This window comes from Streptomyces sp. NBC_01275, assembly GCF_026340655.1.
In the GTDB taxonomy this organism is placed as follows: domain Bacteria; phylum Actinomycetota; class Actinomycetes; order Streptomycetales; family Streptomycetaceae; genus Streptomyces.
The window spans coordinates 4,469,500-5,384,866 of record NZ_JAPEOZ010000001.1 but is presented as its reverse complement, the minus strand read 5'-3'; the positions used below and the strand labels follow the sequence as shown (position 1 = coordinate 5,384,866).

Sequence of the window (915,367 nt, the reverse complement as noted above, 5' to 3'; positions counted from 1 at the left end):
ATCAGCAGTTCGCACCGCAGCTGACGTGGAACGTCCGGGCGGTGGGACAGGGAGTGCCAGAAGTCTGGCCACAGGTAGTGGGTTCCGTCGGGCACCACATTGGCTTGCACCCACGCTGGCTCAAACCGAGGTCATATGCCCGCTTCTCCAACCTGAACAGCGAGGAGGAATCGACGACCTTCAGCTCGCGAGGCAAGGGCTGATCGAAGTGCATCGTCCCATGCAGCAATAATTCAGGGCTCACCTGCTACGGGTGCCACCTTCTTTGGCAATCGCTTCCAGTTTGCCCCGATTGGTGAGGGTGTCGTGGTGTTGGGGACCCAGCAGTCGCTCGCTGTCGGCCACCACCTGCTCCAACAGGGCAACGGCCTCAGCCGTACGCCCCGCCCGCGAGTAAGAGCTGGCCAAGTTGCTCCGGACAGCGAGGGTGTCGTGGTGTTCGGCACCCCACAGCCGCAGGGCGTCGTCCAGCACCTGCTCCAGCAGGACGATGGCCTCAGCCGTACGCCCCGCCTGCCGATAGGAGCTGGCCAGGTTGGCCCGGACGGTGAGGGTGTCGTGGTGTTGGGGACCCAGCAGCCGCTCGCTGTCGGCCACCACCTGCTCCAACAGGGCAACGGCCTCAGCCGTACGCCCTACCTGCCGGTAAGAACTGGCCAGGCTGCTCCGGACAGCGAGGGTGTCGTGGTGTTCGGCACCCCACAGCCGCAGGGCGTCGTCCAGCACCCGTTTCAGCAGGACAATGGCCTCAGCCGTACGCCCCGCCTGCCGATACGAGGTGGCCAGGTTGTTCCGGACAGTGAGGGTGTCGGAGTGCTCAGGACCCAACAGCCGCTGAGCGTCGGTCAGCACCTGCTCCAGCAGGACGATGGCCTCAGCCGTACGCCCCGCCTGCCGATACGAGGTGGCCAGGTTGGCCCGGGCGGTGAGGGTGTCGGAGTGCTCAGGACCCAACAGCCGCTCGCTGTCGGCCACCACCTGCTCCAACAGGGCAACGGCCTCAGCCGTACGCCCGGCCCGGCGGTAAGAGCTGGCCAGGTTGGCCCGGGCGGTCAGGGTGTCGTGGTGTTCAGAACCCAACAGCCGCAGGGCATCCGTCACCAGGCGGTCCCAGTGGACAATCGCAGCGGTGTAGAGGCCCGCGTCGGAAAGGCTGTGGCCGGCCCGGTACAGGACCGGGTGGCTGTCAGGGCCCCACAGGAGGTCTGCGGCGTGCGTGTGCAGGATGTCGGTGTTGGCCCGCAGGACGGCGCACAGCTCGGGGTCCGTGTGATCAGCTTCTGGCCAGAGCTCCAGGAGAGCGTCGGCGGCAGCTCTGACGGTCGCGGGGAGTTCGGCGGCCGGGGTTATCTCCAAGGCGGCTCGGGCGGTGAGGGCGTGCACCTGGACGGCGCGCGGGCCGTTGCGGAAGTTGTCGGTGATCAGGCCGTAGCGGTGCAGCAGCCGAAGCGCGGCCCGGGCCGAGCCCGAACCGGGGCGCGCGGCGTGGTGGGCTTCCAGGTGATGGTCGAAGAATTCGCCGGTCCATAAGGTCTGGGGGTGGCCAGCGGGGTCCAGGACAGCGGCAAGGCGTAGTGCAGGGACAGCTAGCCCGATGGGGTCGCATTTCTGGGCGGCGTCGAGGGAGAGGAGTAGCGCGGCGGCGACCTGGCGGCCGTATCCCTCGGTGTCGGCGTGGCGGGGTAGGAGGTCGTCCAGTTGTGCGGTGCTGTCGTTGAAGAGGTGAAGGTACTGGGAGCAGTTCACGTCTTCGTTGATCATGTAGGCGGCGGCGTGGGCGAGCGCCAGCGGCAGAAGCCCCAGCGTGGTGGCGAGTGCGACAGCACGGTCGTCCAGCAGGTGGGTGGTTTCTTCGGTGGTGAGACGATCGCGCAGGTAGGCGGCTGCTTCACTGGGAGTGTAGGTGTCAATGGGGATCACGGTCCGGCCACCCCCGGAGAGTTGGGCCTCACGGCGGCGGGTGGTGGCCAGTACCCAGCCTCTGCTGGAGAGGGAGGGGGGTGGCCACCACGGTTCGGCGGCGTTGGGGTCAGTGATGTCATCGAGGACCACCAGCCAGGAGCGGGACGTCGTGGCGAGCCAGGTCATGAATGCCTGCGCGTCGCTCTCGGCGTCTACGCCCTGAGCCCCGGGGGCTTGGACGCGGTGGGCGGCTTGCGCGTACAGGGCGGTGATCTGGTCGATCTCGGTGGCGTTGGCCCACACCACCAGTTCGGTCCCGGCGGCCAGCGCTTGGTGGGCGTAGGCGGCTGCCATCTGGGACTTGCCCACTCCGCCGCCGCCCGAGAGCACCTGCGTCAGGACCGTCGTGGCATGACTGTCACGGGCCCGATCGATCCTGTGACGCACGCTGGTGCGGTCCTGGAAGGCCGAGGCCAGCCGCGGCACGGACCCGACCAGAATGGGGGCGGCCACCGCCGGTGAGGGCGGCGAGACGAGTAGACCGGGCATGGTGACCGGCACGCCGGAGGGCTCGGCGGGCGGCGTCCAAGGCGGTGTTGCCGTAGCCGCCGGCGCGGCCAAAGATCCGGCGAGGGCCTCGATCAGGTTCTGTGGCACGTTCTTGACGGTGGAGATCTGGATGTTGCCGGTTGACCCGCCGAGCCGCTGATGCTCGCACGCCCACAGCGCGACCAGGTCATTCCCCTGATCCTGGGCGCGCATCCTCAGGGCTGCCTTACGGGTGGCGATCCGCAGGAGAAGCTCCACATAGCGCCAGTCCGGCTCGTTGCCCCGGTTGGGGGTGGAGTGGTTGCAGAACGTCGTCCCGGACGGCGCCTTGTCGAGGACAAGCTTCAGCTCAGGCGTGAGGGCGAGGACCTCATCGCCGTGGTCCTGGAGCTGGGTCGTCGGGTGCGTGTACTTCACCCGGAAGTCACCCAGAACCTTCCCGTACTGCGACCAGTTGCTCGTGTTCCGCAGGTCCATAAACCACTCGCTGGCCATACCGCTGTGATCCTCCACGCCGAGAGATCCGGGGGATCAGCATGACCCATCGCCCCGAGCAGCGTCCGTCGAACTGCGAACAGATCCGGCACGGCCCGAACGGTCTCAACAGATCATGCCTCTACCTGCACAAACAGGCTGACCTCGCGGCTCGATGGCCTCGGATTGATTCCACGGTCATTCCGATGTCGATCAACGATGCCCCTTGTGCGCAGAACCTGTTGCATCAGTCCTGGCTGCACGGCGCAGCCAGGGTCGGCCAAGACCGGGCGGCTCCAGAAACCACGTAGGAGGCCTCCGACATGGCCACTTCCCTCGCGCATCTGCAGACGGACAACCGCTCCCTCACCGAGAAGCTCGACCGGGCGAACGCGAAGATCACGTATCTGAAGGTCGCGGTGTCCCTCATGACGGGCGTCATCGCGTTCTTCGTCGGCTACCTCGTGGTCCGGCACCTGGCCGCCGAAGCACTCGCCGCGCTCGGTGCCGGCGGCGTCTGCTTCGCGACGTTTACCGGTCTGAGCTTCACCGTCCAAGCTCACCTCAAGCGGCCGTGACCCACTTGGCTACGTGACCTCCGCCGGACGAGACGGACCCGGTTGCATCTGATGGGTGTGGCCGGACGATCGGGCCAGGCCGGGTCCTTCCTCTCCCTCCACACCACCGTCGTCCTGCTGACCGGACTCGTCATCGGCGGCCTCACCGCCCTCACCGGCGTCCACCCCGCCACCGCCGTTATCGGGGGCCTCACCACCACGGAGCCAGCAGCGACGTCCTGCGCACCCTCATCCGGTGACCTTCAGAACCGGGTCGGGCCACAAGCCGCGTGGCCCGACCCGGCCGCACGTCAGCGGGAAGACGGCCGGTGGTCCATGCGGGTCCGCGACGCGAGCGGCGACAAGGCGCGTGTGCCACACGTGACATGGCAGTGACGGCGGTCCAGCCGAGCGTCCTGGAGTTCGTCCGGCTCCACGCAGGCATGCTCAGCGCCAACCGCTGTACCGCAGTTGCTACTACTGACCTTTTCGGATTGGCTTCGAGGGGTCTGAAGCGAGGGTCAGTCCGGTTTCGGTGAGGCAGCCGTCGATGAGCTCGGGGTGGCGCTGGATGCGGGCGAGTCCTCGGCGGAGGGTTCGGGTGAGGTGGTCGGGGTCAGTGAATGCGGTGTTGGCCATCGGGCCGCGCCGCAGCAGAGACCAGATGCCCTCCACGGGATTCAAGTCCGGGCTGTAGGAGGGAAGTTGGATGATGGTGAGCCATTCGTGGTCGCCCGCGTACTTCCTCATCCCGGCGGCACGATGAGTGTTCAAATTGTCCCAGACGACAACGATCGGGGCGCCGAGTTGCAGGTGCGCGCGGACCAGGAGGTCGCGGTAGTCCTGCCAGGCGAAACTCTTACGTGCTCCTTTGAGTAGCAAGTGGAAGCGGGGCCGGTAGATCATCCGGGACCTTTCCCCGGGCCGGTAGCAGCACATCGCGGCGATCGAGATCCGTCGCCGGGACCGTCCCCGCACTCTCACTACGGGAGTCTGCCCGCGTCGCCCCCACGTGCGGGCTCGTGGCGGCGTCATCGCGAACCCGGCCTCGTCCTCGAAGACGATCCAGGCATCGAGCGCCGCCGCGGCGCTTCCACCTGCGGCCACACATCCTTCTTCCAGAGCTCGACCGCGTGCTCGTCACGTTCCAGCGCGCGACGGGCCGGGCTCTGCCAGGACCAGCCGTGGCGGTGCAGGAGCCGCCACACTCCCGCGATCGAGCAACTGACCTTGAACCGGCGGCCGATCAGCGTTCTGACACGTTCCAGCGTCCACCGCTGATCTTCCCAGCCATGCGCGGCCGGCCCTTTCGCCAGCTCCTTTTCCAGCAGGGCGAACCGTTCATCCGACAGCTTCGGCAGTTTCGCCGGTCCCTTCGACTTCAGACCCTCCATACCGCCTTCACGCCAGGCCCGGCGCCACTGCTCCACCGAACGCTCGCTCACCCGCAGGTCCCTGGCGATGTCCGAAGTCCTGTCACCTCGTGCGAACCTCTGCCCGGCTTCCAGCCGGATCCCTTCACGCACGGCCCGCCGCTCAGCAGTCAGGCCCCCACCATCCGCGTACCGCATAACACCGGCATACCGCAGGGATCACCCAACGTCACCACCCGAAGGCAACCCGAAAAGGTCAGTAACCGCCGGATCGGTCCAGTTCTCGTATTGCTACGGCAGAGGGACATGTAGCGGAGAGTGACATGCCGTCAAGGTATGTCGCGGTAATGCATACACCTCACCCGCGGAAACGGGTCCGTTGTCGCACGCCGGCCCTACGTCGGCAACCCGCTGCTGGTGCCGAAGAGGCTCCCGGGCTGCGAGAACCCAGATCCGGGTCCGATGGGGTAGCCCACGTTGTTTCGCACGTAGTGCGTCTCGCCGAGGACCCAGTAGAAGAGGTCGGTCAAGCTCCGCGGCCACAGCACCAGGCCAGCGCCACCGATGTAGCCGTGAGCGTTGCGCCTCGCCAGAGGCTTGAGCAGCTCGACGAGTTCCACACCGGCTTCCCGACCAGCGACGGCCGCGGTCGTCGCAGCAGTTACCAGATCTGCGAGCTGGAGGTGGGGAAGGTGGTCGGAGGGAGCCGTCACGATCGGCATGACCACGCGGTTCGGCTTCACGTACGTGGTGCCGACCATCGTGAGGTCCAGAGCCTCGGCCAGCCACTTGGTGTGATCCCGATTGCCGCCGCCGGGGATGTCGGCGATGACGACCCCGCGCTCCTCCCTCGACTCCAGGTGCATCTCGATGCGCTCGTAGAGGTAGCCCAGGATCTCTCGCGCGACCCTCTCCTTCGGCCAACCGATCTGGCCTCGGTCCCAGATCACCACGGCCGTGCTGACACCGCAGCTGGCGGCAATCTCCAGCATGCGACGGCGCGTGCGCTTCACCACCTCGCCACCGGCTCCCGCCATGAAGCTGCCCTTCGAGGAGTTCCACTTGAATTCCTCGCCGGCAGGCATGCCGAGCTCAGTCCGGAGCTCGTCGATCTGGAGGCTGTACGCCGCCACCTGGTCCTCCGGGAACATGACGGCGCCTACCGAGACGAGTTCACCGAGGTGCTCCCGGGGCGGGCTCTGCTGCCCGCTGTCGTCGATGAAGATCAGCTGCATGTGCTCTCTCCCGTCCCCAGCCCAGCCACATCAGCCTGCGTCGCCTTCGCGGCGCGCGCAGCCGCGGATCAGAGCGTACGACGGGCCCGCTGAAGGACCTGTTGGGCAGGTGAGGGGCGGCGCAGTCCAGCGCAACGCGCCTGGCTGGCACCCGGCGTAGGCCCGGCCGGTGTCCCGCTCTACCCTGCCGGATCATCACGAACGACGCAGAGCAGCGGCAGGCACGGATCTGAGCAGGGCTGGAGGACGGCGTGTCACTCTCCGCTACATGTCCCTCTGCCGTAGCAATACGAGAACTGGGCCGGATCAGGAGAAACACCCATGGTGCTCGCGTTGGCCGGACATCATGACGGGCTATGGAGATCGAAGCCGTGGCAGCGCTCGTCGCCTCGGGCGCCGCAGTCCTTGGCGTGCCCGCCGCTCTTGTTGTGGGTATGCGGCAGGCGCGCGCCGCCCGCCAGGCTGCGGAGCTGGCCGCCGGTTCGGCCCGTGAGCAGTGGCGTAGCAGTACACGCCGCGAGGCCGCCGTCACCTTCGTTTTGGAGATCGACCGCGCTCTTGAAGAGGCCCGAAAGCTCTCGGTCTCTTACGACGTGCTCGACCTTGACGAGTCCAAGCAGGTCCAGCGCGCGCTGTGGCGCGCCATGGCCGTGGTGCGGATCGAGGGCCCGAAGTCCCTGTCGGATGTTGCGGCCGACGGGTACAAGGTGGTGAACGGAGCTCTCGGCCGTCATCTGGTGCATCACGTCCAGGCGCGACCCCAGTTCCTCATCCGAGCCGCAGCCAACGAGGGGAGCGAGGTTGCGGACAAGGTCCGCAAGCGGCTGGCTCTGCCGACGGGCCGTGACAGCCTCTTGCAACATCCGATGTGGGCGGAACTGGCGGCGAGCGGCATCCTTCCCACCAGGGAACTGCGTCGTCTGGAGGGCCACCTTAGGCACTCGGGGACGTGGCCGGACCGAGAAGACCACAGCACTTTCCTCAAGACGTACGAGCGGGCGCGCGGCGAGATCGACGCGTTCATTGACGCCGTGTACGCCCACTTCGACCAAGAATCCGCGCATTGACCAGCAGGGTGGCAGCGAGGCCGACGCGGCCCTTCACGTAGCAGCGCTGCCGGCTGTCGTACTCCCGAAGCGCTTCGATCGGGCCACCGGACGAAAATGCCCACTCCAGGCCAGACCTTGGACACTGCCCTCATCACTCAGGGTGACCAATTGCGGCACTCCGAGCTGGAATACGCGACACCTCAACATGCGAGCCCACCAGTCTCGACCCCGGTGAGCCAGCCAGGTCCAGGGGCGGGCGAGTTGTCCAGGATGGACGAAGCCCAGCGCAACGCGCCGCCGAAGGCGTCCTTGACCGCTCGGCACGGCCCGCACACTCCACAAGCGGGCGGCCCCGGCCGACAGCGCACGCAACACCCGTTGAAACTCCCCACTCCGTTGAACGACGGAGCGAATGAGGCGACGAGCGGCACTGGCCGATTCCAGAGATCCCCATCAACGCGGCTGCACCCGGGACGCTCGGCGACGACAGCGCGGAGTTCGTCCATGACGCGGGCGCCGAAGCCTTGTCGGCGGAGGGTGTCGCGGACGCAGAGCTCCTTGAGAAAGACGCGTAGGCGGCGAGACCGACGATGTCACCGGCTTCGTCCTCGACCAAGAGCGCGGACGCCAGGGGTGGGGAGCCCGAAGAGGGCCTCCTCCACCTGAGCCCGGCGTTCCTCGAACGGCTGGATCTCCGTCGAGCTTGGTGGCGTCGTTGGCCACATCAGCGACGGCGTCAACCGGCAGCTCGGGTCAGCAACGCTTCTATGCGGGAGCGGATGGACGTGGCCCGGGGGTCGGCATAGGGGGTCAGGTGGGTCAGGGCCTCGATCCAGTGACCACGGGCAGTCTCGGGGTCCTCCGGGTGAACGGCTGCGGCCAGGTGGTCGAGTTCCAGGGCGAGCTGCCAGGTGTCCCCCAGGTCGCGGTGAACGGCCGCGGCCTGGCGGTGGAAGGTGGTGGCCTCGTCGTGCCGATCCATCGCGGCATACGTCTGGCCCGTGCCGCGCCAGGCCAGGGCTTCGCGGCTGCGGTCGCCGAGGCGGCGGTGGAGCATGGCGGAGCGCTGGTAGGAGGTCAGGGCGTCGCCGTGCTGGGTGGCGGTGCGCTGGATGTCGCCGAGGGTGAGGAGCCAGAAGCCTTCCCGGGTGTGGTCGCGGAGGGCGAGCGCGATGTCGAGCGCCTCGTCGATGGATCGCCGGGCGGCATCCGTGTCGCCCTCTTCGAGTCGCAGGGCGGCTGCGATCCGAAGGAGGTTGCCTTCACCACCACGATTGGCCAGGGCCCGGTGCGCGGCAAGCGCCTCGTCGATGACCGAGGCGGCCTCGGGCAGGCGGCCGGCGCTGAGGCGAGCGCTGGCGATGTTGGACAGTGCGGTGGCGGTTCGTTGACCATTTCCCAGGTCTCGGAAGACGGACATGGCCTGCCCGAAATGCGTGTCCGCCAAGTCGAGTTCGCGTTGTCGTAGATGGATCAGGCCCATGAGGTTGAGGGCTTGGGCCTCGTCGAACCGGCTCTGCGAGCTGCGAGCCAACGTGACGGCTCGCTCCAGTGCGTCCAGGCCCTCGGAGAAATTGTTCAGAGCCCTGTGCGCGATGCCCGTGTTGATGAGCAGCCGTGTCTGCGCTCTCTGGTCCTCTCGTCTGGTCGCTGCCTCCAATCCGATTCGGCCCAGTTCCAGCCAGTCCCGCTCCGATGAGGAGGCGGGTCGTGCGAACCACAGGATGGTGGCCAACTGCCAAGCCGTCTCGTCCATTCCGTTTCGGGCGGCGTCGCGCACGACGGGGAGGAAGTTGCCCTGTTCCCGTTCGGACCAGTCGACGGCGGCGTTGTAGTCGGTGAAGACGAGGGGCGTGACTTCCGGCAAGGGGCCAGGCAGTGGCAGGTGGTCCTCTGACGGATAGAGCCACGTCTGGGCGGCGTCGGCGGTGTGGAGGTACCAGCTCAGGACGCGTCGTCGCGCAGCTTGCCTCTGGACGGACGGCTCCTCTGCCTGCGCAAGGTCGGTGGCGTACGCGCGTAGGAGGTCGTGGAACTGGAACCGGTCCGGGGCGGTCTGCTCCAGCAGGTGGGCCCCGACCAGATCGTCGAGCAGCTGGCGTGTTCGGTTGGGTGTGGCTTCGCCGAGGGCGGCGGCAGCAGGGAGACTGAACGCCGCTCCAGGGTGCAGTCCAAGGAGGCGGAAGAGGCGGGCCGAGTGCGTGGGCAGAGCGCGGTAGGACCAGGTGAAGACCGAACGGATGGCTTCGGCCTCGTCATCGATGCCGGTGCTGAGGGCGTCCCAGAGGGCGGACTCGTCACGCAGATCGCTGATGAGATCGTCGAGTCGCATGTGCGGGTGGCTGGCGGCCCGTTCGGCGGCGATCCGCAGGGCAAGCGGCAGACGGGCGCACAGGCGCGCCAGTTCTGCGAGTTTGTCGCCGTCGTCCTCGGGTCGATAGCCCCTCGTGACCGCGCGCAGCAGAGCGACTGCCTCTGGCTCCGGAAGCGTGCCAAGGGTGATCCTTTGGGCGCCGTTCCGCACTGAGAGACCCGCCAGGCGGCTGCGGCTGGTGACCACAACGAGGCTGTCTCCTCCGCCGGGGAGCAGCGGCCGGACTTGGCTGACCGTGGCCGCATTGTCCAGGAGGATCAGGACCCGGCGGTCGGCGATCAGTGAGCGGTACATCGCTGCTGCGTCGTCGACGTCCTGGGGAACCTCGGCCGGGGCCACGCCCAGGGCCCGCAGGAATCGCTGAAGTGCCTGCGCGGCTGTGACTGGTTCTCCGGGATCGTACCCGCGGAGGTTGACGAAGAGCTGGCCGTCGGGGAACTGGTCCTTGACCTGGTGCGCCCAGTGCAGGACCAGCGAGGTTTTGCCCGCGCCCGCCGTGCCGGCCACCACGTGAACGGAGACGACGACGCGCCCGCCGTTTCGGTCGGCAAGCACCGCGTTCAGCTGTCCCAGTTCGTTGAAGCGGTTGACGAAGCTGTTCACGTCCGCTGGGAGCTGGCGTGGGACGGGCCCCGATGGCCCCGAAGCGGCGGCGTGGTGGAAGTGGATGTCACCAGTGACGCTCCCGGCCTGTACGACATCGCGAGACGACCCGGAGAGGTCGTTCTGCGAGTCTCCGGGTCGCCTGTTGCCCTCTGTAGGCATGTCGATCGATGTGCCCTGGTCAGGCCGCGGGCGGCGGAGGCAGGTCGGCCACGGCACGGTCGAAGTACGCCTGGACGTCCTCCGCAGCCGCGTACAGTTCCCGCAGATGCTCCGCCCAGTTCCTCACGGTGCTGGGATCGGTGAAGCGAATCGCCCCGTCCGGTTGGCCGGCAGCGGTGTACAGCACACGGTAGAGAACCCGACTGTCCAGAAGGTTCAACTCGGGCAGCAGCGCATCGCCCTCCGCGGCGGCGACCGCGGAAGCAGGCAGGACGCGAACGGAATGCCCGCATTCCGCGCTCAGTCGTAGCCAGTTCAGCTCCCACTGCACATATGGCGTCAGCGGCTCCTCAACCACACGAATACGATGAAAGACCGCCCCGCGCGACGCTTCATCCCTGGCCCTTCGAACCAAGGCGTCACGGTCGGCCTCGAACAGCCGCAACACTGCTGGCCAGTCCCCCTGACGCAGCGCCTCCCGGCTGTCGTCGTTCGCCTCCTCGAAGTGCTGCAACCGCTCCAGTTTCCAGGACTCCCCGTCGCGGATCGCGGCGCGCCGCTCCCGGAAGTCCCGCTTGTAGTCCTGGCGTGTGAGCCGCTCACCCAGCTCGTCCGGGAGCCCAGGAGCGAGGAGATCAAGCATCGGGAATGTCCACCTTCGCCGCACTCAGCATGTTGCCCGGGATGACGACCAACCGCTCGTCCGGCCCCAGGTTCACCTCGCTCGGCAGGCGCGACCGGTAGTGCGCGGTGAGATCGCGGCCGATCACGGCAACGTCACCGTTGCTCAGCTGCCAGATGTCCGGGCACTCGTCGTCGTCCTTGGAGTTGCCCAGCTCCGCCGCCGACTTACCGAGGCGCTTGACGAATAACGCAGACGGATCGGCTTCCCATGCGCGGGCCACGACTGCCTCCAGTATCCACAACATCACTGACAGTGGCCTCAACGATACCGGGCACACCTGGATGCGTACATCAGGAAAACCGCCAGTTCACGCAGCACTCCCCCAGCGCACGCACGGACGTCCTGAGCTACCGCGCAATACCGCACGGGTGATCCGAGTCATACAGATGACGGGACGCAACCCCCTGCGTCGACGGCATCCGAACCGGGGCTGCCCGGACGCCGCAAGGGTCGACCGAAGCCTTCAACTCTCCCGCGCGGGGGGAACTGCAGCACTGTTGAAGGTGATGCCGGAGAAGTCCCGACCCTGGATCACCGGACCATACTGGGCACCGCCACTGACTGTGTTGGTCACCGAGCCCTCAGTCAACGCTGGAATCCGGCCACGCCACGAGTCCAGCGCGGCAGCGAACTCCGGGTCAACGGCCGCCCGCGCGGCGAGGGCACCACTCAACGCTTCTGCCCGTGCCGGTTCGCCTGGCGCCTCGCCCAGCGCCACCAACTCGGCCTCCCCAGGTGCCGGGGCTCCCGCCTGCCTGCCGAACGGTCTCCGCAGCAGCTCACTCAGCGCCGCCCATGCCTGCCGCCCCATCTCGCCCCCGGCCCCGCCTGCCAGCGCCGCCAACACTCCCACCGATACCGGATCCAAGGCGTCTCCTCGACTACACGTTCCCGGTCTCATTTCGACTGACCCACGGTAGAGGCGCAACCATCCTCACCGCAGCCCGAATCTCTGAACCTTTCCAGACGCCGCTCAAATGAGCCGAGTCAGACCACCCGCCACTCTCGGGGCGGCAGACTGCACCGAGCCCGAGACGATGCCGCGCAGGCCCTGCGCGCGGCCGGCAGTCCAGCCGGTGGCATAGACGAGCAAACCGCTAGCAGGCGGCAAGGCCGTGACGCTCGCTTCGGGCATCGTCCTGGCCCCCATCCCCTTGCTGGCGCCCCAGCCCCAGCAGCTTCAGCAGGTCGGCCGTCACCACTCGGTAGGCGTTCCCGAGCCGCAGAACCTTGACCGGGTACTCCCCTTGCTTGGCGAGTCCGTAACCGGTGGATCGGCCGATCATCAACGCCCGGTTCGAGGTGTCGAGGTCGATCACGGCAGGAAGGGCAAGCAGTTCGTCGCCCGTCAGCCCTCGCGCCTCACGGACCAAGTTAGATGCCGCCATGATGCCATCCTCGTAATTTCTAGGTGCCGTAGTGACGCCGAAGATGTATCACGTAGTTGCGGCGGCACTTTATCGCCGCATACAGTGTTGCCATGACACCTGATCAATGGCCGACAGCGTTCACCGGTCGGATCGCCCAGCGCTTGCGGGACGCGCGCAAGGCTGCCAGCCTCACCATGGCCGAAGTCGCCCAGGGCTGCGCCGACCGCGGCTTGCCAGAGTTCACCGAGCACTCCATGAAGAACCTGGAGTCCGGGCGCAAGACGAGCATCACCGTCGCGGACCTCGTCGTCCTGGCTGACGTCCTGGGCGTCCCGCCAGTGACTCTCCTCTTCCCACTCGGTTCCTCGGCCACGGTCGAGGTCCTCCCGGGCCGGGAAGTGTCCACCTGGGACGCGGTCGCGTGGTTCACCGGCGAGTCGCCCCTGGAGGGCCCCGCCCCCGAAGGCACCGCCCGGGACGTCCTCGACGTCTTCCGCCAGCACGGTGACCTGGTGGCTGCCGCGATGTCCTCCCACGCCCTGGCCAGGGAGCGGCGACGCACGGCGAGCACCACCCTGGACCGGGCCCGCAGAGCCACCCTCCTGCAGCGTGCCGAGGGCTACGAGGAGCACGCGTTCGAGGACTGCCAGGAACTGCGCGCGTTCCGTGGCCGGATGCGTGACCGCGACCTCGCACCTCCGGTTCTGCCCGACGAGCTGGCCTTCGTCGACCAGCCCGAAACACCAACCCACCCAGAGGACAACGAGTGAAGAACGGCAACCTCATACGGCGGTGCCGCTGCACCGACCCGAGGACCAAGAAGGAGTACGGCACTTCCTGCCCCAAGCTCAAGTCCTCCCGACGACACGGCACCTGGACCGCCGCCCAGGAACTCGACCCCGCACAGGACGGCCGCCGAAGGCGGTTCCGTCGCGGCGGCTTCGAGACCTCCGCCAAGGCCCAGGAGGAGCTGGACAAGGTTCGCGCCCTCATGGCCATTCCCGAGGAGGACGACGCCTGGGGCAAGACCCAGATCAGCGACCTCCTGGAGAACTGCGTCAAGGACAAGGACCCCGTCCCGGACTACGACGAGACCCGCCGCCGGTTCAAGACCGGTCAGACCCTCAACTCGAAGACCACCGTGGCGGAATGGCTCGACACCTGGCTCACTGGCCGCAAACGCCTGCGACGCGGCGGGGCCACCCGCTACGAGCTGGATATCCGGGTCCATCTCAAGCCGCACCTGGGCCACCTTCGGCTCGACAAGCTGCGCGTCCACCACGTCGACTCGATGTTCAACGCGATCAACGAGCGCAACATCGAGATCCAGGAGCAGAACACCCAGCGCCGCTCTGTTCGCGACGAACTCAACGCGACCCCATGGAAGGGCGCGGAGAACCGGGCGCGACGCAAGTGGCTGCAGGAACAGCTCGACGCCATGCCGCCCTTCCGCCGGATCACCGGCCTCAATACCCAGCCGCATATCCGCGACACCCTGCGCGCCGCGCTGAACGTCGCCATCGCCCAGCAGGTCATGCCCGCTTTCAATCCCGCCGCCCACGTCGAGCTGCTGCCCGGCGCCAAACCGAAGGCCACCATCTGGAGCGACGAGCGCATCGCCCGCTGGCAGGAGACCGGTGAGAAGCCCTCACCGGTCATGGTCTGGACCCCCGAACAGACCGCCAGGTTCCTCGACTCGGTCGCCGACGACCGCCTGTACCTGTTCTGGCGGCTCATCGCCTTCCGGGGTACCCGGCGCGGCGAGGCATGCGGCGTCCGCTGGCAGGACCACTCGGCGAAAGCCCGCTCCCTGGCCATCGCCACCCAGCTCGTCCAGGACAACTGGGAGGTCCACGAAGGCGCACCCAAGACCGACAGCGGCGTCCGCCTCATCGCCCTCGACGACGAGACGCACCAGTTCCTGCTCGCCCACAAAGCCCGTCAGGAGCAGGAACGGGAAGTCTGGGGCGAGGGCTGGCAGGAGTCCGGCCGGATCTTCACCCAGGAGGACGGCTCCCTGCTCCACCCCGGCAAGGTCAGCGACCTCTTCGAGCGCCTCGTGGACGCCGCCGGCCTGCCGCCGATCCGCCTTCACGATCTTCGTCACGTCGCCGCAACGCTCATGCTCGCGGCCGGGGTCGACGTCAAGGTCGTCTCCGAGACCCTCGGCCACTCCGACACCCGCATCACCCGCGACACATACCAGTCCGTCCTGGACGACCTCGCCCGCGACGCCGCCGAGAAGGTCACCCAACTCGTCCCGCACACCCGCAAGACTCTCTCCGTCGTCATGGACCAAGAACCGGTTACCGGCACCCGCAGGCCCCGGATGATCCCGCCCCGCAAGGGCAGCCCAGCAGAAGACGAACGCACCGCCTGACCACCACCAGGCAGCAAGGAGCCCGGCCAGGGGTGGACGAGGTCGGATACCTCCCGCTGGAACGTGACGAGGCGAACCTCGTCTTCCAGATGCTCTCCAAGCGCTACGAAAAGGGCTCCACCTTGCTGACCTCGAACAAAAGTTTCAGCGAGTGGGGCCAGGTCTTCGGCGACGACGTCCTGGCCACAGCCATCATCGACCGCCTCCTCCACCACTGCGAGATCCTCGCCATCAACGGCGCCAGCTACCGGCTGAAGAACCGACTCGCCGCCATCGAAGGCGGCATCACCGCTGTCAGCTGACGCAGTCTCAAGCTCCGTACGTCAGCCCGTACATACCTCTGCACTACAGCCCGTACGCCGACAGTTCGTGGAGGGACTGACCAGGGCGGCTTCAATTCCCGGTAGGAGTGGGCTGTCGGTGATGCCCCAGATCCAGACGGCGTGTTCGGGTGCGTCCCGGATCGCCCGGGTGGTCTTGGCGATGTTGTCCGCTCCCAGCAGCCGCAGTCGGCCGATGGCCAGGTTCCGCAAGGCGGCCATCGCCCGCGGCGCGCTGCCGGTGTGGACGGTGGAGGCATCCTCGGCGAACACCACATCTCTGACATGGTGGCTGGAATTTTCGATTCCCCAGTGCCCGCGCACGTATCCGCCCAGGTCAGCGGGGCTGGCTTGGTGGGTATCGAGGCTGGTGACGGCGTAGACCGTCTCCCGGGTCTGCCGCTTGCCGCTCTCCTGGCGGCGCCGGTGGATGCGCAGGGCCAGCCGCGCTTTGGGGAAGGCGATCCCGCCCAGGTTCGCCGCGATGGCCATGGTCTTGACCGAGCGGGACTCCCGCCGGCCGTGCCCGGTGCCGGAGACGGTTGCGCCACGGGCACCTGTTCCCACGGCAGGGCCTTGAGCTGGGCCGACGCAGTCGGCTGATTTCCCTTGATCACCGCGATGTAGTGGGCCTTCTTCTTCTGCACCAGCCAGCGCACCTGGTCCTTGACGCTGTGCAGGGCGTCGAAGGTGACCACGGTGCCGGTCAGATCGAGTGGTTCCAGCAGCGGGCGGAAGGCGGCTGTCTCGTTGGTCTTGGCCCCCACCTCCCGCTGGGCCAGGGTCACGGCGGGGGCGTGGGTGACGGCGGACAGCAGGTGCCGGTGGCGCTGCTGGCGGTGCGCGGAGCCGGACAGCGCCTTGCCGTCCACCGCGATCGCCGGCCGCGGCGCGAAGCCGGTGGCGCCGACGGCGGTGTGGTCGCGTTCGGCCAGGTAGGCGCCGATCGCGGCGTCCAGGGCATCGCCGTCGAGGGCGGCCAGGAGCCGGGTGAAGGTGGCGTGGGACGGGGCGCGTCGGCGTCCGGGCAGGTGGCGGCGGATGCCGAGGTGTTCCAGCACCGTGGTGGTGGCGCGCTGTCCCCACTCGGTGATCTCGGTGATGGTCCGGGCGCCGGAGACGACTGCGCAGGCGCAGATCAGCAGCAGGCCGACCAGGGGATACCACCGCCCGCGACGCGAACGCGGGTCGGGCACGCACTGGAGGTGGGCGCGCAGGCGGCCGGTGTCGTGCTGGTGCAGGGGGCCCAGTTTCGCCAGGGCGGCAGGGGCCGGGGAGGATGGAGCGGCAGGCACGGGACCTCGATGTGATCAGCTGGCATAGACACCCTGATGATCATCGGTCTCGTGCCTTTGCTGTTACTGCGTCAACTCCCGCTGGACGCGGACGATCTACGCGATCCCGGAACTTGCAACCGCCCTGGTCCTATCGTTTCAGCTCAGAGGCAATTTCTACTTTCTCATTCCTTTCCCGGTCTGCCTTGCTCCTGCCAGATCTCGTCTGCGACTTTGAGTGCCATTTGATGAATGCCGGGGGTGCCAGGAGTTTCGGCAGGACGCTCATGGAATGTCATTTCCCGGCCTGGCGCCATCCTAATAGAAACACATTGTTCAAGCGGTGACGATTTAGATTGGATTCGGTCGTACAGTCGCAACAAATAGCTGTAAAAATCCCGCAACTGGTATGCGGCATGATGCTCATTGACATGAAGGTTCCATGCATCGACGGCCTGCGCGTACACGCCGAATTGGTTCTCACGAAACTGCACTGCGTCAGACCACGAGGGCCTTTCGACCTCACTTTTAGGCCATGATCCATCCGGACATAGGGACTCAGGATGCTGGGCGATGCGTCCGTTTCGTGCCGCCATTGGGTACACCTGGCACACCACCGGTCGGTTAGCGTAAATGCGGCAGCGCGAGCGCTGCTCGGTGACTTCTTCCAAGAAGATGCATGGCACGCCTGGATGCATTTCGCCGCGTTTATCGAGGGTAAGAATAAACTCCTTTCCCCCTTCCGTAAGGAGGAACCCATGCGGGGTGGCTTGCCTTTGCCGTAGCGCACGAACATATTCTATCGGATTAATCTTAAGGTGGTGATTGATGCGCCAAATATCGTAACCGCAAACCGGGACTACATAAGCGCGGCAGCACGTGCCGCAAGGGCCGCAAGGATCACGAGGCGCGGAGGATTGTTGTGGAGACATGGAGGGCCAATCATCGTCGTTCGTCAGGAACGGTGCACCGCGCACAACAGGGCTACGGGGGTTGAAGATCTGTTTCCTCCACCTTTTTTGGTCGGCATCCAATTGTTCCAGTCGCATACTGTGTTGGATCGCTCATGTCGGCCGCCTTAAATGCTGCCTGCCTGTCGAGGCATGAGGCACAGGTTCCGTCATGCAAGTCGTGAGTTGGGGTCATGCAACTGAAGGTGAAACCGAGATCGATCCCAAGCTCGGCCCCTCGGCGTAGGACCTTCGCCTTTGGCCAGCTGTGGTAGGGCACAAGCAGCCTACAGTTAACCCTTGATAGCTCCAGGCCATCACGGAATTGTCTGATGAATTCGGGGCGATTTTCGATGAATGCTAGTGCGTCGTCGGCGTTTAGTCCCACGGCGACGTGTGGGATGTCTCTTGCCACGGCGAATGCAATTGACATCGACAGCACAACGGAATTTCCGTACACCAGCCGACCGTCTGAGTCCCGAGGCCGGGCACCTTCGGGGATGCACGCTTGCACGAAAGATTTCACGTCCACAGGTACGAATTCAGCTCCGATTCGTTCAGCTATTGCTCTCGCGGCGCTGGTCTCGCGAGTCGCAGCGAATCCGGAGAAATGCAGCGCGATGGGCGGAACTGAGGATTGTCGAGCAACGTCACAGAGCAGGACAGTGGAATCGATACCGCCGGAGAACATGATGACCGTCCTCTGGTTCGATCGACTGATCGGCTGATACTCGACCATTATCCTGTATCCTATCGCTTCAGCGAGTTACTGCCCTACCCGAATCAAAGCGCTCCTCAAGATGCTCAAGGATAGCGTCGACTCCCGATTTAATGCGTAGCCGACATGAAGACGTTTCGGTCGATTTAAAAGTGTCGGTCTCCGCCAACTTATTCGCAGGCCAACCACCCCCACAGAAAGAATAGTAATCACACGTCGCGCGACAGCGGCTGACTCCCTCCTCGATTTCTGCGTTCAACAACCGAAACCGATCAGTATGAATTAGATCCTCAAGTGACTGTTCGAAGACATTTCCCAAGATGAACTGACCATACCGATGATGGCGTGCAGTAAGCAGCTCTGGGGAGAACGTCGAGACATTACCCTCGCAATCAAAGTTGAGAATAGCCATTGGCACATTATCCTGCGGGCGGGTATTTGAACTCTGTGACATGATGTGACGCATGGCGTTTTCATACTCGCGAAGCAGAGGTGAGGAGGGCTCCTTTTCCATACTTGACAGAATCCGCTTCAGGAAATCCTTATAAGCATTCTCAGCGCCGTCGTGCTGCATGCTGGAGGTAACATTGACGCCCTCCACCGACTCGACGTTCAAGCCAACATAAGCGGCACCGATTTCAGTGAAGAAACGCCAGATATCTTCGGGATACGCCAGTGAAGCATCCGTTACGACGGCGATGATCGCGGGTCGAAGACCCGCTTCCCTCATCAGTCGCAGGCCGCGCATGGTCCGATCAAATGTGCCTCTCCCTGCACGGTCCACTCGATATGCGTCGTGGACCTTCCTCGGTCCATCCAGACTAATACCAACTCTGACCTGGTGCCGCTTGAAGAATTCGCACCAATCGCCCGTAATCAGTGTTGCATTGGTCTGGATCGACCATGTAATTTTTACTCCGCGCGTGTTCCGCTGCTCAATCTGCTTGTGCGCTTCCTCATAGAAACTGATTGGCAGCGAAAGTGGCTCTCCAGCATGCCAGACAATCGTTACCGCGTCGGCAATGAAAGAGGATTCAAATAGCCGATCCGCAATTTTGGCGACCGTCTCCAATGAGATGCGCTTGTTCAGCTTCCGGTCTGGTAGATAGCAGTACTTGCAGTCCACATTGCAGAAGCTTGTGGCCTGGATCACTACGATCTCTGTTCGGCCTTTCGCCATGGAGTTCCAACCTTCAGCTGGCGTCCGCCAGGTGCCGATGGCGAATCTACCTGGCTTCGCGTCATGACCTACGTGCGCTCGCCGGCTCGCCTAATGTCAGCCCGCCGTTCCGCAGGGCCGCGACCAGGATTAATTACTGACTCTAGTTGAGGATCTTTGTCCAATCCTGCCACTTGTCCCACGGCGTCTCCTCCGGGTCCGGTTCATGTTCCTCATCAGAGTGAACGTTATCGCCATGGAGAGTGGAATTATTGTGCGCCACCTCCTCCGCCTCCTCCTGAAAACCGGGTGTTTCGCGGAGCCGGGACGCGCGTTCGGAAATCGACTCAGTGCTTTTCGGGTATGAGTTCTCTGGCATTCGCCACACCTTCCTAGTTGAGGACCTCGTCAGCTTGATTCCCCACTCTGCGATGAGGTATATGTGCGATGGCGTTTTTCCCTCGATTGGAGGTCACAACGAGCCCAGTCTGGCACTCAGGGTGGTTGCGAGTCTGGAGTACGCGTCGGGCTCTCACGGGACGTGGCGAACCTGGTCTCGTACGCGTGGACGGCACCCTCGTGAGGTGCACGGCCGGTAGGCACTTGGCTCTCTCTTCCCATCTCGACCGCCCTGCCGCCGGCCATAGCGGTTGGCGGCAGGGCCGGAGCGTCCCGAAATGGTGGCCTCGATGGCGGCGTCGCAGCCCGACGGGCGGCGAGAGAGTGCTAATGGGGCTGTAAACGCTAGGTTCACGCCGTGACGTCGGTATTGGGTAGCGGGTCAGTCGCTCACCTCGAGATGACGTAACGGCATCCGTTAGGTACATATGGGTGTATGACACGACTGCGGAGGAGGCGGGCCTGGGGCGGGGCGGTTGTCGGCGCGTTGCTGGCCGCAGGGTTCATTGCGCTCGTGGTGGTGGGGGACTTGGACACCGCAGGCAAGGTGGCGGGCATCGTGGGGACGATCGGCGGCGTGGCCGTGTCGGCGTATGCGCTGAAGCAGCCGGAGGGCGATCGCTGGCCGGATGTGCCAGCTCCTCCGGGATTGATCAACCTCCCCCCACACCCGGACCCGAACCAATTCGTCGGCCGCGAACAGGTCCTGACCCGCCTCAACGAGACCCCAGAGGACCCCGGCGCCATGGTGGTGCAGGTGGTCCACGGCCTCGGTGGGATCGGCAAGAGCACCGTCGCCGCGCACTGGGCCACCAAGCGCGCCGCCGACTATTACCCGATCTGGTGGATCAGCGCTGACAGCCCGGCCGCCCTAGAGACGGGCCTGGCGGCTCTGGCAACCGCATTGCAACCCGCGCTGTCCGACGAAATGTCCCTCGATCTCGAGTCCCTGCAGGAGCGGGCGGTGCAGTGGCTCGCCGCCCACGACTGGTTGGCTGGTCATCCTGGATGACGTCAACGACCCAGCCGACATCCACCGGCTGCTGGCCAGAATGCGCGGTCGGCCGGGTAGCGTCCGGCGCCACAGACGACTACATGGCCGATCACGCTACCGCCGCCGGTCAAGCGGGCGCTTCCTGATCACCAGCCGCCGCACCAGTGGCTGGCGCGGCCTGGCGACCCCCGTCCCCGTGGGCGTCCTGGACCAATCGGAAGCCGTGGAACTGTTCACCCGCATAGTCAGCCCCAACCCCCCTGGGGAACTGGACGGGGCGGACGAACTGTGCGAGAAACTGGGCGGCCTCCCGCTAGCCGTCGAACAGGCGGCTGCCTACATCGCCGAGGCCGACATCACTCCACGCATTTACCTGGACATGCTCGCCATGTATACGGTCGAGATGTTGGAGCAGGGCACTATCGCCGGCACCTGGCGCGTCACCCAAAATCGGATGACCGACGAACCCCTCACCGCTACCATCTTGCAGGTCCTGGCCTGGTACGCCCCCGATGCTATTCCCCGTACCCTTCTGGACGGCATCGCGGACCCGCCCGCACTTACCCATGCTGTCGGCCGTCTGGCCGCCTACAGCATGCTCGCTACGGGGTACAACAACACCCTGAACGTGCACCCCTTGGTCCAAACCGTCGCCCGTACCCCCAACGACGAGGACCCTTACCGGCAGCCACAGGACATCGACGAGGCCCGCATTCTGGCCACCACCCAACTGATCAATGCTCTGCCCGCTCATTGGAACACCGCCACTGACTGGCCGACCTGGCGTGCTCTGCTCCCGCACGTCGAAGCTCTCGCCGACCACGCACCACCGGACGCCGGTGCCGCCGCCACCGCCCGCCTCCTCGCGCGGACGGCATCGTTCCTCCAAGACCAGAGCGCCGTCGTCCTCGCCACCGTGTATCTCGAGCGCACCCTCACCGGGGGGCAGCGGCTGGGCGAAGACCGCCCCGTCACCCTGACCTCCCGCAACAACCTCGCCAGCGACTACTGGGAGGCGGTTGATCTGGGGCTGGCCGTACCCGTGTTCGAGCGCACCCTCGCCGACAGTCGGCGAGTGTTCGGCGAAGACGACCCCGTCACCCTGACCTCCCGCAACAACCTTGCCGGCGCCTACCAAGCGGCGGGGGATCTGGGGCGGGCCGTCCCGCTGTATCAGCAAACCCTCGCCGACCGGAAACGGTTGCTGGGGGAAGACCACCCCGCCACCGTGACCTCCCGCAGCAACCTCGCCGGCGCCTACCTAGCGACAGGGGATCTGGGGCTGGCCGTACCACTGTTCGAGCGCACCCTCACCGACAGTCGGCGGGTGCTCGGCGACCACCACCCTTTGACCAAAATGGTGCGGGACACCCTAGCTGCAATACCCGGCACCTGATCCGTGGGCCCCGTCGCCAAAGACTTTGAAAGTCTCCGGTCCGCGCTTGGGCGTCTCCCTTGATCGTGAGCAGCTGATCATTGGGGCATGGAGATCCCTAGGATTAGGAGTTCCTGTTGGGTGGTCGAAGCACTCGCCTGAGTTCCGGGCCGATGTCGTTGCGCTGTGCCGATCCAGCCTCGGGGCGCACGTATGCGCCGGTGGCCGAGACTCGCTGCGCGGCGGCCCCATCGCGGCCCGGGACGACGCACGTTGCGCCCCCGACGGATGGCCACACCCGGTCTTCCCACAAGCACCACGGCCACCAGCCACTCGGTCAGTCCAGCCCGCTTTCCAGGAACGACCGGCTCACCGATCACCTCCTGCTCGTTCCAGCCACGGCGGAGGCGGGCCGCTTCTAGGCCGCAGCAGCCAGGCCGCTCGGGCTGCTGCGGACCGGCACCGAAAAACTCTCATCCAGGCGCTTTGTAGGAACCTGACAACATCTCAGCGTGCTCCACACGCACCCCGGCCACCGCCGCTGCACGCCCGCTGCACAAATGGCCACCGCTCGGCCACCGGAGGCCCTTGAATGCTGCCCCGCGAGGGGGCCAGGGACAGTACAGAGGCCGCAGAAAAGGAAAAACCCCAGGTCACGGCGAGTGAGTCCCGGGGTTTTCCAGAGCCGCCTTCGGGATTCGAACCCGAGACCTACGCATTACGAGTGCGTTGCTCTGGCCATCTGAGCTAAGGCGGCGCGCTGTCCGCACTATGGTGCGGTCAGCAACGTCGGTAAGTCTACACAGTTTCCGGGGGTGCTCAGACCGCGCCCCGGAGGGGTCCCGTCAGGGGTGGTCACCTGCAGCGCTTGCCCTTCGCCGGAGGCGTCCCGTGGAGCAGGTAGGCGTCGATCGCGGAGTCGATGCAGGCGCTGCCGCGGCCGTAGGCGGTGTGGCCGTCGCCCTCGTAGGTGAGGAGGCGGGCGGAGGTGAGCTGGCGGGAGAGGGACTGTGCCCAGCGGTACGGGGTCGCCGGGTCGCGGGTGGTGCCGACGACGACGATCGGGGCGGCGCCCTTCGCCTCGATGCGGTGCGGTTCGCCCGTGGGCTTCACCGGCCAGTACGCGCAGTTCAGGGAGGCCCAGGCGAGGCCCTCGCCGAAGACCGGGGACGCCTTCTCGAAGGCGGGGACGGCGGCGCTCACCTGGTCGGGGGTGGAGAAGGCGGCGGGCAGGTCGAGGCAGTTCACGGCGGCGTTGGCCGACATCAGGTTCGCGTAGCGGCCGTCGGCCTCACGTTCGTAGTAGCTGTCGGAGAGGACGAGCAGGCCTGCGCCGTCGTTGTCCTTGATCGCCGAGGTCAGCGCCTCGCGCAGCTGTTCCCACGAGCTCTCGTCGTACATCGCCGCGATCACGCCGGTGGTGGCGAGGGCCTCGCCGAGCTTGCGGCCGTCGGGGTCGCCGGTGGGGATCGGGTGGGCGTCGAGCTTCCGGAAGAAGGCCTTGAGGTGCTCGCCGACCTGGGCAGGCGTCGTGCCCTTCGCTCCGAGCGGGCAGTCCGCCTGCCGCACGCAGTCCTTCGCGAACGACTGGAACGCCGTCTCGAAGCCGGCCGTCTGGTCCAGGTTCAGCCGACGGGCGGGCAGCGACGGGTCCATCGCGCCGTCCAGGACGAGCCGTCCCACCCGCTCCGGGAACAGCCCCGCGTACGTCGCCCCGAGGAACGTCCCGTACGACGCCCCCACGTACGTCAGCTTCGCGTCCCCCAGAACCGCCCGCAGGACGTCCATGTCGCGGGCCGCCTCCACGGTGGAGACGTGCCGCAGCAGCTTGGGTGCCTGGGCGCCGCAGCTCTCCGCGAACCCTTTGTACGCGTCGACGAGTTCGCCGGTCTCCCGCCGGTCGTCGGGCGTGACGTCCGTCTGCGTGTACGCGTCCATCTTCCGCCCGTCGAGGCACTCCACGGGCTCGCTGCGGGCCACGCCCCGCGGGTCCACGGCGACCATGTCGTAGCGTGCGCGGACCGCCGCGGGGTAGCCGATGCCCGCGTACTGCTGGAGGTAGCCGACCGCCGAGCCGCCCGGCCCGCCCGGGTTCACCAGCAGCGAGCCGAGTCGCTTGCCCGGGCCCGTCGCCTTCTTGCGGGAGACGGCGAGCCGGATGTCGCCCGCCTCCGGGTGCGCGTAGTCGAGCGGCGCTTTCATCGTGGCGCACTGGAATCCGGGCACCCCGCAGGAGTGCCAGTTGAGCTTCTGTCCGTAGTACGACGACAGCGCCGACGGGGTCGCCTTCGGCAGCGCGGCGAGCGCCACCGACGCCGCCCCCTCCGACCCCGTCGAACACCCGGCGGAGCAGGCGGAGACGAGCAGCGCGGCGAGCGAGAGCAGGGTGACGCCGGTACGGGACCTGCGGGGGGAGCGCCTGATGTGCATCAAGCGAGCGTAACTCTGCGCAATGGCCCGCACGCCGTACGTGCACGAAGTGCCACGGACGAGTTACGCAGTCAACGCACGGACGACTCGATCCCGACCTGATCACGACCCGGTCCCCGGCCCTTCAGCCCGATCCCGCCTCCCTCAGTCCGCTCCAGCCCGTTCTAGCCCGCTCTCAGCGCCATCGTCATCGCCTCCACCGCCAGCAGCGGGGCCACATTGCGGTCGAGGGCCTGTCTGCACGCGGAGATCGCCTCGATGCGGCGGAGGGTGGACTCCGGACTGCTGCCGCGGGCCAGCCGCTCCAGGGCGTCCTCGGCGTCCGCGTTGGCGATCGCGACGCGGGAGCCGAGCTGGAGGGCGAGGACGTCGCGGTAGAAGGCGGTGAGGTCGGTGAGCGCGACGTCGAGGCTGTCGCGCTGGGTACGCGTCCTGCGGCGCTTCTGCTTGTCCTCCAGGTCCTTCATCACGCCCGCCGTGCCACGCGGCATCCGGCCGCCCTGGGCCGCGCCCATCGCCGCCTTCAGCTCTTCGGTCTCCTTGCCGTCCCGCTCCTCCGCGAGCACCTTGGCGTCCTCCGCCGCCGCGTCGACCAGCTCCTGGGCGGCCCTGAGGCAGCCGCCCACGTCGTCGACCCGCAGCGGGAGCTTGAGGACGGCGGCGCGGCGCTCGCGCGCGGCGGGGTCGGTGGCCAGGCGGCGGGCCCGGTCGACGTGCCCCTGTGTGGCCCGGGCGGCGGCCGCGGCCACGGCGGGCTCGATGCCCTCACGCCGTACGAGCATGTCGGCGATGGCGTCGACGGAGGGCGTGCCCAGGTTCAGGTGCCGGCAGCGGGAGCGGATCGTCGGCAGCACGTCCTCCAGAGAGGGCGCGCAGAGCAGCCAGACCGTACGCGGGGCAGGCTCCTCGACCGCCTTCAGGACCGCGTTGGCGGACTTCTCGTTCAGCCGCTCGGCGTCCTCGACGAGGATGACCTGCCAGCGTCCCGTGGCGGGCGAGGTGTACGACTTGCGCACCGTGTCCCGCATGTCCTCGGCGAGGATCTGCGAGCCCACGGCGGCCACCGTGGACACGTCGGCGTGGGTGCCGATGAGCGCCGTATGACAGCCGTCGCAGAACCCGCAGCCCGGGGCTCCGCCGAGCGCCCGGTCCGGGCTCACGCACTGCAGCGCGGCGGCGAACGCCCGTGCCACCCGCGCCCGGCCCGCGCCGGGCGGGCCGGTGAACAGCCAGGCGTGCGTCATCTTCGAGGCCTCGGGCGGCGGTGTGCCGGAGACGGCCGCGGTGACGAGCGCGTCGGCGTCCCGAGCGGCGGCCGCCAGCTGCTCGCTCACCTTCTCCTGCCCGACGAGGTCGTCCCACACGGTCATGGCTCACGCCGCCCTTTCGTCACGTTTCGCGGTGCCGGTTCCATTGTGCGGGGGACCACTGACAACGGGGGTCGGGCGACCGGATCGGGCCACCGGATCGGGCCACCAGGTCCGGCTACTCCGCCGACGGACCGCTCATGGCCCCGGCCCCCGGCGACCTCGGCGCGCCTGCGCCTCGGCAGCCCCGGCCGCCCCCGCTGCCTCAGCGCCGCCGACCGCGCCCGCGACCGTCGCCCCTGCCGTCACCCCGACCGTCGTCGTAGCCGTCCTCGTCCCGGTGCGGTCCCAGCAGCTCGTCCGCCAGCGACGGCAGATCGTCCAGGGGCGTCTCCTCGGCCCAGTCGGGCCGTGGCCGCTGCCGAGGCGCGCCCGCCTCGTCGACCTGCGGGAGCTCGCGCGTACGGTCGTTGGTCTCGTCGCGGAAGTACCCCGGAGGCACCCGGTCCGTGGGCGCGTCCCCGCGCACGGGAGGCAGCACGGCCGTCTCCTCGGCGGGGTCCTCGTCCCGCACCGGAGGCAGTACCGCCGTCTCGTCCGTGGCCCCGGGCGGAGCCACGGACGGCAGGACGGCCGTCTCGTCGACCGCGCCGGCGGGCGCGGGCGGCGCCGGCGGCTGCGGCAGCTCCGCCGTCACCTCGGACTCCTCGGCCCTCGCAGCCTCCTCGGCGTCCTTGTCCATCCGTACAGGCCGCAGCACCGCCGTCTGCTCCACCGGCTTCGCCGGCCCACCCCGCGCGTCCGCCGGCGACACCACCGGCGTCGGCACGGTCACCGCCTCCGGCGCGGCGGCCGAAGTCACCGGAGCTGTCGGAGCCGACGAGGCCGCCGGAGCCGAAGGGGTCACCGGCGCCGACGCGAACCCCGCCCCCGCAGACCTCGTCGCCGTCGACGGCGACGGCTTCAGGCCGACCTCCGCCGCCGCGGCGGCGGCCTGCTCAGCCGCACGCCGTGCCTGCTCGGCCCGCAACAGCGCCTCTTCAGCCTTGCGCTGCTTCTCCAGGCGTCGTGCCTCGGCCTCGGCGCGCAGCCGGGCCTCCTGCTCGGCCTGCTGGCGGCGGCGCTCCTCCTCCGCCTTGCGGCGGACCTCCTCCTCGGCGCGGGCCTTCTCCTCCGCGAGGAGACGGACCCGCTCCTCCTCGGCACGCCTGCGTGCCTCCTCGGCGCGCAGCCGGGCCTCCTCGGCCTGCCGTTCGGCCTCGCGGCGCTGCGCCTCCTCCAGCTCGCGCTGCTTGCGCTCCTCCTCCTCGGCGCGCAGCTTGGCGAGCTGTTCCTGGCGCTCGCGTTCCAGGCGCTCCTCCTCGGCCTTGCGGGCGGCCTCTTCCTCGGCCTTGCGGCGGGCGTCCTCCTCGGCCTTCCTGCGCGCCTCCTCCTGGGCCCGCACCTCGGCCTCGGACAGCGGCAGCAGCAGGTCCAGCCGGTGCCGTACGACGGCCGTGACGGCCTCGGGCTCCTGGCCCGCGTCGACGACCAGATAGCGGCCGGGGTCGGCGGCGGCCAGCGTGAGGAAACCGGACCGCACGCGCGCGTGGAACTCCGCCGGCTCCGACTCCAGCCGGTCGGGTGCCTCCGTGAACCGCTCGCGGGCGGTCTCCGGGGGAACGTCGAGCAGCACCGTCAGATGCGGCACCAGGCCGTCCGTCGCCCAGCGCGAGATCCGCGCGATCTCGGTCGGGGACAGGTCGCGGCCGGCGCCCTGGTAGGCCACGGACGAATCGATGTACCGGTCGGTGATCACCACCGCACCGCGCTCCAGGGCGGGCCGTACGACCGTGTCGACGTGCTCCGCGCGGTCCGCCGCGTACAGCAGCGCCTCCGCGCGGTGCGAGAGTCCGGCACTGGACACGTCCAGCAGGATCGAGCGCAGCCGCTTGCCCACGGGCGTGGCCCCCGGCTCGCGCGTGAGGACGACCTCGTGGCCCTTGGACCTGATCCACTCGGCGAGCGCCTCGGCCTGCGTGGACTTGCCGGCGCCGTCGCCGCCCTCCAGGGCGATGAAGAAACCGTTCGCCGCCTGGGCCTGCACCGGGTCGTCGCCGCCGAGGAGCGCGTCCCGCAGGTCGTGCCGCAGGGGCACGCCGGAGCGGTCGTCGACCTTGGCCAGCACGAGCGCGGCCACCGGCAGCAGCAGCGCGCCGACCAGCATCAGCGTGAACGCGGCGCCGCCGTGCGCGAAGACGAACTTGCCGTTCTCCAGCCGGTGCGGCCCGATCAGCGCCGCCACCAGCGGGGCGATCAGCGCACCAAGGGCCACGAAGACCCGTACGACCGCGTGCAGGTGCTCGGTCGTGCGCGTCCTGCGGTGGTCCTCGGTCTCCTGGTCGAGCAGCGCGTGCCCGGTGTTGGCGGCGACGCCCGCGCCGACGCCGGCCAGGGCGACGAGCAGCAGCACGCTGGTGACGTCCGGGACGAGTCCGGCGGCCAGCAGGGCCACGCCGGTGAAGGCGATCGCCAGCGCGAGGAGCCGCCGACGCGACAGCGCCACCAGCACCTTCGGCGCCGTACGGACGCCGACGACGACCCCGCCGGTCAGCCCGAGCACCAGCAGCCCGTACATCACCGGGCCGCCGCCCAGGTCCTTGGCGTGCAGCGCGGCCACCGCGACGGCGGCCGCGACCGCTCCGGCGACGGCCGCGCAGGCGAGGACCAGCAGCGGGATCGCGCCCGTGCGGCCCGCGTCGACGGCGGTGGCCGTCCTGGGCCGGCGCAGCCCCTCGAGCGGAGACCGCGTGCGCGGGGTGCGTACGGCAGGCAGTTCCAGGAAGACCACGACGGACAGCGAGCCGGCGAACAGCCCTGCCGCGACGTACGAGGCGAGGGCCGCCTGGTGCTGGGCGAACCATTCGATCCCGGTGCCCAGCAGATTGTTGACCAATGCGGCCACGACCAGGGTGGCCGCGCCCAGCGGGATCGCGGCGAAGCCCGTACGCAGCGACAGGCGGCGCAGGGCGTCCATGTGGTCCGGCAGCGGCCGGACCGTCGCGCCCTCCAGGGGCGGCGCCGGCAGCAGTGCGGGGGCGGCGCTCTCGCGCGCGACCGTCCAGAAGCGCTCGGCGACACCGGTCACGAAGACGGTGACCAGCAGCAGGGCCAGCGCGTCGTCCGGCGTCCAGTCGATCCACAGCGGCGCGATGATCAGCAGCACGGCGCGCACGCCGTCCGCGCCGACCATGGTCCAGCGGCGGTCGAGCGGACCGTCCGGGGAGGTGAGCGAGGTCAGCGGTCCGAGGAGGACGGCGCCGAAGAGCAGGGTGGCCAGAATGCGCACCCCGAAGACGATCGCCACCGCGAACGCCACGCCCCGGTAACCGCCCCCGAAGGAACCCTCGGAGATGGCTGCCTGAAGCGCCAGGAGGACGAACACCAGGAGCGCCAGGGCGTCTCCCACACCGCTCACCAACTGTGCGCTCCACAACCGCTTGAGCTGCGGCTCGCGCAACAGGGCGCGGACGGCGCGCTCGCGGGAGTCCGCCACCAGGGCGTCGTCCGGGGCCGGGTGGTGGGCCGTTGGCTGCTCGGCTCGCGTCATGCTTTCAGCCTATCGGCAGCCACCGACAGCCCGGGCCGCCCGTCCACGCGTACGACCGCCCCGACACCAAAGTGATGCCGGGGCGGTCGTTTCACGAACTCGCGGTGGAGAAGCAGTGGAGGACCTGGCTCCGTTCAGCGTCCGAGCCGTCGTCCGCCCAGTCGTCCGCTCAGTCGTCCGCTCAGTCGTCCGACGACGCTGCCGAGGAGGACGCGGACTTCGCAGCCGTCGCCTTCTTCGTGGCCGTCTTCTTCGCCGTGGTCGTCTTGGCGGCGGTCTTCTTGGCCGCCGTCTTCTTCGCCGGGGCGGCCGTCTTCTTCGCCGTCGCCTTCTTCGCGGGCGCCTTCTTCGCGGGCGCCTTCTTCGCCGTCTTCTTGGCGGGCGTCTTGGCGCGCTTCTCGGCGAGCAGCTCGTAGCCTCGCTCCGGGGTGATCTCCTCGACGCTGTCGCCGGAGCGCAGGGTCGCGTTGGTCTCCCCGTCGGTGACGTACGGCCCGAAGCGGCCGTCCTTGACGACGACCGGCTTCCCGCTGACCGGGTCCTCGCCCAGTTCCTTCAGCGGCGGCTTGGCGGCCGCGCGGCCGCGCTGCTTGGGCTGGGCGTAGATGGCCAGCGCCTCTTCGAGGGTGATCGTGAAGAGCTGGTCCTCGGCCTGCAGCGAACGCGAGTCCGTGCCCTTCTTCAGGTACGGCCCGTAGCGCCCGTTCTGCGCGGTGATCTCCTGGCCCTCGGCGTCGGCGCCGACCACGCGCGGCAGCGACATCAGCTTGAGGGCGTCCTCCAGCGTGACCGTGTCCAGGGACATCGCCTTGAACAGCGAGGCCGTACGCGGCTTGACGGCGTTCTTGCCGGTCTTCGGGGTGCCCTCGGGGAGCACCTCGGTGACGTACGGGCCGTAGCGGCCGTCCCTGGCGATGATCTGGTGGCCGCTCACCGGGTCGGCGCCCAGCTCGAAGTCGCCGCTCGGCTTGGCGAGCAGTTCCTCCGCGTACTCGACGGACAGCTCGTCCGGGGCCAGGTCCTCGGGCACGTCCGCGCGCTGGTGGCCCTCGGAGTCCTTCTCGCCGCGCTCGATGTAGGGGCCGTAGCGGCCGACCCGCAGCACGATGTCGTTGCCCACGGGGAACGACGACACCTCGCGCGCGTCGATCGCACCCAGGTCGGTCACCAGCTCCTTGAGACCGCCGAGGTGGTCCCCGTCGCCGTTGCCCGCCTCGGCGGCGCCCGTCGCCTCGCCCTCGCCGAAGTAGAAGCGCCTCAGCCACGGCACGGCCTGCGCCTCACCGCTGGCGATGCGGTCGAGGTCGTCCTCCATCTTGGCGGTGAAGTCGTAGTCGACGAGCCGCCCGAAGTGCTTCTCCAGGAGGTTGACCACGGCGAAGGACAGGAAGGACGGCACCAGGGCCGTGCCCTTCTTGAAGACATAGCCGCGGTCGAGGATCGTGCCGATGATCGACGCGTACGTCGACGGGCGGCCGATCTCGCGCTCTTCGAGCTCCTTGACCAGGCTGGCCTCGGTGTAGCGGGCCGGGGGCTTGGTGGCGTGCCCGTCGACCGTGATCTCCTGGGCGCCGAGGGCGTCGCCCTCGCTCACCTGGGGCAGCCGGCGCTCGCGGTCGTCCAGCTCCGCGTTCGGGTCGTCCGCGCCTTCGACGTACGCCTTCAGGAAGCCGTGGAAGGTGATCGTCTTGCCGGAGGCGCTGAACTCGACGTCCCGGCCGTCGGCGGCGGCGCCGCCGATCTTCACCGTGACCGAGTTTCCGACCGCGTCCTTCATCTGGGAGGCGACCGTCCGCTTCCAGATCAGCTCGTAGAGCCGGAACTGGTCGCCGGTCAGACCCGTCTCGGCGGGCGTGCGGAAACGATCACCCGAAGGACGGATCGCCTCGTGCGCCTCCTGCGCGTTCTTGACCTTCCCGGCGTACGTGCGCGGCTGGGCCGGCAGGTAGTCGGCGCCGTACAGCTGCGTGACCTGGGCGCGGGCGGCCGTGATGGCGGTGTCGCTCAGCGTCGTGGAGTCCGTACGCATATAGGTGATGAAGCCGTTCTCGTACAGCTTCTGGGCCACCTGCATGGTCGCCTTCGCGCCGAAGCCCAGCTTGCGGCTGGCCTCCTGCTGCAGCGTCGTCGTACGGAACGGGGCGTACGGCGAGCGGCGGTACGGCTTGGACTCGACGGAGCGGACGGCGAACCGCGTGCTCTCCAGGGCGGCGGCGAGGGCTCGGGCGTTCGCCTCGTCGAGGTGGAGGATGTTCGCGCTCTTGAGTTGTCCCAGGGAGTCGAAGTCGCGGCCCTGCGCGACCCGCCTGCCGTCGACGGTCTGCAGGCGGGCGACCAGCGACGACGGGTCCGACGCATCCCCCGCGCGGCCCGTCGCGAAGGTGCCCGTCAGGTCCCAGTACTCAGCAGAACGAAACGCGATGCGCTCGCGTTCCCGCTCCACCACGAGTCGGGTGGCGACGGACTGGACACGGCCGGCCGACAGACGCGGCATGACCTTCTTCCACAGGACCGGCGAGACCTCGTAGCCGTAGAGGCGGTCGAGGATGCGGCGGGTCTCCTGCGCGTCGACGAGCTTCTGGTTGAGCTGGCGCGGGTTGGCGACGGCGGCCTGGATCGCGGCCTTGGTGATCTCGTGGAAGACCATCCGCTTGACCGGGACCGTGGGCTTCAGCACCTCCTGGAGGTGCCATGCGATGGCCTCGCCCTCGCGGTCCTCATCGGTGGCGAGGAAGAGTTCGTCGGACTCCCGCAGCAGGTCCTTGAGCTTCTTGACCTGGGCCCTCTTGTCGGCGTTGACGACATAGATGGGCTGGAAGTCGTGTTCGACGTCCACGCCGAGGCGGCGGACCTCGCCGGTGTACTTCTCCGGCACCTCCGCGGCGCCGTTGGGAAGGTCACGGATGTGCCCGACGCTGGCCTCGACGATGTAGCCGGGGCCGAGGTAACCCTTGATCGTCTTCGCCTTGGCAGGCGACTCGACGATCACGAGTCGGCGGCCGCCCTTCGCGGTCTCGCTGGTCGGGGACAACTTCGCTCTTCTCTCCGGTCGACGCTGGGGCCTCCCCAGGCCTTGCTCCCGGGGTCGGGTCATGGTGACGCTGCGGAGTGTGACGGTACATCCCGCCCCCGTGTCAAACGGGAAAAGCCCGCAACGGCCACTCGAACGGTAACCCGACTACCGCCATTCCTGCCGCCCGGAGTGTCGACCAGCCCTTTTCTGCCAGAGCGGAACGCATCCTCCCCTTTACCGGTGTGACCGCGCCGACCCGGTTCAAACAGGGACCCCGGCTCGATCCTCGGAGGCGGGCTCAGAAGCGGTTTCAGCGGCGATTTCAGAGGCGGGTGAAGCACCACGCCGCGACGGCCAGCGCGACGGCCGCGGCCAGGGTCGCCAGGGTCGCCGATGCGACGGGACTCACACCCTCGGCGACCGGCTCACGGTGCCGCACCCGGGCCGCGGTCCACACCAGCAGCCCGCCTCCGAACAGGGCGAACACCGCTCCTGCGAAGATCGCCGGTCCAGTCTCCATGATCGTCCGCGCCCCTCTTCCGCCCGCCCGCACACGCCCCGGTCCCCGCAGACTGGCACGCGCGGACGGCACCTGGGCGAACCCGAGGTGAACGCCCGGTCTTCGGGCGGGGTCGACGGCCCGCGCGCGGGTGCGGGCCGCCCGCGCAGGGACGCGCGCGGCCGCCGCCGGCCCCGACGGGCGCGCGCGGAACCTTCGCGAAACCTTCAGACCGAACCGGGCGCGGGTATCTTTCCGGTCGTCTTCCCGTTGTCGGCCCGGCTCACCGTGCACACGATCGTGGTGAATCCGGCGTTCCAGTCGTCCTCGTCGGTCATCCAGCCCACCACGAGGCGCTCCGAACCAGGCGCCCAGACGGACTCGAATTTGTTGCCACAGAGCTTCGTCGCGTTGTCGCGGCCCTTCTTGTAGCTCATTTCATCCGGAGCCTGAACGGTCCCGATCACTTGGTCCGTGTGCGGTTTCGCGCAGTCCGTGAGGGGCGACTCGTAGCCGTTGTCCAGCTCCTTGTAGATCCAGCAGTCGCCCACGCTCATCTGTCCGACCCACAGGTCTGTGCCCGCGTCCCTGAAACGGCCCACCTCGCCGCCTATCGCCGCATGGCGGCCCAGTACGAGACATGCCGTACCGCTGTCGGCCGCATCGAAGCCGTCCCGCGTCGGTACGACGGCGTAGCCCCCGGCGTCCGGCAGCGCGTCGACGACCGCCTTGCTCTGCGCCGCGCACCGCGTGGCCCCCTGGGCCCTGGCGTCGGCGAAGTCGGTCGCCGTGTCGACCGCCACGACCTGACCGTCCGGCCAGTCGTCGACGCAGTCCACCACGCCCAGGTTCGGCGCCGAACCGAACGGCGTCCCCGACCAGACCGCCTTCACGCAGTCCCCCGTCTCCAGCGGCTCGGTGAGTCCGACGACACTGCCGTACGGGTAGACGGGCCCCGTCGGCGAGGGCGACTGCGGCCCGCTCGACGCGGACGACCGCCTCGCCGCCGTGGTGTCGCCCCCGTCCCCCTTGTCCCCGGCCAGCAGCACGACTGCCCACGTCCCACCGGCGACGACCAGCACGGCGGCCACGACGAGAGCGACGACGGCGAGCCGCCTCCGCCCGCCGGACGGCGGACGCGAGCCACCGCTCCCGTAGGCCGTCGGCTCACCCCCGTAGGGCGTCGAGCCGCCGCCATAGCCCCCGGAGCCGCCGCCGTACGGCGGCGAACTCCCTCCAAAGCCACCCGCGTTCCCCCCGTACGGCGTCGGGTCGCCGGAGCGCGGCACCGGGTTTCCCCCGTACGGCGTCGCAGCGCCCCCGTACGGCGACGGGTTCCCGCCGCTCGCCGCGAAGGGGTTGCCGGACGCCTGGGCGTGGGGGTCTGCGGGGGCGGCTCGCGCGTGGGAGCCCTCGGAGGTCTGGGCGTAGGGGTCGACCGCGTCGACCACGTCGAAGGACTGCTGCGGGACGGGCGGCGGCCAGGAGCCGTACGGCGCGAAGCCGGGGCCGGGGCCGGGCGGAGTGCCCGGCCCCTCGGGACGGGGCGGGTGGCCAGGCGTGTCGGGGGCCGAAGGCGGCGCGAACCCTCCCGCGGGCACCACCCCTCCCGGTCCCCCCGCCCCTCCCGGTCCGGCCGGGCCGCCGGGCGGCGCGGAGCCGGCCTCTGATCCCGCCCGCCCGGCCGCCGCTCCCGGCCCGAGGCCGCCGACCACCGGAAAGTCGTGCGGGCCTGCCGGTGTGTGCGGAGTCCGGGGCGTCTGCGGGGTGTGCGGGGCGCCTGGGGTGTACGACGCCTGGGGTGTGCCCGGTGTGTACTGCGCTGGAGGCGTGCCCGGTGGCTGCGCGGCGCCCGGTGCTCCCGCGCCGGACGGGGTGCGGGCGCCGTAAGCCGCCGCGCCCTGCCCGGGAGCCGCCGCGCCCGGTCCAGGAGGAAGCCCCGCCCCGGGCGACACGCCGTCCCCACCGGGCCGGGCTTCCGCGCCCGCGCCCGCCGTGCCGTACCCCGCGGGCGGCGGCCCGAAGCCGACCGGAGGTGTGTCGGGGCCGCCCCGCGGCACGCCCGAGCCGTCGGCCGCCGCCCGCGCTGCCCATCCCGCCGCCGCGCCCTCCGTGCCCTCCGCCGACCGCAGCACCCGCTCCAGGCCGCGTGCCACCGCCTCCGGGGACGACCGGCGCATGGGGTCCTTGACCAGCAGTCCCCGGATCACCGGAGCCAGCTCGCCGGCCCGGGCCGGTGGGGTCGGCTCCTCGCCGAGGAGGGCGGTGAGGGTGGCGTAGTCGCCGTGGCGGTCGAAGGGACCGCGACCCTCGACGGCGGCGTACAGCGTGGCGCCGAGGGAGAACAGGTCGGCGGCCGGGGTGGGCGGCTCGCCGCGCGCGCGTTCCGGGGCGAGGTAGCCGGGGGTGCCGAGGATGCCGGCGGTCGCGGTGAGCCGGGGCTCGAGGGACTCGGGCTGGAGCGCGATGCCGTAGTCGGTGAGCAGCACGCGCGCGTAGGTGTCGCCCGAGGCGTCCGGCGAGAGGAGGATGTTGGCCGGTTTCACATCCCGGTGGAGGATGCCGATGCGGTGCCCCGCGGTGAGCGCGTCGAGGACTGCGAGACCGATGCGGGCCGCCTGCGCGGGCGGCACCGGGCCGGACCGCCGGACGACCGCCTGAAGGTCGACGGCGTCCGGGACGTGCTCCATGACGATCCACGGCAGGCCCTCGTGCACCACCACGTCGTGCACCGTCGCCACATGCGGATGGCCACGCAGACGGGCCGCGTGCCGGGCCTCGCTGCGGGCGCGCGCAATGCGCCCCGTCACAGGCTCGGCCCGGTCCATGGCAAGGTCGGGCAGCGCGATCTCCTTCATCGCGACCTCGCAGGCCAACTCCTCGTCGTACGCCAGCCAGACACGGCCCATGCCGCCCGCGCCGAGCGTCCGCAGCAGCCGGTACCGGCCGGCCACGACCCGGACCGCGCCCCGATCCGGTGTCTCCCCCGCCATCGCGCCTCCCCCGAGACAGCGCGCGCCTCCCCCGAGAACGCGCGGAGTTCGTCCCTAGAAGGTAGCTTCGCACGCACCACTGACAGGAGACCTTTTCCGCAGCAATCCTGCCAATCGCTCCAGATCGGGGCACATGGGTATCAGAGGTGTGGGTCCGCCTCAGTCGTGGCCCGTCCCGGAGGGATTCACTCCGCCGGTTCCAGGAAGCCCTGCTCCACCAGGAGTCGGATCTGCGCCGGCGTGCGGTCGCGCAGCGACACCGGGTCCTCGCCGACCAGTTGCGCGATGGCGTCCAGGATGCGCCCCGCGCTCAGCGAGCCGTCGCAGACGCCCGCGAATCCCGCGCCGACCGTGTCCACCTTGGTGGCGCGGCGCATGCCGCGGTGCTGGCGCAGCACGACGTGCTCCGGGTCCTCGGCGCCGGGCAGCCCGACCTGCTCCTGGACGACCTCGCCGGCCAGTGTGAAGTGCCCCGCGAGCAGGGCCGCGTCGTCGCGTCCGCGCAGGTAGTCGAGCCGCTCGAAGTGCGCCCTGATCGTGTCGCCGAGCGGCTGCTCGACCGAGTGCGGCCACTCCTCCACGGTGACGGCGGGCTCGGCGGCAGCCGTCCTGCGCAGGGTGATCCAGCCGAAGCCGACGGCCTTCACCTTGCGCGCCTCGAACTCGTCCAGCCACGCGTCGTACCGCGCCTGGTACTCGGCCGGGTCACCGCGGTGGTCGCCGGCGTCCCTGAGCCACAGCTCGGCGTACTGCGTGACGTCCTGCACCTCGCGCTGCACGATCCAGGCGTCGCACCCGCGCGGCACCCATGCCCTGAGCCTGTCCTGCCAGTCCTCCCCCTCCACGTGCTGCCAGTTGGCGAGGAACTGCGCGAACCCGCCCTCGTTCAGCCGTTCCCCCGCTCCCTGAACGATCGACCGGCACAGATCGTCCCCGCCCATCCCGCCGTCCCGGTACGTCAGCCGGGCGCCCGGCGAGATCACGAAGGGCGGGTTGGACACGATCAGGTCGTACGTCTCGTCGTCCCGGATCGGCTCGAACAGCGAGCCCTCCCGCAGATCGGCGGCGGGAGCGCCGGACAGCGCGAGGGTGAGGGCGGTGACGTGCAGCGCGCGCGGGTTGAGGTCGGTCGCCGTCACGCGCGTGGCGTGCCGGGCGGCGTGCAGCGCCTGGATCCCGGAACCGGTGCCGAGGTCGAGGGCCGAGGAGACGGGCGTACGGACGGTGATCCCGGCCAGGGTCGTCGACGCGCCGCCGACGCCGAGGACGACGCCCTCGTGGTGGCTGCCGATGCCGCCGGCCCCGCCGACCGCGCACCCCAGGTCGGACACGATGAACCAGTCCTCGCCGTCGGGCCCGCCGAACGGCCGTACGTCCACGGCCGCGGCCACCTCGTCGCCGACGCGCACCAGCCAACCGCTCTCCACGCACGCGTGGAGGGGCAGGAACTCCTCCACGCGCGCGTGCGGCACGGGCTGCTGGAGGAGAAAGAGACGGACGAGCGTCTCCAGCGGCGTGTCCCCACGGGTCGCCCGCAGTGCGGGGACGGTCTCGCTGCGGGCCAGGGCCGCGTAGGCGGGGGCGCCGAGGAGGTCGAGCAGGCCGTCGGCGGTGAAGGAGGCTGCCAGCAGGGCCTCGCGCAGCCGGGCGGCCACGTCGGGGCGGTCGGCGGAGGGCAGGGGGGACAGGGTGGCGTTACTCACGCCCCCCATTGTGTCCCGTGGCCGCCGCTTGTCTCCCCGTCACGGCTCATAACCGCCTGCCCCGTCGCGCCGTACCGTGCGGCCCGGGACCTCAGCCGGTCGTCGCGCGAGCCGAGGCGGAGGCGGCCACCTTCTTGCAGCTCGCCTGCTTGGCCATGGCGTTCTTGACGTCGCCCTGTTCCAGGTTCTTCAGCGCGGTGTTGCCGCTCTGGCTGAGCTTGCCGAGGTCGGTGGCGATGCCCTGCAGGCCGTCGGCGAACTTCGCCTGGTCCTTGGTGTCCAGCGTGTCGACCTGCTTCTTCAGGTCGGCGTAGGAGGTGGAGAGCGTGTTGAGCGCCGTGACGGCGTCCTTCTGCTTCTTCGCGGCGTCGTCGACGCCGGGCGGCGCTCCGGCGGTCTGGACGGCCTGGGCGAGCGCCTTGTAGGCGTCGGACATGTCCTGGAAGGCCTGTGAGTCGGTTTTCTGAACGTTCGCCGGAGCGTTGTCGTCCGTGGCGGCCTGCTTGATCGCCTCGTTGGCCGCGTCGACCTTCGCGTCCTGCGCGGGCAGCGCGTCGCAGACCTTTTTGGCCCAGGCGTCGAGCTCCTTGTTGCCGTCGTCCCCACTGCATCCGGACAGCGCCAGTACCAGTACCGCACCGCCGGACAGTGCAACCGCGAGCTTCTTGTTCACCGGATCGGTCCCTTCCATGGCTCTCGGCCCCGGAACATACACGCCAACCGGGCGACAACCCCAGAATGAATGTCCGCAATATGTGCTATTGACGCCTTTTAAACCAAGAGAGAGAAGGCTCACGGGTAGGGCATGGTCACGACACAGCGGGCGGGCGACGCGTCAACGCGCGCCACCCGCCCGCCCTTTGAGCCGGGCGACCGTGGACCGCCCTACGAAACCACCGCCGGATCCACCGACTTGGACGAAGTGTCGGCGTTGTCTTCGTCACCCACGGCGATGCCTCGCCGCTTGGAGACGTACACCGCGCCGACGATCACGGCGAGCGCGAGCACCGCGATCACGATCCGTACGCCGACGCTCTTGTCGTCGCCGTAGCTGAACTTGATCACGGCGGGCGCGATGAGCAGCGCGACCAGGTTCATGACCTTCAGCAGCGGGTTGATCGCCGGGCCGGCCGTGTCCTTGAAGGGGTCGCCGACCGTGTCGCCGATGACCGTCGCAGCGTGGGCCTCGCTGCCCTTGCCGCCGTGGTGGCCGTCCTCGACGAGCTTCTTGGCGTTGTCCCACGCGCCGCCGGAGTTGGCGAGGAAGACGGCCATCAACGTGCCGGAGCCGATCGCGCCCGCCAGGAACGAGCCCAGGGCGCCGACCCCGAGCGTGAACCCGATGAAGATGGGTGCCAGCACGGCGAGCAGCCCTGGTGTGGCCAGCTCCCGCAGGGCGTCCCGGGTGCAGATGTCGACGACCTTGCCGTACTCCGGCGTCTCGCTGTAGTCCATGATCCCCGGGTGCTCGCGGAACTGCCGCCGCACCTCGTAGACCACGGCGCCGGCCGACCGGGAGACCGCGTTGATCGCCAGTCCCGAGAAGAGGAAGACGACCGCCGCGCCCGCGATGAGGCCCACGAGGTTGTTGGGCTGCGAGATGTCCATCATCAGGGTCATCGGCGCGCCCGGCCCCGACAGCTTCTCGCCGACGTCCTGCGCGCCGGTGGTGATCGCGTCCCGGTACGACCCGAAGAGCGCCGACGCCGCCAGGACGGCGGTGGCGATGGCGATGCCCTTGGTGATCGCCTTGGTGGTGTTGCCGACCGCGTCGAGATTGGTGAGCACCTGCGCGCCCGCGCCCTCGACGTCGCCGGACATCTCGGCGATGCCCTGCGCGTTGTCGGAGACCGGCCCGAAGGTGTCCATCGCGACGATCACCCCGACCGTGGTGAGCAGGCCGGTGCCGGCCAGGGCCACCGCGAACAGCGCCAGCATGATCGACGTACCGCCGAGCAGGAACGCCCCGTACACGCCGAGGCCGATCAGCAGGGCGGTGTAGACGGCCGACTCCAGGCCGACGGAGATGCCGGCCAGGACGACGGTGGCGGGGCCGGTCAGCGACGACTTGCCGATGTCGCGCACCGGGCGGCGGGTGGTCTCGGTGAAATAGCCGGTCAGCTGCTGGATGACGGCGGCCAGGAGGATGCCGATCGCCACCGCGACGAGGGCGAGGACGCGCGGGTCGCCGTTCTTGCCCTGGATCGCCGCGTCGGTGACGCCGTCGAGGTCCGCGTACTTCCCGGGGAGGTAGACGAAGACGGCCACGGCCACCAGCACCAGCGAGATCACCGCGGAGATGAAGAAGCCCCGGTTGATCGCGGACATGCCGCTGCGGTCGGTGCGGCGCGGGGCGACCGCGAAGATGCCGACCATGGCCGTGAGCACGCCGATCGCGGGCACGAGCAGCGGGAAGGCGAGCCCGGCGTCGCCGAAGGCCGCCTTGCCGAGGATCAGCGCGGCGACCAGCGTCACGGCGTACGACTCGAAGAGGTCGGCCGCCATGCCCGCGCAGTCGCCGACGTTGTCGCCCACGTTGTCCGCGATGGTCGCGGCATTGCGCGGATCGTCCTCCGGAATGCCCTGCTCGACCTTGCCGACCAGGTCGGCGCCGACGTCGGCGGCCTTGGTGAAGATGCCGCCGCCGACCCTCATGAACATGGCGATCAGGGCGGCGCCGAGACCGAATCCCTCGAGCACCTTCGGCGCGTCGGCCGCGTACACCAGCACCACGCAGGAGGCGCCCAGCAGACCGAGCCCCACCGTGAACATGCCGACGACGCCGCCCGTACGGAATGCGATCTTCATTGCCTTGTGCGATACAGCGGTGAGATCTTTTTCCGGTTCGCCTTCCGCCGGAGTCGCTTCCCGGGCCGCCGCGGCGACACGCACATTGCTGCGCACGGCGAGCCACATGCCGATATAGCCGGTGGCCGCCGAGAACCCGGCGCCGATCAAGAAGAACAGCGATCTTCCGGCGCGCTGACTCCAGTCGTCCGCGGGCAGCAGCAGGAGCAGGAAGAACACGGCGACGGCGAATACGCCGAGCGTGCGCAGCTGGCGGGCCAGATAGGCGTTGGCGCCTTCCTGGACCGCCGCCGCGATCTTCTTCATGCTGTCGGTGCCCTCGCCGGCCGCGAGCACCTGGCGCACCAGTACGCCCGCGACCACGAGCGCGGCCAGTGCCACGAGCCCGATGACCACCACGAGGAGTCGGTTGCCGTCGGTCAGCACTGCGGCTGCGAAGGTTGTGGGCTGGTCAAACCGATGAGGGGAAGAAAGCCCCGCCATTCGTCCTCCTTGACGCTTGGGCTGAGCTCAAGATGGTGGACGGATTGTAGGTACCGGAACCTGATCAAAACAGTGCGCGGTAAACGGTATTCGCCTTCACATGCGAAACCGTCACGGTAATGCCTTCAAGGCATTGGCATTCGTGAATTGATTCACGATATTCGCCGCAAGATTCACTTCACCGGAGATTCCAAGATTCACTTCACGGAACCACTGTAAGCGCGGTCACCGAGGTCCGCACATGCCGAAGGGCCCTACCAGGTAGGGCCCTTCGGATACCTCTGATGAATCTGATACGCCTGGTGCGTCCGATACGCCAGTGACGGCAGTCGCCGAGTGCGGCTCAGGACAGCGGAGTCGTCACCGGCGTGGTCGGCCAGGTCATGCGGATCAGCCCACCGTGCTCGCCGGCGGTGACCTCGACGTCGTCGACGAGGCCGCTGATGACCGCGAGGCCCATCTCGTCCTCCTCGGCCTCCACGTCGGCCTCCGTGCCGGAGCCGGGCACCCGGTCTCCGGGGGCGGAGCGCGGCGCCTCGTCGCCCACCTCGATGGAGAACTGCTTCTCATCCTCGATGAGCAGCACCTTCACCGGGGCGGTGATGCCACCGCTCTGGTGCAGTCCGACGGCGCGGGTGCAGGCCTCGCCGACGGCGAGCCTGACCTCGTCGAGAACGGCCTCGTCCACTCCGGACCTGCGCGCCACCGCTGCCGCCACCAGTCGGGCGGTCCTGACATGCTCGGGCAGCGCGCTGAAGCGGAGCTCAACGGTGGCCATGCGTCCCCCTCGGAACTACGGGCGTGCTGTCGAGGGGCCGGGCCACCGAAAGCCCGGTCCCCCGGTGTTCAACTGTGCCGTCCCGGGCCGCACGGACCCGGGACGGGTGGTCAGTCGGTGGCCGCAACCGCTTCGTCGACCGAGGTGTGGATCGGGAACACCTTGGTCAGACCGGTGATGCGGAAGATCTTCAGAATGCGCTCCTGGTTGCAGACCAGACGGAGCGAGCCCTCATGGGCACGCACCCGCTTCAGTCCGCCGACCAGCACGCCGAGCCCGGTGGAGTCGAGGAAGTCCACGCCCTCCATGTCGACGACGAGGTGGAAATTCCCGTCGTTCACCAGCTCGACCAGCTGCTCGCGCAGCTTGGGCGCGGTATATACGTCGATTTCGCCACCGACCTCGACGACCGTACGATCGCCGACGGTACGGGTCGACAGAGACAGGTCCACGGATCCTCCAGCACCTTGCTATCGAGCGGTCGCCCCTCGGAACACCTGGGCAGGAGCCCCCGGGACGGTTCGCCAGCCGCGATGGCATTCAATCACTTACCGGCAGGCGTGCACGACGCCTTGGCCCCATTGTCCGTCACGCCAGTGACACACTCGGTGCCGATGGCCAAGAATCACCGATCCGATCGACCCTCGTCTGAGGCCGCTCCCCGCCTGTCGCCGGGTGCGGTCCTGGACCGGCTCGCCCCGGGCCCGAGCCGGGCGTCGCGCATCACTCATACGGAGCACTTGCCCCCGCGCGAGGGTCGCCATGCCGTCTGGCCCGACCGGATTCGCCCGGAGGTCGTCGCGGCCGTGCAGGCCTACGGCATCGAGCACCCGTGGGCCCACCAGGCACTCGCCGCCGAACACGCCCTGGACGGCCATTCCGTGGTCGTCGCCACCGGCACGGCGTCCGGCAAGTCCCTGGCCTACCTCGTGCCGGTCCTCTCCGCCCTCCTGGACGGCTCCGAGGCCCCGAACGGACGCGGCGCCACCACCCTCTACCTGGCCCCCACCAAGGCCCTGGCGGCGGACCAGCGCCGCTCAGTGAAGGAACTTTCACAACCCCTGGGAAACGCCGTACGCCCAGCCGTGTACGACGGCGACACTCCGTTCGAAGAACGGGAGTGGGTCCGCCAGTACGCCAACTATGTGCTCACCAACCCGGACATGCTGCACCGCGGGATCCTCCCGTCCCACCCCCGCTGGTCCTCCTTCCTGAAGTCCCTGAAGTACGTCGTCATCGACGAATGCCACACCTACCGCGGCGTGTTCGGCTCCCACGTCGCCCAGGTGCTGCGCCGACTGCGCCGCCTGTGCGCCCGCTACGGCTCCTCCCCCGTCTTCCTGCTGGCCTCGGCGACGGCCGCCGAGCCCGCGGTGGCCGCCGGCCGCCTCACCGGCCTCCCCGTGGTCGAAGTCGCCGACGACGCCTCGCCCCGGGGTGAACTGGTGTTCGCCCTCTGGGAGCCCCCGCTCACCGAGATACAGGGCGAGAAGGGCGCCCCCGTCCGGCGTACCGCCATCGCCGAGACCGCCGACCTGCTGACCGACCTCGCCGTCCAGGGCGTGCGCACGGTCGCCTTCGTACGCTCCCGGCGCGGCGCCGAGCTGATCGCGGTGATCGCCCAGGAACGCCTCGCCGAGGTCGACCGCTCACTGGCCCGGCGTGTCGCGGCCTATCGCGGCGGCTACCTCCCCGAGGAGCGCCGCGCCTTGGAGCAGGCCCTGCACTCCGGCGAACTCCTCGGCCTCGCCGCGACCACCGCCCTGGAGCTCGGCATCGACGTCTCCGGCCTGGACGCCGTGCTGATCGCCGGCTACCCGGGCACCCGCGCCTCCCTGTGGCAGCAGGCCGGGCGCGCGGGCCGCTCCGGGCAGGGGGCGCTGGCGGTGCTGGTCGCCCGGGACGATCCGCTGGACACGTTCCTCGTCCACCACCCGGAGGCGCTGTTCGACCGGCCGGTGGAGTCGACCGTCCTCGACCCCGACAACCCCTACGTCCTCGCCCCGCACCTGTGCGCGGCGGCCGCCGAGCTCCCGCTGACCGAGGAGGACCTGGCGCTGTTCGGCCCCGAGACCGAGGGCCTGCTGCCGCAACTGGAGGCCGCGAAGCTGCTGCGCCGCCGGACGAAGGCCTGGCACTGGACGCGCCGGGAACGGGCCGCCGACCTCACCGACATCCGCGGCGAGGGCGGCCGGCCGGTGCAGATCGTCGAGAACGGCACGGGCCGGCTGCTCGGCACGGTCGACGAGAGCGCCGCCCACGCGAGCGTCCACGAGGGCGCGGTCCACCTCCACCAGGGCCGCACCTATCTCGTGCGCTCCCTGGACCTGGAGGACTCGGTCGCCCTGGTCGAGGAGGCCAGCCCGCCGTACTCGACGGTCGCCCGCGACACGACAGCCATCTCCGTCCTGGAGACGGACGTCGAAATCCCCTGGGGCGAGGGCCGGTTGTGCTACGGCTCGGTCGAAGTCACCAACCAGGTCGTCTCCTTCCTGCGTCGACGTGTCATCACCGGTGAAGTACTGGGCGAGTCGAAGCTCGACCTCCCTCCTCGTACGCTGCGCACGCGTGCCGTGTGGTGGACGGTCACCGAGGACCAGCTGGACGCCGCCCGGATCAACCCCGAGATCCTCGGCGGCGCCCTGCACGCCGCCGAGCACGCGTCGATCGGCATGCTGCCCCTCTTCGCGACCTGCGACCGCTGGGACATCGGCGGGGTCTCGATCCCCCTCCACCCCGACACGTTGCTCCCGACGGTCTTCGTGTACGACGGCCATCCCGGCGGCGCGGGATTCGCGGAGCGCGCCTTCCACACGGCCCACGCCTGGCTGACCGCCACCCTCCAGGCCATCGCCTCCTGCGAGTGCGACGCCGGCTGCCCGTCCTGCATCCAGTCCCCCAAGTGCGGCAACGGCAACGAACCGCTGCACAAGAGAGGCGCGGTACGGCTCCTCACGGAACTGCTGCGCGGGGCTCCCCAGGAGAAGGCGGAGGAGCCTCCGACGCGGGAGCAGGCGGGGACGGTGCAGGAGGAGCCGACCGAGGAGCAGGCGAACGGACAGGGGATGCGACGGGCGGTGGGACGGACGAAGGGACGGGCGGAGGCCCGGCCGGAGCGTCCGTCGGCTGATCGGCCGGAGGAGCGGGCGGCGCCTCAACCGGCGGATCGGCAGGAGGCGGCGGCACCGGCCACCCAGGACCCGCCCGCGCCCTGACCTCGGCGGCGAACGGCCCGCTTCCAGACGCCGCCGTCAGGTCCGAGACCTCCCCGACGACCGTGCACCGCACCACCCGCGCGCTCTGCGCCCGGGCCACCCGCTCCGCCCGGACACAGGCCTCCGCCTCGCCGTCCGCCCAGTGGTCCGCCGCAGCGAGCGCCGCCAGATCGGCACCCCCGGCGGCACGGTGCCGGGCCACCACGGCCTGCCCGAGCAGGAGCACGACGCCGAACACCACGCACAGCACACCGATCACCCCGAGACTCCAGACGGTGGCGGAGCCGCGATCCCCGCGCACTCCGGCGGAGAAGCGCCCCTCGTCACCGACGGCCGCGGAACGGCGATCGCCGCAGACGGCCGAGGGAAGGCGATCGCTGCGAACGGTCGAGGGAAAGTGACCGCTGCGAACGGTCGAGGAAAGGTGACCGCTGCGAACAGTCCAGGAGCGGCGATCCCGGCCGACGGTCGCGGGACCGGTACCGCTCCGGGTGACCGCGGAGCCGCGAGGGGAAGGGCGACCGCGGCCTCCGCCGAGACGACTCTTCATGACCCCGCTCCCACGTCCCGGGCAGCTCCCGCGCCCTCGACGGCCCTCTCAGCCCCCTCGGCCTCCTCAGCCCCCTCGGCCTCCTCGGGCTCCTCGGGCTCCTCGGGCTCCTGTGCCGTTCTCGCGGCTCCCGTGGCTCCCCCGCTCCCCACCGCTCCCGCAAGCTCCTCAGTCGCCGCCACGGCCTCCTCACGCACCTCGAACGGCAGCCCTCGCAGCACGGGTGGCTTCGCCACGACCACCACCCGGACCTGGTCGCCCTCCCGGCTGACCGTCACCTCCGCGTCGCTCGGCGCCGCCGCGCGGGCCACCTGGAGGACCGTGTCGGCCGGATCCTGGCGAGCCGCCGCGCGGGCGCCGCTCCTTGCCGCGTCCACGCACTGGATCTGGGCCGCCATGACGAGCAGCCACCACACCAGCGCCAACGCGAACCCGGCCAACACCGGCAACGTCATGGCCGCCTCCGCCGTCACGAACCCCCGGTCGCCTCGCCACCGGCCACGCACGCGCCCCCACTCACATGCGCGCACTGAGCGCCCGCTTCACGATGTCCTGCAACTCCGCGCTCACGGTCTCGCTCGTCACCACCTGGTAGAGGATCACCGCGAACGCCACCGCCGCCACGATCCCCATCGCGTACTCCGAGGTCACCATCCCCGCGTCCCTGCGCGCCGCACGCACCTTGCACACGTGGGCACGCAACCGCGCCCGTACCGCCTTGCCCATCTCAACCCCCGTGAGGTTCGTTCCTGTTGGTGTGTTGTCTTGATCTCTCGGCCCGGCCGGTCTCTCGGCCCGGCCGGTCTCTCGGTCAGCCTCATCGCACGCTCACGGCACACCCCCTCCCAGCGCCCCGCCCGCGAGCCCGATCACGAGGGGCACCACCCCGACCGTGATGAAGGCGGGCAGGAAGCACAGCCCCACCGGCGCGGTGACCAGCACGGCCGCCCGGCGGGCCCGAGCCGTCGCGGCGCGCGTCCAGTCGGCGCGGGCGTCCGCGGCGAGCCGGGCGACCGGCACCGCCGTCGGCAGCCCGGAGACGCCGGCCCGCTCCAGCAGCCGGGCCAGGGCGGCCGCACCGGGCGCCGAGGCCAACCCACGCCAGGCGGTGGCCGGTTCGCCGCCCAGCCGCACCTCGGCGGCACCCCGTGCGAGACCTTCCCCGACCGGGCCGCCCAGGGCTTCGCCCACGGCCTGCGCGGCGATCACCGGACCGGCGCCCGCCGCGATGCACGCGGCCAGCAGGTCGGCGGCGAGCGGGAGTTGCCGGGCGGCGAGCCGGGCATCGGCCTCGCTCACGGAGCCCGCCTCCGGTCGCCGACGACGCCACCGCCACAGCCCCACCGCGCCGATCAGCCCCAGAACGAGACCGGCGACGCCACCGACCACCGCCCACCCGGCACCGGCCACCGCCGCCTCGGGCAGCCACAGCCGAACGACCTCCCGCACCCCCTCGCGCGAAACGTCCGGAGCCGTCTCCAGGGGCGCCGGAGCCGTCTCCTGGGGCAGCACCTCGCCCAGGCGCTGCCGGGTCCGGCGTTCGCACCGCACGCTCTCCAGCCACCGCGCCAGCCATCCGAGAGCCAGCGCGATCCCCACGGCCACCCCCAGCCTGTGGACAACTTCCGCGCTCATGTCGCCTCCGCGTTCCGTACGATCCGCAGCGCCCACCACATCCCCACGGCCTCCAGGGCGCCGCCGACGAGGAGACAGCCCAGCCCGGGTCCGGTGTGCAGCAGGACGTGCAGGGGGTCGGCGCCGAGCGCCGCGCCCAGGAGGAGGCCCAGGATCGGCAGGCCGGCGAGCATGACGGCCGTGGAACGAGGTCCGGCCAACTGGGCGCGCAGGTCGGCACGTTGGTCGCGCTCCGCACGCAGCGCCCCTTCGAGGCGGTCGAGTCCGGACGCGAGGCCCGCGCCCTGGTCCACGGCCACCCGCCAGCACGCCGCGAGTCCCAGCAGTCCGTCGGCTCCCGGTTGCCGTGCCGCGGCCGCGAGCGCCCTGGGCACGTCCCCGCCGAACCGGGCCGCCGCCAGCACCGTCGCCTGTGCCGGGCCCAGCCCGCCGGAGTCCTGCGCGGCCCGCTGCAACGCCTCGCCGGGCTGCCGTCCCGCACGCACCTCCCCGGCGAGCGCCCCGCACAGTGCGATCACCGCGTCCGCTCGCCCCTCCCGCGCCCGCCGTGCCCGACCGGCCCGCCGCACCCGGCGCAGCAGAGGTACGACGGCCGCCCCCGCGACGACCGGGAGCACCGAGGCGCCCAGCACCGCCAGGGCCAGTCCGACGACCGGCGCCCACCACTCGGGCCGCCAGCGTCCCCGGAGCCGCCGCAGCTCACCGGCCAGCTCGGGCCACGACGGAGGCCCGCTGCCGACCGCCCCGCCTCCGGCGAGCAGCAACTGCGCCCGCCGGGCGCCGGAGTACGGCCCACCCATCAGGCCGACAGCCACCCCGAGGCACGCCACAGCCGCTCCCGCCGTCACCTCACCCATCATGTTCATCGCTCCCCTGCGCCCTCTCGAATCGGCTCTCCTGGCCTGCTTGGCGTGCTTGACGTGCTCGGCTTTCTTCTCGACCTCCGTCTTCGCTTTCTTCTCGGCCTCCTTGGCTCCGCAGCAGCTCCCGCAGCCGCTCCCAGCCCCGCTCGTGGGCGAACGCGTCCGCCTGCCACCGCAGCGCCGGCACGGTTCGCACCAGCCCGGACGGGTCCCGCTCCAGCACGTGCACCTCGGCGATCCGCCGCCGCCCGGCCGGGTCGCGGACCAGGTGCAGAACCACCGACAGCGCGGCCGCCAACTGGCTGTGCAGCGCGGCCCGGTCGAGCCCGGCGGCCGTGCCGAGGGCCTCCAGCCGGGCGGGGACGTCCGCGGCCGCGTTGGCGTGGACCGTCCCGCAGCCGCCCTCGTGACCTGTGTTGAGGGCTGCCAGCAGGTGGACGACCTCCGGGCCGCGGACCTCACCCACGACGAGCCGGTCCGGCCGCATCCGCAGGGCCTGCCGCACCAGGTCCTCGAGGGTGACGAGCCCGGCCCCCTCCTGGTTGGCGGGCCTGGACTCCAGACGGACGACGTGCGGGTGATCCGGCCTCAGCTCCGCCGAGTCCTCCGCGAGCACGATCCGCTCCCCCGGCCCGACCAGCCCCAGCAGCGCACTCAGCAGCGTCGTCTTGCCGCTGCCGGTGCCGCCGCTGACCAGGAAGGACAGCCGCGCCCTCAGCAGAGCCCGCAGCACCCGGTCCCCGCCCGGCGGCACCGTGCCCGCGGCCACCAGTTCGTCGAGCGTGAAAGCCCGCGGCCGTACGACACGCAGGGACAGGCAGGTGCAGCCGACGGCGACCGGGGGCAGCACCGCGTGCAGCCGTGTCCCGTCGGGCAGCCGGGCGTCCGCCCAGGGTCGGGCGTCGTCCAGCCGACGTCCGGCCACCGCGGCCAGGCGCTGCGCGAGGCGTCGTACGGCTGCCGCGTCCGGGAAGGAGACGGCGGTCAGCTCCAGGCCGCCGCCCCGGTCGACCCAGACCCGGTCGGGGGCCGACACCAGCACGTCGGTCACCGACGGGTCGGCCAGCAGTGGCTCCAGGGGCCCGCTGCCGACCAGTTCGGACCGCAGGTGCTCCGCCGCGCCGAGGACCTCCGCGTCTCCGAGGACGCGTCCTTGCTCCCGCAGTGCCTGCGCCACGCGCGCGGGCGTCGGTTCGGCCCCGCTCTCGGCCAGCCACTGGCGTACGCCGTCGAGCAGCGTCCCGGTGCCTCGCGACCGGGCCGGCCCGGTCGGCGTGCTCATGAGCCGCCCGCCTCGGTCAGGGCCCGCTCCCAGAACTCCTTGCAGAAGCGGGCGAGAGGCCCGCGCGCCGCCGCACCCGGCGGCGCCTTGCCGCCGTCCGGTCGCAGCAGCCCGGATTCCACGGGCACCTCACCGGCCAGGGGAAGGCTGAGCAGCCGGGCCACCCCGCGGTCGTCGAGGCCGGGCGCGTACGGGCCGCGCACCGCCACCCGCAGATCGCGCAGCATCATGCCGACCGAGGAGGCCACCCGTGCGGCCGCCGCGACGCCCCGCAGCTCGGCGGGGACCACAAGGAGCCCGACGTCGAGCTGGGCGAGGACCTCGGCGACCCCGTCGTCGATCCGGCGGGGCAGGTCGACGACGACCGTGCCGCCCCGGCGCCGGGCCGCCGCGAGCACCGCGCGGACGGCCTGTGGCGGGATCGCGACGCAGTCGCCGCGGTCCCAGCTGAGCACCCGCAGCGAGTGCAGGCTGGGCAGCGACTCCTCCAGGGCTCCGCCGCCGACCCGTCCGCGCGAGGCGGCGAACGCGGGCCAGCGCAGGCCCTCGGCGGTCTCTCCGCCGAGGAGGACGTCGAGTCCGCCGCCCAGCGGATCGGCGTCCACCAGAAGGGTCCGCAGCCCTTCCCGCGCGGAGGTGACGGCGAGGGCGCACGCGAGCGTGGACGCTCCGGCGCCGCCGCGTCCGCCGATGACGCCGACGGTGAGCGCGGGTCGGCCGATGCCTTCGGCGACGTCGGCGATGCGGTCGACCAGCCACTGCTCGCCGTCGGGCAGCATCAGGACGTGGTCGGCGCCGATCTCCACAGCGCGCCGCCATACCCCGGAGTCATCCTGGTCGCGGCCGACGAGGACCACTCCGCGTCGGCGGGCGGCCCCGCGCACCCGGCGGGCGGCGTCGTCGCCGACCAGGACGAGCGGCGCGGACTCCCAGCCCCGGCGCTCCGGCGCCGAGTGGTGTACCTCGGGTGTCGCGCCCGCCGCGGCGCACAGGCGCAGCAGGTCGTCGAGGAGCTCCGCGTCCTCCGTGACGATCAACGGCTTGCCCTGTCGCCCTCCGGCGGTGGGCGGCGGGTCGTGTGTGACGGCTCCGGCCATGATTTCCATCCCCCTTTGCTGCGGGGCAGGCAATCCCTGCGGCCCCGCGATTCCCGGACATGCGGAGAACCGGCGTCCGGTCTCCTTGAAACGGCCGACAGAAACCGGCCGTACGCGCACCGCAGAACGGAACCGGGCGTGAAGTCGGCCCGAGCGGACGCGTTGGAATCACGGTGCAACGAACCCGGAAATCGTGTGGATCTTGGTGGAAAACTGTGGACGAGTGGACGAATGTGAATATCGCCGTCACCCAAACCGGTGACGGCTGCACTGCCCCCTGACCGTCCCCCGACTTCCCCTGACTTCCCCTGACTGTCCCCTGACTTCCCCCTGGTCGTCCCGTGTCGCGACTTCCACAGAGCCGTGCGATGACTACCCACAGTGACGGGCGGTGGGCATGCAAAAGAGGCGGCCGCAGCCGCCTCGATGCGGCACCACGGCCGCGCACAGAAGGGGAAAAACACACCCGGACATGCGACGACCCCCGCCGGGGGGGAGAGCGGGGGTCGTCTCCACGGCCGACTCGGGGGGGGAGGAGCCGGACCGGGTTAGCACGGTCGCGAACGATCCGTGACTTCCATGGTGTACCCGAGAGGCCTCTCAGGCAAACCCACGCGCCCACCTTACGCCGAATGGGCTGCCCCTATGCTCAGGGTTGTGGAAAACCACTCCTTGCCCCGCACAGCGGCCTTCTTTGACCTGGACAAGACGGTCATTGCGAAGTCGAGCACGCTCACCTTCAGCAAGTCCTTCTACCAAGGCGGGCTGATCAACCGCAGGGCGGCCTTGCGTACCGCATATGCCCAGTTCGTCTTCCTCGTGGGCGGTATGGACCACGACCAGATGGAACGGACCCGCGAGTACCTGTCCGGGCTCGTGCGCGGCTGGAACGTCCAGCAGGTGAAGGAGATCGTTGCCGAGACCCTGCACGACCTGATCGACCCGCTCATCTACGACGAGGCGGCCTCCCTCATCGAGGAGCACCACGCCGCCGGCCGCGACGTCGTCATCGTGTCCACGTCGGGCGCCGAGGTGGTCGAGCCGATCGGCGAGCTGCTGGGCGCGGACCGCGTGGTCGCGACGCGCATGGTCGTGGGCGAGGACGGCTGTTTCACCGGCGAGGTGGAGTACTACGCGTACGGCCCGACGAAGGCGGAGGCGGTCAAGGAGCTGGCCGAGTCCGAGGGGTACGACCTCTCGCGCTGCTACGCCTACAGCGACTCGGCGACGGATCTGCCGATGCTGCGGGCGGTGGGCCATCCGCACGCCGTGAACCCGGACCGGGCCCTGCGGCGCGAGGCCGTCGCGCGCGGGTGGCCGATTCTCGACTTCCATCGGCCGGTGCGCCTCAAGCAGCGGATCCCCAGATTCTCCGTACCGCCCCGCCCGGCGCTCGTCGCGGCCGCGGCCATAGGAGCCGCGGCGGCCACCGCGGGCCTCGTCTGGTACGCCAGTCGTCGCCGGTCGGCGACCGTTTAGCTCCTGTTTGAGAGTAAAAGTAAAGAAGTGCAGCCTGGACTTCCGCTTACCCAGGTCCTGGAGTACAAAGGACTCATCGGCCCGCGAGACCAAGGACATCCGAGAGGATCACCTTAATAACGCATTTGGCCCCACGGACCGCGCATGAACATCGAGCACCCACGCGACGTCGACCCGTCGATTACGGGCCAGCCGCACCAGGTGACGGGCGAAGTTCCCGACCTGATGGGCAATATTTCGAGGACGCTTGGTAACCCGGTGAACATGCCAGCGGCGGTACGAGGACTCGTACCGCCGCAACCCTTTGTCCGGCCCCCGCGCGGGGGCCTTTTTTCGTACCCCGAACCCCTGTATCCCGTACGCCGCACCCCACAACCCGCACCCCACAACCCGCTCCACGCGCGCGTGGACCGTTACGCCGCCCCGCGCTGCAGCGCCTCGCACACCGCCGTCGACTCGCGGGCGCCCAACTCGACCGCCCTGCCGCAGTGGGCGATCCAGGCCGCCATGCCCTCCGGAGTGCCGGAGACATAGCCGTCCAGGGCCGCCAGGTAGGCCGCCCGGCCCAGCTCGGCGTGACCCACCTCGGCGGGGCAGACCGACTTGGGGTCGAGACCGCTGCCGATCAGGACGATGCGCTCGGCGGCGCGGGCGACCAGACCGTTGCGGGAGGTGAAGGGACGCAGGGCGAGGAGTTCGCCGTGCACGACGGCGGCCGTCACCAGGGCGGGCGCGGAGCCGCCCGCGATGATCAGCTCGGACAGCCCCTCCAGCCGGCCGGCCACCTCGGCGGCGCCGGGCAGCGGAAGCTCGATCAGCGGCTCGTCGACCGCCTCACCGGCCTGCCGTGGCCGCCCGACCTCGTCGCCGTTGCTCGCCCCGGCCACCAGGTGCAGTCGCGCCAGCACCCGCAGCGGCGACTGCCGCCAGATCGACAGCAACTGGCCCGCCTCGGCGGTCAGCCGCAGGGCGGCCCCCATGACGCGCGCCTCGTCGTCGACGCTGAAGTCGCTGCGGCGACGCACCTCCTCCAGGGCCCAGTCCGCGCCGGACAGCGCCGCCGAGCCACGCGCGCCACGCAGGGCGGCCTCGGAGGTGAGCTCGGTGCTGCGGCGCCGCATGACCCGGTGTCCGTAGACCCGGTCCACGGCCTTGCGCATGGACTCCACGGATTCGGCCACGCCGGGCAGCGAGCCCAGGGCCGCGAGCGGATCGGCGGACGCGCCTGTCGTACTCATGAGTACGACCCTACGCAACAGGCGACCGCACCCCACGAAGGAGTGGTCTTCTTCACGCCCACCTGCCACATACAGTTATTACACGACTACCCTTGGTGAACATGAAAATTGCTTTCGTCGGGAAGGGCGGCAGCGGCAAGACCACCCTGTCCTCCCTGTTCATCCGCCACCTCGCCGCCGTCGGCGCACCCGTGATCGCGGTCGACGCGGACATCAACCAGCATCTGGGGCCCGCCCTCGGCCTGGACGAGAACGAGGCCGCCGAACTCCCCGCGATGGGCGAGCGGCTGCCGTTGATCAAGGACTACCTGCGCGGCTCCAACCCCCGCATCGCCTCCGCCGCCACGATGATCAAGACGACCCCGCCCGGCGAGGGCTCCCGGCTGCTGCGCGTGCGCGAGAACAACCCGGTGTACGACGCCTGCGCCCGGCCGGTGGAACTCGACGGCGACGCCGTCCGTTTGATGGTCACGGGCTCCTTCACGGACGCCGACCTGGGGGTCGCCTGCTACCACTCCAAGACGGGAGCGGTGGAGCTGTGTCTCAATCACCTGGTGGACGGCTGTGACGAGTACGTCGTGGTCGACATGACGGCGGGCTCGGACTCCTTCGCCTCCGGCATGTTCACCCGCTTCGACATGACGTTCCTCGTCGCCGAGCCGACCCGGAAGGGGGTCTCCGTCCATCGCCAGTACAAGGAGTACGCCCGCGACTTCGGCGTCGAGCTGAGGGTCGTCGGCAACAAGGTGCAGAGCCAGGACGACGTCGACTTCCTCCGCGCCGAAGTCGGCGACGACCTGCTCGTGACGGTCGGGCACTCCGACTGGGTACGCGCCATGGAGAAGGGCCGGCCGCCCCGGTTCGATCTCCTGGAGGACGCCAACCGCCACGCCCTGCGCCTGCTGCAGACGACCGTCGACACGGCGTACGAGCGGCGCGACTGGGAGCGTTACACCCGCCAGATGGTGCACTTCCACCTGAAGAACGCCCAGTCCTGGGGCGACGAGCGCACCGGGGTCGACCTGGCGGCGCAGGTCGACCCCGGATTCGTGCTCGGCGAGAGCGAAAGCGCCGCAGCCGCCGTTTGACGGCTGTGCGGCTGTGCGGCTGTGCGGCTGTGCGGCTGTGCGGCTGTGCGGCTGTGTGACGTCTACCGCCGAGCCGCCGGCGCCCCGGGCACGCCCTTCGGGGCCGGGGCCGGGCGGCCCGACAGGAAGGACGCCCAGCCGCGCTCGGGTGTCTCGCCGACCCCCAGCGTGCGCAGCTTGGCCAGCGTCTTCGGGTCCTGGGCGTCCAGCCAGTCGGCCAGCTGCCGGAAGGACACGCAGCGCACGTCGGACTTGTTGCAGACGTTCTCGACGACCTCGTCGACGGCGTGCATGTACGTGCCGCCGTTCCAGGACTCGAAGTGGTTGCCGATGATCAGCGGCGCGCGGTTGCCGTCGTAGGCGCGGTCGAAGCCCTTGAGCAGGCCGTCCCGCATCTGGTCACCCCAGTACGCGTACTTGTCGGGGTCGCCCTGGGTGGCGGTGCCGGACTGGTTGACCATGAAGTTGTAGTCCATGGTCAACTGCTCGTAGGTGTGGCCGGGGAAGGGCACGAGCTGCATCGACAGGTCCCACAGGCCGCGCTTCTTGTCGGGCCAGAGCTGGTCGTTGACGCCGCTGGTGTCGTAGCGGAAGCCCAGCTCCCGGGCGGCCTTCATGAAGTTCTTCTGGCCCTCCAGGCAGGGCGTGCGAGCGCCGATGAGCTCCTTGTCGTAGTCGAAGGGCAGCGGGGCCGCGTTCTTCCTGCCCGTGTTGGTCTTCCAGGTCTTCACGAACTGCTTGGCCTGGTCGATCTCGTCCTTCCACTCCTCGACCGACCACTCGCCGACGCCGCCGTTCTTCCCGCAGAAGTGGCCGTTGAAGTGGGTGCCGATCTCGTTGCCCTCCAGCCACGCCAGGCGCAGCTGCTTCACGGTGTCGGCGATGCCCTGCTCGTCGTTGAAGCCGATGTCGGAGCGGCCCGGCGAGTGCTGCGGCGGCTTGTACAGGTCGGCCTTCTCCTCGGGCAGCATGTACACGCCGCTGAGGAAGTACGTCATCGTCGCGTGGTTGGCCTTGGAGACCTTGCGGAAGTGGGAGAACAGCCGCTGGCTGTCCTCGCCGGCGCCGTCCCAGGAGAAGACCACGAACTGCGGGGGCTTCTGGCCCGGCTTGAGCCGCTCGGGTCTGGGCAGGTGCGGCTGTGCTCCGGTGTACGCGGTGGAGCCGTCGCCGATCAGACGGACCACGTTCTTGGGCGCCGGGGCCGGCTTCACCTTCTGCGGACCCGACGCCCCCTCCGAACCATGGGAACCATCGGTTCCCGTCGCGCAGCCGGCGAGCGATGCGGCGACTGCCGCGGCGATCACTGCACCGGCGGCGATCCTCTGGGTGGCGGCCATCTTCCGCCCACCTTCTTCCTTCTCTCAGGCCAACGCCGACGACGGCGCTCTCTGGTGGTGTGCCGGGACGAGCCGACAGCGCCGTCAAGGTCGCATGGGGGCCGGGAAGGAATTAATACGACAAGCCGACAAAAAGACCGCTTCACACTTGAGGGCGACCTGCTACCCCATTTGCCACAAAAGTCTATGCTTGACCTTTACTCTGCATTACGATCCGTTTACCGAGCGTTGATTTCATCCCGCCGCTGCACGCCGTGACCCACGGCCGCGACCGCCCCCGCCATCGACGGGGACCACCTGTTCCGCGACCGCGCTGCCCCGGAGGAGACGGGAACCATGTCAGCCTGCCTACCCCCTCGTGCTTCCACCTCGACGCGCACCCAGCGCATCCACCGACCCCACTGCCCCCCACCGGCCCCGCACCGCCGTTTCCGGCTCGCGGGCGCCGACGTGTCCGCCTCGATCGCGGTCTTCCTGATCGCCCTCCCCCTGTCCCTCGGCATCGCCCTGGCCACCGGCGCCCCCCTCCAGGCCGGGCTCGTCGCCGCCGCCGTGGGCGGGCTCGTCACCGGCTGGATCAGCGGATCGCCGCTCCAGGTCAGCGGCCCCGCCGCCGGCCTGACGGTCGTCACCGCCGACCTCATCCACCGCTACGGCTGGCGGACGACGTGCGCCATCACGGTCCTCGCCGGCCTCGCCCAACTCGGCCTCGGCTGCCTGCGCGTGGCGCGCACCGCGCTCGCCGTCAGCCCCGCCATCGTGCACGGCATGCTTGCCGGCATCGGCGTCACCATCGCCGTCGCCCAACTGCACATCGTCCTCGGCGGCAACCCGCAGAGCTCTGTCCTGGACAACCTCTGTGCCCTTCCCGCCCAGTTGGCCGGGCTGCAGCCCGCCGCCGTGGCCGTGAGCGCGCTGACGCTGACCCTGCTGCTGCTCTGGCCCCGCATCCCCGGCCGGGTCGGCCGCCTGCTGGCCAGAATGCCCGCCGCGCTCGTCGCCGTCGCCGGAGCCACGACCGCCGCCGCGCTCGCCGGACTCACCGTCCCCAAGGTCGACCTGCCGTCCTGGAGCAGCCACGCCCTGGCCGGGCTGCCCGAGGGTCCGGTGTCCGGCCTCGCCGCCGCCGTCCTCACCGTCACGCTGGTGTGCAGCGTGCAGTCGCTGCTCGGCGCGGTCGCCGTGGACAAGCTGATCGCCTCCCGGCCCGACCTGATCGCCTCCCGCTCCGGCCGCTCCTCGCGCGTCGGCCGCTCCGACCTGGACCGCGAGCTGCTCGGACAGGGTGCCGCCAACGTCGTCTCCGGCGCGCTCGGCGGGCTGCCCGTGGCGGGCGTGGCCGTACGCAGTTCGGCGAATGTCCGAGCCGGCGCCGTGAGCCGGAACTCCACGATGCTGCACGGCGTTCTCGTAGTAGTCGCCGCACTGCTGATGGTCCCGATCCTGGAGCTCATCCCGCTCGCCTCGCTCGCCGCCCTGGTGATGGCCGTCGGCATCCAGATGGTGTCCCTGCACCACATTCGTACGGTGACCCGCCACCGAGAGGTGCTGGTGTACGCCGTCACCACCCTCGGCGTGGTGTTCCTCGGCGTCCTGGAGGGCGTGACGCTGGGAATCGCCATGGCCGTCGCCGTCGCCCTGCACCGCCTCACCCGCACCCGTATCACCCACGACGAACAGGAAGGAGTCCATCACGTACACGTACGAGGCCAGTTGACGTTCCTCGCGGTGCCGCGGCTCAGCCGCGCCCTGCATCTCGTGCCCCAAGGCACCCATGTAGTGGTCGAGTTGGACGGCTCCTTCATGGACCACGCGGCGTACGAGTCCCTGCAGGACTGGCAGAAGACGCACACCGCGCAAGGCGGCTCCGCCGAGCTGACCGGCCGCCGCTCCGCCGCCGGGGCGGGATCCGGGACTGAGGCTGGATCCGAGGCTGGAGCTGAGGCCGAGACCCGGGCCGGCGAGCCAACCGCCGCCCAGGCTCCCGACTCCGCTCCCATGACGGGGACACCCGTCGCCGACTGCCGCTGCCGCCCCTGGACACCGTGGCGCAACCACCAGTGCGAAGGTCCACGATCCACACCACCGCCGCCGGGCGGCCTCTCCGACGATCACTTGAGCGGACGATCGTCCGGGGAAGCCTTCGGGGGGATCGGTGGGGAAGGCCGCAGGGAAGCCGGTGGACCTTCCGGCGAACTCCCGGCCGGACTCGCTGGGTTCACCGGGGGTGACCGGTCTGCGGGGGCCACCGGGTCCATGGGGGCTGCGAGGTCTGCGGAGGCTGCGGGGTCCGTGAGGATCGCAGGGTCTGCAGGGGCCGCGGAGGCCGCCGGAGCCACGGAGGCTGCGCGGTCCGCCGGAGCCACGGAGGTCGCGGGGTCCGCGGGGTCCGCCGGACCCACGGAGGCCGGCCGGTTCGCAGAAGCCAGCGGTCATACGGGGGCCACGCGGTCCGGGGTCGCCGGAACTACGGAGTCTGCGGGGCTCACCGGATCCGCCGGGTCCGCCGGATCCGAGTCCCTGGGCACCTCGCCCCCCTCCGGTTCCTCAGTCTCCGCCGATTCCTGCAGCCGCTCTGGCCCTTCCCCCTCCCCCAGCCGCTCTGGTCCCTCCGCCTCCTCTGGTCCCTCCGCCTCCTCTGACCCCTCTAATCCATCCGTCCGTTCCGATCCATCCAGCCCTTCTCTCTCCGGCTCCTCCGGCCAATCCATCCCAGTCGACTCCCCCGCCCTGTCCAACTCTCTTGCCCTGTCCGACTCCCCCGTCCCGTCCACGCCCTGTGAGTCCGCCAAGCCCACCGGACCCCACGGCTCCACCGGACCCCACGCCCCTTCCGGACCCCACGGACCTTCCGAGCCCACCGAACCCCACGGCCCCTCAGCACCCACCAAGCCCACCAAGCCCACCGAACCGACCGAGCCCTCCCGCTCCCCATACGCCTCCGAGACCAGCGGTCGCCAACTGGTGCGTGGGATCAGTGCGTTCCAGCGGAACACCGCGCCGCTGGTCAGGGGTGAGTTGGCGCGGCTGGCGCGGGAGGGACAGCGGCCGACGCAGCTCTTTCTCACCTGCGCCGACTCACGGCTGGTCACCTCGATGATCACCTCCAGTGGTCCCGGCGACCTGTTCGTGGTGCGCAACGTGGGGAACCTGGTGCCGCCGCCCGGCGAGGAGAGCGGCGACGACTCGGTGGCGGCGGCGATCGAGTACGCGGTGGACGTGCTGAACGTACGGTCCATCACGGTGTGCGGGCACTCCGGGTGCGGGGCCATGCAGGCGCTGCTCAAGTCCGAACCGGGGGATGCCCGGACACCGTTGAAGCGGTGGCTGCGCCACGGGCTGCCGAGCCTGGAGCGGATGGGCGACGCCGGCCGCCCCTGGGCCCGGCTGGCCGGGCGGGCGGCCGCGGACGCGGCCGAGCAGCTCTGTCTGACCAATGTGGTCCAGCAGTTGGACCATCTACGCGCTCACGAGCCGGTGGCCCGAGCCCTGAAGGCCGGAGTGCTGGAGCTGCACGGGCTGTACTTCCACGTGGGAGAGGCGCAGACGTACCTGCTCACCGAGGAGAGCGGGGACGACCTGTTCGACCACGTAGGACTGGCGGACCTGACGGCGTGACGTGCCACTCACCCCACCTCACCCCGCCTCCCACCTCCCACCTCCCACCTCCCACCTCCCACCTCCCACCTCCCACCTCCCACCTCCCACCTCCCACCAGCAAAGGAGTGTGAAAGGCGTTACACCGGCTGAACTCCGTTCGGCCCGTGTCCGTGTCCGTGGGTACGGATGACTTCGATCACCGAACCCGAGAGGTCTAAACCAATATCAGGTCGGCTCTTGTCATCGGCCCCCTGGGTCTGATGAGCTGTGGCCTGGGACACAACGGACACGGACACCCTTCGAGAGGGAGATGTCGTGAGCAACGAAAGCCTGGCCAACCTGCTCAAAGAAGAGCGCAGGTTCGCGCCGCCCGTCGACCTGGCTGCCAACGCCAACGTCACGGCGGAGGCGTACGAACAGGCCAAGGCTGACAGGCTCGGCTTCTGGGCGGAGCAGGCCCGTCGGCTGGCCTGGGCCAAGGAGCCGACGGAGACGCTGGACTGGTCGAACCCGCCGTTCGCCAAGTGGTTCAAGGACGGCGAGCTCAACGTCGCGTACAACTGCGTCGACCGCCATGTGGAGGCCGGACACGGCGACCGGGTCGCCATCCACTTCGAGGGCGAGCCCGGCGACAGCCGTGCGATCACCTACGCCGAGCTCAAGGACGAGGTGTCGAAGGCGGCCAACGCCCTGCTGGAGCTGGGGGTTCAGAAGGGCGACCGGGTCGCCGTCTACATGCCGATGATCCCGGAGACGGCGGTCGCGATGCTGGCCTGCGCCCGGATCGGCGCGGCGCACTCCGTCGTCTTCGGCGGCTTCTCCGCGGACGCGCTGGCGACCCGCATCCAGGACGCCGACGCGCGGGTCGTCATCACCTCCGACGGCGGCTACCGGCGCGGCAAGCCGTCCGCGCTGAAGCCGGCCGTCGACGACGCGGTCGACCGCGTGGACAACGTCGAGCACGTCCTCGTCGTCCGCCGCACCGGCCAGGACGTCGCATGGAAGGACGGCCGGGACGTGTGGTGGCACGAGATCGTCGAGCGGCAGTCGGCGGAGCACACCCCGGAGGCGTTCGAGGCCGAGCACCCGCTGTTCATCCTCTACACGTCCGGCACGACGGGGAAGCCGAAGGGCATCCTGCACACCTCCGGCGGCTACCTCACCCAGGCCGCGTACACCCACCACGCGGTCTTCGACCTCAAGCCGGAGTCGGACGTGTACTGGTGCACCGCCGACGTCGGCTGGGTCACCGGGCACTCCTACATCGTCTACGGCCCGCTGGCCAACGGCGCGACCCAGGTCATGTACGAGGGCACCCCGGACACCCCGCACCAGGGCCGCTTCTGGGAGATCGTGCAGAAGTACGGGGTGACGATCCTGTACACGGCGCCGACCGCCATCCGTACGTTCATGAAGTGGGGCGACGACATCCCCGCGAAGTTCGACCTCTCCTCCCTGCGCGTCCTCGGCTCGGTCGGCGAGCCCATCAACCCCGAGGCGTGGATCTGGTACCGCAAGCACATCGGCGCCGACCGGACCCCCATCGTCGACACCTGGTGGCAGACCGAGACCGGCGCGATGATGATCTCCCCGCTGCCCGGCGTCACCCACACCAAGCCCGGCTCCGCCCAGACGCCGCTGCCCGGCATCTCCGCGACCGTCGTCGACGACGAGGCCAACGAGGTGCCCAACGGAGGCGGCGGGTACCTGGTGCTCACCGAGCCGTGGCCGTCCATGCTGCGCACCATCTGGGGCGACGACCAGCGCTTCCTCGACACCTACTGGTCCCGCTTCGAGGGCAAGTACTTCGCCGGCGACGGCGCGAAGAAGGACGACGACGGCGACATCTGGCTGCTGGGCCGCGTCGACGACGTCATGCTCGTCTCCGGCCACAACATCTCCACCACCGAGGTCGAGTCGGCGCTCGTCTCCCACCCCTCGGTGGCCGAGGCGGCCGTGGTCGGCGCGGCGGACGAGACGACCGGACAGGCCATCGTCGCCTTCGTCATCCTGCGCGGCACGGCGAACGCCGAGGACGAGGGCCTCGTCGCCGAACTGCGCAACCACGTCGGCACCACCCTCGGCCCGATCGCCAAGCCCAAGCGCGTCCTGCCGGTCGCCGAACTGCCGAAGACCCGCTCCGGCAAGATCATGCGCAGGCTGCTGCGTGACGTGGCGGAGAACCGCCAGCTCGGCGACGTCACGACCCTGACCGACTCCACTGTCATGGACCTCATCCAGGCGAAGCTCCCGGCGGCGCCGAGCGAGGACTGAGCAGCGCATACGTCCCCGAGGGGCGCCCGGCGGGACGCGCCGGACGCCCCTTTTGCGCATAACGTGAGACCCGCCGGATCCGTCCCGCCGCATCTTAGGTAAACTAAGCAAAGCGTCAAGGACGCGCCAGGATCGAGAAGGTGTGCCGGGAAGTCTGGTCGGCAAGTGCTCTGTGCTGCCCACCGACCGGAGGTCTCCCCCGTGACCGCGCCCCGCACCCCCGCGCCCACCCCCACCCCTCGCAGGGTCCTCGGACGTCTGTCCCTGCCCGAGCGGACCTTCGTCGCGGACGCGCTGCGCACCGAGACCGTCGGCGGTGTACTGCTCCTGGCGGCTGCGGTCACGGCGCTGATCTGGGCGAACGTACCCGCACTGCACGACAGCTACGAGAGCGTCAGCCACTACCACCTGGGCCCCGAGGCCCTCGGCCTGGACCTGTCCGTCGCGCACTGGGCGGCCGACGGCCTCCTCGCGGTCTTCTTCTTCGTCGCCGGCATCGAGCTCAAGCGCGAACTGGTCGCCGGCGACCTCAAGGACCCCAGGGCCGCCGCGCTCCCCGTGGTGGCCGCGCTGTGCGGGATGGCCGTACCGGCGCTCGTGTACACGCTCACGAGCCTCGGCGGCGGGGGTTCCCTGGGCGGCTGGGCGGTGCCCACCGCGACCGACATCGCGTTCGCGCTCGCCGTGCTCGCCGTCATCGGCACGTCCCTGCCGAGCGCCCTGCGCGCCTTCCTGCTCACCCTCGCCGTCGTCGACGACCTGTTCGCGATCCTGATCATCGCGGTCTTCTTCACCGCGGACATCGACTTCGCCGCGCTCGGCGGCGCGATCGCCGGCCTCGTCGTCTTCTGGCTGCTGCTGCGCAAGGGCGTACGCGGCTGGTACGTGTACGTCCCGCTCGCGCTCGTCGTCTGGGCGCTGATGTACAACAGCGGCGTCCACGCGACCATCGCCGGCGTCGCCATGGGCCTGATGCTGCGCTGCACGACCCGCGAAGGCGAGGAGCACTCCCCCGGCGAACGCGTCGAACACCTCGTACGCCCCCTGTCCGCGGGTCTCGCGGTCCCGCTGTTCGCTCTGTTCAGCGCCGGGGTCACGCTCTCGGGCGGGGCGCTCGGGGACGTGTTCGCGAGGCCGGAGACCCTGGGCGTCGTCCTCGGTCTCGTCGTCGGCAAGACGATCGGCATCTTCGGCGGGACCTGGCTGACCGTCCGGTTCACCCGGGCCTCCCTCAGCGAGGACCTCGCCTGGGCGGACGTCTTCGCCGTCGCGTCCCTCGCCGGCATCGGCTTCACCGTGTCGCTGCTGATCGGGGAGCTGGCCTTCGAGGGCGACGCGGTCCTGACCGACGAGGTGAAGGCCGCCGTCCTGCTGGGCTCGCTGATCGCGGCGACCCTGGCGACGGTCCTGTTGAAGCTGCGCAACGCCAAGTACCGGCGGATGTGGGAGGCCGAGGAGCGCGACGACGACCTCGACGGCATCCCGGACGTCTACGAGCAGGACGACCCCGCGTACCACCTGCGCATGGCGGAGATCCACGACCGTAAGGCCGCCGAGCACCGCAGGACCGCCGCGGAGATCGCCCGGCGGATCGCCGGGGAACAGGCCGCCGCGCGCCACGGGCTGGCCGAAGTGCCGGGCGGGGCGGGCGAGGACGGCGACCGTCCGGCATGATCTGACGGGACGGTACAAAAGAAGACGGTACAAAGAAGTCAGAAGCAGCAGGCAGCACAGAAGCAGCAGGCAGCACAGAAGCCAGAAGCACCCGCAGCAGAAAAGGGAGACCCCGATGAGCGCACCCGACGGCAGCCCGGTCGGCGCCGAACGCAGCATCGGCCAGCTGTTCGCCTCGGCGACGACCGAATTGTCCGCGCTGGTGCACGACGAGATCGCGCTGGCGAAGGCTCAGCTGAAGCAGGACGTCAAGCGCGGGGCGGTGAGCGGCGGCGCGTTCACGGTGGCCGGCGCGGTCCTGGTGTTCTCCCTGCCGATGCTGAACTTCGCGCTGGCGTACGGCATCCGGACCTGGAGCGACTGGAATCTCGCGGTCTGCTTCCTGCTCTCCTTCGCGGCGAACGTCCTGATCGCCGGCGGCCTCGCGCTGATCGGCGTGGTCTTCGCGAAGAAGGCGCAGAAGAGCAAGGGTCCGCAGAAGGTGGCCGCCTCGATGAAGGAGTCGGCGGGCGTCCTGCAGAACGCGAAGCCGCACCCGCGGCCCGAGCTGCCGCAGGACCGTGTCCCGGAGGCCATCGAGGCTGTGGCACGCTCGTCGTCATGACGGACCCCGGCACTCCTTCGGCGCAACCCGCTTCGGTCGTCCGGCCGGAAGGCCCCTGGACCCATCGCGAAGTCGCGGCGAACGGCGCACGCTTCCACATCGCGGAGGTCGGCGACGGTCCGCTGGTCATGCTGGTCCACGGCTTCCCGCAGTTCTGGTGGACCTGGCGGCACCAGCTGACCGCACTGGCCGACGCGGGCTTCCGGGCCGTCGCGATGGACCTGCGGGGCGTGGGCGGCAGCGACCGCACACCCCGCGGCTACGACCCGGCCAACCTCGCCCTCGACATCACCGGCGTGATCCGCTCGCTCGGCGAGCCGGACGCCGCCCTGGTCGGCCACGACCTGGGCGGCTATCTGGCGTGGACGGCGGCCGTGATGCGCCCCAAGCTCGTACGGCGGCTCGCCGTCGCCTCGATGCCGCACCCGCGGCGGTGGCGCTCGGCGATGCTCGCCGACGTCCGGCAGACGTCCGCGAGCTCCCACATCTGGGGGTTCCAGCGGCCCTGGGTCCCCGAGCGGCAACTGACCGCCGACGACGGGGCGCTGGTGGGCCGGCTCATCCGGGACTGGTCCGGGCCGCTGCTGCCGGACGACGAGGCCGTCGAGACGTACCAGCGCGCGATGTGCATCCCCTCCACGGCCCACTGCTCCCTGGAGCCGTACCGGTGGCTGGTGCGGTCCCTGGCGCGGCCGGACGGCGTCCAGTTCTACCGGCGCATGAAGCGGCCCGTGCGGGTGCCGACGCTCCATCTGCACGGTTCCCTCGATCCGGTGATGCGCACCCGCAGCGCGGCCGGCTCCGGCGAGTACGTCGAAGCGCCGTACCGCTGGCGGCTGTTCGACGGGCTCGGGCACTTCCCGCACGAGGAGGATCCGGTCGCCTTCTCCACCGAACTGGTCAACTGGCTGAAAGACCCCGAACCCGACCGGTGAGCGGCGGCGAGCGCCCGGTATCCGGACCAGAACAGCTGTACTACGAACAGCCAATTGCCTGGCGCATAGGCCGATTGGCGGGTCCGAGGGCGGTTATCGACCTTGGGGCAGGGGCAGACGTCGGGGTATGGGCTGGACGCACGACTACAGTGACGCCGCACGCAACCGCCGCTCGGCCAATGGCCTGAGCTCCCACCGCCGAGGCGCCGACCCGCAGTTGCCGGGCACCGACCTCCGGGTGGGCATTCCGCGCATTCTGCGCCGCCGGGCCCGTTGGGTCTCGGTGCGCCTGCGTCACCCTCGAGGCTGACGACACCCGCCCTCTGGGACGTCCCCTTCCGGGGAACTCAGAGGGCGCAACTGTCGCTGTCCACCTGTTGGCCCGCGGTACGCCCCTGGGCGATGTCCTGCTGGATCTCGTCCGCGGTGAGCGCGTAGCCGGTGTCGGCGTCGTCGAGGGACTTCGCGAAGACCACGCCGTACACCTGGCCGTCGGTGGTGAGCAGCGGGCCGCCGGAGTTCCCCTGACGGACCGTGGCGTACAGCGAGTACACATCGCGGCGGACGGTGCCACGGTGGTAGATGTCCGGGCCGTTGGCCGTGATGCGCCCACGCACGCGCGCGGGACGGACGTCGTACGACCCGTTCTCCGGGAACCCGGCGACGATCGCGCTGTCGTCGCTCTCCGCGTCGTCGGTGGTGAACCGCAGCGCGGGCGCGTCGAGATCCGGTACGTCGAGGACGGCGATGTCGCGCTTCCAGTCGTACAGCACGACCGTGGCGTCGTACTTGCGGCCCTCGCCGCCTATCTGGACGGTCGGCTCGTCGACGCCGCCCACGACATGCGCGTTGGTCATGACGCGGCGCTCGCCGAAGACGAAGCCGGTGCCCTCCAGGACCTTGCCGCAGCTCTCGGCGGTGCCCATGACCTTCACGATGGAATGCTGCGCGCTGGCGGCCACCGGGCTGTCGGCCAGGGCCGGATCGGGCGGCTGTACGTCGGTGATCGGCTCGTTGGAGAACGGGCTGAAGACCTGCGGGAAGCCGTTCTGCGCGAGGACGGTGGAGAAGTCGGCGAACCAGGTGTCGGCCTGGTCGGGCAGCGCCTGGGACACCCCGAGCAGCACCTTGGAGCTACGGACCTCCTTGCCCAGCGTGGGCAGGGTGGTGCCGGCGAGCGCGGACCCGATCAGCCAGGCCACCAGAAGCATGGCCACCACGTTGACCAGCGCGCCGCCGGTCGCGTCGAGCGCGCGGGCCGGGGACCAGGTGATGTACCGGCGCAGCTTGTTGCCGAGGTGGGTGGTCAGGGCCTGCCCGATCGAGGCGCAGACGATCACGACGACGACCGCGACGACGGCGGCCGTGGTGCTCACCTCGGAGTTGTCGGTCAGCCAGTCCCAGACCACGGGCAGCAGGTAGACGGCGACGAGGCCGCCGCCCAGGAATCCGATCACCGACAGGATGCCGACGACGAAGCCCTGGCGGTAGCCGACGACCGCGAACCATACGGCCGCGAGCAGCAACAGGATGTCCAGCACATTCACGAACGACACCCTGTCATGACCGCCAGTCGAGCGGGACCTGCTTCTCGCGGTCCCAGGGCCGCTCCCAGCCCGCGTAGTGCAGCAGGCGGTCGATCACGCCGGCCGTGAAGCCCCAGACGAGGGCGGATTCGACCAGGAATGCCGGGCCGCGGTGGCCGGCGGGGTGGACGGTGGTGGCGCGGTGGGCGGGGTCCGTGAGATCCGCCACGGGGACCGTGAAGACCCGGGCCGTCTCGCCCGGGTCGACGACGCCGACCGGGCTCGGCTCGCGCCACCAGCCCACGACCGGTGTGACGACGAAGCCGCTGACCGGGATGTACAGCTTGGGCAGCACGCCGAAGAGCTGGACGCCGGCAGGATCGAGGCCGGTCTCCTCCTCGGCCTCGCGCAGGGCGGCCCGCAGGGGGCCGTCACCGTGCGGATCGCCGTCCTCCGGGTCGAGGGCGCCGCCGGGGAAGGAGGGCTGTCCGGCGTGCGAGCGCAGCGAGGTCGCACGCTCCATGAGCAGCAGCTCGGGGCCGCGCTCGCCCTCGCCGAACAGGATCAGGACTGCGGACTGTCGGCCTCCACCGTCCTGGGGCGGCAGGAAACGGCTGAGCTGGACCGGCTGGACCGTCTCCACGGCCCGCACCACCGGGTCCAGCCAGTCGGGCAGACCCTTCTTGCTGAGCGTCACCGGATCGCCCTGATCACTGCCCTGCGTCCTGCCCTGGGCATTGTTCTGCGTATTGCTCGCCCTCGTCATCGCCACACCACCCCCCGTTCTGCCGAGTCCAACGCCCGACGGCCCACAGATCGTTCCGCGGCCTGTCGCCGCCCCGCGGCTGATCGCCCCGTGGCCTGGCCCGCTGCCGGTCGTCGTCCCGTCATCCGGCCCCCAGCGGCGGGGCCGGCCTGCCGCCCGCGTCGAGGTAGGCCTGGGGCGGCTTCAGCCGTTGGCCGGGGAAGCCGCCCTTCTCGTACTTCAGGAGCTTCGTCGCCTTCTCGGGGTCCGTCTCGCCCTCGCCGTACGCCGGGCAGAGCGGGGCGATGGGGCAGGCGCCGCAGGCGGGCTTGCGGGCGTGGCAGATACGGCGGCCGTGGAAGATCACGTGGTGCGAGAGCATCGTCCACTCGCTCTTGGGGAAGAGCGCGCCGATCGCGGCCTCGATCTTGTCCGGCTCGGTCTCCTCGGTCCACCGCCAGCGTCGCACGAGCCGCTGGAAGTGCGTGTCCACGGTGATCCCGGGGCGGCCGAACGCGTTGCCCAGCACCACGAAGGCGGTCTTGCGACCCACGCCGGGCAGCTTCACCAGGTCCTCGAGCCGACCGGGGACCTCGCCGCCGAACTCCTCGGTCAGGCCCTTGGAGAGCCCTATGACCGACTTGGTCTTGGCACGGAAGAAGCCGGTCGGGCGGAGGATCTCCTCGACCTCCTCCGGATCGGCGGCGGCCAGGTCCTCCGGCGTGGGGTACTTCGCGAAGAGCGCGGGGGTCGTCTGGTTCACCCGGAGGTCGGTGGTCTGGGCGGACAGGACCGTGGCGACCAGGAGCTGGAAGGGGTTCTCGAAGTCCAGCTCGGGGTGGGCGTAGGGGTAGACCTCGGCGAGCTCGCGGTTGATGCGGCGGGCACGACGGACGACAGCGGTGCGGGACTCGGGCTTTCCGGCCGGGGCCACGGCGGCGACAGCAGGCGTCTTCGCCACAGCGGGCGCTTTCGCCGCCGCGGTCGCCTTCTTCGCCGCAGGTGTCTCCTGCGTCCCGGCCGCCTTCTTCGCCTTCACCGGAGGCGCCTTCTTCGTCGCAGCCGTTTTCCCCGCCTCGACCGATTTTCCGGCAGCCGTCTTCTTTGTCACTTTTGCCGTTTCCTTACCGCCGCCGGAGGCCCGTTCGCCCACAGCGGAATCGCGACGTACAACCACCCGCCCAGCCCCCTCGGCCTGTGCTCTCACCGGCGATTTGGACACCCGGCCAGCCTAGAGCCCGGCACTGACATCCGCCCCGGACCCTGAAGATCAGCCCCCAATTGGACCCCTGCCGCTTACCTCGGGACACGTGTGCGGCATCCTTGTGACAGATCACACTGTTTGGACCGTCCGGCAAAATGGGGAGCACGGTCCCCTGGTAAGCGGGGGAGCAAGATCCCCTGAGCAGGTCGACAAGGAGAGAACTCGTGGACGACGTCCTGCGGCGCAACCCGCTCTTCGCGGCTCTCGACGACGAGCAGGCCGCAGAGCTGCGCGCCTCCATGAGCGAGGTGACCCTCGCCCGTGGAGACTCGCTGTTCCACGAAGGCGACCCGGGCGACCGGCTCTATGTCGTCACCGAGGGCAAGGTGAAGCTTCACCGCACGTCCCCGGACGGCCGGGAGAACATGCTGGCGGTGGTGGGGCCCAGCGAGCTGATCGGCGAGCTGTCGCTCTTCGACCCGGGCCCGCGCACGGCGACCGCCACCGCGCTGACCGAGGTCAAGCTGCTCGGCCTCGGCCACGGCGACCTCCAGCCCTGGCTGAACGCGCGCCCCGAGGTGGCCTCCGCGCTGCTGCGCGCCGTCGCCCGGCGTCTGCGCAAGACCAACGACGCCATGTCCGACCTGGTCTTCTCGGACGTCCCCGGCCGCGTGGCCCGGGCCCTGCTGGACCTCTCCCGGCGCTTCGGCGTGCAGTCCGAGGAGGGCATCCACGTCGTGCACGACCTGACGCAGGAGGAGCTGGCCCAGCTCGTCGGCGCGTCGCGCGAGACCGTGAACAAGGCGCTGGCGGACTTCGCCCAGCGCGGGTGGCTCCGCCTGGAGGCGCGGGCGGTCATCCTGCTGGACGTGGAGCGGCTGGCGAAGCGGTCGCGCTAGCCGCCGCCCGAGGGGTGAGGTCGGTCGGTGCGACCGTCACTGGGGGCTGCCGCCCCCAGCCCCCTCGACAGCCCCCTCGATCTGAACGCCTTCGTCCTCAGACGCCGAACACCGGACGCCGAACACCAAACGTCGGACGTCACGTCGGACGTCGGACGGGCTGTGGTTGGCACAGTTGTCCCATGGCTGAAACGGTTCTCTCCAGAGGTCTCGACCCTCAGGGCTACATCGCCCGCGAAGGCTCTCTCGCGCGCGTGCCACACGACTTCCGTCCCGTCGCCGCAGCCGCCCGGGACCGGATCCTGGAGCTCTTCGGGGCGCGGCTGCACAGCGCGTACCTCTACGGCTCGATTCCGCGCGGCACCGCACGCGTGGGCCGCAGCGATCTCGACCTCCTAGTGGCCCTGTACGAGGAGCCCACGGAGACGGACCGGGCCGACGGCCGTGTCCTCGACGAGGCCCTCGACAGAGAGTTCCCCCAGATCGACGGCGGTGGGACGCTCATGGTCAGCCGCGCGCGCGTGCTGAGCGACCTGGAGACGTACGACCTGGGGTGGTTCGTCGCGTGCCTGTGCACGCCGCTGCTGGGCGAGGACCTCGCCGAACACCTTCCCCGCTACCGTCCCGACTCGCTGCTCGCGCGCGAGACCAACGGAGACCTCGCCCTGGCGCTCCCCCGCTGGCGCGAGCGCATCGTCTCGGCGGACGACTCCGACGAGGCCCGCCGACCCCTCGTACGGTTCATGTCCCGCCGCCTCGTGCGCACCGCGTTCACGCTCGTCATGCCCCGCTGGAACGGCTGGACGAGCGACCTGCACGAGATGGCGGAGGCGTTCGGCGGGTACTACCCGCAGCGGGCGCAGCAGCTACGGACAGCGGCCGTACTCGGCTACGAGCCGACGGGGGACGCAGACGTGCTCAGGACGTACGTCGACGATCTCGGGCCGTGGCTCGCGGACGAGTACGCGCGCGTGCACGGCATCAAGGCCCCCAGACCCGACTAGGCGGCGATTCGGCGGCGATCAAGCGGCGACAGATCGCGACCGGGCCTGACCGGACCCGCCTGGGCTCGGGCCAGTGCCTGTCCGGCCGACCAAGTCGCAGGAAACGGGCGGGCGGGGCCTTGGAGCGGGGGTGAGCGGGGTCTGGGGCGTGCAGGGGCAATCCGGAGGAGGGAGTCGACGCGATGGGGGCCCCTGAGGGAGTGCGTGTCAGACCGACCCCGCGTCTGCGGCATGAGCGGCCGGACCGGTCCTAGATGAGCCCGTGCTCCTCCAGGTACTCCAGCTGCGCCCGTACCGACAGCTCCGCCGCGGGCCACAGGGAGCGGTCCACGTCGGCGTACACGTGTGCGACGACCTCGGCGGGGGCGCGGTGGCCGTTCTCGACGGACGTCTCGACCTGGGCGAGGCGGTGGGCGCGGTGGGCGAGGTAGAACTCGACGGCGCCCTGGGCGTCCTCCAGGACGGGTCCGTGGCCGGGCAGGACGGTGTGGACGCCGTCGTCGACCGTGAGGGACCTCAGCCGCCGCAGGGAGTCCAGATAGTCGCCGAGACGGCCGTCGGGGTGCGCCACGACCGTCGTACCGCGCCCCAGGATCGTGTCGCCGGTCAGGACCGCCCGGTCGGCCGGGAGGTGGAAGCACAGGGAGTCGGCGGTGTGGCCCGGGGTCGGGACGACCCGCAGCTCCAGGCCGCCGACCGTGATCACGTCCCCGGCGCCCAGGCCCTCGTCGCCGAGCCGCAGCGCGGGGTCCAGGGCCCGCACCTTGGCGCCGGTCAGCTCGGCGAAGCGGACGGCGCCCTCGGCGTGGTCGGGGTGGCCGTGCGTGAGCAGGGTGAGGGCGACGCGCTTGCCGGCCTGCTCGGCGGTGTCGACGACCGCGCGCAGGTGTGCGTCGTCCAGCGGGCCCGGGTCGATCACGACCGCCAGCTCGGAGCCGGGCTCGGAGACGATCCAGGTGTTCGTGCCGTCCAGGGTCATCGCGGAGGCGTTGGGCGCGAGGACGTTGACCGCGCGGGAGGTGGCGGGGCCCGAGAGGACTCCGCCGCGAGGCTGCCCGGGGAGGGCCGCTGCGTCGGTCATGCGGGGCCTCCACCGGTCCGGGCGAGCGGGATGTGCTGGGTGAACTCGTCGTGGCCCGGCCAGGACAGCACGACCTCGCCGTCCGCGAGGCGGGCCTGCGCCAGGACGGGGGTCAGATCGCGCTCGGGGGCCGCGGCGAGCGCCTCGGCGGCGCCGGCGTGCGGAGCGAGCTGACGCAGGGTCGCGATGGTGGGCGGCATCATCAGCAGCTCGCCCTTGTCGTACGAGGCCGCCGCGTCCGCCGGGCGGATCCACACCGTGCGGTCGGCCTCCGTGGAGACGTTGCGGGTGCGCTGGCCCTCGGGGAGGGCGGCCACGAAGAACCAGGTGTCGTAGCGGCGGGGCTCGAACTCCGGGGTGATCCAGCGCGTCCAGGCGCCGAGGAGGTCAGAGCGCAGGACCAGTCCGCGGCGGTCGAGGAACTCCGCGAACGACAGGTCACGGGCGACCAGGGCCGCACGGTCGGTCTCCCAGTCGGCGCCGGTCGTGTCGCCGACCACCGAGTCGGGGGTCGGCCCCGCGAGCAGGACGCCGGCCTCCTCGTACGTCTCCCGGACGGCCGCGCAGACGATCGCCTGGGCCGCCGTCTCGTCGACGCCGAGGCGCTCGGCCCACCACGCGCGCGTGGGGCCCGCCCAGCGCACCTGACGGTCGTCGTCGCGCGGGTCGACGCCGCCGCCGGGGTAGGCGTACGCGCCTCCGGCGAAGGCCATGGAGGCGCGTCTGCGCAGCATGTGGACGACCGTCGAGCCGTCGCCGGCGTCTTTCAGGAGCATGACGGTGGCCGCGCGCTTGGGCGTGACGGGTGTCAGCGTGCCGTCCGCCAGCGCGCGGATGCGTTCCGGCCAGTCCGGGGGGAACCACTGCCCATTCGCCATGGGCGCGAGGCTATCCCCTGGGGAGCGAATGTTCGAGAGGTACCCGAGGTCAGAGCATGCCTGGCGTGCCTGGCTGGCCTGGCTCGCCTGGCGTGCCTACGGGACGAGCTCGACCTGGATCTCGACCTCCACGGGCGCGTCCAGCGGCAGCACCGCGACGCCCACCGCACTGCGCGCGTGCACGCCCTTGTCGCCCAGGACCTCGCCCAGCAGTTCGCTCGCGCCGTTGACGACGGCGGGCTGGCCGGTGAAGTCCGAGGCCGACGCCACGAAGCCGACGACCTTCACCACGCGCGCGATGCGGTCCAGGTCGCCCGCGACCGACTTGACGGCGGCCAGGGCGTTCAGCGCGCAGGTGCGGGCCAGCTGCTTGGCCTCCTCGGGGGTGACTTCCGCGCCGACCTTGCCGGTGACCGGCAGCTTGCCGTCCACCATGGGCAGCTGGCCGGACGTGAACACGTACGGGCCGGACAGCACGGCCGGCTGGTAGGCCGCGAGGGGCGGCACTACCGCCGGCAGGGTCAGGCCCAGCTCGGCGAGCTTCGCCTCGACCGCGCTCACGCCTTCGCCCGCTTCAGGTAGGCCACGAGCTGCTCGGGGTTGTTCGGCCCGGGCACGACCTGGACGAGCTCCCAGCCGTCCTCGCCCCAGGTGTCCAGAATCTGCTTCGTGGCGTGGACGAGCAGCGGCACGGTTGCGTATTCCCACTTGGTCATGCGCCGACTGTATCCGCTGCACGGGACGGCACCTGCCCCAGGCCAGACGGCCGATCGCGGCACGGGCGGGGCCGGCGTCCACAGGCTGTGCGTCGGCACCCGCAGGCAGCCGTCGGCAGCCGCCGCCGGGCACCCGTATCCCCAGTGGCCCCAGGCCATGTGGCCGATAATCACTCCCGTTGTCCACAGCCTCCCGGTTGCCTCGGGCGCGGACTGGTTACGCTCGATGATGTGAGCAGGCTCCAGGTCGTCAGCGGCAAGGGCGGGACCGGAAAGACGACGGTCGCCGCGGCCCTCGCGCTGGCCCTCGCCACGGCAGGGAAGCGGACGCTTCTCGTCGAGGTGGAGGGCCGGCAAGGCATCGCGCAGCTCTTCGAGACGGAGACGTTGCCCTATGAAGAACGGAAGATCGCGGTCGCTCCGGGGGGCGGTGAGGTGTACGCCCTCGCCATCGACCCCGAGCTGGCCCTTCTGGACTACCTCCAGATGTTCTACAAACTGGGGAGCGCCGGGCGAGCCCTGAAGAAGCTCGGCGCCATCGACTTCGCCACCACCGTCGCGCCCGGCCTGAGGGACGTACTCCTCACCGGCAAGGCGTGCGAGTCGGTGCGCAGGAAGGACAAGCAGGGGCGGTTCGTGTACGACTACGTCGTCATGGACGCCCCGCCCACGGGCCGCGTCACCCGCTTTCTGAACGTGAACGACGAGGTCGCCGGCCTGGCCAAGATCGGCCCGATACACAATCAGGCGCAGGCCGTGATGCGGGTGCTGAAGTCGCCGGAGACGGCCGTGCACATGGTGACGCTGCTGGAGGAGATGCCCGTCCAGGAGACCGCGGACGGCATCGCCGAGCTCCGGGCGGCCAGACTCCCGGTCGGGCGGGTCATCGTGAACATGGTGCGGCCCGAGGTGTTGGACGAGAACGAGCTGGAACTCGTACGGGGCCTGACGCGTTCTTCTGTCGCCCGGTCGTTGTCCGCCGCCGGGCTCGGCGGGGCGCGGCGCGGCGGGCATGCCGAGCGGCTGGTGGACCCGCTCCTGAAGCAGGCCGAGGAGTACGCCGAGCGGTATGCGCTGGAGCACGAGCAGCGCGCGGTCCTGAGCGACCTGGACCTGCCGCTGCACGAACTGCCGCTGCTCGCCGAGGGCATGGACCTCGCGGGCCTGTACGAACTCGCCGCCGAGCTGCGGAAGCAGGGGGTCGCATGAGTGGGGATCGCAGGAGTGGGGATCGCGTGAGCGGGGATCGCGTGAGTCCGGATCCGGCCCGAGCCGCCGCCAAGGCCGCGTCCTCGTCCCAGCACGCACAGGACGGCGGCGCCCGTCGGCTCTCCCCCGCGCCCGTGCTGGACGTCGATCCGCTGATCGACGATCCGGCGACCCGCATCGTGGTGTGCTGCGGCTCGGGCGGGGTCGGCAAGACGACGACCGCGGCGGCGCTGGGGCTCAGGGCCGCCGAGCGCGGCCGCAAGGTGGTGGTCCTCACCATCGACCCCGCGCGCCGGCTCGCCCAGTCCATGGGCATCGACTCGCTCGACAACACCCCGCGCCGGGTGAAGGGCGTGGACGACTCCGCGACCGGCGACCTGCACGCCATGATGCTCGACATGAAGCGCACCTTCGACGAGATCGTCGAGGCGCACGCGGACCCCGAGCGGGCCGCCGCGATCCTGGGCAACCCCTTCTACCAGTCGCTCTCGGCGGGCTTCGCGGGCACGCAGGAGTACATGGCGATGGAGAAGCTGGGGCAGCTGCGCGCCAGGGACGAGTGGGACCTGATCATCGTGGACACGCCACCGTCGCGTTCGGCTCTGGACTTCCTCGACGCGCCGAAGCGGCTCGGGTCGTTCCTGGACGGCAAGCTGATCCGGCTGCTGACGGCCCCGGCGAAGCTGGGCGGACGCGCGGGGATGAAGTTCCTGAACGTCGGGATGTCGATGATGACCGGCACCCTCGGCAAGCTGCTCGGCGGCCAGCTGCTCAAGGACGTCCAGACGTTCGTGGCCGCGATGGACACGACCTTCGGCGGCTTCCGCACGCGCGCGGACGCGACGTACAAGCTGCTCCAGGCGCCCGGGACGGCGTTCCTGGTGGTGGCGGCTCCCGAGCGGGACGCGCTGCGGGAGGCCGCCTACTTCGTGCAGCGGCTGGCCGCCGAGGACATGCCGCTGGCCGGTCTGGTGCTCAACCGGGTCCATGGCAGCGGCGCCGCCCAGCTGTCCGCCGAGCGGGCGCTCGCAGCCGCGGAAAATCTTGACGAGTCCCGCATTGTCGATCAGGAGGGCGGGAAAGCTGGACTTCGTAACTCTCCCGACACGTACGACAGTTCAGAACCTCCCGCATCCGAGTCAGCAGCATCTGAGCCCGCAGCATCCGAGCCAGCCGGACCCGAGTCAGCCGCATCTGGGCCGACCGGACCCGAATCGCCCCCAGTCGGCTCCGTCGGCTCCGAGCCCGGCTCCCCCGCCGGTGCGGACCGGACGGTCGACGATCTCACCGCAGGTCTGTTGAGACTGCATGCCGAGCGGATGCACCTGCTCTCCCGCGAGCAGCGCACACGGGACCGCTTCACCGCCCTCCACCCCGAGGTGGCGGTGGCCGAAGTGGCCGCACTGCCCGGCGACGTGCACGACCTCGCGGGGTTGCGGGACATCGGGAACCGGCTCGCGGCCAACCGGCCGGAGCTGCCCGAGGCTGTCGACAGCTGAGCCGAGGGGTCCCCTCAGCTCACCGCCGCGTAGTTCTCGTAGATCTGGTCGTCGTCGAGCGGCACGATGACCGCTCCTCGCTCGTACCCACGCTCGTACTCCGAGCGCGCCGTCTCCAGGAGTCGGCGCCACGAGGTCACGGTGGGCCGCCGGCGCAGCAGTGCGCGGCGCTCGCGCTCCGTCATGCCTCCCCACACGCCGAACTCGACGCGGTTGTCGAGCGCGTCCGCCAGGCATTCGGTGCGTACCGGGCATCCGGTGCACACCGCCTTGGCCCTGTTCTGCGCTGCTCCCTGAACGAACAGTTCATCCGGATCGGTAGTGCGGCAGGCAGCCTGCGCACTCCAGTCGGTTACCCAGCCCATACCGGCGCCGTCCTCTCCCGAATCGAGGCTCCCCCACGGCGGCAGCGGCATATTCACCGCCGCCAGTTGAGGACGTTACGGAAGGTGGGCACAGCGCAACACCCCCTTCGGGCCCAATCTTGAATGGCCCGAACGGACTATGCGTAAGCGGCAGATCACCCGGGGGAGTGAGCCCGCGACATACATGACTATCCCGACAAACGGGACAGTTCCACTGAGTCACAACGGACGCCAGGTGACACACAAGGCGGATTCGGGCACGTCCCCAACAAAAAAGTTGGGAACCTCCGGAACGATTCGGGGTCGCCGGACGTATTGATACGTAGCCCTGCTGCTGTGACAGTTGAGAGCAGCTTAGGCCAAGGCATTGACGCGTGTCCGGCGAATGAGAACGTAGGCTGCCCCCATGCCAAAAAAGCGCTCGGGCGGTGGTCTGTCCCCAACGCAGCAGGCCGCCAAGTTCCTCGGTGTCAGTGTGCTCGCGGGAGCCGTCATGGCGGGCATCGCGCTGCCCGCGTTCGGCGCGCTGGGTCTGGCCGCCAAGGGGTCGGTGGAGTCGTTCGACGAACTCCCGGCCAACCTCAAGACGCCCCCGCTGAGCCAGCGCACCACGATCCTCGACGCCGACGGCGACCAGATCGCTTCGGTCTACTCCCGTGACCGCACGGTGGTCGACCTCAAGAACATCTCGCCGTACATGCAGAAGGCGATCGTCGCGATCGAGGACTCGCGCTTCTACCAGCACGGCGCGATCGACCTCAAGGGCGTCCTGCGCGCGCTCAACAAGAACGTGCAGAGCAGCGGGGTCTCCCAGGGCGCCTCGACGCTCACCCAGCAGTATGTGAAGAACGTCTTCGTGGAGGAGGCCGGCGACGACCCGACGAAGGTCGCGCAGGCCACCCAGCAGACCCTCGGCCGCAAGATCAAGGAGCTGAAGTACGCGATCCAGGTGGAGGAGGAGCTCGGCAAGAAGAAGATCCTCGAGAACTACCTGAACATCACGTTCTTCGGCGAGCAGGCCTACGGCGTCGAGGCGGCCGCCCAGCGCTACTTCTCCACGCACGCCAAGGACCTCACCCTGCCGCAGGCGGCCATGCTGGCCGGCATCGTCCAGTCGCCCAGCCGCTACGACCCGGTCAACGACGAGGCCGAGGCCACCAAGCGCCGTAACACCGTGCTGCAGCGGATGGCCGAGGTCGGCGACATCTCCGAGGCCGAGGCCGCCAAGGCGCAGAACACCCCGCTGAAGCTGAAGGTCACCCAGCCGAAGAACGGCTGCATCACCGCCGTGCAGGGCGCCAGCTTCTTCTGCAAGTACGTCGAGCGGGTCTTCCTCAGCGACCCGGTCTTCGGCAAGACGAAGGAACAGCGCGCGAAGGTCTGGAACCAGGGCGGCCTCACGATCCGTACGACGCTCGAGCCGCAGGCCCAGGAGTCCGTCCAGGACTCGCTGAAGGACCACGTCTACAAGTCGGACAAGGTCGCCGCGGCCGCCACGCTCGTCGAGCCCGGCACCGGCAAGATCCTCGCGATGGGCCAGTCCAAGCCGTACGGCTACGGCAAGAACGAGACCGAGTACAACTACTCGGTCAACGCGTCGATGGGCGGCTCGAACTACGGCTTCCCGACCGGTTCGACGTTCAAGCCGTTCGTGGCCGCGGCCGCGCTGGAGGAGGGCCGTCCGGCCAACCAGACCTACTCCGCGCCGTACGAGATGTCGTATCCGGCCACGGTCCAGACGTGCAGCGGCAGTCCGTGGGTCAACGACGGCGACTACAAGCTGGAGAACGAGAGCGAGTCCGAGAAGGGGCCGTACGCCCTGAAGGACGCGATGGCCAAGTCGGTCAACACCTACTTCGTGCAGATGCTCGCGGACATCGGCATGTGCCCCGTGGTGAAGATGACCAACGCGCTGGGCGTGGTCCAGGGCAACGGCGACAAGGTCCCCGAGGTCCCGTCCTCCATGACCCTCGGCTCCACCGGCCTCTCCCCCCTGACGATGGCGACCGCGTACGCCGCCTTCGCCAGCCGGGGCATGTACTGCACCCCGGTCGCCATCGAGTCGATCACCCAGACCGTGGGCGGCACGAAGAAGTCGCTGGAGGTCCCGAAGTCGACCTGCTCGCGCGCGATGAGCGAGAAGACCGCGGACACCGTCAACACCCTCCTGAACGGCGTGATCGACTCCGGCACCGGCCAGCAGGCCGGTCTGTCGGGCCGCGAGAGCGCCGGCAAGACGGGTACGACCGACTCGCGCAAGAACGCCTGGTTCGTCGGCTACACCCCGAACCTCGCGGGCGCCGTCTGGGTCGGCAGCGCCACCCAGAAGGTCCAGATGACCCAGATCACCATCGGCGGCGTCTACCACGATCAGGTCTACGGCGGCGACACCCCCGGCCCGATCTGGCGGGACGCCATGAACGGCGCCCTGTCCGGCAAGGAATCCCCGAGCTTCAACCTCGTCAACATCCCGAGCGCCGAGAAGGACCGCGACAAGGGAGACGGCAACAACGACGGCGGCAACGGGGACAACGGCGGCGACACCGGCAACGACGACGGCTTCATCGGCGGCCTGCTCACCAACGGCACGACGAACGGCGGCACCACCGGCGACACGACCGGCACCACCACCGGCGACACGTCGACGGGCGGCTTCTTCCAGGGCCAGACCAACTCCGGCAACGGCAACGGGGGCAACCGCGGATAGCCCCGGCTAGCCGGGGCTTCGGCGGCGAACGGCCCCTACTTCTCCGTACACGTACTTCAGATCAGATACGTACGGAGAAGTAGGGGCCGTTCGTCGTACGGGGGCCGTCGGTCGGCATGCCGGGGTCAGCCGCCGACATGTCGGGACGGTCGGCCGGCATGGGGGGTCAGCCCGTCGGCATGCCGGGGTCAGCCCGCGAGGAGCTTCTTGACGACCGCGGCGACGCGGCCGCCCTCGGCCAGGCCGGCCACCTTCGGGTTCACGATCTTCATGACGGCGCCCATGGCCCTCGGCCCCTCGGCGCCTGCGGCCTTGGCCTCCGCGACGGCCTGGGCGACGATGTCGTTCAGCTCGTCGTCGCCGAGCTGCTTGGGCAGATACGTGGCGAGGATCTCGCCCTCCGCCTTCTCCCGCGCGGCGGACTCGGGACGACCGCCCTGCGCGAAGGCGTCCGCGGCCTCGCGCCGCTTCTTCGCCTCGCGGGTGATCACCTTCTGCACCTCGTCGTCGGAGAGCTCGCGCTTCTCCTTGCCCGCGACCTCCTCCTTGGTGATCGCGGTGAGCGTCAGCCGGAGCGTCGAGGAGCGGAGCTCGTCGCGCCCCTTGATCGCGGCGTTGAGGTCTTCCTGCAGCTTCGACTTGAGCGTGGTCATGGGTTTGATTGTCGCAGGTGTCGGCGGCAGGACGCCCGCTGATTTAAAGGGCTTCGGGGCAGAGGTAGTTGGGGATGGCGGCAGGGGTGACCGTGACTGTGCCGGGTGGGGCCCGATCGGAGGGGCCGCGGGGCACGGGGCGTCCGCGGGGTCTGACACGATGGACGTATGCGCGCGCGATACGGAGTACCTCTGTCCATCGCGGCGGCTGGCGCCGCCGGTCTGGTGTACGCGGCGGGTTTCGAGGCCCGCTCCTTCCGCCTGCGGCGAGTGACGGTCCCCGTCCTCCCCGCCGGCATGCGCCCCCTGCGGGTGCTCCAGGTCTCCGACATCCACATGGTCGGCGGCCAGCGCAAGAAGCAGCGCTGGCTGCGCTCGCTGGCCGGCCTGCGCCCCGACTTCGTGATCAACACCGGCGACAACCTGTCCGACACGGAGGGCGTCCCGGAGGTCCTGGACGCCCTAGGCCCGCTGATGGACTTCCCGGGCGCGTACGTCTTCGGCTCCAACGACTACTACGGCCCGAAGCCGCGCAACCCCGCCCGCTACCTGCTGGAGAAGAGCGCGGGCCGCCACGGCCTCAACGGCAACCCGCCCGTGGTCGGCGTGGTCCACAACCCGTGGGAGGACCTGCGCGACGGTTTCGACGCGGCAGGCTGGCTGAACCTCACCAACACCCGGGGCGTGCTCAAGGTCGAGGGCGTGTCGATCGAGCTGACCGGCCTGGACGATCCGCACATCAAGCGGGACCGCTACGCCCAGGTGGCCGGCGGCCCCTCCGACTCCGCGGACTTCTCGATGGGCGTGGTGCACGCCCCGTACCTGCGCGTCCTGGACTCCTACACCGCGGACGCCTACCCCCTGATCCTGGCCGGCCACACCCACGGCGGCCAGCTCTGCATCCCCTTCTACGGCGCCCTGATCACCAACTGCGACCTGGACACCGACCGTGTGAAGGGCCTCTCCACCCACACGGCAGAGGGCCGTACGGCCTACCTCCACGTCTCAGCAGGCTGCGGCACGAACCGCTACACACCGGTGAGGTTCGCTTGCCCGCCGGAGGTGACGTTGTTGACGTTGGTGGGGCGGGAGTAACGGGAGTGGACGTTGGTGGGACGGGAGTAAAGGGGAGGGGGAGGGAGCGGAGGGACGGGAGGTAGGGGCGGGAGGCCAGGGGCGGGGGCGGGCGACTTCCCCCGTACGGCCCTGGCCATACAGCCATACGGCCCACCCGAATCGCCCCATATACCCCTCTTGCCTAGCGTGAGGGCATGACCGCGCCGATACCCGGGGACATCCCGGACCTGCCCGCGATTCCGCGGACCCACGCGCTCCTTCCCTCCTTCGTCCCCGCCTCGGCGGTGGTGCCTCCGGTACGCCGTCCCCTCGCCGCCTGTCTGCGCCTGCTCCTCGCCGGCGCGGCGGCCGCGGGCGTGGCGCTCGCGCTCCTGCTCGGCAGCCCGCTGCGGGTCCTGAGCAACTTCTCGGTCCAGAGCAACATCCTGCTCGCACTGGTCACGCTGCTCTCGGCCCGCCGCGCCTGGACGGCCCGCCGCCCGCTTCCCTCCGCCCTGACCGGCGCCGCCCTGCTCTACGCGATGATCACCGGGCTGGTGTACCACCTGCTCCTGGCGGACACGGCGACCCCGTTCTCCGTGACCCACACGGGGACCGCCCCCTCGGGCTGGCACGCCGTCGCCAACCACCTCCTCCACACCGTGACCCCTGCGGCCGCCGTGCTGGACTGGCTGCTGCTGACCTCCCCCGACCGGCTACGCCTGCGCCAGGCCGCGACGTGGATGGTCTACCCCTTGGCCTACCTGCTGTTCTCCCTCGCCCGGGCCCAGTTGATCCTCCCGGGCACACCGGGCCGCTATCTCTACCCCTTCCTCGACGTCGAAGCCCACGGCTACAAGGACGCCCTCGCCAACTGCCTCCTCCTGGGCCTCTCCTTCTACGCCCTGGCCGTCCTCCTCGTAGCCCTCGACCACACCCGCCCGAACCCCACCCGCCACCGCACCAAAACCGGATTTCGTCTCCAGCCACCGGTGGGCTAAAGTAAACGACGTCGCCGCGAGAAGCAGGACCAGCAGCGACATCGGGGTGTAGCGCAGCTTGGCAGCGCGCTTCGTTCGGGACGAAGAGGTCGTGGGTTCAAATCCCGCCACCCCGACAGCTGGATAGCAGTTCAGAGGGCCCTTACCGGGTAGGTAAGGGCCCTCTGGCGTTGCGAGGGCATCGTGAGGTGCTGGCCGCGATCATCTTCGTGGCCACCTCGGGCTGCACCTGGAACCAGTTGCCACCGGGTTTCGGACTGTCGGGGGTGACCGCCTTCCGCCGGTTCACCGAGTGGACCGAGGCCCGGGTGCGGGCCAAGCTTCACCGCCTGGTCCTTGGGCGAACTCGGTTCCCGGGGCGGTCTGGACTGGTCGCGCTGCGCAATCGACTCCGTCAGCGTCCAGGCCTCCAAAAGGGGGCAGCTGACGGGACCGAATCCGACCGGCCGCGGCAAGACCGGATCGAAAATCCACCTCACCGTCGACCGCAGCGGCCTGCCCCTGTCGATCGGTGTCTCCGCTGCGAACCTCCACGACAGCCAGGCCCTGATCGCGCTGGTCCGTGGCATCCCGCCCATCCGCTCACGTCGCGACCCCCGGACGAACAGCGTCCCGGATGTCCGGCTGCCGACGCCCCCACCGTCGCTACGCGCGCAAGCCGGAACACTTCACCGCCTTCCTCGCCTTCACCGCCATCGCCGCAACCCTCATATGCCACCGTCGACTCACCGATCGAAATGACCTCTAAGTCCGGCGTTGACGACCAGCCAACTCCAGAGCCCCGCCCGGCACTGCCGGGCGGGGCCGCTTCTGTCTATGTGCCCGCCGAATCCGATGTCCGCCAGACTCCAACGGATCAAGGATTGGTGCGATATGCCTGGAGCGAGGCCCAGCTGACGGCCGGAATACGGCCTTTCCGGGTGCAGGACTGTGCACACTGCGCGGACCTCGACCACGGGACCGCGACGCCTGCGGACGCGTGCCCCGTCGGCCTGATCGTCACGGGCCCGTCTGGCCACCTTTCGCGACGAGCCGCGCCGGGGGCGCCGCACTGAACTGCTCCGCCACGTCGACCCGATAGGTCCTGGCCACCTCGTCCAGTCGCTGGAAAATTTCAGGTTCCGGCATGTCAAGGGAGAGCTCTGAAATCTCCACCGTGTGCACGTATTGCCCGACGCGAGGTTCCACGCCGAAGGTCGGCCCCTCTTCCGGTGACACCACGAGCGACAAAATAGTGCCGGCTGGGTCATGGACGGCGATTACCTTCATCCGTCTTCACTCCTTAGCTGAAACAGCTTACGGGTTTACCGTACTGACCATCAAGCGAACATAGGGGCAATAATTGTCGCCGTGGTTTCGCACCGTGATGTCGAGGTATGGGTCCCAACCGCCCCCAGCCCCCGGGTTGCGTGTCTTGAGCAGCTCTACCCCCAGGACCATGGACCCCGAGACGAACCCAGACAGTCCGTGCGCAGTGACCGTGACGGTTCCGGAGTCAAATAGCGGGTGCGGCCCCACCCAGTAGCCCGCGGCCCCGCCGGGAGGGATCTGATCCGTATTGAAAATGAGTGCATTGAAGAGCGTTACCGACGCCATTGACTCTCCTTCGACTTTCGGTCGTATGCCTGCGATGATCTGAGCGCCAACCTATGTAATCGGGTCGGTCTTTCGTTTACAGAACTGACCGAAACCGTTACAGAACGCACTCCAGGTTTCCTCGCCGAAAGTAGCAGAGCATTTCACCTGCCTCACTCCGACTCACGGAGAGTTCTGATCTATTTCCCCGAAATAGACGGTCACCTCTTCGGGTGTCGGCCATGCCGGGCAGCCACGGACAACCCGGAAGGGAGAGGTTCTTGACCACGCCCTTCGTTCTAGCCATCGCGAGCTGCGGGCGAATGGAGAACCAGGCCGCCGTTCACCCAGGCGGCGGACCGGGTTCACCGCAAAAACGATTACCCAGGACGCCCATCGCGAGATGGACCAAGAGCCGACGTCACGACCCATCCGCCCACGACCTCACCAAGGATCTCCGCGCCGCGACCGCCGGACTTAAAGCGGGGGTTGTCGTCCCGGACAGCTCCGTTCAGCGGGCTGAGCCCTCGCGCCGCTGTTCGGCATTTCGAAGTCGGCGGCCGACCGGATCGTCGACCATCAGGTCGTCATAGACGCCGACACCCGCCTGGTCGTCGTGGTCGGCGAACCCCTGCCCGGTCACCGCAATGACTGCAGGGCGTGGGAGGAATCCGGCGCGAATGCCGCCGTGGGCAAGACCTTGACGATGGCCGACGGCGGCTGTCCGGGCACCGGGGTCCTTCGCCCATGAGCCCGTATAGCAATGACGGCGAGCCCTGGCCGGGGGTGATCGACGAGGTCCCTGAGCTGTACAAGCCCTTTGTCGAGGAGCCGGCGCTCACTGACGAGGACGGCGTGCCCGTCACGACGGCCTGCTTGTGGCGGGAAGCGACGGATGATCGGTGGCACTACGGGACGATCGGCTTCCCTGGGGGCGCTGTCGATCGCGCCGCAGATTCCGACGCCCGGGCTCGCGGTGACAAACGGCCATGACGGCCATATCGACGTATTGGGCAAAATCCGCTTCTTCCGTCAGGTCGTCATTACCGTCCAGGCGGGCGTGGGCAAAACCCGGGCACAGAACGAGGCGATATCGAAGCAACCGTTCTGCGATGGCCGCCGTCTCCACAGCACGACAGTGGTGTCGTGATCATCACGGCTTTGCGGTGGCGTCAAACCGCCCGCTGTCCTACCCGATGGGGAGAAAAATTGAAGAACATACGTCGCGTTCTGATTGTTTCCGCTGCAGGCGCCATCGCCGCTTCGTCTCTGGCACTGGGAGCCGGTTCGGCCTCCGCCGCCACCGCCAGCCCTCGCCTCTTCAGCAGCGCCGTCGCCTGTCAGACCGCGGGCAACACCTGGGCTCAGCAGGGGAAGATCACGGGCTTCCGATGTGCCCAGACCAAGGACAACGCATGGGCCCTCTACACCTGGTAGACCCTGCTCGGTAAGGGGAGGGAGTGCGGACGCACCCCCTCCCCTTCATCAGGAAAGCGGCACCGGACCGCTCGCCGCATTCGTGAGACATCTGGATGCATCAGGATGCATCCGGCTACATCCGCTATGCGAATATCTCGGCGCCTCGCAAATGACGGCAGGTGACCCCGCTCGCCCATCCGCCGGGGATTACGGGACAGCCCTTAGGGTGTCGCCATGTTGCAGCTACCGCCTGGCCCAGAGGACGCAGTCACGACCAGGGAAGATCTGGTGGCCTTCATCGCCCACCTCCGCAACGACTTCGCAGAACGAGGCGAGCAGTGGGAGAACCCCACTCTGGACCGTTTCCTGGATGCACTGGCCAGCTGGATCGATGCCTCGCCCGGCTGGTACAAGAACGTCCAGCAGGAAATGCCCCCACATGGGGACTGGACGTTTTTCGCTCGCGCGCTGGGCGCCGCGGTCGTCTACGAGTGACCAGGCACCGCAGCCAGCCGCCAACGGCCCTCTGTGACCGACTGACCAGCTCACCAGATCCTCAATGCCCCCTCAGCCGAGAGTTCGGGCCGAAGAGGTCGTGCCAGATCCGTGCCAGGTCGTGTGGGGAACCGCAGGTCAGCCCATCAACTGCCTTTAAAAGAACCGAGCTTCCCAAGCTGAGGGCTCAGTGCTGACGCTCTGCTGCGCAGCGGTGAGGACGGACGGCCTGTCCCGGAGCCCCGTGCCCGGGCGGCCGCGAGTCCCGGCTACCGGTGATCAGGTGTGGCTGATCAGACGGGGATCCATTCAGGCCACGATGGCGGAACGTTGCTCGCGGGGCAGAGGCCGGAGTCGCCGGGATAGCCGTCCAGCGTTCCTCGGGTCGCGAAGAACCACCATGCCAACCCCACCGTCGCAACAACCGCCAGCAGCGTCGGCAGTGAGGCGCGGACCGCCGTTGGCGCGCGAAGCACCAGGCGTCGGCCGATGGCCCGAGCCACGAGCCCGACGAGTGCTTCGGCTCCCACGACAAGAGGGAGCAGGAAGTTGAGTTCGAAGCGTCCGCCGGCGTCGTAGCCCGCGTCGCAGTATGCGCGCGCCCAGACGGTCAGGGACCAGGCGACGCAGCCCATGGCGGCTCCGAACAATGCGGAGCCCGCCCAGGGGAGACAGGATGTGGATCTCGGCTTGGCTGTGTGCACGACATGACACGACATCGAACGCACCGTTCACGGTTCCGAGATGCGCGGGGGTAAGCGTCTGACTGCGTGACGACGCTGATCGAAGGACGGAACCGACCCCGCATCACCCGGACCGGCCGGAACCTGCTCCGCGCAGGTCGCGTTCGAGGGTTTCCGAGCCAAAGGCATGAACCAGTCTCTCCACCGCATGAGCAAGCCACAGCCTCGCCCTAGAGGGAGCCGGCGCCGCAGCGCACAGCGAAGTCCCGACGACCGTCGGCAGCGGAAGTCAGCTCCCGAGAGCCCCTCACGCATGGTCACAGCAGAAATGCGGGCATGGATCGCAAGGACACAGGGACTGGGTGCCGCGCGCGTCGCAGGTCTCGTACGGCAGGTCGAGGCGGAGGCCGCCGCGCTGCGTGAGAAGGCGTCCGCCGAAGCAGCCGAAGAGGCCGCGGGGATCCTCAAGGACTGGCCGGCACAAGGCGAGCGGCTCCACCCGGACCGCCGGAACTCAAGACAGCCTCCGGCGGGGGATCGGCCGGCACCGGGATGGAGGGGGTGCCGTTCGCGACCGCGGGTCCGTAGTGGTGCGCGCGAGGAGCTCCCGTCCGGGGTGAGCGGTGGGAAGAGTGGGCCAGTGGCAGGCCCAGAACCGCGACGGGAGATGATCCGCTCATGCGCATACGACGAGAGGCCCGCTGGGTCTTGTGGGGGCTGTGGCTTGCGTGTCTGGTGTTCACCATCTGGTTCTTCGCGGAGGTGATCACGCTGTTCCTGCAGGCCGAGTCCTGGTGACGCGGCGAGGTGCCGTGTCGCTCCCGTGCCGCTCCCGTACCTGAACGGACGGGGACTCACGGGGACTCGGGGTTCGCCAGGGTGTGTACCGCCCCACGCCACCCAAGGCAGGGAATCCCCAGGTCACCCTGTGATCGCCCGACCTCGCTCCTGAAGCGGTGGTACGCGACGCGTGCGAGACGTGCCGGCGTGGGGAGGCGCCGACTACGACGCGAGGCTCAGGCCCGGAACGACCGGAATGACCGTCGCTGACCGAACAGCCACGGACGTCGCCGGCCGAGGCTCTCCCTTCGCTTCATCCTGCGCGAGGCGCGCCGGCGCAGTGGGCGGCTCGGAGAGGGGTGACGTGCCGTCTTCGATCGCCTCCGCGGGCGCCCCGCCGACAACTCCGGAGGGGCGCCCGCCCTTTCGTGCTACTCGGTGCGCAGGGCGGCGGCAGTACGGGTCCGGGCGGCCCAGCCGGCCGGCAGCAGCGCGCCCAGGACCGCGATGGCCAGGCCGCCGAGCGCGAGCAGGGTCAGTTCGGGCGTGTGGTAGACGGCGATGACTGAGTCCGGGAGGTTCAGCCCGGCGCTGTGACCCATGGCAGGCACGATCCAGCCGTGGAGGACGACGCCGAGCGGCACGCCGAGGGCGCCGCCGGCCAGTCCGGTCACGAGGATCGAGGCGATGACCATCGTGATGGTCTGCCGGGGTGTCATGCCGAGAGCTTTGTGGATGCCGAGGTCGCGGACGCGTTCGCGGGTGTCGAGGACGACACCGTTGAGGACGCCGAGGGCGGCGACGGCGACGAGCATGAGGGTGAGGATCGCGGACAGTGCGTTGAGGGTGAGGGCCACGGAGCTGCTGCGGTCTGGGCCGCCCACCTGGGCGGTGACCCCCAGTGGTGTGAGGTCCTTGTTCAGCGCGGCGGCGTAGGCGGTCGTGTCGGTGCCGGACTTCACCGCGATGTGGTGGGTGGTGTCCGTCAGATCGGGGTGCGCGGCCGTGAGGGTCTCGGCGTCGGTGAAGGCTTCCATGCCGTCGTTGCGGGTGTCGAGGACCTCGCCGACGATCCGGACCGTGACGGCCTCACCGAGACCGTCCAGCCTGACGGTGTCCCCGATCCGGGTCCCGGTGGTGCGCAGGAAGGGGGTGGGCACCACGGCCTCGCCGGGCCTCGCGAACCAGCGACCCGAGATCATCGTGTAGCCGCCCCAGGAGGCGTCGCCGGTGAAGGCGATGACGGCGGTGGTGCCGGCCGTCCCGGAGACGGTCGCCCGTGCCGTCGCGCTGGAGTAGTACTTCGCGGTCCCGGGCTGGGCGTCGATCGCCGCGGCGACCGCGGCGGGGTCCGCCGGGGGCTCCGTCCGGGGCATCGGGCCGTCGGGGCCCGGCTCGGCCAAGGGCGCGGCCACGGTCACATCGGCGACGTCGTGCGCCCTGGCCTTCGTCACCTCGCCCAGTGACGCGCCCAGACCGACGGTGAAGGTGACGGCGGTGGCGCCGAACACGATCGCCGTGCCCATGGCCAGGGCGCGGGCGGGCCGGACGAAGGGCCGGGCCAGACCCAGGCTGATCGGCCGCGGCAGCGGGAGCCGTCCGGCCAGGCGAGCCGCCCGCCGGCCGCGGCCCGGCCGCGCGGCTCGTCCCACGGCGATCGCGTCGACCGTGCGCAGCCGCCCGGCCCGCCACGCGCTCGCCCACGCCGTCACCGCCACCAGGCCCAGCACCCCGGCGATCACCGCCGCGTCGACCCAGGGGGCGACGGCCAGGGACGTCGAGCCGTAGACCTCCTCGGTCTCGGCCAGTACCGGGACGGCGAGCAGATGACCCGTGACGACGCCGAGCGCGGCGCCGACCGCGGCGGGGACCAAAGCCTGTCCCACATAGGCCCGCACCACCTGGGCCGGCGTGAAACCGACGGCCTTGAGGATGCCGATCCGCCGCGTCGCGGCGCCGACGGCGGCCACGACCACGTTGCCGACGACGAGTACCGACATGACCAGGCCCAGTGCGCCGAACGCGAGGAGGAACGGGACGAAGAGCGCCGTGTCGCGCTCGACGGTCTTCTTGACGGTCAGCCAGGACTGCTCCCCCGCCACCGCTCCCCGGGGCACGGCTGCCGTCACGGACTCCCGGCCGTGGGCGATCTGTGCGGCGGTGTCGGCTGCGGTGAACCGGTAGAGCATCTGGTAGCCGCCGGCACCGCCGGACGCGGTGAGCGCGTCCATCTGGGAAGGGACCACCCAGAGGTCGGCGGTCCGGGTGACCGAGCGGGCCACGCCGACCACCTTCAGCGTCGGGTCGCCTGGCAGCGCGGGGAAGGTGAGCCGCAGGCCGATGGTCGGGATGAGCGAGGCGTCGGCGGACAGCACGACTTCGCCGGGGCGGGTGGCCCATCGCCCGTCCATCAGCGTGATGTCGTCGACCTTTCCACCGGGCTCGGCACGGCCCACCACGGTCATCGGCCACCCGGGAGGGCCGTCGTCCGTGTGCGGGGTGACCGTCGCCGTACGGAACGGGCCGGACGCGGCGGCCACCCCCTGGGCCTCCACGGAGGCCGACACCTGTTCCGCGCCGGTCCGGCCGGCGTCGAACTGCACGGACAGGTGCGCGCCGTGCCGACGGGCGAAGGCGTCGTCGAACGGCGCGCTGGAGACCACCAGCAGGGTGCTGCCGAGGACGGACGCGGCCACCGCCATCATCGTGGCCAGAGCGATCACGGCGGTCGGAACCCGGCGGCGTCCCACACCCGAGCGCACCACCCTGCTCAGTGCGCTCATCGGGCGGACTCCGCGGCGACGGCGCCCGCGGTGGAGTCGGTGGGGCCGGTGGGGCCGGTGGGGTCGGCGGCACGGTCGGCGGTGATCCGGCCGTCGACGAGCTGGATCGTGCGCGTGGTGCAGGACCGGGCCAGGGCGAGGTCATGAGTGACCACGACGATGGTCTGACCGTCGGCGTTGAGCTCGGTGAGCAGTTGACTGACGTCCTCGCCGGAGGCCGTGTCCAGCGCGCCGGTCGGCTCGTCGGCCAACAGCAGCGGTGGCCGGTTCATCAACGCCCGGGCGACCGCGACGCGCTGCCGCTCGCCGCCGGACAGCCTGCCCGGGTAGGCGCCGGCGTGTCGGTCGACGCCGAGCACCTCGAGGAGTTCCGCCGCACGCCGGGATGCCTCGCCGCGTGCCATCCCCGCCAGTTGGGCGGGCAGGACGACGTTGTCGGCGACGGTCAGATCGTCGAGCAGGTTGAAGAACTGGAAGACCATGCCGATCTTGGCCCGCCGGTAGCGCGCCGAGGCCGCCTCGCCCAGGCCGTCCACCCGTACGCCGTCCACCGTGACCGTCCCCGTGTCCGGCCGGTCCAGCCCCGCGACCAGGTTGAGCAGCGTGGACTTGCCGCTCCCGGACGGACCGAGGACCGCGACCGCCTCTCCGGGCCGCACGGTCAGCGACACGTCGTGCAGGGCCGGCGGCCCGTCGTCGTATCTGCGGCTCACGTCGCACAGCTCGATCACCGGCGCGGTCATGGCAACTCCCTCGGTCCGTCCGTCTGGCCCGTCGGACGCTAGGTGCGCTCCGGGTGCGGGCGCGTCGGTCGGCCGAGGCATTTCCGTGGCGCGAAGGGATGAGGCGGTCCCGTGTCATCCCTGAGAAGTAGACGAGGGAAGGACGCGGGCGGCGCGCGGGTGGTCAGCGGGGAGGATTCCCCGGCGCCCGCGCGTCCGTGAGAATGCCCCAGTGATGAGCGCGTCAGTGGCACACCGGCTGGACGACGGGGTTGGGCGGCTGAAGCGCCTACTGCGAGGGGGAACGGGGGTGTCGAAGCACCCGCTGCGCGACGGGATCGGGCTGCTGCGGCACCCGACCGGCCCGCTGCCGCGCCCCACCCGGCGCAGTCTCGCCTTCGACGCGGTCCTGGTACTGGCCTTCGGCGTGGTCATTCTCAACTGGGCCGTGAACCAAGGGGCCGACCTGGTGCGCGGCTCCAACGACGGCATCGCGCCCCTGGTCCGCGCGACGGAAACGGGCAGCGTGATCGCCGCGGCGGCCCTGGCCGTCCTCGCCTGGGCCCCTCTGGCGCTGCGCCGCAGATACCCGCTGACCACGCTGTGGATCGTGACGAGCGCGGCCGTCCTGACACCGCACGACGCGCGGCGGCTCGTCTTCTACGCGTGCGTCGTCGCCGCCTACAGCGCCGCGGCCTACAGCCCCTACCGCGTGGCCACCCTGGCCAGCCTGCCGGTGCTGGTGCTCACGGTCGCCGGCGACACCGACGGGGTGATGGTCTCGCCGTCCACTCCCGTCCCCAACCAGTACGTCCCGCTGCTGATCCTCGTCCCCCTGCTCATGGCGACCGTCGGGCTGCGCACCTGGCGGCTCCGGGCCGACGAGAGCCGGGCGAAGATGTCCGTACTGGAACGCGAGCAGGCCGAGGAACTGCGCCGGGCGGCCGGGCGGGAGCGCGCCCGCATCGCCCGCGAGCTGCACGACGTCATCACCCACAACGTCAGCATGATGGTCATCCAGACCGGGGCGGCCCGCAAAGTCATGGACACGGCCCCCGACCAGGCCCGCGACGCCCTGCTGGCAGCCGAGGCCGGCGGCCGGGCGGCCCTGGCCGAACTGCGGCACGCCATCGGCCTGCTCACCATGGACGCGGACGACGGCGCCGATGCGGCCGCCACCGCGGACCTCGCCCCCCAGCCGGGTCTCGACCAGCTGGAATCCCTGATCGCCCGCGTGCGGCACACCGGCGTCCCGGTCACGCTCTCCGTCACCGACGTGCCGCACGACGTGCCCGCCGGAATCGGGCTGGCCGCCTACCGCGTCGTCCAGGAGGCGCTGACGAACACGGTCAAGCACGCCACCGGCGCCAGCGCGACGGTGACCGTCACACACGAGGCCGACCACCTCCGCGTGGAGGTCGCCGACACCGGAGGCAGCCCGTCCGCATCCGCGGCCACCGGCAACGGCCGCGGGCTGATCGGCCTGCGCGAGCGCCTGGCCGTCTACGACGGCACCCTGCACACCGGCCGGCGTCTCACCGGCGGCTACCGCGTCACCGCACTCATCCCCCTGGAGACACCGTGACCGCCCCTCTGCGCGTGGTCGTCGCCGATGACCAGGCGCTGGTCCGCACCGGCTTCCGGATGATCCTCACAGCCGACGGCATCGACGTGGTCGCCGAGGCGGCAGACGGAGTCGAGGCCATCGGCGCGGTCCGGCGCACCCGGCCCGACGTCGTCCTGATGGACATCCGGATGCCCGAGCTGGACGGTCTGGAGGCCACCCGCCGCATCCTGACCGACGCTGGATCCGACGCTCCTCGTGTGATCATCCTGACCACGTTCGACCTCGACGACCTCGTCTACGCCGCCCTCTCCGCCGGGGCCAGCGGCTTCCTCCTCAAGGACGTCACCCCCGAACACCTGGTCTCCGCGGTCCGCATGGTCCGCTCCGGCGACGCACTGCTCGCACCCGCCATCACCCGCCGCCTCGTGGAGCGGTACGCGCGCCGGGCCGCGGGCGCCGGGGCGGCCGTCCGGCAGGACCCGGGCTTCGAAGCCGCCGCGCTCCACCGCGGTCTGGCCACCCTGACCCGACGTGAACTCGAGGTCCTGCGTCTGCTCGCCCAGGGTCTGAGCAACGCCGAACTCGCCCGCCGGCTCCACCTGGCCGAGACCACCGTCAAGACCCACGTCGGCCGCGTCCTCGCCAAACTCCGGCTCCGCGACCGGGTCCAGGCCGTCGTCCTCGCCTACGAGACCGGACTGGTGAGCCCCACAGCGCGCCGGGGCACGCCCCTCGGCGCCGACGACTGGACCGCCAGGGACGACGAAGACTGACGACGGAGACTGACGACGAAGACTCATGACGCGACGCCCTTGACCGTGCCGCGCGCAAGGGATTCGTCGGCTGGGGCCCATCAGTCAGTCAGCTGCAGGGCCGCTCGCTTGTCCGAGCCGTCCCACCCGCCCGTGGTCCTCCATACGACGTGCACTCCGAAGACGTCCCGTACCGCGGCGGGCGCCCAGTCCTCCGTGGGCGGCTCGGACAGGACCAGGTACCGGCGGTCAGCGGGGCGGGGTTCGATGTGGTCGAGTTCCAGGAGGCGCATCGCTCCCGCGCGCAGGTCCGTGTAGCCGGACCGGCCGGCGCCGAGCACTTCATAGTGGACGAGACCGCTCCGGCCGTCCAGGATCACATCGGCCACGGGGGAATCCGAGGGGCGAAGTCCTGCTCGCAGCAGTGCGGCCTTCAACTCGAAGCGCACGGCCTCATGGGTGTTGCAGTCCCTGTCGGCCTGCGCCGCGATGGCCGTTTCCCGCGCGAGTGCCTCGCTCCACGCTGCACGTCCGTCGGACGGGGCGGTGCTGATGTCCAAGGGAGCGGCTGTGTCCATCGGGTCGGTGTCCTTCTTCTCGTGTGTCTTCCCAGGCTCCGCCGGTGAAGCCGTGATCGCCTCGAGTACCGCGATCGCCCCAGGTGCCGTGACCGATTCAGGTGCCGTGATCGATTCAGATGCTGTGCCGGGCTCGGGTTCCCGTTCGGTGTCGACTCGACGGTGCATCTCGTACCGGGCCTGGGTGAGAGCGTCGGCCCAGTGACTGAACGCCGGGTCGTCCGCCAGAGCGGCTCGCAGGCTGGGAACGTCCGACGTGACCGCTTGACGCGTGCGCTGGGCGAGATCCGCCAGATCGCTCAGGCGGTCCCGGTCCGCAGAGCCCAGCAGGCGCCAGACGTTCAGCCAGTCGACCCGGTCACGGCGCAGGCAACGGTTCGCCATGCCTTTCAGCTCGGAGAGGTGGGACGCGGCCTCGGGCGGAGGCGTGCCGTCACCCCGGGCGAGGTCGTGCAGGACGCCGAGTGCGGCCTCGTAGCGGGGCGCCATCCGGGCGGTGATGGGTCGGCGGCCGAAGTCGCCGGCCGAGATCAGGCTCACCTGTCCCTCGTTCCTCGTCACCCAGCCGTCCAGTCGGGAGCCTGCGGTCGGGGCGGGCTCGCCGTGCCGGGGGACGAGGAGAAGGGTGCGCTCCGTTGTCGGTGCGAGGGCTTTGACCTTCCAGTGAGGTCCGGGGCCGGGGCCGAGCACACGCACCTCGACGGAGGTTCCGACCGGAAGCTCCTCGGCGGCGGAGGCATCGGTGCTCGACCGTGCCCCCGCAGGTGATGCGGCGGGCGCCGGCTGCGGGGAGGTCGCGGAGACTCCGGACTCCACGCCGTCGTCGGCCGCACCGAGTTCGTTCGGCAGCGGAGTCGTGTGCAGGACGGTCAGGGTCTGGGTGCTCCGGGTCAGAGCGACGTACAGCTGGCGCAGTCCCGCGGGACCGCGGTCGGCGATGGTCGTCGGCTCCAGGACCACCACATGGTCGAACTCCATGCCCTTGGCCTGAGCGGCGGGGAGCACGGACACCGTCCGGACCTTCTCCTCGGTCATGCCGTCCACGCTGTCGACGCGGCGGCGAACCTCCTCCAGCCAGTCCGAGTCGTCGGGCACGATGACGGCGATCGACCTCGGGGACCGCCCGTCATCGGTGCCGACGAGGCGGGCCGTGCAGGTCGCCGCCTCGTCCAGCAGTCCCCAGGGGGTCGTCGGGACGAGCCGTACCGCGTCACCGCCGGCCCGTCGCACAGCCGTCGGGTAGGGCAGGGAGGGCGCGACGGCTCGGGCCAGAGGCGCCACGAACTCCATGATCTCCGCCGGCACCCGGTAGCTGGTGTTCAGCTCCGTCACGCGCCAGTTTCCCTGGTCGGACAGGAGTCCGCCCAACTGGTCCCAGGCGGTGTAGGAGTGTGGCCCGGTGGCCTGGGCCAGGTCGCCGAGTACGGTCATCGAGCCGGTCGGGCAGCGCCTGTGAAGGGACCTCGCCTGCATCGGAGTCAGGTCCTGGGCCTCGTCGACCACGATGTGCCGGTACCTCCGCGGGGTCTCGCCCGCGATGAGGAAGCGCAACTCCTCCAGACACACCAGGTCGTCGACGGTCCAGGGCTCTTCGGCGGCGCTCTCGGCCTTCGGCCGCTGAAGGGCCGCCTGCTCACCGCCTTCGAGGAGCTGCGCGGCGCACTCGCTCAGTCTGGTGGGTGAGTTGAGCAGGCTGCGCAGCGCTTCCTCGGGGCTCAGCGAAGGCCATGTCCTGTCGACGAGGGCTGTGACCTGCCGATTGCGCTCCAGGTCGCGGCGCACGGTCGTGTCCCTGCTGCGGCGCGGGGCGATCCGGACGAGTTCGCTCAGGAGCCGGTCGACCAGCAGAGTACGGAACCGGTCCCTGCGCGCCCGATAGGCTCCGGCGCCCTCGTGGGCGTCCTGGAGGAGGCCGAGCACCTCCGAGCGCGGCAGACGCAAGGACGCGCTCCCCACGGCGACGACGAAGGCCGGCTCGTCCTGAGCGTGGGAGGGCGGGGAAACAAGGGAATCGAGGGCTTCGGGCCGGCACTCGCTCTCCACTCGCTCTCGCAGCACGGCCGCCATCCGTTCGTCGGACTTCACCAGCCGGGCGGCGACGGAGTCCGTGCCCCGGACCTCCCCTTCCCAGAGGAAGGCCAGTTGTACGGCGGTGACGTTGCGGGTGCCGAGGGTGGGCAGGACGCGCCCCACGTACTCCAGGAAGTTCTGGTGCGGTCCCACGACGAGGATGTCCTGTGCGCGGAAGTGGTCGTTGTTGACGAGCCAGGTCACGCGGTGCAGACCGACCGCCGACTTCCCCGTGCCGGGTCCGCCCTGGATGACGAGGATGTCCGCGGGTGAACCGGTGACCAGTGCCATCTGGTCACGTCTGATCGTCTCGACGATGTCACGCATCCGGCCGCTGCGGGAGCGGCGCAGTTCGCGCAGGAGGAACTCGTCGACCGGTTGCGGCTTCTTCCGCTGTCTGCGGACGACATCCCGAGGCGACAGGACACGACGCGGCTGTCCGTCGTCGCCTCCGGCGGGCTGGTCGGCGGTCTCGTCCCGCGTCTCCGGGGGTTCTGCCGTTCCAGGGGCCTCGAACGGAGCGACGTCCTCCTCGAAGGCCGGCGGTACGGCGGCATCCCGCCGGGGCGCCCGCGAGCCGGTGCGCGATTCCGCCGCCGGGACGATCTCGTCCAGGAAGTCCTCGACCGTACGCTCGGCGCAGCGAAGCCGGCGCCGCAGGAGCACCTCACCGGGCTTCTCCGGCTGGGCGTTGTGCCAGCGCACGGCGATCGGGTTGGTCCAGGAGACCACCACCTGATCGCGGGTCTCGGTGTCGAAGACATGACGTCGCCCGATGTAGAACGTCTCCGGCTCGGTGTCGCCGTTCTCCTGGACATCGACCCGGCTGACGACCAGAGCCTCTCCCCCGAGACCGCCGTACTCCTCCGCCGTGGTCTCCGCTCCCTTGCGGACGGCGATGCTGTCCTTGCCGCTCGCGGACGCCGTCGCAGCCGACTGGGAGGTCATCTCCGCGAGCCGCGCCTCGTAGCAGTCGTATGCGCGGTCGACGGCCTTCTGCTCCGTGGCGATGACCGTGTCTCGTGATGTCGTGCTCACGTGTGCCCCCTCCTGACAACGCTCCTCGCGCTGCCGCGGGCCAGTGCCCGCCTCCCCTGTCACAGAACTAGCAGAAACCGCCGGTCGAGCCGCGATCATTCGGACAACAACCCCACGGTCGGGCTGACTTCGGTACTCCACGCCCGCACCTGCTCCTCCGTGAGCCCGAGTCCGTACCCCGGGGGCGGCGAGCGGCGGTCAGCTCTGTGTGCCGGTCAGGATGCCCAGCAGGGTGAGGGTGACGAAGGCCGCGCTCCAGGCCATCGCGTGGCGGATGCAGCGGTACTTGATCCAGACCGTGTGGGACAGGATCGTCAACTGGCTGAGGTCGCGGTCCAGGGGGTCGGTGTGGCGTACGGCCTCTTCGAGGAGGAGGCCGGAAGCCGCCGCGCTCACGTCGCCGAAGTAGTGCGCGCGGGAGCCTTGCGGGCGGCCGACGCGGGGGGTCATGGCCAGGCCGAGCAGGACGAGGGACATCAGGCAGGTGATGCAGCCGGCCCAGAGCAGGACCTGTGCGATCACGGCGTAGTGACGGGGTTCGATGATGCCGCTGCAGATCGCGCCGAGCAGGGCGGTGAGCGCTGCGCCCAGGGACGCCAGGAGGAAGCCGGCCTTGTTGTCGGCCTTCATCAGCTCCTCGCGTACCTCGGTCAGCAGGGTCCGTGCGAGTCGGGCGTCACGAACGGGTTCCGTCGCGCCCTCGCCTGTGGCCATGTTTCCCCTCTCTTCGGGCAGGGGCCGCCCCGGTGTGGGACCGGGGCGGCCGGGTCGCCGGGTCTCGTCAGACGCTGGAGCTGCGGCGGAGTTCCTCCTCCAGCGCGTTCACCGCCTGTCGGACGCGGATGTTCATCGCGGCCGTGTGCTCGCGCAGGGCGGCCTCCGACTCCGCCCGGTTACGCCGGATCTCCTGCTCGATGGCGTCCTGGGCGATCTCGAAGTCGGCCAGGGCCCGGCGTTCGTCGAGCCTGACCTGCTCGCCGTAGATCCGGACCGCGCTGTTGCTGTGGATGGTCAGCATCTGGTCGTAGGAGTTCTCGCGGCTGAAGAACTTCACCAGCACGGGGAGCATGTCGAGCAGGACGAAGAACAGCCGGATCATCCAGATGCCCACGAGGACCACCGTGTTGCCGCCGGCGAGTTCGTCCAGGGCCTGGATGCGCTCCAGGGCCCCGATCTCCTTCTGCTTGGCGCGTTCCTCGGCGATCCGCTGCTCGATGCCGGTGGAGCGGGCCTCGAGGAAGTCGCCGCGCGCGGAGGTCAACCGGCCCTCGATGCTCGTGATGCGGCTGTTCAGGCCGGCCAGCCGGGTCTCGTCCTGTTCGGTGTGGTGGGTGGTCCGGTAGTCGCGGGCCTTCTCCCGCAGCCGGACGCATTCCGACGACCGCTGGTACAGGCCGGTGGCGGCGATGCGGATCAGCTGACGGCACTCGTCGCGCACCTCGCTGTCGATCGCCTCCAGCCGGGTGGCGTCCCGGTCCACCCGCTTCTGGAGTTCGGTCGCGTCCGCGCGCAACACGGCCAGCTCGTCGGCCTGTTGGCCCGGGGTCAGGGCGAAGGACAGCACGTACTCGGTGGCGCAGTCCTTCGGCGCGGTGACCGTGGTGGTGCTCGGCACGGGGTTGCAGCGGACCAGGTTCGACCTCAACCTGTCGATGTCGCCCATGCGTTGCTCGGCGACATGCTCCTCCACGGCCGTCGCGAAGATCCTCAGCACCAGAGGTTCGGCGATCACGACGCCGAGCATCACCGCGATCAGCAGACGCAGCGCGAACGGCCCGACCTGGCGTCGTGCGTTGGGCTGCGGGGTGACCAGCAGACGGTCGAGGTTGAGTACGAACAGCATCCAGATCACGGTCGGGATCACCGCCAGGAAGGACACCCTGCCGAGCGCCTCCGTCGCGAAGTTCCACATGGAGAACGCCGCGATGACGGAGGTGCCGAGCACCACTCCGCCGAGTGCCGTGTACTTGGCGCGTTCGTGCCGTGTCCGGTCGAGGAGTTCCTCGCTGACGCCGCTCAGGGCGCGCAGTCGTGCGGAGAGGTCGACGGACCTGCGGGGCCGTGGGTCAGTCGACAAGATCTTCCTCGTTCTGGACGAAGCCCTCGCGCCGGTCCTTCAGCGGCCCCGCCTGCTCCCGCCGCGCCGACGCGGCACGGCCGGCCGGTCCCGGCTCCACCATGGGGGCCTCGGTCGCGCCGGAGCCGATGCCGGGGCGGCCGCCCGTCTCCCGCAGGACCTGCTCGAGGACCTGGTGGTAGTCGACGTAGTCGCCGCTGCCGCCCATCTGCCGCAGCAGGGTCAGCACCATGTCGCGCCGCATCTGCCCCTCGGCCGTCTCCCGCGCCCGCGCGTGGGCCCGGTCGGCGGCGTCCTCCTCGCGCCTGCGGGTCGCCTCCTCGTCGGCGGCCCGGTGGATGCGGGCCGCGGCCTCGGTGACCTCGATCTCCTGCCGCGCTATCCCGAAGGCGTCCACGTGGTCGGAGCCCTGAGCCAGCACATCGGCGATCCGTGAGGCGGTCTGGGTGTCCAGGTCCAGCTTGAACTGGCTGAGTTGGCCGGTACGACGCTCGTTGCGCAGGGTCTCCTCCCAGGCGCGCAGACTCTCCGACGTACGCACCTCGGCGCTGACGAACTCCACGGTCATGCCCGCCACCCGCGGGGGCACCACCGCGCTGTAGGCGGTCATCCGGCGGGCGACCTCGGCCCGGACGGCGTTGATCTCCTCCACCCGGTGTCCCGCGCTCACCTTCGGAAGGTCGCCGTCGCCGAGCAGATAGGCGCGCAGGGGTACGGCGACGTCGATGACCCCCTGCCGGGCGATGACCGTCGGGTCGGTCACCTGGCAGGTGAAGGTGGCGCTGATCGTGAAGTTGTCCGCCTCGCTCACCGAGGGGAGTTGCCGCTCGACCTCCACCAGCCGGGCCCGGGTGTCCACCAGGCTGACCGAGGAGGCGTCGAGCACGTCCGGATGGGACGGGTCGAAGACCATGCCCTCGGGGAAGGAGCGGTAGTTGCCGCCGACCCTGAAGACGTAGACCGCGCCGGGCGGCAGCGACGGCACGTCGTCACGGCGTCTGCGCCGTGACCACCAGCCGCCCTGGATCGTGTCCAGGACGTGCTCGGCGATGACCGGGTAGTTCACTTGCTTCGGCCTCCTTGGGCAGAGGAAGAGAGGGCTGGGGAAGAGGCGGCGGGGGTGCGCCCGCGCAGTGATTCGACGAGCACGCGGGCCAGTTCGCGGGTGCCGGGGATCGAGAAGTCGGGATCCCGCAGGGCGTTGGAGAGGGCATGGGCGAGCGCGTTCCACTGCCGGGCGCTCGTCTCGGCCTGCATCGCCTCGCCGAGCCGGCGCACGGCGTCGGTCGCGGCGGGGTCGTCGCGCAGATGGACCAGGGTGCGGCACAGGGCGCGCACCGCGCGGCGGCGGAAGTTGCTGAGGAGGACGACCGCCCACAGGGGTCCCAGGTGGCGGGCGCTGTCCGGAGTGTGGCGCAGCAGCGCCGCGGGGACCGGTCCGGGCCCCTCCAGCCGTTCGGCTTCGAGGAGTTGCATGATGGTCCGCAGCGCGTCGAAGCGGTCCTTGGACCGTGGTGCGGTCGACGCCACGCAGGTGCGCGCGTACCGCAGCGTGAGCAGGGCGCGTTCCGGCTCCTGTTCGGCGGTCTGCAGCAGCAGCACCAGGGAGCGACGCGCGGCGAACGCGATGCGCTCTCCGCGCCCGGTCAGGAACCAGAGCCAGTTGAGCGCCTCCAGCCGGTAGAGCGAGCCGAGCCGTCCGGTGAGCGCCATGGCCGCGGTGACGGCCCGGCCCGGCCCGTTGTCGTCCGCCCAGCGCAGGACGATGTTCAGCGCCTGCGGTGCGAGCTGGTCGACGTCGCACATGAACTGCAGGGTCAGCGCGGCCGTGACCCGCTGGCTGGTGATCCCCTCGGCCCAGTTCCGCAGCAGGTACTCCTCGACCTCGGGCAGTGCGTACCGGGCGAGCACGGCCGTGCCGCGGGCGACCTCCGTGCGGGCGTCCAGGTCGCCTTGCCGGGAGAGGTCGCCGAGCCACTGCCGCAGCGGGTACCACAGCTCGTACCCGTACAGACCGTGCAGTTCGCCGATGACGAGGTCGCGGATGCGGGGCGAGGCGAAGACGAGACGTCGTTCGCCGTGGGAGGCGTCCTGGCCGGGGCCGGGACGTCGTTCCACGTGGACGAGCCCGACGGCTCGCTCCTTCCAGCGGGCGCGGGACTGTTCGAAGCCGGCGCCGCGCGGCGCGAGCGCGGCGACGGCCTCCGGCTCGGCGACCGGTGTCTCGCCGCTCAGCTCCCAGTTGCGGACGTACGCGAAGAGCAGGGCGCACGCCTTCTCGAACGTTCGCTCGGGGACTCCCTCCACGAAGGCGAGGGCGGCCAACGGCAGCAGGTCGTCCGCGCCCGGCTGGGTCCGGAACCATTCCTGGACGCTTTTGCTGTCGCCGTCGCGGAGCGTCTCCAGGGCCGTCCGGGGGCTCTGGTCGAGGGCGACCGCCGCCGCCACGACGTCCGCCGGGCGCCGCTGTTCGGCGACGCTCTCCAGCAGCTCCTTCTCCGTGTCCGGGGCGATCTCGACGTACGGCAGTCGCTCCCGGCAGTGGCGGAAGAGTTCCACGGGGTCCGGGGTGCGCCACTGCACGCAGTGGTCCTTGAGCGCGAGTCGCCGCAGGCTCGTGCGGTCCGCGGTGATCACCAGGAAGGCGCCCTTGCGGCGCAGTTCCTCGCTCAGCCGCCCGATCTCGTACGCCTGCACCGCCTCGACGTTCGCCTCGCCGACGTAGTCGCGGATGACGTACGCCTGGCCCGCCTTGATGGACGTGGTGGTGGCCAGGTCGGCCAGCGCGTTCGCGGGGGACAGGCTGCGCAGCCTCGCGCCCTCGCCGGCGATCTCCCTGAGCAGCGCGAGGGCGCCCGCGCCGCGGCCGCAGTCGTCCTGCCCGGTCAGGACGACGAGGGAGTCGCTGCGGAGCCGGCCGAGCGCCTCGTCGAAGCAGGGCTGGGGGCGGACGTAGAAGCGCAGGGCCGCGTCCACCGTCTCGGGCTCGACGATGCCCGGCGCCAGGCCGGGCCTCGAGCCCGTGGCGAACCCGAAAGCCGCCCCGGAGGCGTCCACGGAGGCGTAGAAGTTGTTGTAGACGCGCTGCTGGACCCGCCGCAGGTCGTCATATCCCTTGCCGTCCTCGTCTCGGGCCTGGGCGTGCGCGTCCTGGCCGTCGGCCTCGGCGTGCTCCGCGGGATCCGGCGGCTCGCCGTCCTCGGCCTCGGCGTCCTCCGGAACCGAGGTGACCGGAGTGACCGGAGTAACCGGTGTGACCGGTGTGACTGGGGGTCCGTCGAGGCCGTCGTCCGGGTTCGGCCGGTCCGGGTCGTCGGCGGGGTCAGGCATCGGTGTTCCCGAAGCCGAACACGGCGTGGTGCGCGTCCACCGGGCCGGACATGTTGGTGACGCTGATCTGGTGCGCGTGGTAGCCGCCTCGCGGGCCCGCGTCGCCGTCGGGATGCGCCTTCGCGTCGGCGCGAGCCGGGGGCGCGTCGGCGGGAGTCGGGGGTGCGTCGGCGAAGGGTGGCAGGGAGGAGGAGGCGGGCACCGTGAGCCAGGCGGCGGACTCGTACTCCTTCTCCTTGACGGTGACGCGGCTGAAGTCCGAGGTCCGCAGGGTGGTGTGGCCGCCGGCCACGGTGGAGCGGAAGACGTCGTCGGACAGCATCAGGGCCAGGTCGGCGGTGCCGTGCGCGTCCAACGCGTCGTACAGCAGGCGGGAGTTGAGCAGTCGCGCGGTGACCACCACCGCGGTTCCGGCGAACCCGTTGTCGGCGAGTTCCACGGGGCCGTGGTGCACGGCGGCGCGCAGCCGCAGGCGGGCGGCCGCGGTCCGCTGCCCGTTGTAGTGGGACAGCTCGGACACCAGGTGCCGAAAGTAGTCGTCGACCAGGCGCGGCTCGTCACCGTTCATCGGCAGGACGGCGAGCTGTTCGTCGCCCTTGCGCTGGATCTGCCATTCCGAACGGTCGAGGCCGGCCCTCCTGGCCGCTCCGTCGAGAAGCCTGGGCAGATCGTGTTGCGTTTCGGACTGGGCCCGATCGTTCTTGCTTCCGTAGGACTGTGCGTCCACGGCTATACAGGTACAGGGGTAGTACCCGGACCACTCAACCACTCGATCATTCCTCTCTGGGCAGGCACTGCCTGCAATGCACTGCCCAGAGGCTAGGAGAGTTGGCTCGATCCGACTCCGTATCAGTACGGGATCTCACCGTCGAGTTTGGCGAATTCGCGCAACTTCGGAACGTCACAGATGGTGATGTTTCTGTAGCTGCGTTGCACCAGTCCCTGTGCTGTCAGGACGGCCAGGCTCTTTTCGGCCGTGGGCAGGGCGAGGCCGGCCAGTGACGCCAGTTCCTTCTGGGTCAGCGTGACGCCGAGGACGCACCGCTTGCCGTCACCGTCCGACGCGGGCCGCGCGTACGCCTGGCCCAACTCGGCCAGTACGCGGGCGAATCGGGTGGGCGCGTCGTACGCCCTGTAGTCGATCCGCCGGCGGTTGGCCCAGCGCAGCCGGGCGCACAGCATCCGCAGGATGGCCCTCATCGCCTCCGGATGTCGGGTCAGAAAGCTTTCGAGCGCCTGCAACTGAATGATCCGCGCGGTCACTTCGCCGCACGCCACCACCGTGCCGGACCGCGGCAGCTCCTCGAAGGCCGCCATCTCGCCCACGAGATCACCCGCTATACGGACGGCGAGAAGGACGTCGTCCCCGCTCTCGGAGCTGGCGGTCACCTTGACCACACCACTGGTGATCAGCAATACGTGACGGCTCGAGTCGCCTTGTTGCAGAAGTGACTGATGAGGCGAGTAATTCTTCTCGATTCCCTGCTGGAGAAACTCGTCCCGAGTCTCCCACCGCAGCCTGCTGAGAAAAGTGGACGGCGGCCACTCGTAGTTCACCCCGCACCCCCGAAGGTCACACTCCGCGGCGAAACACGCCCTCAAGTGACCCCGACCATGCTGCCGTCGCGCACCTCGCAGGCAAGGCGTCCGACGACAACATGGCCTGTTGTCGCGCACAACAGCTCAAATTGATCGAACACGCGGCAGGCGAGGGCGTCTCAGGGGGCCGCGGCCTCCGGTTCGTCAGCGGCCGACGGGTGAACGTATCTGCTCTCGTTGAACGGCGTGAACCAGGAGCCGAAGGTCATCGGCGCGACGCCCAGAACCGCGCCCGCCGCATCCGTCACGCCCACCGCGGCCTCGTCGGCCGTTTCGGCTCCGTGCATCGAGCCGTCGTAGAGCCATTCGTGGTCCCGGTCGTCGTAGACGTGGTCGGCGAAGGCGTCGAGGGCGGCCGACACGTCGTCGTCGAGGAGTTCGTACAGCTCCAGGGTCGTGGTGGTCTGGCTCAGGAGGAATCTCAGGGCGAGTTCCTCGGCCACGCAGCTGAGGCGCTGGAAGCTTCCGTCGGTGAAGCGGGTGGTCAGGGCGATCGTGGTCACCAGGAAGCGGCGGGCGAAGCGGGCGTCGTAGCGCAGGGCGTAGCGGTCGGGGAGGCGCTCCAGATGCCAGAGGGGGCCGTCGCACTCCGCGACGGTGGAGTCCTCCTGGGTCAGAACCTGCATGTCCTCGAAGAGTTCGTCCACCAGGATGTCGGTCGCGTAGACGAGGGCGCCTGCGGCGAGTCTGGCGCTCTCCAACGGGACGGCGTTTCCCGTGACTTCGGCGTCATCGGCGTCATCGGCGGATTCGGTGGTTCCGGTGATGCCGGTAACACCGGCGGAGTCGGCGGCTCCGGCGGCTCCGGCGTCGGACGCGCCGAACGTCGTCGGCGGGAAGGAGCGGAGTTCGTTCGCCAACTCCAGCAGCCGGTTTCGTACGGCCGTGGTCTTCGCCTCGGCGTCGCCGTGTTCTTCGGCGCCCTGCGTCGTCCGGCTCTCGGTGTGCCGGGCCTTGCGGGCGGCCGGGTCGTCGGGCGGGGCGCCGGGGCCTTCGGCCGCGTCGAGGCTCTTCCTGGCCAGGTCCTGGTGCAGCTCAACCTCGCACCGCTCGATCGTCCAGTCGGCCAGCAGCTCGGAGCGCTCCAGCAGTTCGTCCACGAGCACCTGGACCGAGTCCTCGGCGAACTCCAGCGTCGGGGCGTCCACGATGACCTTCAGATGGGCGCCGCCGGGGTGGACGGCCACGATGGCGTCGAGGAGATCGACCTCCACGCCGTCGGGTCCTTCGACGGCCCTGACGGAGTCGAATCCGTCCTCGATGAGCGCCAGGGCGCCGGCGCGCTGCAGCGGGTCCATCTCCGGAGTGCCCTCCGGGATGCAGCTGTCCACGGTCACTACGTACGTCACGGGTCCGAGCCTGACAGGAAACACCCGGTCAGCGCGAGGGAATGCGCCGGGGGATGTACGTGGGGATCGGCATTCCGCGGAAGTCTGCGGGCGCGGAGACAGCCCGCCGCCGTCCTCTTTCCCCCGGGCCCCCGTCTCCGCCCCCGCCCCCGCCCCGCCCCCGCGGTCAGCGGGAGAAGCGGCTCATCGCGCGGCGTTGGGTGCTCATGCCGCGCAGCAGCGGCTTGTCCGGGCGGTGGGACGTTTCGGCGCGGGGGGCGCCCTCGTCCTTCGCCGCACTCTTCCGCCGGGTCGAGGGCTCCGCAGTCGGCGTGCCCGAGCTGCTGCCCACGAAGACCGTGGCCGGGTGGCCGTTCACGAGGATGTCGTGGGTCGTGTCGATGGTGAAACCCGCACCCTCCAGGCTCTGCCGGAAGTCGGCGGCGCCCCGGCGGGCGCACATCAGCACGAAGCGGCCGGTCGTCGGGCGGAGGACGCGCGCAAAGGATTCCGAAACGGATTGCGTGAATTCCGGATAAGGCATGGGGAGTTCCTCATACTCTCCCCAGGGCGGGTCGGTGACGATGACGTCCACCGATCCGTCCGGAATGGAGGTCAGCGTCAGAGCATCCTCAGAAAGGAGACGAACTCGCTTGTCCCTGATCAGCTCGTCGGGGAATTCCCTACGATGGGAGGCGAGGTCGAGGTCGGAGTAGACGATGTCCCGCGCCGGCATCTCCGCTCGGGAGAGGGCGAATGATCCGCTCCCGCCGAAGGGGTCGAGGAAAACGTCTTGGTCGCCTGGCCGCGAGGCCAGCACCAGCATCGACGACAATTCGTGAGAGACCGCGCCCCGCGCCTTCTTCGGGCGCTTCCGCTTGGGCAGCCGCGCGCAGAACATCAGGTCGCGCAGGTCCAGGCGCCCGATGAGCCAGAACTCCTGACACGAACCGCGGGGCTCCACCCGACCGCCGGTGTTCGCCGACACCGCCCGCTCGAACCCGGTCTTCACGCCCGGCGCGAGGGAGGCGAGCTCACCGTCGACATGAGCCATGATGCGGAATCCGGAGACACGGCCCCGCAGCGCGGAGAAGTCCCCTTTGTCCAACCTCTGGGCCAGCTGCAGTGCGCTCTGGTTGACATCCTTCCTCGGGATGTCCGCGAGGACCACGAAAGCGTTCTTCGCGAAGGGGAGGAGGGAGACCCGTTCGGCGCTCGACGTCGAGTCGAACAGCATGGCGCTGTCGTCCTGATAGCGCACGCTGAAATTCTCGACAAAATTCGAGACGGCATCGACGACAAGTTTGCCGGTGCCGGCGGGGTACTGAATGAAATAGCGCACTCCCCGAGGGTACCCCGACCGGGACCGGCCCTGAGGAACACCCGGGTCTCCCTCTCCGCCCCCGCTTCCCTCGCCCCTTCGCCTCCCCCTCAGCGGCGCACGACGTACGGAGCCGCCACCAAGAGGTCCACCTCCTCGCACTCCTGCATGAGGGCGAGGGCCTGCTCGGCGTGCAGCACCATCGGTTCGCCCCGGGTGTTCAGCGAGGTGTTGATCAGGGCGGGAGGCGCCTCGGCCCGCTCCGCGTAGTCGGTCAGCAACTGGCCGAAGGCGGTTTCCTCCGGTACGAGCTGCGCCCGCGTCGTCCCGTCTACGTGCACACCAGCCGGAGCCAGCCGCTGTCCCTCCTCGCTCACCGGGTGGGCGCACAGCATGTACTCGCTCAGCCCGTCGAGCGGCGGGGTGAGGCCGAGCGCGGTGAAGCCGTCGGCGGTCAGGGAGAGCGCCGCAGGCCGCCAGGGGGCGCGGCCCTTGATCCGGTTGATCCGGTCGACGGCCTCGCGCCGGCGCGGGTCCGCCAGCAGGCTGCGGGCTCCGAGCGCCCGCGGCCCGAACTCGGCCGGCCCGTCGAACCAGGCGACCACGCCACCGCCGGCCAGCACCTCCGCGGCCTCGGCGCGGGCCTTCTCCGGCTCCACCTGTTCCGCCGCGCCGCCCACCGACGCGAACGCCTCGGCCGAGGCCTGGCCGGGGGCCGGTCCCAGCATGATGGGCAGGGCTGCCCCGGACCACGGCGCGACCGGCTCGCCGAGCGTCGCCGCGGCCAGCATCGCCGCGCCCACCGCGGTACCCCCGTCGTGCGGGGCGACGGTCGCGGACACCCCCCGGTACCAGCCGCTCTCGGCGATACGGCGGTTCATGTGGGCGTTCAGCGTCACCCCGCCCGACAGCAGCAGCTGGTCGGAGCCCGAGAGCCGGTGCAGCCGGTCGGCCAGGGCCAGCCCGAGCTCCTCCAGCGTCAGCTGAACGTCGGCGGCGAAGGCCGCGTAGTCGAAGACGTTGCCGGAGCGCCCGGAGTACGGGAAGACCCGCTCCTCGAACATGCGCAGCCAGACGGCCGCGATCTCGTCGCCGTCCTCGGAGCGCAACCGGTCGGCCATGCCGGTGCCGGGCTCGAACCCGAACGCTCCGTCGGCCGGGTCGAACGTCATCAGCCGGCGCCCGCTGGGCCTGGCGTAGGAGGCCAGTCCCATGAGCTTGCCGGCGGCGTTCCAGCCCATGGCCGAGTAGTAGGCCGCGGCCTCGTAGAGGATGCCGAGCGAGTGCTTCGCGGGATGCCGCTCCAGCAGGCGGAATTCGCCGTCGCGGACGTGGTACATGGACGTCGAGCAATTGCCTCCGGACCCGTCCAGGACCAGCACGTCGGCCTCGTGGTGCGGATTCATCCAGTACGTCTGCGCGGCATGGCAGAGATGGTGGTCGAAATACATCACCTCCCGGCTGCGCAGCTGACCGGCGAGGCGCGGAAGCAACGCCTCGGTGTGGTCCGCGGTGACGGCCACGTCGCCGGGAAGCGGCGACCCGAGGCGTCGTACGTCCTCCTCCGGCGGTGCGCCCCAGGCGTAGCCGACGGCGTCCACGTCCGCCGCGCTCAGTCCGTGCGCGGTCAGCAGGGCGAGCGCCGCATCCTCGGCGGCCTCGGCCGTGGAATACCGGCGGCGACTGATGCGCTCCTGTTCCAGCGCCCCCACCACCACGCCGTCCACGACCAGACAGGCGGTGGCGTCGTGCGCCCAGCCCCGGCCCGCCCAGCCGATGAGTCCCAGCACGATCACAGGTGTTCCTCCTTCTTGCCGACGCCCACGCCGACGCCGTCGCTGTCGGTGTCGGTGTCGGTGTCGCTGTCGGCGTCGGTGGAGAGCGCGCCGCGAACCGCCGAGGCCGCGACCGCGCAGAGGATCTCGCGGGTCCGCTCCGGGCTGAGCGTGTCGTCCGTGGCGACGAACAGTGCGGCCGCCCGTACGTCCCGGGCCGTGGCCACCGCGAACAGGGTGGCGGCCTCCATCTCCGTGGCCAGGACGCGGGACGCGCGCAGTCCGGCCCAGCGCTCGCGCCACTGTCCGGCGAGCGGGAAGCCGTCCGGCTTCTCCGCGTAGTAGGCGTCCTTGCAGTGCGTGGGACCCACGAAGGGAGCGTGTCCGTCCTCGACCGCCGCGTCCACGATCGCCCGGAGCAGGAAGAAGTCCGGAACGGCGGGATACTCCGGCGGCAGATACTGGTGGCTGGTCCCTTCGTCGCGGACGCAGCCGGTGGAGATCACGACGTGCCCCGCGTTGATGTGCCGCTGGATGGAGCCGCAGGTACCCACCCGCACGAACCGTGTGACGCCGAGCTGAGCCAGCTCCTCGACGGCGATGGCGGTGCTCGGTCCGCCGATGCCGGTGGAGCAGACGAGCAGCGGCTGTCCCTCGACCTCGGTCTCGGCGAGGACGTAGCCGCGCTGCGACCACTGCCGTACGACCTTGCCCAGGTGGTCGGCGAGCAGCGGGACCCGGTCGGGGTCGCCGGTGAGGATCGCCGTGGTGGCGGTGGAGTCGATGTCTCCAAGATGGTGCAGTCTCATCGGGTGCTCCGTAAGTTGTCAGGCGGCCCGGGGAGAGGCGTAGGGCGCGACCATCGCGACGGCGGCGTCCTCCAGGGCGCTCCAGGGATAGGCGGCCGCGTTCGCCAGTCCCGCGGCCCGTACCTCGGCCTGCGCCGCCGGGTCGCCGAGCAACGCCGCCAGCGACTCGCCGATCGTCCGGGGGGACACGTAGTGCAGGCGCTGACCGATCCGGCCGATGCCCACGTCGGACGCCGGCAGCAGCACTCCGCCCCGGCCGACCGCGTCGCTCATCACGGCCTCGTCGTCGGTGTGCAGCAGCGGCACTCCGCACGCCTGGCCCTCGATGATCACCTGCTCCACGTCACCGCTGTGCGCGACGTTCATCAGCACGTCGCAGACGTTGATGCGGTCGACGTACGAGAAGTCCTCCGGCAGGTGCGCGAGGCCCGTGACAGGGCCGGGCCCGATGCGGGGGACGCTGTGCGCCGTCGGCACGCCGCGGTGCTCCTCGAACTCCTCTGCCGCGGGGAACAGCACCCGGTCGGCCAGCCCGTAGCGGGCGGCCAGGTCCCGTAGGTCCCAGTAGCCGCGTGACCTGCAGTGCAGGTACAGCCGCAGGTCGAGGTCTGGGCGCAGTTCGGCGGCCACGGCGAAGCCGGCCACCGCGCGGGCGACCTGCTTGCGTTCGGTGTTGGTGGCGAAGACGCCCACCACCAGGGAGTCGCCGAGTCCCGCGCGGGCGCGCAGCGCCGGGCGGTCGGCGGCCGGCCGGAACTCCTCGGGGGCCACGCCGGGGGGCGCGTACCCGGCGACCTTGACGCCTTCGCTCTCCAGATAGGCCGCGCCCGTGCGCGAGGTGGCCCACACCGCGCTGCAGGAGCGCTGCGCGTCCAGGTGAGCACGGCTCACCGGCAGGCCGTCGAAGCACACGTAACTGACCGTCGGGCCGCGCCAGCCGGCCCGCTCACACACCTCGACGCACTCCAGCGCGTTGTAGGCGTCCATGTTGAGCAGCAGGACTTCGGGACGGGTCGAGGCGAAGAACTCGGCGAGGGTGTCGGTCCAGTGCCCGCCCTGTTCGGCGGGCCAGACCGTGTAGGGCAGGCCGGTTCCGATGTCGGCGCGGCGCGCCTTGACGCCGTAGCAGGCCACGTCGTGGCCGGCCCGGACCAGCGCGTCCGCCATGCGCCTGGTGGTGCGGGCGAAGCCGCTGGTGAGGGTCGGAGAGTCGGCGAATATCGCTACGGTCACGCGGTCACCACCGGGGCAGGGCGTCGAGCCCGTGCTTGGTCAGTAGGTACTGTTCGTTCTTCGCGGCTCCGGCGTCCTTCTGCCGGGCGTGGTCGATGCCTCGGCCGCGGTCGTTGACCGGTGTGTGGTTCTGGTGGAAGACGCCGACTGCGGGGTCGTAGACCAGGCGGGCGCCGGCCTGCGCGGCCCGGCAGGCGAACTCGACCTCGTGAAAGCCCCAGCCCGTCATCCGGGAGTCGAAGGGCCGGTCGTGCTCGTCCGTGCTGAGCAGGGACACGAGTTCCCGGGAGTAGCTGAGGCTGGCGCCCCAGAACGCCGTCCACAGGTCGGTCTCCCGGGCCTGCCCGTCCGCCGCGGCCAGGTGGGCGCGGCGGCACGTCTCCAGGTCCCAGGTGGGTTCGTCGCCCTCGAACTTCGACCCGGTCACCAGGGCGAGGCCGGCCTCGCCGTGCCAGGCCGCGTGCCGTTGCAGGAAGTCCGGGCGCAGCCGTACGTCGTCCACCTGGACGAAGACGTCGGTCTCCGGGTGGGAGGCTGCGATGCACTCGTTCCACCGCTGGGCACTGAGGTAGTCGGCCTCATGGACCCGGCGCAGCACGTCGATCCGGTACGGCAGTTTCCGCGCGGCCTCCTCGAGGGCGTCGGCGGTCCCGTCGGAGCCCCCGTCGTCGAGGACGGTGAAGTGCAGCCGGGCGGCAGGCCAGTCCTGGGCGGCGAGGTCGTCGGCCAGGGCGAGGATCTTGTCGCGCTGGTTGTAGGTCATCGTGAAGACGGTGACGAGGGGGTGGTCGGTCATGGGCGCGGTTCACTTCCTTGAAGTACCGGGTCGTACAGGGCGCGGACGAAGCGACGGGCCTCGTGCTCGCCGTCCCGCCGCACCGGGTGGACGAAGGGCACGTCGCCGCGTCGGCGAGCCCGGGCCACGGAGGAGGCGGCGTGATAGGGGCGGTAGCGGTTGCACGCGGTCATGTGGGCCGGATAGTCGGCGGCGCGCAGGTCCAGCACGTCGGCCAGGGTGGGCAGCAGCACTTCCTGGAGGGTGAAGGACCTGCCAGGTTCCTGGTTGCGTTCGACGAAGGCGCGCAGCCGGGGGTACCAGGGAGCGGCGAGCAGCGTCTGGACGTAGCGGCGGCTGAAGACCTGCCCGGGGCTGAAGGCCTCGTTGGTGTGGTCGATGCCGAGGATGTCGAACAGTTCCGGCAGTTCCGGGCGCAGGCTGCGGTAGGGCCGCCAACGGGAGGTCTTCGGGGTCTTGCGGGCGAACCGCGGTGCCATGTAGTCGAGTTCGGCCATGGCGGTGGCGAGGAATTCCTCGAAGCCCGCGTTGACGAAGGCCATGTCGGACTCGACGTTGACCACGTGGTCGTAGTCGCGGTCGGCGGCCCACTCCAACATGTCGAAGAAGTACGGGGTGACCTTCGCATACGTCAGGGGGCGACTGCACTCCAGGCGGGGCACCCCGGTCGTCGGGGGCGCGGCGGGCCGGTCCGCCGGGGAGGAGTCGTACCAGTGCAGGTCCGCGCCCGGGCAGAAGCGTCGGATGCCGCGTACCAGGTCGTCGAAGTAGTCGTCCGGAGCGTGGTCGAGGACCACGAAGCACAGTCGGGCGGCCATGTCAGTTCGCCCTCTCGGCCACGAGCCGGGCGGCCGTCACCAGTTCGGCGAGCCCGCTGTCCAGCGTGTGCACCGTGGTGAAGCCCCGGCTGCGGATCTTCTCGTAGGACACCTCGTAGTCGCGCTGGTCGGCGTCGGTGGCGAACTCCTCGAACCGCAGGTCGAAGGGGACCATCGACCGTATGCGCTGGGCGAGTTCGGCCTTGGTGCAGTTCATGCTCTCGTTGCCGACGTTGTACACGTCGTCCGCGAGCGTGTCCCACGACTGCAGGGCGAACAGCACCGAGCGCGCCATGTCCTGGACATGGACGAAGGTGCGGCTGAAGCCGCCTTCGTAGACCGTGATGGCCCCGTCGTGGACGGCCTGGCGCACGAAGTCGTTGGGCAGGAGGTCGAAGCGCATCCGCGGGCTCGGCCCGAACGCCGTCGCGTAGCGGTAGACGACGCAGTTCCCCGCCTCCAGCACCAGCTGCTCGGCCTCCAGTTTGGTGGTCCCGTACAGCGTCAACGGCTCGCTGGGCGTCGACTCCGTGCAGATTCCGGTGGGGACGGCGCCGTAGACGCTGCCGGTCGAGGCGAACACCAGGCGCTGGTCCGGGCGGCGCAGGCCGAGCAGCAGCTTCGTGCCGTTGACGTTGGTGTTCAGCGCCCGCTCCGGCTCGTTCCGGCAGGCCGGATAACCGACGACGGCGGCCAGGTGCACGATGGCGTCGACGCCCCTGAGCGCGGCCGAGAGGGTCTCCGCGTCGCACACGTCCCCACGGACGAACTCGAAGTTGCGTCGGGACGCGCAGGGCAGCAGCCCTTGGCCGCCGGCGTACAGCTGGTCCAGTACCCGGACCTGGTGTCCGGCGTCCAACAGGACCGGCACCAGCGCCGACCCGACATAGCCGGCGCCCCCCGTGACAAGTATGTGCATGGATCCTTCTTCGTCCGGCTGTCAGTCTCTGGTGACCGGGGGGCGTTCCTGGGAACGCCCCCCGGGGCGGGCTTCGGGGTGCTCCAGCAGCACGGTCCGCATCAACTCGCCGTTCTGCAGCGGGTATTCGAGAACCACGTCGAGGTGAAGACCGAACGGCTCGAGCTCCAGGTAGAAGCCGTTTCCGAAAAGGTCGCGCGGCGTGTACTTGCCGGTGGGCTTGTCGAGGTTGCGGCGCTCCTGCGCGGGGAGGTCGGGCTGCCCGTCGGTGATCAGGACGTAGCGGTACCGGCGGAGCTTGGGCAGTACGGCCTGGACGTGCTCGAACGACATCAGGTAGAGGGCCATGGAGATCAGACACAGGTCGCCGGGCGGCAGTTCGTCCTCGACCATGTCCCGCACCAGGAACTCACGGCGTTCGCCGCCGTAATGGCGCCGGTTGTGCTCGATGAGCCGGTCGTAGATGTCCACGCCGACGTAGTGCGTGTCCCCGAGGTCCGTCTCCGCGGCCACCTTGTGGTCCCCACAGGCCAGGTCGACCACCCGGCGGATCTCCGGCCTCTCGCGGATGAAGGAGGCGACGTACTGCCGGTAGGGGTATGTCGACGCGGTCGGGGAGTCCGAGTAGTACTTCTCGCCTTCCGGGGAGCGCCCCCACTGGTTGTTCTCGTAGACCCAGCCGTACAGCTGTTCCCTGGACGCCCGATCCTGGCCGGGCGGGGGCGGAAGGGGTGTGACGCCGTCAACCACGGAGCACCTCGCTCAGGGCGTCGGCCACGTGCGCGGCGTCGCTCAGCGGCATGTCGGGATAGACGGGAGGACAGATGTGGGCCGGGCACATACGGTCGGCTCCGGGGAACGGGCCGGTCGCGTAGGACCGGAACGCCTCCTGGAGGTGGCAGGGGACGTCGTAGACGTAGCCGCCCAGGGCGATGCCGTAGCGGTCGCGCAGTATCTTCTGCACGTCCCTCGGGCGGTGGCGCTCCAACTCGACGATGTACTTGTACCGGTTGTGCACGGCCTCGGTCGGCGGGGTGAGCAGGCGGATGCCCTCCACCTCGGCCAGTCGCTCGTCGTAGAGCGCGGCGACCGCGTTGCGGCCCCTGACCATCTCGTCCAGGCGACGCAGCTGGGTACGGCTGACGATGGCCTGCATCTCGGTGAGGCGCCAGTTGTAGCCCGTCGTGGACATGGTCCCGTCCGGATTCTTGGCGTGGTCGCGCAGCAGCCGCGCACGGTCACGGATCCGCTCGTCGTCGGTGACGAGCAGTCCGCCCTCACCGCTGGTCATCACCTTGGTACTGAACAGGGAGAAGGCCGCCGCCACGCCGAACGACCCGGCGTGCCGTCCCTGGAGCGAGGCGCCGGCAGCGTGTGCCGCGTCCTCGACCAGGGGGATGCCGCGCTCCTCGCAGAGCCGGGCCAGCTCGAGGGTGTGCGGTGAGATCAGGCCGCCGATGTGCACGGTGACGACCGCGCGGACGCGTGGTCCGAGCTTGGCTGCCACGTCCGCCACGCTCACCGACATGTCGTCGCCCGTGTCGGCGAACACCGGGACGGCACCGGCCCGCAGCACCGACACCACGGTGGCGCCGAAGGTGTTGGTGGGTACGACGACCTCGCCGCCGGCCACGTCGAGCGAACGGAGCGCGATCTCCAGGGCTGCGGTGCCGCTGGCGACGGAGACCGCGTGGCGGACGCCGGTGTAGCGGACGAACTCCTCCTCCAGGGCCTCTCCGTGGGCGCCCATGGTCAGGTGCCGACCCTCGCGGAAGAGCCGACCGACCTCGTCCGTGATGAAGGCGACGTCGGACTCGGTGAAGCTGTAGCTGAAGGATGGGATGCGGATGTCTGGCACAGCGAGCAGGTCCTCCGAAAGCCTTGTGGAACGGGAAGCCGACGACGGGGCGAGGGGGTGGATCACCGGATGTCGATCACTGGATGTCGAGCATCGCCCCGACGGTGGGGTTGACCTGCTCCTGGAGTGAGAGGTAGCGGTAGAACACGTCCTCCTCGATGCCCCACTCCTTCAGACGCAGGGGCGAGAACTGGGTGTCGTACCGGTAGTCCCCGGACAGGTCGTACGCCCAGATGGCGACGGGCACGAACTCCGGTTGAAGCTTGGCGATGTACTCGCGCGTCGCCTCGTAGTCGGCGAGTTCGGTGACGCCTCCGATGAGGAGGTAGGTGACGACCTTGATCCCGCGGTCCTTCAGGAGAGCGACCGCGCGCTCGATCTTCTCCAGGTCGGTGCGCTTGTTGAAGGACTTCAGCAGGTCCCGGGTGATGCCCTCCACGCCGATCTTCACGCGCTCCACGCCGAGTTCGGCGAGCAGGTCGACGATCTCCGGAGTGATCAGGTCGACCCGGGTGTCGATCGTGAACGACTTGCGCACCCCCGCCTCACGCAGCTTCTGCGCGAGCGCGGTCAGCCGTTTACGCGGGGCGTAGGTGAACGTCAGGTCGGTGAGATAGACGTTCTCCTCGGGCCGCTGCGCGATGTCGGCGACGGCGACGTCCAGATCCACGAAGCGGACCCGTTCGTCGAGTTCGCTGTAGAGCTGCTGGACCAGGCAGAAGGAGCAGGGGAACCGGCAGCCGAACGAGGTCATCACGAAATCGGTCTGCTGGTCGGCCGGGTAGAGCCGGCTGAGGTTCGGCAAGGTGTCCAGCGGGACGGGCCTGGGGGCCACATAGCCCCGGCGCCGCTCCCGCAGGATGTCGACGATCTGCTCGGAGGGTTCACCGCCGAGCACGCAGTCGAAGTCGTTCTCGAAGCGTGCCCGGTCGAGGGTGAAGAAGTGTCCGACACCGACGGTGTACACGCCCAGCTGACGGAACAGCTCGGCGTAGTGCGCCGCGATGAAGGGGTTGCCCCAGTCCTTGGTCGCGATCAGCGGCTCGCCGCCCAGGATGACCACGGCCTTGGGCGAGAACGACATGACGATCTCGGCGACCTCGCCGTACAGACTGCCCTTGCCGTCCACCGCGTCCACGAACGGCTGGTAGTTCTGGAACATCCACTTCATGCTCCAAAAACGCCTGCCCGGCGTGTGGTCGGCGTTGTAGACGACGTGCGAGATCCCGGCCTTCTCCAGATACGCCGAGAGGTACGTCAGCGACGGGGCCGCCCTGTTGTTGTGGCTTCCGCAGAACCGGTAGTAAGGGGGTGCGAGGAGGACGACGTCGACCTCGTTCATGGCAGTCTCCCTTCGCCCTTTGGGTCCATGCACTACCGGCTGCGCTTCTGCTCGATCCGCAGCCACTCCGTCATCTCGGCGATGCCGTCGCGCGGCGCCCGGCGGGGCCGCCACCCGAGCTGCTCACGAGCCTTGGCGATGTCGCTGATGTAGACGTGCTGGTCGCCGGTGCGCCACGGCTCGTACGTCACCGGCGGCTCGCCCGCGGCGAGTTCGGCCAGGAGGGCGCCGAACTCGGCCCAGATGGACAGCGAGTAGTCGACTCCGCCGCCGATGTTGAACACCTCGCCCGCGCCGCGCCCGTCCTCCAGCACGCTGAGCACCGCGGCGATCAGGTCGTCCACGTGGAGCAGATCGCGGACCTGGAGCCCGTCGCCGTAGATCGTGATCGGGTTGCCCAGCAAGGCCGACTTCACCAGCCAGCTGACCCAGCCCTGGTCCACGGTGCCGTTCTGCCACTTGCCGTAGATGCAGGACATGCGGAAGACGGTGGTGGCCATCGAGTAGGTGGCCGCGTAGTCCTGCACATACAGGTCGGCGGTGAGCTTGGAGCAGCCGTAGGGCGTCGCGGCGAGGGTCGGGAAGCTCTCGGAGACGCCGTCGGGGTGATCGGGCAGGACGTAGCGGGTCGGGGTGCGCTCCGTGCGGTGCTGCTTCAGGCCGCCGTACACCTTGTTGGTGGAGGTGAACAGGACGCGGGCCTCGGGCGCGTGCCGGCGCACCGCCTCCAGGACGTGGAGGGTGCCGCGGGCGTTGATGTCGAAGTCGACCAGCGGGTGCGTGACCGAGTCGGTGACCGCCACCTGGCCGGCCAGATGGGCGACCGCGTCGGGGCGGTGATCGGCCACCACCGCCGCCAGCCCGTCCGCGTCCCGTACGTCCACGGGATGGAAGCTGACCTTCTGCGCCGCGACCGGATCCTCCAGCAGCACCTGGAGGTTGCGCAGACTCCCAGGCCGGGAGAGGTTGTCGACCACGGTCACCTCGTGGCCGCCGCGCACCAGCGCAGCCGTGAGGTTGCAGCCGATGAAACCGGCCCCGCCGGTCACCAGTGCTCGCATGAGCGCTACTCCTTCGTTGGGAGGTCTCGTCAGTTCTGGGCGGTCGCGAGGATCAACTCGCGTTCGAAGAGCACACCGAAGTCGTCGACGTCCGTGCTGTGGGCGACCGCTTCCATGGCCGCTGAGGGATTTCCGGACTCCGCGATCAGCCGCAGGCTCTGAATGGCCGCGTAACGCACCCGCCCGCAACCGTCGTTGCGCAGGGAGCGCGCCACCTCGGCAAGCGTCGGGCCGCCGTGTGCCGCCCGGGCGAGCCTGCCCAGCGCGGCGACCGCCTCGGCCCTGACCACGTCCTGTGGGTGCTGACGGGCCGCCAGAACGACTGCGTCGGCGGAGGCGACGAGGTCGTCGCGGTCGGCGCTGTCCCCCTCGTTCTCCGCGCGTTCCGCGAGCATGCCCCAGCACCACAGCGCGGCGCGCGCCGTCTCGTAGTCCTCGTGCCCCAGCCGCCCGACGACGGCCTTCAGCAGGGCGGTGCGGCCCTGCGCGCTGCCCAGCTCGCCGAGGAAGTAGACGGCGTCGCGCTCCACCTGCGGGTCGCCGTCGGACAGACAGCGCTCCAACAGGTCGAGCCCTGCCGTCCGCCCCTCCTGCGTGCCGGACATACCGAGGGCCAGGGACGCGAACGGCAGCGACCCGTGGGCCATCCGGCCCGGCTGCTGCACGGCCTTGAGGACTTCGGGCACGGCCGTCGCGCCGAGCCGGGCCAGCGACCAGGCGCACTCGTCGCGGGCGTAGAAGGACGGGTCGGCGAGTCCGCGCACCAGGTAGGGGACCGATTCCGGGTAGTCGAGTCGCCCGAGGGCGCCGGCCATGCGCCAGCGCACGTCGAAGTCCCAGTACTCGAGCAGGTAGCGGCCCAGCAGCGGCACCGCGGCCCGCGTCGCCGGTTCACGCCACAGGCTGCCCAGGGTCATGCCCGCGGACATGGCGGCGGGCCAGGACACGGAGTCGCCTTCCAGGACGCGGACCGCCTCGCGGATGCGGGTCTGCGCGGGCGGGCCGTCGGGCGTCAGGAACTGGCGGTCGTTGCGGGTCTCGTGGCCGTAGTGGTAGACGCGCGCCTCCGGCTCGAAGCGGATCCAGCGGTTTCCCTCCGGCAGGATCTGCTTGGTCCAGTGGTGGTCCTCCAGCTCGATCACCGTCTCGTCGAACGGCTGCTTCTCCCAGGAGCTCACGCCGAACGCGGAGTTGGCGTTCCAGAAGTCGGAGTCCCGCGTCTCGCTGCGCGGCCGGATGTCGGAGAAGATGTCCAGGTCGCGCTTGTCCAGGAACTTCGCGCTGATCGGATAGATCTGCCCGCCGTACACACCGAGCACGTCCGGGTTGCGCAGCGGACGGATCAGGTTCTCGAGCCAGCGCTCGTCGGACGGAATGGCGTGGGCGCTCACCACGACCACGTGGTCGCCGGAGCAGCGCTCGATGGAGCGGTTGAGGGCGGCGCCCGGCCGGTAGTCGGTGATCTGTACGAGCTTGTCGGCGAACTGCGCTGCGATGTCACGCGATCCGTCGGTCGAGGCGTTGTCGACCGCGACGATCTCCACCGGCACGGAACAGCGCTGTGCACGGATCGCCCGCAGCACGGCGCCCAGGTGCACTGCCTCGTTACGGAATCGGACGATGACACTCAGCTTCCGCATGGTCGTGCTCACTTCCTGACCGGCGCTTCAGCGAGAGCGGCAGCCACAAGATCGATGTCGGTGTCGGACATTCCGGCGTAGCTCGGCAGCCAGAAGGCGCGGCGAGCGACGTCCTCCGCGACCGGGCAGTCCACGCCGGGACGGGCGAGCACCGGCTGCTCGTGCAACGGCGGCCACACCGCGCGGGCGTCGATGCCCCGCGAGCGCAGATGCGCCAGGACTGCGCCACGGCGGTCCGCGGGCACGGTGACGGTGTGCAGCCAGCAGGAGTACCCGGCCCACGGGGCGACGGGACGAGGCACGTACGCCTCGGGGTCCAGCCGCTCGGTGTACCGGTGCGCCACACTGTTGCGCGCTCCGGTCAGCTCGTCCCAGCGGTCGAGCTGTCCCAGGCCCAGTGCGGCCGTGAGGTTGGTCATCCGAAAGTTGCGGCCCACCACTTCGTGGACGTACGGGCGTTGCGGTGTCATGCCGTGGTTGGTGAGCAGCGTCATGCGTGCGGCCAGCTCCGCGGAGTCGGTGCTGACGCTTCCGCCCTCCCCCGTGGTGATCGCCTTGTTGGCGTGGAAGCTGAACACCGACAGATCGCCCTGCCCGCCGACGGGCCGACCGCGGTACGCGGCGCCGTGCGCCTCGGCGGCGTCCTGGATGACCGGCGCCCCCAGGTCGCGCAGGGCGTCGTAGTCCGCCGGGTGGCCGAGCACGTCCACGGCGATGACCGCCCTGGTCCGCGCGGTGCGCGCGGCCCGGGCGGCGTGGGCGTCGATGGTCCAGGTCTCGGGGTCGACGTCCACCAGCACGGGGACGGCTCCCACGGCCAGGACGGTGGTGGCGGGAGCCGCGAAGGTGAACGCGGGCACGATCACCTCGTCGCCCGGTCCGATGCCCAGAGCGCGCAGGGCCAGCTCCAGGGCGAGGGTTCCGTTGGCGACGGCGGTCGTGTACGTCCGTCCCACCCGCTTCGATATGCCTTCCTCGAAACGGGTCACGAACCGGCCCGTGCCGGAGATCCAGCCGTCGTCCAGCGCGCTGTCCACATAGGAGCGCTCCAGAGCCGTCAGGTTCGGCCGGGAGAGCGGGATGCGGATCACGGTGTCGGTCGGGGTGTCGGACACGGGCAGCGCGGAAGAGGGGTCTTCAACACCATTCGCCATGGTCACGACGTCTTCGCACCGCCGTCGGTCTGCCGTTGCTCACCGAACCAGGAGAGGGTCTGCTTCAGGCCGTCGGCCACGGACACCTCGGGCGACCAGTCCAACAGGCGGGCGGCCAGGGAGATGTCGGGTCTGCGTCGCTCGGGGTCGTCCTCGGGACGCGAGACGAAGGTGATCGGCGTCTGCGATCCGGCGATCTGGCGTACCAGTTCCGCTATTTCCAGGACCGTCATCTCCCCTGGATTCCCGATGTTGACCGGGCCGGCGACGTCCGAGGCGAGCAGTCGGCTGATGCCTTCCACCAAGTCGGACACATAGCAGAGAGAACGGGTCTGCGTTCCGGTGCCGGACACCGTGATGGGCTCGCCGTCCAGCGTCTGGCGAATGAACGTCGGTATGGCGCGTCCGTCATGGGTGCGCATCCGCGGGCCATAGGTGTTGAAGATCCGCACAATGGCGGTGGAAAGCCCGAAGCTACGGCGATATGCCATGACGGCCGCTTCAGAGAATCGTTTTGCCTCGTCATAAACCGAGCGCGGTCCGACGGGATTGACGTTTCCCCAGTAGCCCTCGTGCTGTGGATGAACCGCGGGATCGCCGTACACCTCGCTCGTGGAGGCGAGGAGGTAGCGGGCGCCCTTCTCCCGCGCCAGGTCCAGCGTGTTGAAGGTCCCGAGCGAGCCGGAGCGGAGGGTGTTCAGCGGGAGCCTCAGGTAGTCCACCGGGCTGGCCGGGGACGCGAAGTGCAGGACCGCGTCGACCGCGCCGGGGATCTCGAACGGCTCACTGACGTCGGCCTCCAGCAGCGTGAAGCGGCTGCCCCCGAGGAGGTGACCGATGTTCTGCGGCCTCCCCGTGGAGAAGTCGTCGAGACACAGAACCTCGTATCCGTCCGCCAACAGCCGCTCACAGATGTGAGAGCCGAGAAAGCCTGCGCCTCCGGCGACCACTGCCCGCCGCCCCATGCAACCCCCTAGTTCGCCCCGCCCGAGACCGTCGATCACCTTGGATGACTGTGTCTATACACAGGACTCTGGCATCCCAGAGGAAGGCTGTCAACGGGGTTTACTCAAGAGGCCGATGGGGAAGCGTCGCTTTGACCTGCGAAAACAAGGGACACGGCGGACGCCGCTTTCATCGCGCGACCGTCAGCGCCGCCCGTCCTTCGCCTTCCGCTCGCTGGGCAGGAAGGCGTCCGGGTTGACGTAGCGGACGCGGCGCAGCCACAGGGCACCGCCGCCGATGCTGGCCATGACGAAGCCGGCGAGGGTCAGCAGGAGCATGAGGCTGCGCAGGAAGGCGGCGTCGATGCGCTCGTACACGGCCCAGCTCACGGTGCAGAGGACCACGCCGACCAGGAACAGGGCGAGCGAGCGCCAGGACATCCAGGTCTTGAGGGCGTGCAGCGGGTCGCCGTCCACCCACAGCAGCTGTGAACGACCGCTGCGCACCGCCGACTTGACAGCGGTCGCCGCGCCTTCGGGCTCGCCCTCCGGGGTCAGGTCGAGGTACTCCCAGAGGTCGGCGAGGGCCTCGTAGGCCTGCTGATCGTCGTAGTGCACGGGCTCGGCCGGGGTGCCGTCCTCGAGCGGTCCGTCCTCCTTGGCGCGGCGCTCGAACTCCTTGTTGATGACCTCGGTCGGCACCGGGACCTCGCCCTCGAGGATCCGCCGCAGATGCTGGCAGAACGCGTTGATGACGGGCTTGCGCCGGACCGAGTGCACCGCCTCCTTGAGGTCGGCCATGCCGCTCTCGCCGTAGGAGAGGTAGTCCCGCATGACGACGGCGAGGGCGTGTGTGGAGGGAGCGGCGGGGGCGGCGGGAACGGAGGGAGTGGGGGAAGTGGGAGGCGGCTGTTCGGTCATGGGGGTGTCCCTTCCCACTCAATACCGGCGGTACCCAAGGCGATTGGCAGTATAGACACTTACTCGTAAGGTATAGACACACACGCATCCTGAGAGGTGCAGCCAACGGGGGGCACACCGAGCAGTGGACAAGAAGACGCTCATAGCCATTCTCGCCGTCTGTGCATTCCTCTTCAGCGGCTGCGGGTTGGTCGCCGTCGTCGGCGGCGGAGCCGTCGCGGGCGTGGGCAGCATTCTGTCCGGCGTGGTCGGCGGCGACGACGGAGGCGACGGCAGCGGCGCCCCCTCGGGCACCGTCTGCGACCCGGGCGGGGAGGAGCTCCAGACCAACGTCCCCGGGGTCGGCTCCTACCGCGTGACCGAGGAGCAGATGGGCAACGCGGCCATCATCGTGCACGTCGGCGAGGCGACGAAGGTTCCCGACGACGGTCTGGTCATCGCCATCATGACGGCGCTCCAGGAGAGCCAGCTGCGCAACATCGACTACGGCGACCGCGACAGCATCGGCCTCTTCCAGCAGCGCCCGGCGGCCGGTTGGGGCTCGCACGACGAGATCATGGACCCCAACTACTCGGCCAAGGCGTTCTTCGGCGGTCCCAACCACCCGAGCCCGCCCAACCCCCGCGGTCTGCTGGGCGTGCCCAACTGGCAGCAGATGGACAAGGGCGCGGCCGCGCAGGCCGTCCAGGTCTCGGCCTTCCCCGACGCCTACTCCAAGTGGGAGGGCGTCGCGGGCCAGATCGTCGGCCGGGCCAAGAACATCGAGTGCTCGGACGTCGGTCTCAGCGGTGACGTCGGCAAGGTCATCCAGGCCGCGAAGAACCAGCTCGGGATCGACTACTGCTGGGCCGGCGGCGACGCCAAGGGCCCGACGTACACCAGTTACTGCCCGCAGGGCGTCTCCACGGGCTTCGACTGCTCCGGGCTCACCCTCTACGCGTACGCCCAGGTCGGCATCACCCTGGGCCACTACACGGGTGACCAGTGGAACGTGGGAAGCCGGGTGGAGTCGTACAGCGCTCTCCAGCCGGGGGACCTGATGTTCTGGTCGTCCGACGGATCGGTGGGCGGCATCCACCATGTGAGCATGTATCTCGGCAACGACGAGATGATCCATGCGCCGCGCACCGGGAAGACCGTCGAGATCGTCAAGCACGTCAGCGCGAACACCTACTGGATGAACCAGTGGATCGGCGGCTCACGGATCCTGAAGAGCTCGGGCGACAGCGGCTCCGCCGACACCGGCTCCACCGGCGCCACCGGCAACGACGGAACCGACTAGCCCGCACCAGCTCGAACCCCAAACCCCCGTCCCCCGTCCCAGGAGGCCCCTGTGATCGCAATGCCCCGCCGTGCGGCGGTCCTGTGCCTGGCGGCGGCGCTGGCCGGCCTCGCCGTCGCCGGCTGCACGAAGGACGACAAGGAGCCCGCCCCCGCGTCCTCCTCCCCCACGCCCTCGGTGAGCGCCGCGCCGGGCACCGGGCAGCAGACCTCCGAGCCGACCCCCTCGACCTCGGCCTCGGCGAGCCCGAGCGCCTCCGCCACGGGCGTCGACTTCGGCGATCCCGAGGCGGTGGCGTCGGCCTTCGTCTACTCCTACGTCCTGCAGGACTGGGCGGTCGACGGCCCGCGCGGCTATCTGGACCGCATCAGGCCGTACAGCACCGCCGCCTATGTGAAGAAGCTCCGGGACACCAGCAGCGACCGGTGCGACCTCATCTGCCAGGGCGACAAGAAGAGCGGGGTCAAGGTCACCGCGGACGACATCGGCACCGTGATCCCCGACGAGGCGCCGCGCTCCGCGAACTCGGCGTGGGTGCAGGTCTCCTACACCGAGCGGACCAGTTGGGAGGGCGGGGGCGACGGGTCGGACACCGGCATGGTCCTGGTCCTGACCAAGTCCGGCGGCAAGTGGCTGGTGAACGGTCGGATGGGCAGCGAGTGAGGCGAACGGGCCTCGCGTGAGGGCGTGTCAGACGTGCTGTTCGCTCAACGCAGCTGTGCCGGACCCATGTTGCCGAAGCCGTCGGCGAGAAGGGCGGCGAGGTCCATGTACGCGCCGCGGGTGGCGGACGTCACCTGGTCGTAGCGGATCGTGCCGCCCGCGTACAGCTGTGGGTCGTAGGGGATCCGCACCACATGGGTGCAGAGCTGCTGGAAGTAGTCCACCAGCGTGTTCATGTTGATCCCGACGGCCTTCGGGGCGTCCATGGTGATCACCACCACGGCGTCCCGCACGAGGTGCGGATAGCCCTGCGCGTACACCTCGTCCAGGGTCTTCGCGGCGCGGCGCGCGGCGTCGTAGCGCGGCGCGGCGACCACGACCAGCCGGTCGGTGGTGGCCAGCGTGCCCTTCATCGCCGAGTGCTTCATGCCGGTGCCGCTGTCGGTGATGACGATGTCGAAGGCCCGGGTGAGGATGTCCTGCGCGGTGCGGTACTGGTCCTCGTCGAACAACTCGCTGATGTCCGGGTTCTGTTCGCTCGCCGCGACCATCAACCGGTCGGCCTGGCCGAGGTACTGGTGGATCTGCACCGGCTCGACCAGCCCCTGGCCGACGCCTTCGCGCCGTCGGCGGTCCGCGATGACCAGGTCCCGTACGGTCGGCATGATCCGCTCGCCGAGCAGCCGGTCCGCGAGCGTGCCCGCGTGCGGGTTGGCGTCGATCACCACCGTGCGGTCGGCGCGGTAGCGGGCGAAGGTCAGCCCGAGCATGGCCGAGGTCGTCGTCTTGCCGACCCCGCCCTTGATACTGGTGACGCTGACCCGGTACGGCCGGGCCACCGGCGTCTGCAACCGGGCGAGCCGCTGCTGCTCGGGCCCGGAGGGCCGCCCGCCCCGGCCGGGCCAGCGCAGGAAGCCGCCCCGGGGGTCGGCGTCGCCGACGGCGGCCGGGGGCCGCTGGCCGCTGTACGGCTGCCCCGGATACGGCTGGGCGGCGACGTAGGGGTTGGCGGACGCGGCCTGCTGCGCCGGGTCCTGGCCGACCACGCCGTCCGGCAGGGGCGCGGGAGCGGGAGCCGGTCCGGGCGCGACCCCGTTCGGCAACGGCGCGGGGCTGGGACCGGGGCCGGGTCCGGGAGTCGGACCGGGTCCGGGCAGTGCGCCGTACGGCAGCGGCGCGGGAAGCGGTTGCGGGGCGGAGCCGCCGTTGTACTGCTGTGGCCCGCCGGACGCGCCGTTCGGTAGCGGCGTCGACTCCGGGGCCGGACCGGGGGCGGGGTTCGGTCCGGGGGCGGGGTTCGGTCCGGGGATCGGGCTCGGCGGCGCCGACGGCGTCGGAAGCACTCGGGCGTGGCTCGGGGGCAGTTCGTCTTCGTCCTGGTCGGCGGCCGACGACGCGCCGAAGGCGCTGTTCTCGGTCACGCTGTTCTCCCCCACCGTTCAGTGCCCGGCCGGGCCCCAAACCGTCAACCGAATCGCGGTCCTAGTCCTCCTTGCGAGTGTACAAGGACAGCAGTCGGCGGCTGACGGTCTGCGGCCGGGTGGGCTTGCCTGTTGCGTACTTGACCAGCATCTCTTCGAGGATGGCGGTCAGGTTCGTCCCCTCGACCTCGGCGCGGGCATGAGCCATGGCCAGGTAGCGCGCCGGGAAGCGGTTGACGACCGGCACCTTGCGGGCGTCCTCCGGCGGCAGCTCCGAGGGGACCTCGGGGCGCTTGGCGCCCTGCCGTTTGGGCGCCTGGCTCAGTTCGTTGCGCCGGCGTCGGCGCAGTACGCCGAGCGCCTCGGCCTCGGTGATGGGGCCGCGGTTGGATGTCCACTCGAGGGGTTCGAGCTCACCGGGCAGCGCCTGTCCCTCGTCCACCCCGTCGGGGCGTCGGGTGAGCGCCGCTTTGGACGTCACCATCCGTCGGCGATGCGACCGTCGAGGAATCTCCGAAGTGCTCATCGCCTCTCCAGTAAATCGACCGACGACTTGAGATGGGACATGCTCCACACCTGCGTAATTGCAAGTATGTACAGACACTACCTCATGGCATTCGGCACAACCATGTCATGGCTTCCTCACATCCTCTTCACGACATTCACCTGTCCCAAAGCAGCGTTTCCACTGCCCAGTTCCGACAGAAACAGCATGTCCGCGTCGGGCGCCCGCAGGTCCACCCCGAAGCAGATCCCGAGCAGGCAGGAGGATTCCGCCTCCGATCCCGCCGCCGGCCGCGTCCATTCCTCCGGGACCGTGGGCAGTCCGTCGACGAACAGCCACGGATAGCCGGCGAGATCCACGGCGAGCCCTTCCTCGGCCGGCCGGACGCCGATCAGCGGGGTGTCCGCTATCTCGGTCGTCTGGTCTCCGTCGAGCCGGGTGAAGCCCCACACGGCCGACAGGTACTCGACGTCGTCCTCCAGCTGCGGGCCCGTCCCGGCGCCGGCCTGGCTCATCTCCTGATCGTGCGCCAGAAACAGGCCGCGAGGCAGCGACAGCAGCAGCGCGGGACCGGCCTGATCGAGTATGTACGTCATGCGCGCGGACCATTCCCGGTCCCGTACGTCGAGCACGAGTGAACCGTGCGTGTTTCCGCGCACGGCATTCTTTCGCTTCATGACTGGCTCCCCCGACAACAGGCAATGAAGGCGTGGAAGTTACTGCTGCAACTTCCGTTCCGGAGAACATCATGGCAGCAAATCGGTCTCACGAAGTAACCGTTGTGACACAGCACGACTCTGAGTGCGCATCAATGATCAGTCTTGTCGTCGCCGGTATCCACCCCTGCGTAAAAAAGCAGGTGAGAGCCGTGCGGCCGGTGTCAGCGCCCCAGCGAGTCCCGGCTTCTGAGCTGGTCACGATGGCGTCGCGCGGCGCGCAACTGAGGTTCGGTGCCGGGCACTTTCAGCCAGATCCGGACAACAGCCTCGCCGATACGCTCGTACTCCTCGGGGTCGGTGACACGCAACCAGCAGTAGTGAGCGTTTGCTGCGCACTGCCGAACCTGGGCGCTGCGGTCGCCCGACAGCTCCAACCAGTCGGCGGTGAGGGCGAGATAGAGGTCGGCGGCCCGGGTCCAGTCGTTCGCGAGGGTGATGATGTGGGCGCGCACCGCCCGTGCCTGCAGGACGTGCGGATGCGAGCTGCCGAAGAGCAGGGCCACCTCGCGCTCCAGGTCCGCGGCGAGGGTGAGCGCGGCTTCGATGCGGCCGCTCCCGCCCGCCTCGGATATCCGGGCCAGCCGGTCCCGGAAGCGCTCGGGCGCCTCGGGCGTCTCCACGGCGTCCGACCACTGCGCGTTGAGCACGATGGTCTGGGTGCGCGGGCCGCGCGGTGAGGCGGGGGACGCGGGCAGCGCCGTAGGAACGCCTGCGGGCGGGGTCCGTCCGCCGGTGCGGCCGGACGGATCGTGCTCGGCGGCCTCGGCGTCCTCCTCCACCCGTCCGTCCGGATGGAGCAGCAACGGCCAGGTGGAGCCGTCCGGTTCGAACGCCAGGGCCCGCAGGGGCCGCCCCTGTCGCACGGCCATCCCGAGGGCGGTGCTCAGCGCCGCACCGCGCACGGCGGCCAGGTCGCCGCCGTCCGGAACGACAACGGGGACTCCGCCGACGCTGGCCCGTCCGTCCGCGTACACCACGATGGTGAGCTGCGGGGTCTCGCGCCCTGTCTCCCGCTGTGCGGCCGGGTCGGTCATCGTGAGCCCCCCTTCGTGGTTCCCCTTTCGTGGTTCCCGACCATGATAGGGCGGGCCCCGCGAACAGTAGACTGTGTATTGACACTAGCGAGGGGGATCAGAGGGGGATCTGATGAGCAACGCAAACGGGGTGGGCATGACCGCCTGGGTCAGCCTGGCCGTCTCGGCGGTCGGCCCTGCGGGCGACCGCCCCTACGACGTCTGGCTCGCCGAGGTCGAGCGGATCGCCGTGGACCTCTGGCTGATGTCCGCACCGGGCGGTTCGACCGCGCGGCTGGCCGAGGCCCTCTCGACCTGCACGCCGGTCACCGGAGTGCTGGCCCAGGCGCATGTCGACGGCGGGCGGGCCGGAGCCCGGCTCGTGGTGCGGGTGCCGGGCGCGGACGGCGGACCCGGGCAGGAGTACACCTTCCACACCGAGGAGTTGACCGGCCGCAGGGCGCGGGACGTGCTGGAGCGGGCGCAGTCCCTCATCGGCGCCGGCGTCCGGCTGCTGCTGAGCCCGGGCGAGGCAGGCGCGCAGCGCGTCCTGCACATCAGCGACTCGGGCGAGCGCGAGCCGGGAGCGGTCCTGGCCCCCGCGACGCACAGCAGCGCCCGCGCGCCGCAGCAGCCCGTAGCCGCCCCGGTGCACGAGCACCAGCCCGCCCCCGCGCCGGTACACGAGCACCGGCCGGCGGAGTCGGCTTCCGCGCCGACGCCGATCCCGGCCCAGGCCCCGGCCCAGGCGCCAGCCCAGGTCCAGGCCCCGGCTCCCGCGCCCGTCCCGGTCCCGGAGGCCGCCCCGGCGCCCTCCGCCGAGCCCCCGGCGCCCCGGGCGACGGTCGGGGTCGCCTGGGAGGAGGGTTCGGTGTCGGTGTGGCGGAACATCAACCGGAACTGGCCCAAGGCGTACCGCACTTCGTGCCTGCTCGCGGTGCGCGAGCGCGTGGCGGTGGACGACGAGGGCCTGGTGCTCAACCTCGACGAGCTGATCGAGCTGGCTCAGCAGTCCCCCGACCCGGACACTCCCCGGGGCAAGGACATCGCCGCCCGCTTCCCGGCCTGACGGCCAGGCAGATCTACGGCCCGACGGAGATTCAGCTCCGGCGCGCCCGTCGCTCGCGCAGGCGGCGTACGGCGCGCCGGGCGTTCTCCTCGGCCCGGGCCCACAGCACCAGCGCCCCGCAGATCAGCGCGCCGAGCAGGCCGGCGCGGCCGCCGAGGACGGCGTAGGTCAGGGTGCCGCCGACGGTGGAGGCCAGGAAGGTCCAGGCCAGGGTGCGCCAGCGGGCGGTGCGGGGCGGGAACGCGTAGACCACCACGACGCTGCCGAAGGCGAGCGCCCCGACGGCCACGATCGCCTGCGCGTAGTACAGCCACCAGTCCGCGATCACCTCGGCCTGCTGGCGGACGAGAGTCATCCAGATCAGGAACGCGAAGAGGACCTTCAGGTGCTCGAACAGCGGGGAGGTCAGCCCGGACCTGGCCCGCCACCGGCCGAGGAGGCCGCCACGGGCCGACGGGGCGTCCTTGCCCGACGCGCCCTTCACCGCCGCACGACCGGGCTTGCCCGCCGCACGACCGGGCTTGCCCGCCGAACCCGTACCCGTGCCCGCGCCCTTCCGCGACTTCCCCTTCTGCCGGGCTTTCGCCGACGCCGTCCTGCTCATCCCGCTCCCCCGCTCACTCCCCGGCTCATTCCCTCGCTCACTCCCCCGCCAGGGTCACCGTCGTGACCTCCCAGCCGATGTCGCCCTTCGTCATGACCAGGCTCATCTTCAGGGTCCCCTGGTCCGCGTTCTGCGTGTCCATGATGACCGTCAGCTCCGCCTCGCCGTTCTGCTGGGCGGTCGGGTCGGGGTCGCTGACGGACGCCACGGTGGCGCCGCCGCCGATCTGGGACAGATAGCGGTCCCAGTCCTCGGCCAGCTGCGGGCGCACCTTGTCCCGGGCGTCCGGGGCGAGGCGCGGCAGCCCGGCGAGGAAGTCCTCCGCCGTACCGCTGTCGGGGTCGTACTTGACGTACGCCCCGGCGAACGCCTTCGCCACCTCCTGCGGGGACGACTCGCTGCTCAGCGAGCCGCCGTACCCGCCGGAGATCAGCGACGCCGGGCGGGGCACGTAGAGCGGGGACAGCGGGCGGGCCGCCGGGGTGGCCGGCTTGGCCTCCTCGGCGGCCGCCTGCTGGGTGGCGCGGGTGCGGGCGTTGATGTTGTTCAGCACCAGACCCAGCACGACCAGCAGGATGGCGAGGGCCGCGAGCCTGCGGCCGCGGTGCGTCACGGCGTACCGCCCGAGCTCGTGTTCGGCTGGCTCGGCACGGGGGCCCCGGCGGCCTGCTGCACGTTCGTGAGCGCGTACTGCACCTGCTGGGTGGTCGCCTCCGCGTTGCCCAGCACGCCCCGCAGGTCGTTGAGCGCCGAGGACAGGGCGGTGGCCACCGGTATCTCCGCGGCGATCGCGTCGACGCGCTGGAGCAGTTGCAGCCGTCCGTCGGCCGTGGCCGTCTGGCTGGTGGGCTGCGGCGGCAGCTCGTGCGCCACGCGCTGGAACACGTCCACGCTGACCTGCACGTTGGCGGCCCGGCCGACCGCGTCGATGCGGTCCGGCACCCCGTGCGAGGCGACGGCCTCCGAGGCGGCCCGGCGCTCCACGTCGGTGTACAGGCTGCCCGAGTTGACCTGACCGGAGAGCCGCCACAGGGCCTCGCCCGCCGCATGGCTGCGGTCGATGTTGGCCGGGTTGTTGTCGTACATCGCCAGCACCCGGTCGAGGTTGCCCGAGGCCTGCTGCGGGGTGAGCTGGTTGCGGGACAGCAGGTCCTCGCCGCGCTCGGCCGGCCGGACGCGACGCGCCTCGTCGATGCCGCCGGTCGCGCTGCGCCGCAGGTTGTTGGGGTGCTGCGGGTCGTCCTGGTGACGGATGCCGGTGCGCGGGTCGCGCAACGCGTCGAAGTGCTCGCGCTCCATGGCGTCCGCGCCGGCCGTGTCGCCCATGCTGCGCCGGTGCGCGATCGCCGACACCGCGGCCTCGTGCCCCGGCTGCTGCGCCCGCTGCTGACGCCTGCGCTGCAGTCCCTCGCGCGCCGCGGTGCTCCTGCTGAGCAGATCGGTCGAAGCCCGCCTCTCCTCGCGCTCCTGGCCCTCCTCGTAGCCGGACTTGCCGGCGTCCTTGGCGTCGCTGAGCTTGCCGAGGCCGGCTCGGGTGCGCTTGCCGAGGTTGGGCGCGTTCTTCAGCAGGCCCTGGCCGGCCGCCTTCATACGGGCGCCGGCCGACAGCGTCTGCCCCGACGCGGAGGCCGCCGCGGCCGCCCCGCTGGCGCCCGCGACCGCGCTGGCGCCGCCGGTGGCGATGGCGAGGCCGGCCTGGCCGGCGAGCTGCGCGGTCTGCTTGGCGAGGTTGGCCCCGACGCCGACGATCTGGTGGCCGGCCTGCTTGTCGCCCATCGCCATGCCGGAGAGCGCGCGCATGGCGGGTTTGGCGTACACGCCCAGCAGTACGGTCATCAGGGCGCAGGTGAGGATCTTCAGCAGCCAGCCGTGGTCACCGCCGGGCGCGAGGATCATGGTGTCCATATAGGTGACGATCACCAGGCCCAGGCCCCAGCCGCACTGGCGGAAGACGTTGATGAGGAACAGCTCGCCCAGGGCGATCGCCGCGACCCGGGAGGGGCCGGGGAAGATGCCCAGCAGCAGATAGAACGGCGCGAAGATCATCAGCGTGAAGACGCCCAGCTTGGCGGCGAGCAGCATCGCGCAGATGAAGTACACGCTGGAGTTGATGATGATGCCGCCGAGGACGCTCATCGCGGAGGCGGACAGCCGGGCGGTGAAGTCGTTGCCGCTGGCCATCCGCAGGACGGCCTCGTCGGCGGGCTTGACGTGCCGTTCGTCCGAACCCCTGAGCCACTGGAGGTTCTTGCTGTCCTTGCCTCCGAAGCACATGCGGAAGTTGTGCTGGTCGTTCTCGTGACAGAGGTCGTTGCCCCAGAGTTTGAGGAAGGGCACCTTGTCGACGTACTTCTTGTCCCAGGCCATGTTGCCGGACTTGCTGTCGCTGCCGACCTCGTTGCTGGTGCCGTTCCAGTTGGCGATCTGGCTGATGACCTCGACGCCCTTCGCGTCGAGCTTGCCGTCCGCGGTCACGCCCACGAACTGGGCGTTGAGCATCGCGGGACCCCACTTGTCGGTGTCCGCCTGACTGTTGCCCACCTGCCCGTAAAGCCAGGGCGTGTACACGAGGGGTGTCCACAGGGCGTCCTGGACGCAGGAGGCGGCTTCGGCCTGGGAGTCCTCGTTGCACAGGGAGGTGTCGGCGCGGCCGGTGGACGGCAGTTTCGCCAGGGACTGGTAGCCCGTCGCGGTCACCGAGCCGACCAGCGAGTTGATCTTCGAGCCGGCGGCGACCGGATTCGCCTGGAACCAGAAGAACAGGCCCGCTATCAGCAGCATCCAGCCGAAGCCCTTGAGGACGGCCGTCACTCTGCCGTTCGGCCCCAGGTTCTTCATGCCCAGATAGATGCCGCCGAGCGCGCCGACCAGCCCCAGGAACGGGGCCGCGATGTTCGACATGGCCTCGGCGACGTTGGCGATGGGTTCCTGGAGGAAGCTGAACGGGTCCTTGCCGAAGGACCAGCCGACCAGCGCCATGGTGAACAGGGCGAAGATCTTGGAGAGGTTGAAGATGCCGTTCGGCAGGAAGAGGGCCCAGCGGTTCATGGAGAAGCAGCCGGGCGTCCAGCCGAACGCGTTCCACTCCAGGCCAGCCATGCCGTAGCGGTGGTAGGAGGGCTTGGGACCCTTGTACGGCCACTCGTCGGCCTTGGGGACGTACGTCTCCAGCTCCGACGCCTTGACGCTGCGGTCGACCTGGTCGGTGCCGAGGAAGGACTCCAGGCCGCTGCCGCGGGCCTGCGGCGAGGGGACGTCGAAGGGGCCGCAGATGGCCTTGATGTCGTCCTCGAGGGCGAACGACGGTGTGGCCATGCTGAACCACAGGGTGACCGTCGACATCAGGGCGAGCAGCACGATGACCGCCCGCCGCCGCATCTTCCGCAGCCGGACGCGCCGTTCGCGCGTGCTCGGCCGGGGTCGCTTCGAGGCCGGTACGTCCCGGAAGGACGTCAGCCGGGTACGTGCCTCAGCAGTCGAGGCGATGGCCATGCGGATCCCCCGTGGCTCCTAGGACTTTCACCCGATGTGTATATACGCTAGAGACGTTAGCACGCGGGTCTGACACAACTGGTTTGGTTTCAGGGCCGCATGAAGGCGGCGTACGAAGGCGACGCGCGGACGGGGCACCGGGGGGCGGGCGATGGGGCAGAGGACCCCGAGGCGGGACGGTGAACCCTCGATCCACGAGGCCGCCCTGGACAATCTGCGCCGCGGCGCGAAGCCCGTACTCATCTTCCTGAGCGGCCTGTTCGGCCTGATGGCGCTCTACGTCGTCGGGGGCCTTGTCATCGCCCAGAACTCCATGCCCACGGTCCCCGACACGATCGGGACCGGGACCTCCGGGACCTCCGGGACCGGCACGCAGACCTCGGCCACGCCCGCCTCCTCGGCCTCCGCCACCGGCGGCGACACGACCGGCAGCGCGGCAGCCGACGCCTGGCGGAGCGGTCTGGTCGCCTTCCTGAGCGACGCCGTGAAGAAGGACTCCGCGCGCTGGTTCCCCGGGGCCACCGCCGAGACGGACGGCCTCACCTACACCCCGCTCTCCCCCGACGACCCCGGCACGGCGGACCGGCACGACGGCCTGGCCCGCGTGTTCTACCACGACCTGCCCGACGCCGAAGCCGAAGCCGCCCTCGGCGCGGTCTCCCGCGACGGGAAGGTCGACCCGGCGGACCTCGACGTCACCGGCTACCGCGGCACGGACGACAGTTGGACGCTCACCTTCACGGTCGGGGTGCGCGGGACGGACGCCCCGCTCGGGGGCGAGGCCGAGGGGTACACCACACCCTCCGGGGCCACGGTGATCCTGCGCCTCGTCTATCCCAAGGGCGCCGCCGGGTCCGGGGGCTGACGTCATGACCGTACGAACATGTCCTGAGCGCGGAACGGAGAAGGTGTGCTGAAGACGCCGAAAACGGTGAAGACACAGCGAACCAGGGCGGTGGCGGTGATCGCCGTCGCGGCGGGGCTGGTCCTGTCGGGCTGCGGCGGCGGAGGAGACGACGGAGGGAAGGGCGACGGCAGGAGCAGCGCGTCCGCCTCGCCGACCCCGACCGTGCAGGCGGACCCGTATCTCAAAGCGCCCTGGCGGCTGCAAGTGGTCAACCTCCTCACCGCGCTGCGGACTCCGGAGACCGGCAAGTACCGCAACTGGATGTCGGACGACCCGGAGTACTGGACCACCGACTTCATCTACACGCCCCGCGACTCGGGCGACCCGGGCTGGAGCAACCGCGGCTCCGACGGGACCTCCGTCGTCTACCCGGGGAAGATGGACCCCACGGAGAAGAAGACGTTCTTCAAGGCGCTCACCCACGACGGCACGGTCCTCGCCGACACCCTCACCGTCGTCGACGCGTACGGCGAGCCCGTCACGGGCGACGGGCCCTACAAGTTCACCTTCACCGTGAAGACCAGCGACGGGAAGCAGCTCAGCGGCATGGCGCTCGGCAGCCCGGCCACCGACGCCGATCACAGCACCATCGGCCGCATCACCTACGACTCCACCTCCGCCACCGAAGCCGCCTCCGCTTCCTGAGGGCTCTGCTCACACGCCGAGATAGGCCGCCGGCGGCACCGGATCGTCGTCCTCTCCCCGCGCGGGAAGGTCGCCCCCGGCGGGTTCCTCGCCCTCCGCCGTGCCGCCGCCCTTCTTCGCCTCGATCTCCCGGCGCGCGCCGGCCGCCTCCTCGCCGAAGATCTCGGCGATGATGCGGGTCATCTTCTCCGGGTCCTTCTCCGGGTTGGTGTCGAAGATGTCGAGGACGAAGTCGTGGATGAACTCCACCTTCATCCGGGCGAGTTTGCCGGTGCGGTCCTTGAACACGCAGACGCCCTTGCCGACGCCGCTCAGCGACAGCACCGCGCCCACGTTCGCGTCGTTGGGCTCGACGCCGAGGAACTCGCAGGTCCTGAACGCCTCGTCCTTGGACGTCGTGCCGAAGGCCCACACACCGGTGACGAAGCTGGAGTCGAAGTCCCCGGCGGACTGCGAGATCAGCCGCAGAAACGTGTTGCGGGAACGGCCCAGGCGCTTGATCCGGTCCACCAGGGTGCGGGCGCGCGGGTTGTCCTTGCTGGTGTGCCACTCGTCCCAGGTGATCGCCTTGGGGATCGCCGGGTCGAGGGTGGCCATGATGTTCCAGGTGTTGTCCGCCATCAGACCCGAGATCACGTCCGACAGCAGCTCGCGCTCGGACATCATCTCCGGCGGCTTGCCCGGGTCCGGCATCTGCAGACCGAGCGTGCAGAAGATCACCGTGTAGCCGACGGGGATGCGGAACGGCTGCGGGGCCCGGCCGAAGACCAGCTGGCCGAGCCGGGTGCGGGACACCTCGCGGTAGCGGCGGGCGGGCGGGCCGGAGAACTGGCGGCAGCGCTCCTGGTTGATGTTGCCGGGCGACGGCGGCAGCTTCTCCCAGGCCTCCAGGATCTCCACGACCCGCATGAGGTACGTCGATCCGCTGCCCTCGTTGATGGCCGCGCCGACCGCCTGCCGGATCACGTCGCCGAAGTCGCTGCCGCTCTGGCCCGCCAGCAGGTCGGGGACCAGCCGCAGCAGCGTCTCGCGCATCAGCTGCGCCGCGTCCTCCGGGGTCTCCGCCTGGGCGGCCGGGTCGAGCATGCCGGCCTCGGCGTCGTAGACGTTGACACAGATGATCTTGTCGGGGTTGAGGCCCAGTTCCGTCGCGTACTTCTTCAGGACCAGGTAGTCGCCCTTGGGGTCCCAGATCACCTGGGTGATGCCGCGCAGCGCGTCCTCCCAGACCGGCTTGAGGCCGCGGCTGACGGTCTTGCCGCCGCCCGGGTCGCCGGGGACGCCCTCGGTCGGGGCGAGCTGGGACTGGGTCGCGTACAGCATGTGGTCGACGAAGACCGGCTCGGCGGGCTGGCCGCCGGCGCCGATGGTGTAGCCCTGGTAGAGGCCCTCGCCGTCGCCGACCGCCGGGGAGATGTGCGGCATGCCCGCGGCGAGGTAGTCCAGCGGGACGCGCCGGATGTAGTCGCTGTCGAGGGGGCGGCCGCCGGGCAGCGACTCGTAGAAGAAGAACTTCTGGTGGGTGGGCGGCCCGTCCACCGTGTACCCGGCCTCGCGCATGGACCGTACGAAATCCCGCGCGTTCTCGCGGAGTTGGTCCTTGTCCGTGTCGGCGACGCCGAACAGGGCGCGCATCCGAACGAACGGGGTGCGGTGGTGGTCCACGAGATACTTCATCTGTGTGGCCAGTTCCCGCTTCTGATGGTAAGTCAGGTCGGTCGAGACGCCGGCTTCCTTGTCGTTGAAGAACTGCTCCTCGACGTTGCGCAGCGCCTTGTCCGCGTCCTTGCGGGTGTCGTTCAGCTCCTGGATCTCGAAGCCGATCGACTGCACGACCGGGAACGGCAGCGCGTCCTTGTGGTGCAGCCACAGCGTCCCGGGGAAGTTGATCTCCTCCGGCCCGAGCGAGAGCGCGAACCAGATCTGGTACGACGTGCCGGTGACCGTCTCGTGGCGCAGGCACTTGTAGTCGTACTTGCCGATCCGGCCGAGCGGCTCGCGGGTCACCTCGCCGCCGCACAGCGCCTGCAGCTCGCCGGGGCCGTAGCGCTGCGGGGCGACGGCGGACGGGTCGGGGGCGTGCAGTCCCGGATGCGTGAGATGCAGCAGCAGCATCTCCGCCTCCTGCCGGCCCACCGGCTGGCCGCGCAGCGGGGACCCGGCCAGGGTGTTGCGGATGTCCCGGGCCGTGTCGTGCCACACCTCGATCTCGTCCAGGGGCGGCATCTCGTCCTCGAGGTCCAGCGGCCGGCGCATCCGCTCCCAGGCCCGCTGGGCGCGGCCCCAGGCGCCGTTGTACGAGGCGCGGTCGCCGAGCCGGACGACGAGGTAGACCCGCTTGACGGGCCAGACGGCGTCGTTGATGCGGTCGCGGGTGTCGGAGAGCAGCCCGGGCCAGCCGGGCGCCGGGATGCCCTGGCGCTTGGTGCGCTCGTCCAGCCGCTCGGCCCAGGCGTCCGCGTTGAACGGGAACTCCGTGGTGATCAGCCGGGTCTCGTGGCCCAGCCCGCGGGGCAGTCCGGACAGCCCGGCGTACACCTGGGCGAGGCCGGCCCGCTTGTCGAGCGGGCTCATCAGCTCCCAGCTGCGGGTCGGCACCCGCACCAGCGTGTACGCCCCGAAGGCGTCCAGCATGATCACGTCGTCCAGGTAGCGGTAGCCGATGCGGGACGGCGCCTGGTAGCCGTCCGGCAGGAGGCGGGAGACGACGTTCTTCACCTGTCAGCCCTTCCGGGGTCTGGTCGACTGCCGTTCTTGCACGGCCTGTTCGTGCTCTTCGGCGTGTTCGCGCTCTTCGGCCGATTCGTGCTCGTCGGGCTCTTCGTGCGCGTCACGCTGTTCGGGCGGGGGTACCGCCGACGGGGGCACGGCCTTCCACCCGTTGGGCAGGGGCGTCCTGGGCGCGAGCCCCGGCAACAGGTCGGGCCGGGCCCGCCACAGCACGACGCGGTACGACCGCGGGCCGTGGCCCTTGCGCACGGGCACGCCCTTGCGGTGCACGGGATCGTCCATCCAGTCCCGTACCGCCGCCCGCACCAGGCCGAAGATGCCGAGGTTGTGGCGGACCGGACGCCGGGAGGCGGCCACCGCGAAGACCGGCGGCACGAAGAGGACGAAGAGATAGGGGACGCCCCGGGGCGAGGTCGTGCCGAACAGATGCGCCAGCACCTTGATCGGCGGGGCGAAGACCATGTTGTAGGCCATCACCCAGACGAAGAGGGTGACGGCGAAGATCTTGATGTCGTCGACGAACAGCCCTTCCTTCAAAGGGATGTTCGCCTTGCCGACCTTGCGCAGGGCCTTCTTGACCTTGAACGCCTCGGTGTAGTCCCGCAAGGTCACGGTCTCGTCGCTCATCGCACCTCACCCCCTGGTGATCTCTGCGTGCACGACCGGCGCCGGGCGGCCCCGAGGGCCGCCCGGCAGGCCGGGTCACGGGTTCAGGATCGGGTCCCAGATGTTGGTCTTGATGAAGTCGCCGCCCTCGCTCAGCAGCGTCTTCGGGTCATCGACGATCATGAAGGTGAAGCTGCCGATCAGCAGGATGGTGACGACCACCATCCACTTGCGCTGCGCCTGCGTGAAGAAGGCGGCGACGACGGCGAACACCACGGTCGCGGCAAGGACGGCCTTGCCTATGGAGCTGGTCTTCTTGGTGATGTCGTCGGCGGCCGCGAGCTGGACGTGCATGTCGGCGGCGGTGGCCAGGAGCTGCTGGCTCAGCATATGGGTGTCCTGTTCCTCTTCTGCGTGGCGCGCATGGAGCTACGTACTCGCGCGAGCTGATCGTATATACACAACATGGATGCGGCACGCGGATTCCCCCCGTTGGGGCCACTCGTCCCCGCAGTCACTCTCTATGTATAGACGGTGCTCACGGGGTGCTGGATGCACTGGGGGTGGGCTGTTGCACGTCTGTAGATGTTGTTGCACTGGGGTAAGGAGCGGGACTCTGTGAGTACATGTCACCGGTCCCCTCGGAGGGCTGCACGTTCGGCACCTGGTCGCCGCCGTTCGCGCCCACCGCGGGAGTCGGGTCCGACGCGAAGTACCACTGGCCGTTCTTCTTGACGATGACGACCCGGTACATGGAGGTCTGCTCGGCCTTGCCGTCGGTGCTCAGCAGGGTCGTGGTGAAGGTGACCGTGCGACGGCCCGCGCTCACGCCCGAACCCGCGTTCGCCGAGGGGACGTAGACGCTGTCGACCGTCGGCCGGCCGCCCTCGCCGGAGCCCATGTAGGCGCCGCCGAGGCCGAAGGAGACCGTGCCCGGCAGCAGATAGCGGTCGAGGTTGACGGTGTCGCTCTGCGCCCACGCGGCCAGGAACGGCGGCAGCAGGTCGGTCTTCAACGTCTCCGACAGCGCCGAGTCGTTGGAGACCTGATTGGAGGCGGTGTCCTGGGGCGGCGAGGTGAGACCGGCGCACGGCACGTAGACCGGCGCGGCGGTCAGCCCGAAGGCCGTCGACCCGCCCCGGACCACCGTGTACACCGGCACCGCCACACACCGCCAGGAACCGTCCTGGACCTGCACGGTGGCCCGCACGACCGCGTTGTTCTTGCCGCTCACCTGGACGTCGTCGCTCATCACCAGGTCGATGACGGTCTGCTTGCCCTGACCGTTCCAACCCAGCTGCTGGTCGATGCCGTTGATGGCGTACGGCTGGAGGGCCCGGGAGCGCTCGTCGGTGTGCTGCACGTCGTAGGTGGCGAAGATCTTCACCAGCGGCGCGGACCACAGCACGGCGGAGCCGCGGGGGAAGTCCTCGGCGGAGGACTTCAGCCGGGCGTCCACCTCGGCCTGCACCTCGGCCTTGCTCGCCTTCCCGTTCACCTTGGAGAACAGGAACAGCAGGAGCAGGACGGCGAAGAGCCCCAGCATGCGGCGCAGCAGGATGCCCCGGCGCGGTCCGGCCCACATCTGGGCGGAGGAGACGTTCGAGCGGTCGGCCGCCGACGAGGCCGTCTTGGGCTTGGCGAAGGGGTTGTGGAACCACCCGTTGCCGGTGGGCGCCTCGGCCTGTCCGGACCGCTTGCCCTTCTTCCCCTTGCCGCCGTCACCGGAAGCGGACCCAGGCCCGGACCCGGACTCGGGTGCGGGAGCGGCCCGTTGGGCGTTCGAGGCGGAGCCAGGGGCCGAACCCGCCGCGTCCAGCCACGGGTTGGGCGGCGCCGGCGGATCGGCGGGCTTCTTGCGGCGCAGCGAGCCCCGCGAACGCCCCTTGCCGCCACCGCTGTTGCGGATCAGCATCTCCTCGGTCAGGGCGGGCACCTGCTGCCGCCCTGACCCCTGCCCGAGTCCCTGGCCCTGCCCCTGACCGCCGGGCTGCTGCCCGGCGGCCCCGCCGTATTGCGGAGCGTCACCCTGAGGCGGCACTGCCACGGCTCCCCCTTCCGCTGCCACCAGCCACACGTATAGACACAGCACTATACTCCGACAGTCACTTTACGATGTGTATATACACAAGTGATTGTGTCCGAGACATCGCGGAGGCCGGTGGCCCACAGCACATCGGCGCACGCCGCCGACTACATGCTGCGGCTGATCCAGATGGCGGGTTTTCCAGCTGCCTTCCGGACCGCTGTGCCGCCGTCGGTACGGCGGCACAGCGGATATCAGCGCCGTCTCGCGGGTGGCGCTGCCGGCGGGTGTCCGTTCCTTGACCGCCATGATGGCCATCCACAGCGCAGACCGGCTGACCGCTGGACCGCCGCGGCCCGCACGGACGAGAGCCACGGTTTGCGGGCCTTCTCCCATGGACGTGGAGCCCGAGCGATGCGCGGTGATCGAGGACAGCGCATACGGAGTTCGAGCGGCGCGTGCCGCCGGCATGCGGAGCTTCGGCTATTGCGACGGTGTCACGCCGGCTTCTCGACTGGAAGGACCAGGCGCCATCCTGTTCGATGATATGCGTGACCTGCCCAAGCTGCCGGTCACCGCTACCCACTGAACTCTCGCGACACCTCGCCCGCTACGGCCAGGAGAACATGTCCACCATGCAAATGGCAGGCCCCAGCCGACGGCCTTTCCAGAGGTCGGCCTGACTCGCTGTCAATGGCACGGCACCTGACCGGCCGTCGCCCCACTCACGACCGGTCCGATGGCTCATGCCGACGATCTTGCTTTGCTTTGCGGTTGGTGCAGCCCGGCTCAGTGAGCCGGAAGTGGTCCTCCCGCTCACGGCCGAGTCTCCCCCGGCCCGCTTCAGGTTCCGGTGACCTCGATCGCCGCCAGATTCTTCTTGCCCCGGCGCAGTACCAGCCAGCGCCCGTGCAGCAGTTCGTCGGCCGTGACCACCGCATCCTCGGCGGTCACCTTCACGTTGTTCACGTAGGCGCCGCCCTCCTTCACGGTGCGACGGGCGGCCGACTTGCTCGCCACCAGGCCGACCTCCGCGAACAGATCGGTGACCAGGCCGAACTCGCCCACCTTGACGTTCGGCAGCTCGGAGACCGCGGCGGCCAGCGTCGCCTCGTCGAGCTCGCCGAGCTCACCCTGCCCGAACAGAGCCTTCGACGCGGCGATCACGGCGGCGCACTGGTCGGCGCCGTGCACCAGCGTGGTCAGCTCCTCGGCGAGCACGCGCTGCGCGGTACGTGCCTGCGGCCTCTCCTCGGTCACCTTCTCCAACTCCTCCAGCTCCGCGCGGGACTTGAAGGAGAGGATGCGCAGGTAGCGCGAGATGTCCTGGTCGTCGGTGTTCAGCCAGAACTGGTAGAAGGCGTACGGCGTGGTCATCTCCGGGTCGAGCCAGAGCGTGCCCGTCTCCGTCTTGCCGAACTTGGTGCCGTCCGCCTTCGTCATCAGCGGCGTGGCGAGCGCGTGCACCTCGGCGTGCGGCTCCCGACGATGGATCAGATCCAGACCGGCCGTGAGGTTGCCCCACTGGTCGCTGCCGCCCGTCTGGAGGGTGCAGCCGTACCGCCGGTAGAGCTCCAGGAAGTCCGTGGCCTGAAGCAGCTGGTAGCTGAACTCCGTGAAGCTGATGCCCTGATCGGACGCCAGGCGCTGGGCGACTGACTCCTTGGTGAGCATCTTGTTCACCCGGAAGTGCTTGCCGATGTCCCGCAGGAACTCGATCACGGTCAGGTCCCCGGTCCAGTCCAGGTTGTTGACCATGATCGCCGCGTTGTCGCCCTCGAAGGAGAGGTACGGCTCGATCTGTGCCCGCAGCCGGGTCACCCACTCGGCGATCGTCGCCGGGGCGTTCAGGGTGCGCTCGGCGGTCGGCCGAGGGTCGCCGATGTGGCCGGTCGCGCCGCCCACGAGCGCCAGCGGCCGGTGCCCGGCCTGCTGGAGCCGACGAAGGGTGAGCACCTGCACCAGGTGACCGACGTGGAGGCTGGCCGCGGTGGGGTCGAAGCCGCAATAGAACGTGAGAGGGCCGTCCGCAAGAGCCTTGCGCAATGCGTCCTCGTCAGTGACGTGGGCGATCAGCCCGCGCCACTGAAGCTCGTCGACGATGGCCGTCACGGTCCCGTGTCTCCTTGAGTCGCGCGTGTCAGTATGGCCGCTATTGTAGTCCTCCGGTCGGGCCGCTCTGTTTTTTATGGTCAGCGGCCGAACACAGGGTTTCAGCCGGGCCACCCCCACATGAGGAGTGTCCTGGATCACACAGCCCCAAGCCATGCGTCGAGCAGTCGGCCGATGACCGCTTCGCTGTGATTACGGTAGTCACGTACGAGTTCTTTGCCGTCGGCTACGAATCGGGTCCTGAGCGTGGCATCGTGATCGATCGCGTCGACGGCCTGGCCGAAGGCCTGCACGGCCCGCTTGATGTCATTCGGGGAGATCACCGGATACAGCACATTACCCTCGAGCACATAGCCCGTGATCGGTGGCGGGGCGACGAACATCGCGGCGTTTCCGAGTTCGGGCAGGCTGCCTATCCGGTGAGCTACGACGGGCACTCCCGACTCCATTGCTTCAAGCGTGACTCGCGCGAGACCTTCCGGACCCAGGGACGGCACCAGCAGAATCCTGGTGCGGTTATAAATCGTGGTGGGATCCGGGGCGAATGGTGCCACTTGGACGTTCGGCAAGGGCGGCGTGTACGCCGGGGCATCGGGCCAGGTTTCCACGACTAGGTAGGCATCGCTGCGGCGTTGACGAATGAGCGCGTCCCAGACACGCCGGCCCTTGATGGGGTGGTGATTGACCAATGTCAGGAACCGACCCTCCGTGCCCAGAGGCACCCGACCGATTCGTCGCTCGGGGAGGAGGTTGGGGAGCACCTGCGCCGGCACGCCGGTCTGGCTGTGGAAGGCGTCGGCGACGGTCTGACTGACCGCGTGCGCGCTGGCCTGCCGCATCAGGTCGTAGTAGCTCCGGACAGCGCAGCCCCGGACCGTTCTGGTTCTGCGTTCGATTCCGGGATTCTTACGTTGGGCGATACAGACGAGGCCAGCCGGGTGTCCTCGGGTCATGGCGCGTTGCAGTAGTTCGCGGACTTGCAGGAAAAGGCCATGGGTGAAGCCCTCGCGGGTGAATTCGTCGATACTCGCAAAAAGGATCCCGGACATGGCGTTACTCCTTGTGGGCCGTGGCGGCGAAGGCATCGAGCAAGGTCCGGAGCCGGGCAGCGATCTGGTTGTCGGCGGAGGGAGGGCCAGCGACGCTGAGGGGACTGGGAGCGAGCATTTTGAGGCATGCGATCGCCGAGTACAGGTCGAACACGCGCTGCCGTTTTGGACCGACGCACAGCGGCGCTGCAACCTGCTCGATGCAGTCAGCGAAGTCTGGGCGTGGCTCGTGAATAGTTCTGCGGATTTTTCCTATGGCCGGGGTCTGTCTTTGCAGGGGTGTGAGTTGATCGATCGCACCGGTGAAGTACTCCCACTGCACGTCCGACCAGCGTGAGTGGCAACGAAGGTCGCCGTGGCTGGCGATACCGCCGTACCCGGGACCGGGCGGAAGGCTGCGCGTGCGGTGCTGGATATCGAGCAGGTCGTCGGCGACGCTGAAATCAATTGTCGTCGCGGATCACAGCGCCTCGGAGGATCAGCACGACCGTGCTCATCGCCCGGGCTTTCCGTAAGGCTTCATGCGCTCAGGCCGGGGAGTGCGCCGCCGAGCGGACACGAGATCCTCGCAAGCGACCGCGATGGACCACACCAGATCGTCGCGCTGACGACGCAGAATCGCGACGCGCTCCATCACGCCAGCGCCACCCCCGACCAGTCGCTCGGTATGCACGATCCGAAGCGTCTGCACCGAGAGTCGGTCAAGCGCCGAGCCGATCGACTCCGTGCGTGGAGGCACATCCTCGTTCGCACCCCACGCAGGATCCAGGATTCGATCGACTTGCTCGATGAGCACATGGCGAAGGCTGTTGAGTCGGTCGATCTCCCGTTTGATGGCAGGAATCTCCGTGTCCCCAGCTTGCCGCACTCGATCCTCGGCGTCCCACTGCCGGTGTTGACCGCATGCAGCCGGTCCAAAGGCTGCAACAACTCCGGCGAGCAAGGAAACGGCACCCGGCGAGAGCGTCCTCGCACCATCCACGTCGCCCGTCTGGACTGTCGAGCCAGGATGCGCCCGCCGTCATCACAGCGCGCGAGTCTTCCTCGAACTCCACCCCTCGCCCGGCGGCCGTTCCGGAGTGCCGCCGGGGCCGGGGCGCCGCGTCAGTTGTTCCACGTCTCGTCGTAGGGGTCCCGGGGTGTCGGCACCGGCTTGGCGCTCGTCACGTCGAGGAAGGGGATCGGCCCGTCGTTGACCGGGTCGTGCAGGCTGCGGGGGGTGTAGGCGCCGGTGACGGTCAGCCAGGTGTCGGGCTGGAGGACCGGGGGGATGTGGCCGCTCAGGGCGACCTTGACCGGCTGGGCGTCGGCGGCGCAGCAGTTGAGGGCCATGCGGACGAGGTAGGGCGTGCCGGCGTGGTCCAGGGCGACGAAGCCGGTGAGCTGGACCTGACGGCCGGCGAGGGTGCGGCCGTGGTCGTAGATCGCACGGCCCGCGTAGTCGACGACGCTGAGCCGGAGGGTGCCCTGGGCGGGGAGCGCCGCGTAGGCGAGGGGCTTCTGCAGGGCCGTACCGGTGCGGGTGGCGCTGTAGGAGCCCAGGGCGGGCGGGGCGACCAGGATCAGGGCGAGGAGGGGGAGGATCAGGAGCCAGGAGACGCGGGGTTCGGGGTGGACGTGGACGTGGCCGTCTGCGTCTGCGCCGGTGTGCGTCGTCTGCTTCGTCTGCTTCGTCTTCCGGCGCTCGTACCAGGCCGTGGCCAGGGCCGTCAGGATCAGGACCGCGCCGGCGGCCAGCAGCAGCGGGCGCAGGCCGGCCTTGACGTAGCGGAGGTAGAGGTCGGTGGTGCCGGCGTGCAGGAGGGCCGCGCCGAGCAGGAACAGGACGGCCGCCTGGGACTGTCGGTTCACAGCAGCACCGCCCCCGTCAGCACCGCCGAGGCGATGGCCAGGACGAACGTCGCCGGGGCGAAGCGCAGCGCGAAGCCGCGGCCGAAGGTGCCCGCCTGCATCGCGAACAGCTTCAGGTCGATCATCGGGCCCACCACCAGAAACGCGAGCTTGGCCGTGAGCGAGAACTGGGTCAGGGACGCGGCGACGAACGCGTCCGCCTCCGAGCAGATCGACAGGATCACGGCGAGGACAGCCAGCGCCAGCACCGCCAGCACCGGGTTGTCGGCGGCCGTGCGCAGCCAGCTCTGCGGGGCGACCGCCTTCAGGGTCGCCGCCGCCATCGCGCCCACGACCAGGAAGCCGCCCGCGTGCATCACGTCGTGGCGCACCGAGTCCCAGAACGCCGCGCCCTTGGTCTCGCCCTCGTGCGGCGCGTGGGTCGGCGGGCGCAGCCAGTCCGTGCGGCCGACGCGCTGCCAGAGCCAGCCCATCACACAGGCCACGAGGAGGCTGGCCACGAACCGGGCCAGCACCATCTCCGGGTTGCGCGGGAAGGCGACGGCGGTCGCGGTCAGCACGATCGGGTTGATCGCGGGGGCGGAGAGCAGGAAGGCGAGGGCCGCGGCGGGGGTGACGCCCCGGCGCACCAGAGCGCCCGCCACCGGGACCGACGCGCACTCGCAGCCCGGCAGCACCGCCCCCGCGAGCCCGGCGACCGGGACGGCGAGCGCGGGGCGGGAGGGCAGGGCGCGGGCGAAGAAGGAGGGGGGCACATAGACCGCGATCGCCGCCGACAGCAGCACCCCGAGGACCAGGAACGGCAGGGCCTGGACCACCACGGCCACGAAGACCGTCGTCCAGCTCTGCATCACCGGGGCGGACAGGGCACGGCGGATGGGGCTCTGCAGCAGCACCATCAGCAGCAGGAGCGTGGTCAGCACGAGCGGCGAGGTGAGACGCCGAGCCTCGGAGGACTCCTGGGACGACTCCGCAGAGGACTTCTCGGGAGACCTCTCGGGAGACCTCTCGGAGGACTTCTCGGGAGACTCCTCGGGACGCCCCTGTGGACTCTCCTTCGGACGTTTCCCGGAAGGTGCGGTGCGCTCGCCCGTCGGCGGGGCCGCTTTGGTGATGGCCACGGGTCGGGCACCTCCGGGTTCCGTGTGCTCCTTGTTGCCTGTTTCTTGCATTCCCTCCCCTTTCATACGGGACTTCCGCCCGTCGTGTTCACTCCGTTTGTGGAACCGTCCCTCCCGGTGAGGCAGTCTTCTCCCTCGTGGGGAGCGTTCCGAATCAGGGTCAGCCGCGGCAGGGTCAGCCGCCGCGCGCCGCCGGCGCGCACATGGTGGTGTGCGGCGACGACGGTCTGGCGCACCGCCTCGCCGCCGAGCTGCGCGGGGTGTACGAGGAGCAGGTCACCCTCGTCGTACCGCCGGCCGAGCGCTCGGTGCGGCCGCCGGTCGTCGGGCGGGCCCGTGCGGTGTCGGCGGCGCTGCTCGACCGGGTGGTGAGCGCGGCGGTCAACCGGGCCGCGGGCAACGGCACACCGCTCGCGACGACTGAACCCACCACCGGCCAGCGGACGTTGGAGGCGGTCGAGGCCACCGAGGCCGTGCTCGCCGAGGCGGGAGTGGAACGGGCCGCCGCCCTCGCGCTCGTGTACGACGACGACGAGACCAACATCCGCGCCGCCCTCACCGCCCGTCGGCTCAACCCCCGACTGCGACTCGTCCTGCGGCTCTACAACCGGCGGTTGGGGCAGCACATCGAGGAACTCCTGGACCAGGCGGCCGCGTTGGCCACCGGAGACGCCTCGGGGGACGGCGTGGCGGCGGGCGACGCCTCGACCACCGTACTGTCCGACGCCGACACCGCCGCGCCCGCGCTGGCCGCGACCGCCGTCGTCGGCACCAGCAAGGTCGTCCAGACGGACGGCCTGCTGCTGCGGGCCGTGGAACGGTTGCCGGCCGCGCCCGGGGACCCCGCCGAGCCGGGCCGCGCCACACTCGCGCTGCTCTCCGCGAACGCCAACGACCCGGCGTTCGCGGACGGTTCCGAGGCCAGCGGCGAGCAGGGCCCGCTGCTGCTGCCGGACGCAGCGGCGGTACGGGACGCGGCCGGCCGGCGCGGATCCGTCGTCCTGGAGCAGGTGTCGTACTCCGCGGGCCCGGCGCTGCCATCCGGCCGAGGGGTCGGCATGGTCCCCTCCTTCGCCTCCCTCTTCTCGCGACGGCTGCGGCTCTCGCTGGCCGGACTGGTGGCGTGCGTGTTCGCGCTGGCGGTGGCGTTGTGGCTGGCGACCGGCATCCACCCCCTCGGGGCCCTGTACCTGACCCTCCTGGACCTGTTCTCCATCAACGACCCGGCCATCGGCTCGACCACCGACCGCCAGATCCTCCAACTCCTGTCCGGCCTGGTGGGTCTGCTGCTGCTCCCGGTGCTGCTGGCGGCGGTGCTGGAAGCGATGGGCACCTTCCGCGGAGCGGGCTCCCTACGGCGGCCTCCCCGCGGCCTGGGCGGCCACGTCGTACTCCTCGGCCTGGGCAAGATCGGCACCCGGGTCCTGATCCGCCTGCGCGAACTGAACATCCCCGTGGTCTGCGTCGAGGCGGGCCCCGAGGCACGCGGCCTCGCGGTCGCACGCCGGTTACGCGTCCCGGTCGTCCTGGGCGACGTCACCCAGGAGGGCGTCCTGGAATCCGCGAAGATCCACCGGGCCCACGCCCTCCTGGCGGTGACCAGCTCCGACACCACCAACCTCGAAGCGGCTCTGTACGCCCGCTCCCTGCGCCCCGACCTGCGCGTGGTCCTCCGCCTCTACGACGACGACTTCGCCACCGCCGTCTACCGCACCCTGCGCGCCGCCCACCCCCAGGCCCTGACCCGAAGCCGAAGCGTCTCCCATCTCTCGGCCCCGTCCTTCGCCGGCGCGATGATGGGCCGCCAGATCCTGGGCGCGATCCCGGTCGAACGCCGGGTACTGATGTTCGCCGCGCTACGAGTGGGCGAGCACCCACAACTGACGGGAAAGACCGTCGCCGAGGCCTTCCGCCCGGGCTACTGGCGCATCCTGGCCCTGGACACCGGCCGAGAGGGCCAGGGCGGCTCCGGCCTCCTCTGGGACCTGCCGGACACCTACGTCCTGCGCAACTCGGACCGGGTGATCCTCGCGGCGACCAGACGGGGGTTGGCGGAGCTGCTGGGGCGGCGGCGGGGGCGGGGGGTCGCGGGGGTGTAGGGGTGGATGTCCTGCTACTCCTCCGTGAGGCTTCGGGCTCGCCGCGCGGCCCCGGCGGGCCAGACCACGTCGACGGGGAGCCCCGCGTCACGCGCCTCCAGGACGGCGTCCGCCGTGCCGCCGCCCTTGCCGCTCGGGGGTTCGCCGTCCCATACGGCGACGAGCCGCTGGGCGCGGCGCAGCAGCACGCGGTTGGCGTCCTCGTACGCCGAACGGTCCGCGATCCCGTGCTCCAGGACAAGCACCTCGTCGGCGACCCCGACGAGCCGGTCGAACGTGGCGGCGTGCTCCGTCCCGACCTCGTTGCGCCGATAGTCGCGCGACGGGATCACCGCCACCAGCCGTCCGCCGAGCTCCAGAACGACGTCGGCGAACAGACAGTCCGCCCCCCGGGCCAGACACGAGACGCCCGTCAGACCGTCCCCCGCGTACGGCTGGAGCGCCGCCCGCAAGGCGTCGCGCACCAGGGGCACGCCCGCCTCGGCCAGATCCATGTGCCCGGTCACGGCGATGGTGGTCATGACACTCCTTCAGCCAGGACCGATCCGGCCGGCTCCTGGGCTGTCCGAGATGCTGAGCCCTACGGCCCAGCACCGGCCCCGGTCGTCGTCCTTCTCTCCCGAAACGGTTCCCCCGCCTATCCCAGATACCGCTCCGCGAACTCCAGCTCCAACCGCACCTGCTTGATCCGCTCGTCCACCACGAGCGACCCGTGCCCCGCGTCGTAGCGGTACACCTCGTGGGCCGCCTCCCTCGCCTCCAGGCGTCGTACGTAGTTGTCGATCTGGCGGATGGGGCAGCGGGGGTCGTTCACGCCGGCCGAGATGTAGACGGGGACCTTGACCTGGTCGACGTAGGTCAAGGGGGACGAGGCCTCGAAGCGGTCGGGGACCTCCTCCGGGGTGCCGCCGAGGAGGGTGCGGTCCATCGCCTTCAGGGCCTCCATCTCGTCGTGGTAGGCCGTGACGTAGTCGGCGACGGGGACCGCCGCGATGCCCAGGGCCCAGGCGTCGGGCTGGACGCCGAGGCCGAGAAGGGTGAGGTAGCCGCCCCAGGAGCCGCCGGTGAGGATCAGGCGGGCGGGGTCCGACAGGCCCGACGAGACGGCCCATTCCCGTACCGCCTCGATGTCCTCCAGTTCGATCAGGCCGACGCGGTGCTTCAGCGCGTCCGTCCAGGCGCGGCCGTAGCCCGTAGAGCCCCGGTAGTTGACGCGGACGACCGCGTAGCCGTGGTCCACCCAGGCCGCCGGGGCCGCCGCGAAGGCGTCGCTGTCGTGCCAGGTCGGGCCGCCGTGGATGTCGAAGACCGTGGGGAGGGGGCCGGTCGCGCCCGCGGGCTTCTGGACGAGCGCGTGGATGCGGCCGCCCGGGCCCTCCACCCACACGTCCTCCACCGGCACCGAGCCCGGGGACTTCATGCCGGGCGGGTCCAGGACCACCGCGCCCGTCGTCGCACGGACCACGGGCGGCTCGGCGGCGGACGACCACAGGTACTCGACGGTGCCGTCCGGGCGGGCCGTCGCCCCGGACACGGTGCCCGGCGGGGTCGGCACCCTGACGAGTCCGCCGCCCGCCAGGTCGTAGCGGAACAGTTCGCTGCGGGCCTCGAAGCCGTGGACGACGAGGAGGCCCGAGCCGTCCGGGTACCACTCCGCGCCGACGTCGCCCGGCAGGTCCAGCGCCAGGTCGGTCTGCTCGCCGGTCGCCACGTCCCAGACCAGGGGCTCCCAGCGGCCCCGGCGCTGATGCCCGATGAGGAGCCGGGTGTCGCCGTCCACCGGGGCGAAGCCCAGGACCTCCAGGCCCAGTTCCCGCGTGCCGCCCTCGGTGTCGTCCAGCTCGGCGACCGTCGTGCCGTCCGGGCGCAGGACGCGCAGCGCGGAGTGCATCGCGTCGCCGTGCTCGGTGTGCTCGACGGCGATGAGCGAGCCGTCGTGGGAGAGGTCGCCCACGCCCGCCGACTCCCGGTGGCGGTACAGCTCGAAGGGGGCCTCGCCGGTCCGGGACACATGGATCGTCGTGCCCTCCTCGTCCGTCGAACGGCCCACCACCGCCGTACGGCCGTCGTGGCCGAGGGCGAGGCCCGCGGGGTAGGAGGGGTCGAGGCCGGGGGTCGCCAGTTCGTCCTCGCCGCCCGCGAAGGGCTGGCGACGCCAGACGCCGAACTCGTCGCCGTCCTTGTCGTCGAACCACCAGATCCAGTCGCCGTCCGGGGAGAGCACGCCGTCCGTCGTGCCGTTCGCCCGGTTCGTCACCTGGCGCTGCTCGCCGGTGGACCGGTCCCAGGCGTACAGCTCGTACGTCCCCGTCGCGTTGGACACGAACAGGGAGCGGTCCGGTGCGTCCTCCGCCCAGTCGGGCAGCGACACCCGGGGCGCCCTGAAGCGCCTCTCCCAGTCCGGCATCTCCTCGTCCCGCTGCGATGCGGCGGACCCGTTGCTCTCAGTCATGGCCCCATACTGCCCGCCTGCGACGACAAACGAGCGCCAAGCTTTCCAGCTGGTGGATGACTTCCCACCCTCTTCCCACCCTTCCCACTCCCTTCCCACTCCCTTCCTGCCCTCTTCGCACCCCGAAGGCCGCTCCCGTACCCCCGCCCCGTACCGTGGAGGGCGTGTACCGGTTCCTGCTGACGCCCCGCTGGTGGGGGATCAACGTCTTCGTGCTGCTGGCCATCCCCTTCTGCGTCTTCATGGGGTCCTGGCAGCTGAGCCGGTTCGAGGCGCGGGTGGACGACAGCCGCGACGCCAAGGCGCAGGCCGCCTCCGCCCGTACGGAGGCCGCGCGCCCGCTGGCCGAGCTGCTCCCCGTGGACAAGGCGACCTCCGGCAAGCAGGCCACCGTGACCGGGCGGTACGCCACCCAGCTGCTGGTGCCCGACCGGGACCTGGACGACAGGAACGGCTACTACGTGCTGACCCTGCTGCGCACCGACGGCGGCAAGGCGCTGCCCGTCGTACGCGGCTGGCTGCCCGGCAGCCCGGACGCGGCGAAGGCCCCGGCGCCGCCGGCCGGCGAGGTCACCGTGACCGGCGCGCTCCAGGCGTCCGAGACGCCCGGCGACAACGGCGTGAGCGCCCGCGGCGGCCTGCCGGCCGGGCAGACCGCCGCGATCAGCGCCGCGTCCCTGGTCAATCTGGTGCCGTACGACCTCTACGACGCCTGGATCACGCTCGCCAAGGCCGACCCGGGGATGACGGCGGTGCCGGCGACCGCGGCGGCCGACACGGGGCTGGACCTGAAGGCGTTCCAGAACCTGGGGTACACCGGCGAGTGGTTCGTCTTCGCGGGGTTCGTGGTGTTCATGTGGTTCCGGCTGCTGCGGCGCGAGGTGGAGTTCGTCCGGGACGCGGCCCTCGGGATCGTTCCCGAGGAGCCGGTGCTGTCAACGGTTCACGACGAGGCCAGCACGCCCGTCCGGTAGACGACTCCCGCGCACGCGTTCGACACCGTCGCCGAGACCGTCGTACCGCCGTCCTCCGTCGTGTAACTCACCAGGACGCTGCCGTCGGCCGTGCCGTCCTCGGGGAGCAGCTGGGAGCTGACGCCGGACGTGGTGTCGCCGGTGGTGGCGGCCGCGTCGGTCGGGGTGGGGTCCGGGGAGGACGTGCCGCCGGTGTCGCCGCCGCTACTGCCGCCGCCCGTGGTGGGGCAGGTCTCGGAGGGCGCCCAGGCGAACTTCACGTCGTACGCGGAGCCCGGGGCGAGGGCCAGCTGGGAGACGTACAGGGAGGGGTCGGGCAGGGCTGCCGCCGCGTCCCCCGAGGCGTGCTGCACCACGGTGATCTTCGTGGCGTCGGCCGCGCCCTGCGCGGTCGTCGTCATGGTGACGGCGCCGCCGACGGTACAGGCGGTGCTGGAGACGTTGACGACGCGGAAGGTGCCGTAGACGATGCCCGCCGAGTCGGCGACGGCGACGTCGGCGCTGGTGGAGCCGAGCTGGGACGCCGTGCAGGCGGGGGCGCTCACCGAGGCCGTGGCGGCGGGGTCCGCACCGCTGGAGGTGCCGGCCGCGCTGGACGCGCCCTTGGTCTGGCCGGAGTCGGAGGCGCCGTCCGCGGCCTGTTCACCGGTCTTGCCCGAAGAGTCGCCGACCTTGCCCGAGGAACCGCCGTCGGGGCCCTTGCCCTGACTCGTGCCCCCCTGCGCCTGTGAGGCCTGACCGGCGATGGAAGGGTTCGCGTCGGAGCCGCCCGCGCGCGAGACGTGCAGTACGGCGGGGACGGCGGTGCCGATGAAGAGGGCCGCGGCCGCCATGCCCACGGCGGCCTGCCGCTTGCGGGCCCGGCGCACGGGGACGGCTCGCCGGAGGTGGTCCAGCGTCCCGTCGCTCGGCTCCATCTCCTGGACCGCCTGGTGGAGCATCCGGCGCAGTGCCAGCTCGTCCGAGTCGAGCCCCTCGGGGCCCTGGTCGTCGAGGCGGTGGTTCACGGTTGAGTTCCCAGCGTGCGAGTGCTTCGACTCTTGCGAGTGCTTCGGCTCTTGTGTGCGCGACGTCGTCGGCTCGGGCGCGTGCGGCGCCGTCGGCTCGGATGCGGGCGGCTCCGTCGGCTCGGCCGCGTCCGGCGTCATCGGCTCGTGCCAGGCGAACGGCTCGTGCCGCTCGTGGGAGCCCCTCCCCTCGACTTCCTCGCTCACGCCGGCGCCTCCATCGCTATGCGCAGGGCGGCGATGCCGCGCGAGCCGTACGCCTTGACCGAGCCGAGGGAGATGCCGAGGGTCTCGGCGACCTGGGCCTCGGTCATGTCCGCGAAGTAGCGCAGCACGAGGACCTCGCGCTGGCGGCGCTGCAGGCCCTTCATCGCCTTGATGAGCGAGTCGCGCTCCAGCTGGTCGTAGGCGCCCTCCTCCGCGCTGGCCATGTCCGGCATCGGCTTGGACAGCAGCTTCAGTCCGAGGATGCGGCGGCGCAGGGCGGAGCGGGAGAGGTTGACGACCGTCTGGCGCAGATACGCGAGGGTCTTCTCGGGGTCGCGGACGCGTCGGCGCGCGGAGTGGACGCGGATGAAAGCTTCCTGCACGACGTCCTCGCAGGAGGCGGTGTCGTCCAGGAGGAGGGCGGCGAGGCCGAGCAGCGAGCGGTAGTGCGCCCGGTAGGTCTCGGTGAGGTGGTCGACGGTGGTGCCGGCCGCCGCGGTGTCCTCCGCGGACTCGACGCCGTCACGCTGGCTGGGTATGCGGGCGGGCCGCGCTGCGGGCATGGGCGCGATCACCGGCATGCCGCCGGGCGCGCCGGGCATGCGGGGTCGTAGGGCGGCGCGGGGCGGCCGGAGGGCCGTACCGGCGGTCGCCGCGCTGAAGTCGAGTACCTGTGCCACGTCTGTTGGACACGCATCCCCCCGTGGGGGTTGTACGCGCCGGGCGTCACTTTCGTCTCGGCCGGCATCACTCGCGCCCGGCCCAGGCCGACCGGTACCGCACGCGCCCGTCTCGCGTCGGCCGGCAGCAGCACAGACGGCGTCTCACATGCCCTCACGTGTCCCGCTCTTCCCTTATATCCCATATGAACGGGCGTCCCCACGCCCGGATCCCGGCCGTCCCCATGCGACGGGATCACCACACGCCTGCGCACCCCGGAGGGTGACCGCCACCCGGAAGGGTGACCGCAAAGACGCTCCCCGCACTCCGCACGGTTGCGGAGAGCGGGGAGGAAAATCTTCGGATGCCGAAGGTGTCCGATACAAGTGGTTCGGACCATCGACCGGCTCACATCGACCGGCACCCGTCTGTTCCGTAGATCCTACAAACGTCGGCGGCCCTGGCCAGCATCTTTTCCGGGATCTCGGTCGTCGTCACGACAACTCGGCCGCCACCAGCTCCGCGATCTGCGCGGTGTTGAGGGCGGCGCCCTTGCGCAGGTTGTCGCCGCAGACGAAGAGTTCCAGGGCGGTGGGGTCGTCCAGGGCGCGGCGCACGCGGCCGACCCAGGTGGGGTCGGTGCCGACGACGTCGGCGGGGGTGGGGAACTCCCCCGCGGCCGGGTTGTCGAAGAGGACGACGCCGGGCGCGGTGGCGATGATCTCGCGGGCCCCCTCGACGCTGACCTCGTCCTGGAAGCGGGCGTGGACGGTGAGGGAGTGCGTGGTGACGACCGGGACCCGCACACAGGTCACGGCCACCGGCAGCTTCGGCAGCCCGAGGATCTTGCGGGACTCGTCCCGCACCTTCATCTCCTCCGACGACCAGCCGTCCTCCCGCAGCGATCCGGCCCACGGTACGACGTTCAGCGCGACCGGCTCCGGGAACGGCCCGGTGTCGTCGCCGACGGCCCGTCGCACGTCCCCGGGGGTGGTCCCCAGCTCGGTGCCGGCGACCAGTGCGATCTGCCGGCGCAGCGTCTCCACGCCGTCCCGCCCGGCCCCGCTGACCGCCTGGTACGACGACACCACCAGCTCGCGCAGCCCGTACTCGGCGTGCAGCGCGCCCAGGGCGACGATCATCGACAGGGTCGTGCAGTTGGGGTTGGCGACGATCCCGCGGGGCCGGACCCGGGCCGCGTGCGGATTGACCTCGGGCACCACCAGGGGCACGTCCGGGTCCATCCGGAAGGCGCCGGAGTTGTCGACCACCACCACGCCCTTGGCCGCGGCGATCGGCGCCCAGTGCGCGGAGACCTCGTCCGGCACGTCGAACATCGCGACGTCGACCCCGTCGAAGACGTCCTCCGACAGGGCCGCCACCTCGACCTCCTCGCCGCGCACGGACAGCTTGCGGCCGGCCGAGCGCGGGGAGGCGACGAGACGGATCTCGCCCCAGACGTCCGCCCGCTGGGACAGGATCTGGAGCATCACCGTGCCGACCGCCCCGGTCGCCCCCACGACCGCGAGCGTCGGACGGCGTGTCTCCGAGATCAACGCCCGGTGCCTCCGTAGACGACGGCCTCGTCGCTGTCGGAGTCCAGTCCGAACGCGCTGTGCACGGCGCGCACGGCCTCGTTGACGTCGTCGGCGCGCGTCACGACCGAGATGCGGATCTCGGAGGTCGAGATGAGCTCGATGTTGACGCCCGCGTCGGACAGGGCCTGGAAGAAGTCGGCCGTGACGCCCGGGTTGGTCTTCATTCCCGCGCCGACCAGGGAGATCTTGCCGATCTGGTCGTCGTAGCGCAGCGAGTCGAAGCCGATGCCGGCCTTGTTCTTCTCCAGGGCGTCGATGGCCTTGCGGCCCTCGGCCTTGGGGAGGGTGAAGGAGATGTCCGTCAGCCCGGTGGACGCGGCGGACACGTTCTGCACGATCATGTCGATGTTGATCTCGGCGTCGGAGATCGTCCGGAAGATCGCGGCCGCCTCGCCCGGCTTGTCCGGCACGCCCACGACCGTGACCTTGGCCTCGGAGGTGTCGTGCGCGACACCGGAGATGATGGCCTGCTCCACCTTCTGGTCCCCTTGCTGCTGTGTCTTCTGAACGAGTGGCTCGCTGCTGACCCAGGTGCCCTGAAGTCCGCTGAAGCTGGACCGGACGTGGATCGGGATGTTGTAGCGGCGGGCGTACTCCACACAGCGGTGGAGCAGCACCTTGGAGCCGGAGGCCGCGAGCTCCAGCATGTCCTCGAAGGCGATCCAGTCGATCTTCTGCGCCTTCTTCACCACGCGCGGGTCGGCGGTGAACACGCCGTCGACGTCGGTGTAGATCTCGCAGACCTCGGCGTCGAGCGCGGCGGCGAGGGCGACGGCGGTGGTGTCGGACCCGCCGCGGCCGAGCGTGGTGATGTCCTTCTTGTCCTGGCTGACACCCTGGAAACCGGCGACGATGGCGATGTTGCCCTCGTCCAGCGCGGTGCGGATGCGCCCCGGCGTGACATCGATGATCCGGGCTTTGTTGTGGACCGAGTCGGTGATGACGCCTGCCTGGCTGCCGGTGAACGACTGGGCCTCGTGGCCCAGGTTTTTGATCGCCATGGCCAGCAGCGCCATGGAGATCCGCTCTCCCGCGGTCAGCAGCATGTCGAACTCACGTCCGGCAGGCATCGGTGACACCTGCTCGGCGAGATCGATCAGCTCGTCCGTCGTGTCGCCCATCGCGGAAACGACGACGACCACCTGGTGGCCGTTCTTCTTCGCTTCCACGATTCGCTTGGCGACGCGCTTGATGCCCTCGGCATCGGCTACGGAGGAGCCTCCGTACTTCTGCACGACAAGGCCCACGTGCGCTCCTCGCTCAGTTTGTCTCTTTCCGCACATACGCCCTTGTACTGCGGTCGGCTCAGTCTAACGAGCGCCCGAAAACCGCCTCCCGAGTACCGCATCGTGAGATGTCCGCGCGCCCGCTCCGGGACTTCCCTTCCCCCTGCGGCCGAAGTGATAGCTGTGAATTAAGTTTCAAGCACTATCGTGCGCGTGTGCACGTACTCCTGGTGGAAGACGACGAACCGGTCGCCGAGTCGCTCCGACGCGGACTGAAGCGCTACGGCTTCGAGGTCGACTGGGTCACCACGGGCGCCGCCGCCCTCGCCCACTCCGACCCCTACGACGTCGTACTCCTGGACCTGGGCCTGCCCGACACCGACGGCCTCGACGTCTGCAAGGCCCTGCGCGAGCGCGGCGACGTGCCGATCATCGTCATCAGCGCGCGCAGCGACGAGACGGACCGGGTGGTCGGCCTGGAGCTGGGAGCCGACGACTACGTCTCCAAGCCGTTCGGGGTGCGGGAGGTCATCGCACGCATACGAGCGGTGATGCGACGCGTGCAGCCGCGCACGGCCGCCGCCGAGAGCGGCGCCGACCAGTACGGCGCCCGCCTCGCCATCGACCGCAAGGCGGCCCGCGTCCACGTCGACGGCGCGGAGGTCTCCCTCGCGCCGAAGGAGTACGACCTGCTGTCCTTCCTCACCGAGGAGCCGGGCGCGCTGATGTCCCGGGAACAGATCATGGAAGCGGTCTGGGACGCGAACTGGTTCGGCCCGACGAAGACGCTGGACGTGCACGTGGCGGCGCTGCGCCGGAAGTTCGCGGGCGTCATCGCCATCGAGGCGGTGCGAGGCGTCGGCTTCCGCCTGGAGATCGTCAAGAACGCCGAGGACGCGAAACCCTCATGAACCGGCAGCTCATCCGCAGCTACATCCTGCTCGTCGCGGTCGCCATCCTGCTCTTCACGGTGCCGGTGGCCTTCACGCTCACCAAGCAGCTGCGGGACGACACCGAGCTGTCCGTCCTGCGCGAGGCCGACACCATGGCGCTGCTCCTCGGCAACGGCGATCGCATCTCGTGCGAGGCCCTGAGCGAGGTGGCCAAGGCCTACCGCGACAAGACCCCCGGCGCCGTCCAGGTGACGCCCACCAGCAGCTGCGCCCCGGACCTGCCCAAGCCCGCCGCGGGCCCGGCGCTGACCCGGGCCGTGGAGGGGAACCAGCCGACGACCGACTGGGGCTCGGACTTCATCTGGGGCAAGCAGCTGACGGTCACCGTGCCCGCACAGGGGGACACGGCCGTACGGATCGTCTACTCGACCTCGGACATGACCAGGCGGCTGTGGCAGATCTGGGGCTTCCGGGCCGGGCTCGCCGTACTCGTCCTGGCGGCGGCGGCCGCGATCGGCGCAATCGCCGCCCGCCGGATCACCGCGCCGCTGCGCGCGCTCAACTCCATGGCGAGCAAGTTCAGCGACGGCGACCTCACGGCCCGCTCCCCCGTGACGGGCCCCCAGGAGACGCAGACCCTGGCGCGCACCCTCAACCAGGCCGGCGAACGCCTCGACACGCTGATCGCCTCGCAGCGCATCTTCGTCGCGGACGCCTCGCACCAGCTCAGGACGCCTCTCACGGCCCTGCGCCTGTCCCTGGACAACATCGCGGACGGCGTCGACGACGAGTTCGTACGGGAGGACGTGGAGCAGGCGACCGCCGAGGTGGTGCGGATGAGCCGCCTGGTCAACGGGCTGCTGGTGCTGGCGCGGGCGGAGGCCAAGGTGACGGCGGCGGAGCCGCTGCCCCTGACCGACATCGTGGCCGAACGCCTGTCGGTGTGGAGACCGGCCGCCGACGAGCGTGGAGTCACCATCACGCTCAGGGGGAGTGGTGTCGACGACCGGCCGTCTGTGCTGGCCAGCCCCGGTCATCTGGACCAGGTGCTGGACAACGTGCTCTCCAACGCCCTGGAGGTCTCACCGGACGGCGGCACGATCACCGTCCGGATCGACCGGGTCGAGTCGAGCTCCGACACCGTGGTGCTGTCGGTCCTCGACGGGGGTCCGGGCATGTCGGACGCGGAGAAGTCCCGCGCCTTCGACCGCTTCTGGCGCGGTCAGGGCCTGACCGGGCGCTCCGGTTCCGGGCTCGGCCTCGCCGTCGTCAAACAACTGGTGACGGACGACGGCGGGACGGTGACCCTGACGGACGCGCCCGGCGGCGGGCTGTGCGTACGCATCACCCTGCGGGCGGCACAGCGCACCGGGTGATCCGAGGCTCGACGCCCGCGGGGCTCAGCCCTCGGGCATCGCGGACGAGTGGTGGTTGACGATCTTCCACGTGCCGCCGCGCTTCTCGTACTCGTAGGTGTAACGGGCCTCGACGACGCGCTTCTTGCCGGTGTCCGGGTCGGTGAGGGTGAACTCGTAGACACCGGTGTCGATGGCCGAGTCGCTGTCGAGGACGTTGACGATCGTCTGGACCTTCTTGCCGACCGGCTTGTTCACCAGGAAGTGGTCGAAGTAGTCGACGATGCCGGCGCGGTCGGTACGGACCTTGTTGGACACGGTGGGCAGCAGGACCGCGTCCTTGGCGTAACGGTCGGCGACCTTGTCCGGGTCACCGGTCTGCAGCGCGGCGTTCCAGCCGTCGAAGAGGGCGGCGATCTGCTTCTTGGACGGCTTCGCGGACTTCTCGGAGCCGGCCGCACTGACCCCGACCGTCACCGTGGCGGCGGTGACGAGGGCGGTGGCGGTGACGAGGGCGGCGCGTATGCGGGTCTTGCGGGTCATCGCAACTCCTGTGCGGCTGGTTCCTGTTGGGATGACTCAAGATTCGCGTTCGGCCGGTTAGCGCCCGTGCAGCCGTCGTACAGCGGACGTCCAAGACCCCGCCAATTCTCCGGAGGCGGCCTTTCCCAGAAGGCCACCGCAGGCCACCGGAGTCCTCAGGAGGCGGCCTTCTTCCCCCGGTCGCGGACCAGGCTGACGCCGGCCCCGAGTGACACGACGCCCATGCCGACGGCCGTCATCACGCCCTGCGATCCGTCGACCACGAAGGGTGCGACCGCGGCGACGGCCAGGTTGAAGAGGAAGAGGAACCACAGGACGGGGCGGGAGGAGAGCAGGGCCTTCATGACAGGGCTTCCTTCGGAGGAGGGGATCCGGGGAGATCCGGGCTCGTTCGCTTACGAGATCAACGATCCCGTCTCCGACCTGCACGAACGAGGGAGCGCACTCCCGAACCGAGGGTGTAGACAGTTACACCATGACGAGTGGAGCGGGCACGGCCGACGCGGCCCTGGCGGGGATCGTGCTCCTGGGATCGTGCGTGCAGTGGCTCACCGGGATGGGCTTCGCCCTCGTCGCCGTCCCCGCGCTGGTGCTGCTGCTCGGCCCGGCCGAGGGGGTCGTCCTGGCGAACTGCGCCGCGGGCGCGATCAGCGTCGTGGGCCTGGCGAGCGGCTGGCGCCGGGTACGCCTGTCCACGATGGTCCCCCTCTGCGCGGCCGCGGCCTGCACGGTCCCGGCGGGAGCCTGGCTGACCCGCCGACTCCCCGAACCAGCCCTTCTGTTGACGATGGGCGCCCTGGTGACAGCAGCCGTCCTCCTGGTCCTGCGCGGCGTCCGCGTCCCCGCCCTGCACGGCACCCGAGGCGCACTGGCGGCCGGCGCGACGGGCGGCTTCATGAACGCGGCGGCGGGCGTCGGCGGCCCACCCATATCCCTCTACGCCGTCAACGCGGGCTGGACGGTACGGGAGTTCGTCCCCAACGCACAGTTCTACGGCGTGCTGGTGAACGCGTTCTCGGTGGCGGCGAACGGGGTCCCGAAGCTGGCCGCTCCGCAGTGGACGTCGGTGGCCGTCGCCATGACCGTGGGTGCGTTGGTCGGGAGGGGACTCGCGGGACGATTGCCGGAACCGCGTGCCCGACTGCTGGTGCTGGGGCTGGCGTTGGCGGGCGGGGTGGTGACGGTGGGAAAAGGGATCTGGGGGTTGTGATCGGCGCCGGTGGCAGTGGGGCCGTGCGTCACCGCGGCCGCTGCCCCCGGCGGGGCAGCGGCCGCTCGACCATGGCTCACGCGTTCCAGCGCCTCGGCAGGAGGCCGTTGGCGATGCGGTCGCGGTTGTCGCGGTCACGGGGGAGCAGATGTGCGAAGTCCGCATCGGCGCGCGGGTCTTCGTCAGCCGCGACACGTTTCCCGTAACCCGTATGGGCCATCGGGTGCGACGGCGACGGCAGCGCAGGATCAGGCTGGGCGTAGGCCACGATCGAACTGCGCCGCTTCAACTCAGCTTCAGACTTGCCCGGGGCTCGAGCCCCGGGCCGACCTGCGCGTATTTCCATACGCGCAGGTCGGCGCTCACCGCTTTCCCCGCACTGCCCGAACCACCTCGGCGACGGCCGCCAGGATGCGGGCCCGGTCCTTCGACTCCGTTCCGTCTAGGGCGGACCGGACGACCAGGACGGCCGCGGCGGCCACGATCAGCAGGGTGAGGGCCGTGCACAGGGCGGCGGATACAACCGGGTCCATGGCGACTCCTTCGAGGTGTCGTACGACGTGGACGATGACGTGATCGACGGTGCCAGGACGAGGAGGGCCACAGCGTCGGGCAATCTGTCCGATCGGGGGTTGGCTCGCAGGTCAGAGCGGTAACTTGAGACTTCGCGAGTCGGCCGAGTCGCCCGACTCGGGGGCACGGACGGGGGCGGGGGCCATGGCCGAACCGTTGGACTACTGGAAGGCGCTGAGCCGGCTCGTGGAGTCGGCGGGCAGACCCAAAGGTGCTGCCGTGCGCGCGGCGATGGCGCGGGGACTGCCCCGCCAGGCGCCCGTCCCGGCGGAGAGCACCGTCGCCGACTGGACCGCGTTGCGCAGGGTCCCCCGCGACGACGCCGAGCTGAAGCTCTTCCTGACCGCGCTGCAGCACCTCGCGCTGACACGGGACACGCGTCCCGCACCTCGCTTCCGCACCGAGGGCGAGTGGCGGGACATGGCAGAGGCAGCCCGGTCCGAACAGCGGGGAAAGACCAGGGGCAACGCTTCATCGAGCCCTCCGCAGGCCTCCCGCCCCAGCCTCGGCTGGGGAGCGGACGTCGCCGAGTCCCCCGTATGGCAGTTGCTGACGCCCGGCGACCCGGCGCGGTCCGGTGAACTGCGGGAGCAGGCCCGCCGACTCGCCGACCACCTGGCCGAGTCGTACGAGGCCATCCGCCCCGCACTGCTCGGCGACCCCTGGCACGACGAGAAGCTGGCGCGGCGGACCCTCCGATGGACCAGCCGGATCGTCCAGTCGCTCTGGCGCGACAAGGACGGCTTCCGGGAGGGTTTCCTCTCCCCCGCCGAGGGCGCGCTGATCGCGCTGCTCCCCTTCCTGTACCAGGTGCACCGCTCGCGCACGGCGGCCGAGCTGTCCCCCGTCGACCCCACGGATCTGGGCCAGCGGACCGCGCCGGACAGGGATCGGCGGGCGTACGAGGTCGTGCTCCGTGCGCATGAACGTCTCGTGCGCCGGGCCGAGTTGGGGGACCTGAAGGACCGCCCGGACGGGCGGCCCGAGATCGGTTGGTGGCTGTTCCACCAGTGGGCGAAACGGCAGCCGGGACGGCTCGCGGAGCTGCTCGCGGACCTCGTCGACCCGGGATCCGGCCTCGACATGGTGGCCGCTCTCCTCGAACCCGAGCTCATGTCCAGGCTGTTGTTCTGCGCGTCTGCCGGCCCTTCGGAGTTCTTCGACCCCGCCCGTGCCGAGCACCTGCGCGAGGACCCCTTCGAACTCGACTTCCACGGTCGTGACTTCCAAGGCGTGCGGGAACGTCTGGTCGGCCCCCTGTTCGCCGTCGCCCACTCCATGGCGATCGAGGTCACGGACCTGTCCTCGGTGGTCGTCCGGCATGTGGGCATCCCGGAAGCGCTGGATCCCGGTCGGCTCCTGACCACCCTGGAGAAGGCGACCTGGCAGTCGCGGCGGGACGGCACCGGGCTCAAGGCCGGCTGCGACCATCCCGCCGTCGTGGCCGCCCTCACCGAACACACCAAGCAGTTGGAGTCGCTGCTGCGCGTGGTACGGCACACGGGCGCGCCCGAACTCGGCGCGCTGCCCCTGTACACCCGGGCCGACGAGGTCCGCGAAGTCGACGACAAGGGCGTGCCCGTGCCGGTCGACGGACTCATCCGCTTCCGGCTCGACGAGGAACGCGTCCAGGAGCTCCTCATGGGCGAGAACCTCTACCGCGACCGTTCCCTGGCGATCCGCGAGCTCTACCAGAACGCCCTGGACGCCTGCCGCTACCGCCGCGCCCGGTCACGGGCCTCGGATCCCCACAGCACCCCCGAAGGGGTCATCCAGTTCACACAGGGGTTCGACGCGGCCGAGAACCGCCACTATCTGCAGTGCCGGGACAACGGCATCGGCATGGACGAACTCACGCTGTCGGAGGTGTTCTCCCAGGCCGGCGTGCGTTTCACGGACCTTCCCCGCTACCAGGAGGAGTCGCACGACTGGCAGAAGCGCGGGGTCACCATGCACCCCAACAGCCGGTTCGGCATCGGCGTGCTCAGCTACTTCATGCTCGCCGACGAGGTGCGGGTGACGACCTGCCATATGGACCGGGTGGACGGCAGACTGCGGGAGATCACCGTCCTCATCACGGGACCCGGCCACTACTTCCGGGTACGGCCCACCGGAGAGCCCGGGCCGATCGGGACGACTGTCCGGCTGTATCTGCGGGAAGGAGACAAGGCGCCCTCCTGCGTCCGCGAGCTGCGCCGGTTCCTGGGCATCGCGGAGTTCACCACCACTGCCCAGCACGAGGGACCGGCGCTGACCTGGGACCCCGGGATCCTGCGCCCGCGGGAGCCGTTGGGAGTCCGGTCCAAGGGCTTCGAGGCCCACGGCCGCAACGTCTCCTGGTCCGCCGGCCCGAGCGGCGAGGACGGCCAGGTGGTGTGGTGCGAGCACGGCGGCGGCCTTCTGGTCGACGGCATCCACGCCGAGCCCAGGGTGAACAGGGGCATCCTGAGCAGGCTCGAGGACAGCGCCCGGCTGCGGGGCGTGGTCGTCAACCTCACCGGCTCGACCCGACCGCGCCGACTCTCCGTGGACCGTACGGAGATCCTCGACGACGACGTCTGCGTGGACGTGGAACGGCTCGTCAGGAACGCGCTCCCGACACTCCTCGCCGCCGAACCCGCGCTCCTGACCGACGCCTGGCTCAACCAGGTCGCGAGCCGCAGCATCCGGCTGGCGGACATCGTGACGGAGGCGGCCGGCGCGGCGGGCTACGAGCTGGAGACGCAGGGCGTCCTGTCGGCGGTCGCCGTCACCGGGTTCTTTCCGTCCGACATCGAGATGGTCCATGACGACGCGTTCGGAGAACTGGGCATCGCCGTGTACGGCCCTGCGGACAGTGTCACTCAGCTCTGGCGGATTCTGGCTCACCGGCCCAACGGCATGCTGACCGCGTTGACCGAGCTGGTGCCGGAACTGGATCGGGTCGAAGGCGTGCTCCCCGCTCTCCCGTCGGACAACCTCGTGCGAACCATCGGCGACATCGATGGGACGAACCGCACCTGGCCGTCACCGGAGCGACTGCACAAGCTGACCGCACCAGGTCACTCGCTTTCTCTGGCCAGTGCCTGCGGCCTGTCGTACGGAGAGATCGTGGCCCGTATGACGGAACTGCGGCTGCCGACTGCGGCGCCACCCGACGGGGATCCGGTCGTCGACGACGTCAATCTCGCCCTTCTCAGCGACCGTCTGAACGGATCGGACCCGCTTGGGACGGACGGAATCGTGCCGCCCGGGCATCTGCTCAAGGCGCATTTCGAGTTCGGTATCAGCATCCAGGAAGCCGCGCTGAGGATGCGGACGTTCGGCTTCCACGTCTCGGAACCGGACTGGGCGGCAGGCGACGACGACGAGCTGACACTCCGGCTGGTCAGCGAATTCCTGAACGGCCAATGCCCCTGGCTCGACGTGGAAGAGCCCGTGTCTCCCGTCCATCTCTACAAGGCCTACTCCCGACTGGATATCGGCATCGGCGATGCCATCGGGCGACTGACCGCGTTGGGCTTCAGCATCCACGGAAGAGACGCGCTGAAGGACGACCCGAACGACAGCACCGTCCGCCTCTTCACCGACGGCCTGGAAACCATGTGGTTGCCCAGCCTCACCACGCCCGTCTCAGCCGCCAACGTGTTCAGGGCCGCTGTGGAGTTGGACCGCCCCGTAACAGAGGTGGTGCAGGAAATACGCGCCCATGACCTTCTCGTGGACATCGATCCCGTTCACGAACGGCTTCCGCTCGACGTCCTCAGGGATTCTGAGGCATGGGGCTTGAGCATCGAGGAGTGGGGAGATCTCTGCGAGAGCCGGAAGATCCCGCCAGGGCTCCTTGCCCATACGGCGTTGCTCCAAGGCGTCTCACTCGAAGAGGCAGCCCGGCGTTTCAGAGCGTTGGGGTTCGAGACTCCCTCGGCTCTGCCCGTGGACACGGACCCCACGGACCTGGCGATTCTCAGCATCGCCCTCAGGGGAAACGCTCCTTGGTGCGAGACGGATCGTCCCGTATCCATTCTTCACGTGGCACGGGCGTCCCTTCGTACCGGCATTCCGCCCGCGGCGGTGACGTCCCGGCTCCGCGCCTACGGTCTGGAACCGCCTGACACTCCGTTCGAGCCCCACCACGAAGTGGACGGCGAATTCAGAATCGACGCCTACTTCCGTGACCCCGAGAACAACAGCAGCTCCTTCAGGGAACCCAGCGAAGACAGACCGGTGCCCCTGCACTATCTGGTGTCCGTCGCACTCCAGCTGTCCACGGAACCACGCAGAATCGCGAAATGGCTGTCCTCGTACGGTTTTCCGATCCACCACGCCGGGCTGCACCGGCTCGACTTGCTGGACGAGGCCGACCATCGGCTCTGTCGACCGTGGCGCTGGGGCACGCATCTCAGACTGCACCTGGACACACCGCTCACCGACTTCTGTGCGATCGCGCGAGCGTCCGACCTGCCCGCCCCCGACCTCATCGCTCGGCTCGATCGCCTGGACGTCGACCTCGACCGCGTCCGCGAAGCGGTCCGAGCCGCTCTCCCCGAGGTCCCCGGCCTGGTCATGCGCCCCGCCCCCGAAGGGGAGCCGGGGCCGCTGGCGGAGGCTACTTGAGCGTCCCCAGGCCCAGCTGACCGCCGATCTCCTCCGCCATGACCTGTCCCGCCTCGAACTCCAGCGTCTCGTCGCCGATGGCCGCCTGGTCGGTGTCCAGGCCGTCGAGTTCTTGGAGGGGCTGGTTCAGGCGGACATGGGCCAGGACCGAGTGCAGGGCACGCAGGGTCGCCGACGCCGTCGAACCCCAGTTGGAGAAGTAGGAGAACTGCCACCACCACAGGGCCTCGGTGGTGCGGCCCGCGCGGTAGTGGGCCATGCCGTGGCGCAGGTCGGCCATGACGTCGGCGAGGTCGTCGGAGATCCGGGCCGGGACGGGCGCCTTGCGGGGCTCGTAGGGGTCGAAGACCTCGGAGTAGACGTCCACCGGCTCCAGCAGGCGGGCGAGGTTCTCGCGGAGGTCGTCCACGTCCGGCTCCGGGCCCGGGTCGGGCTCGTAGCGCTCGTCCGGGAGGATGTCCTCGTGGGCGCCGAGACGGCCGCCGGCCAGCAGCAGCTGGGAGACCTCCAGGAGGAGGAAGGGGACCGCCGAGCCCGGCTCGTCGCCCTTGGCCACCTCCGTGACGGCTACCAGGAAGCTCTCGACCTGGTCCGCGATCTGGACCGCGAAGTCGTCCGGGCTCCGGCCGGTCGCGTGCAGCGTGGCGTCAGACATCTAGGAGTCGTCTCCCCTCGAAGGCGCGGCCGAGGGTGACCTCGTCCGCGTATTCCAGGTCGCCACCCACCGGGAGGCCGCTGGCCAGGCGGGTGACCTTCAGGCCCATGGGCTTGATCATGCGGGCGAGGTACGTGGCCGTGGCCTCGCCTTCGAGATTCGGATCCGTGGCCAGGATCAGCTCCGTGACCGTGCCGTCGGCCAACCGCGCGAGAAGTTCTCGTATCCGCAGGTCGTCCGGGCCGACGCCCTCGATCGGGCTGATCGCTCCGCCCAGGACGTGGTACTTGCCGCGGAACTCGCGGGTGCGCTCCACCGCGACGACGTCCTTCGGCTCCTCCACCACGCAGATGACGGTCAGGTCGCGGCGCGGGTCGCGGCAGATGTTGCACAGCTCCTCCTGTGCCACGTTGCCGCAGGTCGCGCAGAAGCGGACCTTCGCCTTGACCTCCATCAGGCACTGCGCGAGCCGCCGTACGTCCGTCGGCTCCGCCTGCAGGATGTGGAAGGCGATCCGCTGCGCGCTCTTGGGACCGACGCCGGGCAGCCGCCCCAGTTCGTCGATGAGGTCCTGGACCACGCCTTCGTACAACGGACTGCCGTCCCTTCCTGGGTTCCTTGCGGTACGTACGCTAGTTGGCCGCGGCCGTCTTAGAAAGGCAGGCCCGGGATGCCGCCGCCGAGACCCTGGGCCAGCGGGCCGAGCTTCTGCTGCTGGAGAGCCTGCGCGTTCTCGTTGGCCGCCTGGACGGCCGCGACGATCAGGTCGGCGAGGGTCTCGACCGTCTCCTCGATGGATGCGGGGTCCGGGTCCACCGCCTTGGGGTCGATCTTCAGGGCGCGCAGTTCGCCGGAGCCGGTGACCGTGGCCTTCACCAGGCCGCCGCCCGCCTGCCCGTCGACCTCGGTCTGCGCCAGCTCCTCCTGCGCCCTCGCCAGGTCCTGCTGCATCTTCTGGGCCTGCTGGAGCAGCTGCTGCATGTTGGGCTGGCCACCACCGGGAATCACGATCAGCTCCTCTTCATCGGTCGCTTGAGACGAGCCTACGTGGTCCGCGCGGGCGTCGCTCCAGCACTCTTTCGAGTGAGTCTCGTCTGTGGCCTATACCTGATCAAGGCCCTCTTCCAGGCGGAAAAGAGACGAAACCTTCTTCTTCGCCACCCATTGGGCGGTAGGAAGGATCCGGCGCATCAGGAGCATCGGTGACACCAGGTGACATCAGGTGACATCAGGAGCACGCAGGAGGGAGTGCCGGGTGGGTCAGCAGCCGGAGATGCAGCCCGAGGGTCCGCCTCAGGACGGGCGGGGCGAGGGTGCGGCCGGGCTGCGGCCGGGCGATCTGACCGGGCGGGCGTTTCCGCTCGGGGACTGGGGCGAGCCCGCCGAGCGGCTGGACGAGCTGTACCGGTGGGTGGAGCGCGGGGCGCTGGAGACGGCGGCCTGGTATCTCGCCGACCGGGTGTGGAAGCGGCGGGGCGCCCGGGCGCTGCGGGCCGGGGCGGCGGCGGGGGCGGTGTGCGGGGCCTCGCTGCCGTTGCTGGATCTCACCGGGGTGCTGGGCGAGGTGGCGCCCTGGGGGTATCTGGCGCTGATGCTGGCGGTGGCGTGTGTGGCGGTGGACCGGTTCTTCGGGGTGACGTCCGGCTGGATAAGGGACGTGGCCACGGCTCAGGCGGTGCAGCGCAGGCTCCAGGTGCTCCAGTTCGACTGGGCCGCGGAGAGCGTGCGGGAGGTGCTGGGTCCGGCCGAGGGGACGGCGAGCGAGGCCGCCGAGCGGTGTCTGGGGGTGCTGCGGCGGTTCTCGGAGGATGTGACGGAGCTGGTGCGGGTCGAGACGACGGACTGGATGGTGGAGTTCCGGACCGGTTCGGCGCCGTTGGGGATCCAGACCGCGGTCGCCTCCGGCGGGCGGTCGGACGCGGGGGGCGGGCACGGGCGGTTCCCGCTGCCGCCGGGCGCGAACGCACGGCCCAACATGCCGAGGCAGCGGCCCCCCGAGCCCCGGTGAGCTCCGCGCCGTAGCGGAAGGCGCTCAGGGCGAGAACGACGCTCAGGGCGAGAACGACTCGTCCGCGCAGAGCCGCAGCCCCTCCGGCGTCCAGCAGGGCAGGTGCCCGTGGGTGCGGATCACGTCCTGGCCGTTGCCGCGGGTGAGATAGGTCAGGAAGCTCGACGCCAGGGAGTCGGCCGGGGGACGGCCGTAGGTGTAGGCGTACTCGATCTCACGGTACGGGTAGTCGCTGGTCCCGTGCTCGATGGCGTCCACGGACGGCGGGTCGCCGTCGAGGTCGAGCGGGTGCAGGCCCTTCGCACGGTCGGCCAGGTTGAGCTCGCTGTAGCCGATCGCGCCCGGGGTGGCGGCGACCGTGGCCAGCACCTGGTCGGTGGAGTCCAGCTCGCAGCGCAGGACGGGGGCCGTCGGATCGTCCTGGTGGACGCAGTCGACGGAGGAGTTCGCGATCTCACCCCGCCCCAGCACCCGCCGTTGGAACACCTGCCGGGTCCCGGAGTTGGCGTCCCGGCTGACCAGCACCACCGGCAGGTCCGGCCCGCCGAGCTGCCGCCAGTTGGCGATCCGCCCGCGGTACAGCCGTCGTACGTCCGCCGTGGAGAGGTTTCTCAGGGGGACGTCGTCGTGGACGACCAGCGCGAACACGGACACGGCGACGCGGTTCTCGCGCAGGTCGTCGAGGCCGGCCGGTTTGGGGCCGTCGGAGAGCGCGACGACCGGCGGGGAGCCCTTCTTCCGCGCCGCTCCGGCGGCGGCGAGCTCGCGGATGCCGGACGTCGAGCCGTGCGGGTCGACGGTGATGTGCGCGCCCTCGCAGTCGTGGGCGTAGGCGCGGGCCACCTCGCGCACGACCGGGGCGAACGCCGTCGAGCCGGTGACGGTGAGCGTGCCGCGCGCGCAGCCGATCGGGGGCGGGGAGTCGTCGCGGACGACGACGATCGTCGCGAGGGCGACCACGCAGAGGGTGAGCAGGATCGAGATGAGCCGTGCGGCCCGGCTGAACAGCGGCGGGGTGTCGTCGGGGGTCGCGCTGCGGTTGGGGTGCACCTCGCCGTCGCGCAGCCCGCCGTACAGCCGTATGCCGCGGCCGACGTCGCCGCCGGACAGGAGCACGAGGAGTTTGAAGTGGTCGCCGCGGTTGAGGGGGACGCGGGGGATGCGCAGGGTGTTGTCGGCGTAGCCGAAGCCGCGGTCGGCGGTGAAGTGGTCCATGAGGTGGTCGGTGTCGGTCGGCTGGGTGACCGACACCCCGCGGATGGTGCGGTCGGTGAAGACGGCGGTCAGGCCGTGGCGCTCGGGGCCGGTGTAGTCGTCGCGGTCGATGCCCTGGGAGCCGTCGTTCTCGACGCGGAGCAGGACGAGCGTGGCGTCCGACATGCCCGGGGTCTCCTCGAAGAGACCGAGCCGGCGGTTGGGGCGGCCGGAGCGGACGTCGTCGCCGACCGGGTTGTCCATCTGCACGCGATACCCGATGCGCTTACGTCGCGGCACCCGGCGCTCGTACCAGACCATGACGCCGGACGCGACGATGCCGACCACGGCCGTCCCCACGGCCACCACGTTCTCAGCGCTCAGCCACTCCACTGTGGGTGCCCCCGCAACTCCCGCCAGTCGGATCGTGGGGTCACCGTACGGCTGTGCGAGGGGACATTCCGGACTGGTCGGGGGACGTTCGCCGGACGTTCACCCTCGGCGGTAGGTCAGCTTCTCCCCGGTGCCGGAGTTGATCCGCTGGAGCCTGCCGTCGGACAGCAGCGTGACCTCGGAGGCGGTGCCCGGGGTGCACGAGGAGAGCGGTTTCCCGGTGGTGACGGTGGACGGCCCGATCTTCAACGGGCCGTCGCCGCCCGGCTTCTGGGAGAGCTCGGCGGCGAACTCGCAGTGGTACGCGGCCCCGTCGGCGACCAGCGTGAGGACGGGGTCGCCCACCTTCCCCTGGGTGATGGTCAGTTCGCGGGTGTCGGTGCCACCGCTGCTCGCGTTGTCGATCGTGGCCTTCCACGCGCCGAGGTAGGCGGCCGGGACCGCGCCGTCCGAGGGGGACGGGGAGGGCGAACCGGAGGCGGACGGCGAGGTCTTCGAGGAGGGGTCGGACCCGTCGGCGGTCGAGCCGGGCGTGGCGGAGGCGGCGGCCGTGGTCGGCGCGGAGTGCGCGCTCGCGTCCTCGCCGCCGTTCATCAACGCGTACAACGAGCCCCCGGCGGCCACCGCCACCACCAGCGCGACCGCGACGAGCAGCGCGGTGGTACGACGGCTGCGGCGCGGGGGCTCCTCGGGGGCGTCGGGGCCGTAGGACGGGCCGCCGCCCGGGGCTCCCGGGGCTCCCGGGGCGTGGGTCGGGCCGCCGAGGCCGTAGGCCGCCGGGTCGTGGGCGTGCGGATCCTGGGCGTACGGATCCTGGGCGTACGGGTTGTCCGGGACCGGCTGCGGGTACGGCGCCTGCTGGTGCTGGTGTGGATAGCCGTACGCCTGAGGCGCGGCGCCGGTCGACTGCGGGTGCTGCTGGGCGTGACCGTAGCCCTGGCTCTGACCCTGGCCGTAGCCCTGGCCTTGGGCCGGCTGCTGCTGCTGCGGGATGCCCTCGTGGCCCGCGACGAGCGTGGGGTACGAGTCCGGGGAGGGGCTGTGTCCGCGTGGGCCGGAGTGCTGCGGGGCGGCCTCGGGGGTGTGCGCGGGGCGCTCGGGTCGCTCGGGGCGCTCGAAGAAGCCGCCGCCGCCCGTCGCCGTGTCGGCGCCCTCCGGGTCCTCCACCTCCAGCAGCCGCACGGCGTGCTGGCCGAGTTGGGCGACCAGAGCGCTCGGCAGCCAGGGGTCGCGGGAGCGGCCGTCGAGGAGGGTGTCGCTCGCGCCGGTGCGCCGGAGTATCTCGTCGAGGGACGGGCGGGCCGCCGGTTCCTTGCGCAGGCAGGCGCGGACCAGGTCGGCGACGCCCTCGGGGACGCCCGACAGCTCGGGCTCCTCCTCGACGATGCGGAACATCAGGGCGTGCACCCCGCTGGACTCCGCGCCGAAGGGAAGGGCGCCGGTGGCCGCGTAGGCGAGGACGGAGCCGAGGCAGAAGACGTCGCAGGCGGGGGTGATGCGGTCGCCGCGCACCTGCTCGGGGGCCATGAAGCCGGGCGAGCCGACCACCGACCCGGTCTGCGTCAGCCCGCCGTCACCCGCACCGCCTGCCCCGTCCGTACCGCTCGCACCACCCGTTCCGCCGGTCACGGACTCCAGTGCCCGCGCGACGCCGAAGTCGATGACCCGGGGGCCTTCGATGGTGACCATCACATTGGACGGCTTGAGGTCGCGGTGGACGATGCCGGCCGCGTGGATGTTGGTGAGCGCGTGGGCGAGCCCGGCGGCGAGGATGCGCACCGACCGCTCGGGCAGCGGCCCGTGGTCGTGGCCGACGACCTGCTGGAGGCTCGGCCCGGCGACATAGCCGGTGGCGACCCAGGGCACGGCGGCCTCGGTGTCGGCGTCGAGGACGGGCGCGGTCCAGAATCCGCCGACCCGCTGGGCGCTGCGCACCTCCTGCCGGAACCGGGCCCGGAACTCCTCGCGCGCCGCCAGCTCGGGGCGGACCAGCTTGACGGCGACGGTCCGCCCCCGGTCGGAGCGGGCGAGGTAGACCTGCCCCATACCGCCCGAGCCCAGCCGCGCGAGCAGCCGGTAGCCGCCGATGCGCTGCGGATCCCCCGGTCCCAGCTTCTCCATGGCAGCGCCGCCTTTCCCCCACATCCCCCACAGGTGTGAACGAGCCGAGGATAATCCGGCCATTCGGGGAGTCGCGCGGCACGGTGTCTACGGTTCGGTAACGGGCTCCTCCGAAGGTCCGGCGGCGGGTCCTTCCGAAGGCCCGGTGACGGGCTCATCCGCAACAGGCTCTGCCAGCGCGTCCAGCACCTGGGACAACCGCTCCAGCGTGCGGACGGCCTCGGCCCACTCCGTCTCGCCGTACGCCCGGGCCAGCCGGTCGGCGAAGGCCGCGTGTCCGGGGTCGATGCGGGCGATCGCGGCCCGCCCCTCCCCCGTGGGCGCGAGGAGCTTGGCGCGCCGGTGGGCGGGGTTGGGCCGATACTCGGCCAACCCCTTCTCCACCAGCAGATCGGCGATGCGCTGCACGCTCTGCCGCGTGATGCCCATGGCGCGGGCGACGCCGGACACCGGCAGGGGCTCGCCCAGCACCGCGCCGAGCACCTGCCACCAGGCGGCGGTGAGCCCGGCGGGCCCGGCCAGTTCCTCCGCGACGGCGAGGAACTGCCCGTTCAGCCGGAAGACCCCGAGGGCGCCACGGCTGAGCAGGTCCTGGCGCTCCCGGCTCACCGCGCGGCCGCCGCCTTCTCCAGCACGGCGTACGCCTCCGGGTCGGAGTCGTGGAACAGCCGGTACCAGGCGTCCAGCACCTCGCCCTCGTACACCCCGAGGAGCCGGAGGATCTCGCGGGCGAAGGCGACGGGCTCGGTCGGGCCCGCGGTGATCAGCCCCCGGTCGGTGACGGCGTCCGCGTCGACGTACCGCCTGCCGCCCGCGTAGCCGGTCGCGGCCAGGTAGAAGGAGACGGCACCGGTGTGGTCGCGGTCGTCGAGCAGCCCTTCGCGGGCGAGCCCTGCGGCGGCCCCGCAGATCGCGGCGACGGGGGCGCCGGCGGCCAGGAACTCCCGCGCGGCGCGGGCGAAGGGGGCCAGGTCGTCGCCCGTGTCCCAGAGATCCGCGCCCGGCAGGATCAGCAGGCCGCTGTCTTCGGGGCGTACGTCGGCCAGGGCCAGGTCGGGCGTGACGCGCAGCCCGCCGATGCTGACGACGGGCTCCCGGGTCGGGCCCACGGTCCGGATCTCGTACCCGGCGCGGGCCAGATACGCCGTCGCGTGCCCCGTCTCCCAGTCGGCGAAGGTGTCGTAGACGGCGAGATGCACGGGCTTGCGGCTGCTCATGGCTCCTCCTCGGTCTGCTTCTCGATTCGCTCTCTATGACAGCATACTGCCTTTTAGACAGCATGCTGTCAATCTGCCGGCCCTCGGCCCCGCCCGCCCCGCGACAATCGCCCCGCATACGCGACAACCTGTCGCGGAATCGCCCCGTCCAGGGAACAGGACGCCGATACCGCTTCCGCATCGCGGACATTTACGCTCACTCACATGACCCCTCAGCCCAACCCCCAGGCCGGCGCCGCCGTGAAGGCCGCGGACCGCGCGCATGTCTTCCACTCCTGGTCCGCGCAGGAGCTCATCGACCCGCTCGCCGTGGCCGGCGCGGAGGGGTCGTACTTCTGGGACTACGACGGCAAGCGGTATCTCGACCTCACCAGCGGACTCGTCTACACGAACATCGGCTACCAGCACCCGAAGGTCGTCGCCGCGATCCAGGAGCAGGCCGCGAAGCTGACGACCTTCGCGCCCGCCTTCGCCGTCGAGGCCCGTTCGGAGGCGGCCCGGCTGATCGCCGAGCGCACCCCCGGCGACCTCGACAAGATCTTCTTCACCAACGCGGGCGCGGACGCCGTCGAGCACGCGGTGCGCATGGCCCGGCTGCACACCGGGCGTACGAAGGTGCTGTCGGCGTACCGCTCGTACCACGGCGGCACCCAGCAGGCCGTCAACCTCACCGGCGACCCGCGCCGCTGGGCCTCCGACAGCGGCACGGCCGGGGTCGTGCGCTTCTGGGCCCCGTTCCTGTACCGCTCCCGCTTCTACGCCGAGACCGAGGCGCAGGAGTGCGCGCGGGCGCTGGAGCACCTGGAGACGACGATCGCCTTCGAGGGTCCGGCCACGATCGCCGCGATCATCCTGGAGACCGTCCCGGGCACCGCGGGCATCATGGTGCCGCCGCCCGGCTATCTCGCCGGTGTGCGCGAGATCTGCGACCGGCACGGGATCGTGTTCATCCTGGACGAGGTCATGGCCGGTTTCGGACGGACCGGCGAGTGGTTCGCGGCCGACCTGTTCGACGTGACGCCCGACCTGATGACCTTCGCCAAGGGCGTGAACTCCGGATACGTGCCGCTCGGCGGGGTCGCCATCTCCGGCGCGATCGCGGAGACCTTCGGCAAGCGGCCCTACCCGGGCGGTCTGACGTACTCCGGGCACCCGCTGGCCTGTGCCGCCGCCGTCGCGACGATCGAGGTCATGGCGGAGGAGGGCGTCGTCGAGAACGCGAAGAACCTGGGCGCGTCCGTCGTCGAGCCCGGCCTGCGGGCGCTGGCCGAGCGGCACCCGAGCGTCGGCGAGGTGCGCGGCGTCGGCATGTTCTGGGCGCTGGAGCTGGTGAAGGACCGCGAGACGCGCGAGCCGCTGGTGCCGTACAACGCGGCCGGCGAGGCCAACGCGGCGATGGCCGCCTTCGCGGCCGCGGCCAAGAAGGCCGGTGTGTGGCCGTTCGTGAACATGAACCGCACCCACTTCGTGCCGCCGCTCAACGTCTCGGAGTCCGAGGTCAAGGAGGGTCTCGCGGCCCTCGACACGGCACTGTCGGCGGCCGACGAGTTCACCGTGTGAGGACCGCCGAGTTCACGGTGCGAGGGCCGATGAGATCACGGTGCGAGGGCCGATGAGATCACGGCGTGAAGGCCGATGAGATCACCGTGCGAGGGCCGACGAGATCACCCCGCAGCAGCAGGGGCTTGAAATCCTCGAACGCGTAAGGTGGCGTGCTCGTACATAACGACGAGCACGCCATTTTTTCGCACACCCGAGGGAGACGCCCCGACCATGCCCGGCAGCACCGGCAACGCCGCCGTGACGCGCAACACCCTGCGGCAGCAGATCGCCGACGCGCTGCGCGACGAGGTGCTGGCGGGGCGGCTGCAGCCCGGGCAGGAGTTCACGGTGAAGGAGATCGCCGAGCAGTACGGCGTCTCCGCGACCCCCGTCCGCGAGGCCCTGGTCGACCTGTCGGCGCAGGGGCTGCTGGAGGCGGACCAGCACCGGGGCTTCCGGGTCCACGAGTACTCCGCCGAGGACTTCCGGGGCATGATCGAGGCGCGCAGCCTGATCATCGAGGGCATGTTCCTCCTCCTGGACGAGGGCCGCCAGCGGCGGCAGGACTTCGAGGAACCGCGGATAGCCGCCGCCATCGCGGGCGTACGCCGGCGCGGCGAGGAGGCCCAGCGGGCCGCGTCGGCCGGCGACCTCACCGTCCTCATCGGCTACGACCTGCGGTTCTGGCGCGAACTGAGCGCTATGTTCGGCAACGCCTATCTCTCCGACTTCCTGCACCGGCTGCGCGTGCAGTCCTGGGTGTGCACGGTGCAGCATCTGCGCCGGCTGACGGAGCTGCGCGGCCAGCTGTGGGCCGGGCACACCGAGCTCGTCGACGCCCTGTACCGCCGTGACACCTTCGCCGCCCGCGCGATACTCGCCGCGTACAACGCCCACTCCGTCGCCCTGATCGAGCGACTGGCGGCACGGTGACGTCCAAGTCCAACGGCACGGTCTCCAACAGCGCACTCGAGAACACCGGCGCACTCGAGAAGACGGCGACCAGGACGGCCGAGGCGGACGTCCTCGACCTCTCCGTCGTCGTCCCCGCCTACAACGAGGAACGACGGCTCGGCCCCACCCTCGACGCGCTCACCCGCTATCTGGAGCGTGCCGAGCGGGCCGGGGACCGCTGGGGGACCTGGGAGATCCTGGTCGCCGACGACGGCTCCACCGACGCCACCCGCGAGATCGTCGCCCTGCGCCGGGACCCGCGGCTGCGGCTCGTCTCCGCGCCCGCCCGCCGGGGCAAGGGCCACGCCCTGCGCCTCGGGGTCGCCGCCAGCCGGGGCCGCCGCGTCCTGGTCACGGACGCCGATCTCGCCGCCCCGGCAGAGGAGTTGGAACGGCTGGAGGCGGCGCTCGCCGACGGACGCGCGGCGGCGGCGATCGGTTCGCGTGCCGTGCCCGGGGCGACCCTGGGCGAGCGGCAGCACCGGGTCCGCGAGCTGGTCGGCACGGCGGGCAACGCGCTGATCCGCGCCACCTCGGTCCGCGGGATCCGGGACACCCAGTGCGGCTTCAAGCTGTTCGACGGCGACCGGGCCCGCGCCGCGTTCGCCGCCTCCCGGGTCAACGGCTGGGCGATCGACGTGGAGGTGCTGCGCCACTTCCAGCGGTCCGGCTGGCCGGTCGCCGAGGTGCCGGTGCACTGGTCGCACCGCCCCGGCTCGAAGATCCGCCCGCCGGACTACCTGCGGTTCCTCGTCGACCTGGCCCGCATACGCCTCCCCCGCCCCCGCCCGGCCGACATGCTCGCCGCCTTCCTCTTCCTGGCGATGGCCGTGGCGCTCTGCTCCGGCCGCTTCTTCGACCCGGCGCACCGCTACCTCACCGACTCCCTCCAGGACCAGAACCAGTGGGAGTGGTTCTTCGCGGTGACCGCCGACAACGTCTCCCATCTGCGCAACCCCTTCTTCACCGACCTCCAGGGCTTCCCCGACGGCGTCAACCTGATGGCCAACACGGCCATGCTGGGCCTGTCGGTCCCCCTGACCCCCGTCACCCTGCTCCTCGGCCCGGCCCTCGCTCTCAGCCTCGTGATGACCCTGGGCCTGGCCGCGACCGCCGCAGCCTGGTACCGGCTGATCGTGAAGCGGCTGGTGCGCCAGCGCGGGGCGGCCTTCGCGGGAGCCGCCCTCGCCGCGTTCGCGCCGCCGATGGTCAGCCACGCCAACGCCCACCCCAACTTCGTCGTCCTGTTCATGATCCCGCCGATCATCGACCGCGCCCTGCGTCTGACGACCGGCGCGCGGGTCACCCGGGACGCGATCGCCCTCGGCCTGCTGGCGGCCTACCAGTTCTTCCTCGGCGAGGAGCCGCTCCTCCTCGCCGCCCTCGGCATGCTCCTGTTCGCCGCCGCCTACGCCGCCGTACGCCCGCAGGTGGCGCGGAGAGCCGTAGGCCCTGTGCTGCGCGGCCTCGCGATCGCCGCCGCGGTCTGTCTGCCGCTCGTCGTCTACCCGCTGGCCTGGCAGTTCTCCGGCCCGCAGAGCTACACCGGGATCGACCACGGCGACGCCGTCGGCACCGCGAACTCCGTGCGCGCGCTGCTCTCCTTCGCCGAGCGCTCCCTGATCGCGGGCGACGCCGCCCGCGCCGACGCCCTCTCCCTCAACCCGACCGAGCAGAACGCCTTCTACGGCTGGCCCCTGGCCCTGCTCGCCCTCGCGATCACCGTACGGCTGTGGCGGCGGCCCGCCGTCAAGGCGCTGGCCTGCACCGCGGCGGGCGCGGCCGTGCTCTCGCTCGGCCCCCGTGTCCCGCTCCCCCTCACCGACACCACGGTCCCCGGCCCCTGGGCCCTGCTGGACGGCCTCCCGCTCTTCGAGTCGGTCATCGAGAGCCGGGTGGCGCTGGTCTGCGCCCCCGCGCTGGGCATGCTGCTCGCCCTGGCGATCGGCGACCTGGCCCGCGCCCGCCGCCTCGGCACGCAGTACGCCGGACTCCTCGCCGTCTGCCTCGCCCTGCTCCCCCTCGTCCCGGCCCCCCTGAAGTCCGAGCCGCGCACCGAGGCGCCCGCCTTCTTCACCGACGGCACCTGGAAGTCGTACGTCCGCGCCGGCGAGACCCTGGTCCCGGTGCCGCTCGCCGAACCCGAGGACGCCGAGGCGCTGCACTGGCAGACCGCGGCCGGCCTCGGCTTCCGGATGCCCGGCGGCTACTTCAACGGACCGTACGGCGACGGCGACCGCACCGGCGTCTACGGCGTCCCGCTGCGCTGGACGGCGAGCCTGCTGCGGGACGTGCGGTACACGGGCGTGGTCCCGGTGATCGACGCCCGTGCGCGGGCCGAGGCCCGCCAGGACCTCGCGTACTGGCGGGCGGGCGCGCTGGTGCTGGCCCCGCAGAAGAACGACGACCGGCTGCGGGAGACCGTACGGAAACTGGTGGGCCGCCCGGGTAGGCAGGTGGGCGGTGTGTGGGTATGGGACCTGCACGCGACGGCGCACGAGGGGCGCTGACGTGCGCCGTACCGACTACCCTTCCTGACCGGGAACGCCGACCGGGAACACCGGCCGGGAACGCGACGCGCTGAGTGAGGAGCTTTCTTTGGCCTGTGACCTGTGGCTGGTGCCGCTCGTCGACGTGTTGTGCCACACCCCCGACAATCCGTTCGCCGAGGAACTCGCGCAGTACAACAAGGTGCTCGCGGAGGCGGGACTCCCGCCGGTGCCCGTGTACCAGTACATGCCCGGCCTCTCCGGAGACGTCGCCCCGGTGGCCGGCTTCGACTACGACGCCCTGCACTTCCTGCGCCGCGCCTATCTGCTCCAGGTGTGCGGACTGCCGGTGACGCCCGTCGACGAACTCGGCGGCGACTACGAGCAGCTGCTGGAGATGTTCGAGGGCACGGCCCAGCAGTCCCACCTGGTCTGGCACTACGACCACGCGGGCGCGTACGTCCCCGTCGACTTCCCCGCCCCGCTGTCCAACGACGAACTCCTCGCCGGGGGCGGCCCGCTGGGCTCCGCCCAGTGCCTGCTGCGGGAACTGGAGTTCGTCGCCCCGTCGATCGGCATCGACCCGACGAACCCGCCCGCACCGCCCCAACCGCCCGCCGCGCCCACGGAGTTGGAGGAGCCCGCCGTACCGGCGCCGTACGACCCGAGCCCCTTCGCCCGCGAGCGGCACGTCTGGCTGGGACTGCACGCGGCGGCCACCCGGAGCCTCGCGCAGGGGTCGATGATCGTCTTCAGCTAGCGGATCTTGGCGAGACCCTTCGCGACGTCCTCCGCGTTCATCACCGGGGTGTAGGTGAGGTCGGCGCCCAGGTTGAGGAAGAACGGCTCGCTGATCGACGGGAGGTCGGAGGGATCCTGGAGATCGAAGACGAGAAAGGCGGTGCGCCGGCCACCCTCGGCGGTGAAGTACGCCGCCTCGGGCTTGATCTGTTCCATGGACTCCTCGAGCAGCTTTCCGAGAGTCCCGTTCCGGATGGCCTCGTTGGCCTTCTCGGTGTCCATGGACGCCTTCAGCATCATGCGCATCGCACTCACCTTCTTCTCGTCGACTTCTTCCGGGCGGCGCGCGCGGTCACACAGCTTCACGATATGCCTGTTTGGGCCGTTATGCTGGATATGTACGCATATGCGGGCGGCGCGGAACGGTGCCGACGACTCGGAACGCAAGACGATCAACGGGGTCGCAACTGTTCGATCATGAGCTTCCGTTCGGCCGACCCGTCACGGCCGACCCGTCACGGCCGACCCGTCACGACCGGCCCCCGAAGTGCACGGACCCGTTGATGTCCCGGGCCTGGACGACCGTGCCGTGGAAGACGCCGCCGGAGATCTCGCTGCGCACATCGCCCGAGCCGGTCGGGGTGGCGTCCACCGCCTCGGCCTCGCGCCGCCAGGCGTCCAACGCCCTGGCGAACGCCGGGTCCTGACGGGCCCGCAGGGCCAGCGCCTCGGCCAGCTCCCGGGCCCGTGCCTCGTCGTCGCGCGCCGCGTCCAGCGCCGTCAACTCGTCCTCGCCGCGCGACTCCCCGTCCGGCAGCCCCTCCGTCGACCGGCGCCTGACCAGGCTCCACAGGGACGCCCAGACCTGCTGTCCGGCCGCGCCCAACGTTCCTCCGGCCAGGGCCATCAGCAGCGCAGGTGCGATCGGTTCCACGGACACCCTCTTCCCTGAGGCCGGCCGGGCCGACCAGGCCGACGGTATGCGTCGTAAGTCGAGAATAGGGCAGGAACGAGCGCTGTATGCGGCGCATGTCGCCCTCGTTCCGATGCCCACCGCCACGCGACCACGGCGCCCGGGAGGCCGCCCCCGGCCCCTCAGAACACCGGCGTCCCCGCCTGGGTCAGCTTCCAGTTGGCGACCGCGAAGTCGGCCGGGTCCAGGGCGCCCTTGGCCACCACGTAGTCGATCATCAGCTGGCGGATCTCGTTGGTGGAGCTGTACGCGATGTCGGCGGCGGCGATGTGCGGGTAGCCGGAGCCGCCGTTGGCGCGGTAGTTGTTGACGGCGACGACGAAGACCTGGTCGTCGGCGACCGCGGTCCCGTTGTAGGCGAGGTTCTTGATCCTCGACCCCTCCGCCTGCGCGATGTCGATCTCGTAGGAGACGCCCGCGGCGGTGTCGTACATGTAGTCCCAGAAGTTGTTGGCGTTGGTGAGGGTCGCCGTGTCGACGGCGGTGCCCGCCGGGACCTGGTGGTAGTACTTCGCCGCGTACTCCAGGTAGTCCTTGAGCTGGGCGCCCGTCAGCTTCTTTCCGTACAGGGTGTTGTCGTAGATGTAGAGGCCCGCGATGTCCTTGATGGTGACGGAGCCCTGCGGGATGTCGGCGGTGCGGCTGAAGGGGGCGGCGACCGAGATCAGCGGGAGGGCCGCGTCGGCGGTCGACAGGCCCGCCTTGACGGTCTGCGTCTGGACCTCGTGGATGAAGTCCATGATGGGCACGTCCTTCCAGCAGGACTCCGCCGCCGAGAGGTCGGACGTACAGGTGCCGACGGCCGTGTTGACGTACTTCACCACCAACTCGTGGTCGGCCTCCAGGAGTTTCCTGATCTCCGGGTCCTCGTCCACGGTGTTCGGGTTGAGCGTCTGGGCCGTCTTGCTCGTCACCTTCCAGCAGCCGTGCTCCAGCTCGACCTCGAAGTCGAAGACGCTGAGCCGGTAGCCCCAGCAGTACGGCTCGGAGAGCAGGACGTCCTCGCCGGTCTCCTCGTTCTTGACGGTGTACGACGGCACCTCGACGTGGGTGTGGCCGACCAGGATCGCGTCGATGCCCGGGACCTGCTGGGCGACGAGGTTGGACGCGTTCTCGACGTAGGGCAGCTCGTCGCCGTACGACGAACTCCCGTCCAGACCCGAGTGGTCGGTCAGGAAGACCACGTCACAGCCGAGCGCGCGCAGCCGGGGCACGTACTTCTTCGCCTGCTCGACGAGGCCCGGGAAGACCATCTTCCCGCTGACGTTGTCCTTGTCCCACAGGGCGATGCCGGGGTTGGTGAGGCCGAGGATGCCGACCTTGATGTCCGGGGCGCCGGGGACGCGGATCCGCTTCACGGTGTACGGCGCGAAGGCGGGGCGCAGGGTCTTCGCGTCCAGGGCGTTGGCGCCGAGGAGCGGGAAGCGGCACTGCTGCTCGAACTTCCTGAGCACCTCGATGCCGTAGTTGAACTCGTGGTTGCCGAGGGCGGCGGCGTCGTAGCGCATGTGGTTCATGGCGACGGCCATCGGGTGCCGGGGGCCCTTCTTGCCGTCCGTCCCGGTGATCGGGGCGACGCGGGCGAAGTAGTAGGCCAGCGAGGTGCCCTGGATGATGTCGCCGGCGTCGACGAGCAGGACGTGGTCCTCGCCCTTCGCCGCGCGCTGCTGCTTGACGAGGGTCGCGACCCGGGCGACGCCGACGGAGTTGCCCTTGGCGTCCGTGTAGGCGGCGTCCTTGTAGTAGTCCCAGTCGAAGACGTGGCTGTGCAGGTCGGTGGTGCCCAGGATGGAGAAGGACCAGGTGCGGGGGGACTTCGGCGGTCTGGGGCGCTTGCTCTCGGCGGCCTCGGCGGTGCCGGCGCCGACCGTTCCCGCGATGGCCACCGCCGCTCCGGTCACGGCCGACTTCTGCACGAACTCACGGCGGTTCATGGGGTTGTCGACGGGGTCGACGGGGCTGACGTGCATTCGGGGCTCCTGAAACGGGGGGAGGTTGGAGGAACGGCACTACCCGCGTAGATGGTTGCGTTCCGCCAGTTCCGGGCGGAACCAGGAGCAGGCCATGGGCCGGTCAAGGAAGGGCATGGGGGGCAGCAGGGGCGTGGGGCGAGGAAGCGGCGCGGGGCGGGAGGGCCTGGGCACGGTGGCCTGACGCCCCGTTGTCCTCCGTATCGAATTGGCTACAATCCGTAGTGGGTGGTTGTGCCATTTAAGCGAAGACATCGACTGGAGGCGGTACATGACCCGCGCCCGCGCCTGGGAGGCCGACCCGTCAGCGTTATTCGAACGAAGGCTGGGGAAGTCGGCCGAGGAGTTAGGCAACTCGGACGGCCGTGACGAGTGCCCGGACATCTGGCAGCTGGACAACGGCGACATCGCTGTCATCGGCCGGGACCTCACCGGCGCCTACCGCTCCCGCCTCCCGGACGGCGTACGCCTCGCCCCGGACGAGCGGTTGGTCGTCATCCCGGGGAACATGCTCAGGGCGGCCGGGGAGGACATCGCCGATGCTTGACCTCCTTCCCCCGATCCTCGCGCCCGAGCAGGGGCACAGCCTCACCCTGGCCGCCTACAAACGCGACTTCCGGACCCGCGAGGCGGCGATCCGCGACACGGACTCCTGGAAGCTGGAGCGACGGCAGCACTTCGAGGAGGAGGGCAGCCCCAGCCGGGACGCGCTGCGGCGGGGCGAGTGGGAGCTGGCGCTGCGGCTGCTCGACGACCGGCGCGAAGCCCTGCACGCCACCGCCCGCGAAGACCGGCGCAAGGGCCATCTCTTCCACCGCGTGCGGGTGGTGGAGCAGCCGCTGTCGCCGTATGCGCAGTGGGAGCTCCACTCCCATCGCCAGCGCGCGGAGTACGGCGAGCGGATCCACGTCGTCAGCGCCGAGCAGGTGGCCTCGGCCGAGCGCGAAGGGCGGCTGCCGGAGATCGTCGTCCTCGGCCGCAGCACCCTCTTCCAGGTCCTCTACACCGAGACCGGCGCCACGGTCGGCGCGGTCCGCTACACCGACCAGGAGCTGGTCAGAGGCTGGGAGAACTACATCAGGAAGCTCTACGAGACGGGGGAAGACGTGCGGACCTACTTCGAGCGCGAGGTGGCGCACCTGCCCCCGCCCGTAGCACTGTGACCGGCGCCGACGACGAGCGGCCCGGCAGCACGCACTCCGAACTGTCGGAGACGTCGTCCCGCGACGTCGTGCAGGCCAGGGACATCACCGGGGGAATCCACTTCCACGAACAGGCGACCGCGCCGGACCGCGACGGCTCCACGACGCCCACGCCACGGCAACTGCCCGCCGACGTACGCGGCTTCGTCAACCGAACCGACGAACTCGACGAGCTCAACGCGGTGCTGACGGACGACAGCGGCGGTCCGCTCGTCGTCTCGGTGTACGTGATCGCCGGGACCGCGGGCGCCGGCAAGACCTCACTCGCGCTGCGCTGGGCCCACCAGGTCCGCGACCGCTTTCCCGACGGTCAGCTCTACGTCAATCTCCGCGGGTACGACCCGGGGCAGCCGGTCACCGCCCAGGAGGCTCTGCACCGTCTGCTGACCTCGCTGGGAGTCCGTGCGCCGTCCGTGCCGCAGGACCTCGACGCGGCGGCGGCGCTCTACCGCTCGCTCCTCGCCGACCGCCGGACCCTGGTGGTGCTCGACAACGCGGCCACGGTGGCCCAGGTCCGCCCGCTGCTGCCCGGCGGCGCCAGCTCACTCGTCGTCGTCACCAGCCGCAGCCGGTTGTCCGGCCTCGCCGTCCGGGACGGAGCGCGCCGACTCACCCTGGGCACGCTGCCCGAGCGCGAGGCCATCGCCCTGTTGCGGGCCGTGACCGCCGGCTACCGGCCGCAGGACGACGAACAGCAACTCGCCGAACTGGCCCGGCTCTGCGCGCGGCTGCCCCTGGCCCTGCGCATCGCCGCCGAACGGGCCGCCAGCCATCCCCACATGCGACTGCACGATCTGACGGCCGACCTCCGGGACGAGTCCGCCCTGTGGGACGCCTTGAGCACCGGCGACGACGACGAATCCGAAGCGGTCCGCACCGTCTTCGCCTGGTCCTATCGCGCACTTCCCGACCAGGCCGCCCGGCTCTTCCGTCTGCTGGGCCTGCATCCCGGCCCCGAGTTCAGCCTGGCCGCCGCCGCGGCCCTCACCGGGGTGACCACGATCCGGGCCCGCCAGCTGCTGGACTCCCTGGTCGGGGCTCACCTGTTGGAACAGACCGCCCCGGACCGCTACCAGTTCCACGACCTGCTGCGCGCCTACTCCCTCGACCAGGCACAGCACGAGGAGCCCCCACAGGAGCGGAGAAGCGCGCTGCGCCGCGTTCTGGAGTGGTATCTCCACACCACCGACGCGGCACAGAGCTGGATCAGCCCCGACGAGGACCGCCTGGCTCTCCCGGCGCCCCCGGACGGGGTACGCCCGCTGACCTTCGCCGACTACGACGCGGCAGTGGACTGGGCCGAGCGGGAGCACCCCAACATCCTTCAGGCGGTCCGCGCCGCGGCCGCCGTCGAGGACGACCGGCTCGCCTGGCAGCTGTGCGCGGTGCTGTGGCACGCGCAGTTCCCGTCGGCCGCGGGCGCCGACTGGCTGGGCGTGGGCCGTATCGGGCTGGAGGCGGCGGGCCGGGCCGGCGACCGGGCCGCGGAGGGCCTGCTGCTCACGGACCTCGGCATGGCCTACGCACGGGTCAACGATCTGGCCGCGAGCCTCGCATGCCATCGACGCGCGCTGGAGATCTGGGAGGAACTGGGCGACCGGCTCAACACCGCCCACTCACGCAACCTGATCGGGCTGAACCACCTCCACCGCAGGCAGCTGGACGCCGCCGCCCGCCACTTCGAGCAGGCCATCGCCGACTTCCAGGAACAGGGCTCGGCCCACTGGACCGCCACCGCGCTGTCCAACCTCGCCACCACCCACTACCGGGCCGGACGCCTTCCGCAGGCCGCGACGGCCGTCGAGCAGGCGCTGACGGCACACCGCGCCCTGCGCAACCGGCGAGGCGAGGGCAACGTCCTGCGCCTGCTGAGCGGGCTCCAGCGGGAACAGGGCGACGTCGAGGAGTCCTTGTCCTCGGCTCAGGCGGCGGTCGACATCGCCCTCGGTCTGCGCAACCTCCGTCTGGAGGCCTACTGGCTGCTCGCTCTCGGGGAGGCCCAGCAGGCGGCCGGCAAGTTCGCCGACGCCCTGACCACCTACCAGCGGTCCGCCGCGTTGCAGCTCCAGCTCGGAGACCGCAGCAAACAGGCGTTCGCGTGGCACCACACGGGCGAGGTCTACCGTCGCCTCGACCGTCCCGCAGAGGCGGCCGACTTCCACCGACAGGCCGCCGCCGCCCACCACGGCCTGCACGACGCCTGGCACGAGGCCCTGGCCCTGGACGGCCTGGGCTCGGCCCTGCTCGACGAGTCCCCCGAGGCCTGGCGGACAGCACGTCGGCACTGGGCGGAGGCGCTACGCCTCCTGTCCGACTTCGACGACCCACGAGCGACGACGATGCGCGACGGGCTCGAACACCGGCTGGCGGAAACCGCTTGAGACGGGTGCGCGACGGCGACCGGCGGGGTCTCCGCCGAGGTCGCCGTCGCGCTGGGGTCGGCTACAGGAACGAGTTGATCTCGATCGTCTCGGTGCGGCCCGGGCCCACGCCGATCGCGGAGATCGGGGCGCCGGACATCTCCTCCAGCGCCTTGACGTAGGCCTGGGCGTTCTTCGGGAGGTCGGAGAACGTCTTCGCCTTGGTGATGTCCTCGGACCAGCCGGGGAGGGTCTCGTAGATCGGCTTCGCGTGGTGGAAGTCGGACTGCGAGTACGGGAGTTCCTCGACGCGCTTGCCGTCGATCTCGTAGGCGACGCAGACGGGGATCTGCTCCCAGCCGGTCAGGACGTCGAGCTTGGTGAGGAAGAAGTCCGTCAGGCCGTTGACGCGGGTCGCGTACCGGGCGATGACCGCGTCGAACCAGCCGCAGCGGCGGTCCCGGCCGGTCGTCACGCCCCGCTCGCCGCCGATGCGGCGCAGGGCCGCGCCGTCCTCGTCGAAGAGCTCGGTCGGGAACGGGCCCGAGCCGACGCGGGTCGTGTAGGCCTTCAGGATGCCGATGACCCGGCTGATCTTCGTCGGGCCGACGCCGGCGCCGGTGCAGGCGCCGCCCGCGGTCGGGTTCGACGAGGTGACGAAGGGGTACGTGCCGTGGTCGATGTCCAGGAGCGTGCCCTGACCGCCCTCGAAGAGGACGACCTTGTTCTGCTCCAGGGCCTGGTTGAGGACCAGGACCGTGTCGGTGACGTAGGGGGCCAGCTTCTCGGCGTAGCCGAGCAGCTCCTCCACCACCTGGTCGACGGCGATCGCGCGGCGGTTGTACAGCTTGGTCAGCAGCTGGTTCTTGCCGTCGAGGGCCGCCTCGACCTTCTGCGTGAGGATCGACTCGTCGTAGAGGTCCTGGACGCGGATGCCGACCCGGTTGATCTTGTCCGCGTAGGTCGGTCCGATGCCCCGGCCGGTGGTGCCGATCTTGCGCTTTCCGAGGAAGCGTTCCGTCACCTTGTCGACAGTGACGTTGTACGGCGTGATGATGTGCGCGTTGCCGCTGATGAGCAGCTTCGACGTGTCGACTCCGCGCTCGTTCAGACCGCTCAGCTCGGAGAGCAGGACCGACGGGTCGACGACGACGCCGTTACCGATGACCGGCGTACAGCCGGGAGACAGGATTCCGGAAGGGAGGAGGTGGAGTGCGTACTTCTGGTCGCCCACGACGACCGTGTGGCCGGCGTTGTTGCCGCCCTGATAGCGCACTACATAGTCCACCGAGCCACCGAGCAGGTCGGTGGCCTTTCCCTTGCCTTCGTCACCCCACTGAGCACCGAGCAGCACAAGTGCGGGCACGCGCGTACACCCCTTCCGGGTGGGGCATGTCCAAGGTCAGGGGCGTACGCGGCAGATCGTTCCACCACGTGCACCGCGGCCGTCGTTGGCCGCACCGTGACCGTCGCCGGCCACACTCCGTCGGACCCGGATGCCCCGGAATAGACGAAGCCCCTGGCGCAATAGCGCAAGGGGCTCTTGCACAAAGATGCTACCCGAGGAAGCGAGGCAGGACCGAGGTGGCGACTTTCGCGACGCCGGATCAGCTGCTGGTGATCATCGATCCGGTCGCCCGGAGGGCGGACGGGGAGTCCGTCAGGATCGCGAAAGACGTGCTCAGCGCGGGTGCGGCCAGCACCAAGGTGTGTCTGCCGGACGGCCCGGAGGAATTCGCCCGGGTTCTCGCGCGGCGCGGTTCGCGACGGCCCGTGGTGGTCGGCGACGACCGTGCGCTGCTGCGGACGGTGGGCCTGCTGCACCGGCAGCGGGAGCTGGCGGGGTGCTTGTTGTCGGTGGTGCCGGTGGGCGGCACGCTCGGCGTCGCGCACGCCCTGGGGGTGCCCACGGGCGCGGTGGCGGCGGCCCGCGCCGCGCTGGACGGGTCGGAGCGGCGGCTGGACCTGCTGGTCGACGACAGCGACGGGGTGGTGCTGGGCGCGCTGCGGATCCCGCCGGCCACGCCGGCTCCGCAGGAGGAGCGGGCGGAGGAGGCGACCGGGGGCGGGCCGCTGGCGGAGGCCGCCGCCGCCCGGCCGTGGCTGCGGACGTACCAGTCCCTCGTACGGACCCTGGCGCCGTCCCGGCCCTCCCGTGGCCTCGCCTCCGCCCTCTCCCCGCCCGGACCGGCCCGGCTGCGGATCGAGGTCGACGGGGTGACGCTGATCGACCTCGACCAGCCGGTGGAGGCGGTGTCGGTGACCCCGGGCCCGGCCGGCACGGCGCTCGTGGAGGTGCGCCCGCTGTCGATGGGCGCGGAGGCGCCCCCGCTGACGGCTCTGGGGCGGACGGTGACCGTCTCGGGCGCGGACTTCCGCTACCGGGCGGACGCGCAGGTCGCGGGGCCGGTACGGAGGCGGACGTGGACGGTGCGGGAGGGGGCGCTGGGGTTGATGCTGCCGGGGCGGTGACTCAGGGCTGGGTGGTCTGCCCAGGCGGGTGGAACCCGGTCGTGTCGAGGGTGCAGTCGAAGGGAGCGGGGATCGGGAGCTTCTCGCCGAAGGGCTTGCTGAAGCGGACCTCGTAGCCCGTCGCGGAGGGGGACCCGTAGACGATGGCCTGCTCCTTCTTCATGTCGAGTACGAGGTAGACGGGGACGCCCGCCTTGGCGTAGACCTCGACCTTGTCGGTCAGGTCGTCGTCCCGGGTGGAGGGGGAGGTGAGTTCCGCGACGAAGGAAAGCGCTTCGCCGTCCAAATGGTTGCTCGTGTGCCGACTGACGCTCCGATGCGCGGCGTGGATGTCGGGGCCGTAGGCGCGCTCGGAGTTCGGGAACACGAACAGGAACGGGCCGTAGCTGATCCGATGTCCTTCAGGAAGGTGCGGCCGCAGTTGGTCGCACACCGACTCCAGGACGTCGTAGTAATAGGCCTTCGACCACGGCGAGACGACGACGCTCCCCCTGATGATCTCTGCCTTGAAGCCGTCTCGCAGGTTCAGCTCGTCGAGGATGTCCAGAAGTTCCTCGAAGCTGTCGGGCTCGGTGTCGCTTATCGTCGGTCCCTCTGCCATGAGTGTCATGATGCGCCCTCCCCTTGTTGCGGACCAGCCACAACTCAGAGTAGCGGCTCGACTACGCCATCAGGGTCGGTCTCGTCCTTCAGCCGCACCCCCGTGCCCCCCAGCTCCCGCGCCCGCTCCATGAGCCCCGCCAGCTTCGCCGCCGCCGTCTCGTAGTCCAGGCCCAGGGGCGGCCGGATGTTGGACAGGCAGTTGCGGTCGGCGTCGGTGGTGACGCCGGGGTTCGGGGCGTAGGTCAGGTACGCGCCGAGGGAGTCCGCGGCCGACATTCCGGGGCGTTCGCCGACCAGGACCACGACCGCTTTCGCTCCCATCGCCGCCGCCACGTCGTCGCCGAGGGCCACCCGGGCCTGTTCGGCGAGGACGACGGGGGCCACGCGCCAGGTCTCCCCCAGCCGGTCCGCCGTGGAGCGCACCATCCGTGCCGCGTGCTCGTGCACCGCCCGGCTGGAGAGCCCGTCGGCGACGACGAAGACCACGTCCCAGTCCCCCACGGGCAGATGGGCCCGGTCTGTGGGGTGCAGGCGGCGGCCCAGGTCGGGGCGCTGGAGGTAGGTGAGGCGGTCGGGGGCAGCGCTGCGGACGCGGACCGTCGGCATGCCGGGCAGCCGGCCCGCGACCGCGTCCGGGTCGAACGGCGAGTGCACCGCGTCCCGGGCGGCGGCGTGCGCGGCCTGGAGTTCGAGGCGGTGGCGGGTGGGCAGCGCGGAACCGGCCCGGCCGAGGCCGATGCGGGCCTGGGTGCGGCGGCGCAACGCGGTCCACAACTCGCCGTTCGCCATGGGTATGTGAGGTATCGGGGACACCTGGGACACCTCGGAGATTTGCGATACCGCGGACACGTGGGACATCTCGGAGACTCGAGATGCCTCGGGGACTTGAGACACCTCGGGGACTTGAGACACCTGGTCGTTCGTCATGCCGCCAACTCCCGTCCGATCGCCGTCAGTGGATGGGTGGTTCCGGACACCTCGCGGATCCCGCCCCGTTCGTCCAGCAGCCCGATCGACCCCAGCCACGCCTCGAACTCCGGCGCCGGTCGCAGCCCCAGCACCTCCCGCAGATAGAGCGCGTCGTGGTACGAGGCCGACTGGTAGTTGAGCATGATGTCGTCGCCGCCCGGGGTGCAGATGACGAAGGACGCCCCGGCCACACCGAGCATCGTGAGCATGGTGGCGATGTCGTCGTCATCGGCGTCGGCGTGGTTGGTGTAGCAGATGTCCAGGCCCATGGGCAGGCCGAGCAGCTTGCCGCAGAAGTGGTCCTCGAGGGCGGCGCGCAGGATCTGCCGGCCGTCGTAGAGGTACTCCGGGCCGATGAAGCCGACGACCGTGTTGACCAGCAGGGGGTCGTAGCGGCGTGCCACCGCGTACGCCCGTGCCTCGACCGTCTGCTGGTCGACGCCGTGGTGCGCGTCGGCGGAGAGGGCGCTGCCCTGCCCGGTCTCGAAGTACATGACGTCGTTCCCGACCGTGCCGCGCCCCAGCCCCCGCGCCGCCTCGTGCGCCTCGTCGAGCAGGCCGAGCGTCACGCCGAAGGAGGCGTTCGCGGCCTGGGTGCCCGCGATGGACTGGAAGACGAGGTCGACGGGCGCGCCGCGCTCCATGAGGTCGACGCTCGTCGTGACATGGCACAGCACGCAGGACTGGGTGGGGATGGCATACCGCTCGATCACCCCGTCGAGCAGTTCCAGCAGGTCCCGTACGGCCTTGGGGCTGTCGGTGGCCGGGTTGATGCCGATCACGGCGTCGCCGGAGCCCAGCAGCAGGCCGTCCAGCAGTGCGGCCGCCACGCCCGCCGGGTCGTCGGTGGGGTGGTTGGGCTGGAGGCGGGTGGCGAGCCGGCCGGGCAGGCCGATCGTGGACCGGAAGGCGGTCACGACCCGTACCTTGCGCGCCACGGCGACCAGGTCGGCGTTGCCCATGAGCTTGGAGACGGCCGCGACCATCTCCGGGGTCAGCCCGGGGGCGAGAGCGGCCAGGGTCACCGCGTCCGCCGCCTCCGACAGCAGCCACTCCCGCAGTTCCCCGACGGTCAGGGCGGCGACCGGTGCGAAGGCGGCCGCGTCGTGGGTGTCGAGGATGAGCCGGGTGACGTCGTCGTCCTCGTAGGGGATCAGGGGCTGGGTGAGGAAGTCGGTGAGGGGCACCTCCGCCAGCGCCCAGCGCGCCGCGACCCGCTCCTGTGCCGAACGGGCGGCGAGGCCGGCCAGCCGGTCGCCGGAGCGTTCGGGGCTCGCGGCGGCGAGCAGGCGGGCGAGGGAGTCGAAGCGGTGCCGCTCGCCACCGAGGGTGGAGGTGTAGGGGCTCATGTCCGCGACCGTACGAGGCACGTGTTGCCGCCAGATTTCGCCAGGGCCAAGGGAGATTTCTAAAGGTCTGGTTGACAAACATTTAACGCCCCGACACCCTTGGCCGACTCATTCGGGCTACAGAGTTCCGGTCCAGTGCACGAGCGAGTGCACCAGCGGACGACCAGGAGAGGGGCCACCCCGATGGCAGTGGACGAGTCAGTCGCCCCGGCGGCGAAGACGGACGAGGAAGGCGTCGTTCACCGGCTGAAGCCCAACGCCGTGGGCCTGCTCGGGGTGGTCTTCATGGCCATCGCGACGGCCGCGCCGATCACCGCGATGACGGGCAACGTGCCCTTCATGGTGTCGTCGGGCAATGGCATCGGCGCCCCCGCGAGCTACCTCGTCGCAATGGTCGTCCTGGCAATCTTTTCCGTCGGCTTCACCTCGATGGCCAAGCACATCACCTCGACGGGCGCCTTCTACGGCTTCATCTCCTACGGCCTCGGCCGCACCGTCGGCCTCGCGTCGGGCCTCCTGGCGACCTTCGCCTACGTCGTGTTCGAGCCGGCGCTGATCGGCATCTTCTCGACCTTCGCGACGACGACTCTCAACGACCAGACGGGACTTGACGTCCCGTGGTGGGCGTTCGCGATCCTGATGCTCGCCGTCAACGCGACGGGCACCTGGTTCGGCATCTCCGTCGCCGAGAAGCTGCTGGTCGTCCTGTTGGCGACCGAGGTGACGATCCTGGCGGCGATGGCGATCTCGGTCGCCTTCCACGGGGGCGGCCCGGACGGCTTCAGCATCGACCCGGTCAACCCGGTCAACGCCTTCAAGGGCACCAGCGCCGGCCTCGGCCTCTTCTTCGCCTTCTGGTCGTGGGTCGGCTTCGAGTCGACGGCGATGTACGGCGAGGAGTCCCGCAACCCCAAGAAGATCATCCCCAAGGCGACGATGATCTCCGTCCTGGGCGTCGGCGTCTTCTACGTCTTCGTCTCCTGGATGGCCATCACGGGCACCGGCGAGTCCTCGGCCGTGAAGGTCGCCACCGACAACCCGCTCGGCCTCTTCTTCGGCCCCACCGAGCAGTACGTCGGCCACTGGGCGGTCGACGTCATGCAGTGGCTGATGATCACCGGCTCGCTGGCCTGCGGCATGGCCTTCCACAACTGCGCCGCCCGCTACATGTACGCACTGGGCCGCGAGGGCGCCCTGCCGTCCCTGAAGAACACCGTCGGCCGCACCCACGCCCGGCACGGCTCCCCGCACATCGCGGGTCTCGTCCAGACGGTCGTGTCCGCCGTCCTGATCGGCGCGTTCTGGGCCGCGGGCAAGGACCCCTACACCGGTACGTACGTCCTGCTCGCGATCCTCGGCACCATGGCGATCCTCGTGGTGCAGGCGGTGTGCTCGTTCGCGGTGCTGGTGTACTTCCGCTCGCACCACCCCGAGAGCCGGCACTGGTTCCGCACCTTCGCCGCCCCGCTGCTCGGCGGCGTCGCGATGCTCGCGGTGGTGGCGCTGCTGGTGTCCAACATGGGCGCGGCGGCGGGACCGGAGTCGGGGTCGCTGGTGCTGAAGGCGACGCCGTGGATCGTCGTACTGATCGCGGCCGGCGGCATCGGCTACGCCCAGTACCTCAAGCGACGCGACCCGTCCCGCTATCTGCTGCTGGGGCGGACGGTGCTGGAGGAGACGAAGGAGCGGTAACGGCCGCCGGCTGTACGGGGGCAGGGGGTCTCAGTCCCCGAAGGTCTTCTCCCGGTGCGCCCGCCACCGCTCCATCATGGCCGAGACCTCGCCTTCGACGAACTCGAAGAAGGCGAGCGTCTCGGCCATCCGGCGTCCTGCCGGGGTGTCCGCTCCGAGGCTGGCGACGCCCTCGCGCAGGGCGCCCTCCCACCGCTTGAGGACGGCCTCGCGGTTGGTCAGGGCCTCGTACCACTGGTCGCCGTGCACCCGGTAGCGCTCCCGGCGCGAGCCGGGCTCCCGCTCGCGCGCGACCATGTGCGTCTGGGCCAGGTAGCGCACCGCGCCGGAGACGCCGGCGGGACTGATCCGCAGCTGCTCGCCCAGCTCGGCGGAGGTCATCGAGCCCTCGTCGGAGGAGAGGAGCGCGGCGAAGACCCGGGCGGGCATGCGCTGCATCCCGGCCTCGACGAGCTGCGCGGCGAAGGCCTCGACGAACCGGGACACGGCCTCGGCGTCCCGCCCCGCCTCCGTTGATTCGGTCATCCCTCACTTTAACCCGGGCTTCATACTCTTCCTTAACTTCACAAACTTCTGAAAGAAGCGTACGTTCGGAAGCATGACGAAGGCCATCACGGTGTCCGGACTCCACAAGTCCTTCGGCCGCACGCACGCGCTCGACGGCCTCGACCTGGAGGTCGCCTCCGGCGAGGTGCACGGCTTCCTCGGCCCCAACGGCGCCGGCAAGTCCACCGCCGTACGCGTCCTGCTCGGCCTGCTGCGCGCCGACGCGGGTGCCGCCCGGATCCTGGGCCGCGACCCCTGGACGGACGCGGTCGAGACACACCGCCGCATCGCGTACGTCCCCGGCGACGTGACCCTGTGGCGCAACCTCTCCGGCGGCGAGGTCATCGACCTCTACGGCCGGCTGCGCGGCGGACTGGACCCGGCCCGCCGCGCCGAGCTGATCGACCGCTTCGAACTGGACCCCGCCAAGAAGGGCCGGACGTACTCCAAGGGCAACCGGCAGAAGGTCGCCCTGGTCGCCGCGTTCGCCTCGGACGTCGACCTGCTGATCCTGGACGAGCCGACCTCGGGCCTGGACCCGCTGATGGAGGAGGTCTTCCAGCGCTGCGTGCAGGAGGCGCGGGAGCGGGGCCGGACGATCCTCCTCTCCTCCCACATCCTCAGCGAGGTCGAGGAGTTGTGCGACCGGGTCAGCATCATCCGCAGGGGCCGCACGGTGGAGACGGGCTCGCTGGCCGACCTGCGCCATCTGACCCGGACCAGCGTGACGGCCGAACTCGCCGCTCCTCCCGACGGGTTGGCGCACCTCCCCGGCGTCCACGATCTCGACGTACAGGGCCGGCGCGTCCGGCTCCAGGTCGACACGGACAAACTCGACGCCGTACTGCGGTCGTTGACGGACTCGGGCGTACGGTCGCTGACGTCGACGCCGCCGACGCTGGAAGAGCTGTTCCTTCGGCACTACCAGGAAGACCTCGGCGAGGAAGTCCTCGGCAGGGAAGCCCTTGGCGAGGTGGCGAAGTGAGCACCCTCGCGCAGCGCCAACTGACCGGCACCGGCGTCCTGTTGCGCTTCGCGCTCCGCCGCGACCGGGTGCAGATCCCCGTCTGGGTGGCCGTGAACACCCTGATGGTCCTCTCCATGCCGAACACCCTCGAGGGCCTGTACGACACCCCCGCCGACCGCGCCCACCTGCTCGACCAGATGAACGCCAACGCCTCCTTCCGCGCGCTGATCGGCCCCGTCTTCGACGACTCCCTCGGCGCGCTCACCGCCTGGCGGGTCGGCGTGTACGCCGGTGCGCTCGCGGCGGTGACCAGCCTGCTGATCGTCGTACGGCACACCCGGGACGAGGAGGAGAGCGGGCGTCAGGAGTTGATCGCGTCCGGTGCGGTGGGCCGGCGGGCCTCGCTGACGGCGGCGCTGCTGGCGGCGGGGGTCGCGAACGCCGTGCTGGCGCTGCTGGTGACGGCGGGCCTGGCCGGCCAGGGAGCGGCGGGCGCGCTGGCCCTCGGTCTGGGGCTGGCCGGGGTGGGCATGCTGTTCGCCACCATGGCGGCGATCGTCGCTCAGCTCACGGAGAGCGCGCGGCTGGCCCGGGGGCTGACGGCGGCGGTGCTGGGCGCGGCGTTCGTACTGCGCGCGGCGGGCGACTCGGCGAGAGCCGGGGAGTCGTCGCCGCTGACCTGGCTGTCTCCGCTGGGCTGGCTGGAGAACCTGCGGGCGTTCGCGGGCGAACGGTGGTGGGTGCTCGGGCTGTTCACCGGGGCGGTCGGGGTGCAGGCGGCGGTGGCGTACGGGCTGGCCGGCCGCCGGGACCTGGGCATGAGCTTCCTGCCGACCCGGCCGGGCCCGGCGGCGGGGCGGCTGGGGTCGGCGGCCGCACTGGCCTGGCGGCTGCAACGCGGCGGCCTGCTCGGCTGGAGCGTCGGCTTCCTCCTCGCCGGAGTCGTCTACGGCGGGCTGACGGACGGCGCGGCCGACCTCGTCGCCGACAACGACAAGGCCCGCGAGATCTTCGAGCGGATGGGCGGACACACGGGCCTGACGGACGCGTTCCTGGCCGCCATGGTCGGCATGCTGGGCCTGATCGCGACGCTGTACGCGGTCGGATCGGTGCTGCGGCTGCACGGCGAGGAGACCTCGGGCCGGGCGGAACCGATCCTGGCGAACGCGGTGGGCCGACTGCGCTGGGCCACGGGCCACCTGCTCGTCGCCTTCGGCGGCGCGGCCCTGATCATGCTGCTGGCGGGCCTGGGCTTCGCGGTGGGCTACGGCAAGGAGACCGGCTCGATCCTCGCCGCGTGCCTGGTGCAGCTTCCGGCGGTGTGGGCCGTGGGCGGGCTGGCGGTCCTGCTGTACGGGGTCGCTCCGCGAGTGGCGCCGACTGCGTGGGGCGCGGCGGGCGCGATCCTGCTGCTGGGCTGGATCGGCCCGGCGCTGGACGCCCCACAGGCGGTGCTGGACCTCTCCCCCTTCGCCCACCTGCCGAAGCTGCCGGGCGGGGAGATGGACTGGCCGCCGGTGCTGGTACTGGTGGGGGTGGCGGGGGTGCTGGTGGGAGTGGGTCTGGCAGGGCTGCGCCGACGCGATGTGACGTGATGCGACGTGACGCGACGTCGTAACCCACATGGATGTACAGGGATGTAACCCACATGGGGGAACCCGGCGGCGGTCGGCGCACGTCCGTCCCGGGCATGGGACAACGTACGCAGGCCGCCGCAGGATGTCTGACCATGGCCCTCGGCGCGGGCGCGGGACTCGCGCTCTGGGCCGTCGACGTCCGCGCCCGCCTCTGGCGCTTCGAGGCGGCCCCCGACTGGAAGGTCCTCTACGCGGAACTGCCGCTGGCGCTGCTGGGCGGGATGGCGTTGGGCGCCGCGCTGTGGGCCCTGGTCAGCCGGATCAGAGCACGACGCTGACGTCAGAGCACGACGCTGAGCCCCTCCAGCCCCCGGATCACGAAGTTCGGCTTGCGCCGGGGCTCGGCGGCGAGGGCGAGGGTCGGGGCCTTCTCCAGCAGTGCGGCCATGGAGGCGGCCAGCTCGATCCGCGCCAAGGGCGCGCCGATGCAGTAGTGGATGCCCGCGCTGAAGGAGATGTGCGGATTGTCGGCGCGGCCGAGGTCGAGTCGGTCGGGGTCGGCGAAGACGGCGGGGTCGTGGTTCGCCGACCCGAAGAGCATGGCGATCTCGGCCCCGCGGGGCACGACGGTCCCGTCGATCTCGATGTCGTCGAGCACCCACCGTTCGAAGAGCTGGAGCGGAGTGTCGTAGCGCATCAACTCCTCGACGGCGGAGGGGACGAGCGAGTGGTCGGCGCGGAGCGCGGCCAGCTGGTCGGGGTTGCGGAACAGCGCCCACCACCCGTTGACGGTGGCGTTCACGGTGGCTTCGTGCCCCGCGTTGAGCAGCAGCACGGCGGTGGAGATCATCTCCTGCTCGGTGAGCCGGTCGCCTTCGTCGTGCGCGGCGATGAGCCCGGAGATGAGATCCTCGCCCGGCTCCTTGCGCCGCTCGGCGATCAACTCCAGCAGATACTCGGAGAACTCGACGGAGGCCCGCACCGCCTTCGCCGCCGTCTCCTGCGACGGGCTCAGCTCGTACATCCCGCAGATGTCCGCCGACCAGGGCCGCAGCGGGGCCCGATCCGACTCCGGAATGCCGAGCATCTCGGCGATCACGGCGACGGGCAGCGGCTCGGCGACATCGGTCAGCAGATCGCCCCCGCCCTCCTGCGCCAACCGGTCCACCAACTCCCCGGCGAGCTTGCGCACGTACGGCTTCAGCTGCTCGACCGTGCGCGGGGTGAACGCCTTCGACACAAGCCGTCTGATCCGGGTGTGGTCCGGCGGCTCGAGGTCGAGCATCCCGTGATCGTTGAGCGTGTGAAACGGCTCGTGCTCGGCCGGGGGCGCCGTCCGCCCGAACTCCTCATGCGTGAACCGATGCTGATACGTCCGCCCCAGCCGCCGCTCCCGCAACAACGCCGACACGTCCGCGTGCCGCGACACCAGCCACTGATCGGTCGGCTCGTAGTACGTGACCCGCCCCCGCTCCCGCAGCTCGGCGTAGGCGGGGTAGGGGTCGGCCAGGAAGGCGGGGTCCCAGGGGTCGAAGCGGAGGTCGAGGCCGTGGGCGCGGTCGTGATCTCGGTCGCGGTCGTCAGGAGCTGCCATGGACGGACGCTAACCGGTGGGGCGGGGTGCTGACCAGGGGGGTCTCGGGGAATGGCGATCAGTTCCGCGCGCCCGCCGCCACAGCAAGCACAGCGGGGACCGTCGGCCGCCGCCCTAGTGGTTTGTGTCACGTACTATCCGCGTGCTGCGGAACCTCGTGCTGCGGAACCTGAGGGGTACCTCGATCCTGGAGGCCCGAGGATCTAACCGCTTACGCCACTGCGTTCGACCTACTACGATCGGCGGTCGTCCTATCCCGGGACGCAGAGCAACTGCGTAGAGGTCGCCGACACGGCACCCCACGGCCGAGCCGTCCGCGACAGCAAACAACCGCTCGGCTCCCCTCTACTCACCGTCTCCCGCGAGAGCTGGACCTCGTTCCTCAGGCAGTTCGGGCACTCCCCGCAGGGATAGTCCCCTCAGAGCGTCGGGAACACCACCGCGAAGAACAGCCACAGCAGAACCGCCCAGAAGAGTGCCGCCGCCAGCGACACCAGCAGCGAGCTGCGCCACTTCAGGACCAGGAACGGGAAGAGGGTCAGGGCGGCCCAGCGACCGCCGAGGTCGATCGACAGGCGGGCGGCCTCGGCGAGGGTGCCCCCGCGGCCCGCGGCGATACCTCGGAGCAGTCGCTGCGAGCTGAAGCCATACAGGCCGAAGACGATCGGGAAGAACCACAGCGGCGTGATCGTGACCAGCTCGGTTTCCGAGAAGTCGTCGAACATGACGAAGTAGATGAGCACGGCCCCCATGAGGCCGCCGATCAGCGCGATCACGTAGAGAGCGGTCAGGAGAACCGGCTCCACCGCACCGGCCGGTACCGGGACGGGCGTGGCGTACGGGACGTCCGGCGACGGGACCCGGACCACCTGGTGGCAGTGGGGACATCGAACCTCCTGTCCGGCGCGGTCGGCCGGAGCCGCGATCAAATGCCCGCACGAGGCGTGGAACTCCGTCTGCTGACCTGGGTTCATACCCTGCCCCTCCCTGTCCCGGCCCGGCGCGAACCGGATCCGATCAGAGACAGGGACGTTGCGGGAAAGCCTCCGGTTTCCGCCGGGCGGCCAGCACCGCGCCCCCGTGGCTAGGGTCGGCATATGGCGGGGAGTGAGTGGACCGAGTGGAGCGAGGCCGAGTACTGCTCGTATCTGCAGAACGAGCGGCGCTGCTACGCGTGGGTCATGCGGCGGTACGGGCGGATGCCCCTCGCGGAGTCCTGGGCGGCGGCCCTGGCGTGGTACCCGTACGAGCCGAGCGAGGCACCGTACCGCGGGCTCGTCTTCCACGACGAGGCGTGGCACTGGGCGATGTGCGCGCTGCACGGGGAGCGGTACCCGGTGGAGCGTCCGGAGCTGGTGGAGCCTTCGGACGAGTACCGGGCTCTCTGCTGACAGGCCGCCCTACCCCGGCGTCACCAACCGCGCCTCATACGCGAACACCGCCGCCTGCGTGCGGTCCCGCAGGCCCAGTTTCACCAGGATGCGGCTTACGTGGGTCTTGATCGTGGACTCCGCCACCACCAGCCGGCCGGCTATCTCCAGGTTGGACAGGCCCTGGGCAATGAGGATCAGTACCTCCGTCTCGCGTTCGGTCAGGTCGCCGTAGGACGACTGGGCGGTGTAGGCGAGGCGGGGGGTGTCGGTGAGTTTGGAGAACTCGGTGATCAGGCGTCTGGTGACGGAGGGGGCCAGGAGGGCCTCGCCGGCTGCCACGATGCGGACGCCGTCGGCCAGTTGGCGGGCCGACGCGTCCTTCAGGAGGAAGCCGGAGGCTCCCGCGCGCAGGGCCTGGTACACGTACTCGTCGAGGTCGAAGGTGGTCAGGACCAGGACCTTCGCCGTGCCGTCCGCCGCCACGATCTCCCGGGTCGCCTCGATGCCGTTCAGCTCCGGCATGCGGATGTCCATCAGGACCACGTCGGGGGTCAGCTCGCGGACGCGGTCGATCGCCTCACGGCCGTTGACCGCCTCGCCCACGACCTCGATGTCCGGCATCGCATTCAGCAGGACCGAGAAGCCCTCGCGCACCATCATCTGATCGTCGGCGATCAGTACTCGGATCGTCATGACCTGTCCTCGGGCGAGGAGGGGCCGGAGGGATCGGAGGGCGCGGAGGGCGCGGAGGGCGCGGACTGCTCCTTGGCCATCGGGACCGGTAGGAACACCGTCACCTCATAGCCTCCGTCCTGGGTCCGTTCGGCCGTCATCTCGCCGTTCAGCATGCTCACCCGCTCCCGCATGCCCGTGATGCCGTGGCCGGCGCCGGGGGACGGTTTGATCAGGGCGGGGTTCGGGGGTGCTCCGTTGACCATGCGCAGGCCCAGGCCGCCCAGGACATAGCCGATCTCCACGCGGGCGCTCGCTCCGGGCGCGTGCCGGAGCGTGTTGCTCAGCGCCTCCTGGACTATCCGGTACGCCGACAGCTCGACGCCCTGCGGGAGCTCGCGGACCGCACCGGTGATCGTCTTCTGCACGTCCAGGCCCGTCTCCCGGACGTTGGCGAGCAGCGCGTCCAGCTCGGCGAGCGTGGGCTGCGGGGCGTCCGGCACCTCGTAGTCCTCGGCGCGGACCACGCCCAGCACCCGGCGCAGCTCGGTGAGGGCCGCCACCGCGTTCTCCCGGATGGTGGCGAAGGCCTTCTCCAGCTCCGGCGGCGGGTTCTCCACCCGGTAGGGGGCGGCCTCCGCCTGGATGGCGACCACCGACATGTGGTGGGCGACCACGTCGTGCAGCTCGCGGGCGATCGTGGTGCGCTCCTCCAGCAGGGTGCGGCGGGAGCGCTCGTGCGCGGTCACCGTCTGCTGCGCGGTGACCTCCTCCTCGGCCTGCCGACGGATGTGCCAGACGGTGATCGCGAGCAGGATGATCGCGGAGGTCACCAGCATGGGCGCGGAGTTCGTCGCGTAGTGGCCGCTCCCGAAGACGGTCTCCGCGACGAAGGCGTAGAGCGCCGTCATCAGCCACATCCAGGCCGCCGTGCGCGGGCGGGTGCGTATCGCCACGACCGTCAGCACCAGCAGGTGAGAGATGAAAGTGCCGGGCAGCCACGGCCAGTTGTCGTACGCCGAGCCGAGCAGGGCCACCACCGAGGTCGACGCGAGGGACAGCCAGAACGCCCCCACCGGCCTGATCAGCGTCATCAGCACGGGCGCCAGGACGAGCAGGCCGAGCAGAAGGGACAGCAGGCCGCCTTCGTCATCCCCGGCGACCAGCATCGCCACTACGCCGCCGGCCACGACCAGCGCGTGCCGGGACCAGGACGCGTACTCCCGTTTGCGGCCCTTCAGGCGGCGCAGCAGGCGGCCGGTGGGCTCCCTGCGGGGCAGCGGGCGGTAGGCGAAGGCGTCGTGGATCAGGTCCTGGCGCAGCCCGCGCAGGGCGTCCATCGCCGCCCGGAACTCCGGGCTTCGCGGCTGGTAGGCCTCGAACGATTCGTCCGGGGGCGGCGTGAGGTGCGTCTGCGTCGTGTCGGTCACATACAAGACGGTAGGGGGAGGAAGGGGTCGCGGTCGTCACCAGTGAGAGGGGTTCCGGCGGATCCGCCTCAAGTACTACGGGGACTGCCGGGGGTCCCGGGCCGGGACCCCCGGCAGTCCCCGGTCAGGACTCCGCCGCTCAGTACCCCGACGGCCGCACCAGCCCCGACTCGTACGCGAACACCGCCGCCTGCGTACGGTCCCGCAGGCCCAGCTTCACCAGGATGCGGCCCACGTGCGTCTTCACGGTCTGCTCGGCGACGACGAGCTGCCGGGCGATCTCCGCGTTGGACAGGCCCTGCGCGATCAGGGTGAGGACCTCCGTCTCGCGTTCGGTGAGATCGCCGACGCGCTCCTTCACCGGGGCTCTGGGCTTGCCGTTCAGCCGGGAGAACTCGGCGATCAGCTTGCGGGTGATGCCGGGCGCGAGCAGGGCGTCGCCGGCCGCCACCACCCGGACCGCCTCCGCGAGCTGGTCCGCGGAGGCGTCCTTGAGCAGGAAGCCGGACGCCCCGGCGCGCAGCGCCTCGTACACGTACTCGTCGAGGTCGAAGGTGGTGAGGACCAGCACCTTGATGTGGGGGTGGGCGAGGGTGATGCGGTTAGTGGCCTCGATGCCGCCGAGCTCGGGCATGCGGATGTCCATCAGGACGACGTCCGGGGCGAGTTCGGCGACCTTGGCGATGGCGTCCAGGCCGTCCACCGCCTGTCCGATCACCTCGATGCCCGGGTGGGCGTTGAGCAGCACGGTGAAGCCCTGCCGGACCATCTGCTGGTCGTCGGCGATCAGTACGCGGATGGCGCCGCTCGTCATGGTCTTCCTTCTCCTGTCGGGGGCGAGGGCGGGTCGTCCGGGAAGTCGTCCGGGAAGACGAGTTCGAGGCCCTCGGGGACGGCGGGGTCGTCGGAGTCGTGAGCATCGGGGCGGTCGAGGGCCGCGTCGAGAGGTGTCGCTGCGCCGTCCCTCGGGAGGAACGCCGTCACCGTGAAACCGCCGTGCAGCGTGGGGTGGGCGCTGACGTGGCCGCCCAGCATCACCGCCCGTTCCCGCATGCCGAGCAGGCCGTGCCCCGCGCCCGGGGAGGGCCGTACGGGCCGGCTCGGGCGGGAGTTGGCGACCTCCAGGTGCAGGCCCTGGGGACGGTGGACGACCTCCACGCGCACCCGGGAGCCCGGCGCGTGCCGCAACGCGTTGCTCAGCGCCTCCTGGACTATCCGGTACGCCGACAGCTGCACGCCCGGCGGATACCCGGGGGCGTCGCCCTCGACGACGGCCAGCACGTCCAGTCCGGTGGCGCGGGTGTTCTCGATGAGGGCGTCGAGACGGTCGAGCGTGGGCTGCGGGGTGTCCGGCGCGGCGCCGGTGCCGGCCGCGCCGAGCCCGTAGGGGTCCTCGGGGTTCTCCGAGCGCAGCACGCCCAGCACCCGGCGCAGTTCGGCGAGCGCCTCCAGGGCGTTCTGCCGGATGCCGGCGAGGTTCTCCTTCAGCGCCTCGGACGGGTTCTCCACCAGGTGCGGGGCGACCTGGGCCTGGATGGAGATCACCGACATATGGTGGGCGACCACGTCGTGCAGCTCGCGCGCGATGCGGTTGCGCTCCTCCAGCACGGTGCGCCGGGCGCGCTCCTCTGCGGTGATGCCGGCCTGCTCGACGAGCTGGCTGCGGGCCTCGCGGCGGCCGCGCAGGGCGGTGCCGAGCAGGACGACGACGGCGAAGAGGGCCACCGCCAGCACACCGGTCGACTCGTAGTTCGCGCCGCCGATTCCCCCCTGCACGAGATAGGTGACCAGCGCGGTCAGCACCAGCGCCTCGACTGACACCCTGGTGCGCACCCGCAGAGCGAGCAGCAGCAGCACCATGCAGTGCGCGATCAGACCGGGCGGGCCCCACGGCCAACCGGGAAGGTCCGTGGTCGTGCCCGGACTGGGCGGGCCCCACAGACGGCCGCCCACGTTGAGGTCGGCGAGCATCTCCGCCCGGGCGCCCAGGGCGGCCAGCACCGTGACCACCAGGGACAGCCACCAGGCCGGCACCGGCCGCCACAGAGCGAGCACCACCGCTGCGCCCTGCACCAGCGCGGCCGGCACTCCGTACGTCATGCCGAGCTGGTAGCGGTCGGTCATCTGGTCGAGGTTGGCGACCGTCGTGCCGAACGCGACCAGCCAGACCAGGCCGTGCGGCAGCCAGCGCAGCCAGACGGAGGGCGGAAGGGGCTCAGCCCGGGCCGTCCACAGGTCGTCGCGCAGCACCCGCAGGCCGCGGATCACCCACCCCTGCACCCTGGTCAGCAACCTCTCCACCCCGTTCGTCCGCACCACCCTAGACACGGCGGGCCGTCGACAGCCCCGCCGGTTCGGGTCGCCGCCCGACCCGCACGACCCGTGACCCGCCCGGCCCCGGGCCCCGGCTCCCGCGCGCCCGTCGTCCGCCGCCGTGCTCGAAGCCGTGGAACGCCGCCCAGCACACCCCCAGGACCAGGGCGAACACCGGCAGCCACAGCAGCCTGTCCGCGACCCAGGTCAGGCCGTCGGGGGCCGTGTGCAGGCCGGGCAGACGGCCCGCGAGGAGGCCGGTCGCGGTGGTCGCCATCATCGCCGTCTGGTGCCAGAGGAACACCGTCATCGCGGAGAGGTTGACCAGGGCCACGGCCGCCCAGGCCACCGGGCGGCGCAGCGCGCGGCGCAGCCGGTCGCGCAGCAGCAGGGCCAGTCCGCACTGGGCGAGGCCGAAGGTGACGGCGGCCAGGGTGGGCGGGTCGAGGTTGGAGACCGCCGCGCCGGGCACGCCCACCATCGACGCCGGGTAACCCGCCACCGCGACGAGCAGCGCCGTCGCCGCCGCGCCGCCCAGCAGCAGGGTCCAGCCCGCTCGGGGGCGCTCCAGCTCGCCGCGGGTCCAGGCCGCGCCCAGGGTGTACGGCACCAGCCAGCCCGCCGCCACGTTCACCCAGCCCAGCCAGGCCGGTCCGCCGAGGCCGAAGCGCACCACGTCCACGTGCAGGACGACGGCCAGCGGCCACAGCGGGTTGAGCCGGGCCAGCAGCGGGGTGGCCGCCGTCAGCGCGGCGAAGACCAGCAGGAACCACAGGGGGGACAACGCCAGCTTGACCACGGTGTGCACGGTGACGAAGGGCGCGCCGCCGAGCAGCAGGGCGAGCGCGGCCGCCGTCCACACCGCCAGCACGGCGGCCACCGGCAGGAACAGCCGGGCCAGCCGGGCCCGCAGCCAGCCGCCGTAGGTCCCGCGGGTCCCGCCGTGGGCGCGGGCCGAGGCGAGGCTTCGGGTCGCCACATGGCCGCCCACCATGAAGAACACGGCGAGGGTCTGGAACACCCAGGAGACGGGAGCCAGCCAGGGCATGGGGCCGAGGGGGCTCGCGGCACGCAGGGTGTCGCCGTCCGCGACCAGGGCGGTCACCAGCCAGTGGCCGAGGACCACGCCGAGGATGGCCAGGGCCCGCAGGGCGTCCACCGCCCGGTCCCGCTCGGGCGGAGTGGCCGCGTCGACCCGGGCGGCGGCCCGCCGTACGCGCTCCTTCGCCCGGCCGGTTCGCCGTACGCGCGAAGTCTCAAGGGGCGTCTCGAACGAGGTCTCGAACGAGGTCTCAAGCGGGGTCTCATGCACGGGACACCTCCGTGGTCCGGCCGAGCACGATCCGGGCGAGGTTGGTCAGGGAGACCGAGCCCGGGCTGAAGTAGTCGCTGTGGCCGCCGTCGCCGGCGGCGAAGACACGGGCGCCGAAGGACGGGGAGACCGGGTCGACGCCGAAGCCGACCGTCGTGAAGAGCAGGTCGACGCTGGCGTGCGGGACGTCCGCCACCCAGTCGTCGGCGCCCCGGGCCGCCCAGACCCGCGCGCGGGTGCGCAGGCCGGCCGCGGAGTCCGCGCCGGTGCCGGGGCTGCCGAGCAGGACGAGGTCGTCCACGTCCAGGCCGGGGGCGGCGCGGCCGCACACGACCGAGCCGTAGGAGTGGCACAGGAGGGAGATGCGGACGTCCGGGGCGGTGACCGCGCGCAGCTCGCTCACGAACTCCCGCAGGCCCGGGGCGGCTTCGTCGGCGCGGGCCGGGGTGATGACGGTGGTGCTCACCGTGCCGGGTGTGGTGTAGCCGAGCCAGGCGATGACGGCGGTGCGGGCGCCGGTCTGCCGGGTGAGCCGCTTGTACAGCGCCTGCGCTCCGGCGTCGAAACGGCCGTAGGTGTCCAGTGAGGTGTCGGAGCCGGGCACGAGGACGGCGACGCGGTCGGCGTGCGCGAGGTCTCCGAACACCTCCGTCGCCCGGCCGGCGCCGCGGCCGTCGAAGGCGAGGAGTCTGCGGGACGGGGCGGCGAGCGTCCGGTCCGCGGCCGCGCGATGGCGGTCCCCGTGGGCGGCGGCCATCCGGGACGCCAGGGCGGCGTTGGCCCGGTTCGCCGCGTACGTCTCGTCCAGGGTCGCCGCCGTCGCCGGCGCGAGGGCGGCGGGGGCCGGGGCGGGGATCCGCGGTCGGATCGCCGCCGTGAGGGGGACGACGACCGCGGCGGTGACGAGGACGGCCAGCAGGGCGCGGAACCAACGCCGGCCCCGGGCCGTTCCCTCCTCGCGCTGCCGTCGGCCACGCGAACGAACCCCGTCGAGCCGCGTCATCCCGCCCCTCCCCCGCCAGTCCCGCCCGTCATCGGGCCTTACTGGCTTGGAAGTTACGGATCGGCTCGCGTAGCTCGCGTCCCGCTGAGGAGCTGTCCTGGGAAGTAGCTCTCAGGTACTACGGGTACGACACCCAGGGGTCGAAAGAAACAGCTGTCACCACGCCAGCTGGGCGATCTCCTCCGCCACCACGGCACAGGCGTCCGCCACCGGATCGATCAGCGGGAAGTGGCCGACGTCCTCCAGCAGGGTCAGGCCGACCACCTCGCCCGCCTTCGCCGCCTCGTCCGCGTACGCCTCGGCGACCGCCTGCGGGACGATCAGGTCCGTACGCCCCTGGACCAGGGTCGTCGCGATGCCCGTCGGGAGGAGGAGCGCGGGGTCGGCGTACGGCCGCCGCAGCGCGAACTCCTCGTCACCGCCGAGGAGTTGACGGACCGCCCCGTCGCACACGTCCAGCTTCCCGGCGACCTCGAAGTCCGCGATCGGGGCCAGCGCGACCACGCCCCGCAGCGGGGCCGGGCCGCCGGTGCGCCAGGGCGCGTCGGCGGGCAGCACATGCCGGGACGCCGCCCACAGCGCGAGATGGCCGCCCGCCGAGTGGCCGGTGAGCACCGTGCGGCGCGCGTCGGCCTGGGGCAGGGCCTGCCGGACGAGCGAGGGCAGCGCGTCGAGGGCCGCGGCGACGTCGTCGAAGGTGTCGGGCCAGCGACCCGCGACCGGAGGCCCGCCCGGCGTCGCGGCCCCCCGCCGGTACTCCACGTTGGCCACCGCGAACCCGCGCCGAGCCAGGAAGTCCGCGAACGGCGTGGTGTGCCGCCGGTCGTACGCCGCCCGCCAGGCCCCGCCGTGCAGAACGACGATGAGCGGAACGGAAGCGTCCGGAGCAGGGCCCTCCAGGCCGGCCGCCGCCCGCGGGGCGTAGAAGTCGATCACCTGATCGGGGTGGTCGCCGTACGCGGCGGTGGCGTCGGGGTCGACGGGCGGATGCGAGAAGGCCGACTCCTCCTCGTCAGCGGCCCGGGCTGCGACGACGTCGTCCGGCATTACTCCAACCTCTCAGCGGTGAAACGGATTTGGGCGGAACAGATGTGGCGGACCCGAGGAGAGTTCGACCGTTGGCCGGGACGGTATCAGGCCGGTGACGTGCGCGGACACGCGGATGTCACGCTCGGTGAGGGTTAAACGGTTCTGCTGTTTCGTTACGCTGACGACGTGCGCGTTCTGATCCCAGGAAGGGCCGTTATGTCTGCCGAGCCCGGCACCGTCCGCCCCGGAGGACGCACCGCCCGCGTCCGCGCCGCCGTGTTGCGGGCGGCCGGGGACGTCCTCGCCGAGGAGGGCTTCGACCGCCTCGATCTGACGGACGTCGCCCGGCGGGCCGAGGTCGGCAAGACGACCGTATACCGGCGCTGGGGGTCCGTGCCGGGACTGGTCGCCGATCTGCTCTCCGACCTGTCCGCCCAGTCCGACCTGTCCAACCCGTCCGGCCTTTCTGCCCAGTCCGACCCGTCGGCCGAGGCCTCGCTCCCTAGGACCCAGTCCGACCCGTCGGCCGAGGCCTCGCTCCCGAGGACCGAGACCTCGCCTCCGGAAACCGGGGCCACGCTCCCGATGGCCGAGACCTCGCTCCCGCGCGCGGGGACCGGGTCCGTCCTCGGCGATCTGCTCGCCAACGGCCGTGTGGTGCAACGGACGTTGGCCGACGCCCGCCAAGGGCCTCTGCTCCGGGCGGTGATCGCCGCGGCGGCCTGTGACGCACGGACCGCCGAGGCGCTGCGCCGCTTCCACGAGGTGCGCGTCGCGGAATGGGCGCCGCGCGTCCAACAGGGTGTGACACGCGGTGAGTTGCCCGCAGGGACGGACGCGAAGGCGGTCGTACGGGCCGTGTCCGCGCCCCTCTACTACGCGTTGCTGACCACCGGCACGCCCCCGGACGCCCCCGCCGCCGACCGCGCGGCACGAGCCGCGCACGCCGCCGCGACGGCGGGGGTGTACGTCGTCCAGGACGCGCCCCGGAACCAGGGCCCTAGCGGGACGCCAACACGTCCCCCAGTACCCGCGCCGCCCGCTCCACGTCCGCGAACCCGACGTACAGCGGGGTGAAGCCGAAGCGGAGGACGTCCGGGCGGCGGAAGTCGCCGACGACCCCGCGCTCGATGAGCAGGCGCATGACGTCGCCGGCGTCGGAGCAGCGCAGAGCGATCTGGCTGCCGCGCTCCTCGTGCCGCACCGGCGTCAGGGACTCGACGCGGCCCTCGGGGACGTACGCCTCGACGCACTCGAGGAAGAAGTCCGTCAGGGCGAGGGACTTGGCGCGGACGGCCGCCACCGAGACCCCGTCCCAGACGTCGAGTGCCGCTTCCAGCGCGAGCATCGAGAGGATGTCCGGGGTGCCGACGCGCCCGCGCCGCACACCCTCGGCCGGCGTGTAGGCGGGCCGCATGCCGAAGGGCTCGGCGTGCGAGTTCCAGCCGGGCAGCGGCGAGTCGAAACGGTCCTGGAGGTCGCCGCGCACATACAGGTACGCGGGTGAACCCGGACCGCCGTTCAGGTACTTGTAGGTGCAGCCGACCGCGAGGTCCACGCCGTGCTCGTCGAGGCCGACCGGCAGCGCGCCCGCGCTGTGGCACAGGTCCCAGACGGCGACCGCGCCCGCCGCGTGCACGGCGGAGGTCAGTCCCGGCAGGTCGTGGAGGCGTCCCGTGCGGTAGTCGACGTGGTTGAGCAGCACCGCGGCGGTACGGTCCGACAGGGCCGCCGGGACCTCGCCCGGCGTCACCGCACGCAGGGTGTGGCCGGTCAGCCGGGCCGCGGACTCGGCGATGTAGCCGTCCGTGGGGAAGGTCGTGGCGTCGACGAGGATCTCGTCCCGGCCGTCGCCCCCACGCTCCTCCACGAGTCGCACCGCGCCCACAAGCGCCTTGAAGACGTTGACACTTGTGGAGTCGCCCACGACGATCTGGCCGGCCGCCGCGCCCACCAGCGGGGCGATCCGGTCGCCGATCCGCTCGGGCGCGGTCCACCAGCCGCTCTCGTCCCAGGACCGGATGCGCAGTTCACCCCACTGTCGGCGTACGACGTCCTCGACGCGGCCGGGGACGGCGGCCGGCAGTGCGCCTAGCGAGTTGCCGTCGAGGTAGACGCCCGCGGCGTCAGCCGCATGATCGGACACCGTGTCGAGGACGAACCGCGAGCGCACCTCCGCCAGCTGGTCACCGGCGTCCAACTCCGCTGCCTTGAAGGAGAGTTCAGACATGGGACCGCGCCGTCCACAGCTCGGGGAACACGTTCTTCTGCGCGCGCTTCTCCAGCCAGGCCACGCCGGCCGAGCCGCCGGTGCCCGCCTTCGCGCCCATCGCACGGCGGGTGGCGACGAGGTGGTCGTTGCGCCAGCGCCACACCAGCTCGGCCACATCGGTCAACGCCTCGCCGAGACGGGCGAGTTCGTCGTTCTCGTCGCCCGAGTAGAGCGCGGTCCACACCGCCTCCACCTCGGCCGACGGCTCATAGCGCCGGGACACGTCGCGCTGCACCACTGACGCGGGGATCGCGTGCCCGCGCCGCGCCAGCAGCCGCAGCACCTCGTCGTAGAGACCCGGCTCGTGCAGGGCCTTCTCCAGCTCCGCGTGGACGCGGGGCGCGCCGCGGTGCGGGACCAGCATGGACGCGGACTTCTCGCCGAGCAGGAACTCCATCCGGCGGTACATCGCCGACTGGAAGCCGGAGCCCTCGCCGAGGGCGGAGCGGTAGGAGTTGAACTGCGCCGGGGTGAGCTGGCCGAGCGGCCGCCAGGAGGCGTTCAGCGCGTCCAGCTCCCGTACGGAACGCTTCAGCGCGGCGACGGCCGTCGGCACGTCGTCGGAGCGCAGGGCGCGCGCCGCGGTCTCCCACTCATGGACGATGACCGTGAACCACAGCTCCATCACCTGGGTCGTGACCAGGAAGACCATCTCTCCGGGATCGTCGGAGAGGGTGTGCTGGAGGTGGGTGAGGACGTCGGCCTTGACGTAGTCCTCGTAGGGGGTGGTTCCTGCGAAGTCGAGATGCGGGGTCTCGGGCTCCGAAGCCTCTGCGGTTTCCTGAGAAGGCTGAGCCTGGTGGGACATCGCTGTCTCCTGATACGTGCTCCGGGTAGCGGTCCGCCCCTGCCGTTCTCGACACGGTGGCCCCGGTCCCCGCCGGGCATCCTCTTCGATGGTCCACCGAAATGGCAAGGTCCGCCTGGTCACACCAGGCGGACCTGCGCAAACGCGCCGCGTATCAGTCCGCGTACCGGGACGGGACCTAGCCCAGCGTCTGGGCCGCCGTCGGCGAGGAGTCCTTCAGGAACTGCGAGCAGCGCTCGTACTCGTCCTGCTCGCCGATGGACTGCGCGGCGCGGGCGAGGGCGTGCAGGGCGCGCAGGAAGCCGCGGTTCGGCTCGTGCTCCCAGGGCACCGGGCCGTGGCCCTTCCAGCCGCCCCGACGCAGACTGTCCAGGCCGCGGTGGTACCCCGTACGGGCGTAGGCGTACGACTCCACGACGCTGCCCCGCTCGAACGCGTCGTCGGCGAGCTGGGCCCAGGCCAGCGAGGACGTCGGGTACTTGGCGGCGACGTCGGCGGGGGCCGTGCCGTTCGCGAGGAGCGTGCGCGGCTCCGGGTCGTCGGGGAGGTGGGTCGGGGGCGGACCCCCGAGGAGGTTTTCGTGAAGGGACATGGGTCAAGTCTCCTCCACCCGTTCCCCTGCGCGCACGACGACGCCCCACCGAGCCCGGCACACCCGTCAGGGTCGGCGAAATCCACCGCCGTCCACCGCCGTCCACCACCCCTGGGTTCCCTGGGTTCCCTGGGTTCCCTGGGTTCCCTAGGTCCCCTAGGTGAGACGCTTCCGCGTCCGCTCCCCCTCCAGCGGCGGCGCCAGCACGCTCCCGTGGGTCCGGCACTCCGGCCGACGGCAGCCCGGGGCCGGACGTCGTACCGTCGTGAAGGCGATCGCCGCGCCCACCGCCAGGACTCCCGCGCACAGCGGCATCGCCCGTCGGAAGGCGTCGTCGAAGGCGTCCGCCGAGCGGTAGGACTCCGGGCCCATCCCGGTCAGCAGCGGCAGCGCGGCCACCGCGACCAGCCCCGCCGCCCGCGCCGCCGCGTTGTTGACGCCGCTGGCCAGACCGGCCCGGGAGACGTCCACGGAGGCCAGGACGGTCGCGGTCAGCGGGGCGACCAGCGCGACCATCCCGACGCCGAGGACCAGGACGGCGGGCAGCACGTCGGCGACGTAGGACGCGTCCGGCCCCACCCGCAGCATCAGCAGCATCCCGGCGGCGCACAGCAGCGGTCCGACGGTGAGCGGGATGCGCGGCCCGATGCGGTCCGCCAACCCCCCGGAGCGGGCGGAGAACAGCAGCATCAGCACGGTCGTCGGCAGCAGCGCCGTGCCCGCGCCGAGGGCGGACCAACCGGCCACCACCTGGAGCTGGAGCGCGCAGAGGAAGAAGAAGCCGCCGAAGGCCGCGTACACGCACAGCGTGACCAGGTTGACGGCCGTGAACTGGCGGGAGGCGAAGATGTCGAGCGGCAGCATCGGATCCGGCCGCCGCCGCTCCACGGCCACGAAGGCGATCCCGGTCACCACGCCCGCGACCGCCGTCACGGCGACGAGGAGGGAACCGCTGCGGGCCTCGATCAGGGCGTACGTCACCAGGGCGAGCGCCAGCGCCCCCAGCGCGGCTCCCAGGACGTCGAACCGGCCGTGCGCCCGCCCTCCCCCACTCTCGGCTTCGCTCGAGCGGGAGGTGCCCGCATCCGACTCCGGGACATGCCGTAGGGCCACCGGCACGCACAGCACCGCCAACGGCACGTTCAGCAGGAACACCCAGCGCCAGCCGGGGCCGTCCACCAGCCAGCCGCCCAGGAACGGCCCCACGGCCGCCCCGATGCCCCCGAAGCCGGACCACAGGCCCACGGCCCGCCCCCGGTCGTCGGGGTGGAAGGACGCCTGGATGAGGGCGAGGGAGCCGGGCGTCAGCAGCGCGCCGCCCACCCCTTGCAGGGCACGGGCGGCGACCAGCACGCCCACGTTCGGGGAGAGCCCGCACAGCAGCGAGGCGGCGGCGAACCACACCACGCCCACCACGAACACCTTGCGCCGCCCGTACCGGTCGCCGAGGGAGCCGCCCAGCAGGATCAGCCCGGCCAGCGTGACCATGTACGCGTTGGCCGTCCACTGGAGGGCGGCGAGATCGGCGTCGAGGTCACGGCCGATGCGGGGCAGGGCGACGTTGACGACGGTCGAGTCCAGCAGGGCCATGCTGGAGCCGAGCACGGTGGTGAGCAGGATCCACTTGCCCTGCGGCGAGGCCATCCGGACGTCGGGCATGTTCCAGGTATACAGCGAGCCCGGTGCCGTAGCACCGGGCTCGCCAGGATCAGCTGCGATCAGCCGATTACTTGATCTTCGTACCCGCCGAGCGCAGGTGCTGCGTGGCCTCGGTGACGCGCGCGGCCATGCTCGCCTCGGCCAGCTTGCCCCAGGTGCGCGGGTCGTAGGTCGACTTGGAGCCGACCTCGCCGTCGACCTTCAGGACGCCGTCGTAGTTCTTGAACATGTGGTCGGCGACGGGACGCGTGAAGGCGTACTGCGTGTCCGTGTCGATGTTCATCTTGACGACGCCGTTCTCCAGCGCCGTCGCGATCTCCTCCGGGGAGGAGCCGGAGCCGCCGTGGAAGACGAAGTCGAACGGCTGCGAGCCGGCCGGCTTGCCGTACTTCGCGGCGACGCCCTCGTTGAGCTCCTTGAGCAGCTCGGGGCGGAGCACGACGTTGCCCGGCTTGTACACGCCGTGGACGTTGCCGAAGGACGCGGCCAGCAGGTAGCGGCCCTTCTCGCCCAGGCCGAGCGCCTCGACCGTACGGAAGGCGTCGTCGACGGTCGTGTACAGGGAGTCGTTGATCTCGTGCGAGACGCCGTCCTCCTCGCCGCCGGTCGGGGTGATCTCGACCTCGAGGATGATCTTGGCGGCGCGGGCGCGCTCCAGGAGCTCCTGCGCGATGGCGAGGTTGTCGGCGAGGGTCTCGGCGGAGCCGTCCCACATGTGCGACTGGAACAGCGGGTTCTCGCCGCGCGCCACGCGCTCCTCGGAGACCGCGAGCAGCGGACGGACGTACCCGTCGAGCTTGTCCTTGGGGCAGTGGTCCGTGTGCAGGGCGACGGTGACCGGGTACTTCTCGGCGACGATGTGCGCGAACTCGGCCAGGGCGACGGAGCCCGTCACCATGTCCTTGCTGTACTGGCCGCCCAGGAACTCGGCGCCGCCGGTCGAGATCTGGATGATGCCGTCGCTCTCCGCCTCCGCGAAGCCGCGCAGAGCCGCGTGCAGGGTCTGGGTCGAGGTGACGTTGATGGCCGGGTAGGCGAACTTGCCTGCCTTCGCCCGGTCGAGCATCTCGTTGTAGACCTCGGGGGTTGCGATGGGCATCTGTCCGCTCCTTGGTATGTGCGGGTTGGCGTGCTACGTGCTTACGGCCCTGACCTAGACCTTGGGTGCGACGTCATCGTCGTCCCCATCTTTCCAGACATGCGCGGATGGTCCAGGCTCGGTCCGCACGCCGGTCACATCAAGTTAAAGCCGACGTCAAAAATGCTGGTCAGTCGAGGCCCAGCTCGTCCTTCGAGAACGCGAAGAGGTACGGCACCCCGGCGCCCTCGCGGATCTTCTGGTCGGCGCCGGTGGCCCGGTCCACGATGGTCGCCACGGCCACCACCTCGGCGCCCGCCTCCCGCACGGCCTCCACGGCGGCGAGCGGGGAGCCGCCGGTGGTGGAGGTGTCCTCGACGACCAGGACCCGGCGGCCCGCGATGTCCGGCCCCTCGACCCGCCGCTGCAGCCCGTGCGCCTTGGCCGCCTTGCGGACGACGAAGGCGTCCAGCTTCCTGCCGCGCGCGGCGGCCGCGTGCAGCATGGCGCCGGCGACGGGGTCGGCGCCCATGGTCAGGCCGCCCACCGCGTCGAACTCCAGTCCCTCGGTCAGGTCCAGCAGCACCTGCCCGACCAGGGGGGCGGCCGTCCCGTCGAGGGTGACGCGGCGGAGGTCGACGTAGTAGTCCGCCTCCAGCCCCGACGACAGGGTCACCTTGCCGTGCACCACGGCCTTGTCCTTGATCTGCTGCAACAGCGCGCCGCGTACGTCCACTGCATCCACATCCACGTCCGTCATGCCCTCAGCTTAGAGGCGCGTCCAGGACCAGGTGGTCGTGGCCTCGAGCGGCTCCAGGGGCGTGACCAGGCGCGGGAGGGTGTTGAGGCCGTTGGGCGGACCGGTCTGCGGTTCCACGCACACGGCCGCCTCCTGCTCGTCGTAGACCACGACCCACCGCTCGGGGCTGGTCACGTCGAGCCGGAGCTGCCCCGGCCAGGTGAGGCCTACGGCGACGCCGTCGGGCATGCCGAAGCAGTCGTCCCAGGGGCCCGGCTTCGGCTCGACGCGCTCACCGGTGGGCAGATGGTCCTCCCCGCGCTCCTCCTGCCAGGCCGGGGCGAAGGACACCTGCACGTCCTGGTCGCCCAGGTTCCGGTTGAACCAGGGGTGCCAGCCGATCTGCGCCGGGAAGGACGAGTCGTGCGTCTCCACGCCCATGGTGAGCGTGAGGGCGTCCTCGGTCAGGGTCACCACCTGCGTGACCCGCCCGGGGTGGGGCCACGGCTCCACCAGGTCGTACGTCAGAACCGCCTCGGCCGCCGTGCGGCGCGCGACCTTCCAGCCGCCGTCGCGGACGGTGCCGTGAATGGCGTGCGGGGCGGCGTTGAGCGGCATCTGACGGAGGGTCCCGCCGTCCAGGAAGCGGCCCTCGCGGATCCGGCCGCACCAGGGGACCATCGGGAAGCAGCCGAACCGCTCGCCTTGGCGCAGCAGTTCGAGGCCGCCGACGCGCAGTCCTCCGACCCGGCCGCCGTTGCCCGGCCGTACGGTCGCCTCCGCGTCGCCCGCGGTCAGCGTGAAGTCTTCGTCACTCACAGGTCGACCCTATCCACTCCTTGATCCGCTGCTATCCGCGGCGGCGCAACGCCCGGCCCACCACGATCGCCGAGGCCACGACCAGCGCGGCGGCGGGCGCCGCCCAGCGCAGGGTGTTGCCGGGGACGACGGTCTGCGGGGCGGGCACCGGCGCGTAGCGGCCGCGCGGCGGAGCGTGGTCCACCTCCTCCGCACTGCGCCCGATCATCGTCCGACGGGCGTGCGCGGCCTCGGCGGGCGGCTCCACGGGCACGGTGAAGTCCTCCAGGGCCTCGGGGGACACCTCCGCCACATCGGCGTCGAACCCTGGCTCGGGATCGGGCTCAGCCCCGGAAACAGGCTCGGGGTCGGGCTCAGCCCCTGAAACGGGCTCGGGCTCGGGCTCAGCCCCGGAAACAGGCTCGGATTCGGGCTCGGCCCCGGAAACAGGCTCGGATTCGGGCTCAGCCCCGGAAACAGGCTCGGATTCGGGCTCGGCCCCGGAAGCGGGCTCGGGGTCGGACGCCTCCGCCCCCAGCTCCTCCGCGAAGCGACTCAGCAGCCGTACGACCGCCGCGCCCACCGCGTCCGAGGGCAGTTCGGCGATCCGGCCGTCCGCCGAGGCCGTTCCCTCGAAGCGGAGGGTCGTGCCGCCGTCGGTCTCGGTGGGCCGCAGGGTGAGGGCCAGCTTGACCGAGCCGGCGCCGCGCGCCTCGGTCGCGTCGCCCTCCACGACGTACGCCCCGTCCGCGCGCGCAGTGATACGCGCCGTGCCCCGATAGGTGATGGTGTGGCCGGCCACCCGCAGTTTCAGTCGCCCTGTGACGGGCTGCGCGCCCGCGTCCTGCTGGAGCCCGGGAACCGCACGGGCCACCTGCGCGGGGTCGGCGAGGGCCGCCCTCAGCCGCTCGGCCGGAACCGGAACGAACACCTCATGCTCCATGGTTGCGGAGCCTACCCAGAGGGGGCGGCAACGCACCCGCCGAAACGGGTATTCGCCCCGCCCCGAGCCCGCCGGGCGTACCCTCCCCCGACCCTCCCCCGATCCCCTCTCCGCGCTCAGTACCGCGGATGCACCAGCGTGGAGGCCCGTACCCCCGCCACCCGCGTCCCCTCCGCCGCCCGCGCGTCCGCCGTCAGCGCGGCCTGGGTCAGGGTCCGCGGCGGGGGCTCACGGAGGTCGAGGCGCAAGGGCGGGCGGGGGCCGGCGCCGGCCAGGACGAAGCCCCAGTCGTGGGGGGCGCGGGAGGTGTCGGCGGTGCGGTCGGGGCCGCCGGTGAAGCCGGCGTCGCGGCCGGTCACGCGGTAGGGGACGGTGTGCAGGCCGGCCGCCCGCATCGTCGCCTCGACCGTCCAGAACGCGCGCGCCCGGGCGGCGACCGGCCCCGCGTGCACGACGAGCCGCCCGCCGGGGGCCAGGGCGCGCCGGGCGAGGCCGTAGAACTCCTCGGAGTAGAGCTTCGTGCTCCGCGTGATCCCGGGGTCGGGCAGATCCGCGATCACCACGTCGTACGTCGCCGGAGGCGCTCCGCGCAGCCAGTGGAAGGCGTCCGCCGTGCTGACGTGGACGCGCGGGTCGCCGTAGACGTGGTCGTTGAGGCGGGACAGGGCGGGGTCGGTGCGGGCGAGCCGGACCAGACCGGGGTCGAGTTCGACGACGTCGACGCGGCGGACGCCGGGGTGGGCGAGGGCCTCGCGGGCGGCCAGGCCGTCGCCGCCGCCGAGGATCAGCACGCGCGCGTGGGGGCCGTTCAGCGCGGGGTGGACCAGCGCCTCGTGGTACCGGCGCTCGTCGCGGCCGCCGGCCCGGAGGCGGCCGTCGAGGTAGAGGTCGAGGGGGCGGCCGTCGACGCCGCCGGTGAGGACGATCTCCTGGACGCCGGTCTGCAGCGCCACCCGCACGTCGTCGCCGTAGACCGCCTGCCGGGCGGCCCGCTCGAAGTCGTCGACCAGGACGGCGGCGGAGGCGAGGACGCCGAGGGCGGTGACGTTGGCGACCAGCAGGAGCCAGCGGGCCCGGCGGGTGAGGTCGCGGCGGAACAGGCCGAGGACCAGGGCGGCCCCGGCGACGACGTTGACCGCGCCGGTCAGCAGGGAGCTGGTGAGCTGCCCCAGGAAGGGCAGCAGCAGGAACGGGAAGGCGAGGCCGCCGACGAGGGCGCCGACGTAGTCCGCGGCGAACAGGTCGGCGACCGCGCCGCCCGCGTCCTGGCGGCGGATGCGCTGGATGAGCTCCATGAGGAGGGGGACCTCGGCGCCGATGAGCAGGCCGATGGCGAGGGAGAAGGCGACCAGCAGGATCCTGGGCCCGTTCGCCCACAGGCCGCCCCAGTCGCCCGTCCAGGCGAACACCGCGTACAGCGCCATGGCGCTGCAGCCGCCGACCAGGGCGAGCGTCGCCTCCAGCGCGCCGAAGCCGGCCGCGGCGAACCGGCGCAGCCGTTTGGCGGCGAGGGAGCCGATGCCCATCGCGAAGACCATGACGGACAGCACGACGGAGGCCTGGGTGACGGAGTCCCCCATCAAGTAGGAGGCGAGGGCGACCAGTTCGAGTTCGTAGACGAGACCGCAGGCCGCGCAGACGAAGACGCACGCGAGGACCAGCAGCCGTCCGGTGTCCGGCCGGACGGGGAGCCGCGCGGGGCCGCGCCAGGACGGCGGGGCGCCGGGCGGTGCCGGGGCGTGCGGTTCGATCACGACTGCGACGTTACGTCACGGGTCCGGAACGCTTCGTCACCCACACGTGTGGAAACCGCTCCTCAAACCCGTACGGGATTCACACGTCCGGGGGTCTCAGGGACCCGATGAGCCCCCCGGTGATCCCTGCGACGATCCCTGCGGTGATCCCTGCGGCCCGACCGGCACCCGGACGCCGACCCTCGTCCTGGTCGCCACCAGCTGCCCGTCCTGCGGGTAGGCGTGCCAGGTGCGCCAGTGGACATGGCCCTCGTGGCGCTGCGCGAGCAGGGCCGTGAAGGCGTGCGGGCTGCCGGGGAAGACGCCGGCCAGGCCGTGCGGGTGGTCGGCGACGAGGGCCAGCAGCTCCTGGGCCCGGCCCGCGAACTGGCCCGGCGTGAGGACCTCGACGCGCGCCGCGAACTCGTACTCCCAGTCGCCCACCCGCTTGGCGACGCCCAGGGGGAGCGGGGTGCTGCTGCCCGGGATGCACGCCACCGTCTCCGAACAGCGGCCCTGCTCCTCTTCCAGCAGCACCTGGTGCGAGGCGCCGAGCAGTCTCAACTGGAGCTTGGCCCCCGCGAGTTCGAGGTCGAGCGTGGCGAGGGCGGGCAGCGGCTCGCGCCCCAGGGCCCAGGCGAGGTCGGCCGCGCGCGTGTCGGTGTAGGAGGTGTTCAGGGTCGTGAGCATGGATCGGCTCCGCGGAGACGCAAAGAAAAGAAGGGAAGGTCCGGCGCACCCCGGTACACCCGGTAGACACCGGGAGATCGGCCCCGGCCGGCCCGGTCCGGGAAGAACGTCCGCGCGGGACGTCCGTAGGGGTCCGAGGGGCTGCGTTGGTGGTTTAGAGGGAATCATGAACGGTGGCGCCGCCACAGCGTTTTTACCCAAGTTCGTGGGGTTTCCATCCCTCGGGGGGCTCCACAGCTCAACTGTTCAACTACGGCGTACGCCGGGCGGCCCATGCACACGCCCTTCACGCCCGCTCCATGCACATGGTGTGACCGCGGGGCCCGTGGTCGGCTGCGGGCCCCGCGGTCCGGATGCGGCTCCCCCGCGGGGAGCTCAGCTGCCCCGTGTCAGCTGCCTCCGCCGCCGCATCCGCCGCCTCCTCCGCAGCCGCTGCCCCCTCCGCAGGACGAGCCGCCGCCGCAGGACGACCCGCCGCAGGAGGAGTGGCCGCCCGAGTGGCCTCCTGAATGGCCGCCGGACGAACCGCCGTCTCCCCCGCCGGCCCACCAGCTGCCGCCGCCGGCCGTGCCGGCGCTGCCGCCGTGCGACCGCAGCCCGCTCTTCCGTCCGGCCCTGCGTCCGCTCCTGCGTCCGGCGTTGACGACCGCCGAGACGAAGAGAACCGCGATCACCGCCAGGATGATGCCGAAGACCATGGCGTCACCCTCCTTCCGTATCCCCCGAAGCGACCCCCCGTGGGCGCCTCGCGCAATGCGTGGGCGTTGCGTGAACGGGGGATGCCCGTCCGTCTCACCTGCCAAAGCAGAGTTGAGGAAGTCCAGAGCTTCGGCGCAGGATGACGGGCATGACCTCCACCGCACGCCCCTTCCTCAACCGCCGCCTCGCCGAGTTCGGGACGACGATCTTCGCCGAGATGTCCGCCCTCGCCGTGCGGACCGGGTCGATCAACCTGGGGCAGGGCTTCCCCGACACGGACGGCCCCGAGGAGGTCCGGGAGGCGGCCGTGCGGGCGCTGCGCGACGGGCGCGGCAACCAGTACCCGCCGGGCCCGGGCGTCCCCGAGCTGCGCACCGCGATCGCCGACCACCAGAGCCGCCGCTACGGCCTGTCCTACGACCCCGACACCGAGGTCCTGGTCACGGCGGGCGCGACCGAGGCGATCGCCGCGACGCTGCTCGCGCTGCTGGAGCCGGGGGACGAGGTCGTCGCCCTGGAGCCGTACTACGACTCCTACGCGGCCTGCATCGCGATGTCCGGCGCCGCGCGGGTGCCGGTCACCCTGCGCCCGGACCCCGAGCACGCCCGCTTCCGCCTCGACCTGGACGAGCTGCGCGACGCGGTCACCGACCGCACCCGACTGCTCCTGGTCAACACCCCGCACAACCCGACCGGCACGGTCCTCACCCGCGAGGAGCTGACCGCGATCGCCGAGCTGGCGGTGGAGCGGGACCTGCTGGTCGTCACGGACGAGGTGTACGAGCACCTGGTGTTCGACGACGCCGAGCACGTGCCGCTGGCGACCCTTCCGGGGATGCGGGAGCGCACGGTCACCATCGGCTCGGCCGGCAAGACGTTCTCGTTCACGGGCTGGAAGGTCGGCTGGGTCACGGCGGTCCCCGGCCTGGTCACGGCGGTGCGCTCGGCGAAGCAGTTCCTGACGTACGTGGCGTCGGGGCCCTTCCAGTACGCGGTCGCCGAGGCCCTCGCCCTGCCCGACGGCTACTTCGACGCCTTCCGCGCGGACATGCAGCGCAAGCGCGACCTGCTCGGCGACGGCCTGCGCGGGGCCGGGTTCGAGGTCTACCAGCCGCAGGGCACGTACTTCATCACCACCGACATCGCCCCCCTCGGCGAGAAGGACGCCCACGCCTTCTGCCGCGCCCTCCCCGAACGCTGCGGCGTCGTCGCCATCCCCAACTCCGTCTTCTACGACGACCCGGACGCCGGCCGCAGCCAGGTCCGCTTCGCCTTCTGCAAGAAGGACGACGTCCTCGAGGAGGCCGCCGTCCGTCTGCAAAGCCTCATGCCCTGAGCCCACGACCCCTTGGTACGCAGGTCACTCGGGACTCCGGCCGTGGGCGGGCTGCCCTTTACGGCTCTTCGGTGATGCTGGTGGCGATACCGTCGGTGACCTTCACCGTGGCGGACAGGGTGCCCGCCTTCGCGGCCTTCTCCAGCTGCGCCTCGGTGCACTCCTCGGCGGCCTGCCCGTCGGCGTCACCGCACATCCCGCCCACACCCCAGATCTTGGTGTCCTCGGCCAGCCAGAACTGCTGCTGGGTGTCCTTGGTGTCCGACACCGTGTACTTGCCCGGCGCCAGGTACGACACCGTTCCCAGCCAGGTCCCGTTCACGCCGCTGGACGAACCGCTCCCACCGCTGCTCGAACCACCGTTCGTGGACGGCGTCGAATCGCCCGAAGAGGAGGACGAGCCGCCGGTGGACGAGGACCCCGTGGACGAGCCGCCGGTGGTGGAGGAGGAGCCCGTGCCGGAAGCGTCGGCGGGCCGTTCGGTGACGGTCACGGCTATGCCGTCCTTCAGCACCACGTCCGCCGGCACCGCACCGCTCTTCGTGGCCTTCTCCAGCTGCGCCTCGGTGCACTCCTCTGCGGCCTGCCCGTCGGCATCGCCGCAGATCCCGCCGGCGCCCGAGATCTTGGTGTCCTCCGCCACCCAGAACTGCTGTGCCTTGCCGCCGGTGGTGACCGTGTACTTGCCCGGCGCCAGGAAGGCGACCGTGCCGTCCGTGAACGTGCCGCTCACCCCGCTCTTGCCCGCAGCGGCCTGCGCCGTCGCCGCGCTGTCCGTGGCGGTGCCCTGGGCGGTGTCGTCGTTCTGGCAGGCCGTCATCAGCAGCGTCCCCGCCACAGCGGCAGCAGCGATCAGGACGGAACGGGCACGCAGTGAGGTCATGACGAAGTAGCCCCTTTGGGAGCAGTGGAGTGGGAAGTGGTCAGCAGCCCGTGAGCCGCTGTGGATCAACTATGCCCCACCTCGAAACCGCCTCGGCAGCAATGTCCATGACCCTCCACGCTGCCGTGACAGAACGCGGACACATCAACGTCGTTGAATCACAAGTCGGTTGTCACCGGCGCATCGCGAGGGCCTGGCCTGGGCACGCTGCGCTCGCGGCACAGGGCGCAGTGGCTGAAAGCACCTGGGCGCCGCCGCACCTACCGCAACGGCACGACCGGCATCAGCACCCGGTTGAGCTGCCGACTTTGCCCTCCGGCCCAGGCAAAGGTGCCCTTCGGTACAGGAACAGGCCAAGACTCACTCGCCAGCTAAGGGCTTCCACCTGTAGGTGGACCACAGGCCCGGCCACCGGCTCAGCCCGCCGCGCGGAGACGGTTCCCGGATCGGCAGTCCCGGCAACGGCCGGGTTCCGTCGCGCGGAACCCCCGATCGCAGCCGTCGCAGTTCCGCATGGGTACGACCGCCGGTCGTACGGGGGGTTCCGCGCTTCCGGCCGGTGCGGGCAGGGAAAAAGGTGTCTCCTTGAGCCGGTAGGCGAGGATGCCGACCGGGCGGGTCAGGAAGCGGTCCGGGAGCCGTGCGGTGAGGTGGTCGGTGATCTGTGTGGGCAGGAGGCCTGCCGTGAGCCACCGGGTGACGGCCGGGGCGAGGCGGGCGGCTTCCTGCACCGACAGGACGAGGCGGGGGTCGACCCGGCGCAGGGCGGCGAGTACGGCGACGGCCCGCGGGTCTGCGTCGACGAGCGAGATCTGCGTCTCGGCCTCGGCCTGCACGGGCGCGGCCGCCGTCTCCTCCACGGGCGCGGACGCGGGTGTGACCGCAGCGGCGGCGGGCTGCATGCGGGGCCGACGCGGCTTCGGCGGCTCGGGGGGCCCGTCCGGATCCGGATCCAGGTCCGGTTCGCCGCCGGGTACGTCGTAGAAGTACGTCCGGGTACGGACCTGCCCGGTGGACGTTCGCTCTCGGCGGCGCTCCAGGTAACCAGCCGCTTCAAGTTCCCTGAGTGCCCGCGAGATCAGGATCTCGCCCTCGCTGAAGTGCTCGCACAGGGCTGAGATGGTCACGGGGGTGCCGGTGGGCAGGGAGGAGATGTACGCCGCGACGCCCACCGTGACCGCGCTGCCGCGTCGCTGGGCGAGGGCGTTGGAGATCACGGTGAAGTCGGCCGTGAGGCGGGTGCGGACATGGATCACGCCGGAGGTCGGAGCTCCGGCATCGGCGCGCAAAGGCACGTTAGACTGCGAGTCAGCCATCGGGAAGGGCTTGCTTCCTGGTTGGTCAGGCCCTCGATCGGGACGCCAATCCCGGCCGGGGGCCGAATTTGTCTGTGGTTGTCGCGGCGAACGTAACCGTCCGTGTCCCAAACCCGCAAGCTGGTCACTCGGACGGGTGACGTGGGCTTCGCGGCCGGGGAGGGTGGGCGGGCGGGCAGTTCTTTCCCCCGGTTCTTTCAGGAGGTCAGTGGCCCGCCGGACCCTCGCGGACAAGGGTCCGGTGAGCCCGGAAGGCGGACGGCGGCCGGGGCCCGGCCGCCTCAGGGACGGTGACGCCCGGCCTTCAACTCCTGTGAAGGCAGAGCAGGAGTCGGCTTCGAACCCGACGTACCGTCGCCCCCTCTCCGGACATACCGTCGCCTCCGCCTCCCGACGCGCCGTCGCCTCCGCCTCCCGACGCGCCGTCGGCGTCCGACGCCCCGTCAAGTCCCCTCACCCGCCCGGCCGCTCCCTGCTCGCGTCGTCCCGTGTCGCCCTGCACAGTGCGGTTGTGACCCACGTCAGCACGCTCGGCCCGCACGCCGTCACGCAGTCCGACCCCGAGGCCGGTCCCGGTGCCGGTCCAGGTGCCGGTCCAGGCACCGGTTCCGGCGCCGACGTCCGGGCCCGGCTGCGGCCGCTGCGCGCCACGGCCGTCGCGCTCGGGCTGTTCGCCGCCGCCCGGCTCGCCGGAGCCGTCGTGCTCGCCCTGGCGGCCCTGGCCACGGGAAAGCAGCCGTTGGCGCTGCTCGGCACGTCCTGGGACTCCATGTGGTACCTGCGGATCGCCGCCCACGGTTACGGGCGGACCCAGGAGTTCCGGCCCGGCGTCGTCCACAGCGACCTGGCGTTCTTCCCGCTCTACCCGGCGCTGGTGCGCGCGGCGAGCGAGCTGAGCCCGCTCAGCGGGGGCGCGGCGGGCCTGCTGGTGTCCTGGACGGCGGCCGCGGTGGCCGCCTGCGGCATCTACCGGCTGGGCGCGCTGCTGCGCGGCCGGACCGTCGCGACGGCGCTGGTGCTGCTGTGGGGCCTGCTGCCGCACTCGGTCGTGCTGACGATGGCGTACACGGAACCGCTGCTCACCGCCCTCGCCGCGTGGTCGCTGTACGCGGTGCTGCGCGGGCACTGGCTGTGGGCGGGCACGCTGGCCGCGCTCGCGGGGCTGGCCCGGCCCAACGGGGTCGCGGTGGCGGCGGCGGTGATCGCCGGGGCGGGGTGCGTGGTGTGGCGGGAGCGTCGGCGGCTGCGAAAAGTTACCCACAGGCTGTGGACGGGCGCGGCGCTCGCCCCGCTCGGCTGGGCCGGATACGTGCTGTGGGTGGGCGTGCGCGAGGGCGATCCGCTGCACGGGTACTTCGCGGTGCAGCGGCTGTGGGGCTCGCGTTTCGACTTCGGCCGCGGCGCGCTCGGCTTCGTCCGTCACGTGCTGCTGGACGGGGAGCGCTTCGTCTTCCCCATGACGATGGTGATCGTCGCGGCGGCGCTGCTGCTGTTCGCGCTGCTGGCGGCCGACCGCACCCCGCTGCCGCTGCTGGTCTACAGCGGCGTACTGCTGCTGGTGGCGCTCGGCGGGTCGGGGTTCTTCGAGTCCAAGCCGCGCTTTCTGCTGCCGGCCTTCCCGCTGCTGCTGCCGCTGGCGGCGGCGCTGGCCCGGACGGCCAGAGCCCGGCCCTGGCACGCGACCGCGGTGGTCGCGTCCCTGGCCGGGCTCTCGTTCGCGTACGGCGCGTACCTGCTGGTTCTCGCGCGCACACCGCTGTAGGCGTCAGCCCTGCGCGTCGCCCTCGTCGCCGGTGGCGCCGTCCTCGGGCTTGTCCTCCGCGTCGTCGGCGCCCTCGGCGTCCTTCTCCAGGCCGAGCTGCTCCACGAGCCACTTGTCGAACTCGATGGCCGCCCGCACCCAGCTGACCGTCGAGGAGACGAACAGCTCGATGTTCACCCCGGCGCCGATCAGCAGCTGCGCCTCGCCGATGAGGCGGACGGTGCCGTCGTCGTGGGTGTGGGTGTAGACCTTGGGCCACAGGGTGCGCCGGTTCCAGTCGTCGATCGACTCCAGCAGCTGTGCCTTGTCGTCGATCCCGTGGGGCCGGTCGTAGAACGTCCGCACCGAGTAGACCGCCTGGTCCCCCTCGCCGCGGAACATGAAGTACGTACGGAACTCCTCCCACGGCGCCGCGAGGTCACCCTCGTCGTCGACGACGTACTTCAGCTCCATCTGGTCGAGGAGCTGCTTCACGAGGTCCTGATCCGGGACGACGGGGCCCGCCGGTCCACCCTGGGGCTGCGGCTCGGGCTGGCCCCCGAAGTTCGGAATCGAGGACGGGTCGATGCTCACCGTGATTTTCCCTTCGTACGGATCCCGCCATCCTCCCCCATCCGGGGAGGGGGGTGGCAAGCCCCGCCCCCCAGGGTTCACCTCCGGTTGGCGGAATTCCGCTCAGGGCGTGCTCAGGGCGTGCTCAGAGGGTTTTTTCAGGGGTCCCCCCGAGAGGCTCCGCCATGGCCGGGCCGACGATCAGACCCTCGCCGAAGGCGTCCACCCGGACCGTGTCCCCGTCCTTGACCTCGCCGGCCAGGATCTCCTTGGCGAGCCGGTCGCCGATGGCCGTCTGGACCAGCCGGCGCAGCGGCCGGGCGCCGTACGCCGGGTCGTTGCCCTCGGCGGCGAGCCAGGCCAGGGCCGCCTCGCTGACCTCCAGGGTGAGCCGGCGTTCGGCCAGCCGCTTGGCCAGGCGGTCGACCTGGAGCCGGGCGATCCGGCTCAGCTCCTGCGTGTTCAGGGCCGAGAAGACGACCAGGTCGTCCAGCCGGTTGAGGAACTCGGGCTTGAAGGACGACCGGACCACCTCCAGGACCCTCGCCTTCTTCTCCGCCTCCGTCGGGACCGGGTCGACCAGGTACTGGCTGCCCAGGTTGGAGGTCAGCACCAGGATCGTGTTGCGGAAGTCGACCGTGCGGCCCTGTCCGTCGGTCAGCCGTCCGTCGTCGAGCACCTGGAGCAGGACGTCGAAGACCTCCGGATGCGCCTTCTCCACCTCGTCCAGCAGCACCACGCTGTACGGCCGCCTGCGCACCGCCTCGGTGAGCTGGCCGCCCTCCTCGTAGCCGACGTAGCCGGGGGGCGCGCCGACGAGGCGGGCGACGCTGTGCTTCTCGCCGTACTCCGACATGTCGATGCGGATCATGGCGCGCTCGTCGTCGAAGAGGAAGTCGGCGAGCGCCTTGGCCAGCTCGGTCTTGCCGACGCCGGTCGGGCCGAGGAAGAGGAAGGAGCCGGTGGGGCGGTCGGGGTCGGAGATGCCGGCGCGGGAGCGGCGTACGGCGTCGGAGACGGCCTGGACCGCCTCGCGCTGGCCGATGAGCCGGCGGCCCAGCTCGTCCTCCATGCGCAGCAGCTTCTGCGTCTCGCCCTCGAGGAGGCGGCCGGCCGGGATGCCGGTCCAGGAGGCGACGACGTCGGCGATGTCGTCCGAGCCGACCTCGTCCTTGACCATGGTGTCCTTCGCGGCCTCCTCCTCGGCCTGCGAGGCGACCTCCAGATCGCGTTCCAGGGTCGGGATCTCGCCGTACAGCAGCTTGCTGGCGGTGTCGAAGTCGCCGTCGCGCTGGGCGCGTTCGGCCTGGCCGCGCAGTTCGTCGAGCTTCTCCTTCAGCTCGCCGACCCGGTTGAGGGACTGCTTCTCCTTCTCCCAGCGGGCGTTGAGGCCGCGCAGTTCCTCCTCCTTGTCGGCGAGGTCGCGGCGCAGCTTCTCCAGCCGCTCGCGGGAGGCGGCGTCGGTCTCCTTGTCGAGGGCGAGCTCCTCCATCTTCAACCGGTCGACGACGCGCTGGAGTTCGTCGATCTCGACGGGCGAGGAGTCGATCTCCATGCGCAGCCGGGAGGCGGCCTCGTCGACGAGGTCGATGGCCTTGTCGGGGAGGAAGCGGGAGGTGATGTAGCGGTCGGAGAGGGTGGCGGCGGCGACCAGGGCGGCGTCCGCGATCTGCACCTTGTGGTGGGCCTCGTAGCGGCCCTTGAGTCCGCGCAGGATGGCGATGGTGTCCTCGACGCTGGGCTCGGCCACCAGCACCTGCTGGAAGCGGCGCTCCAGGGCGGGGTCCTTCTCGATCCGCTCCCGGTACTCGTCGAGGGTGGTCGCGCCGACCATGCGCAGCTCGCCGCGGGCCAGCATGGGCTTGAGCATGTTGCCGGCGTCCATGGCGGAGTCGCCGCCCGCGCCGGCCCCGACGACGGTGTGCAGCTCGTCGATGAAGGTGATGATCTGCCCGTCGGAGCCCTTGATCTCGGCCAGGACGGTCTTCAGGCGCTCTTCGAACTCGCCCCGGTACTTGGCGCCCGCGACCATCGCGCCCAGGTCGAGCGCGACCAGCCGCTTGTCCTTGAGGGACTCGGGCACGTCTCCCTTGACGATCCGCTGGGCCAGCCCCTCGACGACGGCGGTCTTGCCGACGCCGGGCTCGCCGATGAGGACGGGGTTGTTCTTCGTGCGGCGGGAGAGGACCTGGACGACCCGGCGGATCTCCTGGTCGCGCCCGATGACCGGGTCGAGCTTGCCCTCGCGGGCGGCTGCGGTGAAGTCGGTGCCGAACTTCTCCAGGGCCTTGTACTGCCCCTCGGGGTCGGCGCTGGTCACCCGGCGTCCGCCGCGGGCCTTGCGGAAGGCCTCCAGCAGCAGCTTCGGGGTCGCCCCCTGCCGGGTGAGCACGTCGCCGGCCTGCCCGCCCTTGGCGGCGACGCCGATCAGCAGGTGCTCGGTGGACAGATACTCGTCGCCGAGGTCGCTCGCCCGGTTCTGCGCGTCGGCGAGCACGGCGAGCAGCTCGCGGTTGGGCTGCGGGGGCGCGACCGTGGACCCGGCCACGCTGGGCAGCGAGCCGAGCACCTGCTCCGCGCCGGCCCGGACGGCGGCCTGGTCGGCGTCCACGGCGACGAGCAGGTCGGTGATGTTCTCGTTGTCCTTGCCCTGGAGCAGCGCGAGCAGCAGGTGCACGGGGGTGAGGTCGGGGTTGCCCTCGGACAGGGCACGGTTGCCGGCCGCCTGGATCGCTTCCCGGCTCCGGTTGGTCAGCTCTGCGTCCACGTTCGCTGTCTCCTCCTGGCGTCAGCCGTCCATCAACAGTCCATGAGCACTGACTCAATCAGCGTACACAAAGTTGAGTCTATTCCACTCAAGGTTCAGAGAGGTTCCGCAGAGGCGCCGGAGCGGGCCGGCGTGCCGCTAGATTCCGGATGCATGGCCACCTCTCAGCAGGACCCCGGCGCTCCCGACGCTTCGTACCTCGCCTTCTGGCGCGAATGGCATCTGTGCACTCTGACGACACCACGCCCGGACGGCAGCCCGCACGTCGTTCCGGTAGGAGTGACCTACGACCCCGAGGAGCGACTGGCCCGGGTCATCGCCGACAAGGCGAGCACGAAGGTGGGCAACATCCTGGCGGCGGGCCCGGACGGGGCCCGGGTGGCGGTCTGCCAGGTGGACCGGGGGCGCTGGGCCACCCTGGAGGGTCGCGCCTTCGTCCGCACGGACCCGGAGCGGGTCGCGGACGCGGTGCGCCGGTACGCCGAGCGTTACGGGCGCACTCCGGGCCCGAATCCGACGCGCGTGGCGATCGAGATCGAACTGACGCGGGCGATGGGGCGGGGCTGACCGGATTCCGCCCCTGGCGGCTCTCCGACGCTCCATCGATTTTCAGCCACCGCTCGGCAGGTCGATAGCCGGAAATGTCGCCACAAACTGCAGCGGCGTCACCGTGTTCAGGTCACGGTGACGCCGCTGCGGGGGGAAGCGCCTGAGGCGATCTGTTACGACGGGGGAATCGCGTCAGGCACTGCGGGGGGTGGCTGAGATGGTTCGTGGGGCGTCCGAGGCGGTCGGCTCCGCCAGTCGGTGGTCGCGCTGGTCGAGGTTGACGAAGATCATTCCGTACCGGATGGCGCACCTCACGGGCTGCGGCGCCCCCCGAGGCCGTCGCAGACACCGATACGCCCGTACGTCGTCCTCCTCGTCCCGCGTCACGACGACCGGCTCGCCGAACACGGTCACCATCAACGAGTCGCCGCTGTGGGGGATGGCGGTGACCAGGTCGATGAAGTGCCAGCCGGAGCGGTAGGCGGTGGCCATCTCGCGGCGGAAGGAGCGGTCGTCCGGAGGAGTCGTCATCTCAGGACCAGATGCTGTCGTCTGTGTGAACCGACGTGTCCTCACCGCCAGGAGCGGCGGCCACCACCACCGTGGCCGGACTCGCACCGTCCGCCCGTGCGTCACCCTTCGCCACGGCGAGGCCACCCAGAGTTCCGATGGCCACGACGGTGGAGAAGGCGGCGACAAGCACCGAGCGAAGCATTCTCTTTGGCATAGTCGGCTTCGTCCTCACTTGATGGTCCCCTCATTCCCCCGTCGGATAAGACGATGGCTCATTCAGGCACGTCATGGCCACACAATCAGTGCATCATGTTCCTGCATGTTCAGGACCCTGGGGGGTGGAGATTTGACAACAAATCGGGCTAAGGAGACACATCCCCACGCCATCACTGAACTGTGCGCCGAAGGAGAGCGCCTCTACGCGAACGCCCTGAGCACCGGACGTATCGCCCGCGCCGAGGTGGACGCCGTCCCCTGCCTGATGGAGTTCGCCTTGCTGCACCCCGACCCTGATGACGCGAACTGGCTGCGTCCCGTTCCCGCGTCGGTCGCCCTGGCACAGCGGCTCAATACGATCGAACGCGAGATCTCCGAGCGCAGACGGACCTCGGTCGAACTCGCCGAGGTCTTCGAACCGTTCATGGACCTCAGCGCCCAGCCCGCCGCCCCCACCCACTCGATCACCGTGCTGGAGGGCCTCGACCGCATCAACGCGGCCCTCGACCTGGCCACGGACCAGTGCCAGAACGAGATGCTCACGGTCCAGCCCAGCGCCCGCCACCCCGAGCACCGGGTCATCGAGGGCCTGGAGCGCGACCGGACCCTGGTGGACCGGGGCGTGCGCATCCGCACCCTCTACCAGCACACCGCCCGCTACAGCCCCGCGCGCCTGGCCTACGTGGACCGGTTCGCCGACGGCAAGGCGGAGTACCGCACCATCGACGAACTCGTCGAGCGCCTCATCATCTGCGACGAGGCGGTGGCCTTCATCCCCATCCGGGACGACCGCCAGGTCGCCCTCGAACTGCGCCACCCCGGTCTCGTCGGCTACCTGATCAAGGTCTTCGAGTTCATGTGGGGCCGCGCCGTCCCGCTGACCGCCGGCACGCCCTACGAGACCGCCGCCGACGGCATCACCGACATCCAGCACTCCATCGCCAAGCTGCTCATCGAGGGCCACGTCGACGAGGCCATCGCCCGCCGCCTGGGCATGAACGTGCGCACCTGCCGCGCCCACATCGCCAAGCTGGCCACCTCCCTGGGCAGCGGCAGCCGAGCCCAACTCGGCTACCTCATCGCCCAGTCCGGGATCCTGGACCGCGAGCACTGACCGGCCCCCGACACAGGAGAGAAGCTCCGAGTGACCCCGGCCCCGCACACGGATCACGGCGTGGAGGAACTGTGCGCCGAGGGCAGACGGACGTACGAACGGGCACTGAGCGAGGGCCGGCTGGCCCTGGCGGACGCCGACGCCGTCCCCTGTCTGCTCGAGTTCGGCCTGCTGCACCCCTCCGTCGACGACCCCGACCTGCTCGAGCCCGTCGCGCCCACCGTCGCCCTGCACCGCCATCTGGTGACGGCGGAGAACCGCATCGCGGGGGAACGCCGCCGCGAAGCCCGGCTGGTCGACGTCTTCGACCCGTTCATCCGGCTGCGCGAGCGCGGCACGCAGGTCGCGGACACCCCCGCCATCAGCCTGCTCAGCGGCTACGCCCCGATCAACCTGGCCCTCACCGAGGCCATCGCGGACGCCGCCGAGGAGATCCTCGCCATCCAGCCCCGCGGCGAACACCCCGGCGCACTGCCCCGCTCCCACGACCAGGCCATGGTCCGCGACCAGGCCTTCCTGGACCGCGGCGGCCGCATCCGCACCCTCTACCAGCACACCACCCGGCACGCGCCCACCGTCCTGGCCCGCTACGAGCAGCTGAGGGGCGACGCGGAGGCCCGCAGCCTGGACGAGGTCACCGAGCGCCTGATCGTCATCGACCGGACGGTCGCCTTCATCCCCGCGAACGCCGACCGCACCATGGCCCTCGAAGTGCGCCACCCCGCGCTGATCGACTACTTCGCCACCACCTTCGACCGCCTCTGGCGCCTCGCCACCCCCATGTACCCCCAGGCCGTCCAGCACCCCTCACTCAACGGCGTCACCCGGCGGCAGCACGCCATCGCCGCGCTCCTGGTCGAGGGCCACACCGACGCCGTCATCGCCGCCCGCCTCGGCATGAACGTCCGCACCGCCCGCGTCCACATCGCCAAGCTCGCCGCCACCCTCGGCAGCGACAGCCGCGCCCAACTCGGCTACCTCATCGGGCAGTCGGGGATCCTTGACCAGGAACACCAGGACCTCCGGGAACACCGGGACGACCAGGCCCGCCGGGAACCTCACGACCGCCTGGAACCGGAAGGCTGACCTCAGCCGCGTCCCGGTCCTCGCCCCGGGGCGGCCGGTCCAGGCCCACCTGGGCGATGCGCACCCCGAGCTGGGCACGGCTCGCCGCGCCCAGGGTCTCCGAGAGCCGGGCGATGTGCGCCCGGCAGGTGCGCACGCTGATGCCGAGCCGCTCCGCGATCACCGCGTCCTGGTGCCCCTCCGCGAGCAGCGCGGCGATGGACTGCTCCCGGTGCGAGATGCCCTCGATACGGGTGTCGGGCAGGGCCGCGGTCAGCGGGACCGCCAGCCGCCACAGCCGCTCGAAGACCGTGACCAGGTAGGAGATCAGCGCCGGGTGGCGCAGTTCGAGGGCCATCGTGCGGTCGGCGTTCGCGGGGATGAAGGCGACCTTGCGGTCGAAGAGGATCAGCCGGTCGATGACCTCGTCCAGGGTGCGGGCCTCCACCGCCTCGCCCATCAGCTCCAGGTAGTTCAGCAGGCCCTGGCCGTGCCGGGCCACATGGTTGTAGAGGTCGCGCATGCGCACGCCCCGCCCGCGCAGCTCCAGCGCCCGGTGCAGCCCCTCGGAGAGCTCGTGCTCACGCCGGATGCCGCCGGGCTGCACGGTCAGCACCTCCGTCGTGCACGCCTGGGTCGCCGCGTCCAGGGCGGCCTGGATGCGGGAGGCGCCGTCCAGCACCCGGATCGCCGCGCCCTCCCCGGCGCCGGCGCCCTGCGCCGGACCGCCCAGACCCGCGTACCACTCGAAGGCCGCGACCGCCGAGCCCATCCTGCGCCGGCTCGCGCTGACCTCGTCGTACAGCCCGTGCAGCAGCCGGGTCATGACCTCCTGCGGGGAGGTCGGCACCAGCCATTCCATGTCGTCGGGGTCCGGATGCAGGAGGGCCAGGTCCAGGAGGCACGGCACCGGTTCGGCGTCGGGACGCGGCACCCTGCCCCGCCGTACGGCCCGGGAATACACGCGATCCCCGGCCTCGCACAGTCGGTCAGCACCGTGCGGGTGCTCCTCCCCGTGCCCGGCCATCGCCCATCCCACTCCCGCCGTACGCCTCTTCCGGACCGCAACTATGCGCGGAGCGGACCGGCTCCGCAACACGGCGCCCCCCGCCAACGCGGCGGAAAACAACCCGTATACAGGGGTTTCTCCCGGCCTCCGCCCCTCGCACTGCAACAAGCTGACGGTGGTGCGCGGGCGCACGCCGGGTGCATCGTTGGTTCCGCTTCCCCGGGTGTGCGCCACCCGAAGGAGGCCCGGCCGGGCAACGGGGGAGCCCGGCCGGTCAGAGCCCTTCCTCCGCACACGCGTGCGCTGGCGGAAATGTTCGAGTGATCGTGGCGTTACGTCCCGCCTCTAACGTCCTTTCATGGCGGACATATTTGACGCATACGCGTTGGCCGACGCGTGGGACGAGATGTTCGAACGGCCGGGTGAGGTCAGGACCGCCTATGAGCCGGTGCTGGCGGCGCTGCAACCGATCGAACCAGGTGAACTGCGCTTCAGGGCGGACCAGATGGCCCGTGCGTTCACCGACCGGGGCGTGACCTACGCCTTCGCGGGCGAGGAACGTCCCTGGCCACTGGATCTCGTGCCCAGGATCCTCGACGCCCTCGAATGGGATTTCATACAACGGGGCGTGAGCCAGCGGGTCAGAGCCCTGGAGGCCTACCTCGCCGACGCCTACGGACCCTGCCGCGCCTTCGAGGACGGGGTCGTGCCCTGGCGGCTGCTGCTCGGCTCCGCGCACTTCCACCGGGCCGCGCACGGCGTGGAGCCGCCCGGCGGGGTGCGCATCCACGTCGCCGGCATCGACCTCGTCCGCGACGAGGCCGGGGACTTCCGGGTCCTGGAGGACAACGTGCGGGTGCCCAGCGGGGTGTCGTACGTCATCGAGAACCGGCGGGCCATGACCCGGGTCTTCCCGTCCCTGTTCGACGGGCAGCACGTCGTGCCCGTCGACGGGTATCCGGCGCGGCTGCTGGCCGCCCTGCGCGCCGCCGCGCCCGAGCGGACCGCGGACCCCCGGGTCGTCGTCCTGACCCCCGGGCCCAGCAACGCGGCCTACTTCGAGCACGCGCTGCTGGCCCGGCTGATGGGCGTGCAGCTGGTCGAGGGGCACGACCTGGTCTGCCGCGGGAACCGGGTGTGGATGCGCACCACCCGGGGGGAGGTGCCGGTGCACGTGGTCTACCGGCGGCTCGACGACGACTTCCTGGATCCGCTGCACTTCCGGCCCGACTCGGTGATCGGCTGCCCCGGCATCATGAGCGCCGCCGTGGCCGGAAACGTCACCCTCGCCAACGCCGTCGGCAACGGCGTCGCCGACGACAAACTCCTCTACACCTACGTCCCGGACCTCATCCGCTACTACCTCTCCGAGGAACCGATTCTCCCCAACGTCGAGTCGTTCCGGCCGGACGAGCCGGGCCAGTTGGAGGCCGTCCTCGACCAGATCGACCGGCTGGTCGTCAAGCCGGTCGACGGCGCCGGCGGGCAGGGCATCGTCATCGGGCCGAAAGCCGACGCCAAGACCCTGGAGAGAACGCGCAGGGCGGTCGCCGCCGATCCGCGCGGCTTCATCGCCCAACGGCCCGTCGCCCTGTCCACCTCCCCCACCCTGGCGGGCGAGCGCATGGCGCCCCGCCACATCGACCTGCGGCCGTTCGCCGTCAACGACGGCAACGACGTCTGGGTGCTGCCCGGCGGCCTCACCCGGGTCGCCCTCCAGGAGGGCAACCTGATCGTCAACTCCAGCCAGGGCGGCGGCTCCAAGGACACCTGGGTGCTCGCCGAGGGACCCGCGGAGGGACCCGCCCGATCCGCCGACGAGGGCGCCCCGCCCGCCGTCGCCCCCCGTCAGCTCGGCCCCGACGGCACCCCCGCCGGCGTACAGGAAGGGGCGCAGCAGCAGTGAACGACGTGATCCTCTCCCGCATAGCGGAGGCGTTGACCTGGACCGGCCGCTATGTCGAACGGGCCGACGCCACCGCGCGCATCCTCGACGCCTACCTCCACCGCATGCTGGAGGACCCTTGGCGCGACGAGGACCTGGCCTGCCGGTCGCTGTACGCGATCCTCGGGGTCGACGCGGGCCCCGACCCCGTCGACATGCAGCAGGTCCTGGACCAGCTGGCCTTCGACGCCCGCTCCACCTGCTCCATCGAGGGCGCCCTGGGCGCCGCCCGGCTCAACGCCCGCAGCGCCCGCGAGGCCGTCTCCTCGGCGATGTGGGAGTGCCTCAACGCCACCTGGCACGCCCTCGCCGACCAGCGCCGCGCGGCCCGCCGTACCGGCCCCTACGGCTATCTGGAGCTGGTGCGCAGCCGGGCCGCCCTGTTCTTCGGGCTCGCCGACTCCACGATGAGCCGCGACGACAGCTGGCGGTTCGTGGTGCTGGGCCGCAGCCTGGAGCGGGTCGACATGACCGTACGGCTGCTGTCGGTACGGGTGCTGGACGCCGCCCACGCACCCGACTGGCCCACGTTGTTGAGCGCGTCGGGTGCCGACGAGGCGTACGCGCGGGTGTACGGCGGCTTCGGGGACACCCCCCGGGTGGCCGAATTCCTTCTCCTGGACCGGGACTTCCCGCGCTCGGCGCTGCACGCGCTGACCACCGCGGAGGAGTGCCTCAGTGCACTCGGCCGGCCCCGGCAGGACCCCGCCCGGCGCCCCATCGGTCGGCTGCGCACCCGCCTCGAGTACCTCGACTCGCCCGCTCTGGAAGAACAGCTGCCCATCCTCCTGAGGGACCTGCAGACCGCCTGCATGGCCTCGGCGGAGGCCGTGACCGAGCGGTTCTTCCCGCACCAGGGGCCCGTCGTGTGGGCCCAGGAAGGAGCGTGAGCAGCATGAACGCCAGCAGCATGAGCACGCCCACGACGCGCCGGCTCCGCATCCGGCACACCACCCGTGTCTCGTACGCGCAGGCCGCGGTCTCCTCGCACAACGAGGTCCGCATGACCCCCCTGACGCTGCCCGGACAGACCACGCTGGACGCCCGGGTGACCATCCGCCCGGCGGCCACCACCTGGTCGTACTGGGACTACTGGGGCACCCAGGTCACCGCGTTCGAGCTGATGGACCCGCACGCGGACCTCACCATCACGGCGTCCAGCCTGGTGGAGACCGCCCCGCCGGGCGAGCTGCCGCCGGCCCCCGGCTGGCCGGACATCGCCGAGCGCACCGCGCACTCCCGGCTGCTGGAGTTCGCGAACCCCACCGCGCGCACCTCGGTCTCGCCGAAGGTGCTGAAGAAGGCGCGCAAGGCGGCCGCGGGCCTGGACCCGCACGAGACGGCGGTGGCCGTGTCCTCGCTGGTCGCCGACCGGGTGGCGTACCTCCCGGGCGCCACCGGCGTGACCACCTCGGCCGCCGAGGCCTGGGAGCAGGGTGCGGGCGTCTGCCAGGACATCGCGCACCTGACGATCGCCCTGCTGCGCGGCCTGGGGCTGCCGACCCGCTATGTCTCGGGCTATCTGCACCCCGAGCGGGAGGCGGAGCTGCACCGGCCCGTCGCCGGGCAGAGCCATGCCTGGGTCGAGTACTGGGCGGGCGACTGGCACGGCTACGACCCCACGAACCGGACCCGGGCCGACGAGTCCCATGTGGTGGTCGGCCGCGGCCGCGACTACGACGACGTCACCCCGCACAAGGGCGTCTACCGGGGCGTCGCGGGCGGCCCGCCGGAGGTTACGGTGGAGTTCACCCGGGTGGCGTGAGCGGCCCGTACGGGAGCTCCTGCAGGGGAGTTCCCGTACGGAGGTTCCCGTACGGGAGCGGCCCCTACGGGGACTACTTCAGGCCGATGGCGTCGCAGGCCGCCTTGTACGCGGCGGTGCAGATCTCGGAGACCTTGTAGATGCCGTCCGCGACGACGGTCTCCTTGATGTTGCTCTTGGTCAGGGCGACCACGGTCACCAGCTTGGCCGGGATGTCCTTGTCGGTCGGGCTGTCGACCTTGTCGCGGGTGAGGGCGTCGAACTGGATGTCGCGGCCCTGGACCTTGGCGACGGCGGCCTCGGCGGCGGCCTCGGCCTCGCCGGGGTACGGCTTGTAGACGCTCATGTACTGCTCGCCGGCGACGATCCGCTGCACGGCCGCCAGTTCGGCGTCCTGGCCGGTGATCGGGGGCAGGTCGCCGTCGCTGACGCCCGCGGCCTCCAGCGCCTTGATGATGCCGCCGGCCATGGCGTCGTTGGCGGAGTAGACGCCGGCGATGTTGTCCTTGCCGATCGCGTTGATCGCCTTCGTCATGCTGGCCTGGGCGATCTCCGGGCTCCACTTGTCGGTGTCGTACGTCTTCGCGATCGTCACCCGGCCGTTGAGCTCGTTGAGCGCGCCCTGCTTGAACTGACCGGCGTTGGGGTCGGTGGGCGAGCCGTTCACCATGACGATCTTGTCGCTGAGGTCGGCGTTGCCGATGGCCTCCACCAGGGTGCGGCCCTGCACCTCGCCGACCAGCTCGTTGTCGAAGGAGACGTACGCGTCGATCGGGCCCTCGGCGAGACGGTCGTAGGCGATGACCGGGATGTTCGCTTCCTTGGCCTTCTTCACCATGGCGGCGATCTTGTGCGAGTCGACCGCGTCGAGCAGGATGACGTCGACCTTGTCGTCGATCATCTTCTGCATCTGGCTGTCCTGCGTGGGCGCGTCGCCGTCGGCGTTGACGTACTCGGTCTTGCCCTTGTTCTGCGTCAGGGCGGCGACCTTCGCCTTGATGATCGGGTAGTCGAACTCCGCGTACCGGGTGTTCGTCTTCTCCGGCATCAGCACGCCGACGGTGATGTCGTTGCTCTTCGTCGGCGTCGCGGTGGTGCTGTCCCCCGACGCGCCGAGCATGCCGCACCCGGCGAGCGAGAGGGACATCGTGGAGGCGGCCACGGCTATGGCGATACGACGCATTCAGGTGCTCACTTCAGGTGCGTTGCGGACATGGGTCCGGCATGGTGACCCAGGTGTCCCAAAAGACAACGCGGCGGCACGCATCGGAGTCAAGCGGAACTACTTAACGAAGTAGCAACATCACACTCCGCTTGATGAGGAAGACGCATGGAGACGACGCGAAGAGGGAAGCTGATTCTCTTTACGGACTCTCCATCGGAAGAGGGCCGGAGCGAGGCCGACGCGGGTTCACGACGCGGCAAAGTCCCGTACAACCAACCCAGTTCCTCGCGAGTCGTGATCACGACGGGCCTTCCGCCCGCGATCCCGACCAGAGGACCGTATGAACCCAGCAAGACGCGCGACGGCCGCGGCGGCGACCGCCGTCGCGATCGCCACGACGAGCGGCCTTCTGACGGCCGCCGCCGCGCCCGCCTCGGCCGCGACGAGCTGCACCTCACCGGTGTACAAGCGGCAATTCTTCGCGAACACTACTTTTTCCGGCACCCCGAAGAAGACCGACTGCGACGCCACGGTCAACGAGAACTGGGGCGCCGGGGCCCCGGCCCGCGGCCTGCCGAAGGACGGCTTCGGCGTCCGCTGGACCATGACCCGGGACTTCGGCTCCGGCGGCCCCTTCGCGCTGTCGCTGTCGGTGCAGGACTACGTACAGGTGTACGTCGACGGCGACCGCAAGGCCTTCCTGTGGTCGGACACGGGCAGGACGGCGTCCAAGACCGTCAACCTCACCCTGTCCAAGGGCAAGCACACCCTGCGCGTCGACTACCGCAACTGGGACAACGGCAACGCGAGGGTCAAGTTCGGCTACGCGCCCCGGACGTCGGCGAGCGTCGACAAGGTCAGGCCGCTCGCGCCGACGACGCCCTCCGCGACGTACACCCAGGCGACCGGCAGGACCAAGCTCACCTGGGCGAAGAACAAGGAGATGGACCTCGCGGGGTACCGCGTCTACCGGAAGGCGCAGGGCGCCGGCGCGTGGCAGCGGCTGGCCTCCACCACCGCCACCACGTACACCGACGCCACCCTGCCGGTGACCGGCGAGACGTACGTCTACGAGGTGCGGGCCCACGACAAGGCGGGCAACGAGTCGGCGGGCTCGGCGGACCGGTCCGTCGTCACGGTGGACCGGACCGCACCGGCCCAGGTCACCGGCCTGACGGCGACGGGCGCCACGGCGGGCAACTCACTGGTGTGGCAGGCCTCTTCGTCGAAGGACGTCGACCACTACGAGCTGTGGGGCGCGCCGGAGGGCGGGCAGGACCCGGACGGGCCCGAGCTCGTGTTCGGTACGTCGTTCACGGACGTGCGGGCGGAGGCGGGGACGGCGTACGGCTACACCGTCCGGGCCGTCGACGCCGTCGGGAACGTCGCACCGGCCTCCGCCCCGGCGACGGTCACCCGTCCCGTCGCCTCGGCCGCCCCCGCGCCGACGGACGTCCAGGGCACACCGTCCGACACCTCCACGACCGTCACCTGGACCTCGGGCGCTGCCTCCGACTCGGCCTCCGACTCGGCGGACGTCACCGGATTCCACGTCTACCGGCGCGCGTCGGCCACCGCCGCCTGGTCCCTGATCGGCAGCACCGCCACGGGGTCGTCCCCCTACTCCTACGACGACACGACCGCGCCGAAGGGCAAGGCGTACTACTACGTCGCCGCCGTCGACGGCACGGGCGTCTCCGAGTCGGCTCCCTCGACCGAGGCCGTCGTCGACCGCCTCTCCACGGCCTCCGCGACCGGCCCCGCCGCGCCCCGGCTGACCCTGGTCTCGACGGGGATCCCGGCGCGCTCCGCCATCCAGGTCACCGCCGCGCCCGCCGCGGGCGAGGAGGAGCGGGGCCTGAAGGGGTACTCCTGGGAGATCGAGGGCGCCTGCGGCTCCAGCGGCGTCCGACTGTCCACCACGGGGGCCCTCACCTGGACCCCGCCCTACAACGGCCCCTGCACGGTCACCGCGTACGCGGTGGACGCCTACGGGCGTCAGGGCGAGCAGAGTTCGTCGCTGGAGTTCTTCGTCGGCCGCTGACACGAACCTGCTGACGCGAACCTGCTGACGTGAAAGGGGCCCGGAGGTCTTCCTCCGGGCCCCTTTCGCGTTTCACGCCTCACGGTCTCCGCGTAGGCGCTCGCGTCAGTCGGACTGCTGCCGCTTGGGCCGCCACACCACCAGCGCGCTGGTCTGCTGGACCTCCTGGTACGGGACCAGGTCCCGTCGGTAGGAGGCGTGCACGGCGGCCTCGCGCTGCTGCATCGCCGCCGCCGCGCCGTCCAGCGCCGCCTGCAGCTCCGCGGCCCGGGCCTGGAGCGCCGCGACCTGGTTCTCCAGCTCGATGATGCGCTTGATGCCGGCCAGGTTGATGCCCTCGTCCTGGGACAGCGCCTGCACCGCGCGGAGCAGTTCGATGTCACGGGCCGAGTAGCGGCGGCCCCGGCCGGCGGTGCGGTCCGGGGAGACCAGGCCCAGCCGGTCGTACTGGCGCAGCGTCTGCGGGTGCAGGCCGGAGAGCTGGGCCGCCACCGAGATGACGTAGACCGGGGTCTCCTCGGTCAGTTCATACGGGTTACGTCGACGGCCGTCCATCACTCTCAGGCTCCCTTCGCGGCCTCGAACAGCTCCGCCCGCGGATCCTCCTCCGCGGTCGCCTCGCGATACGCCTCCAGCGCGTCACGAGCCTTCCCCGACAGGTCCTTCGGAACACTCACCTCCACGGTGACCAACAGGTCGCCGCGGGTGCCGTCCTTACGGACCGCGCCCTTGCCCCGCGCCCGCATGGTGCGGCCGTTGGGGGTGCCGGGCGGCAGCTTCAGGGTCAGGGAGGGGCCCCCGAGCGTGGGGACCTTGATCTCACCGCCGAGGGCCGCCTCCGTGAACGTCACCGGAACCGTCACCGTCAGGTTGTCTTCCCTGCGGCCGAAGACCGGGTGCGCGCCGACGTGGACCACGACGTACAGGTCGCCGGACGGGCCGCCGCGCTCGCCCGGTGCGCCCTTGCCGCGCAGCCGGATCCGCTGACCGTCCGTCACCCCCGCGGGGATGCGGACCTGCATGGTCCGCGACGACTTGGCGCGGCCGCTGCCCTTGCAGTCCAGACAGGGGTGCTCGGCGATCAGACCCCGGCCCTTGCAGTCCGGGCAGGGGTCCGTCAGCGAGAAGCCGCCGCCGGAGCCGCGCGCGACCTGGCCCGTGCCGACGCAGGTCGGGCACACCCTCGGCGTGCCGTTCTTGTCGCCGGTGCCCGAGCAGGCCTTGCAGGGGGCCTGCGAGGACATCCGCAGCGGGACCGTGGCGCCTTCGATGGCCTCCGTGAAGGTCAGGGTGACCTCGGTGTCGATGTCCTGGCCGCGCCGGGGCTGCGTACGGGTCGTGCCCGCACCGCCCCGGTTGAACAGGCCGCCGAACACGTCGCCGATGCCGCCGCCGAAGCCGCCGGAACCCCCGCCGCCCTGGGGGGCGCCCCCGAAGAGGTCCCCCAGGTCGAAGTTGAAGTTGCCGCCGCCCGCGCCCGGCCCCGGACGGAAGCCTCCGTTGCCGAAGAGGGCGCGCGCCTCGTCGTACTCCTTGCGCTTCTTGGGGTCACCGAGGACGTCGTTCGCCTCGGAGATCTCCTTGAAGCGCTCCTCCGCCTTGGCGTTGCCCTTGTTGGCGTCCGGGTGGAACTCGCGGGCGAGCTTGCGGTACGCCTTCTTGATCTCGGCCTCGGTGGCGTCCTTGGGGACGCCGAGAACCTTGTAAAAGTCCTTCTCGATGAAGTCCTTGGTGCTCATCCTCGACGTCCCTCCTTCCGCTGCGGACCCCTCGTCGGTTCAGACTCAGCCCTCGTCCGGGCCACCGCTGTCCTTGTCGTCGGCCGCCTCGGCCTCGTCGGAGGACTTGGCGGCCGTCGCTCCGGGCTGCGGTTCGGCCACGGCCACCCGCGCGGGGCGGATGGTGCGCTCGCCGAAGCGATACCCGGGCTGGAGAATCGCCACGCACGTCGTCTCGGTGACGTCGGGCGCGTACGAGTGCATCAGGGCCTCGTGGATCGTCGGGTCGAAGGGCTCGCCCTCCTTGCCGAACTGCTGCAGGCCCATCTTCGCCGCGACGACCTCCAGCGACTCGGCCACCGACTTGAAGCCGCCGAGCAGTTCGCCGTGGTCCCGTGCGCGGCCGATGTCGTCGAGGACGGGCAGGAGCTCGGTCAGGAGGTTCGCGATGGCGATCTCCTTGACCGCGATCCGGTCGCGCTCGACCCGGCGGCGGTAATTCTGGTACTCGGCCTGGAGGCGCTGGAGGTCCGCCGTGCGCTCGTTGAGCGCGGTGCGCACCTGGTCCAGCTGGGCCACCAGACCCGCTGTCTGGTTCGTGTCCCCGGCCGGGGCCGCCCCCTCCGCCGAAGCGGAGCTGGGGGCGGCCTTCGGCTCGGCGTCTTCAGGGGTGGCGCCGGAGGGGACGTCGGGCTTCTCCTCGAAGCCCGGGGTCTCCTCCGTCACGCGGCACCGTCCTTGCGCTCGTCGTCCACGATCTCGGCGTCCACGACGTCGTCGTCGGCCTTCGGGGCCTCGGCGCCGGGAGCGTCGCCCGCCCCCTGCGCGGCCTGGGCGTCGGCGTACATGGCCTGGCCGAGCTTCTGCGAGACGGCCGCGACCTTCTCGGTGGCGGTGCGGATCTCGGCGGTGTCCTCGCCCTTGAGCTTCTCCTTGAGCTCGGCGAGGGACTCCTCGACCTCGGTCTTGATCTCGCCCGGGACCTTGTCCTCGTTGTCCTTGAGGAACTTCTCCGTCTGGTAGACGAGCTGCTCGCCCTGGTTGCGGGCCTCGGCGGCCTCGCGGCGACGGTGGTCCTCGTCCGCGTACTGCTCCGCCTCCTGGCGCATGCGGTCGACCTCGTCCTTCGGCAGCGAGGAGCCGCCGGTGACGGTCATCTTCTGCTCCTTGCCCGTGCCCAGGTCCTTCGCGGTCACGTGCATGATGCCGTTGGCGTCGATGTCGAAGGCGACCTCGATCTGCGGGACGCCACGCGGGGCCGGCGGCAGACCGGTCAGCTCGAACATCCCGAGCTTCTTGTTGTACGCCGCGATCTCGCGCTCGCCCTGGTAGACCTGGATCTGCACGGACGGCTGGTTGTCCTCGGCGGTGGTGAAGATCTCGGACCGCTTGGTCGGGATCGTCGTGTTCCGCTCGATGAGCTTCGTCATGATCCCTCCCTTGGTCTCGATGCCGAGGGAAAGCGGGGTCACGTCGAGGAGCAGGACGTCCTTGACCTCGCCCTTGAGGACACCGGCCTGGAGCGCGGCGCCGATGGCGACGACCTCGTCCGGGTTCACGCCCTTGTTGGCGTCCTGGCCGCCGGTCAGCTCCTTGACGAGCTCGGCGACGGCGGGCATACGGGTGGAACCGCCGACGAGAACGACGTGGTCGATCTCGCTCAGCGCGATGCCGGCGTCCTTGATGACGTTGTGGAACGGCGTCTTGCAGCGCTCCAGCAGGTCGGCCGTCAGCTGCTGGAACTGGGCGCGGGTGAGCTTCTCGTCCAGGTGCAGCGGGCCCTCGGCGGAGGCCGTGATGTAGGGCAGGTTGATCGAGGTCTCGGTGGAGCTCGACAGCTCGATCTTCGCCTTCTCAGCGGCCTCGCGGAGGCGCTGGAGGGCCATCTTGTCCTTGGCGAGGTCCACGCCGTGGCCGGCCTTGAACTGCTGCACCAGGTAGTCGACGACACGCTGGTCCCAGTCGTCGCCGCCGAGGTGGTTGTCGCCGTTGGTGGCCTTCACCTCGACGACGCCGTCGCCGATCTCCAGCAGGGACACGTCGAAGGTGCCGCCGCCGAGGTCGAAGACGAGGATCGTCTGGTCGTCCTTGTCGAGGCCGTACGCGAGCGCGGCCGCGGTGGGCTCGTTGACGATGCGAAGGACGTTCAGACCGGCGATCTCGCCGGCTTCCTTCGTCGCCTGACGCTCGGAGTCGTTGAAGTACGCCGGGACGGTGATGACCGCGTCGGCCACCTTCTCGCCCAGGTACGCTTCCGCGTCGCGCTTCAGCTTCTGCAGGATGAACGCGCTCATCTGCTGCGGGTTGAAGTTCTTCCCGTCGAGCTCGATCGTCCAGTCCGTGCCCATGTGGCGCTTCACGGAACGGATGGTCCGGTCCACGTTCGTGACCGCCTGGCGCTTGGCGACCTCGCCGACGAGCACCTCACCGTTCTTCGCGAAGGCGACGACGGACGGCGTGGTCCTGGCACCCTCGGCGTTGGTGATGACGGTGGGCTCGCCGCCCTCCAGAACGCTGACGACGGAGTTAGTCGTGCCCAGGTCGATGCCGACCGCACGTGCCATGGTGATCTTCCTCCAGCTGACTTGAGTGGAACAGGCTCAAGTGTGCACGACGCCCACCGCTCGGTCAACAGACCTGAGTCGCACGGACTCAACTCTTATCCGTTCCTTACACGCAATCCGGCACTGACCTGCGCAGACACAAACCGCCCCACCCTGCGAACCCCGGATTCAGGGGGACGAACATCGACCTCGGGTTGACGCCTGGGGGCGTAGACGGGGGGTCTGGGGGTGGCCTCCGTCGCCGTACGACGAAGACCGCCGGCCGGCGCGCGAAGGGGACCGCCCTCCGCCGCGCGACGAAGGCCGCCCTCCGCCGTACGACGGAGGTCGCCGACCGGCGCGCGACGAGGGCCTTCGGCCGCCGCACGAGGGAAGTCGCCGGCCGGTGCGCGGCCAGGAGCCTCGGCCTCCGGGCCGCGCGGGCCGGTCGCCGGCGGCTGGGGGGAGACCCGCGCCCTCAGGCCGCCGCCCCCGCCGGTGCCCCCGCCGGTGCCGCCGCCGCGGCGGCCACGCGCGCGTGGCGGCTTCGGTCCGTACACCGCCACCCGTAGCAGTCCGAGTACGACGACGAGGGCCCCGCCCGCCACCCACAGCAGCGCCTGCGCTCCCGCCCAGCCGGTGTGCACGAGAACCCCGACGAGCACCCCGGCGAAGGCGGCGACGCCGATCAGGACCGTCGCCCCTTGAGGGGTGAGCCCGAGTCTGCGCAGGCGGTGGGCGAGATGGTCGGGGCCGCCGCGCAGCTGGGGCCGTCCGGCCAGTCGGCGCGACGCGGCGACGAGGACGGCGTCGGCGACCGCGACCGCGGTGAGCGCGAACAGCACCCCCGCCCCGGCGACCGCGTCGTGCCCCGCGCGGGCGAGCAGTGAGGCCGCGGCGAGCAGGAACCCGGCGAACAGCGAACCGCACGCGCCGAGCGCCACGCGCGCGGGAGGCCAGTTGTGCATCAGGAACCCGGTCAGCGCGGCGGCGAGCACGCTCAGCAGCACCGCCAGTCCGTCCATGACCTCGGCCGCGGCGCAGGCGCCCACGCCGAAGGCGGTGACGACCCCGACGGTGCCGGCCACCCCGTCGGCGTGGTCGAGGGACCGGAAGGCGAGGGCGACGAAGGTGATCCAGCCGACGCCCGCCGCGCCGGCGACCGCCCCGGTGTCGCCGTACGGCACCACGCAGGCCGCCGCGACCGCGGTGCCGATCACCAGGAACCGTGCCTTGAGCCGCCACACGTCCGCGATCAGGCCGAGCCCGGCGACGGCGGCCCCGGCGACGAGCAGCACGCCGATGCCGTCGCCGAGCGGGGCGATGCCGGTCCGGTCCCCGGCGACCGCGACGAGGCAGGTGCCGAGCACGACGGCGACGCCCCCGAAGAGCGGCACCCGTCGCTGCCGCTGCCGCCGGTCGGTCAGCCCGAGGCGCAGGGCGGGCTCGCGCAGCAGCGCGGCGAGGACGGCGGTGAGGAGCAGGGCGGTGGTGGCGGCGACGATCCCGTAGAGCACGGATATAAATTAGTCATAAATGTACCAATTTGGTACGAATAACACGACCGGATTACCGCCCCGATCCCTACGACTCCCGAGCGACTTCCGAGCCGTTCCTCAGGCAACCCTCAGCGATCCAGATCACTCCGCACCCCGCTACAGTGCGACGGAGAATAAGGGGTAGTCTCAGACGGACTGCATAAGTTACCGCTTAGTAATGACCCCTCGCAGGCCCGAGGAGCCCCCTCATGCAACTCGCCGCGATCATCGTGTCGCTGGTTCTGACCGTGGTCGGCGTCGCGCTGCTCGCACGCGCCATCGGTCAGTTCGTCCAGTACTTCAAACTGGGCCAGCCGCTCCCGGCCGGCGCCCGGATCGACAACCCTTACCAGCGCAGTGTGACCCTGGTACGGGAGTTCCTCGGCCATACGCGGATGAACCGCTGGGGCATCGTGGGCTTCGCCCACTGGTTCGTGGCGGTCGGCTTCCTGACGCTGCCGCCGACCATCGTCACGGCGTACGGCCAGCTCTTCGAGGCCGACTGGACGCTGCCGGTCATCGGCGGCTTCCTGCCGTACGAGCTGTACATCGAGTTCATCGCCGCGATGACGACCCTCGGCATCGCCACGCTGATGGTCATCCGGCTGCTGAACCTGCCGTCCCGCCCCGGCCGCAAGTCGCGCTTCGCGGGCTCGAAGATGGGCCAGGCGTACTTCGTCGAGTACGTCATCCTCACCATCGGCCTGGCGATCTACGTGCTGCGCGGCCTGGAGGGCGCACTGCACCACGTGGACCACTTCGAGGCCGCGTACTTCGCCTCGTACCCGCTGATCCTGGCCTTCAAGGGCCTGAGCGTCGCCACGCTGCAGAACCTGGTCTACCTCACCGCGATGATCAAGCTGGGCACGACCATGATCTGGATGATCACGGTCTCGCTCAACACCAACATGGGCGTGGCCTGGCACCGTTTCCTGGCGTTCCCGAACATCTGGTTCAAGCGCGAGGCGACCGGCGGGACGGCCTTGGGCGGCCTCCAGCCGATGACGTCCGGCGGCAAGGCGATCGACTTCACCGACCCGGGCGACGACGACGTCTTCGGCGTGTCCCAGGTGGAGCAGTTCTCCTGGAAGGGCCTGCTGGACTTCTCCACGTGCACCGAGTGCGGTCGCTGCCAGTCGCAGTGCCCGGCCTGGAACACGGGCAAGCCGTTGTCCCCGAAGCTCCTGATCATGTCCCTCCGTGACCACGCCCACGCCAAGGCCCCGTACCTGCTGGCCGGCGGCGGCAAGACGGCGGAGGGCGAGGAGAAGGGGTCCGAGGAGCAGCTGAAGGACGTCCCCGCGGCGGCTCTCGCGGAGGCCGAGCGCCCGCTGATCGGCACCGCCGAGGAGAACGGCGTCATCGACCCGGACGTCCTGTGGTCCTGCACCACCTGCGGCGCCTGCGTCGAGCAGTGCCCGGTGGACATCGAGCACGTCGACCACATCGTCGACATGCGCCGCTACCAGGTGATGATCGAGTCCGCGTTCCCGTCCGAGGCGGGCACGATGCTCAAGAACCTGGAGAAGAAGGGCAACCCCTGGGGCCTGGCGAAGAAGCAGCGCCTGGAGTGGCTCAAGGAAGTCGAGTTCGAGGTCCCGGTCGTCGGCAAGGACATCGAGGACCTGACCGAGGTCGAGTACCTGTACTGGGTCGGCTGCGCGGGCGCGCTGGAGGACCGGGCGAAGAAGACGACGAAGGCGTTCGCCGAGCTGTTGCACATCGCGGGCGTCAAGTTCGCGATCATGGGCGGCGACGAGAAGTGCACCGGCGACTCCGCGCGGCGGCTGGGCAACGAGCCGTTGTTCCAGGAGCTGGGCATGGAGAACGTCATGGCCCTGAACACGGCGTTCGGCGAGGAGCTGGACGACGACGGCAAGGTCGTGGCGGAGTCCGCGAAGCCCAGGTCGGCGAAGAAGATCGTCGCCACCTGCCCGCACTGCCTCAACACCATCGGCAACGAGTACCCGCAGCTCGGCGGCGACTACGAGGTCATCCACCACACCCAGCTGCTCCAGCACCTGGTCGACGAGGGCAAGCTGATCCCGGTGACGCCCGTCGAGGGCATCATCACCTACCACGACCCCTGCTACCTGGGCCGCCACAACAAGATCTACACGCCCCCGCGCGAGATCATGTCCGCCGTCCCGGGCCTGCGCCAGCAGGAGATGCACCGCCACAAGGAACGCGGCTTCTGCTGCGGCGCGGGCGGCGCACGGATGTGGATGGAGGAGCGGATCGGCAAGCGCATCAACAACGAGCGCGTCGACGAGGCCCTGTCCGTGAACCCGGACATCGTCTCCACGGCCTGCCCCTTCTGCCTGGTCATGCTGACCGACTCCGTCAACGGCAAGAAGAACGAGGGCAAGGCCAAGGAGTCGATCACGGTCGTCGACGTCGCCCAGCTGCTGCTGGAGTCCGTCAAGACGCCGGTGGTGGACGAGGAGCCTCCGGCGGGGGCGGCCGAGTCGGAGAGCGAGCCGGAGCCTGCGCCGGTGAAGTAGCCTGCGCGGCTTGCGCATCGTTGTGCGGCGCCCCCTGTCCTTTCGGACGGGGGGCGCTGTGGTTGTCAGCGGGCCAGATGGCGTATGAGGCCGGCGAGTTGGGGCCGGGTGACACGCAGAACCGCGTCCGGGGCGTCGCTCTCGCGGAGGAGGACGGCGATATTGGGGATGGCAGCGACTTCAAGGCAGTTGGGGGCGTCATCGTCCTCGGAGGAAACGGGCCGTGGCCTGCACCTGGTGCACGCCTACGCGGACGACTGGGGCTGGTTCCAGGTGAACGGTGTGCACGGCGGCGACGGCACGTACGTCTGGTGCGAACTGAACCCCTGACTGCTCCCTGACTCCTCCCTGACTGCCCGTCGACTTCCCACTGACCGCTCCCTGACCACCCCTGACGGCACCCCCGACCCGCCCCCTAAGGGATGTCACAGCTCAGCAGCAAACCCGCCCCCGAACCACTCGGCCGGGCACGTCACTCCCCCGGACCAGGTACGTTCGATGACGTGGCTGGATTCAGGATCGGACGTGGCGGCCGGGACGGCCGCGCCCCGCAAGCGCGCCCCCAAAACCCTCCGTACGGGCAGCAGGCGCCGCAGGGCCAACCGGGCCCCTCGGGGCCGTCGTACGGCTACCCGCCGGCGCAGCAGCCCCAGCGCCCGCAGTACCGCGGTGGTCAGCAGCCGCCGTACGGCGGGGGAAGCGGCGGCGGCCAGTGGCCGCAGGCGAACGGCGGCGGACAGGGCGGCGACGAGCCGGAGTACTTCGGCGGAAACGGGAACGGCAGCGGAAACGCCCCGTACAACCCTCCGGGCCAGGGCCCGCACGACCCGTACGCGGCGAACAACGCGGGTCACACCCAGGCCTTCTCGATCGACGACCAGTACAACCAGGGCGGGACCTACCACGCGGGCTCCACGCCCCCGGCGGGCCCGATCGGCCCTCGGCTGCACTGGAAGGACCTGCTGCGGGGCATCGTCCTGGCCCCGAACCAGACGTTCCTCCAGATGCGGGACTACACGATGTGGGGCCCCGCCCTCGTCGTCACGTTCCTCTACGGCCTGCTCGCGGTCTTCGGCTTCGACGGCGCCCGCAAGGACGCCATAAACGCCACCCTCTCCAACGCGATCCCGATCGTCCTGACGACGTCCGTCGCGATGGTGCTGAGCTCCTTCATCCTGGGCGTGGTCACCCACACCGTGGCCCGCCAGCTGGGCGGCGACGGCGCCTGGCAGCCCACGGTCGGCCTGTCGATGCTGATCATGTCCCTCACGGACGCCCCACGCCTGGTCGTCGCGATGTTCTTCGGCGGCGACGCGTCGTTCGTCCAGCTGCTGGGCTGGGCGACCTGGGTCGCGGCCGGCGCCCTCCTCACCCTCATGGTCACCCGCTCCCACGACCTCCCCTGGCCGAAGGCCCTGGGCGCGTCGGCGATCCAGCTCATCGCCCTGCTGTCGATCGTGAAGCTGGGCACGTTCTGAGAACCTGAGGACCCGAGAGCCTGTCCACACCTGTGGAAAACAGAGAATGAAGAAGGGGCTCCCCGCACACAGCGGGGAGCCCCTTCTAGCTGGACTTCCCCGGCCAACCCGCTCAGCCTGCCGGCTCGTCAGCCGGTCTCGGCGAACTGGCCGGTGCCCACGACCTTGAGCAGGGCGAGGCGTTCGGCGGTGTCGCTACCGGCGGGCGGGGTGTACAGAACCACACGCTGGTCGCCCTCCGGCGCGAGCAGCACCTGGCAGTCCAAGTCGACCATGCCGATCAGCGGGTGGACGATGCGCATGCGCGAGGTCCGGCGTACGGCGACTTCGTGCAACTCCCACAGGCCGGCGAACTCCTCACTGGCCTCCCGCAGTCGCTCCACCAGGCGCGTCGCGGCGGTATCGCCCACGTGTCGACCCACGGCCGCCCGCAGGTCGGCCACATGCAGCCGGCTGTAGTAGTCGTGCTCGTCGGCCGGGTATGCGGCGCGCTGGGAAGAGTCGGTGAACCACCGCCAGACCACGTTACGCCCGTGCTCGGACACCGAGCACACCCTGCCCAACAGGGCCTCGGCCATCGCGTTCTGGGCCAGGACGTCGCCGAGGTCACCGAGTACCTGGACCGGTGTGGTCGGAAGCTGGTCCAGCAGGTGCAGCAACCCCGGCTTCACATGGTCGCCGCTGGACCGGCCGGCGGGCGGACGACGGCCTGCGAGGAGGTGGAGGTGGTTGCGTTCGTCGGTGCTCAAACGCAGGGCGCGGGCCAGCGCTGCGAGCATCTCCGGCGACGGCTGGGGGCCGCGGGCCTGTTCGAGACGGATGTAGTAGTCGGCGGACATGCCAGCGAGCTGCGAGACCTCCTCGCGGCGCAGGCCCGGTGTACGGCGCCGTGGGCCGTTCGGCAGACCGACGTCCTGCGGACGCACCCGATCCCGGGAACGGCGCAGGAAGTCTGCGAGTCCGGCTCGGTCGATCGTCATGCCGGTCATCATGCCGGAGGCCTCCGGGCTCAACCAGGGACTGCCGATCCCAGGGTCGAGAAGGCTCTCCCGGCACCTGCACTCCGGCGGCACTGTGGGGCGGGCCGGAGCGCAACCGCCCCGGTCACAGCAGCGGCAGCGACACACGCGGGGAGCACTTCATGGCCACTGTCACCGTCAATGGCGCCCAGGTCCACTACGAGCGAGTCGGCTCGGGCCCCGCGCTCGTCCTGGTCCACGGCACCGGATCGGGGGGTGCCGCCGTCAACTGGGGGCAGGTCGCCCCGCGGTTCACCCCGCACCGCACCGTGATCACCCCCGACTTGTCGGGCACCGAAGCCACCGTCGACGACGGCGCTCCGCTGACCGCCGAGGGACTCGCCGCCCAGGTCATCGCCGTCATCGAGGACGGGGCGGAGGGACCGGTGGACCTGCTGGGGTTCTCCATGGGCGCCACCGTCGTCGCCACCGTCGCGGCGCTCCGCCCCGACCTCGTACGACAGCTGATCCTGGTGGCCGGCTGGGCGCACACCGACGGCGACGAGTACCTGCGCAGCCTCCTCACTCTCTGGCAGGACCTCGGCACACGTGATCCCTCGTCCTTCGGCCGCGCCGTGGCGATGACCGGCTTCAGCCGCGGCTTCCTCAACGCCATCGGCCGTGACCAGTTCGAGGCCCTGATCCCCAATATGCCGCCCACCCCGGGCACCCTGCGCCACATCGCCTACGACCTCCACGTGGACATCCGTCCGCTGCTTCCCCGCATCCAGGCCCACACCCTCGTCATCGGCTGCAGCCAGGACATCACGATTCCGGTCGAACACAGCCGCGCTCTTCATGCCGCCATCACGGGCAGCACCTACGCGGAGATCGACTCGGGCCACGTGGCTTTCTTCGAACAGGAAGACGTCTTCGTCAAGCTCGTGACCGACTTCGTCGAAGGACCCTCCACGGCACCCTCCACGACCGACGCGTGATCGGATGCAGCCAAGCCCAGAACGCCTCATGCCAAGGGGCCTAAGTTGAAGTCGTGGACGATGAAGCGATCACCATCAAGCTCACGCGCGATCAGGCGTTGGTGCTGTCGGACTGGCTCTACCGAGCGATGTTCCGGTCCGACGACCTTGAAGGGATCGTGTCCGACCGGGCCGTCTGGTCGCCGATCTACGCGATCTCAGGAACGCTGGACAAGACGCTGAGCGAGGTCTTCATGCCCGACTACGGCCCGCGACTCGAAGCGGCAAAGCAGCGCCTCCGCGTCGGCCTCTACGGCGAAGGCGATGAACCGACGTCCCCGGCCGAGGGCGGCTGACCCGCCGCTCGACATCTGCACACCACCAAGGGCCCTCGGCAGACAGCCGAGAGCCCTTGCCTCACCTCGCCTGCCTGCGCGGCAGCAGACACAAAAATCCGCAGGTCAGAGTGCTTCCCGAGACGGAGTGATCGGCTCCCCCGACTTACGCACTACAGGCAGGACACTCCACGGAAAGTTGATCCAGGCATCCGTCCGCTTCCACACGTACTCGCACTTCACCAGCGACTGCGGCTTCTCGTAGATGACGGCGCTGCGTACCTCGGCGACGGCGTCCAGGCAGAAGTCGCGGACCAGCTTGAGGGTCTTGCCGGTGTCGGCGACGTCGTCGGTGATGAGGATCTTCTTCTGGGAGAAGTCGACGACGTTGGGGACGGGCGCGAGCATGACCGGCATCTCCAACGTGGTCCCCACCCCCGTATAAAACTCCACGTTCACCAGGTGGATGTTCTTGCAGTCCAGGGCGTAGGCGAGCCCGCCGGCGACGAAGACGCCCCCGCGGGCGATGGAGAGGACGACGTCGGGGACGTACCCGTCGTCGGCGATGGTCTGCGCGAGCTCACGGACGGCGACGCCGAACCGCTCGTAGGTCAGGTTCTCCCGTACGTCGGACATGCTCACGCCCTCACACCTGGGTCCGATGGAAGTTCAGGAAGGACCGGGAGGCGGTGGGACCGCGCTGGCCCTGGTACCGGGAGCCGTACCGCTCGCTCCCGTACGGGTGCTCGGCCGGCGAGCTGAGCCGGAACATGCACAGCTGGCCGATCTTCATGCCGGGCCAGAGCTTGATGGGCAGCGTCGCGAGGTTGGACAGCTCCAGCGTCACATGCCCGGAGAAGCCGGGGTCGATGAACCCGGCGGTGGAGTGGGTGACGAGCCCGAGCCGGCCGAGGGAGCTCTTGCCCTCGAGCCGCGAGGCCAGATCGTCGGGCAGGGAGACGACCTCGTAGGTCGAGGCGAGCACGAACTCCCCGGGGTGCAGGATGAACGGCTCGTCGCCCTCGGGCTCCACCAGCCGCGTCAGATCCGCCTGCTCGACGGAGGGGTCGATGTGGGGGTACCGGTGATTCTCGAACACCCGGAAGTAGCGGTCGAGGCGTACGTCGACACTGGACGGCTGCACCATGGATTCGTCGTAGGGATCGATCCGTACCCGTCCGGCGTCGATCTCGGCCCGGATGTCCTTGTCTGAGAGAAGCACGCCCTGAGGATACGCAAGGCGCGCGGAGCCACCACAATCGGACGGCTTCCACGCGCCAGGCAGTCTCCTAATGCTGCGTTTCTACGTTCCTACCGCTTCTCAAGCGTCACCTGCACCACGCTGCGCAGCCGCGCGCAACGAGGACACCGGACGAGCCGCCCGGGACCGAGCCGCTCGGCCTGCTGCATCGGGAACGAAGCGGTGCTGAACACGTGCCCATCGGCACAACGGACGACGGTGCGCTCCATCAAGTCCTAGAGTCCCTTCCCCAAGAGCCGCGTCCGGCTGCTGCTCGCCGGACGACGAAGCGCCACATTACGGGACGAACGGGACGGCCCTCCAGGCGGCACTCCGACCCCGCCCGACCCCTCTTCCACCGACCCCACCGTACGCCCCAACTCCGGCCCCCCGCAGCCCGATCCCTCCCCCGAAACGCACACGGACCCCTGGGCTTCAGCGCCCGGGGTCCGGCATGAGGTAGAGTGACTGAGCGTTCGGACACCGGTTACGGACCGGCGTCTTACGCGGGTGTAGTTTAGTGGTAGAACATCAGCTTCCCAAGCTGAGAGTGCGAGTTCGATTCTCGTCACCCGCTCCAGCAGAAACCCCCAGGTCGTGGACCTGGGGGTTGTTTGTTGTCTAGACCGGTGGGCCGGGCGCGCACCATATCCGCACCACGAGGGGGTGTGGGATGTGAACCCACGGCGCCATCGCTGCCACGACGGTTTTCAAGATGGCTGATGACTTCACTCAACTTCAACGCTGATAGCTTCGCGAGTGTGATCGTGTATCCGCTTTGGCATGTTGGCCACCAGAACGAGGCCGGCAACAACGACTCGACCGTTCACGTCGACGAGTGCGGCGTCTTCGTCGACGAGCAGGACGGCGACGACGTGAAACTGCTCGGCATCTACTCGACACGGGAGCGGGCAGAGGAAAGCATGAAGCGAGCTCAGTTGCTGCCGGGCTTCCGGGACGAGCCGGAGTGCTTCATCCTCGATGGTTACGAACTCGATGAAGACATCTGGACCGAGGGCTTCGTGCGGATCCCACCAGGCGAATAGGGGCAGTGACTGCCGCGAGAGGTGCAGCAGCGACTACGAGCGGCCGGTGCCGGCCGTGCCTTCCAGGCATCCGAAGCTCCCAAAGCCGCGTTGATCGAACCCCTGAAGCGGTGCTCTGAGAAGCCATGCCGCACTCGGCGCGTGCGGTGGCTGTCATCATCATGGGATGGCAGGCAGGCAGCTCCCGGCAGGTTGGACCCTGGAGGAGATCCGCAAGGTCTCCGGCGACGGGGAGGCCACACCTCTCGACACCGATCGCGTCGTGACAGGCTGGCCGGCACAAGGCGAGCGACTCCACCCCGAGATCGTCCTGGGATTCCACGGGCTCTGCCTGGTGAAAGCCGTCAACGACGACGACTGGTACATGGGCAGCCTGAACGACGACGGCAGCGTCACCTGCTGGAGCGCCTACGGCGACCTCTACGAGGCACTTCGCGGCCTCTAGCCCGACGACACCTGTACCGGCCGGGCGCCGACGTCCGTCTCGGTTTCCGTCTCATTCAGCGCCGTTCACAGCCATTCACATCCGTTCAGAGTGGAAAGCGTGTCGGCCCGCGTCTGAGGAGCCTGGTGTCGAGACCGCAGTCGACAACTTCTGGCGTTCTGGCCATGATTGGCCAATGCCCGAGTTCAGTTTTCCGGACCGCTCCCAGGTGCCGACCTCGGATGCCGTAGACCGGAGCTGGCCGGCGACCGTTTCTGCACTGCCCCTTGGGTCTCATGTCAGCGGACTGGTCATCGGCCGGCAGCCGTTCGGTGTCTTCCTTCTCCTCGATGGCGTACCGAATGCAGTCGGCCTCGCCGAGATCACCGCCATGCCTCACCACATGGAACTGCCCGCCGTGGGCTCCACCGTCGCCGGTGAGGTGATCTGGCACGCAGATCACAACCGCCAGGTGAAGATCAAACTCGATGTATGGAACGTATCCGGCTGATCACCTCCCGGACATGACAGCACGAGCTCCGGACCCGGCTATTCCTCCTGGTCAGTGCCCCAAGCATCGGATGGTCGGCTCAGCGGGTGACCATGACGGCGTCCAGGATGACGGTGGATCTTTGGGGTGTGCTGCCGGAGAGGACCCGCAACTGCACCTTGTGGGTCGTGATCGTGGTGCCGAGTGTGTGGGTGAACACCACTGGCCGGTAGGCGGTCTTCGCAGCGTAGGTGTTCACCGTGCCGACCGTTTTTCCGTCCACCACGACCGCGAAGCGCCCGCCGTTCGACTTCCGGGTCGCCACTATGCGCAGTTGGGTGCCGTCCGCCGAGAAGGACACGTACGCACCCTTGGCGGCGGAGGTACGTTCGGTGCCGGACCAGGCGGAGGATGCCGCCACCGACTTCCAGGCGCCCGTGTAGTGCAGTGCCGCCGCACGGTCGTCGACCGGGATGCCGGTGGTCGCCGCCTTGCTCCAGGGGCCGGTCTGGCCGGCGTCGTCGTGAGCGCGGACGTAGAAGCGGTAGGTGAGTCCGGCCACCGGCTTCACGGGGCTGCCCGCTTTGCCGAAGACCGCGGAGGTGGCCGTGGTGCCGGTGCGCCAGGTCTGCAGTGACCCGAGCTTCCAGACGCCCGCGCTGTTACGGGTGGCGACGCGCCAGCCGATGTCGTACGACTTCACGCCTGCGGTCTTCGCCGACCAGGTGACCGGCACGGACGCGGTGGTCGCCGCGCTGCTCGCGACGGCCGGCGCGGTGACGGAGGCGGCGGGGGCCGCCCGGCGCAGGGTCACCTTGCCACTGATGTCGGCTGCCGCCCGGCCGGTGACCGTGTCACGCGCGGTCAGCGTCCAGGTGTACGCGCCCTCGGCGGCTGCTCCGCCCGTCTGTGTCGTCCCGTTCCACACCGGTGCGACCTTGCCGCCGGAGGCTGTACCGGTCAGGGAACGCACCTGCGTGGTACCGGACTTGAGGGTGAGCGTCCAGCTCACCGGCCGGTTGTAGGCCCAGGTAGGGGTCCAGGTGTCGGCCGATCCGTCGCCGTTGGGGCTGAAGCCTGCCGAGGCGGCGGCCGAGGCAGCGGTGGGAACGCCTGCCCAGGTCACGTGGGTGACGCCGGCGGCGTCCATCCAGGCTGCCCAGGGCGCGTCACGGTCGACCGCCCACCGGTCGGCGGCGGCGGAGTCGGCCTTCTCGGGGAGGGCGAACAGGGGCTGCGCCACGGTCGCCGTCCCGCCCAGCGGCTGGGCGTTCAGCGTGACGGCGCCGCCGTCCGAGGACTTGGTGAAGGTGTAGAGAACGTCCGTGCCGAGGATCGGCGTGTGTACGGAGGCGTCCACGGCGGTGCCGGTCGAGCTCCCCGCCGTGAGCAGCAGGCCGGTGGTGGAGGCGGCCCCGCAGGTGGTCAACAGGATCCGGGAGCCGCGCACCTGGAGGCCACCGGGAAGGCAGCTCACGGTGGCGACGGTGGTGGCGGTGCCGGTGGTCAGGTCGGTCCGGCGGATCGACCAGGTGGACGTGGTGCCGTTGCGTACCGAGGAGTACACGGCGCCGCCGTCCAGCGCGGAGCCGGCAGGCACCCTCTGCCTGTCGTCGTTGGCGAAGGTGTCGAGGAGGAGAGTGCCGTCGGAGGCGGTCGTCTTGTCCGCCAGCAGGACGTGCGCACCGTCGAAGTCCACGACGTTCACGTCCGAGAGGTCGTAGAAGTTCAGCTGTGTGCCGACCAGCTTGCCGTCCTCGTATACCTGGAGGTGGGCCAGCGCGGGGGGACCGCCCTGCCCGACCAGGACGCGTCCGCCGGCGGCGGCCAGGGTCTGGTGGACCAGGCCGTCGGAGTAGTCCAGGACCCGGGACGGCGTGCTCGCCGAGGCCCCGGCCGGGCCGGCCGACAGGTTCGAGCGGAGCAGGACTCCCCGCTGACGGGAGGAGTCGTCGGCCGTGTAGAGCGCGCCATGGGACAGGGCCAGGGCGTCCAGCCTGGCGGGGCCGGCGGGGATCGTGGTGGCGTCACCGGTGGCGGTGGACACCCGGCCGTCGGCGAGGGTCTGGATCGCGGCGTCCGCATCGGGCCGGTAGAGCGTCACGCGCATCTTGCCGTCGTCGCCGACCGAGAGGTCGGTGAAGGTTCCGCCGAGGTCTTTCGCCGCGGTGGAACCGTCCCTGGCCATCGCGAACAGCTCGGACGATCCGTCCGACGAGTCGAACTGGTACCAGGCGAGCGTGTCATCGCTGATCCAGTGCGCCCCGCTGACGGGCAGGGTGACGGTGGACGAGCCGTCCCCGGGCGCCGACCGCTGCCACTGCGTCAGGGTCGCGCCGTCGATGACCCCGACCCGGCTGGGGGTGAACTCCAGGCCCTGCGGCAGCTCGTCGGTCGTGGGCTCTGCCACGGTGACCGTGCTGCCGGTGGCGAAGTCGACGTACACGATCTCGTGGCCCCAGCCGGGCGCGGTCCGCCGGAGCACCAGGGCGCCATGCGCGTCCGAGGCGAGGATCTCGTACTGCTCGTCATCGGACAGCAGTGTGCGGTCTTCGCTGCCGGGTGCGCGCAGCAGCAGGCGCACTCGGCGGGCGGAACTGTCGTCGTCGTAACTCTGCTGGACGAGGATGCCGTTGCCGGCCTGCCCGCGGTAACGCTCGTCCCCCGCGGCTCCCGAACTGTCGTAGGCGATCGGGAGAACGTCCTCGTCACCGGAGTCGAGGTGGCGCAGCGTGACATGGTCGGCGAGATCACCGTTCGGGTTGGCGGAGGTGGCGGCGGCCGCCACCCCGTCCTGCACGGACACCGCGTCGACGTTCACCGATTCGTCGGTGTCCGCAAGCCTGCCAAGGTCCTGGGGGGCGCCTCCGGAGACGGCGAGCCAGCCGTGCGCCAGCGTGTCGGCGGCGGTCTTCTGCCGCCAGACGACCGCCTGACCGGAACCGGATATCTCGTCTGCGGCGGGCACCGAAGTCGTCCGCGCGGCCAGCGTGGTCGACACGTCGGTCGCAGGCACGGCAACGGCCGTGACAGGGGTGATGGCCTGGGCTACGGCGAGCGCCGTGAGGGCTGCCGGGACAGCGAGGAAGCGGCGTCTGTGGGAAGGCATGGCAGCCCGATCTCTGCTCGAACATCAAGGCGCGAATCATGACACGGAGGTCCGCGACGCACAGCGGCCTGATCTTGTTTCTCACCGAACAGGGCACCCCTCTTACCAAGCAGAGGATGGAAACCTCCCGAGGTCCGTCGCCCCGCCCCCGGACCACTACAGCCGTCAGGGACGATCTGGTCGGACGCCTGGAACGTCGTCCGGGGCTCAGCCGTGCAGTGAGCGGTATGCCGCGATCGCCCCGGGGTGCAGGGGGACGGCGCCTGTGCCGATGAGGCTGCGGACGTCGAGGAACTGGGTGCCGACGGCGTTGTGGGGCACGAGTTCGGTTGCGCGGAGGACCAGCAGGCGGGTGAGCGCCTCGGCCATGCTGCGGGGCAACTCGGGGCGGCACACCAGCAGGTTGGACACTCCGATGGTGGCGACCCCGCCCGCCGCCCGGTACGCGCCCTGCGGCAGGGACACCTCTTCCAGGCCCGAGCCCGCCTGGCCGACCTGTCCGCCGAGCCGGGGCAGCAGGCCGGCCAGCGGCAGGAACCGTAGACCGAACCGGTCGTCGAGCTCGGACAGAACCGGCAGCGGCACACCGCCCGCCACGAGCAGAGCGTCGACCGAGCGCGCCCGCAGGGCGTCGGCCGCGTCGGCCAGCGGGAGATGGCGGACGACGGCATCGCCGCCCGGCGACAGACCCGCGGCGTGCAGGATCTGTTCGCCGAGTACGGCCGCGCCCGATCCGGTCGCGCCGAGCGACACGGTGTGTCCGGCCAGGTCGGACACCGCACGCACGGGCGAGTCGGCGCGGACGACGAACTGGAGGTAGGTCTCGTACAACCTGCCGATCGCGCACAGGGGCACGGGGTGCGGGAAGAGGGCGGCGCCCTGGGCTGCCCGTGCGGTGTCGGTGAGGACGAGCGCGAGGTCGGCGCGGCGGTCGCGGAGCAGTTCGATGTTGGTGACGCTGCCCGGGGTGGTGCCGACGCGGCAGCTCAGACGGGGATATGCCGCCTCGAGTTCCGTGGCGAAGAGGCGGCCGAAAGCCTCGTAGAACGCCGTGGGCTCCCCGGTCGCGAAGCGCAGGACACCGCTCGGTCCAGGCCGCTGCCGGGAGGCGTCGCCTGTGAGCGCGCCCCCGAGGACGGCGACGGCCGCCGAGCCGAGGGCGGTGTGCAGAAGGGTGCGGCGGTCGACAGGACGGGTCATCGCGCACCGCCGCGCGGATCATGGGGCGTTGTGGTCTCCCGGGGATCAGGAGCGAGCCACCCGTGCGGCCGACGAGCGTCGCGGCGGCCGTTCATCCCGTACCTCCGTCGCTGCGGTCGGCCGCGGCCACAGCGCACGGCACGAGCGCTGTGGCCCGCAGTCCTCGCGGTCGCGCCGGCCCCAGCTCCAGTCGGCCTCCCCGGCCCGCCAGCAGCTGTTCGACGATGGCCAGCCCCAGGCCCGTCCCCGCTGTCCCGTCCTGTCGTTGTCGGCCGGAGCGCCAGAATCGCGTGGTGGCCTGGGCAAGTTCCTCCGGGGTCAGGCCGGGTCCGTCGTCCGTCACCGTGAGGAACGCGTGCGGACCTTCGACGGCGCAGCGCAGGGAGATCTCGGCGTCCGGGCCCGCGTACTTGATGGCGTTGTCCAGGAGGATGTCCGTGATCTGGGCGAGTTCGCGGTCCGTGCAGCCGGCCATGACCGGGGTCGCGGCGGCCTGGAGCGTGAGGCGGGTGCCGGCACGGCGGGCGACCGGCGCCCACAGCCGGAACCGGGCGGCCGCGACCGCCGCCGCGTCGCAGTGGGCGTCCGAGCCGTCGGTCACGGCCAGTTCCCCGGCCCGGTGTTCCGCGGCGGCGAGAGCCAGCATGTCGTCGAGCAGGGTCTCCAAACGGTCCAGTTCGGTGGTCACGCCCCTGTACGTGCGGTCGGCGGACGCGGGCAGGTAGGAGTGCAGGGCGTCGACGCGCAGCCGGAGCGCCGCCATCGGGTTGCGCATCTGGTGGGAGGTGTCTGCGACGAGTCGGCGCTGCTGTTCCAGGGCTGCCGTGACCGTACGCGCCATGCGGTTGAAGCCGGTCGCGAGCTGGCGAAGTTCCGGTGGGCCGCCGACGGGGGTCCCCCCGCTCGGACGGAGTCGAGAGTGGGGGAGGGTGTGTTCGGGCGGGAGTCCCGCGGCGAGTTGTCCGACCGCGCGGTCAAGGCGACGCAGCGGGCTGACCACCCATCTCGTCGCGGCCCGCGCGAGGACCGTGCAGGCGACGGCGACCAGAGCGGTCCCCGCGAGGACGGCGGCCCAGCGCCGGGTGACGTCCTCCGCCGCGGTCTCGACCGAGGCCCGCAGCACGACGGCCCCGGAGACCCGGGTCCCGGTGCCCGCGGGCTCGGCGAACATCCGGGACCCCTTTGACCAGGGACGCAGCGCGCCCGTGGGATGCGCGGTCTGGTTGCGCAGCGCCGCGTCGAGGAGCCGGCCGACGGCGGGGTCGGCGGCCCTCATACCGCCGGTCTGCACGACGGGACGCCGGCGTGTGTCGGTGACGACGAGCGGTTCGCCGTACAGCTGTGTGTAGCGGCGTGCCTCGGCGGTGACGGCCGAGGTGTCGCCGGTCTGCGCGGCCTGGTCCATGAGGGACGCGAAGCGGTCGAGGTCCGCGCTGCGGGCGAGGACGAGTTGCTGGGTGCGGTCGGACGCGGTGAACAGCAGCAGCGGTACGGCGAACGCGGCCACCGCGATCACGACGAACAGCAGCAGTGCGGCCTGGACCCGGGTGCGCACGCGTCGGCTCCTCAGTCCCCGAGGTCCCCGAAGCGGTAGCCGAAGCCCCGGATGGTGGTGAGCAGCTCGGGGCGGGCGAGCTTGGCACGCAGTTGGGTGAGGTGGACGTCGAGCGACCGGGACACAGCGTGGAAGGCGTCGCCCCACACCTCGTCCAGGAGCTGCTCACGGCTGACCGCGGTGCCCGCCCGCCCCGCCAGCACGGCGAGGACGTCGAACTCCTTCGTGGTCAGCTCGACCTCAGCCCCGCCGACCCGGACCCGGCGCGCGTCGAGATCCACCTCGACGTCACCGGCACGGACCGTCCGCACCGTCGGGCCGTCCTTCGCCGCGGTCCGCCGGGTGACGGCGTCGATCCGCGCGAGAAGTTCGGCGAGGCGTACCGGCTTGACGAGGTAGTCGTCGGCCCCGAGCCGTAGTCCGCGCACGACCGAGCGCTCGTCGCCGCGGGCGGTGAGCACCACGACCGACATGTCGCTGACCGCTCGCAGAGCGCGCAGCACGTCCAGGCCGTCGGTGTCGGGCAGGCCCAGGTCGAGAAGCAGCAGGTCGGAGCTGCGGTGGTAGGTCAGCACATCCCGGCCGTACCGGACGCGTCTGGTGATGTGACCGTGGTCGTACAGGACCTCCACGAGCGCCGCGGCGACCCCGTCGTCGTCCTCTGCCAGCAGTATCTGCACTCTGCCCACCTCCTTTCAGCCACTCCAGAGACGCCCCGCAGCCGAATGTAGACCACACAGACCGGATCTTCGCCGGAGTGTTAAGGGGAGGTTAGTTCTGTGTTCGGCCCTCTCGTCCGCCGGTGCGGTGCGGGGCCAGGCTGCACGGCACCCAGCAGCCTGAGAAGGACGCCGTAATGATCATCGACTGTCACGGTCACTACACGACCGCACCGCCGGCCCTGGAGGCATGGCGCAAGCGGCAGATCGTCTCCCTCACCGATCCGTCGGCCGCCCCCGCCCGTGCGGACCTGCGCATCGGCGACGACGAGCTGCGCGAGACCATCGAGCCGAACCAGTTGCGGCTGATGGACGAGCGCGGCATCGACATGACGGTCTTCTCGCCCCGCGCGTCGTTCATGGCGCACCACGTCGGGGGTTTCGAGACCTCCGCCGCCTGGGCGGCCATCTGCAACGAACTCTGCCACCGCGTGAGCCAGTTGTACCCGGAGCGCTTCGTGCCGGCCGCGATGCTGCCGCAGTCACCCGGCGTCGATCCGGCCACCTGCGTCCCGGAACTCACTCGCTGCGTCGAGGAGTTCGGCACCGTCGCAGTCAACCTCAACCCCGATCCCTCGGGCGGCCACTGGACCGCCCCGCCGCTCACCGACCGCTCGTGGTACCCGCTCTACGAGAAGATGGTGGAGTACGACATCCCGGCGATGATCCATGTCAGCACAAGCGTCAACCCCGCCTTCCACACCACCGGCGCGCACTACCTCAACGCCGACACCACGGCGTTCATGCAGCTGGTCCAGGGTGACCTGTTCGCCGACTTCCCGACCCTGCGCCTCGTGATCCCGCACGGCGGCGGGGCGGTCCCCTACCACTGGGGCCGCTTCCGGGGCCTCGCGATGGCGCTCGGGAAGCCTCCCCTGGAGGAACACGTCCTGGGCAACGTCTACTTCGACACCTGCGTGTACCACCAGCCCGGCTCCGACCTCCTCTACGACGTCGTTCCGGCCCGCAACATCCTGTTCGCCTCGGAGATGATCGGCGCGGTGCGGGACGTCGACCCGTGCACCGGCCACCACTTCGACGACACCCGCCGCTACGCGGAGGCGGCCAAGCTGCCCGCGGACGACCTGGCGGCGGTCCAGGAGCACAACGCCCGGGCGGTGTATCCCCGCCTGGACGCACTGCTGAAGCGCCAGGGTCGGTGAAGCGCATAAGCACTCTCTTCCCCAAGTCCCCCGGCTGGCTGGACTGGTACGAGAATCCGTCCGAACCGGCCTTCCGGCTGCCGCCGGGGACTGTCGACGCCCACTGCCATGTCTTCGGCCCGCAGAGCGAGTTCCCCTTCGCTCCGGAGCGGAAGTACACGCCCTGCGACGGCGGCAAGGACGAACTGTTCGCGCTCCGCGACCATTTGGGCGTCGCCCGCAACGTCATCGTGCAGGCCACCTGCCACGGCTCGGACAACAACGCCATGGTCGACGCCGTCCGGGCGGCCGGCGGCCGGGCGCGCGGCGTCGCGACCGTCCGACCGGACATCGACGAGGGCGAACTGCTCGCGCTCGACGCGGCGGGCGTGCGCGGAGTGCGCTTCAACTTCGTACGGCGTCTGGTCGACGCCTCGCCCGAGGACGACCTGCAGACGATCGCCAAGAAGGTCGCCCCGCTGGGCTGGCACGTCGTCCTCTACTTCGAGAGCGCCGACCTGCCCGAACTGGAGGGCTTCTTCGGGTCGCTGCCCGTGCCGCTGGTGGTGGACCACATGGGTCGCCCTGACGTGACCCAGCCGGTGGACGGGCCGCAGTTCACCCGGTTCCTGCGCTTCGTCGAGAACAACGACGTCTGGGTGAAGGTGACCTGCCCCGAGCGTCTCAGCGTCACCGGGCCAGCCGCCCTGAACGGCGAACGCCGCGCCTACACCGACGTCGTCCCCTTCGCCCGCCGCGTCGTGGAGGAGTTCCCCGACCGGGTGCTGTGGGGCACCGACTGGCCCCACCCCAACCTCACCGACCACATGCCGGACGACGGCCTCCTCGTCGACTGCATCCCGCAGGTGGCGGTCACCGACGAACAGCGGCACAAGCTCCTCGTCGCCAACCCGATGGGCCTGTACTGGCCCGGCGAGAGCGTCTGACGCCTCAACTCCCCGCTGACGCCCCCAACTCCCCTCCCCTCTCCTCCCCTTCCCTTCTCCTCCCCTTCTCCCCGACTTCGACAAGGGCCGCTCATGCAACACGCCAACGCGCTGAACCGGCTGGACCGGCTTCCGGTCGCCCGGTTCCACAAGGTCACCCTGCTCGCCGTCGCCTTCGCGTACTTCTTCGAGTTCGCCGACATCAACAGCTTCGCCACCACCGCACCGAAACTGATCAAACTGTGGGGCGTGACCGTCGACCAGATCGCCTACGTCACCTCGCTGTCGTTCGTCGGCATGTTCGCCGGGGCGATCGTCGCCGGATCCATCGCCGACCGATGGGGCCGCAAACGGTCCCTGCTGTGGACGACGCTCTTCTTCGGCCTCTCCTCGTTCGCGGCGGTGTTCTCCTGGGACCTCGTGTCGCTCGGCGTGTTCCGCGTCCTGACCTCGGCCGGCCTGTCGGCGATGACCGTCGTGGGGGTCGTCTACGTCAACGAGATGTACCCGTCGGCGATCCGCGGCAAGTACCAGGCGTACGCCATAGCCATCGGCATCTGCGGCACACCCGTCACCAACCTCATCGCCAGCGCGGTCGTACCGCTCAACGACTGGTCGTGGCGGCTGGTCTACCTCTGGGGCTCCCTGGGCATCCTGCTCGTCCTGTTCACCCGGCACCTCAAGGAGTCACCGCGCTGGCTCGAAAGCAGGGGGGACCACGCCACGGCGGACGCGATCCTGCGGGAGATCGAGACAAGCGTCGCCGAGGAGAAGGGCCCCCTCCCCGAGCCCGCGCCCCCGGTCGACGAAAAGCCGTCGACAAAGGCGCCACTGCGACTGCTCCTCCAGCGGAAGTACCTCTTCCCGACGCTCCTGCTCACCGTGCTGTGGATGACGCAGACCATCGGCTTCTTCGGCTACTCCAGCTGGGCGCCCACCCTGCTGGCCAAGGAGGGGTTCAGCGTCGAGAAGTCCGTCTTCTACGTGGCCCTGACCACCGTCGGCGCACCACTCGGCTGCTACCTGGCCTCCCTGGTCACCGACCGGTTCGAGCGCAAGTGGTGCCTGGTCGCCTTCGGCACGGTGATCGCGGTCTGCGGCCTGCTGTACGGCCTCACCTTCAACCCGGTCCTCATCATCGTGTTCGGCTTCCTGGTGAACCTCTTCGAACGCGGCTACACCGCCCTCGCCTACGCCTACTCCCCCGAGCTCTTCGACACACGAAGCCGCTCGCTGGGCACGAGCGTCTCCTACGGCCTCGGCCGACTGTCGAACGCCGCCGGTCCACTGATCGTCGCAGCGCTCTACAACGGCCACGGCTACCAGAGCGTCTTCTACTTCATCGCCGGCACCTGGCTTCTCGGCGCGATCGCCCTGGCCGCCTTCGGCACCCGGACACGCTCAGCACGACTCGCGGAGGCGGAGCGGCAACGTGTGAGCGTGCCCGTGTGAGCGTGCCCGTGTGAGCGTCCCCTGTGAGGCGGACGACCGCGGTCGACAGCGATGCGGTGCGATCCGGCCCGTACAGCCACTCCAACAACGAGACATCTCCGCAGGTCGGATCCATACCAGCCGGTCAGGCGCCGGCGCTTCCCTCTTGGTCGTCCGGACCGGCGGGCGGGGCGCGCGGCGCATCCGCATCGCGGGAGACGGGTTGCTTGACTTAAGCAAGCGAATATGGTTGCCTAACTCAAGCAAGCAAACGGCTTCCCTGAAAGGAAAACCCCATGAAGGCGCTCCTGTCCTCCCGCCCCGTGCTGTGGTTCCTGTTCCTGTTCAACCTCGCCGTCGCCGCGGTCGCCCCCTTCGCCGTCGCCGGCGCCCAGGGCCTCCTCACCAGCGCCGGCATGGGCGTCGTCGCCCTCGGCGCGGGCAGCGGTCTCCTCCGGAGCCGCGGCCGACACGCCTGACCCGAACGGGACACACCGCGCCCCGCTCTCGGACCCGCCGAACCGTCTCGAACGTCTTTGCAACACACCCAAGTCCCAGAACCACCTCAAACCCCTTCGAACCTCTCGAGCCCTGTCGAACCTAAGGAGCGTCTCCCATGCCGCACACCGTCAGCTCCACGACCAAGCCGTCCCGAACCGGCCGGCCCACGTCCACCGCCGCCGGGCCGACACGGCACAGCGTTGACACCACCGCCCGCAACACGTCCCTACTGCACGGCATGGCCCTGCTCTTCGTCCCGTCGAAGAACAACGAACAGTCCTGAGCGACAGCAGCAGGGGCACACCGTCGTCGGCGACCGGCATCGAACAACGCGCCTCCCCCGGCGAATCACCGCGCCCGAACGCCTACGGCACTTTTCCGAAATCTAAGATTGCGCGTCGCGCATCTTCGCAAGGGACACCTCACCGGCATGCAGGCAGGTTCCAAAGCATTCTGCTTGCTCAAGGCCGTCAGCCGGGGCCGCGGACCCGCGGAAGCCTTATGAACCGGTCGTTCCATTCACCCAGGGCATCGCCCACCTCAAGACGCTCGGCGTCAGAAGCATCGCTGCGGCGGCCGCATCCAGCGGAATCGACCGCCCGGTCGATGACACGGGGACGGGATCAATATCCTCAGGTAGGGACCACATCACAGGGAGTTCAGAGGAACTTGAGAGCTCGGATCCTGGTGACGACGTGATAGACAAGGAATTCGGAACACGCTTCCCCCCTTCTCTCTTCTCTCTTCCCCCTTCTCCCTTCCCTCTTCTCTCTCCCCCGTCTGCGATCCGAGGAGATTTCTCCGACCATGCGCAAGAACCTTGCTCTCACAACCGGCGCTGTTCTGTCGGCGACTCTCGTCGTCAGCGGCTGCGGTTCAGGTGATTCGACGACATCGTCCTCGACCCCCTCGGCGCAGCAGAGCAACAGCCAGGGGGGCCCAGGCGGGATGGGTATGCAGGAGGTCACAGAGGTCAACCTCAACACCGACGGGGCAAGCGCGGGCGGCGCCAACACCGCGGCGGTCGTCAAGGCGGTCAAGGAGTTCCTGGCCACGCTGGACGACACCAAGCGGGACAAGGTCGAGTACGACTTCTCGGACAACAAGGCGCGGCAGACCTGGTCGAACTTCCCCGCGACCACCGTGCCCCGCGAGGGCATCGAGATGTCCGACCTGACCACCGCGCAGCAGAAAGCCGCCGACGCGGTGCTCCAGGTGGCCCTGAGCCCCAGCGGCGCCCAGGAGGACGCCGACATCCGGGAGGCCGACAACAAGCTGAACAGCCTCGGGGGCCAGGGCGCGGACGGTTTCGGCAGCCTGAAGGACTACTATTTCGCCGTATACGGGACGCCGTCGACGACGCAGCCGTTCATGGTCCAGTTCGGCGGGCACCACCTGGCCCGCAACCTCACCTACAACGGTGACAAGGTCAGCCAGACCCCGCAGTTCGTCGGCTCCGAGCCGACGTCGTTCAAGTCCGGCGGCACCACGGTCGAGCCGGTCAAGGCCGAGTCGACGGCCATGTTCGGCATGCTGGCGGGGCTCGACGCCACGCAGAAGAAGGCCGCGGAGATCACCTCCGGAACGTTCGACGACCTGGTCATGGGCCCCGGCAAGGACTCGGGGGTGTTCCCCACCTCCGAGGGGCTGCTGGTGTCGGAGCTGACCGCCGCACAGAAGAAGCTGGTCATCGCGGCGATCAGGACGTACGTCGGTGACCTCGCCAGCACGGCCGCAGACAAGCTGACGGCGAAGTACGAGTCCGAGCTGGACAAAACCCGCATCGGCTGGTCCAACAACGCCGGCCCGACCGACGAGAACAGCTACATCCGTATCGACGGCCCGAGCGTGTGGATCGAGTTCATCAACACCCGCAGCCAGAGCACACCCGACATCCACTACCACTCGGTGTACCGGGACAAGACCAACGACTACGGCAGCAGCACGCCGAAGTGACCGTACGCGCCTTCACGCCTCCCCTGGCGGCGCCCCGCACAGGGCGGCACCCCCGACGCGGCCCGCTCGGCAGGTGGGCGGCCCGCGCCGGGACACTGCTCACATGTCTCGCGGCCCTGACGGCCATCCTGACGATCACGGCGCCGACGCGCGCGAACGCCCACCCCCTCAGCACCACCGCGATCCTGCTCGACGTGGCACCGGAGCAGGTGACCGGCACGGTGGAACTGCCCATCGACCGGCTCGCCATCGCCCTCGACGAGCCCCTCACCGCGAAGACCGTCGTCCAGCCGGCCAGGCTCGAGGAACTGCGCCGCTACGTGCTCAGCCACACCTCCGCGGCCGACCCCGACGGCACTCGGTGGACCACCACCGTCAGCGGCGGTCGCGTCGAGAACATCGACGGTGTCGACCACCTGGTCTTCAGCCTGGTCCTGAGGCCGCCGACCGGCACGGTCCACGACTTCCGGCTCACCTACGACGCGATCGTCCACCACCTGCTGTCCCACCAGATCCTCGTCTCGCTGCGCCCCGACGGTTCCGACGGCTACACGACCGTGGGCGTGCTCGACTGGCAGCAGCACACCATCTCGGTACCGGCCGCCGGCGCCTCCACCGAGCACGGTTTCGCCGCCGCCGTACATCTGGGCATCCGGCACATCGCCGAAGGCGCCGACCATCTGCTGTTCCTCATCATGCTCCTGCTTCCCGCACCGCTCCTGGCCCGCCGCGGCCGTTGGGTCCGCGCCGACGACCTGCGCCGCAACTGCCTGCGCGTCGTGCACGTGGTCACCGCCTTCGCCGTCGGGCACTCCATCACCCTCGCCCTGGCCGCCCTCGGCTACATCAGTGCTCCCACGCGCGTGGTGGAAAGCCTGATCGCCCTGTCCATCCTGGTCTCCGGCATCCACGCCCTCCGGCCCCTCGTGCCCGGCGGCGAGGCGTGGATCGCCGCCGGATTCGGGCTCATGCACGGCCTGGCGTTCGCCACGCTGCTGGGCGGCCTCGACCTCGGCCGCGGATCCCTGGTCGCCGGCCTGCTCGGCTTCAACCTCGGCATCGAACTCACCCAACTCATGGTCGTCGCCCTTCTCATGCCGTCGCTGCTGCTCCTCAGCCGAACCCGGATCTACCCGGCGGCTCGCCGCACCGTCGCGGCGATCGGCATCGTGCTGGCCGCGGCGTGGCTCGCCGAACGCACCACCCTGCTCCCGAACAACCCGCTCAACCACGTCTCCGACGCGCTCATCGCCCATCCGTTCCTCGTCGCCGGAGCCCTCGCGGCCGTCGCGGCAGTCGGCTGGTCCGTACCCGGCCTGCGCACAGCCAGGACCTGAGGAACGACGTCCGGCGACGGGTACCCGATCGTCAGATCAAGCTGCACCGATGGACGACACACCGCCCGACGATCACGGCACCCGTGATCGTCGGGGCCGGGTGTGCTGGTCCTCGCTCGAGGCGGCGGCGACCTCCCTGAAGCCTGCCTGACTGCTTGAGGGACGTGGCGACCTTGCCGCGTTCAGTCGGTGAGATGGGCGATCGACAGAACCGTGGTGGTCGGGGAGGCGCCGGACATCGCGGAGCTGTAGTCGGGAGTGGCGGACGCGAAGGCCCAGCTCAGGCTGCCGTCCGGCAGGGTCGCGATGTCGCCGGCGATACGGGCGTCCACCACCTCGTCCGCCGAGACCGGCGTACCGGTGTGGTCGATGACCTGCAGGTGGGTGCCGGTGAACTTTCCGTGCAGGTGCCGTCCTTGCAGGTCGCGTCGGCGACGCTCTCCCACGAGACCAGCAGGTTCCTGCCGTAGGGAGTGATGCGGACGTTGATGTGATCGGTGCCGGGGTCGTCGGTGAGCAGCACCGTGCTTGACCGCCGAGGCCGCTCCGCGGTCGGCGAAGGCGGTGGCGTACCGCCGGTGGAGGTCTTCACCGGGTCCCCGGAGGCGTTGGGGTACGCACCATCGCGGTAACCCGCCCAGCACTGCTCGCGCTGCACGACGGGGGCGTCGTCCGGAGCGCTGATCCCGGTGCTGACGAACAGTCCCGACCGCCAGTCGTCGAAGCACAGGGACGGGAAGGGGCCGGAGGCCGCCGGGGCCAGGGCGATGCCCTCGTTGTGGCTGCAACCCCAGTCCCAGCCGCCGGACTTCGTGGTCCCGGCGTCGTCGACGTAGGCCAGCTTGTCGCCGTAGTGCCCGTCGACGAAGCCGCCCGCGCCGTGGACGACGAAGTAGGCGCCGTACTGGCTTCCGTTCCACTTCAGCGCGCAGTCCAGCACAGGCGAGGTGTCGTTGCTCGCGGCGCCGGTCAGCTTCTTGTCGAAGAGGACGGAGCCGCCCTTGTAGCGGATCAGGGCGGCGGCCGTGTCACCCCACTTGTTGGCGTCGGAGACTCCGGTCAGCAGCGCGAAGCCGTCGTCGTGGGCGACCAGTCCTCCAGTCCTCCATTCCGTTCGGCATCCCAGGAAGGTCACGTTTCCCCAGGTCAGAGCCGGTTCGCGCATTCCAGCGTCCCGAAACTCCCGATGGAACGGCTGACGGGACGCCGTATGGCACAGGCTTGGGTCATGCAAGCAGGGCGCTTCGCCGGAGACGGTGATCGGCCCCGCTCGACTCCCCTCTCATGGCCCGCACTTCGGGCGCGCCCTTCCGCACCCCACACAGCACGGCCAAGACAGGACCGACCGACTGACCGACCGACCGACACAGTCCATAACCGGAAGATCACCTTCCTGATGTTCAGAGAAAGCAGTCCACTCATGCGTAGCGCCACTCGTCTCGTCTCCCGCACGGCCGCCTCCTCCATGGTCGTCGCCGCCCTCGCGCTCGTCGGGTTCCAGGCCGCCGGGCAGACCGCCTCCGCCGCCACCCCGAAGGCGTCCTCGGTCGTCACCTGCACGACGGCGAACACCGCGCTGACCGTCACCGAGGCGTCCCGCCCGATCAACCACCTGCTGCTCAAGGCCACCAACACCGGCACCAAGCCCTGCTACGCCTACAGCGCCCCCTTCCTGAGGGCCGGCGCCGACGCCCAGGCCCCGCTGCCGTGGGCTGACGAGACCACGCCGCAGGCCGTGCTGATGCTCGAGCCCGGCCAGTCCGCGTACGCGGGCATCCTGACGTACTCCCCCGACGGCGAAGGGGGCGGCGAGGAGAAGACCCTGGGCGTGTACTTCACCGACAAGAAGGGCAGCTCGACCGGCACGGAGAAGACCCTGAAGCTGCCGAACGGCGGTGTCCTCTTCAACAGCGCCGCCACCGTCACCTACTGGCAGGACAACGCGGCGGACGCCCTCTCCTGGTAGCCGCAGATCCGCGACGGTAGTGCGCCCATCTGTCGAACTCGCCTGATTCCAGGCGCTGTTCGATGACATCTGCCTCTGTCGGGTCAGGGCTCACCTGTGCGATTCTCGTCCGTCCACCGGTGTACGGAGCCGGTACGGAGAACGGGAGACCATGCACAGCACGGAGAGCACACCAGTCCCCGGCCACCGCCGCAGAACGCCCAGCCGACGCCGGTTCATCGGACTGGTCACGGCCGGAGCGGCAGCTGTCGGGGCGGCCGGGATCGGCCGAGTGGCCCTTGCCGCGGACGCGGACGCGCCGCTGCGGACGTTCGGCTCTCAGCGGGAGATCGACCTCCGCAGGCTGGCCCTGTCGGGGATCCTCAACGCCTCCGACCCGGCAGCCGTCGCGGCCTGGATCACCGGCAGGGGGCCCGCCCCCGACGCGATCAAGCCGGAGACGGACACCCAGGTCGACGCCTTGGCCGACGCCGCGGCGGCCGGCCTGGGCGCCGACCGCGACGCGGTCCTCGTCTCCTGGGTGCGCACCGCGGCGACGCAGCGCACGATATGGGACCGCAAGTACGAGTTCCTGCGCACCGGTTCGGGCGGCGCCGGAACCTTCGGCGTCATCACCGACGAGGTGCGCGCCAAGTACCCCGCCCAGCTGGGCCCGGACCCGCAGTGGGACCCGGACAAGGACTCCCACCGCGCGGTGTGGACGGCCCTGACCTCGGACGAACGCCAGATCGAGATACTCCGCACCTCGACGGCGCCCGGCGTCTCACGCCACCACCTGGGCTCCGACGCGGACTTCTTCGACACCACGCCCCAGGACTGGAAGGACGACGGTCCGGAGGCCGCCAACTACACGTGGCTGCGCACGAACGCGGCCCGCTACGGCTTCCTCCAGACGTACACGGCGGAGTCGGCCACGACCAGGCCCGCGATCAGCGAGGAGCGCTGGCACTGGTCGTACGCGCCGGTCTCGGAGGCGGTCCTGGACTTCGTCCGCGCGAACCAGGACGTGATCGCCGGCTCGTTGGACGAGCTGTGGAGCTACGACCCGACGCGGTTCACCTACATCAGGGCGAACTGGCGCGCCTACATGTTCCACGTGAACGAGGAGGCTTACTTCGGCTGAGAAGGTGTCCGTGAAAGGGGGGCGAGCCGTGGGCTCGCCCCCCTTTCTCACCCCCGCCGCCGTCAGGCGGACGGGTTGACGATCACCTTGGCCGTGTTGTTCTCGGTGTTCGGGTCGAAGGTGGCCGACGTGTCGGAGTGGGGGTGGACGACGACGTGGCCCGTCGCGTCGGGGACGACCCGGTCGATGCGCAGCTGGAAGGGGTAGCTGACCTTCAGGTGCGGCTTGGCCCACATCGGGAGGGTGCAGGCGTAGTGGCCGATGGCCGGGTCGTCGCCGGACGTCCAGGCCGTGTGGCAGGTTTCGGGGACGGAGGTGGCCGTGGTGCCTTCCGGGAGGTAGAAGTCCATCACGGCGACCGGGTCGCCGGAGGCGACGTTGCCGACCCAGGCCGGGCCGTGGTTGACGAAGCGGAAGGCGGCGGTGACGGTGTCGCCGGCCGCGCCGCTCACCTTGGCGCCGTGCACGGCGAAGTCGGCGGTGTTGTCGGCGGTGATGTGCCAGGAGCGGCCGTTGTCCGAGGTGTCGAGGTCGGTGGCGTCGCCGCCGGGCTGGATCTCGTAGTCGAACCGCTCGTACAGCGCGTGGCGGGTGACGGCGAGCCGCAGCGGCGCGGGCAGCTCCACGGTGGCACCGGGCGCGACGTCGGTGTCGAAGGAGCAGGTCACGTACGTCATGGGCGTGTACTCGCCGCTGTCGTCCGGCCCGGTGTAGGTGCACTGCGGGTAGCGGGTGACGACGTCGAGGCCGTACGTCGCCCACATCTTCACGCTGAAGCCGTGGGCGGTCTCGTTGCCGGTGTTGGTGACGGAGAACGGCACGGTGAGGCGGGTGCCGGTCGCGACGCCGGTTGTGTCCTGCGGGGCGCTGACGCCGAGGTCCGGGCCGGAGGCGACGGTGACGGAGGTCTCCGCGGAGTACTCCGGGGCCACGAGCGTGCCGTCGGGACCGCCGGTGGCCTCGGCGGAGTACTCGATCGCGCCCTGCGCCCCCACGGCGGCGCCGGCGGCGGCCCGCACCTTCAGCTGCACCTGCGCGCTGTAGCGGGTCGGCACGTCCCCGGTGTCGCAGACGGCGACGGTGCCGGCGTCGTTCGGCGTGCAGTTGTCGGGCCAGGACACGTCCGCGACACCGGCGAGTCCGGAGACGTCGACGGTCAGCCGGCCGTCGGTCACGGTGAAGTCGTCGTTGTCGTGGTACAGGCCGAGCGCCAGCGACCGGTACTGCGCCGTACCGTCGTCCGCGGCGACGGTGACCGCCTGGTCGTACGGCGCCTGGATCCACAGCTGATCGGTCTGCGGCTCGTCGTCGGCGAAGGCGACCCCGCTCGCGAGGCCGGCGACGATCAACGCCCCCACGGCTCCGGCGCATGCCCCGCGACGCAGCGCACGCCCGACGGAGACAGAACTCATGACATCCCCCAGATGGGACAGAAGAGACCCCGGCAAGTGACCAGCACCGGGCGCGAGTTCGACGGCCTGTCGAGACGGAAGGTTGTAGGCGGGAGGCGCGTGGCGCGTGGTTCTTACCGTCTTCTTGATCGGCGAGAGGCCGGAGCAGTGCGCAGAGGCTAGAGCAGTTCGAAGGAGATGTACGGGGACAGTGCGCGCAGGAAGTCGGGCGCGTCGAAGATCTCGCCGGCGGAGGCGACGCCGACCGTGCGGGTCCGGCCGGTGAGGATGCGGTGGACCGCCTCCACCGCGAGCGGTGCGGTGACGGCGTAGATGTCCCTGCCGCATGCCACGGCGCGCCGTTCGGCGCCGCCGGAGCGTACGACGGCGTCGACGAGGAAGGTCTGGTCGGACCGCCCGTTCTCGTCGGCCGCGGTCGGCGCCGGTGTGTCCGGGGCAGAGAGGTCCCTGGCCGCTTCGGTCGTCATGTGGGTGCGCACCTCGGGGATGGAGAGGTGGCTGGGGACGGTGACCACGTCGGCCATCGTGAACTCCCCGACGACCTCCCTGACGCCCATCGGGTCGGGGAAGGGCCACTTCAGGAGCGTCGGCTCGTCGTCGTGGTAGTCCAACCGCCCGTCCGTGTAGCGGACGCGCCGGCCGCCTCGCCGCTCCCGGGAGACCGTGCCCGCGGTGCGTGTGCCGGGGGTGGGGCGCCAACTGCTCAGTCCGTAGGCGATGTCCGCTTCGTCGGCCGCCGTCCACTCCCCCATCGCGGCGGTGGCCAGCAGGTCGCCGAGGCCGCCGTAGAAGGCCATCGCGGGAACGATCACCGCTCCCGCCGTACGGGCACGGTCCGCGAAGTGCGTGAACGTGTCGACGTTGGCCTCGATCTCGGCCGCCACATCGACGTACGGGATCCCGGCGCGCAGGGCCGCCTCGATCACGGGAGCGGCGGTCACGGCGAAGGGCCCGGCGCAGTTGATCACGGCGTCCGCACCTGCCAGGGCGCGGTCCAGCGAGGCGGGGTCGTCGACCGACGCCGGCCGGACCTCGAGTCCGGGGGCGGATGCCGCCAACGCCCGCAGCTTGTCGGCGTCACGGCCGGAGAGAACGGGGACGAACCCGCGCTCCAGCAAGTGCGCCACCACAAAGCGTCCGGTGTGTCCGTACGCACCGAACACCGTCACCTTCGTCACCGTCGTCACCTTCGCCGCCGTCGCCGGCTGTCCCGATCCCATGAGTTCTCCCCCGTGCTCGTGATCCGCTTGATCTGCTTGATCTGCTTGATCCGTTGAGAACATCCTGGCCGGGGCAGGCGGCCCATCGCGAGTGTCCGGAACGACGTACCCCGTACAGTTTCGGACATGGGTACTGTCGCGCTGGCCGTCACCGAGGGCATGCTGCACTTCGAACTGTCCATGGCGTACGAGGTGTTCGGCGCCGCTCCGGTCGACGTGACCGTGCCCTGGTACGACGTCGAGGTCTGCGGGTCGGACGCCGTGCGGGTCGGCCGGTTCCGGCTGGAGCCCGACCAGGGGCTCGACCGGCTCCGGCATGCCGACACCGTGATCGTCCCCGGCTGGGCGGACGTCGACGAGGACCCGCCCGGCGAGCTCGTCGACGCGGTGCGCGCGGCCCACCGGGCAGGTTCGCGTGTGGCCTCCCTGTGCACGGGCGCGTTCGTACTGGCCGCCGCCGGTCTGCTGGACGGCAGGCGCGCGACCACGCACTGGGCGCACACCGAGGTCCTGGCCGCCCGCTACCCGCGGGTGGAGGTCGATCCGGACGTGCTCTACGTGGACAACGGCAGCGTGCTCACCTCCGCCGGCAAGGCCGCCGCGATGGACCTGTGTCTGCATCTCGTCCGCCTCGACCACGGTTCGTCCGTCGCCAACTCCGTCGCCCGCCGCCTGGTCGTGCCGCCGCATCGGGCGGGCGGCCAGGCGCAGTTCGTGGCCGCTCCGGTGCCCTCCCGTGACGACCACCCGCTCGCCGCGCTGTTCCCCTGGGCGATCGAACGCCTCGACCAGCCGCTCACCGTGGAGGACCTGGCCCGCCAGGCGCGGATGAGCTCGCGCCATCTGGGCCGCCACTTCAGGGCGGTGACCGGCACCACTCCGCTGCAATGGCTGCTGACCCAACGGATCCGCCGTGCCCAGGAGTTGCTGGAGGCCACCGACGACGTGGTCGACGCCATCGCGACCGCCACCGGCATGGGCACCGCCGCGACGCTGCGCCGACACTTCAACCGCACGGTCGGCGTGCCTCCGGACGCCTACCGCCGAACGTTCCGCTCACGGCCCCGCACCGACTCGAACGACGACGACCGGCAACACCGAGGCTGACGCCGACGCCGACGCCGACGGTGTCTCGTCCGGACGTGGTTAACCTTCGGGCATGACCACCGAGTTGACTCTGCTGTCCCGAGTCGCCTACCGCGGGCGGGAGATCACCGCGCCCCGGCTGCGCGGGCTGTTGGCGTTGCTCGCCGGGGAGCTGCGCACCGGGTGCAGCACGGGGCGGCTGGTGGAGGGGCTGTGGCCCGACGAGCTGCCGGAGCGGCCGGGCAAGGCGGTGCAGGTCCTGGTGTCGCGGCTCAGGGCGCAGCTGGGCGCCGAGCTGATCGTGAGCACGCCGACGGGGTACCGGCTGGCGCTGGACGAAGCACAGGTCGACAGTTCCGCGCTGCTGCTGTGCGAGGCGGCGAGCGCCGAGTGTGCGCGGGCCGGAAATCACGAAGGCGTCCTGGCACGGGCCGAGGCCGGCTTGGCGCTGTGGGACGGGAACGTGGGCGCCGGGGCGGGCGAGGACCTGCACGATCCGGTGGTGGCGCTGCGCGCCGACCGGGTCCGGACGCATGGTGCGCTGGTCCGTTTCCGGGCGCTCGCGCTCGCCCGGGTGGGGCGGCGGGAGGAGGCGGCGGCGCCGCTGGCCGGGCTGGCCCGGGAGCTGCCGCGGGACGAGGAGGTGTTGGCGGAGCTGCTGCGGTGTGAGGCGGCGACGGCCGGGCGGGCCGCGGCGCTGACCCGGTACGACGCCTATCGACGTCGGCTGCGGGACGAGCTGGGGACCGATCCGGGGCCCGGACTCCGGTCCGTGTACCAGGAGTTGGTGCGGGCGGACGTGCCGACGGTCCGGCACGGTGTGCCGCACGATCCGAACCCGCTGCTGGGGCGGGACGCCGATGTCGCCGCCGTGGGCGAGTTGCTGCGCACGGTCCGGGTGGTCACGGTCGTCGGTCCCGGCGGGCTGGGCAAGACCCGGCTCTCCCACGCGGTGAGCCGGGCGGCCGCACACACCGTGGTGCACTTCGTCACCCTGGCCGGTGTCCTCACCGATGACGACGTGGCCGGTGAGGTCGCCTCGGCCGTCGGCGCCGCGGAGGGCGGGCGGTTCGGCGGGGACGTGGTGGGCGCCATCGTCGCCGCGCTCGGCGCCGGGCCCGCCCTGCTGGTGCTGGACAACTGCGAGCAGGTGATCGCCGGCGCGGCGGATGTCGTAAAGGCGTTGGTGTCGCGGTCGAAGGAGCTGCGGGTCCTGGCCACCAGCCGGGCTCCGCTGGGGCTGACCTCGGAGTCGGTGTACGCCCTGCCGGAGCTGTCGCTCGCGACGTCGGTCGAGCTGTTCGGGCAGCGGGCGCGGGCCGCCAGGCCCGGCGTGGAGCTGCCCGCCGACCAGGTGGCCGAGATCTGCCGGCATCTGGACGGGCTGCCGCTGGCCGTCGAACTCGCCGCGGCCCGGGTCCGGGTGCTCTCCGTGGCCGACATCTCGCGCCGGCTCCGGGACCGTTTCGCGCTGCTGCGCGGCGGCGCCCGCGACGCGCCCGAGCGGCATCGCACGCTGCAGGCCGTGGTCGAGTGGAGCTGGAATCTCCTGGAGGCCGACGGCCGGGCCGCGCTGCGCGCCTTGTCGGTGTTCCCCGGGGGGTTCACCGAGGAGGCGGCCCAGTGCATGCTCGGCGAGAGCGCGGACGCGCTGACGCTGCTGGAGCAGCTGGCGGATCAGTCCCTGGTCAAGGTGGGCGAGAGTCCTTCCGAAGGTCCTTCCGGGGGTCCCGCCGGGGGTCCCGCCGGGGTGCGTTTCCACATGCTGGAGACGCTGCGGGAGTTCAGTGCCGCCCGGCGCGCCGAGGCCGGCGAGGAGGAGGCGGTGACCGGCCGGTTCCTTCTCTGGGCCCGGGACTTCGGGCGGGCGCACCACGACGTGCTGTTCAGCGGCGGCCCACAGCGCCCGTGGATCCACATCGGGGCCGAGCAGGACAACCTCGTCCTGGCCCTGCGGTACGCGCTGGCCCGCGCCGACGGGCCCACCACCGCGGCGCTCACCGCGGCGCTGGGCTCGTTGTGGGCCACCGGATCCAACTACGCCCGGCTCGCCGCCCTCGCCGACGAGACCGGTGGGCCGCTGTCCCATTTCCGTCCCGGCCCCGAGGACCCCGAGGACGTCGAGACGGCCCGCAGCGCGGCGACGGTGTGCACGGCCAGCCTTTTCATGGGCCGCGGCCCCTACGCCGTACGCCATCTCGTCACGCTGCGCCGGCTGCCGCCCGCCCCGCCGGACACGCTGGCACGGGCGCTGGCCATCGTGCTGTGCGCCTTCCCGGAGATGCACCCGCCGCGGTTCACGCGGCTGCAGGAACTCTGCGACGCCGACGCGCCCATGCTGGCGGGCATGGCGGCGGGCGTCGCCAGCTATGTGTGGGAGGCCGAGCACGAGACGGAGCGCGCGCTGGAGTGCGCCCGCCGGATGCTCGACACGCTGGGGTCGCTCGAGAATCCGGCCATGCGGCTGATCAGTCATGGGCGGATCAGCGAGCTGTGCCTGAAGTCCGCGCACGGCGCGGAGGCGTACGACCATCTGCGGGCCGCACTCGGCGCGCTCGAGGAGGTCGGCGACTGGTCGGACTCGATCGGCGTCCGCTGGGGGCTCGTGCTGGCCTGTCTGCAGCGCGGGGAGGTCGACGAGGCGGAGCACTGGCTGGGGCTCGCGACGCTGGATCAGCAGTCGGAGTCCGCCGAGCCCTCCTTCGGCAGCGATCTGCCGGCCCGCGCGGAGATCGCACTGGCCCGTGGGCTGACCGAGGTCGGGCTCGGGCTGTGGCGCCAGGCGGTGGAGCGGATACGGGAGGGCAGCCTGCTGTACGCCGACGATCCGTTCGTGGATCCGTGGGTACTGGAGATCCAGTCGGCCGCGGTGGCGGCGCACGCGCAGCGCGGCCGACTCGAGCCGGTGGCCGGGCTGGCCGAGCAGTTGCGGGAACGGCTGCTCGGGATGCTGTCCGGCTCCCCGGGCGACGGTTCTCCGGCGGAACTGCCGGTGTACGGAACGGTGTTGCTGGCACTCGGCTTCGCCGGGCTGGCCAAGGGCGACCCGGCGGCCGTACGGCTGGTGGCGCTGGCGGAGCGGATGCCGGCGGTGCGGGAGTTCCCCGCCCTGTCGTCGGCCCGGTCCCGGGAGGCCGCCGAGAACGCCGACAGGGCGGCCTACGACGACGCGAGGTCGACGTACGCCACCCTGAAACGGGAGGAGCTGCGGGCGGCCGCACTGCGGGAGCTCAGGTCCGCGGCTCTCGGTTGAACGTCGCCTTGGACCACAGGTAGCCCAGCAGCGACAGCCCCAGGCACCAGGCGACGGCCAGCACCGCGTTCTTGGCGCCGATCCCGCTGCCCAGCAGCAGCCCGCGCAGGGTCTCGATGGCGGGCGAGAACGGCTGGTACTCGGCGAACCAGCGGAACCAGCCCGGCATGGCGTCCACCGGCACGAACGCGCTGGACAGGAACGGCAGCATCACCAGCGGCGTCCCGATGTTGCTGGCCCCCTCGGCGTTGGGGCTGATCAGGCCGATGCCGACCGCGAGCCAGGTCAGCGCGAGGCTGACCAGAGCCATCAGCCCGGCCGCCGCGATCCACTCCACCGGCGTCGCGTCGGGCCGGAAGCCGATGGCCAGTCCGATGCCCACGACCAGCACCAGAGCCGCCATCGTCTGGATCACGCTGCCGATCACGTGGCCGATCAGCACGGAGGCGCGGGAGATCGCCATGGTGCGGAACCGGGCCATGATGCCCTCGGTCATGTCGGTGGCCACGGACACGGCGGTGCCGAGCGAGGTCATGGCCACGGTCAGGAGAAGAATGCCGGGGACGATGTAGGCGACGTAGTCGGCGCGGTCCGCGGGGCCGCCGGTGATGCCTGCGCTCATCACGTTGCCGAAGACGTAGACGAACAGCAGCAGCAGGATGACCGGGGTGAGCAGCAGGTTCAGGGTGAGGGAGGGGTAGCGGCGGGCGTGCAGGAGGTTGCGCCGCAGCATGGTGAGGTTGTCGCGGAAGGGGTTCGCCCGCGGGGACTGGGGTGCGGTGGTCATCGGACGGTCTCCTTGGCGGTGGCGGTGGCGGCGCCGTTGTCGGCGTCCGTGTCGGCGGGGGCGGGGCTGTCTGTCAGGGCGAAGAACACGTCGTCCAGGTCCGGGGTGTGCACGGACAGCTCGTCGGCCTCGATGTCGGCGGCGTCCAGCCAGTCGAGGATGGCGCGCAGCTCGCGCTGGCTTCCGTCGCTGGGGATCTGCAGGGTGAGCGCCTCGTCGATGGGGGTCCCCCCGCGCGAGCGAAGCCGAGCGTGGGGGAGGGTCGCCTCGCGCAGCGCGGTCGCCGCCCGCTCGTACGCCGCCGGGTCGGAGAAGCGCAGCCGTACGTGGCCGCCGGGGACGAGCCGCTTGAGCTCCTCGGCGCTGCCCTCGGCGACCAGCCTGCCGCCGTTGAGCACGGCGATGCGGTCGGCGAGCTGGTCGGCCTCGTCCAGGTACTGGGTGGTCAGGAAGACGGTCGTACCGCGGGAGACCAGCTCGCGGATGATCTGCCACATGGTGTGGCGGGAGCGCGGGTCGAGGCCGGTGGTCGGCTCGTCGAGGAAGATGATCCGCGGGTCGCCGACCAGGGTCATGGCGATGTCGAGGCGGCGTTTCATGCCGCCGGAGTAGGTGGAGGCGGGCTTCTTCGCGGCCTCGGTGAGGTCGAAGCGCTCCAGCAGTTCGGCGGTCGTCCGTCGGCCCTCGGCGCGGGGCAGGTGGTGCAGGTCGGCCATCAGGAGCATGTTCTCCTCGCCGGTGATCAGGCCGTCCACGGCGGAGAACTGACCGGTGACGCCGATCGCGGCCCGAACGGCCTGGGCCTCGGCGGTGAGGTCGTGTCCGGCGATCCGCGCCTGTCCGCCGTCGGCGGAGATCAGCGTCGACAGGATGTTGACCACCGTGGTCTTGCCCGCGCCGTTCGGCCCGAGGAGGGCGAAGATCGTGCCGGCGGGCACCTGGACGTCTATGCCGTCGAGGACGGTCTTGTCGCCGTAGGACTTCCGCAGCCCGGTGGCCGCGATCGCGGGTTCGTCCTGGTGTCCGGGCCCTTTCCCTCGTTCGTGTCCGTTCCCTCGTCCGTGTCCGTGTTCGCGTTCGTGGTTCGTCTTCGTCATGCCGCAGAGCTTGCGGGCGGGGCGGTTCAGAACGGCTTCAAGCCGGTTTCAACCCTCCGGGGAGAGCTGCAGAGCGTTGAAACCTGCGGGTCGGGCCATATGGACCAGGACCCGCCGAAAAGCAGCGCCATTCGGCCCATTAATCATTTGGCGAAACAGCACGAGGAATTCTCCCACTCAAGCCATGTCGCCTGAATATGCCGCATTTGGATCACTTTCCTGCGTAATATGCCAGCCGCAGAATCAGGCGATTCTGCGCGGCCGGGAATCGCCAAGATCATCCCCTCAAAGGAGTTGGCCCCTCGATGACGCTGAATATCCATGACGCGCCTCCCCAGCGCACGACGTCGGTATGGATCGCGGCGGTGACGGCCGTGGCGATCGCCGCTGTCGTCACCGCGATGACGCCGACACGCGCCCATGCCGTCGCCACCCCGGTGCCTCTGGGCACGGCAGCCAGTTTCGGAGTACTGGCCGGCGCCACGGTCACCAACACCGGTCCCACGGTGGTCAACGGTCTCAACGTCGGTGTGAGCCCCGGAACGGCCATCACCGGGTTCCTCACCTCCGACGGAGGGCCCGGCATCGTGACCCCGCCCGGGGTTCTGCACTCTGCCGACGCCGTCGCGGGCCAAGCCAAGACCGACCTGAACACGGCGTACAACCAGGCCGCCGGACAGACTCTGACGGACGCGATCTACAACGACGCTCCCCACGAGTTCGGCGGCCAGGTGCTGACGCCGGGCCTCTACAGGGCGAACAGCTCCGCCGGGATCACCGGCACACTCACCCTGGACGCCCAGGGCAACTCCAGTGCCGTCTGGGTGTTCCAGATCGGTTCGACACTGACGACGGCATCCGCCAGCACGGTGAGCTTCATCAACGGCGCCTCGCCGTGCAACGTGTACTGGAAGGTCGGCAGCTCGGCCACGCTCGGCACCAACTCCACGTTCGTGGGCACCATCCTGGCCGACACCTCGATCACCGCCACCACGGGGGCGACCATCAACGGCCGGCTGCTGGCCGATGCAGGCCTACGCGGTGACGGCGCCGTGACGCTGGACACCAACAGGATCTTCCAGGGGCCGTGCGGGACCGGTGGGACCGGCGGGACCACGGGCGGTCTGATCACCGGCGGCGTGATCGCCGGGGCCACGTCGGCGGGCACCACGGGCAGCACCACCGTCGGCGCCATCGGCGGCGTGCCGACCGGCGGCGGCACCGGTGGCCTCCTGGGTGGTCTCCTCGGCGGCATCCTGACGACGGGCGGCACCACGGGCGGAGCGCTCGGCGGCCTCGTCGCCGGCACTACGACAAGCGGGACCACGGGCGGCGTCAACGGCGGCGTCAACGGCGGCGTCAACGGCGGTGTCAACGGCGGCGTGATCGGCGGACTGCCGGGCAAGCCCGGTGGCCACGACCACGGAAAGCCGCACAAGCCCAACAAGCCGCACAAGCCAAACAAGCCCAACAAGCCCAACAAGCCGGTTAAGCCGGGCAAGCCGGGTGGCCACGATCACGGTGGGAAGCCCGAAGAGCACGGCGGCTACGGCGGGTACGGCGGGTACGGCGGGTACGGAAGCAAGCCCGGCAAGAACGACGGCTACGGCGGCGTTCGTCACTGAGTCGTACGCGCGTCCCTGAGGGGACGTGCGGCGCGCCCGGCGCGCGGCGGATCGTTGTCGATTCCGTCGCGCGTCGGCCGCCGAGAACTCAGGAGAAGCAGCGAGAGAAGCCGAATCGAAAGGCGAAAGGCCGGGTGGGGCCGTGCTGGACGGCACTGCATCGACGGATGCGGATGAATCTGCGGATGAATCTGCGGACGCATTCACGCGGGAATCCGCGCAACAATCGACAGAGGGATCCTCGGAAAGAACCGCGGAAGGACCCACAGAACACTCGGCGCCTCCGCCGATCCTCCTGCAAGCGGTGACGAGTGTCGCCGTGTTCCTCTGCCTGGCGACGGCCCTGGTCCATGTGCTCCTGGTGTTTCTGCACGTGGCGCCCCCGAATCCGCTCTCCCGGCAGTACAGCCGGCAGGTCGACGCGTGGGTCTTCCCGCTGTTCGAACAGAACTGGCGACTCTTCGCCCCGGATCCGGAGTCCGTCAACCGGCAGATCTCGGCGCGGACCATGCACACCACGCCGGACGGCGCCATGCAGGTGAGCGGCTGGTTCGATCTGACCGCCGTGGACGGTTCCGCGGTGAGGCACAACGCCTTCCCGAGTCATACGGCGCAGAACATGCTGCGACGGGCCTGGAGTTCCTACCTCGAGAACCATGTCAGCGACGATCAGCCGCGCACGCAGCGGGCGTTGATGACTCAGCAGTACCTGACCAACATCGCGTCGGATCGCGTCGCCGCCCACCGTGGCGGGAGCTTCGAGGCCATCCAGCTACGGGTGGCCACCGTGCCCATCGCCGCGGGAACGGGAACCGGAGCGGGAGCGGCCGCAGTCGCTCCGACAGCGGCCGATACGCGGTATCTGCCCTGGTGGAAGGTGGAGGCGGACTCCCATGGAAACTGAGCTGGTTCCCGCACCGCACCGCGTCCCCGACCACGTCCACGACCACGTCCACGACCACGTCCACGACCACGTCCACGACCGCGTACGTGCGGCTCTCGGCGTCCTGACCGAGCGGCCGGTCTCCCTGTACGCCGCGGCGGTCCTGCGCATCGGATACGGGCTCGTCTACCTCGTCTTCCTGCTGCGCGAGTTTCCGCACCGCGACGAGATCTGGGGTCCGGGATCGCCGTGGACGCCGGAGTTGGCGAGGCAGCTGTTCGACCAGACGGGGTGGGTCAGCATCCTCACCCTGTCCGACAGCCGGGCCTACTTCGAGGCCTGTTACGCCCTGGCCGTCGGCGCGTCAGCGCTGTTCGCCCTCGGCTGGCGGACCAGGGCGGTGTCCGTGCTGTTCGCGGTCGTGGTCGCGTCGTTCCACGGCAGGGCGATCTTCATGACCGACGGAGGAGACAACCTCATCCTCCTCATGGCCCTCTACCTCGTCCTCACCGCGTGCGGCCGTCGCTGGTCCCTGGACGCACGCAGAACCCGGCTCCGAGCCTGCACGCGTGCCGAGGCGTGCCCGCCGACGGACCGGATCGCGGGCGGGCTCCGCCCTCACCTTCGCGCTTCCCGGCGGACCGTGACCACCGCGCTGCACAACTGCGGGATGTTCGTCATCGCGGCCCAGGTCTGCTTCCTCTACGGGTCCGCGGGTCTGTACAAGGTGCAGGGCGGATCCTGGGGCAACGGGACCGCCCTCCACTACGTCCTGAACCTCGACCTGTTCCGCCCCTGGCCGGGGCTCTCCCTCATGGCGGACGAGCACGACGTACTGATCGCCGTCGCCTGCTACCTGACGGTGCTGTTGCAGGTCGCCTTCCCGTTCGTCCTGTTCGGGCGGCTCAAGTACCCGGTCCTGACCATGCTGTTGGGCATGCACCTCGGTATCGCGGTCCTCATGGGGCTGCCCCTCTTCTCCGGCGCGATGATCATCGCCGACGCCGTCTTCCTGCCGGACCGCTTCTACCGGGCTCTGGGACGACTGTGGCGGCGCACCGCGCGGGGAGCGGGTTCCGGAAGAGTCGCGGACGCGCCCCGGACATCCCGTGCACGGGTACGGGCTCGGGTACGCGCACGGGTACCGGCGCAGAGCGAAGTGGCCGGCTGAGACCACGCCGTACCGCCGTACTGCCGTTCAGCCGTACGGACAGGTCGGGAACGGCGATCTTCATGCCGCCGTTCCCGATCCCGGCCGGAGTCCGTGCGGGACCCCGCGATCACCGGTCGCGCACGGCCGCGTACACCCCGCCGTCGACCAGGACGTCGATGCCGTTCAGGAAGCTCGCCTCGTCCGACAGCATGAAGGCGACGACCGCGGCCACCTCCTCGGACTCGCCGGCGCGGCCCAGCGGGGTCGCGTCGATGAGCTTCTGCATCGACGCGTGCTGCGCCGCCTCCTGCCGCCCCTGCGGGGTGAGGACGATGCCGGGCGAGAGGGAGTTGACGCGGGCGCCGACCGGTCCGAGCCGGACGGCCTCCTTGCGGGCGAAGCGGTGCACGCCGTGCTTGGCCCACGGGTAGGCGAGCGACGTGTTCTCGATGTCCGGGCCGACGGCGTCACGGATCCGGTCCAGGAAGTCCGGCTGCAGCGGGTCGTCCAGAATCGCGGCGATCTCCGGGGTGGGGTCGATCCGGGCGATCAGCGGTGACATCGAGGCGAAGTACACCTGGGCCGTGCCCGCGGTGGCCAGCGGGCGCAGCGCCTCGGCCAGGAGGGCGGTGCCTACGAGGTCGACCTCGAAGATGCGCCGCCAGTCGGCCATGGTGGGCGAGATGCCGGCCGCGTGGGCGACGGCCCGCAGCGTGCCGAGTTCCGTGACCCGCGTGGCGAGCCGGGCGAGGCCTTCGCGGTCCGTGACGTCGAGGGCGAACGGCTCGGCGGTGGCCCGGCGGCCGGCGTCGTTGAGGTCCTTCGCGACCGCGGCCGCTCCCGTCTCGTCCCGGTCGACGAGCAGCAGCACGTCCACCATGTCGGCGAGCCGCCGCGCACACGCCTCGCCCATCCCGCGTCCGGCACCGGTGACGATTCCTACGGTTGTCATACTCACTCCTCGTGGAAAGACGGGGTCTTGTGCGTTCGGGTCACGGCTGCCGGGACCAGGCGCGCTCCAGGGACGGCTGGGCCGCCCTGCTGACCAGCTCGACCCGGAAGCCCGTCTGCTCGCCGCTGCGCAGGAACGCGAAGAACAGGGCGCCGTCGGGACCCCTGCGGGTCGCCTCGATCACGTAGCCGTGGCGTTCGAGTGCGGCGGTGTCGGCGTCGACGTCGTCGGACCAGTAGCCGAAGTGGTGGATGCCGGACCCGGGCGTCGGCTCCCACAGGGTGGTCCCGGGAACGCGCCGGACGATCTCCAGTCGGGTCCCCGGGCCCTCCGACAGCGCATAGGCGCACCGGAAGTCGACGACCACGTCGCCGGTGGGCAGGGTCACCTCGGTGGGCCCGCCCATCTCCGCACCCCACTCGACCCCGAACAGCTCCGCGAGCTGGTCCTTCGACGCGTGGAAGTCCTCGGCGACGATGCCGACGTGGAAGTGGTCTTCGGGCCTCAGGATGCGGGTCATGGCGGCTCCTCGGTTTCGGGCTGCGCAGCTGCGCAGACCTTGAACAGGTGGTCGAGCACGCGACCACCTGCATGCAAGCGAGGAAGGCTGACTTCTTCCGGACGGTCTCCGGGAATCAGCCAGATGCGACCCGCGTCACATCCCGCGTCACGACCCGCCTCACGACCCGCGTCACGTCCCTGGTCGCCCGAACACGTAACCGAAGCCCCGGCGCGTGTGGATCAGCGCGGGTTCCTCCTGGTCCACCTTCTGCCTCAGGCGGGAGACGAGCTTCTCGATGGCCTCGGACGCGCGGAAGTCGTTCCAGACGTGCCGGCTGATCTGCTCCTTGGACAGCACCTGTCCGGCGTTGACCAGCAGATGGCGCAGCAGCCGGTACTCGGCGGGGGTGAGGTCGAGCGGCCTGGCGCCGCGCCGGGCGCGGCACGTCACCTCGTCCAGGACCAGATCGCCGTAGCGGGGCATCCCCGAGGGCGGCTCGGTGCGGCGGCCGCGCAGCAGGACCTCGACCCGCCCCAGGATCTCGGCGGCCCGGAAGGGCTTGGTCACGTAGTCCTCGGCTCCCCCGCCGAGTTCCGGGAGCAGGGTGTGGAGGTAGTCGCAGGTGATCAGGAAGAGCACCGGAGGGCGGTTGTCCAGGACGAGGCGGCGACCCCTGGCCAGGTCCTTGTTGTCCGGCAGGGTGGCGTCCCAGACCACCAGATCGAAACGCGCCGTCGTCAGCCGCGCCATCCCCTCGGCGGCGCCGCCCGCCGCGCCGACGCGGTAGCCAGCAGACTCCAGCGTCGTGGCAAGCAGCTCGGCGTCCCCGGGATCGCCCGCCACGACCAGAACGTCCGGCCCGTCCCCTGAGGACGACAGCGGCCTCTCGCCGGCATGAGCGCGCATGACCAGACCCTTCGTGGCCCTCGTGACTCTTCGTGCACGTCCGCCCGCACCGCCGAGCGGGCCGGCGGGCGCGCGCGGCCACGCGATCCCAGCGTAGGAGCGTGGCGCGTCATCGCGTCCCACCACGGTAACAGCCAGTTGCGTGACTCACGCAAAGTCCGCGGCCCGGGCGGTCGCCGCGACGGGCTTGCAGGGCGTCCGACCGACCCTCAAGGCCACTGTCCGGCAGGGGACTTCAGGGGCTACAGGTAGTCCTCCAGCGGGGCGACCGTGAAGCCCTGTTCCTGGATGTGACGCAGCAGGTTCACCGTCATCTGCGTCAGCGTCGTGCCCTTGAGCTCGGACGGCCCGCGGAAGTGGGCCAGAACGATGTCGCCCGGGTGGAGCTTCCTGTCGCCGCGCTGGTACTGCATGTTCTTGATCTGCATCGACTCGCGCCACAGGATGATCGCCTCGATGCCGCAGGACGCGGCGGCGGCCCGGGTGCTCTCGTTCCAGTTGCCGTAGGGCGGACGGAACAGCCGTGGCGTGGTGCCGTATCGATCCTTCAGCTTGCTCTGCTGGCCGCAGATCTCCTCCTTCTGAGCGGCCGCGCCCAGGGTGGGAAGGTTCGGATGGGTCAGCGTGTGGTTCTGGACGCCGTCGCCGAGAGCCTGGAGCTTCTTGAAGTAGCCGTAGTCGGCGCGTATGACGGAGTCCGTCAGGAACATCGTGAAGGGGATCTTCAGCTCCCGCATCATCGACACGAACTCCGGGTCCTTCTCCGCCCCGTCGTCGAACGTGAGAAAGACGATCTTCTCCTCGGTGGGTATCTCGCTGATCACCGGCACCCGACCGTCGGCGGCCGGCAGCGTTATCGGCTTGGCGGCGGGCGGGGCGGGCGGCGCGGCCAGCGGCTTGACGCCCCACTTGCGGTAGGCGACCTCGACGGCCGCCTGCGCACCCTCCTGCGCATCCGATGCGCCGCCGGGAAGCGGGGTCGACGACGCGGAGGGGGACGGCTCGGCGGAACGGGAGTCCGCCGGGGGCTCGGCCCCGCAGCCGCCTGTCGCCCAGCCCGCCGCGAGAAGGGCACAGGCCAGCGCCGCGCCCCTGATCCGCCTGTCCATCGTGTGCACCCCATGTCGTCCGTACGCCTCAGGCTGTCCACCTGGTTGATGTCGAACGGACATCCGAGGTTCCGCTCCGGACGCGACGCCGGGGGCCGGGCGGCGCGGGGAGTAAGGCGTCAAGGCGTCAAGGCGTCAAGGCGTCAAGGCGTCAAGGCGTCAGGAAGTCAAGGCGTCAGGGATTCAGTCGGCGGGCGCGCCGCTTGGGCGGATCAGGCCGCTTTCGTAGACCACGCTAGTCGCCTTGCGTGGGGTGAGCGCGCCGAGGGCGCCGGTGACGGCGGTCGGCGGGAGCGCGCCCTGGGCGAGGCGTCGATCAGGCGGCGGGTGACAGCCGGGGCGAGGATCCCCTCGCCGGAGGCCACGACGCGCAGGGCCGCGCACGCGGTGCGTCTCTACCCTGCGATAGAGGCCCTGTTCCTCCGCTGCGCCGACGATTCGCCGTCCGGCCGGCGGAATGCTGAGGGGCATGGACATCGCAACGCTCACCGTCGTACTCAGCGTGGTCGTGATCTTCGCGGCCGCGGTCCTCACCGCCTCCAACGAACCCCCGCTGTGGGTCTGTCTGCTGACCGGTGCGGGCTCCTTGCCGCTGAGCGGCGCCCTGGTCAACGCGCCCGTCTTCACCTCCTCCGTCGGGGACAGCGGGGCCGGCGAATGGGCCGTGCGGCTCGCCGTCGCCTCCACCCTCACGGCCGCGTCGAGCTTCTTCGTCGGCAGGGACAGCCGGGAGGGCGCCGCCGACGACACCACCGCCGACGGTCCTCCGTCCCCTCATCAGGGGAACGCCCTGAGCGCACCCCGACCGCACCCCGATACACGCATGCCGTCGGGCGTACACGGATGCCGTCGGGCGTACGGCCCTCCTGGATGATCTCCGCCCGCGGAGTCGTCGCCCCGCTGCCAGACTGGTCGAGAGGAAGGGTGCGGCACGGGATTCGGCCTCCGAGGGGCGTTCCCGGGACCGGTGCGGGTCTCGCCCGCGGAGTGGGGAACTCGGTCGGGCGAGAGCGAGGGAAAGAGGCCCATGAACAGTAGGGGCGTCACATCCGGAGGCACGGTGGAGGGACGCGTGCCGGAGGACTTCGCGGTCGTCGTCGACGCCGGTGGGGCGGTCGCGATGTGGAGCGCCGGGGCTCAGCGGCTGCTCGGCTACGAATCCGCCGAGGTCGTGGGCCGTCCGGCCGGCGACCTGCTCGCCGCCGGCCTGCCCGAGTCCGCGCGGCGGCACGTGGCCGTCGGCCGCGGGGTGGCCACCGAGGTGGCGCTTCGGCACCGGGGCGGAGACCGTGTCGTGGTGCGGCTGCAGGGGACGCCGTTGGCGGACGCGGGCCCCGGTCGGCTCTGGCTCGTGACGGGAGCCGCACCGGCGAGCGGCGCCGGGCGGCCCGAGCCGGGGACACAGGCCCTGCCGGGGACACAGGCCCTGGCGGGGGCACAGGCCCTGCCCGCGCCGCAGGACCTGCCCGCGCCGCAGGACCTGCCGGAGGCGCAGGCCCTGTGGGACCTCACGCTCGCGCAGCTCCCCGTGCCGGTGGCGGTCTACGACCGCGAGGCCCGGCTGGTGGCCGCCAACGCCGTCATGTCCCAGGTGATGGGCATGACCATGGCGGAGATGCGCGGCCGGACCCTGTCGGAGATCGAGCCCACTCCGCCGTTCGACGAGTACGACCGCCTCCAGCGACAGGTCCTGCGCACCGGGGAGACGGTCTTCCACGAGAACCACGGCAAGGCTCCCGGCGAGACCCGGGAACACGCCTGGTCGATGTTCATCACCCCGTTGAAGGACGAGAGCGGCGCCGTCCAGGGGGTGTCCGCGGCCGTCTTCGACACCACGGAGCAGTACTGGGCCCGGCAGCGCCTGGCGGTTCTCAACGACGCCGGCGTGCGCATCGGCAGCACCCTGGACGTGTCCCGGACCGCCGAGGAACTGGCCGACGTGGCCGTGACCGGGTTCGCGGACTTCGTCACCGTGGACCTGCTGGAGTCCGTCGCGTTGGGCGACGAGCCGGAACCGGTGCCTCCGGACGAGCCCGTCACCGTACGCCGTACGGCGCAGCGGTCGGTGCTGGAGGGCTGTCCGGAGTCGGTGGTCGCCACGGGCGGCACGATCCTCTATCCGGTGGGGACCCCGCCGATGCGCTCGCTGATCGCAGGCCGGGGCACCCGGCACACTGCGGGCGAGCCGGGGATGCAGGCGTGGATCAGGTCCTCGCAGGCCCGCGCCGAGTCCGTGAGCAGGCACATGATCCACTCGGTGATGCTGGTGCCGCTGCGCGCCCGGGGAGTGACCCTGGGTCTGGTGCACTTCCTGCGGCACCGGACGGCGGAGTCCTTCAGCGCGGACGATCTGCTGCTCGCGGAGGAGATCGTCGCCAGAGCGGCGGTGAGCGTGGACAACGCCCGCCGCTACACCCGCGAACGCCGGACCGCGCTGGCGCTCCAGCGCAGTCTCCTGCCCGACCGGCCACGGGACCTGGCCGCGATGGAGGTCGCCTACCGCTACCTGCCGGCCGGCTCCGGCGCGGACGTGGGCGGGGACTGGTTCGACGTCATCCCGCTGTCCGGCGCCCGGGTCGCGCTGGTCGTGGGCGACGTGGTGGGCCACGGCATCCACGCGTCGGCCACGATGGGCCGCCTGCGGACCGCCGTGCGCACGCTCGCGGACGTCGATCTCGCCCCGGACGAACTGCTCACCCAACTCGACGACCTGGTCCTCAGGCTCGACCGGGAGGAGGGCCCCGAGGCGCGCGGGCGGGCCCAGGACGCGTCGGGCGAGGTCGGGGCGACCTGCGTGTACGCCGTGTACGACCCGGTGTCCCGGCGCTGCACCATCGCGCGCGCCGGACATCCGCCGCCCGCCCTGGTGACCCCCGACGGCGCGGTGCGGTTCCTCGATCTGCCGGCCGGGCCGCCGCTCGGCCTCGGCGGTCTGCCGTTCGAGGCCGTCGAGGTGGAGCTGGCGGAGGGCAGCCTGCTCGCCCTCTACACCGACGGCCTGGTCGAGGCCGCCTCCCGCGACATCGACGTCGGTCTCACCCTGCTGCGCGAGGCGTTGAGCGGCCCGGCCGCACCGCTGGAGGAGACCTGCGACCAGGTGCTGCGCACCGTGCTCGGCGACCGTCCCGGCGACGACATCGTGCTGATGCTGGCCCGCACGGCCGCCCTCGACACGGCGAAGGTCCGCACCCTGCGGCTGCCCCGGGATCCCGCGGCCGTGGCCGGGGCCCGCAAGGCGGCGGGCGAGCAGCTGGCCGCCTGGGGGCTGACGGAGGCGGCGTTCGCCACCGAGCTGATCGTCAGCGAGCTGGTCACGAACGCCATCCGGTACGGCGTCGACCCCATCGTGCTGCGGCTCATCCGCGACGCGACGCTCATCTGCGAGGTCTCCGACGGCAGCGGCACCGCGCCGCATCTGCGACGAGCCCGGGTCTTCGACGAGGGCGGGCGCGGTCTGATGCTCGTCGCCCAGATCGCCGAGCGCTGGGGCACCCGCCAGACCCCCACCGGCAAGATCATCTGGACGGAACAGGCGCTGCCGGGGTCGTAGCTCCGGTCCGCCGAGTCGGCTTGCGTGGCATGCGCATGCGCATGCGCTGATCACCCGTCGCCGGCGGGGAGCCGTACCGTGAAGGCGGTCGATCCCGGGCCGCTCTCGAGGGTGACGCTTCCACTGTGGGCCTCGGCGACCGCCGCCACGATCGACAGGCCGAGGCCGGCGCCGGTGCCGGCGCCGTCGCCCGAGGCCTCGGTGCGGCGGCGGTCCGCGTGGGTGAAGCGTTCGAAGACCTTGGGCTGGACGTCCGCGGCGACGCCGGGTCCGTCGTCGTGGACCGTCAGCACCGCCGTCCCGTCGCCGTCGTCGGTCTTCAGCGAGATGGTCACCGTGGTGCCGACGGGTGTGTGCAGGCGGGCGTTGGCCAGCAGGTTGGCCAGCACCTGGTGCAGCCGGTGGGCGTCGCCCGGCACCGTCACCGGCTCCTCGGACAGCTCCAGCAGCCAGCGGTGTCCGGGGCCCGTGGCCTGCGCGTCCGTCACCGCGTCCAGGACCAGACGAGTCAGGTCGACGGGAAGGCGTTCCAGGGGGCGGCCCGCGTCGAGGCGGGCGAGGAGCAGCAGGTCGTCGACCATCTCGCCCATGCGGGCCGCCTCGGCCTCGATGCGTTCCAGGGCCCGCGCCACCTTCGGCGGCACCGGGCCGGGGTGCAGCAGCGCCAGTTCCGCGTGACCGCGGATCGACGCCACGGGCGTGCGCAGCTCGTGGCTGGCGTCGGCGGCGAAGCTGCGCAGCCGTTCCTCGCTGGCGTGCCGTTTGGTCAGCGCGTCCTCGACATGGCCGAGCATCGCGTTGAAGGCGCCGGCGACGCGTCCCACCTCGCTGCGCGGGTCGCTCTCGGGCGCGCGGGGCGCAGGCGCCACCTCGCCGCTGGAGAGCGGCAGTTCACTGACCCGGGTGGCGGTCGCGGCCACCCTGCTGAGCGGTCGCAGCGACCAGCGCACCCACAGGGCGCCCGCGACGCCGGCGACGGCGAGCGCCGCGCCGAAGACGACGGCGGCGACCAGTTCCAGCCGGTGGACGGTGACCTCGACGGACTCCAGAGGAAGCCCGGTGATCAGGACGTCGCCGTCCCTGCCCTCGGTCGCCATCATGCGGTACTCGCCCAGGGACGAGAGAGCGGTCGTGTGCCCCTGGCCGTCGGCCGGCAGACCGGCGAGCCTTCTCCTGTCCTGCGCGCCGAGCGCGACGGTCACCGTGCCCGTACCGCTGCCGGACGCCACCACCGCGGCGTTGGTGACCGTGTCGCCGACCAGCCGGGCGCCGAAGGTCCCGACGGTCTGCCGGCGGGTGTCCCCGTCGCCGTCCTCGTCGCCGTCGTGGTCCGAGGGTCGGGTCCCGCCGTGTTCCAGGCTCGCCGGGAACCGTGCGCCCGTCTCGCGCAGCTGCTGGTCGAGCCGGCCGGTGAGAAAGCCGTTCAGCTCCACCACCGCCGCGACTCCGACGGCCGCGCAGCTGACCGCGAGCAGCACGACGAGGCCGGCCGTGAGGCGGGCTCGCAGCGTGTGCGGCCAGGGCGGCCGCGGCGGCCGCCACCGTGTCCCGCTGCCGGGCCGTGCCCCACGGCCGGGCCGCCTCCTCACCGGGCCGCCGGCTTGAGCACGTATCCGGCGCCCCGCACGGTGTGGATCATGGGCGGGCGGCCCGCGTCCACCTTCTTGCGCAGGTAGGAGATGTACAGCTCGACGACGTGGGCCTGCCCGCCGAAGTCGTAGGACCAGACGCGGTCGAGGATCTGCGCCTTGCTGAGCACACGTCGCGGGTTGCGCATGAGCAGGCGCAGCAGTTCGAACTCCGTCGGGGACAGCTCGACCAGTTCGCCGCCGCGGGTGACCTCGCGGGCCTCCTCGTCCATGACCAGGTCGCCGACGGTCAGCCGCGGCCCGTCCTCCGCCTGCCGGGCCATGCCGGCGCGGCGCAGCAGTCCGCGCAGCCGGGCGACGACCTCCTCCAGGCTGAACGGTTTCGTCACGTAGTCGTCGCCGCCCGCCGTGATGCCCGCGATGCGGTCCTCGACGGCGTCGCGCGCGGTCAGGAAGAGCACGCACACGTCGGGGCGCACGGCGTGCAGCGAGCGCAGCACGGCGAAGCCGTCGGTGTCCGGGAGCATGACGTCGAGGACGACGGCGTCGGGCAGCAGCTCGCGCGCCTCGGCGACGGCCGAGACGCCGTCGCCCGCCGTGCGCACCTCCCAGCCCTCGTAGCGCAGGGCGCCCGAGAGCACCTCCGCGAGATCGGGGTCGTCGTCGACGACGAGGACCCGGAGCGGGGCGCCGTCGGTCCGGGTCAGCGCGGGGCGGCCGGAGCCGCGGGGGCGGGGAGTGTTCATCTCAGGTACCAGGATGCCGTCTCGCCTCGCCCCGGGCCGCTTCCCCGACCTCTGAGTCCGCTCTGAGTCCACTGTGAGTCCGCCGCGCCGCCGGTCCGCTCCGCTCGTCCGTACGACCCTTCCCACCTGCGGCAAGGCCGCGCCGCCCACCCCGCGCTGAGAGCAGGCTCAGAAGTTGCGGCGGCACAGTGTCGTCCGGGCGGCCGAGGGACACAGGGCCGCCCACAGGAACGTAGAGACGCAGGGACGCAGACACGTGGGACGCAGACACATGGGACGCAGACACGTGGGGACAGCCGAAGGGACACGCGGATGACGACGGCGTACGCGCAACGAAGGGCCGCCCCCTCGCCTCCCGCGCCTCCTGCACCGACGCGCTCCCCCGCCGGCCCCCTCCTCGCCGTCCTGTGGGGCGGGGCCGCCGCCTTGATCGCCCTGTGGTGGCACGACACGGGGTCGGTCGTGGGCGCCGCGGGCTGGCTGACGGGCGCGGGGCGGATCGCGGGACTGCTGTGCGGATACGCCTGCGCCGTCCTCGTCGGTCTGATGGCCCGCGTCCCGCTCCTGGAGCGGCGGATCGGGGCGGACCGGGTGACGCGCTGGCACGCGATGGCAGGCCGCTACACGGTCTGTCTGCTGGCGGCCCACGTCGTGCTGATCCTGCTCGGGTACTCCGCCCAGGACGGCTCCTCGTTCCTGGACGAGACGCTCACCGTGGTCCTGGACTACCCGGAGATGCTCAAGGCCACCGCCGGCGCCGTCATCCTGTTCGCGGTCGGGCTCGTCTCGGCCCGCGCGGTGCGCCGTCGGGTGAGCCACGAGTTCTGGTACTACCTGCACCTGCTCACGTACGCGGCCGTCTTCCTCTCCTTCGGCCACCAGCTCGCCCTGGGGTCCGACTTCATCGGCAGCCAGTCCGCCCAGGCCGTCTGGTACGCGCTGTACCTGGGCGTCGCGGCCCTGGTGGCGTGGTTCCGGATCCTCGCCCCGGTACGGCTCAACCTGCGTCACCGGCTACGGGTCGACTCCGTGCACAAGGAGGCGCCGGGCGTGTACTCCGTCGTCGTGCGGGGCCGTCGGCTGGACGAGATGGGTGCGCGGCCGGGGCAGTTCCTGCGCTGGCGGTTCCTCACCGAGGGCATGCGCTGGACCTCCACGCCGTACTCCCTGTCGGCGCCGCCGCGCCCGGACCTGCTGCGCATCACCGTCAAGGCGCTCGGCGACCACAGCGCCGCCGTCCCCCTGCTGCGGCCCGGCACCCGCGTGTGGGCGGAGGGCCCCTACGGCGCGCTGACCGCCGACCGACGGACCGCGCACAAGTCCCTGCTGATCGCGGGCGGGGTCGGCATCACCCCGCTACGCGCCCTGTTCGAGACGCTGCCCGGCGACGTCACCCTCCTCTACCGCGCCCGCACCGCCGAGGACCTCGCCCTCGGCGGCGAGCTGGAGGCCGTCGCCCGGTGGCGCGGCGCGAAGGTGCTCTACGCGCTCAACGGCCCGGACGGCCGGCGCCCGGACCTAACGGCCCAGTCCCTGCGCGCGGCCGTGCCCGACCTGGACGCCCACGACGTGTACCTGTGCGGCCCGCACGGCTTCGCACAGGACCTGTACGAGGCGCTGCGCACCGCCGGGGTCCCGGACCGCCGCATCCACCACGAGTCCTTCGAGCTGTGAGGCCGTCTTGCACACGTTGAGGAAGAACCGTCCGCTGCGCCGCATCGCGTTGGCGAGCGCCGCGACCGTCTCCGGCATGGTGCTGCTGCTGTCGCTGAAGCCGCACACGACGCCGACCGTCGCCGGACTCGCGACCTCTCCGGCGCCGTCCAGCAGCTCCGGCAGCTCCGGCAGCTCCAGCAGCTCCGGCACGTCGAGCGGAGCGACCGGCTCGACCGGATCGGCCACCGGCACCCGGACCGTCACCGGGGACTCCGTCCAGACCCGCTACGGCCCCGTCCAGGTCCGCGTCACGCTGAAGAACGGGAAGCTCACCGACGTCACCGCCCTCGCCTACCCGCAGGAGAACCCGAGAGACCAGCAGATCAACGCCTACGCCGTCCCCCAGCTGACCAGAGAGGCGCTCACCGCCCAGAGCGCCGACATCGACACGGTCTCCGGAGCCACGTACACCAGCGAGGGCTACCGCGAGTCGCTCCAGTCGGCACTGGACTCGGCCGGCGGCTGACACCTGCCCGCGCCCCTGCCCCTGCCCCTGCCCCTGCCCCTGCCCCAGCCCCAGCCCCTGCCCTACGCCAGTTCCCTCCACAGATCGAGTTTGGGGGCCTCCGACTTGTACGAGGAGCCCGAGCGGCCGTGTTCCGGATGCAGCGCCTTGTAGTGAGCCACCAGCGACTCCGCCGCCTGAACCGTGCGGCCGGGCAGATCACGCTCGATCGCCCGCTCCCAGGCGAACGGCGACTTGGGGTCGTGCAGGGTGAGCAGGGGCAGCCAGCGGCAGGCCTTCCAGCAGATCAGTTCCGGCGCGTACTCGATCAAGTGGCCGTGGCCCTGCCGGGACTTCCTCGGCATCTCGGCCAGCGCCGATCGGGCCGTCCGCCACGCCTCGACGGCACGCATCACGCCCACCGGGCTCATCCGCCCGTGGAAGAGGCCTCGGTAGACCGCGGAGGCGTGGTCGCCCCACAGAGCTTCCTGTCCTTGCGGGGTGGCCGCCCGGTGCGCCGCGACCGGCTGCGAACCGTCCGACAGACAGGCGAGGGCAGAGGTCACGTCGGCCATGGAGAAACGCAGTCCATGGGGCCCCGCGGTCACGCCCCGGCGGGGATCGAAGTCGCCCTTCTCCCAGTCGGCGTCCATCAGGCGGCGGATGTTCGGGCACCGGATCAAACGGTCCTGCGCCGTCGACACGTTGAGGCAGCGATCCGCGCCGTCGTGAGTGCGACGGGCCCGGTCCCGCTCGCCCCCGCACCGGATCTCCAGGCGGATGACGGCGCGCTCCAGGTGCTCGCGCGGCAGACGGTCCCGCAGGTCGGCGATGACCCTCAGGCGTTGGAGGCCGTCGATGCACTCGGGTTCGACGACACGTAGGCAGTCGGCGAACGGGCGTAGACCGGGACGGACTTCGACCGCTTCCGCGCCCCACACGATCTGCCCCACGGCCCCGAAGTCCTCGGGCCGCTCCTCGAGCATCCGCGTCAGCTCCACGTTGGCCGCGGTTCCCCCGAGATAGCCGCGTTTGGCCCGGAGCCGGCGCGGGGCGGCGACCGAAGCGGCGATCGGGGCGAGGTCGGCCGCGGTCACGTCCGCGGACCAACCGCGGGTGAGCTGGGCGAATCGCAGGGGCCGAAGGGAGAGACCGGGGTCGGTCGCGAGCGAACGCTCGGCGGACGAGGAGAAGGTCGACGAGGAGATGGTGTGCACGACTGCTCAACGCATGAGTTCGCAGAGCGTGACGGTCCCCGGGCGACCTGTTGCGGTGTTCTCGGGGCCGGTCCTGGGCATCTTCGATACCGTCGCCCTCCGCGCCGCGGAAGGGGACGGAAGGGGGAGGGGAGAGAAAGGGAGACAAGGGGAGAGAAAGGGAGAGAAAGGGAGAGAAAGGGAGAGAAGGGGGAGGGAAGGGGGAGGGAACATGCGCACTTCGGTGCGGATATGGCTGGTCGTAGGCGTGAGCCTCGTCCTGTCGGCCTGGACCGCGGCGACCGTGCTGAGCGGGGCGTCGGCTCTGGTCGTCGCTCTGCCGATGGTCGGGACGGTCTGGATGCTGATCGTCCTGGACAGCGGATACCTGCTCGGCCGGCAGTGGGCGCACCGTCGCCGACGCCGGGTCGGCCGACCGCAGCGTGCGGCCTGGACCCCCGCCCCGGAGATACGCCGGCCGATCGACTACCCGAACGTTCTCCCGCGCCCGGCGGGCGACACCGTGGTGGACCGGCAAGGCCGGTTCCGGGCGACCGGCATCCGTCTCGCCGTACTGCCCGCGCTCGCGGTGACGTGCCTGACCGTTCAGACCGTGTTCCTCGAGCACGGCGGCGACCTGGGCCTCGGCTTCGTCCTCGCCGAGTGTCTGCTTCTCGTCTCCATGGTCTGGACGGTGTGGACCAGTCAGGAGCCGTCCCAGCCCTGGGTCACCAGCCGGGTCAGAGCCGAACTCTTCCGCCGCGAGATGTTCCTCCTGCTGGCAGCCGTCGGTCCCTATCTGGGGCGGACCGACAGGGAAGCCGAGCAGGTCCGCGACGCCCGGCTGAGCCTGCTCGCCGCCTCGGGCCCGGCCGACCTCAGCGCGTTCGCCCGCCTCTGCGACCGGGGTTCGGACGGCGCGGAGAGCCATTGGCAGGACGCCGTCCGGCTGCGCGGGGACGGGGGCGTGCCCGTCGCCGACGCCGAGACCTCCGAGCGGATGCGCACCTATCTCGACTATCGCATCAGGCGGCAGAGCCTGTTCTTCGAACTGGCCGCCGGCGCCTGCGAACGTACCGAGGACCGGCTCGGCAGGACGGCCAAGGCCACGATCCTGGCGGCCGTCGCCGTCGCCGTCGCGTACGCCGTTCTCCTCCAGTCGGGCCGTGGCGGGGACGGGCCGTCGGGGACCTCGGCGGTCGTCGCCCTGCTCGCCGCCGGGCTCCCGCCCCTGTGCAACATGGCCCTGGCGGTACAGAACCTCTTCGCCTCGCAGCGGCTGGCCGCCTCCTACCGGGAGACCCGCCAGGAACTGCTCGGGCACGAGAACACGCTGCGCCGTCTGCTCGCCGAACCCGCCGGCGCCGAACTCGCCGTCTCGTTCCGCTCGCTGGTCGTCCGGGTCGAGTCGACGCTCACCGAAGAACTCCGCCGCTGGCGCATCATCGTCGCCAAGACGGAGTTCGAGGCAGGTTTGTGAGACTTGCCCGCACGGTGACTGACGATGGATCACAATCGGCTCCGTGGGGGACGTGTTCATCAGTCACAGCGCCCGGGGCGACGCGTTCGCCGTGGCCGTTCTCGAGAAGATCGAGGAAGGTCTCCGGGGCAGGGCCCACACCCCGCTCGTGGACCAGTCGGACATCGACCCGGGCGACGAGTGGCGGCCCCGGCTCGTCCACTGGCTCGCCCGCTGCGACGCGGCCGTCGTGCTGCTCAACGAGGCGGCCCTGCGATCCCACTGGGTGCGGCGCGAGGTCAACATCCTCATGTGGCGCAGGGCGCTCGGCGCACCCCTGCTCGTGGTGCCCGTACTGCTGGACGGCCTCACGACCGGGGCCGTGAAGAAGGCGGGCCTGGAGGAGCTTCGGCCGATCCAGTTCGCGCGCACCGCGCAGGGCGACCAGCAGGATGCCGAGAGCCTCGCCGACCAGGTACTGGGACGCTTCGCCCGGCTCCCCCGGGCGGCCGCGGGCAAGGACCCGATGAGCAGTTGGCTCGACCGGCTGGCCGTGTATCTGTCCGAGGCCCGGAAGCAGCCGAAGCTACTGGCCGAGGCCGCGAGGGAGCTCGGAGCCGAGCAGGACTTCCGTGCGCACGTCGCCGCTCAGCACGGCGACTGCCTCTTCCTGGCCCAGCAATTCCTCGTGGCCCCTCCCGAGCGGATGGAGAAGGCCCTCGACGTCCTTGCTCCGTCCCTTCAGGACCAGACCATCCGCCGGTTGACCGGCGCGCTGACCGCCACCTGGGTCAACGAGGAGGCCGCCCGCAGCGCCCTCCCGGCCCCGGACAAGCCGCCGCGGGAGATGACCCTCCTGCTCAACGCCTTTTCGCACGGCACGGCCGAACAGTACATACGCCGGGCCACGTGCAACGCCATCCACGGCTTCGAGACGAAGTCGGTCGGAAGCCTGCCCACGGGCGAGGACCGGGTCGGTGAGCGGTTCCGCACATGGGAGGACGCGGTGTGGAAGGAGTTCTTCGACGCCGACACCGAGGAGGAGCGGATGTTCCCGAAGGACCTCACCACCCGCACCCACTACCTCGTCATCAACGAGTTCCGCCCACCCGACGCCGAATTCGCCGAAGCCGTCAACCTGCTCCACCGCGCCTTCTCCTGGCTGATCGTCCTGGTGACCACCGGTACCGCGACACCCGACGACCAGGTCCGGAGCGCCTTCAAGAACGCGGTTGTGCTGGAACCCCTGCTCACCGCGGAGGACGAGAAGACGGCGAAGCTCCGCGGCAAACGCCTCAGACAACTGCCCGACCTCCTCGCCGGCACGTACTAGGAGCCCTCGTGACCAGATTCGTCTCTCATGGGCCAGATCCGCGGGACGGCAGGATCTACGACCTGTCGCAGGAACTCCGGCTCGCGATCGACGTCGCTCTGGCCACCGACCGACCGCTGCTGCTGAGCGGAGAACCGGGATCGGGCAAGTCCTCCCTGGCCCCGTTCTACGCACGCGACAAGCACCTGCGGTACTACGAACACGTCGTCACGTCACGGACCCAGGCCACGGACCTGCTGTGGACGTTCGACAGCGTGCGCAGACTGGGGGACGCCCAAGTGCACCGCGACAGGCTGAACGACGGCGTGTACGTCAACCCCGGTGTCCTGTGGTGGTCGCTCGCCCCCGAGTCCGCCCGTACCCGCGGCGGCCTCCTCAAGGACGTCCACCGGCATCAACCCGACCCGCTGGACCGGTTCCAACAGGAGTACTGGACCAGGAGGGCCGTCGTCCTCATCGACGAGATCGACAAGGCCGACCCGGACGTCCCGAACAGTCTGCTCGTACCGCTGGGCTCGCAGGAGTTCACCATCGCCGAGACCGGAACGCCCGTCCGGCGCGAGTCGGGCGTCGACGCCCCGCTGATCGTCATCACCACCAACGGGGAGCGGCAACTCCCGCAGGCGTTTCTGCGTCGCTGTGTCACGTTCACCCTGCCCGCCCCCACCCGGGAGAGCCTGGTGCGGATCGCAGGGCTGCATCTGGAACACGCGGGCGTGCCGCTGGACGAGCAGACCCTCGCCCTCGTCGGCGCCCTCGCCGACGAGCTCATCGACGTACGAGAGAACGGGCGGCTCGGGCGCGAGCGGGCGCCCAGCACCGCCGAGTACCTGGACGCCCTGCGAGCCTGCCGTGCGCTGGGCGTCCGTCCGGGGGACCCGCAGTGGCTCCTCGTCCGCAATCTGACGCTGGTCAAGTCCCCACAGCAGGAGGGGTGAGGCGATGCGTTCGCAGATCTGGGTGGGTGACGCCGTCCGTGCCCTGAAGGTGGCGCGGACCCCCGGCGAACAGGCGCACGTCCTGGAGATGCTGGGGTTCGCCCCGGCGGTCGTACCGGCCACCGACCGCGGCACGCCCTTCGCCGCCCCCGACGGGTCGCGGACTCCCGTCGAAACCCCCCGTCAGGAACGGGACCCGGAGCCCGATCACGAGCCGCCGCCGAGTCCCGCCGACGACGACGGGACGGAGACCGTCGACGTGACGGAGGAACTGCCGTTGCTCCGCCCGACCCGCGTCGAGCCCGTGCAGGCGCCGCGTGAACCGGTGGAGCCGCTCGCGAGGCCGACGTCCGAGCGGGCCCCGCTCCCCCATCAGCCGCTGTTCGTTCCCGCCTGGACCAGCGCCGTCCTCAGGGCCATGATCTCCCGGCGGGTGCCCGAGGGCGCCGTGGACCTCTCGTCCCTCGTCGACACCCTCGCCCACGGCCGCCCCGTCGGCCGGCTGCCCCGCCTGCCCGTGCCCACGATGCGCTACGGAGTCCAGGTCCTGGTCGACCGAGGCACCGGAATGCAGCCCTTCCGGCGCGACCAGAACCACCTCCTCGAACGCATCCGTGCCGTGGTCGGCCCCTCTCTGGTCGAGGTGGGCTACTTCTCCGGCGCCCCCCAGCGCGGCACCGGGCCCGGCGCACGCTGGACGCGCACCGCCTACGCTCCCCCCGAGTCCGGCAGGCCCGTCCTGCTGCTGTCGGACCTCGGTCTGGGCGGACCCCCCGACGACCCCCAGCGCGGCGCCCGGGAGGACTGGGAGCACTTCGTCGGCCTGGTCACCCGGGCGGGATGCGGCGTCGTCGCGCTCTCCCCGTACCCGCCCCGCCGCTGGCCACGATGGATGACGAGCCTGCTGCCACTGGTCAGTTGGGACCGTACGACCACCGCGGCCCGGGCCGCGGTGAGGCTGCCGTGACCGGACCGCTGGGCGAACTGTCACAGGAACTGCCGCCGGCGCCCCCGCCCGGCGCGATGGAACTCGCCACGGTGCTGAGCATCGCGACCCGTATCGAACCCGAGCTGATCCGCGAGGTCAGGCTCCGGCTCCTGCCGCACCTGGACGTCGGCGCCGAAGCCGACCTCTGGTTCTGCGACTGGGTGGGCGCCCGCACGCCCGAGGCCGTCGCGCTGCTCCCGGAATGCCTGCCCTACCTGCGCGCGGGTCTCGTGGACAAGCTGGAGAAGGAGCCGCGGCTACGGGAGATCGCGAGCATCGTCAGCGAGTTCCACCACGACCTGTCGCCCGCGCTGCTGCTGGAGGAACAGGTCACCTGGGACAGCCTCAGCGGGAACGCCGAAGGCGCGACCCAGCACCTCAACCGTGCCCTGCACTCCCTGGTACGGGAGAACCGGTCCGGTCTGGCGGGCTGGTTCGCGGAGGCACAGCGCCGGCTGCCCTCCGAGACCCTCTCGACCGCCACCGCGTGGAGCCTCGCCAACGCGGCCCGCCCGCACGTTCCGTCCCTCGACCCCGGCACGGCGCCCGAACTCACCCTCACCACCGTGTCGTCCATCGCCTCGGCCGTCGGAGAAGCCCCGCTCGGCGTCCTGCGCGAAGGAAGGACGCTGCTGCTGGGAAAGGTCCGGGGCAGGGACGCGGCGGCCGTCCTCGTCCCCGACACCTCCCCGCGGGTGGTCGAGATCACCGCGGGCTCAGCCGTCCGCACGGTGCGCGTCGACGCGGCCGAGGTCGTCCGCCTCGACGTGGGGACCGGCCCGGTCGGCCTGCGCACCGGCGCGGGGCAGGTGTACGTCATCGACGAACCCGCCCCGGCCACGCCACGGCCGGACGCGTCCGAGTACGAAGCGCTGAGCGAACTGATCGGGCCCGACGTGGACCCCGAGTTGGCGCCACGGCTGACGCAGGCGATCCGGGACCTGCGCGAGCGGTACCACCACCGCGCGGGCAAACCCGATGACCTCCTCGCGGCCCTCGCTCTGGCGACGCATACCCTCGAGACCGGATACGAGCTGAGAGAATTCCCCGAACTCGGCTGCGAAATCGCGGAAACGCTGTATCTCCACGGCCTTCGCTTCGGCTCACGGAATTCGCTTGAACGCGCCGTCGGCGTCGTAGTGCTCATGACCGGCGTGGTGTCCCTGGAGCAGAGCATGCGAGCCGACACCGTCCTCGGGGCCGCCCAGCGCGAACTCTTCCACTACACGGGTGACCTCTCCTACCTGCACCAGGCCGTGGACGCCCTCGCCACCCGGGAGATCCGACTGCGGGGCGGCACGATCGCCACCGGACGGCTCATCTCGGAACTTCTCGACACCTACGTGGTCCTCCATACGGTCCGGCCACGCGAGAACGCCCTGCGTCGGGCCATGGATCTCATGGACTCGACGCTCGACTCGACTTCCGACCGGGAGACTTACGCGCTGTCACTCGCCCGGGTTCTCGTCGCCTGGTACGAGGCGGAGGGAGATCCGGCCGACCTCGACCGGGCCGAAATCCTGGTAGCGGAAGCCGCGCCCCCGCAGGAGCCCCGATCCGTACTGGCCGAGCGGGCGTCCGTACTCGCCTCGGTGCATCTGGCCCGCTTCTGGAGGGACGGTTCGCAGGCCGCTCTCCACGCGGCGCTGCGGCAGAGCCGCTCGGCCGTCAAGCTCAGTCCTGAGAGGGACATACGGCTCCGTCCCCGGCTGCAACACGCTCTGAGCGACGTCCTGCGGGTGGGCTCCGCCGTGCTGTCGGAGCAGGCGGATCTCGACGAGGCGGTCACTCTCGCCGAACAGGCGGCCAGATCCCTGCCGACGAGGTCCGTCTGGAGAATGACGGCGCTCATCAGCCTGAACCGCTGCCTGCTCGACAGCTTCCGCCGGACCGGAGACGTGTCCGCACTCGACCTCGCCGTCGACGCCTCCCGGGAGGTCGTCTCCCAGTTCCGGCACCACCCGGACCTGCCCTACCGGCACACCGCACTCGTCCAGCAAGGCGAATGCCTGGTCCTGAGATACCGGGCGACCGGGGACAGCCAGTCGCTGAGCCAGGCCATCGAGAGCTTCAGGTCGACCAGGGAGGATCTCGTCGCCCTCGGCCCCGCGGACCATCTCGCACGGACCGCCGCCTACGCCTCCGCCCTGCTCGAACTGCACACACTCGACTCGTCGCGGACGGACCTCACCGGCGCCCTGGCGGAGTTGGACTCACTCCTGCAGTACGGCGACGGTGGCATCGACCGTCCGCTCATCGATCCAGAGTCGTCGTCCGTGCTCCTGGCCCGCGCCGCGTTCATCTCAGGCAGACCGAAGACGTCGTACGCCTCCCTCCGCCGTGCGGCCGACAGAGCGCAGGAGGTCGCTGTCCGCCGGTACGCCCTGCCGCTGCAACGTCTCTGGGCCGGACTCCTCTGGGGAAGTCTGGCGGTGCGCCTCAACCTGCCCGAGGACGTCGTACAGAGCTACGAGACCGTCGCCGACCTTCTCCCGCTGATGCTGCTGGCGTCCGGCCGTGACCACGCGGACATCGTCAGGGCCTGGGAGAAGCTGAGCGGGGAGGCCGCCGCCTGCGCCATCGAGGCGGGGGCGCCGGAACGCGCACTCGAGTTCCTGGAACAACGGAGTGTTCTCCTGTCGGCCTGGCGTCAGGAATCTCCTGTGGAGGTGCACCGGCTGCGGGGAGCCGCGCCGGATCTCGTCGCGGAGCTCCGTCGGCTGTGGGCGCTCCTCCATCTCTCCCCCAGGCCGATCGCATCACGGATCCACCGGCTGCAAGCCTCGGTTCAAACCCGGCTGGACCAGCTCGTCACAGAGATGCGTGCCGTTCCCGGTTTCGGGGACTTCCTCGCCCCCGTACCCGCTCACCGGCTGGTGGCGGCTGCGAGCGAAGGTCCCGTCGTCGTTCTCAGCACGGCCGCCCGCCGCTGCGACGCACTGCTCGTGACCCGCCAGGGGGTGTCGTCGCTCCCGCTGCCCGAATTGAGCCCGGCCGCTCTCAAGAACCAGACGAACAGTTATCGGGCCGCGATGAGCACCGGCCCTGCGCCACAGGATCAGCACGTGGTCTGGCAGATACTCGAATGGCTGGATCGAAGCACGGTGGGGCCTGTCCTCTCCGCTCTCGGGCTGGGCTACGGGACCAGCACCGGCATCCCGTACCCCACCACAGAGAGTGCGGCGGCGAACGACGCGGTCTGGTCCGACATGCTGCCACGCATGTGGTGGTGTCCCACCAGCCCGTTCACCATGCTCCCCCTCCACCTGGCGGGGCAGCATTCGAGGTCCGCCATGGACTACGCGGTTCACTCCTACACCTCAAGCCTTCAGGCGCTGACGACCGCACGAACCCGCGAAAGGCACTCGGGCCACCAGCCTGTCCAGCCGATGCTGCTGGTCCTCGCGGACGACGACCTGCCGTACGGGGCGAGGGAGATCGACGCAATCCATCGGCTCCTCCCGCACGCCCGCGTCCTGCGCGGCACGCAGGCCGCCGGTGCGAACGTCGCGGCGCACCTCGCCGACCACCCGTTCTTCCACTTCGTCGGCCGCGCCCGTCTTCACGAGGGCGTCCCCCAGCTGGGATTCGGCACCGACGGCGCCGACGGAGCACTGGCCTATCTCTCGGTCCGCGAGTCGAACGGCGGCGATCAGGGCTTCGAGAGCGACGGATGGACCTTGGCCACCGCCTTCCAGACCGCCGGCTTCGACCACGTGATCGGGCTGCCGGGATGGAGTGCGGACGCGGCCGTCCACGACTTCGCGCACTCCGTGTACGTCCTGCTCCTGGGCCCCGACGGACGGCTTCGTCCGGAGGGCTCGGCCCGCGCCCTGCACCAGGTCGTGCGGACGTGGATCGCCCATTCCGCCGAGCACGCGCTCGCTTTCGCCGCAGTCGTGCACCTGGGCCCCTGATAATGGCGGGCCGGAGCGGAAACGGGGGCCGGATGGAAGACGACGGACGCATAGCCCTGCTCATAGGCGTGGGCGAAAACCCGGGGGCGGAGCACCGTCTCCCCTCCCTGGCGGCGACGGTGGACGCGGATCTGCGTGTCCTGAGCGCCTCCCTGCGGGGCAGCGGCTACGTGGTCGAGACCTTGTCGAATCCCACCCGGAACGAGATCACCGAGCGCATCTCCGAGCTGTCCGGGAACGTGCCGGCCGGCAGCACGCTGCTCCTCTACTTCACCGGGCACGGCGTCCGGATCGGCACCACCGACTACTTGGTGCCCGCCGACGCCCGCGCCCCCGCCGACGCCGACGCCGACGCCGACGCCGATGCCCACGCCGACGCCGACGCCGAGGACGGCGACCCCGCGGCCGGGTGGGAGCAGCCCCACGTACGGGAGTCGCTCCTCGAAGCCGACATCAGCCGGTATCTCGCCAACTGCTCGGCCGGCACCGTGCTGTGGTTGATCGACGCCTGTCGTCGGGCGGAGAGCGAAGAAGGCGGCGGATTCGGCAGCAACGTCGTCAAGGGGCCCCCGCACAGCGGCTTCGCCATGATCACGGGCTGTGGCCCGGGTGAGCGCAGCGGCTTCGCGGAGACGGGCAGTTTCTTCACGTCGTCGCTCGCGCGGGCCTTCGACCCGTTGACGGAGGCCACGACGGTGGAGCAGGTGTACGAGGCGACCAAGCGGGAGACCCACGCGCTCGCGCTCCGCGCGCCGGCCGGGCCACAGAGGGTCGTGATCCACTACGGGACCGATCTGGCGGAGGCGACCAGGTCCCTGGAGGTCGCCCGGGGCAGACGTCTGCTGGAAGCCTGGCAGGACGCCGTGCGCACACCGGCGCTGTGGGAGCGGGTGCCGGAGGCCGACACGGAAGCCGTGGCCCCTCTGCAGGACTGTCTGTCCGCTCTGGCCGCGCAGGCCGCCCGCCACGTCCACCTCGCCCAGGAACGGCTGCCCGATCCCTGGGCCGACGACGAGTATCCGGTCCGCCTGCTGACCGACCGGCTCCCGCTGCTCCTGCCCAAGGGCGCGGAGCTGTCCGCGCTGGAGGTCACCGCGCTGATCGCCGGCGTCCTGCTGCACGAGGCGGCCTGGGCCGACCGGCTGAGCCAGGCCGCCGAGTTCCGTCCGTACCGGGTCCGGCGCGACGACCAGGCCGGCGAGCAGCGGCGGCACTACGAGCAGATCACCGAGCACTACCCGCAGATCACCGAGAAGCTCACGGACTGGTACCGGTGGGCGACGCATCCCACGGACGACCGGCACGCCGTCGTGCTGTGGCTGGTGCACCGGTGGATCGAGGAGCGGTTCGCGACCGACGAGGAGGCGGTGCCCGCGGCCCTGGCCGACGGCTTCGTGGCGCGGCTCCTCGACGTGGCGCCGCCCGCGGCGGGCGAGCGGCTCGGCGGCCGGGCGGGAACCCTGTCCGCCGCCCTGCGCGCGGTCGCCGCGGGCCTCGTCCTGGGGGCTCCGCCGGACGATCAGCGGCTGCCGCCGGACCGTCACGTCGTCCGCAGGACACCGTGGCGCCTGCGCGTACGGCCGCTCGCCGCGCTGCTGCGGCTCGCGGGGCTGCTCGCCTTCGACGCGCGATGTCTGCCGGAGGTCCTCGCCGAGCATCTCGCCGTGTCCGATCCGGTGGTGCCGCGCGAGGTGGTCACGGTGCTCCGGGACGCCTTCTGGGACCTCGACCAGGACGGTGACACTCCCTCGTATCTCCATCTGGACGCCGTCTGTCCGCATCCGGCGATCCATGCGGCGCTCGCCTCGGTCGTCGAGGACGCCGACGACCTCGGCTACACGCTGCGGGAGTCGGCCCGCCACCTGCCGCAGGTCGAGGCCGCACTGCTGCGGGGACTCCCCTCGCGGCTGTCCGACCACCGGCTGCGGCCGGACGGCGAGCGCGGCAGGAGCGCCTACGACGTGCCGCTCGCGCGTTTCTCGCTGGCGCAGACGGAGATCCGCCGCCTGCTGATGGGCGAGAAGCTGTACGACGGCGAACCCGAACTCGCCCTGCGGGAGCTGTACCAGAACGCCATGGACGCCTGCCGCTACCGGGAGATGCGCGTCCGCTACCTGCGGGGTCTGGGCAAGGAGCCCGCGCAGTGGGCCGGCCGGATCCGCATCGAGGTGGGCGAGGACGCCAGCGGGCGCTATGTCGAGTGCGTGGACAACGGGGTCGGCATGACCGTCGACCAGCTGAAGAACACGTTCACCCGGGCCGGCCGCCGCTTCGACCAGTCGCACTCCTTCCGCCGGGAGCAGGCCGCGTGGCTGCGCCACGACAGAGCGCTGCGGCTGTACCCCAACAGCCGGTTCGGCATAGGCGTCTTCAGCTATTTCATGCTCGCCGACGAGATGACGATCGTCACCCGGCCGGTCGGGACGGACGGACGCCCGGCGGAGCGGGCGCTGCGGGTCGAGATCCCGGTCAGCGGCAGTCTCTTCCGGGTGCGTGAGGACGACGGGCGCGACGGCGCCGCGCTGCCCGAGGGCGGCACACGGGTCCGGTTGCATCTGCGCCGTGCGGGGGCGCTGGGCGAGGACTCCGCCGTGTCGGTGCTGCGGTCTCTGGTCCTGCTCAGCGAGTTCCGGCTGGAAGTCCGGGGCGAGGACGGCGCCGAGGAGGTCTGGCTTCCCGGACGCCTCAAGTCCGGAGAGGGGCCGCGCGCGGTGTCCGCCGAGTCCGCCCACGAGGCGGTGCCGGGCACGCTGTGGTGGGTCGGGGGCGACGGGGCGATCGTGTGCGACGGGATCGCCACCGACCAGCGGACCTTCGGGTACGTGCTCAATCTGTCGGGCGCGCACGCGGGCGAACTCAGCGTCAACCGCAAGAAGCTGGAGAGCTACGACGTCCGGTGGGCCCGCCGGCAGTTCCGGCAGGGCGCCCACGTGCTGCCCGCCGAGGCGAGGTTGAGCCTGGCCTGGCTGTGGGACATGGAGTCCCGCGAGCCCTCGATCGCGCGCATCCTGTGGAAGGCCTGGCGGGGGCGAGGGGTGCTCGCGTCGGACGGTCACGGCCGGACGGCGAACCTCGACGAGGTCGGCTGGTTCAAGCTGGACGCCTCCTTGAACAGCCGGACGGGGCGACGCGAGCAGGAGACGCTCACGGACATGGTCCGGCCCTGGCGGTCGGCCGCCCTCGGGCCCGAGTACCGGACCCGGAAGGAAGCGGCGCCCCTGTCCCTCGCGGGCCACCCCGTGCCGCAGCCGGGCTGGTCGGACATCGCGGCGAAGGTCGACGGCGACTGGCGCACCGCGGTCCTGGTGGCCCACGAGCAGAAGACGACCGTGGCGGAGGTGCTCCGCGCGGCACGGGGTCTGCGCATCGTGCATCCGCGGCTGGCGGCGCCGGCCGTCCACGGCGGCGGCGACCTGGACTGGAAGCCGGACTTCACCGACTGGTGCGTCGCGACCGGGCTCCTGGGCAGTGAACCCGATCCGCTGGACGGCCTCGCCATCACCGTCTGGGGGCAGCGTCTGCCCAAGCGGCGGGCCGCCGACGAGATCTACTACCGGCACGCGCCCGAGGACCTGTCCGGCATCGCCCGTGCCTCCGCCAAGTACCGCACGCCGCTCGGCGAGCTGGCCGAAGCCTGCGCCCGGTACGCGCCGTTCGTGGAGAGGCCGCTGCCGCCGGCGCCGGACCGCCATCGCGATCACGTCTGCACCGGCGAGGAGCTGAGGCTTCTCTACCTCCAGGAGGACAAGCAGCGCTGGCGCCCGGCCGTTCACCCCTGGGACGTACCGGTGGTGGCCGCCGCGACGGGCCTGGACGCGGGCGAGGTGCGGCGGCGCATGGCCGACTTCGCCTGGCTGGGCCGCCCGGTGCCCGACGCGGTCCTGACCGCCCGGTGGGACGCCGTACCGGCCGAGGTGCTCCCCTTCCTGCGCCACTACGTCGTCCACGGCGCGGACGGCCGCCCTGTGCTGCCGTGGGCGGCCGCCGTCGAACTGGCCGGGGAGTGGGGGATCTCCGTAGGGGAGGCGGAACGCGTACTCGCCCGCGAGGCGAAGTCCGTCGGACTGGTCCACCGCCGGCGCTACACCAAGCGCTCGGCCGCACGGGACCTGGTCCCCTCGCCCGAGACGGGCCAACTCGTACGGTGGCTGCACGACGCGGACATCCGGCTGGAGGGCGGCGTCTCGCTCCGGGACCTCGCGTTCGTCCGCTCCCACCAGACGTCGTGGGAGGAACTGTCCTGGTTCGCGGAGGAGCTGAGGGACGCCGGGGTGGATCTCCCGGACGCGGCAGGCCTGTTGCGGGCCTGGGACGACCTGCCCATGCCCAGCAGATACGCGTTCTCCGGGGAGGATCCCAGCTGGGACGGCGCCGACTATCCCGTGCCGGCGACCTCGGCCGTGCTGTTCACCGGAAGCCAGCGGCTGCGGCAGAAGCTGTCGGTCCTGTGGGACACCGCCCGCCGGGAGGCCCGGAACCTGGGGCTGAGCGCCGATCTCGTGGCCCCGCGTCCGCCCAAGGAGTTGCGGAAGTACAGCCCGAGCTGGGAGGAGACGGCGGCGCTGATCGACCAGGGCCCGCACGAGGAGGTGGACTACGAGTGGTTCGAGACACCGCACTGGGTCCCGCTCACCGCGCGGCGGCTCGTGGACTACGCCCGCGCCCGTCATGTCGGCGTGGGGGCGGCGTACCGGACCCTGGCCCCCCTGCGGGCCGTGGGCGCGCTCGTACCGGAGCTGTCCGGCGAGGCGGTGGCCGCTCTGCCGGACGACGTGCCCACGCTCCACGACGCCGTGGCGGTCGACCCGGCCCATCGCGTCTCCCCGCCCGGATCCCCGCTGCTGCCCCTCGACCTGGTCGGCATCGCCGGCCGTCTCGGCGAGTCGGTACGGCACACCTGGCAACGGCGTGTCACCCCCTACCTCGCCCTGGAGGGGATACCGCCGTCGATCACCGGCGTACCCGACGTCGTACCGGGCTGGCAGGACCTGGCGATCCTCTCCGAGCGCCTCGACGGAAGACTGCCCGCCCTGACCGGCCCGGTACGGCAGGACCGGATCGAGCACTGTGCCCGGGCGGTGGGTGAGCCCCCGGAGTGGGTGCGCCTGCGCCTGGAGCTGTACGCGGACATGTTCGCGCTCCGGTTCGAGCCGAGCCCTTGAGTCCCTGGGTCCAGGACCGCGTCATGTCAGGGTCGGTGGGGGTGGCGGGTCCGCGCTGCGGGCCTGGAGGAACAGGAAGGCGACCAGCAGTACGGCCGAGACAGCGAAGGCGCCACCGGCCGTGAGACCTGTACGAACCGGCAGACTTTCCGGGCCTGGGACTCAACTGGGGCTCTTCACAGGCACGTTGACTGAGATGAGCCGCCGAGATGTGGCTCGATCCTTGTCGAACCCAGGTACGATCGGCGGCTCAGCGCTGCCGGACGGGTTCGGCACGGCTCTCCTGGACGGCTCTCCTGGAAGGACGCCACGACAGTGCAGGCTCCGCTGCCACGCCGGTCGAAAGGACCGTCGGCGATCGCGGCGGCGTCCGCCGCCCTCAACGGGCCGGATTCCGGCTCCGGGAAAGACTCCGAGCCCGGGGCGAAGTCCGCTGCCACGGTCGCGCCGCTGTCCGCCGCGGCGGCCGCGTTCGCGGCGGGGCGTGCCGACGCGCGGCCGGACCGGGCGGGTGCCGACACCGCCGACGCCGCCGACGCCGCCGATGCCGCCCACGCCGCCCTTCGACCCCCCGTCTGGCGGCGGTTGCCCCGGGCGGTGCTGCTGGCCGGCGTCGCCGTGGTCGGGGCCGCGCTGATCGGCGGCGCCTTCCTCGTGGTCGGCGGCGGCGACGTGCGGCCGTCGGCGTCGACGCCGGACGACGTACCGCAGGCGACCGGGGGCGGTGGCCCGTACGAGAGCACGCCGGGCGGGCTCGGGCCGGCCCTGCCGTCCGTCTCGCCGTCGGCGGACGGCGAGAGCGCGTCGCCACAGGCATCGGCCACGGCATCCGCCGCGGCCGGCGACGCCCAGCCCTCCGCGAAGGCCCGGCCCTCCGCCACCACGGCCGCTGCCGACCATGCCAAGACCGGGTCGGGCGGTGACGACGGCGGGGCCCCCTGCACGCCCATCGCGGGCTCCGGGCCCATCACCGGCTACTCCGCCTGCGTGTCCGCCGGAACCGTCACCCTCCGGGCGACCTTCCACACCTCGCAGAAGTACTACCACGCCTTCATCGACACCGACGGCGACACCGCGACCGGCTATCGGCTCCCCTATCCGTCGCCCTCGGTCCTCGGCGCGGACTACATGATCGAGAACGGCGTCCTCTACCGGAGCCTGTCGAGCCACTGGAGCTGGACCGAGGTCGGCGCCGATCCCGGAACGACGGTCAGCGGCTCCACGCACACCTGGACGCTCCCGCTGAGCGGGATCCACGCGCCGACCGGCACGCAACGGGTGGAGTTCCACGCCGGAACCGACTACACGCAGGTGATCACCTTCTCAGCCGGCTGACCGCCGGATGGACCAGACGGCCGTGGGAGATGAGGGAGGCGGCCTGTTTGAGGCGGCGGACCCTGATGCTCACGTCGTAGGAGTCGATGCCGGGGAGCGGGGCGACCCGGGTGACCAGATAGCGGTAGAAGTCCTCGGCGTCGTGGCAGACGACGATGGCCATCACGTTGTGCCGCCCGCTGATGGCTCCGGCGAAGGCGATCTCGTCGTGGCGGGCCAGCTCTTCTCCGATGTGCTGGAGGTGGGCGGGGGCCACGCGCAGCCAGAGGGTGGCGTTGAGGTGGTAGCCGAGGCGTTCGGGGATCGAGTCGACGTCGTAGGAGAGGGTGCCGGAGGCCTCCAGGGCCTCGAGTCTGCGGGCGACGCGGGCCTTGGACCAGCCGGTGAGTTCGGCCAGCTGGGTGTGGGTGGTCCGGCCGTCCTGGGCGAGGGCGTCCAGGAGCGGGGCGTCCTCGTCGGCCGGGGGCGGCGGAGGGCCGGTCGGGGCGGCGGAGGGCCGGTCGCCGGTCAGTCGGCGTACCTGCTCGGGGGTGAGGCGTCCGCCGGCGCCGGCCCAGCCCACCCTGCCGGGATCGCCGAACGGATGGATCATCAGGTCGATGCTCACGTCGAGGACGGCGGCCGACTTGGGCAGTTGCCGCAGCAGCATGTCGTCGCGCTGGAAGTCGACGGGCGAGCTGATGACGCAGATGATCTCCGAGCCGCCCGAGGCGATGTTGGCGTAGGCGATGTCGGGCCGCCGGGCGAGTGCGTCGGCGAGCGGGGCGACCCGGTCGGGGCGGCAGCGGACGCGGGCGACCCACTGCGCCTGCCCGTACACGGCGGGGTCGACCACGCCCACCACCCGCACCACCCCGTCGCGGCGCAGCGCGTGGTAACGGCGGGCCGCGGTCTGCTCCGACACGCCGATCACCTCGCCGATACGCCGGAACGGGGCCCTCGGCGCGCACTGGAGGGCGTGGAGGATTCTCCTGTCCATGTCGTCTGCCACGGAGGAAGTGTGCCACCGGGGTGGCGCTGTCAGCGGTTGATGCTCGCTTCCGGCCGCTTTGGCGGTGATGGGCGTGGGCTTCTCCGATGTCGGTTCGGGCGCAAGCAACGGCTCCGCGGCCTGCCATGCCACGCCATGCCACGCCATGCCACGCCACGTCGCGCCGCGCCGCGCCGCGCCGCGCCGCAAGGGAAACCCCCTAGGGCCTGCCCCTCACAGCCACCCCACGAAAGCGACATGAGCAATTCACATCTCGTCCACATCCGGCGCGTTGGGGGGACAGGATCCCGCCATTGACTCTCCCCCGCGCGGCTCGATCACGAAGCCGCATGGGGTGAACCGTGTCCTTGGGGGGCGCAGTGGTGTCCGTACAGGAGGCTTCCGGCGAACCGGAGCCTGACAGACCCGTCCCTCGACGGCCGCACGCGGCCCACGGGCTCGGTGACCGGATCTTCCGGTATCAGTTGACGGCCACCGGAGTCGTCGTCCTCGGCATCATGGCGGCCGTCGGGCTGTTCCTGCTGCTGAGGGCCGGTCAGGCGCTGCGCGCCACGGGGCTGTCGTTCCTGACCACGGCGCAGTGGCAGCCGGACGTCCACCGCTTCGGCATCGCGGCCGTGCTCACCGGCACCCTGCTGATCGCCGCCGTCGCGGTGACGATCTCCGTGCCGCTGGCCGTGGGGACCGCGCTGTTCATCTCCGACGTTGCCCCGCGCAGACTGCGCCGCACCCTGGTCACCCTGGTCGACCTGATGGCGGCCGTCCCGTCGGTGGTGTACGGGCTGTGGGGACTGTTCTTCCTCCAGCAGCATGTGATCGGGCTGTCGCGGTGGCTGTCCGACTGGCTCGGCTGGATCCCCCTGTTCACCGTCGACGGAACCCAGCCCGGCGAGCCCCTGGCCTCCGACAGCGTCTACACCGCCTCCGCCTTCGTCGCGGGGATCGTCGTCGCGCTGATGGTCGCGCCGATCCAGTGCTCGGTGATGCGGGAGGTGTTCACGCAGGCCCCGGCCGGCGAACGCGAGGGCGCGTACGCGCTGGGCGCCACCCGCTGGGGCATGATCCGGGCGGTCGTCCTGCCGTACGGCAAGGGCGGCATCATCGGCGGGACGATGCTCGGGCTCGGCCGGGCGCTCGGCGAGACGATCGCCGTCTATCTGATCATCTCGCCGGTCTTCGTCATCCAGCCGCACATCCTGCAGACCGGCTCGAACTCCGTCTCCTCCCTCATCGCCCTGCACTACGGCGACGCGTCCACCTTCGGCATGTCGGCGCTGATGGCGGCGGGCCTGGCGCTGTTCCTGCTCACCCTGGCGGTCAACTTCACCGCCTCCTCCATCGTGGCCCGCTCCCGTTCCGGCGCGCAGAGCGAGGCATGAGATGACGGTCGTGGAAAACGTCGCAGAAGAAGCCAGAGAAGAGGCCGCGGGAGAAGCCGCGGAGGTCGCGGAGGTCGCGGAAGCCGCAGGGGAAACGGCGGAAGCTGCTGCGGAAGTAGCGGCGGAGGAAGCTGCGGAGGAGCGCGCATCGGCGGCCGCGGCGAGCGCCCCCGGCCTCGCCTCTGCCTCCGCCCCAGGCCTCGCCCCCGCCCCCGCCCCCGCCGCTGACCCCGCCCTCACCCCCGCCGCCGACCTCCCCGACGAGCCGCGTCGTATCGGCGGGCCCACCCGTTCGGGGGTGTTGGCTCTGTGGGGCGCGGCCGCCTCCGGGCTGTGTGTGGCCGTCCTGCTCTTCGGGCAGATCGCGCCGTTCTCCGGCGGTCTGGGCTTCGTCGTCACCGCGTATCTCGCCTTCCTCGCGGCGTACGCCGTCCTCACCGGTCTGGAGGAGGACGGCCAGGCGGTACGCGACCGGGTGATGACGGTGGTGCTGTGGACGGCGGCCGGGCTGCTGTTCGGCGCGCTCGCGCTCGTCATCGGGTTCACGGCCTGGCGGGGGCGCGAGGCGCTGCCGCACGGCAACTTCTTCACCCAGGACATGCAGGCGGCGGGCCCGCTGGACCCGCTGTCCCACGGCGGCATCGCCCACGCGATGCTCGGCACGGTGATGATGATCGCCATCGCGCTCACCATCACCGTTCCGCTGGGGCTGGCCTGCGCGGTCTACCTCAACCAGATCCCGGGCCGCCTCTCCCGGTTCGTACGGACCATCGTCGAGGCGATGACCGCGCTGCCGTCGATCGTCGCGGGACTCATGGTGTACGCCACCTGGATCCTCGGCCTCGGCCTGCAGAAGTCGGGGCTGGCGGCGGGCTTCGCGATCAGCGTGATGATGCTGCCGATCGTGATCCGGGCGGCGGACGTCGTCCTGCGGCTCGTGCCCGGCACGCTGACGGAGGCGGCGGAGGCGCTGGGGGCCCCGCGGTGGCGGACCGTCTGGCACGTCGTCCTGCCGACCGCCCGCTCCGGGCTCGCCACCGCCGTCATCCTCGGCACCGCGCGCGGTATCGGCGAGACCTCGCCGGTGCTGCTCACCGCGGGGTTCACGGCGGCCCTCAACGCCGACCCGACGAGCGGCCCGATGGTCTCCCTCCCGCTCGCCGTCTTCAACTTCGTCAAGTCGCCGGAGCCCACGATGATCGCCCGCGGTTTCGGGGCGGCCACCGTGCTGATGGCGCTGGTGCTCGTGCTGTTCGTGATCGCCCGGGTGATCGGCGGCCGCGGCCCGGGCCACCAGAGCCGCCGCCAGTCCCGCCGCACGGCGCGCGCCTCGCGGAGCGACGCGGCACGGTTCGCCGCACTGCACCCGCCCGAGCCGTCGCCCCCCGCCCACCAAGCCGTCACCGGAGAGACCGGAGAGAACGACTGATGCTCAGCCACCTCAAGACCAGCCTGCGCCGGCTGGGCATCCTGGCCGCGCTGCTCGGCGTCCTCGCCGGGACGGCGGCCGCCCCCGCCGCCGCCGACAGCTACACGCCGATCGCCGGGGCCGGCTCCACCTGGGCGGAGAACGCCGTCGACGAGTGGCGGCGGGCCGTCAACCAGTACGGCATGCGGATCTCGTACGCCGGCACCGGATCCTCCGACGGGCGGCGGCAGTTCCTCAGCGGGACGGTCGACTTCGCGGTGTCGGACATCCCGTTCCAGACCCACCCCACGGACGGCAGCGCCGCCGAGCGGCCGGGCGCCGGGTCGTACGCCTACATGCCGATCGTGGCGGGCGGCACCGTGTTCATGTACCACCTGACCGTCAACGGCAAGCGGGTCACCAACCTGCGGCTCTCCGGCGACGTCGTCACCAAGATCTTCACGGGGGCGGTGAAGACCTGGGACGACCCCGTCATCAAGGCCGACAACCCCGGGCTCCAGCTTCCCCACCGCACCATCGTGCCCGTCGTCCGCTCCGACGGCTCCGGCTCCACCGCCCAGTTCACGATGTGGATGGCGGCCCAGCACAAGGCGCTGTGGCAGGCGTACTGCGGGCGCGTCGGCCGCTCAGGAGCCTGCGGGCAGACCTCGTACTACCCGACCGTCACCGGCATGATCGCCCAGTCCGGCGACCTGGGCGTGGCCGGGTACGTCGCGCAGAACTACGGCGAGGGCGCGATCGGTTACGTCAACTACTCCTACGCCCTCAACGCGCACTATCCGGTCGCCAAGGTCCTCAACCACGCCGGCTACTACACCGAGCCGACCCCGCAGAACGTGGCGGTCTCGCTGCTCAAGGCGAAGATCAACACGAACAGGAGCTCGGCGGACTACCTCACCCAGCAGCTCGACGGCGTCTACAACGACAGCGACCGGCGCAACTACCCGCTGTCCAGCTACTCGTACATGATCCTGCCGCTGAAGGTGCAGGGCACCTTCACCAAGGCCAAGGGCAAGACGCTCGGCGCGTTCTCCTACTACTTCATGTGCCAGGGCCAGCAACAGGCGCCCGACCTCGGCTACTCGCCGCTGCCGATCAACCTGGTGCAGGCGGGCTTCGACCAGATCCGCCGGATCCCGGGCGTGCAGGCGCAGAACATCAACATCCGCAACTGCAACAACCCGACCTTCACCACGGGCGGCCGCAACAAGCTCGCCGAGACCGCCCCTTACCCGAAGGCCTGCGACAAGAAGGGCGCGGCCGCCTGCACTTCGGGCAGTGGAGGAGCCAAGTCGACGAGCACGAACGGGAGTTCCGGAGGCTCGTCCGGCGGTTCGGGTGCGACCGGCGGTACGGCGACGGGCGCGTCCGGCGGCTCGACCGGCGGCTCCTCCGGGACCGGCGGCGGGCAGCCCTCCGTGGACCCCGACACCGGCCAGACCCTGTCCCCGGGCGCCGGCAGCGCGGCCTCGGGCTCCGGCGGCGGGACGGCCGCCGACGGCACGATCGCCCTCGCCCAGCCCGTCTCGGTCGCCGGGCGCACCGGCTGGACCTCCGCCCAGACCCTGATGGTCCTCGCCGCGTTCCTGGTGCTCGCGATGATCCTGCTGCCGTCCCTGGTGTCCCGCCTGCTGCGCGCCAACGGGCGTTCCTCCGAAGGGAGTTCGCGATGAAGGCCGTACGCCGTCTGCTCGCCCGCCTGGTCGCCGGGGCGGCCGTCGGCGCCCTCGCCGGGCTCGCGGTCGCCCAGGCCGCCCCGCCCGCGACCGCCGCGAGCAGCGGCTCCGGCTCCGGCTCCGGCTCCGCCGTCACGGTCTCCGGGCGCGGCGAGTTCAAGGACATGCGGTTCACGGTCGACCAGACCACCCGCCTGTCCAGCCAGGCCGTCACCGTCTCCTGGACCGGCGGCGACCCGACCACCTTCGCGGGCACCTGGTTCAACACCGACTTCGTGCAGATCATGCAGTGCTGGGGCGACGACGACGGCACGGTCCCGGCCAACCCGGGACCGCCGCGCACCCAGTGCCAGTACGGGGCCTCCCCGACCAGCGACCGGGGCAGCTGGCCCGGCAACGACTACGACGACACCCGCCGCGTCTTCTACAGCGCCGACCCCGCCAACTACGGTCAGGACGACCGGTACGGGGCCGCCAACCCCAACGCGCCCGGCGAGGTCCCCTTCAAGCCGGTCAGCGGGGCCACCGTCACCTCCGACACCCAGAACAACCCCTACTTCAACCGCAACACCACCAACGAGGTCGACTTCGCCCGCACCGGCGCCGACGGCACCGGGAAGGAGTTCTTCGAGGTCCAGACCGCCAACGAGGCCCCGCACCTGGGCTGCGGCACCCCGGTCACCGCCAACGGCGTGACCAAGCCCCGCAGTTGCTGGCTGGTGATCGTGCCACAGGGCCATCTCGACCTCGACGGCAAGCCGTACGCGGACCAGAGCCAGGTCAACGCCGGCTCCCCGGTCTCCTCGACCAACTGGAAGAACCGCGTCGCGATCCCGCTCGGCTTCAACCCGGTCGGCGCCAACTGCGCCCTGGGCTCCGCCGAACGCCCCACCACCGGCAGCGAGCTGGTCGCCGACGCGATGACCAGCTGGCAGGCGGCCCTGTGCCCGTCCGGCAAGGTCTACGGCTACACCGAACAGGGCGAGCCCGACACCCGCGCCCGCCTCACCCGCGACGGCGCCTCCAGCCTCGCCTTCACCACCCGCGCGCTGGGCGCCGACGAGGGCACGACAGCGCCCTCCGGCACGACGTCGTACGCGCCGGTCGCGCTCTCGGGAACCGTCATCGGCTTCACGATCGAACGCAGACCGAAGGCCGGCGCACCGGAGTCGGCACAGAGACTGGCCGGCACCAAGGTCGAGTCCATCGACCTCACCCCCCGCCTGGTCGCCAAGCTGCTCACCGAGTCGTACCGCAACTCCCCCTGGGGAGCGGTGATCAACGGCACCGCCGCCAAGGGCTACGGCTGGGCGACGGACAATCCGGCCGGCCTCGCCTCCGACCCGGAGTTCATCGGCCTGAACCCGCAGTTCGCGGATCTGTCGGTCGCCGAGACCCCCGCGACCGACACCGACCTGCTCACCACGCTCGGCCACTCCGACTCGGCCCGCGCGCTGTGGCAGTGGATCCTGGCCGACAAGGACGCCCGGCGGTTCCTCGCCGGCGTCTCCGACGACTGGGGCATGCGGGTCAACCCGTACTACTCCACGAACACGGACCTCAACCCGACCGGCGCCGTCTTCGACCCGTCCCGCGCGGACGACTACCCGAAGAGCGACCCCTGGTGCACGACCCCGCCCGGCACCGGCGCCACCCAGCCGCAGTGCATGATCGACTTCCATCCGTACGTCGACGACATGCACGCCGGCGCGCTGCACACCCGCCGCGCCGACGGCCTGTGGAAGTCGACCTGGGACCCGCTGGCCAGCCCGCCCGCGTACAAGAGCCCCGGCCCGCAGACCGTCGGCTCCCGGTTCCTGATCACGGTCACCGACGTGGCCTCCGCCACCCGCTACGGCCTGCAGACCGCCCGGCTGCGCAACGCGGCCGGCGCGTTCGTCGCGCCCACGGCCGGCGCCCTGACCTCCGCCGCCGCGAGCGCCGCCGGCAAGGGCGTCGCCGAGATCACCCCGGCCGGGGCGACGGCCAAGGCCGCCTACCCCCTCGCCCAACTGGTCTACGCGGCCGCCCGCCCCGCCGACCTCGACGCCGCCGCCCGCAAGGACTACGCGACCCTGCTGCGCTACGCGGCGGGCGACGGCCAGCTCACCGGCGCCGACCCGGGCCGACTGCCCGCCGGATACGCCCCGCTGCCGAAGAAGCTGCGCGCCCGCGCCCGCGCCGCCGCCGACGCCCTCGCCGCCTACCAGGGCGGCGACTCCGGCGACGGAAGCGGCGACTCCGGCGGCTCGTCCACCGGCGGAAGCGGCTCGGCCGGCGACACCGGCGCAGGCGGCGGCTCGACCGGCGCCACGACCGACGGCGGTACCGGCACGGCAGCGGGCGGCGCCAGCGCCTCGCCCGCCGCCTCACCGTCGTACGACGGAGGCGACGCGGTGCGCACCACCGCGCTGGGCGAGACGCCCGCCGACCCCGCGAACGCCCTGCGCTACGCCGTCCCCGTGGGCGCCGCCCTCGGCGCGGCGGCCGCGGTGGGCGCGCCCTTCGCGGGCGGCCGACGGCTGCGGCTGCCGCTGCGGGTGCCGCTCCCGGGCGGCCGCACGGTGACCGTCGTACCGGAGTTCACCCTGCCGGAGCGGCTGCGGAAGCTGCTGCGGCCCTGAGCGCCGCCCCCTGCGGCGGCCCTCCCCCAGACGGCCGCCCGCCCCGAAGGACAGTCGGGGCGGACGGCCCGCACCACCCTGCCAGATCCACCCCCGAAGCACCCCTTCGCACAGTCACGGAGACTCTCGATGCGCAGAACGCGCTCCACGGCGGCCCTGGTCGCCGCCGCAGTGGTGGCCGGCGGCATGGCTCTCGCGAGCCCGGCGTACGCCGACCCCACCCCCGCCGGGACCTTCCGCCAGCTGGTCGGCGTGGGCTCCGACACCACCCAGGACGTGCTCAACGCCCTGGCCGGCGAGACCGTCAACGGCAAGAACTACGGCGACACGGCCGTGAAGTCGGCATCCGGCGCGCGCGTCGCCTCGTACGACGCGATCGGCTCCGCCACCGTCCAGACCCGCTCGGGCGGCCCGTCCTTCGTCCGCCCCAACGGCTCGGGCGCGGGTCTCAAGACGCTCAGCGCGGCGCTGACCGGTGTCAACTTCCCCACCGCGAGCGACCCCGTCCTCACCGGCCAGGTCGACTTCGCCCGCTCCTCCAGCGGCCCGAGCGCCTCCGGCAACACCCTGACCTACATCCCGTTCGCGCGGGACGCGGTCGGCATCGCGGTCCGCGGCTCCGGCCTGGACACGCTGACGGCCCAGCAGCTGTTCGACATCTACAAGTCCGGCGGCGTGCGCACCCTGAACGGCCAGACCCTGCACCCGGTCCTGCCGCAGGCCAACTCCGGCACCCGCAAGTTCTTCCTCGCCGCGATCGGCCTGACGGAGGACAAGGTCGACACCACCCTGCCGACCGCGCAGGAGAACCAGGCCAACGCGGCCCTCACCCAGGACGGCGCACTCGTTCCGTTCTCGGTGGGCAGCTGGATCGCGCAGAACAACCACATCGCCCCCGACTTCAGCTCCGTCGCGGTCGCCGCGGGCGCGCACCTGGCGAGCGTCCAGCTGCCCGGCGACACCGGTGGCGTCACCAACCCGGTCAGCACGGTGAACGGCGAACTCGCCCCGGTCACCCACTACTACGAGAACGCCACCTTCGGCCGCGACGTCTACAACGTCGTGCCGAGCCGGGCGATCGACCCGACCAGCATCTTCTTCGACAAGGACCTCTACGACGTCTTCGTCACCAGCGGCGACCACGAGGCCGCCACGGCCTCCGACGCCGCCGAGGAGGTCATCGCGGACTTCGGCTTCCTGAACGAGTCGTACAACGGCTCGGTGAACCTGGCCAAGCACGCCAGGGTCGGCGGCCTGGAGCCGTCCAACACCTCCAGCGCGCCCGCCCAGCCCACGCTGAAGACCACGGTCGGCGACGCGAGCGTCAAGCTCGACTGGACCCCGAGCGGCACCGGCACGGCCCTGCCCGTCACCGACTACCGCGTCACGCTCACCGGCTCGGACGGCGCCGTCGTCGCCGCCAAGGACCTGCCGGCCACCGCCAGGTCGTACTCCTTCACCGGTCTGGCCACCGGCGCCTACACCGCCACGGTCACCGCGAACAACCTCGTCGGCACCGGTACGGCCGCCACCTGGACCGGTGCGGTCAAGTACGCCAGCACCGTCAAGGCGACGACCGCGACGACCGCGTACGGCAAGGCCCCGAAGGTCGCCGTCACCGTCACCGGCTCGCACTCCGTCGTCCCCGGCGGCAAGGTCACCGTGAAGGAGGGCTCCACCACCCTCGGCACCGGCACCCTGAGCTCCGCGGGCAAGGTCACCGTCAGCCTGTCCAACCACCTCAAGGTCGCCACGCACAGCCTGACCGTCTCCTACGGCGGCAGCGCCCAGCTCAACTCCTCCTCGACGACCGTCTCCCTGAAGGTCGCCAAGGCGTCCCCGGCGGTCTCCACCAGTGCGCCCACCTCGGTGAAGCACACCGCCCGCGCCAAGGTCACCGTCAAGGTCACCGCGACCGGCACCACCCCCACCGGCACGGTCCGCATCTACGAGGGCTCCCGCGTGATCGCCACCGGCACCCTGAGCGGCGGCAAGGTCACCGTCACCCTGCCCAAGCTCAGCAAGGCCCGGCACACCCTGCACGCCTCCTACGCGGGCTCGACGACGGTGAGCGCCAAGAACGGCGCCAACTTCGTCATCAAGTCCACCTGATCCACCTGCTCCATGTGATCCACCTGCTCCATGTGATGCACCCGAGTCCGGCGGCCGGGGAGACCCGTGAGGGAGCGTCTCCCCGGCCCCGGCCCCTGACTGTGAAGGAGGCGGGCCGCCGTGACGGTCGCCGTAACCCTGACGCTCCCCCGCGTCCCCAGCGTCACCGCCGTCCGCCACCTCGCCCGCGGCGGCCTGCTCGCCCTCGCCGCCCTGCTGCTCGGCATCACCGCACAGCTGCTGTTGGTCAGCGGCGCGCAGGAACGGGCCGCACAGCACGCCGCGTTCGACGAGCTGCGGGGCCGACTCGCGCTGGGCACCGCCCCGGTGGCCCAGACCGACCAGGACGGCCGGCTGCTCGCGCCGGGCACGCCGGTCGCGCTGATCGCCGTCCCCAGGCTGGGGATGACGCAGGTGGTCCTCGAGGGCACCGACTCCACCGTGCTGACCGACGGCCCCGGCCACCGCCGGGACACCCCGATGCCCGGCCAGACCGGCACCAGCGTGCTGCTGGGCCGCGCCGCCGCCTACGGCGGCCCCTTCGGACGCCTCGCCTCCCTAGCGCAGGGCGACCGGTTCACCGTGACGACCGGCCAGGGCAAGGCGACGTACCAGGTCAGCAGCGTACGACGGGCCGGTGACCCGGCGCCCGCGCCGCTCGCCTCCGGCAAGGGCCGGCTGGTCCTGGTCACCGCCACCGGCACCCGTTTCGTCCCGTCCGGTGTCCTGCGCGTCGACGCCGACCTGGTCTCCGCGCCGTTCCGGACCCCGGCCGCGGTCATCCGTTCCGGCACGCTGCCCGACTCCGAGGAGCCCCTCGCCCGCCCCTCCGGAGTGCCGTGGCCGCTGGTGATGTGGCTCCAGGCGCTGCTCCTGGCCTCGGTGGCCGCCGTATGGACCTGGCACCGCTGGGGCCGGCACCAGACGTGGATCGTCTTCGCCCCGGTCGTCGCGGTCCTCGGCCTCCAGGTCGCCACCCGCACCACCGAGCTCCTGCCCAACCTGCTGTGACCGCGCTCGAGAAGGACCGTGAGGTGTCCGCCGTGACCGAAGTGACCGAAGTGACTGACGCGACTGACGCGACTGACGCGACTGACGCGACTGACGTGACCGAAGTGACTGATGTGATCAAAAAGGCGGATGGGGCCTATGGGGCTGCTGGGGCCGACGCGGTGACCGACGCGGCGACCGGCCCGCAGACGGACACGGTGACCGACACAGTGGTCCTGCCCCCGGCGGCGGCCCCCGTCGGCGTCTCCCCCGCCACCCTTGAAGCCCGGTCGGTCTCCGCCTGGTTCGGCGGTCACCAGGTGCTCAGCCGGGTGTCGTTGACGATGCCCGCGGGCCAGGTCACCGCCCTCATCGGCCCCTCCGGCTGCGGCAAGTCGACGTTCCTGCGCACCCTCAACCGGATGCACGAGCTGATCCCGGCCGCGCGGTTCGGCGGCGAGGTCCTCTTCGAGGGCGAGGACGTCTACGACCCGTCGTGGCGGCTGACGGACGCCCGCCGCCGTATCGGCATGGTCTTCCAGAAGCCGAACCCGTTCCCCGCCATGTCGATCTACGACAACGTGGTCGCGGGCCTGCGCCTGACCGGGGCGCGCGCGAACCGCCGTACGAAGGACGAACTCGTCGAGGAGTCGCTGACCCGCGCCGGCCTGTGGAAGGAGGTCAGGGACCGCCTCCGGCAGCCGGGCGGCGCGCTCTCCGGAGGCCAGCAGCAACGGCTGTGCATCGCGAGGGCGTTGGCGGTCCGGCCCCGGGTCCTGCTGATGGACGAACCGTGCTCGGCCCTGGACCCCACCTCCACCCGCCGCGTGGAGGAGACCATCCAGGAACTGGCCGGCCAGGTGACCGTCGTGATCGTCACCCACAACATGCAGCAGGCCGCCCGCGTCTCCCAGCGGTGCGCCTTCTTCCTGGCCGAACAGGGCACTCCCGGCGGCATCGTCGAGTCCGGCGCCACTGAGCGGCTCTTCGGCGCCCCGAAGGACCAGCGGACGGCGGACTACGTGGCGGGCCGCTTCGGCTGAGCGGGCGGCCGGTCCGCGTAGCGGTCGCGCATGGCCGGGCTCGCGGCCGGGCCCGCCGTGAAGACGTACGCGTCGCTGTCGTCGAGGCGGCGGCCGGTTCCGGCGTCGACGACCGCGGGTTCGACCTCCTCGCCGCTGCGCGCGTCCACGAGGATCATGCTGCGTTCCTCCGGTGCGAGGCGGGAGTTGCCCCACGCGGCCAGGGCCACGACGACCGGGCGCAGCGAGCGTCCCAGGTCGGTCAGCACGTACTCGTGGCGTACGGGGTTCGTCTGGTACGGCCTGCGCTCCAGCAGGCCGTCCGCCACGAGGGTCTTCAGGCGGGTGGTGAGCATGCTGGAGGAGATGCCCAGGCTCTCCTGGAACTGGTCGAAGCGGGTGTAGCCGTCGAAGGCGTCGTGGAGGATCAGCAGCGTCCACCACTCGCCGACGTGCTGCACCGTGGTGGACAGCGGGCACTCCCGGTCCTCCAGCCTGACGCGACTCGCCATCGCCACCATCTCCTCAGTTGCTGCTAAAGTCGAAGTCAGTTGCTTCTATTTTAGCAGCAACCGTCACAAGCGAAGGGACCGCCATGCCCCAGCCCCGGAATCAGTCCCCGAGTCAGTCCCCGAGTCAGCCCCGGAGTCAGCCCCGGGCCATCGCCCCCGACGCGCTGCCCGAGGTGATCACCCGCTGTCTGAAGGCGCACCGCGCCCATGACACCGCCGCCGCGGTCGCCTCGTTCGCCGATGACGCCACCGTGGTCGACGACGGACACACGTATCAGGGCATCGCGGCGATCGAGGGCTGGCTGGACCGTGCGGCGAGCGAGTTCACGTACACCGTGGAACTCATCGACGCCCAGCAGACCGACGCGACCCGCTTCGTCGCCGTGCAGCACCTCGAAGGCGACTTCCCCGGCGGCGCCGTCGACCTGCGCTACCAATTCACCCTGCACGGCGACCTCGTCGAAAGCCTCGTCATCGAGCCCTAGCGGTCCTCGTCGTCGAGGTCGAAGGGCAGCGAGTCCAAGTCGCCGTCGAAATCCGGGGTGTCGAGGAACATCAGGTCCAGGGGGTCGGGCGGCACGTCCTGCGGGCCGTCCGGGTCGAGGAGGGGCTGTTCGGTCCAGATGCACTTTCCCGTCGCCGTGTAACGCGTTCCCCAGCGTTGCGAGAGCGCCGTGATCAGTTGTAGGCCGCGGCCTCCCTCGTCGGTGTCGGTGGCGCGGCGGATGCGGGGCATCGTGAGGCTGCCGTCGAAGACCTCGCAGGTCAGCTCGGCGCCGTGCAGAAGGCGCAGGGCGACCGGGCCCTTGGCGTGGCGTACGACGTTGCCGACCAGCTCGCTGGCCAGGAGCTCCGTGGTGGGCGCGAGGTCGTCCAGGCCCCAGACGGAGAGCTGCTCACGGACGTGCCGGCGGGCCTGGCCGGCCGCCTTGGGGTCCTCGGCGAGCTGCCAGGAGGCCATCCGGTCGCCGGTCAGGGCGTGCAGCCGGGCGACGAGGACCGCCGCGTCGTCGGCCGCCTGGTGCTCGGCGGGCAGCAGACCGGCCGTCAGGATGTCGCAGAGACCGTCCAGATCCGCGTCGGCGCCCTCCTCGTGGGCGGCGCGCAACAGCCGGGACAGCTCCGCCATGCCCTCGTCGATCTCGCGTTTCGACGACTCGACGAGGCCGTCGGTGTAGAGCACGAGCAGGCTGCCCTCGGGCACCGCCAGCTCGACCGTCTCGAACGGCGGCTCCGCCGCGCCCAGCGGCGGGTCGGCGGCCGGCTCCGGGAAGTGCACGGTGCCGTCGGGGTGCACCAGCGCCGGCGGCGGATGCCCGGCGCGGGCGATGGAGCAGACCTGGGTGGTGGAGTCGTAGAGCGCGTACAGACAGGTCACGTACGACTCCTCGCCCATGCCGCCGACGATGTCGTTGAGGTGGCTCATGATCTCGTCGGGGGGCAGTTCGAGGTCGGCCAGGGTGTGGACGGCGGTGCGCAGCCGGCCCATGGTGGCCGCCTCGGGCAGGCCGTGGCCCATGACGTCGCCCACGACGAGGGCGACCTGGCCGCTGGAGAGCGGGATGATGTCGTACCAGTCGCCGCCCACGTCCATGCCCTGGCCGGCCGGGAGGTAGCGGGCGGCCGCCTCGCAGGCGGGGACGGTGGGCAGGCCCCGGGGGAGGAGACTGCGCTGGAGTTCGCGGGAGCGGATGTGCTCGGCGTCGTAGAGCCTGGCGCGTTCCAGGGCCTGGGCGAGGAGGGCGCTGATCGTCGCGAGGAGGGTGCGCTCCTCGTCGGTGAGGCGGCGCGGGCGGTCGAAGGCGACGACGCACACCCCGAAGGTCTGGCCGGAGGCGGTCAGCGGCAGGAACGCCCACGCCTCCTTGCCGCTGAGCCGCACCAGTTCGGCCAGGTCGGCCAGGTCGGGCGAGTGCGCGGTGAACTCCCGCACCGAGGACAGGAACAGCGGCGTGCCCGCCTCGATCGCGTCCCAGGCCGGGTCGCCGGGCGTCTGGGGCCGGTAGTTGATGCGCTGGAGGAAATCGTCCGGGTAGCCGGTCGCGCCGACGTAGTGGAGCCGGTCGTCCTCGATGACCTGCACCAGGAGTCCGGCGGCGGCGAACGGCGGCAGCACCCGTCGGGCGAACGCGTCCACCACGTCCCGTGAGGTCGTCGCCTTGGCGAGCGCCGCGGTCAGCTCCGCCATCCGGGCCGCCCGGTCGGACGCGGCGCGCTCGGCCGCCCGGCGCTCCTCCTCCAGACGGCGTTTGTCGGTGACGTCGGTGAAGTAGAGGGTGCGGCCGTCGGGGCCCGGGACCAGCCGCACGTGGTAGCGCCGCCCCGGCCCCACGCCCGGCATATAGACGTCGAAGCTGGTGGACTGCTCGTCGGCCGCGGCCTTGCGGCACCCGATTTCCAGGCCCGCCAGCTCCCGTGCGGAGGGCAGGTCCCACAGCACCCGCCCGAACAGCTCCTCCTCGGACAGGCCCAGGGTGCGTTCCGCTTCCAGGTTGGCGAAGGTGATCCGCCACTCGTCGTCCACCGCCAGGAAGCCGTCGCTCATATGGCGCAGGGCCCGGCTGAGCGCGTCCCGTGCGGAACGGGACTCGTTGCTCTCCCACCCCACGCCGATCATCCGCAGGGGCTCGCCCTGTCCGTCGTAGGTCGCCCGGCCGCGGGCCTGCGTCCAGCCGTACGTGCCGTCCAGCCGGCGTACGCGGTACTCCGCCTCGTACACCGTGTGGTCGCGGATGGCCTGCTGCGCCGCGCCGAGCGTCGGCGCGAGGTCGTCGGGGTGGACGATCCGCATCCAGTTCTCGATCTTGCCGGTGAAGTCGGCCGGCCGGGTGCCGTAGAGCTCCAGGGCCGCCTCGTCCCAGATCAGGTCGCCGGTGCGGATGTCCCAGTCCCAGGAGCCGACGCTGACCTCCTTCAGCGCCTGCCGCAGCCGCTCGCTGCTCAGCTCCGGCTGGGCGGGGCCGGACGGCGGCGGCGCCTGCGCCATCCGCTCCTCGGTCCAGGCGATGACGGCCCGCAGGAAGTCCCACTGCTGCGGGGTGGGCTCGCCCCGGTCGCCCGTCAGCACCGTGAGCGCGCCGATGCTGCGGTCCCCGCTGAACATGGGGAGGGCGGCCAGACCGGTGCCGGGCCAGACGGCGATGTCCGCGGCCGCCGTCTGCGCCGCGGGAACGAAGGGATCGACGCGACCGGCGGGATCCGCGAGGCCGGCGAGGGCAGCCGGTTGTACGGAGGCGGCGGGCTCGGTGGAGTGCAGCGGAACCCATACGCCGCTGCCCTGGTGCAGGGCGCGGGCCGGGGCCAGCGGGCCCTCCTGGTCGACGATCTCCCAGGACCGGGTGAGGGCGGGCGGAAGACCGGTCACCGACACCAGACGCAACGCTGACATGGGGCCACGCAGGTGAATCGTTCCCCCCAGCGCACCCAGCTCTCCCACCGCGTGCTGGAGCGCCAGCCGGAAGACCTCGCTCTCCGCAACCCCGGGATCCACCGTGCTGAGCAAGGCCAGCCGTGCGTTCATACGATCGACTCTAACGTTCTCCGCTCAACCAAGGCACTCCGTCGCCGGCAACAACGGCTGGCTCATCTCGAAGAGCTCTCCCCAGTACCTGCCGACCTTCGAGCTGAACAAGGCCATCGTGCGCAAGGCCGAGGAGCACGGGCTCGACTTCGCCCTGTCGATGATCAAGCTCAGGGGGTTCGGCGGCGAGACCGAGTTCATCGCCGACGAGACCGACGAGGCCGCCCAGGCGAAGTGGCGGGACTACCACGACAACGCCGACCTCGCGGCGCTGGCGTACATGGCGGGGGAATCGGCCACCGACACCACCGACGACGACTCCTCCACCGCCCGGACCAACGTGCTGCCCGAGGGCGCGGTGAACTTCAACATGGGCACGCTCGTGGGCTCGTACGAGACCGTCGCGAGGATGCTCGCCGAGGTCGCCGAGGTCACCGGCACCAAGGGGTCATGCTGGTCTTCGACGACTTCCTCGACGGCATCGAGGCCTTCGGCACGCGTGTCCAACCACTGATGAAGTCCCGGTCGGACCGGTCGGGAGCTTCTCACTAGCGGTCGGCTACGCGACGAGAACCGCCACTCCCACCAGCTGAAGCGGCACGGCCAGGATCCCGAAGAGCAGGGCCCTGTTCCGCGCGATCTCCGCCGTCTCTCCCCGCGACCGCGACCAGACCCAGGTCACGACGGTCACCAGGAGCGGCACGAGGGCCACGACGACGTGCCACGTCCCCTTGGTCCACAGCGGCCAGCCGAGCAGCAGGTCGAAGACGTGCAGGATCAGCAGGCCGGCCCGGACCGCGCGCGCCTCGCCCGCCCCGGGTCGCCCGGTGTGCGCCGCGCCGTAGATCGCGGCGTGCACCGCGGCCACGAGGGCGCAGACGACGACCGCCGACAGGGCCCAGCCGCCCAGGTCCGCCAGCACGTTCCCCGACCACAGTCCGCGCGGTATCTCCCGCAGCAGCAGGTCGGGGACCATGAGGACGAGGACGACGAGGAGCGAGACCCGCAACTGCCTGATCAGGCCGCTCATGAACGTTCCGTTCTCTCCGCCGGCCTCCCGGCACCGGGAGCATCCTGCCTGAAGCACCCTGCCTGGAACATCCCGCAGCGGGGTTTCTCACGGGTTTCTATGGGTTCAGCACGATCTTTCCGGCGACGGTGCCGGACTCGGCCAGCCGCAGGGCGTCCGCGACGCGGGCGAGCGGGAGTCGGGCGGCGATCTGCGGAGTCACGTCACCGCGCTGGAGAGCGGCGAAGACCTGGGTGAGGTCGGCGCGCAGCCGGGCCCGGAAGCGGGTCCTGGACAGGGCGCGCCCGGCCCAGACGTTGAAGAAGTAGGCGCGGCGACGGTTGGGCGCCGCGTTCCACCACCACACCCGGCCGAGCAGCTTGAGCACGGGCCACTGCTTGGAGCCCTCGTCGTCCCGGGTGGAGGCGCTGCCGTAGGAGACGAGCGTGCCGCCGGGCGCGAGCAGACGCCAGGAGTCGGTCACGCTGCGCCCGCCGACGTGGTCGAAGACCGCGTCCACCCCGCCGGGGGCGAGTTCACGGACCCGGGCGGCGACGTCCTCGGTGCGGTAGTCGACAGGGGTCACACCCTGTTCCCGCAGGGCGTCGTGATGGCGGGCGGACGCCGTGCCGATCACCTTGACGCCGGCGGCGTGCGCGAGCTGGACGAGGACCGAGCCGACCCCGCCGTTGGCGCCGTGCACCAGGATCGTCTGCCCCGCCCGCACCCGCGCCTTGCGGTGCAGCATCTGCCAGGCGGTGACGCCGTTGACGACCAGGGCCTCCGCCTCCGCCGCGTCGACCCCGTCCGGCACCGGCACCACGTCCGCCGCCTCGACGAGCACATGGCTGGCCCAGCCGCCGACCTTGACCAGTGCGGCCACCCGGGCGCCGGACAGGCCGGGCTCGACTCCCTCGCCGGTCGCCACCACGGCGCCGACCAGGTCGTAGCCGGGCACGAAGGGGAAGGCCGGCTGGTCGTAGTAGCGGCCGCGGCGCATCTGCTGCTCGGCGAAGGAGACGCCGGTCGCCTCCATCCGGATCACGACCTGTCCCGGGCCCGGGGCGGGGACGACTCCGTGCCGGATCCGCAGCCCCTCCGGCTCGACCTTGCCCGGCAGGACGACCTCGACGAGTTCTTCGACGAGTCCCTCGGTGCGTCCTTCGGCGTTCATGACGACCTCCACAGCGGCGAGTTTCCGACTATCGCGTTCGTTAGAAGTTGTAACTCACCGACTCTGCGACTGTCAATAACTCCAGTGATAACCTCTAACCATGGTGGAGACGGCAGGCACGGAGACCCCGCGCGAGCGCTACCGCGCCCAGGTCCGTGCGGAGATCAAGGAACACGCCTGGGAGCAGCTCGCCACGGCGGGCGCGTCCGCGCTCTCCCTCAACGCGATCGCCAAGCAGATGGGCCTGAGCGGCCCCGCGCTCTACCGGTACTTCGCGAGCCGCGACGAGCTGATCACCGAGCTCATCAGGGACGCGTACCGCAGTCTCGCCGACACCTTCCGCGCGACCGCCGCCGCTTCCGCCGACGCCGACCCGGTCAGGCTGGGGCACGCCCTGCGCGGATGGGCGCTGGCGGACCCCCAGCGGTACTTCCTCGTCTACGGCACACCCGTCCCCGGCTATCACGCGCCCGACGACATCACCGCGATCGCCGCCGAGATCATGGCGATGCTGCTCGACGCCTGCGCCGCACAGCCCCCGGCCCCGGATCCGACCCCGGACGGCCTCGAAACGCCTTTCGACGCGCACCTCGAGGACCACCGGGAGTGGGCGGCCGGCCACCCCGCCCCGCCCGCCGTTCTGCACCGGGCCCTGACCTTCTGGACCCGGCTGCACGGCGTCCTGTCCCTGGAACTCGCGGGCCACTTCACCGGGATGGGCTTCGACCCCGCCCTCCTCTTCGCCGCCGAGCTGGAGTGAGCGCCGGACGTGGATGCCGGACATGAACGCTGGAGGATGAACGCCGAAGGATGAATGCCGGATGATGACCGGCATGCGCATCCGTATCGACGCCGTCGACCTGCCCGGCCGCACCTGCCCGGCCCCTGCCGACGCCAGGGTCCCCTCGGACGGCGGCCTCTCCTCGGACGGCGCCCTCCCCACGTACGGCAACGTCCACGTCGCCGTGCAGCGTCGCGACCGTCCGGCCGAACTCCTCGCACCACAGCCCGGCGACGCCCCGTCCGCGACCTGGACCCTGGAGTGCACCACGAGCGCCTCGCCGACCGGCGTCGACGTCAAGGGCCCCTATGTGCAGGACCGGCTGGGCCGACGGTTCGTCTATCTGTCGTGGGGCACGGTCGACGAGGCAGGCGTCTTCACGATGTTCCGCCGCGCCAAGCTGATGATCGACGCCGTCCCCGCCGACGTACTCGCCGCCGCCGCACACGACGGTCTCCTGGTCGGACGCCTCGGCCTGACCGACGCGACGGGCGGCCCCCTGTGCGCACGCGTCGAGCCCCCGCACATCACGTGGACCGCCGAGCCGTGGCCCGCCGAGCGCACGCTTGGGTAAGAGCCCTCTCCACTCCGAGAATTCTATTTCCCTATATTGACAAGGACATGTTCAACCGCGCTACGCTCCCGGCGTCCGGGCCGTGGCCGTGGCCGTGCAGAACCGCCCCGCCCAGGGTCGACAGATCATGGCTGGAGTCTCATGTCCGAGCATGCTTCCTCCCCCCACTCCGCTCCCGCTCCCGCTCCCGGCATCAGCCGCCGCAGACTGTTGGGCGCGACCGCGGTCGCCACGGCCGCCCTGGGCGGTTCCCTGACCGGCGCCGACCAGGCGCGAGCAGCGACCTCATCGGCGTCTACGACGCCTTCCGCGTCCTCGGCCCCCGTCGCCGTGACCGAGCAGCGCGAGCGGGCCGTCGTCGTAGGAACCGGTTTCGGCGGTGGAGTCACCGCGTTACGGCTGGCCCAGGCCGGGGTGTCCACCCTCGTCCTGGAGCGCGGACTGCGCTGGCGTACCGGCCCGAACGCGACCACGTTCTGCCGTTTCGGAAACATGGACAACCGTTCCGCCTGGCTGACCGACCACAGCATCGTCGGCAACGTCGAGAAGACGTGGACGCCCTTCACCGGGGTGCTCGAAGCGGTCGAGGGCAACGGCATGACCGCCATGTGCGGGGCCGCGGTCGGCGGCGGCTCGATCATGTACCACGGCATGACCCTCCAGCCGACCAAGGCCAACTTCGCCATGTCCCTGCCGCTCGCGGCGGACCTCTACGACGAGTTGAACCAGTGGGCCTACCCCACCGTCGCCCGGATGCTGGGCATCTCCACCATCCCCTACGACATCCTGGCCACGGACGCCTACAAGTCCTCCCGGCTGTTCCAGGACGTCGTCCCCCAGGCGGGCCTGACCCCGTTCAAGGTGCCGCTGCCCGTCGACTGGAGCTACGTCCGGGGCGAGTTGCAGGGCCGGTACGAGCCGACGTACACCACCAGCGACATCGCCTTCGGCGTGAACAACGGCGGGAAGCACTCCGTCGACGTCACCTACCTCGCCCAGGCGGAGACCACCGGTCTGGTCCGGGTCGCTCCGCTGCACGTGCTGCGCGACCTCGCCCTGGACGCGAACAGCTCGAACGGCTCGAACCAGCGCTGGATCCTGTCCGTCGACCGCATCGACACCGCCGGCACGGTCCTGGAACGGATCCGGATCACCGCGGACGCCGTGTTCCTCAACGCCGGCTCCCCCGGCACGACCCGCCTCCTGGTCAAGGCGCGCGCCAAGGGCCTCGTCCCCGACCTGCCCGACGCGATCGGCACACGGTGGGGCAACAACGGCGACCGTATCTACGCCTGGATCGGCATGGACGGCGACATCGGGACCCAGCAGGGCGGCCCGGCCTGCGTCGGCGGACACGCCCCGGACAGCCCCATCCCCCTCACCCTCGTCCACGCGGGGTCGCCCGTCCAGGTCGAGGGCCTCAAGGCGATGACCGTCGTCGGCTTCGGCATCGTCGACGCGGCGGGCACCTGGGCATACGACGCGGACCGCGACGACGCCGTACTGACCTGGCCGTCCTCCGGCGACGCCGCGCTGCAACAGCTGATCGCGGCCCGCATGCAGGCCATCGCCGCGGCCGGCGGAGGCATCATGCTCGACACCGACGCCCAGGGCCCCTCGACCTGGCACGCGCTGGGCGGCGTCCCCATGGGAGACGCGGTCGACCTCTCCGGCCGCGTCCTCGGCCACCAGGGCCTCTACGTCCTGGACGGCGCCCGGATCCCCGGCTCCACCGGCGCCTGCAACCCGTCCATGACCATCGCCGCCCTCGCCGAACACAGCATGCGCACCATCGTCCGCGAGGACCTCGGCCGCATCTTCTGACCGACCCGATCGTCAACGGCCGCCGGTGACCTGCATGCCGGCGCGGCACCCTCGACCGATCCGGATCAGAGACGAGTGAGCTCGCGCAGCTCTCCGACGGCCGCATCGAGCTTGGCGCGACACCACGCCAGATGTTCCGCGGTGTATCCACGCGGCCCGCATTCGACGACCAGGATGAGACAGAAATACAGGCGATACAGGGCCAACCGACCGAGGGTGGCAGGCGTGAACTCCAGCCTGCCACCGCCGTCGATATATCCGGAAAGGAAATCGCTGCCCGGACCGATGTCTCCGCATATCTCCAGCGATACCAGCTCTGCCACCGGATCCCCCCAGAAGGCCCTTTCATGGTCGATGATGCCGACGAGTCGTGGCGCATCCCCGCCGGATGGGGATCCAGTGGCTATGAATATGTTTCCCGGCCACAGATCGAAGTGCACAAGGCTGGGGCGTCTGACCTCGTCGAGTGCGTTCGCTCCCGCCTCCAGGAAACCCAGCACTTCCGCTCGGGTGACGCCGAGCGGGGACTCCCATCTCTCGGCGTCCTCCAGGATCGCCTCCACCATGGCGGTGAAGGCCGTGCGCCAATCCCTCGAGGACAAGCCGGCCTGGGGAGCGGGACACCCGAACCGGCCCTCGTCCGACGTCAGGGCGTGCAGCCTGGCGACAACGCCTCCGATTTCACGTAGAAGCATTCCTCGCGCGCCATCCGGAAGCCGCTCCGCCACTCTGCTCCACGGGTCCCCTTCCAGCGTCGATACCAGCAGAAAGTCGGGCTCCACATGCAGCAACTCGGGGGTCGGAACACCACCCCATTCTGTTACCCGGCGGTAGAACATCGCCTCGGTGTCCAGAATTCCGCGCTCGTACCGCAGAACGGAAGCGTCAGCGGCCGGGGATATCTTCACGACCGCCGAGCTCCCGTCGCTCGCGACGACAAGATAGGCGGCGTTGAACCAGCCGTCGGTCAGCTCACGCTCCACTCGCCAGCCGACTCCCGTCGACTCCAGCAGTCGCTTCTCTACGGCGGCCGGGCTCAGTACGCGCTTGATCAGGCTCCTCATCCGGCGCATGCTAGTGCCGATTCACACAAGTCCGTTACTACTACAGGGAGTTGACCGAGGATGAGGACCGGGCCTCTCCTCCGGCCCGCTTCACGGCATCCACAGGGTCCGCGGAATGGCCCGCACAGAGGCACCGTGACCGGGTCCCCCGCATGTCGATGTGGAGGCGATCCAGGGCCTTCCCGTCGCCCGTGAGACGGCCCGTCCCTCCAAGGTCGGAACGGCTACCATGGCCCTGTCGCCGCCGGACTGGTGCGGCGATGCCGCAGATCATCCCAACCTGGCCGTTCCTGTATCGACCATAGATTGAGGCGCTCATGAGTTATCGCGACCGGCCGGTTGTCGGCGTGATCGACTATCAGACTGGGAACTCGCAGAGCGTGCAGTACGCGCTCAATTTCCTCGGTGTGCCGAATCGTTTGATGAAGACACCCGACGAACTCACCGAGATCGACCGCGTCATCCTGCCCGGAGTGGGCTCGGCAGGAACCACGATGGACTACCTGAACGCCGCCGGATGGCCTTCCGCGTTGCACCCGAAGGTAGTCGAGGGAGACATGCCCTTCCTGGGCATCTGCGTGGGCCTGCAGGTCCTTTTCGATTCGAGCGCGGAGCAGGACGCAAAATGCCTGGGCTGGCTTCCGGGAACGGTACGCCCATTTGACCCCGAGACTGTACGTGTGCCTCAAATGGGATGGAACCAGGTGCGCCGCGCGTCTGACCACGCCTTTGTGGCCGAACTTCCCCAGGACGGGCACTTCTACTTCGTCAACTCGTATTACGCGGAGCCGGCGGACGCCTCGGACATCGCCGCGACGACCGAATACGGAGTGGACTTCGTCTCCGCCGTGGCCAAGGGGAACATCATGGCCACTCAGTTCCACACGGAGAAGTCCGGTCCGCTCGGCCTGGACCTGCTCGAGCGTTTCGCGAAGCTTCCGCAGGAGGAACTGTGCTGACTGCGAGGCTGATCGCCTGCTTCGACATCGTCGAAGGCCGGGTCACCAAGGCCCGGAGGTTCCAGGACAACATCGACGTGGGAGACGCCGCCACGATCGCCGAATCGGTGTACGCCGACGGCGTCGACGAGGTGATCTTCTACGACATTCTGGCCAGCGCGCACCGTAGGCAGGCCGATCTGCGCACCATCGAGGCGGTGGCCCGGAAGGTCTTCGTGCCCCTCACGGTCGGTGGCGGCATCCGCTCCCTCGAGGACATGCACGCCGTGCTCGACGCCGGCGCCGAGAAGATCTCCCTCGACTCCATGGCCGTACGCGATCCGGAGATCATCGCCCAGGGGTCCAAGGAGTTCGGCCGCCAGTGCATGGTTCAGTCCATGCAGGTCAAGCGGGTTCCCGTGACACCGGAGATCCCCAGTGGCTACGAGGTGTTCATCGACGGCGCCCGCGTGGCGACGGGGCTGGACGCGGTGCAGTGGGCGAAGCGCGGCGAGGAACTCGGCGCCGGCGAGATCGTGGTCAACTCCATCGACCAGGACGGCACGCACGAGGGCTACGAGCTGAACATCACGGGCACCATCGCGCGAGCGGTGAACCTGCCGGTGATCGCGTCGGGCGGAGCCGGCTCCTCGGGGCACGTGGCGGCGGCCTTCAAGGAGGCGTCCGCCTCGGCGGCGATCATCAGTTCGCTGCTCTACTCCCCCCGCATGGAGCGCACGGTGTCCGTGCGCGAGGTCAAGGCGGATCTGACCAAGGCTCACGACCTGACGGTCAGGCCCTGCCCGTAGGGCTCCCGCCACAGCGTCACGGCAGGCCGAGCGGCGGCGTCAGATACGCACGTCCCACCACGGCTCCCAGGCCCAGGCTCCAGGCCTGACGCAGTTCCGCCCACTGCGTCAGGCCGCCCGCGTACCAGAACTGGCACCCCGGGTTGGACGCGGCGATGGCCTCGACGTGGCGCCAGGTGGGCGGCCGGCGCCGCAAGGCGGCAGCGGTGTCCGTGTAGAGCACGGGGCAGCGCCCACCGGTGGCCTGGAGCACGGCGTCCAGGGCATGGGCCACGGACAGGGTGGTGGGTGTGGTGAACCCGTTGATGGCCACCCGGTCGTCGATGGCGTCGATGCTCACCATGAGGCGCTCGGGCGCGGGGAAACGGGCCAGGGCTTCGAGTTCGGTGCGATTGACGCGACCCTCGCGGAACAGCCCGGAAGACCCCATCAACAGGCCTTGCGCACCTTCGTCGAGAAGGCGGCGCGCCAGCGGATCCGACGCGGTGAGCCGTCCCCCGAGCCAGAGTCGGCCGGGGTACCGCCTGGCCGCCCGTTCCAGCAGCGTGGTCTCGGGGACCGCGTCGATGCTCCGGTCCAGGTCGATGAGGGCCAGGGGGACGCCCTGTTCCAGGAGCAGGCCGAGGAGATCGTCCGACGGTTCACCGGGACGTGCGGTCACATCGCCTCGGCGTATGTCCACGTTGACCCGCCAAAGCCCTGTCGGACGGTCGTCGGGAAGCAGCCCGATCATGCGGCTCTCCTGCCGGACAAGGTGACGGGCGCGGGAGGAACAGGGGGCTCGCGCCAGTTCAGTACGGCGTGTGCGAGTTCCGCGCGCATCGCCCGCAGCTGCCGTGGCGCCAACGTGCCCAGGCCCAGCGCCATGTCGTACGAAGTCCTCATCTGCTGATGGAGAGTGGAGCGCACTGCGTGGGCGGAGTCGTCGGCATAGGCGTCGGCGTCTCCTCGAAGCAGATGGCCGATGAGCCGGTCCTGGATCCGGTGGTGCAGGTTGGGACGCAGACTGGGCAGGTCGGCGGCGTCGGCGACGTCATGCCGGCCGTCGCGGCTGTACAGGTGCCACGCGGTTTCCACGCTCCGCGTGAGGGCCCTGCCGCCGAGCTGACCGATCAGGGTCCTGGCCGCCCGCAACGTCGTTCCGTAGCCCACGTTGTCGTCGACGACGAGCACATGGGCGCCATGGACGTCGGCCGCGAGGCGCTCACGCTGCTCCGGCGGACCGACGAGTTCCGAGCGGATGGTCCCGTCGGTCCTCTTGTAGTCCACCGTGGACAGGTCGTGGAAACCGAGGCGGATGAGGTGGACCGAAAGCTTCCGGTGGGGTCGCGCGACCGGCAGTATCGCGCGGGCCGCGAGCCCCAGGGAGAACGAGCCGTACAGCGGAACGACCACGGAGGTGATCTCCGGGTACTCGTCTATGACATGGGTGAGCAGGAAGTCGAGCTCGTCGTGGAGCTTGGCCTGGCTGTCCAGTTCACGGAAGACCCGCAGGGAGGCGAGGGACGAGAAGGGCGCGAGGTCGGGCAGCGGCTCCTCGGTCCAGCCGCGAGGCGCTGTCCCGGCAAGGTCGGCGCTCAGGCGCGTGCCGGCTTCCAGGAGGGAGTCCAGCACCTTCTCGTCCACGCCGGAGGTGCGCACCTGGTCGGTCAGGTGCTCCCACACGGTGTAGGCGACGGCGGCGTAGACGTTGTGCAGGTTCTCCACGAGGGCACGGCGAAGCGCGGGGGCGGGTCGGTCGGACCGCCGGTCGATGACACGCAGGGCGTCGTACAGCTCCGGTGCGGCGCGCAGGCCGATCCGGGGTGCGTAGTAGCCGGAGGACCGGCTCAGCGCGGTTCCTTCGGTCGTCGCCGGGAACTGGTCGAGGAGCGCCTGCGGAATGCCCATGCGGGTCGCGGCGGATCGTTCCGCCGCCGGTATGCGGAACACGCCCAGCACATCGTGTGACGGGACCGGTTCGGAATCCGGCACACGGGGTTCGGCCGCCGCGAGCGACGACGCGATCCATCGGTTCACAGGATCTCTTTCTGAAGGAGTCGATCCGCACGGAGGCGGTCGGGCGTGGACCGTTCGTCGGTGGCTCGCAGGAGGTCGCGCAGACAGGCCTGGACCGTGCGGTAGCGCGGCGGCGGCCGCTGGCCGTCAGGCACGAGTGCGGCAGGATCGGTGGGGATCCACAGCGGGCGAAGTCCGGCCCGGCGGGCCGCGTCGACGTCGTTGCTCCAGTCGTCACCGATGTAGAGGCAACGTTCCGCCTGGACGCCCAGGGAGCGGCAGCAGCGGGCGAAGAGCTCCGGATCCGGTTTGCGCACCTGCTCGTCGATGCCGCACACGACCGACTCGAAGTACTGGAGCACACCGGCCCGCTCCAGTTTCATGCGCGTCTGTTCGCCCTCGCCGTTGGAGCACACCGCCAACCGGTATCGCTCGGCAAGGAGGCTCAGCAGCCCTGGGAGCTGCGGGTCGGGCCGGATCTCAGCGCGCTGCAGGGCATCGAACTCCGCCACGATCCACCCCAGCCGGTCGGACGAGACCTCGACCCCGCGGGCTCGCAGGGTTCGTTGCCACACATGGCGACGGATGGCGGGGACGGAACCGAGCGGAGCGAGCGCACGGGCGTAGTCGCCCCACAGGGCGTCGGAGGTCACGCGGTAGGCGTCCGCCAACGCCTCTGCGTCGGATCCGGGCACCGACGCCACGATGTTCCGGCACAGGGTGTCGAGGGCCCGCTCCCACACACCGCGTGTGTCCACGAGGGTGTCGTCCACATCGAACAGCACCGCCTCGATCCCGGCAGGCGCGACTGTCATCGCTGTCCTCGTCCTCGTCCTCGTCCTTGTCCTTGGCGTGTCATCCGAGCGCCCAGGGCGAGGGCGGCCAGCCCGAAGGCCGGCACGGCATCTCCGTCGGCTGTCGCGGTCAGCCGGAAGTACAGGTCGGGCAGCAGAAACGCGAACACTCGCCCCGAGTCCAGCGGCAGCTCCGCGAAGAGATCGAGCAAGTACGGCGTGTTCAGCAGTCGATGCCCCAGATCGCCTCTGATGCCGACGGTCAGGGACAACTCGCCGGGCCCGACTTCCGCTCGTGCGTCGGTGATGAGACCGCTGTGCTTGAGACATGAGCCGAGGAGTCCGGCGACCGTGCGGTCGAGATCGTGCAGTCCGGCGAACTCCAGGTCCAGCAGCCACCAGCGCTCGCCGTCGGGAGCGACGTGCACGTTGCCCAGGTGCACATCGCCGCTGCTGTGGACGAGCCACTCGGGATCGCGACGGATCAGGGCCCGGGACTTCCGAACGGTGTCGCCCAGCGTTTCGTCCAGCAGCGTGCCGTTGAGGCTGAGCCGGTGGTTCCGCCAGGGCGCCAGCGCGTCGCCGATGCCCTCCAGCCACTCGCTCACCACCTCGGGGGACTGAAGCGTGTGGTCGGCGCCGCCTTCGACGTCGGCCGCCGGTGTCAGCGTCGCGGACGCGGTGTCGGCGAGGCCGGTGACCACCGCCCTCAGGACGCCGTCGAAACGGTCGGAGTCCGTGGCGGCGAGGGCCGAGAGCGGTGCCCCTTCCAGGTGTTCCATGACCAGAGCGGCCTGCTCGCCCTGATAGTGCAGGGCCGCCGTGGGGAGCGGCAGATGCCGCGTCAGTCCCTGCAGCCCGTCGAACTCCCGCTCCACCGAGGCTCGGCCGCGGCCGAGCTTGACGACCACGCTGTCGCGTTCACCGCTCGGGGAGCGCACGGCGAAGACGGGAGTCGAACTGGGACGCAACTGGCGGATCAGCCCGTCACGGGACCGGTAGACGGGGGCCGGGCCGTGGCAGTCCTCAGGTACGTCCAGGAACGATTCGTCCACGTCCTCCCGAATGAACGCGACGCTGTCGGCGGCTGTCCCGGAGAGTGACAACGGCTCCGGGCGTGCGGCGAGAAGAGCGAGGTCGACCACGCCCGCGCTGAGAATCGTCCACCGGCTCCTGTGGTCCTCACCCGCGTACAGGAGAGTGGCGGAGCCTGTGCCGTCGTGCAGCAGCGCCGGGTAGAAGGCGTACCGGGAGTCCGGGGCGCCATGCTCGCCGCGGTGCAGAACCGGGCCGATCTTGCGCCACGTGAGGCCGTCCTCCGAGACCGCTCCGGCGAGCGACCGGGAGGAGCCCGCCCCGTAGAGCGCCAGAAAGCCGCCGTTCGGCAGGGATACGACAGCCGGGCAGTCGGTCGCGTAGGCGTCGGCGCTTCCGGGCGTGCCCAGTTCGATCGCCACACCGTGCCGCTGCCAGTTCGTCCCGTCGGCGGAGCGGGCCAGATGAATGCGCCGGTGAGCACCGTCGCGCCCCGCGTACCACATCCACCAGCCGTCCCTCCTGTGGACCACGGCCGGCAGCAGGACGTGCTCGCAGTCGCCGGACCCCGAGGGCCCCTGCTCCAGAGCGAGTTCGGGAGGAGACCACGTACGACCGCCGTCGGCGCTCACGGTGTGATGGATCCGCCACGGTCCTCCGGCGGCACGGGCGCCGAACCAGAGATGAAGGCCGTCGCCGACGCTCACCAGACTCGCGCCGGTCATGTCCTCGACGGCCGGCGGCACGGGTATGTCGACGCCCTCGTCCTGACAGGCCGAGCCCTGATCCGACAGAGGCATCACACGGATTCTGTTGCGTCCCCCCGTGTACCAGGGTTCCGGCGCGCGATCCGTGTGCTGGATCGGTGTGAACACCCGGTCGTCGGCCGCTCCGACCGCCATGGCGATCAGCCGGCGACCCGCGTGCGTCACGACGGAGGGCGCGAAACAGATTCGGCCTTCCTCAGCCGCCACCAGGGTGCGGTGACGTCCCGTCACCGCACCGCTGGAAGAGGTGCGTACGCCGTGTCGCCCCTCCGCCGCCGGCCTGGCCACGCGGGCCGCTCCGTCGCCGGTCCCCGCACCGGGGCGACGTGCGGTGATCACGAAATGATCCCCCGCCTCGATCAGCTCCGGCAGCCGCGCGGTGGCCCGCACCACCGCGCTGAGCTCGCGGAACGACGCGTCGTCAGCGCCCACCTCGTCGATGTACGGACGCATCCATCCCGCGGCGCCTTCGAGGGAGTGCACGTCCACGGTCTCCAGGCCGGCGTCGCGCACCAGGCGCTCCGCCTCCGCCAAGCCATGTGTCCTCACCGGCGGCATGTAGTCGGCACGGGACTGCTCCGACAGAGGCCGGTAACGTCCTTGAGTGAGATAGCCGTTGTCGATCAGCGCCTGGATCTCCGCGAACCGGCCCCGCTTGAGCAGATCCCGGACGATCGAGGTCCTGGTCAGAAACGTCGCGAACAGGTGCCCTCCCGGACGGAGCGCTGCCACCGCGCGCCGCATGCACTCGGCGGCCGCCGCGTCGTCCACAAGGTGGTAGAGCGGGCCGAAGAGCAGAACCGCGTCGAATGCGCCGGGCTGGACGGACAGGTCCGTGGCGCTGGTGTGCTGTACGTCCAGCAGCCGGTCGGTGAGCCCTGCCTCGTCGAAACGGCGACGGGCCTCCGCGAGACACGCGGCCGAGAGATCGGCGAGCGCGAGGCGGTGCCCCCGCGCGGCCAGCGCCACGGCATGACGCCCCGGGCCGCTCCCCACGTCCAGAATCCGGCTGCCCGGCTCCAGTACGCCGGGCAGGATGTCGCGGTGGATGACCTCGAACTCCAAGCGGTGATAAGCGCCGTCCTGGGTTCGCCGCCATTCGCGTTGCGGATCGCTGTCGTAGAAGGCGCGGACTTCCTCAAGCGCCGCCCCGGCTCCAGGTTCCGTCGTCGCCGAGCCTGACCAGTCCCCGGGCCGCGAGGGAACGCAGTCGGGCGTCGAGGACCCGAGGGGCGATGTCATGTCCGAATTCACGTAGTCTCTCGTCAATCTGAGAAGTGGTCATGGGTTCGGCACGCAGCAGACACGCCGCCGTCTGCTCGAAGTCCCGCAGCACCCGCCAGGGCAGGACCAACGCAGGAAGCGAGTCCATCCGCTGTGCCGCGAAGTCCGGAGCGGGCCGGGCGGCGGTGTCGGCGGCCAGACACACCAGATGCGCGTGGACCCCGAAGTCGTCGCGCAGACGCTCCAGATAGAAACCCGCGGTACGACCGGAGTCGACCACCTCGTCGACGAGGAGGGCGGTGCTGCCGGGCTCGGGCACCACCTCGGTGTGCAGGCCGTCGGTCGCCCCGAAGAGCACCACTCGCGCCTCGTCGTCTCCCTGTCTCGCCAGGCAGCCCAGAACCGGGGCGCCCGGGAAGTGGTCGGCCAGACACTGGGCGACGAGCCATCCGCCCTGAAAGATGCCGATCAGCGCGGTCGGCACCACGCCCGCCGAGTGAATGGCCTCGGCCAGGGCATCGACGTCACGTTGCACGGCGGCCCAGGACACCATGCGCGACGCGCGATCGCGGGCGGCGCGGAAGACGAGACGTTCCTTGACCTCTTCGCTCAGTTCAGGCATGGCGTATCTCCATGGCGTAGCGATCCCACAGCAGGGCCAGCAATCGGTCCGACCCGCCCAGAACCCGGGCGAACGCTCCTTGTTCCGACGGGTCGTGAACGCCGTGCCGCTTTCGTCGCGCCCACAGACTCATGGCCGAGGGCAGGTTCCCGCCGGGGGCACGCACCAGTTCTTCGATCAGGTCCAAGTGCTCGTTCACGTTCCGGCCCAAAGCCGTGATTTCTTCCGGATGGTTGAAGGGAGTGCCTACATCGAACGTCAGAGATGCCAGGTAGACCGCTGTCGGCCCGCCGTCGAGCACGCCGCGCAGCGCGGCGTGGGTACGGCCGGTGAACACCGAGTCGTCCAGGTGCACCACCACCCGGCCCATGGCCTCCACCCGTTCGGTGCGCCACCCCGAACCCGACACCCGTCCCATCTCCTCCTCGTGCACGGACAGCCGGCAGGCGGCCGACTCCACGCTCTTCACGTCTTCTTCGGACATCAGGGCCGCCCACAGCGGTCCGACGGACATGGCTCCGAAGGCTTCGCTCAGCAGCAGCACGGGCTGACCCGGATGTGCCGCCCGGAGGGCGGGCCAGCGCAGTTCGTACGCTGCGGCGATCTGCCAGAGACAGTCGCCCTCCCTGATCGCGCGTACGGCCCATGAGGGAGGGCTCTCTGTGCCGATCGCCGCTTCGATTCCGCGAAGAGCGGCGGCCAGATCGGGGTCGGCCACGACGGCGTGCGCCCGCTCGGCCCAGGTATCGGGCCGGGCACGATGCGGTTCGTTCCACAAGTGCCAGCCGGCCTCGGCCAGCAGGCGGGAGACGGCCCGCACAGCGACGTCGACGCGCGGGGCCGCCGACCGGTCACGCAGATGTTCCGCGCTCCAGGCCGCCGCGCACAGATCGTTCAGCACGGATTCCAGAAAGGCGAGCCAGGCCAGCCAGCGTCCCCAGGGCACCGGCGTCACGGCTGCCTCCTCGGCCAGCTTCGCCGCGTGTTCGGCATAGCGGGGCCAACCGCTCTGTATCAACCCCCACCGTCGGACGGCCGAGGGCACACGGCCGGGGAGGTACATCTCCGCGTCAGCCGCGTAGTACCGAAAGCCACGCAGGTAGGTCCATCCGTCTCGAGTGACGGCATCGGCGAAGAAAGCTTTCGCGGTGTCTCCCAGCTGCGCCAAGTCCGCGGGCCGCAGGCGAAACCCGCCGCCCGGCGCCAGGCCGGAACCCGGCTCGAAGTCCTCGCCGTCGGGGATCGCCACCGTGCGCGCGGCACGCAGGCGCGCACTCCAGTCCTGGCGCAGGGCCCGCTGGTCAAGCGCTATCTCCCGGGCCAGGTCCAGAACGCGCCGGCCCTCGTCGCGCGTCAGCCGGTCATGGGCGGGCTTCACCGTCATCGAGCGCCGACCGCGGCGGATCCGCTCCATCCGTTCATGACGTCGGCGAACGCGTCCGCATACGCTTCCATCCGGTCCAGGTCGTCCGCCGCGGTCACCGTCACGGACAGCCGGTCCTGCTCATAGGCCCGCGCACCGTCGAACGGCCCGCACAGCCTCGGCCGCCAGGTCGACGTTGCGTGCCGCAGCGGAGGGGGTCCGGTGAACAGGGGCATCGAGTCGAGCGAGCCGATCGAGGGCCGGTGCGCGGGCACTCCAGCCTTCTGCAGCGCATCCACGGATCGTTCGAAGGCCGCCCGGGGATCGTCGCCGCGGGGGACCAGCGTGGGCCGGTAGCTGAACCAGCCGCCCATCGTGACGTCGTCGTGCACGACGGGGGGACGCACACCGGGAGTCTTCTCCAGCCTGGAGCTCAGACGCGTCAGCAGCCGCTGCCGCCTTTCGACGCGCTCCACCAGATGTGCCGCCTCGGACCAGGCGATGACCGCCGCCAAGGGATGCAACCGGTACTTCAGACCCATGCCCGTGTCGGCGAACGCGCGCAGCGCCGGATCGGCGATCTGCTTCTCCGAGCGGCCGCGATAGTGGCCGGCCAGGCAGGCTCGCTCGAACAGGGCGCGGTCCTCGGTGGCGAGGAAGCCCCCTTCTCCGGCGACCAGCGTCTTCGCTGCCTGCATGCTCCACACCGCGATGTCCCCCACGGTGCCCACCGGACGTCCACGGTAGGTGGAGAGATAGGCGTGCGAGCAGTCCTCGATCAGGCGCAGCCCGTGTTCACGGCAGATGTCGGCGATCTCGTCCAGCTCGACCGGGTGGCCCAGATTGTGCGTGACCACCACGCACCGCGTCCGCTCGGTGATCGCCTCTCGCAGCGCGGAAGGCGACATGTTCCCGTTGTCCGGGTCGACGTCCACCAGCACCGGTGTCAGACCGCACTGCAACGCCGGTGTCACCGACGCGTGGAACGTCGTGACAGGGGCGACCACTTCCGCGCCTGTCGGCAGGTCCAGGGCGAGGTAGGCGGAGTGCAGCGCCGCGGTGCCCGAGCTGCAGGTGAGTACGTTCCGAATGCCCAGCAGATCTTCCAGCCGACGCTCCAGGCGTTCGATGATCCCGGAGCCGTCACCGATGGACAGCGGGCCTCCCCGGCCCAGATAGCGGGCGACCTCCTCGATGGTGTCCTCGCCGATCCCCGACGTTTTCGAAACCGTCATTCGCGACACATCAACCACAGATGTTCCCCCTTGAAATCGAAAAGACGAGCTGAAGCAACCTCCTTACTCCCCAGGTGAGTTGGGGCACAATCTAGCCACCTAGATCATTTTCAGGCAACAGATTTCTCAGGACCTCGGTCGAGCCGCCCGCACCAATCCCGTCTGGTAGGCGATGACGACCAGTTGGGCGCGGTCGCGGGCGCCGAGTTTGGTCATGGCGCGGTGGATGTGGGTGCGTACGGTCAGGGGGCTGAGGGTGAGGTCCTCGGCGATCTCGGTGTTGGACTTGCCTTCCGCGGCCAGGGCCATGACCTCGCGTTCGCGGACGGTGAGGTCGGCCAGGCGTTCCGGGGGCGCCAGCTGGGCGCCGGGGGCGGGGGACGTGAGGAAGCGGGTGATGAGGGTGCGGGTGGCGCCGGGCGAGAGGAGGGCCTCGCCGCCGGAGACGGTGCGCAGTCCGGCCAGCAGGGTGTCGGCGGTGACGTCCTTGCCGAGGAAGCCGCTGGCGCCGGCCCGCAGCGCCTGGGCGACGTAGTCCTCGGTCTCGAAGGTGGTCAGGATGAGGACCCGGGTCGCCGACAGGTCCGGGTCCGCGCAGATGGCGGAGGTGGCGGCGAGGCCGTCCGTGCCCGGCATCCGGATGTCCATGAGAACGATGTCGGGACGGTGGACGCCGGTCAGCTGCACCGCCTCCGCGCCGTCGGACGCCTCGCCGACCACCTCCATGTCGTCGCAGGAGTCGATCAGGATCCGGAAGGTCGCCCGCAACAGGGCCTGGTCGTCGGCGAGCAGCACCCTGATGCTCATGGGGTTTCTCCTTCAGTCACTACTGCGGTCACATCGGTTGCTGCGGGTTCTGCGGTTGCTGCGGTTGCTGCGGGTTCTGCGGTTGCTGCGGTTGTTTCCGTGGTGTCCACGACCGTCCCCGCCGGCGTCGGCTGCAACGGCAGGGCCGTGGTGACCTCGAAGCCGCCTTCCGGGCGGGGGCCCGCGCACAGTTCGCCGCCGATGGAGCGGGCGCGTTCCTGCATGCCCATGACGCCGAAGCCCCGGCCCGGCACGGCGGCGGTGTCGGAAGCGGTGACCGCGGCCGTGGCCGGCCCGTCGTCGCTCACCGTGATCAGCAGCCGCAGCCCGGAGTACTCCAGCCGTACCTGCGCGGTCTCCGCCGCCGCGTGCTTGGCGACGTTGGTGAGCGCCTCCTGCACGATCCGGAACGCGGTCAGATCCACCCCCGGAGAGAGCGGCCGCGGCTCGCCCTGCGTGGTCACCGTGACGGTGAGTCCCGCGGACGCGTACGACGAGACCAGTTCGGGCAGGCGGGTGAGGCCGGGGGCCGGTTCCAGCGGGGCGGAGGCCGGGTCGTCGTTCTGGCGCAGCAGCCCCAGCGTGGCCTTCAGCTCGCGCAGCGCGGAGGACGTGGTGCCGGTCAGGTCGGTGAGGATCTTCTTCGACTGCTGCGGACTGGTGAGCGCGAGGTGCGCGGCGGTGCCGGCCTGGGCGTTGGCCAGGGCGAGGTGGTGGGCGACGACGTCGTGCAGCTCGCGGGCGATGCGCATGCGCTCCTCGGTGACGCGCAGCCGTGCCTCCTCCTCGCGGGTGCGCTCGGCGTGCTCGGCGCGGGCCTGCACCGACGTCAGATAGGCGCGCCGCAGCCGTGTCATGTTGCCGGCGGCCAGGGGCAGCAGCAGCCAGAAGAACGGGCCGATGGTCCTGAGCAGCAGGGAGACGTCGTCCATCGAGTCGGAGAACGCCGCCGCGACCGTGAGGGCCGCCATGGTGGTGATGCCGTAGACGCGGGTGGTCCTGCGGTCGGCGACGCTGGCCAGCCAGTAGAGGGACGCCATGACGGGCGCCAGGAGCAGAGGGGTGAGCAGGTACCCGACCACGATCGCGATGGCCGTGCAGACGGCGGTCACGGCGACGGCGATGCGCGGGTGGCTGCGGTACTTCAGCAGGGCGAGACAGGACACGCCCATGAGGACGACGGCGGTCACGTCCTGGTCCGGCGGGTCGGCGCCGGGCATGGTGAGCGAGCTGCCGAGGGTCGCGCAGCCCATCAGCGCGAGGACCACCACCACGTCCACGACCAGGGGCCACCGCTCCGCGTAGTGCTCGAAGCGGTAGGTGTAGCGCTCCAGGTTGCTGCTCATCGTGGTCTCCGGGTGCTCTCCGGTCAGGGTCTGGTCGGTTCTCCGGCCGATGTCCGATCGCCTCTCCGGCCGATGTCCGATCGGTTCTCCGATCGGTGTCCGGCCGGTTCCCCGATCGGTGTCCGGCCGGTTCCCCGATCGGTGTCCGGCCGGTGGGTTCGATCCATCGTGCATCGTGCACCTCCGGGCGCACGAACCGCCCGGCGCACGAACCACTGGGCGCACGAACCGCCGACGGGACCGCCCGTGTCCTCACGGGCGGTCCCTGGCGGGGTGGGGCGGGGCGGTCGGATCAGGTGTGCGCCACTTCCCGGTCCGCCGCCGCCTCCGCAGGACCGCCGGACGCGGACGCCGGGTCCGCGTCGGCCCGGCGGCTGAGCGCCTCGCCCTCCACGTCGACGCGCGGGAGCGCCCGGTCCAGCCAGCCCGGCAGCCACCAGGCCTTGTGGCCGAGCAGGGCGAGCACGGCCGGCACGATCGCCATCCGGACGACGAAGGCGTCGAGGAGGACGGCGGAGGCCAGCCCGAACCCGATCATCTTGATCATCGACTCGCTCTCGCCGATGAAGCCGGCGAAGACCGCGATCATGATCAGCGCGGCGGCGACGACCACCCGGGCGCTGTGCCGGAAGCCGGAGGTGACCGCCTGGCCGGGGGAGTCGCCGTGGACGTACGCCTCGCGCATGCGGGAGACGAGGAAGACCTCGTAGTCCATGGCGAGGCCGAAGACGATGCCCACCAGGAAGATCGGCATCAGGCTCATGATCGGGCCGGTCTGCTCCACGCCCAGGAGTTCCGCGCCGTGGCCCTGCTGGAAGACCACGACGACCGCGCCGAGGGAGGCCAGGACGGAGAGCAGGAAGCCGAGGGCCGCCTTGAGCGGGACGAGGAGGGAACGGAAGACCAGCATGAGCAGCACGATCGCCAGGCCGACCACGACCACGAGGTACGGGATCAGCGCCGCCTGCACCTTGTCGGAGATGTCGATGTTCAGCGCGGTGGTGCCGGTGACCTCGAAGGTCGCTCCGGTCTCGGTCTCGACCCCGGGACGCTCGTCCCGGATGGTCTCCACGAGCGTCTTGGTCTTCTCGTCGGTCGGCGCGGTGGAGGGGACGGCCGAGAAGACCGCCGTGTCGCCGGCCTCGTTGAAGCGCGCCGGGGAGACGGACACGACGCCGTCGGTGGCCGCGATGTCCTTCGAGATCGCCGCCGCGGCCGTCTTCGGGTCGTCGGCGCCCTTCGCGTCCACGACGATGGTCAGCGGTCCGTTGAAGCCGGGTCCGAAGCCGTCGGCGAGGGCGTCGTAGGCGCGGCGCTCGGTGGTGGCGGTCGACTTGGCCTCGTCGCCGGGCATACCGAGCTGGAGGTCGGTCATCGGCACCGCGAGGGCCCCGAGGCCCACCACGCCCAGCAGCAGCACGGGCACGGGCCGACGCAGCACGAACCGCGCCCACCGTGTGCCCCCGTTGTCGACGGCGCTCTCCTCTGTACGACCGCTCTTGCGGGCCCGCCGCGAGAGCACGGCGTCGGGCCAGAAGCCGAGGAACGCCGGGACCAGGGTCAGCGCGATCAGCACGGCGACGACGACCGCGCCCGCCGCGGCGAGCCCCATCTTGGTGAGCATCGGGATGCCGACCACGGCGAGCCCGGCGAGGGCGATGACGACGGTGAGCCCCGCGAACACGACCGCGCTGCCGGCCGTGCCGACCGCCAGACCGACGGCCTCCTGCGGCGTACGGCCCTTGCCGCGCTCCTCGCGGTAGCGGGAGACGACGAACAGGGCGTAGTCGATGCCGACCGCCAGGCCCAGCATCATCGCCAGGGTGCCGGTCGTCGAGGACAGGCCGAGGGCGCTGGCCAGCGCCAGGATCGTCGCCATGCTCACGCCGATGCCGATGACGGCGGTGAGCAGCGGCAGTCCGGCCGCGGCCAGCGAGCCGAAGGTGATCAGCAGCACGACCGCGGCCACCGATATGCCGATCACCTCGGCGAGGCCGCCCGCCCCGCCCTGCTCGGCCATGGCGGTGCCGCCGGCCTCGACGGTCAGCCCGGAGTCGCGGGCCGCCTCGATGGTCTGCTCGAGGTGGGTCTTGCTGGCGTCGGTGAGGTCGGTGGCCTTGACCTTGTAGGTGACGGTCGCGTACGCCGTCGTGCCGTCCTTGCTGACCGCCTGCGCCTGGAAGGGGTCGGCGGCGCCCGCCACCTGCGCGCTGTCGGCCAGCTCGTCCACGGCCTTCTCGACGGCCTCGCGGTTCTCGGCCGCGGTGACCTTCTCACCGCTCGGCGCGACGAACACGATCCGCGCGCTCGCCCCGTCCGCCGTCGTCCCCGGGAAGCGCTGCTCCAGCAGGTCGAACGCCTTCTGGGACTCGATGCCCGGCATCGAGAACTCCTCGTCGACGGCTCCCGGCGCCTTGACCGCGCCCAGTCCGACGGCGGCCAGGACCGCCGCCCAGATCAGGGCGACGTACCAGCGTCGCCGGAAGGCCAGACGGCCTACTCGGTACAGGAAAGTTGCCACGACAGGGGGTCTCCGCATCTGATGCCAGGCTGTCCGCCCAGCGTCTCCGGGACGCCCCCGTCCTGTCGTCGTACGGCTGCCGACACTCTCCCCTACTCGCCACGCAGTACGAAACCGTCGTCGACTCCGTCGCGAGGACTACGGGCGCGTGCGGGCGACTACGGCCGAACCGCTTGGTCAGTTAACTGTAAAGAACCTTGACAGTTAACTGGTCTAGTCCAAAGCTGGTCGCCATTCGCCCCCACGCGAACGCACCTCCGACCCACCCCCACGCAACTCACCCCTGCCCTCCAAGGGAGCGTCAATGAGACGACCTGGTTCTCTTCGTGCGTTGCTGTCCTGTCTGTCCGTCACCGCCCTGTCCGCCGGACTGGTCGCCCTCGGCGGAGGCGGCGCGCTCGCCGCACAGCAAGCCCCCTCGCACCCGGCCCACCCCCTGCCCGCGCACGTGGCCGCGCCGTACTTCGAGGCGTGGACCGGCCACAGCCCGGCCGCCCTCGCCGCCGCCTCCGGCAACAAGTACCTGACCATGGCCTTTCTCCAGACGGACGCGGCGGGCTCCTGCACCGCGTACTGGAACGGCCAGGCCTCCCAGCCCATCGGCAAGGCCGTCTTCGGCGCGGACATCGCCACGATCCAGGCGCGCGGCGGCGACGTCATCCCGTCCTTCGGCGGCTACAGCGCCGACACCACCGGCACCGAACTCGCCGACAGCTGCACCGACGTCCACTCCATCGCCAAGGTGTACGAGAGCCTCGTCACGACGTACGGCATCAGCCGTATCGACCTCGACATCGAGGCCGACTCGCTCGACAACGCCGCCGGGATCGACCGCCGCAACAAGGCCGTCGCCGAGGTCCAGCGCTGGGCCCGGCACACCGGCCGCAGCGTGCAGTTCTCCTACACCCTGCCGACGACGACCAAGGGCCTGGAGGTCAACGGCCTGGCCCTGCTGAAGAACGCCGTCGCCAACGGCGCGCGCGTGGACGTCGTCAACATCATGACGTTCGACTACTACGACGGCGCCGCCCACGACATGGCGACCGACACCGAGACCGCCGCCACCGGGCTGCACGCCCAACTCGCCGCCCTCTACCCGGGGAAGAGCTCGGCCCAGCTCTGGCGCCTGATCGGCGTCACCGAGATGCCCGGCATCGACGACTACGGCCCGGCGGAGACCTTCACCGTGCAGAACGCGGTCACGGTGGAGCGGTGGGCCGTCGCCAAGGGGATCGGCACGCTCTCCTTCTGGGCCCTGCAGCGCGACAACGGCGGCTGCGTGGGCACCGGCGGCTCCGACTCCTGCTCCGGGATCGCCCAGGGCACGTGGGACTTCAGCCACACCTTCGAGCCGTTCACCCGCGGGGCCCACGGCCGCGGGTGACCGCCGCGTCCAGGAGGGGGCCGAGTTCTCCGGACACGGTCGTCAGGGCGCGTACGTCCCGTTCCGCCCGGGCGATGAGGAGGGCCCCCTCCAGGGAGCTGATCATGAGCGTGGCCAGCGCGTCGGCGCGTTCCCGCGGCACCCCCATGTCCACCAGGGCCCCGGCCACCGGCCCGGTCCAGGCCGCGAACGCCCCGGCCGCCGCCTCACGCGTGGATACGACGGACTCCGCGCAGTCCACCGTGGCGGCGGCCACCGGGCAGCCGGACGCGAAGCCGACGGCCTCGTACTCGTCGGTCCACTGACGCACCATCTCGGCGAACAGCCCGCCGGGCGTCGGCTCGGGCAGCGCGGCGAGGAAACGGGCGACCCGGTTGCCCGCGTACCGGCCCGCCCAGCCCACCGCCTCGTTGACCAGCTGCTCCTTGCCGCCGGGGAAGTAGTGCTGGAGCGAACCGCGCGGCGCCTCGGCGTGCGCGGCGACCTCCCGCATTCCCGTGGCCACGACCCCGTCCCGCCGGATCAACTGAGCCGCGCTGAACACCATCCGCTCCCGCGGCCCCCGCCCGGACGCCCCCGGCACCGCAACCGCCACCTCCACCGGCGCTGTCACCGCCTCCGACTCCGCCTCAGCCATCTCCGACCACCTCCGCCGCCGTTCCACACGCCTTCCCACTCCCGCCGCCCTCAGCCTATGACCGCCGTCATGAAGCCGACCACCGAGCTCACCAGACGAACTCGTCCACAGGCTGTGGACGGACTCGGCGGTCGCACGAGCACGGCGGCAGGTGTCAGAGGGGATCAGATCGGAGGGGATCCGAGAGGATCAGAGAGGAAGCGTGCCAGGAAACGCCCCGTGCCCCACGTCCGGTTCGGTGAGCGCCAGCCAGCCGTGGCCGCGTATCCGGGTGTCGGCTCCGACCTCGCCCGGGTCGACGGAGAGGTGGGCGCAGGCGGTCTCGGCGCCGTCCGTGCCCGCGTTGGCCGGCCAGTCGTCGAACTCGGGGTCGTAGTAGCGGTCTTCGGTCGCGAGGGTCTCCCAGGGCAGCGGGTCTCCCACCCATTCGGGGTCGTCCTCGGCGGTGTACCGACGGATCACCCGGCCCTTCTCGGCCACCACCCACAGGTCCGAGCCGCCGTGGTCGTCCACGAAGAAGAACTGGGCCTGACCGCAGTGGGCGCTGAGCCGCTCGACCGACTCCATCCAGGGGTCCCACGGTTCGCCGAGCAGCAGACGGAGCGGACCGTAGACGAGCCGCCAGCCGTCCAGTTCCGGGGTGACGAAGACCCGTCCCACCGTGCGACGGGCGCCGTCGGACCCGGTCAGCTCGAGCAGGGCACGGCTGCCCTCCGTCGCCTCGACGCCGGCCCGGACCGTGATGGGCCGCCGGTCGTGCAGCCCCAACGCCTCGAACAGTCCCTCGTACGACGCTCCGGGCACGGCCAGCCACCAGGCGCTGAGGATCGGCGCCGGAAGCTCCGGGATCTCGTGCGGGATCTTCACCCGGATCAGCCGCTCGATCGTCGCCCGGTCGCGCGGGTCGAGGGCGTCGGCGCCGCCGCCCGCCGCCAGCGCCGCGAGTGCCGCCCGCCGCGTCTTCGGGGACTCGGCGGGGTCGCGGCGCAGACGGCGCAGCCGGGGTCCGAAGGCGTCGGCGAGCAGCCGGGCGTAGTCCGCGGCCCCGGAGGGGACGCCGTCCCGGCGCGTGAAGGCTCCCACCAGGGCCCGGAGTCCGGCGTCGGACTCCACCCGCAGCCGGAGGAGACCGGCGAAGCCGCCGGCGGCCAGCGACCGGTCGGGGTCGGCCGCGGCGGCCGCGTACTGGTGCGCCGACCGCTCGTCGAAACCGTCCAGGAACCGGCCCAGCTGCCAGGCCGTGAACTCCTCCCGCCGCCAGGCCGCCACGACCGCGTCGAAGGCCGGGGGACCCATGCGCTTCAACTCGTCCGTCAGCGGCTGTAGTTCACTGGCTTTCAGCTGCCCGGCGGGGTCTGCCAGTTGCGCGATGAGGGTTTCGATCTCCATGCAGGAGCAGAGTAAAGGAACGCGCCCGGTGGCCCGTTCCCGGAGACCCGTCCCCGCAGGGCCCTTCCCGGAGGCCCTGTCAGGGTCCGACGACCAGGGCGCGGCACGGCGAGGACCAGGACGCGTCCCGGGGGTCGGCCGCGACGGAGCGCCAGCCCCAGGACCGTAGGGCCCGGAGGGTCACGGCGTCGTCGCGGTCCACCAGCGTGACGCCGAGCACGGCGGAGTGGTCGGCCAGCCCGGCGGCGTGGTCGGCGAGGAGCCGCTTCTGCAGGCGGCGGGCGAGGTTCCACTCACGGCCCTGGTCGTGGGTGCGCACCCGGGAGGGGACGACGAGGCCGGAGATCGCGTAGAGCCTGCCGGAGGCGGCGAGCCGGAGCAGGTCGCGCGGGAGGTATCCGTCCAGGCCCTGCCACCAAGGGCCGTCGTCGCGCACCGGAAAGCCGTAGGCGCAGCCCGTCAGCACAAGGCCCTCCCCACGGCCGACGCCCGCCCCGGCCCCGGCCGTCGCCTCGGCCCCGGCACCCGGCTCGACCCAGGCGGCGGCCTCGTGGAACACGTCCCTGCCCGCGAGTGCGTCCCTCCCCGCCAGCACGTCCGTCTCCACGCCCGTCTGTACGCCCGTCTGTACGCCCGTCTGCACGCGCATGCTTCTCTCCGCGATCAGCAGGGCGAAGCCCGGCCGTCGTACATCGAGGGCGAGGCGGTGCAGGAAGAGGGCGCGCTCCCGGTCCCACGCGTGGGGCTCGGCTCCGGACGTCTGCGCGTACAGGTCCCCGAGTTCGCGCCGCCGGTCCTCGATCTGCCACCGGCTCAGCGGGCGGATGTGCTCCCCCTCCACGGGGGAGGGGCCCTGTCGGTGCCGCCGGTCGGGCAGGTTCACAGTCATGAGGCGCACCCTGCCCCAGGCCAGGACGGGACCGGCCCGGCGTCGTCGTACGCCGAGAACGGCGCCGCGTGGAAGCGGGCGCGCGAAGAACCCTCGACTCCTTCACGGTACTCCCACCTCCCGTAGGGCCCCTGCCCGTTCGCTCGCACCCGTCCGGCCGGGACCGCGCGAGAGTACGGTGGGCGTGTCGGGGGCAGGCGGCAGCAGAGAGCGGTGGCGTCCATGCGTACGAGGTCAAGCGGCCCCCGGGACGTCGACGGCACCCCTGAGACTGTTCCCGCGACCGTTCCCGCGACCGTCCCTGAAACCGTCCCCGGGACCGTTCCCGAGAGCTGGGAAGTCCCGCCCCTGCGCGACGGGCTCGCCGAGGTGCGCGTCATCGCGGCTGACCCCGAGGTCGCCCAGCAGGTCGCGCTCGTCCTGCGCCAGGTGTTCCACTGCGACGAACCCCGCAGTTATCCCACGGGCGCGAACGGCGGGGGCACCCTGCTCCACCTGACGGTGGACACCGGCCGCGCTGCCGACGCCGACGCCGCCGACGGAACGTCGGTCCCCTCGCCCTGGTTGGACAGCAGCCGTTCCCAGGCCCGGCGTGCGCACACCGACGAGCCCGGCTGAGACGGCACGGCTGTCACGGATGTCGCCGCCGTTGCAGTCGTGGAAGCCGTTGCCGCTGTTGTGGCCTTCCTCGCACATCCGCCGCCCGGCCCCGCCCCGCCCCACCCTCGTCCCCCTGCCCCACCCCCGCCCCTGCTCCCCGTAGGGCGAGGTCATGGAGCCGAGGCCCGAAAAACCCGCAGCAACGCTGTCGTCCGGGCAGAGCAATATCTGTGACCGCGGCAGGAGAAATTACCGCGGGGCGCGATGAATATTCCCGCGAGGGCGGACCAGGAGGAAATCATGCACCGTACCGGGGCGATCGCGCCATGCTAGTGTCGACCTCAGTTGCAGTTGTGGTTCCCAGAAGGTTTTTCCGACGGGCGATCATCACGGCGACCGGAGTTCGCATTCGGCGGCTCCGAACACCGTCCCGAAGGAGAAACAAAATGGCTACTGGCACCGTGAAGTGGTTCAACGCGGAAAAGGGCTTCGGCTTCATCGAGCAGGACGGCGGCGGCCCCGACGTCTTCGCCCACTACTCGAACATCGCCGCCCAGGGCTTCCGCGAGCTGCAGGAAGGCCAGAAGGTGTCCTTCGACATCGCGCAGGGCCAGAAGGGCCCGACGGCCGAGAACATCGTTCCCGCCTGACATCGTCTCCGCCTGACATCAGGCGCTGACGCGTACTTCGCAGCTGGGGCCCGCACCTTGGGGTGCGGGCCCCAGCTCGCTGCTTTCCAGGGCGATTCCAGCCCTGTCGACTTCGGCTCGTTCTCGCGATTCTTTGCGCCGTTCAATTTGCTGCGGGAATTCCTTGATACGCGCCCGCATCAAGGAAGGTTTCTCATGAACCGTGAACGTGCCCGAAATACCCGCAACACCTACGACCGTCGCTCGGGATCCACAGCCGGCCGCTCCGGCGCTCCGCGCCGCTCCTCCGGTCAGGGCCGTCGACCGGCCGCTCTCCAGGGCGAGTTCGCGCTGCCGAAGACCATGACTCCCCCGCTGCCCGCCGTCGAGTCGTTCGCCGATCTCGAGCTGCCGGCGCGTCTGCTGGCCTCGCTCGGCCACGAGGGCGTGAGCGTGCCGTTCCCGATCCAGGGAGCGACGCTGCCGAACTCGCTGGCCGGCCGGGACGTCCTGGGCCGTGGCCGCACCGGCTCCGGCAAGACCCTCGCCTTCGGCCTCGCCCTGCTGGCCCGTACGGCCGGCCGGCGCGCGGAGCCCCGCCAGCCGCTGGCCCTGATCCTGGTGCCCACCCGGGAGCTCGCCCAGCAGGTCACCGACGCGCTCACCCCGTACGCCCGCTCCGTGAGCCTGCGCCTGGCCACCGTCGTCGGCGGGATGTCGATCGGCCGGCAGGCCGGTGCGCTGCGCGCCGGAGCCGAGGTCGTCGTGGCGACGCCGGGACGGCTGAAGGACCTCATCGACCGCGGCGACTGCCGGCTCGACGCCGTCGACATCACCGTCCTCGACGAGGCCGACCAGATGGCGGACATGGGCTTCATGCCCCAGGTCACCGCGCTGCTCGACCAGGTGCGTCCCGGCGGACAGCGGATGCTGTTCTCGGCGACCCTGGACCGCAACGTCGACCGTCTGGTCCGTACGTACCTCCACGACCCGGTCGTGCACTCCGTCGACCCGTCCGCGGGCGCGGTCACCACGATGGAGCACCACGTGCTCCATGTACACGACACGGACAAGCACCGCACGACCACCGAGATCGCGGCGCGCGACGGACGCGTGCTGATGTTCCTGGACACCAAGCACGCGGTGGACCGGCTGACCACGCACCTGCTGAACAGCGGTGTGCGCGCCGCGGCCCTGCACGGCGGCAAGTCCCAGCCGCAGCGCACCCGCACCCTCGCCCAGTTCAAGACCGGGCACGTGACCGTGCTGGTGGCGACCAACGTCGCCGCCCGCGGCATCCACGTCGACAACCTCGACCTCGTCGTCAACGTCGACCCGCCCAGCGACCACAAGGACTACCTGCACCGCGGCGGCCGTACCGCCCGCGCCGGCGAGTCCGGCAGCGTGGTCACCCTGGTGACGCCCGGTCAGCGGCGCGGCATGAGCCGGCTGATGGCGGACGCCGGCATCAACCCGCAGATCACCCCGGTGCGTTCCGGCGAGGCGGAGCTGACCCGCATCACCGGCGCGCAGGCCCCCTCGGGCGTGCCCGTCGTCATCCGCGCGCCCGTCGTGGAACGCCCCCGCCGCTCGTCCGGCGGTTCCGGCGGGTCCTCGACGTCGCGTTCGTCCCGTGGTCGCCGTGGTGGCCGCGGCGCCGGGGAGCGTACGGCCGAGGGCGGCCAGGGCGCAGGCGAGGCCGCGCGCCGCAGGACCCCGCGCCGCTCCGCCTTCCGCCCGGCGGCCTAGTCCCCATCCCCCCCTTCAGGAGGCAGCTTTGCCCCAGGTATCGACGCAGCTCCGCCCGACGCCGGCCCACGCCCTGCACGACATGGACGGGTCCGGACCCCGGGTGAGCGACGACATGACGGTCGAAGTGGCCCTGTCCGTCATGGCCGGCGCCCGCGTCGACTACCTGCTCCTGTGCGACGGCGACGACCAGTGCACGGGCTCGATCACCCGGGCCGAACTCGTCGCCCACCGCGCCGGCTCCACGTACACGGACCGAACCCGACTGCGGGACGTCGTCCCGGTCAGCCCGCCCTTCTACTCTCTGTGAGGCAACATGCGCTGTGTCATCGCCCGGTACCCGTTCGACCTGACCAAGAGTGGGGTGCTGGCCTCGATGGCGGGCGTCGCGCCCGAGCTGATCACGGGTGAGTCCGTGACCATCGGCCGCCGCCGCTACCCGGTCAAGCAGGTCGGCGAGATCGTCACCCGGCAGGACCGCCGCGACTTCACCAGCGGCGAGGTCACCCGGGCCATGACCCGCCTCGGCTTCACCTGCCACCCCACCCCCGAGGCCGCGGCGCCCGCGCCCTCGCCCGCGCACCGCCTCACCCCGCTCCAGACGGCATCGGCCCTGCTCGGCAGCGCCGAACCCCAGGACGCGTGACAGAGGTACGCACGACAGAAGTACACAGAGAAGGGACCTGCCGACGCGCGTCGGCAGGTCCCTCCCTTGTTTCTACGACGCCGTAGGCGACGTCAGTCGCATCTGCCGGTGGGTCTGGTCATCGCAGAACCGGGCTGGTCAGCCAAGGCCCGTCGCCCGTCCCTCCGCGTCCCACCGGACCTCGAGGACGTGGGTGACGGCGTCGCGGTCGAGGGGACCGAAGACATGGGGGAAGAGGGTGCTCGCGGCGACCCCCGGCGGGGGTGTGGGAGCGGCCGCCTCCCAGGCGCAGCGCGCGGTGAGCCGCTCCTCGTCGAGCAGCAGCGCCACCAGGGGGCGGGGCCCGGGCCCGTAGAACGCGTTGACCACGCCGAGCGTGGTCTCCTCGTCCGGCGAACAGTGCACGAACCCGTCCTCCGCGAGCGAGGCGGGGGCGTACGGCCGACCGGGGTCGGCGGTCCACTCGTCGGGCGACACGACGTGATAGATCATTTCCTGCTCCTTCGTATCCATGAAATCTACCGTGGCCGTCATAGACATTGCCCCACGACAGCGTTAGGGTTTCTGCTGTAGCCAAGAGTCGAGCGGGCAAACGACCCGGGTTGGGAAGGTGGTCCCCAGTCGAGCAGCCACGATCCCCGCACCCCCGCCCTCCCGGGCGTCGTTGCGGAAACAGAGCGTCGGCGCAATAACCCGCCGACAGATGTTGTTGATCCCTTCGGGGCCCGGGTGACCAACGCACCCGGGCCCCCTCGACGCGTCCTCGGGGCACATCCTCGAAGCGCATCCTGCACACGAAGACGAAGTTCCCGAAACGAAGGTGTTATGCCCGCTGATGACTCCCCCGCCGTCGCGAGCCTCGATGACGACGACTACCCCGCCTACACCATGGGCCGGGCCGCCGCCATCCTGGGCACGACCCCCGCGTTCCTGCGGGCCCTCGGCGAGGCCAGGCTCATCACCCCGCTCCGTTCCGAGGGCGGCCACCGCCGCTACTCCCGCTACCAGTTGCGCATCGCCTCCCGCGCCCGCGAGCTCGTCGACCAGGGCACCCCGATCGAGGCCGCCTGCCGCATCATCATCCTCGAGGACCAGCTCGAGGAGGCCCTCCGTCTGAACGAGGAGATGCGCCGACGGCACACCGAGCCGACCAGAGCCGAGTCGAGCGTCCACGAAGGCTGAGGAAGGCCGACGCCGACACCCGGGCGACCGAATATCTGTCGCGGCTACTGTAGAAATACGACTAGAAGCCGCCAGAAGCAGCCAGAAGGCGCCCTGTGCTACCGTGATAGTCGTTGCAGTTTTGGTTACCAGAGGCTTCGAGTGCTCTTCCGACCTTCGTCGACGAGCACTCTTTTTGTTATCGGGGTACATCGCCACTGCGACTCCGGGTCGGCAAAGTGCGGACTCCGGGCACCGCCCCAAAGGGAGATTCAATATGGCATCTGGCACCGTGAAGTGGTTCAACGCGGAAAAGGGCTTCGGCTTCATCGAGCAGGACGGCGGCGGCGCCGACGTGTTCGCGCACTACTCGAACATCGCCACCTCCGGCTTCCGCGAGCTTCAGGAAGGCCAGAAGGTTACCTTCGACGTCACGCAGGGCCAGAAGGGCCCGCAGGCCGAGAACATCGTTCCCGCCTGACGCTGACGCTTTTTATGTGACTGGGGTCCGCACTCTGGAAGTGCGGACCCCAGCGCGTTTCTTTGTGTTCTGCTTTTTTCTGCTTGTTCCTGCTTTTCTTCGGCTCAGTCTTGCGAATCCCCATACGGCCCGGCCCACTCGGCCCGACCCGGCTGGCAGGAATTCCTCGATACGTGCCGGCCACGCATCGAGGAAGGTTCCCCAATGAACCGCACGGATCGCACGGATCGTACTGATCGCACGAGCAACGGCTCCACCCGCTCCCGCACGGGCGCGCACCGCAAGAACGCTTCCGCCCCGGCGGCCAAGGCCGCGCCCAAGGGCGTGCGCAACGGTCGTGGCGGCGGCCGAGGCAACGGGGCCGCCGCCGCCGGGCCCCGCGGCGAGTTCGCCCTGCCCGTCACCGTCACCCCGGCCCTGCCCCCGGTCGAGTCCTTCGCCGAGCTGAACCTGCCCGCGCAGATGCTGACCACGCTCGGCGCCGAGGGCGTCACCGCCCCGTTCCCGATCCAGGCCGCGACCCTGCCGAACTCGCTGGCCGGCCGGGACGTCCTGGGCCGTGGCCGCACCGGCTCCGGCAAGACCCTCGCCTTCGGCCTCGCCCTGCTGGCCCGCCTCGACGGCCAGCGCGCGGAGCCCCGCCACCCGCTGGCCCTGGTCCTCGTGCCCACCCGAGAGCTCGCCCAGCAGGTCACCGCCGCCCTCACCCCCCACGCCCGCGCGCTGCGCCTGCGCCTGGCCACCGTCGTGGGCGGACTGTCGATCGGCCGCCAGGCCAGCGCCCTGCGGGGCGGTGCCGAGGTCGTCGTCGCCACCCCCGGCCGGCTCAAGGACCTCATCGACCGGGACGACTGCCGCCTCGACCGGGTCTCCATCACCGTCCTCGACGAGGCCGACCAGATGGCCGACATGGGCTTCCTGCCCCAGGTCACCGCGCTGCTCGACCAGGTCCGCCCGGACGGACAGCGGATGCTGTTCTCCGCCACCCTGGACCGCAACGTCGACCGCCTGGTCCGTACGTACCTCCACGACCCGGTCGTGCACTCCGTCGACCCGTCCGCCGGCGCGGTCACCACGATGGAGCACCACCTGCTGCACGTGGACGACGACGACAAGCACGCCACGACGACGGAGATCGCCGCCCGCGACGGACGCGTGATCATGTTCCTGGACACCAAGCACGCGACGGACCGGCTGGTCAAGAAGCTGCTGGCCGTAGGCGTGCGCGCCGCGTCCCTGCACGGCGGCAAGTCCCAGTCCCAGCGCACCCGCACCCTGGCCCAGTTCAAGGACGGCCACGTCACCGTGCTGGTGGCGACCAACGTCGCCGCCCGCGGCATCCACGTCGACGACCTCGACCTCGTCGTCAACGTGGACCCGCCCGCCGACCACAAGGACTACCTGCACCGGGGCGGCCGTACCGCCCGCGCGGGCGAGTCCGGCACGGTCGTCACGCTGGTCCTGCCCCACCAGCGCCGCGAGATGACCCGCCTGATGGCGGACGCCGGCATCAGCCCGCAGACCACCCGGGTCCGCCCCGGCGCGGCCGAGCTGAGCCGCATCACCGGCGCGCAGGCCCCCTCGGGCGTGCCCGTAGTCCTCACTCCCCCGCCCGCCGAAGCCCGCCCCGCAGGCGGACCGGCTGCCCGCAACCGCCGCAGCCGTCCCGCCCAGGGCCGCCGCCGCGCCCCCGCCAAGGGCAACGGCCGACCGGCCGACGCGGGACGCAAGTCGCAGTAAGGGGCACGTCGCGGCAGGGGGCATCAGGAGTAGGCTCCACACCCATGGCGCCCCCTGATGACCTGCTCGTCCGTATCGCCGCGATGGTGGAGGCGGAGCAACAGAGTCAGATGTCTCTCACGGTGGTGCTCCCCGGAGCCGTCATCACGGGACGGCTGGCCCCCGAGGCCCTGTGGAAGGAACGGGTGGCCGAGGTGCTCCGGGCCTCCGAGGAGCTGCGGCCCTTCGCCGCCGTCTTCACCGCCCCGGACACCGGCCAGAAGCCTCCGCGCCCCACCCACCTGCACTTCCACCTCGCCCGCATCCTCCAGGGCACGATGGGCATCCCCGACACCGGCGGCATGTACCGCGTCGCCCTCGCGGACGTCAGCGCCTGGACGGTGGGGGACATCGCCTACTCGGATCAGTGAGCCCCCGCGTCGGCGCCGCGCTCAGCGTGCGCCGTCGCCGGCCAGCAGCCCCAGTTCGTGGAGGAACGCGTCCGCGAGGAGGTCCGCGTCCTCGTCGCCGGAGTTGGTGGCGACGCTCAGGGTGTGTCCCTGGGCGCAGCCGCCGAGCGCGAAGGTGACCGTGTCGTCCGGGGGCACCATGGGCACCGCGGTGATGTACCGCAGAGGCCGCCCGGCGAGAGTCCGTCCGGCCGCTCCGTCCACTCCGGTCTCACGGAAGCCTTCGCGGACGCCCGCACGGACGCCTTCGCGGAGATGGACGTAGGAGCACGCGGCCGGTGCATAGGCGGCGGCGAAGAACTTTCCGCGGGCCAGCGCCTGGGTCGTCCCGGGGAAGGCTCCGAGTGCGCCCTCGATGAGTCTCTCCGCCGTGCGGCGGGGCCGGGTGACGGCGGTCAGCAGACCGCCGCACGCGATCAGCCGGGCCGCGGGGTCGGGCAGCGTCACCGGCGCGGGGACGCGCACGTTGGTGAACGCGTTGCCGAGGAAGTCACCGCACTCTGAGGGCCGTTGGTCCACCGGGACCGACAGCCAGACCTGCCGCGCCCCCGCGGTCGAACCCAGGCCCGACCCCAGGCCCGACCCCCCTTCCAGGCCGTCGGCGGACGTCAGCAGACACGACCGCAGCACCCCCGAGGCCGCCGCCAGGAACACGTCGTTGGTGGTCGCCGTCCGCCCGCGCGCCGCCTCGCGGGCCGCCCGCAGCAGGTCGGCGGGGAGGCGTACGGCGGTGTGGGCCGGGCGGCGCTCGCCCTTGCCCGGCAGGGGCACCGGCAGTCCCGTGGTCAGCATTCCGGGCGGGCCGCCGATCGCGGGTTCGACCGTGCGTCGGCGCGCGCCGGGCGCGGCGAGGGACGCGGGGGCGTCCACCGGGCGGCCGCCGTCGAGGAGGGCGCGCAGCAGGGTGGTCACGGAACGGCCGTCGAGCAGGCTGTGGTGCATACGGAAGAGAAGGGCGAACCCCCCGTCCGTATCACCGCCCACGTGCCCGTCCGCGGCTCCCCGCAGCAGGTGGAGGTTCCAGGGCGGCCGGTCGGCCGGGAAGGGGCGCTGGAACCACTCCCGCAGCCCCTCCTGGAGGGTGCTGTCGGTGCGGACGACCTGGTGCGTCAGGTCGTAGGAGCCCTCGTCGGTCGCCCAGCGATGGCGGCGGCCGGGGCCGCGGGCGGGCGGGACCAGGAGGTGGGCGAGGCGGGGCAGCGCGGCCCAGCGTTCGGCCGCCAGCGCCCGCAGTTCCTCCAGCGGGGGCGGGGTGCCCGCGCACTCCAGGGCGAGTCCGGCGTGGGGCGGACCGAACGGCCAGCGGGCCATCCCCTCCTCCATGAAGGGCAGATGCGATCCGGCCATGAGGCTGCTCCTGTGCTGGGCTCCCGCTGTCCTGTACCCCAACGGCCCATCGCGACCGCGGGTCACGGCCCCGCTGTCAACGCGCCGCCGTGCCGGGCTCCCTGATGGAGTGACCTTTCCGCAGATGCCGGTAGCGAGGACGGGCGGTGCGTCTTTAATCAGACGCCCCGCCTCCGACGCCCCATGCCCCCGCCCCGAAATCCCCACTCCGTACCCCCCACGCCCCCCACACCCCGTAACAGGACAGGAATCACGCAACGTGTCTGGCACAAGCCCCGCTCACATCGCCGTCGTCAATCTGCCGATGCACGGGCACGTCAACCCGACCCTGGGGGTGGTCGAGGAGCTGGTACGGCGGGGGCACCGGGTCACGTACGCCATCACCGAGGACTTCGTGCACCAGGTGAAGGCGGCCGGCGCCGAGCCCGTGCTCTACCCGGTCGCCTCCGACGGCGGGGACGCCCCCGAGCTGCTCTCCGAGGGCTTCGAACTGGCCGTCCACGCCTCGCTGGGCTCCCTGCCCGCCCTCACCCGCGCCTACGCCGGGGACCGCCCCGACCTGGTGCTGTACGACGTCTACGGCTTCGCGGGCCTGCTGCTGGGCGCGCAGTGGAACGTCCCCACCGTCCTGTGCTCGCCCACCCACCTCTTCTACGACGGCATCGTCCCGGAGCTCTTCGACCTGCCCGGCCTCGCCGACATCCCGGGCTATCCGGAGCTGGCGGCGGCCTTCACGGAACGCGGTGTCAGCAGTTCCCGGATCCACGAGATCGAGCGGCCGGACTTCGCCGTCGCCTGTCTGCCCCGCTCCTTCCAGCGCCGCGCGGAGACCGTCGCCGCCCGCAGCGTCGCCTACGCGGGACCCGCGCTCGGGGACCGCTCCTACCAGGGCTCCTGGCGGCCGCCCCACCCGGACGTGCCGGTGCTGCTGATCTCGCTGGGCTCCCAGTTCACCCGGCGGCCGGAGTTCTACCGGGCCTGCCTGGCGGCGTTCGGCGGGCTGCCCTGGCATGTCGTGCTGTGCGTCGGCCCCTCGGTCCCGCCGGCCGATCTGGGCCCGCTGCCGGGCAACTTCGAGGTCCACGCGCAGGTGCCGCAGCTGGCCGTGCTCGCCCACGCCGACGCGTTCGTCACGCACGCCGGGATGGGCGGCGCCATGGAGGCCGTGCAGCACGGCGTCCCCATGGTGGCGGTTCCGCAGATGGCCGAACAGCGCGTCAACGCCGACCGGATCGAGGACCTGCGGCTCGGCGTCCATCTGCCGCGCGAGCACGCCACTCCGCAGGCCCTGCGGGACGCCGTACTGCGGGTCTCGTCCGATCCGGGCATCCGCGCGGGCATCTCCGCCCTGCGCGAGGAGATCGCCCGGTCGGGCGGGGCGGGGACCGCGGCCGACCTCGTCGAGGAGGCCCTCCGGCCGATCGGGAGCCACACGGCCGGGTGAAGCCGGGCAGCAGAACCGAGTGAAGCCGAGTGAAGCCGAGCAACGCTGAGAGAAGCCGAGTGAAGCCGAGTGAACGCGCCTCGCCGCCCGCCGCCGATCCGGTCCACCGGGACACGCCCCCGCCCACGGAGTGACACCTTGACCCCCCACGCCCTGGCGTCCGACGTCCGCAGCACCCTCGACGTGCCGCCGGACGGCCGCCCGCACCTCTACAGCCGCCGGGTCCGCATGAGCGACCTGGACTCCCTGAACCATGTGAACAACGTCCGGCTGCTGGAGATGATCCAGGACGCCCACATGGACCTGCTCTACCTCCAGCAGGGCCGGCCCGACCAGGAGGTGCGCCCCCGGGCCGTCTACTCCCGCCACGAACTCGACTACCTCGAGGCCCTCGTCCCCCAGCCCGAGCCGGTCGTCATCAGCACCACGTCCGGCCTGGTCCGCCGCGCCTCCTTCCGCCTGGTCAGCCGCATCACCCGCGGCGCCCGGGTGTACTGCACCTGCGTGAGCACCCTCGTCGCCTACGACCCCGCCGCCCGCTGCTCCCGCCGCCTCGACGAGGAGGAACTGACCCTGCTGGCCCGACACGCGGCACCCGACCCGGAGCTGTGACGAGAGACAGCGACGGGCTTACGGGCTCACGGGCTCACCCGGGCACCTGGTCACCTGGTCGGGAACCGTGCCCTGACCTCCCAGCCGTGTCCGGTCCGCGTCGGGCCGGCGTGCAGTTCGCCGCCGAGGGCGGTGACGCGTTCCGTGAGACCGACGAGGCCGAAGCCGCCGCCGTGCGCCTCGGCGGGCAGCTGCGTGCCGCCGCGGCCGTCGTCGCACACCGTCACCTCCAGCCGAACGCCGTCCTGGCGCAGCCCCACGGTGACCGTGTCGGCGTCGGCGGCATGCCGTCGTACGTTGGTCAGCGCCTCCTGTACGACACGGAAGGCGGCGGCCTGCACCTCGTGCGGGAGGTCGTCGGAGACGGCCGGGTCCCGGTCGAGGACGACCCGCTGGGCCGTGCTCGCGAAGTCGTCGGCGAGCTCGGCGACGGCGGCCAGGTCGCCGACGGGACGGCGGGCGCCCTCCGCGTTCGGGTCGCCGTCGGGGGCGCGCAGGACGCCGACCGTACGGCGCATGGACGCGAGGGCCTGCGTGGCGGCGCGCTCGATGCCCGCGAGGACCGGGTCGAGACCCGGGCCGTCCTGCGAGACCTGGCTCGGTGGCCGGTCCCGCCGCGAGGTCTCCATCATGCGGGCCATCTGTGTCTGCACGAGGATCCCGGTGACATGGTGGGCGACGAAGTCGTGCAGGTCGGCGGCGATGGCGAGGCGTTCCGCACGGCGCGTCTCGGCGACGGCCACGGTACGGCGGTAGTCCAGCGAGCGCAGATAGGCCGCGAGCCCGGCGACGAGCCCGACGAGGACCAGCCCGATCAGCGCGTAGGCCAGCCACTCCCCCGACCACAACGGCCGAAAGTACCGGGCCGGCGTCACCAGCAGCGCCCCCGCGTCCAGCGCCGCGCACACCACGGCCCAGCGCGGCGGACAGTGCCGTACGGCGATGAACAGCAGGCACAGCAGGACGGCGAGCTCGCCCGGGCCGAAGGGCGCGTGGCGATCGAACAGCACCGCCGTCGCCGTATAGAGCACGGAGAGAAGGCCGGGTACGGCGGTGCGCAGCTGCGGGGTGAGCCAGGCGGGGCGGCGCGCGGCCGGCCACAGCACGGCGGCCAGGCCGACCGCCAGGACGGCCATCGGACGCCAGACGCCGTGACCGCCGTCGCTCGCGACCATCAGGTCGACGACGGACATCGTGACCAGCGCGCCGACGACGGCCCCTCGTGCGCAACCCCGTAGCAAGCCGGATCTCATGCAGCTCACGGTAGGCGCAGCCGTCGCCGACGGGATCGGCCGAACGGTCGAGGCGTGAGGTGGACCAGTGTCCGCAAAACCCCTCAATCACCGTAGGTATCAAGCAATGATGCTCCGAAAGGCTGTTAACGACTGTTGTCGAGGAACGACTGTTGTCGAGGACGGGGAGTCAGCACGTGCGAATCAGGCGGACGAGGCCGATCAGGCGGAGCAGAGTGACGGCGGCGGTCCTTTTCACCACGCTGCTGGCGGCGGGGTGCGGGGGCGGGGGCGGCGATTCCGACGCGAAGGAGTCCGCGTCGACGTCCGGGTCGACGTCCGCGGCCGCGTCAGGTTCCGCCTCGGCGACGGAGTCGGACGCGCCGGCCGCCGCCCCGCTCGACGAGCCCCGGCTGAAGTCGGCCGCGGTGACGGGCGGCGATGTGGACGGCTTCCAGATCACCGAGTTCCCGGCGAAGCCCGACGGCGGCGGCACCGCCCGGCCCGCGGCCTGCCAGCCGCTGGAGAACATGCGCACCGCCTCCCCCGACCCGGGCCCCAAGGCGTTCGTCGGCCTCCTCGCCTACGCCGGCGCGGGCCCCTCGGCCGGCTCCGCGACCACCGTCGGCCTCATGGCGTACGACCAGTCCGCCGCCGCGGGCATCCTCGACGGCCTGCGCACCGCCCTGAAGACGTGCACCGCCTACGAGGGCGGCGTGCCCGCCCGCACCACCGCCGAGTCGGCCACCGCCCCCGACGCGGGCGACGACGCCGTCGCCTTCCGTCTGACGACGTCCGGCGACTCCTCGGACGCCTTCGTGGTCGTGCGCACCGGCGCCACGGTCGTCCTCTTCTACACCGCGAGCGGCACCGGCTCCGCGGCCGAGGTGCCCGAAGCCCTCGTCTCCGCCCAGATCAAGAAACTGGAACAGGCCGCCTGACGGGCCCGCCCCCGCTCACTCCCCCAACGCCCCCGGCAACTCCCCCCTCCGCCGTATCCCCAGCTTGCGATACGTGCTGGTCAGGTGGGTTTCCACGGTGCGGCGGGCCACGTGGAGGAGGTCGGCTATCTCCGTGTTCGTGCGGCCGTCGGCGGCCAGTTCGGCGATGCGGCGCTCGCTGTCGGTGAGGGCCGCCGAGCCGGTCAGGGCGAGCGCGGGGCGGCGGGCGCCTCCCGCGCGCAGGGCCTCCTCGGCGCGGGAGCGCAGGCGTACGGCGCCGAGGCGTTCGGCGTGTTCGGCGGACTCGCGGAGGCTGTCGCGGCCACGGGAGCGGTCGCCGGCGGTGGTGAGGAGACGGCCCCGGGTGAGCAGTGCGGCCGTCAGCTCGGTGGCGGCCGGGGAGGTGCGCAGGACGGTCACCGCCTCCTCCGCCAGAGTCAGACCGCGGCGGCCGCCCGTCGCCCGGGCCAGTACGCGCAGGGCCCGGCCGACCGTGCGCGGGGTGTTCCAGACGCGGGCCAGCCGGAGTTCGTCCTCGGCCAGGGTCAGGGCCTCCCGTGCGCCGCCCAGCTCGAGGCTGCACTCCGCGGCGGCCGTCCGCCACGGGGTGACCACCGGGCTGAGCACGTCACGGGCGGACTGGCGGCGGCCGCACTCCAGGAAGTCGTGGAGGGCGCCCGCCGGGTCTCCCTCGGCCCGGCGGAGACATCCCCGCGCGTAGAGGAAGCGGTTCAGCACCCAGGAGTCGCCCGACGCGCCGAGGTCGAAGGCGTCCGCCAGCCGCCGCGCCTCCTGGGTGCGGCCGGTCTCGACGAGGGCCAGCAGCGCGTGCGCGTCCAGGTTGGTCGGCCCGGAGTGCTGGGCGGGGGGCCGGTCCGCATGGGCGGCGAGGATCCGCCCGTACGCGCCCCGGGCGGCGGCGATGTCGAACGAGGTGTCCAGCAGGGCCTGTTCCATCGGATGCAGGAGGGCGGAGCGCTGACTGGCCAGGCCTCGTTCGACCAGCCGCTGCGCCTCGTCCAGCTCGTCGGCCCACTGGGCGACCACGGCGGCCGTGCCCAGCAGGAACGGCTCCGCCAGCGGGTCGGCGGGCTCGGACAGCAGGGCCCGCAGCCGTCGCATCGCCGCCTCGGCCGAACTGGCCCCGGCCGTCGCCGCGTAGCGCACGAGCAGGGCCTGGCCGGACGCGCCGACGAGCTCCGGGGAGCGGTCGGCGGTGTCGGTGAGCCAGCGGTAGGCCTCCTGACGGACCGTCTGGTCCTGGTCGGACAGCAGCGCGCACGCCGTCTGCACGGTGCGGGCCAGCTCGGGGTGGTCGGCCAGCCGCCCCTCCAGCCGGCGCAGGACCTCCACCGCCGCACGGACCTCGCCGCGGCCCGCGAGCGCGGTGCTCAGGGCGATGGCGGTACGGACCTGGTCACGGGGTTCGGCGGGCAGGTCCAGCGCCTCGGCGAGGCGGGGGATGCCGGCCGGGGCGTCGGCGAAGGCGTACTCCAGGGAGCCCAGTTCGGTCAGCAGCCGCTGGCGGAGGTCGTCGGGGAGGGGTTCGCGCAGCGCGCGGCGGAGGTGGCGGACGGCGTCGTCGGGGCGACCCGTGCGCACCGCGAGCGTGGCCGCGTCGCGCAGGACGCGCAGCGCCCAGGGCAGGCCGACGGGCCCGCTGCCCAGCAGTTGCCGGGCCACCGCCTCGACGCCGTCGCCGCGGCGCAGCATCGCCTCCGCGGCCGCCCGGTGCGCGTCCTGACGGCGGGCGCCGGGCCAGCCGGTCAGGACGGCGTCCCGTAGGAGGGGGTGGGCGTAACGGGGGCGGCCCGCGGAGTCCGGGCGCAGCAGGCCCAGCCGGGTCATCGCCGTCAGCCAGCCGGAGACCCGGGCGGGGTCGGCCCCGGAGGCGTCGGCGGTTGCCGAGGCGTCGGCGACGAGCGCGGCCAGGGCCTCGGGCGCGCCGGACTCGCCGAGCGCCCCGGACTCGCCGAGCGCCCCGGACTCGCCGGGCGCGCCCGTGCCCGCGCCTTCCAGCGCCGCCAGGGTGCGGGCGACCTCCGCTGTGGCCGGTCCCGCGTTGTCCAGCCACCAGGCGACGGCCGCCGGGTAGGACCCCGGGTACAGCGCGGCGCACGTCTGGGGGACGGCCGTCTGGGGCGGGGCGCCGCCGAGGTCGTCGAGGAGGGCGTGCAGGAGCAGGGGACTGCCCGCGCCGGCGTGCACACAGTCCGCCGTCCACCGGTCGGAGGCGGTGGGGAAGGCGGCACGGACCAGGTCCGCGGCCGCCTGGTCGGTGAGGGGGGAGAGGGTGTGGGTGCGGACCAGGGACGGGGACAACGCGTGGCTGAGGCCGGGGGGTTGGGGGTCGATGTCGTACTGGCTGCGCTCGGTGGCCACGAGCAGTACCGGTAATCGGTCGACCCGGCGGGCCGCCTCGACGAACCAGCGGCGCGAGGCGTCGTCGGCCAGGTCGACGTCGTCCACGGCCAGCAGCACCGGCCCCTCGGCGGCGTACGACCGCAGCAGTCGCCACAGTCGGGCCGCGCTGCCGCGGTCGTCCAGGCCAGGCGACACATCGGCGAACTCCGGTACGGGACCGAGGAGATGGAGGATCGCGGAGAACGGCACGGTGGTGTCCTCGGGGGAGCAGCGGGCGCGCAGCACGCGCAGGCCGAGGGTCGCCGCCCGGTCCGCCGCGGCTTCCAGCACGGCGGAGCGGCCGGTGCCCGTGGCCCCGCGCAGCAGGACGAGACGGCCGCTGCCGGCGCGGGCGCGCTCGGCCTCCGCCGCGAGCAGTGCGTGCGCGTCGTCGCGTTCCCGCAACGGACCGGTCATCGCTGCCTCCTGCTGTCAGGCACATCGGCTATGGAATCGGACAGGGAGAGGTCGTGGGGTGAGAGGTGGTGCGGTGAGAGGTGGTGCGGTGAGAGGTCGTGGGGTGAGAGGTCGTGGGGTGAGAGGTCGTGGGGTTCGGTGCGGGTTCGCGCGGGCGTTGTGGCGCGGCTCACCATCCCCCCACAATCGGCGACTACACCCACTCTGACCTGCACTGATGTACGTACACCACGGTGTGGGGGCGGCTGCTCTCGTGGTCCGCCTCGTGGTGCTCCACGATTGCGCGCGCCACAGGCGGCGCAGAAGTCTGGACCTGACCCACCCGTCACCGGTCCCCGCCGGACGGCGGGCCCGTGAACATGGGGGATACGGTTGCTCAGCTCACCCCGGACACCAGAGACCGGCGCCGCGCCCGCCCCGCGGCGGATACCCGTGGCCGTACAGGCCCCGGACCCGATCTCCCGCGAGGGCGCCGTCAGCCAGCTGCGCGGCCGCCCCGAGATCGAGGTCCGCGAGGAGTCCACCGGCCCCGGCACCGTGGCGCTGCTCATCGAGGACACCCTCGACGAGGCGGCGCTGGCCCGGCTGCGCCGGATCGTGCGCAGCGAGGGCACCCGGGCGGTGCTCGTCGTGGGCACGATCCGCGAGACGGAGCTGCTGGACGTCATCGAGTGCGGGGTCGGGGCCATCGTCTGGCGACGCGAGGCCACCGCGCACCGGCTGGTGCAGGCGGTGGTGGCCGCCGCGCGCGGCGACGGCGACCTGCCCTCCGACCTGCTCGGCCGGCTCATCAGCCAGGTGGGCACGTTGCACCGGGGCGCGGCGGGCCGGCCCGGCGCCCCCTCCCTGGGCCTCGCGGCACGGGAGGTGGACGTCCTGCGACTGGTCGCCGAGGGGCTCGACACGGGAGAGATCGCCAGCAAGCTGTCCTACTCCGAACGAACCGTCAAGAATGTGATGCACGGCCTCACGACGAGACTGCACCTGCGCAACCGGGCCCACGCCGTGGCATATGCCCTGAGGGAAGGCTACATCTGACCGAACGGGCAATCGAAAGGGCGCGCGTGGGCAGCGTGTCGTGCCCGGCGACCGGCCCCGGCGCGCCTGCGCCGCCGCCCCCGGTCGGGAGACGATCGAAAAACGTGCGGGAACATACGGGAACGTGCGCTGACGATCGGGAAAAGGCTGTCGACGCGGGGCGATTGAGGAGCACGACAGTGATCCACGAGGTGGACGAGGTCCTCAAGGGGCTGCTCGGCGGGGGCACGCTGACGGGTTCCGACATCGACGTCTCCTTCGAGGCCCCCACCCGTGACTGGGCGGCCCGGCGCAACGCCCCCGTGGTCAACGCCTATTTGTACGACATCCGGGAGGATGTGACCCGCCGTCAGCGCGGCCAGGTCGCGATCCGCGACGAGCGGGACATCGTCGTACGCCGTCGTCAACCGCCGCGCTGGTTCCGGCTGTCGTATCTGGTGACCGCCTGGACGCGGACCCCGCAGGACGAACACCGGCTGCTGTCCGCCGTGTTGTCCAACCTGCTGCCGCGCGAGCTGATCGCCGCCGAGGAACTTCCCGGATCTCTGGGCGAGTTGGGGCTCGCGGTGCCGGTGAACGTGGCCGGCACCCAGACCGAGTCCCGGTCCCTCGCCGAGATCTGGTCCGCGCTGGGCGGCGAGCTCAAGCCCTCCCTCGACCTGGTGGTGACGGCGCCCTTCCCGGCGTACCCCGAGTACGACGCCGGGCCGCCGGTCACCGAGGGCGCGGCGGTCCGCGTACGCGGGATGGACGGCGAGCCGCCCGAGGACGGCGAGCGCGCCCACCGCCCGCACCAGGTGGCCGCGGCCCGCGCCGCCCGGAAGAACCGCGGGTGACCGCCGACGACGAGCCGACCGGCGACCTGCTCGGCCGGAACCTGCTGGCTCGGCTGGCCGAACTCCGCGCCCGGGTCGCCGCCCTGGTGGACCACCGCACCGCCGACGACCCCACGGCCACCGACCCCCTGCGCGGCCTGTACCTCTCCGAGGAGGCGGTACGCCATCTGCTGAGCACCCCCGTCGCCCAGCACTCCTCCGCTGCCCCTTCACCTTCCCCATCACCGTCGCCTGCACCTTCACCGTCGCCTGCACCTTCACCTTCCTCTCCTCCCTCAGCCCAGCCCCCCGCCGACCGGCTGACCGCCCTCGCCGCCCGGCTGCGTCTCACCGAACTCGACACCGCGGTCCTGCTCATCGCGCTCGCGCCCGACCTCGACCGGACCTTCGAGCCGCTCTACGGCTATCTCAACGACGACGTGAGCAGGCGACGGGCGACGGTCGGGCTGGCGCTGGAGTTGTGCGGGGCGCCCGCACATCTCGCGTCGGCCCGCGCCCGGTTCCACTCCTCCGCGCCGTTGCGCGCGCTCGGGCTGCTGGAGGTCGAGGAGCCCGAACGGCCCTTCCTCTCCCGCTCGTTGCGCGTCCCCGACCGGCTGCTCGCCCACCTCCTCGGCGACGACACCCCGGACGCGGCCCTGCACGGACATCTGCACCCCCTCCCGCAGCCGCTGCCCGTCGACGACGAGACCTTCGTCCACCGGCTGGCGAAGCGGATGCTGCACGGCCCGCTCACCGCCTACCTCCGCGAACACCGCGAGGGCGACGGCCTCGCCGCGATCGCCGCCGCCCTGCACGCCACGGGCGTCGACGCCCTCCGCTTCACCGGCCCCGACGACCGCGTCCCCGACCTCCTGCGCGAGGCCCGCCTGGGCGGCCGGGCCGTCGTCCTGTCCGGGCTGCCGGAGCAACCGGCCGCGCTGGTCGGCGCGTTGACCGCCGCGACCGATGTGACCGTGCTCGTGACCGACCCGCGCCCCTACGACCCGCACTGGTGCGCCCGCGACCCGCTGGTCCTGGACGCGCCGCGCCGCCGGGCGGGCGGAACCGCCGCCTGGGCCACGGCACTGGACGCCCACCACGCAGGCGCCGCAGGCTTCGACCTGGCCGCCGCCGTGGCCCCCTACCGCCTCGGCGGCGAACGGGTGGTGCGCGCCACGGAGGCGGCCCAGGCGCTGGCCGCCTTCGAGGACGGGCCGCTCACCGCCGACCACATCCGTCTCGCCGCCCGCCAGCAGTCGGCGTCCGGGCTGGAGCGGCACGCCCGCCGGATCCGGCCCGACGTCGGCTGGGAGGACCTGGTCCTGCCCGAGAGGCCCCTCGCCCAGCTCCATGAACTCGCCCTGCGCGCCCGCCACCGCGACCGCGTCCTCGGCGACTGGCGACTGAGCGCGGGCGGCGGCCGGGGCCGGGGCGTGCTCGGACTGTTCGCGGGCGAGTCGGGGACGGGAAAGACCCTGTCCGCCGAGGTCGTCGCCGCCGAACTGGGCCTGGATCTCTATGTGGTTCAGCTGTCGTCGGTCGTCGACAAGTACGTCGGCGAGACCGAGAAGAACCTGGAGCGCATCTTCAGCGAGGCCGACCGCACCGACGCCGTGCTCCTCTTCGACGAGGCCGACGCCGTCTTCGGCAAGCGGTCGGAGGTGAAGGACGCGCACGACAAGTACGCCAACATGGAGAGCGCCTACCTGCTGCAACGCCTGGAGTCCTTCGACGGCATCGCGCTGCTCACCACCAACCTGCGCGCCAACATCGACGAGGCGTTCACCCGCCGGCTCGACCTGGTGGTCGACTTCCCGTTCCCTGATCCCGGCCAGCGCCTGGCCCTGTGGCGGCACGGGCTGTCCCACGTCCCGTGCGCCGACGGCGTCGACCCGGAGCCGCTGGCCCGGCAGTTCGAGCTGGCCGGCGGCTCGATCCGCAGCGCCGTCGTCACCGCCGCCTATCTGGCCGCCGGACGCGACGAGCCGGTCGGCGACGGCGACCTGCTGGAGGGGGCCCGCCGCGAGTACCGCAAGGCGGGCCGACTGGTCCCGGGCGAGGCCAACTGGTAGCCCCGGCACGGGCATCCGGTACGAGACTCACCCCTCCCGAACCACCTCTTCCGAGCTACCCCTTGCGCCACTTCTGGTTGGGGGTGCCCGAGCACGTCCACAGCTGGAGCTTCGCGTTGTTGCCGGTGCCGTTGTCCTTGACGTCCACGCACTTGTCGGCCTGCGGGTTGACCAGGTCGCCGTACTGGCTCAGCACCCACTGCTGGGCGGGGTTGCCACTGCAGTCGGCCAGCTGGATGACGGCGCCGTCGTCGCGCGAGCCCCAGGCGACGTCCATGCACAGGCCGAGCGAGCGCACGGTGCCGTCGCTGCGGAAGTCCCACTTCTGGTTGGCGGTGCCGGCGCAGTCGTAGATCTGGAGCGGGGTGCCGTCCTTGCCCTTGCCGTTCTGCGCGTCGGTGACGTCGACGCAGCGGTTGGAGGCCTGGCCGATGATCAGCTTGCCGGCCACCGGCTTCGCCGTGTTCGTGTCCGACGAACCGCCGGAACCGCTTCCACTCCCGCTGCCGCTGCCGCCGGAACTCCCGCTGCCGCCCGAGCTCGACGACGACCCGGAACCGCCCGAGCCGTTGTCCTGGGCCGGGGCGGAGGGGGTCTCGACGCCGGGCAGGGGGTCGGCGGAGGCGTCCGTCTTCGGCGCGGACGGCGCGGACGCGACCGGCGGGCTGGGCAACGCGGTGCTGCCCGCCTGCGCGAGGTCCTGGCCCGGTCTGGCCCCGGTGGTGACCGAGGGCTTGTACGCCAGCCAGATCATCACGAACGCGATCGCCAGCGCCACCGAGACGCTCAGCACCGTCGCCAGCCAGCGCGGCAGGAACCCGCGCTGCACGAACGTACCGTCCACCGACAACGGCGCCGCGCCCGAGCGCTGCACGTTCAGCGCGTACGGCCGCTGCTCCTTCGACCCGAACCAGATGATCTGGCGCGGCCGCAGCGTCGTGTCGACGAACACCGCACGCCCCGGCTCGATCTGGACGTTGCCCGGGCGGAACTCGTAGCCCAGGTTGTCGCCCATGTCGCTGCCGGTGACGGAAGCGGTGACGCGCGTGTTCCCGAGGTTGTCGACGGCGAGCCGGGGGCGACCCCGGAAACGCCCCTTCACCGTCGGCGGCACCAGCTCCGCGCGCAGCTCCGTGAACGGGGTCACCGTCAGATTGCCCTCGGGGACGGTCACCGCGTCCGGATGCTCGGTCGGGGTGACGCGCACGGCGTACGGGTTCGGGCCCGCCACCGCGTCCGGGGTGCGGGGCGGGGCGAAGGTCAGCTCCACCGTGCCCGTCGTACCCGGGAAGAGCCGCAGCGACGGCGGCTCCACCGTCGTCCAGGGAGCGATGGAACCCACCGGCTCGAAACGGTACTCGTCGACGACGTCACCGGTGTTGCGCACCCGCAGGCGCACGGTCGTCACTCCACCGGGATCGACGGTCGCGGCCGCCGGTTCGAGAGAAGTCCACAGAGTCACCCGGCAAACCCTTTCGACGTTTTTCCACAGACCGACGGCTTCATACGGTGAGCCGGACGGCTTCCAGCTGGAGCTTCTGTTCCATCGGGCTGCCCGCGTACACCCACTCGGTCGGCTTGGTGCAGCCCATCGCCAGCCACCCCGTGTTCTTGATGTGCGTGCTCTGGCAGACGGAGCCGTCGTTCACCCCGATCGTGAACCCCTCCATCGGCGAGAGCGCCTCCTTGGTGCTGCCGATGTACATGTCGACGCCGTCGGCCGCATGCGACCAGTCCCCTCCCGTGGGCCAGCCCTCGACCACGTGCGCGCCGTTGCCGTTGACGCCCTTCGTGCCGGACGTCGCGATGTTGAGCGCCTTGATGGGGATGCCCTTCCCGGTCGTGCCCGCGATCGCGCCGTCGCACACCGGGTCCTGCCAGCCCTGGTCCGCGACATAGGCGCGGTAGCAGATGTGGCGGCCGTCGCTCTGCGCGGCCACCTTCATCACCGCGTCGGCGGCCGTCTCCTCCTCGGGCGCCGCGGGCTCCTTCGACGTGGTGTCGCCGCCGCCCCCACCGCCGCTGTTCTTGTCGCTCCCGGCCGAGTCGTCGTCCTTGCTGGTGTCCTCGGGGACCACCGGGGCCGCCGGCTCCTCGCCCGCGGCCGGCGGGGCCGAGGACGAGGCGACGGGCGCGGAGGGGCTGGGCAGCGCGGTGCTGCCGGCCTCCGCGAGGTTCTCGCCCGGCCTGGCACCACTGGTGACCTGCGGCTTGTACGCCAGCCAGATCATCACGAACGCGATCGCCAGCGCCACCGAGACGCTCAGCACCGTCGCCAGCCAGCGCGGCAGGAACCCGCGCTGCACGAACGTGCCGTTCACCTCCAGCGGCTGCGCCCCCGACCGGCGCACCGCCAGACTGTACGGCTGCTCCTCCTTCGACCCGAACCAGATGATCTGGCGCGGCCGCAGCGTCGTGTCCACGAACACGGCGCGGCCCGGCTCGATCTGCACATTGGACGGCTGGAGGTCGTACGACAGCCGGTCGCCGTTGTCGCTGCCGCTCAGCGAGGCGGTCAGCCGGGTGTTTCCGATGTTGTCGACGGCGAGCCGGGGCCGGCCCCGGAAACGCCCCTTCACCGTCGGCGGCACCAACTCGGCGCGCAGCTCCGTGAACGGGGTCACCGTCAGGTTCCCCTCGGGGACGGTCACCGCGTCGGGGTGCTCGGTCGGGGTGATGCGTACGGCGTAGGCGTTGGGGCCCGCCGTCGCGTCCGGGGTGCGGGGCGGGGCGAAGGTCAGCTCCACCGTGCCCGTCGTACCCGGGAAGAGCCGCAGCGACGGCGGCTCGATCGTCGTCCAGGGGGCGATGGGGCCCACCGGCTCGAAGCGGTACTCGTCGACGACGTCACCGGTGTTGCGCACCCGCAGGCGCACGGTCGCCCGGCTGCCGGGGTCGACGGTGGCGGAGGCGGGTTCGAGGGAGGTCCACAGGCTCACGCGCCGACGTTACGGGGCGAGTCGGCATGAGGTGAGAGGCTGCGGGGCACACCCGTTGCACGAAGGTGCCGTCGCACCCTGCCCCGGCCGTCGCCCGACCGGGGGCGACGCACCCCCGGCGCACCCCCGACTCTCCCCCGGCCTGCCCCTGTGGGCACAAAGGATGCCCCCGGATGTGCACCCCGGGCCGTTTCGACCGACGCGCTTCGCGCGTGACGGTGAGAGACGTCCTGACGCGTACCCCGAGGAGAGCACAGCATGCCGTCCTACCTGTCGCCCGGCGTATACGTCGAGGAGGTGGCCAGCGGCTCCCGCCCGATCGAGGGAGTGGGCACCTCGGTGGCGGCCTTCGTCGGGCTCGCCCCGAGCGGGCCGCTGAACGAGCCGACCCTGGTGACCAACTGGACGCAGTACGTGGCGTCGTTCGGTGACTTCACCGACGGCTACTACCTCGCGCCCTCGGTCTACGGCTTCTTCAACAACGGGGGCTCGGCCGCCTACGTCGTCCGGGTCGGCGGATCGCCCGCGGGCGTCGCCGGGGAGACCAGGTCCCCCGCCGCGCTGAGCGGTTCGTCCGCCCAGGGCGGCCCGGCCGCGCTGGCGTCCGGCGAGCCCAAGCAGCTCGGCACGTTCAGCGTCACGGCCATCGCGCCGGGCGCGAGCGGCGGCCCGCTGAGCGTGGAGGTGGCCGACGCTGAGGGCGAGGGCCCCGCCGAGCGGTTCAAGCTGGTCGTCAAGGACGGCGACAAGGCCCTCGAGACGTTCGACGTGACCGCGAAGAAGGGCGGCCGCAACTACGTCGTCACGCAGGTCAAGGAGCGCTCCAAGCTCATCACCGTGACCGAGGCCGTGCCGTCGGCGCAGCTGGCCCGCCCCGAGAACCAGACGGTGGCGCTGCCCGCGCCGACCGGCGCCCCCGCCGTGCCGGCGGACGACGCGGCCGGCTCCGTCGTGTCCGTCGGTCCGGCGCAGTACCTCGGCGACAGCGCGGACCGCACCGGCTTCGGCGGCCTGGAGGCCGTCGACGAGGTGTCCATGGTCGCGGTGCCCGACCTGATGGCCGCCTACCAGCGCGGCGCGATCGACCTGGAGGCCGTCAAGGCCGTCCAGCTGGGCCTGATCGCGCACTGCGAGCTGATGGGCGACCGGGTCGCCGTCATCGACCCGCCGCCCAGCCTGAACGCCCGTCAGATCCGCGTCTGGCGGCAGGAGACGGCCGGCTACGACTCCAAGTACGCGGCCCTGTACTACCCGTGGATCAAGGCCTTCGACCCGTCCGCGGGCCAGTCCCGGCTGATCCCGCCGAGCGGTCACGTGGCCGGCGTCTGGGCCCGCAACGACGCCGAGCGCGGTGTGCACAAGGCCCCGGCGAACGAGGTCGTACGCGGCGCCGTGGACCTGGAGATGCAGATCACCCGCGGCGAGCAGGACCTGCTCAACCCGATCGGCGTGAACTGCATCCGGGCGTTCCCGGGCCGCGGCATCCGCGTCTGGGGAGCCCGCACCCTCTCCTCGGACCCGGCCTGGCGCTACCTCAACGTCCGCCGGTACTTCAACTACCTGGAGGAGTCGATCCTGATCGGCACCCAGTGGGTGGTGTTCGAGCCGAACGACCACGCCCTGTGGGCCCGCATCCGGCGCAACGTCTCCGCGTTCCTGGTCAACGAGTGGCGCGCCGGCGCCCTCTTCGGCGCCCGGCCCGAGGAGGCCTTCTACGTCAAGTGCGACGAGGAGACCAACCCGCCGGAGTCGGTCGACGTCGGCCGGGTCGTGTGCGAGATCGGCATCGCGCCGGTCAAGCCCGCCGAGTTCGTGATCTTCCGGCTGGCCCAGTTCCAGAGCGGGAGCGGGGAGCTGGAGGAGTAACTCGACTCCGTCCGTCAGTCCTCCCTCCCTCACCTCACTTAGAAGGAAAGCAAGATGAGTCTCCAGCCGGGTGACGCCCTTACTTCACACAATTTCGGCCTGCAGATCGACGGTGTGATGGTCGAGTACCTCGCCGAGGTCAGCGGCCTCAGCCTCGAACAGGACGTCATCGAGTACCAGCAGGTCTCCGCGCAGGGCAAGCCCGTCACCAAGAAGCTGCCGGGCGTGAAGAAGGCCGGCACCTGCACGGTCGTACGCGGTATGACCCAGTCCGCCGCGTTCAACCAGTGGATCACCGAGTCGATCAACGGCGTGATGGGCACCGCCCGCAAGAACGCCACGATCATGGTGATGGACTACCAGAACAACCCGGTCAAGCGGTACAACATGCGCAACGCCTGGTGCAGCAAGATCGACACCAGCTCGGTGAAGGCCGGCGAGGCCTCCGCGCTGACCGAGACCGTGACGATCACGTTCGAAGAACTGGTCATCGAGTAATGCGTCGTACGGCTCTGCGGGCGCCGTTGGGCGGGGAGCAGGCGCAGTCCCAGGAGAACGCGCCGCTCCTGCCCACGGCGCCCGCGCCCGCACCCGCTGCCGCACCCGCGCCGGTGCAGCAGCGGCTGCAGACGGAGTTCCCCTTCGAGCTGCCGCGCGGCTACGTCGACGAGGCGGGCACGGTCCACCGCGACGGCGTGATGCGGCTGGCGACGGCCCGGGACGAACTCGTCCCGCTGCGGGACATCCGCGTCCAGGAGAACCCCGCGTATCTGTCGGTGGTCCTGCTGGGCCGGGTCATCACCCGGCTGGGCACGCTCCCCCTGGTCCACGACGGCATCGTGGAGAACATGTTCGCCTCCGATCTGGCGTTCCTCCAGGACTTCTACCGCCAGGTCAACGCCGAGGGCCACACCCGCGCCACGGTGGAGTGCCCGCACTGCGCGGAGCCCTTCGAGGTGGAACTGGGCGGGAGCCGCCTGGGGGAATCGTGACGTACGCGACCGACCGGCTGCAGGAGGAGATCGCGTACGTCGCCTACCACTTCCACTGGTCCCAGGACGACATCCTCGACCTGGAACACCACGACCGCCGCCGCTACGCGGACCACATCGCGTCCCTGGTGACCCGGGGCGGGGCGGAGGCCTGAGAAGTGGCGGACGCGGACGAGAGAGGGAGCGGCACGGGGAGCAGGAGCGAGGGGGGAGGAGGCGCCATGGGGTTCCTGGAGCGGCTGCGGGGCGGACGACGGGGTTCGGACTCGCCGCGTGCGGAAGCGGGTTCGGGAGCGGGTTCCGGTACGTCGACCGGCGCGGCCTCGGGTACGAGTACGGGTGTGGGTACGGGTACGGGGGTCGCTCACGGCGGCGAGCCCGCGCGTCCGGTGGCGCCCGCCGCGTGGCCCGGGATGCCCCCCATCCAGCGGGCGGTGGCCGCGACCGCGGCGGCGGGGGTCGCCGACGCCGGGTTCGGCGGTCGACTGGCCACCTGGCAGAACCCGTCCTTCATCACCAGCCGGCGCTCCCACACGGTCCTGGACGCGGCCTCGGGCGGCGGCCTGACGAGCAACTTCCCGCCCGCACAGCCGAGTTCGACTTCGCCTTCGCCTTCGACTTCGCCCCTGCCGGGCCGTCCCGTCCCGCAGTCGGCGGCCACTCCACCACGAGCGGCGCTGCCAGGACTGCCAGGGCTGCCTGGAATGCCTGGAATGCCCACGGCGCCTTCGGCACCTTCGGCACCCATGGTGCAGCGAGCCCCCGCTCCCCTGACCTCGTCGTCGGCCGCCGGTCCGTCGCGATCGACGGCGTCTGCGGTGCCCGTAGTACCCGTAGTACCGCCCGTGCAACGAGCCGCCGCTCCCCGCACCACACCCGTCACCTCACCGGCGCCCGCGAGCCCGCGATCAGCCGCTCCCGCCGCCTCGCCCGGGGCCATGCCGGCCCGCCAGGCCCAGCCGTTCGCCGCCGCCTCCGCGCCGGTGCGCGGCATCCGGGTGTCTCCGGCACCGGCACGTCCGACGACCGCGCCGCCCACCCCCCTGACCCGGTCGACTCCGGCGACGCTGCAACGACGCCTGCCCGCCCGTCTCCCTGCCGCGCCCACCGCCCCCACCGGATCCGCTCCGGCCACGGCCCGCGCCAAGAACACCGACGGCAGCACCCCGCCGACCGCCAAGGAGCCCGCGCCGGCGGCTCCCCCGGCTCCCCCGGCTACCCCGATTCCCTCGACGACGGCGGCGACGACGGCAGTTACGGCTACGGCTACGGCTACGGGGGTACCCGCCCCACCCGTCCAACGGTCCGCATACGAGCAGGACAGCCCCGGTGGTACGACGCCCCCGGCCACGCCTGCACTCCCCGCACCGCCGGTGACCGAACGCCGGGTGCAACGAGCCATGCCCCAACGGCAGTCGGCCACGCCGAACGAACCCCGTACGGCATCCCGCGCGTCCACGCCCACGCCCACGAAGCCGACGGCGACGGCGACGGCGACGGCGAAGCCCGCGAACACCACGCAGGCCCCGGCGACCCCGCAGACCCCGGCCGCTCCGGCGAACCCGGCCCCCGCGACGGCCCCCGTCCAGCCTGTCCAGCGAGCCGTTCCCCCGCGCAGGCAGGACGGCACTCCCGCCACTCCGGCGACGCCCGCGAACCCGACGGCTACGAGCATCACGCCGACCTCAACGGCTGCGCAGACCCCGGCCACTCCGCAGGCTCCCGCCGCTCCGGCGAACCCGGCCCCCGCCCGGTCCGTCCAGCGAGCCGTCTCCCCGCGCAGGCGGGACCCCGCCCCCGCCGCTCCGGCAGCCCCCGCGCCCACGAATCCGGGCCCGACGGTCACCGCGCCCCCGGCCGTACAGCGGGCCACGAGCACCCCGGCCGGCACTGCCGCCCCGACGGCCCGACCCTCCGCGCCCACGAACGCAACGCCTAGGCCTACGCCGACCCCGACGCCTACGCCGACCACAGCGCCCCCCGTCCAACGGGCCGCGCCCCAACGGCAGGACGCCCCCGCGGCTCCCGCCGCCCGGACGGCCCCCGCTGCAAAGCCGACGGCCGCCGAACCCGCCGTACAGCGGGCCGTGCCCAACGCCCCAACGGCCGCCGTGCCCCCGGTCGTCCAACGGGCCGTGCCACACAGTCAGTTCACCCACACCCCCAGCGCCCCCACGCCGGTCCGCCCGACGCCGACGTCGGCCCCGACGGCAGCGAGCACTCCGCCGCCGCGCTCCGAGACCTCCGCCGGTCTGCCGAACCAGGCCCCTGCACCGGCCGGTTCAGCCCCTTCCAGCACCCCGGGCGCACCAGTCGTACAGACCGCGTCGGGCCCCTCGGCACCCTCCGCCGGCGAAGCCAACCCGACGGGCACCGGCCCCGGCATCCAAAGCGCCGCCGCCCGCAGCACCGCCCCCTCCCCCGCAGCACCCCGCTCCACGCCGACCAGCGACCCTTCGCCGGTCCCGGCCGTTGCGAGCACCCCCCGCTCCACGCCGGTCACGCCGGTCACGCCACCCTCACCGCGCCGCTCAGGCCTGGGCGCCCCCCTCCCCCGTACACCCGCCGCCCCCACCCCGTCGGCCGCGCGACTCCCCGTCCAGCGCACCGCAAAGACCTCTGCGCCCGCCACCGCCGACACCCCCGTGGTACCCGCACGCCCCCAGTTGGGCGCCCCCCTCTCCACCCGCCCCCTGAGCACCACACCGCTCACCCCTCCGGCGACCGCACCGCACCGCACCTCCACCTCACCGGCACCGGCACCCGCGCCCGCGCCCTCGTCGGCAGTCGCCCCCGCCGTCACCCCCGCACAGAGCAGCCCGCTCTCCTCAACCACCCCCACCACAACCGGGGTTCACCCGCTCGTCGGCACCCCCCTCCAGCGAGCCACGCACCCGGCCCCCTTCCTGCTCCAGTCCTCGCCGCAACCGGCGCCCCAGCCGACGCCCCACCACCCCGCACCCAGCCCGTCCCCTCGGCCCACCGCGCCGGCCACCGCCCCCGCGCCCGTGCAGCGCCGCCCGGTCAGGGCAGCCGCCGTACCCCTGCGTCGTACCGCCCCTGGTACGCACGCCGTCCCCGTGGTGCACCCGCGCCCCCCGGCCACCCCGCTGCACGCGCCCGCACCTGTCACGCCCGCCGCCCCCGCCACAGTCGTCACGCCCCTCCCGGCGCCACGCCCCCCGGCGCTCCCCGCACCCCTCCCCACCGCCGCCCCCGCCGTCCAGCGCGCCGCCACCCCACCGCCCCCACCGCCCCCACCGCCTCCGCCGAAGGCGCCCGCACCCAAGTCATCCGCGTCCGCGCCCACCCCCGCGGCCGGCGCGAGCGTGCCGGCGCCCGGCTTCGACCCCCGTGCTCTCACCGACTTCCAGCTCGACGAGTTGACCCACCGTCTGACCGGACGCATCACCCGCCTCCTGCGCACCGAACTCCGTCTGGACCGCGAGCGCATCGGCAGACTCCGCGACCCCCGTCACTGACCGGGCCGAAACGCCGAAACCCAGCCCCCGCACCGTTCCCAGAAAGGCCAGGCCCCTCGATGTCCCGCGATCTCGACCCGGGCTCCACCATCTTCTTCACCCTGACCATCGACGGCGAGAGCCTCGGTTACTTCAACGGGTGCGAGGGACTGTCGTCGCAGGTGGAGATCGAGCACCGGCACGAGGGCGGCAACAACGGCTTCGTCTGGCAGCTCCCCTCCCGCGTGACGTTCTCCACGATCCGGCTGACCCGCCCCCTCACCCCGGACACCGCCAAGGTCGCCAAGTGGATCTCCTCGGTGACCACCGGCGTGACCCGCCCCACCGCCCAGATCGCGGCGCTGCGGGCGGACGGGTCCGAGGTCGCCCGGTGGGGCCTCATCGACGTGCTGCCGGTCAGCTGGCAGGGGCCCTCCCTCAGCCCGGACAGTCCGGGCGTCGCCACGGAGGTCCTGGAGATCACCCACCACGGGTTCACGGACTAGGCCGGGAGAGGCAGAGACACATGGCCAAGGGAAGTAAGGGCGGCGCCGGCAAGAGCCTGGTCCGCGCCACCCTCGCGATCCACGAACCGCCGGTCGGCACGAGCACGACACCGGGCGGGCTGATCAAGTCCTTCGGGTTCGACTTCAACCCGGCGCAGTTGCAGCTCGGCCGCCGGGCCCAGTGGAAGGTGACACCGACGGCGGCCGTCCGCGACGGCTCCGTACCGGAGTTCATGGGCCCGGAGCCGCGTGAGATGACCGTCGAGATCTTCCTCGACTCCTCCGACCAGCCGAGCAGCAACAACGTCCTGAAGAAGGTCGAGTCGCTCCTCGAGTGCTGCGAGGTCACCACCAAGAGCATCGCCGCCAAACAGCCCTCGCCGCCGTGGGTGGTCTTCCAGTGGGGGTCGTTCTCCACGGCCCGGTTCACCGCCTACGTCAGCAGCATCGACGTGACGTACTCCCTGTTCGGGACGACGGGCGTGCCCATCCGCGCCACCTGCCAGGTGCGGCTGCACGAGATCCCCAGCAAGACCAAGGGCCAGAACCCGACCTCCGGCGCCCTCACCGCCCAGCGCGTGCACCGCGTCGTGGCCGGCGACTCCCTCCAGTCGCTCGCCTGGCGCGAGTACGGCGACGCGTCCGCCTGGCGGTCGATCGCCGAGGCCAACGACATCGACGACCCGGGCCGTCTGCCCACCGGCGTCGAACTCGTCCTGCCCGCCGCCGAGGAGGTGCGCTACTAGTGGTCCAGTCGGCGTTCTCCAGCGTCATCCAGGTCACCCTCGGCGGACGCCCGCTCCCCGTCGACTTCGCCCCGATGCTCGTCGAGGGCTGGGTCGACCAGGGCCTCGGCGTGCCCGCCGCGTTCCGGCTGACCTTCCGCGACCCCTACCACCTGGTCCTCGGCAAGCTGGGCGTCAAGTTCGGCACCCCCGTCGTCCTCGCCCCGATCGCCGACGGCAAGGGCGCCGGCGACCCCCTCCTCACCGGCGAGGTCTGCGGCCTGGAGGCCGACTACGACGGCACCGGCTCCTTCACCGTCATCCGCGGCTACGACTTCGGCCACCGCCTGATGCGCCAGCGCCGCGTCGCCGCCTACCGCAACCAGAGCGCCTCCGACATCGCGCGCAAGCTCGCCGCGCAGGACGGCGTGCCGGTGGGGAAGATCCAGTCCACCAAGACCGTCTACGAGTTCATCAGCCAGGCCAACGTCACCGACTGGGACTTCCTCGCCCGGCTCGCCGACGAGAACGAGATGGTCATGTCGATCGACTCGAAGGGGAAGTTCCAGTTCGTCAAGCCGGACCCCGCCTCCGGCGCGCCCTCGCCCTCCACCCCCGGCGAGAAGAGCCCGTACGTCCTGGAGGCCGGCACCGACATCCTGCGGCTGCGGGCCGCCGTCACCTCCGCCGAGCAGGTCGCCAGGGTCGAGGCGCGCGGCTGGGACGTCACCACGAAGAAGAAGCTGACCGCGACCGCGCCCGCCACCTCCAACCCGGGCATCAGCATCGGCACCACCCCCGGCGAGGCCGCCGCCAAGTTCAAGCCCGCCAAGCTCGTCGACGCGCAGACGCCGTACGACCGTCAGTCGGAGGTGAAGTTCGCCGCGGAGGCCCTCGCCGACGACGTCACCGGCTCGTTCGCCGAGCTGGAGGTCATCGCGCGCGGCACCCCGAAGCTGCGGCCCGGCCTGCCGGTCGCCCTCGCGGACGTCGGCGCCCCCTTCGAGGGCAAGTACACCGCCACCTCCGTACGGCACGTCTTCGGCGACGGCAAGCACTACGAGGCGTGGGTCACCGTCAGCGGACGGCAGTGGCGGTCGCTGTACGGGCTGGCCTCGGGCGGCGGCGACGCCGCCAACGGCCTGCGGCTCCCCGGCACGACCAACGCCCTCGTCACCGACATCCAGGACCCGCTCAAGCAGGGCCGCGTCAAGCTCCAGTTCCCCTGGCTCGACGACGCCTACATCAGCGACTGGACCCGGGTCGTGCAGTGGGGCGGCAAGGACGGCGGGTCCATCTTCCCGCTGGACGTCGGCGACGAGGTGCTGGTCGCCTTCGACCGGGGCGCCCTCGACCACCCGTACGTCATCGGCGGCCTCTACAACGGCAAGGACAAGCCGACCCCGGTCAAGGACGTGCCGCTGCACGACGGCGCACGCCGGCGCGCCTCCCGGCACACCCTCTCCGACCGCGACGGCAACCGCGTCGACCTGCTCAGCCAGAAGACCGGCGGCCGCAAGCAGGGCGTCCGGGTCACGTCCGGCGACGACAAGCTCGTCATCAACCTCGACCGGACGAAGACCGAGATCACCGTCGACAGCAAGGGCACGGTCACCATCACCGGCACCCGGTCGGTGTCCGTGGAGGCCGGCACCGACCTCACGCTCAGCGCGGGCCGCAAGCTGACCATCAAGAGCGGCGGGCTGCTGGACATCAGCGGCCGGGGCATGGTCAACGTCAAGTCGCTGACCAGCGCCGTCAACGTCAACGCGACCGGTCTGCTCAACCTCAGGGCGGGCGGCGCGGCGACCCTCGGCGCGGGCGGCACCGTCCAGGTCAACGCCGCCGCCAACGTGGGCATCCGGGCCGTCACCCTCATGCTCCAGGGCGCCGTCCTCGTCAACGCCAAGCCGTATCCCCTGCCGTGACAGCAGAAGACAGAAGAGTACGTAGAAGGCGGGTGGCCCTCTGATGGCCGAACAGTTCGTCGGGTCCGGGTGGGCGTTTCCGCTGCGCATCGGGCCCACCGGCGGCATCGCCATGGTCAGCGGGGAGCGCGAGGTCGAGGAGGCGATCCGGCTGGTCCTGGCGACCGCGCCGGGCGAGCGGCCGATGCGCCCGGAGTTCGGCTGCGCCATCCACGACCTGGTCTTCGCCCCGGTCAACGAGGCCACCGCCGGCCGCATCCAGCACGAGGTGTACACCAGCCTGGACCGCTGGGAGCCGCGCATCGAGGTCACCGACGTCGAGGTCACCGCGGGACCCGAGCAGGGCGTGCTCTTCATCGACGTCCGCTACGCGATCCGCGGCACCAACAACCCGCGCAGCCTCGTCTTCCCCTTCTACGTCATCCCGTCCCACGACGAGCCGGACTCCTCCGGTCCGGCGTCCGGCCCGACCTCCGGCCCGATCTCCGGTCCGCCTTCCGGCAGCCCGGCTTCCGAAAGCGACCGCTGATGGCCCTGCCCTCCCCCAACCTCGACGACCGCCGCTTCCAGCAGTTCGTCGACGACGCCAAGCGCTACATCCAGCAGCGCGCACCGGAGTGGACCGACCACAACGTCTCCGACCCCGGCGTGACGCTCGTCGAGACGGTCGCCCACATGGCCGACCAGATCGTCTACCGCCTCAACCGCGTCCCGGACAAGAACCACCTCGCCTTCCTGGACCTGGTGGGCATCCGGCTCTTCCCGCCGTCGGCCGCCCGCACGGACGTCACCTTCTGGCTGTCGGCCCCGCAGGAGGAACCGGTGCTGCTGCCGGTGGGCACCGAGATCGCGACCGTGCGCACGGAGAGCGAGGAGGCCGTCGTCTTCGCGACCGAACGCGAACTCACCGTCGTGGCCTGCTCGTTGCGCTACCTGGTGGTGCAGCTCCAGGGCGAGCCGGTCAACGACCGGACCACCGACCTCACCGAGGGCAAGGACCTGCTGTGCTTCGCCGAGGCCCCGCAGCCCGGCGACTGCATGCTGCTCGGGCTGAGCGCGGCCGTCCCGCACTGCGCCGTCGCCCTGGAGCTGGACAGCCGCGTGGACGGCGTCGGCGTCGACCCGCGCCAGCCGCCGCTGGTGTGGGAGGCGTGGACGGAGGACGGCTGGCAGGAGTGCGAGGTCGACCGCGACGGCACCGGCGGCCTCAACCGCCCCGGCGAGGTCGTCCTGCACATCCCCGCGGGCCATGTCCTGTCCCGCTCCGGCGGCCAGGAGGCCGGCTGGCTGCGCTGCCGCGTCACCGAGCCCCTGCCCCGCCAGCCCTTCTACACCACCTCCCCCACGGTCCGCTCCGCCGAGGTCTTCACGGTCGGCGGCACCGCTCCGGCCGTGCACGCCGAGACGGTGTACGACGAGGCCCTCGGCGAGTCGACCGGCCTGCCCGGACAGCGGCTGCGCCTGGCCCACGCCCCGGTCGTCGGCGACGACCCGCCCCTCCTCCTCCAGACCGCCGAGCACGAGGGCTGGGTGGACTGGCAGGTCGTCCCCCACTTCGCCGCGTCCGGCCCCTACGACCGCCACCTCACCCTCGACGCGGCCACCGGCGAGATCGCCTTCGGCCCGTCCGTCCGCGAACCCGACGGCAGCCTGCGCCAGTACGGCGCGGTGGCCCCCAAGGGCTCGGTCGTCCGCGCCCGCCGCTACCGCACCGGCGGAGGCCGCGCCGGAAACGTGGCCCGGGGCGCGGTGCAGGTGCTGCGCACCTCCGTGCCGTACGTCTCCGAGGTCGTCAACCGGGAGGCCGCGCGCGGCGGGGTCGAGGGCGAGACGGTGCAGGAGGCCAAGCTCCGCGCCCCGATCACCCTGCGCGCCCAGGAGCGGGCCGTCACCCTGCGCGACTACGAGGAGCTGGCCCGCCGCGCCGCCCCCGAGACCGCCCGCATCACCTGCCTGGAGGGCGAGGAGGGCGAGCACGGGGCCTACGCCGTACGGGTGTTGGTGGTCCCGCAGGCCGTAGCCGACCCCGGCGGCCGACTGCGCTTCGAGCAACTCGTGCCCGGCGACGCCCTGTTGGACCGCATCACCCGCCACCTGGACGAACGCCGCCTGATCGGGACGCGGTTGTCGGTCGGGCCGCCTTTCTACCAGGGCGTCACCGTCGTGGCGACCGTGCACGCCTTCCGGGGCGTCGACACCGACCGGGTGCGCCGCCAGGCCCACGACGCCCTCTACCGCCACCTCGACCCGCTGACCGGCGGCGCGGACGGGCGGGGCTGGCCGTTCGGGCGGCCGGTGCAGTCCGGCGAGGTGTTCGCGGTGCTGCAACGCGTGCCCGGCGTCGAACTCGTCGACCAGGTCACCCTGCACGCCGCCGACCCGCTGACCGGCAAGCGCGGCGAGGCGACCGACCGCATCGACCTGGCGGCGCCGGCCCTGGTGTTCTCCTACGACCACCGCGTCCGGGTGATCGGGGACGGGTCGTGAGGGGGCCACGGGAGTCGTCCGCCGAGGGTCTCTCCGGCCGCCCCGACGGAGCCCGGGGAGGAGTGCGATGAGGGGCTCGGTGGACGGGCTCGAGTCGTCCGCACCGATCGGCGGGATGCTGCCCGCCGTGTTCGCCGAGGACGACCTCGCCCAGCGCTTCGTCGCCGGGCTCGACGAGGTGATCGCGCCGATCCTCAACGTCCTCGACTGTCTGCCCGCCTACTTCGACCCGGCCCTCGCGCCGGTCGACTTCACCCGCTGGCTGGCGGGCTGGGTCGGCGCGGAGACCGACGGCACGGAACCGGAGCCGCGGCTGCGGGCCGCCGTCGCCGCCGCCGCGTATCTGCACCGGGTCCGGGGCACCCCGCGGGGGCTCGCGGAGGCGGTGCGGCTCGCGTTCGGCGTGGAGCCGGAGATCTCCGAGAGCGGCGGCGCGACCTGGAACGCCCGCCCGCTCGGCCCGTTCCCCGGCCTTCCCCGCCCCCATCTGCACGTCACGATCCGGCTGCCCGACCCCGGCCCGGCGGACGAGCACCGCCTGGACGCCCTGGTGGCGGCCGCCCGCCCCGCCCACATGCCGTACACGGTCCAGGTGACCGCCGCCGAAAGGATCCCGGAAAGATGACCACCCAGAACTGCGCCGAGTGCGGCACCCGGGCAGAGCCCGGCCAGTCGTTCTGCGACGCGTGCGGGGCCGTACTCAGCTGGACGGACCGCTCCCCGGCACGGGCCACGGCCCCGGCGGGGACAGGAACGGGAACGGGAACGGGGACGGGGACGGCGAGCGGTTCGGCTTCCGGTTCGGCTTCCGGGTCGGCTTCCGGTTCGGCGAGCGACGCGAGCACCCGACCGGCCTCCGGTTCCGCCGCCGTTTCGGCCTCGGGCTCCACGTCCGCGTCCACGCCCACGGCTACGGCCGGCTCCGGCACCGGCACCGGCACCGGGGAGGGCTCGCCGCAGGCCGCCCCCGCCCCGGCGGACGACCACCGCACCTCGGACGACGACGACACGGCGGAGACGCCCCTCCCGCCGATCCCCCCGGACGCGGACGACCACGGCACGACCGCCGGAGCCCCCGCCCCCTCACCCGTGCCCGCGCCCGCGCCCGCGCCCGCGCCCGACGAGACCGCGCCCACCCGGCCCGTGCCCGCGGCCCCCGCCCTCGGCGACACGATGGCCGCCCGGGCCCGCTCCCTCCTCGTCCCCGTCGCCGACCCGGAGCCGTCCGCCGCCGCACCGCCGACCGTCGCTCCGGTGCTGCCCGGCCGCCCGGTCGCCGACCGCCCCCAGGTGCGCGCCCCCGGCCCCCAGTACGGCGACGAGAACGGCGTCCCCTGCCCCTGGTGCTCCACCCCCAACCGGCCCGACCGGCACTTCTGCGCGCGGTGCGCGATGCCGATGGCGCGGGAGGACCGTTCGACGGAGCGTCGGCCCTGGTGGCGCCGGGTGCTGGACTTCCGTAACCGGGAGACCCCGTGGGCCGGCGACCGCCCGCGGCTGCGCCGTACCTTCGACCGGATCGTCACGTGGGTGGTGGCGGCGGCCGTCCTCACCCTCCTCGTCATCGCGGGGGCGAAGACACCCGCCGCCGTACAGGCCACCCGCGACCACTTCGCCAAGCGCGCGCCGGTCGCTCCCGACACGTTCGCCGCGTCCCGCTCCTACCCCGGGCACAAGCCGGAGCTGGCCTTCGACAAGATCAACAACACCTGGTGGGGGCCGGGGGTCTCGCAGTCGGGCGAGGGCGAGTGGATCGAGGCCCGCTTCGAGGAGCCGACCCGGCTGCTGAACGTGCTCTTCACGTCGGGCACGTCGACCCGCGCCGACCAGCTCACCCAGTCGGCCCTGCCGCACCGGCTCAAGGCGACGATCACCCTGAAGGACGGCAAGACCACGACCCGCGAGATCACCCTGGACCAGAGCGCGGGCTCCCAGCCGCGCGCGTTCCGCGTCGGCGAGGTCACCAAGGTCCGCTTCACCATCGAGTCGGCGTACTCCGCCTCGACGAGCAAGCAGGTGGCGATAGCGGAGATCGAGTTCTTCGGACCGTCGAGCGCCAACGCGTCCTGATCAACGGGTCCTGACGCGCGTCCTGACGCGTCTGGCAAGTCGGCGAACACCGCGGACGGGAGTGGGGGTCTTCGGCCCCCCGCTCCCGTCCGCGGCCGTATGGGGAGCGAAGGGGGGCTTCCTCCGTTGCGGTACTTGCGTAAGTCAAGCAAGCTATTTATAGTTGCCTGAGTTAAGCAAGCTTGGTCCGCTGCGGAAGGAACCGCCGTGAAGGCACAGAAGTCGCTGAAGTCGCTGCCCGCCCTGGGCTCCTTCGCCCGCTTCGTCGTCTTCGGCGGCGGGGTCGGCGTCCTCTCCAGCCTCGCGGTCCCGCTGCTGGCCGGACTGATGCCCTGGACGTTGGCGAACGCGCTGATCACGGTCGCGTCCACCCTGCTGTGCACCGAGCTGCACGCCCGCTTCACCTTCCGCACCGGCCGCCGCGCCGGCTGGCGCCGCCACTGGCAGTCGGCGGGCTCCGCGGCGGCGGCCTACGCCGCGACCTGCGTCGCGATGTTCGCCCTCCACGCCGTGCAGTCCTCCCCCGGCCTGCTGACCGAGCAGCTCGTCTACCTCTCCGCGTCCGGCCTCGCCGGCATAGGCCGCTTCGTGATCCTGCGCCTGTTCGTCTTCGCGACGGGCCGAGCCGGACAGCAGACGACCACGGTCCCGACGATGCAGGCGCCGACGGCCGCCGTTGCTTCTCCGACCCACCTGACCGCCCCGGCGGTCCTGATCGCCCCGGCGGCCCCGATGACTCCGGCGACCCCGTTCGGTCCGGCTCCCCTCAACGCCCTGGCCGCCATGACCAGCCCGGCCGCCCTGATCGCTCCGGCTGCCTCGATCACCCCGGCCACCCCGGCCGCCCCGAGCATTCCGGTCACCGCGCAGGCCCCGGCCGTACCCGGACGGGCCGGCCACACCGGCCGCACGACCGTCACCCGACCGCAGCGAACGCCCGACCGCAGCGGTCGCACCGGCCGACGTCCCGTCACGACGGCCGCGCCGGTTCTGGCCGCAGTGGGCGGCTGAAGCGGGCGGCTGAAGCGGGCGGCTGAAGCGACGGCGGCCACCTCGGCGCCCACGCAGGGCTGGACGTACGACAACGCCCGCGGCCACCGGCCGCGGGCGTCGACAGTCGATTCAGGCCTCCGACTCTTCAGACCTCCGACTCCTCAGACCTCGGACGCGCCCTCCACCGGCACCTCCGCGTGGGCGACGAAGTCGTCGACGAGGCGGTGGAAGAGGCCCGAGAGTCGCCGCAGGTCGTCCGGGGACCAGTGGGCCAGGGCGCTGCGCATGCCCTGGTGACCCACTTCCCGTATGCGGTCGACGGCGGCCTGGCCGGCCTCGGTGAGCTGGATGAGCTGGGCCCTGCGGTCCTCCGGGTCCGGGACCCGGATCACGAAGCCGGCCGTCTCCAACTGCCTCAGCTGGCGCGTGACATGAGAGGCCTCCACGGAGAGACGTACGGCCAGCACCCCCGGGCGCAGCAGGTCCTCCTCCCCCAGGTAGCGCAGGATCGCCACGGCGGCCCGATCCAGCGGAAGTCCGACGAGCGCCATCAGCCGTTCGTGCTGACGGGCGCGTCCGGCCAGGTACGTGATGCGGGTCAGAGCCTGCTCGATCGCGATCACGTCTGCGGGTACGGGCGGTGCGGAGGGCGGTATGGGCATACGCCCACGGTACCGATACTTGCCTAACTCAAGCAAGATCAAGAAGGTTGCTTGACTTAAGTAACCTCAACATGATTGCCTAACTCAAGCAACTTACTGGTTACGTCCCACGCCCACAGGAGCGTCCGTCATGCCGCACACCACCATCGCCCCGGCCAGGAAGAGCCGCCCCCGCCGACCGGCGCCCGCCCGCCGACCTGCGGAACGCCAGACCCCCGCGCCCGCCTGGTCGGTCGTCCCGCTCTGGCAGGCCCTGCTCCCGAACGGGGTGCGGCCGTGACCCCCCAGGCGACCCTTCTCTTCCTCCTCTCCGCCGCCGCGGGCGCCTGCGCACTGGCCGCCGCCTGGCGCGGCTGGGGCCACCGCACCGGCTGACCCGCCCGCCCCCTCACCCGAGGTCGAGCGACAGGACCCCCACTCCCATGAGCTCCCAGCCCCACAGAGACCCGAGACCCCCCAGAGACCCGAAGGCCCGGAGAAACCCCGAAGTCCCCCGACTCCCCGTGAATGTCGGTCTGACCAGCGGCCTGAACGGCGGCGGCAGCCGTCCCCGGGCCGTCGACGCGGCCCTCGCGCTCGCACTCTTCGCCTGCGCCTTCCCCGGCAGTGTGATCACCTTCCCCGGCGAGGACCTGGGCGTCGCTTGGTGGCCCGGCGTCGTGCTCGCCGGGATCTCCTGCGGCGCGCTCGTCTGGCGGCGCGGCCGGCCCCGCTCCACGGTCGCCGCGACCCTGGCCTGCGCGGTGGGCGCGGCCTCGCTCGGGTACCTGCTCACCGTTCTGCTGCTCGCGCCCCTCATGGTCGCGCTGTACTCGCTGGCCGTCGGCACCGACCGCAGGACCGCCAACACCTTCGCCTTCACCGCCGTCGCCCTGCTGGTCGCGGCCGGTCTGCTCGCCGGTCCCGCCGGCGAACCCCTGATCCTCAAACTGCTCGGTCCCGCCGCCTGGCTGCTGCTGCCCACCTCGCTGGGCACGGTGACCCGGCTGCGCGCGGCCTATCTGGACGCCGTGCAGGCCCGGGCCGAGGACGCCGAACGCACCCGGGAGGAGGAGACGCGACGCCGGGTCGCCGAGGAGCGGCTGCGCATCGCCCGCGACCTGCACGACGTGGTCGCCCACCACCTGGTGCTGGCCAACCTGCAAGCCGGCGCGGTGGCCCGCCAGTTGCCCGCCCGGCCCGACGAGGCCGCCCGACTCACCGCCGACCTGACCTGCGCCACCGCCTCGGCCCTACGCGAACTCAAGGCCACCGTGGGCCTGTTGCGCCAAGAGGACGACACGGAAGAGCCCACACCCCCGACACCCCCGGAGTCGACGGCGTCCACGGCGTCCACGGCGTCTACGGCGTCCACGGCGTCCACCCCGGGTCTCGCCCAACTCCCCGAGCTGGCCGCCTCGTTCCGGAGCGCAGGGCTCGAGGTCGCCGTCAGCAGCGAGGGCGAGCCCCGGCCGCTCACCGCCGGTGCGGATCTCACGGCGTACCGGATCGTGCAGGAGGCCCTCACCAACGTGACGAAACACGCCGGCGCGAGCACCGCGGAAGTGCGGCTCGCCTATGCCGGAGACCGGCTGTCGGTGACGGTGACCGACGACGGAGCGGCGCCCTTCTCTCCCGCCGCCTCCCCCGCCGCCTCGCCCTCACCCCCCGCTCCCTCCTCTGCTTCCCCCGCCGCTTCCCCCGCCGCTTCTCCCACCGGCTACGGCCTGCTCGGGATGCGGGAGCGAGCCCGGTCGGCCGGGGGTCGGGTGCGGGCGGGGCGGCGGCCCCGGGGCGGCTTCGAGGTCGTCGCCGAACTGCCCCTCCAGGATTAACTTGCGTAAGTCAAGCAACCCCTCTATTGTTGAGTAAGTCAAGCAATCTTCTTGACGCCCCTCATGTCCCCCCTCTCAGTGCTGATCACTTCTTGTCCACGGAGGCCCTGCCATGTCCGAAGCACTAGCCCGACCCGCCGCAGCGGGGGCGTCCGCCCCGCCGCGGTCGAACGCCGTGGTGGCGGTCCTGGCCCTCGCCGGCATCGTCGTCTCGCTGATGCAGACCCTGGTCATCCCGATCGTCCCGGAGCTGCCGAAGCTGCTGAACGCACCCGCCTCCGACACCGCCTGGGCGGTCACGGCCACGCTGCTGGCCGCCGCCGTGGCCACACCGGTCGCCGGCCGGCTCGGAGACATGATCGGCAAGCGCCGGATGCTGCTGACCAGCATCGTGCTGCTGGTGGCCGGCTCGGTGGTCTGCGCGTTCGCCGACTCACTGGTCCCGATGATCGTGGGCCGCGCCCTGCAGGGCCTGTCCGCCGCCGTGGTGCCCCTGGGCATCAGCATCCTGCGGGACACGGTCTCCGCCGAGAAGCTCGCCGGTTCGACCGCGGTGATGAGCGCCTCCCTCGGCGTCGGCGGAGCGCTCGGTCTGCCCACCGCCGCGTTCATCGCGGACAACTGGAACTGGCACATCCTCTTCTGGACCTCCGCCGCCCTCGGCGTGGTCTCCTTCCTGCTGGTCCTGGTGTTCGTGCCGGAGTCCAAGGTGCGCACCGGCGGCCGCTTCGACCTGGTCGGCTCGCTCGGTCTGTCGGCCGGACTGCTCGCCCTGCTGCTCGCCGTCTCCAAGGGCGGGACCTGGGGCTGGACCAGCGGCACCACGCTGGGTCTGGGCGCCGCCTCCGTCGTGATCCTGGTGGCCTGGGGCTGGTGGGAGCTGAAGGCGAAGCAGCCGCTGGTCGACCTGCGCACCACCGCCAAGCCGCAGGTGCTGTTCACCAACCTCGCCTCGATCGCCCTCGGCTTCTCGATGTTCGCGATGTCCCTGGTGCTGCCGCAGCTGCTCCAGCTGCCCACCCAGACCGGCTACGGCCTCGGCAGGTCGATGCTGACCGTCGGCCTGGTGCTGGCCCCGCAGGGCCTGGTGATGATGGCCATGTCCGCCGTGTCCGCCAAGGTCACCAAGGCCAAGGGCCCCAAGGTCACCCTGATGATCGGCGCGCTGATCGTCGCCTCCGGATACGGCCTGAACATCCTGCTGATGTCCGAGGTCTGGCACCTGGTCCTGGTGTCCTGCATCATCGGCGCCGGCGTCGGCTTCACCTACGGTGCGCTGCCCGCGCTGATCATGGGCGCCGTCGACCCCTCCCAGACGGGTGCGGCCAACAGCCTCAACACCCTGATGCGGTCCCTGGGCACCTCGTTCGCCAGTGCGCTGGCCGGCGTGATCCTGGCCCAGATGACCACCGACTTCGGCGGCTACGCGCTGCCCTCGGAGAACGGCTTCAAGGTCGTCATGGCCATCGGCGCCGGAGCCGCCCTGCTGGCCTTCCTGCTCGCCACGTTCATCCCGAACCGCAAGGCGGCCGCCGCCCGGCCGGAGGCCACGGAAGGCGAGGGCGAAGGCGCCGAGGAGACCGCCACGGTCAAGGCGTAACCACGGGACCGCGGTTACCGCCGCTACCGACACCGACACCGCACAACGAACGAGTCCCACTCCGCCTGACAGGGAGTGGGACTCGTATGTGAGAGCGCCGGGCAGGCCTTGCACCTGCATTTCCCCGCAGGAAGCGGGGCGTCTTTCCTTGGACGACCAACGCAGAGACCGTTCACCGCTGTTGCCGTGACCAGCTCAAGATCAAGCTTACCCCATGCCCCGGACCGCCCGAGACCACCGAGCCCACCGAGCCCACCGAGCCCACCGAGACCCCATGAGGCCGTCCGTCAGGCGACGTCGTCGACCTTCAACTCCGGCCCTACGACGAGGGTGATGACGCCCGCCGCGGCGGAACCGTCGGCCGTGGGACGGATGTCGGGCAGCCGGGAGGCGAGTACGGCGGCCTGGCTCTCCAGTCCGGCAGGGTAGGCGAGGGAGGTCTTGGCCACCGTCTGGGGCGCGTTGCCGGTGCCGGTGACGGTGTAGCCGGCGTCCTTCAGCTTCTCGGCGACGGCGGCGGCGCGGCCGGAGACTCCGGTGCCGTTGAGGACCTGGACGCGCACGCTGGAGGCGTACACCAGGCTCTTCTTCGCCTTCTCCAGCTGCGCCTTGGTCACCTCCTTGTCCTTGGCCAGGGAGGTGAACAGGTCGGTGGCCTGCGGGTACTGCCACACGACGTTGGCCTTGTCGGTGGGCTGGTCGGCGACGCGCCCGTAGTTGGGCACGGTGAGGAAGCTCAGCCGCTCGCTCGGGATGCCCTTCAGCTCGTCGGCGAGCCCGTACAGCGGCTGGATGCCGGCCAGGTCGGGGTCCGTGGTGAGGGACTTGGTGATCGACTGCAGGAAGCCGTACATCGCGTTGGGGCTGGTGAGCTTGGACTTGGCCTTCTTGGCCAGGGCGTCCATGAACTCCTGCTGGCGGCCGATGCGTCCGATGTCGGAGCCGTCGCCGACGCTGTAGCGGGCGCGGACGTAGCCGAGCGCCTTCTCGCCCTTGAGGGTCTGGCAGCCGGCCGGGAGGTCGAGGTGGGCCTTCTCGTCGTGGATGGCCTCCTTCGGACAGACCTCGATGCCCTCCAGCGCGTCGACCATGCCCTTGAAGCCGGAGAAGTCGACGGTCATGAAGTGGTCGATGCGCAGGCCGGTGTTGGCCTCGACGGTCTTGATGGTGCAGGCGGCGGCCTCGGCGATCTTGCCGTTGGAGCCGCCGAGCGCGAACGCCTCGTTGATCTTGAAGTGGTGCGGGGAGGACGTCGTGCCGTCCCCCTTCTGGCAGGAAGGTATCTCCACCCATGAGTCACGGGGGAAGGAGACGACCGAGGCCCACTTCCGGTCGGCCGGGACGTGCAGCACCATCAGCGTGTCCGACTGCATGGTGGTCAGGTCCTTGCCGTACTTGGCGTTGGCGCCGTCGCGGCTGTCGGAGCCGACGACCAGGATGTTCTTCGAGCCGGGGCTGAGGTTCACCGGCCGGTCGCCGCCGAGCTTGTCGTCCACGTCGGCGGAGCCGATGTTGTTGTTGAGGTCCTCGTAGATCCAGGCGCCGACCCCGCCGACGGCGAGGAGCACCACGGAGGTCACCCCCGCACCCCAGACGAGGATCCGCCCGCGCCGCGTCAGCCGGGTCCCGCCCCGGCCCTCGCCCCGGGTCTGACGGAGTCCGTCGCCGCCCGTCCGGCCGGCCATGTCCCCCGTAGGACGCCCACGCCTTCTCGTTCCGCTCACCGGCGTTCGCCCCTCCGCATCGGCTGTTTCCCCCGTACACCGTGCTCGGATCGTCGACGTTGGTCACCGCCGAACGACGGAACCCTACACGCAGGTAGGAATACGTCCAGAAAGCACAGGCGTCTCAGGAGACTCACAGAGCCGCGCGAAGGTTGCCCCCTCTTTCCGGGACGGCGCTCCCCTTCACGCCCCGTGCTGCTCTCACGCGCCCTCCGTTTGCCGAACGCCGAAACGGCAGGTCGGACGGGGGCCGCGACGGGTATGTGAGTCTGTTGGCGAAGAACCTGGGCTGAGCACGTCGCCACGCATCCGGCCCCGGAACGCCTGAGCGGTCCGGGGCCGTGGGGACACGACGGCCCCCTGTGAAACGGAACAACTACCTTCCGGCTACGGCGCGTTGATCAGGTCGACCGGCGGGACCTTCACCGTGCGGGCGCCCGGGGTGCCGCCCAGGACGACCTTGCGGAGGGAGACGTTGTTCTTGGTCGTGGTCTCCTTCAGACGGTTCGCCGGGTTGGCGATGACCTGGATGTAGTAGGTGCCGTTGGGCAGGGTGGTGATGTCGAAGGACTGACCCGGGCGGTACTGGGTGTACGTGTCGCCGGAGCCGACGTCGAGGACCTCACGCACCGAGATGGAGTTCTGCTGGCCGCAGGCGGTCGACAGATCGGTGTTGTACGGGTGCCAGTTGGCGTTCTTCACCGTGTAGTCGACGGCGTCGGTGTTGGCCAGGCAGAACGCCTCCTTGCCGCTGCGCACCTCCTCCGTCTTGTCCGCCTTCAGCAGCCGGTAGCTGGCGAAGTCCGTGAAGTGCCAGTGCTCGTGGCCGATGCGCGGGTCCCACTCCATGGTGCCGGTGGGGGTGTAGCCGATCTGCTTGCCCTTGGCGTCGTAGAAGTACTGGTAGGCGTCCATCAGGTCCGCGCCCGGCTTGCGGAAGCCGTCCACGACGAGCGGGGCGGGGCCGGCGTTCCAGACGTTGGCGCTGAAGGCGAGATAGTCCTTGCCCGCCACGTCGCCGTCCTCGCCGTCGGTGACCGCGATGTCCCAGGCCGGCAGCGAACGCAGGTCGGGCTTGGGCGCATTGGCCGGAACGGTCGCAAGTCCGGTGGGCCGCTTGGAGTTGGCCTTCAGACCGGGCGCGATACGGGAGCCGTCGGTGTGACCGGCGCCGTCGCCCAGGTGGTGGGCGAGACCGCGGGCCTCGAGGGCGTGGGAGAGCGCGGAGGGAGTGGGGGCGTCGGCGCCGCGGGGACCGTAGTGGTGCCCGGCGTGACCGCTCGCGGCCGCGGAGTGATCCCCGCCGGTGCCATGGGCCCCGTGAGCACCATGCATGCCGCTCATCGACGAAGACTGGGCGGCGACGCCCACGCCCCCGCCCTCGCCCCCGCCGGTCTCCTGACGGACCGTCACCTTGATGGTGGGCTGGTCGTTCGGGATGCCGAAGAGGTCGCGGTACTTCTTCGCCACCGACACCTTGGCCGTGTACTCGCCCGCCGGCAGGTCCACCGGCTTGTCGTAGTCGACGGTGGTGGAGTTGGCCGCCCACCCCTTCTCCACGCCCCAGACCGAGCCGAGCGTGAAGGGGTTGGTGGGGCAGCTCTCCGGATAGTGCGAGGTGGCCGGGGCGTCCGGACGCAGCCGCCCGGAGGCGTTGTTCGGACAGAAGGAGCCCTTGGTCTTCTGCACCTCCACCCCGGCCGCGTTCTTGATGGACACCTCGAGGAAGCCGGGCAGGCCGCTGAAGTCCTTGACGAGCCCGGCGGGCAGCGCCTTCGTCGTCGTCTTCGACCCGTCGCGCAGGATCTGCTGGGCGACGACGGGGTCCTTGTACGACTTGCGCGTCACCTTGAACTCGAGCGGCGCGTTGTCGACCGTGACATACGTCCCGAGGTCGAGATAGACCCCGTTGTTCCCCTCCCACCGGTCGAGGGTCACGGCCTTCGACGCGGCGATCAGCTTGAGCTTCGGCTTGCCCGCCGTGCTCGCCGGCGCGGCGCCCGCGCCGGGAGCGGCCCCGGCGACGGTCACTACGGTGAGCGCGGCCGCCGCGGCGAACGCCGCACGGTTGAGGCTCTTGCGGTGTTGCAGTCTGGTCATCGGTTCCTCGTCTGCGAGTGCCATGGTCAGTGGCATCGGACTGGACAACCCACGGCCCGGCCGCCGTAACAAACCCCGGACGCGCCCCACGCGCCCCGACCGACACTGTGGGCGCCCTGTGAGATAGGCAAAGGGCGTGCCACGGTTGCCTGTTGAACCGGAAGTCCACGAAGAAGGAGCCAGAGAAGGGGACGGAGAAGGTGACGGAGAAGGGGGAAGAAGAGGCAAGAAGGGGACGGAGAGTTGTTGATGTTCCGTCCTGCGCCCGCTCAGGTCACCGGCGTTCCTCGGTCAGCGGGCGCGCCGGCGCCCGGCGGCGCCCGCCGGACTTCCTGCCGTCGGGCCACAGGCGCGGGCGGCGCTTCGCGGCCAGGTCCTCCGCCCATCCCGCACCCGTGATCATCAGGCCGATGAGCGGCCAGACCAGCAGGAACATCAGGAAGTTGTACGACGAGTCGAGCGCGGACACCGCCGTGTCGCTCTGCATGAACGGCAGGTCGTAGGCCAGGTCGATGATCGGCACGGTGGCCATGATCAGCAGGTTGTGCCAGAGGTAGATCGTCACGGCGCGGTTGTTGGACAGCGTCACCAGCGGGTCCCAGCGGCGCAGCCGTCCGGGCAGTTCCTTCCAGGACGGGGAGTACTGCAGGAGGATCACGACGAAACCGAAGGACCAGCAGGCCTGGGCCAGCGGGATGTCGTTCAGGTCCCAGCCGTCCGGCCCCAGATGACCCGAAGCCCACCACAGCGCGAAGGCCATCACCAGGGCCGAGGCGGAGACGGTCAGGTAACGCGGGATCCTCGCCAGCACGCCCTCGTGGTGGGCGAAGCCGAGGGTCCAGCAGGCGCCGTAGACCGCGAAGTCGGTGACGGCGTTGCCGGTCTCGCCGGGGATCGTGACGAGACCGGTGCCCACCACGGCGGTCAGGGCCAGCGGGGCGAGCACCGTCGCCCAGGGGGCCCGGCGGAAGGCCCACAACAGCAGCGGGGAGGCGATCACGAACCACAGATAGGCCCGCAGGTACCACAGCGGGCCCGCCGCCTGTACGGCCCAGGTCTGCTCCAGGAGCCCCGACTGGGACCCGAGCTGCCAGGGGAAGGGCGGGGCGCCGATCGGCACCACGTAGTCGAACAGCTCGACCAGGCCCCAGCCGCCCCCGTGGTCGGGGTCGTGCACGGGGTTCCACCCGGCCGCGAACATCAGCGTGAGCATCACCGCGCCGAACAGCCACATCGGGGGGAGCAGCCGGCGCAGCCGGCCCTTGATCACCCCGAGCGCCGGACGGCTGAGCGAGCGCGCCATCAGCGAGCCCGCGAGCGCGAACATCACGCCCATCGAGGGGAACAGGACGGTCAGCCAGGCCCAGCCGAACAGGTGGTACACGACGACCCGGACGAGAGCTATGGAACGCAGCAGGTCCAGATAGCGGTCCCGGCCGGAGGGGCGTGCGCCCGGCTGTGCGGGGGCGGCGGGGAGCGGGTCGCCGCCGGGGTGGGTTCCGCCGCCGACCGTGGGTGCGGGGTTCATACGGTGGAGCTCCAATCGGTGAGGTGCTGCCCCGCCGGGCCGGACGTGCCGCCGCCGGGCGCCTCGACGACACCGGTGCGGCGCAGCTTCTGCCAGCGCAGTCGGCCGCCGGTGAGGGCGGTGATCCAGGACTGGAGCAGGACGACGTACATCAGCTGGCGGTAGAGGAGCTGCTGGAGGGGGAGCGAGATCAGGTGTGTCATGCGCTCGCGGTCCAGCCGGAAGGCGTACGCCGCGCACACCGCCTGCACGGCGAGGACGCCCAGCCACGCCACCACGGTCTTCTGCGTCGGCCCGAAGACGATCCCGTACAGCAGGAAGACGTCGATGAGGGGGGCGAGGAGCGGGGCGACGACCATGAAGAGGGAGACGAGCGGCAGTCCGACGCGGCCGAAGCGGCCGGAGGGTCCCCTCTCGACGACCGCGCGGCGGTGCTTCCAGATGGCCTGCATGGTGCCGTAGGACCAGCGGTAGCGCTGGGACCACAGCTGCTGGACGGACTCCGGGGCCTCGGTCCAGGCGCGCGCCTTCTCGGCGTACACGACCTTCCAGCCGTCGCGGTGGAGGGCCATGGTGATGTCGGTGTCCTCGGCGAGCGTGTCGTCGCTCATGCCGCCGACCCGGTTCAGCGCGGTGCGGCGGAACGCGCCGACCGCGCCCGGGATGGTGGGCATGCAGCGCAGGACGTCGTACATCCGGCGGTCGAGGTTGAAGCCCATCACGTACTCGATGTGCTGCCAGGCGCCGATGAGGGTGTCCTTGTTGCCGACCTTGGCGTTGCCGGCGACGGCGCCGACGCGCGGGTCGGCGAAGGGCTGCACGAGTTCGCGGACGGTGGCGGGCTCGAAGACGGTGTCGCCGTCCATCATCACGATCAGGTCGTGCGAGGCGTTGGCGATGCCCCGGTTGAGCGCCGACGGCTTGCCCGCGTTGAGCTGCCGCACGACCCGTACGCCCGGCAGACCGAGGTTCTCCACGATCCGCGCGGTGCCGTCCGTCGAACCGTCGTCGACGACCACGACCTCGACGGGATGCTCGCTCGTCATCAGCGAACGCACCGTGTTCTCGATGCACTTGGCCTCGTTGTACGCCGGGACCAGCACCGACACGGGTTCGGTGACGGGTGCGTCCGGACCCCAGCGGAAGCCGTGCCGCCGGACCTTGCGCGCATGCGCCGCGGACAGCGCGAGCATGAGGAGGAACCGGCTGATCACCAGTGTGCCGACGACGGCCAGCCCGGCGGCGAGCACATCGGTCACGGTCTCCGACGCCCGGACGAGGAAGATCCAGGCCTTGCCCTTCCACAGGTCGGTCCCGGTGACCGGGGTGTGCGCGCTGGGGGCGCCCAGCGCCTCCGTCAGGTTGTCGAACCTGTAGCCCTCGGCCGCGAGCGTGGGCAGGAACCGGTCCAGGGCCTGCACGGTCTGGTGGCGGTCGCCGCCGGAGTCGTGCATCAGCACGATCGCGCCCTTGCCGCCGTGGGGCGTGGCGTTGCGGATGATCTCCCCGACGCCCGGCCTCTGCCAGTCCTCGCTGTCGGTGTTGTTGACGACGGTGATGTAGCCGCGGCTGCCGATGTACCGCGTCACGGGCCACGACTTGTCGTCCATGGCGTCGGCGAACGAGGAGTAGGGCGGGCGGAAGAGGGAGGTCCGGATACCCGCGGCCCCGGCGAGGGCCAGCTGGTTCTGGGTCAGCTCCCAGTCGATGCGCTTCTTCGACTGGTAGGAGAGGTCGGGGTGGTTGAAGGTGTGCAGGCCGATCTCGTGACCCTCGGCCACCATCCGCTCGACCAGGTCCGGATAGCGCGAGGCCATGGTGCCGGTGACGAAGAAGACGGCGTGCGCGTGGTGCTTCTTGAGCACGTCCAGCACCTTGGGCGTCCACTTCGGGTCCGGACCGTCGTCGAAGGTCAGGACGAGGTGATGGTCCGGGATCCGCAACGTGTCCGTCCGGCCGTTGCGGGTGTCGATCACGGGGCCGCCGTCGAGCACCGACTGCGGCACCTTGTCCGCGGACGCCTCGGGCTGGACGCGGTGGTCGGCCAGGATCTCGCTGTGGACGTACCCGCGCAGCATCAGCATCGCGACGAGGGCGACCAGGAGGAGTGCGGGAAGCAGCAGGCGCATGGGCACGCGGCGTCTGGACGCCGGTGAGGCCGGCGCGACGGGTCTGCGGCGGCGGTGGAAGAGGGGTGCCATCGGGCGGTGTGCTCCGGGGAGGAGTAGGAGAAACGATTCTGTTGTGACGTGGGGAGGGGAGGTCAGAGTCCCGTGCCGGAGTCCGTGCCGCCGTCGGCCTCGGAGGAGGAGGGGGAGGGTTCGGACGTCGGATGCTCCGAGGCGCCCGCGGAGGGTGAGGAGGTCGGCGACGGGGTGGGGCCGGCGCCCTCCGTCGCCGTCTCGGCCTGCGAGGGGACGGTGGCTCCGGAAGCGGACGGCACGGGCGTGGCGGACAAGCCCGGAGCCACGGTGCCGGCGGTCACGCCGGGGGCGGTGGTGGCGCTCCCCGCCGAGGACGCCGTACCGTCACCGGCCGAGGCGCCTGCGTCCGGCGTGGCGCCCGGCTCGGTGGCCGCCGTCTCGGAACCGGACGGCGTGGGCAACGGCTGGACCTCGACGGCGGGCGTCTCCTCCTGCTGGCCCGGTACCGGCAGCCACGGCGCGTCGGAACGGCCGGACAGCAAAGTGGCGACGATGACCCCGGCGTACAGCGCGCAGGCGGCGCCCACTCCGATGCCGAGCCGGCGCAGACGCTGGCCGCGCCGCCCGGTCTCGTCGACGAAGACCGGTCTGTCGCCCGCCGACCCGCCGGCAGCCGCTCCGGATCGGGGCCCGGGCAGGGCGCCGGGAGCCGCCCCGGTGATGACGACGTCGAGCTGGAGCGTCACCTCGCCCGAGTCGTGGGTGTGCTTCCGTTCGTCCTCGTCGAGGGGGATGCCGACGGGGACCGGTCGGGTCGCAGACGCAGACTGACGCTGCTTGGGTTGGGCGTCTTCTCGCCACATTCTCACGCGCGCACATTCCCCAGGTTCGATCGGGGCAGCGTAGGGACCCTGGGGACATGTCGACCATGTACGCCCAAAGCTGGTCGAACGAGCCCCAGATTAGATCGCATTCATCGGAGAACGTATCCCATGTGATGAAAATGTGTGCACGCTGCTCGGATTGTGGGCTTTGAGTGCACGTCACGGGTGGCTGAAACAGGTCGATGATCTTCCCCGAGCGCCGAGCTCCGAGCACCGAACCCGGGCCCCGAGCCCCGGGCCCCGGGCCCCGACTCGTCGCACTGCCCGGCCGGACAACCGGTGGACGCGGTGAGCAGCGTGGGAGGTGGGGCTGTTCGCCGCCTGGCGGTCCCAGCCCCGCCCGCCACGCCGATGACGACGACGGTCGGCAGGGGTGTCTCAGAGCCCGTACCGGCTCTTCAGGTGGCGCCAGAAGTCGCGGAGCATCCACTTGTCGAAGTCGGTGATCTGGGTGGCGGTGCCCGCGTTCATGAGGAAGCAGCACTGGCCGGTGGGGGTCCAGTCGTAGAAGTCGTCGAGGCCGAAGGTGTGGCCGACCTCGTGCAGGTAGATGTGGATGTTCTCCTGGTCGAGGGCGGCGGTGAAGTACTCCTGACCGACGCGCTGGCCCCAGTCGCCGCCGGCGCCGCCGCCGAAGCCCTTGGTGAGCCAGAGGGTCTGGTCGTAGTGGCGGGCGGTGCCGCCCGGGCACTTGGAGTAGTTGCCGTCCTGGTGGAAGAAGCGGCCGCAGTCGGGGGCGCACTGCGGGGCTCCGGCGTCGTCGAGGACGCCGGAGTAGATGTCGACCGAGTTGTCGGTCCACTGGAGGGTGGAGCGGTTCTTCACCGCCCAGCCGACGATGTTGACCGGGACGGTGGTGTACGGCCAGTTGTCGTAGCCCCGGCCGTTCTCCACCTGGGCGGCCATCCACTTGGCGAACTGCTTCTTCAGGGCCGCGTGGACGCGGTCGCGCAGGGCGGTGCTGACGGGGGCGTCGGACTCCCAGCGGACGCAGTAGTTGACGCTGCCCTTGTTGGCCATGACCTGGTCCCAGCCGTAGTTACGGAAGCCGTAGAGGTCGGGGTAGGTCGACGAGACGTGGTTCCAGACCTCGTTGAGGGGCTGGACCAGGTTGGCGGGCGGGTTCCACTCGTCGGCGGCCGCGGCGCGGGGAGCGGCGACTCCGGTCGCGTGGAACAGGAGGGCGGCCAGGGCCGCGAGGACGGTGAGCAGTCGGGCGAGGGGGCGTGCAAGGTGCCGTGCGGGGTGCCTGTGCATGGTGAACTCCTCGTGTGGGGTACGGGATTCACGTGCGCGCTCGCGTTCGGTCCTCTGTGCTTGGTTGGTTGTGCTTCGGTCGTCTGCGTTTCTGTCGTCTCTTCGTTGCCGCTCCCCCCGCCCCGGGTTGCCGCCTTCCGGCCGTAGCATCTGCGCCATGGGGGACTGGGGGATGCGCCCGGCCACCGCGGACGACGTCGAGGCCGTGGTGGAGATACGGGCTGTGGCGATGCGGGCGGATCTGGAGCGGCTCGGGCGGTACGACGAGCACCGGGTGCGGCAGCGGCTGCGGGACGGGTTCGTGCCCGCGCACACCCGGGTCGTCGAGGTCGACGGCGCCACGGGACCTGTCCTCGCCGGCTGTGTCGCCTTGCGCCCGGCAGACGACGACCCGCACGCGCCGGCGTACTGGCTGGAGCACTTCTATCTCGCCCCCTGGGCCCAGGGCCGGGGCATCGGCACGGCCGTCCTGCGCGAGTTGCTGGAGGACACCGACCGCGTCGACGCCCGCGTCCGTCTCAACGTCCTCCAGGGCAGCGCGGCCCGTCGGCTCTACGAACGGCACGGCTTCGTCCTCGACCGGGAGGACGCCGTCGACGTGTTCCTGGTACGGGAGTCGACTCCCCGGGCCGGTTGGTGAGCGGGTCCCTGATCCGGTGGTGAGCGGGTCCCCGGTCCGGTGGTGAGCCGGTCCCCGGTCCGGGTGGTTCGACGGCGAGTGCGGGGTGCGGGGGAGGCGCGGAGGCCATCATGAGCCGATGGCCCAGCCGGTGTTACCTCGCCTTCGCGCCCTCCTGACTCCGCTCCTCGCCGCCCTCGCCGCACTCGCCCTCCTTCTCGGGCCGGCCTGCGTCCCCGTGGGGCAGGGGGCGGGCGCGTCGACCGGGGCCTTCGGGGCGTACGTCGGGTACGAGGCGGCCGGGGTGCGGCGCATCGCGGGGCTCGACGGCTGGCTCGGGCCCGCCACCCCCCGCGTCGGGCACGCCTACCTCCCCGGCGACCGGTGGAGCAACATCGAGGGCGCGCCGAGGTACCTCGAGTACTGGGCACGCTGGCGCAAGGCCCGCGCCGACCGGCTGTTCGTGCTCAATGTGCCGATGCTGGAGCACACCGAGGAACAGGTTCCCGATCCGGGCGTGCGGGCCGAGCTGCGCCGGGGCGCGAGCGGGGCGTACGACGGGCACTTCCGGGCACTGGCTCGGCGGCTGGTCGCGCTCGGGTTGCCGGACGCCGTGCTCGTCCTGGGCTGGGAGATGAACGGCGTCACCTACACCCACCGCTGCGGTCCCGACCCGGCCGCCTGGAAGCGGTACTGGGCGCGGATCGTCGAGGCGATGCGGTCCGTGGACGGCGGTCAGCGGTTCCGTTTCGAGTTCACGCCCAGCCGGGGGCGGGACGCCGTCCCGTGGACCGCGTGCTACCCCGGCGACCGGTACGTCGACGTCCTCGGCATGGACGCCTACGACCAGCCCCACGGCATGTCCTTCGCGGAGCAGGTCGCCGAGCCGTACGGCCTGGCCGCGCACGTCCGGTTCGCCCGGGCGCACGGCAAGCCGGTCGCGTACCCCGAGTGGGGGCTGTACCGCAACGGCGACGACCCCGACTACGTACGCGGGATGCTCACCTGGTTCGCCCGGCACCTGCCGCTCTACCAGACCATCAGCGACTACTGCCCGCACGGCGTGTGGCAGTGCACGGAGAATCCCCGGTCGTCGGCCGTCTACCGGGAGCTGATGGCCGGGTCATGAACCTGGGCCGTTCGGCTGAAGCCACGGAGTGTCGGGCGGCCGCGTACCGCGCGTCCCCGATCGCTGATCCGATGATCGCAAGATGCGACGAGAACACCGTACGGGTCTCCAGAGTCTCCCGACCGGCTCCGCGCGCTCCGCCCGCTCGGCCTTCCTCCTCGCCCTATTCCTTGTTCTGCTCCTCGCCCTCCTCGTGGTACCCGCGGCCGTGCCCTCTGGTACCGCGTCCGCCGCCGTCGTCTCCGGTGCCGCCGACGGGGACGGCTGGTTCCGCAAGGCGACCGCCCGTGCCGTCCGCGCCCATGAGCGGGCCCGCGCACGGGTCGACCGTCTTCGGGAGGCCGACGCCCGCCCGCCGAAGATCGAGGCCGCCGAAGAGCGCCGTATGGCCATCCGGGCCGGTCTGTGGGACCTGCTGTGGGCGGTGGAGAGGAACGTGGGCGATCCGGTCGCCGTCGACCCGTCCGGGCGGGCCGGCCACTGCCCCGTACCCACCAGAAGCCACGCCCAGCAGCACCAGCGGCACCAGCGAAGCCCGAAGAAGAAGACACGGACGATGCAACGGACGAAGCCACGGACCTTGAAGACCCCGCAGGACCTCAAGAAGCCCCAGACCGTCCAGGTTCCCCAAGCCACCCAGGTTCCCAAGACCCCCCAAACCCCCCACCGCCCCTGGACCGCCCCCACCCGTGGCTACTGGCTCTCCGCCGGATTCGCCGCCCAGGGCTCGCGTTGGGCGCACCGGCACACCGGTCAGGACTTCGCCGTGGGCGCCGGCACGCCGGTGTACGCCGTCGGACCCGGCACCGTCCGCGCGACGACCTGCGGCGACGGCTTCGGGAACCAGGTGGTCGTCCGTCACCCCGACGGCTACTTCACCCAGTACGCCCATCTCTCCCACATCGACGTGCGCAAGGGCGGGCACGTGTCCGCCGGGCAGCGCATCGGCCTCTCCGGCGCGACCGGCAACGTCACCGGCCCGCACCTCCACTTCGAGGTGCGCATCACGCCGTACATGGGCTCCGCGGTACCGCCCCTGCCGTGGCTGCGGAGGAAGGACGTCCAGGTGATCCACTAGTCACCTGCCCCGTGGACACGCCTCGCCCCCATAGCCCATGCTCGCCGCATGATCCGAGCCGCCACCGTCGACGACGTCCCCGACATCCGCGCCATGATCCGCGAACTCGCCGCCTACGAACGGGCCGTGGAGCAGGCGCGGGCCACCGAGGAGCAGTTGCGGGAGGCGCTGTTCGGCGCGCACCCGGCCGCGTACGCGCTGATCGCCGAGGACGACGAGACCGCCCAGGCCGTCGGATTCGCCCTGTGGTTCCCGCGCTTCTCCACCTGGACCGGCACCCGGGGCATGCACCTGGAGGACCTGTACGTACGTCCCGACGCGCGCGGCGGGGGACACGGCAAGGCCCTGCTCGCCGCGCTCGCCGCCCTCTGCGCCCGCAGCGGCTACGAGCGCTTCGAATGGTGGGTCCTGTCCTGGAACGAGCCGACGATCGCCTTCTACAAGTCGCTCGGCGTGGAGTTCCTGGACGAGTGGAGGGTCTGCCGGCTCAGCGGGGCGCCTCTCGGCGAGCTCGCCGCCCAGGCCGGTCCGGTCCCGTCCCTGGACTGAATGCGGGGCTGCCCCGCCGACCTGGGGCAGCCCCGCGCTGCCGCCGGAGGGACGAGGTGCCGGACGCCTGCCATGACAGCCGGCCGAAGGTCCGACCTGTCGGCCCCGGCGCGTCCCGTCCCCCGGGCGGCGACTCCAGGCTGCCGTGCCGGGGGCGGCGGCGCACACCGGTGCGGGGAAGATCCGTATGCGTACCCGCGGGAGTGACCCCCGCGACCCGCCCTCAGCCCTACCTACGTACGTCTACGGCCCCGCCGCCGACGTCGGGATCTCGGTGCGCGAGGCGATCCCCAGCTTGGCGAGGATGTGCTCGACGTGGGCGTCCACGGTGCGTTTGGAGATGACGAGGCGCTCGGCGATCTCCCGGTTGGACAGGCCCTGCGCGACGAGCGCGGCGACCTCCCGCTCCCGCCGGGTGAGCACGTCCACCGAGCGGGACGCGGACCGGGACGCGGACCGGGACGCGGACCAGGGCTCGGAACGGCGCTCGGAACGGCGCTCGGACGGCCGTACATCGGCCGATACCGCGATCGCCACCTGCACCGCGTTCTCCACCTCCACCGCGACCTGCGACGGAACCGGCGCCGGGGTCTCCGCGTCCGCGCGCACCGCCTCCAGCACCTCCCGCCCCGACATCCGCCCGCCCGCGTCCCGCCACCGCTCGAACGCAGCCGCCCCCAACGCCGCCCGCACCGCCCGCTGCGCCGCCTCCTGCTCCTCGACCAGCCGGGGCAGCAACGCCACCGGATCCCCGCTGAGCCGGCGCGCGTTCTCCGCGTACCCGAGGAGCCAGCAGGCGCGGACGTGCCGTTCGCAGCGGGCCGCGTGCCAGGCGAGGCCCAGGCAGGCCAGCGCGGCGACCAGCACCTCGCCGATCTCGCTCGCGGCCTCCAGGCCCCGGCGCAGACACTCCTCGCCCTCCGCCTCCCGGCCGGTCAGCATGAGGATCACGCCCTGGGTGGTCACGGTGGACGCGTACAGCTGCCGTTCGCCCCGGCCCTCCAGATACGCCAGGCCCGTCGCGCACAGCTCCAGCGCGCCCTCGGTGTCCCCGAACACCGCCCGCAGCAGGGCGGCCTCGTAGTGGACGACGCCGATGGCGAGGCCGTCGCCCGACGCCACGATGCGCAGCCGCGCCGACTCCACCTGCGCCAGCCCCTGCTCCACGGCCCCGCCGAACGCCGTCAGCGCGCCCAGATACGCCTCCGCGGACACCTCCACCCGCGGCTCTCCGACCCGCCGTGCCATGTCGCAGGCCTGCGGGAACCGGTCCAGGGCGGTCTCCATGTCCGCCGTCCACATGGCGAAGATCCCCGTCATGTGCAGCCCCCAGGCCCGCTCGGGGCAGTCCTGCGGTACGAGGTCCAGCGCCTTGTCGATCCAGTGCCGGCCCTCCGACAGCGTGCCCGCGGCCCGCCAGTACGGCCCCAGCCGCGTCGCCAGCCACAGCGCCTCCACCGCCCGCCCCGGCGCCGCGCACCCGTACTCCAGGGCCGCCCGCACATCGGCCGTCTCCTCCCGCACCGCCCGATGCAGCGCGGCCTGCGCGGGGCTCAGGAACTCGTCCCAGAACCGTCCGACGAGCCCCTCGTAGTACGCGAAATGCCGCTCCCGTACGGCGTCGGCGGCGCCCTCCGCCCCGGCCGGGCACCCGGCGCCGTACTCACGGATGGTGTCCAGCAGCCGGTAGCGGTCGCCGTCCTCGCCGATGCGCTGCACGACCGACTTGTCCACCAGCCCGATCAGCGCCTCGACGACCTCCCCGGCGGGCAACTCACCGCCCCCGCAGATCCGTTCGGCCGCCGACAGCTCGAAGGACCCGGCGAACACGGACAGCCGCGCCCACAGCAGCCGCTCCTGCGCGGTGCACAGGCCGTAGGACCAGTCGATGGCCGTGCGCAGCGTCTGATGCCTGGTCAGGGCGGTGCGGCGGCCGCCGGTGAGGACCTCGAAACGCTGGTCGAGGCGGGCCACCAGCTCCGCGAGCGACACCGCGCGCAGCCGTACGGCGGCGAGTTCGAGGGCGAGGGGGATGCCGTCGAGGCGGTCGACCAGGGCGAGCGTGCGCGGCCGGTCGGCGTCGGTGAGGGCGGCGACGGCCGAGGCCCGCTGCAGAAACAGCTCCACGGCGTCGTCCCTGCTCAGCGGGGTGATGGGCACGCAGTGCTCGCCGGGCACGTCGAGCGGCTGACGGCTGGTGGCGAGCACGCTCAGCCCCGGCGCCTCGCGCAGCAGGATGTCGCTGAGCATCGCGCACGCGTCGACCAGGTGCTCGCAGGTGTCCAGCACCAGCAGCATCCGCCGCCCCCGCAGATGCTCGACGACGGCGTCCAGCGGGGTCATCCCGGGCTGCTCGGGCAGCTCGAGGACGCCCGCGAGGGTGGCGGGCACCAACTCCGGGTCGTGCAGCGCGGACAGCTCCACCAGCCACACCCCGTCCGCGTACCGGGCCGCCGCCGCGCCGGCCGCCCGCAGTGCCGTACGGCTCTTGCCGACCCCGCCCGGACCGACCAGCGTGACCAGCCGGAACCGGGCCAACGCGGCTCTGATCAGCCCGAGTTCCTCGACCCGACCGACGAAGCCGGTCATCTCCACGGGGAGTTGCCCACCCCGTCGCTGCCCGAACCCGAATCCCATGCCGCCCCCGCACCTGCCCTGCGCCGATCTGCACCGGTCTTCACCGATCTTCACCGATCATCCATCACAGCGTAAGCACGCGGCTGCCTAGCGTGAACGGCGCGGCCGGACGCCGGTGCGCCGCCGCGGATACGTAGGTATCCCCCGGGACGGGGACGGTGGGCGAACGCCTGCGCGAGGGGTGAACCCGGGGCTAGGAGGAGACGGGTGGGCGGTACGCGGCCAGCGCCCAGATCACGAACACGTCGGTGGCGATCAGGATGATCGACCAGATCGGCGCGTACTGCAGGAACAGGAACTGCAGGATCAGGTTCAGCGAGGCCAGCAGGATGCCGGTGAGGCGGGCCCACTCGGCGCCCCTGAGGATGCTCCCGCCGACCACGGCCGTCACGACGCCCACGCTCAGCAGGAGCCAGCCCCAGCCGGTGAGGTTGATCTTGTAGACGTAGTCGCCGAGGTCGGCGTACACGTCGTCCTCCGCGATCGCCGAGATGCCCTGGAGGACGGCGAGGACGCCGTTCACCAGCATCAGCACGCCGGCGAAGACCACCCCGCCGCCGGCCAGTCCGCCGTGCGTCGGCGGGAGCGTACCGGTGCCCTGGTGAGAGGGGTCCCAGACCGGGGACCTCGGCGAGGAGTGGGACTGCGGCTGACCACTCATGGCGTATCCCGTCCGTCGTCGTCCGGCTGCTTCTCCGAGCATCCGTCCGGACGGGGGAGACCACCACGAGGAGTGCGCCGTACGGGTGAGCCCGGCATGCGGGCGGGGGCGGGCGGGCCTTCACTGGAGGGAGGTCCGCACCCGTTCATTCAGTTCATTCAGTTCATTCAGTTCATTCAGTTCACCAGGAGGCGACATGTCCGCTCACCGCACGCGCCCCGCCGTGAAGGGCGTGGCGCTCGCGGCGGCCTGTGTCGCCGCCCTGGCCGGTCTCACCGGCTGCTCGGACGACAGCAGCCCCTCGTCCGTCGCCAGCAAGGCCGCCTCCGCGGCCTCCTCCGCGGTTGCCTCCGCGGCGCAGTCGGTGGGCGGCGAGGTCACCGCGGCCGCGTCCTCGCTGGCCGCACAGGCCTCGGAGGCTTACGCGTCGGCGACCGCGGAGGCGGGCCGCAAGCTGGACGACATCAAGGGGGGCGTCGACGTCACGGGCGATGTGAAGCTGGGCACGCCGGGCAAGGACTCCGACGGCCGCAGCACCGTCGAGGTGACCGCATCCAACACCGTCGACTCCACGAAGTCCTTCAGCGTCCAGGTCGACTTCACCGACACGAGCGGCAACTGGCTCGACACCGTCCTCGTCACCGTCTCCGACGTCCCCGCCGGAAAGACCGGCACGGCCACGGCCCACAGCAACCGCACGCTGTCGGGCGAGGTGAAGGCGAAGGCGGCCAGAGCGGTGCGCTACTGAGGCAGGTGGACGGGTGAACGGGCCCTGGGCAAGGTGGGCCCCGCCGAGGTGGGCCCCGCCGAGGTGGGCCCTGGCAAGGTGGGCCCTGGCAAGGTGGGCCCTGGCGAGGTGGGCCCTCACGCCATCCAGAAGAAGACGGCCGTCATTCGCTTCTCCTCCAGCGTCGTGCCGGAGTAACCGGTCGCGCTGTGCACGAGGTTGGCGTTGTACAGCAGCAGCCGGTTGTACTTGTGCGGCACGCGTACGTCCTCCTCGAAGGCGTCCGGGGCGACGAACCGGGTGCCGAGCGCGTCGACGAGGTTGTTGTGCGGGGCCTGCACGACATTGCCGCCGAGCCGTCCGCCCGGCAGGGACTGCCGGTAGAAACTGGTCCCGCAGTCCTTGGGCACGCCGGGGTTGAGATACAGCACGGCCGCGTACCGGCACAGCGCGCGCGAGTCGGAGTGCGGCCGGGGCGTGCTCTCGCCCTCGCCGACGACCTGGATGCAGTTGTGGTTGAGGGTCCCGCCCCCGGGAGCCTGCTGCACCCACAGCTTCTGCGCGCCGGTCGCCTTCCTCACCAGCCGCTCCACCCGCCCGAGTTCACTCGGCTCCAGCCCCGGCATGGTGCGCAGTCCGGGCCAGCTCTCCGAGGTGTACGGGTACCCCTTCACCCAGTCGTCCTTCGCCAGACACCGCTCGCGCACGGCGGCGATGTCGGCCTCGGGGAAGACGTCGTCGATCACCCAGTAGTCGCGGCCCTTGGTGGGCTTGCGGTAAGGGAGGACGGGGAGCGGGGCGGCGGCTCGGGCGGGACGCACAGGCCCCCCGGGTCGCAGTGGCATGGACATGCTGCGAATGTAGGTCGGGGGTTCGCAAGGCTTCTCCCGCTATTTCCCCCGGACTCCGCCCCGAAGTGGTCAACGTTTCGTAGAAGAGGTCAACGCGTCGTCAACCGGCCTCGAGTTCACACCACACCAGCTTCCCCCGATGCCCGAACCTCGACAGCGGATGCCACCCCCAGACCTTGCTGCAGGCCCCGACCAGGGCGAAGCCGCGTCCGCTCTCGGCGTCGAGCAGCTCCTCCAACCGCCGCGGCGGCTCGGGCGGTGCGGGATCCGCATCCCAAGCCCCGACCTGCAACACCCCCTCCGACAACCGCACCCGCAGACAGGCCGGCCCCACCGTGTGCCGCACGGCGTTGGAGACCAACTCCGAGGCGACGAGCTCGGCGGTGTCCGTGAGCCGGGAGAGGCCGTGGAGGCTGAGGATCATCCGGAGGGTACGGCGCGAGACGGTGACGGCGCGGGCGTCCTGGGGATGTAGAGGGAGTACTCCCAGGAGTCGGGGGTGGGGGTGGGGGCGGTTTCGGGCATGGTTCAGCTCCAGGCGGGGGTGGGTGTCGGGATGTGCGGAGGGGGCGGTGGCAGTGCCGCAGCCGTCATGGCAGGACGGAGTCGGTGCGCTTTCGCAGCGTGAACTTCGCATCACCGACGGTAGACCTTAGATTTAAGAGTCGGCAAGCCGGTCGCGTAATCTGACACCCGAACGAGGAGCGCTGCCCAGCGTGTTGAATCGAGGAGCGGTCGATGGGGACCAAGCGGGAGCCCACCGCGCGACAGATGCGGCTGGCCGTGGAACTGCGCAGACTCCGCGAAGCGGCAGGCCTCAGCGCCCGTGAGGCTGCGGCGCTGCTCGGCGTGAACTCTGTACAGATCAGCCAGATCGAGTCCGGCGTCTCGGGCGTGAGCGAGACGCGGCTACGCAGACTCGCGGGGCATTACGTCTGCACGGACGAGGCGTTCATCGACGCCTTGGTCGCGTTGGCGACCGACCGGACGCGCGGTTGGTGGGAGGAGTACCGGGGCCTACTGCCCGCACCCTTCCTGGACTTGTCGGAGCTGGAGCACCACGCCTTGTCCCTGCGCGAGGTGTCCATCCTGTTCGTACCGGGTCTCTTGCAGACGGAGAACTATGCCCGTGCCCTCTTCTCGTCCAGGGTGCCCGAACTGACGCCCGAAGGGCTCGAGTTGCGTGTCCGCCACCGCATGGCACGCCAGGAGATCACCATCCCGTACGAGGCGGTGATCCACGAGTCAGCCCTACGCATCAGGGTCAGTGACCGCACCGCTTCACAGGCTCAACTCGTCCGTCTCGCCGAGCTTTCCGAAGCGGACAACATCACCTTGCGCGTCATCCCCTTCGACCTGGACGGATTCTCCAGAGCCGCCAGCAGCATGACGTACGCGGGTGGCCCCCTGCCCAAACTGGACACGGTGGTGCGTGACGCCCCGCACGGCTCGACCTTCATCCACTCCGAAGACCAGCTCAGCGCCTATCGAACACGTTTCCATAAAGTGGAGGCTGCATCCCTCGACCCCGAACGGTCGCGTGACTTCATCCACAAGCTGGCAAACGAGCTGTGAGGCACCCCATGCCCCTCCCCGACAACTGGCAGAAGTCGTCCCACTCAGGCGAGGGCGACGGAAACAGCTGCCTCGAACTCGCCGCCACCCCCACCACCCTCCACCTCCGCGAATCCGACACCCCCACCACCATCCTCACCACGACCCCCACCCCCCTCGCCCACCTCCTGGAAGGCATACGCGCCGGCTCGCTCCGGTGTTAGCCAGGGAGCGTAAGGCGGCCTCCAAAGCCAGGGGCCGGTACAACTCGCTACAGCCGCAGCAGGGACGTCTGGGCTTCAAGAGCTTTGGCGTCCTGCTGGCCTTTATGGACCCCGATGCGCTTGAGGAGTCGCCAGGCCGTGGTTTCCGTCGCCGAGGCTCGGGCGGCCTCGGTGTACTGTGCCTTGGCCTCATCCGAGACACCGATGGCGGACAAGATGCGTTCGACGGCTGTCGCACTGGCTGCCAGCTTCGCATTTTCAATCTTGGACAGCTTGGATGGAGACATGAGAGCGCTGCGGGCCACTGCTTTGGCTTCCTTGCCGGATGCCACTCGCAGAGCCCGCAGCGCGGCTCCAAGCTGTGCTCTGTTCACGTCCCGTGCTTAGCCCACCAGCTGGCGAACGGTTCCGCGTGCGCAAGTGCCACATCGCGGTACCGAATGAATTCCGCAGTTCGAACCTGAGATATCCCGTGAGCGGACGGGATAGACTGTGAACCCGGTAGACTCGCTTCCCTTTTCCGATATGCGAGCGGAGTTCTTCGACCCAGCCCGCATTACAGTCAGCCGGCTGCGAATTTCCGGCCAAAAACGCGTGATAGGCGTCGACGTTTCCGGAATTGCTGTAGTCGTTGAGACGTGACGTAGATCGTCGGGCAGTCCTTGAGGTCGCACGTACTGGGGCTCGTGGCTCACGCCCCCTCCCCCAGCACCCGTTCCACCAGCTGCACCTGGACCGCCGTAAGCCTCGGGTCGGCGAACTCGACCGTCCGGTCGGCGGCGGTTCCGTCGGCTTCGACGGTCAGGGTGTAGTGGTAGCCGTCGGGAACGCCGGGCGTGGGGCCGGGGGGTGTCGTGGTGAGGACTTCGCGGGCGAGGCGTTCCAGATCGGCCCCGTCGGGCCGGCCGGAGGTGTCCAGCTCGGCCCAGCGGGGCACGGGGAGCAGACCGCCGCTCCTGGTCACGCGGATGCGCATGGCGCTCCCGGCGACGACGGTGCGGGCGTACGGCGGAGGTCGCGGAGGTCACGCTCCATTGACGTTCACCCCCACGTCCGACCAGGCCTTCATGACCGCGTCGAGCTCGGACCGGGTGCCGTAGAGGTGCTCCGCGACGTCCGCCGTGACATGCGCGAACTGCTCGAAGGTGGCGTTCTCGGCGAGTCGGCCGGAGGTGATCGTGTCGTACCAGATCTTGCCGGCCCGCTCCCAGGCGTAGCCGCCGATGGCGACCGCGGTCAGGTAGAAGGCGTGGTTGGGGATGCCGGAGTTGATGTGCACTCCGCCGTGGTCGAACGTGCCGCGCACATAGTGGGTCATGTGGCTGGGCTGCGGGTCGGCGCCGCCCAGCTGGGCGTCGTCGAAGGCCGTGCCCGGCGCCTTCATGGAGCGCAGCGCCTGGCCGCGCACCGCCGGGGTGAACAGGCCCGCGCCGATCAGCCAGTCGGCTTCGTCGGCGTTCTGGCGGCGGGCGTACTGCTTGACGAGCGAGCCGAAGACATCGGAGATCGACTCGTTGAGCGCGCCGGCCTGGTCCTGGTACACGAGACCCGCGGTGTACTGCGTGACGCCGTGGGTGAGCTCGTGGGCGACGATGTCGTGGGAGATGGTGAAGTCGTTGAAGACGATGCCGTCCCCGTCGCCGAAGACCATCTGCTGGGTGTCCCAGAACGCGTTGTTGAACCGGCGACGGTAGTGGACCGTGGCGTCCAGCGGGAGGTTGGCGTCGTCGATGGAGTGGCGGCCGTAGACCTCCTTGAAGAAGTCGAAGGTCAGGCCGAGGCTCTCGTAGGCACGGTTGGCCGTGCCGTCCAGCACCGGCTGGCCCCCTTCCTCCCGGACGACGTCGCCGGGCAGCTCCGCGGTGTGGTGGGTGTCGTAGATCGTGCGCTGGAGGACGAAGTCCTCGGGCATGGCGGGCGAGACCAGGCTCGGCGTGGCGACCCTGTTCGCCCGGAACTCGGCGTCGATGGCCAGGGTGTTGCGGGCGGCCTCGCGTACGTGGGGATCGTCGGCCTCGGTCAGTTTGTGCAGGATGTACGGCGGCAGGATGCCGCATACGACGCGGCGTCCGGTCGGCGTGCCGTGCGTACCGGACTTCTGGGGCTCCGACATCTCAGCCTCCGTTGAAGCTGTGCACATGGTCGGAGGTCGTGACCTCGAACTGGTGCATGTTGATGGTGCGGCACTGGGTGCTGGAGGTCTTCTCGCACCACTCGAACCGCTGCGGCGGAACGAGTTCGGGGAAGGTGCCTCCCCATTCGACGCCGTCGTCGGTGTGGGCGTAGGCGTACCAGAAGCGGTTCACGGCGTCGGCGTCGCCGCCGTACACGATGACTTCCTGGCCTGGGGCGATCTGCCACCAGCCCTTCTTCAGCCAGTCGCCGCCGTCGGGACAGTTGGGGAAGGACCACTCGACCATCGCCCAGATGGTCGCCTGGTAGTTGTTCCTGAATCGCATGGCCATGGCGCGACCTCCTGACTGGAGTTCACTGGACCTCACATGGAGGGGGCTTGCTTGCGGACTGCGGGCTTGGAGCCGCCGGCCTTGAGGTCGACGTCCGCTCCCGCGGTGGGGCGCGCCTCGGTAGCGCCTGCCCTGACGTTTCCTGCGGCTGCCCTCGCGGCCAGAGCCCGGTCCAGCGATTCCTCGCTGGAGTCGGTGGTCGGATCAGCCTGGGCGGAGGAGTCGTAAGTCATGGGGGTGCTCCAGACCTGAAGCAAGGGGGTGAATGCGGGGGTGAATGCGGGGGTGAAACAGAGGTGACGGCAGAGGTGGTCACGGGGTCCCGGGCGTGGGGACCGGGACCAAGGGCCGCGAGGTCACCGCGATCTCGGTGACGCGGGCCGGATCAGTCCCACACGTCCCAGTTTGCGCCTGGACGCCTCATCGTGCATGCGGAGGACGGGTGCTAGCGTCCGGCAGCGTGAACGACGGTGTGTACGTGGGCAATGCGGGCAGGGACGCGGCACTGGACCGGGGGTGGCTCCTCGGGCACTTCAAGGATGCCGACGATCCCCGCCACAGCGAGGCGGTCGAGATCAAGTGGGGGGTGCACCCCCGCGGCGACGAGCGGGCGGAGTGGGTGAAGGGCGAGGAGCGCACGGCCCTACTGGTGCTCGTCAGCGGCCGGTTCTGCGTTCAACTACCCGGTCGGGACGTCGTTCTGGAACGGCAGGGCGACTACGTCCTGTGGGGTCGGGGCGTCGACCACTCCTGGCGCGCGGAGGAGGAGTCGGTCGTGCTGACCGTCCGGTGGCCGTCCGTCCCCGGGTATGCGGTGGGCGCGGAGCTGTGACGGTCACTCCTTCCAGGCGGTCACCTCGTCCCCCACCGCCGCCTTCCCCGGCCGCCGCACCGTGAAGTACGCGCCGAAGACGATCCCGCCGTCCGCCCGCCGGTAGTCGGCGAGGGTGCGCAGGGGCTCCGGGCTCGCCCGGCGGCCGGTCTCCTGGTCGACCATCGTGATGGCGCAGCGCACGGTGAGCTCGGTGAGGGCCAGCTCCAGCGGGCCGTCGGCCGCGTCGGCCCCGGCGATCGTCATACGACGGGCGTCGTCCTCCGTGTGGGGCGCCGTCCAGCCGTCGACGACGAGGTTGGGGCGGAAGCGGTTCATGGGGAGGGGCGGGACGCCGCGTTCGGCGAGTCTGCGGTTCAGTTCGTCCAGGCTCGCGCGGGAGACGACGTGCAGGCGGCTGTGGTTGGCGACCGGAAGCGCACCCGGGGCTCCGACGTCCGTCGGCTGCTCCCTTCGCCGTACCCGGAGCAGCCTGGTCGGTCGGCCCAGCACCTCCGTCAGCCAGCCGGCCGCCGCGTCCCCCTGGTCGACGCCCCCGTACGACCGCCCCGGCAGCGTCACCGACTCGCCCGGCTCCCCGGACACCCGGACCTCCCCGCACCCCGGCGCCCGCAGGGTGAGCGAGCCGGGTCCGGGTCCGGGTTCGGGGCCGAGTTCTGGGGTGATCAGCGCGAGCCTCGGGTCTCCCCACTGCCAGCGCAGCTCCCTCGCCTCGTCGACGACCACGTACTCACGGTCGTGCTCCAGCCCGTCGGCCGTGACCCGGGACGCGGCGACCGCGACCCCGGCACACCCCTTCACCGGGTAGTACGTGACCCCAACTATTCTCGCCATGCGACGCCCCCCGTCAGCCCGTCAACTCGTCACCCATGCCCGCGCGAAACCGTCGTACCCGTTCCGCCCGGCAAGTTTTTACGAACTCCAGTGAAACCGAACAGCTTCGCGTCCGTACTTCTCAGTAGTCCGACCCCGCCGAAGCCTCACCCACCGGCGGATCCCCGACGGGCAGGAGGAACGGTGCAACTTTCGCGGAACGCGATGGGAACTCTTTTCGTGGGCGGCGCTCTGACCCTGACACTGGGCGCGCTCGCATACCCATCGATGCTCGGCCTGGACACCGTGTCGACCTCGACCGACCGGGTCATCGCCAACACCCAGTGGGGGCCGTTGACGGAGGGCGACAGAGACTTCGTGGTCAAGGTGCGGGCCGCCGGACTGTGGGAGTACCCGGTGGGGCAGATCGGGCTGCAGAAGGGGCAGAGCAAGGCGGTTCTCACCGCCAGTGAGCACCTCATCGACGGGCACGCGGCGCTGGACATCACCTGCCGCAAGATCGCGCCGATGCTGAACATCACGCTCCCCAACATCGCCAGCCCGCAGCAGGAGGGGTTCGTCAACACCCTCAAGGCGGACAGCGGCAAGCAGTTCGACGTCGACTTCGCCAACATCCTGCGCCTGACCCACGGCTCGATCTTCAACACGGTGGCGAAGATCCGGTCCACCACCAAGAACTCGCTGGTGCGCGCCCTGGCCGACCAGGCCAACGACACCGTGCTCGACCACATCACGGTGATGGAGAAGACCGGCCTGGTCGACTTCGACACCACTCTGTTCCAGCAGACCACCCCGCCGAAGCTGCCCAAGTCGGACCTGACCCCGCCGGCCCCGGCCCCGGGCCAGCCCATGGTCGTGCTCACCCCGCCGCCGAACGCCACGTCCACTCCGGTGGCGATCGACGGCGTCCCGGCGACCGGCAACTAAGCCCCACACGCGCAACCCCCGCACCGCCCCCGCGCGGCCCCTACGCGAGCCAGACCGTCGTGTCGGGGCCGACCCTCCCGTCGCCGTCCAGGGGGACGCTGCTCAGCAGCACCTCCCCGGGCGGCAACGGCACGGCCGCGTCCGACAGGTTGGCGACACACCGCCAGCCGTCGGAGCGGGCGAAGGCCAGCACGCCGGGCCGGTCCGCGTCCGCCCAGGTCAGCTCCTCCCCGGCGAGCAGCTTGCGGCGCAGCCGCAGGGCCGTGCGGTACAGCTCCAGGGTCGAGCCCTCGACACCCGCCTGCGCCGCGACGGCGTACCGCGCGAAGTACGGCGGCTGCGGCAGCCACGCACCGCCCGCCCCGAAGCCGTACGACTCTCCCGTCGACGTCCACGGCAGCGGCACCCGGCAGCCGTCGCGGCCCTTGCGGACGTGACCCGTCTGCTCCCACAGCGGATCCTGAAGCACCTCAAGAGGCAGGTCGGCGACCTCGGGCAGCCCGAGCTCCTCCCCCTGGTAGAGGTACGACGATCCCGGCAGCGCCAGCATCAGCAGCGTCGCCGCCCGGGCCCGGCGCAGACCCGCCGCCTCGTCCACGCCCGGAGCGCGGCCGTCCGCCAGCAGCCAGGCGTTGTCGTCCGTGCCCGGCGGCAGCATCAGACGGGAGGGGTGGCGTACGACGTCGTGGTTGGAGAGCACCCAGGTCGCGGAGGCGCCGACGGTGCGGGCCGTGGCAAGGGAGTCGGCGATCACCGCACGGATCTCCTCCGCGTCCCACCCCGCCTGGAGGTACTCGAAGTTGAAGGCCTGGCCGAGTTCCTCGGGGCGGGCGTACAGCGCGCGGCGGGCGCCTGGGACCCAGGCCTCGGCGACGGCCGTGCGGGGCGGGGAGTAGGAGTCGAGGATGCGGCGCCAGTCGCGGTAGATCGCGTGGACCTCGTCGCGGTCGTAGAGCGGATGGGCGCCGGGGGGCAGGGTCGCCAGGGCCGTCTCGCCGTTCTGCGCGAGGGGGCCCAGGTCGCGGAGCGGCTCGCGCAGGTCCTTGGCGAGGCCGTGGGCGACGTCCACGCGGAAGCCGTCGACGCCCCGGTCGGACCAGAAGCGCAGGGTGGTGCGGAAGTCGGCGCGGACCTCCTCGCAGTCCCAGTTCAGATCGGGCTGCTCCCGGGTGAACAGATGCAGATACCACTGTCCGTCCGCGACCCGCCGCCAGGCGCTGCCGCCGAACACGGACTGCCAGTCGGTGGGCGGCAGTTCGCCGCTCGCGCCCCGGCCGTCGCGGAAGACATAGCGGTCGCGGGCCGGGGAGCCGGGTCCGTCCCGCAGCGCCTCCTGGAACCACGCGTGCCGGTGGGAGGTGTGGTTGGGCACCAGGTCGACGATCACCTTCAGGCCCAGCCGGTGCGCCTCGGCGGCCAGCGCGTCGAAGTCGGCCAGGGCGCCCAGGCGCGGATCGACGTCCCGGTGGTCGGCGACGTCGTAGCCGCCGTCGGCCAGTTCGGACGGGTAGAAGGGGCTGAGCCAGAGCGCGTCCACACCGAGGTCGGCGAGATGACCCAGCCGCTCGGTGACGCCCCGGAGGTCCCCGAGACCGTCGCCGTCGGCGTCGGCGAAGCTGCGCGGATACACCTGGTAGACGACGGCCTGACGCCACCAGTCGGGGCTGCGAGGGGAGAAGTCAGTCGTGGAGGTCACGGCGGTCATGGAGGTCACGGCGGTCATGGAGGTCATGGGCAGAAGACTGTCCATTCCTCCGGAAAAGTGAACGTACGCACCCTTCGGAACAGATCAGGAATGGATCACTCCGTACATGGCGAACCCGTGACGGAATCTTGAACTCCTCGGGGTTTGACCCAGGTTGACAGCCATCTAGCTGGGCGACGACCATGGCCACACACTGTGGCGCCTGTGAAGGAAGAGCCCAGTGTTTCTCATGACCTGATTCCTGTGATCTGACCAATCACCCCTGGCACTCGCCAAGATGGGATACGCATGTCCATAGCGAGACGTGTCACCGTACGCCGCCTGCTGGGGACGGGCGCCGCTTCGCTCGCCCTGTGCGGAGCCTCCGTGGCGGCCGCCTCCGGCGCCTGGGCCGGCACCGGCACGCCCGGCGGCGACGGCTGGAAGTCCGGCGGCCACTACCAGCCGGGGACCGGCGCGGGCACGGAGACGAAGACCGACCGCTGCCAGTTCTCGCTCGACGGCACGAACTTCTACGACTCCGTGCGCGTCGACGACCAGAACCTCAAGCCGGGCAAGGACGGCAAGGTCCACATCACGGTCCGCGCCGCCGGCGACGCCGGCGTCTGCACCGCCTCCCTCGCCTCCTACCTGGCCCACGGCGCCACCTTCGGCACCTCCGGCGAGCAGGTCTTCGTCGACTTCGACAGCGTGAGCGTCAAGCCCGGCGCGACCGACACCCTCGACATCGCGGTGCCCGACGCGGGCTGCTACGCGCAGATCGACCTCTACCGGGGCGCGGTGAAGTTCGACGGCAAGCTCGACGCGAAGGACGGCTTCGAGCACGGCGACCTGCCCAAGGGTCCGGACCGGCCGGTCATCAAGGACAAGCTGATCGCGGCCTGGAACGGCGGCACGAAGGACTGCACGGCGACCGAGCAGCCGCCGTCGTCCCCGCCCGCGTCCGTGCCGCCGGCCGGCGACACCTCGCCGTCGCCGTCGACGCCGGCCTCGGACACCCCGTCCGAGAACCCGCCCGCCTCGCCCTCGTCGACCGAGTCGACCTCCCCGACCCCGGAGGCGTCCGACACCCCGGTCACCACCGCGTCGTCCAGCGCACCGGCCGCCACGCCCGACGGAGGCGGCGGCGACCTCGCCGAGACCGGCGCGAACAGCAACTCCGGCCTGATCGCGGGCGGCGCGGCGGCGCTGCTGGCGGGGGGCGCGGCGATCGTCGTGGCCACGCGCCGACGTAAGGGCTCGCGGGCGTAACACCCACCGCTGACCCGCTTCTTCCGCGGTACGTCCGCCCCGGCACGCTCATGGCGCCGGGGCGGACGTGCGTCGTGGCGCGCCCTCGAAGGACAGGCTAGAGAGAACCCTCCACCGTCTCCAGCCACAGCTTCACGTACCGCTCCACGTCCACGTCCAACGCCACGTCCACCCACTGCTGTTCGCGGGGAGCGCCGCCGTGGATCTCGGACTCGCCGGGGCGGGGGCGGCGGTCGACGATGGTCTGGCCTCGGGACGGGCCGGGGGAGAGGGAGACCTCCACCGGGAGGCGTTCGGTGGTGAGGCCGGAGGGGTCGGCCACCGCGCAGATCGCGCCCGCGTCGCCGAGGCCGCCGGTGGGCGTGGGGTCGCCCGAGAGGGCCGGGTCGCGGTGGGCGAGGAGGTCGCCGGCCAGGCGGAGGCGGGGGTCGGGGCTGGTGCGCAGGCGCTGGACGTCCGCCGACGGGACCAGGACGCGTTCGAACACGTCGAGGCCGTACATCGTGATCGGCACCCCCGCGGTCAGCAGGACGGCCGCCGCCTCCGGGTCGTGCCATACGTTGAACTCCGCAACCGGCGTGGCGTTCCCGGTGGCCACCGCGCCGCCCATGAACACGATCCGCTCGATGTTGCGCGTCACCTCGGGGTGGGTGCGCAGCAGCAGCGCGATGTTGGTCAGCGGGGCGGTCGGGACGAGGGTGACCGGGCGCGGGGAGGCGAGGATCTCGCGGCGCAGCAGGGTCACCGCGTCCACGTCGACCGGCCTGCGGGTCGGCGCGGGCAGGCCCAGGTCGCCCATCCCGTCCTGGCCGTGCACATGGCTCGCCGAACGGGCCGGCTCGATCAGCGGGCGTTCGGCGCCCCGCGCGACCGGAATGTCCTTCGCCCCCGCCTGCTCCAGCACGGTCAGCGTGTTGCGGACCACCCCGTCCACGTCCGTGTTCCCGGCCACGCAGGTCACCGCCCGCACGTCGAGCCCCGGGTGCCGGACGGCGAACAGCAGCGCCAGGGCGTCGTCGACACCGGTGTCGCAGTCGATGATCACGGGGATGGGCTGACCGGTCACGGCAGACTCCTCTCGGGGGCTGATCAGTAGCTCGGCACCGACCTTACGCATCGGCCCACAGTTCGGCGCCCCGCGCCTCGACCCGGGCCGCGACGCGACGCAGGAGTTCGGCGGTCGGCAGGGGCGCCGGACGCCGGCCGTCCCTCAGCCGTACGGCCGCCAGGCCCCCGTCGGCCTCCCGCTCGCCGATCACCGCCTGGTACGGCACGAGTCGCGCCGCCCGGACGCGGGCGCCCAGGCTGCCCTGGTCGGGGCCGGCCAGCTCGGCGCGCAGGCCCTGGTCGAGGGCCCGGCGCAGGAGTTCGTCGGCCGGGCCCGCCTGTGCCTGAGACACCGGCAGGATCACCAGCTGCACCGGGGCCAGCCAGACCGGGAACGCCCCGCCGTGCTCCTCGACGAGATGGGCCACCGCTCGTTCCACGCTGCCGATGACACTGCGGTGCACCATCACCGGGCGGTGCTTCGCCCCGTCGGGCCCGATGTAGTGCAGGTCGAAGCGCTCGGGCTGGTGGAAGTCGATCTGCACGGTGGAGAGGGTCGCCTCCCGTCCGGCCGCGTCCGCGATCTGTACGTCGATCTTCGGACCGTAGAAGGCCGCCTCGCCCTCCGCCTCCTCGTACGCGATGCCCGAGCCGTCGAGGACCTCTCGCAGGAGGGCGGTGGCCCGGTCCCACAGGGCCGGGTCGGCCACGTACTTGCCGCCCTCGCCGGGGAGGGAGAGACGGTGGCGGGCGGCTCGGATGCCCAGGTCCGCGTAGGCGCGGGCGATCAGGGCCAGGGCCGCTCGGGCCTCCTCGACCGCCTGGTCCAGGGTGCAGAAGATGTGCGCGTCGTTGAGCTGGATCGCCCGGACCCGGGTGAGTCCGCCGAGCACACCGGACCGTTCGGAACGGTACATGCCGCCCAACTCGGCCATGCGGAGCGGGAGTTCGCGGTAGCTGTGGGACCGGGAACGGTAGATCAGGGCGTGGTGGGGGCAGAGGCTCGGGCGCAGCACGACCTCCTCCGCGCCCAGGTGCATGGGCGGGAACATGTCCTCGCTGTAGTGGTCCCAGTGGCCCGAGATCTCGTACAGCTCGCGTTTGCCGAGGACCGGCGAGTAGACGTGCCGGTAGCCGGCCGCCTGCTCGGCCCGGCGGACGTACTCCTCCAGCTCGTGCCGGACCACCGCCCCGTCGGGCAGCCAGTACGGCAGGCCCGCGCCCATCAGGGGGTCGGTGTCGAAGAGGTCGAGTTCGCGGCCGAGGCGGCGGTGGTCGTGCATGGTGAACTCCTCCTGGGGTGACAGGCGAGCACCACGAAGCCCCGGGGCGCTCACCCCGGGGCTACGGACATCCAGTCGTGGATCAGCGCGCCGGGACAGTGTCCGGCGTCGTCGTGAGGGACGGCTGGGCGCGCTTCATGGCCGTGACGGTAGCAGCGGGGCCCCGGCGGACGCGATCCGTTTTCCTGCGTGGACACGATCCGTTTTGCCGCGCGGACACGATCCGTTTTGCCGCGCGGACACGATCCGTTTTGCCGCGCCGCCCGCCCGCTCCCCGCCCGCTCCCCACCCGTCGCCCACCCGCCTGATCCCCTGCCGCTCGCCCACCGCCCACCCGCCCGCAGCAACGCCGGTAACCCGTACGGCCCGCCGCGCTGGTCGCCTCGTGGCGCCGGTGTTGCCGTGAGAGGAGGCGCCGCCGCCCGGCGCCGCCGCCCAGCACCCCCGCGCGCACTCCCGGAGGCATCCCCGATGACCCGTCGTCCCCTCCTCGCCTCCGCCCTGTTCCTCCTCGCCACCGTCACCGGCTGTGCCGCCCTCGGGCTGGAGCATCCGCCGACCGCCGTGCCTCCCGCGCCCACGATCGCGCCGTCGACGACCAGACCGGCCGCCCCCACCGCCGACCCCGCCCTCACCGAGGCCCAGGCGCACGCCGCGCTCATCACCGGCACCGACCTCGGCGCCCCCTGGATCCCGACCCGGGGTGCCGCCACCTGGCGGGACGGGATGCTGAAGGCCGCCGCGCCGGCCGGCGACTGTCAGCGGCTGCTCGACGCGCTCTACGCCGACGAGGTGCTCGGCGGGCCCGCCCGCGCGGTCGTCGCACTCGACGATCCCGACACCGCGGCCCAACTGCGCTACCAGCTCACCGGCAACCGTCCCGCGGACGTGGACCGCAGGCTGGCCTGGCTGAAGACGCTCCCGCAGAAGTGCGCCCGGTTCACGGCCAAGGCGTCGGGCGACGCCGTGCTGGACGTACAGGTCGCCGAGCTGCCGCTGCCGGAGGTCGGCGACGTCCGGCAGGGGCTGCGGGTGACCCTGACGAACTGGGCGACCGCCGAGGACGATCCCGACGGCGACCCGACCGCCCTCACCCTGGACGTTGCCGCGGTCCGGGCCGGCGAGGACGCCTTCGCCCTCACCAACGGCGGCCTGGGCGACGTGCTGAACGAGGCCACCCAGGCCGCCGTCCAGCTGGGCGTACGGCGGCTGGCGGACGTCAGGAAGCAGGGGAGGGTGCAGGTCTGAGCCCTTGCCCACACCTCTGCCCTACGGCTTCTCGTACGGGTCCGCCGGCTGCTTCACCCGCTGCACCGTGGCCGCGTCCAGGACCGGCGGCCAGGCCGCGTCCGAGCCGAGCTTCCCCTTCGGACGCCAGACGCCGGTGACGGTGACCCAGGTGTCGGCGGGCAGGGCCTCGTCGTCCGCGCCCCGGATCTCCACCTTGCCGGTGGTGGCGTCGGCGGCGCAGCAGGTGACGACGAGCCGGGTGACGTACCAGGCGCCGTCGTCCCCGTGCGTGACGAAGCCCGTCAGCCGGACCGTACGGCCCTTCAGGGAGCGTCCGCTGTCGTAGATCGCCCGGGAGCTGAACTCGGCGACGGTGAGCGCGACCGGGTCCCCGGCCGGCAGCGCCGGGAACGTCCCGACGCCCTGCGCGGCCCGCTGGGCGGCCTCCCGGCCCGCGCTGTAGGAGCCGAGGGCGGGCGGCGGGAAGAGGAGAAGGGCCAGCGCGGGAAGGGTGAGGAGCCAGGCGACCCGGGGGCGGGCGGGGCTGTGGGAGTGCCCGTGGTGATGCTCTTCGTGGGCCTGGCCTTCGGGGGAGCGCGCCGATCGTCGGCGTACGACGGCCATCGCCGCCGCCAGCAGCACGAGCACCGTGCCGGACACGATCAGACAGGGCCGTAGCGCGGGCTGCACGTACCGCAGGTACAGCTCGCTGAAGAGGGAGACGCGCAGGACCGCCGCGCCGACGAGGGCGAGGAGCAGGCAGGAGCCGTAACGCCTCACAGCAGCCACCACCCCGCGAGGACGCTGCTCAGCAGGGCCACCGCCCAGGTCGCGGAGGAGAAACGCAGGGCGAAGGACCGGCCGAAGGCGCCCGTCTGCAGGGCGATCAGCTTCAGGTCGACCATCGGGCCGACCACCATGAACGCCAGCCGCGCGGTCGGCGAGAAGCCGCTGAGCGAGGCCGCGACGAACGCGTCCGCCTCGCTGCACACGCACAGCACGACCGCGAGGGCGGCCAGCAGCGGCACCGCCAGCCAGGGCGAGCCGGTGAAGAGGTCCAGGACCGAGCGCGGGACCACGATGTTGAAGGTCGCCGCGGCCGCCGCGCCGAGCACCAGGAAGCCGCCCGCGTGCAGGAAGTCGTGCTGGAGGCCGGCGAGGAAGGCGCGGACGCCGGTGGCGTGCGGGGCGTCCCGTTCGGGCGGCCGCAGCCACTCCTCCCGGCCGAACCGGGCCCACAGCCAGCCCATCGCCACGGCCGCGGCGAGCGAGGCGAGGAGCCGGGCGAGGACCATCTTCGGCTGGCCGGGGAAGGCGAGGGAGGTCGCGACGAGCACCACGGGGTTGATCGCGGGCGCGGAGAGCAGGAAGGCGAGGGCCGCCGCCGGGGCGACCCCGCGGCGCATCAGGCTCCCGGCCACCGGCACGGACGCGCACTCGCAGCCCGGCAGCACCGCCCCGGCGACCCCCGCGACCGGCACGGCCAGGGCGGGGTGGCGCGGCAGGAGCTTCTGGAAGACCCGCTCGGGCACGAAGGCCCCGATCGCCGCCGAGACGACCGTGCCGAGGAGCAGGAAGGGCACGCCCTGGACGGCGACGGCCGTGAAGACCGTCCACCAGGCGGCGACGGGCGGGGTGTAGAGGTCGAGCGCGAGCATCGGGCCGAGGACGGAGACGACGGTCGCGACGGCGACGAGCGCGGCTCCGCCGACGACGGCGTACACGAGCGCGCGCACGACGAGCCGCAGCCCGTCGAGGACCGTCCGCTCGTCGGTCGCGGTCGGTCGGTCTCCCACGTCCCGCGCGTCCTGCGCGTCCTGCGCGTCCTGCGCGCTCTGCACGTCCTGCACGTTCCGCACGTTCCCGGGTCCGCCCGTCGATGTCGCGAGGACGCTAGCCGGGGCGGCTGTGGGTCGGCCGGGTTTCGGCGGAGAGGAACCTGTGACCCGAGCAGGTGCTAGAGCGGCGGCTGGGCGGGGGCCGGGCCGAGGGTGGTGGTGCCGGGGGCCGTGCGGTGGCCGAGGCCCGTGCGGTAGGCGTCCAGGGCGGCCTCGACGCGGCCGGTGCGGCGCAGCAGGTCGCCCAGCATCCGGCACAGGTCGGCGAGGTCGCCCGCCGCGCCGGCCCGTTCGAGGAGGCTGAGGGCGCGGACGTAGTGCTCCTCGGCGGCCTCCGTGTCCCGGGCGTCCTCGGCGATGATGCCCAGCAGCCGGTGCGCGCCCGCGGAGTGGACCGCGCCGCGCTCGGGGGAGAGGTCCCCCAGGACCTCGTGCAGCAGCTCGGCGGCCTCCTCCGACTTGCCCCTGCGGTGCAGTACGTCGGCCAGCTCGACGGCGACCTGGCTGCTGTAGAGGGCGGCGCGCTGGGCGGAGAGCATCTTCTGGGCCTGCCGCAACTCGCCCTCGGCGCGCTCCAGTTCGCCGTTCTGTGCGGAGACGTAGCCGCGCATCCAGTGGCAGTTGGCGAGTTCGGTGCGCAGCTGGAGCTGGCGGTAGAGCTCGGCGGCCTTGGCGAGGGAGGCGTCGGCCTCGGCGATGCGGCCCTCGGCGAGGAGGGTGCGGGCGACCGAGCGGTGCATGCGGGCGACCAGCGCGGGGTCGCCTACCTGGGGGGCCAGCGCGAGGGCGAACTCGGCGGCCTGGGCGGCGCGGGCCTGGGCGCCGAGGTCCATGTACGGGCCGATGACGGAGGCGTAGAGCAGGAGCAGCGCGTCGGGGTCGTGCAGTCCGCCCCGGTTGAGCTCGTCGAGGGTCGACTCCAACAGGTAGACGGCGTACCGGAGTTCGCCCGCCAGATAGTGGGCGACGGCGCGGCCGCGCAGCGCGGGCACCCGTACCGGGAGCGGGGCGTGCGCCAGACAGCCCTCGGCCCGTTCGAAGAACTCCCGGGCCGCCTCCAGGTCGCCGGTGTCGATCCCGCACTCCCCGAGCCCGAGCAGCGCGGTGGCCTGTTCCTCGACGAGCCCGTGCTCCTCGGCCTCGGCGAGCAGGACGGCGTACTCCCGGGCCGCGTCCCGCGCCTCCCCGGTGGCGAGGGCGCGTTGGGCCTCGGTGAGGCGCAGCCGCAGATCGGTGACGAGCCGGGCCGACCGGCCGGTGGCCAGCTCCCGGAAGTCCACCCCGAGCCGTTCGGCGATGTGCTTGAGCGCCTCGTCGGAGGGCCGCACCCGGCCGGCCTCCAGCGTGGAGACGTAGGCAGGGGTGTAGGTCGGCTCGGCCAACTGCCGCTGGGTCAGCCCCCGCTCGACCCGCAGCCGCTGCACGCGCCGCCCGATGACCTCCGGATCGTCCCGCTCTCCCACGCCTCGACTCCCCCCAACTCCCCCAGTGCCTCTTGCCGTTGGACTATCGCAGCCCCTAGGTTAAACGGCGAGTTAAGCATGCTTAATACAGGGTTGATGCCCCTGTCGTCCTTCCCGCAGTCGTCGACGTTGCGAGGTTGCCGTGCCAGAACGCACATCCGCACCCTACGGACGCCCTTCCCTCAGGTACGTCCGGGCCGTCGCCGCAGCCGTCCTGGCCGCCGCGGCACTGATCGCCGCGGCCAACGCGGGCCCGGCGAAGGCGACGGACACCGCCCCGGCCTCCCCGACGGCCCAGCACCAGCCTCAGAGAGGCTGACCGCACGTCCTGCGGTACGGCGTGTCCGGGATGTACGTCTTCCACTGGTCCCTCGTCAGACCCCCGCCCGTCCGCGCGCACACCCGCTCGACCGCCCGGGCCGGGTCGATGTCGTAGCACTGGAGGGAGACGTGGACGCCGGCCGCGCGCTTCCACGTGTTCGGGGGCCGGGGACCGTCAGTTCTGGGTCTGCAGTTGTCTCAGTTGTCGGTGGACGTGGTCCAGGGCGCCCTCGCGGCGGCCGGGGACCCGGCCGCGCAGCTCCGCGAGCGCGGGGCCCAGTTCACGGGCCCCGGCCGCGTCGCCGATACGGCCCCACTGGTGGTGCGCCCGGTCCACGGCCGCCTCCACGGCGGGCGCGTCGGCCGGCTGCCCGGCGGCCAGTCGCGCCGCCGCGACCTGCATCCAGGTACGGCAGCTGCGCGCGGCGTCCCCCGCGAACATCGCGAGATCCGCCCGCACCTCGGTCCAGTGCAACGCCGCCTCGGACCCGACCCCGTACGCGACGGCCGCCGCCTGCTCCCAGCGCGCGGCGAGAGCGTCGGCGGAGGCGTGCTGTCCGGACTGGACGGCGGCGGCGATGCCTGCGTGGGCGTCGGCTTCCTCGGGAGTCTCCAGCCGGTCCGCGGGCTGCGTCTTGGGGCGAGTCCGAGGACCGGGCCCGTCCAGGGTCGGCGGCGGAGGGCCGGGGGCGCCCCCGGGGACGGGCGGGGAAGGGACGGCGGGGGCGAAACCGACTCCGGGCCCCACACCTGCAGCCACACCGACTCCGGGCCCCACACCTGCAGCCACACCGGGTCCGGGCCCCACAGCCACAGCCACACCAGCCCCGGGTCCGGGTCGGGGTCCCGCCCCGGTCTCCGCCTCCGCTCCCACCCCCGACAGCACCAGATCCCCCACCTCCCCCTCGCCCGCGATCCGGGCCAACGCCATCTGGTGCAACAGCCCCGGGTCCGGCCGACCCCCGCTGCGCAGTATCGTCGCGACCGCCTTCATGTACGTCGGCGCGGCGACCGTACGACGTCCGGGCGGCGGCGCGACCCGGCCGTAGACCATGGCCGTCGGCCCGCAGTCGAGCGTCTGCTCCCGCAGCCACCCCCATGTCTCCGCGTCGGCGTGCAGATCGAGCAGCACCGTCGTCGAGCCCGTCGCCGAGCCGGTCGCCGACCCGCCCGTCCGCAGCCGCAGTTCCTCCCGGAACCAGTGCCAGGGGAACCCGGTGTAGCGGACGGTCGAGGGCGTCGTACGCGCCAACGCCAGGTGGGGCAGATGCTGGCGCCGGTCGAGCAGCAGCTGGCCGGCGACGTAGAGGGTCAGCGGCCCGGGCGCGGCCGCGGCGGCGCGCAGCCGGGTCAGCACGGCCTGCGGCTCCAGCGGGTCGGCGAGCTCGACGACGTTCGCGGTGTCGGCGCCGGCCAGCACGGCGGGCGGCACGGCCGCGAGCACGGGGAGCACGGACGCCGCGTCCACCAGACACCCCTTGCCCACAGGCGATGCCGCGAGCAGCAGCACGGTTCCGGGCATGGTCGGCCCCCTCCCCTGTCGATCACGTACGTCAGCACCGTAACGGCTGCTGCTGCAAAGGTGGACCTCCGCACTGCAAACGTCCCCGTACGAGGCCTTCGTCGCCCTCGCCCCGGCAGAAAACCCGCGCACCCGACTTGCCACCGCCCCTCCCCAGGTGTGCTCTGGAAGGCAGGGGCGGAACACGGGGGCGAGGAGAGAGAGGAGTCCTCTCATGGCTCATTCGGCGCCCGCACTGCGGGCCCCTTCCCCAACACCCGAAGTCTTCAGCGGACGGACCCACCGGATCATGGCCTGGGCGATCCCCGTCACGCTGGGGCTCGTCTACGGCTACTGGGTCGCGGCCAACAACCGTTCCGGCGGCCCGATCACCGGCTGGAACGTCCTGCTCGGCTTCGTGAGCGCGATCGCGTTCACGGCGCTGTACATGGGCGTCCGCTCCCTGGCCCCGCGCATGCCGCGCGAACTGCACGCCCTCCTGTGGACGGCGTTCGCCGGCTGTGCGTTCGGCTTCGTGTACAGCCAGACCGGAGCGAGCGTGCTGCGCTCCACGATCATGTCCCTGGCGGTCGCGGCGGTCGTCTTCGCATCGCTGTTCTTCCGCTACTACACGCACGAGGACGCGGAGGGACACCGCATTCGTTAGCACCCGTCAGCTGCCCGTGTGCGCCGCCTGCCGTCAGGCGGCGCACACGGGCAGACGGGCAGACGGCGCGCACGCGCATGGGCAGACGGCGCACACGGGCCCCGGCGGTGTTCCGCCGGGGCCCATGCGTTCCCTCATCCCTCCGCTCACCGGCCGACCGGGACCCAGTCCCAGCCGCCCGACGAGGATCCGGAAACCGTGACGCTGAACGACCCGGAGACCGACACGCTCCAGGCGTCGTTCCAGAACGGGTCGTCCCAGTTGGTCCACGTGCCGTTCTTCCACTGCGGACACGGGTCGGCGCAGGTCGGCGGCCACGCGCCGCCGGTGTCCACGAAGGCGGCGCTCGCCCAGGCCTGGGCGCCGACGAGCCAGTACCAGTCCGGGTCGCCGTTGACGCTCTGTCCCAGGACCCTGCACTGCACACGGTCCTGACTGCCGGGCGAGAGCGAGTCGACGGCGGGCGAGTGGGTGGTGGGCGCCTGCCGCAGGTTCAGATCCGTGCGGGAGACGACGGTCCCCCAGACAGGACCACCGCCGCCGTCACCACCGCTGCCGTGTCCTTCGGGATAGGTCGGCGGGGCTGCCGCCGCCGTGGTTCCCGCCGTCGACACGGCGAGGGCGCCGCCGGTGAGCAGGGCCGCGGCCAGAGTCCGCAGGGCCGGAGTGGTGCGCATGATCGCCTCCTTCTCCCCAGAACCAGGAAACACCCGTTCGGGTGAACCCTCCACCGGAGGCCTCATCGGGCCTGCCGGAGGTCCCGTCGGAGGTCCCGTCGGAGGTCCCGTCAGAGGTCCCGTCAGAGGTCCCGTCGCAGGCGACGTCTGCGCTCCCGCGCCCGCCACCCGACTGGCCGCGCCCCGCTCGCGCGTCCACCCCGCACCGCCTTGCCTGGAGGCGTGTCCCGAAGCCCCCGAACCCCCCGAAGCCCGCACGGCGCCCAAGACCCCCGAAGCAGCCACGGCCCCCGAGGCCCCCAAGGTCCCGGAGGCAGCCGAGGCGCCCAAGGCCTGCGGACCATCGCCTCGGCCGTCCTGATCGCCCTGTCCTGCCTCCTCGTGCCGCTGGGCGCGCTGGCGGCCTGGGCGGCGTACGGCCTCACGGACACCGCCCGTTACGTCACCACGATGGCGCCGCTCGCCACCGACCCGGCCGTACGGGACGCGGTCGCGGACACGGTCGGCGACGGCGTCGCCCGCGAGGCCGGCGTGAACCCGGTCTTCGTCCGCGACGCCGTGCGTTCCTTCACCGCGACCCGCGCCTACCGCACCGTCTGGAACACCGGCAACGAGGCCGCGCACCGGGCGGTGATGAGGGCCCTGCACGACGACGGCGCCCACGGCGGCGCCGACCACGACACCGCCGCCGACGACGACCGCGCACTCACCGTCGACCTCGCGACCGTGACCACCCCCCTCAAGCGCCGACTCACCGCCGACCACGTGCCGTTCGCCGAGCGCATCCCGATCGAGCACACCCGCGTGGCGCTGCTCCCGCACCACGAACTGGCCGCACTCCGGAAGGGCTACCACGTGCTCGACGTCGCCGGTTTCTGGCTGCCCCTGGCGGCCGTCGTGTTCGCCGTCGCCGGCATCGCCGTCGCCGCCTGCCGCCGCCGCGCGATCACCGCGACCGCCCTCGGCACGGCCCTCGGCGGCGCGTTCCTCGGCCTCTCGGTCGCGATCGGCCGCCGCTTCACCCTCGCCGACCTCCCCGACGCGGCCCACCGCCCGGCCGCGGGCGCGATCTACGACGCCCTCACCACGACCCTGCGCACCACGTCCTGGCTGCTGCTCGCCCTCGGGCTGACGGTGGCCGCGGCCACCTGGCTCACCCGGAACGTCCGGACGGTCCGCGTTCTGCGACGCCGACGAGCACCCGCAACGCCCACGCCAGCTCCTCCGGCGAAGCCGACGCGAGTCCGAGCCTGACCGCGTTCGGGGTGCGGTGCGGGTCGACGGCGAAGGCGGTGCCCGGCGTGACCGCGATCCCGTGCGCGGCCGCGGCGGCGGCGAAGGTGTCCGCCCGCCAGGGCGCGGGCAACTCCCACCAGGCGAAATAGGCGCGAGGGTCGGTCCGTACGACGAACCCGTCGAGACGGTGGTGCAGGATCCGCTGCCGGCGGGCGACATCCGCCCGCTTCTCCTCGACGAGCCGCCGCACCACCCCCTCCTCCGCCCACCGCACGGCCGCCTCCAGCGCGAACCGGCCCGCACTCCACCCCCCGGACCGCACCGCCGCCCCCACGGCCTCGACCCGCTGCTCGGGCACGACGAGAAAACCGACGGTCAGCCCCGGCGCGACCCGCTTGGACAGTCCGTCGACGACATGGGTGAGACCGGGCGCGTACGCGGCGAGCGGCACCGCGTCCGGATGGAGGAAGGACCAGATGCGGTCCTCCACGACGGGCAGGCCCAAGTCGGCCGCCTGCTCGCCCAGTCGGCGCAGCCGCCGCTCGCTGACGGTCAGGGACGTCGGGTTGTGCAGGGTGGGCTGGAGGTAGAGGGCGGAGAGGGGAGCGGCGCGATGGGCGGCGGCCAGGGCGTCCGGACGTACCCCTTCCTCGTCGCCGGCGAGCGGGACGAGCACTACTCCCAACCGCCCGGCGATCTCCTTGACCAGCGGATACGTGAGCTCCTCGACGCCGACCCGGCCGCCCGGCCGGACCAGGGAGGCGAGGACGGCGGCGATGGCCTGACGGGCGTTGCCCGTGAAGAGGACCTGCGCGGGGTCGGGCCGCCAGCCGGGAAGGGCGAGCAGCCCGACGGCGGCCTCGCGCGCCGAAGCGGTCCCGGCGGCGGCCGCCGGACGCATCACGTCGGCGAGGACGTCAGGTCGCGTCAGGGCCGCGAGGGCGGGAGCGAGCAGTTCGGACTGCCCCGGCGCGGAAGGGTAGTTGAGCTCCAGGTTCACGGGCGCGGCGGTCGCGGCCTCGATGAGCGCCCGCCCCTGCGCAGCAGCCGGGGCGGCCCGTACGAAGGTGCCGCGTCCGACCTCCCCCACGACCAGTCCCCGCCGCACGAGTTCGCCGTACACCCGCCCGGCCGTCGAGGGGGCGATGCGATGCCGGCGCGCGAACCACCGCTGCGGAGGCAGCTGTTGACCGGGCCGAAGCCGCCCGGAGGCGATGTCGTCGGCGATGCGGTCGGCGATGCCCAGGAAGTCCCCCACCGTGCCGACCCTCCGCCCTCTCGCCGATTGCACCGAGGGCAAAGATCTTATTGCACCGAGGATTTGACCCGCCCTAGGGTCGCTGACATGACCCCGTTCCTCGCATATGACGACAAAGGCGACGCGGACTCCTCCGCACTCCCTCTCGTGCTCATCCACGGCCACCCCTTCGACCGCACGATGTGGACCCCGCAGATCGAGGCGTTCGCCCCGTCCCGCCGGGTGATCGCCCCCGACCTGCGCGGCTACGGCGCCTCGCCGGTCACCCCCGGCGTCACGCTCCTCTCCCGCTTCGCGGCGGACGTCGAGGACCTGCTCGACTTCCTCGAGGTGCACGCCTTCGTCCTGGCCGGGCTGTCCATGGGCGGCCAGATCGCCATGGAGTGCTACGACCGCTTCGGCGACCGCGTCCGGGGCCTGGTCCTCGCCGACACCTTCCCCACGGCCGAGACGACCGACGGCAAGCAGGCCCGCAACGAGATGGCCGACCGGCTGCTGGCCGAGGGCATGCGCGGCTACGCCGACGAGGTCCTGGAGAAGATGGTCGCCCCGTACGCCGCCGACGACGTCAAGGCCCACGTCCACCGCATGATGACGTCCACACCCCCCGAGGGCGCCGCCGCGGCCCTCCGGGGCCGCGCCGAACGCCCCGACTACCGCTCCCTCCTGACCCGGGTCGCCGTCCCCGCCCTGGTCGTCGTGGGCGAGGACGACGAGTTCACCCCGGTCCCCGAGGCGGAGGCGATGCACGCGGCACTCCCCCACTCCGACCTCCAGGTCGTCAAGGGAGCGGCCCACATGCCGAACCTGGAGCGGCCGGAGGAGTTCAACGCGGCGCTGGGGGACTTCCTGAGCCGGATCGACGCGGCCGACGCAGCCGACGCAGCCGACGCAGCCGACGCGGCTGACGCGGCCGACGCCGGCTGATCCCCGGGTCGGTCGGCGGAAGGAGGACCGCGTCACTTCTCCTGTATCCAGGCGAGCGTGATCCGCATGTCGCCGAATCGCCAGCCCGCCGGGGTCCGCACGGCGGTGCAGGCGGTGCGCAGGCCGCTCGTCCGATGGGGCGCCTCACCGTCGCGGTAGAAGTACACGAGTTGGTTCGCGGTGGCCTTCGCACGATCACCGTCGACGTCCACCAGCACGTCCCCGTGCACGTGTTGCGTGCGCTCCCCCTCGACCGGGCTTCGCTTCAGAAAGGCAGTCACCTCGTCGAGGCCGTGCAGCTCACCGCCCCGCGGCGAGTGCACCACGATGTCGTGGTGATAGACGGTGGCGGCGTCTTCGTGGCGGCACTCGTCCAGCAGGTTGGCCAGGCGGGCGAACAGGTCGGCGATCTCGGCTCGGTCGATGGTCTGGGAAGCAGCGGACACGACGACTCCTTTGATGGTTTCTCCAACATTGGAGAGACCAACACTATGGGTGGAGTGTTGGTCTTGCCAACACTCCTGCCGATAGAGTGGTCGCCATGGACGAGATCCCCGAGCGCCTGGCGGTGAAGCCGAGCTGGCTGATCACCCAGCTGGCCGTGCACGCCCGCCGGCTGGCGTTCGACGGCTTCACCGCCGCCGGAGCGCGCGGGTACCACTACCGCATCCTGGCGGCACTGCACGAGTTCGGGCCCGCGAGCCAGGCGGAGCTCGGCCGCCGGTGCCGCATCGACCGCAGCGACATCGTGGCGGCCGTCAACGAACTGGTCGAGCAGGGCTTCGTCGACCGGGCGCCGGACCCGGACCATGGACGGCGCAACAGGGTGACGCTCACGGGGGGCGGTGCCGGGCAGCTGCGGCGCATGGACGGAGTGCTCGACCAGGTGCAGGACGACCTGCTCAAACCGCTGTCGCCCGAAGACCGACAGACCCTGACCCGCCTGCTCAGCCGAGTTCTCGCCCAGCACGAACCGGAATGACCGCCGCAGTACGGCACGAACCGTGACGCCGCCTCGCCCCGCAAACCCTTGGCCGGCACGCCCCTCCCCCCTCTACCGTCGCTCCGTGAGCGAGACGACGACCCTGTGGCGACCGACGGGTCCCGAGGAGTTGGCGCTGGTGGAGGCCTCCGGGTGGACGGCCTGGCCGCCGCGCCTCCCTGAACAGCCGATTTTCTATCCGGTGCTGAACGAGGACTACGCCGTGCGCATCGCGCGGGACTGGAACGTGCCCGCCTCCGGATGCGGCTATGTCACCCGCTTCGAGGTCGACTCGGAGTTCCTGGAGCGGTATCCGGTGCGGCAGGCCGGTGGAGAGACCATCCTGGAGCTCTGGGTGCCGGCGGAGGAGCTGGATGAGTTCAACGCGCACATCGTGGGACGCATCGAGGTCGTCCGCGAGTTCCGCTGACCCGCCTCGGCGGCGGTGGCACGGGCGGAGGGTGGCCGCCTGGTGCGCGGGGGCGCTGCTCACGGGCGCGAGCGTGATCGTCGGGTGCCGTGCCGGGGACACCGACGCGATCACTCCCGTACCGCAGTTGCTGGCGTTTCTGCCGTGGCTGGTCGTGCCCGCGGGGGTCGGGCTGTCGCTGGCCCTGCTGGCGCGGTGGTGGACCGGGGTGGCGTGGGCCGTGGCGGTGCTCGGACTGCTCGCCTGGTTCGTCGGGCCGTACGGCCCCAGCGAGGAGCCCGCCGGGCCCGCGGTCGCCGGCCTGCGGGTGCTCACCTCCAACGTCGAGTTCGGCTGGGCGACCGACGCCCTGATCCCGGTGATCCGGCGCGAGCGACCGGACATCGTGTTCGTGGAGGAGTGCGAGTACACCTGCCAGGCGGCGCTACGACGGGAGGTCGGGGCCCGCTACCCGTACCGGCAGGCCGTCCCCGGCGACACCTCGGTCGGCTCGATCGTCCTCAGCCGCTTCCCGCTGACGTCCGCCGCCGTCGTCCCCGGCCGCATGGGCATGCCGGGCGCGGTGGCCGACGTCGACGGTCACGCCGTGCGGCTCCAGCTCGCGCACCCCAAGCCGCCGTTGCCGCGCCAGGTCACCCTCTGGAAACGGGAGCTGGGCCGGCTGCGGGACTTCGCCGCCCGGTACTCCGGCAGCCCGCTGATCCTCGCCGGCGACTTCAACGCCTCCCAGGACCACGCCGCCTTCCGCCGCATCCTCGACACCGGTCTGCGCGACGCGGCCCGCCTGGCCGGCGACGACCGCGCGCCCAGCTGGCCGAGCCGCACCGCCCCCGCCTTCGGCGCGCAGATCGACCACGTCCTCGTCTCCAAGGAGTTCGCGGCGAGCCGCGCCCGCTTCCTCCACCTCGACGGCACCGACCACCGCGCCCTGCTCGTGAACCTCACCCTTCACCAGGAGAGGTGAGGGGCGGGATCCACGAGCAGCGCCAGGTCCTAGACGCCTATGTCCTTGCCGTCCGTCCGCCATACGGCGACCACCGCCGGCCGTGTGATCCTGCCGGGCCCGTCCGGCCAGGTGCTCGCCGGCTTCTCCACGGACGCGCCGTCGATCTCGCCCGGGTGCTGCACGGCGACGATCACGCGCCGGTCCTGCACGATCGGACCGCAGGTCTCGGCCCCCGTCGGCACGGTCAGGAACTGCTTCAGCTCACCGCGCCGCGCACCGCGCGTGGCCACGCCGAACAGTCCGTCGTGCGAGCCGAGCTGGTTGCCGTCGGTGGAGATCCACAGGTTGCCGTGCGGGTCGAAGGCCACGTTGTCCGGGCAGGAGATCGGGCTGACCTCGTCCTTCGGGAAGCCCGCGAAGTACGTCGCCGGGTCGTCGGGGTCGCCCGCGACGAGGAACAGCGACCAGCCGAACGTCAGGCTCTCCGGCCGGTTGCGGCCCTCGGTCAGCTCCAGGATGTGCCCGTGCTTGTTGGCGTTGCGCGGGTTCGCCTCGTCCGCCTTGGCGTTGGCGCCGACCCCGCGGTTGCTGTTGTTGGTGAGGACGACGTAGACCTTGCCGGTCTGCGGGGAGGGCTGGATGTCCTCGGGGCGGTCCATCTTCGTCGCGCCCACCTTGTCGCCGGCGAGCCGCGTGAAGACGAACACCTCGTCGGCGGTCATGCCCTCGACGTGCGAGACGCCGCCCTTCGCCGTCGCGGTGGCCAGCGGGATCCACTCGCCGCCGCCGTCGAACTCGCCGTCCGCCGGAAGCTTGCCTGCGCCGTCGATCTCGGCGGCCGGGGAGTCGCCGGTGAGTCTGGCGACGTACAGGGTGCCCTCGTCGAGCAGCGAGAGGTTGTGCTCACGGACGGCCCGCGAGGAACCGTGCTTCATCCGCTTGCTGCCGACGAACTTGTAGAAGTAGTCGAAGCGCTCGTCGTCGCCGGTGTAGACGACCGGGCGGTCGTCCGCGGTCAGCCGCACGGTCGCCGCCTCGTGCTTGAACCGGCCGAGCGCGGTGTGCTTGCGGGGCGTGGACGTCGGGTCGTACGGGTCGAACTCGACCACGTACCCGAAGCGGTGCACCTCGTTCGGCTCCTGGGCGAGGTCGAAACGCTTGTCGAAACGCTCCCACTTGCGCTCGGTGACGCCGGTGCCGATGCCGTACCGCTTGTCCGTGGCCCGGCTGCCGCCTGCGAAGTACTGGTTGAAGTTCTCCTCGCCGTGCAGCGTGGTGCCCCACGGGGTGGTTCCGCCGGAGCAGTTGTTGAGCGTGCCGAGGACCTTGCGGCCGGTCGGGTCGGCGGAGGTCTTCAGCAGGTCGGACCCGGCGGCGGGGCCGGTGAGCCGGAACTCGGTGGTGGCGGTGACCCGACGGTTGAGGTGGTGCCGGGTCACGGCGGTGAGCTTGCCGGTCCTGCGGTCCTCCTCCACCACGACGGCCGCGAGACCGTGCGCCGCCCAGGCGACCTCGACCTGCTGCCGGGTGGGGTTGGCCGGGTCGTAGCCGCGGAACATGAGCACCTCGTCGGTGTACTCGTGGTTGGCGACGAGGAGCTGCCGGTCGCACTCGCCCGGCAGGGGCAGCAGCGCGAGGAAGTCGTTGTTGTACCCGAACTGGCCGGCCTGCGCGGCGGCGGTCTGGTTCTCCGGGTCGAAGGCGGGAGCGCCACGGAGGATGGGCTCGCCCCAGCGGATGACGACGTTCTGCCGATAGCCGTCCGGGACGGTGACGGCGTCGGCGGTGTTGGGGGCGACGGACGAGTAGCGCAGTCCGCGGGCCGCCTGCTGGTTTCCGGACGGTTTTCCGGACGGTTTTCCGGATGCGTTCCCGGACGGTTTTCCGGTCGCGGCGGCGGCCGGCAGCGCGGCGGCGACGCCGGCCGTGCCTGCGGCGGTCGCGACGGTGACGACGGCGGCGGCCCGCATCATCGAGCGACGGCCGATCGCCCCCGCGATGACGTCTCCGACGTACTCGTTGTCACTGGTGTTGGGCACCTCGTGGAAACAGGCGTCACCACACCGGAAACGACAGGTCATGGCGGAGCGTCCGCCGGGATGGGACCCGGAACGGGACTGCGACGGCGTACCGATCAGCGGCAGAAGCTTGCGCACCTTTACTCTCCCCTTGCGTGCCTTTGGTCTCACCGTGACGCTAGGTGCCCGCCCGTGCGGACGCGCGGCCGCCGGGTGAACGGGGAGTGAATCCCCGGCTGCGACAGGGGTGTTGGGGTCGGAGAGCGGGTGGGGCGGTGCGGGGGCGGGGTGCGGAGTGACGTGCGGAAAGCGGTATCGAGGGCGGTGTGGAGAGCGGTCTGGGGAGTGGCGCGGGCGGCGGCACAGGCCGAGCACGGAGAATGGCGTGAACTGTGGCGCGAAGAGTGGCCTGGAGTGTGGTGCGGAGAGTGGCGCGGAGGCGGTGTTGACACACCCCGCTTCGCCTTACTCACCCCTGCCCAAGATCACCCCCTGGGGCCGCTAACCTTACGTGTCCGTCCTGGCCAGGGATTGACGGGCACCAACTCACGCGAAGGGTTGCGCACATGGGCATTCTCACTCGCCTTCGGAACGCGTTCGGCCGCTCACGCAAGGGGCGTACCGCCGAGGCAGAGGGTGCGGAACGGGTTCCTTCGCAGGCGACGGAGGCAAAGCCGGCACCGGACCAGACCCCGGAGCCGACGCCTGCGTCCGCCTCCTCCCCCTCTCCGTCGGCTACGGCTACGACCGCGGCCGCGACTACGGCCGCGGTTTCCCCGTCGCCGGAACCGACCGCCTCGGCTCTCCTCCCCGAGCCCCGCACGGCGGCCGACGAGGAGCACGACCTGGTGGCAGCGGCTTTCGACAATGTGTCGGTGCCCCGCCAGACAGAGCCGGAGAAGTCCTCGGCTGAAGCGAAGGCGGAGGCTGCGGTCACGGCTGAGGCCGAGGCTGTGACCGAGGAGCCGGAAACGGTGGCCGAGGCCACCCCGGCCGCGGAGCCGGAGACGCCCGCTGCCGCAGAAGCGCCGGTCGAGGCGGAGGAGCCGGAGACGGCCACTGCCGAGGAAGCGCCGGTCGAGGCGGAGGAGCCGGAGACGGCCACTGCCGAGGAGACGTCCGCGGAGCCGTCGGCGCCCGAGGCGACCGACGCTGCGGAAGAGCCCGCGGAGGAGCCGGAAACGGCCACTGCCGAGGAAGCGCCGGTCGAGGCGGAGGAGCCGGAGACGGCCACTGCCGAGGAGACGTCCGCGGAGCCGTCGGCGCCCGAGGCGACCGACGCTGCGGAAGAGCCCGCGGAGGAGCCGGAAACGGCCACTGCCGAGGAGACGTCCGCCGAGGCGGCCGAGCCCGAAGCGGCCGCTGCCTCTGAGACGCCTGCCGAGGAAGCCGAGCCGGAGGCGACGGCTGCCGCCGAGGAGCCGCAGCCGGAGGCGGAGCTCGTTGCAGAGGCCGAGGCAGAGGCAGAGTCGCAGCCCGCGGCCGAGACTCCCTCGGAGCCGGAGCCGGAGCCGGAGCCGACGACCGAGCCGGAGGCCGAGGAACCGGCCAAGGCGCAGGAGCAGGCCAGAGGGCCAGAACCCGAGACCACGTCCGAGCCTGCGGCCGAGGCGACGCCGGAGACGGTGGAAGAGCCGGAGCCCGTCGCCGAGGTCACCCCGGAGCCCGAGGCGCAGCCCGAGCCCGTCGCCGAGGTCACCCCGGAGCCCGAGGCGCAGCCCGAGCCCGTCGCCGAGGTCACCCCGGAGCCCGAGGCGCAGCCCGAGCCCGTCGCCGAGGTCACCCCGGAGCCCGAGCCCGAGGCCACCCCCGAACCGGAGGCCGAGGTCGTCCCCTCGCCCGCGCCGGAACCGGAAGCCGCGGAAGAGCCGGAGCCGGAGCCCGCCGCCGCCGAGGAGCCGGAGTCGGAGCCGCAGCCGGTCGCCGCCGAGGCGAGCGAGCCGCCGACCGCCGAAGCCGACGCCCCCGAGGCCGAGGCCGAGGCCGAAGCCGGCGCCGACGTCCCGGTCCCCGCAGCCGCAGCGGCAGCCGCCGAGGGCGGAGCCGAGGCCGAGCTGCCGCAGAGCCTCCTCACCGCCTACAACGCCGCCGCCGACGCCCTCGCCAAGCACGACCTCACCGGTACGAAGGCCTCCGTCTACCTCGTCCTGGACCGCTCCGCGAGCATGCGGCCGTACTACAAGGACGGCTCGGCGCAGTCCCTCGGCGAGCAGACCCTCGCCCTGGCCGCCCACCTGACCCCCGCGACCGACGCCGAGGCCACCGTCCACGTCGTCTTCTTCTCGACGGAACTCGACGGCACCGGCGAGCTGACCCTCGCCCACCACGAGAACAAGATCGACGACCTGCACGCGGGCCTCGGCCGCATGGGTCGTACGAGCTACCACGCGGCCGTGGAGGCCGTGCTCGGGCACCACGAGAAGTCGGCCTCGGCCGCCGCTCCCGCGCTGGTCGTCTTCCAGACGGACGGCGCTCCGGACGCGAAGACGCCCGCCACCCAGTCCCTCACGGACGCGGCGAAGAACCACCCCGGCGTCTTCTTCTCCTTCGTCGCCTTCGGCGAGCACGACAACAAGGCCTTCGACTACCTCCGCAGGCTGAAGACCGACAACACGTCCTTCTTCCACGCGGGCCCGACCCCGCGGGAGCTCACGGACGCCGAGCTCTACGAGGGCGTACTGGCGAACTGGCGCCCGTAGCCCCACCCGGTACCCCTGGTACCCCCGGGGCCCCGGCCCCCGTGCCGCCCGCTTCCCACCCCGTAAAACGGGAGGCGGGCGGCATACACATGTCGGCTACGATTTCAAGGTTCGCAATTCGTAGAACGACCGTAGAACGACCGACCCGGGAGCAGCCACCATGGCTCGACACCTCATCACCAGCGCCCTTCCGTACATCAACGGGATCAAGCACCTGGGCAACATGGTGGGGTCCATGCTCCCGGCGGACGTCTACTCCCGCTATCTGCGCCAGCGCGGCCACGACGTCCTCTACATCTGCGCGACGGACGAGCACGGCACCCCCGCCGAGCTCGCCGCCAAGGAGCAGGGCGTCCCGGTCGCGGACTTCTGCGCGCAGGCGCACGACGCGCAGAAGGCGGTCTACGACGGCTTCGCGCTGGCGTTCGACTACTTCGGCCGCAGCTCCAGCCCGCAGAACGTGGAGATCACCCAGCACTTCGCCCGCCGTCTGCACGAGAACGGCTTCATCGAAGAGCGCGCCATCCGTCAGGTCTACAGCCCCGCCGACGAGCGCTTCCTCCCGGACCGCTACGTCGAGGGCACCTGCCCGCACTGCGGCTACGACAAGGCCCGCGGCGACCAGTGCGAGAACTGCACCCGCGTCCTCGACCCGACGGACCTCATCAACCCGCGTTCCGCGATCTCGGGCTCCACGGACCTGGAGGTGCGGGAGACCAAGCACCTCTTCCTCCTCCAGTCGAAGCTCCAGCACGAGGTCGAGGAGTGGGTCTCCCGCCACGAGGCCGACTGGCCGCAGCTGGCGTCCTCCATCGCCCGCAAGTGGCTGACCGAGGGCCTGCACGACCGCTCCATCACCCGCGACCTGGACTGGGGCGTCCCGGTCCCCGCCGACACCTGGCCGGAGCTGGCGGCGGAGGGCAAGGTCTTCTACGTCTGGTTCGACGCCCCGATCGAGTACATCGCGGCGACGAAGGAGTGGTCGGACGCGGCCCCCGCCGGTGAGACGCGGGACTGGAAGTCGTGGTGGTACGAGGCCGACTCCGGTGAGAACCCCGTGCGCTACACGGAGTTCATGGCCAAGGACAACGTCCCGTTCCACACGGTGATGTTCCCGGCCACCGAACTCGGCGTGCGCGAGCCGTGGAAGAAGGTCGACTACGTCAAGGCCTTCAACTGGCTGACGTACTACGGCGGGAAGTTCTCCACGTCCCAGAAGCGCGGCGTCTTCACCGACCAGGCCCTGGACATCCTCCCGGCCGACTACTGGCGCTACTTCCTCATCGCCAACGCGCCCGAGTCGGACGACTCGTCCTTCACCTGGGAGCACTTCACGGCCACGGTGAACAAGGACCTCGCCGACACCCTCGGCAACTTCGTCAACCGCGTCCTGTCGTTCTCGAAGAAGCGCTTCGGCGACGAGGTCCCGGCGGGTTCGGCGGCGGGCGAGGCGGAGACGAAGCTGGGCGAGCAGATCGCCGAGCTCCTCGCCGAGTACGAGTCGCAGCTGGAGGCCCTGCAGTTCCGCAAGGCGGCCGCCGCCCTGCGCGCCCTGTGGTCCGCGGGCAACTCCTACCTCGAGGAGAAGGCCCCCTGGCTGGAGATCAAGACCGACCAGGAGGGCGCGGCCCTCACCCTGCGCACCGCGATGAACCTGATCCACCTGTACGCGGTGGTCTCCGAGCCGTTCATCCCGGCGACCGCGAAGACCATGCGCGAGGCGTTCTCGCTGGGGACCGACACGGCGGTCTGGGTCACCCCGGAGGAGGCCAGGGCCCTCGCCGCGGTCCCCGCCGGCACCCCCTTCACCGTCCCCCCGGTCCTCTTCGCCAAGCTCACGGACGAGGACCTGGAGAACTACAAGGAGCGCTTCGGCGGCACGCCCGCGTAAGCGGCCTGCGTGACCATGGGGTGAACGCCGTACAGGAGACGTGTCTCGGGGGAGGCTGACTCGGTGGACTTCACGTCCTGGGCCGACTGGATACGCGCTCTCCTGGGCGCGGCGGTGGCGTACGCCACGCTGATGTCGGGCTGGCGGCTGGCCGCGAGGGCGGCCGCCTTCGGCGATCCGCACCGTCACACGGGCCGGCGCGTCGCCTTCGTCCCGCGCCGTGCCATGCGGCCGCGCACGGAGGCCCTCCGCCGCCGCTTACGCGTCGTCCTGGCGCTGCGCCGGCATCAGGGGCTGGTGAGCGCGACGCCGCCCGACCGGCTGCTGCGCCGTCTGGTGGAGGCGGACCGCTCGGCCCGGGTGCTGGCGGCGGGGCGCGTGGTCTGGTGCTGGGCGATCCCGTTCACGCTGGCCGCGTCCGGCCTGCTGCTGGCGGCGTGGCTGGTCGTCTGGACGTACTTCTACGACGGTCCGCTCGCGGAAATCTCCAGCCCCTACACCGTCATACAGCAGTACCTGGGCTCGAACGGCTGGTATCTGCCGGGCAGCGAGTCCTGCGCCTCATGGTCACTGCTGACCGGGTGCGAGGCGACCCCCGGGCCGTGGTGGAACGGCGCCCAGTCGGGCTTCCTCTTCGGCTTCGCACCGGCGTTCCTGCTCGCCGCGTGGCGCATACGACGGGCCGCGCGGCAGAGTTTCGACCTCTGGCAGCGGCAGGAGCCGCCCCTGCTCGCCTGTCTGGACGCGCTGGCCGCCTGCCGCGACGCGCTGCGCGCCGTACCCCCGGAGGCCACCGTCCTCGATCTGCGAACAGCCGAACTGCTGGCCGCGTTGAGGGACTTCGCCCAGGACGGTCTGCCGGTCGACGTGGAGCGAGGCGCCGAACTGCGGGCGCACACCGCGCGCGTGGCCGAGACCCTGGGCGAGGCGGCGGGGCAGGTCCTGCGTGACGGGACCCCGGCCCTGCCCGGCCTCATAGCCCTGCTGGCCACCGTTCAGGACCGGCTGGACGCCTCCCGGTGGTTCGTACTGCTCGACCCCGCCCAGCTCGTCGCCGCGCCCGGACCCGGTCCGGGTCCGGGCCCGACGCCCCCGCAGCCGGCCGCGGCCGGGCCGCCCGCCGACGCCACCCGCTGGCAGCGCTACATGTGGGTCGCCACCGCGATGCCCACCGTTCCGGCCCTGCTGGCCCTCGCCTTCACCGCCGTGACGATCAGCCAGGCCAACGAGACCCTCGGCCTCTCCCGGCGCGACCAGGTGGCCTCCACCTACAGCGACACCGTCGGCGGCCTGGGCGACGACTCGGTCGACGTCAGGATCAGCAGCCTGTACGCGCTGAAGCGCATCATGCGCGAGACGCCGAGCGAACAGCCCGCGATCGTCAAGATACTCAGCGCCTACGTCCGGGAACACGCGAAGACGCCCAAGGCGGCGACCGCCGAGCGCCTTCGCAAGAACCCGAAGACCCGGCCGGCCGAGGACGTCCAGGCCGCCCTCGACGTCCTCGGCTCCCGCACCCAGACGGTGGACGGGGAGCCGTACATCAACCTGCGGGACACCTTCCTGGTGGGCGCCGACCTCGCCACCCTGGACTTCACCGACGCGGACCTGCGGGGCTCCGATCTGAGCCGGGCCGACCTGCGGGAAGGCCGGTTCGACTACGTCTGGTTCAGCGACGGCCGGATGGACGGCGCCCTGCTCAGCTCCGGAAGCTTCACCGACGCCGAGTTCATCGGGACCGATCTCACCGGCGCCTGGCTGGACGGCGCGCAGTTCTACTCCGCGGACCTCACGGGAGCCGTCCTCGCCGGCGCGCAGGCCCCGCCCGGCGATGACGGCTCCGTCACCAATCTCGTCGAGGCCGACCTGACCGGCGCGATCCTGACCGGAGCCGACCTGACGCGCGCGTCGCTCCAGGGCGCCGACCTCGGCAAGGACGACACGCACCCCGCGGCGAACGTCACCGACGCGGACTTCACCGACGCCGACCTGACCGGCGCACGACTCGACGGCGTCGACCGCGCCACGGCCGCCGGCTGGTGAGCGCAGCCGACAGGTCCTGGCTAGGACAGCACTCCGGCGCCCGTCGTCGTCGCCAGCGACGTGGGCAGGTTCTTCGCCGACGTCTCCAGGCCCGCCGTCAGGGTCGGGGTCCAGTTGACCGTCGTCTTCAGCTTCTTCGACGAAGCCGCGTTGTACGCGGCGACGACGTCGGTGGCCGTGCCGTTGACGAGGTTGCCGGAGCCCTTGATGGAGCCGGTGCCGTCGCCGCTCAGCAGCTTGGCGACCTTCGCGCCCGTCGGGACCTTCCAGTAGTTGTCCTCGGCGACGACCTGGGCCTTGGCGCGGGAGTTGATGCTGTACTGCGTCGCGTAGCCGTTGAGGGTCGTGACGTCGTAGTAGTTGTTGTAGATGTGGACCTGGCCGACACGCGTCAGCGGGGCGCGCTGGACGATGCCCTTCCAGATGTTGTGGTGGATGGAGACGCGCAGCTTGCCGCTGGGCTCGCTGTCGCTGCTGCCGATCAGCATGGTCTTGTCGTGGTTGGTGAACTGGTTGCGGGAGACGGTCACCAGGTCGGAGCTCTTGGTGATGTCGAGTTCGCCGTCGTGGATCTGGTACTCGCGGCCGTAGTACTTCGGGTTGGCGCTGTCGAAGTGCGCCGCGTCGGTGAAGGTGTTGTGGTCCGCCCAGACGTGGGTGGCGCCGCGCAGGGTGACCGCGTCGTAGTTGGAGTTCCAGTTGCCGTCGTCGCCGTCGGTCGGGTCCCACTGCGGGAAGCAGTCCTCGGCGCCGGCGAAGGTCAGGTTGCGGACGATGACGTTGTCCACGCTCTGGATCTGGAGCATGCCGCCGGAGATGCCGGCGTTGGTGCCGGGCACGCCCACGATGCTGGTGTTGGCCGGCACCTTGAAGACGATGTTCTTGCCCTGCTTGGTCTGGGCGGCGGCGCGGGCCTTCTCCTGGGTGCCGGAGGGCAGCTTGGAGGTGCCGTAGGAGGAGGGGGCGTACGCCTTCAGGTACGCCGAGAGCGAGTAGCCGGTGCCCGAGGCGTAGTCCGCGCAGGTCAGCTTCTTGCCCGCGTCGTCGGTGTTGGCGTCGATCGTGCCCTTGACCTTGATGATCCGGGGCGTGGTGTCGGACGTCGAGCCCAGCGCCTTCACGAGCTGGGCGCGGGTGGAGACGGTGAAGGTGTGCGCGGCGTCGGCCTTCGTGCCACCGGTCGTGCCCGTGCCGGAGGAGGCCCAGCCGTCCTTGGCGGCGAGGGTCTGGTGGTACAGGTCGACGGTCCCGGCGTTGGCGTTCAGCACGATGACGCCGGCGCCGACGCCGGCCGCCGCGACGGCGGCGGAGACGACGAGGGCACGGCGCGTGCGGAGGGACCGGCGGTGGGAGGGAGCTGCCACGGGGGATCCTTACGGGTCTGTCGAACAAGCCTTACAACCCGTCAGTGGTCACCGGTCCGTGAAGAGTTGCCGCGAGTCGAGAATTTTTTCGCCGGCCCCTTCCACCACACGATCACACGCGATCGAACGCCTTCACTATTCCCTCACCCGCCGCTTAGGGTGCCCTTTGGGGGGCGAATGCCCCTACGGGGAGGGGAATCCACACACATGGGCAGATCAGCGCTGCCGCCGCGCCGCCGCGCCGCGGCCACCGCACTCGTCACCGTCTCGCTCGTCCTCGCGGGCGCCGTGCTCCCGGCCGCTCCGGCCGCCGCCGCGACCGTGCTGCCGCCGTGGGCCGGCCAGGTGGCGCTCAGCTCCGCGCAGGCCGAGGTCCGGGACCTCGTCGTCACCCAGGACGGCACCGCCGTGGCCGTCTGGACCGAGTACCCCAGCGGCGACCTCTACGCGGCCACCCGCCCCGCGAACAGCGACGCCTGGAGCGCCAAGGTCTGGCTCGCCGACACGATCGACGAGGCGCGCCTCGCGGCACGGCCGGACGGATCGGTCGCCGCGCTGTGGACCACCACCGAGCAGATCGCCTCCGCCACCCTGGGCGCCGGACAGTCGGCCTGGTCACAGCCCAAGGTGATCGCCGCGGACGGCAGCACGTCGTTCGAGTATCCCGACCTCGCCGTGGGGCCCGGCGGGACGGTCGCCGCCGTGTGGCGGCAAAGAGTGTGGCGGACCGGCCGGAGTGAGGCCTACGCCGCCACCCTGACCGCGGACGACAGCTGGTCCGCACCGGCGCAGGTCAGCAACGCCGCCGTCTACGCGGGCGTCTCCGGTTACGGGGTCGTCGCGCAGCCGCAGATCGCCTACGACGGGCAGGGCGGGCTCGTCGTGTCGTACTGGATGAAGGTGGACGAGACCTACCGGGTGATGACCAACGCCCGGCCCCTCGGCGCCTCCACCTGGCCGACCCCGCAGCTGATCAGCGCTTCCAGAGAGTTGCCCACGCTGGCCTCCGCCCCGGACGGCTCGGTCCATCTGGTGTGGCAGGACCTGGACGGCGCCTTCCAGACCATGCGGCGCGCCGACGCGGCCTCCGCGTGGAGCGAGCCGACGACCGCCGCGTCCGCCGTGGGCGATCCCTCCACGACTCCGGAGCCGCTGGTCGGGCCCGACGGCGATGTCACCCTCGTCTGGTTCGACGGGGCCACGAGCGCCAAGAGCATGCGGACCACCACGTTCGACGGCGCCACCGGCGTGTGGTCGGCGACGAGGACCCTGTCCGTCGGGTCCGCGCAGTACACCACCGACGCCGCCATCGCCGCGGACGGCTCGGTCCATGTGCTGTGGCCGGAGCTCGACGCCGCGACGCAGTCCGACATCCTGTGGGAGGCCACCCTGGTCGACGGGGAGTGGACGTCCCCCCGGCGGGTGGGCCGCGGCGACACGGTGCACGGCGAGATCGCGGCGAACACCGCGGGCGCCGCCACCGCCGTGTGGGGCTCGTCGACCAGCACCGCGGTCGGCAGAGCCGTGGCCGCCTCCCGCACCGTCTGGCCCACGCTGAAGGTGACGGACAAGACGGTCCCGGCCACCGTGCCCCTCAAGGGCACCACGTCCTCCAGCGCCGCGTGGAAGCCGACCTGGACGACGAACTCCGCCGTCGCCTCCTGGACGCTCACCCTCACGGACGTCGCGGGCAGGACCGTGCGCACCCTCACCGGCGCCGCCGACCCCACGACCGGCTCCACCACCGTCGCCCCGGTCTGGAACGGCCGCACGAGCACCGGCGCGGTGACCGTCGACGGCAGGCTGACCTGGACGCTGAAAGCCGTCCAGTGGGGCTCCGGCACCGCGGCGAGCTTCGGGACCGGCACCGTGACGGTGACCGGCGGCAGCCCGGCCTTCCGTGACTTCGGCGGCCACGACGTCACCCCGGACGGCCTCGGCGACCTGCTCCAGCTCGACGCCTCGGGCAGGCTCCAGTGGGATCTCGGCACCGGCAACGGCGACCTCGAGACGGGCGCGTCGGCCGCGGGCTGGTCGACGAGCGTCAAGGCGGTGCCGTTCGGCGACCTCAACGGCGAGCGCTGCAACGACGTCCTCGTCCGCGTCGGCGACGCCCTGCGCGCGTACCGGCCGGCCTGCGGGACCGCGCCGAAGCCCACGACGACGTACAAGACGATCTCCACGACCGGCTGGAAGCAGTACGACGTCCTCACCTACCCCGGTGACGTGACCAAGGACGGCCGCCCCGACCTGATCGCCCGCAACGCCGCCACCGGCGCGGTGTACCTCTACAAGGGCACGAGCACCGCCACGCTGTCCGCGCGCGTGAAGCTGTACGCCGACTGGAGGACGTACAAGAAGGTCGTCGGCGCCGGGGACCTGAACGGCGACGGGATCGGCGACCTCATCGCCCAGGACAAGTCCAACAACCTGTACCGGTACTACGGCAAGGGAAACGGCGCCTTCTCCGCGCGGGCGAAGATCTTCTCCAACTGGGGCTCCTCGTACAACGTGGTGGTCGGGGTCGGGGACGTCAGCGGGGACGGGAAGACCGACCTGATCGCGCGGGACACCGCGGGCAACCTCTACCGCCAGTCCGGCACCGGCAAGGGGTCGTACGGCAGCAGGGTCAAGATCGGCGGCGGCTTCGGCCGTTACAAGGGGCTGTTCTGATGTAGGCAGACAGGCAGACAGGCAGGTGGGCAGACAGGCAGGCGGGCGGGGGGCGGGGGGGCGTTCGCTAGCTGCGGCCCCCGCCCGGGCCTCCGCCGCCGCCTCCTCCGCCGAAGCCTCCGCCCTCCGGCGCGTCCCCCGCCGTCACCGTCGCGATCTCCTGCGCCGAGCCGAGCGTGCCCGGCTTCGCGGAGAGCCCGCCCAGGCCGTCGGCGCCCGCCGCCTTGCCGCCGGAGTAGACGCGGTACTCCTTGCCGCTCTTGATCGCGGACGACGAGTAGACGACGTTCTGGATCTGCTTGGACGTGACGTACGTGGCGACGACCTCGCCGTCGGCGTCGACGATGTGCAGGGTCGTGCCCGCCGGCACGGAGGAGTCGAGGGTCGCCGACAGCCAGCCCTGCGCGGAGTCCTCGTCGGGGGCGACGACCATGCCGGAGCTGCCGGAGGCGAGCAGGGCGCCGCCGCTCACGGTGAAGTCGCCGTTGACGTCGAGGGCGCCGTTGCCGCCCTGCTGGGGGCCGTTGACGACGACCGTGCCGCCGGTGATCTCGGCGGTGCCGTTGGAGTCGAGGCCGTCGCCCTCGGAGTCGATGAGCAGGGTGCCGCCGGTGACGGTGAGCTGGTAGTCGCCGACGCTCTCCCCGCCGCCTCCTCCGCCGCCGAAGCCTCCGCCTCCGCCTCCGTCTTCGGAAGTCCCGCTGTTTCCGGACGCGTTGACGCCGTCGTCGCTGGAGACGACCGAGACCGAGCCGCCGTTGACGACGATGTCGAAGCCCTCCAGCCCCTCGACCGCGGACGTCACCTTCAAGGTGCCCTTGTCGACCACGAGTTGGCCCTCCGCGTGCACCCCGTCGTCGCCGCTCGCGGCGGTCACCGTGGCCCCGGCGAAGTGGACGGCGCCGTCGCTGTGCACGGCGTCGTCGGAGGCGTCGACCGCGATCGTGCCGCCCGCCAGGACGCTGATGACGCCGGCCTTCAGACCCTTCGCGGACGTGTCGTCGTTGTCGTCCGAGGGCTGCGTGCCGCTGCCGCCGCCGCTGCCGACGGTCAGCCGTCCGCCCGTGACGACGAGGTCGGTCGCCGCGTCGACGCCGTCGCCCTCGGCGGTGAGGTCGACGGCCCCGCCCGCGACGGACACGTAACCGGCGTCCTCGTCGTCCTCGTTGTCGGCCTTGAGTCCGTCGCCGCCGGCCGTGACGGTGACCTTCCCGTCCTGGACGACGAGATAGTCCTTGCCCCGGATGCCGTCGTCGGCGGCCGTCACGGTCACCGTTCCGCAGGCGATGACCAGGCCGTCCTTGCTGGCGATCCCGTCGTTGCCGTTGCCGCGCACGGTGAGCGCGCCGGCGCCCCCGACGGTCAGGTCACCGGCGCTGAACAGGGCGGCGTTCACCTCGGCGTCGTCGGCGTAGGAGTCGGCGTCGGAGAGGGCGTTCACACTCCCGTCGGCGAGGACGACGACGAGCCGGTCCACGGCGGTGGCCGCGATGGCGGAGCCGTCGGCGCTGGAGATCTTCGCCCCGTCGAGGACGAGCTTCACGGTCGCGTCGGGCGCGTCGACGACGATCCGGCCGTCGGACAGGGTGCCGCTGAGCCGGTAGGTGCCGCCGGCGGTGACGGTGACCGTCGCCCCGTCGGCCTCGGCCCCCTCCCCGTCCACGGAGGCCGAGTCGCCGTCGAGCGCGATGTCCACGGCGTCGTCGGACGCGTCCCACTCGGTTTCGCCCTCCGCCGCGTGGACCTCCTTGTCGGCGGCCAGCACGGCGGCGGCGCTCTGCGTGCCGTCCACGTCGGGCGCGGCGCTCGACCCCGAACTCGCCGACGCGGAACCGCTGTCGGCTTCGCCGTCCCCGCCGGACGAGCACCCGGCGAGCGCGGCGGAGGCAAGGGCGGCGGAGGCAAGGGCGTAGGCGGCCCGGTACCGCAGTCCTGCCCGCACCGTTCCTCGCCTTCTCCTCTTACTGCTGCTGCTCATACAGGGCTCCCGTCGAGGGCGGTGGGGAAGTGGCGCCTGAGGACCGGCAGCCAGCGGTGGGCGGGGAGTTCGGGGCGCAGGGCGGCGAGCCCGGTGCCGTACTTCGAGACCGTGCAGGGCCGGTGCCCGAGCGACCACAGCAGCCGGTCGGCGCCGCACCCGGCCCGCCCGGCCTTCGTCTCGACGACGGCCCGGTCGGACGTGGCCAGCGCTCTGCGGCCGTCGGGCAGGCTCCAGACCAGCCCGGTGTCGACGGTCAGCCGGCTCCCGTCGTCGGGGAGCAGCAGGGTCGTACGGCGGTACGTCGTCGTCAGCACGGGCCCGAAACGGAAGCGGCGGGAGTCGATGCCGGCGCCGGCGAGGACGGTGTCGACGTAGGCCCGGGAGGGGCCGTCGAGAAACGGATGCCCTTCCCTCTCGTACGGGATGCGGTGCTTGACGGTCGTCCCGCGCGGCCCCCGTGTCTTCACCTCCAGGAAGTCGAGCCCGGAGTCGAGGTAGCTGCGGATCCGCACCTTGAAGCGGCGCCGGCGGCCGCGGGCCGCGCCCAGGTAGGCGTCGAGGCCGGGGGTGTCGAGGTAGAGGGAGCGGTAGCCGAAGTCCCGTTGCCCGTCGATCTCCAGGACGCGTACGTCCGTGTCGAGGCCGCCCAGGACGAAGGGCAGGTCGGCGAGCGGGAGGACGTACTTGCGGTCGAGGCGGGTCAGCAGCTCGGCGCGGGCGACGAGTTCGTCGAGCCCGACGGGCCGCAGCGCGCCGACGGCGACGCCGACGGAGTCGAGCGCGCTCACGCGGGCACCCCGGGTCGCCGTACGGGCTCGGCGTCCGACGGCAGGGGCGATCTGGTGTGTGCCACGTACCGAACTTCGACCTGGGTGGTGTCGTTGACGAGGTCGATGCTCTTGACGGACAGGTTCACCACCCGCCCGCCGAGCAGTCCTTCGAGGTATGCGCGCAGGGCGGTCTCGTCGGTGTACGCGGAGTCGAGCCGGAGGCTGCGCGTGCGGTGCCGGGCGAAGAGCCGCGGATGGTCGGCGACGTACAGCGTGCCGACGATCAGCGCCGTCAGCGAGATCGGCAGGACGGAGGTGCCTTCGGGGATGCCGTTGAGCAGGCCGATGGCGAGCGCCGAGAAGTAGTAGGCGATCTCGTGCTGCGCGATCTCGTAGGACCGCAGCCGGATGATCGACAACACCCCGAACAGGCCCATCCCCAGCCCGATCCCCACCGACGCGCTGCTCAACGTCATCGCCACGGCGAGCACGCCGACGTTGATGCCGAGGAACGCGGTGATCAGGTCGCGGCGGTGGTGGCGAGGGAAGTAGACGGCGAAGGCCAGCACGGAGATGGCGACGAGGTCCGTGGCCACGAGGACCGGTTGGGTGCTCATGACACGACCATCGGGCGAGCGCCTGTGAGCGGCCTGGGGGAATCCTTAAGCGACTTTGAGAAGTACAGAGAAAGTCTTGGCGGTTAACAGACCTTTCGCGCAGGGCGCTTGACGAAGCGACAAGATCAAATCGACTGATAAAGTCCGCTCACTTGTGCGAAGGCGGGGGCCTTCGACGGGAGGTGAGAACACGTGGGCAGCTTCGCCCTGTCACGCCGCCGGCTCGCGGTCGCGATCTCATCGGTGGCGCTCTCGGTCGCGGGAGGCGTGGTGCTGCCGTCGACGGCCGCCGCCGCGCCGGTCGTCCCCTGGACGACGGCCACCGCCATCACCGGTACCGATGTCACCGCCTCCGTGCAGGACGTCGTCACCGCCGCCGACGGGTCCGCCGTCGCGGTCTGGAACCAGTTCGCGGGCGCCAGCGGCAACGAGCGCAGGCTCCACGCCGCCGTACGCCCGGCCGGCAGTGACGCCTGGGGCACGCCGGCGCTGCTGGCGACCACGCCGACCGAGGCCGGAAGCGTCAAGGTGCACGTCTCCGCCGACGGCACGGTCACCGCGGTGTGGTGGGAGTTCCCGAACTCCACCGCGCCGTACGACGGCCACAACGAGAGCCGGCTGGTCAGCTCCGTGCTCGCGGCCGACAGGTCCGGCTGGTCCACGCCCGTCGCACTCGTCGGCGCCGACGCCTCCCGGGGCGACGGCGGCCTCGACCTCGCCGAGGCGGCCGACGGCACGCTCACCGCGGTCTGGGGCAGCAAGGCCTCCAGCGCCGCCAAGTGGGAGGTGAGCACCGCCACCCGCGGCGCCGACGGCGCCTGGTCCGCGCCGGTGCGGGTCAGCACCGCGACCGCGGACGGGGCCGACCTGGCCTCCGCACCGAGCGTCGCCGTCACCTCCGACGGCGCCACGGTCGTCGTCTACAAGCAGACGGCCGGCGAGTCCGCCCAGCTGCGCGCCGTCTCCCGGGCGGCCGACGCCGCCGAGTGGAGCACGCCGGTCGCGGCGAGCGGCGCCTACCAGTCCGTCAGCGCTCCCGAGATCGCGGCGGCGGACGACGGATCCGTGACCCTCGCCTGGAAGGGCACCGACGCCTCCGAGGACTCGGCGCTCCTCACCGCGACGCGCGCCGCCGACGGCGCGTGGTCCGCGGCCGGGTCCGTCACCGCCACGGAGAATCTGGCCGAGACCCCCGAGCCGCTGATCGCACCCGACGGAGACGTCACCCTCGTCTGGGTCGACTACACCACCACCTTCGGCGCCCGCACCGCCACCCGCGACGCGGACACCGGCGTCTGGTCGGCCGTACGGACGCTGTCGACGGCGTATGTGCCCGAGCAGTACGACACCGCGATCGGCGACGACGGCACCGTCCACGCCCTGTGGACCCAGGGGAGCGGCGGCCGCGTACTGATGGAGTCCGTGCGCAGCGACGGCGTCTGGTCGACGGCGGCCCCACTGCCGGGCTCGGCCGATGCGTTCGTCCGCGGCCGGATCTCGGTCGGCGACGACGGCGCCGCCACCGCCGTCTGGTCCGGCACCGCGAGCGGCAACGACGTGGACCGGCTGTACGCCTCCCGCACCGCCTGGCCGGCGCTGGCCGTCAGCGGCTCGGCCGTCCCGGCGGCGGCCCCGCTGAAGGGCACCGCCACCACCGGCACCGCCTGGGCGCCGACCTGGCAGCTCAGCAGGCCCACCTCGGCATGGACGGTGACCCTCACCGACCGGGCGGGCAGAACCGTACGCGCCCTCTCCGGTTCCGCCGACGGCCTGAAGGTCGCCGCGAGCTGGAACGGCCGTACCGCATCGGGGAGTTACGCCCCCAACGGCCCCCTGACCTGGACCCTGCACGCCACGCAGGACGGCGCGTCCTCGGCCGTGCGGCTGGCCTCGGGCACGGTGACCGTCACCGACGGCGCGGCCCTCGCCCACGACTTCGGCGGCGCCTCGGCCACCCCCGACGGCACCGGCGACCTGCTCACCCTCAGCTCCTCGGGCGGCCTGACCTACCAGTACGGCACCGGCGCCGGCACGTTCTCGGGCAAGCTCACCGGCACCGGCTGGGCCACGTCCGCCAAGGCCGTCCCGGTCGGCGACCTGAGCGGCGACCGCTGCAACGACGTCCTCGTCCGCCTCGCCGGTGGGGCGCTGCGCCTGTACAAGCCGGCCTGCGGCGCGGCCCTGAAGCCGACGACGTCGTACACCACGCTCGCCACCAGCGGCTGGAACCAGTACGACGTGCTCACTTCGCCGGGAGACGTGACCAAGGACGGCCGCCCGGACGTCATCGCCCGCAACAGCTCGACCGGCACGGTGTACCTGTACAAGGGCACGAGCACGGGCAGACTCGCCGCGCGCGTGAAGCTGTACGCCGACTGGAAGACGTACAAGAAGGTCGTCGGGGCCGGTGACCTCAACGGGGACGGCGCCGGCGACCTGCTGGCCCAGGACAAGGCCGACAACCTGTACCGGTACCTCGGGACGGGCAAGGGCACGTTCGGCGCGCGGGTGAAGGTGGCCGCGAACTGGGGCGGTACCTACAACGCCGTCGTCGGCGTCGGCGACCTCAACCGCGACGGCAAGGCCGACCTCGTCGCCCGCGACACCGCCGGCAAGCTGTACCGCCAGTACGGCGACGGAAAGGGGTCGTTCGGGACGCGGACGCTGCTCGGGACGGGCTGGGGCGGTTACAAGTCCCTGTCCTGACGGGAATGAGGGGGCGGGCGTATCCGGGTCGTGCGCCCGCAACGGCCGTCACTCCTGCTACGACTACTCGGTGGACCTCCTCCGACCGCACCTCCGCCTCCTCGCCGAGGTCTTCGGCGTGACCGCCCCGGCCGTTTCCCTCTCGCTGGCCGGCGGTTACGCCCTCCAGGCCCACGGCCTGCTCCGACGCCCCCACGCGAACGTGGACCTGGCGACGGAGAGCGCCGAGCCGATGCGCACGATCGCCGGGACGCTGAGCGCGGGACTGACCTCCCGCGGCCGCGAGGTGAGCGTCCGGGACACGGACCCGCTGTCCGCGCATCTGACGGTCGAGGACCCCGAGACGCAGGTCGGGCTCCAGCTGGCCCTCCACAAGGAGACCCTCTGGAGCCCGCCCGCCCTCACGCCGTACGGCCCGGCCCTCTCCCTCCAGGACGCGGTGGGCACGAAGATCCGTGCCCTGTACGACCGGGGACTGGCCGTCGACCTGATCGACGCGAGGGCGGCGTCCGCCCGTTTCACCCACCCCGACCTGGAGGAACTCGCCCGCCGGCACGCCCGCGACGACTTCGACCTCCCGACCCTCCAGACCCGCCTCACCGGCACCGACCACTACCCGGACACGGCGTTCACGGCCTACGGCCTGGCGGCGGACGACATCACCGACCTGCGGGCCTGGGCCCAGTCCTGGTCGACGGACATCGCGGAACGACTGCTGGAGGAGGGGGCGTCACCGGACGAGTGAGACCGGTGAGGCGGGCGGGACACGTGAAGACGGGTGAGACGGCCGACGTCAGCCCTGCTACGAGGCCGCCGACTCGGACGCGGACGTCGTGGCGGACGCGCCCGGCTGGACCGCGTCGTCGGTGCCGTCATGGGTGGCGTCCGGGTCGACGCCCATGGTGATCGAACCCACCACGCCCTTGGCGATGTCCTTCTTGTTGTAGCGCAGCTTCAGCAGGCCGCCCGTCGTGCCGCTCTGGTCGTAGATCGTGTCCTCGGTGAGCGTCGTGCGCTCCGTGGTGCTGGTGGAGTACGGCGCCACCTCCGCCGAGGCGAGCACGGACTCCTCGTCGAAGAAGAACTGCCCGGTGTGGCAGGCGTGCCCGCCCTCGTAGCCGGCGTCGGTCCACTCGCCGTCCACGTGCACCTTGGTGTGGATGTGGACGGTGCGGCCGCGGTACCAGCCCGGGAAGATCGTCTTGAAAGTGACCCGGCCTTCCTTGTCCGTCTTCCAGGTGCCGCGCAGGTAGCGCTCGTCGTCGGTGGGCTCCTCGTGCCCGCCGCCACCGCCGCCGCCGGAGGGCGGCTCACCGGTCGGAGTGCCGGTCGGGACGTCGGTCGGGGTACCGGAGGGCGCGTCGGTCGGAGCGCCGCCCCCACCGCCGGTGGACAGGCTCTCGTAGCCGGAGTAGATGCCCAGCGCGTCGCAGTGCCAGACGTCGACGGCCGCGTTCCGGATGGGCTTGCAGGTCTCGGAGTCGATGACCTTCAGGCTGAGGGTGAGGGGGATGCCCTCCTTGTCCTCGGTGATGTCCCGGCGGAGCTTGTCGGCGTCGATGTAGTACGGGCCCTCCGTGGTCTCGGAGGTGAGCTTGTAGCAGACCTCGCCGGCACTGGCCGAGGCGGTGGCCTTCTTCCCCTTCGCCTCCCCGGCGAAGGCGCCCGCGGCCAACGACCCGCCGACCCCGACCGCAGCGACGGCGCCCGCACCGGCGACGACGACCTTACGGCGGGTCAGATCACGCTTGTGCTTGGGCCCTTGCTGGTCGTTCTCGGCGCTCGCGCTGTTCTCGGTGTTTCCTGTGCTTCCTGTGTTTCCCGTCATGAGCGTGAAGCTAGGAGCCCGGCCTGTCAGGGGCGTGGGAGAGACCTATGGAATTCCAAGGCAAGGTAAAAGAGGGGCCGGACAAGGGTCTTTTTCTGGCCTGATTCCAGTAAAGAGCATGGTGAGGCTCGCCTTACTTGTGCTCCACCAGGGTGCGGAGAAGCGCGGCGAGGGCGGCAGGGGCGGCGGGGGTGAGGAGGAGCATTCGAGCAGGGTCGTCGCTCTCGCGGAGGAGCAGCGAGGTCTGTCCGTCCCGCGACACCCCTGGGACGCGGAATCCGGCCGTGGCCTGACACTCGTCCGCACCTGCTCCGACGGCTGGGGCTGGGTCCAGCAACCGGATCACAAGAACCTCGTCGGCGCCGGCAAATACATCTGGTGCGACCTGACCAACGCCGTCGCCTGAACGTTCCTCCGCCCCAACAACGGACTGCAAAGACCTGATCAGGGCAGAGCGGGACGGCTTCCCCCGCCCTAGGCAGACGTAGCCGCGACCCCTGCTCCGACGGCGGAGCGCCTGGCGGCCTCGCTGCCGGACGTGGCCGGGACCGGGACCGGGCCGAGGCCAAGCGCTGTCCGGGCCTCGCGCAAGTGCTCCAGCCCCTCCTTCGCCACCCGCGTGACCTCCGCGTACTCCCCCGCCGTAGAAGCCGCGGCCAGCCGCACCCGCGCCGCGCGATGACATTCCGCCGCGTCGGTCAATGCTCGCCCCGCCGTCTCGTCCGCGTCCACCCACACCCGTACGTCCGGTGGGACCAGCCCCCCGCCCAGCCGTACGAGCCAGTGGTTCGCCTCCGCCTCCGCGTCCAGGTCGGACGGGCGGCGGCCGCGCTGGGCGCGACGTTGGGCCACGACCCCCACCACCGCGCCGACGATCAGCATCACCGACAGCATGATCATGAACCCCGTGCCCATGGCCGGCTTCCTCCCTTGCCCCTTGCCCCACCGACCTTCGCCGGCCTACGCCCCCATGAGACGCCAACCGACTGTGGGCACCCCTCGTGATTCCTGTGCGGCTCCGGTGAGGCGGCCAAGAGGGAGTGCCCCGCCCCGGACAGCGCCTTTCCGTCTCCTGCCCGCGCCCCTCCCCATCCCTCCGCGACCCCCGGCGGACGGCGCGCGCTACCGTGATCGGGTACGCGTGGTGACGTAACGCCAAACTCCCTGTGCGCATGGGATGTTGCCGGGTTGCCGCAGGACGCATTGGGGGGTGCGCCGGCCTTGCGGATCGGCATCATGGGAGGAACCTTCGATCCCATCCACCGCGCACATCTGCACAACGCCTCCAGGGCGGCGTCCGCGTGCGGCCTCGACCAGGTCGTCCTGGTTCCGACCGGCGAGCCCTGCCACAAGGATCCCCGTGCGGTGTCGCCTTCGGCGGACCGCTTCGCGATGGCGGCGATCGCCTGTCGGCCCCATCCGCTGCTCTCCGTCAGCCGCGTCGAACTCGACCGGCCGGGCCCCAGCCACACCGTGCCCACGCTCCAGGAGTTCCGCCGTCGACTGGGACCCGAGGCCGAGCTGTTCCTGATCGTCGGAACGGACACCGCCGAAGGAATGTCGCAGTGGCACCAGGCCGAGGCGATCCCCCGACTGGCCCGACTGGTGGTCTGCGGCCGGGCCGACCACGTACCGGACCCCGGCCGCCTGCCCCGGTCGGGGCTGTACGTCCCCGCGTCCCCGCGCCCGTGGCGGATCTCCTCCACCCAGATCAGGGCCCGCATACGCGACGGACGCCCCGTCCGTCACCTGTTGCCGGACGGCGTCGCCGCCTACATCGCCGAGCGCGGCCTCTACCTCGATCGCGCGGTGCACCAGGAGTCGTACTGAGTCACGTCGTACTGCGTCACAGGGAGGCGTCGTCCCGCAGGACTGTCGTGGCCGGCGACGGTCCCCTCCCGCCGCCGCGGTGGAAGCGGCGGGGGAGAGGACCTCGTCAAGCCGATCCGATGTCAGGAAGGCGGCGTCAAGGCGACGGCGTCAGGAGGCCGACGCGGAAGGGGACGCCGAGGCGCTCGGCTGCGGCGGGGCGTCCTGGCCGTCGTGCGTGGCGTCCGGGTCGACGCCGACCGTCAGCGACGCGCGCACCCCCCTCGCGATGTTCCGCTTGTCGTAGCGCAGCTTCAGCAGGCCGCCCGTCGTGCCGCTCTGGTCGTAGATCGTGTCCTCGGTCAGGGTCGTCCGCTCGGCGGTGTTGCTGACATACGGCTCCACCACCGCCGTGGCCAGGACCGACTCCTCGTCGAAGAAGAACTGCCCGGTGTGGCAGGTGTGCCCGCCCTCGTAGCCGGCGTCGGTCCACTCGCCGTCCACGTGCACCTTGGTGTGGATGTGGACGCAACGGCCCCGGTACCAGCCGGGGAAGACCGTCTTGAAAGTGACATGGCCGTGCCGGTCCGTACGCCAGGTGCCGCGCAGATAGCGGGTGTCGTCCGTCGGCTCCGCGTGGCCGCCTCCGCCACCGCCGGGAGGAGGGCCGGTCGGGGCGTCCGTCGGGGGCTCACCCGTGGGAGCGGGGCCGCCGCCTCCACCGCCGCTGCCCATGTCCTCGTACCCCGAGTACACCCCCACCGCGTCGCAGTGCCAGATGTCGACGGCCGCGTTCCGGATCGGCTTGCAGGTCTCGGAGTCGATCACCTTGAGGGCGAGGACCAGCGGAATGCCCTCGCGGTCCTCGGTCACGTCCCGGCGGATCTTGTCGGCGTCGATGTAGTAGGGGCCCTCGACGGCCTCCGAGGTCAGCCGGTAGCAGACGCCGTCCTCGGCCGGCGTGCCGGTCGACGTGCCGGCCGGCACGCCTCTGCCGCCCTTCTCCTCGCCTAAGGCGCCCGCTGCGAACGCGGTGCCGCCCAGGCCCGCTGCCGCGACGCCGGTCGCACCGACCGCGACGACCGTCCGGCGCGTCAATTCCCGTTCGCTGTGTGGTTTCTGAGTTCCCGTCATGAAGCCGGGACGCTAGGGAGGAAAGCTGTCAGGAGCATAAGGAAGGGCTGTCAGTTTCCGTGGAACACAAAAGTGGCCCGGAACCGTCGTCGGTTCCGAGCCACTCTCAGGTCTCAGGTCTCAGGTCTCAGATCGCCGGTCTCAGATCTCCGGTCTCAGATCTCCGGTCGGATCTACTTCGGCTGCGGCTTGCGCACCGTCAGGTGCAGCTCCCTCAGCCGGGCCTCCTCCAGCTCCGTCGGCGCGCCCATCATCAGGTCCTGGGCGTTGCCGTTGAGCGGGAAGGAGATCGTCTCGCGGATGTTGGGCTCGTCCGCGAGGAGCATGACGATGCGGTCGACGCCCGGCGCGATCCCGCCGTGCGGCGGAGCGCCGAAGCGGAAGGCGCGCAGCATGCCCGCGAACTTCTCCTCGACGGTGTCACGGTCGTAGCCCGCGATCTCGAAGGCCTTGAGCATGATCTCCGGCTCGTGGTTGCGGATCGCGCCGGAGGACAGCTCGACGCCGTTGCAGACGATGTCGTACTGCCAGCCCAGGATGTCCAGCGGGTCCTGGGTCTCCAGGGCCTCGAGGCCGCCCTGCGGCATGGAGAACGGGTTGTGCGAGAAGTCGATCGCGCCGGTCTCCTCGTCCTTCTCGTACATCGGGAAGTCGACGATCCAGCAGAAGCGGAAGACGCCCTCCTCGAAGTGGCCGGCGCGCTTGGCCGCCTCGACGCGGACCGCGCCCATGATCTTCGAGACCTCGTCGAACTCGCCCGCGCCGAAGAACACGGCGTGACCGGCGGCCAGCGACAGGCGCTTGGTCAGCTCGGCGACGTTCTCCTCGGTGAGGAACTTCGCGATCGGGCCGGTCAGCGAGCCGTCCTCGGCCACCCGCACCCAGGCCAGACCCTTCGCGCCCAGCGTCACCGCGAAGTCGCCGAGCTGGTCGAAGAACTTGCGGGGCTGCGCGGAGACGTCCGGCACCGGCAGGGCGCGTACGTGCTTGCCCGCGAAGGCCTTGAACTCCGAGCCTGCGAAGACGTCGGTGATGTCGAAGAGCTCCAGCTTCGCCCGCAGGTCCGGCTTGTCGGAGCCGTACTTCAGCATCGACTCGCGGAACGGGATGCGCGGGAAGGGGGAGGTGACGTGCCGCCCGCCGCCGAACTCCTCGAAGAGCTCGGTCATCAGCTTCTCGATCGGCTGGAAGACGTCCTCCTGCTCGACGAAGCTCATCTCGACGTCGAGCTGGTAGAACTCGCCCGGCGAGCGGTCCGCACGCGCGTCCTCGTCCCGGAAACAGGGCGCGATCTGGAAGTAGCGGTCGAAGCCCGAGATCATCAGCAGCTGCTTGAACTGCTGCGGGGCCTGCGGCAGCGCGTAGAACTTGCCCGGGTGCAGACGGGACGGTACGACGAAGTCGCGGGCGCCCTCGGGGGAGGTCGCGGACAGGATCGGCGTCGCCATCTCGTTGAAGCCCAGCGCCGTCATCTTGTGCCGCATCGCCGAGATGACCGACGTACGCAGCATGATGTTGCGGTGCATGCGCTCGCGGCGCAGGTCCAGGAAGCGGTACTCCAGGCGCCGCTCCTCGTTGACCCCGTCCTCGGTGTTGATGGTGAAGGGGAGCGGCTGGGCGGCGCCGAGCAGCTCGACCTCTCCGACCTCGACCTCGACCTCACCGGTCGGCAGGTCCGCGTTGACGTTGTCCGTACCTCGCGAGACGACCTTGCCGTCGACGCGGACCGTCGACTCCTTGGTCACCTTGTCGAGGGCCTCGTACGCGGGCGTGCCCGGACGGGCGACCAGCTGCGTGATGCCGTAGTGGTCGCGCAGATCGATGAACAGGATGCCGCCCAGGTCGCGCCGATTGTGCAGCCAGCCGCTCAGCCGGACGTCGGTGCCGACGTCAGAGGCGCGGAGCTCGCCGCAGGTGTGGGACCTGTACCGATGCATCGTCGTTCATCCAGTCTTCGCGGATCGGGGGCATGTTTCACGTGAAACAACGCATGAAACAACCCCCAGCGTACCGGGCAGTCACTGATCACCTCCCCTCAATACCGATCCGGCGATCAGTGGCACTTTCCGATCGCGTCTTCTTAAAGTGGGGCAATGCGCACTGGCGAGCCGCTGCCCGCCGTGGGGGAGGTCCTGGCCTCCCTCGCGACCGGCCTGTGGCACTGGAGTACGGCCACCGGGCTGGTCACGGTCGACGCCGAGGCGGCCCGGCTCCTCGGGCTGCCCGCAGACGGGACCGGCGACGGGACCACCGACGGGACCACCAGGGAGACCGTCCTCACGGAGGCCCAGACCCGCGCCCGGCTGCACCCGGTCGACTGGAACGAGATCACCGGAGTGGTCCAGCTCGCCGTCGCCGAGGGCACCCTCGCCGAGGTGCGCATCCGGATCATGGACGAGCGGGGGCGAGTCCTGCGCGTCGTCCGCAGCCGCTCCAAGCCGTCCTTCGACCCGGTCAAGAAGGCCTACGAGCTGATCGGCACCCTCCAGGAGGTCACCGAGCCCCGCCCGGGCACCCCCGCCGGACGCACCGCCGTCACCGGCGACTGGCGTCGCTCGCGGGAGGCGTTCCTGCTGGACGCGGGCCGGGCGCTGGCGGAGGCACGGTCCACGGAGGAGGTGCTGCGGGTCGCCGCGGGCCTGTCGATGCCGGGCTTCTCACCGGACGGACTGGCGGTCTTCGGCGTCACGGGCGACCGGCTGACGATCATCGGCCATCACGGACAGCAGCCCGGCGACGAGGACCCCTTCTCCCAGATGTCCCTCCAGACGGACTATCCGGCCGCCGAAGTCGTCCGCACCGGCCGGGCCGTCTACATCTCCTCCCCCGAGCAGTACCAGGCCCGCTACCCGCTCACCTGGCCGCTCGCCGCGCACTTCGGCCGCCACTCGTGGGCGTTCCTGCCGCTGACGGTCGCCGGCCGCACCATGGGCGCCTGGATGGCCGGCTTCGCCTACCCGGTCGCCTTCACCCCCGACGAACGCTCGGTCCTCACCACCGTGGCCCGCATGCTCGCCCAGGCCCTCGCCCGCGCCGGCGACGCCGAGACCCAGCGCGAGCTGACCGACGGCCTGCAACGCTCCATGCTCCCCACCCTCGGCCCCGAGATACCGGGCATGACCCTCGCCGCCCGCTACATCCCCACCGGCGGCGGCCTCCAGGTCGGCGGCGACTGGTACGACATGATCCCGCTCCCCAGCGGGGGGTTCGCGCTGGTCATCGGGGACGTCCAGGGCCATGACGTCCGGGCGGCCGGCCTCATGGGCCAGCTGCGCATAGCCCTGCGGGCGTACGCCTCCGAAGGGCACCGCCCCGACGCCGTCCTCTCCCGCGCCTCCGGCTTCTTCCACGGCATCAACCAGGCGCACGACGGCGAGGACGCCGACCTGCGCTTCGCGACCTGCCTCTATATAGAGGTCGACCCGGTGACCGGCGTCCTGGAGACCGCCCGGGCCGGCCACCTCGACCCGGCCGTCCGCATGGCCGACGGCACGGTCCTGGTCCGCGCCACGGCCGGCGGACTCCCGCTCGGCATCGACCCGGACGCCGACTACCCCACCACCCGGCTCGCCCTGGAACCCGGCGAGACGCTGCTGCTGTCCACCGACGGCCTGCTGGAGACCGGCGGCCACGACCTCGACACCGGCTGGCAGCGCGTCCGCAAGATCCTGGAGTCGCACGAGGGCGACCTGGAGGAACTCGCCGACGCCGTGGTCCAGGCCGTGCACGGCCCGTCCTCCCACCACACCATCGGCCCCCTCGCCGACCGCCGCGAGGACGACATCGCCGTCCTGCTGCTGAGCCGCCAGACGGCGTCGGCGACGGCGCCGGTCCGCACGCCCGTGCGACGCACGGTGCTGACGGTCGCGCAGGCCGAACCCGAACGCGTCGCCGTGTCCCGACAGCACCTGCGCGAGCTGCTGCACGACTGGCCCAGCGACGACCAGGTCGACTCCGCCGTCCTCCTCGTCTCCGAGATGCTGACCAACGTCCTCGTGCACACCGACGCCGACGCGCTCCTGGTCGCCGAGATCACCGGCGCCCCCGGCGAGCGACGCATCCGCATCGAGGTCACCGACGCCGGCGACGACCTCCCCCACAAGCGCCGCCCCGGCGAACTGGCCTCCTCCGGCCGCGGCCTGATCCTCATCGAACTCCTCGCGGACATCTGGGGCGTCGCACCAAGGGGCCAGGGCAAGAGCATCTGGTTCGAGATCTACGAGAGACCCTGAACGACAGGGCCGTACGGCTACGACACACGCGCGCGTGACTGCTACCCGCCCGTGTAGCGGTCCCGCAGCACTCCGAAGACCCCGAAGGCCGCCGCCGTCACCGGTACCGCGAGCAGCATCCCGAGGACCCCGGCCACGGACGCCCCGCCCGTGATGGCGAGCATGACGAGCGCCGGATGCATCTGCACGGTCCGGCTCTGGATCATCGGCTGGAGCACATGCCCCTCCAGCACCTGCACGGCGAGCACGACCCCGAGCGCCCACAGCGCGATCACGAACCCCCGGTCGGCGAGCGCGACGAGCACGGCGACCGCGCCGGAGAGAAAGGCCCCGAGGTAGGGGATATAGGCCCCGACGAAGACGAGGGCGCCCAGCCCGACGGCCCCCGGGACGCCGAGGACGAGCAGTCCTACGGTGATGCAGACGGCGTCGATCAGCGCGATGAGGGTGGTCCCTCGCATGAACCCCTCGACGGCCTCGAAGGCCCGCCGCGCCATCGCCTCCGCCGTGTCCGCGCTGCCGCCGGGGACGATCGCCCGCAGTGTGTCGACCGCCCGGTGCGAGTCGCGCAGGAAGAAGAAGACGAGCAGCAGCGCCAGTACGGCCATGGCGATGCTCTCGCCGACGATGCTGACCCCGCTGATGACGTTGGAGGCCGCCGTCCCCCCGAACTTGGTCAGCAGCTCCTTCGCGTTGGTCGCGAGATCGTCGAGCGAGGTCCCGGCCGCCCCGAAGTGATCGGCGACCCCCTGCGCCGCGTCCTTGAGCGAGGCGACGATCTCGTCCCCGGTGTCGATCAGCGCGGCGACGACGATGTACACCGCCCCGCCGACCACGGCCACGACGGCGACACAGGTCAACCCCGCCGCCAACGACCTCGGCACCCGCGCCCGCACCAGCCGCCGGTACAACGGCCCCAGCAACGCCGTCCCGAGCAACGCGAGCAGCACCGGCGTCACCGCCGTACGAAACTCCGCGCACAGCCGGATCCCCACGTACCCCACGCCCGAGACGAGCAGGACGACGGCGCACCAGGCGGCGAGACGGCGGACGGGCGCGGGGAGCAGCTGCACGGCTCCAGCGGATCACGGGCCGCTGCGCTTGTCCTGCGCGGACAGCCGACCGGGTGACGGACCGTCACCCCGTGCGCAGAATCGATGCATCAATCCCCTAACGGGTGAACGTCCGTACTACGGACATGAGTTGCTCCGGCATATGCCTACCGTCCGAGCAGGAGGTGACGCTCGATGTACGAGCAGAACAACACACCGCCGCCGGACCAGTCGGCGGCACAGCAGCAGGACGCGATCGACATCAGCGACTTCGTGTTCGCGGCCACGGGGGCGCGGGTGCGGAGGCTGACCATGCCGGACGGGATCCACTGGTTCCCGGCCGTGGACGTGTGCAAGAACCTGGGGTACACCCATGTCGGCTCCACTCTGCGGAACATCGCCGACACAGTGAACTTCGACAGTGTCGAGAGTGTGCTCCAGCGGCACACTCTCGACATTCCCGCAGGTCGAGAGTGGCGACGAGACATGAATCTCGTGAATCTCCAGGGCCTGATCCGGTTGGTCATCGCCTGCACGAAACCCGAGTCCCAGCCTTTCAAGACGTGGGTCTCCGAAGTCATCGCCACCATCCAGCGCGACGGTTCCTACTCTCTGGAACCGGCCCCCGTGCAGCCCGCCCCCACCGGCGGGACCGCGTATGTGATGCCCCACCAGGTCGCCGACGCCATCGTGCGACTGGAGGAGCGGAACATCCGGGCGGACGAGATGCTGGTGGCGTTCCAGGAGGAGCGCAATGATCTGCTGCGGCGCATCACTCACAGCCAGAGCCTGATGGCCGACGCCCTGCGGGACATCGCCGAGTCCCTCAGGCGTCCCGACCACACGTACAGGAGTTGACGCCTCAGCAGATCCTCGCCGGCTGGAGGGCGAAGAACCTCGTTGTCACGGAGGACGTCCACGCCGTCGCCGCGCTTCTGGCCCCGGCGTTGGCGCGCGGTGAGGCTCATTACCGCGTGGAGGAGATCGTCGCCCGTACGGGGTTGTCGCAGGACCGGGTGCACGACTGTCTGCGCATGCTGCTCAAGCGGGGATGCGTACGGCAGACCGGTTGCACTGCGGACGGAGCGCCGGTCTACGTGCTGCCGTAGTCGAACCCGCTGACGTAGACAGGCCCGAAGTCGCAAAACTAAGTTGCGGCTTCGGGCCCTCTCGTACCGTATCGGATCCCCGCTGATCCACATGGGTGAAATGAACGAAAGAGAAACCTTCCAGCTCCCGCCCGCCGCATACGCGCCCCGGCCGGAGGTTAGAGGTGCGGGTGATCCAACTCACCCACCCCCTCAGGAAACGAGAACTTTCGTGCGTCTCCGGCACTCGTTCGCCGCCGTCTGCGGTGCCCTTGCCCTCACCGCCGCTCTGGCCGCTCCCGCTCATGCCGCGACCGGCGACTTCGGCTACAAGTTCGTCGGGCTGAACGGGCAGCCTCAGTCGGCCACCCTGCACGACCCGGCCAGCGGCGAGTGCGTCACCCTCCCGGAGGTCGCCGACCCGGGCGCGTCCGAGCCCGCGTTCGCCCCGCACAACGACACCGACGAGACCGCGCTGGTGTTCACCGAGCCGGACTGCTCGGGCGACTCCTGGACGCTGCGCCCGCACGGGCGTCCCGCCACGGACCGGCTCACGCTGCGCTCGGTCGTCTTCCTTCGCTGACACCGACGCCGTCGCCGACGTAGGTACAAACACAGGGGAGCCCCGTCCTCAAGGACGGGGCTCCCCTGTGTCGCCCTACCTCACGCGTCCGGACCGCTCTCCGTCATCCCGTGGACCGCCGGAACCGTCCCCAGCCGGCCCTTCTGGAAGTCCTCGAAGGCCTGCATCAGCTCGTCCTTGGTGTTCATGACGAACGGGCCGTAGTGGGCCATGGGCTCACGGATCGGCTGTCCGCCCAGGAGGACGACCTCCATGTCCGGCGTGTTCGAGTCCTGCTGCTCGTCCGCGCGGACGGTCAGCGAGGAGCCCGCGCCGAAGACCGCCGTCTGGCCCAGCTTGATCGGCCGGCGCTCCGCGCCCACCGCGCCCTTGCCCGCGAGGACGTAGGCGAGGCCGTTGAAGTCCTCGCGCCAGGGCAGGGTGATCTCCGCGCCCGGCGCCAGCGTGGCGTGGATCATCGTGATCGGGGTGTGGGTGATGCCGGGGCCCGCGTGGCCGTCCAGCTCGCCGGCGATGACGCGCAGCAGCGCGCCGCCGTCGGGGGACGTCAGCAGCTGGACGTTGCCGCCCCTGATGTCCTGGTAGCGCGGGGCCATCATCTTGTCCTTGGCGGGGAGGTTCACCCACAGCTGGAGGCCGTGGAAGAGGCCGCCGGACATGACCAGGTGCTCCGGCGGGGCCTCGATGTGCAGCAGGCCGGAGCCGGCCGTCATCCACTGGGTGTCGCCGTTGGTGATGGTGCCGCCGCCGCCCTGGCTGTCCTGGTGGTCGAAGATCCCGTCGATGATGTAGGTGACGGTCTCGAAGCCGCGGTGCGGGTGCCAGGGGGTGCCCTTGGGCTCTCCCGGCGCGTAGTCCACCTCGCCCATCTGGTCCATCATGATGAACGGGTCGAGGTGACGGTAGTTGATCCCGGCGAACGCGCGGCGCACCGGGAAGCCCTCGCCCTCGTAACCGCTCGGCGCGGTGGTGACGGTGAGCACGGGACGTGCCACGGCGTCGGCCGACGCGGCCACGCGCGGCAGCGCCAGCGGGTTCTCGACGGTGACTGCAGGCATGTCGGTACCTCCTAGGGCGACGTACGTCCACTGTAGTTGAAGATTGAACTTCCTGCCACCCAGAACGACAGCGACCCGAAGGACATTCCCTCCGGGCCGCCGCAACTTCACTCAGTTGCCTCAGTGCCTCAGTTGCTGAAGTACAGGTACTTCCACGCGCCGTACGTCGTCGAGTTCACGCTGTCGCCGGACGAGCCGTTGACGTACACCGAGCGCATCCGGGCCTTGACGCCGGACTCGCCGGGCGCGCCCAGGGAGACGGCCGACTTGCCGTTCGAGCCGACGGGGAAGTACTCCGAGTCCGCCGAGTACCACGAACCCTGGTAGTAGACCTGGAGGTCGAAGCGCTGCTGGCGGCCCGGGTAGTAGGTCATGCTCGTGGTGAGCAGCGGGTCGGTGTTCTTGTGGAACCAGGAGTACGTCGTCGAGCCGATCTTCGCCGTCTTGTAGTGCTTGGAGACGGTGGTGGAGATCTTGACCCGGGCGTACGCCGTCGCCTTAACGGTCTTCGGCGCGTATCGGCCGTCGCCCGCGAAGACCGCGGTGACGGTCGTGTCGCGGGTCATGTCGACCCACGCGCCGATGTTGCCGCTGGAGTTGACCTTGCCGGTCTTGATCAGCTTCTTCGGCTTGTCGCCGCCGAAGGGGTCCGCCCAGATCTCGACCGTGCGGTTCTTGTACGTCGTGCCGAGGTGCGCCGTGAACTTGACGTCGGCGCCGTAGTTGTACAGCTTGCCGTTGTTGTTCAGGCTCAGCGTCGTGGCCGCGCGGGAGACCGCGACCTTGTCGGAGGCGGCGACCGCGGTGTGGGCCGCGTCGCCCGCGTAGGCGACCTTGTAGGTGACCGTGCCGCCGGCCGGCGGGGTGTCCGTGAAGGAGTAGGTGCCGTCCGCCTTCACCGTGACGGCCGCGAGCGCCTTGCCGCTCGGGCTCTCCACATCGGTGCGGGTGACCGCCAGCTTGACGCCGGCCGGCAGCGCCACCGTCGCCGAGATCTTTCCGGTGACGGTGAGCTTCTTGGCGCGCGGGGCGGACGTGGGGGCGTTCACCGTGAGGGTGGGGACGTTCTTCGTCGGGTCGGTGAACGTCTTCAGGGTGTAGCCGCTGCCCGCCGCCACCAGCGCGAAGATCCGGGAGGAGTCCGGGGCCCAGGTCAGGCCGGCCGTGTCGCCCGTGCCGGCGGTGTAGGTGCGCAGCGGCCTGACGGCGTTGGGCTCGAAGACCGCGATCTTGGTTCCGTCGACCTGGGCGACCAGTCCGTTCGGGGCGATGTCGGCGCTCTGTCCCCCGGGGTAGACGCCGACCTCCTTGAACCCGACGCCGGTCACGTATGCATCCCGCATCGTGCCGTTGACCAGCAGCTCCTGGGCGCCGGGCACGACGTCGACGTCGTGGATGCCGCTGTTGAGGCGGTAGTCGCCGTTGTAGAAGGCGAGCGTCTGTGCGGTGCCGCCGGAGACGTCGAGGACGGCCATGGAGTCCGAGGACAGTCCGGTCTCGCCGACGGCCAGCACACCGGGCGAGGACGGGTCGGCGTCGAGGAGACCCGGGTCGTTGATCGAGACGTCGCCGGGCAGCTGCCCGAGCGCCACCGGGTCGGTCCCGCTCGCGGGGTCCACCGCCGGGTCGACCGAGCCCAGGCTGCTGTCCCACTGGTCGCCGTAGGTGAACCAGACCTTGCCCGAGGTGAAGGCGAGGTGGCGCGGGCCCGTGCCGGTGGCGACGCTGTAGCGGGCCTTGACCTGGAGCGTGGCCGCGTCGAGGGCCACGATCTCGTGGGTGTCCTGCAGGGCCGCGTACAGGGTGGCGCCGTCGTCGGACACCGCCAGGTCGCTGACGTCGCCGAAGCCGACGTTCAGGCCGACGAGGGTGCCGTTGTAGTCGGAGGCCAGGATCCGCCCGTTGGCCCGGTCGCTGACGAAGACGCGCTGGAGGGCGGCGTCCGCGACGATGCCGCCGGGCGAGGAGACGGTGACGGAGGCGGCCGAGGCGGTGCCGGCCGCGGAGACGCTCAGCGCCGCCGAGCCGAAGAGGACCGCGAGCGCCGTCGCGGCCGAAGTGCTGCGCATGCGCACAGTGATGAACCCCCACGAAAGAACCCGGCGTCGCCGGGAGTCGAGAGCGCCGCGCGACGCCCGGGCGCGACCGCGAAAGAGCGGTTGCGCGCGGGGCGCGGCTACTTGAGGGCAGCCTATGGCATGCCTGTGACAATCGCGGAGAGGTTTTCTGCCGTCCGGGACCCGCTCAGGCCGGGCCAGGGCCCGGCCGGGTCCCCTCAGCCGCCGTACATCCGCCGCATCGCGAAGTCGACCATCTGTTCGACCGCCTTCGCATCGAAGACCATCCGGTGCTCGCCCTCCATGTCGAGGACGAAGCCGTAGCCGGTGGGCAGCAGGTCGATCATCTCGGCGCCGGTGATCACGAAGTACTTGGACTCCTTGCCCGCGTACCGGCGCAGCTCCTTGAGGGAGGTGAACATCGGGATGACCGGCTGCTGGGTGTTGTGCAGGGCCAGGAAGCCGGGGTTGTCGCCGCGCGGGCAGTACACCTTGGAGGTCGCGAAGACCTGCTGGAAGTCCTCGGCGGCCAACTGCCCGGTGGTGAAGGCGCGCACCGCGTCGGCGAGGGAGGGCGGGGACGGCTCGGGGTAGAGCGGCGGCTGCTGCTGCTGGCCGTAGCCGCCCATGCCGCCGCCCATGCCGCCGGGCATCTGCTGCTGCGGCGGCGCGTACTGCTGCTGCGCGGCGCCCCCGTCCATGGGCTGGCCGTAACCGTACATGCGCGCAAGCGTACCGAGTGGGGAGGCCGCCCGAGAGAGGTAGACCCTTCTCACACTTGGCCGAGTTGGGGTTGCGACTTATTACCGACGGGTAGCATCATCGTAGCTACTTGTTGGTACGTGAACTAGCTATCTGTTGGCACGTGAATTAGGCGCGAGGAGTCAGTGCCTCGCCGATCTCTCTACGGAGCAGTCGCCATGGGGCACTACAAGTCGAATCTCCGCGACATCGAGTTCAACCTCTTCGAGGTGCTCGGCCGCGACAAGCTGTACGGCACCGGCCCCTTCGCGGAGATGGACACGGACACCGCGAAGAGCATCCTCGACGAGCTGACGCGCCTCGCGGAGAACGAGCTGGCGGAGTCCTTCGCCGACGCCGACCGCAACCCGCCGGTCTTCGACCCGGAGACCAACACCGCCCCGGTCCCCGCGTCCTTCAAGAAGAGCTACCAGGCCTTCATGGACTCCGAGTACTGGCGCCTCGGCCTGCCCGAGGAGATCGGCGGCACCACCGCCCCGCCGTCGCTGATCTGGGCGTACGCGGAGCTGATCCTGGGCGCGAACCCGGCCGTGTGGATGTACTCCTCCGGCCCGGCCTTCGCCGGCATCCTCTTCGACGAGGGCAACGACGTCCAGAAGAAGATCGCGCAGATCGCCGTCGACCGGCAGTGGGGCTCCACCATGGTCCTCACCGAGCCGGACGCCGGCTCGGACGTGGGCGCCGGCCGCACCAAGGCGATCCAGCAGGAGGACGGCTCCTGGCACATCGAGGGCGTGAAGCGCTTCATCACCTCGGGTGAGCACGACATGTCGGAGAACATCTTCCACTACGTGCTGGCCCGTCCCGAGGGCGCGGGACCGGGCACCAAGGGCCTGTCCCTCTTCCTCGTCCCGAAGTTCCTCTTCGACTTCGAGACCGGCGAGCTGGGCGAGCGCAACGGCGCCTACGCCACGAACGTCGAGCACAAGATGGGCCTGAAGGCGTCCAACACCTGCGAGATGACCTTCGGCGACCGGCACCCCGCCAAGGGCTGGCTGATCGGCGACAGGCACGACGGCATCCGCCAGATGTTCCGGATCATCGAGTTCGCCCGCATGATGGTCGGCACGAAGGCGATCTCCACCCTCTCGACCGGCTACCTGAACGCGCTGGAGTACGCCAAGGAGCGCGTCCAGGGCTCCGACCTCGCGCAGTTCGGGGACAAGGCCGCGCCCAAGGTCACCATCACCCACCACCCCGACGTGCGCCGCTCGCTGATCACGCAGAAGGCGTACGCCGAGGGCATGCGCGCCCTCGTCCTTTACACGGCCTCCGTCCAGGACGCCATCGCCGTCAAGGAGGCGAACGGCGAGGACGCCAAGCCCGAGCACGCGCTCAACGACCTGCTCCTGCCGATCGTCAAGGGCTACGGCTCCGAGAAGGGCTACGAGCAGCTCGCCCAGTCGCTGCAGACCTTCGGCGGCTCCGGCTTCCTGCAGGAGTACCCGATCGAGCAGTACATCCGCGACGCCAAGATCGACACCCTGTACGAGGGCACGACCGCGATCCAGGGCCAGGACTTCTTCTTCCGGAAGATCGTCCGCAACCAGGGCGCGGCGCTGAACTCCCTCGCCGAGGACATCAAGAAGTTCCTGGCCCTGGGCACCGGGGGCGAGGACCTGGCGGGCGCCCGCGAGCACCTCGCGAAGGCGGCCGTGGAGCTGGAGGCGATCGTCGGCCTGATGCTCACCGACCTCGCGGCCACCGAGCAGGACGTCAAGAACATCTACAAGGTGGGCCTGAACACCACCCGCCTGCTGCTCGCCTCCGGCGACGTGGTCGTCGGCTACCTGCTCCTCAAGGGCGCCGCGATCGCCGCCGAGAAGCTGGAGACGGCGTCGGCGAAGGACAAGGCCTTCTACACCGGCAAGATCGCGGCGGCGAAGTTCTTCGCGGCCAACGTCCTGCCCGGCGTCACCCTGGCCCGCAAGGTCGCCGCGAGCGTCGAGCTGGACCTGATGGAGCTGGACGAGGCCGCGTTCTAAGACGCCTCCGAGCCGCCTGCCGCCTTCCGAGCCACCCTCCAGGTCGCCCTCCGAGCCACCCTCCCAGGTCGCCTTCCTGGTCGCGTTCTAGGACACATCGGCACAGCTCAGCGAAACTGCACACCGTCCTCACGAGGGCCCGTTCCCACAGCCGGGAGCGGGCTCTCGTCCGTCGTTAAGGTGAACCCCATGAGCGAACCCATCCGCTTCGACCGCGGCCACACCGACGACCTCATGACGTTCCTGACGGCGAGCCCGTCGCCGTACCACGCCGTGGCGAACGCGGCGCAGCGGTTGGAGAAGGCAGGCTTCCGGCAGGTCGCGGAGACCGACGCCTGGGACGCGACGAGCGGCGGCAAGTACGTGCTGCGCGGGGGCGCCATCGTGGCCTGGTACGTCCCGGAGGGCGCCGCGCCGCACACGCCGTTCCGGATCGTCGGGGCGCACACCGACTCCCCCAACCTGCGCGTCAAGCCGCTGCCCGACACCGGGGCGCACGGCTGGCGTCAGGTGGCCGTGGAGATCTACGGCGGGCCGCTGCTCAACTCCTGGCTCGACCGCGACCTGGGCCTGGCGGGCCGGCTGACCCTGCGGGACGGCTCGACGCGCCTGGTCGACGTCGGCCGGCCCCTGCTGCGCGTGCCGCAGCTCGCGATCCACCTCGACCGCGCGGTCAACACCGACGGCCTCAAGCTCGACAAACAGCGCCACCTCCAGCCCGTCTGGGGGCTGAGCGGCGCCGTGCACGACGGCGACCTGATCGCCTTCCTGGAGCAGGAGTCCGGGCTGGCCGCGGGCGAGGTCACCGGCTGGGACCTGATGACGCACTCCGTGGAGCCGCCCGCCTACCTGGGCCGCGACCAGGAGCTGCTGGCCGGCCCGCGGATGGACAACCTGCTGTCCGTGCACGCCGCCACGGCGGCGCTGGCGGCCGTGGCGACCGGCGCGGGCGAGCCGCCGTTCATCCCGGTGCTGGCCGCGTTCGACCACGAGGAGAACGGCTCGCAGTCGGACACCGGCGCGGACGGGCCGCTGCTCGGCAGCGTGCTGGAGCGCTCGGTGTTCGCGCGCGGCGGGTCGTACGAGGACCGGGCGAGAGCCTTCGCGGCCACCGTCTGTCTGTCCTCCGACACCGGTCACGCCGTCCACCCCAACTACGCGGAGCGGCACGACCCGACGCACCACCCGCGCGTCAACGGCGGCCCCATCCTCAAGGTCAACGTCAACAACCGCTACGCCACGGACGGTACCGGTCGGGCGGTGTTCGCCGCCGCCTGCGAGAAGGCGGGCGTCCCCTTCCAGTCGTTCGTCTCCAACAACTCCATGCCGTGCGGCACGACCATCGGCCCGATCACCGCGGCCCGGCACGGCATCCGCACCGTCGACATCGGGGTGGCCATCCTGTCGATGCACAGCGCCCGGGAGTTGTGCGGCGACGCCGACCCGTATCTGCTGGCCAACGCGCTGGTGGCGTTCCTGGAGGGATGACGACCCGCGGCGCGGGCACCCGACACCGCACTCGCGGCGGCACTCACAGGACAAACAAAGACAACCGTGAGCACTCCGTTACTTGGGACAACTTGCCGGGTTATGCGGAAATCGTGAAGACTCGGGAGGTCTCAGGGGTCCGGGGACATGCGGTACCGGACCCTGCCCGTTTCACGACAGGGGGGGTCCTGCCGTGCTCGATCCGGCAGCACCCGCCGGCCCGGCCACCCGCGGCCCGCAGCCGCGCCGCCACGCCACCCGCCGTGCCCACGCCGCCCCCGAGGAACCGACCGTCAGACCACGCCTCGCGGTCCTGATACCGGCCCACAACGAAGCGGACCGCATCGCCGCCGCCATCGACGGCCTGTGGGAGCAGACCCGGCGGCCGGACCTGATCGTGGTGGTCGCCGACAACTGCACCGACGACACCGCCGCCGTCGCCGCGGCCCTGGGCGCGCAGGTCTTCCACACCCAGGGCAACACGCACAAGAAGGCGGGCGCCCTCAACCAGGCCATCGCCTGGATCCTGCCCCACCTGGACGACCGGGACCTGCTGCTGGTGCAGGACGCCGACACCGTCCTCAACCCGTGGTTCGCCGAGACCGCCCTCGCCACCTTCAACCGCAAGGTCGGCGCCGTCGGCGGCGTCTTCTACGGCGAGCAGGGCGGCGGCTTCCTCGGCCTGCTCCAGCGCATGGAGTTCCACCGCTACGCCTGGGAACTGGAACGCACCGGCGGCAAGGCCCAGGTCCTCACCGGCACCGGGACGATGTTCCGCGCCCGGGTGCTGCGCGAGGTGCGGGCCGCCCGCCGCGCCGGGGTGATCGGCGGCGGCAGCGGCTACTACAGCCTCGCCTCGCTCACCGAGGACGACGAGATGACGAAGGCGGTCAAGACCCTCGGCTACCGCGCCATGTCCCCGGTCGGCTGCGAGGTCGTCACCGAGGTCATGCCCACCCTGGGCAAGCTCTGGCACCAGCGGCTGCGCTGGCAGCGCGGCGCCCTGGAGAACCTCCGCGACTACGGCTGGACCCGCGTCACCGCCCGCTACTTCGCCCAGCAGTTCCTGATGGGCTTCGGCGCGCTGTCCTTCCTGGTCTACCTGACCTTCATGATCACGTCCACGGCGCTGTACGGCCTGCCCGGCCTCTCACCGTTCTGGACGGCGATCGGCCTGCTCTTCGTGGTCGAGAAGACCGTCTCCGTACGCCGCGCCGGGCCCAGGGCCGTCCTGGTCGCGGTGCTGATGCTCCCGGAGATGCTCTACGACCTGTTCCAGCACGCCGTCTACTTCTCCTCGCTGTGGGGCCTGGTGCGCCGCAGCGAGGAGAAGTGGGTGTCCACCTGAACCGCCCCCCACGCACCAACCCTCCTAGGAGACGCACGATGTACGGAAGAGTGATCGGCGCCGGTACCACCGGTGCGGGCGGCGCGACCCTCGCGGCCACCGGCCTGTGGATGAACAGCATGGCGCTGATGGTCACGGCCACCACCCTGGTGGCCGCGGGCGTGGCCCTGTACAAGCTGGCGCCACGCCCGCGCCGCCGCTGAGGCCGGAGTCGCTCGGAGAATTCCGGGGTTGTTCAGGGTCCGGGGTGCCTCAGGGAGTTCCGGGGTTGCTCAGGGAGTTGGGATTGCTCAGGGAGTTACTGAGGGTCCATCCCGGCCAGGACCAACGGCAGCCGGTCCGCCCCGCCCTCGGTGAGGCGGACCGGAACGCCCCAGTCCTGCTGGTGGACATGGCAGGCGGGGTACTCGTTGGACGGGTCGTCGTCACAGGACGCCGCCATCGCGGAGACGTGCAACACCCCTTCCGTGAGCGCCGGGTCGAGCTCCAGGGTGCGGGTCAGGTCCGTGTCCGCGCCGTCCCCCGCGAGCAGCAGCTCGGGCGGGGTGGCGGAGACCAGCAGCCGTGTCGACGGGCCGTACCGCGTGTCCAGCTTCTGGCCGGCCGGGGCCTGGAAGATCACGTCCAACCGGAGCTTGCCGGGCGTCACTTCGGTCGCGGCGCGCTGGGTGCGATGGGCGACGGCCTCCACTCGCACCGCCTCCTCCGGCAGCCGCAGTCGGGTCAGCCGGTGCCGGGCGGACTCCACGACCACGATGTCGTCGCCGACGAGGACCGCGTCGCTGGGCTCCCGCAGGTCCGTGGCGAGGGTCGTGACCTGGCCGGTCGCCGGGTCGTAGCGGCGCAGGGCGTGGTTGTAGGTGTCGCAGACGGCGACCGAGCCGTCGGGCAGGACGGTCACGCCCAGCGGGTGCTGGAGCAGCGCCCGGTCGGCCGGGCCGTCGCGGTGCCCGAAGTCGAACAGGCCGGTGCCGACGGCCGTGTGGACGATGCCCTCCCTGTCCACCCGGCGCAGCGCGGACGTCTCGGAGTCGGCGAGCCAGAGCCGCTCCCCGTCGGGCGTGACCGCGAGGCCGGAGGGCTGGGCGAACCAGGCCTCGGCGACCGGTCCGTCGACGAGCCCCTCGTTGGTCGTGCCGGCCACGACGCAGACCGACGCGTCGGCGGGGTCGTACGCCCACAGCTGGTGCACGCCCGCCATCGCGATCCACACCCGGCCGCCGAAGAGCGCCACGTCCCACGGGGAGGAGAGGTCGATCTCGCGGGCCGGACCGGACGTCGGCGAGCCCTGCCACCACTGCTTTCCGGTGCCCGCCAGGGTCGTCACCGCGCCGGAGGCGAGGTCGAGGCGGCGCAGGGCGTGGTTGACGGTGTCGGCGACGACCACGGTGGCGTCGTCGAACAGCGCCAGCCCCTGGGGCTCGTTGAAGGACGCGGTGTCCGCCGTGCCGTCGGCGAAGCCGCGCACACCGGAGCCGATGCGGCGCACGACGCTCTCGCCGTCCCCCGCCAGCTCCACCAGCTGATGCCGGGTGGTGTCGCTGACCAGGAAGTTCCCGCCCGGCAGAACGAGGGCCTTGCCCGGGAAACGCAGGGCGGTCGGCTCGGGTTCCGGCGCCACGTACGGGCCGTCGCCGCGCCGCAGCGTGCCCTTGGCCTCGTGCTCGGCCTCCAGCTCCGCAACCAGCCGCTCGATGGCGTGCGCATGCCCCTCACCGGCGTGCTGGGCGACGACGTACCCTTCCGGGTCGATCACGACGAGCGTCGGCCACGCGCGCACCGCGTACTGCTTCCAGGTGGCGAGCTTCGGGTCGTCGAGGACCGGGTGCTCGACGCCGTACCGCTCCACCGCGTCCACGACCGCCTGATGCTCGGCCTCGTGCACGAACTTCGGCGAGTGCACGCCGATGACGACGACCGTGTCCCGGTGCTTCTCCTCCAGCTCGCGCAGCTCGTCCAGGACATGCAGACAGTTGATGCAGCAGAACGTCCAGAAGTCCAGGATGACTATGCGTCCTCGCAGGTCGGCGAGGGTGTACTGGCGTCCGCCCGTGTTCAGCCAGCCGCCCTCGCCGGTCAGCTCGGGAGCGCGGACTCGGACACGACGAGGGGTCGGGGCCGGGGAGGAGTCGGTCATGGATCAAGGGTGCCACGACAGTGAAGGCTCACCCCAGCGCATGACCCGTCGTGACGTTCACAGGAGCCGGGACCTCCTCGTGGCGGTCGCCGATCAGGCAGTGGGGGAGGGCGGTCCTCGCCTGTCGGCTGATCGAGCGGGGCGAGAGCGGCTGGACGTGGTGGCGGCCAGGAGCGGGCTGGGGACGGCCGCCAACCCTTCGCGCGCGCGTGCGGCGCGAGACCGCGCTCAGCCCATCGGCCTATCGACGGCGTTTCGGACCGGCGTCGGGGGAACCGGTAGGGCATGAGATTCCTCGTGCGCGACCGGCTCCTCGGCTTCGGTGACGACTACTGGATCGAGGACGACCGCGGGAACAAGGCGTACCTCGTCGACGGCAAGGCGATGCGGCTGCGCGACACGTTCGAGCTGAAGGACACACACGGGCGGGTCCTGATCGACATCCACCAGAAGATGTTCGCCCTGCGCGACACGATGGTGATCGAACGGGAGGGTGGGCCGCTGGCGACGATCCGCCGAAAACGGCTCTCCCTGCTGCGCAACCACTACCGCGTCGCCCTGGCCGACGGCCGCACCGAGCTCGACGTCAGCGGCAAGATCCTCGACCGCGAGTTCGCCGTCGAGTACGACGGTGAGCTGCTGGCCGTCGTCTCCCGACGGTGGCTGCACGTACGGGAGACGTACGGCGTCGACATCGTGCGGGACGACGCGGACCCGGCGCTGCTGATCGCGGTCGCGGTGTGCGTGATCCACCTCGCCGAGAAGGATCGGGAGGACTAACGTCCAGGGGTGCGCAGGCCCAGCATCCTGTCCTTCAGGGCCGGGAACTGCTCCCGGGTCGCCGCGACCTTCCCGGGGTCGAACTCGACGGTGAGGACCTGCTCGCCGGCCCCCGCCTCCGCCAGCACCTCGCCCCACGGATCGACCACGATCGAGTGACCCGCCTGCGGAACTCCGGCGTGCGTCCCGGCCGTTCCACACGCGAGCACGAACGCCTGGTTCTCGACCGCCCGCGCCTGGGCCAGCAGCGTCCAGTGCGCCCGGCGGCGCTCCGGCCAGCCCGCCGACAGGACGAAGGTCTCGGCGCCGGCGTCGACGAGACCACGGAACAGCTCGGGGAAACGGAGGTCGTAGCAGGTGGCCACGCCGACGGTCGTCTCGGGAAGGCGGACCGTCACCAGGTCCTCGCCCGCGCCCATCAGCACGGCCTCGCCCCGGTCGAAGCCGAAGCGGTGGATCTTGCGGTAGACGGCGGCCAGTTCACCGGAGGGGGAGAAGACGAGAGACGTGTTGTAGAGGGGACCGGCGGGGTCCTGTTCCGGAATCGAGCCCGCGTGCAGCCACACGCCCGCGTCGCTCGCCGCCTTGGCCATCGCCTCGTACGTCGGCCCCCGCAGCGGCTCGGCCTCGCTGCCGAACAGCTCGTAGGCGAACGCCCCGGTCGTCCACAGCTCCGGAAGCACCACGAGATCGGCGGAACCGGCCTGTTCGCGCACCAGCGAGCCGACCCGCTCCCGTCGCGATTCAACCGATTCGCCCGCTTCTACGGCGATCTGGATCAGAGAGGCGCGCACACTACCACCGTCCTGGCATTCGAGTACTCCACACAGGCCTACGATCGTCACACGAAAGCACTGCCGGGGTGCCTCACAGCAGCGTAACTTGGGGGTCCCCCCGATTCGAGCACAGCCGAGAATCGGGGGAGTTTCACGACACCCGCCGACAGCCACCGCCGCCCGCCGGCAACGCCGCCACAGCCGCCCACTGCCCACCCGTGTACCGACCGCCGAGGGGTCCCGTTCCGTGAGTCTGCATCCCACCCTCCAGCCCTACGCCGACGCCTGGACGCACTCCATCGAAGCGATATCCGAGCTGGTGCAGCCCCTTGTGGAGGGCGAGTGGAACTGGCGGACACCGTGCCCCGGCTGGTCGGTCCGCGACCTCGTCTCCCATGTGATCGGCCTGGACAGTGAGATGTACGGCGATCCACGGCCCATCCACTCACTCCCGCGCGACCTTTTCCACGTCACCACCGACCTCCAGCGGTACATGGAGATGCAGGTCGACGTCCGCCGCCACCACACGGCGCCGGAGATGACGTCCGAGCTGGAGCTGTCGATCATCCGGCGCAACCGCCAGCTGCGCAACGAGTCCCGTCAGCCCGGCGCCCTGGTGCGCGGCCCGCTGGGCGCCGAGCTGACGCTGGAGGAGTCGATGCGCAACCACGCGTTCACCGTGTGGGTGCACGAGCAGGACCTGCGCGCCGCCCTCGGCCGGCCCGGCAACCTCGACTCCCCCGGCGCGCACATCGCCTGTGACGTGCTCCTCGCCGAGCTCCCGTCGGTCGTCGCCGTCAAGGCCGACGCCCCGCGCAGCTCCGCCGTCGTCTTCGACGTGAACGGGCCGATCGAGTTCCTGCGCACCATCCGCGTCGACATCCAGGGCCGCGGCACCCTGGAGACCGCCCCCGCCCTCGGCCCGGCCGCCTCCTTCGCCCTGGACTGGGAGACGTACGTCCGGCTGGCCTGCGGCCGGGTGACCCCGGAGGCGGTCGCGGACCGGGTGAAGGCGGAGGGCGAGCCCCGCCTGACGGAGGCGATCCTGCGCAACTTCGCCGTGACGAAGTAGCGCAGCGGCTCCGCGCGGGCGGGGGCGCCCGGTGAGGCTCCGGCCTTGCCCCTGGTCCCGGTGGGGCCTGTCCTAGCCCTGACGCCGGTCCACGGCGATGGACTCGATGGCGATGTCCGTGGCGGGGCGGTCGTTGCGGCCGGTCGGGCTCTTGGCGATCGCGTCCACGACGTCCTGGCCCTGGAGCACCTCGCCGAAGATGGTGTGGCGGTTGGTGAGGTGCGGGGTCGGGCCGACGGTGATGAAGAACTGCGAACCGTTGGTCCCCGGCCCGGCGTTGGCCATCGCCAGCAGGTAGGGCCGGTCGAAGCGGAGGGACGGGTGGAACTCGTCCTTGAACTCGTAGCCCGGGCCGCCGCGGCCGGAGCCCAGCGGGTCGCCGCCCTGGATCATGAAGCCGTCGATGACCCGGTGGAAGATCGTGCCGTTGTAGAGCGGTCCCTGCCCCGGAGCCCCGGTCTCCGGATCACGCCAGGACTTGCTGCCGTCGGCGAGCCCGACGAAGTTCGCCACCGTCTCCGGCGCGTGCTCCGGGAACAGCCTGACCACGATCTGGCCGAGGGTCGTGTTGAGCGTGGCGATCAGTTCTTCCGCCATGGATGTACGTCCAATCTTCTGTCGTTGAGACGTCGTTGCGACGTCGATGCGGCGCAGTTCCCGCGTCGTTCCGGCGTCGTTCCGGCGTCGTCCGGCATGTGCTTCGCCGTCGTACCGCCGTTGATTCTGCCGTGCCGTGTGCGCCCGACGCGGAACGGGCCCGTCGTGGCGATCACGACGGGCCCGTTCAGAAGTGCCGAAAGGTGCGCGGACGTCAGCCCAGCCGGGCGAAGCCGTAGTTCAGCAGCTTCGTCGCGTCCGTGGCGCGCACCGACGCCGAGGTGGACGCCAGCACCGTGCCCACGACGGTCTTGCCGTTGCGGGTGGCGGCGAAGACGAGGCAGTACTTCGCCTCCGGGCCGGAGCCCGTCTTCACGCCGATGGTGCCGCTGTAGCTGCTCAGCAGCGTGTTGGTGTTGGTCCAGGCGCCCATGGTGCGGGTGGTGCCCGTCTTGGTGATGGTCTTGGCCGTGTACGACTTCGTCTTGACGACCGCGCGGAAGTTCGCGTTCTTCAGCGAAGCGCTGGCGAGCTTCGTCAGGTCCTTGGCCGTCGAGTAGTTGGAGCCGTTGCCGATGCCGTCGAACGAGTCGAACTTCGTGTTCGTCATGCCGAGCGACTTCGCCTTGGTGTTCATCTTGGCGATGAAGTTCTTCACGCGCGCGGCGCGCGTCGTACCCGTGCCGAACTTGTCGGCCAGCGCGTACGCGGCGTCGCAGCCCGACGGCAGCATCAGCCCGTAGAGCAGCTGACGGACGGTGACCTTGTCACCGACGATCAGGCGGGCGGACGAGGCGTTGTTCGCCACGATGTAGTCGCTGTACGCCTTGACGATCGTGACCTTGGCGTCCAGGTTGAGGTTCGTCTGCGACAGCACGACGTTCGCCGTCATGATCTTCGTGGTGGAGCCGGTGGACAGCTTGGTGTCCATGCCCTTGCCGTACAGCTTCGCGCCGTTCGCGTTGTTCATCACGTAGCCCGTCTTGGCCACGATCGTGGGCGTCGTCACGGCTTGCGCGGGAGCCGCGGTGAGGACTCCGGCCGCAAGCACTGCACTGGCCGTGACGGAGACGGCTGCGGCTCGGCGGACCCGGATGCCCTTGATTGCGGTTATCAACTGAAATACCCCGATTACGTCGAATGTCCCTGCGATGCGGCCGAGTTGCGTGGGGAACGAAGAGTGGGGCCGCACGTGTGTGACACGTAAGTAGCACACAAGGTTGTGCGGCTGCTGGGACGAATTTCTGACTACTCCCGCCGCGGTCCCGCATGCTGGACGCGCCTCCCGATGCGTACGTGTTGTATCTATCCTGTGGCCATGCCGTCCTCCGCCCCGACAGCCCTCGCTCCCACCCCTGTCTCCGCCCCCGACTCCACCCCTGCCTCGGCTCCGGCTCCGGCTCCGGCTCCGGCCAAGCAGCCACCCGCCGCCGACCGCGTCTACGCCCACATCAAGCAGGGCGTCCTGGACCGTCGTTACGAGGGCGGCACCCTGCTCACCGAGGGCGAACTCGCCGACGCCGTAGGGGTTTCGCGGACCCCGGTGCGCGAGGCCCTGCTGCGGCTCGAGGTGGAGGGACTGATCAAGCTCTACCCGAAGAAGGGCGCGCTGGTCCTGCCGGTCTCCGCGCAGGAGATCGCGGACGTCGTGGAGACCCGGCTGCTCGTCGAGGAGCACGCGGCGCGCAAGGCCGTGCCCGCGCCCGCCGGGCTGATCGAACGGCTGGAGAAGCTGCTGGCCAAGCAGAAGGAGCAGGCCGCCGCGGGCGACCTGGCCGCGGCCGCCGTCACCGACCGCTGCTTCCACGCGGAGATCGTGCGCAGCGGCGGCAACGAGATCCTCTCGAGGCTGTACGACCAACTCCGCGACCGCCAGCTGCGGATGGGCGTGGCGGTGCTGCACTCCCACCCCGACCGGATCGCCAAGACGCTCACCGAGCACGAGGAGATCCTGCAGGCGCTGCGCGCCGGAGACGCGGAAGCGGCGGTCGGGATCGTCCACCGGCACGTCGGCTGGTTCTCGCATCTGGCGCGGGGAGAGGTCCGATGAGCGCCGGTCGTCTCTCGGCCAACTCCACCCTTCCGGGTGACCCGCCCGGCGGACGGCGCGCCATGGCCGTCTGGGGGATCGGCGTCTCCGTCTACTTCGTCGCCGTCATCTTCCGTACGTCGCTGGGGGTGGCCGGGCTCGACGCCGCCGACCGCTTCCATGTGAACGCCTCGGCCCTGTCGACCTTCTCGATCCTCCAGCTCCTGGTCTACGCGGGCATGCAGATACCCGTGGGCCTGCTGGTCGACCGGCTCGGCACCAAGAAGGTCCTGACCATCGGCGTCGTACTCTTCACTGCGGGACAGCTCGGCTTCGCCTTCTCCCCCACGTACGGCACGGCGCTCGCCTCGCGCGCGCTGCTCGGGTGCGGGGACGCGATGACGTTCATCAGCGTGCTGCGGCTGGGGACCCGCTGGTTCCCGGCGCGGCGCGGACCGCTGGTCGCACAGCTCGCGGGTCTGGCCGGGATGGCGGGCAACCTGGTCTCCACCCTGCTGCTGGCCCGGCTGCTGCACGGCATCGGCTGGACGGCCTCGTTCGCGGGCAGCGCGCTCGCCGGCGTGGTGGTGCTGGTCCTGCTCCTGCTGTTCCTGAAGGACCACCCCGAGGGCCATGAGCCCGCCCCGGTCCCGCACCTGGGCGCCGCGTACGTCCGCCGTCAGATCACCGCGTCCTGGCGGGAGCCCGGGACCCGGCTGGGCCTGTGGGTGCATTTCACCACCCAGTTCCCGGCCATGGTGTTCCTGCTCCTGTGGGGCCTGCCGTTCCTGGTCGAGGCACAGGGCCTGAGCCGGGCCACGGCCGGCGAGCTGCTGACCCTGGTGGTGCTCTCCAACATGGTCTTCGGCCTCGTCTACGGCCAGATCGTCGCCCGGCGCCACGAGGCGCGGCTGCCGCTGGCACTGGGCACGGTCGGGGCGACCGCGCTGATCTGGGCGACGACGCTGGCCTACCCCGGCGAGCACGCCCCGATGTGGCTGCTCCTGACGCTCTGCGGGGTACTGGGCGCCTGCGGTCCCGCCTCCATGCTCGGCTTCGACTTCGCCCGCCCCGCGAACCCGCCCGAGCGGCAGGGCACCGCGTCCGGCATCACGAACATGGGCGGCTTCGTCGCCTCCATGACGACCCTGTTCGCGGTCGGCGTGCTGCTGGACGCGACCGGCGGCGACTACACCGTCGCCTTCTCGTTCGTCTTCGTCCTCCAGGCGCTCGGCGTCAGCCAGATCCTGCGGCTGCGCAAGCGGGCGGCCCGGCGGGAGCGGGAGCGGCTGGTGGCCAGCCGGGTGGAGACGGTGCATGTGCCGGCACAGGCCGGGTGAGACCAGACCCAACGGGACCTGGCGAGTTTGGCGGCCGTGGCGGCTCTGACGGCTCTGACGGCTCTGACGGCTCCATGTTTCACGTGAAACCCGTTTGTCCGGACGCCCGTTCGACGTCTACCGTCGGGCTCATCGACGTGTAGCTCAGTAGCCAGAGCACCGGGCTGCAAACCCGGGGGTCGCGGGGGCGGAACCCGCCACGTCGGCTCAACGGCGTGTAGCTCAGCAGAAGAGCGCCGGGCTCGAGACCCGGAGGGCGCGGGGGCGGTACCCGCCACGTCGGCTTATGAACGACGACGCTGACCAGCAGCATCCCGCACAGGCCAACCCGGGCTACGCCTCCGGCCAGCTGGCCAAGGCGCTCCGCACCGCGCTCACCCACCAGGACCCCGAGACCCGACGCCGGGCGCAGCAGCGCGGCCAGGGCTGGCGGGCCGTCCTCGCCGGCATGGCCGACGGCCGGCTGACCATCGGCTCCCGCACCCCGGTCAAGGAACTGCCCGCCTGGGTGACGCCCGAGGTCCTCCGCGGCGGCTTCGCCACCGGCAAGCCCAGCGCGGGCGGTCCGCTCACGGCGTACGAGATCGAGACCGCGCGTCGGGCCGGGGTGCCCGAGGACCGGCAGGCGCTGTTCGCGTACTGGCTGTCGGAGGAGGGGCTCGGGCGGCTCTACGCGCTGCTGGACAGCACCCGCTACGAGGTGACCGTCCCCGAGGAGGCCGCCCTACTCACCGTGGCCTGGCTGGGCCGGGCCGGGGAGACGGACGCGGCGCTCGAACTCGTCGAGGAACTGATGCCGTTCGCGGGGCGGCTGCGGTTCGCCCCGCGGCCGACCGACCGGCCGGCGCCCGACTCCGGCGCCGTGCACCGGCGCACCGTCTCCGAGGCCGTCGACACCCTGATCCGACGACGGCCGAGCCGTGCCGTGGAGACACAGCGGGAGGCCCTGAGCGTCTGGCAGCCGTTCGCGGACGAACTGCTCGCGCACTGGCTGGAGACGGCCGACGACGACGGAACCGTCCGGGTGCCGGCGCCCGACTCCCGCGCCCGCGAGGCCTGGCACGAGCGGGGCGCCCAGCTGCTGGTGCGCTACCGCGCGCTCGCGAAGCGGCACACGTACTGCACCAAGCACCGCGACCCCAAGCAGAACCTGGCGATCCTGCGGGGCGCGCTGGAGGAGACCGTCGCCGGACGGGCGCTCGACGCACGTCGGCTCGGGCTGCTGCGGCACGCCGTCACCGCCATGGTGCGCCGGCGCGGGCTGCCCGGCTCCGGACCGCACACCGCGCTGCGCCGGGCGCAGGCCGCCCAGGCCGCGCTTCCCTCCCACCACGCCCTGGCCCAGCTCGTGCTCGGCCGGCTGGCCGGGCTCGACCAGGAGACGGGCGTGGCCGAGGTCGCGCCGCTGCTCGTCCCGGTGAGCGAGCCGGAGGCCCGGGAGACGGGACTGCCGACGGGGGCGGCGATTCCGGCCGCCGTCCGGCAGCCCGTCGAGGCCGCGCTGAGCGCGCCCCTCGGCACGCTCGTGGAGCGCGGTGTCGTGCCCTCGGCCGAGGTGCTGGCCGAGCTCGTGCCGCAGCTCGTCGCCGCGACCAGCACGCAGGCCTACCCCGACCCGGCGCTGCGTGCGCTCGCGGCCGCGAACCACCGTGCGTTCAGCGACCGTCGTTCGCTGCTGCTGCTCAGTCTCGTACGACAGGTGCGGGCCGAGGAGCTGCCCTGGGTACGGGCCGTCGCCGGGCACGCCCGGGAGAACGACGCGGTGTCGGCCGTCGCGTTGCGGCAGCTGGGCGAGTTGGCCGTGCAGGCCTTCCCGGGCACGATCCTGCCCAACCCCCTGGTCCGTGAACTGTCCGTCCTCGCCCGCCAGGCCGAACTCGGCGCTCCGCTCGTCGAGGAACTCGCCGCGGACATCTTCATGGGCGCCTTCACCCCGAAGTTCCTCGCCGCGGCCCGCATCGCGGCGGAACTCCTCGGCGGCGGCTCCCTCTACGAGCGCTACTACGCCATCGACTACCAGGCGATCCGCAACCTGGCGATCGCCGAGACCGGCGAGGCCCTGACGCGGTCGTACGGCGCGAGGACCTCCCCGGGGTTCGCGAAGCTGTGCCTGCAGCGGGCAGGGGCCGCTTCGTCGGGGTCGAGGTCGGGGTCGGTGGCCGCGAACGGGAAGGTGATCGAACAGGCGCAGATCCTCACGACGCACAACCTGGCCACGCTGGTCCACCGGGTCGGCATCGCCCCGGCCGCGGGCTGGGAGGACCTGGCCCGCCGCTGCTTCGTCACCGTGTGCCGGCTGACCACCCGCGTACACGGCAACCCACGGCCGCTCGGCACCATCAAGGACGTCGCCTACGCCTGGCGGCAGATGCTGTTCCACCTGTCCCTGTGCCCGCCCCACGAGCAGACGCGCACCCTGGCCTGGCTGTCCGAGGAGGTCGCCCGCCACCCCGGCCATGTCGCGGGCCGGCTGGCCCCCGCGCTGACCGGACTGCACCAGGTCGCGGCGGGCCACTGGGCGGACGAGGGCGCCGGCCGACTCCTCCTCGGCTGGAGCACGGACGGCCACTGGCTGCGCCCGGACCCGACGTCGACCGACCCAGGTCGGTGAGACTGCCCGGGGGCCGCCTCACCGACCATCCGGTCACCCGGTCACCCGGTCACCTGGTCACCTGGTCACCTGGTCAGCCCCAGGTGATCAGTCTCTTCGGCTGCTCCAGGATCGCCGCCACATCGGCCAGCACCTTGGAGCCCAGCTCCCCGTCCACCAGCCGGTGGTCGAAGGAAAGCGCCAGCGTCGTCACCTGACGTGGCTTCACCTTGCCCTTGTGGACCCACGGCTGGAGCCTGATCGCGCCGACCGCGAGGATCGCGGACTCGCCGGGGTTGAGGATCGGTGTGCCGGTGTCGACGCCGAAGACGCCGACGTTGGTGATCGTCACCGTGCCGCCCTGCATCGCGGCGGGGGACGTCCTGCCCTCCCGCGCCGTGCCGACCAGTTCGCCGAGCGCCTCCGCGAGCTGCGGGAGCGTCTTGGCGTGCGCGTCCTTGATGTTCGGCACGATCAGCCCGCGCGGGGTGGCGGCCGCGATGCCCAGGTTGACGTAGTGCTTCTGGACGATCTCCTGCGCCGCCTCGTCCCAGGAGGCGTTGATCTCCGGGTGGCGCTTGAGGGCGACCAGCAGGGCCTTGGCGATCAGCAGCAGCGGGTTGACCCGCAGGCCCTGCATCTCCTTGTCGTCCTTGAGCTCCTCGACGAGCTTCAGCGTGCGCGTGACGTCGACCGTCACGAACTCGGTGACATGCGGCGCGGTGAACGCCGAGCCGACCATCGCGGCGGCCGTGGCCTTGCGCACGCCCTTGACCGGGATACGGGTCTCCCGCGCGGAGTCGTACGCGACCGCCGGGGCCGGTGCGGACGCCGCGGGCACGGCGGGAATGGACGTGGGAAGGGGCGTGGGCATAGACGTGGGCGTGGGCTGCACGACGGGCTCGGGCGCAGGCACCTGCGTCGGGGCGGCCGCCGCGTGGACGTCCTCGCGGGTGATGACGCCGTCAGGGCCGGAGGGGACCACCGCCGTCAGATCGACGCCCAGGTCCTTGGCCAGCTTGCGCACCGGCGGCTTGGCCAGCGGACGCTCCTTGACCGGCAGAGCCTCCTGCGCCTGCGGGGCGGGAGCGGACCCGTGGCCGTGGCCGTTCAGCTCCGCCTGAACCGCTTGGGCGACCGGCGCCGACTCCTGGGCCGGGATCTCCGGGCCCTTGCGCGGGCGGCGCTTGGTGGAGGACGTGGCCACGCCGTAGCCGACGAGGACCGGCTGGCGGCCGGAGCCCACCGACTTGGGCGCCTCGGGCGTCTTCTGCGCGGCGGACGCCTTCTCGGGAGCGGGCGTCTGCTCTGGAGCGGGGGTCTGCGCCGGAGCCGACGCAGGCGCCGCCCCGCCCGCCACGTCCACCGCGATGATGGACGTGCCCACGTCCACCGTGGCGCCCTCGGGGAAGCGCAGCTCGCGGACCACGCCGTCGTAGGGGATGGGCAGTTCGACGGCGGCCTTGGCCGTCTCGACCTCGCACACCACCTGGCCGTCCGTCACCGTGTCCCCGACCTGGACATACCACTTGAGGATCTCGGCCTCGGTGAGTCCCTCGCCCACGTCGGGCATCTTGAACTCGCGTACGGACGCTTCCGTCATCGTCGTCACGACCTTCTCCTCAGTACGCCAGGGCACGGTCGACGGCGTCGAGCACCCGGTCCAGACCCGGCAGGTACTCCTCCTCCAGGCGCGCCGGCGGGTACGGGGCGTGGTAGCCGCCGACCCTGAGCACCGGGGCCTCCAGGTGGTAGAAGCAGCGCTCCGTGATCCGGGCGGCGATCTCCGCACCCGTACCGAAGAACACCGGCGCCTCATGGACGACGACCAGCCGGCGGGTCTTCTCGACCGAGGCCTGGATCGAGTCGAAGTCGATGGGGCTCACCGAGCGCAGGTCCAGGATCTCCAGGCTCTTGCCCTCCTCGGCGGCCGCGTCGGCGACCTCGTGGCAGAGCTTCACCATCGGGCCGTAGCCGACGAGCGTCAGATCGGTGCCCTCGCGGACCACCCGGGCCTTGTGGAGGGGGCCGGGGATGGCCTCGGTGTTGACGTCGCCCTTGTCCCAGTAGCGCCGCTTGGGCTCGAAGAAGATCACCGGGTCGTCGCTCTGGATGGCCTGCTGCATCATCCAGTAGGCGTCGGAGGCGTTCGACGGGGAGACCACCTTCAGGCCCGACACATGCGCGAAGAGCGCCTCGGGGGACTCCGAGTGGTGCTCCACCGCGCCGATGCCGCCGCCGTAGGGGATGCGGACGACGACCGGGAGCTTGATCTTGCCCAGCGAGCGGGCGTGCATCTTGGCGAGCTGCGTGACGATCTGGTCGTAGGCCGGGAAGACGAAGCCGTCGAACTGGATCTCCACGACCGGGCGGTAGCCGCGCAGGGCGAGGCCGATCGCGGTGCCCACGATGCCGGACTCGGCGAGCGGGGTGTCGATGACCCGGCTCTCGCCGAAGTCCTTCTGCAGGCCGTCCGTCACCCGGAAGACGCCGCCGAGCTTGCCGACGTCCTCGCCCATGATCAGGACCTTGGGGTCCGCTTCCAGGGCGCGGCGCAGCGACTCGTTGATCGCCTTGGCCAGCGCCATGCCTTTGAATTCCGTGGTCTCCGCCATGTCAGTTTCCCCCCTCTTCGTCCGCGAACGACGCCTGGTAGGCGGCGAACTGGGCCCGCTCCTCGTCGACGAGCGCGTGCCCGTCCGCGTACACGTTCTCGAAGATGGCGAAGTGGTCCGGGTCCGGCATGGCGCGGACCGCTTCGCGCACTCGCCTGCCCAACGCCTCGCTCTCCGCCTCGAGTTCCGCGAAGAATCCCTCGTCCGTGTGGTTTGAGGTCTCCAGGTGCCGGCGCAGGCGCAGGATCGGGTCCTTCGCCTCCCACGCCTCGCGCTCCTCGTCGGCCCGGTACTTCGTCGGGTCGTCGGAGGTGGTGTGCGCACCCATGCGGTAGGTGTACGCCTCGACGAGAGTGGGGCCCTCGCCGTTGCGGGCCCGCTCCAGCGCCCACCGGGTGACCGCGAGGCAGGCGAGGACGTCGTTGCCGTCCACGCGGACGCCCGGGAAGCCGTAGCCCTGTGCACGCTGGTACAGCGGGACACGGGTCTGCTTCTCGGTCGGCTCGGAGATCGCCCACTGGTTGTTCTGGCAGAAGAACACGACCGGGGCGTTGTAGACGGCGGAGAAGGTGAAGGACTCCGCGACGTCGCCCTGGCTGGAGGCGCCGTCGCCGAAGTAGGCGATCACCGCGCTGTCCGCGCCGTCCTTGGCGACGCCCATCGCGTAGCCCGTTGCGTGCAGCGTCTGGGCGCCGATGACGATGGTGTAGAGGTGGAAGTTGTTGCTGTTGGGGTCCCAGCCGCCGTTGTTCACGCCGCGGAACATGCCGAGCAGGTTGGTCGGGTCCACCCCGCGGCACCAGGCGACGCCGTGCTCGCGGTACGTCGGGAAGACGTAGTCGTCGTCGCGCAGCGCCCGGCCGGAGCCGATCTGGGCGGCCTCCTGACCGAGCAACGAGGCCCACAGGCCCAGCTCGCCCTGGCGCTGCAGGGAGGTGGCCTCGGCGTCGAAGCGGCGGGTGAGCACCATGTCGCGGTACAGGCCGCGGAGCTCTTCGGGGGTGACGCCGGTGACGTACTTGTCGTACACGGCGTTTTCTGCGTGCTTGACTCGCTCGCCCTCGGGCGTCAGCAGCTGTACGAGCTCGGGCTCGGCGCCTGGCGTGTTCCTTGCGGTCGTCCGCTTGCCGGCCGTGCTCTTGGTACCGGCGCTGCGTCGCGGCTTGCGCGCGGCAGTGCTCTCCACGGTCACGTGTGCTCCTCCGTCGGTCCGGCTACCCGGGTTCGCCGGGTGCCAGTGCGGCTCACCTGCATCCTCACGGACGCACAGGGTGGGTGCGGCCCGGTCGGGAACAGGCGTGACAGGTGCCCCGGCGAGCGCCCTGCAACAGGCACGTTACCCAGTGCTCCACATTTCTGTGAAACCCCTCCTGACCTGCGTTTTTGCTTGGATTTCCAAGTAAATCGCGAAATCGGGAACTCTTCCTGGTCACAGCCTTGCAGGGGGCCGGAACAACGGCACGTTATCCCGGTGACCCAGGTCACGGGAAGAGCCGACCTGGAGCGGGTCCGCTGATCTCGTGTGAGACCGCCACCGTGCGCGAAGAAGGAAAAATCACTGTATTCCTCCTGGACGACCATGAAGTGGTCCGACGCGGCGTCCATGAGCTGCTGTCGGTCGAGGACGGCATCGAGGCGGTCGGCGAGGCCGGCACGGCCATCGACGCCCTGGCGCGCGTTCCGGCCATCCGCCAGGCGAGCATTTCCCGCCCGAGCCTCGACCTGAAGCGACCGACGACGACTGTCTGCGACCGGCGGCGATCACCTGTGACTACTGGTGACTTTCTGTGACAACTCCCAGCTCACAGGCTCGGATCCTGGCTTAGCATCGAGCGCGTGCCGCGCTCTTGTGTACCACCCCTCGTGCCCCACGCGCCCCCTCTGGGCGCTCTGCTTCGCCATTACGCCGCCGGCGCCGCGCTCGCCTGCGAACCCGTCGACCAGGGACTGCTGAACCGCGGCTACCGGCTGCGCACCACCCGCGGCCGCTACTTCCTCAAGCACCACTTCGACCCGGACACCGCCGACCCCGCCTCGATCGCCCGCCAACACCGGGCCACCGAGCGCCTGGCCGACCTGGGCGTCCCGGTCGCGCCCCCGCTGCCCGGCCACGACGGCCGCACGGTCGCCGTCGTCGCCGGCCACGCCTACGCCCTCCACCCCTGGATCGACGGCCGCCACCGCCACGGCGCCCAGCTCACCCCGGCCGAATGCGGCCGCCTCGGGGCGCTGCTGGGGGTGGTGCACACGAGCCTGGAGCGCGTGATGCCGGCCCACGGCGAGGTGCCTGCGGCGCGCGAAGAGCGCTTACCTCCGGCATCTCCAGCACCTCCGGCATCACCGGCGCACAAGTGGGTGCGCACAACCCCCACCGCCACCCCCGCCCCCGCCGAGCGCCCCGCAAGCCCCGCCCCCTCCGACCCCGCCGACACCGGCACCGCCGACCCCTCCGACACCTTCGCCCTCATCGACGACCTCCTCGCGCGCGTGCGCCGGCACCACCCGGCCGACTCCTTCGACGAGCTCGCCCGCCACCGCCTCCTGGAGCGCCGCACCCTGCTGGAGCTGCACGCGGACCGACGCCCGCCGCACACCGGCCCGGTCGGCTGGGTGCACGGGGACTTCCACCCCTTCAACCTGCTCTACCGGGGAGACGCGCCCGCCGCCATCGTCGACTGGGACCGGCTGGGCGTGCAGCCCCGCGGGGAGGAGGCCGTCCGCGCCGCCGCGATCTTCTTCGTCCGGCCCGACGGCGCCCTCGACCTGCCCAAGGCGCGCGCCTACGCGCGCGGGTACCGGCGTACGGCCATGGCCACGCCCTCGGAGCTGGCGGCGGCCGTGCACCGCGTGTGGTGGGAGCGCCTGAACGACTTCTGGATGCTGCGCTGGCACTACGAGCGCGGCGACACCCGCGCGGACTCCCAGTTCCCGGCCGCGTCCGCCCTCGCCGTGTGGTGGACCCAGGAGTACGACGCGGTGTGCGCGGCCTTCTCCGACTGAGCGGCCGTCCGACCCCCTGGGGAGCGCCCCTTGGCGGCGCAAAGACAAACACGCGCTCGTGGAGCCCTTTCAAGGCTCCACACACGCGTGCGGGACGACGTGAAGTACGCGGACGTGAAGTACGCGGACGTACGCCGGTCAGTTGCCGAGGCTGCCCAGGGTGGTGCCCTGGTCCGCGCCGTTCGAGGTCCCGTCGGTCGTGCCGCCGTCGTCGGTGCCGCCGTCCGCCGCCGGGTCGGTCGACGTCGTGTCCGTCGGCTCGTCCGACGGCTGGGCGGTCGTCTGCTCGTCCGACGGCTCGTCCGAGGGCTCGCTGCTGGCCGACTCGGACGGCGAGTACGACGGCGAGTACGACGGCGAGTAGCCCGACCCGGTGTTCGAGCCCGTGCCGCTGTCCGAGGTGTCGTCCGTGGCCGTCTCGCTCGCCTCGTCCGACGGCGTCTCGCTGGCCTGGTCGTCCGTCGCGGACGCGGTGCTGCTCGGGGACTTCGTGGGATCGGTCTCGCCGCTGCCCGAGCCCTTGCCCTGCAGCGCGAGCGCGACGCCCGCCGCGATGGCGATCACCGCGAGGACGGCGAGGATCCACAGCTTGCCCCGGCCGCTGCCCCGGTTGCCGTGGCCCTCGAAACCGCCGTCGTCGCCGCCTCCGTAGCCCGAGGGCAGGATCGGCTGGGGGATCTGCGAGGTGCTGGAGCCGTCGCCGTGGTGCGGCATCACCGTGGTACCGCCCGCGAAGCCGCCCGAGGCGGGTCCGCGGCCGTCGTTCAGAGCGACCGGGCCGGTGTTCCAGGTGCCGGTGTGGCCGCCCTGGTCGTACAGCATCTGCAGGCCGTACTGGATGAGCCCGCGCATCTCCTCGGCCGTCTGGAAACGGTCGTCCGGGTCCTTGGCGAGGGAACGCATGACAAGGCCGTCGAGCTCCGGCGGGCAGGCGCCCTCCGAGGTCCGCGACGGCGGCACCGGGATGTCCTGCACATGCTGGTAGACCACCGACAGCGGCGTCTCGCCGGTGAACGGAGGCCGCAGCGCGAGCAGTTCGTACAGCAGGCAGCCCGTCGCGTACAGGTCGGAGCGGTGGTCGACGGCCTTGCCGAGCGCCTGCTCCGGGGAGAGGTACTGCGGCGTGCCCATGACCATGCCGGTCTGCGTCATCGTCGTGGACGCGCCGTGCAGGGCGCGCGCGATGCCGAAGTCCATCACCTTGACGGCGCCGTTGTGCGTGATGATCACGTTCGCGGGCTTGATGTCGCGGTGCACGATGCCGTGCTGGTGCGAGTAGGCGAGCGCCTCCAGGACGCCGGAGACGATGATCAGGGCCTGCTCGGGCCCGGGCGCCTCGGCGTTGAGGAGCAGGTCGCGGATGGTGCGCCCCTCGACGATCTCCATCACGATGTACGGCACGCTCTGGCCGCCCACGGCGTCCTCGCCGGAGTCGTACACGGCGACGATCGCATGGTGGTTGAGGCCGGCCACCGACTGGGCCTCGCGCGTGAAGCGGGCCTTGGACACCGGGTCCTCGGCGAGGTCGGCGCGCAGCAGCTTGACCGCGACGGTGCGACCGAGACGTACGTCCTCGGCCGCGAACACCTCGGCCATGCCACCCCGGCCGAGTCTGTGGGTGAGCCGGTAACGGCCGTCCCCGACCAGCCCGCCGTTGCCCCAGTTCTCCGGCGCATCTGACATACCGCCGCCAGTCGCCTCGGGGTCGGACGGGCCCTGAGCGCGCTGCTGTGCCATCAGTCCTCGCCGTCGTTTCTGCCCGCGGTGCGCGCGGTGTTGTCACGGTCTCCGTCGGCCACGCTACAGCCTTCCCGCAAGCCGCCGGTCCGGGGCGATCCCGAGTACCGGTCCGGGACGGACCGGTCATCAAACCCGTAGCGCGGTGCGGCGTGCAAATTCTGTGTACCGGTCGTACGGCACCTGTAACGCTTCCGCGACGCTTCTTTCTCGTAGGGTCACGGAACGGGCACCGAGCTTGACGTGTCGGTGCCCTGAGGCAGACTTGGCCGGGAATAGCACATTGGATCACTGGATCGAGCGGCCGATCACTGCACTGATCGCCGGATCGATCACCGGGGCGACGACAATCGCCGGCGCCGGAAGGCTATGGGGGAAGCGGAACATGAGCCAGGACGGCGCACAGGGCCGGTACGCGGGGCGGGCGCTCGCCGGCGGCCGCTATCAGCTGCGCGACTTGCTCGGCGAGGGCGGCATGGCCTCGGTGCACCTCGCCTACGACGCCGTGCTCGACCGGCAGGTCGCGGTCAAGACGCTGCACACCGAACTCGGCCGCGAGCAGGCCTTCCGCGAGCGCTTCCGCCGCGAGGCCCAGGCCGTGGCCAAGCTCACGCACACCAACATCGTCTCGGTCTTCGACACCGGCGAGGACGATGTGGACGGGCTGACGACGCCGTACATCGTCATGGAGTACATCGAGGGCCGCCCGCTCGGCTCGGTGCTCGACGAGGACGTGACGCAGCTGGGCGCGATGCCCGCCGACAAGGCGCTGAAGATCACCGCGGACGTGCTGGCCGCGCTGGAGATCAGTCACGAGATGGGGCTGGTCCACCGCGACATCAAGCCCGGCAACGTGATGATGACCAAGCGCGGCGTCGTCAAGGTGATGGACTTCGGCATCGCGCGCGCCATGCAGTCCGGCGTCACGTCGATGACGCAGACCGGCATGGTCGTCGGCACCCCGCAGTACCTCTCCCCCGAGCAGGCCCTGGGCCGCGGGGTGGACGCGCGCTCCGACCTCTACTCGGTCGGCATCATGCTGTTCCAACTGGTCACCGGGCGGCTGCCGTTCGAGGCTGACTCGCCGCTGGCGATCGCGTACGCGCACGTGCAGGAGGAGCCGGTGGCCCCCTCCTCGATCAACCGGGCGCTGCCGCCGGCGGTGGACGCGCTGATCGCCCGCGCGCTGAAGAAGAACCCGAACGAGCGTTTCCCGACCGCCGTCGCCATGCGCGACGAGTGCCTGCGCGTCTCCGCCTCCTTCCAGGCGGCCCCGCCGAGCATCGTCCCGGGCATCCCGACGCAGAGCGGCTCGGGCGTCGGCTCCGCGGTGTTCCCGCCGGTCGGCCAGGGCGCCCAGCCGCCCGTCGCCGGCGTCCAGACGCCGTACCAGCCGCCCCAGACCCCGACGCCGAACCCGTACGGCGGTCCCACCCCGGTCCCCTCCTACGGCTACCCGCAGCAGGGCGGCTACCAGACGCCCGCCCCGCCGTACGGCCACCAGCAGGCGCCGCACACGCCCCCGGCGTACAACCTCAGCCCTCAGCCCTCGACCACGGCGCCCTCCGGCGGTGGCCGCAAGGGCAACAAGGCGGTCGTCGTCGGCTCGACCCTCGTCGCCGTGCTGGCGGTCGGCGGTCTCCTCGTCAGCCTCGCGCTGCAGGGCGGCTCGGACGACGAGGGCGGCACGGGCGGCTCCAGCGCCTCGCCGTCGGCGACGACGGTGGCGGGCTACCGCGGTCCGGACACGTCCAAGTCGATCGACTCGACCGAGTGCTCGGAGCCGCAGGAGTCGTACAACGACCCCGACAAGATCCAGGTGCCCAACTTCAAGTTCAAGTACGTCAAGTCGGTCAAGGACTGCTTCCAGGCCGCCGGTTGGCAGTACAAGGTCACGAACGTCGACGAGAACACGTACGGCGAGGGCGCGGTCATGGACCAGTTCCCCTCCGCCGGGACGGACGTCGACCCCGAGGACATGCCCGAGATCGAGATCAAGGTGTCGACGGGCAACCCGGCGTCCTGACGCCGTACGCGTGAGGCACACGCGAAACCGCACGCGAAACCACAGGTGAAAGGGCCCTGCGCGGGATGCGCCGGGCCCTTTGTGGTCTGTTGTCGGTCCCGCTTCTCTAGAGGTACGGCCCGCCCGCCCGGCCGCCCGCGCGCGGGTCGTCGTCGCCCTCGTGGCTCACACCCGGCGGCAGCGCGCGACGCATCTGCTCCAACTGGGCGCGCGCGGCCATCTGCTGGGCGAACAACGTGGTCTGGATGCCGTGGAAGAGGCCCTCCAGCCAGCCGACCAACTGAGCCTGCGCGATCCGCAGTTCCGCGTCGCTCGGCGTCGACTCCTCGTTGAACGGCAGGGAGAGCCGCTCCAACTCCTCGACCAGCTCCGGCGCCAGACCGTCCTCCAGCTCCTTCACCGAGCTCGCGTGGATCTCCTTGAGCCGGACCCGGCTGGCCTCGTCCAGGGGAGCCGCCCGCACCTCCTCCAGCAGCTGCTTGATCATGCTGCCGATCCTCATGACCTTCGCCGGCTGCTCGACCTGCTCCGTCACCGGGATCTCACGGGAGTCCTCGTCAGCGTCGACGCCGCCCAGTGCCATGCCGTCCTGACCTACGACCAGGATCCTCTGGGCATTCTCCGGCGACCTTTCGTTCCTCGGCATCTCCATGCCGCCATTCTCTCGCACCCGTACACCTCATCACCGAGGTGCCCCCCGTGAAGGGTGATCCACCATTTCCGTTCGGCGCAGTCCGCAGTGCGGCTCATATCCCTGAATGTGACGCTTATGGCGTCTTTTCCTTGGCGACCAGGCAGCGGGAGGGGGTCACGAGCGTGACTCCATGGCGGTGGACGTGGTGTGCGGTGGGAGCGAGCGTGGTGCTGCTCCCGTACGGAGGCGCTTCGTCGTACGCGGCCGTCTCGGCGTACGGGACGGTATCGGCGTACGCAGGCGGGTCGTCGTACGGCAGCGTGTCGACGCCGGTCGAGTCGCGCCCCTCGCCGTCCCCGTCCCCCTCCGCGTCCTCCCCCGGGGAGCCCGACCGTGCCGGAAGCCGGGCGGGCGAGGGGCGGGCGCGGCCCGGGCGAGGGAACGCGACGGAGGACCGGGGCGAGCAGGACGAGGACTCGGGCGCGGACGAGGACGAGGGGGAGGACGACGGCGAGACGAGCGACGGTACGGAGGTCTCCGGCGTCGACTCCTCCGCCGTACCGGAGTCGCCGCCGGAGGACGTCGTCGCTCCCGTGCCCTCCGCGGCGCCGCCGGATGCCGTTCGGCAGGCCGCGACGCAGGGGGAGCGGGCCGAAGACGAGCCGGTGCTCCGGATCCTGCCGCTGGGCAGCGGTCTGGTCCTCATCGGCCTGGGCCTCGCCCTCGCCCTCGCCGCGCTGCGTCTTCGGCGCGGCTAGGACGCGGCGAGAGCCGAGCCAGGGCTCCGTCAGGGCGCGACCAGCAGGACCTTGCCGACGTGACTGCTCTCCTCGACGATCCGGTGGGCGGCGGGCGCGTCGCTCATCGGGAGTTCCCGGTCGACCACGGGACGTACCTGGCCGGCGTCGAGCAGGGGCCAGACGTGTTCGCGTACGGCGGCGACGATGGCCGTCTTCTCCGCCGGCGGGCGGGCCCGCAGCGAGGTCGCGCTGATGGCCGCGCGCTTGGTGAGCAGCGCGGCGATGTTCAGCTCGGCCTTGATCCCGCCCTGCATCCCGATGATCGCGAGCCGCCCGTTGACGGCGAGGGCGCGGACGTTGCGGTCCAGGTACTTCGCGCCCATGTTGTCGAGGATGACGTCGGCGCCGGCACCGCCCGTGGCCTGCTCGATCTCGGTGACGAAGTCCTGCTCGCGGTAGTTGATCAGGACGTCCGCGCCCAGCTCGGCGCACTGGTCCAGCTTCTCCTTGGTGCCCGCGGTGACGGCGACCCTCGCGCCGACGGCCTTGGCCAGCTGGATCGCCATGGTGCCGATGCCGCTGGAGCCGCCGTGCACGAGCAGCGTCTCGCCGGGGCGCAGGTGGGAGATCATGAAGACGTTCGACCAGACCGTGCAGGTCACCTCGGGGAGCGCGGCGGCCCGCCGAAGGTCGATCCCCTTGGGCACGGGCAGCAGCTGACCGGCCGGGACGGCGACCTTCTCGGCGTATCCACCGCCCGCGAGCAGCGCGCACACCTCGTCGCCGACCGCCCAGCCGGAGACTCCGGGGCCGATCGCGGCGATGCGGCCGGAGCACTCCAGGCCGGGGTAGGGGGACGCGCCCGGCGGCGGGTTGTAGAAACCCTGCCGTTGCAGGATGTCGGCCCGGTTGACGGCGCTGGCCGCCACCTCGACCAGCACCTCGCCCTCGCCGGCCACCGGATCGGGGACCTCGTTCCACACCAGCGCCTCGGGCCCACCAGGTTCGGGAATCGTGATCGCATGCATGAGAGGGACGCTACCCCCGACGCTCAGGCCGGGGGGAGCGGCGGGACGCCGGGCCCGTAGGGCGCGCCCAGCCCGCCAGGCGAGCTGTCCGAGCTCACCCGCACGATCGTGACCAGACGGTCGGTCGGCTCCAGTGCGCCGATGGCGGGATCGTCGTAGCCGAGGACCCGGTGCCCCCGGATGACGCTCACCACCAGGTCGTCCGTCTCGCGCGGGCCGCGGCCCGCCTCGGCCTTGGTGACGGGCCGTTCGACGAGGTCGAGGCCGCTGCCCTGCTGTATGAGGTCCTCCATGACCAGACCGGCCGCGGGACTGAGCACGGACAGGCCCAGAAGGCGGCCGGCCGCGCCGGCGCTGGTGATGACCTCGTCGGCGCCGGACTGCCGCAGCAGCGGGGCGTTCTCCTCCTCGCGCACGGCGGCCACGATCTTCGCGCCGGGGTTGAGCTGGCGGGCCGTCAGCGCCACGAGCACCGCCGTGTCGTCGCGCTCGGTCGCGATGACGATCCGGCCCGCCCGCTGCACCTCGGCCCGCCGCAGCACGTCACTGCGCGTCGCGTCCCCGACCACGCCCTCGTAGCCCTCGGCCGTCGCCGCCTCGATCGCCTTCGCGCTGGGGTCGATCACGACGACCTGCTCCTTGCGCAGCCCCGAGGCACAGGCCGTCCGGATCGCGGACCGCCCCTTCGTGCCGAAGCCGACGACGACAGTGTGGTCGCGCAAGGGGACCTCCGGAGCGCTGGGCGAAACCTGGACGTGGACTCGTGTTGCTTCACGGCGGGCGCCGACCCGCCGGGAACCATGGTGCCCACCGAACCGATCACCATCACAGGGGGCACACGATGACGGACCACGAACGGCAGCAGTCCAAGGCGGACAGACTTCCGCTCCTGCGGTCCCTCTGGTATCGCTCCCGCAGAGAGGCCCGGGACGACGCCGAGGCGGGCCGCTCCATCACGATGCCGGTGCGCACCGCGACGCCCCCGCTCCTGCAGGTGATACGGCGCCTCGCGCTGGCCCTGCTGGTGCTGGCCCTCACCACGCTGATCGTCTACGTCGACCGCGACGGCTACAACGACAACTCCGACCAGTCCGTCGACCTCCTCGACGCCGCCTACTACGCCACCGTCACCCTCTCCACCACGGGCTACGGCGACATCACCCCGGTCAGCGACACGGCTCGGCTGATCAACATCCTCGTCATCACACCGCTGCGCGTGGTGTTCCTGATCATCCTGGTCGGCACGACCCTGGAGGTGCTCACCGAGCGCACCCGCCAGCAGGTCCGCATCCACCGCTGGCGCGCCCGCACCCGCGACCACGTCGTGGTCGTCGGATACGGCACGAAGGGCCGCCACGCGGTGCAGACGCTCGTCGGACAGGGCATCGCCAAGGACCGGATCGTGATCGTGGACGCCCAGCGCAAGGCCTCCGACGCGGCCGGCGACGACGGACTGGTGACGGTGACCGGGGACGCCACCCGCTCGGAGACGCTCCTCAAGGCCGAGGTGCAGAGCGCCACCCGGGTGATCGTCGCCCCGCAGCGCGACGACACGGCCGCGCTGGTCACGCTCACCGCTCGCCAGCTGAACCGGCGCGCCACGATCGTGGTCGCCGCCCGGGAGGACGAGAACGTGCCCCTGCTCAAGCAGAGCGGCGCGGACACCGTGGTCACCAGCTCCAGCTCCGCCGGCCGACTGCTCGGCGTCTCGATGGTCAGCCCGACCGTGGCCAGGACCCTGGAGGACCTGATGACCCTCGGCAGCGGCCTCGACCTCCTCGAACGCCCCGTCACCAAGGAGGAGACGGGACAGCCGCCCCGCAGCTGCGCGGACCTGGTCGTGGCCGTCGTCCGAGGCAAGGAACTGCTGGACTACGCCGACCCCCGACTCACCCGCCTCCAGTCGGGCGACCGCGTGATCACGGTCAGCCGGGCCACGACAGCCGATCAGGCGTGACGGCATTCGGGTCGAGCGGGACGATGTTTCACGTGAAACGCCGCCGAATGGCTACCGTTCCACTGAACTTCGGCTGTTTGCCGATCTTCGACCGTTTCACGTGAAACATGCGCCGATCCCTGCCGTAGCCCACGGCAGGTCGAGAAGTTCCGTCTCCTGACCCGCCTGCGAACCGCCCGGCGGTACGACGGCGAGGGCGTCGGCCGCCGCGATGCCCCGCAGCATGGCGGGCCCGTTGTAGTGCAGCGGCATGGCATGGTCGCCCCGCAGGACGACCGGAATGAGCCGGGTGTCGTACGGGTGCCCGTGCGCCGCCTCCCTCAGCCGCAGCGCGTAGCGCTCCGGGGCCGGGCGACCGGCGAGGGTGCGCAGCAGGGGCTCGGCGAGCGTGAGCAGCCCGGAGACGGCCGCGAGGGGGTTTCCGGGCAGGCCGACGAGGTGCTGGTCGTCCTTGACGCGGGCCAGCAGCATGGGGTGGCCGGGGCGCACCTTGACGCCGTCGACGAGGAGCTCGGCGCCGATGCGGCGCAGGGTGGGGTGCACATGGTCGACGGGTCCTGAGGCGGTGCCCCCGGTGGTGACGATCAGGTCGGCGTCGGATGCCGTGACGGCCTGGTGGAGGGCTTCCGCGTCGTCGCCGAGCCTGCGCACGGCGATGACCTCGGCCCCCAGCGCCCGCAGCCACGGCGGCAGCATCGGGCCGAGCGCGTCCCGGATGAGGCCGTCGTGCGGCCGACCCTCGGTGAGCAGTTCGTCGCCGAGGACGAGCACCTCGACCCGGGGACGCGGTACGGCGGCCAGCGTGTCGTACCCGGCGGCCGCGGCGAGCCCGAGGACGGCCGGGGTCACCACCGCCCCGGTGGGCAGCAACTGGTCGCCGCTACGGCACTCCTGGCCCCGGGGGCGGATGTCCTGGCCGTGGCTCATGTCCCGGGTGGGATGCAGCCGGGCCTTGTCGTCGGCGCGGCCGTGCTCGCTGCGCAGGACCGCGGTGGTGTCCGGGGGGATCCGGGCGCCGGTGGCGATCCGGACGGCCTCGCCGTCGGCGAGCGGCGCGGGCGCGGTGCTTCCGGCCAGCACGCCCTCGTCCCGGACGCGCCAAGGGCCGGGGCCCGCGACCGCCCAGCCGTCCATGGCGGAGGTGTCGAAGGAGGGCAGGTCGGTGAGGGCGGTCAGCGGGGCGGCCAGGACCAGGCCGAGGGCGTCGCCGAGGCTCACGGAGACGGGGGCCCGGCGGGCGGCGCCGGCCCGGGCGGCCCGGGCGGCGATCTTGCGCGCCTCGGGCCAGAGGGTGGCCCGGTGACCTGCCTCCGGGGCGGTCCCCGGGGCGTGGGAGGCGCGGGGGCCTCGGTCCGCGCCCCGCGCGGCCGTCGGCACGGTCGCGGGGCCGCGGTCGTCGGCGGGGCGGGCGGAGCCGTTGCCGTCCTTCACGAGGGCGAGCGCCTCCTCGACGTCGAAGTCCTCGGCGTCGAGGCCCTGCCGGGCGCCGCGGGCGGTCATCCGGCGTCCGGCCCGGGGGCGCCGGGCCCGGTGGGGGTGTCCTTCTCGGCCTTCTCCGCTTTCTCAGCCCTCTCGGCCTTCTCCGCCTCGGCCTCCTCCGCCCATCGCAGCGCCAGCGCGGCCGCCTTGCGGGCGGCCTCGGCGACGGCCTCGGGGCCGCCCTGCGCCTGGGCGGCCGCGTAGCCGACCAGGAAGGTGGTCAGCGGGGCGGCGGGCCGGGCCACTCCGTGGGCGGCGTCACGGGCGAGGTCGAGGAGGACGCCGATGTCGACCTCGAGGTCGATGCCCAGTTCGTCCTTGACTGCGGAAATCCATTCATCCAACACGTGGCCATGCTCCCTGATCCGTGCCCTGGCGGTGGCGATGTCGTCCCAGGTGTCGCAGTCGAAGGACGCGACCGGGTCGGGGACGCGGGTGAGGTCGAGCCCGGCGGTCAGCCGGCGCAGGGGCAGCCCGGTGAGGCCGCCGCCGGACCCGGTCGCGGAGAGCGCCGTCAGTTCGCGGCGCAGGGCGGCCGTGCGGTAGGCGGCGACGAGCGGCTGGTCACGGCCGTCGGCGTCGGTGAGCAGCGCGCCCTCGGCCCCGTCGGCGTGCAGGGCGGCCAGCAGCCGCCGGACCGTGTCCGCCGCGAGGAAGGGCAGGTCGGCGGAGAGGACGAGGACGTCGTCCGCCGTGGCGCGGCCGAGTCCGGCGGCGAGGGCGGCGACGGGTCCGCCGCCGGGCGGGTCCTCGCGCGCCCAGCGCACCGGGCGCGCGGTGGGCCGGGGGGCGGCGACGACGACGGTCGTCCGCGCGTCGGCGCAGGCCCCCAGGACCCGGTCGAGCAGTGCGCGCCCGCCCACCCGCACGCCGGGCTTGTCGGCGCCCCCGAGTCGGCGGGCGCCGCCACCGGCGAGCACCACGGCGTCGTACGCGCCGGTGGTGTCGACGGGCTCGTTCGAGGTCATCCCCCGAGTATGCGTGCCGCCCCGGGGACGGCGGCACCCCCGATCACGGGGAACCCGGAAGCCGACGCGGGATCACAGCGTGCGCAGCAGCACCGCCGGCTGTTCCACGCAGTCCGCCACGTACCGCAGGAAGCCTCCGGCCGTGCCGCCGTCGCACACCCGGTGGTCGAAGGTGAGCGAGAGCTGGACGACCTGGCGCACCGCCAGCTCGCCCTCGTGCACCCAGGGCTTGGGGATGATGCGGCCGACGCCGAGCATGGCCGCCTCGGGGTGGTTGACGATCGGCGTGGAGCCGTCGACGCCGAACACTCCGTAGTTGTTCAGCGTGAAGGTCCCGCCGGTCAGCTCAGCGGGGGTGAGACGGCCCGCCCGCGCGGTCTCGGTGAGCCGGGCGAACTCCGCGGTGAGCCCCTCGGCGTCCCGGGTGTGCGCTTCGCGGACGACGGGCACGACGAGCCCGCGCTCGGTCTGCGCGGCGAAGCCGAGGTGCACGGAGTCGAGCCGGACGATCTCCCTGGCCTCCATGTCCACGGTGGAGTTCAGCTCGGGGAAGCGGGCGAGGGCCGCGGTGCAGATGCGTGCCAGCAGGGCCAGTAGGGCGATCTTCGGGCCGCCGGTCGCGTTCATCGCCGTACGGGCGCGCATCAGCTCCGTCGCGTCGGCGTCCACCCAGCAGGTCGCGTCCGGGATCTCGCGGCGGCTGCGGGAGAGCTTGTCGGCGACCGCGCCCCGGACGCCCTTGAGGGGGATGCGGTGGCCGTCGGCCGGGGGGCCGACGGGCGTCGGCTCGGGTGCCGGTGTCCGCAGCGCGTTCTCCACGTCCGCGCGCAGGATCAGTCCTTCGGGGCCCGAGCCGGTCAGCTCCCGCAGGTCCAGGCCGTTCTCACGGGCGAGCCGGCGCACCAGCGGGGAGATCACGGGGACCGGCTCGTCCGTCGCCCTGGTGGGGACGGCGGGCGCAGGGGCGGCGACGGCGGCGGACACAGTGGGCGCCGGCTGGACCGGCCGTACGCGCCTGCGTCGCGCCGGCGCCTCGGAAGTGCCGTAGCCCACCAGCACGTTGCCCGAGCCCTCGGCCTCGCCGCCGGTGGCCGGCGTGCCGACCGCGACCGTGATCAGCGGGGCCCCGACGGGCAGTTCGGCGCCCTCCTCGCCGAAGCGGGCGGTGACCACGCCGCCGTAGGGGCAGGGCACCTCGACCATCGCCTTGGCCGTCTCGACCTCGACGACCGGCTGGTCGACGGCGACGACGTCGCCGACCTGGACGAGCCAGCGCACGATCTCCGCCTCGGTGAGTCCCTCCCCGAGGTCGGGGAGCTTGAACTCCAGTACCTGTGCCATCAGTTCTCGGCCTCCCACTGCAGCCGGGCCACGGCGTCCAGGATGCGGTCGACGCCGGGCAGGTGGTGGCGCTCCAGCATCGGCGGCGGGTAGGGGAGGTCGAAGCCGGCGACGCGCAGGACCGGGGCCTCCAGGTGGTGGAAGCAGCGCTCCGTGACGCGGGCCGCGATCTCCCCGCCCGGGCCGCCGAAGGAGCCCGACTCATGGACGACGACCGCGCGGCCGGTCCGCCGTACCGAGGCGCAGACCGTCTCGTCGTCGAAGGGCACCAGGGAGCGCAGGTCGACGACTTCCAGGTCCCAGCCCTCGGCGCGGGCCGCCTCGGCGGCTTCGAGGCAGACCGGGACCGACGGCCCGTATGTGATCAGTGTGGCGCTGCGGCCCGGGCGGCGCACCACCGCGCGGCCGATCGGCTCGACGGGCTGCGGGTCCTCGGGGTTCCAGGTGTCCTTGGACCAGTAGAGACGCTTGGGTTCGAGGAGGACGACCGGGTCGTCGGAGGCGATGGCGGCGCGCAGCAGGCCGTAGGCGTCGGCGACCGTGGCGGGCGTGACGACATGGAGGCCCGGGGTCGCCATGTAGTAGGCCTCGGAGGAGTCGCTGTGGTGCTCGACGCCGCCGATGCCGCCGCCGTAGGGCACGCGGACGGTGATCGGCAGGGGCATCCGGCCACGGGTGCGGTTGCGCATCCGGGCGACATGGCTGATGAGCTGCTCGAACGCCGGGTAGGCGAAGGCGTCGAACTGCATCTCCACCACCGGGCGCAGTCCGTACATGGCCATGCCGACGGCGGTGCCGAGGATGCCCGCCTCGGCGAGCGGGGTGTCGGTGCAGCGGTCCTCGCCGAACTCCGCGGCGAGTCCGTCGGTGACCCGGAAGACTCCGCCGAGGGCGCCCACGTCCTCGCCCAGGACGTGCACGGACGGGTCGGCGGCCATCGCGTCGCGCAGCGCGCGCGTGAGGGCCTGCGCCATGGTGGCCGGCTTGAGGGCGACGGTGGTCATCGGTGCGCGCTCCCCTGGTCACTGCCCCGGTCACTGCCCTGGTCGGCGTGCTCGGCCTCGAGCTCCGCCCGCAGCAGGGCCTGCTGCTCCCGCAGCTGGGGGGTGGGTTCGGCGTACACGTGGGCGAACAGGTCCATCGGGTCGAGGACCGGGTCCTGGTTCATCCGGGCGCGCAGGTCGGCGGCCATCGTCTCGGCGGCGTCCCGCGCGGCCTGCCGGCCGGCCTCGTCGAGCAGCCCCCGCGCGGTCAGCTCGCGCTCCAGCAGCAGGATCGGGTCGTGCTCACGCCAAGCCTCGACCTCGGCGTCGCCCCGGTAGCGGGTCGCGTCGTCGGCGTTGGTGTGCGCCTCGATGCGGTAGGTCACCGCCTCGACGAGGGTGGGACCGCCGCCCTCGCGCGCGTGCCGTACGGCGTCGGTGAGGACCTGGTGCACGGCGGCCGCGTCGTTGCCGTCGACCAGGCGGCCCGGCATGCCGTACCCGACGGCCTTGTGGGCCAGGGAGGGGGCGGCGGTCTGCTTGGCGAGCGGAACGGAGATCGCGAAGCCGTTGTTCTGGACGAGGAAGACGACCGGGGCCTGCCAGACGGCGGCGAAGTTCAGCGCCTCGTGGAAGTCGCCCTCGCTGGTGCCGCCGTCGCCGACCAGGGCGAGGGCGACCACGTCGTCGCCCTTGAGACGGGCCGCGTGCGCGAGGCCCACGGCGTGCGGGAGCTGGGTGGCGAGCGGGGTGCACAGGGGGGCGACCCGGTGCTCGTAGGGGTCGTAGCCGGTGTGCCAGTCGCCGCGCAGCAGGGTGAGGGCGGCCACGGGGTCCACGCCGCGGGCGACGGCGGCGAGGGTGTCTCGGTAGCTGGGGAAGAGCCAGTCCCGTTCCTCCAGGGCGAGCGCGGCGGCGACCTCGCAGGCCTCCTGGCCGGTGCTGGAGGGGTAGACGGCTAGCCGGCCCTGCTTGGTGAGGGCGGTGGCCTGCGCGTTGTAGCGGCGGCCGCGCACCAGCTGGGCGTACAGCCGGCGCAGCAGCTCGGGGTCGGCCTGCGCGGCCGCTTCGGTGCCGAGGACGCGGTACGGCTCGGCGTCGGGCAGCAGCGGCGCGGGGTCGGTGCGGGGCTGCCAGGCGGGCGGCGGCGTGGGCCGGTACGCGCCCCGCTGCTCCAGGACCGTCATGACGGCACCTCCTCGTGGAAGCGGCTACGGGAGGCGTGTCGTGTGACCCGCCTCACCTACCGATTGTTCGGTCGTCGGCACATTTTGGCTACAGGCACCCTCAGGCTGTGGACAAACGGTTCTCCACAGCCTGAGATGGACGCAGTACGTCCATGACGGAGAGGCGGGGGGACATGGCACCTGAACAAATGGCCGACGGTCCGGACAGCAGCGCCCCGCCGCTGGACGGCCGCGCCCCGCTGCAGGAGGGCGGCGCCCGGCTGCCCGAGAGCACTGCCCTCCTGCCGCAGAGCAGCGCTCCGCTGCCGCCGCCGCGTCCGCTCGACCCCATCGATCAGGACATCCTGCAGATGCTCCAGGCCGACGGCCGCGCCTCGATACGGTCGGTCGCCGAGCGGGTCCACGTCTCGCGCGCCAACGCCTACGCGCGGATCAACCGGCTCATCGAGGACGGCGTCATCCGCGGCTTCGGCGCCCGGGTGAACCACGAGCGCGCGGGTCAGGGGACGAGCGCGTACATCACGCTGAAGATCGTGCAGAACTCCTGGCGCACAGTGCGCGACCAGCTCAGACAGCTGCCCGGCGCCTCGCACATCGCCCTGGTCGGCGGCGATTTCGACGTCCTGCTCCTGGTCCACACGCCCGACAACCGGGCCCTGCGCGAGGTCGTCCTCACCCGGCTCCAGGCGATCCCCGAGGTGCTCAGCACACGCACGCTGCTGGTCTTCGAGGAGGAGGACCTGGAGCCGCAGGGCTAGGACGGGCCGGGACAGGTCCGCGGAGGGACTCAGCGCGCCGTGCGCAGCCCCTCGAAGACCAGCCGCACCACCGCGTCGGCCACCTCGGCCTCGACCATCCCCCGGCCGCCCGGCCGGTACCACTCGACGATCGAGTTGATCATCCCGAAGACCAGCCGCGTCGCGAGCCGCACGTCCACGTCGGCGCGCACGTCCCCCTCGGCGGCGGCCGCCTTCAGCAGCTCGGCGACCCGGTGGTCGAAGTCGCGGCGCCGCTCCAGGGCCCACCGCTCGGTGTCGGTGTTGCCGCGCACCCGCAGCAGCAGCGTCACGTACGGCAGCTCCCCGATGAGCACCTCGACCATGCGCCGTACGACGTACTCCAGGCGCTCCGAGTCGCGTCCCACGCGCGCGTGCTCCTCGTCGAGGATCCCGAAGAGGCCGTCCAGGGCGCGGCTGACGGCCCGGCGCAGCAGCTCCTCCTTGCCGGCGACGTGATGGTAGATCGACGACTTGGAGATGCCGGCCGCCTTGGAGAGGTGCTCCATGGAGGTGCCGTCGTAGCCGCGCTCGTTGAAGACCTGGACGGCGACGGAGAGCAGGGTCTCCGGGGTGTACGTGTCGCGCTTGGCGGTGGTCACGAGGCGCCCTCCCGCTTCTCGGTGGCGTAGGAGTGCCGGTACAGCGCGAGGGACGGCGCGTAGCGGCCGCTGGGGTCGCGGTCGTGCAGGTCGTCCAGGAGGGAGTAGGCCCACATGCGGCCCAGCCGGCGGCTCCACTCGAAGGGGCCGAGCGGGTAGTTCACGCCCAGGCGCATCGCGGTGTCGACGTCCTCCTCGGTGGCCACGCCCTTGGCCACGGCGTCGTGCGCCAGGTCGACGATCCGCGCGACCGTACGGGCGACGATCATGCCGGGGACGTCGCCGATGACGCTGACGTCCTTGCCGAGCGCCTGGAAGAGGCCGATCGCCTCGGACAGGGTCTGCTGGGAGGTGTCCTGGGAGGCGGACAGGGCGATGCGGGTGGCCTTGCGGTAGTCGAGGGCGAGGTCGAAGTAGACGACGTCCCGGAACTCCACCGAGGTCTGTCCGTCGGCGAGGGCCAGCTGGCCGCCGCCCGGCAGCACCAGTCGGGTGCCGTGGTCCTCCTCGTCCTCGCGGACCTGGATGCCCGCCTCGCGGATCAGCGCGAGCACCTCGGAGGCGGGGCCCAGGTCGCCCTCGGCGACGACGTACGCGGGCCGCTGGTGGGGCTCGGCGGTGTGCGGCTCGGCCGGCTCGGCGTCGGCCTGGTGGTCGTACCAGCCCTGGCCGGTCTTGCGGCCGAGGCGGCCCGACTCGACCAGGCGGCGCTGGGCGAGCGAGGGCGTGAAGCGCACGTCCTGGAAGAAGGACTGCCACACGGAGTGCGTGACCGACTCGTTGACGTCCTGCCCGATCAGGTCGGTCAGCTCGAAGGCGCCCATCCGGAAGCCGCCGGACTCGCGCAGGACCGCGTCGATGGTGGCCGGGTCGGCGCCCTGCGCCTCGTAGACGGCGAACGCCTCGGCGTAGAAGGGCCGCGCGATGCGGTTGACGATGAAGCCGGGGGTGTCGGCGCAGGCGACCGGGGTCTTGCCCCACGAGCGGGCGGTCTCGTACGCGCGCGTGGCCGAGGTGACGTCGGTGGCGTGCCCGGAGACGACCTCGACCAGCGGCAGCAGCGGCGCCGGGTTGAAGAAGTGCAGGCCGACGAGGCGGCCCGGGTTGCGCAGCGCGCCTCCGATGGCGGTCACCGACAGGGACGAGGTGTTGGTGGCGAGAAGACAGTCCTCGCCGACGACGTCCTCCAGGCCCCGGAAGAGGTCCTGCTTGGCCGCCAGCTGCTCCAGGACGGCCTCGACGACCAGGGTGCAGTCCGCGAGGTCGGCGAGGCGCTCGGCGGGCAGCAGGCGGGCGCGGGCGGCGTCGCGGTCGGTGGCGGCGAGACGGTTCTTCTCGACGAGCCGGTCGAGGCGCGCGCCGATCGCGGCGGCCGCTTCCCGGGCGCGGCCGGGGACGGTGTCGTACAGCCGTACGACATGGCCCGCGACCAGTGCGACCTGGGCAATGCCCTGGCCCATGGTGCCGGTGCCGACGACGGCCACGGGGCTGCTGAGGTCGAGTGCTGTCATGTGCGCGATCCTCCCGCACGAGGTTTTCCACAGATGCGGCAGGCCCCCTTGTCCCGACCGATCGTTCGGTTACTCTAACTCTGACTGGCTGTTCCTGCCCATGTTTCTGCCAGGTCATGAGCTCGACGAAGAGATCTCAAGACGAGGAGTTGGTCCCGCATGGCCGCCGAATCGACCGCGCACGACCTGATCGCCCAGCACCGGCCCACCCTCGACCAGGCCCTGGAAGCGATCCGCACGCGCGCGTACTGGTCCCCGCACCCGGAACACCCGAAGGCCTACGGGGAGAACGGCAGTCTGGACGCGGCGGCCGGCAAGGCCGCCTTCGACGCCGTGCTCGACACCCGCCTCGACCTCGGCCAGCCCGGCACCGACGACTGGGTGGGCGGCGAGGTCTCTCCGTACGGCGTCGCACTGGGCGTCACGTATCCGCACGCGGACGTGGACGCGCTGCTGCCCGCGATGCGGGCCGGGCAGCGCGCCTGGCGGGACGCGGGCGCGGAGATCCGCGCGGTGGTCTGTCTGGAGATCCTCAAGCGGATCAGCGACCGGACGCACGAGTTCGCGCACGCCGTCATGCACACCTCCGGCCAGGCGTTCATGATGGCGTTCCAGGCGGGCGGCCCGCACGCCCAGGACCGCGGCCTCGAAGCAGTGGCGTACGCGTACGCGGAGCAGGTCCGCACGCCCGACGCGGCGGAGTGGACCAAGCCCCAGGGCAAGCGCGACCCGCTCGCGCTGACCAAGCGGTTCACGCCGGTCCCGCGCGGGATCGCCCTGCTCATCGGCTGCAACACCTTCCCGACGTGGAACGGCTACCCGGGCCTGTTCGCGTCTCTGGCCACCGGCAACGCGGTCCTGGTCAAGCCCCACCCGCGCGCGGTGCTGCCGCTCGCACTGACGGTGGGCGTCGCGCGCGAGGTGCTCGCCGCGGCCGGCTTCGACCCCAACCTGGTCGCGTTGGCCGCCGAGCGGCCCGGCGAGGGCATCGCCAAGACCCTGGCCGTCCGCCCCGAGATCAGGATCGTCGACTACACCGGCTCGACCGCCTTCGGCGACTGGCTGGAGGCCAACGCCCGCCAGGCGCAGGTCTACACCGAGAAGGCCGGCGTCAACACGGTGATCGTGGAGTCGACGAGCGACTACAAGGGCATGCTCGCCAACCTGGCGTTCTCGCTGTCGTTGTACAGCGGCCAGATGTGCACGACCCCGCAGAACCTGCTGATCCCGCGCGACGGCATCCGCACCGACCAGGGCCCGAAGACCTTCGACGAGGTCGTCGCCGACCTCGCCCGCTCGGTCGACGGCCTCCTCGGCGACGACACGCGCGCGAACGGCCTGCTCGGCGCGATCGTCAACCCCGACGTCAAGGCCCGCCTGGAGGCCGCCGCGGGCCTCGGCGAGGTCGCCCTCGCCTCGCGCGAGGTGAGCAACCCGGAGTTCCCGGACGCGGTCGTGCGCACGCCCGTGATCGTGAAGCTGGACGGCGCGCGGAAGTACTGGGAGGGGGCGGACGACGAGGCCGCCTTCATGAACGAGTGCTTCGGCCCGGTCTCCTTCGCCGTCGCCGTCGACTCGGCCGCGGACGCCGTCGACCTGCTGCGGCGCACGGTGCGCGAGAAGGGCGCGATGACCGTCGGCGCGTACACCACCGACGAGGAGGTCGAGAGGGCCGTCGAGGAGGTCTGTCTGGAGGAGGCCGCCCAGCTGTCCCTCAACCTCACCGGCGGGGTCTACGTCAACCAGACGGCCGCCTTCTCCGACTTCCACGGCTCGGGCGGCAACCCGGCGGCCAACGCGGCCCTCACCGACGGCGCGTTCGTCGCGAACCGCTTCCGGGTGGTCGAGGTCCGCCGGGACGCGTAGCCCCCAGGGCCCGTCCCTAAGCGGGTGCGCCCCCGGTGGCGCTCCAGTGGTACAGCGTCATGGCCACACTGGTCGCGAGGTTGTAGCTGGAGACCTGGGGGCGCATCGGCAGCGCGAGGAGATGGTCGGCACGCGCGCGCAGCTCGACGGAGAGCCCGCTGCGTTCGGAGCCGAAGGCGAGGAGGGCGTCGTCCGGGAGCTTCACGCCCCGGATGTCGTCGCCCTCCGGATCGAGGGCGAACACCGGCCCGGCGGGCAGCTCTTCGACGGACAGCCGCTCCACGGCGGTCGCGAAGTGCAGACCCGCCCCGGCGCGCACGACCGTGGGATGCCACGGGTCGACGGTCCCGGTGGTGACCACGCCGGTCGCGCCGAACCCGGCGGCGAGGCGGATCACCGCCCCCGCGTTGCCCAGGTTGCGCGGATTGTCGAGGACCACCACGGGTGCCGCGCGCGGGAGCCGCGCCAGCCGCTCCAGACGGGCCTCGCGGGAGGGCCGTACGGCCAGGGCGGCGACCCCGGTGGGGTGCGGGCGCGGGACGAGGGACCTGTACGTCGTCTCCGGGACCTCCGTGAGGAGCGCGTCCAGGGTCCGGCGTACGTCGGGGGCGAGTTCGTCGGCGAGGGCGAGCGTCGCCGACCGGTCGACGGCGACCGCCACCGGGACCTCGGCGCCGAAGCGCACGGCGTGCTTGAGGGCGTGGAAGCCGTCGAGCAGCACGGAGGCGTCGGCGAGGCGGCGCCACAGGCCGAGGGGGTCGGTCATGCCGGGAAGCCTACGTGGGTCGGCTCGGGGCTCTCCGGGGCCTGCGGCCGCGGCGCGTCCTTGCGCGGGGCGCGCGAGAGCACCAGGTCACGCGCGCGCAGTGCCCAACCGCCCAGCCGGTGCAGGAACGGCGTCGGCAGGAAGACCGCGTCCGTGGCGATCATCGCCAGCGAGAAGAACGGCAGCCCGAGGACCAGGGCGATCGCCGCGTGCTCGGTCATCATCACCGCCAGCAGCACGTTCTTCACGCGCCGGTTGAACAGCGTGAAGGGGAAGGCGACCTGCACGATGACCGTCCCGTACGTCACGAGCATGACCATCGTGCCGCTGCTGGAGAGCAGGTCGCCGAGAGCGGGCCAGGGCGAGAAGTAGTCCAGGTGAAGCGGGTAGTAGACGGCCGTGCCGTCCTGCCAGCGCGAGCCCTGGATCTTGTACCAGCCGGCCGTCGCGTAGATCAGACAGGCCTCGGCCATGATCACGACCAGGGCGCCGTTGTGCAGGACGTTGCCGATCACGTCGAGCAGGATGCGGGGCTCCGCCGACTTCGCAGAGCGTCCTACGGCCCACCAGAGGCCCTGGGCGACCCACGCGGCCCACAGGAGCGCCGGAATGGTCCAGTCGCCGTCGAGTCGGCCGGCCGCGGTCACCGTGACCAGCGCGAACCCGAGCACGGCCCACAGGGCGGGACCGACCCGGTCGGTGAACCGCTCCCCACGCGCGCGTGCCTCGTCCGCGCGCCGCGTCCGTCGGGCGTCCAGCGACCACACCCGGCCGCAGCGCGTGAACACCAGGTAGATCGACATCAGGTGCAGCACGTTGTCGCCGCCGTCGCCCATGAAGACGCTGCGGTTCTGCAGCGAGAGCACGCCGACCATGAACAGCACCGACATCGTGCGGGTGCGCCAGCCGACCAGCAGCAGCGCACCGGCCAGCACGGCGAGCGCGTACACCGCCTCGAACCAGCCCCGCCCGTCCGACCACATCAGGGCCGTGAACGCGCCGTTGTTGTCGATCAGCTGCCGGGCCAGCTCCCAGCTCCAGGGGCCGTCGGGGCCGTAGAGCTCCTCGCGATGGGGGAACTCGCGCAGCAGGAACAGCAGCCAGGTCGCGCTGAAGCCGATGCGGATCACGGCGCTCTGGTACGGCCCGAGCGCCGACTCGGTGACCCGGCCGATGGCGGCGGACACCGACAGGGTGAACCGGTTCACTTCACGCCTCCCTCGGCCTCGGCGGTCGGCACCGGCCACCAGGACAGCACGCGGTACACCGGACTCGTCGACACCTTCTCGGAGCTCCACTTCGGCGGGGTCACGTTGGACGTGCTGGAGCGGACCTGGACCCGCTCGACGACGCCGCCCGCGCCTGCCGCGCCGCCGCGCTCCAGACGCAGCACCACGATCCGGCGCAGATACGTCTCGGAGAGGGCGCCGCGCACGCCGACGGAACGGTTGTCCGTGTTGTGCGTGGCGGTGAAGAAGTCCCAGGCCCGGCGCAGCTCGTTCTGCTCGGTGTGGCTGGGCACCAGGTTGCCGTCGATGGCGCGGCCGTCCTGCGCGGACAGGTCGTACCAGCCGGTGGTCCGCGACCCGCCGTCCGCGGTGCGGACCTGGGCGCGGACCTGGACGGCGATGTTCTGCTGCAGCGGGTTCGGCGCGAAGAGCTTCCAGTTCTGCTCGAACTCCGGATAGACCCATTCGTCGATCGCCTTGCCGTGCGTCTTGGTGACCGTGTTCGACGGCGCGACGTGCAGGAACACCATCCCCAGGTGCACACAGACGGCGACCGCGACGACGGCGAGCGCCAGGGCGGCGCCCACCTGGTAGCGGGGGGAGAGCGCGGCCACGCCGGTACGGGGTTCGGGGGCGAGTGCCTGGGCGGCGGCAGGCTCGGGCCGGGGGGCTGCGTGGGGGGGCGTCAGCTCGGGCCAGGCGGGCCGTTCGGCGGGCGGGGCAGGGGACGGGTCTACGGGCGTCGGCTCGGGGAGGACGCCCGCGTCCGCACGCGGGGGCCCTGCGGGGGCGTCACGGGCCGCATCGCTCGCGCCTGCGCCGACGCCCGCGCCTGCACCTGCACCTGCGTCCGCCTCGGCGGTCGGGAGTTCGGCGCGAGGGCCCGGAACGGCGTCCTCCGCGGGCGGCGCCGGCGTCTCCGCCTCCGGTCCCGCTGACGTCCTCGGCCCCCGTGGGGCGTCAGAGCCTCCGTCGTACGCGTCCATTCCGCCCCGTCTCCCCGATTCCGGTCGTCGTCCCGCTGCGTCGCGGGGCCGCGCACGGAACGGTACTCAGCCTCACCCGTTCGGCGCAGCCCTCCCCCCGCACGGCCCGACCCGGCTCGGCCGTGAGGTTTTCCACAGCGGACGCCCGCAGGTTATCCACAGCGGTTGACACCTTACGACGGCCGTCTCACCATGGAATCGCACGGACCGAACGATCGGTCGGGGAAAGACTCGGGCGACACCCGGGTCGACGCCCAGGTCAAAGCCCGCACAAAGGCCCACGTCAAGGCAGAAGGTCAAGGGGGACCGCATGGCGACAGCAGCCGCCCACCAGACGGCCCGCACACAGCGGCACGCCGGCGAGAACAGCGCCGACACCGCCGACGACGCTTTCCAGCGCGTCTTCGACGCTGCCGTGGCCGCCGACGAGCGCATCGAGCCACGCGACTGGATGCCGGACGCCTACCGCGCCACGCTGGTGCGGCAGATCGCCCAGCACGCCCACTCCGAGATCATCGGCATGCAGCCGGAGGCCAACTGGATCACGCGCGCGCCCTCCCTGCGCCGCAAGGCCATCCTGATGGCGAAGGTCCAGGACGAGGCCGGCCACGGGCTGTACCTGTACAGCGCCGCCGAGACCCTCGGCACCGGCCGCGACGAACTCCTGGACAAGCTGCACACCGGCCGCCAGAAGTACTCCTCGATCTTCAACTACCCCACGTTGACCTGGGCGGACGTCGGCGCGATCGGCTGGCTCGTGGACGGCGCCGCGATCACCAACCAGGTCCCCCTGTGCCGCTGCTCCTACGGCCCGTACGCGCGCGCGATGGTCCGCATCTGCAAGGAGGAGTCCTTCCACCAGCGCCAGGGCTACGAGCTGCTGCTGGCCCTCAGCCACGGCACCCCCGAACAGCACGCGATGGCGCAGGACGCCGTGGACCGCTGGTGGTGGCCTTCGCTGATGATGTTCGGCCCGCCCGACGACGAGTCCGCGCACTCCGCGCAGTCCACCGCCTGGAAGATCAAGCGCCACTCCAACGACGAGCTGCGCCAGCGCTTCGTCGACATCTGCGTCCCCCAGGCCGAGTCCCTCGACCTCACGCTCCCCGATCCCGACCTGCGGTGGAACGAGGAGCGCGGGCACCACGACTTCGGCCCGATCGACTGGACCGAGTTCAAGGAAGTCCTCAAGGGCAACGGCCCCTGCAACGAACAGCGGATCACGCAGCGCAGGCAGGCCCACGAGGAGGGCGCCTGGGTTCGGGAGGCCGCCGCGGCCTACGCGGCCAAGCACACCGGCGGCGCCGTGCCCCGCGGGACAGAAGGAGAGCAGGCATGACGAACACCGACTGGCCGCTGTGGGAGGTCTTCGTGCGCTCCCGGCGCGGCCTCTCCCACACCCACGCCGGCAGCCTGCACGCCCCGGACGCGGAGTTCGCCCTGCGCAACGCCCGCGACCTGTACACCCGGCGCGGCGAGGGCGTCTCGATCTGGGTGGTGCCGTCCTCGGCGGTCACCGCCTCCTCCCCGGACGAGAAGGACCCGTTCTTCGAGCCGTCCGCCGACAAGCCGTACCGGCACCCGACGTTCTACGAGATCCCGGAGGGGGTGAAGCACCTGTGACCGCCACCCTTCCCGTCACAGCCGCCCTCGCCCTGGGCGACGACGCCCTGGTGCTCTCGCACCGCCTGGGGGAGTGGGCGGGCCATGCCCCCGTCCTGGAGGAGGAGGTCGCCCTGGCCAACATCGCGCTGGACCTGCTGGGCCAGGCCCGGGTCCTGCTGTCGATGGCCGGGGACGAGGACGACCTGGCGTATCTGCGCGAGGAGCGCGCCTTCCGCAACCTCCAGCTGGTGGAGCAGCCAGGCGGCGACTTCGCCTACACCATCGCCCGCCAGCTGTACTTCTCCACCTACCAGCACCTGCTGTACGCCGAACTGGCCGCAGGGCAGGGCCCTTTCGCCCCGCTCGCCGCGAAGGCCGTCAAGGAGGTCGCCTATCACCGCGACCACGCCGAGCAGTGGACGCTGCGGCTCGGCGACGGCACCGACGTCAGCCATGCGCGGATGGAGAAGGCCTGCGAGGCCCTGTGGCGGTACACCGGCGAGCTGTTCCAGCCGGTGGAAGGCCTGGACGTCGACTGGGAAGCCCTGGACGCGAGCTGGCTGGAGTCCGTCGCGGGCATCCTGCGCCGGGCCACCCTGACCGTCCCCGAGGGACCCCGCTCCGGTGCGTGGGCAGCCGGCGCGGGCCGCCAGGGCCTGCACACCGAGTCCTTCGGGCGGATGCTCGCCGAGATGCAGCATCTGCACCGCAGCCACCCGGGGGCGTCATGGTGACGCTCACCCCGCTTGAGGCGGAACTTTTCGCGGTCGCCGGTTCGGTGCCCGACCCCGAACTCCCGGTGCTCACCCTCCAGGAGCTCGGCGTGCTGCGCGCCGTCCATGTGCGCGACGCCGATACCGGCACCGGCACCGACGCGGTCAGGGTCGAGGTCGAGCTGACCCCGACGTACACGGGCTGCCCGGCGGTGGAGGCGATGTCGCTGGACATCGAGCGGGCCCTGCACGAGCACGGGATGCGGGACGTCACCGTACGCACGGTGCTCGCGCCCGCCTGGTCGACGGACGACATCTCCGCCGAAGGCCGCCGCAAACTCCAGGAGTTCGGCATCGCGCCCCCGCGCGCAGGAGTGGTGTCCGGTCCGGTCGGGTTGGAGCTGGGTCCGACGCGCACGATCGCCGTCGAACCGGACCCCGTGCGCTGCCCGCACTGCGGATCCGTCGACACCGAGCTGCTCAGCCGTTTCTCCTCCACCGCCTGCAAGGCCCTGCGGCGCTGCCTCGCCTGCCGTGAACCCTTCGACCACTTCAAGGAGTTGTGATGGCCCGCTTCCACCCGCTCCCGGTGGCCGCGGTGGACCGGCTCACCGACGACTCCGTCGCCCTCACGCTCACGGTCCCGGACCGGCTGCGCGAGGAGTACCGGCACGCGCCCGGCCAGCATCTCGCCCTGCGGCGCGTGGCCGACGGCGAGGAGATCCGGCGGACCTACTCGATCTGCTCGCCCGCGCCCGATCCCGGCGGCGAGGGTCCGTGCACCCTCCGGGTGGGCGTACGACTGGTCGACGGCGGGGCCTTCTCCACGTACGCGCTGAAGGAGATCGCCGTCGGCGACGAGCTGGAGGTGATGACCCCGGCCGGCCGCTTCACCCTCGAGCCCGCGCCCGGCCTGTACGCGGCGGTCGTCGGCGGCAGCGGCATCACCCCGGTGCTGTCGATCGCCGCGACGCTGCTGGCGCGCGAGCCCGCCGCCCGGTTCTGCCTCGTCCGCAGCGACCGTACGGCCGCCTCGACGATGTTCCTGGAGGAGGTCGCCGACCTCAAGGACCGGTACCCGCAGCGGCTGCACCTGGTCACCGTGCTCTCACGGGAGGAACAGCAGGCGGGGCTGCCGTCCGGGCGACTGGACCAGGAGCGGCTGACCGAGCTGCTCCCCGCGCTGCTGCCGGTCGAGGACGTGGCGGGCTGGTTCCTGTGCGGGCCGTTCGGGCTGGTGCAGGGCGCCGAGCAGGCGCTGCGGGCGATCGGCGTCGCCCGGACCCGCATCCACGAGGAGATCTTCCACGTCGACGTCACGGCGGCCACGACGACCGTGGCGGCCCCCGCCCACAGCACCGTGACCGCCCGGCTCGACGGCCGGGGCGGGAGCTGGCCCGTGCGGGACGGGGAGTCGGTGCTGGAGACGGTGCTGCGCAACCGGCCCGACGCTCCCTACGCCTGCAAGGGCGGGGTGTGCGGGACCTGCCGGGCCTTCCTGGTCTCCGGCGAGGTCCGCATGGACCGCAACTTCGCGCTGGAGCCGGAGGAGACGGACGCCGGGTACGTCCTGGCCTGCCAGTCGCATCCGGTGACGGAGGCGGTGGAGGTGGACTTCGATCGGTGAGATCGGCGAGATCGGGGAGATCGAGGAGGAGATGGGCCTGGACGGTCTGACCATGAACCGGTGACCAGCTGTTCCGGTCCCCTGCGTTCCCTTCTTCTAGAACCTGTTCTATCTTGACGCTCCGTCAGATGAGCTGACCCGTCGGGAGGACAGGCCGTGGACTTCACCTTCACCGAGGAGCAGCAGGCGGCGGCCGAGGCCGCGCAGGGAGTGTTCGCCGGGGTCGCCCCCGACGGCGTGCCGAGCCCCGCGCTCACCAGGGGCGCCGTCGCCCATGACTTCGACCGGGCGCTGTGGGCGAAGCTCGTCGACGCGGACCTGCTGAGCCTGCTGCTCGACGAGAGGTTCGGCGGAGCCGGTCTGGACGCCGTCGCGCTCTGTCTGGTGCTGCGCGAGTCGGCGAAGGTGCTCGCACGAGTGCCGCTGCTGGAGAGCAGCGCGGCCGCCGCGGCCGTACAGGCCTACGGCGGACCGGAGTTGACGTCCGCTCTGCTCGCGCGCGCGGGCCGGGGCGAGGTCGTCCTGACCGTCGCCGCGAACGGCCGTACCGGCCACGACGCCGCCGAACTCTCCGTGACCGCACGGAGGGACGGCGAAAGCGGCGGCGGTGCCAGCGCGGACCACGGTGACGGCGGCGACTGGGTGTTGGACGGGGTGCAGACGGCGGTGCCGTGGGCGTACGAGGCCGACTTCGTCCTCGTGCCGGCGCGTACCGGCGACGACGGCCGGAGCGTCCTCGCCGTGGTCGCGCGCGGGCAGGAAGGGACCGTGCTCGCCGAGCAGATCTCCACCACCGGCGAGCGGCTCGGCGAACTCCGCCTGGAATCGGCACGGATCGCCGCCCGGGACGTCATCACCGCCGACGGCGCCTGGGAGTGGCTGCGCACGCTGCTGACCACGGGGACCTGTGCGCTGGCCCTCGGCCTGGGGGAACAGGCCCTGCGGATGACCAGCGACTACGCCGGCAAGCGGGAACAGTTCGGGCACCCGATCGCCAGCTTCCAGGCCGTCGCCGTCCAGGCCGCCGACCGCTACATCGACCTGCGGGCGATGGAGGTCACGCTGTGGCAGGCCGCATGGCGCATCGCCGCCGAGGCGCCGGGCGCGCTGCCCGCCTCCGGGGACGTCGCCGTGGCAAAGATCTGGGCCTCGGACGGCGTACGGCGGATCGTGCAGACCGCGCAGCATCTGCACGGCGGCTTCGGGGCCGACGTGGACTATCCTCTGCACCGGTACCACGCCTGGGCCAAGCACCTGGAGCTGTCGCTCGGACCGGCCGCGGCCCACGAGGAGGCACTGGGCGACCTGCTGGCCGCCCATCCGCTGGCCTGACCTGCCGCCCCGCCGCGCCTTGCTCTCCGGCGGATTACAGGACGAAGCCCGGCTGCCCCTCGTCCGTCACGACCGGGCGGCCCGCGGCGGCCCAGAGCTGCATGCCGCCGTCGATGTTCACGGCGTCGATGCCCTGCTGGACGAGGTACATCGTGACCTGGGCCGAACGCCCGCCGGAACGGCAGATCACATGGACCCGGCCGTCCTGCGGAGCCGCCTCGGTCAGCTCGCCGTAACGGGCGACGAACTCGCTGATGGGGATGTGCAGCGCCCCTTCGGCGTGGCCCGCCTGCCACTCGTCGTCCTCACGGACGTCCAGCAGGAAGTCGTCGTCCTTGAGGTCCCCGACCTCGGCCGTGGGCACACCAGCTCCGAAACTCATGCCCCGACGCTACCCGACGGGCCACCCCGGCCGACGCCCACCGCCACATCGGCCGACGCCCACCGCTGCTGCGCCGCCGCACCGCCGGTCGCAACGGCTCCGCACCGCCGTCACACCACCTGCCGCACCGCCGCCGCAGGGCACCGCAGCGCCTCCGCAGAGCGCCGCTAGCCCACCAGCTCCGCCAGTTCGGCCTCGCGCTGGGCCACCTCGGCCAGGAGTTTCTCGGCGATCTCGTCCAGGAGACGGTCGGGGTCGTCCGGGGCCAGCCGAAGCATCCCGCCGATCGCACCCTCCTCCAGCTCCCGCGCGACCAGCGTCAGCATCTCCTTGCGCTGGGCGAGCCACTCGAGGCGGGCGTAGAGCTCCTCGCTGGGGCTCGGGCTGCGCTCCGCGGGCGCCGGACCCGCCGCCCACTCCTCGGCCAGCTCCCGCAGCAGGGCCTCGTCGCCGCGGGCGTAGGCGGCGTTGACCCGGGTGATGAACTCCTCGCGCCGGGCCCGCTCGCCGTCCTCCTGCGCCAGGTCGGGGTGAGCCTTGCGGGCGAGCTCCCGGTAGAGCTTGCGGGCGCCCTCGCTGGGCCGCACCCGCTCCGGGGGCCGGACCGACTGGCCCGTGAGCATCGCCGCGGCCTCCGGGAACAGCCCCTCGCCGTCCATCCAGCCGTGGAACAGCTCCTCGACCCCGGGCATGGGCATCACCCGGGCCCGTGCCTCGGCCGCATTGCGCACGTCCTCGGGGTCGCCGGTGCGGGCGGCCCTGGCCTCCGCGATCTGCGCGTCGAGCTCGTCGAGCCGGGCGTACATGGGTCCGAGTTTCTGGTGGTGGAGCCGCGAGAAGTTCTCGACCTCGACGCGGAAGGTCTCCACCGCGATCTCGAACTCGATCAACGCCTGCTCGGCGGCCCGCACGGCCTGCTCCAGCCGCGCCTCGGGACGGGGCTGCTCAGCTTCGGGGGTCGTCACCCGACCAGCCTAGGCCAAGGGTGCGGCCAACGAGGCTCCCCGCCCGCTCAGCTCCCGTCACACCCCCGTCTCGGCCGCGATCCGCCCCGTCCGTACCGCCGTCACCAGATCCGTGTGGTCCGCCTCCGTGCGGTCGGCGTAGGCGACGGCGAAGGCCGCCGTCGCCTCGTCGAGCTCCTCGTTCTTGCCGCAGTAGCCGGCGATGAGGCGGGGGTCGGCGCTGTGGGAGTGGGCGCGGGCGAGAAGGGCGCCGGTCATGCGGCCGTAGTCGTCGACCTGGTCGGCGGCGAGCGCGGCGGGGTCGACGCTGCCCTTGCGGTTGCGGAACTGCCGTACCTGGAAGGGGTGTCCGTCGACGGTCGTCCAGCCCAGCAGGATGTCGCTGACGACCTGCATGCGCTTCTGGCCGATCACCACCCGACGGCCCTCGTGGTCGACCTCCGGCGTCTCGAAGCCAGCCGTGCGCAGATGCGGCACCAGGGCGGACGCGCGGGCCTCCTTCACCTGGAGGACGAGCGGTTCGCCCCGGTGGTCCAGCAGCAGGACGACGTACGACCTCGTCCCGACGCTGCCCGTGCCGACGATGCGGAAGGCGACGTCGTGGACCGCGTGGCGGGCCAGAAGCGGGTGGCGGTCCTCGGAGAGGGTGGTCAGGTAGTGCTCCAGGGACGCGGCGACGATCGCCGCCTCCTCGTCGGGGACACGGCGCAGCACCGGCGGCGCGTCGACGAAGCGGCGGCCGCCGTTCTCGGTGCGCTCGGTCGACTTCGCAGCGAACCGTCCGCTGGTGTTGGCCCGCGCCTTCTCCGACACCCGCTCCAGGGTGCCCAGCAGGTCATGGGCGTCGGTGTGGGAGACGAGCTCCTCGTCGGCGATGGCGTTCCACGCGTCCAGGACGGGGAGCCCGGCCAGCAGGCGCATGGTGCGGCGGTAGGAGCCGGCCGCTCCGTGCGCCGCCTGGCGGCAGGTGTCCTCGTCGGCGCCGGCCTCCCGGCCCGCGAGGACCAGGGAGGCGGCGAGCCGCTTCAGGTCCCACTCCCAGGGACCGTCGACCGTCTCGTCGAAGTCGTTCAGGTCGATGACCAAGCCGCCGCGTGCGTCGCCGTAGAGGCCGAAGTTGGCCGCGTGGGCGTCGCCGCAGATCTGGGCGCGGATCCCGGTCATGGGGGTGCGGGCCAGGTCGTAGGCCATGAGGCCCGCGGAGCCGCGCAGGAACGCGAAGGGGGTGGCCGCCATCCGGCCGACCCTTATCGGCGTCAGCCCGGGGATGCGGCCGCGGTTGGACTCCTCGACCGTCGTCACCGCGTCAGGGCGGGCGGGGTCCAGGTCGAACTCGGCGTGCGCAGACCGCGGCACCCGGGTACGCAGCGCCTTGCCCGTCTCCTTCGGGGAAGCCGCCCCCTGAACGGGCCACTCGGCGAATCCCCGCACCTGGGGAAGGCGCGGCCCCACACCCGCGGCCCCGCCCGTCCCGTCCGCCCCCGCCACGTCCGTGCCCCGCACGTCCCCACCGACCTCGGTCACAGCGACCGCCTCCCCCACACACGTACATGCCGATCAATTCGAGCCGACCGTACAGCCCGACGCCTGCACCGCGTCAGCCCCTGTGGACAACTCGGCGCTTGTGGACAACTCCCCGCCCGAACCGAGCGACGCAGGTCACCGATGGTGTAGCCCGCTACACCCTCATCCGGGAGGCCGCCCCCTCGTTCCGCCGCGGCCCCGCAGGAATCGTGGACAACCAGAGAAGAACGTCCGCGAGGACGTCCGAGACGAACGTCCCCGTTCCACCGATGTGGAGGCCCTCCCACCATGGCAACTGTCCTTTACCACCTAGGCCGTGCGGCCTACAGGTGGCGCTGGTTCGTGGTCCTGTTGTGGGTGGGCGTCCTGGGCGCGGCCGGCTTCCTCGCCGCCAAGGCCCCCACCGCCTCGGACGAGGGCTTCACGATGCCCGGCATCGAGTCGCAGAAGGCGTTCGACCTGCTGGAGCAGCGCTTCCCCGGGACGGCGGCCGACGGAGCGAGCGCACGGATCGTGTTCGTCGCGCCGAACGGCGAGAAGGTCACCGCGGCCGAGAACCGCAAGGCCGTCGAAAAGCTGGTCGACGAGGCCGCCGACGGGTCCCAGGTGGCCGCCGCCGTCGACCCCTTCCAGGCCAGGACCGTCAGCGAGGACGGCACCACCGCCTACGCGACCGTCACCTTCGAGGCCAAGGCCTCCGACCTCACCGACACCGCCAAGAAGCACCTCGAAACGGCGATAGCCCAGGCCCGGGACGCGGGTCTGACCGTGGAGGTCGGCGGGGACGCGCTGGCCACCCAGCCGTCGGCGGGCGGCTCCGCGGAGGCGATCGGCATCGCCGTGGCCGCCCTCGTGCTGCTGCTCACCTTCGGCTCGCTCGCCGCCGCCGGACTGCCGCTGCTGACCGCCGTCGTCGGAGTCGGCGTGAGCATGGCGACGATCATGGCGGCCTCCGAGGCCTTCGGCCTGTCCGAGACGACCGGCACCCTCGCCACCATGCTGGGCCTGGCCTGCGGCATCGACTACGCCCTGTTCGTCGTCTCCCGCTACCGCGAGGAACGCGCCAAGGGCCACACGCCCCGTGAGGCGGCGGGCCTGGCGGCCGGCACGGCGGGCTCGGCGGTCGTCTTCGCCGGTCTGACCGTGGTGATCGCACTGGCCGGTCTGTCGGTCGTCGGCATCCCGATGCTCACCAAGATGGGGCTGGCCGCGGCCGGCGCGGTCCTCGTCGGCGTGCTGATCTGCCTGACCCTGGTCCCCGCGCTCCTCGGCTTCTGGCCGAACGCCGTCCTGTCCCGGGGCGTCCGCAAGAACTCCAAGCGCAGTCGCCGCAAGGCGCTGAAGCCGCACAACGGCGGCAGCCGCTGGGCCGGCCTCGTCGTCCGACGCCCCCTGCCCGTCCTGCTGCTGGGCGTCGTCGGTCTGGGCGCGGTCGCCGTGCCCGCCCTGGACCTCCAGCTCGGCATGCCCGGCGACGAGGCCAAGTCGACCTCCACCACCGAGCGCCGCGCCTACGACGCCCTCGCCGACGGCTTCGGACCCGGCTTCAACGGACCGCTGACCATCGTCGTGGACGCGAAGGGCGCCGACGACCCGAAGACGGCCGTGGCGACGATCTCGAAGGACATCGCGGCCACCGACGGCGTCGTGTCCGTCTCCCCCGCCCGTTTCAACGAGGCCGGCGACACGGCCGTCTTCTCCGCCACCCCGTCCACCAGCCCCACCGACGAGAAGACGAAGGACCTCGTCCAGCTGATCCGCGACGAGCGGAGCGGCATCGAGGCGAAGGCGGGCGCGCACTACGAGGTCACCGGCTCCACCGCGCTGAACATCGACGTCGCCGAGAAGGTCCAGGCGGCCCTGTTCCCCTACCTCGCCCTGGTCGTCGGACTCGCCGTCGTCCTGCTCCTGCTGGTCTTCCGCTCCCTCCTCGTGCCCCTCAAGGCGGCCCTCGGCTTCCTCCTCTCCGTCCTCGCCGCCCTCGGCTCGGTCGTCCTGGTGTTCCAGCAGGGGCACGGCGCGGAACTCCTCGGCGTGGAGCAGACCGGCCCGATCATGAGCCTGATGCCGATCTTCCTGGTGGGCATCGTCTTCGGCCTCGCCATGGACTACGAGGTCTTCCTCGTCTCCCGGATCAGGGAGTCGTACGTCCACGGCGACCGGCCCGGACAGGCGGTGGTCTCCGGGTTCCGGCACAGCGCCCGAGTCGTCGTCGCCGCCGCGCTGATCATGATGGCGGTGTTCTCCGGCTTCATCGGCGCCGGCGAGTCGATGATCAAGATGATCGGCTTCGGCCTCGCCATCGCCGTCTTCTTCGACGCGTTCGTCGTCCGCATGGCGATCGTCCCGGCGATCCTGTCCCTCCTCGGCGACAAGGCCTGGTACCTCCCCCGCTGGCTGGACTTCCTCCTCCCGAACATCGACGTCGAGGGCGAGAAGCTCAGCCACAAGATCCCGGCGCCGACCACGCCCGAGCCCGACCAACAGCCCGAACCGGCCCTCCCCACCGCCCACTAGGCCCCTCCCCGGACAACACCAGGACGGTGCCTCGGACCGGGGCGGCACCCCAGACCGGGGCCGCGCTCAGGGCAGCGGCCCCGCCGGCGCCGTATCCCGTGGGGACTGGATACGGCGCAACCCGCGGGCCCGACGGCAGGAGTTCCCCTGACTCCGCCGCCGGGCCCGCGGGCTTCGCACATGTTTCACGTGAAACACGCCCACCGGGCCTCCGGGCCAACGGGCCAACGGGCCTCCAGGCGTCCCACGCCTCACGCCACATGCCTCACACCCCACGCCTCAGGCCTTCAGGCCTCATGCCTCCGGGACCTCCAGCACCTCCAGGGCCTCCACTTCCAGCCCCCAGCCCCCAGCCTTACCCCCTCCAGGTCTCCGGCCCCAACCCGCAACCCCCCAGCGCTCCAACCTCAGCCCGCAAGCCCTCAAGCCCCCAGCCCCCCAGCCGCCGCTCCCACCGCGACCTCCCTCTCCCACACTCCCCTCCGCTCCCGCACCCTCCGCGCTCTCCCGCGCCCTCCCCACCCCCAGTCGGTCACCACCCCCAGTCGGTCACCACACGCACGGCAGCTCCACGACGATCCTGGTCGGCCCCCCGCCGGGACTGCTCACACTCACCACGCCGTCCAGCGCGGCCACCCGCCGCCGGATCCCCAGCAGCCCGGACCCTTCCCCGTCGTCCGCGCCCCCGAGCCCCTCGTCCGACACGACGGCCCGCAGCCCGGCGCGCAGCCGCTCCAGCTCCACCGTCGCCCGCGGCGACCCACTGTGCTTGGCGACGTTGGTCAGCGCCTCGGCCACGGCGAAGTAGGCGGCGGCCTCCACGGCGGCGGGCGCCCTAAGCCCGACCGACCCGGATCCCCCCGAAGCCCCGGATCCTCCCGAAGCCCCGGATCCCCCAGAACCGCCAGAACCACCCCCACTCCCCGAACCCCCCGAAGAACCGCCGGAACCACCCGCGCCCACGGCCCCCCACCCGTCCTCAAGCCCCTCCACCCGCACCGTGACATCCAGTCCGCTGCTCGCCGCCAGCGCCCGTACCGCGCCGACGAGGCCGCGGTCGGTGAGGATCGGCGGGTGGATGCCGCGTACGACGTGACGCAGTTCCGTCAGTGCCTGTTCGGCCTGGTCCTGGGCGTCGCCCATCAGCCGGCGCGCGGTGTCCGGGTCCCGGTCGAAGGCCCGCTGGGCGAGCCCGATCCGCATGGACAGGGCGACCAGGTGGGCCTGGGCCCCGTCGTGCAGGTCGCGTTCGATGCGGCGCAGCTCGGCGCCGTGCGCGGCGATCGCGTCGGCGCGGGTCTCGGTGAGCGCCCGGACCCGGGCGGCGAGCCGCGCCTTGGGGGAGGGCGCGAGCAGCGCGGCGGACCAGCGGGCCTCGGTGTCGGCGAGCCGGACGATCAGCGGCAGGACCAGCGGAGCGCGGCGCAGCAGTCCGCACCGTACGCCGTCGACGAGCAGCGCGGCCGGCCACAGCGGCAGCGCGAGCAGCACCAGCCAGCCGTAGACGTAGTGGGCGGCCATCCAGCGAAGGTCGGCGAGGGTTCCGGGGTCGCGGACGGCGATGCGCAGGCGGGTGCGCACGGTGCCGGTGAGCGGTTCGTAGGCCTCGGGGATCTCCCGGCCCGTCCAGGCGGCGACCTGATGGCGTTTGGCGCCGGCGATGCGGCGTATCAGCAGCACCGCCTCGGGCAGCAGCCACGCGCCGACGACGGCGAGCGTGCCGATGGCCGCGATCAGCAGCACGGTGACGAACAGATACGTGCCGAAGGTCATCAGCGCGGCGAGGGCCAGCCGGCCCGTGGCTCGCCCAGCCTGCCGGAGTGTTTTCCCCATGTGTCCCACGCTAGGTCGCGCCCTGCGCAGACGCGGGGTAGCAGACCACCGCGCGCGTGGTGTAGCCGGCTACACCGTCGATCGACGAGCGGCCCCCTTTGCGGACCGGCAGCAGACCGGCAGCGGACCGGCAGCAGACCGGCAGCGGACTTGCAGCAGACCGTCAGCAGACCGGCGCAGGACCGACAACGGACCGTCAGCGGACCGGCGAAGGACCAGCCAAAACCCGGCCAGGAACCGCCTCTGACCCTGAGACGTTCCTCACAGGAACCCTTACAGGGCAGACATGCGGAAGCCCCCAGGTCTGAGACCTGGGGGCTTCCGGCTGGTGCGCGAGGGGGGAGTTGAACCCCCACGCCCTTTCGGGCACTGGAACCTGAATCCAGCGCGTCTGCCTATTCCGCCACCCGCGCATTGGGTGTGTCCTCCGGCTTGTGGGCTTTTCGGCCCGGCGCGCCTTCCGACATGCAGAACATTAGCACGCGGTCCAGGGTGCGTTCACATCCCTTATGGCAGGGCAGAGGACACGGGAGGAGGCACGTCGGAGGCACGCCGCAGAGCCGCCGGCGACCCCCTGCGTCTCGGCGACGACCGGTTCACGTATCAACCTCGTACCTATGGCGGCCGTCTCCCCAGGAGCAGGGCAAGGTCCACAGTCAGGTGCGGGACACTGGTCCTCTGCCGCCTCTACGATCCTGGGCAGAAGCCCGACGGGGCCGACAGGGGGAACCAGCCGATTCACCCGCGCGTGGATACGATCAGTAAGCAGTACCAGGTAAGCGGCAGCACGGTAAGCGGCACGACGGCAAGCAGCAGCACGCGGGACGCAAGTCACGACAGAGGAGGTGCCCCATGGGAGTCCTGAAGAAATTCGAGCAGCGTCTCGAGGGTCTGGTCAACGGCACCTTCGCCAAGGTCTTCAAGTCCGAGGTCCAGCCCGTCGAGATCGCGGGAGCGCTCCAGCGCGAGTGCGACAACAACGCGACGATCTGGAACCGCGACCGCACGGTCGTCCCCAACGACTTCATCGTGGAGCTGAGCGCGCCGGACCACGAGCGCCTCAGCCCCTACTCCGGCCAGCTCGGCGACGAGCTCGCCGGCATGGTGCGCGACTACGCCAAGCAGCAGCGTTACACCTTCATGGGACCGATCAAGGTCAACCTGGAGAAGGCCGACGACCTCGACACCGGCCTGTACCGGGTGCGCAGCCGCACGCTCGCCTCCACCACCGACCAGCAGGCGCCCGAGCGCGCGCCCGCCGGCGGTCAGCGCCCCGGCGGCTACGGCTATCCGCCCGCCGGCGCGGGCGGCGCTCCGCCCATGCCTGCCGCACCGCCGCCCGGCGCCCGACCCGGCGGCTACGGCTACCCGCCCACCGCGGGCGCCCAGCGCCCCGGCGCGGCAGGCGGCGGGCTGGCCGGCGCACCGCAGCCCGGATCGCGCACCCGGCACTGGATCGAGATCAACGGCGCCCGCCATCAGATCTCCCGCGCCACACTCGTGCTGGGCCGCTCCACCGAGGCCGACGTACGGATCGACGACCCCGGCGTGTCCCGCCGGCACCTCGAGATCCGGACCGGTTCGCCCTCGACTGTCCAGGATCTCGGCTCCACCAACGGCATCGTGGTGGACGGACAGCACACCACCCGCGCTACGCTCCGCGACGGCTCGCGGATCGTCGTGGGCAGCACCACCGTTATCTATAGGCAAGCCGAAGGGTGAAGCGGGGGCAATGTCAGAGCTGACCCTCACGGTCATGCGGCTGGGTTTCTTGGCCGTACTGTGGCTGTTCGTGATCGTGGCCGTGCAGGTCATCCGCAGCGACCTCTTCGGAACGCGCGTCACTCAGCGCGGCTCGCGGCGGGAAGCGGGACGTCCGCAGCAGGCCCAGCGCCAGCAGGCGCCCCCGCAGCAACGCCAGCAGGCCGCCGCCGCCGGCGGCCGCCGCGGCCGTAACGCCCCGACGAAGCTGGTCGTGTCCGAGGGCATCCTCACGGGCACGACCGTCGCGCTCCAGGGCCAGACCATCACCCTGGGCCGCGCGCACGACAGCACGATCGTGCTGGACGACGACTACGCCTCCAGCCGCCATGCCAGGATCTACCCGGACCGCGACGGCCAGTGGATCGTCGAGGACCTGGGCTCCACCAACGGCACGTACCTCGACCGAACGCGGCTGACGACCCCCACACCGATCCCGCTGGGCGCGCCGATCCGCATCGGCAAGACCGTCATCGAGCTGCGGAAGTAGTGCTACATCATGAGTGAGCGCGAGCGGAGCGAGCACGCGGCGGCGGCCGGCACCCCGGGCCCCGGCGTGCTCCCGACCGGAGGGTGGGCAGTGTGGCTCGACACGACCGGCTGTACCCGGGGCCGACGGGCGAGGTGCGCATGAGTCTGTCACTGCGTTTCGCCGCCGGATCGCACAAGGGCATGATCCGGGAGGGCAACGAGGACTCGGGTTACGCCGGTCCCCGCCTGCTCGCCATCGCCGACGGCATGGGCGGCGCCGCCGCCGGAGAGGTCGCCTCCTCCGAGGCCATCTCCACCATCGTCGCTCTCGACGACGACGTGCCCGGCTCCGACGTCCTCACCTCGCTCGGCACCGCCGTCCAGCGCGCCAACGACCAGCTGCGCGCCCTGGTCGAGGAGGACCCCCAGCTCGAGGGCATGGGAACCACCCTGACCGCCCTGCTGTGGACGGGCCAGCGCCTGGGCTTGGTGCACGTCGGCGACTCGCGCGCGTATCTGCTGCGCGACGGCGTCCTGACCCAGATCACCCAGGACCACACCTGGGTGCAGCGGCTCGTCGACGAGGGCCGGATCACCGAGGAAGAAGCCACCACCCACCCCCAACGGTCCCTGCTGATGAGGGCGCTGGGCAGCGGCGAACACGTCGAGCCGGACCTCTCGATCCGCGAGGTGCGGGCCGGCGACCGCTATCTGATCTGCTCCGACGGCCTCTCCGGCGTCGTCTCCCACCAGACGCTGGAAGACACCCTCGCCAGCTACCAGGGCCCGCAGGAGACCGTGGGCGAGCTCATCCAGCTCGCGCTGCGCGGCGGCGGCCCCGACAACATCACCGTCATCGTCGCCGACGTCCTGGACCTGGACACCGGCGACACCCTCGCCGGGCAGCTGTCCGACGTCCCGGTCGTGGTCGGCGCGGTCGCCGAGAACCAGCTCCAGCTGCACGACAACGGCATCATGCAGACCCCCGCCGGACGCGCCTCCGGGCTCGGCCGGCGCGGCCACGGCGGCGGCGGCGAGTTCGGCCCGCCCGGCTCCGGCGACGTCACCGGCTTCATCCCCACCGGCGGCTTCGCGGGCTCCCTCGACTACACCGACGACGACTTCGTCAAGCCCCGCACGGGCCGCAGATGGCTCAAGCGGTCCGCCTACAGCCTGCTCGCCCTCGCCGTCATCGGCGGCGGCCTGTACGGCGGCTGGCGCTGGACGCAGACGCAGTACTACGTCGGCACCAGCGGCGAGCACGTCGCGCTGTACCGGGGCATCAGCCAGGACCTGGCCTGGGTGTCGCTGTCGAAGGTCGAGAAGGACCACCCCGAGATCGAACTCAAGTACCTCCCGCAGTACCAGCAGAAGCAGGTCCAGGCGACCATCGCCGAAGGCAGCCTGAGCAGCGCCCGAAAGAAGATCGACGAACTGGCCGTGCAGGCGTCCGCGTGCAAGAAGCAGACGGACGCCAACGCGCCCAAGACCGACGCGACCAAGTCCTCGGCCGGCTCCAAGACCCCCGCGGGCAAGGCCACACCGACCACGGGAACCGTCACCACATCCCTCACGTCCAAGGCATCACCGAGCCCGACCCCGCAGGGTTCGCAGTCCCCGTCCACGTCCGCGACCGCCACTCCCAGCCCCGGCCCCACTCTCTCGGAGGAAGAGCAGAAGGTCGTCTCGCGGTGCGGTGAGCAGTAGGCAAGCCGTGAGAGGCCCTGTCACACGATGAGCAGTACGAACACGTCGCCCACGCCGACGCATCACACGTCCACGATCGGCTCGATCGGCACGCCGAGCCGGCGCAACACCGAGCTCGCGCTCCTGGTGTTCGCCGTCCTGATCCCGGTCTTCGCCTACGCCAACGTGGGCCTCGCGATCAACGATCAGGTGCCGTCCGGCCTGCTGAGCTACGGCCTCGGCCTCGGCCTGCTGGCCGGCGTCGCCCATCTCGTCGTACGCAAGTTCGCGCCGTACGCCGACCCATTGCTGCTGCCGCTGGCCACCCTGCTCAACGGGCTCGGGCTGGTCGCCATCTGGCGGCTGGACCAGTCCAAGCTGCTCCAGCGGATCGAGCAGGCGGGCACGGCCGCGCCCCGGCAGCTGATGTACACGGCGCTGGGCATCGCGCTCTTCATCGTGGTGCTGATCTTCCTCAAGGACCACCGCGTCCTGCAGCGCTACACCTACATCTCGATGGTCGGCGCCCTGTTCCTGCTGCTGCTGCCGCTGGTGCCGGGCCTCGGCCAGAACATCTACGGCGCGAAGATCTGGATCTCCGTCGCGGGCTTCTCCATCCAGCCCGGCGAGTTCGCCAAGATCGTCCTGGCGATCTTCTTCGCCGGCTATCTGATGGTGAAGCGCGACGCGCTCGCCCTGGCCAGCCGCCGCTTCCTCGGCCTCTACCTGCCGCGCGGCCGCGACCTCGGCCCGATCCTGGTCGTCTGGTTCATCTCGATCCTGATCCTGGTCTTCGAGACCGACCTCGGAACGTCGCTGCTGTTCTTCGGCATGTTCGTCATCATGCTGTACGTCGCCACCGAGCGGACCAGCTGGATCGTCTTCGGCATGCTGATGTCGGCGGCCGGCGCGGTCGGCGTGGCCAGCTTCGAACCGCACGTCCAGCAGCGCGTCCAGGCCTGGCTCGACCCGATGAAGGAGTACAAGCTCTCGCAGGACCAGGTCGTCGGCCACTCCGAGCAGGCGATGGAGGCCCTGTGGGCCTTCGGCTCCGGCGGCACCCTCGGCACCGGCTGGGGCCAGGGCCACTCCGAGCTGATCAAGTTCGCCGCCAACTCCGACTTCATCCTCGCCACCTTCGGCGAGGAGCTGGGCCTGGCCGGTCTGATGGCCCTGCTGCTGCTGTACGGCCTGATCGTCGAGCGCGGCGTGCGCACCGCCCTCGCCGCCCGCGACCCCTTCGGCAAGCTGCTCGCCATCGGCCTCTCCGGCGCCTTCGCCCTCCAGGTGTTCGTCGTCGCCGGCGGTGTGATGGGCCTCATCCCGCTCACCGGTATGACGATGCCGTTCCTGGCCTACGGCGGCTCCTCCGTCATCGCCAACTGGGCGCTGATCGGCATCCTCATCAGAATCAGCGACACCGCGCGCCGCCCGGCGCCCGCCCCCGCCGCCAACCCCGACGCCGAGATGACCCAGGTGGTCCGCCCGTGAACAAGCCCCTGCGCCGGATCGCGATCTTCTGTGGCCTGCTGATCCTCACCCTGCTGCTCCGCGACAACTGGCTCCAGTACGTCAAGGCCGACAGCCTGGCCACCGACGACGCCAACCGCCGTGTCAACATCGCCCGCTACGCCACTCCGCGCGGCGACATCATCGTCGACGGCAAGGCCATCACCGGCTCCACGGAGACCACCAGCGGCGACTTCAAGTACAAGCGCACCTGGACCAACGGCGCGATGTGGGCGCCGGTCACCGGCTACTCCTCGCAGGCCTTCGGCGCCACCCAGCTGGAGAACCTCGAGGACGGCATCCTCACCGGCAACGACGACCGGCTCTTCTTCCGCAACACGCTCGACATGATCACGGGCAAGGAGAAGGAGGGCGGCAGCGTCGTCACCACCCTCAACGCCGCCGCGCAGAAGGCCGCCTACGAGGGCCTGGGCAGCAAGAAGGGCGCGGTCGCCGCGATCGAGCCGTCCACCGGCAAGATCCTGGCCCTGGTGTCGACCCCGTCGTACGACCCCTCGAAGTTCGCCGGGAACTCCGACACGGACGCGAAGGCCTGGAACGCGGTCCAGAAGAAGAACGACGCCGACGACCCCATGCTCAACCGCGCGCTGCGCGAGACCTACCCGCCGGGCTCCACGTTCAAGGTGGTCACCGCCGCCGCGGCGCTGGAGAACGGGGAGGTCGCGGGGATCGACGACAAGACCGAGACCCCTGACCCGTTCCCGCTGCCGCAGTCCTCGTCCAAGCTCACCAACGAGCACGGCGCCTGCGAGAACGCCACCCTGCGCTATGCGCTCATGGTCTCCTGCAACACCGTCTTCGCGAAGATGGCCGACAACGTCGGCAACGAGAAGATGATCGCGCAGGCGAAGAAGTTCGGCTTCAACGACAAGGAGCTGGACACTCCGGTGCGCGCCGCCGAGAGCGTCTTCCCCGAGGACAACCGGCCGCAGAACGCCCAGGACGGCATCGGCCAGGGCTCCAACCGCGCCACCCCGCTGCAGATGGCCATGGTCGCCTCGGCGGTCGCCAACGACGGCAAGCTGATGAAGCCGTACATGGTCGACGAGCTCAAGGCCGCGAACCTGGACACGATCGAGACGACCGAGCCCAAGGAGCTCTCCCAGGCCGTCTCGTCCAAGACCGCGCAGGCCCTCCAGGAAATGATGGAGACCGTCGTCAGCAACGCGCAGGGCACCGGCGGCAAGGCGAAGATCGACGGCGTGATCGTGGGCGGCAAGACCGGTACCGCCCAGCACGGCCTCAACAACAGCGAGAAGCCGTACGCCTGGTTCATCTCGTACGCGAAGCTGTCCGACGGCAGCGCGCCGGTGGCCGTCGCCGTCGTCGTCGAGGACGGCGCCGCCAACCGCGGCGACATCACCGGCGGCGGTCTGGCCGGCCCGATCGCAAGGGACGTGATGAAGGCAGTCATCGACAGCAAGAAGTGACCCCTATCACGTCGCCTACGTATCGGTGCACGTTGCGATACCGGTCCTGTATCGGGTGACGGGCTTGGCCAGGTCACAGGAAGCGAGCCGGGTACGGTATGCCCGGACGGCAGCCTCCGACCGCACACGTGTGCCGGTCGGGACCGACGGAGAGGGCTGGTAGGTAGCTATGGAAGAGCCGCGTCGCCTCGGCGGCCGGTACGAGCTGGGCCATGTGCTCGGTCGTGGTGGCATGGCCGAGGTCTACCTCGCGCATGACACCCGCCTCGGCCGCACCGTGGCGGTGAAGACGCTGCGCGCGGACCTCGCGCGCGACCCTTCCTTCCAGGCCCGGTTCCGCCGGGAGGCCCAGTCGGCCGCCTCGCTCAACCACCCCGCGATCGTGGCGGTCTACGACACGGGCGAGGACTACATCGACGGGGTCTCGATCCCGTACATCGTCATGGAGTACGTCGACGGCTCCACGCTCCGCGAGCTGCTCCACTCCGGCCGCAAGCTGCTGCCGGAGCGGACCCTGGAGATGACCATCGGCATCCTCCAGGCCCTGGAGTACTCGCACAGAGCCGGCATCGTCCACCGTGACATCAAGCCCGCGAACGTCATGTTGACGCGCAACGGCCAGGTCAAGGTCATGGACTTCGGCATCGCCCGCGCCATGGGCGACTCCGGCATGACCATGACGCAGACGTCCGCGGTCATCGGCACCGCCCAGTACCTCTCCCCGGAGCAGGCCAAGGGCGAGCAGGTGGACGCGCGGTCGGACCTCTACTCCACGGGCTGCCTGCTGTACGAGCTGCTCACGGTCCGCCCCCCGTTCGTCGGCGACAGCCCGGTGGCGGTGGCGTACCAGCACGTACGGGAGGAACCGCAGCCCCCGAGCGTCTTCGACCCCGAGATCACCCCCGAGATGGACGCCATCGTCCTGAAGGCGCTGGTCAAGGACCCGAACTACCGCTACCAGTCCGCCGACGAGATGCGCGCCGACATCGAGGCCTGCCTCGACGGCCAGCCGGTCGCGGCCACGGCGGCGATGGGCTCGGTCGGCTACGGCGGCTACGGCGACGACCAGGCCACCACGGCCATGCGCTCCGCGGACGCCGGCGCCACGTCGATGCTGCCGCCGATGAACCCGGACGACGGCAGCTTCGGCTACGACGACCGCCCGGACCGGCGCCGTCAGAAGAAGTCGAACGCCTCGACGATCCTGCTGGTGGTGGCCGCCGTCCTGGTGCTGGTCGGCGCGGTCCTGATCGGCAAGTGGGTCACCAGCGGCGGCGCGGCGGACAAGCCGTTCCCGGTGCCGAACTTCGTGAACCACACACAGGCCGAGGCCAAGACGATGGCCGTCAACTCCGAGCTGAAAGCGGTCTTCACCGAGAAGGCCTGCGAGAGCACCGCCAAGGGCAACATCTGCTCGCAGGACCCGGCGGTCGGCCAGAACGTCAACAAGGGCGACACCGTCAACCTGGTCGTCTCGACCGGCGCGCCGAAGGTGGCCGTGCCCAGTGTCCTGGGCAAGCAGCTCGACGAGGCCAAGACGATCCTGGAAGGCGACAAGTACGGGTTCGTCGTCGAGACGAAGGAGCAGGTCTCCACCGAGGAGGCGGGCACCGTCCTGGAACAGGACCCGAAGCTCGGCGAAGAGGTGCAGAAGGGCACCACCATCACCCTCACCATCGCCAAGGCCGAGGAGAAGGCGACCGTCCCGGACGTCTCGGGCAAGAGCTGCGACGAGGCCAAGGCGCAGATGCAGCAGAACAACCTGACCGGCAACTGCGTCGAGGTCGACACCCAGGACCAGAACCAGGTCGGCAAGGTCATCTCGACCAGCCCGTCCATCGGCTCCCAGGCCGACAAGGGCTCCACGGTCACGATCCAGATCGGCAAGAGCAGCCAGGTCCAGGTCCCGTCCAACCTCCAGGGCATGAAGCTGAAGGACGCCAAGCAGGCGATCGAGAACGCGGGCCTCCAGGTCGGCAACATCACCGGCTCGGACGACGACGACGCCATCGTCTTCAGCGCAGACCCCAGCCCCGGCAGCACGGTGAACTCGGGCCAGACGGTCAACCTGGTGACGGTAGGCGGCAACAGCAACAACAACGGCGGCAACAACAACGGCGGAACCAGCTTCTTCGGCGGCACCGGCGGCTAGCCGCACCCGTCGAGCAGCGAACAGCGAACGAAAAGGGCCCTGCCGGACAACACGTCCGGCAGGGCCCCGCTCTTTTCCCGTAGCCCCTGCGCTTCCCGTAGCCCCTGCGCTAGCGCAGTTCCTTCGGCGGAGTGCGGTCCGCGTTCACCTTCTCCACCCGCTCCAGCTCGCCCCAGACCACGTAGCGGTACCGCGAGGTGTACACCGGGGTGCAGGTGGTCAGCGTGATGTAGTGCCCGGCCTTCTTCTTGCCGGACTCCTCCGGGATCGTTCCGAGGACCTCGACGTTGTACTTCGAGGTCTCCGGGAGGACGGCGTAGACCTTGTAGACGTACCAGTCGTCCCTCGTCTCGAAGACGATCGGGTCGCCCTTCTCCAGCTTGTCGATGTTGTGGAACTTCGCGCCGTGGCCGTCGCGGTGCGCGGCGAGGGTGAAGTTGCCCGTCTTGTCGGTGGTGGGGAGCGTGGCCTTGACGGGGTCGGTGTAGTAGCCGGCGACGCCGTCGTCGAGGACGGACGTCGAGGTGCCCTTCTCGACCAGGACCTCGCCGTTCTTCATCGCCGGCACGTGCAGGAAGCCGATGCCGTCCTTGGTGTCGAGCGCGCCCGGCCCGCTGTCGCTCCGGGCCCAGTTGTCGCGCACCTTGTCGGCCTGCTTGCCCGCGTGCCGGTCGGCGACGACGTTCGTCCACCAGAGCGAGTAGACGACGAACAGGCCGAGCACCAGCCCGGCCGTGATGAGGAGTTCACCGAAGACGCTGACGGCGAAGGCGATCCGTCCCCGGCGCGGCGGCCCCGCCACCGTGCCCTCCGTGCCCTCCGTGTCCTCTGCGTCCGGTGCCTGCTCGGTGTCGCCGGTGGTCGCTGCCACGTTCATGTGCCCCTACTCGACTAGCGCATCCGGCTTGCCCTTGCTGCGCGGCCGTTCCTCGACCATCTTGCCCCAGACGATCAACCGGTACTTGCTGGTGAACTCCGGCGTACAGGTGGTCAGGGTGATGTAGCGGCCGGGCGCGGTGAAACCCGAGCCCGGCGGGACCGCGTCCAGGACGCTGGTGTTGCTCGGCGCGGTCACCGGCAGCGAGGACGTCATCTTGTAGACGAAGTACTCGTCCTGCGTCTCTACGACGATCTCGTCGCCGGCCTGCAACCGGTTGATGTAGCGGAACGGCTCGCCATGGGTGTTGCGGTGGCCCGCAAGACCGAAGTTGCCGGTCTTGGCGTCGGGCATCGCCGTGGTCAGCGCGCCCTCCCCGTAGTGGCCGACCATGCCCTTGTCGAGCACCTTCTTGTTGCTGACGCCCTCGGCGATCGGCACCACCACGTCCAGCTTGGGGATGTGCAGGATCGCGAAGCCCTGCCCCGGCGAGAAGACGCCAGGGGCGCCCTTGCCGTTCGCCCAGTCGTCCTGGAGGCTGCTCGCCTCCTTGTCGGCCTGCGCGTGCGCCCGCACGTTCGTCCACCACAGCTGGTAGGTGACGAACAGCAGCATCAGCACGCCGGTGGTGATGAACACCTCGCCGACCGCCCGGCTGGCGACCACGGCCGCGCTCGGCTTGCGCGCCCGCTGCCGTCGGCGGGCCTCCATCCGCGACAGGGGCCGCTCGTCCTGCGACGGCGCGTCGGCCTCGAAGGCGGAGGCCGCGGAGGCCTGGGAGGACGCGGAGAACTCCTCGGATGCGCCCCCGTGACGCCCACGACGGCCCTTGGCGGCCTTTCTGCGGGCCGCCCGGCCGCCCGGAGGGACACGGGAGGCGGCAGAGGCTGCTGTGGCGTCAGAGGCGGATCTGGGGCCGCCGAACCCGGGCGGCGGCGGCGGTATCCGCAGCGCCACCGTCTCCTCGTCGATGGGCCCCTCGAACGACTCCCCGCCCTGCGGAGAGGCTCCATGACCCTGCGGAGAGACGTACGGATCGGCCACGTACGGATCGCCGCCGAAGGACTCGTAGGGCGCGGCGCCGTACGTGTCCTCACGCTCGGGGCGCAGCGCGGTCACGCCGTGGCCCTGCCCACCACCGGGGCGAGCCCCGCCGACCTCGCCACGGCGCCCTGGTCCCCGCACTCCACCAGCCAGTTGGCCAGCATCAGGTGGCCGTGCTCGGTCAGCACCGACTCCGGGTGGAACTGCACGCCCTCGACAGGCAGTTCACGGTGGCGCAGGCCCATGATGATGCCGTCGTGCGTCCGGGCGGTCACCTCGAGCTCGGCCGGGACCGTCTCCGGCTCGGCGGCCAGCGAGTGGTAGCGGGTCGCGGTGAAGGGGGTCGGCAGGCCCGCGAAGACGCCCTTGCCCCCATGCTCCACCAGCGAGGTCTTGCCGTGCAGCAGCTCGGGCGCACGGTCCACGACCCCGCCGTACGCCACCTGCATCGACTGCATGCCCAGGCAGACGCCGAAGACGGGGACGCCGGTCGTCGCGCAGTGGCGGACCATCTCGATGCAGACGCCGGCCTCCTCGGGCGTACCCGGGCCCGGCGACAGCAGCACCCCGTCGAAACCGTCCTGGGCATGGGCCGTGGAGACCTCGTCGTTGCGCAGGACCTCGCACTCGGCGCCCAGCTGGTACAGGTACTGGACCAGGTTGAAGACGAAGCTGTCGTAGTTGTCGACGACGAGAATGCGTGCGCTCACTGGTTGTCCACCGTCACATCGTTGAAGGGAAGCAGCGGTTCGGCCCACGGGAACACGTACTGGAAAAGGACGTAGACCACGGCGATGACCAGCACGAGCGAGATCAGCGCCTTCGCCCAGGCGTTTCCCGGCAGATGCCGCCAGATCCAGCCGTACATGCCGTCCCTTCCGTCGCACCACGGCACCTGACTCACGCCGTACACCACCAGACTAACGGCGCAGAGCCTTGGGTTCGCCTGCCTCCACGGGCTGTGTGGAGTCCAGGTGCGCCCAGACGATCAGCCGGTGACTGTGCCCCCATTCCGGATCGCACGTGGTCAACGTCAGATACCGGCCCGGACGCGTATACCCCGACTTACGTGGCACAGCGTCGATCACCTCGACGTCCGAGGGCACGGTTTTGTAAGGGCCTTTGTCGATCCGATACGTGAACCAGGTCGTCCCGTCCGTCAGCACCACCGCGTCCCCGCGCCTGAGCTCCGGAAAGTCCTTGAACGGGTCGCCGTAGGTGCGCCGATGGCCGGCGACGGAGAAGTTCCCGGCCTGCCCGAGCCGGGCGGTGCCCGTGTAGTGACCGAGGCCCTTCTTGAGGGTGCCGGTCGCCGTGCCCTCGAGGACCGGCTTGTTCCACGTGAAACCAAGCCGCGGGATGTACATGATCGCGAAGGGCTTGGCGCGGGCGTACGGGGCCGGCGGGGCGGCGGCGCTCGCTCCGGGACCGGCGCCGCCGGCGCTCGCGGCCGGGGTGGGCTGCACGGTCTGTTGCGCCCACTGGTTCTGGAGGTCGTCGATCTGGTCGCCCATGACCCGGTCGGCCTGGACGCCGGTCCAGAACAGCACATAGACCACGAAGAGGACGATGACGGCCCCCACGGTGATGCACAGTTCGCTGACGGTCCTGACGACTAACCGCACCGACACCCCCGAGGGCTGCTCCGGGCTACTCCACAGGCTTCGCGTAGTGCAGATCCACTGTGCCCGAGTAGCCCGGCAGAGTCACCGTCCCGTCCTCGGTGACTTTCCAGCCGAGGCCGTAGACGTTCACGTAGACCATGTAGTTCTGGATCGACGGCGAGTCCGCCAGCGCCTTCTGCAGCTTCCCGGGATCCCCGACCGCCTGGATCTTGTACGGCGGGGAGTAGACGCGGCCCTGGAGGATCAGGGTGTTGCCGACGCAGCGCACGGCGCTGGTGGAGATCAGCCGCTGGTCCATGACCTTGACGCCCTCGGCGCCGCCCTTCCAGAGGGCGTTCACCACGGCCTGGAGGTCCTGCTGGTGGATGACCAGGTAGTCGGGCTGCGGCTCGGGGTAGCCGGGGAGCTTGGCGGTGGCGTTCGGCGGGGCGTCGTTGAGCGTGACGGTGATCGCCTCGCCCTTGAGCTTCTGGGTGCCGGCGTTCTTCTCCAGGGCGGCGAGCTTCTCGTCCTCGGCCGTGGTGCTGCCGTCGTCGGCCTCGGCCAGCGACTCCACGTCCTCGCGCAGGCGGGCGTTGGACTCGTCCAGCCCGCCGTTCTTGTGGCTGCGCTCCTGGATCAGGTCGGACAGCTTCAGCAGGGAGGCGTCCGTACGGATGTCGGTGCCCTTGGCCGTGTTGAAACTGGTGATGAAGAGGAGACCCGCGAGGGCGAAGACGCCGGCGGTGAGCGCGCGCACGGGCCGGAATCGGGATCTGGGGGACCTGGAGGCCGGGGCGGGGTCGGAACCCGTTGTGTCCGTCCCGGGGGAGTCGGCAGAATTGCTCAACGTACCCTTATCTCCTTCGGCGCCGTAGAAGCACTACGCTAACGGACGCCCGGGGGAGTGCTCAGTGTCCCCTTGTACGCTGCTCGGAGCCCGACCCCGTACCCTGCGCGGCCACGCAGCGCATCGACAGGAGAGACCCTCGTGCCGAAGTCACGTATCCGCAAGAAGGCCGACTACACGCCGCCGCCCGCGAAGCAGGCGACCGCCATCAAGCTGACCAACCGTGCCTGGGTCGCGCCTGTGATGCTGGCCATGTTCCTCATCGGGCTGGCCTGGATCGTCGTCTTCTATGTGACCGACGGTTCGCTGCCCATCGACAAGCTGGACAACTGGAACATTGTCGTCGGCTTCGGGTTCATCGCTGCCGGATTCGGCGTCTCCACGCAGTGGAAGTAGCTGCCGGACCACCTCTACCCAGGGGTATCCGCTGAGTTATCCACAGGCAAGGCCCCGCTTTCCACAGAGTGGGGAAAAGAAACGACGATCTGTGGATAACTCCCTGGAGGTTGACGCCGGTATGACGTAACTACCGGCAGTCACCACCCCTCGAAGGCTCGTTCGCCCCCTGCCTGACCTGCATAAACATGGGTCGGTGACAGGGGGCACAGCTGTTCCCGCACGTTGTGCACAAGATTCGCCACCCGCTGTGGACAACAGGGCGCTCAGGGTGGCGCTCAGGTGAGCTGCGCGGTCCTCAGGAGGGTCAACACCACGACCGCGGCCAGCACCACCGCGCACGTCCCGAACTGCACGAGGGCACGGCGCTCACGCGGGGCGTGGACCATGGCGACGCCGACGACGACGCCGGCGACGAGGCCGCCGATGTGGGCCTGCCAGGAGATGCCGCTCCACCCGAAGGTGATGACCAGGTTGATCACCAGCAGGGCGATGACCGGGCGCATGTCGTAGCGCTGCCTGCGTACCAGCACGGCGAGCGCGCCGAAGAGACCGAAGATGGCCCCGGAGGCGCCGAGCGAGGCCTGGTTAGGTGCGGCGATGAGGTAGGTCAGCGCGCTGCCCGCGAGACCGGAGACCACGTACAGCGCGAGGTAGCGGACGCGGCCCAGGGCGGCTTCGAGGGGGCCGCCGATCCACCACAGGCTGAGCATGTTGGACAGGATGTGGATATAGCTGGCGTGCAGGAACATCGAGGTCAGCAGCCGGTACCACTGCCCTTCGGCCACGCCCTGGAGCTCGCCGAAGCCGAGGGCCGGCATGATCGCGCGGCCGATCAGGTCGAAGCGGTCGGTGAACCCGTCGCCGACGGCCGTCTGGACCAGGAACAGCGCGAGGTTGAGGCCGACGAGGATCTTGGTGAGCAGGTGGGGGTCGGCGGCGACCGCGCCGCCCGCGATCGTGCGGGGCTGCGACGCCGTCGGTGCGTGACCTGTGCCGGAGCCGGTGCGCACGCACTCCGGGCACTGGAAGCCGACCGAGGCGCTGATCATGCACTCGGGGCAGATCGGGCGCTCGCAGCGGGTGCAGCGGATGCCGGTCTCGCGGTCGGGGTGGCGGTAGCAGACGGGCAGGCCGCTGTGCGCGTCGTCCTGCCGGCTGCCTGGCGCCTGGTCCATGGGGTCCCCCAAGTCGTCACACTCGTCGTGAGCGGGGCCTCGCCCGAGCAAGGCTCTGCCCCGCCCATCCTTACGGACGAGCGGGGCAAATGGTTCCCCTCGGGAACCACGCTTCTGCGCGTGCGGTCGCGTCCCGCCGCGGATGCGCGCTAGCGCTTCTCGACGACGACCGACTGGATGACGACGTCCTTCAGCGGACGGTCGGTGCGCGGGTTGGTCGGTACGGCGATGATCTCGTCCACGACCTTCTGGCCGGCCGGGTCGACGACCTCGCCGAAGATGGTGTGCTTGCGGGTCAGCCAGGCCGTCGGGGAGACGGTGATGAAGAACTGCGAGCCGTTGGTGCCCGGGCCGGCGTTGGCCATGGCCAGCAGGTAGGGCCGGTCGAAGCGCAGGTCCGGGTGGAACTCGTCCTCGAACTGGTAGCCGGGACCGCCGGTGCCGTTGCCCAGCGGGTCACCGCCCTGGATCATGAATCCGCTGATCACCCGGTGGAAGACCGTACCGTCGTAGAGCTTGTCCGTGGACTTCGCGCCCGTCTCGGGGTTGACCCACTCGCGCCCGCCGGTGGCGAGGTCGACGAAGTTCTTGACCGTCTTGGGCGCATGGTCCGGGAAGAGCCGGATCTCGATGTCGCCGTGGTTGGTCTTCAGGGTGGCGTACAGCTGCTCGGCCACGATGTGCCTTCCGTTGTCTTCCTGTGACTCCCCCGATCCTCGCACGGGAAAAGGGTCCAAGTCGCCCGGGACAGGAGCGGGCGGGGCCGATCCGTGGCATTGTCGGCATTGCCGACGACACACCCATGTTGCCCCTCATTGATCCCTTATTGGTGCGTCTTGATCCCTTACCGGCACCCGTATGCCCGATCGCGCGTGCCGCACCCGCCGTCGGCAGGCATGATCCGTAAAAGGGTGGAAAGTCGAAATACCGTACGCCACCGAGGAGGAGGAACCCGTGACCCGCATCGACAGCGTGCGCTCCGCGACCGGATCGGCGAAGGACAGCGTGCTGCACGCCGCGGAAGTGGTGGCGCCCTACGCCGACACGGCCAAGGAGAGGGCAGCGCTCTACGCGCAAGAGGCCCGTGTACGACTCGCGCCCAAGGTGTCGCAGGCCGCCGAACAGGCCCGCAGCCAGTTCGACGCCCATGTCGTGCCCCGGCTGGAACAGGCGCGGACGCATGTCCCGCCGAAGGTCGACCAGGCCGCGTACGAGGCGGCCGTCCGTGCGCGGCTCGCCGCCCGGCAGGCCGCCGACTACTCCCGGCCGAGGATCGAACAGGCGGTGGCCGCGGCCGGGCCCGTCAAGGACGAGGCCGCCGCCCGCGGCGTCGCCGCGCTGGCCGCGCTGCGCGGCCAGGTGACCCCGAAGGAGATCGAGAGGCTGGTGCGCAAGCACCGGCGCCGGGCCAGGGCGGGAAAGCTCGGCAAGGCGCTGCTCGTGGTGGGCGTCGTCGCCGGCGGCGCCTTCGCGGCCTGGAAGTGGTGGGACAAGCAGGCCAACCCGGACTGGCTGGTGGAGCCGCCGGCTGCCACGGAGGTCGCCGCCTCGGGCGGTCTGACCTCGGTGGACGGCACCGGCTCGCCCTCGGTCCTGGACCCCGAGGTGCAGGCCAAGGAGGCCGAGGAGGAGTCCGCGGACCGCGACGACCGCGGCTGAACAGTCCTCAGCGGCTGAACAGCCCCCACAGTCGTACGGCCGCCATCCAGCCGTGGGGCGGAGACCTGAACGTGGTCTTCCGCCCCACGGCTGTGTCGTGCGCCCCGAACTTGCCGGAACATGCCGGAACTTATCCGCGGAGCCGTTAGTTTCTACGTTGCTGTAGATGTAGCTGCAGACGATGCAGATGTAGACATAGATGGATGGAATGGAGTTCTCATGGCCCTGTGGGACCGCATCAAGGAGTCCGCGTCGACGATGCAGACCCAGCTCGTGGCGAAGAAGAACGACCTCAAGAGCGGCGCCTTCCGTGACGCGAGCATGGCGATGTGCGCCCTGGTCGCGGCGGCCGACGGCACGATCGACCCGTCCGAGCGGCAGCGCGTGGCCCAGCTGATCGCGACGAACGAGGTGCTGCAGAACTTCGACGCCATGGATCTGCAGCGCCGCTTCGACGAGAACCTGAACAAGCTGACCACCGACTTCGCCTTCGGCAAGGTCAGCGTGCTGCAGGAGGTCGCCAAGGCGAAGAAGAAGCCCGCCGAGGCGCGGGCCGTCATCCAGATCGGCATCGTCATCGGCGGCGCTGACGGCGACTTCGACAAGACCGAGCAGGCCGTCGTACGGGAGGCGTGCTTCACCCTCGACCTGCCGCCGCACGAGTTCGACCTCTAAAGAGCCCACAGAGCCCGAGGAGCCCACAGGGGCTAAAGGGGCTAAAGGGGCTAAAGAGGGGTCGCTGCCTTCAGGATGAGGAACATCGTCACCGCCGAGTTAGCCGACGACATGGCGGACAGGGCGGCGCCGGCGGCCGCGGTCCAGGCGGCGACGCCCACGGTCGTGAACAACGGCGGCCAGGCGCGGGCGGCCGGGGCCGGGCCGAGCAGGGCGGCGACCCTGCGGGGCACCGGTCCCGCCGGGGCGGCGAGGGCCGCCATCGTGGGGGCGGGAGCGGGCCGGGAGATCAGCGCGGCCTTGGCGATCGCGCGGGCGGCGGTCCGCCGGTCGCCGACCGTCGCGGCCGCCTCCTCGTCCGCCCAGCGCTCCACGGTGTAGACGACGGCGGTGCGCAGCGGGCGCAGGAACGGGTTCGCGCGGGCCGCCAAGCCGGCGAGCAGCAGGTGGCGGTGGTGGCGGCCGGTGAGATGAGCCCGCTCGTGCGCGAACAGGACACGTCGTTCGCGTGAGGTGAGACCGGCCAGCATGCCGGTGGAGACCAGGATCCGGCCGCCCGCCCGTCCACGTCCCGGCACCGTGTGGGCGTACGGCATCGGGTCGGGGAGGACGGCGACCTGGGCTGCGGGCAGCCCGCGCAGCGCCCGTGCGGTGCGGCGGCGTACCCGACGATGGCGCAGGAGGAGGGCCGCGCAGGCTGCGGCCGCCGCGGCGAGCAGGCAGACCGCGCTCTTGCCGACCACCTCGTCGTGCGGCACGGCCGCCCGTACCTCCGGGTCGGCCCAGCCGTCCGGCAGCGGGTTGCCCGGGAGTTGGGCCGTGCCGACGATCGCCAGCAGGCCCAGGCAGAGGCTGCTGCACAGGCCGAGGACCGCGGCGACGGCGGACAGCAGACGGGTCGCCAGGCGCGGGTGCAGACGGTGTTCGGCGAGCCGGGCGACGGGCCACGCGGTCAGGGGCAGCACCAGCGGCAGGAAGACGAACACGCCCATGGGTCAGCTCTCCGGGCCTTCGCCGGTCTCCTGGAGCAGTTTGCGCAGCAGTTCCTCGTCCTGCGGCGGCAGCCCGGAGACGAAGCTGACCAGGACCGCCTCCCGGTCGGCCTCGTTGTCCAGGACCCGGCGCATACGGTGCGCGGCGAGGCCCGCCTCGTCGGCGGCGGCGGTCCAGGTGAAGGACCGGCCCGACCGTTCCCGGGTGACGGCGCCCTTGGCCTGGAGACGGGTCAGGATCGTGATGACGGTGGTGTAGGCGAGGGTGCCGCCGAGGCGCTCGCGCACCCAACCCGCCGTCACCGGCTCCGGCGCGCCCTGCAGGGCGGACAGCACCTGGGCCTCCAGCTCGCCCTGCCCACGCCGACGCACGGGCGGGTCCGCCCCCCTGCCGTCGTCCTGCTTGCCCATGCTGCCTCCCTGACCTGGGACGGAAAAGAGCCCCTCCAGCCTGCGTTTCCGCAGATCAGAGGGGCTCTCGGAGTGTGGAGCCTAGGGGAGTCGAACCCCTGACATCTGCCATGCAAAGACAGCGCTCTACCAACTGAGCTAAGGCCCCGGAAGGGACGTCCGGCCGGAGGAACCTCGCACCGGCGGCCGCCGCAGACCAGAGTACCGGGTCACCCGGGGTATCTCGCAAAAAGATTGGGGGTCCCCGCGGATGACCACTCTCCGTAAGATGCTCGGACGTGGTTCGCGACAGCGAACCGCGGTTCTCTGGGGAAGAGCGATGGGGAGACGCAATGGACGCCGCACAGCAGGAAGCCACCGCGAGAGCGCGGGAACTGCAGCGGAACTGGTACGGGGAGCCGCTGGGGGCGCTCTTCCGTAAGCTCATCGACGATCTTGGCCTCAACCAGGCTCGTCTCGCGGGGGTACTGGGACTGTCGGCGCCGATGCTGTCTCAGCTGATGAGCGGTCAGCGGGCGAAGATCGGCAACCCGGCCGTGGTGCAGCGGGTGCAGCTGCTCCAGGAGTTGGCCGCGCAGGTCGCGGACGGCAGCGTCAGCGCGGCCGAGGCGACCGAGCGCATGGACGAGATCAAGCGGTCGCAGGGGGGCTCGGTGCTCAACAACACCACACAGACCACGAGCAGTTCGGGGGCGCCGACGGTGAAGCGGGTGGTCCGCGAGATCCAGTCGCTGCTGCGCTCGGTCGCCGCCGCAGGCGACATCATCGACGCCGCCGACACCCTCGCCCCGAGCCATCCCGAACTGGCAGAGTTCCTCCGGGTGTACGGCGCCGGCCGTACCTCCGACGCGGTCACGCACTACCAGTCCCACCAGAGCTGAGCCCTCGGCCCGGTCGCCGAAGGGGGTTCGGCAGCCGGGCGGACGGCGGCTCGGGGGACGTCCGGGGGAAACCCCCGGGGCACCAACCGGGGGAGCAACGGGGGGGAACAACGGGGGGAATCCGTAGGGGGAGGAGCGACGCGCTGCTATGGGTGACTGCCATGGATGACTGTCATGGGTGACTGCTATGGGTGACTGCCATGGGTGAGGTCTTCGCCGGACGGTACGAACTGGCCGATCCGATCGGCCGCGGAGGGGTCGGCGCGGTCTGGCGCGCCTGGGACCACCGCCGCGGCCGTTACGTGGCCGCCAAGGTCCTCCAGCAGAGCGACGCCCACTCGCTGTTGCGCTTCGTCCGCGAACAGGCGCTGCGCATCGACCATCCCCATGTGCTCGCCCCCGCCAGCTGGGCCGCCGACGACGACAAAGTCCTGTTCACCATGGACCTCGTCGCCGGCGGTTCGCTGGTCCACCTCGTCGGCGACTACGGTCCGCTCGCGCCGACGTTCGTCTGCACCCTGCTCGACCAACTGCTGTCCGGGCTGGCCGCGGTGCACGCGGAGGGCGTCGTGCACCGCGACATCAAGCCCGCGAACATCCTGCTGGAGGCCACCGGCACGGCCCGGCCCCGGCTGCGGCTGGGCGACTTCGGCATCGCGATGCGACTGGGCGAGCCGCGCCTGACCGAGACCAACCTCGTGGTGGGAACGCCCGGTTACCTCGCCCCCGAGCAGATGATGGGCGCCGAACCCGACTTCCCCGCCGATCTCTTCGCCGTGGGCCTCGTCGCCCTCTATCTCCTCCAGGGCGCCAAACCGGACGCCAAGGCGCTCGTCCAGTACTTCGCGGAGCACGGGACGCCGGGCGCCCCCAAGGGTGTCCCGGAGCCGCTGTGGCAGGTCGTGGCCACCCTGCTCCAGCCGGACCCGCAGGCCCGCTTCCGTACGGCCACGGGGGCCCGCAAGGCGCTGGCGGCCGCCGCCGAACTCCTCCCCGAGCCCGGCCCGGACGACGAACTGATCGAGATCTTCGACCAACTCGGCCCCCTCCCCAAGGGGTTCGCCCCCGCGGGTCCCCTGAAACCGGCATCGGGAACAGGTCGGGGCTCGGCTCCGGGTGCGGGTGCGGGTGCGGGTCCGGGTGCGGGCGCGGGCGCGGGTCCACCTGCGGGCACGGGCTCCCTGCCCTCCCCTCCCGACTCACCCCCTCGTCACTCTGCGTGGCCGGGCACGGACTCCGTACCGTCGGCCCCTACGGGCAGCGGCTCCCTGTCGTCCGGGTCGGGCGCAGCCGTCGTACCCCCTCCGCCGCTGCAGCCCCCCACCGCTGCCCCTGGCCCTGCCCCCACGCCCACTCCGGTCCCCTCCAGGTCGGACACCGGCAGCTTCCAGCTGCCGCCCCCGCGGCCGACGGGCATCGGGACGCCCCGTCCACCGACCCCGGCGCCGGCGCCGGCCTCCGCGGCCGTATCGGGGCCCGCACCCGTCCTCCCCTACGACCCCACCTTCGTGTTGGCCGCCCGGGCGCAGCGCGGCGAGGCGTCGACCGCCTCCTACACCGCTCAGGTCCCGTTGGATCCCCCTGCCGTGCAGACCCGTAGGGGCCATCGCGCCGTGCGTCGGGCGCGTCCCGGGCCGCCCGTCAAGGTGGCGGTTCCGCTGCTGCTGCTCGCGCTGGTCTGTTACGCGGTGGGGTTCTGGGCGTTGGCGCGCGGCTGAGCGGAGGCCCGGCGGCGGGCCGTCAGCGTCCACCCGCCGAGGATCAGCAGCAGTGCGGTGCCCGTACCGATGCCGCCCACCGCGACCGCCCTCATCACGGGGTCGCCGCCGGCCGACGTACCGCCGTCCGCCCGGGCCGTGTCCACGGCGGCCGGGCCGGTCTCCGTGTCGGGGCCGAAGAGCCCGCGGGGGACCGACTTCCCCGCATATCCCGGTCCGGCCTGCGCGGTGCCGCCGAGCCGGACCCGCAGGGTCAGCCCGTAGGGGCCGTCGCCGAAGTCGTCGGCGACCTGGGCGGCGAGGTGCACCACCAGGTAGTAGGAGCCGGCGAAGCGCAGGCTGTTCGCCGGGTCGGTGGGGGCGTACCGGTTGGCGTAGCGGACGGGCGGGGCGGGGTCCAGGACGGCGGACTTCTGGCCGCCGCCGTAGCCGATGCCCTTGTCCTCCACCTTCGCCCGCACCGGGTTGTAGAGGGTCAGGTCCAGCGCGTCGACCACGAACGCGGAGTCCTTGCCCGCGCTCGCCAGGTCGACGCCGGCGTACAGCTGCTGCCCCCAGTCGACGGGCACCTTGTAGAAGAGGGTCTGTCCGGGGGCGATCTCGTCGCTCCAGACGCCCTGCTCCACGGCGGCCGCCTTGGAGAAGCCCGCGCCGCCCGCACGGTCCACCGGCTCCCCGACGGCCGGGTCGGGGGTGGCGGAGTTCCACGTCTCGGGCGTCCCCGTAGGAGCGGCCTTCTTCAGGGGCGGCTCGGAGACGGGCGCGAGCTCCAGCTCCCAGGGGTCGTCGGCGCCGGCGGCAGAGCCGGCCGCGCGCTCGACGACCACGTAGTACGTGCCCGCCTCCTGGCACACTCCCTTGCCCGGCAGCAGCTCACGCGCGCCCCAGGCCGTGATCGGCTGCGGACTCCGGCTCGCCCCGACGATCACGGTGTCGTACGAGCAGTTCGCGCCGTCGGCGCTCTGCACGGAGACGCTGACGCCGTCCCCTACGGCGAGCCCGGCACCCGGGCGGGGGATCGCCGTGACGGAGACGTACGCGTTCGACGTGCCGTCCAGTTCGAGGCGGTAGTACACCTTCCCGCCCCCCGACAGGGCACTGCGATACGTCGCCCCGGCCTCCAGGGGTACGGCGTCGGCGGTGCCCTTCGCCGCCTCGGCGTCGCGGACGTCGGCGGCGAAGGCGTAGGTGTCCGTATCTGTATCGGTACCTGTATCTGTGCCTGTGCCTGTGCCTGTGCCTGTACCTGTACCTGTACCTGTACCTGTACCTGTACCTGTACCTGTACCTGTACCTGTACCTGTACCTGTACCTGTAGATGCTGCTGGGGCCGCTGCCGCCGTCGAAGCGGGTATCAGGATCGCCGCCACGCAGAGCAGCGCCGCTCCCACGACGGCGAACCGAAGCCCAGCGGTACGGCTCCCCCTTCGCCGGGCCATCCCGCCCGCCCCCTCCCCGTCACCCGAAAATCTCGTACGACGCCTTCGTCCGAACGTGGGCCATCCTGCCCCGCCGCCCCCGTCGTCACCCCCGCATTCCGTACGAGCGTCCGAAACCCCGCCCCCTGTAACCGCAACCCCGGGGGTACGCAACACAAAACCCCGACCGCGAGGCGGTCGGGGTCTGATTCAGTCTCTGGTGTCGGTACTCAAGAACCCGTGGGCACGGAGTCAGTCGCCTCCGTCCACAGATCCTGCTCGGCGCGATCCGCCTGGATCTGGCGGTACACGAGGAGCCCGCCGATGGCGGCCAGTGCGACCAGGAGAAGCTTCTTCACCGCGCGACCTCGTCTTTCCTTGACGTAGGGGACCTCTGGCGCCCGACTATACACACCGACCGATACCGATCGGTGACCTGCGTCGGCCGCTCAACTGCCGCCCTCGACGGCGTAGTAGAAGGTGCGACCACCACTCCGATCGGAGGGTGATCACATCCCCACGGACGGTTACTTCGCCCCTTTTTCGCCCCAGTTCCTGGGTTTTCTTACGACTTGCACCCATCCGAGTGGTGTTCATCGGAACATCGCCAGGCCGCGAGCGTCGGTCCCGCACTTCGCGAGCCCCATACACATCATGAGGAAAGTACGCAAATCGCCCAACCTGAAAGTGAGGGGCCATGACCGACAACCGGGTCATGAAGCTATGGACCGCCTTCGTCACCGCCTTCCTCGCGCTGTGCACGGCGCTCGGACTCATCACCACCACCGCCACGACGGCGGCGGCGCAGACCGAGGCGACGGCCACCAGCAGCGAGAGCGCGCACACGGAGACGAGCGCCGCGCCCACGACGGCCTGGCCGATGGCCTCTCCCTTGGCCTGGTCCCACGCCCGGGCCCTGCCCCCCACGATGAAGCAGCGCATCCGCGCCGAGGCCCACGGCAAGTCCCCCAGCTGCCGCCAGCGCCCGCTCCCGGACGCGGAGCAGGCCGAGCAGACCGAGGACGCCAGCGCCTCCTGCGACCCGGCGGACCCCGCCGACCCGGCCGAGCCGGCCACGCCCCTCCAGCGCTGAGCAGCCTGCGGTTCACTCATCCGGCGCCACCCATCCGGCGCTACGACGTACCGGCGAACTTGCGTACAGCCGCACGATGCAGGCCCGGCAGCTCCCAGGAGCCGACCGGGCCTTCGCCGGACAGACCTTCCAGATTCTCCAGATCTTCCAGATTCTCTAGATTCTCTAGATCCTTCAGGCCGTCCCGCCTGTCTTGCTCATCGAGCCCTATCCCTTTTCTTTCCCAGCCCCTCCCGCCACCGCCAGCCAGTGGGCGACCCTGCGCAGCGTGGTCTCGTCGACCTGGGCCACCAGTGTCCGAACCGCTGTCGCATCGTCCGGCGCGAGGTCGTACAGGCCCGCCTTGCTCAGACCCGCCGTGAGCACCTGGTGCCGACGGTCGTCCATGCGCTCCGCGAGCTTGCTCTGCCCCGGCGCGGCACCAGAGGAAACCGACTCCGGAAGCAAGGCCTCCGTAGGCGCCGACGCCTCGGCCGCAACGACCGCCTCGGCCACCGCGGGCGACGACTCGAAGCGCTGCCACGCGCCGTCCTTCGGGCCCCACAGCTCGACCGCCACCTCATCGCCCCGCGCCCGCTTGACCTGGGTCATCTCGCCGATCGCGTACAGCACGGGCGAGCGGTCGGGCGACTCGGCGCCCAGCCGCCAGGACGCCGAGGACGGCTCGTAGAAGAGGGCGACCCAGCGGGGATCCCCCGGCGGCTGCGGACTCCGGGGACGAATCGAACGGGTCGAACCGGCCTCCATGGCGTTCACCCCTGTCTGCTCTGCGCCGGCATCTGCACGGCTACAGCAGCCGACGATAACTGACGGACCGTCAGCTATCCAGGGGTGGTCGGAGGGGGCCCGAGGCGGCCGAAGGCGTACGTCCGGCTACTGGGCCGCGGCCATCGCCGCCCGGGCACGGGCGCGGAAGGCCTCCAGCTTGTCCACCGGCTCGGTCAGCTGACGGCTGCGCGAGCGGACGCTGACGTCGTGGCCCGCGGCCGCCCTGCGCAGCGCGCCCACCGTGGCCTGCTCGCGCGGGAGGTGGGCGAAGGGGTCGAAGGAGTACCAGCGCATCGCGTTCTCGTGGGTCATCTTCGCGATGTCCGCGTCCGGAACGGCGCAGTCCACCAGCACCTCGTGCAGCTGCTCCGGGGCGTCCGGCCACAGGGAGTCGCTGTGCGGGTAGTCGCCCTCCCAGGCGATGTTGTCGATGCCGATCTCGTTGCGGAGCCGTACGCCCAGCTTGTCGGTGATGAAGCAGGTCAGGAAGTGCTCCCGGAAGACCTCGGACGGCAGCTTGCCCCCGAAGTCCTGGAGGGTCCAGGCCGCATGCATCTCGAAGGTGCGGTCCACCCGCTCCAGGAAGTACGGGATCCAGCCCGTGCCCCCTTCCGACAGGGCGATCTTCAGGTCGGGGAACTCCTTCAGCGCCCGGGACCACAGCAGGTCGGCCGCGGCCTGGACGAGGTTGATCGGCTGGAGCGTGATCATCACGTCGGGCGGCGAGTCGGCGGACGGGATGGCGAGCCGGCCGGACGAGCCGATGTGCACCGACAGCACGGTGTTCGTGTCGCACGCCGCCCGCCACACGGGGTTCCAGTAGGGGTCGTGGAAGCTCGGGTAGCCGAGGACGGCGGGGTTCTCGGGGAACGTCATCGAGTGACAGCCCTTGGCCGCGACGCGCCGCAGCTCGGCCGCGCACAGCTCCGCGTCCCAGATCGCGGGCAGCGCCATGGGGATGAACCGGCCGGGGTAGGCCCCGCACCACTCGTCGATGTGCCAGTCGTTGTAGGCCCTGACCAGCGCGATCGAGAAGTCGGAGTCCTCGGTGGCGAACATCCTCGCCGAGAAGCCGGGGAAGGACGGGAAGTTCATCTGCGCGAGGACTCCGCCGGCGTTCATGTCCTTGACGCGCTCGTGGACGTCGTAGCAACCGGGGCGGATCTCGTCCATGCCCTGGGGGTCGAGGCCGTACTCCTCCTTGGGCCGCCCGGCGACCGCGTTGAGGGCGGCGTTGCCCACCGTGCTGTCCCGGAACCTCCAGACGTCGCTGCCGTCCTCCCGGTGAATGAGGCGCGGCGCTTCGTCGTGGTACCGCTTCGGCAGATGGTTCACGAAGATGTCCGGCGGTTCGATGATGTGGTCGTCCACGCTGATCAGGATCAGGTCGTCCCGTTGCATGTCGGTCCTTCCAGTCGGCCCTCGCACCAAGCTGAATCCACGCTCTCAGTTTTTGAAAACTACATTCTCACCTAAAGGGAATCAAGCATCCGAACATGTGGAACGTCACGCGGAGACAAGGGACATGAGGGAGAGGAGGGAGACCCGAGAGCCGAGACCCGAGAGCCGAGAGCCGAGAGCCGAGAGCCGAGAGAGACGTGTACCGGCGGGAGACAGGCCGACGTCGGACGGAAGAGGCGTCGGACGGAAGAGGGCGTCGGGCTGAGAGCGCGTCAGGCGGAGGGCGCGTCAGGCGGAAGGACGCGGCGGGACGAGTCCACACACCACACCGTTCGGCACCGGTCCCTCCCCTCGTGCGGACCGCTGCCGAACGGTGCGGGTGTGCATCGATCCCATGCCACAAGGGCGCGGGTCGAGAAGCCGGGCGTCGCTGCGGCGAAAACGGCCGAGAACATGCGGCGCCTCACACTGCCCCGAAGCCCTGAGCTGGGGACCTGTCAGGGCGACTCCCAACTGTGGGGCTACTGCGTCCGGATCCTGCCAGCTGGGGCTCGTTCCGAGGAGGCCCCGGCGTCCGGTCCGCCGCTTCTTCGCAGGTCAGCCGTATAAGGTGAGTTTTCCGGTCCGGATTCAGGTGCGGGGGAAGTAAGGGGTGGAGGCCTTGAGTCTCGACTCAGAGGCACGCACAGCTTTCGCGGAACGTCTCGCGCTGCTGTACAAGGAGGCCGGCAATCCTCCGCTCAAGCGCGTGTCCGAGGCAGTCGTCCGACTTCAGCGGATCGACGAACGAGGACGCCCGGTACGGGTGTCCGCACAGCGGATCAGCGACTGGCGGCGCGCCAGGAACGTGCCCGCCCAGTTCGCCGCCCTCGCGGCGGTGCTGCACGTGCTCATACCCGAGGCCAGACGCGCACGGCCCGCGCCGGTCTCCACAGGACTGTACGACCTGGCGCAGTGGCAGCGCATGTGGGAGCGCGCGCTGGCCGATCCGGTCGGCGAAAGCCCCACGTCCTCCGAGGAGGAGAAGGAACAGCAGCCCTCGGCCGAGGCTCCCGCCGTCCCCGGCGGGGTGTGCCCCTACCGGGGCCTGGCCTCCTACCGTCAGCAGGACGCCCGTTGGTTCTTCGGCCGGGAGCGCAGCACGGACGCCCTCGTCGCCCAACTCCGCGCGGCGGAGGGCACCGGCGGCCTGGTCATGCTCGTGGGCGCCTCGGGGGCGGGCAAGTCCTCGCTGCTGAGCGCCGGCCTGGTGCCCGCGCTGCAGGACGGCGCGCTCGGCGACGCCGACGGCCTGGGCGACGCCGACGGCCGGGCCCGGGAGGTCCTGCACCTCGTCCCGGGCGCCGACCCCATCGCGGAGCTGACCGCCCGGATTCCCGAGCTCGCCCCCCTCGTCCCCGCCGCGCTCGACGCGGCGCAGCCGACGGCGAAGGACGACCCTCGCACCCCGGGCTTCGCCGACGCCGTACGCGAAGCCGTGACGGCGTGGACGCGCCGCGAGACGCCCTCCGGCGCCCGCCCGGTCCTCATCGTCGACCAGTTCGAGGAGGCGTTCACCCTCTGCTCCGACGAGACGGCCAGGCGCGCCTTCATCCAGCTCCTGCACACCGCGAGCACACCGGCCGCCGTCCCCGCCGTGCCCGTCACCCCTGTCACACCTGTCGTACCTGTCGTACCTGTCGTACCTGTCGTCCACGCGGCCTCTCTCGCGTCTGCAGGACCCGGAGAACCCGTAGGACCCGTAGAACCGGGGGCCCTCGACACACCCGAAGCGCCCAAGACATCCAAGTCACCCAACGCCCCCACCACACCCACCGGACCCGCCACACACACCGAGCACGGCGCCGCCGACGACACGGCGGCCCCCATCCTCGTCGTCCTCGGCATCCGCGCCGACTTCTACGAGCAGTGCCTCGGCTACCCCGAGCTCGCCGACGCCCTCCAGCACCGGCACATGGTGCTGGGCCCGCTCACCACGACCGAGCTGCGCGAGGCGGTGAACCGCCCCGCCAAGGCCGTGGGACTGGAGCTGGAACCCGGCCTCGCCGAGCTGATCGTGCGGGAGGTGAGCGCCGACGGCCCGCGCGGGGCGCACGACGCGGGCGTGCTGCCGCTCCTCTCGCACGCCCTGCTCGCCACCTGGCAGCGCCGCAAGGCGGGACGACTGACACTCTCCGGCTACCGCGCCGCCGGCGGCATCCAGGGAGCCGTCGCGGCGACCGCCGAGCGGGCCTGGTCCGGCCTCGACCCCGCCGCCCGCACCGCCGCACGACTGCTCCTGCTCCGACTGGTCCGGCTCGGCGAGGACACCCAGGCCACCCGCCGACGCGGGACCCGACGCCAGCTGGCGGAGGAGTCGACCGACCCCGACAAGACGGAGGAGTCGCTGGAGGCGCTGGTCCGCGCCCGGCTGGTGACGCTCGACTCGGAGTCCGTGGAGATCACCCACGAAGCCCTGCTGACCGCCTGGCCGCGACTGCGCGAATGGATCGACGAGGACCGCAGCGACCACCTGGTGCGCCAGCGGCTGGAGGAGGACGGCCGGGCCTGGGAGGGCTCGCACCGCGACTCCTCGCTGCTCTACCGCGGTTCCCGGCTGGAACAGGCCCACAGCTGGGCCAAGTCGGCCGGCGACACCTTCCTGACCCGCAGCGCGGTGGACTTCCTGGCCGCCTCGGTCCGGCTGCGCAAGCGCACGGTGTGGATCAGCCGCGCCGCGGTGTCGACGCTCGTCGTCCTCGCGATCCTCGCCGGCGGCGCGGCCGTCATCGCCTGGCAGCAGCGCAACGACGCCGTGTTCGAGCAGGTCGTCGCCGAGGCCGACCGCGTCCAGTACACGGACCCGTCGCTGTCCGCCCAGCTCGACCTGGTCGCCCACCGGCTGCGCCCCGACGACGCGGGCGCCCGCAACCGGCTGATCTCGATCGTCAACGCCCCGCTGGCCACCCCGCTCCTCGGCCACACCGGCGCCGTCTACCTCACCTCCTTCAGCCCCAGCGGCAAGGTCCTGGCCACAGCCAGCTCCGACCGCACGGTCCGGCTGTGGGACGTGGCCGACCCCGCTCACCCCGCACTGCTGGGCAAGCCGCTCACCGGGAACAAGAGCTGGGTGAGCAGCGCGGTCTTCAGCCCGGACGGCCGCACCCTCGCCAGCGCCGGCGACGACGGAACGATCCGCCGGTGGGACGTCACCGACCCGAGCCGGCCGAAGCCCCTCGGCACGCCCCTGGCCGGCAAGGGCGGCACGATCTACCTGATCGCCTTCAGCCCGGACGGCAAGGTCCTGGCCACCGCCGACGAGGACCACACCGTCGGCCTGTGGAACATGACGGACCCGAGCCGGCCGACCGCCCTCGCCACCCTGACCGGCCACACCGGCGCCGTCCGCTCCCTCGCCTTCAGCCCCGACGGACGGACGCTGGCGACCGGCGGCGACGACAACACCGTACGACTGTGGAACACGGCCGATCCGGCCCGTCCCAAGGCCCTCCCGAAGACGCTCACCGGCCATGACGGCACGGTGCACTCGGTCGCCTTCAGTCCCGACGGGCGCACCCTCGCCAGCGGCAGCGCGGACGACACCGTACGGCTGTGGAACGTGTCGGACCCGGGTCGTGCGGCGGCCATCGGCACGCCGCTCGCCGGGCACACCGGTCCCATCTGGTCCGTCGCCTTCTCCTCGGACGGCTCCATGCTGGCCGCCGCCAGCGCCGACAGCACGGCGAGCCTGTGGAACGTGAGCGATCCGGAGTTCCCGTCCCAGGTCGGCGAGCCCCTCTCGGGCGGCAGCGGCGAGATGTACGCCCTCGGCTTCAGCCCCGACGGCGCCACCCTCGCCACCGGCAGCGGCGACAACAAGGTCCGCCTGTGGTCGATCCCGACGTCGGACATGATCGGCCGCAGCGGGGTGTTCCGCCCGGACGGGAAGGTGCTCGCCACGGCCGCACGCGACGGACGCGTCCGGCTGTGGAACGTGGAGTCCCCCGACCGTCCGGTGTCGCTGAGCGAACCGTTCATGCCCGGGGACAGCGGCGACCGCTCACCGGCGTTCTCCCCCGACGGCCGCACCCTCGCCGTGCTGTCGCCGGACCGCCTGGTGTACCTGTGGAACGTCACTGACCCGTCCCACCCGGTCTCCTCCGGACCGCCCATCCCCCTGAAGACCCGCTTCATGGGCCCCGAGGCGCTGGGCTTCAGCCCCGACGGACGAATCCTGGCGACCGCCTACGACGACCGCACCATCCGGCTGTGGAACGTCAGCGACCCCTCCCACGTCGTCCCGCTCGGCAACCCGCTCACCGGCCACAAGGGCTACATCAACTCCCTGGTCTTCAGCCCGGACGGGCGCACCCTCGCCAGCGGCAGCGCGGACGGCACCATCCGGCTGTGGAACGTCACCGACCCGCACCGCACGACCCCGCTCGGCAAGCCCCTCACAGGCCACGCGGCACCCGTCAACTCCCTCGCCTACAGCCCGGACGGCCACACGCTGGCCAGCGGCAGCGACGACGACACGGTCCGGCTCTGGGACATCACCGACCCGGCCGGCGCGACCCGCCTCGGCTCTCCCCTCACCGGGCACTCCGAGGCGGTCGTCTCCCTCACCTACAGCCGCGACGGCCACACCCTCGCCAGCGGCGGCGACGACAACACGGTCCGCCTGTGGAACGTCAGCGTCCCCTCCGACGCCTCCCCCATCGGCCAGTCCATGAGCCCCAACGCCAAGACCGGCAACTTCCTCTCCTTCAGCCCCAACACCCGCATGCTCGGCGTCTCCAGCGGCGCCGACACCGTCCGCCTCTGGAACCTGGACGTGGACGACGCCATCCACCGCATCTGCGCCACCACCCAACGCGTCCTGACCCCCGAGAAGTGGCACGAGTACCTCCCCCGCCTCTCGTACGACCCCCCGTGCGACTCCTGAGCCCAGAGTGATCCCGATCACAACTCCCCCCTACGCCTGAGCAGTCACCCCCCACCGACCAACCACCCTTGTTAGCCTTGGCCATAGCCCGGTCGCTGGTGCATCCCCCGTCGCCAGCGACCGGGCGTTGACATGCCCGCACGCACACAACACCCACAGCCGGGCAAACACCTACGGCCCGGGAACACACCTGCGACCCGGGAAACACCGGCCCCAGCAGTCGTGGGCCGGTCGCCCGCCTCCCCGACCTTCGACCGTGATCGTCTGGCACGGCCTGTGATCATGTCGCAACCTGGTGGAGTGAGGGACCGTAAGCAGGCAGGGCAGAGGCGATCACGCCTGGTGTGGGTAGGCGCCGCCCTGATGGGGGTGGGCCTGGTTCTGCTCGCTGTAGTCGTCTTCAGCAGCCTGAATCAGGAGGAACCCGACCACTCGGCGACGCCGACATTCCCGACGCCATACGGCAGTCACACCGCCGGCACGCGGCCCCCCGGGAAGTCATCGCTCGACAGTGCGCTCCCTCCCTCCAGCGGAGAGAGCACCGGGCCGGCCCCTCCCCAGCACTCCGGCCCCTCATCACCCTCGGCCGCTCCGACCGTGATCGTGACGGTCACCGAAACGGTCTCCCCCGTGGACCCGGGCAAGACGGTCACCAGCGGGTCAGGAAACGACGCTCCTGCCCCGCCCACTGCATCCTCGGCCACCTCTGACTGACCGGGCACCGGGCTGAGCAGGCTGACCGCAGCCGTTCCCGACCGCTCACGACCGTTGGTGTCAGCCGTAGATGTCAAAAGACCCCCAACCATGATTGGTTGGGGGTCTTTTCGCTGGTGGGGCTAACAGGATTTGAACCTGTGGCCTCATCCTTATCAGGGATGCGCTCTAACCAACTGAGCTATAGCCCCGCCGCGCTCTGCGGTGTTGTCCCGCGCGCTGACTCCTGAAGATTAGCGCACGACCGGGGCAGTCCCAAAATCGATAGTCGGGGCCGCTCACTCGTCCTCGGCGAGCGTCAGCTCGACGCCGCCGACGAAGCCTGCGGAGAGGTTGTAGATGAACGCGCCGAGCGTCGCGAGGGCCGTCGCGAGGACGACGTCGATGACCGCGATGATCGACGTGAACATCAGGACGTGGGGGAGGGACAGGAAGGACTGCAGGTCGAAGCCGTTCGACTCGTTCGAGCCGGTCGCCTCCGAGATGGTGCCGCCGACCGTCGAGAAGACGCCCATCGCGTCCATGACCATCCACAGCACGGCCGCCGCGACGATCGTGCAGATGCCCAGCGCGATCGAGAGCAGGAAGCTGACCTTCATCACCGACCACGGGTCGGCCTTCGACACCCGCAGCCGCGCCTTGCGCACTCGCGGCGCGGTGCGCGCGCCGGTGCGCGGACGCCGTACGACGCCGGGCGGCGCGGGGGCCGCGGTCGCCTGCGCCGCGTAGGCCTGCGGCGGGTGGTAGGGCCCGGCGGGCTGCTGGGGCCGCCGCTCCCCGGGAAGCGGCGACGCCTCCTGCTGAGCCTGTTGCGACTGCTGGGCCTGCTGTGACTTCGGGCCTCGGGTGTCCGTCACGGTTCCCCCCTGGGATCCCTGCGTGTCGGGCGAGGGCGAGTCGGCCGGCGGCGGCTTGATCGCCTTGAGCTGGGTCGTGTGCGTGTCCGCGGGACGCCCCTCGGCTCCCGGACGCCCCTCGGCTCCCCGCCCGTCGGCGCCCCGCGCGTCGGTCGTACGCGCGTCCCCCGCCGGCGCGGCGGAGCCACGGCCGCCGCCGTCCTTGTCCGTACCGGCAGACGTACCGGCGCCCGTGGCTCCGCTCACGATGACTCTCTCCTCGTGCTACTCGACCGAGGGCGACTCACCCTCGTCCGTGCCGGTGGTCGCGGCGCCCTCGGCGGTCTCGTCCACGGCGTCCTCGCCGTCGACCTCCTCCGCCTCACGCCCCGCTTCGGCGTTACGTGCGATGCCGACGACGGCATCGCGCTTGCCCAGGTTGATCAGTTGGACGCCCATGGTGTCACGGCCCGTCTCCCTGATCTCGTTGACTCGCGTACGAATCACACCGCCCGACAGCGTGATGGCGAGGATCTCGTCGGTCTCCTCGACCACCAGCGCGCCCACGAGCGAGCCGCGGTCCTCGACGATCTTGGCGGCCTTGATGCCGAGGCCGCCGCGACCCTGGACGCGGTACTCGTCGACGTTGGTCCGCTTCGCGTACCCGCCGTCTGTGGCAGTGAACACGAACGTACCGGGTCGAACAACATTCATCGAGAGCAGCTGGTCTCCCTCACGGAAGCTCATGCCCTTGACACCCGAGGTGGCACGGCCCATGGGCCGCAGCGCGTCGTCCGTGGCCGTGAACCTGATCGACTGTGCCTTCTTGCTGATCAGCAGCAGATCGTCCTCGGCCGAGACGAGTTCGGCTCCGATCAGTTCGTCGTCGGAACCGTCCTCCGTCTCCCGGAGGTTGATCGCGATGACACCGCCGGAACGGGGCGAATCGTAATCCTTCAGAGGCGTCTTCTTGACCAGGCCGCCCTTGGTCGCGAGGACCAGGTACGGCGCCGCCTCGTAGTCGCGGATCGCGAGGATCTCGGCGATCGCCTCGTCCGGCTGGAAGGCCAGCAGGTTCGCGACGTGCTGTCCACGCGCGTCACGTCCGGCGTCGGGCAGCTCATAGGCCTTCGCCCGGTAGACGCGGCCCTTGTTGGTGAAGAACAGCAGCCAGTGGTGCGTGGTGGAGACGAAGAAGTGGTCGACGATGTCGTCTTCCTTCAGCTTCGCGCCGCGCACGCCCTTGCCGCCGCGCTTCTGCGCACGGTAGTCGTCCGCCTTGGTGCGCTTGACGTAGCCGCCGCGCGTGACGGTGACGACGATGTCCTCCTCGGCGATCAGGTCCTCGATGGACATGTCACCGTCGTAGGGCACCAGCATCGTCTTGCGGTCGTCGCCGTACTTCTCGACGATCGCGGCGAGCTCCTCGCTCACGATGCCCCGCTGGCGGACCGGGGACGCGAGGATCGCGTTGTACTCGTTGATCTTCGCCTGGAGTTCGTCGTGCTCCTGGACGATCTTCTGACGCTCCAGGGCGGCCAGGCGGCGCAGCTGCATCTCGAGGATGGCGTTGGCCTGGATCTCGTCGATCTCCAGGAGGCTCATCAGACCCGTGCGCGCGATGTCGACGGTGTCGCTGCGCCGGATCAGCGCGATGACCTCGTCGATGGCGTCCAGGGCCTTCAGCAGGCCGCGCAGGATGTGCGCCCGCTCCTCCGCCTTGCGCAGCCGGAAGCGCGTACGGCGGACGATGACCTCGATCTGGTGCGTCACCCAGTGGCGGATGAACGCGTCGAGGGACAGGGTGCGCGGGACTCCGTCGACCAGGGCGAGCATGTTCGCGCCGAAGTTCGACTGCAGGTCCGTGTGCTTGTAGAGGTTGTTCAGGACGACCTTCGCGACGGCGTCCCGCTTCAGCACGATGACCAGACGCTGCCCCGTGCGGGAGCTGGTCTCGTCGCGGACGTCCGCGATGCCGCCGATCTTGCCGTCCTTCACCAGGTCGGCGATCTTCTGCGCCAGGTTGTCGGGGTTGACCTGGTACGGCAGCTCCGTCACCACCAGGCACTGGCGGCCCTGGATCTCCTCGACCTCGACGACCGCGCGCATCGTGATGGAGCCACGGCCCGTGCGGTATGCCTCCTCGATGCCCTTGCGGCCGACGACGAGCGCGCCGGTCGGGAAGTCGGGGCCCTTGATGCGCTCGATGAGGGCGTCCAGGAGCTCCTCGTGCGAGGCCTCCGGGTTCTCCAGGTACCACTGGGCGCCGGAGGCGACTTCGCGCAGGTTGTGCGAGGGGATGTTGGTCGCCATGCCGACCGCGATGCCGGCCGAGCCGTTGATCAGCAGGTTCGGGAAGCGGGCGGGCAGGACGGTCGGCTCCTGGGAGCGGCCGTCGTAGTTGTCCGTGAAGTCGACGGTCTCCTCGTCGATGTCGCGGACCATCTCCATGGACAGCGGCATCATCTTGCACTCGGTGTACCGCATGGCGGCCGCCGGGTCGTTGCCGGGAGAGCCGAAGTTGCCGTTGGAGTCCACCAGCGGCATCCGCATCGACCACGGCTGCGCGAGGCGGACCAGCGCGTCGTAGATCGAGGAGTCGCCGTGCGGGTGGTAGTTGCCCATGACGTCGCCGACGACGCGGGCGCACTTGTAGAAGCCCTTCTCGGGCCGGTAGCCGCCGTCGTACATGGCGTACAGCACGCGACGGTGGACGGGCTTGAGGCCGTCCCGGACGTCGGGCAGCGCGCGCGAGACGATGACGGACATCGCGTAGTCGAGATAGGAGCGCTGCATCTCCGTCTCGAGCCCGACGGGCTCGACGCGGAGGACGATCTCGCCGCCTTCTTCAGGCGTCACCGGAGTGTTGTCGGTCATTGCTGGTGAGGATCCTTCCTGGTGCGGTCAGCTGAGACCGACTCAGATGTCGAGGAAGCGGACGTCCTTGGCGTTGCGCTGGATGAAGGCGCGACGGGCCTCGACGTCCTCGCCCATGAGGACCGAGAACAGGTCGTCGGCCTGGGCGGCGTCGTCGAGGGTGACCTGGCCGAGGACGCGGTGCTCCTGGTCCATCGTCGTGATGCGCAGCTCCTCGGCGTTCATCTCGCCGAGGCCCTTGAAGCGCTGGATCGAGTCGTCGCGCACCCGCTTGCCGCGCTGGCGGCCCATCTCGAGCAGCGCGTCGCGCTCGCGGTCGGAGTACGCGTACTCCACGTCCTCACGGCCCCACTTGATCTTGTAGAGCGGCGGGCGGGAGAGGTAGACGTGCCCCTCCTCGACCAGCTTCCGCATGAAGCGGAACAGGAAGGTCAGCAGCAGGGTGTTGATGTGCTGACCGTCGACGTCGGCGTCCGCCATCAGGATGATCTTGTGATAGCGGAGCTTGGCGATGTCGAAGTCCTCGTGCACGCCGGTGCCGAAGGCGGAGATCAGCGCCTGGATCTCCTGGTTCTGCAGGATCTTGTCGATCCGCGCCTTCTCCACGTTGAGGATCTTGCCTCGGATCGGGAGGATCGCCTGGTACTGCGGGTTGCGGCCGGACTTGGCCGAGCCGCCGGCGGAGTCTCCCTCGACGATGAAGATCTCGCACTTGGTCGGGTCGTTCGACTGGCAGTCGGAGAGCTTGCCCGGCAGGGACGCCGACTCCAGCAGACCCTTGCGCCGGGTCAGGTCGCGGGCCTTACGGGCCGCCACGCGCGCGGTGGCCGCCTGGATGCCCTTGCGGACGATGTCCGCCGCCTCGACCGGGTTGCGGTCCAGCCAGTCGTTGAGGTGCTCGTAGACCGCCTTCTGGACGAAGGTCTTCGCCTCCGTGTTGCCCAGCTTGGTCTTGGTCTGGCCCTCGAACTGCGGCTCGCTGAGCTTGACCGAGATGATCGCCGTCAGACCCTCGCGGATGTCGTCGCCCGTGAGGTTGTCGTCCTTCTCACGCAGCAGCTTCTTGTCGCGCGCGTACTTGTTGATCAGGTTCGTGAGCGCCGAGCGGAAGCCCTCTTCGTGCGTGCCGCCCTCGTGCGTGTGGATGATGTTGGCGAAGGAGTACACGCCCTCGCTGTAACTGCTGTTCCACTGCATCGCGACTTCGAGGGAGAGACTGCGCTCCTTGTCCTCGGCCTCGAGGTCGATGACCGTCGGGTGCACCGGGTCTCCCTTGCGGGAGTTCAGGTACGTCACATAGTCGACGATGCCGCCCTCGTAGTGGTACGTGACGGACCGGACCTCGTCCTTCTCGTCCGCACCCGCCTCGTCCGCACCGACCGTGGCCTTCGCCACCTCGCGCTCGTCAGTGAGTTTGATCGTCAAACCCTTGTTGAGGAACGCCATCTCCTGAAAGCGCCGCGACAGCGTCTCGAAGGAGTACTCGGTGGTCTCGAAGATGTCGCCGTCGGCCCAGAAGGTGACCGAGGTGCCGGTCTCCTCGGTGGCCTCGTGCTGGACGAGCGGGGCCGTCGGAACGCCCAGCTTGTAGTCCTGCGTCCAGCGGTGGCCGTCGGTCTTGACCTCGACGGCGACCCTCGTGGACAGCGCGTTCACGACGGAGACGCCCACGCCGTGCAGACCGCCGGAGACCGCGTAGCCGCCGCCGCCGAACTTGCCGCCCGCGTGCAGCACGGTCAGCACGACCTCGAGGGCCGGCTTGCCCTCGGAGGGCACGATGCCCACCGGGATGCCCCGGCCGTTGTCGATGACGCGCACGCCGCCGTCCGGAAGGATCGTGACGTCGATCGTGTCCGCGTGCCCGGCCAGCGCCTCGTCGACGGAGTTGTCGACGACTTCCTGCACCAGGTGGTGCAGGCCGCGCTCACCGGTCGAGCCGATGTACATACCGGGTCGCTTGCGGACCGCGTCCAGACCCTCGAGGACGGTGATGGCGCTGGCGTCGTACGAGGCGGTGACCTCGCCGTTCGAGGTGTCTGCCTTGACGTTGGCGCCGGCGTCGGTGGACGGGATGTTCTCGTTGGGGTTGCCGGAATCGGCCACGAAGCGCCCTTTCTGGCACAGCACGAGCCAGGCTCCTCGGCGGGTTGCCGGAGCGGCTGCGGCATGTTGCGTTGGTAAGCCTTGATCAGCGTTGCTCAGCGTCTCCCGGGCGGTCCCCACGTTTGGGGCGGGATCGGCTTCCAGTCTACCGGTAGCGCCGACAGTGATGGGGGTTTGCCGGTACCTGAGTCCTGATGTGCCGCCCTCAACCCGCCTCGCCCGGGTCCCGATATGTGGAAGGGGTCTCCAAGAGGCTCACGGAGGCACTCAGCGCTTCCGGGTGTCAACCCTTGGCTACTGCGGAGTCAGGTCCCGATTCGCCCCCGCGCACGGCCCGAACACACCCCCGAAAACACCCCGAACAAGCCCCGAACAAGCCCCGACCGCAGGTCGTGCGCGGGTCGGACGAGGGGCGGACGCACGCCAGCCGCCGAGGCGGGCGCAGGCATACAAAACGACGGCCGGGACGGCACGACGGGACCGTCCCGGCCGAAGAGGCGCGAGAGACGCAGGATGTGCAGGAGAAGTGAGAGAAGTGAGAGACCGGGATCCGCGAAGTACGTGAGGTAAGTCACCCCCGCGCGCGGGCGTCACCCGTAGGTGTCACCGGGCCCCGTGCTGCCCGGAGCGCGCAACGGCCCGTACCGGCGCACGGGACCGCTGGGGCCCTGCACCTTGATCAGCTGCACCCGACCGTGCCCCAGGTCCTCGTTGAGCCGGGCGACCAGCGTCGGGGCGAGCAGCCGCAGGTTCGTCGCCCAGGCCGTGGAGTCGCAGCGCACCACCAGGACGCGCTCGTCCTCGTCGTACCGCTCCGGCTCGCAGTGCTTGGCGACGTCCTCGCCGACGATCTGCGGCCAGCGGCCCATCACCCCGCCCACCGCGGCCGGCGCCTCCCAGCCCCGCTCGGTGAGCAGCCGGTTGATCGCCGAGCCGAGCGCCATGGGGTCGCGCCCGTCCGCCCGCGCGCCGGAGCGCAGACCGCCCCCGCGACGCGCCTGCTTCTTCTGCTGCGCCGCGTCCCCACGCGCGCGTGCCTGCTCGCGCGCCGCCCTGAGCGCCACGCGCGCGAGGTCGACGCCGGAGGGCTCCGGGTTCTTCTTCGGATCCGGCTCGGTCATACGCGCTCCACCGCCCCGTCCGACACCGTGTACCGCGTCCCGCTCAGCACCTGCGGCACGTCGTCGTCGACCGCGGCCGTCACCAGCACCTGCTCGCCCGGCGCAACCAGCTCCGCCAGCCGCTCCCGCCGGCGCGCGTCCAGCTCGGCGAAGACGTCGTCGAGCACCAGCACCGGCTCGTTCCCCTCGGCCCGCAGCAGGTCGTACGAGGCCAGACGCAGCGCCAGCGCGTACGACCAGGACTCGCCGTGGGAGGCGTACCCCTTGGCCGGCAGCTGGCCGAGTCTGAACATCACATCGTCCCGATGCGGTCCCACGAGGGTGACGCCCCGCTCGATCTCCTGCTTGCGCACGTCCGCCAGCGCGGCCGTCAGCTGCGCGTAGAGGTCCTCGCGCGTGTGCGCCTCGCCGGGCGCGGACGGCCGGTACTCCAGTGCGATCGGACCGCCGCCCGGGGCCAGCTGCTCGTACGCCTTGTCGGCGAGCGGCTGGATGGAGGCGATCAGGTCGAGCCGATGGGCGAGCAGCTCGGCGCCCGCGCGCGCGAGGTGCTGGTCCCACACGTCGAGCGTGGACAGGTCCATGGAACGCCCGCCGTGCCGACGGGCCAGCGCCGCCGACTTCAGCAGTGTGTTGCGCTGCTTCAGCACCCGCTCGTAGTCCGACCGCACCCCCGCCATCCGCGGGGACCGCGCGGTGATCAGCTCGTCGAGGAACCGCCGCCGCTCCCCGGGATCCCCCTTCACCAGCGCGAGGTCCTCGGGCGCGAACAGCACAGTCCGTACGATGCCCAGCACGTCACGGGGTCTGACCTGCGAGGACCTGTTGATGCGGGCGCGGTTGGACTTGCCCGGGTTCAGCTCCAGCTCGATCAGCTGCTGTCGCTCGCCCTGCTTGACCTGGGCCCGGATGATCGCGCGCTCGGCGCCCATGCGGACCAGGGGCGCATCGGAGGCGACCCGGTGACTGCCGAGGGAGGCGAGATAGCCGACGGCCTCGACGAGGTTCGTCTTGCCCTGCCCGTTGGGGCCCACGAAGGCGGTGACGCCCGGGTCAAGCGGCACCTCGGCCCGGGCGTACGAGCGGAAGTCGGCCAGCGACAGATGCGTGACGTGCATGGTCGTTCACCGACCTCCCCAGGCTGCTCGGATACGGGTTGCTATGTCTTACTTCGGATTCGGACCGCTTTTGGACCGTTTCCGCTTACTTCGTCTCGACGGCGTGGCCGCCGAACTGGTTGCGCAGTGCCGCGATCATCTTCATCTGCGGCGAGTCCTCCTGGCGGGAGGCGAACCGGGCGAAGAGGGACGCGGTGATGGCGGGCAGGGGCACGGCGTGGTCGACGGCGGCCTCGACCGTCCAGCGGCCTTCGCCGGAGTCCTCCGCGTAGCCGCGCAGCTTGTCCAGGTGGGTGTCGTCGTCGAGGGCGTTGACCGCCAGGTCGAGCAGCCAGGAGCGGATGACGGTCCCCTCCTGCCAGGAGCGGAAGACCTCGCGGACGTTCTCCACGGAGTCGACCTTCTCCAGCAGCTCCCAGCCCTCGGCGTAGGCCTGCATCATGGCGTACTCGATGCCGTTGTGGACCATCTTCGAGAAGTGCCCGGCGCCGACCTTGCCCGCGTGGACGTAGCCGTACGGGCCCTCCGGCTTGAGCGCGTCGAAGATCGGCTGGACGCGCTCGACGTGCTCCTTGTCGCCGCCGACCATCAGGGCGTAGCCGTTCTGCAGGCCCCAGACGCCGCCGGAGACGCCCGCGTCGACGAAGCCGACGCCCTTGGCCGCCAGCTCCTCGGCGTGCTTCTCGTCGTCCGTCCAACGGGAGTTGCCGCCGTCCACGACCGTGTCGCCTGGCTCGAGCAGCTCGGCGAGCTCGTCGACGGTCGACTGGGTGGCGGCGCCGGCCGGGACCATCACCCAGACCACGCGCGGGCCCTCGAGCCTGTCCACAAGTTCTTGGAGGCTGTGGACATCGGCGAGGTCCGGGTTGCGGTCGAATCCGACGACGGTGTGGCCGGCGCGGCGGATCCGCTCGCGCATGTTGCCGCCCATCTTGCCGAGGCCGACGAGACCGAGCTCCATCAGTTGTTCCTTAAGTCGCTGTGTGGCGTGTGGGGCACCTTCGTGCCCACGTCCGAGCCTAGACCCGGACACTCACGCACACCTGTGGGGCTACGCGCTCAGACGTACCGCCCCACCTGCGGTTTTCCCCACAGGCCGGGACACTTTCTCCACGGCCTGTGGACAACTCCAGGCGACTCGGCCGACCGGTCAGCCGGTCAACCGCTGAGGCGCACCGGCATACCGCGATCTTGTGGGGGACGACCCCCACACCCCAGCCGGTCAGCCGCTGAGACGCACCGGCATGATCAGGTACTTGTAGGCCTCGTCGGCCTCCGCGTCCAGTGCCGGCTTGCCGCTGAGCAGCGCGGGCTTGGTGGACGTCGTGAAGGACAGCTGGGCGACCGGGGAGTCGATGGCGCTCAGGCCGTCCAGCAGGAAGGTCGGGTTGAAGGCGATCGAGATGTCGTCGCCCTCCAGCTGGGCGTCGACCCGCTCCACAGCCTGTGCGTCGTCGCTGGAGCCGGCCTCCAGGATGAGCACGCCCTGCTCGAAGCTGAGCCGCACCGGGGTGTTGCGCTCGGCGACCAGGGCCACACGCTTGACGGCCTCCACGAAAGGGGCGGTCTCGATCACGGCGACGGAGTTGAACTCGGTCGGGAACAGCGTGCGGTACTTCGGGAGGTCGCCCTCCAGCAGCCGCGTCGTCGTACGACGGCCCGCGCCCTCGAAGCCGATCAGGCCTTCGCCCGAGCCGGAGCCGGACAGCGCCAGGATGACGCTGTCGCCGCTCGTGAGGGCCTTGGCGGTGTCCAGGAGCGTCTTGGCGGGCACCAGCGCGACCGCGGACGTCTCCGGGTTCTCCGGCTTCCACAGGAACTCACGGACCGCGAAGCGGTAGCGGTCGGTGGAGGCCAGCGTGACCGTGTCGCCCTCGATCTCGATGCGCACACCGGTCAGCACGGGCAGCGTGTCGTCACGGCCGGCGGCGATGGCGACCTGGGCGGCCGCGGAGGCGAAGACCTCGCCGGGAACCGTGCCCGTCGCGTTCGGCATCTGCGGCAGCGACGGGTACTCCTCCACCGGCAGGGTGTGGAGCGTGAAGCGCGAGGAGCCGCAGACCACCGTCGCCCGTACACCGTCTGTGGAGATCTCCACCGGCCGGTTGGGCAGGGCACGGCAGATGTCGGCGAGCAGCCGGCCGGAGACGAGGACCGTGCCCTCCTCCTCGACCTCCGCCTCCAGCGACACCCGCGCGGAGACCTCGTAGTCGAAGCTGGACAGGCTCAGCTGGCCGTCCTCGGCCTTCAGCAGCAGGCCCGCGAGGACCGGCGCCGGCGGACGGGCCGGAAGGCTGCGCGCCGCCCAGGCCACTGCCTCTGCGAGTACGTCGCGTTCCACCCGGATCTTCACTCTTGCCGCCTCCTGCTGTTGCCGGCGCTTCTCGCCCTGCCTGGCCTTCGTCGTCTGACTCGGTGTCGTCGGTCCCTGTGAGGGGAAGGACCACCGGGGACCAGTCTGACGCACACCACTGACAGTAGGTGCCGCTCGGGGTCAAGTCGTGATGAGGGGCAGTCGGGCACCGAAGAGCGAGTTGTGCACAGGACCCCCTTCTAAACGGATTCCTCGCTCTCTCTAGTTGGGAGTAGTAGTAGGGGCTGTGGAAACCGTGGATAACCCCGTTTTCCCAGCTCAGAGGCGATATTTTGTCCACCGACCCTGTGGGTGGAGGCGGTGGACAACCGGGGCCTTCTGTGGAGAACAGAAAGTTCTGCACACTCCGTGCACAGGGAGGGGCCACTTGTCCCCAGCTGCGTCCCCAGGTTTGGCCCCGTTTCCCACAGGGCAAGGCGGCAGCTTCGTGTGACGCCTTTCACTCGACTCGGTGAGGGGGCGCGTCGCGTTGCCGAACAGTGGACAGAGGTGTGGAGAAGTCGGTGATCCCTGGGGACAACCGGCTACAGCCTGTGGGTCACCCGGTGGACAACTTTGTACACAGGGTGTGGATCATTTCTTCGTCCACAGCCTGTGGAGATCCTTCGTCCACGAATCCACAGCCTGTTGACCTGGTCTGATGGTCTATCACCAGGGGGGTCTGTGGACAGCGATCTGGACAACTTCCCGGTCCCCAGGGTGTGGACGGGAAAAAGTCGGCGAATCTGTGGAGAGTGGCCGTAACCCGGCAGGTAATCGAACAGCGGATGACCGGCGGACGAGCGGTCGCCCGGGGCGCGGACCCCCGAAGGACGTCCTTCGGGGGTCGTGACGGGGCGAAGAGGGCCGCTGCGAGCGACCGAGGGCGCTCCCTCGGCACGACGAAGGGCGTCCCCGGGATCGCTCCCAGGGACGCCCTCGGCGCCGTATGCCGGTGTCTCAGCCGATCTGTCTCGCGGTCGGTCGGTGTCCCGGTCGATCGGTGTCGTGGTCGGCCGGTGTCTCAGCCGGCCTTGATGCGGTTGGTCAGCTCGGTCACCTGGTTGTAGATGGAGCGGCGCTCGGCCATCAGGTTGCGGATCTTGCGGTCCGCGTGCATGACCGTCGTATGGTCGCGGCCGCCGAACAGCGCGCCGATCTTCGGCAGTGACAGGTCGGTGAGCTCGCGGCACAGATACATGGCGATCTGCCGGGCGGTGACCAGCGCCCGCCCGCGCGAGGTGCCGCACAGGTCCTCGACCGTGAGCCCGAAGTAGTCGGCGGTCGCGCTCATGATGGCCGTGGACGTGATCTCGGGCGCCGAGTCCTCGCCGCCGGGCATCAGGTCCTTCAGGACGATCTCCGTCAGACCGAGGTCCACCGGCTGCCGGTTGAGCGACGCGAACGCCGTCACCCGGATCAGCGCACCCTCCAGCTCGCGGATGTTGCGAGAGATGCGGGACGCGATGAACTCCAGGACCTCCGGCGGGGCGTTGAGCTGCTCCTGGACCGCCTTCTTGCGGAGGATCGCGATCCGGGTCTCCAGCTCGGGCGGCTGGACGTCGGTGATCAGCCCCCACTCGAAACGGTTGCGCAGCCGGTCCTCCAGCGTGACCAACTGCTTCGGCGGCCGGTCGCTGGACAGCACGATCTGCTTGTTGGCGTTGTGGAGCGTGTTGAAGGTGTGGAAGAACTCCTCCTGCGTCGACTCCTTGTCCGCCAGGAACTGGATGTCGTCGACGAGCAGGATGTCCATCTCGCGGTACCGCTTGCGAAAGCTGTCGCCCTTGCCGTCGCGGATCGAGTTGATGAACTCGTTGGTGAACTCCTCCGAGCTCACGTACCGCACGCGCGTGCCGGGGTAGAGGCTGCGCGCGTAGTGCCCGATCGCGTGCAGCAGGTGCGTCTTGCCGAGCCCCGACTCCCCGTAGATGAAGAGGGGGTTGTACGCCTTCGCGGGCGCCTCGGCGACGGCGACCGCGGCCGCGTGCGCGAAGCGGTTCGAGGCGCCGATGACGAACGTGTCGAAGAGGTACTTCGGGTTCAGCCGCGCGGTCGGCTCACCGGGTCCGCTGCCCGGCGCGGGCTGCCCGCCCGAGGGTCCGCCCGCGCCTACGCCGGGTCGGCCGGGGCCGCCCGGACCGCCGCGGTGCGGGTGATCCGAGCCGCCCGAGGACTCGGACAAGTCCCGCCGCCCGCCGTCGCGCGGACCGCCCTGTTCGCGACCCTGGTCGCCCTGACCGTAGTGCGACCGTTTCTGCTCGTACGGCGACGGGTCGTACGGCGGCCGGTCCATGCCCTGCCGGTCCATCGGCTGGGGACGGTAGTCCTGGGACGGAGAGCCGTACGGGTCCTGCGAGGGAGGCCCGTAGGAGTCCTGCGACGGCGACGCGTACGGGTCGCGCTCGGGGAAGCCGAGCCGCTGCTGCTGCCAGCTGTACTCGTCCTGCTGCGGCGGCCGCGGCCAGGCGCCGGGCTCGGGGCGCTGGTACTCGGAAGGGTAAGCGGGCCGCGCGGTGGGCAGCTGGTCCTGGCGCGAGCCGGGCAACTGGTCGCCGGGCGTGGGCGGCAGCTGTTCGGCGCGGTGCCGGCCGTAGCCCTCGTACTGGCTCTCGTAGCCGTTGTCGTAGCGGCCGCGGTCCTGGCCGCCGTCGTACTGGCCGGACGGGAGCTCGGGCTCCTCGTAGCGCGACTGCTGCAGGGGAGGCGCCGGCGGGGACGGCGGCTCGCCCGCGGAGTCGTCCACGGTGATCGCGATGCGGATCGGACGGCCGCACTCACGGCTCAGCGTCTCGCTGACGATCGGGGCGAGGCGCCCTTCGAGGACGCCCTTCGCGAATTCGTTCGGTACGGCGAGCAGGGCGGTGTCGGCGACCAGCGCGAGCGGCTGACAGCGCCGGATCCAGTGCTCGTCCTTCACCTCGACACCCTGGCCCCGGCCCTCACCGAGGAGCTGCTCCAGCACTCGTGGCCACACTGCGGCAAGATCGGCAGGCACGTCAGCCACAGGGCACGCTCTCTCGTGGGTCCCACGAACGTGTGGTTGCGGGACGAATCGGGATTCATATCGGGTGGGGACAGGGACAAAGGAACGAATCGGAGTTCAGCCACGGTAGTCAGGGCGACGGCTGCGGTTCAAGTTGTTGTCCCCAGGCTGTGGACAGTGTCTCTCGACGGCCGCCGGTTTGACCGGATGGCGTAGCCGCGCGTACCGTAACCAGGTCGAGTTGTCGATGGCTGCTGCCGCCTGCCTCCGATGGGCACAGATCGCTTCAGGTGATCGGGAAGCGGTGCACTCGGGCGTGACGCGAGCTACTCGTGGGCGCACGGTGACAGCCAGGACGGCACCCCGCCACCACCGATTTATCTCTGGAGCCCCCGAGTGAGCAAGCGCACCTTCCAGCCGAACAACCGTCGCCGCGCGAAGACCCACGGCTTCCGCCTGCGGATGCGCACCCGTGCCGGCCGCGCGATTCTCGCGAACCGCCGCAGCAAGGGTCGCGCGAGCCTGTCCGCCTGATTCTGATCAGGTCATGACGTCGTGCTGCCTACCGAGCATCGGCTGAGGCGGCGCGAGGACTTCGCGACCGCAGTACGACGGGGCCGTCGGGCCGGACGCCCGACTCTCGTCGTCCATTTTCGAAGCGGTGCCACGGACCCGCACGCGCCTGGGGAGAGCGCTCCCCCGACGCGTGCGGGTTTCGTCGTGAGCAAGGCCGTGGGCGGTTCGGTCGTGCGCAACAAGGTGAAGCGCAGGCTTCGCCATCTGCTGCGCGACCGAGTCGACCTGTTTCCCCCCGGTAGCCTGGTAGTCGTACGGGCGCTGCCCGGCGCGGGCGACGCCGACCACGCACAGCTGACCCAGGACCTGGATGCCGCCCTTCAACGGCTGCTGGGAGGGGGCGCGCGATGAAGTACCCGCTACTGGCACTGATCAAGCTCTACCAGTGGACGATCAGTCCGCTGCTCGGGCCGGTGTGCAGGTACTACCCGTCGTGCTCCCACTACGGGTACACGGCCATCGACCGGCACGGTGCGGTCAAGGGAACGGCACTCACCGCCTGGCGGATCCTGCGGTGCAACCCGTGGTCGCCGGGGGGTGTGGACCATGTCCCACCGCGGAAGCGTCCGCGGTGGCACGAAAAGCTGCGGGACGCCTGGCGTGCACGCAGGGGCGGGACCTCCGCCGCCGAAACGGCCACCGAGGGGAATACCTCCTCGAGCCCGGCCGCAGAGACACCGTCCCATGCCCAAGGAGCATGATTAGTGGACACGATTGCCAGCCTCTTCAGCTTCATCACGACACCTGTCTCCTGGGTCATCGTCCAGTTCCACTCGGTGTACGGGGCCATCTTCGGCCCTGACACCGGCTGGGCCTGGGGCCTGTCGATCGTGTCCCTGGTGATCCTGATCCGCATCTGCCTGATCCCGCTCTTCGTGAAGCAGATCAAGGCGACCCGGGCCATGCAGACGCTGCAGCCCGAGATGAAGAAGATCCAGGAGCGCTACAAGAACGACAAACAGCGTCAGTCCGAAGAGATGATGAAGCTGTACAAGGAGACGGGCACCAACCCGCTCTCCTCGTGCCTTCCCATCCTGGCGCAGTCGCCGTTCTTCTTCGCGCTGTACCACGTGCTCAACGGCATCGCGTCGGGCGACACCATCGGCGTGATCAACGACAAGCTCCTGGAGAGCGCCCAGAAGGCGCACATCTTCGGTGCTCCGCTGGCCGCGAAGTTCACCGACGGCCAGGCGAAGGTGGAGGCGCTCGGCGCCTCGCTCACCGACGTCCGCGTGGTCACCGCGATCATGATCGTCCTGATGTCGGCGTCGCAGTTCTTCACCCAGCGCCAGCTGATGACGAAGAACGTCGACACCTCGGTGAAGACCCCGTTCATGCAGCAGCAGAAGATGCTGATGTACGTCTTCCCCGTGATGTTCGCCGTCTTCGGCATCAACTTCCCGGTCGGTGTCCTCGTCTACTGGCTGACCACCAACGTGTGGACCATGGGCCAGCAGATGTACGTCATCCGCAACAACCCGACCCCGGGTTCCAAGGCCCAGGCCGCTTACCTGGAGCGTCTGTACAAGCACGTCACGCACAACGGCAAGACCCGTCGGCGCAGCGAGCGGACCATCATCAAGGCCATCGTCGCCAAGGGCCGTGACCGCAACGAGGCCGAGCGCAAGTTCATCAACGGCCTGACCAAGGCGGGCCTCGCGGCCCAGGCCGACGGCAACGTGGTGAAGAGCGACGGCCAGACCGTGGTCCAGACCGAGGACGGCACGACCACGACCTCGGCCGCGGCGGCCGCCGCCGCCAAGCGTCAGCAGCCCAAGCGGCAGTCGAAGTCCCAGCGCCAGTCCGGGGGCCCGAAGGCGGCCGGCGAGACCACCTCGCTGAGCAAGTCCGACGAGCCGGAGGACGCGAAGCCCTCCGGTGCCGCCCAGCAGGCCGCTTCCAAGCCCGGCGCCGGTGGGCGCAGCAAGGCCCAGTCCGGGCAGCGCAAGGGCGGCCCGCAGCGCCCCAAGTCCCCGTCCAAGAAGTAAGAAGGAGCCCATCCCGTGACGGAAGGCACCACCTCCGCCGCCGCCGAGGGTGCAGACACCCTGACCCGCCTGGAGCAGGAGGGCGAGATCGCCGCGGACTACCTCGAGGGTCTGCTGGACATCGCCGATCTCGACGGCGACATCGACATGGACGTCGAGGCCGACCGCGCCTCTGTGTCGATCATCAGCGACGCGGGCACCCGTGACCTGCTGAAGCTGGTCGGCCGGGACGGCGAGGTGTTGGAGGCGCTGCAGGAGCTGACGCGCCTGGCCGTGCACCGGGAGACCGGTGACCGCAGCCGGCTGATGCTGGACATCGCAGGCTACCGCGCCCAGAAGCGCGCCGAGCTCTCCGAGCTGGGCGCCAAGGCGGCCGCCGACGCGAAGAACAGCGGCGAGCCGGTGAAGCTGAACCCGATGACGCCCTTCGAGCGCAAGGTCGTCCACGACGCGGTCAAGGCCGCCGGTCTACGCAGCGAGTCCGAGGGCGAGGAGCCCCAGCGCTTCGTCGTCGTGCTGCCCAACTGATTCGGTACGTAGGTATCCCCGGCCCCGTCTGTTGCGCAGGCGGGGCCGATCTTTGTCAGCCTGGTAGTTCTGGTGGTCGGCGCTCAATGCGCTGATGCGGTACGGAAGGACGGTCCCCGTGACGGAGGCAGCGGAGCTCCCCCCTGCGCCCGAGGTGGCACGCGAGGTATTCGGTGATCGCTTCCCTGATGCGGTCCGATACGCCGAGCTGCTGGCCGAGGCAGGCGTGCAGCGTGGGCTCATCGGCCCACGTGAGGTGCCCCGCCTGTGGGAGAGGCACATCCTGAACTGCGCGGTGCTCTCCGAGGCCGTGCCCGAAGACGTGACGGTGTGCGACGTCGGCTCGGGCGCCGGCCTGCCGGGCATCCCCCTCGCGCTGATGCGTGAGGACCTGAAGATCACCCTGCTGGAGCCGCTCCTGCGGCGCACGAACTTCCTGAGCGAGGTCGTCGAGCTCCTCGGCCTGGACCATGTGACCGTGGTGCGCGGCCGCGCCGAGGAGGTCATGGGCAAGCTCCAGCCGGTCCATGTGGTGACCGCCCGCGCCGTGGCGCCCCTGGACCGTCTCGCCACCTGGGGCATCCCGCTGCTGCGTCCCTACGGCGAGATGCTTGCACTCAAGGGTGACACCGCCGAGGAGGAGCTCAAGAGCGCGGCCACCGCACTGAGCAAACTCGGCGCGGTGAGCACCTCGATCCTGCATGTCGGCGAAGGAGTGGTCGACCCCCTCTCCACGGTGGTGCGGGTCGAGGTCGGGGAGAGCCCCGGCGGTGTACGGTTCGCGGCCAAACGGGCCAAGGCTGCCCGCACCGGCCGCACGCGCCGCCGCCGCTGACCGGACGCTGGTGTGGAGTACCTCACGGCCGCCTCACGGGGCGGAGGGGCGTGATCGCCCTGACGACGAGATGTACTCCACACAAGCTTCCCAACCTCTGCGGCGCGGAGTGTCGCGAAGATCCGGCCGCGCGCGCTGTGCATCGTGTTTCACGTGAAACGTCGCTCCCTGCTCCACGGCATCATCAGCCGCGGTCGCGCCGCAGCCGAACCCCGCGACCGCAAGCCTCTCGGTTCCCTCGATAAGCCCGTCGCTTCACTCGATACGGGACGGGAGTTGTCCACAGAGGTGGATTTCTCCACAGAACACCAGGCCTCACTGGTTCATGACCCCGAAGGCATGGCAGGCTCTGTTCATTGCGAGCTTGAAGTCGAGGAGAGTGAATCCTTGCGGTCCGACGCCAACATCGCGGGACCGATGACCGATCCGGTCCCCGGTCCCCGCACCGAGTCCCTGGGGGAGGATGTTTCACGTGAAACACCGCCCCCCATGGACGACACTCCGATCGGTCGTGCTGCCCAACTGGCGGTAGAAGCTCTGGGCCGCGCAGGCGAAGGTCTGCCACGCCCCGAGCAGACCCGCATCATGGTGGTCGCCAACCAGAAGGGCGGAGTGGGCAAGACGACGACGACCGTCAACCTTGCCGCTTCCCTGGCCCTGCACGGGGGCCGTGTCCTGGTGGTCGACCTCGACCCGCAGGGCAATGCCTCCACCGCCCTGGGGATCGACCACCACGCCGAGGTCCCGTCCATCTATGACGTGCTGGTCGACAGTCGACCACTGGCGGAGGTCGTCCAGCCGGTCCTCGATGTCGAAGGCCTCTTCTGCGCCCCCGCCACGATCGATCTCGCCGGTGCGGAGATCGAGCTGGTCTCCCTGGTGGCACGAGAGAGCCGACTGCAGCGGGCGATCCAGGCATATGAGCAGCCTCTGGACTACATCCTCATCGACTGTCCGCCCTCGCTCGGCCTTCTGACGGTCAACGCACTGGTGGCCGGCGCGGAGGTCCTCATCCCGATTCAGTGCGAGTACTACGCGCTGGAGGGCCTGGGCCAGTTGCTGCGCAACGTCGACCTGGTACGGGGGCACCTCAACCCCACGCTGCATGTGTCGACCATCCTGCTCACCATGTACGACGGCCGGACGCGTCTCGCGTCACAGGTCGCGGAAGAGGTGCGCACCCACTTCGGCGAGGAGGTGCTGCGGACGAGCATTCCTCGCTCGGTCCGTATCTCCGAGGCGCCGAGCTATGGGCAGACGGTGCTGACCTACGATCCGGGATCGAGCGGCGCCCTCTCCTATCTTGAGGCGGCACGAGAGATCGCGCTGAGGGGAGTGGGGATCAGTTACGACGCCACCCACGCCCATATCGGCGCCCAGAACAACCCGAACATGGTGGAGGGGATCCAGTGAGTGAGCGACGGAGGGGGTTGGGCCGTGGGCTTGGCGCACTGATCCCTGCTGCCCCGACCGAGAAGAACCCGGCGCAGGCCGCGGTCGGCGGGGGCTCTACGTCCCCCGCCGCTGTCCCGGTCCTGACGACCGACCGCGGGGTGGCCGCGGCGAAGGTGGCCACGCTGCCGCCGGTTTCACGTGAAACAGAGGAGCTGTCGGCGAACGGCGTCCTGGAGATGCCGCCGCCGCCCATCGGTGCGCACTTCGCCGAGATCCCGCTCGACGACATCACGCCGAACCCCCGTCAGCCGCGCGAGGTCTTCGACGAGGATGCGCTGCACGAGCTGATCACCTCCATCCAGGAGGTAGGTCTCCTCCAGCCGGTCGTCGTACGGCAGACCGGTCCCACGCGCTATGAGCTCATCATGGGCGAGCGGCGCTGGCGGGCCTGCCGGGAGGCGGGCCTGGAGGCGATCCCGGCGATCGTGCGGGCCACGGACGACGAGAAGCTGCTTCTGGACGCCCTGCTGGAGAACCTCCACCGGGCTCAGCTGAACCCGCTGGAAGAGGCGGCCGCCTACGACCAGCTGCTGAGGGACTTCAACTGCACGCACGACCAGTTGGCGGACCGCATCGGCCGGTCCCGTCCGCAGGTCTCCAACACCCTGCGCCTGCTGAAGCTCTCGCCGGCGGTCCAGCGTCGGGTCGCCGCCGGAGTCCTCTCCGCCGGCCATGCCCGGGCGCTGCTCTCCGTGGACGACTCGGAGGAGCAGGACCGGCTGGCCCACCGGATCGTGGCCGAGGGGCTCTCGGTGCGGGCCGTCGAGGAGATCGTGACCCTCATGGGTTCGCGCCCACAGACGGCCCAGCGCTCCAAGGGCCCGCGGGCCGGTGGTCGGGTCTCCCCGGCGCTGACCGATCTCGCGACCCGGCTCTCGGACCGCTTCGAGACACGGGTGAAGGTCGACCTGGGGCAGAAGAAGGGCAAGATCACCGTCGAGTTCGCCTCCATGGAGGACCTCGAGCGCATCCTCGGCACACTGGCCCCCGGTGAGGGACCCGTCCTGCAGAAGGGCCTCGTGGACGGCGACTCCGAGGAGACGGACGGATCCGAGGAGACGGACGGCTGAGCGAGTGCTGTGAGCGAGCCGTGTCCGGTGTGTACCGGAACACGGCTCGCTCTTTGCTTTCGGTCGGTATCGATGCAATCGCATCGTCGATACGATGCGATGAGGTAGGGCGCATCCACCTGGCAGCACCTCGGAGTGGGAGGCGGGGGCCTTGCGAACGATGAGCCGGACCGGACTGGTGAGCGCGGGATTGGGGCTGGGCGCGGTCGGCGGCTTCGTCGGCAGCCTGCTCAGGGAACGGAGCGCTCTGACAGCCGCTCGCGACGCTGCGGGCGACGGAAGCGAGGAACAGCCTTCATGGGGCGTCGGCTCGTACCGCTCACGCTGGACAACCTTCAAGACCTTCCCAAGCGCTGTCGCTCGTGCGTCTTCTGGGAGCTGGACCCCGTCAGCGGTGCGGCCGCGCTGAGGTCGGGCACGGCAGCAGTGGAGAAGGAGGGCTGGATCTCCGCCGTCCTGTTGGACTGGGGGTCCTGCGGCCGGGTCGTCTATGTCGACGACGTTCCCGTGGGCTTCGTGCTCTACGCGCCGCCGGCATACGTCCCCCGCTCGACGGCGTTCCCCACGAGCCCCGTGTCGCCGGACGCGGTGCAGCTGATGACCGCGTTCATCATGCCGGGCTACCAGGGCCAGGGGCTGGGCCGGGTGATGGTCCAGACTGTTGCCAAGGACCTGCTGCGGCGGGGCTTCAAGGCGATCGAGGCGTTCGGCGACGCCCGCTGGAAGGAACCGTCCTGCATGCTTCCGGCCGACCATCTGCTGGCGGTGGGCTTCAAGACGGTGCGATTCCATCCCACCCATCCTCGACTGAGGCTGGAACTGCGGACCACGCTCTCCTGGAAGGAAGACGTGGAGATGGCGCTCGACCGGCTGTTGGGGGCGGTCCAGAAGGAGCCTGCGCTGCGACCGCTCTGAGTACGGGAGTGAGTCTGAGTACGCGAATGGGCCGACCCTTGCGGGTCGGCCCATCGATGTTTCACGTGAAACATTGCCGTCGGTTCGACGGCTCAGCGCGTCACTCGGCGATGAAGCCCTCGAGGTCGCGGACGAGCGCGGCCTTCGGCTTGGCCCCGACGATCGTCTTGGCGACCTCGCCGCCCTGGTAGACGTTCAGGGTCGGGATCGACATGACGCCGTACTTGGCGGCCGTCGTCGGGTTCTCGTCGATGTTGAGCTTGACGATCTCGATCTTGTCGCCGTGCTCGGCGGCGATGGCCTCGAGGGAGGGAGCGATCTGGCGGCACGGACCGCACCACTCGGCCCAGAAGTCCACCAGGACGGGCTTGTCGCTCTTGAGGACGACCTCGTCGAAGTCGGCGTCGGTCACATTCTTCAGGGTGCCGGCCACAGGGGCTCCTTCATTCTGTGCGGTGGGAGAGAGGGGATCAGACGGAGGTCTTCGCAGGCTCGGCCTGCTCCTCGTCCGCGAGGGCGGCGAGGAAGCGCTCGGCGTCGAGAGCGGAGGAACAGCCGGTGCCGGCCGCGGTGATCGCCTGGCGGTAGGTGTGGTCCACCACGTCGCCGGCGGCGAAGACGCCTGTCAGGTTCGTCCGGGTCGAGGGCGCGGCGACCTTGAGGTAGCCCTCCTCGTCGAGGTCGAGCTGGCCCTTGAAGAGCTCGGTGCGCGGGTCGTGGCCGATCGCGATGAACAGGCCGGTGACCGCAAGGTCGGAGAGCTCGCCGGTCTTGAGGTTGCGCAGCTTGAGCGACGCGAGCTTCTGGTCGCCCTGGATCTCGGCGACCTCGCTGTCCCAGACGAACTTGATCTTCGGGTCGGCGAACGCGCGCTCCTGCATCGCCTTGGAGGCGCGCAGGCTGTCCCGGCGGTGGACGATCGTCACGGACTTGGCGAAGCGCGAGAGGAAGGTCGCCTCCTCCATCGCCGTGTCGCCGCCGCCGATCACGGCGATGTCCTGGTCCTTGAAGAAGAACCCGTCACAGGTGGCGCACCAGGAGACCCCACGGCCGGAGAGGGCGTCCTCGTTCGGCAGTCCGAGCTTGCGGTGCTGGGAGCCGGTCGTGACGATGACGGCCTTCGCCCGGTGGACGGTGCCCGCGGTGTCCGTGACGGTCTTGATCTCACCGGTCAGGTCGACGTTGACGATGTCGTCCGGGATGAGCTCGGCGCCGAAGCGCTCCGCCTGCGCGCGCATGTTGTCCATGAGCTCGGGGCCCATGATGCCGTCCTGGAAGCCGGGGAAGTTCTCCACCTCGGTGGTGTTCATCAGGGCGCCGCCCGCGGTGACGGCACCTTCGAACACCAGCGGCTTCAGCGACGCGCGCGCGGTGTAGAGGGCCGCCGTGTAGCCGGCGGGCCCGGAGCCGATGATGATCACGTTTCGGACGTCGCTCACGGCTTGGTTCCTCGTCTCTGGTCTGCGTCGATCGACCGGTGGGAGCTGCTCTGAACTCTCACCCCACCCAACGGATCCTAAGGGGCGTGCATTCCCGGTGTGTCCGGGCACACGAAGGGAGGACCTCGTAGGGGAGAGGCGACGGGAGACGCCATGCAGGAAGGGGCCGACGCGTCGCGCGTCAGCTTCGGGTGTAGGAGTCCTTCAGCAGCACCTTGGCGGTGCCGGTCGAGGGGTGCTGCACGCAGGTCGCGTCCATGAGATAGACGGTGATCCGGGTGCTGTCGGAGGCGTCGGGCAGCACCACGAGCAGGGCGTCCCTTCCCTGGTACGTGCCCTCCTCGGTGGCGAGAGCCGCGTCGCTCTGTCCGATGCCCTTCTGCACACAAGGGGGGACCGTGGGCTCCCGGAGAATCTTGGGCGTCGCGGAGTCGGGCTCGTTCTCGACGCCCAGGCTGTGCGGGGCGCGGGAGCCGGAGGACTTGCCGAGGAGATCGGTGACCTGTTGTTCCAGACTGCTCGCGGCGAACGTGTCGGCGGCCGTGGACTGTTGCCCATGCGCCGATCCGCCCGGTCCCCCGCCGCCCGTCAGCGACGACACCAGGACGGAACCGAGCCCCAGGGCGGCAACCGTGAAGACGGTGCCCAGGACGGCGACCTTGCGGCGTCCGGCCCGCTTGCGGTCCTTGTGGTCCTTGCGGCCGGGTCCGGTGGAGGCGGTGCGGGCGTGCCCCGTGGGTCGGGCCGTCGCGGCCGTTGTTTCACGTGAAACATGGAGAGCGCCTGCGTCGGCTGCGAGAGCGGTACTCGTCTTCGCCGCGTCCTCGTTCTCCGTCGTCGCTCCGCCTTCCGGAGCCGTGGCGGTCAGGAGAGCCTCGGCGGCGAGGGCGGCATCGATGCGCTGGGCGATCTCGTCCGGCATGCGCGGCGGACCGGGGAGCGTGCCGAGCAGACCGCGGATCTCCTCCAGGGAGGCGTGCACGTCCGCGCAGAGTGCGCAGGCGTCCAGGTGCCGACGGACGTCGGCGCTCCGGGAGGGGGCGAGCAGGCCCTCGGCGAGGTCGGAGATCTCCGCGACGTCCGGGTGCCCGGTCGTGTCCGTCGTGGATGTCACGCTCGCCCACCTCCGCCCTTCACAGCAGCTGAATCGCCTGTCCCGGCGCTGTCCGGACCCTCGTCACGAGGTTCCGCTGCCGGTGGGACGGATGTCCCCTGCGCCCGGTTCCGTCCTGCGCCTCTTTCTCTGTCGTCGCCGGTGTTTTCCGGCCGCAGATGGGTGAGCAGCGGCAGAAGTCTGGCTCTGCCTCGGGCACAGCGGCTCTTCACTGTTCCGGTCGGCACGTCGAGGATGCGGGCGGCCTCGGCGACCGGGTAGCCCTGCATGTCCACCAGGACGAGGGCGGCCCGCTGGTCGGGCGGGAGCGTGCCCAGCGCCTCGAGGAGCTGGCGGTGCAGATCATTGCGCTCCGCGGGGGCCGAGGCCGACTCGTGTGGCTCCAGCAGCTGCTCCAGGCGCTCGGCGTCGTCGACCGGCGAGGTCTTGCGGGAGGCCATCTTGCGGGCCCGGTCCAGACAGGCGTTCACCGTGATGCGGTGGAGCCATGTGGTGACGGCGGACTGGCCTCGGAAGGTGTGGGCGGCCCGGTAGGCGGACACCAGGGCGTCCTGGACGGCGTCAGCGGCCTCCTCGCGGTCTCCCAGCGTCCGCAGGGCCACCGCCCAGAGCCGGTCGCGGTGACGCCTTACAAGCTCACCGAAGGCCTCGGGGTCGCCCTCGACATGGCGGGCGAGGAGGTCCTGGTCGTTCGCCGCGTCATATCCGGCGCCTTCCGCCATCGGACCTCCTCCCCCTCCGGTGAGACGTCAGCCCGTGAACTTCACGTCCGTGATGGCCTGCTTGTAGCCGGTGCCGCTGTACTGGTCCTGCCCCGAGTAGGGCGCGGCGGTGATCCATACGAGAACGTACCGCGTCTTCACCGGCGTCTTGGCGGAGATCTTCAGTTCTTCACCGTTGGTCCGACCGTCGGCGATCTTCTTCATGGAGCTGAGCGAAGCCGACGACGAGAGCGAATCGGCCGCGTACAGCGTGGCCGCCGTGTACGGGCCGCCGTAGTGCAGCCCTATCGAAGCGGCCGACACGCTCTGCGCGGAGCCGAGGTCGTAGACGATGCCCACGCCCTGCTTGTACGGGGCCAGCACCGGCCCGGCTTCGAAGGAGTACGACCGCCAGTACGTGGAGCTGTCGCCGTCGTAGGTGAGCTTCGCGTCGCCGGCGTGCTGGGGCTTGCCGTCCGGGTAGTACTCGGCGGCGTCCTGGATCTTGAGCGTCTTGACCGGCTTGGGCGCGGCGCTGTTCTTGTCGCCGTCGTCGGTGGTCTGCGTCTTGTTCGTCTCGTCGGACTTGCTCTGGTCCATCAGGGCGTCCGCGAGCTGCCAGCTGCCCAGGCCGAGGGCGGCGATGAGCAGCGCGGAGACCGCCCACTTCAGCGCCCGGCCGGTACGGCTCTGCAGCGGGGGCGGCGGGGTCGGCACCGGCTGGGTGACGCCCGGATGCGGTGCGGGGCGGCCGTAGGTGCCCTGCTGGTACGTCGTGCGCTGGTACTCCGGGGGTGCGGTGAACGCGGGCTCCGGCGGGCGGATGCGGGGCATCTCGCTGATCGCCTTCACCAGTTCCTCCGGCGTGGTGCACGCGGCCTCGTGCCGGGAGGCGGTCGCCCCGTCGTTGACGAGGGCGCGCATGGCCAGCTCCGACAGGCCCCGGTGGACGCCGGCGCGTACCTGGTCGGGGGCGATCAGCCCGACGTCCTTGGGCAGCCCGGACAGGCCGTAGGCGTCGTTCTCGTACGGCCAGCGCTGGGTGAGCGACGCGTACAGCAGGGCGCCGATCGCCTCGGTGTCGGTGCGCTGCGGGGTGTCTGAGGTGATGCCGCGCAGGGCGGCGTTCACGGCGAGGCCGCGGATGCGCCACTGGCCCGAGGAGGTGCGCAGCACGGCGTTGGGGTTCAGGCGCAGATGCGACAGGCCTTCGCGGTGCGCGGCGGCCATGGCGGAGGCGATCTGACTGACCATCTGGTAGGCGTCGTGGGGCTCCAACGGGCCGGCCGCGAACAGCGCGGTCAGCTCGGTGGCGTCGGGCAGCCACTCGTGGACGACGTAGACGAGGTCGTTCTCCTCGACAGCGTCCAGCACCTGCACGAAGCGAGGGTCGCCGAGCAGCGCCGAGGAGCGGGCCGCGGCCAGCACCGAACGCGCCCGGACATGGTCCGCCGGCAGCACGTGGACGCCCACGGCACGACGGAGTTTCTCGTCGACCGCTCGCCAACTGCTGAAGCCGTCCAGACGGGTGACGCACTCTTCGAGGCGGTAGCGTCTGGCCAGTTTGTGCCCGCTGTGCAGTTCTGGCGCCGAGGCCTTCTCGAGACGTTCGGTCCCGTCGCTCCCCTGTGCCTCGTCGCTGTCCGTGTCCTGCTCCCGGTTCTGGGCCACCCCGTCGGCCGTGGACTGGTCCGCCTGCGCGGTCAGCGGTTCGTCACCGCTGTTGTCTGCCACGTCGACGGCAGCCGTACTCCGTTCCGCCACCGTCGTTCCTGCCTCCCCATCCATTGCGCGCCGTTCGACCTCGTGCGCGCCGTCCGACGCCGAACCCAATTGTGCCCACAGTCCGCCGCTATGCACGACACGCGGCGGTGGACGATGGTTGTGCGCCTACCCCCTGTCTCAGCGACCCAGGCGTCCGCGCACCATACCGACGAGCGAGTTGAGCTCCTCGATGCGCATGCGGCGGGCGGCGACGAAGAAGGTGCCGAGCAGCAGGGCCCCGCCCGCGAGCAGTGCGGCGAAGGAGCCGAGAACACCCTGCCCCAGGGTGTGTCCGATGCCGTAGCAGGCGGCGCCGCTGAGCAGCGCCGCCGGTACGGAGGCGATGCACAGCCTGGCGTACGTCCGCAGGACGTGGGAGCCGTCGAGGTCGCCGCCGAGCCGCTTGCGCAGCCGGTTCCAGGCGACGCCGACGCCGATCGCGTACGCCAGTCCGTAGGCGGCGGCCATCCCGGCCACCGCCCAGCGGGCCGGGAGCACGAAGTAACAGACCGCCGAGGCGGTCGCGTTGACCGCGGCCACGATGACGGTGTTGTAGAAGGGCGTGCGGGTGTCCTCGTAGGCGTAGAAGGCGCGCAGGACGACGTACTGCACGGAGTAGGGGATCAGGCCGAGGCCGAAGGCCATCAGCATGAAGCCCATGTTCGTGGCCTCGCTGGTGCCGGAGGAGCCGAAGATCAGGGTGCACATCGGGATGCCGAGTGCGAGGAAGCCGAAGGAGATGGGCACGATCGCGACGGCGGTGGTGCGCAGTCCCTGGGAGATGTCGTCGCGGACGGCGCCGGCGTCGCCCTCGGCCGCCGAGCGCGAGATGCGGGGCAGCAGGGCGGCCATCAGGGAGACGGTGATGATGGCCTGCGGCAGGCCCCAGATCAGCTGGGCGTTGGCGTAGGCGGCGAAGCCGGTGCCGTCGACGGGCGAGTCTTTGCCGGCCGCGGTGGACAGCTGGGAGACGACGATCGCGCCCGCCTGGTTGGCGAGGACGAACAGGAAGGTCCACTTGGCGAGGGTCACGGCCTTGCCGAGACCGTGGCCCCGCCAGTCGAAGCGCAGCCGCAGCCGGAAGCCCGTCTCGCGCAGGTACGGGATCATCGCCAGGGCCTGGACGACCAGGCCCAGCAGCACGCCGACGCCGAGGAGCCGCTCGCCCTCCGGCGGGATGGACGTGACCTTCATGCCGGAGTCGGCGGCGGTGCCGTAGACCCAGATGAACATGCCCAGCGTCACGATGATGACGATGTTGTTCAGGACCGGCGTCCACATCATCGCGCCGAACTTCCCGCGCGCGTTGAGGATCTGCCCCATCACGACGTGGACGCCCATGAAGAAGATCGAGGGCAGGAAGTAGCGGACGAAGGTGATGCCGACCTGGTTGGCCGCCGGGTCGCTGGCGACCGGGTCGGACAGAAGGCGGATCAGGACGGGGGCGCCGGCGACCGCGCCGACCGTGAGCACGCCCAGCGCCACCATGACCAGGGTCAGCAGCCGGTTGGCGTACGCCTCGCCGCCGTCCTCGTCCTCCTTCATGGCCCGCACGAGCTGCGGGACGAAGACGGAGTTGAGGCCGCCGCCGACGGTCAGGATGTAGATCATCGTCGGCAGCTGGTAGGCGACCTGGAAGGTGTCGCCGAGCAGGCCGACGCCGAGGGCAGAGACGATCAGCGCGGAGCGGACGAAGCCGGTGAGGCGCGAGACCATCGTGCCTGCCGCCATCACCGCGCTGGACTTCAGCAGGCCCGAGGCCCGGCCGCCCTTCTTCGCGGCGGGAGTGGGCTCCGGGGCGGGCGTCGCGGCCGGCGTGGCCGTGAGGTTCATGGTCTGGTCGGCCGCCGGTGACGGAGCCGCCGGCGACTGGTACTGCGGCGCGACCGGCGCCGCTGCCGGGCCGGGAACCGACGGGGACTGCGCCGACGGGTGGGCGCCGCCCTGCTGCTGGTCCCGGAAGAGATGCGCGAAGGCGTCGGGCTCGTGCCGGTCCTCGCCGGAGTGCGTCACCAGGTCGTCCACGCCCACGAACTGGGTCGTGCGCGGGTTGTCGCCGTACGGCAGGTACTGGGTCGGGCCCTCCGGCTCGGGCGCCGGGGTCTGCGCCCACACCCGCGGGTCGGGTGCGTAGGGAGACTGCGGAGGCTGCCCGTACAGCGGCTGCTGCGGCGGGTACGCCTCCGGGGGCGGCGGGGGGTGCGCGGCGCGGTCGTAGAGCGCCTCGGCGACCGGGTCCTGCGCGGTGAGGTCCTGGGCCCGGTAGGGATCCTGGTCGTAGGCGTCCTGGAGGTACATGTCCGCGGGGTGCTGCGGCGGCACCTGGCCGTGCTCGGGCGGCGGGCCCTCGGGATACCCCGAGCTGCCCGCGGCCTGGCCGCGGTCACCGTCGTACGGCGCGTTCATGGTTACCCCACCTCATCGTCCCGGGCCCACCGGCCACGACATCCTCAACGGTCCACTCTCTCACCCGTCCCGGAAGGGTCGGTGCTTTCCGCTGCGGTGTCCGGTGTCTCGTCACTCGGCTGCTCCGGGTCGTCTGCCCCGGACCGGGCGACGGACTCTTCCTCGGGACACTCCTGCGAGCCCCCGGGGTCCGCCGTGCGCTCCGCGTGCCCTGCGTGCTCCGCATTCTCCACGGTCGGGCCGTCGGCGGTCTCGTCCGTCTCGTCGTCGGGACCCTCCTCCTCGGCCGCCCGGGCAGCGGCCCGCTTGCGCTGGGTGTACATCCGGAAGCCGGCCAGCACGAGCAGCAGCACGCCGCCGCCGATGACGAGCATCACGGCGGCCGTGATCTCGGTGACCTTCACGTCGAAGTTGACCGGAGCGCCGTACGCCTGGCCGTCCTCGGTGAACAGCTGGGCGGTCAGGGTCGTCTTGCCGTTGACGTTGGCGGACGTGGTGAACTTCACCGTCGTGCTGTGCCCGCCGGAGACGGCGATGGACTGCTGGATGTAGGACTTGTCGTCGAACTCCAGACGGGTCGGGTTCGTCGAGGTGATCCGCAGCACCAGGTGGTCGACGCCCTGTACCAGGTTGTTCTGCACGGTCACGGGGATCGTCGCGCTGCGCCCGGAGAGCTTGGTCTCCGACTTGTCGATCAGCTTGACCTGGTCGGCGAGCGAGACGAGGTAGGTCCGCACGTCCTCGCGGAAGGTGCTCGCCGCCGTGGCCCGGCCCCGCCACGAGGTGGACATCTCACGGTTGACGGCCCGCCCGAACGGGGTCACCACCCGGGACTCGTCGGTGAGGATCACCTTGAAGTTGTCGAGCTTGTCCTGGGTGGCCGCGATCTGCTCGAAGGCCGACCGCGGCAGCTCCTGCTTGCGCAGCGAGGAGGGGTAGGCCGATCGAGACGGCACCTTCGTGGTGGCGCCGGAGTCGGGCTTGGCCTTGGCGGCCGCCGTGAGCTGCTGTGACTGCGACCACGTGCCGCCCTCGAGGGCCGTGACCGCCGCCGCCATCGCCTGGGCCTGGCTCGCGGTCGGCATGCGCTGCGGGGCGACGACGATGCTGCGCTGCTTGTCCGTCTGCATGTTCAGCGCCAGGCTCTGCGCGAGGAACGCCTGCACGGCCAGCGTGGACGCGGAGGCCTTCGTCAGATCGCCCTGGAACGCCTTGGACAGCCGCGCGTCCGCGACCACCGCCGTGGTGCCGCCGCCGATGGGCCGGGCCGCCGAGGGGGTGTAGGACAGACCGCCGGTCTCCTTGAGGCTGTCGTTGCGCGCGATCACCTGGTCGGCGCCGGCGGAGGTGGCGACCTTGACGATCGACGGATCCACCGCTCCCTCCACCGGCCAGGCGAAGTCGGTGCTGGGCGTCACGTGCAGGATCGTCTCCACCGTGGTGGCGGCGACGTCGGTGGCGGCCTTGAGCTGGCTCAGCGAGCCGGTGACGCCGGTGCCGTTGTGGGCGAGAGAGGCCAGGTCCGGGTCGCCGAAGGGCAGGGCGACGACCTCCTTGTCCAGCACCGCCTGCTGCAGCTCGGCGAGCCACTGCTTGGCGACGGTCTGATGCGTGCCGGCCGTGGTGGTGTCGCCGTCGCCCCGGATCCGGTAGCTGCCGGTCATCGCGTCGACGGAGGCCAGCAGGTCCGGGTCGATCACCCAGGTGACGTCGAGTTCCTTGCCCAGGCTCAGAAGCTGGTCCAGGCGGCCGCCCGGAGAGATCTCCTTGGCCAGGTCGTCGTTGAGGAAGACCGGCGTCTGCTGCGCGTTCGAACCGGTCTCGGCCGTCATGTGGACGGTGGAGACCAGCGGCCACAGCACGGTCGTCTTCGTCGCGGTGTCCGCCTGATCCGGCTGCCACGGCAGGAAGGTCCGCTGGATGCCCAGCAGCTGCTCCCACGGCTGCGCCGAGGTCTCGCCCGACAGGGAGACGCCCAGCGGGTAGACGCCGTCTCCGCCCAGGTCGAGCTCGTCGACCGGCACGGAGATGCTGAAGTGCTCGGCCACGCCCGGTGTGAGCTTGGAGAACTCGGCGACGTACTTGCCGCCCACCTCGGGGCCGTCGTTGCCGGAGAGGTCGTCGGCGTGACCGGCGAGGTCGTCGATCGACGAGCGGGTCGTCAGCACCGATCCCACCCGCAGCCCCACGTGGGCGTCGGTGACCGCCTGCTTGCCTTCGTTGGTCACCGTGCCGGAGACGGTCAGGGTGTCCCCGTCGGCGGGGGTCTGCGGGCTGAGCGAGTCGACGGAGACGGCCACCGTGCCCGTGTCGGAGGCGGCCTTGGCGGAGATCTGTTCGGCGGCGTCCGCGGATGCGGCGGGCAGCTGGAGCAGACCGGCCAGCAGAGGCGCCCCGGCGAGCAGTACGCCGGTGCGCCGCAGCCACCGGCGGGCAGGTGAGGGACTCGTCCCCGGGAAGTCTGCCGCCTCGGCCACGCGTTCGCCCGTCCCTCGTCGTCGTCAGTGGTCGTCGGAATGTGCGTCCACGCATGGTAACGATGCGCGCTGAGGGGAAGTGCCGCGGACTGGTCCACAAGATCAGGGAAGACGGCCGAGCTGTCCCCTATATGCCCGTATGAGGGCGAGTGGCTGTGAACTTCCTCAAACACTGACCTTGCGCGCTTTCGGGTGGGGTGTCCACCCCTGTTAAACCGGGCGCTCGCGGCCTGCCGGGCCACGTACCCTTTTCTGTTGTGCCGAACGCCAACGAAGACAACCTCAGTGCCCTGAGCCAGGTGCAGCACCGCGCGGTGAGCGAACTGCTGCGCGTCGCGCCTGTCGCCGACGACCTCGCCCGCCGTTTCCAGGAGGCCGGGTTCTCCCTCGCCCTGGTCGGCGGTTCGGTCCGGGACGCGTTGCTCGGCCGGCTCGGCAACGACCTGGACTTCACCACGGATGCCCGCCCCGAGGACGTCCTGAAGATCGTCCGGCCGTGGGCCGACGCCGTGTGGGAGGTCGGGATCGCCTTCGGCACCGTCGGGGTGCAGAAGGAGGCTCGCGTCGGCGACGTCGACCGACGCTTCGAGATCGAGGTGACCACCTACCGCTCCGAGGCCTACGACCGGACCTCGCGCAAGCCCGAGGTGTCCTACGGCGACTCCATCGAGCAGGACCTCGTCCGGCGTGACTTCACCGTGAACGCGATGGCCGTGGCGCTCCCCGAGAAGGAGTTCATCGACCCGCACGGCGGCCTCGGCGACCTCGCGGCGCGAGTGCTGCGCACTCCGGGCACGCCCGAGGACTCCTTCTCCGACGATCCGCTGCGGATGATGCGTGCGGCTCGCTTCGCCGCCCAGTTGGACTTCGAAGTCGCTCCCGAGGTCGTCGCGGCTATGACGGAGATGGCCGACCGCCTCGAGATCGTCTCCGCGGAGCGTGTACGGGACGAGCTGAACAAGCTGATCCTGTCCACGCACCCGCGCAAGGGCCTGGCGCTCCTGGTCGACACCGGGCTCGCCGACCATGTCCTGCCGGAGCTGCCGGCCCTGCGTCTGGAGAGCGACGAGCACCACCGTCACAAGGACGTCTACGAGCACACGCTGATCGTCCTGGAGCAGGCGATCGCGCTGGAGGAGAACGGCCCCGACCTCGCCCTGCGGCTCGCGGCGCTGCTGCATGACATCGGCAAGCCCCGTACGCGCCGGTTCGAGACGGACGGCCGTGTCTCGTTCCACCACCACGAGGTGGTCGGGGCGAAGATGACCAAGAAGCGCATGATGGCGCTCAAGTACTCCAATGAGCTGGTGAAGGACGTCTCGCGGCTGGTCGAGCTCCACCTGCGCTTCCACGGCTACGGCACTGGCGAGTGGACGGACTCCGCGGTCCGTCGCTATGTCCGTGACGCGGGGCCGCTCCTCGAACGTCTCCACAAGCTGACCCGCTCGGACTGCACGACCCGGAACAAGCGCAAGGCGGCCTCGCTCTCCCGCGCGTACGACGGGCTGGAGGACCGGATCGCTCAGCTGAAGGAGCAGGAAGAGCTCGACGCGATCCGTCCCGACCTCGACGGCAACCAGATCATGGAGATCCTGGGCATCGGTCCCGGCCCGGCCATCGGCAAGGCGTACAAGCAGCTGCTGGAACTTCGCCTGGAGCACGGGCCGATGGAGTACGACGCGGCGGTGGCGGCGCTCAAGGAGTGGTGGACCCAGCAGGACTGAGGCTGCGAAACGGGGTCATGTTTCACGTGAAACATGACCCCCGGCGGACAGTGAAGGGGCGGTGTTTCACGTGAAACACCGCCCCTCTCCACACTGCCTTACTTCGAGTAGTCCTTCAGGCAGAGCAGGAAGTCGCTGCCGTCACCGCTCTCGGTGTACGAGTACTGGAAGTCCTTGGCCTTCTCCGCGCACTTGCTGTCGGCCGTGAGCGCGGTGTACGAGCCCTCGACCTTGGCCAGCACGATGTACTGCGCCTTAGAAGAGCTGCACTCGACGACCTCGAGGTCGGGGTTGTCGTCGCTGCTGCTGCCGCGGTGCATGCAGTCGCCGACCGCCGCCGTGTCGGCGTCGTCCCGGCTGGCTATGTAACCGCCGATGGCCACGCCGATGACGGCGATGACGACCACGATGTTCTTGATCGTCTTGAAGCTGAGCTTGCGGCGGGGCTGCTCCGGCGGGACCGCGCCATAGGGTGCGGCGGGGTAGCCGGGCTGGCCGGGCTGGCCGGGCTGGCCGGGCTGCTGCGGGTAGCCGGGCTGCGGCGGGTACGGTGCCTGGCCCTGGGGCTGCTGGCCCTGCTGGGCGAATGGGTTCTGGCCCTGGGGCGGCGGAGTCGACACTTGGGGTCCCCCTAAGAACTTGGACGTGTGGCTCGAAAGCAGATGCACTGTAAGACGCACGTAAAGTACCGGGACCCACTGACAACCTTGAAGTCGAGGGGCAGTCTGTGTCATTGATGTGACACTTACTGGCGCTCAAAGCGGGCCATAGCGCCAGCAATTGCTCCGTAGATAACGGCGACCGTGACCACCAGCGCGACCGAGCGACCGTCAGGCGGCAGCATCAGGGCGGCCACAGCGGCGGCGCCGACGAAGGCGACGTTGAACAGGACGTCGTAGAGGGAGAAGATCCGGCCGCGGAAGCCGTCCTCCACGGAGGACTGGACGACGGTGTCCGTGGCGATCTTCGCGCCCTGGGTGACGAGCCCCAGGACGAACGCCGCGACGAACACGCTGACTTCGGCGAACGGCAGCATCAGGGCGAGCTCCAGGACGGCGGCGGCCGTGGAGCAGACGACGATCCAGCGGCCCGGGCCCAGTCGTCCCACCGCCGACGGGGTCACCACGGCCGCGACGAAGAAGCCGACGCCGGAGATGCCCACGGCCAGCCCGAGCAGGGCCAGTCCCTCGTCCGTGCCGGACGACCAGGCGTACCGGCAGAGCATCAGCACCATGACCGTCAGAGCGCCGTAGCAGAAGCGCATCAGCGTGATCGAGCCGAGCGCCCAGGCGGCCTCCCTGCGCTGAGGCGCGGTCAGATGGCGTACGCCGGCCGCGAGGCCGTGTGCGGTGCCCTTGAGGGCGGCCGTCAGCCGCTGCGGAACCTGCTCACGGTCGGGCCCGAGCAGATCCGCGGCCATCGTCAGCGAGACGAGCGCGGCGCACAGGTAGAGCGCGCAGCCCAGCAGCACGACCGCGGCGTCGGAGTCGGCGACCACCAGCCGGACGACGAAGGCGAGACCGCCGCCCGCGACCGCGGCCAGCGTTCCGGCGGTCGGGGAGAGGGAGTTGGCCATCACCAGGCGCTCGGCGTCGACCACGCGCGGCAGCGCCGCGGAGAGACCGGCGAGGACGAAGCGGTTGACCGCGGTGACGCACAGCGCGGAGACGTAGAAGAGCCAGTCGGGGACGTGGCTGAGCATCAGCACCGCCGTCGCCGACGCCAGCACGGCGCGCAGCAGATTGCCGTAGAGGAGGATCTGTCGGCGGCGCCAGCGGTCCAGCAGGACGCCGGCGAAGGGGCCGATCAGGGAGTACGGCAGCAGCAGGACCGCCATCGCGGAGGCGATCGCGCCGGCCGAGGTCTGCTTCTCCGGGGAGAACACGACGTACGTGGCGAGCGCGACCTGGTAGACGCCGTCGGCGCACTGGGAGAGCAGCCGTACGGCGAGCAGGCGACGGAAGTTCCCAAAGCGCAGCAGGACGCGCAGATCACGGACGACGGACATGGGGCACAGCCTCACATACGTGCAGGCCCCCGGATCACATGACCCGGGGGCCCTCGTCAGCCCTGGCAGGAGCGAATTTTCAGCGGGGTGTCGGGTTAGCGCTCGACCTCGCCGCGGATGAACTTCTCGACGTTGGCGTAGGCCTCGTCGTCGAAGTACTGAACCGGCGGGGACTTCATGAAGTACGAGGACGCCGACAGGATCGGGCCGCCGATGCCGCGGTCCTTGGCGATCTTCGCGGCGCGCAGGGCGTCGATGATGACGCCAGCCGAGTTCGGGGAGTCCCAGACCTCGAGCTTGTACTCCAGGTTCAGCGGGACGTCGCCGAAGGCGCGGCCCTCGAGGCGGACGTACGCCCACTTGCGGTCGTCCAGCCACTGCACGTAGTCCGACGGACCGATGTGGACGTTCTTCTCGCCCAGGTCGCGGTCGGGGATCTGCGAGGTGACGGCCTGCGTCTTCGAGATCTTCTTCGACTCGAGGCGGTCGCGCTCCAGCATGTTCTTGAAGTCCATGTTGCCGCCGACGTTGAGCTGCATGGTGCGCTCGAGACGGACACCGCGGTCCTCGAACAGCTTCGCCATCACACGGTGCGTGATGGTGGCGCCGACCTGCGACTTGATGTCGTCGCCGACGATCGGGACGCCCGCCTCGGTGAACTTGTCCGCCCACTCCTTGGTGCCGGCGATGAAGACCGGGAGGGCGTTGACGAACGCGACCTTGGCGTCGATGGCGGCCTGGGCGTAGAACTTCGCCGCGTCCTCGGAACCGACGGGCAGGTAGCAGATCAGCACGTCGACCTGCTTGTCCCTGAGGACCTGGACCACGTCGACCGGGGCCTCGGCGGACTCCTCGATGGTCTCGCGGTAGTACTTGCCGAGACCGTCGAGGGTGTGGCCGCGCTGGACCGTGACGCCCTTGTTCGGGACGTCGCAGATCTTGATGGTGTTGTTCTCGCTGGCACCGATGGCGTCGGAGAGGTCGAGGCCGACCTTCTTCGCGTCGACGTCGAACGCGGCGACGAACTCGACGTCACCGACGTGGTAGTCGCCGAACTGCACGTGCATCAGGCCCGGGACCTTGGACGCCGGGTCGGCGTCCTTGTAGTACTCGACGCCCTGTACCAGCGAGGCGGCGCAGTTGCCCACGCCGACGATGGCTACGCGAACCGAACCCATTCCGGTTGCTCCCTGTGTGATTCGAGGTGAGGCCCTGACTGGACCTCATGTGGTGGTGTCGTCGGACGGATCCGTCCCGGGGGTGTCCCCGGGACGGGGCAGGCCGCCCGCCGCTCCAGATGTGGTGTTCTGCTGTGCGGACCCCCCCGGGACGGAACCCTTCAGGTCCCGTCCGGCCCGCTCGCTCTCGATGAGCTCGTTCAGCCAGCGCACTTCGCGCTCCACGGACTCCATTCCGTGGCGCTGGAGCTCGAGCGTGTAGTCGTCGAGGCGCTCCCGGGTGCGCGCCAGGGAGGCGCGCATCTTCTCCAGACGCTCCTCCAGCCGGCTGCGGCGGCCCTCCAGTACGCGCATGCGAACATCGCGCGACGTCTGCCCGAAGAAGGCGAAGCGTGCGGCGAAATGCTCGTCCTCGTACGCGTCGGGCCCCGTCTGCGAGAGCAGTTCCTCGAAGTGCTCCTTACCTTCAGCCGTCAACCGGTAGACGATCTTGGCGCGACGCCCGGTGAGCGGTGCGGCGAGGGCGTCCTCGGTCGTGTTCCCCGGTTCCTCGATCAACCAGCCGTTGGCGACGAGCGTCTTGAGGCAGGGATACAGCGTCCCGTAGCTGAACGCACGGAACACACCCAGTGACGTGTTGAGCCGTTTGCGCAGCTCATACCCGTGCATAGGGGACTCGCGGAGCAGGCCGAGTACGGCGAACTCGAGGATCCCGGAACGCCGGCTCATCGTCGCCTCCTCCTGGCCTTATCTCGCGCTGATGTATCGACTCGATACATCACGACGATAGAACGGCCTTCCGGATGGGACAAGTGGGGAGACGGTGAACGGGATCACATCACCGATTCGTTGCAGGCGACTTGCCTGATTTGAGGTGAACCTCGGGGCAAGGCAGGTTTTGACGGTGCGTAGTCTGTGCGCCATGCACACCACCGGGACCCATGAGACGCCGGGGGGCGTCGAGGTCCTCGGTGCCGTACGGGTGAATGCGCGACCGACCGCATCCGTACTTCGGGGGGACAGGAAACCAGCCGCCCTTTCCAGGCGCGCACGGATGCGCCTGCCCGAGGAGTAATCGTTCGATGAGCGAGCACCGTCGCAAACCGCCGCAGCCGCAGGAAGGCGGACGTGCCGCGGCCCGACGCGGCCAGTCCGGTCCGTCCTCCGGCCGCCGCGCGGCACCGCGAGGCGCCACCGGATCTCCTTCCGACTACGGGTTGGGTTACGGGTCCGGAGACGAGGAAGAGTCGTACGGCAGCCGCGCCGAGGCCCGGCGCGCGTCCCAGAGAAGCTCGGGCGGCCGGCGCAGAACGGCCGAGCCCGCAGGGGGCCGCCGTGGCGACCCGTCCGGGCCCGGACGGGGCAGAGGGCGCTCGGCGCCCGGCCGGAAGCGCCTCATTGACTATCCGCGCTCCGAGAAGGACGGCTGGCAGCGCTGGGTGCCGTCCTGGAAGCTCGTCACCGGCCTGTTCGTCGGCTTCGTGGGCAGCCTGGTGGCCGTCGCGGGCATCGGGTACGCCGTGGTGGGCATCCCGAAGGTCGCCGATACGGCGGAGGCGGAGAACAACGTCTACTACTGGAAGGACGGCAGCCAGATGGTTGCCACCGGTGGCGAGACGAACCGTCAGATCATCGGCCTCTCGCAGATCCCCGAGGAGATGCGCTGGGCGGTGATCTCGCAGGAGAACAAGACCTTCTACGACGACAACGGCATCGACCCCAAAGGCATCGCGCGCGCCGTGTTCAACATGGCGCGGGGCGGACAGACACAGGGTGGTTCGACGATCACCCAGCAGTACGTCAAGAACGCCATGCTGAACGACCAGTCGCAGACGATCTCCCGGAAGTTCAAGGAGATCATGGTGTCGGTCAAGGTGGGGGCCGAGGTCGACAAGAACGTCATCATGGCCGGCTACCTGAACTCCGCGTACTACGGTCGCGGCGCCTACGGGATCCAGGCCGCCGCGCGTGCCTACTTCGACAAGGACGCCATCAAGCTCGACCCGGGCGAGTGCGCGTTCCTGGCCGCCACGCTGAAGGGCGCCACGTACTACGACCCGGCGGGCGCGACGTCCATCGACTCGATCAACGCCACGCCCGAGAAGAACAGCAAGCGCGCCCTGCTCCAGATGCAGGACACCCTTGACAAGATGGTCGAGTACGGGCACCTCGACGCCTCGGTGCGGGCCAAGTACACGTCGCTTCCCAAGTGGAAGAACCCCCGGTCGAACACCGACCTGAAGGGGCAGGTCGGCTACCTCGTCGACCTCGCCAACAGCTATCTGGTCACCAACAGCAAGACGACCGGAATCACCCAGAACCAGCTGCAACAGGGCGGCTACTCGATCTACACGACCTTCGACAAGAAGAAGGTCACGGAACTCGAGGCGGCGGTCAAGAAGGTCCAGAAGGCCAAGATCAAGCCGGACCAGCGCCCGAAGACGGATACGCACGTCCAGTTCGGCGGGGCGTCCGTGGAACCGGACACCGGTGCCATCCGGGCCATCTACGGCGGTGAGGACGCCACCAAGCACTTCACCGACAACGCCGACCAGACCGGTGCCCAGGTCGGTTCGACGTTCAAGCCGTTCGTGCTCGCGGCCGCGATGACCTGGGGCGTGCGCGATCCGGATCTGGGCTCGTCCCAGGCGCAGGACGAGCGCACCATCGTCTCCCCCGACAGTCTGTTCAGCGGCCAGAACAAGCTCAAGATCAGGAACTACGACGGCACGATCTGGAAGAACGAGAAGGGCGAGGAGTGGCTGCAGACCAATGACGGCAACGTCTCCGCCGGCAGCGCGCCCAAATTCAAGATCGACCTGCGTGAGGCGATGCGTGAGTCGGTGAACTCCGCCTTCGTGCAGCTCGGCATGGATGTCGGTCTGGACAAGGTGAAGGAAGCCGCGGTCAGTGCGGGCCTGCGGGAGAACAGCCTGACCGGCACCGGCTTCCCGTCGTTCTCGATCGGCATCTCCGACCCGAGCGCGATCCGTATGGCGGGTGCGTACGCCACCTTCGCCTCCAGCGGCAAGCAGCGTGACCCGTACTCCGTCGAGAAGGTCACGAGCGAGAAGGGCCAGATCTTCACGCACGAGACCCAGACGAAGCAGGCGTACACCTCGAAGGTCGCCGACAACGTCACGGACGTCCTGAAGACCGTGGTCGACAAGGGCACGGGCACCGCCGCCCAGCTGCCGGGCCGTGAGGTGGCCGGCAAGACCGGTACCACCGACGGCAACAAGTCCGCCTGGTTCGTGGGCTACACCCCGCAGCTGTCGACCGCGGTGACCATGTTCCGCTACGACGACGACGAGACGAACAAGAACCGCACGTTCCTGGAGATGTACGGAACGGGCGGCGAGGCGAAGATCCACGGTGCATCGTTCCCGGCCCAGATCTGGCACGACTACATGGCCGAGGCGCTGGAGGGCACGCCGGTGAAGGACTTCCCGGAGCCGGAGCCCATCGGTGAGGTCGTCAACGAGGAACCGTCCCCGACTCCGACTCCCGCGGACATCGAGAGCGAGGAGCCGGAGCCGTCCCCGACACCGACCGCCACGGAGTCGGAGCCCGAGCCCTCCCCCTCGCCGACCGACACCTGTAACACCTTCTTCGGGTGTGATGACACGGGCGGTACGGACACGGGTGGCACCGACACGGGCGGCACGGGCGGGGACACGACCCCGACACCGACCGCTACGGATACGAGCGACACCTCGAGAGGAAACGGCAACGGCAACGGAGGACTCTTCGGAGGTCCAGCCGGGTAACCGCGCTATCGCCCGACTCGGGTGTTTCACGTGAAACATGCGGATGTTTCACGTGAAACGAGGGCCGCTCCACCGGACCAGGTGGGGCGGCCCTCGGCTTTTTCCTAGGTCCGTACGGCAGGATGTGGCCCATGCCCAGTGCAGAATCGACGCCAGTGCGCGTGCACGAGCCGGAGCCGGTGCGGCCGACCAGGGACGACAAGGTGGCCGCGGCCGGAAGTGAGCTGATCGGCGGCCCCCTCGGTCGGCGGGCCCTGACCGGGACGTCCTGGTGGACTCCCGTGCGGGTCGTCGCGCTCGTGGCGATCGGGATGTTCGCCCTCGGCTTGATCCAGAAGGCGCCCTGCTACAACGGCGCCTGGTTCTTCGGCGCCAGTTCCCAGTACACGCACGCGTGCTACTCGGACATCCCACACCTCTACCAGGGACGCGGGTTCGCCGACGGTCTCGTACCGTACTTCGACAAGCTCCCCGGCGACATGGACTACCTCGAGTACCCGGTGCTGACCGGCGTGTTCATGGAGGTGGCGAACTGGCTGACACCGGGCAGCGGCAGCCTCCAGCACCAGGAGCAGTGGTACTGGATGGTCAACGCAGGGCTGCTGATGGCCTGCGCGGCCGTCATCGCCGTCTGCGTGGCCCGTACGCATGCCCGGCGCCCCTGGGACGGTCTGCTGGTCGCCCTGGCCCCCGCCTTCGTGCTGACCGCCACCATCAACTGGGACCTGCTGGCGGTCGCCCTGACGGCCGCGGCGATGCTGATGTGGTCGAGGGGCCGGTCCGTCGCGTTCGGCGTTCTGCTGGGCCTTGCCACGGCCGCCAAGCTCTACCCCGTCGTACTCCTCGGACCGCTGTTCGTGCTGTGCTGGCGCGCGGGGAAGTGGCGGGACTTCGGCCAGGCCCTGGGCAGCGCCGTCATCGCCTGGCTGGTGGTGAACCTGCCGGTGATGCTCTTCGCCTTCGAGGGATGGTCGAAGTTCTACCGGTTCAGCCAGGAGCGGGGCGTCGACTTCGGCTCCTTCTGGCTGATCCTGGCCCAGAACTCCAGCGATCCGCTCACCACCGACAGCGTCAACACCCTCGCCACGCTCATGGTCGTGCTGTGCTTCCTGGGCATCGCGGGGCTGACGCTGACCGCGCCCCGCCGTCCTCGCTTCGCCCAGCTCGCGTTTCTGATGGTGGCGGCCTTCATCCTCACCAACAAGGTCTACTCGCCGCAGTACGTCCTGTGGCTGGTGCCGCTGGCCGTGCTGGCCCGGCCGAAGTGGCGGGACTTCCTGATCTGGCAGGCGTGCGAGGTCGCGTACTTCCTGGGCATCTGGATGTACCTCGCCTACACGACCAGCGGAGACGCCCACAAGGGCCTGCCGACCGACGGCTACCACTGGGCGATCGGCGCGCACCTGCTCGGGACGCTCTACCTGTGCGTCGTGGTCGTGCGCGACATCCTGATGCCGGAGCGGGACGTGGTGCGGCAGGCGGGCGACGACGATCCCTCGGGCGGTGTGCTCGACGGGGCGGAGGACGTCTTCGTCCTGGGCGCCGCGGCCCATCCGCCCCGGCACGCCTCGCACTTCGACGGGCCGCAGGTGGAGTGGGGCAAGCAGGACGCCGTCGACGGTTCGCTGTGAGCGAACAGCGGGCTGTCCCGACGTAGCACCGGAAGTGGCGCCGGACACCGAAGAGGCCGTACACGGATCTCCGTGTACGGCCTCTTCGGTGTCTACGTCTTTGGCGTCTTCTGGGTCGCTCGGGTGCTCAGCGGTCGACGATCCGGTCGAACTGCGTGGTGGTGTGCCGCAGATGGGCCACCAGCTCGTCGCCGACCTGGGGCTCCGGGGCGTCCGAGGGCACGAACAGGATGGACACCTGCATGTGCGGCGGCTCGGCGAACCAGCGCTGCTTGCCGCCCCAGACGAACGGCGAGAGGTTCCGGTTCACGGTGGCGAGACCGGCGCGGGCGACGCCCTTGGCGCGGGGCATGACGCCGTGCAGGGCCTTCGGGGCCTCCAGACCCACCCCGTGCGACGTACCGCCGGCCACGACGACCAGGAAGCCGTCGGAGGCCGCCTTCTGCTGCCGGTAGCCGAAGCGGTCGCCCTTGGCGACGCTGGTGACGTCCAGGACCGCGCCGCGGTACTCGGTGGCGTCGTGGTCCCCCAGCCACAGGCGGGTGCCGATGCGCGCGCGGAAGCGGGTCTGCGGGAACTGCTGCTGGAGCCGGGCGAGTTCGTCGGCCTTGAGGTGGCTGACGAACATGGTGTGCAGCGGCAGCCGGGCCGCGCGCAGCCGGTCCATCCAGCCGATGACCTCCTCGACGGCGTCGGAGCCGTCGGTGCGGTCCAGCGGCAGATGGATGGCGAAGCCCTCGAGTCTGACGTTCTCGATGGCGGCGTGCAGCTGCGGAAGGTCCTGCTCGCTGATGCCGTGCCGCTTCATCGACGACATCACCTCGATGACCACCCGGGCGCCCACGAGCCCGTACACCCCGTCGACCGAGGACACCGAGCGCACCACCCGGTCGGGCAGCGGGACGGGCTCCTCGCCGCGCCGGTACGGCGTCAGCACCAGCAGGTCGCCGCCGAAGAAGTCCTTGATGCGCGCGGCCTCGTACGTCGTGCCGACGGCCAGGATGTCCGAGCCCAGCCGCGTGGCCTCCTCCGCCAGCCGCTCGTGCCCGAAGCCGTAGCCGTTGCCCTTGCAGACCGGGACGAGGCTTGGGAACTGCTCCTGCACGTGCTTGTGGTGCGCCCGCCAGCGCGCGGTGTCGACGTAGAGCGTGAGCGCCATGGCCGGACCGGGACCTTTCTCGTGGCTGCCGTGTGGGGAAACGCGTCAGAGGCGTCAGAGGTATGGAATCACTGAACGTGACGTCAGCGGCGCGACATGTAGATGTCGAGCGCCTTGTGGAGCAGCTTGTTGAGCGGGAAGTCCCACTCGCCGAGGTACTCGGCGGCCTGTCCGCCCGTGCCGACCTTGAACTGGATCAGACCGAAGAGGTGGTCGGTCTCGTCCAGTGAGTCGGAGATGCCGCGCAGGTCGTAGACGGTGGCGCCGAGCGCGTAGGCGTCGCGCAGCATCCGCCACTGCATCGCGTTCGAGGGGCGGAACTCACGGCCGATGTTGTCGGAGGCGCCGTAGGAGTACCAGACGTGCCCGCCGACGATCAGCATCGTCGCCGCCGACAGGTTCACGCCGTTGTGGCGGGCGAAGTACAGCCGCATGCGGTTGGGGTCCTCGGTGTTGAGGGCCGTCCACATGCGCTGGAAGTACGACAGCGGGCGCGGCCGGAAGTGGTCGCGCACGGCCGTGATCTCGTACAGCCGCTGCCATTCCTCGAGGTCGTGGTAACCGCCCTGGACGACCTCGACGCCGGCCTTCTCGGCCTTCTTGATGTTGCGGCGCCACAGCTGGTTGAAGTTCCTGTGGACCTCTTCAAGGGAACGGTTCGCCAGCGGCACCTGGTAGACGTAGCGCGGCTGGACGTCGCCGAAGCCGGCACCGCCGTCCTCGCCCTGCTGCCAGCCCATCCGGCGCAGCTTGTCGGCCACCTCGAAGGCGCGCGGTTCGATGAAGTCGGCCTCGATGTCGCGCAGCCGCTTCACGTCCGGGCTCTGGATGCCCGCCTTGATGGAGGTGGCCTCCCAGCGCCGGATGATCACCGGCGGGCCCATCTTCACCGAGAACGCGCCCTGTTGCTTGAGGTGCGCGAGCATCGGTTCCAGCCACTCCGTCAGATTCGGCGCGTACCAGTTGATGACCGGGCCCTCGGGCAGATAGGCCAGGTAGCGCTTGATCTTGGGCAGCTGACGGTAGAGGACGAGGCCGACGCCGACGAGGTCACCGGTGCGTCCGTCGAACCAGCCGAGGCTCTCCGAACGCCACTCCGCCTTGACGTCAGCCCAGGCCGGAACCTGCATGTGGCTTGCCGACGACAGGCTCTGGATGTACGCCAGATGCTGCTCGCGGCTGATCGTCCTCAGGGTCAGGCTCATTCGGGGCGCTCCTCGGGCTGGGGTGTCCCCATGGGTACAGGGGCTCCGGCTCTCGCGCCGAAGCCTACTGCGCCTGGGAAGCGGCCTGACTGGGCGTACGGAACCTTCGCCCCGGCCCGAGGCCGGCCGGGGCGATACGGCAGGGTTCGTAGGCGCCCTACGCGCCTTTCGGTGAGGGCGGTGCCGGTGGTGCGGGACCGGTGCCGGTCAGGTCACCGGGGTCCGCCTCGGGTCACCAGAGTCCGCCGAAGAGGCCCCCGTGTGCCATGCCGAGGAAGAAGCCGACGGCGGAGGCGCCGAGGCCCAGGATCAGACCGAAGCGCTCACGGGTGGTCTCGGAGATCCACTGTCCGTACGCGCCGGTCAGGATTCCCACCAGACCGGTCCAGGAGCTGAGCAGATGGAGGTTGTCGAACATCGCCGTGACGAAGGCCGTCACACCGAGCACCAGGGTCACCGCGAGCAGCGTGTCCTGGACTGGATGGGCCTTTCCGTCCGTGGCGAAGAAGGATCCGGCGGTGTTGGGTCGCAATGCCTGTGCCATAGGGCACCTCCTGCGGAAAACGGCGCATCGTAGCGCCATACACACCCGATGTGTACAGATTGACGGTCCGAGGGGCCGGATTTCAACCGGAAGCCGGTGTGCAGGTAGTCTGTACCCTCTGCACCGGTGTCTGCCCAGGCACAGCCAGGAATTCCGCCCAGGTCACAGCGGGGGGCGTCGCAGGACGACCCCCGATTGTCAGTGGCGGCGGATACCGTTGCGAACGCATCACAACCCTCCTGCCACGGAACGACCGTGGCCGCTGAGTCCAAAGGAGGTGGGTTCCACATGCGTCACTACGAGCTCATGGTCATCCTCGACCCCGATCTGGAGGAGCGCGCTGTCGCCCCCCTGATCGAGAACTTCCTCTCCGTCGTCCGTGAGGGCAACGGAAAGGTCGAGAAGGTCGACACCTGGGGCCGTCGTCGTCTCTCGTACGAGATCAAGAAGAAGCCCGAGGGCATCTACTCGGTCATCGACCTGCAGGCCGAGCCTGCGGTCGTCAAGGAGCTCGACCGCCAGCTGAACCTGAACGAGTCGGTCCTCCGGACCAAGGTCCTCCGCCCCGAGACCCACTGAGCTCTCCCGCTCAGCTGATCTCGGGATTCGAGTAGCAGCAACAAGCAGCCAGCAGCAAACCCGCCGAGAGGTTCCCCCATGGCAGGCGAGACCGTCATCACGGTCGTCGGCAATCTTGTCGACGACCCCGAGCTGCGCTTCACCCCCTCCGGTGCGGCGGTCGCGAAGTTCCGTGTCGCGTCCACTCCTCGCACCTTCGACCGCCAGACGAACGAGTGGAAGGACGGCGAGAGCCTGTTCCTGACCTGCTCGGTCTGGCGTCAGGCGGCGGAGAATGTCGCCGAATCGCTCCAGCGAGGCATGCGCGTCATCGTGCAGGGCCGGCTGAAGCAGCGGTCCTACGAGGACCGTGAGGGCGTCAAGCGCACGGTCTACGAGCTGGACGTCGAGGAAGTCGGCGCCAGCCTGCGCAGTGCCACGGCCAAGGTCACCAAGGCCTCCGGCCGCGGTGGCCAGGGCGGCCAGGGTGGTTACGGCGGCGGCGGTGCCGGTGGCCAGGCAGGCGGCGGCTGGGGTGGAAACTCCGGCGGCGGTCAGCAGGGCGGCGGCGCTCCCGCCGACGACCCGTGGGCCACCAGCGCTCCTGCCGGCGGCAACCAGGCCGGCAGCGGTGGCGGTGGCGGCTGGGGTGGAAACTCCGGCGGCGGCAGCGGCGGCGGCTACTCGGACGAACCCCCCTTCTAGGCCCACGGGCCCGGGCATCCGGGCCGGTGCGGCTCGAAGGCGGGTCGAATCCCAACTTCTTGATCACACAGGAGAAACACCATGGCGAAGCCGCCTGTGCGCAAGCCTAAGAAGAAGGTCTGCGCTTTCTGCAAGGACAAGGTCACGTACGTGGACTACAAGGACACGAACATGCTGCGGAAGTTCATTTCCGACCGCGGCAAGATCCGTGCCCGTCGCGTGACCGGCAACTGCACGCAGCACCAGCGTGACGTCGCCACGGCCGTCAAGAACAGCCGTGAGATGGCGCTGCTGCCCTACACCGCGCAAGCGCGATAAGGGAAGGGTGACCGAAACATGAAGATCATCCTCACCCACGAGGTCTCCGGCCTCGGCGCCGCGGGCGACGTCGTCGACGTCAAGGACGGCTACGCTCGCAACTACCTGATCCCGCGGAAGTTCGCTATCCGCTGGACCAAGGGTGGCGAGAAGGACGTCGAGCAGATCCGTCGCGCTCGCAAGATCCACGAGATCCAGACCATCGAGCAGGCCAACGCTGTGAAGGCCCAGCTCGAGGGCGTCAGGGTCCGTCTGGCCGTTCGCTCCGGCGACGCCGGTCGTCTCTTCGGTTCCGTCACCCCGGCCGACATCGCTTCCGCGATCAAGGCTTCCGGTGGCCCCGAGGTCGACAAGCGCCGCATCGAGCTGGGCTCGCCCATCAAGACCCTGGGCGCCCACGAGACGTCCGTGCGTCTGCACCCCGAGGTTGCCGCCAAGGTCAACATCGAGGTCATCGCGGCCTGATCGCTGCGCTCGGCTTGAACAGCTGAGGAGGGGCCGTACCTGCCGGGTGCGGCCCCTTCCGCATGCCCGGGGCGGGACTCCCGGCTGCTGGGCTCGGCGTCGCGTGCTCATGATTCACGTGAAACGTCGGTTTCACGTGAAACAGTCAGCGCGGCACGCGGCACGCGGCACACGGCACACGGGAAGCAGGCAGTGGGTAACGGGTGAAACGGTCAGCGGGTTGCTCCGGTGACGATCCAGCGGCCCGAGCGGGCACGCACCCACAGGGTCAGCATCCGCACGGCCATCATCAGCGCCATCGCTCCCCATACGGCGGTGAGTCCGCCCCCGAGCGTCGGCACGAGCAGGGCCACCGGGGTGAAGACCGCCAGGGTGAGCACCATGGCCCGGGCGAGATAGGGGCCGTCTCCCGCGCCCATCAGGACGCCGTCCAGGACGAAGACGATGCCGCAGATCGGCTGGGAGAGCGCGACCACGAGCAGCGCGGGCAGCGCGGCGTTCGTCACGCTGGCGTCGTTGGTGAACAGCGGCAGCAGGAGTGGCCGGGACGCGATGACCAGGATCGCGAGGGCGGCGCCGACGGCGATGCCCCACTCGACCATACGACGGCATGCCTCACGGGCGCCCTTCGCGTCGCCGGCGCCGAGATGGCGCCCGATGATGGCCTGTCCGGCGATGGCTATGGCGTCGAGGGCGAAGGCGAGCAGGCTCCACACGGACAGGGCGATCTGGTGCGCCGCTATGTCGGCGTCCCCGAGACGGGCGGCCACGGCGGTGGCGATCATCAGAATCGCTCGCAGGGAGAGCGTGCGGACCAGTAGCGGAACACCTGCCTGGGCGGAGGCCCGGATGCCGGCGGCGTCGGGCCGTAGCGATGCGCCGTGACGGTGGGCTCCCCGGACCACCACGGTGAGGTAGACCGCGGCCATGCCGCACTGCGCGATGACGGTTCCCCAGGCGGACCCCGCGATGCCGAGGTCCGCGCCGTAGACCAGACCGACGTTCAGGGCGGCGTTCGCCACGAAGCCCGCGACGGCGACGTAGAGCGGTGTCCTTGTGTTCTGGAGTCCGCGCAGGACGCCGGTCGAAGCCAGGACGACGAGCATGGCCGGGATACCGAGTGCCGAGATCCGCAGGTAGGTGATCGCGTGCGGGGCGGCCGTGTCCGAGGCGCCGAAGAGCTCCACCAGCGCCGGGGCCGCGGGCAGGAGGGCGGCGATCACGGCGGCGCCGAGCAGCAGGGCCAGCCAGATGCCGTCCATGCCCTGGCGGATGGCGGCCGGGAGATCACCGGCGCCGACGCGTCGGGCGACGGCGGCGGTGGTGGCGTAGGCGAGGAAGACGAAGATGCTGACGGCCGTCGTCAGGAGTGCGGAGGCGATGCCGAGCCCGGCGAGTTGGGCGGTGCCGAGGTGGCCCACGATCGCGCTGTCGGCCATGACGAAGAGCGGCTCGGCGACGAGCGCGCCGAAGGCCGGCACGGCCAGTGCGACGATCTCTCGATCGTGCTGTCGCCGGGTGGCCCTGGGGGGCGCGGGAGCCTGTGTCATGACCACCAATCTAATCGTCCACAGGTAAGAGATGCAATTGCGTACTGACCCTTACTTGTGCTTGTGGTGCCCATTGTCTCGCGCAGCGTTCGAGGCGATCTTGGTCCGACCGGGAAAGTTTTTCTTCTGCACAGCCGGTGGATCGTAAACATGCAGGTCAGATGAGTCTCCCAAGAAAAGACGAGTGCTTGTTCACAGGGCTGTCCACCGGGTCGTGCACAGGTTTTGCGGAGTTCTCCACAGCATCCGGGCCGTCGTCCACATGGCCTGTGGATAACCAGATTGGCTGACGGTGCCCGCGGGCCTACCGTGGTCCGGCGCCCGCTCTCTCCACCGACCGATGAAACCCTCACAAAACCGTCGCGGCGGAACCGGAGTTGGGCATCTCGATTGTCAGTGTCGTGCCGTAGAACAGAAGGCACGGCGAGGTCCGCTCGGCGGACGGGAGGAGGTGGCTCGGTGAGCATTTCCGAGCCCTTGGACGACCCGTGGGCCGACAGTGGGCCCAGTGATCGTCTGCCCGCCCGTCGCCGCGGCGACGGAGGCCGCGGCCGTGACGAACAGCACGAACGGGGCCAGGACAGCGGGGCGTGGGAGGGCGGCACCGCCTTCGAGCGAGTACCGCCGCAGGACCTCGACGCCGAGCAGTCCGTCCTCGGCGGCATGCTCCTGTCCAAGGACGCCATCGCCGACGTCGTGGAGGTCCTCAAGGGCCACGACTTCTACAAGCCCGCGCACGAGACGATCTACCAGGCGATCCTCGACGTCTACGCGAAGGGCGAGCCGGCCGACCCCATCACCATCGCCGCCGAGCTCACCAAGCGCGGCGAGATCAACAAGGTCGGCGGCGCCTCCTATCTCCACACTCTCGTCCAGACGGTGCCGACGGCGGCGAACGCCGAGTACTACGCGGAGATCGTGCACGAGCGCGCGGTCCTGCGCCGTCTGGTGGAGGCCGGCACGCGCATCACCCAGATGGGATACGCGGCCGACGACGACGTCGACGAGATCGTCAACCGAGCCCAGGCCGAGATCTACGCCGTCACCGAGCAGCGCACCAGCGAGGACTACCTCCCGCTCGGCGACATCATGGAGGGCGCTCTCGACGAGATCGAGGCGATCGGCTCGCGCAGCGGCGAGATGACGGGTGTGCCCACCGGCTTCACCGACCTCGACTCGCTCACCAATGGCCTGCACCCGGGCCAGATGATCGTCATCGCGGCCCGTCCCGCCATGGGCAAGTCCACACTCGCGCTGGACTTCGCGCGCGCGGCGTCGATCAAGCACAACTTGCCGAGCGTCATCTTCTCCCTCGAAATGGGGCGCAACGAGATCGCGATGCGTCTGCTGTCTGCCGAGGCCCGCGTGGCCCTGCACCACATGCGGTCCGGCACGATGACGGACGAGGACTGGACCCGCCTGGCACGCCGGATGCCCGAGGTCTCCTCGGCACCGCTCTTCATCGACGACTCCCCGAACCTGTCGATGATGGAGATCCGCGCGAAGTGCCGCCGACTGAAGCAGCGCAACGACATCAAGCTCGTGATCATCGACTATCTGCAGCTGATGCAGGCCGGTGGTTCCAAGCGCTCCGAGAGCCGTCAGCAGGAGGTCTCGGACATGTCCCGAAACCTCAAGCTGCTGGCCAAGGAGCTCGAAGTCCCGGTGATCGCGCTCTCACAGCTCAACCGTGGTCCCGAGCAGCGCACGGACAAGAAGCCGATGGTGTCCGACCTGCGTGAGTCCGGCTCCATCGAGCAGGACGCCGACATGGTGATCCTTCTGCACCGCGAGGACGCGTACGAGAAGGAGTCGCCGCGCGCGGGCGAGGCCGACATCATCGTGGGCAAGCACCGTAACGGCCCGACGGCGACGATCACCGTGGCCTTCCAGGGCCACTACTCACGCTTCGTGGACATGGCGCAGACCTGATCCGCCGCTGTGGGGCGCGTCTGCTCGACGGGCGCGTCCAAGGAGGCGAGGAAACCTCGGGCCTCGGACATGGTCATGCCGGTCTCCTCCTGAACGATGCGGACGGCGGTGAGGGGATCCTCGTCGCCCTGCAGCAGACGGATCCGGGCGACGATGCTGCCTCCGCCGAACTCCGGCGGGATCTGCTCTCGAAGGAACCGCGCGCCCGACGGTGTCGCAGAACGCCACCGCCGTCTCCAGGGACGGTCAGGACCGCAGCTCCTTGACGACCTGGATCTTCGGCGTCTTCGCCAACAGATCGGCGATGTGCAGCGGCAGCACAGGGTTCACGGCGCCCATGGAGCCAGAGCCGTCGGCGAAATGAACTCGACTCCGGCTGTGCGGGCGGCTGGACTGGGCCCATGACGACACCTCAGGAAGAGCTGCTTCCCGGCACACGGCGGGCGCTGCTGCACCGGATCGCCGTGGCCCAGGCCGAGGGGCGGGCCCCGTCGCTCGTCGCCGCGGTCGTCCGCGACGGACGGACCGTGTGGCACGGGGCGCGGACCTCGGTCGACGGGCACGCTCCGGACGAGAACGTGCAGTACCGGATCGGCTCGATCACCAAGACCTTCACCGCCGTCCTCGTGCTGCGGCTGCGCGACGAGGGAGCACTCGACCTCGAAGATCCGCTGGAGAAGCATCTGCAGGGCACGGGCGCGGGAGAGGTCACGATCGCCCACCTGCTCGCGCACACGGGCGGATGGGCGGCGGAGACACCCGGCCCGTGGTGGGAGCGGACGCCGGGTGCGCTGCGGCCCGGCCTCGCCGACGTCCTCGGAGACCAGGCCGCGCCGCATCCCGCCGGCCGCCGTTTCCACTACTCGAACCCCGGCTACGCCGTCCTCGGCGCCCTCGTCGAAGAGGTGCGCGGAGTTCCGTGGGAGGAAGCACTGCGGCGCGAAGTGCTCGAACCTCTGGGCCTGGACCGTACGAGCGTCCGATCACAGGCCCCGGCCGCGGGCGGCTGGGCGGTGCATCCCTGGGCCGACGCGATGCTGCCCGAACCCGTGGAGGACTTCGGCCGGATGGCTCCTGCGGGCCAGCTCTGGTCCACCACCGGCGACCTCGCGCGGTTCGCCGCCTTCCTGGCGCGGGGCGACGACCGGGTGCTCAGCGCGGAGACCCTGCGTGAGATGCGGACGCCTGCGGCGCCGGCCGAGGTCGGCGACGTGGCGGACGGCGCCGCGTACGGGCTCGGTCTGCAGATCCAGCACCGGGACGGCCGACTGCTCGTGGGCCACTCCGGTTCGGTGCCGGGCTTCCTGGCGAACCTCACCGTCGGCGTGGCGGACGACGTTGCCGCGGTGGTCCTCGCCAACTGCACCTCCGGCCCTCCGCTGGCGCAGGTGGGCGCCGATCTCGTAGGCATCGTCGCCGAGGCCGAGCCGCGGATTCCTGCACCGTGGCGTCCGCTGCGGGACGTCGACCAGGCCGTCCTGGAACTGGCGGGTCAGTGGTACTGGGGGACCAGTCCGGTCGCCCTGCGTGTCATGGCCGACGGACTCGTCTCCTTGGGGCCGCTCTCCGGCGGCGGCCGGCGCTCACGGTTCCGGCCGAACGGGGACGGCACCTGGACGGGCCTGGAGGGGTACTACGCCGGAGAGGCTCTCCGGGCCGTACGGCGGCCGGACGGAACGGTGGACCACCTGGACCTCGGGTCGTTCGTGTTCACGCGCCAGCCGTACGACGTGGGGGCGGCTGTGCCCGGTGGTGTCGATCCGGAGGGGTGGCGGGGGATCGGTTAGCCGTCGCCGCGTGCGAGAGGCGCCGTGTTTCACGTGAAACACGGCGCCTCTCGCACGAAGGCCGAGACCCGGTGAGCGCTCGTCGTCCGCAGAGTTCTTCAGAGTTGCAGCTTGAAGCCCACATGAGACGCCACGAAGCCCAGCCGCTCGTAGAAGCGGTGGGCATCGGTGCGGGTGGCGTCGGAGGTCAGCTGCACCAACTGGCAGTTCTCCCGCCGGGATTCCTCGATGGCCCACTCGATGAATCGGGTGCCCAGACCGCTGCCGCGCTCGTCGGCGTGCACACGGACGCCCTCGACGATCGACCTGGTCGCGCCACGACGGGACAGACCGGGCACGATCGTCAGCTGGAGGGTGCCGACGACGCGTCCCTCCCGCACCGCGACGACCAGGCGCTGGTTCGGATCTGCAGTGAGCCGCTCCAAGGCGATCAGATACGGGGCGAGGTCGTCCGGCGACTCACGCTGTGCGCCCAGGGGGTCGTCCGCGAGCAGGGCGACGATCGTGGGGACGTCGTCGGCGACGGCGGCTCGTATTTCAAGATCTGACATGGCCGCACCCTATGCAGCGGCGGGCGCCTTCAGTGATTCGACGACCCGCACCAGCGGGGCCAGTTCCGGGTTCAGGGCAGCCGCGTCGAGGGCCTCGCGCAGTGCGGCGTCGTTGGTCGGACGGGCCTGGTCGACCAGCTTGAGGCCGGCCTCGGTGACGTTGGTGTAGATGCCGCGACGATCCGTGGGGCACAGGTAGCGCTCGAGCAGTCCGCGGTCCTCGAGCCGGGTGACCAGCCGGGTGGTGGCGCTCTGGCTGAGGACGACCGCGTCGGCGACCTGCTTCATCTGCAGATGCCCCCCGTCGCCGTCGTGCTGCCGGCTGAGCACGTCGAGCAAGGCGTACTCGCGCACGCTCAGGTCGTGCCCGGCCTGCAGCGCGCGCTCGATGTGGGCCTCGATCCTCCCGTGCAGCAGGGAGAGGGCGCACCAGCCCTGGGCGAGAGCGGTGAGTGCGGGGTCCGTCGCAGTCATGGGCGTTCTCCTCGGTCCCGGAGCGGCTGACACCAGGATAGAGCAGCTCCGCAATAGTCGGCGGTTGCATATAGCCCGCGTATGCAACTATTGTGAACGCAGGTAAAGCACACCTGCAATCATCTGGGAAGGTCTTACCCCCTCATGCCTCTCGCGCTTCTGGCCCTTGCGATCGGGGCCTTCGGAATCGGAACGACCGAGTTCGTGATCATGGGCCTGCTGCCCGAGGTCGCGGGCGACTTTGGGATCTCCATCCCCACGGCCGGCTTCCTGGTGACCGGATACGCACTCGGCGTCATGTTCGGAGCCCCGTTGATGACCGTCCTCGGCACCAAGGTCTCCCGCAAGCGGATGCTGATGGTGCTGATGGGACTGTTCATCATCGGCAACCTGCTCTCCGCCATCGCCCCGACCTTGGCCGTGATGCTGATCGGCCGTGTGGTCGCCTCGCTCGCCCACGGCGCGTTCTTCGGCATCGGCTCGGTCGTCGCGTCCGACCTGGTCGCCCCGGACAAGAAAGCCGGCGCCATCGCGATGATGTTCACCGGTCTCACCGTCGCCAACGTCGTCGGAGTCCCGCTGGGCACCCTCGTCGGACAGCACGTCGGCTGGCGCGTCACCTTCGCCGTCGTCGCCGGGCTCGGAGTCGTCGGCCTGGCCGGCATCGCCAGGCTGGTCCCCGAGATGCCGCGGGCCGAGGGCGTACGCCTCCGTCACGAACTGGCCGCCTTCAAGAACACCCAGGTCCTGCTCGCCATGGCGATGACCGTCCTCGGCTTCGGCGGAGTCTTCGCCGCCATCACCTACATCGCGCCGATGATGACCCACGTGGCCGGCTTCGCCGACGGCTCGGTCACCTGGCTGCTGGTCCTGTTCGGTCTCGGCATGGTCGGCGGCAACCTCGTCGGCGGCAAGTACGCCGACCGTGCCCTGATGCCCCTGCTGTACGTCTCTCTGGGCGCTCTGGCGGTCGTCCTGGCGCTCTTCACGCTCACCGCCCACAACAAGGTCCTCGCGGCCGTCACGATCGTTCTGATCGGCGCCCTGGGCTTCGCCACCGTCCCGCCGCTGCAGAAGCGCGTCCTAGACCAGGCGCATGGCGCTCCCACGCTGGCCTCGGCGGTGAACATCGGCGCCTTCAACCTCGGCAACGCGCTGTCCGCCTGGCTCGGCGGCCTCGTCATCGCTGCGGGCCTCGGCTACACCGCCCCGAACTGGGTCGGCGCCGCCCTCGCCGCGGCCGCCCTGCTCCTCGCCCTCGTCTCGGCCGGCCTGGAGCGCCGCGACAGCGCACCCAGCGCCGTCGTCGCCGGTGCTACGCCCATCCGGCAGCAGACGCCGGTCCACCGCTGATCCCCATCCGTCCGCCGGGCCAGGGCCGTCCCGGCGGGCCTGTGCCGTCATCCCCACCACAGCGACATCGCAAGGAGAAACAGCTCATGAGCACCACCACCGCCGTAGCGCCCCTGACCATCCATGACGCCGAAGTCCTCGTCACGGCCGCCCGTCGCGCCGCCGAGGTCGCCGGGGCCACGGTCAGCGTCACCGTCCTGGACGCAGGCGGCCAGCTGCTGGCCTTTCGACGGAAGACCGGGCCGTGCTGATCTCGGGCGAGACGAGCACGCGCAAGGCGTACACGGCGCTTCAGCTCGACGCCCCCACCGCAGACCTCGTCGACGCCGTGCAGCCCGGCGGTCTCTTCCACACCCTGCCCACCGCACTCGATCGGCCGCTGCTGTTCATCGCGGGCGGTGTGCCGGTCCATCGCGACGGCCGCCTGGTCGGCGCCATCGGGGTCGGCGGGGGTGCCCCGGACCAGGACCACGGCTTCGCCACGGCCGTGGTGGCGGCCCTCGTCTGACGACGACGGCCCAGAAGGAGAACGCGCACGAACGTCGCCGGTTGCCGCTCCTCGGGCAACCGGCGTTCTCGCGCCCGCGTCGTCTCAGCCGGCCGCCACCGTCAGGGGAGCGAAGCGCCGGCTCCAGTCGCCTGGCAGCTCCGCGATCCCGTAGGTCATGACGGAGTTGAAGGCGACGGTCTCCAGGCCCCGCGCCTTCACCCACGCCAGCAGTTCCTCGTGCCGTACATCGATGTCGGTCCGCAGCGGACGGTCGGTGTGTGCCGCGAGTGAGGCCAGGAGCGCCTTCGCGGTCTCTGTGTCCCGGGCGATCAGGGGTCCTACGACATGGTTGTTCATGTTGGGCCAGGCGGCCGCGTAGCCGATGATCCGGCCGTTGTCCTCGGCGACCCGCAGCCAGTCGGCGAAGGCGGGCAGCCGGGTGACGACATGCGTGCGGTCGGCTCCGAACACCTCCTCGTCGAGCCGGAGGATCGTGGTGAGGTCCTCGGCCGTGGCCGCCCGCGTGGTGACTTCCGGCACAGGTCCCCCGGGAGTGAAGTGCCCGCGCACCATCTCCGCCCGGCCCGTGGTCTTGAAGCCCAGCTCTTCATAGAGCGGACGGCCGTTCGGGGTGGCGTGCAGGGTCAGTGGCGTGGTGCCCATCACGGAGAGGACGTGACGCATCAGCCGCCGGCCGACGCCCTGCCGGGCGTGCCGTTCAGCGACCAGCACCATGCCGATGGCGCCGAGACTGGGGTGGCCGTGTGGGCCGTACTCGGTGACGACACAGGCGCTGACAAGACCTCCGTCGGGGTCGTCGACGCCGTACCCCTTGCCGGCTGAGAGGAGGAAGCCCCACTTGTGCTCCTCGCGTGGCCACCCCCGGTCCTCGGACAGGTCGGCGCAGGCGGAGAGGTCGCGGTGCGTCAGACGGCGGATCGGCAGAGCGGTGGGGGAAGGAGTCGGCACGCAGGTCAGGCTGACCGACCGGCGGCCTCGGCGTCCACCTGTTTCCCCGGAGACGTACGTGCTTTTGGCCATGTCGTGGCCAACCGCACAGCGCGCTGCCAACGAGGCTGTTTCACGTGAAACAAAGGGCTGTTTCACGTGAAACAGCGGCGGCCGACGCGGAACCCCGTCGGTGGGGACTCGCGGCCCGCTTCCAGCGGGAAGGATCAGTGGGATGCCGATGAATTGGTGTGTCCCGCCCGGTAATTGAAGGAACCGACGGTTCGCACCCCAACCGTCGCCCAGGTGAGGGAAGGGGGGACTTGTGCGGCGAGCGGCGGCCGGTATGGTCGACTCCGGTTCGCTACTGGGATGTGGTGCGCGAGAGGGAGGGCGCTGGGGGGCTCTGTCGCACTCTCGCCTCAGGTGTTCGTGCGAAGCGGGAACGCGGGTGGACTGCGGCCGTCTCGGTCGCGGAACCCAACGGAACAGCAAGCCGTCTGCGGGGGAAGCAGGCACCTTCCGATCCAGGAAGTGCGCAGACCGATCGAAAGATGTTCGAGGCGAGGCACACCATGGACGCTCCGACCACCAGGTCGGCCGACAACGGCACCTCCGGCGGCGGGGACGGATGGTTCAAGCCCCGCAAGCAGCCCGAGCCGGGCGCCGGGGGCGAGCAGGCGCCTTCGGACGGCCGCCGTCTGGCCGCAATGCGGCCGGTGGGCCGCAACTCGACCGACGCAGCCGACGGATCGCCCCAGAACGGTGTGACGGATGCGGAGTCCCGAATACCCGCGGGCCCGCCGAGTCCGCCCGCGACGACGGCGCCCACGACCGCTCAGCCCCCGGCTCAGGTCGAGCCCTCGGCTCCCGGTTGGCTCCAAGCTCCCGTCGAGGCCGAAGTCTCCGTCGACGCACAGGCTTCCGCCGAGTCACGGGCCGCCGCGGACCCCTGGGCACCCGCCGGTCTTCGGGCAACTGCCCAGCCTCAAGCCACTACACAGCCTCAAGCCACGACACAGCCTCAAGCGGCCGCAGAGCCTCAAGGAACCGCCCACTGGCAGACCCCCGTCGGGCTCCAAGCCTCCGCCGAGCCATGGATCCCCCTTCAGCCGCAGGCATCCGACCAGGTAGCGGCTCATCCCACGACCCATGTGCCCGCGCAGCACCCCGCGTTCGCCGATCCCCTTGTGCCCGCCCAGCGGTCCGCTCCTGCCACGGCGGCCGCCTCGCCGGACGCCGTTCTCATCCGCCGGACCATGGCCGAGGTGGCACCCGTGGCCGACAAGGTCACGTCGTACTTCTACGCGCTGCTCTTCGTCCGTCACCCCGGCCTGCGTCCGCTCTTCCCGCCTGCGATGGACGCCCAGCGGGACCGGCTGCTCAAGGCCCTGCTGACCGCCGCCGAGCACATCGACAACACTCCGGTCCTCGTCGACTACCTGCAGAACCTCGGCCGCGGCCACCGCAAGTACGGCACCCGGGCCGAGCACTACCCGGCCGTCGGCGAATGCCTCATCGGCGCGCTGAACAAGTACGCCGGCGCGGTATGGGACGCCGAGACGGAGGCGGCCTGGGTCCGGACGTACACGACGATCTCCCAGGTGATGATCGACGCGGCGGCCGCGGACGAACTGCGCGCGCCGCCCTGGTGGTACGCCGAGGTCGTCTCACACGACCTGCGGACGCCGGACATCGCGATCCTCACCGTCCGTCCCGACCAGCCCTACCCCTTCCTCGCCGGGCAGTACGCGAGCCTGGAGACGCCGTGGTGGCCGCGGATCTGGCGGCACTACTCCTTCGCCTCCGCGCCCCGCTCCGACGGGCTGCTGACGTTTCATGTGAAGGCCGTCCCCGCAGGCTGGGTCTCCAACGCGCTGGTGCACCGAGGCCGGCCCGGCGACGTCGTACGGCTCGGCCCGCCGGCCGGTTCGATGACCGTCGATCACACCCGGGACAACGGACTGCTCTGTCTGGGCGGCGGCACCGGCATAGCACCCATCAAGGCGCTGGTCGAGGACGTCGCCGAGCACGGCACACGCCGCCCGGTCGAGGTGTTCTACGGCGCCCGCAGCGACCACGACCTGTACGACATCGACACGATGCTCAGGCTCCAGCAGTCCCACCCCTGGCTGGAGGTCCGCCCGGTGGTGGACAAGGCCGGACTGCTCCAGCTGCCCGACGCCATACGCGCCTTCGGGCCCTGGTCCGGGTACGACGCCTATGTCTCCGGCCCGCCCGGCATGATCCGCAGCGGTGTGGACGCCCTGCGCGGCGTCGGCATCCCCGCGGAGCGCATACGCCATGACTCGGTCGAAGAGCTCGTCGCCACCGGAAGCTGACCCGGTGCCCCGCAGGCCCGGGCAGGGCAGAGCAGGGCAGGGCCGGGCAGGGCCGCAACCGGTCTCTCAGCCCAGGTCGGGGGCGTGCATGGCCCGTACGCCCTCGATGTTGCCGTCGAGGTAGTGCCGCAGCGACAGCGGTACGAGGTGGACGGAGGCGATCCCGACACGGGTGAACGGCACGCGGACGATCTCGTACTCGCCGACGGGCTCGTCGACCTCGGGACCGTGTCGTAGGGCCGGGTCCATGGAACCCAGTCGGCAGACGAAGAAGTGCTGCACTTTCACGCCGGTCGCGCCGCCGTCGTCGCCGATGTGCTCGACGGTGTCGACGAAACACGGCACCACGTCAGTGATCTTGGCGCCGAGCTCCTCGTACACCTCGCGGTGCAGGGCGTCGACGACGGTCGCGTCCTCCGGCTCGACCCCGCCTCCGGGAGTCAGCCAGTAGGGATCCACGCCGGGCTTGGTGCGTTTGATCAGAATCAGGTCGTCACCGTCCAGCAGAACGGCGCGGGCGGTGCGCTTGACCACAGGTCGGACGGTCATGGGAGAAATGTGGCCCCGCTGGTTCCACGTGAAACATCGCAAGCCGTCACCGGGTGACCTCGGCTCGTGACATCGTGCCGGAACCCGCTCAGCACCACGCGGCCGCGGACGCCAGCAGCCACTCGTGGGCCCGCGCCACATGGGGCATCGCCAGCGTGCCGGTGCGCACCACCAGGACGTACGTCCGCAGCGGCGGCACCGCCGGCTCGTGGAGTGCGACGACGTCACCGTGTTCCAGGGCGTCCGCCGACAGATAGCGGGGCAGTACGGCCAGACCGGCGCCCGCGATCGCGCAGGCGAGGACGGCGCGCAGGTCGGGGACGACGACGGTGCCCGAGGCGGCGGGGCGGGAGTCGAAGACGGAGGCCCAGTAGCGGGAGACGAAGGGCAGCGACTCGTGCACCTCGACGACGGGGAGGTTCTCCAGGGCGGACGCGCCCTTACGGCGCAGCCTGCCGGCGTCGATCCGCTCGGACCACTGCGGGGCGGCGACCAGGACGTGCTCCTCGTCGCACAGCAGGGTGGCCGTGAGCAGCGCGCCGCGCGGCCGGGCCGTGCTGATGGCGAGGTCGTGGTGTCCGGCGGACAGCCCCTCCAGGACCTCCTCGGCGTTGCCGAAGGAGGCGCGCAGGGCGAACCCCTGTCCGTCGTGCCCGGTCAGCTCGGTGAGCGCGGGCAGAGCCCGTTCGGCGGTGAACTCGGGGGGACCGGCGAGGTGCAGCGTCCTGAGAGAGGACTCGTCGTCGAGGCCGGTCTCGGCGATCTCCACCAGGGCGTCGAGGTGGGGCGCGGCCTTGTGCGCGAGCTCGTCCCCGATGGTGGTCGGTGTCACCCCGCGGGCCTGGCGCAGGAAGAGAGGGCGGCCCAGCTGTCGTTCCAGTGTGCGGATCTGGGAGGTGACGGCCGGCTGGGAGAGGCCCAGCAGGGCGGCGGCGCGGGTGAAGGAGCCGGCCCGGTGCACGGTCACGAACGTGCGCAGCAAGGCCAGATCCATGGGGCGTCCTCCCTCTTCCCTGCCTTTCTCCCGGCTCCGAGGCAGGCCGAACGATAAATATGCCGATAGGTATCTGACACTACTGTGATTGGACACTGACACAGAGTCAACTAGCCTTGTTCGCGCGGTTCTTCGCGCGCAGAACCGAGGACGGTCCGAGCCACGAGGGGGGAGGCTCGGACCGTCCGTCGTGCGTAACGCGACACCACCCGGGCGCCGGTAAGCCGGTCATCGCGTCGACTCCTCCAGCGCACGCAGCACATCCGCCACGAGATCCTCGGGATCCTCGGCGCCGACCGACAGCCGGATGAAGCCCTCCGGCACCGCGTCCCCGCCCCAGCGTCCGCGTCGTTCAGCCGTGGAGCGCACCCCGCCGAAGCTCGTCGCGTCGTCCACGAGCTTCAGGGACTCGAGGAAAAGCTCGGCATGCGCGCGCGTGGGCAGCGTGAAGGAGACCACGCACCCATAGCGCCGCATCTGTTGCGAGGCCACCCTGTGAGAGGGATCGTCGGGCAGCCCCGGGTACCGCAGCCCGGTCACCTCGGGTCTGCCGCGCAGCGCCTCCGCCACGGCCAGGGCGCTGGCGTTCTGCCGGTCGACGCGCAACTGCAGCGTGGCGATCGACCGATGCGCGAGCCAGGCCTCCATGGGCCCCGGGATCGCTCCGGCGATCTTGCGCCAGCGCCGCACGGCCGTCATCGGCTCGCCCGACCGTCCCGTGACGTAGCCGAGGAGGATGTCGCCGTGGCCCGTGAGCTGCTTGGTGCCGCTGGCCACCGAGAAGTCGGCGCCGAGCTCCAGTGGACGCTGCCCGAGCGGGGTGGCCAGCGTGTTGTCGACGGCCGCCAGAGCGCCACGCGCGTGTGCCGCCTCGACGAGCCGCCGGATGTCGCACACGTCGAGCCCCGGGTTCGAGGGGGACTCGATCCACAGCAGCTTCGCCCCGTCGAGGACGTCGAGCTGGGCGTCGCCGCCGGTCGGCGCGGTGCGCACCTCGATGCCGTACGCCTCCAGCTGCGCGCGTACCAGGGGCAGCACCTGGTAGCCGTCGCCGGGCAGGACGACCGTGTCCCCGGAGCGCAGCTGGGAGAAGAGGACCGACGAGACCGCGGCCATCCCGGAGGCGAAGACGAGCGTCTCGACGCCGTCCTGCCCGGGTGCCTCGAGCTCGCCGATGGCGCGCTCCAGATGGGTCCAGGTCGGGTTCTCGTCGCGACCATAGGTGTACGGACCCGTGGGCTCGCCCGGCAGATGGAAGTGCGCGGCGAAGACGGGCCCCGGCAGGGTCGGCTCGTGCTTCACCGGCTCGGGCAGCCCGGCCCGCACCGCGCGCGTGCCGTCGCCGGCGCTCGCGACAGAGCCTCCGTCCGCTGGGGGATCGTTTGCGGAATCGTTCATGCCAGGTGTCCTTCCACGTCCTCGCGTACCGCGGCGAGCAGTCCCGTGCTCGCCTCCTCCACCATCTCAAGGCACTCCTCGAAGCCGTCCAGGCCCCCGTAGTAGGGGTCGGGGACGTCGAGGTCGTCCTCGGCCACTGTGGGGCCGTAGGAGCGCAGCAGACGCACCTTCGCGGCGTCCTCGGCGGTGGGGGCGAGGAGGAGCAGGGTCTTGAGGTGGCCGGAGTCCAGGGCGATCACGAGGTCGAGTCGGGCGAACCAGGACGGCTCGAAGCGCCGGGCCGTGTGGTCGAGGGTGTAGCCGTGCCCCTCCAGGACGGAGAGGGCGCGTGGGTCGGCGTTCTCGCCCTCGTGCCAGTCGCCCGTGCCGGCGCTGTCGACCTCGACCAGCTCGTCGAGACCGGCCTCCACCACCCGCGCGCGGAAGACCGACTCGGCCATCGGCGAACGGCAGATGTTGCCGGTGCAGACGAAGCAGACGCGGTAGGTCATGGCGGACTCAGTCCCCGTCGGGCAGGACGACGTTGAGCGCCCAGGAGACGACGGAGATGATCAGTCCGCCCAGGACCGCCGTCCAGAAGCCCTCGACGTGGAAGCTCAGGTCGAACTTGTCTGCGAGCCACGAGGTCAGCAGCAGCATCAGGGCGTTGACCACCAGGGTGATCAGACCGAGCGTCAGTATGAACAGGGGGAACGTCAGCACCTTCACGATCGGCTTGACCAGGAAGTTGACCAGGCCGAAGAGCAGGGCGACGACGATGAGGGTGCCGATCTTCTTGCCCGTGCTGTCACCGGTCAGGGTGATCTTGTCGAGCAGCCAGACGGCGACCGCCAGGGCGCCTGCGTTGGCGATCGTCTTGACTACGAAATTCTTCATGTGTCTGATCGTGGCAGAAGAGATCGGTTACGAGTGTGGACGAGGGCGATGAAGGCATTCCGGCTGGATGAACTCGAGGCCGAGCGGGCCGCCAACGACGGCGCTTACCTGCAGTTTCTGCGCGAACGGAACATGTCGGTCGGGCTGTACGCGCTCGACGCCGGCGAGCACGACCCGCAGAATCCGCACCAGCAGGACGAGGTCTACTTCGTGGTGAGCGGGCGCGCCTCCATCACCGTCGGCCTGGAGACCACCCAGGTGGCGCGCGGCAGCGTGGTCTACGTCCCGGCCGGGGTCGCCCACAAGTTCCACCACATCAGCGAGGACCTGCGGGTCCTGGTGGTCTTCTCGCCGCCCGAGAGCTGAGCGTCTCCGCCTTGCAGCCCATCCGCGGCCTCAGGGTTCCCTAGGGGATCGGTCAGGGGAGGACAAGGGGTGCCAGGCCCCCGTCGGCCCCCCTTCGGATCTAGCATCGAGAGCGGGCCGTCAGAAGGACCGGATGGACCCGATGGACCGGGCCCGACCGGGGCGCCGGACGGCTGAGAGACGAGGACAAGGGCGATGCGAGAGATCTTCACGGGACTGCCGTGGTGGGTGAAGTGGGTGGCGGTGCCGGTCATCGCGCTCGTCGTGTTCGGCGGTCTGATAGCCAGTGTCGTCGGCTTCGTGGTCTACCTGCTGTTCAAGGTGCTGATCTTCGTGGCGCTGGTCGGCGGACTGATCTACGTCGTACGGAAGTTCATGTCGAGTTCCTCGTCGCGCAGCGACTGGTGAAGCGACTGGGGAGTGGTACGGGAGACCGGTGAAGCGGTAACAGGAATCACCGGTTCCCTCGGCCGGGGGAAGTTTTCCGCACAGCCCGACTGCAAGCGGTGGCAGACGGTTAAAGTCCGGAACCCGACGCGGGGACGACCCCCGCGAGCGGCGCACACCCCCTCCCGTGTTCCCCCGCACGGACCGCCCTCTCGCGCTTCGGGAGTGACCTTTGGCCATGGTCGACACCGCCTCCGTGGAACCGCACAGCCCGACTCGACCGCGTTCCTCCGCACCCCCGTTCCCGTGCCCGCCGAGTCCGGCGGTCCCCGAGCAGCCGCACCCCGCGGCGACCCTCATCGGCTCCGTCCAGCGCGCCATGCGCCTGCTGGAGTCCGTCGCCGACCACGAAGGCGGTGCCCCGGCCAAGCAACTCGCCCGCGAGACCGGCCTCGCGCTCCCCACGGCGTACCACCTGCTGCGCACCCTCGTGCACGAGGGCTATCTGCGCCGGGACAAGGGGCTGTTCTTCCTCGGGGAGGCGGCCGAGCGGTTGGGCAGCAGCGGGGCGGCGCAGAAACGTCGCAGCACGGTCGTCGACACCCTCGCCCACTGGCGCGATTCGATCGGTGTCCCCGTGTACTACGCCCGGTATCGCGACGGCGAGATCGAGATCATGTGCGTCTCCGACACCCCGGGCAACCCGGCGGTGGTGGAATGGGCCGACTTCCGCGAGACCGGACACGCGCACGCCATCGGCCAGTGTCTGTTGTCCCAGCTGGACGAGGACGCCCGCCGCGACCACCTGGACCGCTACCCGGTGCAGTCGATCACCCCGTACACGGTGCGTGACGACCGCACCCTGCTGAGACGCCTCGAACGCATGGGGCGCATGGAACCGGTCGTCGAGCGGCAGGAATACGCACTGGGCACGGTGTGCGCCGCGATCTCGATCACGGTGGGCGCCACGGCGGCGGCGATGGCCATCTCCCTGCCCGTTCATCAGGCCGACCGGCTGCTGCCCGCGGCCCGACAGCTGCAGAGCGAGATCGGGCGGAGGCTGGGGTCAATCGCGATCTCTATCAGTATCTGAAAACTTACTCCTTGTGATCTGTTGTGTACGTTCAGCAAGATGCCTGTCAGTGTCAGGGGTCGATTCCCGGCCAGTCGACGTCACATGACGGGGTAGGGCGATGCGCGAGTCCGTACAGGCAGTACAGGCAGAAGTCATGATGAGCTTTCTCGTCTCCGATGAGCTCTCGTTCCGCATCCCGGTGGAGCTGAGCTACGAGGCGCGCGATCCCTATGCCGTGCGGCTCACCTTTCACCTGCCCGGTGACGCCCCGGTGACCTGGGCTTTCGGGCGTGAGCTGCTCATCGACGGGGTGGGTCGAGCGTGTGGCGAGGGGGACGTGCGCGTCTCGCCCGTCGATCCCGACGTGTTGGGCGAGGTGCTGATCCGGCTTCAGGTCGGCGGCGACCAGGCGCTGTTCCGCTCCTCGGCGGTTCCGCTCGTGGCCTTCCTCGACCGCACCGACAAGCTGGTCCCGCTGGGCCAGGAGGGTGCGCTCGCCGACTTCGACGCCCATCTGGACGAGGCGCTGAACCGGATCCTGGCGGAGGAGCAGAGCGCCGGATGAGGTGACGGCGGAGGGGGTGGCGGAACGCTTCGCCACGGGTGGGGTGGTGCAGGAACGCTTCTTCTGGAGAGGGGGCTGTGGGGTGCCACAGGTGCCACAGGTGCCAGAGGTGCCACAGGTGCCCCGGGGCGCCCCGGAGCGCCCGAGTCGGCCGGTGCGGCCGGGTCCTTGGGCACCCGGCCGCCTCAGCGTTTACGCCCGTGTTTGCATCCGTGCTTGCGTCGGCGCTCGGGTCAGTGCTTGCGTCGCCTGCCCCGGCCGCCCCGGGCCTGCGCCTGGGCGGGGCCTGCGGGGGACGCTCCCACGACAGCCGGCTCCGGGACCCCCGCAGGGGCCGTCGCGGATCCCGGCCGGTCGGCCGAGACCACCAGCGCCGCCAGAGCCGTCGTCACCGGCACCGAAGCGACCAGCCCGATCGAGCCCACCAGCGTGCGCACGATCTCCTCGGCGACCAGCTCGCTGTTGGCGACCGCGCCGACGCTGCTCTGCGCGATCGAGAAGAGCAGCAGCAGCGGCAGCGCGGCGCCGGCGTAGGCGAGGACGAGCGTGTTGACGACGGACGCGATGTGGTCGCGGCCGATGCGGATGCCGGCCCGGTACAGCCCGCGCCAGCCCATCGACGGGTTGGCCTCGTGCAGTTCCCAGACCGCCGACGTCTGGGTGACCGTCACATCGTCGAGGACGCCGAGCGAGCCGATGATGATGCCCGCGAGCAGCAGACCGCTCATGTCGATCGTCGGGTACAGCCCGTGGATCAGACCGGTGTTGTCGTCCGTGTTGCCGGTGAGCACGGCCCAGTCGACGAACCACGACCCCATGACGCCGATCAACAGCAGCGAGATGAGGGTGCCGAGGACGGCTACCGAGGTGCGGGCCGAGAGGCCGTGACACAGATACAGGGCGATCAGCATGATGGCGCTCGACCCCACCACCGCCACGACCAGCGGGTTCGAGCCCTGCAGGATCGCCGGCAGGATGAAGAAGTTCAGCACCATGAAGCTCAGGGCCAGCGCCACCAGTGCCATGACACCCCGAAGCCGTCCGACGACCACGACGGCGACCGCGAAGATGACGGCGAGCAGGGCCATCGGGAACCGGCGGTTCACGTCGGTGACCGAGTACTGCAGGTCCTTCGGCGCGGAGGGCTCGTAGGCGACCACGACCTTCTCGCCCTGGTGCAGCTGGCGTGACTGGTCCGGCTGGACGATCTCGGTGAACGTACGGCCCTTGTCCTTGCCGGTGTCCACGCGGATCGTGGCCTTCTTGCAGGTGCCCTTCGCCTGCTGCTCGGCGGAGGACCCCTCGGCCGTGGAGGTGTCGCCGGTGGGGGTGTCGCCCGAGGCGTTGACCGACGCACAGCTCACGCTCACGACCTTGGTGACCGTGGCCTGCTGACTCTGGCGGTCGAAGCCGACGCCCGTGCGCTCGTGCGGGGGAGCGCCGCCGGGCCACAGCACCGCGAGCCCGACCACCACCGCCCCCGCGAACGGGATGAGGACGGCCGCGATGACCTTGCGCAGATGCCGGGAGACAGGGGCGGCCGGACCATGACTGTGGCTGTGTGAATGACCGTGCCCGCCGCTTGGGCCAGGGCCCTGCCCACCACCGTGACCATCGCCCGAATCAGATCCGGATCCGGAACCATGCCCGTGGCCGCCGCCGTGCCCGTGACCTGGGTTCTGGCCGTCGCTCGAGCCACTGTGGCGATGTCCGTCGTGCGAGCCGAAGCCGGTGTCCGGGGCAGATCCGGGCCCAGACCCATACCCAGGCCCAGATCCAGATCCAGGGCCGAAGTCCGGAGTGCGGCCAGGGCCAGATCCAGTGCCTGGGCCGGCGGGTACCTGCCCCGGGGAGTATCCCTGCCTGGCCCCCCGGTCCGGACCGTGTCCCGGTCCGCCGGGCATCCCGCCGCGCCCCGGCCCGGCCGGACCGCCGCTGTACGCAGGATCGGGTCTTGGCTCACGTCCAGGCTCACGGTCCGGCCCGCCGCCTGGTTCGTGTCCAGGGGGTCCGCCCGGCTCGTGACCGGGCCCGCGCCCCGGGGCGTACCCCGGACCGTGTTCCTGGCCACGTCCCCGATCCCGATCGGGCCCGCTGTTGAAGTCGCGGTCGCCTCCGCGGCCAGGACCGTTTCCGGGTCCCGTTCCTGGACCGCTTCCGGTGCCCGGTCCGCGGGGCGGCTCGGGCGGCGGGTACGGGGGATGGTGTGTCGTGGTCACCGACCGATCATCGCAAGAACGACGGGGGCGCTCTGTTCACCGCGCCCGAATTGACGCTAGCGTGGAGCCACCTTTGCACACGCGGGAGCTCGGAGCACCGGGCTGAGAGGGCGCTGACCTCCGTCTTCGCGATGTTTCACGTGGAACGTCACTTGATTCGAGTGATGTTTCACATGAAACCTCGGCAGGCGGTAGCCGCTGCGTCGACCGCCGAACCTGTTACCGGGTAATGCCGGCGTAGGGAGTAGGTCTCATGACCAACAAGGACGCACGCACGCCTGCCTCCACGCAGATATCTGAGCCGATGTCCGAGCAGATGTCTGATGCTGTGGAGGCCGGGAAGTCCATTGGCTGGCACAAGGGGTACGTCGAGGGAACGCGCCCCGATCTAAGGGTGCCGGTCCGTCAGGTGCACCTCACCAACGGGCAGTCGGTCACGCTGTACGACACCTCCGGCCCGTACACCGATCCGCTCGTCGACACCGATGTCCGCAGGGGTCTGCTGCCGCTGCGGGAGAACTGGATCGTCGCCCGAGGCGACACCGAGGAGTACGCGGGCCGTCCTGTCCGCCCCGAGGACGACGGCATCAAGCACACCTCGCCGCGCGGCGGTCTGCGCAACCTCGACGCGGTCTTCCCGGGCCGGCCGCGGCTGCCGCGCCGCGGCCGGGACGGCCAGGCGGTGACCCAGCTCGCCTATGCGCGCCGGGGGGAGATCACGCCCGAGATGGAGTTCGTGGCCATCAGGGAGAACGTTTCTCCCGAGGTGGTTCGCGAGGAGATCGCGGCAGGCCGTGCGGTGTTGCCGGCCAACGTCAACCACCCGGAGATCGAGCCGATGATCATCGGCAAGCGGTTCCTGGTGAAGGTCAACGCCAACATCGGCAATTCGGCGGTGACCTCCTCCATCGAGGAGGAGGTCGAGAAGATGACCTGGGCGACCCGATGGGGCGCCGACACGGTCATGGACCTGTCCACCGGCCGCAACATCCACACGACCCGCGAGTGGGTGCTGCGCAACTCCCCCGTCCCCATCGGCACGGTGCCGCTGTACCAGGCGCTGGAGAAGGTCGACGGCCGCGCCGAGGAACTGACCTGGGAGATCTACAAGGACACCGTCATCGAGCAGGCCGAACAGGGCGTGGACTACATGACGGTCCACGCGGGCGTGCGCCTGCCCTACGTCCCGCTGACGGCGAACCGCAAGACCGGCATCGTCTCGCGCGGCGGCTCGATCATGGCGGCCTGGTGCCTCGCGCACCACAGGGAGTCGTTCCTGTACGAGAACTTCGAGGAGCTCTGCGAGATCCTCGCCGCCTACGACGTCACGTACTCGCTGGGCGACGGCCTCAGGCCGGGCTCGATCGCGGACGCCAACGACGAGGCGCAGTTCGCGGAGTTGCGCACGCTCGGGGAACTCAACCGGATCGCGAAGCGTTTTCATGTACAGACGATGATCGAGGGCCCGGGACATGTCCCGATGCACAAGATCAAGGAGAACATCGACCTTCAGCAGGAGATCTGTGATGAAGCTCCGTTCTATACGCTCGGCCCGCTGACGACGGACGTCGCGCCGGCGTATGACCACATCACCTCCGGCATCGGCGCCGCGATGATCGCTTGGTGGGGCACGGCCATGCTCTGCTATGTCACGCCCAAGGAACACCTGGGCCTGCCCAACCGTGACGACGTCAAGACCGGCGTCATCACCTACAAGATCGCCGCCCACGCAGCCGATCTCGCCAAGGGGCACCCCGGTGCACAGGAATGGGACGACGCGCTGTCCGACGCCCGCTTCGAGTTCCGCTGGGAGGACCAGTTCAACCTGGCCCTCGACCCGGACACGGCACGGGAGTTCCACGACGAGACGCTCCCGGCCGAGCCGGCCAAGACGGCGCACTTCTGCTCGATGTGCGGGCCGAAATTCTGTTCGATGAAGATTAGTCAAAGCATCACAGCGCAGTTCGGCGGGACGGCGGCTGCGGGGGCGACGGCTGAGGAGGCCGCTGAGGGGATGCTGCAGAAGTCGAAGGAGTTCGCGGCCTCGGGGAACAGGGTGTATCTGCCGATCGCCGACTGACGTCATTGCTCTCACCCGCTGGTCGCGAGGACGGTTGCTCACGGCCGTCGGCTCGGCAGACTGGCCCCATGACACCGCGATCCATGAGCAAGGGCGCCAATCTGCCGGTCGACGTGCCGGACGTCCGCGTCGAACTCAGTTGGTCCGAGGGGACCGGCGAGCCGGACGTCGATGCCTCGGCGCTGTTGCTGACGGCGGCGGGGCGGGTTCGTGACGACGGCGACTTCGTGTTCTACAACCAGCCCCGTCATGCGTCCGGCACCGTGACCCACCTCGGCAAGCGGAGGTCCGCCGGTGTCATGACGGACACGGTCGAGGTCGACCTCCGCTCGCTGGAGAGCGACATCGTCCGGGTGGTGCTGTGCGCCTCGGCGGACGGCGGCGCCTTCGGCCAGGTGAGCGGTCTGACGCTGAGACTGCTCGGCTCGGGCGGAACACTCGAGCTGGCCCGCTTCGAGATGCAGGCCGACTCGGAGACGGCGTTCATCGGCGGCGAGCTGTATCTGCGCGAGGGACGCTGGAAGTTCCGTGCGGTCGGGCAGGGGTACGCCTCCGGGCTGGCGGGACTGGCCACCGACTTCGGGATCACCGTCGACGAGGAGGCGGCGGAGGGCACCTCTCCACCGACCGCAGTCGCCGAAACACCGGTTGCGCCACCGTCCGTCGGCTCTCGTCCGTCCAAGGGCGAGGACCGGCTTCCGGTGGACATGCGCAAGCGGCTGTCCCTGCGGAAGGAGCAGGTCGCCGTCAGTCTGAGCAAGCGCGGAGCGGTGGGGATCAGTGCGCGGATCGTGCTCGTCCTGGACGCTTCCGGTTCCATGGCGTTCCTGTACTCGGGGGGTGTGGTGGCGGACGTCGTGGAGCGTATGGCGGCGGTCGCGGCCCAGCTCGACGACGACGGCGAGATGCAGGCCTGGACGTTCGCCAGCGAGGCCGCGCGACTGCCCGACCTCCGCCTGGGCGAACTCCCCGAGTGGCTGCGGCTGCATGTGCGGGTGGGCGAGATCAGTCTGTTCCGGCGCAGCAAGAAGCCGCGCAAGGGGATGGAGCCGGGGCAGGTCGACATGCGTACGGTCGGCATCCAGAACGAGGAGCAGAAGGCGATCGCCCAGGTCAGGACGTACGTACGAGAGAATCCGGTGGGTGTTCCCACGCTGGTGCTGTTTTTCTCCGACGGTGGGGTCTATCGCGACGCGGCGATCGAGCGGGAGTTGCGGGAGGCGGTCGAGGAGCCGATCTTCTGGCAGTTCGTCGGGCTCGGCCGGTCCCGCTACGGCGTTCTGGAGCGGTTCGACACGCTGCCCGGCCGTCGGGTCGACAACGTGGGCTTCTTCGCCGTGGACGACATCAGCACCGTTCCGGATCAGGAGCTCTATGACCGGCTGCTGTCCGAGTTCCCGTCCTGGATCACCGCGGCCGGCCGGGCGGGCATCCTCTGAGGGCCCCGCTGCGGGCGCATGGCTGAGCGCCGGGCCAGGGCGTACGACTGACCGCCGGGGCCCGGGCGTACGGCTTGCGCTCCTTTTGTGCGGGGGCGCAAGCCGAGGGCCCTATTCCGGCTGGTGCTCCGGGCCGCCGAAGTCCGGGCTGGTGTAGTCCGGACTGCTGAAGCTCGGGCGCGGGCCGGTGGAGCGGCCGTCGTCGGGGCTGCTGAAGCCCGGACGGCCGTAGCCGATCTTCGGGAGGCGGCCGGTCGGGCTCGGCGGGGTCGGCTCGGGGTGGAGCGCGGCCGCCGGGCCGGGGCTGGCGAGGGCCTCTCGCAGAAACGGCAGGATGCCGCGCTTCAGCAGGGCTTCCCGCCAGGCTTCTCTGGCCCGGTCGACCTCCTCGCTCAGCTCGCCGTGCTCTCCGGCCTCCACGGAGGGCCGGTTGTGCAGGGCGGTGACGAGCAGGCCGAAGGTGGCGACGAGGATCGCGGCCGCGGTCACGGCCCCGAACGCCCAGCCGACGTTGAGCATGGCCTGGGCGACCGTCGGTTCGGGTTCGAGCATCTTGAGGATGTAACCGACGAGCAGGAAGATCACCGCAGCGGTTCCGGCGAGAACAGGGGTGAGGACGGCGGCGACGGCGACGGCGCCCGCCCCGGCGGTCTCGGCGGCCTGGGCCGCCTCCCCCACGGTGGTGGCGAGCCCCATCGCGCCCCCGCCCGGCTCACCGGAGCCGGACTCGCGGGCGGGCGACGACGGGGTGGACGGCGCCGGGTGGCGCAGTTCCTCGCGGACCTTGACGTAGTGCTGGTACTCGGTCGCCGCGGCCGCCGTGATCAGTGCGGTGGCGTTGAGCGCCATGGTGCGCAGCTGTTCGGGGTTGAGCCGCTGTCCGACAGCGGCCAGCTCCGGGTGGGTTGGTGCGGAGCGCAGCGCCTCGTCGAGGATCCGCTCGTATTCCTGGCGGTCCTCGGTGAGCAGGTGCTGCGGAACGCTGTTCATGTGCATCCCCCGATGCTCCGTAGGGCTTGGGGCTCGCATGCCAACGAGCCGTCGGGCAGAAACGGAGGGGAGCCTGCTACGGATAAGCCGATGGTAGAGCGGCGAAGGCATGGGGTGACAGGGGGTTTGCTGAAATTAGCCCCTGGCCTGCGGCGTCGTCGGACGTTCCGACGTGGGGTACGCCTGCCCCGTAACCGCTCCGATAACCGTCAGATGTCCAAGGGAAGTTGCTGGACCAGCAGCTTTCCGGCCATCGTCACGCCGCCGTCCATCGCGATGGCCAGTCCGTCGGCGTAGACGTGCGGTCCTTCGACCAGGGGCCCGCCGTTGTCCTCGCCGTCCTCGGAGCCGACGTCGCCCAGCAGATAGGGAATCGGGCTGTGGCCGTGAACGATTCGGGTGCCGCCGTACGTATCGAGCAGGGAGCGTACGGCGTCGGCGCCGCCCTCGTCACGGAAGGAGAAGCGCTTGGTGAACTTGCGGAACAGGTCCCAGACTTCGTCCGCGTCGTTGCGGGTGATCGTCTCACGGACGGTGTCGTTGACCGCTTCGATCGAGTCGCCGTAGTCGAGGTAGGCGGTGGTGTCGGAGTGGACGAGCAGATGACCGTCGACCTCCTCGACGGCGTCGAGGCGGGCCATCCACTGCAGGTGGTGGTCCTGGAGGCGGTCCATGTCGTACTTCTGGCCGCCGTTGAGCAGCCAGGCCGCCTGGAAGGTGGCCGTGCCCGCGCCGGAGTTGACGGGGGTGTCGCCGAACCGCTTGGCGCCGAGCAGCAGCAGCTCGTGGTTGCCCATGAGCGCCTTGCAGTACCCGCCGGCCGCGGCGGCCTCGGCGGACAGCCGCATGACGAGGTCGATGACGCCGATGCCGTCCGGGCCGCGGTCGGTGAAGTCGCCGAGGAACCACAGCCGGGCCGTGCCCGCGCACCATTGGCCCGCCGCGTCGATCAGGCCCTTCTCCTGCAGCGCGGCCATCAGTTCGTCGAGGTAGCCGTGTACGTCGCCGACGACGAACAGCGGTCCGGGGCCGGTCGCGGGCAGCGGGACCGGCAGCGGGGCCGGGGCCGGCTCGACGGTCATCTGGAGGGTGTCGCCCCGGTTGATCACGGGCAGGTCGCGCTGGGTGGGCGTGTAGCCGTCCGGGTGCTCCAGCGGCTCCTCGAGCGGCGGCGCGGCGTTCCCGGGATGGGTGCTCTGGTCGTACGGACCGGTCTCGTGGACGTATGCGGGCACCCGGAAGTCGCGCAACGTCGCCGTCCGCTCCACCTCGGGTCCCTGACCGGCCCCCTGAGTCATCAGACCCCTCCACCATCGCGCCGCAGCTGCACCCTTTCGGACTGCCTGGTCGCAGCGGCCCGCGGTGCCGTGGGCCCATCATAGGAATGCGGATCGTGCCGTGTGACGACCCAGGGGTGGTGAATCGGAGCAAGCCTCCAGTTCGTCGTGGCTTTCGCCCCGATTGGGCCGGGCTTCGGCAGTCCCCACGCGGGTGACTCCGTCGGCGGACGGGTGAGACACGTGACGTCTGCGGTGTGGGGGAGGCGGCCGGGGTCTTCCTCCGGCGCCTTCCGTGCTTCCGGGGATATCGGGTGAGGGTGGCGGGTATCGGGTGAGGGCGGCGGGACTGAAGGGATCGGCCGTCGGCGGCTGTCTGCCGACCGCGTCGGTGATCCCGTTCCGCCGTCACGGCCTGCTGTCCGCCCTGCCGCCGTGGACCGGGTTCCTGTACGGCCCTCCCCAGCCGTTGCCGCTTCCGCTCTCCTGGGTGCCTGCAAACCGGCCCTGGGGCCTCCCTGCAGGGGCGCGAGCCGGCCTTCTGGCCGCCGGCAGGTGTCGCCGCCTCCCCCGGTCCGGTGCACCCTCGTCGCACGGCCGGGCGCCGCGCACGGACTCCGCCGCCCAGGGCGCCCCCGCCGGTCGGCGTCTTCGCCCCGCGCCCGCCCAGGGCGCCCGCGCCCGGACGTCGGGCGCACAGGACAGGCCGCCGCCCTCTCCGTCCCGCGCCAGGTTGCGGTTCGGGGAGGGCGGCGGCCTGCCCTACTTCTCCTCCGGTGCTCGCGGAGGGCTCACCGTCGTGCGTGGCGGACGTCGCTGAGACGAGGTACGCACGAACAGTTCGGTCGGTATCACCTGCTCGACGGGCCGGTCCGTCTCCACGCCCTCGATCGCGTCGATGAGGAGCTGGACCACCGCGGTGCCGATGCGCCGCGGCTTCAGCGAGAGGGTGGTGATGGGCGGCTCGGTGTTGGCGTACACGGTGGACTCGCTGCAGCACACCAGCAGCAGGTCCTCCGGGACGCGCAGGCCGTACCGGCGGGCGGCGGCGAGCAGATCGGTGCCGTTGGGGTCGAACAGGCCGTATACGGCGTCGGGCCGGTCCGGGCGGGCCAGCAGCCGGTCGGCGGCGACGGCGCCCGCGCACGGATCGTGGGCGGGGTAGGCCTCGTAGACGGGGTCCTGGCCGACGCGCTCGCACCAGCGCAGGTACGCGGTGGTCGACAGATGGGTGTACGTGTCCGTCGTCGTCCCCGTCAGCAGGCCGATGCGGCGGGCGCCGGCGTCGGCCAGGTGGTCGAGGATGTCGAGGACGGCGGCCTCGTGGTCGTTGTCCACCCACGCCGTGACCGGCAGCGCGCCGGCCGGGCGGCCGTCGGAGACGACCGGTAAACCCTGCCGGACGAGCTCGCTGACCACCGGATCCTGGTCGGACGGGTCGATGACGACCGTGCCGTCCAGGGCGACGTTCGACCACACGTCGTGGCGCGAGGTCGCGGGGAGGATCACGAGCGCGTAGCCGCGGGCGAGCGCCGCCGAGGTGGCGGCGCGCGCCATCTCGGCGAAGTACGCGAACTCGGTGAAGGTGAAAGGTTCATCCCCGTACGTCGTCACGGTCAGGCCGATGAGGCCCGACTTGCCGGTACGGAGGGTTCGGGCCGCGGCCGAAGGGCGGTAGCCCAGTCGGTCGGCGACCTCTCGGACATGGCGTCGGGTGGCGTCGGGGAGCCGGCCCTTGCCGTTGAGGGCATCGGAGACGGTTGTGATGGACACTCCGGCGGCGGCGGCCACGTCCCTGATGCCCGCTCGTCCCGGCCGGCTGCCTCGGCGTGAGGTTTCCGCGCGGCTCACCTGGTGCTTCCCTGCTGCTGTCATGGCGAGCCGATAGTAGGGCTCATCCGGTGGGGTAGGGCGGACGCATATGCACGCGTCGGCAGGCACGTTTCTGCAAGGTCATAGCGGGTCAAGTGCATGAGAAACAAAGGCAGTTGAACGTTCCAGTGGCAGGACGTGACGTGTCGGCACGGATGAGCCTGCCAAGGCACCGATGTTTCGAAGAGGTCTCAACTCACCTGCACGAGGGATGCGCGCCACGGCGCGAGCCACCGGCGCGTAGATATATGTATGACGCGCCCCCTGACGCGTACGCGTTCGTACGCCTTCGTCCTCAGACGTCGTAGAGGTCCGGCTCGGCAGAGGTCCGGCTGGATGGGTTCCGGTACACCCGTGCTGTACGCACCCGTGCCGAATCCTCATAAGGTGAGAAGCATTGAGCCGGTGGTGGTCACGAGGAGGACTGTGGTGAGCGAGACGAGCCCCAAGCTGCGCGCCGAGCTGGAGGGGATTCCCGCCTACAAGCCGGGCAGGCCTGCCGCGGCCGGCGGTCCCGTGGCCTACAAGCTGTCCTCCAACGAGAACCCCTACCCGCCGCTGCCCGGCGTGCTGGAGGCCGTGACGGCCTCCGCCTCCTCCTTCAACCGCTACCCGGACATGGCGTGCACCGCCCTGGTGAACGAGCTGTCCGGCTGCTTCGGGGTGCCCGTCTCCCATCTGGCCACCGGCACCGGCTCGGTCGGCGTCGCCCAGCAGCTGATCCAGGCGACCGCGGGGCCCGGCGACGAGGTGATCTACGCCTGGCGGTCCTTCGAGGCGTACCCGATCATCACCCAGATCGGCGGGGCTACGTCGGTGCAGGTGCCGTTGACGCCGGGGGACGTGCACGACCTGGACGCGATGGCCGACGCGATCACCGACCGGACCCGGCTGATCTTCGTCTGCAACCCCAACAACCCGACGGGCACCGTCGTGAAGCGGGCCGAGCTGGAACGCTTCCTCGACCGGGTGCCGGGCGATGTGCTGGTCGTGCTCGACGAGGCGTACCGGGAGTTCATCCGCGACCCGGAGGTGCCGGACGGCGTCGAGCTGTACCGGGACCGGCCCAACGTCTGCGTCCTGCGGACCTTCTCCAAGGCCTACGGCCTCGCGGGTCTGCGCGTCGGCTTCGCGATCGCCCATGAGCCGGTGGCCGCGGCGCTGCGCAAGACGGCGGTGCCGTTCGGGGTGAGCCAGCTCGCGCAGGATGCGGCGATCGCCTCGCTGCGGGCCGAGGACGAGCTGTTCGGCCGGGTCGGCTCCCTGGTGGGCGAGCGCACACGGGTGGTCGACGGGCTGCGCGGCCAGGGCTGGACGGTGCCCGAGACGCAGGCCAACTTCGTGTGGATGCGGCTGGGCGAGCGGACGGTCGCCTTCGCGGCGGCGTGTGAGCAGGCCGGTGTCGTGGTCCGGCCGTTCCCGGGCGAGGGCGTGCGGGTGACGGTCGGGGAGGCCGAGGCGAACGACATCCTTCTGAAGGTGGCGGAGGGGTTCCGCAAGGAGCTGTGATCCGCAAGGAGCGGTGAGCAGCGGCCGGGCACTGCGGGGCGCCTTGGTTTCACGTGGAACCAAGGCGCCCTACGCATGCCGCGGGCCCATCGGGCCCCCGGGAGTGCCTCCTGTCCGCATTAGGCACCCCCGCCTCTCCGCCGTCGAACGGGTATGCGTCATAATTGCTTGTGAATGTGAACGCGTTCACAAGCGTGTCCCTTTGCTCCGCTGTTGCGTGTGACACAAGGGGCAAACTGCCGCAGTACACGGCGACGTAAGGAGAGTGACGACGTGGACCTGGCTTTGGCGCCGGAGACACTGGCGCGCTGGCAGTTCGGCATCACCACCGTCTACCACTTCCTTTTCGTCCCCCTGACGATCTCGCTCGCGGCTCTCACCGCCGGGCTGCAGACCGCCTGGGTGCGCACGGAGAAGGAGAAGTACCTCAGGGCGACGAAGTTCTGGGGCAAGCTCTTCCTGATCAACATCGCGATGGGCGTCGTCACCGGCATCGTGCAGGAGTTCCAGTTCGGCATGAACTGGTCGGACTACTCGCGATTCGTCGGCGACGTCTTCGGCGCCCCGCTCGCCTTCGAGGCGCTCATCGCCTTCTTCTTCGAGTCCACCTTCATCGGGCTGTGGATCTTCGGCTGGGACAAACTGCCGAAGAAGATCCATCTGGCCTGCATCTGGATGGTCTCCATCGGCACGATCCTGTCGGCCTACTTCATCCTCGCGGCCAACTCGTGGATGCAGCACCCCGTCGGCTACCGGATCAACAAGGCGAAGGGCCGGGCCGAGCTCACCGACTTCTGGGCCGTGCTGACCCAGAACACCGCGCTCACCCAGGTCTTCCACACCCTCTCGGCGGCCTTCCTGACCGGCGGGGCGTTCATGGTCGGGATCGCGGCCTTCCACCTGTTCCGCAAGAAGCACGTCCCCGTGATGAAGACCTCGCTGCGGCTGGGCCTGATCACCGTGGTCATCGCCGGCATGCTCACCGCGATCAGCGGCGACACCCTCGGCAAGGTCATGTTCAAGCAGCAGCCGATGAAGATGGCCGCCGCCGAGGCACTGTGGGACGGCGAGGCGCCCGCACCCTTCTCGGTCTTCGCCTACGGCGACGTGGAGAAGGGCCACAACAAGGTGGCCATAGAGATCCCGGGACTGCTGTCCTTCCTCGCCAACGACGACTTCAGCTCGTACGTCCCCGGCATCAACGACGTCAACAAGGCCGAGCAGGAGAAGTACGGTCCCGGCGACTACCGGCCCAACATCCCCGTCGCCTACTGGGGCTTCCGCTGGATGATCGGCTTCGGCATGTCGTCGTTCGCCGTCGGGCTGGCCGGACTCTGGCTCACCCGCAAGAAGTTCCTGCTGCCTCAGCACCTGCGCGTCGGCGACGACGAGGTGCCCCACCTGGTCCTGTTCAGGAACAAGGCGCTCAGCCCCAAGCTCTCCAAGCTGTACTGGCTGGCGGCGATCTGGACCCTGGGCTTCCCGCTGATCGCCAACTCCTGGGGCTGGATCTTCACCGAGATGGGCCGCCAGCCCTGGGTCGTCTACGGCGTCCTGCAGACCCGCGACGCGGTCTCCCCCGGCGTCTCCCAGGGCGAGGTCCTCACCTCGATGATCGTCTTCACGGCCCTGTACGCGATCCTCGCCGTCGTCGAGGTCAAGCTGCTGGCGAAGTACGTGAAGGCCGGCCCGCCCGAGCTCACCGAGGCCGACCTCAACCCGCCCACGAAGATCGGCGGCGACCCCCGGGACGCCGACAAGCCGATGGCCTTCTCGTACTAGGCCGAGGGAGCTGCACAGTCATGGAACTGCACGACGTCTGGTTCGTCCTGATCGCCTTCCTCTGGATCGGCTACTTCTTCCTGGAAGGCTTCGATTTCGGGGTCGGCGTCCTCACCAAGCTGCTCGCCCGCGACCGGCCCGAGCGACGGGTGCTCATCAACACCATCGGGCCCGTCTGGGACGGCAACGAGGTGTGGCTGCTCTCGGCCGGCGGCGCGACCTTCGCCGCCTTCCCCGAGTGGTACGCCACGCTCTTCTCCGGCTTCTACCTGCCCCTGCTTCTCATCCTGGTCTGCCTGATCGTGCGGGGCGTCGCCTTCGAGTACCGCGTGAAGCGGCCCGAGGAGAACTGGCAGCGCAACTGGGAGCACGCGATCTTCTGGACCTCGCTCCTCCCCGCGTTCCTCTGGGGTGTCGCGTTCGGCAACATCGTGCACGGAGTGAAGATCGACCGGAACTTCGAGTACGTCGGCGACCTCTGGGACCTGCTCAACCCGTACGCGCTGCTCGGCGGCCTGGTGACCCTGACCCTGTTCACCTTCCACGGTGCGGTGTTCACGGCCCTCAAGACCGTCGGCGACATCCGGGAACGGGCCCGGAAGCTGGCCCTCAAGGTGGGTCTCGCGACCGCCGTCCTGGCGCTGGTCTTCCTGTCCTGGACGCAGGTCGACAGCGGTGACGCCAAGAGCCTGGTCGCGCTGGCCGTGGCGGTCGTCGCCCTGGTCGCAGCCCTCGTGGCGAACCAACTGGGGCGTGAGGGCTGGTCGTTCGCCTTCTCCGGGGTCACCGTCGTCGCCGCCGTGACGATGCTCTTCCTGACGCTCTTCCCGAACGTCATGCCGTCCTCGCTCAACGAGGACTGGAGCCTCACGGTGACCAACGCCTCGTCGAGCCCGTACACCCTGAAGATCATGACCTGGTGCGCGGGCATCGCCGCGCCGCTCGTGATGCTTTACCAGGGGTGGACGTACTGGGTGTTCCGCAAGCGGATCGGTACGCAGCACCTCGCCGAGACTGCGCACTGAGTCCGAGGTGGGGCATGTTTCACGTGAAACATGCCCCTTGAGAAGAGGGTGTGTTTCACGTGAAACCGATCGACCCGCGTCTGCTCCGATACGCCCGCGCCACCCGCCTCTTCCTCGTGGCGGTCGTCGGTCTGGGAGCCGTCGGGGCGGCGCTGGTCATCGCGCAGGCGATGCTCATCGCCGAGGCGGTGGTCGGCGCCTTCCAGCACCGGATGTCGGTCGCCGAACTGCGCACTCCCCTGCTGCTGTTGGTCGCTGTGGCGATCGGCCGTGGCCTCGTCTCCTGGCTCACCGAGCTCGCCGCGCACCGCGCGAGCGCAGCGGTGAAGTCGGAGCTGCGGGGGCGGCTGCTGGAGCGGGCCACGGCGTTGGGGCCGGGATGGCTGAGCGGGCAGCGGACCGGTTCGCTGGTCGCCCTCGCCACCCGGGGCGTGGACGCCCTCGACGACTACTTCTCGCGCTATCTGCCGCAGTTGGGGCTGGCGGTGGTGGTGCCGGTGGCGGTACTGGCGCGGATCGTGACCGAGGATTGGGTGTCCGCCGCGATCATCGTCGGCACCCTGCCGCTGATCCCGGTCTTCATGGTGCTGATCGGCTGGGCCACCCAGTCGCGGATGGACCGTCAGTGGCAGCTCCTGTCCCGGCTGTCCGGGCACTTCCTGGACGTGGTCGCCGGGCTGCCCACGCTGAAGGTGTTCGGGCGGGCCAAGGCGCAGGCCGAGTCGATCCGGCGCATCACGGGCGAGTACCGGCAGGCGACCATGCGGACGCTGCGGATCGCCTTTATCTCGTCGTTCGCATTGGAGCTGCTGTCGACGCTCTCGGTGGCCCTGGTCGCCGTGACGATCGGCATGCGGCTCGTGCACGGCGAGATGGACCTGTACATCGGTCTGGTCATCCTCGTGCTCGCGCCCGAGGCGTACCTGCCGCTGCGCCAGGTCGGAGCGCAGTACCACGCGGCCGCCGAGGGACTCGCCGCGGCCGAGGAGATCTTCGCCGTGCTGGAGACCCCGGTGTCGGCATCGGGCACGGCCGTGGTCCCGGAGGGCGGTCTGGCCTTCGAGAACGTGACCGTCCGCTACCCCGGCCGCTCGGCCGACGCCGTCTCGCAGGTGTCCTTCGCCGTCGAGCCGGGGGAGACCGTCGCGCTCGTCGGACCCAGCGGCGTGGGCAAGTCGACCCTGCTGTACGCCCTGCTGGGGTTCGTGCGGCCGACCGAGGGCCGGGTCAGGGTCGGGGGAGCCGACCTCGCCGACATCGATCTGGCGCAGTGGCGGGCCCGGATCGCATGGGTTCCACAGCGGCCGCATCTCTACGCCGGGACGATCGCCGAGAACGTACGGCTGGCGCGTCCCGATGCCGACGACGTGGCCGTGCGCCGTGCGCTGGCGGACGCGGGTGCGCTGAAGTTCGTGGACGCCCTGCCCGTGGGGGCCGACACCGTGCTGGGGGAGGACGGTACCGGGCTGTCCGCGGGGCAGCGGCAAAGGCTCGCGCTGGCCCGGGCGTTCCTCGCGGACCGGCCGGTGCTGCTGCTGGACGAGCCGACGGCCGCGCTCGACGGGGAGACCGAGGCGGAGGTCGTGGCGGCCGTACGGCGGCTGGCGGCGGGGCGGACGGTCCTGCTGGTGGTGCACCGGCCGGCGCTGCTGGGCGTGGCGGACCGCGTGGTGCGGCTGGCGGAGGCCGAGACGCACCACCCGGTGGCGGTCGCGCCCAAGGACGGTCCCGCTTCGCAGGAGGAGGCGGCCGACTACGTCGAGAGCGAGCCCGGGGCGCGGATCGCCGCGACCGGTGGCAGCGTTCTCGCCCGGGTCCGTGCCATGGCCGGCGCCCGGCGGGGCCGGCTGGCCCTTGCGCTGCTGCTGGGCAGCCTGGCCCTGGGCAGCGCCGTCGGGCTCATGGCCACCTCCGGGTGGCTCATCTCGCGGGCCTCGCAGCAGCCGCCGGTGCTGTATCTGATGGTGGCGGTGACGGCGACCCGGGCCTTCGGTATCGGGCGGGCCGTGTTCCGGTACGCCGAGCGGCTCGTGTCGCACGATGCCGTGCTGCGGATGCTGGCCGACACCCGGGTCGCCGTGTTCCGGCGGCTGGAGCGGCTGGCGCCCGCCGGACTGCGCACGACCCGCCGGGGCGACCTGCTGACGCGGTTGGTCGCCGACGTGGACGCGCTGCAGGACTACTGGCTGCGCTGGTTGCTGCCTGTCTCCGCCGCCGTCGTCGTCTCGGCCGGGTCCGTCGCCTTCACGGCGTGGCTGCTGCCCGAGGCCGGGGCGGTGCTCGCGGCCGGACTGCTGGCGGCCGGGGCGGGCGTCCCGTTGGTCACCTCCGCCGTGGCGCGCCGGGCCGAGCGCCGGCTCGCCCCCGCCCGAGGCGTGCTCGCCACCCGCACGGCCGACCTGCTCACCGGCACCGCCGAGCTGACCGTCGCGGGTGCGCTGCCCGCGCGTACCGCCGAGGTGCGCGCGGCCGACTCCGTGCTCACCCGGATCGCCTCGCGCACCGCCACCGCGACCGCCCTCGGCGACGGGCTCACGGCGCTGATCTCCGGGCTCACCGTCGCGGCCGCCGCCCTCGTGGCCGCCCAGGCGGTCGCCGACGGGCGGTTGAGCGGCGTGACGACGGCCGTGGTGGTGCTCACTCCGCTGGCCGCCTTCGAGGCCGTCCTGGGGCTGCCGCTGGCCGCGCAGTACCGCCAGCGGGTGCGCCGGAGCGCCGAGCGCGTGTACGAGGTGCTGGACTCCCCCGAGCCGGTCCGTGAACCGGAGCATCCTCGGCAGGCGCCCGCGTCGCCGTTCCCGCTCGTCGTCAAGGGGCTGTCCGCCCGGCACGAGGGGCAGGACCGGGACGCGCTCGCCGGGGTCGACCTCACCCTGGCACAGGGCCGCCGGATCGCGGTCGTGGGCGCTTCCGGTTCCGGCAAGACGACGCTCGCGCAGGTGCTGCTGCGGTTCCTGGACGCGGGCGCGGGCTCGTACACGCTGGGCGGGGTGGACACGTACGCCCTGGCCGGCGACGACGTACGGCGGCTCGTCGGGCTGTGCGCGCAGGACGCGCATCTCTTCGACAGCTCGGTGCGCGAGAACCTGCTGCTGGCGAGGAAGGGCGCGAGCGAGGACGAACTGAGGGACGCGCTGACGCGGGCCCGGCTGCTGGAGTGGGCCGACTCCCTGCCCGACGGGCTCGACACGCTCGTCGGCGAGCACGGGGCCCGGCTGTCCGGCGGACAGCGGCAGCGGCTCGCGCTGGCCCGCGCGCTGCTCGCCGACTTCCCCGTGCTGGTCCTCGACGAGCCCGCCGAGCACCTTGACCTGCCTACCGCCGACGCGCTCACCGCGGACCTGCTGGCCGCCACGGAAGGCCGGACGACGCTGCTGATCACCCACCGGCTCGCCGGTCTCGAGGCGGTGGACGAGGTGGTCGTGCTGGACGCGGGCCGTGTCGTGCAGCGCGGCTCGTACGCGGAACTGGCCGCCGTTCAGGGACCGCTGCGCGCGATGGTCGAACGGGAGGAAGCGGCGGAGGCGCTGGTCGGGGCGTGAAGGGATGGAGGGGGCGCAGGGGATGGAGGGGGCGCGTGGACCGGCGGCGGGATGAAGCTGAAGGCCACGCTGGAGCGGATCTCGCGAGCGGTGGATCGACGGGTCGGTCGCCGTCACCACCGCGCTGCTGTCCGGCGGGGACGCCGACGACGCCCTTCAGGTGGTCGACGAACGAGCCCGCGGACCGTCCGGATCGGTCGCCGGGATCGTGCTGCTGCCCGCAGACGACGGCGGCCTGGAGATCGTCGCCGTGGCCGCCGACGAGCCGTCGGCCCTGCTGGACCAGAGGTCATCCCGGCGAAGAGCGAGATCGTCGCCGGACTCTTCGACGGACAGTCGCTGTTCGTCGAGGACGCGGCCACGGACCCGGACCCGTTCAGCCCGGCCGGGCGGCGCTTCGGGTCGATCACGGTGCTGCCCCTGCCGAGCGACGGGCGTGTCCTGGGCATCCTCGTCACGCCCCGCCGGGGGAGCCGCCGTTCACCGACGGCCGGGCGTGCGTCTGACCGTCGCGGACGACGGCGTGGGCATCCCCGACGGCGGCCGGCGCAGCGGGCTGCGGAACCTGGAGCGGCGTGCGGAGTCCCTGGGCGGGGACAGCCGGCGCGGTCCGGGCATCGGTGTGGACGGCGCGGGCACGACGGTGGATTGGCAGGCACCCGTACTGACCTGGTGCCGTACTGATCGGGTGTCGTACTGACATGGTCCCGCACTGACGGGAACCGGAGCCGTACCGACCGGGCGCTGGACCATTGGAGGCGGCCGGTCCCCCAGGTGTACGTCTCCAACAGGACGGGCCGGGCGGGCCGGTACACGATCGCTGACATGCGCTCACCTCGCCGTCACCCCTTGCTCGTTCCGGCTCTGCTGTGCGCGGCGGCGGTGCTCGCGGCCCGGCCCACGACCGCCGACGGTGAGGCGGGCGACGGTCCCGACGCGGCCACGGAGCTCAGCGCCCAGGTGGCGCGGCTGTACGAGGACGCGGCGGTGGCCACCCAGCGGTACGAGGCGGGCCGGCGCCAGGCGGAGGCACGGCAGGGGCGGGCCCGGCGGCTGGAGGAACTCCTGGGCCGCGAACGGCAGGAGATCGCGGTGCTGCACGAGGACCTGGGCCGGATCGCCCGGGCCCAGTACCGCAGCGGGGGCGGGCTGCCGGTCGCCGCGCAGCTGGTCCTGGCGCACAGCCCGGACGAGCTGATGCGCGCTCAGCACGTCTTCTCCCAGGCCGATCTGGCCGTGGACAACGCGATCGGCAAGAGTCGGCGGGCCGAGGCGCGGCTGGCCGAGGACGAGTCGAAGGCCACCGCGGCCTGGCAGGCGGTGGAGCGGCGCAACGTCGAACTCGCCTCCCTGAAGAAGGACATCGAAGACAAGCTCGAAGAAGCGCGATGGCAGTTGCAGGGGCAGGCGGACGCCTCGGTCGCCGCGGGCTCCTGCCGTGGCGCGGTACGGCTCGACCAGCCCCCGGCGCACTTCACGGCCGACTGGGTCACGCCGGTGGAGACGTACGCCCTGTCCGCGGGCTTCGGCAGCGGGGGCGAGCGGTGGGCGCACCGGCACACCGGGCAGGACTTCGCGGTGCCCATCGGGACGCCGGTGCGGGCGGTGGGCGCGGGCCGGGTGGTGCGGGTGTCGTGCGGGGGCGCGTTCGGCATCGAGGTCGTGATCCAGCACGCCGACGGTTACTGGACGCAGTACGCCCATCTGGCCGCCGTCACCGTCGACCAGGGCGACCGGGTGACCCCCGGCCAGTGGATCGGCCAGTCGGGCACCTCGGGCAACTCCACCGGGCCGCACCTCCACTTCGAGGTACGGGTCACGCCCGCGCTGGGCTCGGCGGTGGACCCGGTGCCCTGGCTCGCGGCCCGCGGGGCGCCCGTCGCCTAGGCGGGACCACAGGCGCTGCCAGGGGGGAACTACCCGCGCTCGGCGAGCAGCTTCTCGATGACGACGGCGACGCCGTCCTCGTTGTTGGCGACGGTCTGCCCCGAGGCCGCCGCGATCACGTCCGGGTGTGCGTTGCCCATCGCGTACGACCGGCCCGCCCAGGTGAGCATCTCGACGTCGTTCGGCATGTCCCCGAAGGCGACGACCTCCGCGGGGGAGATGCCCCGCTCCGCACAGCACAGCGCGAGCGTGCTGGCTTTGGAGACGTCGGGGCCGCTGATCTCCAGCAGGGCGCTGGGGCTGGAGCGGGTGACGGTGGCGCGGTCGCCGATGGCCAGCCGCGCCGTGGCGAGGAAGGCGTCGGGGTCGAGCGTGGGGTGGAACGCGAGGATCTTCAGCACCGGCTCCCCCGCCCCGGGCGCGTCCGGCGCCAGCAGCCGCTCGGCCGACGCGAGGCTGTCGGGGATCTCCAGGTGCAGCTTCGGATACGCCGGCTCCTGGTAGAAGCCGTACGTCTGCTCCACCGCGTACACCGTGCCGGGCGCCGCCTCCCGCAGCAGGCGTACGGCGTCCAGCGCGTTGTCCCGCTCCAGCTCGCGCACCTTCACGAACCGGTGGCTGCCGGGGCCGCCGTGCAGGTCGACCACCGCGGCCCCGTTGCCGCAGATCGCCAGGCCGTGCCCGTGGACATGGTCGCTGACGACGTCCATCCAGCGGGCCGGGCGGCCTGTGACGAAGAAGACCTCGATGCCCGCCTCCTCGGCGGCTGCGAGGGCGGCGACCGTGCGCGGCGACACCGACTTGTCGTCGCGCAGCAGAGTGCCGTCGAGATCGGTGGCGATCAGCCGCGGCGGGAGGGCGGCGGCCGGGGTCTCGGGCTGTCGAGTCGCTGAGGTCACCGGGCCATTCTCGCGTATGGGCCCGGACGACCGTGCGAGAGCCCGCCCACAGGGGCCCGAGGTCGGTCAGCGGAGCTGGGCCGGGGCCTCCATGGCGATCCGCTCGAAGAGCTTCTCGTCCGCGGCGAAGTCGGAGTCCGGGATGGGCCAGTGGACCACGAGCTCCGTGAAGCCGAGCTCCCGGTGGCGGCCCGCGAAGTCGACGAAGGCGTCCAGCGACTCCAGCGGGCGGCCGCGGTCCGGGGTGAACCCGGTGAGCAGGATCTTGTCCAGCTCGGCCACGTCCCGGCCGAGGACCGCGCAGGCGTCGGTGAGCTTCTCGACCTGGTCGCGCAGGGCCTGGACCGACTGCTCGGGGGTGCCGTTCTCGTACAGCCTGGGGTCGCCGGTGGTCACCCACGCCTGCCCGTGCCGCGCCGCGAGCCGCAGTCCGCGCGGACCGGTCGCGGCGATGGCGAAGGGGAGTCGCGGACGCTGCGCGCAGCCGGGGATGTTGCGTGCCTCGTGCGCCGCGTAGTAGTCGCCCTCGTACGACACGGAGTCCTCCGTGAGCAGCCGGTCGAGCAGTGGCACGAACTCGGCGAACCGCTCGGCCCGCTCGCGCGGGGTCCAGGGCTCCTGGCCGAGGGCGGTGGCGTCGAAGCCGGTGCCGCCCGCGCCGATGCCCAGGGTCACCCGGCCGCCGGAGATGTCGTCCAGGGAGATCAGATCCTTGGCGAGGGTCACCGGGTGCCGGAAGTTCGGCGAGGTCACCAGCGTGCCCAGGCGGATCCGGTCGGTGACGGCCGCGGCGGCGGTCAGCGTCGGGACGGCCCCGAACCACGGGCCGTCGCGGAAGCTGCGCCAGGACAGGTGGTCGTAGGTGTACGCGGTGTGGAAGCCGAGCTGTTCGGCACGTGTCCAGGCCGAACGGCCGCCCTCGTGCCAGCGGCGGTACGGAAGGATCACGGTGCTCAGACGCAGACTCATGTCATCGAGCGTATGCGGCCGACCGTGTTTCACGTGAAACAGTCACCGCACGCGTCCGGCGAGCCACGGAGTGAGCAGGACCGAGATGAACTCCTTGTGCACGCGATCGCCGGGCAAGGGCACCATCAGGAAGCTGCTCGGCGGAAAGCGGCGGGTCTTGACCCAGGCGTGGCTCTCGTAGAGGGAGCGCAGGAAGGCGGGCACGTCGTCGCGGGCGATGTCGGGGCACTGGACCCCGTCGACACTGATCAGGGCGTCGTCGTCCGGGTAGAGCTGCACGCTCACGCTCGGTCGGCCGCCCAGCTCGACGTATGCCTCGTGGGGCAGGGAGCCGTCCGGATCGGTGGTCACGCCGACTCCCGCGGCGGTGCGGCGGGAGGTCTGGTCGGCGCCGATGTCGTGGGTGACCTCGATCTCGAGCCCGTACTCGGTGGCGATGGCGCGGAGGGCGGTGACGGCGGCCTCGGTGCTGGGGAGGTGGTCCATACCGACGATCATGCCGAACGAGCGCTCAGTGCGACTCGGGGAACCGTAGATACCCGGGCGGCACGGCCTTCGTCAGCCACACGCCGTTCGCGCTGACGTGGAAGACGTGGCCGTCGCGGTGCATGGCTCCGGCGTCCACGGAGAGGACGACGGGTCGGCCGCGGCGGGCGCCGACCCGGGTCGCGGTCTCGCGGTCGGCCGAGAGATGCACGTCGTGCCGGTTCATCGGCCGCAGGCCCTCGGCGCGGATCGCGTCCAGGGAGCGGGCGACGGTCCCGTGGTAGAGGTACGACGGCGGGGTCGCCGGGGGGAGGCCCAGGTCGACGTCGATGCTGTGGCCCTGGCTGGCGCGGATCCGGGTGCCGTCGACGGCGAAGCGCTTCTTGTCGTTGGCGGCGACCACATGGTCCAGTTCGTCCCGGGTGAAGGGGAACCCGTGCGCCGTGGCCGCCGCGATCAGCGTGTCGATCTCGACCCAGCCGGCCTCGTCGAGGGCGAGACCGATGCGCTCGGGCTGGTGCCGCAGGTGCTTCGAGAGGTACTTCGACACCTTCACCGTACGTTTTTCGGATGTGTCTCTTTCATTTTTGTCTCTTTGGTTCATCCCCTCAGGATGGCGGGAGAGACGTGGATCACGCATATGATTTTGGGTCCGAGGTTTGATCCACAACCAACTGTAGTTATCCACAGGTTAATTGGCGATTCTGTGGACAACTTCCTGACGCCTCAGCCCCGTTCGCCAAGATCATGTGACTGACCATGAGTTGAGGCAAGGCAGTTCAACACGCCGTCCTGCACGTTCCGTTCGCGGATCTCACAGGGGTGGCTCCGCTCGGGCCAGCGCGCGCAACGCCCGCGGCAGGAACCGCGACAGGGCATACGCGCCCCGCGCCTCCGGAGTGACCGGAACCACCGCCTCGTTGCGCGCGACCGCGCGCAGAATCGCGTCAGCGACCTTCTCCGGCGGGTAGTTGCGCAGCCCGTACACGCGCGTGGAGCGTCTCTGCCGGCGCTGTTCCTCCTCCGCGTCCACGCCCACGAAAGTCGCCGTGGACGTGATGTTGGTGTTCACCAGACCGGGGCAGATCGCCGTCACGCCGATGCCCTGGCCGGCCAGTTCGGCGCGCAGGCACTCGCTCAGCATCAGGACCGCCGCCTTGGAAGTGCTGTAGGCGGGCAGGGATTTGGAGGGCTGAAAGGCGGCCGCCGAGGCCAGGTTGACGATGTGGCCGCCCTGGCCGCGCTCGGCCATCCGCCCGCCGAAGATCCGGCAACCGTGGATGACACCCCACAAGTTGACGTCCAGGACCCTGCGCCAGTCGTCGGGCGTGGTGTCGAAGAAGGAGCCCGACAGACCTATCCCCGCGTTGTTCACCAGCACGTCCACCACACCGTGCTCGGCGTGCACCTTCGCCGCCAGTTTCTCCATCGCCTGCTCGTCGGAGACGTCCACCGCCTCCGCCCACGCCCCCTGCGCGCCGATCAGAAGGGACATCTCGGCGGTGCGGGCCGCGCTCTCCGCGTCCCGGTCGACGGCGACCACCCGCGCGCCCGCCTCGGCGAACGCGAACGCCGTGGCCCGCCCGATGCCGCTGCCCGCGCCGGTGACCAGCACGAGCTGCCCGCCGAAACGGTCGGCATGACGGCCGGTGGCCCGCCGCTCGGGCCGTCCGCCCTCGACCGACGTGACGAACTCCGTGATCCAGGAGGCGAGCTGGTCGGGACGGGTGCGCGGGACCCAGTGCCGGGCAGGCAGCGTGCGCCGGGTCAACTGCGGAACCCACTGCTCCAGTTCGTCGTACAGCCGCTCCGACAGAAACATGTCCCCCAGGGGGGTGATGAGCTGCACGGGCGTGTGCGCATGTGCGTCCGCGCGCGGGCGGCGCAGCCGGGTCCGTACGTTGTCCCGGTACAGCCAGGCTCCGTTGGCCGCGTCCGACGGCAGCGACGACGTCGGATAGCCGCTGTCGGGCACCTTCTCGATCCGCCGCAGCAGCCGGGGCCAGACCTTGCCGAGGGGCCCGCGCCAGGCGAGTTCGGGCAGGGCGGGCGTGTGCAGCAGATACACGTACCAGGACTTGGCCCCCTGACCGAGGAGTTGGCCGACCCGGCGCGGAGTGGGCCGCTTCAGCCGCGTGTCGATCCAGTGGCCGAAGTGGTCCAGGGACGGGCCGGACATCGAGGTGAAGGACGCGATCCTGCCCTCGGTGCGCGCCACGGTGACGAACTCCCAGGACTGCACCGAGCCCCAGTCGTGCCCCACCAGGTGCACCGGCCGGTCCGGGCTGACCGCGTCGAGGACCGCGAGGAAGTCGTCCGTCAGCTTCTCCAGGGTGAACCCGCCCCGCAACGGCTTCGGCGCGCTGGAGCGGCCATGGCCCCGGACGTCGTACAGCACCACGTGGAAACGGCCGGCCAGCCGGGCGGCGACCTTGGACCACACCTCCTTGCTGTCCGGGTAGCCGTGCACCAGGACGACCGTCGGCCGCTCTGGGTCCCCCAGTTCGGCCACGCACAGTTCGATTCCGCCCGTGCTCACCCAGCGCTCGCGCGCGCCTTCCGGCATCGTCACTTCGCCCCCGCCTTCGTCTCAGCCGTCGCTTGCGCCCAGCGCGTCACATGCGGCAGATCGTCGTCCAGCCAGAAGGCGCTCTGTTCGGGGTCCTTGGAGTCGGTGACGACCAGGATCTCCTCGAACTTCGCGCCCGTGCCCCGGAATCCGAGATGGGGCTCGACCGCCCACAGGCCCGGCCGCGGCGGATGGTCGGAGAAGCGGTACGGCGACCACAAGGGCGACCAGCCCTCTCGGTGGCCGTGCAGCGCGTCGGACGCCAGGCCCTTGAGGGACTGCGTCCCGAACCCGAACAGGCGCGGCGAGAAACGGCGTTCCCGCACCCGGTCGACCTTGTGCGCGATCACGCCGAAGGGGTACGCGCGGTGCCGGTTGGCGTAGCCCTGGCGGATCATGAGGCGGTCGACGTCCTCGTAGATCTCGCGCAGCGACCGCCGTGCGCGCACCTCGCGCAGGATCAGCTCCCGATGCGCCTCCAGATCGGCCGCCAGCTTCTCCTGGACCGGGTGGGCGCCGAGCGCGCCCGAGTAGCCGATGTCCGCCGTGTACCCCTCGAACACCGGGGCCAGGTCCAGGATGTACGGCATCCCCGGTTCGAGCCGGCGGCCGGTCGGGAAGAACTGCAGCGGAACGCGGAAGTCCGTGAACGCCGTGCGGTCCCCGAACCAGGCGAACGGCAGATGGAACCAGTCGCGCACGCCCCGCTCGCGCAGCCACTCCCGCAGCATCCGCGCCGCCTCGCGCTCCGTCACCCCCGGCTCCAGACGGGCCGCCACCGCCTCGGCGCACTCATAGGCGAGGCGCTGCACCCGCCTGAATCCCCGCAGTTCAGCGGAGAGTTCGCGTGTCACTGCCGTCGTCATGCCACCTCGTCCCACCGGTCCGCGCCGACTGCGGTACGTGTCCGTAACCTGACCCCGCCCGAATCTGGCACTTGTTAGAGAAAGCGTCAATAGGGCGGAGCGGGACCCGGCCCGCGACCCGGCCCGCGACCTGGCCGACGACCGGCCCGCGCCCCGGGATGCGACCTGGGGTAGAGCCCGCCCGTAGCTCTCAGGCACGGGATCCCCTACGGGCCCGTACATCTGAGGTCTGAGGCGAAGACGGCTCTGAGGTCTGACGAATTCCGTGGCGTGCGTCACTAAATTCGAAGCTGTGACTGTGATCGCGACCGAAAGCCTGAGCAAGCGGTTCCCCCGGGTGACCGCTCTTGACCGGCTCTCCGTGGACGTCGGGCCCGGTGTGACCGGACTCGTCGGAGCCAACGGAGCCGGCAAGTCCACACTGATCAAGATCCTGCTGGGTCTGTCGCCCGCCACGGAGGGCCGCGCCGAAGTGCTCGGCCTCGACGTCGCGAGCAAGGGCGCCGCCATCCGCGAGCGGGTCGGCTACATGCCGGAGCACGACTGCCTGCCGCCCGACGTCTCGGCCACCGAGTTCGTCGTGCACATGGCCCGCATGTCCGGCCTGCCGCCCACCGCCGCCCGCGAACGCACCGCCGACACGCTGCGCCACGTCGGCCTGTACGAGGAGCGCTACCGCCCGATCGGCGGCTACTCGACGGGCATGAAACAGCGCGTGAAGCTTGCCCAGGCCCTGGTGCACGACCCGCAGCTGGTCTTCCTGGACGAGCCGACCAACGGCCTCGACCCGGTCGGCCGCGACGAGATGCTCGGCCTGATCCGCCGCATCCACACCGACTTCGGCATCTCCGTCCTGGTCACCTCGCACCTGCTGGGCGAACTGGAGCGCACCTGCGACCACGTGGTGGTCGTCGACGGCGGCAAGCTCCTGCGCTCCAGCTCCACCACCGACTTCACCCAGACCACGACCACCCTGGCGATCGAGGTCACCGACACCGACGCCTGCCCCGACGGCACCCGCGCGGTGCGCGAGGCGCTCCACGCGCGCGGGGTCGACGTCCTCGACGCCGACAGCGCCCTGCCCGGCGCAGGCCACGTCCTGCTGCTGACCGCACAGGGCGAGGAGACATACGACGTCGTCCGGGACGTGGTCGCCGACCTCGGCATCGGCCTGGTGCGCATGGAACAGCGCAGACACCACATCTCCGAGGTCTTCCACGACAGCGACGAGCAGCGGAAGGAGGCCGTCGGCCATGGCAGTTGAGCACCCGGTCACCGCCCCCTCGGGCGACCAGACCCGCATCCACAACATCGGCTACCGCAGCTACGACGGCCCCCGCCTGGGCCGCGCCTACGCCCGCCGGTCCCTCTACTCGCAGTCCCTGCGCGGCTCCTACGGCCTCGGCCGCTCGGTGAAGTCCAAGGTGCTGCCGATGCTGCTGTTCGTGGTGATGTGCGTGCCCGCGGCCATCATGGTCGCCGTCGCCGTCGCCACGAAGGCCAAGGAACTGCCCGTCGACTACACGCGCTACGCGATCGTCATGCAGGCCGTCATCAGCCTGTACGTCGCCTCGCAGGCGCCCCAGTCCGTCTCGCGCGACCTGCGCTTCAAGACCGTGCCGCTGTACTTCTCGCGGCCCATCGAGACCGCGGACTACGTACGCGCGAAGTTCGCGGCGCTGGCCTCCGCCCTGTTCGTCCTCACCGCGGCCCCGCTGCTGGTGCTGTACGTGGGCGCGCTGCTGGCCAAGCTCGACTTCGCCGACCAGACCAAGGGATTCGCTCAAGGACTCGTCTCCGTGGCCCTGCTCTCGCTCCTCTTCGCCGGCCTCGGCCTGGTCATCGCCTCGGTCACCCCACGCCGCGGCTTCGGCATCGCCGCCGTCATCGCCGTGCTGACCATCTCCTACGGCGCGGTCTCCACCCTCCAGGCCATCGCCGAGGCGCAGAACAGCACCGGCGCCATCCCGTGGATCGGCCTGTTCTCGCCGGTCACGCTCATCGACGGCGTGCAGTCCGCGTTCCTGGGCGCCTCCTCCGCCTTCCCCGGCGGAATCGGCCCGTCCAACGGGGAGGGCGCGGCGTACGTCCTCGTCGTCCTCGGCCTCATCGCCGCCGCCTACGGCCTCCTGATCCGCCGCTACCGGAAGGTGGGCCTGTGACCACGCTCAGCATCGACCACGTCTCCCGCTGGTTCGGCAACGTGGTCGCCGTCAACGACATCACCATGACCGTCGGCCCCGGCGTCACCGGCCTGCTCGGCCCCAACGGCGCCGGAAAGTCCACCCTGATCAACATGATGGGCGGCTTCCTGGCCCCCTCCACCGGCACCGTCACCCTCGACGGACAGCAGGTGTGGCGCAACGAGCAGATCTACCGGCACATCGGCATCGTCCCCGAGCGCGAGGCGATGTACGACTTCCTCACCGGCCGCGAATTCGTCGTCGCCAACGCCGAGTTGCACGGCCTGGGCACCAAGGCCGCCCAGAAGGCCCTGGCCACGGTCGAGATGGAGTACGCGCAGGACCGGAAGATCTCCACCTACTCCAAGGGCATGCGCCAGCGCGTGAAGATGGCCAGCGCCCTCGTCCACGACCCCTCGCTTCTCCTGCTCGACGAACCCTTCAACGGCATGGACCCGCGCCAGCGCATGCAGCTCATGGACCTGCTGCGCCGCATGGGCGACGAGGGCCGCACCGTGCTGTTCTCGTCCCACATCCTCGAAGAGGTCGAGCAGCTCGCCTGGCACATCGAGGTCGTCGTCGCCGGACGGCACGCGGCCAGCGGCGACTTCCGCAAGATCCGCCGCCTGATGACCGACCGCCCGCACCGCTATCTGGTGCGCTCCAGCGACGACCGCACCCTCGCGGCCGCGCTGATCGCCGACCCTTCGACGGCCGGCATCGAAGTGGACCTCGCCGAGGGCGCGTTGCGCGTCCAGGCCGTCGACTTCGGCCGTTTCACGGCTCTGCTGCCGAGGGTCGCCAGGGACCACGGCATCCGGCTGCTGACGGTCTCGCCGTCCGACGAGTCCCTCGAGTCCGTGTTCTCGTACCTGGTCGCGGCGTAGGAGGCCCAAAGATGTACGACCCCACAGTCGCCCGACTCACCTACCGGGCCCTGCTCGGCCGTCGGCGGGCCCTCATCCTGGGCGCCCTGCCCCTGCTGCTGATCGCGATCTCGGTGGTCGTGCGCGGCCTCGCCGGCGCCGACGACCAGACGGCGTCCGACCTGCTCGGCGGGCTCGCACTCGCCACGATGGTGCCGATCATCGGCGTCATCGCGGGCACGGGCGCGATCGGACCGGAGATAGACGACGGCTCCGTCGTCTATCTGCTGTCCAAGCCCCTCAAGCGCCCGACGATCATCTTCACGAAGCTGATCGTGGCGATCGCGGTGACGATGGTGTTCTCCGCACTGCCCACCCTGATCGCCGGCTACATCCTCAACGGCAACGGCCAGCAGATCGCCGTCGCCTACACGGTGGCCGCACTGGTCGCCTCCATCGCCTACGCCGCGCTCTTCCTGCTGCTGGGCACGGTGTCCCGGCACGCGGTGGTCTTCGGCCTCGTCTACGCCCTGGTCTGGGAGGCGCTGTTCGGCTCCCTGGTGCCGGGCGCGCGCACTCTCAGCGTCCAGCAGTGGTCGCTGGCCGTCGCCCACAAGGTGGCCGGCGGGGACCTCGTCACCTCGGACGTCGGACTGACCACGGCGACGGTGCTGCTGGTCGCGGTGACCGTGCTGGCCACCTGGTACGCGGGGCAGAAGCTGCGGGCGCTGAAGCTGGCCGGCGAGGAGTGAACGGCCCTTCCGGGGCGCTCTCGGAGAGCCGTTCCTGACGGGTTGTTCGAGACGGATCGTTCTTGACGGGGGCTTCACCTCCGCCCCGGCACACTGGGCGAAGCGGACATGGCTGGGAGGACGGGGATGGCGGACGACAATGCGGTGAGCGGCAGTCGCGGGCGGTCCGAGGGCGAGGTCTGGGACGACCTCGTCCTGGACGAGGACTTCATACGGGACGCCGAGACCTCCGAGCCGTCCGCCCGGGCCCGGATGTTGGCCGCCCGCTGGCGCGCGGAGGAGCCCGAGCCGCAGCCGTGGCGCTCCGACGAGCCGCCCGCCGGCTGGTTCTTCAGCAAGGCGCGTCGCCGCAGGTGGCGCCGCCGGTAGCTGCCGTGGGCGCGCTGGTGCTCGCACGGCCGTTTTATTCGGTGGCGTCCAACTCGTCCCCCAGGCACAGTGGTTGTACCCGCAGCGCCGGAAGGGATCCGGCGCCCCGTACTGGGAGAGGAGCCCGACGATGTCCATGCACGGCAGTCCGTCGAGCTCCCTTCAGGGCAGCCAGCGGCGGGTTCCGGAGTAGTTACGACTCCGTCGACCCCGCCCCGCACAGGGGAGCTGCCCGGGGCGGCCGCTTCGAGCACGCGACGTCGCTCTCGCGTGGGCCGCCCACCCGGAGGATTGGCCGAGTGGTAAGGCACTGGCTTGCTAAGCCTTGGTCGGGTTGAAAAGCCCGCGCACGTTCGATCCGTGCATCCTCCGCCGAAGAACCGACCAAGCGACAGACGAGAACTAGAACTAGAACCAGAACTGGAAGTAGAACCAGAACTGGAACCAGAACTGAGCGCGCCAGAGAAGATCTGGGCGGCTCAGCCCAGCAACCGCTCCAGTACCACCGCGACGCCGTCGTCCTCGTTGGACGTCGTCACCTCGTCCGCCACGGCCTTCAGTTCCTCGTGGGCGTTGGCCATGGCCACGCTCCGCGCCGCCCAGGCGAACATCGCGAGGTCGTTGGGCATGTCGCCGAAGGCGATCGTGTCGGCGGCCTTCAGGCCCAGGCGGCGGGCGGCGAGCGACAGCCCCGTGGCCTTGGATAGGCCCAGGGGCAGCAGCTCCACGATGCCCTCGCCGGCCATCGCGACCGTGACGAAGCCGCCCGCGGCCTCGCGGGCCGCCTCGGCCAGCGCGTCGTCGCTCAGCGTCGGATGCTGTATGTAGATCTTGTTCAGCGGAGCCGTCCACAGGTCCGACGCGTCCGTGAACGGCATCGCCGGAAGCGTGCCGGTGACCGCGTAGCCGGGACCGACCAGCACGTCCCCGTCCAGGCCGTCGCGGCTCGCCGCCAGGTACAGCGGGCCGACCTCCGCCTCGATCTTCGCCAGCGCCACCCCGGCCAGCTGCCGGTCCAGGGTCACCGACGTCAGCAGGCGGTGCGTGCCGGCGTCGTACACCTGGGCGCCCTGGCCGCAGACGGCCAGGCCCTGGTAGCCGAGGTCGTCGAGGATGGGCTTGGTCCAGGGGGCGGAGCGGCCGGTCACGACGATGTGCGCGGCGCCCGCCGCGGTGGCCGCGGCGAGGGCGTCACGGGTGCGCCGGGTGACCGACCCGTCGGAGCGCAGGAGCGTTCCATCGAGGTCGGTGGCGATGAGGCGGTAGGGGAAGCCGTTGCTCACTTGGCCACCGGCTCCAGGACCTCCCGGCCGCCGAGGTACGGGCGCAGCACCTCGGGTACGTACACGGAGCCGTCGGCCTGCTGGTGGTTCTCCAGGATCGCGACGATCGTGCGGGGGACGGCGCACAGGGTGCCGTTGAGCGTGGCCAGCGGGCGGACCTGCTTGCCCTCGCGCATCCGGATCGACAGCCGACGGGACTGGAACTCGGTGCAGTCCGAGGTCGAGGTCAGCTCGCGGTACTTGCCCTGGGTCGGGATCCACGCCTCGCAGTCGTACTTACGGGCGGCCGAGGAGCCCAGGTCGCCGGAGGCGACGTCGATGACGCGGAACGGCAGCTCCAGCGCGGTCAGCCACTGCTTCTCCCAGGCCAGCAGGCGCTGGTGCTCGGCCTGCGAGTCCTCGGGGGAGACGTAGGAGAACATCTCGACCTTGTCGAACTGGTGGACGCGGAAGATGCCCTTGGTGTCCTTGCCGTGCGAGCCGGCCTCGCGGCGGAAGCACGGGGAGAAGCCCGCATAGCGCAGCGGCAGGCGGTCCGCGTCGATGATCTCGTCCATGTGGTACGCGGCGAGGGGGACCTCGGAGGTGCCGACGAGGTAGAGGTCGTCCTTGTCGAGGTGGTAGACGTCCTGGGCCGCCTGGCCGAGGAAGCCGGTGCCCGCCATCGACTGGGGGCGGACCAGCGCCGGGGTCAGCATCGGCGTGAAGCCGGCGGCCGTGGCCTGAGCGATCGCCGCGTTGACCAGGGCCAGCTCCAGCAGGGCGCCGACGCCGGTGAGGAAGTAGAAGCGGGAGCCGGAGACCTTCGCGCCGCGCTCGACGTCGATCGCGCCGAGGATCTGGCCGAGCTCCAGGTGGTCCTTGGGCTCGAAGCCCTCGGCGCCGAAGTCGCGGATCTCGCCGTGCGTCTCCAGGGTGACGAAGTCCTCCTCGCCGCCCACGGGCACGTCCGGGTGCACGAGGTTGCCGAGGCGCTGGAGCAGCTCATGGGTCTCGGTGTCGGCGGCGTCGCGCTCGGCGTCGGCCGTCTTGACGTCGGCGGCGAGCTGGCCGGCCTGCTTCAGCAGCTCGGCCTTCTCGTCCGGCGAGGCCTTGGGGATGAGCTTGCCGAGCGCCTTCTGTTCGGCGCGCAGCTCGTCGAAGCGGACGCCGGACGACCTGCGCCGCTCGTCGGCAGACAGGAGAGCGTCGACGAGCGCGACGTCCTCTCCACGGGCGCGCTGGGAGGCGCGCACACGGTCGGGGTCCTCACGGAGCAGGCGAAGGTCAATCACGTGGTCAAGGCTACCGGTGCCCGGTTGCGGCTCACGACTCCCTATTCCGAACGGGTCCCCTCCCGTTCCGAATAGTGGCTTACGTTCAGCTATGGGGTAATTGCCTAGCGTGTCAATAAAAAGTGTCTCACTCCCTGGGACGGAGCATACGGCGGGCGTCGCATTGACTCGAATCCCTTGGGGTGAACGGGACTTGAGGCGTCGTTGTCCACAGGCGTCCACACCCCCGGGAAAGTTATCCACAGGGTGTGCGAAAGATCTGTGGACACGGGAATTGATCATTCCGATCCCGGCCTGGAGGGTGGTGAATTCCTTGCCCAAACGCCCCTCGCACCCACTTTCGGGTGGAAATGGGTCGCTCCAAAGGATTGATCGAAGGAAACAGGTGGACGAAGGGTGATCGACGTGGCGGGGAACGGCGGGGCAGGCCGTGGAGCGATTTATCGACCGAGTGGCACTTCGTTGTCGACTTGTCCCCAGGTCGAGAAGGCGCCCTGTGGATAACTTCTGTGGATAACGAAGATATGCAGGTAGGACCGGCCGCAACGAGGCCGTAACCCGGTCGACGTCGGGTCGACGTCGGGTCGACGCCCGGGTCGACGCCCGGGCGACGACCCGACCGAAGCCCGACCGCTGAGCGGTCTAGAACCGGCCGTCCTGGCAGCGCGCCACCCAATCCGCCGCCGCCACGAACTCCCCGTCCGAGGTCCCGGGCAGCGGAGCCGACACGTCCGCCACGCTCACCTCCGCACGCGGGTACGAGCCGAGGAAGCGCACCTCGCGGCAGATCCGCTTCAGCCCCATGAGGGCCTCCGCCATCCGGCGATCGGTGATGTGGCCCTCGGCGTCGACGCAGAAGCAGTAGTTGCCGATGCCGGCGCCGGTCGGCCGGGACTGCAGCAGCATGAGGTTGACGCCCCGGGTGGCGAACTCGCCCAGCAGATCGCGCAGCCCACCCGGATGGTCGTCGCGCTGCCAGAGCACCACGGACGTCTTGTCCGCGCCGGTCGGCGCGGCGGGCCGCGCGGGCCGGCCCACGAGCACGAACCGCGTCTGGGCGTTCTGCGCGTCGTGGATCCCGGTCTCCAGGGCCGTCAGCCCGTACCGGGCGGCGGCGAACTCGCCCGCGAAGGCGGCGTCGTAGCGGCCCTCCTGGACCAGCCGCGCCGCGTCCGCGTTCGAGGCGGCAGACTCCCAGAGGGCCTCCGGGAGGTTCTTCTTCAGCCAGTTGCGCACCTGGGGCTGGGCGGCCGGATGCGCGGAGACCGTCTTGATGTCCGCCAGCGCGGTGCCGGGCCGCACCAGCAGCGCGAAGGTGATCGACAGCAGCACCTCGCGGTAGATCATCAACGGCGTGCCCGCGACCAGCTCGTCGAGGGTGGTGGTGATCCCGCCCTCGACGGAGTTCTCGATCGGCACGAAGGCGGCCTCGGCCTCGCCGGTGCGCACCGCGTCCAGCGCCGACTGCACGGACACGTACGGGATCAGCTGCCGGGTGGCCGCCTCCGGAAGTGTGCGCAGGGCGACCTCCGTGAAGGTGCCCTCGGGGCCGAGATACGCATAGCTCGCTGGCATGAGCTCACCCTAATGGCCCTTGCGAACCCAGGCGTCCGCATCTCACGACCGCCCCCCACAGGAATGAACCGGACGGAATCCGCGTAACCAAATCCGCGTGCCTCCCCGCCTTCGGCCACACCCCCGGCCACACCCCCGGCCACACCCCCGACCACGCGCCCGACCACGGGCTCACCCACGCCCCCGACCACACGCCCACCCACGCCCCCGGTCACGTTCTCCCGTCATGCCTCCAGCAGGCGCTGCCCCACGTACTCCCCCTCCGCCGCACCGCCCGGCACCGCGAACAGTCCGCTCGACTCATGGCGGATATACGTCGACAGGGCGTCGCCGCGGTCCAGCTTGCGCTGCACGGTGACGAAGCCGCGCAGCGGGTCCGCCTGCCAGCAGACGAACAGCAGGCCCGCGTCCGGCACCCCCTCCGCGTCGATGCCGTCGTGGTAGGAGAAGGGCCGCCGCAGCATCGCCGCGCCGCCGTTCTGGTCGGGGCGGGTGATGCGGGCGTGCGCGTTGAGGGGGACGACCAGATCGCCGTTCGCGTCCGTCTTCTCCAGGTCCATCGCGGTCGTCTCCGTGCCCCCGGACAGCGGCGCCCCGTCCGCCTTGCGGCGTCCGACGACCTGCTCCTGGGCCTTGAGCGACAGCTTCTCCCAGTCGTCGAGAAGCATGCGGATACGGCGTACGACGGCGTAGGAGCCGTTCGCCATCCACGCCGGGTCCTTCGTGCCGGCCGCCGGGACGAAGATGCGCTGGTCGAAGTCGGAGTCGGCCTGCTTGGGATTGCGGGTGCCGTCCAGCTGGCCCATGAGGTTGCGGGCCGTCATGGGGTGGGCGGTGGCGCCCGGCGTGCGGTTGAAGCCGTTCATCTGCCAGCGGACCTTCGCCGCGCTGCCCGCGTCCTTCTGGATCGCGCGCAGGGCGTGGAAGGCGACCAGGGCGTCGTTCGCGCCGATCTGCACCCAGAGGTCGCCGTTGCTGCGGGCCTTGTCGAGGTGGTCGGAGGAGAAGTCCGGCAGCGGGTCCAGCGCGACCGGCCGCTGCTTCTCCAGGCCGGTGCGGGCGAAGAAGCTGTTGCCGAAGCCGAACGTGATCGTCAGCGAGGAAGGACCGGCGTCCCGGGCCACGTCCGTGTCGTCGTCCTTCGCGGCCTCGCCCGCCATCAGTCGCCGTGCCGTCTCCGACCAGCGGCGCAGCAGCGCGGCGGCTTCCTTGCGGCCCGCGCCGGCCGCGAGGTCGAAGGCGACGAGGTGACCGCGTGCCTGGAGGCCCTGGGTGATGCCGGGCTGATGTTTCACGTGGAACATCACCTGCTCGGCCCCGATCGAGGACAGGGGCGTCGCCTGCGAGGGCGCGGCCGCATAGCCCACCGCTCCGCCGGCCGCCCCGAGGACGAGCCCGGTGGCGCCGGCGGTGCCGAGCAGCTTGCGCCGGGACAGGCTCTCGAGCGGGGGGTTCTGCTCGGGGGCGGCCTCGGGCCTGGCCTCAGTCGTGACCTGGGGCGTTGCCTCAGGCGGGACCTCGGGGGTGCGGGCCTGCGGAGGGGACTGGTCGGGCATGGTGCGGTTCAGCCGATCTGCGCGTTCTTGGAGACGGTGACCTGGTCGATGTCGGAGGTCCGCACGGTCACGGCGATCTTCCATTCGCCGGCCATGGGGATCTGCACTCCGTTCGCCGACCAGTGGCCGGTGGTGATGTGGTCGGGTACGACGGGCAGCGGCCCGATGTCCTTGGCCTCGAGGGTGAAGGCGACCTTCACTTCGGGGACGTCGAAGGCGCGGCCGTTGGGCCGGGTGACGTAGACGTGCATCTCGTTGGCGCCGGTCCGCGCGGGGTCGAGGTCGACGCTGACGACGCCCTTGCCGTCGGTGCCGCCGGTGTCGAAGGACATGTCCAGCGTCAGGGCCCCGGAGGCGCTGTCCGAGGAGGACGCGGCCGCCGACGAGGCCGAGGAGGTGGCCTTGGCGGCCTCCTGCTCCGTACGGCCGGGTTCGGTCGACGTCAGTGCGGTGGTGACGGCGAGCAGCACGACGGCGACGCCTGCCTCGGCGAGCACCGAACGGCGCAGCCCGAAGCGGTTCGGGTCGGCGTTGCGCAGCCGCTTCTGCCGCGTGGCGTCGACAGCGGTCCGCTGCCGGGCGAGTTGCGCTGCCCGCTGGGGGTTGCCGGGGGCGGAGTCGCTTTCAGAGGTGCTTGCGGAGGCAGCGGGAGTGCCGGAACCGGCCGACGACGCTTCGCCAGAGGCCCCCTTCGCCGCTCCCGTCTGCGCGCCGACGCCTGTCTTGACCTCGGAGTCCGCGTGGACCTCGGAGTCCGCGTGGACCTCGGACCCCGTGTCGACTTCGGAGTCCGCGTGGACCGCGGAGTCTGTGGTCGCTTCGGTGCCCTCGCCCGCCTCGCCCGCCTCGCCCGCCTCGCCCAGGGACGTCACCTCGGCCGTGTCGGCCCCCAGGCGGCCCGTCCAGCGCCGTGAGATCCAGGCGATGCCGACGAGCAGGGCGACCAGGCCGATCTTGACGAGCAGCAGTTGGCCGTACCCGGTGTCGGTGAAGGCGGACCAGGAGCCGAGCTGGCGCCAGGACTGGTAGATGCCGGTGGCGACCAGGGTGAGGACGCTGCCGAAGGCGACCTGGGAGAAGCGGCGGACGGCGGCGGCCTCGACGGGCTTTTCGGCGGGCGCCCGGTACAGCGCGACGAGGAGCGCGACGAGTCCGCCCAGCCAGGCGGCGACCGCCAGCAGGTGCAGCACGTCGACCGGCATCGCGATGCCCGGCTGCAGCCCGGTCGAGGCGTGCTCGGCCATCGCCCAGCTCGCCGCGAGCCCGGCCGCGACGACGGTCCCGCCGACGGCGAGCCCGAAGGTCAGGTCCCGCTTCTCCGCGTCGTCCCGGTCCTCGCGCTTGTCGTACGCCCCGAAGAGCACGGCGATGAACAGCGCGGCCGCGGCGAGCAGCAGCAGCCGGGACACCAGCGCCGCGCCCGTCTTGGTCTGCAGGACCTCGCCGAGGAGGTTCAGGTCGAAGACGTCGCCGAGCTTTCCGGAGCTGACGTAGGAGCCGCGCAGGAGCAGCAGGAACAGGGTGGCCGCGGTGATCGTGAGCCAGCCGGAGACGACGAGCCGCTGCAGGGCCCGCACCCCGGTCCCGCGCTGCCAGCAGGCCAGCACGAAGGCGGCCCCGCCGACCATCACGATGAACCCGGCGTACGACAGATAGCGCCCGAAGCCGTACAGCCCGCCGACGACTCCGCCGCCGGCCACAGGACCGGACGCCGAGACGCTGGTCTTGGAGGGGGAGCCGATGGAGAAGGTGTAGGCGCCGGCGACGGGATGGCTGTCGGCGGACACCACCTGGTAGGTCACCGTGTACGTGCCGTCGGGCAGTCCCGAGTGCAGCTGCACGGCGTAGGTCGTGCCGCTGAGGGCGGACGGCTTGCCGGTGTCGGCCCGGGCACCCTTGGGGTCGAGGACGCGCAGCGAGTCGTCGTTGGTGGAGACCTGCTCGGAGAAGGTCAGCGTCACCTGGGTGGGCGCCTTGTCGACCACCACCCCCTGTGCGGGGTCGCTGCCGGTCAGCGCGGCGTGCGCGGAGGCCGGTCCGGCGCCGGCCAGGAGCACGCCGGCGACGGCCAGGAACAGCAGCAGCAGGATCCGCACGCGGGGGGCGGTGGTTCGCGTCAAGGTGGTCCCTCCCTCAGTGTCCGGTCTTGGGGTTGTACGTGGCGGACTCGACCGGTATCTCGACCTCGACGGGGTCGGATGCGGCGAAGTGCAGTTCCACGGTCACCGTCTCGCCCTGCACCGGCTTGCGCTTCAGCATCTCGAACATCAGATGATTGCCGCCGCTCTTGAACACGAGTTGACCGTGTGCAGGCACAGTCAGGGAGGCGACCTCCTCCATCGAGGATCCGACGGTCTCGTGGAGGGTGACGCTGCGCGCGGCCGCCGAGGTGACGGACGTCAGCCTGTCCTTCGTACCGCCGCCGTTGACGACGGTCAGGAAGCCCGCGGCCATGGTGTCGGAGACCGGCTGCGGGATGTAGGCGCCCTTCACGGACAGCTCGGCGGCGGAGCCCGAGCCGGAATCGGAGCCGCAGCCCGTGAGGAGCAGCGCGGCGGTCATCGCCAGGGCCGCCGCCGGGAGGCGATGCCTCACGGGTTCTGTCCCTTGACGATCTTGGGGAGGTCCTTGGTGTAGTCGTCGACCGTGGCGTCCTCGTTGTAGAGGAGGTAGCCGCCGTCCGTCTTCGGGGAGAAGGCGATGACCTGGGTGCCGTGGGTCGAGACGATCTTGCCGTTCTTGTCCTTGTGCGGCGCCTCGACGGAGATGCCGACGGTGCGCGCGGCGGCCTGGATGGTGGCGAAGTCGCCGGTCAGGCCTACTACCTGGGAGTCGATTCCCTTGAGCCACTTGCCGAGCGCGGCCGGGGTGTCGCGGTCCGGGTCGGTGGTGACGAACACGACGCGCAGGTCGTCCTGGTCGGCCTTGGACAGCTGCTTCTTGGCGACGGCGATGTTGCTCATCGTCAGCGGACAGACGTCCGGGCAGTTGGTGTAGCCGAAGTAGATCAGCGTCGGGTGCTCCGCGGTCTCCTTGCGGAGGTCGTAACTCTTGCCCTGGGTGTCGGTCAGGACCAGGTCGGGCTTGGTGAAGGGCTGGTCGAGCACGGTCACGGCCCGCTGCGAGGTGTCCTCGGACACGGCGGCGACGGGGCTGCCGCCGCTGTCCCCGCTGCCGCAGGCGGAGAGGGTGAGGGTGGCGGCGGCGAGCAGCGCGGCCACGGCGAACGTCTTCTTGCGCATAGAAAAATGTCCCAGATGTATGAACTCCGGCGCGCACCGGGGTCGTATGGACCAGGCAGGGCCAGCAGCGGTCGTACGGACCGGCAGGGGCCGTACGAGCCCCAGTGCGCGTCGCGGGTTGTCAGGCGTCACACGTCGGTGGTCGTCACGACTCGGGCGTCGTCCGGCGGCGGCCGGCGAGCACGCCGTACGCCACGCCGGCGGCGCCGACGACGATGCCGACCACGCCGAGGACGCGGGCGGTGGTGTCGCTGCCGCCGGAGGAGTCGGACGCGGCCTCGGTCGTCGAGGCGGCCGCCTTCGCGTCGTCCGACTCGTCGGAGGCGTCCTCGGCGGTCGTCGTGCCGTGGGAGTGCTCGTCCTCGGAGGCGTCCGCCAGGGCCAGCACGGGCGCCGGGTTCTCCGGCTCCTCCGCGCCGTCCTCCTGGACCTCGATCCAGCGCACGACCTCCTTGTCGGAGTACGTCTGGACCGCCTTGAAGACGAGTTCGTCGGCGTCGTCGGGCAGTGCGCCCATGGACACCGGGAACCGCTGGAGGTAGCCGGGCTCGACGCCCTTGTCCTCGGCGGTCCAGGTCACCTTGGAGACGGCCTCGTTGATCTGCTGCCCGTGCACCTCGAGCGGCTTGGCGAGCTTGCTCTTGGTGACGGTGATCTTCCAGCCGTCGAGCTTCTCCGGCATGACCGAGGACAGCGGGTGGTCGGTCGGGAAGGTGACCTCGAGCTTGGTGGTCGAGGCGTCGTCGCGCTCGTTGGGGACGCGGAAGTTCACCAGGGCGTAGCCGCCCTTGGCGGCCGTGCCGTCCGGCTGCACGGAGACGTGCGCGTAGGCGGGGGAGGACAGGACGAGCACGGCGGCGCCGGCGACGCCAGCGGCGGCGGCGACGCGGGAGGCGGCACGAGAGGCGTTGCGGGGGGAGGCGTTGCGGGAGGTGATCCGAGAAGCCTTCATGAAAGCGGCACTCCACTCTGAGTGTGGTTCGACGGTGAGGGTGAGCGGCGAGCGCGGGAAGGTGCGCACGCGCGCGTGCCGCACGACCGCGGCCCGCCCCCCCCGTGTGGTGGAGTGCTGGTCGTGTCGTGTCAGGCAGCGAGGACGAGAGCCTCGGCGGCCGGCGGGCCGCGTCTGATCACCGTGTGCTGGAGTGCGGCGGTTCGGGGCTCGGCCGGCGCGTGCAGGGCGGTGAGCGGGGCGCGCGGACCGTTCTCGGGCGCGGCAGGCAGCCCCGAGAGCAGGGCGCGCACCAGCGCGAGCGCCGCGCGCAGGGATCGTACGAGCGCCCCCTCGGCGAGGTCGTGCGCGCTGTGCGCCGACAGTTGGAGCAGCCGCAGCAGGGCCGTGTCGCCGCGCCGCAGCAGCCATCCGGCGGCGACGGCCGCGAGCACGTGACCGAGCAGCATGGGCAGCGACGGCAGCAGCGACATCGACGAGTCGGCCGTGGTCAGGGCGTCCGCGGGATGGTGCATGGAACCCATGCCGCTCATCCCGTTCATCGCGTTCATGCTGTCTGTGCCGCTTGTGCCGCTTGTGCCGCCGGTGTTGTAGAGCCGCGCGTCCACCAGGAGCTTCTGGGCCTGGGCGGGGCTGATCACCGCCGCCGCGCTCCCGCACACCAGGCTGGCCGCCCGCTCGATCAGCGTCGCGTCGGAGAGGGCCGCGGTCGGGGTCGGGGTCGCCGCTCCCGTCGCCGCGGTCACCGTGGCGGTGTGCTGCCCGAGCCCGAACAGCGTGTGCAGCACGGTCTGTCCGACGGCGAGCAGCGCCGCGATGGCCGGCAGCGAGCGCGCGCGCCCGGCGAGCGGTACGACGATCGCGAGGGCGCCCAGGAATCCCGCGCCCAGCGTCCACAGCGGAACCGTGGCGCAGGAGGCCATGGTGTGCCCGGCCGCGGCCAGCACGACGCAGACCGCGGCGAACACCGCGGCCCGCAGCAGCCGTAGATCGCGTCCGGAGCGCGCTGCGTGCGTGGTGTGCGCGGCGCGCGCTGTGCGCCGGTGGGGGGCAGTCATGGCGGGCTCATCATCGCACTGGCCTTACGGCCGCCATACGGCAGGTCCACAAGATTCCCTACGATCCGGAAGATCAGCTTCTGATCACTTTTAAAAGGAACTGCTACGGCTGGGTCCCCTGAGCACCGCATACACCGTTTCTGGCCGTCCGCGCATCCCCCATATGGGCGGCATCACGCGGAATTCGCGCTTACATACGGGCCGGGGCGGCAATACGTATCGGTATGTCGAGCCGCGGCCGGGAGGCTGGAGCATGAGCATCTGGTGGTCACTCCATCTGAGGCGCGAAGCCGCGAGCGTTCCCCTCGCCCGCCGCCTTCTGCTCGGCACCATGGAGACGGCCGGCGTCGATCCCGACGTCAGTTACGACCTCTCCGTCGCCCTGAGCGAGGCCTGCGCCAACGCCGTGGAGCACGGCGGGAACACCGGGCACAGCGGCGGCTGTTCGGAGGCCTACCGCGTCACCGCCTACCTCGACGGCGAGAAGTGCCGGATCGAGGTCGCCGACTCCGGGCCCGGGTTCACCGGCGAGCGGCCCGCGCCCGCACCGGTCCAGGCGAGCGCCGACGCCGAGAACGGGCGCGGCCTCTGTCTCATCCGGGAACTCGCCGACCACGTCCACATCGGCAACAAGCCGGGGCTCGGTGGCGCGGTGGTGAGCTTCGACAAGATCCTCAAGTGGCGGAAGGACGCGCCGCTGATGGCCGTATGACCGCATGTCGGCACCGGTCGGCGTCGGCCGGCGCCGATCGGCGGGCGGAACTTCAGCTTCCACAGCACTCACAGGCGGCTCTCAGCGTTACCCCATGTTACTGACGGGTGACGTTCCTACGTTCATGTTCATGACGGGAAACCACAAAGACAACCTCACGCGGCGCCGCGCTCTCGCGGTGACCGGCGGCACGGTCGCGGCCGGCGGGCTCGCCGTCGCGGGCTACCAGTCGGCGTTCGCCGACACGACCGCGGAGGCCGAGACGACGGCCGCGTCCGCCTCGGCGACCTCCACGAGCAGCAGCTGCATGACGCTGATGACGAGCGTCACGGAGGGGCCGTACTACCTCGATGGCGCCTTGGTGCGCAAGGACATCACCGAGGGCAAGAGCGGCGTCCCGCTGACCCTGCGCCTCACCGTCGTCGACGCCACCGACGGCTGCACCCCGGTCTCCGGCGCCGCCGTCGAGATCTGGCACTGCGACGCCTGGGGCTACTACTCCGGCTACACCACCGCCAACCCCGGCGGTTCCGCCCCGGCGGAGAGCGAGGACGGCTCGACGGCCGACGACAACACCTATCTGCGCGGCTACCAGATCGCCAACGCCAACGGGGTCGTCAAGTTCGAGACGATCTTCCCCGGCTGGTACACCCCGCGCACCTGCCACATCCACGTCCGGGTGCACACCGGCGGCGAGAAGGCGGACGGCACCTACGAGGGCGGCAAGGTCAACTACACCGGCCAGTTCTTCTTCGACGACGACATCGCCGCGGAGATCTTCACGCTGGAGCCGTACTCGAAGCACTCCGGCAGCTACACCAAGCTCGCCGACGACATGGTCTACGACGGCGGCGGCGCGTCCAGCGGCCTGCTGACCCTCAAGGCCGTCCACAAGGCCGACCCGTCCAAGGGCTACAAGGGCTTCCTCACCCTGGGCGTCGACCCCGACGCCGAGAGCACGGGCGCGGGCAGCGGCGGTGGCGGCACCCCGCCCGGAGACGCCCCGACGGGCGCCCCGCCGAGCGACGCCCCGTCGGCCACGACCTCGGAGTCGGCCACGTCGTCGACGACGGCTTCGTAGGATCCGGCCATGACGAGCCGTGAGGACGAGTCGCTCGCGCAGGCCGCCGTGGCCGCGCTGACCGGACAACTGGCCCTGGTTCCCAAGCCGGGGCTGCCCGACCCGCGTGACCTCGCCGCCCGCGTCACCCGCCAGGACCACTGCGGGCTGCGCTGGTCGGCCAAGGCGCTCGCACCCGGCCTCGCGGCCATGGCCGCCGCCGCCCGCCGCACCGGCGAAGCCACGCCCCGGCTCCGCGCGGAGCTGGGCGCGATCGGGCGGTGCACCGAGCACTCGGTGGGGCTGGCCGGCGGCGGGCACCGGGGCGCGCTGTGGACGCTCGGTCTGCTGGTCTCGGCGGCCGCCCTCGACCCCCGCGCGCGCGGGGCCGAGATCGCCCAGACCGCCAAGCGGATCGTCGGGTACCCCGACCGGGGCGCGCCACGGCGGCCGTCGCGCGGCTCCTCGGTGTCCGCACGCTACGGCGCGGCCGGCGCCCGGGGTGAGGCACGCGCGGGATTCCCGCACGTACGGCGGGCGTTGGACGCGCTCGGCAAGGCCCGTTCGGCCGGCGCCCGCGAGCCCGAGGCACAGCTGGACGCCCTGCTCACCGTGATGTCCACCCTCCAGGACACCGAACTCCTGCACCTCGCCGGCCCACTGGCCCTGCGTCATGTGCAGGCGGGCGCCCGCGGCGTCCTGGAAGCGGGCGGTGCGGCGACCCCGGCCGGCCGGGAAGCCCTCGCCGCACTCGACGCCGACCTCCACACGCGCGCGTGGAGCCCACGCGGCAGCGCCGGCCTCCTGGCAGGCGCACTGTTCGTGGACTCCCTGCCCCTCGCCTCATCGCCCCGAACGGCGAACGCGCGGACACGGGTTGCTTGACCTCGCCCGCCTGACGGTTGGAGGGGGGGCGGGGCTGAGGCGGGGCCGGAGGGCGACCGCCGTTCAGCTCGCCCCCCGTTCAGCTTGCGCCCGTTCAGCTCGCCCCCTGCCCGGCTCGCACCTGATCCGCTCCCCGCCCCTCCGCAGTCCCCTCCGCTCCCCGCCCCTCCGCAGTCCCCTCCGCTCCCCGCTCCCCAGCCGCCGCCGCCCACCGTGCCGCCGGGCCCATCGCATACGAGGCCGCCGTCATCGCCGCGCCCAGCAGGAGCCAGCCCGGTGTGCCCCATTCGACCAGGAGCCAGGTCAGGAGCAGGGGGCCGAGGGTGCGGGCGACCGTGACGCCGGTGCCGAACAAGCCCTGGTACTCGCCGACGCGGTCGGCCGGGGCCAGGTCGAAGGAGAGCTGCCAGGAACCCGCCGACTGCCCCATCTCCGCGATCACCTGAAGTACCGCACCCACCACCAGCACCCCCGCGGCCACCCACGCCGACGCCCCCGTGGACAGCGTGAACACGGCGCACGCGGCCCACATCACCCACCCCGCCCGCCGCACCGCGCGCAGGGCGCTGTCCAGCCCGGTCACCCCGCGCGCCGCCCGTACCTGGAACACCGTCACCGCGGCCGTGTTCAGCATGAACAGCGCGGAGACCAGCCAGGCCGGCGCCCCGGTCCGCTCGGTGATCCACAGCGGCAGCACCAGGCTCAGCAACGGCATCCGCAGCAGCAGCACGGTGTTGAGCAGCGCCACGACCGTGTACGGCCGGTCCCGCAGCACACCGAGGCTCCCGCGCGGGCGGACCGGACCGGGCGCCACGCGAGGCAGCGCGGCGAGCAGCAGCGCACACACCAGGAAGCTCACCGCGTCGACCACAAAGACCCCGGCGTACGCGGCCCGCGTCCCGGCGTGCAGCGCGAGCCCGCCGAGCCCCGCGCCCACCGCGAGCCCCGCGTTCAGCGTCGACTGCAGGCGCGCGAGCAGCCCCGTGCGCTCCCCGGCGGGCACCAGTCCCGCCAGCAGCGCCTGCCGGGCCGCCGCGAGCCCCGACTGCGCTGCCGCGTACCCGCACGCCACGAGCACGAACGGCACGAATCCGCGCACGACGGTGAAAGACGCCACCGCGAGCCCCGTCGCCAACGCCAGCAGCACCGCCGTACCGCGCGCCCCACGGCGGTCGGCCAGTCGGCCCAGCGGCACCCCGGCCAGCGAGCCGACCGCCCACCCGACGGTCAGCCCGAGCCCCACGCGCGCGGGGGCGAGACCGACGATCTGGGTGAAGTACAGGGCCGACGTCGTGTAGTAGGCGCCGTCCCCGACCGAGTTGCCCAACTGGGCGAGCGCGAGCAGGCGTCCCGGGGCGGTCCTCGTCATACCGGCTTTCCTCATACCGGCGACGCTAGAGGCGCAGTGGGCCGCCCGACAGCACCAATCACCCGCCCTCTGACTGGCCCAATCCGGCCTGATCGAACCCGATCCAGCCCCATCGGGCTCGATCGGGTTCGATCAGGCTCGATCAAGTTCCGTCCAACACCGTCGCCAGCACCTCCAGCGCCTCGGGATACAGCCGCTCCCGAGGCGTCCCGTACCCCACGACGAGCCCCTGCGGGCGGTCGGCGCGGCCGCCGCGGTCGGTGTCGCTCACGCGCGTGTGCCAGTGCTCGCCGAGCCGTCCGACCGCCAGCCCCGCCGCCTCCGCGCGGGCCAGCACCTCCGTCTCGTCGTCGACCTCCACCAGCGCGTGCAGCCCGGCCGCGATCCCGCGCACGTCCCGGCGCGCGCCCAGCCGGTCCAGGAGCAGGTCGCGGCGGCGCCGGTAACGCAGTCGGCAGGCGCGCACGTGACGGTCGTAGGCGTGGCTGTCGATCAGTTCGGTGAGCGCGAGCTGGCCGATGGACTCGGTGTGGTGGTCGCTGTGCAGCTTGGCGTCGGCGACGGCGTCGACCAGCCGCGGCGGCAGCACCATCCAGCCGAGCCGCAGCGCGGGCCCGAGGGTCTTGGAGGCGGTCCCCAGGTAGACGACCTGCCCCGGCGCCATGCCCTGGAGCGCGCCGACGGGCTGCCGGTCGTAACGGAACTCCCCGTCGTAGTCGTCCTCGACGATCAGCGCCCCACGCGCGCGTGCCCAGTCGGTCAGCGCCCGCCGGCGCTCCGGGTGCAGCGTCACGCCGGTGGGGTACTGGTGCGCGGGCGTGACGACCACGGCCCGCACGTCCGCCAGCTCGCCGACGCACACCCCCCGCTCGTCGACCCGCACCGGCGTCACGGCCGAGCCGGCCCGCCGTACGACCTCCCGGTGGAAGGGCAGCCCCGGGTCCTCCATGGCGATCGGGGCGCCGTCCAGCACGCGCGTGAGGAGCGCGAGCCCCTGCACATACCCGGAGGTGATCACGATCCGCTCCGGCGGCGCGACCACGCCCCGTGCGCGCCCCAGATACCCCGACAGCGCCGTCCGCAGCTCGATGCGCCCCCGCGGATCGCCGTAGTCGTACGCCAGTGAAGGCGCCGTCGCGATGGCGCGGCGCAGCGCGCGCAGCCAGGCGGCGGCCGGGAACGCCCCGACGTCCGGACTGCCGGGCCGCAGGTCGAAACGGGGCTCACGCGCGCGTGCGGCGGCCTCCGGCGGTTCGGCGGCGACCGAGGGCAGCGAGGCGACCTGGGTGCCGGACCCCTGCCGGGCGGTGAGGTAGCCCTCGGCGACGAGCTGGTCGTAGGCCGCCTTGACCGTGTTCCGCGAGATCGCCAGCTCGCCCGCGAGCCGTCGCGTCGCGGGCAGTCGCGTCCCGGGCGACAGCCGACCGTCCCGTATGGCGTCGCGCAGGGCACGCTCGAGCCCGGCACGACGCCCTTCGCCGGTGTCGGGCTCGAGATGCAGATCGACCCCGACACCGGACCAGAAGCCGTCCAAAGGTCAGCTCTTCAACTCTTCAGGTCTTCAGCTCGTCGGCTCTTCAGTGCTCAGTGCTTCAGCTCTTCAGTGAGGCCATCCAGGCCTCCACCTCGTCGGAGCGCCGCGGCAGGCCGTCCGACAGGTTCCGGTTGCCGTTCTCCGTCACGAGGATGTCGTCCTCGATCCGGACGCCGATCCCCCGGTACTCCTCGGGCACCGTCAGGTCGTCGGCCTGGAAGTACAGCCCGGGCTCGACGGTCAGCACCATGCCGGGCTCCAGCGTGCCGTCGACGTACGACTCCACGCGCGCGGCGGCGCAGTCGTGGACGTCCATGCCGAGCATGTGACCGGTGCCGTGCAGCGTCCAGCGGCGCTGGAGGCCGAGCTCCAGGACACGCTCGACCGGGCCCTCGACCAGGCCCCACTCGACGATCCGCTCGGCCAGCACGCGCTGGGCGGCGTCGTGGAAGTCCCGGTACTTGCCGCCGGGCCGGACGGCCGCGATACCGGCCTCCTGGGCCTCGTACACGGCGTCGTAGATCTTCTTCTGGATCTCGGTGAACGTGCCGCTGATCGGCAGCGTCCGCGTGACGTCGGCGGTGTAGTACGTGTGCGTCTCGACGCCCGCGTCCAGGAGCAGCAGGTCGCCCGAGCGCACGGGGCCGTCGTTGCGGACCCAGTGCAGCGTGCAGGCGTGCGGGCCGGCGGCGGCGATGGTGCCGTAGCCGACGTCGTTGCCCTCGACGCGCGCGCGGAGGAAGAACGTGCCCTCGATGTAGCGCTCGCTGGTCGCCTCGGCCTTGTCGAGGACCTTGACCACGTCCTCGAAGCCGCGGACGGTCGAGTCGACGGCCTTCTGCAGCTCGCCGACCTCGAAGTCGTCCTTGACCAGGCGGGCCTCGGAGAGGAAGACGCGCAGCTCGGCGTCGCGCTCGGCGGTGACCTTGTCGGTCAGGGCCGCCTCGACGCCGGCGTCGTATCCGCGCACGACCCGCACCGGGCCGGTGGCCTCGCGTAGCTTGTCGGCCAGCTCGCGCACGTCGGAGGCGGGGATGCCGTACAGCTTCTCGGCCTCGCCGAGCGAGTGCCGGCGGCCCACCCACAGCTCGCCCTGGCCGGACAGCCAGAACTCGCCGTTCTCGCGGTCGGAGCGCGGCAGGAGGTAGATCGTCGCGACATGGCCCGCGCGCGTGGGCTCCAGCACCAGGACGCCGTCCTCCGTCTGGTTGCCGGTGAGGTACGCGTACTCCACGGAGGCGCGGAAGGCGTACTCCGTGTCGTTCGAGCGGGTCTTCAGGTTGCCCGCGGGGATCACCAGGCGCTCGCCGGGGAAGCGCGCGGAGAGCGCGGCGCGGCGGGCGGCGGTCTCGGCCGCCTGGGCGATCGGCTCCAGGTCATGGAGCTCGGTGTCGGCCCAGCCGGACTTCATGCTCTCGGCCAGCTCGTCGGACACGCCCGGGTACAGGCCGTTCTTCCGCTGCTTGATGGGCTCCTCAGACTCAGTCTCCGGGGTCTCCGGGGTGAGCTCGTCGGCCACGGTCATCCTCCTAGATACGGCACTGGACCCCATCCATCGTACGGTCGTACGTCAGGGGGCCCAGGGCCGGAAGGCCTCTTACCGTCGCCTCGCTCCGGCAACCGGTCGCCCTACTCGAAGCGTGCCGCCAGCAGCACCACGTCCTCCTCGCTGTCCTGCTCGGCCAGCCCGTCCGGCAGCATCGCGCGCAGCACGTGGTCGGCGATCGCGCCGGGGTCGTGGCGCAGCGCCTTCGGCACCCCGGCCGCGGCCGCGTGCAGCCGGGCGAAGGCGCGGTCGACGGGGTCTCCGGTGCGGTGCAGCAGGCCGTCGCTGTAGAGCAGAACCGTCTCGCCTGGCGCGGCCTCCAGCTCCACGCTCGGCGCCTCCCAGCAGGCCAGCATGCCCAGCGGCGCGGAGACGGACGTCTCCACGAACTCCGTGCGCCGCTCGCCGACCAGCAGCGGCGGGCAGTGCCCGGCGCCGGCCAGGGTGATCTTGCGCAGGGCGGGTTCGCAGTAGGCGAACAGGGCGGTGGCGGAGCGGGCGGGCTCGGTCAGCCGCAGCAGCAGCTCCAGGTCGGACAGGACGGCGACGGGGTCCTCGCCCTCCATCACGGCGTACGCCCGCAGCGAGGCGCGCAGCCGGCCCATCGCGGCGACCGCGCTCGGCCCGGACCCGGTGACCGAGCCGACCGCCAGGCCCAGGGCCGCGTCGGGCAGCGGCAGCGCGTCGTACCAGTCGCCGCCGCCGCGCGGGCCGGTGCGGTGCCGGACGGCGAGCTGGACGCCGGGAACCCTCGGCAGCCGCGAGGGCAGCAGCTCCTCGGCCATGGTCTTCATGCACGCGCGCGTGCGCTCGAGCTCCAGGAGGCGGGCGAGGTGCTCGGCGGCGTACCGGACGTACAGGCCGACCAGGTGGCGCTGGCGCTCGGCGGGCTCGGCGGGCTCGTCGTAGAGCCACACGGCCGCGCCCAGCCGGCCCGCGGGGCCGGTCATGCCCACGGCGCGGGCCGCACCGGACACCCCTGCCGCACCGGACACTCCCGCCGCACCGACCGCACCCGCCATACCGACCGCACCCGCCATACCGACGACGCCGGCCATGCCTGCCGCGCCCGTCGACCCCGAGCGGCCCGAGCGGCCCGGGCGATCCGAGGCCTCGGAGCCGACCGAGCCGACCGAGCCGTCAGACCCGGCGGAGCCGTACGAGTCGTCCGGCCCGGACGCTTCCGTGACGAGAGGCAGCGCGTAGCTGGCGGCGTAACCGAGGCGGGCGGCCACCTCGCGGTGGCGGGGGTCCAGGCCGTCCCCGGCGAGCAGGTCGGGCTCGGCGATCTCGCCCTCGCCGCCGGGCAGCCCGTCCAGGATCCGGCCGTAGGACAGGGCGCTGCGGGGCACGGTCTCGATGTGGCCGAGGTCGGCGCGGCCGAGGCCCAGACCGATCGTGGTGTCCGGGCCGAGTCCGTCGGCGGGCTCCAGGACGATGAGGCCGCGCCGGGCTCCCACCAGGGCGGCTCCGGCGCGCAGCAGCTCCGTCAGGGCGTCCGGGAGTGCGTCCGTGCGGGCCAGTCGTTCGGTGAGTTCGTGGAGGGTCGTGAGGTCCGAGACCCAGCCGGCGAGGCGGTCCGTCAGGACGGCTCCCGGGCCGGAGGAGACGGAGGAGGCCACAGGAGCCGCGGGGACCGTCGGGGTGCCCGGGGCGGCGGGCGCGGGCGCGACAGTGTGTGCGGGCGAGGGAACCGTTGAATCGATTCCAGCCACTTTCGGAGGGTGAGGGGCGTTCATGTCGTCCGGCTCTCGGACCGGAGCGTATTGCTCAAAAGCATCGCAAACCCCCATGTCATTCTGCGCCGCTAGCGGTGTCTCCACATGTACACGCACTCGTGAGGGGATGTCCAGCATTGTCCTGCTGGGATTGCTGGTGTCCATGGGGTCTTTGTGAGAATCACACACGCTTGTTCCGGCTCCCTTGCGAAAAAGCAAAGTTGGCTTAAAACTGCCTCGGGTAACGGGTGATTGCGGTCGACTGGGCTTGCTCGACGGAGCGTCACAGCGGTCGTGATGGGTACGTACTCGGTAAGGGCACTCGGTAAGAGCCAGGGGTCTTGGGAGACACCCGGAACCTGGTGACCGGTCCGGGCGTCCTAGCCACCGACGACCGTGCCCCATCCTCCCGTGGCGGAGGCGGAGAGAAATACGCGCGACGGCAAAACGCCAGACTTCGCCACCCCACGCCACGCCCAGGCATTTGATGGATGCAAGTCGGACGGAGCGGCCGCGAAGGCAGCCACCGCTCGACCCTCAGGGGTTCCCCTTGTCTCGGACAGGGGTGTGATGCGCCAACAGGTACGCACAGTGAAGTGATCGACACATGGTGTGATGTGGCCCACGGTGTTGCCAGCGGTGCAACGGAAAGGAACGAGCGCTCATGCGCGAGATCCTCGGAAAGCGACGCAGGCTCCTGTCCCAGCGCAGCGACGGGGGGCCTGAACTGATCGACGCGGCCCTTACCTTCGCGACGGAATGGCAGTGGCCCGTACTCCCGGGCGTGACAGCGGACCCGCAGGCGAACAACCGCTGCGGCTGCCCCGACCCGGAGTGCACGGTGCCAGGCGCTCATCCCTTCGACCCCGGCCTCCTCGCGGCCACCGCCGACGCGCGCATGGTGCGCTGGTGGTGGGGCAACAGGCCGGCCGCACCGATCATCCTGGCGACCGGGGGCCCGGCCCCCTGCGCGGTCAGCCTGCCCGCCCTCGCGGCCTCGCGCGCCCTCGCGGCGCTCGACCGCCAGGGCATGCGGCTCGGCCCGGTCGTCGCCTCGCCCACCCGCTGGTCGATCCTCGTCCGGCCCTACTCCATGGAGCAGCTCGGCGAACTGCTCTACGCCAAGGACTTCGTCCCCGGCTCCCTCCGCTTCCACGGCGAGGGCGGCTACATCGCCCTGCCGCCCTCCGAGACCGGCCGCGGCGACATCCGCTGGGAGCGCGCCCCGCTGCCCGGCTCCGCCTCTCCCTGGGTGCCCGACGTCGAGGCCGTCGTGGACGCCGTCGTCGACGCCCTCACTCGTACGGGTGTGAGCGCCCCCGAGTTGTAGGGGTGTCGGGCGCGCGCCGGACGGGACGCCCGCGTTCGCCCTTTATCTTCCGCTGTATGAACCTTCGTCTCCTCGCCCTCGGGGGCGCCGTGGCATGCGCGATCGCGCTGCCCCTGGCCATGGCGTCCGCGGGGCCGGCGGGTGACGAAGCACGATCCGCCGCCGCCCTCCCGGCCGCGGCGAGGCCACCGTCCGCTGCCGACGGCGCGGGCCCAGGCCCACGCGCGGGCTCAGACGCAGGCGTCGGGCACGGTACGGACGTCGGGCACAGCACGGACGCCAGGGGCCGTACGCCTGCCAGGGGTCGTACGGATTCCGGTGGCGGTACGGATCCCAAGGCGCCCCCCGCCGCGCCCTCCCGTTCCCCGCTGCTCCTCGGCCTGGGCCTGGCCACCGCCGCCCGCTGCGGTCCCGAGCTCACCTCGCCCGAGGGCGCGGAGGCGCAGACGTGCGTGCTGACGCAGGGCGAGGACACCTGGGCGCGTACCTACTACCGCAACGCCACCGGACGCGCCCTGGACGCCTTTCTGAGCCTCATGGGGCCTGCGGGCCGCACGGTGCAGGTGCGCTGCGCGGTGGGCGCCGAGGACGAGCCCGAGTCCTGCGAGACGCCGCGTGGGCGGACCCGGGGCGAGCTGGACGCGTACACGGCCGTGGCCGAGTTCTCCGCGTCTGCGGGGACGGCGGGCGACGGGCCGCTGCTGCTGCGCTCCGGAAGCAACTCCGAGAGCAACTCGGGGAGCACCTCGGGAGTCAACTCCGCGACAGACGGCGGGAGTTGACGTACCGCCTCGCCGTGTCGACGTCGGCCGGGCAGAGAAAGACCCGGTTGCTGGCGACGGGGGATGCACCAGCAACCGGGATATGGGAACCGTAACAAGAGATCGGCGCTAAGCAAATTCGATCTCTTGTCTTCGTCGGCTTTCCGGACACCGGCGGATCGGCGCTTCTGGCTTCGACTCGCCTTGTGCGGGCGGGAGTTGTGATCGGAGTCACGGCTTCCGCCGGAGCCGACCGTGCTGACTGGTCGGTCAGCACGGCCGGGTTCCGGCACCGCTTGTCAGCTGAGCGTCACCTGTCGGTTGGTCAGGCCGCCGCGTGCCCGGCGCTCGTCCGCGGTGAGCGGTTCGTCCGAGGCCAGAGCGGTGGCGAGGCGCTCGGCGAACTCGGCGGCCGGCTTCTCCACGTCCTCCGCCGAGACCCCGCTCGGCAGGTCCCAGACCGGCACTGTCAGGCCGTGCGCCCGGAAGGAGCCCACCAGACGCGTGCCCTCGCCGAGGCTCGAACGGCCCGCCGCGTGCAGCCGCGCGAGCGCGTCCAGAAGCTGCTCCTCCGGATGCGGCATGACCCAGCGCAGATGGTTCTTGTCCGGCGTCTCGCACCAGTACGCGGCGTCCACACCCGTCAGCTTCACGGTCGGGATCGCCGCCGCGTTGGCCCGCTCCAGGGAGGCGGCCACCTCCGGCGCGGTGTTCTCCGAGTCCGGCACCCAGAACTCGAAGCCGCTGTGCACAACTGGCTCGAACACGCCTTCGGGATCGAGCAGATCCTGCATCCGCGGACCGTCGGCCGGCGCGCGGCGGGCCTGCACCGGAGTGCCCGGATCGGCCGCAAGGGCCCGCTGCAGGGTGTCGGCCAGGTCGCGGCTGATGTCGCCCGACGGCGTGTCGTTCTGCAGGCCGAGCAGGACCGAGCCGTCGTCGCGGCGCAGGGCGGGCCAGGCCATCGGCAGGACCGTGGCGAGGGTGACCGACGGGACGCCCTCGGGCAGGCCGTCCTTCAGCGTCAGCCCGACCGTCGCGGCCGGCACCAGCTCACGCAGCGCCACCCAGTCGCACTCGCCCGGCAGACCGTCGAAGGGACGCTGCACCAGCTCGGTCACGGCGTGCGCGGCGGCCCGGCCGTGACAGGCCTTGTACCGGCGGCCGCTGCCGCACGGGCAGGGCTCACGCGCGCCGACGACCGGGATCTCGGCGTCGGTGAGCTGCGGCCGCTTGGCCTTCGTCTGGGGGCGCTTCTTGGCCATCTGGGTGTCTCCCGGGTACGGCTCGTCTGGTACGGCGGGAGCCTAGCCGTTCGCACGCTCCGTCACGGGAACCTGTGGACAACGCACAGCCTTGTGGACAACCCGCGTACACCGTCCGGGGGTCCGGCCCCGCCGACGCGTTGTTGCGACATGAGCGGCCGGACGGGCCTGGTCCGGCCCTGGTCGTCGGACGCTTCCGGCGTGGTCGTCGAACGTGTCACTCGCAGTCGTCGAACGCGTCAGTCCATGTCGTCGAACGCGTCCGCGAAGTCCAGCCCGGGGATCGACGACACCGACGGGGCCGTGACCCGGGAGGCGAAGTCGTCGCGCCGACAGCCGGCGTCCGGGTCGTACACGTCCGCGTGGACCAGGACCCACACCGTGACCTCGCCGCGGGCGTCGTCCCGGACGCCCCAGTCGTCGGCCAGCGCCGTGATGATGTTGAGCCCGCGGCCGCCGTGCGCCGTGACGGAAGGGGTGGCCGGGGACGGGCGGGTCGGTCCGCCGCCGTCGGTCACCTCGACGACCAGCCGGCCGCCCGGGTCGACGCGCCACGCGGCCAGGACGTCGCCGTCCCCGGCCAGGGCGTCGCCCAGCGGCCTGCCGTGTTTGCAGGCATTGCTCAAAAGTTCGGAAAGGATGAGTACGGCATCGTCGATGACCGCTTCCGAGACCCCACCGCTGCGCAGCTGATCCCGCATACGGTGTCTCGCCTTGCCCACGCCCGCAGGGCCATGGGGTACGGCCATGCTCGACGACGCGGGCACCTCCTGTGCCACCACCAACGCCACCCCCGAGACCTCCTTCGCCCCACGCCACGGTGTGAATGCCCCATTGGCCTGTACCGGAAACCGGCCAATCCATGTCCGGCGACGCATTCGCAACGATCGAATACGGACCGAACGCGCCGGAGCACTCCCTGTGAGGGGACTGTGATCGAGTGTGATCGCGTGGCTTGATTTCTTCGGTATGGCTGAGAGTGGAGGATGGTTCAGGTGTGCTGTTGTGGTCAAGAGGTGTGGATGGGACTTCTGAGACTTCTGTGACTTCCTATAAGTGTGCTTGGGGTGGGGCGGGCGCACTTGGGATGGATTTGGGGCGGGCTTGGGGTGCGGGGTCGGGCGAGGCGGGGTCAGGCGAGGCGGGGTCGGGTGGGGTGAGGCGAGGGGAGAAGGGGGAGCCCGGGCGGGGGCTCAGCGGCCGAGCTGGTCCAGCACCGCGCGCGGGCGGTTGGTGATGATCGCGTCGATGCCCAGCTCGACGCAGAGGTCGACGTCCTCCGGCTCGTTCACGGTCCACACGTGCACCTGGTGTCCGGCCCGCTTCAACCGCTCGACGTATGTGGGATGGCTGCGCACGATCCGCATCGAGGGGCCCGCGATCCGGACCCCGGCGGGCAGCCGGCCGTCGCGCAGCCGGGGCGAGACGAACTGCATCAAGTAGACCGTCGGCAGCGTGGGCGCGGCGGCATGCACGCGATGCAGCGAACGCGCCGAGAAGCTCATGATCCGCACTGGCGACTCGGCCGCCGACGCGGGCGCGTCCAGGCCGAACCGCTTCAGGAGCACCAGCAGCCGCTCCTCCACCTGTCCGGCCCAGCGCGTCGGATGCTTGGTCTCGATGGCCAGCTCGACCCGCCGCCCCGCACCGGCGACGAGCTCCAGCAGCCGCTCCAGGGTCAGTACGGAGGTGTCCTCGCGGTCCTCGGGGCGGAACTCCCAGTCGGGCTCCTCGTCGGGCTCCTGTTCGGGCCCCTCGCCACGCGCGGGCCAGGCCTCGCGCGCCTCCCGGGTCTTCCAGGAGCCGAAGTCCAGCGCCGCGAGGTCGGCGAGCTCCAGGGCGGAGACCGCGCCGCGGCCGTTGGACGTGCGGTTGACGCGTCGGTCGTGCACGCAGACGAGATGGCCGTCCGCGGTCAGCCGTACGTCGCACTCGAGGGCGTCCGCGCCGTCCTCGATCGCCTTCTTGTAAGCGGCCAGGGTGTGCTCGGGAGCCTCCTCGGAGGCACCGCGGTGAGCGACGACTTGAATGTGTTGCTGCCGTGCGTGGGTCACCGCGTCATGGTGCCACCGGGGGCCGGTCGTCTGAGAACCGTCTGAGATGTTTCGGGGATGCGCGCTTTTTGTGCGAAATGCACCTTATAAAGGATGGCCATGGACCCACAGCCACCGCTTATGGTGCTCTGACGGCCCGTGGGAAAAGCTGAGACATACAAAAGCACACGCACAGCTTCAGCGCGCCGGGTCGACGACACAGCGTGAATGAGCGTGAACCGAACCCACGCGAACGAGCGCGGGCGAGCGTGACCTAGTGCGACCGACGACAACAGCCGTGGATCGAGGAGAAGAGCTGTGAGCACCGAGAACGAGGGCACCAGCGAGGGCACACAGGTACCCCCGGCCCCGTCCGCACCCCCCGTGCCGGTGGATTCTCCTCCCTCGGCCCCTCCGCAGACGCCCGCGTCCGACGCCGGCGCGCCCACGACCCAGCTTCCGACGACGCCCCCGCAGGCCCCGGAGCCGGCCCACGTCTCCTCCCCGGCCCAGGGCGACTGGCCCCCGCCCGTCTCGCCGCAGGCCGCCCCGGCCGCCGCCGAGGGCGCGTGGCCGCCCCCGCCGCCGCCCACCCCGGCCTACGCCGACAGCGGCGCCGGCACGCACGCGTACGGCGACGGAGCCGCCGCCCCGGCCGCGCAGGCGTACGGCGGCGGCTCCGGTGACGGTTCCGCTGACGGCGGCGCCGTCTGGGGCGCCTCCTACCAGCAGCCCGCCCCGAAGTCCGGCCGCGGTCGCGGCGGCCTGGTCGCCGCCGTCCTCGTGGCCGCGCTGGTCGCGGGCGGTCTGGGCGGCGGTCTCGGCTACACGCTCGCCAAGAACGACGACGACAGCGGCTCGACCACCGTCTCCGCCTCCACCAGCGGCGGCGACGTCAAGCGCGACGAGGGCACGGTCGCCGGGGTCGCGGCCAAGGCCCTGCCCAGCACGGTCACCATCGAGGCCGAGTCCAGCAGCGGCGAGGGCGGCACCGGCACCGGCTTCGTCTTCGACACCCAGGGCCACATCGTCACCAACAACCACGTCGTCGCGGACGCGGTCGACGGCGGCAAGCTGACGGCGACCTTCCCCGACGGCAAGAAGTACGACGCCGAGGTCGTCGGCCACGCGCAGGGCTACGACGTCGCGGTCATCAAGCTCAAGAACGCGCCCTCGGACCTCAAGCCCCTCACCCTCGGCGACTCCGACAAGGTGGCCGTCGGCGACTCCACGATCGCGATCGGCGCGCCCTTCGGCCTGTCCAACACCGTGACGACCGGCATCATCAGCGCCAAGAACCGCCCGGTCGCCTCCAGCGACGGCACCAGCAGCAACGCCTCCTACATGAGCGCCCTGCAGACCGACGCCTCGATCAACCCGGGCAACTCCGGCGGCCCGCTGCTCGACGCGTCGGGCAACGTCATCGGCATCAACTCCGCGATCCAGTCCACCGGCAGCGGCGGCCTGGGCGGCACCACCCAGTCCGGTTCGATCGGCCTCGGCTTCGCCATCCCGATCAACCAGGCCAAGTACGTCGCCCAGCAGCTGATCAAGACCGGCGAGCCCGTGTACGCCAAGATCGGCGCGTCCGTCTCCCTGGAGGACTCCACGGGCGGCGCGAAGATCACCGACCAGGGCGCGGGCGGCGCCTCCGCCGTCGAGTCGGGCGGCCCCGCCGCCAAGGCCGGCCTCAAGCCCGGGGACGTCATCACCAAGCTCGACAGCACGGTGATCGACAGCGGCCCGACCCTCATCGGCGAGATCTGGACCCACCAGCCCGGCGACAAGGTCACGATCACCTACGAGCGCGACGGCAAGTCCCACACCGTCGACCTCACCCTCGGCTCCCGCAAGGGCGACAGCTGACGTAGCGGGTCGCCCAGGCGGCTCAAGGGAACGGGGTGCCTCTCACTGAGGGGCACCCCTTCGTCGTAGGTCCTTTTCGTCGTAGACCCTGTTCGAGGTCCTGTTCGTCGTAGGTCCTGTCCCACCAGGTTGCAGAAGAACCACGGACGCACACCGGCAGCGTGGGAAAGCATGAGGCATGCGACCGGATGACTGGCACCTCACAGAGGACGTCGACGACTTCCTCGCCCGAGCCGGAGAGTTCCTGCGCTCACGGCCCGCCCTGCACAACACGCCGCTGACGACGGTCGAGAAGCTGCGAACACGCCAGGCGGACGCGCACGGCCCCGCAGCCACCGTTTTCGGCCGACTGGAGCCAGGGGGCGAGGTCGGCGCCGTCTTCTACCGCCTCCCGTCCCGCGGCCTGAGCGTCACCCCCCTCACCCCCGGGCAGGCCGACACCCTCGCCGCCCACCTGGCCGGGCTCGGGCACTCCCTTCCCTACGTCAGCGCGGCCCACGACACCGCCACCGCTTTCGCCGAGGCGTGGCAGCGGCGCACGGGCGCAACACCGACGCTCAGCAAGCGGATCCGGCTGTACCGTCTCGGCACGCTCATCCCGCCGGAGCCGCTGCCGGAGGGCCGAGGTCGCGTCGTGAGCGAGCAGGACCACGAGCAACTCGTGCGCTTCTGCGGCGAGTTCTGCGCCGCCGTCGGAGAACTCCCCGCCGTGGACGCCGACTCCTGGGCCGGCTCACGCTTCGCCGACCGACACTTCACGTTCTGGGAGACCCCGGACGGCACTCCCGCCTCCATGGCAGCCGTGACCTCGATGGTCGCCGGCATGGTTCGAGTGGACCCCGTCTACACCCCGGCCCGCCTCCGGGGTCGCGGCTACGCGGGCGCCGTGACGGTCGAGGTGAGCAGGGCCGCGCTGGCCGCGGGCGCGACGGACGTCGTCCTCTACGCGGACCCCGCCAACCCCACCAGCAACGCCCTCTACCAACGCCTCGGATACGTCCCGATCACCGAATGGGCCGTGTACGACTTCTCGGACGCCACACCGGAAGCCGGTTGAGAACGAAGGCCGGCGGCCCCTGTGTGGACCATGCAGCCCGCTCCCTGCGCGGTGCCGGTACGCTGTACCCGCTCCGCCCCAGGTGGGCAGGGCGCAGGTGGGTTGCCCGAGCGGCCTAAGGGAACGGTCTTGAAAACCGTCGTGGCAGCGATGTCACCGTGGGTTCAAATCCCACACCCACCGCTTCGAGTACGGCGTGAACGGCGTGATCGGCCCCTGACCAGGTGCAACGGTCAGGGGCCGTTCCGTTTCCCGGTAGGGAGACGCACGTCACACTCGCTCCTGTCACATCCGGTCGAGGCGTTCCGTCAGACAGGTGAACCCATCGACAACGGCACAGGAGTTCACCATGGAAGCTCGTCTGAACCTCTTCGGTCACCCGCTCGCCGGCAAGTTCCTGAGGCACATCAACTCGGCGGGGAAGGTGGTCTCGGACTCGACGCTGCCCGCCGCGACGCAGGAGCTGGTGAAGATCCGCGCCAGTCAGATCAACGGCTGCGGTTTCTGCACCGACATGCACACCAAGGACGCCGCACACGCCGGGGAGACCCCGACCCGCCTCCACCTGGTCGCGGCCTGGAGGGAGGCCAAGGTCTTCACCGACGCCGAGCGCGCCGCCCTGGAGCTGACGGAGCAGGGCACCCGTATCGCCGACGCGGCCGGCGGCGTCACGGACGAGGCCTGGGCGAACGCCGCCAAGCACTACGACGAGGACCAACTCGCCGCCCTGGTGTCCCTCATCGCCCTGATCAACGCCTACAACCGCGTCAACGTCATCGTCCAGCAGCCCGCCGGCGACTACCAGCCCGGCCAGTTCGGATGACCGGCCGCACCACCTGACGGGCATCGCCCCGGGCACCCCTCGTCGGGACCCGGGGCGTTGTTCTGGGCCCGTCGTTCTCGAGCCGCCCGAAGAGCTTCGGCGGCGCGGGTCACAGCCGGAACACGCCCCGCCACGTCCACCCCGAGCCGACGATCGTGTCGCGGAGCGGGTTCCTCATGTCCCGGGAGTCGAAACGGAACGTCTCGACCTTGTGGCGGCGGCCGTCGGGGCCGCGTTCGTAGGTCCACTCACGGGAGGACTGGGGCGCCGGGCCGCGGCCGTAGGTGCGGGACAGGCTCCGCCGGGGCGGGTCCCCGATCAGCGTCGACTCCCACTGCTCGTCGAGGGACCGCAGCTCGCGCTTCGCGGGGTCCAGACGCATCCGGGTCTTCATGGTCCGCTCGACCTGCCTACGAGTGGAGCCGGAGCCCGTGGCGGGCATCAGGACCCTTCGCTCCGCCACCAGATCGGCCTTCTCCGCGGGGAGGGCGTTGCGGACGCGGAAGGGGACCTCCGGGCCGTTGAGCGCGAGCAGCGCGGAGCGGACGTCGGCGGCGGAGAGCGGCGCGACACCGCTGGCGGGGTACCTGGTGCCGGTGAGCCTGTCCCAGAGTCGGCCCATCGCTAAACACCCGCCCCAGGGCCGTCGGTGTTCGGTGTCGGCACCGGTGTCGGCACCGGTGTCGGTTTGGGTGCTGGTGTCGTGGTCATGGCGGATTCCCCCTTCGCGGGGAAGTACATCAGAACCAGGAACCAGCCGGTGAACGCCCCCTCGGCCCCAGCCGCACCTCCCGCCACCCCTCCCATCACCCCAGGTCACCCCCATCGCCCCCGTCACCCCCCGCCCTCCAACCGCCCCCCAGCCATCCGAGCCGCCGACATCACCGTCCCCCGTGCCTCACGTGCCGTCAGGCCGGTGTGTACGGCCGCGTCGATCAGGTCCTCGGTGAGCTCAGGGCCGATGCCGTCCTCGTAGGCGCGGCAGGCTGCCCAGAACAGGCGGGTGTTGCGCTGCCCCTCGTGGGCGGCGAGGACGAACTGGACGAGGCCGTGGCCATGGGCGCCGCCAGCCGTCGAGGTCGGGGTGGCCGTGGCGGGGCGGTGGCTGCGGGGCGGCGGAAGCAGGAGGCGCAGGAGGGCGCGCGGGCAGGGCGCGGGGGCCAGATGGGCGGTGCCGGGGGAGGTGGCGTAGACGCCGTGGTCGGTGCGGGAGCCGGGGCCGACCAGGTAGCCGCCGGCGCCCCGGATGTCGATGCCGGGGGCCAGTCGGCCCGCCGAGTTGGGGACGACGACGTCGGGCGGACCGGTGAGCCAGATGTGGCGGCCGCCCGACGGGGTGAGGACGACGACCGTGGGCGGGATGGTGAACAGATGGCGCAGGGCCAGCTCGCGCAGGGCCGCGGCGGAGTCCAGCCCGGCACCGGTCCCAGTTCCAGTTCCAGTCCCGGCCCCAGTTCCCGTTCCAACACCAGCGCCAGTCTCAGTCCCGGCGCCAGTCCCACTCGCAGCGCCCGCGCCAGTCCCAGCGCCCGTCCCGGCGCCCGTCCCAGCGGCAGCGCCCGCACCCGTCCCAGCGGCAGCGCCCGCGCCCGTCCCAGCGGCAGCGCCCGCGCCCGTGTCAGCGCCGGTCCCCGCGTCGGCGCCGGTCCCCGCCCCCGTCCCAACCCCCGCCTTCGTGTCCAGATCGACCCCGATCAAATGGTGCGGAGGCAGTCCGCAGGCGATGCCGTAGCCGGTGGCCCAGGGGGCGGCGGCGAACAGGGCGCGGATGCGTGCTGGGTCGGTGGAGGCGTCGTACACGCCATGGCCGAAGCGGCCGCACTCGCCGTGGCAGGGCGGGGCGGCGGCGGGGTCGTCGCGGTGGGGGGAGCGCAGGGCGGGGAGCTTCGTCCGGGACAGGGGGATGACGGCCAGGCCGCGCTCGGCGGCCGAGAGGGCGTGGGCGAGGGCCAGGGCAGCGGCCTGTCGGGGGTGCCCGTACCGGTTCCGGTCGGTGGGGGCCATGCCTCCATGGTCGTACATGTGTTCGAAAAAGGGAAGGGGGCGGGTGGGCGACTCGCCCGGGGCGGGGTGGCCCAGCTGGAATTGTTGGATTCATGGCGGAACGCTTCGCCTGGTGTGGGGTCCGAGGGGAGGGTGTCCGAGTTGCCGGGGATTGGTGGGTATCGGGGAAGAAAAGTGGTGCAAGGGGTTTATCGACTTGTCATCACGCTTGCGTGCTAATCACGGCTTCCAGGGTGGTTCGCCGGGGATTCGGTGGGCAACTCTGGTCTCGCGACGTCGAGCACGAACTCCGGGGCGGTCGGCCAACTGCCCTGGTGGAAGCCGTAGTTCATGTTCTGAATGTTCTGGAGGAACACCATGGCAAGCATCCGTACCGCCCGCGTCATCGCCGCCGTCTCCGCCCTCCCGCTGGCAGCCGCTCTCTTCGCCGGCGTTGCGGCGGCGGACAACGGCGGCTTCGCGGACGACGGATCGAACGCGGGTGTCGCGAGCATCGTCGGCAGTGGTGTCGGGCACGACAACAACGGCAACGCGTCCACCACACAACAGAACGCGGTCGGCTCCGGCGCCTCGAACCAGAGCAACACCGCCCAGGTCAACGGCTCCGCGTTCACGGCCGTCAATCAGGGCAACAGCAACACGGCCGTCGCCTTCGCCCCGCTGTTCTGGTGAGCTGAGGGGCCGGTGCGCCGGCTCCGGACTTCTGTGATGGGTGTGCTCCGTGGGGTGTGACGCGTCTGCGCGGCGGTACTTCGGTACCGCCGCACAGACGTATTCGCATACCCCGCCCCTGCCCCCGCCCCGTCCCCGCCCCTGCCCCCGCCTCCACTCCTGTCCCTGCCCCGCCCCGCCCCAGTGCCGCGACCTTGACAGTCACCACTATCTGACGGACAGTCAGAAACTGTCTTCCGTAAGGTCCGTGAGAGGAGCTCGGCGTGGACGACGACGGGCTGTACGCGCGACTGAGGGCCTACGAGGGCCTGCCCGCGGTCGTCGCGGGCGTCGGCCGGGATCCCGTCAACGCGCCCATGATCCGGCACTGGTGCGAGGCGATGGGCGACCGGAACCCCGCGTACACCGGCCCCGACGCGATCGCCCCGCCCACCATGCTCCAGGCGTGGACGATGGGCGGCCTCGGAGGTCTCGACGGCGTCAGCCCTCACGCGGGACGGGCGCAGGCCTACGACGAGCTGCTCGCCCTCCTCGACGAGGCGGGCTGCACCTCGGTCGTCGCCACCGACTGCGAGCAGGAGTACCTGCGCCCCCTGCGGCCCGGCGACGAGGTCGGCTTCGACACGGTGATCGAGTCGGTGTCCGGGCGCAAGACCACCAAGCTGGGAACCGGCTACTTCGTCACGACCCGCACGGACGTCAGGGTCGGCGCCGAACTCGTCGGCACGCACCGCTTCCGCATCCTCAAGTACGCCCCCGCCCACAACCGTTCACCGGAACCGGAACCGGAACCGGAACCGGAACCGAAGCCGAAGCCGGAACCCCGCGAGCTCCGCCCCCGCCCGGTCGTCAACCGCGACAACGCCGGCTTCTGGGAGGGTGTCCGCGACCACCGTCTCCTCCTCCAGCGCTGCACGCCCTGCGGTGTCCTCCGCTTCCCCTGGCTGCCCGGCTGCAACGCCTGCGGCTCGCCTGACTGGGACGCCGTCGAGGCGAGCGGCGAGGGCACGGTGTTCTCGTACGTCGTGATGCACCACCCGCAATTCCCAGCCTTTGAAGGGCCCTTCGCGGTCGTCCTGGTCGAACTCGCCGAGGGGGTGCGGATGGTGAGCGACGTGATCGGTGTGCCGTACGACAAGGTGCGGATCGGGATGCCGGTGCGGGTGCGATTCGAGTCGTACGACGAGGAGTTGACGCTTCCGGTGTTCGAGCCGTCGGAGACGCCCGAGGGGGTGGGGGCGTGAGGGTCGGCGACGCGTTCCCGTCGTGGGAGATCGAGATCACCCGCACCCTGATCGTCGCCGGAGCGCTCGCCTCGCGCGACTACCAGGACGTGCACCACGACCCCGAACGGGCCCGGGCGAAGGGCTCTCCCGACGTCTTCATGAACATCCTCACCACCAACGGCCTGGTCGGCCGCTATCTCACCGACTGCCTCGGCCCCACGGCGGTGCTGCGCAAGGTCGCCATCCGGCTCGGGGCGCCCAACTACCCGGGGGACACGATGGTGTTGCGGGGGGTGGTCGAGGAGGTCGACGGGGACACGGCGGTGGTGCGGGTCACCGGGGACAACGGCATCGGCCGGCATGTCACCGGCACGGCGACAGTCGTCGTACCCGCGACACTCGTCGTACCCGCTCAAGTCGTCGCACCGGAGGTCGCGGGGTGAGCGTACGGACGAAGGACTCGCTCGGCGGGCGGGCGGCGATCGTCGGGATCGGGGCCACGGAGTTCTCCAAGGACTCCGGGCGCAGCGAGCTGCGGCTGGCGGTGGAGGCGGTGCGGGCGGCGCTCGCCGACGCGGGGCTGACGCCGGCGGACGTGGACGGGCTGGTGACGTTCACGATGGACACCAGCCCCGAGATCACCGTGGCGCAGGCCTGTGGGATGGGGGAGCTGTCCTTCTTCTCACGGGTCCACTACGGCGGCGGAGCGGCCTGCGCGACCGTCCAGCAGGCGGCGCTCGCCGTCGCCGCCGGGGTGGCCGAGGTCGTCGTCTGCTACCGGGCCTTCAACGAGCGCTCGGGCCGCCGCTTCGGCTCCGGCGTCCGGCATCGCGAACCGTCGGCGGAGGGCACCGCGCTCGGCTGGACGCTCCCCTACGGGCTGCTCACCCCGGCCTCCTGGGTGGCGATGGCGGCCCAGCGCTATCTCCACGTCCACGGGCTGACCCCGGAGGAGGCGTTCGGGCCGGTCGCCGTCACGGCCCGCCGGCACGCGGCGGCGAACCCGGCGGCGTACTTCCACCACCGCCCGATCACCCTCGCCGACCACGCGGCCTCCCGCTGGATCGCCGAGCCGCTGCGGCTGCTGGACTGCTGCCAGGAGACGGACGGCGGGCAGGCGCTGGTCGTCACCTCGGTGGAGCGGGCCCGCGACCTGCCGCGGCCGCCTGCCGTGGTCGCCGCGGCGGCCCAGGGCGCGGGACGGGCGCAGGAGCAGATGACGAGCTTCTACCGCGACGACCTGACCGGCCTGCCCGAGATGGCCGTGGTCGCCCGCCAGCTGTGGCGGACCTCGGGGCTCGCGCCCGCCGACGTCGACGTGGGGATCCTGTACGACCACTTCACGCCGTTCGTGCTGATGCAGCTGGAGGAGTTCGGCTTCTGCGCGCCCGGCGAGGCCGCCGACTTCGTCGCGGCGGACCGGCTGCCGCTGAACACCCACGGCGGCCAGCTCGGCGAGGCGTACCTGCACGGGATGAACGGCATCGCCGAGGCCGTACGACAACTGCGCGGCACGTCCGTGAACCAGGTGCCGGACGCGGCCCGGACCCTGGTGACGGCGGGCACCGGGGTGCCGACGTCGGGCCTGGTCCTGACCTCGGACCGGTGCTGACCTCAGGGTCGGCGACAGCTGACCCCAGGGTCGGCGATAGGGGTCAACCCGCAGTAGGAGGCGTTGTCTCGTCCACCTTCAGGAGGTGGAGCAGGCACCACCCCTACAACCTGAGGCGGACTCGGCTTCGGGACCTGCGGCCGATCCGCCCGGCCGGGGTCCGAACCTAGCGTGGAGCCATGACCACACCCGTCTGCACCAGCGCTTCGAACGGCATGACGCGGTCCTACCCGTACCCGTCCTTCGCGTCGTACGTCAGGGCCCGCCAGCCGGTGCTGCTGCGCACCGCACGGTCGCTGACCGCGAACCCGAGCGACGCGGAGGACCTGCTGCAGACCGCGCTCGCCAAGACGTACGTCGCGTGGGAGCGGATAGAGGACCACCGCGCGCTCGACGGCTACGTCCGCCGGGCCCTGGTGAACACGCGCACCTCGCAGTGGCGCAAGCGCAAGGTCGACGAGTACGTCTGCGACGAGCTGCCGGAGCCCGATCCGACGCTCTGCGGGGACGACCCGGCCGAGCAGCAGGCCTTGCACGACGCGATGTGGCGGGCGATCATGAAGCTGCCCGCCCGGCAGCGGGCCATGGTCGTCCTCAGGTACTACGAGGACCTCAGCGAGGTCCAGACGGCCGAGGTGCTCGGCGTCTCGGTGGGCACGGTGAAGTCGGCGGTGTCCCGGGCCCTCGGCAAGCTGCGCGAGGATCCTGAGCTGGGACTTGTGCGATAAGCGCGACAAACCGCCGATCGTTGGCCGCTCCCTAGTGACATACCGCGCGGTATGTGCGCAGAATCAACGCAACCGTTACCACCGCGCAGGCAATGTCGCCGCCCTGGGAGGACGCCGTGCTGAGCACCATGCAGGACGTACCGCTGACCGTCACCCGCATCCTCGAGCACGGAGTGCTGGTGCACGGGAGGTCCCGGATCACCACCTGGACCGGCGAGGGCGAGCCGCAGCGGCGCACCTTCGCGGAGGCGGGCACGCGCGCGGTGCAGCTGGCCAACGCCCTGCGCGACGACCTCGGCGTCCGCGGCGACGACCGGGTCGCCACGCTGATGTGGAACAACGCCGAGCACGTCGAGGCCTACTTCGCGATCCCCGCCATGGGTGCGGTGCTGCACACCCTCAACCTCCGCCTGCCGGCCGAGCAGTTGGTGTGGATCGCCAACCACGCCGCCGACAAGGTCGTCATAGTCAACGGCTCCCTGCTCCCGCTGCTCGCGCCGCTGCTGCCCAAGCTGGCGACGGTCGAGCACGTCGTCGTCTCCGGCCCCGGCGACCGCTCCCTCCTCGACGGCGCCCACGCGCGCGTGCACGAGTACGAGGAGCTGATCGCGGACAAGCCGACCACCTACGACTGGCCCGAGCTGGACGAACGCCAGGCCGCCGCCATGTGCTACACCTCCGGGACGACCGGGGACCCCAAGGGCGTGGTGTTCAGCCACCGTTCGATCTACCTGCACTCCATGCAGGTCAACATGACCGAGTCGATGGGCCTGACCGACCGGGACACCTCGCTGGTCGTCGTCCCGCAGTTCCACGTCAACGCCTGGGGCCTGCCGCACGCCACCTTCATGACCGGCGTGAACATGCTGATGCCGGACCGCTTCCTGCAGCCCGCGCCGCTCGCCGAGATGATCGAGAGCGAGAAGCCCACCCACGCGGCCGCCGTCCCCACCATCTGGCAGGGCCTGCTCGCCGAGCTCACCGCCAAGCCGCGGGACGTCTCCTCCCTCGGCCAGGTCACCATCGGCGGCTCGGCCTGTCCGCCCGCCCTCATGGCGGCGTTCGACGAGCTGGGCATGCGGGTCTGTCACGCCTGGGGCATGACGGAGACCTCCCCGCTCGGCACGATCGCCCGTCCCCCGGCCCATGCGGTCGGCACGGACGAGGAGTTCGCCTACCGCCTCACCCAGGGCCGCTTCCCGGCCGGCGTCGAGGCCCGCCTCACCGGCCCCGGCGGCGAACGCCTCCCCTGGGACGGCGAGTCCGCCGGCGAGCTGGAGGTCCGCGGCAACTGGATCGCGGGCGCCTACTACAACGGACCCGACGCCGACCCCCTGCGCCCCGCCGACAAGTTCAGCGAGGACGGCTGGCTGAAGACCGGCGACGTCGGCACCATCTCCCCCGACGGCTTCCTCACCCTCACCGACCGCGCCAAGGACGTCATCAAGTCCGGCGGCGAGTGGATCTCGTCGGTGGACCTGGAGAACGCGCTGATGTCCCACCCGGCCGTCGCCGAGGCCGCCGTCGTCGCCGTCCCCGACGAGAAGTGGGGCGAGCGCCCGCTGGCCACGGTCGTCCTCAAGGAGGGCGCCGCCGCCGACTTCGAGACCCTGCGCGCCTTCCTCGCCGACGAGGGCGGCATCGCCCGCTGGCAGCTCCCCGAGCGCTGGACGATCATCGCGGCGGTGCCGAAGACGAGCGTCGGCAAGTTCGACAAGAAGGTGCTGCGCAGGCAGTACGCGGAGGGCGAGCTGGACGTCACCCGGCTCTGACCGGCACGGAGGCCCTGATCAGCACGGAGGCCCTGATCAGCACGGAATCCTGATCAGCATGGAAGCCCTGATCGGCACGGGCAGGTCCCTCAGGGGGCGTCAGTTCGTGCCGATCCGGGCCAGCAGGTCCACGATCCTGCTCTGCACTTCCTCGCTGGTGGAGCGCTCGGCGAGGAAGAGGACCGTCTCCCCCGACGCCAGCCGCGGCAGGTCCGCCTGGTCGACGGCGGCCGTGTAGACGACCAGCGGGGTGCGGTTGAGCTGGCCGTTCGCCCGCAGCCAGTCCACGATCCCGGCCCGGCCGCGGTGCACCTGCATCAGGTCCATCACGACCAGGTTCGGCCGCAGCTGCCCGGCGAGCGTGACCGCGTCCGCGTCGCTCGCCGCCCGCGCCACCTGCATCCCGCGCCGCTCCAGCGTCGACGTCAGCGCGAGCGCGATCTCGGCGTGCTCCTCGATCAGCAGCACCCGCGGCGGATGCTGCTCGCTGTCCCGCGGCGCGAGCGCCTTCAGCAGAACGGCGGGATCGGCGCCGTACGCCGCCTCGCGCGTCGCCTGTCCGAGTCCGGCCGTGACCAGCACCGGCACCTCGGCGGCCACCGCGGCCGTGCGCAGCGACTGCAGCGCGGTACGGGTGATCGGCCCGGTCAGCGGGTCCACGAACAGCGCGGCCGGGAAGGCGGCGATCTGCGCGTCGACCTCCTCGCGCGAGTTCACGATCACCGGCCGGTACCCGCGGTCGCTCAGCGCCTGCTGGGTACTGACGTCCGGGGCCGGCCACACCAGCAGCCGACGCGGGTTGTCCAGCGGCTCCGGCGGCAGCTCGTCGTCCATCGGCGTCGGCCGCGGCGGATCGGCCACCTCGACGGCCCCACCGGGCCCGTCGAGCGGCTCGGGCCCCTCGGCGGCGTTCTCGTCCGGAGCCCCTATGGCATACGACCGCCCGGCACCCTCGGTGTTGCCGGGAACGAGCCGCACCTGCCCGGCGAGCGAGGGCTGCGGCACGGCAGCGGCGGCCTGCGCCACTGCTGCCGGCGCCTGGACCTGAGCCTGAGCCTGCGGTACGGCGGGCTGCTCGCCGGTCGGGTGCGGACGGGCCGTCTGCTCCGGGCGCGCGGCCGGGTCCGGCGGCGTCCCCAGCTTGCGCCGCCGCCCCGAACCGCCGGGGCCGTGCGGGGCGGGAGTGGCCGTGGCCTGGGCTGCCTGGGACGGCTGGGACATCTGGTGGGGCAGGGCGGTCGGTTGCAGCTGCTGTGGCTGGAGCGGCTGCTGTGCCTGCTGTACCTGCGCGGCCTGCCGGGTGAAGGGCACGCCCTGCCCCAGCGTCCGCACGCTGATCGCCCGCCCCTGTGTCGAGTTGGGGTCCATGGGCTGGGCCGTCGCCGCCTCGGCGGGCAACGGCTGAGCCACCCGAGGCTGCCCGACGGCCGCTTCGGGAGGAAGCGGGGTGCCCCCACCCGGGGTGGGGTCGGCGGCGAGGGGAACGGGGGGTGCTGAGCCGTTCGGCGGCACGGGCGTGTGCTGGGCGGCGGGGGCGACGACCGGGGCGGCTTCGGCCGGGAGGGGCTGGCCCTGCACGGGCGCGGGCACGGGCGCGGCCACGGGGAGGCCGGGGGCCGCCTGCGCCGGAAGCGGCTGTCCGGGCACGGGGACCGGCTGGGGGGCGGCGGGCGCCGGCTGACCGGGAGCGGGCCGGCCGGATGCGTCCTGCGCCTGCGCCGGAACGGCCGCCGGGGGAACGGCCGCCGGGAGCGCCCCGGGAACCTCCGGCGAGGGTGCGCCCTCGACCTCCGCCGGCTGGCCCATGGCACGCCGACGACGGCCTGTGGGCGCGTTCGTCGGGTGCGGCTGCGGCGGGGTGTGGTCGTCGGCCTGGTCGTGATCGATCTGGGCATGATCGATATGAGCTTGGTCGATATGAGCGTGGTCGATGTGGGCAGGGTCCATCGGGGCGTCGGCGGAAGGGGCCTGCGCCTGAATCTGCGCCTGCGCGGGGACGGCCGCCGCCTGAGGCTGCGCCGCGCTCTGCGGGTGCCCGCCCGCAACCGCCGTACCGCCCGCAGCGCCCGCAACCGCCGTACCGCCCGCAGCGCTGGCAGTGTTCGTACCGTCCGTACCGTCCGCAGCGGCTGAGTCCTGGGGCCCGTCCGTTCGGTCCGCCTCGGCGGGCGGCAGGGCGAACACCGTGCGGGGACCCGCTTCCTGTGCGGCGGCGCGCTCCGTCGCGGCGGCCAGGGCACGCCGGCGGCGGCCGGTCGGGTGCTGGTCCTCCGACTGCTCGGAGTCGGCCGTGGCCGGGGCAGGTGCGCTCGCGAGCGCCGGCAGGGCGGGCGGCAACGCGTTCTGGGGCTGCTGTTCGTCGGAGCCGCGCCGGGCCCGCCGTCCGCCGGGCGCCGGTACGCCCTGCGGCGGAACGGTGCCGCCCAGTCCCGTACCCGAGGCGGCGGTGCCCGCCGTGTGCTCGGCGGCCATGACGACCGCGCCCTCGGAGACGCCCGCCCCCGCGATGGCGACCACGCCGTGATCCGCACCGGCGTCGACGCCCTCGGCCGGACGCGCGCGTCGTCGCCCGGTGCCGCCGGAGCCCTCCGCCTCGTCGGCCACGGCCTCGCCCGGCGTCTCCTCGGCGGCCGCGCCACGCCTGCGCCGCCGTCCGGTCGGCACCGCGGCCTCCGCGTCGGAGCCGCCGTCCGCGCCCGGTACGTCGCTCTCCAGGAAGGCGTCCACGGAGGACCGCCGGGCCCGCCGACGGCCGCCGGAGGCATCCTCGTCCACACGCGCGCCGTCGCCGACGACGGCCGGCAGCGCGGCGGGCGCCGGAGCCGGCACGGCCCCCGCCCCGCCGCCCAACGGCACCTCCAGCACGTACGCGCTGCCGCTCATGCCCGGCACCTCGTGCGTCTGCAGCACGCCGCCGTGCGCCCGCACGATCCCGCGCACGATCGGCTCGTGGACGGGGTCGCCGCCGGCGTACGGCCCGCGCACCTCGATCCGTACGACCTCACCACGCTGCGCGGCCGCGACCACGACGGTGTTGTCCATGTAACCGCCCGCCGAGACGGGCGCGTTGCCGGTGGCGTCGACGCCCGCGACGTCGGCCACGAGATGCGCGAGCGCGGTCGCGAGGAGGCGTGCGTCGACCTCGGCCTCGATGGGCGGCGCGTGCACCGCGAACTGGACCCGCCCCGGCCCGATGAGCTCCACGGCCCCGTCGACGCCGGCGGCGACGACCGCGTCGAGCATCACCTTCGTACGGGAGACGTTTTCCGCGCCGGTGTCGAGGCGCTGGTAGCCGAGAACGTTGTCGATGAGGGTCGTGATACGCGAGTACCCCGCCGAGAGGTGGTGCAGCACCTGGTTGGCCTCGGGCCACAACTGGCCGGCGTCGTCCGCCGCCAGCGCGGCCAGCTCACGGCGCAGTTCGTCGAGGGGGCCGCGCAGGGACGCACCGAGCAGGGTGAGCAGCTGCTCGTGCCGCCCGGCGAGCGCCTCGAAGCGGTCCTTCTCCCGCTCGCCGAGCGCGGCGTAGCGCTCCTCGCCCGCCGCCAGCTCCTCCTCGTGCTGCTCGCGCAGCTCCTCGAGTTCGGCGACGTGCTGCTGGCGCAGCGCGGTGAGGTCGGAGGCGTGCTCCTCGGAGAGCCGTTCCAGCTCCTGCGAGTGCCGCTTCTCGACGGCTTCCTTCTCCTCGGCGAGGCTGTCGTAGGGCCGCCGGTCGGTGAAGGTCATCACGGCGCCGACGAGCTGGTCGCCGTCGCGCACGGGAGCGGTGGTCAGATCGACGGAGACCTTGTCCCCGCTCTTCGACCACAGCACCTGCCCGCGCACCCGGTGCTTGCGCCCGGACCGCAGGGTGTCGGCGAGCGGCGACTCGTCGTACGGGAACGGCGAGCCGTCGGCGCGCGAGTGCAGCACGAGCGTGTGCAGCTCCTTCGCGCCGAGATCACTCGCCCGATACCCCAGAATCTGGGCGGCGGCCGGATTGACGAGCACGATCCGCCCGTCGGTGTCCGTGCCTACGACCCCTTCGGCCGCGGCCCGCAGGATCATCTCGGTCTGCCGCTGCGAGCGCGCCAGCTCGGCCTCGGTGTCGACGGTGCCGGAGAGGTCGCGTACGACGAGCATCAGCAGTTCGTCGGAGGCGGAGGAGTAGCCGTAGCCGTCGTAGGCCTGCTGCCCGTTCTCGAGATTCGCGCTGGTGACCTCGACGGGGAACTCGGACCCGTCGGTCCGCCGCGCGACCATCCGCGTCGGCTTGGTCCGGCCGCGCGGATCCATGTGATCGGGCCGCCGCATGGACCCCGGGATCAGCTTGGAGTCGAACTGCGGCAGCAGATCGAGCAGTCCCCGCCCCACCAGAGCCGTACCCGGCGTCTCGAAGGCCTCGAGCGCGATGGTGTTCGCGTTGACGACCGTTCCGTTGGCGTTGACCAGTACCAACGCGTCCGGAAGCGCGTCGAGTATGGCTGCGAGGCGAGCAGCGCCTCGGGATGGCCTGCTGCTCACGAGTCGCTTCCTCCCTGTTACCGCACCTTGCCGACCGCTCGGGCCATCTTGCCAACCGACCCGCAGCGTGTCACGCGAGGGAGTCTAAGGGCTGGGGTCCCACCGGCGACGCCGGATGAGAGGGAGCTCGCACGACGAAGTGACACAGAACGTATGCCCGGACGCCTGACCATACCTTTTCGCCGCTTTTTGTCTTCTACCGTCCCTGTTTGTCTCCCACGGCTCCTTCCTACGGCTCCCCCCTAAGGCCTACGGCTTCGCCGCACGTTCCTCACTTTTCCTAGGTGTTTCTCAGCTTCGGGGGTGGGGGGTGGTGGGGGCTTGGGGCTGTCGATGGGGGGCGGCGGGGGCGGCGGGGTCGGCGGGGTCGGTGCGGATTGGTGGGATTGGTGGGATTGGTGGGATTGGTGGGTTCGGGAAAGGCCGGTGCGGGATCGGGATATCAGGCGGGATTATGGGATTAGCGGCGATCGGAAGGAGGCGCCGGTTCGGCGAAGGTCGGGCAGCAGGGGCACGAGCCGGTCCCACCGCTCGATCCCGCATCCGTTGCCGCGGTCGTACGTCGCGTCGACGGGCCGCCCGGCCCAGCGGCCCGTGACATGGGCGGTGGCCGGACCGCCGTACCGCATCGTGCACACGCCGTCCCGCGGAACGGGCGCGAAGGCGTCCCGGCCCCACCGGGTGTTCCGCTCCACCGCCCGACAGGCGCCAGACACGTCCGGGTGACTGCCGCGCCCGGGATGGCAGTACACCTCGAACGTCCCGTCCACCCGCTCACCCGCGTGCCGGACGGTCACGGTGAGGTGATCGTCCCCGACCCGGTCCTCTTCCCGGACGGGCGGGGGCGCGAGGGAGAGAGCCGGTCGGGCTGTCCCGGCGTACGTCGGGGTGGAGGCGGCGGCGACGGCAGGGCCGGCGGACAGCGCGCCAAGGGCGGCGACGGAGGCGGTGGCAGCGGCGGAAGCGACGACGAGGATCCGCCGGAAGGACCGGAAGGACCGGAAGGACCGGAAGGGCCGGGAGGGCCGGGAGGGCCGGGAGGGCCGGGAGGGCCGGGAGGGCCGGGAGGGCCGGGAGGGGGTGACCTGGAGCATGAGCATGCCCTGACCAACGCCGCGCCCTCCGGGACGTTGCGCCCGGCCAACGCCTTTGCCCTGCGGCCCACCCGCCTAGTACCGTGGACGCCGATTGGTGACACCACGCTCGACTGTGTCATCATCTGCACGCACCACTCGCACACACGCGAGCGGCTGTGCGGGAGGCGTCGCCTAGTCCGGTCTATGGCGCCGCACTGCTAATGCGGTTTGGGTCTTAAAGCCCATCGAGGGTTCAAATCCCTCCGCCTCCGCACGATCACCGAAGCCCCGGTCCTCATGGATCGGGGCTTCGCCGTTCCCCACCCCGCCCGACCCCCCTCAGATCAACGTTTCCGCAGCTCACAAGGGGTATGGCAAACGGATTTCACATGTCGGCGGCAGTCATGTAATGTTCTTCCTGTCGCCGCGAGCGGGCCGGAAGGGCCGGGAGCGCAAGACAGAAAAATCGAATAACAAGCACTCGTAGCTTAACGGATAGAGCATCTGACTACGGATCAGAAGGTTGCAGGTTCGAATCCTGCCGAGTGCACACAGGTCGAAGGCCCCGGAGAGATCCGGGGCCTTCGGCGTTTTGGGGCTGTACAGCAGCGAAGTACAGCAACGGGTGATGTCAAAGGCTGATGTCAGCCCACTTCGCCGCCGCCCATCGCTGCGGACAGCTTGCCGAGCGACGAGCAGCGAGCTGCACGTGTGCCGGGTGTTTCGGAGCGGGATCACGCGGAGGCCGGCGCGGCGAGCGCGCAGGGCGAACATGCGGGTGAGGTTGCCCGGCTCGATGAGTGTCCCGTACTTGCGACCTGAGCTCCACGGCGTCACCGTTCGGCAGCCCTGTGCGACCTGTTCGGTAGGCATCCGGGCCGCCGTGGCGAACGTGAGCGCCTGAACCAGCGACGTTCCGACGCGCGGTGCTCCGTTGATCTGCGTTCTCACCACGAACCCGATGCGCTCCGCGCCGCCTCGGCATTCGGTGGCGAATCCTATTTACTACTCAAGAAGATGTGAAGAGAAAACCCGCTCGACTCATAAAGTGGAGTGAGATACGTAGGAAATTAATTAAGAAACGCTCTCCTTGCGTTTCACGACGTCAGGGTCACTCATTTGCCGCGCATCTGGAGGAGGGGGAGCGGCGTTAGCGGGATATGACGAAAGCAAGGTCCCAGGGCCTGCCTCAACGCAACGCAAGGACGGATAATCTGCCTGCGGTCCGTGATCTGACAGTGGGGAAATACACTTTCCCGCCTGGTGCGGCATACTCGGCGCTTGCGGCACAGGGCACCGTGATCGGGGACGGCGCGTGGGTCGAACGTCAGGTTACCGAGCCACTGCTTCGCGAGTTCCTTGTGCTACTGGAGGCAATCCAGGAGGAACTCAATTCGCGGTGGAACGGTCAGGAAAACTCCGGCCGTCGAGTGGACGGCGCCCGACAGGCGCATTTCTGTGAATCATGAACATGTAGATCCTTCCTTTGCGCGACGTGAATGGTATTCCGACGCGTACTCCTATGGGTCGGGCACTGGCTGGAACGGTGGACCTGCCGACAGCGTGCACGCAGGGGTTCCCCTGACCCCACCCGACGCGGGCTGGGACCCGGTCGAGGAACTTGCCTATCTCCTGCAGGACGCTGCTCCGCCGGAGCAGACGCCCAGGGTGCCGCCACCTCGCAGCGAGCACCCATCCGGAGTCAACTACATCGACCCGATGGAGAGCCTGGCGCAGATCACCGCTCAGCTGCCGCCCACCCGACGCTCTGCTGCCGGGCATCGGAAGATCCAAGTCCGAAAACTCCGACTCAAGTGGTTGCAGACCGGCAGCTTCGTCATCGTCGCACTCGTTGCCGTCATCGTGGCGATGGTCAGCGTCTTCGGCGGCATAGTGGCCTACAGGCCTCTGCAGAACATCACGTCCGGAACGGGAGGCGCGATGGTCCCGTCGTGGCCGCTTCTCGTGTACGGCCCCTGGATGGTGGCCTCTCTCTCCATCCTCCGGACTGCCCTGCATCAGCGTCGAGCTGTGCACTCATGGTTCATCGTTCTGCTCTTCTCCTCCGTCGCGATAATGCTGTGCGTAGCACAGGCAGACATGACCTTCACCGGTATTGCTGGAGCTTCCCTGCCCGCTCTCGCGTCCCTCGCGTGCTTCCAGCAACTCGTCCGGCAAATCACATTGACCCTGCCACCGCGACAGGGCACGCGCCGCCACCGCCAATAGCGGCCGATTTCCGGCCGGTGCCGTGCCGCACGCGGGGTCCGGAGCGGGATCACACGGGGGCCGGCCTGGCAGGCAACCGCAGGTTCAGCCCGTCAGCCGCAGCCGGCAGGCGTCGGCTCGCCGGAGTGGCCATACCCAATCCTCCCGACGTCTTCGCCGCTGCACCGGAACGATCAGCTGGTGACGCACCAGGATCCGACCGTTCGCCCTGGTCAGCCCCCGCACTGAACTCTCTACTGAGTTCGACGTGGTCACGGCTTCCGAACTAACGAGACGCAGGCGGTTGCACATCATTTCGCATCAGCCGCTCCAGGGATTCCAGATCGTTAAAGAACAGTCGTATCGCCCGCTGATATTCAACAGAGGCGGCTTCTGCCGGACCCGAAGCAATTATGTCGCGAGCAAGCCGAAGTTGCTCGTATACCGGTACCGCCGCCTGATATATGTGCTCCGGGGCAGCAATCGCCAACTCTCGGAGCAGCGATTTGGCATCACTGTGCTGTGGATCGCTGAGGAAGGCCGCGTGTACAGCTCGCTGACGTATGGGTCCTGGCTCCTCCCGGAACGCTGCCACTGTCATGCGGCTATGCGCTTGGGCTAGCGAAATCAGGAAACGCACGTAGATTGCACGCTTAGTTTCGTTCCATTGGTGATTTTTTTCGCGACGAGAACGGAAAACATCAGTTATAAGAGTCGTCCCCACGCCAAAGAGAGCACCGAGCGCTGCAACCGCCAGAGTCCCCCACTCCATGGGCGCAGCGTACGAGCATGGACGCGAACGGTCCAGATGGCCTTCCCGAGCTGGCGCGACACACTCCGCCGTAACCCAACCGTCGCGGCCGCGGAAGCCTTCTGGGTGATGTCAGTGGCGGTTGCAGCGGAGAGTGTTGGTCGTGCCCAAGGCTGCCGGTTGTGACGACGAACGGAATGTATGGGGGGTGTACTGCCGTACCGGGGTGCGTAGCTACAGCGGGGGCGCACGCTCTTGCGCGAGCTATGACCGTACGTTCGTGCGCCTGTTCTTGGCGGGAGACAGAGGCTTTTGTGACGGCCATCCTGATTACTCCCATCTAGTCCGGATGGGTGCGGCAGGGGGAGGATCAGTATGTCGCTTGTGCGAATACGTCGAGGCAAAGCGACCAGCTTGGTCTGGGCGTTAGTGCTGAGTGGAGCGATCGTCGTGCCGATCGGAGGTGCCACACCGGCCGCTGCGGCCGACTGGTGGACATGTCCTGCCGGTAGTAACCCCAACTCGTGGGACCCGCGCTACACGTCGGTAGTCGGTACCGCCGGGGTCTGGTGGCGGAAGATCGAACTGCGCTATCACCGTGGTACCCGGTGCGCTTGGGGTCATATCTTCAACGGCTCACCCGGTGACTCGGTCTGGGTCGACTGGTCCGCCAACGGGGGACAGACCTGGAAACAGTTGGACGTGACCAAGATCCGGCGAGGCCGTCGCGAGGTGTACACAGTCGCCCGTAACGATGCTGGGTACGTGATGCGGGCGTGCGGCAAGGCGGGGAATCGTTCGGAAATCGCCTGCACCGGTTGGTACTAGCTGGCCGTCTCGCTGAGCGCGCATCCGATGTGCGCGCGTAGTTCAGCAACTCCCGTCACCACCAGCAAGGTTGCAGGTTCGAATCCTCGTGGCCACCTCGGGTTGCACCTGGCGGTCGTTGCCGCCGGTGTTCGGGTCGGCCTGGCCCACGGTGCGAAGGTCCACCTCATCACGGACCGGACCGGACCGGACCGGACCGGACCGGACCGGATCGGAGCGGACTGCCGCTGGGTGTCTCCGCCGCCGACATGCGCGACAGCCTCGGTCTGAAGCCGCTCGTGTGCGGGATTCCGCCGATCCGCTCCCGCCGCGGACCCGCCGTCGTCGTCCTGCCCAACAAGGGCGTCGAGTCGTCCACGCGGCTCGACCGTCACCGCCAGGTGGTCGTCGAGAGGACTGTGTCCCGGCAGGTCGCCGACGCCTGCGCCGCCGTTACGAGCGGAAGCCGGAACACTTCCTCGTCTTCCTCGTCTTCCTCGTCTTCCTCGTCTTCCTCGTCTTCCTCGCCTTCGTCGGCCTGGTGGCGCTTCTGGTCGGATACCGCCGCCTGACCAGGACCGCCGGCATCGCCGATCAGCGGTCCTGCGGCCCAAGGGGAGGCGTCCTCCACATCTTCAGTCACGCCAAGTCGTAACTCATGCCCGGAGGTCCCCGCACGGCAATGACGAGGGCAACTATCCGAGTGACTGGCCAGGGGTAAATTCCCGGTCAACACTCCGTTGACGTTCTGTGGAGATCGACGCGGTCCTCTGGCTCACCCTCCGTCCGGAGATATGCTCACGGCTTCTCGCATCCCAAGTGCACTCTGCACAAAGGGAATTGACAGTGAGATAAAAGAGAGAAGCACTTTCATGCGACGGATGAATCGGGCGGCATCAGTGGTTGCCGGAATAGCGGCCCTGGTGCTGGGGGCCTCGACTCAGGCCTACGCCTCCGCGGACAGCGGCTGGGTGTACACGGACAACAAGGGCGGCAAGGCCTACTTCGACGCCGATGTGAAGAGCGGCAACAAGGAGAAGGTCACGGTCTGCGACCTGAAGACCAACAACCGGGCGGTCAAGGTCGAGTTCTACCTGACCGGTGGCGGCGACGGTGCGGACAGCCCGATCCACACCCTTGTGGACAAGGACAACGACGGCAAGTGCGTCTCGAAGTCCTACAACTGGTTCGGCGAAGAGCGGGACGTCACCATCGCGGTGCTGGAGTACCACGGCTCGAAGACGTACAACATGAATTTTGGTCACGCCACGTCGTAGTTGACGCATAGGGGGGTGGTCGGCACGGCTTCCGCCGTGGCGACCACCCCTCACCGCTTCAGGAACACCGGGCTCGTGAACCCCGCCGGCGTGGCTGACTGTCGTCGGCCCTCACGGGAGCTCAGCCAAGGCTGACAGAGAGGGGTGGTGGCTACCGGCGGCTACCGCCGGTGAGGGGTCACACCAGGCCTGCGTGTCGGACAGTGCTTGGCACTTTCATCGGCGAAAGCGCAGAGCTGACCGATGAACTCTCGGTAGCTGTCCGGGGCGTCGCGGTCCTTGCTGGGCGGCCCGTCGATCCACTGCTGCCAGAGTCCGTCCGGGGCGAGGAACCGGGCCGCGTGGTCAGCACCGAGCTTGGCGTCGAGCAGCAAGAGCGCGCCGAGGGCGGCTTCCTGGTCGTAGTAGAGGTCAGGGCGGGGCAGATAGCGGTCGAGGTAGGCGACCAAGGGGTCGGCGTCGGCAGAGGTGCCGAAGGCGGCCAGAGCGACACAGTAGGCCTGCCCCGCGTAGGGCCCTTCGCTGGCGAGCAGGAGTTCGCCGAGACGTTCCCGGAACTCGGTTCTGCCGGCAACGGCGATGAGCCAGGCCGCCGTCTTGCGCTCGCGCCATCCTCGGTCGAGCAGCATGCCCAGTTCACGAGGACTGATCTCACCGGCAGCCTTGCCCAGCTTCTTCATGAACCGGGCCCGGTCGCGCCCACTCATACCGAGAAGGCCGCCGCCGACTTTGAGGTACCGGCGGTCGGGCGTGACGTAGCGGCGGATCAACCTGAGCGGCTCATCCTCTTCGTCGGTGTGGCGCATGACAGCATCCTCGTACGGCCGAAGCTGTCAGACCAGCGGTCCGGCCGGTCGGGAGACTCAACCCTGTGTGCAGCCGATCCATCCGCGCACCCAGCTTCCCGAGCTCCGCCCTCCGCCCTCCGCCCTCCGCCCTCCGATCTCCGCCCTCCGATCTGTGGGCTTCGGGCTTCGGGCACCGGATACGCGGTGGCTGCCTGGCGCGTGGTTCTGTACCTTCCCTCCCATGACCGACAACCGAAGGGGCAATGCCGCGTAGGCGCCCGTCAGCCCTGCGGGGCGACCTCTCCGTCCGGCCTCTGAGGCCGCGGCGGTACCCGTTGATCGATCGCCTTTCAGGCTCTTGCACAGCTGACCTGCGGCGGCTGGAGCGGACCCGCTTCTGGCCCGAAGCCACGGAAGAGGCGTTCTGGCACTGGAGGGTTCGTGCCCATGGCCCTCTCAGGCAACTTGTAGACCCGGTCGCAGGTCCTGATTGCGGCATCCTTGCGTGCGGGTGCTACGGCGTCGACTTCCGCGGGCACCTCGAAGCCGTGCTTCACGCACTGCCCGGGAAGAGCGCGCGCGAGTTGCGCGTCCTCGTGCGGGCCCTCGACAAGAAGATCCTGGCGAGGGCCAGGGTCATCCCGGCTGACAGCCTGGACGTGTTGTGGTGGCGAGGCCGGTTCTAGGACATGGGCGGTCGGCCGCCCATGAACGCAGATGAACGTGTCCAGGGCCTGGGAAAAGCTCATCCCCGTTGCCGACACCAGCCCCAGAGCTACGAGCAGGAGGCCGAGCGGCTCATGGTCGGATACGGCGCTTCCACCAAGGATCGTCGGCCGAGGCGTACGGGTCTTGGAGTGTCCGCTTGAGGAACCTTGTGTCCAGAGGCGCCAGGGCTGCCAGAAACTCTCGACGGGCGCTGCGTTTCATGCCCGCCGCCGTGCCTGCCAGGAGGCTTCGGGCGTGCCCGTCTCTCCAGAGCGTGGTTCCGTATCCGTAGTTGGGACCCTCTTCCGGCCACTTGTGCAGGGCGAGGGACCAGGCCTGGAAGGCGTGTGCGACGTGCCCGAGGGGCAGCCTGTGCCGCGTCTCGAACTGGGTGATCTGCCGGTTTGTCGCAGCAGACAGACCCGTGATGACTCGTCTGCTGCTGGGCGTCCTCGCAGAGGACCGCCCGGCCCTGATCTCGCCTGGGGGCCGGCGAGGCATGAACACTTCCGGTGGGAAGACGGCACGGATGCCGAGGCTAAGCCGCGGCAGCGGCTGACATCAAGCTTCCGCGGGAGCAAAATCCGAACGGCCGCAAGCGCCGAGTTGCCGTGGAGGAAGAAGCGATGAGCAGGAAGAGGCAGTGAACACGATGCGTATCGTCGAGCTGTGGCTCGCGCAGGAACGGCCCGCGGTGGACGGGCTGTTTCGTGCGGACGGTTCCGCTCGGGTGGTCGAGGTGGACGGCCCGGAGCTGTCCTGGTTCGACGTGGCCGAGCCGTTCGACCTGGATGCGCTGCTGGCCGACGATCCGGAGTGTCTGACCAGGGCCGACATCCATCCGCAGGGTCTGGCGGAACTGCCGGACGGGTCGGGATACATGTGCTGCGGCGACGGTTCGCTGGGTTCTGAGGGTTTCTTCGCCCGGCTCGATCAGGACGAGAACCTGGTGTGGGTGGTGTCGTTGCTGGAGTCCAATCCGTTCGAGCGGGCGGAGGTCCACGGCTCGCTGGCCACCTTCACCAACAACCTCGGCAACTCCCTCACCATCGACCTGACAAACCCGGACTTCGCCTGACGCCAGCCGGGACTACGGCACCCCGCGACTCCGGCACTCCGGCACTCCGCCACCCCGGGACCTCAGTAGACGATGACTCGCCAGCGCTCGACCCACAGCAGCCACTCCCGCCCGTGCCGCGCACCTGGACGCGGTCGCGTTCGACCTGCCAGACCGTGCCGTAGAGCGTGGCGTCGGGGAGGTCCACCCTGACGACGTCGTAGACCTCCAGCTCGTCCTCGACCGGACGGGACCAGGTATGCGCGCAGCCGTCGCAGACGTAGCCGACCACCTCGCGTCCCGCGACGGACATCGGTGTGCGGGCCTCGACGTCACCCGTCGCCCCCTTCCCGCATCCGCAGCTCCCCCCGATACGCCTGGGCAAGGCCCGTCGCGCGGGTGAACCAGTCGGTCAGGACGGCGATCTCGGCCGGGGAGTAGTCGGCGAAGAGGGTGTTCAGGCGGGCGTAGTAGGGCTCGTAGAAGGCGTGTACGCGGGCTACCGCGGACGGTACCGCGGCTACGCGGACTCGGCGGCGGTCTTCGGGGTCGGGGCGGCGGGTGACGTAGCCGGCGCGTTCCAGGCGGTTGAGGATCCCGGTCACCGCGCCGGTCGTGACCTGGACGCGGGTGGCGAGGTCACCGGCGGTGAGGAGGTTCTCGCCGGCCTGGAGGACGTAGGCGAAGCAGGTGAGGTCGGAGACGTTCAGGCCCAGGCGTTGGGCCATCTCCTGTTGGCCGACCATCGACGCCGCGATGAGGTCGTCCATCGCCGCGAGCGCTTGTTCGGGGGTGGCGGCCGGGCGGGACGGCGGCGGCGGGACCGGCGGGTCGGCAGTCATCGCGGGTTCTTGCTTCCTCTTCGGCCAGTGGTTCGTGCTGGGTCCTTGTTATCTGCTTTCCACTTCTCTTACCTTGTAAGAGGTTCATGTTCATAACCTCTTAGATCGCGAGGGATCTTGATGTCCGAACATATATACGACGAGGGGCATACGGTCGCCGGCTGGACGGGGGTGGCCGTCGCGGCCGTCGGGGCCGCCCTGGCGGGGGTGGGTGTGTGCGCCGGGTCCGCCGCGGCGATCGCCGGCGGGCTGGTCGTCGTGGGCGTGAGCGTGCTCGTCACCTGGGGACTGCATCTCGCCGGGTGGGGCAAGCCGCCGGGGGTGCGGCCGCGGGCGGAGTGGGGGATGCGGGTGCGGGACTCGGGGGCGCGGGGCGGGCATTCGGGGTGTGCGGGGTGTCGGCTCGCGGGGCGGGGGCGGACGGCTGTCGGGGCGTTGTCAGTGGCGGGTTCTACCGTGGGGGGTGATGGCACAGGCATGGAAGTGCACGGGGCTGCGGTGGTCGGCGGAGGGTCCGGTGCTGATGTGGGACGGGGGGCGTCGTAGCCCCTTGTCCTGGGGGAAGCGGGTGGCCTTCGGGGTCGCGGAGGGGGGTGTGCGGGTGTGTGTCGGGGCTCGGGGGCATGCGTGTCCGGTGCGGGCCGGGATCTCGGGGAGGAGCACCGGCGGACGGTGCGAGGAGTGTGCGCGGCTGGATCGGGCGCACTCCGTCGCCGCCGACGGGATCGCGGACGATCCACGGCCGTACCGGGTGTATCTCGCCTGGTTCGGGCCCGGGCTCGTCAAGGTCGGGATCACGGCGGTCGAGCGGGGGTCGGCACGGCTGCTGGAGCAGGGGGCCGTCTGCTTCGGCTGGCTCGGCGTCGGGCCGTTGATGGCCGCCCGGCGGACCGAGGAGCTGCTGCGCGCCGCCCTGCGGGTGCCGGACCGGATCCCGTACGTCGAGAAGCGCGCAGTGCGCTCCTCGTTGCCGGAGACGGAGGAGGAAAGGGCCCGTGAGGTGCGGGAGTTGTATGCGCGGGCCGTGGAACTGGCCGGGTGGCCCGAGTCCTTGGCGTGTGAGCCCCTTCATGTCGTCGATCATGTGCGGGCGTTCGGGCTCGACGGGGTTCCGGTCGCCGTCGGGGAGGTGAGCGAGCTGGTCGCGGGGGGTGCGGTGAGCGGGGAGCTGGTGGCGGCCGCCGGGCCCGATCTGCATCTGGCCGCCCGGGGCGGGACCGTGGTGCTCGACACCCGGTTGATGCGGGGGTGGGAGCTCGTTCCGGCGGGCGCTGCGGAAGGGGCCGGGGAGGTCGGGCTGCCGGTGCGGGAGCTCGGGAGACGGAAGGGGAGGGGGCAGATTCAGGACGGTTTGTTCTGATGCGGGACCGGCAGGAGTGAGGGGCGGGGCGGCTGTGACAGGTTTCCCGGCGGCTGTGACAGGTTTCCTAAAGGAATTCCATCGGGGAATCAGGACCTCGGGGTGATCATCCAGGGGTGTGAAGTGGGGCGAACGCGGGTGTTCCGCGCAAGGGGTCCCGGTTCCCTGAGAGCCGGCTGTGCGTTTCTCAGGAAAATCACAGACAAGGGAAAGCGTGCTCTCAGAGGGCACCGACATGGTGTCTTCCATGACCACGACCTCGCCCCAGGGGCGCACCGAACTGCTGAGGCCGGACGGGAGCCCCGTCCGAGTGCTTGTGGTGGACGACGAGCTGTCGATCACCGAGCTGCTGTCCATGGCCCTGCGCTATGAGGGATGGCAGATCCGGAGTGCCGGCGACGGCACGGGCGCCATCCAGACCGCGCGGGACTTCCGTCCCGACGCCGTCGTCCTGGACATGATGCTTCCCGACATGGACGGGCTGACGGTCCTGGGGCGGCTGCGGCGCGAGCTGCCGGACGTTCCGGTGCTGTTCCTCACGGCCAAGGACGCGGTCGAGGACCGTATCGCCGGGCTCACCGCCGGCGGCGACGACTACGTCACCAAGCCGTTCAGCCTCGAAGAGGTCGTGGCCCGGCTGCGCGGACTGATCCGGCGCTCCGGCGCCGCAGACCGGCGCTCCGACTCCGTGCTCGTCGTCGGGGACCTCACCCTCGACGAGGACAGCCACGAGGTCTCGCGCGCCGGGGACAACATCCACCTGACCGCCACCGAGTTCGAGCTGCTGCGCTTCCTGATGCGCAACCCGCGGCGCGTGCTCAGCAAGGCGCAGATCCTGGACCGCGTGTGGTCCTACGACTTCGGAGGCCAGGCCAACGTCGTCGAGCTGTACATCTCCTACCTGCGCCGCAAGATAGACGCGGGGCGTGAGCCGATGATCCACACCCGGCGTGGCGCCGGGTACCTGATCAAGCCCGCGGCCTCATGAGCGGGCGACGACGGCCGCGTCCGCAGAAGAGACGAGCGGGGAAGCCGCGCACCCTGCGGACCAGGCTCGTCGTCGTGTCCGTGACCCTGATCGCCGTGATCTGCGCGGTGATCGGCACCGTGACCACCCTGGTGCTGCGGGACCATCTGTACGGGCAGCTGGACGGCTCCCTGAAGGAGGCCACCATGCGCCTCTCCGGCGGCCCCGCCGGAGGACCCGGTGGCAAGGACGGCGCCAAGAACAGCAACGGCACCGCCAACGGCAACACCAACGCGCCCCAGAAGCAGATGACCCTCGACGAGTTCGTCTCCCAGGGCCCGGGGCCGCAGAGGGCCCTCGCGGCCAAGGTCGAGAACGGCTCGATCACCAGCGGCAAGGTCGGCGAGAAGAAGAACGACGACAACAACATCCCGCGGATGGACCCCGAGGGACTCACCGAGGCCCAGATGAAGGTGCTCGGCTCGGTCTCGCAGGACGGGAAACGGCACACCGTCGAGATCTCCGGTCTCGGCACCTACCGGGTCCAGTACATCCACGGCAACAACGGCGACTACTACGTAGGCATCCCGACCTCCGACGTCGACAACACCATCAACACCCTGATCATCGTCGAGATCAGCCTCACCGTCGCCGGTCTCATCGCCGCGGCCCTCGCGGGCACCGTGATGGTCAGTGTCGCCACCCGCCCCCTCCGCAAGGTCGCCGCGACCGCCACCCGGGTCTCGGAACTCCCCCTGCACACCGGCGAGGTCAACCTCAGCGAGCGTGTCCCGGAGTCCGAGACCGACCCGCACACCGAGGTCGGCCAGGTAGGCGCCGCGCTGAACCGGATGCTGAACCACGTCCACGGCGCCTTGCACGCCCGCCAGGAGAGCGAGATGCGGGTCCGCCAGTTCGTCGCGGACGCCAGTCACGAGCTGCGCACCCCCCTCGCCTCCATCAGGGGATACGCCGAGCTGACCCGGCGCGGACGGGAGGAGGTCGGCCCCGACACCAAGCACGCGCTGGGCCGCATCGAGTCCGAGGCCGGCCGGATGACCTTCCTCGTCGAGGACCTGCTGCTGCTCGCCCGCCTCGACGCGGGTCGCCCGCTGCAGTTCGAGCAGACCGACCTCGTACCGCTGGTCATCGACACGATCAGCGACGCCCGCGCCGCCGGACGCGACCACGTCTGGCGCCTGGAACTTCCCGACGAGCCCGCCCTCGTGTCCGCCGACGCGGCACGGCTGCAACAGGTGCTCGTCAACCTGCTGGCCAACGCCCGTACGCACACCGCGCCCGGTACGACCGTCACCGCACGGGTGCAGCGGCGTGGGCCGTGGCTGTGCGTGGACGTCCAGGACAACGGTCAGGGCATCCCGCCCGATCTGCTTCCGCACGTCTTCGAACGGTTCGCGCGCGGTGACTCCTCGCGCTCCCGCGCCTCGGGCTCGACCGGTCTGGGCCTCGCCATCGTGCAGGCCGTGGCGACCGCGCACGGTGGCGCCGTGACCGTCGACAGCGTGCCCGGGCAGACCGTCTTTACGGTGCATTTGCCCGCGCTTGCCCCCGCCGTGCCCCAGCCCGCGCCCGAAACGAACTGGCAACTCGACTCACAGGTCGAGCACAGTGCCACCACATGGGTGCAACAGGGCGCTTGACGAAAGTCGTTGACATGCGAACCGACTCTTCTCCCGGCACCCTGCCGGCGCGGGAGCACCTCCCGGCCGCGGCAGCCGGTACGCCTGTCCTGGACGTAGTGATCCCCGTCTACAACGAGGAGAAGGACCTCCAGCCGTGCGTCCAGAGACTGCACGACCACCTGGCGCGTACGTTCCCGTACCCGTTCCGCATCACGATCGCGGACAACGCGTCGACGGACACCACTCCCGAGGTGGCGCGGCGGCTGGAGACGCGGATCCCGGAGGTCAAGTCCTTCCGGCTCGAGCAGAAGGGCCGCGGCCGTGCGCTGCGGACCGTCTGGTCGGCCTCGGACGCGCCGATCCTCGCCTACATGGATGTGGACCTGTCCACCGACCTCAACGCGCTGCTGCCGCTGGTGGCGCCGCTGATCTCCGGCCACTCCGACCTGGCGATCGGCTCCCGGCTCGCCCGTAGCTCCCGTGTCGTGCGCGGGACCAAGCGGGAGTTCATCAGCCGGGCGTACAACATGATCCTGCGCGGCTCGCTCCAGGCCCGCTTCTCGGACGCGCAGTGCGGGTTCAAGGCGATCCGGCGTGACGTGGCACAAGTTCTGCTCCCCCTGGTGGAAGACACCGGCTGGTTCTTCGACACTGAGATGCTGGTCCTGGCCGAGCGGGCCGGTCTTCGTATCCACGAGGTGCCGGTCGACTGGGTCGACGACCCGAACTCCACGGTGCACATCGTGAAGACGGCGACCGACGACCTGAAGGGGGTGTGGCGCGTGGGGAAGGCGCTGGCCGGCGGCTCTCTGCCGCTGGACCGGCTGACCAGGCCGTTCGGCGACGACCCCCGCGACCGCGACATCATGGACGTACCCAAGGGCCTGGCCCGCCAGCTCGTCGGCTTCTGTGTCGTGGGCGCCCTGTCCACCCTCTTCTACCTCGCGCTGTACAGCGCCTTCCGCCAGTTCGGCGGCTCGCAGGTCGCCAACGCGCTCGCGCTGCTGGTCTCCGCGGTCGCCAACACCGCCGCCAACCGCCGCCTCACCTTCGGGGTGCGCGGGCCCGGCGGGGCCGTCCGGCACCAGGCGCAGGGCCTGGTCGTCTTCGGCATCGGCCTCGCGCTGACCAGCGGATCCCTCGTCGCCCTGAACGCGGCGACCTCCAGCCCGGCGCACTCCACCGAGCTGGCGGTGCTCATCGCCGCCAACCTCGCGGCGACCGTGCTGCGCTTCCTGCTCTTCCGGGTGTGGGTGTTCTCCGACCGGCGCGAGGGCGAGGACCCGACGACCGCCGTGGTCGCCGCCCACCCCACGGCGGGCGCCTCCGCACCGACGTACCCGACCGGCTCTCCGCAGGCCGGCGGCGCGTACGCGCCGCTGCCGCAGCGCCGCCAGGTCGACCACCCGCACAGCACCAGCACTGCCGGCACCACCACCGGTGCCACCACCAGCACTACTCAGTTCCGCGCCGGCGAAGCCGCGGACGGCACCTGGAGGGACGCCACCATGCGGCTGCAGCCCGTGCGCCCCCACGACACCGACGCGGGGGACCCCCGATGACCACCCACCTCGATCAGACGACCACCTGGGACACACCGCAGGCCGACGTGCTCGCGGCCCCCGGGGAACCGGCCGCCACGGCGCCCGGGTCGGGTGAGCCGAAGCAGCCCTTCGTCCGCAGACTGTGGCGCGGCCGCCCCGAGGACCCCCGCTGGGCGCGCCCGGCCTTCCTCGGCCTGCTGGCCGCCACCCTGCTCCTCTACCTGTACAACCTGAGCGCCTCCGGCTACGCCAACTCCTTCTACTCCGCGGCCGTCCAGGCCGGCAGCCAGAGCTGGAAGGCCTTCTTCTTCGGCTCGCTGGACGCGGGCAACGCCATCACCGTCGACAAGCCTCCGGCGTCGCTGTGGCCGATGGCGCTGTCGGTGCGGATCTTCGGCCTGAACTCGTGGGCGATCCTCGCTCCCGAGGTGCTGATGGGCGTCGGCACGGTCGCCGTCGTCTACGCCTCCGTGCGCCGCCGGTTCAGCCCCGCGGCCGGTCTGATCGCGGGCGCCGTGCTCGCGCTCACCCCCGTCGCCGCGCTGATGTTCCGGTTCAACAACCCGGACGCGATGCTGGCCCTGCTGATGGCCGTGGCCTGCTACATGGTGGCCCGCGCGCTGGAGGACGGCCGGACGAAGTGGCTGGTGTGGGCCGGGGTCGCGATCGGCTTCGCGTTCCTCGCCAAGACCCTGCAGGCCTTCCTGATCCTGCCGCCGCTGGCCATCGTGTACGGGGTGTGCGCCCCGGTGGGTCTGAAGAAGCGGTTCGGTCAGCTGGCCGTCGCGACCGGCGCGCTGATCGTGTCCGGCGGCTGGTGGGTCGCGATCGTCGAGCTGTGGCCCGCCTCTTCCCGCCCGTACATCGGCGGCTCGCAGAACAACTCCTTCCTCGAACTGACCTTCGGCTACAACGGTCTCGGCCGCCTCAACGGCGAGGAGACCGGCAGCGTCGGCGGCGGCGGTGGCGCAGGCGGCACCGGGCAGTGGGGCGAGACCGGCTGGGATCGGATGTTCAACTCCGAGATCGGCGGCCAGATCTCCTGGCTGCTGCCGGCCGCGCTGGTCCTGCTCGTCGGCGGTCTGGTCGCCACCCGCAAGCTGAAGCGGACGTCGACGACCCGCGGTCTGTTCCTCGTCTGGGGCGGCTCGCTGCTGATCACCATGGTCGTCTTCAGCTACATGGCGGGCATCTTCCACCAGTACTACACGGTGGCCCTCGCCCCTTACATGGCGGCCGTGATCGGCATGGGCGCCGGCGTCCTGTGGGAGAAGCGGTCCGAGCTGTGGGCCTCGATCACCCTCGCGGCCTCGGTCGTCGCGGCGGCGGCCTGGTCGTACGTCCTGCTCAACCGCACCTCCGACTACCTGCCCTGGCTGAAGTGGCTGGTCCTGATCGGCGGCCTCGCGGCGGCCCTCGGCCTGATCTTCGTGGGCCGGATCAACCGTCAGCTCGCCCTCGCGGCGGCCTCCGTGGGCCTGGTGGCCGCGCTGGCCGGACCCACGGCGTACACCATCAGCACCCTGCAGGAGGGCCACACCGGCTCCATCGTCACCGCCGGTCCGGCCGGCGCGAGCATGATGGGCGGCGGCGGTCCCGGTGGCGGCGGTCGGGGCGGCTTCGGCGGCAACGGCGGCGGCCCCGGCGGCCAGACCCAGAACGGCAACGGCAACACCCAGGGTCAGGGCCAGCAGGGCGGCGGCGCCGGCGGCTTCCCCGGCGGCGGCATGCCCGGCCAGAACCAGCAGAACGGCAACGGCAACACCCAGAACGGCACCGGCGGCACGCAGGGCCAGGGCCAGGGTCAGAACCAGCAGGGCGGCCAGACCGGCGACGGCGGCGGCATGGGCGGCGGTGGCGGTGTCGGCGGTCTGCTCAACGGCGCCTCGGTCACCGACGAGGCCAAGAAGCTGCTGGAGGCCGACTCCGGCAAGTACACCTGGGCCGCGGCCGCGATCGGCGCGCAGAACGCCGCGAGCTACCAACTCGCCACCGGTGACGCGGTGATGGCGATCGGCGGCTTCAACGGCACCGACCCGTCGCCGACGCTGGCGCAGTTCAAGCAGTACGTGACCGACGGCAAGATCCACTACTTCATCAGCAGTGGCTCCGGCGGCGGCATGAGCGGCAGCAGCAGCGGCACGTCCTCGCAGATCACCTCCTGGGTCGAGGCCAACTTCAAGAAGGTGACGGTCGGTTCGGCCACCTTCTACGACCTGACGCAGAAGGCGAGCAGCTGACGGCGGGTTCGCCGGTTCGCCGACCGGGCTGAGAGAAGAGAAGGGCGGTGGCTTGATGCCACCGCCCTTCTTCGCAACCCTGTTGTACAGCGTATGGGAACCCTTCTACGGTGTACGGCATGACTTCGTCCCCGTCCCAGTCCCCCTCCCCGTCGTCCCCGTCCCCGCCCCCGTCCCCGACTCCCCAAGGACACCCCCAACGCTGGCTGATCCTCGGCGTCATCTGCCTCGCGCAGCTCACCGTCCTGCTCGACAACACCGTCCTGAACGTCGCGATCCCCTCGCTCACCCGCGAGCTGCACGCGGCCACCGCCGACATCCAGTGGATGATCAACGCCTACTCGCTGGTGCAGGCCGGCCTGCTGCTCACCGCGGGCAGCGCCGCCGACCGCTACGGCCGTAAGAAGATGCTGATCACGGGCTTGGCGCTGTTCGGCGTCGGCTCGCTGGCGGCCGGGCTCGCGGACGGCACGGGACAGTTGATCGCCGCGCGCGCCGGAATGGGCGTCGGGGGCGCGCTGCTGATGACCACCACCCTCGCCGTGGTGATGCAGATCTTCACGGCCGAGGAACGGCCGAGGGCGATCGGCGTCTGGGCCGCGGTGAACGCGCTGGGCTTCGCGACCGGCCCGCTCATCGGCGGCTTCGTCCTCGACCACTTCTGGTGGGGTGCGATCTTCCTGATCAACCTGCCGGTCGCGGCGCTGGCCCTGGCCGCGGTCGTCGTCCTGGTCCCCGAGTCCAAGGCCGAATCCTCCCGGGGGGCAACCCCCGGAGCTCCGGGCCAAGGCGACCGGCCCGACCTGCCGGGCGCGGTCCTCTCCACGATCGGCATGACCGCACTCGTCTTCGCGATCATCTCCGGCCCGTCGCACGGCTGGACGTCGGCGCGGGTGCTGGTGAGCGGGGCCGTGGCGGTGACCGTCCTCGCCGGGTTCGCCTACTGGGAGAGCCGGATCCCGTACCCCATGCTCGACCTGCACTTCTTCCGCGACCGCCGGTTCACGGGCGCGGTCGCCGGCATGGTGCTGATCACCTTCGGGATGGCCGGCGCGCTGTTCCTGCTCACCCAGCACCTCCAGTTCGTCCTCGGATACGGCCCCCTGGAGGCGGGCCTGCGGACCGCTCCGCTGGCGCTGACCATCATCGCGCTGAACTTCTCCGGGCTGTCGGCGAAGTGGACGGGGAAGCTGGGGGCGCCGACGGCGGTCCTGCTCGCGATGGTGCTGATGTCGGGCGGCCTGGTGTCGATCGCGCTGCTCACGACCCACGGGTACGCCGGGCTGCTGCTCGGGCTGGTGCTCATCGGGGTGGGCGCCGCGCTAGCCAACCCGGCCATGGCCAACGCCATCATGAGCGCGATACCGCCGGAGAAGGCGGGCGTCGGGGCCGGGGTCAACGGCACGCTGGCCGAGTTCGGCAACGGGCTGGGGGTGGCCGTCCTCGGGGCGGTGCTCAACTCGCGGTTCGCGGCGGCGATTCCGGTCGCGGCGGGGTCGCTGCCGGCGGCCCTCGCGGCCGCGGGGTCGGCAAAGGAGAAGCGGGCCGTCACCGACGCGTTCGCCTCCGGGCTGGAGAGCAGCCAGCTGGTGGGGGCGCTGGCCGTGCTGATCGGCGGCGTCGTGGCGTCGGTGCTGCTGCGCAGGGCGGAACGGGACGAGAAGCCGCCGGTGCTGCCCCTGGCCCCTGAAGGGAGCGCCGCGGCCTAGCATCTTCACCAAGGACCGGGAACTCCAGGAAGGTGCCCTGCCATGGCCGAGACCGCCGGGGAAGCCGCGCAGCGCAGCGTCTGGCTGGAAGGCAAGGCACGCCGGCGCGGACGCGGCGGTGGCGGGCAGCCGTCCGGGCTCGACCGGGAGCGGATCACCGAGGTCACCGTGCGGCTGCTGGACGCCGAGGGGCTCGCCAAGTTCTCCATGCGACGGCTGGCGGCCGAGCTGAACGTGACGGCGATGTCCGTCTACTGGTACGTCGACACCAAGGACGACCTCCTCGAACTCGCCCTGGACGCGGCCTTCGGCGAGCTGAGCCTGCCCGACCTGGACGCGGACGAGGACTGGCGCGAGCAGCTGCGCGCGCTGGCCCGGTCCTACCGCACGCTGCTGGTCCATCACCCGTGGCTGTCGCCGCTGGCGGGCACCTTCCTCAACGTGGGCCCGAACAACCTGGCCTTCTCCCGCGCGGTCCAGCACGTCATCCGCCGTACCGGGCTGCCCACGCGCGGTCTGGCGGCCGCCGTCTCCTCCGTCTTCCAGTTCGTGTACGGCTTCGGCACGATCGAGGGCCACTTCATCGCCCGCTGTACGGCCGTCGGCATGACCCCGGACGAGTACTTCCAGCACGCCATGAGCGCCGTGATCCGGGCCCCGCAGGCCGCCGACGTCGTCAGGGAGTCAGAGGACATCGTGGCGGCCCGGGGCGGCGGCACGGTGGAGGAGATGTGGGAGCGGGACTTCGACTTCGCCCTGGACCTGCTGATCGCGGGCATCGAGGCGATGGCGGAACGCGGCTGACCCTGTCGTCCGCGTTCCTCGCACTGCCGCGCAGGCTTCGGGACGCCGCGCAGGCTTCGGGACGCCGTGCAGGCTTCAGGACGCCACGCCGGACTCCGTCCGTCGGTTGACCTTCGCCGGGTTCAGTCCTGCTGGTCGGCGACCAGCCGCGCCGGGAACCCGCCCGTGGCCACCGGCCCCCACCGCTCCGGGGTGACCCGGATGATCGACTTTCCCTGCTTGACCATGGCCGCCCGGTACTCGTCCCAGTCGGGGTGTTCTCCGGCGATGTTGCGGTAGTACTCCACGAGGGGCTCGACGGAGTCCGGCGTGTCGATCACCTCGGCGGAGCCGTCGATCTGGACCCACGGTCCGTTCCAGTCGTCGCTGAGCACGAGGAGGCTGACCCGCTGGTCCCGCTTGGCGTTGCGGGTCTTGGCCCGCTCCGGGTACGTGGAGACCACGATCCGCCCCGAGTCGTCGACCCCGCAGGTCAGCGGCGAGGCCTGGGGGCTGCCGTCGGCCCGCCGGGTCAGCAGGATCGCGCGGTGCCGGGGCCGTACGAAGTCCAGCAGATCGTCCAGGGAGACCGTGGTGTTCGTCGCGATGTTCGGTGCCATGGGGCCAGCCTAGGCGCACGCCCGCCCGTCCCGGCTGAGCCTGACAGGCCTACGCCTGCGGCAGCGCGTCCCCCTGCACCGCCTGGACCTCCAGTTCCACCTTCAGTGTGGTGCCGATGGCCGCGATGCCCGCCTGGACGACCTGGTTGTAGTTCATGGCGAAGTCCTCGCGGTGCAGCTCCGCCGTCGCCCGGAAGGCCGCCCGGGTGCCGCCCCAGGGGTCGGAGCCGGTGCCGAGGCAGGCGAGGTCCAGGTCGACGGGGCGGGCGATGCCGCGCATCGTCAGGTCGCCGTGGACCGTCCAGCGGTCCGGGCCCGCCGCCGTCAGCCCGGTCGAGCGGTAGACGATCTCCGGGTGCGTCCCGACGTCCAGGAAGTCCGCCGAGCGCAGATGGGCGTCGCGGATGCCGTTGCCGGTGTCGATGGACGCCGCCTGGATCACCGCCTCCACCCGGCACTTGGCGAGGTCGTCCGGGGCGACCTCGATCGCCGCCGAGAACTCCGTGAACCGGCCGCGCACGCTGGAGATGCCCAGGTGCTGGGCGACCGCGCCGACCGTGGAGTGCGCGGGGTCGACGGTCCAGGGGCCGGGCGGCGGCAGCTCGGTCCCGCCCTGCCGGGCGAGGGTGACCGTCCCGACCTCCGCCCGTCCTCCCGCGGTCACGATCGCGGTGGCCGCGGCGGGCGCGTACCCGACGGCCGTGACGATGACGGTGTACGGCCCGGGCGCGAGCCCGGTCGCATCCCGTACGGCGCCCTCGTCGTCCGCCTCCGCCCGCAGCACCTGGGCGCCGGTCATGTCGGTCACCGTGACGACGGCGTGCGACACGGCCCAGCCGTCCCTGGTGCGGATTCTCGCGGTCAGTGCCATCTCGGGTAACTCCTCCAAAGAGCCCGGTGGGCGGCGGGGCGCACCCCACCGCCCACCGGGACCGTCCGTCCTACTCCCCCGGGTGGGCGAGCTCGATGTCATGACCGTCGACGCCGGATCCGGCGACGGTCAGCGCGGCGGCCACGGGCGGGTAGCCGGTCGCGATGACCGTGTACTCGCCGGCGTCGAGATCCGCGAAGGCGTACGCCCCGTCCGCACCGGTCGTCGCCGAGCCGGCCACGTTGCCCGCCGCGTCCACGAGCGTCACGCGCGCGTCGGCCAGCGGACCGTGCGGCGCCCGTACGACGCCGTGGAGCTGGGCGCCCGCGTCGAGGACGACCTCCGCACGGGTCACGCCCGTCGCGCCGATCTCCACGGGCAGGGCGCTCGGCCGGAACCCGGCGGCGTTCACCGCGACGGTCACGGCGCCCGGCACCAGCTCCGTGAAGGAGAACTCGCCCTGCTCGCCGCTGGTTGCGGTGGCCAGCAGATCCCCGCGCACATCGGTGACGATCACCATCGCGTCCTTGACGCCCGCACCGGACTCGCCGGCCCGCACGACCCCGGTCAGCCCGCTGGTCCCGCTGAGCAGCACGTCGTACGCGACCGGCTCGCCGTTCACGACGATCGTGGACGCCTGCGGCTGGAACCCGTCCGCGGAGGCGATGAGCACATACGATCCCGTGCCCGGCGCGTCCAGCGCGTAGGAGCCGTCGGCCTGGGCGACCGACCGGCCCAGCTGACGTCCGGCGAGGGAGATCAGCGTGACGGCGGCCTGCGCGAGAGGCGTGCTCTCGGCACCACGGACGAAGCCGTGCACCGGGACGCCGACGGCGGAAGCGCTGTTGGTGGGGGAGGCGACGGCGGTTGTCGTCTCGGGCTCGGGCTCGGGCTCGGGCTCGGTCTTGGTCTCGGTCCTGGTCTCGGCGACGGCGACGGTGTTGGTCTTGGTGTCGGCGTCGGTGGCAGTGTCGGCGTGGGCCGCCTGGGCCATGCCGCCCCGGGTCTTGAGCGGCACCTCCTTGATGAACAGCGTGATCAGGAAGGCGAGCAGCGCCAGCGCCGAGGCGATGAGGAAGACGTCGGCGATGCCGTGACCGTACGCGCTCTCCATGACCGTGCGCAGCGGGGCGGGCAGCTTGTCCATGTCCGGGATGGAGTCGCTGCTCGAACCGGAGGCGAGGGACGCGTACTGCGGGCCGAGGCCGGCGATGCCGTCCTTGGCGTAGTCGGTGATCCGGTGGGCCATGACCGCGCCCAGCGCGGAGACGCCGACCGCGCCGCCGAGGGAACGGAAGAAGGTGACCGTGGAGCTGGCCGAGCCGAGGTCGGACGGGGCGACCTGGTTCTGCGTGGAGAGGACCAGGTTCTGCATCATCATGCCGATGCCGAGACCCAGCAGGGCCATGAAGATGGCGATCTTCCAGTAGTCCGTGTCGTACCGGATGGTGCCGAGCAGGCCGAGGCCGGCCGTGACCAGCACACCGCCGCCGACCAGCCAGAGCTTCCACTTGCCGGTCCGGGTGATGAACTGGCCGGAGACGGTGGAGGAGATGAAGAGTCCGCCGATCATCGGGATCGTCATGACGCCCGACATGGTCGGCGACTTGTCCCGCGCCAGCTGGAAGTACTGGCTGAAGAACACCGTGCCGGTGAACATCGCGACGCCCACGAAGAGCGAGGCCAGCGACGACAGGGTGATGGTGCGGTTGCGGAACAGCCGCAGCGGGATGATCGGCTCGCTGGCCTTCGACTCCACGAGCACGAACAGCAGCCCGAGCAGGATCGAACCGGCCACCATCGTGTACGTCTGCCACGACACCCAGTCGTACTTGTCACCGGCGAAGGTGACCCACAGCAGCAGCAGGGAGACCGCGGCGGAGATCAGGAACGCGCCGCCCCAGTCGACCTTGACCTCGCGCTTGACCACGGGCAGGTGCAGGGTCTTCTGCAGCACGATCAGCGCGATGACGGCGAAGGGCACGCCGACGTAGAAGCACCAGCGCCAGCCGAGCCACGAGGTGTCGGTGATGACGCCGCCGAGCAGCGGGCCGCCGACGGTGGCGACGGCGAAGGTCGCGCCGAGGTAGCCGGAGTAACGGCCGCGCTCCCGCGGGGAGATCATCGCGGCCATCACGATCTGCGCGAGGGCGGAGAGACCGCCGACGCCGATGCCCTGCACGACGCGGAAGGCGATCAGTGTGCCGGCGTTCTGCGAGAGTCCGGCGGCCGCCGACCCCAGCACGTAGATGACGAGCGCTATCTGGACGAGCGCCTTCTTGCTGTACAGGTCGGAGAGCTTGCCCCACAGGGGCGTGGCCGCGGTCATGGACAGCAGCGCGGCGGTGACGACCCAGGTGTACGCGGACTGGCCGCCGCCCAGGTCGCCGATGATCTCGGGCAGGGCGTTGGAGACGATCGTGGACGACAGGATCGCCACGAACATGCCGAGCAGCAGCCCGGAGAGCGCCTCCATGATCTGCCGGTGCGTCATCTGGACCTCGCCCGAGGGGCCGGTGGAGCCTCCCCCGTGCTTGGCGTGGGCCCGCACACCGGCTGGTGTGGTCGTTGCCATGGTCTTCCTTCTCTGGTGATGCTTATGCGGGTGTACGGGTGGTCTGTTCGAAGTCGGCCCTGAGGCGGGCCATGAGACGGGTGAGCTGGGCGACGTCGTCGTCGCTCCAGTCGTCCAGCCGCTCGGCGAGCATCCGGCAGGTGCGCAGGGACAGTTCGTCGACCTGGTCGCGGCCCGCCGGGGTGAGGCGCAGGATGCGCGAGCGCTTGTCGGCCGGGTCCGGGGAACGGTCGATCCAGCCGCGGTCGGCCACATGGGTCACATGCCTGCTGGTCACCGACATGTCCACGGCGAGCAGCTCCGCGAGCCTGCTCATGCGCATGTCGCCGTAGCGGCCCAGCAGCGCCAGCACGGCGGCGGAGCCGCTCGGGCAGTCGCCCGGCAGGATCCGTCCCATCTCCCGGCGTACGGCGCCGAAGGCGCTGAACTGACGGATCAGCTCCTCGTACTGCGCCCGCTCGGCCATCGCCGCTCACCCCTCCCATATCGTTGCTCCGAGCAACCATAGAGCTGGTTGGTTGCTACAGGCAAATAAAACGGCAGGGGGGTGAAACAAAGACTTGGCAAAGGCAAGTATTGCGAACGTAAACGGGCAGGTAAGGGGGGCTGGTGCGAGGGTGGAGCCCCCCGTGGGTCGGGGCGGAGCCCGCGCTTGGGTCGTACCCCGGGATTCGCTAGTGTCTCGGGACATGGCTAACACCCAGGGCCCCCAGGGCAACCACGACCCCGCCGGCAGCACCCAGATGTTCCGCGCGTTCGTCGACGAGGCCCCCCAGGCCCGTCAGCAGCAGGCGGTGGCCCCCGCGGGTCCCCGCATCGGCCTGATCATCGGCATCGTCGTCGCGGTGGCGGTCGTCGCCGCGGTGGCCTGGCTGGCGCTGAAGTAACCCGCGTACGCGTACGTTTCCGCACGTCGGCTCATGGGCGCGGCGTGCGGCTTCGGCGTGCGGTCATTCCCCGTAACGTCCGCGGAGTCGGTGTCGTCGGGGCCGACTGCGCGGAGGAGGGCTGCACTGTCCCCCCTGTACCGCTCGTGTCGCCCGTATGGCCTGTCACGGCTGTACTGCCCCGCCCGGCAGCCGAGTTGAGGCTCCCGTCTCCGTTTTCGTCCCCGTCCCCGCCCCCGTCCGCCCGCCGGACCGATCGCGGTGGACACGACGGCGGCCGCCGACGCGCCCAGTGCGGCGCCTCGACGGCCACGTGTCCGTGTCGCCCCTTCTCGCATCGCGCCAGCGTGGCTGTCGCTCCGTCAGGAAGGAGGCCTCCGGCCCGGGATGGCCGGACGGCCGGGGTCAGTCGGAGATCAGGCCCTCGCGGAGCTGGGACAGCGTCCGGGTGAGGAGGCGGGAGACGTGCATCTGGGAGATGCCGACCTCCTCGCCGATCTGGGACTGGGTCATGTTGGCGAAGAAGCGCAGCATGATGATGCGCCGCTCGCGGGGCGGGAGCTTGGCGAGGAGCGGCTTGAGGGACTCGCGGTACTCCACGCCCTCCAGCGCCGTGTCCTCGTAGCCGAGGCGGTCGGCCAGGGAGCCCTCGCCGCCGTCGTCCTCGGGGGCCGGGGAGTCCAGGGAGGACGCCGTGTACGCGTTGCCGACGGCCAGGCCGTCGACCACGTCCTCCTCCGACACGCCCAGGACCGCGGCCAGTTCGGCGACGGTGGGCGAACGGTCCAGCTTCTGCGAGAGCTCGTCGCTGGCCTTGGTGAGGGCCAGTCGCAGCTCCTGCAGTCGCCTCGGCACGCGCACCGACCACGACGTGTCGCGGAAGAAGCGCTTGATCTCGCCGACGACGGTCGGCATCGCGAACGTCGGGAACTCCACGCCGCGTTCGCAGTCGAAGCGGTCGATCGCCTTGATCAGGCCGATGGTGCCGACCTGGACGATGTCCTCCATCGGCTCGTTGCGGGAGCGGAAGCGGGCCGCCGCGTACCGGACGAGCGGGAGGTTGAGCTCGATGAGCGTGTCCCGGACGTAGACGCGCTCGGGGCTGTCCTCGGCGAGCGCGGCCAGTCGCAGGAACAGGGAGCGGGACAGGGTGCGGGTGTCGATGGCCCCGGTGGCCGGGAGGGCCGGGGCAGGCGCGGCCTCGGGGGCCGTGACGCTGTCGAGTACGTCGGGCTCGACAGGCGCGACGGGCGAGGCCTCGCTCTTCATGAGCGTGAGCACCTTCGAGCTGCCCTGGTCTGCGGACATGCCACCCCCTTTGGGTCGCGGGACGGTCGCGATCGCTCCCGGTTGAGGAACGTCGACCTTCACCTGAATACCGGAGCCGAGGCCCCGGCAAACGCGCTTCCCGCAGAATGTCACATGTCGGCAACACGCTGTAGTGACATGTCGACATCTCTGTAACGAATCAGCCCTGGAAAGAGGGGGTGTGACGGTTTTTCAGCCCAGATCTGTCGGGAAGCGCCCTGTTGAGCGATTCGCTCTCAACGGTGACGACTCGGTCGCGCTTGCGATCCCGGATCGAGTGACGTTTCGAGGGGCGTGTCGGGTCACGCCTCGATGCGGTTCGCGGAGCGAAGTCGCTGGAAGCTACGCGCGAGTAGCCGGGACACGTGCATCTGGGAGACGCCGAGTTCCGCGCTGATCTGGGACTGCGTGAGGTTGCTGTAGTAGCGCAGGAGAAGGATCCGCTGTTCGCGTTCGGGGAGTTGGACCAGGAGGTGGCGGACGAGGTCGCGGTGCTCCACGCCGTCCAGGGCCGGGTCCTCGTAGCCGAGGCGGTCCAGCAGGCCCGGCAGGCCGTCGCCCTCCTGGGCGGCCTCCAGCGAGGTCGCGTGGTACGAGCGGCCCGCCTCGATGCAGGACAGGACCTCGTCCTCGGCGATGCGCAGCCGCTCGGCGATCTCGGCCGTGGTCGGAGTACGGCCGAAGGCGGTGGTCAGGTCCTCGGTCGCGCTGTTGACCTGGACCCACAGCTCGTGCAGCCGGCGCGGGACGTGGACCGTGCGGACGTTGTCGCGGAAGTACCGCTTGATCTCGCCGACGACCGTCGGCATCGCGAACGTCGGGAACTGCACGCCCCGCTCCGGGTCGAAGCGGTCGATGGCGTTGATCAGGCCGATGGTGCCGACCTGGACGACGTCCTCCATCGGCTCGTTGCGGGAGCGGAAGCGGGCGGCGGCGTAGCGCACGAGCGGGAGGTTGGCCTCGATGAGCGCCCCGCGCACCCGGTTGTGCTCCGGCGTGCCCGGCTGGAGCCCCTTGAGCTGGCCGAAGAGCACCTGGGTGAGGGCCCGGGTGTCGGCGCCGCGGCTGCGCGGCGCGGTCGGCTGCGGGGTCGGCTGCGGGGTCGGCGGGGCTTCCGCGGTTTCCTGGGGCGGCGCAGTACTGGCCGACACGGTCAACGCCACCTCTTCATCGGTCACACATCGGACACTCAACGGGCACTCGTCGGTCAACTCATCCGTCAATAGCGGTCATAGCATCACAAGACATGTGCACTGTGTGCAAGCACCGCATATCACCGTGTTACGCCGTGTTGAGGGGCAAGTTGGGGCGTAATGCGCACGAAAGCCCCCCGCCGTTCCGGCGGGGGGCTCCTGAGCGAGGGGCTCAGAACTCGTAGTCGGCGACCACCCACGTGGCGAACTCGCGCCACAGCGCGACGCCCGCCTGATGGGCCGGATGCTCGATGTACCGCTTCAGCGCGTCCACGTCCTCGACCGCCGAGTTGATCGCGAAGTCGTAGGCGATGGGCCGGTCGCTGACGTTCCAGCCCAGCTCCCAGAAGCGCAGTTCCCCGATCTCGTCGCCGAGACCGCGGAAGGCCGCCTCGCCCCGCACGACCCGCGGGTCGTCGCGCTCGACGCCCTCGTTGAGCTTGAAGAGGACCAGGTGGCGGATCATGGGCACTACTCCCTACTTGGCCCCGTCGGCGAGCCAGGTGAAGAAGTCGCCGATGGCCTTGGCGGCGTCCGATATGCCCTCGAAGCCTATCTGGACGTAGTCGGCCGCCTTGGACGGGTCCGTGATGATCACGTAGAGCGCGAAGACCACGAGTACGTAGACGGCGATCTTCTTGGCGTTCACCGCCACGGCGGCCTCCCTGTGAGTGCTGACCCCTGGGGCCCCCTGTTGCCGGCCGTGAGTGTAACCATCAGATCATTTCTCCTGACAAGCAGAACACCCCCTGACCGTGTTTCCACGATCAGAGGGTGTTGTCAGCGGTAGCGGAGGGATTTGAACCCTCGGTGACTTGCGCCACACTCGCTTTCGAGGCGAGCTCCTTCGGCCGCTCGGACACGCTACCGAGAGAGACCTTACAACAAGGTGGGGCGTGGTTTGAAATCGGTTTGCGGCGGCTGCTGCACGGGCTGATTCAGCGGCTGCGGAAGAACTCGGTGAGCAACTGGGCGCACTCGTCGGCGAGGACGCCCTCGACGACCTCGGGCCGGTGGTTGAGGCGTCGGTCGCGGACGACGTCCCAGAGGGAGCCGGCCGCGCCCGCCTTGTCGTCGCGGGCGCCGTAGACGACCCGGTCCAGCCGGGACTGGACGATCGCGCCCGCGCACATCGTGCACGGCTCCAGCGTCACGACGAGCGTGCAGCCGGTCAGCCGCCACTCCCCGATCTCCGCCGCCGCCCGCCGGACGGCGAGGACCTCCGCGTGGGCCGTCGGATCGCCGCCGGCCTCGCGTTCGTTGTGGCCGACGGCGAGGACCGTCGTCCCGTCGGCGGACAGCACGACGGCGCCGACGGGCACGTCCCCGCCCCGGACGGCCAGCCGGGCCTCGTCCAGGGCGAGCCGCATCGGAGCCCGCCAGCGGTCGCGTACGGGATCGACCGGGGGATCGACTCCGGAGTCGAGTGCCGGGTCCAGCACCGGTACCGGGTCGTCGTCGCGACCCGATGTACCGGGTGCACCGGGTGCACCGAGTGCACCCGGCTCGCTCGGCTCGCTCGGCTTCCTGGGCTCGCCCGGCTCGCCCGGTTCGACGGATGCGGTCAGCGGACGGTCTCCAGGACCTCCGAGGCGCCCAGGGCGTCGGCGATCTCGCTGAGCGCGTCGTCCGACAGCGTCTTCAGCTCCTTCTCGCTGACGCCGAGGTCGTCGAGGATGCGGCTGTCGCCGACCGGGCCGTGCGGCACGGCCTCGGCGGAGCCGCCGGTCCCGGCGTCCTCGGTCCCGTCGTCGTCCTCGTCCTCGTCTTCACCGTCCTCGGTGCCGTCGAGGTCGAGGGCGTCCAGATCCGGGTCGTCGTCGTCCGGATCCCTTCCGAGCAGTTCGTCGGTGAGCAGAAGCTCGCCGTACGAGCTGCGGGCGGCGGCAGCGGCGTCGGAGACGTAGATGCGAGGGTCCTCCTCGCCGTCGATGCGGACGACCCCGAACCAGGAGTCCTCCTGCTCGATCAGCACGAGCACCGTGTCCTCGTCGGGAGAGGCTTCCCGGGCCAGGTCGGCCAGATCCGACAGGGTTTCCACATCGTCGAGCTCTGTGTCGCTCGCTTCCCACCCGTCTTCGGTGCGCGCGAGCAGTGCGGCGAAGTACACCGTGACTCTCCCACTGGTCATAGGCGTGCCGGTTGGGGGTCCCCCCGGCGGAGGCTATGGGCGGGGAGAGCTGTGCTCCGAGCCCCACCCACTCGGAATCGTGGCAGAAACAAGGCGTCAAGGGGACGTCTTCGGCTCCCTGTGTCCGGCTGTTTTGATCGCGGGCCGTGCGCATGTACCGCGCAGGTACGTGACACGCCCGCAAGCAACCCACCAGCGCACTCGTTGCCGCCAACAGCGGATCGTACGCGGCTTTCCGATGCGCCCACGCACGCCCACCCCCGCAACGCCCGTGACGTCGGCGATCTTCCGGCGGCCCGAAGTCCCCCGCGCCCGGCCCCCCTTGGGCCTACGACGCGGTACGGCAGCCGACCGCTACCAGCGGAACGTGCGCATGCGCATCGCGTGCCGCAGACGGGCGGTCTTCGCGCGGCGCGGCTGGACTCGGTCGCGCAGTTCGCGGGCCTCGGCCAGCTCGCGCAGGAACCGGGCGCGGCGTCGGCGGCGCTCGGCGTCGGACTCGGGCGGCTCCGGCGCGTCCGGCGCGTCGCGCTCCGGCAGGTCTGGCAGGTCTGGTCGATCTGGCAGGTCAGGCATAGGCACACCACCCCGGTACCCCGGCTCCGTCCCCACCACCTTCCCTCCGTCGGGGGGTTTGACGCCAACGAACGGCCCAAGCCCGGGGGAGAGGTTCACCATGTGTGGGGACGCCGGGCGGGTTCGGCCCGGTTACTGTTGTGGACATGCGTCTCCACGTCGTCGACCACCCCCTGGTCGCCCACAAGCTCACCACGCTGCGCGACCGCCGCACGGACTCCGCGACCTTCCGCCGCCTCGCCGACGAACTGGTCACCCTCCTCGCCTACGAGGCCACGCGCGACGTGCGCACGGAGCAGGTCGACATCGTCACGCCGGTCGCCGGGACCACCGGCGTGAAGCTCTCCTACCCGCGCCCGCTGGTCGTGCCGATCCTGCGGGCCGGCCTCGGCATGCTGGACGGCATGATGCGGCTGCTGCCGACCGCCGAGGTGGGCTTCCTGGGCATGATCCGCAACGAGGAGACCCTGGAGGCGTCCACGTACGCCACGCGCATGCCGGAGGACCTCTCCGGCCGCCAGGTGTACGTCCTGGACCCGATGCTGGCCACCGGCGGCACGCTGGTCGCGGCGATCCGCGAGCTGATCAAGCGCGGCGCCGACGACGTGACGGCCGTGGTGCTGCTCGCGGCCCCGGAGGGCGTGGAGGTCATGGAGCGCGAGCTCGCGGGCGCCCCGGTCACCGTCGTCACGGCGGCCATCGACGACCACCTCAACGAGCACGGCTACATCGTCCCCGGCCTGGGCGACGCGGGCGACCGGCTGTACGGCGCGGCGGAGTAGTCAGCCGACAGCCGAACGGCAGCCGAATGGCAGCCGTGCAGCGGCTGCCAGGCTGGATGAGCGGGCGGGCTTGATGAGCGGGCGGGCTGCTAGCAGCCCTTCTTCGTGTCGGCGCTCGCCGACGGCTGTGGCGCGGCCAGGGCCGTCAGCGCCTCGGTGGCGTCCGCCTGGCTGCTGAGCGCCTTGAAGCCGTTGCCGATGATCAGGTCGAGCTCGGCGCCCTTGCGGGCCGCGTCGGTGCGGCGCTCGGCGGCGGTGAGCTGGGTGGCGAGGACCGGCAGCGAGGTGTTCAGGGAGGACGCGGGGCCGAGCAGTATCCCGGTGCCGGTGACCTTCTTGTCGTACTCCTTGGACGCGTTGCCCACGTCGCCGATCTTGAAGCCGCGCTTCTTCAGCTCGTCCGCGGTGGTCTTGGCGAGGCCGCTGCGGGTGGTGGCGTTGAAGACGTTCACGGTGATCTGCGCGGGCTGGGGGAGCGCGGCCGTGGAGGAGGCGGGGCTCGCCTTGGACGTGCCCGTGCCGGTGCTTGCGCCCGCGCTCGTCTTCGTGTCCGCCTTCGTCGAGCACTCCGAGCTGGAGCCGGCCGCGGAGGCCGTCCCTCCGCCGCCCGTGAAGACGTCGATGAGCTGCAGGGTGCCCCACCCGGCCACGCCCAGGGCGGTGCCGCAGGCGACGACCACGACGACCAGCCTGCCGCGTCGTCGGTGGGGGCGCATGCGGGGGTACTTGTCCCCCGTGATCCGGTACTTGCCGCCCATGCCGGGGGGAGTCAGCATGCTCATGGGCGCAGCGTAGTGCGCCCGAGCGGCCGTGACTAATAAACGATCATCCGACACCGCGAGGAAGCCCGAGAAAGAACCCGAAAGGGTCAACCCGGGGCCTGTGACGGGCGTGTTCCGGTGCGTTCCGGTGCGTTCCGGGGTCTACGACGGGCGCGTCCCGGCGGCGAGCGGGCGGGGTCAGTCCAGCTCGAGCACGCGCGCGTGCAGCACCTGGCGCTGCTGCAGCGCCGCTCGGACCGCGCGATGCAGCCCGTCCTCCAGATACAGGTCGCCCTGCCACTTCACGACATGCGCGAAGAGGTCGCCGTAGAACGTGGAGTCCTCGGCGAGCAGGGTCTCGAGGTCGAGCTGCTGCTTGGTGGTGACGAGCTGATCGAGGCGGACCGGGCGCGGCGCCACGTCCGCCCACTGCCGGGTGCTTTCCCGGCCGTGGTCGGGGTACGGCCGGCCGTTTCCGATGCGCTTGAAGATCACACGGAAAGCCTACCGGCCCAGACCTTCCGGGCGCAGCCATGGCGGCGGAGTGCGAGCCTGGAAAAGACGCAATGAACAGGGGCAAAACGGAACGAGGCCGCCGATGGGTCTGTCGACAAATGCCGGCGAGATCGCCGCCGGGTACGCCTTCTCCGGCCCGGCCCTCGACCTGGGCGCCCTGTTGTGGGAAGGGGCGGACGGGAAGGGAATGACGTGTCTGCCCGACGCGCCCGTCCGCATCCCCCTGCCCGTGCTCAACCGGCACGGCCTGGTCGCGGGCGCGACCGGCACCGGCAAGACCAAGACGCTCCAGCTGATCGCCGAGCAGCTCTCGGCGCAGGGCGTGCCGGTCTTCCTCGCCGACGTCAAGGGCGATCTGTCGGGGATCTCCGCGCCGGGGACGGCGAACGACCGGGTCGTGTCCCGGGCCGCCGAAGTCGGCCAGAAATGGACGGCGACCGGCTTTCCCACGGAGTTCTACGCCCTCGGCGGCCTCGGCCACGGCATTCCGCTGCGGGCCACGATCACCAGCTTCGGCCCGGTCCTGCTCTCCAAGGTGCTCCAGCTCAACCAGACCCAGGAGCAGTCCCTCGGCCTGATCTTCCACTACGCCGACACCAAGGGCCTGGAGCTGCTGGACCTCAAGGATCTGAGGTCGGTCGTCGCCTTCCTCACCTCCGACGAGGGGAAGGCGGAGCTGAGGAACATCGGAGGTCTGTCGACGGCGACGGCCGGGGTGATCCTCCGTTCCCTGACCGCCTTCGAAGGCCAGGGCATGGCGAGCTTCTTCGGCGAGCCGGAGTTCGACACGGCCGAGTTGCTGCGGACGGCGGCCGACGGCCGGGGCGTCGTGTCGGTCCTGGAGCTGTCAGCGGTCCAGGACAGGCCGAAGCTCTTCTCGACCTTCCTGATGTGGCTGCTGGCCGACCTCTTCCACGACCTGCCCGAGGTAGGCGACGTCGACAAGCCGGGGCTCGTCTTCTTCTTCGACGAGGCGCACCTCCTGTTCGACGACGCGTCGAAGGCCTTCCTCGGCTCGATCACGCAGACCGTCCGGCTGATTCGCTCGAAGGGGGTGGGCGTGTTCTTCGTCACGCAGACCCCGAAGGACGTGCCCGCCGACGTCCTCGGCCAGCTCGGCAATCGCGTCCAGCACGCGTTGCGCGCCTTCACCCCCGACGACCAGAAGGCCCTCAGGGCCACGGTGAAGACCTTCCCGAACTCCCCCTACGACCTGGAGGAGCTGCTCACCGGCCTCGGCACCGGCGAGGCCGTCGTCACCGTCCTCGGCGAGCAGGGCGCCCCGACCCCGGTCGCCGCGACGCGGCTGCGCGCCCCCGAGTCCCTGATGGGCCCGGTGGGCGCGGCCGCCCTGGACGCGGCGGTCCAGGCGTCCCCGCTCCACGAGCGGTATGCACAGGCTGTGGACAGAGAGTCGGCGTTCGAAAAACTGGCGACCCGAACGGCCGAGCGGCCGCAGCAGCGGGAGCAGTCGAAGGCAGGCACGCCCAGGGAGCCCAGGGAGCCCAGGGAGCCCAGGGAGCCCAGGGAGCTCAGGGAGCCCAGGGAGTCCAAGAAGACCGAGGCCGACCGTTCGGTCGTAGAACAGGTGGTGGGCAGCGGAATGTTCAAGTCCCTGGCCCGTTCCGTCGGTACGCAGATCGGCCGGGAGATCACCCGCTCCCTCTTCGGCACGGCGCGGCGGAGGCGGTAGACCAGGGGTCGCCCGCCTCCGCCGGCAGATCAGCGGCCCTGGTCGTTCTTGGGGGCCGACTCCTCCGGCTCGACGACCCTCGCCTGCGGTTTCGGCGTGTTGCGGACGGCCTCGGCGCGCAGCAGGGCGCGCAGGACCGCGTAGGGATCGGTGGGCATGGCTGTTTCCCTCGCGTGAGTGATGTGACGGGCCTTCTTCCGCAGGCGTCCGTCAGCAGCGCAGGACCACGGTGCGCAGGGCACGCAGGGCGTACGGCGGCCGGGGCGACGCGTGCGCCGACCGGTCCGGGACGCCGGGCGCGGGCCCCGGGAGGGGCGCGGGGCGCAGGGGTACGACGGGACGGGGAGCGCCGGCGACGGGTCGCAGCGCCGCGTCCAGGACGTCGTACTCGGCGATCTCGCCGGCGACGACGGGCGCCGCGGACGCCTCGACGGGCGCGCCCGTCGCCAGGAGGGCGAGCAGCAGCACGAGAACCCGCAGCCAGGCGCGGCTGCGCGGGAGGCGGGGGGCGGGGCTGCTCATGGGAGGCATCTCCCCACGACACGCCCACGAGTCAGCACGCCGGACGCAAGATACGCCCGTACGGAGTAGTCCCCCCGGGGGAGGGCGGGGGAGGGCGGGCAGGCGGGTGAAGACCTACTTCTTGGCCTTCGCCGCCGCCTTCATCTCCTGCTTGTGCTCCCGCACCTTGGCCAGCGACTCCGGTCCGGTGATGTCGGCGACGGAGCGGAAGGACTTCGCCGCGCCGTACGCTCCGGCGGCCTCCCGCCAGCCCGTGGGCCGTACGCCGAGCTGCTTGCCGAGCAGGGCCAGGAAGATCTGCGCCTTCTGCTTGCCGAACCCGGGCAGCTCCTCCAGCCGCTTCAGCAGCTCCCTGCCGCTGCCGACCCCGTCCCAGACTGCGCTCGCGTCACCGTCGTAGTGCTCGACGAGGTACTGGCACAGCTGCTGGACGCGCTTGGCCATGGAGCCCGGGTAGCGGTGCACGGCCGGCTTCTCGGAGAGCAGCGCGGCGAACGTCTCCGGGTCCTGGGCGGCGATGTCGTGCGCGTCGAGGTCGTTCGCGCCGAGCCGGTCGGCGATGGTCCGGGGTCCCTTGAACGCCCACTCCATCGGAACCTGCTGGTCCAGCAGCATCCCGACCAGCGCGGCGAGCGGGGAGCGGCCGAGGAGTTCGTCGGCCTCGGGGTCCTGGGCGAGGTGAAGGGTGACGTCCATGGCACCGATCATGCCGCGTGCGCGGTCAGGCCGCCCGCCAGTACCCCAGCGCGTGCATCCGCTCCTTGGGCACGCCCAGCTCCTTGCGGACGTACGCCGACAGCGCGCGGGTGGTCCGGGTGTCGCAGGCGATCCAGACGTACGGGTCGGGGGTGGCCGTCAGCAGCGCGGGCAGCTCGGCCCGCACCCGCTCGACCAGGTGGGCGCCGGCGTCGCGGCGGGGCACGCGCCGTATCTCGTGGCGGCCTGGGGCGGCCCGGAACGGGAGGTCGCGCGTGTCGTCCGGCGCGCCCTCGAACCAGACGGTCGCCGGGGCGGAGCCGAGCGCGTCGAGCAGGGAGTTGAGGGCGGGCAGGGAGGCCGGGTCGCCGATCGCGAGGACGTGGGAGGGAGCGGGGGACGGCTCCTCGAAGCCGGTGCCCTGGACGGTCGCCTCGATGGTGTCGCCGGGCTTCGCCGTCCGCGCCCAGTCGCTCGCCGCACCCTCGTGCAGGGCGAACTCCAGGGAGAACGTGCCGGCCTGCGGGTCGGGGTCGACCAGGGTGTACGCCCGCTGGTGCGGCCTGCCCGCGTTGTCGAACCACAGCCGGACCCACATCGTGGGGTGGACGCCGGCAGCGGCGAGCAGCCCGCCGTCGGTGAGGCGCACCCGGCGGAAGCGGGCGGTGACGTCCTCGCCGCCCGTGACGGTGAAGGTGAAGTCCTTCGCCCGCATCAACCTGAGGACCGCGCCCTCCCAGCCCCGCCCCTGCGCCATCGTCTCTTCACCTCTCGCGTACGCTTTCCCCACCGATTACTTAGGCAAGGCTAACCTAAAGCAAAGCGAGTCCGTAGGGTGACCACCGATATCTACCGGGACGCCTGGGGCGTCCCGCATCTGCGGGCCGACGACGCCCTCGAGCTGGCCCGCCTCCAGGGTCTGGTCACCGCCCGCGACCGCGCCTGGCAACTGGAGGTCGAACGGCACCGCGCGCAGGGCACCTCGGCGTCCTTCCTGGGCGCGGAGGCGCTGGCCTGGGACGTGTTCGCCCGCCGCGCCCGCCTCGCCGACACGGCCCGCCGCTGCTTCGACGCCCTGGAACACGACGACCCGGAGACCGCCGAGTGGGTCCGGGCCTACGTCGACGGCGTCAACGAGGGTCTCGACGAACGCCCGGGCGACTCTTCTACGTCGTTCCCGTCCCCGGAGTTCCGGCAGGCCGGTCTCGCCCCCGGTCGCTGGGAGCCCTGGACCCCGCTCGCCGTCTGGCTGAGCACGCACATCCTGTTCGCCGGGTTCCCCGCCAAGCTGTGGCGCGAGGAGGCCGCCCGCCACCTCGGGCCCGAAGCCGTCGGCCTGTTCGCCACCGACGGACCCGGCACCTCCGGCAGCAACGGCTGGCTGGTGAGCGGCGACCGCACGGTCACCGGCCAGCCGGTCATCGCCGGCGACCCGCACCGCTTCATCGAGGACCCCGGGGTCTACCAGCAGATCCGCCTCGCCTGCGACGAGTTCGACGTCGTCGGCCTCGCCGTCCCGGGCGTCCCCGGCATCGCCCACTTCGGCCACACCGGCGCCGTCGCCTGGGCCATCACCAACGCCATGGCCGACTACCAGGACCTCTACCGCGAACGGCTGCGCCGCACCGGCGCGGGCGTCGAGGCCCTCGGCCCCGACGGGACCTGGCGGCGGGTCGCCCGGCACACCGAACTCGTGCGGGTGGCGGGGGAGCAGACCGTCGAGGCGGTCGAGGTGGAGGTCCTGGAGACCGAGCGCGGGCCCGTGATCGCCGGCGGCCCCGAGGGCCTCGACGACGGCGCCCCGCTCGCCCTCGCCCTGCGCTACCCGCCCCGCGTCACCGCCGACCTCGGCTTCGGCGCGCTGCTCCCGCTGCTGCGCGCCCGCCGGGTCGCCGACGTCGACCGCGCCTTCGACCGCTGGGCCGAGCCGGTCAACGTCGTCCAGGCCGCCGACACCGAGGGCGGCCTGCTGCACCGGGTCGCGGGCCGGGTGCCGGTGCGCGCCGAGGCCAACGGCACCCGCCTCGTCCCCGCCTGGGAGAGCGGCCACGAGTGGACCGGCTGGCACGAGATGCCCCGCGCCGACCTCACCGACGGCGTCGCGGTCATGGCCAACCAGCGCGGGCCCGCCGCGGAGTTGGGCGTCGAGTTCGCCCCGCCGCACCGCGCCGACCGCATCCGCGCGCTGCTCGACGAGCGGCGGGAACGGAAATGGGGCGCGGCGGACATGCCGGCGATCCACACGGACACGTATCTGGCCTCCGCCGCACCGCTCCTGGAGCACCTGGCCGCGCTCGACGACCTGACCGCCCCGGCCGCCGCGCTCCGCGACCGCCTGCTGCGCTGGAACCGCCGGATGGACGCCGACAGCCAGGACGCGGCCCGGTACGCGGCGGTGCGCAGCGCGCTGGTGCGCCGCTTCGCCGCCCAGCCGGCCTTCGCCGCCCTGACCGACCCGCCCGCCTACCCCGAGGTCCTCCTCCCCTGGCTGGCCCTCCTCCCCCGCATCGGCTTCGCCCTCGAACACCTGCTGCGCGCCGAGGAGTCGTACGGCGTCGACCGCCCGGCACTGGTCCGGGAGGCCGTCGAGGAGGTCGCGGGGCAGGAGGTCGGAGGGCTGGAGGGCGCCGAGCGGGAGGGTGCAGGGCTGGAGGTCGCCGAGCGGGAGGTGACAGGGCTGGAGGGCGCAGGCGAGTCGGCCGCCCGCTGGGGCGACACCCACCGCCTCGCCCCCTGGCGGGCCCTGCCCGACCCGTCGTACGAGGCCCCCGCGCTCTCCGGCGACCACGACTGCGTGCTGTGCACCTCGGCCGTGCCCGGCTGGACCGACCGGGCCGCGCGCGGTCCGGCCGCCCGCTACGTGTGGGACCTGGCCCGCCGCGAGGACAGCCTGTGGGTCGTCCCCTTCGGCGCGTCCGGCGTCCCCGGCCACCCCCACCACCACGACCAGCTCCCCCTGTGGCTCGAGGGCGAACTGGCCCCGGTCGTCACGGACTGGGAGCGCCTGACGAAGGAGAGCGAGCAGAGCGATGTCTGACACCTACGTGCACCAGGAGACCGCGAACGGCTTCGGGACCGTCGGCATCCGCCCCCTGGACGCCGAGCGGGACGCGGACGTCGTCCACGGCTGGGTGAGCGAGGAGCGGTCCGCCTTCTGGGGCATGAACGGCCTGACCCGGGACCAGGTCGCCGAGGTCTACGCCCATATGGCCGGCCTCGACACCCACCACGCCTTCCTGGTCGAGCTGGACGGCGACCCGGTCGGGCTGCTGCAGACCTACGAGCCGACCGAGGACCGCGTCAGCGAGTGCTACGAGGTCGAGCCCGGCGACATCGGCGTCCACGTCCTGCTCGCGCCCTCCGGGGAACGGGGCGTGCGGTCGGGCTGGTCGGCGGCGCTGATGGGGGTGTTCGCGTCGTACGTCCTGGTCGGACTGGACCGGCGCAGGGTCGTCGTGGACCCCGACGTGCGCAACGAGAAGGCGGTCGCCCGTTTCCTGCGGCAGGGCTTCGAGGCGGGACCGGTCGTCACGCTCCCGGAGATCGACCTCCCGGACGTCCACCTGCCCGAGAAGAAGTCCCAGCTCGCCTTCCTCCGACGGGAGGTAGCGTTTCCGGGGTGACGACCGACGAAGAACTGGCGGCCCCCGAAGAACTGGCGGCCCCGGGAGAGCAGGTGCGGCCGGTACGGCCGGTGACCGCACAGGACCTCGTCGCGCACTACGACCTGGAGCCGATCCCCCGCGAGGGCGGCCTGTTCCGCCGTACCTGGGCCGGCCCCGAGCAGCCCGACGGCCGGCCCGCCGGCTCCGCGATCGTCGCGCTGCTCACCGCCGACGACCACTCCGCCCTGCACCGCCTGCCCACCGACGAGGTCTGGCACTTCTACCTCGGCGACCCGCTGCGCCTGCTGCTCCTCGCCCCGGACGGGACCTCCCGTACGGCCGTGCTCGGACCGGACGTCCTGGGCGGGCAGCATCCGCAGCTCACCGTGCCCGCCCGCACCTGGATGGGCGCACAGGTGGTCGCCGGGGGATCCTGGACCTTCTTCGGCTGCACGATGGCCCCCGGCTTCACCTACGCGGACTACGAGCACGGCGACGCCGCCGACCTCACGGCGCGTCACCCGGACCGGGCCGCCCTGATCGCGCGACTGTGCCGACCATGACGAATCCGAGGAAGCCCGTGGGACAGCTGGCCGCGGGCCAGGTGGTCCTGATCACGGGCGCGGGCGGCGGCCTGGGCCGGGGCATCGCGCTGCGGTTCGCGCAGGAGGGCGCGGCGGTGGCGCTGCACTGCCGTACGGCGGTTCAGGCGGCGGAGGAAGTCGCCTCGGCCGTCCGGGAGGCGGGCGGCCGGGCGGTCGTCCTGCGCGCCGATCTCACCGTCGAGGACGAGTGCCGGCGAGTGGTGCGGGAGGCCGCCGAGTGGGGCGGCGGACGGCTCGACGCGTTGGTGAACAACGCGGGCGTCCAGCCGGTGCAGGCGCTGCCCGGGATGACGGCGGCGGACTGGCGGGCGGTCGTGGACGCCAACCTGACCAGTGTGTTCGCCTGCACACAGGCGGCGGCCGACGTCATGAGGGCAGGGGAGCGCGGAGGGACCGTCACGCACATCGCCTCCGTGGAGGCGGGGCTGCCCGCCCCCGGGCACGCCCACTACAGCGCCTCGAAGGCGGCGGTCGTGATGCACGCCCGGGCGGCCGCACAGGAGTACGGGCCCTGGGGCATCCGCGTCAACACCGTCTCGCCCGGCCTGATCGGGCGGGAGGGGCTGGCCGAGGCCTGGCCCGAGGGGGTGCGGCGGTGGCGGGAGGCGGTCGCGGTCGGCCGGCTGGGGCGACCCGAGGACGTCGGCGACGCCTGTGTGTTCCTGGCCTCGCCCCTCGCGTCCTGGGTGACCGGGCACGACCTGGTGGTGGACGGCGGGGCGTCGGCCCGGCCGACCTGGTGAGCAGGACGCGGCCCCCGTCCGTACCTAGTGCAGAGCACACGAGTCCGAAGACGGAGCGGTGATGTGAGCGAAGGGCACGATGACGGACGACACGGCAGGGACAGCGGGAGTGGGCGGAGGGGACTTCAAGGGCTGGTGCTGCTGGGCGCCGTGCTGGTCCTGCTGCTCCTCGGCGGCGGACCGGCCTCGGCGCACGCCGCGCTCCGCTCCACCGATCCCGCCGACGGAAGCGTCGTCAAGACCTCACCCCGCAGCATCACCCTCGCCTTCACCGAGTCCGTAGGCCTGCTCGACGACTCCTTCCGGGTCCTCGACCCGGACAATCAGCGTCTGAAGCTGGGCAAGTCGGGGCATGTGGAGGGCCGTTCGGACACGGTCCGGGTCGCCGTGCCGGAGAAGCTCGCGACCGGCACCTTCACGGTGGCCTGGCGCGTGGTGTCGGCGGACAGCCACCCGGTCTCCGGCGCCTTCACCTTCTCCGTGGGCAAGCCCTCTCCGACGGCGGCGGTCCTGCCCTCCGACGCCACCGAGGACCCCCTCACCGACGGCCTCTACAACATCGGCCGCTACCTCGCGTACATCGCCGCGGCCCTCCTCGTCGGCACGGCGGCCTTCATCGCCGTATGCCGTCCGCCGGACAGCCGCCCCCTGCGCCGCCCGCTGCTGATCGGCGCCTGGACCCTGGCGGGCTCCTCGGTCTTCCTGTTCTTCCTGCGCGCCCCCTACGAGGCGGGCACCGGCCCGGCCGACGCCCTCGACCCGTCCGGTCTCGCCCGCACCCTGACCGGCCGCCCCGGCCTGGCCCTGCTGGCACGGCTGGTCCTGCTCGCCGCGGCCCTCTTCGTCCTCGTACGACAGCGCAGGCGCGCCGAGCCGTCCCGCGCCGCGCTCGTGGTGGGCGCCGTGCTCGCCGTGGGCCTCGCCCTGACCTGGGCGGGCGCCGAACACGCGTCCGCCGGCATCCAGGTCCCGGTGGCGATGACCTCCGCGGTGCTGCACCTGCTGGCGATGGCGGTGTGGCTGGGCGGCCTGGTCGCCCTGCTCACCCTGCTCCCCCGGGCCTCCGTGCCCTCCCGGGTGGTCATGCGCTTCTCCCGCGTGGCCGGCCTGTCCGTGACCGTCCTGGTGGTGACCGGCGTCTACCAGTCCTGGCGCGGCCTCGGCTCCACGGCCGCGCTGACGGACACGACGTACGGCCGCGTCCTGCTCGCGAAGCTGGTCGCGGTGGTGCTGCTGCTGATGGCGGGCGCGTGGTCCCGGCGGACGGTGACCCAGGGCACTGCGACGAAGGAGACGAAGACGAAGACGAAGGAGGCGACCGTGACAGTGGCTCCGGCGGAGAAGGCTTCGGCAGAGAAGGCTGCGGTAGAGAACAAGTCCCGGGTGCCCGTCCTGGCGGCCCGGGCAGCCGACGGTTCGGCGTCGACGACGGTCGAGGTCAGGGAGACGCCCCCGCCTTCGCCCCCGCCCCCGCCCGCCGAGAAGCAGCCGTCCCTCACGCCCGCCGAGGACGCCCGTAAGCGGGCCCTTCGCCGGTCCGTGCTCGCCGAGGTCGTCGTCTCCGTCGTGGTCCTCGTCCTCACGACGATCCTGACCGGCACCCTGCCGGGCCGGGCGGCGGCGGAGGCGGCGACCACGGAGCAGTCCGCGGGCCTGCCCGTGGCCTCGGTCATCAACGTCCCCTTCGACCTCGGCAGGCCCGGCGCCCGCGGCAAGGTACAGGTCACCCTCGACCCCGGCCGCGTCGGCGACAACGGTCTCCAGGCCGTGGTCTACGGCCCCGACGGCGGCTTCGTCAGCATCCCCGAACTCCGGATCTCCTTCACCCTCCCCAGCCAGGACATCGGCCCCCTCGACGCCAAGGTCGTGGACCGCGGCGGCTACTGGGGCGCCGACGCCGTCAACCTGCCCATCCCCGGCGACTGGGAGATGAAGGTGACGGTACGGGTGTCGGACATCGACCAGGTGAGCGTGACGAGGGACGTACCGATCGCGCGCTGAGAAACCGCGCGCCGAGAAACCGTGCGTAGGCGGCGACCGTGTACGTGCCCTGCGTGTCGGCCGCCACCGGTGTCACCGTGTCATCGGAGAGGGCGGTGATGCGAGCGGCGGGAGGATCGCACGGCGAAGAAGGCGATGTCGGCCGCGAAGATCAGGATGCCGATGAGCAAGAGATAGAGCAGGCCGTCCGCCACCGCGCCGATGAGTCCCAGGACGAGGGCCACGAGAAGCAGGAACAGGAAGATCGCCATGCGGCTGCACCTTCTCCGTCGGGTTGCGGGCGTCAGCGGCGCGCGAGCTGCCGTTCGCCGTTGACGCCCGGCTGATAGGCCAGGCCGTAGTGGTGGAAGATCGCTTCCTCCCGCTCGGCGGGCAGGATGTCGTCGGTGCCGATGGAGGGGGCCTTCTTCACCAGTCCCTTGGAGTGCGCGACCTTGACGTACCCCGGTCCCAGAATCGCCTCGTCGAGGGGGACGAAGACGAGGCGGTGCCGGGTGGGCAGCCCGGTGCGTACGGTGGCCATGGTCGGCTGGTCGGAAGCGGTGTCCACATAGATCGCTTCCAGGGAGCCGATCCGGCGCCCCTTCGGGTCCACGACGTCGCGGTCACGCCATTCCCGGACATCGGCGGAACGGATCATGACCTACCCCCGATCATGCCCGGTTCCCGGGCGGGCGCGTCGGACGTGCTCCAACGACCCCGGCGTATACACACCGGGGTCGCCCTTCCGGGTCGGTCGCACGTGAGAGTGCGCCTACCCACTCTCATGCTAAGCCTGGTGCACATTTCGGGCATCAGGCGTGGCCCACCTTTTTCGTGTCCGCGGTTCGGCGGTTCTTCCTCCGCAGTCGGCCGATTCCCGGCAGCGCGTCGCTGTAGTGGAAGGCCGCGATTCTTTCGTCGTGCTGTGCGTTGAGCCGGTGGATCAGGACCATTCCCATGACGATCACGGCGATGATCAGGACCACGGTGATGACGGTCTCCACGTCCTCACCTCCCTCGGGCGGAGGGCGGAGCGTACGCACAGACCGCGTTCTCGTCTTCGACGTTCCGGCCCTGTTGCTCGCCGAGAACGGCACCAGCATCGGAGCTGATGTACGAGGAACTCCCGGTATTCCAACCCTACTCCCGCCTGTGCCACGGCCCGTTCTGCTCGTCAGAGAAGCAGTAGAAGCAGTAGAAGCAGTAGAAGCAGTAGAAGCAGTAGAAGCAGTAGAAGCAGTAGAAGCAGTAGAAGCAGTAGAAGCAGTAGAAGCAGAGAAGCGGTAGAAGCGGTAAGGGGGAGCCGGAGGAGTAGGCTGGAAGATTACCGAGGATATTTCGCGCACCGGCTTCCACGCCCGTGTCGTTTTCGGCGATCCAATAGACCGGGTCGGCCGTGGTCGGCCTGGGGCAGGGTCCGCGTCATGACTGCGACCGTTTCCCTCTCGCCGACACCAGAAGCCCGAACTGCCGAAGCCCGAACTGCCGAAGCCGGGACTCCCGAAGCCCGGACCCTCGATGCCGGGACGCTCGATGCCCGAACAGCGGAATCCCGGGCCTCCACTCCGTCTCTCCGCCTGTCGCTGGCTCCCACCGGTTCCGTACCGGCTCTCCTGGACGGCGCCTGGTGGCCCCGCTCCCGCGATCTGGAGTCGGAACTCCCCGCGCTGACAGCCGTACTCGACCCACTGTGGGGCCGGATCACCCGGGTCACGGTGAACCCCACCCACTGGCCGCCCATCCCGCGCAAGGTGCCCGTCGCCGGGCACGTCGTGAAGGTGGGCTGGTTCCTTGCCGAACAGGACCCGCACGAACTCCTGCTCCTCTCCTACGGCAGTGGCCGCTGGAACCTGCTGGTCATCCCGCCCCGGACGACTCCCGCCTCGGCAGCCTGGCTGATGGCCGCCGCGAGCGACCCTCTCCGTATGTCGACCGCGAGCGAGCTGATGGAGGAGGCCGCACGTCTGCGGACGGCGACGGAGACCGAGCGCGCCGGGGAGGCGGTCTGGGACTCGGAGGGCGGCCACGGGGCCCGCGATCCGGCCGTACGGCCACGGATCCCGGCGGCGACGGCCGAGGACGGAACCGCCCGGTTCACCGACTCGGCGAACCGGACGGAGAGTTCATGAACATCCACAGCACCGCTGCCTACCTGACGTCGATCGCTTTCACCTTCTGCGCGGGCGGCACGCCGTGACGACCAGGCCCAGGTGGGACAGGCAGGGCAGGTGGGAAAGGCAGGACAGGCGGGACCAGCCGGCGCACCGTGTCGACAGCACACCGCGGGCCATGGACGCGTTACGCCTGCGCCGCCTGAACCGCTGGCAGGTCGAGACCGTCAAGGAGGACCTGGCCGATCTGTACGTGGAGTCCTCGCTCGCCCAGCCCGGAGAGGAGTACCGCGACCGGGAGGCGTTTCTGCGCCGGCTGACCGGCGCCGTCCGTCGCCCCGGCTTCGCCCTGCTCATCGCGGAGAACACCGCCTTCGCCGGCTGCGCCTACGGGTTCCCGCTGCGGCGCGAGGGAACGTGGTGGCGGGGATTCGACGGCCCCCTTCCCCGAAGCGTCGAGCAACTCACCGCGTCCGGACACGTCTTCGCGATCACCGAGACGGTCGTCCACCCCCACACCGCCGACCACGACCGCGACCTGGCCCGCCGACTCCAGCAACGCCTCCTCGCCGACCACCACGCCTCGCTCGGCGCGACCCTGGTGGACCAGACCGACCCGGCGACCTGCGACGCCTTCCTGTCCTGGGGCTGGCAGGACATAGGAACGATCCACCGCCCACCGGACGACCCCACCCTCCGATCATCGGCCCCCGTCCTCCTGCGAGCCCTGGTCCTCCCCCTCGTACTCACCCCACACCCGCAGACCCACCCACCGACCCACCCAGACGGCCTGGCCCACGAAAACCGCACCCAACGCCCCGATTGAGGTCGCCTCGCAACGGGTTGCCCCTCGGCTCGCGTCGCAGAAGTCGTCGAAGAGCGCGTGGAATACCGGGCGGCATCGCTTGCCGGTCTTGGTCTTGGTCGACCCGCACCCGACCTGCTTACAACTGTGCATACGGCCGGCCGGACGGCGGTGACCGAACTGACCACACCCTCGACGTCCCAGGGCCTGGCGAGGCCCGAGGCGTCGCTCACCAGGCGTCGCTCACGAGGCGTCGGCTGCTCCTCCGCCGGCCCGGTGTCGGCGGATCTCTTCGTGGTGGTCGGCGGCCCAGTCGATCAGGGAGGCCACGACGTCGTTCAGGCTGGCGCCCAGGGGAGTGAGCGCGTACTCCACGCGCGGTGGCACCTCGGCGTAGGCGGTCCTGGTGACCAGGCCGTCCTGGTGGAGCTGGGCCAGGGTGCGCGAGAGCATCCGCTGGGAGATGCCGGGGATGCTGCTCTGCAGGTCCTTGTAGCGCATCAGGCCGCCGTGCAGGCTCGCCACCACCATCAGCGTCCACTTGTCCCCGATCCGGTCCAGGACCTGGCGGATGAAGTCCGCGTGCTCGACCGGGACCCGGGAGCAGGGTTCCGGGAGCGCGACGGCGTCCTTCTGGGCTGCTACGGCGTCCATTGCGGACGTCCCCCTTCGGTTACGGACACGAATGTTCCTTTTGTGCGGCCTTCCATACTGGCGCATCATGGCGCTACATACCAATCGTAAGTATTGGAGGTGAGAGCCATGAAGGCAGAGATCTGGTCCGAGATCACCTGCCCGTGGTGCGGTCTGGGCAGTCACCGTCTGGACAAGGCCGTCGAGCGGTTCGAGCACCGCGACGAGGTCGAGCTGATCCACCGCTCGTTGCCTCTCTCCGACCGACTGCCGGTGGGCGGCGGGCTGAGCGTGCGCCAGGGCCTGAAGCAGATTCACGGCCTGGCGGACGACAAGCTGGAAGCAGCTCCCCGGCGGATCGAGGGGCTGGCCGCGCGGGAGGGCCTGGCACCGTACAACGTGCTGGAGAACCAGGTCGGCAACACCCGGTGGGCGCATGAGTTCCTCGCCTACGCCTCCACGCAGGGCAAGAACCGTGAAGCGTGGGACCGGATCTTCCGCGCCTACTTCGGTGAGGCCCGGTCGGTCTTCACCGTCGAGGCGCTGCTCGACCTGGCCGACGAGCTCGGCCTGGACCGGGACGAGGCCCGGCGAGTGCTGGACGACGGCCGATTTCGGCAGCAGGTGCAGGACGAGGCACGCCAGGCACAGCGACTGGGCGCCACCGGCGCGCCGTTCCTCGTCATCGACGGCCGCTACGCCGTCCCCGGCGCCCAGGACACCGACACCCTCCTGCGCACGCTGCGCCAGGCGTGGGACGCCACGCACCCGCCGCTCGTCCGGATCCCGCTCGCGGACGCCGAGGGGGTGTGCGGGCCGGACGGCTGCGCGGCGCCCGCCCCTCGTCCCGCCGGCGCCTGAGCCCCGATCCACTCCCTCCTTCCGGCAGGCCGCCCCCACGGCCGCCCAGGCGGGGCCCTCTCTCACCTCCCTTTTCCACATACACAGAGGTCGCCATGTCCTATCTGCTGCACATCGACTCCTCCTCCATAGGCACCGCCTCGGTCTCCCGCCAGGTCGCCCAGTCCTTCCGGGACGCCTGGACGGGCGAGGTCGTCCACCGGGACCTGGCCGCGTCGCCTGTGCCGCACCTCAGCGCCGCAGGCGTCTCGGCCCGCTTCACCGACCCCGCCCAGCACACCCCCGAGCAGGCCGCGGCCGTCGCCGTCCAGGACGAACTCATCGAGGAGTTCCTCGGGGCGAGCGCCTACCTGTTCACCGTGCCGCTGTACAACCGCTCGATGCCCTCGGTGTTCAAGGCGTGGCTGGACCAGATCATCGTCGACGGCCGCACCATCAGCTACGGCGGCCAGGGCGCCGCGGCCGGTCGTCCGGCCGTGCTGGTCTCCGCCCGCGGCGGCGGTTACGGCCCCGGCACCCCCAACGAGGGCAAGGACTTCCTCGTCCCGTCCCTGGAGTCCGTCCTGGGCGACCACGCCGTCCTCGGTCTCGACGTCACCACCCTCACCCCCGAGCTGACCATGGCCCCCGTCGCCCCGACGCTCGCCCACCTCCTCCCGCTCCACGAGGCGTCCCTGGCCGACGCGCACGAACAGGCCCGGGCCCGCGCCGAGAAGATCGGTCGGCAGCTCGCCGCCTGAGCGATCCGGCAGTCGCCGCCGCGGTGGGGCCCTGACGTCCCACCGCCCTCGGCCCAGCCGTTCCACGCCGTCCGGCATCCCCCTCGGGAGCACCTCGGGAGCACCTCGTGAGCCAAGCCGACACCGCCCGACGCAAGCGGCCCCCGGTCGCGTTGTTCCGTGCGGCCAACCGCCTCGTCCGCCCCCTGCTGGCCTCGCGCCTGCACGGCGTCCTCAGCAGATTCCTGATGCTGCTGACCTACACCGGCCGCAAGTCCGGCCGCCGCATCACCATCCCCGTCGGCTACTTCGACTGGGAGCCCGGCACGGTCCTGGCCACGTCCTCGGGGACCACCTGGATCGCCAACCTGCGCGGCGGCCCGACCGTCCACCTCCGCATCCGCGGACGGGAGTACGAGGCGGTGCCCACCGTGATCGAGGACCGCACCGCGATCACCGAACTGCTCGCCGAGTTCGCCGACCGCAAGACGCCTCGCGAGGCGAAGACGCTCGGCCTGCCCGGCGACCGCACGCCCACCCCCGAAGAGCTGCACGCGGCCGGCGCACGGGGACGCTTCGTCCTCTTCCGGCTCCAGACCTGACCGGCGCGGCCGACCCCGACTGATCGCCCCTGGCTCCTGTGGCCACGTTCCCTCGCCCGGGTGCCGTCGGCTCAGGGGCCGTCGGCGCACGTGCCCGTCGGCGCACGTGCCCGTCGGCTTCCACGCCGTACCGCTGACTCCCGCTGCCGTCAGTACAGGCCGCCGCGGCCGGGCTCGCCTTCCGACCCCACCCTTGGAGCACTCCGATGCATGTCACCGTCTTCGGCGCCAGCGGCGCCATCGGCCACCTGGTCGTCCACCAGCTCCTGGACGCCGGACACCACGTCACCGCCTACGTCCGCACCGCCGCCAAACTCACCCTCGCCGACGAGAACCTGACCGTGACCGCCGGCCGGCTCTCCGACACCACAGCGGTCCGCAAGGCCGTGGCAGGCGCGGACGCGGTGATCAGCGCACTCGGCCCGTCGCTGAAGCGGTCCGTGAAGGGCACCGCCCTCGCAGACGGCACCCGCACCATCGCCGAGGCGATGCGGGCCGAGGACGTCACCCGGTTCATCGGCCTGGCCACCCCCTCCCTGGCCGACCCGCGCGACAAGCCGCACTGGAAGCCCAAGGTCCTGCCCGTCATGGCCAGGCTCGCCTTCCCCAACGCCCTGGCCGAGCTGAAGGGCATGACCGAGGCGGTCACCTCCTCCCCGCTCGACTACACCATCGCCCGGATCACCAACCCGGTCGACAAGCCCGCCACCGGCCGCATCAGGTCCGGCTTCCTGGGCCACGACAAGGTCGGCTCGGCGATGACCCGCGCGGACATCGCCGCCTTCCTGGTCTCCCAGCTCACCGACCCCCGCTACCGCCGGGCCATGCCCGTCATCAGCAACTGAGGCAGGAGCCGGGCCATGAGCCCACCACAGGTCCGGCCGACAGGTCCGCGGCCGTCACCGGGGCGGGCTCCGGCATCGGCCACGCCACCGCCCCGCACTTCGCCGCCTCCGAAGCCTCCGAAGCCTCCGAAGCCGCTGACGACGTCGACGGCTTCACCCGCCGGCCGACCCCGGCCGACCCCGGCCGTCCCGCCGTCTCAGCCGCTGATCCCGCCCACTCCCGGAGATTCCCATGCCCGTGACCTCGCCTGCCACCCCCGGTTCGAGGGGCCGCACCGTCGGCGCACCGGCCCTCGCAGCCGCCGTGGCCGCCGTGGGATCCGGCATCGCAAACGCCGTCATCGCCCTGACCGCCTGGCCGCCGGGGCCTCGGACGACTTCCAGCCGCTGTGGCCGAGCAGCTACCTGCCTCTGACGGTGCTCGGTGTCCTGGCCGGCGCGATCGGCCGGCAGATCGTGCGGGGCCGAGCGGATGATCCGGAAGCCGCCCTGCGGTGGCTTGTGCCCACGGTGGTCACCCTCTCGCTCGTTCCGGACATCGCCGTCGGCGTCGAAAACAGCGCGCCAGGCGCCAGTTGGGGCGGCGTCGCCGCCTTGATCCTCATGCACCTGGCCGTCGCCGCAGTCGCCGTACCCGCATACCGCCGATGCACTCATGCACACATGCACTCATGACGCTGTGGATGCGGGAGAGGGTGAAAACGCGCTCGGCGTCCCGAAGACGGCACCAGGCTTCGAGGTAGGGCGGGTCGAGCACGAGGCGACTCAGGGTGCGCACGGTCCGGTTGCCCGAGGTGGCGACGTACTCGACGGTGATGTCCTGACCGGCATCGATGGCATGGGCGAGCTGGCGGACGTCGCTGTACGGCAGGCGCTTCGCCCACCATGCGACGATCTCCTCGGTGTCCGTGGCGAAGGGCACTCCTCCTTCGAACGGCGCAGGATCGGGAGTCGTCGGCGGGGCGGCCAGCAGCTGGGCCGCCAAGGTGTTCGGGTCGATGGCGGCGGATGCCTTCGCCGCGCGCGTGGCAGCGATCCGCCCGGTGGCCCTCGCGCTGGTGCCGCGCGGAGCCGGAACGGGAGCTGCGGCCCGCTGAGGCCGGGTTTTTTCGATGCGTACCGTGCCCTCGGTCGTCTCGGCGACAGGGGCGTATCCCTCGGCCCGAAGCGCGGCGAGAGTGGCGTCGAGCGGGCTGCGGCTGATCAGCACCGTCGGCGCCAGCTGTCGCAGTGCGAGCTTGGCGAGCCCGCGGTGGGCGGCGAGTTCGGCCAGGAGCGCGGGTTCGTCGCCGTGGACCACGCAGGCAGCGGGGGTGATGCGCACGCGCCCGTGGGCGCGCGCGGTGTCGGCGATCAGGTACGACAGCGGCTGCGGCAGAGGCCCGCGAGCGACGGCGGTCAGGTCGGCTGTGATGTCGTCGGGGATACGGCCGGCGTCCAGAGCCCGGCGGATGCTGCCGGCGCCGAACCGCCACACCGCTGCCGTGCCGCTGGTCTCCCGGTCGGCGACGGAGTCCAGGAGTGCGGCCAGCCGCGCGGACGGTGTGCCGGTGACGACGGCGGTGAGGTCGGCGCCGATCCGGGCCGTTGCGGTGGCCGGGGGCAGCAGCCGCCGGCACGCGGCATTCAGTTCTGGCATGTCGTCGGTCCACAGGTGGGCGCCGAGCGGGGAGAGGGCGCCGCGAGCGAGTACGCCCAGGAGTTCGGCCTCACGGATCACGGCGGCGAACGGCGTTCCGTCCTGGGGCGACGAGTCGGCAAGCGGTCGGTGCCAGGCGATCAGGGGCCCCAGATCCGAGGTGACCCTCATGCCCTGTCCTGTCGGGAGCTGTGCGGCTGCGGCCAACAGTCCGTGGCGGGCCTGTACGCAGCCGTTGCAGGGCGGTGCTCCCGCGAGAGCGGGCAACACCTTGTTGTCCTCATCGCGCGCCCGGGTGGGGGTGAGCGGCAGGTTCCGCCACGCTTGGAGCAGTACGGCGAACTGCTCCGGGGGTTCCAGTTCCGCCCAGGCGTCGTACACCTCGGTAGGTGCCACGCGATCGCCGTCCCGACCCAGGAGCCCGGCCGCGTACGCGGTTTCGAGAGTGAGGCGTACGACGGCGTCGTCGGCCTGGGCGGCCTTGCCGATCCGGGCCAGTTCCCGCGCACCGATCCCACCGGACTTCAGCCGGGTCGGCGCAGCTGCCGAGCAGGCCGACAGGACCGAGGCGGCATGGGCAGCGAAAGCCGAGGCCACGGCTGACGCCTCGCGGTCCACCTCCGTCAGGGTGACGGACGCCCGTCGCGCGGAAGGCGGGACGGGTTCGAACGGTGCGTGCCGGCCGGGCCCGCGCAGCGCGAGCGCCACCTCGGCAGGCATACGGGCCGGACCGTAGCGGCCACGGTCCTGGATCAGCAGTCCCCGTTCCAGTGCCCATAAGGCGCCCGGTTCGAGGCCGGGGCTCGCATGCCCGAACACGATGGACTGCGGGGGCTCCCCCGGCACAGCCCCCGCTCGGCGTTCGAGCAGCTCCCGGGCTGCCGCAGGGGCCTTGGCGACCACTGAGGCGATCTGTTCCGGGTCGCTGTGGTGTTCCACCAGTGCGGACAGCCGCTGCGCCTTGGTGCTCGGCGGCTTGACGCCCAGTGCCGCCAGCATGCCGCGCAGCTCGTCGGAGGTCGTGCCCGCGAGTAGTTCCTCCAGCGGAGCATCCAGCCCCAGGGGCGTGTCCCACGCCTGCCGCAGCGGTCCGGCCATGCGGAGCTTCCCCGCGCCGTCCGGCCAGACCAGAGCGTGATCGGCCAGCGCCTCCAGCACGGCCTCCAGTTCGCGAGTGGTTTCGTCGTCCGCCGCTCCTCCCAGCAGTTCCGCCAGGGCATCGCGCGATGCGGGCGTACCCAGCGCCGCCAGCGCCTCGGCCACCTGGAGGTGCGGCAGCGCGAGCCGCGGCAGGGCCAGCGCCACCGATCCCGGGCGCTGAAGACGGTCCGCCAGTTCCCCCACCGAGCGCGGCTCCGGAGGGGACACGGCGTCCTTCCGCGTCCCGAGTACGCGTGCCAGACGAGAGGCGTCGAGGCTGCCCAGCCATGTCGCCAGCGTTGATCGGGACTTCATGCGGGTGCACCTCGCCAGACCAGGGAGCGTCGCAGCGGGGCCGGAGCCCCAGTGCCGGGTCCAAGGATGGCGTATCCCCATGATCCGGAGTGCCATATCGGGGCAGGTTCCCTCTTGGCGGGCGTTGGCGGACCTTGGCCGCTCAGTGCACGCCGGGCAGCCGAGCCGCGATGTGCGGGTGTGGGCGGCTCGCGTCGTTCGAGAGACGTACTGCACCCAGCTCCAATTCCTACTTGTTTGATAAAGTCGGGTCCCATGAGCGAGATTCCTTACAGCGTCGGTGAAGGACCGGCCACCAGGGTCAGCCTCTCCCTCCCTGAGGGGACGGCGGAGGCGATCCGCCGACGGGTCGGCAAGCGTGAGTTCTCCGCGTTCATCACCGAGGCGGTCGAGCGCGAGCTGCGCGGCCAGATCCTGGACGAGTACCTGGCCGACTACGAACGCCGTCAGGGGCCGATCTCCGAGAACGAGCAGGAGCGGTCACGCCGGGTCTTCGACGAGGTGTTCGCCGAGGAGGGGCAGTGGCCCACCGCAAGCTGAGCCACGAAGGCACCCTCGTTCTCGACTGCGAGGGCCTGTCGAAGTTCGTCGGCGATCACGAGTCCGTCGTCGCCCTCGTCGCCGAAGCCCGCAAGCGGGGCATGGAGGTGGTCATCAGCGCACTCACCATCATCGAAGCGGTGCATCACCGGACCGACAAGGCGCGGCTCGCCTGGGTCCTGTCCGGCGTGCGGATCGTGCACATCGGCGACGAGGAGGCCAAGGCCGCCTCAGCCATGCTGGTCAACGCTGGTCTGAGTGGTCACAAATACGCCATCGACGCCGCCGTGGCAGAGGCGGCGCTGCGCCAACGCCGCCCGGTCGTCATGCTCACCTCGGACGTCGACGACATGACGAAGCTCTACGGCGACAGGGTGCGCCTCGTCGCCGTGTAGCCGACGCCCAGGACCACAACGCCGGGGACGGAAGGTCGGCCCGTACGTTCATACCCGGGCCGCGCCGACGCACAGGTCAGGAACGCCCGGCTCCACGACGCCCGGTACACCGCCGCCACCGTGCTCATGCTGCTCAGGTACCGGACGCCATGCTCAAGGACGTCACCCGGAAGATCGCCGAAGCCATCAGGGGATCACCGGAAAGCCCCCTGTGGACAAAACCAGGACAACGAGGTCTGAGGACAACGACGAAGGGCCCCACCGCGAACGGTGGGGCCCTTCGACATCGTGCCCGGTGAGGCACTGGCGGAGGATACGAGATTCGAACTCGTGAGGGGTTGCCCCCAACACGCTTTCCAACTGTGGTGGTCGGACGGCTGGATGCGTGCGGGGGCGTTCACCTGGGTTCATGGGCGGTCGGCCGTGGGAGCGGCTACGGGCTTCGGTCTCGGTTGAACGACCGTGAACGGTGCTGAATGAGACGGAAAATGAGACGGATGCACTCTTGATCGCCGGAGGTCGGCGGGGCTGGCTGCTCCAGCCCAAGGGCGCATTTTCGTCGGGATGGGTGACGGGACCGGGCTCGCGCCTTACCTCGGGAGCTTGCTGATCCAGGGCTGTCTCCCTAACTGGCTTGCGCCGGAGCCGTGTCGGCACCTCCCCCTACCCACCGTGACCACTTGCTTCTAGCATGTGATCTAGGGACATGTTGGGGGGATGAATGCTCGATGCTCAAGCCGCTGTGCCGGAGGTTCCGCTGCGGGGGGACTTGCCCAAGACGCAACGGATGGAGATGTTGCAGGACGGCTACCTTCGGGCAGTCGCTGCGGCAGCTGGCTGCACCATGGCCAAACCCGATCCGGATGACGGAATCGATTGGAAGCTGAGCCACACTTCAGAGTCCCATACAGCGGACTGTCAAATAGATCTGAAAATACAACTAAAGAGCACTTGGACCTCGGCACCCAACCCTGCAAATGGGTTCGTTTCGGTGAATCTATCCAATGAGCGTCTAAATCTTCTCGCACGCCCCAACGTGATCGTTCACCGAATATTGGTGGCCATGATTGTGCCTGAAGATATTGCCAAATGGGTTGAAGCCAGTCACGATATATTTCAATTGCGGCATTGTGCATACTGGCGGAGCGTTACGGGGGTTCAGCCGTCCGGCGAAAAATATACGGCGGTGAGAGTTTCCACAAGCCAAATATTTGACGACATCGCATTGTGTGCAATCATGGAGCGAATAGGCAAGGGAGGTGCGCCGTGAGGGTGCCAGATTTCCGCGAGGTTGCTGAGCACCTGACGGATGCGCAGCTTGCCCTTGCTCTCGAAGCAAGTGGGTGGCATAAATTCGGCGGCCAGGCCAACCTATATAGCCGTTGGCGGCCGGGGTCGGATTCCGACAATCGATCTAATGGCGGCCTCCTGCTACCCCAGGATCGAGAAACAGACGACTACTCTGATCTGCTTAGTCAAGCGGTTGCGCAGGCCTGGAAGTTGGGTGATGAAAGGATTCGTGCGATCCTGACGCGTGCTGCGACTCTACATGCCCTGGGTGACGAATTGAAGTTTCACAAAGAAGTAGCCTCCCGAAAGGGGACAATTCCATGGAGTGCTGGTGAGGATCTCCATGCCGGCGCGCATAAATCCATGGTCGTTGCGGCAAAAACCCGGAAGTCCAAAGCCGCTTACTATGGGAACGCTAATACTTTTCTGGCGAAGTCATTCCTAGACTCGGTCCTGATGGGGCAGACTGAAGTCGGAAGCTACGTGATCACCGCTTATGCTCCTCCGGACGAGGTGTTCTCCGAGCGTAAAATCAAGCCAGGTGACACGATTCCGCTTATTGGAAGGCATACCGGACGGGAGATCACTCTAGGGCTGGTAGGAGCGCTTGAAGCCGCGCGTGAGGCTGTTGATCATTTCAAGGAGACCGGGTCCACCTATTCGTTCGTAGAGAATGTTGAGCGAGGATTCTGTTACGAATTGACTCAAGCGGTCCGTAATTTGATTAGAGACTCAGAAGGTGCCGAGGTTGAGGTTGAGCTAAATTCTGCCGACGATCTATTCACGGGGCGTCCCGTTGAGCGGCATAAGCTCGAGTTTATTCCTTCAGACTATGCGGCACTTGAACGAGCTGGGAATATGCTGGCAGCGACAGTCGATCCGCTATTCGTCACTGTCCTGGGAACGGTTACGCTACTTGAACGCCCAAAACCAGGAAACCCTGGAGTTGTACGATTGGACGTTCTAGGCGGAACTGAGGCCCGCAAAATGAGGGTCCGTCTCAAGGTTGACGATTACGACATGGCGGTTGATGCCCATCGTAATAATCTTGCACTAAGGATTTCTGGCCGCCAGGAACTGGAGGGTCACTACTACTGGCTTTATGACCCGCAGATACTTGAACTAGTGGCGATTACGCCCGAGGCATCAGATAGCTCGGTCGGGCAAGGCAGCCAAGACTCGCTATTTTGATGACAAATCCTTATCAGGTCGATGACCGGGGTCGGCGACGTCGGTCATCCGGCTGTGGTCCTCGGCTGCTCTTCCGCTGGGGGCTCGGGCTGGCCGCCGGCGTCCGGGGCTGTTGGTATCAGCTGCCAGGGGCAGACTTCACAGCTTCGCTACCCGGCGTCGCAAGCTGCGGCGCGGTCATCACTCCAGAGCTGAATCCGGGGCCCGCTTCAACCTCAGACGACGACAGCCAGCCACGACGGCGGGTGCGCCGACTGGCCACGCACGCGTGTGCCTCGCTGTACCCCCACCGGCCTCAGCCACGCATTCGAGGTGCCGAAATGAGCAACCCCCAACCGTCAGCCAGTGACGACGGCGCGGGGAGCCTCAGCCTGGAAGCTGAGAAGATGTAGGGCTAGAACCGGCCTGACCTGGGTGAATGTCTACCCTTGACGGGCTCCGATTGTTCGACCCGACGATTGGCCTGTTCATTCAACCCGGGGGCGCCCGCGTGACGCTGCAATGCGCAAGATGTTGATCATGGCATCCGTGGAGGCCTTCGTTTGAGGGTGCTCGACCTGGGCTTCTCGGCCCTGGAGCGCCACGATTACCGCGTCCGCATCTTCAGGCTTCATTGACGGTCTAAACCACCGCACTCGTCGGGTCCTCATTGAGCACCTCCTCATGTGTCTCCCCAGTATGCACCCACAACTTCGAAGTAGGGGCGGGCTGGGCAATAAGATTACGGATCCCTCGGCCGCGGAAGCGCGAGCGCGATTAGGAACAACAAAGAGAAAAAGCCAGAGATGAATCCAAAAACGCAGAATGCGGGCGAGAGAGACTCACCAGATCCCACCGTGATCAAAATCAGGACAGCAGCCAAAGAAAAGGCCACCATAATCCACATAGAGAAGCGGAAGCGGAACAGCAGACGAGAGGTCAAGAGATGATCCCCTGCCCGCGCCGCGATTGTTATGATAGCGGCGGCGGCAGCCAAGAATAGAGTTGTGACCAGAAAAAGGATGTCCGTTTCCGGATATACGCAGTTATTTGGATCGAGGATCCGGCCGCTGAAGAAGGAGCAGACGAACATAAGCGTAGTAATGGCAAGGCTTGACGAAACAGCAGCGATCAGCCATCCGCTACGCGAGGGACGCAAGTCCATGATCATGTTGTAACTGCGCGAATCGTCAGGAATTTCATGGGCTACACAGTGTCCGTAGTGCGCATCCCAGACTCTATAAGCAACGGGAGTACTCGGGGCGCCCCAAGGGAATGGTGGATCGGGCACCAGGGAAATCCGGCAAATATGCAGCCCCTCCGGAACCAGGACCTCAAAATGATAATTAGTGCAGTCACTTGCCGTAGTTGAAAAGAGTAGGCTCCAGGGGGAGACTCCCACCATTTGACCCCAACTGGTAGCCCAGTCGGTTCGGACGTCATGGTCAACCCCGAGGACTCGCTGCTGCCCAATTTTAGCGCCCTCCAAAACCGCGATTAGGAGATGCCTTTCCGTCAGGTTTTTCACCCAGCGTTCGAATTCCGGATCGCCAAATATTCTATTTTCTTCCTGATGGCTCAAACCCCACTGGCTGGGCCGTATCAATTCGCGCCAAACATCATTGGGCTTCTGTCGACATTCCCCGGAGGCTATTCTTTTTAGCTGCCGAGGAAAATCGCTGCCAGCGAGATCCCTTCCGATTATTCCAGAAGCCATGGCAACTAGGGCATCCCCTAGGAGGGAAGTGCTTGCAGCTACGTCTAGTCGCCGTAGCGAGCAACCGGCTTCGTCGCGCAAGTCGAACTGTATGGACAACTGCTTCTTATCCAGCCACATCAAAGGCAGGAAGAGGAAGGTAGTTCCATTTTCATCTGGCGTCGACTCTGGAGCCTCTGGGGGAATTTTCAGATCTATACTGGTATGGCAATGAGCCATTTCTGCATCGCGAAAATTATACGTCTCGACTTTGCGATTAATCCATGTCGAGCGAAGAGCCCAAGTCAGGCAAACCGCGGGCCCCGGCGAGTATTCATCCGCCGCGGGGGTGGCGGCACCGTCGACACGTTCCGTGGAGGTCAGATTCCCCAGGATGCGTCCAGTCTTTCGCCGAATCTTTTCGATTACTGCGTATGTCATACCGGCCACATCCGCCCCAAAAGTCCGATACATATCCCTTTCCACGGTAGGAGCAGTCACCTTGATCTGCATCCGGAGTGGGGCGTGTCGCATGTCAGGGACGGGCTCCTGGCCACTGGAGATTGCAGCGCTCGCTTCTCAGCCACCGGGCCTGCCGCAAAGCCCCTGTCGACGGATCGGCCAGCCAAGTGGAAGACGAGCCCTGTCTGCAACAGCCGTACCTGCCGCTCGCCTCGGCTGACCGCCCGCACCATCTCATCCACCCGGGATGGCGCTACCCGTCGCGTCAACATTCTTAAACGATCCGGCAACGAATGGCACGACCGGTCCCGAAAGGTGCCGCGTAGACACACTTAATGCGTGGTGCCGATCACCCAAGCCACGAGGAACCCCTCTTCTGACGCCAGACTGCTGATTGATGTGGCGCGGCTCGGGCGCCGGTCGGGCTGGAGCGGGGCGGAGACAGGAGCGCAGGCCCGGCCGGGGGCCGGGCCGCGCGCGGTGAGCGGAGCGAGCCGCCTTGAACCAGTAGAGAAAGTTGTAACTCAGTCGGTGGTGACGGGTTTGTCCGATCCCGGTAGATGCTTGACAGTTCGATCCCAGCTGATGGTTGACGGTGGCCGTGATCGGCTTTGCTGTGCGCGTCGTTGCGGCGTGTGGCGGGAGGCCGGGATTGGCTCTGGTGGAGTTGTCGGTTGTCGAGCAGAGATACCGGGCTGTGCTTGCGGTGCTGGCGGGTGCGACGGTGACGGAGGTTGCCGCGTCACTTGGTGTGTCCCGGCAGACGGTCAGCGGGTGGAAGTCCCGGTATGAGGCCTCCGGTCTGGCCGGGCTGGCGGACCGTTCGCGTAGGCCGGCGTCGTGTCCGCATCAGGTGTCTGCCCAGGTGGAGGCGGCCGTGTGCGAGCTGCGGCGTAAGCATCCTCGGTGGGGTCCGCGGCGGATCGCTCATGTGCTGGAGCGGTCCGGGGCGGTGAGCCCGGTGCCATCGCGGATGACCGTGTATCGGATCCTGGTGCGGCATGGCCTGGTGGAGCCGGGTGTGCGGCGCCGGAAGCGGTCGGATTACAAGCGTTGGCAGCGGGATCGGCCGATGCAGCTGTGGCAGATGGACATCGTCGGCGGGGTGATGCTCGTCGACCCGGTGACTGGGGAGTTGTCCGAGGCCAAGGTCGTGACCGGGGTGGATGACCATTCCCGGTACTGCGTGATCGCGTCGGTGGTCGAGCGGGCGACTGGGAGGGCGGTGTGCTCGGCGTTCGCTGGGGCCTTGCGGACGTTCGGGGTGCCGGAAGAGGTGCTCACGGACAACGGAAAGCAGTTCACCGACCGGTTCGGGCAGGGCGGTGAGGTGTTGTTCGACCGGATCTGCCGGGAGAACGGGATCGCGCACCGGCTCACCCAGCCGGCGTCGCCGACCACGACGGGCAAGGTCGAGCGGTTCCATCAGACGCTGCGGCGTGAACTCCTCGACGACTGCGGGGCGTTCGAGAGCATCGGGGCGGCTCAGGCAGCGCTGGATGCGTGGGTCGAGGAATACAACTCCTCGCGGCCGCATCAGGCGCTGGACATGGACTCGCCTGCCGACCGGTTCACCCCGGTGCCCGAGCAGGAGCGGGACGTACTGGGCCTGAGGGTGCCCGGAGCGCTCGCGCTGGTCCCGCAGCAGCGGACACCTCCTGCGGAGCCGGATCCGGTCGAAGTGGCGTCCGTGCCGGCCGGCCTGCCTGAGCTGGCCCCGGCGGCGGTGTTGGTGGAGCCCGGTGGGCCGGTGGAGTTCGAGCGAGTGGTGCCTGCGAGTGGGAATCTGCAGGTCGCGGGCAAACAGTTCTGGCTGGGGCCTGCCCGCTCAGGACTGACGGTGACCTTCTGGGCCGACACCTCGGTGATCCATCTGCTGATCGCCGGAGCACGGATCAAGACCGTGCGCTCGCATCTGTCGGTGGCGGATCTGGCCCGGCTGGCCGTCCGGGGTGGACGCGTGGCGGGAGGGGCCCCGCTTCCGGCCGGCGACGGGGCCGCGTTCGAGGTGGACCGGGTGGTGAACAACAGCGGCCTGGTGGGCCTGGGCGGGCACCAGGTGCTGGCGGCGGAGATCCTGGGCGGCCGCCAGGTGGGTATCCGCATCGACGACGAAACACTGTCGTTCTTCGACCTGTCCTCGCGGGAACTGCTTCGGGTGCGGCCCAATCCGCTGACCAGCGAGGAAATCCGCAGGCTGCGGGGCCTGCGTCCGGCCGGACCGCCACCGCGTCCGGCCGTCGAGCCCGTGCGGGTACAGCGGCGGGTCAGCACGGTGGGCACGGTCATGGTCTGCCGCCAGGTCGTCTCCCTCGGCCGCCCGTACGCAGGGCAGACCGTGACCGTGCACGTCTCGGACTCCACGATCACTGTCGAGCTGGACGGCCAGGTCCGGGTGATCCGCCGCACGACCGACGTCCCGGTCCGTAACGTGAAAGCGAACAAGCCCCACGGGGCTTCCCATGTTGTCTAGGCCCACCGTCAAGCATCACCTGGGACCAGAACGTCAGGCATCAGCTGGGATCCGACACGGTGGTGACGGGTGGTGTCTCGGTTGATGCTTGACGTTGTGGCTTCACCTGATACTTGACGCTGCTCACCTCGGCTTGCCCGTGAGCCTGCTTCCCGACGGAATGGCCTGAGGCGCGGAACTCATCCAGTAGCTCGAAGAACACCTCCATGGCGGGCCTCCCGGCCTGTTCCGCCGTGCGCTCGATCTCGACTGCCCAGCCCGAGGAGGAGTTGTGGCCCAGTCGTTGCCACAGCCAGTCGGAGAAGCGGCATTGGCCGCCGGGGTTCCAGAAGTCGAACGGCTCCGTGATGTCGTGCACGCCCAGGGCGACGCGGTAGCCGGTGAGCATGGAGTCCAGGTGCTGCAACGAACTGCGGCGGACCCACATGCTTGGACGGAGCCGCACTTCCTCCAGGAAGTCGTACACATCGGTGAGTTCGTCGAGTTGTCTCGGGGCCGGCCGTGCCTTGTGCGTCTCTGTCATGCGAGCACTGTAGGGAAGATCATGGACTGTTCAGCTTCCCTTGCGGCGCTTGAAGTCATGTGAGCAGGACGGGAGTTCGACACCCTGGCGGTGTGCCATCGGCAGGAAGAGCGCTGGTCGGACTGTCCATGTGATGCGGGTGCTGACGTGGGTGACGGACACCGACCAAGGCTCTCGCCGCAGGAGGGCTCGTCTCGTGTCGATGCGGTGGTCGTGAAGTCGTGTCCACGCCTTTTGAGAGGTGGCCGTGTCGAGGGCTGGGGAGATGGTGCGGAGGATCGTCGCCACCCAGTTGTTCGCCTCGTAGGCCGAGTAGGCGTCGAAGGAACCGAAGAGAGCTGGCGGGCACCGCCCGTCTAACCCTTCCGTCCAGCACTCGCACCAGAACCCGCTCCTGGTCGTGGCCCTCAGCATGGGTGCGCTCCTCGTCGTACGTCCGTGAAGAGTTCCGCGGTGACCGTGTGTCCGCCGTCGCTGTCGTGGACCACGACCCGGTGGGCGATCGCGCCGACCATGCCCAGGCCTCGGCCGTGCTCGGCGTCCTGGTCCCGGTGCTCGGCCTTCGGGGCCGTTCCCGTGCCTCCGTCGTCCGTCACCGACACCGCCACTACCCGGTCCGAGACCACGACGACCAGGTGGAAGGTCCCGAACTCCCGGCCGCTGGCCGTGTGGAGGATCGCGTTCGCGCTGAGCTCGCTCACGATCAGTTCGGCGTCCTCGGCAAAAGGGGAGCCGCGCAGGATGTCCCGGGTCCAGCGGCGGGCCCGGCTGACCTCTTCAGGGAAACCTGGGCAAGACAGTCCCCAGACCCTCGCCATACTCGTATACTCGTGCATACAAGTTCCTTCATGCTGATAGGCCGCCATGTGCAGCGGGTTCGGACTAGACGAGTTTCACGCCGTCGTGGGCGCGGATGGCCGGCGGAGACGCCGCGTCCAATGCGTCGATGACGCGAATCGCGTACGCCTCGTCGGCGAGTTCGGAGACTTCTTCACGGGTTGCCCAGCGCAGTGCGCGGGTCTCGCTTCCGGTGGTGGGCATGCCGTCGGCGGCCTCGCAGCGGAAGACAAGCGAGACGATCAGGCCCGTCATGTTCTTGTAGACGCCCGTGAGGGTCGCGGGAAGCGTGATCTTGACGCCGGTCTCTTCGAGCACCTCGCGCTGAAGGGCGTCGGGGATGGCCTCCTCGGGTTCGAGGATGCCGCCCGGAGGTTCCCAGTGGCCGTTGTCGCGGCGCTGGATCAGGAGGGCCCGGCCCTGGTCGTCGACGACGACTCCGGCCACGCTCACGGAGTGCGGGCGCTCAGTGCTCACGTTCCTCTGCCCTCTCGGGATGGCTAGGCTCTCCACCGTAGCAACAATCACTTGCCCACTCGTCTAGATACCTAAAGGAGTACACGTGAGCGCTCTCTCTTCGGGCCTGCTCGGTGATCTCGACCCCACGAGCGATCGTGCGGTCTTCCGGCAGATCGCCGACCACCTGCGCGAGGCCATCGACCGCGGGCGGTTCCGGGAGGGCGAGAAACTGCCCTCGGAGGCCGAGCTGGTCGACCACTACGGGGTCTCCCGCATGACGGTCAGGAACTCCTTCTCCATCCTCCAGGGCGAGGGGCTCGTGCACGCCGAGCACGGCAAGGGCGTCTTCGTCCGACCGCGTCCGCCCGTGCGACGGCTCGCCTCCGACCGGTTCGCGCGACGGCACCGGGAGCAAGGGAAGTCCGCCTTCATCGTCGAGGCCGACGCCGCAGGCAGTCACCCCCAGGTCGACAGTCTTGAGGTGAAGGAGGAGAAGGCCAGCGCGGACGTCTCCGCCCGGCTCGGGTCCGTACGGCGAGTGCTCGCCCGTCGACGCCGGTACCTCCTCGACGGTCGACCGGTCGAGTTCGCTACCTCCTATCTCCCGCTCGACATCGCGCGCGGTACGCCGATCGCCGAGCCCAACCCCGGTCCCGGCGGCATCTACGCCCGCCTCGAAGAACTGGGCCACCGCCTCGATCACTTCGAAGAGGAGATCCGCGCGCGGATGCCCTCGCCCACCGAGGTGAAGACGCTCCGCCTGGCGGCCGGCGTGCCCGTGATCCACCTGATCCGGACTGCCTTCGACGCCGAGGGACGGCCCGTCGAGGTCTGCGACACGGTCATGGCGGCAGACGCCTACGTCCTGTCGTACCAACTCCCGGCGACCTGAGCGGGTGACTGGCGGTGGTGCGCGGGGACGTCTCTCCGAACTCGTACACCCCAACACGCTTACTCGTATAGACGAGTAGCTAAGTTGTGTGCAAGGTGATCATCACGACCCCGCGAGATCGGGTTCGTAGATCGCATCTTGTATAGACGAGTAGATAGGAACGCAACCTTGCGCACCATCCGTGTTGAGACCTCCGCCGCGACCATCCTTCTGACGGAGGCCCCTGAGCCGAAGGTCCGCGACCGGCAGACCGGCGAGATCGCCAAGGACGCCGTCAGCGGTGAGGCGCTGATGACTCTCGGCGTCGTCTACATCGAGGACGGGGAGTCCTCGCTGATCAAGGTCACCGTCCCGGAAGGCGGTGTCTCCGAGGGGCTGAACCTCGGTGCTCCGGTCTCGCTGCCGGGGCTGGTCGCCCGGCCGTGGGAGTCCGTGTTCAACGGGCAGCAGCGTCACGGCATCGCCTACCGCGCCGCCGCCGTCACCCCAGCCGCCTTCCCGGCCGTCATGGGGGCCACGGCCTGATGTCCGACCTGATGACCCTTCTGGAGGTGGGTGGTCCTGTCGCCGCGCTCGGCGGCGGGGCTGCCTACACCCGAGCCAACCACCCCAGCCTCTACTGGTCGGCGGGCGGCGGGCCGATATCCACCGTCCGGCTGCTCAGCTCGTACGCCTCCGTCATGGAAGCCTGAGGCCTGACCGTCGCTCCCTCCCGGCTGCGGGTCCTCGCCGTCAAGGTCACCACCCGACGGGAGGTGCGGCCCGTACCGCCCCGCCGGGGCATCCTCCGGCCCACGGCGACCGGCCTCCGGCTTCGGCTGCGCCTCGCCCCTGGCCAGGAACCCGCCGACGTCGCCGCCTCGGCCGAACGGCTGCGGCACGCCTGGGGTGTGCACGCCGTGTACGTCACCACCGTCAAGCCCGGTGTGGTCGAACTGCGGCTGGTCGGCTTCGACGTCCTGCGCAAGGTGCGGATGCCTCGCAAGGCCGAGGGCGGGTTCCTCAGGGTGCCGGTCGCGCTGCGGGAGGACGCCATGCCCTTCGTCCGCGACTACCGGGCCGTGCCTCACCAACTCACTCTCGGGGCAACGCTGTCGGGCAAGTCCATGTACCTGCGGCACCTGGTCTCCGGGCTCGCCCGTCAGAACGTCGCCCTTGTCGGCGTCGACTGCAAGCGGGGCGTCGAGCTGGCTCCGTTCGCCCCGCGTCTCTCCGCGCTCGCCACCGACCCCGACGAAGCGGCCGAGCTGCTGCCGGTCCTGGTCAAGGAGATGGAGGATCGCTACGACCTGATCAAGGCCCGACAGGGCATCGCCTCCGACACCCCGGACGAGGAGATCACCTCTGACATCTGGGGCCTGCCTGAGAGCGAACGGCCTGTGCCCGTCGTCCTGTTCGTCGACGAGGTGGCAGAACTCTTCCTCACCGCCACCCGGAAGGACGAGGAACGTCGAGACGAGATGGTCACCCAGCTCATCAGGCTCGCCCAGCTGGGCCGCGCGGCCGGCATCTACCTGGAGGTGTGCGGGCAGCGCTTCGGTGCCGAACTCGGCAAGGGCGCGACAATGCTGCGGGCCCAGCTCACCGGCCGGGTGTGCCACCGCGTCAACGACGAAGCCTCCGCCAAGATGGCTCTCGGCGACATCGCGCCGGAAGCGGTCGGGGCCGCCTGCGCCATCGCTCCCGAACGTCCCGGCCTCGCCGTCGCAGGCGACACCTCCGGCGGCTGGTCCCGCATCCGCACCCCCTACCTCTCCCTCGGCGACGCCGCCGACATCTGCCGGGAGACCGCCCACTTGGTGCCCGACCTGCCCGCGCTGAAGCCCTTCCGGCCGGACGTCCCTGTACGGCACGTCGAGACCTCGGCCCCCGCCGCCGTCCAGCCGCACCCCGTCACCGGCTGACAACCTCCCTCGCCCACGGTCGGCGTGACCGCCTCGCGCCATGTCCCTACCCCTCCCATGCCTGCTCCCGGAAGGAGTCGCCATGCGCGCCCAACTGGCCCGCGTCGACGCGGTGCTCGTCCAGGCGCTCATCGCCGCCGCGCTGTCGTTCGCGCACATCCATGACATCGCCGTGGCGGCCGGACAGGACGGCTGGAAGGCCTGGGCCTACCCCGTCTCCGTCGACCTGCTGCTCGTCGCCGCCTGGCGTCGACTGCGCTCCGGCTCGGCCAAGGGTGCGGCCTGGTGCTGGTTCGTCATCGCGCTCACCGCCTCCCTCGGCGCGAACGTCGCCACCGCCGGCCTGCTCGACCTCGGCGACGTCCCCGCCTGGCTGCGCATCCTCGTCGCGGGCTGGCCCGCCGTCGCCTTCCTCGGCGGAACGCTGCTCGCCCACTCGGCACCAAAGGCGGCTACCGCCGTCGCGGTTGTCGAGGACCAGGAGGACGAGCCCGAAACCGCCCCCGAGCCGCCCGCACAACCCGCCGCCGAGGCACCACCAGAACGCCCCGCCGTCCCGGTCCCAGCCGCCCTCATCGATCACGCCCGCAAGGTCGCCGCCGACCACCGCACCCGAACCGGTACCCCCATGGACGTCTCGACCCTGCGCGCCCGCCTCGGCGTCCCGGCGCCCATGGCCGAAGCCATCGCCGCCCACCTCACACCGACTCCGACAGGAAGCTGACCCGTGCCCCTCCTCAACTTCAACACCACCGCCGACTACCTCGACGCGGCCCGCGAGATGGCCCGCAGCAGCCGATGGGCACTGGCCCGGCTCCTCGCCGAGGAAGCCGCCGACCGCACCTCGGACCCTGCCGAAGCCGCCCGGATCCTCGCCGAGTTCCCCGCCCCGAACCCGCGAGAGGAGGACTGACCATGACCGCCCACCGCCGCTTCCGCAACGTCACCCGCATAGGCCCTGTCCAGGTCGGCACCGCCTACGACCACCGGGGCCGCGAGAAGCACACCGCCGCCTGCACCGCCCCGCGCTGCAACTTCTCCGCCGACTACGACAGCCGCGCCGCCGCCGAACTCGCCGCCCGCACCCACCGCTGCCCCGCCCGCTGAAAGGACCCCGAATCCCGTGACCGTCAGCCTCCCGCTCGTCGTCGTCCTCGGCTTCTTCGCCTGGGGAGCGGTCAAGTTCCTCGGCGTCCGCACCTGGATCGTCGTCCTGATCGCCCTCTTCGGCTTCTGGCTCTCCCACACCTTCCTGGCCCCCGCCATCGAGTCCGGCACGCGTTCCGGTGTGGACGTCGTAAACGGCTAACACATCTAGACGAGTAGGCAAGAAGGGATCCCGTGTTCCTCCCCAAGTACCCGGACACCCCCACCCCGTCGCCCGCGCACAGTCATACCCCGATCGGCCCGTTCCCCGCCCGCCGCTCGCTCCCGTCGGTCTCTCTCGGCCAGAAGACCGTGACGGCCGTGCTCGTCGGCGGAGTCGTCCTCACCGCGCTCCTGGCCGCCGTTGCCATCACGGCCATCTCCGTGGCCATCGCCGCCGTGGTCCTGCGCTCCCTGCTCCGCGACCACCGCCGCCGCTGAGCTCCTTGCCCGACTCCTGGGGCGGCCACGACACCGCCAAGCATCCGGCCGCCCCGGGGCCCGTCACTCCTGACCGAGCAAGCCAGAAGGAGACCGCCATCTTCACCCGCACCACCCCACCCCCACTCCCGGAGCTCTCCGCCCTCGCCGCACACGGCACCCTGCCCGGCATCCTCCGCCAGCTCTCCGGCCTCGGCGGCTGCACCCACCCCATCCGCCTCGACGGCCACCGCACCGAATACGACGTCGACACCGCCACCGGCGAGATCGGCCGCATCCTCCAGCACCTCGACTCGACCGACCTCCCAGCCGGCCAACTCCTCGTCCGCTGCAACAACCGCCGCACCACCCGCTGCCCGGCCTGCGCCGAGGTCTACCGCCGCGACACCTTCCAGCTGATCACCGCCGGACTACGCGGCGGCAAGGGCACCCCCGAAGACGTCGCCACCCACCCCCGCGTCTTCGCCACCTTCACCGCCCCCGGCTTCGGCCCGGTCCACAACCGCCGCACCGACGGACGCCCCTGCCGCTGCGGCACCCACCACGACCAGGACGACGAGACACTCGGCACCCCGCTCAACCCGGACACCTACGACTACGAAGCCGCCGTCCTCTGGAACGCCCACGCCGGTCCCCTCTGGCGCCGCTTCTCGATCTACCTGCGCCGGGAGGTCGCCAAGCGCGCGGGCCTCTCTCAGCGCGATCTCCGCGACCACGCCCGCGTCTCCTTCGCCAAGGTCGCCGAGTACCAGAAGCGCGGCGCGGTCCACTTCCACGCCGTCATACGCCTCGACGGCCCCACCGGCGGCGACACCCCGCCCCCGCCCTGGGCCACCGCCGAACTGCTCACCGACGCCATCAGCACGGCCGCCGCGAAGGTCCGCGTCGACGGCCCGACCATCGCCGACCGCCCTCACACCTTCGCCTTCGGCCGCCAATTCGACGTCCGCACCATCCGCTCCGCCGACTTCGACAACGGCCAGGAACTGACCGAACGAGCCGTCGCCGCCTACATCGCCAAGTACGCCACCAAGGGCGCGGAAGCCGCGACGGGCGCACTCGACCGCCCCCTCAAGTTCGTCGCCGAACTCGCCCAGCTCGATATCAGCGATCACGCCCGCCGCCTCATCCGAGCCGCCTGGAACCTCGGCGCACGCAAGGATCTCGAACACCTCCGCCTGCGCGCCTGGGCTCACATGCTCGGCTTCCGCGGCCACTTCTCCACCAAGTCCCGCCGCTACTCCACCACCCTCGGCGCACTCCGCACCGCCCGCGCCGAATGGCGACGAGTACAAGCCGCAACCACCACCGCCCCCGACAACGCGCCCGAGACGACATACGTCCTCGCCCACTGGGCCTTCGCCGGAACCGGCCTCTCCGACGCCGAAGCCTGGCTTGCCGCATCCCTCGAACCCGCCCCCGGCACGGAAGGAGAGCCCACCCATGGCTGAACCTCAAGTCACCACCCTCCGGCCCGACCCCTTCGACCCGTCCTTGGCTCTGCTGACCGTCGAAGAGGCGGCCAGACGCCTCCGTATCGGCCGTACGACGTGCTTCCGGCTCGTCCTCGCCGGAGAGATCGAGTCGGTCACGGTCGGGCGGCTGCGCCGAGTCCCCGCCGAAGCCGTGCCCGCCTACGTGGCGAAGCTCCGCCACCAACCCGCCCGGCACACCCAGTCCGCCCAAGCAGCCTGAGGGAGACGAGATGGCAGAGAAGAACCGCACCCGTCAGCCCAACGGTGCCTCGTCGATCTACCTCGGCAAGGACGGCAAGTGGCACGGACGAGTGACCGTCGGCGTCCGTGATGACGGCAAGCCGGACCGACGCCACATCGAGCGCAAGACCAAGCCCGAGGTGACCAAGGCAGTCCGCGAAATGGAGCGGGCCCGCGACGACAAGAAGCTCAGGAAGCCGGGGCAGGGCTGGACGCTCCAGGCCTGGCTTGAGCACTGGGTGGAGAACATCGCCAAGCCGTACGTCTCCGAGAACACGTACGACGGCTACGAGGTCGACGTACGCGTTCACCTCGTCCCCGGCCTGGGCGCTCACAAGCTCGACCGCCTGGAGCCGGAGCACCTCGAACGCTTCTACGGGAAGATGCAGGCGTCCGGGAGCTCCGCCGGCACCGCCCACCACGCTCACCGGACGATCAGGGTCGCCCTCGGCGAAGCGGTCCGGCGTGGGCACGTCGCCACCAACGCGGCCGAGATCGCCAAGGCTCCCCGCCTCGAAGAAGAGGACATCGAGCCCTACACGATCGAAGAGGTGCAGAGCCTTCTCGTCGAGGCGGCCAAGCTCCGCAACAGCGCGCGCTGGGTCGTCGCCCTGGCGCTCGGCCTCCGGCAAGGCGAGGCACTCGGCCTGCACTGGGAAGACGTCGACCTGGGCGCGGGGTACGTCCGCATCCGCAAGAACCGGCTGCGTCCCAGGTACGCGCACGGCTGCGGTGCCGACCCGTGCGGCCGGAAGGCGGGGTACTGCCCCAAGAAGGAGCAGACCCGTCGCGAGCACAAGTCCACCAAGTCCCGAGCCGGGCGGCGCACCATCGGCCTGCCCGATCCGCTGATCAAGATTCTCGGTCAGCACCAGGAAGCCCAGGAGCGGGAGCGGATCGCGGCCGGTGGCGACTGGGAGGGGAAGGGGTACGTCTTCGCCTCGCCGATCGGCGGACCTCTGAGCCCCAACACCGACTTCCACGTCTGGAAGCGGCTGCTGCGGGACGCGGGCGTCCGGAACGGCCGTCTCCATGACGCTCGCCACACCGCCGCGACCGTGCTCCTGATCCTCGGAGTCCCGGACGTCGTGATCGACTCGATCATGGGGTGGGAGCCCGGGGGAGCGGCCCGGATGCGCGCCCGCTACATGCACGTGACCGGCACCATGCTCCGCAAGGTCGCCCAGCAAGTCGGCGACGCTCTTTGGGAGCTCCCGAAAACCAACTGAGACGGAAACTGAGACGGACAACGACGAAGGGCCCCACCGCAAGCGGTGGGGCCCTTCGACATCGTGCCCGGTGAGGCACTGGCGGAGGATACGAGATTCGAACTCGTGAGGGGTTGCCCCCAACACGCTTTCCAAGCGTATCGTCCAAATGCTGCGACGGACCTAGCTTGACCTGCGGAAACGCGGTGGGTCAAGGCAGGGCTGGCGATCAGAGCGACTTGTCTAGCGCGGGCTTGGATCAGCCTGTGCCGTCTTGAAAAGGGTCACGCCGTCGAGCGCATTGCTGGCCACGTCGGACGCAGATAGTTCGGCCACCGAACCAAGGCCCCAAGCCATAGGCCAGGCGACTCACGCAACGGGGGGTTGCACCACACCCACCGACCGTCATCGAGGCCGTCCGCATGACACAGCATCCTCAGACCTGTCCCGAGTACGGCTCGGTCCTCCGGCCCGCTCCTCCAAGCGTTGCGCCCTAGGCCCCAATGGCTCAGAACCCCAGCTCAAGATCATCAGACCGTGAAAGCGAGCGTGAAGCGCTCCCCACGTGAGCACCGTGAAAAGTGCCTCTTTCACGTTCACGTTTCACGCCCACGCACCGTGAAATCGAGGCGTGAAACGTGAAGCGTGAACACGAGCGTGAAACGACATTCACGCAGCTCAGAGGCGTGAAACGCTCTTTTTCACGGTCTTGCGCTGCGTGCTCTCGTTAGAGAGCAGCGCGCAGAGCGCAAAGATGATCGGTAATGACATGCGTACGCGCGCGCGAGTAGGACTAGAGACCCAGTCAGACAGCCAGGGGACCTATCACCGCTGTTGCCGTGCACGGCCCTTCCATGCGCCGCATAAGCACGGTGTCATCCTGAGTGATCACGAACTCACCCACGAGCTGTCCAGGGTGCTTCATCATGACGGCCAATACCTGCTGAGCCAGTTCCCCATTTGTCTTGGCGTCAAGCGCTGAGGGCGGCATCTTGGACCACGGCTGGCGATTGAACCACTGCTTCATGTCTCCCGCGAATACCTCATCGCCGACAAACTGAGAGAGTCCCGGCGCACCCTCACCCGGCCATGTTTCCCCAGGGATGTACTTCCTGAGAATGTACTTGGGCAGCTTTGCCATATTCCTGTTCGCGGTCTTGTTCATGATCTTCCCTCCCCCTGCCGAGCGCTTCTCGGCTGGTGTGGTGAATGTGCCATGGCACTATCTCTCCGAGCAAGCACGGCCCGTCACTGTCCGTGTTCGCGTGATGTGTCACGGGGGTGATGATGATCAAGGGATGCGCAGGTCAGAGGCAATGGTAAAGACTTCGCAAAGTCTCGAACCCGCCATCGACAACGCACCCTCGCTCGCCTTTCAGCGTGGAATTTCCTTGTAATACATTGAGTGCAAGGAAATTCCGACAGAGAGGAAATGGAGATGTCCGAGAACCTCAGCCACAAGGCTTGCGAGCATCCGAATACGCAGTTCAACCGTTGGAAGTGCCGCGCCCAGAGGCGGCACGCCGAATGCGACCACAAGCAGAACGTCTCCCAGTGGCGAGCCTGTGAGAACGACGTCCGAGCCAAGGCCAAGGAGAGCTGAACATGTCCCACACCATCCTCCCTGCCGATGACCTCTCTCCGAACCAGCGCGAGTGGCTGAGCGAACTCCGCTACCGCCTCCCGCTCATGCTCAACGGCACGTGCTACACCACCGTGGAAGAAGTCCTGGAGGACTTCGCCATGCCCGAGGACGAGCGGGTAGCGGAGCGGGTGACTGCCGACCGTAAGTGGTACCGCGAGGCCAAGGCGGAGTACGACGAGGAATGGGATTCGTGGAAGTCCGACTACGACGCGGACACGCCGTCTGAGGACGAGCTGGAGACGGCCCTGACCCTCTATGACGCTGGCTACCTCCGCGTCATCGAGTTGTCCGACCCGATCAATCCCGCCGACGTCGGAAAGGCCGGTGAGTACCTGACTCGCCTGGCCCCGCCGCCGAAGTGGCTGATCGAGAAGGAGGCCAAGCGGTTCGCCCAGGAACAGATGGGCGTCGAGGACATTGACGACAGCCCCTCTGAGCTGAGTGTGGGACTGCTCTCGGACGAGTCCGGTAAGGCTCTGTTCTACAAGGGCATGGACAACTCGATCTATGGCCCCGGCGACGCCTACAAGACGTGGCTTGCCTGCTACGTGGCCAAGGAGACAATCCTCAAGCGGCAGCATGTCGCCTGGTTCAACTTCGAGGCTCGGTCGCCCAACCCGCCGCGCTCTCGCCTGATCAGCATGGGTGTCCCGGCCGCCAAGGTGGACATGTACTTCCACTTCTACGACCGGCCGACCGCGACCCCGGCGATGAAGTTCCGCGTCGGGCTGGTCATCATCGACGCCCTGAACCCGGCGATCGACTTCCTCGGCCGGAACGCCACGTCTGACTCCGCTGGCCCGGATGTGGTGGTGGCGAAGTTCATCACGCCCCTGCGCGCCCGGTACGCCGCCCTGACCTCGGTCATCATCGACCACACCAACAAGTCCAACGAGCGGGACGAGAGCGGGCACGCCCGTAAGCAGCAGTTCACCCAGGCCGCCAAGTACCGCATGGCGTTGCTCAAGCGTTCGTCCCGAGGCTCGATGGGCTACGCCAAACTCTTCCTGGCCAAGGACAACGGCGGAAGCGTGATCCCGAACGACGATTTGGGCGTTGCTCACATCGTCGTTGATAGCTCGCACGCAGACGACGTGACAGACGTCCAGATCACCTCCGACGCGCCGCTAGGACGCTCTGAGACGCGCACGCAGCGCGCAGAGAAGCAGAGCGCTAAGACTGTCGCCCTGGCGATTCTCAGGGCCCAGCAGCCCCTTTCTCGCGCCGACTGGAACGCCGCGATGGAAGAGGCCGGAGTCAAGTCCGGTGAGAGCCGCCGCCGAGCGGTCGCGGACCTGAAGAAGGAGGGTGTGGCGGCTCAGAATTCGGACGGTGACTGGTACGAGGAATCCACAGATTGATGAACCGCAAAGGAGGCAATAACGTGTTCACTACGTCAACTCACTCGCAGGGAGCGGACCATGACGGCAATTCAGATCGTCCGGAAGTACATCGAGGATCGCAAGAGCCTGGGTCTCACCGACCCGAAGCCGATGCGCTGGGGCGGATTCCCGCCCGGCAATGGGAGGGTGCAGACGGTCGACTTCTCCCGCGCCCCCTCGGTCTCGCCGACGTGCTGACCCGTATGGAGATGCGACTCGATCAGCACCTCGCCACGTGACCGCCAAAGAGCCCCGAGGCTATCCCAACCTCGGGGCTCAATGGCGGGTCCACACCATTCATGACCGACCCGTCAAGCGTATCGAAGCGAGATCCACGCGCCAAAGGAAAAACCCCCGGTCCGATCTCTCGGCGGCCTCCGGGGGTTTTCCTACTTGCGATGAACCAACCCAGCCTTAACGCGGCCAACAGAGAGTCGAGATCTACGCAGGTGTGGTGGATGCCCTTTCAGCGTATCGCGCTGAATTCCCACGCTCCAAAGCGTCAGATACGGGCGCCGTGCTGGCGGGCCGAGATCTTGATGTTCTGGACCAGCTTGATCACGTCGGCCATCTCCTGAACCTGCGAGGCATCCACCTGGAGAGTCAGGCTCTCGATGTGCACACCTCCCTTGTTGGGTGTGGCAGAGCTGGCGACCAGCTTCTCGATGAGGCCCCACTGAGCGTCCGTGAGAACCGCCTCAGGCTTCTTGGTGCCGTTGTACGTCGCCTGAGGGCCCGGCGGGAGCCAGCCGCCCGAGTCGTAGCCGCCCGGCCGGTCGTAGGCCCGCGAGAGGCTGCCGTAGGCGCCCAGCGCGTAGCGCATGGAGCTGAACACGTTGGCCATCGGGTCGACCGACGTGCCGTACAGGAACGGTCCCTTGTTCTTGTACTTGCCCGCGTACGCGCGGAACGTCGGGCCGATCACCTGCATGAGACCCACGGACGGGTGTCCCGCCTGCCAGTTGGAGTCCCACTTGTTCACGATGTTCGGGTTGCCGCCCGACTCCTGCTGCATCCGTCGGAGAGTCGAGTTGGCGAGGCCGGCTGACTGGTTCACCTCGCGAAGTGCCTGGAGAACGACGGGACGCCACTGCTCCACACCAGCCGACGGGTTGTACTTCACCTTGGGTGTGGCGAGCTTGTCACCCTTCTTGCCCGCCCCGATCAGGCTGTCGACCATGCTGTGAGCGGAGCTCTTGAGGATGCCCGTGAACCCGGACTTACCCGGGATCTGGTTGATCAGCGGATTGACCACGTGCTTCACGCCCGCCTGGATGGCTCCACCGAATGTGTCCTTGAGCCAGGAGAACCCCTTCTTGGTCTTGTCCCAGGCCCCGCCGAGCGCGTCCCCGATCCCGTCGAAGATGCCGCCCAGTGCGAAGCCCTGGCCGCCCTGGAACGGAGCCAGGCTCTTGCCCTGCATGGCCGCTCGGTTCACCGCGTGGAGACGTGCGCGCTCGTAGGGATTCCGCATGGCCTCCGAGACGTACACACCCTCACCGCGCCTCATCGGCACGAGCTGGTCATCGCCGTTGCGGAAGGACGACTGTCCCGGCAGCACGCCACCACGAGCAAATCCGGACTTGATGGCACCCAGCTTGTGACCGCCGAAGGCCCCGACTACTGCGTTCCACACCTTCCTGATGCCGTTGTTGTAGACCGTCTCGATCACGAACCGAACCGGGCTGGCGGCGATCTCCTTGAGCTTGTTCCAGGCGGTCTTGATGGCGTCCTTGGCCGACGAGAACGCGCTTACGGACTTCGTCTTGAGCGTGTTGAATGCACCAACGACGTTGTCTCGGAGAGTCCTAGCGGCGCCCGTAATGCTGTCTCGGATGCCGGTGAACACCTTCACTGCGCTGTTCTTGAGCGTCGTCACTCGGTCGAGAGCGCTGTTCCGCATACCCGTGAAGCGGTCCACGACCCAATCACGCATCTTGCCGACAAGCGCACTGGCCTGATCGCGGAGCCAGCGAATCTTGTCGGCGATGGCGGTAGCGACCTTCTGGACGAGATCCTTGGCGTCTCGCCAGGCACCCGAGAAGTCGCCGTGGAGCAGCTTGGTCAGAATGCCGACAGCCGGAACCACGATGTTCTGGACGTACTTGGCAAAGACGTTCGCGAGGACCGCCGCCAGCTTTCCGATGAGCTGGATAAGCGGAGTCAGAATGGGCATGAGCGCCAGCAGGAGGTCACCGACGAGTTCCCCGAGCGCGCCCAGCAGAGGCGACAGAGCCACGAGGACCTTGCCGAAGCTCACGCCGATACTCGCCAGCGACGGAGCCAGCGCCACAATGAGCTGAGTGAGGATGGGCAGAATTCCCTTAACCAGGGAATTGAAGATGTCCATCAGCGGCTGGATGATGGCCGGGAGCTGAGCCAGGATCGGAGCCAGCGCGGTCATGAGCGCCTGCACCAGTTGCTTGACGACCGGAGCCATCATCTGGAAGTGCTTGCCCAGCGCCTCGAATACCGGGATGAGCGGCGGCAGGAGCGACGCGATGAGTTCCCCGAAGATGGGGAGCAGCGGAGCCACGGACTTGACCAGCTCGCCGAGCGCACCCGAGACGGCATCGAGCACCGGGCCAAGCGCGTCGATGATGGGCGTGAGCGCAGCGCCCAGTGCCTTGATGAGGATGGTGAGCGGCGGCCCGAGAGCAGCGATGGCGGGAGCCAGCGCGCCCAGTAGCGACTTGATGAGCGGCGTCAGGGCACCCAGAAGCGCAGCGATCACAGGTCCGCCGGCCTCCGCCAGCAGGCCGATGGCCTGGCCCAACGCGGGCACGATCACCTTGAGCGCACTGAACAGGGAGCCGAGCGCCTGCGCTGCGCCACCGGTCCCGCCTGCGATGCCCTCGAACAGACCCGACAGCGCTGAGCCCAGGTCGGCGAGCCCGGGTCCTAGCGTGTCCATGACAGGCTTAAGGGCGCCAGTGATCGCCTGGAGTCCAGGCATCAGGTTGGTGATCAGGCCGCTCAGGCCGTCCACGAGCGGAGCGACCGAGGGTGCCACGTTGGCGAACACCTGGGTCAGCTGAGGGGCGATGCCCTGGAACGTCTTGGTGATCGTCCCGGCCGCATCGACAAAGGGCTGAACCAGGGGTGTGGCAGCCTTCGCCATCGTCCCTTGGATCGACTTGGTCATGTCCGAGAAAGCGGACTTGACCTTGGCGTTCTCCTTGAGCGCCAGCGCGCCCAGGCCGATGATCCCGACTCCCACACCAGCGATAGCCGCGCCAGCTCCGAGCGCAGCGCCCGACAGTGCCAGCGTGGATCCACGCAGCGCGGTCATGACCTTCGAGAGACCGGCGCCTGAGAACTTGCCGAGTCGCGAATCCATTCCCCGTGAGAATGCGTCGCCACTTCGCTGCCCCGCCTGATTCGCAGCGCGGACAATTCCGCCCTCATCGATATCCGGCTGCACCGTAACGACGCCGGTGGCAATAGTGACAGCCACGTTATTCACCTCCCCATTCTCCGAATAAGCTCATTCTGAGCTTATTCGAATTGTCAATAACGAGGAGATTGCCGCTTTCTTGAATTCGCGATATTCTTGATTTGGAAGTTGAAAGGAGGCGAGAGTGGCAAGAGAAATCAGCGGCTTGGCTAAGGAAGCGTCCGACTGCTATGTCTCATGGATCCGGGGGCGCAGCGTCGGCGATATCGCGGAAATGATGGGGCTGACACCCACCCAGGTGGAACTCCGGATCTCCCGTGCTCGGACGAGCAGGGCTGAGCTGACTGGTAGCGGTGTACTCACGGATGTGAGCGCCACTCTCGATGACGTGATCCGACGCAGTTACGAGCTTCTGGATTGGGACCTGGAGCTCAAGGTGACGGATCACCTCGCTGTCCTCGAACTCATCACGGATACCGCGATGAAGAAGGCGGAACTGTACGGCCTCGTGACTGGAGAGTCTGATGCCTGACGCAGTAATCCAGCCTGCAAGTCTGGGTGACGAATCGGAGCTGGCTCTGTTTCTCGCCCAAGCCATTGCCGATGGCCACGCCATCCTCCGCGAGGACGGCACGGTCATTCTGTCGGCGGAGTTCGTCCGCCAGATCCGAGAGGAGTAGTCATGGCCGACAAGGTCAGTCAGCAACTCTGGGACCAGCTGATGGCGGGCACGTCGCCGAAGCGGTTCGAGGCCCCGGAGCCGAAGCTCGACGCCACGACCCAGAAGGTTGTCGACCAGGCGCGAGGCCGTACCGACTACAGCAGCGTCCACGAGTCGAATGCGGAAGGCCGCGAGCGTTTCGAGCGCGCCGTCCGTGCCCGTGCTCGTGTGCTCGAAAACCAGGGCGTCCCGCACGCGGAGACGGCGGCACGCACTCAGCTCCAGCGTGAGGCCCGCGAGGCGACCGAGGCCGCGAGTCGGCGCGCTACCTACGACGCCATGAGCCAGACGTCCGACAAGGAGCGCGAGCGGGCCTACTGGGAGGAGCGAGCCAACCGGCCGCTCCGTGCCGATCGCTCTCCCGAACCTGGCGCCCCGTACGTCACGCCGAACGGTGAGACCCCGCGTCGTGACCGCACGTCGGAACGCCTCATGGCTCAAGCCAACGGCGTCGTCTTCAACATCTACGACCAGGAGCAGAACGGCGGCTGACCCCAGCCGGCCGTTTGCACCGCCCATCCATCCCCGCGTAGAACGCGGCACCTCCCCGTGCCGTCAGTAGAAAGGTAGGCCCAGAAATGGCCGACATCACGATGGACCTCCAGCTGTTCCGTTCCCTCATGGCGCTGGGCCTCCAGCGTCGGCGGGCCGTGTTCCAGGACATCCACAACGTCGCCGCCGTCAAGGGCGGCACCCCCCAGGTCACCGACCCGGGCAGCGTCATCCTGACGCCGGTCAACCCGAGCGCGACGCTCCCCCTGGAGGCCCAGGTCATCAGCCAGGTCAAGGCCCGGATCGCCGCCGCCTCGTAGCGACGCACAGACCGGCTGGGTGTGGGACAGAGCTTCTTGCCCGGATGTCCCACACCCAGCCTTCGCATTCCGCGGGAGGTGTCCGGTGAGCCGGATCTTCGATGGGAGGTACCGGGTGGACAACGTCGACCGGCCCCACGCCACGTGTGACCACGAGGCCACCCGCGTTGCCCGTGCCGCCTGTCGTCGGGCACGCCAGCGCGAGACCGGTGAAGCGCCCGCGCCGAAGCCGGTACGCAAGCGCCCCGCCAAGCGGAACCGATCCCGGCGCAGCGGCGTAGGCGGGCCCATCAAGAAGCCTCCGCTGTCGGATCTCGCGTGGAGCGTGTACGGGCACATGAGGGCGAACCGAGAACAGCAGCCGTTCACTTGGTTCTGGATTCGTTCTGAATTCCCTAACGCCGACGCAGGGGACGTTACGGAGGCTGTTAGCGCTCTGCTCAGTCACGGCAAAATCCGCGAGGAGTCCTGGTGACCAAGACGATCAACGACGACCTTGTGGTGAGTGGGTCGCTCTCGGCAGCCAACATCCTGTTCGGCTCGGTCGAGATGAGCCCCCAGGAGAACACGGCCACCTCGATGGAAGTGAAGACCAACCACGTCGCCACGAATGAGCCCGTGGTTCTCCTCACCGCTCACTCGGCTTACCCGTGGACCAGGGTGCGTGAAGTCGGCTACCGCTTCGCCACTCAGACGGGATTCACCGCCTACATCTTCCGGACCAACGATGTGGCAACCACCGTCCATTGGCTGTCGTGGCAGGAGTTCACGCCGTGAAGCGATCCGAATACGAAGCGGCAGCCGTCGAGTTCCGAGCGCGCCTCAATGCCGAAGCGGCCAAGCCATCGGGTGAGCAGACGTGGCCCGAGCTGGACGACTGGCTTTCCGTGCCCGGCACCGTCACATGCACCACACCCAACTGTGCGGTGTTCGCCGAGCCGTGCTCGGTCACCCTGCACGAGAACGGTGACGGCATCTACCGCGCGCAGTGCGGAGGGTGTGGAACGTCCCTCGATCCTGTCCTGACTCTGGAGGACGACTGATGCCCGGCAGTGGGAGCAGCAATAGCGGGCACGAGTTCCTGCGAGCCATCGCGGGATTCACCGAGGCCAATCCGTCGTCATCCGTGGACAACAGGCCGATCCGACTCGGCGTCATCGACTACGAGTACAACCCCCTGGACTTCCTCGGCAGCATCAACCCAAGGGTCCAGTTCGACGGCGAGACCAAGGTCAGCCGGAAGCGGTACGCCGTCATGTCCGGGTACTACCCGTTGCCTGGCGCGAGGGTCGTCCTCGTCCCGGTCGGCACGACCTACCTGATCATCGGAACCGTCTCGACCCGGCCGATCGATCCCAAGGTCGAGATCTTCACCGAGTCGGACACGTGGGAAGTGGTCTACGGCGCTCGCGTCGTGCGCGTCCAGGTCCAGGCGGGCGGTGGTGCCGGAGGCGGTTGCGTGGCCTCGCCGTTGAACGAAGCCTGTTCGGGCGGCGGTGGTGCTGGGGGTGCGTACGGCGAGTCATGGATCACTGCCAACTCCCTGACTCCCTCCGTGACGGTCACTGTGGGTACGGGTGGAGCGGGAGGCACAGGCACCGGAGGCAGCGGCACACAGTCGTCGTTCGGCTCCTACGTGAGCGCCACGGGCGGACCGGGTGGAGGAAGCAACGGCACCGGCCCCGGTAGTGCCGGTATCTCGGGTGCCACAGGTGCATCTCAGGTCATCGCCGCCGACCTGGCCATCAACGGCTCTGGAGGCGCGGCCGGTATGCGCATGGCCTCGATCGGGGCGTTCGCAGGCGCGGGCGGTAACTCCCACCTCGGCGGTGGAGGTCGCGGCGTTGCTGCCGCTGGCAACCTCGTCACCGGAACGCCAGCAGCCGGGTACGGCGGCGGAGGTGGCGGCGCCTGTAGCGGCATCAACGACAACGCCGCAGCCAACGGAGGCAGCGGCGCCGACGGGGTGGTCATCGTGACCGCGTTCTTCTAGGGGGCTGTGATGAACCATGAAAGATGCGGACACCCAGCCACCGCGAACGCGCGCAGGAAGTGCCGTAGTCAGGCTCGATTGGTACCGGGGGACATGATGCCTCGTGGCCATCGAGGGAACCTGTACCGGTTCCTTGCCGACGGCGAGGTGCGAGAGATCACCACGGAGAAGATCCAGGAGATCCACGGCGGAACCGTCCGGCAATTCATGAAGTGCCTACGGTCCTACGCGATCCGCCACGACCTCGAACTGTCCGTTCGTCAGACGTGGGGCGGGCTCAAGTTCTGCATGGGTGAGGGCCCGCTCCTCTGGCACTCACGCCGAGGGCTCATCACGGATCGTCCGCGAGCAGAGCAGGACGCCCTGTGGAACAACCTGATGGCAGAGCTGGTAGGGCACCGTGACTGACCTGGCCAGAGAAGATGTTGAGCGGCTGGTCCGCATCGAAGCCAAGCTGGACGACGCGCTCACCCGGAGCGCCGAGGATCGCGGCGAGCACGACCGCGACATCCGAGACGTGCGCTTGGAGATCGGGACCACGGAACAGCGCGTGGGCTCCTTGGAGAACTGGCGCTATGCCATCGTCGCCGCACTCCTCATGGGAGCGAGCGGGACAGTGGCTGCCGCCATCAATGCAGTGCCGAAGTGACGTAGCGCGACGCGTGAGCGTGCGTCTCGCGCGTGCTTGCTCCCAAACGGCGCTCAGGCGCGTCTCTCGGCTCCCAGCAGTACGAGCGCGACAGAAGACGCGCGCTCAGCAACCGATCTCGCCAGACGCGCGCTCAGCGTTTCGGCAGGTCAGCGTGCGCCGGCGAGCACGCCGAGAAGCCCCCGACTCGTGGTGAGTCAGGGGCTTCTCTGTTGGGTGTGGTGCGTCAGACGGTCACGCGCTCGACCGTGCTCACGGGGATCTGCTGACGCTTGCCGTCGGCGTCGTTGAACTGGAGGAACTTGATGCTCCAGCCGGTGATGCTCTGAGCGGCGAAGGGTTCTTCCACACCCTTCACGAAGATCGAAGCCGCGGTGCCCTTGTGCTCCTTCCACGTCTCGGACGTGATCTCGACGGGCGCGGCGACCGGAGCGGCGGCGGGCTCGGTCTGTGCCACACCAGCCTTCTCGCTCTTGGCAGTTGCCGACTTCGCCTCTGCCGTCTCGCCGAGTGCGGCGGCTCGCATCGTCTTACGGCAGCCTGCACGCCCAGCCTTCGTGCTCGGGTGAGTGCACTGGCTGTGGTCGAATCGCTGACGGGTCATCTCGTCTCCCTGGTCGCTGTGTCGTTCTGACACGGCTGACGCTAGGAAGTCGACGAGTGCCGTCCGTAGGTTCTCGGCTGGACTCCGTGGCGAACTGTTATCCAGGCTCATGCGTTGGCTTCCTCGTCTCAGGGGCGCTCAGCCCGGGCAGACCAGATGCGGAGCATGATCCGCAGGAGGTCACTGTCGATTACGTCGACCAGCTCGGCGTGGTCGCGATGAGCCCATACCGTCCAGCCAGGGCCGGAGTTGCTCAGCTCGTGGTGGACCGCGACGGCGTCAGCCGGGTCCGTGATCACCTCGTCGCAGTGACGGCACACACGTACCGGCTCACTCATGAGCTGACCCGAGGTTCACGTAGTGGTCGGCCAGCGCGCGGACCGAGCGCGCCAACCGCTGTGCGTGGGCGATCTGTTGAGGCAGCTTCACGCCCGGCTCCATGCGGAGACGCATCTGCGCTTCTCCTATGCACGCCCTCGCGCACGTGGCCGGGATGTCGTCGTTCGGCCAGCGAGCGGCGGCAACCTCGATCTCCGGGATAGCCAGCATGATCATCCCGCGCAGCCGGAGCGTCATGACCACCAGCTCCGGGATGGAGGGAAGCTCCGCGTCTTCCGAGAGGATGAGAGCGGCGGTCTCGCGCATCAACTCCAGGTCGATGGGCGCGTTGGTAGAGGGCTTTCCGTCTGGCGGCCCCGTCCTTACCGGGGACGGTGACTGTGGGCGATGACTAGGCTGGCTCATGTCGTCAGCTCCTCTGTAGCTGGTGGCCATACCCCCGGGCCGTTCGCGCGGTCGCGGGGGCCCTTCGTGTGCTGGTGCTGCTGTCGTGCTCGTGGCGAGCATACGCGCATACGCGTATACGCGGTCGCGTGATCACGCAGATACGCGGACGCTGGGAACCATGGATCTTGACCGTTCAGTGCCCGTCTGGCCCCAGGTAGCGGCCGAGCTTCGGCGCAGGCTGGACGCTGGCCAGTACCCGAAGGGCGAGCGGTTCCCCGCCGTCAACGTGCTGGCCGCTGAGCTGGACGTGGCACCGAGCACGGTGCAGAAAGCTGTGGCCGCTCTCCGTGAAGAGGGACGTCTCTACACCGTGCTCGGGCAAGGCTCGTTCGTCTCGGCCTAGTGGGGTGTGGGACGTGGGTCAGTACCTGTCGCCCAGGTTCTGCACTGCGGCAACCGCGCGCTGTGAGGCCATGTCCGCGCCGTAGCGGCGCAGCATCGCGGGGGACTTCCACCCTCGGATAGCCATGATGTGCTCGCCCGAGACTCCCGCTGCCTTGAGGTCGTCAGCCCAGGTGTGGCAGAAGGAGTGGGGCGAGACCACCTTTGGGTCATACCCAGCTTGCTCGGCCCTGGATTTGGTCATGCGGTGCAGGCCCGCGTACAGGAGACGCGAGCGATTCCGCGTGCCCAGCCATAGCCACTCGTCGTCGGCACGGCGGTGCAGTGCTCGCACGCGGAGATAGCGGGTCAGTGCCTTCACCGTCTTGGGCTGGAGCGGGATCACGCGGCCGTCTGTGGAGTTGCGATCCATCTTGATGGGGACGACGACCAGGGTGCCCGCTCGGAGATCCAGGTCGATGACGCGGAGGTTCAGCACCTCGTCTGAGCGCAGGCCCTCGGTCAGCACGCGCAGGATCGCGTGATCACGGACGGCGTGGAACTCCTTGTTGCCTGGACGCGGTCCCCACTCGGTGACCTTGAGGCAGTCGCTCACGAACTCCTCGGACAGCGTCTTGGGCCTGCCCATCGGGGGAGTGGCGTAGCGCTGGAGCTTCGGGTCGCCGTACGGGTCGGGGACGTCGTACTCCTCGGCCAGGTAGGCGAACAGCGCGCGGAGGTTGCGCTGCGTCGTGTTGGTCCCGCCTGTGTACCCGCCCTTGCCATCCTGGCTCTTGGGCACGTCGTGGGTCTCGTAGTACCAGCGGAAGTAGCGGTTGAGCGTGGCCGTGTCGACGCAGGTGAAGTCATGTTCCACACCAGCCTGAGTCAGCCAGTGGTCGAGCTGCACAGCCGCGTACTTGTAGGCGTTGATCGTGCGCCGCTGGAACGGCCGGCCTTGCTTGTTGGTCGTCGTGCTGAGGTGAAGCTCAAGCTCTGCGATCAGCGACGCGCGTACGTCCTGAGCGCTCCTGACGCTGCGCACAGGCGCCGGTGAGAGCGCGTGCGTCTGTGTCTGTGCAGAGCGCGTGTCGGCGCTCCTGACGCGCGTCTGTGCGCGCAGTGGGTTGCGTGCTGCCATGTGTCTGCTGGCTCCTCGTGCTGGGCCGCTAGACAAGCGCCGGTTACCGAAGCGTCTTGCCTAGCGACCTGCGGTCAGTGAGCCGCAGCAAGAGGACCCAGGAAGCAAAGAAGCCCTGATCCGCGAAGTCGCAGATCAGGGCTACCTTGATCGTGCCCGGTGAGGCACTGGCGGAGGATACGAGATTCGAACTCGTGAGGGGTTGCCCCCAACACGCTTTCCAAGCGTGCGCCCTAGGCCTCTAGGCGAATCCTCCGCCGCAAACAATACAAGACGTTGAGGAGTGCTCGCGAACTCGTTCCCGCCCGCTCGCATCGGGTACTGTTTGGGCAGCCCCTCACGCGGCGCTATCTGACTGAACTCCCCCAGGGCCGGAAGGCAGCAAGGGTAGGTCGGCTCTGGCGGGTGCGTGGGGGGCGCTTGCGTTGTCGGGGGCGGGCGTCCTGCGGCGGGGAGTCCCGTGAAGGGAGTCCTGTGCGTGGGGCTCGTTGTCAGCGGTCGCCTATAACCTCGTATGTGTGTCGTCTCTCGCGCTGTACCGCCGCTATCGCCCGGAGTCGTTCGCCGAGGTCATCGGGCAGGAGCATGTCACCGACCCGCTGCAGCAGGCGCTGCGGAACAACCGGGTCAATCACGCGTACCTGTTCAGCGGGCCGCGTGGGTGCGGGAAGACCACCAGCGCGCGGATTCTGGCCAGGTGCCTGAACTGCGAGCAGGGGCCCACGCCCACGCCGTGCGGGGAGTGCCAGTCCTGCCAGGACCTCGCGCGCAACGGGCCCGGCTCCATCGACGTCATCGAGATCGACGCCGCCTCCCACGGTGGCGTGGACGACGCCCGTGACCTGCGCGAGAAGGCCTTCTTCGGGCCTGCCGGAAGCCGCTACAAGATCTACATCATCGACGAGGCCCACATGGTCACGTCGGCCGGTTTCAACGCGCTCCTCAAGGTCGTCGAGGAGCCGCCGGAGCATCTGAAGTTCATCTTCGCCACCACCGAGCCGGAGAAGGTCATCGGGACCATCCGGTCGCGGACGCATCACTATCCGTTCCGGCTCGTGCCGCCCGGCACGCTGCGCGAGTACCTCGGTGAGGTGTGCCAGAAGGAGGCCATCCCCGTCGCGGACGGCGTGCTTCCGCTCGTTGTGCGCGCCGGCGCCGGATCCGTGCGCGACTCCATGTCCGTCATGGACCAGCTGCTCGCCGGGGCCACCGAGGTCGGTGTGACGTATGCCATGGCGACCTCTCTCCTCGGGTACACGGACAGCTCGCTGCTCGACTCCGTCGTCGAGTCCTTCGCCACGGGGGACGGGGCCGCCGCCTTCGAGGTGGTGGACCGGATCATCGAGGGGGGCAACGACCCCCGGCGGTTCGTCGCCGACCTGCTGGAGCGGCTGCGCGACCTCGTCATCCTCGCCGCCGTGCCGGACGCCGCCGAGAAGGGGCTCATCGACGCCCCGGCCGACGTCATCGAGCGGATGCAGGCCCAGGCCGGCGTCTTCGGCGCCGCGGAGCTCAGTCGCGCCGCCGACCTCGTCAATGAGGGGTTGACCGAGATGCGCGGCGCCACCTCGCCCCGCCTCCAGCTCGAGCTGATCTGCGCACGTGTGCTGCTCCCCGCCGCCTACGGCGACGAGCGCTCCGTCATGGCCCGCCTCGACCGCATCGAGCGCGGCGTGAACTTCTCCGCGGGCGCCGCCACGCCCACCGTGCCCGCGATGCCCGCGATGGGGTACGTGCCCGGGCCGGAGGCCCATGGCGGTGGAGTGGCGGGAGGTGCGCCCGTTCCGGCGGGCGGCGCGCACGTTCCTCCGGGGGACGTGGCCCCGGGGGGCGTGCCCATTGCGCCCGGTGGTGGGGCCGCGGCGGCCCGCGCCGCGGTGCGGGGGCCCCAGCCTCAGCCCCAGCCTCCCCACCCTCAGCCCCAGCCGCAAGCTCCCGCTCCCCAATCCCAGCCGCAGGTTTCCCAAGCTCCCCAGGTCACCCCTGCCCCTGCCCCCGCTCCTGCCGCTGCCTCGGCCCCGCCGGAAGCCCCCGCCCCCGCCCCCGCCCCCGCCCCCGGCGCCTGGCCCACCGCCACCGCCGTAGGCAGCGGGCGTCGGCCCGGCGGCTGGCCCACGGCCGCGCCTGCCGGCGGTGGCGGACGGCCCCCGGCGACCCCCGCTTCCGCCCAGGCCCCCGCCGTCCCTCCGGCCTCGGCTCCCGCGGCCGCCGGGGCCCCCGCCCCGGCTGGGTACGCGCCTCCCGCAGGCGGCCTCGACCCCCGCATGCTCTGGCCCAACATCCTGGAAGCGATCAAGAACCGCCGCCGCTTCACCTGGATCCTGCTCAGCCAGAACGCCCAGGTCGTCGGCTTCGACGGCACGACCCTCCAGCTCGGCTTCGTCAACGCCGGCGCCCGCGACAACTTCGTCAGCAGCGGCAGCGAGGAAGTGCTGAGGCAGGCGCTGTCCGAGCAGTTCAACGTCCAGTGGAAGGTCGACGCGCTCGTCGACCCGTCCGGCGGCTCCACGCCCCCGCCGACCGGCGGCTTCGGCGGTGGCGGAGCTCCGGGTGGTGGCTACGGCGGCCCCGGCCCCGCCGGTGGTTACGGCGGAGGCGGCGGTGGCTACGGCGGGGGTGCGTCCGCCCCGCCCTCGGCGCCGAACGCCCCGGCCCAGCCCGCACCCCGGTCCCCGTCGGCTCCCACCTCCGCGGCTCCCACCTCCGCGGCTCCCGCCTCGCCCCCGCCTCGCCCCGCCGCCCCGGATCCGGTCGCCCCCGAGGACGACACCCCCGAGGACGACGACCCCGACCTCAACGAGTCGGCCCTCTCGGGCTACGAACTGATCGTGCGCGAGCTGGGAGCGACGGTGGTCGAGGAATTCACCAACGAGTAGAGCGACTCCCAGCCTGTCCGGCGTTCGAGGCCCGTTCAGGGCCGGCGGCGGGGGTCTGGGGGCGGCAGCCCTCAGGGGACGCCCACGTCGACACCGGGCCGCTTTGGAGGAACGCACAGTGTCCCCACCCCCCAGGCTTCGGAAGCCCGCACAAAACACCCCGCCCCCCGCCCGTTAGGCTGACCCCCGTGAACGTCCTCGTCATCGGCAGCGGCGCCCGCGAACACGCCCTGTGCCGCTCACTGTCCCTCGACCCCGCCGTCACCGCGCTGCACTGCGCCCCCGGCAACGCCGGAATCGGCGAGGTCGCCGAGCTGCACCAGGTCGACGCCCTGGACGGCAAGGCCGTGTCCGCGCTGGCCGTGGCGCTCGGCGCCGAGCTGGTCGTCGTAGGCCCGGAGGCGCCGCTCGTCGCCGGGGTCGCCGATGCCGTGCGCGAGGTGGGCATCCCGGTCTTCGGTCCTTCCAAGGAGGCCGCGCAGCTGGAGGGCTCCAAGGCGTTCGCCAAGGACGTCATGGCGGCGGCCGAGGTCCCGACCGCCCGCTCGTACGTCTGTACGACGCCGGAGGAGGCCGCCGAGGCCCTCGACGCCTTCGGCCCGCCGTACGTCGTGAAGGACGACGGGCTCGCCGCGGGCAAGGGCGTCGTCGTCACCGACGACCTGGAGGCCGCGGCGGCGCACGCGGCGGCTTGTGAGCGGGTCGTCATCGAGGAGTTCCTCGACGGTCCGGAGGTCTCCCTCTTCGCGATCACCGACGGCGAGACGGTCGTCCCGCTCCAGCCCGCGCAGGACTTCAAGCGCGCGCTCGACGGCGACGAGGGCCCGAACACCGGCGGCATGGGCGCGTACTCGCCGCTGCCGTGGGCCGATGCCAAGCTGGTCGACGAGGTCATGGAGACGGTCCTCCAGCCGACCGTCGACGAGATGCGCCGCCGCGGCACCGCCTTCTCGGGCCTGCTCTACGCCGGGCTCGCGATCACCTCGCGCGGCGTCCGCGTCATCGAGTTCAACGCCCGCTTCGGCGACCCCGAGACGCAGGTCGTGCTCGCCCGTCTGAAGACCCCGCTGGCCGGCGTCCTGCTGGCGGCGGCCACCGGCGACCTCGCCGACCTGCCGGCCCTGCGCTGGAGCGACGACGCGGCCGTCACCGTCGTCGTCGCCTCGCACAACTACCCGGACACTCCGCGCACCGGCGACCCGATCACCGGCCTCGACGAGATCGCCGCCGAGGACGCCCCGCACGCCTACGTCCTGCACGCCGGGACGAGGCGCGACGGGGAGGCGGTCGTCAGCGCGGGCGGCCGCGTCCTGTCCGTCACCGCGAGCGGCAAGGACCTCACCGAGGCGCGCGAGCGGGCGTACAAGGCCGTCGCGCGCATCGGACTCGACGGCTCCCAGCACCGTACGGACATCGCCGCGAAGGCGGCGGCGGAGGCGTAGCCCGCTCGCGAAGAGGCGTCACCCGCTGACGAACATGCAGGTCGCAGGCCCCGGGGTCACCATGGAAGTCGCCATGGAACCCGGGGCCTGATCGTTGCCCACCGTCATACACCTTTCCCCAAAGCCATTCCATCGAGTGAGCGCTGAGCTATCCGGCTGACGGGGGCCGGAGTGCCAACTAGGGTGCGGCGCAAGCGTTCCGGCACTTGGCCCACCGGCATTGCGATGTCAGTCGTGGGTGCCACAGTGGGGGAGTGAGCAAGAGCAGGAGAGGCCGGAGAACCAGAGCGGGGGGTGAGGTGCGGTCGTGACCGGTATGGGTGTGGAGGTGGGAGCGCAGGCCGCGCGGGCCCGTGCGCTGGCCGTGCTGCGGATCCGCAGCCGGGCGTTCGCCGTCGCGCTGCTGCCCGCGGCCGCCGCCGTGATCCTGCTCGCCGGCGGCTCCACGGACCATCTCGTGGGCCCCGGCTGGCACACCGCCCGCTGGGTCGTCTCCGCGGCGGCGCTCCTCGTCCTGCTCGCCGCCGGCGTCGTCGCCGTGGTCGTCGCCCGCGCCCGCCCCGCCGTCAGCCCCACGGTCGCCATCGCCGAGGAGGCGGCCCCCGATCTGTACCGGCTGGTGCGCGATCTCGCCGACCGCCTCGACGTGCCCGCGCCCTCCGCGATAGCGCTCACCCCGGACTGCGACAGCTGGCTGGAGGACCGCACCCACCCGGCCCACGGCCCGCCCGCGCCCCGGTCCGACGACGAGATAGCCGACCCGGGCCACGCAGCCGGCCGAGGCCTGCACCGCCGTACGACGGTCGCGCCCGTTCTCGTCATCGGCTCCCCGTTCCTGTGGTGGATGCGGGTCGCCGAGCTGCGCGCCGTCCTCGCCCCGGTCGTCGCCGGTACGGGCCCTTCGGCGCACCCCGACATAGCCGCGGCCCGGCGCTTCGTGCGCGGGCTCGACGCGGCGGTGGCCGTCTCCGCCGACCGTGGCCGCTGCCTGGGCGTCCGCGTCGTCTGCGTGGGCATCGGCTGGGTCACGCGGCTGCTGCTGCGCAGCTGCCAGGTGCACGCCGCCGAGATGGAGCGCGGTGTGGCCACGGCGGCCGCCGAGCGTGCACAGGCTGTGGACTACGGGCTGCGGATCGTCGCCCAGGAACAGGTGGGGCTGGCGTACGCGGGCTGGGACCGTCTCCTCACGCGCGTGGCGCTGCCCGCCTGGCGGATGGGCCGCTGGCCCTCGCGGCTGGACGCAGGCGTCGTCGCCGCCCTGACCGAGCTGTCCCGGCGCGACCGCCTGGCCGAGGGCTTCGCCTCCCGTCTGGGCGAGCGCCCCGCCTGTGACCTGCTCGAAGAGCCCGGCGCCATCGACGAGGCCGCCTCCCTGCTCGCCGCCCGCCTCTTCCACGGCGGCCCCGCGGAGCCCGGCCCGGACTGGTCGCCGGTGAGCTGGCAGGAGTATCCGGACGAGGTCGTCGACCGCAAGTGGCGCACCGACGCGGCCCGGCTGCACCGCGTCCTGGACGCGGTGGGCGTCTGCCACGCCCCCGACTCCACGGCCTCCCCGACCGCGCACATCAGCCCACACAGCACCCCGCACCTCACCGGTCCCACCCTGGCCCGAGTCCTGGACCACCTGACGGACCCCTCCCCCGCGCCGGACCCCTCCCCCGCGCCGGAACCCGACCCCACGACGGCCGTCACCGCATCAGGGACCGGGACCGCCGACGCGGCCACCGCTGCAACCACGTCAGTGCCCGAGTGCGAGGCGACCGAGGAGGGCGAGGTGACCTACGACCACGAAGGGCAGGACCAGGCCGACGAGGACGACGACCCCGCTCCCAACCCCCGCAGCGTCGCCCTCGCCGCCCGCCTGGGCGTGGAGATCGCCCGGGAGGAAGCGGCGGCCGCGCCCCCGCCCCCCGCCGGCGGCGCCCCCGCGTCCGGCGGCCCGGGGCCGGACGTATCCCTCTGGGACGACGGCGCGCTCCCTCTCTTCCCGCTCCAGCCCCCGCGCACCGAGCGCGAGCTGCTCGCCGATCATGTGACGGCGATGGTGTGCTGCGCGGCGATGGACACCGTCGGCGCGACCCCGGGCCTCGACTGGCTCGACGGGCCGACCCTGCTGGTCGAAGGCGAGCGGGTGGCCGACCTGGCGCCCCGTGTCCTCAGCCTCGTCGAGGACGGCGACGCGACCCCGCTGCGCGCCTGGCTGGTGGAGCTGGGGATACGTCCGGAGAAGCCGGTGCGGCTCGGCTGAGGGAGTCGACCGGGTACCGGATCCCCCGATTCCACTTTCGGCCAATTCGCAACGAATAGTGACCGTCTGCGCGCGTTATGTGATGTGCTGGGGACCGATCGCGCCCATGGCATGGGCAGCCGACATAAGACAAACAGAAGAATCACCGGCGCCGGACGTCGGCACGGCGGCGTCGCACGCACACACACGGGGGCACGAGGGAGGGGAGCGCCATGGCATCGGGACGGGGACGGGGACCAGGACCGGAGCGGATTCGCCGATGGGAGTCGGGAGCCCTGGCCCACGCCGTGACGGACCCCTTCGGCCAGGGCCCCGTCCCGTGGCTGCGCGGCAGCGAGACGTACTTCGACGACACCGGGCACGTAGTCCCCTGGTACGTCGACCCGGACCCGGCCCTCGCCCCGAAGGACGGCGCCACCCGGGTCCCCGAGCCCCGCTCCGCCCACCCCGCCCGCGTTCCCGGCGCCCGCACCTCCGGCGGCCCCCGCTCAGCCGACGACGTCCGCCGCCAGATCAAGGGCTTCACCTCCACCGGCGCGGTCGCCCCCGGCGAGGCCGTCGACTTCCACATCACGGTCGACCCGCCCCAGGAATTCAGCGTCGACATCTACCGCATCGGCCACTACGACGGCGACGGCGCCGCCAAGATCACCACCAGCCCGCGCCTCTCCGGCATCGTCCAGCCCCCGCCGCTGACCGCCGACCGCACGGTCTCCTGCCACCACTGGTGGCTCTCCTGGCGCCTCCAGGTCCCGTCCTACTGGAAGGTCGGCGCCTACGTCGCCGTCCTCACCACCGTCGACGGCTACCGCTCCCACATTCCCTTCACGGTCCGTGACCAGCACCCCGCCGACCTGCTCCTGCTGCTCCCCGACATCACCTGGCAGGCCTACAACCTCTACCCCGAGGACGGCCACACCGGCGCGAGCCTCTACCACGCCTGGGACGACGACGGCCGCCTCCTCGGCGAGGCGGACGCCGCGACCACCGTCTCCTTCGACCGCCCGTACGCGGGCGCCGGCCTCCCCCTGCACGTCGGCCACGCCTACGACTTCGTCCGCTGGGCCGAGCGCTACGGCTACGACCTCGCCTACGCCGACGCCCGCGACCTGCACGCCGGTCACATCGACCCCACCCGCTACCGAGGCCTGGTCTTCCCGGGCCATGACGAGTACTGGTCGACGGCCATGCGCCGCACCGTGGAACTCGCCCGCGACAGCGGCACCTCGCTCGTCTTCCTCTCCGCCAACACCCTGTACTGGCAGGTGGAGTTGGGGCCCTCCCCGTCCGGGGTCCCGGCCCGGCTGCTCACCTGCCGCAAGCGCAAGGGCCCCGGAAAGCCCGTCCTCTGGCGCGAGATCGACCGCGCCGAACAGCAGCTCGTCGGCATCCAGTACGCGGGCCGGGTGCCCGAGCCGCACCCGCTGATCGTGCGTAACGCAGACCATTGGCTGTGGGAGGCCACCGGCGCGCGCGAGGGCGACGGCATCGAGGGCCTGGTCGCCGGCGAGGCCGACCGCTACTTCCCGCGCACCCCCCTCCCGCCCCACGAGGACCGCATCCTCCTCGCCCACTCCCCGTACGCCGACGGCGAGGGCGTCCTGCGCCACCAGGAGACCTCCCTCTACCGCGCCGCCTCCGGCGCCCTGGTCTTCGCCTCCGGCACCTTCGCCTGGTCCCCGGCCCTGGACCGCCCCGGCCATGTGGACCCCCGTGTCCAGCGCGCCACCGCCAACCTCCTGGACCGCATCTGCAAGCGCGACTGACCCCCGTAGGCCCCTCCCCGCATCCCGCTGCCCGGACCCGGACGCTCATACGGGACAATCGAGCCGTTAGGTCAGAACCACGGGGAGGAACCGTGTCCGGATTCGTAGAAAAGCCCGAGCCGCTTCAGGTGCCGGGCCTGGTGCATCTGCACACCGGCAAGGTGCGCGAGCTGTACCAGAACGAGGCGGGCGACCTCGTGATGGTCGCCGGCGACCGTACGTCCGCGTACGACTGGGTGCTGCCGACGGAGATCCCCGACAAGGGCCGCATCCTCACCCAGCTGTCCCTGTGGTGGTTCGACCAGCTCGCCGACCTGGTCCCCCACCACGTCCTGAGCACCGAACTGCCCGCCGGCGCCCCCGCCGACTGGGCCGGCCGCACCCTGATCTGCAAGTCGCTGAAGATGGTCCCCGTCGAGTGCGTGGCCCGCGGCTACCTGACCGGCTCCGGCCTGGTCGAGTACGACGAGTCCCGCACGGTCTGCGGCCTCGCCCTGCCCGAGGGCCTGGTCGACGGCAGCGAGCTCCCCGCCCCGATCTTCACCCCGGCCACCAAGGCCGCCGTCGGCGAGCACGACGAGAACGTCTCCTACGAGGAGGTCGCCCGCCAGGTCGGCGCCGACACCGCCGCCCAGCTGCGCCAGGCGACCCTCGCCGTCTACGGCCGGGCCCGCGACATCGCCCGCGACCGGGGCATCATCCTGGCGGACACCAAGTTCGAGTTCGGCTTCGAGGGCGAGACGCTGGTCATCGCCGACGAGGTCCTCACCCCGGACTCCTCCCGCTTCTGGCCGGCCGACCAATGGCAGCCGGGCCGTGCGCAGCAGTCGTACGACAAGCAGTTCGTGCGCGACTGGCTGACCTCGCCGGCCTCCGGCTGGGACCGCAAGAGCGAGCAGCCCCCGCCGCCGCTGCCCCCGGAGATCGTCGACGCGACCCGCGCGAAGTACGTCGAGGCGTACGAGCGCTTGACCGGCACGAGCTGGAGCTAGCGGCCCCGGCGCCGACAGCATCGGAGCGGCACGAGAAAGGCCCCCGGAGAACCGGGGGCCTTTCCTGATACCGAGCGGACGACCAGGTTCGAACTGGCGACCTCAACCTTGGCAAGGTTGCGCTCTACCAACTGAGCTACGTCCGCACTGCGCCGTGGTGACCCTGGTGCAGGTGCCGTGGCGCGAGAACAACTATACCCAACCCCGCTCGCGTGCGAGCCGCACCGCCGCGTGCCGGTTCTCCGCCCCGAGCTTGGAGACGGCCGACGACAGATAGTTGCGCACGGTCCCCGGCGACAGCGCGGCCCGCTCGGCGATCTCCGCGACGGGCGCTCCGTCGGCGGCGAGTTCGAGCACCTCGGCCTCGCGCGTGGTCAGCGGCGAGTCCCCGGCGGCGATGGCGTCGGCGGCCAACTCCGGGTCGACGTAGCGGTTTCCGGCGTGCACGGTACGGATGATCTCCGCGAGCCGCTGCGCGCTCACCGTCTTCGGGACGAACCCGCGCACACCCGCCGCAAGCGCTCGCTTGAGGTGCCCGGGCCGGCCGTGACTGGTGACGATCAGTGCCTGGCAGCCGGGCAGTTCGGCACGCAGCGATGTGGCGACCTTCACACCGTCCGCGCCCGGCATCTGCAGATCCAGCACGGCTACGTCGGGCTCGTGCGCCCGCGCCATCGCCAGCGCCTCCGGTCCGGTGGCCGCCTCGGCGACGACCGCCAGGTCGTCCTCCAGCGAGAGCAGCGCGGCCAGTGCACCCCGGATGAGGTGCTCGTCGTCGGCGAGCAGCACCCGCACCGGCGTCGGCGCCGTCATGACGTGACCTCGCTCACCACTTCGCCGACGGTCGCGACCTGCCCGCTCAAGGGCACCTCGGCCACCACCCGGAACACGCCCGTCCCCACGAACTCCGCCTCCAAGGTCCCGTCGACCTTCCGCAGCCGCTCCCGCAGCCCGGCGAGACCGGATCCACTGCCGAGATCGGATCCACTGCCGATGCCAGATCCACCGCCGAGACCGGATCCACCGCCGAGCCCCGACCCGTCGCCGCCGACGGCGGCCGTGCCCGCCCCATCGTTCTCCACCGTCAACACCACACGCCTCTCCATCCCTGCCGTCCCCGCCGTCCCCTCGGTCCCCGCCGTCCCCTCGGTCCCCGCCGTCCCCTCCGTCACCCGCAACATCACCGAACACCGCCCTGCGTCCCCGTGCCGCAGCACGTTGGTGGTCGCCTCCCGCACCACCCAGCCCAGCGCCGACTGCACCCCCGCGGGCAGCGCGCCGACCTCCCCGTGGACCTCGCACGCGATCCCGGCCGCCGTCAACACCCCCTGCGCTCCGGCGAGTTCGACCCCGAGGTCGGCCTCCCGATAACCCCGTACGACATCGCGCACCTCCCGCTGCGACTCCCGCGCGATGCGCTGCACCTCGATCATCTGGTCCACGGCCTCCGGCCGCCCGCGACGGGCCAGCTGCACGGCCAGCTCGCTCTTCAGGGCGATCACCGCCAGGTTCCTCCCCATCACGTCGTGCAGATCCCGCCCGAACCGCAGCCGTTCCTCGGCGACGGCGAGCCGGGCGCGGGTCTCGCGGGCCTCGTCGAGGGCGTACACGGCGTTGAGCAGCCAGACGGAGAACACGGAGGTGAAAGCCAGGAACCCGCTGCCGAGCAGCACGCCCGCCATGGTGAGCAGGGTCGCGGGCCCGGGCATGCCGATCGGGAACGCCACGACCCCGGAGCCGAGGGCGAAGCCGACGACGATCGCGAACACGCGCCGCCGCCTGCGCACGCCGAGCGCGATGGCGCCGGCCCCGAAGATCAGGACGACCGCGAAGACCGTGCCCGCGGCGGTGTCGACGTCGTCACCGGCAGGGCCGCGTTCCGCGACGCCGACCGCCGCGACGGCGACCGCCGCGGTGACGGCGGCGAGCGTCCACAGCAGCCGGAGCGGCTGGGGACGGCGACCGCGCGTCCAGTCCAGTGCACGCGAGACCGTCAGGAAGCCCACGCCCGCGTGCAGGCACACCAGCATCAGCAGCCAGCCCCCGAGCCCTGTGCCGAGCGCGCCGAGGAGCGGCAGCCCGACCGAGAGGACCTCGATCACCCCGAAGAAGTGGAACGAGCACCGCGTGTACGTCTCGACCTTCGCCGGCGTGCTCTTGCGCCGCCACCAGCCCCCCGGCTCCCGCATCGTCGCGTCCCCTGTTCCCCGTACGTCGGCTGGTGTTCCGGTGGCTCTGGTACGCCGGTTGTTCCCGTGGCTCTCGTACGTCAGCGCCGCGGTTCCCAGCGGAACCACCGCTGTACAGCAAACACCGCCAGCACGGTCCAGGCCAGCGCGGTCGCCAGGGCGCCCAGGGCCTCGTAGGCCGACAGGTTCCCGGTCCAGCCGCCGCGGACGAGGGTGATGACCGGGGTGAGCGGCAGCAGTTCGCAGAAGGAGGCGAGCCGGTCGGGCAGCATCTCCAGGGGCACGGCGATGCCGGAGCCGATCATCGAGACCAGCACCATCGGCATCGTGGTGACCTGCGCGCTCTCCACCGTGCGGGTCACGGTCGCCGTGACCGCGGCCAGCGCCGCGCACATCACCAGGCCCAACAGCAGCCCCAGGACGGCGAGATGGGGCGCCTGGGGCGCGGGGACGTCGAGCAGGACCGTACAGCCCGCCACCAGCACCAGGGACTGCACCAGGCCCGTGGCGAGCACCGGCAGCGCGGATCCGGCGAGGATCTCGGCGTCCCGCAGCTCACCGGTGCGCAGCCGCTTCAGCACGAGTTCCTCGCGCCGGGCGGTGTAGATGGCGGCGAGTGCGCCGTACACCCCGAACAGCAGGGAGAAGCCGATCGAGGCGGGCAGCAGGACGAGGCCGACGGTGAGTCCGACGTCCTCGACGTCCATGTCCTCGATCACCGACGACAGGCTCAGCGGCAGCACGAGCGGTACCAGCACGGCCGCGACGAGCGTGCTCTTGCTCCGTCCGAGCAGGGTGAGCTCGGCGCGGGCGAGGGCGGCCATCCGGCCGGCGGGAGTCGTGACCGGGCGGGCGGCCGAGCGGGCGGCCGGGTCCTTGACCATGTCGACGCTCATGCCGCGACCTCCTGTTCCGTCTGTTCCGTACGACCCTGTTCTGTACGACCCTGCTCCGACGCTTCCTTGGCGATCCCCAGGAACGCCTCCTCCAGCGAGGCCGACCGCACGTCCAGCCGCCCCAGCGCGACCCCGGCCCCCTCGGCCCACACCAGCAGCCCGGTGGCCGCCCGCTGCAGCTCGTGCGTGCGCAGCCGTACGACGCGCCCGTCGACCTCGTGACCGCTCACCCCCAGCTGCGCCAGCGGCGGCAGGTCGCCGACGAAGTACCCCTCGGGCAGCTCGAAGGCGATCCGGGACGGCTGGGCGCCGGTCACCTCGGCGGGCGTCCCGGCGGCCGCGATGCGCCCCTGGTGCAGGATGGCGAGCCGGTCGGCGAGGTTCTCGGCCTCCTCCAGGTAGTGCGTGGTCAGCAGCACCGTCGTACCGGCGTCGCGCAGGGCGCGCACCAGGTCCCAGGTGTCCCGGCGGCCCTCTGCGTCCAGGCCGGTCGTCGGCTCGTCCAGGAACAGCACCTCGGGTTCGCCGAGCACCGCGAGCGCCAGATCGAGCCGCCGCCGCTCGCCCCCGGACAACTGCTTGACCCGTACGTCGGCCCGCGCGGCGAGCCCGACCAGCGACAGCGCCTCTTCGACGGGACGAGCGCCGCTCACGCAGCCGGCCCACATCCGCGCGGTCTCGGCGACGGTCAGCTCGGACGGGAAGCCGCCCTCCTGGAGCATCACGCCGGTGCGCGGCCGTACGGCGGCCCGCTCGCGGTAGGGGTCGTGGCCGAGGACGGCGATCCGCCCGCCGTCGGGCCGCGCGAGGCCCTCCAGGAGTTCGACGGTCGAGGTCTTCCCGGCCCCGTTGGTGCCCAGCAACGCGAAGATCTCGCCGCGGCCGACGTGGAAGGAGATCCCGCGGACCGCCTCGAACCCGCCCCCGTACACACGCCGAAGGTCAGTGACCTCAATCACGTGTTCGTGTTCATCCGTGTCCATGCCTTCAGCCTCCCCGCGGACGGGGACCGACAGCAGTGCGCGGTGTCACCACTCCTTGTGACAAATGTCAGTCGGAGTCCGGAGCTGGGACGGGGCGCACGAAAAAGCCCCGGCCGATGACCGGGGCTTCTACGATGGAGCGGACGACGAGGCTCGAACTCGCGACCTCAACCTTGGCAAGGTTGCGCTCTACCAACTGAGCTACGTCCGCATTGCCTCCGACCGGCTCTCACCGATCGGCGCGAGCACCAGCCTACCCGATCCACCACAGTGGTCCGGACGGCGATGCAGAGCGGGTGACAGGAATTGCACACTGCGCCTTCCCCCTGGAAGGGGGATGTTCTGCTACTGAACTACACCCGCGTGTACTCCGTGAGCCGGGCCCTTCGGCCTTGCCCCTCGGCGTGTTCCAGACTCTAGCTGACCAGGAGGGGTGCAGCGCAAGTCGGTTCTCCCGAGGGGCGGATGACCGGCCGTCGCCCGTGGCTCACGGGCGCGGCTCGCAGCTCACGGGCACGGCTGTGCCAAGAGGGTCACTGAGCCTCGGCGAACGCCTCGTAGACCTTCTTGGGGATGCGCCCGCGGGCCGGCACCTCCAGCTTGTTGGCCTGGGCCCAGGCCCGGACGGCCGCGGGGTCGGGGGCGACCTCCGTCTGCTTGTACGCCTTGCCGGACCTCGACCGCTTGCGGCCGGCGTCCACGTAGGGCTCGAGCGCCTTACGCAGTTTCTTGGCATTGGCTTCATTCAGGTCGATCTCGTACGACTTGCCGTCGAGTCCGAAGGCGATCGTTTCCGCCGCTTCCGAGCCGTCGATGTCGTCAAAGAGAGTGACCACGACCTTCTGCGCCACGAATATCGGTCCCTTCGTGCGACAGCTCTGCGATGACGTGCCAAGACGTCACGGAGATGTCGACTGTCAGCCAGTTATGGGGCAAAGTATCGGCTATTGCCAATTCATTTGTACAGTGCCCGGCATTGCAATGTGAAGCCCGACTAAATCTCCCCGCGTGTCTCGGCGCAATGGGCAAGCCGGGCGTATCACGGATCTTTCCCTGAACTTTTCGTGAAGGCACTGGTCCGATACCGGATCGTGATGGCGCTCACGTAGTTTCCTACAACTCTACTCGCGTAGAAATTTTGTGCGGGTAGTCTGAAGACACCTGTTGGAGACACCTGCAGGGACCCTGCTCAGCACCACACCACCGGGAGTGCCCGTGGCACGCGTCGTAGTCGACGTCATGCTCAAGCCGGAGATCCTCGACCCCCAGGGCCAGGCGGTGCAGCGCGCACTGCCGCGGCTGGGTTTCGAAGGGATCTCCGATGTACGCCAGGGAAAGCGATTCGAACTGGAAGTTGACGGGCCGGTCGACGAGGCCGCCCTCGCCCGCATCCACGATCTTGCGGAATCCTTCCTCGCCAACACCGTGATCGAGGACTTCACCGTCAAGGTGGAGGAAGTCGCGGGGGCCGCGAAGTGACCGCTCGTATTGGCGTCGTCACTTTCCCGGGCAGCCTCGACGACCGCGACACCCAGCGCGCGATCCGCCTCGCGGGCGCCGAACCGGTCGCCCTCTGGCACAAGGACAAGGACCTCCACCAGGTCGACGCGGTCGTCCTGCCGGGCGGTTTCTCCTACGGCGACTATCTGCGGGCCGGCGCCATCTCCCGCTTCTCGCCGGTGATGGAGACCGTCATCGAACAGGCGAAGGCCGGCCTCCCGGTCCTCGGCATCTGCAACGGCTTCCAGATCCTCACCGAGGCCCATCTGCTCCCCGGCGGAATGCTCGGCAACGACCACCTCCACTTCATCTGCCGCGACCAGAAGCTGCGGGTGGAGAACGCGGAGACCGCCTGGACCGCCGACTACACGGCCGGCCAGGAGATCCACATCCCGCTGAAGAACATGGACGGCCGGTACGTCGCCGACGAGTACACCCTCGACCAGCTCGAGGCCGAGGGCCGCGTCGCCTTCCGGTACGTCGTCGGCGGCGAAGCCGCCGACGGATACGGCAACCCCAACGGTTCGCTCCGTGACATCGCCGGCATCACCAACGAGGCCGGGAACGTCGTAGGCCTCATGCCGCACCCGGAGCACGCCGTCGAGCCGCTCGTCGGCTCCGGCCGCACCGACGGCCTCCCGTTCTTCACCTCGATCCTCAAGAAGCTGGTCAACGCATGAGCCGGACGCCTCTGGACACGGTCGAGCACGCGGCCGAGACCCCCGACGTCGAGCTGCCCTGGGCCGAACTCGGTCTGAAGAAGGACGAGTACGAGCGGGTCGTGGAGATCCTCGGCCGCCGCCCGACCGGCGCCGAGCTCGCCATGTACTCGGTCATGTGGTCCGAGCACTGCAGCTACAAGTCCTCCAAGGTCCACCTCCGCCAGTTCGGCGAGAAGGCCCCCCAGTCCGATGCGCTGCTCGTGGGCATCGGCGAGAACGCCGGCGTCGTCGACGTCGGCCAGGGCTACGCGGTCACCTTCAAGGTCGAGTCGCACAACCACCCGTCGTACGTCGAGCCCTACCAGGGCGCCGCGACCGGTGTCGGCGGCATCGTCCGCGACATCATCGCGATGGGCGCCCGGCCGGTGGCCGTGGTCGACCCGCTGCGCTTCGGCGCGGCCGACCACCCCGACACCAAGCGCGTCCTGCCGGGCGTCGTCGCGGGCATCGGCGGCTACGGCAACTGCCTGGGCCTGCCCAACATCGGCGGCGAGGTCGTCTTCGACGCCTGCTACCAGGGCAACCCGCTGGTCAACGCCGGCGCCATCGGCGTCATGCGGCACGAGGACATCCACCTCGCGAAGGCGTCCGGCGCCGGCAACAAGGTCATCCTCTACGGGGCCCGCACGGGCGGCGACGGCATCGGCGGCGCGTCGATCCTGGCGAGTGAGACCTTCGACGACGCCAAGCCCTCGAAGCGCCCCGCCGTCCAGGTCGGCGACCCCTTCCAGGAGAAGCTCCTCATCGAGTGCACCCTGGAGGCCTTCAAGGAGAAGCTGGTCGTCGGCATCCAGGACCTGGGCGCGGCGGGCCTGTCCTGCGCCACGTCCGAGCTGGCGTCCAACGGCTCCGGCGGCATGACCGTCACGCTCGACGACGTGCCCCTCCGCGACTCGACGCTCTCTCCCGAGGAAATCCTCATGAGCGAGTCCCAGGAGCGCATGTGCGCGGTCGTGGAGCCGGCGAAGGTCGACCGCTTCCTGGAGATCTGCGACAAGTGGGACGTGATCGCGACCGTCATCGGCGAGGTGACGGACGGCGACCGCCTGGAGATCTTCTGGCACGGCGGCAAGATCGTCGACGTCGACCCGCGCACGGTCGCGCACGACGGCCCGGTCTACGAGCGCCCCTACGCCCGCCCGTCCTGGCAGGACGCGCTCCAGGCGGACGACGCGGGCAAGCTCCCGCGACCGGGAAGCTCCGACGAGCTCAAGGCCCAGGTCCTGAAGCTGGTCGCGTCTCCCAACCAGGCCTCCAAGAAGTGGATCACGTCCCAGTACGACCACTTCGTGCAGGGCAACACGGTGCTGGCCCAGCCCGAGGACTCGGGCATGATCCGCATCGACGAGGAGACCGGCCTCGGCGTCGCCATCGCGACGGACGGCAACGGCCGTTACGCGAAGCTGGACCCGTACACGGGAGCGCAGTTGGCGCTCTCCGAGGCCTACCGCAACGTGGCGACGACCGGCGCGAAGCCGCTCGCCGTCTCCGACTGCCTGAACTTCGGCTCGCCCGAAGACCCGGCGGTCATGTGGCAGTTCGCGGAGGCCGTCCGCGGACTGGCCGACGCCTGCCAGCAGTTGGGCACCCCGGTGACCGGCGGCAACGTGTCCCTGTACAACCAGACGGGCGAGGCCGCCATCCACCCGACCCCGGTCGTGGCGGTCCTGGGCGTCATCGACGACGTCGCGCGGCGCACCCCGGTCGCCTTCCAGGAGGAGGGCCAGCTGCTCTACCTCCTCGGCGACACCCGTGAGGAGTTCGGCGGCTCGGCCTGGTCCCAGGTCGTCCACGACCACCTCGGCGGCCTGCCCCCGAAGGTCGACCTGGAGCGCGAGCGCCTGCTGGCCGAGATCCTGATCTCCGCCTCCCGCGACGGCATGATCGACTCTGCGCACGACCTGTCCGACGGCGGTCTGATCCAGGCGGTCGTCGAGTCCGCGCTGCTCGGCGGCAAGGGCGCGCGCCTGATCGTCCCCGACGGCCTGGACGCGTTCACCTTCCTCTTCTCCGAGTCGGCGGGCCGCGCGGTCGTCGCCGTACCGCGCTCGGAGGAACTCCGCTTCAACGACATGTGCGGCGCGCGGGGCCTCCCCGTCACCCGCATCGGCGTCGTCGACGGGGGCACGGTCGACGTCCAGGGCGAGTTCGAACTCTCCCTGGAGGAGCTGCGCAAGGCCCACGAGGACACGATCCCGGCGCTGCTCGCGTAAGCGGACACGCGGACACGCGGTTTCGCGGAGTTCGCGGTTCTACGGCGGTGAAGGCCCCGTTCGTTTCGACGAGCGGGGCCTTCACCGTGTGCGCGCCTCAGCGCGGGGCGTAGGGGCGTCGAGACGTCAAGGCGTCGGGGCGGAGGCGCCTGACCACGTGGGTGTGACGGTCCTGTGGGAACTCCGTGGCCGGGAAACGCTGTTGTCAGTGGCTGCTGCTAATTTCGAGAGCACGGGAGCCACGGGGGACGTGGGGGACATGGGGGAGCAGTGAAGGTACCCGAGCGCGCGCAGAAGTTCGTGAACGTGACGTTCTGCCTGGTAGCCGTCGCCGGCATCGGATGGAGCGGCATCGACATCTGGCAGTACGGCTACGGCAGGTACCAGATCGACCAGGCCTGCGCCGGCCTGGTCCCGGCGGGCCGCGTGCTCACCCTCTCCGCCGCGGGCGGCACCGTCTCGCACCGCGTCGCCGACGAGGGCACGATCGACCTCGACGACGGGCTCCCGCAGGACTGCGAGCTCTTCAGCACCGAGGCCGGCGAGAAGTACGGCACGGACAGCGGGGAGCGCTGGTTCTTCACGGGCGCGGTAGGGGCCCTGCCCGCGGACAAGGGCCTGTTCCCCGAGGAACCGTGGGACGACCTCCTCGACCCCAACGGCCCCTACGGCGACCACACCTACCCCGACCAGCCGCTCGGCGGCGGCATTGCCGGCATCGTCACGGACAGCGGCGTCACCGTCGAGCTCCCCTGCACCGACGGCGAGTCCGACGGGGGACCGGGCGAGGTCAACGCCCTCTGGGCGAGGGCCTCGCTGATGGCCACGGGCTCGCCGTTCACCGAGGACGGCCAGCTCACCGCGCACGACCGCGCCGTACTCGCCGAGACCGCCGTGATCACCGCCAACCGCCTCGCCGGCCGTCAGGGCTGCGCCGAGCGTCTGCCCGACCCGCCGGACGACATACCCGCCCTGACCGAGGGCCCGACCCCGGCCGCCGAGGCGGACGCCGACGGCACCTGCGGCTGGTACCGGAAGGCGGGCCTCGCAAGCCGGACGCTGTTCGCGGACCAGGTCCTCGAGAGCCGCACGGACGCCAAGGTGTGGGACGAGCGCTGCGCCCTGGTCCTCAGCGAGGACCGCGCGTACGCCCTCTGGTCCGCCCACGCCGCCGAGCTGAGCAAGCACGGGATCGACAGCCCCGACCGTCCGGGCCAGTACTTCGCCTCGTTCCACACCTACTCCGGCGAGGAGGCGAAGAACATCCGGCTGCCCGACCTCGACTCGGACAACTCCACCAGCCCGCTTCTCGCCGCCCCCGGCGAGGCCGGCCGGGACCGCGACGAGCCGATCTGGTGGGCGTCCTCCGTCTGCGCCGGACAGCCCGAGATCCACACCATGACCCTGTCCTCCGGCTACGCCAGGCTGGCCACGGCCGACTACGAGAAGGTGTTCCGCACGTACGCCGAGGACGCCATGAAGCGCCGCGGCTGCACCGACCTGACGTTCCCCACGCACGCCGACTTCACCGACCAGACCTAGCTAGGACCCGGTTCCAGGAGACCCGTCCCAGGACCCGTCCCAGGGCCCGTTCGAGGACCCGTTCCAGGACCTGTCCTAGGCTCACCGCCATGCCTCCGGCCAAGAAGCGCACGCGCGCGTACGACCCCGTCAAGATCCGGGCCGCGGTACTGGCCCAGTTCGCAAACGTGAGGGAGGCGGTGGGCGGCCTCACCCCCGAGCAGCTCGCGCTGCCCACCCGGCTCGGCGACTGGACCGTACGGGAACTGGTCGCGCACATCGGGACGGCCCTCCTCGCCGTCGGCCGGTTCCTCGAGCAGCCGGAGCCGGCCCGGCAGGACGCCACGCTCCTCGACTGGCCGTTCGCCACCTCAGCGAACTCCGGCGTCGTCGACGGGCGGGCCCACCTCCTCGCCGAGCAGCACGCCGACCTCACCGCCTTCCTCGCCGACACCGGGCGCCGCTTCACCGAGCACCTGGACGCCCACCCCGCCCCCCGCCTCCTCGCCACCCACGCCGGCGCGATGCCCCTGGCCGACTACCTCGTCACCCGTACCGTCGAACTCGTCGTCCACACCGACGACCTCAACGCCGCCGTCCCCGGCCTGGAGATCCCCCACGACCGTCAGGCCCTCGCCGCGGCCACCCGCCTCCTCGCCGACGCCCTCGCCGTCAAGGCCCCCGGCGGCTCCACGGAGGTGCGGATCCCGCCGTACGCCGTCGTGCAGTGCGTCGAGGGCCCCCGGCACACCCGGGGCACCCCGCCCAACGTCGTCGAGACCGACCCGCTGACCTGGATCCGGCTCGCCACCGGCCGGGTGACCTGGAAGGACGCAGTGGAGGCGGCCGAGGTCAGCGCGAGCGGGGAGCGGGCGGACCTCGCCGGGCTGCTGCCGTTGACGACCTGACCCGCTGCCGTTCGAGGGCAGGGACGGCACAAGGGGAACCGGTCGTCCCGGGCGACCGTCCCATCGGCATGGACCCCATCGGCGTGTACAGGGACAGGTACAGGGGCACGTACAGGCAGCGCACGCTCCCGGCCGTCGTCGCCGTCACCGTCGTCGTCCTCGGTCCGCTCGGCGCGGCCTGCGGCGGGGAGCGGGCGGACGGCGAGCAGCCCGGCAGCGCGGCGGTGAGCCCCGCGCAGCCCGTCACCGGCGTCCGGTGGAACGTGGTCGGCGTCACCGTGGACGGCACGGCCCACCGCGCCCCCGACGGCGCGCACGTGGAGATCGAGGACGGCCGCGCGGCGGGCAGCTACGGCTGCAACCACTTCAACGCCAAGGCCGTCGTCGAGGGCGACCGCATCCGGTTCAGCGACGCCCGCTCGACCAGGATGGCCTGCGCGGACGAGCCCATGGAGTTCGAGCGCACGCTCTCCCGCACGCTCGCCGAGGGAACCCTCACCGCCGAGGTCGGGGACGCCACGCTGACGCTCAGCACGACCGACGGCGACCAGGTCCGGCTGACCGCCGAATGAGGGCCCGGCAGGGCGAGTCCCGCCCCCGTCGGCCCGAATGGTGTGCGACACCTCACTCACGCCTACGGAAACGGCTCCCCGCCCGCCCTTCGCCAGGCGGCGCCCGCCTCCCTAGTGGATCACCTGACGCACACCCTGACCTGCGAAAATGAGTCGATCATGGAGAGGCTCGCCGACCGGTGATCCAGTTACCGGCAGGTATCCCCAATTCGGACCAGTGGACGACCTCGCCTACACTCGGTGGCGTGCCACGTGGTGACGGTCGACTCAGTCATGATCTGCTCCCCGGCGAGAAAGGCCCCCAGGACGCTTGCGGCGTCTTCGGAGTCTGGGCTCCCGGTGAAGAGGTCGCCAAGCTCACTTACTTCGGGCTCTACGCCCTCCAGCATCGGGGTCAGGAATCCGCGGGAATCGCGGTCAGCAACGGCTCCCAGATCCTCGTCTTCAAGGACATGGGCCTCGTGTCCCAGGTCTTCGACGAGACCTCGCTCGGTTCGCTCCAGGGTCACATCGCGGTCGGACACGCCCGCTACTCGACCACCGGCGCCTCCGTGTGGGAGAACGCCCAGCCGACGTTCCGTGCCACCGCGCACGGTTCGATCGCGCTCGGCCACAACGGCAACCTCGTCAACACCGCCCAGCTCGCCGAGATGGTCGCCGACCTGCCCAAGCAGGAGGGGCGCACCCCGCGCGTCGCGGCGACCAACGACACCGACCTGCTGACCGCTCTCCTCGCGGCCCAGGTCGACCCCGACGGCAAGCCGCTGACCATCGAGGAGGCGGCCCACCAGATCCTCCCGCAGGTCCAGGGCGCCTTCTCCCTCGTCTTCATGGACGAGCACACCCTCTATGCGGCCCGCGACCCGCAGGGCATCCGTCCGCTGGTCCTCGGCCGTCTGGAGCGCGGCTGGGTCGTCGCCTCCGAGTCCGCCGCCCTCGACATCTGCGGCGCCTCCTACGTCCGCGAGATCGAGCCGGGCGAGTTCGTCGCCATCGACGAGAACGGCCTGCGTACCTCCCGATTCGCGGATGCGAAGCCCAAGGGCTGTGTCTTCGAGTACGTGTACCTGGCCCGCCCCGACACCGACATCGCCGGCCGGAACGTGTACCTCTCCCGGGTGGAGATGGGCCGCAAGCTGGCCAAGGAAGCCCCGGTCGAGGCCGACCTGGTCATAGCGACTCCGGAGTCCGGCACCCCGGCCGCCATCGGCTACGCGGAGGCCTCCGGCATCCCCTTCGGCGCGGGACTGGTCAAGAACGCCTACGTCGGCCGGACCTTCATCCAGCCCTCGCAGACCATCCGCCAGCTCGGCATCCGCCTGAAGCTGAACCCGCTGAAGGAAGTCATCAAGGGCAAGCGGCTGGTCGTCGTCGACGACTCGATCGTGCGCGGCAACACCCAGCGGGCCCTGGTGCGGATGCTCCGCGAGGCCGGGGCCGCCGAGGTCCACATCCGGATCTCGTCCCCGCCCGTGAAGTGGCCCTGCTTCTTCGGCATCGACTTCGCCACGCGCGCGGAGCTCATCGCCAACGGCATGACGATCGACGAGATCGGCACCTCGCTGGGCGCCGACTCCCTGTCGTACATCTCCCTCGACGGCATGATCGAGGCGACCACCATCGCCAAGCCGAACCTCTGCCGCGCCTGCTTCGACGGCGAGTACCCGATGGCGCTCCCGGACCCCGAGCTGCTCGGCAAGCAGCTGCTGGAGACCGAGCTGGCCGCGGGTCCCGCCGCCACGGCTGCGGCCGACGCCATCCGTCGCCCGTAAGCCCCGTATCAATCAACGCGAAAGATCCCAGGCAATGTCTGCTGTATCTGATCAGTCGACTCCGTCGGCGGGCACTGGTGCCGGTGCTTCCTACGCGGCTGCCGGCGTCGACATCGAGGCGGGCGACCGCGCCGTAGAGCTGATGAAGGAGTGGGTGAAGAAGACCCAGCGCCCCGAGGTCCTCGGCGGCCTCGGCGGCTTCGCCGGCCTCTTCGACGCCTCCGCCCTCAAGCGCTTCGAGCGGCCGCTCCTCGCCTCCGCCACCGACGGCGTCGGCACGAAGGTCGACATCGCCCGCCGCCTCGGCGTCTACGACACGATCGGCCACGACCTGGTCGCCATGGTCATGGACGACATCGTGGTGTGCGGCGCCGAGCCGCTCTTCATGACCGACTACATCTGCGTCGGCAAGGTGCACCCCGAGCGTGTCGCGGCCATCGTCAAGGGCATCGCCGAAGGCTGTGTGCTGGCCGGCTGCGCCCTGGTCGGCGGCGAGACCGCCGAGCACCCGGGCCTGCTCGGCGAGGACGACTTCGACGTCGCCGGCGCCGGCACGGGCGTCGTGGAGTACGACCGGCTGCTGGGCGCGGATCGTATCCGGACGGGTGACGCGGTGATCGCCATGGCGGCCTCCGGCCTTCACTCGAACGGGTACTCCCTGGTCCGGCATGTCCTCCTCGACCAGGCCGGCCTGTCCCTGGAGGCGCGCGTCGACGACCTCGGCCGCACCCTCGGCGAGGAGCTCCTGGAGCCCACCAAGATCTACTCGCTGGACTGCCTGGCACTGACCCGGACGACGGACGTGCACGCCTTCAGCCACATCACCGGCGGCGGACTCGCGGCCAACCTGGCCCGGGTCATCCCCGACGGACTGCACGCCGTCGTGGACCGCTCCACCTGGACCCCGGCCCCGATCTTCGACCTCGTCGGCCGGACCGGCTCCGTCGAGCGCCTGGAGCTGGAGAAGACCCTGAACATGGGCGTCGGCATGATCGCGATCGTGCCCGAGGAGTCGGCGGACGTGGCCCTGGCGACGCTGGCCGACCGCGGGGTCGAGGCCTGGGTCGCCGGCGAGATCGCCGAGCGCGGCGAACACACCACGGGCGCCGAACTGGTCGGGGACTACGCGGTGTGAGTGCTCCGTAGACGGAGTGATCGCAGACGGAGTGATCCTCGCTGGAGCAGCACAAGACCCGGTCGGTGACCGAAGTCACCGACCGGGCGGGTGCTCAGTACAAGGTCAAGCGCCGCGACGGTGTTGTGAGGAGTCCTCTTCGTCGTCCTCGTCGTCGGCCCCGTACAGCTCGGCGTACCGTGCGTACGGGTCGTCGTCCTGCTCATCGTCATCGTCATCGTCCTCGAACGGCTCACCGTTCGGTGGAATATTCGATGGCGATGCGCCCAGCTCTTCGGCCAGGCGTGAGAGATCCGTCCCGCCGCTGTTGTACTTCAGCTGGCGGGCGACCTTCGCTTGCTTGGCCTTGGCCCGGCCGCGCCCCATGGCTCGACCCCCTCAACGACGGGGCTCGACGGCCCCAGGTTGACACGCGTTCATGATCCAGAACGGCCTCTCCATGGAGAGCCCGTCGTAGGGCTCCCACGGTACCTGAGCCCACGCCCGTACGGTACGTCGCCCGTAGCACGCGCGTGTGCGCAGCACGTTTGAAGCGCCCCGTCCTTGCTGGTCAGTGGCGATTTTAACCACTTATCTGCGGCCGACCCGCCCGGAGGGGTGAGAGTTCTCTCTAACTTTCCACCGAGCGGTACCGAACAAACCCGCGAGAGACCTCGCGAGAGACCTGCGAGCCGAGGCGCTTTCGAACCTCGGCGGAACGTCACCGACCGCGCCCCCGGACGGCGTCGTGCATCCGCTGCTCGGCGATCCGGTCGGCCGCGGCGGCCGGCGGAATCCCGTCTTCCTTCGCACGTGCGAATATGGCCAGCGTGGTGTCGAAGATCCGCGCCGCCTTCTCCTTGCACCGCTCGAAGTCGAACCCGTGCAGCTCGTCGGCGACCTGGATGACCCCGCCTGCGTTCACCACGTAGTCCGGCGCGTAGAGGATCCCGCGGTCGGCGAGGTCCTTCTCCACGCCCGGGTGGGCGAGCTGGTTGTTGGCCGCGCCGCAGACGACCTTCGCCGTCAGCACCGGCACGGAGGCGTCGCTCAGCGCCCCGCCGAGCGCGCAGGGGGCGTACACGTCGAGCCCTTCGACGCGGATCAGCGCCTCGGTGTCGGCGACGGCCGTCACGCCCTCGGGGTGCCGGTCGAGGACCCGGCGTACGGCGTCCTCGCGCACGTCCGTGACGACCACCTCCGCGCCCTCCTCGCGCAGGTGGTCCACCAGGTGGTGGCCGACCTTGCCGACGCCCGCGACGCCCACCTTGCGGCCGCGCAGCGACGGGTCGCCCCACAGGTGCTGGGCGGAGGCCCGCATGCCCTGGTAGACGCCGAAGGCGGTCAGGACGGAGGAGTCGCCCGCGCCGCCGTTCTCCGGCGAGCGCCCGGTCGTCCAGCGGCACTCGCGCGCCACGACGTCCATGTCGGCGACATACGTGCCGACGTCGCAGGCGGTCACGTACCGCCCGCCGAGCGAGGCGACGAAACGGCCGTAGGCGAGCAGCAGCTGATCGGTCTTGATCGTGTCGGGATCGCCGATGATCACGGCCTTACCGCCGCCGTGGTCCAGACCGGCCATGGCGTTCTTGTACGACATCCCGCGCGCGAGGTTCAGCGCGTCGGCGACGGCCTCCGCCTCGGTCGCGTACGGGTAGAAGCGCGTACCGCCGAGCGCGGGGCCCAGAGCGGTGGAGTGGATGGCGATGACGGCCTTGAGGCCGCTCGCACGGTCCTGGCAGAGCACGACTTGCTCATGACCCCCCTGATCCGAGTGGAAGAGGGTGTGCAGCACATCAGCAGACGCGCCGGATACGTCGGTCACGGTGGTGACTCCTGGGTAACTAGCGGCTGGTCGGGGCAGGGCTCCGTAAGGATGGCGGGGCCGGTGGGATGAGCGTAGAGCCTGGGCGGCCCGCGGATCATGCAGTGTCCGGGATCACCTCCTCCCGGAGTACGGACGTGCGACGATTCGCATGGTTTGCCCACGGCCCCGCACGTGGGTTCCGCAGGTTTCCCGGTCGGGTGGCGGGGGAGGGAGCAGGCGTGCCCAAGGTGTCCTCGGTGATCGTCCCGTACGCGGTCTATCTGCGCGTCTACGAGCCGTTGGCCGCCTTCCCCGAGCCCGAGCGCACCCACTGGGCGCGCTACGCCCGCCGCGCCGACCTCCCCACCTACCAGGACGAGCTGCGCCGCTCCCTGACCGACCTGGCGGCCACCCCGCCGGTGATCGTGCCGGTGCACGAGAGCGGCGACGCGTTCGTGGCCGAGGTCGACGGGGTGCTGTGCGTGTGCCCCTGGCGGACCCGGCTGCGCGGCTGGGAGGCCCTCGCCGAGCTGGACGACGAGCTGCCCCGGCCGGTCCTGGAGGCGGCGCTCCCCGAGGTCGTACGGCTGCAGGCCGGTCAGGACCACGAGCGGTGGCTGGAGGCCAACCCGGACGCCCGGCCGTGGATCCGCACGGCGACCTGGCAGGTGCCGCTGAACTGGTTCGTGCTGGTCTCCGACGGGGAGCGGGAGTACCAGAAGGGGACCGCCGAGGTCGCCTCCGTGCTGCGCTACCGCACGCCGATGGTGCAGGCGCGACGGAGGGTGGCGCGGGGGCTGCGCACGCTCAAGGACGCCATGGACGAGGGGCCGCTGATCGACGGCCTGTTCGACGTGGGGCGCTGGCTGGAGGAGTTCCATCCGCGTTCGCTGGTGGAACTGGACTACGGCGGCCTGGTGCATGTGCTGCCGGCCGGTGAGCTGGAGGACGACCACTCGGCGAAGGACGTGGCCGAGGGCATCGAGGCGCTGCGGATCGGCGACGGCGAGGCGGCGGGCGAGGCGTACGGGCGGCTCGTGGACCGCTGGCGGTCGATCCGGGACCGACGGTCGGCGAACTGACGGGACCCGCGAGACCCGCCGTCTGTGAACTGACGGTGTGACAGAGGCGACAGCGCTTTCATAAGTGACGTACGTCACGGCCGTGGGCGTTCGAACAGCGTACGGTTCACGCACTTCACGGAACTGACGGGACGTAGGTCCCGATCCGGGCTTTTGTCTCAAGGGTGACGGACCGCACGTACACGGCCCTTGCGCCGCTTGCCCCTCCTCGTGCCAAAATAGGACAAGGAGTCCGGGGAGGGCTCCTTCCGTCCACTTGCGTTCCACCGTGGGGGGATTTCTCGGCATTGCGCGCTTTGGGGGGTCTCGTGACTCCTGATCGTCCTGTGACTGATCGTCACAGTGGCGTGACTGTCCGCTATGGCATGGTCCATCGGCTTCCGTCGCCGATGAACACCTGGGGGGCAATTCCATCGGTTTGGCCGACGCGGCTGGACGGATGGTGTAGTTGTAGTGCCGAGGACAAGCCGTTCGTCCTATAACCGACTCGACTCGCGTCCGCCATTTCGGGCAACGCGGGTCAAGGTGCAGAATTTAGAGGAAAGAACCGAGAAGGTTCGGTTCTCCCGAGGAGGCCGCTCATGACCGCTCGCACCCCTGATGCTGAGCCGCTGCTGACCCCGGCTGAGGTCGCCACCATGTTCCGCGTCGACCCCAAGACGGTCACGCGGTGGGCGAAGGCCGGCAAGCTCACGTCGATTCGTACGCTCGGCGGACATCGCCGATACCGCGAGGCCGAGGTCCGCGCACTGCTTGCGGGTATTCCGCAGCAGCGCAGCGAGGCCTGACAACTGAATATGAGGGCAACGCGCCAGGTCCCCCAACCTGTCGAGGCGTCCGAAACCTAGCTACAAGCGACGCGGGTCTGCCCCAACAGGCCCGTCGCCCACAAGGTGCGTCGTCGATCGCGCTGGACTCCGCCGAGTCCGGCGCGATCTTTTTTGTGCGCCGGAGTGTGCTGGAGGGGGGCCGGGCCTCCGTATCGGGTCGCTTCTGAGCGGTATCAGGTGGCTCTGTGAGCGACCTTGTCGGAGTCTGGGGAGGCTCTGGGGGCGTGCGCGGGAGGGGGTGTGGGGGCATCCTCGGACATCCCTCCGGACATCCTCCTGAGTGGTGCAATTGCACATATTAAATTGACCAGTTGTGCGTGCGGGGTAAGAACCACCGTTTCAAAAACTCATGCCGTGACACCCGTCACACGCCAGAGGCCTTGTTGCCGCCGACAGGTGTGCGCTAGGAAAAGCGACTCGCGCCCCAGCGTCCCCCGCAGGAACGGCTGTTGACGCCGACGCGGGTCATGCGGTCGAGGGACTCCCGTCCCCGCCGGCCGCCTCCTCGGGGGCCTGTACGGCCCGTGGAGCGCCGTCCAACGCCAGCCGCAGTAAGCGGTGGCAGATCGGGCAGTGGCGGGTCAGATGCCGGTAGGACGACGCGGCTGCCAGGTGCGCGCGGAGCAACGCCCGCGTCTCGTGCCTAGCCGATGCCGCCATACGCCACCTCCAGCGGGGGCGCGCGGGAAACGGGCCCTGACTTCTGGGTACCGGCGGAACGTGACGCCGTCAAGGGCGCGTCGGGCGACGCGAGGGCGACGTAAGGCCGAGGCAAGAGCAACGCGAAAGAGCCCGGATCCGAAGATCCGGGCTCCTTCCTGCTGCTGACGACTGAGGCCCGCATCCCCTGCTGGGGTGCGGGCCTCAGTCCTTCACTGCGGTCCTGACGGGATTTGAACCCGCGGCCTCCACCTTGACAGGGTGGCGAGCACTCCAAACTGCTCCACAGGACCTTGTTTTGCGGCGCTTGTTGCTGCGTTGCGCTGCGAGAAGGACTGTACAGGAGGGTGAGCCCGGTGGTCGAACTCACCCTCCGTGCGCAGACGATCACGGGGCCTCGGCGTCGATCGCCTTCACGATCCGCTTGTCCGAGACCGGGTACGCCGTGCCCAGCGCATGGGCGAAGTAGCTGACTCGCAGCTCCTCGAGCATCCAGCGGATGTCGAGGACGGACGAGGAGACCGGGCGGCCCGGCGGGAGCTGCTCCAGCAGCCACGCGTACTCGTCCTGCATCTCGTGGACCTTCTCCATGCGGGTGGTGTCCCGCTGGACGCTGGTCGGCATCTGCTGGAGCCGGCGGTCCGCGGCCACCAGGTAGCGCATCAGGTCGGGCAGCCGGCGCAGCCCCGCCCAGGTGACGAAGCCGGGCTTCACCAGGGCGTCCAACTGCTTGCGGACGTCCGCCAGGTTCGCCAGCAGCGTGGGGCTGCGGACGCCCTTCAGCCGGCGCTCACAGGCCTGCCAGGCGGCCAGCACCTGCTGCACCTGCCCGACCGCGCGCACCGTCGTGTCGACGATCTCCGCGCGCACCTTGTCGTACAGCTTGCGATACGACTCCTCGTCCCACGCCGGTCCGCCGAAGTCGCCGATCAGCTTGTCCGCCGCCGCCATCGCGCAGTCGTCGAACAGAGCCTGCACCGAGCCGTGCGGGTTGGCCGACAGGGCGAGCTTCTGGGCGTTGGTGAGCTTCTCGGATGCGAACTTCGCAGGGTTCACCGGGATGTTGCGGAGGATGAGCCGACGCGTGCCCTTCCACATCGCCTCCGCCTGCTCCGCCTCCGTGTCGAAGAGGCGTACGGAGACGGTGTCGCCGTCGTCGACCAGCGCCGGGTACGCCTTCACCGGCTGGCCGGCGCGGCGGGTCTCGAAGACGCGCGTGAGCGTGCCGATCGTCCAGTCGGTGAGGCCCGACCGTTCCAGGGACTCGCCGCCCTGCCGTTCGGCGGTGGCCGCGGCCGCCTGGGAGAGGGCCTGTCTCGCCTTCGGCTTCAGCCGGAGCTTCAGCGCCTCCAGGTCCTTGTCCTCGGCCAGCTTGCGCCGCCGCTCGTCGATGATCCGGAAGGTGATCTTCAGGTGGTCGGGGAGCCTCGACCAGTCGAAGTCCTCCGCCTCGAAGGGCACGCCGACCATCCGCTTCAGCTCACGCGCCATGGCGTCCGGCAACGCCCCCTGGAGGGGCGCCGCCTGGTCCAGGAAGCGCTTCGCGAAGTTCGGGGCCGGCACATAGTGGCGGCGGATCGGCTTCGGCAGGGAGCGGATCAGCTCCGTGACGACCTCCTCCCGCAGGCCCGGGATCTGCCAGTCGAAGCCCTCGTCCACGACCTGGTTGAGGACCTGGAGCGGAACGTGGACGGTCACGCCGTCGGCGTCCGCACCCGGCTCGAACTGGTACGTCACCCGGAACTTCAGCGGGCCCTGCCGCCACGAGTCCGGATAGTCGGCCTTGGTGACCGCCTCCGCCGACTCCCGGATGAGCATCTCCCGCTCGAAGTCGAGGAAGTCCGGCTGCTCGTGCCGCTTGTGCTTCCACCACGAGTCGAAGTGCGCCCCGGACACCACGTGTGCGGGCACCCGCTGGTCGTAGAAGTCGAACAGCGTCTCGTCGTCGACCACGATGTCCCGACGCCGGGCGCGGTGCTCCAGCTCCTCGACCTCGCTCAGCAGCCGGCGGTTGTCGGCGAAGAACTTGTGGTGCGTACGCCAGTCGCCCTCGACCAGGGCGTTGCGGATGAAAAGCTCGCGGGACGCCTCCTGGTCGATCCGGCCGTAGTTGACCTTGCGCTGCGCGATGATCGGAACGCCGTACAGCGTGACCTTCTCGAAGGCCATCACGGCCGCCAGGTCCTTCTCCCAGTGCGGCTCGCTGTACGTCCGCTTCAGGAGATGCTCGGCGAGGGGCTCGACCCACTCCGGCTCGATCTTGGCGTTGACCCGCGCCCAGAGACGGGAGGTCTCGACCAGCTCCGCCGACATGACGAAGCGGGGCGTCTTCTTGAACAGCGCCGAGCCGGGGAAGATCGCGAACTTGGCGCTCCTCGCCCCCAGGTACTCGTTCTTCGCGCCGTCCTTCACGTCCTTCATGCCGATGTGCGAGAGCAGCCCGGCGAGGAGGGAGACATGGACGCTGTCGCCGGAGGCGTCCTGCTCGTTGAGGTGGATCCCCATCTGCTTGGCGACCGTGCGCAGCTGCGAGTAGATGTCCTGCCATTCGCGAATGCGCAGGAAGTTGAGGTACTCCTGCTTGCACATCCGGCGGAACGACGACGAGCCGCGCTCGCTCTGCTGCTCGCGCACATACCGCCACAGGTTGAGATAGGCGAGGAAGTCGCTGGTCTCGTCCTTGAAGCGGGCGTGCTGCTGGTCGGCCTGCGTCTGCTTGTCCGCCGGCCGCTCGCGCGGGTCCTGGATGGACAGCGCGGCGGCTATGACCATGACCTCGCGCGCACAGCCGTTCTTCTCGGCCTCCAGCACCATCCGGGCCAGCCGCGGGTCGACCGGCAGCTGGGCCAGCTTGCGGCCGGTCTGCGTGAGCCGCTTGCGCGGGTCCTTCTCGGACGGGTCCAGCGCGTGCAGCTCCTGGAGGAGCTGCACGCCGTCGCGGATGTTGCGGTGGTCCGGCGGGTCGATGAAGGGGAACTTCTCGATGTCGCCGAGGCCGGCCGCGGTCATCTGCAGGATGACGGAGGCGAGGTTCGTCCGCAGGATCTCGGCGTCCGTGAACTCCGGGCGGGCGACGAAGTCGTCCTCGGAGTAGAGGCGGATGCAGACGCCGTCCGACGTACGGCCGCAGCGGCCCTTGCGCTGGTTGGCGCTGGCCTGGCTGATCGCCTCGATGGGCAGCCGCTGCACCTTCGTGCGATGGCTGTAGCGGGAGATGCGGGCGAAGCCGGGGTCGATGACGTACTTGATGCCCGGCACGGTGAGGGAGGTCTCGGCGACGTTGGTCGCCAGAACGATCCTGCGGCCCGTGTGCTGCTGGAAGACCCGATGCTGCTCGGCGTGCGAGAGCCGGGCGTAGAGCGGCAGCACCTCGGTGAACCGGTAGCTCTTCTTCTCCAGCGCGTCCGCCGTGTCGCGGATCTCCCGCTCGCCGGAGAGGAAGACCAGGATGTCGCCCTGGCCCTCGGCCTGGAGTTCCTCGACCGCGTCGCAGATCGCGGTGATCTGGTCGCGGTCCGCGTCCTCGGCGTCCTCCTCGAGGAGCGGCCGGTAGCGCACCTCCACCGGATACGTCCGCCCGCTGACCTCGACGATCGGGGCGTCGCCGAAGTGCCGGGAGAACCGCTCCGGGTCGATGGTCGCCGAGGTGATGACGACCTTGAGGTCGGGCCGCTTGGGGAGCAGCTGCGCCAGATACCCCAGCAGGAAGTCGATGTTGAGGGACCGCTCGTGGGCCTCGTCGATGATGATCGTGTCGTACGCGCGCAGCTCGCGGTCCGTCTGGATCTCGGCGAGCAGGATGCCGTCCGTCATCAGCTTGACGAAGGTGGCGTCCGGGTTCACCTGGTCGGTGAAGCGGACCTTCCAGCCGACGGCCTCGCCGAGGGGGGTGCGCAGCTCCTCGGCGACGCGCTCGGCGACCGTACGGGCGGCGATACGACGGGGCTGGGTGTGGCCGATCATGCCGCGGACGCCGCGTCCCAGCTCCATGCAGATCTTGGGGATCTGCGTGGTCTTGCCGGAGCCGGTCTCACCGGCGACGATCACGACCTGGTGATCGCGGATGGCGGCCGCGATGTCGTCCTTCTTCTGGCTGACCGGGAGCTGCTCGGGGTACGAGACGGCGGGGACGCGGCCGCGCCGTAGCGCCATCCGCTCCTCGGCCGACGCGACCTCCGCCTCGATCTCGGCGAGGACGGCGGCGCGGGCCTCCGGCTTGCGGATCTTGCGCGCGCCTTCGAGCCTGCGCCCGAGCCGGTGCGCGTCGCGCAGGGACAGCTCGGCCAGACGGGGGGCGAGGACGCCGAGGGCGGGGGCAGGGTGCGTAGACATACGCGGTCCAGGATCTCATCCCGGGGAAATTCGTGGCGAACGGATTTGTCGCGCCCTCAGACTCCCCCCGAAGGGGCGCCTCCGGACGGGTCGACGGGGTTGCGGTCGCGAGCGTTGTCGCGGGCCATGGCCTTCGCCGTGTTGGACACCGCCTTGATGCCCAGATAGGCGGTGGTGATGCTGCTCACCGTGGTGAAGGCAGCGGTCAGGACGCCCACGATCACCGACTTGTCGCCGTCCAGCCGCCACACGCCGAACATCGCGACGGCGGCTATCGCCAGATTGCTCACGACCACCGCGAGCAGCCCGTATCGCGCCCGGTCCTTCTCCAGCCCGACGTCCTCGTTCATCGCCACCCCCGTTGCACGACATAAGCAACAAGGCCCCGATCCGGTGGATCGGGGCCTTGATCTGTGGCTGGGGCCGGGGTCGAACCGGCGACCTATCGCTTTTCAGGCGATCGCTCGTACCAACTGAGCTACCCAGCCACGAGGTTTCACGTGAAACGGAAACCTCAGCGGTCCTGACGGGATTTGAACCCGCGGCCTCCACCTTGACAGGGTGGCGAGCACTCCAAACTGCTCCACAGGACCAAGCTGTTGCGTACGACAGTGTCGCACACGGTGTTGCGTGCCCCCAACGGGATTCGAACCCGTGCTACCGCCTTGAAAGGGCGGCGTCCTAGGCCGCTAGACGATGAGGGCTATCGGCCCGCCTGGGCGCTTCTCAGCGCGTCGGGGACGTGAGAAGCATATGGGATGGCGGGAGGGATCGCCAAAACGGTTTATCGGGCGGGAGTGGGGGAGGGCTTGGGGGAGGGAATGGCCGACGGCGTGGGCAGTGGCGTGGGGGATGGGCTGGGGGATGGCGTGGGGGTTGGGCTGGGCGACGGCGCGGCCCCGGGCTGGTTCTCCTTCGGCAGGTGGCGGCTCACCTCGGCCGTGGTCAGCCCCAAGCCGCCCAGCTTGATCTCGTCCCAGGCCTGCAGCCGGCGGGTGTCGCGGTCGAAGTAGAGGATCGACGCCTCGATCGGGTCGGGGTACTTGCCCTCGACCGCCCGCAGCCCGCTGCCGCCGGTCGAGCCCTCCACCCGCAGCCGGGTGCCCTTCTTCATGACCTCCGTCTCCTCGTGGTGGAGGTGTCCGGCCAGCACCAGCGGCACCTCGCCGTCCGTGCGCCGTGCGGCGGACGGCTCGTGTACGACGGCCACGTCGACCGGGGTCCCGGCGGAACTCTGGTCGCGCAGCGCGCCGGCCAGCAGGTCGCCCGCCGCCTCCTGGGTCGCGCCGGCGCCCGGCACGGTGGACCGGTCGGGGGTGAACTGGGGATCGCCGATGCCCGCGAACCGCAGTCCCGCGACCGTCTGCGCCCGCCCCTCGTCCAGGACGTGCACGTTCTTCATGCGCTCCAGGTACCGCTGGGTGACCGCCGAGTCGTGGTTGCCCCGCACCCAGACGTACGGCGCGCCCAGGTCGGCGATCGGGTCCAGGAAGCCGTTCTCGGCGGCCGTGCCGTGGTCCATGGTGTCGCCGGAGTCGACGATCACGTTGACCTTGTACTGCTCCACGAGCGAGGCGATGATCTTCCAGCTCGCCGGGTTGAGGTGGATGTCCGACACGTGCAGCACCCGCACGGTGGTCGGGTCCGGCTGGTAGGCGGGGAGCGTGGAGGTGACGTCATACAGCTTCGTCACGTTCGTCACCAGGCGGGCCAGTTCCTGCTGGTATACGTCGAACTCGGTGACGATGCTGCGGGCGTTGCCGACGAGGGACGGGGCGGAGGACAGCAGGCCCGAGAAGCGGGGCTCCAGCACGGATTTGGGGTTCCAGGTGGCGTACGCGGTCGCGCCCGAGGCGGCGAGCAGGGCGAGGGCGAGGCCGCCGGCGGCGAGGGCGCGGCGGGGTCTGCGGTAGACGGCGAGGCCGAGGGCGGTGGCCCCGGAGACGACGGCCACACAGGAGCGGACGGCCAGGTCGAGGGTGCCGTGCTCGACGTCGTGGGCGACCTCGTCCTGGAGGCCGGAGAGGCGTTCGGGGTGGTCGACGAGGGCCTGGGAGCGGACCGGGTCGAGCTGGTCGACGTTGACGTCGAGGCGGACGGGGGCGATGTGGCTGTCCAGGGTGAGCGCGCCCAGCGGGGAAATGTTGATCTTCGTGCCGCCGGTGAGGGAGGGGCGCAGGGTCATCGTCGTGTTCATGGGGCCGACGGGGGCGCGCACGTTCCCGACGACCAGCAGGCCCAGCCAGGCGCCGAGCAGGACGACGGCGGTCAGTCCCAGGGCGCGGGTCCAGGGGTTGGCGTGGACGGCGAGCTCGGGGACGGGGACGGGGTTCCTGCGGCGGGCGCGGGCCATTGGTGCCGTATGCCCCGGTGTGGGGGTGGGTATGCGGCGGCGAGGGCGACGGTTCGGACCCCCGTACGACGCCGTCGTGCCGGACAATGGCTGTGTGCTGGAGATGACGCGCGAGGAGTTCGAGGAGCTGGTCTCCGAGGCGCTGGACCGGATTCCGCCGGAGTTGACGCGGCTGATGGACAACGTCGCGGTGTTCGTCGAGGACGAGCCCCCGGCGGACGATCCGGAGCTGCTCGGGCTGTACGAGGGCACTCCGCTGACGGACCGCGGCGAGTGGTACGCCGGGGTGCTCCCGGACCGCATCACGATCTACCGGGGGCCGACGCTGCGGATGTGCGGGACGCGCGAGGAGGTCGTCGCGGAGACCGAGGTGACCGTGGTCCACGAGATCGCCCACCACTTCGGCATCGACGACGCGCGCCTGCACGCGCTGGGCTACGGCTGACCCGTACGGCAGACCCTCACGGCGGGGCGCGTGTCCTCTTGCGGGCGGCGGGAGTTGGGGAGGTCGACTCCCTGTGCCTGCCCCGGAGGTGGCCCCGTGCGCCCCATGTACGTACCCGTTCGCCTGGCCGCCACCGTCCTGGCCGTCGCCGCGGCCGCCGGATGCATGAGCGTGGGCGACGAGGAGGGCGGCCACGCCAAGCCGTCGCACTCGGCCGGGCCGCGGGGCGGTGCGGCGCGCGACGGGGGGTCCGCGGGCGCGGTCGGCCGCTTCGGGAGGGGCGCGGTGGGCGGCGGCGGGCGGCACGGGCACGGCGAGGACGAGGCGAAGCCGGGCGAGTCGGCCTCCGCGTCGGCCGCGCCGTCGACGGGCGTGAGCGCGCAGGCCTCGGCGGGCACGCCCCAGCCGGGCCGCAGCGACAAGCCGGGGGTCCCCACGCCGTCCGGGCCGCAGCAGCCGACGCCCACCCGTCCGGCCGACCCCGAGCCGCCCGCTTCGACCCCCGAGCCCCCGGCGTCCCCGTCGCCGGAGCCGACGGTCGCCGAGCCGTCGTCCTCGGCGCACGAAGAGGGCAGTGGCGGGGGTGCGGCGCCGCAGCTGATCCAGCGCGAACCGGCCCCGGAGGCGGGCGCACCTGTCTAGCGTCCGGCCGGCTGGATGGCTGCTGACCTGCCTCTGATCTGCCTCTGATCTGGCTCTGAGCTGCGACGATGGGGCTCGGTTTGCCTTCAGTGGGGCAGGGTGCGTATGGTAGTAGATCGTTTGATCCCAATTGCCCGGCGCCACTGCAGAGCGCGCCGTGTGGCGCGTACTCTCCCTTGCCGTGGCTGACCGCATAGAGGCGGTCGTAATGCGAACACGGAGTTGACGGGCGCGTGCCGACGAGACTCCGGAAGGTTTCGCATTCGCATGTCCATTTCCAGTACTGATCACTCCGTCGTGCCCGAGAACAACGACGAGGCGATCGAGGTCACCGAGGTCGTCGAGGCCGCTGAGGCCGTCGTCGAGACCGCGGAGACCGCGGAGGCTCCCGAGGCCCCCAAGACCCCCGAGATCACCTTCGCCTCCCTCGGGCTTCCCGAGGGCGTGGTGCGCAAGCTCGCGCAGAACGGCGTGACCAGTCCCTTCCCGATCCAGGCCGCGACCATCCCGGACGCCCTCGCCGGCAAGGACATCCTCGGCCGTGGCCGCACCGGCTCCGGCAAGACCCTCTCCTTCGGTCTGCCGACCCTGGCCTCGCTGGCCGGCGGCCGCACCGAGCGCAAGCGCCCGCGCGCCGTCATCCTGACGCCGACCCGCGAGCTCGCGATGCAGGTCGCGGACGCGCTGCAGCCGTACGGCGACGTCCTCGGCCTGAAGATGAAGGTCGTCTGCGGCGGTACGTCGATGAGCAACCAGATCTACGCCCTGGAGCGCGGCGTCGACGTCCTCGTCGCCACCCCGGGCCGACTGCGCGACATCATCAACCGCGGCGCCTGCTCCCTGGAGGACGTGCAGATCGCGGTCCTCGACGAGGCCGACCAGATGTCCGACCTGGGCTTCCTGCCCGAGGTCACCGAGCTGTTCGACCAGATCCCGGCCGGCGGCCAGCGGATGCTGTTCTCGGCCACCATGGAGAACGAGATCTCCACGCTGGTCAAGCGCTACCTGACCGACCCGGTCACGCACGAGGTCGACAGCGCCCAGGGCAACGTCACGACGATGTCCCACCACATCCTCATCGTGAAGCCCAAGGACAAGGCGCCGGTCACCGCCGCGATCGCCTCCCGCAAGGGCCGCACGATCATCTTCGTCCGCACCCAGCTGGGCGCCGACCGCATCGCGGAGCAGCTGCGCGACGCCGGGGTGAAGGCCGACGCGCTGCACGGCGGCATGACCCAGGGCGCGCGGACGCGGACGCTGGCCGACTTCAAGGACGGTTACGTCAACGCCCTCGTCGCCACCGACGTCGCCGCCCGCGGCATCCACGTCGACGGCATCGACCTGGTCCTGAACGTGGACCCGGCCGGCGACCACAAGGACTACCTGCACCGCGCCGGCCGTACGGCCCGTGCCGGTCGCACCGGAACCGTGGTCTCGCTCTCCCTGCCGCACCAGCGCCGCCAGATCTTCCGGCTGATGGAGGACGCGGGCGTCGACGCCGGGCGTCACATCATCCAGGGCGGCGCGGCCTTCGAGCCCGAGGTCGCCGAGATCACCGGCGCCCGTTCGATGACCGAGGTCCAGGCCGAGTCCGCGGGCAACGCGGCCCAGCAGGCCGAGCGTGAGGTCTCCCAGCTCAGCAAGGAGCTGGAGCGGGCGCAGCGCCGTGCGACGGAGCTGCGCGAGGAGGCCGACCGTCTGGTCGCCCGCGTCGCCCGTGAGCGCGGCGAGGACCCGGAGACGGCGGTGGCCGAGGCCGCCGCCACGACCGAGGCCGAGACCGTCGTGTCCCTGCCGGAGCAGTCGGCCGCCCCGCAGGCGACCGAGGCGGCGGCACCGGTGCGCGAGGAGCGTCCGTCCTCCTACGAGCCGCGTCAGCGTCGTGACGAGCGCGGCAACTACGAGCGCCGCGAGCGTCGTGACGACCGCGGTGGCTTCAACCGTGACAACGACCGTGGCGGCCGTTCCTTCGAGCGTCGGGACAACGACCGCGGTGGTCGCTCCTTCGAGCGTCGTGACGACCGTCCCTCGGGCGGCGGCTTCAACCGCGACCGTCGGGACGACCGTCCGTCGGGCGGCTTCAACCGTGACAACGACCGTGGCGGTCGCTCCTTCGAGCGTCGCGACGACCGTTCGTCGGGCGGCGGTTTCAACCGCGACCGTCGTGACGACCGCGGTGGCTTCAACCGTGACAACAACGACCGTGGCGGTCGCTCCTTCGAGCGTCGTGACGACCGTTCGTCGGGTGGCTTCAACCGTGACAACGACCGTGGCGGCCGTTCCTTCGAGCGTCGCGACGACCGTTCGTCGGGCGGCGGCTTCAACCGCGACCGTCGGGACGACCGTCCGTCGGGCGGCTTCAACCGGGACAACGACCGTGGCGGCTTCCGCCGCGACGACCGCCCGTCCGGTCACCGTGGCAGCGACCGTCCGTTCAACCGTGACCGTCAGGGCAGCAGCGACCGCCCGGGCTTCCGCGCCGGCGGCCACGACCGCCCGTACGGCCGTCGTGACGACCACCGCGGCGGTACCGGTACCGGCACCGGCTCCTTCGGCCGCCGTGACGACAAGCCGCGCTGGAAGCGCAACGGCTGACGTCAGCAGGTAGCGAGCTGAGTGGCCCCCACCGAACAGGTGGGGGCCATTTCGCTTTCCCGGTTCTATGAACTGACTGTACGATCAGCGGACTTGTGAGACGGATGTGACGGCCGGGGGGCCGGGAGCACCGAAGGAAGAGCGCGGTGCGGCCCGTCTCACGCTCTTGGAGAGGGTCTTCGTGACTCGTCATGCCTTCGTACGTCTGCGTCTCGTCGCCGCCTCCGCCGTGCTGGCGGCCGGCCTGAGCCCCCTGCTGCCGTCGACCGCGGTCGCGGACGGGGCGCAGGAGACGGTGGTGCCGGCGGCGCTGCGCACCACGTACACCTCGGGTTCCGTCTACGGCGGCTCGTCCTACGACGGGCACGACGGCGCCGGCGCGCAGGGCGTGTTCCACAGCCTGGAGGGCTCCGGGCTGGTCTGGACGCGGTACGCGGACGGCACGTCCGTCAAGGTGGTCCACCCGACGGGCTACGCCAGTTACGCGACGGCCGGCGGCGACGTCCTCGCGTACCGCTACGCCGACGGCCGGGTCGACCTGTGGAACGCGTCCGACGACACCACGCGCACGATCCGGACTCCCGAGGGGCTGACGTTCCTCACCGCCTACGGCGATCTGGGGGTCGCCTTCCGGTCGGTGAAGGACGACAGCGGGACGACGGTCCAGCGGGAGATGCACCTGCTGCTCCCGGAGGCCGACGGCTCCACACGTGACGTGCCGGTGACCGGAGTGCCCGAGGGGTACATCCTCGGCCAGCCCAAGGGCGGGGACGCCGACGGGCTGCTGTTCCAGGCCGGACAGGCGGGCGGGCCGTATGCGTCGGTCATGGTCGACCGGCGGACGGGGCAGGTGCAGGGCTGGACCCCGCCGCGCTCCAAGGTCCTTCCCCGGGCGCAGGTCACCGCCGACCACGTGGTCCTCTTCGACGTCGGCGACCCGACGGTCCAGGTGTTCTCCCGCTCCGACCTGTCCGCCGCCCCGGTCGAGGTCGCGCTGGACGGCGGCGGCACGAACCCGGCGCAGAACCTCGCCGTGGTCGGCGACTGGCTGGTCACCCGGCCCGGTACGGCGGTGATCGCCAAGCCCATCGCGGGCGGCCCTTCGAAGACCCTGCTGCCCGCGTCGAACGTCGACGTCTCCGCCGTCTCCGACGGCAGCGCCGTGGCCGTCGGCCGTACCGCGGCCGCCCAGGACGACTGGGGCGTCCAGCGCATCCGGCCGGGCGCCGACGGCAGCCCGGCCGTCACCCTGGTCAAGGCGCTGCCGAAACCGCCGTACAAGATCCAGGGGCTCTCCCTGGACCAGGGCAGGCTCGTCGTCGCCGATCGCAGTCATGCCGGTTTCCGCGATACCTACGGGCGGACCGTCGCCGCGACCGGGACGCCGACGTTCGGGGAGCGCTCGTCGTACGACGGGACGGACACGCTGCTGGACTCCTGCTCGGCGACGGACGTCGGCTGTTCCCAGCTGTTCGGCACGGCCGGCGGGCCGACCGTCTGGCTGGAGCGCGAATCGGAGCAGTACGACCGGATCAGGGTCAACGGGCCCGACCCGTACGACTTCTGGGAGGTCACCGTTCCCGCCGGGGGACGGGTCACCGACGTGTCCGGCGGGTACGTGCTCTACACGACGTCCGCCCAGCAGTACGTCTACAGGATCGACAGCGGCACGCCGGTCGTCACCCGCACGCCGGGCCCCGCCGCCCTCTCCGGCGACGTCCTGTGGACCGCGGGCGCGGCCCCGGGCACGGTCACCGCGTACGACCTGACGACGAAGAAGACCGTCGAGACCCTCACCACCGACGCCGGCTGCTCGCCCACCGAACTCCAGGCGCTGGGCCGCTGGCTCTACTGGAACTGCGGCGACCAGGCCGGGGTGTACGACCGTACGGCGAAGAAGTCCGTGCCCGTACCGGCCGACGAGGCCAAGCTCGGCGACGGGTACGTGGTCACTCACGACAAGCGGGCCGGGAAGCTGACGCTCACGACGGTCGCCGACGGCACGGCCGTGAGCCGGGTGATCGGCGAACTGCCGGACACCGGGGTCTCGCAGCGGGACGTGCGCTGGACGGTCGACGAGTCGGGCGCGAACGCGGCCTATGTGGACGCCGAGGAGCAGGTGCACCTCGTTCCGTCGGGGGTGGCCCAGCAGCCGTTGCGACTGTTGGAGACCCCGCGGATCTCCGACCAGATCTGGGCGGACGCGAGCAACAGCGCCCTGCTGACCGACAACGGGATTCTGCTGTCGAAGCCGGCTGCGAGCTGGCAGCTCACCATCCGCGACAAGACGACCGGCAAGGTCGTCGCCGGCAGGAGCGGCGGCCCGGTACGCGGCGGGCTTCCGCGGCCGGAATGGAACGGAACCACCGGCTCCGGCTACGCCCCCAACGGCCTGTACGACTGGACGATCTCGGTGACGCCCGCCGACGGCGTCGGCGCCCCCCTGACGGTGAAGGGCACGGTCCGGCTCCACCAGGGCGGCGCGGTGCACCACGACTACCTCGGGACCCCGAGCTTGTTGCCGGACGGTGTCGGCGATCTGGTCACCGTCGACTCCGACAGCAGGCTGAACTTCCATCAGGGCACGGGCAGCGGCACGTTCTCCAGGAAGGTCGGGGGCTGGGGCTGGGGGACGAAGATCACGCCGGTGCCCGTCGGCGACCTGAACGGGGACCGCTGCAACGACCTGTTGCTGCGGATGGGCGACGGGTCCCTGCGCCTGTACAAGCCGGGATGCGTCGTCACGTCCACCCAGTGGACGTCGTACACGTCGCTGGGCACCGGCTGGAACCAGTACGACGTCCTGACCGCGCCCGGCGACGTCACCAAGGACGGCCGCCCCGACCTGATCGCCCGCAACGCGAAGACCGGCACGGTGTACCTCTACAAGGGCACGAGCACGGGCAGGCTGGCGGCGCGGGTGAAGCTGTACGCCGACTGGAAGACCTACAAGAAGGTCGTCGGGGCCGGTGACCTCAACGGGGACGGCGTCGGCGACCTGGTGGCGCAGGACAAGGCCGACAACCTGTACCGGTACTACGGGACGGGCAAGGGCACGTTCGGTGCACGGGTGAAGGTGGCCGCGGGCTGGGGCGGGACGTACAACGCGGTCGTCGGCGCGGGGGACGTCACCGGGGACGGGAAGGCGGACCTGGTGGCGCGGGACACGGCGGGGGTTCTGTACCGGCTGCCCGGCAACGGCAAGGGGGGCTTCGGCGCGCGGGTGAAGATCGCCGGCGGCTGGCAGGGCTACAAGGGGATCTTCTAGGCGAGGGGCCTTCTGGCCGAGAGGATCTTCTGACCGAGGGATCTTCTGACCGAGGGATCTTCTGGCTGCGGGATCGCTGGCCGCGATTTTCGGCCAAGTTGTGACGTGTGTCACGCCCCCGGCAAGGGAATTGCTGGGGGCATGACAGATGACGCCAGAGTGGCCGGGCCGACTGGACTGTCGGACGAAGAGCGGCTGGCCCAACTCGGTTACACACAGGTTCTCGCCCGCCGCATGTCGGCGTTCTCCAACTACGCGGTCTCCTTCACCATCATCTCGGTCCTGTCCGGCTGCCTGACCCTGTACCTCTTCGGCATGAACACGGGCGGCCCGGCCGTGATCGTGTGGGGCTGGGTCGCGGTCGGCCTGATGACGCTGTTCGTCGGTCTGTCCATGGCCGAGATCTGTTCGGCGTACCCGACCTCGGCGGGCCTGTACTTCTGGGCGCACCGCCTGGCGCCCTCGCGCTCGGCGGCGGCCTGGGCCTGGTTCACGGGCTGGTTCAACGTCCTGGGCCAGGTGGCCGTGACGGCCGGCATCGACTTCGGAGCGGCGTCCTTCCTGGGCGCGTACCTGAACCTCCAGTTCGACTTCGAGGTCACCCCCGGCCGAACGGTCCTGCTCTTCGCCGCGATCCTCCTCCTGCACGGCCTGCTGAACACCTTCGGCGTCCGCATCGTCGCGCTGCTGAACAGCGTGAGCGTGTGGTGGCACGTGCTGGGCGTGGCGGTGATCGTCGGAGCGCTGACCTTCGTCCCCGACCACCATCAGTCGACGTCCTTCGTGTTCACGGAGTTCGTGAACAACACCGGCTGGGGGAGCGGGGTGTACGTGGTGCTGCTGGGCCTGCTGATGGCCCAGTACACCTTCACCGGCTACGACGCCTCCGCCCACATGACCGAGGAGACCCACGACGCGTCCACGGCCGGCCCGAAAGGCATCGTCCAGTCGATCTGGACCTCCTGGATAGCCGGCTTCGTCCTCCTCCTCGGCTTCACCTACGCCATCCAGTCCTACGACGGCGCACTCGACTCCCCGACCGGCGCGCCGCCCGCCCAGATCCTCCTCGACGCCCTGGGCGCGACCGCCGGCAAGCTGCTCCTGCTGGTGGTCATCGGCGCCCAGCTGTTCTGCGGGATGGCGTCGGTGACCGCCAACAGCCGCATGATCTACGCCTTCTCGCGCGACGGCGCCCTCCCGTACTCCCACGTCTGGCACACCGTCAGCCGGCGCACCCGCACCCCGGTCGCGGCGGTCTGGCTGGCGGCGGGCGGCGCGCTGGTACTGGGCCTGCCGTACCTGATCAACGTCACCGCGTACGCGGCGGTGACCTCCATCGCCGTGATCGGCCTCTACATCGCCTACGTCATCCCGACCCTGCTGCGGATCCGCAAGGGCGAGGCCTTCGAACGGGGGCCGTGGCACCTGGGCCGCTGGTCGAAGGCGATCGGCGTGGTGTCGGTGGCATGGGTCGCCGCCATCACGGTCCTCTTCATGCTCCCCCAGGTCTCCCCGGTCACCTGGGAGACCTTCAACTACGCCCCGGTCGCCGTCCTCGTCGTCCTGGGCTTCGCGGGCGGCTGGTGGCTGCTCTCGGCCCGCGAGTGGTTCCTCAACCCGAACCACGAACGCACGGCGGCACGGGAGGCGGCACGCGTCGAGAAGACCGTGTAGCGGGACCGGAAAGCCGCGGACACGGCCGTGTCTCCGATACCCGATCGGAGACACGGCCGTGTCCCGCTATGCTCGGGGAGGCAACATCGCCTGGGCCCTTAGCTCAATTGGCAGAGCAGTGGACTTTTAATCCATTGGTTGTGGGTTCGAGTCCCACAGGGCCTACGAGGTCGTTCCTCTCCGGAGGGCCTTGACCTGCAGTTTTACGGTGCCCCGGTCGTCTTCGGACGGCCGGGGCACCGCTGTGTCCGGCCCCATGCGTGAGCGGTTGTACCGGCGGAGCTCTTGCCGTGTGGCGTGCCTGCTACCGGTTGGCCGCGAGGAAGTCCTCCAGGATCTCGACGAACCGCGCCGGCTGCTCCTCGGCCGGGTAATGGCCGCAGTCGTCGAGGACGACCCCCGTGACGTCGTCGGCCGCCAGCCGCATCGTCTGGGCGGCGTTCGCGCCGCTCCACAGCGCGCCGCCGACGGCGAGCACCGGCAGCGTCAGCCGGGTCTTGCTGCGCTGCTCGTTCTGCGCGATCGTCTCGTCCAGCGCCCGGTAGTACGCGAAGCTCGCCCGCAGCGCGCGAGGATCCGCGGCGATCGCGTCGACGTAGACGTCGACGGCGTACGCGGGGATCGCGGTCCGCGTGGCGGCCTTGGTGGCGAACTGCCAGCCGAAGAAGAGTTGTTCCCGTCCCCGGACCAGTTCCTCGTTGAGGTCGGTGAGCCGGTTGAAGCCGAACTGCCAGAGCTTCAGGTTGACCGCGGCCGGGCCGAAGAACGGCGGGGACGGCGTGAGACCGGGGATCACCGCTTCGAGGACGGCGAGCCGGCCCACCCGCTCGGGGTGATCGGCGGCGAGGGCGTAGCCGGTCCACGTACCGATGTCGTGGCCGACCACGTCGAACCGGTCGTGCCCGAGCGCGGCCATCAACGCGACCAGATCGGCGGCCAGCGTGCCGGCGTCGTACCCGTCGTCGGGCTTGTCGGAGAGCCCGGCGCCGCGCGAGTCGACGGCGACGACGGTGTGCTCACGGGCGAGCGCGGGCATCACTTCCCGCCAGGCGTACCAGGTCTGGGGCCACCCGCCGATCAGCAGCAGCGCCGGGCCGTCCCCACCGGTGACCGTGTGCAGCCGCAGCCCGTTCACCTCCACGAGCCGGCTGGTGAATAAGTCGAGGAATCCGTCAGGCAGTCGCAGCGAACGCAAGCTCGTCATGCCGGCGACTCTACCCATCTTTGAACGATCGGTACAAGATGTGTAGGCTGACGGACCATGGCAGGCCGCAAGCAATTCGACGTGGACGAGGCGCTACGACGTGCGATGCACGTCTTCTGGCGCTGGGGTTATTCGGAGGCCTCGATCGATCGCCTGACCGAGGGCACGGGCCTGGGCCGGGGCTCGCTCTACGGCACCTTCGGCGACAAGAGCGCCCTCTTCCGGAAAAGCCTCCAACGGTACGCGCAGACTTACCACCCGCTGTACGAGCAGGCGCTGTCCGGCCCCCACCCGAGCCCGAGCGCCGTTGTGGCCGCCTACCTGCAGGTCGCCCTGAACCGCATCGCCGACCCGACGGTCCCGGACGGCTGCCTGCTCACGGTGTCGGCAACGCAGTTCCCGGCCCTCGACGCGGAGGGCCGGGCGATGGTTCGCGCCATGATCGACGGTCTGCGGGCGAGGCTGGAGCAGGCGCTGCTGGCGGCGGGGGCCGGTGAGCAGGAGGCGGCAGAGCTGGCGTTGTGCACGCTGGCGACGAACAAATCCCTGGCGGTGCTGAGCCGCGCCGGCTTCTCGGGCGAAGACCTGGCAACCGTCGCGGCAGCCGCCGCCAAGAATGCCAAGGCTGTGCCGAATCGACCGGTCGAACCGTCAGGGCCGCGATAGGCGGGAACGACTCCGCCGCCAATGGATCTGCAGGGACCTTGGGGCAGCCGGCGGCTCGGCAGGAAGCGACTCGGCCCAGCCCCCTCCTCGGCCCTGTCGCGAAGACGTACCGGCACCGAATCCATTAGATGGAACCGCGGGACAGATCATCTGACCTGCGGTTTCTTTTATGCCCGGATCGATTCGAACATCATCATGTTCATTCACTCACCTACATGGTAGAAATGCCGTCATGGGTGTAGCCAACCGTCTCGACCTGACCCTCCGGCTGGTCCAGGGCCAGCCGCCCGGGGAGCGGGTCTCCGTCGCCGAACTCGCGCAGCGGCTGGGGGTTTCGGAGATGACCGTGCGCAGGGATCTGGACGTGCTGGAGCGGCAGGGGCTGGTGCGGCGGGTGCACGGTGGGGCCGTTGCCGCGCGGGCTCGGGAGGAGGGCGGGGGGTTCGAGGCCCGGAAGGGGTGGCAGACGGCGACGAAGGACCGGCTCGGGGCCGCCGTCGCCGGGCTGGTCGAGCCGGGGTCGCGCGTGCTGCTCGACGCCGGGACCACCACCGTGCACGTGGCGGAGCAACTCGCCGCGCAGGCCCCGCTGACCGTGGCCGTGCTCAGTCTTCAGGCGGCGGTGCGGCTGGCCGACCGGCCCGGGATCGAACTGCTGGTCGTCGGCGGCCGCTCCCGTCCCGGCGAGCGGTCCTTCGTCGGGCCGTTGGCCCTGCGCACCCTCGACTCCCTGGCCTTCGACGTGTTCGTGATGTCGATCGGCGGGGTGCACGCGGTGCACGGCTGGTCGGAGTTCTCCCTCGACGACGCGGCCGTCAAGCAGGCGGGCCTCGCCCAGGCCGCCCGCACGATCGCGGTGGCCGACGCGACCAAGCTGGGCGTACGCGCCTTCAGTCAGGTCGCTCCCCTCGACGCCGCGCACGCCTTCGTCACCGACGCCGCGGCGGCCGACCCCGTCACCCATCCCGGCGGCCCGCCGACCCTGGACGCCCTGCGCGAGGCGGGCGTCGAGATCCATCTGGCCCCGTGAGGGCCCCGTGAAGGCCGGTCAAGGCCCGTCAAGGCCCCGTCAGGGCCCGGGCCCTGTGAGCCTTGTGAGCCTTGTGAGGAGCACCCCATGCCCCAGTCCCCGCTGATGATCCTGGTAGCCGGCCCGTACCGTTCCGGCACCGGCGACGACCCCGCGAAGCTCGCGGCCAACGTACGCGCCATGAACGAGGCCGCCCTCGCCCTGTACCGCGCCGGGCATCTGCCCGTCACCGGCGAGGCGCTCGCGCTGCCCCTGCTGGAGGCGGCCGGCAGCACCGCCCCGGGCGACCCGCTCTTCGACGAACTCTTCCACCCCGTCGCCGAACGCCTGCTCGACCGCTGCGACGCGGTCCTGCGCATCGGGGGCCCGTCCCAGGGCGCGGACCGCATGATCGCCCGGGCCCACGCTCTGGGCAAGAAGACCTACGGCGACCTCGCCGACGTACCTCGACCGGCCGACGTACACGACACTTCGGGCGGCCGCCGATGACCGACGACCTCGAAACCGCGCCCCGTCCCGGCATCGACGTCCCCGACCCCCGCGGCCGCACCGGCCTCGACCGTCAGGGGCGCGACCTGACCGGCAATCCGCGCGTCCGCGTCCAGGAGGTGGAGGTGCTCGCCTGCGACTGGTCCGTCCTGCGGCGCACCACCTTCGACTACCGGCACAGCGACGGCCACTGGAGCCGCGAGCGGCGCGAGACCTACGACCGGGGCGACGGCGCGACGATCCTGCTCTACGACCCCGACCGGCGCACGGTCCTGCTGACCCGTCAGTTCCGGCTGCCCGCGTACGTCAACGGGCACCCCGACGGGATGCTGCTGGAGACCGCCGCCGGTCTCCTGGACGGGGACGATCCACGGGAGGCGATCCGCCGTGAGGCCGCCGAGGAGACCGGACGCGCCGTCCACGAGGTCGAGCATGTCTTCGACGTGTACATGAGCCCCGGCTCGGTCACCGAACGCCTCAGCTTCTTCGCCGCCCCCTACGACGCCTCGGCCCCCGGCGTCGACACGGCGGGCGTGGCGGCCGAGGGCGAGGACATCGCCGTGGTCGAACTCCCCTTCGCCGAGGCCCTCGACCTCGTCCGCACGGGAGCGATCGCCGACGCCAAGGCCATCATGCTGCTCCAGTGGGCCGCCCTCGACGGTCCCTTCCGGGACTCCATCCGGGACTCCTCCCAGGGCCACTCCCCGTCGGGCCGGATCAGCTGACGCTGAGCTCCGTGAGGTCCGCCAGCGGCAGCGTGTGCTGGGTCTGCAGGACCTTCGCGCGCAGGTAGCGGACGTTGTGCGGGGTCGTGAAGACGCCCGTCGGGACCCGGTCGTGGACGTCCGTGCCCAGTCCCCTCAACTGCTCCGCCTTGTCGGGGTTGTTGGACAGCAGGTCCAGCTCGGTGATGCCGAGGGCGCGCAGCATCTGGGCGGCGGCGGTGTAGTCCCGGCCGTCCTCCGGCAGCCCGAGGGCGGCGTTCGCCTCGTAGGTGTCCAGGCCCTGGTCCTGGAGGGCGTACGCGTCGAGCTTGTTGTAGAGGCCGATGCCGCGGCCCTCCTGACGGAGGTAGAGCAGGACGCCGCCCGTCTCGGCTATCCGCTCGACCGCCTCGCGCAGCTGGGGTCCGCAGTCGCAGCGCGCGGAGCCGAAGACGTCCCCGGTCAGGCACTCGGAGTGCAGCCGGACCAGCGGGACGGCGCCGGGGGCCGGTTCGCCGAGGACGACGGCGACATGCTCGAGGCCGTCGGCCAGACCGTGGAAGGTGACGAGTTCGGCGTCGACGGAGTATCCGTCGGGGAAGCGCAGCGGTACGCGGACGCGGGCGCGCTGGGTGGCGGCGGCGGGGGTGTCGGGCATGCGGGTCTCCCGGGTCCGGTGAAACAAAGAACGAAGAACGAAGAACAGAGAACTAACGGCAAGAGGCAAGCAGCGAAGAACAAGCGACAAGCGACAAGCGACAAGCGACAAGCGACAAGCGACAAGGAGCAAAACGAGCATCTGCTTCAGATTTGAAGCAGGCCCTCGCTTCGAGACCCTACCCATGTTTTAAATTTGAAGCAACTGGATTGCGACCCAGATCACGAACAGGACGACGACGGCGGCGACGACCGCCTCCGCCACGGCACGTCGTCGTCCGCCGGCCGCGTCCCGTCCTCCTCCAGCGCCCGAGCGATGCCCGTGCAGATCTCCTCCAGCTGCCCCACCTGCTCCTCGTTCAGGTGAGCGAACAGCGAGTCCCGCACGGTCTCGACATGGCCCGGGGCGGTCCGTTCCAGTACGGCCATCCCCTCGTCGGTCAGGACGGCGACGCTGCCCCGCTTGTCCCACCGGCAGTTCTCCCGCCGGACCAGCCCGTCCTTCTCCAGCCGCGTCACCGCGTACGTCAGTCGACTGCGGGTGATCTTCGTCCGCTCGGCCAGGTCGGTCATACGCAGCTGACGCTCCGGCGTCTCGGAGAGATTGGCGAGGATGGAGTAGTACAGGTGGGGCATGCCGGCGTCCTGCTGGAGCTGTCGGTCGATCGCGTCCTCCAGGAGGTGCGTCGCGGCGATGTACGCGCGCCAGGCGCGCTGCTCCTCGGGGGTGAGCCAGCGGGTCGTCATGCCACCCAGTGTAGGTTTGTTTCAAACTTGAACCAAGACCCTGCCGTCGTTCCTGGAGAGCCGCGCCGATGTCGTACCCGTACCTGTACCCGTACGTCCTGCTGTCCGCCGCCGTCTCCCTCGACGGCTACCTCGACGACACCTCCCCCGAGCGCCTGCTGCTCTCCAGCCCCGCCGACTTCGACCGGGTCGACGAGGTGCGGGCCGGCGTCGACGCGATCCTCGTCGGCGCCGGCACCATCCGCGCCGACAACCCCCGGCTGCTGGTGAACTCCCCCGAGCGGCGCACCGTACGGGTGGCGGCCGGGAAGGCGGAGTACCCCCTGAAGGTCACCGTCAGCGGCTCCGGCGACCTCGACCCGGCGGCGAAGTTCTGGCACACGGGCGGCGAGAAGGTCGTGTACACGACCGAGAAGGGCGCGGTCCGGGCCCGGTCGCTGGGGCTCGCCGCCGATGTCGTCCCCCTCGGCCCCGAACTGGACTGGCGGCGGCTCCTCGAGCACCTCCACGCCGAGCGCGGCGTACGCCGGCTCATGGTCGAGGGCGGCGGAACCATCCACACCCAATTGCTCCAGCAGGGCCTCGCCGACGAACTCCAGCTCGTCCTCGCCCCGCTCCTCGTGGGCGACCCGGACGCGCCCCGCCTCTTCGGCCCGGGCGGCTACCAGGGCGGACGCCTGCGCCTGACCGAGACCCGGCGGATCGAGGACGTGGTCCTCATGCGCTACGAGCCCACCGCCCCCGGCGCCGGCCCGCTCCCCTCCGCGGCCGACCGCCGCTGGCTGGCCCTGGCCTGCGATCTCGCGGCCGAGTGTCCTCCCTCGCGGACCGCCTTCAGCGTCGGCGCGGTGATCGTGGCCGCCGACGGCACGGAGCTGGCGCGCGGCCACTCCCGGGAGGCCGGCGACCCGGTCGTGCACGCCGAGGAGGCCGCCCTCGCCAAGCTCGACCCCGCCGACCCCCGGCTGCCCGGCGCCACCGTCTACAGCAGCCTGGAGCCCTGCGCGCACCGCTCCTCCCGCCCCACCCCCTGCGCCCGTCTCATCCTCGACGCGGGCGTGCGCCGGGTCGTCACGGCCTGGCGGGAGCCCAACACCTTCGTCACGGAGGCGGACGGCACCGGGCTCCTCGCGGCCGAGGGCGTCGACGTCGTCGTACTCCCGGAATACGAGGAGCGGGCGCAGGTGGCGAACCTGCACCTGAGCGGGTGATACAGTTAAGTCAACAACGACGCGGGGTGGAGCAGCTCGGTAGCTCGCTGGGCTCATAACCCAGAGGTCGCAGGTTCAAATCCTGTCCCCGCTACTGAAGGCCGAGGGCCGGAATCCGAAAGGGTTCCGGCCCTCGGTTTGTTTGCCTTCCTCATGTCGTCACCCCTCGTGACCGCTCGACCGCCCTGCGCATAACAGCTGAGTCACCATCAAAACGCGTGTGACTGCTGAAGCGTTCCCGAGGTGAGGTCAACTCGCCCGTTTTTCACCGGTCATGGCCTGAAAGTCCAGGCCATGAATGTTGTTGATCAAGGGGAACAGCTTGGAAACCCACCCCTAGGTCTATTAACGTTCGATAACGCAGCGCGGTCGTCCCAGCCGACACAAGAGTCGGCTCCGTGCGCACTGCCGAATCCCGCAAGGGAACCGGGGAACCACCACCTTGGGGTGAATCTCGCGGAAGCCGCCGTGTGGCAACGGCCGGTATACGCGCGTAGGAGACCTTCCCGCTCCGAACCCGTCAGCTAACCCGGTAGGCGACGGAAGGAAAGGAGTACGCCCGCGTGGCGTCCAACCCGCCTGCCCCAGAAGCCCCGTTCGTGCCGGGCCAGCGTTCCCCCGAGACCTTCGGCTTCGGCACCTACCGCACCGACGAGGGCCCCTGGGAGGAATGGAACCCCACCGCGGAGTCCGTTCGCCCGGTACGCGGCAAGCACCGCGTCGCCAAGCAGCGCGGCGGCGGGTTCGCCCGCAGCTCCACCGTCCTCGGCGTCGGCGTCATAGCCGCCGTCAGCGCGGGCGGCATGGCCAGCGCCAACACCGGCAAGGCGCCGGTCTCCATCTCCATGCCCGACCTCCCCTCGGTGGGCGGCCTTCTCACGGAGGACGACGCCCCCCCGGAGCCCGCGCCCGCCCTCAGCAGCTTCGGCACCGAGTCCGACGACACCGCCCAGGGCGGCGCCGCCGACGCCGGCGAGGCGCTGCGCAGCCGGATCATGGCGCAGGCCGAGTCGCAGCAGACGCAGATCGAGGCGAAGGCCAAGGTCGCCGCCGCCAAGGCAGAGGCCGCCGCGACCGCCAAGGCCGAGAAGGAAGCCAAGGCCAAGGCCGCGGCCGCGAAGGAGAAGGCGGAAGCGGAGGCCAAGAAGAAGGCCGAGGCCGCGCGCCTGGCCGAGCTGGCCAAGCAGTACACGCTGCCGACCTCCTCGTACACCATCACCTCGACCTTCGGTCAGGCCGGCTCGCTCTGGTCGTCCGGGTACCACACCGGCCTCGACTTCGCCGCGCCCACGGGCACCCTCATCAAGGCCGTCCACAGCGGGACCGTCACCGAGGCGGGCTGGGCCGGTTCCTACGGCTACCGCACCATCCTGACTCTGGACGACGGAACCGAGCTGTGGTTCTGCCACCAGTCGTCGATCAGCGTCAGTGTCGGCCAGAAGGTCGGCACGGGCGACGTCATCGGCCGCGTCGGCGCCACCGGGAACGTCACCGGCGCCCACCTCCACCTCGAGGTCCACCCGAACGGCAGCGCCGACGGCATCGACCCCATGTCCTGGCTGCGGAGCAAGGGCCTCAACCCCTGACCCGTAAGGGTCTCCCCCGCCCGTTGGAACCCCGGCAGCCCTGACGACACCCCCCCGACGTCAGGGCTGCCGGTTCCGTCTGCCGGTCCCCTCGTGCTGTTCACACGTTCTTCGTACAGTGCACGGAATGGGCCTCTCCGGCACGGCGTTGATCCAAAGCATGACTTCTCTTCGCCAGCTCGGCTCCTCCGACCTCAAGGTCTTCCCGCTCTCCCTCGGCGGCAACGTCTTCGGCTGGACCGCCGACGAGGCCGCCTCCCTCGCCGTCCTCGACGCCTACGCGGACGCCGGCGGCAACTTCATCGACACCGCCGACTCCTACTCGGCGTGGATCGAGGGCCATCAGGGCGGTGAGTCCGAGACCGTCATCGGCAAGTGGATCAAGGCGCGCGGCAACCGCGACGACATCGTGATCGCCACCAAGGTCAGCCAGCACCCCGAGTTCCCGGGCCTGACCGCCGCGAACATCAAGGCCGCCGCCGACGCATCCCTGCGTCGCCTGGACACCGACCGCATCGACCTCTACTACACCCACTTCGACAAGCCCGAGGTCCCGGTCGAGGAGATCGTCGGCGCGCTGGACGACCTGGTGAAGGCGGGCAAGGTGCGGCACATCGCGGCCTCCAACATCTCCCCGGAGCGGCTGCGGGCGTCCCTGGAGTTCTCCGACCGCGAGGGCCTGGCCCGCTACGTCGCCCTCCAGCCCCACTACAACCTGGTCTCACGCGACACCTACGAGGGCGAGCTGCAGGACCTCGCCGCCGCCTCCGGCCTCGCCGCCGTCCCGTACTACGCGCTGGCCTCCGGCTTCCTCACCGGCAAGTACCGGCCCGGTACGACGGTGGAGAGCCCGCGGGCCTCCGGCGCGGCCAAGCACCTCGACTCCGAGCGGGGCCAGAAGGTCCTCACCGCCCTGGACGAGATCGCCCAGGCCCACGACACCCAGGTCGCCACGGTGGCCCTGGCCTGGCTCGCGGCCCAGCCGACGATCGCCGCGCCGATCGCGTCCGCCCGTACGGTCGAGCAGCTGCCGGCGCTGCTGGGCGTGGCGGAGCTGGAGCTGACGCAGGCCGAACTCGAGAAGTTGACGGAGGCGTCGGCGTAGCGGTCCGTACGACCAGCTGCATCCCCTACGACTGGTAGGGGTTGTAGCTGGGGTGCTGCGCCGCCGGATATCCGTACCCGTACCCGTACCCGTACCCGTAGCCGTACCCGTAGCCCTGTCCGGGGCCAGGGCCGGGTCCCTGCGCCGGGTCGTGCACCCCGTGCGGCCCAGGAGCCCCGTGCATCCCGTGCGGTCCAGGAGCCCCGTGCATCCCGTGCGTCCCGTACACCGCCCCGTACACCGGCCAGGGCGTCGCCGGCACAGCCACCCGTACCGGTGGAGCCGTCATCCACGCTGCATGGTCCAGCGCGGGCCGCGCCAGCTCCCTGCGGCGCCACAGCTCGTTCAGCAACTCCCGTTCCCGTACGACGAAGTCGGCGTCGGCCCGCCCCTGTCGCCCGCGGTGCCGCAGAAACGCCAGGGAGGTCGCGTACGCCTCGTACTGCGCCACCGCCTGCGCCGCCGGCCGGCCCAGGCGCTGCTGGGCGTACTCGCGGGCCAGCCGCCGTGCCCGCATCGAGCCCAGCGCGTACGGCTCGGCCGGGCTGAGCCAGCCGGCGGCCGTGTAGGCGGGCAGCTCCTCGCGCACGGTGCGCAGCTCACGTTGGCGCGTCCACACCACCAGCCAGGTCAGCAGCCCGAACGCGGGCACCATGAACGCCCCGTACACCGCGAAGAACCCGAACTCGCCGAACGTCGAGGAGCCGTTCCACAGGGCGTGCATGCCCATCGCCAGGAGCAGCCCGGACAGCGGGAGCAGGACGTGCCGCAGGCGCAGGCGGTTCCCGGAGAGCGCGGCGACGCCGAAGCCGATGCCGGTCAGGACCGTGAACAGGGGGTGCGCGAACGGCGACATGATCACGCGGACGAAGAAGGTCGCGGCGGTGACGGAGGCGATGCCGCTGTCGCCGGAGAGCTGGTCGGTGCCGAAGGCGGTGCCGAGGTAGAGGATGTTCTCGGTGAACGCGAAGCCGGTCGCGGTGACCCCCGCTATCACCACGCCGTCGACGATCCCGGTGAAGTCCCGCCTGCGGAAGAGGAACACGAGCAGCACGGCGGCGGCCTTGGCGGACTCCTCGACGATCGGCGCTATGACGGTCGCCCCCAGGGTGTCCGCGCTGGACGGGTCGGCGGTCGCCGTCGCTATCCAGCGCGTCGCGAAGCTGTTGGCGACGATCGCGATCAGCGCGGCCGCGCACGCGCCCCAGGCGAAGGCGAACACCAGGTTCCGCCAGGGCCCGGGCTCGACCCGGTCGAGCCACCGGAAGGCGGCTATGAGCAGCGGAACCGGCAGCACGGCGAGCCCGAGACCGACCAGGAACCCTTCCGTGCCGGTCTGTTCGCGCACCAGCGCGAGGATGACGAGACCGGACAGCGAGAGCAGGGTGATGAGCGCCCCGTACCGCACCCAGCTGCGCTGCCACCAGTGCGCGTGCCGCAGCGCCGCCGCCCCTGGCGGGCCGCCGGGGTGCGGGGGGTACGGCGGAAACGGGGGACTGATGGCCACGGCATCGACCCTAACGAGGGAGAGGACTGTGGTGGAGGGCTGTGGGCTGTGGGTGGAGGGCTGTGGGTGGAAGGCTGGGGGGAGGGTCCGGGGGAGGGCCCGGGGGAGGAGGACGGTCGGTCAGCGATCCCCGTGCTGTACGCGACGGAACAACAGGTCGTTCACCACATGACCCTTGTCCAGCCCCTGTCCCTCGAAACGGGTCAGCGGCCGGAAGTCGGGCCGGGGCGCGAAGCCACCGTCGACCTGCGTGTTCTCGAAGTCGGGGTGCGCGGTGAGCACCTCCAGCATCTGCTGCGCATACGGCTCCCAGTCGGTCGCGCAGTGCACGATCGCACCCGGTCTCAGTCGCGTCGCGGCGAGGTCGAGGAACTCCGGCTGGATGAGGCGCCGCTTGTGGTGGCGCTTCTTGGGCCACGGGTCCGGGAAATAGACGCGCAGTCCGTCGAGCGAGTCCGCCGGCAGCATCTCCCGCAGCAGGATGATCGCGTCGCCGTTGGCGACCCGGACGTTGGTCAGTCCGGTGCGGTCGGCGAGGTTGAGCAGATTGCCCTGGCCCGGGGTGTGCACGTCCACGGCGACGAGGTTGGTGTCCGGGTCGGCGGCGGCCATCTGAGCGGTGGCCTCCCCCATCCCGAACCCGATCTCCAGCACCACGGGACGGCTGTTCCCGAAGAGCTCGGCGAGGTCGACGCGGTGCCCGTCGATGTCGAGCCCCCACTGCGCCCACAGCCGCTGCAAGGCGTCGGCCTGCCCTGCGGTCACCCGGCTGCGCCGCGGCTGAAAACTTCTGATCCGCCGCTCGAAGTGCGACCCGGCGGGATCCGCATGGGGCCCGTCGGGGAAGCGGGGCTCCCCCTTGGCGCGGGTATGCCGAACGGACTCGCCCGGGTGGTGCGGCCCGCCGGGGGCGGGCTCGGAGACGTCAGAGGCGTTCACAGAACTCACGGAACTCACGGAATCAGACACAGTGGGATCGATTTTACGGGGCGGCTCGCCGACGCCACAGAAAGGCCTACGACGGCGTAGCAGGACGGGCCCCGTCACACCGCCCCCAGCACCCCCAGCGCCCTGCGCGCCACCTCCCGCCCGATCGGCAGCGAGGCCGTCGCCGCCGGGGAAGGAGCGTTCAGGACGTGCACAGCCCGCGCCCCTTCGCGTATCAGGAAGTCGTCCACCAGCGCCCCGTCGCGCAGCACCGCCTGCGCCCGCACTCCGGCCGGGGCCCGCACCAGGTCGCGTTCCTCCACCGCGGGCAGCAGTCTGCGCACGGCGTCCAGGAACGCGCCCTTCGACACCGATCTCCGCAGCTCCCCGACCCCGTACCGCCAGTGCTGCCGTCCCATCCGCCACACCCCGGGCCACGCCGCCGTCGCCGCCGCCTCCCGCGGCCGTACGACGCCCCAGCCGTACCCCTCGCGGGCCAGGGCCGGCACCGCGTTGGGCCCGATGTGCACGCCTCCGTCGATCCCCCTGGTCAGATGCACGCCGAGGAACGGGAACGCCGGATCGGGCACCGGATACACCAGTCCCCGCACCAGCTCCGGCCGCGCCAGCTCGTAGTACTCCCCGCGGAACGGCACGATCCGCACCCCGGGCTCGTCGCCCGTCAGCCGGGCGACCTCGTCGCAGTACAACCCGGCGCAGTTCACCAGCACCCGCGCCCGTACGACGTCCCCGCGCGCGGTGAGCACGGCCGCGCCCCGCTCGGGCCGCCGGTCGACCCGTACGACCTGGGCGCCGTAGCGGATCTCCGCCCCGGACGCCTCGCCCAGCCGCCGGGCGACCGCCGTGTAGTCGCAGATCCCCGTGGTGCGCACCCGGATGGCGGCGAGGCCCCGGACCTCCGGCTCGTACTCCGCGATCTGGGCGGCGCCCAGCTCCCGGACCGGTATCCCGTTCTCCCTGCCGCGCTGGACGAGCGCGTGCAGCCGGGGCAGCTCCGCGCGGTCCGTGGCGACGATCAGCTTGCCGGTGACGGTGTGCGGGATGTCGTACTCCGCGCAGAACTTCGTCATCTCGGCGGCGCCCCGTACCGCGTACCGCGCCTTCAGCGAACCCGGCCGGTAGTAGATCCCGCTGTGGATGACCCCGCTGTTGCGCCCCGTCTGGTGCCGGGCCAGGCCCGGTTCCTTCTCCAGCACCGTCACCCGTGTACCCGGCGCGGCGCGCGTGATCGCATACGCCGTCGACAGCCCGACGATCCCCCCGCCGATCACGAGCACATCACAGTCGTACCCGGCCGTCCGCACCTGCACCACCTCCCGGCTTCGATAGTGCACTGCGCCACTGACAACGCCTTCAAACCCGGGGAGGGTCGGCCGACGCGGCAAAGGCGCCCTTACGCGGGGGCCGGCGGGCGGTGGCCCCTACGCAGGGGCCATGAGTAAGGGCCGGGCACGCTCACGGAGCTCCACCACCCGCGGCTCGTCGCCGTACGGCTCCAGCCGGTGCAGAAGATCCTTCACGTACTCGGTGGTCCGGGCGGACGAGATGCGCCCGGCGACCTCCACCGCCCGCACCCCCTGCTCGCACGCCGCGTCGAGGTTCCCCGACTCCAGCTCGGCGACCGCCGAGACGACGAGCCGCAGCCCGTGCGACCGCACGAACTCCTCCGTCGGCTTCGACAGCGCCTGCTCGGTGAACCTCCGCACCTGACGGGGCGCCTTCAGATCGCGATAGCACTCGGCCGCGTCGGCGGCGAACCGGTCGTAGGAGTAGAACCCGAGCCAAGACGGATCGCTGTCGCCGTCGCGCGAGCGCTCCAGCCAGCCCTCCGCCGCCTTCAGGGCCGCACCGGCGGCATGCGCGTCGCCCGCGCGGGCGTGCGCGCGTGCCTCGACGAGCCGGAAGAAGCTCATCGTGCGGGCCGTGGCCAGTCCGCGGTTGCGCTCCAGGGCGGCCTGCGCGAGGTCGACGCCCTCGTCGCCGAAACCGCGGTAGGTCGCCTGGAGGGACATCGACGCCAGCACATACCCGCCGAGGGGTACGTCCGCCGCCGCGCGGGCCAGCCGCAGCGCCTGGATGTAGTAGCGCTGCGCGGCCTCCTGCTGCCCGGTGTCGAAGGCCATCCAGCCCGCCAGGCGGGTCAGTTCGGCGCTCGCCCCGAACAGCGCCCTGCCGACTTCGTCGGAGTACGCGCCGAGCAGCAGCGGCGCCGCCTCCACCCGCAGACACTCCGGCACCATGGACGAACGCCAGTCGCCGCCTCCGTACTTGGAGTCCCAGCGCCTGGCGTCCTCGGCGGCCTCCCGCAGCTTCTGCACATCGCTGTGGCCGACTTTGAGCGGTGCGCCGGACCCCTCCAGGAAGTGGACCTCGCGCGCCACCGAACTGTCGGCCGGGGTTATCAGCCAGCGCGAGGCGGGCGTTGCGTATGCGCTTACTGCGAACGATCCGGCCAACGACTGCCAGATGCCCCCGGAACCGGCCCGGCGGCCGGCGAGGTCGAGGCGGTACAGGTCCGTGGCCGAGCGCACGGCCTGGCCGACGTCCCTGGGGAAGGCGAGGCCCACCTCGGGTGCGGGATCCGCGTCCGCCAGGCCGATCTCGTGGAGCGGCACCGGGCGGCCGAGCTTCTGGCCGATGGCGGCCGCGATGAGGTGCGGCGCGGCGCCCTGCGGCACCATGCCCTTCGACACCCAGCGCGCCACCGACGTCTTGTCGTAGCGAAGAGTCAACCCGCGTTGAGCGCCAAGGTCGTTGACACGTCGTGCGAGTCCTGCGTTGCTGATTCCCGCGAGGGCGAGAACGGTGCCGAGTTTTTCGTTCGGCCCGCGTTGCTCCCTGGACATTGCGCCACCCCTCGACACAGACGGCTGCCGCGCTGGCATAACCACGCGGCATTCGTAAACCCAGCGTAGTTCGCCGCATCCCAAGCGTTAAGGGGCATTCTTCCGGATGGCGGGATTGTGGTCCGTACGCGAGTACGGCCGTCCGTACGGTGCGTCGCCGCGTGCTCCCGCTGTGTGGCCGTGCGCCCGTGCGTGCGCTCTTCTCCGGCCACCGCGGGAGCGGTTCCATGGGCCGTGCGTGGGTCGGCCCGCTGTACTGGATCCAGTGGGCTGGGGGACACCGCCGCCTTCATCCCCGCGGGCGGCGGAACGGTCCGGGAGGCGGACTCCGCCTCCCGGACTGGCGCGACCCGCCGAGAGCGCGCGGGTGTGCGCGGAGTGTGCACGGAGCGTGTGCGAGCCTGTGTCAACACCGGGCAGTCGTGCAGGATTTGGCTGAAAATCGCCCCTGTGTTCGTCGGGGGAGAACGCCTCCCACCATGGAAATCGAGGGCGTGCAGGGCGTTTTGGGGGAGCGTACCGGGGGCGCATTCACGTCGCAGACACCGGGGTGCGCGCGGTCGCCCGAGCCGGGTCCGACGCCCTCACGCGGGCGCACTCCGAGGATCGCAGGCGGCTCCGCCTCCCTCTGGGGCGCGTTCTTCGTGGCAGCATGGTGAACCGTTCGTACGGTGCACTGGTTGTCCACGGCATGTGGAGGCGTCGATGCGGTGGTTGGTGGGATGGAGCAGCACCGCCGCGGGCGCGCTGAGCGGATCAGGCGGCTACGACGGTCGGTTCGACGGCAGACTCGACGGCCGGCTCGACGGTCATGAGGCCTACGGCGGCCACGGCGGACACATCGGCCTCGACGGCGAGACCCTGCATCCGGTCGGCTCCCAACTCCTGTGGGGCGACCCCGATCCCCTGTGGGCGGTGGGCGACTGGCGCCCCGACGAGGTGCGCACGGTGAAGGCCGACGCCCAGAGCCGGATCGCCGTCCTCGGCACCTGCGGGGCCACCGACGAGCAGCTGCGCGTCGGACTGTTCGCCGCGCGCGGAGGGGCACTTCGGCATCTGACCGCCTGGTCGGGCAGCTACACCGCGATCGTCCAGGTCGGCCGACGCATCACCGTCTGCGGCGACCTGGCGGGCGCACGCCCGGTGTTCCACACCCCCTGGGCCGGCGGCACGGCGTACGCGACGGCCGCGCTGCCGCTCGCCGACCTCATCGAGGCCAACCTCGACTTCGGCCACCTCGCGGCCCTCCTCGCCGCCCCCGACGTACCGGCCGCCCTGCAGGACTCCACCCCGTACGACGGCGTGCGGCGCGTTCCGCCCGGGCATGCGCTGATCCTGCGCGCCGGGGCGCGCGAGATCGCCGGGTACGAGCAGGTCGCCTCCCTCGCCGTGGCGGCGCCCACCGCCGACCCCGACAGCGCGGTCGACGCCGTGCGCGACGCCCTCGTCGAGGCGGTACGCGCGCGTCTGTCCGCGCCCCGGCACGTCCCCGACATCGACCCGGGCCCGGTGCCCGGCATGGGCCCCGCCGAACGGCGTGCCGCGCGCGGGATGCCGGTTCCGGGCATCGGCGCCGACCTCTCCGGCGGCCCGGCCTCCGGAACGCTGGCGCTGCTGGCGGCGGGCCTGCCCGGCATGCCCGGCACGGTCCTGGGCCACGGCACGGGCGCGGGGGAGCGGCTGCTGGCCGTCACCTTCAACGACCTGACCGTGCGCGGCCGCGAGGAGGAGGTGGAACGGGCCGTCGCCCTCGCGGCCAACCCGCGCCTGCACCACGTCGTCGTGGCCGGCGGCGAGGAGACCCTGCCGTACGCCGACCTGGACGGCCCGCTCACCGACGAACCCGGCCCCAGCCTGGTGGCGGCCGCCCGGCACCGCGCGCGCCTCGCAGCGGGCAGCGCGGACCACTTCACGGGCTACGGCGCCCGCCAGGTCCTCGACGCCCACCCGGCCCGCCTGGCCGACCTGCTGATGGACCGCAAACGACGGCACCTGGTCCGACCCGTCGCCGCCCTCACCAAGGCCGACGGCTCCGTCCTCGTCCCCGCGCGTGTGTACGGCGCGGCCCGTCGGCTGGCCCGCACCCCGTACCGGACGGGCGTCGACGGCCTGGCCGAACGGCTCCTGCAGCGCCGCTTCGACGACCCCGGAAGCGCCGTGGGAGCCTCGCTGGCGGCGCTGACCTGGGGCGGGCCGGGCCCCGCGGCGCGCTGGCTGACGGGGGAGGCGCTGGCTGAAGTATCGGTTCGCCTACAGGGTGCGGCGCTCCGCAACGGAGTGGGCCCCGGCCAGCGTCCGGGCGACCACCGCGCGCGTGCCGCCCTCACCCGGCACGCCGCCGACCTGCGCATCCTGGAACAGGCCGTCGAGATCCGCTCCCAGCGGCTGCACGCACCGTTCCTCGACAACCAGGTGGTCCGCGCCTGCCGCGCCCTCCCCGAGACCCTGCGCGTGCAACCGGGGGCGCGCGCCGCGATCCTGCGCACCGTCCTGAAGGACTCCGGCGTGACCGACCTCCCGCCCGGCTGGGGCGCCCCCTCCCAGGCCTCCGCCAACGCGGCGACCCGCGCGGGACTCCGCCTGGCCACGGACCCCCTCCTGACCCTCTTCGACGCACCCCTCCTGGCGGAGGCGGGCCTGATCGAGGCCAGAGTCGTCCGCAAGGCCCTGCGCGCCGCGGCCGCGGGCGAACCCCTCCCCCTGGACGGCCTCGCCGACCTGATCTCCCTGGAGCTGTGGCTGCGCCGCCTCCTCTCCCGCCGAGGCACCTGCTGGACGGGCACCCCGGCACGCGCACGTGCGGTACCGGCGGGAATCGCCCCACAGAGACGGGCGGTGTCCTCCGGAGGGTGAGGGACCGAACTGGACGGGCAAGCACCACCCGACCGCCCAGCACCCCCACCGACACCCCCACCCGCGAAACCCCATGCCCCGCGCCTCACCCCCGGTGACAATGGGCGGGTGCGGTACAGAATCCTGGGCGTCACCCAGACCGAGGACGACCAGGGCGCCGTCGTACCCGTTCCCGGCGCACGCCTGCGCACCCTCCTCACCGCGCTCGCCCTCCGCCCCGGCCGCCTCACGGCCCCCGACACGCTGATCGACGAGGTCTGGGCCGACGCCCCGCCCCAGGACGCCCCCGCCGCCCTCCAGGCACTGGTCGGCCGGCTGCGCCGTACCGTCGGCAAGGACGCCGTCGCCTCCGCCCCGGGCGGCTACCGCCTCGCCGCGACCGAGGACGACGTGGACCTCTTCGTCTTCGAACGGCTCGTACGCCAGGGCGTCGCGGCACTGCACGACGACGCGCCCGCCGCCGCCCGCATCCTGGACGAGGCCCTCGCCCTGTGGCGCGGCCCCGCCCTCGCCGACCTCCCCGACCGCACTCCGGCCGCCCGCCCGGACGCCCTGCGCCTGGAAGCCGACCGCGCCCGCGCCGAAGCGGACCTCCTCCTCGGCCGCGCCCCCGACGCCGTACCCCGCCTCACCGAACTCACCGCCGCCCACCCCTACGACGAACCGCTGCACGCCCTCCTCGTCCGCGCCCTGCGCGACACGGGCCGCGCCGCCGACGCCCTCGCCGCGTACGAGACCGCCCGCCGCACCCTCGCCGACGGCCTCGGCACCGACCCCGGCCCACGACTGCGCGCCCTGCACACCGAACTGCTGGACCACCCGGAGCCGGCCCGCCGGGCAACGCCCCTCACCCCGCCCCCACGCCCCGAACGCACCGGCAACATCCGTCCGCGGCTTACCTCTTTCGTGGGCCGGGAACCCGAACTCGACGCCATCCGTTCCGCAGTGCACAGGGCCCGTCTCGTCACGCTCACCGGACCGGGCGGCTCCGGAAAGACCCGTCTCGCCGAGGAAGCCGCCGCCGGGCTGCCACAGGCGTGGCTCGTCGAGCTGGCGCCGCTCGACCGGCCGGAGGCGGTGCCGGGCGCGGTCGTCAGCGCCCTCGGTCTGCGCGAGACCGTGCTGATGTCCACCGACCTGGCGACCTCCCAGGACGACCCGGTCGCCCTGCTCGTAGAGCACTGCGCCCCGCGCAGCCAGCTCCTGATCCTTGACAACTGCGAACACGTCATCGGCGCGGCCGCCGCCCTCGCCGAGACCCTCCTCACCCACTGCCCCGGGCTCACGATCCTCGCCACCAGCCGTGAACCCCTGGGCGTCCCCGGCGAGTCGGTCCGCCCGGTCGAGCCCCTCCTCCCCGACCAGGCGCGCCGCCTCTTCACCGACCGCGCGGCCGCCGTCCGCCCCGGCCCGGCCGCCGACCCGCCCGGCCAGGACGAGGAGGCGACGGCGGAGATCTGCCGACGCCTCGACGGCCTGCCCCTCGCCATCGAGCTGGCCGCCGCCCGGCTCCGGCTGCTCACCCCCCGCCAGATCGCCGACCGCCTCGACGACCGCTTTCGCCTCCTCACCTCCGGCAGCCGCACGGCCCTGCCCCGCCAGCAGACCCTGCGGGCCGTCGTCGACTGGTCCTGGGACCTGCTCGACGAACCCGAGCGGACCGTGCTGCGCGAGCTGTCCGTGTTCGCGGGCGGCTGGGACCTCGAGGCCGCCGAGGCCGTGTGCACCGGCCCGGTCGCGGACCTCCTCGGCGCGCTCGTCGACAAGTCCCTGGTCGTGGCGGCCCCGCCCGGGCGACCCGACGGCGCCATGCGCTACCGCATGCTGGAGACCATCCACGAGTACGCCACCGAACGCGCCGCCCAGCTCCCACGGTCCCTCGCGGCGGCGCAGCGCCGACACCGCGCGTGGGCGCGCGCACTCGTCGAGCGAGCCGACCCCCTGCTGCGCTCCTCCGAGCAACTCCCCTGGATCTCCCGCCTGGAGAGCGAACTGGACAACATCCGGGTGGCCGTCCAGCGCGCCCTCACCGCCGGCGACGAGCCCGAGGCCGCCGCGCTCTGCCTCGCCATGGGCTGGTTCTGGTGGCTGCGCAACTACCGCCACGAGGGCGCCGACTGGACCGACCAGACCCTGCGCCTGGCCGCCGCCCTGGACGCCCGTCAACGCACACCCGGGGGCGCCCTGCCCTCCGCGCCCCGCCGGGACGGTCTGTCCTCCGTCCCGCCGGGGGCACCCGCCTCGCCGGAGGCGCCCGCACCCCCCTCCGACCTGGCCGCCCGTATGGCCGCCCTCGACCCCGTCGACGCCTTCCTCGCCGAACCGGCGGAGGTCGAGGAGGGCGGCGACCCGCGATACGCGCGGCGGATGGGTCTGCGGATGCTGCATCTGTTCCTGCTGTCCGAGTCCGAGCCGACGGGCATGGAGTCCGACCCCCGCTACCAGGCCTACCTCAAGCGCCTGCACGCCCGTTACGAGCCCGGCGGCCCGGAGGCGGCCCGTATGCCGGGGCTGCTCTGGCCGTTGACGACCTTCCATCTGCGGGAAACGTTCGAGGTCCGCCGCATCCTGGACCTGTCCGTCGCCAACTGCCGTGAGCACGGCGGCGACTGGGAGCTCGGCTGCGCCCTGATGTTCCGCGCGCACGTCGTCGTCGACTCGCCCGGGGGGCTGCGCGGTGTGGACGACGATCTGGCGGAGCTACGTGTGCTCAGCCGCCGCGTCGGCGACCGCTGGATGCGGGCCCAGGTGTGCAGCGCGGCCGCCGAGGCGGAGATGGCGCGCTCCCGCTTCGCGGAGGCGGAGCGGGAGTACCGCGAGGCGCTGCGGCTGGCCTACGAGGTCGGCGCGTACGCCGAGTCGCCGTTCCTCATCGCACGGCTCGCGGAGATCGCCTACCGCACGGGCGACCTGGACGACGCCCGGGCCGCACTGGACGAGGCGAGCGCCGCAGCCGACCGCTACGGAGTGACGGACGCCAGGGCGTTCGTGAATTTGCTGCGCGGCCACATCGCACTGCACGAGGGCGACACGGCCCGAGCACGGCAACTGTGCGACGAGACCCTTGCGCAGGTGCGACGCGGCACCCCGCCACCCCAGTTCATGGCGGCCCTGCGCCTGCTGGACGCGGACGTCACGTCCGTCGAGTCCGGCCCCGAGCACGGCCTGCCGATGCTCGCCGAAGCGCTGCGCCGCGCGCTGGCCGACCAGTGCGCGGAGGCGGTCACCTCGGCGATCGTGGACAGCGCGGCGGACCTCCTGGCCCGGCTCGGCGACTTCCCGCGCACGGCCAGGCTGCTGGCGGCCGGCGATGTCCTGCGCGGCCCCTACCCGCGCCCCGCCCCGCAACGCGCCCGAGTCGAACACGTCGAGGCCGCGGCCCGCGAGGCTGGCGGCCCCGAGCGGTACGCGGCCGAGCGCGCCCGGGGCGCCGCCCTGACGGCGGCAGACATCCTGCGGGAACTCACCGACGCCGAGCGCGACCACCCGGCTCCTACGACTTCTACGGCTCCCGCGACTCTCACGGCTTCCACGAGCCCTACGAGTCCCCGGAGCCCCACGCACCCTACGAGCCCCACGCACCCTACGAGCCCCACGCACCCTACGAGCCCTACGAGCCCTACGAGCCCTACGAGCCCTACGAGCCCTACGAGCACGTGAACTTCGACTCGGCCCAGTCCGCGAGCGCCAGCGCGTCGAAGTGGCTGTACGGCTCGACCACCAGGCGGACGGTCTTCCGGCCGGTGAGGTTCACATGGACGGGCACGGCCGGATCCCCGCCCTCGATCGTCCCGGACGTCCACTGCCGGACGCCGTCGGCGTAGACGGAGAAGGCCACCTTGCCGAGCTTCAGCGTCAGGTCGTCGACGCCCACCAGCGCGTCGTAGGAGGTGCACGCGCGGTTGAGGGCGACGGTCACGGAGGAGGCGCCGTGCACGGTCACCCCGCGCGTGTACTCCCGGTCGGCGATGGAGAGCGCGCCCCGCTGCCACACCCAGCTGCTGTCGCGGAGCCGGATCTCGGGCCCGGTGCCGTCGCCGTTGACGTCGAAGGACAGTTCGCTCAGCGGGTAGACGGCCAGGGCCGGCGGGGGAGTGGGCGTCGGCGTCGGGGTGGGCGTCGGAGTGGGCGTCGGCGTCGGCCGGGGCGTCGGGGTCGGGGCGGGTGTGGGAGGAGGCGTGGGCGTCGGCCGCGGAGTCGGGGTGGGAATCGGGGTGGGAATCGGTGTCGGGGCCGCGGCAGGGACGACCACGGGGGGCTCCGGCTCGGGCTCCTTCGGCGTACGCGACGGCGTGGGCGTCGGATCCTCGGGCTGCACGACCGGCGCCGGCGCGGACGCCGGGGGTCCGGCCTCCGCATGCTTGGCCGGGCTGTCGTCGCCGACCAGAGCGAGGGCGATCGCCGCGGCCGCCACCGCGACCACCCCGGCCGCGATCCCGGCCTTCACCGGTGCGCCCAGCCCCTCCGAGGCCGCCGCACCGCCCCCCGCGCCGGCCCCGCCCGAGGAGCCGCCGCTCGCCGCCGCTGCCGCGCCCGCGGCGCCCGCCGCTCCCGCTCCGGCGCCCCCGGCGATGAGCGCGACCGCCTTGGCGTACCCGGCGGCGCCGAACCAGCCGATGACCGCGACCGGCACGACGGCGGGGATGCTGCTGGCGACCTCCTCGATCTGCAGGGCGGCCAGCCGGCACTTGGCGCACTCCTCCAGATGCTTGCGAAGCCCGCGTTCGGCACGGGTGCGCAGCCGGCGGCGGGCGTACGTGCCGAGCTGGTCGGCGTAGCGGGCGCACTCCTCGTCGCTGGTGAGGGTGGCGCTGACATGGGCCTGGAGGTAGGCCTGCTTGAGTCCCTCGCGGGCCCGGCTGGCGAGCACGCGTGTGCCGTTGGCGTCGAGGCCGAAGAGCATCGCGACCTCGCTCGGCGACTCGTCCTCGACCTCGGTGTGCCACAGCACGGCCTGCCAGCGCTCGGGCAGCGAGCGGAAGGCCTGCATGGCCATGGACTGCTCGGCCTCGTGCATCGCGCGGACGTCGGCGCCCAGATCCAGTGTGTCGCTGTCGGACGCCTCCGACGGGCGGGAGGACTGCGCGGCGAACACCGCGAAGTCGTCGACGAGCTGCTCCCGCTTGGCCGACTGCGTCCACCCGGCGGCCACCCGGCGCACGGAGGTGAGCAGATAGGCGCGCACGGCGTACTCGGGCCCCGAACCGCCGCGCACCGCCTGGAGCATGCGGGCGAAGACCTCGGCGGTGAGGTCGTCGGCGGTGTGAGCGTCCCGGCAGCAGGTGCGGGCGTAACGGCGTACGGCGTCGGCGTGACGCCGGTACAGCTCCTCGTAGGCCGTGTCGTCGCCCGCGCGCATCCGGCCGATCAGGTCGGTGTCGGGGGGCGGCAGGTCGCGCGGCGGCGGCAGGACGCCGTCCTCGCGCCGGTCGTGCTGCGCCGGAACGCTGCCCTGCCACGGATCCGCAGCAGGCCCACCCACACCAGGCCCACCCGCAGCCGCCCCACCGGCGGTCGGCCCACGCATCGCCGACCCACCCGCAGTCGGCCCGCCCGCGCGTCCGCCCTGACTCGGCACCTGCGGAGCGGTCAGGCCCGAGGCCTCCGCGTCACCGTCACCGAGTGACTCGTCCCACCCGTCAACGCTCATCGCGGAAAGCCCCCGCCGCCTGCCTCACCGGTCCCGACCACCGGGTCAGAGTGCCATATTGGCTTTTGGTCAGAACCCCGCAGGACGAGCCATCCACTCGTCCGTGGGGACTTCCCGCAATCCAGTACTAGATTTCACTCGTACGGGGAAGGTTCAACTCTCGTACTGCGGGCAGCAGTTGGGCCGTGCGCCCGAATAGGCCCGAATGTCCCGGGCGGTGGGCGAGGCGAGGGCCGGACCGCGCCCCCACCCCACAGTCACCTCATCGAGTCATGAGCCGTCGGCCCCGCTGACGAAACCGCCCCTCAAGAAGGCCTTCGACAAGAAGACCTTCGACAAGAAGGCCTTCAAGAAGTCGGCCGCGATCGCAGACCCTCCAGCAGGATGTCCAGCAGTCGCGCCGACGCCGCCGCCTGCTGGGCCGGATCCGGCAGCGAGGGCGCCGCCGTCGCGATCACCAGCAGCACGTCCGACACCGACACCTCCGGCCGCAGCTCGCCCGCCGCCTGCGCCCGGTCCACGAGCTGACCCACGACGTCGAGCAGCGCCGCCGCCCCGGTGTCGTCGTCCCCCAGGGAGGCGTCGACGGAGGCGCCGGCCGATGCACCCGCAGACACACCAGAGCCCGACACGCCAGAGCCCGACACGCCAGAGCCCGACCCGCTCTCCTCGCCGACCAGCCGCAGCTCACCGACGCCCGACTGGCTCCGCTGCTGCGGCACCCGCGCCTCGTCGGCCGACGCACCCTCCGCGCCGTCCTCGGAGAAGGCGCCGACCCGCAGCACCTGCGGCGGCAGCAGCCGCCCCGCGCCGGACGCGACCGACGTCCGCAGGAAGCGCGACAGCGCCGACCACGGCTCGTCCTCCTGGCCGAGCGCCGCCCGCGCCTGGTCGGTCAGCCGGGACGTCTCCTCCTCGGCTATCCGCCGCACCAGGACGTCCTTGCTGGGGAAGCGCCGGTACACCGTGCCGACGCCGACCCGCGCGCGCCGCGCCACGTCCTCCATCGGCGCGCCGTAACCCAGCTCGCCGAAGACCTCGCGCGCCGCCCGTAGTACGTGCTCCAGATTGCGCTGTGCGTCCACGCGCAGCGGCGTCGTCCGCGGGCCGTCCCCGCGTCCGTGACCCGCCGCCGCGCCTACCGCGCCCACCGCTCCGCCGGATGCAAGGGCGGAAGCGGACGACCAATGCGTGTCCTGAATGTGCATGACTAATCCCCCGGTAATGACGTCTCCCCCCGGAGACTCTCCCCGCCATCGAAAGCCGGAGTGTGGAACACGGGACGCGGTCCCGGCCCGCCCGTCGCGGACCCGCAGAGCGCTTCCCCCTGACACCCCGTCGACACGAACATAGTTGAGAGGCAGTCAATTCAGAAGGGGCACGTTCCGCACGGAGCGCCCCCCGATCGGAGTACGGGCCGTATACGTCCCGATTGCACCCCCTCCCACACCCCGGCGCACACCCGCTGACCTGCACACCTACCCCGCACTCCGGTGTTTCGGCCAACCCCGGGCCCGCCCGACTCGTGGTCACACAAATTGTCGAGGCTGTGGACAAACTCCGGCGGCCGGTGCGTCATGGGATGGTGAAGGAACGTGCGCGCATTCTCGTTGTCGGCGGCGGCTACGTCGGGATGTACACGGCTCTGCGGCTCCAGCGGAAGCTGAAGCAGGAAATCGCGCGGGGCGAAGCCGAGATCACCGTGGTCACTCCCGACCCCTATATGACGTATCAGCCGTTCCTCCCCGAGGCGGCCGCCGGCTCCATCTCTCCCCGGCACGTCGTCGTCCCCCTGCGCCGCGTCCTGCCGCACTGCCGCGTCGTCGTCGGCGAGGTCACCGCCGTCGACCACGCCAAGCGCGTCGCCACCCTCACCACCCTCGCCACCGACGAGGAGGGCACCGGCCCACAGCAGCTGTCGTACGACGAACTGGTCTTCGCGCCCGGTTCCGTCTCCCGCACGCTGCCCATTCCGGGACTCGCCGACTACGCCATCGGCTTCAAGACCGTCGAAGAGGCCATCGGGCTGCGCAACCACGTGATCGAACAGATGGACATCGCCTCCTCCACCCGCGACCCCGCCATCCGCGACGCCGCCCTCACCTACGTCTTCGTCGGCGGCGGCTACGCGGGCGTGGAGGCGCTCGGCGAACTGGAGGACATGGCCCGCTACGCCACGCGCTACTACCACAACGTCAAACCCGAGGACATGAAGTGGATCCTCGTCGAGGCCTCCGACCGGATCCTGCCCGAGGTCGGCGAGGACCTGGGCCGCTACACGGTCAGCGAACTGCGCCGCCGCAACATCGACGTCCGCCTGAGCACCCGCCTGGACTCCTGCGCCGACCGCATCGCCGTCCTCAGCGACGGCGCCCGCTTCCCGACCCGCACGGTGGTGTGGACCGCCGGCGTCAAACCCCACCCCGTCCTCGCCGCCACCGACCTCCCGCTGAACGAACGAGGGCGGCTGAGATGCACCCCGGAGCTGACCATCGAGGGCGTCACGCACGCGTGGGCGGCCGGAGACGCGGCTGCCGTCCCCGACGTGACGGCCGCCGAGCCCGGCAGGGAGACCGCCCCCAACGCCCAGCACGCCGTCCGCCAGGCCAAGGTCCTCGCCGACAACATCGCGCACTCCCTGCGCGGCGAACCGCTCCGGACGTACTCCCACAAGTACGTCGGCTCGGTCGCCTCCCTAGGACTCCACAAAGGCGTCGCGCATGTCTACGGGCGCAAGCTCAAGGGCTATCCGGCCTGGTTCATGCACCGCGCGTACCACCTCAGCCGCGTGCCCACCTTCAACCGCAAGGCGCGCGTGCTCGCCGAATGGACCCTCTCCGGGCTCTTCAAACGAGAGATCGTCTCTCTGGGATCCCTCGAACATCCCCGCGCGGAGTTCGAACTGGCTGCCGGTGGAAAGCCTTCTGACGAGTCTTCCGACGACCCGAAGGGGTCGTCCTGACCGGATCCAGGAACTCCACCGGCCACCCCCACGTCTGACGAATGTCGGCCCGGACGGCGGCCACCCTGCCAGACTGCTCCCTGCTCACCGCTCCCCGAGCCCCGCACCGCCCCCGATCCCCGGCGGGCCCCACCCGCCCCGCGAAACCCACGAGGCCGTTCCCCAGTGCTCCACCTCCCGGGTGCTGTAACAATGTGCCGCCACCGCCGCGCGGCCTCCGGAGCCCAGGCCGGGCCCGGAGCCGGCCGACGACGACTACACGAGGCAAGGATTCGTGAACTTCACGCGCTGGAGCGCCCGGCTCCCCGGAACGCAGCGCCGCGCCGCCGCGCGAGCCGAGCACACGGTCACCACCACGGACCGGCGGAGCGAGGGCTCCGTACCCGCGGCCCGCGCCGAACGACTCACCGACGAGCCGCCCCCGGTGCCCGCCGTCGACGAGCTCCCGGTCCGTGAGGTCCTCGACCGCGTCCCGGCCCTCGTCGCCCTCGTCCACGGCCCCGACCACCGCCTGGCCTACGTCAACGACGCCTACGCGGCGGCCTTCGGCGTACGCCCCCCGGGCGAACCGGCCGCCGACGCGCTCCCCGAACTGCGCGACCTCGGCCTCATGCCCCTCCTCGACCAGGCCCTGCGCAGCGGCAAGCCCCGCACCCTGAAGTCCCGCAAGGCCCCCGACGGCCGCTCCTACACCTTCACCTGCACCCCGGCCGCCGAGGACAACGGCGAGGGCGCCGTCCTCATCTTCGCCACCGACGTCACCGACCACGCCGAGGCCGCCGAACGCCTCAGAGCAAGTGAGCGCCGCCAGCGCGAGACCGCCGTCACCCTCCAGCGCTCCCTCCTGCCCCAGGAGCTCGAAGAGCCCGACGACCTGCGCATCGCCGCCACCTACCAGCCCGGCGGCACCGAGGCAGCCGTCGGCGGCGACTGGTACGACGTCATCACGCTGGGCGGCGGCCGCACGGCGCTGGTCATCGGCGACGTCATGGGCCGAGGCGTGCGCGCGGCAGCCGTCATGGGCCAACTCCGCACAGCGGTCAGGGCGTACGCCCGCCTCGACCTCCCCCCGCACGAGGTCCTCCAGCTCCTCGACGGCCTCGCCACGGAGATCGACGCCAACCAGATCGCCACCTGCGTCTACGCCATCCACGACCCGAACGAGGGACGGCTGGTGTACGCCTCGGCCGGCCACCTGCCCATCCTGGTCCGCGACGAGAACGGCACCGTCCTGCGCGCCGACGAGCCCACCGGCCCGCCCCTGGGCACCGGCGGCTGGATGCACGCCTCCGGCTCGATCCCCCTCGGCCCCGGCTCGACGGCGGTCCTCTACACGGACGGCCTGGTGGAGCGGCGCAACGAGGACCTCGACGAGGGCATCGCCGCTCTGGAGCGCGCCCTGTCCGGCGCGACCGGCACCCCCCAGGTCGTCTGCGACCGCCTCGTCCGCTCGGCCGGCGTCACCGCCGACCACGACGACGACGTCGCCGTCCTGGTCCTCCAGCACCCGGCCCGCACCGGCCCCGACGGCGAACTGTTCCGCAACGCGGCCCTGGAGCTCCTCGGCGGCGTGGAAGCGGCCCCACGCGCGCGTGCCTTCGCCTCCGGCGTCCTCACCAGCTGGCGCTTCCCGCCCGACCTGCAGGACCTCGGCACCCTCGCCACCAGCGAACTCGTCGCCAACTCCCTCCAGCACGGCACCCCGCCCATGCGCCTGCGCCTGCGCCGCACCGACCGCCGCCTGATCATCGAGGTCACCGACGGCGACGACCACCTCCCCCGCCGCCGCCGCGCCGAACCGGGCGACGAGTCCGGCCGAGGCATCGCCATCGTCGCCACGATCGCCTCCAACTGGGGCAGCCGACGCACCCCGGGCGGCGGCAAAGCGGTGTGGTGCGAGTTCGTCCTACCGAACCCGGCAGAGTGAACAAAGGCGGCCGCCGTCCCGGAAAGGGAACGACGGCCGCCTTCTTCTCCGCGATCAGGCCTCCACACCCACAGGCTCCACCACAGCCCCACCCTTCGCCACCACCCGCGTCCGCACCGACCACGGCTGATCCTGTACGGCGGTGAGCTCCCGCCCAAGCCGCAGCGCGAGGTAGGTGATCCCCAGCGAGAACAGCAGGAACGTCACGATGTACGGCGCATGCAGCGAGGCCCCCATCGGCCCGCCCACCGCCGGCCCGACGGCCAGCGCCAGCTGCTTCACCAGGGCGAACGCCGAGTTGTACTGCCCCGCCAGCCCGGCCGGCGCCAGATCGGCCACCAGCGGCGCGACCGTCGGCGACAACATGGCCTCCCCCAGCCCGAACAGCGCGTACGTCGACACGAACGCGGCCGTAGCCATGGCCTGACTGCCGTGCCCGAGCCCCGCGTACCCCGCAACGGACCACGCCACGGCCCAGATCAGCCCCACGGCCGCGATCACCCGCGACCGCTTCTGCCGCTCGACGAACTTCAGCACCGCGAACTGCGCCACGACGATCACCGCGGTGTTGGCGGCGAGCGCCGTCCCGAGCGCGGACGTCGAGATCCCGGCCGCCTCGACCCCGTACGCACTCAGCCCCGACTCGAACTGCCCGTAGCAGGCGAAGAACAGCACGAAGCCCAGGACGCTCAGCCGCACCATGGCCCGATTGCCGAGCAGCTGCTTCCAGCCGCCCTTCGCCGAGCCCTTCGGCGCGTCCCCGACGTGCGGCGCATGCGGCAGCCGCACCGTCGACACCACGACGGCCAGCAGCAGGAACATCGCCGCCTCGATCGAGAACAGCAGCGTGAAGGACGACGCGCGCGTGGTGTCGACGAGATGCCCGCCGATCAGCCCGCCCACACCGAGCCCGAGGTTCTGCAGAAAGAACTGCATCGCGAACGCCCGCGACCGCGTCTCCGCCGTCGAAGAGTCCACGATCATCGTCGCCAGCGCCGGCTGCATCACAGCCTGTCCGGCCCCGAGCGCGGCCGCGGCGGCGAGTACGGCGGTGGCGCTGCCGGCGAGCCCCAGGCTCAGTGCGCCCAGCGCGGCGGTGACCAGGGCGGCGAGCAGGACCGGCAGGGGGCCGCGCCGCACGATCGCCCGACCGGCGAACGGCAGCACGATCAGCGCGGCCACGGCGAAGACGGCGAGGACGAGCCCCGCCGTCACAGCGCCCAGACCCCGCACCTGCGCCACATAGACGTACAGGTAGGGGACGGTGAAGCCGAGCCCGAACGCGCTGAGTGCGTTGCCCACGTGGATCCGGCGCATCGCTGCGCCCATCGCCCTGGTCACGTTCACCTCTCTCATCTCTCAGGTAGTTGCCTGGTTCAGTACTTAGAACCGAAGACTTCAAAGCTAAAGTTCGAATCTAAACTGTACACCTCGAAGAACTTCAATGCGAACGAGCCCCGTGCGATACTTCCGCCATGGGCGACACCCTCGGCAGCACGGGCAGTACCGGCATCGGCGGCGAGCCGACCCTCGAAGAGCAGATCGCCGCCTACCAGCGCGAGTTCCGGGACCTCGACCCCCAGGTCGAGAAGATCGTCTCGGCACTGTCCCGCCTCAACCGCCGGATGAACGTCGCCTACGGCCGTCAGACCGCCGACCTCGGCATCAGCAACGCCGAGTGGGAGGTCCTCAAGGCCCTCGTGCTGTCCGGCGCCCCCTACCGTCTGGGCCCCAGCGACCTCGCCAAGCGACTCGGTCTGACGCCGGCCGCGATGACCCACCGGATCGACCGCATGCTCGCTGAGGGACTGGTGACCCGGGAACGGGACGAGTCCAACCGGGTCCGGGTGATCGTGGAGCTGACGCCCGAGGGCCGCGAGAAGTGGCTGGAGGCGATGCGCATGGCGACGGTCTTCGAGGGAGACCTGCTCCAGGACCTCTCGGCAGAGGAGCGGACGGTCCTGGGCGAGGTCCTGACCAGGCTTCTGCGCCGGGTGGAGCACGCCCAGCCGGACGCAGGCGGCCGGCTCAGCGACCTCGACTGATCGCCACTAAAAGATCTTGACAAGGGGTGCTTGACAGCCCCCTCGGGGATACGTAAAGTTCTTCGGGTTGCCACGGAGCCGTAACGGTTCTTCGGTGACACCTCCGCCGCAGTAGCGGCACCTCACACCACCAGCACGATCTCCCTCCAGGGTTGAATTCGGCGTGCCCGAATTAAATTCGATTGAGGGTCGGTAGCCCGATTAGGAACTGCCGAGCGGATCCGCTAAGGTTTGAGACGTCGGAACGGCCCAACAGCCCGGAAGACAAGCCCCCTCTGACTGGGAATCAGCGCCGAAAGGATCTGATAGAGTCGGAACCGCCGGAAAGGGAAACCGCGAAACAAAAGCGGGAACCTGGAAAGCACCGAGGAAATCGGATCGGAAAAGGATCTGATAGAGTCGGAAACGCAAGACCGAAGGGAAGCGCCCGGAGGAAAGCCTGAGAGAGTCTCTCGGGTGAGTACAAAGGAAGCGTCCGTTCCTTGAGAACTCAACAGCGTGCCAAAAATCAACGCCAGATATGTTGATACCCCGTCCCCGGCAGTGATAGCCGAGGATGAGGTTCCTTTGAAAAAAACACAGCGAGGACGCTGTGAACGGCCGGGCTTATTCCGCCTGACCGTTCCGCTCTCGTGTGTGTAGTCCCGATTACGGGAAAACATTCACGGAGAGTTTGATCCTGGCTCAGGACGAACGCTGGCGGCGTGCTTAACACATGCAAGTCGAACGATGAAGCCCTTCGGGGTGGATTAGTGGCGAACGGGTGAGTAACACGTGGGCAATCTGCCCTTCACTCTGGGACAAGCCCTGGAAACGGGGTCTAATACCGGATAACACTTCCATTCTCATGGGTGGGGGTTAAAAGCTCCGGCGGTGAAGGATGAGCCCGCGGCCTATCAGCTTGTTGGTGAGGTAACGGCTCACCAAGGCGACGACGGGTAGCCGGCCTGAGAGGGCGACCGGCCACACTGGGACTGAGACACGGCCCAGACTCCTACGGGAGGCAGCAGTGGGGAATATTGCACAATGGGCGAAAGCCTGATGCAGCGACGCCGCGTGAGGGATGACGGCCTTCGGGTTGTAAACCTCTTTCAGCAGGGAAGAAGCGAGAGTGACGGTACCTGCAGAAGAAGCGCCGGCTAACTACGTGCCAGCAGCCGCGGTAATACGTAGGGCGCAAGCGTTGTCCGGAATTATTGGGCGTAAAGAGCTCGTAGGCGGTCTGTCACGTCGGATGTGAAAGCCCGGGGCTTAACCCCGGGTCTGCATTCGATACGGGCAGACTAGAGTGTGGTAGGGGAGATCGGAATTCCTGGTGTAGCGGTGAAATGCGCAGATATCAGGAGGAACACCGGTGGCGAAGGCGGATCTCTGGGCCATTACTGACGCTGAGGAGCGAAAGCGTGGGGAGCGAACAGGATTAGATACCCTGGTAGTCCACGCCGTAAACGGTGGGAACTAGGTGTTGGCGACATTCCACGTCGTCGGTGCCGCAGCTAACGCATTAAGTTCCCCGCCTGGGGAGTACGGCCGCAAGGCTAAAACTCAAAGGAATTGACGGGGGCCCGCACAAGCAGCGGAGCATGTGGCTTAATTCGACGCAACGCGAAGAACCTTACCAAGGCTTGACATACACCGGAAACGTCTGGAGACAGGCGCCCCCTTGTGGTCGGTGTACAGGTGGTGCATGGCTGTCGTCAGCTCGTGTCGTGAGATGTTGGGTTAAGTCCCGCAACGAGCGCAACCCTTGTTCTGTGTTGCCAGCATGCCCTTCGGGGTGATGGGGACTCACAGGAGACTGCCGGGGTCAACTCGGAGGAAGGTGGGGACGACGTCAAGTCATCATGCCCCTTATGTCTTGGGCTGCACACGTGCTACAATGGCCGGTACAAAGAGCTGCGAAACCGTGAGGTGGAGCGAATCTCAAAAAGCCGGTCTCAGTTCGGATTGGGGTCTGCAACTCGACCCCATGAAGTCGGAGTTGCTAGTAATCGCAGATCAGCATTGCTGCGGTGAATACGTTCCCGGGCCTTGTACACACCGCCCGTCACGTCACGAAAGTCGGTAACACCCGAAGCCGGTGGCCCAACCCCTTGTGGGAGGGAGCTGTCGAAGGTGGGACTGGCGATTGGGACGAAGTCGTAACAAGGTAGCCGTACCGGAAGGTGCGGCTGGATCACCTCCTTTCTAAGGAGCACTTCTAAGCCGGTCCTTCGGGGCTGGTTCAGAGGCCAGTTCATCGGCGAACGTCCGGTGCTGGTTGCTCAAGGGTGGAACGTTGATTATTCGGTGCACTCGGTCGTCTTGTCCTTCCTAGTACTGCTCTTCGGAGCGTGGAACGGATGAGGGAAGCGGCGGGGAGCGTCGGGCACGCTGTTGGGTGTCTGAGGGCACGGCCGTGAGGTCGGGAAGCCTTCTGATGCCGGCCCCAGTGAACTCGAACCGGTTGGTTCGGGGTGATGGGTGGCTGGTCGTTGTTTGAGAACTGCACAGTGGACGCGAGCATCTGTGGCCAAGTTTTTAAGGGCGCACGGTGGATGCCTTGGCACCAGGAACCGATGAAGGACGTGGGAGGCCACGATAGTCCCCGGGGAGTCGTCAACCAGGCTTTGATCCGGGGGTTTCCGAATGGGGAAACCCGGCAGTCGTCATGGGCTGTCACCCATACCTGAACACATAGGGTATGTGGAGGGAACGCGGGGAAGTGAAACATCTCAGTACCCGCAGGAAGAGAAAACAACCGTGATTCCGGGAGTAGTGGCGAGCGAAACCGGATGAGGCCAAACCGTATGCGTGTGAGACCCGGCAGGGGTTGCGCATACGGGGTTGTGGGATCTCTCTTTTACGGTCTGCCGGCCGTGAGACGAGCCAGAAACCGTTGATGTAGGCGAAGGACATGCGAAAGGTCCGGCGTAGAGGGTAAGACCCCCGTAGCCGAAACATCAGCGGCTCGTTTGAGAGACACCCAAGTAGCACGGGGCCCGAGAAATCCCGTGTGAATCTGGCGGGACCACCCGCTAAGCCTAAATATTCCCTGGTGACCGATAGCGGATAGTACCGTGAGGGAATGGTGAAAAGTACCGCGGGAGCGGAGTGAAATAGTACCTGAAACCGTGTGCCTACAAGCCGTGGGAGCGTCGGAGTGCATGCTTGCATGCACTCTCGTGACTGCGTGCCTTTTGAAGAATGAGCCTGCGAGTTTGCGGTGTGTTGCGAGGTTAACCCGGGTGGGGTAGCCGTAGCGAAAGCGAGTCCGAATAGGGCGTTTCAGTAGCACGCTCAAGACCCGAAGCGGAGTGATCTAGCCATGGGCAGGTTGAAGCGGAGGTAAGACTTCGTGGAGGACCGAACCCACCAGGGTTGAAAACCTGGGGGATGACCTGTGGTTAGGGGTGAAAGGCCAATCAAACTCCGTGATAGCTGGTTCTCCCCGAAATGCATTTAGGTGCAGCGTCGTGTGTTTCTTGCCGGAGGTAGAGCACTGGATAGGCGATGGGCCCTACCGGGTTACTGACCTTAGCCAAACTCCGAATGCCGGTAAGTGAGAGCGCGGCAGTGAGACTGTGGGGGATAAGCTCCATGGTCGAGAGGGAAACAGCCCAGAGCATCGACTAAGGCCCCTAAGCGTACGCTAAGTGGGAAAGGATGTGGAGTCGCACAGACAACCAGGAGGTTGGCTTAGAAGCAGCCACCCTTGAAAGAGTGCGTAATAGCTCACTGGTCTAGTGATTCCGCGCCGACAATGTAGCGGGGCTCAAGCGTACCGCCGAAGTCGTGTCATTCCAGCATATAGCCCCAACGGGTGCTGGGATGGGTAGGGGAGCGTCGTGTGCCGGGTGAAGCCGCGCCGGAAGGCAGTGGTGGACGGTTCACGAGTGAGAATGCAGGCATGAGTAGCGATACAAACGTGAGAAACGTTTGCGCCGATTGACTAAGGGTTCCTGGGTCAAGCTGATCTGCCCAGGGTAAGTCGGGACCTAAGGCGAGGCCGACAGGCGTAGTCGATGGATAACCGGTTGATATTCCGGTACCCGCTGTGAAGCGTCAAACATCGAACCAGGCGATGCTAAGTCCGTGAAGCCGTTCCGGACCCTTCGGGGAATGGAAAGTGGTGGAGCCGACGGACCAGACTTGTAGTAGGTGAGTGATGGGGTGACGCAGGAAGGTAGTCCATCCCGGGCGGTGGTTGTCCCGGGGTAAGGGTGTAGGCCGTGCGATAGGCAAATCCGTCGCACATGTAGGCTGAGACCTGATGCCGAGCCGATTGTGGTGAAGTGGATGATCCTATGCTGTCGAGAAAAGCCTCTAGCGAGTTTCATGGCGGCCCGTACCCTAAACCGACTCAGGTGGTCAGGTAGAGAATACCGAGGCGTTCGGGTGAACTATGGTTAAGGAACTCGGCAAAATGCCCCCGTAACTTCGGGAGAAGGGGGGCCACGTCTGGTGAGGGGACTTGCTTCCCGAGCTGGGTGTGGCCGCAGAGACCAGCGAGAAGCGACTGTTTACTAAAAACACAGGTCCGTGCGAAGCCGTAAGGCGATGTATACGGACTGACGCCTGCCCGGTGCTGGAACGTTAAGGGGACCGGTTAGTCACTCTTCGGGGTGGCGAAGCTGAGAACTTAAGCGCCAGTAAACGGCGGTGGTAACTATAACCATCCTAAGGTAGCGAAATTCCTTGTCGGGTAAGTTCCGACCTGCACGAATGGCGTAACGACTTCTCGACTGTCTCAACCATAGGCCCGGTGAAATTGCACTACGAGTAAAGATGCTCGTTTCGCGCAGCAGGACGGAAAGACCCCGGGACCTTTACTACAGTTTGATATTGGTGTTCGGTTCGGCTTGTGTAGGATAGGTGGGAGACTTTGAAACGTGGACGCCAGTTCACGGTGAGTCGTCGTTGAAATACCACTCTGGTCGTGCTGGATGTCTAACCTGGGTCCGTGATCCGGATCAGGGACAGTGTCTGATGGGTAGTTTAACTGGGGCGGTTGCCTCCTAAAGAGTAACGGAGGCGCCCAAAGGTTCCCTCAGCCTGGTTGGCAATCAGGTGTTGAGTGTAAGTGCACAAGGGAGCTTGACTGTGAGACCGACGGGTCGAGCAGGGACGAAAGTCGGGACTAGTGATCCGGCGGTGGCTTGTGGAAGCGCCGTCGCTCAACGGATAAAAGGTACCCCGGGGATAACAGGCTGATCTTCCCCAAGAGTCCATATCGACGGGATGGTTTGGCACCTCGATGTCGGCTCGTCGCATCCTGGGGCTGGAGTCGGTCCCAAGGGTTGGGCTGTTCGCCCATTAAAGCGGTACGCGAGCTGGGTTTAGAACGTCGTGAGACAGTTCGGTCCCTATCCGCTGCGCGCGCAGGAACATTGAGAAGGGCTGTCCCTAGTACGAGAGGACCGGGACGGACGAACCTCTGGTGTGCCAGTTGTTCTGCCAAGGGCATGGCTGGTTGGCTACGTTCGGGAGGGATAACCGCTGAAAGCATCTAAGCGGGAAGCCTGCTTCGAGATGAGTGTTCCCACCCACTAGATGGGGTAAGGCTCCCAGTAGACGACTGGGTTGATAGGCCGGATGTGGAAGCCCAGTAATGGGTGGAGCTGACCGGTACTAATAGGCCGAGGGCTTGTCCTCAGTTGCTCGCGTCCACTGTGTTGGTTCTGAAACCACGAACAGCCCCACGTCCGGTCACGGCGTGGTGCGGCTGAAACAGTTTCATAGTGTTTCGGTGGTCATAGCGTGAGGGAAACGCCCGGTTACATTCCGAACCCGGAAGCTAAGCCTCACAGCGCCGATGGTACTGCAGGGGGGACCCTGTGGGAGAGTAGGACACCGCCGAACAAATTTTGAGAAAACCCCCGTACCGTTTATTCGGTACGGGGGTTTTCTGCGTTTCGGCTACCGTGGTCCATATGAACTACAAGATCCGTTCCGTACGCGCCGACGAGTGGGCTGCGGTGAAGGAACTGCGGCTCGTCGCGTTGCAGGATCCGGTCGCGCATCTCGCTTTCCTCGAGACGTACGAGGCTGCCGCTGCCCGGCCGGACTCCTTCTGGCAGGAGCGGGCCGTAAGAGCTGCCGGGGGCGCCGGCGGGGCGCAGCAGATCATTGCCGAGGGGCCGGACGGTGAGTGGGTCGGGACCCTGACCGTGCTCCTTGAAGAGCCGGGGACGACCGACTGGGCCGGGTTCGACGTCGGACAGAGGCAGGGGCACATCGTCGGTGTGTTCGTGCGGCCGGAGGTCCGGGGCATAGGGCTGACCGAGGTGCTCTTCGACGCCGGCATCGAGTGGGCCTGGAGCCGTGAGGCCGAGCGGGTCCGGCTCATCGTGCACGAGGACAACGGTCGGGCCCTGCGCTTCTACGGCAAGGTCGGGTTCGTGCCCAGTGGGGTCGTCGTGCCCCTCTCGGAGAACACGGCAGAGCGCACGCCAGAGGGCACGGACGAGCGTGAGCTGGAGATGGTGCTCGAGCGGGCCCTAGACCGGGAGTTCGTGGTGGGGCCAGCGGGCTCTGGCCTGCTCGCGGGAGCGGAGGAGGGCCAGGGTGGGCAGGCCGCGACCCGCGCCGGTGGACAGGAGCTCCGGTAGCTGGGGCAGCGGGGCCACGGCCGCGATGTCGTCGAGGACCAGGGTAAGTGGTGGGTCGAGGCGACCGGAGGATGACCGTTCGGCCATGCGCCGGCCGCGCTCGACCACGCTGGAGACGAGGGCCGTCAGAAGGGGCATCGCGCCCGGGCTGGTCCTGGGGTCCTCGATGGATTCACCGACCACATAGACAGTTCCCCCTTCGGCCACGAAGGAATCCAGGGCGAGGGCATCAGTTCGGTTGGGAGTGCATGCCTCGCGGATGTTGATCGTGGAGAGGGCGGACAGGGCGCGGGAGGTCAACTCCTGGGCGATGTCCCGGCGTTCGGGGTGGGCGGTCAGTGCGGCTTCCAGTTCGCCGGCCGCGCCCGGGGCGGCCTTGGGGCTGGTGCGGAGGGTGCGGACCGCCTCCTGGATGCCGGTGCCCTGGGACCAGCGGTGGACGTGGCGGATGGTGCGGCCGTCGATGGCGGCGGCGTGGAGACAACTGCGGAGGAGGGTCTCCGCGGTGTCGTTCACCGCCTGGTCCAGGCGGGCGGAAGGGCGTACGGGGGCGAGGAGGGCGGTGGCTCTCGCCTTGGCGGTCTCTCTGTCCTCGCAGCCTGTCGTCGGGGACCAGTGGAGGCGGGCGGGGGTGTCGCAGCGGTGGGTGGGGTCGTAGAGGTGGACCGGGCCCAGCTTGGCTCTGGCGTCCTTGGTGTCCTGCCAGAGGGCGGGACTTGAGGTGACGACCAGGATGGGGCCCTCGGCGTCGCGTACGGCCTCGGCGGCGGTGATGTGCCGGATCTCCGCGGGGCCGTACAGCAGTGACGGGGTGGTGGGAATCACGGTCGCCGGAACCGGCAGCGACACCGGCGCCGGTGTCGGCGTCGCTGCCGTCGCCTCGGTCCCCGGTTCCAGGTCGGGGCTCGGCTTAGCCTCCGCTCTCGGCGTCGGCACCTCGTGGTGGGCCGGTGTCTGCTGAGCCTCACGGGCTTCCGGACTCTCGGCCGTCCCTGCGGTCCCCGCCCTCGTCTGCGTCCCTGTCTGCGCCCCCGTCCTCCTCCGTGCCCTTACCGCTCTCCAGCGGGCCAGGGTGCCCATCACGAAGACCGTGAGGACGAAGAGGATCATCAGCTCGCCGATGAGCAGGCCCCAGAACAGGCCGTATCCGGAGAGCGCCGTCTCCCGGGCTTCCGGCCAGGCGCCGGGGATGTCGTGGGGCTGGGCGGCGAGGTGGCGCATGGCCAGGGGGGTGCGGGTGAAGGTGACGCCGGTGGGCCAGGCGCCGTGGGAGAAGAGGGCTGCCAGGCCCGTCGACGTCCAGACCAGCAGCGTCATCCCCAGCAGGAACGCGAGTATGCCCACGAGCAGGCCGTCGGGGATGCCGCCCTGGCCCTCGGGGCCGGGGGCCCGCTTGTCGCCCGGTCTCATGACAACCCCCCGCCGCCTAGGCCACCGTCGACTCGGACGAGCCGTCCAAGTCGGCCAGGTGCTGTTCCATGAAGGCCGCCGCCCGTCGTTCCTGTTCCAGTTCGGCCGCGTGCAGGGCGTCGTCGGCGGCGGCGAGCTGGTCGGCGGAGGACTCCGTCATCGCGCGGTCGGTGAAGACCAGGGGGCGTTCCGTCTCCGTGATCAGGTGTTTGACCACTTGGACGTTGCCGTTGACGTCCCACACCGCGATGCCGGGGGTGAGGGTGGGGATGATCTCCACCGCCCACCTGGGCAGGCCGAGGACCCGGCCCGTCATTCTCGCCTCGTCCGCCTTCTGCGCGTAGATGGTCCGTGTCGAGGCCATCTTCAGGATCGCGGCCGCTTCTTTCGCCGCCGCTCCGTCCACCACGTCGGACAGGTGGTGGACCACCGCCACGAACGACAGACCGAGTCGTCGGCCGAACTTCAGCAGGCGCTGGAACAGCTGGGCCACGAACGGGCTGTTGATGATGTGCCAGGCCTCCTCGACCAGGAAGATGCGCTTCTTCCGGTCGGGGCGGATCCAGGTGTGCTCCAGCCAGACGCCGACGATCGCCATCAGGATCGGCATGGCGATCGAATTCCGGTCGATGTGGGACAAATCGAAGACGATGAGGGGTGCGTCCAGGTCGATGCCGACCGTCGTCGGGCCGTCGAACATGCCCCTGAGGTCACCGTCGACCAGGCGGTCCAGGACGAGTGCCACGTCCAGGCCCCAGGCCCGTACGTCGTCTATGGCGACGTTCATCGCCTCCGCCGACTCGGGTTCGGGGTGGCGCAGTTGCTCGACGATGTCGGTCAGGACCGGCTGGCGTTCGACGATCGTCTCGTTGACGTAGGCGTGGGCGACCTTGAGGGCGAAGCCGGAGCGTTCGTCGAGGCCGTGGCCCATCGCGACCTCGATGATGGTGCGCAGCAGCGCCAGCTGGCCGGTCGTCGTGATCGACGGGTCCAGCGGGTTGAGGCGGATGCCGTGGTCCAGGGCGGCCATCGGGTCCAGGCGGATGGGGGTTATCCCCAGCGCCTGCGCGATGAGGTTCCATTCGCCCACGCCGTCCTCGCCCTGGGCGTCCAGGACGACGACCTGGCGGTCGCGGAAGCGCAGCTGTCGTAGGACGTACGTCTTCTCCAGGGCCGACTTGCCGTTGCCGGACTCGCCCAGGACCAGCCAGTGCGGGGCCGGGAGCTGTTGGCCGTACAGCTGGAAGGGGTCGTAGATGTAGCCCTTTCCGGAGTAGACCTCGCGGCCGATGATCACGCCGGAGTCGCCCAGGCCGGGGGCGGCGGTCGGGAGGTAGACCGCCTGGGCCTGGCCGGTGGACGTGCGGACCGGCAGCCGGGTCGTCTCGACCTTGCCGAAGAGGAAGGACGTGAAGGCGTCGGTGAGGACGGACAGCGGGTCCCGCATGAGGTCCTACCTCCGAATGCCGGTGGCGAAGGGGAGAGTGTTCACGAACGCGCGGTGGTGCTCTCGGTCGCACCACTCCAGCTTCAGGTACGACTTTCCGGCCGACGCCCTTATCGTCCGCTTGTCGCGGGCGAGGGCCTCGGGGTTGCGGGAGGAGACGGTGATGTAGCCGACCAGGTTCACGCCGGCCGCGCCGCTCGCCAGGTCCTCGCCGCGCTGGTCCAGGCGGGAGTGGGCGGCCACGTCACGCGGGTCCACGGTGCGGTTCATCTTGGCGGCGCGGCTGGCCTCCGCCTCGTCGTTCGTCTTCTCGGTCAGCATGCGTTCGATGGCGACCTCGGTGGGTTCGAGGTCCATCGTGACGGCGACCGTGCGGATGACGTCCGGGGTGTGGACCAGGAGCGGGGCCAGGAAGTTGACGCCGACCGGGGTCATCGGCCACTCCTTCACCCAGGCCGTGGCGTGGCACCAGGGGGCGCGGGTGGAGGACTCGCGGGTCTTGGCCTGGAGGAAGGTGGGCTCCATGGCGTCCAGTTCGGCCGGCCAGGCGTTGCGCCGGGTCATCGCCTGGATGTGGTCGATGGGGTGGTCCGGGTCGTACATGGAGTGCACGAGGGACGCGAGGCGGCCCTGGCCCAAGGGCTGTCGTACGCGGATGTCCGCCTCCTGGAGGCGGGAGCAGATGTCCGTGAGCTCGCGGGCCATGACGACGGCGAGGCCGGCGTCGCGGTCCAGTTTGCGGCCTGCCTGGGGGCGGGCGGCGCGGGCCATGGCGTGGGCCTCGGCGGCGAGTTCGCGGGAGTACTGCATACAGGCGACGAGGTAGGCGCGGTGCTGCTCGCTGCTGGTCGACACCATGGACTGGAGCTGGTCGTAGGAGCGGGAGAGCCACTCCGGGGACTTCTCGTCGCCGCGTACGGCCACGTCCTTGGCGTGCGCGTCGGGGTCGGCGGGGAGGGTGCGGGCGAGCATCTGCAGGCGGGTGACGAAGCCGTCGCCGTTCGCCACGTGCTTGAGCAGCGTGCCGAAGCGGTCGACGAGGGCCTCCTGGTCCTCGCTGTCGCGCAGGCCCACGCCGGGGCCCTCGATCTCGATTGCGGCCGTCACCGTACGGCGGTCGGCGTGCAGGAGTACGGCGATCTCGTCGGGGCCGAAGGGGGCGGCGAGCCAGCTGATGCGGCCGATGCCCGGGGGCGGGCCGATCTCGATCTCCTGGCCGTCGATCCTGGTGCCCGCCTCCATCACGCCGGAGCGGTACGTCGTGCCCTGGCGCAGGCTGCGCTTGTAGCTGCGGTTGATCTCGAACCACTTGTAGAAGGTGCGGTGCTTGTACGGCACGTACACCGCGGCCAGCGCGATCATCGGGAAGCCGCTCAGCAGCACGATGCGCAGGGCGAGGACGGGGACGAGGAGCCCGCACATCATGCCGAGGAACGCGCCGATGACGATGAGCGCGATCTCGCCGGTCTCGCGGTTGCGGCCGACGATCGCGTTCGGCCGGGCGCGGCCGATCAGATATGTACGGCGGGGCGTGACCGCGTGGGACACGTGGGAATCAGTCGTCAACGCCCTTCACCTCCCGTGCGGTTGGTACTGCTGTTGCGGGTGTTGCCGGCGTGCGGGGTGTTCACCGGGTTGCTCGTGCGGGGTGCGGGTGCGGCGGAGGGGACAGATCCGCCGCCTCCGTTCGAGGGGCGCGAGCTGTGCGCGGCGACTCCGCCGGAGGCGGGGTTGGAGGGGCGGGCGCCGCCGGAGCCGGACTGGCCGCCACCGCCGTTGTTGTCGGCGCGGGTGCTGTGCGTCTTGATGCCCTGGGCGACGAGGGTCGCCGGGGAGCTGATGACGGCGGCGGCCTTGCCCTCGGCGCCCTGCATGATGCGGTTGTTGCGGGAGTTCGCGATCTCGTCGCCGAAGCCGGGGACGAAGCGGTAGATCATCGCGCTGGCGAAGATGGCGAGCAGGATGATGGAGAGGCCGGAGACGACCGCGGAGAAGGCGTTGGGGCCGTCGTCCGTGGAGAGGGCGCCGGCGAGGCCGAGGACGATCACGATGACCGGCTTCACCAGGATCACCGCGATCATGATGCCCGCCCAGCGGCGGACGTGGCCCCACAGGTTCTTGTCGACCATGCCGGCGTAGACGACGGTGCCGAGGAGGGCGCCGACGTAGAGCAGTGCGGCTCTGATGACGAGCTCCAGCCAGAGGACGCCGGCGGCGAGGATCGACACCATCGACACGACGATCAGCATGATCGGGCCGCCGCCGATGTCCTCGCCCTTGGCGAGGGCGCCGGAGAAGGTGCCGAAGAACGTGTCGGTCTGGTCGCCGGTGCCCTTCGCGAGGACCTCGCTGATGCCGTCCGTGGCGGAGACGACGGTGTAGAGGATGAGGGGGGTGAAGGCGGAGGCCAGGACGGTCAGCCAGAGGAAGCCGACGGCCTCGCCGATCGCGGTGGTCAGGGGGACTCCGCGCACCGCCCGCTTGGCGACGGCCAGCAGCCACAGCACCAGGGTCAGGACGGTGGAGGCGGCGAAGACGACCGCGTACTGCTTGAGGAACTTCTCGTTGGTGAAGTCGACGTTCGCCGTGTCCTTCACTGCCTCGCTGAGCTTGTCGACGGTCCAGGCGGCGGCGTCGGCGCAGCCCTTGGCGAGGGAGGAGAGGGGGTCGAGGGTGTCGGTGGTGGGCGTGGTGGTGCCGGAGGTGGCGTTGCCCTTCTCGCAGTACTTCTTGGCCTCGCCGGAGATGAGGCTGCAGTCCAGGCTGCTGCTGGGCGAGGCCGAGCCCGACGGCGAGGGCGACGGCGAGGGATCGGGCGACGGGGCCGCGAAGGCGCGGCCGGCCAGCAGGATCGCCGACGTCTGTACGGCGGTCACGGCTGCGGCGAGCTTGAGCAGGCGGTGCGGCTTACCGGGCATACGTGAACCCTCCGTACTCCTGGATGGCCTTGCTGATCTCGTCCGAGGTGGCGGCCTGGTCGTCGCCGGGGACCGGGGCGGGGCCGTTCTTCTGGGTGGCGGCGCTGACCTTCCAGTCGCCGTCGGCCCATCTCAGGTCGAAGGTCCACGTCTTCCAGGACGAGGTGACCGGGTCGGTCGAGCTCGTGCCGGACATGCCGATCAGGCCGAGGTACCAGACGGCGACCTTGGCGGCGCCGTCGGCGTACGACTGGACGGTCGTGCCGACGGGCACCACGCGGGCGACGAAGGTGTCGCCCGCAGGGGCGTTGCCGTCGGCGTCGAGGCCCATCTTGGCGAGGAAGTCGGCGGAGTAGGCCTGGTCCATGGCGCTCTGGAGCTTGGCGGCGGCGTCGGCGGTGTACACGGTGTCGACGAGGGTGTGCCGGATGCTCTTCCGGAACATGCCGGTCCCGCCGAGCGCGGCGGCGTAGTTGGCGGCCGCGGACTGCGCGCCCTGCTGAGTGTGCGCGAAGCCCGAGGGGATGCCGCCCGTCTTCGACTCCACCGGCTCGGTCCCGCTCGCCGCGGTGCTCGCGGTCTCCGGCTTGCCGCCGGCGCCGGCGCCGGTCGACGAGGTGGCGGAAGGGGAGTCGCCGCCTCCGCGGTTCGCGAAGGCGATCGCCGCGATGAGGAGGACGACGACGCCGACCACCGTGACCAGGCTGCGGGAGGAGGAGCGGGCGCCGCGCCGGGGGCTGCCGTAGGGATCGTTCTCGGGCAGGCGCAGCCGGGTCCCGCCCTCGGTGCGCACGGTGGTTTCGCCGTAGTCGTTCTCGTCGCCGGGAGTCATGCCGCGGACGCCCCCTCGCTGCCGTACCGGACCGCGTAGGAATACGACGGTAGCCGTGCTGGTTCCCGCGCGGGCGCGGTGTGGTGACTCGACATCAGGGAAACGCAACCTCAGCCGGTGGGCACGACGGGTGGGTGGGTCGGGAGGAGCCGGGCGTGCCCGGTCGGACGGGAAGGCTCTTCGAACGGGGAGCGGGCTTCGGACGGGCACGGGCTTCGGACGGGAGGGGCTTCGGACGGGAGGGCTTCGGGCTACACGGCCATGCCGTACACGATCGTGAACAGTGTGCCGAGGGAGCCGATGATGAAGACGCCCGTCAGGCCGGCGATGATGAGGCCCTTGCCCTGTTCCGCGCTGAAGGTGTCCCTGAGGGCCGTGGCGCCGATGCGCTGCTTGGCCGCACCCCAGATCGCGATGGCGAGGCAGAGCAGGATGGCGACCGCCATCACGACCTCGATCATCACCTTCGCCTCGTTGCCCAGGCTGCCGAAGGGGCCCCAGTCCGGAGCGATCCCGCCGATGATGGTGTTGATGTCGCCCTTGTCGGCCGCAAACAGCATGTAAGTCACCGCCCCTGGTGGGTAGTTCCGCAGTCCCCTGCGGGTGTGCAGAGGTCACTCCTCATTGTCGCCGACAAAGTCGCCGTCGTATGTCGACTTGGCGTCATTGATGGGCGGGATTCGTACGAATAGCTTTGTACGGTCACTCTGTGTATCACGGCAGGTCACGCCGGGCAATGAGGTCGGAGCGGAACCTGTCGTGTGGTTCCGTCGTTGACCCACTTCACGGTCCCGTGCCGTTTCTGACGGCCGGTCGGGTGAGAGTCCGTCTCGATGTTCTCATGATGGAACGGTAGTAGGCGGGCATGGCGAACGGGCCGCGGCTGGATGCCGCGGCCCGTTCGTCTGTGCCACAGGTGGCCCCCACGGTCCCCTGTGGCCGGCTCTTCGGTCGGTCGCCCGGGGTAGTCCGCCGGGTGACGGTGGGTCAGCCGGTGAAGGCGTCCGTGCCCTCGGGGGTGCCGAGGCCGGTGGGGCCGTCGTAGCCCGACTTGGCGGTGCAGAGGTAGCTGGCGCTGGAGGAGCAGGTGCCGTTGCTGCCGCTGGTGACGTCGTTCAGCGCGGAGGTGCCGGCGGACGCGTAGGGGTAGGACGCCGGGTAGTCGCTGCTGCCGGGGGTGCCGGCGAGGGCGTAGACCGCGGCGATGATGGGCGACGAGGCGCTGGTGCCGCCGAAGGTGTACCAGCCGGCGGTGACGCCGTAGGAGTCGTACACCGAGACGCCGGTCGCCGGGTCGGCCACGGCCGAGACGTCGGAGATGGTGCGCTTGGTGCAGCCGGTGTCGGTCTGCCAGCTGGGCTTGGCGTCGTAGGCGGAGCAGCCGGAGCCGGTGCCCTCGGTGGAGCTGGTGTTCCAGACCTTCTCGGTCCAGCCGCGGGTGGTGGAGCTCGTCGACAGGGCGGTGCCGCCGACGGACGTCACGTACTTGGAGGCGGCGGGGTACTCGGCGCCGTAGCCCTCGTCGCCCGCGCTGACGGTGATGGCGACGCCCGGGTGGTTGAAGTAGGAGGAGTCGTAGGAGGTGTCGGAGGAGGACTCCGAGCCGCCGTAGCTGTTGGAGACGAACTTCGCGCCCAGCGTCACGGCCTCGTTGACGGCCTTGCCGAGGTTGGCCATGGTCGCGGAGGTGGCCTCGACGAGCAGGATGTTGCAGTTCGGGCAGACGGCGCTGGCCATGTCGAGGTCGAGGGACTCCTCCTCGGCCCAGCCGCTGTCGGCGGTGGGGAGGGAGGTCGTCGAGCCGGTCTGGCTGACCTTCTTGAAGCAGCCGTTGGCGACGGTGCAGGCGGAGAGGCCGTAGTACGAGCGGTACTTGGCGAGGTCGGCGGCGGCGTTCGGGTCGTCGTACGCGTCGACGATCGCGATGGTCTCGCCGGAACCGTCGCTCGCGGCCGCGTCGGTCAGGCCGTAGGCGTCCTGGAGGTCGGAGGGGCCGTAGCCGGAGGGGGTGGTGGCGTCGGCGGCCTTGGGCGTGACGCCGTCCACCTTCGCCTCGTGCTTCTGGAACGCGGTGAGGCCGCCGGTGACGCGGAAGGAGTTACAGGCCAGCTCGCCCTTCTTCTTGGGCGTGGCGCAGGGGGTGGCCGTCCACGTCGCGGCGGTGGAGGTCGCCTTGGCGGTGGCGGCCGTGGTGGCGGCCGTGGACGCGGGCGCCGCGCTCGCCTGGGCCGCGGTGCCGAAACCGGCGAACACAAGGGCGGCGGTGCTGAAGCCTGCGGCGCCTATGCGGCGCCATCTGCCGGATATGGCAGAGGTGTTGGGGGGTGTCGTACGCAACGTACAGCCTCCTGGGCATGGGTGACAGGGGCAGTGCGGGTGGGGGGATGGTGCGTGCCGTCGGTACGTGGTCCCCGGCGGCGGGCGGCGGCCCGCGACGACTGTTGCTTGTTGAGTACGCGACAACAAGACGGGTTGTGGAATTCTGACTTCCGCCATACTCAAGGGGGTTGGGGGATTGCTGACCGATGGCTGGGGGATGGCTCGTCGATGGCCGGAACTTGACTTGGGGCACAGAGGGGTCACAGGTACGGGGGGATGAGGGAGCAGCCGGTGCTCGGGCTCTCGGGCGGCGGGCTGGAGCTGCGGCCCCGGGGTTGACCGGAGGGAACGACGTCGGTCTCGCCGGAGGCGGCGCGGAGATCGTGTACTGGCTGCCGCCGGCGGCACGGGGTGGCGGCGTCGCCGTCTAGGCCAGGTGCCAGGCGGTGCGGCGGCTGACCCGGTGGGCCGTTCGACGACCTCGGTCTGCACCGGCTGCGACGGTGCCGCGCGGTGGCCGACGAGGCGTCCTGCCGGGTGGCGGTGAAGGCCGGGTGCGCGTACGAGGGGACGATGCGGGGGGCGTTGCTGCATGCGGACGGCCAGCACGACCGGCATCGGCATGCGGTGGTGCAGGGCGACGTCCGAGACGCAGTTCGCGGTGGTTCAGGCCGGGATCGGAGGCGGTGAGCGCCGTGGGTGTGCGCAATGCGGCGGACGGCACATGGTCTACGGGTTCTCGAGGATCCCTTCCACGAAGTGGTCGAACTCGCCTGCTTGTACGCCCAGTACGAACGCGTCCCACTTGCGGCGGTTGGTCGTGACGACGTTCTCCGGGTCGCTGGTCTCGCGGAGGTAGACGGGGGCCTCGCCGTCGTCGCCCTCGCCGAAGGCGATCTCGATCCAGGGGCCTGGGCCGGTCGCCTCCGGCGGGGCGGCGCGGATCCAGGTGAGGTCGGGGGGGATGTCAGACACGGGGTTCCTTTTTGGGGGCGGTGGGGGCGGCGGCTGTGCGGACGCCCGCGCGCAGCCAAGCGTAATACCCCGACTTCCCTCAGTGATCGGAAAGGTGCTGTGGGCCCCGAGTGCGGGTAGCGTCGGGAGGGCTGTCTGACGTTTCTCTCACCTTGGTGGGCCACAGTGACCCGGATGAAGCGAAACGCCCTGCTCGGTGCGGTCGTGCTGCTGGCCGTCACCTCTGCCTCCGAGGCGGCCGCCGACGACGGGCCGGGGCCCTTCGGGGTGACCGTCGTCGCGGCGGCCACGGCGGAGTCGGCGCGGGTCGGCGCGCTGTTCGACGCCGAGGACGCCACGGACGCCGGCAAGCGCGCCGGTGCGCATTTCTGTACCGCCTCCGTCGTGCACAGCCCGCACCGCGACCTCGTCGTCACCGCGGCCCACTGTCTGGGCGGGGGCGGCGACCTCGCCTTCGTGCCCGGGTACCGGGACGGCAGAGCGCCCTACGGCGTCTGGAAGGTCGAGCGGTCCTTTCTGCCCGACGGGTGGGCGAAGGGGGAGGACGAGGACAGTGACGTGGCGTTCGCGGTCCTCGCGTCGCACGGCCGCAAGGCCGTCGAGGACGTCGTCGGCGGGAACCGGTTTGCGGCACGTACTACCACCGGCGCCACCGCCGTGACCGTCACCGGGTATCCCGACTCCCGCGAGGCGCCGATCCGCTGCGTCAACAAGCCCGCGCAGCACAGCAGCACCCAGCAGCGCATCGCCTGCCCCGACTTCACCGGCGGCACCAGCGGCAGCCCCTGGGTGAACGGCGACGGGCAGGTCGTCGGCGTCCTCGGCGGACACGAGCAGGGCGGGGCCACCGCCGACATCTCCTACAGCGTGGTCCTGGGGGCCGAAGCGGCGGAGCTGTATCGGGACGCGGCGAGCGATCCCTGAGGCCGGCGCCCACCCGTCCTCGAGGTCAGCTCAGGGCGCTCACGATCAGGAACACCAGCCAGCTGCCCACCAGCGCGACCCCTACGTATGACAGGGGACGCTTGAAGATCGGCTTGCCGGGGTCGAGGGTGGCGGCGGTGGGGGTTGCGTGGGGGAGCTTGGCGATCTTGAAGTGGGTGTAGAGGTTCCAGGCCAACGTCAGCCAGCACAGCAGGAACAGGGAGAGGAAGCCGAACCAGCCGCCCGCCAGGGTCTTGGTCGTCATCTCGCGGTGGATCGCGGTCGCGCAGGTGCGGCAGAACGGCCCCTCCGCCTTGGCCGTCCTCATCACCAGGACGAGTCCCGTGTGCTGGCGGATCTCGAGGTCGGCGGAGGCCGGCTGGGCGGTGCATATCCGGCAGGCCGGAGCCGGAGCGCCTACGGGGTACGTCCCGGGGTAGGGCTGCTGTCCATATGCCGGTTGTCCATATGCCGGTTGTCCATATGCCGGTTGTCCGTATGCCGGTTGTCCGTACTGGCCGTACGGCCCCTGCGGCTGCGGCTGACCGTATCCCGGTGCCGCGTAGGCCGGATGTTGCGTCCCGTTCGGCGTGTAACCCCCTTGTGGCGCCGCTGGATTGTGCTGAGGGGGGTACGGGGTCGCCACGTGCGGGTTCTCCTTCTGCGTGATCACCCCGGAGGGCGGGGACCGCCTCTACACTGGCCGGGGCGGACTCCGGGGCGGCGAGGGGCGGTTGACGGTGCGTAAGGCATGGATCGTAGCGACCGCTGCCGTCGGTGCCGGGGTCGCCTTCGTGATGGTGCTCGTCGTCAGCGTGTACGTCGTCGCCGGGAACCTCACGAACGGGGTCGGCGCGGGGACCAAGTCGCTCGCCAAGGGCGCCGTTCCCGCCGCTTATCAGGCGCTCGTGCAGAAGTGGGGCAATCTCTGCTCCGCCATCAATCCGGCGCTGCTCGCCGCGCAGCTCTATCAGGAGAGCGGATTCAACCCGAGGGCGCAGAGCGGGGCGGCCGCCCAGGGAATAGCGCAATTCATCCCGGGCACATGGGCCACGCACGGCGTCGACGGCGACGGCGACGGCGATCGCGACGTCTGGGATCCGAATGACGCGATTCCATCGGCCGCGACCTACGACTGCCAGCTCGCGTCCTACGTGAAGAAGGTCCCCGGGGACATCACCGACAACATGCTCGCCGCCTACAACGCGGGGGCCTACGCGGTCATCAAGTACGGGGGCGTGCCGCCGTACAAGGAGACCCAGAACTACGTGAAGACGATCACGACTCTGGAGGACTCCTTCGCCGCGCCCGCCAGTCGGGTGGATCCGTCCGAGCAGGCCGCCGGGGCCATCTACTACGCCCAGAAGAAGCTCGGCACGCCCTATCTCTGGGGTGGGAACGGCACGGCTGACCAGGGCGGACGGTTCGACTGCTCCGGGTTGACCAAGGCCGCCTACGCGAGCGTCGGGATCACGCTGCCCCGGGTCGCCAACGACCAGTACAACGCCGGGCCGCACCCCAAGCGGAGCGAGCTGCTGCCGGGGGACCTGGTGTTCTTCTCCACCGACCCGAACAACTCGCGGGCCATCCACCACGTGGGGATGTACGTCGGCGGCGGGTACATGATCGACGCGCCCTACACGGGGGCGGTCATCCGCTTCGATCCCATCGACACGGCCGAGTACTTCGGGGCCACCCGCGTCACCGAAGATGGCGCGAAAGCGCTCCCCACGACCGTGTGACCGGCCGTGAACCCACCCCCTGAGCTGCGGCTATGTATCTCTCTTCGATAACGTCTGAGTGATCTTTCAGTGGAGAGTGGAACGTATCAACCGGGGCCGTGCGTTCCTGTTGAGCGGGCGCATGTGAGGTGCGCAGAGCAATACACGACGAAGGGGCCGCAAGCACCATGGCTGGACTCGCCGAATCCGGGTCGAACCCCGACGTCGACCTGCTTTATGACATAAACGGGCTCGCGAAAGACGCTCCGCACTGGTTCGACCGGATCGTGGAGTTCGTCGGCGAGTACGGACTGCTGCTCGCCATGGTGCTGCTCATCGTGTGGTGCTGGTGGACCGTACGGCGTCGCCCGAGCGGCGCGGAGGAGGCCGCCTCGTCCGTCGCCGCACTCGTCTGGGCGCCCCTCGCGGCCGGCGTCGCGGTGCTCGTGAACGTGCCCATCCGCGGATTCGTGGAGCGGCCGCGGCCCTTCCTCGACCATCAGGGGCTCGACGTCCTGGTCTCCGGCAAGACCGACTACTCGTTCGTGAGCGACCACGCCACCCTCACCATGGCCATGGCGGTCGCACTGTTCGTCGCCCACCGCAGATTCGGGCTCGTCGGGCTGGGGATCGCCCTGCTCGAAGGGTTCTGCCGGGTGTACATGGGCGTGCACTACCCGACCGACGTGGTGGGCGGCTTCGCCCTCGGCACCGCGGTCGCCCTGCTGCTCTCGCCCCTCGCCTCGATGCTGCTGACCCCGGTGCTGAAGGCCGTCGACCGGTCGCCCCGGGCAGGCTGGATCGTCCGGAGCCGCTCGGCCCGGACCGGCGCCCGGGACGCGCTGATCCCGGGGGCCAGGACGGAGAACTCGACGGCCTCGGCGACCGAGGAACGGGACCTCGCCGCCTGACCTCCGGTGTCCACAGCGCCGACGGCGCCTACAAGGCTTGCGGGTAGGTGAAGAAGCCCGTCGGGTCGTACTGCTTCTTCAACTGGGTCAGGCGCGGCAGCGCGTCGCCGTAGTACGCCTTGCGCCAGTTCGTCAGGGTCGGGTCCGCGTAGTTCTGGTAGGCGGCGCCCGAGGCGTACGGGGTCATCGCCTTGTGGGCCGTCGTCAGCCAGGACTGGGCCGCCGTGCCCGTCGTGCCCGCGCGCCAGGACGCGATGTACTGGGCCAGCATCCGGGAGCGGCGGTGGACGAACGCGGTGGCCGTCGGCGAGACCCGGTTGACCGCGCCGCCCAGCGCGGTCAGCGCGATGCTGCCCGAGCCGCCGTTCACCGTCTTCACCTGCTTCAGCAGCGTCTGGATGCCCGCCGCCGACAGGGACTTGTCGAAGAAGTCCGAGCGGGCCGCGTACGTCTCCCGGCCCAGCGCGCCCTGCGGGGAGCGGCCCGGCGTCGAGCCCGGCAGATGGCACTGGGCGTCGGAGGAGAAGGAGGAGCAGCCGGCGTAGATCTCCATCGCGTCCTCGTACGTACGACGGCGCAGGGAGACGCTCGTCGCGGAGGCGCCGACGCGGTCGGCCAGGCGGTCGACCGCGTTCTGGAGCTGGCCGTAGGTGCCGATGCAGAACGCGGCGACCGAGATGGTGGGGGTGCCGCCCGCCGCGTTCGCCAGGTGCAGGGACGACCAGATCTCGTCGGGCTGGGACGGGCCCCACTCCTGCCAGGCCTTGACCACCGCGGCCGCCTTCGACCAGGGCCAGGTGAGGTAGCCGGTCACCGCCTGGGGCGCGGGGTGGGTCTTGAAGTGCAGTTCCGTGACGACGCCGAAGTTGCCGTTGCCCGCGCCGCGCAGCGCCCAGAACAGGTCCTTGTTCGTGGTGGCGTCGGCGACGAGCTGCTTCCCGTCGGCCGTGAGGATCGTGGCCTGGGTGAGGCTGTCGCAGGTCAGGCCGTAGGCGCGGGAGACCACGCCGTGGCCGCCGCCGAGGACCAGACCGGAGACGCCGACCGTCGGGCAGGAGCCCGCCGGGATCGTCACGCCCTTCGCGGCGAGCGCGCGGTAGACGTCGATCAGCTTGGCGCCCGCGCCCACGACGGCCGTCGTGCCGCTCGCCCGGACGCGGTTCAGCTTGGACACGTCCAGGATCAGCCGGCCGTCGCCCGAGGACCAACCGCCGTAGGAGTGGCCGCCGTTGCGGATCGCGACCTTGGTGCGGTGGGCGCGGGCGTAGGAGAGGACCGTACGGATGTCGTCGGCGTGGGCGACGTAGGCGACGGCGGCCGGCTTGAGGGCGTCGAAGCGGGTGTTGTAGAGCTGGCGGGCCGCGGGCCAGGAGGCGTCGCCGGGGCGGACCAGGATGCCGTCGAGGTCGCGGGCGAGGGCGGCCCAGGTGGCGGGGGCCGCGGCGCTCGTCGTCCGCAGAGAGGTGTGGTCGGAGGTGTTCGTGGCGCTCGCGGAGCCGGTGGCGCTCGCGGCGCCGCTCGCACTGCCGTCGACCCTGCACGCGGCCGTGGCCGCCGCCGCGACCGCGGCCGTTCCGCCTGCGATGAACGTACGCCGTTCCATGTTGTCGTCCTGCGCCTTCCGTCGGCCCATCGCCGTCATGGCATCGGGTGCGTGCCCTCGGCTTCATGGAGCGAGACGGGACCATGTGACCACGGGTTCCGGCGGTGACGGAACGGTGACGTCAGCCACGGGCGGGTGTCCTCGGTCGCGTGTGTCCCTCGGTCAGGGGCGCGTTCCTCAGCTGCGGGCGTGTCCCTCCGCGTCCCTGCGCGCCAGGCTTCTCGCTCTGCGGGCCGGGCCGCGCCAGCCGCAGGTGCAGCGGGCCAGGCAGAAACGGCCCTGTTCGATGGTCGTGGTGCTGTGTTCCCCGTCGGCTCCGCCGGAGAGTGGGGGCGCCGAGCCGTCCTGCTGTGTCACGAGGACAACGGTACCCACGATTTGTGAAAGGACCCGTATGGCGGTCGCAAGCCTTCGGTCACGCGTGACGGGGGCACCCACCCGTCGTTATGCGAAACGACAGGGGACCCGTGACGGACGTACCGGCTGGGGGCAGGCAGGCGATGGCGGAGCGGCGGAGGAGGTTCGGTGCGGCGGTCGCCGTAGGGCTGGCGGCCGGGGTGTGCGCGGGCGCCGCCGGGTGTTCCGGGGGCGGCGCGGCCGCCGAGGACGGGCGGGCGGCCGATCCCGTCGAGACCCTGCACCGGGCCGCGGACGCGCTGCGGGAGGCGGGGACGTCGAAGGCGCGTACGTCGATGGAGATGGCCACCGGCGGGACCCGGGTGACCATCCGGGGCGAGGGCGTCTACGACTACCGCAGGCAGCTCGGGGAGCTGAAGGTGCTGCTGCCGCAGGATCCGTCCGGGGCCGTCGAGCACCGGCCCATCACCGAGCTCCTCGCGCCCGGCGCGCTGTTCATGAAGAACCGGGGGGCGGGGGTGCCGGACGACAAGTGGGTGCGGGTGGAGACGGCGACGCTGTCGGACGGGAACCTGGTGACCGGCGGGGCGACCGATCCGTTCGCCGCGGCGGAGGTGCTGCGGGGGGCGCGGACGGCGACGTATGTGGGGAGGACGGAGGTCGCGGGGACCGCCGTACGGCACTATCGCGGGGTCGCCGATCTGGCGGTCGCCGCCGCGGACGCCTCGGCCGGGAGCCGGGGGTCGTTGCGGGCGGCGGCGAAGGGGTTCGCCACGGCTCGGGTGCCGTTCGACGTGTATCTGGACGACGCGGGGCGGATCCGGAAGGTCCGGCACCGGTTCAGTTTCGTCAACGGACGGCAGACGGAGGCGGTCGCGGTCGCCTCGACGACCCTGCTGTACGACTTCGGGGCCGCCGTCGACGTACGGCTGCCCGCGGCTCGGGACATCTACGCGGGGCGCATCGCCGAGGACTGAGGATCCCCTTACGGTCAGATTCGGCCACAGGGTGGGCACAAGGACTAGCCCTTCCGTGCCATGCGCGCGGTGTATACCACTGCCTACTCTAGGAAGCCGGTAACGGCGGAGACGGTGACGGCAGGGACGAGGTGATGCGCGTGGCTCCGGTCGGCGGTACGGCAGTTCAGGACCACGTGGCCCTCGCCGAGATCGAGCTGTGCGGAGAGCTGATCATCGCGGCCTCGGCGGCCGGCGAGGAGCGGCTCAGCCTTGCGAGCATCGACGAGGTGCTGCGGGTGGGGGAAGAGCGGGACGGCCGGGACGGCCGGTGACGGTGTCGGGGGGTGACGTCACGTGCGTAGGAGGCGGGCGATCGCCTTCGTCGCCTCTTCCACCTTCGCGTCGATCTCCGTGCCGCCCTTGAGGGCCGCGTCCGCGACGCAGTGGCGCAGGTGTTCCTCCAGCAGTTGCAGGGCGAAGGACTGCAGGGCCTTGGTGGAGGCGGACACCTGGGTGAGTATGTCGATGCAGTAGGTGTCCTCGTCGACCATGCGCTGCAGGCCGCGGATCTGGCCTTCGATGCGGCGTAGGCGCTTGAGGTGTTCCGCTTTTTGTTTGTGGTAGCCGTGGACTGTCGTGGGTTCTGTCGCGGGTTGTGGTGTGGCTTCCGTTGCGGGTTCCGTTGTCGGTTCGGTGGCCTCGGTGGTCGTCATCGCTTCCTCCAGCACTCCCGCTCCCGACATATACCCCTACTGGGTATATCGTACCGAACTTCGGCGGGTATTCGGCCCGAGCAGCCCCCTTGCCGGTCGCCCTGCTCGATGGGCGACACTGGTGGACGGCCCATTAGCCGTGGCCGGATGATGCGCCTAGCATCAGCCTGACCGAAACCGATGCATCTTGAGGACCCCACGTGCGCTTTCGTCTGACCCCCAGGGAGACGAGCTTCTACGACATGTTCGCCGCATCCGCGGACAACATCGTCACGGGCTCGAAACTCCTCATGGAATTGCTCGGGGCGGACACCGCCGGCCGGGCCGAGATCGCAGAGCGTATGAGGGCCGCGGAACATGCAGGTGACGATGCGACGCACGCGATCTTCCATCAGCTGAACTCCTCGTTCATCACGCCGTTCGACCGTGAGGACATCTACAACCTCGCATCCTGCCTCGACGACATCATGGACTTCATGGAGGAGGCCGTCGACCTGGTCGTCCTCTACAACGTCGAGGACCTGCCCAAGGGCGTCGAGCAGCAGATCGAGGTGCTGGCGCGCGCGGCGGAGCTGACCGCCGAGGCCATGCCGAACCTGCGGACCATGGAGAACCTCACCGAGTACTGGATCGAGGTCAACCGGCTCGAGAACCAGGCCGACCAGATCCACCGGAAGCTGCTCGCCCATCTGTTCAACGGCAAGTACGACGCCATCGAGGTGCTGAAGCTCAAGCAGATCGTGGACGTGCTCGAGGAGGCGGCGGACGCGTTCGAGCACGTGGCGAACACCGTGGAGACCATCGCGGTCAAGGAGTCCTGACCTCTTCATGGACACCTTCGCACTGGTCGTGACCATCTGTGTCGCGCTCGGATTCACCTATACCAACGGCTTCCACGACTCGGCGAACGCCATCGCCACGTCCGTCTCGACACGGGCGCTGACCCCGCGGGCGGCACTGGCCATGGCCGCCGTCATGAACCTCGCCGGCGCGTTCCTCGGAAGCGGCGTCGCGCACACCGTCAGCAGCGGGCTGATCGAGACGCCCGACGGTTCCAAGGGCATGGGAATCCTGTTCTCCGCGCTCGTCGGCGCGATCGTCTGGAACCTCGTCACCTGGTACTTCGGGCTTCCCTCGTCGTCGTCGCACGCGTTGTTCGGCGGGATGGTGGGGGCCGCGCTCGCGGGCGGTACCGACGTCATCTGGTCCGGGGTGCTGGACAAGGTCGTCATCCCGATGTTCCTGTCGCCGGTCGTCGGGCTCGTCGTCGGCTACCTCGTGATGTGCGCCATCATGTGGATCTTCCGGCGGGCCAATCCGCACAAGGCGAAGCGGGGCTTTCGCATAGCTCAGACGGTGTCGGCGGCGGGGATGGCGCTGGGGCACGGCCTGCAGGACGCGCAGAAGACGATGGGCATCGTGGTGATGGCGCTCGTCATCGGCGATGTGCAGGGGGCGGACGATCCGATTCCGGTGTGGGTGAAGATCGCTTGTGCGGTGATGTTGTCGCTCGGGACGTATGCGGGCGGGTGGCGGATCATGCGGACGCTCGGGCGGAAGATCATTGAGTTGGATCCGCCGCAGGGGTTCGCCGCGGAGACCACGGGGGCGTCGATCATGTTCATCTCGGCGTTCCTCTTCAAGGCGCCCATCTCCACCACGCATGTGATCACTTCGGCGATCATGGGGGTGGGGGCGACCAAGCGGGTCAATGCCGTGCGGTGGGGTGTCGCCAAGAACATCGTCCTTGGCTGGTTCATTACGATGCCGGCGGCGGCGCTGGTTGCTGCGTGCGCGTTTTGGATTGTGAATCTGGCGGTTCTGTAGGGGGGGTGGGTGTGGGGGCGGGTCCTGCCCACCCGCCCGCCCGACTCGGTGGGTTGAGAAGTCACCCTTGCCTCGGGGCTCCGCCCCGGACCCTGGCGGGGCTTCGCCCCTGCACCCCGGATCCTCGCCCACCCGCCCGCCCGACTCGGTGGGTTGAGAAGCCACCCTTGCCTCGGGGCTCCGCCCCGGACCCCTGCGGGGACCGCGTCCCCTGCATCCCTGCGGGAGCTTCGCCCCCCCCACGCGTGGTCGCCCACCCAACCCGTGCTGGCCCAGCCCCCTGCTCGCCCCCCCCGCCCTGCTTCGCCCCCCCCACGCTTCGCGTGCCCCCACACACGAGCCCGCCCCCCGGGAGCCGGGGGGCGGGCTCTTGTGGCCTCGCGGTGGCACCGCCATGCAGCACCGCGAGGGGTTCTTGAGGTGGGTGTCGGCTCAGCCGAAGCGGCCCGAGATGTAGTCCTCGGTGGCCTGGACCGACGGGTTGGAGAAGATGCGTTCGGTTTCGTCTATCTCGATCAGCTTGCCGGGCTGGCCCACTGCCGAGAGGTTGAAGAACGCGGTGCGGTCGGAGACGCGGGCGGCCTGCTGCATGTTGTGCGTCACGATGACGATCGTGAAGCGTTCCTTCAGCTCGCCGATGAGGTCCTCGATCGCGAGGGTGGAGATGGGGTCCAGGGCCGAGCACGGCTCGTCCATGAGGAGGACCTTCGGTTCCACCGCGATCGCTCGGGCGATGCAGAGGCGCTGCTGCTGGCCGCCGGACAGGCCCGAACCCGGCTTGTTCAGGCGGTCCTTCACCTCGTTCCAGAGGTTGGCGCCCTTCAGGGACTTCTCGACCACGTCCGCGAGCTCGCTCTTCTTGTACGAGCCGTTCAGGCGCAGGCCCGCCGCCACGTTGTCGAAGATCGACATCGTGGGGAACGGGTTCGGGCGCTGGAAGACCATGCCGATCTCGCGGCGGACCGACACCGGGTCGATGCCGTGGCCGTAGAGGTCCTCGTCGTCCAGGAGGACCTTGCCCTCGACGCGGCCGCCGGGGGTCACCTCGTGCATACGGTTCAGCGTGCGCAGGAACGTCGACTTGCCGCAGCCGGACGGGCCGATGAACGCCGTCACCGAGCGCGGCTCGACCGTCATCGAGATGTCTTCGATCGCCTTGTGGGATCCGTAGTAGGCGGTCAGTCCGCTTACGTCGATTCGCTTGGCCATGTCTTCTACTTCACTTCCAGTTGGTCGCTGAGGGGGGCGGCCGGTCAGCGACCGGTCTTCGGGGCCTTCCAGCGGGCGATGCCGCGAGCCACCAGGTTGAGGATCATCACGAAGGCGATCAGTGTGAGGGACGCCGCCCAGGCACGGTCGTAGGCCGCCGTCGAACCCGCGCTCTGCGAGTACTGCTGGTAGATGTACAGCGGGAGCGACGCCTGCGCACCCTCGAAGGGGTTGGCGTTGATGAACGGGTTTCCGAAGACCAGCAGGAGGACCGGGGCCGTCTCGCCGGCGATGCGGGCGATGGAGAGCATGACGCCCGTGATGATGCCGCCGATCGACGTCGGGACGACCACCTTCAGAATCGTGCGCCACTTCGGCACGCCCAGGGCGAGCGAGGCCTCGCGGAGCTCGTTCGGGACCAGTTTGAGCATTTCCTCGGTCGAGCGTACGACGACCGGCATCATCAGGATCGCCAGGGCCAGGGAGCCCGCGAAGCCGAAGGGCTGCATGTCGAACATCAGCATCAGGCTGAGGATGAAGAGGCCCGCGACGATCGACGGGATGCCCGTCATGACGTCCACGAAGAAGGTCACGGCTTTCGCCAGCGCGCCTCGGCCGTACTCCACCAGGTAGATCGCCGTCAGGATGCCGATCGGGGCGCCGATGAGGGTGGCCAGGCCGACCTGCTCCAGGCTGCCGAGGATGGCGTGGTAGATGCCGCCGCCCGGCTCGGAGTCGGCGACCACGCCCATGGAGTGGGTGAGGAAGTAGAAGTCCAGGACCTTCACGCCCCGGACGATCGTCGTCCAGAGCAGGGAGACCAGCGGGACCACGGCCAGGATGAAGGCCACCCAGACCAGGCTCGTCGCCACTCGGTCCTTCGCCTGGCGGCGGCCCTCGATCCTCGCGGCGATGCCGAACGTGCCGAAGATGAAGAGGAGGCCGGCGATCAGGCCCCACTGGACCTTGCTGTCCAGGCCGCCCACCAGTCCGATGAGGACGGCGAGGACGATCGAGCCGCCGGCGATGGCCCAGGGGGACCACTTGGGGAGGCTGGCGCCTTGCAGGGTGCTGGGGCGCTTCTCCGCGACTGCGCTTGCGTGGCTCATGCGTTGGCCCCCGAGTACTCACTGCGGCGGGCGATGATCATGCGTGCCGCGCCGTTGACCAGCAGGGTGATGACGAAGAGGACGAGACCGGAGGCGATGAGCGCGTCACGGCCGAACTCCGTCGCCTCGTTGAACTTGCTGGCGATGTTCTGGGCGAAGGTGCCGCCGCCCGGGTTCAGCAGGCTGGCGTGGATGTCGAAGTCCGGGGAGAGGACGGTGGCCACCGCCATGGTCTCGCCCAGCGCTCGGCCCAGGCCCAGCATCGACGCCGAGATCACTCCGGAGCGGCCGAAGGGGATCACCGAGATCCGGACGACCTCCCAGCGGGTGGCGCCCAGCGCCAGGGCCGCCTCCTCGTGCATCCGCGGGACCTGGCGGAACACCTCGCGACTGACGTTGGTGATGATCGGCAGGATCATGATCGCCAGGAGGACGCCGACGGTGAGCATCGAACGCGGCGCGCCCTCGTCCCAGGAGAAGACCCCGGTCCAGCCGAAGTAGTCGTTCAGCCAGCCGAACAGGCCGTCCATGTGCGGGACGAGGATCAGCGCGCCCCACAGGCCGTACACGATGGACGGGACGGCGGCGAGCAGGTCGATCACGTACGAGATCGGGCCGCTCAGCCGACGCGGGGCGTAGTGCGTGATGAACAGGGCGATGGCCACCGCGATCGGGACCGCGATGACCATGGCGATGATCGACGACACGACCGTGCCGAAGGCCAGGACCGCGATGCCGAACTTCGGCGGGACCAGGCCGGTGTTCCACTCGAAGGTGGTGAGGAAGTTGGCGTCGTCCTTGCTGATGGCGAGGAAGGCGCGGTAGGTGAGGAAGGCCGCGATCGCGGCCATGACCACCAACAGGAAGATGCCCGAGCCGCGGGAGAGACCGAGGAAGATCCGGTCGCCGGGTCGGGTGGCGCCGCGGGCCGCGCGCTTCTGCTCGAGCGCGGTCTGCGGGGCGGTGGGGGGCGGAGTGTCGTCCGTGTCTGTCTTCTGCGTCGATATGTCCATGGGGTTCTCCGGTCTGCGGAGCCGCGCGCTCGTGGGGCGGCGGCTCGGGCGGGGCCGGGTGTGCGGGCGGCCCCTGGCGGCGGTGCACCGGACGGTGCGGCCCGGACCGGGTACCCCGGTGCCGGGCCGCACCTTCAGATCAGCTCAGGCCCTCGATGGTGGTGCGGACCTTGGAGATGATGGCGTCGGGGACGGGCGCGTAGTCGATGCCCGAGAGGATGCCCTGGCCGTCCTCGCTGGCGATGTAGCGCAGGAACGCCTTGGTGGCCGGCAGGGTGGCGGCCTTGTTGCCCTTGTCGCAGACGATCTCGTACGTGACCAGGGTGATCGGGTAGGCGCCGTCGGCCTTGGTCGCGTAGTTCAGCTGGAGCGAGAGGTCGCTGCCGGTGCCGACGACCTTGGCGTCCGCGATCGCCTTGGTGGCGCCGTCGGAGGAGGCCTCGACCGGGGCGGAGGCGCCGGTGTCGATGGCGACGGGGTTCAGACCGTCCTTGGCGTACGACAGCTCCATGTAGCCGATGGCGCCGTTGGTCTGCTTGACGCCCTGCGCGACGCCGGAGGAGCCGGCCGCGGACTGGCCGCCCTTGGCCTGCCAGGCCTTGCCGCCGGAGTAGGGCCAGTCGGTCTTGGCGGTGGCGATCAGGTACTTGGTGAAGTTGTCCGTGGTGCCGGACTCGTCCGAGCGGTGGTACGGCTGGATCTTCAGGTCGGGCAGCTTCGCGTCGGGGTTGAGCGTCGCGATGGCCTTGTCGTTCCAGTTGGTGATCTTGCCGTTGAAGATCTTGGCGATCGTCGCGGCGTCCAGGGTGAGCTTGTCCACGCCCGACACGTTGAACGCGACGGCGATCGGGCCGCCGACCATCGGCAGGTCGATGCCCTGGCCGCCGGAGCAGACCGACTTGGAGGCGGTGACCTCTTCGGGCTTCAGCGCGGAGTCCGAGCCGGCGAAGGCGACCTGGCCCTGTGTGAACGCGGTGACGCCGGCGCCCGAGCCGGAGCCCTTGTAGTTCACCTGGACGCCGCTGCAGGCCTGCGTGAAGTTCTTGACCCAGGCGTCGATCGCGTTCTTCTGCGCGGAGGAGCCGTCGGCGAGGAGCTGGCCCTTGGCGTCGTCACACTTGATGGAGCCCGCGGCGGCCGTGGCGGAGCTGCTGCTGCCGCTGCTCGAGCCGGTGTCGTCGGAGCCGCACGCCGTGAGGGCCAGGGCGCCGGAGACGGCGAGAGCACCGAGGGAGAGGGCCCGCCGGTTCATGCGCTGAAGCTTCACTTGAGGGAGATCCTTCCAGGAGCCGCCGTCCTGAATTCCGGCGGCGTGCGGAGTCTGCTTGGCATGGCGGCGTCCCGTCAGGTCGCGTGCCGCACCGTGTAAGGCCGAAATTAGGCAGATCAGGTGAAGCCGCCTACGGGCGTGGGTGAACGGGGGGTGAACCCCTGGGGACGGTGCGGTTAGGTCACGGAACGCTCACGTCGAGGACACGGCGGGATCCCGGATTTCGGTCCGGGTCGTGGTCCGGACGGCGATCCAGGTGGGCCATGTGGTGACCCGGGTCACTTTGCGGATCATGCCGCGTGCAGGACGTCCAGCAGCGCGTCCACGAGGGTGCGGTCCCTCGGCTGGGTGAGCCGGACGCGGGCGGCCGGCGGGGGGAGCCACAGCAGCCGGTCCACCTCGTCGTTCGGGGCGAAGGCGCCGGCGACCGCCTCGGCAGCCCAGTAGCGGACCTGCTTGGGGCGGCCGTTCGCCTCGTAGTCCACCGTGGGCAGGCGGGTACCGGGCGCGGCGCGGTAGCCCGTCTCCTCCTCGACCTCGCGCAGTGCGCCGGCCAGGGGGGCCTCGCCGTGCTTCAGCTTGCCCTTGGGGTGCGACCAGTCGTCGTACTTGGGTCGGTGAACGAGGCACACCTCCAGTTCACCGTCGACGGGGGATCGCCGCCACAGGACGCAGCCGGCCGCCTGGACGGTGTCGTCGGTGCTCCCGGTCGCCGGGATGTCGGCGCCGTCGTCGTTCGGAGAGCTCATGTGGTCCTCGCCGCCTGCCGGGTCAAGGAGTGCCGATGGATCGGTGAGTCAAGGAGTGGCGATGAATCAGGGAGTGCCGAGGATCTGCTTCTGCCACGACCGCTGGAACGCGTACCGCGCGGCCTCCACCTCGTGCCGCTGGTCGGCGTGCAGCACGCCGAGCGCGTACGCCGTGGCCGGCGCGATGCGGGGCGTACGGGCCGCCTGGGCCGCCGCGGACGCCGCCTCCGACGCGTCGCGGTGCCGGTCGAGGGCCTGGCCGGCGGAGAGCGTCCGGACGTCCAGGGGCGTGCCGCGGCCGTGGCGGACCTCGCACGCGTAGCGGTGCAGGCGCAGCAGGAGGCGGACCTGGTGCCAGGGGGCGTCCTGCGGATGCGGGGCCGGGTCCGGGGAGAGGCCGTGCACCAGGGCCTCCGCGTTGTACGGGCTGCCCGCGGTGACCAGGGGGAGCACGCCGACGGCGTCCGCGAGGCGCTCCTCGGCGGCGGTGGCGAGCAGGTGGAGGTCGGTGGCGGGGGCGGCGGGGGTCAGGGGGACCTCGCTGGCCAGTACGGCGACCTTGTCGGCGACCGCGTGGAAGCGGGAGGAGCCGAGCGCCTGGAGGGCGGTGCTGTGGGCCCGGGTGCGGGCGAGGGTCAGCTGGCGGTCGAGGAGGGCGCCTGCCTTGGCCGCGCCCACGGTGAGGCTGCCGCGGTCCGGGGCGGGCGGCGCCTGACGGGTCGGGGTGGTGCCGGGCGCCGCTGCGGAGGGGCGAGCGCTCATGGCCGTACCGGATCTGCCGGATGCGCTCAAGGTCGTAATGGACGCACCGGACGCACCGGACGCACCGGACGCACCGGACGCACCGGACGCACCGGACGCACCGGGTGCACCCGTGGGGGCGCCGGACGGCTGGGGCGGCACCGTCGTCGAGCCGGACAGGCGGTGCAGTGCCAGCAACAGCCTTTCCAGGCGGGCCTCGTAGGCGTGCTCCAGGGCCAACGTGCCCGACACCCAGGCCAGTTCGGGGCGGATCTCCTCGGACCAGGCGGGGTCCAGGAGCGGGTGGAAGGTGTGCAGGCTGCCGCTGATGCGGCGGGCCGAGCGGCGCAGGGCGCGCGCCGCGTCGACCGCGTCCGCCGTGCCGTTCGCGGACCCGCCCGCGCCTCCGCCTCCGCCTCCGGTCTCCCGGTGCAGGCGCAGTGCGCGCAGGAAGTCCGTGGCCTGGGCCCGGAGATAGCCCGCGAGGGCCTCTCCGGTGACGGGCGCGCCTGCCTCCGCGTGCCCGTCCCGCTCGGCGGAGTCGGAGTCCCGCCGGCCCGTCAGGTCATGGTGTCGCTGTGCCACGCCGGCGCCTCCGGGCGTCTATGAGCATCTCCTGGACATTGCGCAGGGGCGCGCCGTCCGCGTCGGTCGCGTGCCGGGTCCACTCGCCGTCCGGGCCGAGGTGCCAGGAGGCGGTGGTGTCCGACATGCCGGTCTCCAGCATCCGGTTCAGGGCCGCCCGGTGGGCCGGGTCGACGACCCTGACCAGGGCCTCGATACGGCGGTCGAGGTTGCGGTGCATCATGTCGGCGCTGCCGATCCACACCTCGGGCTCGCCGCCGTTGCCGAAGCCGAAGACGCGGGAGTGCTCGAGGAAGCGGCCGAGTATCGAGCGGACCTTGATGTGGTCCGACAGGCCCGGCACGCCGGGGCGGATCGCGCAGATGCCGCGCACCCAGATGTCCACGGGCACGCCCGCCTGGGACGCGCGGTAGCAGGCGTCGATGAGCGCCTCGTCGACGATGGAGTTGACCTTGATGCGGACGTGCGCGGGACGTCCGGCACGGTGGTGCTGGACCTCCTTGTCGATCCGTGAGATCAGGCCGTCGCGCAGGGACTTGGGGGCGACCAGCAGACGGCGGTAGGTCTCGCGGCGGGAGTACCCGGAGAGCCGGTTGAAGAGGTCGGAGAGGTCCGCGCCGACCTGCGGGTCGGCGGTGAGCAGGCCGAGGTCCTCGTACAGCCGGGCGGTCTTCGGGTGGTAGTTGCCGGTGCCGACGTGGCAGTAGCGCCGGAGCGTGTCGCCCTCCTGGCGGACCACGAGCGACAGCTTGCAGTGGGTCTTCAGACCGACCAGGCCGTACACGACGTGGCAGCCGGCCTCCTCCAGCTTGCGCGCCCACTTGATGTTGGCGTGCTCGTCGAAGCGGGCCTTGATCTCGACCAGGACGAGGACCTGCTTGCCGGCCTCGGCGGCCTCGATGAGCGCGTCGACTATGGGGGAGTCGCCCGAGGTCCGGTACAGGGTCTGCTTGATGGCGAGGACGTCCGGGTCGGCGGCCGCCTGCTCCAGGAAGGCCTGGACGGAGGTGGAGAAGCTGTCGTACGGGTGGTGCAGGAGCACGTCCCGGTTGCGCAGGGCGGCGAAGATGTCGGGCGCGGAGGCGGACTCCACCTCGGCGAGGTCGCGGTGGGTGCCCGCGATGAACTTCTGGTACTTCAGCTCGGGCCGGTCGAGCGAGTGGATGCGGAACAGACCGGTGAGGTCGAGCGGGCCGGGCAGCGGATAGACCTCGGCCTCGGAGATCTTCAGCTCGCGCACCAGCAGGTCGAGGACGTCGCGGTCGATGGACTCCTCCACCTCCAGCCGCACCGGCGGCCCGAAGCGGCGCCGCATGAGCTCCTTCTCCAGGGCCTGGAGCAGGTTCTCGGCGTCGTCCTCCTCGACCTCGAGGTCCTCGTTGCGGGTGAGCCGGAACGCGTGGTGCTCCAGCACCTCCATGCCCGGGAACAGCTCCTCCAGATGGGCGCCGATGACGTCCTCGATCGGGACGTAGCGGCCCGGGGAGCTCTCCAGGAAGCGGGACAGCAGCGGCGGCACCTTGACGCGCGCGAAGTGCTTGTGGCCGCTGACGGGGTTGCGTACGACGACCGCGAGGTTCAGCGAGAGACCCGAGATGTACGGGAAGGGGTGCGCGGGGTCGACGGCGAGGGGGGTGAGGACCGGGAAGATCTGGTGCCGGAAGAGCGTGAACAGGCGGGCCTGCTCCTTCTCCGTCAGCTCGCTCCAGCGGACCAGGTGGATGCCCTCCTCCGCGAGGGCGGGGGCGATGTCCTCGTGGTAGGTCGCGGCATGCCGGGCCATGAGCTCGCGCGAGCGGGCCCAGATCATCTCCAGGACCTCGCGGGGCTGGAGGCCGGAGGCGGAGCGGGTGGCGACGCCGGTGGCGATCCGGCGCTTCAGGCCGGCCACCCGGACCATGAAGAACTCGTCGAGGTTGCTCGCGAAGATGGCGAGGAAGTTCGCCCGTTCGAGGAGAGGCGTGTTCGGGTCCTCGGCGAGTTCCAGGACGCGCTCGTTGAAGGCGAGCCAGCTGCGCTCTCGGTCGAGGAAACGACCCTGGGGAAGCTGTGGCCCGTCGTACGGCGACTCCTCGTACTCGTCGAGGTCGGCGTCGATGTCGGGTTCCAGGTCGGAGACCGCGGCGGACACCGTGTGCGGGCGGTGCGCGGCTATGGAGCCCACGGAGGGCTGCGCGTGCTGGACCTCGGCCGGGGCGTGTGACTGGCTCATGGACCCATTCTTCCGCGCCAACAGCGTGACCGGCGCGTCGGAACGTGCGGGCGGGATCGCGGCGGTGCTTCCCTCGGGGTGATTTCCCTCGGGAGGCGGCGAAGGCTCGGGCACGACGGGCTTCATTCAGCGAGCGTCGCAAGGTCGTCTGAACCGACGGTTACGGAGACATGGCGTGCGGGATATCGGGGGGCGGCTCGCGGGGGTCGCGCCGGCCCGGACAGCCCTGGGGACAGCCGGATGTCAGGCGGCCGGTGTACGTCCTTCCCCCCGTGGAGGGACGTACACCGGCCGGTTCGTGGTGTTCGCTGCTCGGCTCTCAGCCGGTCGGGAGGGCGGCTGCCGTGCGGCGGCGCAGGACGCGGAACGCGGCGAAGGTCGCGAGGGCGGCGACGGCGAGGAGGATCCCGGTCTCCACGAGCTGCAGGGGCCAGAAGTGGGAGGCGGGGTGGTAGGTGACGTAGTAGCCGGTCACGCCGAGGTCGTCCAGGCAGCGGCTGATGTCGGCGCTCGAGCCGTTGCACTCCCAGTAGGCGACGTTCGGGGTGGGGTGTCCGTGGATGAGGGCGCCGTTCTCCAGCTGCCACGCGTTGAGGGGGGTCTCCAGGTCGTCCGTCGCCGCGGTGCGGGTCACGGTCGGCCAGAAGGACGCGCGGTACTCGGCCAGGACGAGGTTGAGCAGCCAGATCGCGGCGACCGACACGCCGAGCGCGGGCAGGGCGCGGCGGAGCAGGAGCCCGGCGAGGGCGCCGACGGCGAGTGCGCACAGGGCGTAGCCGAGCGTGGCCGGGCCGCGGGCCAGGAATATGTCGGGGGACATCCACTCGAGGAGCAGCTCCCGGTACGCGGACCAGGTCCAGCGGAACGTCAGGACCAGGACGGCGGTGCCGAGCGTGAGGACGGCCGCGGGGACGGCGAGCTTGGCGGCGAGCCAGCGGGCGGGGGAGACGCCCTGCGTCCAGGCGAGGTGCGCGGTGCCGTTCTCCAGCTCGCGGCCGATCAGCGACCCGCCCGCGAAGGCGGCGACGGCGAGGAAGGAGTAGCCGATCAGCAGGCATATCCAGCCGGCCGGTCCGCTGAAGCCGGGCAGGCCGATCATCGTCAGATCGCACCAGTCCTGGCTCGCCCGGTCACAGGCGTCCAGCGCCGCGCTCTCCTTGTCGGCGGTCACCTCGGTGAGCCACACCAGCCAGCCGGTGAGACCGACCACGGTGACGGCCCAGACGACGAGCGAGGCCCGGTGCAGCCGCAGCACCGTCCGCACGACGCCCCAGCCGCCGTCCCGGTCGACGGCCACGGGCCTCGCGGCCGGACTCCCGCCGGAGCCGACGGGACGGGGGCTGCTCTCGGCGGCTACGGCGCTCGTACGGCGGTCTCCCGGGCTTTCGGCGCCTGCCTTGATCTCCTGGGTCTCCTGGGTCTCCTGGGCGGTGCGCCGGGTGGCGGTCGAGCGCCTGAGCAGGGCGAACGCGGCCACGGTGAGGACGGCGGCGAAGGCCAGCACAAGGGCGGTCGTGGTCAGCTGCAGGGGCCAGTAATGGGACTGGGGGTGGTACGTGGTGTAGAAGCCGGTGGCGTCGAGCTTGTCGTACACGGCGACGCAGCCGGGGGTCGCGGACGTCGCCCCGCAGCCGGGGTCGGCGAGGTGCGCGCCGGTGGAGGTGACCAGGCCCGAGTCGACTTCCAGGCCCACGCCCAGGTAGCCGTCGGTCAGGCTGGAGACGCGGGTGACGGCCGGCCACAGGTGCGGCATCGCCTCGTCGGCGACGACCCGTGCGGCGACGACCAGGCCCAGGGCGAGCGTCAGCGCGGGCAGCGTACGGCGCAGCAGCAGGCCCGCGAAGGCCCCGCCGGCCAGGCCCGTGAGGGCGAGGGCGACCGTGACGGGGCTGTTGGCGTGCAGGGTCGTGATGTCGTACCAGCTCTTGGCGGTGCCGATGCGGCCCTCGCCCGCCGACCAGGCCAGACGGTGCAGCGCGACCAGCAGGCCGGTGCCCGTGGCGACGAGGACGGCGGGCACGGCGAGCTTCGTGGCCAGCCAGCGGACCGGCGACACGTTCTGCGTCCAGGCGAGCTGCGCGGTGCCGTGTTCCAGCTCGCGGCCGAACAGGGCGGCGCCCGCCCAGGGGGCGACGAGGAAGGGGAGCGCCACCAGGGCGAGGGTCGTGTAGTCGTACACGTCCTTGTAGCGGCCGATCGCGTCCCGGTCGTACGCGCACGGCCGGCTGTCGCCGCAGGCGTGGTACTGCCGCCAGGCCGTGGCCGCCGCGTCGGTCAGCGGACCCCACAGCCACAGCAGGCCGAGGGCGAGTACGACGACGAGGGCGGCCCAGAGGTACAGGGCGGGGCGGTGCAGGCGCAGCAGCCAGCGCACGCGGGCGAATGCGGAGCCGGGGGAGTCGGCGGAGCCGGTGGGGGCTGCGGAGGCCGGTGGGGTCGCGGGGGCCGGGGAGCCGAGGGCGAGGACGGTCACGCCACCGCCTCCTCGGACTCGGCCGGGGTGAGGGGCGCGGCCTGCGGGTTGCGCAGATAGGCGAGGACCAGCTCCTCCAGGGAGGGCGTCGCGGTACGCCACCCGGCGGGAAGCGGGCCCGCGGGGCGCACGAGCGCGGTGAGCTGACGCCCGGTGACACGGGACTCGACGACGGTGTGGGGGGAGAGGGCGGTGAGGGCGGGAGCGGGGGACTTCGTGCTTGCGGGCTCGGCGTCTGTCGGCTCGGCGCCTGTCGGCTTGGCGTGCGTCTGCGTCTCCGTCGGCTCGGGATCCGTCGTTGCGTGCACGCGCGTGTGGGCGGCGAGCAGGTCGTCGATCTCGCCGGCCAGCCGGACCCGGCCGCCGCCGACGAGCAGCAGATGGTCGCAGGAGTCCTCCAGCTCGGCGACCACGTGCGAGGACATCACGATCGTCGTGCCGTGCTGCGCCGCCTGCACCATGAGCGCGCCCATCAGCTCGTGGCGGGCCAGCGGGTCGAGGTCGGCCATCGGCTCGTCGAGGAGGAGCAGCTCGGGCCGCTTGGCGAGGGCCAGGGCGAGTGCGACGCGGGTGCGCTGGCCGCCGGAGAGGGAGCGGATCTTCTTCTTGGGGTCGAGATCGCCGGTAGAAACGATCTGCTGTGCCGTTTCGGCGTCCCAGCGGCCCGGGTTGAGATCGGCGCCCACGAGCAGCGTGTCGGCCACGCTGAGCTGCGGGTAGAGCGGCTTGTCCTGGGCGACGTACCCGACACGCGCGCGTGCCGACGCCGGGTCCGTGCCGAGGACGGTGACCGTGCCCTCGGAGGGGGCCAGCAGGCCGGCGGCGAGGGCGAGGAGCGTGGACTTGCCCGCTCCGTTGGGCCCGACGACGGCGCAGACGCGTCCGGCGGGCAGCCGGAACGTGCAGTCGCGCAGCGCCCAGCCCCCGCGTCGGCCGAAGCGCTTGCCGAGCGCGGTTGCCGCCATGGCGGTGTCGGTCATGAGGGGTCTCCCGGGGAGTGCTGCCGCTCTTCGCGGGCAGTGAGGTCGTCTTCGGCGGTGGGGCGGGGGGCAGGCGGGTCGGGCGGGTTGCGCAAGTCGGGGAGGTCGGGGGGGTCGGGCAGGCCTGGCGGGTCGGGCGGGTCGGGCGGGTCGGGCAGACCGGGCGGGGCGAAGTGCGCGTCGGGCACGGCGAAGTGTTCGTCCAGCACGGCGGTGAAGAGCGCGGCCACGTCGTCGCGGTCCAGCCCGGCCGCCCCGGCCCGGACGGCCCAGCCGTCCAGTTCGGTGCGCAGGGGGGAGTCGGCCGGGGCGGTGTTCAGCCCGCGCCGTACGAAGGTGCCGAGGCCGCGGCGGGCCTCCACCAGCCCGTCGCGCTCCAGCTCGCGGTACGCCTTCAGCACGGTGTTCGGGTTGATGGCGGTCGCCTCGACGACCTCGCGGGCGGTCGGCAGCTTGTCGCCGGGCCGCAGCACGCCCAGGCGCAGGGCCTGTTTGGTCTGCTGGACGATCTGCACATAGGTGGCGACGCCGCTGTGCCGGTCGATGCGGTACTCGACCACTCCTTCCACCACCCTTTCACTAATTGAGTAGTGAAAGGGTGGTGGAAGGAGGTGGTGGAAGTCAAGGGCCGGCCGGGACGCCGGCGCTTTTCCGGGCCTCGAAAATTGGGTCGCCGAGTCGTGAACCGATCGGCAGGGCTCGTCCGATGAGGGGATGTGAGCGAAACGAGAAGCGACGGGGAGCTGCTGCGAGCCATCGCGGCGGACGGGGACCGTCACGCCTTCGAGGAGCTGTACCGGCGGTACGCGCCGTGGCTGACCGCGCGCATGCGCAGCCGCTGCGCCGACGCCGGGATAGTCGACGACGTCGTACAGGAGACGTTCCTCGCGGTGTGGCGCGGCACCGCCCGATATCGCGAGGAGGGCGACGTGGCGGGCTGGCTGTGGCGCATCGGCGCGCGGCGGCTGGTCGACGCGGTGCGCGGCGACGGTGCGCGCGGCCGGCTGCGCCAGGCGCTGGCCCGGCTGCGCCATCGCGACGAGGCGTCGGCGGAGGAGCGCGTGCTCGCGGGGGTGGAGCACGGGGACCTCGCCGGCGCCCTCACCCGCCTCTCACCGGAGCTGCGGGCCGTCCTTCAGGCCACCGTCATCGACGGGCTCACCACCCGGGAGGCTGCCGTCCTGCTCGGCATCCCGCCCGGCACGGTCAAGACACGGGCCCTGCGAGCCCGCAAGCAACTGCGAGAGGCGCTGGCATGAGGCGGTACGAGAACGGGGGCGGCCTGCGCGAGCGCGGGGGACCGTCGCCGGCGGCCGAGGGTTCCGAGGGTCCCGGGGGACCTGATGGACCCGGGGGATCTCAGGGGCCCGACGGGCTTGAGGAGGCCGTGATCGTGAGACGGCGGGACATAAGCGGGGGCGGTCCGCGCGCAGGCGTGGGGGCCGAGCGGCTGAAGGAGGCGCTGGCATGACGTGGCACGTGGCTGAAGAGGATCTGCGGGCGTACGCGCAGGGCACGCTGGCGCCGCCCCTGCTGTGGTCCGCCGACACGCATCTCACCGGGTGCGCGCAGTGCCGGGCCCGGCTCGCGCACAGCACCGACCCGGTGGCGCTGGACGCCGGCTGGGAGCGGCTGGACGCGGAGCTGGACGCGCCGCGCCAGGGCCTGTTCGAGCGGCTGCTGGTGCGGCTCGGCGTGGCCGACCACACCGCCCGGCTGCTGACGGCGACCCCGATACTGCGCCGGTCCTGGCTGCTGGCGGTGCTGCTCCTGCTGGGCACGACCGTGCTGGCCGTGCATGTGGTGGGCCGGCCCGCGCTGTTCCTCGCGCTCGCCCCGCTGCTTCCGCTCGCCGGCGTCGCCCTGTCCTTCGGGCCGACCCTCGACCCGACGTACGAGATGGCGGTGGTCGCCCCGCTGCACGGCTTCCGGCTGCTGATGATCCGCACGGTCGCGGTGCTCACCGCGGGCCTGGCCCTCAACGGCCTGGCGACCCTGGCCCTTCCGGGGTACGGGCTGCTCGCCCTGGCCTGGCTGCTGCCCGCGCTCGCCCTCACCGCGACGGCTCTCGCGCTGACCTCGCGGCTGGGCCCGGTCCTGGCGCATTCGCTGGTCACCGGCGGCTGGCTGACGCTGCTGCTGACGGCACAGGCCCCGGACACGTCCACCGCGCTCTCCCCCTTCACGACGGCCGGACAGTCGGCCGCGGCGGCGGTCGCGGCCCTCGCCGCCCTGCTGCTCTACAAGGCACGCGACCGCTTCGACGCCCGCCCGGTGGGCGGCTTCACGGACGGGGGCGCGCTGTGACACCGCGGGCAGCGGCGGTATCGCCGACATCGCCGACAGCACTGACATCGCCGACAGCACTGACATCGCCGACGCCGTTCCCGACGGTCACCGGCCCGGGCTGCGGTACGGCGGCGTCGTCGTCAGCAGTCCATCGGACCGGAGGCCGGACCTCTTCGCGGACGACCAGCCCGACCCGCGCCCCTGTCCGCGGCAGGCGCTTCGCCGTCCACCGCCCTTCGACCTCGCCCGCCCACCGGACGACCTGGAGTTCCGCATGACCACCGCACCCACCACCCTGACGGCCACCGGCCTGTCCCTGCGCTACGGCGGTACCCATGCCCTCGACGGGGTCTCGCTGCGGCTGACCCGGGGCGTGACCGGGCTGCTCGGTCCCAACGGCGCGGGAAAGACCACCCTGTTGCGGGTGCTGGCCACCGCGGTGCCGCCCGACGGGGGCGAGTTCACGGCCCTCGGCCACGACCCCGGCACCGCCGCCGGTCGCCTCGCCCTGCGTCGCGAGCTCGGCTATCTGCCCCAGACTCCCGGATTCCACCCGGAGTTCACGGCCTTCGAGTTCGTCGACTACGTGGCGATCCTGAAGGAGGCGACGGACCGCGGCGCCCGCCATCGCGAGGTGCGGCGCGTGCTGGACGCCGTCGACCTCGCGGACGTGCGCGGCAAGCGGCTCAAGCGGCTGTCCGGCGGAATGCTGCAGCGCGTCGCGCTCGCCGCCGCCCTCGTCGGCGACCCCGGCTTCCTCGTCCTGGACGAGCCGACCGTCGGCCTCGACCCCGAACAGCGCATGCGTTTCAGGGAGTTGATCGCCCAGGCGGGCGAGGGCCGCACTGTGCTGCTGTCCACCCACCAGACGGAGGACGTGGCGATGCTCTGCCACCGGGTCGTGGTCCTGGCCCATGGCCGTGTCCACTTCGAAGGCACCCCCGCCGACCTCACGGCCCGCGCCGCCGGCCGGGTCTGGAGCGGCACGGAACGCGATCCGAACGCCAAGGCCGGCTGGCGCACCGGCGCCGGCTCCTTCCGCAACGTCGGCGACCCGCCGACGGGCGCCGACCTGCTCGAACCCACCCTGGAAGACGGCTATCTGCTGGCCCTCGACGGCGAGAGCACGGAGGTGACGGCATGAGCACCTCGGCTTCCCAGGGCCCCCAGGCCTCCCAGGCCTCTGCGGTCACTTCGGCCTCTGCGGTCACTTCGGCCTCTCCGGTCATGGAATCCTCCACCGAGCTCCCCCAGTCCCCGCCCCATTCCCCGTCCCAGTCCCCGCCCTCGTCCCCGCCCTCGTCCCCGACCGAGGCCCGCCGCGCCGCCGCCGTCCTGGCCCTCGCCCGGTTCGAGACGCGCGAGCTGTTCCTGCAGATCCCGGTGCTGTTCTTCCTCGCCCTCTACATCGCGCTGGTCGTCTGGCGGCTGGCCCACGAGGAGGGCATGAACGACTTCCCCATCCTCAACATGGTCGACCGAGACACCCAGGAGTCGCCCCTGCTGCTCGGCATCGCCCTGCTCGTCTGCGTCAACTCGGCGACTCTGCGCTCGCGGAAGAACGGCACGGTCCAGCAGTTCGACGTCCTGGCCATGGATCCCTGGCGGCGCACCCTCGCCCATGTGCTCTCCGTGGTCCCGTTCGCGGCGCTCACCGCGGTCGCCGTCGGGGCGGAGTTCACCCGGGCGGCGCTGAAGCCCGGCGCGATCGGCCACGGCTCCTTCGGCGAACTGGCCCTCGGACCGCTGAGCATCCTGGCGTCCGGAGTCCTGGGCGTCCTGCTGGCCCGGCTGGCGCCCTCTCCCCTGGCCGCCATGGTGTTCGTCGTCGCCGGGTATCTGCTCGTCATCACCGCGTCCGCGTCCGTCGACGAGGGCGGCTGGGCGGGCTGGCTCTCCCCGACGATTTTCGGCGCGGACACCAACGGCGATCCGGTCCCCTCGGACCTGATCGGCCGCCCCGCCGCCTGGCACGCGCTGTATGTGGCGGCCCTGTGCGTCCTGCTGGCCTGCGCGGCACTCCTGCTGTCCGGCGGCCGCAACCGAGCCGTGAAGACGGCGGGCGCCCTCGCCCTCGCGGCCACCGTGGCGGGCGCGATCGGCCAGTACCCGCGGGACGCATCGGCCCTCGACGCGGCGCGCAGGACGGCGTCCGAGACCCCGCAGAAGGTCCAGTCGTGCACGACGTACGACGGCTCGACGTACTGCTCCTTCCCTGAGTGGAGCGTCGTGCGCTCCGACTGGGCCGACGTCGTCGACCGCGTCCAGTCCCTGGCGGGAGGCGCGGCGGCGAAGGCGCCGTTGACGGTCCGCCAGCGCGTCGACCTCAGCGGCGGCATCGAGTCCGACAGCACCCTGGCCTCCTCCGCCACCCCGCAGGAGGTGACGGTCGGCACCCGCTGGGGCGGCAATCGCGTCCCCGAGTTCGCCGTCGGCGTCGCCTCGGTCGTCGTGATGGGCACGGAGGCGGCGGCCCTGGACGCGTGCGACGCCCGCAACGTCACGACCATGTGGCTGGCGCTGGGCGCCGACCCCACCCCGTTGCAGACCTTCAAGAACCTGCGCCTGGACGACAGCACCGAGGGCTCGGGCGTGGTCCTGGCCCCGACGAACCCGCTGAGCCTGACGGCCCGCCAGACGGCGGTGGTCCGCGAACTGCTGGACCGCCCGCGCGCGGACGTGACCGCCCGGGTCAAGGCCCACTGGACGGAACTGACGTCCGCGAACACGACGACGGCCGAGGCGGCGAAGCTGCTGGGCGTCCCGGTGCCCGAGGAGGCGGAGAAGTGCGAGGAGTAGAGAAAGAGCCAGGAGCAGAGAGGGAGCCAGGAGCAGAGAAAGAGCCAGGAGCAGAGAAAGAGGGCAAGGCGGGGAGAAGGGAGGTCTCCGGGGTCCTGCTCCGATCCCTGGCGCCGCTGGTGTGGCGTTCCCTGCCCTGGCGGGCGCTGGCCGGGGCCGGTGCGCTGGGCCTGCTGCTCGCGGGCACCACCCGGTTGCCGGACCGGGCGCCGGGCGACGGCCTCGGATGGTTCGTCCTGCGGCTCACCGCGCTGGCCGGCGCGCTCGGCCTGGCCTTCCTGCTCGACGACCCGGCCCGCAACACCAGCGCGACGACACCGTTCGCCCGCCCGGCCCGCACCGTCCTGCGGCTGGTCCTGATCACCCCGCTCACCGTCCTGTGGTGGACGGCGGCCGTGCTCCTCATACCGGCCCCGACCCGCCCCCCGCTGGGCCCGGCCACGCTGGAGGCGGCGGCCATGGCCGCCCTGGCCCTGGCCCTCGCGACGACCGCCGTCCGCTTCACGGACACGGCGGAGACGGGCAGGGGAACGGCGACCTGGCTGACGATCGCGGCCGCGGTGACGGTACTGGTCCCGGAGCGGTGGGGCCTGCTGGGACTGCCGGGGGAGCCGTACTGGGTGGCGACGCAGGTGCGATGGGCGGCGGTGCTGGGCGTGACGGCGGCGCTGAGCGCGCTGTGGACACCGGAGCCGTTGCGGGGGCTTTTTCTGCGAGGCCTCTCCACGCGGGGGCTCTCCCCACGCCGGTCTGCATCCTTCAGCCCGTCCGGCGATTGAGGACGAGGCCCGTTCAGGGCCGAAGCGGGGGCTGGGGGCGGCAGCCCCCAGGGACGGTCACCAGGACCCCGGACCCCGGACCCCGGACCCCGGACCCCGGTCACCTCGCACCCCGCTCAGGACTCACGTCTCGGACCGGTACATCAGGTCCGTCTCATGGGTGAGGAACCCCAGCCTCTCGTACACCGACACCGCGGCCTTGTTGTCGGCGTCGACATAGAGCATCGCCGTGGGGAGTCCCTGGGCCGCGAGATGCCGCAGGCCGATCGTGGTGAGGGCCTTGCCGAGCCCGCCGCCCTGCACACCGGGGGCGACGCCGAGGACGTACACCTCGCCGAGTCCCTCCTCGGCGTGGACCTTCGTCCAGTGGAAGCCGACCAGCTGCTCGCCGCGGAAGGCGAGGAAGAAGCCGGCGGGGTCGAACCAGGGCTCGGCCTTGCGGTCGTCGAGGTCGCGTTGGGTGAGGGAACCCTGCTCGGGGTGGTGGGCGAAGGCGGCGGAGTTGACGGCGAGCCAGGCGGTGTCGTCCTGGCCGGGGACGAAGGCCCGGACGGTCACGTCGGCCGGCAGCACCGGGTCCGGCAGGTCGAGGCCGCTCAGGGGTCGCCGCATCTGGCGCAGTTCGCGGAACAGGGTCAGTCCGAGGACCTGGGCGAGGTGCCGGGCGGCGGAGTGGCCGCCGTGGGCCCACACCCGCAGCCGTTTGCCGGAGGCGGCGAGCAGGGCGGAGCCGAGGGCGCGGCCGTGCCCGTGCCCTCGGTACGAGGGGTGCACGACCAGCTCGGCGGCCGGGGCCTCGACCGGGTCGGTGTCCTCCAACTGGGCGTAGCCGACGAGTTCGGCGCCGACGGTGAGGACCAGATGGGAGACGCCCTCGCGGGCGCCGCCGCGCAGCTGCAGCCGGCCCTGTTCGGACACCGCCTGCTGGCCGTCGCTTTCGGCGGCCTCCGCGAGCAGGTCGAGGACGGCCTCGGTCTGTTCGGGGGAGAGCGCGGAGTGGGTCTCGATGGATCGGGAGCCGTGGGTCCGTGCGGTGTCGTCGCTGGTCATGCGTACGAGGGTAAGGGGAGGGCGCCGCAAAGTGGGGGCAAAGAGGAGGGCAAAGGGAAACCAGGATGTAACCCTGAACCCCCTGTCGCGCTACGCGCGTTGACTCTAGGCTGCGCCGGACGGGGCCACCTACTTCAGCCGATTCCAGGGGGGCGCATGCCAGCCACATCCCAGTCGTACCTCAGCCGCAGACGTCGTACGTATCGCATGGTCGCTGCCGCCGCCACGCTCGCCACCGCGGGCGCTCTGGCCGCCGCCCTCCCGGCGGACGCGCACGACGCCAAGCACTCCAAGCCGCTGCCGAGCCGCTACCAGGACGTGCAGCTGCTGTCGTTCAACGATCTGCACGGCAACCTCGAGCCCCCGTCGGGCTCCTCCGGCCGGGTCACCGAACTCCAGGCGGACGGCACGACGAAGACGATCGACGCGGGCGGTGTGGAGTACCTCGCCACGCATCTGCGCGAGGCCCGCAAGAGCAACGCGTACTCCATCACCGCGGCCGGCGGCGACATGGTCGGCGCGTCCCCGCTGATCTCGGGCCTCTTCCACGACGAGCCCACGATCGAGGCGCTGAACAAGCTGGACCTGGACGTCACGTCCGTCGGCAACCACGAGTTCGACGAGGGCGCGAGGGAACTGGCCCGTCTGCAGAACGGCGGCTGCCACCCGACGGCCGGCTGCTACACGGACAAGAAGTTCCAGGGCGCCGACTTCCCGTACCTGGCGGCCAACGTCCTGGACGAGAAGACCGGCAAGCCGATCCTGAAGCCGTACTTCGTCTGGAAGAAGAAGGACGTCAAGATCGGCTTCATCGGCGTGACGCTGGAGGGCACCCCCGGCGTCGTCTCCGCCGAGGGCGTCAAGGGCCTGAAGTTCAAGGACGAGGTCGAGACGATCAACAAGTACGCCAAGGTGCTGCAGAGGCAGGGCGTGAAGTCGATCGTGGCGCTCATCCACGAGGGCGGCCTCCCGGCCTCGTCCTCCTACAACTACAACTGCGACTCCCCGGGCGCGGGCGACGGCGTCTCCGGCCCGATCGTCGACATCGCCAAGAACATCACCCCGCAGGTGGACGCGCTGGTCACCGGCCACACGCACGCCGCGTACGCGTGCACGATCCCGGACCCCTCGGGCAAGCCGCGCACGGTCACCTCGGCCGCGTCCTTCGGCCGGCTGTACACGGACACCACGCTGACGTACGACCGCTTCACCGGTGACATCGCGCGTACGGCGGTGAAGTCGGCGAACCACGTGGTCACCCGGACCGTCGCCAAGGCGCCGGACATGACCGAGCTGATCAGCAAGTGGAACACCCTGGCGGCCCCGGTCGGCAACCGCGCGATCGGCTACATCTCCGCCGACGTCCCGAACACGGGCACCGAGTCCCCGATGGGCGACCTGATCGCGGACGCGCAGCTCTGGTACGGCAAGGAGCTGGACGCCGAGACCGACCTCGCGCTGATGAACCCGGGCGGCGTCCGGGCCGGTCTGACCTACACGGCCAAGGGCAGTGAGGGCGACGGCGTGGTGACGTACGCCGAGGGCTTCACCGTGCAGCCGTTCTCCAACACCGTGAACCTGCAGGACTTCACCGGCGCCCAGCTGATCCAGGTCCTCAAGGAGCAGGTGAGCGGGACGAACGCGAGCGCGCCGAAGATCCTCCAGCCGTCCGCCAACCTGACGTACACCCTGGACCTGACGAAGACCGGCGCCGACCGTGTCGTCACGGACTCCGTCAAGGTCAACGGCACGGCGATCGACCCGGCCGCCACCTACCGCGTCGCGACCAACAGCTTCCTCGCGGGCGGCGGCGACGGCTTCACCACGCTGGGCCAGGGCACGAACGACCTCGTCGGCAGCGACGACCTCGCGGCCCTGGAGCAGTACCTGCTGGCCAACTCCTCGGCCGCCGCGCCGATCACCCCGCCGGCGACGAACCGGATCACGATCGTGCAGTAGCCCCACCCGCACCACACTCACGGCAAGAGGCGGCCGCGTCACCGACGCGGCCGCCTCTCGTCGTATTAAAACCTGTGTAAGCCCGGATTTGGTTCCCGCATTCTCCTGAAAACTCATCTCAGCCGCAATTCATCGAGGTCTAAGCGGAATTGGCTTTTTCTTCTTCCGGTGTCCCGTAGTGTTTTCCATGTCGAAAGCGAACGACGCGAAAGCGAAGATCGCGAACAGAGTGAACAGACTGAGCGGAGAACGCCATGAGCTTCCACAAGATCGCCCCCGTCAAGAAGGCCCGCAAGACTGCTCCGGCCCCGGTCGCGAAGCCCGTCGCCAAGAAGAAGGCCGCTCCGAAGGTCACTCCCAAGCGTCGCCCGGTGTCCCATAAGGACTGACACTTAATTCACAGCTGCACATAACACATTCCTGATAAACGGAAAGGCAATTCACATGAGCTTCCACAAGATCGCCCCGGTGAAGAAGACCCGCAAGGCCGCTCCGGCCCCGAAGCCGGTCGCCAAGAAGAAGGCCGCTCCGCAGCCCGCGCCGAAGCGCCGCCCGGTCGCGCACAAGGGCTGACGGAACGCCACGAGGCGGGGCCACCGGAGGAATCCGGTGGCCCCGCCTCGCCATGCACGGATGCACCGGACGCACTGGAAGGAGTCGTGGACGATGAGGGAAGCCCGTGAGGCCTTCCGCCGGTTCTGGCCGCTGACCCGCGGTGACCGCAGATGGATGCTGGTGATCGTGGGGTGCGTGGTGGCGTCTGCGCTCGCCGAGACCGCCGCCATCCTGCTGTTCGCCGAGCTCACCGACAACGCCCTGCAGGCCGGTTCGCTCTCCGCGTTCTGGGGGCCGGCCGGCGCCTGGCTGGCCGTCGCGGCGCTCGGCGCGCTCGTCGGCTACCTCGGCAACTCGCTCGCGACCTGGACGGCCGAGCGCTTCGTCCTGCGCCTGCGCGCGAACGTCTTCCGCCATGTCCAGGACCTCCCGCCCCACTTCTTCCAGAAGCACCGCCAGGGCGACCTGGTGGAACGCCTGACGGGAGACGTCGAGGCGATAGAACAACTGGTGGTGTCGGGCGTCGTGGGAACGATCTCCGCGGCCTTCTCGGCGGTCTTCTACTCGGCGGCGGCCCTCTACCTCCGCTGGGACCTGGCCCTGGTCACCTTCGTCCTCGCGCCCCTCTTCCTGCTCGCCGCGCGCCGCTTCTCCGGCCGCATCAAGGAGGCCTCGCGGGACGAGCGGGCGGCGGACGGCGCGATCACCTCGGTGGTGGAGGAGTCGCTGGGCAACATCGTGCTGACCCAGGCGTACAACCGCCGCCGCGACGAGGAGCGGCGGCTCGACAAGGAGGCCCGCGCCTGGATGCGGGCGAGCGTGCGCGGGGCGCGGCTGAGCGAGATGTACGAGCAGTTCGTGGAGGTGGTGGAGACCCTCTGCGTCCTGACGGTGATCGGCCTGGGCGTCTGGGAGATCTCGGCCGGCCGGATGACGCTCGGCGCGCTGCTCGCCTTCGCCGCCTTCATCGGCTACCTCTACCCCCCGGTCCGCAGCCTCGGCCAGCTCGGCCTGACGGTCACCGCGGCCACGGCGGGCGCGGAGCGCATCGCCGAGATCCTGGACGCCGAACCGGCCGTCAAGGACCCCGCCGCCCCCGTCCCCGCCTGGCCGGTCCGGGGCTGGGTCAGCTTCCACGGCGTCGGCTTCCGCTACCCGGACGCGCCCCGGGAGTCCCTGAGCGACGTCGCCTTCACCGCGGGCCCGGGCGAACTCGTCCTGGTCACGGGCGCGAGCGGCGCCGGCAAGTCCACCCTCTCCAAACTCCTCACCCGCTTCTACGACCCCGAGACGGGCGTCGTCTGCCTCGACGGCGTCCCGCTCACGGACGTACCCCTGGAGTTCGTCCGCGAGAACATCGCCCTGCTTCCCCAGCAGACCCTCGTCCTCAACGGCACGATCCGCGAGAACATCGCCTGCGGCCGCCCCGGCGCCACGGACCCGGAGATCGAACAGGCGGCCCGGTCGGCCGCGGCCCACACCTTCATCACCGCGCTCCCCGACGGCTACGACACCCACCTCGCCCCCGGCACCGCCGCCCTCTCCGGCGGCCAGCTCCAGCGCGTCGCCATCGCCCGCGCGATGCTCCGCGCGGCCCCGGTCCTCGTCCTCGACGAACCGACCGCCGGCCTCGACTCGGTCGCCGCCCGCCAGATCGTCCAGCCTCTGCGCCGCCTGATGTCCGGCCGTACGACCATCATGATCACCCACGACCTCAGCCTCGCCCCCGACGCCGACCGCATCCTGGTCGTCGACGAGGGCCGCCTCCTGGACACCGGCACCCACACCGAACTGATGCTCCGCTGCCCCGCCTACGCAAGGCTCGCGGAGCCCTGGCCGGGCGCGGCGGGGGAGAAGGGGCTGGCGGAGGACACGCTGGTTCTGCGGATATAGGCCAGATACGGGACGGATGCGGGCCAGATACGGGACGGATACGGGACGGATGCGGGTCTGTCCGTCCCGTCACTCCACCCGCAGGATGTACCCCAGCCCCCGCACGGTCTGGATCAGGCGGGGTTCGCCGTGGTGTTCGAGTTTGCGGCGGAGGTACATGACGTACACGTCGAGGGTGTTGGACGTGGGCTCGAAGTCGAAGCCCCAGACGTCGCGGAGGATCTGGGAGCGGCTGAGGACCTTCGCCGGGTGGCGCAGGAGGTACTCCAGGAGGGAGTACTCGGTGCGGGTGAGGTCGAGCGGGCGTTCGCCGCGGGTGACCGTGCGGGACGCCGGGTCCATGGCGACGTCCTGGAAGGCCAGCAGATGGGTGTCGGCCCTGGCCGTCGACCGCCGGCCCGGGCCGCGGCGGCGTGGGTCGCCGCGACGCAGCAGGGCCCGTACCCGGGCGAGGAGTTCCTCGACGGCGAACGGCTTCATCAGGTAGTCGTCCGCGCCGTTGTCGAGGGCGACGATCCGGTCGCCGACCGCGTCCCGGCCGGTGATCATCAGGATCGGCACGGTGCAGCCGGAGGCCCGGATCCGGCGGGTCGCGGCCAGACCGTCCAGACCGGGCATCGTCACGTCCATCAGCACCAGGTCGGGCGCGTCGGGCGCGCCCACGAGATCGAGGGCGAGCCGTCCGTCGCCGGCGAGGACGGTCTCGTACCCCTCGAATCTGAGCAGCCGGCCGATGCCTTCCCGTACGTCCTCGTCGTCGTCGGCGAGCAGGATCCTGCCCGCCGCGCCGTCACTCGGGTCAGGCGCCGCCGGCCGCGCCCTCGTCCCCGCCCGTGTCCCTTCCACCATCCCTTTCACAGCCCCTTTCACCATTCCCTCACGGTGGGGCGGAGGGCTGTGGCGGGGCTGGCAGGGGGATATGGGTGGGCTGGGGGATGGCGGGGACGGGGACGGGGACGGTGCGATCGCCTCGGTGGTCGAGGAGGTCGGGAAGCCGTGGGGGTCAGGAGGCCGTGGGGGTCCAGTCGCCCAGCCAGTCCGCGACCTCCTGGTCGGCGGCCTGGGCGGTGGTCAGCTGCGGGCGGTCGGCGCTCGCGGCGCCCGCGCCCGCGCCGGTGTTCCTGTACTCGGCGAACCGGTCGTCCTTCCAGGAGAAGCCGCCCATGTCCTGCCACGGGGTCGACTTGACCGCGGCGCTGAGGGCGGTGTCGCGGACGGTGGTCTGCGGGTCGACGGTCGTGTCGCCGCCGGGGTGCCAGTTGCGGCCGAGGAAGAAGGAGGCGGCCGACACGTCACCGGTCACCGACGAGCGGTTGATGAGGATGCCCTTGCGGGCGGCGGGGGTGCTGGGGGCGGTGACGTAGCCGGCGGAGGTGCCGTTCCAGCGCTTCTTCAGGGTGATGACGGACTTGTCGACGACGACCGTCGCCCGGCCGAAGATGAAGTCGACGTTGCCGGTGATGTAGGAGTTGCTGATGTAGACCCGGCCGAGCTTGTCCTTGGCGGCGGTCTCCATCTCCAGGGTGTCCTGGTCGCCGTTGACGATGACGCCGTCCAGGACGATCTTGTCGGCCTGCGTCAGCAGCGCCACCGCCTGGTTGGCGATGTCCTGGTGCTTGGACTCGTCGAAGTCGTTGGTGACGGTGAGGTTGCGGACCTGCGAGTCGTCCGACTGCACGGAGACGGTGGCGCTGCCGGGCGTGCCGTACGTCCCCGACCCGTCGGGCTTGGTCATGCCGGCCGCGTTGCCGTACACGATCGTCGTGTCCTTACGGCTGGCGCCCGAGCCCTGGATCGTGACGTGCGGCTTGTTCGCCGGGACCTTGACGACCTCGCGGTACGTCCCCGGCTTCACGGAGATCACCACCCGGGAGGCGTTGTTCGCGGGTACGGCGTCCACGGCGGCCTGCACGGTCCGGTACTGACCGCTGCCGTCGGCGGCGACGGTGAGGGTGGTGGCCGCGGCGGCCTTGGTGCCGGTGGACGCACTCGTGGACGCGCTCGTGCCGAGAGAACTACGCGGCCCCGTACCCGACTTGAGGAGCGCGGGCACGTCCGCGGCCTTGTCGAGCGTGTAGGCGTAGTACGTCTTCGGGTCCCAGGCCGCGCCCGTGCCGCCGCTCTCGTTCTTGCCCGTCGTCCCGGAGAAGACGTTGCCGCGCTGGACGAGGGTGGCGGTGGCGTCCCGGACGACGGGGTTGGTCAGGCCCTGGAAGTAGGAGTTCTCCAGGAGCATGTTGGTCTTGCCGCGCGAGTAGTTCCCGTACGACGACTTGATGTCCGTCCCCGCCACGTCCTCGAGGAAGTTGTTGTACAGGTGTGCGTGGGCGACGTTGTCCGTGGACGGGTTGCGCTGCTCGGTCTCGCGGATCCAGTTGTGGTGGATCGTGATGTCGGCGGTGACGTTGTCGGTCCAGCCGATGCCGAAGGCCTTGTTCTCCTGGCTGAGCTTGTTCCAGGAGACGGTCAGGTAGGTGGTGTCCTTGCGGCTGTCGATGAGGCCGTCGGCCATGTGCCGGATGTCGTTGTGGTCGATCCAGACGTGGTGCGCGCCGTCCATCTGGATGCCGTCGTAGTCGTGCTCCTTGTCGTTCCAGACGCCTTGGTACGCATCCCGGATGGTGAGGTTCCGGATGATGACGTTGTGGACGCCCTGCCCGAGGAAGAAGCCACCGCCGACGATCTGCCCGGAGGTCCCGGAGCCGATGATCGTCTTGTTCGACTGGACCTTGATCTCCTTCCCGACCGGGTCCATGTCGATCGTCGCCGCGACGACGATGACGTACGGCTCGCTCGCGGTCGCGTACTTCTCCAGGTCGGCGAGGGTCTTCACGGTGACGGTCTTGCCGTCCCGCCCGCCGTACGTCCCGTTCTGCCCCAGCGCGTCGACGGACGCGAACCCGTCGGCGGAGGCGGTCGCCCAGGCGGGAGCAGCGGTCGCCGCCGACGCCTTCGCCTGCGCGTCCGCACCGAAGAGGCCGAGGTCGGTGCCGTAGGCGAGAGCGCCGGCGGCGGTGAGGGCTAGGGGGACGCCGACCGCCAGCGCGGTTCTGCGCTTACGGTGACGGGGCCTGGCGGTCGCCTTGGTGGACTCGGGCGACTTGCGGCGCTGCTCGCTCATGCGGCGAACCTTTCCTACGAGGGGGTGACTGACCGTGAGTCGCCACCCCGGCCGGAAAGGTTGCCGCTGCGCGGGAGTTCGTCACACAGAAGTGGGGATCCACCTCGTGGGCCCTGATCGGTTCACCAGTTGCTCCTGGGGAGGCGGTCGCCCCGGCTGACCGCGCGAAGCGCACCGTTCGCTTCTGGCAGGGAGCCGATCCCCTACGGCACCTCCGGCGTCTCCGGCGGAGGCGTAGGCGCCCCCGGCAGCCGTACGGTCGCCACCGTGCCGCCGCCCTCCGCGCGGGCCAGGGTGACCTGACCGCCGGACTGCTCGACCGTGCGGGCGACGATCGACAGGCCGAGGCCCGAGCCGGGGAGGGCGCGGGCGCTGGGGGAGCGCCAGAAGCGGTCGAAGACGTGGGGGAGTTCGTCCTCGGGGATGCCGGGGCCGTGGTCGCGGACGGTCAGGGTGCCGTGCGTCAGCTGGACGTCGATCGTGCCGCCCTCGGGGCTGAACTTCACCGCGTTGTCCAGGATGTTGACCACCGCACGCTCCAGGGCGGCCGGTTCGGCCCGGGTGTACCAGGGCTCCACGGACGCGTTGATCGTCAACTCCGGTCCGCGGAGGCGGGCCCTGCGCAGGGCCGACTCGACCGTGTCCTCCAACGACACCACCTGCACGCGTTCGCCGCGCTGGCCCTCCGAGCGGGACAGCTCCTGCAAGTCGCCGATCAGGGACGCCAGTTCCGTCATCTGCGCCTTCACCGAGGCGAGGAGCGCCTTGCGGTCGGCGGCAGGAATGGGGCGGCCGGTCTCCTCGCTGCGGGTGAGGAGTTCGATGTTGGTGCGGAGGGAGGTGAGGGGGGTGCGCAGTTCGTGGCCGGCGTCCGCGATGAGCTGCTGTTGCAGCTCACGGGAGTTGGCGAGGGAGCCCGTCATCGAGTTGAACGAGCGGGAGAGCCGGGCCACCTCGTCCTCGGCGTCGTCCTCGACCGGGATGCGGATGCTCAGGTCTTCGGTGCGGGCCACGTGCTCGACGGCCTCGGTGAGCTTGTCGACGGGGCGCAGACCCGCACGGGCGACGGCGAGGCCGGCGGCTCCGGCTCCGAGCACTCCGACACCCGAGACGAGGAGCAGGATGAGGGCGAGTTCGTTGAGGGTGGACTGGGTGCTCTTCAGCGGTACGGCGACGAGGAGGGCGGTGTCCTTGACGAGGTACTGGCCGTTGCCGTTCTGGACGACGAGCGGTGTGGTCAGGATGCGGACCGCGTTGCCCTTGCTGTCGACGCCGTTGCGGAAGAACAACTTCCCGGCCTGCGCGTTCTTGGCCACGCTCTTGTCGCTGCCGGTGACTTTCACCAGCGAGTCGGAGCCGCCGTAGATGCAGGCCTTGCCGTTCGACTGGACGAGCTGGGAATAGCCCTTGAAACGCGGGCCGAAGGGGAACTCGTTGGACTCCGACTGTGCACAGGTGTCGAGGGCCGCGAACACCTGAGTCGCCGGCTGGGCACGCTCGACACCCGATTGCAGATCGGCGTTCAGCTCCTCGTACAACTTCCCCTGCACGATGAACCAACAGGTCACCGAAACCGCCGCCACCGCGAAGGCCACAGCGGCAGCGACCAGCATCGACAGTCGCGCCCGGATCGGAAGGGTCCGGAAGCGGCGTACGACCTTGTTCACTCCGCGCCGCCCTGGCGCAGCACGTACCCCACACCCCGCACGGTGTGCACGAGGCGCGGCTCGCCGCCCGCCTCCGTCTTGCGGCGGAGGTACATCACGTACACGTCCAGCGAGTTGGAGCTCGGCTCGAAGTCGAAGCCCCAGACGGCCTTCAGGATCTGCTCGCGGGTGAGGACCTGGCGCGGGTGTGCCATGAACATCTCCAGGAGGGTGAACTCCGTGCGGGTCAGTTCCACCGGGCGTCCGCCCCGGGTGACCTCACGTGTGGCGAGGTCCATGCGCAGGTCGGCGAAGGTGAGGGCCTCGTCCTCCTCGACGGCGCCCGCTCCGGCGGCGGCCGCGTAGGAGCTGCGGCGCAGCAGGGCCCGTACGCGGGCGAACAGCTCGTCCAGTTCGAAGGGCTTGACCAGGTAGTCGTCGGCGCCGGCGTCGAGGCCGGTGACCCGGTCGCCGACCGTGTCGCGGGCCGTCAGCATCAGGATGGGGGTCGTGTCGCCGGCGCCCCGGATGCGGCGGGCCGCGGTGAGGCCGTCCATGCGGGGCATCTGGATGTCCAGGACCAGCAGGTCGGGGTGGTAGACCGTGGCCTTCTCCAGCGCGTCCGCGCCGTCCACGGCGACCTCCGTGTCGTATCCCTCGAAGGCGAGGCTGCGCTGGAGTGCTTCGCGCACTGCCGGCTCGTCGTCGACGATCAGGATGCGCTGGGTGTCACGGTCGCCTTCGGCGGGGCTCATGGGCGTGGATTCCTCGGGTGCGGTGGGACGGGCGGGGGCTGAGCGCTTTCAGCCTCGCATGCTTCCCGGCCGGTGCGTTAGGGACGACGGGCGGCGGGTTCGGAGCGGGGAGGTTCAGCCGCGCATCGTCGTGAGCCGGGTCAGCGGCACCTTGCGCAGGTGCGGGCGGGCGGCGGTGGTGCGCAGGCCCATCAGCTGCGGGGCCGCCACCTCCGGCGCCCGGGTCGGCGTCACCGGGGCGTGCAGTGCGAACGCCACGTCGAGGGCCAGGGCGAGGTCGGCCGCGCCGACGCCGGTCACCGTGTGCGAAACCTGCTGGATCATGACGTACTCCCTGAGCGCTAGAAGGTGGTTCAGCTGTCGGAGCCGCCGGCCCGCAGTGTGGCCAGGTCGGACTTGACGGTGTTGATCGGGATGGCGAAGCCGAGGCCGACGCTGCCGGCGTCGGAGGACGACGAGGACGAGGCGGCCGAGTACATCGCGGAGTTGATGCCGACGATGTTGCCCGCGGCGTCGATCAGCGCGCCGCCGGAGTTGCCGGGGTTGAGCGAGGCGTCGGTCTGGAGCGCCTTGTAGGTCGTGGTCGAGGTGCCGGTGTCGCCGTTGAACTGCTGACCGCCGAACTGGAAGGGCCAGCTCCCGTCGCCGCCCTCGCTGCCCTGGCTCTGACTCTGGCTCTGGCTCTCGTCGGTCGAGACGGTCACGTCACGGTCCAGGGCGGAGACTATGCCGCTGGTGACGGTGCCGGTCAGGCCCTCGGGGGAGCCGATCGCCACGACCGTGTCGCCGACCTGCACGCCGTCGGAGTTGCCGAGGGTCGCCGCCTTCAGACCGGACGCGTTCTCCAGCTTGATCAGCGCGAGGTCCTTCTTGCTGTCGGTGCCGACGACCTTGGCGGTGTAGGACTTGCCGTCGCTGGTCGTCACCTTGATCGAGGAGGCCCCGGAGATGACGTGGTTGTTGGTGACGATCTCGCCGTCGCTGGTGATGATCACGCCGGAGCCGGTGGACGACCCGTTGCTGAGGGTGGCGCTGATCTCGACGACGCTCGGGCTGACCGCCGCGGCGATCGTGGCGACGTCGCCCTGCTTGCTGGAGGGCACCACGCTGGTGGTCGTCGAGGAGGAGACCACCTGGTCCTTGCCGGTCAGCTCCTGGATGCCGTACGCCGTGCCGCCGCCGATGGCCGCGGCGACGATCGCCACGGCGGCGAGCAGCGCCAGCGGGCCGCGGGTGCGCTTCTTCTTGGGCGCGGGCTCCACGGCCACCGCGGTGAGGAGAGCGGTCCCGCCGTCGCCGCTCCCGGAACCGTCCGAGGAACCGTCCGAGGAACCGGCCGAGAAATCGGCCGAGGAGGCGTATGCGGTCTGCGGCTGACCCGGCCACACCGAGGTGGGCTCTACGACCGGCTGCTGCACCGGCTGCTGCTGCACCGGCTGCTGCACCTGCTGCGCGATCGGCTGGTACGCCGGCGGGGGCGGCCACTCCGGGTTCACCGGAGAGGAGCCCACGGGAGAGGAGCCCACGGGGGCGGAAGCGTGCTGCTGGGCGCCCTCGTACGGGGCCTGGTACGGGTTCTCGTGGTTCTCGTACTCGCCGCTGCGGCGGATGCTCTCGGTCATGACAAGAAGCTTGTCCCGAGACCATGAGAGCTCCCTGAGTGCTCCCTGAGAAGCCCGCCAGAACCTCGTATGCCCGATATAAAGCCGAATCCGGCAGGGAGGCGAGGTCTCTCAGGCAACCCTCATGCAAGCCGCCGGACGCTCATCGGTCGGGTCGCCGGACGGTCATTCGCAGCCGCACGACCGACGCGGCACCAGCCGCGACGGGAACACCTTCAGCCGCTCGCGCCGCGAGCCCGCGACCCGCAGCCCGTCGTCCAGCACCAGGTCCACCGCCGCGCGGGCCATCGCCGAGCGGTCCGATGCGATCGTTGTCAGAGGAGGGTCGGCGAGGGCCGCCTCCTTGATGTCGTCGAAGCCGGCCACCGCCAGCTCGCCGGGCACCTCGATGCGCAGCTCGCGCGCCGCACGCAGCAGGCCGATCGCCTGGTCGTCGGTGGAGCAGAAGACGGCCGGCGGCCGGTCCGGTCCCGCCAGCAGTTCCAGGCCCACCTTGTAGGCGTCGTAGCGGTTGTACGGCGCCTCGAAGAGCCGCCCCTCCGTGCTCACCCCGGCCTCGTCCATCGCGCGCCGCCAGCCCTCGACGTGGTCGGAGACGGGGTCGCCGACCGAGGGGGTCTCCGCGGTGCCGCCGACACAGGCGACGTACTCGTAGCCGTGCTCGAGGAGGTGGCGTACGGCGAGCTGGGCGCCGCCGAGGTCGTCGGTGACGACGGCGACGTCGTCGATGGCCTCGGGCCGCTCGTGCAGCAGGACGACCCGGGCGTCCCACGCGTCGATCTCGGCGGCGGCGTTGTCGTTGAGCGCGTGGCTGACGAGGATGAGCCCCGAGACGCGCATGCCGAGGAACGCCCGCAGATAGTGGACCTCGCGCTCGCCGACGTAGTCGGAGTTGCCGACGAGCACCATTTTTCCGCGCTCGGATGCGGCCTGTTCGACCGCGTGCGCCATCTCCCCGAAGAAGGGCTGGCGCGCGTCCGGCACGATCAGGCCTATGAGGTCGGTGCGCCGGGACGCCATCGCCTGGGCGACCCGGTCGGGCCGGTACCCCAGTTCCTTGATGGCGGCGAGGACACGCTCGCGCGTGGCCGGGGCGACCGGCCGGGGTCCGTTGTTGATCACATAGCTGACGACGGCGGTGGAGGTACCCGCCAGTCGCGCCACGTCATCCCGAGTCACCTTGGCCACGCGCGGAGTCTACGCGGATGGACCCGCTCTGGGCAGGGCGTACAGGAGCTTCCCTGTGCGCGAGCAACGCCCTTCCCGAGCGGGTGCCGGGCCTACCGGCGGGTACTACACCTCCGTCGAGACCTCTTCGGCGTCCAGGGCGGCCGCGTTGTCCGCATCCTCCGCTTTTGACTGCTCCGGCCGGTCCGTCTTGGCCTTCGCGTCCTCGGTCGCGCGCTCGCCCTTCTCGGGCGTAACGAATCGATAACCGACGTTGCGGACGGTCCCGATCAGCGACTCGTGCTCCGGGCCGAGCTTGGCGCGCAGCCGTCGTACGTGCACGTCGACGGTGCGGGTGCCGCCGAAGTAGTCGTAGCCCCAGACCTCCTGGAGGAGCTGTGCGCGCGTGAAGACGCGGCCCGGGTGCTGGGCCAGGTACTTCAGGAGCTCGAACTCCTTGAAGGTGAGGTCGAGGACCCGGCCCTTCAGCTTCGCGCTGTAGGTCGCCTCGTCCACCGACAGATCGCCGTTGCGGATCTCCATCGGGGAGTCGTCGTTGACGATCTGCTGGCGGCCCATGGCCAGGCGGAGGCGGGCCTCCACCTCGGCGGGTCCGGCCGTGTCGAGGAGTACGTCGTCGATGCCCCAGTCGGCGGTGACGGCCGCGAGGCCGCCCTCGGTCACGACGAGGATGAGCGGACAGCCCGGGCCGGTGGAGCGCAGCAGCTGGCACAGGCTGCGGACCTGCGGAAGGTCACGGCGTCCGTCGATCAGGATGACGTCGGCGCCCGGGGTGTCGACGAGAGCGGGTCCCTCGGCCGGAGCCACGCGCACGTTGTGCAGCAGGAGGCCCAGCGCGGGGAGCACCTCCGTCGACGGCTGGAGAGCGTTGGTCAGGAGCAGCAGAGAACTCATACGTCTGGTTCCTCCTCGGTCCCTGCGAGGACGTTTGGCACTGCGGCATTGCACCGCATGGCATTGCATGCGGACTGCGCTGCGTTCCCGGGGCCCGTACACCCGCGGTCACCTGGCGTTTCCCGCCCGGTTCCCGTTTCGTATACAACACTTCCGAAAGCACAAAAGGACCCGGGGGCTACGCTGCCCGAGTCCTCTGTCCAGCAGAATAGCCCACATGAGCAGCAGTCCGGCAGGTCATGTGGCGGGTTCCACCGTTCGTCCGAATTCCGAGACGGGCACGCGCACACCATTGCGGACGTTTCTGCCCACCGCCGACGGGATTTCCATCGATTCCGTATACGACCCGGGTGCGGTTGTATACGACGCCTCCGCGCCATCCGCCCGTCACCCGGTGTTCGTGATCGCACATGGGTTCACGGGTGACGTGGACCGCCCGCAGGTACGGCGCGTGGCGTCCGCCCTCGCCCGGCACGGGGCCGTCGTCACCTTCTCCTTCCGCGGCCACGGCCGCTCCGGCGGGCGCTCCACCGTCGGCGACCGCGAGGTCCTCGACCTGGCCGCCGCGGTGGACTGGGCGCGCGGGCGAGGGCACGCGCGCGTGGTGACGGTCGGCTTCTCCATGGGCGGCTCGGTGGTGCTGCGCCACGCGGCGCTCTACGAGGGGACGGTGGACGCCGTCGTCTCGGTGAGCGCGCCCGCCCGCTGGTACTACCGGGGCACCGCCCCCATGCGCCGACTGCACTGGATGGTCACCCGCCCCGAGGGCCGCCTGGTCGGCCGCTACGGCTTCGGCACCCGTATCCACCACCGTGAGTGGGATCCGGTGCCGCTCTCCCCGACGGAGGCCGTCCCGAAGATCGCCCCCACCCCGCTGCTGATCGTGCACGGCGACCGGGACGGCTACTTCCCCCTCGACCACCCCCGGATGCTGGCCGAGGCCGCCGGTGACCACGGCGAACTCTGGCTGGAGCCCGGCATGGGCCACGCTGAGCACGCCGCCGACGACCGTCTGCTGGCCCGCATCGGGGACTGGGCGGCTGCGCGGGCGGGCTAGCCTGACCGTGTACACAGCCGATTGATTGAGGAATCCGATGCCCAAGGTCACGGTGCGCTACTGGGCGGCCGCGAAGGCCGCGGCCGGGGTCGCCGAGGAGCCGCACGACGCGGACACCCTCGCCGAGGCACTCACCGCCGCACGCGCGCGACACCCCGGCGAACTCGTGCGTGTCCTGCAGCGATGCTCGTTCCTCGTCGACGGTGACCCCGTGGGCACCCGCGACCATGAGACGGTACGGCTGGCCGACGGCGGCACGGTCGAGGTGCTCCCGCCGTTCGCAGGAGGGTGACGATGACCGACCAGCAGCCGTATCAGCAGCATCAGCCGCATCAGCAGCCGTACGAGCCGTATCAGCCGTACGAGGGCTACGACCCGTACGCCCAGCAGCAGCAGCCCGCCCAGCAGCCCCAGCAGCAGTACCCCCCGCAGCAGGCGTGGCCCGGGCAGCCGCAGGGGTACGACGAGCCGCAGGCCCACCTCCAGTACACGCAGGAGTGGCAGGGCCAGACCTGGGAGACGAGCGTGCAGGCCCCGGTCGTCGCGGACCCGGCCCAGACCGCCTATCTGCCCCCGCAGACGGGCGACGCGCCGCCCTCCCCCTACGCGAACGCCTACGGCGACGCCCTGCCCCCGGCCGCCCCCGCGCCGCAGGCGCAGGCGCAGACGAGCGGTGAGCCGGAGGGCGGCGTCGGCGCCTCCTACGGCCCCGCGACCGTCGCCGGCAACGCCCGCGTCACCGACGCCCAGCGGGCCCGGCTCGAGGGCCGCTCCCCGATCATCGAGCCGGGCATGCAGCCCGCGGCGCTCACCGCGCTCCTCGGCCTGCTCCTGTCCGGCACGGCGGCCATCGGGTCGTACGCCCTGCTGGTCCCGCTGGTCGCCCTGCAGGCCGTCACCGCGGCGGGCTGGTTCCGGCTGAACGGCATGTGGCCGGCCCGGCAGGGCATCGCGCTCGCCTTCCTGGGCGCGCTGGTCTCCGACGTCGTCCTCCTCGCGGCCGGCCGCGAGCACGCGCCCGCGGCGATCCTCGGCACCCTCGGCGTGTGGGTCCTGCTCTGCCTCGTCCTTCAGCTGCGCTCGCACGCCGACCCCGACGAGCGCATGTACGGCCTGATGGCGACCGTCGCCTCCTCCGCCCTGGCCGTCCTCGCCACCGGTCACCTCGGCGCGGACCCGGACGCGGTGACGGTCGGCGCGGCCGCGGTCGCGGTGGCCGTGCTGGCCCGCGCGCTGCCGCTGCCCACCCCGGCCTCCGTCGTCGTCGCCCTGCTCGCCGCGGCGGGCGCGGGCATCGCGGTCGGCGGGATGACCGGCATGGGCGCGCGGGGCGCGCTGCTCGGCGCGGGCGCGGCGGTGTGCGCGCTGATCGGCCACCGGGTCGCGAGCTACGACTACCCGTCCCGCTTCGTCCACTTCACGGCGGGCGTGGCCCTGCCGCTGGCCGCCGCGGCCCCGGCGGTGTACGTGCTGGGCCGGGCGCTGGCGTAGGCGACTACGCGCAACTTCCGAGGAGCCGGCGGAGATTGCCGGCCCCCGGGGGTCTGTCACAGCTGATCGACAATCCCGCGGAAGCCCTTCCCCCGAGGGTTACCGTGGGCCGTCAACTGACCTTTGCAGGCCATCCGGGTGGGGGAACGACCGCATGCGTGCGCTTCGAATACTGCTGATCGTCGTCGTGGTCCTGGGCGGTCTGTTCGTCCTCGCGGACCGCCTCGCCGTCCATCTCGCGCAGGGCGAGGTGGCGGACAAGCTGAAGACCACCGAGAACCTCGCGGCCACCCCGGACGTGTCCATCAAGGGCTTCCCGTTCCTCACCCAGGTCGTCGGCGGCTCCCTGGACGACGTCGAGATCGGCATCAAGGACTACGAGGCGGTCGGCACCGACGGTCAGAAGATCCGTATCGACGACCTCGAGGCCGACATGAAGGGCGTCGACTTCTCCGGCGACTACAGCTCCGCCACCGCCTCCTCGGCCACCGGCACGGCGACCATCGCCTACGCCGAGCTGCTGAAGGCCGCCAAGTCCGAGCCCACTCAGGTCGCGCCGGGCGTCACCGCCGAGGTCGTCGGCCTCGCCGACGGAGGCAACGGCAAGATCAAGGTCACCATCGAGGCGACCGTGCTCGGCACCAAGCTGCCGCAGCCGCTCTCCGTCCTGAGCACGGTCACCGCCGAGGGCGACACCGTCCGTGTGCACGCCGACTCGCTGCCCAGCTTCGGCGGGGTGTCGGCCGCGGAGAACGAGGTGCGCTCGATCACCGACTTCGAGCAGAAGATCGACGACCTGCCCGGCGGCATCCAGCTGGACAGCGTCGAGGCGGCGCAGGACGGTGTGCAGATCAAGGTGAAGGGTTCGAACGTCCGGCTGGCCGGGTAGGACAGGCCCTCGGTGGGGTGGACGGTGACCCGGACGGGGACGCACACGTGTACGGGGACATGGACGGGGACATGGACGGTCGGCGTCCGAAAGGCGAGACGTCGCCGTCCGCACCGTAGATGTGACGGCGGATACATGCGCCCGGAGGCCCTGTACGGCGGGATCGGGCCCACGTTCATCCCACAATTCGGACGATCGCATCTCACTATGCGGAGCGCTGGTGACATGCCCGCCCGTCCGTCCCTACGATCGACGGCATGATGCAGCGACAGGCGGATCTCACGAAGCGGCGGGCAGTAGACCTGTGCCGCGTCGCCGCCATGCTCTGTCGCACTTTCTGAAGCGGAAGCGCCGCCGGCCTTCCGCGCCTCCCGGCGCCCTCGTATGAGGGCATCCGTGCGCCGGCCGCCGGCGAGACCCGGCCGCGCACCCCTCTTTCTTGTACACCCCCGCCGTAACTGCCCCGGAGGAGAACGAGCATGAGCCGCAGCGACGTCCTGGTAGACGCCGACTGGGTCGAGGCCAACCTCGACAACCCGAACATCGCGATCGTCGAGGTGGACGAGGACACGTCCGCCTACGAGAAGAACCACATCAAGAACGCGATCCGCATCGACTGGACCAAGGACCTCCAGGACCCGGTCCGTCGTGACTTCGTCGACCAGGAGGGCTTCGAGAAGCTCCTGTCCGCGAAGGGCATCGGCAACGACACCCTGGTGATCCTCTACGGCGGCAACAACAACTGGTTCGCGTCCTACGCCTACTGGTACTTCAAGCTGTACGGCCACGAGGGCGTCAAGCTCCTCGACGGCGGCCGCAAGAAGTGGGAGCTGGACGCCCGCGAGCTGGTCGACGGCACCGACGTGCCCGCGCGCCCGGCGACCGACTACAAGGCCAAGCCGCAGGACACGTCCATCCGCGCCTTCCGTGACGACGTCGTCGCCGCGATCGGCGCGCAGAACCTGGTCGACGTCCGCTCGCCCGACGAGTTCTCCGGCAAGCTGCTGGCCCCGGCCCACCTGCCGCAGGAGCAGTCGCAGCGTCCGGGCCACGTCCCGTCCGCCCGCAACATCCCGTGGTCGAAGAACGCCAACGACGACGGCACCTTCAAGTCGGACGACGCGCTCAAGGAGCTCTACGCCGACGAGCAGGTCGACCTGGCGAAGGACACCATCGCGTACTGCCGTATCGGTGAGCGTTCCGCGCTCACCTGGTTCGTGCTGCACGAGCTGCTCGGCGTGGAGAACGTCAAGAACTACGACGGCTCCTGGACCGAGTACGGCTCCCTCGTCGGCGTGCCGATCGAGCTCGGCGCCAACAAGTAAGCCCCCGACCAAGCCCTTGACCCCGTAAGGACAGACCATGTGTGGAGCGAAGGCCGGCGGCCCGGACGCCTCGACGATCAAGCCCGGTGAGACCACGATCCAGGGTCAGGTGACGCGCGACGGCGAGCCGGTGGTCGGATACGTCCGCCTGCTGGACTCGACCGGCGAGTTCACGGCCGAGGTCCCGACCTCGGCGACCGGACAGTTCCGCTTCTATGCGGCCGAGGGCACCTGGACCGTCCGCGCCCTCGTTCCGGGCGGCACCGCGGACCGCACGGTCGTCGCCCAGCAGGGCGGCCTCGCGGAGGTCGCGATCGCCGTCTGAGACACCCGGCGACCGGAGGGCCGTACTCCCCGCGCATGGCATGTGCCGCCCTGCGCTCGGGTACGGCCCTTAGCCCTGTCCGGACCTACTCTGGACATATGTACGCGCGACGGCGCCACGCCTACTTCGCCATGATGGGGACCTGCGTCGGTCTCTTCGTCCTGGCCTGGGCGGTCGTGCGCATCTGGTCGGTCCCGGTGGCCGTCGGGATGTGCGTGGTGGCCATGGTCATCCCGCCGCTCGCCGCGATCGTCGCCAACCGCCGAGGCCCCGACGACCGCTGGTGGGACGACCCCTCCGGCGACCCGAAGTCCGACGAGTGGTGGGACGAGCTGGACGGCAAGAAACGCCGGCCGTAGCGATACGACGTCCCACGGGACGCCGCACGGGACGCGGCACGGCACATCCCACGGGCGGCCTCCTCAGTAGACGAGCGCCTGCGTCTCGTCCCCCAGCGCCTCCTGTACGAACACCTGCGCGCCCGCGATCCGTACGCCGTCCAGGACGTCCTTCTCCGTGATGTCCCGCCGGGCCGCGCACTGGGTGCACAGCGTGAGACGGCCGCCGGCCAGGATCGAGTCGATCAGGTCCGGCAGCGGGGCCGCGTGCGGCAGCTCGAACTCGGCGGCCCGGCCCGGCAGCGCGAACCACGCGGACTCCCCGGTCAGCCACAGGGACACCTCGACCCCGCTGGCCACGGCCACCGCCGCCACCGTGAACGCCTGCGAGCACCGCTCGGGGGCATCGGCCCCCGCGGTCACCTTGATCACGAGCTTCTTCGCCATGCCCGAATCGTAATCAACTCCCTTACAACTGGCCGCGTTGACCATGAGTCTCCTGTGGAGCGCGAAATGGAAACGCGCGTTCGACGTTTTGAGGGGGACGTTGTGGAAGATCCCGAAAGGGCGGAAGAGCCCGAAAGGGCGGCAGGGCCAGAAGAGGCAGACGAGCTGCCAGAAGAGGCAGAAGAACTGCAAGGGGAGAGCGCGGAGCAGGCCCCGGACGATGCCGTCGACCCGCCTGCCCGACCCGGACCCCGACCCCGTGGCCGTACGACGTCGATGGTCGCCGTGGCCGCCGTGCTGGGCGTCGTCGCGGGCGCCTGCGCCGGATACCTCGTCCAGGCCGATCGCGAGCCCACCGCGCTGCCGTCGCTCTCCCAGCCCGTGGTCGGACAGGCCAAGGGCGAGGTCGAGCCGCTGTCGGCGGCGCAGGACCGCCGGGTGAAGACGAACGGCGATCTGCGCAAGCTGCTGCTCGACCGGCCCAAGGGCGCGCGGGACAGCCTGTTCCCGGTGGGCAGCGACGGCTGGCTGGACCTGCCCGAGTACGCGGACCGGTTCGGGAAACCGGGCAACGCCTTCAACGGCCTCGTCGACGACGAGTTCCGCCGCGCGGCCGGGACGTCGTGGCGGGTGGGCGACACGTACAACGCCGAGATCGTCCTCGTGCAGTTCCGCCAGGAGAGCAAGCCGGCCGCGTCCGAGTGGGCCGAGAACGGCGCGTACTGGGCCGAGGACGAGGACGACACCCGCAGCTGGCCCGTCCCCGGCACCGGGGACGGCAACGGGACGGCCTACGTGCACGACACCCCTGACCGGAAGGCGGGCTACCTCCCGCTGTACACGGCCGAGGCGCACGCCTGGCGCGGTGACCTGTACATGGAGATCTGGATCACCGACAGCAAGCCGATCGCCAAGGCGAAGATCATGGACCTGGCCAAGCGGCAGATGGGGAAGCTGTGAGCGAGAACCCCGAGATCACAGAGACCGCAGAGATCACAGAGACCGCAGAGATCACAGAGACAGCAGAGATCACAGAGACCGCAGAGACCGCAGAGATCCCTGAAAAGGGCGTGCGTAAGGTGCGCCCCGGTCGGATCGCCGCCGTGGCGGGGGCCGTGCTGCTGGCCGGTGCGTTGATCGGCGGTGTCGGCTACACCGTCGTGACCGTCCAGGACGCCGACCGGGCCGGCGGCGAGCCCACGTGGAAGTTCCCGTCGTCCGACGACGGGAAGAGCGGGCAGAGCGAGAAGGGCGAGAAGGGCGCGAAGTCCGCGTCGGGGCTGAGCTCTCTGTTCGTGCCGTTCGGAACCGACGGCTTCGACCCCGGTCCCGACCTCGAGGAGTTCGGCTCGGACGCCGACTTCAACGGGGCGCAGGCCAACGCCCTGCGCAAGGAGTCGATCAAGGACCTGCCCAGCTCCACGCGCAAGCAGTTGGAGAAGCTGTACGACAAGCAGCGCATCCAGGCCATGGCGATCCGGAGCTACGCCGTCAGCCGGCTGGACTACAACATCACGGACGCGATCACGGTCGACGCCACGTTGACGCGGCTGAAGAACCGGACCGCCGTACGCGAGACGGCGTCGTCCTACAACGCGTTCCTCGCCGACACGGACCTCTTCCGCGAGGGCCCGAAGATCGCGGGCCACAAGGACGCGCACTGCTTCCTGACGCCCAAGGGCGAGGACGAGGAGCTGGGCAACGCGTTCTGCACCGCCTCCGTGGGAGACGTGCTGGTCAGCGTCACCGCGAATGGGCCAGGGCCGCTCGACGGGGCGTTCGTCGCCAAGTTCTTCGCCGCACAACTCGACCGCATCGACGACCCGGGACAGGCCGTATGACCGACCAGCCGCAGACGACGGACATTCCCGAACAGATCCCGAACGAGCAACCGGAGCAACCGGAGCAGCTCGACCAGCCGGAGCAGCTCGACCAGCCGGAGCAGCCGGAGATCGAGCAGCCCGCCGCCCCCAAGGACCGCCGCGTCCTGCGGGCCGTCCTGCGCTGGACCGCCGTCGTCACCGTCTTCGCGACGCTGGGGGCGGGGACGGCGTACGGGATCACGCGGATGGAGCGTACGGATCTGCTCGGTCTCGCCACCGAGTCGGACGGGCGCTGGGCGTACCCGGAGATCACCCGGCCGCCGCTGCCCTCGGGCAGCCCGGGCCCGCTCGACACCAGGAACTGGGCCGGCGCGCACTACGCCGACCTGCGCGCGCTGCTGCTGCCCGCGCCCG

Annotated in this window: 778 protein-coding genes, 23 tRNA genes, 3 rRNA genes, 1 other RNA gene, 24 pseudogenes and 2 riboswitches (1 of these 831 cut by a window edge); of the genes and pseudogenes, 394 read left to right on the top strand and 435 right to left on the bottom strand. The window is 70.7% G+C overall.

The features are described 5' to 3' along the window. Positions 1 to 240 precede the first annotated feature (240 nt). Entirely contained in the window at positions 241 to 2,964 is a 2,724-nt protein-coding gene (fxsT, locus tag OG562_RS23700; RefSeq protein ID WP_266400964.1) for an FxSxx-COOH system tetratricopeptide repeat protein, read from the bottom strand. Positions 2,965 to 3,248: 284 nt separating this feature from the next. On the opposite strand from fxsT, the gene OG562_RS23695 reads away from it, so the two are divergent. Together OG562_RS23695 and OG562_RS23690 are read left to right on the top strand one after the other, a co-directional pair. Further along, the gene (locus OG562_RS23695; protein ID WP_266400962.1) at positions 3,249 to 3,503 is read left to right on the top strand and encodes a hypothetical protein; all 255 of its coding nucleotides are present in this window, start codon (positions 3,249 to 3,251) and stop codon (positions 3,501 to 3,503) included. A gap of 57 nt (positions 3,504 to 3,560) precedes the next feature. Beyond that, positions 3,561 to 3,878 (top strand): hypothetical protein, encoded by a 318-nt coding sequence (locus OG562_RS23690; protein WP_266400960.1) that lies wholly within the window; start codon positions 3,561 to 3,563, stop codon positions 3,876 to 3,878. 81 nt (positions 3,879 to 3,959) lie between these two features. Here OG562_RS23690 and OG562_RS23685 read toward each other — a convergent pair whose 3' ends face one another. The 3 genes from OG562_RS23685 to OG562_RS23675 all read right to left on the bottom strand — a co-directional run bounded on the left by OG562_RS23685 (position 3,960) and on the right by OG562_RS23675 (position 6,090). After that, the gene (locus OG562_RS23685; protein ID WP_266409482.1) at positions 3,960 to 4,517 is read right to left on the bottom strand and encodes a transposase; all 558 of its coding nucleotides are present in this window, start codon (positions 4,515 to 4,517) and stop codon (positions 3,960 to 3,962) included. Next, on the bottom strand, positions 4,514 to 5,053 hold the full coding sequence (locus OG562_RS23680; RefSeq protein WP_266400958.1) for a winged helix-turn-helix domain-containing protein: 540 nt from the start codon (positions 5,051 to 5,053) through the stop codon (positions 4,514 to 4,516). Before OG562_RS23680 ends, OG562_RS23685 begins: the two co-directional genes overlap by 4 nt. A 197-nt stretch (positions 5,054 to 5,250) precedes the next feature. Further along, positions 5,251 to 6,090, bottom strand: coding sequence for a DUF3800 domain-containing protein (locus tag OG562_RS23675; protein WP_266400957.1), 840 nt, complete (start codon positions 6,088 to 6,090; stop codon positions 5,251 to 5,253). 356 nt (positions 6,091 to 6,446) lie between these two features. Between OG562_RS23675 and OG562_RS23670 the strand changes: the two genes are divergently transcribed. Continuing rightward, entirely contained in the window at positions 6,447 to 7,157 is a 711-nt protein-coding gene (locus OG562_RS23670) for a hypothetical protein (RefSeq protein WP_266400956.1), read from the top strand. Positions 7,158 to 7,875: 718 nt separating this feature from the next. Here OG562_RS23670 and OG562_RS23665 read toward each other — a convergent pair. From OG562_RS23665 to OG562_RS23645, 4 genes are all read right to left on the bottom strand, one after another. Beyond that, positions 7,876 to 10,116 carry a tetratricopeptide repeat protein gene (locus OG562_RS23665; protein ID WP_266400954.1) on the bottom strand — a complete coding sequence of 747 codons (2,241 nt, stop codon included), beginning with the start codon at positions 10,114 to 10,116 and terminating at the stop codon, positions 7,876 to 7,878. A 181-nt stretch (positions 10,117 to 10,297) separates the two neighbouring features. Beyond that, complete coding sequence (locus OG562_RS23660; protein ID WP_266400952.1) at positions 10,298 to 10,921, bottom strand: DUF6879 family protein; 624 nt, start codon at positions 10,919 to 10,921, stop codon at positions 10,298 to 10,300. Beyond that, positions 10,914 to 11,183: a hypothetical protein gene (locus tag OG562_RS23655; RefSeq protein WP_067020178.1), complete on the bottom strand. Its 270-nt coding sequence runs from the start codon at positions 11,181 to 11,183 to the stop codon at positions 10,914 to 10,916. Before OG562_RS23655 ends, OG562_RS23660 begins: the two co-directional genes overlap by 8 nt. Positions 11,184 to 12,060: 877 nt before the next feature. Then, positions 12,061 to 12,351 carry a hypothetical protein gene (locus OG562_RS23645; RefSeq protein ID WP_266400948.1) on the bottom strand — a complete coding sequence of 97 codons (291 nt, stop codon included), beginning with the start codon at positions 12,349 to 12,351 and terminating at the stop codon, positions 12,061 to 12,063. Between the two features lie 92 nt (positions 12,352 to 12,443). Between OG562_RS23645 and OG562_RS23640 the strand changes: the two genes are divergently transcribed. From OG562_RS23640 to OG562_RS23630, 3 genes and pseudogenes are all read left to right on the top strand, one after another. Continuing rightward, a complete protein-coding gene (locus OG562_RS23640; protein ID WP_266400947.1) occupies positions 12,444 to 13,103 on the top strand; it encodes a helix-turn-helix domain-containing protein in 660 nt (219 codons plus the stop codon). Beyond that, positions 13,100 to 14,713, top strand: coding sequence for a site-specific integrase (locus tag OG562_RS23635; RefSeq protein ID WP_266400946.1), 1,614 nt, complete (start codon positions 13,100 to 13,102; stop codon positions 14,711 to 14,713). Before OG562_RS23640 ends, OG562_RS23635 begins: the two co-directional genes overlap by 4 nt. Positions 14,714 to 14,745: 32 nt before the next feature. Beyond that, positions 14,746 to 15,015: pseudogene (locus OG562_RS23630) on the top strand (ATP-binding protein); the annotation flags it as partial. 21 nt (positions 15,016 to 15,036) lie between these two features. Here OG562_RS23630 and OG562_RS23625 read toward each other — a convergent pair. The 6 genes and pseudogenes from OG562_RS23625 to grrM all read right to left on the bottom strand — a co-directional run bounded on the left by OG562_RS23625 (position 15,037) and on the right by grrM (position 19,155). Further along, positions 15,037 to 15,525, bottom strand: coding sequence for a hypothetical protein (locus OG562_RS23625; protein WP_266400945.1), 489 nt, complete (start codon positions 15,523 to 15,525; stop codon positions 15,037 to 15,039). A 140-nt stretch (positions 15,526 to 15,665) separates the two neighbouring features. Next, positions 15,666 to 16,229 (bottom strand): annotated as a pseudogene (locus OG562_RS23620) (ISAs1 family transposase); the annotation flags it as partial. A gap of 263 nt (positions 16,230 to 16,492) precedes the next feature. After that, positions 16,493 to 16,774, bottom strand: coding sequence for a hypothetical protein (locus tag OG562_RS23615; protein ID WP_266400944.1), 282 nt, complete (start codon positions 16,772 to 16,774; stop codon positions 16,493 to 16,495). Positions 16,775 to 16,888: 114 nt separating this feature from the next. Continuing rightward, positions 16,889 to 17,239: pseudogene (locus OG562_RS46250) on the bottom strand (YkgJ family cysteine cluster protein); the annotation flags it as partial. A gap of 52 nt (positions 17,240 to 17,291) precedes the next feature. Continuing rightward, on the bottom strand, positions 17,292 to 17,996 hold the full coding sequence (locus OG562_RS46245) for a 7-cyano-7-deazaguanine synthase (RefSeq protein WP_353962838.1): 705 nt from the start codon (positions 17,994 to 17,996) through the stop codon (positions 17,292 to 17,294). Positions 17,997 to 18,015: 19 nt separating this feature from the next. Beyond that, positions 18,016 to 19,155, bottom strand: coding sequence for a cyclophane-forming radical SAM/SPASM peptide maturase GrrM/OscB (grrM, locus tag OG562_RS23610; RefSeq protein WP_266400943.1), 1,140 nt, complete (start codon positions 19,153 to 19,155; stop codon positions 18,016 to 18,018). Between the two features lie 814 nt (positions 19,156 to 19,969). On the opposite strand from grrM, the gene OG562_RS23605 reads away from it, so the two are divergent. Both OG562_RS23605 and OG562_RS23600 read left to right on the top strand, forming a co-directional pair. Continuing rightward, complete coding sequence (locus OG562_RS23605; RefSeq protein ID WP_266400942.1) at positions 19,970 to 20,545, top strand: hypothetical protein; 576 nt, start codon at positions 19,970 to 19,972, stop codon at positions 20,543 to 20,545. A 178-nt stretch (positions 20,546 to 20,723) separates the two neighbouring features. Then, the gene (locus tag OG562_RS23600; RefSeq protein ID WP_266400941.1) at positions 20,724 to 21,923 is read left to right on the top strand and encodes a tetratricopeptide repeat protein; all 1,200 of its coding nucleotides are present in this window, start codon (positions 20,724 to 20,726) and stop codon (positions 21,921 to 21,923) included. 662 nt (positions 21,924 to 22,585) lie between these two features. On the opposite strand, the gene OG562_RS23595 is transcribed toward OG562_RS23600, so the two are convergent. The 12 genes from OG562_RS23595 to bldG all read right to left on the bottom strand — a co-directional run bounded on the left by OG562_RS23595 (position 22,586) and on the right by bldG (position 41,957). Continuing rightward, positions 22,586 to 22,659 (bottom strand) — tRNA-Thr (locus tag OG562_RS23595). Between the two features lie 98 nt (positions 22,660 to 22,757). Continuing rightward, the gene (locus tag OG562_RS23590) at positions 22,758 to 24,332 is read right to left on the bottom strand and encodes an alpha/beta hydrolase (protein WP_266400940.1); all 1,575 of its coding nucleotides are present in this window, start codon (positions 24,330 to 24,332) and stop codon (positions 22,758 to 22,760) included. A 164-nt stretch (positions 24,333 to 24,496) separates the two neighbouring features. Continuing rightward, positions 24,497 to 25,702: a DNA polymerase III subunit delta' gene (locus tag OG562_RS23585; RefSeq protein WP_266400938.1), complete on the bottom strand. Its 1,206-nt coding sequence runs from the start codon at positions 25,700 to 25,702 to the stop codon at positions 24,497 to 24,499. A 202-nt stretch (positions 25,703 to 25,904) separates the two neighbouring features. Beyond that, the gene (gene tmk / locus OG562_RS23580) at positions 25,905 to 29,228 is read right to left on the bottom strand and encodes a dTMP kinase (RefSeq protein WP_266400936.1); all 3,324 of its coding nucleotides are present in this window, start codon (positions 29,226 to 29,228) and stop codon (positions 25,905 to 25,907) included. A 181-nt stretch (positions 29,229 to 29,409) separates the two neighbouring features. Further along, on the bottom strand, positions 29,410 to 32,259 hold the full coding sequence (gene topA / locus OG562_RS23575) for a type I DNA topoisomerase (RefSeq protein WP_266400934.1): 2,850 nt from the start codon (positions 32,257 to 32,259) through the stop codon (positions 29,410 to 29,412). Between the two features lie 304 nt (positions 32,260 to 32,563). Further along, positions 32,564 to 32,761 carry a hypothetical protein gene (locus OG562_RS23570; RefSeq protein WP_266400932.1) on the bottom strand — a complete coding sequence of 66 codons (198 nt, stop codon included), beginning with the start codon at positions 32,759 to 32,761 and terminating at the stop codon, positions 32,564 to 32,566. Between the two features lie 206 nt (positions 32,762 to 32,967). Continuing rightward, positions 32,968 to 35,733: a serine/threonine-protein kinase gene (locus OG562_RS23565; protein ID WP_266400930.1), complete on the bottom strand. Its 2,766-nt coding sequence runs from the start codon at positions 35,731 to 35,733 to the stop codon at positions 32,968 to 32,970. Between the two features lie 185 nt (positions 35,734 to 35,918). Beyond that, the gene (locus tag OG562_RS23560; protein WP_266400927.1) at positions 35,919 to 37,436 is read right to left on the bottom strand and encodes a class I SAM-dependent methyltransferase; all 1,518 of its coding nucleotides are present in this window, start codon (positions 37,434 to 37,436) and stop codon (positions 35,919 to 35,921) included. Between the two features lie 91 nt (positions 37,437 to 37,527). After that, positions 37,528 to 38,127, bottom strand: coding sequence for a small secreted protein (locus OG562_RS23555; RefSeq protein ID WP_266400924.1), 600 nt, complete (start codon positions 38,125 to 38,127; stop codon positions 37,528 to 37,530). Positions 38,128 to 38,321: 194 nt separating this feature from the next. Further along, positions 38,322 to 40,727, bottom strand: coding sequence for a sodium-translocating pyrophosphatase (locus OG562_RS23550; RefSeq protein WP_266400922.1), 2,406 nt, complete (start codon positions 40,725 to 40,727; stop codon positions 38,322 to 38,324). Between the two features lie 343 nt (positions 40,728 to 41,070). Further along, the gene (locus OG562_RS23545; protein WP_266400921.1) at positions 41,071 to 41,505 is read right to left on the bottom strand and encodes an ATP-binding protein; all 435 of its coding nucleotides are present in this window, start codon (positions 41,503 to 41,505) and stop codon (positions 41,071 to 41,073) included. 110 nt (positions 41,506 to 41,615) lie between these two features. Continuing rightward, a complete protein-coding gene (bldG, locus tag OG562_RS23540) occupies positions 41,616 to 41,957 on the bottom strand; it encodes an anti-sigma factor antagonist BldG (RefSeq protein ID WP_009189842.1) in 342 nt (113 codons plus the stop codon). A gap of 81 nt (positions 41,958 to 42,038) precedes the next feature. Here bldG and OG562_RS23535 point away from each other — a divergent pair, with 81 nt between their 5' ends. Further along, positions 42,039 to 44,720, top strand: coding sequence for a DEAD/DEAH box helicase (locus OG562_RS23535; RefSeq protein WP_266400920.1), 2,682 nt, complete (start codon positions 42,039 to 42,041; stop codon positions 44,718 to 44,720). On the opposite strand, the pseudogene OG562_RS23530 reads toward OG562_RS23535, so the two are convergent. The 7 genes and pseudogenes from OG562_RS23530 to ssd form a co-directional block, all read right to left on the bottom strand. Beyond that, positions 44,701 to 45,021, bottom strand: a pseudogene (locus tag OG562_RS23530) (Rv3654c family TadE-like protein); the annotation flags it as partial. The gene OG562_RS23535 and the pseudogene OG562_RS23530 overlap by 20 nt on opposite strands. 413 nt (positions 45,022 to 45,434) lie before the next feature. Beyond that, positions 45,435 to 45,776, bottom strand: a pseudogene (locus OG562_RS23525) (TadE family type IV pilus minor pilin); the annotation flags it as partial. Positions 45,777 to 45,786: 10 nt separating this feature from the next. Next, complete coding sequence (locus OG562_RS23520) at positions 45,787 to 45,996, bottom strand: DUF4244 domain-containing protein (RefSeq protein WP_266400919.1); 210 nt, start codon at positions 45,994 to 45,996, stop codon at positions 45,787 to 45,789. Positions 45,997 to 46,098: 102 nt separating this feature from the next. Beyond that, the gene (locus OG562_RS23515) at positions 46,099 to 46,905 is read right to left on the bottom strand and encodes a type II secretion system F family protein (protein ID WP_266400918.1); all 807 of its coding nucleotides are present in this window, start codon (positions 46,903 to 46,905) and stop codon (positions 46,099 to 46,101) included. Further along, the gene (locus tag OG562_RS23510) at positions 46,902 to 47,765 is read right to left on the bottom strand and encodes a type II secretion system F family protein (RefSeq protein WP_266409480.1); all 864 of its coding nucleotides are present in this window, start codon (positions 47,763 to 47,765) and stop codon (positions 46,902 to 46,904) included. Before OG562_RS23510 ends, OG562_RS23515 begins: the two co-directional genes overlap by 4 nt. After that, entirely contained in the window at positions 47,755 to 49,050 is a 1,296-nt protein-coding gene (locus OG562_RS23505; RefSeq protein ID WP_266400917.1) for a TadA family conjugal transfer-associated ATPase, read from the bottom strand. Before OG562_RS23505 ends, OG562_RS23510 begins: the two co-directional genes overlap by 11 nt. After that, positions 49,047 to 50,147 (bottom strand): septum site-determining protein Ssd, encoded by a 1,101-nt coding sequence (gene ssd, locus OG562_RS23500; RefSeq protein WP_266400914.1) that lies wholly within the window; start codon positions 50,145 to 50,147, stop codon positions 49,047 to 49,049. Before ssd ends, OG562_RS23505 begins: the two co-directional genes overlap by 4 nt. 645 nt (positions 50,148 to 50,792) lie before the next feature. On the opposite strand from ssd, the gene OG562_RS23495 reads away from it, so the two are divergent. Then, positions 50,793 to 51,626 (top strand): HAD family phosphatase, encoded by an 834-nt coding sequence (locus tag OG562_RS23495; protein WP_266400912.1) that lies wholly within the window; start codon positions 50,793 to 50,795, stop codon positions 51,624 to 51,626. Between the two features lie 413 nt (positions 51,627 to 52,039). On the opposite strand, the gene OG562_RS23490 is transcribed toward OG562_RS23495, so the two are convergent. Further along, positions 52,040 to 52,864, bottom strand: coding sequence for an oxidoreductase (locus OG562_RS23490; protein ID WP_266400911.1), 825 nt, complete (start codon positions 52,862 to 52,864; stop codon positions 52,040 to 52,042). A gap of 101 nt (positions 52,865 to 52,965) precedes the next feature. Between OG562_RS23490 and OG562_RS23485 the strand changes: the two genes are divergently transcribed. Then, positions 52,966 to 53,952 (top strand): ATP-binding protein, encoded by a 987-nt coding sequence (locus OG562_RS23485; protein ID WP_266400909.1) that lies wholly within the window; start codon positions 52,966 to 52,968, stop codon positions 53,950 to 53,952. A 62-nt stretch (positions 53,953 to 54,014) separates the two neighbouring features. On the opposite strand, the gene OG562_RS23480 is transcribed toward OG562_RS23485, so the two are convergent. Further along, positions 54,015 to 55,292 (bottom strand): hypothetical protein, encoded by a 1,278-nt coding sequence (locus OG562_RS23480; protein WP_266400908.1) that lies wholly within the window; start codon positions 55,290 to 55,292, stop codon positions 54,015 to 54,017. Between the two features lie 336 nt (positions 55,293 to 55,628). Between OG562_RS23480 and OG562_RS23475 the strand changes: the two genes are divergently transcribed. The 6 genes from OG562_RS23475 (at position 55,629) to OG562_RS23450 (ending at position 64,689) form a co-directional block, all read left to right on the top strand. Next, positions 55,629 to 58,910: a SulP family inorganic anion transporter gene (locus OG562_RS23475; RefSeq protein WP_266400906.1), complete on the top strand. Its 3,282-nt coding sequence runs from the start codon at positions 55,629 to 55,631 to the stop codon at positions 58,908 to 58,910. 297 nt (positions 58,911 to 59,207) lie between these two features. Beyond that, positions 59,208 to 61,166 carry an acetate--CoA ligase gene (gene acs, locus OG562_RS23470; RefSeq protein WP_266400904.1) on the top strand — a complete coding sequence of 653 codons (1,959 nt, stop codon included), beginning with the start codon at positions 59,208 to 59,210 and terminating at the stop codon, positions 61,164 to 61,166. 201 nt (positions 61,167 to 61,367) lie between these two features. Continuing rightward, positions 61,368 to 62,840, top strand: a complete 1,473-nt coding sequence (gene nhaA, locus OG562_RS23465; protein WP_266400901.1) for a Na+/H+ antiporter NhaA — start codon at positions 61,368 to 61,370, stop codon at positions 62,838 to 62,840. A 115-nt stretch (positions 62,841 to 62,955) separates the two neighbouring features. Further along, positions 62,956 to 63,444: a phage holin family protein gene (locus tag OG562_RS23460; protein WP_266400900.1), complete on the top strand. Its 489-nt coding sequence runs from the start codon at positions 62,956 to 62,958 to the stop codon at positions 63,442 to 63,444. Further along, positions 63,441 to 64,379: an alpha/beta fold hydrolase gene (locus OG562_RS23455; RefSeq protein ID WP_266400898.1), complete on the top strand. Its 939-nt coding sequence runs from the start codon at positions 63,441 to 63,443 to the stop codon at positions 64,377 to 64,379. Before OG562_RS23460 ends, OG562_RS23455 begins: the two co-directional genes overlap by 4 nt. Before the next feature lie 127 nt (positions 64,380 to 64,506). Further along, positions 64,507 to 64,689: a hypothetical protein gene (locus OG562_RS23450; RefSeq protein WP_266400894.1), complete on the top strand. Its 183-nt coding sequence runs from the start codon at positions 64,507 to 64,509 to the stop codon at positions 64,687 to 64,689. A 37-nt stretch (positions 64,690 to 64,726) separates the two neighbouring features. Here OG562_RS23450 and OG562_RS23445 read toward each other — a convergent pair whose 3' ends face one another. The 3 genes from OG562_RS23445 to nth all read right to left on the bottom strand — a co-directional run bounded on the left by OG562_RS23445 (position 64,727) and on the right by nth (position 67,803). Further along, positions 64,727 to 65,926 (bottom strand): MarP family serine protease, encoded by a 1,200-nt coding sequence (locus tag OG562_RS23445; RefSeq protein ID WP_266400891.1) that lies wholly within the window; start codon positions 65,924 to 65,926, stop codon positions 64,727 to 64,729. A 13-nt stretch (positions 65,927 to 65,939) separates the two neighbouring features. Beyond that, the gene (locus tag OG562_RS23440) at positions 65,940 to 66,671 is read right to left on the bottom strand and encodes a CoA pyrophosphatase (RefSeq protein WP_266400888.1); all 732 of its coding nucleotides are present in this window, start codon (positions 66,669 to 66,671) and stop codon (positions 65,940 to 65,942) included. Positions 66,672 to 66,792: 121 nt separating this feature from the next. Continuing rightward, positions 66,793 to 67,803 carry an endonuclease III gene (nth, locus tag OG562_RS23435; protein ID WP_266400885.1) on the bottom strand — a complete coding sequence of 337 codons (1,011 nt, stop codon included), beginning with the start codon at positions 67,801 to 67,803 and terminating at the stop codon, positions 66,793 to 66,795. A 275-nt stretch (positions 67,804 to 68,078) separates the two neighbouring features. On the opposite strand from nth, the gene OG562_RS23430 reads away from it, so the two are divergent. Together OG562_RS23430 and OG562_RS23425 are read left to right on the top strand one after the other, a co-directional pair. After that, a complete protein-coding gene (locus tag OG562_RS23430) occupies positions 68,079 to 68,753 on the top strand; it encodes a Crp/Fnr family transcriptional regulator (RefSeq protein WP_133928442.1) in 675 nt (224 codons plus the stop codon). 182 nt (positions 68,754 to 68,935) lie between these two features. After that, on the top strand, positions 68,936 to 69,757 hold the full coding sequence (locus OG562_RS23425; protein WP_266400880.1) for a nucleotidyltransferase domain-containing protein: 822 nt from the start codon (positions 68,936 to 68,938) through the stop codon (positions 69,755 to 69,757). Positions 69,758 to 70,007: 250 nt separating this feature from the next. Here the strand turns inward: OG562_RS23425 and OG562_RS23420 are convergent, their stop codons facing one another. The 4 genes from OG562_RS23420 to OG562_RS23405 form a co-directional block, all read right to left on the bottom strand. Beyond that, on the bottom strand, positions 70,008 to 70,838 hold the full coding sequence (locus tag OG562_RS23420; RefSeq protein WP_266400878.1) for an MBL fold metallo-hydrolase: 831 nt from the start codon (positions 70,836 to 70,838) through the stop codon (positions 70,008 to 70,010). Next, positions 70,835 to 71,716 carry an NUDIX hydrolase gene (locus OG562_RS23415; RefSeq protein WP_266400875.1) on the bottom strand — a complete coding sequence of 294 codons (882 nt, stop codon included), beginning with the start codon at positions 71,714 to 71,716 and terminating at the stop codon, positions 70,835 to 70,837. Before OG562_RS23415 ends, OG562_RS23420 begins: the two co-directional genes overlap by 4 nt. Positions 71,717 to 71,812: 96 nt before the next feature. Next, entirely contained in the window at positions 71,813 to 72,277 is a 465-nt protein-coding gene (locus tag OG562_RS23410; protein WP_266400873.1) for a RidA family protein, read from the bottom strand. After that, positions 72,274 to 72,432, bottom strand: a complete 159-nt coding sequence (locus OG562_RS23405; protein ID WP_020129281.1) for a DUF4177 domain-containing protein — start codon at positions 72,430 to 72,432, stop codon at positions 72,274 to 72,276. Before OG562_RS23405 ends, OG562_RS23410 begins: the two co-directional genes overlap by 4 nt. Before the next feature lie 231 nt (positions 72,433 to 72,663). Here OG562_RS23405 and OG562_RS23400 point away from each other — a divergent pair, with 231 nt between their 5' ends. Then, positions 72,664 to 73,641, top strand: a complete 978-nt coding sequence (locus OG562_RS23400) for an ArsA-related P-loop ATPase (protein ID WP_266400868.1) — start codon at positions 72,664 to 72,666, stop codon at positions 73,639 to 73,641. A 134-nt stretch (positions 73,642 to 73,775) separates the two neighbouring features. Continuing rightward, positions 73,776 to 75,140 (top strand): ArsA family ATPase, encoded by a 1,365-nt coding sequence (locus OG562_RS23395; protein WP_266409478.1) that lies wholly within the window; start codon positions 73,776 to 73,778, stop codon positions 75,138 to 75,140. A gap of 14 nt (positions 75,141 to 75,154) precedes the next feature. On the opposite strand, the gene OG562_RS23390 is transcribed toward OG562_RS23395, so the two are convergent. Beyond that, positions 75,155 to 75,505 carry a WhiB family transcriptional regulator gene (locus tag OG562_RS23390; RefSeq protein WP_266409477.1) on the bottom strand — a complete coding sequence of 117 codons (351 nt, stop codon included), beginning with the start codon at positions 75,503 to 75,505 and terminating at the stop codon, positions 75,155 to 75,157. Between the two features lie 406 nt (positions 75,506 to 75,911). On the opposite strand from OG562_RS23390, the gene OG562_RS23385 reads away from it, so the two are divergent. Continuing rightward, a complete protein-coding gene (locus OG562_RS23385; protein WP_266400865.1) occupies positions 75,912 to 78,212 on the top strand; it encodes a transglycosylase domain-containing protein in 2,301 nt (766 codons plus the stop codon). Positions 78,213 to 78,400: 188 nt separating this feature from the next. Here OG562_RS23385 and OG562_RS23380 read toward each other — a convergent pair whose 3' ends face one another. After that, complete coding sequence (locus OG562_RS23380) at positions 78,401 to 78,865, bottom strand: GatB/YqeY domain-containing protein (RefSeq protein WP_266400862.1); 465 nt, start codon at positions 78,863 to 78,865, stop codon at positions 78,401 to 78,403. Between the two features lie 168 nt (positions 78,866 to 79,033). On the opposite strand from OG562_RS23380, the gene OG562_RS23375 reads away from it, so the two are divergent. The 4 genes and pseudogenes from OG562_RS23375 to OG562_RS23360 form a co-directional block, all read left to right on the top strand. Continuing rightward, positions 79,034 to 79,960 (top strand): metallophosphoesterase, encoded by a 927-nt coding sequence (locus OG562_RS23375; protein ID WP_266400861.1) that lies wholly within the window; start codon positions 79,034 to 79,036, stop codon positions 79,958 to 79,960. Between the two features lie 176 nt (positions 79,961 to 80,136). Then, entirely contained in the window at positions 80,137 to 80,922 is a 786-nt protein-coding gene (locus tag OG562_RS23370; protein ID WP_266400860.1) for a Pr6Pr family membrane protein, read from the top strand. A gap of 42 nt (positions 80,923 to 80,964) precedes the next feature. Then, positions 80,965 to 81,038, top strand: a tRNA-Pro gene (locus OG562_RS23365). A 57-nt stretch (positions 81,039 to 81,095) separates the two neighbouring features. Next, positions 81,096 to 81,670 (top strand): annotated as a pseudogene (locus OG562_RS23360) (IS5 family transposase); the annotation flags it as partial. Positions 81,671 to 81,921: 251 nt separating this feature from the next. Here the strand turns inward: OG562_RS23360 and OG562_RS23355 are convergent. Beyond that, positions 81,922 to 82,191: a hypothetical protein gene (locus OG562_RS23355; RefSeq protein ID WP_266400858.1), complete on the bottom strand. Its 270-nt coding sequence runs from the start codon at positions 82,189 to 82,191 to the stop codon at positions 81,922 to 81,924. Between the two features lie 832 nt (positions 82,192 to 83,023). On the opposite strand from OG562_RS23355, the pseudogene OG562_RS23350 reads away from it, so the two are divergent. From OG562_RS23350 to OG562_RS23335, 3 genes and pseudogenes are all read left to right on the top strand, one after another. Further along, positions 83,024 to 83,245 (top strand): annotated as a pseudogene (locus tag OG562_RS23350) (IS5/IS1182 family transposase); the annotation flags it as partial. A 147-nt stretch (positions 83,246 to 83,392) separates the two neighbouring features. Next, the gene (locus tag OG562_RS23340) at positions 83,393 to 83,647 is read left to right on the top strand and encodes a hypothetical protein (protein WP_266409875.1); all 255 of its coding nucleotides are present in this window, start codon (positions 83,393 to 83,395) and stop codon (positions 83,645 to 83,647) included. A gap of 557 nt (positions 83,648 to 84,204) precedes the next feature. Next, positions 84,205 to 84,411, top strand: a complete 207-nt coding sequence (locus OG562_RS23335) for a hypothetical protein (protein ID WP_266400856.1) — start codon at positions 84,205 to 84,207, stop codon at positions 84,409 to 84,411. Between the two features lie 293 nt (positions 84,412 to 84,704). Here OG562_RS23335 and OG562_RS23330 read toward each other — a convergent pair whose 3' ends face one another. The 3 genes from OG562_RS23330 to OG562_RS23320 all read right to left on the bottom strand — a co-directional run bounded on the left by OG562_RS23330 (position 84,705) and on the right by OG562_RS23320 (position 89,400). Next, positions 84,705 to 85,046, bottom strand: coding sequence for a hypothetical protein (locus OG562_RS23330; RefSeq protein ID WP_266400854.1), 342 nt, complete (start codon positions 85,044 to 85,046; stop codon positions 84,705 to 84,707). Between the two features lie 1,259 nt (positions 85,047 to 86,305). Continuing rightward, the gene (locus OG562_RS23325) at positions 86,306 to 88,657 is read right to left on the bottom strand and encodes an ABC transporter permease (RefSeq protein ID WP_266400852.1); all 2,352 of its coding nucleotides are present in this window, start codon (positions 88,655 to 88,657) and stop codon (positions 86,306 to 86,308) included. After that, entirely contained in the window at positions 88,654 to 89,400 is a 747-nt protein-coding gene (locus OG562_RS23320; protein ID WP_266400851.1) for an ABC transporter ATP-binding protein, read from the bottom strand. The genes OG562_RS23325 and OG562_RS23320 overlap by 4 nt, the downstream gene beginning before the upstream one ends. 289 nt (positions 89,401 to 89,689) lie before the next feature. Here OG562_RS23320 and OG562_RS23315 point away from each other — a divergent pair, with 289 nt between their 5' ends. Then, positions 89,690 to 90,964 carry a sensor histidine kinase gene (locus OG562_RS23315; protein WP_266400850.1) on the top strand — a complete coding sequence of 425 codons (1,275 nt, stop codon included), beginning with the start codon at positions 89,690 to 89,692 and terminating at the stop codon, positions 90,962 to 90,964. Continuing rightward, positions 90,961 to 91,719, top strand: coding sequence for a response regulator transcription factor (locus tag OG562_RS23310; protein WP_266400849.1), 759 nt, complete (start codon positions 90,961 to 90,963; stop codon positions 91,717 to 91,719). Before OG562_RS23315 ends, OG562_RS23310 begins: the two co-directional genes overlap by 4 nt. 80 nt (positions 91,720 to 91,799) lie before the next feature. Here OG562_RS23310 and OG562_RS23305 read toward each other — a convergent pair whose 3' ends face one another. The 23 genes from OG562_RS23305 to OG562_RS23195 all read right to left on the bottom strand — a co-directional run bounded on the left by OG562_RS23305 (position 91,800) and on the right by OG562_RS23195 (position 120,309). Further along, positions 91,800 to 95,384 (bottom strand): ATP-binding domain-containing protein, encoded by a 3,585-nt coding sequence (locus OG562_RS23305; RefSeq protein ID WP_266400848.1) that lies wholly within the window; start codon positions 95,382 to 95,384, stop codon positions 91,800 to 91,802. A gap of 198 nt (positions 95,385 to 95,582) precedes the next feature. After that, positions 95,583 to 96,098 carry a Pycsar system effector family protein gene (locus OG562_RS23300; protein WP_266400847.1) on the bottom strand — a complete coding sequence of 172 codons (516 nt, stop codon included), beginning with the start codon at positions 96,096 to 96,098 and terminating at the stop codon, positions 95,583 to 95,585. A gap of 67 nt (positions 96,099 to 96,165) precedes the next feature. Beyond that, positions 96,166 to 97,461 carry a DUF4407 domain-containing protein gene (locus OG562_RS23295; protein ID WP_266400846.1) on the bottom strand — a complete coding sequence of 432 codons (1,296 nt, stop codon included), beginning with the start codon at positions 97,459 to 97,461 and terminating at the stop codon, positions 96,166 to 96,168. Further along, on the bottom strand, positions 97,451 to 98,527 hold the full coding sequence (locus tag OG562_RS23290; protein WP_266400845.1) for a hypothetical protein: 1,077 nt from the start codon (positions 98,525 to 98,527) through the stop codon (positions 97,451 to 97,453). Before OG562_RS23290 ends, OG562_RS23295 begins: the two co-directional genes overlap by 11 nt. Continuing rightward, a complete protein-coding gene (locus OG562_RS23285) occupies positions 98,524 to 100,791 on the bottom strand; it encodes a hypothetical protein (protein ID WP_266400842.1) in 2,268 nt (755 codons plus the stop codon). Before OG562_RS23285 ends, OG562_RS23290 begins: the two co-directional genes overlap by 4 nt. Next, positions 100,784 to 101,518 (bottom strand): hypothetical protein, encoded by a 735-nt coding sequence (locus OG562_RS23280; protein WP_266400840.1) that lies wholly within the window; start codon positions 101,516 to 101,518, stop codon positions 100,784 to 100,786. The genes OG562_RS23285 and OG562_RS23280 overlap by 8 nt, the downstream gene beginning before the upstream one ends. Before the next feature lie 122 nt (positions 101,519 to 101,640). Beyond that, positions 101,641 to 102,348: a Crp/Fnr family transcriptional regulator gene (locus OG562_RS23275; protein WP_266400837.1), complete on the bottom strand. Its 708-nt coding sequence runs from the start codon at positions 102,346 to 102,348 to the stop codon at positions 101,641 to 101,643. Positions 102,349 to 102,509: 161 nt separating this feature from the next. Then, the gene (locus OG562_RS23270; protein WP_266400835.1) at positions 102,510 to 103,739 is read right to left on the bottom strand and encodes a hypothetical protein; all 1,230 of its coding nucleotides are present in this window, start codon (positions 103,737 to 103,739) and stop codon (positions 102,510 to 102,512) included. A gap of 166 nt (positions 103,740 to 103,905) precedes the next feature. Beyond that, positions 103,906 to 105,060 (bottom strand): TRM11 family methyltransferase, encoded by a 1,155-nt coding sequence (locus OG562_RS23265; RefSeq protein ID WP_266400834.1) that lies wholly within the window; start codon positions 105,058 to 105,060, stop codon positions 103,906 to 103,908. A gap of 89 nt (positions 105,061 to 105,149) precedes the next feature. Continuing rightward, positions 105,150 to 106,835, bottom strand: coding sequence for a carbamoyltransferase C-terminal domain-containing protein (locus tag OG562_RS23260; protein ID WP_266400831.1), 1,686 nt, complete (start codon positions 106,833 to 106,835; stop codon positions 105,150 to 105,152). Next, positions 106,832 to 107,623 carry a nucleoside phosphorylase gene (locus OG562_RS23255; RefSeq protein WP_266400828.1) on the bottom strand — a complete coding sequence of 264 codons (792 nt, stop codon included), beginning with the start codon at positions 107,621 to 107,623 and terminating at the stop codon, positions 106,832 to 106,834. Before OG562_RS23255 ends, OG562_RS23260 begins: the two co-directional genes overlap by 4 nt. A gap of 18 nt (positions 107,624 to 107,641) precedes the next feature. Then, a complete protein-coding gene (locus OG562_RS23250) occupies positions 107,642 to 108,856 on the bottom strand; it encodes a hypothetical protein (RefSeq protein WP_266400826.1) in 1,215 nt (404 codons plus the stop codon). Between the two features lie 4 nt (positions 108,857 to 108,860). Beyond that, a complete protein-coding gene (locus OG562_RS23245) occupies positions 108,861 to 109,652 on the bottom strand; it encodes a glycosyltransferase family 2 protein (RefSeq protein WP_266400824.1) in 792 nt (263 codons plus the stop codon). Continuing rightward, a complete protein-coding gene (locus OG562_RS23240) occupies positions 109,649 to 110,470 on the bottom strand; it encodes a hypothetical protein (RefSeq protein ID WP_266400822.1) in 822 nt (273 codons plus the stop codon). Before OG562_RS23240 ends, OG562_RS23245 begins: the two co-directional genes overlap by 4 nt. Position 110,471: 1 nt before the next feature. Next, complete coding sequence (locus OG562_RS23235; protein WP_266400821.1) at positions 110,472 to 111,389, bottom strand: NAD(P)-dependent oxidoreductase; 918 nt, start codon at positions 111,387 to 111,389, stop codon at positions 110,472 to 110,474. A gap of 21 nt (positions 111,390 to 111,410) precedes the next feature. Continuing rightward, positions 111,411 to 112,139: a class I SAM-dependent methyltransferase gene (locus tag OG562_RS23230; RefSeq protein WP_266400819.1), complete on the bottom strand. Its 729-nt coding sequence runs from the start codon at positions 112,137 to 112,139 to the stop codon at positions 111,411 to 111,413. Beyond that, positions 112,132 to 113,247, bottom strand: coding sequence for a DegT/DnrJ/EryC1/StrS aminotransferase family protein (locus OG562_RS23225; protein WP_266400816.1), 1,116 nt, complete (start codon positions 113,245 to 113,247; stop codon positions 112,132 to 112,134). Before OG562_RS23225 ends, OG562_RS23230 begins: the two co-directional genes overlap by 8 nt. Before the next feature lie 76 nt (positions 113,248 to 113,323). Next, positions 113,324 to 114,589, bottom strand: coding sequence for a radical SAM protein (locus OG562_RS23220; RefSeq protein ID WP_266400814.1), 1,266 nt, complete (start codon positions 114,587 to 114,589; stop codon positions 113,324 to 113,326). 32 nt (positions 114,590 to 114,621) lie between these two features. After that, positions 114,622 to 115,650 (bottom strand): GDP-mannose 4,6-dehydratase, encoded by a 1,029-nt coding sequence (locus OG562_RS23215; RefSeq protein ID WP_266400813.1) that lies wholly within the window; start codon positions 115,648 to 115,650, stop codon positions 114,622 to 114,624. A 29-nt stretch (positions 115,651 to 115,679) separates the two neighbouring features. Further along, a complete protein-coding gene (locus OG562_RS23210) occupies positions 115,680 to 117,290 on the bottom strand; it encodes a HEAT repeat domain-containing protein (RefSeq protein ID WP_266400812.1) in 1,611 nt (536 codons plus the stop codon). Between the two features lie 8 nt (positions 117,291 to 117,298). Then, the gene (locus OG562_RS23205) at positions 117,299 to 118,444 is read right to left on the bottom strand and encodes a DegT/DnrJ/EryC1/StrS aminotransferase family protein (protein ID WP_266400810.1); all 1,146 of its coding nucleotides are present in this window, start codon (positions 118,442 to 118,444) and stop codon (positions 117,299 to 117,301) included. Between the two features lie 2 nt (positions 118,445 to 118,446). Further along, on the bottom strand, positions 118,447 to 119,409 hold the full coding sequence (locus OG562_RS23200; RefSeq protein WP_266400809.1) for a UDP-glucuronic acid decarboxylase family protein: 963 nt from the start codon (positions 119,407 to 119,409) through the stop codon (positions 118,447 to 118,449). Positions 119,410 to 119,592: 183 nt separating this feature from the next. Beyond that, positions 119,593 to 120,309, bottom strand: coding sequence for a hypothetical protein (locus tag OG562_RS23195; RefSeq protein WP_266400807.1), 717 nt, complete (start codon positions 120,307 to 120,309; stop codon positions 119,593 to 119,595). A gap of 124 nt (positions 120,310 to 120,433) precedes the next feature. Here OG562_RS23195 and OG562_RS23190 point away from each other — a divergent pair, with 124 nt between their 5' ends. Both OG562_RS23190 and OG562_RS23185 read left to right on the top strand, forming a co-directional pair. Beyond that, entirely contained in the window at positions 120,434 to 121,591 is a 1,158-nt protein-coding gene (locus OG562_RS23190) for a C40 family peptidase (RefSeq protein ID WP_266400806.1), read from the top strand. Positions 121,592 to 121,642: 51 nt separating this feature from the next. After that, positions 121,643 to 122,254 carry a hypothetical protein gene (locus OG562_RS23185; protein ID WP_266400803.1) on the top strand — a complete coding sequence of 204 codons (612 nt, stop codon included), beginning with the start codon at positions 121,643 to 121,645 and terminating at the stop codon, positions 122,252 to 122,254. 44 nt (positions 122,255 to 122,298) lie between these two features. Here OG562_RS23185 and OG562_RS23180 read toward each other — a convergent pair whose 3' ends face one another. The 4 genes from OG562_RS23180 to OG562_RS23165 all read right to left on the bottom strand — a co-directional run bounded on the left by OG562_RS23180 (position 122,299) and on the right by OG562_RS23165 (position 125,933). After that, positions 122,299 to 123,675, bottom strand: a complete 1,377-nt coding sequence (locus OG562_RS23180) for a MinD/ParA family protein (RefSeq protein WP_266400800.1) — start codon at positions 123,673 to 123,675, stop codon at positions 122,299 to 122,301. Positions 123,676 to 123,736: 61 nt separating this feature from the next. Next, entirely contained in the window at positions 123,737 to 124,159 is a 423-nt protein-coding gene (locus tag OG562_RS23175; RefSeq protein WP_266400799.1) for a hypothetical protein, read from the bottom strand. Positions 124,160 to 124,317: 158 nt separating this feature from the next. Next, complete coding sequence (locus tag OG562_RS23170; protein ID WP_266400797.1) at positions 124,318 to 124,857, bottom strand: hypothetical protein; 540 nt, start codon at positions 124,855 to 124,857, stop codon at positions 124,318 to 124,320. Between the two features lie 203 nt (positions 124,858 to 125,060). Continuing rightward, on the bottom strand, positions 125,061 to 125,933 hold the full coding sequence (locus tag OG562_RS23165) for a hypothetical protein (protein ID WP_266400794.1): 873 nt from the start codon (positions 125,931 to 125,933) through the stop codon (positions 125,061 to 125,063). Positions 125,934 to 126,045: 112 nt separating this feature from the next. Between OG562_RS23165 and OG562_RS23160 the strand changes: the two genes are divergently transcribed. Then, on the top strand, positions 126,046 to 126,981 hold the full coding sequence (locus OG562_RS23160) for a hypothetical protein (protein WP_266400792.1): 936 nt from the start codon (positions 126,046 to 126,048) through the stop codon (positions 126,979 to 126,981). Between the two features lie 31 nt (positions 126,982 to 127,012). On the opposite strand, the gene OG562_RS23155 is transcribed toward OG562_RS23160, so the two are convergent. From OG562_RS23155 to OG562_RS23145, 3 genes are read right to left on the bottom strand one after another with little or no spacing between them, the layout of a single operon-like run. Beyond that, the gene (locus OG562_RS23155) at positions 127,013 to 127,585 is read right to left on the bottom strand and encodes a hypothetical protein (protein ID WP_266400790.1); all 573 of its coding nucleotides are present in this window, start codon (positions 127,583 to 127,585) and stop codon (positions 127,013 to 127,015) included. Positions 127,586 to 127,622: 37 nt separating this feature from the next. Next, the gene (locus tag OG562_RS23150) at positions 127,623 to 128,198 is read right to left on the bottom strand and encodes a hypothetical protein (RefSeq protein WP_266400789.1); all 576 of its coding nucleotides are present in this window, start codon (positions 128,196 to 128,198) and stop codon (positions 127,623 to 127,625) included. Next, positions 128,195 to 131,077, bottom strand: coding sequence for a hypothetical protein (locus tag OG562_RS23145; RefSeq protein WP_266400786.1), 2,883 nt, complete (start codon positions 131,075 to 131,077; stop codon positions 128,195 to 128,197). Before OG562_RS23145 ends, OG562_RS23150 begins: the two co-directional genes overlap by 4 nt. Positions 131,078 to 131,228: 151 nt before the next feature. Here OG562_RS23145 and OG562_RS23140 point away from each other — a divergent pair, with 151 nt between their 5' ends. Together OG562_RS23140 and OG562_RS23135 are read left to right on the top strand one after the other, a co-directional pair. Beyond that, positions 131,229 to 131,942, top strand: coding sequence for a hypothetical protein (locus tag OG562_RS23140; RefSeq protein WP_266400784.1), 714 nt, complete (start codon positions 131,229 to 131,231; stop codon positions 131,940 to 131,942). A 66-nt stretch (positions 131,943 to 132,008) separates the two neighbouring features. Then, positions 132,009 to 132,629, top strand: coding sequence for a hypothetical protein (locus tag OG562_RS23135; RefSeq protein ID WP_266400782.1), 621 nt, complete (start codon positions 132,009 to 132,011; stop codon positions 132,627 to 132,629). A gap of 9 nt (positions 132,630 to 132,638) precedes the next feature. On the opposite strand, the gene OG562_RS23130 is transcribed toward OG562_RS23135, so the two are convergent. The 4 genes from OG562_RS23130 to OG562_RS23115 form a co-directional block, all read right to left on the bottom strand. Further along, a complete protein-coding gene (locus OG562_RS23130; protein ID WP_266400779.1) occupies positions 132,639 to 135,347 on the bottom strand; it encodes an ATP-binding protein in 2,709 nt (902 codons plus the stop codon). Between the two features lie 3 nt (positions 135,348 to 135,350). Continuing rightward, positions 135,351 to 135,986 carry a hypothetical protein gene (locus OG562_RS23125; RefSeq protein WP_266400778.1) on the bottom strand — a complete coding sequence of 212 codons (636 nt, stop codon included), beginning with the start codon at positions 135,984 to 135,986 and terminating at the stop codon, positions 135,351 to 135,353. A gap of 75 nt (positions 135,987 to 136,061) precedes the next feature. Further along, positions 136,062 to 136,355, bottom strand: coding sequence for a TcpD family membrane protein (locus OG562_RS23120; RefSeq protein WP_266400776.1), 294 nt, complete (start codon positions 136,353 to 136,355; stop codon positions 136,062 to 136,064). Between the two features lie 148 nt (positions 136,356 to 136,503). Then, positions 136,504 to 138,012, bottom strand: coding sequence for a conjugal transfer protein (locus OG562_RS23115; RefSeq protein WP_266400774.1), 1,509 nt, complete (start codon positions 138,010 to 138,012; stop codon positions 136,504 to 136,506). 379 nt (positions 138,013 to 138,391) lie between these two features. On the opposite strand from OG562_RS23115, the pseudogene OG562_RS23110 reads away from it, so the two are divergent. Next, positions 138,392 to 138,580: pseudogene (locus OG562_RS23110) on the top strand (HAD hydrolase-like protein); the annotation flags it as partial. Between the two features lie 254 nt (positions 138,581 to 138,834). On the opposite strand, the gene tyrS reads toward OG562_RS23110, so the two are convergent. The 6 genes from tyrS to OG562_RS23080 all read right to left on the bottom strand — a co-directional run bounded on the left by tyrS (position 138,835) and on the right by OG562_RS23080 (position 144,124). Beyond that, positions 138,835 to 140,103, bottom strand: coding sequence for a tyrosine--tRNA ligase (gene tyrS / locus OG562_RS23105; RefSeq protein WP_266400771.1), 1,269 nt, complete (start codon positions 140,101 to 140,103; stop codon positions 138,835 to 138,837). 137 nt (positions 140,104 to 140,240) lie between these two features. After that, positions 140,241 to 141,152 carry a glycosyltransferase gene (locus OG562_RS23100; RefSeq protein ID WP_266400769.1) on the bottom strand — a complete coding sequence of 304 codons (912 nt, stop codon included), beginning with the start codon at positions 141,150 to 141,152 and terminating at the stop codon, positions 140,241 to 140,243. Between the two features lie 4 nt (positions 141,153 to 141,156). Continuing rightward, positions 141,157 to 141,474, bottom strand: coding sequence for a hypothetical protein (locus OG562_RS23095; protein ID WP_266400766.1), 318 nt, complete (start codon positions 141,472 to 141,474; stop codon positions 141,157 to 141,159). 171 nt (positions 141,475 to 141,645) lie between these two features. Next, positions 141,646 to 142,095, bottom strand: coding sequence for a DUF4254 domain-containing protein (locus OG562_RS23090; protein ID WP_266400764.1), 450 nt, complete (start codon positions 142,093 to 142,095; stop codon positions 141,646 to 141,648). A gap of 161 nt (positions 142,096 to 142,256) precedes the next feature. Further along, on the bottom strand, positions 142,257 to 143,003 hold the full coding sequence (locus tag OG562_RS23085; RefSeq protein ID WP_266400762.1) for a TIGR03943 family protein: 747 nt from the start codon (positions 143,001 to 143,003) through the stop codon (positions 142,257 to 142,259). Continuing rightward, positions 143,000 to 144,124, bottom strand: coding sequence for a permease (locus OG562_RS23080; protein ID WP_266400761.1), 1,125 nt, complete (start codon positions 144,122 to 144,124; stop codon positions 143,000 to 143,002). The genes OG562_RS23085 and OG562_RS23080 overlap by 4 nt, the downstream gene beginning before the upstream one ends. A 203-nt stretch (positions 144,125 to 144,327) precedes the next feature. On the opposite strand from OG562_RS23080, the gene OG562_RS23075 reads away from it, so the two are divergent. Further along, positions 144,328 to 146,223 (top strand): NAD(P)-binding protein, encoded by a 1,896-nt coding sequence (locus tag OG562_RS23075; RefSeq protein ID WP_266409474.1) that lies wholly within the window; start codon positions 144,328 to 144,330, stop codon positions 146,221 to 146,223. Positions 146,224 to 146,237: 14 nt separating this feature from the next. Here the strand turns inward: OG562_RS23075 and OG562_RS23070 are convergent, their stop codons facing one another. Continuing rightward, on the bottom strand, positions 146,238 to 146,744 hold the full coding sequence (locus OG562_RS23070) for a hypothetical protein (RefSeq protein ID WP_266400759.1): 507 nt from the start codon (positions 146,742 to 146,744) through the stop codon (positions 146,238 to 146,240). A gap of 116 nt (positions 146,745 to 146,860) precedes the next feature. After that, entirely contained in the window at positions 146,861 to 148,675 is a 1,815-nt protein-coding gene (locus OG562_RS23065; protein WP_266400757.1) for a prolyl oligopeptidase family serine peptidase, read from the bottom strand. Positions 148,676 to 148,839: 164 nt separating this feature from the next. Here OG562_RS23065 and OG562_RS23060 point away from each other — a divergent pair, with 164 nt between their 5' ends. After that, entirely contained in the window at positions 148,840 to 149,649 is an 810-nt protein-coding gene (locus tag OG562_RS23060) for an SURF1 family protein (protein WP_266400754.1), read from the top strand. Here the strand turns inward: OG562_RS23060 and OG562_RS23055 are convergent. The 4 genes from OG562_RS23055 to OG562_RS23040 form a co-directional block, all read right to left on the bottom strand. Further along, positions 149,619 to 150,863, bottom strand: a complete 1,245-nt coding sequence (locus tag OG562_RS23055; protein WP_266400751.1) for a hypothetical protein — start codon at positions 150,861 to 150,863, stop codon at positions 149,619 to 149,621. The genes OG562_RS23060 and OG562_RS23055 overlap by 31 nt on opposite strands. Beyond that, positions 150,860 to 151,543 (bottom strand): SigE family RNA polymerase sigma factor, encoded by a 684-nt coding sequence (locus tag OG562_RS23050; RefSeq protein ID WP_266400748.1) that lies wholly within the window; start codon positions 151,541 to 151,543, stop codon positions 150,860 to 150,862. Before OG562_RS23050 ends, OG562_RS23055 begins: the two co-directional genes overlap by 4 nt. Before the next feature lie 474 nt (positions 151,544 to 152,017). Further along, the gene (locus tag OG562_RS23045; protein WP_266409473.1) at positions 152,018 to 153,076 is read right to left on the bottom strand and encodes an aspartate-semialdehyde dehydrogenase; all 1,059 of its coding nucleotides are present in this window, start codon (positions 153,074 to 153,076) and stop codon (positions 152,018 to 152,020) included. After that, on the bottom strand, positions 153,076 to 154,368 hold the full coding sequence (locus OG562_RS23040; protein ID WP_266400745.1) for an aspartate kinase: 1,293 nt from the start codon (positions 154,366 to 154,368) through the stop codon (positions 153,076 to 153,078). Before OG562_RS23040 ends, OG562_RS23045 begins: the two co-directional genes overlap by 1 nt. A 194-nt stretch (positions 154,369 to 154,562) precedes the next feature. Between OG562_RS23040 and OG562_RS23035 the strand changes: the two genes are divergently transcribed. Continuing rightward, the gene (locus OG562_RS23035) at positions 154,563 to 155,258 is read left to right on the top strand and encodes a response regulator transcription factor (RefSeq protein ID WP_266400743.1); all 696 of its coding nucleotides are present in this window, start codon (positions 154,563 to 154,565) and stop codon (positions 155,256 to 155,258) included. Next, on the top strand, positions 155,255 to 156,616 hold the full coding sequence (locus tag OG562_RS23030; protein ID WP_266400741.1) for a HAMP domain-containing sensor histidine kinase: 1,362 nt from the start codon (positions 155,255 to 155,257) through the stop codon (positions 156,614 to 156,616). The genes OG562_RS23035 and OG562_RS23030 overlap by 4 nt, the downstream gene beginning before the upstream one ends. 24 nt (positions 156,617 to 156,640) lie before the next feature. Here OG562_RS23030 and OG562_RS23025 read toward each other — a convergent pair whose 3' ends face one another. After that, a complete protein-coding gene (locus tag OG562_RS23025) occupies positions 156,641 to 157,138 on the bottom strand; it encodes an SgcJ/EcaC family oxidoreductase (RefSeq protein WP_266400739.1) in 498 nt (165 codons plus the stop codon). A 155-nt stretch (positions 157,139 to 157,293) separates the two neighbouring features. Then, positions 157,294 to 157,482, bottom strand: coding sequence for a hypothetical protein (locus OG562_RS23020; RefSeq protein ID WP_266400736.1), 189 nt, complete (start codon positions 157,480 to 157,482; stop codon positions 157,294 to 157,296). Positions 157,483 to 157,613: 131 nt separating this feature from the next. Here OG562_RS23020 and OG562_RS23015 point away from each other — a divergent pair, with 131 nt between their 5' ends. Continuing rightward, positions 157,614 to 158,348: a sulfite exporter TauE/SafE family protein gene (locus OG562_RS23015; protein ID WP_266400734.1), complete on the top strand. Its 735-nt coding sequence runs from the start codon at positions 157,614 to 157,616 to the stop codon at positions 158,346 to 158,348. Between the two features lie 76 nt (positions 158,349 to 158,424). Here OG562_RS23015 and OG562_RS23010 read toward each other — a convergent pair whose 3' ends face one another. After that, positions 158,425 to 158,616, bottom strand: coding sequence for a hypothetical protein (locus OG562_RS23010; protein WP_266409873.1), 192 nt, complete (start codon positions 158,614 to 158,616; stop codon positions 158,425 to 158,427). A 94-nt stretch (positions 158,617 to 158,710) separates the two neighbouring features. After that, the gene (locus OG562_RS23005; RefSeq protein ID WP_266400732.1) at positions 158,711 to 158,881 is read right to left on the bottom strand and encodes a hypothetical protein; all 171 of its coding nucleotides are present in this window, start codon (positions 158,879 to 158,881) and stop codon (positions 158,711 to 158,713) included. A 184-nt stretch (positions 158,882 to 159,065) separates the two neighbouring features. Here OG562_RS23005 and OG562_RS23000 point away from each other — a divergent pair, with 184 nt between their 5' ends. Continuing rightward, positions 159,066 to 163,517, top strand: a complete 4,452-nt coding sequence (locus OG562_RS23000; RefSeq protein WP_266400729.1) for a hypothetical protein — start codon at positions 159,066 to 159,068, stop codon at positions 163,515 to 163,517. Here the strand turns inward: OG562_RS23000 and OG562_RS22995 are convergent. Genes OG562_RS22995 through OG562_RS22985 form a run of 3 tightly spaced genes read right to left on the bottom strand, consistent with a single transcriptional unit; the run spans position 163,510 to position 165,180 of the window. Next, on the bottom strand, positions 163,510 to 164,172 hold the full coding sequence (locus tag OG562_RS22995) for a DUF5063 domain-containing protein (protein ID WP_266400727.1): 663 nt from the start codon (positions 164,170 to 164,172) through the stop codon (positions 163,510 to 163,512). The two genes, OG562_RS23000 and OG562_RS22995, sit on opposite strands and share 8 nt — an antisense overlap. Continuing rightward, a complete protein-coding gene (recR, locus tag OG562_RS22990) occupies positions 164,165 to 164,764 on the bottom strand; it encodes a recombination mediator RecR (protein WP_266400725.1) in 600 nt (199 codons plus the stop codon). The genes OG562_RS22995 and recR overlap by 8 nt, the downstream gene beginning before the upstream one ends. A gap of 59 nt (positions 164,765 to 164,823) precedes the next feature. After that, positions 164,824 to 165,180 (bottom strand): YbaB/EbfC family nucleoid-associated protein, encoded by a 357-nt coding sequence (locus tag OG562_RS22985; protein WP_266400723.1) that lies wholly within the window; start codon positions 165,178 to 165,180, stop codon positions 164,824 to 164,826. Between the two features lie 247 nt (positions 165,181 to 165,427). Between OG562_RS22985 and OG562_RS22980 the strand changes: the two genes are divergently transcribed. Continuing rightward, the gene (locus OG562_RS22980; RefSeq protein ID WP_266400721.1) at positions 165,428 to 166,180 is read left to right on the top strand and encodes an SLATT domain-containing protein; all 753 of its coding nucleotides are present in this window, start codon (positions 165,428 to 165,430) and stop codon (positions 166,178 to 166,180) included. A 42-nt stretch (positions 166,181 to 166,222) separates the two neighbouring features. Here the strand turns inward: OG562_RS22980 and OG562_RS22975 are convergent, their stop codons facing one another. From OG562_RS22975 to OG562_RS22960, 4 genes are all read right to left on the bottom strand, one after another. Then, positions 166,223 to 167,767 (bottom strand): substrate-binding domain-containing protein, encoded by a 1,545-nt coding sequence (locus OG562_RS22975; protein ID WP_266400719.1) that lies wholly within the window; start codon positions 167,765 to 167,767, stop codon positions 166,223 to 166,225. 99 nt (positions 167,768 to 167,866) lie between these two features. Beyond that, the gene (locus OG562_RS22970) at positions 167,867 to 169,888 is read right to left on the bottom strand and encodes a protein kinase (protein ID WP_266400716.1); all 2,022 of its coding nucleotides are present in this window, start codon (positions 169,886 to 169,888) and stop codon (positions 167,867 to 167,869) included. An 87-nt stretch (positions 169,889 to 169,975) separates the two neighbouring features. Next, positions 169,976 to 170,497, bottom strand: coding sequence for a MarR family winged helix-turn-helix transcriptional regulator (locus OG562_RS22965; RefSeq protein WP_266400714.1), 522 nt, complete (start codon positions 170,495 to 170,497; stop codon positions 169,976 to 169,978). Beyond that, complete coding sequence (locus OG562_RS22960; RefSeq protein WP_266400712.1) at positions 170,494 to 171,105, bottom strand: type 1 glutamine amidotransferase family protein; 612 nt, start codon at positions 171,103 to 171,105, stop codon at positions 170,494 to 170,496. The genes OG562_RS22965 and OG562_RS22960 overlap by 4 nt, the downstream gene beginning before the upstream one ends. Before the next feature lie 204 nt (positions 171,106 to 171,309). Here OG562_RS22960 and OG562_RS22955 point away from each other — a divergent pair, with 204 nt between their 5' ends. The 4 genes from OG562_RS22955 (at position 171,310) to OG562_RS22940 (ending at position 176,850) form a co-directional block, all read left to right on the top strand. Beyond that, a complete protein-coding gene (locus tag OG562_RS22955) occupies positions 171,310 to 172,665 on the top strand; it encodes an aspartate aminotransferase family protein (RefSeq protein WP_266400711.1) in 1,356 nt (451 codons plus the stop codon). A gap of 213 nt (positions 172,666 to 172,878) precedes the next feature. Beyond that, positions 172,879 to 173,580 carry a GntR family transcriptional regulator gene (locus OG562_RS22950; RefSeq protein WP_266400709.1) on the top strand — a complete coding sequence of 234 codons (702 nt, stop codon included), beginning with the start codon at positions 172,879 to 172,881 and terminating at the stop codon, positions 173,578 to 173,580. Continuing rightward, positions 173,577 to 176,111: a dolichyl-phosphate beta-glucosyltransferase gene (locus OG562_RS22945; RefSeq protein WP_266400707.1), complete on the top strand. Its 2,535-nt coding sequence runs from the start codon at positions 173,577 to 173,579 to the stop codon at positions 176,109 to 176,111. Before OG562_RS22950 ends, OG562_RS22945 begins: the two co-directional genes overlap by 4 nt. A gap of 88 nt (positions 176,112 to 176,199) precedes the next feature. Beyond that, entirely contained in the window at positions 176,200 to 176,850 is a 651-nt protein-coding gene (locus OG562_RS22940) for a hypothetical protein (RefSeq protein WP_266400704.1), read from the top strand. Here OG562_RS22940 and OG562_RS22935 read toward each other — a convergent pair. From OG562_RS22935 to OG562_RS22925, 3 genes are all read right to left on the bottom strand, one after another. After that, positions 176,847 to 177,137: a DUF3303 family protein gene (locus OG562_RS22935; protein WP_266400701.1), complete on the bottom strand. Its 291-nt coding sequence runs from the start codon at positions 177,135 to 177,137 to the stop codon at positions 176,847 to 176,849. The genes OG562_RS22940 and OG562_RS22935 overlap by 4 nt on opposite strands. 223 nt (positions 177,138 to 177,360) lie before the next feature. Continuing rightward, on the bottom strand, positions 177,361 to 177,765 hold the full coding sequence (locus tag OG562_RS22930) for a hypothetical protein (RefSeq protein WP_266400698.1): 405 nt from the start codon (positions 177,763 to 177,765) through the stop codon (positions 177,361 to 177,363). A gap of 161 nt (positions 177,766 to 177,926) precedes the next feature. Then, the gene (locus OG562_RS22925; protein WP_266400696.1) at positions 177,927 to 179,774 is read right to left on the bottom strand and encodes a bifunctional UDP-sugar hydrolase/5'-nucleotidase; all 1,848 of its coding nucleotides are present in this window, start codon (positions 179,772 to 179,774) and stop codon (positions 177,927 to 177,929) included. 271 nt (positions 179,775 to 180,045) lie between these two features. Here OG562_RS22925 and OG562_RS22920 point away from each other — a divergent pair, with 271 nt between their 5' ends. Genes OG562_RS22920 through OG562_RS22910 form a run of 3 tightly spaced genes read left to right on the top strand, consistent with a single transcriptional unit; the run spans position 180,046 to position 183,357 of the window. Then, positions 180,046 to 180,321, top strand: coding sequence for a hypothetical protein (locus tag OG562_RS22920; protein ID WP_266400694.1), 276 nt, complete (start codon positions 180,046 to 180,048; stop codon positions 180,319 to 180,321). After that, on the top strand, positions 180,314 to 180,937 hold the full coding sequence (locus OG562_RS22915) for a DUF6879 family protein (RefSeq protein ID WP_266400691.1): 624 nt from the start codon (positions 180,314 to 180,316) through the stop codon (positions 180,935 to 180,937). Before OG562_RS22920 ends, OG562_RS22915 begins: the two co-directional genes overlap by 8 nt. Beyond that, on the top strand, positions 180,934 to 183,357 hold the full coding sequence (locus OG562_RS22910) for a tetratricopeptide repeat protein (protein ID WP_323187546.1): 2,424 nt from the start codon (positions 180,934 to 180,936) through the stop codon (positions 183,355 to 183,357). Before OG562_RS22915 ends, OG562_RS22910 begins: the two co-directional genes overlap by 4 nt. A gap of 61 nt (positions 183,358 to 183,418) precedes the next feature. Here OG562_RS22910 and OG562_RS22905 read toward each other — a convergent pair whose 3' ends face one another. Further along, positions 183,419 to 184,702, bottom strand: coding sequence for an adenylosuccinate synthase (locus OG562_RS22905; protein ID WP_266400690.1), 1,284 nt, complete (start codon positions 184,700 to 184,702; stop codon positions 183,419 to 183,421). 218 nt (positions 184,703 to 184,920) lie between these two features. Here OG562_RS22905 and OG562_RS22900 point away from each other — a divergent pair, with 218 nt between their 5' ends. Beyond that, entirely contained in the window at positions 184,921 to 185,808 is an 888-nt protein-coding gene (locus OG562_RS22900; RefSeq protein WP_266400687.1) for a diacylglycerol kinase, read from the top strand. 1 nt (position 185,809) lies between these two features. On the opposite strand, the gene OG562_RS22895 is transcribed toward OG562_RS22900, so the two are convergent. The 3 genes from OG562_RS22895 to OG562_RS22885 form a co-directional block, all read right to left on the bottom strand. Beyond that, complete coding sequence (locus OG562_RS22895; RefSeq protein ID WP_266400685.1) at positions 185,810 to 186,418, bottom strand: Uma2 family endonuclease; 609 nt, start codon at positions 186,416 to 186,418, stop codon at positions 185,810 to 185,812. Positions 186,419 to 186,453: 35 nt separating this feature from the next. Then, the gene (gene eutC / locus OG562_RS22890) at positions 186,454 to 187,200 is read right to left on the bottom strand and encodes an ethanolamine ammonia-lyase subunit EutC (RefSeq protein ID WP_266409469.1); all 747 of its coding nucleotides are present in this window, start codon (positions 187,198 to 187,200) and stop codon (positions 186,454 to 186,456) included. A 134-nt stretch (positions 187,201 to 187,334) separates the two neighbouring features. Continuing rightward, positions 187,335 to 188,729, bottom strand: a complete 1,395-nt coding sequence (locus tag OG562_RS22885; protein WP_266400683.1) for an ethanolamine ammonia-lyase subunit EutB — start codon at positions 188,727 to 188,729, stop codon at positions 187,335 to 187,337. A gap of 183 nt (positions 188,730 to 188,912) precedes the next feature. Between OG562_RS22885 and OG562_RS22880 the strand changes: the two genes are divergently transcribed. Then, complete coding sequence (locus tag OG562_RS22880; RefSeq protein ID WP_266400681.1) at positions 188,913 to 190,421, top strand: APC family permease; 1,509 nt, start codon at positions 188,913 to 188,915, stop codon at positions 190,419 to 190,421. Positions 190,422 to 190,451: 30 nt separating this feature from the next. Here the strand turns inward: OG562_RS22880 and OG562_RS22875 are convergent, their stop codons facing one another. Then, complete coding sequence (locus OG562_RS22875) at positions 190,452 to 190,946, bottom strand: GbsR/MarR family transcriptional regulator (RefSeq protein ID WP_266400680.1); 495 nt, start codon at positions 190,944 to 190,946, stop codon at positions 190,452 to 190,454. Positions 190,947 to 191,019: 73 nt separating this feature from the next. Between OG562_RS22875 and OG562_RS22870 the strand changes: the two genes are divergently transcribed. The 3 genes from OG562_RS22870 (at position 191,020) to OG562_RS22860 (ending at position 193,849) form a co-directional block, all read left to right on the top strand. Beyond that, the gene (locus OG562_RS22870) at positions 191,020 to 191,952 is read left to right on the top strand and encodes an ABC transporter ATP-binding protein (RefSeq protein ID WP_266400678.1); all 933 of its coding nucleotides are present in this window, start codon (positions 191,020 to 191,022) and stop codon (positions 191,950 to 191,952) included. Beyond that, positions 191,949 to 193,529 carry an ABC transporter permease gene (locus OG562_RS22865; protein WP_266400676.1) on the top strand — a complete coding sequence of 527 codons (1,581 nt, stop codon included), beginning with the start codon at positions 191,949 to 191,951 and terminating at the stop codon, positions 193,527 to 193,529. The genes OG562_RS22870 and OG562_RS22865 overlap by 4 nt, the downstream gene beginning before the upstream one ends. Before the next feature lie 95 nt (positions 193,530 to 193,624). Continuing rightward, positions 193,625 to 193,849: a hypothetical protein gene (locus tag OG562_RS22860; protein ID WP_266400674.1), complete on the top strand. Its 225-nt coding sequence runs from the start codon at positions 193,625 to 193,627 to the stop codon at positions 193,847 to 193,849. Positions 193,850 to 193,851: 2 nt separating this feature from the next. Here OG562_RS22860 and OG562_RS22855 read toward each other — a convergent pair whose 3' ends face one another. Then, the gene (locus OG562_RS22855; RefSeq protein ID WP_266400673.1) at positions 193,852 to 195,105 is read right to left on the bottom strand and encodes a cytochrome P450; all 1,254 of its coding nucleotides are present in this window, start codon (positions 195,103 to 195,105) and stop codon (positions 193,852 to 193,854) included. A 219-nt stretch (positions 195,106 to 195,324) separates the two neighbouring features. Here OG562_RS22855 and OG562_RS22850 point away from each other — a divergent pair, with 219 nt between their 5' ends. Then, a complete protein-coding gene (locus tag OG562_RS22850) occupies positions 195,325 to 195,519 on the top strand; it encodes a DUF397 domain-containing protein (RefSeq protein ID WP_266409467.1) in 195 nt (64 codons plus the stop codon). A 5-nt stretch (positions 195,520 to 195,524) separates the two neighbouring features. Here OG562_RS22850 and OG562_RS22845 read toward each other — a convergent pair whose 3' ends face one another. Beyond that, the gene (locus OG562_RS22845; protein WP_266400672.1) at positions 195,525 to 196,079 is read right to left on the bottom strand and encodes a hypothetical protein; all 555 of its coding nucleotides are present in this window, start codon (positions 196,077 to 196,079) and stop codon (positions 195,525 to 195,527) included. Positions 196,080 to 196,202: 123 nt separating this feature from the next. On the opposite strand from OG562_RS22845, the gene OG562_RS22840 reads away from it, so the two are divergent. Then, a complete protein-coding gene (locus OG562_RS22840; protein ID WP_266400670.1) occupies positions 196,203 to 196,496 on the top strand; it encodes a hypothetical protein in 294 nt (97 codons plus the stop codon). A 9-nt stretch (positions 196,497 to 196,505) separates the two neighbouring features. Here OG562_RS22840 and OG562_RS22835 read toward each other — a convergent pair whose 3' ends face one another. The 7 genes from OG562_RS22835 to OG562_RS22805 form a co-directional block, all read right to left on the bottom strand. After that, positions 196,506 to 197,171 carry a response regulator transcription factor gene (locus OG562_RS22835; protein ID WP_266400669.1) on the bottom strand — a complete coding sequence of 222 codons (666 nt, stop codon included), beginning with the start codon at positions 197,169 to 197,171 and terminating at the stop codon, positions 196,506 to 196,508. Beyond that, positions 197,168 to 198,580, bottom strand: coding sequence for a sensor histidine kinase (locus OG562_RS22830; protein ID WP_266400667.1), 1,413 nt, complete (start codon positions 198,578 to 198,580; stop codon positions 197,168 to 197,170). Before OG562_RS22830 ends, OG562_RS22835 begins: the two co-directional genes overlap by 4 nt. Positions 198,581 to 198,719: 139 nt before the next feature. After that, positions 198,720 to 199,394, bottom strand: coding sequence for a response regulator transcription factor (locus OG562_RS22825; protein WP_266400666.1), 675 nt, complete (start codon positions 199,392 to 199,394; stop codon positions 198,720 to 198,722). Continuing rightward, positions 199,391 to 200,869, bottom strand: a complete 1,479-nt coding sequence (locus OG562_RS22820; protein ID WP_266409466.1) for a sensor histidine kinase — start codon at positions 200,867 to 200,869, stop codon at positions 199,391 to 199,393. The genes OG562_RS22825 and OG562_RS22820 overlap by 4 nt, the downstream gene beginning before the upstream one ends. Before the next feature lie 31 nt (positions 200,870 to 200,900). Continuing rightward, a complete protein-coding gene (locus tag OG562_RS22815; protein WP_266400664.1) occupies positions 200,901 to 202,205 on the bottom strand; it encodes an acyltransferase in 1,305 nt (434 codons plus the stop codon). Further along, positions 202,198 to 203,208: an alpha/beta hydrolase gene (locus OG562_RS22810; protein ID WP_266400663.1), complete on the bottom strand. Its 1,011-nt coding sequence runs from the start codon at positions 203,206 to 203,208 to the stop codon at positions 202,198 to 202,200. The genes OG562_RS22815 and OG562_RS22810 overlap by 8 nt, the downstream gene beginning before the upstream one ends. Before the next feature lie 156 nt (positions 203,209 to 203,364). Further along, a complete protein-coding gene (locus OG562_RS22805) occupies positions 203,365 to 204,255 on the bottom strand; it encodes a S9 family peptidase (protein ID WP_266400662.1) in 891 nt (296 codons plus the stop codon). A 198-nt stretch (positions 204,256 to 204,453) separates the two neighbouring features. Between OG562_RS22805 and OG562_RS22800 the strand changes: the two genes are divergently transcribed. After that, on the top strand, positions 204,454 to 205,314 hold the full coding sequence (locus OG562_RS22800; RefSeq protein ID WP_266400660.1) for a TetR/AcrR family transcriptional regulator: 861 nt from the start codon (positions 204,454 to 204,456) through the stop codon (positions 205,312 to 205,314). Here the strand turns inward: OG562_RS22800 and kynU are convergent. From kynU to OG562_RS22745, 11 genes are all read right to left on the bottom strand, one after another. After that, positions 205,238 to 206,467, bottom strand: a complete 1,230-nt coding sequence (gene kynU / locus OG562_RS22795) for a kynureninase (protein WP_266400658.1) — start codon at positions 206,465 to 206,467, stop codon at positions 205,238 to 205,240. The two genes, OG562_RS22800 and kynU, sit on opposite strands and share 77 nt — an antisense overlap. Next, positions 206,460 to 207,317, bottom strand: a complete 858-nt coding sequence (locus tag OG562_RS22790) for a tryptophan 2,3-dioxygenase family protein (RefSeq protein WP_266400656.1) — start codon at positions 207,315 to 207,317, stop codon at positions 206,460 to 206,462. The genes kynU and OG562_RS22790 overlap by 8 nt, the downstream gene beginning before the upstream one ends. Before the next feature lie 178 nt (positions 207,318 to 207,495). Beyond that, positions 207,496 to 207,909, bottom strand: coding sequence for a DUF3151 domain-containing protein (locus OG562_RS22785; protein ID WP_266400654.1), 414 nt, complete (start codon positions 207,907 to 207,909; stop codon positions 207,496 to 207,498). A gap of 156 nt (positions 207,910 to 208,065) precedes the next feature. Further along, positions 208,066 to 209,568, bottom strand: coding sequence for an MFS transporter (locus tag OG562_RS22780; protein WP_266400653.1), 1,503 nt, complete (start codon positions 209,566 to 209,568; stop codon positions 208,066 to 208,068). 67 nt (positions 209,569 to 209,635) lie between these two features. Then, the gene (gene fbaA, locus OG562_RS22775) at positions 209,636 to 210,667 is read right to left on the bottom strand and encodes a class II fructose-bisphosphate aldolase (RefSeq protein WP_266400651.1); all 1,032 of its coding nucleotides are present in this window, start codon (positions 210,665 to 210,667) and stop codon (positions 209,636 to 209,638) included. 169 nt (positions 210,668 to 210,836) lie between these two features. Further along, positions 210,837 to 211,406 carry an orotate phosphoribosyltransferase gene (pyrE, locus tag OG562_RS22770; protein WP_266400649.1) on the bottom strand — a complete coding sequence of 190 codons (570 nt, stop codon included), beginning with the start codon at positions 211,404 to 211,406 and terminating at the stop codon, positions 210,837 to 210,839. A 9-nt stretch (positions 211,407 to 211,415) separates the two neighbouring features. Further along, positions 211,416 to 212,204 (bottom strand): aldose 1-epimerase, encoded by a 789-nt coding sequence (locus OG562_RS22765; protein WP_266400648.1) that lies wholly within the window; start codon positions 212,202 to 212,204, stop codon positions 211,416 to 211,418. A 31-nt stretch (positions 212,205 to 212,235) separates the two neighbouring features. Beyond that, a complete protein-coding gene (locus tag OG562_RS22760; protein ID WP_266400645.1) occupies positions 212,236 to 213,126 on the bottom strand; it encodes an SRPBCC family protein in 891 nt (296 codons plus the stop codon). Between the two features lie 116 nt (positions 213,127 to 213,242). Then, a complete protein-coding gene (locus OG562_RS22755) occupies positions 213,243 to 214,880 on the bottom strand; it encodes a polyamine aminopropyltransferase (RefSeq protein WP_266400644.1) in 1,638 nt (545 codons plus the stop codon). Positions 214,881 to 214,976: 96 nt separating this feature from the next. After that, positions 214,977 to 215,549 (bottom strand): DUF2617 family protein, encoded by a 573-nt coding sequence (locus OG562_RS22750; RefSeq protein WP_266400642.1) that lies wholly within the window; start codon positions 215,547 to 215,549, stop codon positions 214,977 to 214,979. A gap of 389 nt (positions 215,550 to 215,938) precedes the next feature. Then, entirely contained in the window at positions 215,939 to 216,247 is a 309-nt protein-coding gene (locus OG562_RS22745) for a hypothetical protein (RefSeq protein ID WP_266400640.1), read from the bottom strand. Positions 216,248 to 216,387: 140 nt separating this feature from the next. Here OG562_RS22745 and OG562_RS22740 point away from each other — a divergent pair, with 140 nt between their 5' ends. Then, positions 216,388 to 217,584 carry a pyridoxal phosphate-dependent aminotransferase gene (locus tag OG562_RS22740; RefSeq protein ID WP_266400638.1) on the top strand — a complete coding sequence of 399 codons (1,197 nt, stop codon included), beginning with the start codon at positions 216,388 to 216,390 and terminating at the stop codon, positions 217,582 to 217,584. A 58-nt stretch (positions 217,585 to 217,642) separates the two neighbouring features. Here OG562_RS22740 and OG562_RS22735 read toward each other — a convergent pair whose 3' ends face one another. Continuing rightward, positions 217,643 to 218,467: a hypothetical protein gene (locus tag OG562_RS22735; RefSeq protein WP_266400636.1), complete on the bottom strand. Its 825-nt coding sequence runs from the start codon at positions 218,465 to 218,467 to the stop codon at positions 217,643 to 217,645. A gap of 416 nt (positions 218,468 to 218,883) precedes the next feature. After that, positions 218,884 to 219,783 (bottom strand): hypothetical protein, encoded by a 900-nt coding sequence (locus OG562_RS22730; protein ID WP_266400633.1) that lies wholly within the window; start codon positions 219,781 to 219,783, stop codon positions 218,884 to 218,886. Positions 219,784 to 220,414: 631 nt separating this feature from the next. Between OG562_RS22730 and OG562_RS22725 the strand changes: the two genes are divergently transcribed. Continuing rightward, positions 220,415 to 221,545, top strand: a complete 1,131-nt coding sequence (locus OG562_RS22725) for a mannosyltransferase family protein (RefSeq protein WP_266409464.1) — start codon at positions 220,415 to 220,417, stop codon at positions 221,543 to 221,545. Positions 221,546 to 221,548: 3 nt separating this feature from the next. Here the strand turns inward: OG562_RS22725 and OG562_RS22720 are convergent, their stop codons facing one another. Continuing rightward, the gene (locus OG562_RS22720; protein ID WP_266400631.1) at positions 221,549 to 222,118 is read right to left on the bottom strand and encodes a YbjN domain-containing protein; all 570 of its coding nucleotides are present in this window, start codon (positions 222,116 to 222,118) and stop codon (positions 221,549 to 221,551) included. Positions 222,119 to 222,242: 124 nt separating this feature from the next. Next, positions 222,243 to 224,864: an ATP-dependent chaperone ClpB gene (gene clpB / locus OG562_RS22715; protein ID WP_266400629.1), complete on the bottom strand. Its 2,622-nt coding sequence runs from the start codon at positions 224,862 to 224,864 to the stop codon at positions 222,243 to 222,245. A 153-nt stretch (positions 224,865 to 225,017) separates the two neighbouring features. On the opposite strand from clpB, the gene OG562_RS22710 reads away from it, so the two are divergent. Then, on the top strand, positions 225,018 to 225,431 hold the full coding sequence (locus OG562_RS22710) for a pyridoxamine 5'-phosphate oxidase family protein (protein WP_266400628.1): 414 nt from the start codon (positions 225,018 to 225,020) through the stop codon (positions 225,429 to 225,431). A gap of 174 nt (positions 225,432 to 225,605) precedes the next feature. Here OG562_RS22710 and OG562_RS22705 read toward each other — a convergent pair whose 3' ends face one another. Together OG562_RS22705 and OG562_RS22700 are read right to left on the bottom strand one after the other, a co-directional pair. Beyond that, a complete protein-coding gene (locus OG562_RS22705; RefSeq protein ID WP_266400626.1) occupies positions 225,606 to 225,944 on the bottom strand; it encodes a hypothetical protein in 339 nt (112 codons plus the stop codon). A gap of 1 nt (position 225,945) precedes the next feature. Continuing rightward, a complete protein-coding gene (locus OG562_RS22700; protein ID WP_266400625.1) occupies positions 225,946 to 226,128 on the bottom strand; it encodes a hypothetical protein in 183 nt (60 codons plus the stop codon). Between the two features lie 144 nt (positions 226,129 to 226,272). On the opposite strand from OG562_RS22700, the gene OG562_RS22695 reads away from it, so the two are divergent. Then, positions 226,273 to 227,256 carry a helix-turn-helix transcriptional regulator gene (locus tag OG562_RS22695; protein WP_266400623.1) on the top strand — a complete coding sequence of 328 codons (984 nt, stop codon included), beginning with the start codon at positions 226,273 to 226,275 and terminating at the stop codon, positions 227,254 to 227,256. Between the two features lie 30 nt (positions 227,257 to 227,286). After that, the gene (locus OG562_RS22690) at positions 227,287 to 228,342 is read left to right on the top strand and encodes a helix-turn-helix transcriptional regulator (RefSeq protein ID WP_266400620.1); all 1,056 of its coding nucleotides are present in this window, start codon (positions 227,287 to 227,289) and stop codon (positions 228,340 to 228,342) included. Here OG562_RS22690 and OG562_RS22685 read toward each other — a convergent pair. Then, a complete protein-coding gene (locus OG562_RS22685; RefSeq protein ID WP_266400619.1) occupies positions 228,236 to 229,348 on the bottom strand; it encodes a LuxR family transcriptional regulator in 1,113 nt (370 codons plus the stop codon). The two genes, OG562_RS22690 and OG562_RS22685, sit on opposite strands and share 107 nt — an antisense overlap. Positions 229,349 to 229,688: 340 nt before the next feature. Here OG562_RS22685 and OG562_RS22680 point away from each other — a divergent pair, with 340 nt between their 5' ends. Genes OG562_RS22680 through OG562_RS22670 form a run of 3 tightly spaced genes read left to right on the top strand, consistent with a single transcriptional unit; the run spans position 229,689 to position 233,040 of the window. Then, entirely contained in the window at positions 229,689 to 231,236 is a 1,548-nt protein-coding gene (locus OG562_RS22680) for a circularly permuted type 2 ATP-grasp protein (protein ID WP_266400617.1), read from the top strand. Next, complete coding sequence (locus OG562_RS22675; RefSeq protein WP_266400614.1) at positions 231,233 to 232,165, top strand: alpha-E domain-containing protein; 933 nt, start codon at positions 231,233 to 231,235, stop codon at positions 232,163 to 232,165. Before OG562_RS22680 ends, OG562_RS22675 begins: the two co-directional genes overlap by 4 nt. Before the next feature lie 5 nt (positions 232,166 to 232,170). Then, on the top strand, positions 232,171 to 233,040 hold the full coding sequence (locus OG562_RS22670) for a transglutaminase family protein (RefSeq protein ID WP_266400612.1): 870 nt from the start codon (positions 232,171 to 232,173) through the stop codon (positions 233,038 to 233,040). A gap of 73 nt (positions 233,041 to 233,113) precedes the next feature. On the opposite strand, the gene OG562_RS22665 is transcribed toward OG562_RS22670, so the two are convergent. Beyond that, on the bottom strand, positions 233,114 to 234,223 hold the full coding sequence (locus OG562_RS22665; protein WP_266400611.1) for a sugar ABC transporter substrate-binding protein: 1,110 nt from the start codon (positions 234,221 to 234,223) through the stop codon (positions 233,114 to 233,116). Between the two features lie 322 nt (positions 234,224 to 234,545). Between OG562_RS22665 and OG562_RS22660 the strand changes: the two genes are divergently transcribed. After that, positions 234,546 to 236,249 carry a PA14 domain-containing protein gene (locus tag OG562_RS22660; RefSeq protein WP_266400610.1) on the top strand — a complete coding sequence of 568 codons (1,704 nt, stop codon included), beginning with the start codon at positions 234,546 to 234,548 and terminating at the stop codon, positions 236,247 to 236,249. 105 nt (positions 236,250 to 236,354) lie between these two features. Here OG562_RS22660 and OG562_RS22655 read toward each other — a convergent pair whose 3' ends face one another. From OG562_RS22655 to OG562_RS22635, 5 genes are all read right to left on the bottom strand, one after another. After that, on the bottom strand, positions 236,355 to 236,804 hold the full coding sequence (locus OG562_RS22655) for a helix-turn-helix domain-containing protein (RefSeq protein ID WP_266400608.1): 450 nt from the start codon (positions 236,802 to 236,804) through the stop codon (positions 236,355 to 236,357). Positions 236,805 to 236,809: 5 nt separating this feature from the next. Further along, complete coding sequence (gene dnaJ / locus OG562_RS22650) at positions 236,810 to 237,988, bottom strand: molecular chaperone DnaJ (RefSeq protein WP_266400607.1); 1,179 nt, start codon at positions 237,986 to 237,988, stop codon at positions 236,810 to 236,812. A gap of 45 nt (positions 237,989 to 238,033) precedes the next feature. Beyond that, the gene (grpE, locus tag OG562_RS22645) at positions 238,034 to 238,693 is read right to left on the bottom strand and encodes a nucleotide exchange factor GrpE (RefSeq protein ID WP_266400605.1); all 660 of its coding nucleotides are present in this window, start codon (positions 238,691 to 238,693) and stop codon (positions 238,034 to 238,036) included. Continuing rightward, positions 238,690 to 240,531: a molecular chaperone DnaK gene (gene dnaK, locus OG562_RS22640; RefSeq protein WP_266400603.1), complete on the bottom strand. Its 1,842-nt coding sequence runs from the start codon at positions 240,529 to 240,531 to the stop codon at positions 238,690 to 238,692. Before dnaK ends, grpE begins: the two co-directional genes overlap by 4 nt. A 95-nt stretch (positions 240,532 to 240,626) precedes the next feature. Continuing rightward, positions 240,627 to 242,027 carry an MraY family glycosyltransferase gene (locus OG562_RS22635; protein ID WP_266400601.1) on the bottom strand — a complete coding sequence of 467 codons (1,401 nt, stop codon included), beginning with the start codon at positions 242,025 to 242,027 and terminating at the stop codon, positions 240,627 to 240,629. Positions 242,028 to 242,257: 230 nt separating this feature from the next. Here OG562_RS22635 and OG562_RS22630 point away from each other — a divergent pair, with 230 nt between their 5' ends. Next, positions 242,258 to 244,552: a (Fe-S)-binding protein gene (locus OG562_RS22630; RefSeq protein ID WP_266400599.1), complete on the top strand. Its 2,295-nt coding sequence runs from the start codon at positions 242,258 to 242,260 to the stop codon at positions 244,550 to 244,552. Positions 244,553 to 244,617: 65 nt separating this feature from the next. On the opposite strand, the gene OG562_RS22625 is transcribed toward OG562_RS22630, so the two are convergent. Next, positions 244,618 to 244,713, bottom strand: coding sequence for a hypothetical protein (locus tag OG562_RS22625; protein WP_323187663.1), 96 nt, complete (start codon positions 244,711 to 244,713; stop codon positions 244,618 to 244,620). A 7-nt stretch (positions 244,714 to 244,720) separates the two neighbouring features. Here OG562_RS22625 and OG562_RS22620 point away from each other — a divergent pair, with 7 nt between their 5' ends. Together OG562_RS22620 and OG562_RS22615 are read left to right on the top strand one after the other, a co-directional pair. Then, a complete protein-coding gene (locus OG562_RS22620) occupies positions 244,721 to 244,882 on the top strand; it encodes an ATP-binding protein (protein ID WP_266400596.1) in 162 nt (53 codons plus the stop codon). Between the two features lie 92 nt (positions 244,883 to 244,974). Next, positions 244,975 to 246,030, top strand: a complete 1,056-nt coding sequence (locus OG562_RS22615) for a Yip1 family protein (protein WP_266400595.1) — start codon at positions 244,975 to 244,977, stop codon at positions 246,028 to 246,030. 128 nt (positions 246,031 to 246,158) lie between these two features. Here the strand turns inward: OG562_RS22615 and OG562_RS22610 are convergent, their stop codons facing one another. Then, the gene (locus tag OG562_RS22610; RefSeq protein ID WP_266409462.1) at positions 246,159 to 247,019 is read right to left on the bottom strand and encodes a helix-turn-helix transcriptional regulator; all 861 of its coding nucleotides are present in this window, start codon (positions 247,017 to 247,019) and stop codon (positions 246,159 to 246,161) included. A gap of 152 nt (positions 247,020 to 247,171) precedes the next feature. On the opposite strand from OG562_RS22610, the gene OG562_RS22605 reads away from it, so the two are divergent. Together OG562_RS22605 and OG562_RS22600 are read left to right on the top strand one after the other, a co-directional pair. Further along, positions 247,172 to 247,987 (top strand): alpha/beta fold hydrolase, encoded by an 816-nt coding sequence (locus tag OG562_RS22605; RefSeq protein ID WP_266400592.1) that lies wholly within the window; start codon positions 247,172 to 247,174, stop codon positions 247,985 to 247,987. A gap of 53 nt (positions 247,988 to 248,040) precedes the next feature. Then, a complete protein-coding gene (locus tag OG562_RS22600) occupies positions 248,041 to 248,322 on the top strand; it encodes a hypothetical protein (protein ID WP_266400591.1) in 282 nt (93 codons plus the stop codon). A 105-nt stretch (positions 248,323 to 248,427) separates the two neighbouring features. Here the strand turns inward: OG562_RS22600 and OG562_RS22595 are convergent, their stop codons facing one another. Then, the gene (locus tag OG562_RS22595) at positions 248,428 to 248,937 is read right to left on the bottom strand and encodes a phosphoribosyltransferase (RefSeq protein ID WP_266409461.1); all 510 of its coding nucleotides are present in this window, start codon (positions 248,935 to 248,937) and stop codon (positions 248,428 to 248,430) included. A 10-nt stretch (positions 248,938 to 248,947) separates the two neighbouring features. Beyond that, positions 248,948 to 249,523, bottom strand: a complete 576-nt coding sequence (gene dcd / locus OG562_RS22590) for a dCTP deaminase (protein ID WP_266400589.1) — start codon at positions 249,521 to 249,523, stop codon at positions 248,948 to 248,950. Between the two features lie 524 nt (positions 249,524 to 250,047). Here dcd and OG562_RS22585 point away from each other — a divergent pair. The 4 genes from OG562_RS22585 to OG562_RS22570 all read left to right on the top strand — a co-directional run bounded on the left by OG562_RS22585 (position 250,048) and on the right by OG562_RS22570 (position 251,522). Next, positions 250,048 to 250,121: transfer RNA gene (locus OG562_RS22585), tRNA-Gly, on the top strand. Between the two features lie 142 nt (positions 250,122 to 250,263). Continuing rightward, complete coding sequence (locus OG562_RS22580) at positions 250,264 to 250,587, top strand: hypothetical protein (RefSeq protein WP_266400586.1); 324 nt, start codon at positions 250,264 to 250,266, stop codon at positions 250,585 to 250,587. Positions 250,588 to 250,753: 166 nt separating this feature from the next. Then, positions 250,754 to 251,032: a hypothetical protein gene (locus OG562_RS22575; RefSeq protein WP_266400584.1), complete on the top strand. Its 279-nt coding sequence runs from the start codon at positions 250,754 to 250,756 to the stop codon at positions 251,030 to 251,032. Between the two features lie 175 nt (positions 251,033 to 251,207). Then, a complete protein-coding gene (locus OG562_RS22570; RefSeq protein WP_266400582.1) occupies positions 251,208 to 251,522 on the top strand; it encodes a hypothetical protein in 315 nt (104 codons plus the stop codon). A gap of 79 nt (positions 251,523 to 251,601) precedes the next feature. Here OG562_RS22570 and OG562_RS22565 read toward each other — a convergent pair whose 3' ends face one another. The 4 genes from OG562_RS22565 to OG562_RS22550 all read right to left on the bottom strand — a co-directional run bounded on the left by OG562_RS22565 (position 251,602) and on the right by OG562_RS22550 (position 258,045). Beyond that, positions 251,602 to 254,610 (bottom strand): hypothetical protein, encoded by a 3,009-nt coding sequence (locus tag OG562_RS22565; protein ID WP_266400579.1) that lies wholly within the window; start codon positions 254,608 to 254,610, stop codon positions 251,602 to 251,604. Positions 254,611 to 254,817: 207 nt separating this feature from the next. Further along, on the bottom strand, positions 254,818 to 255,810 hold the full coding sequence (locus OG562_RS22560) for a TAXI family TRAP transporter solute-binding subunit (RefSeq protein WP_266400577.1): 993 nt from the start codon (positions 255,808 to 255,810) through the stop codon (positions 254,818 to 254,820). Positions 255,811 to 255,901: 91 nt separating this feature from the next. Continuing rightward, positions 255,902 to 257,365 (bottom strand): HAMP domain-containing sensor histidine kinase, encoded by a 1,464-nt coding sequence (locus OG562_RS22555; RefSeq protein ID WP_266400574.1) that lies wholly within the window; start codon positions 257,363 to 257,365, stop codon positions 255,902 to 255,904. An 11-nt stretch (positions 257,366 to 257,376) separates the two neighbouring features. Continuing rightward, a complete protein-coding gene (locus tag OG562_RS22550; RefSeq protein WP_266400571.1) occupies positions 257,377 to 258,045 on the bottom strand; it encodes a response regulator transcription factor in 669 nt (222 codons plus the stop codon). Between the two features lie 176 nt (positions 258,046 to 258,221). Here OG562_RS22550 and OG562_RS22545 point away from each other — a divergent pair, with 176 nt between their 5' ends. From OG562_RS22545 to OG562_RS22515, 7 genes are all read left to right on the top strand, one after another. Then, positions 258,222 to 259,247, top strand: a complete 1,026-nt coding sequence (locus OG562_RS22545; RefSeq protein WP_266400569.1) for an amidohydrolase family protein — start codon at positions 258,222 to 258,224, stop codon at positions 259,245 to 259,247. Positions 259,248 to 259,252: 5 nt separating this feature from the next. Then, on the top strand, positions 259,253 to 260,173 hold the full coding sequence (locus OG562_RS22540) for an amidohydrolase family protein (RefSeq protein WP_266409460.1): 921 nt from the start codon (positions 259,253 to 259,255) through the stop codon (positions 260,171 to 260,173). A 93-nt stretch (positions 260,174 to 260,266) separates the two neighbouring features. After that, on the top strand, positions 260,267 to 261,625 hold the full coding sequence (locus OG562_RS22535) for an MFS transporter (RefSeq protein ID WP_266400566.1): 1,359 nt from the start codon (positions 260,267 to 260,269) through the stop codon (positions 261,623 to 261,625). Between the two features lie 275 nt (positions 261,626 to 261,900). Next, positions 261,901 to 262,083: a hypothetical protein gene (locus OG562_RS22530; protein WP_266400565.1), complete on the top strand. Its 183-nt coding sequence runs from the start codon at positions 261,901 to 261,903 to the stop codon at positions 262,081 to 262,083. Positions 262,084 to 262,220: 137 nt separating this feature from the next. Then, the gene (locus tag OG562_RS22525) at positions 262,221 to 262,388 is read left to right on the top strand and encodes a hypothetical protein (protein WP_266400563.1); all 168 of its coding nucleotides are present in this window, start codon (positions 262,221 to 262,223) and stop codon (positions 262,386 to 262,388) included. 671 nt (positions 262,389 to 263,059) lie between these two features. After that, a complete protein-coding gene (locus OG562_RS22520; RefSeq protein WP_266400561.1) occupies positions 263,060 to 264,061 on the top strand; it encodes a DUF3500 domain-containing protein in 1,002 nt (333 codons plus the stop codon). Beyond that, positions 264,058 to 265,398 carry a HupE/UreJ family protein gene (locus OG562_RS22515; RefSeq protein WP_266400559.1) on the top strand — a complete coding sequence of 447 codons (1,341 nt, stop codon included), beginning with the start codon at positions 264,058 to 264,060 and terminating at the stop codon, positions 265,396 to 265,398. The genes OG562_RS22520 and OG562_RS22515 overlap by 4 nt, the downstream gene beginning before the upstream one ends. Positions 265,399 to 265,580: 182 nt before the next feature. Here OG562_RS22515 and OG562_RS22510 read toward each other — a convergent pair whose 3' ends face one another. Both OG562_RS22510 and OG562_RS22505 read right to left on the bottom strand, forming a co-directional pair. Then, entirely contained in the window at positions 265,581 to 265,730 is a 150-nt protein-coding gene (locus OG562_RS22510) for a hypothetical protein (protein WP_266400557.1), read from the bottom strand. Beyond that, a complete protein-coding gene (locus tag OG562_RS22505; protein WP_266400555.1) occupies positions 265,679 to 266,563 on the bottom strand; it encodes a hypothetical protein in 885 nt (294 codons plus the stop codon). The genes OG562_RS22510 and OG562_RS22505 overlap by 52 nt, the downstream gene beginning before the upstream one ends. A 255-nt stretch (positions 266,564 to 266,818) precedes the next feature. Here OG562_RS22505 and OG562_RS22500 point away from each other — a divergent pair, with 255 nt between their 5' ends. Next, entirely contained in the window at positions 266,819 to 267,364 is a 546-nt protein-coding gene (locus OG562_RS22500) for a DUF4232 domain-containing protein (protein ID WP_266400553.1), read from the top strand. A gap of 151 nt (positions 267,365 to 267,515) precedes the next feature. Then, positions 267,516 to 268,487, top strand: a complete 972-nt coding sequence (locus OG562_RS22495; RefSeq protein WP_266400551.1) for a D-alanyl-D-alanine carboxypeptidase family protein — start codon at positions 267,516 to 267,518, stop codon at positions 268,485 to 268,487. Between the two features lie 62 nt (positions 268,488 to 268,549). On the opposite strand, the gene OG562_RS22490 is transcribed toward OG562_RS22495, so the two are convergent. Continuing rightward, entirely contained in the window at positions 268,550 to 269,899 is a 1,350-nt protein-coding gene (locus tag OG562_RS22490) for a hypothetical protein (protein WP_266400549.1), read from the bottom strand. Positions 269,900 to 270,057: 158 nt separating this feature from the next. After that, on the bottom strand, positions 270,058 to 271,119 hold the full coding sequence (locus OG562_RS22485) for a trans-acting enoyl reductase family protein (protein ID WP_266400547.1): 1,062 nt from the start codon (positions 271,117 to 271,119) through the stop codon (positions 270,058 to 270,060). A gap of 126 nt (positions 271,120 to 271,245) precedes the next feature. On the opposite strand from OG562_RS22485, the gene OG562_RS22480 reads away from it, so the two are divergent. After that, positions 271,246 to 272,226, top strand: a complete 981-nt coding sequence (locus OG562_RS22480; RefSeq protein WP_266400545.1) for a helix-turn-helix domain-containing protein — start codon at positions 271,246 to 271,248, stop codon at positions 272,224 to 272,226. A 52-nt stretch (positions 272,227 to 272,278) separates the two neighbouring features. Further along, complete coding sequence (locus OG562_RS22475; RefSeq protein WP_266400543.1) at positions 272,279 to 275,458, top strand: BTAD domain-containing putative transcriptional regulator; 3,180 nt, start codon at positions 272,279 to 272,281, stop codon at positions 275,456 to 275,458. Here the strand turns inward: OG562_RS22475 and OG562_RS22470 are convergent. Continuing rightward, positions 275,436 to 276,245, bottom strand: a complete 810-nt coding sequence (locus OG562_RS22470) for an ABC transporter permease (RefSeq protein ID WP_266400540.1) — start codon at positions 276,243 to 276,245, stop codon at positions 275,436 to 275,438. The two genes, OG562_RS22475 and OG562_RS22470, sit on opposite strands and share 23 nt — an antisense overlap. Next, complete coding sequence (locus OG562_RS22465; protein WP_266400538.1) at positions 276,242 to 277,342, bottom strand: ATP-binding cassette domain-containing protein; 1,101 nt, start codon at positions 277,340 to 277,342, stop codon at positions 276,242 to 276,244. Before OG562_RS22465 ends, OG562_RS22470 begins: the two co-directional genes overlap by 4 nt. 305 nt (positions 277,343 to 277,647) lie before the next feature. On the opposite strand from OG562_RS22465, the gene OG562_RS22460 reads away from it, so the two are divergent. The 3 genes from OG562_RS22460 to OG562_RS22450 all read left to right on the top strand — a co-directional run bounded on the left by OG562_RS22460 (position 277,648) and on the right by OG562_RS22450 (position 281,021). Next, complete coding sequence (locus OG562_RS22460) at positions 277,648 to 278,967, top strand: ice-binding family protein (protein ID WP_266400536.1); 1,320 nt, start codon at positions 277,648 to 277,650, stop codon at positions 278,965 to 278,967. A gap of 304 nt (positions 278,968 to 279,271) precedes the next feature. Then, entirely contained in the window at positions 279,272 to 279,871 is a 600-nt protein-coding gene (locus OG562_RS22455; protein ID WP_266400534.1) for a DUF5819 family protein, read from the top strand. Further along, on the top strand, positions 279,861 to 281,021 hold the full coding sequence (locus OG562_RS22450; protein WP_266400532.1) for an HTTM domain-containing protein: 1,161 nt from the start codon (positions 279,861 to 279,863) through the stop codon (positions 281,019 to 281,021). The genes OG562_RS22455 and OG562_RS22450 overlap by 11 nt, the downstream gene beginning before the upstream one ends. Positions 281,022 to 281,130: 109 nt before the next feature. Here OG562_RS22450 and OG562_RS22445 read toward each other — a convergent pair whose 3' ends face one another. The 4 genes from OG562_RS22445 to OG562_RS22430 form a co-directional block, all read right to left on the bottom strand. Next, positions 281,131 to 281,955, bottom strand: coding sequence for an SDR family oxidoreductase (locus OG562_RS22445; RefSeq protein WP_266400530.1), 825 nt, complete (start codon positions 281,953 to 281,955; stop codon positions 281,131 to 281,133). A 40-nt stretch (positions 281,956 to 281,995) separates the two neighbouring features. Then, positions 281,996 to 282,475 (bottom strand): VOC family protein, encoded by a 480-nt coding sequence (locus tag OG562_RS22440; RefSeq protein WP_266400528.1) that lies wholly within the window; start codon positions 282,473 to 282,475, stop codon positions 281,996 to 281,998. A 171-nt stretch (positions 282,476 to 282,646) separates the two neighbouring features. Continuing rightward, entirely contained in the window at positions 282,647 to 283,363 is a 717-nt protein-coding gene (locus OG562_RS22435; protein WP_266400525.1) for a response regulator transcription factor, read from the bottom strand. A 242-nt stretch (positions 283,364 to 283,605) separates the two neighbouring features. Further along, positions 283,606 to 284,472, bottom strand: a complete 867-nt coding sequence (locus tag OG562_RS22430) for a polysaccharide deacetylase family protein (RefSeq protein WP_266400523.1) — start codon at positions 284,470 to 284,472, stop codon at positions 283,606 to 283,608. A 469-nt stretch (positions 284,473 to 284,941) separates the two neighbouring features. On the opposite strand from OG562_RS22430, the gene OG562_RS22425 reads away from it, so the two are divergent. Beyond that, positions 284,942 to 285,346, top strand: a complete 405-nt coding sequence (locus OG562_RS22425) for a hypothetical protein (RefSeq protein ID WP_266400521.1) — start codon at positions 284,942 to 284,944, stop codon at positions 285,344 to 285,346. A gap of 153 nt (positions 285,347 to 285,499) precedes the next feature. Next, complete coding sequence (locus OG562_RS22420) at positions 285,500 to 288,022, top strand: SpoIIE family protein phosphatase (RefSeq protein WP_266400518.1); 2,523 nt, start codon at positions 285,500 to 285,502, stop codon at positions 288,020 to 288,022. A gap of 50 nt (positions 288,023 to 288,072) precedes the next feature. On the opposite strand, the gene OG562_RS22415 is transcribed toward OG562_RS22420, so the two are convergent. Beyond that, positions 288,073 to 289,530: a HAMP domain-containing sensor histidine kinase gene (locus OG562_RS22415; RefSeq protein ID WP_323187662.1), complete on the bottom strand. Its 1,458-nt coding sequence runs from the start codon at positions 289,528 to 289,530 to the stop codon at positions 288,073 to 288,075. Between the two features lie 77 nt (positions 289,531 to 289,607). After that, positions 289,608 to 290,357, bottom strand: coding sequence for a response regulator transcription factor (locus OG562_RS22410; protein WP_323187545.1), 750 nt, complete (start codon positions 290,355 to 290,357; stop codon positions 289,608 to 289,610). A gap of 312 nt (positions 290,358 to 290,669) precedes the next feature. Here OG562_RS22410 and OG562_RS22405 point away from each other — a divergent pair, with 312 nt between their 5' ends. Beyond that, on the top strand, positions 290,670 to 292,031 hold the full coding sequence (locus tag OG562_RS22405; protein WP_266400514.1) for a ferredoxin reductase family protein: 1,362 nt from the start codon (positions 290,670 to 290,672) through the stop codon (positions 292,029 to 292,031). A 7-nt stretch (positions 292,032 to 292,038) separates the two neighbouring features. Beyond that, positions 292,039 to 292,539, top strand: a complete 501-nt coding sequence (locus OG562_RS22400; protein ID WP_266400512.1) for an FMN-binding protein — start codon at positions 292,039 to 292,041, stop codon at positions 292,537 to 292,539. 62 nt (positions 292,540 to 292,601) lie between these two features. Here OG562_RS22400 and OG562_RS22395 read toward each other — a convergent pair whose 3' ends face one another. After that, positions 292,602 to 293,735, bottom strand: coding sequence for a hypothetical protein (locus OG562_RS22395; RefSeq protein ID WP_266400510.1), 1,134 nt, complete (start codon positions 293,733 to 293,735; stop codon positions 292,602 to 292,604). A 211-nt stretch (positions 293,736 to 293,946) separates the two neighbouring features. Between OG562_RS22395 and OG562_RS22390 the strand changes: the two genes are divergently transcribed. The 7 genes from OG562_RS22390 to OG562_RS22360 all read left to right on the top strand — a co-directional run bounded on the left by OG562_RS22390 (position 293,947) and on the right by OG562_RS22360 (position 308,846). Continuing rightward, on the top strand, positions 293,947 to 295,194 hold the full coding sequence (locus OG562_RS22390; RefSeq protein WP_266400507.1) for a hypothetical protein: 1,248 nt from the start codon (positions 293,947 to 293,949) through the stop codon (positions 295,192 to 295,194). Between the two features lie 43 nt (positions 295,195 to 295,237). Further along, positions 295,238 to 296,506, top strand: a complete 1,269-nt coding sequence (locus OG562_RS22385) for a toll/interleukin-1 receptor domain-containing protein (RefSeq protein WP_266400504.1) — start codon at positions 295,238 to 295,240, stop codon at positions 296,504 to 296,506. 8 nt (positions 296,507 to 296,514) lie between these two features. Further along, complete coding sequence (locus tag OG562_RS22380; RefSeq protein WP_266400501.1) at positions 296,515 to 297,444, top strand: MoxR family ATPase; 930 nt, start codon at positions 296,515 to 296,517, stop codon at positions 297,442 to 297,444. 4 nt (positions 297,445 to 297,448) lie between these two features. Next, positions 297,449 to 298,411 carry a hypothetical protein gene (locus OG562_RS22375; protein WP_266400498.1) on the top strand — a complete coding sequence of 321 codons (963 nt, stop codon included), beginning with the start codon at positions 297,449 to 297,451 and terminating at the stop codon, positions 298,409 to 298,411. Further along, on the top strand, positions 298,408 to 302,349 hold the full coding sequence (locus OG562_RS22370; protein WP_266400497.1) for a hypothetical protein: 3,942 nt from the start codon (positions 298,408 to 298,410) through the stop codon (positions 302,347 to 302,349). Before OG562_RS22375 ends, OG562_RS22370 begins: the two co-directional genes overlap by 4 nt. Positions 302,350 to 302,381: 32 nt before the next feature. Next, entirely contained in the window at positions 302,382 to 307,511 is a 5,130-nt protein-coding gene (locus tag OG562_RS22365) for a caspase family protein (RefSeq protein ID WP_266400495.1), read from the top strand. A 315-nt stretch (positions 307,512 to 307,826) separates the two neighbouring features. Beyond that, on the top strand, positions 307,827 to 308,846 hold the full coding sequence (locus tag OG562_RS22360; RefSeq protein WP_266400492.1) for a hypothetical protein: 1,020 nt from the start codon (positions 307,827 to 307,829) through the stop codon (positions 308,844 to 308,846). Here OG562_RS22360 and OG562_RS22355 read toward each other — a convergent pair. Continuing rightward, positions 308,827 to 309,837: an Lrp/AsnC family transcriptional regulator gene (locus OG562_RS22355; protein WP_266400490.1), complete on the bottom strand. Its 1,011-nt coding sequence runs from the start codon at positions 309,835 to 309,837 to the stop codon at positions 308,827 to 308,829. The two genes, OG562_RS22360 and OG562_RS22355, sit on opposite strands and share 20 nt — an antisense overlap. Before the next feature lie 341 nt (positions 309,838 to 310,178). Here OG562_RS22355 and pstC (OG562_RS22350) point away from each other — a divergent pair, with 341 nt between their 5' ends. From pstC (OG562_RS22350) to OG562_RS22320, 7 genes are all read left to right on the top strand, one after another. After that, positions 310,179 to 311,216 (top strand): phosphate ABC transporter permease subunit PstC, encoded by a 1,038-nt coding sequence (gene pstC / locus OG562_RS22350; protein WP_323187544.1) that lies wholly within the window; start codon positions 310,179 to 310,181, stop codon positions 311,214 to 311,216. 10 nt (positions 311,217 to 311,226) lie between these two features. Beyond that, positions 311,227 to 312,645, top strand: coding sequence for a phosphate ABC transporter permease PstA (pstA, locus tag OG562_RS22345; protein ID WP_266400486.1), 1,419 nt, complete (start codon positions 311,227 to 311,229; stop codon positions 312,643 to 312,645). After that, positions 312,645 to 314,318: a phosphate ABC transporter substrate-binding protein PstS gene (gene pstS / locus OG562_RS22340; RefSeq protein ID WP_266400484.1), complete on the top strand. Its 1,674-nt coding sequence runs from the start codon at positions 312,645 to 312,647 to the stop codon at positions 314,316 to 314,318. The genes pstA (OG562_RS22345) and pstS (OG562_RS22340) overlap by 1 nt, the downstream gene beginning before the upstream one ends. Beyond that, on the top strand, positions 314,315 to 316,945 hold the full coding sequence (locus OG562_RS22335) for a hypothetical protein (protein WP_266400482.1): 2,631 nt from the start codon (positions 314,315 to 314,317) through the stop codon (positions 316,943 to 316,945). The genes pstS (OG562_RS22340) and OG562_RS22335 overlap by 4 nt, the downstream gene beginning before the upstream one ends. A 129-nt stretch (positions 316,946 to 317,074) precedes the next feature. Then, positions 317,075 to 319,057, top strand: coding sequence for an Ig-like domain repeat protein (locus OG562_RS22330; RefSeq protein WP_266400479.1), 1,983 nt, complete (start codon positions 317,075 to 317,077; stop codon positions 319,055 to 319,057). A 120-nt stretch (positions 319,058 to 319,177) separates the two neighbouring features. Then, the gene (locus OG562_RS22325; RefSeq protein WP_266400476.1) at positions 319,178 to 320,068 is read left to right on the top strand and encodes a sortase; all 891 of its coding nucleotides are present in this window, start codon (positions 319,178 to 319,180) and stop codon (positions 320,066 to 320,068) included. A 299-nt stretch (positions 320,069 to 320,367) separates the two neighbouring features. Further along, positions 320,368 to 321,090, top strand: a complete 723-nt coding sequence (locus OG562_RS22320) for a phosphate ABC transporter ATP-binding protein (RefSeq protein ID WP_323187660.1) — start codon at positions 320,368 to 320,370, stop codon at positions 321,088 to 321,090. Here OG562_RS22320 and OG562_RS22315 read toward each other — a convergent pair. Next, positions 321,066 to 321,581: a helix-turn-helix domain-containing protein gene (locus OG562_RS22315; RefSeq protein ID WP_266400473.1), complete on the bottom strand. Its 516-nt coding sequence runs from the start codon at positions 321,579 to 321,581 to the stop codon at positions 321,066 to 321,068. The genes OG562_RS22320 and OG562_RS22315 overlap by 25 nt on opposite strands. Positions 321,582 to 321,664: 83 nt before the next feature. Between OG562_RS22315 and OG562_RS22310 the strand changes: the two genes are divergently transcribed. Further along, entirely contained in the window at positions 321,665 to 322,066 is a 402-nt protein-coding gene (locus OG562_RS22310; RefSeq protein ID WP_266400470.1) for a nuclear transport factor 2 family protein, read from the top strand. Here the strand turns inward: OG562_RS22310 and OG562_RS22305 are convergent. Then, the gene (locus OG562_RS22305; protein ID WP_266400468.1) at positions 322,063 to 325,101 is read right to left on the bottom strand and encodes a SpoIIE family protein phosphatase; all 3,039 of its coding nucleotides are present in this window, start codon (positions 325,099 to 325,101) and stop codon (positions 322,063 to 322,065) included. The two genes, OG562_RS22310 and OG562_RS22305, sit on opposite strands and share 4 nt — an antisense overlap. Here OG562_RS22305 and OG562_RS22300 point away from each other — a divergent pair. Next, positions 325,100 to 325,653, top strand: a pseudogene (locus OG562_RS22300) (hypothetical protein). The gene OG562_RS22305 and the pseudogene OG562_RS22300 overlap by 2 nt on opposite strands. A gap of 7 nt (positions 325,654 to 325,660) precedes the next feature. On the opposite strand, the gene OG562_RS22295 reads toward OG562_RS22300, so the two are convergent. After that, positions 325,661 to 326,131, bottom strand: a complete 471-nt coding sequence (locus OG562_RS22295; protein ID WP_266400465.1) for a hypothetical protein — start codon at positions 326,129 to 326,131, stop codon at positions 325,661 to 325,663. Positions 326,132 to 326,228: 97 nt separating this feature from the next. Further along, positions 326,229 to 327,284 carry a medium chain dehydrogenase/reductase family protein gene (locus tag OG562_RS22290; protein ID WP_266400462.1) on the bottom strand — a complete coding sequence of 352 codons (1,056 nt, stop codon included), beginning with the start codon at positions 327,282 to 327,284 and terminating at the stop codon, positions 326,229 to 326,231. A 100-nt stretch (positions 327,285 to 327,384) separates the two neighbouring features. Between OG562_RS22290 and OG562_RS22285 the strand changes: the two genes are divergently transcribed. From OG562_RS22285 to OG562_RS22275, 3 genes are all read left to right on the top strand, one after another. Continuing rightward, positions 327,385 to 328,044, top strand: a complete 660-nt coding sequence (locus tag OG562_RS22285) for a TetR/AcrR family transcriptional regulator (RefSeq protein WP_266400460.1) — start codon at positions 327,385 to 327,387, stop codon at positions 328,042 to 328,044. Between the two features lie 73 nt (positions 328,045 to 328,117). Beyond that, positions 328,118 to 328,639, top strand: a complete 522-nt coding sequence (locus tag OG562_RS22280; protein ID WP_266400459.1) for a DUF5990 family protein — start codon at positions 328,118 to 328,120, stop codon at positions 328,637 to 328,639. Positions 328,640 to 328,780: 141 nt separating this feature from the next. Then, positions 328,781 to 330,463 carry a GMC oxidoreductase gene (locus OG562_RS22275; RefSeq protein WP_266400456.1) on the top strand — a complete coding sequence of 561 codons (1,683 nt, stop codon included), beginning with the start codon at positions 328,781 to 328,783 and terminating at the stop codon, positions 330,461 to 330,463. A 65-nt stretch (positions 330,464 to 330,528) separates the two neighbouring features. Here OG562_RS22275 and OG562_RS22270 read toward each other — a convergent pair whose 3' ends face one another. After that, positions 330,529 to 331,527 (bottom strand): phosphotransferase family protein, encoded by a 999-nt coding sequence (locus OG562_RS22270; protein ID WP_266400453.1) that lies wholly within the window; start codon positions 331,525 to 331,527, stop codon positions 330,529 to 330,531. A 317-nt stretch (positions 331,528 to 331,844) separates the two neighbouring features. On the opposite strand from OG562_RS22270, the gene hisH reads away from it, so the two are divergent. Then, positions 331,845 to 332,486 (top strand): imidazole glycerol phosphate synthase subunit HisH, encoded by a 642-nt coding sequence (hisH, locus tag OG562_RS22265; protein WP_266400450.1) that lies wholly within the window; start codon positions 331,845 to 331,847, stop codon positions 332,484 to 332,486. Further along, positions 332,480 to 333,274 (top strand): imidazole glycerol phosphate synthase subunit HisF, encoded by a 795-nt coding sequence (gene hisF, locus OG562_RS22260; protein WP_266400446.1) that lies wholly within the window; start codon positions 332,480 to 332,482, stop codon positions 333,272 to 333,274. Before hisH ends, hisF begins: the two co-directional genes overlap by 7 nt. Positions 333,275 to 333,290: 16 nt before the next feature. Here the strand turns inward: hisF and OG562_RS22255 are convergent, their stop codons facing one another. From OG562_RS22255 to OG562_RS22210, 10 genes are all read right to left on the bottom strand, one after another. Next, the gene (locus OG562_RS22255; RefSeq protein WP_266400444.1) at positions 333,291 to 334,007 is read right to left on the bottom strand and encodes a HisA/HisF-related TIM barrel protein; all 717 of its coding nucleotides are present in this window, start codon (positions 334,005 to 334,007) and stop codon (positions 333,291 to 333,293) included. Continuing rightward, positions 334,004 to 335,206, bottom strand: coding sequence for a phosphoribosyltransferase (locus tag OG562_RS22250; RefSeq protein ID WP_266400442.1), 1,203 nt, complete (start codon positions 335,204 to 335,206; stop codon positions 334,004 to 334,006). Before OG562_RS22250 ends, OG562_RS22255 begins: the two co-directional genes overlap by 4 nt. A gap of 83 nt (positions 335,207 to 335,289) precedes the next feature. Beyond that, positions 335,290 to 336,087, bottom strand: coding sequence for an HAD family hydrolase (locus OG562_RS22245; RefSeq protein ID WP_266400441.1), 798 nt, complete (start codon positions 336,085 to 336,087; stop codon positions 335,290 to 335,292). Next, positions 336,084 to 338,933 carry a methyltransferase domain-containing protein gene (locus tag OG562_RS22240; RefSeq protein ID WP_266400440.1) on the bottom strand — a complete coding sequence of 950 codons (2,850 nt, stop codon included), beginning with the start codon at positions 338,931 to 338,933 and terminating at the stop codon, positions 336,084 to 336,086. Before OG562_RS22240 ends, OG562_RS22245 begins: the two co-directional genes overlap by 4 nt. A gap of 73 nt (positions 338,934 to 339,006) precedes the next feature. Next, entirely contained in the window at positions 339,007 to 339,714 is a 708-nt protein-coding gene (locus OG562_RS22235) for a phosphoribosyltransferase (RefSeq protein WP_266400439.1), read from the bottom strand. Next, positions 339,707 to 341,128 carry a hypothetical protein gene (locus OG562_RS22230; RefSeq protein ID WP_266400437.1) on the bottom strand — a complete coding sequence of 474 codons (1,422 nt, stop codon included), beginning with the start codon at positions 341,126 to 341,128 and terminating at the stop codon, positions 339,707 to 339,709. Before OG562_RS22230 ends, OG562_RS22235 begins: the two co-directional genes overlap by 8 nt. After that, complete coding sequence (locus tag OG562_RS22225; RefSeq protein WP_266400436.1) at positions 341,095 to 342,312, bottom strand: DegT/DnrJ/EryC1/StrS aminotransferase family protein; 1,218 nt, start codon at positions 342,310 to 342,312, stop codon at positions 341,095 to 341,097. The genes OG562_RS22230 and OG562_RS22225 overlap by 34 nt, the downstream gene beginning before the upstream one ends. Before the next feature lie 126 nt (positions 342,313 to 342,438). Continuing rightward, positions 342,439 to 343,119 carry a response regulator transcription factor gene (locus OG562_RS22220; RefSeq protein ID WP_266400434.1) on the bottom strand — a complete coding sequence of 227 codons (681 nt, stop codon included), beginning with the start codon at positions 343,117 to 343,119 and terminating at the stop codon, positions 342,439 to 342,441. Beyond that, complete coding sequence (locus OG562_RS22215; protein WP_266400432.1) at positions 343,116 to 344,465, bottom strand: sensor histidine kinase; 1,350 nt, start codon at positions 344,463 to 344,465, stop codon at positions 343,116 to 343,118. The genes OG562_RS22220 and OG562_RS22215 overlap by 4 nt, the downstream gene beginning before the upstream one ends. Positions 344,466 to 344,757: 292 nt before the next feature. Continuing rightward, complete coding sequence (locus OG562_RS22210; RefSeq protein WP_266400430.1) at positions 344,758 to 346,986, bottom strand: MMPL family transporter; 2,229 nt, start codon at positions 346,984 to 346,986, stop codon at positions 344,758 to 344,760. A 304-nt stretch (positions 346,987 to 347,290) separates the two neighbouring features. On the opposite strand from OG562_RS22210, the pseudogene OG562_RS22205 reads away from it, so the two are divergent. Next, positions 347,291 to 348,352: pseudogene (locus OG562_RS22205) on the top strand (chitinase); the annotation flags it as partial. Here the strand turns inward: OG562_RS22205 and OG562_RS22200 are convergent. The 3 genes from OG562_RS22200 to OG562_RS22190 all read right to left on the bottom strand — a co-directional run bounded on the left by OG562_RS22200 (position 348,342) and on the right by OG562_RS22190 (position 351,285). Next, positions 348,342 to 348,917, bottom strand: a complete 576-nt coding sequence (locus OG562_RS22200; RefSeq protein ID WP_266409457.1) for a TetR/AcrR family transcriptional regulator — start codon at positions 348,915 to 348,917, stop codon at positions 348,342 to 348,344. The pseudogene OG562_RS22205 and the gene OG562_RS22200 overlap by 11 nt on opposite strands. 279 nt (positions 348,918 to 349,196) lie before the next feature. Then, on the bottom strand, positions 349,197 to 350,396 hold the full coding sequence (locus OG562_RS22195; RefSeq protein WP_266400429.1) for a hypothetical protein: 1,200 nt from the start codon (positions 350,394 to 350,396) through the stop codon (positions 349,197 to 349,199). A 79-nt stretch (positions 350,397 to 350,475) separates the two neighbouring features. Next, positions 350,476 to 351,285 carry a hypothetical protein gene (locus tag OG562_RS22190; RefSeq protein WP_266400427.1) on the bottom strand — a complete coding sequence of 270 codons (810 nt, stop codon included), beginning with the start codon at positions 351,283 to 351,285 and terminating at the stop codon, positions 350,476 to 350,478. A 222-nt stretch (positions 351,286 to 351,507) separates the two neighbouring features. On the opposite strand from OG562_RS22190, the gene OG562_RS22185 reads away from it, so the two are divergent. The 5 genes from OG562_RS22185 to OG562_RS22165 all read left to right on the top strand — a co-directional run bounded on the left by OG562_RS22185 (position 351,508) and on the right by OG562_RS22165 (position 354,909). Continuing rightward, positions 351,508 to 351,903 carry a hypothetical protein gene (locus tag OG562_RS22185; RefSeq protein WP_266400426.1) on the top strand — a complete coding sequence of 132 codons (396 nt, stop codon included), beginning with the start codon at positions 351,508 to 351,510 and terminating at the stop codon, positions 351,901 to 351,903. A gap of 428 nt (positions 351,904 to 352,331) precedes the next feature. Then, a complete protein-coding gene (locus OG562_RS22180; protein ID WP_030939356.1) occupies positions 352,332 to 352,535 on the top strand; it encodes a cold-shock protein in 204 nt (67 codons plus the stop codon). A 195-nt stretch (positions 352,536 to 352,730) separates the two neighbouring features. Then, the gene (locus OG562_RS22175; RefSeq protein WP_266400424.1) at positions 352,731 to 354,263 is read left to right on the top strand and encodes a DEAD/DEAH box helicase; all 1,533 of its coding nucleotides are present in this window, start codon (positions 352,731 to 352,733) and stop codon (positions 354,261 to 354,263) included. 82 nt (positions 354,264 to 354,345) lie between these two features. Next, on the top strand, positions 354,346 to 354,573 hold the full coding sequence (locus OG562_RS22170; RefSeq protein ID WP_266409456.1) for a hypothetical protein: 228 nt from the start codon (positions 354,346 to 354,348) through the stop codon (positions 354,571 to 354,573). Positions 354,574 to 354,579: 6 nt separating this feature from the next. After that, entirely contained in the window at positions 354,580 to 354,909 is a 330-nt protein-coding gene (locus OG562_RS22165) for an SCO5918 family protein (protein ID WP_266400421.1), read from the top strand. Between the two features lie 138 nt (positions 354,910 to 355,047). Here the strand turns inward: OG562_RS22165 and OG562_RS22160 are convergent, their stop codons facing one another. Continuing rightward, complete coding sequence (locus tag OG562_RS22160; RefSeq protein WP_266400418.1) at positions 355,048 to 355,401, bottom strand: DUF952 domain-containing protein; 354 nt, start codon at positions 355,399 to 355,401, stop codon at positions 355,048 to 355,050. A 333-nt stretch (positions 355,402 to 355,734) separates the two neighbouring features. Here OG562_RS22160 and OG562_RS22155 point away from each other — a divergent pair, with 333 nt between their 5' ends. The 4 genes from OG562_RS22155 to OG562_RS22140 all read left to right on the top strand — a co-directional run bounded on the left by OG562_RS22155 (position 355,735) and on the right by OG562_RS22140 (position 358,701). Beyond that, a complete protein-coding gene (locus OG562_RS22155) occupies positions 355,735 to 356,091 on the top strand; it encodes a MerR family transcriptional regulator (protein ID WP_266400415.1) in 357 nt (118 codons plus the stop codon). Between the two features lie 256 nt (positions 356,092 to 356,347). Continuing rightward, complete coding sequence (locus tag OG562_RS22150; protein WP_007383480.1) at positions 356,348 to 356,551, top strand: cold-shock protein; 204 nt, start codon at positions 356,348 to 356,350, stop codon at positions 356,549 to 356,551. Between the two features lie 204 nt (positions 356,552 to 356,755). Continuing rightward, complete coding sequence (locus OG562_RS22145; protein ID WP_266400412.1) at positions 356,756 to 358,291, top strand: DEAD/DEAH box helicase; 1,536 nt, start codon at positions 356,756 to 356,758, stop codon at positions 358,289 to 358,291. A gap of 44 nt (positions 358,292 to 358,335) precedes the next feature. Beyond that, a complete protein-coding gene (locus OG562_RS22140; RefSeq protein WP_266400409.1) occupies positions 358,336 to 358,701 on the top strand; it encodes a hypothetical protein in 366 nt (121 codons plus the stop codon). 21 nt (positions 358,702 to 358,722) lie between these two features. Here OG562_RS22140 and OG562_RS22135 read toward each other — a convergent pair whose 3' ends face one another. Beyond that, positions 358,723 to 360,087: a wax ester/triacylglycerol synthase domain-containing protein gene (locus OG562_RS22135; protein WP_266400407.1), complete on the bottom strand. Its 1,365-nt coding sequence runs from the start codon at positions 360,085 to 360,087 to the stop codon at positions 358,723 to 358,725. Between the two features lie 259 nt (positions 360,088 to 360,346). Here OG562_RS22135 and OG562_RS22130 point away from each other — a divergent pair, with 259 nt between their 5' ends. Together OG562_RS22130 and OG562_RS22125 are read left to right on the top strand one after the other, a co-directional pair. Next, positions 360,347 to 361,531: a macrolide family glycosyltransferase gene (locus tag OG562_RS22130; RefSeq protein WP_266400406.1), complete on the top strand. Its 1,185-nt coding sequence runs from the start codon at positions 360,347 to 360,349 to the stop codon at positions 361,529 to 361,531. A 138-nt stretch (positions 361,532 to 361,669) separates the two neighbouring features. Beyond that, positions 361,670 to 362,143 (top strand): thioesterase family protein, encoded by a 474-nt coding sequence (locus OG562_RS22125; protein WP_266400403.1) that lies wholly within the window; start codon positions 361,670 to 361,672, stop codon positions 362,141 to 362,143. 50 nt (positions 362,144 to 362,193) lie between these two features. On the opposite strand, the gene OG562_RS22120 is transcribed toward OG562_RS22125, so the two are convergent. Continuing rightward, on the bottom strand, positions 362,194 to 363,396 hold the full coding sequence (locus OG562_RS22120; protein ID WP_266400402.1) for a sensor histidine kinase: 1,203 nt from the start codon (positions 363,394 to 363,396) through the stop codon (positions 362,194 to 362,196). Positions 363,397 to 363,611: 215 nt separating this feature from the next. On the opposite strand from OG562_RS22120, the gene OG562_RS22115 reads away from it, so the two are divergent. Further along, entirely contained in the window at positions 363,612 to 364,316 is a 705-nt protein-coding gene (locus OG562_RS22115; protein ID WP_266400400.1) for a hypothetical protein, read from the top strand. Between the two features lie 15 nt (positions 364,317 to 364,331). Here OG562_RS22115 and OG562_RS22110 read toward each other — a convergent pair whose 3' ends face one another. Next, positions 364,332 to 367,136, bottom strand: a complete 2,805-nt coding sequence (locus OG562_RS22110; protein ID WP_266400398.1) for a LuxR family transcriptional regulator — start codon at positions 367,134 to 367,136, stop codon at positions 364,332 to 364,334. A 372-nt stretch (positions 367,137 to 367,508) separates the two neighbouring features. On the opposite strand from OG562_RS22110, the gene OG562_RS22105 reads away from it, so the two are divergent. The 3 genes from OG562_RS22105 to OG562_RS22095 all read left to right on the top strand — a co-directional run bounded on the left by OG562_RS22105 (position 367,509) and on the right by OG562_RS22095 (position 371,064). Continuing rightward, on the top strand, positions 367,509 to 368,174 hold the full coding sequence (locus tag OG562_RS22105; protein WP_266400396.1) for a response regulator transcription factor: 666 nt from the start codon (positions 367,509 to 367,511) through the stop codon (positions 368,172 to 368,174). Positions 368,175 to 368,353: 179 nt separating this feature from the next. After that, complete coding sequence (locus OG562_RS22100) at positions 368,354 to 369,010, top strand: DUF4255 domain-containing protein (protein WP_266400394.1); 657 nt, start codon at positions 368,354 to 368,356, stop codon at positions 369,008 to 369,010. Beyond that, positions 369,007 to 371,064: an ATP-binding protein gene (locus tag OG562_RS22095; RefSeq protein ID WP_266400393.1), complete on the top strand. Its 2,058-nt coding sequence runs from the start codon at positions 369,007 to 369,009 to the stop codon at positions 371,062 to 371,064. Before OG562_RS22100 ends, OG562_RS22095 begins: the two co-directional genes overlap by 4 nt. Positions 371,065 to 371,119: 55 nt before the next feature. On the opposite strand, the gene OG562_RS22090 is transcribed toward OG562_RS22095, so the two are convergent. Together OG562_RS22090 and OG562_RS22085 are read right to left on the bottom strand one after the other, a co-directional pair. Beyond that, positions 371,120 to 372,526, bottom strand: a complete 1,407-nt coding sequence (locus tag OG562_RS22090) for a ricin-type beta-trefoil lectin domain protein (protein WP_266400390.1) — start codon at positions 372,524 to 372,526, stop codon at positions 371,120 to 371,122. A gap of 40 nt (positions 372,527 to 372,566) precedes the next feature. Next, on the bottom strand, positions 372,567 to 374,003 hold the full coding sequence (locus tag OG562_RS22085; RefSeq protein WP_266400387.1) for a hydrolase: 1,437 nt from the start codon (positions 374,001 to 374,003) through the stop codon (positions 372,567 to 372,569). 258 nt (positions 374,004 to 374,261) lie between these two features. Between OG562_RS22085 and OG562_RS22080 the strand changes: the two genes are divergently transcribed. The 4 genes from OG562_RS22080 to OG562_RS22065 are packed head-to-tail and all read left to right on the top strand — an operon-like array spanning position 374,262 to position 377,016. Next, the gene (locus OG562_RS22080) at positions 374,262 to 375,869 is read left to right on the top strand and encodes a phage tail sheath subtilisin-like domain-containing protein (protein ID WP_266400384.1); all 1,608 of its coding nucleotides are present in this window, start codon (positions 374,262 to 374,264) and stop codon (positions 375,867 to 375,869) included. 54 nt (positions 375,870 to 375,923) lie between these two features. After that, positions 375,924 to 376,367, top strand: coding sequence for a phage tail protein (locus tag OG562_RS22075; RefSeq protein ID WP_020132887.1), 444 nt, complete (start codon positions 375,924 to 375,926; stop codon positions 376,365 to 376,367). Continuing rightward, complete coding sequence (locus tag OG562_RS22070; RefSeq protein ID WP_266400376.1) at positions 376,367 to 376,861, top strand: hypothetical protein; 495 nt, start codon at positions 376,367 to 376,369, stop codon at positions 376,859 to 376,861. Before OG562_RS22075 ends, OG562_RS22070 begins: the two co-directional genes overlap by 1 nt. After that, the gene (locus tag OG562_RS22065; protein WP_266400373.1) at positions 376,858 to 377,016 is read left to right on the top strand and encodes a DUF6760 family protein; all 159 of its coding nucleotides are present in this window, start codon (positions 376,858 to 376,860) and stop codon (positions 377,014 to 377,016) included. The genes OG562_RS22070 and OG562_RS22065 overlap by 4 nt, the downstream gene beginning before the upstream one ends. 209 nt (positions 377,017 to 377,225) lie before the next feature. Here the strand turns inward: OG562_RS22065 and OG562_RS22060 are convergent, their stop codons facing one another. Beyond that, complete coding sequence (locus tag OG562_RS22060; RefSeq protein WP_266400371.1) at positions 377,226 to 378,785, bottom strand: hypothetical protein; 1,560 nt, start codon at positions 378,783 to 378,785, stop codon at positions 377,226 to 377,228. A gap of 222 nt (positions 378,786 to 379,007) precedes the next feature. Further along, a complete protein-coding gene (locus tag OG562_RS22055; protein WP_266400369.1) occupies positions 379,008 to 379,373 on the bottom strand; it encodes a hypothetical protein in 366 nt (121 codons plus the stop codon). A 133-nt stretch (positions 379,374 to 379,506) separates the two neighbouring features. On the opposite strand from OG562_RS22055, the gene OG562_RS22050 reads away from it, so the two are divergent. The 9 genes and pseudogenes from OG562_RS22050 to OG562_RS22010 form a co-directional block, all read left to right on the top strand. Further along, complete coding sequence (locus OG562_RS22050) at positions 379,507 to 380,343, top strand: extensin (protein ID WP_266400368.1); 837 nt, start codon at positions 379,507 to 379,509, stop codon at positions 380,341 to 380,343. 59 nt (positions 380,344 to 380,402) lie between these two features. Beyond that, positions 380,403 to 380,828: a phage tail protein gene (locus tag OG562_RS22045; protein WP_266400366.1), complete on the top strand. Its 426-nt coding sequence runs from the start codon at positions 380,403 to 380,405 to the stop codon at positions 380,826 to 380,828. Between the two features lie 20 nt (positions 380,829 to 380,848). Then, positions 380,849 to 381,574: a LysM peptidoglycan-binding domain-containing protein gene (locus OG562_RS22040; protein WP_266400365.1), complete on the top strand. Its 726-nt coding sequence runs from the start codon at positions 380,849 to 380,851 to the stop codon at positions 381,572 to 381,574. Further along, a complete protein-coding gene (locus tag OG562_RS22035; RefSeq protein WP_266400363.1) occupies positions 381,574 to 383,481 on the top strand; it encodes a VgrG-related protein in 1,908 nt (635 codons plus the stop codon). The genes OG562_RS22040 and OG562_RS22035 overlap by 1 nt, the downstream gene beginning before the upstream one ends. 43 nt (positions 383,482 to 383,524) lie before the next feature. Beyond that, a complete protein-coding gene (locus OG562_RS22030) occupies positions 383,525 to 384,010 on the top strand; it encodes a GPW/gp25 family protein (RefSeq protein WP_266400361.1) in 486 nt (161 codons plus the stop codon). Next, the gene (locus OG562_RS22025) at positions 384,010 to 385,968 is read left to right on the top strand and encodes a putative baseplate assembly protein (protein ID WP_266400360.1); all 1,959 of its coding nucleotides are present in this window, start codon (positions 384,010 to 384,012) and stop codon (positions 385,966 to 385,968) included. The genes OG562_RS22030 and OG562_RS22025 overlap by 1 nt, the downstream gene beginning before the upstream one ends. 67 nt (positions 385,969 to 386,035) lie before the next feature. Next, the gene (locus OG562_RS22020) at positions 386,036 to 386,593 is read left to right on the top strand and encodes a phage tail protein (RefSeq protein WP_266400358.1); all 558 of its coding nucleotides are present in this window, start codon (positions 386,036 to 386,038) and stop codon (positions 386,591 to 386,593) included. After that, positions 386,590 to 388,038, top strand: coding sequence for a zinc ribbon domain-containing protein (locus OG562_RS22015; protein WP_266400356.1), 1,449 nt, complete (start codon positions 386,590 to 386,592; stop codon positions 388,036 to 388,038). Before OG562_RS22020 ends, OG562_RS22015 begins: the two co-directional genes overlap by 4 nt. Positions 388,039 to 388,272: 234 nt before the next feature. Further along, positions 388,273 to 388,659, top strand: a pseudogene (locus OG562_RS22010) (GtrA family protein); the annotation flags it as partial. A gap of 533 nt (positions 388,660 to 389,192) precedes the next feature. Here OG562_RS22010 and OG562_RS22005 read toward each other — a convergent pair. Next, positions 389,193 to 389,693: a MarR family winged helix-turn-helix transcriptional regulator gene (locus OG562_RS22005; RefSeq protein WP_266400354.1), complete on the bottom strand. Its 501-nt coding sequence runs from the start codon at positions 389,691 to 389,693 to the stop codon at positions 389,193 to 389,195. A 130-nt stretch (positions 389,694 to 389,823) separates the two neighbouring features. Here OG562_RS22005 and OG562_RS22000 point away from each other — a divergent pair, with 130 nt between their 5' ends. The 3 genes from OG562_RS22000 (at position 389,824) to OG562_RS21990 (ending at position 393,107) form a co-directional block, all read left to right on the top strand. Further along, positions 389,824 to 389,973 carry a hypothetical protein gene (locus OG562_RS22000; RefSeq protein WP_266400352.1) on the top strand — a complete coding sequence of 50 codons (150 nt, stop codon included), beginning with the start codon at positions 389,824 to 389,826 and terminating at the stop codon, positions 389,971 to 389,973. Between the two features lie 223 nt (positions 389,974 to 390,196). After that, positions 390,197 to 391,507: a sensor histidine kinase gene (locus OG562_RS21995; RefSeq protein WP_266400350.1), complete on the top strand. Its 1,311-nt coding sequence runs from the start codon at positions 390,197 to 390,199 to the stop codon at positions 391,505 to 391,507. 112 nt (positions 391,508 to 391,619) lie between these two features. Then, on the top strand, positions 391,620 to 393,107 hold the full coding sequence (locus OG562_RS21990; RefSeq protein WP_266400348.1) for an MFS transporter: 1,488 nt from the start codon (positions 391,620 to 391,622) through the stop codon (positions 393,105 to 393,107). A 287-nt stretch (positions 393,108 to 393,394) separates the two neighbouring features. On the opposite strand, the gene OG562_RS21985 is transcribed toward OG562_RS21990, so the two are convergent. The 6 genes from OG562_RS21985 to OG562_RS21960 form a co-directional block, all read right to left on the bottom strand. After that, the gene (locus OG562_RS21985) at positions 393,395 to 394,792 is read right to left on the bottom strand and encodes an LCP family protein (protein WP_266400346.1); all 1,398 of its coding nucleotides are present in this window, start codon (positions 394,790 to 394,792) and stop codon (positions 393,395 to 393,397) included. Positions 394,793 to 395,218: 426 nt separating this feature from the next. Then, entirely contained in the window at positions 395,219 to 396,931 is a 1,713-nt protein-coding gene (locus OG562_RS21980) for a lysyl oxidase family protein (protein WP_266400344.1), read from the bottom strand. 274 nt (positions 396,932 to 397,205) lie between these two features. Continuing rightward, the gene (locus OG562_RS21975) at positions 397,206 to 398,459 is read right to left on the bottom strand and encodes an acyltransferase (RefSeq protein WP_266400343.1); all 1,254 of its coding nucleotides are present in this window, start codon (positions 398,457 to 398,459) and stop codon (positions 397,206 to 397,208) included. Then, positions 398,456 to 400,588: a glycosyltransferase gene (locus OG562_RS21970; RefSeq protein ID WP_266400342.1), complete on the bottom strand. Its 2,133-nt coding sequence runs from the start codon at positions 400,586 to 400,588 to the stop codon at positions 398,456 to 398,458. The genes OG562_RS21975 and OG562_RS21970 overlap by 4 nt, the downstream gene beginning before the upstream one ends. 134 nt (positions 400,589 to 400,722) lie before the next feature. Continuing rightward, positions 400,723 to 401,466: a hypothetical protein gene (locus OG562_RS21965; RefSeq protein WP_266400341.1), complete on the bottom strand. Its 744-nt coding sequence runs from the start codon at positions 401,464 to 401,466 to the stop codon at positions 400,723 to 400,725. A gap of 399 nt (positions 401,467 to 401,865) precedes the next feature. Further along, on the bottom strand, positions 401,866 to 402,744 hold the full coding sequence (locus tag OG562_RS21960; RefSeq protein ID WP_266400339.1) for a hypothetical protein: 879 nt from the start codon (positions 402,742 to 402,744) through the stop codon (positions 401,866 to 401,868). A gap of 157 nt (positions 402,745 to 402,901) precedes the next feature. Between OG562_RS21960 and OG562_RS21955 the strand changes: the two genes are divergently transcribed. From OG562_RS21955 to OG562_RS21940, 4 genes are all read left to right on the top strand, one after another. Beyond that, positions 402,902 to 403,384, top strand: coding sequence for a GNAT family N-acetyltransferase (locus OG562_RS21955; protein WP_266400337.1), 483 nt, complete (start codon positions 402,902 to 402,904; stop codon positions 403,382 to 403,384). Positions 403,385 to 403,502: 118 nt separating this feature from the next. Next, the gene (locus tag OG562_RS21950) at positions 403,503 to 404,492 is read left to right on the top strand and encodes a glycoside hydrolase family 26 protein (RefSeq protein ID WP_266400335.1); all 990 of its coding nucleotides are present in this window, start codon (positions 403,503 to 403,505) and stop codon (positions 404,490 to 404,492) included. Between the two features lie 82 nt (positions 404,493 to 404,574). Further along, positions 404,575 to 405,570 carry a M23 family metallopeptidase gene (locus OG562_RS21945; protein ID WP_266400332.1) on the top strand — a complete coding sequence of 332 codons (996 nt, stop codon included), beginning with the start codon at positions 404,575 to 404,577 and terminating at the stop codon, positions 405,568 to 405,570. A gap of 48 nt (positions 405,571 to 405,618) precedes the next feature. Beyond that, positions 405,619 to 406,119 carry a GNAT family N-acetyltransferase gene (locus OG562_RS21940; protein ID WP_266400329.1) on the top strand — a complete coding sequence of 167 codons (501 nt, stop codon included), beginning with the start codon at positions 405,619 to 405,621 and terminating at the stop codon, positions 406,117 to 406,119. A 243-nt stretch (positions 406,120 to 406,362) separates the two neighbouring features. Here the strand turns inward: OG562_RS21940 and OG562_RS21935 are convergent, their stop codons facing one another. Then, positions 406,363 to 408,756 carry a LuxR C-terminal-related transcriptional regulator gene (locus OG562_RS21935; protein WP_266400327.1) on the bottom strand — a complete coding sequence of 798 codons (2,394 nt, stop codon included), beginning with the start codon at positions 408,754 to 408,756 and terminating at the stop codon, positions 406,363 to 406,365. Between the two features lie 193 nt (positions 408,757 to 408,949). Further along, positions 408,950 to 409,417 carry a hypothetical protein gene (locus OG562_RS21930; RefSeq protein ID WP_266400325.1) on the bottom strand — a complete coding sequence of 156 codons (468 nt, stop codon included), beginning with the start codon at positions 409,415 to 409,417 and terminating at the stop codon, positions 408,950 to 408,952. Positions 409,418 to 409,613: 196 nt separating this feature from the next. Between OG562_RS21930 and OG562_RS21925 the strand changes: the two genes are divergently transcribed. Continuing rightward, positions 409,614 to 410,165, top strand: coding sequence for a hypothetical protein (locus OG562_RS21925; protein WP_266400323.1), 552 nt, complete (start codon positions 409,614 to 409,616; stop codon positions 410,163 to 410,165). A gap of 116 nt (positions 410,166 to 410,281) precedes the next feature. Here OG562_RS21925 and OG562_RS21920 read toward each other — a convergent pair whose 3' ends face one another. Continuing rightward, entirely contained in the window at positions 410,282 to 410,989 is a 708-nt protein-coding gene (locus OG562_RS21920; protein ID WP_266409455.1) for a DUF6445 family protein, read from the bottom strand. Positions 410,990 to 411,095: 106 nt separating this feature from the next. Then, positions 411,096 to 411,520, bottom strand: a pseudogene (locus tag OG562_RS21915) (ATP-binding protein). 213 nt (positions 411,521 to 411,733) lie between these two features. Between OG562_RS21915 and OG562_RS21910 the strand changes: the two are divergent. Together OG562_RS21910 and OG562_RS21905 are read left to right on the top strand one after the other, a co-directional pair. Then, positions 411,734 to 412,570: a helix-turn-helix transcriptional regulator gene (locus OG562_RS21910; protein WP_266400321.1), complete on the top strand. Its 837-nt coding sequence runs from the start codon at positions 411,734 to 411,736 to the stop codon at positions 412,568 to 412,570. A gap of 8 nt (positions 412,571 to 412,578) precedes the next feature. Continuing rightward, positions 412,579 to 412,773, top strand: a complete 195-nt coding sequence (locus OG562_RS21905; RefSeq protein ID WP_266400319.1) for a DUF397 domain-containing protein — start codon at positions 412,579 to 412,581, stop codon at positions 412,771 to 412,773. Between the two features lie 50 nt (positions 412,774 to 412,823). On the opposite strand, the pseudogene OG562_RS21900 reads toward OG562_RS21905, so the two are convergent. From OG562_RS21900 to OG562_RS21875, 6 genes and pseudogenes are all read right to left on the bottom strand, one after another. Further along, positions 412,824 to 413,147 (bottom strand): annotated as a pseudogene (locus OG562_RS21900) (helix-turn-helix domain-containing protein); the annotation flags it as partial. Then, a pseudogene (locus tag OG562_RS21895) lies at positions 413,144 to 413,409 on the bottom strand (DUF6879 family protein); the annotation flags it as partial. The pseudogenes OG562_RS21895 and OG562_RS21900, both read right to left, overlap by 4 nt. 55 nt (positions 413,410 to 413,464) lie before the next feature. Beyond that, complete coding sequence (locus OG562_RS21890) at positions 413,465 to 413,749, bottom strand: protealysin inhibitor emfourin (RefSeq protein WP_266400317.1); 285 nt, start codon at positions 413,747 to 413,749, stop codon at positions 413,465 to 413,467. A 48-nt stretch (positions 413,750 to 413,797) separates the two neighbouring features. Next, on the bottom strand, positions 413,798 to 414,886 hold the full coding sequence (locus OG562_RS21885; RefSeq protein WP_266400315.1) for a M4 family metallopeptidase: 1,089 nt from the start codon (positions 414,884 to 414,886) through the stop codon (positions 413,798 to 413,800). A gap of 1 nt (position 414,887) precedes the next feature. After that, positions 414,888 to 415,238, bottom strand: a complete 351-nt coding sequence (locus tag OG562_RS21880; RefSeq protein ID WP_266400314.1) for a DUF1036 domain-containing protein — start codon at positions 415,236 to 415,238, stop codon at positions 414,888 to 414,890. A gap of 32 nt (positions 415,239 to 415,270) precedes the next feature. Then, positions 415,271 to 415,471: a hypothetical protein gene (locus tag OG562_RS21875; RefSeq protein WP_266400313.1), complete on the bottom strand. Its 201-nt coding sequence runs from the start codon at positions 415,469 to 415,471 to the stop codon at positions 415,271 to 415,273. Between the two features lie 227 nt (positions 415,472 to 415,698). Here OG562_RS21875 and OG562_RS21870 point away from each other — a divergent pair, with 227 nt between their 5' ends. Further along, positions 415,699 to 416,070: a signal peptidase I gene (locus OG562_RS21870; protein ID WP_266400312.1), complete on the top strand. Its 372-nt coding sequence runs from the start codon at positions 415,699 to 415,701 to the stop codon at positions 416,068 to 416,070. Positions 416,071 to 416,073: 3 nt separating this feature from the next. Here OG562_RS21870 and OG562_RS21865 read toward each other — a convergent pair whose 3' ends face one another. Then, positions 416,074 to 416,904: an MOSC domain-containing protein gene (locus OG562_RS21865; protein ID WP_266400311.1), complete on the bottom strand. Its 831-nt coding sequence runs from the start codon at positions 416,902 to 416,904 to the stop codon at positions 416,074 to 416,076. 204 nt (positions 416,905 to 417,108) lie between these two features. On the opposite strand from OG562_RS21865, the gene OG562_RS21860 reads away from it, so the two are divergent. Next, positions 417,109 to 417,831: a DUF4142 domain-containing protein gene (locus OG562_RS21860; RefSeq protein WP_266400310.1), complete on the top strand. Its 723-nt coding sequence runs from the start codon at positions 417,109 to 417,111 to the stop codon at positions 417,829 to 417,831. A 40-nt stretch (positions 417,832 to 417,871) separates the two neighbouring features. Here the strand turns inward: OG562_RS21860 and OG562_RS21855 are convergent, their stop codons facing one another. Continuing rightward, the gene (locus tag OG562_RS21855) at positions 417,872 to 419,536 is read right to left on the bottom strand and encodes a glycoside hydrolase family 13 protein (protein ID WP_266409454.1); all 1,665 of its coding nucleotides are present in this window, start codon (positions 419,534 to 419,536) and stop codon (positions 417,872 to 417,874) included. A 288-nt stretch (positions 419,537 to 419,824) separates the two neighbouring features. On the opposite strand from OG562_RS21855, the gene OG562_RS21850 reads away from it, so the two are divergent. Next, positions 419,825 to 420,787 carry an LAETG motif-containing sortase-dependent surface protein gene (locus OG562_RS21850; protein WP_266400308.1) on the top strand — a complete coding sequence of 321 codons (963 nt, stop codon included), beginning with the start codon at positions 419,825 to 419,827 and terminating at the stop codon, positions 420,785 to 420,787. A gap of 97 nt (positions 420,788 to 420,884) precedes the next feature. On the opposite strand, the gene OG562_RS21845 is transcribed toward OG562_RS21850, so the two are convergent. Both OG562_RS21845 and thrS read right to left on the bottom strand, forming a co-directional pair. Continuing rightward, positions 420,885 to 421,853, bottom strand: coding sequence for a nucleoside hydrolase (locus tag OG562_RS21845; protein WP_266400307.1), 969 nt, complete (start codon positions 421,851 to 421,853; stop codon positions 420,885 to 420,887). A gap of 43 nt (positions 421,854 to 421,896) precedes the next feature. After that, positions 421,897 to 423,141, bottom strand: a complete 1,245-nt coding sequence (gene thrS / locus OG562_RS21840) for a threonine--tRNA ligase (RefSeq protein WP_266409453.1) — start codon at positions 423,139 to 423,141, stop codon at positions 421,897 to 421,899. Positions 423,142 to 423,588: 447 nt separating this feature from the next. Here thrS and OG562_RS21835 point away from each other — a divergent pair, with 447 nt between their 5' ends. Next, complete coding sequence (locus OG562_RS21835; RefSeq protein ID WP_266400306.1) at positions 423,589 to 424,365, top strand: hypothetical protein; 777 nt, start codon at positions 423,589 to 423,591, stop codon at positions 424,363 to 424,365. Positions 424,366 to 424,386: 21 nt separating this feature from the next. Here OG562_RS21835 and OG562_RS21830 read toward each other — a convergent pair whose 3' ends face one another. The 3 genes from OG562_RS21830 to OG562_RS21820 all read right to left on the bottom strand — a co-directional run bounded on the left by OG562_RS21830 (position 424,387) and on the right by OG562_RS21820 (position 427,648). Then, the gene (locus tag OG562_RS21830) at positions 424,387 to 425,127 is read right to left on the bottom strand and encodes a TIGR03943 family protein (protein ID WP_266400305.1); all 741 of its coding nucleotides are present in this window, start codon (positions 425,125 to 425,127) and stop codon (positions 424,387 to 424,389) included. Beyond that, positions 425,124 to 426,143: a permease gene (locus OG562_RS21825; protein ID WP_266409452.1), complete on the bottom strand. Its 1,020-nt coding sequence runs from the start codon at positions 426,141 to 426,143 to the stop codon at positions 425,124 to 425,126. The genes OG562_RS21830 and OG562_RS21825 overlap by 4 nt, the downstream gene beginning before the upstream one ends. A gap of 161 nt (positions 426,144 to 426,304) precedes the next feature. Beyond that, positions 426,305 to 427,648 (bottom strand): helix-turn-helix domain-containing protein, encoded by a 1,344-nt coding sequence (locus tag OG562_RS21820; protein WP_266400304.1) that lies wholly within the window; start codon positions 427,646 to 427,648, stop codon positions 426,305 to 426,307. 142 nt (positions 427,649 to 427,790) lie between these two features. Between OG562_RS21820 and OG562_RS21815 the strand changes: the two genes are divergently transcribed. Beyond that, positions 427,791 to 427,967: a hypothetical protein gene (locus OG562_RS21815; RefSeq protein ID WP_266400303.1), complete on the top strand. Its 177-nt coding sequence runs from the start codon at positions 427,791 to 427,793 to the stop codon at positions 427,965 to 427,967. A gap of 177 nt (positions 427,968 to 428,144) precedes the next feature. On the opposite strand, the gene OG562_RS21810 is transcribed toward OG562_RS21815, so the two are convergent. Further along, positions 428,145 to 429,491: a hypothetical protein gene (locus OG562_RS21810; protein ID WP_266400301.1), complete on the bottom strand. Its 1,347-nt coding sequence runs from the start codon at positions 429,489 to 429,491 to the stop codon at positions 428,145 to 428,147. Between the two features lie 214 nt (positions 429,492 to 429,705). Between OG562_RS21810 and OG562_RS21805 the strand changes: the two genes are divergently transcribed. After that, positions 429,706 to 430,137 (top strand): hypothetical protein, encoded by a 432-nt coding sequence (locus OG562_RS21805; RefSeq protein WP_266400299.1) that lies wholly within the window; start codon positions 429,706 to 429,708, stop codon positions 430,135 to 430,137. A 146-nt stretch (positions 430,138 to 430,283) separates the two neighbouring features. Here OG562_RS21805 and OG562_RS21800 read toward each other — a convergent pair whose 3' ends face one another. Further along, a complete protein-coding gene (locus tag OG562_RS21800) occupies positions 430,284 to 430,814 on the bottom strand; it encodes an SH3 domain-containing protein (RefSeq protein WP_266400297.1) in 531 nt (176 codons plus the stop codon). Positions 430,815 to 431,147: 333 nt separating this feature from the next. Here OG562_RS21800 and OG562_RS21795 point away from each other — a divergent pair, with 333 nt between their 5' ends. Beyond that, on the top strand, positions 431,148 to 432,068 hold the full coding sequence (locus tag OG562_RS21795; RefSeq protein WP_266409451.1) for a hypothetical protein: 921 nt from the start codon (positions 431,148 to 431,150) through the stop codon (positions 432,066 to 432,068). Here OG562_RS21795 and OG562_RS21790 read toward each other — a convergent pair. Further along, the gene (locus tag OG562_RS21790; RefSeq protein WP_266400295.1) at positions 431,968 to 433,308 is read right to left on the bottom strand and encodes a PLP-dependent aminotransferase family protein; all 1,341 of its coding nucleotides are present in this window, start codon (positions 433,306 to 433,308) and stop codon (positions 431,968 to 431,970) included. The two genes, OG562_RS21795 and OG562_RS21790, sit on opposite strands and share 101 nt — an antisense overlap. 87 nt (positions 433,309 to 433,395) lie before the next feature. Here OG562_RS21790 and OG562_RS21785 point away from each other — a divergent pair, with 87 nt between their 5' ends. After that, positions 433,396 to 434,235 (top strand): alpha/beta fold hydrolase, encoded by an 840-nt coding sequence (locus OG562_RS21785; protein ID WP_266400294.1) that lies wholly within the window; start codon positions 433,396 to 433,398, stop codon positions 434,233 to 434,235. A gap of 32 nt (positions 434,236 to 434,267) precedes the next feature. On the opposite strand, the gene OG562_RS21780 is transcribed toward OG562_RS21785, so the two are convergent. After that, the gene (locus OG562_RS21780; protein ID WP_266400292.1) at positions 434,268 to 434,681 is read right to left on the bottom strand and encodes a nuclear transport factor 2 family protein; all 414 of its coding nucleotides are present in this window, start codon (positions 434,679 to 434,681) and stop codon (positions 434,268 to 434,270) included. Between the two features lie 95 nt (positions 434,682 to 434,776). Here OG562_RS21780 and OG562_RS21775 point away from each other — a divergent pair, with 95 nt between their 5' ends. From OG562_RS21775 to OG562_RS21765, 3 genes are all read left to right on the top strand, one after another. Further along, positions 434,777 to 435,217: a MarR family winged helix-turn-helix transcriptional regulator gene (locus tag OG562_RS21775; RefSeq protein ID WP_266400291.1), complete on the top strand. Its 441-nt coding sequence runs from the start codon at positions 434,777 to 434,779 to the stop codon at positions 435,215 to 435,217. Positions 435,218 to 435,302: 85 nt separating this feature from the next. Further along, entirely contained in the window at positions 435,303 to 435,647 is a 345-nt protein-coding gene (locus OG562_RS21770; RefSeq protein ID WP_266400289.1) for a hypothetical protein, read from the top strand. Next, a complete protein-coding gene (locus OG562_RS21765) occupies positions 435,592 to 436,611 on the top strand; it encodes an endonuclease/exonuclease/phosphatase family protein (protein WP_266400287.1) in 1,020 nt (339 codons plus the stop codon). Before OG562_RS21770 ends, OG562_RS21765 begins: the two co-directional genes overlap by 56 nt. Before the next feature lie 29 nt (positions 436,612 to 436,640). Here OG562_RS21765 and OG562_RS21760 read toward each other — a convergent pair whose 3' ends face one another. Next, a complete protein-coding gene (locus OG562_RS21760) occupies positions 436,641 to 438,749 on the bottom strand; it encodes a PhoX family phosphatase (RefSeq protein WP_266400284.1) in 2,109 nt (702 codons plus the stop codon). 428 nt (positions 438,750 to 439,177) lie between these two features. On the opposite strand from OG562_RS21760, the gene OG562_RS21755 reads away from it, so the two are divergent. The 3 genes from OG562_RS21755 (at position 439,178) to OG562_RS21745 (ending at position 445,244) form a co-directional block, all read left to right on the top strand. Beyond that, the gene (locus tag OG562_RS21755; protein WP_266400282.1) at positions 439,178 to 441,310 is read left to right on the top strand and encodes a VWA domain-containing protein; all 2,133 of its coding nucleotides are present in this window, start codon (positions 439,178 to 439,180) and stop codon (positions 441,308 to 441,310) included. Between the two features lie 160 nt (positions 441,311 to 441,470). Beyond that, the gene (gene metG / locus OG562_RS21750) at positions 441,471 to 443,201 is read left to right on the top strand and encodes a methionine--tRNA ligase (RefSeq protein WP_266400279.1); all 1,731 of its coding nucleotides are present in this window, start codon (positions 441,471 to 441,473) and stop codon (positions 443,199 to 443,201) included. Between the two features lie 63 nt (positions 443,202 to 443,264). After that, positions 443,265 to 445,244, top strand: coding sequence for a pentapeptide repeat-containing protein (locus OG562_RS21745; RefSeq protein ID WP_266400277.1), 1,980 nt, complete (start codon positions 443,265 to 443,267; stop codon positions 445,242 to 445,244). A 20-nt stretch (positions 445,245 to 445,264) separates the two neighbouring features. Here the strand turns inward: OG562_RS21745 and OG562_RS21740 are convergent, their stop codons facing one another. Then, entirely contained in the window at positions 445,265 to 446,608 is a 1,344-nt protein-coding gene (locus OG562_RS21740; RefSeq protein ID WP_323187543.1) for a polysaccharide lyase family 1 protein, read from the bottom strand. 207 nt (positions 446,609 to 446,815) lie between these two features. Between OG562_RS21740 and OG562_RS21735 the strand changes: the two genes are divergently transcribed. Next, on the top strand, positions 446,816 to 449,281 hold the full coding sequence (locus tag OG562_RS21735; RefSeq protein ID WP_266400274.1) for an FG-GAP-like repeat-containing protein: 2,466 nt from the start codon (positions 446,816 to 446,818) through the stop codon (positions 449,279 to 449,281). A gap of 67 nt (positions 449,282 to 449,348) precedes the next feature. Here OG562_RS21735 and OG562_RS21730 read toward each other — a convergent pair whose 3' ends face one another. From OG562_RS21730 to OG562_RS21720, 3 genes are read right to left on the bottom strand one after another with little or no spacing between them, the layout of a single operon-like run. Next, the gene (locus tag OG562_RS21730; protein WP_266400272.1) at positions 449,349 to 451,259 is read right to left on the bottom strand and encodes a carbohydrate-binding domain-containing protein; all 1,911 of its coding nucleotides are present in this window, start codon (positions 451,257 to 451,259) and stop codon (positions 449,349 to 449,351) included. Further along, complete coding sequence (locus OG562_RS21725) at positions 451,256 to 452,050, bottom strand: VTC domain-containing protein (protein WP_266400271.1); 795 nt, start codon at positions 452,048 to 452,050, stop codon at positions 451,256 to 451,258. The genes OG562_RS21730 and OG562_RS21725 overlap by 4 nt, the downstream gene beginning before the upstream one ends. Further along, positions 452,047 to 452,649, bottom strand: coding sequence for a DUF4956 domain-containing protein (locus OG562_RS21720; protein ID WP_266400269.1), 603 nt, complete (start codon positions 452,647 to 452,649; stop codon positions 452,047 to 452,049). Before OG562_RS21720 ends, OG562_RS21725 begins: the two co-directional genes overlap by 4 nt. 192 nt (positions 452,650 to 452,841) lie before the next feature. Between OG562_RS21720 and OG562_RS21715 the strand changes: the two genes are divergently transcribed. Next, positions 452,842 to 455,355, top strand: coding sequence for an FG-GAP-like repeat-containing protein (locus OG562_RS21715; RefSeq protein ID WP_266400268.1), 2,514 nt, complete (start codon positions 452,842 to 452,844; stop codon positions 455,353 to 455,355). A gap of 70 nt (positions 455,356 to 455,425) precedes the next feature. Then, positions 455,426 to 456,100, top strand: a complete 675-nt coding sequence (locus OG562_RS21710) for a hypothetical protein (protein WP_266400266.1) — start codon at positions 455,426 to 455,428, stop codon at positions 456,098 to 456,100. Between the two features lie 57 nt (positions 456,101 to 456,157). Here OG562_RS21710 and OG562_RS21705 read toward each other — a convergent pair whose 3' ends face one another. After that, positions 456,158 to 457,183, bottom strand: a complete 1,026-nt coding sequence (locus tag OG562_RS21705; protein WP_266400265.1) for an intradiol ring-cleavage dioxygenase — start codon at positions 457,181 to 457,183, stop codon at positions 456,158 to 456,160. Between the two features lie 118 nt (positions 457,184 to 457,301). Between OG562_RS21705 and OG562_RS21700 the strand changes: the two genes are divergently transcribed. After that, positions 457,302 to 457,589: a hypothetical protein gene (locus tag OG562_RS21700; protein ID WP_266400262.1), complete on the top strand. Its 288-nt coding sequence runs from the start codon at positions 457,302 to 457,304 to the stop codon at positions 457,587 to 457,589. Between the two features lie 68 nt (positions 457,590 to 457,657). On the opposite strand, the gene OG562_RS21695 is transcribed toward OG562_RS21700, so the two are convergent. After that, positions 457,658 to 458,098 carry a hypothetical protein gene (locus tag OG562_RS21695; RefSeq protein ID WP_266400260.1) on the bottom strand — a complete coding sequence of 147 codons (441 nt, stop codon included), beginning with the start codon at positions 458,096 to 458,098 and terminating at the stop codon, positions 457,658 to 457,660. 273 nt (positions 458,099 to 458,371) lie between these two features. Here OG562_RS21695 and nadD point away from each other — a divergent pair, with 273 nt between their 5' ends. Then, positions 458,372 to 459,013 carry a nicotinate-nucleotide adenylyltransferase gene (gene nadD, locus OG562_RS21690; protein WP_323187542.1) on the top strand — a complete coding sequence of 214 codons (642 nt, stop codon included), beginning with the start codon at positions 458,372 to 458,374 and terminating at the stop codon, positions 459,011 to 459,013. A gap of 150 nt (positions 459,014 to 459,163) precedes the next feature. Here the strand turns inward: nadD and OG562_RS21685 are convergent, their stop codons facing one another. After that, the gene (locus OG562_RS21685; RefSeq protein WP_266400255.1) at positions 459,164 to 460,126 is read right to left on the bottom strand and encodes an intradiol ring-cleavage dioxygenase; all 963 of its coding nucleotides are present in this window, start codon (positions 460,124 to 460,126) and stop codon (positions 459,164 to 459,166) included. 173 nt (positions 460,127 to 460,299) lie between these two features. After that, the gene (gene aspS, locus OG562_RS21680) at positions 460,300 to 462,063 is read right to left on the bottom strand and encodes an aspartate--tRNA ligase (protein ID WP_266400253.1); all 1,764 of its coding nucleotides are present in this window, start codon (positions 462,061 to 462,063) and stop codon (positions 460,300 to 460,302) included. A 156-nt stretch (positions 462,064 to 462,219) separates the two neighbouring features. Here aspS and OG562_RS21675 point away from each other — a divergent pair, with 156 nt between their 5' ends. Further along, the gene (locus OG562_RS21675) at positions 462,220 to 464,358 is read left to right on the top strand and encodes a SpoIIE family protein phosphatase (RefSeq protein WP_266400251.1); all 2,139 of its coding nucleotides are present in this window, start codon (positions 462,220 to 462,222) and stop codon (positions 464,356 to 464,358) included. A gap of 41 nt (positions 464,359 to 464,399) precedes the next feature. Here the strand turns inward: OG562_RS21675 and OG562_RS21670 are convergent, their stop codons facing one another. After that, on the bottom strand, positions 464,400 to 465,431 hold the full coding sequence (locus OG562_RS21670) for an AI-2E family transporter (protein WP_266400248.1): 1,032 nt from the start codon (positions 465,429 to 465,431) through the stop codon (positions 464,400 to 464,402). Positions 465,432 to 465,605: 174 nt separating this feature from the next. Between OG562_RS21670 and OG562_RS21665 the strand changes: the two genes are divergently transcribed. From OG562_RS21665 to OG562_RS21660, 3 genes are all read left to right on the top strand, one after another. Beyond that, complete coding sequence (locus tag OG562_RS21665) at positions 465,606 to 466,268, top strand: Bro-N domain-containing protein (RefSeq protein WP_323187541.1); 663 nt, start codon at positions 465,606 to 465,608, stop codon at positions 466,266 to 466,268. Further along, the gene (locus tag OG562_RS46035) at positions 466,265 to 466,519 is read left to right on the top strand and encodes a helix-turn-helix domain-containing protein (protein ID WP_323187540.1); all 255 of its coding nucleotides are present in this window, start codon (positions 466,265 to 466,267) and stop codon (positions 466,517 to 466,519) included. Before OG562_RS21665 ends, OG562_RS46035 begins: the two co-directional genes overlap by 4 nt. Before the next feature lie 211 nt (positions 466,520 to 466,730). Beyond that, positions 466,731 to 467,081, top strand: a complete 351-nt coding sequence (locus tag OG562_RS21660; RefSeq protein ID WP_266400245.1) for a hypothetical protein — start codon at positions 466,731 to 466,733, stop codon at positions 467,079 to 467,081. Positions 467,082 to 467,161: 80 nt separating this feature from the next. Here OG562_RS21660 and OG562_RS21655 read toward each other — a convergent pair whose 3' ends face one another. The 3 genes from OG562_RS21655 to OG562_RS21645 all read right to left on the bottom strand — a co-directional run bounded on the left by OG562_RS21655 (position 467,162) and on the right by OG562_RS21645 (position 470,918). Then, positions 467,162 to 468,139 carry a pirin family protein gene (locus tag OG562_RS21655; protein ID WP_266400242.1) on the bottom strand — a complete coding sequence of 326 codons (978 nt, stop codon included), beginning with the start codon at positions 468,137 to 468,139 and terminating at the stop codon, positions 467,162 to 467,164. 128 nt (positions 468,140 to 468,267) lie between these two features. After that, positions 468,268 to 470,208, bottom strand: coding sequence for a YncE family protein (locus tag OG562_RS21650; protein WP_266400240.1), 1,941 nt, complete (start codon positions 470,206 to 470,208; stop codon positions 468,268 to 468,270). 206 nt (positions 470,209 to 470,414) lie between these two features. After that, positions 470,415 to 470,918 carry an SseB family protein gene (locus OG562_RS21645; protein ID WP_266400237.1) on the bottom strand — a complete coding sequence of 168 codons (504 nt, stop codon included), beginning with the start codon at positions 470,916 to 470,918 and terminating at the stop codon, positions 470,415 to 470,417. Positions 470,919 to 471,116: 198 nt separating this feature from the next. Here OG562_RS21645 and OG562_RS21640 point away from each other — a divergent pair, with 198 nt between their 5' ends. The 4 genes from OG562_RS21640 to OG562_RS21625 all read left to right on the top strand — a co-directional run bounded on the left by OG562_RS21640 (position 471,117) and on the right by OG562_RS21625 (position 475,982). Next, on the top strand, positions 471,117 to 472,943 hold the full coding sequence (locus OG562_RS21640) for an acyl-CoA dehydrogenase (RefSeq protein WP_266400235.1): 1,827 nt from the start codon (positions 471,117 to 471,119) through the stop codon (positions 472,941 to 472,943). A 189-nt stretch (positions 472,944 to 473,132) separates the two neighbouring features. Beyond that, complete coding sequence (locus OG562_RS21635; protein ID WP_266400234.1) at positions 473,133 to 474,431, top strand: M18 family aminopeptidase; 1,299 nt, start codon at positions 473,133 to 473,135, stop codon at positions 474,429 to 474,431. A gap of 193 nt (positions 474,432 to 474,624) precedes the next feature. Beyond that, on the top strand, positions 474,625 to 475,779 hold the full coding sequence (locus OG562_RS21630) for a glycosyltransferase (RefSeq protein ID WP_266400233.1): 1,155 nt from the start codon (positions 474,625 to 474,627) through the stop codon (positions 475,777 to 475,779). 38 nt (positions 475,780 to 475,817) lie between these two features. Continuing rightward, the gene (locus OG562_RS21625; protein ID WP_266400230.1) at positions 475,818 to 475,982 is read left to right on the top strand and encodes a hypothetical protein; all 165 of its coding nucleotides are present in this window, start codon (positions 475,818 to 475,820) and stop codon (positions 475,980 to 475,982) included. 95 nt (positions 475,983 to 476,077) lie between these two features. Here the strand turns inward: OG562_RS21625 and OG562_RS21620 are convergent, their stop codons facing one another. Further along, positions 476,078 to 477,916, bottom strand: a complete 1,839-nt coding sequence (locus OG562_RS21620) for an NHL domain-containing thioredoxin family protein (protein WP_266400229.1) — start codon at positions 477,914 to 477,916, stop codon at positions 476,078 to 476,080. A gap of 116 nt (positions 477,917 to 478,032) precedes the next feature. Here OG562_RS21620 and OG562_RS21615 point away from each other — a divergent pair. Both OG562_RS21615 and OG562_RS21610 read left to right on the top strand, forming a co-directional pair. Further along, positions 478,033 to 478,242 (top strand): annotated as a pseudogene (locus tag OG562_RS21615) (hypothetical protein); the annotation flags it as partial. After that, entirely contained in the window at positions 478,202 to 478,696 is a 495-nt protein-coding gene (locus OG562_RS21610) for an LURP-one-related/scramblase family protein (protein ID WP_266400227.1), read from the top strand. The pseudogene OG562_RS21615 and the gene OG562_RS21610, both read left to right, overlap by 41 nt. Here the strand turns inward: OG562_RS21610 and OG562_RS21605 are convergent. Further along, the gene (locus tag OG562_RS21605) at positions 478,693 to 479,490 is read right to left on the bottom strand and encodes a carbon-nitrogen family hydrolase (protein ID WP_266400226.1); all 798 of its coding nucleotides are present in this window, start codon (positions 479,488 to 479,490) and stop codon (positions 478,693 to 478,695) included. The genes OG562_RS21610 and OG562_RS21605 overlap by 4 nt on opposite strands. A gap of 229 nt (positions 479,491 to 479,719) precedes the next feature. On the opposite strand from OG562_RS21605, the gene OG562_RS21600 reads away from it, so the two are divergent. Then, entirely contained in the window at positions 479,720 to 480,544 is an 825-nt protein-coding gene (locus OG562_RS21600) for a maleylpyruvate isomerase family mycothiol-dependent enzyme (protein WP_266400224.1), read from the top strand. Positions 480,545 to 480,616: 72 nt separating this feature from the next. Here OG562_RS21600 and OG562_RS21595 read toward each other — a convergent pair whose 3' ends face one another. Both OG562_RS21595 and OG562_RS21590 read right to left on the bottom strand, forming a co-directional pair. Next, positions 480,617 to 481,141 (bottom strand): peptidylprolyl isomerase, encoded by a 525-nt coding sequence (locus OG562_RS21595; RefSeq protein WP_266400221.1) that lies wholly within the window; start codon positions 481,139 to 481,141, stop codon positions 480,617 to 480,619. Positions 481,142 to 481,355: 214 nt separating this feature from the next. After that, positions 481,356 to 482,258, bottom strand: a complete 903-nt coding sequence (locus OG562_RS21590) for a D-alanyl-D-alanine carboxypeptidase family protein (RefSeq protein ID WP_266400218.1) — start codon at positions 482,256 to 482,258, stop codon at positions 481,356 to 481,358. 201 nt (positions 482,259 to 482,459) lie between these two features. Between OG562_RS21590 and OG562_RS21585 the strand changes: the two genes are divergently transcribed. From OG562_RS21585 to OG562_RS21565, 5 genes are all read left to right on the top strand, one after another. Continuing rightward, positions 482,460 to 483,191 carry a GntR family transcriptional regulator gene (locus OG562_RS21585; RefSeq protein ID WP_266400215.1) on the top strand — a complete coding sequence of 244 codons (732 nt, stop codon included), beginning with the start codon at positions 482,460 to 482,462 and terminating at the stop codon, positions 483,189 to 483,191. Then, positions 483,188 to 484,510: a nitrate/nitrite transporter gene (locus OG562_RS21580; protein WP_266400213.1), complete on the top strand. Its 1,323-nt coding sequence runs from the start codon at positions 483,188 to 483,190 to the stop codon at positions 484,508 to 484,510. The genes OG562_RS21585 and OG562_RS21580 overlap by 4 nt, the downstream gene beginning before the upstream one ends. A gap of 133 nt (positions 484,511 to 484,643) precedes the next feature. Then, a tRNA-Cys gene (locus OG562_RS21575) sits at positions 484,644 to 484,716 on the top strand. Positions 484,717 to 484,721: 5 nt separating this feature from the next. Further along, a tRNA-Ser gene (locus OG562_RS21570) sits at positions 484,722 to 484,793 on the top strand. 3 nt (positions 484,794 to 484,796) lie between these two features. Beyond that, the gene (locus OG562_RS21565) at positions 484,797 to 487,121 is read left to right on the top strand and encodes a hypothetical protein (protein ID WP_266400210.1); all 2,325 of its coding nucleotides are present in this window, start codon (positions 484,797 to 484,799) and stop codon (positions 487,119 to 487,121) included. Positions 487,122 to 487,194: 73 nt separating this feature from the next. On the opposite strand, the gene OG562_RS21560 is transcribed toward OG562_RS21565, so the two are convergent. Genes OG562_RS21560 through pdhA (OG562_RS21550) form a run of 3 tightly spaced genes read right to left on the bottom strand, consistent with a single transcriptional unit; the run spans position 487,195 to position 490,907 of the window. Beyond that, entirely contained in the window at positions 487,195 to 488,712 is a 1,518-nt protein-coding gene (locus OG562_RS21560; RefSeq protein WP_266400209.1) for a dihydrolipoamide acetyltransferase family protein, read from the bottom strand. 10 nt (positions 488,713 to 488,722) lie between these two features. Next, entirely contained in the window at positions 488,723 to 489,715 is a 993-nt protein-coding gene (locus tag OG562_RS21555; RefSeq protein ID WP_266400206.1) for an alpha-ketoacid dehydrogenase subunit beta, read from the bottom strand. A 1-nt stretch (position 489,716) separates the two neighbouring features. Then, complete coding sequence (gene pdhA / locus OG562_RS21550; RefSeq protein WP_266400203.1) at positions 489,717 to 490,907, bottom strand: pyruvate dehydrogenase (acetyl-transferring) E1 component subunit alpha; 1,191 nt, start codon at positions 490,905 to 490,907, stop codon at positions 489,717 to 489,719. Between the two features lie 344 nt (positions 490,908 to 491,251). Here pdhA (OG562_RS21550) and OG562_RS21545 point away from each other — a divergent pair. Continuing rightward, positions 491,252 to 491,401 (top strand): annotated as a pseudogene (locus OG562_RS21545) (DNA-binding response regulator); the annotation flags it as partial. Between the two features lie 177 nt (positions 491,402 to 491,578). Next, a complete protein-coding gene (locus OG562_RS21540) occupies positions 491,579 to 492,715 on the top strand; it encodes a phosphotransferase (RefSeq protein WP_266400202.1) in 1,137 nt (378 codons plus the stop codon). Between the two features lie 138 nt (positions 492,716 to 492,853). Here OG562_RS21540 and OG562_RS21535 read toward each other — a convergent pair whose 3' ends face one another. Next, the gene (locus tag OG562_RS21535; RefSeq protein ID WP_266400200.1) at positions 492,854 to 494,452 is read right to left on the bottom strand and encodes a protein kinase; all 1,599 of its coding nucleotides are present in this window, start codon (positions 494,450 to 494,452) and stop codon (positions 492,854 to 492,856) included. Positions 494,453 to 494,837: 385 nt separating this feature from the next. Here OG562_RS21535 and OG562_RS21530 point away from each other — a divergent pair, with 385 nt between their 5' ends. Next, positions 494,838 to 496,478 carry a protein kinase gene (locus OG562_RS21530; RefSeq protein ID WP_266400197.1) on the top strand — a complete coding sequence of 547 codons (1,641 nt, stop codon included), beginning with the start codon at positions 494,838 to 494,840 and terminating at the stop codon, positions 496,476 to 496,478. 106 nt (positions 496,479 to 496,584) lie between these two features. Here the strand turns inward: OG562_RS21530 and OG562_RS21525 are convergent, their stop codons facing one another. Continuing rightward, positions 496,585 to 497,130 (bottom strand): bacterial proteasome activator family protein, encoded by a 546-nt coding sequence (locus OG562_RS21525; RefSeq protein WP_266400195.1) that lies wholly within the window; start codon positions 497,128 to 497,130, stop codon positions 496,585 to 496,587. A 206-nt stretch (positions 497,131 to 497,336) separates the two neighbouring features. On the opposite strand from OG562_RS21525, the gene OG562_RS21520 reads away from it, so the two are divergent. Further along, on the top strand, positions 497,337 to 497,870 hold the full coding sequence (locus OG562_RS21520) for a hypothetical protein (RefSeq protein WP_266400193.1): 534 nt from the start codon (positions 497,337 to 497,339) through the stop codon (positions 497,868 to 497,870). Positions 497,871 to 497,899: 29 nt separating this feature from the next. Here OG562_RS21520 and OG562_RS21515 read toward each other — a convergent pair whose 3' ends face one another. Both OG562_RS21515 and OG562_RS21510 read right to left on the bottom strand, forming a co-directional pair. Beyond that, positions 497,900 to 498,880, bottom strand: a complete 981-nt coding sequence (locus OG562_RS21515) for an NAD(P)H-quinone oxidoreductase (RefSeq protein WP_266400190.1) — start codon at positions 498,878 to 498,880, stop codon at positions 497,900 to 497,902. A gap of 23 nt (positions 498,881 to 498,903) precedes the next feature. Further along, positions 498,904 to 499,602 (bottom strand): annotated as a pseudogene (locus OG562_RS21510) (TrkA family potassium uptake protein); the annotation flags it as partial. 119 nt (positions 499,603 to 499,721) lie between these two features. Between OG562_RS21510 and OG562_RS21505 the strand changes: the two are divergent. Further along, on the top strand, positions 499,722 to 500,837 hold the full coding sequence (locus OG562_RS21505) for a TrkA family potassium uptake protein (protein ID WP_266400188.1): 1,116 nt from the start codon (positions 499,722 to 499,724) through the stop codon (positions 500,835 to 500,837). Between the two features lie 96 nt (positions 500,838 to 500,933). On the opposite strand, the gene OG562_RS21500 is transcribed toward OG562_RS21505, so the two are convergent. The 5 genes from OG562_RS21500 to pdhA (OG562_RS21480) all read right to left on the bottom strand — a co-directional run bounded on the left by OG562_RS21500 (position 500,934) and on the right by pdhA (OG562_RS21480) (position 506,795). Beyond that, positions 500,934 to 502,337, bottom strand: a complete 1,404-nt coding sequence (locus OG562_RS21500; protein ID WP_266400186.1) for a molybdopterin molybdotransferase MoeA — start codon at positions 502,335 to 502,337, stop codon at positions 500,934 to 500,936. Continuing rightward, positions 502,334 to 503,284 carry an NTP transferase domain-containing protein gene (locus OG562_RS21495; RefSeq protein WP_266400183.1) on the bottom strand — a complete coding sequence of 317 codons (951 nt, stop codon included), beginning with the start codon at positions 503,282 to 503,284 and terminating at the stop codon, positions 502,334 to 502,336. The genes OG562_RS21500 and OG562_RS21495 overlap by 4 nt, the downstream gene beginning before the upstream one ends. 72 nt (positions 503,285 to 503,356) lie before the next feature. Next, positions 503,357 to 504,625, bottom strand: a complete 1,269-nt coding sequence (locus tag OG562_RS21490; protein ID WP_266400182.1) for a dihydrolipoamide acetyltransferase family protein — start codon at positions 504,623 to 504,625, stop codon at positions 503,357 to 503,359. Then, positions 504,625 to 505,629, bottom strand: coding sequence for an alpha-ketoacid dehydrogenase subunit beta (locus tag OG562_RS21485; RefSeq protein ID WP_266400179.1), 1,005 nt, complete (start codon positions 505,627 to 505,629; stop codon positions 504,625 to 504,627). The genes OG562_RS21490 and OG562_RS21485 overlap by 1 nt, the downstream gene beginning before the upstream one ends. Beyond that, positions 505,626 to 506,795 (bottom strand): pyruvate dehydrogenase (acetyl-transferring) E1 component subunit alpha, encoded by a 1,170-nt coding sequence (pdhA, locus tag OG562_RS21480; protein WP_266400176.1) that lies wholly within the window; start codon positions 506,793 to 506,795, stop codon positions 505,626 to 505,628. Before pdhA (OG562_RS21480) ends, OG562_RS21485 begins: the two co-directional genes overlap by 4 nt. A gap of 173 nt (positions 506,796 to 506,968) precedes the next feature. Here pdhA (OG562_RS21480) and OG562_RS21475 point away from each other — a divergent pair, with 173 nt between their 5' ends. Then, complete coding sequence (locus tag OG562_RS21475) at positions 506,969 to 507,553, top strand: Lrp/AsnC family transcriptional regulator (protein ID WP_266400174.1); 585 nt, start codon at positions 506,969 to 506,971, stop codon at positions 507,551 to 507,553. 29 nt (positions 507,554 to 507,582) lie between these two features. Here the strand turns inward: OG562_RS21475 and OG562_RS21470 are convergent, their stop codons facing one another. Further along, a complete protein-coding gene (locus OG562_RS21470) occupies positions 507,583 to 508,173 on the bottom strand; it encodes a TetR/AcrR family transcriptional regulator (protein ID WP_266400172.1) in 591 nt (196 codons plus the stop codon). Continuing rightward, positions 508,170 to 509,684 carry a 3-hydroxyacyl-CoA dehydrogenase gene (locus OG562_RS21465; protein WP_266400170.1) on the bottom strand — a complete coding sequence of 505 codons (1,515 nt, stop codon included), beginning with the start codon at positions 509,682 to 509,684 and terminating at the stop codon, positions 508,170 to 508,172. The genes OG562_RS21470 and OG562_RS21465 overlap by 4 nt, the downstream gene beginning before the upstream one ends. 159 nt (positions 509,685 to 509,843) lie before the next feature. Between OG562_RS21465 and paaN the strand changes: the two genes are divergently transcribed. Continuing rightward, a complete protein-coding gene (gene paaN / locus OG562_RS21460; protein ID WP_266400168.1) occupies positions 509,844 to 511,550 on the top strand; it encodes a phenylacetic acid degradation protein PaaN in 1,707 nt (568 codons plus the stop codon). A 16-nt stretch (positions 511,551 to 511,566) separates the two neighbouring features. Here paaN and OG562_RS21455 read toward each other — a convergent pair whose 3' ends face one another. From OG562_RS21455 to OG562_RS21445, 3 genes are read right to left on the bottom strand one after another with little or no spacing between them, the layout of a single operon-like run. Next, on the bottom strand, positions 511,567 to 512,316 hold the full coding sequence (locus OG562_RS21455) for an RNA methyltransferase (RefSeq protein ID WP_266400165.1): 750 nt from the start codon (positions 512,314 to 512,316) through the stop codon (positions 511,567 to 511,569). Next, a complete protein-coding gene (locus tag OG562_RS21450) occupies positions 512,313 to 513,524 on the bottom strand; it encodes an HTTM domain-containing protein (protein WP_266400162.1) in 1,212 nt (403 codons plus the stop codon). Before OG562_RS21450 ends, OG562_RS21455 begins: the two co-directional genes overlap by 4 nt. Continuing rightward, positions 513,521 to 514,531, bottom strand: coding sequence for a DUF5819 family protein (locus OG562_RS21445; RefSeq protein WP_266400160.1), 1,011 nt, complete (start codon positions 514,529 to 514,531; stop codon positions 513,521 to 513,523). The genes OG562_RS21450 and OG562_RS21445 overlap by 4 nt, the downstream gene beginning before the upstream one ends. A gap of 310 nt (positions 514,532 to 514,841) precedes the next feature. Here OG562_RS21445 and paaA point away from each other — a divergent pair, with 310 nt between their 5' ends. The 6 genes from paaA (at position 514,842) to OG562_RS21415 (ending at position 519,808) form a co-directional block, all read left to right on the top strand. Next, positions 514,842 to 515,870 carry a 1,2-phenylacetyl-CoA epoxidase subunit PaaA gene (gene paaA / locus OG562_RS21440; RefSeq protein WP_266400157.1) on the top strand — a complete coding sequence of 343 codons (1,029 nt, stop codon included), beginning with the start codon at positions 514,842 to 514,844 and terminating at the stop codon, positions 515,868 to 515,870. Beyond that, positions 515,867 to 516,154: a 1,2-phenylacetyl-CoA epoxidase subunit PaaB gene (gene paaB / locus OG562_RS21435; RefSeq protein WP_020130608.1), complete on the top strand. Its 288-nt coding sequence runs from the start codon at positions 515,867 to 515,869 to the stop codon at positions 516,152 to 516,154. The genes paaA and paaB overlap by 4 nt, the downstream gene beginning before the upstream one ends. Next, positions 516,151 to 516,870, top strand: a complete 720-nt coding sequence (paaC, locus tag OG562_RS21430) for a 1,2-phenylacetyl-CoA epoxidase subunit PaaC (RefSeq protein ID WP_266400154.1) — start codon at positions 516,151 to 516,153, stop codon at positions 516,868 to 516,870. The genes paaB and paaC overlap by 4 nt, the downstream gene beginning before the upstream one ends. After that, positions 516,864 to 517,415 carry a 1,2-phenylacetyl-CoA epoxidase subunit PaaD gene (paaD, locus tag OG562_RS21425; RefSeq protein ID WP_266400151.1) on the top strand — a complete coding sequence of 184 codons (552 nt, stop codon included), beginning with the start codon at positions 516,864 to 516,866 and terminating at the stop codon, positions 517,413 to 517,415. The genes paaC and paaD overlap by 7 nt, the downstream gene beginning before the upstream one ends. Continuing rightward, complete coding sequence (locus tag OG562_RS21420; RefSeq protein ID WP_266400148.1) at positions 517,415 to 518,476, top strand: 2Fe-2S iron-sulfur cluster-binding protein; 1,062 nt, start codon at positions 517,415 to 517,417, stop codon at positions 518,474 to 518,476. Before paaD ends, OG562_RS21420 begins: the two co-directional genes overlap by 1 nt. A 156-nt stretch (positions 518,477 to 518,632) precedes the next feature. Then, on the top strand, positions 518,633 to 519,808 hold the full coding sequence (locus tag OG562_RS21415; protein ID WP_266400145.1) for an acyl-CoA dehydrogenase family protein: 1,176 nt from the start codon (positions 518,633 to 518,635) through the stop codon (positions 519,806 to 519,808). Between the two features lie 34 nt (positions 519,809 to 519,842). Here OG562_RS21415 and OG562_RS21410 read toward each other — a convergent pair whose 3' ends face one another. The 3 genes from OG562_RS21410 to OG562_RS21400 all read right to left on the bottom strand — a co-directional run bounded on the left by OG562_RS21410 (position 519,843) and on the right by OG562_RS21400 (position 522,658). Next, positions 519,843 to 520,172, bottom strand: a complete 330-nt coding sequence (locus OG562_RS21410) for a rhodanese-like domain-containing protein (RefSeq protein ID WP_266409448.1) — start codon at positions 520,170 to 520,172, stop codon at positions 519,843 to 519,845. Between the two features lie 185 nt (positions 520,173 to 520,357). Next, complete coding sequence (locus OG562_RS21405) at positions 520,358 to 521,155, bottom strand: hypothetical protein (protein WP_266400142.1); 798 nt, start codon at positions 521,153 to 521,155, stop codon at positions 520,358 to 520,360. A 57-nt stretch (positions 521,156 to 521,212) separates the two neighbouring features. After that, positions 521,213 to 522,658, bottom strand: a complete 1,446-nt coding sequence (locus OG562_RS21400) for a DUF2252 domain-containing protein (RefSeq protein ID WP_266409446.1) — start codon at positions 522,656 to 522,658, stop codon at positions 521,213 to 521,215. Between the two features lie 309 nt (positions 522,659 to 522,967). On the opposite strand from OG562_RS21400, the gene OG562_RS21395 reads away from it, so the two are divergent. Continuing rightward, positions 522,968 to 525,196 (top strand): MMPL family transporter, encoded by a 2,229-nt coding sequence (locus OG562_RS21395; RefSeq protein ID WP_266400139.1) that lies wholly within the window; start codon positions 522,968 to 522,970, stop codon positions 525,194 to 525,196. Between the two features lie 549 nt (positions 525,197 to 525,745). Here OG562_RS21395 and OG562_RS21390 read toward each other — a convergent pair. Continuing rightward, complete coding sequence (locus tag OG562_RS21390) at positions 525,746 to 527,029, bottom strand: histidine kinase (protein WP_266400137.1); 1,284 nt, start codon at positions 527,027 to 527,029, stop codon at positions 525,746 to 525,748. 326 nt (positions 527,030 to 527,355) lie between these two features. Further along, positions 527,356 to 527,442, bottom strand: a tRNA-Leu gene (locus OG562_RS21385). Between the two features lie 439 nt (positions 527,443 to 527,881). Between OG562_RS21385 and OG562_RS21380 the strand changes: the two genes are divergently transcribed. The 6 genes from OG562_RS21380 to pknB all read left to right on the top strand — a co-directional run bounded on the left by OG562_RS21380 (position 527,882) and on the right by pknB (position 536,059). Then, a complete protein-coding gene (locus tag OG562_RS21380) occupies positions 527,882 to 528,751 on the top strand; it encodes a DUF3662 and FHA domain-containing protein (RefSeq protein ID WP_266400134.1) in 870 nt (289 codons plus the stop codon). A gap of 10 nt (positions 528,752 to 528,761) precedes the next feature. Further along, positions 528,762 to 529,280, top strand: a complete 519-nt coding sequence (locus tag OG562_RS21375; RefSeq protein WP_266400131.1) for an FHA domain-containing protein — start codon at positions 528,762 to 528,764, stop codon at positions 529,278 to 529,280. Between the two features lie 140 nt (positions 529,281 to 529,420). Continuing rightward, positions 529,421 to 530,968 (top strand): Stp1/IreP family PP2C-type Ser/Thr phosphatase, encoded by a 1,548-nt coding sequence (locus OG562_RS21370; protein WP_266400129.1) that lies wholly within the window; start codon positions 529,421 to 529,423, stop codon positions 530,966 to 530,968. 27 nt (positions 530,969 to 530,995) lie between these two features. Continuing rightward, positions 530,996 to 532,438, top strand: a complete 1,443-nt coding sequence (locus OG562_RS21365; protein WP_266400126.1) for an FtsW/RodA/SpoVE family cell cycle protein — start codon at positions 530,996 to 530,998, stop codon at positions 532,436 to 532,438. Then, complete coding sequence (locus OG562_RS21360; RefSeq protein WP_266400124.1) at positions 532,435 to 533,907, top strand: penicillin-binding protein 2; 1,473 nt, start codon at positions 532,435 to 532,437, stop codon at positions 533,905 to 533,907. Before OG562_RS21365 ends, OG562_RS21360 begins: the two co-directional genes overlap by 4 nt. 169 nt (positions 533,908 to 534,076) lie before the next feature. Then, positions 534,077 to 536,059, top strand: coding sequence for a Stk1 family PASTA domain-containing Ser/Thr kinase (gene pknB / locus OG562_RS21355; protein WP_266400122.1), 1,983 nt, complete (start codon positions 534,077 to 534,079; stop codon positions 536,057 to 536,059). 109 nt (positions 536,060 to 536,168) lie between these two features. Here the strand turns inward: pknB and OG562_RS21350 are convergent, their stop codons facing one another. From OG562_RS21350 to OG562_RS21325, 6 genes are read right to left on the bottom strand one after another with little or no spacing between them, the layout of a single operon-like run. Further along, positions 536,169 to 536,936 (bottom strand): class E sortase, encoded by a 768-nt coding sequence (locus OG562_RS21350; RefSeq protein ID WP_266400120.1) that lies wholly within the window; start codon positions 536,934 to 536,936, stop codon positions 536,169 to 536,171. A gap of 6 nt (positions 536,937 to 536,942) precedes the next feature. Continuing rightward, positions 536,943 to 538,055: a class E sortase gene (locus OG562_RS21345; protein ID WP_266400117.1), complete on the bottom strand. Its 1,113-nt coding sequence runs from the start codon at positions 538,053 to 538,055 to the stop codon at positions 536,943 to 536,945. Next, entirely contained in the window at positions 538,052 to 538,690 is a 639-nt protein-coding gene (locus OG562_RS21340) for an aminodeoxychorismate/anthranilate synthase component II (RefSeq protein WP_266400116.1), read from the bottom strand. The genes OG562_RS21345 and OG562_RS21340 overlap by 4 nt, the downstream gene beginning before the upstream one ends. After that, positions 538,687 to 538,884, bottom strand: coding sequence for a hypothetical protein (locus OG562_RS21335; RefSeq protein WP_266400114.1), 198 nt, complete (start codon positions 538,882 to 538,884; stop codon positions 538,687 to 538,689). Before OG562_RS21335 ends, OG562_RS21340 begins: the two co-directional genes overlap by 4 nt. Before the next feature lie 16 nt (positions 538,885 to 538,900). Beyond that, on the bottom strand, positions 538,901 to 539,605 hold the full coding sequence (locus OG562_RS21330) for a class E sortase (RefSeq protein ID WP_266400111.1): 705 nt from the start codon (positions 539,603 to 539,605) through the stop codon (positions 538,901 to 538,903). Between the two features lie 25 nt (positions 539,606 to 539,630). Continuing rightward, positions 539,631 to 540,434, bottom strand: a complete 804-nt coding sequence (locus OG562_RS21325) for a DUF881 domain-containing protein (protein ID WP_266400108.1) — start codon at positions 540,432 to 540,434, stop codon at positions 539,631 to 539,633. Positions 540,435 to 540,575: 141 nt separating this feature from the next. Between OG562_RS21325 and crgA the strand changes: the two genes are divergently transcribed. Next, a complete protein-coding gene (crgA, locus tag OG562_RS21320; RefSeq protein WP_093778975.1) occupies positions 540,576 to 540,830 on the top strand; it encodes a cell division protein CrgA in 255 nt (84 codons plus the stop codon). A gap of 278 nt (positions 540,831 to 541,108) precedes the next feature. Here the strand turns inward: crgA and OG562_RS21315 are convergent, their stop codons facing one another. Both OG562_RS21315 and OG562_RS21310 read right to left on the bottom strand, forming a co-directional pair. Then, positions 541,109 to 542,008, bottom strand: a complete 900-nt coding sequence (locus OG562_RS21315; RefSeq protein WP_266400105.1) for a rhomboid family intramembrane serine protease — start codon at positions 542,006 to 542,008, stop codon at positions 541,109 to 541,111. A 149-nt stretch (positions 542,009 to 542,157) separates the two neighbouring features. Next, on the bottom strand, positions 542,158 to 542,685 hold the full coding sequence (locus tag OG562_RS21310) for a peptidylprolyl isomerase (RefSeq protein WP_266400103.1): 528 nt from the start codon (positions 542,683 to 542,685) through the stop codon (positions 542,158 to 542,160). Between the two features lie 277 nt (positions 542,686 to 542,962). Between OG562_RS21310 and OG562_RS21305 the strand changes: the two genes are divergently transcribed. Continuing rightward, on the top strand, positions 542,963 to 543,667 hold the full coding sequence (locus tag OG562_RS21305) for a DUF5324 family protein (protein WP_266400101.1): 705 nt from the start codon (positions 542,963 to 542,965) through the stop codon (positions 543,665 to 543,667). 219 nt (positions 543,668 to 543,886) lie between these two features. After that, complete coding sequence (locus OG562_RS21300) at positions 543,887 to 544,342, top strand: tellurite resistance TerB family protein (protein ID WP_266400098.1); 456 nt, start codon at positions 543,887 to 543,889, stop codon at positions 544,340 to 544,342. A gap of 50 nt (positions 544,343 to 544,392) precedes the next feature. On the opposite strand, the gene OG562_RS21295 is transcribed toward OG562_RS21300, so the two are convergent. The 3 genes from OG562_RS21295 to OG562_RS21285 all read right to left on the bottom strand — a co-directional run bounded on the left by OG562_RS21295 (position 544,393) and on the right by OG562_RS21285 (position 545,893). Further along, positions 544,393 to 545,334: a M48 family metalloprotease gene (locus OG562_RS21295; RefSeq protein ID WP_266400095.1), complete on the bottom strand. Its 942-nt coding sequence runs from the start codon at positions 545,332 to 545,334 to the stop codon at positions 544,393 to 544,395. Positions 545,335 to 545,337: 3 nt separating this feature from the next. After that, entirely contained in the window at positions 545,338 to 545,745 is a 408-nt protein-coding gene (locus OG562_RS21290) for a BlaI/MecI/CopY family transcriptional regulator (protein ID WP_266400093.1), read from the bottom strand. 75 nt (positions 545,746 to 545,820) lie between these two features. Next, a tRNA-Ala gene (locus tag OG562_RS21285) sits at positions 545,821 to 545,893 on the bottom strand. A 184-nt stretch (positions 545,894 to 546,077) separates the two neighbouring features. On the opposite strand from OG562_RS21285, the gene OG562_RS21280 reads away from it, so the two are divergent. After that, the gene (locus tag OG562_RS21280; RefSeq protein ID WP_266400090.1) at positions 546,078 to 546,626 is read left to right on the top strand and encodes a DNA-binding protein; all 549 of its coding nucleotides are present in this window, start codon (positions 546,078 to 546,080) and stop codon (positions 546,624 to 546,626) included. A 200-nt stretch (positions 546,627 to 546,826) separates the two neighbouring features. Then, positions 546,827 to 548,344 carry a serine/threonine-protein kinase gene (locus tag OG562_RS21275; RefSeq protein WP_266400087.1) on the top strand — a complete coding sequence of 506 codons (1,518 nt, stop codon included), beginning with the start codon at positions 546,827 to 546,829 and terminating at the stop codon, positions 548,342 to 548,344. Here the strand turns inward: OG562_RS21275 and OG562_RS21270 are convergent. Together OG562_RS21270 and OG562_RS21265 are read right to left on the bottom strand one after the other, a co-directional pair. Further along, a complete protein-coding gene (locus OG562_RS21270; protein WP_266400086.1) occupies positions 548,308 to 549,420 on the bottom strand; it encodes a hypothetical protein in 1,113 nt (370 codons plus the stop codon). The two genes, OG562_RS21275 and OG562_RS21270, sit on opposite strands and share 37 nt — an antisense overlap. 572 nt (positions 549,421 to 549,992) lie before the next feature. Further along, positions 549,993 to 550,121 carry a DLW-39 family protein gene (locus tag OG562_RS21265; protein WP_003999697.1) on the bottom strand — a complete coding sequence of 43 codons (129 nt, stop codon included), beginning with the start codon at positions 550,119 to 550,121 and terminating at the stop codon, positions 549,993 to 549,995. 338 nt (positions 550,122 to 550,459) lie between these two features. On the opposite strand from OG562_RS21265, the gene OG562_RS21260 reads away from it, so the two are divergent. Continuing rightward, positions 550,460 to 550,855: a DUF6344 domain-containing protein gene (locus OG562_RS21260; protein WP_266400084.1), complete on the top strand. Its 396-nt coding sequence runs from the start codon at positions 550,460 to 550,462 to the stop codon at positions 550,853 to 550,855. Between the two features lie 207 nt (positions 550,856 to 551,062). On the opposite strand, the gene OG562_RS21255 is transcribed toward OG562_RS21260, so the two are convergent. Beyond that, positions 551,063 to 551,602 carry a hypothetical protein gene (locus OG562_RS21255; RefSeq protein WP_266409445.1) on the bottom strand — a complete coding sequence of 180 codons (540 nt, stop codon included), beginning with the start codon at positions 551,600 to 551,602 and terminating at the stop codon, positions 551,063 to 551,065. A gap of 126 nt (positions 551,603 to 551,728) precedes the next feature. Next, complete coding sequence (locus OG562_RS21250) at positions 551,729 to 553,024, bottom strand: amidohydrolase family protein (RefSeq protein WP_266400082.1); 1,296 nt, start codon at positions 553,022 to 553,024, stop codon at positions 551,729 to 551,731. 652 nt (positions 553,025 to 553,676) lie between these two features. On the opposite strand from OG562_RS21250, the gene OG562_RS21245 reads away from it, so the two are divergent. After that, a complete protein-coding gene (locus OG562_RS21245) occupies positions 553,677 to 557,948 on the top strand; it encodes an AAA family ATPase (protein WP_266400080.1) in 4,272 nt (1,423 codons plus the stop codon). 828 nt (positions 557,949 to 558,776) lie between these two features. Here the strand turns inward: OG562_RS21245 and OG562_RS21240 are convergent. The 9 genes from OG562_RS21240 to dnaA all read right to left on the bottom strand — a co-directional run bounded on the left by OG562_RS21240 (position 558,777) and on the right by dnaA (position 572,077). Further along, positions 558,777 to 558,853: transfer RNA gene (locus tag OG562_RS21240), tRNA-Ile, on the bottom strand. An 87-nt stretch (positions 558,854 to 558,940) separates the two neighbouring features. Further along, the gene (locus OG562_RS21235; protein WP_266400079.1) at positions 558,941 to 559,765 is read right to left on the bottom strand and encodes a DUF3566 domain-containing protein; all 825 of its coding nucleotides are present in this window, start codon (positions 559,763 to 559,765) and stop codon (positions 558,941 to 558,943) included. Positions 559,766 to 559,783: 18 nt separating this feature from the next. After that, positions 559,784 to 562,375: a DNA gyrase subunit A gene (gene gyrA, locus OG562_RS21230; RefSeq protein WP_266400076.1), complete on the bottom strand. Its 2,592-nt coding sequence runs from the start codon at positions 562,373 to 562,375 to the stop codon at positions 559,784 to 559,786. 42 nt (positions 562,376 to 562,417) lie between these two features. After that, positions 562,418 to 564,478 carry a DNA topoisomerase (ATP-hydrolyzing) subunit B gene (gyrB, locus tag OG562_RS21225; RefSeq protein WP_266409443.1) on the bottom strand — a complete coding sequence of 687 codons (2,061 nt, stop codon included), beginning with the start codon at positions 564,476 to 564,478 and terminating at the stop codon, positions 562,418 to 562,420. Between the two features lie 590 nt (positions 564,479 to 565,068). Beyond that, positions 565,069 to 565,599 (bottom strand): DUF721 domain-containing protein, encoded by a 531-nt coding sequence (locus OG562_RS21220; protein ID WP_266400075.1) that lies wholly within the window; start codon positions 565,597 to 565,599, stop codon positions 565,069 to 565,071. Beyond that, positions 565,596 to 566,717 (bottom strand): DNA replication/repair protein RecF, encoded by a 1,122-nt coding sequence (gene recF, locus OG562_RS21215; protein WP_266400072.1) that lies wholly within the window; start codon positions 566,715 to 566,717, stop codon positions 565,596 to 565,598. Before recF ends, OG562_RS21220 begins: the two co-directional genes overlap by 4 nt. Before the next feature lie 85 nt (positions 566,718 to 566,802). Then, positions 566,803 to 567,678: a phosphogluconate dehydrogenase (NAD(+)-dependent, decarboxylating) gene (gene gnd / locus OG562_RS21210; RefSeq protein ID WP_266400069.1), complete on the bottom strand. Its 876-nt coding sequence runs from the start codon at positions 567,676 to 567,678 to the stop codon at positions 566,803 to 566,805. A gap of 261 nt (positions 567,679 to 567,939) precedes the next feature. Then, complete coding sequence (gene dnaN, locus OG562_RS21205) at positions 567,940 to 569,070, bottom strand: DNA polymerase III subunit beta (protein WP_266400066.1); 1,131 nt, start codon at positions 569,068 to 569,070, stop codon at positions 567,940 to 567,942. A gap of 1,024 nt (positions 569,071 to 570,094) precedes the next feature. Continuing rightward, complete coding sequence (gene dnaA / locus OG562_RS21200) at positions 570,095 to 572,077, bottom strand: chromosomal replication initiator protein DnaA (protein WP_323187539.1); 1,983 nt, start codon at positions 572,075 to 572,077, stop codon at positions 570,095 to 570,097. A 375-nt stretch (positions 572,078 to 572,452) separates the two neighbouring features. On the opposite strand from dnaA, the gene rpmH reads away from it, so the two are divergent. From rpmH to OG562_RS21155, 9 genes are all read left to right on the top strand, one after another. Beyond that, positions 572,453 to 572,590, top strand: a complete 138-nt coding sequence (rpmH, locus tag OG562_RS21195; RefSeq protein WP_005482975.1) for a 50S ribosomal protein L34 — start codon at positions 572,453 to 572,455, stop codon at positions 572,588 to 572,590. Between the two features lie 21 nt (positions 572,591 to 572,611). Further along, positions 572,612 to 572,983, top strand: a complete 372-nt coding sequence (gene rnpA / locus OG562_RS21190) for a ribonuclease P protein component (RefSeq protein ID WP_266400064.1) — start codon at positions 572,612 to 572,614, stop codon at positions 572,981 to 572,983. After that, positions 572,980 to 573,333 (top strand): membrane protein insertion efficiency factor YidD, encoded by a 354-nt coding sequence (gene yidD / locus OG562_RS21185; protein WP_266400062.1) that lies wholly within the window; start codon positions 572,980 to 572,982, stop codon positions 573,331 to 573,333. Before rnpA ends, yidD begins: the two co-directional genes overlap by 4 nt. A gap of 3 nt (positions 573,334 to 573,336) precedes the next feature. Then, positions 573,337 to 574,620, top strand: coding sequence for a membrane protein insertase YidC (yidC, locus tag OG562_RS21180; RefSeq protein WP_266400060.1), 1,284 nt, complete (start codon positions 573,337 to 573,339; stop codon positions 574,618 to 574,620). Between the two features lie 15 nt (positions 574,621 to 574,635). Continuing rightward, positions 574,636 to 575,148 carry a R3H domain-containing nucleic acid-binding protein gene (locus OG562_RS21175; protein ID WP_266400058.1) on the top strand — a complete coding sequence of 171 codons (513 nt, stop codon included), beginning with the start codon at positions 574,636 to 574,638 and terminating at the stop codon, positions 575,146 to 575,148. 118 nt (positions 575,149 to 575,266) lie between these two features. After that, positions 575,267 to 575,983, top strand: a complete 717-nt coding sequence (gene rsmG / locus OG562_RS21170) for a 16S rRNA (guanine(527)-N(7))-methyltransferase RsmG (protein ID WP_266400056.1) — start codon at positions 575,267 to 575,269, stop codon at positions 575,981 to 575,983. A gap of 339 nt (positions 575,984 to 576,322) precedes the next feature. Further along, positions 576,323 to 577,396, top strand: a complete 1,074-nt coding sequence (locus OG562_RS21165; protein WP_323187659.1) for an AAA family ATPase — start codon at positions 576,323 to 576,325, stop codon at positions 577,394 to 577,396. Continuing rightward, positions 577,393 to 578,508, top strand: a complete 1,116-nt coding sequence (locus tag OG562_RS21160) for a ParB/RepB/Spo0J family partition protein (RefSeq protein ID WP_266400054.1) — start codon at positions 577,393 to 577,395, stop codon at positions 578,506 to 578,508. Before OG562_RS21165 ends, OG562_RS21160 begins: the two co-directional genes overlap by 4 nt. Before the next feature lie 297 nt (positions 578,509 to 578,805). After that, positions 578,806 to 579,423 carry a GNAT family N-acetyltransferase gene (locus tag OG562_RS21155; RefSeq protein WP_266400052.1) on the top strand — a complete coding sequence of 206 codons (618 nt, stop codon included), beginning with the start codon at positions 578,806 to 578,808 and terminating at the stop codon, positions 579,421 to 579,423. Positions 579,424 to 579,523: 100 nt separating this feature from the next. Here the strand turns inward: OG562_RS21155 and trxA are convergent, their stop codons facing one another. From trxA to OG562_RS21120, 7 genes are all read right to left on the bottom strand, one after another. Beyond that, on the bottom strand, positions 579,524 to 579,856 hold the full coding sequence (trxA, locus tag OG562_RS21150; protein WP_266400051.1) for a thioredoxin: 333 nt from the start codon (positions 579,854 to 579,856) through the stop codon (positions 579,524 to 579,526). A 37-nt stretch (positions 579,857 to 579,893) separates the two neighbouring features. After that, a complete protein-coding gene (trxB, locus tag OG562_RS21145; protein WP_266400049.1) occupies positions 579,894 to 580,862 on the bottom strand; it encodes a thioredoxin-disulfide reductase in 969 nt (322 codons plus the stop codon). Positions 580,863 to 581,043: 181 nt separating this feature from the next. Continuing rightward, positions 581,044 to 581,976 carry an anti-sigma factor gene (locus OG562_RS21140; RefSeq protein WP_266400047.1) on the bottom strand — a complete coding sequence of 311 codons (933 nt, stop codon included), beginning with the start codon at positions 581,974 to 581,976 and terminating at the stop codon, positions 581,044 to 581,046. Further along, positions 581,973 to 582,698, bottom strand: coding sequence for an RNA polymerase sigma factor SigM (sigM, locus tag OG562_RS21135; protein WP_266400044.1), 726 nt, complete (start codon positions 582,696 to 582,698; stop codon positions 581,973 to 581,975). Before sigM ends, OG562_RS21140 begins: the two co-directional genes overlap by 4 nt. Positions 582,699 to 582,725: 27 nt before the next feature. After that, positions 582,726 to 584,441, bottom strand: coding sequence for a protein kinase family protein (locus OG562_RS21130; RefSeq protein ID WP_266400041.1), 1,716 nt, complete (start codon positions 584,439 to 584,441; stop codon positions 582,726 to 582,728). Positions 584,442 to 584,579: 138 nt separating this feature from the next. Next, positions 584,580 to 586,847: a murein biosynthesis integral membrane protein MurJ gene (gene murJ, locus OG562_RS21125; RefSeq protein WP_266400038.1), complete on the bottom strand. Its 2,268-nt coding sequence runs from the start codon at positions 586,845 to 586,847 to the stop codon at positions 584,580 to 584,582. 44 nt (positions 586,848 to 586,891) lie between these two features. Beyond that, complete coding sequence (locus tag OG562_RS21120; RefSeq protein ID WP_266400036.1) at positions 586,892 to 589,324, bottom strand: DUF6049 family protein; 2,433 nt, start codon at positions 589,322 to 589,324, stop codon at positions 586,892 to 586,894. Positions 589,325 to 589,581: 257 nt separating this feature from the next. Between OG562_RS21120 and OG562_RS21115 the strand changes: the two genes are divergently transcribed. Further along, positions 589,582 to 591,048 (top strand): CCA tRNA nucleotidyltransferase, encoded by a 1,467-nt coding sequence (locus tag OG562_RS21115; protein WP_266400034.1) that lies wholly within the window; start codon positions 589,582 to 589,584, stop codon positions 591,046 to 591,048. A gap of 98 nt (positions 591,049 to 591,146) precedes the next feature. On the opposite strand, the gene OG562_RS21110 is transcribed toward OG562_RS21115, so the two are convergent. The 4 genes from OG562_RS21110 to OG562_RS21095 all read right to left on the bottom strand — a co-directional run bounded on the left by OG562_RS21110 (position 591,147) and on the right by OG562_RS21095 (position 594,963). Next, positions 591,147 to 591,668, bottom strand: a complete 522-nt coding sequence (locus OG562_RS21110; protein ID WP_266400032.1) for a hypothetical protein — start codon at positions 591,666 to 591,668, stop codon at positions 591,147 to 591,149. 125 nt (positions 591,669 to 591,793) lie between these two features. Beyond that, positions 591,794 to 593,056 carry an MFS transporter gene (locus OG562_RS21105; RefSeq protein WP_266400031.1) on the bottom strand — a complete coding sequence of 421 codons (1,263 nt, stop codon included), beginning with the start codon at positions 593,054 to 593,056 and terminating at the stop codon, positions 591,794 to 591,796. Between the two features lie 95 nt (positions 593,057 to 593,151). Then, complete coding sequence (locus OG562_RS21100; RefSeq protein ID WP_266400029.1) at positions 593,152 to 594,234, bottom strand: inositol-3-phosphate synthase; 1,083 nt, start codon at positions 594,232 to 594,234, stop codon at positions 593,152 to 593,154. A gap of 45 nt (positions 594,235 to 594,279) precedes the next feature. Further along, positions 594,280 to 594,963, bottom strand: coding sequence for a PadR family transcriptional regulator (locus tag OG562_RS21095; protein ID WP_266400027.1), 684 nt, complete (start codon positions 594,961 to 594,963; stop codon positions 594,280 to 594,282). A 353-nt stretch (positions 594,964 to 595,316) separates the two neighbouring features. Here OG562_RS21095 and OG562_RS21090 point away from each other — a divergent pair, with 353 nt between their 5' ends. Continuing rightward, complete coding sequence (locus OG562_RS21090; RefSeq protein WP_266400025.1) at positions 595,317 to 598,004, top strand: transglycosylase domain-containing protein; 2,688 nt, start codon at positions 595,317 to 595,319, stop codon at positions 598,002 to 598,004. Positions 598,005 to 598,135: 131 nt separating this feature from the next. Continuing rightward, complete coding sequence (locus OG562_RS21085; protein ID WP_266400023.1) at positions 598,136 to 599,635, top strand: glycosyltransferase family 87 protein; 1,500 nt, start codon at positions 598,136 to 598,138, stop codon at positions 599,633 to 599,635. A gap of 127 nt (positions 599,636 to 599,762) precedes the next feature. On the opposite strand, the gene OG562_RS21080 is transcribed toward OG562_RS21085, so the two are convergent. The 3 genes from OG562_RS21080 to OG562_RS21070 all read right to left on the bottom strand — a co-directional run bounded on the left by OG562_RS21080 (position 599,763) and on the right by OG562_RS21070 (position 602,543). Next, entirely contained in the window at positions 599,763 to 600,794 is a 1,032-nt protein-coding gene (locus OG562_RS21080) for an alanine racemase (protein ID WP_266400021.1), read from the bottom strand. Between the two features lie 83 nt (positions 600,795 to 600,877). Further along, on the bottom strand, positions 600,878 to 601,999 hold the full coding sequence (locus OG562_RS21075) for a peptidoglycan bridge formation glycyltransferase FemA/FemB family protein (RefSeq protein WP_266400019.1): 1,122 nt from the start codon (positions 601,997 to 601,999) through the stop codon (positions 600,878 to 600,880). A 232-nt stretch (positions 602,000 to 602,231) separates the two neighbouring features. Then, positions 602,232 to 602,543, bottom strand: coding sequence for a hypothetical protein (locus tag OG562_RS21070; RefSeq protein ID WP_266400016.1), 312 nt, complete (start codon positions 602,541 to 602,543; stop codon positions 602,232 to 602,234). 288 nt (positions 602,544 to 602,831) lie between these two features. On the opposite strand from OG562_RS21070, the gene rpsF reads away from it, so the two are divergent. The 4 genes from rpsF (at position 602,832) to rplI (ending at position 604,589) form a co-directional block, all read left to right on the top strand. Continuing rightward, positions 602,832 to 603,122, top strand: a complete 291-nt coding sequence (gene rpsF / locus OG562_RS21065; protein ID WP_266400014.1) for a 30S ribosomal protein S6 — start codon at positions 602,832 to 602,834, stop codon at positions 603,120 to 603,122. 78 nt (positions 603,123 to 603,200) lie between these two features. Further along, complete coding sequence (locus OG562_RS21060; protein ID WP_266400012.1) at positions 603,201 to 603,806, top strand: single-stranded DNA-binding protein; 606 nt, start codon at positions 603,201 to 603,203, stop codon at positions 603,804 to 603,806. An 81-nt stretch (positions 603,807 to 603,887) separates the two neighbouring features. Then, positions 603,888 to 604,124 (top strand): 30S ribosomal protein S18, encoded by a 237-nt coding sequence (gene rpsR, locus OG562_RS21055; protein WP_020130672.1) that lies wholly within the window; start codon positions 603,888 to 603,890, stop codon positions 604,122 to 604,124. Positions 604,125 to 604,142: 18 nt separating this feature from the next. Beyond that, the gene (rplI, locus tag OG562_RS21050; RefSeq protein WP_266400007.1) at positions 604,143 to 604,589 is read left to right on the top strand and encodes a 50S ribosomal protein L9; all 447 of its coding nucleotides are present in this window, start codon (positions 604,143 to 604,145) and stop codon (positions 604,587 to 604,589) included. 212 nt (positions 604,590 to 604,801) lie between these two features. Here the strand turns inward: rplI and OG562_RS21045 are convergent, their stop codons facing one another. Then, the gene (locus OG562_RS21045; RefSeq protein ID WP_266400004.1) at positions 604,802 to 606,139 is read right to left on the bottom strand and encodes an MATE family efflux transporter; all 1,338 of its coding nucleotides are present in this window, start codon (positions 606,137 to 606,139) and stop codon (positions 604,802 to 604,804) included. Between the two features lie 459 nt (positions 606,140 to 606,598). Between OG562_RS21045 and dnaB the strand changes: the two genes are divergently transcribed. After that, a complete protein-coding gene (gene dnaB, locus OG562_RS21040; protein WP_266400003.1) occupies positions 606,599 to 608,071 on the top strand; it encodes a replicative DNA helicase in 1,473 nt (490 codons plus the stop codon). Between the two features lie 401 nt (positions 608,072 to 608,472). After that, a complete protein-coding gene (locus tag OG562_RS21035; protein WP_266400001.1) occupies positions 608,473 to 609,858 on the top strand; it encodes a serine hydrolase in 1,386 nt (461 codons plus the stop codon). 98 nt (positions 609,859 to 609,956) lie between these two features. Here OG562_RS21035 and OG562_RS21030 read toward each other — a convergent pair whose 3' ends face one another. Continuing rightward, positions 609,957 to 610,409, bottom strand: coding sequence for a GNAT family N-acetyltransferase (locus tag OG562_RS21030; protein ID WP_266399999.1), 453 nt, complete (start codon positions 610,407 to 610,409; stop codon positions 609,957 to 609,959). A 9-nt stretch (positions 610,410 to 610,418) separates the two neighbouring features. Beyond that, the gene (locus OG562_RS21025) at positions 610,419 to 610,883 is read right to left on the bottom strand and encodes a MarR family winged helix-turn-helix transcriptional regulator (protein ID WP_266399997.1); all 465 of its coding nucleotides are present in this window, start codon (positions 610,881 to 610,883) and stop codon (positions 610,419 to 610,421) included. 144 nt (positions 610,884 to 611,027) lie between these two features. Between OG562_RS21025 and OG562_RS21020 the strand changes: the two genes are divergently transcribed. Further along, the gene (locus OG562_RS21020) at positions 611,028 to 612,236 is read left to right on the top strand and encodes an MFS transporter (RefSeq protein WP_266399995.1); all 1,209 of its coding nucleotides are present in this window, start codon (positions 611,028 to 611,030) and stop codon (positions 612,234 to 612,236) included. 86 nt (positions 612,237 to 612,322) lie between these two features. Next, positions 612,323 to 612,744: pseudogene (locus OG562_RS21015) on the top strand (heme-binding protein). An 84-nt stretch (positions 612,745 to 612,828) separates the two neighbouring features. Here the strand turns inward: OG562_RS21015 and OG562_RS21010 are convergent. Continuing rightward, positions 612,829 to 613,695, bottom strand: a complete 867-nt coding sequence (locus tag OG562_RS21010; RefSeq protein ID WP_266399994.1) for a GNAT family N-acetyltransferase — start codon at positions 613,693 to 613,695, stop codon at positions 612,829 to 612,831. A 554-nt stretch (positions 613,696 to 614,249) separates the two neighbouring features. Here OG562_RS21010 and OG562_RS21005 point away from each other — a divergent pair. After that, entirely contained in the window at positions 614,250 to 616,016 is a 1,767-nt protein-coding gene (locus OG562_RS21005) for a globin domain-containing protein (protein WP_266399992.1), read from the top strand. Positions 616,017 to 616,082: 66 nt separating this feature from the next. Here OG562_RS21005 and OG562_RS21000 read toward each other — a convergent pair whose 3' ends face one another. From OG562_RS21000 to OG562_RS20980, 5 genes are all read right to left on the bottom strand, one after another. Continuing rightward, positions 616,083 to 616,565 carry an NUDIX domain-containing protein gene (locus tag OG562_RS21000; RefSeq protein WP_266399990.1) on the bottom strand — a complete coding sequence of 161 codons (483 nt, stop codon included), beginning with the start codon at positions 616,563 to 616,565 and terminating at the stop codon, positions 616,083 to 616,085. Positions 616,566 to 616,653: 88 nt separating this feature from the next. After that, a complete protein-coding gene (locus tag OG562_RS20995) occupies positions 616,654 to 617,559 on the bottom strand; it encodes a LysR family transcriptional regulator (RefSeq protein WP_266399988.1) in 906 nt (301 codons plus the stop codon). Between the two features lie 228 nt (positions 617,560 to 617,787). Continuing rightward, a complete protein-coding gene (locus OG562_RS20990; protein WP_266399987.1) occupies positions 617,788 to 618,957 on the bottom strand; it encodes a cystathionine gamma-lyase in 1,170 nt (389 codons plus the stop codon). Further along, entirely contained in the window at positions 618,954 to 619,448 is a 495-nt protein-coding gene (locus OG562_RS20985; protein ID WP_266399984.1) for a low molecular weight protein-tyrosine-phosphatase, read from the bottom strand. The genes OG562_RS20990 and OG562_RS20985 overlap by 4 nt, the downstream gene beginning before the upstream one ends. Positions 619,449 to 619,455: 7 nt before the next feature. Beyond that, entirely contained in the window at positions 619,456 to 619,833 is a 378-nt protein-coding gene (locus OG562_RS20980; RefSeq protein WP_093779093.1) for a phage holin family protein, read from the bottom strand. A 48-nt stretch (positions 619,834 to 619,881) separates the two neighbouring features. Between OG562_RS20980 and OG562_RS20975 the strand changes: the two genes are divergently transcribed. From OG562_RS20975 to OG562_RS20960, 4 genes are all read left to right on the top strand, one after another. Continuing rightward, complete coding sequence (locus OG562_RS20975; RefSeq protein WP_266399979.1) at positions 619,882 to 620,199, top strand: cupin domain-containing protein; 318 nt, start codon at positions 619,882 to 619,884, stop codon at positions 620,197 to 620,199. A gap of 195 nt (positions 620,200 to 620,394) precedes the next feature. Next, the gene (locus OG562_RS20970; protein WP_266399978.1) at positions 620,395 to 620,607 is read left to right on the top strand and encodes a DUF5326 family protein; all 213 of its coding nucleotides are present in this window, start codon (positions 620,395 to 620,397) and stop codon (positions 620,605 to 620,607) included. A gap of 211 nt (positions 620,608 to 620,818) precedes the next feature. Further along, positions 620,819 to 621,679, top strand: coding sequence for an IclR family transcriptional regulator (locus tag OG562_RS20965; protein WP_266399977.1), 861 nt, complete (start codon positions 620,819 to 620,821; stop codon positions 621,677 to 621,679). A 100-nt stretch (positions 621,680 to 621,779) separates the two neighbouring features. Next, a complete protein-coding gene (locus OG562_RS20960) occupies positions 621,780 to 622,226 on the top strand; it encodes an SsgA family sporulation/cell division regulator (RefSeq protein WP_266399975.1) in 447 nt (148 codons plus the stop codon). A 233-nt stretch (positions 622,227 to 622,459) separates the two neighbouring features. On the opposite strand, the pseudogene OG562_RS20955 reads toward OG562_RS20960, so the two are convergent. Then, positions 622,460 to 623,899: pseudogene (locus OG562_RS20955) on the bottom strand (YibE/F family protein); the annotation flags it as partial. 617 nt (positions 623,900 to 624,516) lie between these two features. Further along, a riboswitch (TPP riboswitch) is annotated at positions 624,517 to 624,706 on the top strand. Here OG562_RS20955 and thiC point away from each other — a divergent pair. Next, positions 624,699 to 626,525: a phosphomethylpyrimidine synthase ThiC gene (thiC, locus tag OG562_RS20950; protein WP_323187538.1), complete on the top strand. Its 1,827-nt coding sequence runs from the start codon at positions 624,699 to 624,701 to the stop codon at positions 626,523 to 626,525. Its footprint overlaps the riboswitch before it by 8 nt. A 68-nt stretch (positions 626,526 to 626,593) precedes the next feature. Continuing rightward, the gene (locus OG562_RS20945) at positions 626,594 to 627,964 is read left to right on the top strand and encodes a VWA domain-containing protein (RefSeq protein ID WP_266399973.1); all 1,371 of its coding nucleotides are present in this window, start codon (positions 626,594 to 626,596) and stop codon (positions 627,962 to 627,964) included. A 111-nt stretch (positions 627,965 to 628,075) separates the two neighbouring features. On the opposite strand, the gene OG562_RS20940 is transcribed toward OG562_RS20945, so the two are convergent. The 3 genes from OG562_RS20940 to OG562_RS20930 form a co-directional block, all read right to left on the bottom strand. Next, on the bottom strand, positions 628,076 to 628,960 hold the full coding sequence (locus OG562_RS20940; protein ID WP_266399972.1) for a hypothetical protein: 885 nt from the start codon (positions 628,958 to 628,960) through the stop codon (positions 628,076 to 628,078). Between the two features lie 203 nt (positions 628,961 to 629,163). Then, the gene (locus OG562_RS20935) at positions 629,164 to 630,252 is read right to left on the bottom strand and encodes a metallophosphoesterase (protein ID WP_266399971.1); all 1,089 of its coding nucleotides are present in this window, start codon (positions 630,250 to 630,252) and stop codon (positions 629,164 to 629,166) included. Between the two features lie 741 nt (positions 630,253 to 630,993). Continuing rightward, positions 630,994 to 632,106 (bottom strand): LacI family DNA-binding transcriptional regulator, encoded by a 1,113-nt coding sequence (locus OG562_RS20930; protein WP_266399969.1) that lies wholly within the window; start codon positions 632,104 to 632,106, stop codon positions 630,994 to 630,996. Between the two features lie 426 nt (positions 632,107 to 632,532). Here OG562_RS20930 and hisC point away from each other — a divergent pair, with 426 nt between their 5' ends. The 6 genes and pseudogenes from hisC (at position 632,533) to OG562_RS20900 (ending at position 641,848) form a co-directional block, all read left to right on the top strand. Then, a complete protein-coding gene (gene hisC, locus OG562_RS20925) occupies positions 632,533 to 633,612 on the top strand; it encodes a histidinol-phosphate transaminase (protein WP_266399968.1) in 1,080 nt (359 codons plus the stop codon). 273 nt (positions 633,613 to 633,885) lie between these two features. Then, complete coding sequence (locus OG562_RS20920) at positions 633,886 to 635,394, top strand: cytochrome ubiquinol oxidase subunit I (protein WP_266399966.1); 1,509 nt, start codon at positions 633,886 to 633,888, stop codon at positions 635,392 to 635,394. Between the two features lie 20 nt (positions 635,395 to 635,414). Then, positions 635,415 to 636,419 (top strand): cytochrome d ubiquinol oxidase subunit II, encoded by a 1,005-nt coding sequence (gene cydB, locus OG562_RS20915; protein WP_266399965.1) that lies wholly within the window; start codon positions 635,415 to 635,417, stop codon positions 636,417 to 636,419. A 59-nt stretch (positions 636,420 to 636,478) separates the two neighbouring features. Further along, positions 636,479 to 639,961 carry a thiol reductant ABC exporter subunit CydD gene (cydD, locus tag OG562_RS20910; protein WP_266399963.1) on the top strand — a complete coding sequence of 1,161 codons (3,483 nt, stop codon included), beginning with the start codon at positions 636,479 to 636,481 and terminating at the stop codon, positions 639,959 to 639,961. Between the two features lie 82 nt (positions 639,962 to 640,043). After that, positions 640,044 to 640,661 (top strand): annotated as a pseudogene (locus OG562_RS20905) (hypothetical protein); the annotation flags it as partial. Positions 640,662 to 640,786: 125 nt separating this feature from the next. Continuing rightward, entirely contained in the window at positions 640,787 to 641,848 is a 1,062-nt protein-coding gene (locus OG562_RS20900) for a M23 family metallopeptidase (protein ID WP_266399962.1), read from the top strand. A 29-nt stretch (positions 641,849 to 641,877) separates the two neighbouring features. Here OG562_RS20900 and OG562_RS20895 read toward each other — a convergent pair whose 3' ends face one another. The 6 genes from OG562_RS20895 to OG562_RS20870 form a co-directional block, all read right to left on the bottom strand. Beyond that, the gene (locus OG562_RS20895) at positions 641,878 to 642,747 is read right to left on the bottom strand and encodes a Cof-type HAD-IIB family hydrolase (RefSeq protein WP_266399960.1); all 870 of its coding nucleotides are present in this window, start codon (positions 642,745 to 642,747) and stop codon (positions 641,878 to 641,880) included. A 66-nt stretch (positions 642,748 to 642,813) separates the two neighbouring features. Next, on the bottom strand, positions 642,814 to 643,716 hold the full coding sequence (locus tag OG562_RS20890) for an LLM class flavin-dependent oxidoreductase (RefSeq protein ID WP_266399958.1): 903 nt from the start codon (positions 643,714 to 643,716) through the stop codon (positions 642,814 to 642,816). Positions 643,717 to 643,758: 42 nt separating this feature from the next. Next, a complete protein-coding gene (locus tag OG562_RS20885) occupies positions 643,759 to 644,202 on the bottom strand; it encodes a hypothetical protein (protein ID WP_266399956.1) in 444 nt (147 codons plus the stop codon). Positions 644,203 to 644,227: 25 nt separating this feature from the next. Then, positions 644,228 to 644,806 (bottom strand): RNA 2'-phosphotransferase, encoded by a 579-nt coding sequence (locus OG562_RS20880; RefSeq protein WP_266399953.1) that lies wholly within the window; start codon positions 644,804 to 644,806, stop codon positions 644,228 to 644,230. A gap of 210 nt (positions 644,807 to 645,016) precedes the next feature. After that, positions 645,017 to 646,774, bottom strand: coding sequence for an SDR family oxidoreductase (locus OG562_RS20875; RefSeq protein ID WP_266399950.1), 1,758 nt, complete (start codon positions 646,772 to 646,774; stop codon positions 645,017 to 645,019). Next, entirely contained in the window at positions 646,771 to 647,637 is an 867-nt protein-coding gene (locus OG562_RS20870) for a M24 family metallopeptidase (protein ID WP_266399947.1), read from the bottom strand. The genes OG562_RS20875 and OG562_RS20870 overlap by 4 nt, the downstream gene beginning before the upstream one ends. A gap of 298 nt (positions 647,638 to 647,935) precedes the next feature. On the opposite strand from OG562_RS20870, the gene OG562_RS20865 reads away from it, so the two are divergent. The 6 genes from OG562_RS20865 (at position 647,936) to OG562_RS20840 (ending at position 652,179) form a co-directional block, all read left to right on the top strand. Further along, positions 647,936 to 648,901 (top strand): ABC transporter ATP-binding protein, encoded by a 966-nt coding sequence (locus OG562_RS20865; protein WP_266399945.1) that lies wholly within the window; start codon positions 647,936 to 647,938, stop codon positions 648,899 to 648,901. Continuing rightward, positions 648,891 to 649,799, top strand: a complete 909-nt coding sequence (locus OG562_RS20860; RefSeq protein WP_266399942.1) for an ABC transporter permease subunit — start codon at positions 648,891 to 648,893, stop codon at positions 649,797 to 649,799. The genes OG562_RS20865 and OG562_RS20860 overlap by 11 nt, the downstream gene beginning before the upstream one ends. After that, complete coding sequence (locus OG562_RS20855) at positions 649,796 to 650,707, top strand: ABC transporter ATP-binding protein (protein WP_266399939.1); 912 nt, start codon at positions 649,796 to 649,798, stop codon at positions 650,705 to 650,707. The genes OG562_RS20860 and OG562_RS20855 overlap by 4 nt, the downstream gene beginning before the upstream one ends. 11 nt (positions 650,708 to 650,718) lie before the next feature. Next, positions 650,719 to 651,438 (top strand): ABC transporter permease subunit, encoded by a 720-nt coding sequence (locus OG562_RS20850; RefSeq protein WP_266399937.1) that lies wholly within the window; start codon positions 650,719 to 650,721, stop codon positions 651,436 to 651,438. Between the two features lie 126 nt (positions 651,439 to 651,564). Next, positions 651,565 to 651,807 (top strand): hypothetical protein, encoded by a 243-nt coding sequence (locus tag OG562_RS20845; protein WP_266399936.1) that lies wholly within the window; start codon positions 651,565 to 651,567, stop codon positions 651,805 to 651,807. A 285-nt stretch (positions 651,808 to 652,092) separates the two neighbouring features. Next, positions 652,093 to 652,179 (top strand) — tRNA-Ser (locus OG562_RS20840). 107 nt (positions 652,180 to 652,286) lie between these two features. On the opposite strand, the gene OG562_RS20835 is transcribed toward OG562_RS20840, so the two are convergent. The 9 genes from OG562_RS20835 to OG562_RS20795 all read right to left on the bottom strand — a co-directional run bounded on the left by OG562_RS20835 (position 652,287) and on the right by OG562_RS20795 (position 662,747). Continuing rightward, positions 652,287 to 653,090, bottom strand: a complete 804-nt coding sequence (locus OG562_RS20835; RefSeq protein ID WP_266399935.1) for an HAD family hydrolase — start codon at positions 653,088 to 653,090, stop codon at positions 652,287 to 652,289. Then, positions 653,087 to 654,364, bottom strand: a complete 1,278-nt coding sequence (gene serS / locus OG562_RS20830; protein ID WP_266399933.1) for a serine--tRNA ligase — start codon at positions 654,362 to 654,364, stop codon at positions 653,087 to 653,089. Before serS ends, OG562_RS20835 begins: the two co-directional genes overlap by 4 nt. A 642-nt stretch (positions 654,365 to 655,006) precedes the next feature. Continuing rightward, complete coding sequence (pheA, locus tag OG562_RS20825) at positions 655,007 to 655,939, bottom strand: prephenate dehydratase (protein ID WP_266399930.1); 933 nt, start codon at positions 655,937 to 655,939, stop codon at positions 655,007 to 655,009. 224 nt (positions 655,940 to 656,163) lie between these two features. Beyond that, positions 656,164 to 657,495 carry an iron uptake transporter deferrochelatase/peroxidase subunit gene (efeB, locus tag OG562_RS20820; protein ID WP_266399928.1) on the bottom strand — a complete coding sequence of 444 codons (1,332 nt, stop codon included), beginning with the start codon at positions 657,493 to 657,495 and terminating at the stop codon, positions 656,164 to 656,166. 8 nt (positions 657,496 to 657,503) lie between these two features. Beyond that, positions 657,504 to 659,615 carry a copper resistance CopC/CopD family protein gene (locus tag OG562_RS20815; protein ID WP_266399925.1) on the bottom strand — a complete coding sequence of 704 codons (2,112 nt, stop codon included), beginning with the start codon at positions 659,613 to 659,615 and terminating at the stop codon, positions 657,504 to 657,506. A 13-nt stretch (positions 659,616 to 659,628) separates the two neighbouring features. Then, entirely contained in the window at positions 659,629 to 660,090 is a 462-nt protein-coding gene (locus OG562_RS20810; protein ID WP_266399922.1) for a copper chaperone PCu(A)C, read from the bottom strand. Further along, positions 660,087 to 660,737 carry an SCO family protein gene (locus tag OG562_RS20805; RefSeq protein WP_266399920.1) on the bottom strand — a complete coding sequence of 217 codons (651 nt, stop codon included), beginning with the start codon at positions 660,735 to 660,737 and terminating at the stop codon, positions 660,087 to 660,089. Before OG562_RS20805 ends, OG562_RS20810 begins: the two co-directional genes overlap by 4 nt. 145 nt (positions 660,738 to 660,882) lie before the next feature. Next, the gene (locus OG562_RS20800; protein WP_266399917.1) at positions 660,883 to 661,689 is read right to left on the bottom strand and encodes a YcnI family protein; all 807 of its coding nucleotides are present in this window, start codon (positions 661,687 to 661,689) and stop codon (positions 660,883 to 660,885) included. 131 nt (positions 661,690 to 661,820) lie between these two features. Then, complete coding sequence (locus tag OG562_RS20795; protein ID WP_266399915.1) at positions 661,821 to 662,747, bottom strand: hypothetical protein; 927 nt, start codon at positions 662,745 to 662,747, stop codon at positions 661,821 to 661,823. Positions 662,748 to 663,000: 253 nt separating this feature from the next. Here OG562_RS20795 and OG562_RS20790 point away from each other — a divergent pair, with 253 nt between their 5' ends. The 3 genes from OG562_RS20790 to OG562_RS20780 all read left to right on the top strand — a co-directional run bounded on the left by OG562_RS20790 (position 663,001) and on the right by OG562_RS20780 (position 665,404). After that, positions 663,001 to 663,459 carry an ATP-binding protein gene (locus OG562_RS20790; protein ID WP_266399913.1) on the top strand — a complete coding sequence of 153 codons (459 nt, stop codon included), beginning with the start codon at positions 663,001 to 663,003 and terminating at the stop codon, positions 663,457 to 663,459. Positions 663,460 to 663,583: 124 nt separating this feature from the next. Beyond that, complete coding sequence (locus OG562_RS20785; protein ID WP_266399912.1) at positions 663,584 to 664,540, top strand: intradiol ring-cleavage dioxygenase; 957 nt, start codon at positions 663,584 to 663,586, stop codon at positions 664,538 to 664,540. Between the two features lie 9 nt (positions 664,541 to 664,549). Further along, positions 664,550 to 665,404, top strand: coding sequence for a triphosphoribosyl-dephospho-CoA synthase (locus tag OG562_RS20780; protein ID WP_266399910.1), 855 nt, complete (start codon positions 664,550 to 664,552; stop codon positions 665,402 to 665,404). Between the two features lie 94 nt (positions 665,405 to 665,498). On the opposite strand, the gene OG562_RS20775 is transcribed toward OG562_RS20780, so the two are convergent. The 4 genes from OG562_RS20775 to OG562_RS20760 form a co-directional block, all read right to left on the bottom strand. Continuing rightward, positions 665,499 to 666,773 carry an MFS transporter gene (locus tag OG562_RS20775; RefSeq protein ID WP_266399909.1) on the bottom strand — a complete coding sequence of 425 codons (1,275 nt, stop codon included), beginning with the start codon at positions 666,771 to 666,773 and terminating at the stop codon, positions 665,499 to 665,501. Positions 666,774 to 666,915: 142 nt separating this feature from the next. Continuing rightward, entirely contained in the window at positions 666,916 to 668,307 is a 1,392-nt protein-coding gene (locus tag OG562_RS20770) for a PLP-dependent aminotransferase family protein (RefSeq protein ID WP_266399907.1), read from the bottom strand. 58 nt (positions 668,308 to 668,365) lie between these two features. Beyond that, positions 668,366 to 669,826 carry an aminopeptidase P family protein gene (locus OG562_RS20765; protein WP_266399905.1) on the bottom strand — a complete coding sequence of 487 codons (1,461 nt, stop codon included), beginning with the start codon at positions 669,824 to 669,826 and terminating at the stop codon, positions 668,366 to 668,368. A gap of 110 nt (positions 669,827 to 669,936) precedes the next feature. Then, positions 669,937 to 671,709 carry a PP2C family protein-serine/threonine phosphatase gene (locus tag OG562_RS20760; protein WP_266409438.1) on the bottom strand — a complete coding sequence of 591 codons (1,773 nt, stop codon included), beginning with the start codon at positions 671,707 to 671,709 and terminating at the stop codon, positions 669,937 to 669,939. A 526-nt stretch (positions 671,710 to 672,235) separates the two neighbouring features. Here OG562_RS20760 and OG562_RS20755 point away from each other — a divergent pair. Together OG562_RS20755 and OG562_RS20750 are read left to right on the top strand one after the other, a co-directional pair. Further along, positions 672,236 to 672,901, top strand: a complete 666-nt coding sequence (locus tag OG562_RS20755; protein WP_266399903.1) for a bifunctional DNA primase/polymerase — start codon at positions 672,236 to 672,238, stop codon at positions 672,899 to 672,901. A 56-nt stretch (positions 672,902 to 672,957) separates the two neighbouring features. After that, a complete protein-coding gene (locus tag OG562_RS20750) occupies positions 672,958 to 673,683 on the top strand; it encodes a hypothetical protein (protein WP_266399901.1) in 726 nt (241 codons plus the stop codon). Positions 673,684 to 673,961: 278 nt separating this feature from the next. On the opposite strand, the gene OG562_RS20745 is transcribed toward OG562_RS20750, so the two are convergent. From OG562_RS20745 to OG562_RS20735, 3 genes are all read right to left on the bottom strand, one after another. Next, entirely contained in the window at positions 673,962 to 674,927 is a 966-nt protein-coding gene (locus OG562_RS20745; protein WP_266399899.1) for a DUF5926 family protein, read from the bottom strand. A gap of 239 nt (positions 674,928 to 675,166) precedes the next feature. Next, a complete protein-coding gene (locus OG562_RS20740) occupies positions 675,167 to 675,805 on the bottom strand; it encodes an ATP-binding protein (RefSeq protein ID WP_266399898.1) in 639 nt (212 codons plus the stop codon). Between the two features lie 315 nt (positions 675,806 to 676,120). Further along, on the bottom strand, positions 676,121 to 676,981 hold the full coding sequence (locus OG562_RS20735; protein WP_266399897.1) for a glycerophosphodiester phosphodiesterase: 861 nt from the start codon (positions 676,979 to 676,981) through the stop codon (positions 676,121 to 676,123). 297 nt (positions 676,982 to 677,278) lie between these two features. On the opposite strand from OG562_RS20735, the gene OG562_RS20730 reads away from it, so the two are divergent. The 4 genes from OG562_RS20730 to OG562_RS20715 all read left to right on the top strand — a co-directional run bounded on the left by OG562_RS20730 (position 677,279) and on the right by OG562_RS20715 (position 680,706). After that, complete coding sequence (locus OG562_RS20730; RefSeq protein ID WP_266399895.1) at positions 677,279 to 678,826, top strand: S1C family serine protease; 1,548 nt, start codon at positions 677,279 to 677,281, stop codon at positions 678,824 to 678,826. A gap of 178 nt (positions 678,827 to 679,004) precedes the next feature. Next, positions 679,005 to 679,883, top strand: coding sequence for a GNAT family N-acetyltransferase (locus OG562_RS20725; RefSeq protein ID WP_266399894.1), 879 nt, complete (start codon positions 679,005 to 679,007; stop codon positions 679,881 to 679,883). Between the two features lie 96 nt (positions 679,884 to 679,979). Then, positions 679,980 to 680,066: transfer RNA gene (locus tag OG562_RS20720), tRNA-Ser, on the top strand. Positions 680,067 to 680,232: 166 nt separating this feature from the next. Then, positions 680,233 to 680,706 (top strand): carboxymuconolactone decarboxylase family protein, encoded by a 474-nt coding sequence (locus OG562_RS20715; protein WP_266399892.1) that lies wholly within the window; start codon positions 680,233 to 680,235, stop codon positions 680,704 to 680,706. Positions 680,707 to 680,815: 109 nt separating this feature from the next. Here the strand turns inward: OG562_RS20715 and OG562_RS20710 are convergent, their stop codons facing one another. Then, on the bottom strand, positions 680,816 to 681,328 hold the full coding sequence (locus OG562_RS20710) for a hypothetical protein (RefSeq protein WP_266399891.1): 513 nt from the start codon (positions 681,326 to 681,328) through the stop codon (positions 680,816 to 680,818). 212 nt (positions 681,329 to 681,540) lie between these two features. Beyond that, positions 681,541 to 682,710, bottom strand: coding sequence for a bifunctional DNA primase/polymerase (locus OG562_RS20705; RefSeq protein WP_266399889.1), 1,170 nt, complete (start codon positions 682,708 to 682,710; stop codon positions 681,541 to 681,543). A 357-nt stretch (positions 682,711 to 683,067) separates the two neighbouring features. On the opposite strand from OG562_RS20705, the gene OG562_RS20700 reads away from it, so the two are divergent. The 6 genes from OG562_RS20700 to OG562_RS20675 all read left to right on the top strand — a co-directional run bounded on the left by OG562_RS20700 (position 683,068) and on the right by OG562_RS20675 (position 688,720). Continuing rightward, the gene (locus OG562_RS20700) at positions 683,068 to 683,382 is read left to right on the top strand and encodes a hypothetical protein (protein WP_266399887.1); all 315 of its coding nucleotides are present in this window, start codon (positions 683,068 to 683,070) and stop codon (positions 683,380 to 683,382) included. Between the two features lie 263 nt (positions 683,383 to 683,645). Continuing rightward, positions 683,646 to 684,626 carry a bifunctional MaoC family dehydratase N-terminal/OB-fold nucleic acid binding domain-containing protein gene (locus tag OG562_RS20695; RefSeq protein ID WP_266399886.1) on the top strand — a complete coding sequence of 327 codons (981 nt, stop codon included), beginning with the start codon at positions 683,646 to 683,648 and terminating at the stop codon, positions 684,624 to 684,626. After that, positions 684,623 to 685,051 (top strand): MaoC/PaaZ C-terminal domain-containing protein, encoded by a 429-nt coding sequence (locus OG562_RS20690; RefSeq protein ID WP_266399885.1) that lies wholly within the window; start codon positions 684,623 to 684,625, stop codon positions 685,049 to 685,051. The genes OG562_RS20695 and OG562_RS20690 overlap by 4 nt, the downstream gene beginning before the upstream one ends. Then, positions 685,048 to 686,220: a lipid-transfer protein gene (locus OG562_RS20685; protein ID WP_266399884.1), complete on the top strand. Its 1,173-nt coding sequence runs from the start codon at positions 685,048 to 685,050 to the stop codon at positions 686,218 to 686,220. Before OG562_RS20690 ends, OG562_RS20685 begins: the two co-directional genes overlap by 4 nt. A gap of 179 nt (positions 686,221 to 686,399) precedes the next feature. Beyond that, entirely contained in the window at positions 686,400 to 686,948 is a 549-nt protein-coding gene (locus tag OG562_RS20680; protein WP_266399883.1) for a SigE family RNA polymerase sigma factor, read from the top strand. A 116-nt stretch (positions 686,949 to 687,064) separates the two neighbouring features. Further along, positions 687,065 to 688,720, top strand: coding sequence for a long-chain fatty acid--CoA ligase (locus OG562_RS20675; protein WP_266409435.1), 1,656 nt, complete (start codon positions 687,065 to 687,067; stop codon positions 688,718 to 688,720). Positions 688,721 to 688,819: 99 nt separating this feature from the next. Here OG562_RS20675 and OG562_RS20670 read toward each other — a convergent pair whose 3' ends face one another. Beyond that, entirely contained in the window at positions 688,820 to 693,223 is a 4,404-nt protein-coding gene (locus tag OG562_RS20670) for a PAS domain-containing protein (protein WP_266399881.1), read from the bottom strand. Between the two features lie 452 nt (positions 693,224 to 693,675). Beyond that, positions 693,676 to 694,323, bottom strand: a complete 648-nt coding sequence (locus OG562_RS20665) for an SSI family serine proteinase inhibitor (RefSeq protein ID WP_266399879.1) — start codon at positions 694,321 to 694,323, stop codon at positions 693,676 to 693,678. Positions 694,324 to 694,480: 157 nt separating this feature from the next. Between OG562_RS20665 and OG562_RS20660 the strand changes: the two genes are divergently transcribed. The 3 genes from OG562_RS20660 to OG562_RS20650 all read left to right on the top strand — a co-directional run bounded on the left by OG562_RS20660 (position 694,481) and on the right by OG562_RS20650 (position 696,528). After that, a tRNA-Ser gene (locus tag OG562_RS20660) sits at positions 694,481 to 694,571 on the top strand. A 205-nt stretch (positions 694,572 to 694,776) separates the two neighbouring features. After that, positions 694,777 to 694,849 (top strand) — tRNA-Arg (locus OG562_RS20655). Positions 694,850 to 696,018: 1,169 nt separating this feature from the next. After that, complete coding sequence (locus tag OG562_RS20650; protein ID WP_266399877.1) at positions 696,019 to 696,528, top strand: hypothetical protein; 510 nt, start codon at positions 696,019 to 696,021, stop codon at positions 696,526 to 696,528. Between the two features lie 265 nt (positions 696,529 to 696,793). Here the strand turns inward: OG562_RS20650 and OG562_RS20645 are convergent, their stop codons facing one another. Next, positions 696,794 to 697,279, bottom strand: a complete 486-nt coding sequence (locus OG562_RS20645; protein ID WP_266399876.1) for a hypothetical protein — start codon at positions 697,277 to 697,279, stop codon at positions 696,794 to 696,796. A 1,016-nt stretch (positions 697,280 to 698,295) separates the two neighbouring features. Between OG562_RS20645 and OG562_RS20640 the strand changes: the two are divergent. Both OG562_RS20640 and OG562_RS20635 read left to right on the top strand, forming a co-directional pair. Then, a pseudogene (locus OG562_RS20640) lies at positions 698,296 to 698,639 on the top strand (hypothetical protein); the annotation flags it as partial. A 298-nt stretch (positions 698,640 to 698,937) separates the two neighbouring features. Continuing rightward, positions 698,938 to 699,342 carry a hypothetical protein gene (locus tag OG562_RS20635; protein WP_266399875.1) on the top strand — a complete coding sequence of 135 codons (405 nt, stop codon included), beginning with the start codon at positions 698,938 to 698,940 and terminating at the stop codon, positions 699,340 to 699,342. 161 nt (positions 699,343 to 699,503) lie between these two features. On the opposite strand, the gene OG562_RS20630 is transcribed toward OG562_RS20635, so the two are convergent. Continuing rightward, complete coding sequence (locus OG562_RS20630) at positions 699,504 to 700,148, bottom strand: DUF6000 family protein (RefSeq protein ID WP_266399874.1); 645 nt, start codon at positions 700,146 to 700,148, stop codon at positions 699,504 to 699,506. A gap of 530 nt (positions 700,149 to 700,678) precedes the next feature. Between OG562_RS20630 and OG562_RS20625 the strand changes: the two genes are divergently transcribed. Then, a complete protein-coding gene (locus tag OG562_RS20625; RefSeq protein WP_266399873.1) occupies positions 700,679 to 700,816 on the top strand; it encodes a hypothetical protein in 138 nt (45 codons plus the stop codon). Positions 700,817 to 701,490: 674 nt separating this feature from the next. Next, positions 701,491 to 701,916, top strand: a complete 426-nt coding sequence (locus tag OG562_RS20620) for a hypothetical protein (protein ID WP_266399871.1) — start codon at positions 701,491 to 701,493, stop codon at positions 701,914 to 701,916. Between the two features lie 311 nt (positions 701,917 to 702,227). On the opposite strand, the gene OG562_RS20615 is transcribed toward OG562_RS20620, so the two are convergent. Further along, positions 702,228 to 702,737, bottom strand: coding sequence for a MarR family winged helix-turn-helix transcriptional regulator (locus tag OG562_RS20615; RefSeq protein ID WP_266399869.1), 510 nt, complete (start codon positions 702,735 to 702,737; stop codon positions 702,228 to 702,230). Positions 702,738 to 702,857: 120 nt separating this feature from the next. Here OG562_RS20615 and OG562_RS20610 point away from each other — a divergent pair, with 120 nt between their 5' ends. The 8 genes from OG562_RS20610 (at position 702,858) to OG562_RS20575 (ending at position 713,004) form a co-directional block, all read left to right on the top strand. Continuing rightward, on the top strand, positions 702,858 to 703,283 hold the full coding sequence (locus tag OG562_RS20610; RefSeq protein ID WP_266399867.1) for an HGxxPAAW family protein: 426 nt from the start codon (positions 702,858 to 702,860) through the stop codon (positions 703,281 to 703,283). Continuing rightward, a complete protein-coding gene (locus OG562_RS20605; RefSeq protein WP_266399865.1) occupies positions 703,204 to 704,097 on the top strand; it encodes a DUF2797 domain-containing protein in 894 nt (297 codons plus the stop codon). Before OG562_RS20610 ends, OG562_RS20605 begins: the two co-directional genes overlap by 80 nt. Before the next feature lie 247 nt (positions 704,098 to 704,344). Further along, positions 704,345 to 705,085, top strand: a complete 741-nt coding sequence (locus tag OG562_RS20600) for a response regulator transcription factor (protein ID WP_266399863.1) — start codon at positions 704,345 to 704,347, stop codon at positions 705,083 to 705,085. Beyond that, complete coding sequence (locus OG562_RS20595) at positions 705,082 to 706,725, top strand: HAMP domain-containing sensor histidine kinase (RefSeq protein ID WP_266399860.1); 1,644 nt, start codon at positions 705,082 to 705,084, stop codon at positions 706,723 to 706,725. Before OG562_RS20600 ends, OG562_RS20595 begins: the two co-directional genes overlap by 4 nt. A gap of 14 nt (positions 706,726 to 706,739) precedes the next feature. Continuing rightward, on the top strand, positions 706,740 to 708,269 hold the full coding sequence (locus OG562_RS20590; protein ID WP_266399857.1) for a bifunctional glycosyltransferase family 2/GtrA family protein: 1,530 nt from the start codon (positions 706,740 to 706,742) through the stop codon (positions 708,267 to 708,269). Continuing rightward, positions 708,266 to 710,491, top strand: a complete 2,226-nt coding sequence (locus OG562_RS20585) for a glycosyltransferase family 39 protein (protein ID WP_266399855.1) — start codon at positions 708,266 to 708,268, stop codon at positions 710,489 to 710,491. The genes OG562_RS20590 and OG562_RS20585 overlap by 4 nt, the downstream gene beginning before the upstream one ends. A 119-nt stretch (positions 710,492 to 710,610) precedes the next feature. After that, complete coding sequence (locus tag OG562_RS20580) at positions 710,611 to 712,200, top strand: MFS transporter (RefSeq protein ID WP_266399853.1); 1,590 nt, start codon at positions 710,611 to 710,613, stop codon at positions 712,198 to 712,200. 42 nt (positions 712,201 to 712,242) lie between these two features. Further along, positions 712,243 to 713,004 (top strand): TetR/AcrR family transcriptional regulator, encoded by a 762-nt coding sequence (locus OG562_RS20575; RefSeq protein ID WP_266399851.1) that lies wholly within the window; start codon positions 712,243 to 712,245, stop codon positions 713,002 to 713,004. Between the two features lie 122 nt (positions 713,005 to 713,126). On the opposite strand, the gene OG562_RS20570 is transcribed toward OG562_RS20575, so the two are convergent. The 4 genes from OG562_RS20570 to OG562_RS20555 form a co-directional block, all read right to left on the bottom strand. Then, complete coding sequence (locus OG562_RS20570; protein ID WP_266399848.1) at positions 713,127 to 713,603, bottom strand: PPOX class F420-dependent oxidoreductase; 477 nt, start codon at positions 713,601 to 713,603, stop codon at positions 713,127 to 713,129. A 49-nt stretch (positions 713,604 to 713,652) separates the two neighbouring features. Beyond that, positions 713,653 to 714,474: a YceI family protein gene (locus tag OG562_RS20565; protein ID WP_266399847.1), complete on the bottom strand. Its 822-nt coding sequence runs from the start codon at positions 714,472 to 714,474 to the stop codon at positions 713,653 to 713,655. A gap of 70 nt (positions 714,475 to 714,544) precedes the next feature. Then, positions 714,545 to 717,049 (bottom strand): MFS transporter, encoded by a 2,505-nt coding sequence (locus tag OG562_RS20560; RefSeq protein WP_266399845.1) that lies wholly within the window; start codon positions 717,047 to 717,049, stop codon positions 714,545 to 714,547. 22 nt (positions 717,050 to 717,071) lie between these two features. After that, positions 717,072 to 717,515 (bottom strand): MarR family winged helix-turn-helix transcriptional regulator, encoded by a 444-nt coding sequence (locus tag OG562_RS20555; protein WP_266399842.1) that lies wholly within the window; start codon positions 717,513 to 717,515, stop codon positions 717,072 to 717,074. 223 nt (positions 717,516 to 717,738) lie between these two features. On the opposite strand from OG562_RS20555, the gene OG562_RS20550 reads away from it, so the two are divergent. Beyond that, positions 717,739 to 717,936: a hypothetical protein gene (locus OG562_RS20550; protein WP_266399840.1), complete on the top strand. Its 198-nt coding sequence runs from the start codon at positions 717,739 to 717,741 to the stop codon at positions 717,934 to 717,936. Positions 717,937 to 718,341: 405 nt separating this feature from the next. Here OG562_RS20550 and OG562_RS20545 read toward each other — a convergent pair whose 3' ends face one another. The 8 genes from OG562_RS20545 to OG562_RS20510 form a co-directional block, all read right to left on the bottom strand. Further along, positions 718,342 to 719,244, bottom strand: coding sequence for an RNA polymerase sigma factor SigF (locus OG562_RS20545; protein WP_266399837.1), 903 nt, complete (start codon positions 719,242 to 719,244; stop codon positions 718,342 to 718,344). A 302-nt stretch (positions 719,245 to 719,546) separates the two neighbouring features. Further along, entirely contained in the window at positions 719,547 to 720,407 is an 861-nt protein-coding gene (locus tag OG562_RS20540) for an RNA polymerase sigma factor SigF (protein ID WP_266409432.1), read from the bottom strand. A gap of 202 nt (positions 720,408 to 720,609) precedes the next feature. After that, positions 720,610 to 720,903: a Dabb family protein gene (locus OG562_RS20535; protein ID WP_266399835.1), complete on the bottom strand. Its 294-nt coding sequence runs from the start codon at positions 720,901 to 720,903 to the stop codon at positions 720,610 to 720,612. A 12-nt stretch (positions 720,904 to 720,915) separates the two neighbouring features. Continuing rightward, positions 720,916 to 721,092: a hypothetical protein gene (locus OG562_RS20530; RefSeq protein WP_266399832.1), complete on the bottom strand. Its 177-nt coding sequence runs from the start codon at positions 721,090 to 721,092 to the stop codon at positions 720,916 to 720,918. A gap of 129 nt (positions 721,093 to 721,221) precedes the next feature. After that, positions 721,222 to 721,306 (bottom strand) — tRNA-Ser (locus tag OG562_RS20525). Between the two features lie 69 nt (positions 721,307 to 721,375). After that, the gene (gene tadA, locus OG562_RS20520; RefSeq protein ID WP_266409430.1) at positions 721,376 to 721,807 is read right to left on the bottom strand and encodes a tRNA adenosine(34) deaminase TadA; all 432 of its coding nucleotides are present in this window, start codon (positions 721,805 to 721,807) and stop codon (positions 721,376 to 721,378) included. Positions 721,808 to 722,001: 194 nt separating this feature from the next. Then, entirely contained in the window at positions 722,002 to 722,547 is a 546-nt protein-coding gene (locus OG562_RS20515; protein ID WP_266409427.1) for a hypothetical protein, read from the bottom strand. A gap of 375 nt (positions 722,548 to 722,922) precedes the next feature. Next, positions 722,923 to 723,117, bottom strand: a complete 195-nt coding sequence (locus tag OG562_RS20510) for a hypothetical protein (protein WP_266409425.1) — start codon at positions 723,115 to 723,117, stop codon at positions 722,923 to 722,925. 173 nt (positions 723,118 to 723,290) lie between these two features. Between OG562_RS20510 and upp the strand changes: the two genes are divergently transcribed. Then, positions 723,291 to 723,926: a uracil phosphoribosyltransferase gene (gene upp, locus OG562_RS20505; protein ID WP_266399831.1), complete on the top strand. Its 636-nt coding sequence runs from the start codon at positions 723,291 to 723,293 to the stop codon at positions 723,924 to 723,926. A gap of 89 nt (positions 723,927 to 724,015) precedes the next feature. Here the strand turns inward: upp and OG562_RS20500 are convergent, their stop codons facing one another. Together OG562_RS20500 and OG562_RS20495 are read right to left on the bottom strand one after the other, a co-directional pair. Then, the gene (locus tag OG562_RS20500) at positions 724,016 to 724,708 is read right to left on the bottom strand and encodes a LytR C-terminal domain-containing protein (protein ID WP_266399828.1); all 693 of its coding nucleotides are present in this window, start codon (positions 724,706 to 724,708) and stop codon (positions 724,016 to 724,018) included. Between the two features lie 177 nt (positions 724,709 to 724,885). Further along, on the bottom strand, positions 724,886 to 725,182 hold the full coding sequence (locus OG562_RS20495; protein WP_004943146.1) for a type II toxin-antitoxin system VapB family antitoxin: 297 nt from the start codon (positions 725,180 to 725,182) through the stop codon (positions 724,886 to 724,888). A gap of 103 nt (positions 725,183 to 725,285) precedes the next feature. On the opposite strand from OG562_RS20495, the gene OG562_RS20490 reads away from it, so the two are divergent. Beyond that, positions 725,286 to 726,896 (top strand): helicase HerA-like domain-containing protein, encoded by a 1,611-nt coding sequence (locus tag OG562_RS20490; RefSeq protein ID WP_266399826.1) that lies wholly within the window; start codon positions 725,286 to 725,288, stop codon positions 726,894 to 726,896. Between the two features lie 29 nt (positions 726,897 to 726,925). Here OG562_RS20490 and OG562_RS20485 read toward each other — a convergent pair whose 3' ends face one another. The 4 genes from OG562_RS20485 to OG562_RS20470 form a co-directional block, all read right to left on the bottom strand. Further along, positions 726,926 to 727,054, bottom strand: a complete 129-nt coding sequence (locus OG562_RS20485) for a hypothetical protein (protein WP_266399824.1) — start codon at positions 727,052 to 727,054, stop codon at positions 726,926 to 726,928. Between the two features lie 52 nt (positions 727,055 to 727,106). Then, the gene (locus OG562_RS20480; protein WP_266399823.1) at positions 727,107 to 727,418 is read right to left on the bottom strand and encodes a hypothetical protein; all 312 of its coding nucleotides are present in this window, start codon (positions 727,416 to 727,418) and stop codon (positions 727,107 to 727,109) included. 114 nt (positions 727,419 to 727,532) lie between these two features. After that, positions 727,533 to 728,114, bottom strand: coding sequence for an HhH-GPD-type base excision DNA repair protein (locus OG562_RS20475; protein WP_266399821.1), 582 nt, complete (start codon positions 728,112 to 728,114; stop codon positions 727,533 to 727,535). 25 nt (positions 728,115 to 728,139) lie between these two features. Further along, positions 728,140 to 728,871 (bottom strand): siderophore-interacting protein, encoded by a 732-nt coding sequence (locus OG562_RS20470; RefSeq protein WP_266399819.1) that lies wholly within the window; start codon positions 728,869 to 728,871, stop codon positions 728,140 to 728,142. A 78-nt stretch (positions 728,872 to 728,949) separates the two neighbouring features. Here OG562_RS20470 and OG562_RS20465 point away from each other — a divergent pair, with 78 nt between their 5' ends. The 5 genes from OG562_RS20465 (at position 728,950) to OG562_RS20445 (ending at position 735,068) form a co-directional block, all read left to right on the top strand. Beyond that, positions 728,950 to 731,151, top strand: a complete 2,202-nt coding sequence (locus tag OG562_RS20465; RefSeq protein ID WP_266399818.1) for a penicillin acylase family protein — start codon at positions 728,950 to 728,952, stop codon at positions 731,149 to 731,151. Next, on the top strand, positions 731,144 to 731,737 hold the full coding sequence (locus OG562_RS20460) for a GNAT family N-acetyltransferase (protein WP_266399816.1): 594 nt from the start codon (positions 731,144 to 731,146) through the stop codon (positions 731,735 to 731,737). The genes OG562_RS20465 and OG562_RS20460 overlap by 8 nt, the downstream gene beginning before the upstream one ends. A 71-nt stretch (positions 731,738 to 731,808) precedes the next feature. Further along, the gene (locus OG562_RS20455) at positions 731,809 to 732,282 is read left to right on the top strand and encodes a cupin domain-containing protein (protein ID WP_266409422.1); all 474 of its coding nucleotides are present in this window, start codon (positions 731,809 to 731,811) and stop codon (positions 732,280 to 732,282) included. Further along, a complete protein-coding gene (locus tag OG562_RS20450; protein WP_266399814.1) occupies positions 732,279 to 733,067 on the top strand; it encodes an SDR family NAD(P)-dependent oxidoreductase in 789 nt (262 codons plus the stop codon). Before OG562_RS20455 ends, OG562_RS20450 begins: the two co-directional genes overlap by 4 nt. A 135-nt stretch (positions 733,068 to 733,202) precedes the next feature. Further along, entirely contained in the window at positions 733,203 to 735,068 is a 1,866-nt protein-coding gene (locus OG562_RS20445) for a copper resistance CopC/CopD family protein (protein WP_266399812.1), read from the top strand. An 80-nt stretch (positions 735,069 to 735,148) separates the two neighbouring features. On the opposite strand, the gene OG562_RS20440 is transcribed toward OG562_RS20445, so the two are convergent. From OG562_RS20440 to OG562_RS20430, 3 genes are all read right to left on the bottom strand, one after another. Continuing rightward, a complete protein-coding gene (locus OG562_RS20440) occupies positions 735,149 to 735,319 on the bottom strand; it encodes a hypothetical protein (protein WP_266399810.1) in 171 nt (56 codons plus the stop codon). 32 nt (positions 735,320 to 735,351) lie between these two features. Continuing rightward, positions 735,352 to 735,708, bottom strand: a complete 357-nt coding sequence (locus OG562_RS20435) for a PRC-barrel domain-containing protein (protein WP_266399809.1) — start codon at positions 735,706 to 735,708, stop codon at positions 735,352 to 735,354. Between the two features lie 154 nt (positions 735,709 to 735,862). Further along, positions 735,863 to 736,054: a hypothetical protein gene (locus OG562_RS20430; RefSeq protein ID WP_266399806.1), complete on the bottom strand. Its 192-nt coding sequence runs from the start codon at positions 736,052 to 736,054 to the stop codon at positions 735,863 to 735,865. A gap of 420 nt (positions 736,055 to 736,474) precedes the next feature. Here OG562_RS20430 and OG562_RS20425 point away from each other — a divergent pair, with 420 nt between their 5' ends. After that, positions 736,475 to 737,179 (top strand): DUF5994 family protein, encoded by a 705-nt coding sequence (locus tag OG562_RS20425; protein WP_266399804.1) that lies wholly within the window; start codon positions 736,475 to 736,477, stop codon positions 737,177 to 737,179. A gap of 160 nt (positions 737,180 to 737,339) precedes the next feature. After that, on the top strand, positions 737,340 to 737,987 hold the full coding sequence (locus OG562_RS20420; protein ID WP_266399802.1) for a hypothetical protein: 648 nt from the start codon (positions 737,340 to 737,342) through the stop codon (positions 737,985 to 737,987). 222 nt (positions 737,988 to 738,209) lie between these two features. On the opposite strand, the gene OG562_RS20415 is transcribed toward OG562_RS20420, so the two are convergent. Beyond that, a complete protein-coding gene (locus OG562_RS20415) occupies positions 738,210 to 738,620 on the bottom strand; it encodes a helix-turn-helix domain-containing protein (RefSeq protein ID WP_266399799.1) in 411 nt (136 codons plus the stop codon). Between the two features lie 108 nt (positions 738,621 to 738,728). Between OG562_RS20415 and OG562_RS20410 the strand changes: the two genes are divergently transcribed. The 5 genes from OG562_RS20410 to OG562_RS20390 all read left to right on the top strand — a co-directional run bounded on the left by OG562_RS20410 (position 738,729) and on the right by OG562_RS20390 (position 742,301). After that, the gene (locus tag OG562_RS20410; protein WP_266399796.1) at positions 738,729 to 739,460 is read left to right on the top strand and encodes a DsbA family protein; all 732 of its coding nucleotides are present in this window, start codon (positions 738,729 to 738,731) and stop codon (positions 739,458 to 739,460) included. 95 nt (positions 739,461 to 739,555) lie between these two features. Then, positions 739,556 to 740,200: an FMN-dependent NADH-azoreductase gene (locus OG562_RS20405; protein ID WP_266399794.1), complete on the top strand. Its 645-nt coding sequence runs from the start codon at positions 739,556 to 739,558 to the stop codon at positions 740,198 to 740,200. A gap of 107 nt (positions 740,201 to 740,307) precedes the next feature. Beyond that, positions 740,308 to 740,781, top strand: a complete 474-nt coding sequence (locus OG562_RS20400) for a nitroreductase/quinone reductase family protein (RefSeq protein ID WP_266399792.1) — start codon at positions 740,308 to 740,310, stop codon at positions 740,779 to 740,781. A gap of 206 nt (positions 740,782 to 740,987) precedes the next feature. After that, positions 740,988 to 741,626 (top strand): NAD(P)-dependent oxidoreductase, encoded by a 639-nt coding sequence (locus OG562_RS20395; RefSeq protein ID WP_266399791.1) that lies wholly within the window; start codon positions 740,988 to 740,990, stop codon positions 741,624 to 741,626. A gap of 15 nt (positions 741,627 to 741,641) precedes the next feature. Then, positions 741,642 to 742,301 (top strand): DUF6069 family protein, encoded by a 660-nt coding sequence (locus OG562_RS20390; protein ID WP_266399790.1) that lies wholly within the window; start codon positions 741,642 to 741,644, stop codon positions 742,299 to 742,301. Here the strand turns inward: OG562_RS20390 and OG562_RS20385 are convergent. After that, positions 742,228 to 744,720 (bottom strand): helicase-associated domain-containing protein, encoded by a 2,493-nt coding sequence (locus tag OG562_RS20385; RefSeq protein ID WP_266399789.1) that lies wholly within the window; start codon positions 744,718 to 744,720, stop codon positions 742,228 to 742,230. The two genes, OG562_RS20390 and OG562_RS20385, sit on opposite strands and share 74 nt — an antisense overlap. A 255-nt stretch (positions 744,721 to 744,975) precedes the next feature. On the opposite strand from OG562_RS20385, the gene OG562_RS20380 reads away from it, so the two are divergent. The 4 genes from OG562_RS20380 to OG562_RS20365 all read left to right on the top strand — a co-directional run bounded on the left by OG562_RS20380 (position 744,976) and on the right by OG562_RS20365 (position 748,136). Further along, positions 744,976 to 745,260 (top strand): hypothetical protein, encoded by a 285-nt coding sequence (locus tag OG562_RS20380; protein WP_266399788.1) that lies wholly within the window; start codon positions 744,976 to 744,978, stop codon positions 745,258 to 745,260. Continuing rightward, positions 745,242 to 745,655 carry a DNA-binding protein gene (locus tag OG562_RS20375; protein ID WP_266399787.1) on the top strand — a complete coding sequence of 138 codons (414 nt, stop codon included), beginning with the start codon at positions 745,242 to 745,244 and terminating at the stop codon, positions 745,653 to 745,655. Before OG562_RS20380 ends, OG562_RS20375 begins: the two co-directional genes overlap by 19 nt. Positions 745,656 to 746,442: 787 nt before the next feature. Further along, positions 746,443 to 746,925 (top strand): DUF4365 domain-containing protein, encoded by a 483-nt coding sequence (locus OG562_RS20370; protein WP_266399786.1) that lies wholly within the window; start codon positions 746,443 to 746,445, stop codon positions 746,923 to 746,925. A gap of 2 nt (positions 746,926 to 746,927) precedes the next feature. Next, complete coding sequence (locus OG562_RS20365; protein ID WP_266399785.1) at positions 746,928 to 748,136, top strand: hypothetical protein; 1,209 nt, start codon at positions 746,928 to 746,930, stop codon at positions 748,134 to 748,136. A 721-nt stretch (positions 748,137 to 748,857) separates the two neighbouring features. On the opposite strand, the gene OG562_RS20360 is transcribed toward OG562_RS20365, so the two are convergent. Then, positions 748,858 to 750,324, bottom strand: coding sequence for a hypothetical protein (locus OG562_RS20360; protein WP_266399784.1), 1,467 nt, complete (start codon positions 750,322 to 750,324; stop codon positions 748,858 to 748,860). A 601-nt stretch (positions 750,325 to 750,925) separates the two neighbouring features. On the opposite strand from OG562_RS20360, the gene OG562_RS20355 reads away from it, so the two are divergent. After that, positions 750,926 to 752,746 carry an IS481 family transposase gene (locus OG562_RS20355; protein WP_266399783.1) on the top strand — a complete coding sequence of 607 codons (1,821 nt, stop codon included), beginning with the start codon at positions 750,926 to 750,928 and terminating at the stop codon, positions 752,744 to 752,746. A gap of 40 nt (positions 752,747 to 752,786) precedes the next feature. Here OG562_RS20355 and OG562_RS20350 read toward each other — a convergent pair whose 3' ends face one another. The 3 genes from OG562_RS20350 to OG562_RS20335 all read right to left on the bottom strand — a co-directional run bounded on the left by OG562_RS20350 (position 752,787) and on the right by OG562_RS20335 (position 754,559). Beyond that, positions 752,787 to 753,269 carry a hypothetical protein gene (locus tag OG562_RS20350; protein WP_266399782.1) on the bottom strand — a complete coding sequence of 161 codons (483 nt, stop codon included), beginning with the start codon at positions 753,267 to 753,269 and terminating at the stop codon, positions 752,787 to 752,789. Between the two features lie 407 nt (positions 753,270 to 753,676). Then, positions 753,677 to 754,105, bottom strand: coding sequence for an ATP-binding protein (locus OG562_RS20340; protein ID WP_266399780.1), 429 nt, complete (start codon positions 754,103 to 754,105; stop codon positions 753,677 to 753,679). Between the two features lie 46 nt (positions 754,106 to 754,151). Beyond that, positions 754,152 to 754,559: an NUDIX hydrolase gene (locus tag OG562_RS20335; RefSeq protein WP_266409419.1), complete on the bottom strand. Its 408-nt coding sequence runs from the start codon at positions 754,557 to 754,559 to the stop codon at positions 754,152 to 754,154. A 109-nt stretch (positions 754,560 to 754,668) separates the two neighbouring features. On the opposite strand from OG562_RS20335, the gene OG562_RS20330 reads away from it, so the two are divergent. The 11 genes and pseudogenes from OG562_RS20330 (at position 754,669) to OG562_RS20280 (ending at position 761,892) form a co-directional block, all read left to right on the top strand. Beyond that, a complete protein-coding gene (locus tag OG562_RS20330; RefSeq protein ID WP_266399779.1) occupies positions 754,669 to 755,457 on the top strand; it encodes a GntR family transcriptional regulator in 789 nt (262 codons plus the stop codon). A 168-nt stretch (positions 755,458 to 755,625) separates the two neighbouring features. Continuing rightward, positions 755,626 to 755,982 carry a hypothetical protein gene (locus OG562_RS20325; RefSeq protein WP_266399778.1) on the top strand — a complete coding sequence of 119 codons (357 nt, stop codon included), beginning with the start codon at positions 755,626 to 755,628 and terminating at the stop codon, positions 755,980 to 755,982. Next, positions 755,982 to 757,361: pseudogene (locus OG562_RS20320) on the top strand (FtsK/SpoIIIE domain-containing protein). Before OG562_RS20325 ends, OG562_RS20320 begins: the two are co-directional and overlap by 1 nt. An 82-nt stretch (positions 757,362 to 757,443) precedes the next feature. After that, on the top strand, positions 757,444 to 758,085 hold the full coding sequence (locus OG562_RS20315) for a DUF2637 domain-containing protein (protein WP_266399777.1): 642 nt from the start codon (positions 757,444 to 757,446) through the stop codon (positions 758,083 to 758,085). 3 nt (positions 758,086 to 758,088) lie between these two features. Beyond that, positions 758,089 to 758,274 (top strand): hypothetical protein, encoded by a 186-nt coding sequence (locus tag OG562_RS20310; protein WP_266399776.1) that lies wholly within the window; start codon positions 758,089 to 758,091, stop codon positions 758,272 to 758,274. Between the two features lie 2 nt (positions 758,275 to 758,276). Further along, complete coding sequence (locus OG562_RS20305; RefSeq protein WP_266399775.1) at positions 758,277 to 758,468, top strand: mobile element transfer protein; 192 nt, start codon at positions 758,277 to 758,279, stop codon at positions 758,466 to 758,468. A gap of 16 nt (positions 758,469 to 758,484) precedes the next feature. Then, entirely contained in the window at positions 758,485 to 758,670 is a 186-nt protein-coding gene (locus OG562_RS20300; protein WP_266399774.1) for a hypothetical protein, read from the top strand. A 32-nt stretch (positions 758,671 to 758,702) separates the two neighbouring features. Further along, positions 758,703 to 758,948 (top strand): SpdD protein, encoded by a 246-nt coding sequence (locus OG562_RS20295; RefSeq protein WP_266399772.1) that lies wholly within the window; start codon positions 758,703 to 758,705, stop codon positions 758,946 to 758,948. Between the two features lie 161 nt (positions 758,949 to 759,109). After that, entirely contained in the window at positions 759,110 to 760,399 is a 1,290-nt protein-coding gene (locus OG562_RS20290) for a replication initiator (RefSeq protein WP_266409417.1), read from the top strand. Then, entirely contained in the window at positions 760,392 to 760,643 is a 252-nt protein-coding gene (locus OG562_RS20285; RefSeq protein ID WP_266399770.1) for an excisionase family DNA-binding protein, read from the top strand. Before OG562_RS20290 ends, OG562_RS20285 begins: the two co-directional genes overlap by 8 nt. A gap of 10 nt (positions 760,644 to 760,653) precedes the next feature. After that, positions 760,654 to 761,892, top strand: a complete 1,239-nt coding sequence (locus OG562_RS20280; RefSeq protein WP_266399768.1) for a tyrosine-type recombinase/integrase — start codon at positions 760,654 to 760,656, stop codon at positions 761,890 to 761,892. Between the two features lie 784 nt (positions 761,893 to 762,676). Here the strand turns inward: OG562_RS20280 and OG562_RS20275 are convergent. Next, positions 762,677 to 763,036 (bottom strand): hypothetical protein, encoded by a 360-nt coding sequence (locus OG562_RS20275; protein WP_266399766.1) that lies wholly within the window; start codon positions 763,034 to 763,036, stop codon positions 762,677 to 762,679. A gap of 440 nt (positions 763,037 to 763,476) precedes the next feature. On the opposite strand from OG562_RS20275, the gene OG562_RS20270 reads away from it, so the two are divergent. Together OG562_RS20270 and OG562_RS20265 are read left to right on the top strand one after the other, a co-directional pair. Next, a complete protein-coding gene (locus OG562_RS20270) occupies positions 763,477 to 764,877 on the top strand; it encodes a hypothetical protein (RefSeq protein WP_266399763.1) in 1,401 nt (466 codons plus the stop codon). A 60-nt stretch (positions 764,878 to 764,937) separates the two neighbouring features. Beyond that, positions 764,938 to 765,096 (top strand): hypothetical protein, encoded by a 159-nt coding sequence (locus OG562_RS20265; protein WP_266399760.1) that lies wholly within the window; start codon positions 764,938 to 764,940, stop codon positions 765,094 to 765,096. A gap of 304 nt (positions 765,097 to 765,400) precedes the next feature. Here the strand turns inward: OG562_RS20265 and OG562_RS20260 are convergent, their stop codons facing one another. Then, on the bottom strand, positions 765,401 to 768,355 hold the full coding sequence (locus OG562_RS20260; protein ID WP_266399757.1) for a transglycosylase SLT domain-containing protein: 2,955 nt from the start codon (positions 768,353 to 768,355) through the stop codon (positions 765,401 to 765,403). A gap of 124 nt (positions 768,356 to 768,479) precedes the next feature. On the opposite strand from OG562_RS20260, the gene OG562_RS20255 reads away from it, so the two are divergent. The 8 genes from OG562_RS20255 to OG562_RS20220 all read left to right on the top strand — a co-directional run bounded on the left by OG562_RS20255 (position 768,480) and on the right by OG562_RS20220 (position 772,470). Then, a complete protein-coding gene (locus tag OG562_RS20255; RefSeq protein ID WP_266399755.1) occupies positions 768,480 to 768,827 on the top strand; it encodes a hypothetical protein in 348 nt (115 codons plus the stop codon). Further along, a complete protein-coding gene (locus OG562_RS20250; RefSeq protein ID WP_266399752.1) occupies positions 768,820 to 768,975 on the top strand; it encodes a hypothetical protein in 156 nt (51 codons plus the stop codon). Before OG562_RS20255 ends, OG562_RS20250 begins: the two co-directional genes overlap by 8 nt. Before the next feature lie 2 nt (positions 768,976 to 768,977). Then, complete coding sequence (locus OG562_RS20245; protein ID WP_266399750.1) at positions 768,978 to 769,508, top strand: hypothetical protein; 531 nt, start codon at positions 768,978 to 768,980, stop codon at positions 769,506 to 769,508. Between the two features lie 86 nt (positions 769,509 to 769,594). Continuing rightward, the gene (locus OG562_RS20240) at positions 769,595 to 769,828 is read left to right on the top strand and encodes a hypothetical protein (protein WP_266399749.1); all 234 of its coding nucleotides are present in this window, start codon (positions 769,595 to 769,597) and stop codon (positions 769,826 to 769,828) included. A gap of 471 nt (positions 769,829 to 770,299) precedes the next feature. Continuing rightward, positions 770,300 to 770,605, top strand: coding sequence for a hypothetical protein (locus tag OG562_RS20235; protein WP_266399747.1), 306 nt, complete (start codon positions 770,300 to 770,302; stop codon positions 770,603 to 770,605). Next, positions 770,602 to 770,871, top strand: a complete 270-nt coding sequence (locus tag OG562_RS20230) for a hypothetical protein (protein WP_266399746.1) — start codon at positions 770,602 to 770,604, stop codon at positions 770,869 to 770,871. Before OG562_RS20235 ends, OG562_RS20230 begins: the two co-directional genes overlap by 4 nt. After that, on the top strand, positions 770,871 to 771,821 hold the full coding sequence (locus tag OG562_RS20225; protein ID WP_266399745.1) for a hypothetical protein: 951 nt from the start codon (positions 770,871 to 770,873) through the stop codon (positions 771,819 to 771,821). The genes OG562_RS20230 and OG562_RS20225 overlap by 1 nt, the downstream gene beginning before the upstream one ends. A 400-nt stretch (positions 771,822 to 772,221) precedes the next feature. Continuing rightward, entirely contained in the window at positions 772,222 to 772,470 is a 249-nt protein-coding gene (locus tag OG562_RS20220) for a hypothetical protein (protein ID WP_266399742.1), read from the top strand. Between the two features lie 226 nt (positions 772,471 to 772,696). Here the strand turns inward: OG562_RS20220 and OG562_RS20215 are convergent, their stop codons facing one another. From OG562_RS20215 to OG562_RS20205, 3 genes are all read right to left on the bottom strand, one after another. Then, on the bottom strand, positions 772,697 to 772,996 hold the full coding sequence (locus tag OG562_RS20215) for a hypothetical protein (protein WP_266399740.1): 300 nt from the start codon (positions 772,994 to 772,996) through the stop codon (positions 772,697 to 772,699). 206 nt (positions 772,997 to 773,202) lie between these two features. Further along, positions 773,203 to 773,412 (bottom strand): hypothetical protein, encoded by a 210-nt coding sequence (locus OG562_RS20210; protein ID WP_266399737.1) that lies wholly within the window; start codon positions 773,410 to 773,412, stop codon positions 773,203 to 773,205. After that, positions 773,405 to 773,719, bottom strand: a complete 315-nt coding sequence (locus OG562_RS20205) for a DUF6415 family natural product biosynthesis protein (protein WP_266399734.1) — start codon at positions 773,717 to 773,719, stop codon at positions 773,405 to 773,407. The genes OG562_RS20210 and OG562_RS20205 overlap by 8 nt, the downstream gene beginning before the upstream one ends. Before the next feature lie 259 nt (positions 773,720 to 773,978). On the opposite strand from OG562_RS20205, the gene OG562_RS20200 reads away from it, so the two are divergent. Beyond that, on the top strand, positions 773,979 to 774,203 hold the full coding sequence (locus tag OG562_RS20200) for a GntR family transcriptional regulator (protein ID WP_266399731.1): 225 nt from the start codon (positions 773,979 to 773,981) through the stop codon (positions 774,201 to 774,203). A gap of 18 nt (positions 774,204 to 774,221) precedes the next feature. On the opposite strand, the gene OG562_RS20195 is transcribed toward OG562_RS20200, so the two are convergent. Next, a complete protein-coding gene (locus tag OG562_RS20195) occupies positions 774,222 to 775,322 on the bottom strand; it encodes a site-specific integrase (RefSeq protein ID WP_266399728.1) in 1,101 nt (366 codons plus the stop codon). A 168-nt stretch (positions 775,323 to 775,490) separates the two neighbouring features. Further along, positions 775,491 to 775,578: transfer RNA gene (locus tag OG562_RS20190), tRNA-Ser, on the bottom strand. Positions 775,579 to 775,650: 72 nt separating this feature from the next. Between OG562_RS20190 and ffs the strand changes: the two genes are divergently transcribed. The 6 genes from ffs to OG562_RS20160 all read left to right on the top strand — a co-directional run bounded on the left by ffs (position 775,651) and on the right by OG562_RS20160 (position 784,646). Then, positions 775,651 to 775,749, top strand: an RNA gene (ffs, locus tag OG562_RS20185) — signal recognition particle sRNA small type. A 91-nt stretch (positions 775,750 to 775,840) separates the two neighbouring features. After that, entirely contained in the window at positions 775,841 to 778,198 is a 2,358-nt protein-coding gene (locus tag OG562_RS20180) for a DNA polymerase III subunit gamma and tau (RefSeq protein WP_266399725.1), read from the top strand. Between the two features lie 188 nt (positions 778,199 to 778,386). Further along, positions 778,387 to 779,640, top strand: a complete 1,254-nt coding sequence (purD, locus tag OG562_RS20175; protein ID WP_266399723.1) for a phosphoribosylamine--glycine ligase — start codon at positions 778,387 to 778,389, stop codon at positions 779,638 to 779,640. Positions 779,641 to 779,956: 316 nt separating this feature from the next. Next, positions 779,957 to 781,888 carry a hypothetical protein gene (locus tag OG562_RS20170; RefSeq protein WP_266409415.1) on the top strand — a complete coding sequence of 644 codons (1,932 nt, stop codon included), beginning with the start codon at positions 779,957 to 779,959 and terminating at the stop codon, positions 781,886 to 781,888. Positions 781,889 to 782,100: 212 nt separating this feature from the next. Beyond that, positions 782,101 to 783,654 (top strand): N,N-dimethylformamidase beta subunit family domain-containing protein, encoded by a 1,554-nt coding sequence (locus tag OG562_RS20165; protein ID WP_266399721.1) that lies wholly within the window; start codon positions 782,101 to 782,103, stop codon positions 783,652 to 783,654. Between the two features lie 92 nt (positions 783,655 to 783,746). Continuing rightward, entirely contained in the window at positions 783,747 to 784,646 is a 900-nt protein-coding gene (locus tag OG562_RS20160; protein WP_266399718.1) for a phosphoribosylaminoimidazolesuccinocarboxamide synthase, read from the top strand. A gap of 73 nt (positions 784,647 to 784,719) precedes the next feature. On the opposite strand, the gene OG562_RS20155 is transcribed toward OG562_RS20160, so the two are convergent. From OG562_RS20155 to OG562_RS20120, 8 genes are all read right to left on the bottom strand, one after another. Next, positions 784,720 to 784,792 (bottom strand) — tRNA-Gly (locus OG562_RS20155). 46 nt (positions 784,793 to 784,838) lie between these two features. Continuing rightward, positions 784,839 to 785,459 (bottom strand): response regulator transcription factor, encoded by a 621-nt coding sequence (locus OG562_RS20150; protein ID WP_266399717.1) that lies wholly within the window; start codon positions 785,457 to 785,459, stop codon positions 784,839 to 784,841. Beyond that, positions 785,456 to 786,835, bottom strand: a complete 1,380-nt coding sequence (locus OG562_RS20145; RefSeq protein ID WP_266399714.1) for a sensor histidine kinase — start codon at positions 786,833 to 786,835, stop codon at positions 785,456 to 785,458. Before OG562_RS20145 ends, OG562_RS20150 begins: the two co-directional genes overlap by 4 nt. Positions 786,836 to 786,915: 80 nt before the next feature. Beyond that, complete coding sequence (locus OG562_RS20140; protein WP_266399712.1) at positions 786,916 to 787,731, bottom strand: ABC transporter permease; 816 nt, start codon at positions 787,729 to 787,731, stop codon at positions 786,916 to 786,918. Further along, positions 787,728 to 788,714 (bottom strand): ABC transporter ATP-binding protein, encoded by a 987-nt coding sequence (locus tag OG562_RS20135; RefSeq protein ID WP_266399710.1) that lies wholly within the window; start codon positions 788,712 to 788,714, stop codon positions 787,728 to 787,730. Before OG562_RS20135 ends, OG562_RS20140 begins: the two co-directional genes overlap by 4 nt. A gap of 135 nt (positions 788,715 to 788,849) precedes the next feature. Further along, positions 788,850 to 788,925: transfer RNA gene (locus OG562_RS20130), tRNA-Gly, on the bottom strand. 80 nt (positions 788,926 to 789,005) lie between these two features. Next, a tRNA-Gly gene (locus OG562_RS20125) sits at positions 789,006 to 789,077 on the bottom strand. Positions 789,078 to 789,247: 170 nt separating this feature from the next. After that, on the bottom strand, positions 789,248 to 789,565 hold the full coding sequence (locus tag OG562_RS20120) for an Lsr2 family protein (RefSeq protein WP_266399707.1): 318 nt from the start codon (positions 789,563 to 789,565) through the stop codon (positions 789,248 to 789,250). A 364-nt stretch (positions 789,566 to 789,929) separates the two neighbouring features. Here OG562_RS20120 and purS point away from each other — a divergent pair, with 364 nt between their 5' ends. From purS to purM, 8 genes are all read left to right on the top strand, one after another. Next, complete coding sequence (gene purS, locus OG562_RS20115; protein ID WP_266399704.1) at positions 789,930 to 790,193, top strand: phosphoribosylformylglycinamidine synthase subunit PurS; 264 nt, start codon at positions 789,930 to 789,932, stop codon at positions 790,191 to 790,193. After that, positions 790,190 to 790,894: a phosphoribosylformylglycinamidine synthase subunit PurQ gene (purQ, locus tag OG562_RS20110; protein ID WP_266399702.1), complete on the top strand. Its 705-nt coding sequence runs from the start codon at positions 790,190 to 790,192 to the stop codon at positions 790,892 to 790,894. Before purS ends, purQ begins: the two co-directional genes overlap by 4 nt. Next, positions 790,891 to 793,149, top strand: coding sequence for a phosphoribosylformylglycinamidine synthase subunit PurL (gene purL, locus OG562_RS20105; RefSeq protein WP_266399700.1), 2,259 nt, complete (start codon positions 790,891 to 790,893; stop codon positions 793,147 to 793,149). The genes purQ and purL overlap by 4 nt, the downstream gene beginning before the upstream one ends. A gap of 270 nt (positions 793,150 to 793,419) precedes the next feature. Further along, a complete protein-coding gene (locus OG562_RS20100) occupies positions 793,420 to 794,691 on the top strand; it encodes a hypothetical protein (RefSeq protein WP_266399699.1) in 1,272 nt (423 codons plus the stop codon). Positions 794,692 to 794,780: 89 nt separating this feature from the next. Next, positions 794,781 to 795,578 (top strand): maleylpyruvate isomerase family mycothiol-dependent enzyme, encoded by a 798-nt coding sequence (locus tag OG562_RS20095; protein WP_266399697.1) that lies wholly within the window; start codon positions 794,781 to 794,783, stop codon positions 795,576 to 795,578. Between the two features lie 83 nt (positions 795,579 to 795,661). Next, entirely contained in the window at positions 795,662 to 796,150 is a 489-nt protein-coding gene (locus tag OG562_RS20090; RefSeq protein WP_266399696.1) for an META domain-containing protein, read from the top strand. A gap of 245 nt (positions 796,151 to 796,395) precedes the next feature. Beyond that, positions 796,396 to 797,922 carry an amidophosphoribosyltransferase gene (gene purF / locus OG562_RS20085; protein ID WP_266399694.1) on the top strand — a complete coding sequence of 509 codons (1,527 nt, stop codon included), beginning with the start codon at positions 796,396 to 796,398 and terminating at the stop codon, positions 797,920 to 797,922. Positions 797,923 to 797,956: 34 nt separating this feature from the next. Beyond that, the gene (gene purM, locus OG562_RS20080) at positions 797,957 to 799,057 is read left to right on the top strand and encodes a phosphoribosylformylglycinamidine cyclo-ligase (RefSeq protein WP_266399692.1); all 1,101 of its coding nucleotides are present in this window, start codon (positions 797,957 to 797,959) and stop codon (positions 799,055 to 799,057) included. A 105-nt stretch (positions 799,058 to 799,162) separates the two neighbouring features. On the opposite strand, the gene OG562_RS20075 is transcribed toward purM, so the two are convergent. Further along, positions 799,163 to 799,423: a DUF3073 domain-containing protein gene (locus OG562_RS20075; protein ID WP_266399690.1), complete on the bottom strand. Its 261-nt coding sequence runs from the start codon at positions 799,421 to 799,423 to the stop codon at positions 799,163 to 799,165. Positions 799,424 to 799,757: 334 nt separating this feature from the next. Next, positions 799,758 to 800,861 (bottom strand): Glu/Leu/Phe/Val dehydrogenase dimerization domain-containing protein, encoded by a 1,104-nt coding sequence (locus OG562_RS20070; protein ID WP_266399689.1) that lies wholly within the window; start codon positions 800,859 to 800,861, stop codon positions 799,758 to 799,760. A 221-nt stretch (positions 800,862 to 801,082) separates the two neighbouring features. On the opposite strand from OG562_RS20070, the gene OG562_RS20065 reads away from it, so the two are divergent. Both OG562_RS20065 and bldC read left to right on the top strand, forming a co-directional pair. Beyond that, the gene (locus OG562_RS20065; protein ID WP_266399687.1) at positions 801,083 to 801,925 is read left to right on the top strand and encodes a hypothetical protein; all 843 of its coding nucleotides are present in this window, start codon (positions 801,083 to 801,085) and stop codon (positions 801,923 to 801,925) included. Between the two features lie 581 nt (positions 801,926 to 802,506). Continuing rightward, complete coding sequence (gene bldC / locus OG562_RS20060) at positions 802,507 to 802,713, top strand: developmental transcriptional regulator BldC (protein WP_003949541.1); 207 nt, start codon at positions 802,507 to 802,509, stop codon at positions 802,711 to 802,713. Between the two features lie 507 nt (positions 802,714 to 803,220). Here bldC and OG562_RS20055 read toward each other — a convergent pair. From OG562_RS20055 to OG562_RS20020, 8 genes are all read right to left on the bottom strand, one after another. Next, positions 803,221 to 803,415, bottom strand: a complete 195-nt coding sequence (locus tag OG562_RS20055) for a DUF6274 family protein (RefSeq protein ID WP_266399685.1) — start codon at positions 803,413 to 803,415, stop codon at positions 803,221 to 803,223. A 218-nt stretch (positions 803,416 to 803,633) separates the two neighbouring features. Then, positions 803,634 to 803,708: transfer RNA gene (locus tag OG562_RS20050), tRNA-Asp, on the bottom strand. Positions 803,709 to 803,802: 94 nt separating this feature from the next. Continuing rightward, a complete protein-coding gene (hrpA, locus tag OG562_RS20045) occupies positions 803,803 to 807,747 on the bottom strand; it encodes an ATP-dependent RNA helicase HrpA (protein WP_266399683.1) in 3,945 nt (1,314 codons plus the stop codon). 56 nt (positions 807,748 to 807,803) lie between these two features. Then, entirely contained in the window at positions 807,804 to 808,097 is a 294-nt protein-coding gene (locus tag OG562_RS20040; protein WP_266399680.1) for a hypothetical protein, read from the bottom strand. A gap of 64 nt (positions 808,098 to 808,161) precedes the next feature. Further along, positions 808,162 to 808,235: transfer RNA gene (locus tag OG562_RS20035), tRNA-Phe, on the bottom strand. A gap of 30 nt (positions 808,236 to 808,265) precedes the next feature. Next, positions 808,266 to 808,340 (bottom strand) — tRNA-Asp (locus tag OG562_RS20030). A 38-nt stretch (positions 808,341 to 808,378) separates the two neighbouring features. Then, a tRNA-Glu gene (locus OG562_RS20025) sits at positions 808,379 to 808,451 on the bottom strand. A gap of 80 nt (positions 808,452 to 808,531) precedes the next feature. Then, the gene (locus tag OG562_RS20020) at positions 808,532 to 810,100 is read right to left on the bottom strand and encodes a metallophosphoesterase (protein ID WP_266399677.1); all 1,569 of its coding nucleotides are present in this window, start codon (positions 810,098 to 810,100) and stop codon (positions 808,532 to 808,534) included. A gap of 94 nt (positions 810,101 to 810,194) precedes the next feature. Here OG562_RS20020 and OG562_RS20015 point away from each other — a divergent pair, with 94 nt between their 5' ends. From OG562_RS20015 to OG562_RS19990, 6 genes are all read left to right on the top strand, one after another. Continuing rightward, positions 810,195 to 810,545, top strand: a complete 351-nt coding sequence (locus OG562_RS20015) for a metallopeptidase family protein (protein WP_266399675.1) — start codon at positions 810,195 to 810,197, stop codon at positions 810,543 to 810,545. A gap of 96 nt (positions 810,546 to 810,641) precedes the next feature. Then, a complete protein-coding gene (locus OG562_RS20010) occupies positions 810,642 to 811,187 on the top strand; it encodes a hypothetical protein (protein ID WP_266399672.1) in 546 nt (181 codons plus the stop codon). Positions 811,188 to 811,454: 267 nt separating this feature from the next. Further along, complete coding sequence (locus tag OG562_RS20005) at positions 811,455 to 813,782, top strand: DEAD/DEAH box helicase (RefSeq protein WP_266399669.1); 2,328 nt, start codon at positions 811,455 to 811,457, stop codon at positions 813,780 to 813,782. 181 nt (positions 813,783 to 813,963) lie between these two features. Next, positions 813,964 to 817,050: a VCBS repeat-containing protein gene (locus OG562_RS20000; RefSeq protein WP_266399667.1), complete on the top strand. Its 3,087-nt coding sequence runs from the start codon at positions 813,964 to 813,966 to the stop codon at positions 817,048 to 817,050. A gap of 141 nt (positions 817,051 to 817,191) precedes the next feature. Further along, complete coding sequence (locus OG562_RS19995) at positions 817,192 to 818,724, top strand: amino acid permease (RefSeq protein ID WP_266399664.1); 1,533 nt, start codon at positions 817,192 to 817,194, stop codon at positions 818,722 to 818,724. A 92-nt stretch (positions 818,725 to 818,816) separates the two neighbouring features. Continuing rightward, positions 818,817 to 818,889, top strand: a tRNA-Lys gene (locus OG562_RS19990). A gap of 139 nt (positions 818,890 to 819,028) precedes the next feature. Here OG562_RS19990 and OG562_RS19985 read toward each other — a convergent pair. Continuing rightward, the gene (locus OG562_RS19985) at positions 819,029 to 819,928 is read right to left on the bottom strand and encodes an alpha/beta fold hydrolase (RefSeq protein WP_266399661.1); all 900 of its coding nucleotides are present in this window, start codon (positions 819,926 to 819,928) and stop codon (positions 819,029 to 819,031) included. Positions 819,929 to 819,985: 57 nt separating this feature from the next. Between OG562_RS19985 and OG562_RS19980 the strand changes: the two genes are divergently transcribed. The 4 genes from OG562_RS19980 to OG562_RS19965 all read left to right on the top strand — a co-directional run bounded on the left by OG562_RS19980 (position 819,986) and on the right by OG562_RS19965 (position 822,838). Beyond that, positions 819,986 to 820,594, top strand: a complete 609-nt coding sequence (locus OG562_RS19980; RefSeq protein ID WP_266399660.1) for a TetR/AcrR family transcriptional regulator — start codon at positions 819,986 to 819,988, stop codon at positions 820,592 to 820,594. Between the two features lie 232 nt (positions 820,595 to 820,826). After that, positions 820,827 to 821,624, top strand: coding sequence for a DeoR/GlpR family DNA-binding transcription regulator (locus OG562_RS19975; RefSeq protein WP_266399658.1), 798 nt, complete (start codon positions 820,827 to 820,829; stop codon positions 821,622 to 821,624). An 87-nt stretch (positions 821,625 to 821,711) separates the two neighbouring features. Further along, positions 821,712 to 822,113: a DUF4406 domain-containing protein gene (locus OG562_RS19970; protein WP_266399655.1), complete on the top strand. Its 402-nt coding sequence runs from the start codon at positions 821,712 to 821,714 to the stop codon at positions 822,111 to 822,113. After that, entirely contained in the window at positions 822,110 to 822,838 is a 729-nt protein-coding gene (locus OG562_RS19965; protein ID WP_266399653.1) for an NUDIX domain-containing protein, read from the top strand. Before OG562_RS19970 ends, OG562_RS19965 begins: the two co-directional genes overlap by 4 nt. Here the strand turns inward: OG562_RS19965 and ribA are convergent. Beyond that, the gene (ribA, locus tag OG562_RS19960) at positions 822,831 to 823,475 is read right to left on the bottom strand and encodes a GTP cyclohydrolase II (RefSeq protein WP_266399650.1); all 645 of its coding nucleotides are present in this window, start codon (positions 823,473 to 823,475) and stop codon (positions 822,831 to 822,833) included. The two genes, OG562_RS19965 and ribA, sit on opposite strands and share 8 nt — an antisense overlap. 221 nt (positions 823,476 to 823,696) lie before the next feature. Further along, positions 823,697 to 824,221 carry a MarR family winged helix-turn-helix transcriptional regulator gene (locus OG562_RS19955; protein ID WP_266399647.1) on the bottom strand — a complete coding sequence of 175 codons (525 nt, stop codon included), beginning with the start codon at positions 824,219 to 824,221 and terminating at the stop codon, positions 823,697 to 823,699. A 68-nt stretch (positions 824,222 to 824,289) separates the two neighbouring features. On the opposite strand from OG562_RS19955, the gene OG562_RS19950 reads away from it, so the two are divergent. From OG562_RS19950 to OG562_RS19935, 4 genes are all read left to right on the top strand, one after another. Beyond that, entirely contained in the window at positions 824,290 to 825,432 is a 1,143-nt protein-coding gene (locus OG562_RS19950; protein WP_266399644.1) for a dihydrofolate reductase family protein, read from the top strand. A 20-nt stretch (positions 825,433 to 825,452) separates the two neighbouring features. Next, a tRNA-Met gene (locus tag OG562_RS19945) sits at positions 825,453 to 825,526 on the top strand. A 302-nt stretch (positions 825,527 to 825,828) separates the two neighbouring features. Next, a riboswitch (cyclic di-AMP (ydaO/yuaA leader) is annotated at positions 825,829 to 825,988 on the top strand. A 7-nt stretch (positions 825,989 to 825,995) separates the two neighbouring features. After that, positions 825,996 to 827,018 carry a M23 family metallopeptidase gene (locus OG562_RS19940; RefSeq protein WP_266399641.1) on the top strand — a complete coding sequence of 341 codons (1,023 nt, stop codon included), beginning with the start codon at positions 825,996 to 825,998 and terminating at the stop codon, positions 827,016 to 827,018. Between the two features lie 160 nt (positions 827,019 to 827,178). Further along, positions 827,179 to 828,123 carry an aldo/keto reductase gene (locus OG562_RS19935; RefSeq protein ID WP_266399638.1) on the top strand — a complete coding sequence of 315 codons (945 nt, stop codon included), beginning with the start codon at positions 827,179 to 827,181 and terminating at the stop codon, positions 828,121 to 828,123. Between the two features lie 25 nt (positions 828,124 to 828,148). Here the strand turns inward: OG562_RS19935 and OG562_RS19930 are convergent, their stop codons facing one another. The 4 genes from OG562_RS19930 to OG562_RS19915 all read right to left on the bottom strand — a co-directional run bounded on the left by OG562_RS19930 (position 828,149) and on the right by OG562_RS19915 (position 833,424). After that, positions 828,149 to 829,564: a PrsW family intramembrane metalloprotease gene (locus OG562_RS19930; RefSeq protein WP_266409411.1), complete on the bottom strand. Its 1,416-nt coding sequence runs from the start codon at positions 829,562 to 829,564 to the stop codon at positions 828,149 to 828,151. Between the two features lie 186 nt (positions 829,565 to 829,750). Next, positions 829,751 to 830,569 (bottom strand): tRNA (guanosine(46)-N7)-methyltransferase TrmB, encoded by an 819-nt coding sequence (trmB, locus tag OG562_RS19925; protein WP_266409408.1) that lies wholly within the window; start codon positions 830,567 to 830,569, stop codon positions 829,751 to 829,753. 104 nt (positions 830,570 to 830,673) lie between these two features. After that, positions 830,674 to 831,891, bottom strand: coding sequence for an L-2-hydroxyglutarate oxidase (gene lhgO, locus OG562_RS19920; RefSeq protein WP_266409405.1), 1,218 nt, complete (start codon positions 831,889 to 831,891; stop codon positions 830,674 to 830,676). A 108-nt stretch (positions 831,892 to 831,999) separates the two neighbouring features. Next, positions 832,000 to 833,424, bottom strand: a complete 1,425-nt coding sequence (locus OG562_RS19915) for an MFS transporter (protein WP_266399636.1) — start codon at positions 833,422 to 833,424, stop codon at positions 832,000 to 832,002. Positions 833,425 to 834,129: 705 nt separating this feature from the next. On the opposite strand from OG562_RS19915, the gene OG562_RS19910 reads away from it, so the two are divergent. Together OG562_RS19910 and OG562_RS19905 are read left to right on the top strand one after the other, a co-directional pair. Further along, the gene (locus OG562_RS19910; protein WP_266399634.1) at positions 834,130 to 836,277 is read left to right on the top strand and encodes an asparagine synthase-related protein; all 2,148 of its coding nucleotides are present in this window, start codon (positions 834,130 to 834,132) and stop codon (positions 836,275 to 836,277) included. Between the two features lie 108 nt (positions 836,278 to 836,385). Then, positions 836,386 to 839,937 carry a BTAD domain-containing putative transcriptional regulator gene (locus OG562_RS19905; RefSeq protein ID WP_266399631.1) on the top strand — a complete coding sequence of 1,184 codons (3,552 nt, stop codon included), beginning with the start codon at positions 836,386 to 836,388 and terminating at the stop codon, positions 839,935 to 839,937. Here OG562_RS19905 and OG562_RS19900 read toward each other — a convergent pair. After that, positions 839,924 to 841,927: a sigma-70 family RNA polymerase sigma factor gene (locus OG562_RS19900; protein ID WP_266399628.1), complete on the bottom strand. Its 2,004-nt coding sequence runs from the start codon at positions 841,925 to 841,927 to the stop codon at positions 839,924 to 839,926. The genes OG562_RS19905 and OG562_RS19900 overlap by 14 nt on opposite strands. A 347-nt stretch (positions 841,928 to 842,274) precedes the next feature. Next, positions 842,275 to 843,135, bottom strand: coding sequence for a TetR/AcrR family transcriptional regulator (locus tag OG562_RS19895; protein ID WP_266399626.1), 861 nt, complete (start codon positions 843,133 to 843,135; stop codon positions 842,275 to 842,277). A gap of 374 nt (positions 843,136 to 843,509) precedes the next feature. Between OG562_RS19895 and OG562_RS19890 the strand changes: the two genes are divergently transcribed. Further along, positions 843,510 to 844,889: an NAD(P)/FAD-dependent oxidoreductase gene (locus OG562_RS19890; protein WP_266399624.1), complete on the top strand. Its 1,380-nt coding sequence runs from the start codon at positions 843,510 to 843,512 to the stop codon at positions 844,887 to 844,889. A 274-nt stretch (positions 844,890 to 845,163) separates the two neighbouring features. After that, positions 845,164 to 846,816, top strand: coding sequence for a SpoIIE family protein phosphatase (locus OG562_RS19885; protein ID WP_266399622.1), 1,653 nt, complete (start codon positions 845,164 to 845,166; stop codon positions 846,814 to 846,816). A 54-nt stretch (positions 846,817 to 846,870) separates the two neighbouring features. On the opposite strand, the gene OG562_RS19880 is transcribed toward OG562_RS19885, so the two are convergent. Then, positions 846,871 to 848,172: an MFS transporter gene (locus OG562_RS19880; protein WP_266399619.1), complete on the bottom strand. Its 1,302-nt coding sequence runs from the start codon at positions 848,170 to 848,172 to the stop codon at positions 846,871 to 846,873. Between the two features lie 119 nt (positions 848,173 to 848,291). Between OG562_RS19880 and OG562_RS19875 the strand changes: the two genes are divergently transcribed. The 5 genes and pseudogenes from OG562_RS19875 to OG562_RS19855 form a co-directional block, all read left to right on the top strand. Continuing rightward, positions 848,292 to 848,861, top strand: coding sequence for a MarR family winged helix-turn-helix transcriptional regulator (locus OG562_RS19875; RefSeq protein WP_266399616.1), 570 nt, complete (start codon positions 848,292 to 848,294; stop codon positions 848,859 to 848,861). A gap of 661 nt (positions 848,862 to 849,522) precedes the next feature. Next, positions 849,523 to 851,048 (top strand): 16S ribosomal RNA (locus OG562_RS19870). A 323-nt stretch (positions 851,049 to 851,371) separates the two neighbouring features. Then, positions 851,372 to 854,495, top strand: a 23S ribosomal RNA gene (locus tag OG562_RS19865). A 90-nt stretch (positions 854,496 to 854,585) separates the two neighbouring features. After that, positions 854,586 to 854,702, top strand: a 5S ribosomal RNA gene (gene rrf / locus OG562_RS19860). The 16S, 23S and 5S rRNA genes sit together here, the layout of an rRNA operon. Before the next feature lie 71 nt (positions 854,703 to 854,773). Next, a pseudogene (locus OG562_RS19855) lies at positions 854,774 to 855,271 on the top strand (GNAT family N-acetyltransferase); the annotation flags it as partial. Positions 855,272 to 855,340: 69 nt separating this feature from the next. Here OG562_RS19855 and OG562_RS19850 read toward each other — a convergent pair. The 8 genes from OG562_RS19850 to OG562_RS19810 form a co-directional block, all read right to left on the bottom strand. After that, positions 855,341 to 856,861 (bottom strand): type IV secretory system conjugative DNA transfer family protein, encoded by a 1,521-nt coding sequence (locus OG562_RS19850; protein ID WP_266399613.1) that lies wholly within the window; start codon positions 856,859 to 856,861, stop codon positions 855,341 to 855,343. Positions 856,862 to 856,877: 16 nt separating this feature from the next. Continuing rightward, complete coding sequence (locus OG562_RS19845; RefSeq protein WP_266399610.1) at positions 856,878 to 858,308, bottom strand: ATP-binding protein; 1,431 nt, start codon at positions 858,306 to 858,308, stop codon at positions 856,878 to 856,880. 6 nt (positions 858,309 to 858,314) lie between these two features. After that, on the bottom strand, positions 858,315 to 859,874 hold the full coding sequence (locus OG562_RS19840) for an SCO6880 family protein (protein WP_266399608.1): 1,560 nt from the start codon (positions 859,872 to 859,874) through the stop codon (positions 858,315 to 858,317). Continuing rightward, on the bottom strand, positions 859,871 to 861,226 hold the full coding sequence (locus tag OG562_RS19835) for a hypothetical protein (RefSeq protein WP_266399607.1): 1,356 nt from the start codon (positions 861,224 to 861,226) through the stop codon (positions 859,871 to 859,873). The genes OG562_RS19840 and OG562_RS19835 overlap by 4 nt, the downstream gene beginning before the upstream one ends. Then, positions 861,216 to 862,058 carry a hypothetical protein gene (locus OG562_RS19830; RefSeq protein WP_266399605.1) on the bottom strand — a complete coding sequence of 281 codons (843 nt, stop codon included), beginning with the start codon at positions 862,056 to 862,058 and terminating at the stop codon, positions 861,216 to 861,218. The genes OG562_RS19835 and OG562_RS19830 overlap by 11 nt, the downstream gene beginning before the upstream one ends. 251 nt (positions 862,059 to 862,309) lie before the next feature. Continuing rightward, positions 862,310 to 862,618, bottom strand: coding sequence for a hypothetical protein (locus tag OG562_RS19825; protein WP_266399602.1), 309 nt, complete (start codon positions 862,616 to 862,618; stop codon positions 862,310 to 862,312). Between the two features lie 427 nt (positions 862,619 to 863,045). Continuing rightward, positions 863,046 to 864,395, bottom strand: coding sequence for a S53 family peptidase (locus tag OG562_RS19820; protein ID WP_266399599.1), 1,350 nt, complete (start codon positions 864,393 to 864,395; stop codon positions 863,046 to 863,048). Positions 864,396 to 865,106: 711 nt separating this feature from the next. Further along, positions 865,107 to 865,352, bottom strand: a complete 246-nt coding sequence (locus OG562_RS19810) for a DUF397 domain-containing protein (protein WP_266399596.1) — start codon at positions 865,350 to 865,352, stop codon at positions 865,107 to 865,109. Between the two features lie 174 nt (positions 865,353 to 865,526). Between OG562_RS19810 and OG562_RS19805 the strand changes: the two genes are divergently transcribed. Beyond that, a complete protein-coding gene (locus tag OG562_RS19805) occupies positions 865,527 to 866,276 on the top strand; it encodes a serine protease (RefSeq protein WP_266399594.1) in 750 nt (249 codons plus the stop codon). Positions 866,277 to 866,301: 25 nt separating this feature from the next. Here the strand turns inward: OG562_RS19805 and OG562_RS19800 are convergent, their stop codons facing one another. Further along, on the bottom strand, positions 866,302 to 866,604 hold the full coding sequence (locus tag OG562_RS19800; RefSeq protein WP_266399593.1) for a hypothetical protein: 303 nt from the start codon (positions 866,602 to 866,604) through the stop codon (positions 866,302 to 866,304). A 406-nt stretch (positions 866,605 to 867,010) separates the two neighbouring features. On the opposite strand from OG562_RS19800, the gene OG562_RS19795 reads away from it, so the two are divergent. Both OG562_RS19795 and OG562_RS19790 read left to right on the top strand, forming a co-directional pair. Next, positions 867,011 to 868,018, top strand: coding sequence for a bifunctional lytic transglycosylase/C40 family peptidase (locus OG562_RS19795; protein ID WP_266399591.1), 1,008 nt, complete (start codon positions 867,011 to 867,013; stop codon positions 868,016 to 868,018). A gap of 167 nt (positions 868,019 to 868,185) precedes the next feature. Then, positions 868,186 to 868,908 carry a phosphatase PAP2 family protein gene (locus OG562_RS19790; RefSeq protein ID WP_266399590.1) on the top strand — a complete coding sequence of 241 codons (723 nt, stop codon included), beginning with the start codon at positions 868,186 to 868,188 and terminating at the stop codon, positions 868,906 to 868,908. 28 nt (positions 868,909 to 868,936) lie between these two features. Here OG562_RS19790 and OG562_RS19785 read toward each other — a convergent pair whose 3' ends face one another. Both OG562_RS19785 and OG562_RS19780 read right to left on the bottom strand, forming a co-directional pair. Further along, positions 868,937 to 870,511 (bottom strand): FAD-binding oxidoreductase, encoded by a 1,575-nt coding sequence (locus OG562_RS19785; protein ID WP_266409403.1) that lies wholly within the window; start codon positions 870,509 to 870,511, stop codon positions 868,937 to 868,939. Between the two features lie 177 nt (positions 870,512 to 870,688). Next, complete coding sequence (locus tag OG562_RS19780) at positions 870,689 to 870,868, bottom strand: hypothetical protein (RefSeq protein ID WP_266399588.1); 180 nt, start codon at positions 870,866 to 870,868, stop codon at positions 870,689 to 870,691. A 143-nt stretch (positions 870,869 to 871,011) separates the two neighbouring features. On the opposite strand from OG562_RS19780, the gene OG562_RS19775 reads away from it, so the two are divergent. Beyond that, positions 871,012 to 871,845 (top strand): hypothetical protein, encoded by an 834-nt coding sequence (locus tag OG562_RS19775; RefSeq protein ID WP_266409401.1) that lies wholly within the window; start codon positions 871,012 to 871,014, stop codon positions 871,843 to 871,845. A 134-nt stretch (positions 871,846 to 871,979) separates the two neighbouring features. Continuing rightward, entirely contained in the window at positions 871,980 to 872,159 is a 180-nt protein-coding gene (locus OG562_RS19770; RefSeq protein WP_266399585.1) for a hypothetical protein, read from the top strand. 18 nt (positions 872,160 to 872,177) lie between these two features. On the opposite strand, the gene OG562_RS19765 is transcribed toward OG562_RS19770, so the two are convergent. Further along, positions 872,178 to 872,540 (bottom strand): metal-sensitive transcriptional regulator, encoded by a 363-nt coding sequence (locus tag OG562_RS19765; protein WP_266399582.1) that lies wholly within the window; start codon positions 872,538 to 872,540, stop codon positions 872,178 to 872,180. 200 nt (positions 872,541 to 872,740) lie between these two features. On the opposite strand from OG562_RS19765, the gene OG562_RS19760 reads away from it, so the two are divergent. Together OG562_RS19760 and OG562_RS19755 are read left to right on the top strand one after the other, a co-directional pair. Then, positions 872,741 to 873,361: a DUF47 domain-containing protein gene (locus OG562_RS19760; RefSeq protein WP_266399581.1), complete on the top strand. Its 621-nt coding sequence runs from the start codon at positions 872,741 to 872,743 to the stop codon at positions 873,359 to 873,361. Between the two features lie 7 nt (positions 873,362 to 873,368). Further along, positions 873,369 to 874,367 (top strand): inorganic phosphate transporter, encoded by a 999-nt coding sequence (locus tag OG562_RS19755; RefSeq protein ID WP_266399580.1) that lies wholly within the window; start codon positions 873,369 to 873,371, stop codon positions 874,365 to 874,367. 432 nt (positions 874,368 to 874,799) lie between these two features. Here OG562_RS19755 and pstB read toward each other — a convergent pair whose 3' ends face one another. The 10 genes and pseudogenes from pstB to OG562_RS19705 all read right to left on the bottom strand — a co-directional run. Further along, the gene (gene pstB, locus OG562_RS19750) at positions 874,800 to 875,576 is read right to left on the bottom strand and encodes a phosphate ABC transporter ATP-binding protein PstB (RefSeq protein WP_266399579.1); all 777 of its coding nucleotides are present in this window, start codon (positions 875,574 to 875,576) and stop codon (positions 874,800 to 874,802) included. 44 nt (positions 875,577 to 875,620) lie between these two features. After that, complete coding sequence (pstA, locus tag OG562_RS19745; protein WP_266399577.1) at positions 875,621 to 876,685, bottom strand: phosphate ABC transporter permease PstA; 1,065 nt, start codon at positions 876,683 to 876,685, stop codon at positions 875,621 to 875,623. After that, positions 876,682 to 877,698 (bottom strand): phosphate ABC transporter permease subunit PstC, encoded by a 1,017-nt coding sequence (pstC, locus tag OG562_RS19740; protein WP_266399575.1) that lies wholly within the window; start codon positions 877,696 to 877,698, stop codon positions 876,682 to 876,684. The genes pstA (OG562_RS19745) and pstC (OG562_RS19740) overlap by 4 nt, the downstream gene beginning before the upstream one ends. 139 nt (positions 877,699 to 877,837) lie before the next feature. Then, positions 877,838 to 878,965, bottom strand: coding sequence for a phosphate ABC transporter substrate-binding protein PstS (gene pstS, locus OG562_RS19735; RefSeq protein ID WP_266399573.1), 1,128 nt, complete (start codon positions 878,963 to 878,965; stop codon positions 877,838 to 877,840). A 293-nt stretch (positions 878,966 to 879,258) separates the two neighbouring features. Continuing rightward, on the bottom strand, positions 879,259 to 879,717 hold the full coding sequence (locus OG562_RS19730; RefSeq protein ID WP_266399572.1) for an NUDIX hydrolase: 459 nt from the start codon (positions 879,715 to 879,717) through the stop codon (positions 879,259 to 879,261). A gap of 66 nt (positions 879,718 to 879,783) precedes the next feature. Then, entirely contained in the window at positions 879,784 to 880,908 is a 1,125-nt protein-coding gene (locus OG562_RS19725) for a CHAD domain-containing protein (protein ID WP_266409399.1), read from the bottom strand. Positions 880,909 to 881,023: 115 nt separating this feature from the next. Beyond that, on the bottom strand, positions 881,024 to 883,255 hold the full coding sequence (locus OG562_RS19720; RefSeq protein ID WP_266399569.1) for an RNA degradosome polyphosphate kinase: 2,232 nt from the start codon (positions 883,253 to 883,255) through the stop codon (positions 881,024 to 881,026). 319 nt (positions 883,256 to 883,574) lie between these two features. Further along, positions 883,575 to 885,728, bottom strand: a complete 2,154-nt coding sequence (locus OG562_RS46030; RefSeq protein WP_323187536.1) for a hypothetical protein — start codon at positions 885,726 to 885,728, stop codon at positions 883,575 to 883,577. Next, the gene (locus OG562_RS19710; RefSeq protein ID WP_266399566.1) at positions 885,725 to 886,708 is read right to left on the bottom strand and encodes an ABC transporter ATP-binding protein; all 984 of its coding nucleotides are present in this window, start codon (positions 886,706 to 886,708) and stop codon (positions 885,725 to 885,727) included. Before OG562_RS19710 ends, OG562_RS46030 begins: the two co-directional genes overlap by 4 nt. 191 nt (positions 886,709 to 886,899) lie before the next feature. Further along, positions 886,900 to 887,268 (bottom strand): annotated as a pseudogene (locus OG562_RS19705) (GntR family transcriptional regulator); the annotation flags it as partial. A gap of 156 nt (positions 887,269 to 887,424) precedes the next feature. Here OG562_RS19705 and OG562_RS19700 point away from each other — a divergent pair. The 5 genes from OG562_RS19700 to OG562_RS19680 all read left to right on the top strand — a co-directional run bounded on the left by OG562_RS19700 (position 887,425) and on the right by OG562_RS19680 (position 892,575). Continuing rightward, positions 887,425 to 887,967, top strand: a complete 543-nt coding sequence (locus tag OG562_RS19700; protein ID WP_266399563.1) for an RNA polymerase sigma factor — start codon at positions 887,425 to 887,427, stop codon at positions 887,965 to 887,967. Between the two features lie 208 nt (positions 887,968 to 888,175). After that, the gene (locus OG562_RS19695; RefSeq protein ID WP_266399560.1) at positions 888,176 to 889,015 is read left to right on the top strand and encodes a zf-HC2 domain-containing protein; all 840 of its coding nucleotides are present in this window, start codon (positions 888,176 to 888,178) and stop codon (positions 889,013 to 889,015) included. Positions 889,016 to 889,271: 256 nt separating this feature from the next. Then, positions 889,272 to 890,141 carry an ABC transporter ATP-binding protein gene (locus OG562_RS19690; protein WP_266399558.1) on the top strand — a complete coding sequence of 290 codons (870 nt, stop codon included), beginning with the start codon at positions 889,272 to 889,274 and terminating at the stop codon, positions 890,139 to 890,141. 83 nt (positions 890,142 to 890,224) lie between these two features. Beyond that, positions 890,225 to 891,796: an ABC transporter permease gene (locus tag OG562_RS19685; RefSeq protein WP_266399556.1), complete on the top strand. Its 1,572-nt coding sequence runs from the start codon at positions 890,225 to 890,227 to the stop codon at positions 891,794 to 891,796. A gap of 119 nt (positions 891,797 to 891,915) precedes the next feature. Beyond that, positions 891,916 to 892,575 carry an ABC transporter gene (locus tag OG562_RS19680; RefSeq protein ID WP_266399553.1) on the top strand — a complete coding sequence of 220 codons (660 nt, stop codon included), beginning with the start codon at positions 891,916 to 891,918 and terminating at the stop codon, positions 892,573 to 892,575. 123 nt (positions 892,576 to 892,698) lie between these two features. Here the strand turns inward: OG562_RS19680 and mshD are convergent, their stop codons facing one another. Continuing rightward, positions 892,699 to 893,625 (bottom strand): mycothiol synthase, encoded by a 927-nt coding sequence (mshD, locus tag OG562_RS19675; protein WP_266399550.1) that lies wholly within the window; start codon positions 893,623 to 893,625, stop codon positions 892,699 to 892,701. 156 nt (positions 893,626 to 893,781) lie between these two features. On the opposite strand from mshD, the gene OG562_RS19670 reads away from it, so the two are divergent. The 4 genes from OG562_RS19670 (at position 893,782) to OG562_RS19655 (ending at position 898,032) form a co-directional block, all read left to right on the top strand. After that, entirely contained in the window at positions 893,782 to 895,584 is a 1,803-nt protein-coding gene (locus tag OG562_RS19670; protein WP_266399547.1) for a bifunctional UDP-sugar hydrolase/5'-nucleotidase, read from the top strand. Between the two features lie 254 nt (positions 895,585 to 895,838). Then, the gene (locus OG562_RS19665; RefSeq protein WP_266399544.1) at positions 895,839 to 895,973 is read left to right on the top strand and encodes a hypothetical protein; all 135 of its coding nucleotides are present in this window, start codon (positions 895,839 to 895,841) and stop codon (positions 895,971 to 895,973) included. Positions 895,974 to 896,028: 55 nt separating this feature from the next. Beyond that, complete coding sequence (locus OG562_RS19660; RefSeq protein WP_266399541.1) at positions 896,029 to 896,157, top strand: hypothetical protein; 129 nt, start codon at positions 896,029 to 896,031, stop codon at positions 896,155 to 896,157. A gap of 93 nt (positions 896,158 to 896,250) precedes the next feature. Next, positions 896,251 to 898,032, top strand: coding sequence for an ABC transporter ATP-binding protein (locus tag OG562_RS19655; RefSeq protein WP_266399538.1), 1,782 nt, complete (start codon positions 896,251 to 896,253; stop codon positions 898,030 to 898,032). A 69-nt stretch (positions 898,033 to 898,101) separates the two neighbouring features. On the opposite strand, the gene OG562_RS19650 is transcribed toward OG562_RS19655, so the two are convergent. The 8 genes from OG562_RS19650 to OG562_RS19615 all read right to left on the bottom strand — a co-directional run bounded on the left by OG562_RS19650 (position 898,102) and on the right by OG562_RS19615 (position 907,258). Continuing rightward, a complete protein-coding gene (locus tag OG562_RS19650) occupies positions 898,102 to 898,881 on the bottom strand; it encodes a response regulator transcription factor (RefSeq protein ID WP_266399536.1) in 780 nt (259 codons plus the stop codon). 154 nt (positions 898,882 to 899,035) lie between these two features. Then, the gene (locus OG562_RS19645; RefSeq protein ID WP_266399534.1) at positions 899,036 to 901,153 is read right to left on the bottom strand and encodes a pectinesterase family protein; all 2,118 of its coding nucleotides are present in this window, start codon (positions 901,151 to 901,153) and stop codon (positions 899,036 to 899,038) included. A 203-nt stretch (positions 901,154 to 901,356) separates the two neighbouring features. Next, entirely contained in the window at positions 901,357 to 902,820 is a 1,464-nt protein-coding gene (locus tag OG562_RS19640) for a HAMP domain-containing sensor histidine kinase (RefSeq protein WP_266399532.1), read from the bottom strand. Beyond that, positions 902,817 to 903,554, bottom strand: a complete 738-nt coding sequence (locus OG562_RS19635) for a response regulator transcription factor (RefSeq protein WP_266399530.1) — start codon at positions 903,552 to 903,554, stop codon at positions 902,817 to 902,819. The genes OG562_RS19640 and OG562_RS19635 overlap by 4 nt, the downstream gene beginning before the upstream one ends. Positions 903,555 to 903,668: 114 nt before the next feature. Then, positions 903,669 to 903,878 carry a hypothetical protein gene (locus OG562_RS19630; RefSeq protein WP_266399529.1) on the bottom strand — a complete coding sequence of 70 codons (210 nt, stop codon included), beginning with the start codon at positions 903,876 to 903,878 and terminating at the stop codon, positions 903,669 to 903,671. Positions 903,879 to 903,907: 29 nt separating this feature from the next. Next, the gene (locus tag OG562_RS19625) at positions 903,908 to 905,176 is read right to left on the bottom strand and encodes a S1C family serine protease (protein WP_266399528.1); all 1,269 of its coding nucleotides are present in this window, start codon (positions 905,174 to 905,176) and stop codon (positions 903,908 to 903,910) included. Between the two features lie 165 nt (positions 905,177 to 905,341). Beyond that, positions 905,342 to 906,364: a LacI family DNA-binding transcriptional regulator gene (locus OG562_RS19620; protein ID WP_266399526.1), complete on the bottom strand. Its 1,023-nt coding sequence runs from the start codon at positions 906,362 to 906,364 to the stop codon at positions 905,342 to 905,344. A 105-nt stretch (positions 906,365 to 906,469) separates the two neighbouring features. Next, the gene (locus OG562_RS19615) at positions 906,470 to 907,258 is read right to left on the bottom strand and encodes a response regulator transcription factor (protein ID WP_266399524.1); all 789 of its coding nucleotides are present in this window, start codon (positions 907,256 to 907,258) and stop codon (positions 906,470 to 906,472) included. A gap of 217 nt (positions 907,259 to 907,475) precedes the next feature. Here OG562_RS19615 and OG562_RS19610 point away from each other — a divergent pair, with 217 nt between their 5' ends. From OG562_RS19610 to OG562_RS19580, 8 genes are all read left to right on the top strand, one after another. Then, the gene (locus OG562_RS19610) at positions 907,476 to 908,315 is read left to right on the top strand and encodes an alpha/beta hydrolase (protein WP_266399522.1); all 840 of its coding nucleotides are present in this window, start codon (positions 907,476 to 907,478) and stop codon (positions 908,313 to 908,315) included. 37 nt (positions 908,316 to 908,352) lie between these two features. Further along, positions 908,353 to 908,607 (top strand): MoaD/ThiS family protein, encoded by a 255-nt coding sequence (locus OG562_RS19605; protein ID WP_266399520.1) that lies wholly within the window; start codon positions 908,353 to 908,355, stop codon positions 908,605 to 908,607. A 2-nt stretch (positions 908,608 to 908,609) separates the two neighbouring features. Further along, on the top strand, positions 908,610 to 909,806 hold the full coding sequence (locus tag OG562_RS19600) for a hypothetical protein (RefSeq protein WP_266399518.1): 1,197 nt from the start codon (positions 908,610 to 908,612) through the stop codon (positions 909,804 to 909,806). A 154-nt stretch (positions 909,807 to 909,960) separates the two neighbouring features. Next, entirely contained in the window at positions 909,961 to 910,695 is a 735-nt protein-coding gene (locus tag OG562_RS19595) for a DUF2993 domain-containing protein (protein WP_266399516.1), read from the top strand. Between the two features lie 257 nt (positions 910,696 to 910,952). After that, complete coding sequence (locus OG562_RS46240; protein WP_351766844.1) at positions 910,953 to 911,036, top strand: putative leader peptide; 84 nt, start codon at positions 910,953 to 910,955, stop codon at positions 911,034 to 911,036. Positions 911,037 to 911,174: 138 nt separating this feature from the next. Continuing rightward, complete coding sequence (locus OG562_RS19590; RefSeq protein ID WP_266399515.1) at positions 911,175 to 912,020, top strand: sulfurtransferase; 846 nt, start codon at positions 911,175 to 911,177, stop codon at positions 912,018 to 912,020. 37 nt (positions 912,021 to 912,057) lie between these two features. Continuing rightward, positions 912,058 to 912,345 carry a DUF1416 domain-containing protein gene (locus tag OG562_RS19585; protein WP_007382995.1) on the top strand — a complete coding sequence of 96 codons (288 nt, stop codon included), beginning with the start codon at positions 912,058 to 912,060 and terminating at the stop codon, positions 912,343 to 912,345. A gap of 98 nt (positions 912,346 to 912,443) precedes the next feature. Next, entirely contained in the window at positions 912,444 to 912,704 is a 261-nt protein-coding gene (locus OG562_RS19580) for a DUF3099 domain-containing protein (protein ID WP_266399512.1), read from the top strand. 63 nt (positions 912,705 to 912,767) lie between these two features. On the opposite strand, the gene OG562_RS19575 is transcribed toward OG562_RS19580, so the two are convergent. Continuing rightward, positions 912,768 to 913,130 (bottom strand): DsrE family protein, encoded by a 363-nt coding sequence (locus OG562_RS19575; protein ID WP_266399510.1) that lies wholly within the window; start codon positions 913,128 to 913,130, stop codon positions 912,768 to 912,770. Positions 913,131 to 913,406: 276 nt separating this feature from the next. Here OG562_RS19575 and OG562_RS19570 point away from each other — a divergent pair, with 276 nt between their 5' ends. The 3 genes from OG562_RS19570 to OG562_RS19560 all read left to right on the top strand — a co-directional run. Next, positions 913,407 to 914,090, top strand: coding sequence for a hypothetical protein (locus tag OG562_RS19570; RefSeq protein WP_266399507.1), 684 nt, complete (start codon positions 913,407 to 913,409; stop codon positions 914,088 to 914,090). Between the two features lie 110 nt (positions 914,091 to 914,200). Then, the gene (locus OG562_RS19565) at positions 914,201 to 914,971 is read left to right on the top strand and encodes a hypothetical protein (RefSeq protein ID WP_266399506.1); all 771 of its coding nucleotides are present in this window, start codon (positions 914,201 to 914,203) and stop codon (positions 914,969 to 914,971) included. After that, positions 914,968 to 915,367: the start of a hypothetical protein gene (locus tag OG562_RS19560; protein ID WP_266399504.1), read on the top strand. It continues 497 nt past the right edge of the window; the window shows 400 of its 897 coding nt (coding positions 1–400); its start codon is at positions 914,968 to 914,970; its stop codon lies beyond the right edge, outside the window. The genes OG562_RS19565 and OG562_RS19560 overlap by 4 nt, the downstream gene beginning before the upstream one ends.

What these genes read in the sequence shown, in the direction of transcription:
- OG562_RS23695 (WP_266400962.1), top strand. Translation starts at nt 3,249, where the DNA reads ATGGCCACTTCCCTCGCGCATCTGCAGACGGACAACCGCTCCCTCACC.
- OG562_RS23685 (WP_266409482.1), bottom strand. Translation starts at nt 4,517, where the DNA reads ATGACGCCGCCACGAGCCCGCACGTGGGGGCGACGCGGGCAGACTCCC.
- OG562_RS23680 (WP_266400958.1), bottom strand. Translation starts at nt 5,053, where the DNA reads ATGCGGTACGCGGATGGTGGGGGCCTGACTGCTGAGCGGCGGGCCGTG.
- OG562_RS23675 (WP_266400957.1), bottom strand. Translation starts at nt 6,090, where the DNA reads ATGCAGCTGATCTTCATCGACGACAGCGGGCAGCAGAGCCCGCCCCGG.
- OG562_RS23670 (WP_266400956.1), top strand. Translation starts at nt 6,447, where the DNA reads ATGGAGATCGAAGCCGTGGCAGCGCTCGTCGCCTCGGGCGCCGCAGTC.
- OG562_RS23660 (WP_266400952.1), bottom strand. Translation starts at nt 10,921, where the DNA reads ATGCTTGATCTCCTCGCTCCTGGGCTCCCGGACGAGCTGGGTGAGCGG.
- OG562_RS23645 (WP_266400948.1), bottom strand. Translation starts at nt 12,351, where the DNA reads ATGGCGGCATCTAACTTGGTCCGTGAGGCGCGAGGGCTGACGGGCGAC.
- OG562_RS23640 (WP_266400947.1), top strand. Translation starts at nt 12,444, where the DNA reads ATGACACCTGATCAATGGCCGACAGCGTTCACCGGTCGGATCGCCCAG.
- OG562_RS23625 (WP_266400945.1), bottom strand. Translation starts at nt 15,525, where the DNA reads ATGGCCATCGCGGCGAACCTGGGCGGGATCGCCTTCCCCAAAGCGCGG.
- OG562_RS46245 (WP_353962838.1), bottom strand. Translation starts at nt 17,996, where the DNA reads ATGGTCGAGTATCAGCCGATCAGTCGATCGAACCAGAGGACGGTCATC.
- grrM (WP_266400943.1), bottom strand. Translation starts at nt 19,155, where the DNA reads ATGGCGAAAGGCCGAACAGAGATCGTAGTGATCCAGGCCACAAGCTTC.
- OG562_RS23605 (WP_266400942.1), top strand. Translation starts at nt 19,970, where the DNA reads ATGACACGACTGCGGAGGAGGCGGGCCTGGGGCGGGGCGGTTGTCGGC.
- OG562_RS23590 (WP_266400940.1), bottom strand. Translation starts at nt 24,332, where the DNA reads ATGCACATCAGGCGCTCCCCCCGCAGGTCCCGTACCGGCGTCACCCTG.
- OG562_RS23585 (WP_266400938.1), bottom strand. Translation starts at nt 25,702, where the DNA reads ATGACCGTGTGGGACGACCTCGTCGGGCAGGAGAAGGTGAGCGAGCAG.
- tmk (WP_266400936.1), bottom strand. Translation starts at nt 29,228, where the DNA reads ATGACGCGAGCCGAGCAGCCAACGGCCCACCACCCGGCCCCGGACGAC.
- OG562_RS23570 (WP_266400932.1), bottom strand. Translation starts at nt 32,761, where the DNA reads ATGGAGACTGGACCGGCGATCTTCGCAGGAGCGGTGTTCGCCCTGTTC.
- OG562_RS23565 (WP_266400930.1), bottom strand. Translation starts at nt 35,733, where the DNA reads ATGGCGGGGGAGACACCGGATCGGGGCGCGGTCCGGGTCGTGGCCGGC.
- OG562_RS23555 (WP_266400924.1), bottom strand. Translation starts at nt 38,127, where the DNA reads ATGGAAGGGACCGATCCGGTGAACAAGAAGCTCGCGGTTGCACTGTCC.
- OG562_RS23550 (WP_266400922.1), bottom strand. Translation starts at nt 40,727, where the DNA reads ATGGCGGGGCTTTCTTCCCCTCATCGGTTTGACCAGCCCACAACCTTC.
- OG562_RS23545 (WP_266400921.1), bottom strand. Translation starts at nt 41,505, where the DNA reads ATGGCCACCGTTGAGCTCCGCTTCAGCGCGCTGCCCGAGCATGTCAGG.
- OG562_RS23535 (WP_266400920.1), top strand. Translation starts at nt 42,039, where the DNA reads ATGGCATTCAATCACTTACCGGCAGGCGTGCACGACGCCTTGGCCCCA.
- OG562_RS23520 (WP_266400919.1), bottom strand. Translation starts at nt 45,996, where the DNA reads ATGGGCAAGGCGGTACGGGCGCGGTTGCGTGCCCACGTGTGCAAGGTG.
- OG562_RS23515 (WP_266400918.1), bottom strand. Translation starts at nt 46,905, where the DNA reads ATGAGCGCGGAAGTTGTCCACAGGCTGGGGGTGGCCGTGGGGATCGCG.
- OG562_RS23510 (WP_266409480.1), bottom strand. Translation starts at nt 47,765, where the DNA reads ATGATGGGTGAGGTGACGGCGGGAGCGGCTGTGGCGTGCCTCGGGGTG.
- OG562_RS23505 (WP_266400917.1), bottom strand. Translation starts at nt 49,050, where the DNA reads ATGAGCACGCCGACCGGGCCGGCCCGGTCGCGAGGCACCGGGACGCTG.
- ssd (WP_266400914.1), bottom strand. Translation starts at nt 50,147, where the DNA reads ATGGCCGGAGCCGTCACACACGACCCGCCGCCCACCGCCGGAGGGCGA.
- OG562_RS23495 (WP_266400912.1), top strand. Translation starts at nt 50,793, where the DNA reads ATGCTCAGGGTTGTGGAAAACCACTCCTTGCCCCGCACAGCGGCCTTC.
- OG562_RS23490 (WP_266400911.1), bottom strand. Translation starts at nt 52,864, where the DNA reads ATGAGTACGACAGGCGCGTCCGCCGATCCGCTCGCGGCCCTGGGCTCG.
- OG562_RS23485 (WP_266400909.1), top strand. Translation starts at nt 52,966, where the DNA reads ATGAAAATTGCTTTCGTCGGGAAGGGCGGCAGCGGCAAGACCACCCTG.
- OG562_RS23480 (WP_266400908.1), bottom strand. Translation starts at nt 55,292, where the DNA reads ATGGCCGCCACCCAGAGGATCGCCGCCGGTGCAGTGATCGCCGCGGCA.
- OG562_RS23475 (WP_266400906.1), top strand. Translation starts at nt 55,629, where the DNA reads ATGTCAGCCTGCCTACCCCCTCGTGCTTCCACCTCGACGCGCACCCAG.
- OG562_RS23460 (WP_266400900.1), top strand. Translation starts at nt 62,956, where the DNA reads ATGAGCGCACCCGACGGCAGCCCGGTCGGCGCCGAACGCAGCATCGGC.
- OG562_RS23455 (WP_266400898.1), top strand. Translation starts at nt 63,441, where the DNA reads ATGACGGACCCCGGCACTCCTTCGGCGCAACCCGCTTCGGTCGTCCGG.
- OG562_RS23450 (WP_266400894.1), top strand. Translation starts at nt 64,507, where the DNA reads ATGGGCTGGACGCACGACTACAGTGACGCCGCACGCAACCGCCGCTCG.
- OG562_RS23440 (WP_266400888.1), bottom strand. Translation starts at nt 66,671, where the DNA reads ATGACGAGGGCGAGCAATACGCAGAACAATGCCCAGGGCAGGACGCAG.
- OG562_RS23425 (WP_266400880.1), top strand. Translation starts at nt 68,936, where the DNA reads ATGGCTGAAACGGTTCTCTCCAGAGGTCTCGACCCTCAGGGCTACATC.
- OG562_RS23420 (WP_266400878.1), bottom strand. Translation starts at nt 70,838, where the DNA reads ATGACCGACGCAGCGGCCCTCCCCGGGCAGCCTCGCGGCGGAGTCCTC.
- OG562_RS23415 (WP_266400875.1), bottom strand. Translation starts at nt 71,716, where the DNA reads ATGGCGAATGGGCAGTGGTTCCCCCCGGACTGGCCGGAACGCATCCGC.
- OG562_RS23405 (WP_020129281.1), bottom strand. Translation starts at nt 72,432, where the DNA reads ATGACCAAGTGGGAATACGCAACCGTGCCGCTGCTCGTCCACGCCACG.
- OG562_RS23390 (WP_266409477.1), bottom strand. Translation starts at nt 75,505, where the DNA reads ATGGGCTGGGTAACCGACTGGAGTGCGCAGGCTGCCTGCCGCACTACC.
- OG562_RS23385 (WP_266400865.1), top strand. Translation starts at nt 75,912, where the DNA reads ATGCCAAAAAAGCGCTCGGGCGGTGGTCTGTCCCCAACGCAGCAGGCC.
- OG562_RS23380 (WP_266400862.1), bottom strand. Translation starts at nt 78,865, where the DNA reads ATGACCACGCTCAAGTCGAAGCTGCAGGAAGACCTCAACGCCGCGATC.
- OG562_RS23375 (WP_266400861.1), top strand. Translation starts at nt 79,034, where the DNA reads ATGCGCGCGCGATACGGAGTACCTCTGTCCATCGCGGCGGCTGGCGCC.
- OG562_RS23370 (WP_266400860.1), top strand. Translation starts at nt 80,137, where the DNA reads ATGACCGCGCCGATACCCGGGGACATCCCGGACCTGCCCGCGATTCCG.
- OG562_RS23355 (WP_266400858.1), bottom strand. Translation starts at nt 82,191, where the DNA reads ATGAAGGTAATCGCCGTCCATGACCCAGCCGGCACTATTTTGTCGCTC.
- OG562_RS23340 (WP_266409875.1), top strand. Translation starts at nt 83,393, where the DNA reads ATGATCGGTGGCACTACGGGACGATCGGCTTCCCTGGGGGCGCTGTCG.
- OG562_RS23330 (WP_266400854.1), bottom strand. Translation starts at nt 85,046, where the DNA reads ATGGGCTGCGTCGCCTGGTCCCTGACCGTCTGGGCGCGCGCATACTGC.
- OG562_RS23325 (WP_266400852.1), bottom strand. Translation starts at nt 88,657, where the DNA reads ATGAGCGCACTGAGCAGGGTGGTGCGCTCGGGTGTGGGACGCCGCCGG.
- OG562_RS23320 (WP_266400851.1), bottom strand. Translation starts at nt 89,400, where the DNA reads ATGACCGCGCCGGTGATCGAGCTGTGCGACGTGAGCCGCAGATACGAC.
- OG562_RS23300 (WP_266400847.1), bottom strand. Translation starts at nt 96,098, where the DNA reads ATGGCCACAGGCGAGGGCGCGACGGAACCCGTTCGTGACGCCCGACTC.
- OG562_RS23285 (WP_266400842.1), bottom strand. Translation starts at nt 100,791, where the DNA reads ATGCCTGACCCCGCCGACGACCCGGACCGGCCGAACCCGGACGACGGC.
- OG562_RS23255 (WP_266400828.1), bottom strand. Translation starts at nt 107,623, where the DNA reads ATGAGACTGCACCATCTTGGAGACATCGACTCCACCGCCACCACGGCG.
- OG562_RS23245 (WP_266400824.1), bottom strand. Translation starts at nt 109,652, where the DNA reads ATGACCGACCACCCCCTCGTCACCGTCTTCACGATGACCTACAACCAG.
- OG562_RS23240 (WP_266400822.1), bottom strand. Translation starts at nt 110,470, where the DNA reads ATGGCCGCCCGACTGTGCTTCGTGGTCCTCGACCACGCTCCGGACGAC.
- OG562_RS23235 (WP_266400821.1), bottom strand. Translation starts at nt 111,389, where the DNA reads ATGCACATACTTGTCACGGGGGGCGCCGGCTATGTCGGGTCGGCGCTG.
- OG562_RS23220 (WP_266400814.1), bottom strand. Translation starts at nt 114,589, where the DNA reads ATGAACGAGGTCGACGTCGTCCTCCTCGCACCCCCTTACTACCGGTTC.
- OG562_RS23215 (WP_266400813.1), bottom strand. Translation starts at nt 115,650, where the DNA reads ATGCGAGCACTGGTGACCGGCGGGGCCGGTTTCATCGGCTGCAACCTC.
- OG562_RS23210 (WP_266400812.1), bottom strand. Translation starts at nt 117,290, where the DNA reads ATGCGGAAGCTGAGTGTCATCGTCCGATTCCGTAACGAGGCAGTGCAC.
- OG562_RS23205 (WP_266400810.1), bottom strand. Translation starts at nt 118,444, where the DNA reads ATGGCGAATGGTGTTGAAGACCCCTCTTCCGCGCTGCCCGTGTCCGAC.
- OG562_RS23200 (WP_266400809.1), bottom strand. Translation starts at nt 119,409, where the DNA reads ATGGGGCGGCGGGCAGTGGTCGCCGGAGGCGCAGGCTTTCTCGGCTCT.
- OG562_RS23195 (WP_266400807.1), bottom strand. Translation starts at nt 120,309, where the DNA reads ATGACCGAACAGCCGCCTCCCACTTCCCCCACTCCCTCCGTTCCCGCC.
- OG562_RS23175 (WP_266400799.1), bottom strand. Translation starts at nt 124,159, where the DNA reads ATGGTGACGTCCAAAGCGGCGCTCACCCGACGCCCCGACGGGGTGGAC.
- OG562_RS23170 (WP_266400797.1), bottom strand. Translation starts at nt 124,857, where the DNA reads ATGAAGCGAAAGAATGCCGTGCGCGGAAACACGCACGGTTCACTCGTG.
- OG562_RS23165 (WP_266400794.1), bottom strand. Translation starts at nt 125,933, where the DNA reads ATGACCGACCCGGCCGCACAGCGGGAGACAGGGCGCGAGACCCCGCAG.
- OG562_RS23160 (WP_266400792.1), top strand. Translation starts at nt 126,046, where the DNA reads ATGAGCAACGCAAACGGGGTGGGCATGACCGCCTGGGTCAGCCTGGCC.
- OG562_RS23155 (WP_266400790.1), bottom strand. Translation starts at nt 127,585, where the DNA reads ATGAGCAGGACGGCGTCGGCGAAAGCCCGGCAGAAGGGGAAGTCGCGG.
- OG562_RS23145 (WP_266400786.1), bottom strand. Translation starts at nt 131,077, where the DNA reads ATGGCCATCGCCTCGACTGCTGAGGCACGTACCCGGCTGACGTCCTTC.
- OG562_RS23140 (WP_266400784.1), top strand. Translation starts at nt 131,229, where the DNA reads ATGGGGCAGAGGACCCCGAGGCGGGACGGTGAACCCTCGATCCACGAG.
- OG562_RS23125 (WP_266400778.1), bottom strand. Translation starts at nt 135,986, where the DNA reads ATGAGCGACGAGACCGTGACCTTGCGGGACTACACCGAGGCGTTCAAG.
- OG562_RS23120 (WP_266400776.1), bottom strand. Translation starts at nt 136,355, where the DNA reads ATGCTGAGCCAGCAGCTCCTGGCCACCGCCGCCGACATGCACGTCCAG.
- OG562_RS23100 (WP_266400769.1), bottom strand. Translation starts at nt 141,152, where the DNA reads ATGTCCGGGATCCTTTTTGCGAGTATCGACGAATTCACCCGCGAGGGC.
- OG562_RS23075 (WP_266409474.1), top strand. Translation starts at nt 144,328, where the DNA reads ATGGTGGTGTGCGGCGACGACGGTCTGGCGCACCGCCTCGCCGCCGAG.
- OG562_RS23070 (WP_266400759.1), bottom strand. Translation starts at nt 146,744, where the DNA reads ATGACCACCATCGCCGTGACCGGGCACATGGATCTGGCCGAGGCGGGC.
- OG562_RS23065 (WP_266400757.1), bottom strand. Translation starts at nt 148,675, where the DNA reads ATGACTGAGAGCAACGGGTCCGCCGCATCGCAGCGGGACGAGGAGATG.
- OG562_RS23030 (WP_266400741.1), top strand. Translation starts at nt 155,255, where the DNA reads ATGAACCGGCAGCTCATCCGCAGCTACATCCTGCTCGTCGCGGTCGCC.
- OG562_RS23025 (WP_266400739.1), bottom strand. Translation starts at nt 157,138, where the DNA reads ATGACCCGCAAGACCCGCATACGCGCCGCCCTCGTCACCGCCACCGCC.
- OG562_RS23020 (WP_266400736.1), bottom strand. Translation starts at nt 157,482, where the DNA reads ATGAAGGCCCTGCTCTCCTCCCGCCCCGTCCTGTGGTTCCTCTTCCTC.
- OG562_RS23015 (WP_266400734.1), top strand. Translation starts at nt 157,614, where the DNA reads ATGACGAGTGGAGCGGGCACGGCCGACGCGGCCCTGGCGGGGATCGTG.
- OG562_RS23005 (WP_266400732.1), bottom strand. Translation starts at nt 158,881, where the DNA reads ATGGACCCGGTTGTATCCGCCGCCCTGTGCACGGCCCTCACCCTGCTG.
- OG562_RS23000 (WP_266400729.1), top strand. Translation starts at nt 159,066, where the DNA reads ATGGCCGAACCGTTGGACTACTGGAAGGCGCTGAGCCGGCTCGTGGAG.
- OG562_RS22995 (WP_266400727.1), bottom strand. Translation starts at nt 164,172, where the DNA reads ATGTCTGACGCCACGCTGCACGCGACCGGCCGGAGCCCGGACGACTTC.
- OG562_RS22970 (WP_266400716.1), bottom strand. Translation starts at nt 169,888, where the DNA reads ATGGAGAAGCTGGGACCGGGGGATCCGCAGCGCATCGGCGGCTACCGG.
- OG562_RS22960 (WP_266400712.1), bottom strand. Translation starts at nt 171,105, where the DNA reads ATGAGCAGCCGCAAGCCCGTGCATCTCGCCGTCTACGACACCTTCGCC.
- OG562_RS22955 (WP_266400711.1), top strand. Translation starts at nt 171,310, where the DNA reads ATGACCCCTCAGCCCAACCCCCAGGCCGGCGCCGCCGTGAAGGCCGCG.
- OG562_RS22950 (WP_266400709.1), top strand. Translation starts at nt 172,879, where the DNA reads ATGCCCGGCAGCACCGGCAACGCCGCCGTGACGCGCAACACCCTGCGG.
- OG562_RS22935 (WP_266400701.1), bottom strand. Translation starts at nt 177,137, where the DNA reads ATGCGCATGATGCTGAAGGCGTCCATGGACACCGAGAAGGCCAACGAG.
- OG562_RS22925 (WP_266400696.1), bottom strand. Translation starts at nt 179,774, where the DNA reads ATGCACGTCAGCCCCGTCGACCCCGTCGACAACCCCATGAACCGCCGT.
- OG562_RS22920 (WP_266400694.1), top strand. Translation starts at nt 180,046, where the DNA reads ATGACCCGCGCCCGCGCCTGGGAGGCCGACCCGTCAGCGTTATTCGAA.
- OG562_RS22915 (WP_266400691.1), top strand. Translation starts at nt 180,314, where the DNA reads ATGCTTGACCTCCTTCCCCCGATCCTCGCGCCCGAGCAGGGGCACAGC.
- OG562_RS22895 (WP_266400685.1), bottom strand. Translation starts at nt 186,418, where the DNA reads ATGACACTCATGGCAGAGGGACCGACGATAAGCGACACCGAGCCCGAC.
- eutC (WP_266409469.1), bottom strand. Translation starts at nt 187,200, where the DNA reads ATGGCGAACGGCGAGTTGTGGACCGCGTTGCGCCGCCGCACCCAGGCC.
- OG562_RS22885 (WP_266400683.1), bottom strand. Translation starts at nt 188,729, where the DNA reads ATGAGCCCCTACACCTCCACCCTCGGTGGCGAGCGGCACCGCTTCGAC.
- OG562_RS22880 (WP_266400681.1), top strand. Translation starts at nt 188,913, where the DNA reads ATGGCAGTGGACGAGTCAGTCGCCCCGGCGGCGAAGACGGACGAGGAA.
- OG562_RS22875 (WP_266400680.1), bottom strand. Translation starts at nt 190,946, where the DNA reads ATGACCGAATCAACGGAGGCGGGGCGGGACGCCGAGGCCGTGTCCCGG.
- OG562_RS22870 (WP_266400678.1), top strand. Translation starts at nt 191,020, where the DNA reads ATGACGAAGGCCATCACGGTGTCCGGACTCCACAAGTCCTTCGGCCGC.
- OG562_RS22860 (WP_266400674.1), top strand. Translation starts at nt 193,625, where the DNA reads ATGGGACAACGTACGCAGGCCGCCGCAGGATGTCTGACCATGGCCCTC.
- OG562_RS22855 (WP_266400673.1), bottom strand. Translation starts at nt 195,105, where the DNA reads ATGGCAGCTCCTGACGACCGCGACCGAGATCACGACCGCGCCCACGGC.
- OG562_RS22845 (WP_266400672.1), bottom strand. Translation starts at nt 196,079, where the DNA reads ATGAACCCAGGTCAGCAGACGGAGTTCCACGCCTCGTGCGGGCATTTG.
- OG562_RS22840 (WP_266400670.1), top strand. Translation starts at nt 196,203, where the DNA reads ATGGCGGGGAGTGAGTGGACCGAGTGGAGCGAGGCCGAGTACTGCTCG.
- OG562_RS22835 (WP_266400669.1), bottom strand. Translation starts at nt 197,171, where the DNA reads ATGACGATCCGAGTACTGATCGCCGACGATCAGATGATGGTGCGCGAG.
- OG562_RS22825 (WP_266400666.1), bottom strand. Translation starts at nt 199,394, where the DNA reads ATGACGAGCGGCGCCATCCGCGTACTGATCGCCGACGACCAGCAGATG.
- OG562_RS22810 (WP_266400663.1), bottom strand. Translation starts at nt 203,208, where the DNA reads ATGACGCGGCTCGACGGGGTTCGTTCGCGTGGCCGACGGCAGCGCGAG.
- OG562_RS22805 (WP_266400662.1), bottom strand. Translation starts at nt 204,255, where the DNA reads ATGCCGGACGACGTCGTCGCAGCCCGGGCCGCTGACGAGGAGGAGTCG.
- OG562_RS22800 (WP_266400660.1), top strand. Translation starts at nt 204,454, where the DNA reads ATGTCTGCCGAGCCCGGCACCGTCCGCCCCGGAGGACGCACCGCCCGC.
- kynU (WP_266400658.1), bottom strand. Translation starts at nt 206,467, where the DNA reads ATGTCTGAACTCTCCTTCAAGGCAGCGGAGTTGGACGCCGGTGACCAG.
- OG562_RS22790 (WP_266400656.1), bottom strand. Translation starts at nt 207,317, where the DNA reads ATGTCCCACCAGGCTCAGCCTTCTCAGGAAACCGCAGAGGCTTCGGAG.
- OG562_RS22785 (WP_266400654.1), bottom strand. Translation starts at nt 207,909, where the DNA reads ATGTCCCTTCACGAAAACCTCCTCGGGGGTCCGCCCCCGACCCACCTC.
- OG562_RS22780 (WP_266400653.1), bottom strand. Translation starts at nt 209,568, where the DNA reads ATGCCCGACGTCCGGATGGCCTCGCCGCAGGGCAAGTGGATCCTGCTC.
- fbaA (WP_266400651.1), bottom strand. Translation starts at nt 210,667, where the DNA reads ATGCCCATCGCAACCCCCGAGGTCTACAACGAGATGCTCGACCGGGCG.
- pyrE (WP_266400649.1), bottom strand. Translation starts at nt 211,406, where the DNA reads ATGACGGACGTGGATGTGGATGCAGTGGACGTACGCGGCGCGCTGTTG.
- OG562_RS22760 (WP_266400645.1), bottom strand. Translation starts at nt 213,126, where the DNA reads ATGGAGCATGAGGTGTTCGTTCCGGTTCCGGCCGAGCGGCTGAGGGCG.
- OG562_RS22750 (WP_266400642.1), bottom strand. Translation starts at nt 215,549, where the DNA reads ATGCTCACGACCCTGAACACCTCCTACACCGACACGCGCGCGGCCGAC.
- OG562_RS22745 (WP_266400640.1), bottom strand. Translation starts at nt 216,247, where the DNA reads ATGGTCTTCGGCATCATCCTGGCGGTGATCGCGGTTCTCTTCGTCTCG.
- OG562_RS22740 (WP_266400638.1), top strand. Translation starts at nt 216,388, where the DNA reads ATGACGGGCATGACCTCCACCGCACGCCCCTTCCTCAACCGCCGCCTC.
- OG562_RS22735 (WP_266400636.1), bottom strand. Translation starts at nt 218,467, where the DNA reads ATGACCTCACTGCGTGCCCGTTCCGTCCTGATCGCTGCTGCCGCTGTG.
- OG562_RS22730 (WP_266400633.1), bottom strand. Translation starts at nt 219,783, where the DNA reads ATGGCTGACTCGCAGTCTAACGTGCCTTTGCGCGCCGATGCCGGAGCT.
- OG562_RS22710 (WP_266400628.1), top strand. Translation starts at nt 225,018, where the DNA reads ATGGCCACCTCTCAGCAGGACCCCGGCGCTCCCGACGCTTCGTACCTC.
- OG562_RS22705 (WP_266400626.1), bottom strand. Translation starts at nt 225,944, where the DNA reads ATGACGACTCCTCCGGACGACCGCTCCTTCCGCCGCGAGATGGCCACC.
- OG562_RS22700 (WP_266400625.1), bottom strand. Translation starts at nt 226,128, where the DNA reads ATGCTTCGCTCGGTGCTTGTCGCCGCCTTCTCCACCGTCGTGGCCATC.
- OG562_RS22685 (WP_266400619.1), bottom strand. Translation starts at nt 229,348, where the DNA reads ATGGCCGGGCACGGGGAGGAGCACCCGCACGGTGCTGACCGACTGTGC.
- OG562_RS22680 (WP_266400617.1), top strand. Translation starts at nt 229,689, where the DNA reads ATGGCGGACATATTTGACGCATACGCGTTGGCCGACGCGTGGGACGAG.
- OG562_RS22670 (WP_266400612.1), top strand. Translation starts at nt 232,171, where the DNA reads ATGAACGCCAGCAGCATGAGCACGCCCACGACGCGCCGGCTCCGCATC.
- OG562_RS22665 (WP_266400611.1), bottom strand. Translation starts at nt 234,223, where the DNA reads ATGCGTCGTATCGCCATAGCCGTGGCCGCCTCCACGATGTCCCTCTCG.
- OG562_RS22660 (WP_266400610.1), top strand. Translation starts at nt 234,546, where the DNA reads ATGAACCCAGCAAGACGCGCGACGGCCGCGGCGGCGACCGCCGTCGCG.
- OG562_RS22655 (WP_266400608.1), bottom strand. Translation starts at nt 236,804, where the DNA reads ATGGACGGCCGTCGACGTAACCCGTATGAACTGACCGAGGAGACCCCG.
- dnaJ (WP_266400607.1), bottom strand. Translation starts at nt 237,988, where the DNA reads ATGAGCACCAAGGACTTCATCGAGAAGGACTTTTACAAGGTTCTCGGC.
- dnaK (WP_266400603.1), bottom strand. Translation starts at nt 240,531, where the DNA reads ATGGCACGTGCGGTCGGCATCGACCTGGGCACGACTAACTCCGTCGTC.
- OG562_RS22630 (WP_266400599.1), top strand. Translation starts at nt 242,258, where the DNA reads ATGCAACTCGCCGCGATCATCGTGTCGCTGGTTCTGACCGTGGTCGGC.
- OG562_RS22620 (WP_266400596.1), top strand. Translation starts at nt 244,721, where the DNA reads ATGGCAGCGACTTCAAGGCAGTTGGGGGCGTCATCGTCCTCGGAGGAA.
- OG562_RS22615 (WP_266400595.1), top strand. Translation starts at nt 244,975, where the DNA reads ATGTCACAGCTCAGCAGCAAACCCGCCCCCGAACCACTCGGCCGGGCA.
- OG562_RS22610 (WP_266409462.1), bottom strand. Translation starts at nt 247,019, where the DNA reads ATGACCGGCATGACGATCGACCGAGCCGGACTCGCAGACTTCCTGCGC.
- OG562_RS22605 (WP_266400592.1), top strand. Translation starts at nt 247,172, where the DNA reads ATGGCCACTGTCACCGTCAATGGCGCCCAGGTCCACTACGAGCGAGTC.
- OG562_RS22595 (WP_266409461.1), bottom strand. Translation starts at nt 248,937, where the DNA reads ATGTCCGACGTACGGGAGAACCTGACCTACGAGCGGTTCGGCGTCGCC.
- OG562_RS22580 (WP_266400586.1), top strand. Translation starts at nt 250,264, where the DNA reads ATGACTTCACTCAACTTCAACGCTGATAGCTTCGCGAGTGTGATCGTG.
- OG562_RS22575 (WP_266400584.1), top strand. Translation starts at nt 250,754, where the DNA reads ATGGCAGGCAGGCAGCTCCCGGCAGGTTGGACCCTGGAGGAGATCCGC.
- OG562_RS22570 (WP_266400582.1), top strand. Translation starts at nt 251,208, where the DNA reads ATGCCCGAGTTCAGTTTTCCGGACCGCTCCCAGGTGCCGACCTCGGAT.
- OG562_RS22565 (WP_266400579.1), bottom strand. Translation starts at nt 254,610, where the DNA reads ATGCCTTCCCACAGACGCCGCTTCCTCGCTGTCCCGGCAGCCCTCACG.
- OG562_RS22560 (WP_266400577.1), bottom strand. Translation starts at nt 255,810, where the DNA reads ATGACCCGTCCTGTCGACCGCCGCACCCTTCTGCACACCGCCCTCGGC.
- OG562_RS22545 (WP_266400569.1), top strand. Translation starts at nt 258,222, where the DNA reads ATGATCATCGACTGTCACGGTCACTACACGACCGCACCGCCGGCCCTG.
- OG562_RS22535 (WP_266400566.1), top strand. Translation starts at nt 260,267, where the DNA reads ATGCAACACGCCAACGCGCTGAACCGGCTGGACCGGCTTCCGGTCGCC.
- OG562_RS22530 (WP_266400565.1), top strand. Translation starts at nt 261,901, where the DNA reads ATGAAGGCGCTCCTGTCCTCCCGCCCCGTGCTGTGGTTCCTGTTCCTG.
- OG562_RS22525 (WP_266400563.1), top strand. Translation starts at nt 262,221, where the DNA reads ATGCCGCACACCGTCAGCTCCACGACCAAGCCGTCCCGAACCGGCCGG.
- OG562_RS22520 (WP_266400561.1), top strand. Translation starts at nt 263,060, where the DNA reads ATGCAGGAGGTCACAGAGGTCAACCTCAACACCGACGGGGCAAGCGCG.
- OG562_RS22505 (WP_266400555.1), bottom strand. Translation starts at nt 266,563, where the DNA reads ATGCGCGAACCGGCTCTGACCTGGGGAAACGTGACCTTCCTGGGATGC.
- OG562_RS22500 (WP_266400553.1), top strand. Translation starts at nt 266,819, where the DNA reads ATGCGTAGCGCCACTCGTCTCGTCTCCCGCACGGCCGCCTCCTCCATG.
- OG562_RS22495 (WP_266400551.1), top strand. Translation starts at nt 267,516, where the DNA reads ATGCACAGCACGGAGAGCACACCAGTCCCCGGCCACCGCCGCAGAACG.
- OG562_RS22490 (WP_266400549.1), bottom strand. Translation starts at nt 269,899, where the DNA reads ATGAGTTCTGTCTCCGTCGGGCGTGCGCTGCGTCGCGGGGCATGCGCC.
- OG562_RS22485 (WP_266400547.1), bottom strand. Translation starts at nt 271,119, where the DNA reads ATGGGATCGGGACAGCCGGCGACGGCGGCGAAGGTGACGACGGTGACG.
- OG562_RS22480 (WP_266400545.1), top strand. Translation starts at nt 271,246, where the DNA reads ATGGGTACTGTCGCGCTGGCCGTCACCGAGGGCATGCTGCACTTCGAA.
- OG562_RS22475 (WP_266400543.1), top strand. Translation starts at nt 272,279, where the DNA reads ATGACCACCGAGTTGACTCTGCTGTCCCGAGTCGCCTACCGCGGGCGG.
- OG562_RS22470 (WP_266400540.1), bottom strand. Translation starts at nt 276,245, where the DNA reads ATGACCACCGCACCCCAGTCCCCGCGGGCGAACCCCTTCCGCGACAAC.
- OG562_RS22465 (WP_266400538.1), bottom strand. Translation starts at nt 277,342, where the DNA reads ATGACGAAGACGAACCACGAACGCGAACACGGACACGGACGAGGGAAC.
- OG562_RS22460 (WP_266400536.1), top strand. Translation starts at nt 277,648, where the DNA reads ATGACGCTGAATATCCATGACGCGCCTCCCCAGCGCACGACGTCGGTA.
- OG562_RS22450 (WP_266400532.1), top strand. Translation starts at nt 279,861, where the DNA reads ATGGAAACTGAGCTGGTTCCCGCACCGCACCGCGTCCCCGACCACGTC.
- OG562_RS22445 (WP_266400530.1), bottom strand. Translation starts at nt 281,955, where the DNA reads ATGACAACCGTAGGAATCGTCACCGGTGCCGGACGCGGGATGGGCGAG.
- OG562_RS22440 (WP_266400528.1), bottom strand. Translation starts at nt 282,475, where the DNA reads ATGACCCGCATCCTGAGGCCCGAAGACCACTTCCACGTCGGCATCGTC.
- OG562_RS22435 (WP_266400525.1), bottom strand. Translation starts at nt 283,363, where the DNA reads ATGCGCGCTCATGCCGGCGAGAGGCCGCTGTCGTCCTCAGGGGACGGG.
- OG562_RS22430 (WP_266400523.1), bottom strand. Translation starts at nt 284,472, where the DNA reads ATGGACAGGCGGATCAGGGGCGCGGCGCTGGCCTGTGCCCTTCTCGCG.
- OG562_RS22425 (WP_266400521.1), top strand. Translation starts at nt 284,942, where the DNA reads ATGGACATCGCAACGCTCACCGTCGTACTCAGCGTGGTCGTGATCTTC.
- OG562_RS22420 (WP_266400518.1), top strand. Translation starts at nt 285,500, where the DNA reads ATGAACAGTAGGGGCGTCACATCCGGAGGCACGGTGGAGGGACGCGTG.
- OG562_RS22410 (WP_323187545.1), bottom strand. Translation starts at nt 290,357, where the DNA reads ATGAACACTCCCCGCCCCCGCGGCTCCGGCCGCCCCGCGCTGACCCGG.
- OG562_RS22405 (WP_266400514.1), top strand. Translation starts at nt 290,670, where the DNA reads ATGACGACGGCGTACGCGCAACGAAGGGCCGCCCCCTCGCCTCCCGCG.
- OG562_RS22390 (WP_266400507.1), top strand. Translation starts at nt 293,947, where the DNA reads ATGCGCACTTCGGTGCGGATATGGCTGGTCGTAGGCGTGAGCCTCGTC.
- OG562_RS22375 (WP_266400498.1), top strand. Translation starts at nt 297,449, where the DNA reads ATGCGTTCGCAGATCTGGGTGGGTGACGCCGTCCGTGCCCTGAAGGTG.
- OG562_RS22365 (WP_266400495.1), top strand. Translation starts at nt 302,382, where the DNA reads ATGGAAGACGACGGACGCATAGCCCTGCTCATAGGCGTGGGCGAAAAC.
- pstS (WP_266400484.1), top strand. Translation starts at nt 312,645, where the DNA reads ATGCTCAGCCACCTCAAGACCAGCCTGCGCCGGCTGGGCATCCTGGCC.
- OG562_RS22335 (WP_266400482.1), top strand. Translation starts at nt 314,315, where the DNA reads ATGAAGGCCGTACGCCGTCTGCTCGCCCGCCTGGTCGCCGGGGCGGCC.
- OG562_RS22330 (WP_266400479.1), top strand. Translation starts at nt 317,075, where the DNA reads ATGCGCAGAACGCGCTCCACGGCGGCCCTGGTCGCCGCCGCAGTGGTG.
- OG562_RS22315 (WP_266400473.1), bottom strand. Translation starts at nt 321,581, where the DNA reads ATGGCGAGTCGCGTCAGGCTGGAGGACCGGGAGTGCCCGCTGTCCACC.
- OG562_RS22310 (WP_266400470.1), top strand. Translation starts at nt 321,665, where the DNA reads ATGCCCCAGCCCCGGAATCAGTCCCCGAGTCAGTCCCCGAGTCAGCCC.
- OG562_RS22305 (WP_266400468.1), bottom strand. Translation starts at nt 325,101, where the DNA reads ATGAACGCACGGCTGGCCTTGCTCAGCACGGTGGATCCCGGGGTTGCG.
- OG562_RS22295 (WP_266400465.1), bottom strand. Translation starts at nt 326,131, where the DNA reads ATGAGCGGCCTGATCAGGCAGTTGCGGGTCTCGCTCCTCGTCGTCCTC.
- OG562_RS22290 (WP_266400462.1), bottom strand. Translation starts at nt 327,284, where the DNA reads ATGAACGCCGAAGGACGCACCGAGGGACTCGTCGAAGAACTCGTCGAG.
- OG562_RS22285 (WP_266400460.1), top strand. Translation starts at nt 327,385, where the DNA reads ATGGTGGAGACGGCAGGCACGGAGACCCCGCGCGAGCGCTACCGCGCC.
- OG562_RS22280 (WP_266400459.1), top strand. Translation starts at nt 328,118, where the DNA reads ATGCGCATCCGTATCGACGCCGTCGACCTGCCCGGCCGCACCTGCCCG.
- OG562_RS22275 (WP_266400456.1), top strand. Translation starts at nt 328,781, where the DNA reads ATGTCCGAGCATGCTTCCTCCCCCCACTCCGCTCCCGCTCCCGCTCCC.
- OG562_RS22270 (WP_266400453.1), bottom strand. Translation starts at nt 331,527, where the DNA reads ATGAGGAGCCTGATCAAGCGCGTACTGAGCCCGGCCGCCGTAGAGAAG.
- hisH (WP_266400450.1), top strand. Translation starts at nt 331,845, where the DNA reads ATGAGTTATCGCGACCGGCCGGTTGTCGGCGTGATCGACTATCAGACT.
- OG562_RS22255 (WP_266400444.1), bottom strand. Translation starts at nt 334,007, where the DNA reads ATGATCGGGCTGCTTCCCGACGACCGTCCGACAGGGCTTTGGCGGGTC.
- OG562_RS22245 (WP_266400441.1), bottom strand. Translation starts at nt 336,087, where the DNA reads ATGACAGTCGCGCCTGCCGGGATCGAGGCGGTGCTGTTCGATGTGGAC.
- OG562_RS22235 (WP_266400439.1), bottom strand. Translation starts at nt 339,714, where the DNA reads ATGCCTGAACTGAGCGAAGAGGTCAAGGAACGTCTCGTCTTCCGCGCC.
- OG562_RS22230 (WP_266400437.1), bottom strand. Translation starts at nt 341,128, where the DNA reads ATGGAGCGGATCCGCCGCGGTCGGCGCTCGATGACGGTGAAGCCCGCC.
- OG562_RS22225 (WP_266400436.1), bottom strand. Translation starts at nt 342,312, where the DNA reads ATGACGGTTTCGAAAACGTCGGGGATCGGCGAGGACACCATCGAGGAG.
- OG562_RS22220 (WP_266400434.1), bottom strand. Translation starts at nt 343,119, where the DNA reads ATGAGCATCAGGGTGCTGCTCGCCGACGACCAGGCCCTGTTGCGGGCG.
- OG562_RS22215 (WP_266400432.1), bottom strand. Translation starts at nt 344,465, where the DNA reads ATGAGCAGCAACCTGGAGCGCTACACCTACCGCTTCGAGCACTACGCG.
- OG562_RS22200 (WP_266409457.1), bottom strand. Translation starts at nt 348,917, where the DNA reads ATGGTGTTCAGCGCGGCTCAGTTGATCCGGCGGGACGGGGTCGTGGCC.
- OG562_RS22195 (WP_266400429.1), bottom strand. Translation starts at nt 350,396, where the DNA reads ATGGAGATCGAAACCCTCATCGCGCAACTGGCAGACCCCGCCGGGCAG.
- OG562_RS22190 (WP_266400427.1), bottom strand. Translation starts at nt 351,285, where the DNA reads ATGACTGTGAACCTGCCCGACCGGCGGCACCGACAGGGCCCCTCCCCC.
- OG562_RS22185 (WP_266400426.1), top strand. Translation starts at nt 351,508, where the DNA reads ATGCGTACGAGGTCAAGCGGCCCCCGGGACGTCGACGGCACCCCTGAG.
- OG562_RS22180 (WP_030939356.1), top strand. Translation starts at nt 352,332, where the DNA reads ATGGCTACTGGCACCGTGAAGTGGTTCAACGCGGAAAAGGGCTTCGGC.
- OG562_RS22175 (WP_266400424.1), top strand. Translation starts at nt 352,731, where the DNA reads ATGAACCGTGAACGTGCCCGAAATACCCGCAACACCTACGACCGTCGC.
- OG562_RS22170 (WP_266409456.1), top strand. Translation starts at nt 354,346, where the DNA reads ATGGACGGGTCCGGACCCCGGGTGAGCGACGACATGACGGTCGAAGTG.
- OG562_RS22165 (WP_266400421.1), top strand. Translation starts at nt 354,580, where the DNA reads ATGCGCTGTGTCATCGCCCGGTACCCGTTCGACCTGACCAAGAGTGGG.
- OG562_RS22160 (WP_266400418.1), bottom strand. Translation starts at nt 355,401, where the DNA reads ATGATCTATCACGTCGTGTCGCCCGACGAGTGGACCGCCGACCCCGGT.
- OG562_RS22155 (WP_266400415.1), top strand. Translation starts at nt 355,735, where the DNA reads ATGCCCGCTGATGACTCCCCCGCCGTCGCGAGCCTCGATGACGACGAC.
- OG562_RS22150 (WP_007383480.1), top strand. Translation starts at nt 356,348, where the DNA reads ATGGCATCTGGCACCGTGAAGTGGTTCAACGCGGAAAAGGGCTTCGGC.
- OG562_RS22145 (WP_266400412.1), top strand. Translation starts at nt 356,756, where the DNA reads ATGAACCGCACGGATCGCACGGATCGTACTGATCGCACGAGCAACGGC.
- OG562_RS22140 (WP_266400409.1), top strand. Translation starts at nt 358,336, where the DNA reads ATGGCGCCCCCTGATGACCTGCTCGTCCGTATCGCCGCGATGGTGGAG.
- OG562_RS22135 (WP_266400407.1), bottom strand. Translation starts at nt 360,087, where the DNA reads ATGGCCGGATCGCATCTGCCCTTCATGGAGGAGGGGATGGCCCGCTGG.
- OG562_RS22120 (WP_266400402.1), bottom strand. Translation starts at nt 363,396, where the DNA reads ATGAGATCCGGCTTGCTACGGGGTTGCGCACGAGGGGCCGTCGTCGGC.
- OG562_RS22110 (WP_266400398.1), bottom strand. Translation starts at nt 367,136, where the DNA reads ATGACCGGTCCGTTGCGGGAACGCGACGACGCGCACGCACTGCTCGCG.
- OG562_RS22080 (WP_266400384.1), top strand. Translation starts at nt 374,262, where the DNA reads ATGCCGTCCTACCTGTCGCCCGGCGTATACGTCGAGGAGGTGGCCAGC.
- OG562_RS22075 (WP_020132887.1), top strand. Translation starts at nt 375,924, where the DNA reads ATGAGTCTCCAGCCGGGTGACGCCCTTACTTCACACAATTTCGGCCTG.
- OG562_RS22070 (WP_266400376.1), top strand. Translation starts at nt 376,367, where the DNA reads ATGCGTCGTACGGCTCTGCGGGCGCCGTTGGGCGGGGAGCAGGCGCAG.
- OG562_RS22045 (WP_266400366.1), top strand. Translation starts at nt 380,403, where the DNA reads ATGTCCCGCGATCTCGACCCGGGCTCCACCATCTTCTTCACCCTGACC.
- OG562_RS22040 (WP_266400365.1), top strand. Translation starts at nt 380,849, where the DNA reads ATGGCCAAGGGAAGTAAGGGCGGCGCCGGCAAGAGCCTGGTCCGCGCC.
- OG562_RS22030 (WP_266400361.1), top strand. Translation starts at nt 383,525, where the DNA reads ATGGCCGAACAGTTCGTCGGGTCCGGGTGGGCGTTTCCGCTGCGCATC.
- OG562_RS22025 (WP_266400360.1), top strand. Translation starts at nt 384,010, where the DNA reads ATGGCCCTGCCCTCCCCCAACCTCGACGACCGCCGCTTCCAGCAGTTC.
- OG562_RS22020 (WP_266400358.1), top strand. Translation starts at nt 386,036, where the DNA reads ATGAGGGGCTCGGTGGACGGGCTCGAGTCGTCCGCACCGATCGGCGGG.
- OG562_RS22015 (WP_266400356.1), top strand. Translation starts at nt 386,590, where the DNA reads ATGACCACCCAGAACTGCGCCGAGTGCGGCACCCGGGCAGAGCCCGGC.
- OG562_RS22005 (WP_266400354.1), bottom strand. Translation starts at nt 389,693, where the DNA reads ATGCCCATACCGCCCTCCGCACCGCCCGTACCCGCAGACGTGATCGCG.
- OG562_RS22000 (WP_266400352.1), top strand. Translation starts at nt 389,824, where the DNA reads ATGCCGCACACCACCATCGCCCCGGCCAGGAAGAGCCGCCCCCGCCGA.
- OG562_RS21990 (WP_266400348.1), top strand. Translation starts at nt 391,620, where the DNA reads ATGTCCGAAGCACTAGCCCGACCCGCCGCAGCGGGGGCGTCCGCCCCG.
- OG562_RS21985 (WP_266400346.1), bottom strand. Translation starts at nt 394,792, where the DNA reads ATGGCCGGCCGGACGGGCGGCGACGGACTCCGTCAGACCCGGGGCGAG.
- OG562_RS21980 (WP_266400344.1), bottom strand. Translation starts at nt 396,931, where the DNA reads ATGACCAGACTGCAACACCGCAAGAGCCTCAACCGTGCGGCGTTCGCC.
- OG562_RS21975 (WP_266400343.1), bottom strand. Translation starts at nt 398,459, where the DNA reads ATGAACCCCGCACCCACGGTCGGCGGCGGAACCCACCCCGGCGGCGAC.
- OG562_RS21970 (WP_266400342.1), bottom strand. Translation starts at nt 400,588, where the DNA reads ATGCGCCTGCTGCTTCCCGCACTCCTCCTGGTCGCCCTCGTCGCGATG.
- OG562_RS21965 (WP_266400341.1), bottom strand. Translation starts at nt 401,466, where the DNA reads ATGTGGCGAGAAGACGCCCAACCCAAGCAGCGTCAGTCTGCGTCTGCG.
- OG562_RS21960 (WP_266400339.1), bottom strand. Translation starts at nt 402,744, where the DNA reads ATGCACAGGCACCCCGCACGGCACCTTGCACGCCCCCTCGCCCGACTG.
- OG562_RS21955 (WP_266400337.1), top strand. Translation starts at nt 402,902, where the DNA reads ATGGGGGACTGGGGGATGCGCCCGGCCACCGCGGACGACGTCGAGGCC.
- OG562_RS21950 (WP_266400335.1), top strand. Translation starts at nt 403,503, where the DNA reads ATGGCCCAGCCGGTGTTACCTCGCCTTCGCGCCCTCCTGACTCCGCTC.
- OG562_RS21945 (WP_266400332.1), top strand. Translation starts at nt 404,575, where the DNA reads ATGCGACGAGAACACCGTACGGGTCTCCAGAGTCTCCCGACCGGCTCC.
- OG562_RS21940 (WP_266400329.1), top strand. Translation starts at nt 405,619, where the DNA reads ATGATCCGAGCCGCCACCGTCGACGACGTCCCCGACATCCGCGCCATG.
- OG562_RS21935 (WP_266400327.1), bottom strand. Translation starts at nt 408,756, where the DNA reads ATGGGATTCGGGTTCGGGCAGCGACGGGGTGGGCAACTCCCCGTGGAG.
- OG562_RS21930 (WP_266400325.1), bottom strand. Translation starts at nt 409,417, where the DNA reads ATGAGTGGTCAGCCGCAGTCCCACTCCTCGCCGAGGTCCCCGGTCTGG.
- OG562_RS21925 (WP_266400323.1), top strand. Translation starts at nt 409,614, where the DNA reads ATGTCCGCTCACCGCACGCGCCCCGCCGTGAAGGGCGTGGCGCTCGCG.
- OG562_RS21920 (WP_266409455.1), bottom strand. Translation starts at nt 410,989, where the DNA reads ATGCCACTGCGACCCGGGGGGCCTGTGCGTCCCGCCCGAGCCGCCGCC.
- OG562_RS21910 (WP_266400321.1), top strand. Translation starts at nt 411,734, where the DNA reads ATGGGGACCAAGCGGGAGCCCACCGCGCGACAGATGCGGCTGGCCGTG.
- OG562_RS21905 (WP_266400319.1), top strand. Translation starts at nt 412,579, where the DNA reads ATGCCCCTCCCCGACAACTGGCAGAAGTCGTCCCACTCAGGCGAGGGC.
- OG562_RS21890 (WP_266400317.1), bottom strand. Translation starts at nt 413,749, where the DNA reads ATGCGCATCCGCGTGACCAGGAGCGGCGGTCTGCTCCCCGTGCCCCGC.
- OG562_RS21885 (WP_266400315.1), bottom strand. Translation starts at nt 414,886, where the DNA reads ATGTCGGAGCCCCAGAAGTCCGGTACGCACGGCACGCCGACCGGACGC.
- OG562_RS21880 (WP_266400314.1), bottom strand. Translation starts at nt 415,238, where the DNA reads ATGGCCATGCGATTCAGGAACAACTACCAGGCGACCATCTGGGCGATG.
- OG562_RS21875 (WP_266400313.1), bottom strand. Translation starts at nt 415,471, where the DNA reads ATGACTTACGACTCCTCCGCCCAGGCTGATCCGACCACCGACTCCAGC.
- OG562_RS21865 (WP_266400311.1), bottom strand. Translation starts at nt 416,904, where the DNA reads ATGGCGAGAATAGTTGGGGTCACGTACTACCCGGTGAAGGGGTGTGCC.
- OG562_RS21860 (WP_266400310.1), top strand. Translation starts at nt 417,109, where the DNA reads ATGGGAACTCTTTTCGTGGGCGGCGCTCTGACCCTGACACTGGGCGCG.
- OG562_RS21855 (WP_266409454.1), bottom strand. Translation starts at nt 419,536, where the DNA reads ATGACCGCCGTGACCTCCACGACTGACTTCTCCCCTCGCAGCCCCGAC.
- OG562_RS21850 (WP_266400308.1), top strand. Translation starts at nt 419,825, where the DNA reads ATGTCCATAGCGAGACGTGTCACCGTACGCCGCCTGCTGGGGACGGGC.
- OG562_RS21835 (WP_266400306.1), top strand. Translation starts at nt 423,589, where the DNA reads ATGACCCGTCGTCCCCTCCTCGCCTCCGCCCTGTTCCTCCTCGCCACC.
- OG562_RS21810 (WP_266400301.1), bottom strand. Translation starts at nt 429,491, where the DNA reads ATGCCCGGAACCGTGCTGCTGCTCGCGGCATCGCCTGTGGGCAAGGGG.
- OG562_RS21805 (WP_266400299.1), top strand. Translation starts at nt 429,706, where the DNA reads ATGGCTCATTCGGCGCCCGCACTGCGGGCCCCTTCCCCAACACCCGAA.
- OG562_RS21800 (WP_266400297.1), bottom strand. Translation starts at nt 430,814, where the DNA reads ATGCGCACCACTCCGGCCCTGCGGACTCTGGCCGCGGCCCTGCTCACC.
- OG562_RS21785 (WP_266400294.1), top strand. Translation starts at nt 433,396, where the DNA reads ATGACCCCGTTCCTCGCATATGACGACAAAGGCGACGCGGACTCCTCC.
- OG562_RS21775 (WP_266400291.1), top strand. Translation starts at nt 434,777, where the DNA reads ATGGACGAGATCCCCGAGCGCCTGGCGGTGAAGCCGAGCTGGCTGATC.
- OG562_RS21765 (WP_266400287.1), top strand. Translation starts at nt 435,592, where the DNA reads ATGAGTTCAACGCGCACATCGTGGGACGCATCGAGGTCGTCCGCGAGT.
- OG562_RS21755 (WP_266400282.1), top strand. Translation starts at nt 439,178, where the DNA reads ATGGGCATTCTCACTCGCCTTCGGAACGCGTTCGGCCGCTCACGCAAG.
- metG (WP_266400279.1), top strand. Translation starts at nt 441,471, where the DNA reads ATGGCTCGACACCTCATCACCAGCGCCCTTCCGTACATCAACGGGATC.
- OG562_RS21735 (WP_266400274.1), top strand. Translation starts at nt 446,816, where the DNA reads ATGGGCAGATCAGCGCTGCCGCCGCGCCGCCGCGCCGCGGCCACCGCA.
- OG562_RS21730 (WP_266400272.1), bottom strand. Translation starts at nt 451,259, where the DNA reads ATGAGCAGCAGCAGTAAGAGGAGAAGGCGAGGAACGGTGCGGGCAGGA.
- OG562_RS21720 (WP_266400269.1), bottom strand. Translation starts at nt 452,649, where the DNA reads ATGAGCACCCAACCGGTCCTCGTGGCCACGGACCTCGTCGCCATCTCC.
- OG562_RS21705 (WP_266400265.1), bottom strand. Translation starts at nt 457,183, where the DNA reads ATGACGGGAAACACAGGAAGCACAGGAAACACCGAGAACAGCGCGAGC.
- OG562_RS21700 (WP_266400262.1), top strand. Translation starts at nt 457,302, where the DNA reads ATGGTGAGGCTCGCCTTACTTGTGCTCCACCAGGGTGCGGAGAAGCGC.
- OG562_RS21695 (WP_266400260.1), bottom strand. Translation starts at nt 458,098, where the DNA reads ATGGGCACGGGGTTCATGATCATGCTGTCGGTGATGCTGATCGTCGGC.
- OG562_RS21685 (WP_266400255.1), bottom strand. Translation starts at nt 460,126, where the DNA reads ATGACGGGAACTCAGAAACCACACAGCGAACGGGAATTGACGCGCCGG.
- aspS (WP_266400253.1), bottom strand. Translation starts at nt 462,063, where the DNA reads ATGCATCGGTACAGGTCCCACACCTGCGGCGAGCTCCGCGCCTCTGAC.
- OG562_RS21675 (WP_266400251.1), top strand. Translation starts at nt 462,220, where the DNA reads ATGCGCACTGGCGAGCCGCTGCCCGCCGTGGGGGAGGTCCTGGCCTCC.
- OG562_RS21665 (WP_323187541.1), top strand. Translation starts at nt 465,606, where the DNA reads ATGTACGAGCAGAACAACACACCGCCGCCGGACCAGTCGGCGGCACAG.
- OG562_RS21655 (WP_266400242.1), bottom strand. Translation starts at nt 468,139, where the DNA reads ATGCCTGCAGTCACCGTCGAGAACCCGCTGGCGCTGCCGCGCGTGGCC.
- OG562_RS21650 (WP_266400240.1), bottom strand. Translation starts at nt 470,208, where the DNA reads ATGCGCAGCACTTCGGCCGCGACGGCGCTCGCGGTCCTCTTCGGCTCG.
- OG562_RS21645 (WP_266400237.1), bottom strand. Translation starts at nt 470,918, where the DNA reads ATGTACGGTTACGGCCAGCCCATGGACGGGGGCGCCGCGCAGCAGCAG.
- OG562_RS21640 (WP_266400235.1), top strand. Translation starts at nt 471,117, where the DNA reads ATGGGGCACTACAAGTCGAATCTCCGCGACATCGAGTTCAACCTCTTC.
- OG562_RS21635 (WP_266400234.1), top strand. Translation starts at nt 473,133, where the DNA reads ATGAGCGAACCCATCCGCTTCGACCGCGGCCACACCGACGACCTCATG.
- OG562_RS21625 (WP_266400230.1), top strand. Translation starts at nt 475,818, where the DNA reads ATGTACGGAAGAGTGATCGGCGCCGGTACCACCGGTGCGGGCGGCGCG.
- OG562_RS21620 (WP_266400229.1), bottom strand. Translation starts at nt 477,916, where the DNA reads ATGACCGACTCCTCCCCGGCCCCGACCCCTCGTCGTGTCCGAGTCCGC.
- OG562_RS21610 (WP_266400227.1), top strand. Translation starts at nt 478,202, where the DNA reads ATGAGATTCCTCGTGCGCGACCGGCTCCTCGGCTTCGGTGACGACTAC.
- OG562_RS21595 (WP_266400221.1), bottom strand. Translation starts at nt 481,141, where the DNA reads ATGGCGGAAGAACTGATCGCCACGCTCAACACGACCCTCGGCCAGATC.
- OG562_RS21585 (WP_266400215.1), top strand. Translation starts at nt 482,460, where the DNA reads ATGCCGTCCTCCGCCCCGACAGCCCTCGCTCCCACCCCTGTCTCCGCC.
- OG562_RS21580 (WP_266400213.1), top strand. Translation starts at nt 483,188, where the DNA reads ATGAGCGCCGGTCGTCTCTCGGCCAACTCCACCCTTCCGGGTGACCCG.
- OG562_RS21565 (WP_266400210.1), top strand. Translation starts at nt 484,797, where the DNA reads ATGAACGACGACGCTGACCAGCAGCATCCCGCACAGGCCAACCCGGGC.
- OG562_RS21555 (WP_266400206.1), bottom strand. Translation starts at nt 489,715, where the DNA reads ATGGCGGAGACCACGGAATTCAAAGGCATGGCGCTGGCCAAGGCGATC.
- OG562_RS21535 (WP_266400200.1), bottom strand. Translation starts at nt 494,452, where the DNA reads ATGGCACAGCAGCGCGCTCAGGGCCCGTCCGACCCCGAGGCGACTGGC.
- OG562_RS21530 (WP_266400197.1), top strand. Translation starts at nt 494,838, where the DNA reads ATGAGCCAGGACGGCGCACAGGGCCGGTACGCGGGGCGGGCGCTCGCC.
- OG562_RS21525 (WP_266400195.1), bottom strand. Translation starts at nt 497,130, where the DNA reads ATGGAGATGCCGAGGAACGAAAGGTCGCCGGAGAATGCCCAGAGGATC.
- OG562_RS21515 (WP_266400190.1), bottom strand. Translation starts at nt 498,880, where the DNA reads ATGCATGCGATCACGATTCCCGAACCTGGTGGGCCCGAGGCGCTGGTG.
- OG562_RS21505 (WP_266400188.1), top strand. Translation starts at nt 499,722, where the DNA reads ATGACGGACCACGAACGGCAGCAGTCCAAGGCGGACAGACTTCCGCTC.
- OG562_RS21500 (WP_266400186.1), bottom strand. Translation starts at nt 502,337, where the DNA reads ATGACCGCCCGCGGCGCCCGGCAGGGCCTCGACGCCGAGGACTTCGAC.
- OG562_RS21495 (WP_266400183.1), bottom strand. Translation starts at nt 503,284, where the DNA reads ATGACCTCGAACGAGCCCGTCGACACCACCGGCGCGTACGACGCCGTG.
- OG562_RS21490 (WP_266400182.1), bottom strand. Translation starts at nt 504,625, where the DNA reads ATGGCACAGGTACTGGAGTTCAAGCTCCCCGACCTCGGGGAGGGACTC.
- OG562_RS21485 (WP_266400179.1), bottom strand. Translation starts at nt 505,629, where the DNA reads ATGACCACCGTCGCCCTCAAGCCGGCCACCATGGCGCAGGCCCTCACG.
- pdhA (WP_266400176.1), bottom strand. Translation starts at nt 506,795, where the DNA reads ATGACGGTCCTGGAGCAGCGGGGCGCGTACCGGCCCACGCCGCCGCCC.
- OG562_RS21475 (WP_266400174.1), top strand. Translation starts at nt 506,969, where the DNA reads ATGGCACCTGAACAAATGGCCGACGGTCCGGACAGCAGCGCCCCGCCG.
- OG562_RS21465 (WP_266400170.1), bottom strand. Translation starts at nt 509,684, where the DNA reads ATGACAGCACTCGACCTCAGCAGCCCCGTGGCCGTCGTCGGCACCGGC.
- paaN (WP_266400168.1), top strand. Translation starts at nt 509,844, where the DNA reads ATGGCCGCCGAATCGACCGCGCACGACCTGATCGCCCAGCACCGGCCC.
- OG562_RS21455 (WP_266400165.1), bottom strand. Translation starts at nt 512,316, where the DNA reads ATGACCGACCCCCTCGGCCTGTGGCGCCGCCTCGCCGACGCCTCCGTG.
- OG562_RS21445 (WP_266400160.1), bottom strand. Translation starts at nt 514,531, where the DNA reads ATGGACGCGTACGACGGAGGCTCTGACGCCCCACGGGGGCCGAGGACG.
- paaA (WP_266400157.1), top strand. Translation starts at nt 514,842, where the DNA reads ATGGCGACAGCAGCCGCCCACCAGACGGCCCGCACACAGCGGCACGCC.
- paaB (WP_020130608.1), top strand. Translation starts at nt 515,867, where the DNA reads ATGACGAACACCGACTGGCCGCTGTGGGAGGTCTTCGTGCGCTCCCGG.
- paaD (WP_266400151.1), top strand. Translation starts at nt 516,864, where the DNA reads ATGGTGACGCTCACCCCGCTTGAGGCGGAACTTTTCGCGGTCGCCGGT.
- OG562_RS21420 (WP_266400148.1), top strand. Translation starts at nt 517,415, where the DNA reads ATGGCCCGCTTCCACCCGCTCCCGGTGGCCGCGGTGGACCGGCTCACC.
- OG562_RS21395 (WP_266400139.1), top strand. Translation starts at nt 522,968, where the DNA reads ATGGCAACTGTCCTTTACCACCTAGGCCGTGCGGCCTACAGGTGGCGC.
- OG562_RS21390 (WP_266400137.1), bottom strand. Translation starts at nt 527,029, where the DNA reads ATGGGGAAAACACTCCGGCAGGCTGGGCGAGCCACGGGCCGGCTGGCC.
- OG562_RS21380 (WP_266400134.1), top strand. Translation starts at nt 527,882, where the DNA reads ATGGGAGTCCTGAAGAAATTCGAGCAGCGTCTCGAGGGTCTGGTCAAC.
- OG562_RS21375 (WP_266400131.1), top strand. Translation starts at nt 528,762, where the DNA reads ATGTCAGAGCTGACCCTCACGGTCATGCGGCTGGGTTTCTTGGCCGTA.
- OG562_RS21370 (WP_266400129.1), top strand. Translation starts at nt 529,421, where the DNA reads ATGAGTCTGTCACTGCGTTTCGCCGCCGGATCGCACAAGGGCATGATC.
- OG562_RS21365 (WP_266400126.1), top strand. Translation starts at nt 530,996, where the DNA reads ATGAGCAGTACGAACACGTCGCCCACGCCGACGCATCACACGTCCACG.
- pknB (WP_266400122.1), top strand. Translation starts at nt 534,077, where the DNA reads ATGGAAGAGCCGCGTCGCCTCGGCGGCCGGTACGAGCTGGGCCATGTG.
- OG562_RS21350 (WP_266400120.1), bottom strand. Translation starts at nt 536,936, where the DNA reads ATGAACGTGGCAGCGACCACCGGCGACACCGAGCAGGCACCGGACGCA.
- OG562_RS21315 (WP_266400105.1), bottom strand. Translation starts at nt 542,008, where the DNA reads ATGGACCAGGCGCCAGGCAGCCGGCAGGACGACGCGCACAGCGGCCTG.
- OG562_RS21300 (WP_266400098.1), top strand. Translation starts at nt 543,887, where the DNA reads ATGGCCCTGTGGGACCGCATCAAGGAGTCCGCGTCGACGATGCAGACC.
- OG562_RS21295 (WP_266400095.1), bottom strand. Translation starts at nt 545,334, where the DNA reads ATGGGCGTGTTCGTCTTCCTGCCGCTGGTGCTGCCCCTGACCGCGTGG.
- OG562_RS21290 (WP_266400093.1), bottom strand. Translation starts at nt 545,745, where the DNA reads ATGGGCAAGCAGGACGACGGCAGGGGGGCGGACCCGCCCGTGCGTCGG.
- OG562_RS21280 (WP_266400090.1), top strand. Translation starts at nt 546,078, where the DNA reads ATGGACGCCGCACAGCAGGAAGCCACCGCGAGAGCGCGGGAACTGCAG.
- OG562_RS21275 (WP_266400087.1), top strand. Translation starts at nt 546,827, where the DNA reads ATGGGTGAGGTCTTCGCCGGACGGTACGAACTGGCCGATCCGATCGGC.
- OG562_RS21260 (WP_266400084.1), top strand. Translation starts at nt 550,460, where the DNA reads ATGACCGACAACCGGGTCATGAAGCTATGGACCGCCTTCGTCACCGCC.
- OG562_RS21255 (WP_266409445.1), bottom strand. Translation starts at nt 551,602, where the DNA reads ATGGAGGCCGGTTCGACCCGTTCGATTCGTCCCCGGAGTCCGCAGCCG.
- OG562_RS21250 (WP_266400082.1), bottom strand. Translation starts at nt 553,024, where the DNA reads ATGCAACGGGACGACCTGATCCTGATCAGCGTGGACGACCACATCATC.
- gyrA (WP_266400076.1), bottom strand. Translation starts at nt 562,375, where the DNA reads ATGACCGACAACACTCCGGTGACGCCTGAAGAAGGCGGCGAGATCGTC.
- OG562_RS21220 (WP_266400075.1), bottom strand. Translation starts at nt 565,599, where the DNA reads ATGACCGAGCCGGATCCGAAGAAGAACCCGGAGCCCTCCGGCGTCGAC.
- recF (WP_266400072.1), bottom strand. Translation starts at nt 566,717, where the DNA reads ATGCACGTCACGCATCTGTCGCTGGCCGACTTCCGCTCGTACGCCCGG.
- gnd (WP_266400069.1), bottom strand. Translation starts at nt 567,678, where the DNA reads ATGGAGCTCGGTCTCGTCGGCCTCGGCAAGATGGGCGGCAACATGCGC.
- yidD (WP_266400062.1), top strand. Translation starts at nt 572,980, where the DNA reads ATGAAGTACCCGCTACTGGCACTGATCAAGCTCTACCAGTGGACGATC.
- OG562_RS21165 (WP_323187659.1), top strand. Translation starts at nt 576,323, where the DNA reads ATGGCAGGCTCTGTTCATTGCGAGCTTGAAGTCGAGGAGAGTGAATCC.
- OG562_RS21155 (WP_266400052.1), top strand. Translation starts at nt 578,806, where the DNA reads ATGGGGCGTCGGCTCGTACCGCTCACGCTGGACAACCTTCAAGACCTT.
- sigM (WP_266400044.1), bottom strand. Translation starts at nt 582,698, where the DNA reads ATGGCGGAAGGCGCCGGATATGACGCGGCGAACGACCAGGACCTCCTC.
- murJ (WP_266400038.1), bottom strand. Translation starts at nt 586,847, where the DNA reads ATGAACGCGCCGTACGACGGTGACCGCGGCCAGGCCGCGGGCAGCTCG.
- OG562_RS21105 (WP_266400031.1), bottom strand. Translation starts at nt 593,056, where the DNA reads ATGTCCGTCGTCCGTGATCTGCGCGTCCTGCTGCGCTTTGGGAACTTC.
- OG562_RS21100 (WP_266400029.1), bottom strand. Translation starts at nt 594,234, where the DNA reads ATGGGTTCGGTTCGCGTAGCCATCGTCGGCGTGGGCAACTGCGCCGCC.
- OG562_RS21095 (WP_266400027.1), bottom strand. Translation starts at nt 594,963, where the DNA reads ATGAGCCGGCGTTCCGGGATCCTCGAGTTCGCCGTACTCGGCCTGCTC.
- OG562_RS21090 (WP_266400025.1), top strand. Translation starts at nt 595,317, where the DNA reads ATGAGCGAGCACCGTCGCAAACCGCCGCAGCCGCAGGAAGGCGGACGT.
- OG562_RS21085 (WP_266400023.1), top strand. Translation starts at nt 598,136, where the DNA reads ATGCCCAGTGCAGAATCGACGCCAGTGCGCGTGCACGAGCCGGAGCCG.
- OG562_RS21080 (WP_266400021.1), bottom strand. Translation starts at nt 600,794, where the DNA reads ATGGCGCTCACGCTCTACGTCGACACCGCGCGCTGGCGGGCGCACCAC.
- OG562_RS21075 (WP_266400019.1), bottom strand. Translation starts at nt 601,999, where the DNA reads ATGAGCCTGACCCTGAGGACGATCAGCCGCGAGCAGCATCTGGCGTAC.
- OG562_RS21070 (WP_266400016.1), bottom strand. Translation starts at nt 602,543, where the DNA reads ATGGCACAGGCATTGCGACCCAACACCGCCGGATCCTTCTTCGCCACG.
- rpsF (WP_266400014.1), top strand. Translation starts at nt 602,832, where the DNA reads ATGCGTCACTACGAGCTCATGGTCATCCTCGACCCCGATCTGGAGGAG.
- OG562_RS21060 (WP_266400012.1), top strand. Translation starts at nt 603,201, where the DNA reads ATGGCAGGCGAGACCGTCATCACGGTCGTCGGCAATCTTGTCGACGAC.
- rpsR (WP_020130672.1), top strand. Translation starts at nt 603,888, where the DNA reads ATGGCGAAGCCGCCTGTGCGCAAGCCTAAGAAGAAGGTCTGCGCTTTC.
- rplI (WP_266400007.1), top strand. Translation starts at nt 604,143, where the DNA reads ATGAAGATCATCCTCACCCACGAGGTCTCCGGCCTCGGCGCCGCGGGC.
- OG562_RS21045 (WP_266400004.1), bottom strand. Translation starts at nt 606,139, where the DNA reads ATGACACAGGCTCCCGCGCCCCCCAGGGCCACCCGGCGACAGCACGAT.
- OG562_RS21035 (WP_266400001.1), top strand. Translation starts at nt 608,473, where the DNA reads ATGACGACACCTCAGGAAGAGCTGCTTCCCGGCACACGGCGGGCGCTG.
- OG562_RS21030 (WP_266399999.1), bottom strand. Translation starts at nt 610,409, where the DNA reads ATGTCAGATCTTGAAATACGAGCCGCCGTCGCCGACGACGTCCCCACG.
- OG562_RS21025 (WP_266399997.1), bottom strand. Translation starts at nt 610,883, where the DNA reads ATGACTGCGACGGACCCCGCACTCACCGCTCTCGCCCAGGGCTGGTGC.
- OG562_RS21020 (WP_266399995.1), top strand. Translation starts at nt 611,028, where the DNA reads ATGCCTCTCGCGCTTCTGGCCCTTGCGATCGGGGCCTTCGGAATCGGA.
- OG562_RS21005 (WP_266399992.1), top strand. Translation starts at nt 614,250, where the DNA reads ATGGACGCTCCGACCACCAGGTCGGCCGACAACGGCACCTCCGGCGGC.
- OG562_RS21000 (WP_266399990.1), bottom strand. Translation starts at nt 616,565, where the DNA reads ATGACCGTCCGACCTGTGGTCAAGCGCACCGCCCGCGCCGTTCTGCTG.
- OG562_RS20995 (WP_266399988.1), bottom strand. Translation starts at nt 617,559, where the DNA reads ATGGATCTGGCCTTGCTGCGCACGTTCGTGACCGTGCACCGGGCCGGC.
- OG562_RS20990 (WP_266399987.1), bottom strand. Translation starts at nt 618,957, where the DNA reads ATGAACGATTCCGCAAACGATCCCCCAGCGGACGGAGGCTCTGTCGCG.
- OG562_RS20985 (WP_266399984.1), bottom strand. Translation starts at nt 619,448, where the DNA reads ATGACCTACCGCGTCTGCTTCGTCTGCACCGGCAACATCTGCCGTTCG.
- OG562_RS20980 (WP_093779093.1), bottom strand. Translation starts at nt 619,833, where the DNA reads ATGAAGAATTTCGTAGTCAAGACGATCGCCAACGCAGGCGCCCTGGCG.
- OG562_RS20975 (WP_266399979.1), top strand. Translation starts at nt 619,882, where the DNA reads ATGAAGGCATTCCGGCTGGATGAACTCGAGGCCGAGCGGGCCGCCAAC.
- OG562_RS20970 (WP_266399978.1), top strand. Translation starts at nt 620,395, where the DNA reads ATGCGAGAGATCTTCACGGGACTGCCGTGGTGGGTGAAGTGGGTGGCG.
- OG562_RS20960 (WP_266399975.1), top strand. Translation starts at nt 621,780, where the DNA reads ATGCGCGAGTCCGTACAGGCAGTACAGGCAGAAGTCATGATGAGCTTT.
- thiC (WP_323187538.1), top strand. Translation starts at nt 624,699, where the DNA reads ATGACCAACAAGGACGCACGCACGCCTGCCTCCACGCAGATATCTGAG.
- OG562_RS20945 (WP_266399973.1), top strand. Translation starts at nt 626,594, where the DNA reads ATGACACCGCGATCCATGAGCAAGGGCGCCAATCTGCCGGTCGACGTG.
- OG562_RS20940 (WP_266399972.1), bottom strand. Translation starts at nt 628,960, where the DNA reads ATGCACATGAACAGCGTTCCGCAGCACCTGCTCACCGAGGACCGCCAG.
- OG562_RS20935 (WP_266399971.1), bottom strand. Translation starts at nt 630,252, where the DNA reads ATGACTCAGGGGGCCGGTCAGGGACCCGAGGTGGAGCGGACGGCGACG.
- OG562_RS20930 (WP_266399969.1), bottom strand. Translation starts at nt 632,106, where the DNA reads ATGACAGCAGCAGGGAAGCACCAGGTGAGCCGCGCGGAAACCTCACGC.
- cydB (WP_266399965.1), top strand. Translation starts at nt 635,415, where the DNA reads ATGGAACTGCACGACGTCTGGTTCGTCCTGATCGCCTTCCTCTGGATC.
- OG562_RS20900 (WP_266399962.1), top strand. Translation starts at nt 640,787, where the DNA reads ATGCGCTCACCTCGCCGTCACCCCTTGCTCGTTCCGGCTCTGCTGTGC.
- OG562_RS20890 (WP_266399958.1), bottom strand. Translation starts at nt 643,716, where the DNA reads ATGAGTCTGCGTCTGAGCACCGTGATCCTTCCGTACCGCCGCTGGCAC.
- OG562_RS20885 (WP_266399956.1), bottom strand. Translation starts at nt 644,202, where the DNA reads ATGGACCACCTCCCCAGCACCGAGGCCGCCGTCACCGCCCTCCGCGCC.
- OG562_RS20880 (WP_266399953.1), bottom strand. Translation starts at nt 644,806, where the DNA reads ATGAACCAAAGAGACAAAAATGAAAGAGACACATCCGAAAAACGTACG.
- OG562_RS20870 (WP_266399947.1), bottom strand. Translation starts at nt 647,637, where the DNA reads ATGACGACGGCAGTGACACGCGAACTCTCCGCTGAACTGCGGGGATTC.
- OG562_RS20860 (WP_266399942.1), top strand. Translation starts at nt 648,891, where the DNA reads ATGGCAGTTGAGCACCCGGTCACCGCCCCCTCGGGCGACCAGACCCGC.
- OG562_RS20850 (WP_266399937.1), top strand. Translation starts at nt 650,719, where the DNA reads ATGTACGACCCCACAGTCGCCCGACTCACCTACCGGGCCCTGCTCGGC.
- OG562_RS20845 (WP_266399936.1), top strand. Translation starts at nt 651,565, where the DNA reads ATGGCGGACGACAATGCGGTGAGCGGCAGTCGCGGGCGGTCCGAGGGC.
- pheA (WP_266399930.1), bottom strand. Translation starts at nt 655,939, where the DNA reads ATGCCAGCGAGCTATGCGTATCTCGGCCCCGAGGGCACCTTCACGGAG.
- efeB (WP_266399928.1), bottom strand. Translation starts at nt 657,495, where the DNA reads ATGCCCGACCAGTCCCCTCCGCAGGCCCGCACCCCCGAGGTCCCGCCT.
- OG562_RS20805 (WP_266399920.1), bottom strand. Translation starts at nt 660,737, where the DNA reads ATGCGCAAGAAGACGTTCGCCGTGGCCGCGCTGCTCGCCGCCGCCACC.
- OG562_RS20800 (WP_266399917.1), bottom strand. Translation starts at nt 661,689, where the DNA reads ATGAAGGCTTCTCGGATCACCTCCCGCAACGCCTCCCCCCGCAACGCC.
- OG562_RS20795 (WP_266399915.1), bottom strand. Translation starts at nt 662,747, where the DNA reads ATGACTGCCCCCCACCGGCGCACAGCGCGCGCCGCGCACACCACGCAC.
- OG562_RS20790 (WP_266399913.1), top strand. Translation starts at nt 663,001, where the DNA reads ATGAGCATCTGGTGGTCACTCCATCTGAGGCGCGAAGCCGCGAGCGTT.
- OG562_RS20785 (WP_266399912.1), top strand. Translation starts at nt 663,584, where the DNA reads ATGTTCATGACGGGAAACCACAAAGACAACCTCACGCGGCGCCGCGCT.
- OG562_RS20780 (WP_266399910.1), top strand. Translation starts at nt 664,550, where the DNA reads ATGACGAGCCGTGAGGACGAGTCGCTCGCGCAGGCCGCCGTGGCCGCG.
- OG562_RS20775 (WP_266399909.1), bottom strand. Translation starts at nt 666,773, where the DNA reads ATGACGAGGACCGCCCCGGGACGCCTGCTCGCGCTCGCCCAGTTGGGC.
- OG562_RS20760 (WP_266409438.1), bottom strand. Translation starts at nt 671,709, where the DNA reads ATGCTGGACATCCCCTCACGAGTGCGTGTACATGTGGAGACACCGCTA.
- OG562_RS20755 (WP_266399903.1), top strand. Translation starts at nt 672,236, where the DNA reads ATGCGCGAGATCCTCGGAAAGCGACGCAGGCTCCTGTCCCAGCGCAGC.
- OG562_RS20750 (WP_266399901.1), top strand. Translation starts at nt 672,958, where the DNA reads ATGAACCTTCGTCTCCTCGCCCTCGGGGGCGCCGTGGCATGCGCGATC.
- OG562_RS20745 (WP_266399899.1), bottom strand. Translation starts at nt 674,927, where the DNA reads ATGGCCAAGAAGCGCCCCCAGACGAAGGCCAAGCGGCCGCAGCTCACC.
- OG562_RS20740 (WP_266399898.1), bottom strand. Translation starts at nt 675,805, where the DNA reads ATGCGTCGCCGGACATGGATTGGCCGGTTTCCGGTACAGGCCAATGGG.
- OG562_RS20725 (WP_266399894.1), top strand. Translation starts at nt 679,005, where the DNA reads ATGCGACCGGATGACTGGCACCTCACAGAGGACGTCGACGACTTCCTC.
- OG562_RS20715 (WP_266399892.1), top strand. Translation starts at nt 680,233, where the DNA reads ATGGAAGCTCGTCTGAACCTCTTCGGTCACCCGCTCGCCGGCAAGTTC.
- OG562_RS20710 (WP_266399891.1), bottom strand. Translation starts at nt 681,328, where the DNA reads ATGGGCCGACTCTGGGACAGGCTCACCGGCACCAGGTACCCCGCCAGC.
- OG562_RS20705 (WP_266399889.1), bottom strand. Translation starts at nt 682,710, where the DNA reads ATGGCCCCCACCGACCGGAACCGGTACGGGCACCCCCGACAGGCCGCT.
- OG562_RS20700 (WP_266399887.1), top strand. Translation starts at nt 683,068, where the DNA reads ATGGCAAGCATCCGTACCGCCCGCGTCATCGCCGCCGTCTCCGCCCTC.
- OG562_RS20680 (WP_266399883.1), top strand. Translation starts at nt 686,400, where the DNA reads ATGACCACACCCGTCTGCACCAGCGCTTCGAACGGCATGACGCGGTCC.
- OG562_RS20665 (WP_266399879.1), bottom strand. Translation starts at nt 694,323, where the DNA reads ATGCTCATGCTCCAGGTCACCCCCTCCCGGCCCTCCCGGCCCTCCCGG.
- OG562_RS20650 (WP_266399877.1), top strand. Translation starts at nt 696,019, where the DNA reads ATGGAGAGCCTGGCGCAGATCACCGCTCAGCTGCCGCCCACCCGACGC.
- OG562_RS20645 (WP_266399876.1), bottom strand. Translation starts at nt 697,279, where the DNA reads ATGGAGTGGGGGACTCTGGCGGTTGCAGCGCTCGGTGCTCTCTTTGGC.
- OG562_RS20635 (WP_266399875.1), top strand. Translation starts at nt 698,938, where the DNA reads ATGCGACGGATGAATCGGGCGGCATCAGTGGTTGCCGGAATAGCGGCC.
- OG562_RS20630 (WP_266399874.1), bottom strand. Translation starts at nt 700,148, where the DNA reads ATGCGCCACACCGACGAAGAGGATGAGCCGCTCAGGTTGATCCGCCGC.
- OG562_RS20620 (WP_266399871.1), top strand. Translation starts at nt 701,491, where the DNA reads ATGCGTATCGTCGAGCTGTGGCTCGCGCAGGAACGGCCCGCGGTGGAC.
- OG562_RS20615 (WP_266399869.1), bottom strand. Translation starts at nt 702,737, where the DNA reads ATGACTGCCGACCCGCCGGTCCCGCCGCCGCCGTCCCGCCCGGCCGCC.
- OG562_RS20610 (WP_266399867.1), top strand. Translation starts at nt 702,858, where the DNA reads ATGTCCGAACATATATACGACGAGGGGCATACGGTCGCCGGCTGGACG.
- OG562_RS20605 (WP_266399865.1), top strand. Translation starts at nt 703,204, where the DNA reads ATGGCACAGGCATGGAAGTGCACGGGGCTGCGGTGGTCGGCGGAGGGT.
- OG562_RS20600 (WP_266399863.1), top strand. Translation starts at nt 704,345, where the DNA reads ATGACCACGACCTCGCCCCAGGGGCGCACCGAACTGCTGAGGCCGGAC.
- OG562_RS20595 (WP_266399860.1), top strand. Translation starts at nt 705,082, where the DNA reads ATGAGCGGGCGACGACGGCCGCGTCCGCAGAAGAGACGAGCGGGGAAG.
- OG562_RS20590 (WP_266399857.1), top strand. Translation starts at nt 706,740, where the DNA reads ATGCGAACCGACTCTTCTCCCGGCACCCTGCCGGCGCGGGAGCACCTC.
- OG562_RS20585 (WP_266399855.1), top strand. Translation starts at nt 708,266, where the DNA reads ATGACCACCCACCTCGATCAGACGACCACCTGGGACACACCGCAGGCC.
- OG562_RS20580 (WP_266399853.1), top strand. Translation starts at nt 710,611, where the DNA reads ATGACTTCGTCCCCGTCCCAGTCCCCCTCCCCGTCGTCCCCGTCCCCG.
- OG562_RS20575 (WP_266399851.1), top strand. Translation starts at nt 712,243, where the DNA reads ATGGCCGAGACCGCCGGGGAAGCCGCGCAGCGCAGCGTCTGGCTGGAA.
- OG562_RS20570 (WP_266399848.1), bottom strand. Translation starts at nt 713,603, where the DNA reads ATGGCACCGAACATCGCGACGAACACCACGGTCTCCCTGGACGATCTG.
- OG562_RS20565 (WP_266399847.1), bottom strand. Translation starts at nt 714,474, where the DNA reads ATGGCACTGACCGCGAGAATCCGCACCAGGGACGGCTGGGCCGTGTCG.
- OG562_RS20560 (WP_266399845.1), bottom strand. Translation starts at nt 717,049, where the DNA reads ATGGCAACGACCACACCAGCCGGTGTGCGGGCCCACGCCAAGCACGGG.
- OG562_RS20555 (WP_266399842.1), bottom strand. Translation starts at nt 717,515, where the DNA reads ATGGCCGAGCGGGCGCAGTACGAGGAGCTGATCCGTCAGTTCAGCGCC.
- OG562_RS20550 (WP_266399840.1), top strand. Translation starts at nt 717,739, where the DNA reads ATGGCTAACACCCAGGGCCCCCAGGGCAACCACGACCCCGCCGGCAGC.
- OG562_RS20545 (WP_266399837.1), bottom strand. Translation starts at nt 719,244, where the DNA reads ATGTCCGCAGACCAGGGCAGCTCGAAGGTGCTCACGCTCATGAAGAGC.
- OG562_RS20535 (WP_266399835.1), bottom strand. Translation starts at nt 720,903, where the DNA reads ATGATCCGCCACCTGGTCCTCTTCAAGCTCAACGAGGGCGTCGAGCGC.
- tadA (WP_266409430.1), bottom strand. Translation starts at nt 721,807, where the DNA reads ATGCGGCTCGCCCTGGACGAGGCCCGGCTGGCCGTCCGGGGCGGGGAC.
- upp (WP_266399831.1), top strand. Translation starts at nt 723,291, where the DNA reads ATGCGTCTCCACGTCGTCGACCACCCCCTGGTCGCCCACAAGCTCACC.
- OG562_RS20500 (WP_266399828.1), bottom strand. Translation starts at nt 724,708, where the DNA reads ATGAGCATGCTGACTCCCCCCGGCATGGGCGGCAAGTACCGGATCACG.
- OG562_RS20490 (WP_266399826.1), top strand. Translation starts at nt 725,286, where the DNA reads ATGGGTCTGTCGACAAATGCCGGCGAGATCGCCGCCGGGTACGCCTTC.
- OG562_RS20485 (WP_266399824.1), bottom strand. Translation starts at nt 727,054, where the DNA reads ATGCCCACCGATCCCTACGCGGTCCTGCGCGCCCTGCTGCGCGCCGAG.
- OG562_RS20480 (WP_266399823.1), bottom strand. Translation starts at nt 727,418, where the DNA reads ATGAGCAGCCCCGCCCCCCGCCTCCCGCGCAGCCGCGCCTGGCTGCGG.
- OG562_RS20475 (WP_266399821.1), bottom strand. Translation starts at nt 728,114, where the DNA reads ATGGACGTCACCCTTCACCTCGCCCAGGACCCCGAGGCCGACGAACTC.
- OG562_RS20470 (WP_266399819.1), bottom strand. Translation starts at nt 728,871, where the DNA reads ATGGCGCAGGGGCGGGGCTGGGAGGGCGCGGTCCTCAGGTTGATGCGG.
- OG562_RS20460 (WP_266399816.1), top strand. Translation starts at nt 731,144, where the DNA reads ATGTCTGACACCTACGTGCACCAGGAGACCGCGAACGGCTTCGGGACC.
- OG562_RS20450 (WP_266399814.1), top strand. Translation starts at nt 732,279, where the DNA reads ATGACGAATCCGAGGAAGCCCGTGGGACAGCTGGCCGCGGGCCAGGTG.
- OG562_RS20440 (WP_266399810.1), bottom strand. Translation starts at nt 735,319, where the DNA reads ATGGCGATCTTCCTGTTCCTGCTTCTCGTGGCCCTCGTCCTGGGACTC.
- OG562_RS20435 (WP_266399809.1), bottom strand. Translation starts at nt 735,708, where the DNA reads ATGATCCGTTCCGCCGATGTCCGGGAATGGCGTGACCGCGACGTCGTG.
- OG562_RS20425 (WP_266399804.1), top strand. Translation starts at nt 736,475, where the DNA reads ATGACTGCGACCGTTTCCCTCTCGCCGACACCAGAAGCCCGAACTGCC.
- OG562_RS20420 (WP_266399802.1), top strand. Translation starts at nt 737,340, where the DNA reads ATGGACGCGTTACGCCTGCGCCGCCTGAACCGCTGGCAGGTCGAGACC.
- OG562_RS20415 (WP_266399799.1), bottom strand. Translation starts at nt 738,620, where the DNA reads ATGGACGCCGTAGCAGCCCAGAAGGACGCCGTCGCGCTCCCGGAACCC.
- OG562_RS20410 (WP_266399796.1), top strand. Translation starts at nt 738,729, where the DNA reads ATGAAGGCAGAGATCTGGTCCGAGATCACCTGCCCGTGGTGCGGTCTG.
- OG562_RS20405 (WP_266399794.1), top strand. Translation starts at nt 739,556, where the DNA reads ATGTCCTATCTGCTGCACATCGACTCCTCCTCCATAGGCACCGCCTCG.
- OG562_RS20395 (WP_266399791.1), top strand. Translation starts at nt 740,988, where the DNA reads ATGCATGTCACCGTCTTCGGCGCCAGCGGCGCCATCGGCCACCTGGTC.
- OG562_RS20390 (WP_266399790.1), top strand. Translation starts at nt 741,642, where the DNA reads ATGAGCCCACCACAGGTCCGGCCGACAGGTCCGCGGCCGTCACCGGGG.
- OG562_RS20385 (WP_266399789.1), bottom strand. Translation starts at nt 744,720, where the DNA reads ATGAAGTCCCGATCAACGCTGGCGACATGGCTGGGCAGCCTCGACGCC.
- OG562_RS20380 (WP_266399788.1), top strand. Translation starts at nt 744,976, where the DNA reads ATGAGCGAGATTCCTTACAGCGTCGGTGAAGGACCGGCCACCAGGGTC.
- OG562_RS20370 (WP_266399786.1), top strand. Translation starts at nt 746,443, where the DNA reads ATGGAGATGTTGCAGGACGGCTACCTTCGGGCAGTCGCTGCGGCAGCT.
- OG562_RS20360 (WP_266399784.1), bottom strand. Translation starts at nt 750,324, where the DNA reads ATGCAGATCAAGGTGACTGCTCCTACCGTGGAAAGGGATATGTATCGG.
- OG562_RS20350 (WP_266399782.1), bottom strand. Translation starts at nt 753,269, where the DNA reads ATGACAGAGACGCACAAGGCACGGCCGGCCCCGAGACAACTCGACGAA.
- OG562_RS20340 (WP_266399780.1), bottom strand. Translation starts at nt 754,105, where the DNA reads ATGCACGAGTATACGAGTATGGCGAGGGTCTGGGGACTGTCTTGCCCA.
- OG562_RS20315 (WP_266399777.1), top strand. Translation starts at nt 757,444, where the DNA reads ATGCGCGCCCAACTGGCCCGCGTCGACGCGGTGCTCGTCCAGGCGCTC.
- OG562_RS20305 (WP_266399775.1), top strand. Translation starts at nt 758,277, where the DNA reads ATGACCGCCCACCGCCGCTTCCGCAACGTCACCCGCATAGGCCCTGTC.
- OG562_RS20285 (WP_266399770.1), top strand. Translation starts at nt 760,392, where the DNA reads ATGGCTGAACCTCAAGTCACCACCCTCCGGCCCGACCCCTTCGACCCG.
- OG562_RS20280 (WP_266399768.1), top strand. Translation starts at nt 760,654, where the DNA reads ATGGCAGAGAAGAACCGCACCCGTCAGCCCAACGGTGCCTCGTCGATC.
- OG562_RS20275 (WP_266399766.1), bottom strand. Translation starts at nt 763,036, where the DNA reads ATGAACAAGACCGCGAACAGGAATATGGCAAAGCTGCCCAAGTACATT.
- OG562_RS20270 (WP_266399763.1), top strand. Translation starts at nt 763,477, where the DNA reads ATGTCCCACACCATCCTCCCTGCCGATGACCTCTCTCCGAACCAGCGC.
- OG562_RS20265 (WP_266399760.1), top strand. Translation starts at nt 764,938, where the DNA reads ATGACGGCAATTCAGATCGTCCGGAAGTACATCGAGGATCGCAAGAGC.
- OG562_RS20250 (WP_266399752.1), top strand. Translation starts at nt 768,820, where the DNA reads ATGCCTGACGCAGTAATCCAGCCTGCAAGTCTGGGTGACGAATCGGAG.
- OG562_RS20245 (WP_266399750.1), top strand. Translation starts at nt 768,978, where the DNA reads ATGGCCGACAAGGTCAGTCAGCAACTCTGGGACCAGCTGATGGCGGGC.
- OG562_RS20240 (WP_266399749.1), top strand. Translation starts at nt 769,595, where the DNA reads ATGGCCGACATCACGATGGACCTCCAGCTGTTCCGTTCCCTCATGGCG.
- OG562_RS20225 (WP_266399745.1), top strand. Translation starts at nt 770,871, where the DNA reads ATGCCCGGCAGTGGGAGCAGCAATAGCGGGCACGAGTTCCTGCGAGCC.
- OG562_RS20215 (WP_266399740.1), bottom strand. Translation starts at nt 772,996, where the DNA reads ATGCGAGCCGCCGCACTCGGCGAGACGGCAGAGGCGAAGTCGGCAACT.
- OG562_RS20210 (WP_266399737.1), bottom strand. Translation starts at nt 773,412, where the DNA reads ATGAGTGAGCCGGTACGTGTGTGCCGTCACTGCGACGAGGTGATCACG.
- OG562_RS20205 (WP_266399734.1), bottom strand. Translation starts at nt 773,719, where the DNA reads ATGCGCGAGACCGCCGCTCTCATCCTCTCGGAAGACGCGGAGCTTCCC.
- OG562_RS20200 (WP_266399731.1), top strand. Translation starts at nt 773,979, where the DNA reads ATGGATCTTGACCGTTCAGTGCCCGTCTGGCCCCAGGTAGCGGCCGAG.
- OG562_RS20195 (WP_266399728.1), bottom strand. Translation starts at nt 775,322, where the DNA reads ATGGCAGCACGCAACCCACTGCGCGCACAGACGCGCGTCAGGAGCGCC.
- OG562_RS20170 (WP_266409415.1), top strand. Translation starts at nt 779,957, where the DNA reads ATGGGTGTGGAGGTGGGAGCGCAGGCCGCGCGGGCCCGTGCGCTGGCC.
- OG562_RS20165 (WP_266399721.1), top strand. Translation starts at nt 782,101, where the DNA reads ATGGCATCGGGACGGGGACGGGGACCAGGACCGGAGCGGATTCGCCGA.
- OG562_RS20150 (WP_266399717.1), bottom strand. Translation starts at nt 785,459, where the DNA reads ATGACGGCGCCGACGCCGGTGCGGGTGCTGCTCGCCGACGACGAGCAC.
- OG562_RS20145 (WP_266399714.1), bottom strand. Translation starts at nt 786,835, where the DNA reads ATGCGGGAGCCGGGGGGCTGGTGGCGGCGCAAGAGCACGCCGGCGAAG.
- OG562_RS20140 (WP_266399712.1), bottom strand. Translation starts at nt 787,731, where the DNA reads ATGAGCGTCGACATGGTCAAGGACCCGGCCGCCCGCTCGGCCGCCCGC.
- OG562_RS20135 (WP_266399710.1), bottom strand. Translation starts at nt 788,714, where the DNA reads ATGGACACGGATGAACACGAACACGTGATTGAGGTCACTGACCTTCGG.
- purL (WP_266399700.1), top strand. Translation starts at nt 790,891, where the DNA reads ATGAGCCGGACGCCTCTGGACACGGTCGAGCACGCGGCCGAGACCCCC.
- OG562_RS20095 (WP_266399697.1), top strand. Translation starts at nt 794,781, where the DNA reads ATGCCTCCGGCCAAGAAGCGCACGCGCGCGTACGACCCCGTCAAGATC.
- purM (WP_266399692.1), top strand. Translation starts at nt 797,957, where the DNA reads ATGTCTGCTGTATCTGATCAGTCGACTCCGTCGGCGGGCACTGGTGCC.
- OG562_RS20075 (WP_266399690.1), bottom strand. Translation starts at nt 799,423, where the DNA reads ATGGGGCGCGGCCGGGCCAAGGCCAAGCAAGCGAAGGTCGCCCGCCAG.
- bldC (WP_003949541.1), top strand. Translation starts at nt 802,507, where the DNA reads ATGACCGCTCGCACCCCTGATGCTGAGCCGCTGCTGACCCCGGCTGAG.
- OG562_RS20055 (WP_266399685.1), bottom strand. Translation starts at nt 803,415, where the DNA reads ATGGCGGCATCGGCTAGGCACGAGACGCGGGCGTTGCTCCGCGCGCAC.
- hrpA (WP_266399683.1), bottom strand. Translation starts at nt 807,747, where the DNA reads ATGTCTACGCACCCTGCCCCCGCCCTCGGCGTCCTCGCCCCCCGTCTG.
- OG562_RS20040 (WP_266399680.1), bottom strand. Translation starts at nt 808,097, where the DNA reads ATGAACGAGGACGTCGGGCTGGAGAAGGACCGGGCGCGATACGGGCTG.
- OG562_RS20020 (WP_266399677.1), bottom strand. Translation starts at nt 810,100, where the DNA reads ATGGCCCGCGCCCGCCGCAGGAACCCCGTCCCCGTCCCCGAGCTCGCC.
- OG562_RS20005 (WP_266399669.1), top strand. Translation starts at nt 811,455, where the DNA reads ATGTCCATTTCCAGTACTGATCACTCCGTCGTGCCCGAGAACAACGAC.
- OG562_RS19995 (WP_266399664.1), top strand. Translation starts at nt 817,192, where the DNA reads ATGACAGATGACGCCAGAGTGGCCGGGCCGACTGGACTGTCGGACGAA.
- OG562_RS19985 (WP_266399661.1), bottom strand. Translation starts at nt 819,928, where the DNA reads ATGACGAGCTTGCGTTCGCTGCGACTGCCTGACGGATTCCTCGACTTA.
- OG562_RS19980 (WP_266399660.1), top strand. Translation starts at nt 819,986, where the DNA reads ATGGCAGGCCGCAAGCAATTCGACGTGGACGAGGCGCTACGACGTGCG.
- OG562_RS19975 (WP_266399658.1), top strand. Translation starts at nt 820,827, where the DNA reads ATGGGTGTAGCCAACCGTCTCGACCTGACCCTCCGGCTGGTCCAGGGC.
- OG562_RS19970 (WP_266399655.1), top strand. Translation starts at nt 821,712, where the DNA reads ATGCCCCAGTCCCCGCTGATGATCCTGGTAGCCGGCCCGTACCGTTCC.
- OG562_RS19965 (WP_266399653.1), top strand. Translation starts at nt 822,110, where the DNA reads ATGACCGACGACCTCGAAACCGCGCCCCGTCCCGGCATCGACGTCCCC.
- ribA (WP_266399650.1), bottom strand. Translation starts at nt 823,475, where the DNA reads ATGCCCGACACCCCCGCCGCCGCCACCCAGCGCGCCCGCGTCCGCGTA.
- OG562_RS19955 (WP_266399647.1), bottom strand. Translation starts at nt 824,221, where the DNA reads ATGACGACCCGCTGGCTCACCCCCGAGGAGCAGCGCGCCTGGCGCGCG.
- OG562_RS19950 (WP_266399644.1), top strand. Translation starts at nt 824,290, where the DNA reads ATGTCGTACCCGTACCTGTACCCGTACGTCCTGCTGTCCGCCGCCGTC.
- OG562_RS19935 (WP_266399638.1), top strand. Translation starts at nt 827,179, where the DNA reads ATGACTTCTCTTCGCCAGCTCGGCTCCTCCGACCTCAAGGTCTTCCCG.
- OG562_RS19915 (WP_266399636.1), bottom strand. Translation starts at nt 833,424, where the DNA reads ATGTCCAGGGAGCAACGCGGGCCGAACGAAAAACTCGGCACCGTTCTC.
- OG562_RS19910 (WP_266399634.1), top strand. Translation starts at nt 834,130, where the DNA reads ATGCGGTGGTTGGTGGGATGGAGCAGCACCGCCGCGGGCGCGCTGAGC.
- OG562_RS19900 (WP_266399628.1), bottom strand. Translation starts at nt 841,927, where the DNA reads ATGAGCGTTGACGGGTGGGACGAGTCACTCGGTGACGGTGACGCGGAG.
- OG562_RS19895 (WP_266399626.1), bottom strand. Translation starts at nt 843,135, where the DNA reads ATGCACATTCAGGACACGCATTGGTCGTCCGCTTCCGCCCTTGCATCC.
- OG562_RS19890 (WP_266399624.1), top strand. Translation starts at nt 843,510, where the DNA reads ATGGTGAAGGAACGTGCGCGCATTCTCGTTGTCGGCGGCGGCTACGTC.
- OG562_RS19880 (WP_266399619.1), bottom strand. Translation starts at nt 848,172, where the DNA reads ATGAGAGAGGTGAACGTGACCAGGGCGATGGGCGCAGCGATGCGCCGG.
- OG562_RS19875 (WP_266399616.1), top strand. Translation starts at nt 848,292, where the DNA reads ATGGGCGACACCCTCGGCAGCACGGGCAGTACCGGCATCGGCGGCGAG.
- OG562_RS19850 (WP_266399613.1), bottom strand. Translation starts at nt 856,861, where the DNA reads ATGAGACCGGGCGACAAGCGGGCCCCCGGCCCCGAGGGCCAGGGCGGC.
- OG562_RS19845 (WP_266399610.1), bottom strand. Translation starts at nt 858,308, where the DNA reads ATGCGGGACCCGCTGTCCGTCCTCACCGACGCCTTCACGTCCTTCCTC.
- OG562_RS19835 (WP_266399607.1), bottom strand. Translation starts at nt 861,226, where the DNA reads ATGCCCGGTAAGCCGCACCGCCTGCTCAAGCTCGCCGCAGCCGTGACC.
- OG562_RS19830 (WP_266399605.1), bottom strand. Translation starts at nt 862,058, where the DNA reads ATGACTCCCGGCGACGAGAACGACTACGGCGAAACCACCGTGCGCACC.
- OG562_RS19825 (WP_266399602.1), bottom strand. Translation starts at nt 862,618, where the DNA reads ATGCTGTTTGCGGCCGACAAGGGCGACATCAACACCATCATCGGCGGG.
- OG562_RS19805 (WP_266399594.1), top strand. Translation starts at nt 865,527, where the DNA reads ATGAAGCGAAACGCCCTGCTCGGTGCGGTCGTGCTGCTGGCCGTCACC.
- OG562_RS19800 (WP_266399593.1), bottom strand. Translation starts at nt 866,604, where the DNA reads ATGAGGACGGCCAAGGCGGAGGGGCCGTTCTGCCGCACCTGCGCGACC.
- OG562_RS19790 (WP_266399590.1), top strand. Translation starts at nt 868,186, where the DNA reads ATGGCTGGACTCGCCGAATCCGGGTCGAACCCCGACGTCGACCTGCTT.
- OG562_RS19785 (WP_266409403.1), bottom strand. Translation starts at nt 870,511, where the DNA reads ATGGAACGGCGTACGTTCATCGCAGGCGGAACGGCCGCGGTCGCGGCG.
- OG562_RS19775 (WP_266409401.1), top strand. Translation starts at nt 871,012, where the DNA reads ATGGCGGAGCGGCGGAGGAGGTTCGGTGCGGCGGTCGCCGTAGGGCTG.
- OG562_RS19770 (WP_266399585.1), top strand. Translation starts at nt 871,980, where the DNA reads ATGCGCGTGGCTCCGGTCGGCGGTACGGCAGTTCAGGACCACGTGGCC.
- OG562_RS19765 (WP_266399582.1), bottom strand. Translation starts at nt 872,540, where the DNA reads ATGACGACCACCGAGGCCACCGAACCGACAACGGAACCCGCAACGGAA.
- OG562_RS19755 (WP_266399580.1), top strand. Translation starts at nt 873,369, where the DNA reads ATGGACACCTTCGCACTGGTCGTGACCATCTGTGTCGCGCTCGGATTC.
- pstB (WP_266399579.1), bottom strand. Translation starts at nt 875,576, where the DNA reads ATGGCCAAGCGAATCGACGTAAGCGGACTGACCGCCTACTACGGATCC.
- pstA (WP_266399577.1), bottom strand. Translation starts at nt 876,685, where the DNA reads ATGAGCCACGCAAGCGCAGTCGCGGAGAAGCGCCCCAGCACCCTGCAA.
- pstC (WP_266399575.1), bottom strand. Translation starts at nt 877,698, where the DNA reads ATGGACATATCGACGCAGAAGACAGACACGGACGACACTCCGCCCCCC.
- OG562_RS19730 (WP_266399572.1), bottom strand. Translation starts at nt 879,717, where the DNA reads ATGAGCTCTCCGAACGACGACGGCGCCGACATCCCGGCGACCGGGAGC.
- OG562_RS19720 (WP_266399569.1), bottom strand. Translation starts at nt 883,255, where the DNA reads ATGAGCCAGTCACACGCCCCGGCCGAGGTCCAGCACGCGCAGCCCTCC.
- OG562_RS19710 (WP_266399566.1), bottom strand. Translation starts at nt 886,708, where the DNA reads ATGACCGACACCGCCATGGCGGCAACCGCGCTCGGCAAGCGCTTCGGC.
- OG562_RS19695 (WP_266399560.1), top strand. Translation starts at nt 888,176, where the DNA reads ATGACGTGGCACGTGGCTGAAGAGGATCTGCGGGCGTACGCGCAGGGC.
- OG562_RS19690 (WP_266399558.1), top strand. Translation starts at nt 889,272, where the DNA reads ATGACCACCGCACCCACCACCCTGACGGCCACCGGCCTGTCCCTGCGC.
- OG562_RS19685 (WP_266399556.1), top strand. Translation starts at nt 890,225, where the DNA reads ATGGAATCCTCCACCGAGCTCCCCCAGTCCCCGCCCCATTCCCCGTCC.
- mshD (WP_266399550.1), bottom strand. Translation starts at nt 893,625, where the DNA reads ATGACCAGCGACGACACCGCACGGACCCACGGCTCCCGATCCATCGAG.
- OG562_RS19670 (WP_266399547.1), top strand. Translation starts at nt 893,782, where the DNA reads ATGCCAGCCACATCCCAGTCGTACCTCAGCCGCAGACGTCGTACGTAT.
- OG562_RS19665 (WP_266399544.1), top strand. Translation starts at nt 895,839, where the DNA reads ATGAGCTTCCACAAGATCGCCCCCGTCAAGAAGGCCCGCAAGACTGCT.
- OG562_RS19660 (WP_266399541.1), top strand. Translation starts at nt 896,029, where the DNA reads ATGAGCTTCCACAAGATCGCCCCGGTGAAGAAGACCCGCAAGGCCGCT.
- OG562_RS19655 (WP_266399538.1), top strand. Translation starts at nt 896,251, where the DNA reads ATGAGGGAAGCCCGTGAGGCCTTCCGCCGGTTCTGGCCGCTGACCCGC.
- OG562_RS19650 (WP_266399536.1), bottom strand. Translation starts at nt 898,881, where the DNA reads ATGGTGGAAGGGACACGGGCGGGGACGAGGGCGCGGCCGGCGGCGCCT.
- OG562_RS19645 (WP_266399534.1), bottom strand. Translation starts at nt 901,153, where the DNA reads ATGAGCGAGCAGCGCCGCAAGTCGCCCGAGTCCACCAAGGCGACCGCC.
- OG562_RS19635 (WP_266399530.1), bottom strand. Translation starts at nt 903,554, where the DNA reads ATGAGCCCCGCCGAAGGCGACCGTGACACCCAGCGCATCCTGATCGTC.
- OG562_RS19630 (WP_266399529.1), bottom strand. Translation starts at nt 903,878, where the DNA reads ATGATCCAGCAGGTTTCGCACACGGTGACCGGCGTCGGCGCGGCCGAC.
- OG562_RS19625 (WP_266399528.1), bottom strand. Translation starts at nt 905,176, where the DNA reads ATGACCGAGAGCATCCGCCGCAGCGGCGAGTACGAGAACCACGAGAAC.
- OG562_RS19615 (WP_266399524.1), bottom strand. Translation starts at nt 907,258, where the DNA reads ATGAGTTCTCTGCTGCTCCTGACCAACGCTCTCCAGCCGTCGACGGAG.
- OG562_RS19610 (WP_266399522.1), top strand. Translation starts at nt 907,476, where the DNA reads ATGAGCAGCAGTCCGGCAGGTCATGTGGCGGGTTCCACCGTTCGTCCG.
- OG562_RS19605 (WP_266399520.1), top strand. Translation starts at nt 908,353, where the DNA reads ATGCCCAAGGTCACGGTGCGCTACTGGGCGGCCGCGAAGGCCGCGGCC.
- OG562_RS19600 (WP_266399518.1), top strand. Translation starts at nt 908,610, where the DNA reads ATGACCGACCAGCAGCCGTATCAGCAGCATCAGCCGCATCAGCAGCCG.
- OG562_RS19595 (WP_266399516.1), top strand. Translation starts at nt 909,961, where the DNA reads ATGCGTGCGCTTCGAATACTGCTGATCGTCGTCGTGGTCCTGGGCGGT.
- OG562_RS46240 (WP_351766844.1), top strand. Translation starts at nt 910,953, where the DNA reads ATGATGCAGCGACAGGCGGATCTCACGAAGCGGCGGGCAGTAGACCTG.
- OG562_RS19590 (WP_266399515.1), top strand. Translation starts at nt 911,175, where the DNA reads ATGAGCCGCAGCGACGTCCTGGTAGACGCCGACTGGGTCGAGGCCAAC.
- OG562_RS19585 (WP_007382995.1), top strand. Translation starts at nt 912,058, where the DNA reads ATGTGTGGAGCGAAGGCCGGCGGCCCGGACGCCTCGACGATCAAGCCC.
- OG562_RS19580 (WP_266399512.1), top strand. Translation starts at nt 912,444, where the DNA reads ATGTACGCGCGACGGCGCCACGCCTACTTCGCCATGATGGGGACCTGC.
- OG562_RS19575 (WP_266399510.1), bottom strand. Translation starts at nt 913,130, where the DNA reads ATGGCGAAGAAGCTCGTGATCAAGGTGACCGCGGGGGCCGATGCCCCC.
- OG562_RS19570 (WP_266399507.1), top strand. Translation starts at nt 913,407, where the DNA reads ATGGTCGCCGTGGCCGCCGTGCTGGGCGTCGTCGCGGGCGCCTGCGCC.